The organism is Candidatus Symbiopectobacterium sp. NZEC127 (assembly GCF_025962675.1).
GTDB lineage: Bacteria > Pseudomonadota > Gammaproteobacteria > Enterobacterales > Enterobacteriaceae > Symbiopectobacterium.
Window position 1 is genome coordinate 630262 of record NZ_JAGFPG010000001.1, and the last position, 922746, is coordinate 1553007.

816 protein-coding genes, 5 tRNA genes, 1 other RNA gene, 15 pseudogenes, 1 riboswitch and 2 other annotated features (2 of these 840 cut by a window edge) are annotated in these 922746 nt (G+C 52.6%); of the genes and pseudogenes, 385 read left to right on the top strand and 452 right to left on the bottom strand.

What is annotated here, in order from left to right:
• Positions 1-682 carry the 3' portion of a hypothetical protein gene (locus J5069_RS02975; RefSeq protein WP_264642452.1) on the top strand. 611 nt of this gene lie to the left of the window's left edge, so the window shows 682 of its 1293 coding nt (coding positions 612-1293); its start codon lies off the left edge, out of view; its stop codon occupies positions 680-682.
• Between the two features lie 86 nt (positions 683-768).
• Here the strand turns inward: J5069_RS02975 and J5069_RS02980 are convergent, their stop codons facing one another.
• The gene (locus tag J5069_RS02980) at positions 769-1827 is read right to left on the bottom strand and encodes a hypothetical protein (protein ID WP_264642453.1); all 1059 of its coding nucleotides are present in this window, start codon (positions 1825-1827) and stop codon (positions 769-771) included.
• Positions 1828-2305: 478 nt separating this feature from the next.
• Between J5069_RS02980 and J5069_RS02985 the strand changes: the two genes are divergently transcribed.
• The 3 genes from J5069_RS02985 to J5069_RS02995 all read left to right on the top strand — a co-directional run bounded on the left by J5069_RS02985 (position 2306) and on the right by J5069_RS02995 (position 3639).
• On the top strand, positions 2306-2620 hold the full coding sequence (locus J5069_RS02985; protein WP_264642454.1) for a hypothetical protein: 315 nt from the start codon (positions 2306-2308) through the stop codon (positions 2618-2620).
• A gap of 73 nt (positions 2621-2693) precedes the next feature.
• Positions 2694-3155 (top strand): hypothetical protein, encoded by a 462-nt coding sequence (locus J5069_RS02990; protein WP_264642455.1) that lies wholly within the window; start codon positions 2694-2696, stop codon positions 3153-3155.
• 256 nt (positions 3156-3411) lie between these two features.
• A complete protein-coding gene (locus tag J5069_RS02995) occupies positions 3412-3639 on the top strand; it encodes a hypothetical protein (RefSeq protein WP_264642457.1) in 228 nt (75 codons plus the stop codon).
• A 209-nt stretch (positions 3640-3848) separates the two neighbouring features.
• On the opposite strand, the gene J5069_RS03000 is transcribed toward J5069_RS02995, so the two are convergent.
• From J5069_RS03000 to J5069_RS03010, 3 genes are all read right to left on the bottom strand, one after another.
• Positions 3849-5084, bottom strand: a complete 1236-nt coding sequence (locus J5069_RS03000) for a hypothetical protein (protein WP_264642458.1) — start codon at positions 5082-5084, stop codon at positions 3849-3851.
• Positions 5085-5619: 535 nt separating this feature from the next.
• Positions 5620-6030, bottom strand: coding sequence for a hypothetical protein (locus tag J5069_RS03005; RefSeq protein ID WP_264642459.1), 411 nt, complete (start codon positions 6028-6030; stop codon positions 5620-5622).
• A 176-nt stretch (positions 6031-6206) separates the two neighbouring features.
• The gene (locus J5069_RS03010; protein ID WP_264642461.1) at positions 6207-6530 is read right to left on the bottom strand and encodes an Arc family DNA-binding protein; all 324 of its coding nucleotides are present in this window, start codon (positions 6528-6530) and stop codon (positions 6207-6209) included.
• Between the two features lie 112 nt (positions 6531-6642).
• Here J5069_RS03010 and J5069_RS03015 point away from each other — a divergent pair, with 112 nt between their 5' ends.
• The 9 genes and pseudogenes from J5069_RS03015 to J5069_RS03055 form a co-directional block, all read left to right on the top strand.
• Complete coding sequence (locus J5069_RS03015; protein WP_264642462.1) at positions 6643-6816, top strand: Arc family DNA-binding protein; 174 nt, start codon at positions 6643-6645, stop codon at positions 6814-6816.
• A 71-nt stretch (positions 6817-6887) separates the two neighbouring features.
• Entirely contained in the window at positions 6888-7667 is a 780-nt protein-coding gene (locus tag J5069_RS03020; RefSeq protein ID WP_264642463.1) for a phage antirepressor KilAC domain-containing protein, read from the top strand.
• Entirely contained in the window at positions 7660-7857 is a 198-nt protein-coding gene (locus J5069_RS03025; RefSeq protein WP_264642464.1) for a hypothetical protein, read from the top strand. The genes J5069_RS03020 and J5069_RS03025 overlap by 8 nt, the downstream gene beginning before the upstream one ends.
• Before the next feature lies 1 nt (position 7858).
• A complete protein-coding gene (locus tag J5069_RS03030; protein WP_264642465.1) occupies positions 7859-8038 on the top strand; it encodes a hypothetical protein in 180 nt (59 codons plus the stop codon).
• 190 nt (positions 8039-8228) lie between these two features.
• A complete protein-coding gene (locus tag J5069_RS03035) occupies positions 8229-8759 on the top strand; it encodes a Rha family transcriptional regulator (protein WP_264642466.1) in 531 nt (176 codons plus the stop codon).
• Between the two features lie 65 nt (positions 8760-8824).
• On the top strand, positions 8825-16825 hold the full coding sequence (locus tag J5069_RS03040; protein ID WP_264642467.1) for an LPD38 domain-containing protein: 8001 nt from the start codon (positions 8825-8827) through the stop codon (positions 16823-16825).
• Positions 16826-17248: 423 nt separating this feature from the next.
• Positions 17249-18955 carry a colicin-like bacteriocin tRNase domain-containing protein gene (locus tag J5069_RS03045; RefSeq protein WP_264642468.1) on the top strand — a complete coding sequence of 569 codons (1707 nt, stop codon included), beginning with the start codon at positions 17249-17251 and terminating at the stop codon, positions 18953-18955.
• Complete coding sequence (locus tag J5069_RS03050) at positions 18955-19218, top strand: bacteriocin immunity protein (RefSeq protein WP_264642469.1); 264 nt, start codon at positions 18955-18957, stop codon at positions 19216-19218. Before J5069_RS03045 ends, J5069_RS03050 begins: the two co-directional genes overlap by 1 nt.
• 384 nt (positions 19219-19602) lie before the next feature.
• A pseudogene (locus tag J5069_RS03055) lies at positions 19603-19770 on the top strand (NADP-dependent isocitrate dehydrogenase); the annotation flags it as partial.
• Positions 19771-19947: 177 nt separating this feature from the next.
• Here J5069_RS03055 and J5069_RS03060 read toward each other — a convergent pair.
• The 6 genes and pseudogenes from J5069_RS03060 to J5069_RS03085 form a co-directional block, all read right to left on the bottom strand.
• Positions 19948-20274, bottom strand: a complete 327-nt coding sequence (locus J5069_RS03060) for a hypothetical protein (RefSeq protein ID WP_264642470.1) — start codon at positions 20272-20274, stop codon at positions 19948-19950.
• 22 nt (positions 20275-20296) lie between these two features.
• Positions 20297-20529, bottom strand: a pseudogene (locus J5069_RS03065) (hypothetical protein).
• A gap of 43 nt (positions 20530-20572) precedes the next feature.
• Positions 20573-21532 (bottom strand): hypothetical protein, encoded by a 960-nt coding sequence (locus J5069_RS03070; RefSeq protein WP_264642471.1) that lies wholly within the window; start codon positions 21530-21532, stop codon positions 20573-20575.
• A gap of 77 nt (positions 21533-21609) precedes the next feature.
• Positions 21610-21840 (bottom strand): annotated as a pseudogene (locus J5069_RS24250) (recombinase family protein); the annotation flags it as partial.
• Positions 21841-21991: 151 nt separating this feature from the next.
• Positions 21992-22603, bottom strand: a complete 612-nt coding sequence (locus tag J5069_RS03080; RefSeq protein WP_264642472.1) for a hypothetical protein — start codon at positions 22601-22603, stop codon at positions 21992-21994.
• An 18-nt stretch (positions 22604-22621) separates the two neighbouring features.
• On the bottom strand, positions 22622-23647 hold the full coding sequence (locus J5069_RS03085) for a DUF3472 domain-containing protein (RefSeq protein WP_264642473.1): 1026 nt from the start codon (positions 23645-23647) through the stop codon (positions 22622-22624).
• Between the two features lie 452 nt (positions 23648-24099).
• Between J5069_RS03085 and J5069_RS03090 the strand changes: the two genes are divergently transcribed.
• Both J5069_RS03090 and J5069_RS03095 read left to right on the top strand, forming a co-directional pair.
• Positions 24100-24291 (top strand): hypothetical protein, encoded by a 192-nt coding sequence (locus J5069_RS03090; protein WP_264642474.1) that lies wholly within the window; start codon positions 24100-24102, stop codon positions 24289-24291.
• A gap of 380 nt (positions 24292-24671) precedes the next feature.
• Entirely contained in the window at positions 24672-25781 is a 1110-nt protein-coding gene (locus tag J5069_RS03095) for an SDR family oxidoreductase (RefSeq protein ID WP_264643710.1), read from the top strand.
• Between the two features lie 315 nt (positions 25782-26096).
• On the opposite strand, the gene lpxP is transcribed toward J5069_RS03095, so the two are convergent.
• Positions 26097-27020 (bottom strand): kdo(2)-lipid IV(A) palmitoleoyltransferase, encoded by a 924-nt coding sequence (gene lpxP / locus J5069_RS03100; protein WP_264642475.1) that lies wholly within the window; start codon positions 27018-27020, stop codon positions 26097-26099.
• Positions 27021-27630: 610 nt separating this feature from the next.
• Between lpxP and J5069_RS03105 the strand changes: the two genes are divergently transcribed.
• Entirely contained in the window at positions 27631-28434 is an 804-nt protein-coding gene (locus J5069_RS03105; protein WP_264642476.1) for a gluconate 5-dehydrogenase, read from the top strand.
• A gap of 120 nt (positions 28435-28554) precedes the next feature.
• On the opposite strand, the gene J5069_RS03110 is transcribed toward J5069_RS03105, so the two are convergent.
• Positions 28555-28773, bottom strand: coding sequence for a KTSC domain-containing protein (locus J5069_RS03110; RefSeq protein WP_264642477.1), 219 nt, complete (start codon positions 28771-28773; stop codon positions 28555-28557).
• A gap of 215 nt (positions 28774-28988) precedes the next feature.
• On the opposite strand from J5069_RS03110, the gene J5069_RS03115 reads away from it, so the two are divergent.
• The 13 genes from J5069_RS03115 (at position 28989) to J5069_RS03175 (ending at position 44841) form a co-directional block, all read left to right on the top strand.
• The gene (locus J5069_RS03115) at positions 28989-29195 is read left to right on the top strand and encodes a DNA polymerase III subunit theta (RefSeq protein WP_264642478.1); all 207 of its coding nucleotides are present in this window, start codon (positions 28989-28991) and stop codon (positions 29193-29195) included.
• A gap of 239 nt (positions 29196-29434) precedes the next feature.
• The gene (locus J5069_RS03120) at positions 29435-31207 is read left to right on the top strand and encodes an inositol phosphate phosphatase SopB (protein ID WP_264642479.1); all 1773 of its coding nucleotides are present in this window, start codon (positions 29435-29437) and stop codon (positions 31205-31207) included.
• Positions 31208-31462: 255 nt separating this feature from the next.
• Positions 31463-31720, top strand: a complete 258-nt coding sequence (locus J5069_RS03125) for a hypothetical protein (RefSeq protein WP_264642480.1) — start codon at positions 31463-31465, stop codon at positions 31718-31720.
• A gap of 539 nt (positions 31721-32259) precedes the next feature.
• Entirely contained in the window at positions 32260-34431 is a 2172-nt protein-coding gene (locus J5069_RS03130) for a putative bifunctional diguanylate cyclase/phosphodiesterase (protein ID WP_264642481.1), read from the top strand.
• A gap of 108 nt (positions 34432-34539) precedes the next feature.
• Positions 34540-36267: a sensor histidine kinase gene (locus J5069_RS03135; protein ID WP_264642482.1), complete on the top strand. Its 1728-nt coding sequence runs from the start codon at positions 34540-34542 to the stop codon at positions 36265-36267.
• Positions 36264-37013: a LytR/AlgR family response regulator transcription factor gene (locus J5069_RS03140; RefSeq protein WP_264642484.1), complete on the top strand. Its 750-nt coding sequence runs from the start codon at positions 36264-36266 to the stop codon at positions 37011-37013. The genes J5069_RS03135 and J5069_RS03140 overlap by 4 nt, the downstream gene beginning before the upstream one ends.
• Before the next feature lie 176 nt (positions 37014-37189).
• Positions 37190-38416, top strand: coding sequence for an OFA family MFS transporter (locus J5069_RS03145; RefSeq protein ID WP_264642485.1), 1227 nt, complete (start codon positions 37190-37192; stop codon positions 38414-38416).
• A 271-nt stretch (positions 38417-38687) separates the two neighbouring features.
• Positions 38688-39569 (top strand): protease HtpX, encoded by an 882-nt coding sequence (gene htpX / locus J5069_RS03150; protein WP_264642486.1) that lies wholly within the window; start codon positions 38688-38690, stop codon positions 39567-39569.
• A gap of 301 nt (positions 39570-39870) precedes the next feature.
• Positions 39871-41037 carry an oligogalacturonate lyase gene (gene ogl, locus J5069_RS03155; protein ID WP_264642487.1) on the top strand — a complete coding sequence of 389 codons (1167 nt, stop codon included), beginning with the start codon at positions 39871-39873 and terminating at the stop codon, positions 41035-41037.
• A 336-nt stretch (positions 41038-41373) separates the two neighbouring features.
• Positions 41374-42165, top strand: a complete 792-nt coding sequence (kdgR, locus tag J5069_RS03160) for a DNA-binding transcriptional regulator KdgR (protein WP_264642488.1) — start codon at positions 41374-41376, stop codon at positions 42163-42165.
• Between the two features lie 81 nt (positions 42166-42246).
• On the top strand, positions 42247-42975 hold the full coding sequence (locus J5069_RS03165) for a GNAT family N-acetyltransferase (protein ID WP_264642489.1): 729 nt from the start codon (positions 42247-42249) through the stop codon (positions 42973-42975).
• A gap of 110 nt (positions 42976-43085) precedes the next feature.
• Positions 43086-43328 carry a YebO family protein gene (locus J5069_RS03170; protein ID WP_264643711.1) on the top strand — a complete coding sequence of 81 codons (243 nt, stop codon included), beginning with the start codon at positions 43086-43088 and terminating at the stop codon, positions 43326-43328.
• 130 nt (positions 43329-43458) lie between these two features.
• Positions 43459-44841, top strand: a complete 1383-nt coding sequence (locus tag J5069_RS03175) for an amino acid permease (protein WP_264643712.1) — start codon at positions 43459-43461, stop codon at positions 44839-44841.
• 72 nt (positions 44842-44913) lie between these two features.
• Here J5069_RS03175 and J5069_RS03180 read toward each other — a convergent pair whose 3' ends face one another.
• Positions 44914-45348 carry an FMN-binding protein gene (locus J5069_RS03180; RefSeq protein ID WP_264642491.1) on the bottom strand — a complete coding sequence of 145 codons (435 nt, stop codon included), beginning with the start codon at positions 45346-45348 and terminating at the stop codon, positions 44914-44916.
• A gap of 448 nt (positions 45349-45796) precedes the next feature.
• On the opposite strand from J5069_RS03180, the gene thrS reads away from it, so the two are divergent.
• The 8 genes from thrS to ihfA all read left to right on the top strand — a co-directional run bounded on the left by thrS (position 45797) and on the right by ihfA (position 53070).
• A complete protein-coding gene (thrS, locus tag J5069_RS03185; RefSeq protein ID WP_264642492.1) occupies positions 45797-47725 on the top strand; it encodes a threonine--tRNA ligase in 1929 nt (642 codons plus the stop codon).
• 3 nt (positions 47726-47728) lie between these two features.
• Positions 47729-48271, top strand: a complete 543-nt coding sequence (gene infC, locus J5069_RS03190; protein ID WP_222161056.1) for a translation initiation factor IF-3 — start codon at positions 47729-47731, stop codon at positions 48269-48271.
• Positions 48272-48368: 97 nt separating this feature from the next.
• Positions 48369-48566, top strand: coding sequence for a 50S ribosomal protein L35 (gene rpmI / locus J5069_RS03195; protein ID WP_222160781.1), 198 nt, complete (start codon positions 48369-48371; stop codon positions 48564-48566).
• A 42-nt stretch (positions 48567-48608) separates the two neighbouring features.
• Positions 48609-48965 (top strand): 50S ribosomal protein L20, encoded by a 357-nt coding sequence (rplT, locus tag J5069_RS03200; RefSeq protein ID WP_009112987.1) that lies wholly within the window; start codon positions 48609-48611, stop codon positions 48963-48965.
• A gap of 237 nt (positions 48966-49202) precedes the next feature.
• Positions 49203-49327, top strand: a sequence feature (Phe leader region).
• Positions 49208-49252 (top strand): pheST operon leader peptide PheM, encoded by a 45-nt coding sequence (gene pheM / locus J5069_RS03205; RefSeq protein ID WP_195313495.1) that lies wholly within the window; start codon positions 49208-49210, stop codon positions 49250-49252. Its footprint overlaps the feature before it by 45 nt.
• Positions 49328-49382: 55 nt before the next feature.
• Positions 49383-50366 carry a phenylalanine--tRNA ligase subunit alpha gene (pheS, locus tag J5069_RS03210; RefSeq protein WP_264642493.1) on the top strand — a complete coding sequence of 328 codons (984 nt, stop codon included), beginning with the start codon at positions 49383-49385 and terminating at the stop codon, positions 50364-50366.
• Positions 50367-50381: 15 nt separating this feature from the next.
• A complete protein-coding gene (pheT, locus tag J5069_RS03215) occupies positions 50382-52769 on the top strand; it encodes a phenylalanine--tRNA ligase subunit beta (protein ID WP_264642494.1) in 2388 nt (795 codons plus the stop codon).
• 4 nt (positions 52770-52773) lie between these two features.
• Positions 52774-53070, top strand: a complete 297-nt coding sequence (gene ihfA, locus J5069_RS03220; protein WP_009112984.1) for an integration host factor subunit alpha — start codon at positions 52774-52776, stop codon at positions 53068-53070.
• A 30-nt stretch (positions 53071-53100) separates the two neighbouring features.
• Here the strand turns inward: ihfA and J5069_RS03225 are convergent, their stop codons facing one another.
• From J5069_RS03225 to nadE, 4 genes are all read right to left on the bottom strand, one after another.
• Positions 53101-53511, bottom strand: a complete 411-nt coding sequence (locus J5069_RS03225; RefSeq protein WP_264642495.1) for a nitrous oxide-stimulated promoter family protein — start codon at positions 53509-53511, stop codon at positions 53101-53103.
• Between the two features lie 160 nt (positions 53512-53671).
• Positions 53672-55390, bottom strand: a complete 1719-nt coding sequence (locus J5069_RS03230; protein WP_264642496.1) for an ABC transporter ATP-binding protein — start codon at positions 55388-55390, stop codon at positions 53672-53674.
• 79 nt (positions 55391-55469) lie between these two features.
• Positions 55470-56360 carry an aromatic amino acid DMT transporter YddG gene (gene yddG, locus J5069_RS03235; protein WP_264643713.1) on the bottom strand — a complete coding sequence of 297 codons (891 nt, stop codon included), beginning with the start codon at positions 56358-56360 and terminating at the stop codon, positions 55470-55472.
• Positions 56361-56437: 77 nt separating this feature from the next.
• Positions 56438-57262, bottom strand: a complete 825-nt coding sequence (nadE, locus tag J5069_RS03240) for an ammonia-dependent NAD(+) synthetase (RefSeq protein ID WP_264642497.1) — start codon at positions 57260-57262, stop codon at positions 56438-56440.
• A gap of 226 nt (positions 57263-57488) precedes the next feature.
• Between nadE and osmE the strand changes: the two genes are divergently transcribed.
• Positions 57489-57821 (top strand): osmotically-inducible lipoprotein OsmE, encoded by a 333-nt coding sequence (gene osmE / locus J5069_RS03245; protein ID WP_264642498.1) that lies wholly within the window; start codon positions 57489-57491, stop codon positions 57819-57821.
• A gap of 92 nt (positions 57822-57913) precedes the next feature.
• Here osmE and J5069_RS03250 read toward each other — a convergent pair whose 3' ends face one another.
• The 9 genes from J5069_RS03250 to pelW all read right to left on the bottom strand — a co-directional run bounded on the left by J5069_RS03250 (position 57914) and on the right by pelW (position 68260).
• A complete protein-coding gene (locus J5069_RS03250; RefSeq protein ID WP_264642499.1) occupies positions 57914-59314 on the bottom strand; it encodes an L-cystine transporter in 1401 nt (466 codons plus the stop codon).
• A 122-nt stretch (positions 59315-59436) separates the two neighbouring features.
• Entirely contained in the window at positions 59437-60012 is a 576-nt protein-coding gene (locus tag J5069_RS03255) for a metal-dependent hydrolase (RefSeq protein WP_264642500.1), read from the bottom strand.
• Between the two features lie 91 nt (positions 60013-60103).
• Positions 60104-61060: a pectin acetylesterase PaeX gene (paeX, locus tag J5069_RS03260; protein WP_264642501.1), complete on the bottom strand. Its 957-nt coding sequence runs from the start codon at positions 61058-61060 to the stop codon at positions 60104-60106.
• A gap of 326 nt (positions 61061-61386) precedes the next feature.
• The gene (locus J5069_RS03265; protein ID WP_264642502.1) at positions 61387-62103 is read right to left on the bottom strand and encodes an oligogalacturonate-specific porin KdgM family protein; all 717 of its coding nucleotides are present in this window, start codon (positions 62101-62103) and stop codon (positions 61387-61389) included.
• A gap of 248 nt (positions 62104-62351) precedes the next feature.
• Positions 62352-63641 carry an ABC transporter substrate-binding protein gene (locus tag J5069_RS03270; RefSeq protein ID WP_264642503.1) on the bottom strand — a complete coding sequence of 430 codons (1290 nt, stop codon included), beginning with the start codon at positions 63639-63641 and terminating at the stop codon, positions 62352-62354.
• A gap of 15 nt (positions 63642-63656) precedes the next feature.
• Positions 63657-64784, bottom strand: coding sequence for an ABC transporter ATP-binding protein (locus J5069_RS03275; RefSeq protein ID WP_264642504.1), 1128 nt, complete (start codon positions 64782-64784; stop codon positions 63657-63659).
• Positions 64785-64797: 13 nt separating this feature from the next.
• Entirely contained in the window at positions 64798-65703 is a 906-nt protein-coding gene (locus J5069_RS03280) for a carbohydrate ABC transporter permease (protein ID WP_264625477.1), read from the bottom strand.
• Positions 65696-66586 carry a carbohydrate ABC transporter permease gene (locus J5069_RS03285; protein WP_195313325.1) on the bottom strand — a complete coding sequence of 297 codons (891 nt, stop codon included), beginning with the start codon at positions 66584-66586 and terminating at the stop codon, positions 65696-65698. The genes J5069_RS03280 and J5069_RS03285 overlap by 8 nt, the downstream gene beginning before the upstream one ends.
• A 42-nt stretch (positions 66587-66628) precedes the next feature.
• Positions 66629-68260 (bottom strand): pectate disaccharide-lyase PelW, encoded by a 1632-nt coding sequence (pelW, locus tag J5069_RS03290; RefSeq protein WP_264642505.1) that lies wholly within the window; start codon positions 68258-68260, stop codon positions 66629-66631.
• A gap of 697 nt (positions 68261-68957) precedes the next feature.
• Here pelW and J5069_RS03295 point away from each other — a divergent pair.
• On the top strand, positions 68958-69290 hold the full coding sequence (locus J5069_RS03295; protein WP_264642506.1) for a cupin domain-containing protein: 333 nt from the start codon (positions 68958-68960) through the stop codon (positions 69288-69290).
• A gap of 68 nt (positions 69291-69358) precedes the next feature.
• Here J5069_RS03295 and hxpB read toward each other — a convergent pair whose 3' ends face one another.
• Positions 69359-70030: a hexitol phosphatase HxpB gene (gene hxpB / locus J5069_RS03300; protein WP_264642507.1), complete on the bottom strand. Its 672-nt coding sequence runs from the start codon at positions 70028-70030 to the stop codon at positions 69359-69361.
• Positions 70031-70299: 269 nt separating this feature from the next.
• Between hxpB and J5069_RS03305 the strand changes: the two genes are divergently transcribed.
• The gene (locus J5069_RS03305) at positions 70300-70848 is read left to right on the top strand and encodes a YniB family protein (RefSeq protein WP_264642508.1); all 549 of its coding nucleotides are present in this window, start codon (positions 70300-70302) and stop codon (positions 70846-70848) included.
• Between the two features lie 54 nt (positions 70849-70902).
• Here the strand turns inward: J5069_RS03305 and J5069_RS03310 are convergent, their stop codons facing one another.
• The 5 genes from J5069_RS03310 to J5069_RS03330 all read right to left on the bottom strand — a co-directional run bounded on the left by J5069_RS03310 (position 70903) and on the right by J5069_RS03330 (position 75443).
• A complete protein-coding gene (locus tag J5069_RS03310) occupies positions 70903-71763 on the bottom strand; it encodes a fructosamine kinase family protein (RefSeq protein ID WP_264642509.1) in 861 nt (286 codons plus the stop codon).
• 155 nt (positions 71764-71918) lie between these two features.
• Positions 71919-72773 carry a metal ABC transporter permease gene (locus tag J5069_RS03315; RefSeq protein ID WP_264642510.1) on the bottom strand — a complete coding sequence of 285 codons (855 nt, stop codon included), beginning with the start codon at positions 72771-72773 and terminating at the stop codon, positions 71919-71921.
• The gene (locus tag J5069_RS03320) at positions 72770-73633 is read right to left on the bottom strand and encodes a metal ABC transporter permease (RefSeq protein ID WP_264642511.1); all 864 of its coding nucleotides are present in this window, start codon (positions 73631-73633) and stop codon (positions 72770-72772) included. The genes J5069_RS03315 and J5069_RS03320 overlap by 4 nt, the downstream gene beginning before the upstream one ends.
• A gap of 5 nt (positions 73634-73638) precedes the next feature.
• Positions 73639-74520: a manganese/iron ABC transporter ATP-binding protein gene (locus tag J5069_RS03325; protein ID WP_264642512.1), complete on the bottom strand. Its 882-nt coding sequence runs from the start codon at positions 74518-74520 to the stop codon at positions 73639-73641.
• Positions 74517-75443: a metal ABC transporter substrate-binding protein gene (locus J5069_RS03330; protein ID WP_413542196.1), complete on the bottom strand. Its 927-nt coding sequence runs from the start codon at positions 75441-75443 to the stop codon at positions 74517-74519. Before J5069_RS03330 ends, J5069_RS03325 begins: the two co-directional genes overlap by 4 nt.
• An 822-nt stretch (positions 75444-76265) precedes the next feature.
• Here J5069_RS03330 and J5069_RS03335 point away from each other — a divergent pair.
• The 3 genes from J5069_RS03335 to rlmA all read left to right on the top strand — a co-directional run bounded on the left by J5069_RS03335 (position 76266) and on the right by rlmA (position 77548).
• On the top strand, positions 76266-76361 hold the full coding sequence (locus J5069_RS03335) for a DUF2627 domain-containing protein (protein ID WP_413542197.1): 96 nt from the start codon (positions 76266-76268) through the stop codon (positions 76359-76361).
• 62 nt (positions 76362-76423) lie between these two features.
• Positions 76424-76633, top strand: coding sequence for a transcription antiterminator/RNA stability regulator CspE (cspE, locus tag J5069_RS03340; RefSeq protein ID WP_196907015.1), 210 nt, complete (start codon positions 76424-76426; stop codon positions 76631-76633).
• 108 nt (positions 76634-76741) lie between these two features.
• Positions 76742-77548, top strand: a complete 807-nt coding sequence (gene rlmA, locus J5069_RS03345; protein ID WP_264642514.1) for a 23S rRNA (guanine(745)-N(1))-methyltransferase — start codon at positions 76742-76744, stop codon at positions 77546-77548.
• 73 nt (positions 77549-77621) lie between these two features.
• Here the strand turns inward: rlmA and mntP are convergent, their stop codons facing one another.
• The 5 genes from mntP to manX form a co-directional block, all read right to left on the bottom strand.
• Positions 77622-78191 (bottom strand): manganese efflux pump MntP, encoded by a 570-nt coding sequence (gene mntP, locus J5069_RS03350; protein ID WP_264642515.1) that lies wholly within the window; start codon positions 78189-78191, stop codon positions 77622-77624.
• Between the two features lie 458 nt (positions 78192-78649).
• Positions 78650-79108, bottom strand: a complete 459-nt coding sequence (locus tag J5069_RS03355; RefSeq protein ID WP_264642516.1) for a DUF986 family protein — start codon at positions 79106-79108, stop codon at positions 78650-78652.
• A gap of 155 nt (positions 79109-79263) precedes the next feature.
• Positions 79264-80106, bottom strand: a complete 843-nt coding sequence (locus J5069_RS03360; protein WP_264642517.1) for a PTS mannose transporter subunit IID — start codon at positions 80104-80106, stop codon at positions 79264-79266.
• 14 nt (positions 80107-80120) lie between these two features.
• The gene (locus J5069_RS03365) at positions 80121-80921 is read right to left on the bottom strand and encodes a PTS mannose/fructose/sorbose transporter subunit IIC (RefSeq protein ID WP_264642518.1); all 801 of its coding nucleotides are present in this window, start codon (positions 80919-80921) and stop codon (positions 80121-80123) included.
• A 100-nt stretch (positions 80922-81021) separates the two neighbouring features.
• Positions 81022-81975, bottom strand: a complete 954-nt coding sequence (gene manX / locus J5069_RS03370) for a PTS mannose transporter subunit IIAB (RefSeq protein WP_264642519.1) — start codon at positions 81973-81975, stop codon at positions 81022-81024.
• Positions 81976-82453: 478 nt separating this feature from the next.
• Here manX and J5069_RS03375 point away from each other — a divergent pair, with 478 nt between their 5' ends.
• Both J5069_RS03375 and J5069_RS03380 read left to right on the top strand, forming a co-directional pair.
• The gene (locus J5069_RS03375; protein ID WP_264642520.1) at positions 82454-82576 is read left to right on the top strand and encodes a hypothetical protein; all 123 of its coding nucleotides are present in this window, start codon (positions 82454-82456) and stop codon (positions 82574-82576) included.
• Position 82577: 1 nt separating this feature from the next.
• Positions 82578-84128: a TerC family protein gene (locus tag J5069_RS03380; RefSeq protein WP_264642521.1), complete on the top strand. Its 1551-nt coding sequence runs from the start codon at positions 82578-82580 to the stop codon at positions 84126-84128.
• Positions 84129-84319: 191 nt separating this feature from the next.
• Here the strand turns inward: J5069_RS03380 and J5069_RS03385 are convergent, their stop codons facing one another.
• The 3 genes from J5069_RS03385 to pabB form a co-directional block, all read right to left on the bottom strand.
• On the bottom strand, positions 84320-85684 hold the full coding sequence (locus J5069_RS03385; RefSeq protein WP_264642522.1) for an L-serine ammonia-lyase: 1365 nt from the start codon (positions 85682-85684) through the stop codon (positions 84320-84322).
• Positions 85685-85925: 241 nt separating this feature from the next.
• On the bottom strand, positions 85926-86543 hold the full coding sequence (locus J5069_RS03390; protein WP_264642523.1) for a CoA pyrophosphatase: 618 nt from the start codon (positions 86541-86543) through the stop codon (positions 85926-85928).
• Positions 86540-87931: an aminodeoxychorismate synthase component 1 gene (pabB, locus tag J5069_RS03395; protein ID WP_264642524.1), complete on the bottom strand. Its 1392-nt coding sequence runs from the start codon at positions 87929-87931 to the stop codon at positions 86540-86542. The genes J5069_RS03390 and pabB overlap by 4 nt, the downstream gene beginning before the upstream one ends.
• Before the next feature lie 110 nt (positions 87932-88041).
• Here pabB and J5069_RS03400 point away from each other — a divergent pair, with 110 nt between their 5' ends.
• The gene (locus J5069_RS03400; protein WP_264642525.1) at positions 88042-88221 is read left to right on the top strand and encodes a YoaH family protein; all 180 of its coding nucleotides are present in this window, start codon (positions 88042-88044) and stop codon (positions 88219-88221) included.
• Between the two features lie 56 nt (positions 88222-88277).
• On the opposite strand, the gene J5069_RS03405 is transcribed toward J5069_RS03400, so the two are convergent.
• A complete protein-coding gene (locus tag J5069_RS03405; RefSeq protein ID WP_264642526.1) occupies positions 88278-88625 on the bottom strand; it encodes a RidA family protein in 348 nt (115 codons plus the stop codon).
• Between the two features lie 193 nt (positions 88626-88818).
• Between J5069_RS03405 and J5069_RS03410 the strand changes: the two genes are divergently transcribed.
• From J5069_RS03410 to rnd, 5 genes are all read left to right on the top strand, one after another.
• On the top strand, positions 88819-90744 hold the full coding sequence (locus J5069_RS03410; RefSeq protein WP_264642527.1) for an ATP-dependent DNA helicase: 1926 nt from the start codon (positions 88819-88821) through the stop codon (positions 90742-90744).
• 72 nt (positions 90745-90816) lie between these two features.
• Complete coding sequence (tsaB, locus tag J5069_RS03415; protein WP_264642528.1) at positions 90817-91518, top strand: tRNA (adenosine(37)-N6)-threonylcarbamoyltransferase complex dimerization subunit type 1 TsaB; 702 nt, start codon at positions 90817-90819, stop codon at positions 91516-91518.
• A gap of 66 nt (positions 91519-91584) precedes the next feature.
• Positions 91585-92154, top strand: a complete 570-nt coding sequence (locus J5069_RS03420) for a Slp family lipoprotein (RefSeq protein ID WP_264642529.1) — start codon at positions 91585-91587, stop codon at positions 92152-92154.
• Positions 92155-92368: 214 nt separating this feature from the next.
• Positions 92369-94072 carry a long-chain-fatty-acid--CoA ligase FadD gene (gene fadD / locus J5069_RS03425; RefSeq protein WP_264643714.1) on the top strand — a complete coding sequence of 568 codons (1704 nt, stop codon included), beginning with the start codon at positions 92369-92371 and terminating at the stop codon, positions 94070-94072.
• 123 nt (positions 94073-94195) lie between these two features.
• Complete coding sequence (gene rnd / locus J5069_RS03430; protein ID WP_264642530.1) at positions 94196-95323, top strand: ribonuclease D; 1128 nt, start codon at positions 94196-94198, stop codon at positions 95321-95323.
• Between the two features lie 47 nt (positions 95324-95370).
• Here the strand turns inward: rnd and minE are convergent, their stop codons facing one another.
• The 3 genes from minE to minC are packed head-to-tail and all read right to left on the bottom strand — an operon-like array spanning position 95371 to position 97165.
• Complete coding sequence (gene minE, locus J5069_RS03435) at positions 95371-95640, bottom strand: cell division topological specificity factor MinE (RefSeq protein WP_264642531.1); 270 nt, start codon at positions 95638-95640, stop codon at positions 95371-95373.
• A gap of 3 nt (positions 95641-95643) precedes the next feature.
• Positions 95644-96456, bottom strand: a complete 813-nt coding sequence (gene minD / locus J5069_RS03440) for a septum site-determining protein MinD (protein ID WP_195313355.1) — start codon at positions 96454-96456, stop codon at positions 95644-95646.
• A gap of 22 nt (positions 96457-96478) precedes the next feature.
• Positions 96479-97165 carry a septum site-determining protein MinC gene (gene minC / locus J5069_RS03445; RefSeq protein ID WP_264642532.1) on the bottom strand — a complete coding sequence of 229 codons (687 nt, stop codon included), beginning with the start codon at positions 97163-97165 and terminating at the stop codon, positions 96479-96481.
• Positions 97166-97298: 133 nt separating this feature from the next.
• Between minC and J5069_RS03450 the strand changes: the two genes are divergently transcribed.
• The 3 genes from J5069_RS03450 (at position 97299) to J5069_RS03460 (ending at position 99101) form a co-directional block, all read left to right on the top strand.
• Positions 97299-97568, top strand: a complete 270-nt coding sequence (locus J5069_RS03450; RefSeq protein WP_264642533.1) for a YcgL domain-containing protein — start codon at positions 97299-97301, stop codon at positions 97566-97568.
• Between the two features lie 277 nt (positions 97569-97845).
• Positions 97846-98502, top strand: coding sequence for a fumarylacetoacetate hydrolase family protein (locus J5069_RS03455; RefSeq protein WP_264642534.1), 657 nt, complete (start codon positions 97846-97848; stop codon positions 98500-98502).
• A gap of 152 nt (positions 98503-98654) precedes the next feature.
• Positions 98655-99101, top strand: coding sequence for a YcgN family cysteine cluster protein (locus tag J5069_RS03460; RefSeq protein ID WP_264642535.1), 447 nt, complete (start codon positions 98655-98657; stop codon positions 99099-99101).
• 24 nt (positions 99102-99125) lie between these two features.
• On the opposite strand, the gene J5069_RS03465 is transcribed toward J5069_RS03460, so the two are convergent.
• The 6 genes and pseudogenes from J5069_RS03465 to J5069_RS03485 form a co-directional block, all read right to left on the bottom strand.
• Complete coding sequence (locus J5069_RS03465) at positions 99126-100409, bottom strand: tyrosine-type recombinase/integrase (protein ID WP_264642536.1); 1284 nt, start codon at positions 100407-100409, stop codon at positions 99126-99128.
• A gap of 34 nt (positions 100410-100443) precedes the next feature.
• On the bottom strand, positions 100444-100692 hold the full coding sequence (gene xisR / locus J5069_RS03470) for an excisionase family protein (protein WP_264642537.1): 249 nt from the start codon (positions 100690-100692) through the stop codon (positions 100444-100446).
• 127 nt (positions 100693-100819) lie between these two features.
• A pseudogene (locus tag J5069_RS24255) lies at positions 100820-100906 on the bottom strand (DNA breaking-rejoining protein); the annotation flags it as partial.
• 59 nt (positions 100907-100965) lie between these two features.
• A pseudogene (locus J5069_RS03475) lies at positions 100966-101259 on the bottom strand (RecE family exodeoxyribonuclease); the annotation flags it as partial.
• A 141-nt stretch (positions 101260-101400) separates the two neighbouring features.
• Entirely contained in the window at positions 101401-101697 is a 297-nt protein-coding gene (locus J5069_RS03480) for a DNA breaking-rejoining protein (protein ID WP_264642539.1), read from the bottom strand.
• A gap of 167 nt (positions 101698-101864) precedes the next feature.
• Positions 101865-102044 (bottom strand): YebW family protein, encoded by a 180-nt coding sequence (locus J5069_RS03485; RefSeq protein ID WP_264642540.1) that lies wholly within the window; start codon positions 102042-102044, stop codon positions 101865-101867.
• A gap of 143 nt (positions 102045-102187) precedes the next feature.
• Here J5069_RS03485 and J5069_RS03490 point away from each other — a divergent pair, with 143 nt between their 5' ends.
• Entirely contained in the window at positions 102188-102406 is a 219-nt protein-coding gene (locus J5069_RS03490; RefSeq protein WP_264642541.1) for a hypothetical protein, read from the top strand.
• Positions 102407-102929: 523 nt separating this feature from the next.
• On the opposite strand, the gene J5069_RS03495 is transcribed toward J5069_RS03490, so the two are convergent.
• Positions 102930-103499 carry a hypothetical protein gene (locus J5069_RS03495; RefSeq protein ID WP_264642542.1) on the bottom strand — a complete coding sequence of 190 codons (570 nt, stop codon included), beginning with the start codon at positions 103497-103499 and terminating at the stop codon, positions 102930-102932.
• Positions 103500-103780: 281 nt separating this feature from the next.
• Complete coding sequence (locus tag J5069_RS03500; protein WP_264642543.1) at positions 103781-104161, bottom strand: helix-turn-helix domain-containing protein; 381 nt, start codon at positions 104159-104161, stop codon at positions 103781-103783.
• Between the two features lie 104 nt (positions 104162-104265).
• On the opposite strand from J5069_RS03500, the gene J5069_RS03505 reads away from it, so the two are divergent.
• The 6 genes from J5069_RS03505 to J5069_RS03530 all read left to right on the top strand — a co-directional run bounded on the left by J5069_RS03505 (position 104266) and on the right by J5069_RS03530 (position 109752).
• Positions 104266-104484, top strand: a complete 219-nt coding sequence (locus J5069_RS03505) for a transcriptional regulator (protein WP_264642544.1) — start codon at positions 104266-104268, stop codon at positions 104482-104484.
• A gap of 2 nt (positions 104485-104486) precedes the next feature.
• On the top strand, positions 104487-105053 hold the full coding sequence (locus J5069_RS03510; protein WP_264642545.1) for a toxin YdaT domain-containing protein: 567 nt from the start codon (positions 104487-104489) through the stop codon (positions 105051-105053).
• A gap of 33 nt (positions 105054-105086) precedes the next feature.
• Positions 105087-105914 carry a YdaU family protein gene (locus J5069_RS03515; RefSeq protein ID WP_264642546.1) on the top strand — a complete coding sequence of 276 codons (828 nt, stop codon included), beginning with the start codon at positions 105087-105089 and terminating at the stop codon, positions 105912-105914.
• Positions 105802-106449: a replication protein P gene (locus J5069_RS03520; protein ID WP_413542198.1), complete on the top strand. Its 648-nt coding sequence runs from the start codon at positions 105802-105804 to the stop codon at positions 106447-106449. Before J5069_RS03515 ends, J5069_RS03520 begins: the two co-directional genes overlap by 113 nt.
• Positions 106450-107026: 577 nt before the next feature.
• On the top strand, positions 107027-108379 hold the full coding sequence (locus tag J5069_RS03525) for an FRG domain-containing protein (RefSeq protein WP_264642548.1): 1353 nt from the start codon (positions 107027-107029) through the stop codon (positions 108377-108379).
• 416 nt (positions 108380-108795) lie between these two features.
• Positions 108796-109752, top strand: coding sequence for a PIN domain-containing protein (locus J5069_RS03530; RefSeq protein WP_264642549.1), 957 nt, complete (start codon positions 108796-108798; stop codon positions 109750-109752).
• A 309-nt stretch (positions 109753-110061) separates the two neighbouring features.
• On the opposite strand, the gene J5069_RS03535 is transcribed toward J5069_RS03530, so the two are convergent.
• Both J5069_RS03535 and J5069_RS03540 read right to left on the bottom strand, forming a co-directional pair.
• Positions 110062-110949: a hypothetical protein gene (locus J5069_RS03535; protein ID WP_264642550.1), complete on the bottom strand. Its 888-nt coding sequence runs from the start codon at positions 110947-110949 to the stop codon at positions 110062-110064.
• A gap of 276 nt (positions 110950-111225) precedes the next feature.
• Positions 111226-111828 (bottom strand): annotated as a pseudogene (locus J5069_RS03540) (tyrosine-type recombinase/integrase).
• Between the two features lie 139 nt (positions 111829-111967).
• Here J5069_RS03540 and J5069_RS03545 point away from each other — a divergent pair.
• On the top strand, positions 111968-112267 hold the full coding sequence (locus J5069_RS03545) for a hypothetical protein (protein ID WP_264642551.1): 300 nt from the start codon (positions 111968-111970) through the stop codon (positions 112265-112267).
• Between the two features lie 87 nt (positions 112268-112354).
• A pseudogene (locus tag J5069_RS03550) lies at positions 112355-112733 on the top strand (replication protein P).
• Here J5069_RS03550 and J5069_RS03555 read toward each other — a convergent pair.
• The gene (locus J5069_RS03555; protein WP_264642552.1) at positions 112728-113807 is read right to left on the bottom strand and encodes an MrcB family domain-containing protein; all 1080 of its coding nucleotides are present in this window, start codon (positions 113805-113807) and stop codon (positions 112728-112730) included. The pseudogene J5069_RS03550 and the gene J5069_RS03555 sit on opposite strands and share 6 nt — an antisense overlap.
• A gap of 309 nt (positions 113808-114116) precedes the next feature.
• On the opposite strand from J5069_RS03555, the gene J5069_RS03560 reads away from it, so the two are divergent.
• The 4 genes from J5069_RS03560 (at position 114117) to J5069_RS03575 (ending at position 116485) form a co-directional block, all read left to right on the top strand.
• Positions 114117-114503: a hypothetical protein gene (locus J5069_RS03560; RefSeq protein ID WP_264642553.1), complete on the top strand. Its 387-nt coding sequence runs from the start codon at positions 114117-114119 to the stop codon at positions 114501-114503.
• A gap of 133 nt (positions 114504-114636) precedes the next feature.
• On the top strand, positions 114637-114861 hold the full coding sequence (locus J5069_RS03565; protein ID WP_264642554.1) for a hypothetical protein: 225 nt from the start codon (positions 114637-114639) through the stop codon (positions 114859-114861).
• A 231-nt stretch (positions 114862-115092) separates the two neighbouring features.
• Positions 115093-116118, top strand: a complete 1026-nt coding sequence (locus J5069_RS03570) for a DUF968 domain-containing protein (RefSeq protein ID WP_264642555.1) — start codon at positions 115093-115095, stop codon at positions 116116-116118.
• Positions 116111-116485, top strand: coding sequence for an antiterminator Q family protein (locus J5069_RS03575; RefSeq protein ID WP_264642556.1), 375 nt, complete (start codon positions 116111-116113; stop codon positions 116483-116485). The genes J5069_RS03570 and J5069_RS03575 overlap by 8 nt, the downstream gene beginning before the upstream one ends.
• A 130-nt stretch (positions 116486-116615) precedes the next feature.
• Here J5069_RS03575 and J5069_RS03580 read toward each other — a convergent pair whose 3' ends face one another.
• Together J5069_RS03580 and J5069_RS03585 are read right to left on the bottom strand one after the other, a co-directional pair.
• Positions 116616-116969 carry a hypothetical protein gene (locus J5069_RS03580; protein WP_264642557.1) on the bottom strand — a complete coding sequence of 118 codons (354 nt, stop codon included), beginning with the start codon at positions 116967-116969 and terminating at the stop codon, positions 116616-116618.
• Positions 116966-117412, bottom strand: a complete 447-nt coding sequence (locus J5069_RS03585) for a hypothetical protein (RefSeq protein ID WP_264642558.1) — start codon at positions 117410-117412, stop codon at positions 116966-116968. Before J5069_RS03585 ends, J5069_RS03580 begins: the two co-directional genes overlap by 4 nt.
• Before the next feature lie 436 nt (positions 117413-117848).
• Between J5069_RS03585 and J5069_RS03590 the strand changes: the two genes are divergently transcribed.
• The 25 genes from J5069_RS03590 to J5069_RS03710 all read left to right on the top strand — a co-directional run bounded on the left by J5069_RS03590 (position 117849) and on the right by J5069_RS03710 (position 139031).
• Positions 117849-118904, top strand: a complete 1056-nt coding sequence (locus J5069_RS03590; RefSeq protein ID WP_264642559.1) for a DNA-methyltransferase — start codon at positions 117849-117851, stop codon at positions 118902-118904.
• A 58-nt stretch (positions 118905-118962) separates the two neighbouring features.
• Positions 118963-119217, top strand: coding sequence for a phage holin family protein (locus tag J5069_RS03595; RefSeq protein WP_264642560.1), 255 nt, complete (start codon positions 118963-118965; stop codon positions 119215-119217).
• Complete coding sequence (locus tag J5069_RS03600; RefSeq protein ID WP_413542215.1) at positions 119217-119738, top strand: lysozyme; 522 nt, start codon at positions 119217-119219, stop codon at positions 119736-119738. Before J5069_RS03595 ends, J5069_RS03600 begins: the two co-directional genes overlap by 1 nt.
• A complete protein-coding gene (locus J5069_RS03605; protein WP_264642562.1) occupies positions 119711-120229 on the top strand; it encodes a hypothetical protein in 519 nt (172 codons plus the stop codon). The genes J5069_RS03600 and J5069_RS03605 overlap by 28 nt, the downstream gene beginning before the upstream one ends.
• Before the next feature lie 373 nt (positions 120230-120602).
• Positions 120603-121379 (top strand): DUF4393 domain-containing protein, encoded by a 777-nt coding sequence (locus tag J5069_RS03610; protein WP_264642563.1) that lies wholly within the window; start codon positions 120603-120605, stop codon positions 121377-121379.
• A gap of 354 nt (positions 121380-121733) precedes the next feature.
• On the top strand, positions 121734-122288 hold the full coding sequence (locus J5069_RS03615; RefSeq protein WP_264642564.1) for a hypothetical protein: 555 nt from the start codon (positions 121734-121736) through the stop codon (positions 122286-122288).
• Between the two features lie 537 nt (positions 122289-122825).
• Positions 122826-123293, top strand: coding sequence for a hypothetical protein (locus tag J5069_RS03620; protein WP_264642565.1), 468 nt, complete (start codon positions 122826-122828; stop codon positions 123291-123293).
• Between the two features lie 671 nt (positions 123294-123964).
• A complete protein-coding gene (locus tag J5069_RS03625; protein ID WP_264642566.1) occupies positions 123965-124477 on the top strand; it encodes a DUF1441 family protein in 513 nt (170 codons plus the stop codon).
• Positions 124477-126561: a phage terminase large subunit family protein gene (locus tag J5069_RS03630; protein WP_264642567.1), complete on the top strand. Its 2085-nt coding sequence runs from the start codon at positions 124477-124479 to the stop codon at positions 126559-126561. The genes J5069_RS03625 and J5069_RS03630 overlap by 1 nt, the downstream gene beginning before the upstream one ends.
• Positions 126558-126773: a hypothetical protein gene (locus J5069_RS03635; RefSeq protein ID WP_264642568.1), complete on the top strand. Its 216-nt coding sequence runs from the start codon at positions 126558-126560 to the stop codon at positions 126771-126773. The genes J5069_RS03630 and J5069_RS03635 overlap by 4 nt, the downstream gene beginning before the upstream one ends.
• Complete coding sequence (locus J5069_RS03640) at positions 126770-128284, top strand: phage portal protein (RefSeq protein WP_264642569.1); 1515 nt, start codon at positions 126770-126772, stop codon at positions 128282-128284. The genes J5069_RS03635 and J5069_RS03640 overlap by 4 nt, the downstream gene beginning before the upstream one ends.
• The gene (locus tag J5069_RS03645) at positions 128226-130265 is read left to right on the top strand and encodes a ClpP-like prohead protease/major capsid protein fusion protein (protein WP_264642570.1); all 2040 of its coding nucleotides are present in this window, start codon (positions 128226-128228) and stop codon (positions 130263-130265) included. The genes J5069_RS03640 and J5069_RS03645 overlap by 59 nt, the downstream gene beginning before the upstream one ends.
• 81 nt (positions 130266-130346) lie before the next feature.
• On the top strand, positions 130347-130673 hold the full coding sequence (locus J5069_RS03650; RefSeq protein ID WP_264642571.1) for a DUF2190 family protein: 327 nt from the start codon (positions 130347-130349) through the stop codon (positions 130671-130673).
• Positions 130666-130938 carry a DNA breaking-rejoining protein gene (locus tag J5069_RS03655; RefSeq protein WP_264642572.1) on the top strand — a complete coding sequence of 91 codons (273 nt, stop codon included), beginning with the start codon at positions 130666-130668 and terminating at the stop codon, positions 130936-130938. Before J5069_RS03650 ends, J5069_RS03655 begins: the two co-directional genes overlap by 8 nt.
• A gap of 8 nt (positions 130939-130946) precedes the next feature.
• Entirely contained in the window at positions 130947-131501 is a 555-nt protein-coding gene (locus tag J5069_RS03660) for a phage tail protein (RefSeq protein ID WP_264642573.1), read from the top strand.
• The gene (gene gpU, locus J5069_RS03665; protein WP_264642574.1) at positions 131498-131902 is read left to right on the top strand and encodes a phage minor tail U family protein; all 405 of its coding nucleotides are present in this window, start codon (positions 131498-131500) and stop codon (positions 131900-131902) included. The genes J5069_RS03660 and gpU overlap by 4 nt, the downstream gene beginning before the upstream one ends.
• A 7-nt stretch (positions 131903-131909) precedes the next feature.
• Positions 131910-132641: a phage tail protein gene (locus J5069_RS03670; RefSeq protein ID WP_264642575.1), complete on the top strand. Its 732-nt coding sequence runs from the start codon at positions 131910-131912 to the stop codon at positions 132639-132641.
• Between the two features lie 41 nt (positions 132642-132682).
• Positions 132683-133066: a phage tail assembly chaperone G gene (gene gpG, locus J5069_RS03675; RefSeq protein ID WP_264642576.1), complete on the top strand. Its 384-nt coding sequence runs from the start codon at positions 132683-132685 to the stop codon at positions 133064-133066.
• 20 nt (positions 133067-133086) lie between these two features.
• The gene (locus J5069_RS03680; protein ID WP_264643715.1) at positions 133087-133392 is read left to right on the top strand and encodes a phage tail assembly protein T; all 306 of its coding nucleotides are present in this window, start codon (positions 133087-133089) and stop codon (positions 133390-133392) included.
• Entirely contained in the window at positions 133373-135883 is a 2511-nt protein-coding gene (locus J5069_RS03685) for a phage tail tape measure protein (protein WP_264642577.1), read from the top strand. Before J5069_RS03680 ends, J5069_RS03685 begins: the two co-directional genes overlap by 20 nt.
• Positions 135880-136227, top strand: a complete 348-nt coding sequence (locus J5069_RS03690; protein WP_264642578.1) for a phage tail protein — start codon at positions 135880-135882, stop codon at positions 136225-136227. Before J5069_RS03685 ends, J5069_RS03690 begins: the two co-directional genes overlap by 4 nt.
• 96 nt (positions 136228-136323) lie before the next feature.
• The gene (locus J5069_RS03695; protein ID WP_264642579.1) at positions 136324-136893 is read left to right on the top strand and encodes a hypothetical protein; all 570 of its coding nucleotides are present in this window, start codon (positions 136324-136326) and stop codon (positions 136891-136893) included.
• Positions 136894-136960: 67 nt separating this feature from the next.
• The gene (locus J5069_RS03700; protein ID WP_264642580.1) at positions 136961-137713 is read left to right on the top strand and encodes a phage minor tail protein L; all 753 of its coding nucleotides are present in this window, start codon (positions 136961-136963) and stop codon (positions 137711-137713) included.
• Between the two features lie 3 nt (positions 137714-137716).
• Positions 137717-138439, top strand: coding sequence for a C40 family peptidase (locus J5069_RS03705; protein WP_264642581.1), 723 nt, complete (start codon positions 137717-137719; stop codon positions 138437-138439).
• Entirely contained in the window at positions 138429-139031 is a 603-nt protein-coding gene (locus tag J5069_RS03710; RefSeq protein WP_264642582.1) for a tail assembly protein, read from the top strand. The genes J5069_RS03705 and J5069_RS03710 overlap by 11 nt, the downstream gene beginning before the upstream one ends.
• Before the next feature lie 306 nt (positions 139032-139337).
• Here the strand turns inward: J5069_RS03710 and J5069_RS03715 are convergent, their stop codons facing one another.
• Entirely contained in the window at positions 139338-139559 is a 222-nt protein-coding gene (locus J5069_RS03715; protein WP_264642583.1) for a hypothetical protein, read from the bottom strand.
• A 203-nt stretch (positions 139560-139762) separates the two neighbouring features.
• On the opposite strand from J5069_RS03715, the gene J5069_RS03720 reads away from it, so the two are divergent.
• On the top strand, positions 139763-142714 hold the full coding sequence (locus J5069_RS03720) for a phage tail protein (protein ID WP_264642584.1): 2952 nt from the start codon (positions 139763-139765) through the stop codon (positions 142712-142714).
• 21 nt (positions 142715-142735) lie between these two features.
• The gene (locus tag J5069_RS03725) at positions 142736-143815 is read left to right on the top strand and encodes a DUF6453 family protein (RefSeq protein WP_264642585.1); all 1080 of its coding nucleotides are present in this window, start codon (positions 142736-142738) and stop codon (positions 143813-143815) included.
• 98 nt (positions 143816-143913) lie between these two features.
• Here the strand turns inward: J5069_RS03725 and J5069_RS03730 are convergent, their stop codons facing one another.
• Together J5069_RS03730 and J5069_RS03735 are read right to left on the bottom strand one after the other, a co-directional pair.
• Positions 143914-144135, bottom strand: coding sequence for a hypothetical protein (locus tag J5069_RS03730; protein WP_264642586.1), 222 nt, complete (start codon positions 144133-144135; stop codon positions 143914-143916).
• Between the two features lie 555 nt (positions 144136-144690).
• Positions 144691-145023, bottom strand: a complete 333-nt coding sequence (locus J5069_RS03735; protein WP_264642587.1) for a hypothetical protein — start codon at positions 145021-145023, stop codon at positions 144691-144693.
• A gap of 1030 nt (positions 145024-146053) precedes the next feature.
• Here J5069_RS03735 and J5069_RS03740 point away from each other — a divergent pair.
• Positions 146054-146551 carry an RICIN domain-containing protein gene (locus tag J5069_RS03740; protein ID WP_264642588.1) on the top strand — a complete coding sequence of 166 codons (498 nt, stop codon included), beginning with the start codon at positions 146054-146056 and terminating at the stop codon, positions 146549-146551.
• Between the two features lie 119 nt (positions 146552-146670).
• Here J5069_RS03740 and J5069_RS03745 read toward each other — a convergent pair whose 3' ends face one another.
• Positions 146671-147516: a leucine-rich repeat domain-containing protein gene (locus J5069_RS03745; protein WP_264642589.1), complete on the bottom strand. Its 846-nt coding sequence runs from the start codon at positions 147514-147516 to the stop codon at positions 146671-146673.
• 235 nt (positions 147517-147751) lie between these two features.
• Here J5069_RS03745 and J5069_RS03750 point away from each other — a divergent pair, with 235 nt between their 5' ends.
• Positions 147752-148021 carry a hypothetical protein gene (locus J5069_RS03750; protein WP_264642590.1) on the top strand — a complete coding sequence of 90 codons (270 nt, stop codon included), beginning with the start codon at positions 147752-147754 and terminating at the stop codon, positions 148019-148021.
• A 72-nt stretch (positions 148022-148093) separates the two neighbouring features.
• Here J5069_RS03750 and dsbB read toward each other — a convergent pair whose 3' ends face one another.
• A complete protein-coding gene (gene dsbB / locus J5069_RS03755) occupies positions 148094-148624 on the bottom strand; it encodes a disulfide bond formation protein DsbB (RefSeq protein ID WP_264642591.1) in 531 nt (176 codons plus the stop codon).
• A gap of 218 nt (positions 148625-148842) precedes the next feature.
• Positions 148843-150384: a sodium/proton antiporter NhaB gene (gene nhaB / locus J5069_RS03760; protein WP_264642592.1), complete on the bottom strand. Its 1542-nt coding sequence runs from the start codon at positions 150382-150384 to the stop codon at positions 148843-148845.
• A 231-nt stretch (positions 150385-150615) separates the two neighbouring features.
• Between nhaB and fadR the strand changes: the two genes are divergently transcribed.
• Positions 150616-151335 carry a fatty acid metabolism transcriptional regulator FadR gene (gene fadR / locus J5069_RS03765; RefSeq protein WP_264642593.1) on the top strand — a complete coding sequence of 240 codons (720 nt, stop codon included), beginning with the start codon at positions 150616-150618 and terminating at the stop codon, positions 151333-151335.
• A gap of 52 nt (positions 151336-151387) precedes the next feature.
• Here the strand turns inward: fadR and J5069_RS03770 are convergent, their stop codons facing one another.
• Complete coding sequence (locus J5069_RS03770) at positions 151388-152929, bottom strand: SpoVR family protein (protein ID WP_264642594.1); 1542 nt, start codon at positions 152927-152929, stop codon at positions 151388-151390.
• Between the two features lie 282 nt (positions 152930-153211).
• Here J5069_RS03770 and J5069_RS03775 point away from each other — a divergent pair, with 282 nt between their 5' ends.
• Entirely contained in the window at positions 153212-154468 is a 1257-nt protein-coding gene (locus J5069_RS03775) for a D-amino acid dehydrogenase (protein ID WP_264642596.1), read from the top strand.
• A 41-nt stretch (positions 154469-154509) separates the two neighbouring features.
• Here J5069_RS03775 and J5069_RS03780 read toward each other — a convergent pair whose 3' ends face one another.
• The 6 genes from J5069_RS03780 to J5069_RS03805 form a co-directional block, all read right to left on the bottom strand.
• Positions 154510-155703, bottom strand: a complete 1194-nt coding sequence (locus J5069_RS03780) for a multidrug effflux MFS transporter (protein WP_264643716.1) — start codon at positions 155701-155703, stop codon at positions 154510-154512.
• A 206-nt stretch (positions 155704-155909) separates the two neighbouring features.
• A complete protein-coding gene (locus J5069_RS03785) occupies positions 155910-157652 on the bottom strand; it encodes an ABC transporter permease subunit (protein WP_264642597.1) in 1743 nt (580 codons plus the stop codon).
• Positions 157649-159163 (bottom strand): ABC transporter substrate-binding protein, encoded by a 1515-nt coding sequence (locus J5069_RS03790; protein ID WP_264642598.1) that lies wholly within the window; start codon positions 159161-159163, stop codon positions 157649-157651. Before J5069_RS03790 ends, J5069_RS03785 begins: the two co-directional genes overlap by 4 nt.
• A gap of 24 nt (positions 159164-159187) precedes the next feature.
• Positions 159188-160012, bottom strand: a complete 825-nt coding sequence (locus J5069_RS03795) for an ABC transporter ATP-binding protein (RefSeq protein WP_264642599.1) — start codon at positions 160010-160012, stop codon at positions 159188-159190.
• A 6-nt stretch (positions 160013-160018) separates the two neighbouring features.
• Entirely contained in the window at positions 160019-160822 is an 804-nt protein-coding gene (locus tag J5069_RS03800) for an ABC transporter ATP-binding protein (RefSeq protein WP_264642600.1), read from the bottom strand.
• Positions 160823-160911: 89 nt separating this feature from the next.
• The gene (locus tag J5069_RS03805; RefSeq protein ID WP_264642601.1) at positions 160912-161817 is read right to left on the bottom strand and encodes a LysR family transcriptional regulator; all 906 of its coding nucleotides are present in this window, start codon (positions 161815-161817) and stop codon (positions 160912-160914) included.
• Between the two features lie 95 nt (positions 161818-161912).
• Here J5069_RS03805 and J5069_RS03810 point away from each other — a divergent pair, with 95 nt between their 5' ends.
• Positions 161913-162455 carry a GNAT family N-acetyltransferase gene (locus tag J5069_RS03810; RefSeq protein ID WP_264642602.1) on the top strand — a complete coding sequence of 181 codons (543 nt, stop codon included), beginning with the start codon at positions 161913-161915 and terminating at the stop codon, positions 162453-162455.
• Positions 162456-162503: 48 nt separating this feature from the next.
• Here the strand turns inward: J5069_RS03810 and J5069_RS03815 are convergent, their stop codons facing one another.
• Both J5069_RS03815 and J5069_RS03820 read right to left on the bottom strand, forming a co-directional pair.
• Complete coding sequence (locus J5069_RS03815) at positions 162504-163778, bottom strand: YeaH/YhbH family protein (RefSeq protein ID WP_264642603.1); 1275 nt, start codon at positions 163776-163778, stop codon at positions 162504-162506.
• 36 nt (positions 163779-163814) lie between these two features.
• On the bottom strand, positions 163815-165749 hold the full coding sequence (locus J5069_RS03820; protein ID WP_264642604.1) for a PrkA family serine protein kinase: 1935 nt from the start codon (positions 165747-165749) through the stop codon (positions 163815-163817).
• A 517-nt stretch (positions 165750-166266) separates the two neighbouring features.
• On the opposite strand from J5069_RS03820, the gene J5069_RS03825 reads away from it, so the two are divergent.
• Both J5069_RS03825 and J5069_RS03830 read left to right on the top strand, forming a co-directional pair.
• On the top strand, positions 166267-167016 hold the full coding sequence (locus tag J5069_RS03825; RefSeq protein ID WP_264642605.1) for a MipA/OmpV family protein: 750 nt from the start codon (positions 166267-166269) through the stop codon (positions 167014-167016).
• A gap of 121 nt (positions 167017-167137) precedes the next feature.
• Positions 167138-167992, top strand: a complete 855-nt coding sequence (locus J5069_RS03830) for an aldo/keto reductase (protein WP_264642606.1) — start codon at positions 167138-167140, stop codon at positions 167990-167992.
• 107 nt (positions 167993-168099) lie between these two features.
• Here the strand turns inward: J5069_RS03830 and J5069_RS03835 are convergent, their stop codons facing one another.
• Both J5069_RS03835 and gapA read right to left on the bottom strand, forming a co-directional pair.
• Positions 168100-168969, bottom strand: a complete 870-nt coding sequence (locus J5069_RS03835; RefSeq protein WP_264642607.1) for a D-hexose-6-phosphate mutarotase — start codon at positions 168967-168969, stop codon at positions 168100-168102.
• Between the two features lie 106 nt (positions 168970-169075).
• The gene (gene gapA / locus J5069_RS03840; RefSeq protein WP_264642608.1) at positions 169076-170071 is read right to left on the bottom strand and encodes a glyceraldehyde-3-phosphate dehydrogenase; all 996 of its coding nucleotides are present in this window, start codon (positions 170069-170071) and stop codon (positions 169076-169078) included.
• 349 nt (positions 170072-170420) lie between these two features.
• Here gapA and msrB point away from each other — a divergent pair, with 349 nt between their 5' ends.
• Both msrB and J5069_RS03850 read left to right on the top strand, forming a co-directional pair.
• Complete coding sequence (msrB, locus tag J5069_RS03845; RefSeq protein ID WP_264642609.1) at positions 170421-170840, top strand: peptide-methionine (R)-S-oxide reductase MsrB; 420 nt, start codon at positions 170421-170423, stop codon at positions 170838-170840.
• 71 nt (positions 170841-170911) lie between these two features.
• Positions 170912-171205, top strand: a complete 294-nt coding sequence (locus J5069_RS03850) for a YeaC family protein (protein WP_264642610.1) — start codon at positions 170912-170914, stop codon at positions 171203-171205.
• A 30-nt stretch (positions 171206-171235) separates the two neighbouring features.
• Here the strand turns inward: J5069_RS03850 and pncA are convergent, their stop codons facing one another.
• The 3 genes from pncA to sppA form a co-directional block, all read right to left on the bottom strand.
• Entirely contained in the window at positions 171236-171889 is a 654-nt protein-coding gene (gene pncA / locus J5069_RS03855; RefSeq protein WP_264643717.1) for a bifunctional nicotinamidase/pyrazinamidase, read from the bottom strand.
• 49 nt (positions 171890-171938) lie between these two features.
• Positions 171939-172958: an asparaginase gene (gene ansA / locus J5069_RS03860; RefSeq protein ID WP_264642611.1), complete on the bottom strand. Its 1020-nt coding sequence runs from the start codon at positions 172956-172958 to the stop codon at positions 171939-171941.
• A gap of 90 nt (positions 172959-173048) precedes the next feature.
• Complete coding sequence (gene sppA / locus J5069_RS03865) at positions 173049-174899, bottom strand: signal peptide peptidase SppA (protein WP_264642612.1); 1851 nt, start codon at positions 174897-174899, stop codon at positions 173049-173051.
• A gap of 612 nt (positions 174900-175511) precedes the next feature.
• On the opposite strand from sppA, the gene J5069_RS03870 reads away from it, so the two are divergent.
• The 3 genes from J5069_RS03870 to J5069_RS03880 are packed head-to-tail and all read left to right on the top strand — an operon-like array spanning position 175512 to position 178314.
• A complete protein-coding gene (locus tag J5069_RS03870; RefSeq protein ID WP_264643718.1) occupies positions 175512-176063 on the top strand; it encodes an NAD(P)H nitroreductase in 552 nt (183 codons plus the stop codon).
• A gap of 2 nt (positions 176064-176065) precedes the next feature.
• Entirely contained in the window at positions 176066-177994 is a 1929-nt protein-coding gene (locus tag J5069_RS03875) for a DNA topoisomerase III (RefSeq protein ID WP_264642613.1), read from the top strand.
• Positions 177991-178314 carry a DUF1496 domain-containing protein gene (locus J5069_RS03880; RefSeq protein ID WP_413542199.1) on the top strand — a complete coding sequence of 108 codons (324 nt, stop codon included), beginning with the start codon at positions 177991-177993 and terminating at the stop codon, positions 178312-178314. The genes J5069_RS03875 and J5069_RS03880 overlap by 4 nt, the downstream gene beginning before the upstream one ends.
• 46 nt (positions 178315-178360) lie before the next feature.
• Here the strand turns inward: J5069_RS03880 and xthA are convergent, their stop codons facing one another.
• On the bottom strand, positions 178361-179170 hold the full coding sequence (gene xthA / locus J5069_RS03885; protein ID WP_264642614.1) for an exodeoxyribonuclease III: 810 nt from the start codon (positions 179168-179170) through the stop codon (positions 178361-178363).
• A 142-nt stretch (positions 179171-179312) separates the two neighbouring features.
• Positions 179313-179405, top strand: a riboswitch (glycine riboswitch).
• A 133-nt stretch (positions 179406-179538) separates the two neighbouring features.
• Between xthA and J5069_RS03890 the strand changes: the two genes are divergently transcribed.
• Both J5069_RS03890 and J5069_RS03895 read left to right on the top strand, forming a co-directional pair.
• Positions 179539-180165 carry a trimeric intracellular cation channel family protein gene (locus J5069_RS03890; RefSeq protein ID WP_264642615.1) on the top strand — a complete coding sequence of 209 codons (627 nt, stop codon included), beginning with the start codon at positions 179539-179541 and terminating at the stop codon, positions 180163-180165.
• Between the two features lie 104 nt (positions 180166-180269).
• Positions 180270-181475 (top strand): MFS transporter, encoded by a 1206-nt coding sequence (locus tag J5069_RS03895; RefSeq protein WP_264642616.1) that lies wholly within the window; start codon positions 180270-180272, stop codon positions 181473-181475.
• A 74-nt stretch (positions 181476-181549) separates the two neighbouring features.
• Here J5069_RS03895 and J5069_RS03900 read toward each other — a convergent pair.
• The 3 genes from J5069_RS03900 to J5069_RS03910 all read right to left on the bottom strand — a co-directional run bounded on the left by J5069_RS03900 (position 181550) and on the right by J5069_RS03910 (position 183250).
• Positions 181550-181634, bottom strand: a tRNA-Tyr gene (locus tag J5069_RS03900).
• A 156-nt stretch (positions 181635-181790) separates the two neighbouring features.
• Positions 181791-182639, bottom strand: a complete 849-nt coding sequence (purU, locus tag J5069_RS03905; RefSeq protein WP_264643720.1) for a formyltetrahydrofolate deformylase — start codon at positions 182637-182639, stop codon at positions 181791-181793.
• Between the two features lie 140 nt (positions 182640-182779).
• Positions 182780-183250, bottom strand: a complete 471-nt coding sequence (locus J5069_RS03910) for a YchJ family protein (RefSeq protein ID WP_264642617.1) — start codon at positions 183248-183250, stop codon at positions 182780-182782.
• A 151-nt stretch (positions 183251-183401) separates the two neighbouring features.
• Here J5069_RS03910 and rssA point away from each other — a divergent pair, with 151 nt between their 5' ends.
• The 3 genes from rssA to galU all read left to right on the top strand — a co-directional run bounded on the left by rssA (position 183402) and on the right by galU (position 186596).
• Positions 183402-184316 (top strand): patatin-like phospholipase RssA, encoded by a 915-nt coding sequence (gene rssA / locus J5069_RS03915; protein ID WP_264642618.1) that lies wholly within the window; start codon positions 183402-183404, stop codon positions 184314-184316.
• Positions 184317-184428: 112 nt separating this feature from the next.
• Positions 184429-185445 (top strand): two-component system response regulator RssB, encoded by a 1017-nt coding sequence (gene rssB, locus J5069_RS03920; protein WP_264643721.1) that lies wholly within the window; start codon positions 184429-184431, stop codon positions 185443-185445.
• Positions 185446-185681: 236 nt separating this feature from the next.
• Positions 185682-186596, top strand: a complete 915-nt coding sequence (galU, locus tag J5069_RS03925) for a UTP--glucose-1-phosphate uridylyltransferase GalU (protein ID WP_264642619.1) — start codon at positions 185682-185684, stop codon at positions 186594-186596.
• Between the two features lie 113 nt (positions 186597-186709).
• On the opposite strand, the gene hns is transcribed toward galU, so the two are convergent.
• Positions 186710-187117, bottom strand: a complete 408-nt coding sequence (hns, locus tag J5069_RS03930; protein ID WP_222160708.1) for a histone-like nucleoid-structuring protein H-NS — start codon at positions 187115-187117, stop codon at positions 186710-186712.
• Positions 187118-187737: 620 nt separating this feature from the next.
• Between hns and J5069_RS03935 the strand changes: the two genes are divergently transcribed.
• Positions 187738-188325 (top strand): thymidine kinase, encoded by a 588-nt coding sequence (locus J5069_RS03935; RefSeq protein ID WP_264642620.1) that lies wholly within the window; start codon positions 187738-187740, stop codon positions 188323-188325.
• A 104-nt stretch (positions 188326-188429) separates the two neighbouring features.
• Here the strand turns inward: J5069_RS03935 and adhE are convergent, their stop codons facing one another.
• The gene (gene adhE, locus J5069_RS03940) at positions 188430-191096 is read right to left on the bottom strand and encodes a bifunctional acetaldehyde-CoA/alcohol dehydrogenase (RefSeq protein ID WP_264642621.1); all 2667 of its coding nucleotides are present in this window, start codon (positions 191094-191096) and stop codon (positions 188430-188432) included.
• Positions 191097-191703: 607 nt separating this feature from the next.
• Here adhE and oppA point away from each other — a divergent pair.
• From oppA to oppF, 5 genes are all read left to right on the top strand, one after another.
• A complete protein-coding gene (oppA, locus tag J5069_RS03945; RefSeq protein ID WP_413542200.1) occupies positions 191704-193404 on the top strand; it encodes an oligopeptide ABC transporter substrate-binding protein OppA in 1701 nt (566 codons plus the stop codon).
• A gap of 100 nt (positions 193405-193504) precedes the next feature.
• The gene (gene oppB, locus J5069_RS03950) at positions 193505-194425 is read left to right on the top strand and encodes an oligopeptide ABC transporter permease OppB (RefSeq protein WP_264642622.1); all 921 of its coding nucleotides are present in this window, start codon (positions 193505-193507) and stop codon (positions 194423-194425) included.
• Between the two features lie 11 nt (positions 194426-194436).
• Complete coding sequence (gene oppC, locus J5069_RS03955) at positions 194437-195342, top strand: oligopeptide ABC transporter permease OppC (protein WP_264642623.1); 906 nt, start codon at positions 194437-194439, stop codon at positions 195340-195342.
• Positions 195343-195351: 9 nt separating this feature from the next.
• Positions 195352-196365, top strand: coding sequence for an oligopeptide ABC transporter ATP-binding protein OppD (gene oppD, locus J5069_RS03960; protein ID WP_264642624.1), 1014 nt, complete (start codon positions 195352-195354; stop codon positions 196363-196365).
• The gene (gene oppF / locus J5069_RS03965) at positions 196362-197369 is read left to right on the top strand and encodes a murein tripeptide/oligopeptide ABC transporter ATP binding protein OppF (protein ID WP_264642625.1); all 1008 of its coding nucleotides are present in this window, start codon (positions 196362-196364) and stop codon (positions 197367-197369) included. Before oppD ends, oppF begins: the two co-directional genes overlap by 4 nt.
• Positions 197370-197413: 44 nt before the next feature.
• Here the strand turns inward: oppF and J5069_RS03970 are convergent, their stop codons facing one another.
• Together J5069_RS03970 and cls are read right to left on the bottom strand one after the other, a co-directional pair.
• Complete coding sequence (locus tag J5069_RS03970; protein WP_264642626.1) at positions 197414-197737, bottom strand: HI1450 family dsDNA-mimic protein; 324 nt, start codon at positions 197735-197737, stop codon at positions 197414-197416.
• Positions 197738-197831: 94 nt separating this feature from the next.
• On the bottom strand, positions 197832-199292 hold the full coding sequence (gene cls, locus J5069_RS03975) for a cardiolipin synthase (protein WP_264642627.1): 1461 nt from the start codon (positions 199290-199292) through the stop codon (positions 197832-197834).
• 203 nt (positions 199293-199495) lie between these two features.
• Here cls and J5069_RS03980 point away from each other — a divergent pair, with 203 nt between their 5' ends.
• Positions 199496-199672: a YciY family protein gene (locus J5069_RS03980; protein WP_196907077.1), complete on the top strand. Its 177-nt coding sequence runs from the start codon at positions 199496-199498 to the stop codon at positions 199670-199672.
• Between the two features lie 78 nt (positions 199673-199750).
• Here the strand turns inward: J5069_RS03980 and J5069_RS03985 are convergent, their stop codons facing one another.
• A complete protein-coding gene (locus tag J5069_RS03985; RefSeq protein ID WP_264642628.1) occupies positions 199751-201406 on the bottom strand; it encodes a methyl-accepting chemotaxis protein in 1656 nt (551 codons plus the stop codon).
• A gap of 217 nt (positions 201407-201623) precedes the next feature.
• Positions 201624-201920 carry a YciI family protein gene (locus J5069_RS03990; RefSeq protein WP_264642629.1) on the bottom strand — a complete coding sequence of 99 codons (297 nt, stop codon included), beginning with the start codon at positions 201918-201920 and terminating at the stop codon, positions 201624-201626.
• A gap of 138 nt (positions 201921-202058) precedes the next feature.
• Here J5069_RS03990 and tonB point away from each other — a divergent pair, with 138 nt between their 5' ends.
• The gene (tonB, locus tag J5069_RS03995) at positions 202059-202823 is read left to right on the top strand and encodes a TonB system transport protein TonB (protein ID WP_264642630.1); all 765 of its coding nucleotides are present in this window, start codon (positions 202059-202061) and stop codon (positions 202821-202823) included.
• 68 nt (positions 202824-202891) lie between these two features.
• Here the strand turns inward: tonB and yciA are convergent, their stop codons facing one another.
• The 4 genes from yciA to J5069_RS04015 all read right to left on the bottom strand — a co-directional run bounded on the left by yciA (position 202892) and on the right by J5069_RS04015 (position 205339).
• Positions 202892-203323, bottom strand: coding sequence for an acyl-CoA thioester hydrolase YciA (yciA, locus tag J5069_RS04000; RefSeq protein ID WP_264642631.1), 432 nt, complete (start codon positions 203321-203323; stop codon positions 202892-202894).
• 27 nt (positions 203324-203350) lie between these two features.
• Positions 203351-203905, bottom strand: a complete 555-nt coding sequence (locus tag J5069_RS04005) for a septation protein A (RefSeq protein WP_222160695.1) — start codon at positions 203903-203905, stop codon at positions 203351-203353.
• 182 nt (positions 203906-204087) lie between these two features.
• Positions 204088-204840: a YciC family protein gene (locus tag J5069_RS04010; protein ID WP_264642632.1), complete on the bottom strand. Its 753-nt coding sequence runs from the start codon at positions 204838-204840 to the stop codon at positions 204088-204090.
• Between the two features lie 124 nt (positions 204841-204964).
• Positions 204965-205339: a YkgJ family cysteine cluster protein gene (locus tag J5069_RS04015; RefSeq protein WP_264642633.1), complete on the bottom strand. Its 375-nt coding sequence runs from the start codon at positions 205337-205339 to the stop codon at positions 204965-204967.
• A 283-nt stretch (positions 205340-205622) separates the two neighbouring features.
• Between J5069_RS04015 and ompW the strand changes: the two genes are divergently transcribed.
• Complete coding sequence (gene ompW, locus J5069_RS04020; protein WP_264642634.1) at positions 205623-206255, top strand: outer membrane protein OmpW; 633 nt, start codon at positions 205623-205625, stop codon at positions 206253-206255.
• A 187-nt stretch (positions 206256-206442) separates the two neighbouring features.
• Here ompW and J5069_RS04025 read toward each other — a convergent pair whose 3' ends face one another.
• From J5069_RS04025 to J5069_RS04050, 6 genes and pseudogenes are all read right to left on the bottom strand, one after another.
• Positions 206443-207165 carry an oligogalacturonate-specific porin KdgM family protein gene (locus tag J5069_RS04025; RefSeq protein ID WP_264642635.1) on the bottom strand — a complete coding sequence of 241 codons (723 nt, stop codon included), beginning with the start codon at positions 207163-207165 and terminating at the stop codon, positions 206443-206445.
• A gap of 497 nt (positions 207166-207662) precedes the next feature.
• Positions 207663-208469, bottom strand: coding sequence for a tryptophan synthase subunit alpha (gene trpA / locus J5069_RS04030; protein WP_264642636.1), 807 nt, complete (start codon positions 208467-208469; stop codon positions 207663-207665).
• Positions 208469-209662: a tryptophan synthase subunit beta gene (gene trpB / locus J5069_RS04035; RefSeq protein WP_264643722.1), complete on the bottom strand. Its 1194-nt coding sequence runs from the start codon at positions 209660-209662 to the stop codon at positions 208469-208471. Before trpB ends, trpA begins: the two co-directional genes overlap by 1 nt.
• A gap of 65 nt (positions 209663-209727) precedes the next feature.
• Positions 209728-211104 carry a bifunctional indole-3-glycerol-phosphate synthase TrpC/phosphoribosylanthranilate isomerase TrpF gene (gene trpCF, locus J5069_RS04040; RefSeq protein ID WP_264642638.1) on the bottom strand — a complete coding sequence of 459 codons (1377 nt, stop codon included), beginning with the start codon at positions 211102-211104 and terminating at the stop codon, positions 209728-209730.
• A 7-nt stretch (positions 211105-211111) separates the two neighbouring features.
• A pseudogene (gene trpD / locus J5069_RS04045) lies at positions 211112-212793 on the bottom strand (anthranilate phosphoribosyltransferase).
• Positions 212793-214379: an anthranilate synthase component 1 gene (locus J5069_RS04050; protein ID WP_264642639.1), complete on the bottom strand. Its 1587-nt coding sequence runs from the start codon at positions 214377-214379 to the stop codon at positions 212793-212795. The pseudogene trpD and the gene J5069_RS04050 overlap by 1 nt, the downstream one beginning before the upstream one ends.
• Before the next feature lie 65 nt (positions 214380-214444).
• Positions 214445-214548 (bottom strand) — a sequence feature (Trp leader region).
• A gap of 249 nt (positions 214549-214797) precedes the next feature.
• Here J5069_RS04050 and rnm point away from each other — a divergent pair.
• Together rnm and J5069_RS04060 are read left to right on the top strand one after the other, a co-directional pair.
• On the top strand, positions 214798-215721 hold the full coding sequence (gene rnm / locus J5069_RS04055; protein ID WP_264642640.1) for an RNase RNM: 924 nt from the start codon (positions 214798-214800) through the stop codon (positions 215719-215721).
• A gap of 22 nt (positions 215722-215743) precedes the next feature.
• Entirely contained in the window at positions 215744-216364 is a 621-nt protein-coding gene (locus J5069_RS04060) for an L-threonylcarbamoyladenylate synthase (protein ID WP_264642641.1), read from the top strand.
• A 34-nt stretch (positions 216365-216398) separates the two neighbouring features.
• On the opposite strand, the gene J5069_RS04065 is transcribed toward J5069_RS04060, so the two are convergent.
• A complete protein-coding gene (locus J5069_RS04065) occupies positions 216399-217244 on the bottom strand; it encodes a GNAT family N-acetyltransferase (RefSeq protein ID WP_264642642.1) in 846 nt (281 codons plus the stop codon).
• 283 nt (positions 217245-217527) lie between these two features.
• Between J5069_RS04065 and rluB the strand changes: the two genes are divergently transcribed.
• Positions 217528-218400 (top strand): 23S rRNA pseudouridine(2605) synthase RluB, encoded by an 873-nt coding sequence (gene rluB / locus J5069_RS04070; RefSeq protein WP_264642643.1) that lies wholly within the window; start codon positions 217528-217530, stop codon positions 218398-218400.
• 72 nt (positions 218401-218472) lie between these two features.
• Here rluB and cobO read toward each other — a convergent pair whose 3' ends face one another.
• Positions 218473-219063, bottom strand: a complete 591-nt coding sequence (gene cobO, locus J5069_RS04075; RefSeq protein ID WP_264642644.1) for a cob(I)yrinic acid a,c-diamide adenosyltransferase — start codon at positions 219061-219063, stop codon at positions 218473-218475.
• Between the two features lie 13 nt (positions 219064-219076).
• Positions 219077-219838 (bottom strand): YciK family oxidoreductase, encoded by a 762-nt coding sequence (locus J5069_RS04080; RefSeq protein ID WP_264642645.1) that lies wholly within the window; start codon positions 219836-219838, stop codon positions 219077-219079.
• 315 nt (positions 219839-220153) lie between these two features.
• Here J5069_RS04080 and sohB point away from each other — a divergent pair, with 315 nt between their 5' ends.
• Positions 220154-221200: a protease SohB gene (sohB, locus tag J5069_RS04085; RefSeq protein WP_264642646.1), complete on the top strand. Its 1047-nt coding sequence runs from the start codon at positions 220154-220156 to the stop codon at positions 221198-221200.
• A 51-nt stretch (positions 221201-221251) separates the two neighbouring features.
• Here sohB and J5069_RS04090 read toward each other — a convergent pair whose 3' ends face one another.
• The gene (locus J5069_RS04090) at positions 221252-221536 is read right to left on the bottom strand and encodes a YciN family protein (protein WP_264642647.1); all 285 of its coding nucleotides are present in this window, start codon (positions 221534-221536) and stop codon (positions 221252-221254) included.
• A gap of 514 nt (positions 221537-222050) precedes the next feature.
• Between J5069_RS04090 and topA the strand changes: the two genes are divergently transcribed.
• The 3 genes from topA (at position 222051) to J5069_RS04105 (ending at position 227104) form a co-directional block, all read left to right on the top strand.
• Entirely contained in the window at positions 222051-224642 is a 2592-nt protein-coding gene (gene topA, locus J5069_RS04095) for a type I DNA topoisomerase (RefSeq protein ID WP_264642648.1), read from the top strand.
• Between the two features lie 447 nt (positions 224643-225089).
• The gene (gene cysB / locus J5069_RS04100) at positions 225090-226064 is read left to right on the top strand and encodes an HTH-type transcriptional regulator CysB (RefSeq protein ID WP_264642649.1); all 975 of its coding nucleotides are present in this window, start codon (positions 225090-225092) and stop codon (positions 226062-226064) included.
• A 32-nt stretch (positions 226065-226096) separates the two neighbouring features.
• Positions 226097-227104 carry an alpha/beta hydrolase family protein gene (locus J5069_RS04105; protein WP_264642650.1) on the top strand — a complete coding sequence of 336 codons (1008 nt, stop codon included), beginning with the start codon at positions 226097-226099 and terminating at the stop codon, positions 227102-227104.
• 15 nt (positions 227105-227119) lie between these two features.
• Here the strand turns inward: J5069_RS04105 and nth are convergent, their stop codons facing one another.
• From nth to J5069_RS04155, 10 genes are all read right to left on the bottom strand, one after another.
• On the bottom strand, positions 227120-227755 hold the full coding sequence (gene nth / locus J5069_RS04110) for an endonuclease III (protein ID WP_264642651.1): 636 nt from the start codon (positions 227753-227755) through the stop codon (positions 227120-227122).
• Positions 227756-227771: 16 nt separating this feature from the next.
• Positions 227772-228476: an electron transport complex subunit E gene (locus J5069_RS04115; RefSeq protein ID WP_264642652.1), complete on the bottom strand. Its 705-nt coding sequence runs from the start codon at positions 228474-228476 to the stop codon at positions 227772-227774.
• A gap of 1 nt (position 228477) precedes the next feature.
• A complete protein-coding gene (gene rsxG / locus J5069_RS04120) occupies positions 228478-229104 on the bottom strand; it encodes an electron transport complex subunit RsxG (RefSeq protein ID WP_264642653.1) in 627 nt (208 codons plus the stop codon).
• Positions 229105-229113: 9 nt separating this feature from the next.
• A complete protein-coding gene (gene rsxD / locus J5069_RS04125) occupies positions 229114-230169 on the bottom strand; it encodes an electron transport complex subunit RsxD (protein ID WP_264642654.1) in 1056 nt (351 codons plus the stop codon).
• The gene (gene rsxC / locus J5069_RS04130; RefSeq protein ID WP_264642655.1) at positions 230170-232212 is read right to left on the bottom strand and encodes an electron transport complex subunit RsxC; all 2043 of its coding nucleotides are present in this window, start codon (positions 232210-232212) and stop codon (positions 230170-230172) included. It abuts the gene before it with no gap.
• Positions 232205-232783, bottom strand: coding sequence for an electron transport complex subunit RsxB (gene rsxB, locus J5069_RS04135; RefSeq protein ID WP_264642656.1), 579 nt, complete (start codon positions 232781-232783; stop codon positions 232205-232207). The genes rsxC and rsxB overlap by 8 nt, the downstream gene beginning before the upstream one ends.
• Complete coding sequence (gene rsxA, locus J5069_RS04140; RefSeq protein ID WP_264642657.1) at positions 232783-233364, bottom strand: electron transport complex subunit RsxA; 582 nt, start codon at positions 233362-233364, stop codon at positions 232783-232785. The genes rsxB and rsxA overlap by 1 nt, the downstream gene beginning before the upstream one ends.
• Before the next feature lie 199 nt (positions 233365-233563).
• Positions 233564-233779 (bottom strand): transcription modulator YdgT, encoded by a 216-nt coding sequence (ydgT, locus tag J5069_RS04145; protein WP_264642658.1) that lies wholly within the window; start codon positions 233777-233779, stop codon positions 233564-233566.
• Positions 233780-233910: 131 nt separating this feature from the next.
• Positions 233911-235416 carry an L-arabinose isomerase gene (araA, locus tag J5069_RS04150; RefSeq protein WP_264642659.1) on the bottom strand — a complete coding sequence of 502 codons (1506 nt, stop codon included), beginning with the start codon at positions 235414-235416 and terminating at the stop codon, positions 233911-233913.
• Positions 235417-235464: 48 nt separating this feature from the next.
• Positions 235465-237150, bottom strand: coding sequence for a ribulokinase (locus J5069_RS04155; RefSeq protein ID WP_264642660.1), 1686 nt, complete (start codon positions 237148-237150; stop codon positions 235465-235467).
• A 441-nt stretch (positions 237151-237591) separates the two neighbouring features.
• On the opposite strand from J5069_RS04155, the gene J5069_RS04160 reads away from it, so the two are divergent.
• The 4 genes from J5069_RS04160 to araC all read left to right on the top strand — a co-directional run bounded on the left by J5069_RS04160 (position 237592) and on the right by araC (position 242284).
• Positions 237592-238575 carry an arabinose ABC transporter substrate-binding protein gene (locus J5069_RS04160; protein WP_264642661.1) on the top strand — a complete coding sequence of 328 codons (984 nt, stop codon included), beginning with the start codon at positions 237592-237594 and terminating at the stop codon, positions 238573-238575.
• 121 nt (positions 238576-238696) lie between these two features.
• The gene (gene araG, locus J5069_RS04165; protein WP_264642662.1) at positions 238697-240220 is read left to right on the top strand and encodes an L-arabinose ABC transporter ATP-binding protein AraG; all 1524 of its coding nucleotides are present in this window, start codon (positions 238697-238699) and stop codon (positions 240218-240220) included.
• Positions 240221-240240: 20 nt separating this feature from the next.
• The gene (araH, locus tag J5069_RS04170) at positions 240241-241227 is read left to right on the top strand and encodes an L-arabinose ABC transporter permease AraH (RefSeq protein ID WP_264642663.1); all 987 of its coding nucleotides are present in this window, start codon (positions 240241-240243) and stop codon (positions 241225-241227) included.
• 121 nt (positions 241228-241348) lie between these two features.
• Positions 241349-242284 carry an arabinose operon transcriptional regulator AraC gene (gene araC / locus J5069_RS04175; protein WP_264642664.1) on the top strand — a complete coding sequence of 312 codons (936 nt, stop codon included), beginning with the start codon at positions 241349-241351 and terminating at the stop codon, positions 242282-242284.
• Between the two features lie 71 nt (positions 242285-242355).
• Here araC and J5069_RS04180 read toward each other — a convergent pair whose 3' ends face one another.
• Positions 242356-243255 carry a YopJ family acetyltransferase gene (locus J5069_RS04180; protein ID WP_264642665.1) on the bottom strand — a complete coding sequence of 300 codons (900 nt, stop codon included), beginning with the start codon at positions 243253-243255 and terminating at the stop codon, positions 242356-242358.
• Between the two features lie 211 nt (positions 243256-243466).
• Between J5069_RS04180 and J5069_RS04185 the strand changes: the two genes are divergently transcribed.
• The 4 genes from J5069_RS04185 to J5069_RS04200 all read left to right on the top strand — a co-directional run bounded on the left by J5069_RS04185 (position 243467) and on the right by J5069_RS04200 (position 247854).
• Entirely contained in the window at positions 243467-244513 is a 1047-nt protein-coding gene (locus J5069_RS04185; protein ID WP_264642666.1) for an oxidoreductase, read from the top strand.
• Positions 244514-244651: 138 nt separating this feature from the next.
• Positions 244652-245662: a bile acid:sodium symporter family protein gene (locus tag J5069_RS04190; RefSeq protein WP_264642667.1), complete on the top strand. Its 1011-nt coding sequence runs from the start codon at positions 244652-244654 to the stop codon at positions 245660-245662.
• 160 nt (positions 245663-245822) lie between these two features.
• Positions 245823-246869, top strand: coding sequence for an acyltransferase (locus J5069_RS04195; RefSeq protein WP_264642668.1), 1047 nt, complete (start codon positions 245823-245825; stop codon positions 246867-246869).
• A gap of 277 nt (positions 246870-247146) precedes the next feature.
• Complete coding sequence (locus tag J5069_RS04200; RefSeq protein WP_264642669.1) at positions 247147-247854, top strand: LuxR C-terminal-related transcriptional regulator; 708 nt, start codon at positions 247147-247149, stop codon at positions 247852-247854.
• Between the two features lie 214 nt (positions 247855-248068).
• Here J5069_RS04200 and add read toward each other — a convergent pair whose 3' ends face one another.
• From add to manA, 4 genes are all read right to left on the bottom strand, one after another.
• The gene (add, locus tag J5069_RS04205; protein WP_264642670.1) at positions 248069-249082 is read right to left on the bottom strand and encodes an adenosine deaminase; all 1014 of its coding nucleotides are present in this window, start codon (positions 249080-249082) and stop codon (positions 248069-248071) included.
• Positions 249083-249180: 98 nt separating this feature from the next.
• Complete coding sequence (locus tag J5069_RS04210) at positions 249181-250167, bottom strand: arsenic resistance protein (RefSeq protein ID WP_264642671.1); 987 nt, start codon at positions 250165-250167, stop codon at positions 249181-249183.
• A 56-nt stretch (positions 250168-250223) separates the two neighbouring features.
• Entirely contained in the window at positions 250224-251786 is a 1563-nt protein-coding gene (locus J5069_RS04215) for a YdgA family protein (RefSeq protein WP_264642672.1), read from the bottom strand.
• 48 nt (positions 251787-251834) lie between these two features.
• Positions 251835-253007 carry a mannose-6-phosphate isomerase gene (gene manA / locus J5069_RS04220; RefSeq protein ID WP_264642673.1) on the bottom strand — a complete coding sequence of 391 codons (1173 nt, stop codon included), beginning with the start codon at positions 253005-253007 and terminating at the stop codon, positions 251835-251837.
• A gap of 190 nt (positions 253008-253197) precedes the next feature.
• Between manA and fumC the strand changes: the two genes are divergently transcribed.
• Positions 253198-254595 (top strand): class II fumarate hydratase, encoded by a 1398-nt coding sequence (fumC, locus tag J5069_RS04225; RefSeq protein ID WP_264642674.1) that lies wholly within the window; start codon positions 253198-253200, stop codon positions 254593-254595.
• A 5-nt stretch (positions 254596-254600) separates the two neighbouring features.
• Here the strand turns inward: fumC and tus are convergent, their stop codons facing one another.
• Positions 254601-255530 carry a DNA replication terminus site-binding protein gene (gene tus / locus J5069_RS04230; RefSeq protein ID WP_264642675.1) on the bottom strand — a complete coding sequence of 310 codons (930 nt, stop codon included), beginning with the start codon at positions 255528-255530 and terminating at the stop codon, positions 254601-254603.
• 223 nt (positions 255531-255753) lie between these two features.
• On the opposite strand from tus, the gene J5069_RS04235 reads away from it, so the two are divergent.
• Positions 255754-256230 (top strand): OsmC family protein, encoded by a 477-nt coding sequence (locus J5069_RS04235; protein WP_264642676.1) that lies wholly within the window; start codon positions 255754-255756, stop codon positions 256228-256230.
• A gap of 61 nt (positions 256231-256291) precedes the next feature.
• On the opposite strand, the gene J5069_RS04240 is transcribed toward J5069_RS04235, so the two are convergent.
• The gene (locus J5069_RS04240) at positions 256292-257500 is read right to left on the bottom strand and encodes an MFS transporter (protein ID WP_264643723.1); all 1209 of its coding nucleotides are present in this window, start codon (positions 257498-257500) and stop codon (positions 256292-256294) included.
• Positions 257501-257752: 252 nt separating this feature from the next.
• Here J5069_RS04240 and J5069_RS04245 point away from each other — a divergent pair, with 252 nt between their 5' ends.
• The 4 genes from J5069_RS04245 (at position 257753) to J5069_RS04260 (ending at position 262497) form a co-directional block, all read left to right on the top strand.
• Positions 257753-258673 (top strand): LysR family transcriptional regulator, encoded by a 921-nt coding sequence (locus tag J5069_RS04245; protein ID WP_264643724.1) that lies wholly within the window; start codon positions 257753-257755, stop codon positions 258671-258673.
• 176 nt (positions 258674-258849) lie between these two features.
• Positions 258850-260067, top strand: coding sequence for an ROK family transcriptional regulator (locus J5069_RS04250; RefSeq protein WP_264642677.1), 1218 nt, complete (start codon positions 258850-258852; stop codon positions 260065-260067).
• 150 nt (positions 260068-260217) lie between these two features.
• A complete protein-coding gene (bioD, locus tag J5069_RS04255; RefSeq protein WP_264642678.1) occupies positions 260218-260883 on the top strand; it encodes a dethiobiotin synthase in 666 nt (221 codons plus the stop codon).
• 318 nt (positions 260884-261201) lie between these two features.
• Positions 261202-262497 carry a hypothetical protein gene (locus tag J5069_RS04260; RefSeq protein WP_264642679.1) on the top strand — a complete coding sequence of 432 codons (1296 nt, stop codon included), beginning with the start codon at positions 261202-261204 and terminating at the stop codon, positions 262495-262497.
• A gap of 57 nt (positions 262498-262554) precedes the next feature.
• Here J5069_RS04260 and J5069_RS04265 read toward each other — a convergent pair whose 3' ends face one another.
• From J5069_RS04265 to J5069_RS04280, 4 genes are all read right to left on the bottom strand, one after another.
• Positions 262555-262905, bottom strand: coding sequence for a DUF1283 family protein (locus tag J5069_RS04265; protein ID WP_264642680.1), 351 nt, complete (start codon positions 262903-262905; stop codon positions 262555-262557).
• Positions 262906-263065: 160 nt separating this feature from the next.
• The gene (ydfG, locus tag J5069_RS04270) at positions 263066-263815 is read right to left on the bottom strand and encodes a bifunctional NADP-dependent 3-hydroxy acid dehydrogenase/3-hydroxypropionate dehydrogenase YdfG (protein ID WP_264642681.1); all 750 of its coding nucleotides are present in this window, start codon (positions 263813-263815) and stop codon (positions 263066-263068) included.
• 114 nt (positions 263816-263929) lie between these two features.
• A complete protein-coding gene (locus tag J5069_RS04275; protein WP_264642682.1) occupies positions 263930-265147 on the bottom strand; it encodes a glycosyl transferase in 1218 nt (405 codons plus the stop codon).
• Positions 265140-265979: a mannosyl-3-phosphoglycerate phosphatase-related protein gene (locus J5069_RS04280; protein ID WP_264642683.1), complete on the bottom strand. Its 840-nt coding sequence runs from the start codon at positions 265977-265979 to the stop codon at positions 265140-265142. Before J5069_RS04280 ends, J5069_RS04275 begins: the two co-directional genes overlap by 8 nt.
• 329 nt (positions 265980-266308) lie before the next feature.
• Here J5069_RS04280 and J5069_RS04285 point away from each other — a divergent pair, with 329 nt between their 5' ends.
• Positions 266309-268282, top strand: coding sequence for a methyl-accepting chemotaxis protein (locus J5069_RS04285; RefSeq protein ID WP_264642684.1), 1974 nt, complete (start codon positions 266309-266311; stop codon positions 268280-268282).
• A 79-nt stretch (positions 268283-268361) separates the two neighbouring features.
• On the opposite strand, the gene J5069_RS04290 is transcribed toward J5069_RS04285, so the two are convergent.
• Positions 268362-268628, bottom strand: a complete 267-nt coding sequence (locus J5069_RS04290) for a DUF3811 domain-containing protein (protein WP_264642685.1) — start codon at positions 268626-268628, stop codon at positions 268362-268364.
• A gap of 172 nt (positions 268629-268800) precedes the next feature.
• On the opposite strand from J5069_RS04290, the gene J5069_RS04295 reads away from it, so the two are divergent.
• Positions 268801-269724, top strand: coding sequence for a hypothetical protein (locus J5069_RS04295; protein WP_264642686.1), 924 nt, complete (start codon positions 268801-268803; stop codon positions 269722-269724).
• Between the two features lie 552 nt (positions 269725-270276).
• Here the strand turns inward: J5069_RS04295 and ampC are convergent.
• Complete coding sequence (gene ampC / locus J5069_RS04300) at positions 270277-271419, bottom strand: class C beta-lactamase (protein WP_264643725.1); 1143 nt, start codon at positions 271417-271419, stop codon at positions 270277-270279.
• Positions 271420-271973: 554 nt separating this feature from the next.
• Here ampC and J5069_RS04305 point away from each other — a divergent pair.
• Positions 271974-272687: an oligogalacturonate-specific porin KdgM family protein gene (locus tag J5069_RS04305; protein ID WP_264642687.1), complete on the top strand. Its 714-nt coding sequence runs from the start codon at positions 271974-271976 to the stop codon at positions 272685-272687.
• A gap of 59 nt (positions 272688-272746) precedes the next feature.
• Here J5069_RS04305 and J5069_RS04310 read toward each other — a convergent pair whose 3' ends face one another.
• Positions 272747-274210: a pyridoxal phosphate-dependent decarboxylase family protein gene (locus J5069_RS04310; protein WP_264642688.1), complete on the bottom strand. Its 1464-nt coding sequence runs from the start codon at positions 274208-274210 to the stop codon at positions 272747-272749.
• A gap of 17 nt (positions 274211-274227) precedes the next feature.
• Positions 274228-275610 carry a diaminobutyrate--2-oxoglutarate transaminase gene (locus tag J5069_RS04315; RefSeq protein WP_264643726.1) on the bottom strand — a complete coding sequence of 461 codons (1383 nt, stop codon included), beginning with the start codon at positions 275608-275610 and terminating at the stop codon, positions 274228-274230.
• 290 nt (positions 275611-275900) lie between these two features.
• On the opposite strand from J5069_RS04315, the gene J5069_RS04320 reads away from it, so the two are divergent.
• On the top strand, positions 275901-276182 hold the full coding sequence (locus tag J5069_RS04320; RefSeq protein WP_264628876.1) for a VF530 family protein: 282 nt from the start codon (positions 275901-275903) through the stop codon (positions 276180-276182).
• Between the two features lie 68 nt (positions 276183-276250).
• Here J5069_RS04320 and J5069_RS04325 read toward each other — a convergent pair whose 3' ends face one another.
• Positions 276251-278956 carry a cation-transporting P-type ATPase gene (locus J5069_RS04325; RefSeq protein WP_264642689.1) on the bottom strand — a complete coding sequence of 902 codons (2706 nt, stop codon included), beginning with the start codon at positions 278954-278956 and terminating at the stop codon, positions 276251-276253.
• Between the two features lie 338 nt (positions 278957-279294).
• Here J5069_RS04325 and J5069_RS04330 point away from each other — a divergent pair, with 338 nt between their 5' ends.
• A complete protein-coding gene (locus tag J5069_RS04330) occupies positions 279295-280104 on the top strand; it encodes a hypothetical protein (RefSeq protein WP_264642690.1) in 810 nt (269 codons plus the stop codon).
• An 81-nt stretch (positions 280105-280185) separates the two neighbouring features.
• Here J5069_RS04330 and pemB read toward each other — a convergent pair whose 3' ends face one another.
• Together pemB and pdxK are read right to left on the bottom strand one after the other, a co-directional pair.
• On the bottom strand, positions 280186-281490 hold the full coding sequence (pemB, locus tag J5069_RS04335) for a pectinesterase PemB (protein WP_264642691.1): 1305 nt from the start codon (positions 281488-281490) through the stop codon (positions 280186-280188).
• 238 nt (positions 281491-281728) lie between these two features.
• Positions 281729-282592 carry a pyridoxine/pyridoxal/pyridoxamine kinase gene (gene pdxK / locus J5069_RS04340; protein ID WP_264642692.1) on the bottom strand — a complete coding sequence of 288 codons (864 nt, stop codon included), beginning with the start codon at positions 282590-282592 and terminating at the stop codon, positions 281729-281731.
• A 169-nt stretch (positions 282593-282761) separates the two neighbouring features.
• Here pdxK and hisN point away from each other — a divergent pair, with 169 nt between their 5' ends.
• Positions 282762-283553, top strand: coding sequence for a histidinol-phosphatase (gene hisN, locus J5069_RS04345; protein WP_264643727.1), 792 nt, complete (start codon positions 282762-282764; stop codon positions 283551-283553).
• Positions 283554-283559: 6 nt separating this feature from the next.
• Here the strand turns inward: hisN and J5069_RS04350 are convergent, their stop codons facing one another.
• From J5069_RS04350 to J5069_RS04365, 4 genes are all read right to left on the bottom strand, one after another.
• A complete protein-coding gene (locus J5069_RS04350) occupies positions 283560-284597 on the bottom strand; it encodes an AI-2E family transporter (RefSeq protein WP_264642693.1) in 1038 nt (345 codons plus the stop codon).
• Between the two features lie 135 nt (positions 284598-284732).
• Positions 284733-286019, bottom strand: coding sequence for a glycoside hydrolase family 10 protein (locus tag J5069_RS04355; protein ID WP_264642694.1), 1287 nt, complete (start codon positions 286017-286019; stop codon positions 284733-284735).
• A gap of 41 nt (positions 286020-286060) precedes the next feature.
• On the bottom strand, positions 286061-286897 hold the full coding sequence (locus tag J5069_RS04360; RefSeq protein WP_264643728.1) for an N-acetylmuramoyl-L-alanine amidase: 837 nt from the start codon (positions 286895-286897) through the stop codon (positions 286061-286063).
• 322 nt (positions 286898-287219) lie between these two features.
• Positions 287220-288443 (bottom strand): MFS transporter, encoded by a 1224-nt coding sequence (locus tag J5069_RS04365; RefSeq protein ID WP_264642695.1) that lies wholly within the window; start codon positions 288441-288443, stop codon positions 287220-287222.
• 115 nt (positions 288444-288558) lie between these two features.
• On the opposite strand from J5069_RS04365, the gene J5069_RS04370 reads away from it, so the two are divergent.
• From J5069_RS04370 to J5069_RS04385, 4 genes are all read left to right on the top strand, one after another.
• The gene (locus J5069_RS04370; RefSeq protein WP_264642696.1) at positions 288559-289647 is read left to right on the top strand and encodes an MBL fold metallo-hydrolase; all 1089 of its coding nucleotides are present in this window, start codon (positions 288559-288561) and stop codon (positions 289645-289647) included.
• A gap of 175 nt (positions 289648-289822) precedes the next feature.
• Positions 289823-291229 carry an SrfA family protein gene (locus J5069_RS04375; RefSeq protein WP_264642697.1) on the top strand — a complete coding sequence of 469 codons (1407 nt, stop codon included), beginning with the start codon at positions 289823-289825 and terminating at the stop codon, positions 291227-291229.
• Between the two features lie 4 nt (positions 291230-291233).
• On the top strand, positions 291234-294221 hold the full coding sequence (locus tag J5069_RS04380; RefSeq protein WP_264642698.1) for a virulence factor SrfB: 2988 nt from the start codon (positions 291234-291236) through the stop codon (positions 294219-294221).
• Positions 294218-296707, top strand: a complete 2490-nt coding sequence (locus tag J5069_RS04385; RefSeq protein WP_264642699.1) for a putative virulence factor — start codon at positions 294218-294220, stop codon at positions 296705-296707. The genes J5069_RS04380 and J5069_RS04385 overlap by 4 nt, the downstream gene beginning before the upstream one ends.
• Before the next feature lie 49 nt (positions 296708-296756).
• Here the strand turns inward: J5069_RS04385 and J5069_RS04390 are convergent, their stop codons facing one another.
• From J5069_RS04390 to J5069_RS04405, 4 genes are all read right to left on the bottom strand, one after another.
• Positions 296757-297848 (bottom strand): hypothetical protein, encoded by a 1092-nt coding sequence (locus J5069_RS04390; protein WP_264642700.1) that lies wholly within the window; start codon positions 297846-297848, stop codon positions 296757-296759.
• A gap of 136 nt (positions 297849-297984) precedes the next feature.
• Positions 297985-298578 (bottom strand): HupE/UreJ family protein, encoded by a 594-nt coding sequence (locus J5069_RS04395; protein WP_264642701.1) that lies wholly within the window; start codon positions 298576-298578, stop codon positions 297985-297987.
• A 290-nt stretch (positions 298579-298868) separates the two neighbouring features.
• Positions 298869-300188, bottom strand: coding sequence for an ABC transporter substrate-binding protein (locus J5069_RS04400; RefSeq protein ID WP_264642702.1), 1320 nt, complete (start codon positions 300186-300188; stop codon positions 298869-298871).
• A gap of 238 nt (positions 300189-300426) precedes the next feature.
• Entirely contained in the window at positions 300427-301716 is a 1290-nt protein-coding gene (locus J5069_RS04405; RefSeq protein ID WP_264642703.1) for a Gfo/Idh/MocA family oxidoreductase, read from the bottom strand.
• Between the two features lie 149 nt (positions 301717-301865).
• Between J5069_RS04405 and J5069_RS04410 the strand changes: the two genes are divergently transcribed.
• From J5069_RS04410 to J5069_RS04430, 5 genes are all read left to right on the top strand, one after another.
• Positions 301866-303482, top strand: a complete 1617-nt coding sequence (locus J5069_RS04410) for a hypothetical protein (RefSeq protein ID WP_264642704.1) — start codon at positions 301866-301868, stop codon at positions 303480-303482.
• Between the two features lie 290 nt (positions 303483-303772).
• Entirely contained in the window at positions 303773-304315 is a 543-nt protein-coding gene (ogt, locus tag J5069_RS04415) for a methylated-DNA--[protein]-cysteine S-methyltransferase (RefSeq protein WP_264642705.1), read from the top strand.
• A 175-nt stretch (positions 304316-304490) separates the two neighbouring features.
• Complete coding sequence (fnr, locus tag J5069_RS04420) at positions 304491-305243, top strand: fumarate/nitrate reduction transcriptional regulator Fnr (protein WP_264642706.1); 753 nt, start codon at positions 304491-304493, stop codon at positions 305241-305243.
• Between the two features lie 120 nt (positions 305244-305363).
• The gene (uspE, locus tag J5069_RS04425; RefSeq protein WP_264642707.1) at positions 305364-306323 is read left to right on the top strand and encodes a universal stress protein UspE; all 960 of its coding nucleotides are present in this window, start codon (positions 305364-305366) and stop codon (positions 306321-306323) included.
• 196 nt (positions 306324-306519) lie between these two features.
• Complete coding sequence (locus J5069_RS04430; RefSeq protein WP_264642708.1) at positions 306520-308292, top strand: glycoside hydrolase family 3 protein; 1773 nt, start codon at positions 306520-306522, stop codon at positions 308290-308292.
• A gap of 69 nt (positions 308293-308361) precedes the next feature.
• On the opposite strand, the gene pntB is transcribed toward J5069_RS04430, so the two are convergent.
• Positions 308362-309750: a Re/Si-specific NAD(P)(+) transhydrogenase subunit beta gene (gene pntB / locus J5069_RS04435; protein WP_264642709.1), complete on the bottom strand. Its 1389-nt coding sequence runs from the start codon at positions 309748-309750 to the stop codon at positions 308362-308364.
• 10 nt (positions 309751-309760) lie between these two features.
• Complete coding sequence (pntA, locus tag J5069_RS04440) at positions 309761-311290, bottom strand: Re/Si-specific NAD(P)(+) transhydrogenase subunit alpha (RefSeq protein WP_264642710.1); 1530 nt, start codon at positions 311288-311290, stop codon at positions 309761-309763.
• A 525-nt stretch (positions 311291-311815) separates the two neighbouring features.
• Between pntA and ydgH the strand changes: the two genes are divergently transcribed.
• Positions 311816-312766, top strand: coding sequence for a DUF1471 family protein YdgH (ydgH, locus tag J5069_RS04445; protein WP_264642711.1), 951 nt, complete (start codon positions 311816-311818; stop codon positions 312764-312766).
• Positions 312767-312940: 174 nt separating this feature from the next.
• On the opposite strand, the gene kdsA is transcribed toward ydgH, so the two are convergent.
• Genes kdsA through hemA form a run of 6 tightly spaced genes read right to left on the bottom strand, consistent with a single transcriptional unit; the run spans position 312941 to position 318270 of the window.
• The gene (gene kdsA / locus J5069_RS04450; protein WP_264642712.1) at positions 312941-313795 is read right to left on the bottom strand and encodes a 3-deoxy-8-phosphooctulonate synthase; all 855 of its coding nucleotides are present in this window, start codon (positions 313793-313795) and stop codon (positions 312941-312943) included.
• A gap of 41 nt (positions 313796-313836) precedes the next feature.
• A complete protein-coding gene (gene sirB1, locus J5069_RS04455; RefSeq protein WP_264642713.1) occupies positions 313837-314646 on the bottom strand; it encodes an invasion regulator SirB1 in 810 nt (269 codons plus the stop codon).
• Between the two features lie 2 nt (positions 314647-314648).
• Entirely contained in the window at positions 314649-315041 is a 393-nt protein-coding gene (locus tag J5069_RS04460; RefSeq protein WP_264642714.1) for a SirB2 family protein, read from the bottom strand.
• A complete protein-coding gene (gene prmC, locus J5069_RS04465; RefSeq protein ID WP_264642715.1) occupies positions 315041-315892 on the bottom strand; it encodes a peptide chain release factor N(5)-glutamine methyltransferase in 852 nt (283 codons plus the stop codon). The genes J5069_RS04460 and prmC overlap by 1 nt, the downstream gene beginning before the upstream one ends.
• Complete coding sequence (gene prfA / locus J5069_RS04470) at positions 315892-316974, bottom strand: peptide chain release factor 1 (RefSeq protein ID WP_264642716.1); 1083 nt, start codon at positions 316972-316974, stop codon at positions 315892-315894. Before prfA ends, prmC begins: the two co-directional genes overlap by 1 nt.
• Positions 316975-317013: 39 nt before the next feature.
• Complete coding sequence (gene hemA / locus J5069_RS04475; RefSeq protein ID WP_264642717.1) at positions 317014-318270, bottom strand: glutamyl-tRNA reductase; 1257 nt, start codon at positions 318268-318270, stop codon at positions 317014-317016.
• A 258-nt stretch (positions 318271-318528) separates the two neighbouring features.
• On the opposite strand from hemA, the gene lolB reads away from it, so the two are divergent.
• From lolB to J5069_RS04495, 4 genes are all read left to right on the top strand, one after another.
• Positions 318529-319152: a lipoprotein insertase outer membrane protein LolB gene (lolB, locus tag J5069_RS04480; RefSeq protein WP_264642718.1), complete on the top strand. Its 624-nt coding sequence runs from the start codon at positions 318529-318531 to the stop codon at positions 319150-319152.
• 2 nt (positions 319153-319154) lie between these two features.
• The gene (ispE, locus tag J5069_RS04485) at positions 319155-320030 is read left to right on the top strand and encodes a 4-(cytidine 5'-diphospho)-2-C-methyl-D-erythritol kinase (protein WP_264642719.1); all 876 of its coding nucleotides are present in this window, start codon (positions 319155-319157) and stop codon (positions 320028-320030) included.
• 152 nt (positions 320031-320182) lie between these two features.
• A complete protein-coding gene (gene prs, locus J5069_RS04490) occupies positions 320183-321130 on the top strand; it encodes a ribose-phosphate diphosphokinase (protein ID WP_195313487.1) in 948 nt (315 codons plus the stop codon).
• Positions 321131-321261: 131 nt separating this feature from the next.
• Entirely contained in the window at positions 321262-321390 is a 129-nt protein-coding gene (locus J5069_RS04495) for a hypothetical protein (RefSeq protein WP_264642720.1), read from the top strand.
• Between the two features lie 5 nt (positions 321391-321395).
• On the opposite strand, the gene ychH is transcribed toward J5069_RS04495, so the two are convergent.
• Positions 321396-321668 (bottom strand): stress-induced protein YchH, encoded by a 273-nt coding sequence (ychH, locus tag J5069_RS04500; RefSeq protein ID WP_222160621.1) that lies wholly within the window; start codon positions 321666-321668, stop codon positions 321396-321398.
• A 363-nt stretch (positions 321669-322031) separates the two neighbouring features.
• Between ychH and pth the strand changes: the two genes are divergently transcribed.
• The 3 genes and pseudogenes from pth to J5069_RS04515 form a co-directional block, all read left to right on the top strand.
• A complete protein-coding gene (gene pth / locus J5069_RS04505) occupies positions 322032-322619 on the top strand; it encodes an aminoacyl-tRNA hydrolase (protein WP_264642721.1) in 588 nt (195 codons plus the stop codon).
• Between the two features lie 128 nt (positions 322620-322747).
• Entirely contained in the window at positions 322748-323842 is a 1095-nt protein-coding gene (ychF, locus tag J5069_RS04510) for a redox-regulated ATPase YchF (protein WP_264642722.1), read from the top strand.
• Between the two features lie 87 nt (positions 323843-323929).
• Positions 323930-324082, top strand: a pseudogene (locus J5069_RS04515) (IS3 family transposase); the annotation flags it as partial.
• A gap of 104 nt (positions 324083-324186) precedes the next feature.
• On the opposite strand, the gene J5069_RS04520 reads toward J5069_RS04515, so the two are convergent.
• Positions 324187-326022 (bottom strand): DNA/RNA non-specific endonuclease, encoded by a 1836-nt coding sequence (locus tag J5069_RS04520; protein WP_264642723.1) that lies wholly within the window; start codon positions 326020-326022, stop codon positions 324187-324189.
• Positions 326023-326483: 461 nt separating this feature from the next.
• Between J5069_RS04520 and J5069_RS04525 the strand changes: the two genes are divergently transcribed.
• The 14 genes from J5069_RS04525 to J5069_RS04590 all read left to right on the top strand — a co-directional run bounded on the left by J5069_RS04525 (position 326484) and on the right by J5069_RS04590 (position 348458).
• Entirely contained in the window at positions 326484-327068 is a 585-nt protein-coding gene (locus J5069_RS04525; protein ID WP_264642724.1) for a DUF4255 domain-containing protein, read from the top strand.
• On the top strand, positions 327069-327851 hold the full coding sequence (locus tag J5069_RS04530; protein ID WP_264642725.1) for a hypothetical protein: 783 nt from the start codon (positions 327069-327071) through the stop codon (positions 327849-327851).
• A 591-nt stretch (positions 327852-328442) separates the two neighbouring features.
• Entirely contained in the window at positions 328443-330002 is a 1560-nt protein-coding gene (locus J5069_RS04535; protein ID WP_264642726.1) for a phage tail sheath family protein, read from the top strand.
• 78 nt (positions 330003-330080) lie between these two features.
• The gene (locus J5069_RS04540) at positions 330081-330551 is read left to right on the top strand and encodes a phage tail protein (protein ID WP_264642727.1); all 471 of its coding nucleotides are present in this window, start codon (positions 330081-330083) and stop codon (positions 330549-330551) included.
• 49 nt (positions 330552-330600) lie between these two features.
• Positions 330601-331077, top strand: coding sequence for a phage tail protein (locus J5069_RS04545; RefSeq protein WP_264642728.1), 477 nt, complete (start codon positions 330601-330603; stop codon positions 331075-331077).
• 198 nt (positions 331078-331275) lie between these two features.
• A complete protein-coding gene (locus J5069_RS04550; protein ID WP_264642729.1) occupies positions 331276-331929 on the top strand; it encodes a CIS tube protein in 654 nt (217 codons plus the stop codon).
• Between the two features lie 14 nt (positions 331930-331943).
• Entirely contained in the window at positions 331944-333737 is a 1794-nt protein-coding gene (gene vgrG / locus J5069_RS04555) for a type VI secretion system tip protein VgrG (protein ID WP_264642730.1), read from the top strand.
• 19 nt (positions 333738-333756) lie between these two features.
• Positions 333757-334056: a PAAR domain-containing protein gene (locus J5069_RS04560; protein WP_264642731.1), complete on the top strand. Its 300-nt coding sequence runs from the start codon at positions 333757-333759 to the stop codon at positions 334054-334056.
• A 29-nt stretch (positions 334057-334085) separates the two neighbouring features.
• Positions 334086-334535: a GPW/gp25 family protein gene (locus J5069_RS04565; RefSeq protein WP_264628031.1), complete on the top strand. Its 450-nt coding sequence runs from the start codon at positions 334086-334088 to the stop codon at positions 334533-334535.
• The gene (locus J5069_RS04570) at positions 334535-338506 is read left to right on the top strand and encodes a hypothetical protein (RefSeq protein ID WP_264642732.1); all 3972 of its coding nucleotides are present in this window, start codon (positions 334535-334537) and stop codon (positions 338504-338506) included. Before J5069_RS04565 ends, J5069_RS04570 begins: the two co-directional genes overlap by 1 nt.
• Positions 338499-339329, top strand: coding sequence for a hypothetical protein (locus J5069_RS04575; RefSeq protein ID WP_264627592.1), 831 nt, complete (start codon positions 338499-338501; stop codon positions 339327-339329). Before J5069_RS04570 ends, J5069_RS04575 begins: the two co-directional genes overlap by 8 nt.
• A complete protein-coding gene (locus J5069_RS04580) occupies positions 339302-341704 on the top strand; it encodes a hypothetical protein (protein ID WP_264642733.1) in 2403 nt (800 codons plus the stop codon). The genes J5069_RS04575 and J5069_RS04580 overlap by 28 nt, the downstream gene beginning before the upstream one ends.
• The gene (locus tag J5069_RS04585) at positions 341701-345816 is read left to right on the top strand and encodes a contractile injection system tape measure protein (protein WP_264642734.1); all 4116 of its coding nucleotides are present in this window, start codon (positions 341701-341703) and stop codon (positions 345814-345816) included. The genes J5069_RS04580 and J5069_RS04585 overlap by 4 nt, the downstream gene beginning before the upstream one ends.
• Positions 345817-345827: 11 nt before the next feature.
• A complete protein-coding gene (locus tag J5069_RS04590; protein ID WP_264642735.1) occupies positions 345828-348458 on the top strand; it encodes a hypothetical protein in 2631 nt (876 codons plus the stop codon).
• A 153-nt stretch (positions 348459-348611) separates the two neighbouring features.
• On the opposite strand, the gene J5069_RS04595 is transcribed toward J5069_RS04590, so the two are convergent.
• From J5069_RS04595 to J5069_RS04620, 6 genes are all read right to left on the bottom strand, one after another.
• Positions 348612-349805: a hypothetical protein gene (locus tag J5069_RS04595; protein ID WP_264642736.1), complete on the bottom strand. Its 1194-nt coding sequence runs from the start codon at positions 349803-349805 to the stop codon at positions 348612-348614.
• 159 nt (positions 349806-349964) lie between these two features.
• The gene (locus J5069_RS04600) at positions 349965-351398 is read right to left on the bottom strand and encodes a hypothetical protein (protein ID WP_264642737.1); all 1434 of its coding nucleotides are present in this window, start codon (positions 351396-351398) and stop codon (positions 349965-349967) included.
• 114 nt (positions 351399-351512) lie between these two features.
• Positions 351513-351947, bottom strand: coding sequence for a DUF4157 domain-containing protein (locus J5069_RS04605; protein ID WP_264642738.1), 435 nt, complete (start codon positions 351945-351947; stop codon positions 351513-351515).
• A 75-nt stretch (positions 351948-352022) separates the two neighbouring features.
• Complete coding sequence (locus J5069_RS04610) at positions 352023-353396, bottom strand: ATP-binding protein (RefSeq protein WP_264642739.1); 1374 nt, start codon at positions 353394-353396, stop codon at positions 352023-352025.
• 260 nt (positions 353397-353656) lie between these two features.
• On the bottom strand, positions 353657-354091 hold the full coding sequence (locus J5069_RS04615; RefSeq protein ID WP_264642740.1) for a carboxymuconolactone decarboxylase family protein: 435 nt from the start codon (positions 354089-354091) through the stop codon (positions 353657-353659).
• Between the two features lie 27 nt (positions 354092-354118).
• Positions 354119-354553, bottom strand: coding sequence for a GNAT family N-acetyltransferase (locus J5069_RS04620; RefSeq protein ID WP_264642741.1), 435 nt, complete (start codon positions 354551-354553; stop codon positions 354119-354121).
• Between the two features lie 101 nt (positions 354554-354654).
• On the opposite strand from J5069_RS04620, the gene J5069_RS04625 reads away from it, so the two are divergent.
• Positions 354655-356064 (top strand): PLP-dependent aminotransferase family protein, encoded by a 1410-nt coding sequence (locus J5069_RS04625; RefSeq protein ID WP_264643729.1) that lies wholly within the window; start codon positions 354655-354657, stop codon positions 356062-356064.
• Here the strand turns inward: J5069_RS04625 and J5069_RS04630 are convergent.
• Complete coding sequence (locus tag J5069_RS04630; RefSeq protein WP_264642742.1) at positions 356053-356589, bottom strand: DMT family transporter; 537 nt, start codon at positions 356587-356589, stop codon at positions 356053-356055. The genes J5069_RS04625 and J5069_RS04630 overlap by 12 nt on opposite strands.
• 96 nt (positions 356590-356685) lie before the next feature.
• Between J5069_RS04630 and J5069_RS04635 the strand changes: the two genes are divergently transcribed.
• On the top strand, positions 356686-357609 hold the full coding sequence (locus J5069_RS04635; RefSeq protein WP_264642743.1) for a LysR family transcriptional regulator: 924 nt from the start codon (positions 356686-356688) through the stop codon (positions 357607-357609).
• A gap of 5 nt (positions 357610-357614) precedes the next feature.
• On the opposite strand, the gene J5069_RS04640 is transcribed toward J5069_RS04635, so the two are convergent.
• A complete protein-coding gene (locus J5069_RS04640; protein WP_264642744.1) occupies positions 357615-358148 on the bottom strand; it encodes a GNAT family N-acetyltransferase in 534 nt (177 codons plus the stop codon).
• Positions 358149-358506: 358 nt separating this feature from the next.
• Here J5069_RS04640 and J5069_RS04645 point away from each other — a divergent pair, with 358 nt between their 5' ends.
• Positions 358507-359619: an anion transporter gene (locus J5069_RS04645; protein WP_264642745.1), complete on the top strand. Its 1113-nt coding sequence runs from the start codon at positions 358507-358509 to the stop codon at positions 359617-359619.
• Positions 359620-359754: 135 nt separating this feature from the next.
• On the opposite strand, the gene J5069_RS04650 is transcribed toward J5069_RS04645, so the two are convergent.
• A complete protein-coding gene (locus J5069_RS04650) occupies positions 359755-360828 on the bottom strand; it encodes an alpha/beta hydrolase (RefSeq protein ID WP_264642746.1) in 1074 nt (357 codons plus the stop codon).
• 370 nt (positions 360829-361198) lie between these two features.
• On the opposite strand from J5069_RS04650, the gene J5069_RS04655 reads away from it, so the two are divergent.
• Positions 361199-362179 (top strand): GlxA family transcriptional regulator, encoded by a 981-nt coding sequence (locus tag J5069_RS04655; RefSeq protein ID WP_264642747.1) that lies wholly within the window; start codon positions 361199-361201, stop codon positions 362177-362179.
• A 78-nt stretch (positions 362180-362257) separates the two neighbouring features.
• Positions 362258-363271: a type I glyceraldehyde-3-phosphate dehydrogenase gene (gene gap / locus J5069_RS04660; RefSeq protein ID WP_264642748.1), complete on the top strand. Its 1014-nt coding sequence runs from the start codon at positions 362258-362260 to the stop codon at positions 363269-363271.
• A 119-nt stretch (positions 363272-363390) separates the two neighbouring features.
• Here the strand turns inward: gap and fucA are convergent, their stop codons facing one another.
• Positions 363391-364038 carry an L-fuculose-phosphate aldolase gene (gene fucA, locus J5069_RS04665; RefSeq protein WP_264642749.1) on the bottom strand — a complete coding sequence of 216 codons (648 nt, stop codon included), beginning with the start codon at positions 364036-364038 and terminating at the stop codon, positions 363391-363393.
• A 565-nt stretch (positions 364039-364603) separates the two neighbouring features.
• Between fucA and fucP the strand changes: the two genes are divergently transcribed.
• From fucP to fucR, 5 genes are read left to right on the top strand one after another with little or no spacing between them, the layout of a single operon-like run.
• Positions 364604-365914, top strand: a complete 1311-nt coding sequence (fucP, locus tag J5069_RS04670) for an L-fucose:H+ symporter permease (protein ID WP_264642750.1) — start codon at positions 364604-364606, stop codon at positions 365912-365914.
• Between the two features lie 30 nt (positions 365915-365944).
• Positions 365945-367720 (top strand): L-fucose isomerase, encoded by a 1776-nt coding sequence (gene fucI, locus J5069_RS04675; protein WP_264642751.1) that lies wholly within the window; start codon positions 365945-365947, stop codon positions 367718-367720.
• Positions 367721-367774: 54 nt separating this feature from the next.
• A complete protein-coding gene (fucK, locus tag J5069_RS04680; RefSeq protein WP_264642752.1) occupies positions 367775-369193 on the top strand; it encodes an L-fuculokinase in 1419 nt (472 codons plus the stop codon).
• Position 369194: 1 nt separating this feature from the next.
• Positions 369195-369617 (top strand): L-fucose mutarotase, encoded by a 423-nt coding sequence (fucU, locus tag J5069_RS04685; RefSeq protein ID WP_264642753.1) that lies wholly within the window; start codon positions 369195-369197, stop codon positions 369615-369617.
• A gap of 59 nt (positions 369618-369676) precedes the next feature.
• Entirely contained in the window at positions 369677-370411 is a 735-nt protein-coding gene (gene fucR, locus J5069_RS04690) for an L-fucose operon activator (protein ID WP_264642754.1), read from the top strand.
• A gap of 50 nt (positions 370412-370461) precedes the next feature.
• On the opposite strand, the gene J5069_RS04695 is transcribed toward fucR, so the two are convergent.
• The gene (locus J5069_RS04695; protein WP_264642755.1) at positions 370462-372126 is read right to left on the bottom strand and encodes a phosphoethanolamine transferase; all 1665 of its coding nucleotides are present in this window, start codon (positions 372124-372126) and stop codon (positions 370462-370464) included.
• Positions 372127-372224: 98 nt separating this feature from the next.
• Here J5069_RS04695 and J5069_RS04700 point away from each other — a divergent pair, with 98 nt between their 5' ends.
• Positions 372225-372935 (top strand): response regulator transcription factor, encoded by a 711-nt coding sequence (locus tag J5069_RS04700; protein WP_264642756.1) that lies wholly within the window; start codon positions 372225-372227, stop codon positions 372933-372935.
• A 10-nt stretch (positions 372936-372945) separates the two neighbouring features.
• Positions 372946-374178, top strand: a complete 1233-nt coding sequence (locus J5069_RS04705) for a sensor histidine kinase (protein WP_264642757.1) — start codon at positions 372946-372948, stop codon at positions 374176-374178.
• A 24-nt stretch (positions 374179-374202) separates the two neighbouring features.
• On the opposite strand, the gene J5069_RS04710 is transcribed toward J5069_RS04705, so the two are convergent.
• Positions 374203-375159, bottom strand: coding sequence for a DKNYY domain-containing protein (locus tag J5069_RS04710; protein WP_264642758.1), 957 nt, complete (start codon positions 375157-375159; stop codon positions 374203-374205).
• Between the two features lie 317 nt (positions 375160-375476).
• On the opposite strand from J5069_RS04710, the gene blc reads away from it, so the two are divergent.
• Positions 375477-376010 carry an outer membrane lipoprotein Blc gene (gene blc / locus J5069_RS04715; RefSeq protein ID WP_264642759.1) on the top strand — a complete coding sequence of 178 codons (534 nt, stop codon included), beginning with the start codon at positions 375477-375479 and terminating at the stop codon, positions 376008-376010.
• Between the two features lie 66 nt (positions 376011-376076).
• On the opposite strand, the gene hypB is transcribed toward blc, so the two are convergent.
• Genes hypB through J5069_RS04755 form a run of 8 tightly spaced genes read right to left on the bottom strand, consistent with a single transcriptional unit; the run spans position 376077 to position 381255 of the window.
• Entirely contained in the window at positions 376077-376835 is a 759-nt protein-coding gene (gene hypB, locus J5069_RS04720; RefSeq protein WP_264642760.1) for a hydrogenase nickel incorporation protein HypB, read from the bottom strand.
• A gap of 18 nt (positions 376836-376853) precedes the next feature.
• Positions 376854-377081 carry a hypothetical protein gene (locus tag J5069_RS04725; protein ID WP_264642761.1) on the bottom strand — a complete coding sequence of 76 codons (228 nt, stop codon included), beginning with the start codon at positions 377079-377081 and terminating at the stop codon, positions 376854-376856.
• Positions 377078-377299, bottom strand: coding sequence for a CooT family nickel-binding protein (locus J5069_RS04730; RefSeq protein ID WP_264642762.1), 222 nt, complete (start codon positions 377297-377299; stop codon positions 377078-377080). The genes J5069_RS04725 and J5069_RS04730 overlap by 4 nt, the downstream gene beginning before the upstream one ends.
• Positions 377300-377302: 3 nt before the next feature.
• Positions 377303-378082 carry a carbon monoxide dehydrogenase accessory protein CooC gene (locus J5069_RS04735; RefSeq protein WP_264642763.1) on the bottom strand — a complete coding sequence of 260 codons (780 nt, stop codon included), beginning with the start codon at positions 378080-378082 and terminating at the stop codon, positions 377303-377305.
• Positions 378083-378142: 60 nt separating this feature from the next.
• A complete protein-coding gene (cooS, locus tag J5069_RS04740) occupies positions 378143-380053 on the bottom strand; it encodes an anaerobic carbon-monoxide dehydrogenase catalytic subunit (protein WP_264642764.1) in 1911 nt (636 codons plus the stop codon).
• Positions 380053-380631, bottom strand: a complete 579-nt coding sequence (locus J5069_RS04745; RefSeq protein ID WP_264642765.1) for a 4Fe-4S dicluster domain-containing protein — start codon at positions 380629-380631, stop codon at positions 380053-380055. The genes cooS and J5069_RS04745 overlap by 1 nt, the downstream gene beginning before the upstream one ends.
• 16 nt (positions 380632-380647) lie before the next feature.
• Positions 380648-380986, bottom strand: coding sequence for a hydrogenase maturation nickel metallochaperone HypA (gene hypA, locus J5069_RS04750; RefSeq protein WP_264642766.1), 339 nt, complete (start codon positions 380984-380986; stop codon positions 380648-380650).
• 23 nt (positions 380987-381009) lie between these two features.
• Positions 381010-381255 carry a HypC/HybG/HupF family hydrogenase formation chaperone gene (locus J5069_RS04755; protein WP_264642767.1) on the bottom strand — a complete coding sequence of 82 codons (246 nt, stop codon included), beginning with the start codon at positions 381253-381255 and terminating at the stop codon, positions 381010-381012.
• Positions 381256-381578: 323 nt separating this feature from the next.
• Between J5069_RS04755 and J5069_RS04760 the strand changes: the two genes are divergently transcribed.
• From J5069_RS04760 to J5069_RS04785, 6 genes are read left to right on the top strand one after another with little or no spacing between them, the layout of a single operon-like run.
• Positions 381579-385370, top strand: a complete 3792-nt coding sequence (locus J5069_RS04760; protein WP_264642768.1) for a proton-conducting transporter membrane subunit — start codon at positions 381579-381581, stop codon at positions 385368-385370.
• 4 nt (positions 385371-385374) lie between these two features.
• Positions 385375-386328, top strand: coding sequence for a respiratory chain complex I subunit 1 family protein (locus J5069_RS04765; protein ID WP_264642769.1), 954 nt, complete (start codon positions 385375-385377; stop codon positions 386326-386328).
• Between the two features lie 7 nt (positions 386329-386335).
• Positions 386336-386767 carry an NADH-quinone oxidoreductase subunit B family protein gene (locus J5069_RS04770; protein WP_264642770.1) on the top strand — a complete coding sequence of 144 codons (432 nt, stop codon included), beginning with the start codon at positions 386336-386338 and terminating at the stop codon, positions 386765-386767.
• Positions 386768-386776: 9 nt separating this feature from the next.
• On the top strand, positions 386777-387355 hold the full coding sequence (locus J5069_RS04775) for a 4Fe-4S ferredoxin (RefSeq protein ID WP_264642771.1): 579 nt from the start codon (positions 386777-386779) through the stop codon (positions 387353-387355).
• Positions 387348-387878 (top strand): NADH-quinone oxidoreductase subunit C, encoded by a 531-nt coding sequence (locus J5069_RS04780; RefSeq protein ID WP_264642772.1) that lies wholly within the window; start codon positions 387348-387350, stop codon positions 387876-387878. Before J5069_RS04775 ends, J5069_RS04780 begins: the two co-directional genes overlap by 8 nt.
• Positions 387875-388957 (top strand): nickel-dependent hydrogenase large subunit, encoded by a 1083-nt coding sequence (locus J5069_RS04785; RefSeq protein WP_264642773.1) that lies wholly within the window; start codon positions 387875-387877, stop codon positions 388955-388957. The genes J5069_RS04780 and J5069_RS04785 overlap by 4 nt, the downstream gene beginning before the upstream one ends.
• Positions 388958-388999: 42 nt before the next feature.
• On the opposite strand, the gene J5069_RS04790 is transcribed toward J5069_RS04785, so the two are convergent.
• From J5069_RS04790 to J5069_RS04805, 4 genes are all read right to left on the bottom strand, one after another.
• Complete coding sequence (locus J5069_RS04790) at positions 389000-389671, bottom strand: Crp/Fnr family transcriptional regulator (RefSeq protein ID WP_264642774.1); 672 nt, start codon at positions 389669-389671, stop codon at positions 389000-389002.
• A gap of 169 nt (positions 389672-389840) precedes the next feature.
• Positions 389841-391751 (bottom strand): methyl-accepting chemotaxis protein, encoded by a 1911-nt coding sequence (locus J5069_RS04795; protein ID WP_264642775.1) that lies wholly within the window; start codon positions 391749-391751, stop codon positions 389841-389843.
• A gap of 217 nt (positions 391752-391968) precedes the next feature.
• A complete protein-coding gene (locus J5069_RS04800; protein ID WP_264642776.1) occupies positions 391969-392412 on the bottom strand; it encodes an acetyltransferase in 444 nt (147 codons plus the stop codon).
• 95 nt (positions 392413-392507) lie between these two features.
• On the bottom strand, positions 392508-393299 hold the full coding sequence (locus J5069_RS04805) for a MipA/OmpV family protein (RefSeq protein WP_264642777.1): 792 nt from the start codon (positions 393297-393299) through the stop codon (positions 392508-392510).
• 125 nt (positions 393300-393424) lie between these two features.
• Here J5069_RS04805 and J5069_RS04810 point away from each other — a divergent pair, with 125 nt between their 5' ends.
• The 6 genes from J5069_RS04810 (at position 393425) to J5069_RS04835 (ending at position 401369) form a co-directional block, all read left to right on the top strand.
• The gene (locus J5069_RS04810; RefSeq protein ID WP_264628630.1) at positions 393425-394120 is read left to right on the top strand and encodes a response regulator; all 696 of its coding nucleotides are present in this window, start codon (positions 393425-393427) and stop codon (positions 394118-394120) included.
• A 12-nt stretch (positions 394121-394132) separates the two neighbouring features.
• Positions 394133-395311 carry a sensor histidine kinase gene (locus tag J5069_RS04815; RefSeq protein WP_264642778.1) on the top strand — a complete coding sequence of 393 codons (1179 nt, stop codon included), beginning with the start codon at positions 394133-394135 and terminating at the stop codon, positions 395309-395311.
• A gap of 99 nt (positions 395312-395410) precedes the next feature.
• Positions 395411-396547, top strand: coding sequence for an efflux RND transporter periplasmic adaptor subunit (locus J5069_RS04820; protein WP_264642779.1), 1137 nt, complete (start codon positions 395411-395413; stop codon positions 396545-396547).
• A complete protein-coding gene (locus J5069_RS04825; protein ID WP_264642780.1) occupies positions 396544-399630 on the top strand; it encodes an efflux RND transporter permease subunit in 3087 nt (1028 codons plus the stop codon). The genes J5069_RS04820 and J5069_RS04825 overlap by 4 nt, the downstream gene beginning before the upstream one ends.
• 222 nt (positions 399631-399852) lie before the next feature.
• Positions 399853-400932, top strand: coding sequence for a histidinol-phosphate transaminase (gene hisC, locus J5069_RS04830; RefSeq protein WP_264642781.1), 1080 nt, complete (start codon positions 399853-399855; stop codon positions 400930-400932).
• 11 nt (positions 400933-400943) lie between these two features.
• Positions 400944-401369, top strand: a complete 426-nt coding sequence (locus tag J5069_RS04835) for a GNAT family N-acetyltransferase (RefSeq protein WP_264642782.1) — start codon at positions 400944-400946, stop codon at positions 401367-401369.
• A 54-nt stretch (positions 401370-401423) separates the two neighbouring features.
• Here J5069_RS04835 and J5069_RS04840 read toward each other — a convergent pair whose 3' ends face one another.
• Complete coding sequence (locus tag J5069_RS04840; protein WP_264642783.1) at positions 401424-402719, bottom strand: MFS transporter; 1296 nt, start codon at positions 402717-402719, stop codon at positions 401424-401426.
• 429 nt (positions 402720-403148) lie between these two features.
• Here J5069_RS04840 and J5069_RS04845 point away from each other — a divergent pair, with 429 nt between their 5' ends.
• The 3 genes from J5069_RS04845 (at position 403149) to J5069_RS04855 (ending at position 405942) form a co-directional block, all read left to right on the top strand.
• Positions 403149-404009 carry a helix-turn-helix transcriptional regulator gene (locus J5069_RS04845; RefSeq protein WP_264642784.1) on the top strand — a complete coding sequence of 287 codons (861 nt, stop codon included), beginning with the start codon at positions 403149-403151 and terminating at the stop codon, positions 404007-404009.
• A 28-nt stretch (positions 404010-404037) separates the two neighbouring features.
• Positions 404038-405102: a glutathione S-transferase gene (locus tag J5069_RS04850; protein ID WP_264642785.1), complete on the top strand. Its 1065-nt coding sequence runs from the start codon at positions 404038-404040 to the stop codon at positions 405100-405102.
• Between the two features lie 75 nt (positions 405103-405177).
• Positions 405178-405942 carry an HNH endonuclease gene (locus tag J5069_RS04855; protein WP_264642786.1) on the top strand — a complete coding sequence of 255 codons (765 nt, stop codon included), beginning with the start codon at positions 405178-405180 and terminating at the stop codon, positions 405940-405942.
• A 44-nt stretch (positions 405943-405986) separates the two neighbouring features.
• Here J5069_RS04855 and J5069_RS04860 read toward each other — a convergent pair whose 3' ends face one another.
• The 6 genes from J5069_RS04860 to J5069_RS04885 form a co-directional block, all read right to left on the bottom strand.
• Positions 405987-406745, bottom strand: coding sequence for an amino acid ABC transporter ATP-binding protein (locus tag J5069_RS04860; RefSeq protein WP_264642787.1), 759 nt, complete (start codon positions 406743-406745; stop codon positions 405987-405989).
• On the bottom strand, positions 406732-407475 hold the full coding sequence (locus J5069_RS04865) for an amino acid ABC transporter permease (protein ID WP_264642788.1): 744 nt from the start codon (positions 407473-407475) through the stop codon (positions 406732-406734). The genes J5069_RS04860 and J5069_RS04865 overlap by 14 nt, the downstream gene beginning before the upstream one ends.
• 17 nt (positions 407476-407492) lie before the next feature.
• A complete protein-coding gene (locus J5069_RS04870) occupies positions 407493-408335 on the bottom strand; it encodes a transporter substrate-binding domain-containing protein (RefSeq protein WP_264642789.1) in 843 nt (280 codons plus the stop codon).
• Positions 408336-408401: 66 nt separating this feature from the next.
• Positions 408402-409367 carry a glutathione S-transferase family protein gene (locus J5069_RS04875; protein ID WP_264642790.1) on the bottom strand — a complete coding sequence of 322 codons (966 nt, stop codon included), beginning with the start codon at positions 409365-409367 and terminating at the stop codon, positions 408402-408404.
• 189 nt (positions 409368-409556) lie between these two features.
• The gene (locus J5069_RS04880) at positions 409557-411512 is read right to left on the bottom strand and encodes an autotransporter domain-containing protein (RefSeq protein WP_264642791.1); all 1956 of its coding nucleotides are present in this window, start codon (positions 411510-411512) and stop codon (positions 409557-409559) included.
• Positions 411513-411632: 120 nt separating this feature from the next.
• Positions 411633-414254, bottom strand: a complete 2622-nt coding sequence (locus J5069_RS04885; protein WP_264642792.1) for an EAL domain-containing protein — start codon at positions 414252-414254, stop codon at positions 411633-411635.
• 636 nt (positions 414255-414890) lie between these two features.
• On the opposite strand from J5069_RS04885, the gene J5069_RS04890 reads away from it, so the two are divergent.
• Positions 414891-416468, top strand: coding sequence for a methyl-accepting chemotaxis protein (locus J5069_RS04890; RefSeq protein WP_264642793.1), 1578 nt, complete (start codon positions 414891-414893; stop codon positions 416466-416468).
• Positions 416469-416531: 63 nt separating this feature from the next.
• Here the strand turns inward: J5069_RS04890 and J5069_RS04895 are convergent, their stop codons facing one another.
• The 5 genes from J5069_RS04895 to J5069_RS04915 all read right to left on the bottom strand — a co-directional run bounded on the left by J5069_RS04895 (position 416532) and on the right by J5069_RS04915 (position 421882).
• On the bottom strand, positions 416532-418811 hold the full coding sequence (locus J5069_RS04895) for an excinuclease ABC subunit UvrA (RefSeq protein WP_264642794.1): 2280 nt from the start codon (positions 418809-418811) through the stop codon (positions 416532-416534).
• Entirely contained in the window at positions 418808-419290 is a 483-nt protein-coding gene (locus J5069_RS04900; protein WP_264642795.1) for a MarR family winged helix-turn-helix transcriptional regulator, read from the bottom strand. The genes J5069_RS04895 and J5069_RS04900 overlap by 4 nt, the downstream gene beginning before the upstream one ends.
• A 104-nt stretch (positions 419291-419394) precedes the next feature.
• A complete protein-coding gene (locus J5069_RS04905) occupies positions 419395-419904 on the bottom strand; it encodes a ClbS/DfsB family four-helix bundle protein (protein WP_264642796.1) in 510 nt (169 codons plus the stop codon).
• An 84-nt stretch (positions 419905-419988) separates the two neighbouring features.
• Positions 419989-420651: an HAD hydrolase-like protein gene (locus J5069_RS04910; RefSeq protein ID WP_264642797.1), complete on the bottom strand. Its 663-nt coding sequence runs from the start codon at positions 420649-420651 to the stop codon at positions 419989-419991.
• Between the two features lie 10 nt (positions 420652-420661).
• A complete protein-coding gene (locus tag J5069_RS04915; RefSeq protein WP_264642798.1) occupies positions 420662-421882 on the bottom strand; it encodes a multidrug effflux MFS transporter in 1221 nt (406 codons plus the stop codon).
• 303 nt (positions 421883-422185) lie between these two features.
• Here J5069_RS04915 and J5069_RS04920 point away from each other — a divergent pair, with 303 nt between their 5' ends.
• Entirely contained in the window at positions 422186-430774 is an 8589-nt protein-coding gene (locus tag J5069_RS04920) for a glycoside hydrolase family 94 protein (protein ID WP_264642799.1), read from the top strand.
• 53 nt (positions 430775-430827) lie between these two features.
• Here the strand turns inward: J5069_RS04920 and J5069_RS04925 are convergent, their stop codons facing one another.
• The 22 genes from J5069_RS04925 to J5069_RS05030 all read right to left on the bottom strand — a co-directional run bounded on the left by J5069_RS04925 (position 430828) and on the right by J5069_RS05030 (position 471493).
• Positions 430828-431781: an ABC transporter permease gene (locus J5069_RS04925; protein ID WP_264642800.1), complete on the bottom strand. Its 954-nt coding sequence runs from the start codon at positions 431779-431781 to the stop codon at positions 430828-430830.
• On the bottom strand, positions 431778-432752 hold the full coding sequence (locus J5069_RS04930; RefSeq protein WP_264642801.1) for an ABC transporter permease: 975 nt from the start codon (positions 432750-432752) through the stop codon (positions 431778-431780). Before J5069_RS04930 ends, J5069_RS04925 begins: the two co-directional genes overlap by 4 nt.
• Entirely contained in the window at positions 432745-434229 is a 1485-nt protein-coding gene (locus J5069_RS04935; RefSeq protein ID WP_264642802.1) for a sugar ABC transporter ATP-binding protein, read from the bottom strand. The genes J5069_RS04930 and J5069_RS04935 overlap by 8 nt, the downstream gene beginning before the upstream one ends.
• Positions 434230-434283: 54 nt before the next feature.
• Entirely contained in the window at positions 434284-435267 is a 984-nt protein-coding gene (locus J5069_RS04940) for an autoinducer 2 ABC transporter substrate-binding protein (protein ID WP_264625190.1), read from the bottom strand.
• A 345-nt stretch (positions 435268-435612) separates the two neighbouring features.
• Positions 435613-436473, bottom strand: a complete 861-nt coding sequence (locus J5069_RS04945) for a hypothetical protein (RefSeq protein ID WP_264642803.1) — start codon at positions 436471-436473, stop codon at positions 435613-435615.
• A gap of 384 nt (positions 436474-436857) precedes the next feature.
• Positions 436858-438138: a cytochrome P450 gene (locus J5069_RS04950; RefSeq protein WP_264642804.1), complete on the bottom strand. Its 1281-nt coding sequence runs from the start codon at positions 438136-438138 to the stop codon at positions 436858-436860.
• Complete coding sequence (locus tag J5069_RS04955) at positions 438128-439897, bottom strand: ABC transporter ATP-binding protein (RefSeq protein WP_264642805.1); 1770 nt, start codon at positions 439895-439897, stop codon at positions 438128-438130. Before J5069_RS04955 ends, J5069_RS04950 begins: the two co-directional genes overlap by 11 nt.
• The gene (locus tag J5069_RS04960) at positions 439888-441675 is read right to left on the bottom strand and encodes an ABC transporter ATP-binding protein (RefSeq protein ID WP_264642806.1); all 1788 of its coding nucleotides are present in this window, start codon (positions 441673-441675) and stop codon (positions 439888-439890) included. Before J5069_RS04960 ends, J5069_RS04955 begins: the two co-directional genes overlap by 10 nt.
• A complete protein-coding gene (locus tag J5069_RS04965) occupies positions 441638-443158 on the bottom strand; it encodes an ABC transporter ATP-binding protein (RefSeq protein WP_264642807.1) in 1521 nt (506 codons plus the stop codon). The genes J5069_RS04960 and J5069_RS04965 overlap by 38 nt, the downstream gene beginning before the upstream one ends.
• On the bottom strand, positions 443155-443907 hold the full coding sequence (locus J5069_RS04970) for an ABC transporter permease (RefSeq protein ID WP_264642808.1): 753 nt from the start codon (positions 443905-443907) through the stop codon (positions 443155-443157). Before J5069_RS04970 ends, J5069_RS04965 begins: the two co-directional genes overlap by 4 nt.
• Complete coding sequence (locus J5069_RS04975; protein ID WP_264642809.1) at positions 443904-444857, bottom strand: ABC transporter permease; 954 nt, start codon at positions 444855-444857, stop codon at positions 443904-443906. Before J5069_RS04975 ends, J5069_RS04970 begins: the two co-directional genes overlap by 4 nt.
• Positions 444847-446382, bottom strand: a complete 1536-nt coding sequence (locus J5069_RS04980) for an ABC transporter substrate-binding protein (protein WP_264642810.1) — start codon at positions 446380-446382, stop codon at positions 444847-444849. Before J5069_RS04980 ends, J5069_RS04975 begins: the two co-directional genes overlap by 11 nt.
• Before the next feature lie 54 nt (positions 446383-446436).
• Positions 446437-448653 carry a TonB-dependent receptor gene (locus tag J5069_RS04985; protein WP_264642811.1) on the bottom strand — a complete coding sequence of 739 codons (2217 nt, stop codon included), beginning with the start codon at positions 448651-448653 and terminating at the stop codon, positions 446437-446439.
• Between the two features lie 132 nt (positions 448654-448785).
• Complete coding sequence (locus J5069_RS04990; protein ID WP_264642812.1) at positions 448786-449739, bottom strand: helix-turn-helix domain-containing protein; 954 nt, start codon at positions 449737-449739, stop codon at positions 448786-448788.
• 34 nt (positions 449740-449773) lie between these two features.
• Entirely contained in the window at positions 449774-451117 is a 1344-nt protein-coding gene (locus J5069_RS04995) for a salicylate synthase (protein WP_264643730.1), read from the bottom strand.
• Positions 451117-452781, bottom strand: coding sequence for a (2,3-dihydroxybenzoyl)adenylate synthase (locus J5069_RS05000; protein ID WP_264642813.1), 1665 nt, complete (start codon positions 452779-452781; stop codon positions 451117-451119). The genes J5069_RS04995 and J5069_RS05000 overlap by 1 nt, the downstream gene beginning before the upstream one ends.
• Positions 452774-453478: a class I SAM-dependent methyltransferase gene (locus J5069_RS05005; RefSeq protein WP_264642814.1), complete on the bottom strand. Its 705-nt coding sequence runs from the start codon at positions 453476-453478 to the stop codon at positions 452774-452776. The genes J5069_RS05000 and J5069_RS05005 overlap by 8 nt, the downstream gene beginning before the upstream one ends.
• A gap of 4 nt (positions 453479-453482) precedes the next feature.
• A complete protein-coding gene (locus J5069_RS05010) occupies positions 453483-454244 on the bottom strand; it encodes a thioesterase II family protein (RefSeq protein ID WP_264642815.1) in 762 nt (253 codons plus the stop codon).
• Entirely contained in the window at positions 454241-455320 is a 1080-nt protein-coding gene (locus J5069_RS05015) for a Gfo/Idh/MocA family oxidoreductase (RefSeq protein WP_264642816.1), read from the bottom strand. The genes J5069_RS05010 and J5069_RS05015 overlap by 4 nt, the downstream gene beginning before the upstream one ends.
• Complete coding sequence (locus J5069_RS05020) at positions 455317-456441, bottom strand: saccharopine dehydrogenase NADP-binding domain-containing protein (protein WP_264642817.1); 1125 nt, start codon at positions 456439-456441, stop codon at positions 455317-455319. Before J5069_RS05020 ends, J5069_RS05015 begins: the two co-directional genes overlap by 4 nt.
• Positions 456438-461852 (bottom strand): non-ribosomal peptide synthetase, encoded by a 5415-nt coding sequence (locus tag J5069_RS05025; protein WP_264642818.1) that lies wholly within the window; start codon positions 461850-461852, stop codon positions 456438-456440. The genes J5069_RS05020 and J5069_RS05025 overlap by 4 nt, the downstream gene beginning before the upstream one ends.
• Complete coding sequence (locus J5069_RS05030; protein ID WP_264642819.1) at positions 461849-471493, bottom strand: non-ribosomal peptide synthetase; 9645 nt, start codon at positions 471491-471493, stop codon at positions 461849-461851. Before J5069_RS05030 ends, J5069_RS05025 begins: the two co-directional genes overlap by 4 nt.
• A gap of 456 nt (positions 471494-471949) precedes the next feature.
• On the opposite strand from J5069_RS05030, the gene J5069_RS05035 reads away from it, so the two are divergent.
• Entirely contained in the window at positions 471950-473191 is a 1242-nt protein-coding gene (locus tag J5069_RS05035; RefSeq protein ID WP_264642820.1) for an amidohydrolase, read from the top strand.
• 14 nt (positions 473192-473205) lie between these two features.
• Here J5069_RS05035 and J5069_RS05040 read toward each other — a convergent pair whose 3' ends face one another.
• A complete protein-coding gene (locus tag J5069_RS05040) occupies positions 473206-474234 on the bottom strand; it encodes a Gfo/Idh/MocA family protein (RefSeq protein ID WP_264642821.1) in 1029 nt (342 codons plus the stop codon).
• A 175-nt stretch (positions 474235-474409) separates the two neighbouring features.
• Between J5069_RS05040 and J5069_RS05045 the strand changes: the two genes are divergently transcribed.
• Positions 474410-474571, top strand: a complete 162-nt coding sequence (locus J5069_RS05045) for a hypothetical protein (RefSeq protein ID WP_264642822.1) — start codon at positions 474410-474412, stop codon at positions 474569-474571.
• Between the two features lie 54 nt (positions 474572-474625).
• On the opposite strand, the gene J5069_RS05050 is transcribed toward J5069_RS05045, so the two are convergent.
• A complete protein-coding gene (locus J5069_RS05050; protein WP_264642823.1) occupies positions 474626-474760 on the bottom strand; it encodes a hypothetical protein in 135 nt (44 codons plus the stop codon).
• 255 nt (positions 474761-475015) lie between these two features.
• Here J5069_RS05050 and J5069_RS05055 point away from each other — a divergent pair, with 255 nt between their 5' ends.
• Positions 475016-475240 carry a type I toxin-antitoxin system SymE family toxin gene (locus tag J5069_RS05055; protein ID WP_264642824.1) on the top strand — a complete coding sequence of 75 codons (225 nt, stop codon included), beginning with the start codon at positions 475016-475018 and terminating at the stop codon, positions 475238-475240.
• A 49-nt stretch (positions 475241-475289) separates the two neighbouring features.
• Here J5069_RS05055 and J5069_RS05060 read toward each other — a convergent pair whose 3' ends face one another.
• The 8 genes from J5069_RS05060 to J5069_RS05090 form a co-directional block, all read right to left on the bottom strand.
• Entirely contained in the window at positions 475290-475580 is a 291-nt protein-coding gene (locus J5069_RS05060) for a hypothetical protein (RefSeq protein ID WP_264642826.1), read from the bottom strand.
• A complete protein-coding gene (locus J5069_RS24200; protein WP_319801656.1) occupies positions 475577-477298 on the bottom strand; it encodes a VENN motif pre-toxin domain-containing protein in 1722 nt (573 codons plus the stop codon). Before J5069_RS24200 ends, J5069_RS05060 begins: the two co-directional genes overlap by 4 nt.
• A 716-nt stretch (positions 477299-478014) precedes the next feature.
• Positions 478015-478140, bottom strand: a complete 126-nt coding sequence (locus J5069_RS24260) for a polymorphic toxin type 25 domain-containing protein (RefSeq protein ID WP_413542216.1) — start codon at positions 478138-478140, stop codon at positions 478015-478017.
• A gap of 160 nt (positions 478141-478300) precedes the next feature.
• Positions 478301-478843 (bottom strand): DUF3916 domain-containing protein, encoded by a 543-nt coding sequence (locus tag J5069_RS05070; RefSeq protein ID WP_264642827.1) that lies wholly within the window; start codon positions 478841-478843, stop codon positions 478301-478303.
• Positions 478843-494055, bottom strand: a complete 15213-nt coding sequence (locus J5069_RS05075; protein WP_264642828.1) for a hemagglutinin repeat-containing protein — start codon at positions 494053-494055, stop codon at positions 478843-478845. Before J5069_RS05075 ends, J5069_RS05070 begins: the two co-directional genes overlap by 1 nt.
• 49 nt (positions 494056-494104) lie before the next feature.
• Positions 494105-495769, bottom strand: a complete 1665-nt coding sequence (locus J5069_RS05080; protein ID WP_264642829.1) for a ShlB/FhaC/HecB family hemolysin secretion/activation protein — start codon at positions 495767-495769, stop codon at positions 494105-494107.
• Between the two features lie 306 nt (positions 495770-496075).
• Positions 496076-496279, bottom strand: a complete 204-nt coding sequence (locus tag J5069_RS05085) for an HrpE/YscL family type III secretion apparatus protein (RefSeq protein ID WP_264642830.1) — start codon at positions 496277-496279, stop codon at positions 496076-496078.
• 294 nt (positions 496280-496573) lie between these two features.
• Positions 496574-497512 carry a LysR family transcriptional regulator gene (locus J5069_RS05090; RefSeq protein WP_264642831.1) on the bottom strand — a complete coding sequence of 313 codons (939 nt, stop codon included), beginning with the start codon at positions 497510-497512 and terminating at the stop codon, positions 496574-496576.
• 135 nt (positions 497513-497647) lie between these two features.
• Here J5069_RS05090 and J5069_RS05095 point away from each other — a divergent pair, with 135 nt between their 5' ends.
• Positions 497648-499063, top strand: a complete 1416-nt coding sequence (locus J5069_RS05095) for a M20 family metallopeptidase (RefSeq protein ID WP_264642832.1) — start codon at positions 497648-497650, stop codon at positions 499061-499063.
• A gap of 196 nt (positions 499064-499259) precedes the next feature.
• Here the strand turns inward: J5069_RS05095 and J5069_RS05100 are convergent, their stop codons facing one another.
• From J5069_RS05100 to J5069_RS05115, 4 genes are all read right to left on the bottom strand, one after another.
• Positions 499260-500087: a MetQ/NlpA family ABC transporter substrate-binding protein gene (locus J5069_RS05100; protein ID WP_264642833.1), complete on the bottom strand. Its 828-nt coding sequence runs from the start codon at positions 500085-500087 to the stop codon at positions 499260-499262.
• Between the two features lie 68 nt (positions 500088-500155).
• Positions 500156-501268 (bottom strand): o-succinylbenzoate synthase, encoded by a 1113-nt coding sequence (menC, locus tag J5069_RS05105; RefSeq protein WP_264642834.1) that lies wholly within the window; start codon positions 501266-501268, stop codon positions 500156-500158.
• A gap of 33 nt (positions 501269-501301) precedes the next feature.
• Positions 501302-501961 (bottom strand): methionine ABC transporter permease, encoded by a 660-nt coding sequence (locus J5069_RS05110; protein ID WP_264642835.1) that lies wholly within the window; start codon positions 501959-501961, stop codon positions 501302-501304.
• Positions 501954-502976 (bottom strand): methionine ABC transporter ATP-binding protein, encoded by a 1023-nt coding sequence (locus J5069_RS05115; RefSeq protein WP_264642836.1) that lies wholly within the window; start codon positions 502974-502976, stop codon positions 501954-501956. Before J5069_RS05115 ends, J5069_RS05110 begins: the two co-directional genes overlap by 8 nt.
• Before the next feature lie 267 nt (positions 502977-503243).
• On the opposite strand from J5069_RS05115, the gene J5069_RS05120 reads away from it, so the two are divergent.
• Entirely contained in the window at positions 503244-504029 is a 786-nt protein-coding gene (locus tag J5069_RS05120; RefSeq protein WP_264642837.1) for an alpha/beta hydrolase, read from the top strand.
• 43 nt (positions 504030-504072) lie between these two features.
• Here the strand turns inward: J5069_RS05120 and J5069_RS05125 are convergent, their stop codons facing one another.
• The 3 genes from J5069_RS05125 to J5069_RS05135 form a co-directional block, all read right to left on the bottom strand.
• Entirely contained in the window at positions 504073-504381 is a 309-nt protein-coding gene (locus J5069_RS05125) for an AzlD domain-containing protein (RefSeq protein WP_264642838.1), read from the bottom strand.
• Positions 504378-505028, bottom strand: coding sequence for an AzlC family ABC transporter permease (locus J5069_RS05130; RefSeq protein ID WP_413542217.1), 651 nt, complete (start codon positions 505026-505028; stop codon positions 504378-504380). Before J5069_RS05130 ends, J5069_RS05125 begins: the two co-directional genes overlap by 4 nt.
• A 202-nt stretch (positions 505029-505230) precedes the next feature.
• A complete protein-coding gene (locus J5069_RS05135) occupies positions 505231-506097 on the bottom strand; it encodes an AraC family transcriptional regulator (RefSeq protein ID WP_264642840.1) in 867 nt (288 codons plus the stop codon).
• Positions 506098-506328: 231 nt separating this feature from the next.
• Between J5069_RS05135 and J5069_RS05140 the strand changes: the two genes are divergently transcribed.
• The 7 genes from J5069_RS05140 to J5069_RS05170 all read left to right on the top strand — a co-directional run bounded on the left by J5069_RS05140 (position 506329) and on the right by J5069_RS05170 (position 513529).
• The gene (locus tag J5069_RS05140) at positions 506329-507012 is read left to right on the top strand and encodes a GntR family transcriptional regulator (RefSeq protein WP_264642841.1); all 684 of its coding nucleotides are present in this window, start codon (positions 506329-506331) and stop codon (positions 507010-507012) included.
• A gap of 135 nt (positions 507013-507147) precedes the next feature.
• The gene (locus J5069_RS05145) at positions 507148-508599 is read left to right on the top strand and encodes an NAD(P)-binding domain-containing protein (protein ID WP_264642842.1); all 1452 of its coding nucleotides are present in this window, start codon (positions 507148-507150) and stop codon (positions 508597-508599) included.
• Positions 508600-508616: 17 nt separating this feature from the next.
• Positions 508617-509651 (top strand): dipeptidase, encoded by a 1035-nt coding sequence (locus J5069_RS05150; RefSeq protein ID WP_264642843.1) that lies wholly within the window; start codon positions 508617-508619, stop codon positions 509649-509651.
• A 41-nt stretch (positions 509652-509692) separates the two neighbouring features.
• Entirely contained in the window at positions 509693-510736 is a 1044-nt protein-coding gene (locus J5069_RS05155; RefSeq protein ID WP_264642844.1) for an ABC transporter substrate-binding protein, read from the top strand.
• 51 nt (positions 510737-510787) lie between these two features.
• A complete protein-coding gene (locus tag J5069_RS05160) occupies positions 510788-511861 on the top strand; it encodes an ABC transporter ATP-binding protein (protein WP_264642845.1) in 1074 nt (357 codons plus the stop codon).
• On the top strand, positions 511858-512724 hold the full coding sequence (locus tag J5069_RS05165) for an ABC transporter permease (protein WP_264642846.1): 867 nt from the start codon (positions 511858-511860) through the stop codon (positions 512722-512724). The genes J5069_RS05160 and J5069_RS05165 overlap by 4 nt, the downstream gene beginning before the upstream one ends.
• Positions 512725-512731: 7 nt before the next feature.
• Positions 512732-513529, top strand: coding sequence for an ABC transporter permease (locus tag J5069_RS05170; RefSeq protein ID WP_264642847.1), 798 nt, complete (start codon positions 512732-512734; stop codon positions 513527-513529).
• Positions 513530-513561: 32 nt separating this feature from the next.
• On the opposite strand, the gene J5069_RS05175 is transcribed toward J5069_RS05170, so the two are convergent.
• Genes J5069_RS05175 through J5069_RS05185 form a run of 3 tightly spaced genes read right to left on the bottom strand, consistent with a single transcriptional unit; the run spans position 513562 to position 516099 of the window.
• On the bottom strand, positions 513562-514152 hold the full coding sequence (locus J5069_RS05175; protein WP_264642848.1) for a peroxidase-related enzyme: 591 nt from the start codon (positions 514150-514152) through the stop codon (positions 513562-513564).
• A complete protein-coding gene (locus tag J5069_RS05180; RefSeq protein WP_264642849.1) occupies positions 514149-514670 on the bottom strand; it encodes a CMD domain-containing protein in 522 nt (173 codons plus the stop codon). Before J5069_RS05180 ends, J5069_RS05175 begins: the two co-directional genes overlap by 4 nt.
• Positions 514654-516099 carry an NAD(P)-binding domain-containing protein gene (locus tag J5069_RS05185; RefSeq protein WP_264642850.1) on the bottom strand — a complete coding sequence of 482 codons (1446 nt, stop codon included), beginning with the start codon at positions 516097-516099 and terminating at the stop codon, positions 514654-514656. The genes J5069_RS05180 and J5069_RS05185 overlap by 17 nt, the downstream gene beginning before the upstream one ends.
• Positions 516100-516359: 260 nt before the next feature.
• Between J5069_RS05185 and J5069_RS05190 the strand changes: the two genes are divergently transcribed.
• The 5 genes from J5069_RS05190 to J5069_RS05210 all read left to right on the top strand — a co-directional run bounded on the left by J5069_RS05190 (position 516360) and on the right by J5069_RS05210 (position 521852).
• Positions 516360-517325: a LysR family transcriptional regulator gene (locus tag J5069_RS05190; RefSeq protein WP_264642851.1), complete on the top strand. Its 966-nt coding sequence runs from the start codon at positions 516360-516362 to the stop codon at positions 517323-517325.
• 402 nt (positions 517326-517727) lie between these two features.
• Positions 517728-518705 (top strand): tripartite tricarboxylate transporter substrate binding protein, encoded by a 978-nt coding sequence (locus tag J5069_RS05195; protein ID WP_264642852.1) that lies wholly within the window; start codon positions 517728-517730, stop codon positions 518703-518705.
• Positions 518696-519166 carry a tripartite tricarboxylate transporter TctB family protein gene (locus J5069_RS05200; RefSeq protein ID WP_264642853.1) on the top strand — a complete coding sequence of 157 codons (471 nt, stop codon included), beginning with the start codon at positions 518696-518698 and terminating at the stop codon, positions 519164-519166. The genes J5069_RS05195 and J5069_RS05200 overlap by 10 nt, the downstream gene beginning before the upstream one ends.
• Positions 519163-520653 carry a tripartite tricarboxylate transporter permease gene (locus tag J5069_RS05205; protein ID WP_264642854.1) on the top strand — a complete coding sequence of 497 codons (1491 nt, stop codon included), beginning with the start codon at positions 519163-519165 and terminating at the stop codon, positions 520651-520653. The genes J5069_RS05200 and J5069_RS05205 overlap by 4 nt, the downstream gene beginning before the upstream one ends.
• A 101-nt stretch (positions 520654-520754) precedes the next feature.
• On the top strand, positions 520755-521852 hold the full coding sequence (locus J5069_RS05210; RefSeq protein WP_264642855.1) for an NAD/NADP-dependent octopine/nopaline dehydrogenase family protein: 1098 nt from the start codon (positions 520755-520757) through the stop codon (positions 521850-521852).
• A 30-nt stretch (positions 521853-521882) separates the two neighbouring features.
• Here J5069_RS05210 and J5069_RS05215 read toward each other — a convergent pair whose 3' ends face one another.
• From J5069_RS05215 to J5069_RS05250, 8 genes are all read right to left on the bottom strand, one after another.
• Positions 521883-523172 (bottom strand): aspartate aminotransferase family protein, encoded by a 1290-nt coding sequence (locus tag J5069_RS05215; RefSeq protein ID WP_264642856.1) that lies wholly within the window; start codon positions 523170-523172, stop codon positions 521883-521885.
• Positions 523165-524223 carry a phosphotransferase gene (locus J5069_RS05220; RefSeq protein WP_264642857.1) on the bottom strand — a complete coding sequence of 353 codons (1059 nt, stop codon included), beginning with the start codon at positions 524221-524223 and terminating at the stop codon, positions 523165-523167. The genes J5069_RS05215 and J5069_RS05220 overlap by 8 nt, the downstream gene beginning before the upstream one ends.
• Entirely contained in the window at positions 524216-524950 is a 735-nt protein-coding gene (locus J5069_RS05225; RefSeq protein ID WP_264642858.1) for an SDR family NAD(P)-dependent oxidoreductase, read from the bottom strand. The genes J5069_RS05220 and J5069_RS05225 overlap by 8 nt, the downstream gene beginning before the upstream one ends.
• A gap of 170 nt (positions 524951-525120) precedes the next feature.
• Positions 525121-525945, bottom strand: coding sequence for an ABC transporter permease (locus J5069_RS05230; protein ID WP_264642859.1), 825 nt, complete (start codon positions 525943-525945; stop codon positions 525121-525123).
• 18 nt (positions 525946-525963) lie between these two features.
• On the bottom strand, positions 525964-527235 hold the full coding sequence (locus tag J5069_RS05235; RefSeq protein WP_264642860.1) for an ABC transporter permease: 1272 nt from the start codon (positions 527233-527235) through the stop codon (positions 525964-525966).
• Positions 527236-527271: 36 nt separating this feature from the next.
• Positions 527272-528333 carry an ABC transporter substrate-binding protein gene (locus J5069_RS05240; RefSeq protein WP_264642861.1) on the bottom strand — a complete coding sequence of 354 codons (1062 nt, stop codon included), beginning with the start codon at positions 528331-528333 and terminating at the stop codon, positions 527272-527274.
• 328 nt (positions 528334-528661) lie between these two features.
• A complete protein-coding gene (locus tag J5069_RS05245; protein WP_264642862.1) occupies positions 528662-530113 on the bottom strand; it encodes an NAD-dependent succinate-semialdehyde dehydrogenase in 1452 nt (483 codons plus the stop codon).
• Between the two features lie 13 nt (positions 530114-530126).
• On the bottom strand, positions 530127-531392 hold the full coding sequence (locus tag J5069_RS05250) for a 4-aminobutyrate--2-oxoglutarate transaminase (RefSeq protein ID WP_264642863.1): 1266 nt from the start codon (positions 531390-531392) through the stop codon (positions 530127-530129).
• Positions 531393-531548: 156 nt separating this feature from the next.
• Between J5069_RS05250 and J5069_RS05255 the strand changes: the two genes are divergently transcribed.
• From J5069_RS05255 to J5069_RS05265, 3 genes are all read left to right on the top strand, one after another.
• Positions 531549-533036, top strand: coding sequence for a PLP-dependent aminotransferase family protein (locus J5069_RS05255; protein ID WP_264642864.1), 1488 nt, complete (start codon positions 531549-531551; stop codon positions 533034-533036).
• Positions 533037-533240: 204 nt separating this feature from the next.
• A complete protein-coding gene (locus tag J5069_RS05260) occupies positions 533241-534335 on the top strand; it encodes an ABC transporter ATP-binding protein (protein WP_264643731.1) in 1095 nt (364 codons plus the stop codon).
• A gap of 268 nt (positions 534336-534603) precedes the next feature.
• Positions 534604-535221: a LysE family translocator gene (locus tag J5069_RS05265; RefSeq protein ID WP_264642865.1), complete on the top strand. Its 618-nt coding sequence runs from the start codon at positions 534604-534606 to the stop codon at positions 535219-535221.
• 29 nt (positions 535222-535250) lie between these two features.
• On the opposite strand, the gene J5069_RS05270 is transcribed toward J5069_RS05265, so the two are convergent.
• The gene (locus tag J5069_RS05270) at positions 535251-535499 is read right to left on the bottom strand and encodes a GlsB/YeaQ/YmgE family stress response membrane protein (RefSeq protein ID WP_264628123.1); all 249 of its coding nucleotides are present in this window, start codon (positions 535497-535499) and stop codon (positions 535251-535253) included.
• Positions 535500-536220: 721 nt separating this feature from the next.
• On the opposite strand from J5069_RS05270, the gene J5069_RS05275 reads away from it, so the two are divergent.
• Positions 536221-537498 carry a PTS ascorbate transporter subunit IIC gene (locus tag J5069_RS05275; protein WP_264642866.1) on the top strand — a complete coding sequence of 426 codons (1278 nt, stop codon included), beginning with the start codon at positions 536221-536223 and terminating at the stop codon, positions 537496-537498.
• A gap of 71 nt (positions 537499-537569) precedes the next feature.
• Here J5069_RS05275 and narI read toward each other — a convergent pair whose 3' ends face one another.
• The 5 genes from narI to J5069_RS05300 form a co-directional block, all read right to left on the bottom strand.
• Positions 537570-538247, bottom strand: coding sequence for a respiratory nitrate reductase subunit gamma (narI, locus tag J5069_RS05280; protein WP_264642867.1), 678 nt, complete (start codon positions 538245-538247; stop codon positions 537570-537572).
• Positions 538234-538965 carry a nitrate reductase molybdenum cofactor assembly chaperone gene (narJ, locus tag J5069_RS05285; protein WP_264643732.1) on the bottom strand — a complete coding sequence of 244 codons (732 nt, stop codon included), beginning with the start codon at positions 538963-538965 and terminating at the stop codon, positions 538234-538236. The genes narI and narJ overlap by 14 nt, the downstream gene beginning before the upstream one ends.
• 2 nt (positions 538966-538967) lie before the next feature.
• Positions 538968-540524 (bottom strand): nitrate reductase subunit beta, encoded by a 1557-nt coding sequence (gene narH, locus J5069_RS05290; protein WP_264642868.1) that lies wholly within the window; start codon positions 540522-540524, stop codon positions 538968-538970.
• Entirely contained in the window at positions 540524-544297 is a 3774-nt protein-coding gene (locus J5069_RS05295) for a nitrate reductase subunit alpha (protein ID WP_264642869.1), read from the bottom strand. Before J5069_RS05295 ends, narH begins: the two co-directional genes overlap by 1 nt.
• 515 nt (positions 544298-544812) lie before the next feature.
• Positions 544813-546213 (bottom strand): NarK family nitrate/nitrite MFS transporter, encoded by a 1401-nt coding sequence (locus J5069_RS05300; protein WP_264642870.1) that lies wholly within the window; start codon positions 546211-546213, stop codon positions 544813-544815.
• 416 nt (positions 546214-546629) lie between these two features.
• Here J5069_RS05300 and narX point away from each other — a divergent pair, with 416 nt between their 5' ends.
• Together narX and narL are read left to right on the top strand one after the other, a co-directional pair.
• Positions 546630-548441, top strand: coding sequence for a nitrate/nitrite two-component system sensor histidine kinase NarX (gene narX, locus J5069_RS05305; protein WP_264642871.1), 1812 nt, complete (start codon positions 546630-546632; stop codon positions 548439-548441).
• A complete protein-coding gene (gene narL, locus J5069_RS05310) occupies positions 548431-549093 on the top strand; it encodes a two-component system response regulator NarL (RefSeq protein WP_413542201.1) in 663 nt (220 codons plus the stop codon). The genes narX and narL overlap by 11 nt, the downstream gene beginning before the upstream one ends.
• Positions 549094-549141: 48 nt before the next feature.
• Here narL and J5069_RS05315 read toward each other — a convergent pair whose 3' ends face one another.
• Positions 549142-549930, bottom strand: coding sequence for a PhzF family phenazine biosynthesis protein (locus tag J5069_RS05315; protein ID WP_264642872.1), 789 nt, complete (start codon positions 549928-549930; stop codon positions 549142-549144).
• 359 nt (positions 549931-550289) lie between these two features.
• On the opposite strand from J5069_RS05315, the gene J5069_RS05320 reads away from it, so the two are divergent.
• The gene (locus J5069_RS05320; RefSeq protein ID WP_264642873.1) at positions 550290-551582 is read left to right on the top strand and encodes an acyltransferase family protein; all 1293 of its coding nucleotides are present in this window, start codon (positions 550290-550292) and stop codon (positions 551580-551582) included.
• 263 nt (positions 551583-551845) lie between these two features.
• Positions 551846-552892, top strand: coding sequence for a DUF481 domain-containing protein (locus J5069_RS05325; protein ID WP_264642874.1), 1047 nt, complete (start codon positions 551846-551848; stop codon positions 552890-552892).
• A gap of 123 nt (positions 552893-553015) precedes the next feature.
• On the opposite strand, the gene J5069_RS05330 is transcribed toward J5069_RS05325, so the two are convergent.
• Positions 553016-553714, bottom strand: a complete 699-nt coding sequence (locus tag J5069_RS05330; protein ID WP_264642875.1) for a gamma-glutamylcyclotransferase — start codon at positions 553712-553714, stop codon at positions 553016-553018.
• Between the two features lie 307 nt (positions 553715-554021).
• Here J5069_RS05330 and J5069_RS05335 point away from each other — a divergent pair, with 307 nt between their 5' ends.
• The 3 genes from J5069_RS05335 to dauA all read left to right on the top strand — a co-directional run bounded on the left by J5069_RS05335 (position 554022) and on the right by dauA (position 558105).
• Positions 554022-554852, top strand: coding sequence for a siderophore-interacting protein (locus J5069_RS05335; RefSeq protein ID WP_264642876.1), 831 nt, complete (start codon positions 554022-554024; stop codon positions 554850-554852).
• Positions 554853-555151: 299 nt separating this feature from the next.
• Positions 555152-556252: a sodium-potassium/proton antiporter ChaA gene (gene chaA, locus J5069_RS05340; RefSeq protein ID WP_264642877.1), complete on the top strand. Its 1101-nt coding sequence runs from the start codon at positions 555152-555154 to the stop codon at positions 556250-556252.
• A gap of 152 nt (positions 556253-556404) precedes the next feature.
• Positions 556405-558105 carry a C4-dicarboxylic acid transporter DauA gene (gene dauA, locus J5069_RS05345; RefSeq protein ID WP_264642878.1) on the top strand — a complete coding sequence of 567 codons (1701 nt, stop codon included), beginning with the start codon at positions 556405-556407 and terminating at the stop codon, positions 558103-558105.
• Positions 558106-558135: 30 nt separating this feature from the next.
• Here dauA and J5069_RS05350 read toward each other — a convergent pair whose 3' ends face one another.
• Positions 558136-558540, bottom strand: coding sequence for a hypothetical protein (locus tag J5069_RS05350; protein ID WP_264642879.1), 405 nt, complete (start codon positions 558538-558540; stop codon positions 558136-558138).
• A gap of 318 nt (positions 558541-558858) precedes the next feature.
• Between J5069_RS05350 and rstA the strand changes: the two genes are divergently transcribed.
• The 5 genes from rstA to J5069_RS05375 all read left to right on the top strand — a co-directional run bounded on the left by rstA (position 558859) and on the right by J5069_RS05375 (position 564800).
• Entirely contained in the window at positions 558859-559605 is a 747-nt protein-coding gene (rstA, locus tag J5069_RS05355; RefSeq protein WP_264643734.1) for a two-component system response regulator RstA, read from the top strand.
• A complete protein-coding gene (gene rstB, locus J5069_RS05360; protein WP_264642880.1) occupies positions 559602-560909 on the top strand; it encodes a two-component system sensor histidine kinase RstB in 1308 nt (435 codons plus the stop codon). The genes rstA and rstB overlap by 4 nt, the downstream gene beginning before the upstream one ends.
• A gap of 123 nt (positions 560910-561032) precedes the next feature.
• Positions 561033-561527, top strand: a complete 495-nt coding sequence (gene asr / locus J5069_RS05365) for an acid resistance repetitive basic protein Asr (protein ID WP_264643735.1) — start codon at positions 561033-561035, stop codon at positions 561525-561527.
• A 415-nt stretch (positions 561528-561942) separates the two neighbouring features.
• The gene (locus J5069_RS05370; RefSeq protein ID WP_264642881.1) at positions 561943-562779 is read left to right on the top strand and encodes a trypsin-like serine peptidase; all 837 of its coding nucleotides are present in this window, start codon (positions 561943-561945) and stop codon (positions 562777-562779) included.
• 239 nt (positions 562780-563018) lie between these two features.
• Complete coding sequence (locus J5069_RS05375; protein ID WP_264642882.1) at positions 563019-564800, top strand: sensor domain-containing phosphodiesterase; 1782 nt, start codon at positions 563019-563021, stop codon at positions 564798-564800.
• Positions 564801-564980: 180 nt separating this feature from the next.
• On the opposite strand, the gene hrpA is transcribed toward J5069_RS05375, so the two are convergent.
• Positions 564981-568868: an ATP-dependent RNA helicase HrpA gene (gene hrpA, locus J5069_RS05380; protein WP_264642883.1), complete on the bottom strand. Its 3888-nt coding sequence runs from the start codon at positions 568866-568868 to the stop codon at positions 564981-564983.
• Positions 568869-569136: 268 nt separating this feature from the next.
• Between hrpA and J5069_RS05385 the strand changes: the two genes are divergently transcribed.
• Complete coding sequence (locus J5069_RS05385) at positions 569137-569742, top strand: FMN-dependent NADH-azoreductase (protein WP_264642884.1); 606 nt, start codon at positions 569137-569139, stop codon at positions 569740-569742.
• Positions 569743-569868: 126 nt separating this feature from the next.
• Here J5069_RS05385 and J5069_RS05390 read toward each other — a convergent pair whose 3' ends face one another.
• Positions 569869-570177 carry a YnbE family lipoprotein gene (locus J5069_RS05390; RefSeq protein ID WP_264642885.1) on the bottom strand — a complete coding sequence of 103 codons (309 nt, stop codon included), beginning with the start codon at positions 570175-570177 and terminating at the stop codon, positions 569869-569871.
• A gap of 25 nt (positions 570178-570202) precedes the next feature.
• Positions 570203-572788: a YdbH family protein gene (locus J5069_RS05395; protein ID WP_264642886.1), complete on the bottom strand. Its 2586-nt coding sequence runs from the start codon at positions 572786-572788 to the stop codon at positions 570203-570205.
• A gap of 432 nt (positions 572789-573220) precedes the next feature.
• Here J5069_RS05395 and J5069_RS05400 point away from each other — a divergent pair, with 432 nt between their 5' ends.
• The 3 genes from J5069_RS05400 to J5069_RS05410 all read left to right on the top strand — a co-directional run bounded on the left by J5069_RS05400 (position 573221) and on the right by J5069_RS05410 (position 577716).
• Positions 573221-574774, top strand: a complete 1554-nt coding sequence (locus J5069_RS05400; protein WP_264642887.1) for a methyl-accepting chemotaxis protein — start codon at positions 573221-573223, stop codon at positions 574772-574774.
• A gap of 273 nt (positions 574775-575047) precedes the next feature.
• Positions 575048-576604: a methyl-accepting chemotaxis protein gene (locus J5069_RS05405; RefSeq protein ID WP_264642888.1), complete on the top strand. Its 1557-nt coding sequence runs from the start codon at positions 575048-575050 to the stop codon at positions 576602-576604.
• Between the two features lie 119 nt (positions 576605-576723).
• Positions 576724-577716: a 2-hydroxyacid dehydrogenase gene (locus tag J5069_RS05410; protein WP_264642889.1), complete on the top strand. Its 993-nt coding sequence runs from the start codon at positions 576724-576726 to the stop codon at positions 577714-577716.
• 24 nt (positions 577717-577740) lie between these two features.
• On the opposite strand, the gene J5069_RS05415 is transcribed toward J5069_RS05410, so the two are convergent.
• On the bottom strand, positions 577741-578028 hold the full coding sequence (locus J5069_RS05415) for a DUF333 domain-containing protein (RefSeq protein ID WP_264629310.1): 288 nt from the start codon (positions 578026-578028) through the stop codon (positions 577741-577743).
• Between the two features lie 377 nt (positions 578029-578405).
• Positions 578406-578528: a hypothetical protein gene (locus J5069_RS05420; RefSeq protein ID WP_264642890.1), complete on the bottom strand. Its 123-nt coding sequence runs from the start codon at positions 578526-578528 to the stop codon at positions 578406-578408.
• 639 nt (positions 578529-579167) lie between these two features.
• Here J5069_RS05420 and J5069_RS05425 point away from each other — a divergent pair.
• From J5069_RS05425 to ttcA, 3 genes and pseudogenes are all read left to right on the top strand, one after another.
• Positions 579168-580178 carry a hypothetical protein gene (locus tag J5069_RS05425; RefSeq protein ID WP_264642891.1) on the top strand — a complete coding sequence of 337 codons (1011 nt, stop codon included), beginning with the start codon at positions 579168-579170 and terminating at the stop codon, positions 580176-580178.
• Between the two features lie 63 nt (positions 580179-580241).
• Positions 580242-580454: pseudogene (locus tag J5069_RS05430) on the top strand (site-specific integrase); the annotation flags it as partial.
• Positions 580455-580508: 54 nt separating this feature from the next.
• A complete protein-coding gene (gene ttcA / locus J5069_RS05435; RefSeq protein WP_264643736.1) occupies positions 580509-581441 on the top strand; it encodes a tRNA 2-thiocytidine(32) synthetase TtcA in 933 nt (310 codons plus the stop codon).
• A 273-nt stretch (positions 581442-581714) separates the two neighbouring features.
• On the opposite strand, the gene zntB is transcribed toward ttcA, so the two are convergent.
• Positions 581715-582698 carry a zinc transporter ZntB gene (gene zntB / locus J5069_RS05440; RefSeq protein ID WP_264642892.1) on the bottom strand — a complete coding sequence of 328 codons (984 nt, stop codon included), beginning with the start codon at positions 582696-582698 and terminating at the stop codon, positions 581715-581717.
• Positions 582699-582952: 254 nt separating this feature from the next.
• On the opposite strand from zntB, the gene uspF reads away from it, so the two are divergent.
• Complete coding sequence (gene uspF / locus J5069_RS05445; protein WP_264642893.1) at positions 582953-583387, top strand: universal stress protein UspF; 435 nt, start codon at positions 582953-582955, stop codon at positions 583385-583387.
• Positions 583388-583430: 43 nt separating this feature from the next.
• Here uspF and J5069_RS05450 read toward each other — a convergent pair whose 3' ends face one another.
• The gene (locus tag J5069_RS05450) at positions 583431-585080 is read right to left on the bottom strand and encodes a peptide ABC transporter substrate-binding protein (RefSeq protein WP_319801657.1); all 1650 of its coding nucleotides are present in this window, start codon (positions 585078-585080) and stop codon (positions 583431-583433) included.
• 204 nt (positions 585081-585284) lie between these two features.
• Here J5069_RS05450 and mpaA point away from each other — a divergent pair, with 204 nt between their 5' ends.
• Together mpaA and tpx are read left to right on the top strand one after the other, a co-directional pair.
• Positions 585285-586016, top strand: a complete 732-nt coding sequence (gene mpaA, locus J5069_RS05455) for a murein tripeptide amidase MpaA (protein ID WP_264642894.1) — start codon at positions 585285-585287, stop codon at positions 586014-586016.
• A 53-nt stretch (positions 586017-586069) separates the two neighbouring features.
• The gene (tpx, locus tag J5069_RS05460; protein WP_264642895.1) at positions 586070-586573 is read left to right on the top strand and encodes a thiol peroxidase; all 504 of its coding nucleotides are present in this window, start codon (positions 586070-586072) and stop codon (positions 586571-586573) included.
• A 49-nt stretch (positions 586574-586622) separates the two neighbouring features.
• Here the strand turns inward: tpx and tyrR are convergent, their stop codons facing one another.
• The 6 genes from tyrR to pspA form a co-directional block, all read right to left on the bottom strand.
• Positions 586623-588194, bottom strand: coding sequence for a transcriptional regulator TyrR (tyrR, locus tag J5069_RS05465; protein WP_264642896.1), 1572 nt, complete (start codon positions 588192-588194; stop codon positions 586623-586625).
• A gap of 142 nt (positions 588195-588336) precedes the next feature.
• Positions 588337-589395: a YcjF family protein gene (locus J5069_RS05470; protein ID WP_264642897.1), complete on the bottom strand. Its 1059-nt coding sequence runs from the start codon at positions 589393-589395 to the stop codon at positions 588337-588339.
• Positions 589392-590789: a YcjX family protein gene (locus tag J5069_RS05475; RefSeq protein ID WP_264643738.1), complete on the bottom strand. Its 1398-nt coding sequence runs from the start codon at positions 590787-590789 to the stop codon at positions 589392-589394. The genes J5069_RS05470 and J5069_RS05475 overlap by 4 nt, the downstream gene beginning before the upstream one ends.
• Positions 590790-590857: 68 nt before the next feature.
• Positions 590858-591217 (bottom strand): envelope stress response membrane protein PspC, encoded by a 360-nt coding sequence (gene pspC, locus J5069_RS05480; protein WP_264643739.1) that lies wholly within the window; start codon positions 591215-591217, stop codon positions 590858-590860.
• Between the two features lie 20 nt (positions 591218-591237).
• Positions 591238-591480 (bottom strand): envelope stress response membrane protein PspB, encoded by a 243-nt coding sequence (gene pspB / locus J5069_RS05485; protein ID WP_264642898.1) that lies wholly within the window; start codon positions 591478-591480, stop codon positions 591238-591240.
• A 58-nt stretch (positions 591481-591538) separates the two neighbouring features.
• Entirely contained in the window at positions 591539-592204 is a 666-nt protein-coding gene (pspA, locus tag J5069_RS05490; RefSeq protein ID WP_264624540.1) for a phage shock protein PspA, read from the bottom strand.
• Between the two features lie 243 nt (positions 592205-592447).
• Between pspA and pspF the strand changes: the two genes are divergently transcribed.
• From pspF to J5069_RS05510, 4 genes are all read left to right on the top strand, one after another.
• Positions 592448-593440 (top strand): phage shock protein operon transcriptional activator, encoded by a 993-nt coding sequence (gene pspF / locus J5069_RS05495; protein WP_264642899.1) that lies wholly within the window; start codon positions 592448-592450, stop codon positions 593438-593440.
• Between the two features lie 381 nt (positions 593441-593821).
• Positions 593822-595516 carry an ABC transporter substrate-binding protein SapA gene (gene sapA / locus J5069_RS05500; protein ID WP_319801658.1) on the top strand — a complete coding sequence of 565 codons (1695 nt, stop codon included), beginning with the start codon at positions 593822-593824 and terminating at the stop codon, positions 595514-595516.
• Positions 595513-596478, top strand: coding sequence for a putrescine export ABC transporter permease SapB (sapB, locus tag J5069_RS05505; protein ID WP_264642900.1), 966 nt, complete (start codon positions 595513-595515; stop codon positions 596476-596478). The genes sapA and sapB overlap by 4 nt, the downstream gene beginning before the upstream one ends.
• Before the next feature lie 742 nt (positions 596479-597220).
• A complete protein-coding gene (locus J5069_RS05510) occupies positions 597221-598303 on the top strand; it encodes a linear amide C-N hydrolase (RefSeq protein ID WP_264642901.1) in 1083 nt (360 codons plus the stop codon).
• A 39-nt stretch (positions 598304-598342) separates the two neighbouring features.
• Here the strand turns inward: J5069_RS05510 and J5069_RS05515 are convergent.
• Positions 598343-598681: pseudogene (locus J5069_RS05515) on the bottom strand (Arm DNA-binding domain-containing protein); the annotation flags it as partial.
• Here J5069_RS05515 and sapC point away from each other — a divergent pair.
• From sapC to fabI, 4 genes are all read left to right on the top strand, one after another.
• Positions 598610-599500 (top strand): putrescine export ABC transporter permease SapC, encoded by an 891-nt coding sequence (gene sapC, locus J5069_RS05520; protein WP_264642902.1) that lies wholly within the window; start codon positions 598610-598612, stop codon positions 599498-599500. The pseudogene J5069_RS05515 and the gene sapC sit on opposite strands and share 72 nt — an antisense overlap.
• 15 nt (positions 599501-599515) lie before the next feature.
• On the top strand, positions 599516-600508 hold the full coding sequence (gene sapD / locus J5069_RS05525; protein WP_264642903.1) for a putrescine export ABC transporter ATP-binding protein SapD: 993 nt from the start codon (positions 599516-599518) through the stop codon (positions 600506-600508).
• On the top strand, positions 600508-601323 hold the full coding sequence (gene sapF, locus J5069_RS05530) for a putrescine export ABC transporter ATP-binding protein SapF (RefSeq protein WP_264643740.1): 816 nt from the start codon (positions 600508-600510) through the stop codon (positions 601321-601323). Before sapD ends, sapF begins: the two co-directional genes overlap by 1 nt.
• A 166-nt stretch (positions 601324-601489) precedes the next feature.
• Positions 601490-602278, top strand: coding sequence for an enoyl-ACP reductase FabI (gene fabI, locus J5069_RS05535; RefSeq protein WP_264642904.1), 789 nt, complete (start codon positions 601490-601492; stop codon positions 602276-602278).
• 57 nt (positions 602279-602335) lie between these two features.
• On the opposite strand, the gene J5069_RS05540 is transcribed toward fabI, so the two are convergent.
• Entirely contained in the window at positions 602336-603241 is a 906-nt protein-coding gene (locus J5069_RS05540) for a LysR family transcriptional regulator (protein ID WP_264643741.1), read from the bottom strand.
• Between the two features lie 273 nt (positions 603242-603514).
• On the opposite strand from J5069_RS05540, the gene J5069_RS05545 reads away from it, so the two are divergent.
• The 3 genes from J5069_RS05545 (at position 603515) to J5069_RS05555 (ending at position 610290) form a co-directional block, all read left to right on the top strand.
• A complete protein-coding gene (locus tag J5069_RS05545) occupies positions 603515-605830 on the top strand; it encodes an FdhF/YdeP family oxidoreductase (protein ID WP_264642905.1) in 2316 nt (771 codons plus the stop codon).
• Positions 605831-606027: 197 nt separating this feature from the next.
• The gene (locus J5069_RS05550; RefSeq protein WP_264642906.1) at positions 606028-607965 is read left to right on the top strand and encodes an exoribonuclease II; all 1938 of its coding nucleotides are present in this window, start codon (positions 606028-606030) and stop codon (positions 607963-607965) included.
• A 258-nt stretch (positions 607966-608223) separates the two neighbouring features.
• A complete protein-coding gene (locus tag J5069_RS05555) occupies positions 608224-610290 on the top strand; it encodes a carbon starvation CstA family protein (RefSeq protein WP_264642907.1) in 2067 nt (688 codons plus the stop codon).
• Between the two features lie 68 nt (positions 610291-610358).
• Here the strand turns inward: J5069_RS05555 and J5069_RS05560 are convergent, their stop codons facing one another.
• Positions 610359-610967, bottom strand: a complete 609-nt coding sequence (locus tag J5069_RS05560; RefSeq protein WP_264642908.1) for a YczE/YyaS/YitT family protein — start codon at positions 610965-610967, stop codon at positions 610359-610361.
• A 140-nt stretch (positions 610968-611107) separates the two neighbouring features.
• Here J5069_RS05560 and J5069_RS05565 point away from each other — a divergent pair, with 140 nt between their 5' ends.
• Positions 611108-612535, top strand: a complete 1428-nt coding sequence (locus J5069_RS05565) for a PLP-dependent aminotransferase family protein (protein WP_264642909.1) — start codon at positions 611108-611110, stop codon at positions 612533-612535.
• A gap of 2 nt (positions 612536-612537) precedes the next feature.
• On the opposite strand, the gene araD is transcribed toward J5069_RS05565, so the two are convergent.
• Positions 612538-613233, bottom strand: a complete 696-nt coding sequence (araD, locus tag J5069_RS05570; RefSeq protein WP_264643742.1) for an L-ribulose-5-phosphate 4-epimerase — start codon at positions 613231-613233, stop codon at positions 612538-612540.
• Positions 613234-613563: 330 nt separating this feature from the next.
• Between araD and osmB the strand changes: the two genes are divergently transcribed.
• Entirely contained in the window at positions 613564-613776 is a 213-nt protein-coding gene (gene osmB, locus J5069_RS05575; protein ID WP_264642910.1) for an osmotically-inducible lipoprotein OsmB, read from the top strand.
• Between the two features lie 42 nt (positions 613777-613818).
• Here the strand turns inward: osmB and yciH are convergent, their stop codons facing one another.
• The 6 genes from yciH to pgpB form a co-directional block, all read right to left on the bottom strand.
• A complete protein-coding gene (gene yciH, locus J5069_RS05580) occupies positions 613819-614145 on the bottom strand; it encodes a stress response translation initiation inhibitor YciH (protein WP_264642911.1) in 327 nt (108 codons plus the stop codon).
• Positions 614142-614879: an orotidine-5'-phosphate decarboxylase gene (gene pyrF, locus J5069_RS05585; protein WP_264642912.1), complete on the bottom strand. Its 738-nt coding sequence runs from the start codon at positions 614877-614879 to the stop codon at positions 614142-614144. Before pyrF ends, yciH begins: the two co-directional genes overlap by 4 nt.
• A gap of 233 nt (positions 614880-615112) precedes the next feature.
• Positions 615113-616282 carry a lipopolysaccharide assembly protein LapB gene (gene lapB / locus J5069_RS05590; protein ID WP_264642913.1) on the bottom strand — a complete coding sequence of 390 codons (1170 nt, stop codon included), beginning with the start codon at positions 616280-616282 and terminating at the stop codon, positions 615113-615115.
• 12 nt (positions 616283-616294) lie between these two features.
• Positions 616295-616600: a LapA family protein gene (locus J5069_RS05595; RefSeq protein WP_264642914.1), complete on the bottom strand. Its 306-nt coding sequence runs from the start codon at positions 616598-616600 to the stop codon at positions 616295-616297.
• A gap of 113 nt (positions 616601-616713) precedes the next feature.
• On the bottom strand, positions 616714-617253 hold the full coding sequence (locus J5069_RS05600; RefSeq protein WP_264642915.1) for a hypothetical protein: 540 nt from the start codon (positions 617251-617253) through the stop codon (positions 616714-616716).
• A 274-nt stretch (positions 617254-617527) separates the two neighbouring features.
• A complete protein-coding gene (gene pgpB, locus J5069_RS05605; protein ID WP_264642916.1) occupies positions 617528-618307 on the bottom strand; it encodes a phosphatidylglycerophosphatase B in 780 nt (259 codons plus the stop codon).
• 294 nt (positions 618308-618601) lie between these two features.
• Between pgpB and ribA the strand changes: the two genes are divergently transcribed.
• A complete protein-coding gene (gene ribA / locus J5069_RS05610; protein WP_264642917.1) occupies positions 618602-619201 on the top strand; it encodes a GTP cyclohydrolase II in 600 nt (199 codons plus the stop codon).
• Between the two features lie 87 nt (positions 619202-619288).
• Here ribA and acnA read toward each other — a convergent pair whose 3' ends face one another.
• Positions 619289-621961: an aconitate hydratase AcnA gene (gene acnA / locus J5069_RS05615; RefSeq protein WP_264642918.1), complete on the bottom strand. Its 2673-nt coding sequence runs from the start codon at positions 621959-621961 to the stop codon at positions 619289-619291.
• Between the two features lie 417 nt (positions 621962-622378).
• On the opposite strand from acnA, the gene gstA reads away from it, so the two are divergent.
• The gene (gene gstA / locus J5069_RS05620) at positions 622379-622987 is read left to right on the top strand and encodes a glutathione transferase GstA (RefSeq protein ID WP_264642919.1); all 609 of its coding nucleotides are present in this window, start codon (positions 622379-622381) and stop codon (positions 622985-622987) included.
• A gap of 39 nt (positions 622988-623026) precedes the next feature.
• Here gstA and pdxY read toward each other — a convergent pair whose 3' ends face one another.
• The 5 genes from pdxY to anmK all read right to left on the bottom strand — a co-directional run bounded on the left by pdxY (position 623027) and on the right by anmK (position 627725).
• Positions 623027-623887, bottom strand: a complete 861-nt coding sequence (pdxY, locus tag J5069_RS05625) for a pyridoxal kinase PdxY (protein WP_264642920.1) — start codon at positions 623885-623887, stop codon at positions 623027-623029.
• Positions 623888-623975: 88 nt separating this feature from the next.
• Positions 623976-625253 (bottom strand): tyrosine--tRNA ligase, encoded by a 1278-nt coding sequence (gene tyrS / locus J5069_RS05630; RefSeq protein WP_264642921.1) that lies wholly within the window; start codon positions 625251-625253, stop codon positions 623976-623978.
• Positions 625254-625389: 136 nt separating this feature from the next.
• Complete coding sequence (gene pdxH, locus J5069_RS05635) at positions 625390-626073, bottom strand: pyridoxamine 5'-phosphate oxidase (RefSeq protein WP_264642922.1); 684 nt, start codon at positions 626071-626073, stop codon at positions 625390-625392.
• A gap of 84 nt (positions 626074-626157) precedes the next feature.
• The gene (locus tag J5069_RS05640) at positions 626158-626490 is read right to left on the bottom strand and encodes an MliC family protein (protein ID WP_264642923.1); all 333 of its coding nucleotides are present in this window, start codon (positions 626488-626490) and stop codon (positions 626158-626160) included.
• A 122-nt stretch (positions 626491-626612) separates the two neighbouring features.
• Positions 626613-627725: an anhydro-N-acetylmuramic acid kinase gene (anmK, locus tag J5069_RS05645; RefSeq protein ID WP_264642924.1), complete on the bottom strand. Its 1113-nt coding sequence runs from the start codon at positions 627723-627725 to the stop codon at positions 626613-626615.
• A gap of 380 nt (positions 627726-628105) precedes the next feature.
• Between anmK and J5069_RS05650 the strand changes: the two genes are divergently transcribed.
• Positions 628106-628573, top strand: coding sequence for a glycine zipper 2TM domain-containing protein (locus J5069_RS05650; protein WP_264642925.1), 468 nt, complete (start codon positions 628106-628108; stop codon positions 628571-628573).
• Positions 628574-628984: 411 nt separating this feature from the next.
• Here J5069_RS05650 and slyA read toward each other — a convergent pair whose 3' ends face one another.
• A complete protein-coding gene (gene slyA, locus J5069_RS05655; RefSeq protein ID WP_264642926.1) occupies positions 628985-629431 on the bottom strand; it encodes a transcriptional regulator SlyA in 447 nt (148 codons plus the stop codon).
• A gap of 231 nt (positions 629432-629662) precedes the next feature.
• The gene (locus J5069_RS05660; RefSeq protein WP_264629429.1) at positions 629663-629911 is read right to left on the bottom strand and encodes a DUF1289 domain-containing protein; all 249 of its coding nucleotides are present in this window, start codon (positions 629909-629911) and stop codon (positions 629663-629665) included.
• A gap of 329 nt (positions 629912-630240) precedes the next feature.
• Between J5069_RS05660 and gloA the strand changes: the two genes are divergently transcribed.
• Both gloA and rnt read left to right on the top strand, forming a co-directional pair.
• Positions 630241-630648, top strand: coding sequence for a lactoylglutathione lyase (gene gloA, locus J5069_RS05665; RefSeq protein ID WP_195312293.1), 408 nt, complete (start codon positions 630241-630243; stop codon positions 630646-630648).
• Positions 630649-630841: 193 nt separating this feature from the next.
• Positions 630842-631492: a ribonuclease T gene (gene rnt / locus J5069_RS05670; protein ID WP_264642928.1), complete on the top strand. Its 651-nt coding sequence runs from the start codon at positions 630842-630844 to the stop codon at positions 631490-631492.
• Positions 631493-631601: 109 nt separating this feature from the next.
• Here rnt and J5069_RS05675 read toward each other — a convergent pair whose 3' ends face one another.
• Entirely contained in the window at positions 631602-631958 is a 357-nt protein-coding gene (locus J5069_RS05675; protein ID WP_264642929.1) for a Grx4 family monothiol glutaredoxin, read from the bottom strand.
• 408 nt (positions 631959-632366) lie between these two features.
• Here J5069_RS05675 and J5069_RS05680 point away from each other — a divergent pair, with 408 nt between their 5' ends.
• On the top strand, positions 632367-633284 hold the full coding sequence (locus J5069_RS05680; protein WP_264642930.1) for a C40 family peptidase: 918 nt from the start codon (positions 632367-632369) through the stop codon (positions 633282-633284).
• 79 nt (positions 633285-633363) lie between these two features.
• On the opposite strand, the gene J5069_RS05685 is transcribed toward J5069_RS05680, so the two are convergent.
• Positions 633364-633453 (bottom strand): YnhF family membrane protein, encoded by a 90-nt coding sequence (locus J5069_RS05685; RefSeq protein ID WP_196907316.1) that lies wholly within the window; start codon positions 633451-633453, stop codon positions 633364-633366.
• A gap of 394 nt (positions 633454-633847) precedes the next feature.
• Between J5069_RS05685 and purR the strand changes: the two genes are divergently transcribed.
• Both purR and cfa read left to right on the top strand, forming a co-directional pair.
• Positions 633848-634873 (top strand): HTH-type transcriptional repressor PurR, encoded by a 1026-nt coding sequence (gene purR / locus J5069_RS05690; RefSeq protein WP_264628173.1) that lies wholly within the window; start codon positions 633848-633850, stop codon positions 634871-634873.
• 431 nt (positions 634874-635304) lie between these two features.
• Positions 635305-636456 (top strand): cyclopropane fatty acyl phospholipid synthase, encoded by a 1152-nt coding sequence (cfa, locus tag J5069_RS05695; protein ID WP_264642931.1) that lies wholly within the window; start codon positions 635305-635307, stop codon positions 636454-636456.
• A 66-nt stretch (positions 636457-636522) separates the two neighbouring features.
• Here cfa and J5069_RS05700 read toward each other — a convergent pair whose 3' ends face one another.
• The gene (locus J5069_RS05700) at positions 636523-637173 is read right to left on the bottom strand and encodes a riboflavin synthase subunit alpha (protein ID WP_264642932.1); all 651 of its coding nucleotides are present in this window, start codon (positions 637171-637173) and stop codon (positions 636523-636525) included.
• Positions 637174-637636: 463 nt separating this feature from the next.
• On the opposite strand from J5069_RS05700, the gene J5069_RS05705 reads away from it, so the two are divergent.
• The 5 genes from J5069_RS05705 (at position 637637) to J5069_RS05725 (ending at position 640994) form a co-directional block, all read left to right on the top strand.
• On the top strand, positions 637637-639004 hold the full coding sequence (locus J5069_RS05705; protein WP_264642933.1) for an MATE family efflux transporter: 1368 nt from the start codon (positions 637637-637639) through the stop codon (positions 639002-639004).
• Positions 639005-639210: 206 nt separating this feature from the next.
• Positions 639211-639287 (top strand) — tRNA-Val (locus tag J5069_RS05710).
• A gap of 193 nt (positions 639288-639480) precedes the next feature.
• Positions 639481-639963, top strand: coding sequence for a cold shock domain-containing protein (locus tag J5069_RS05715; protein ID WP_264642934.1), 483 nt, complete (start codon positions 639481-639483; stop codon positions 639961-639963).
• A gap of 162 nt (positions 639964-640125) precedes the next feature.
• Positions 640126-640665: a DUF2058 domain-containing protein gene (locus J5069_RS05720; protein ID WP_264642935.1), complete on the top strand. Its 540-nt coding sequence runs from the start codon at positions 640126-640128 to the stop codon at positions 640663-640665.
• Positions 640666-640748: 83 nt separating this feature from the next.
• Positions 640749-640994: a YmjA family protein gene (locus tag J5069_RS05725; protein ID WP_264628391.1), complete on the top strand. Its 246-nt coding sequence runs from the start codon at positions 640749-640751 to the stop codon at positions 640992-640994.
• A 95-nt stretch (positions 640995-641089) separates the two neighbouring features.
• Here J5069_RS05725 and J5069_RS05730 read toward each other — a convergent pair whose 3' ends face one another.
• Positions 641090-641980 carry a LysR family transcriptional regulator gene (locus J5069_RS05730; protein WP_264642936.1) on the bottom strand — a complete coding sequence of 297 codons (891 nt, stop codon included), beginning with the start codon at positions 641978-641980 and terminating at the stop codon, positions 641090-641092.
• A 46-nt stretch (positions 641981-642026) separates the two neighbouring features.
• Here J5069_RS05730 and J5069_RS05735 point away from each other — a divergent pair, with 46 nt between their 5' ends.
• The 4 genes from J5069_RS05735 (at position 642027) to nhaC (ending at position 646932) form a co-directional block, all read left to right on the top strand.
• Positions 642027-643517, top strand: coding sequence for a coniferyl aldehyde dehydrogenase (locus tag J5069_RS05735; RefSeq protein WP_264643743.1), 1491 nt, complete (start codon positions 642027-642029; stop codon positions 643515-643517).
• Positions 643518-643548: 31 nt separating this feature from the next.
• Positions 643549-644247, top strand: a complete 699-nt coding sequence (locus J5069_RS05740; protein WP_264628401.1) for a type 1 glutamine amidotransferase domain-containing protein — start codon at positions 643549-643551, stop codon at positions 644245-644247.
• Positions 644248-644327: 80 nt separating this feature from the next.
• Positions 644328-645326, top strand: a complete 999-nt coding sequence (locus tag J5069_RS05745; RefSeq protein WP_264642938.1) for a LacI family DNA-binding transcriptional regulator — start codon at positions 644328-644330, stop codon at positions 645324-645326.
• Positions 645327-645483: 157 nt separating this feature from the next.
• On the top strand, positions 645484-646932 hold the full coding sequence (nhaC, locus tag J5069_RS05750; protein WP_264642939.1) for a Na+/H+ antiporter NhaC: 1449 nt from the start codon (positions 645484-645486) through the stop codon (positions 646930-646932).
• A 97-nt stretch (positions 646933-647029) separates the two neighbouring features.
• Here nhaC and J5069_RS05755 read toward each other — a convergent pair whose 3' ends face one another.
• Both J5069_RS05755 and J5069_RS05760 read right to left on the bottom strand, forming a co-directional pair.
• Entirely contained in the window at positions 647030-649231 is a 2202-nt protein-coding gene (locus tag J5069_RS05755; RefSeq protein WP_264642940.1) for a putative bifunctional diguanylate cyclase/phosphodiesterase, read from the bottom strand.
• Between the two features lie 105 nt (positions 649232-649336).
• Complete coding sequence (locus J5069_RS05760; RefSeq protein ID WP_264642941.1) at positions 649337-649489, bottom strand: hypothetical protein; 153 nt, start codon at positions 649487-649489, stop codon at positions 649337-649339.
• Between J5069_RS05760 and J5069_RS05765 the strand changes: the two genes are divergently transcribed.
• The 11 genes from J5069_RS05765 to J5069_RS05815 all read left to right on the top strand — a co-directional run bounded on the left by J5069_RS05765 (position 649488) and on the right by J5069_RS05815 (position 661472).
• On the top strand, positions 649488-650636 hold the full coding sequence (locus J5069_RS05765; RefSeq protein ID WP_264642942.1) for an iron-containing alcohol dehydrogenase: 1149 nt from the start codon (positions 649488-649490) through the stop codon (positions 650634-650636). The two genes, J5069_RS05760 and J5069_RS05765, sit on opposite strands and share 2 nt — an antisense overlap.
• 893 nt (positions 650637-651529) lie before the next feature.
• On the top strand, positions 651530-652084 hold the full coding sequence (locus tag J5069_RS05770; protein WP_264642943.1) for a fimbrial protein: 555 nt from the start codon (positions 651530-651532) through the stop codon (positions 652082-652084).
• Between the two features lie 50 nt (positions 652085-652134).
• A complete protein-coding gene (locus J5069_RS05775; RefSeq protein WP_264642944.1) occupies positions 652135-652851 on the top strand; it encodes a molecular chaperone in 717 nt (238 codons plus the stop codon).
• A complete protein-coding gene (locus tag J5069_RS05780; RefSeq protein WP_264642945.1) occupies positions 652826-653386 on the top strand; it encodes a fimbrial protein in 561 nt (186 codons plus the stop codon). Before J5069_RS05775 ends, J5069_RS05780 begins: the two co-directional genes overlap by 26 nt.
• Positions 653387-653393: 7 nt before the next feature.
• Positions 653394-654131, top strand: coding sequence for a molecular chaperone (locus J5069_RS05785; protein WP_264642946.1), 738 nt, complete (start codon positions 653394-653396; stop codon positions 654129-654131).
• Positions 654128-654901 (top strand): molecular chaperone, encoded by a 774-nt coding sequence (locus J5069_RS05790; protein ID WP_264642947.1) that lies wholly within the window; start codon positions 654128-654130, stop codon positions 654899-654901. The genes J5069_RS05785 and J5069_RS05790 overlap by 4 nt, the downstream gene beginning before the upstream one ends.
• A 60-nt stretch (positions 654902-654961) precedes the next feature.
• The gene (locus J5069_RS05795; RefSeq protein ID WP_264642948.1) at positions 654962-657547 is read left to right on the top strand and encodes a fimbria/pilus outer membrane usher protein; all 2586 of its coding nucleotides are present in this window, start codon (positions 654962-654964) and stop codon (positions 657545-657547) included.
• Between the two features lie 8 nt (positions 657548-657555).
• Positions 657556-658650, top strand: a complete 1095-nt coding sequence (locus J5069_RS05800; protein WP_264642949.1) for a fimbrial protein — start codon at positions 657556-657558, stop codon at positions 658648-658650.
• Between the two features lie 45 nt (positions 658651-658695).
• Positions 658696-658929 carry a FimD/PapC C-terminal domain-containing protein gene (locus tag J5069_RS05805; protein ID WP_264642950.1) on the top strand — a complete coding sequence of 78 codons (234 nt, stop codon included), beginning with the start codon at positions 658696-658698 and terminating at the stop codon, positions 658927-658929.
• An 8-nt stretch (positions 658930-658937) separates the two neighbouring features.
• A complete protein-coding gene (locus J5069_RS05810; RefSeq protein WP_264642951.1) occupies positions 658938-660050 on the top strand; it encodes an adhesin in 1113 nt (370 codons plus the stop codon).
• Positions 660051-660278: 228 nt separating this feature from the next.
• Positions 660279-661472, top strand: a complete 1194-nt coding sequence (locus J5069_RS05815) for an MFS transporter (RefSeq protein WP_264642952.1) — start codon at positions 660279-660281, stop codon at positions 661470-661472.
• A gap of 61 nt (positions 661473-661533) precedes the next feature.
• Here J5069_RS05815 and J5069_RS05820 read toward each other — a convergent pair whose 3' ends face one another.
• A complete protein-coding gene (locus tag J5069_RS05820; RefSeq protein ID WP_264643744.1) occupies positions 661534-662460 on the bottom strand; it encodes a DMT family transporter in 927 nt (308 codons plus the stop codon).
• Positions 662461-662875: 415 nt separating this feature from the next.
• Here J5069_RS05820 and J5069_RS05825 point away from each other — a divergent pair, with 415 nt between their 5' ends.
• Complete coding sequence (locus J5069_RS05825; RefSeq protein WP_264642953.1) at positions 662876-663430, top strand: TetR/AcrR family transcriptional regulator; 555 nt, start codon at positions 662876-662878, stop codon at positions 663428-663430.
• A 14-nt stretch (positions 663431-663444) separates the two neighbouring features.
• Here the strand turns inward: J5069_RS05825 and J5069_RS05830 are convergent, their stop codons facing one another.
• Positions 663445-664338: an ABC transporter six-transmembrane domain-containing protein gene (locus J5069_RS05830; protein ID WP_264642954.1), complete on the bottom strand. Its 894-nt coding sequence runs from the start codon at positions 664336-664338 to the stop codon at positions 663445-663447.
• A 93-nt stretch (positions 664339-664431) separates the two neighbouring features.
• Here J5069_RS05830 and J5069_RS05835 point away from each other — a divergent pair, with 93 nt between their 5' ends.
• On the top strand, positions 664432-664992 hold the full coding sequence (locus J5069_RS05835) for a TetR/AcrR family transcriptional regulator (protein WP_264629186.1): 561 nt from the start codon (positions 664432-664434) through the stop codon (positions 664990-664992).
• A gap of 121 nt (positions 664993-665113) precedes the next feature.
• On the opposite strand, the gene J5069_RS05840 is transcribed toward J5069_RS05835, so the two are convergent.
• The gene (locus J5069_RS05840; protein ID WP_264642955.1) at positions 665114-666328 is read right to left on the bottom strand and encodes a diguanylate phosphodiesterase; all 1215 of its coding nucleotides are present in this window, start codon (positions 666326-666328) and stop codon (positions 665114-665116) included.
• A gap of 481 nt (positions 666329-666809) precedes the next feature.
• Between J5069_RS05840 and umuD the strand changes: the two genes are divergently transcribed.
• Complete coding sequence (gene umuD / locus J5069_RS05845) at positions 666810-667241, top strand: translesion error-prone DNA polymerase V autoproteolytic subunit (RefSeq protein WP_264642956.1); 432 nt, start codon at positions 666810-666812, stop codon at positions 667239-667241.
• Positions 667242-667289: 48 nt separating this feature from the next.
• On the opposite strand, the gene J5069_RS05850 is transcribed toward umuD, so the two are convergent.
• Complete coding sequence (locus J5069_RS05850; protein ID WP_264642957.1) at positions 667290-667787, bottom strand: YgjP-like metallopeptidase domain-containing protein; 498 nt, start codon at positions 667785-667787, stop codon at positions 667290-667292.
• 237 nt (positions 667788-668024) lie between these two features.
• On the opposite strand from J5069_RS05850, the gene umuC reads away from it, so the two are divergent.
• Positions 668025-669287, top strand: a complete 1263-nt coding sequence (umuC, locus tag J5069_RS05855; RefSeq protein WP_264642958.1) for a translesion error-prone DNA polymerase V subunit UmuC — start codon at positions 668025-668027, stop codon at positions 669285-669287.
• Between the two features lie 57 nt (positions 669288-669344).
• On the opposite strand, the gene J5069_RS05860 is transcribed toward umuC, so the two are convergent.
• Positions 669345-670229 (bottom strand): LysR family transcriptional regulator, encoded by an 885-nt coding sequence (locus tag J5069_RS05860; protein ID WP_264628359.1) that lies wholly within the window; start codon positions 670227-670229, stop codon positions 669345-669347.
• A 142-nt stretch (positions 670230-670371) separates the two neighbouring features.
• Here J5069_RS05860 and J5069_RS05865 point away from each other — a divergent pair, with 142 nt between their 5' ends.
• The 5 genes from J5069_RS05865 to J5069_RS05885 all read left to right on the top strand — a co-directional run bounded on the left by J5069_RS05865 (position 670372) and on the right by J5069_RS05885 (position 675421).
• Positions 670372-671625: an FAD-dependent oxidoreductase gene (locus J5069_RS05865; RefSeq protein WP_264642959.1), complete on the top strand. Its 1254-nt coding sequence runs from the start codon at positions 670372-670374 to the stop codon at positions 671623-671625.
• A gap of 14 nt (positions 671626-671639) precedes the next feature.
• Positions 671640-672869 carry an MFS transporter gene (locus J5069_RS05870; RefSeq protein ID WP_264642960.1) on the top strand — a complete coding sequence of 410 codons (1230 nt, stop codon included), beginning with the start codon at positions 671640-671642 and terminating at the stop codon, positions 672867-672869.
• Positions 672870-673173: 304 nt separating this feature from the next.
• Entirely contained in the window at positions 673174-674232 is a 1059-nt protein-coding gene (locus J5069_RS05875) for an NAD(P)-dependent alcohol dehydrogenase (protein ID WP_264642961.1), read from the top strand.
• 54 nt (positions 674233-674286) lie between these two features.
• Positions 674287-675183 carry a LysR family transcriptional regulator gene (locus J5069_RS05880; RefSeq protein WP_264642962.1) on the top strand — a complete coding sequence of 299 codons (897 nt, stop codon included), beginning with the start codon at positions 674287-674289 and terminating at the stop codon, positions 675181-675183.
• Positions 675184-675344: 161 nt separating this feature from the next.
• Positions 675345-675421 (top strand) — tRNA-Val (locus J5069_RS05885).
• Between the two features lie 447 nt (positions 675422-675868).
• Here J5069_RS05885 and J5069_RS05890 read toward each other — a convergent pair.
• From J5069_RS05890 to J5069_RS05910, 5 genes and pseudogenes are all read right to left on the bottom strand, one after another.
• Positions 675869-677371 (bottom strand): tripartite tricarboxylate transporter permease, encoded by a 1503-nt coding sequence (locus tag J5069_RS05890; protein WP_264642963.1) that lies wholly within the window; start codon positions 677369-677371, stop codon positions 675869-675871.
• The gene (locus J5069_RS05895) at positions 677368-677838 is read right to left on the bottom strand and encodes a tripartite tricarboxylate transporter TctB family protein (RefSeq protein WP_264642964.1); all 471 of its coding nucleotides are present in this window, start codon (positions 677836-677838) and stop codon (positions 677368-677370) included. The genes J5069_RS05890 and J5069_RS05895 overlap by 4 nt, the downstream gene beginning before the upstream one ends.
• Before the next feature lie 70 nt (positions 677839-677908).
• A complete protein-coding gene (locus J5069_RS05900) occupies positions 677909-678877 on the bottom strand; it encodes a Bug family tripartite tricarboxylate transporter substrate binding protein (RefSeq protein ID WP_264642965.1) in 969 nt (322 codons plus the stop codon).
• A gap of 651 nt (positions 678878-679528) precedes the next feature.
• Positions 679529-680173, bottom strand: a pseudogene (locus J5069_RS05905) (aminotransferase class I/II-fold pyridoxal phosphate-dependent enzyme); the annotation flags it as partial.
• A gap of 229 nt (positions 680174-680402) precedes the next feature.
• Positions 680403-681347, bottom strand: coding sequence for a LysR family transcriptional regulator (locus J5069_RS05910; RefSeq protein WP_264642966.1), 945 nt, complete (start codon positions 681345-681347; stop codon positions 680403-680405).
• Between the two features lie 301 nt (positions 681348-681648).
• Between J5069_RS05910 and J5069_RS05915 the strand changes: the two genes are divergently transcribed.
• On the top strand, positions 681649-682695 hold the full coding sequence (locus tag J5069_RS05915; RefSeq protein WP_264642967.1) for an MBL fold metallo-hydrolase: 1047 nt from the start codon (positions 681649-681651) through the stop codon (positions 682693-682695).
• A 143-nt stretch (positions 682696-682838) separates the two neighbouring features.
• On the opposite strand, the gene J5069_RS05920 is transcribed toward J5069_RS05915, so the two are convergent.
• Positions 682839-683768, bottom strand: a complete 930-nt coding sequence (locus J5069_RS05920; protein ID WP_413542218.1) for an aromatic alcohol reductase — start codon at positions 683766-683768, stop codon at positions 682839-682841.
• Between the two features lie 266 nt (positions 683769-684034).
• On the opposite strand from J5069_RS05920, the gene J5069_RS05925 reads away from it, so the two are divergent.
• Positions 684035-684940, top strand: coding sequence for a LysR substrate-binding domain-containing protein (locus J5069_RS05925; RefSeq protein WP_264642969.1), 906 nt, complete (start codon positions 684035-684037; stop codon positions 684938-684940).
• Between the two features lie 674 nt (positions 684941-685614).
• Here J5069_RS05925 and J5069_RS05930 read toward each other — a convergent pair.
• Positions 685615-685871 (bottom strand): annotated as a pseudogene (locus J5069_RS05930) (DDE-type integrase/transposase/recombinase); the annotation flags it as partial.
• Here J5069_RS05930 and J5069_RS05935 point away from each other — a divergent pair.
• Positions 685866-686127: pseudogene (locus J5069_RS05935) on the top strand (hypothetical protein); the annotation flags it as partial. The pseudogenes J5069_RS05930 and J5069_RS05935 overlap by 6 nt on opposite strands.
• Before the next feature lie 42 nt (positions 686128-686169).
• Here the strand turns inward: J5069_RS05935 and ggt are convergent.
• The 9 genes from ggt to J5069_RS05980 are packed head-to-tail and all read right to left on the bottom strand — an operon-like array spanning position 686170 to position 694770.
• A complete protein-coding gene (gene ggt, locus J5069_RS05940; RefSeq protein ID WP_264642970.1) occupies positions 686170-687792 on the bottom strand; it encodes a gamma-glutamyltransferase in 1623 nt (540 codons plus the stop codon).
• A complete protein-coding gene (locus J5069_RS05945; RefSeq protein WP_264642971.1) occupies positions 687782-689311 on the bottom strand; it encodes a class I adenylate-forming enzyme family protein in 1530 nt (509 codons plus the stop codon). The genes ggt and J5069_RS05945 overlap by 11 nt, the downstream gene beginning before the upstream one ends.
• On the bottom strand, positions 689304-690074 hold the full coding sequence (locus J5069_RS05950; RefSeq protein WP_264642972.1) for a VOC family protein: 771 nt from the start codon (positions 690072-690074) through the stop codon (positions 689304-689306). Before J5069_RS05950 ends, J5069_RS05945 begins: the two co-directional genes overlap by 8 nt.
• Positions 690071-690481, bottom strand: coding sequence for a PaaI family thioesterase (locus tag J5069_RS05955; protein ID WP_264642973.1), 411 nt, complete (start codon positions 690479-690481; stop codon positions 690071-690073). Before J5069_RS05955 ends, J5069_RS05950 begins: the two co-directional genes overlap by 4 nt.
• 14 nt (positions 690482-690495) lie before the next feature.
• A complete protein-coding gene (locus J5069_RS05960; RefSeq protein ID WP_264642974.1) occupies positions 690496-691530 on the bottom strand; it encodes a zinc-binding dehydrogenase in 1035 nt (344 codons plus the stop codon).
• 13 nt (positions 691531-691543) lie between these two features.
• Entirely contained in the window at positions 691544-692521 is a 978-nt protein-coding gene (locus J5069_RS05965) for an ABC transporter substrate-binding protein (protein WP_264642975.1), read from the bottom strand.
• 26 nt (positions 692522-692547) lie between these two features.
• The gene (locus tag J5069_RS05970; protein WP_264642976.1) at positions 692548-693315 is read right to left on the bottom strand and encodes an ABC transporter permease; all 768 of its coding nucleotides are present in this window, start codon (positions 693313-693315) and stop codon (positions 692548-692550) included.
• Position 693316: 1 nt separating this feature from the next.
• Positions 693317-694075, bottom strand: a complete 759-nt coding sequence (locus tag J5069_RS05975) for an ABC transporter ATP-binding protein (RefSeq protein ID WP_264627740.1) — start codon at positions 694073-694075, stop codon at positions 693317-693319.
• Positions 694072-694770 (bottom strand): GntR family transcriptional regulator, encoded by a 699-nt coding sequence (locus tag J5069_RS05980; RefSeq protein WP_264642977.1) that lies wholly within the window; start codon positions 694768-694770, stop codon positions 694072-694074. Before J5069_RS05980 ends, J5069_RS05975 begins: the two co-directional genes overlap by 4 nt.
• 303 nt (positions 694771-695073) lie before the next feature.
• On the opposite strand from J5069_RS05980, the gene J5069_RS05985 reads away from it, so the two are divergent.
• Genes J5069_RS05985 through J5069_RS06005 form a run of 5 tightly spaced genes read left to right on the top strand, consistent with a single transcriptional unit; the run spans position 695074 to position 699315 of the window.
• The gene (locus tag J5069_RS05985; protein ID WP_264642978.1) at positions 695074-696138 is read left to right on the top strand and encodes an ABC transporter substrate-binding protein; all 1065 of its coding nucleotides are present in this window, start codon (positions 695074-695076) and stop codon (positions 696136-696138) included.
• Positions 696135-697442, top strand: a complete 1308-nt coding sequence (locus J5069_RS05990) for an acyl-CoA thioester hydrolase/BAAT C-terminal domain-containing protein (protein WP_264642979.1) — start codon at positions 696135-696137, stop codon at positions 697440-697442. Before J5069_RS05985 ends, J5069_RS05990 begins: the two co-directional genes overlap by 4 nt.
• Complete coding sequence (locus J5069_RS05995; RefSeq protein ID WP_264642980.1) at positions 697439-698197, top strand: ABC transporter ATP-binding protein; 759 nt, start codon at positions 697439-697441, stop codon at positions 698195-698197. Before J5069_RS05990 ends, J5069_RS05995 begins: the two co-directional genes overlap by 4 nt.
• Complete coding sequence (locus tag J5069_RS06000) at positions 698190-698948, top strand: ABC transporter permease (protein WP_264642981.1); 759 nt, start codon at positions 698190-698192, stop codon at positions 698946-698948. The genes J5069_RS05995 and J5069_RS06000 overlap by 8 nt, the downstream gene beginning before the upstream one ends.
• Before the next feature lie 46 nt (positions 698949-698994).
• On the top strand, positions 698995-699315 hold the full coding sequence (locus tag J5069_RS06005; protein WP_264627687.1) for a hypothetical protein: 321 nt from the start codon (positions 698995-698997) through the stop codon (positions 699313-699315).
• A gap of 229 nt (positions 699316-699544) precedes the next feature.
• Here the strand turns inward: J5069_RS06005 and J5069_RS06010 are convergent, their stop codons facing one another.
• Positions 699545-700963, bottom strand: coding sequence for a PLP-dependent aminotransferase family protein (locus J5069_RS06010; RefSeq protein ID WP_264642982.1), 1419 nt, complete (start codon positions 700961-700963; stop codon positions 699545-699547).
• Between the two features lie 96 nt (positions 700964-701059).
• On the opposite strand from J5069_RS06010, the gene J5069_RS06015 reads away from it, so the two are divergent.
• The gene (locus J5069_RS06015) at positions 701060-701830 is read left to right on the top strand and encodes an arylamine N-acetyltransferase family protein (protein ID WP_264643745.1); all 771 of its coding nucleotides are present in this window, start codon (positions 701060-701062) and stop codon (positions 701828-701830) included.
• Positions 701831-702008: 178 nt separating this feature from the next.
• Here the strand turns inward: J5069_RS06015 and J5069_RS06020 are convergent, their stop codons facing one another.
• Positions 702009-702902 carry an AbiJ-NTD4 domain-containing protein gene (locus tag J5069_RS06020; RefSeq protein ID WP_264642983.1) on the bottom strand — a complete coding sequence of 298 codons (894 nt, stop codon included), beginning with the start codon at positions 702900-702902 and terminating at the stop codon, positions 702009-702011.
• 280 nt (positions 702903-703182) lie between these two features.
• Positions 703183-704385: an MFS transporter gene (locus tag J5069_RS06025; protein WP_264642984.1), complete on the bottom strand. Its 1203-nt coding sequence runs from the start codon at positions 704383-704385 to the stop codon at positions 703183-703185.
• A 62-nt stretch (positions 704386-704447) separates the two neighbouring features.
• Here J5069_RS06025 and J5069_RS06030 point away from each other — a divergent pair, with 62 nt between their 5' ends.
• Both J5069_RS06030 and J5069_RS06035 read left to right on the top strand, forming a co-directional pair.
• Positions 704448-705470 carry an AraC family transcriptional regulator gene (locus J5069_RS06030; protein ID WP_264642985.1) on the top strand — a complete coding sequence of 341 codons (1023 nt, stop codon included), beginning with the start codon at positions 704448-704450 and terminating at the stop codon, positions 705468-705470.
• Positions 705471-705743: 273 nt separating this feature from the next.
• On the top strand, positions 705744-706559 hold the full coding sequence (locus J5069_RS06035) for a hypothetical protein (protein ID WP_264642986.1): 816 nt from the start codon (positions 705744-705746) through the stop codon (positions 706557-706559).
• A 180-nt stretch (positions 706560-706739) separates the two neighbouring features.
• Here the strand turns inward: J5069_RS06035 and J5069_RS06040 are convergent, their stop codons facing one another.
• Positions 706740-707648, bottom strand: a complete 909-nt coding sequence (locus tag J5069_RS06040; protein WP_264642987.1) for a LysR substrate-binding domain-containing protein — start codon at positions 707646-707648, stop codon at positions 706740-706742.
• 165 nt (positions 707649-707813) lie between these two features.
• Between J5069_RS06040 and J5069_RS06045 the strand changes: the two genes are divergently transcribed.
• The 5 genes from J5069_RS06045 (at position 707814) to J5069_RS06065 (ending at position 711339) form a co-directional block, all read left to right on the top strand.
• Positions 707814-708347: a sugar ABC transporter gene (locus J5069_RS06045; protein ID WP_264642988.1), complete on the top strand. Its 534-nt coding sequence runs from the start codon at positions 707814-707816 to the stop codon at positions 708345-708347.
• A gap of 4 nt (positions 708348-708351) precedes the next feature.
• Complete coding sequence (locus tag J5069_RS06050) at positions 708352-708678, top strand: hypothetical protein (protein WP_264628497.1); 327 nt, start codon at positions 708352-708354, stop codon at positions 708676-708678.
• A gap of 13 nt (positions 708679-708691) precedes the next feature.
• A complete protein-coding gene (locus tag J5069_RS06055; RefSeq protein WP_264642989.1) occupies positions 708692-709531 on the top strand; it encodes an MBL fold metallo-hydrolase in 840 nt (279 codons plus the stop codon).
• A 606-nt stretch (positions 709532-710137) separates the two neighbouring features.
• A complete protein-coding gene (locus J5069_RS06060; RefSeq protein WP_413542219.1) occupies positions 710138-710602 on the top strand; it encodes a GNAT family N-acetyltransferase in 465 nt (154 codons plus the stop codon).
• A gap of 146 nt (positions 710603-710748) precedes the next feature.
• A complete protein-coding gene (locus J5069_RS06065; protein WP_264627909.1) occupies positions 710749-711339 on the top strand; it encodes a GNAT family N-acetyltransferase in 591 nt (196 codons plus the stop codon).
• 461 nt (positions 711340-711800) lie between these two features.
• Here J5069_RS06065 and J5069_RS06070 read toward each other — a convergent pair whose 3' ends face one another.
• The 31 genes and pseudogenes from J5069_RS06070 to J5069_RS06220 all read right to left on the bottom strand — a co-directional run bounded on the left by J5069_RS06070 (position 711801) and on the right by J5069_RS06220 (position 736214).
• On the bottom strand, positions 711801-712436 hold the full coding sequence (locus J5069_RS06070) for a CatA-like O-acetyltransferase, family 1 (protein ID WP_264642991.1): 636 nt from the start codon (positions 712434-712436) through the stop codon (positions 711801-711803).
• Positions 712437-712721: 285 nt separating this feature from the next.
• Entirely contained in the window at positions 712722-712940 is a 219-nt protein-coding gene (locus J5069_RS06075) for a hypothetical protein (RefSeq protein WP_264642992.1), read from the bottom strand.
• 299 nt (positions 712941-713239) lie between these two features.
• Positions 713240-713500 carry a PAAR domain-containing protein gene (locus J5069_RS06080; protein WP_264642993.1) on the bottom strand — a complete coding sequence of 87 codons (261 nt, stop codon included), beginning with the start codon at positions 713498-713500 and terminating at the stop codon, positions 713240-713242.
• A 10-nt stretch (positions 713501-713510) separates the two neighbouring features.
• Complete coding sequence (locus J5069_RS06085; RefSeq protein ID WP_264642994.1) at positions 713511-714257, bottom strand: immunity 52 family protein; 747 nt, start codon at positions 714255-714257, stop codon at positions 713511-713513.
• A 9-nt stretch (positions 714258-714266) separates the two neighbouring features.
• Entirely contained in the window at positions 714267-714641 is a 375-nt protein-coding gene (locus tag J5069_RS06090; protein WP_264642995.1) for a restriction endonuclease fold toxin 5 domain-containing protein, read from the bottom strand.
• A gap of 109 nt (positions 714642-714750) precedes the next feature.
• Positions 714751-715011, bottom strand: coding sequence for a PAAR domain-containing protein (locus J5069_RS06095; protein ID WP_264642996.1), 261 nt, complete (start codon positions 715009-715011; stop codon positions 714751-714753).
• Between the two features lie 10 nt (positions 715012-715021).
• Entirely contained in the window at positions 715022-715567 is a 546-nt protein-coding gene (locus tag J5069_RS06100; protein WP_264642997.1) for an immunity 52 family protein, read from the bottom strand.
• The gene (locus J5069_RS06105) at positions 715534-715716 is read right to left on the bottom strand and encodes a hypothetical protein (RefSeq protein WP_264642998.1); all 183 of its coding nucleotides are present in this window, start codon (positions 715714-715716) and stop codon (positions 715534-715536) included. The genes J5069_RS06100 and J5069_RS06105 overlap by 34 nt, the downstream gene beginning before the upstream one ends.
• Before the next feature lie 401 nt (positions 715717-716117).
• Entirely contained in the window at positions 716118-716387 is a 270-nt protein-coding gene (locus tag J5069_RS06110) for a PAAR domain-containing protein (RefSeq protein WP_264643000.1), read from the bottom strand.
• A gap of 34 nt (positions 716388-716421) precedes the next feature.
• On the bottom strand, positions 716422-717183 hold the full coding sequence (locus tag J5069_RS06115) for a hypothetical protein (protein WP_264643001.1): 762 nt from the start codon (positions 717181-717183) through the stop codon (positions 716422-716424).
• A 17-nt stretch (positions 717184-717200) separates the two neighbouring features.
• Entirely contained in the window at positions 717201-718106 is a 906-nt protein-coding gene (locus J5069_RS06120) for a hypothetical protein (protein ID WP_264643002.1), read from the bottom strand.
• Positions 718107-718114: 8 nt separating this feature from the next.
• Positions 718115-718585 (bottom strand): hypothetical protein, encoded by a 471-nt coding sequence (locus J5069_RS06125; RefSeq protein ID WP_264643003.1) that lies wholly within the window; start codon positions 718583-718585, stop codon positions 718115-718117.
• Positions 718586-718590: 5 nt separating this feature from the next.
• Positions 718591-718881 (bottom strand): PAAR domain-containing protein, encoded by a 291-nt coding sequence (locus J5069_RS06130; protein WP_264643004.1) that lies wholly within the window; start codon positions 718879-718881, stop codon positions 718591-718593.
• Positions 718882-718893: 12 nt separating this feature from the next.
• Positions 718894-719643, bottom strand: a complete 750-nt coding sequence (locus J5069_RS06135; protein ID WP_264643005.1) for an Imm52 family immunity protein — start codon at positions 719641-719643, stop codon at positions 718894-718896.
• Between the two features lie 10 nt (positions 719644-719653).
• A complete protein-coding gene (locus J5069_RS06140) occupies positions 719654-720271 on the bottom strand; it encodes a restriction endonuclease fold toxin 5 domain-containing protein (RefSeq protein ID WP_264643006.1) in 618 nt (205 codons plus the stop codon).
• Positions 720272-720273: 2 nt separating this feature from the next.
• Positions 720274-720606: a hypothetical protein gene (locus tag J5069_RS06145; RefSeq protein WP_264643007.1), complete on the bottom strand. Its 333-nt coding sequence runs from the start codon at positions 720604-720606 to the stop codon at positions 720274-720276.
• Positions 720603-721085 (bottom strand): DUF4123 domain-containing protein, encoded by a 483-nt coding sequence (locus J5069_RS06150; protein ID WP_264643008.1) that lies wholly within the window; start codon positions 721083-721085, stop codon positions 720603-720605. Before J5069_RS06150 ends, J5069_RS06145 begins: the two co-directional genes overlap by 4 nt.
• Positions 721082-723091, bottom strand: a complete 2010-nt coding sequence (gene tssI / locus J5069_RS06155) for a type VI secretion system tip protein TssI/VgrG (protein ID WP_264643009.1) — start codon at positions 723089-723091, stop codon at positions 721082-721084. The genes J5069_RS06150 and tssI (J5069_RS06155) overlap by 4 nt, the downstream gene beginning before the upstream one ends.
• Before the next feature lie 93 nt (positions 723092-723184).
• The gene (locus J5069_RS06160) at positions 723185-723703 is read right to left on the bottom strand and encodes an Hcp family type VI secretion system effector (RefSeq protein WP_264643010.1); all 519 of its coding nucleotides are present in this window, start codon (positions 723701-723703) and stop codon (positions 723185-723187) included.
• A gap of 352 nt (positions 723704-724055) precedes the next feature.
• Positions 724056-724415 carry a hypothetical protein gene (locus J5069_RS06165; RefSeq protein WP_264643011.1) on the bottom strand — a complete coding sequence of 120 codons (360 nt, stop codon included), beginning with the start codon at positions 724413-724415 and terminating at the stop codon, positions 724056-724058.
• A gap of 147 nt (positions 724416-724562) precedes the next feature.
• A complete protein-coding gene (locus J5069_RS06170) occupies positions 724563-725663 on the bottom strand; it encodes a hypothetical protein (protein ID WP_264643012.1) in 1101 nt (366 codons plus the stop codon).
• 105 nt (positions 725664-725768) lie between these two features.
• Positions 725769-726030: pseudogene (locus J5069_RS06175) on the bottom strand (PAAR domain-containing protein).
• A gap of 26 nt (positions 726031-726056) precedes the next feature.
• Positions 726057-727019 carry a hypothetical protein gene (locus J5069_RS06180; RefSeq protein ID WP_264643013.1) on the bottom strand — a complete coding sequence of 321 codons (963 nt, stop codon included), beginning with the start codon at positions 727017-727019 and terminating at the stop codon, positions 726057-726059.
• A gap of 197 nt (positions 727020-727216) precedes the next feature.
• On the bottom strand, positions 727217-727483 hold the full coding sequence (locus tag J5069_RS06185) for a PAAR domain-containing protein (RefSeq protein WP_264643014.1): 267 nt from the start codon (positions 727481-727483) through the stop codon (positions 727217-727219).
• Between the two features lie 26 nt (positions 727484-727509).
• Positions 727510-728526 carry a hypothetical protein gene (locus tag J5069_RS06190; protein ID WP_264643015.1) on the bottom strand — a complete coding sequence of 339 codons (1017 nt, stop codon included), beginning with the start codon at positions 728524-728526 and terminating at the stop codon, positions 727510-727512.
• 285 nt (positions 728527-728811) lie between these two features.
• On the bottom strand, positions 728812-729780 hold the full coding sequence (locus tag J5069_RS06195; RefSeq protein WP_264627949.1) for a hypothetical protein: 969 nt from the start codon (positions 729778-729780) through the stop codon (positions 728812-728814).
• A gap of 65 nt (positions 729781-729845) precedes the next feature.
• Positions 729846-731456 carry a hypothetical protein gene (locus J5069_RS06200; protein ID WP_264643016.1) on the bottom strand — a complete coding sequence of 537 codons (1611 nt, stop codon included), beginning with the start codon at positions 731454-731456 and terminating at the stop codon, positions 729846-729848.
• 11 nt (positions 731457-731467) lie between these two features.
• Entirely contained in the window at positions 731468-732364 is an 897-nt protein-coding gene (locus J5069_RS06205; protein ID WP_264643017.1) for a DUF4123 domain-containing protein, read from the bottom strand.
• Positions 732357-734327, bottom strand: coding sequence for a type VI secretion system tip protein VgrG (gene tssI / locus J5069_RS06210; protein WP_264643018.1), 1971 nt, complete (start codon positions 734325-734327; stop codon positions 732357-732359). Before tssI (J5069_RS06210) ends, J5069_RS06205 begins: the two co-directional genes overlap by 8 nt.
• A 119-nt stretch (positions 734328-734446) precedes the next feature.
• Positions 734447-734965, bottom strand: coding sequence for an Hcp family type VI secretion system effector (locus J5069_RS06215; RefSeq protein WP_264643019.1), 519 nt, complete (start codon positions 734963-734965; stop codon positions 734447-734449).
• Between the two features lie 325 nt (positions 734966-735290).
• Positions 735291-736214 (bottom strand): AraC family transcriptional regulator, encoded by a 924-nt coding sequence (locus J5069_RS06220; protein ID WP_264643020.1) that lies wholly within the window; start codon positions 736212-736214, stop codon positions 735291-735293.
• A gap of 250 nt (positions 736215-736464) precedes the next feature.
• Between J5069_RS06220 and yqhD the strand changes: the two genes are divergently transcribed.
• Entirely contained in the window at positions 736465-737628 is a 1164-nt protein-coding gene (gene yqhD, locus J5069_RS06225; protein ID WP_264643021.1) for an alcohol dehydrogenase, read from the top strand.
• A gap of 63 nt (positions 737629-737691) precedes the next feature.
• Here the strand turns inward: yqhD and J5069_RS06230 are convergent, their stop codons facing one another.
• Positions 737692-738798, bottom strand: coding sequence for an NADH:flavin oxidoreductase (locus J5069_RS06230; RefSeq protein ID WP_264643022.1), 1107 nt, complete (start codon positions 738796-738798; stop codon positions 737692-737694).
• A 71-nt stretch (positions 738799-738869) separates the two neighbouring features.
• Positions 738870-739340 (bottom strand): MarR family winged helix-turn-helix transcriptional regulator, encoded by a 471-nt coding sequence (locus tag J5069_RS06235; protein ID WP_264643023.1) that lies wholly within the window; start codon positions 739338-739340, stop codon positions 738870-738872.
• Positions 739341-739509: 169 nt separating this feature from the next.
• Here J5069_RS06235 and J5069_RS06240 point away from each other — a divergent pair, with 169 nt between their 5' ends.
• The 3 genes from J5069_RS06240 (at position 739510) to J5069_RS06250 (ending at position 742708) form a co-directional block, all read left to right on the top strand.
• Positions 739510-740043, top strand: a complete 534-nt coding sequence (locus tag J5069_RS06240) for a hypothetical protein (protein WP_264643024.1) — start codon at positions 739510-739512, stop codon at positions 740041-740043.
• A 649-nt stretch (positions 740044-740692) separates the two neighbouring features.
• Positions 740693-742105, top strand: a complete 1413-nt coding sequence (pykF, locus tag J5069_RS06245) for a pyruvate kinase PykF (RefSeq protein ID WP_264643025.1) — start codon at positions 740693-740695, stop codon at positions 742103-742105.
• A gap of 366 nt (positions 742106-742471) precedes the next feature.
• A complete protein-coding gene (locus J5069_RS06250) occupies positions 742472-742708 on the top strand; it encodes a major outer membrane lipoprotein (protein WP_195312335.1) in 237 nt (78 codons plus the stop codon).
• A gap of 217 nt (positions 742709-742925) precedes the next feature.
• Here the strand turns inward: J5069_RS06250 and J5069_RS06255 are convergent, their stop codons facing one another.
• The 7 genes from J5069_RS06255 to sufA form a co-directional block, all read right to left on the bottom strand.
• Positions 742926-743939, bottom strand: coding sequence for a L,D-transpeptidase family protein (locus tag J5069_RS06255; protein ID WP_319801659.1), 1014 nt, complete (start codon positions 743937-743939; stop codon positions 742926-742928).
• A gap of 284 nt (positions 743940-744223) precedes the next feature.
• Entirely contained in the window at positions 744224-744640 is a 417-nt protein-coding gene (gene sufE / locus J5069_RS06260; RefSeq protein ID WP_264643026.1) for a cysteine desulfuration protein SufE, read from the bottom strand.
• A gap of 100 nt (positions 744641-744740) precedes the next feature.
• The gene (gene sufS / locus J5069_RS06265) at positions 744741-745964 is read right to left on the bottom strand and encodes a cysteine desulfurase SufS (RefSeq protein ID WP_264643027.1); all 1224 of its coding nucleotides are present in this window, start codon (positions 745962-745964) and stop codon (positions 744741-744743) included.
• Positions 745964-747268 (bottom strand): Fe-S cluster assembly protein SufD, encoded by a 1305-nt coding sequence (gene sufD, locus J5069_RS06270; protein WP_264643028.1) that lies wholly within the window; start codon positions 747266-747268, stop codon positions 745964-745966. Before sufD ends, sufS begins: the two co-directional genes overlap by 1 nt.
• Complete coding sequence (gene sufC, locus J5069_RS06275) at positions 747243-747989, bottom strand: Fe-S cluster assembly ATPase SufC (RefSeq protein ID WP_264643029.1); 747 nt, start codon at positions 747987-747989, stop codon at positions 747243-747245. Before sufC ends, sufD begins: the two co-directional genes overlap by 26 nt.
• A 108-nt stretch (positions 747990-748097) precedes the next feature.
• Complete coding sequence (gene sufB / locus J5069_RS06280; protein ID WP_264643030.1) at positions 748098-749594, bottom strand: Fe-S cluster assembly protein SufB; 1497 nt, start codon at positions 749592-749594, stop codon at positions 748098-748100.
• Positions 749595-749602: 8 nt separating this feature from the next.
• Positions 749603-749977, bottom strand: a complete 375-nt coding sequence (gene sufA, locus J5069_RS06285) for a Fe-S cluster assembly scaffold SufA (protein WP_264643031.1) — start codon at positions 749975-749977, stop codon at positions 749603-749605.
• A 444-nt stretch (positions 749978-750421) separates the two neighbouring features.
• Here sufA and J5069_RS06290 point away from each other — a divergent pair, with 444 nt between their 5' ends.
• The gene (locus J5069_RS06290; protein ID WP_264643032.1) at positions 750422-750823 is read left to right on the top strand and encodes a hypothetical protein; all 402 of its coding nucleotides are present in this window, start codon (positions 750422-750424) and stop codon (positions 750821-750823) included.
• Positions 750824-750880: 57 nt separating this feature from the next.
• Here the strand turns inward: J5069_RS06290 and J5069_RS06295 are convergent, their stop codons facing one another.
• Positions 750881-751297 carry a hotdog fold thioesterase gene (locus J5069_RS06295; RefSeq protein ID WP_264629308.1) on the bottom strand — a complete coding sequence of 139 codons (417 nt, stop codon included), beginning with the start codon at positions 751295-751297 and terminating at the stop codon, positions 750881-750883.
• 12 nt (positions 751298-751309) lie between these two features.
• On the bottom strand, positions 751310-754366 hold the full coding sequence (locus J5069_RS06300; protein ID WP_264643034.1) for an FAD-binding and (Fe-S)-binding domain-containing protein: 3057 nt from the start codon (positions 754364-754366) through the stop codon (positions 751310-751312).
• A gap of 371 nt (positions 754367-754737) precedes the next feature.
• Between J5069_RS06300 and ydiK the strand changes: the two genes are divergently transcribed.
• The 3 genes from ydiK to apbE all read left to right on the top strand — a co-directional run bounded on the left by ydiK (position 754738) and on the right by apbE (position 757428).
• On the top strand, positions 754738-755856 hold the full coding sequence (gene ydiK, locus J5069_RS06305; RefSeq protein ID WP_264643747.1) for an AI-2E family transporter YdiK: 1119 nt from the start codon (positions 754738-754740) through the stop codon (positions 755854-755856).
• 280 nt (positions 755857-756136) lie between these two features.
• An RNA gene (rprA, locus tag J5069_RS06310) (antisense sRNA RprA) lies at positions 756137-756250 on the top strand.
• A 131-nt stretch (positions 756251-756381) separates the two neighbouring features.
• Entirely contained in the window at positions 756382-757428 is a 1047-nt protein-coding gene (gene apbE, locus J5069_RS06315; RefSeq protein ID WP_264643035.1) for an FAD:protein FMN transferase ApbE, read from the top strand.
• A gap of 51 nt (positions 757429-757479) precedes the next feature.
• Here apbE and ppsA read toward each other — a convergent pair whose 3' ends face one another.
• Positions 757480-759855: a phosphoenolpyruvate synthase gene (ppsA, locus tag J5069_RS06320; RefSeq protein WP_264643036.1), complete on the bottom strand. Its 2376-nt coding sequence runs from the start codon at positions 759853-759855 to the stop codon at positions 757480-757482.
• A 334-nt stretch (positions 759856-760189) separates the two neighbouring features.
• Here ppsA and J5069_RS06325 point away from each other — a divergent pair, with 334 nt between their 5' ends.
• From J5069_RS06325 to J5069_RS06350, 6 genes are all read left to right on the top strand, one after another.
• Positions 760190-761011 (top strand): pyruvate, water dikinase regulatory protein, encoded by an 822-nt coding sequence (locus J5069_RS06325; RefSeq protein ID WP_264643037.1) that lies wholly within the window; start codon positions 760190-760192, stop codon positions 761009-761011.
• Between the two features lie 333 nt (positions 761012-761344).
• On the top strand, positions 761345-762391 hold the full coding sequence (locus tag J5069_RS06330; protein WP_264643038.1) for a 3-deoxy-7-phosphoheptulonate synthase: 1047 nt from the start codon (positions 761345-761347) through the stop codon (positions 762389-762391).
• Positions 762392-762594: 203 nt separating this feature from the next.
• A complete protein-coding gene (locus tag J5069_RS06335) occupies positions 762595-763644 on the top strand; it encodes a hemin-degrading factor (RefSeq protein WP_264643039.1) in 1050 nt (349 codons plus the stop codon).
• Positions 763641-764459, top strand: coding sequence for a heme/hemin ABC transporter substrate-binding protein (locus J5069_RS06340; protein WP_264643040.1), 819 nt, complete (start codon positions 763641-763643; stop codon positions 764457-764459). The genes J5069_RS06335 and J5069_RS06340 overlap by 4 nt, the downstream gene beginning before the upstream one ends.
• Positions 764456-765460 carry a FecCD family ABC transporter permease gene (locus J5069_RS06345; protein ID WP_264643041.1) on the top strand — a complete coding sequence of 335 codons (1005 nt, stop codon included), beginning with the start codon at positions 764456-764458 and terminating at the stop codon, positions 765458-765460. Before J5069_RS06340 ends, J5069_RS06345 begins: the two co-directional genes overlap by 4 nt.
• A complete protein-coding gene (locus tag J5069_RS06350) occupies positions 765453-766235 on the top strand; it encodes a heme ABC transporter ATP-binding protein (RefSeq protein WP_264643042.1) in 783 nt (260 codons plus the stop codon). The genes J5069_RS06345 and J5069_RS06350 overlap by 8 nt, the downstream gene beginning before the upstream one ends.
• 1 nt (position 766236) lies before the next feature.
• Here the strand turns inward: J5069_RS06350 and J5069_RS06355 are convergent, their stop codons facing one another.
• The 12 genes from J5069_RS06355 to lolC form a co-directional block, all read right to left on the bottom strand.
• On the bottom strand, positions 766237-767688 hold the full coding sequence (locus tag J5069_RS06355; protein WP_264643043.1) for a protein adenylyltransferase SelO: 1452 nt from the start codon (positions 767686-767688) through the stop codon (positions 766237-766239).
• 89 nt (positions 767689-767777) lie between these two features.
• Positions 767778-768503: an EAL domain-containing protein gene (locus tag J5069_RS06360; protein ID WP_264643044.1), complete on the bottom strand. Its 726-nt coding sequence runs from the start codon at positions 768501-768503 to the stop codon at positions 767778-767780.
• A 127-nt stretch (positions 768504-768630) separates the two neighbouring features.
• Complete coding sequence (locus J5069_RS06365; RefSeq protein ID WP_264643045.1) at positions 768631-769647, bottom strand: lipoate--protein ligase A; 1017 nt, start codon at positions 769645-769647, stop codon at positions 768631-768633.
• A gap of 57 nt (positions 769648-769704) precedes the next feature.
• Positions 769705-770172, bottom strand: a complete 468-nt coding sequence (locus tag J5069_RS06370; protein WP_264643046.1) for an NlpC/P60 family protein — start codon at positions 770170-770172, stop codon at positions 769705-769707.
• A gap of 132 nt (positions 770173-770304) precedes the next feature.
• The gene (btuD, locus tag J5069_RS06375) at positions 770305-771096 is read right to left on the bottom strand and encodes a vitamin B12 ABC transporter ATP-binding protein BtuD (RefSeq protein WP_413542202.1); all 792 of its coding nucleotides are present in this window, start codon (positions 771094-771096) and stop codon (positions 770305-770307) included.
• Entirely contained in the window at positions 771097-771648 is a 552-nt protein-coding gene (locus J5069_RS06380; RefSeq protein WP_264643047.1) for a glutathione peroxidase, read from the bottom strand.
• Positions 771649-771671: 23 nt separating this feature from the next.
• Complete coding sequence (btuC, locus tag J5069_RS06385) at positions 771672-772688, bottom strand: vitamin B12 ABC transporter permease BtuC (protein WP_264643749.1); 1017 nt, start codon at positions 772686-772688, stop codon at positions 771672-771674.
• A gap of 124 nt (positions 772689-772812) precedes the next feature.
• A complete protein-coding gene (cobB, locus tag J5069_RS06390; protein ID WP_264643048.1) occupies positions 772813-773643 on the bottom strand; it encodes a Sir2 family NAD+-dependent deacetylase in 831 nt (276 codons plus the stop codon).
• Between the two features lie 206 nt (positions 773644-773849).
• On the bottom strand, positions 773850-774764 hold the full coding sequence (gene nagK, locus J5069_RS06395) for an N-acetylglucosamine kinase (RefSeq protein ID WP_264643049.1): 915 nt from the start codon (positions 774762-774764) through the stop codon (positions 773850-773852).
• Between the two features lie 34 nt (positions 774765-774798).
• Positions 774799-776046, bottom strand: a complete 1248-nt coding sequence (gene lolE / locus J5069_RS06400; RefSeq protein WP_264643050.1) for a lipoprotein-releasing ABC transporter permease subunit LolE — start codon at positions 776044-776046, stop codon at positions 774799-774801.
• Positions 776043-776750 (bottom strand): lipoprotein-releasing ABC transporter ATP-binding protein LolD, encoded by a 708-nt coding sequence (gene lolD, locus J5069_RS06405; RefSeq protein ID WP_264643051.1) that lies wholly within the window; start codon positions 776748-776750, stop codon positions 776043-776045. Before lolD ends, lolE begins: the two co-directional genes overlap by 4 nt.
• Positions 776743-777945 carry a lipoprotein-releasing ABC transporter permease subunit LolC gene (gene lolC, locus J5069_RS06410; protein ID WP_264643052.1) on the bottom strand — a complete coding sequence of 401 codons (1203 nt, stop codon included), beginning with the start codon at positions 777943-777945 and terminating at the stop codon, positions 776743-776745. Before lolC ends, lolD begins: the two co-directional genes overlap by 8 nt.
• 136 nt (positions 777946-778081) lie before the next feature.
• Here lolC and mfd point away from each other — a divergent pair, with 136 nt between their 5' ends.
• Positions 778082-781531 carry a transcription-repair coupling factor gene (mfd, locus tag J5069_RS06415; protein ID WP_264643053.1) on the top strand — a complete coding sequence of 1150 codons (3450 nt, stop codon included), beginning with the start codon at positions 778082-778084 and terminating at the stop codon, positions 781529-781531.
• Positions 781532-781760: 229 nt separating this feature from the next.
• Here the strand turns inward: mfd and J5069_RS06420 are convergent, their stop codons facing one another.
• Together J5069_RS06420 and J5069_RS06425 are read right to left on the bottom strand one after the other, a co-directional pair.
• A complete protein-coding gene (locus J5069_RS06420; protein WP_264643054.1) occupies positions 781761-782174 on the bottom strand; it encodes a GNAT family N-acetyltransferase in 414 nt (137 codons plus the stop codon).
• 134 nt (positions 782175-782308) lie between these two features.
• Complete coding sequence (locus J5069_RS06425) at positions 782309-783751, bottom strand: MFS transporter (RefSeq protein WP_264643055.1); 1443 nt, start codon at positions 783749-783751, stop codon at positions 782309-782311.
• A 98-nt stretch (positions 783752-783849) separates the two neighbouring features.
• Between J5069_RS06425 and J5069_RS06430 the strand changes: the two genes are divergently transcribed.
• Together J5069_RS06430 and yegD are read left to right on the top strand one after the other, a co-directional pair.
• Entirely contained in the window at positions 783850-784641 is a 792-nt protein-coding gene (locus J5069_RS06430; RefSeq protein WP_264643750.1) for a helix-turn-helix transcriptional regulator, read from the top strand.
• A gap of 118 nt (positions 784642-784759) precedes the next feature.
• Positions 784760-786112 carry a molecular chaperone gene (gene yegD / locus J5069_RS06435; RefSeq protein WP_264643056.1) on the top strand — a complete coding sequence of 451 codons (1353 nt, stop codon included), beginning with the start codon at positions 784760-784762 and terminating at the stop codon, positions 786110-786112.
• Between the two features lie 41 nt (positions 786113-786153).
• Here yegD and J5069_RS06440 read toward each other — a convergent pair whose 3' ends face one another.
• The 21 genes from J5069_RS06440 to yceD all read right to left on the bottom strand — a co-directional run bounded on the left by J5069_RS06440 (position 786154) and on the right by yceD (position 804120).
• The gene (locus tag J5069_RS06440; RefSeq protein ID WP_264643057.1) at positions 786154-786693 is read right to left on the bottom strand and encodes a glycine zipper 2TM domain-containing protein; all 540 of its coding nucleotides are present in this window, start codon (positions 786691-786693) and stop codon (positions 786154-786156) included.
• 329 nt (positions 786694-787022) lie between these two features.
• Positions 787023-788330 carry an NAD(P)/FAD-dependent oxidoreductase gene (locus J5069_RS06445; RefSeq protein WP_264643058.1) on the bottom strand — a complete coding sequence of 436 codons (1308 nt, stop codon included), beginning with the start codon at positions 788328-788330 and terminating at the stop codon, positions 787023-787025.
• A 299-nt stretch (positions 788331-788629) separates the two neighbouring features.
• Positions 788630-789172, bottom strand: a complete 543-nt coding sequence (gene ycfP, locus J5069_RS06450; RefSeq protein ID WP_264643059.1) for an alpha/beta hydrolase YcfP — start codon at positions 789170-789172, stop codon at positions 788630-788632.
• Between the two features lie 149 nt (positions 789173-789321).
• Positions 789322-790209 (bottom strand): phosphotransferase, encoded by an 888-nt coding sequence (locus J5069_RS06455; protein WP_264643060.1) that lies wholly within the window; start codon positions 790207-790209, stop codon positions 789322-789324.
• Positions 790169-790747 carry a penicillin-binding protein activator LpoB gene (lpoB, locus tag J5069_RS06460; protein WP_264643061.1) on the bottom strand — a complete coding sequence of 193 codons (579 nt, stop codon included), beginning with the start codon at positions 790745-790747 and terminating at the stop codon, positions 790169-790171. The genes J5069_RS06455 and lpoB overlap by 41 nt, the downstream gene beginning before the upstream one ends.
• A 20-nt stretch (positions 790748-790767) precedes the next feature.
• Positions 790768-791154 (bottom strand): YcfL family protein, encoded by a 387-nt coding sequence (locus tag J5069_RS06465; protein WP_264643062.1) that lies wholly within the window; start codon positions 791152-791154, stop codon positions 790768-790770.
• Positions 791155-791158: 4 nt separating this feature from the next.
• Positions 791159-791509: a purine nucleoside phosphoramidase gene (hinT, locus tag J5069_RS06470; RefSeq protein WP_264643063.1), complete on the bottom strand. Its 351-nt coding sequence runs from the start codon at positions 791507-791509 to the stop codon at positions 791159-791161.
• Positions 791510-791694: 185 nt separating this feature from the next.
• Entirely contained in the window at positions 791695-793128 is a 1434-nt protein-coding gene (ptsG, locus tag J5069_RS06475) for a PTS glucose transporter subunit IIBC (RefSeq protein WP_264643064.1), read from the bottom strand.
• 307 nt (positions 793129-793435) lie between these two features.
• Positions 793436-794233: a metal-dependent hydrolase gene (locus J5069_RS06480; RefSeq protein WP_264643065.1), complete on the bottom strand. Its 798-nt coding sequence runs from the start codon at positions 794231-794233 to the stop codon at positions 793436-793438.
• Between the two features lie 19 nt (positions 794234-794252).
• Complete coding sequence (gene holB, locus J5069_RS06485) at positions 794253-795266, bottom strand: DNA polymerase III subunit delta' (protein ID WP_264643066.1); 1014 nt, start codon at positions 795264-795266, stop codon at positions 794253-794255.
• Between the two features lie 2 nt (positions 795267-795268).
• Entirely contained in the window at positions 795269-795937 is a 669-nt protein-coding gene (gene tmk / locus J5069_RS06490) for a dTMP kinase (RefSeq protein ID WP_264643067.1), read from the bottom strand.
• Entirely contained in the window at positions 795927-796952 is a 1026-nt protein-coding gene (gene mltG, locus J5069_RS06495; RefSeq protein ID WP_264643751.1) for an endolytic transglycosylase MltG, read from the bottom strand. Before mltG ends, tmk begins: the two co-directional genes overlap by 11 nt.
• A 14-nt stretch (positions 796953-796966) precedes the next feature.
• Complete coding sequence (gene pabC, locus J5069_RS06500; RefSeq protein WP_264643068.1) at positions 796967-797767, bottom strand: aminodeoxychorismate lyase; 801 nt, start codon at positions 797765-797767, stop codon at positions 796967-796969.
• Positions 797768-797963: 196 nt separating this feature from the next.
• Positions 797964-799205, bottom strand: coding sequence for a beta-ketoacyl-ACP synthase II (gene fabF / locus J5069_RS06505; protein ID WP_264643069.1), 1242 nt, complete (start codon positions 799203-799205; stop codon positions 797964-797966).
• An 82-nt stretch (positions 799206-799287) separates the two neighbouring features.
• Positions 799288-799524 carry an acyl carrier protein gene (acpP, locus tag J5069_RS06510; RefSeq protein ID WP_012765204.1) on the bottom strand — a complete coding sequence of 79 codons (237 nt, stop codon included), beginning with the start codon at positions 799522-799524 and terminating at the stop codon, positions 799288-799290.
• Between the two features lie 154 nt (positions 799525-799678).
• A complete protein-coding gene (fabG, locus tag J5069_RS06515) occupies positions 799679-800413 on the bottom strand; it encodes a 3-oxoacyl-ACP reductase FabG (RefSeq protein WP_264643070.1) in 735 nt (244 codons plus the stop codon).
• 14 nt (positions 800414-800427) lie between these two features.
• Entirely contained in the window at positions 800428-801357 is a 930-nt protein-coding gene (fabD, locus tag J5069_RS06520; protein WP_264643071.1) for an ACP S-malonyltransferase, read from the bottom strand.
• Between the two features lie 18 nt (positions 801358-801375).
• Positions 801376-802329, bottom strand: coding sequence for a beta-ketoacyl-ACP synthase III (locus J5069_RS06525; RefSeq protein ID WP_264643072.1), 954 nt, complete (start codon positions 802327-802329; stop codon positions 801376-801378).
• Positions 802330-802335: 6 nt separating this feature from the next.
• Positions 802336-803382, bottom strand: a complete 1047-nt coding sequence (gene plsX / locus J5069_RS06530) for a phosphate acyltransferase PlsX (protein ID WP_264643073.1) — start codon at positions 803380-803382, stop codon at positions 802336-802338.
• Between the two features lie 29 nt (positions 803383-803411).
• Complete coding sequence (rpmF, locus tag J5069_RS06535; protein ID WP_009112338.1) at positions 803412-803582, bottom strand: 50S ribosomal protein L32; 171 nt, start codon at positions 803580-803582, stop codon at positions 803412-803414.
• A gap of 16 nt (positions 803583-803598) precedes the next feature.
• Positions 803599-804120 (bottom strand): 23S rRNA accumulation protein YceD, encoded by a 522-nt coding sequence (yceD, locus tag J5069_RS06540; RefSeq protein ID WP_264643074.1) that lies wholly within the window; start codon positions 804118-804120, stop codon positions 803599-803601.
• Positions 804121-804278: 158 nt separating this feature from the next.
• Between yceD and J5069_RS06545 the strand changes: the two genes are divergently transcribed.
• Complete coding sequence (locus J5069_RS06545) at positions 804279-804875, top strand: Maf family protein (protein ID WP_264643075.1); 597 nt, start codon at positions 804279-804281, stop codon at positions 804873-804875.
• A 192-nt stretch (positions 804876-805067) separates the two neighbouring features.
• Here J5069_RS06545 and rluC read toward each other — a convergent pair whose 3' ends face one another.
• Positions 805068-806021, bottom strand: coding sequence for a 23S rRNA pseudouridine(955/2504/2580) synthase RluC (gene rluC / locus J5069_RS06550; RefSeq protein WP_264643076.1), 954 nt, complete (start codon positions 806019-806021; stop codon positions 805068-805070).
• A 597-nt stretch (positions 806022-806618) separates the two neighbouring features.
• Between rluC and rne the strand changes: the two genes are divergently transcribed.
• Complete coding sequence (rne, locus tag J5069_RS06555) at positions 806619-809954, top strand: ribonuclease E (RefSeq protein ID WP_264643077.1); 3336 nt, start codon at positions 806619-806621, stop codon at positions 809952-809954.
• A gap of 72 nt (positions 809955-810026) precedes the next feature.
• Here rne and J5069_RS06560 read toward each other — a convergent pair whose 3' ends face one another.
• Positions 810027-810314 carry a putative quinol monooxygenase gene (locus J5069_RS06560; RefSeq protein WP_264643078.1) on the bottom strand — a complete coding sequence of 96 codons (288 nt, stop codon included), beginning with the start codon at positions 810312-810314 and terminating at the stop codon, positions 810027-810029.
• A 249-nt stretch (positions 810315-810563) separates the two neighbouring features.
• On the opposite strand from J5069_RS06560, the gene pyrC reads away from it, so the two are divergent.
• The 4 genes from pyrC to bssS all read left to right on the top strand — a co-directional run bounded on the left by pyrC (position 810564) and on the right by bssS (position 812787).
• Positions 810564-811607 (top strand): dihydroorotase, encoded by a 1044-nt coding sequence (gene pyrC / locus J5069_RS06565; RefSeq protein WP_264643079.1) that lies wholly within the window; start codon positions 810564-810566, stop codon positions 811605-811607.
• A 142-nt stretch (positions 811608-811749) separates the two neighbouring features.
• Positions 811750-811989, top strand: coding sequence for a DNA damage-inducible protein I (gene dinI / locus J5069_RS06570; RefSeq protein WP_264624041.1), 240 nt, complete (start codon positions 811750-811752; stop codon positions 811987-811989).
• An 88-nt stretch (positions 811990-812077) separates the two neighbouring features.
• Positions 812078-812335, top strand: a complete 258-nt coding sequence (locus J5069_RS06575; protein WP_264643752.1) for a hypothetical protein — start codon at positions 812078-812080, stop codon at positions 812333-812335.
• Positions 812336-812532: 197 nt separating this feature from the next.
• On the top strand, positions 812533-812787 hold the full coding sequence (gene bssS, locus J5069_RS06580; protein WP_264624042.1) for a biofilm formation regulator BssS: 255 nt from the start codon (positions 812533-812535) through the stop codon (positions 812785-812787).
• Positions 812788-812898: 111 nt separating this feature from the next.
• Here bssS and J5069_RS06585 read toward each other — a convergent pair whose 3' ends face one another.
• Complete coding sequence (locus tag J5069_RS06585) at positions 812899-813969, bottom strand: rhodanese-related sulfurtransferase (protein ID WP_264643080.1); 1071 nt, start codon at positions 813967-813969, stop codon at positions 812899-812901.
• 198 nt (positions 813970-814167) lie between these two features.
• Between J5069_RS06585 and J5069_RS06590 the strand changes: the two genes are divergently transcribed.
• On the top strand, positions 814168-815262 hold the full coding sequence (locus J5069_RS06590) for an NADH:flavin oxidoreductase/NADH oxidase (RefSeq protein WP_264643081.1): 1095 nt from the start codon (positions 814168-814170) through the stop codon (positions 815260-815262).
• Between the two features lie 288 nt (positions 815263-815550).
• Positions 815551-816471, top strand: a complete 921-nt coding sequence (locus J5069_RS06595) for a Kdo(2)-lipid IV(A) acyltransferase (RefSeq protein ID WP_264643082.1) — start codon at positions 815551-815553, stop codon at positions 816469-816471.
• A gap of 88 nt (positions 816472-816559) precedes the next feature.
• On the opposite strand, the gene mdoH is transcribed toward J5069_RS06595, so the two are convergent.
• Both mdoH and J5069_RS06605 read right to left on the bottom strand, forming a co-directional pair.
• Complete coding sequence (gene mdoH / locus J5069_RS06600) at positions 816560-819100, bottom strand: glucans biosynthesis glucosyltransferase MdoH (protein WP_264643083.1); 2541 nt, start codon at positions 819098-819100, stop codon at positions 816560-816562.
• Complete coding sequence (locus J5069_RS06605) at positions 819093-820628, bottom strand: glucan biosynthesis protein G (protein ID WP_264643753.1); 1536 nt, start codon at positions 820626-820628, stop codon at positions 819093-819095. The genes mdoH and J5069_RS06605 overlap by 8 nt, the downstream gene beginning before the upstream one ends.
• A gap of 536 nt (positions 820629-821164) precedes the next feature.
• Between J5069_RS06605 and J5069_RS06610 the strand changes: the two genes are divergently transcribed.
• Together J5069_RS06610 and J5069_RS06615 are read left to right on the top strand one after the other, a co-directional pair.
• On the top strand, positions 821165-821539 hold the full coding sequence (locus J5069_RS06610; RefSeq protein ID WP_264643084.1) for a DUF2946 domain-containing protein: 375 nt from the start codon (positions 821165-821167) through the stop codon (positions 821537-821539).
• Between the two features lie 106 nt (positions 821540-821645).
• Entirely contained in the window at positions 821646-823067 is a 1422-nt protein-coding gene (locus tag J5069_RS06615) for a PepSY-associated TM helix domain-containing protein (protein ID WP_264643085.1), read from the top strand.
• A 54-nt stretch (positions 823068-823121) separates the two neighbouring features.
• Here J5069_RS06615 and J5069_RS06620 read toward each other — a convergent pair whose 3' ends face one another.
• The 3 genes from J5069_RS06620 to J5069_RS06630 all read right to left on the bottom strand — a co-directional run bounded on the left by J5069_RS06620 (position 823122) and on the right by J5069_RS06630 (position 826123).
• Positions 823122-824723 (bottom strand): methyl-accepting chemotaxis protein, encoded by a 1602-nt coding sequence (locus J5069_RS06620; RefSeq protein WP_264643086.1) that lies wholly within the window; start codon positions 824721-824723, stop codon positions 823122-823124.
• Positions 824724-825419: 696 nt separating this feature from the next.
• Entirely contained in the window at positions 825420-825761 is a 342-nt protein-coding gene (locus J5069_RS06625) for a hypothetical protein (protein WP_264643087.1), read from the bottom strand.
• Positions 825762-825841: 80 nt separating this feature from the next.
• The gene (locus tag J5069_RS06630; RefSeq protein ID WP_264643088.1) at positions 825842-826123 is read right to left on the bottom strand and encodes an Arc family DNA-binding protein; all 282 of its coding nucleotides are present in this window, start codon (positions 826121-826123) and stop codon (positions 825842-825844) included.
• A gap of 370 nt (positions 826124-826493) precedes the next feature.
• Between J5069_RS06630 and J5069_RS06635 the strand changes: the two genes are divergently transcribed.
• Entirely contained in the window at positions 826494-826679 is a 186-nt protein-coding gene (locus tag J5069_RS06635; protein WP_264643089.1) for a GhoT/OrtT family toxin, read from the top strand.
• Between the two features lie 40 nt (positions 826680-826719).
• Here the strand turns inward: J5069_RS06635 and J5069_RS06640 are convergent, their stop codons facing one another.
• Positions 826720-827148, bottom strand: a complete 429-nt coding sequence (locus J5069_RS06640) for a universal stress protein (RefSeq protein ID WP_264643090.1) — start codon at positions 827146-827148, stop codon at positions 826720-826722.
• 96 nt (positions 827149-827244) lie between these two features.
• On the opposite strand from J5069_RS06640, the gene J5069_RS06645 reads away from it, so the two are divergent.
• Positions 827245-827613, top strand: coding sequence for a DUF4186 domain-containing protein (locus J5069_RS06645; protein ID WP_264643091.1), 369 nt, complete (start codon positions 827245-827247; stop codon positions 827611-827613).
• Positions 827614-827683: 70 nt separating this feature from the next.
• Here the strand turns inward: J5069_RS06645 and J5069_RS06650 are convergent, their stop codons facing one another.
• On the bottom strand, positions 827684-828106 hold the full coding sequence (locus J5069_RS06650; protein ID WP_264643092.1) for an NUDIX hydrolase: 423 nt from the start codon (positions 828104-828106) through the stop codon (positions 827684-827686).
• 246 nt (positions 828107-828352) lie between these two features.
• Between J5069_RS06650 and mgtS the strand changes: the two genes are divergently transcribed.
• Both mgtS and J5069_RS06660 read left to right on the top strand, forming a co-directional pair.
• Positions 828353-828448: a protein MgtS gene (gene mgtS / locus J5069_RS06655; protein ID WP_195312406.1), complete on the top strand. Its 96-nt coding sequence runs from the start codon at positions 828353-828355 to the stop codon at positions 828446-828448.
• Positions 828449-828696: 248 nt separating this feature from the next.
• A complete protein-coding gene (locus tag J5069_RS06660; protein WP_264643093.1) occupies positions 828697-829071 on the top strand; it encodes a hypothetical protein in 375 nt (124 codons plus the stop codon).
• A 115-nt stretch (positions 829072-829186) separates the two neighbouring features.
• Here the strand turns inward: J5069_RS06660 and J5069_RS06665 are convergent, their stop codons facing one another.
• Together J5069_RS06665 and J5069_RS06670 are read right to left on the bottom strand one after the other, a co-directional pair.
• Positions 829187-829585, bottom strand: a complete 399-nt coding sequence (locus tag J5069_RS06665; RefSeq protein ID WP_264643094.1) for a hypothetical protein — start codon at positions 829583-829585, stop codon at positions 829187-829189.
• 313 nt (positions 829586-829898) lie between these two features.
• Positions 829899-829986 (bottom strand) — tRNA-Ser (locus J5069_RS06670).
• A 228-nt stretch (positions 829987-830214) separates the two neighbouring features.
• Here J5069_RS06670 and yccA point away from each other — a divergent pair.
• Positions 830215-830874, top strand: a complete 660-nt coding sequence (gene yccA, locus J5069_RS06675) for an FtsH protease modulator YccA (protein WP_264643095.1) — start codon at positions 830215-830217, stop codon at positions 830872-830874.
• A 154-nt stretch (positions 830875-831028) separates the two neighbouring features.
• The gene (gene tusE, locus J5069_RS06680) at positions 831029-831358 is read left to right on the top strand and encodes a sulfurtransferase TusE (RefSeq protein ID WP_264643096.1); all 330 of its coding nucleotides are present in this window, start codon (positions 831029-831031) and stop codon (positions 831356-831358) included.
• A gap of 7 nt (positions 831359-831365) precedes the next feature.
• On the opposite strand, the gene yccX is transcribed toward tusE, so the two are convergent.
• The gene (gene yccX / locus J5069_RS06685) at positions 831366-831644 is read right to left on the bottom strand and encodes an acylphosphatase (protein ID WP_264643097.1); all 279 of its coding nucleotides are present in this window, start codon (positions 831642-831644) and stop codon (positions 831366-831368) included.
• 201 nt (positions 831645-831845) lie between these two features.
• Here yccX and hspQ point away from each other — a divergent pair, with 201 nt between their 5' ends.
• Entirely contained in the window at positions 831846-832154 is a 309-nt protein-coding gene (gene hspQ, locus J5069_RS06690) for a heat shock protein HspQ (RefSeq protein ID WP_264643098.1), read from the top strand.
• A gap of 36 nt (positions 832155-832190) precedes the next feature.
• On the opposite strand, the gene J5069_RS06695 is transcribed toward hspQ, so the two are convergent.
• Positions 832191-832604: a CoA-binding protein gene (locus J5069_RS06695; RefSeq protein WP_264643099.1), complete on the bottom strand. Its 414-nt coding sequence runs from the start codon at positions 832602-832604 to the stop codon at positions 832191-832193.
• 207 nt (positions 832605-832811) lie between these two features.
• On the opposite strand from J5069_RS06695, the gene J5069_RS06700 reads away from it, so the two are divergent.
• On the top strand, positions 832812-833462 hold the full coding sequence (locus J5069_RS06700; protein WP_264643100.1) for a DUF2057 family protein: 651 nt from the start codon (positions 832812-832814) through the stop codon (positions 833460-833462).
• Between the two features lie 142 nt (positions 833463-833604).
• Positions 833605-834063: a methylglyoxal synthase gene (locus J5069_RS06705; RefSeq protein WP_264627459.1), complete on the top strand. Its 459-nt coding sequence runs from the start codon at positions 833605-833607 to the stop codon at positions 834061-834063.
• A 42-nt stretch (positions 834064-834105) separates the two neighbouring features.
• On the opposite strand, the gene helD is transcribed toward J5069_RS06705, so the two are convergent.
• Complete coding sequence (helD, locus tag J5069_RS06710; RefSeq protein ID WP_264643101.1) at positions 834106-836160, bottom strand: DNA helicase IV; 2055 nt, start codon at positions 836158-836160, stop codon at positions 834106-834108.
• 225 nt (positions 836161-836385) lie between these two features.
• Here helD and J5069_RS06715 point away from each other — a divergent pair, with 225 nt between their 5' ends.
• Both J5069_RS06715 and yccS read left to right on the top strand, forming a co-directional pair.
• Positions 836386-836832: a YccF domain-containing protein gene (locus J5069_RS06715; RefSeq protein WP_264643102.1), complete on the top strand. Its 447-nt coding sequence runs from the start codon at positions 836386-836388 to the stop codon at positions 836830-836832.
• A gap of 20 nt (positions 836833-836852) precedes the next feature.
• Positions 836853-838982, top strand: coding sequence for a YccS family putative transporter (gene yccS, locus J5069_RS06720; protein ID WP_264643103.1), 2130 nt, complete (start codon positions 836853-836855; stop codon positions 838980-838982).
• A gap of 98 nt (positions 838983-839080) precedes the next feature.
• Here the strand turns inward: yccS and J5069_RS06725 are convergent, their stop codons facing one another.
• Complete coding sequence (locus tag J5069_RS06725) at positions 839081-839698, bottom strand: TfoX/Sxy family DNA transformation protein (protein WP_264643104.1); 618 nt, start codon at positions 839696-839698, stop codon at positions 839081-839083.
• 221 nt (positions 839699-839919) lie between these two features.
• On the opposite strand from J5069_RS06725, the gene sulA reads away from it, so the two are divergent.
• Complete coding sequence (sulA, locus tag J5069_RS06730; RefSeq protein WP_264643105.1) at positions 839920-840429, top strand: SOS-induced cell division inhibitor SulA; 510 nt, start codon at positions 839920-839922, stop codon at positions 840427-840429.
• A 359-nt stretch (positions 840430-840788) separates the two neighbouring features.
• Positions 840789-841877, top strand: coding sequence for a porin OmpA (ompA, locus tag J5069_RS06735; RefSeq protein ID WP_264643106.1), 1089 nt, complete (start codon positions 840789-840791; stop codon positions 841875-841877).
• A gap of 106 nt (positions 841878-841983) precedes the next feature.
• On the opposite strand, the gene matP is transcribed toward ompA, so the two are convergent.
• On the bottom strand, positions 841984-842457 hold the full coding sequence (gene matP / locus J5069_RS06740) for a macrodomain Ter protein MatP (protein WP_264643107.1): 474 nt from the start codon (positions 842455-842457) through the stop codon (positions 841984-841986).
• Between the two features lie 213 nt (positions 842458-842670).
• Between matP and J5069_RS06745 the strand changes: the two genes are divergently transcribed.
• Both J5069_RS06745 and fabA read left to right on the top strand, forming a co-directional pair.
• Positions 842671-844398: a Lon protease family protein gene (locus tag J5069_RS06745; protein ID WP_319801660.1), complete on the top strand. Its 1728-nt coding sequence runs from the start codon at positions 842671-842673 to the stop codon at positions 844396-844398.
• Positions 844399-844488: 90 nt separating this feature from the next.
• Positions 844489-845007 (top strand): bifunctional 3-hydroxydecanoyl-ACP dehydratase/trans-2-decenoyl-ACP isomerase, encoded by a 519-nt coding sequence (fabA, locus tag J5069_RS06750; RefSeq protein ID WP_264643108.1) that lies wholly within the window; start codon positions 844489-844491, stop codon positions 845005-845007.
• Positions 845008-845055: 48 nt separating this feature from the next.
• On the opposite strand, the gene J5069_RS06755 is transcribed toward fabA, so the two are convergent.
• Entirely contained in the window at positions 845056-845721 is a 666-nt protein-coding gene (locus J5069_RS06755; protein ID WP_264643109.1) for a tellurite resistance TerB family protein, read from the bottom strand.
• Between the two features lie 266 nt (positions 845722-845987).
• Between J5069_RS06755 and J5069_RS06760 the strand changes: the two genes are divergently transcribed.
• Together J5069_RS06760 and J5069_RS06765 are read left to right on the top strand one after the other, a co-directional pair.
• A complete protein-coding gene (locus J5069_RS06760; RefSeq protein ID WP_264643110.1) occupies positions 845988-846626 on the top strand; it encodes an RpiB/LacA/LacB family sugar-phosphate isomerase in 639 nt (212 codons plus the stop codon).
• Between the two features lie 242 nt (positions 846627-846868).
• Positions 846869-846958, top strand: a tRNA-Ser gene (locus J5069_RS06765).
• A 60-nt stretch (positions 846959-847018) separates the two neighbouring features.
• Here J5069_RS06765 and J5069_RS06770 read toward each other — a convergent pair.
• The 20 genes from J5069_RS06770 to J5069_RS06865 form a co-directional block, all read right to left on the bottom strand.
• Positions 847019-848680, bottom strand: a complete 1662-nt coding sequence (locus tag J5069_RS06770; protein WP_264643111.1) for an ABC transporter permease — start codon at positions 848678-848680, stop codon at positions 847019-847021.
• A 41-nt stretch (positions 848681-848721) separates the two neighbouring features.
• Complete coding sequence (locus J5069_RS06775) at positions 848722-849720, bottom strand: ABC transporter substrate-binding protein (RefSeq protein ID WP_413542220.1); 999 nt, start codon at positions 849718-849720, stop codon at positions 848722-848724.
• A gap of 18 nt (positions 849721-849738) precedes the next feature.
• Positions 849739-850425, bottom strand: coding sequence for an ABC transporter ATP-binding protein (locus J5069_RS06780; protein WP_264643113.1), 687 nt, complete (start codon positions 850423-850425; stop codon positions 849739-849741).
• A gap of 316 nt (positions 850426-850741) precedes the next feature.
• Positions 850742-851530 (bottom strand): phosphate starvation-inducible protein PhoH, encoded by a 789-nt coding sequence (phoH, locus tag J5069_RS06785; RefSeq protein WP_264643114.1) that lies wholly within the window; start codon positions 851528-851530, stop codon positions 850742-850744.
• A gap of 675 nt (positions 851531-852205) precedes the next feature.
• Positions 852206-852715 carry a flagella biosynthesis regulatory protein FliZ gene (gene fliZ, locus J5069_RS06790; RefSeq protein WP_264643115.1) on the bottom strand — a complete coding sequence of 170 codons (510 nt, stop codon included), beginning with the start codon at positions 852713-852715 and terminating at the stop codon, positions 852206-852208.
• A gap of 138 nt (positions 852716-852853) precedes the next feature.
• Positions 852854-853576 (bottom strand): RNA polymerase sigma factor FliA, encoded by a 723-nt coding sequence (locus J5069_RS06795; protein WP_264643116.1) that lies wholly within the window; start codon positions 853574-853576, stop codon positions 852854-852856.
• Between the two features lie 255 nt (positions 853577-853831).
• Positions 853832-854566, bottom strand: coding sequence for a hypothetical protein (locus J5069_RS06800; protein ID WP_264643117.1), 735 nt, complete (start codon positions 854564-854566; stop codon positions 853832-853834).
• A gap of 28 nt (positions 854567-854594) precedes the next feature.
• On the bottom strand, positions 854595-855800 hold the full coding sequence (locus J5069_RS06805) for an acyl-CoA reductase (protein ID WP_264643118.1): 1206 nt from the start codon (positions 855798-855800) through the stop codon (positions 854595-854597).
• Positions 855784-856866, bottom strand: coding sequence for an acyl-protein synthetase (locus tag J5069_RS06810; RefSeq protein WP_264643119.1), 1083 nt, complete (start codon positions 856864-856866; stop codon positions 855784-855786). Before J5069_RS06810 ends, J5069_RS06805 begins: the two co-directional genes overlap by 17 nt.
• Entirely contained in the window at positions 856853-858277 is a 1425-nt protein-coding gene (locus J5069_RS06815; RefSeq protein ID WP_264643120.1) for an AMP-binding protein, read from the bottom strand. Before J5069_RS06815 ends, J5069_RS06810 begins: the two co-directional genes overlap by 14 nt.
• Positions 858274-859239, bottom strand: a complete 966-nt coding sequence (locus tag J5069_RS06820; protein WP_264643121.1) for a transketolase family protein — start codon at positions 859237-859239, stop codon at positions 858274-858276. The genes J5069_RS06815 and J5069_RS06820 overlap by 4 nt, the downstream gene beginning before the upstream one ends.
• Positions 859233-860048 carry a transketolase gene (locus J5069_RS06825; RefSeq protein ID WP_319801661.1) on the bottom strand — a complete coding sequence of 272 codons (816 nt, stop codon included), beginning with the start codon at positions 860046-860048 and terminating at the stop codon, positions 859233-859235. Before J5069_RS06825 ends, J5069_RS06820 begins: the two co-directional genes overlap by 7 nt.
• Positions 860049-860056: 8 nt before the next feature.
• Complete coding sequence (locus J5069_RS06830) at positions 860057-860800, bottom strand: SDR family NAD(P)-dependent oxidoreductase (protein ID WP_264628061.1); 744 nt, start codon at positions 860798-860800, stop codon at positions 860057-860059.
• 15 nt (positions 860801-860815) lie between these two features.
• On the bottom strand, positions 860816-861559 hold the full coding sequence (locus J5069_RS06835) for an SDR family NAD(P)-dependent oxidoreductase (RefSeq protein ID WP_264643123.1): 744 nt from the start codon (positions 861557-861559) through the stop codon (positions 860816-860818).
• Positions 861560-861569: 10 nt separating this feature from the next.
• On the bottom strand, positions 861570-861806 hold the full coding sequence (locus J5069_RS06840; RefSeq protein ID WP_264643124.1) for an acyl carrier protein: 237 nt from the start codon (positions 861804-861806) through the stop codon (positions 861570-861572).
• 30 nt (positions 861807-861836) lie between these two features.
• Positions 861837-862928 carry an FkbM family methyltransferase gene (locus J5069_RS06845; RefSeq protein ID WP_264643754.1) on the bottom strand — a complete coding sequence of 364 codons (1092 nt, stop codon included), beginning with the start codon at positions 862926-862928 and terminating at the stop codon, positions 861837-861839.
• Between the two features lie 47 nt (positions 862929-862975).
• Complete coding sequence (locus J5069_RS06850; RefSeq protein ID WP_264643125.1) at positions 862976-863623, bottom strand: acetyltransferase; 648 nt, start codon at positions 863621-863623, stop codon at positions 862976-862978.
• 25 nt (positions 863624-863648) lie between these two features.
• On the bottom strand, positions 863649-864776 hold the full coding sequence (locus J5069_RS06855) for a DegT/DnrJ/EryC1/StrS family aminotransferase (protein ID WP_264643126.1): 1128 nt from the start codon (positions 864774-864776) through the stop codon (positions 863649-863651).
• A 196-nt stretch (positions 864777-864972) separates the two neighbouring features.
• Entirely contained in the window at positions 864973-868464 is a 3492-nt protein-coding gene (locus J5069_RS06860) for a methyltransferase regulatory domain-containing protein (protein WP_264643127.1), read from the bottom strand.
• Between the two features lie 248 nt (positions 868465-868712).
• Positions 868713-869588, bottom strand: a complete 876-nt coding sequence (locus J5069_RS06865) for a flagellin (protein ID WP_319801662.1) — start codon at positions 869586-869588, stop codon at positions 868713-868715.
• A 501-nt stretch (positions 869589-870089) separates the two neighbouring features.
• On the opposite strand from J5069_RS06865, the gene fliD reads away from it, so the two are divergent.
• Genes fliD through fliT form a run of 3 tightly spaced genes read left to right on the top strand, consistent with a single transcriptional unit; the run spans position 870090 to position 872309 of the window.
• Positions 870090-871496 (top strand): flagellar filament capping protein FliD, encoded by a 1407-nt coding sequence (gene fliD, locus J5069_RS06870; RefSeq protein ID WP_264643128.1) that lies wholly within the window; start codon positions 870090-870092, stop codon positions 871494-871496.
• Positions 871497-871521: 25 nt separating this feature from the next.
• The gene (gene fliS, locus J5069_RS06875; protein ID WP_264628968.1) at positions 871522-871935 is read left to right on the top strand and encodes a flagellar export chaperone FliS; all 414 of its coding nucleotides are present in this window, start codon (positions 871522-871524) and stop codon (positions 871933-871935) included.
• Positions 871935-872309, top strand: a complete 375-nt coding sequence (gene fliT / locus J5069_RS06880; RefSeq protein WP_264643756.1) for a flagella biosynthesis regulatory protein FliT — start codon at positions 871935-871937, stop codon at positions 872307-872309. Before fliS ends, fliT begins: the two co-directional genes overlap by 1 nt.
• 118 nt (positions 872310-872427) lie before the next feature.
• Here the strand turns inward: fliT and fliE are convergent, their stop codons facing one another.
• The gene (fliE, locus tag J5069_RS06885; protein ID WP_264643129.1) at positions 872428-872742 is read right to left on the bottom strand and encodes a flagellar hook-basal body complex protein FliE; all 315 of its coding nucleotides are present in this window, start codon (positions 872740-872742) and stop codon (positions 872428-872430) included.
• A gap of 336 nt (positions 872743-873078) precedes the next feature.
• Between fliE and fliF the strand changes: the two genes are divergently transcribed.
• The 13 genes from fliF to fliR all read left to right on the top strand — a co-directional run bounded on the left by fliF (position 873079) and on the right by fliR (position 884004).
• Entirely contained in the window at positions 873079-874806 is a 1728-nt protein-coding gene (gene fliF / locus J5069_RS06890) for a flagellar basal-body MS-ring/collar protein FliF (protein ID WP_264643130.1), read from the top strand.
• Positions 874803-875795, top strand: a complete 993-nt coding sequence (gene fliG / locus J5069_RS06895; protein WP_264643131.1) for a flagellar motor switch protein FliG — start codon at positions 874803-874805, stop codon at positions 875793-875795. Before fliF ends, fliG begins: the two co-directional genes overlap by 4 nt.
• The gene (gene fliH / locus J5069_RS06900; protein ID WP_264643132.1) at positions 875788-876501 is read left to right on the top strand and encodes a flagellar assembly protein FliH; all 714 of its coding nucleotides are present in this window, start codon (positions 875788-875790) and stop codon (positions 876499-876501) included. Before fliG ends, fliH begins: the two co-directional genes overlap by 8 nt.
• Positions 876501-877871 carry a flagellar protein export ATPase FliI gene (gene fliI / locus J5069_RS06905; RefSeq protein WP_264643757.1) on the top strand — a complete coding sequence of 457 codons (1371 nt, stop codon included), beginning with the start codon at positions 876501-876503 and terminating at the stop codon, positions 877869-877871. The genes fliH and fliI overlap by 1 nt, the downstream gene beginning before the upstream one ends.
• 8 nt (positions 877872-877879) lie before the next feature.
• Positions 877880-878326, top strand: a complete 447-nt coding sequence (fliJ, locus tag J5069_RS06910) for a flagellar export protein FliJ (RefSeq protein WP_222157430.1) — start codon at positions 877880-877882, stop codon at positions 878324-878326.
• Positions 878323-879666, top strand: coding sequence for a flagellar hook-length control protein FliK (locus J5069_RS06915; RefSeq protein ID WP_264643133.1), 1344 nt, complete (start codon positions 878323-878325; stop codon positions 879664-879666). Before fliJ ends, J5069_RS06915 begins: the two co-directional genes overlap by 4 nt.
• Before the next feature lie 155 nt (positions 879667-879821).
• Positions 879822-880301, top strand: a complete 480-nt coding sequence (gene fliL / locus J5069_RS06920; RefSeq protein ID WP_264643134.1) for a flagellar basal body-associated protein FliL — start codon at positions 879822-879824, stop codon at positions 880299-880301.
• A gap of 5 nt (positions 880302-880306) precedes the next feature.
• Positions 880307-881320, top strand: a complete 1014-nt coding sequence (fliM, locus tag J5069_RS06925) for a flagellar motor switch protein FliM (RefSeq protein WP_264643135.1) — start codon at positions 880307-880309, stop codon at positions 881318-881320.
• On the top strand, positions 881313-881723 hold the full coding sequence (gene fliN / locus J5069_RS06930) for a flagellar motor switch protein FliN (protein WP_264643136.1): 411 nt from the start codon (positions 881313-881315) through the stop codon (positions 881721-881723). Before fliM ends, fliN begins: the two co-directional genes overlap by 8 nt.
• Complete coding sequence (gene fliO, locus J5069_RS06935; RefSeq protein ID WP_264643137.1) at positions 881723-882151, top strand: flagellar biosynthetic protein FliO; 429 nt, start codon at positions 881723-881725, stop codon at positions 882149-882151. Before fliN ends, fliO begins: the two co-directional genes overlap by 1 nt.
• 29 nt (positions 882152-882180) lie before the next feature.
• Complete coding sequence (gene fliP, locus J5069_RS06940; protein WP_264643758.1) at positions 882181-882921, top strand: flagellar type III secretion system pore protein FliP; 741 nt, start codon at positions 882181-882183, stop codon at positions 882919-882921.
• A gap of 19 nt (positions 882922-882940) precedes the next feature.
• Entirely contained in the window at positions 882941-883210 is a 270-nt protein-coding gene (fliQ, locus tag J5069_RS06945; protein ID WP_195312453.1) for a flagellar biosynthesis protein FliQ, read from the top strand.
• Between the two features lie 2 nt (positions 883211-883212).
• Entirely contained in the window at positions 883213-884004 is a 792-nt protein-coding gene (fliR, locus tag J5069_RS06950; RefSeq protein ID WP_264643138.1) for a flagellar biosynthetic protein FliR, read from the top strand.
• Between the two features lie 173 nt (positions 884005-884177).
• Here fliR and flgL read toward each other — a convergent pair whose 3' ends face one another.
• The 11 genes from flgL to flgB all read right to left on the bottom strand — a co-directional run bounded on the left by flgL (position 884178) and on the right by flgB (position 894389).
• Entirely contained in the window at positions 884178-885140 is a 963-nt protein-coding gene (flgL, locus tag J5069_RS06955; protein ID WP_264643139.1) for a flagellar hook-associated protein FlgL, read from the bottom strand.
• A 30-nt stretch (positions 885141-885170) separates the two neighbouring features.
• Positions 885171-886862 (bottom strand): flagellar hook-associated protein FlgK, encoded by a 1692-nt coding sequence (flgK, locus tag J5069_RS06960; protein WP_264643140.1) that lies wholly within the window; start codon positions 886860-886862, stop codon positions 885171-885173.
• A gap of 120 nt (positions 886863-886982) precedes the next feature.
• Complete coding sequence (flgJ, locus tag J5069_RS06965; protein WP_264643141.1) at positions 886983-887954, bottom strand: flagellar assembly peptidoglycan hydrolase FlgJ; 972 nt, start codon at positions 887952-887954, stop codon at positions 886983-886985.
• 1 nt (position 887955) lies between these two features.
• Positions 887956-889065 carry a flagellar basal body P-ring protein FlgI gene (locus J5069_RS06970; protein ID WP_264643142.1) on the bottom strand — a complete coding sequence of 370 codons (1110 nt, stop codon included), beginning with the start codon at positions 889063-889065 and terminating at the stop codon, positions 887956-887958.
• A 20-nt stretch (positions 889066-889085) separates the two neighbouring features.
• A complete protein-coding gene (gene flgH, locus J5069_RS06975) occupies positions 889086-889799 on the bottom strand; it encodes a flagellar basal body L-ring protein FlgH (RefSeq protein WP_264643759.1) in 714 nt (237 codons plus the stop codon).
• Between the two features lie 128 nt (positions 889800-889927).
• On the bottom strand, positions 889928-890710 hold the full coding sequence (gene flgG, locus J5069_RS06980; RefSeq protein WP_264643143.1) for a flagellar basal-body rod protein FlgG: 783 nt from the start codon (positions 890708-890710) through the stop codon (positions 889928-889930).
• Between the two features lie 28 nt (positions 890711-890738).
• Positions 890739-891491: a flagellar basal body rod protein FlgF gene (locus tag J5069_RS06985; protein WP_264643144.1), complete on the bottom strand. Its 753-nt coding sequence runs from the start codon at positions 891489-891491 to the stop codon at positions 890739-890741.
• A gap of 20 nt (positions 891492-891511) precedes the next feature.
• A complete protein-coding gene (flgE, locus tag J5069_RS06990) occupies positions 891512-892753 on the bottom strand; it encodes a flagellar hook protein FlgE (RefSeq protein ID WP_264643145.1) in 1242 nt (413 codons plus the stop codon).
• Between the two features lie 85 nt (positions 892754-892838).
• Positions 892839-893519 carry a flagellar hook assembly protein FlgD gene (gene flgD / locus J5069_RS06995; protein WP_264643146.1) on the bottom strand — a complete coding sequence of 227 codons (681 nt, stop codon included), beginning with the start codon at positions 893517-893519 and terminating at the stop codon, positions 892839-892841.
• 17 nt (positions 893520-893536) lie between these two features.
• Positions 893537-893941 (bottom strand): flagellar basal body rod protein FlgC, encoded by a 405-nt coding sequence (flgC, locus tag J5069_RS07000; protein ID WP_264626961.1) that lies wholly within the window; start codon positions 893939-893941, stop codon positions 893537-893539.
• A gap of 31 nt (positions 893942-893972) precedes the next feature.
• The gene (flgB, locus tag J5069_RS07005) at positions 893973-894389 is read right to left on the bottom strand and encodes a flagellar basal body rod protein FlgB (protein ID WP_264643147.1); all 417 of its coding nucleotides are present in this window, start codon (positions 894387-894389) and stop codon (positions 893973-893975) included.
• Between the two features lie 158 nt (positions 894390-894547).
• On the opposite strand from flgB, the gene flgA reads away from it, so the two are divergent.
• The 3 genes from flgA to J5069_RS07020 all read left to right on the top strand — a co-directional run bounded on the left by flgA (position 894548) and on the right by J5069_RS07020 (position 896105).
• On the top strand, positions 894548-895219 hold the full coding sequence (gene flgA / locus J5069_RS07010; RefSeq protein WP_413542203.1) for a flagellar basal body P-ring formation chaperone FlgA: 672 nt from the start codon (positions 894548-894550) through the stop codon (positions 895217-895219).
• Between the two features lie 146 nt (positions 895220-895365).
• Positions 895366-895662 (top strand): flagellar biosynthesis anti-sigma factor FlgM, encoded by a 297-nt coding sequence (flgM, locus tag J5069_RS07015; RefSeq protein WP_264643148.1) that lies wholly within the window; start codon positions 895366-895368, stop codon positions 895660-895662.
• A 5-nt stretch (positions 895663-895667) separates the two neighbouring features.
• Entirely contained in the window at positions 895668-896105 is a 438-nt protein-coding gene (locus J5069_RS07020) for a flagella synthesis protein FlgN (RefSeq protein ID WP_264643149.1), read from the top strand.
• Between the two features lie 23 nt (positions 896106-896128).
• On the opposite strand, the gene J5069_RS07025 is transcribed toward J5069_RS07020, so the two are convergent.
• The 15 genes from J5069_RS07025 to flhD form a co-directional block, all read right to left on the bottom strand.
• Positions 896129-896539: a flagellar protein FlhE gene (locus tag J5069_RS07025; RefSeq protein WP_264643150.1), complete on the bottom strand. Its 411-nt coding sequence runs from the start codon at positions 896537-896539 to the stop codon at positions 896129-896131.
• The gene (flhA, locus tag J5069_RS07030; RefSeq protein WP_264643151.1) at positions 896536-898617 is read right to left on the bottom strand and encodes a flagellar biosynthesis protein FlhA; all 2082 of its coding nucleotides are present in this window, start codon (positions 898615-898617) and stop codon (positions 896536-896538) included. Before flhA ends, J5069_RS07025 begins: the two co-directional genes overlap by 4 nt.
• Complete coding sequence (gene flhB, locus J5069_RS07035; RefSeq protein WP_264643152.1) at positions 898610-899767, bottom strand: flagellar biosynthesis protein FlhB; 1158 nt, start codon at positions 899765-899767, stop codon at positions 898610-898612. The genes flhA and flhB overlap by 8 nt, the downstream gene beginning before the upstream one ends.
• A gap of 218 nt (positions 899768-899985) precedes the next feature.
• Positions 899986-900633, bottom strand: coding sequence for a protein phosphatase CheZ (gene cheZ, locus J5069_RS07040; RefSeq protein WP_264643153.1), 648 nt, complete (start codon positions 900631-900633; stop codon positions 899986-899988).
• Between the two features lie 9 nt (positions 900634-900642).
• The gene (gene cheY / locus J5069_RS07045) at positions 900643-901032 is read right to left on the bottom strand and encodes a chemotaxis response regulator CheY (protein WP_195312472.1); all 390 of its coding nucleotides are present in this window, start codon (positions 901030-901032) and stop codon (positions 900643-900645) included.
• A 41-nt stretch (positions 901033-901073) separates the two neighbouring features.
• Positions 901074-902126, bottom strand: a complete 1053-nt coding sequence (locus J5069_RS07050) for a protein-glutamate methylesterase/protein-glutamine glutaminase (RefSeq protein ID WP_264643154.1) — start codon at positions 902124-902126, stop codon at positions 901074-901076.
• The gene (cheR, locus tag J5069_RS07055) at positions 902126-902998 is read right to left on the bottom strand and encodes a protein-glutamate O-methyltransferase CheR (protein WP_264626970.1); all 873 of its coding nucleotides are present in this window, start codon (positions 902996-902998) and stop codon (positions 902126-902128) included. Before cheR ends, J5069_RS07050 begins: the two co-directional genes overlap by 1 nt.
• 39 nt (positions 902999-903037) lie before the next feature.
• A complete protein-coding gene (locus J5069_RS07060) occupies positions 903038-904654 on the bottom strand; it encodes a methyl-accepting chemotaxis protein (protein WP_264643155.1) in 1617 nt (538 codons plus the stop codon).
• Between the two features lie 112 nt (positions 904655-904766).
• On the bottom strand, positions 904767-906464 hold the full coding sequence (locus tag J5069_RS07065; protein WP_264643156.1) for a methyl-accepting chemotaxis protein: 1698 nt from the start codon (positions 906462-906464) through the stop codon (positions 904767-904769).
• A gap of 126 nt (positions 906465-906590) precedes the next feature.
• On the bottom strand, positions 906591-907088 hold the full coding sequence (cheW, locus tag J5069_RS07070) for a chemotaxis protein CheW (protein ID WP_195312477.1): 498 nt from the start codon (positions 907086-907088) through the stop codon (positions 906591-906593).
• A gap of 35 nt (positions 907089-907123) precedes the next feature.
• Positions 907124-909151, bottom strand: a complete 2028-nt coding sequence (gene cheA / locus J5069_RS07075) for a chemotaxis protein CheA (protein ID WP_264643157.1) — start codon at positions 909149-909151, stop codon at positions 907124-907126.
• A 16-nt stretch (positions 909152-909167) separates the two neighbouring features.
• Positions 909168-910409: a flagellar motor protein MotB gene (gene motB, locus J5069_RS07080; RefSeq protein WP_264643158.1), complete on the bottom strand. Its 1242-nt coding sequence runs from the start codon at positions 910407-910409 to the stop codon at positions 909168-909170.
• Positions 910409-911293 (bottom strand): flagellar motor stator protein MotA, encoded by an 885-nt coding sequence (gene motA / locus J5069_RS07085; protein WP_264643159.1) that lies wholly within the window; start codon positions 911291-911293, stop codon positions 910409-910411. Before motA ends, motB begins: the two co-directional genes overlap by 1 nt.
• A 129-nt stretch (positions 911294-911422) precedes the next feature.
• The gene (flhC, locus tag J5069_RS07090) at positions 911423-912001 is read right to left on the bottom strand and encodes a flagellar transcriptional regulator FlhC (RefSeq protein WP_264643160.1); all 579 of its coding nucleotides are present in this window, start codon (positions 911999-912001) and stop codon (positions 911423-911425) included.
• A 2-nt stretch (positions 912002-912003) separates the two neighbouring features.
• Complete coding sequence (flhD, locus tag J5069_RS07095) at positions 912004-912354, bottom strand: flagellar transcriptional regulator FlhD (protein ID WP_264643161.1); 351 nt, start codon at positions 912352-912354, stop codon at positions 912004-912006.
• A gap of 648 nt (positions 912355-913002) precedes the next feature.
• Here flhD and J5069_RS07100 point away from each other — a divergent pair.
• A complete protein-coding gene (locus tag J5069_RS07100) occupies positions 913003-914154 on the top strand; it encodes an iron-containing alcohol dehydrogenase (RefSeq protein WP_264643162.1) in 1152 nt (383 codons plus the stop codon).
• A 39-nt stretch (positions 914155-914193) separates the two neighbouring features.
• Here J5069_RS07100 and J5069_RS07105 read toward each other — a convergent pair whose 3' ends face one another.
• A complete protein-coding gene (locus J5069_RS07105) occupies positions 914194-915120 on the bottom strand; it encodes a DMT family transporter (RefSeq protein WP_264643163.1) in 927 nt (308 codons plus the stop codon).
• Between the two features lie 331 nt (positions 915121-915451).
• Between J5069_RS07105 and J5069_RS07110 the strand changes: the two genes are divergently transcribed.
• On the top strand, positions 915452-917173 hold the full coding sequence (locus J5069_RS07110) for a methyl-accepting chemotaxis protein (protein ID WP_264643164.1): 1722 nt from the start codon (positions 915452-915454) through the stop codon (positions 917171-917173).
• A gap of 38 nt (positions 917174-917211) precedes the next feature.
• On the opposite strand, the gene dsrB is transcribed toward J5069_RS07110, so the two are convergent.
• Positions 917212-917418 carry a protein DsrB gene (gene dsrB / locus J5069_RS07115; protein WP_264643165.1) on the bottom strand — a complete coding sequence of 69 codons (207 nt, stop codon included), beginning with the start codon at positions 917416-917418 and terminating at the stop codon, positions 917212-917214.
• A gap of 23 nt (positions 917419-917441) precedes the next feature.
• Positions 917442-917846 carry a winged helix-turn-helix transcriptional regulator gene (locus J5069_RS07120; RefSeq protein ID WP_264643166.1) on the bottom strand — a complete coding sequence of 135 codons (405 nt, stop codon included), beginning with the start codon at positions 917844-917846 and terminating at the stop codon, positions 917442-917444.
• Positions 917847-918001: 155 nt separating this feature from the next.
• Here J5069_RS07120 and J5069_RS07125 point away from each other — a divergent pair, with 155 nt between their 5' ends.
• From J5069_RS07125 to J5069_RS07135, 3 genes are all read left to right on the top strand, one after another.
• The gene (locus J5069_RS07125; RefSeq protein WP_264643167.1) at positions 918002-918556 is read left to right on the top strand and encodes a flavodoxin family protein; all 555 of its coding nucleotides are present in this window, start codon (positions 918002-918004) and stop codon (positions 918554-918556) included.
• A gap of 138 nt (positions 918557-918694) precedes the next feature.
• On the top strand, positions 918695-918904 hold the full coding sequence (locus tag J5069_RS07130) for a hypothetical protein (RefSeq protein ID WP_264643168.1): 210 nt from the start codon (positions 918695-918697) through the stop codon (positions 918902-918904).
• A gap of 247 nt (positions 918905-919151) precedes the next feature.
• On the top strand, positions 919152-919997 hold the full coding sequence (locus J5069_RS07135; protein ID WP_264643169.1) for a DNA/RNA non-specific endonuclease: 846 nt from the start codon (positions 919152-919154) through the stop codon (positions 919995-919997).
• A gap of 63 nt (positions 919998-920060) precedes the next feature.
• Here the strand turns inward: J5069_RS07135 and J5069_RS07140 are convergent, their stop codons facing one another.
• Both J5069_RS07140 and J5069_RS07145 read right to left on the bottom strand, forming a co-directional pair.
• A complete protein-coding gene (locus tag J5069_RS07140; RefSeq protein WP_264643170.1) occupies positions 920061-921227 on the bottom strand; it encodes a fimbrial protein in 1167 nt (388 codons plus the stop codon).
• 104 nt (positions 921228-921331) lie between these two features.
• On the bottom strand, positions 921332-922746 hold the 3' portion of the coding sequence (locus tag J5069_RS07145) for a fimbria/pilus outer membrane usher protein (protein WP_264643171.1). 1186 nt of this gene lie beyond the right edge of the window; 1415 of the gene's 2601 nt are visible here — the last part of the coding sequence; the start codon falls outside the window, past its right edge — the gene reads right to left on this strand; the stop codon is at positions 921332-921334.

Sequence of the window (922746 nt, forward strand, 5' to 3'; positions counted from 1 at the left end):
AACTATTCAGGCGAAAGAGCTGGCCCATATTGGATTAACGGAAGATGGTCAAGGGGTTATTCCATCGCTGAAAGTAACCTATAGTGATGGTTCAACAGCCTTTAAACCCATGACGCGCTTTGGTTCAACAGATCCAAATGACACCATAACGCCAATTGCGCTACCCCGTCTTATGGAAGAGTTCCGAGGCTACAGCCAAGTGGTCGGGCAGTTAAATTATGGGGACCGAGCTAAATTTCTCAACGATATGGTTAATCCGACCTCGAAGCAGGAAAGCGCCGAGGCCAAGGAGCACCGAACTCAGAAAATTTCATCCAAAAAAGCGCGGGCGAATGCGATTGCCAAAGATCCGAACAACGCCGCAGCGATTAATGCACAGTTTGACCTACTGGATGAGCAAATTGATGGTGCATATGGGAAGGCGCACAAACCCAATAATGACGGTGTTAGCGCGCAACTGGATCAATGGGCGGAGGGCGATCCGGGTAAAGTGGCATTTGTGAAACAGGTGGCGGCGACTTATGCGCCGGGGAATAATGTGTCGAAAGAGCATCTGGATGCTAAATATGCCGAAGCGGCTCGTGGGCAAGCTAACGAGCAGAATAGCCAGGTTGCGCACCTACTGAGGGAGCGAGGCAAGATAGCACCTACGCATCCTCCGTATTACACTGGAAATAGATAGCATGGTAATTAATTGACATACTCCCCCGCCCTGAAGGGCGGTGTTTTACGGCGCTCCTGATAAAAACATTATTAGAATAAGCTGTATTATTCTTTTCTCTCGAAAGATATGTCATTATTTTCGAAAGATGCAAATAATGTTTCATTATTACAATTGGTAAAATAATTGTGTAAGTTTAATTTACTTGTGTCATAGTCAGAAACAAAAAATCTGATGCCAGTCATCCCTGCAATATTTATTATTTCGATGAATTTATCGAAAGCTTCGGCAACATCACTTAACTCAATTTTCCTCTGTGCCAGATCAGGGTTTTCGTAGTGAAGATCCAGTAAACGTTTAACGCCATTATATATATATTTGCCTTTTTCAGATTGGCTATAGCTAAATTCAGGCTTTCCATGTTTGTTTATTGAGCATTTTAGCGCACAGTCAAGACCAACTAATTTATCCCCTTTGGATAATTCTTGTGGTACTTGACAGAACATTTCTTTATGAACAATTGGCGCAAAAATAAAATAGATCGCATTTGCTTTTTTAACGTCTTCAACAGGCCTTCCTTTGAGAATCATACAATCAGAGTCATAGCTTTTTTTTTCTAAATCTGTAGGAGGATCAATAGATAAGATAACAACGCCCCCGCGGTTTTTATCATTTTCAGCCAACATGCCATGATTGTGGGATTTATTTAAATATGCTTGTTCCGTCGTAAATGCTCTGACATTGGCATTTACATGTTCTCTAAATTCTTTACGACACTGTTCATAACCATTGCTTTGATAGTCTACTTCTATAATTCTCCAGCTTATATCTTTATAACCTGCGTTTTTAAGTTGTTCATTTATGAACGATTCTGTTAGCAGGCCAGCTGAACCTAATGATATAAATGTTATTGGTTTATCGCGCAATGGCATTGATTCTATAATACGAGATGTAACTTTATTTATAAAATTAACCCTACCATTAAGTGATGCAACATTTTCATTTTCAAACCAAGAACGGCGCCCTTTGTAACGAAAGCTGCATAGTCCATCATGTTTTATTTGAGATTCTTGTATCACACGATCGGCTGTTAATAGACTTACCTGATAATCATCATGGGAAACATGCACTGAGGTATCTGGTTTTATGGATACCGATGGGATCATAGCTAATCACCTTCATGTTATTAGTAAATTTTATTAAATGTTTGATTCATTTACCTTATAACAATCTGTCAGCTCAGTTCAATAATAATTTACCCTTATTAACATTCGAGGTTGTAAAAAATCATTTTCTTAAAATTAAACATCTATTAATAATTGAATATATGTTTAGAGTATATGTTTCTATATAGTAACATTATCATCATATTCCTTTCATTAAATGATATCGATTAGGCCGTGACACAGATTTAGAACCTATCCCAAAATATATTTTTGTATAATGCGTTACGATCAAAGCAGCTTGAAGTCGTTTCTTGACTGCTCTTCATCGTTTACGGCGGGGAGCGGTCAACATCTCTATTCGATGTTATTTTGAAGATGGCAACTGAGAAGAAAACCTCGCGGCAGCTATCAGCGCTGATCGGTATTGTAAGTGATTCGTTTGGAGAAATCCGCCTTGCACTGGATGCGGAGGTGTCTGATGAACTTAGGGGCTGAGATGGCACTGAGTAGCCTGCATGGGCTACTCGATCTACTAACAAACGTCGACAATGACGTAAATCCAGAAACAATACGCCGTACTGCGTTGCTGGGGTTGATGCTGGTTTCTGAACTCGAAGACGGGTTTCAAAATAACCAAAGCGGTAATGTACTTCCCCTAACTATGCTGAAGCGACTCGTGGGCAAGCCAAGCAGCGAAGCAGTCAGGTTGCGCAGCAACTGCGGGAACGTGTTAAGGCCGCACCTACGCATCCGCCGTATTACACTGGAGATAGATAGCGTGGTAACTAAATAAGAATCATTATCAAATACTATTGCCAATGATATGATGTGAACTCTTAAAATAAAGCAAAGGATGCTTTGGCAAAATGTCTATTAAACCGCTTCTTTTCATGTCCTTTTTTGCGTTAACCGCCTGTAGTACAACCAAAGTTGTAGATACGTTCACCGGCACTCCTGGTACAGCTGGGATGGCATATTGCGTACGCGACCAGTGGGTAAGTGATTCTCTTGTAAATCACTATCCCAGCGGTGCCATCCGTATAATGGAGGATCGCAGTGGCGTGGGAAGTTACTATGTTTATGACGATAAAGGGGAAGAGATGGTACGAGCCAAGGGTACCATTGGCTACTGGCCGGGGCAGAAACCATCAGATATTGAGGTTAACTTCTATATGCCCCAAGATAAATCTATGACAGCTCGGGCAACACGGCGGTTAGCACTCAGCAAACAATGTGCTGCTATCCCAACAAAAGAGCGGGAAGATAAATACTTACCATCGGTTATTTGCACAGATAAGACTGCATGTAGCTTCAGGCGTGGTATTTGAGAGAACATGAGATTTGTGACCTGCATTGAGTCAATACTATCGCTATAGCGTACAAATTTCTTTGTCTTAGGGAAGACTGTTGCGTTGAAGCGAGGTATCTAACTACGCAACAGTTACGGGAGCGGATGCTGGTTGCGCAACAGGGGATTTCAAGGTCGGATTAAGTGTTATTTTTCTAGTGATTTTTCTTGTTAGACACGATTGAATCTGACAGTCTATTCAGGTGAAAAATAAAAATTAGACTCGAGGTGTTAGTATGAATGTTTCGGTTGGAGAGATGAAGCGCCGTATATACAAACTGACAGTGAAGGACAGTAACGGAAACGTTGAATACTACTCAAGTACTTATGAATATGCCATGAAAACGGGGGTTGATATTCGTAACCTGAGAACAGCGAATGTGAAAGAAGCTATGGAGATTGGTGATAGTACCCAACCATTTCCTCACAAAGAATTTGTTTACGTTTTTACACGAACGAAATAAGACTTAAATCATTTTATTATTTCTGTATTCACTTCTTTTAAGTATAACTCTTAATTTATATGTTTCGTTTTTTGTATTTTAACTGTTACTTTTCACCACTATACTTAGTCGTGAAGTGAACACATGGCAGTTAGCTGTTTTGATACAATATTATCCCAACTCACTGAGGGATAACACTATGTAACGGGTGGGTAAAATTGTAACGTAAACTATTTAATCTGAGTTCTTAACAAGATCTCGATTTCTCTTAATGAATCACATGATTCTTGTAGAAGAAATTCAGCACCTCGAAATTGTAATTTTTGAATATTAATAAAGCAAAAAACGCCTCTTCCTGAAAAAGCGTAGATGTTTTTTTTATGAATTTCAAAATATTTGTCATCATCGTAACTATGAATTTTACTTATCTCATCTTTATCCCAGGTGCACTTCTCTTGTCCATTATCTTTGATGATCATCCCTTCATAGCAGTCTATTTTTTCATTTGTTCTTATTAATGAAGTGCTTTTTGTATTAGAAAAATCATGATACTTATCAGTGTATATAACAAACAAAGGTGACATTGTAAGGTCTGTTGACGGAGTAAATATTAACAATTCTCTTATTTTTAAATGATATTCTGAGTTATTATCTAAAGCAAATATTTTCATCTCTCTGCTGTCAGATAAGTGAAAATTGCCAACAGAGCCTGAATTAAATCCGTTATAAATATCCATCCCAAATGAAAAATTGGAATTGTTAAGTTTAGAAAATATTGCTTTTAATAATGTTATATCCTTTATTGTTTTGAAGCCGTTAGGTGATAAAGTGATACTTATCTTTTCAAGTTCTTCAATCAAGTATAGTGTCGATTTTTTTTTGAAACTTATGATGCTGCTATCATCCTTAGAAGCAAGACACGTTTTTTTGAACTCATCATGTCTGCCCAAGGATATATACGAGTTACCTAATGCTTTCAAAAAAAACACATCCAAATGATCTGCAAGGTGCTCAAAGGTAGAAAGTACATCGTTTTCATCACTAATGATGCTTGCGTGTGTTATTTGATTTCTATAACTTTCTAACTTTATAAGTTTAGATTCAAGGCTATTTTGTATGGAAAAACCACATAAGGATTTTACCCTATCAATAGCTTCTCTAAATGTTACTGTATGTGGCATGCATGATGCTTCAAAGATGGACTTTAAATTTTTTTCTCTTTTTTCTTTAATTGCGAATTTAAGATCTTTGTCTATGTTTGAAAATGCAAATAGTTCATTTTCATTAATCAATATTTGCTTTAGTAATATTTCAACTCCATGATGGGTATTCATTATGGCATCTTTTAAAAGGAAAAATTTTTCTTTCCCATTGTTGTTTCTAAAGTGTAGATTTTCAAAGTTTTCTAAATGCATAAAGCCTTTTTTTAAAGAATCCATTCCATTATCAAATATGCTGATTTTCATAGGCTACACTCTGTCTTTCAAAGGTTATATGGACAATTTTATTACCACAATAATATTATTTTTTGAAGTTGTCTAGTGATTTGACGTTATTAACTACAATGATAAAATTGATGTTAGATTAATAATATAGCTAGATGTGGTTGTTAATGTTAAAAATCTGATATGGGCGTAGACTTGCGATTATTTCAATCACGGATTATGTTTGTAGTCATCCTTGTTATTCGTTGGTGAATCTGGCAGGTTTTCTCGTTTTTTATTCTTGTTTAGAGCGCAATAAAAAACGAATGCCACGAGAAATGTAAATGTGAAGTTTGGCTTAGTATGCACAATCAATACAGGTTGCCATTCAATAAAAAAATAAGTAAAAAGCAAATTAGGAATTGCAACAATGCTGGAAAGAAAGATGGATAAAAAAATCCAGCACCATCATTATTATTGAAAAAAGCTTTCTTTATCAACGTGGCGAGAATTGAATAAAGAAATAATATTATAAGGTAATTTATAAAAATTAGCATGTTAGCCTCTGGTGCTAAAATTAATCACAAATCTCTTTGCTAAAAAATAGAGAGTGAACTCCCCCATTTTTATCAATTGCTACAATGTTAATCATCCCCTTATGTTCGTATAAGACAGCTTTATTTTCTGCATTACAGTAGTCAGGTATAAGGCTATTTTTCAATATATCCTTCATGTCAAGAGTTGAATTGAATATCTCAGGAAATGAAGAGCGGAACATATAAAACTTAGATATTACTCTATGTTTGGGATCAACGGATGATTTTAGCGAGATGAACGCACCATAATCTTTTGGTAGGGTTTTTCTATTCATTTCAGCCATTATCTTTAATTGGTAAGATTCCCAAAAAGAATCTATCGATAGTTGGTTAGATGCTGAGGCTGAAAAAGACATTATTAACACTATAACTAAGTATTTTATTATTTTCACACAAACTCCTTTTTCTGATGTATGTGGAAAGTGAATTTTTTAATACTTGAAATTTAGTGTAATATTGAAAATAAAAATTTCTACAAAAATACGCACCTTGATGTGGGATTAAACGCTAAGTAAAGAAACTGACTCATTAATAGTTCAGCAAAGAAAGTAATTTAAAATATGCCAAGTCAATTATCATCTTCATGACTGACCTTTTTGTCTATTTTTTTTTCAATGTTGGTAAGCTTGTCTAGCATCATTTTCAAAAAATCTTCTGAGGCATTTGCAGGGGCTGGTTGTCCTGTTACGCGTGGATCTGTGATTATCACTTCACCTGTATACTCGGTATAAGTGTTCGTGTTGTCGGACCTCAGAGCTTCTTCCAATATCATGATGATCTCGGTATTCATAGAACGGCGGTTTCGTTTAGCGCGTTCAGCGATCGCTTTACGCATACCGTCGGGGAAACGCAAGTTGAATTTATCCTGTAACTGGCTTGGATATTTGGGCATTTATAAAATCCTATGATACCTATTGGTATCATAATAGTGGGGACTTGACACTATTATCAATGGTGTTAATCTGGCCCCATGGTGGCAACTGCGCATCATGAATGAGGGCAATATGGATAAAAATGAGAGCAAGGTTTCAAAGATGGCAGCAATCACGTTACGCATGCCAGGGAATATTAAGGCGGAGGTTAAAAAAAGAGCAGAAGCTGACGGGTTATCTCTCAATTCTGCGATCGTGCAGCGATTAGCTCGTAGTCTGAGAGAGGAAGAAGTAAATGATCGCTAACAATAGCGAAGCCCTAGCTACTTGCGATAGCCAGGGCTTCTGATTTGTCCAATCCCGAGAAGGAAATAGACATGAGCAGTTTAACAGTAAATGTCCCAACAAGCACAGTCCCCATGATCGCCGGAGTCGAGATTACAACCGATGCAGAAGGGCGGTTTAACCTGAACTCGCTTCATCGGGCGAGTGGGACAGGTGAAAGCAAGGAGCCTAACAAATGGATGCGCAACAAACAGGCTCAGGAACTGATTGATGAGCTAAGTGCAAATCTGTCGGTAGGTCAAGAAGTGGTCAAGTCCGTGAAAGGTGGAACTGCTCCCGGCACTTTCGCCCACGAACTTCTTGCCATCGAATATGCCGGTTGGATTTCCCCTGCGTTCCGGTTGCAGGTAAACCAAACGTTCATCGACTACCGCACTGGTAAACTGACACCGACCATAGACCCTATGCAAGTACTTAGCGATCCGGCCGCAATGCGCGGTTTATTGCTGACCTATACCGAAAAGGTTATCGCTCTTGAGGGGACAGTCGAAACACTCACTCCAAAGGCCGAGGCCCTTGATCGCATCGCAACCAAATCTGAAGGCAGCATGTGCATCACCGATGCCGCCAAACACTTGCAGTTGCAGCCCAAAAAAGCCTTTCAGGTTTTGTCCCAGAATCATTGGATTTATAAACGTGCTGGCGGGAAATCATGGCTTGGTTATCAGGAAAAAATTCAGCGTGGATTGCTGGAGCATAAAGTCACAACTGTTTCACGCAGCGATGGCAGCGAGAAAATGGTGGAGCAGGTTCTGATCACTGCCAAGGGTTTGACGCAGCTTTCCGAGATACTCGGAGGTGCGCATGCATAGCACGTTGCCGTTGGATCTGGCTGCTCATAAAGCCGGGCAATTATCATCTCTGTTCGATGTTATTTTGAAAATAGCTACTGAGGAGAAAGCATCACAGCAATTATCAGCGCTGATCGGTATTGCAAGTGATTCGTTTGGTGAAATCCGTCTTGCGCTGGATGCGGAGGTGGCCGATGAACTTAGGGGCTGAGATGACATTGAGCAGTTTGCATGGGCTGCTTGATCTACTAACGAATATCGATAATGACGTGAACCCAGAAACAATACGCCGTACTGCGTTGCTGGGATTGATGCTGGTTTCTGAACTCGAAGACGGGTTTCAAAGCAACCAACGCGTCAATGTGCTTCCCCTAAGCGCCAATACGCGCTAAATTCCGGAAAGATACCGAGTTACGCCCTAAAAAGCTGACTCGGTTTTTTTATGCGCACCGCTCGCGCATTCTCCCACGTCGAACCCACCCTTTGGAATGAGCCTTTGAGGAAGTCAGTTAGTGCTGGCGAGCCTCGACGGGCTGATTTCCTGTGCGGCAAAGGTTCATTTCCAAAGAGAAGGTAAACGTTATGAGTAATCATGCAGTAATCCCCGCATATGACTTCCGAGAAATGGTTATGTCTGCCAGTGGGAAAGTGCTGACAAACAGTATTAAAGTGGCGCGTTTTTTCGGCAAAGATCATAAAAACGTACTGCGAAAAATCCGGAAAACTATCAGTGAGTGCCCCGATAATTTCGCCCAGCTCAATTTTGAGCCTACTGATTTCATTGATAAAAATGGTGATGTTCAGCCGATGTTCAACATGACGAAAGACGGTTACATGTTAGTGGTCATGGGGTTCACTGGCAGGGCAGCTATGCAAATCAAGATCACCTATATTCAGGCTTTCAACTGGATGACTGATCAGCTTCAGCACCGCCAACTGGTAGGCGAAAAAGCTATGCATCGGCTGGTGAGTAAAGAGACTCGCTCTAAGTTGAAAGGGACGATCGGCAGTCGCCTTATGAACGAGCGCAGAAAAGAAATCTCAGTTTTGCGTGAAGAGGAAAAACAGGTCATGGCACTGAATTGCCAGCCACTATTTCCCTCATTGTCATAATCAAGAGCATCTCATAATCCTACCGCTTCGGCGGTTTTTTTATGCCCAAAATTCTGGAGCCCGTAATGGCCTACGATCCGCAACAACAACGCCCCGAGCAGCAAATCACTAACGATAATCGGCAGGGGCTGAACATCCAGCAGCCCGGCGAAGTACCCGATTTCGATCGCCAATTCTTTGCGCCGGAAAACTGGAACAAAGCGCCGGTAGAGGCGAAAGCAACTTGGGGTGACAGAGGAAAAGCCCTGATTGCCGCGCCCTTTGAATTTGTGCGGGGGTTAGCTCAATTGCCGGTCGGTTTAGCGCATGGCGCAGAGAATTACGCCAATGAAAATGTAGACACACCGGAAACGCAGCAACGTCTTGGGCTCTCTGATGAAACGATGGCAAACATGCGCAAGATTCGTGGTTCTATCACTGGTGGTGCCGATCTTACGTTTGGGTCCGTAGAAAAAATAACGGGTAGTGCAGTAGACACTATCAAAGATTCAATGACGGAAGGTGGGAAAAAGGCAGCATCACAAAAGTTTCTTGAGACGGAATACGATAAAGACGGCGACTTTGCCGGGTTTCGTGCTGGGAATGGGCTGTTTAATGTTGATACCTGGGTAATGAATGCCGCGCCATCTCTTGCGCAAATGTTTACCGCCGCTGGAGTCGCAAAGATAGGGGCTAAGGGTGTTCAGTCAATGATTGAACAGGGGACGTTTAATCGACTGCGTAAAACAATGTCTGAGGATGCGGCTCGTGTCGCAGCGAAACGTACCGGGGAAGCCGCAAGAGAACGGGCACAGAAATACGGATTTATCGCGGGAATGTCAGGATCGGCGCAAGGCCAAGGCGGTATCGATATGCGCGAAGAGATCAACGCGCTGTCGTTTAACGAGCTGATGAATAGCACCTCGTTCCAGAAAGCCTTTGCCGACATTGATACCGATCCAAACAATGCCAATCTGAACGATACGCAGAAACTAACCATGGCCCGCAGCCAGGTAGCCGAGCTGGCTGCCGCATCGGTGACGTCCGATCCGCGTCTGCTGGCGATCAACATTGCTGCATCCTTGCTGGGCGACCACACGCTGTTAACGCTGCTGGTGAAAAAAAGCGCCGCACGCGGCATTACCTCCGGTATTTTCACGGGTGCTACGGCGGAAGGGGCGACCGAGTTTGCTCAAGGCGCAGGGCAACGTTATGCCCAGAATGAACAACTGATCGACACCGCTGGGCAGAAAATTGATCCGATGAAAGATGTGCTTGAGGTTGGCGCCAATAATGCCGTCGCCGGTGCTGGCATGGGAGGAGCCTTCGGTGTCGTCGGTGGTATGCGCGGGCGAAACAGTGATAACACCCCCACAGAACCGAATCAAAAGGTTGAGACTACCGAAGGACAGTTCTCTCCTGATCAGCAGCAAGCCACGCAAGTCGATGTGCCGGAATGGCAGACCACGGGGCAACCGTCTACAGAGGGTAATGGTCCTTCAATTCCCATCGTGAAATTGGGTGATGATTCCCCACCGACCGGTTATACCGGCGAGTGGCGTGATGGTGGCCCCGTGATTTCGGTTACTCAGGGGGCCGATGATTCACCTCTTAACCCGGAAAACGCAGCCGGTATCCCTGCCAGCCAACTCGACGATTTCCGCGATACACCCGCCTATCTGCGACAGGATCCGCGCATTCAGGGTTTTGCCGACGATAGCGAGGTGCAACAAGCGTTAGCCGATTCGCAACCTGCACCCACCGCCGATGAACTGATTCGTCAGCAGATCGACAATGGAGAGCAAGGCTATTCACCGCAAGAGTTGGAGACGCTGGCACAGGCTGAACAAATTATTGCTGCACGTCGGCCACGGCTGCCAGCACCTGGGCAAACTTCTGTGATTGCCATGCCGGGTGATCTGCATGCGCCACTGAGCGACGAAACACAAGCAGGGGTTGGGCCACAGTTTGATGCCGGGCAGCAGGTGCGCGGGCAGCAATTCATTCCCGCCGAAGGGTCGCAGCAGTCTATGAATGAAGTGGGTCGTGCGAGCCAGACCTATGATGGTGAAGCGGTGCCAACCCATGCAATTGAAGATAAGAACATTATTTTCGCGGGCGCTCCGACAATTGATGAAGGGCAGACTGTGCAACCTCCTCAGTTCTCCGGCGGTGAGATGCGCACACAGCAGCAATCGAGAGAGAGCCATAACACGGTTGCTGAGAATCAAGATCTTGCCGGACTGACCGATCAGCGCCATCGCGTGGCTGGCGTGCCGGTTGATGCGACCACAGAAGCCTATGCGCGCGGTGAGCCTGTTGGGGCGTTGAAGTTTTATCAACGCGATCGCCCATTCAGCAATGAGCGTGTCTCTAAGCATTCCAAATGGGGCAAGATGCCAGGGGCCAAAGTCGAAAAAGTTGAAGGTGGCTATGGGGTACGTCTGCCAGCATCTGAAACGCCACAAAGCAAAATCACGGATTTCGGTGAAGAGTTGCATGGTGCCGCTAAACACCGTTGGGGGCAATTCTCTCAGGCCATGGATACGGCTTTTAACCGTGATGAAGTAAGTGCGCAACCACTATCCAAGGTATTCCCTCACCCTGAATACAGCAAAATGGCTGAAGCTGGGATCGGCAAAGATGTGCTGGCATCGCTGGCGGTATTACGGGCTCACATTCCCAATAAGCCAACTAACGCCCACCGCGCTGCGAACTGGGCCGATAACGTGCTGAACATGAAATCGCTGGCGAATAGCATTATCAATGGCGATATGAAAATGGATGATTTCAAAAACCACATGCGTGCCAGAGCGCATTTGTCGCGTGTGGCCGACACCATCGATTTGGTATCGCAGTTCGCGCCGGATCAAATGAAAGAGGCGGCTAAATATCGGATCGGCTCCGGGCATTACACGGTCTATAACGGGAAGCCGTATCCAAACGGTAAAACAGTCTATGAGTTGAGAACGATAGGCAACAAGCCTATTCGTGATATGTACGCTGAGAGCGTGGAAGCACTGCTGCCCAAGGCAAAAGTCTACATTGAACAGCAGATCGGTGCTGCTCAGGAGAATGGTAGCGGTAAGCAGTCGAAGATTGAGGTTTTCCGCCGCCGGACCGATGGGCAGGTTTTTCTGGGTTATAAGGGCAGTACGCAGGTATTACCGCTTAAGGCTGGCTTTAAAGACAGCGCTGAAGCACGCGACTACCTGAAAAATAACCGTGCGGAACTGGAAGCGAAGCTGGAGAAGCTGCGCAAAATTTCCCGAGAAGAACAGCGCGGCACAGAAAACCAAAAACGTAGCGGGCCAGCGCGCCGGCAGACTGATGTAACTCCCGATCAGTTTGATGACACCTTCGGGTTTCGGGGTGTTCAATTTGGCAATTATGTCGAAGATGCACGCCGCCAGGCAGATTTGAATGATGCCTTCGATGCGTTAACCGATATGGCTGAAGTGCTGGGTGTACCAGAAAAAGCCTTGTCACTAAATGGTGAACTTGGGCTTGCGTTCGGTGCGCGTGGGCGTGGTGGTGCCAGAAGTTTCAGCGCGCATTATGAACCGGGGCAAGTGGTGATCAACCTGACCAAAGGCAGTGGGGCTGGCTCACTGGCGCATGAGTGGTTCCATGCCCTGGATAACTATTTTGGTCAGGCCGATCAGCATGGTTACGACAACAAGGGAACCGGTGACAACTTCATAACCCGCTCTCAGCGGCGTGATCGGGTATTTCAGAATGGGAAAATGGTGCCCGCTACCCACCCAGTTCGCCAGGAGGTCTACCGTGCATTTAAGGATACCCTGCAAGCCATCAACAACAGCGGCATGGTTGAACGTGCTCAAACACTGGATAGCACCCGCAGTAAGCCTTATTGGTCTACGGTAGTAGAACTTTCTGCGCGTGCGTTTGAGCGCTATGTGCAGGATAAAACGCAATCGAAGGGCATCAGCAATGATTATCTGGTTAACGTTCGTAAATCGAATGAGCATGCCGATCCGCAAACCTATGCTTACCCTACGGAAGCAGAGCTGTCCGGTGGTATTCGAGCCGCATTTGATAATCTGTTCCGAACGCTTAAGACGAAACCGACAGAGAAGGGCATCGCCTTTTACTCCCGCGCCAGCGCCCCCAAAAATGGGGGCGTTGTTGTTTCTGGGGCTGATATCGGTGATGGCAATATTATTCACGATGGCAGTTTCAGCAAAGATGGCAGTAAACCGGCCACGGGCATGTTACGTGACCGCGTACAGTTGGCGGCTGATGGTTTTGTCTCAAACTTGAACGGCGCTGCAAAAATCAAAGTGAAAGCGGTGCAAACGCAAGCTGAAGCGGCGGCGATGATGCCCAACGGCATTCCGGCGGAGTTTGGCATTGTGCATGCTATCTATCAGCCCGAACTGAGTCGGGTGATTGTCATTGCTGACAATATTGCTAACCCACGCGAACTGCGCGCTAAATTACGACATGAAGTCATCGCGCATCATGGCCTGGCATCGGTGATCGGCGATGTGGAATATGACCGCATCATGCGCGTTCTCCATCAGACACGTAACAGCCAGAATAAAACCATTCAGGAGGTGTGGCGGCAGGTCGAGCGTTCCTATGGCAATGAATCGCTGGAGGAACAAGCCAATGAGTTTCTTGCCCATATGGCAGAACGCGCGGAGCCTGGCGGACTGGGTGTAGCTTGGGATCGGTTCATCTCCATGCTGACCGCTGCGCTGCGTCGTGTGGGTATCATCAGCCCACACACTGATGTTACGCCTGCTGAGATACGCAGCATTTTGCACACTATCACTGGCCGCTTCAAAAAGACGGCGATGTACGCCAACGAACAGCCGGGTACTCGAGAGTTTGAGGATACTTTCTCACGCACCGATGCGTTGTATTCAGCTAAAGCTCTCTCTGATCCGTTTAAGCCGGATAGCTACGACGCAAAGCAATTCGCGCAAGAAGTTGAACAGATCGCCAGAATGGACAAAGCTCCCCGCCACCAGATTAGGCTTGGCGACACACCAGTTGTGTATCGAGCTCTGAGGGCAAGAAATCTTGAGTTGATTATGCCTGCTTCTGTTGTTCACAAGGCTATCGACCCCCGAGTGCGTAACCATCTCGTCAAATTAGAAGATGTGAAACGATTACCAGAATTGATTGCAGATCCCATCGCGGTGATGAAATCGGCAACGGAAAAGGATGCCTTGGTGTCTTTGGTCGCTGCTCATGATGCAAATGGCAGCCCGGTGATTGTTGCTATTCACTTAAACGGTAAAGGAGCGGGATTTGCAGAGATCAATAAGATAGCGAGTGTATATGGAAAAGACAGTCAATCGGCACTACAACGCCAGTTAAACAGTGATTTACTATATTTGAATAAAGAAAAAGCCACTCAATGGCTTCATGCTGCCGGGCTCCAATTGCCCGGGGCGAACACCTTGAATGGCTCAGGTCAAAATATACTCTCATCCGCTGATATCCGCAAGAATAAGGCCCTCTACTCACGCGCCGGCAACCCGGCAATGGATGCCGAAACCAGCCGCAAAATGGGCTTTAACGTCGAAAAAGGTTGGTTCGATAAGCCGCGTGATTTCTGGCAAATGGCGACCGACAAGGACAAGACGGCGCTTAAACAGTGGTGGCATGACACCTCGCGCAAACTCAATACACGCACCTTTGATGGCCTGGCACCGCTGAAGTATGCCGAAGACACGGCAGGGGGTTTTGATGCTACGGCGTCGGGCTATACCGCCGCGCGTATGGCGGCCGGTGCTGGGGCGGTTTCCGGCGTGGTATGGGAACATGGTCTGGTGCGTTATAACAAAAAAGAGGGTGTCACCGAGCGTATTTCAGGCACCGGCAAGGCCGATTCACTGATGGGCATTTTCGATGCGTTGGGCAGCCAGCGCGAAAACTTCCTCAAGTGGATCGCTGGCCATCGCTCTGAACGACTGATGGCAGAAGGGCGCGAAAACAACTTCACGGCAGACGAAATTGCCTACATTAAGATGCTGAATCGGGGCAACGAAACGCTGTTCACCGATCAGAAACGCAAGTATGACGCCTTCATCAAGTCGATTTTGGATCTACAGCAGGACATGGGCCTGATTGATCCTGAAAGTCGGGCTACGTGGGAAGATGCCTGGTATTTGCCTTATTTCCGTGAAGCTGAGAACGGTGAAACGCATGGCCCATGGACGACACGCGGCGTCGCCAACCAGAGCAGTACGGTGCGTAAGCTGAAAGGCAGCGAACTGACCATCAAAGACCCGATCGAAAACCTGTTCAACTATGTGGCGAAATCCGTTGATGCTTCAATGAAAAACGAGGCGATGCGCCGCTCCGTGGTGAATCTGGCGGATACCGGCGCGTTGGAGGTTATCGAGAACCCGAACAAGATGGATTACGGGCGTATCGGTAAGAATGTAGTGAAAGTCTACATCGACGGTCAGGAACAACTGGTGCAGGTCAATGACCCCGATCTGTTCCGCGCCTTCACCATGATCGACATGGAGCGTAGCAACTCGCTGTTTATGCGGGCGGCGCGCCAGGCAAAACGCGTGCTGACCATCGGCACCACGGCGATGCCTGATTTTATCCTGCGTAACTTTATGCGCGATTCCCTCCACTCCTGGGCTATCAACAAAGACGGTTTCCGCGCTGGGATCTCGTCATGGCAAGGCTTGAAAAAGGCGCTGGTCGTGGATGATACGCTGGTGGACATGATGGCGGCCGGTGCCACGTTCGGTGGTGGTTACCTCAACGTTTACGATCCGGCGGGGTCAGCAGCCAACATCCGCAAGGTGCTGCGCCGCAAAGGGTACAGCGATAGCCAGATGCGCGAATTTGAGTCGACGCTGGTACGTAGCAGCAAGGATGTGTTGGAGAAATTGGAAACTGGCTGGGAGAAATACCGGCAGGTCAGTGAAGGGGCTGAGAATGCCAACCGCGTGGCAACTTATGATGCGGCGCTGAAATCCGGCAAGAGCAAGGCTCAGGCCGCGTTTGAAGCGCGCGACCTGATGGATTTCAGCATGATGGGCTCGAGCAAATTGATTATCGGCCTTACCGATGTGGTGCCGTTCCTCAATGCGCGGTTGCAGGGTATGAATAAGCTGGGCAGGGCGATAAAAGAGGATCCGCGTGAGGTGCTGAAGCGCGGCGGTTATATCGCTGGGGTGTCATTAGCACTACTGGCGCTCAATTGGGATGATGAACGCTATGAAGAGCTGCCAGACTGGGACAAAGATGCTTACTGGCATTTCTGGGCCGGTGACCAGCATATCCGTTTCCCGAAACCGTTCGAGATTGGCCTGATGTTTGGCACGATGCCGGAGCGTTTCGTGCGTATGCTTGGCGGCGAAGATACGCCGGGTAAATTTGGCAAGATGGTGGCACGTAATTTCTTTGAAACCATGGCGTTCAACCCCATCCCACAGGTAGTGAAGCCGATTGCCGAAGCCTATGTGAATTATGACTTCTTCCGTGGTGGCCCGATCGAAAACATGGCGGACAGCAACCTGATTGCTGAAGCGCGCTACAACGATCAGACCAGTTTGTTAATGCGCGGAATTGGGCAAGCAACCGGGCTGTCGCCGAAGATGCTCGATCATATCGTTCAGGGTTACACCGGTACGTTGGGCGCTTACGTGCTGGGTGCCGGTAACATTGTGGCGCGACAATTCACCGATGCAGGGGAAACGCCCGCGTTACGACTGGATGAACTGCCGGTGATTAAATCCTTTCTGCGCGGTGCCGATCCGGCCAAGTCCACCCAGTTCGCGGACGATTTCTATCGCATGATGAGCCAGGCCAACCAGATTAACCGCACGATTAATGCTTACCGCGAGCAAGGGCGTAGCGATGATGCACACTCGCTGCAAGAAGACCATCGCGGGTTACTGTCCAAACGCCAGGCGCTGACACGAACCCAGAAGGCGATCCGCCAGTTAAATGACCGCATCGAGATGGTGCGTATTGACCGCACACTGAATGCGCAGGAGAAACGCGAACGTATCGATCGCATGATGGGGCAGCGCAATAAGCTGTATCAGCAGGCAGTGGAGCGCGTGCATTCGTACTTTGATTAATCTCTAACTTAAAAAGCGAAAGCCCCGGCGTGCTGAGAACACCCGGGGCTTTCTACTTTCTACACCTTGAATGAAGCAAGGGAGAACCTGATTGAATTATAAACGACTATTGCTGAGGTTGACCATGAAATACGGTCTGGAAATCGACGGACCCTGGAAAACGTCCTGAAATGAGGCTTACGTCACCATGCTGGCTCGATATTGCCTATCAGTAATTTTGGTGCATAACAATTGGTAAAATTATCCCCTTATTAGAACTCTTTTTTGTAACAAAAACATCCCCTCGTTTATTGACAAGAGAAAGGCTACAATTTATTTTTACTGTATATAAATACAGTATATTTGTGTGCGATGTGCTTATATACAGTGTTTATGTGTGTGATATGTCTAATCATTGTTTTTAAATAAAAAAAGGATGTTTTTATGAGTGGTGGAGAAGGAAAAGACCACAGCACTGGAGGTCCCTCTACTGGAGGTGTGAATGGTACATCTGACCGTGGAGATCGTTCTTCTGGTGGTGTAGATGCATCAGATCATTCAGGGTGGAGTTCAGAGAATAATCCGTGGGGCGGTGGAAACTCCAGTGGTGGCATGGACTGGGGCGATGATTCAAAAAAGGGGGGTAGCGGTGGTGGTAATCGTTCGAAAAATAAACCAGATAGGGTGAACCTCTCTCTGTTCCCTGAAGCGCAGGCCAACGTGGCATTCGGTGCCCCGATTAATATATCTCTGATTGATGGTTTATGGGGATTCTCAGTCTTCAATTCCCAGACGGTACAGGGAGCAGTAGCCGCAGCTCTGAACAAAATGGAGCAGATGGTGGTGTCTGCGCTACCTTATGCGGGACGGTTGGCTGGTCTGTCATTTGGCCTTTTGATGCCGTCTTCGATTGCGCCAGATGATAAAAGAATGATGGCGCGAATAGTGACCACGTTGCCTGCTGAAAAGATCACAACAACTCCTGTAACCTCTCTTCCTACGCAATCAGCGACCGTTCAGGTCAGGGCGCGTGTTATTGATGTGGTCGAGGATGAAAAACAGCACCTTGCTGTTGTCGGTGGCGCACCTATGAGCGTTCCAGTTGTGGATGCAAAACCGACGACGCGTCCTGGTGTATTTACCGCATCGGTTGTACCCGGAATGCCTGAACTGACTGTTAGGGTGAATTCTGGCACTCCTGCTGCGCTGAGCCAGCCACAAGGGATTACACCTGAAGACGCTGATACCCGCCCGGCTGGATGGACTGCTGGCGGTAATTCTAATGATGCCATTATCCGTTTTCCTGAAGGGACAGGGCATGATCCTGTGTATGTATCAGTGACGGATGTGCTCACGGCTGAGCAGGCGAAGCAGCGTCAGGAAGAGGAAAACCGTCGTCAGCAGGAGTGGGATGCTGTTCATCCGGTGGAGGTCGCAGAGCGTGAGTATCTGCGGGCAAAAGCTGAGTTTGATAAAGCTGATGCGGATGTAAAGGAGAAAACGAATATTCTCGCCGGAACCGATTTGGAGAAGGCTGAAGCAGATATTGTGCGGTGGCAGGAAGAAATAAAGAAAATTTCAAAGTGGAGTAAAGGGTTTAAGAGGGATTTATATACAATAAGACTGAGGGAAGCGGAGAGTGACAAAAATAAGGCGCTTGCCGCTCAGGAGGCTCTGAATGTAGCCGTTGAGAGCCTGAAAGAGAAAGAGAAAGCATCTACAGATGCCAAGGATAAGTTTGACAAGGAAAATAAACGTAATAAACCGGGCACAGCGACGGGCAGGGGTAAGCCGGTTAGCGATAATTGGCTTGAGGATGCCGATAAGGGAGGTGGAACACCCGTTCCTGAGCGAATTGCGGATAAGTTACGTGGAAAAGAGTTCAAGAATTTTGCTGATTTTCGGAAGCAGTTTTGGGAAGAGGTGTCTAAAGATCCTGAATTGAGTAAAAATTTCATTAAGGGTAACAGGGATCGAATGCAAGTAGGGAAAGCTCCCAAGTCGAGAAAAAGAGATGCTGTAGGCCAGAGGACTTCATTTGAGATTCACCATGATAAGCCTATTAGTCAGGATGGTGGTGTATATGATATGGATAATCTACGGATTACAACACCTAAGCATCATATTGATATTCATAGAGGTAAATGGTAATGGAACTGAAAAATAAAATTAGTGATTATACAGAGGCGGAGTTTATTGGTTTTCTTGAGGAAATTAATGAGGAAAATATAGCTGAAGCAGATGATAGATTAGATTTGTTACTCAGTCATTTTGAAAAAATAACCGAGCATCCAGATGGTACCGATCTGATTTATTATGCTCTATCGGATGCGGATGGTACTCCTGAAGCTATTACAAAAAAAATTAAGGAATGGCGAGCAGCTAATGGTAAACCTGGATTTAAACAGAGCTGACGTACTTAGCTAACGGATTAGCTAAAAACCTGAATGCCAGCCGTTTAAGGATGAATGGCTGGCATTTACTATTCAAATCCATTCGACATTTTCCGCAGATCACCAACGCAGCGATGCCAAGAGGCACCGCAAGGACAGGATGCTCGGTCATCATAACCGCAGCGAGCATCAGGCAAATAATGAAAGCAGTGGATGACATGTTATAGACTCGTGAGAAATGTTAAAGAGTGAAAAGTAATCAATTTGAAGGAAAAAACGTTCAGTAAAATACAAAATAAAGCACTGTTTTGTAAGGATAATTTTTTTTGGAAAATTGGCCTTAAATAATGCGCTATTTTGTATTTTTCATTATATAAATCATGTGGTTATTAAGTTATTTTCCGGCTATTGCTGCGCCACATGCACTGGTTCGAAGCGGCCGACCTGATTGTTAAGGGAATGGAAGGCGCGATCAAGAACAAGACCGTGACCTACGATTTCGAACGTCAGCTCGAAGGCGCTAAGCTGCGGAAATGTAGCGAGTTTGCGCAAGACATCATCGATAACATGTAATCCGCTGTTAAGCGTGGATTAACAATAGGGGCCAATTTCGGCCCCTTATTTTTACCTGAAAACTTCTCCCCAAGGCTGTACAAAAAAATAGGCTGTTGGCAGCATGGCTATCGGTGCGCGTGCAGATGCCGGAACGTGAGGAGCCCAAACCAAAGTGATGCGCAGTAATATTTCAAACTAAACGAAAAGCCCACGTCGCTCGGCTATGAGATCGAGCGCATCCTCAAGTGTGGGGAGCAGGTCCGGGTGAATGGTCCATGCCTCGCTGCCTATAACGAGCAGCGACACATAGAAACCTGAATCTTCAATCACTGCGTAAGAGCCTTCTGGGCACTGTGTCAGCTTGTCATTGTCGGCGAGCACGCAGATTCTTGTTCCATTAAATTCTGTAATTTTCATAGGAAGCGTCATATCCATTATGATCGTCTGTCCGCAGATTTTATCTGATAAAATAAAGAGAATCCCGTTAGGTTTTTCCCCCTCGAGGGGCTTGGGAAGTCGCATGCCTAATCAGTGTTTTATTGTTCTACGATAACGTCCCGATAGGCAACCAGATACAAACCGGCCCATCCTCAGTATTGTGGATAGAACAAATCAACCAACTTTCACCCTCTGGCGGCGTTGGGTTCCAGCCTGGTACATCAAGGTCGCTAGTTTCAAAATAACTGTAGGAATAGATTCACGCCCGGCGCAAAACTCTTCATATTTTGGATGTGTCCAGTAGCCCCATTCATCCCGTTCAACGGGTAGTGCTGTGATTTTATCTTCAAAAGACCCTACAGGATAAACTCGCGACGGTTACCTATTTCTTAGCTAACCAGGGAGAGGTCGTGCTCCAAAAAATGATATCTGCACCGAGATAATCTTTTGCGAATTGTACAAACTCATCCTTGCTAAATGGCTCACCCGTATTTGGATTCCTGTAGGTCAAGGTCGGCTCCTGTACTGCCATGGCAATGAGTGCCAGTTTAGCTTTGTATTTATTGAAGAAGGGATATGAGTTCTTCATTTGCGCCTTGCGGTTGGGAACAATATCCGGGCCACCAAGCCCAATATTATTGGTACTGGCAAACTCAAACAGCCTGCCCATGTAGTTGTGGTCGTTGTTCCATTCGCACGGCCAGAAATTGACATATTGTACTACGTGTGATTTGGCGAACACTTTTCGCGCAAAGGTAAGATTTTCCATTTCTCCTGCGAAATAGTTCTCGCAGGAGAATCCCTTGGGTAGTTTTTTCTTGTCGAGATCAATGGCTGTTTCGGGTAAGTTCACTCCATAGACTTGGCCATCGAAACGTTCTGCAATCGCTGCCAACAAAGCCTGATAACGTTGACGTACAGCAGGTTCCCATTGCCGTGCTACCCAACCCGACCCAATTGGTTTCCCTTCGCCAGGATTATCAAATTGTGGCGATATTCCACCACCATACCTGGCATCATTCATCAGATAATCAGGAACGTAACGGGCATCTTGTTCGAAAAACCGGTCCTGAATTTGGATGAAGAGTTTTTTATTGGCTACCTTAAGGCGAGTCAGATCCTTCTCTATCTGCGAGAAGTCGTATTTGTTCTTCTCAGGTTCAAGTGAACGCCAATTGTAAACGATCTGCGCACCGCCAATGTCATTACTCCCCATAATGGCAGAGGCTGCTTCGAGGTCACCAGAGCTGGTATAGATAAAGTTTTCTGGCGTTTTAGCTAATACTGGCAGCGTCACAGCAAGTAAGGTTACTGCAACAGTAAGCCGAATGCTTATGGTCATGAGATTGTTCCTTTTTGAAGATTCAGTGAGTTCAGTTGCCAGCACTGGTGAGTTGTCAAGGTGATAGAAATCCATAATCAGACCCGACCTGGCAGTTTTTTTCCATCTGGACGCAACTCACCATTTGGAGAAACATGCCTGTACAGAGTCTGCCGTGTGGTATTTAGTTCCTGGCACAGAGTACTGATTTTGGTTTCTGACTTTCTCATTGAGGCTAGCGCTAGGTGCAATTTAGCGGGTGTCATCTTATAGGGGCGCTCGCCTTTCCGGTCACGAGCTCTGGCAGAGGTAAGCCCACCCAGTTCGCGGACGATTTCTATCGCATGATGGGCAGCGCAATAATCGGTATCAATAGGCAGTGCAGAGAGTGCATTAGTACTTCGATTGCATCCCTAACTAAAGCGTTGCATAAGCAACGCTTATTATGAAGCCTCTATTTATATTTAACGTTGGGTGGGTTTATACGTTTTGTATAGGCGTGTTGTCGAAACGTTTGATTAACTCGATAATGACGCGGCTATCGCATTTTGGGGCATGCTTCTTTATTACATGAAAATTTGCGTCAGCAAAATGACCACATTCTAGACGAATATTCTTACAGTCATTGAAAAACTTTGCTTCAACAATCTTTTTGGTTAGATTCCATGCTGTCTCGTAGGTCGGTGAGTTGATAGCGGGGCGTTCGCCGAAAACGATTTCTGTACAATGTAAAGCAAATTCAACGGCTATACCCTCTTCAAACCAGTTTGAACCTTTGGCAAAAGGCGGAGCAGGGCGCGGATCTAAGAGATGAATAGTTTCATGAGCTAATTCATATACCGTTGCATACCAAGAAGTCGATGCAACGGTACTTAAGCTAGCATACCCACCATCCAAATCAATCGTATTAGAAACATGTGGGCCTTCTGCTGCATCAGCGTTAAATTCTGGTGCCAATAGTTTTTTCTTTGAATTTCTAGGGCCAAAAATACTCTGAGCATACTTGTCAAGCTGACGCTGAAGGTTCCAAAGTTCTTGTGGTGAATCTTTTGGTAAGGATTCTGGTATTTTAAAATTTTTCAATGTGTTCATATATGATTCTTTTGCCTTTTATTTAGGATTGATAATATTCCAACGGCTACCATCTGACATATACATATTAAGTCTTCCTTTGTCTGTTTTTGCAGTGGTACCATTTATTTGAAAATATGAACTATTAGTGGCGTTATGAATCACAAATATTGATTTCCATTTGAAAGCGCTAGGGGACGGAAAATAAATGTTAGGTGCCCAGGCGCCATCCATAGAGTGAATAACAACCAGATTGGCCTTGTTTAATTCGTTAGCGATAGACTTAGCCGTTAAATCGTTGTTATTAACTATTGTTACTGTTGGTGCAGAAGGAGAAGCAATAGCACCAAGATCGCTTACGTTATTAATGCAAGCTTGGTCATTACATGCAGCTTGAACAACATAAGGATCATTACAGTTTCCATAGGTATTAGTACTCTGTCGTGCTGTCGTTGTATCATCTCCAATTGGATTTAAAAAAGTTGAGCTTTGGGCTCCCATCACATAGCAGGAAGAAAGTTGATCATCCCCTTGCGAATACTCTTCAACAAAACCTGAAGATGAGTATAGCTTGCCAAATGTTTCTGGGACTTCGATAACACCAATAGTTATCGCTGTACCATCCATCATATCTGTGATAACCCCTGTAACTAGACTCCCTTTTTTTGAAACATCTAATTTGTATTGATGCCCAGTTTTCCATGGCACGATTAACTGACATTGTACTCCTGAACCTTCATGGTCAAAGTAACCACAATGACCATTTTTCCACCCTTTTGCATTCCAAATGGAGTAATTGAAAGCATGAACTCCTTTTCCTCTATTTTGTAAACCAATATAACCTGAATCTCCTTGCTTAAAGTAAAACTGATTTGCCCAGTAGTAATTGGAATCTCTTCCTCCATCGGTGCTTATCTTTTGGAAGAAAGATAATTTATTAAATTCTGCATTTGTGGGCCAGGTATGTTCTACTGCAATAATCCCACCGGCTAAAACAGCATAACTTGACTGACTTATCAAAAACAGGATGGGAGCTAATGATAAATTTTTTATGTTATACTTCATGTGTATTACTCCTTCGTTAATGTTGGTTTGTTGCGGGTTGAATTTATAAAAGCAATGATCCTAATACTTTCATTTTTCGGCTTTGTTAATTAAATCATTTTATTGTGAATTATGATTAAGGGAGTGTTCATTCATATATAGCTGCAAGGGTTGCTGTATGGTTGTATATAATAACATTATCATCAACGCATGAACGATTTCCTGATAAATAAGAATTATCAATCTTGTGTTTTAATGATTAATTTTTGCAATTATTTTCCGTCAAAAAGGGCATTATTGCATTCTCCGGTTTTTGTTGGGTCAGTCCTTAAATCCGATGGTTCGCCTACGGCCTTTTCTATTTCTCGTCAATCTCACATAGCGCCACGGTAGTGCCAGAGCGTATGTCAAATATTACAATGGATAACGCTGAGACGGGGATCACGGCGCAGTAATGGTGTGAAGAGCATGGATTGAACGACCAATCTGCCCGTCGTTACATCAAACCTGGCGCTGTGCAAAAATCAGGCTGTTTTGTTGCTGGTAATCGCCTTCACGATGAGATTGAAAATGGCATTGGTCGTGCATCCGGCGTGGATGCCAGTATAAGAGTCATCGAATTGATAACACAGTCAGCCCATTTTGGGGATACCCACAAAGATTAAACAAAGATGCATTTATTGAAACTTCGTTTAATAACGTCTGTGTAATATCCCCATCCATCATCAGTTACGGTGAGAAAAGAGATAGGGGGAACATTGTTGTGCCTGATAATTCTTAGGTCCGGTATGGGCTGATTAATATGTTAGAGAACACGATTAAATAGACTCTTTGTATGCAGGATACGCTGATTTAGGTGTGGTCCTTAGCAATGCATGGGGTTTATATACATTGCTTGGTATCCACAGAAACGTAAAGAAGTCTGAGATGGCCAGAGTCATATAATGATATTGCTACTTTGTAAGCGGATAGTGTTGCCCTTTTAAATTAACGTGGTGGATGTGCACTATTCGTGTTTTTAGAAAAAGTGAATTTGCGAGAGAAAATGAATAAGATATTAATTACTGGGGTTACAGGGTTTATTGGTGGGGCTACACTGGAAAATATCATTAATAATGATCTTGGCTGTGATTTACTCCTTTTGGTCCGCGCTGATTCTCATGGTGACGCGGTGAAACGCGTTCATGAAAATATGAGAAAGTTCAATGTTAGTGAGGATAAGCTAACAAAAATAACTGAAGATAATATATTATTGGGGGATCTTGGTAAACCCGAATTATATTTAGCGGATCCTCGGTTAGATAGCATTACGCATGTGATTAACTGTGCTGCCATCGCGTCATTTGGTAAGAATCCAATGATTTGGAAAGTTAACGTTGATGGTACTCTCGCGTTAGCCCGAAGAATGGCCACTGTTAAGGGGTTGCAGCGGTTTTTGCATGTCGGTACGGCGATGTCTTGTACGCCAGAGCCCAATACACTCGTTTCTGAAGATACTCATTTTATTGAAAAAAACAGCCATTTTGTCGAATACACACACTCGAAACTGATTGTTGAAAAACTCATGCGTCAGCATTGTCCACAGATGCCACTTTTATTTGCTCGTCCCTCTATCGTTGTTGGCCACACCAAACATGGTTGTAAACCGTCTAGTAGCATCTTCTGGGTTTTCAATATGGGACTGATGTTACAGAAATTCATGTGCTCAATGAAAGATCGCATCGATGTTATTCCGGTAGATTATTGTGCTGAAGCCCTAGTCATGCTTCTTAACCGCGATCTGCCCAATGGAGAGGTGGTTCATATATCGGCAGGGGACGAGCATTGCGTACAGTTTATGGAAATTGATAACGCAATAGCGGATGCTATGCAGCGACAGCCGGTTGGCGATAACTATGCCAAGGTCACGTATGATGTTTTATTAACGATGCGCCGGGATTTGAAAAAAATCTTTGGTCCTTGTAATGAACGGATTATGCTCAAAGCGATGTATTTATATGGTCAATTTGCAGAATTGAATGTGCGGTTTGATAACCATAAGTTATTAAGTTTGGGCATGCCAAAACCGCCTAGGTTTACTGATTATATTGGCTTGTGTGTGAGTAGTACTCGTCATTTATCTATACCGCAACAGATGATGGTAGATTTTAAATAAAAGAGAATAACGATAGAGGAAGGGTGCATGACGCCCATGCCGGACAGGTGCGCAACCAGGATATAAAAAACAGCATTGATCAATGCTTCGAACGTCCATGCTACCCAAATCAGCCCAGCGGTAACCGCTAGGCTGATTTGGGTTTAAAGACAAGGAATTATGTAGTGGGCAGAGAAAACTGCTCGCCTTTTCCCTCTGTGGATTCTGCTACCACCATCCAAGATAGCTGCCAGCGCCCACAACGATAGCCACACCAATCATTATCATTGTGATTTTACTCATTGGTCTTTCTCCTTATTTCCTTGGCAGTATCATTTATATATACAGTGATTTTTCGCCTTGCGGTCGCGTTTTGAAGCGCCGATGAACCCAGAGATACTGCTCAGGGGCACGCAATATTTCCCGCTCAATGACCTTGTTGATGTAGGTTGCTGCCGCAAATTCATCGTCTTTCGGGTAATCCAGCAATTCGGGCTCGATGATTAACGTATAGCCAGTAAGGTCAGGCTTTCTGATAAGCGTGATGGTCAGCATCGCTGCACCGGACAAACGAGAAAGCACGTATGTTCCGTTGGTGGTTGCCACATCGCTGACGGCAAAGAAGGGCGCAAAGGTGCTGCCTTTCGGGCCGTAATCCTGATCGGGAGCAAACCAGACGGCTTCCCCTTGACGCAGGGCGGCAACCATGGCTTTCAGGTTTCGGCGATCGATCATCGCTTTGTTGGAACGCATTCTGCCTTTGGTCTGCACCCATTCCAACAGGCGATTATTGTGCGGGCGATACATCGCCATCATCGGTTGGCACTGGCCCATAGCACGGCCACCCAGCTCCAACGACATAAAATGTACGCCAACCGCCATTACGCCGCGTTTGTTCTCTTGAGCGCGCTGGAGGTTGTGTAATCCTTGCACGTCAACCAGTTTACGAATGCGCTCGTTGGGCCAAAACCAGGCAATCCCGGTTTCCACCAGCGCCATCCCCAACGACGAAAAGTTACCGGCAATCAGTCTTTCTTGCTCTTCATCATTTAGCGTTGGGAAGCAAAGTTTAAGGTTCCTGCGCGCGATGGTTTCTCTTCGTTTAAGAAATGGCCGTGACAATCTGCCACAGAGGGCACCCAGGCGAATAAGCACGGGGTAGGGCAGTTGGACCAGAAGGAAAAGCACCGTAACGCCAAACCAGGTTAACCAGTAGCGAGGATGAAAAAAGGCAGGACAAAAACGAACGCTTGAACTCATGATGTTCCTATACGCACTATACAAAAAAAAGGGATGTATCGCATAAAGAAACAGACTTTCTGTAAGCGGCACACTGGGACGAAAACCCTGATACCTGGGGGATGTCCTCACTCCAGCAAGCTGCCTGACCTGAAGGTTTCAGGAAACGGCGCACTCCTCATTCACACTGGCTATATGATAGAGGTAAGGTCTTCCGCTTATCCAGCGATTTCATTCATCAATTTGCCAATTTGCATTTTCTTTACGAATCTCTTCGATGGCGCGCTGGTTTTATTGATGTTGCAGCCTGCAACGTCAGGTAGCGTAAACGGGTGACAGGGCACGGTCATGCGGAACAACGCGCTATAAAATTTGATCTCCATAGCTTTTTCACAAAATATCGTTGCTTCTAAAATGAAACAATGTTTCGTTTTTGTGGGGCGTGTGGTATTTTATGACCCTAGGACTGGATATGATTACGTTGTTCTAACGCAGTAGCCTCACAGTAAGCGCCGCGCTTCTGGTTGATCGGTATCAGATGACGGAAGTATGAAGGGGCGATTACAGAGATGCGATGATGTGAATCATATCGCTCTTAATCTCTTCGCTAAATCGATATGGGAATGGTTAAATGAGTAATTATCAGCAGCAGTTTTCTCTTGAAGGTAAAGTGGCTCTGGTCACAGGGGCCTCTTACGGTATTGGTTTTGCCATTGCCAGCGCATTGGGCGAAGCTGGGGCGACAATCGTTTTTAACGATATCAAACAAGACTCGATCGAAAAAGGCCTGGCCGCTTATAAAGACGCTGGTCTGAAAGCGCACGGTTATGTCTTTGACGTAACTGATGAAGCTGCGGTAAACGCAACCGTCAAGAAAATCGAAGAAGAAGTGGGTGTGATTGATATTCTGGTCAACAATGCCGGTATCATTCAACGCACGCCGATGCTTGAAATGGAAGTGTCTGATTTCCGTAAAGTGATCGATGTTGACTTGAACGCGCCTTTCATCGTTTCCAAGGCTGTTTTGCCGTCAATGATCAAAAAAGGCCACGGCAAAATCATTAACATCTGCTCTATGATGAGCGAACTGGGTCGTGAAACTGTCGCTGGCTATGCTGCGGCAAAAGGCGGCCTGAAAATGCTGACCAAAAATATCTGTTCTGAATTTGGTGAAGCCAACATTCAATGTAACGGTATTGGCCCTGGCTACATCGCTACGCCGCAAACTGCCCCGTTGCGTGAAATTCAGGCTGATGGCTCTCGTCATCCGTTTGACCAATTCATCATCGCAAAAACGCCCGCTGCACGCTGGGGCACGACTGACGATCTGAAAGGGCCTGCTGTATTCCTGGCATCTAATGCGTCTGATTTCGTGAATGGTCACATTCTGTACGTTGACGGCGGCATCCTGGCTTACATCGGTAAGCAGCCGTAATTGTCATGCGCCAGGCCTTTGCCTGGTGAGTAACAGCGTTAACCAACAAACGGGAGCGTAGCTCCCGTTTGCATTTTTGTTACCCCGAATCACTGTCACTGAAAAACGCCCACGGTCAGATTAGGCCAATCGGCGGCATAAAAATTTCCCTTTTATCACCCCATCGAAAAACCGGCCTTTTGAAACCACTGCATCGGAAATGTATTTTTTATAAATGCGTTCCGGAACATCTAGGTATTGATAAATCTCACCGTTATGAAAGGCGATTTCCAATAAGCGCTTATCGGAGTCGTAACCGAGCGCACGAATTCTGGAGGATGTGACTGAATGCCGCAACACCACGTATGTCCTCTATACTTGTCAGCAAAGACAAACTATACGGCATTTCGGAGCGTGCCATCCAGCGTTACCTGCATATCCCGTGATAGGAAAATTGACTGCTCGCTTTGTGATCCAGTGCAATGTTTTTCTGTGTCGCTTACAGCGTGTTTTGCACAGGGTGTTGTATATTTTTAATACAGCATGGTGCTGACCACAAGGGAGGATCTGTTGGTATGATTAATTTTGAAAAGATGATTCTCGAATACAGTGACAAGTATGCAGATTTTGCTGCATCGACAGTCGCCTTTATGGAAAGCCAGAAGCGCGAAATATGCGCAGATACAATCGCCTTGAAAATCCCACCGGAAAAAAGAGCCTATTTTGAAGCTCGGTTAGAGCATTACCGGAGCATCTATAAATCTCAAACGCTGGTCGAGTGATGTGAAGATTGCAGCGGCACTCTGCTTTCCTTCATGCCTGGCATCGCGCTATTTGCTAAGGGAATTACCTTCAGGGATGAAGCAGTTATCGATTTATCAGTAGGCTACCCTCCAGCAACCCAGAAATGATCATCCTCATCAGCGTGTAATCGCTATCGCCGTTGAATTGGGCGTTTAGTAGTAGTTAATCTCATCAGGGGCCAGTAACGTTATCGCTCAATGAGCGGAGGCGTTATTCTATGGGCGTTAATGGTTTTTTCGGTGGCATCAGGCAACAGAAGTATCATGTTAATCATTATCAGAACGTTAGTACTAAAACAGAGGGGCCGGTAACCTCTGACAATAGAACGTTGTGGGCGAATCATCTTAAGTCTGCGGTGCAGATTAATGAGAAACCGACATTGCACGCCGCGGCTGACAAAAAGAAAACCTTTACAGGCACTGTGGCGCGGCGCGTTAAACATTATCAGGCAGCAGGGCGCTCGAATGTTGAACGTCAACATGAAGCCGTTAATACTTCCCGTACAACAGAAACGCTGAGCGTCTTAGAAGGGCATTTTCTCAGCGCAGCCACTAGCGCAATGTTGGCATTGGGGCGCGATCCCTCGGCACTGCTGGATCAGACTCGTCAGAAACTGCATGCGGAAAACAGAGCGCTCACCAAACAGGATTTGCAGGAAGCGAAAACCCTAAAACCCCTATTGATAGACGGGTTGACAAGAGAGTTTATCAAGCAAGGCTTTCCCGAAAAAGATGCAAGAACACACGCTAAACAAGCCTTTGCAACGGGTTTGCGCGAGGTGCTAAACACCCGGAAATGGGAAACGGTTGATACCCGCTTTCAACACAACAATGTGGACTATCGCTGCACGCTTACGCCCGCCGGACAGATGAAGCAGGGAGGAAATGACGTTTTTCATACCCCTTACAATGACAAGGGGGTCGCTTCCTCTTCCTCGCAGGAAACCGCGCATGCCACGAATTTATGGCTATCCGAATTCAGTGTCCTCGGTGAAAAGGGATCAACACAACGGCTATTTAGCGGAATACGTCACGGCACTTTGTCTCCTTACGGCTTGGCGAAAAATTCAGATGCGCGCTATTTCGGTGCGCAAACCCGCGCCATGGAAGTAGTGACCGCTGCGCTTTTCGCTCGCCCTGAGCTGCTGCGCGACGCTGAACAAGGAAAAACGGTGGGGCTGAATCTGGCATCAACATCATTGGTTACCGGCGGTATCGGGGCGGAGAAAGAGATGATGGATGACCAGATGCAGGCGTGGGCGATGTTGAGTCAACAGCAACCGCTACAGGTTCCGTTAAGGGATGCGCAGGGTAATCGTTATCACGCTTCGGTAAATCTCAACGTTGCGGCATTCAACTTTGGTGTCAACGAGTTTGCGCTTATCGGCAATATGGGGTGGAAACAGGCAGATGGTTATAACGAAGCGGCGCTGAAAACGCTGCTCGGCAATGATTTAAGCGTGACCGCACCGCCAAAAGGATGGGTGGGGGACTATTTAGCTCAACATCCGACGGCAGAAAACGCACAAAAAGTCAGAACGCTAAGCCAGCAGTTAAAAGCGATTTGGGCCAATAAAACGCATCATCGTGATGGTGGCGAACCCTATAAAGCGGCTTTGCGTGTTGCTCTACTCGCCAATGAAATTGGCGCTATGCCCTGCTGGAACTGTAAGAGTGGAAAAGACAGAACCGGTATGCTGGATGCAGAAATCAAACGTGAAGCAGTGAAAATGCATCAACATGACACCGGCGTGATGCCACAAGCGTCAAGTGTCAGTGTACCGGGACGTTCGCTGGACAGTGCGGAACAACAACTGTTACGGACCATTTTGCTGCACGGTGGCAATAGCGAAGTGCAACAGTATAACACTGGCGTTCCCGGGAATAAGGTGGCAAAACCATTGCCCGGATTTCTGACGTTGTCCACGCGTCAACGAATCGGGGATGCGTTTGCTTTCAAAAATACACAAGGTTTATCTGAATTGGTGTAACCACAGCGCAAAGTGTTGCGCTGATGTAATTAAAATGCGTCCATGGAATGGCAATAATATTGCCATTTATAAGATGTTTTATGTGCGATTCTAATCGGTATGACCGACAGTAAAAACGTGAGCAAACCTTGATCTAAATCACAATCGACGGACCCGCTTTTTGGTGTTATGAAAATCCCGTCGTAGGGAAAATGGTCCCATTAATATAAACTGATTTGAGCAAGGTATAACGTTGCGTTATGCTGCGGAGGAAATATGTCGGTTATTCGCACATGCCTTAACCTGTTTGGTGGTGATACGGTAATTGTACGGTGTTCTAATACGTTTGATATTCATATGAGCGATTCTACACCGGAATTGCCTACCACACCGGAGGTGGTGCAAAACAACAGTATTAGCATTAGTGCTGAAGATGAGGTCTATTTCACCGTACCTTATACGGGTGAGTGGAACTTAACCATTAATGCCAAGAATGATACGCCAGAGCACTCTATTAGTTATTTCCCCGCATAATAACGACATTGCTCAGGGATGAGATAAATAAAATAGCGAATATTTTCTATCTATGGCGCAATATATCGGCTAATGCTGATAGTGACGTAGCGCCTAAGAAATAGGTTACGTACTATTATTATTAAGCGTTCTCCTCTGTACCGACAATCGCTGCGCCCCTCATCAAAGGTAAGACCAATACCTTGAGTCACACCCCGTGGTGTGATGCTAATCACGCCTCACGGATGCCAACGTTGCCAAGGGCATGCGATGTTTCTTAATTTTGTTGGTTTCTGCAACGGAGCAAACAAAACGCAGCCATACTATTAATACGTGAACAGATTTTTAGGCATTTCTGCTACGCTTGAAAACAAGGTTTTGCTAACCAACGTTTAGCAACGGGGTAGGCAATCAGCAAGCAGAGTGTGGCTTGAATGCTGGATGGCTCACGATTTCCCGTATCCTTGTGAATTGAAAACACCTGTTTTATCTGCACCTGTTAGCCAGGCACTGCATCATTATCTCAAAGTTATGAACATCGGTAGCGTAGAGGGCACTGTATGAGCCAGGCACCAAGACTAAAAGATGAGGCAAAACGCTTGGCTGCTCTGAGCGAATATGGCATCGATCATGGTCTTAGCGATCCCGGTTTGAATAATTTGCTCAATTTGGCAGCAAATGTATTTAACGTCCCCATCGTGCTGGTATCCCTGATTGAAGAACAGCGTCAGTTACTGGCTGCTGGCTTGGGGATATCGGTTTGTGAAACGTCGCGTGAAGCCTCTTTTTGCGCACATGCCATTTTGCGGCGCAAGATCATGGTCATTCCCGATGCCCGACTCGATGCGCGCTTTAAAGATAATCCCATGGTGACCGGAACGCCCCATATCCGTTTCTATGCGGGGATACCGTTACGCACGCTATCAGGTTATGCTATTGGGACATTGTGCATCATTGACCTTAAACCCCGGCGTACGCTGAGCGCCCGAGACGAACATAACATGCAGGATTTAGCCGCACTGGTAATGGACAGACTGGAAATGCGGCGACTTGAATTGGCGCGAAACGCCAGTCAGGTTCGCTTTGAGAATATTGCCAACACCTCACCAGACTCAATTATCTGTGTGAATGATAAGGGAATTATCACATTTTGGAATGCGTCAGCGGAGAAAATGCTCGAATATTCTCGTGCGCAAATTACTGGCAATAACATCGATACGATTGTTCCCAAGGCTTTTATCGAAAAATTCAACGCCGTGGTGAGTGACAAGGAAGCGCTCATCAAAGGTGTCACCGTTGAGCTGAACGTTCAAAGTCGCAGTGGTGCCCTGATTCCGGTAGAACTTTCTGTCTCCATGTGGGCAGATGACTTTACGGTAAGCTACGGGGCTATTCTGCGCGATATCACTGAGCGGCGACGCAATGAAGAGCGCTTGTTTTTGTTGGCGCACATGGACCCGCTGACAGGGTTGGCAAACCGAACGCTATTGACCTCCAGTCTGGAGCAGGCGTTGAAAGATGAACCGGCCATCTGTGTCATGATGGTCGATCTGGACGGCTTCAAAGATGTGAACGACAGCCTTGGGCACGCTCGGGGTGATGAAATCCTGGTCAGCGTCGCGAAGAAGATACAGTCCAGCGTGCGCGCAGGGGATCTCGTGGCGAGGATGGGCGGCGACGAATTTGCCGTGTTGCTGCCCGGCGTCAGTGATTTCAAACTCGCGGCCGAGACAGCGGAGCGCATTATCCAGGAAATTTCGCAGGCGATGATCGTGGAGGAACACCAGATCAACATCAGCGCCAGCGTTGGTATGGTGCTTTACCCGATGCATGGCATCACTGCACAGGATTTGCTGACCAGCGCCGATTTGGCGCTCTATCAGGCGAAAGCGGAAGGGCGCAACTGCCACCGTTTCTTTACGCGCGAAATGCGCGAAATCTTTCAAGCCAAGCACGCATTTCAACTCGAGTTCATCCGCGCCTACGAGCAGAGTGAATTTGAAGTTTTTTATCAACCTCAAGTCAATTTGATCACCAATGAAATTATCGGCGCCGAGGCATTATTACGCTGGCGGCATCCGCAAAAAGGGTTACTGGGGCCCGGCGCGTTTTTAGCGGCGCTGGAACGCGGCCCTTGGGCTGAACGTATCGGCGACTGGGTGGTTGAAACCGCGTGTCGTCAAGCGGCGGAGTGGTGTGAAGCCGGGGCCAAAAATTTCCGTATCAGTATTAATTTGTTCAGCGCCCAGTTCCGTTCTGGCACCCTGGCGCAAAAGATCGAGCAGGTGCTGACGCGCACAGGGCTTGATGCGGGTTCGCTGGAGTTGGAAATTACGGAAAACATCATCTTGCGCTATGACGAAAACATGTTGCAGCCGTTGAAAGTGCTGCGGGATGCGGGGATTGGTATTGCTTTTGATGATTATGGCACCGGCTATGCCTCGTTGAGCATGTTGAAGAATTATCCGGTAACCCGGCTCAAAATCGATCAGACCTTTGTGCGCGCCATGTGCGATTCTCCGCCGGATGCGGCGATCGTGCGTGCCATTCTTTATTTAGGCAAAAGCTTTGGCCTTAACGTCATTGCCGAAGGCGTAGAGACCATGGAGCAATGCGAGCGCCTGCGCAATAAAGGCTGTGAAGAGGCGCAGGGATACCTGTTTGGTCACCCGATGATGGCAGAGGATTTTACTCAGCAGTTACGCGCCCAGATGGCCTCGGAATCCCGCTAACACCCTATATCTCCGTTATTCAGCCCGCCACCCTAAACAAAAAATGGAATATAGATCACATTTTTTTTATAGTGGTGGGCTTGTGCTGCGTGAGATGTGGGATGGGTTGTGCACGAAATCTTCGAAATGTTACTGGCAGTGTTTGAACGCGCCGCGTTAATGTTGATTTGCCTGTTTTTTTTAACGCGAACGCGGCAATTCCGTCAATTACTGCAAAAAGAAGATCACTCCCTACGCGAGCGCGCAGCGGTCACCGCTATCTTCTCCTTGTTTGCGCTGTTTGGCACCTATTCGGGTATCAACGTCGAAGGCTCCCTGGTGAACGTCAGGGTGATTGCGGTGATGTCGGGCGGGATTCTGTTTGGCCCGTGGGTGGGTATCGCTACCGGTACCGTTGCCGGTGTGCACCGCTATCTGATTGATATCAATGGAATCACTTCTGTCCCGTGTCTGATAACCAGCATTATTGCGGGCATTACCGCAGGCTACATCAATCGCAAGGTGAAGAAAGAGAAACAGTGGAGCATCGGTATTTTTGGCGGCATGATGTGCGAGTCGCTGACGATGCTGCTGGTAGTGCTGTGGGCCACGCCGACGGCGCTGGGATTGGATATCGTCTCCAAGATTGCGGTGCCGATGATTACCGGTTCTGTCTGCATTGGGCTGATTGTGTTGCTGGTGCAGAGTGTGGCGAATGAAAAAGAGGTGATCGCCGCACGACAAGCGAAACTGGCATTGGATATTGCCCATAAAACGCTGCCTTATTTTCGCAATATCAACAGCCATTCACTGGCAGCGATCTGTCGTATTATTCGCACCGAGATCAATGCCGATGCGGTGGCAATGACCAATACGCAGCATATTCTGGCCTATGTCGGCGTCGGGGAAGAAAAATACAATATTGGTCATGACATTATTAGTCCGATGACCCAGCAGGTGATTCACGACGGCAAAATCATCATTAAAAATAATGATGAACAACATCTGACGCCGGAAATCCATTCGATGATTGTTATTCCGTTGCTTGAGCATGGGCAGGTGACGGGTACGCTAAAAATTTATTATCGCCATGCGCACAGAATCACTTATTCCTTGCAGGTGATGGCCGTTGGTTTGTCACAGCTGATGTCAACCCAGATCGAGGTTTCGCGCACCGAGCAACTGCGCGATATGGCCAATAAGGCGGAACTGAGAGCCTTACAGAGTAAAATTAACCCTCACTTTCTCTTTAATGCGTTAAATGCCATTTCATCGTCGATCCGTATTAATCCCGATACCGCACGTCAGTTGGTGATCAATTTGTCACGCTATCTGCGTTACAACCTTGAGTTGAACGACGACGCGTTGATTGATGTGAAAAAAGAGCTTTACCAGATTCGTGATTATATTGCCATTGAGCAGGCGCGCTTTGGTGCCAAGCTCACGGTGATCTATGACATTGACGACGATCTGGCGTATCAAATTCCCAGTCTGTTGATTCAGCCGCTGGTGGAAAATGCCATTGTGCACGGCATTCAGCCCTGCCGCGGCAAGGGCACGGTGGTGATAGCGGTAAAGGATCAGGGGGAACGGTTGCGCGTGGCCGTCACCGATACCGGGCACGGTATCGATCAGCAAACGATTGAGCGTGTGGCGCGCAATGAGGTACCCGGTAATAAAATCGGCCTGCTTAACGTGCATCACCGTGTGCGCTTGCTTTACGGCGATGGTCTGCACATTCGCAGATTGGAGCCGGGCACGGAAATTGTCTTTTATATCCCTCGCGTGGCCGACTCTGCGCGTATGGTGCCAGAAAATAATGTGATGGCCGCGCTGGTCACAGGAGATAAGCGGTGAAAGCCATTATTGTTGAAGACGAATTCCTGGCGCAGGAAGAACTCAATTATCTGATTCGCCAGCACAGTGACATCGAGATCGTAGCGACGTTTGACGATGGTATGGATGTGCTGAAATACCTGCAACAGAACGATGTCGATGCCATTTTTCTTGATATCAATATTCCATCGCTCAACGGCGTGTTTCTCGCGCAAAACATCAGCAAGTTTGCGCAAAAGCCGTACATCATATTTATCACCGCATATAAAGAACACGCGGTTGAAGCCTTTGAAGTGGATGCCTTTGACTATATTCTCAAGCCCTATCATGAGGCGCGCATCGTCACCATGCTGCAAAAGCTGGAAAATGCCTGGCAGCAACGGCAATCTGCGCCGGCGCTGGAAAATACCAGTGCCACTACTGCGCCGCGCAATGGGCAACACACCATCAACCTGATGAAAGATGAGCGCATTATTGTTACCGACATCAATCAAATCTATTACGCCGCTGCGCAGGAAAAAGTGACGTTGGTCTATACCCGGCGTGAAACGTTTGTCATGCCGATGAACATTACAGAATTTTGTAGCCGGTTACCGGAAGAGGTGTTCTTTCGCTGCCATCGTTCTTACTGCGTCAACCTGACGAAAATCCGCGAAATCGTTCCCTGGTTCAATAACACCTACATCCTGCGGTTGCACGAGTTGGAATTTGAAGTGCCCGTGAGTCGCAGTAAGGTAAAAACCTTCCGTGCATTGATGCGTCTGTAACGGCATTTCATTCCGTTCTGACGGCATCTCATTCCCGATTCGATCTTTTCACCTCATGCCGCTTGTAGACTGGCCCCAACACGTAAGCGGGTGGTCCAGGGTGCAGGCACCATTGCCCATTTTGCTTACCTTCTTTGATGTTCCTTCAGGGAACCGTTTTACTAAGAGGTCGGCCTATGAATGCCAAACCAACACGTCGCGGCCAGATCGTACTGGGTACGATCATCGCGCAAATGGGGCTGGGAACTATTTACACCTGGAGTCTGTTTAACCAACCGCTGGTCGACATTTTTGGCTGGTCACTCAGCGCCGTGGCAACGACGTTTTCCATCACCAGTTTCAGTCTGGCGTTTGCGACGCTGTTTGCCGGTAAATTGCAGGAGCGTGTTGGCATCCGGCGCTTAACGTTATGCGCCGGTATCGTGCTGGGCCTGGGGTTAATGGCAAGTTCAGGCGTGACCTCCTTGCTGGGGATGTACTTGCTGATGGGCGTGGTGGTTGGCTTTGCCGATGGCACCGCGTATATCACCACGCTGTCTAACCTGATCAAATGGTTCCCTGAACGTAAAGGGTTGATTGCCGGTATTTCTGTGGGAGCATTTGGTACCGGGAGCCTGATATTCAAATACATCAACAGCTTTCTGATCGCAGAAGTGGGTGCATCGCATGCCTTTTTCTATTGGGGACTGATGGCGATGATCATGATCGGACTGGGTAGCACGTTGCTGAAAGAGCCGCCAACGCATGCTGCCAATGGAAAAACGGCAATCACCTACGGTACGCGTGATTTTACTCTGAGCGAAATGCTGGGCACCAAAGAAGCTTATCTGCTGTTTGTGATCTTCTTCACGGCGTGCATGAGCGGCTTGTATCTGATTGGCGTGGTAAAAGATATCGGAGTGGAAATGGCCGGTATGGATAGACAAATGGCGGCTAACGCCGTGTCAGCCATCGCTATTTTCAACACGGTAGGGCGCATCGTACTGGGAGCCATGTCAGATAAGGTCGGTCGCCTGCGTGTCGTCAGCGGGACGCTGCTGGTTACCGCACTGGCGGTAACGGTTATGGCCTTCCTGCCGCTGTCACCGGTGCTGTTTTTCATCTGTGTCAGTGCCATTGCCTTCTGTTTTGGCGGCAATATCACCGTGTTCCCGGCGATTGTCGGCGACTTCTTCGGTCTGCAACATCACAGTAAAAACTATGGCGTCATCTATCAGGGATTTGGTATCGGTGCACTGTCTGGCTCTTTCATCGCGGCACGCCTGGGTGGTTTTCACGCCACATTTATTGCGATTGCGGTGCTGTCGGTGCTATCGCTGCTGATTGCGCTGTGGATCAAACCGCCCAAGTACACCCGCACACAGCCCGATATGCCAGCAACAGTGGCGCATGCTCGCGGATAATACGCTGTACTAACGACACAAATGCCTTATTATGCAGAGCCCCTGGGTTGTACCCGGGGGCTTTTTTATGGCGCGCGTTCACGGGTATGCGACGGGCGTTGTCAGCGGCTGAACGCTTGCATAGCGCGTTGATGCGAGCAAGGTTGTTGCAAAATGTAAAGTTATGTCGTTTTAGCGATAGGAAGATTAAGAATGCTTGAAAACGGCGTGATAACCCATACCATCGTGTTGTGAATGACGTTAATCCCTTTAGAGAGGAAATCAGACTGTTATGATGCGTATTGCGCTTTTCCTGATCACCAACCTGGCGGTGATGTTGGTTTTCGGGCTGGTTCTCAGCCTGACGGGAATTCGGTCCAGCAGTGTCCAGGGGCTTATGATCATGGCTGGCCTGTTTGGCTTTGGTGGTGCGTTCGTTTCACTGCTGATGTCCAAATGGATGGCTCTGCGCTCGGTGGGCGGTGAAGTGATCGAGCAGCCGCGTAATGAAACGGAGCGTTGGTTGCTTGAAACCGTGCGGGCGCAATCGCAGCAGGCGGGCATTGCGATGCCGCAGGTTGCTATTTATCACGCGCCTGATATCAACGCCTTCGCGACCGGTGCACGGCGTGATGCGTCGCTGGTGGCGGTCAGTACCGGTTTGCTGCAAAACATGAGCCGTGATGAAGCCGAAGCGGTCATTGCCCACGAAATCAGCCACGTGGCGAACGGTGATATGGTCACCATGACGCTGATTCAAGGCATTGTGAACACCTTTGTTATCTTCATCTCGCGCCTGATCGCTCAGGTGGCATCCGGTTTCCTCTCTGGCAACCGCGATGAAGGTGAAAGCAGCAACGGTAACCCGCTGGTCTATTTTGCCGTGGCGACGGTGCTGGAACTGGTGTTTGGTATTCTGGCCAGCATTATCACCATGTGGTTCTCCCGCTACCGCGAATTCCATGCGGATGCCGGATCGGCGAAACTGGTGGGCCGTGAGAAGATGATTGCCGCGTTGCAGCGTTTGAAAACCAGCTACGAACCCCAGGAACAAGGCAACATGATGGCGTTTTGCATCAACGGCAAATCAAAATCTTTCAGTGAGTTATTTATGTCGCACCCGCCGTTGGATAAACGCATCGAAGCGCTGCGCAGCGGTGCTTATCTGAAATAAAACTTCCGCAAAAACAAACCATTCCACAACAGGGAGTCCATTACGGGCTCCCTGTCTGCAATAACGTGTTATCCTCTATACCTCTGTCTTGATAGCATAAATTCCTTTTTTACTGGGAAAACAGGGGATGAAAATCAGGAGAATGTTTCATAAAATAAAACCGTGATCACGGAAAAATGAAACATTGTTTCTATAATGCTGGTATTACAGATCTATCGCATCAGGGTGGCTGTAAGTCGCAAGACTTGTGTCATCTGCTGGTGCTAGCCGTATTCTTTTCGATATGTTCTAAGGATTTACGATGGCCAAAGGCAAAAAGATTCCCCTCTCGTTTCATACCTATCAAGACGCAGCAACCGGCACCGAAGTGGTGCGTTTAACGCCTCCCGATGTTATTTGCCATCGCAACTATTTCTACCAGAAGTGCTTCTCCAATGATGGAAGCAAACTGTTGTTTGGCGGCGCGTTTGATGGTCCCTGGAACTACTACCTGCTGGATCTGAACACGCAGGAAGCCACACAGCTGACGGAAGGCCAGGGCGACAACACCTTCGGTGGTTTCATGTCTCCTGAAGATGACGCGTTGTATTATGTGAAGAACACCCGCAACCTGATGCGTGTCGATCTGAACACCCTGGAAGAAACCACGATTTATCAAGTACCGGATGAGTGGGTAGGTTACGGTACCTGGGTTGCCAACTCCGATTGCACCAAGATGGTGGGGATCGAGATCAAGAAAGAAGACTGGCAGCCGCTGACTGACTGGAAAAAATTCCAGGAGTTCTATTTCACCAACCCGTGCTGCCGCCTGATCCGTATCGATCTGAAAACCGGCGAAGCGCAAACTATTCTGCAAGAAAAACGCTGGCTGGGTCACCCGATTTATCGTCCGGGCGACGACAACACCGTCGCGTTCTGTCATGAAGGTCCGCACGACCTGGTTGATGCCCGTATGTGGTTCATCAATGAAGACGGCAGCAACATGCGTAAAGTCAAAGAGCATGCGGAAGGTGAAAGCTGCACGCACGAATTCTGGGTGCCGGATGGCTCTGCCATGATCTATGTGTCCTACCTGAAAGATGACACCAACCGTTATATCCGCAGCATCAACCCGGTTACGCTGGAAGATACGCAACTGCGCGTGATGCCGCCATGTTCTCACCTGATGAGTAACTATGATGGCACACTGTTGGTTGGTGACGGTTCCGATGCACCGGTTGATGTACAAGATGACGGCGGTTACAAAATCGAAAACGATCCGTTCCTGTATGTGTTCAACCTGCAAACCGGTAAAGAACACCGCGTTGCGCAGCACAACACATCGTGGAAAGTGTTGGAAGGCGACCGTCAGGTAACGCACCCGCACCCGTCCTTCACGCCGGATAATAAACGCATCCTGTTTACCTCGGATGTGGATGGCAAACCAGCCCTTTATCTTGCCGCCGTACCTGATTCAGTTTGGAAGTAAGCCCAGAACCCCATCCCGGCAACGGAATGGGGTTTCTTCTATTCGTCACCGAGCTATCGGTGATGAATAGAATAATCCCTGACTATTTCGCGTTACAGTAAAGTCGCCAGCGTGCGAACGAGGTCCGATTAGCTTGCAGAGATAAGTGATCCGGGCAAGCGAGCGTCGCTAACGCGACTGTAGTGTGAAGTATGACGGGTATAATAACTTTAATAATAAGCAAGTCCCTTGATTATCGTTATTGTTCCATTGCCATAATCAGCGTGTTCCCTTTATACTAAAACCATCGTTCTATTTTTTTTAAAACAAAAAAAACTGAGTAGGGTACCCAAAAAAATGGCTATTGCAGATTTAGATAAACAGCCCGATTCCGTGTCGTCCGTTTTGAAAGTTTTTGGTATTTTGCAGGCATTAGGTGAGGAAAGAGAGATCGGTATTACAGAACTCTCTCAGCGCGTCATGATGTCTAAAAGTACAGTGTACCGTTTTTTGCAAACGATGAAGTCCTTGGGATATGTCGCGCAGGAAGGCGAATCCGAGAAATATTCATTAACGCTCAAGTTGTTCGAACTGGGCGCCAAGGCGTTGCAAAACGTAGATTTGATCCGTAGTGCTGATATTCAGATGCGCGAATTGTCCACGCTGACGAAAGAAACTATCCACCTCGGTGCGTTGGATGAAGATGGTATCGTTTATATTCACAAGATCGATTCCATGTACAACCTGCGTATGTATTCTCGCATTGGTCGTCGCAACCCACTGCACAGTACCGCCATTGGTAAAGTGCTGCTGGCATGGCGCGATCGTGACGAAGTGGTTGAAATTCTGAGCAAAGTGGAATTCACCCGCAGCACGCCGCATACGGTGGGTAGCGCTGAGGAGTTGTTGCCTCTGCTTGATACCGTGCGCCTGCAAGGGTATGGGGAAGACAAGGAAGAACAGGAAGAAGGCTTGCGCTGTATTGCTGTGCCCGTCTTTGACCGTTTCGGCGTGGTGATTGCCGGATTGAGTATTTCATTCCCTACCATTCGCTTCGCTGAAGAGAGCATGCACGAATATGTTGCCATGTTGCATCACGCAGCAAAAAACATCTCTGAGCAGATGGGTTATCACGACTATCCGTTCTGAACCGTCTTGTGCTGAACAAACGGTTTCTTTTCAAAAAGCCTGCCTGACGGTGGGTTTTTTAACATCTGGAGGACGAGAATAATGGCTGAGCACCTGAACCGCTATGGGCAGCCTGTCGGCGCAGCGCTTCCTTTATGGTCAGCACGGGCATTCCCAGGGGGTATCACGCTCACCGGGCGTTTTTGTCGGATTGAGCCATTGAACGTGGCACAGCACCTCGATGCGCTTTATGCGGCACACGCCGCTGCGCCAGATGGCCGTGATTGGACCTATATGTTTGTTGGCCCGTTTGGTGACAAGGATGCGTTCCGTGCTTATCTGACCACAGCAGAGCAGCAACAGGATAGCCAATGCTATGTGGTTATCGACACACTCACCGATAACGCGGTGGGGACGTTCTCGTTAATGCGCGTTGATGTAAACCACGGCGTTATCGAAGTTGGCTCTGTCGCTTTTTCTTCGGCGTTAAAACGTACGCCACTTGCGACAGAAGCGCATTTTTTGCTGATGGGCTATGTCTTCGAACAGCTCAACTATCGTCGCTATGAGTGGAAATGCGATAGCCTGAATGCGCCGTCGCGCCGCGCTGCTTTGCGTTTGGGGTTTACCTTTGAGGGCATTTTCCGTCAGGCTATTGTTTATAAAGGGCGTACGCGTGATACCGCCTGGTTCTCCCTGCTGGATAATGAGTGGCCACAGCGCAAGTTGGATTTTATCGATTGGCTGGCACCGGGTAACTTCGATACTGAAGGAAAACAGATCCAATCGCTGGCCGATATCAGGCAGTCTCGGTTGAAAGGCGGTTCATGAGCAGGATGTAATAGGCGTGGGCGGCTACGAAGTGATAGTATGACCCGGATATGCTTGGGTTGAGAGGATGAGCTGGGGTTGTTGTGAATATTTTACAGATTGTTTTTATCATGTTGATGGTACTGTTTGCCGCGCTGGTTTGGTTTTTTGTCAATCGCGCCAGTGTCCGTGCCAATGAAAAGATCCGCCTGCTGCAAGAAATTTTGGAACAGCAGCGTCTTCAAACCGCGCTGCTCCAATCGCTAGCACCTGCCACTGCGGTTATCACACCGCCTGAGCCTGAAACCCTGTTGCACCCGGCGGCTGCACCCGCGCCAGAATTTGATGCGTTCAACGTTATTCCCGAACGCTAAGGCGGATTGCAACGGTTCGGCGCTCGTTTGCATTGCTTCTACATAGCGCACGCAACAATATAGCGCACGTGGCAAACGTGATGGCGTGCGTACAATAATCAAAAACAGCAAATGGAAAAGTGAACACAACATGGCGGTAGAGAGTGAGCTGGTGTTAAAACGGGGATTGAAGAATCGCCATATTCAATTAATCGCCCTCGGCGGTGCGATAGGGACGGGGCTGTTTTTAGGGATATCGCAGACCATTCAGATGGCGGGGCCATCCGTCCTGTTGGGATACGGTGTCGCGGGCATTATTGCCTTCCTGATCATGCGCCAGTTGGGCGAAATGGTGGTTGAAGAGCCGGTTGCTGGGTCGTTCAGCCATTTTGCCTATAAATATTGGGGCAGCTTTGCCGGTTTCCTTGCAGGCTGGAACTACTGGGCAATGTTTATCCTGGTGGGCATGGCTGAACTGACTGCCGTCGGGATCTACATTCAATATTGGTGGCCTGATGTGCCCACTTGGGTATCGGCAGCGGTATTTTTTATACTGATCAATGCGCTCAACCTGGTGAATGTGAAGGTGTATGGTGAAACTGAATTCTGGTTCGCCATCATCAAAGTCCTGGCAATCCTTGGCATGATTGGCTTTGGTGCCTGGTTACTGCTCAGCGGGCAGGGCGGAGAGCAGGCGACAGTACGCAATCTGTGGCAGCATGGCGGCTTTTTCCCCCACGGCGTCAATAGCCTGGTGATGGCGATGGCGGTGATCATGTTCTCATTCGGCGGGCTGGAGTTGGTCGGGATCACTGCCGCTGAAGCCGCCGATCCCAAGCGTTCCATTCCGCAAGCGACCAATCAGGTGGTCTACCGCATTCTGATCTTTTATATTGGCTCGCTTGGTATCCTGCTGTCACTCTATCCGTGGCAGAACGTGGTCAGCGGCGGCAGCCCGTTTGTGATGATTTTCCATGCGCTAGACAGTAACGCCATAGCCAATGTGTTGAATCTGGTGGTGTTGACTGCGGCATTGTCGGTATACAACAGTGGGGTGTACTGCAACAGTCGCATGCTGTTTGGCCTGGCGACTCAGGGAAATGCGCCGCGTTGGTTGTCACGCGTCAACGGCCGTGGTGTCCCGGTCCGTTCTATTGCGCTTTCCGCGCTGGCGACCTCCTTGGGTGTGCTGATTAACTATGTGATGCCGGGCAAGGCCTTTGAGCTTCTGATGGCGCTGGTGGTATCAACGCTGGTGATTAACTGGATCATGATTTGTGTGGCGCATCTGCGTTTCCGTCACGCGATGGATCAGCGCGGCGTGGTGACCCATTTCAAGGCGATTTTCTATCCTTATGGTAACTACCTGTGCTTGCTTTTCCTGGCAGCCATTCTGGTCATCATGCTGATGACGCCGGGTATTCGTATTTCTGTGCTGTTAATCCCGGTGTGGGTCGGCGTTATCTGGTTGGGTTTTTACCTGTCACTACGTCGTAAAGCGGCAGAAATGCTGGCGCATGGCGTGAAAGAATAGCAGGATTAAGCGGGTTCTCGCTTCATCGCCGGTGGCATAAGGTCGATACCGGCGATGAGGCGTTGTGAGGGGTTACTCGACTTTTGCTACGTCGGTTTTACCTGCTTTTGCATTGGCAATTGCCGCATTCGCGAGTACGACAAAATCTTCGCTGGAGTGGGTAGCACCGGTTACACCATCTACGTTTTCCGGATTCTGTTTTTCAACCAATCCCTGAGCGAGTTTGACCGTATACTCTTCTGGGTTCGCGCCCGTTGCCGCCTTCATCTTCTTGTTGTATTCCGCATCGGTGGTTTTCAGATGACCATCTTTCTGGCTGTTGTAGTCAAATTTTACGGCGGCAATCTTCCCGTCTTTGTAGGTCACTTCTACAAACGGTTTCCACCCTTTATCGTCGAAATTGACGGTTTCAGCGCGGTATGTCCCGTCTTTGATGGCGCCATCGGCAGCGTGGACACCCACAGCGAAAAGGCTCGCCACAACAATGGGTATGAACTTCATTTTCATGGTTTCATCCTCGATATTCTTATCAGTGTATGTGTGCGTAAATGTGTAAAGGAATCTGTCTGTTGGGGCCAATTTCAGGCACCAATAGTGGAGGAAGGTTACCGCTGACTTTAGTTAAATAAAGTGTTCTGCTTAACAAAACGACGTCATGACCATGATAATTGTAGGGCAATTTGTGATCGGTAAGACAAACGGGTATTGGTGGGCGGGAAAAATGCGGTTATTCCACACGCTAACGGACGCGGTAAGTGACTGGTTCATGCCCGCTAATGGTGGTAGCATAAAGTTTGTCACTCATCCCACGCCTCGTGGGATTTTGATTTTTGTGCCAGGTGTACCAATTTAACGACGGTTGGTTAGATGGTTACACAATGTTTTGAAAACTAAATGAATTCATTTTCGTATGTGATCTTTCGTGTGGGTCACCACTGCGAATAAGGGAACTAGAATGCCTGTTATTACGCTTCCTGATGGAAGTCAGCGTCAATACGATCGTGCCGTTTCTCCTCTTGATGTGGCACTGGATATTGGTCCGGGTCTGGCGAAAGCCTGTATCGCGGGCCGCGTCAACGGTGAACTGGTCGATGCCAGCGATCTGATCGACTCTGATGCGCAATTGGCGATTATTACCGCCAAGGATCAAGAGGGGCTGGAGATCCTGCGCCACTCTTGTGCGCATCTGTTGGGACACGCCATCAAGCAACTGTGGCCGGATACCAAAATGGCGATCGGCCCGGTCATCGATAATGGTTTTTACTATGACGTTGATTTGGATCGCACGCTGACGCAGGAAGATATCGATCTGCTTGAAAAGCGCATGCATGAACTGGCCGACAAAGATTACGACGTCATCAAGAAAAAGGTCAGTTGGCAGGAAGCGCGTGATGCCTTCGCCGCGCGCGGCGAGACCTATAAGGTCGCCATTCTGGATGAGAACATCAGCCACGACGATCGTCCCGGCCTGTATCACCATGAAGAATATGTCGACATGTGCCGTGGTCCGCATGTGCCCAATATGCGTTTCTGCCACCATTTCAAATTGCAGAAAACCTCGGGTGCCTACTGGCGCGGCGACAGCAAAAACAAAATGTTGCAGCGTATCTACGGTACCGCCTGGGCAGATAAAAAGCAGTTGGGTGCCTATTTGCAGCGTCTGGAAGAAGCCTCCAAGCGCGATCACCGCAAAATTGGCAAACAGCTCGACCTGTACCATATGCAGGAAGAAGCGCCGGGCATGGTGTTCTGGCACAACGACGGCTGGACGGTATTCCGCGAACTGGAAGCCTTTGTGCGCATGAAGCTCAAAGAGTACCAGTATCAGGAAGTGAAAGGGCCCTTTATGATGGACCGCGTGCTGTGGGAAAAAACCGGGCACTGGGAAAACTACAAAGAAGCCATGTTCACCACCTCGTCAGAGAACCGGGAATATTGCATCAAGCCGATGAACTGCCCGGGGCATGTGCAGATCTTTAATCAGGGTTTGAAATCATACCGTGATTTGCCGCTGCGCATGGCCGAATTCGGCAGCTGCCACCGTAACGAACCGTCGGGCTCCCTGCACGGGTTGATGCGTGTGCGCGGGTTTACGCAGGATGACGCCCATATCTTCTGTACCGAAGAACAGGTGCGTGCCGAAGTGAATAGCTGCATCAAGATGGTGTATGACATGTACAGCACCTTCGGCTTTGAAAAAATTGTGGTTAAACTTTCCACTCGCCCTGAAAAGCGCATCGGCAGCGATGAGATGTGGGATCGCGCTGAGCACGATTTGGCGGCGGCGCTGACCGAGAACGACATTCCGTTTGATTATCAGCCGGGTGAAGGGGCGTTCTATGGTCCGAAAATTGAATTTACTTTGCACGATTGTTTGGATCGCGCCTGGCAATGTGGTACGGTGCAGCTCGACTTTTCACTGCCGGGCCGTTTAAACGCCTCTTATGTGGGCGAAAGCAACGAGCGTCAGGTGCCGGTGATGATTCACCGCGCCATCTTGGGGTCCATGGAGCGCTTCATCGGTATTCTTACCGAGGAGTTCGCCGGATTCTTCCCAACCTGGTTGGCACCGGTGCAAGCTGTGGTGATGAATATCACCGACGGACAGTCCGAATATGTCAGTGAATTGACACGAAAACTGCAAGATGCAGGCATTCGTGTAAAAGCGGACTTGAGAAATGAGAAAATAGGCTTTAAAATCCGCGAGCACACTTTACGACGTGTTCCCTATATGCTTGTTTGCGGTGATAAAGAGGTGGAAGCGGGCAAAGTGGCCGTTCGCACCCGTCGCGGCAAAGATTTGGGAAGCATCGACGTTAACGAAGTGATCAAGCAGCTGCAACAAGAAATTCGCAGCCGTAGTCTTCATCAGTTGGAGGAATAAGGTATAAAAGGCGGAAAACGAGTTCAACCGGCGCGTCCTAATCGCATCAATAGAGAAATTCGCGCGCAAGAGGTACGTCTAACAGGCGTCGATGGCGAGCAGATTGGCATTGTCAGTCTGAATGAAGCGTTAGAGAAAGCCGAGGAAGCAGGTGTTGATTTAGTTGAAATCAGTCCTAACGCCGAGCCGCCGGTTTGCCGAATCATGGATTACGGCAAGTTCCTCTACGAGAAGAGTAAGGCCACCAAGGAACAGAAGAAGAAACAGAAAGTTATCCAGGTTAAGGAAATCAAATTCCGTCCTGGTACCGATGATGGCGACTATCAGGTCAAACTACGCAACCTGATTCGCTTTCTGGAAGACGGTGACAAGGCCAAAATCACTCTGCGTTTTCGTGGACGTGAAATGGCGCACCAACAGATTGGTATCGAAGTGCTTAACCGCGTTCGTGACGATCTGAGTGAACTGGCAGTGGTCGAATCCTTCCCTACGAAGATCGAAGGCCGCCAGATGATCATGGTGCTCGCACCGAAGAAGAAACAGTAAGGCATTCAAGTAATAGAACCCGTGCGGTGTCCGCATCGCGCGGGTTTTGTTCGCCTTAGCTGATTCGTTATATCAACAATGCGAAGTGGAAATTAACATGCCAAAAATCAAAACAGTACGTGGCGCCGCTAAACGCTTTAAAAAGACCGCCAAAGGTGGTTTTAAGCGTAAGCATGCTAACCTGCGTCATATTCTGACCAAAAAAGCGACTAAACGTAAACGTCATCTGCGTCCGAAGGGTATGGTCTCCAAAGGAGATCTGGGCCTCGTTATCGCATGTCTGCCGTACGCATAAGTAACCTTTTTGAATCAAGAATAAGACTTTAGGAGAGAGCATATGGCTCGCGTAAAACGTGGTGTGGTTGCTCGTGCACGTCACAAGAAAATTCTGAAACAAGCGAAAGGTTACTACGGTGCCCGTTCGCGCGTTTATCGTGTTGCCTTCCAGGCAGTAATCAAAGCTGGTCAGTACGCTTACCGCGACCGTCGTCAACGTAAACGTCAATTCCGCCAGCTGTGGATTGCACGTATCAATGCAGCAGCTCGCCAAAATGGCTTGTCTTACAGCAAATTCATCAATGGCCTGAAAAAAGCCTCTGTTGAAATCGACCGTAAGATCCTGGCTGATATCGCCGTATTCGACAAAGTGGCATTCTCTGCACTGGTTGAAAAAGCGAAAGCAGCCCTGGCGTAAGCCAGTGGAAAGAGGGAGCGCTGCTCCCTCTTTTCGTTTAGGGAGACGGCAGTGTGTCCTGACTGTCACAGTGAGCGATATCCATAACGGTTGTGATTGACTTTTTATTCGCGTCGATTTCCAATAAGACAGTGCCGTTGGTAGTAACATTTTTACCGTAAACGTGTCCGCCAGTAATGCTATTGGCGATAAACATCGACACTGGTGACGCGCAAGCGTATTGACATTAAGGTAACGCAAGTATGACTACTGCTATTTTCCGTTTCTTTTTTTACTTTAGCACCTGATCTCAGGAGGCTTTGCGCGTAAGAAAAGAAACGAAAAATAGCGCTTGAAGCCTCCCGCCGGGAGGCTTTTTTGTTTGCGTTTGGTTCTAATCATGATAACTGGCCATACAGGCAGAAGAAGAGGAATGCAATGCCACATCTCGCAGAGCTGGTAGCGAATGCCAGAACAGCCATAGACGCGGCTCAGGATATTGCGACGCTGGACAATGTGCGTGTCGAATACCTGGGCAAAAAGGGGCATTTGACCCTGCAAATGACATCGCTACGCGATTTGCCCGCAGATGAACGCCCTGCGGCGGGTGCGGTCATCAACCAGGCGAAGCAGGATGTGCAAGAAGCGCTGAACGTCCGCAAACAAACGTTGGAGTCGGCGGTGCTGAACGCCCGTCTGGCCGAAGAAACCATCGATGTTTCCCTGCCGGGACGCACCATGGAAAACGGCGGTTTGCATCCGGTCACGCGCACCATCGATCGTATCGAAACTTTCTTCGGTGAATTGGGTTTCTCGGTTGCCACCGGGCCGGAAATCGAAGATGCCTATTACAACTTCGATGCCTTGAATATTCCGGGGCACCACCCGGCGCGCGCTGACCATGATACCTTCTGGTTTGATGCCACGCGTTTGCTGCGTACCCAAACGTCCGGGGTGCAAATTCGCACCATGGAAAAACAGCAGCCGCCGATCCGCATTATCGCGCCAGGCCGCGTCTATCGTAACGACTACGACCAAACCCACACGCCAATGTTCCATCAAATGGAAGGGCTGATCGTGGATAAAAACATCAGCTTTACCAACCTGAAAGGCACGCTGCACGATTTCCTGCGTAACTTCTTCGAAGAAGATTTGCAGGTACGTTTCCGCCCGTCCTATTTCCCGTTTACTGAACCGTCCGCAGAAGTGGATGTGATGGGTAAAAATGGCAAATGGCTGGAAGTGTTAGGCTGCGGCATGGTGCACCCTAACGTATTGCGTAACGTGGGCATCGATCCGGAAGTGTACTCCGGTTTCGCGTTTGGCATGGGGATGGAGCGTTTGACCATGTTGCGCTATGGCGTAACCGATTTGCGCGCATTCTTCGAAAACGATCTTCGCTTCCTCAAACAGTTTAAGTAAGGCGGGTACAGTATTATGAAATTCAGTGAACATTGGCTGCGCGAGTGGGTTAACCCGGCGATCAGCAGTGACGAACTGTCAGAACAGATTACCATGGCCGGCCTGGAAGTGGATGGCGTTGAGGCAGTTGCCGGGGCGTTTCATGGTGTAGTGGTCGGTGAAGTGGTCGAATGCGGACAGCATCCCAATGCCGATAAGCTGCGCGTCACCAAAGTCAACGTGGGCGGTGAGCGTCTGCTGGACATCGTGTGTGGCGCACCCAACTGTCGTCAGGGGCTGCGCGTGGCTGTTGCCACCATTGGTGCCGTACTGCCGGGCGATTTCAAAATCAAGGCGGCCAAGCTGCGCGGTGAACCCTCTGAAGGGATGTTGTGCTCGTTCTCCGAGCTGGGCATTTCTGAAGACCACAGCGGAATTATTGAACTGCCGCACGATGCGCCGATCGGTACCGATATTCGCGCCTATCTGGGGCTGGATGATAACGCCATCGAAATCAGCGTAACGCCCAACCGTGCCGACTGCCTGAGCATTATTGGCGTGGCCCGCGATGTTGCGGTGCTGAACCAACTGCCGTTGACGGCACCGGACATTACGCCAGTTGCGGCAACGATTTCTGACACCTTTCCGATTCGGGTCGACGCGTCTGACGCCTGTCCGCGCTATCTGGGTCGGGTGGTGAAGGGTATCGATGTGAAGGCGGCAACGCCGCTGTGGATGCGCGAAAAGTTGCGTCGTTGCGGTATCCGCTCGATTGATGCGGTGGTGGATGTGACCAACTACGTACTGCTGGAGTTAGGGCAGCCGATGCATGCTTTCGATCTGGACCGTCTGGACGGCGGTATTGTGGTGCGTCTGGCGCAGGAAGGCGAAACCCTGACGCTGCTGGATGGTAATCAAGCCACGCTGAATGCAGACACTCTGGTGATTGCCGATAACAGCAAAGCGCTGGCAATGGGCGGTATTTTCGGCGGTGAACACTCTGGCGTTAACGGTGAAACCTGCAACGTACTGTTTGAGTGCGCCTATTTCAATCCTTTGGCAATTACTGGGCGTGCCCGTCGTCACGGCTTGCATACCGATGCGTCGCACCGTTACGAGCGCGGTGTCGATCCGGCGTTGCAGCACAAAGCGATGGAACGTGCCACCCAACTGCTGCTGAGCATTTGCGGTGGTCAGGCCGGGCCAGTGATCGATGTGACCAATGAGGCACACTTGCCGGCACGCGCTACGATTACGCTGCGCAGAGAAAAACTGGACCGTTTGATTGGGCATGTGGTTTCAGACGAACAGGTGAGCGATATCCTGACTCGCCTCGGTTGCAGCGTGGCTCGTACCGATGCAGGCTGGACCGCAGTAGCACCGAGCTGGCGTTTTGACATGGAGATCGAAGAGGATTTGGTGGAAGAGGTTGCCCGTGTTTACGGCTACAACAATATTCCCAATATCCCGACCCACGCGCCGCTCACCATGACATCGCACCGTGAAGCGGCACTTTCGCTCAAGCGCGTGAAAACCTTGCTGGTTGACCGCGGCTATCAGGAAGCGATCACCTACAGCTTTGTCGATCCTAAAATACAATCGCTGATCCATCCTGGTGAAGAAGCATTGATTCTGCCAAGCCCGATCTCCACGGAAATGTCAGTAATGCGTCTGTCGCTGTGGAGCGGTTTGCTCGGCGCGGTGGTTTATAACCAAAACCGCCAGCAGAGCCGCCTGCGTCTCTTTGAAAGCGGTTTAAGATTCGTTCCTGATAGTCAGGATAAACTCGGTATTCGTCAGGATGTTATGTTAGCTGGCGTGATTACCGGGAATCGCTATGATGAACATTGGGATCTGGCGCGTCAGACGGTTGACTTCTATGATCTTAAAGGTGATTTGGAAGCGTTGTTGTCACTGACGGGTAAACTTTCGGAAATTGAGTTCAAAGCCGAATCGCATCCGGCGTTGCACCCGGGCCAGAGCGCAGCGATTTATCTGGCAGGGGAAGCGGTTGGTTTCATTGGTGTAATCCATCCGGAGCTGGAACGCAAACTGGATCTTAATGGCCGTACTGTGGTGTTCGAATTGAGCTGGAACAAGGTCGCAGACCGCGTGGTTCCTGATGCGAGCGAGATTTCTCGCTACCCGTCAAACCGTCGCGACATCGCGGTTGTGGTAGCAGAAAACGTTTCGGCAGGCGAAGTTTTGTCAGAATGTAAGAAAGTTGGCGCAAATCAGTTAGTTGGCGTAAACTTGTTTGACGTGTACCGAGGCAAGGGCGTGGAAGAAGGGTATAAGAGCCTGGCGATCAGTCTGGTATTGCAAGATACCTCTCGTACACTGGCAGAAGAGGATATTGCCGCTACCGTATCACAATGCGTAGAGGCACTAAAACAGCGATTCCAAGCATCCTTGAGGGATTGAACCTATGGCGCTTACTAAAGCTGAAATGTCAGAATACCTGTTTGAAAAGCTCGGGCTGAGTAAACGGGATGCCAAAGAACTCGTCGAACTTTTTTTTGAAGAAGTTCGCCGCGCTCTGGAAAATGGTGAGCAGGTAAAGTTATCGGGGTTTGGTAATTTCGACCTGCGCGATAAGAACCAACGGCCGGGACGTAACCCTAAAACGGGTGAAGATATTCCGATTACGGCGCGCCGGGTGGTCACCTTCCGTCCAGGGCAAAAGCTCAAAAGCAGAGTCGAGAACGCCTCTCCCAAAGAGTAGTTCTTACATGCGATTCACAAAAAGGCCGCGTCAGCGGCCTTTTTTTACGCCGCGATCCGGGCTGGCAGTCTGCGGTTGGCGCACCCGCGTCGTGGGTTCCTGACGCGGCGTATGCGCCGGTACCGGGCGATGGTCATCAATTAAATGGCGTATCGCCAGAATAGGGTGGTGCAACAACATTCTTGGCCCCGACCAGCGCATAATGGCGCGAATCTGTTCGCGTTTGGCGGGTTGATAGCAGTGGATCGGGCAATGCTTGCAGGCTGGTTTCTCTTCGCCAAACTGACAGCGCTCAAGGCGATTGGTGGCATAGGCAGAAAGGTGCTGATAGCGATCGCCATCCTCCGCGTCTGTGGGATGGTGCTTTTCATACAGGTCTATCATCAGCAGAACGGTGCGCAGTTCTCGCAGACGATATTTTCCCATTGGTTTTCGTGCCACGGTTCGTCTCTCATCCCGTTACCTTTATTGGTGTATTTTAAATGCATTTTATTGGGTAAGAAACCATGAATGTCAAAAATGCGGGGAAAAAAGGGAGTAGACAGAAAAAAGGCGAGAGACAACGCTCTCGCCTGAGTATCACGGCCTATCGATCAAGCGGTTACGCTTGACCAAACTGGGCCTGATGCAGATGGGCATAGCTGCCGCTGTTATTGAGCAGAGCCTGATGGCTGCCTTGCTCAATAATTCGGCCCTCATCCACCACCACGATACGATCGGCGTTCTGAATGGTCGCCAGACGGTGTGCGATCACCAGCGTAGTGCGTCCGCTTGATAACTCGCTCAGCGATTGCTGAATCGCCTGTTCGGTTGCCGTGTCCAACGCGGAGGTGGCCTCGTCCAAAATCAGAATCGGTGGGTTTTTCAGGAAAATCCGCGCAATCGATAAACGTTGTTTCTGCCCACCGGAGAGTTTCACCCCACGTTCCCCCACCACGGTATTCAATCCGTCTGGCAGGGTGGCAATCAGTTCATCGAGCTTGGCGCGCTGAGCGGCGTGCATCACTTCTTCATCGCTTGCGCCCAGTTTACCGTAAGCGATGTTTTCCCGAATAGTGCCACCAAATAAGAAGACATCCTGCTGCACGATACCGATCTGGTGGCGCAGTGACGCTTGCGTCATGTTGCGGATATCGATCCCGTCGATGGTGATAGCACCCGTGTTTAAATCGTAGAAACGGGGTAACAGAGAACACAACGTGGTTTTCCCCGCTCCTGATGGGCCAACGAATGCCACGGTTTCTCCTGCATGGATAGCGAGGGTGATATCATGCAGCGTCGGCCTTTCCGGCGTGTAGCCAAAGCTAACGCGATCGAAGCGGATATCGCCCTTGAGGTGCGTAACGGCACGCGCATCGGGGGCATCTTTGATGTCAGGCACCGTATCGATCAATTGGGTGAAGCGCTTGAACCCGGCAATCCCTTTCGGATAGCTCTCCAATACCGACGTTATCTTGGCAACCGGACGGAAGAACACTTCAATCAGCAACAGGAAACCAATAAAGCCACCGTAAGACAGTTCACCTTGAATCACATACCAAATGCCCGCCAGCATGATGATCAGTTGAATCAGGCGCGTGCTGAGATAGCTCAGCGTCAGGCTCGCGGTCATGATGCGGTAAGCTTGCAGTTTGATGGTGCGATAGTTCTCATTGTCCTGCGCGAACAGCGCTTTTTCATGAGACTCATTGGCAAACGCCTTCACCACGCGGATCCCGCCGATGCTCTCTTCAATGCGCGCATTAAAGTTGCCGACCTGGCCAAACAGACGGCGCCAGGTGTCGGTCATCTGCGCACCGTAGCGACTGACCAGATAAGTCATGAACGGCACAATGACCACGGTAATCATCGCCAGAGGCAGGTGTACGGTAGCCATCAGGATAAAGGCACCAATAAAGGTCATGATGGCAAGGAACAGATCTTCCGGACCGTGGTGGGCTACTTCGCCAACCTCTTCAAGATCTTTGGTCACATGGGCGATGATATGTCCGGTTTTCATATTATCGAAATAGCGGAATGGCAGGTTTTGCAGATGGTCAAAAGCCTGACGACGCATATCGGTCTCGATCCCGACGCCCAGCGCATGTCCCCAGTAGTTGACGATGGCCATCAGCGCAGTATTGAGCAGGTAGACCAGCAGCAAGGCAACCGAGGCGAGTAAAATGAGCGACCAATCCTGAGCCGGTAACAGCTTGTCGATGAAGGCCTTGATAGCCATCGGGAAACCAAGCTCAAGTAAACCGGCGATGATGGCACAGCCAAAATCAAGAACGAACAGCCCCTTGTAGGGGGCATAGTAAGCAAAAAAACGCTTTAACATACAATACGATGAAATGAGTTAAATAAATGTGAAACGCACTATAACAGGTATTGCCCGCTGAAGGGAGCGCGATAAAACCCTACTGTTTTTGTGTCTCTCGCGTTGCCCACCAACAGACCAATGAGCCCAACGTAATCATGGCGACACCCTGCCAAAAGGCCACATCGGGCACCGTATGCAACCACAGGGCGGCCAGCAGCGTTGAGAACACCGGCGTGAAATATGACGCGGTGGCGAGCAGTGTCATGTTGCCGCGCTGAATACCGGTATTCCAGGCAGAATAGGCGACGGCTGTCGATGCTCCCATAAACAGCAGTTCCAGCCCGGTGGTAACGGAAAATGCCATCGGCGGCCTAGTGGAGGCCGCGTATTGAATCCACAGCACAATGCTGACCGCGAGGAAGAACAGGGTATTGCCACTTTTGCCCCGCGCGAGCCGCTTGGTGATATTGCAATACAGCGCCCAGGAAATGGCCGCGGCGAAGGCCAGGCCGTAGGCCAGCGGGTTGGTCAGAATGTTTTGCCACATCACTAATGGCGACCAGTGACTTTCGCCTTTCATCATCCAGACGATGCCGACCAGCGCGAGCGCGACCCCAATCCATAGCCCAAGGCTGCTTTTTTGTTGATTGATAAAAACCGCAAACAAGAGCGTGAGGCTGGGCCAAAGGTAATTGATCATGCCCATTTCCATTGCCTGAACGCGATTCGCGGCAAAGCCGATGGAGAGTGACAGGAAGATTTCGTAACAGACGAAAAGCAATCCGCCGCCAAACAAATAGCCTTTGGAAAAACCGCGCAGAGACGGGAATCCGGAGAACATCACCAGACAGAGCGTACAGGTGCTGTATACCATCGCCGCCCCCCCGACAGGGCCGAGGGCTTCGGTTAAACTGCGTAACAGGCCGACAGAAGTACTCCAGAGCAGAATCGCTAACAGGCCTGCCAGCGTGGCGCGTTGTGGGGTCATATCCATGTTGATTATCATTGTTCCAAAAGAAAACGGATGCCGTTTGTGGCATCCGTGCAGCCTTTACTGCCTGCCTATCAGTGCCAGAAATCGTCAAATACAGTAACCGGAGGACGGCGCTTGTGTTCGGTCTTTTTATACCAGTTTTCGATAATGGCAGCGCGATCGGCGTCGATCGTTTTTCCTTCCAGATAGTCATCAATCTCGTTATAGGTGACGCCAAGGGCGGTTTCATCAGGCAAAGAAGGGCGATTCTCTTCCAAATCGGCGGTAGGGGCTTTGGTATACAGGTGCTGCGGACAGCCGAGTACCTTCAGCAACGCCTTTCCTTGCCGTTTATTTAAACGAAAAATAGGGTTGATATCCGTGCCGCCGTCGCCGTATTTGGTAAAGAACCCCGTGACGGCTTCTGCCGCATGGTCGGTGCCGACCACCAGACCCGCGTTCATGCCCGCAATGCTGTATTGCGCCTTCATGCGCTCGCGCGCCTTTTCGTTGCCTTTGACAAAATCAGACAGCGTCACGCCGATGGCCGCCAGGGTGGCTTCACTCGCTTCGACGGCGGGCTTGATATTAACCGTTAACACGCTGTCCGGTTGAATGAAAGCGATGGCATCCTGGCAATCGGCTTCATCCGCCTGAATGCCATAAGGCAAGCGTACCGCGATAAACTGATAACGCGTATCGCCGGTTTCGCTGCGTAACTCATTGACGGCGGTCTGGCACAGTTTGCCGGTCAGCGTGGAGTCCTGCCCTCCGCTGATCCCCAGCACTAACGAACGAATGAAGGGATTGGCCTTAAGATAATTCTTTAAAAAATCAATGCTGATGCGAATCTCAGCATTGGGATCGACAGTAGGCTTAACACCCAGTGCCTGGATGATCTCTTGCTGCAATGACATGATGGCCCCCTTCCTGAACCTGTTGATACTGCAAAATAATTATCTTGATGGGTAGAGTGTAAAGCTAATCGCCGTGAAGAAAAAGGACAAGCCGTGCGCGCGTATTTTTACTTTTTTTGGTGCAAAAAAGGTCATCGGGACCAAAAACGTAGTCGACTGATGATTTGAAAAATTGCAGCGGGCGATCTAGCCTTGTCAGTGACCCATTAATGAATGAGGTAATAACATGAAAAATAATCAACTACTGATATGTCTTGGTGCTGCGGGGGCTATCCTTCTCTCTGGGTGTTCAGCCTATAATCGTGCAGAAAGCAGTTTTACTGAGCCGGTGGTTAAAGAGGTGAAGGCCGGACAGACCAAACAGCAAGTGCGGCAAGTTGCTGGCGCGCCTGCGTCAGAAGTGCGGTTGAAAAATGCCAGAGGCACCTGCTTTAACTACCTGTTGAAAAACCGTGATGGCACGGCGCAGAACTATTTTGTAAGTTTCAACGACCGTGGACAAGTGTTGAACAAAGGCTTCCAAAGCTGCGAAGCCTATGACACCAATCCCCAGCGGTAATCGCGTTTTGCGCGTGTAGCCGTTTGCATAAACAAAAAACCGGCAGGGTAGACCTGCCGGTTTTTTTATGCCTGAACCAACTCGCCTTTGTGTCAGGCGTGAGAGGTGTTCAGCGATGACTCATCATCGGCCGCAAAACGCGCCTTGTCCGTTTGTTTCAGTAACTGACTGGTCACCGTACCTGCGGTCATTGAACCGCTCACATTGAGCGCGGTACGCCCCATATCAATCAACGGCTCGATAGAGATCAGCAGCGCGACTAGCGTTACCGGCAATCCCATGGCGGGCAGAACGATCAGTGCAGCGAAGGTTGCACCGCCGCCCACGCCGGCGACGCCCGCAGAACTGATGGTGACGATACCCACCAGCGTGGCAATCCATACCGGATCCAGCGGGTTAATGCCGACCGTCGGAGCAACCATCACGGCAAGCATGGCAGGATAGAGCCCGGCACAGCCGTTTTGCCCAATGGTGGTGCCAAAGGAGGCAGCAAAGCTGGCGATGGATTCCGGCACGCCGATGCGGCGCGTTTGCGCTTCAATGCTGAGCGGAATGGTGGCTGCGCTCGAACGGCTGGTAAACGCAAAGCTCAGCACCGGAGCAATTTTGCGAAAGAAGCGCAGTGGGTTGATGCCCGTTGTCGCCAACAGTACGCCATGTACCACAAACATGATGCCAAGGCCGAGGTAGGAGGCGATGACAAAGCTGCCCAGCTTGATGATATCCTGCAAGTTCGACGTCGCGACCATTTTGGTCATCAGCGCCAACACACCGTAGGGTGTCAGCTTCATCACCAGGCGAACCAACTTCATCACCCAGGATTGCAGCGTATCGATCGCCGCCAAGACGCGTTCACCCTTGGCTGCATCATCGCGATGCAGTTGCAGCGCTGCAATACCGAGCAAGGCGGCAAAAATCACCGTACTGATAATTGAGGTGGGGTTAGCGCCAGTCAGCTCAGCAAACGGGTTTTTCGGGATAAACGACAATATCAACTGCGGCACATTGAGATCGGACACTTTGCCCGCATAGTTACTCTCAATGGCGCTGAGACGCGCGGTTTCCTGCGCACCTTGCACCAGCCCTGAGGCACTAAGGCCAAACAGCAGGGTAACCAACACGCCGATCAGCGCTGCGATCAGGGTGGTTAACAGCAGGGTGCCCAGCGTCAATACGCTGATTTTACCCAACGCCGACGCATTGTGAAGCTTGGCAACCGAGTTGAGGATTGAAACGAAAACCAGCGGCATAACAATCATTTGCAACAGTTGAACGTAACCGTTCCCCACGATGTTAAACCAGGCAACGGAAGCCTTGATGACCGGGTTGTTGCCGCCATACACCAGATGTAGCGCGAAGCCGAACAGCACGCCGATCGCCAGACCGAGCAGAACCTTTTTCGCCAGACTCCACGTCGGGTTACGGCTGGCATAAGCAAGCAGGACGATCAACGCCAAAAAAACGATAATATTAGCCAACAGCGCAACGGACATACCGTCTCCTCCCTAAAAATGAAAACGGGCGCTAGGATAACAGCTCCTTATGGCTTTCGTTATACCAATCCGACGTATCTTTTGCCTAAAACGTATAGCGTTTACGGTTTTAATGAGGAGCACTAGCGGAGCAGTTGGCTGAATTGACTGCGGGCGGAATCATACCAGCGGCAGGCCTGCTCGTAGCCGTAACAGGCGCCCGCGCGCGGCGAGTGGTACAGCGAAAAGCCAATCAACGCCAGACAAAGCACCCGCTCAAGCTGGTTGCCTTTCTGGCTGTTGATCAGCGGCAAGCGAAAGCGCCAGCGGCAGGGCCACAACAAGGGCACACCGGCTGAGGTCAACATATCGGCCATGATGTGGCTGAGATAGCCAATCAGCATGGCGTGGTAGGCATCGGTGGGGATGGGCCAATCGGCAGGCAATTGCAGACGGATAAAACAGATGACTGCCACAATGGCCAGCAAACTGTGGGTGAAACCACGGTGCCCAAAGGCGCGGGCGACCGGTGCGGAAATCCAGCGTAAACGTTGACCCAACACGGATTTGGGGTGATCGATATCTGGCAGCAACGCGGTCAGCAGCGCGCCCGGAATGATATGCCACCAATCTCCGCTCGCCAGCGCTGGCGTGAGCTCTGCGTTTTTGGCAAAAATAGCGCAGGCGACGGAGAATAGTAGATGTCCTTCCGCAGTCATGGGGTTTCTCAGTGAACTGTTATTTTATCCAGTATAGAGAAATATTCCCCGCTGCGGAAGTTGTGACGGCGTAACTATTTATGTCTTGTGATTATTTCTTGCTGCTGGTGCTGTCAACGGGCAATGCACTGATCCAGGCATGAACCAGTTGCGGCCAGACAGCGACGGGCAACCCCGTGGTGCCGCGAATACCAAAACCGTGTTTGCCCTTTTCAAACAGGTGCATTTCCACCGGAATATCTTTCGCCTTCAGCGCAGAAAACATCACCATGCTGTTCTCAACCGAAACTGACGGATCGTCCACGGCATGCACCAAAAACGTTGGCGGGGTTTGCGCATTGACATGCTGATCCGGTGAATAACGCACGATACCCGCGTCGTCAGGATGCTGCCCCAGCAGCTGTTTGCGCGAGCCGGTGTGACCGATATCATCGCGCATGGAAATCACCGGATACATCAGTACCATAAAGTCAGGGCGTGCGCTCAGGCGGTCGATATCATCCTGCGCTGGCGTTACTGCACGGTCAAATTGGGTGCCCAGGCTGGCTGCCACGTGCCCGCCGGCGGAGAATCCCATAACACCGATGCGCTGCGGATTGAGCTTCCAGTTGGCGGCCTGTGCCCGCAACGTGCGTAACGCGCGCTGCGCATCCGCCAGAGGCGCATCTGCTCCCTCTTTGTGGCCTTCTCCCGGCATGCGGTAGGTCATGACGAACAAGGTATAACCTTGTGCGTTGAAGTAGGGGGCCAGATCGCTGCCTTCTTTATCCAATACCACACGTTGATAAGATCCGCCCGGGGTAACCAGAATGCCTACGCCATTGGGTTTTTCTGGCGCATAGACGGTGATTTCCGGGGCTCTTATTCCGGTGGCTGCGCGATCGCGCAGTGTTGGGTCCTTACTGCGTTCAACCACCTCGGGTTTGGCCGATGAGGTTGCTGCTCCCGGTGCTTCACCCTGTGGCCAGACAGGAAACGTGGTGTTGGCAAAACTGATTCCAGACATTGACACTAATAAAGCTCCGGCAATAAGAGAACGCGAAATCATAGTCTATTACTCGCAACAAAGTCATTAGGGAAGGAGTGAGCTAGCATGGAGAATTGGAGAGGAAAAAAAAAGGGTATTCATCACATCGGAGAGAAAACGAACACCCTAAAAACCACAAAAATATATATCAAGAAATAACGTTCATACACGAAGAGGGTAATTCAGACACAGAATACATAAACTAAAGCTAACTATCGCAATGCTAAAACTACTGCTGTACAGCTAAGGCAAACACATAAAAAAGGGATATTCCGGAACGCTATCACACTTTGTTAACCTGAATATCCCTGAACGGCTTTTGCCTGACTTTTAATCGTTAATCACGATTAGAAGCTATATTGAACACCTACGCGGAAACGGGTCTGGCGGTGATCAGATTTACCATCCTGTGCCACGTTACCGATAGCGGTATACGGCTTCCAGTTTTTATCCCATTTGTAGGACAGTTTTACATCGTGTTCCAGTTTCCATGTTTCTTTGTCAAACTGGAAGTTTTGATACTGGTTGGATTTTTTATAATCCATTTCGTAATCAACCTGCCAATCTTTCAGGAATTTATAAGAAAGCACGCCGGTGATGTTGTAGCCGGTTTCATCGGTTTGCTTACCTTTTAGCCCGATATTGTTGCTGTTACGTTTGTAGTAAGGACGATAGCGCAGTGAATAAGACAAGTCGTTGGTAATATTCACTTTACCGCGCAGGTAAGGGCGGTAGTTGTTGGAGTCAGAACTTGAATCTAAAGAGAAACCAGGTTCGATAGACCAGGTTTTATCAAAGTTGTAGACATAGCTGGCAACGACTTCAGTACCGTTACTGACAGTTTCGCTGAACGGACGGTTCGGCGTAGTATCATTCTTATGCTGTCTCCATTTGGCTTCAACAGAGAGACCAAAACCATTGGCAAAACGGTTAGAAATTGACAAGCGGTCTTTATGATCGGCGCTTGGGGTATCTTGCATTTCATGACGATAATCAATTGTGACTGCCATTGCGTTGACGCTAACGAGCGAAGCCACGGCCAGAGCTAATAATTTTAATTTCATTTTATTATTTCCCATCGAGTAATAACATTTATGCTAAAAGACGCATTTGTGCTTATTGGAACAAGTTCTATTTTATTTATTCTCAAATTCTATTTTGTGATCCGGATCGGCTTGAGTAACAAAAAGTAAAATAGGGTTTCAAAATGTGAACTTGATCGGCGGGGAAATAAAGTGTGTTTCAATTAAAATGAAAAAATCCCTGCCATGCAGGATGACAGGGATTTAAAGTGTATATTACATAAACACTATTACTTCATTGCACGTTTCAAAATACGCTCAGATTGACGCTGGAAGTATTTAGCCGCTTCATCAACCGTTTTCTGGCCGTAGTCGATAGACTGAATGGTATCACCAAACAGCGCTACGATTTGCGGGTCATCAAAGTACGGAGATACACCGATTTCGTGCGGTAATGTCAATGCCTGATTCAAGCCCGCGACCGCGTTGGAATCATCTTTGATGACGCCATCGCTACGCAGTTGTGCTACAGCTGCCTTGCTCAACGGTACGCCACGTTCCAGACCCAGCGCTTGAACACCTTCTTTGCTGTTCAGCAGGAAGTTGATCAGCATTGCAGCTTCTTTCGGGTGTTTAGACGATTTACCGATAGAGAGCATCTGGGCCGGTTTGAAGAACAGGCCTGCGTCTTTCGCACCTGGCAGCATCGGGTAGTTACCCAACGTCAGCTTGGCCGGCGGTTGCAGGTTATCAGAGTACTTGGTAATGGTGGAGTTCCACATGTAAGTACCCGCCCATTCGCCGGTAATCCACGGCTTCATTTCATACATGTTGCTCTTGCCGAAAGACGCGTAGTACTTCAGGTCCGGCATTACGTGGCCATCAACCAGTTTTTTGTACATGCCGAAGAAGTCAGCCCACTGCGCATCGTTGTAGGCAAATTTCTGGGTTTTCACGTCGATAGCAGGAATGCCGTACTTCTGTACCATGTAAGAGTTCAGCAGCGCCAGCGTATCCTGGTGCTCCATGATGACAGGGTAGTACTGGCTGCCCAGTTTTTCTTTGAACACTTTACCGGCGTTCAGCAATTCATCCCAAGTTTTCGGGTATTCCAGACCTGCTTTTGCCCAGGTATCGGTGTTGTAGTAGAACACACGTGCAGTCACGGAGATCGGAATACCGTTCAGTTTGCCGTCAACCGTGGTGTTGTTCAGTTCTTTTTGTTCGAACTGAGCCAGATCGATAACCCCTTTCTGCTTGTTCAGATCGTAGAAACCGTCACCGCTTTTAGAGAAAATCGGCAGCCAGTTCCAGTTGGTCTGCATCACGTCAGGCTCGGTGTTACCGGCGATCTGTGTGGTCAAACGTGCCAGGTGGCCGTCCCAACCGGTGTATTCCGCTTTAACGGTGATGTTCGGATTTGCCTTCTGGAAATCTTCAATCGCTTTCAGCGTCTGTTGGTGACGACCGTTGCCGCCCCACCAGGACATACGCAGTTCAACGTTATCCGCTGCGAAAGATTGATGCGCCAGCAATGCCAGAGATGAGGCTATCAACGTGTGTAGGATCGCTTTTTTCATCGGTAACTACTCCTGTTAAAGAGAGATATTTTGTTCTGTTTTTGCATCAAAGATATGGCACTTATCCATATCAAACTTAAAGAACACCTGACGGTTCAGGCCATTCTTAATAATCAATCGAGCATCCTCGGAAGGAATACGACTGGTTATCTCAAAGCCATCAACCTTTATGTACATAAAGAATTCATGACCCATGTTCTCTACGCGCACCAGTTCGCCGACAGAGTGGTTGTCTTCAAACGGTGCATCAGAGACTGACACATATTCAGGGCGCACGCCGAAGAAGATGTCCTGTGTCAGGTGAGAGCGGACTTTATCCTGCTGTGCCGTATTCAGGGGCAGGGTATAACCCCCTACGTGCAGAGCAATCTGACCGTTAGTTTCAACCAGTTTGCCCGGTTTAATGTTCATTTCCGGCGCGCCGATAAAGCCTGCCACGAACATGTTTTTCGGATAGTGATACAGGTTATCCGGCGTATCCACCTGCATGATGTGACCCAGTTTCATCACGCAGATACGGTCGCCCATGGTCATGGCTTCGGTCTGGTCGTGGGTAACGTAGACGCTGGTTGCTGGCTTGCCGCTTTTCTTCAACTGCTTGTGCAGGTCAGAAATACGGATACGCATCGAGGCACGCAGTTTGGCATCCAGGTTAGACAACGGTTCGTCGAACAGGAACACGTCTGGTTTTTTCACAATCGCACGGCCTACGGCCACACGCTGTGCCTGACCACCGGACAGCTGACGCGGCAGACGGTCCATCAGGTCTTCCAGTTCCAGGATTTTGGCGGCTTCGTTAACCTGTTCTTCAATCTTCTCTTTCGGCAATTTCGCCAGTTTCAGACCGAATGCCAGGTTCTCACGCACTGTCATGTGCGGGTAGAGGGCATAGTTCTGGAACACCATCGCGATACCGCGATCTTTGGGTACCAGGTTGTTTACGATGCGTTCACCGATACGAACTTCACCGCCACTGATGGTTTCCAGACCTGCCAGCATACGCAGGGTAGTGGACTTGGCACAGCCGGACGGTCCAACGATAACCATGAACTCACCGTCTTTGATGGTCAGATCGATACCGTGAACTGCTTTGAAACCGTTGGAGTAAACTTTTTCCAGTTTGTTGAAAACTACTTCAGCCATGATAAATCCTCTATTAACCTTTAATTCCGCTGCTGGTCACGCCCTGAACAAAGTAGCGCTGTGCCAAGAAGAAAATGATGATGGATGGCAGGATCGAAATGCTTGCCATTGCTAAGATTTCGTTCCAGGGTGCGCCTTCTGTTACGTCGATGGACATTTTCAGAGCCAACGCAATCGGGTATTTATCCACGCTGTAGACATAGATCAGCGGGCCGATAAAGTCGTTCATGGACCACATGAACTGGAACAATGCGACAGAGATGATGGCCGGTTTCAGAATCGGCGTAACCACATACCACAACACCTGCCAGGAGTTACAGCCGTCAATCTGTGCTGCTTCTTCCATATCACGCGGTACACCGCGCAGGAACTGAATCAACATGAAGACGAAGAACCCTTGGGTTGCAAATGCACAAGGCAAATACAACGGCATGTAGCTGTTCAGCATGCCCATTTCACGGAACATGATGTACTGAGGAATCAACAGTACGGTGCTGGGCAGCAACATGGTAGCGATCAAGGTCCCAAACCAGAAGTTTTTCCAAGGAATCTCGAAGCGGGCAAAGCCGTAAGCCACGATAACCGAGGAGATAATGGTCAGGATCACTTTCGGGATTACAAACTTGAACGTGTTCAGCATGTAATGACCGAAGTTGTACTCTGTACCGGTTTTCCAGCCGTTGACGAAGCCGTCACTGGTCGGGTTGTCCGGGAACAGTCCCAGCGTAGTAAAGATTTCATGGTTCGGTTTGAACGATGCAGAGAACATCCACGCCAGTGGATAGAGCATCAACAGACCGACGAATAACAACACAACATAGCGTACAGCTGCATTCATTTTTTCTTTACGCAACGTACGACGAACTTCTGCTTCTGCGAGGGCTTGCGCCGATGACAGATTGGAATGGATATCAGCCATTTTTTCCTCCTTTATCGGCGGAGTAGAACACCCAGTATTTAGACGATTTAAACGATATTGATGCGAACACAGCGACAACCAGGAACAGTACCCATGCTAACGCTGCCCCGTAGCCCATATCGAAATACTTGAACGCCGTATCGTAGATGTAGAGCGAGAACAGATAGGTGTAGTGCGTCGGGCCACCACCGGTAATAACGTACGGCGCGGTAAACTCCTGGAACGCCTGCGTGGTCTGCATGATGAAGTTGAAGAAAATAACCGGTGTAATCAACGGTACGGTCACTTTCAGGAACATCTGCCATTTAGACGCACCATCGATCATTGCGGCTTCGTACTGCGATTGCGGTACGTTCTGCAATGCGGCCAGGAAGATAACCATCGCGGAACCGAACTGCCATACGCGCAGCAGTGTTACCGACATCAGCGCCAGTGAAGGTTCGCCCAGCCAGTTGATAGCGTCGAAACCGAATACGGCCAGGAAGCTGTTCAACAGACCGTCGATGGCGAACAGGGCACGCCACAGTACGGCAATGGCTACGCTACTACCGAGAATAGACGGTACATAGTAAGCAGTACGGAAGAACCCGATACCACGCAATTTGAAATTGAGCACAAATGCAATCAGCAGTGCGAAAATCAATTTCAACGGAATGGTCAGGAATACATAGGCAAAGGTAACCCACAGAGATTTCCAGAAGAGGTCATCTTCCAGGAACATCCGGTGATAGTTTTCCAAACCCGTAAACTCAGGTGGATTCATCAGATCATATTCAGTAAAACTGAGCACAAACGATGAAATAAAGGGGAAAGCGGTAAAAACTATCAACCCTATTATATAAGGGGAGATATAGGCTAGCCCCAGCCTTTTGTTTTCATTCATAATGCTTACCTACTTAGTAATTGAGAACCATTAAAATAAAAATCAATGTGTTAATAACTCTGGATAAATTAATTCCACGTCATAAACAATTCTGTTTTCCCCATTAAAGCGAAAATCACCGTGGACGTATCCACCCTGCGTTAAAAGTGCCGGTACCGCGTCACGTTTACCGTGACAAGCGGCAACAAACGTCAGTAATGCCAGAGGAAGAGGATCATCCAGGCGTAAATAACGATGTTGTACCGAACGAACAAACAAACCATGATGAAAGTGCTGTTTGAATAAGGTTTCCGCTACGCGCCAGGCGCGTTCTGCCCAAAGTGGGGACTGCGTTTTTTCCGCCAGTTCCGTCAAGGCAACCAACAGGAAAGGCGTTGCGCTGTTTTCCAGGCCATCTTGCTCGCCGCGCGTTGCCATTGTCTCAATCAGGGCATACAGCTCATCGTCATCGCTCAAGCTATAAGCACGTACCAACGGCAGCAAATAATCACCTTCGAGTGCGAAGGGGGCTAATGTGGTGCCTTTTTTGCCATAATAGCCATCACGCGGGAACACAAAGCCGGTCATATCCTGGCCGTTGTTCCACATCGGTCGCAGCGTGTTGCTGACCACGTCATAAGCGTACTGGTAGTAATTCTTTAAGCCGGAAATTACCCAGGTCATGATGTCGCTATCGGGCTGCTGGCGCAGAATATCCAACATTGCCAGCGGGTTATCAATCAATAACGGGCGCATGTCGCGGAACAGCACATTGGCCTCTTTGGCGATAATGCCAAATTCCGGACCAAACTGACGTTGTGCACGGTCGCCGAACCAGGATTGCGTCTGGTTGTCATCTTCCGGTACCGGCTGGCGTTGCAACGGCGAACTGAACTGATACACCGGCATCCCGGTTTCAGGATTACGCGCCAACACATACTGGCGATATAAATGCTTACCCCATGCCGCCGCTGACACATCGCCGGTAAAGCGCGCATACGCAAAGGCGGCGTAAATCAGGTCGGTACCCGCGTTGACGAAGGTCAACCCTTTGGTCAGCGGCAGTTCAGGCCAGATCGCCGGGTCAACCACATCACGGCGTGCGTGTTCAAACACCTGCGGGTCACGCGTTTTGGCGTAATCACCGTGGCGGCCAAGATCCAGTTGCTGCCAGTCTTCAACATGGGCATTCCAGAAACCCTGCAAATAGTGCAGCGTTTTTTCTGCGTCGACGCGGTGCAACAGCGCGTAATAGGGCAGATGGTGTTTTAATTCATGCACCATGGCTTTGGATTCCGGCCCTTCGCTGCCCAACGTATCCAGATTGATAAAACGGTGCCCGCCCCAATAGAACAGGCCGCTGTTATCATCAACATAATGTTGGAAGAAGTAGTCGGTATAAGCGGTTGCCTGCTGTTCGTAACTGGAATCGCCAGTAATGACGCTCATGGCGCTTAAGGTTCTTAACCAGTTTTGCTGGCTGGCGAAATTCGCGATGGGCGCATCATGGCCATCCGGGAATTTCCACACTACGGGTTGTTGCGTGGTGACATCAAAGCCGTCTGCCCGCAGCGGTGAAGGATTTTTACGGCTTTGAGCGGCCTGCGATACGCGAGCGATATGGCTATCCAGGGCGGCTAACCATTCGTTGAGTGTCGTTTCTGAGCTGGTGCGTAAAGTCGTAAAAATACTCATCGAGAACCTTCTTATCGAACTGCGTTGCAGTTCCTTATAAATAGAAACACTGTTTCGATTGATTATATTGCGCTATTTGCCCGCTCGTCATGCACGCAATCTCGAAAGTGTGATCAAAGTCGGAACGTTGTTTTGATTTTTTTTAAGGAGGCGGTTTTGGCAAGGGCTGTGCCGCCTCATTTTAACTAACTAATTGAAATATATATCAAAGAAAACGCATTGTTGGAACGTGTCGCGTTATCTGTTAAAAAAATGTGTGAGCTTGTCAGCGTGCTATCGGTCAGAATTGCTACCGCATTGCTTTCATTGGTGAAACCAGAGAAGTGTAGTAAAGAACCGGGATGCTGCTAGCCAAGTCTGCTTGCTGCTACTGGTTCTTGGTACGCTACATTTACGCTTGCTCGCCACTGAGAGAACGAAAGCGCCGGGCAAAACAGCTCAAGTTGCGTGGCAGTGACAACCTGACCTGTTCCGGTGCGCGCCCGGCGCTTTCATGTTTGGAGAAGCGTGAAGCTGATGGTATAGTAATTCAATAAAAGTGAAATATTGTTTTATTTATTTCTTGAAGGCCGTCATGCTTTTACACCTTTTCAGTTTCGTTCGTAACGAATGTTACTAGAATGGCGCAATCCGTATGCAGTGCCTACCCGCATCCCGTTGGGAATTAGGCGATAACAATGAATAGGAAGGAGTGACCATGAAACGCTACTTTATTGATGATGAAACCCCGTGGGAAGAACTGGGCGGCGGTATTAAACGCAAAATCATGACCTGGACTGACAACCTGATGATGGTGTTGGTGCATTTTGATAAAGGGGCTATCGGTACGCCGCACACCCACGATATCCACGATCAGATTGCCTACGTTGCTGCGGGCAGCTTTGAAGTGGTGATTGAAGGGGAAAAACACATTCTGAAAGCGGGCGATGCCTATCTGGCCGTTAAGAATGAGATGCACGGCGTGGTGTCATTGGAAGATGGCAGCATCCTGATTGATACCTTCAATCCGAAACGCGCTGATTTCCTCTAAGCGCCGCTGATTCTAGCGTTACAAACCGGCCAGGCGATTGGCCGGTTTATCCTCCCCGTCAGTCCCGATCACTTTCCCGTCAAATCTTCCAGCGTTAACGCTGCCAGTGAATTCAACGTTTTGTCAGCCAATACCCAACGCGGATCCTGGGCATGCGCAGTGCTTGGCACCACGATGGAGCGCATACGCGCGGCTTTGGTGGCAATCATGCCGTTGACTGAGTCTTCCAGTGTGACACAGCGCAGCGGTGAAATATCTAACGCCTGCGCCGCGTTTAAATAGACCTGCGGGTGCGGTTTACTGAAAGGCAGTGATTCCGCAGAGGCCAGCGTAGCGAAATAGTGCGTCAAACCAAAGGTGTGCAACACGTGTTGCAGCATAAACAGCGGGGATGCGGAAGCCAGTCCGATGCGAAAGCCCTGTTCCTGACACAGTTGCAAAGCGTGCTCAACGCCGGGCAGCAGTGGGCGGCGTTCATCCACCAGTTCAAGGGTGCGGGCGATAATACGCTTGACCACCTCACTGCGGCTGGGGGTTTTCCAAGGGGAGTACTGATACCACAGGTCAACCACCAGATCGATACGCAAGCCTAACAAATCGGGCAGGGTATCGCGCACCGAGGTATCCACCCCTAATGCTGCAATCACTTCTACCTCAGCCTGTTCCCACAAGGGTTCAGAATCGATCAGCAAGCCGTCCATATCAAACAAGGCGGCGCGAGGCGCGTTAGCTACAGACATCTACGTCTCCTGTCAGGTAAAAAGAGGTCATTGGGCTGAGTTGGCCGCTTCCAGCCCGCGTATGTCAGCCCTGCAACGGGCAGGCTACCACAGTTTTCACCGTCATGGGGCGTTGTGTATGGGTGTCTACACTGCCTATCGACAGTTATTATGGTTATAATGCAACGGGATATGCCAGCGGCTTCTGTTTCGGCGTTGCCTGCCCGTTACCCCGGAGCCGCTCGTGCTGGGTGAGGGCTATTTTATCGCGTCATTTATAAGGGGAACTCATGACGTATCAACAGGCGGGTCTTATTGCGATTATAAAACGCATTGCAGGATGGATCCTTTTTATCCCGGCTCTGCTCTCAACCTGCATATCGCTGGCGAACTATGTCTATCAATACACGCAAAAAAAGCAGGGCATTGATGCCGTACTTCTGGATTTTCTGCACCTTATGATTGATATGACGCGCTTTAACACGCCGTTTCTTAACCTTTTTTGGTACAACTCGCCGATGCCGGATTTCTCCCGGCCCTTCGCTGTCGCCAGTATCATGTTCTGGATTATCTATTTATTGATTTTTGTTGGGCTGGCACTGCAAGTGAGCGGTGCGCGCATGTCGCGCCAGGCGCGGGCGGTGCGTGAGGGCATTGAGGATCAGGTGATTCTTGAGAAAATGAAAGGGAGTGAGGGACGCACCCGTGAAGAGCTGGCATCACGTGCAGAAGTGCCGCATCACACCATCTTTCTGCAATATTTCCCGCTGTATATCATGCCGATTATTACCGCCGTTGCCGGTTACCTGGTGTTGCGCCTGCTGAGCGTACCCGTGTGATAGCTACCGCAGCCCTTGCGACATGATGCTGCAAGGGCTGTGCCACCGTCTGATTCACGTGGTCAACTGCTGCTCAATGGCCTGTTGCGCCGCAGTAACATGTTGCCCGCCAAACAAATTTGCCCGGTTAAGCAGATAATAGATCTGGTATAACGGCTGGCGTTCAATAAAGCCCTTATCCAGCGGCCAGACGTTTTGATAACCGTCATAGATTTGCGGTGGCAGCGAAGGCGTGAGGGGTAACATCGCCAAATCACACTCTCTGTCGCCCCAATAGCTGGCCGGATCGAACAGGAAACTGCCATCATGATAGCTGGCGCAGTTGTCGGGCCAAAGATCGCCGTGCAGCAGTGAGGGTTGCGGTTGATGTCCAGCCAGGCGCGACTCCACCTGCATAATCAACGAATCGATATCACCGAAGTACATCCCTTTTTCGGCAGCCAACTGCAACTGCCAGCCAATGCGCTGTTCGGCAAAGAACGTGGCCCAACGCCGCTGCCAGCTATTTGGTTGTGGCGTGGTTGAGAGGTCATTATCAAAATCCAAACCAAATTGTGGCTGGTCGCTCCATTGATGCAGATGTGCCAACTGCTCTCCGAGGCACCAGGCACTGTGCGCATCCAGCGGCTTTGGAGCAAGGTATTCCATCAGCAGAAAGCTGTGATCCCGTGAACTCCCTACGCCATACACGGCAGGCACTCGTACCGTACGACTGCGTGCCAGCAGCGCCAGTTGATCGGCCTCAGCGGTAAATTTGGGCAACATCTCGCGGATATCGCTCTTGACGAAAACATCATACTCACCGTATTTCACCTGCCAGACGGTGTGCATCTCTCCGGCTTCACACGCCTGGTACTCGAAGATATCAGCGGTTCCAAGATGTTCATCCAATAGCTTGCCGATTGCTTGCCACATAGCGCCACCCCCGTTGATGATGTCACGAAGAGATTGTTACCTTAGCGTATTCCTTATCAGTAAACCTGAAGCTGTCGCACAGCATGGGCAATCGCCCACACCGAGAGCAGTATAACCCGAATCGTCAGCCGCTGGCTGAAAAACGCGCTATCGTGTTAAGACAACGCCGCTTGCGCGATGCGCTGACGTCGGGTGCGAACCTGATGCACGGTCAAGGCTAGCGCGAAGAACAGCGCCTGAACCAATACGATACAAGGCCCCGTTGCGCCATCCAGATAAAAACTGATCAGCGTGCCCGCAACGCAGGAGAACACCGATACGCAGGTGGCGACAATCAGCATACCATCAAAGGTTTTACACACCATAAACGCGACGATACCGGGGGCGATAAGCATGGCAATGACCAAAATAACCCCAACGGCTTGCAGCGACGCAACGATAGTCATCGCCAGCAGGCAAAGCAGACCGTAGTGGAGCCATTTGACCGGCAGGCCAATCACACGGGCATGGTGCGGATCGAAGCAATACAGCATCAGGTCACGGCGCTTAAGCATGACAATGACCAGCGTGACACCGGCAATCAGCAGGATTTGCGTCAACTCTTGTGCGGTGATCCCCAAGACGTTGCCAAACAGAATATGCGACAGATGTTGGTCGGTATCTATCCGGGCAAACATCACCAGCCCGAGGGCGAACATGCCAGAGAAAACGATACCCATCACGGTATCTTCTTTGACGCGGCTATGCTCTTTCAGATAACCGGTGGCGAGCGCGCACAGCACGCCGGAGGCAAATGCGCCTACCGCAAAGGGAATACCGAGCAAGAACGCCACAACGATGCCGGGCAGTACGGCGTGGGAGATGGCATCCCCCATTAACGACCACCCTTTGAGCACCAGATAGCAGGAGAGTACCGCACACACCACGCCGGTGACGACGGCAGCCAGCAGTGCGCGTTGCATGAACGGATAGGCCAGCGGTTCAATGATCCAATCAAACAACATTGTCATTGCACCTCTCCCTCTGCCGCACGGTGGCGCGCACGCCGTGTCGCCAGTAAGCCATGTTTCGGGGCAAACAAAAACGCGAGCAGAAAGATCAGCGTCTGCAAGGTGACAATCACCCCGCCCGTTGCACCATCAAGATAAAAACTGAGATAGGCACCCAACGCGCTGCTGATGGCACCGAGCACAATGGCAATCACAATCAGTCTGCCAAAACGATCGGTTAACAGGTAAGCGGTAGCACCCGGTGTGATCACCATGGCAATCACCAAAATGGCACCTACGGTTTGCAGCGCGGCTACGGTGCAGGCGCTGAGCAGGGTAAAAAACAGGATTTTGAGCTTCAGCGGCGATAAACCAATGGAACGGGCGTGGTTCTCATCAAAAAACACCGCCAGCAGATCTTTCCACAGCACACACATGATGATGAAGGTAATGCCGATAATAATCTCGACCTGAAGCACGTCCTCATCGGCGATGCCGAGAATATTGCCGAAAATAATCGACTGTACGTTAACCGAGGTGGGGTTAAGGGAGATGATCAGCAATCCGGCGGCAAAGAAGGTGGAAAAGATAAAGCCGATAATGGCATCTTCACGCAAACGTGTGATGTGACGGATAAGCGTCATTGCCAAGGCGGCCAGCATGCCGGTAAAAAAAGCGCCCGCCGCGTAGGGCAAGCCCAGTGCGTAGGCACCCGCAACGCCCGGCACCACAGAGTGGGAGAGGGCATCGCCCATCAGCGACCAGCCCTTGAGCATCAGGTAGGCGGAAAGAAAGGCACAGACGCCGCCTACGATGGCACTCACCCAAATTGCCTTCACCATGTAGTTGTAGTGGAACGGCTGCAACAAAAGTTCAAACATCTACGTTAGTTATCCTCTGGCCGGGAGCGGAATGCCGGTGTATCGCTGGGGGTTGCGCCATAAAAGACGGCAGGGCGTTCGTCATCGGTTAATACGGTGACAGTTCGGGCGTCGTCATCGTCGTGCAGATGCTCGCCACCGAGATTGATGTGGCGCAGCACGCCGCCAAAGGTTTTCTCCAGATTACTCTGGGTGAAGGTGGTTGCGGTGGGACCGGCTGCCAGTACGGTGCGGTTGACCAGAATCACGTTGTCGCAAAATTCAGGCACGCTGCCGAGGTTGTGGGTCGCCACCAAAATCAGATGTCCTTCATCACGCAGAGTGCGCAGCAGATCGATAATGGCATTTTCGGTTTTCACATCCACGCCGGTAAAGGGTTCATCCAACAGCAGCACACACCCTTGCTGCGCCAGCGCACGCGCCAGAAAAACGCGCTTTTTTTGCCCGCCGGAGAGTTCACCAATTTGCCGTTGGCTCAGCGCGCTCATGCCGACGCGAGCCATGGCATCGTTTATCACGTCACGATCTTGCTGGCGCGGGATGCGCAAAAAATTCATTTTGCCGTAGCGCCCCATCATCACCACGTCGGAGACCAGCACGGGAAAATTCCAGTCAACCTCTTCGGTTTGCGGCACATAGGCGATGAGATTTTTTTTCAACGCGTCACTGATGGCTTCGCCGTTGAGACGAACCTGGCCCGAAGAGGGCTTCACCAGCCCCATGATGCTTTTGAATAAGGTCGATTTACCGCTGCCGTTGACCCCAACCAGCGCGCAGATGGTGCCGCCGCCCAGTGAAAAGGACGCGTTACGAATCGCCTGATGGCCGTTGCTGTAAGTCACGGAGACATCGTCAACGGTAAGTGCTAATGCAGGTGTACGACTCATTGATTAAATCCTTCGGCGATGGTGTTCACCGTGGTTTGCAGCAGATCCAGATAGGTGGGAACCGGACCCTTTTCATTGGACAATGAGTCAACATACAACACGCCGCCATATTTCGCGCCGGTTTCTTTACTGACCTGTTTGGCCGGTTTATCGGAAATGGTGCTTTCACTGAACACCACCGGGATGTGTTTTTCACGCACGGTATCGATCACGCGGCGCACTTGCTGAGGGGAACCCTGCTCATCAGCATTGATCGGCCACAGGTAGACTTCGTTGAACTGATAATCGGTGGTGAGGTAGCTAAAAGCGCCTTCGCTGGTGACGAGCCAGCGCTGTGCCTCAGGAATGCGCGACAAACGCTCACGCAGTGGGGCATCCAGTGCGGTGATTTTTTCCGCATAAGCCTTTGCGTTACGGTTATAGATCTCCGCGTTATCCGGATCGTATTGCACCAGTCCCTTACGGATGTTCTCGACATAAATCAAGGCGTTGCTGGGAGACATCCAGGCATGTGGGTTCGGGTTGCCATTATAGGCCCCTTCACGGATAGGCAGTGGTGTTATCCCATCGGTTACCGTAACGGCCGGGACATCTTTGATATTTTCAAAGAAGCGGCTGAACCAGCGCTCCAGATTCAAACCGTTCCACAAGATAAGGTCCGCAGACTGCGCCTTGACGATATCCCGCGGTGTGGGCTGATAGTCATGGATCTCTGCGCCCGGCTTGGTGATCGATTCTACGGTAGCTGCGTCTCCCGCGATGTTCTGCGCGATATCCTGAATAATGGTAAAGGTGGTTACCACCTTGAGTTTGTCTTTGGCATACGCGGGTGAGGCGAGAGTAGACGCGGCGAGGAGTGCCAGAGGCAGAGTGAGACGCACAATTCGAGAAGGGGTGAAGGCCTGGAAGAAACGCATAGACATATCCTTACAAGTCGCGATGGTTAATTATTAGATGAAAATAATTCTCAATCGCATTTAAGTCAAGCGTCTCTTACGATTACTGCGACGCTGATACCCTGTGTTTACCCACTGCCGTGTGCTTTTGCGCGATCCTTGCATATCTTGAGCGTTGCCCTGTTGTAAAATCGTGATTCTGGTTAACAAATCTTACTTAACGTAACGAATGAAGTCTAACTGTTGCTGCGGTGTTTAAGGTGTTTTTTCGTTGGCCGCTAAAATGATGTACCGCGGCACAACATGCATAAAAAAAAATGTTGATCGGCCGATATACCAAATAGGTGCAATGGAAGTATGCGATGTTGAGAGGGTATTCGCAATGGGAGCAAAATCAGAAAGGCGCTGGAAGTTGGCCAGTATCATTCTCCTGGTAGTACTGGCGTTATTAGTTGGCGTAATGGTTCAAGGGTATTAATGGATCGTAGCGGGAGGAACCTGTGTCATGCGATGCATTTTCCTCCCGGTAGCATAATAATAAGAAACCACTCCTTTTATTTTCTTATCGTAAATAAGTTCTAAATTTATAACATTTTGCTATGGCAAATGCGCCTTAACAGTAGCAAGGATTGCCAGGGAGTTACATTTTACGGATTAATAAATAAAACCACGAATATTCAGTGGGTTATCCATGACCTGTTTGTGATGCCAACGGCGGGTTTCATGCGACTGTTACAGGGGTTGAAGCCTTATTTTGTGCGGCACCTCTGTGACTGAAGAAAAATGGCTTGCCATCGTTTTCAGAGTGTGTAATAACGCATCTGGGTGAAACGAGGTGCGGTTCTGTATATGAGTGGCATTTTCAGTAAAGAAGTTAATGATACAACCGTTAGCGTTGCGTACTACTTCTCTGCCGATCTTTATCTTGGTGCCTCAAAGCAGTAACGACTTTGGTTTGTCTGTATAACGCCTTTGGGCGGTTTAAACAATTAAAGGAAATGTGTAAAATGGCAAAGATTAAAGGTCAGGTTAAGTGGTTCAATGAGTCCAAAGGTTTTGGTTTCATTACGCCTGCTGACGGCAGCAAAGACGTGTTTGTTCACTTCTCTGCAATCCAAGGTACCGGTTTTAAAACGCTGGCTGAAGGCCAGAGCGTAGAGTTCGAAATTCAAGACGGCCAGAAAGGTCCTTCTGCTGTTAACGTAACCGCGCTGTAATTACCGTTTCCGGTGCAAAACCCGCCATGGTGCGGGTTTTTTGTTGTCTGCCTTTTCCCTTGCCGCCTATCCGCTCGTGTTTTTATCGCTCTGTAGGAAAATATGTTCATGTTCTATCAATGCCCGCTCTGCCATCAGCCGTTACTGGCTAACGATCGCCAATGGTCATGCGGTACGCATCATTTCGATCGCGCCAGAGAAGGATACGTCAATCTGTTACCGGTGCAGTTTAAACGATCCAAAATGCCCGGTGACAACGCAGAGATGATGCGCGCCCGTCGCCTTTTCCTCGATGCAGGCCATTATCAGCCGCTACAGGCCGCGTTACTGCAACATCTCCATCGCGTGCTCGCATCCCAGGCGCAGGCCTTGCTGGATATTGGCTGTGGAGAAGGGTATTACACCGGGGCATTGGCGGACGCGTTACCGGCAGTGCAGATTTTCGGGCTGGATATCTCTAAGGCCGCTGTTCAGCGGGCCGCGAAACGCTATACGGCGGTTGAATTTTGCGTTGCCTCAAGCCGACGTTTGCCGTTCGGAGATGCGACGTTGGATGGCATACTGAAAATTTATGCGCCCTGCGACGGGGAAGAGTTGGCGAGAACCGTCAAAGCGCAAGGGTGGGTGATCACCGTTTCTCCCGGTCCGCGTCATTTGTACCAGCTTAAGGCACAGGTCTATGATGCTGTCATGCTGCATCCGGTAAAAGCGGAAGTGCTGCCGGGCTTTACGCTGCAAGAAGAGCACTCGCTGGCATACTGGATGTCATTAGCCGGTGATGAGGCCGCGGCATTGTTGCAAATGACGCCCTTTGCCTGGCGCGCGTCGCAAGCGGTTAAACAGCAACTGTTGGATAGCGAGCGCTTTGAGTGTGAAACGGATTTCATTATTCGTTTTCATCAGCGAGATGCCTGAGCCGCAGCGTTAAAAAAAGGGAGCACAGGCTCCCTTTTTTTTAAAACGTGGAAAACTGCTAACGCATCTCCAATCAGGCAACGCGAAACAGGTGTTCGTAGAGAATATTGCTGCCAATACCAACCAATACCACGCCGCCAAAGATTTCAGCCTTTTTCCCCATCAGCGGACCGATGTAGCGGCCGATCATCATACCCAATGTCACCATGATCATGGTGGCACAGCCGATAACCATCGCGGTGTGGAAAATATTGACCTGCAAGAAGGCGAGACCCACACCGATGGCCATGGCATCGAGGCTGGTAGCGATGGCGGTACAAACCAGAGCAAACAGCGTGTGACGGCGTACGGGTTCATCATCCTCGTTGGCGCTGCTCATGCCTTGCATAATCATGCGGCCACCCAGGATGACCAGCAGGGTGAAAGCCACCCAATGATCCCATTCAATAATATATTGGCTGGCAAAGAAACCCAGTGCCCAGCCGATAAGGGGGGTAATGGCTTCAATCAGCCCAAAGATTAATCCGGTGCGAATCGCATCACGAAAGCGAGGTTTGTGTAAGACGGCACCTTTACCAATGGAAGCAGCAAACGCATCCATCGACATGCCAAAAGCAAGAATAAGCGTAGCAGAAAGATTCATAGCAATAGCCTCGGCTGGGCGGTTCTCCATATCCACATGTCGCCTTCCCAACCTAAATAGGGGACATGTGTCTATGGTCTCGCCTGCATCACTGCCGCCCGCACCACGTTTTTACTATACCTGTTGCCGTATATCCGCTTCTGCATGACGGAGGTACTGACAATCTTTCGGTATAAAACGAGTATGTTGATACGGGCATTCCTGAATCTTATATTCAGAAATTGGCTACTCCCCAAATGACGGCGCAACCTTACCATAATATTTACGCGTGAAACAACCGATAAAAAGCAGGGATTTCTCTACTGTGGTTTTAAATGTAATTGATAATTGTTTTCATTATCACATGCGATGTTAAATTCACAAAATAATAACAGCGTTAACAGGGTTAAATATAACCAGTTATCGTGTGGGAACTCACCGGAGGAAACTCGGTATATCAAAAAATCAATCTATTTATATTATTGATTTTCAACCATAAATTTATATATCTTTTCGAGATCGTCTAATTGTCGCACGTTGATCAGTAAGCGACGTTTTTCCAGTTCGACCACCAGTATGCCGTCTTCGGATAAATTCATGTTACGAATGCGGGTATAAGGAATAAAAATGTTGGCATAGATAAAACCGGTTGCCTTGAATAATAATTTTGGTCGGCGAATATAAGAGAGATATAGCGATATTGCCACCAGGGATATTAATAACGTGGTGGTTAATACCGTACCGTTATGAATGATATTCTGGTAGATAAGAATGCCAACAAGACCGACGAAAATCAGCGTGTCCAGCCGATTGGTGCGACGCAACTGCACCAGCAAACGGGTGCCTCCCTGACGCAGGGGTTGGATAAATTCATCAAAAATGGCATACGCCAACATAAGCGCAATAACGACAATCAGCACAATATCCGTTGTTGACATAGCATTCTCCTACGTTGTTGCGTTGAGCTAACCGCGATGTGGGGCGAAAAATAAAGGACGCGGCGTGAGGCACGGCGCGTCCGGTAGTTTATCACAGGCTCACAGATGATGGCGGCACCCACTCCGCCCATCGTCGTTGCCGCGTGCTGGCGCGATTAAACGCCCAGCAGGCCAATCCAGTAGCCGAAGATACCAATGGCAAAGAAGCCGATAATCAGCCACAGCGCGTTAACTTTGCGCCGTAACAACCACATACAGCCGAACGTCAGCAGCAGCGGCACTAACCCTGGCATCAACTGATCGAGGATCGATTGCACCGTGGTGACCGTGGTCTCGCCGTTCTGATTGGTGACGCGGGAAACCACCATCGGGATGTTCACATGGGTCCATTTGTTAACCAACGCCCCCATGACAAACAGGCCGAGGATAGATGCCCCCTCGGTCATCTTTTGCAGGAAGCCGCCGCCCATATCACTGACGATATCGATGCCTTTACGGTAACCGTAAGCCACGCCGTAGTAGCGCACTAACAGACGTACCATGTTAAACAGCACGAAGAACAAAATCGGGCCGAGCAGGCTGCCACTCATGGCGATACCCGCACCCAGCGCGGCAAACACCGGACGGGCCGTTCCCCAGAAAATCGGGTCGCCGACACCGGCTAACGGTCCCATCAGACCCACTTTCAGGCCGTTGATCGCACCGTCATCAATCGGAGCACCGTTAGCACGCTGTTCTTCCATCGCCATGGTAACGCCCAGTACCGGCGCGGCCACGAAAGGTTGCGTGTTAAAGAACTCCAGATGGCGTTTGATCGCCTGTTTGCGCTCTTCCGAGTTTTCCGGATACAGGCGACGAATGACTGGCACCATGGAGAAACAGAATCCCAGGGCCTGCATACGTTCAAAGTTCCACGATCCCTGAAACAGGTTGGAGCGAATAAACACCGCACGGATATCGCTGGGCGTCAGTTTTTTCTCTTGCGTTGAATCAACCATTTCTTTCACCCCTGTTAGTCCAGTTCGTTATCAAGATCGTTGTTGCCCGATGCGCTGGCGGGTTGCCCCTGCGCCTTGTTGTACTTCGGACTTAACTGGATATACATGATCGCCATGACGATACCGATAACGCCCAGCGCAACCAGGTTGAACTGGGTGAAGGCAGCAGTTACGAAGCCAAGATAGAAGAACGGCATCAGATAGCCAGCACGCATCATGTTGATAACCATCGCATAACCAACCACAACGATCATGCCGCCTGCGATATTCAACCCGTTGGTCACTACCTCAGGGATGGAGTTCAGCAGTGTGTGGACGGCTTCAGTACCGACGGACACGGCCACAATCAGCGCAGGAATAGCGATACGCATTGCCTGCAACAGCAGGGCGGAGATGTGAATCCAACTGATGGCGTTTAAATTACCGCGTTCCGCTGCGCTGTCAGCCGCATGCTGAAAGGCCACAGTGATGGTACGAACGATAATGGTCAATACCTGGCCTGCGGCGGCAAGCGGGATAGCCAGTGCAATACCGGCCCCCACGCCCTGACCACCGGCGATAACCAGAATGGTAGAGATGATGGACGCGAGTGCAGCATCAGGTGCTACAGCAGCACCGATATTCATCCATCCCAGCGCAATCATTTCCAGGGTCCCACCGATGATGATCCCGGTTTGCAAATCACCGAGCACGGCGCCAATCAACGTACAGGCGACCAGAGGACGGTGAAACTGGAATTCATCAAGAATAGACCCCATCCCCGAGACGCATGAGACGAGAAATATCAGCACAAGTTGAAGTGTTGTTATCTCCATTGTACTTCTCCTATGAGAAAACTGTCTGAGTAAATATGATCAAAATAAACATAGTCGAGACACAGCATTCCGGTGCCAGGGTGCGGCAATGCTATTGTCGTTAGCTATTCACCTTGGCAATCAGATCCATCATTTTAAGTTTAGAATCGGTGGATACCTTTCTGACTTCCAGCTCAATGCCGCGTGCATCCAACGCCTTGAAGGCTTCGATGTCTTTGGCATCAATGGAGACGGCGTTATTCACCTGGGTTTTACCTTGACGGAATGCCATACCGCCGATGTTCACCGACGTGATTTCAACGCCGTTCTCAACCAGACGCTGCACGTCGGTGGGATTGGTGAACAACAACATCACGCGGTCGTTGGCGTATTTCGGGTTTTCATACACCCGGATCGCTTTGGCAACGTCCACCACGTGGGCGGTTACGCCGGGAGGGGCCACCTGTGTCAGCAGCGTTTTGCGTACGTTATCGGCGGCAACTTCATCGCTGATGACGATAATACGGCTGACATTGGTCTCCTTGGTCCAGCGGGTCGCTACCTGACCGTGAATCAAGCGGTCATCGATACGTGCGAGGCCAATTTTCATATGTCCACCGGGGCCAACCTGTGCGGGCGCGACGGCTTTGGCTACCGGCTTGGCGGCGGGTGCGGGTTCAGCGGCTTTCAGCGCTTTCACGCCGGTGCGGCCCGCTTCAAGCGCGATGGCGATCAACTCCTCGAAGGAAGGGTTATCATCGCGCGCCATAAACGTTTCTGCCAGCATCGGGATATTCACCCCGGCAATCACATCATGGTTGGCTTTGTCCGTGACCAGACGGCTGGCGGCATTAAACGGGCTGCCGCCCCAGGTATCAACAAGAAACAGCACGCCAAGCGACGTATCCAACGTTTCGAGCTTAGCCTGATATTTCTCAATTAACGTTTCCGCATTTTCACCGGGAACGAAATCAATCCAGGCGACGTTACTTTGTTCACCCAGAATCATTTCCGCTGTTTTCAGCAGCGGCCCGGCGGTGGATCCGTGAGTGCACAACATAATTGCAATACTCACTTGCTACCTCCTCATTCTATTTAAGGTACTCAATGCATCCGGTTAAGGGGTAAGGCGGTTAACCGAAGTGATATCAGTATGAACGCAAGTTTTTACTCAAGAATCATAAAAGAATAAAAAGGATGCGCTGTAGCGTTATATGCTATGAAACGATTCAGGCTCCCCATCATGGGTGTAAAGTCCGATTTATTTTACCCACTGAAAAAATAAATAGTGTGATGCTGCTTACGTATTTGCTGGTTAAAACGGCGTTTGTTATGTGATTGAGAACAATATCACGGGTATGTTAAGGAACAGTGGATATCGGCGTTTCTTGGTAGCAAAGAAATCTTTGTAAAAATTCGAAACAACCTGCTAGAGTAATCTCCTGTTTAATTGCTTAGGAGCACAGGGTCTCGACCCACTCTATATGGACCGTCACCGACAATCCTTTCTTACCCAGCCGGCCTGCGCCGGTGCTGTTTCTGGGGCTGACCTGATGGGTCACCCACGTATCGATAGCCGCCAGGGCGGTATTTATTCTCTTGCTGTTTCCCCTATGCTGCGCCACATCACACCGACGGTGTTGATGCTGTCTGCTTGCGCCATTTCTGGAGTCTGACATGGAATTTTTGCTGGATCCCTCAATCTGGGCGGGCCTGTTGACGCTGGTGGTACTGGAAATCGTCCTGGGTATCGATAACCTGGTGTTTATCGCCATTCTGGCGGATAAATTGCCGCCGAAGCAGCGCGACAAGGCCCGTGTCATTGGCCTCTCGCTGGCGCTCTTGATGCGCCTGGGGCTGCTGTCCCTGATTTCATGGATGGTGAAACTGACCAACCCACTGATCACTATCGCCGGTTACGGTTTCTCCGCACGCGATATGATCTTGCTGGCGGGGGGGCTATTTTTGCTATTCAAAGCCACCACAGAGCTGCATGAACGGCTGGAAAACCGGCCGCATGAACATAATGGGCCCAGGGTCCATGCCAGTTTCTGGGCGGTTGTCGCACAGATTGTGGTACTGGATGCCGTCTTCTCACTGGATGCGGTGATCACGGCTGTCGGTATGGTTAACCATATCGGTGTGATGATGACAGCAGTAGTGATTGCGATGGTGGTGATGCTGCTGGCCTCCAAGCCGCTGATGAACTTCGTCAATGCCCATCCGACGGTGGTGGTACTCTGCCTTAGCTTCTTGCTGATGATTGGTTTGAGCTTGATGGCGGAAGGTTTCGGCTTCCATATCCCGAAAGGTTACCTGTACGCCGCGATCGGTTTCTCGATTCTGATTGAGCTGTTTAACCAGATTGCGCGCCGCAATTTCATCAAGCACCAATCGCGCCGCCCGATGCGCGAGCGGACTGCCGAAGCGATCCTGCGTTTGATGGGGGCGCGTAAAGCCACGGATGATGAAGAAGCAAAACCGGCATCGCCTGCCATGGAAACCTTCGCAGCAGAAGAACGCTATATGATCAGCGGTGTATTGACGCTGGCATCGCGCTCGCTGCGCAGCGTGATGACGCCACGTACCGAGATCTCCTGGGTCGACAGCGAACGCTCGATTGACGATATTCGCGTGCAACTGCTGGATACGCCGCACAGCCTGTTCCCGGTGTGCCGGGGTTCGCTAGACGAATTGGTCGGTGTGGTGCGCGCCAAAGAATTGCTGGTGGCGCTGGATAGCGGGGTAGATGTGGAAAGCTTTGCCGCTGCCACACCGCCGCTGGTGGTGCCGGATACGCTGGATGCCATCAATCTGCTACCGGTATTGCGCCGTGCCAAGGGCAGTCTGGTTGTCGTTACCAACGAATTTGGTGTGGTACAGGGACTGGTGACGCCGTTGGACATTCTGGAAGCGATTGCCGGTGAATTCCCGGATGAAGATGAAACGCCGGATATTGTGGTCGAAGAGGGCGGCTGGTTGGTGAAAGGCGGCACCGATTTGCACACGCTGCAACAGGTGTTGGACAGCCATGAACTGGTCGATCCGAAAGAAGAATATGCGTCGTTGGCGGGATTGTTGCTGGCACACAGCAATGAAATTCCCAAGGTGGGCGAGGTGATTGAACTGCATCACTTCCGCTTTGAGATCAAGGCTGTATCGGAATACCGTATCGAACTGGTACAGGTTACGCGCTTGGCCGATCCTTATGCGGATGAAGAAGAGTAATTCCCGTTACTGACACCGTCACTTTTCCCACATCATCCTCGGCTTCCCCCACATCATCCTCGGCTTCCCCCACGGTCATCCTCGGCGAAAGCCGGGGATCTCTGTGAGAAAAAACGCGTTTCATCTGCAAGAGATTCCCGCTTTCGCGGGAATGACGGTAGTGGGCGGGAATGACGTTGGCGTATGCGCCGTTAATCACATTGCACTTTCACGGCTAAACCGCCGCGCGACGTTTCGCGGTACTTTGCGTTCATGTCTTTGCCGGTTTCGTACATGGTTTCAATCACTTTATCGAGCGATACACGCGGTTCGCTGGTGCGACGCATGGCCATGCGTGTTGCATTGATGGCTTTCACCGAGGCAATGGCATTGCGCTCAATGCACGGCACCTGAACCTGACCGGCGACAGGATCGCAAGTGAGACCGAGGTTGTGCTCCATACCAATTTCAGCAGCCACGCACACTTGCTCTGGGCTGGCACCGAGTAATTCCGCCAGGCCCGCTGCCGCCATGGAACAGGCTACGCCGACTTCACCCTGACAGCCGACTTCCGCACCGGAGATCGACGCATTCATTTTGTACAGTATGCCAATCGCCCCGGAAGCGAGGAAGTAACGCAGGGCAATATCGGTGGTAATCGGCTCAATAAAGTGGTCGTAATAGGCCAACACCGCCGGAACGATCCCGCACGCCCCGTTGGTCGGTGCGGTCACAACGCGGCCGCCAGCGGCGTTTTCTTCATTCACGGCTAACGCGAACATGTTGACCCAATCGACCACATCCATCGGGTCGTTGGAGTGTTTGCCTGCGGCACCCAGAATGCGACGCAGCGCCGAGGCGCGACGCGGTACGCGCAGCGGGCCGGGCAACACCCCTTCGGTATTCATACCGCGATCGATGCAGGCACGCATGGTTTGCCAGACATCGGCAAAGTAGTGCTCAATCTCATCGCGACTGTGCAACGCCAGCTCATTGCGCATCACCAACCCGGAAAGGGACAAACCGTGCTGTTTACAATGCATCAGCATCTCTTTTGCCGAGTGGAAGGGAAACGGAACCTGAACGTCACCCGCGCTGCTTTGACCAAAGTGGGCTTCATCAACGATAAATCCACCGCCGATGGAGTAATAGGTGTTGCGATACAGAGGGAGGTCGCCGCCAAAGGCGGTAATTGTCATGCCGTTCTCGTGCAGGGAGAGATTCTCACTGCGAAAATTCATGCCGCCGTGCAGCGGAAAATCCACTTCATGCTGACCGTTTGCCAGCAACAGGCGTTCGCGCTGTTCCACGTCGCGGATAAATCCCGGAATGGCATCGATGGCGATGGTATCGGGCATGTTGCCCGCCAGCCCCATAATAATGGCGATGTCAGTATGGTGTCCTTTCCCGGTCAGGGAGAGCGAGCCGTAGACGTCAACGGCGATGCGGGTAACCTCGTCGAGCTTGCCCAGCTTAATCAAATCATCGACAAATTGCTTACCGGCTTTCATCGGTCCAACCGTATGAGAGCTTGAAGGGCCAATACCGATCTTGAACATGTCGAAAACGCTTATCACGCGAAAACTCCTCAAAAGCGCAGGTTTAGAATAATACTCCTTAGATCGCGCTATTGTAGTGGGGTTTATATGGCAGGAGTGGGCTTTTCACATGAAAAAATCTTATGCGCCAGGTGAAGATAACTTATAGCAGATCCCCGTCACACTTGCGCTAGCGAAGGATAAACAGGGGAATAGAAATACCCCTGTTTATCTGTGGTTAATGCTGGCGTCGGGGGCCGTCAGAATAAAATGCTAGATTTCAGACGGTTGAGGCAGAGACTTGCAGGGCAAGCTGGCGAATGATGGCGGCGGTCAGCCCCCAGACAAACTGTTGTTGATACCAGGAGAGGTAAACGCGGTGCGTTTGGCGCTGCCGCTCAATATCCAGCGGATAGTAGCGTGTCAGCGAAAATGCATCAGTCAACGGCATCTCAAACAGTTCCGCCACCTCATCCGCATTGGGCCTAACGCGGATATTGGCCGGCAACAGCCCAACCACCGGTGTGACCTGAAAGCCGCTGACGCTGTCCAGCGGCTGCAGCGTGCCTAACACCGTCACGACCTCAGGGGCAATAGCCACTTCCTCTTGGGCTTCGCGCAATGCCGTGGCGATCAGGCTGGCATCGCTGCTGTCCGCAGCACCTCCGGGGAAGGCCACTTGACCGGCATGCTTGCGCAGCGTGCTGGCACGACGGGTTAGCAACAGCGTCGGGGCATCGGCGTGGCACACAATCGGCACCAGCACCGCCGCTTTACGCACTTGACGCACCGGTTTGGCCTGCGGCGCGCGCTGTAGCTGAAAGCGGGTGACGAAGTTCGCCAAATCGTCAGTCAGCGTGGGGAATGGCAAAGTAACGGGCTGAATAACCGTGCTCATAACGTGTGCGCCGCACTGAGTTGAGGAAGAATACGGCCCAGTTTATCCAAAGTTTCCTGATATTCTGCCTGTTCCTGACTGTCTGCCACGATACCGCCGCCCGCCCAACAGTGAAGTTGGCCTTGCTCTGCGATCAGCGTGCGAATGGTAATGCTGGTATCCATGGTGCCACAGACGCTGATATAGCCAATACTGCCGCAATAGGCGTTGCGGCGATGCGGCTCCAGCTCTTCAATAATCTCCATGGCGCGAATCTTGGGAGCACCGGTGATGGAGCCGCCGGGGAAACAGGCGCGTAGCAAATCCGTGGCATGGCTGCTTTCCGGCAGCCTTGCTTCAATGGTGCTGACCAGATGGTGCACCGCCGGAAACGCCTCAACGTGAAACAGTTCAGGCACCCGCACGCTGCCGGGGACGGCGACGCGCCCAATATCGTTACGCAGCAAGTCGACAATCATTAAATTCTCCGCCCGATCTTTCTGCGAAGCGGCGAGTGCCGTGGCGCGGCGCGCATCTTCCTGCGGATCGGCGGCGCGCGGCAGCGTGCCCTTGATCGGGCGCGTTTCGATGCGCTGGTTGTGTAACTGCAAGAAACGCTCGGGTGATACGCTGATCACGCAGTGCTCCGGCAAGCGGATAAACGCAGAAAACGGGGCCCGATTGGCGCCCGAGAGCGAGAGAAATGCCTGCCATTCGTCACCGCGATAACCTGCGCTGAAACGCTGCGCCAGGTTGACCTGATAGCAATCCCCCGCACGCAGATAGGCCTGAATGCGTTGAAAGCGGGTGCCGTACGCTTCCCGCGTCATATTGGACTGCCACGGCGTGGTCAGTTGGAAATCGTCATGGGTTGCCGTATCCGGCGGCGCAAAGAGCCAGGCAAGGCGGGCAGCATGATTTTCATAGGTCAGCAGCGTCAGCGTCTGCCGCTGGTGATCGGCGATTAGCGCCCAGTCGTAGATGCCCACCGCCATGTCCGCCAGGTGGATATCTTGCTGTGCCCGCGACGGCAGCGTTTCGACGCGCCGCCCGAGATCGTAACCAAACAGGCCGAGTGCACCGCCCTGAAAAGGCATATCGGGGTGCGCGTGTGCGGAGATCCCGGCCCGCGCCATCTCCTGGCGCACCAACAAGAAAGGATCTTGCGTGGAGCACTGCGTGCCGTCCGCGCGCGTGATGAGCGTCTCATCGCCACGCGTGGTTAATGTGGTCACCGGATCGGCCACCATGATATCGAAGCGGTTATGTTGGTGATCGGCAAAACCGGAGTGCAACAGCATGGCCCACGGCTGATCGGCGAAGGGCGCAAACAGGCGCAGCAGGGCATCCGGCTGATAGGGCAGCGAGTGGTAATCGGGTAAACGAGAATCCATCGGTTGTAATGTCATCGTGCAGGTGCTGATTAATTTAGGATATAGCGTTATGATGCGCGCTTATAGGCCACGCGAGTGCGTCAGCCTAGCACACTTCGCCTACGGCGTATAAGGAAGCTGACTGAATGTTTAATGATATGCCCCCCTTGACCCACTCGCAGCAGCAAGATGCGGTTGAACGTATCCAATCGCTGATGGCGGACGGCATGAGCAGCGGAGAGGCCATCGCACTGGTTGCCGCTGACTTGCGGCGGCAACATAGAAGTGACGCTGTCACTTATGATGAAAGCGACGAGGATGAATAATCCTTAACGCTGTCGCTTAGTGGCAAACGCTGCCAGCGATGAGCGATAGCCATGCACTACAGCGCGGCGATGGCCTTAATTTCCACTTTGTATTTCGGGTTCATCAGACGCGCCTCTACGGTACAGCGTACCGGCGCGTGGCCTGCCACCACCCAGGCATCCCAGGCGGCATTCATGGCGTTAAAATCTGCCGCGTTGGCAAGAAAAATCGTCACATCCAACAGACGCGTTTTGTCTGAACCATTCTGACTCAGGATGGCATCAAGCTGCGCCAGGGCGCTTTCGGTTTGTGCCTCGGCATCGGCATCCAGATTCTCCGGTACGCTGGTGTAGTAAAGGGTGCCGTTATGGATCACGGCATCGGACCAGCGGGCTTCTGGTTGAATTCTGATAATGTCTGTCATGGGTTGTCTCCCTGAATCAATCCTGTGAGGTAAAAATCGTTTTGCAGCCTACCATGATTCTGCGACGTGAGGCGACGCGATCGCGATGCAGGGTGGCTGCCGGGGCAGACAAAGGGCATAATTGGGCAATAGCTTCACGGCATCCCCTGCGGTTGTGGTTGTGACAATGGGCAGTGACAAATAGAGAGCGTGTGTGACAAAACATTCCGTACAGGACGATTTTTCTCCCGAAGGCACCCTGGCGCGAGCCATTGACGGTTTTAAACCGCGCGAGCCCCAGCGTGATATGGCCGCTGCGGTTGAACGTGCCATTTGCGAACAACACGCGCTGGTGGTGGAAGCGGGCACCGGGACCGGTAAAACCTATGCCTATCTGGTACCAGCGCTGCGTTCCGAACGCAAAGTGATTGTCTCCACCGGGTCAAAAGCCCTTCAGGATCAGCTTTTCGCCCGCGATTTGCCGCGCATCGCCAGTGCATTAGGCTACACCGGACAGGTAGCGTTACTCAAAGGGCGCTCTAACTATCTGTGTATCGAGCGGCTGGAGCAGCAATCACTGGCCGGGGGCGATCTGAGCGGTGAGGCGTTGAGTGAGCTGGTGCGTTTGCGCGGCTGGTCATCGGCCACGGTGGACGGAGATGTCAGCACCTGCACCGACGTAGCGGAAGATAGCGCGGTATGGCCGTTAGTCACCAGTACCAACGATAACTGCTTGGGGAGCGATTGCCCGCATTATAAAGAATGCTTCGTGGTCAAGGCGCGCCGTAAGGCGATGGAATCCGATGTGGTGGTGGTTAACCATCACCTCTATCTGGCGGATATGGTGGTCAAAGAGAGCGGATTTGCTGAGTTGATCCCCGACAGCGATGTGGTGATTTTTGATGAAGCGCATCAGATCCCCGATATCGCCAGCCACTACTTTGGTCAGCAACTCACCAGCCGCCAACTGCTCGATCTGGCGAAAGATATCATTATTGCCTACCGCACTGAAGTGCGCGATGCGGCGCAGTTGCAAAAATCCGCCGATCGCTTATCGCAAAGCACGCAGGATTTCAGGCTGGCACTGGGTGAACCCGGCTTTCGCGGCAACCTGCGCGATGTGCTGGCACAGCCGTCGCTGCAACGCGCGCTGCTGTTGCTCGATGATGCGCTTGAACTCTGCTATGACGTCGCCAAACTCTCGCTTGGGCGCTCGGCGCTGCTGGATGCCGCCTTTGAACGCGCTACCCTGTATCGCGCTCGTCTCAAGCGGCTACAGGATGTGCAACAGGCCGGTTACAGCTACTGGTATGAATGCAATGCGCGGCACTTCGTGTTGGCGCTGACCCCGCTGTCCGTGGCAGACCGTTTTCGTGAGCTAATGAAAGAGAAGAAGGCCGCATGGATATTTACCTCGGCGACACTGTCAGTCAACGACCGGGTTGAACACTTTACCGAGCGTCTGGGATTGGACCATGCGCACTCCATGCTGCTGCCGAGCCCGTTTGATTATGCGCAACAGACGTTGCTCTGCGTGCCGCGTTTTCTGCCGGAGATGCAGCAACGCGGTGCCGCACAGCGGCTGGCGACGCAGTTGCGCCCGCTCATCGAGGCGAATCGCGGACGCTGCTTTATGTTGTGCACCTCGCACCAAATGATGCGCGATTTGGCCGCCGAGTTCCGCGCCTCACTGACATTACCGGTATTGCTCCAGGGCGAAACCAGCAAGGCGCAACTGTTAGCGCAGTTTGTCTCTGCGGGGAATGCGTTGCTGGTGGCAACCAGTAGCTTCTGGGAAGGGGTAGATGTGCGCGGTGATGCGCTCTCTTGCGTGATTATCGATAAACTGCCGTTTACCTCACCCGACGACCCGCTGCTGAAAGCGCGTATTGAAGATTGTCGTCTGCGCGGCGGCGATCCGTTTGATGAGGTACAACTGCCCGATGCGGTCATCACGTTGAAACAAGGGGTGGGGCGTTTGATTCGGGATGTGGACGATCGCGGCGTTATCGTTATCTGCGATAACCGCCTGGTGATGCGTCCTTACGGCAAAACCTTTCTGCAAAGCCTGCCGCCCGCTGCCCGCACGCGCGATCTGGCGCAAGCGATACGTTTTCTGTCCCGCACCGAGGCGGTGTGATGCCTCTGAGTAATTCCCTGCGCGGTGTGCTATGCTACGCCGCGTTATTTTGTTTCCCTGCCTGAGGTCGGCATGTCTACGCGAATTTTAGCGCTCGATACTGCGACGGAAGCCTGTTCCGTTGCGCTCTGGAATGATGGTCAAATTTTCTCCCTGTATGAAGTGTGTCCCCGTGAACATACCCAACGCGTGTTGCCGATGGTGCAACAGGTGCTGGCTGAAAACGGTGTATCGTTGAACAGTCTGGATGCACTGGCGTTTGGTCAAGGCCCCGGTAGCTTTACCGGCGTGCGCATCGGTATTGGTATTGCGCAAGGACTGGCGTTAGGCGCGGATTTGCCGATGCTGGGTATCTCCACGCTCGCCACGATGGCGCAGGGGGCCTGGCGTCGTACCGGGGCCACGCGTGTGCTGGCGGCGATTGACGCCCGCATGGGAGAAGTCTATTGGGCTGAGTATCAGCGTGACGTTGACGGCAACTGGCAGGGCGACGAGCATGAAGCGGTGTTGACGCCACAGCAGGTGCTGGAGCGCACTCTATTACTGCGCGGTGAATGGGCGACCGTTGGAACCGGATGGGAAGCCTATCCGACACTGGCTGCCCACGCGGAGATCGCTCTGTCGCCGGGCGACATGCTGCTGCCGCAGGCGCAGGATATGCTGCCGCTGGCCTGCCATCAATGGCAGTCGGGCAAGGCGGTTGCCGTCGCCGATGCGTTGCCGCGCTATTTGCGCAACAACGTCACCTGGAAAAAATTACCCGGTCGCGCCTGATAACAGCGCAACTTATTGCATTACGGCCTACTCTAATGAGTAGGTAATGGCAAAGGGATCAGTATCATGGCGATGTCTTATTGGTCAAAGCGGGTGACGTTCGCAGCGCTGGCACTGTTGTTGGCAGGCTGTTCCTCGATTCCTGAATCAATCCAGAGTAGCTCGGAAAGACCGTACGACCGGTTGTCGCAAATCACGTTGATGCCGCAGGTGGCCTTGGGCCAGGAGGCGCGTCTCGGCGGCCGCGTTGTTGCCGTGCATAACGACAATGACAAAACCCGTCTGGTGATTGTCAGCCTGCCGTTGGATCGCTGGGCGCGACCTCAGTTGGACAGCGTTTCGGAAGGGCGATTCATTGCCAACGTCAAAGGCTTCCTTGAACCCCTCGATTTTCAGGGGCGGTTGGTGACGGTGGTGGGTTCGGTGGCAGAAATGGAGCAAGGGCAGATAGGCAGCAGACCTTATCGTTTCGTGGTAATCAATGTGACGGGTTATCAGCGCTGGAACGAAACGCAGCAGGTCATCTTGCCGCCCGGCGCGGCCGATCCCTGGGGATGGGATTGGCGTTACCGGCGGGGTTGGGGCTTTGGCAATGACTGGGGCCCGGCGCGCATCGAGACCATCGTGACGCAATAAATGACGGTTTTTCTCTTTTAGATAAATCCGGAACAACGAGGCGACGCAGGTCGCCTCATTTTTTTGATACATATAGTTAACAATAAGGCGTGATCGAACTCTCAACCTCGATATTGTCTCAGCAGCAACTGGTAAGCTGAGTTAAAATAATGTTAATTGAACGAGCGGTGGGAGAATCATCATGCCACTAAAAAAATACCTTGGGAGTGATGCCTTGGAGAAAATCTGGTTAACGCGTTATCCGGCGAACGTGCCCGCCGACATTAATCCGGATAACTATACGTCGTTGGTCGATCTTTTTGAAAATGCGGTTGCCCGATATGCTGACCTGCCCGCGTTTATTAACATGGGTGAAGTGATGACCTTCCGCAAGCTGGAAGAGCGTAGCCGCGCGTTTGCCGCCTATTTGCAGAATCAACTGCACCTGCAAAAGGGCGATCGCGTGGCACTGATGATGCCAAACCTGTTGCAATATCCGGTCGCGCTGTTTGGCATTTTGCGCGCCGGATTGGTGGTGGTTAACGTCAATCCGCTCTACACGCCGCGTGAGCTGGAACACCAGTTGAAAGACAGCGGTGCCATCGCGATTGTGATTGTGTCCAACTTTGCACATACGCTGGAAAAAGTGGTGTATAACACCAGCGTTAAGCACGTGATCCTGACGCGCATGGGCGATCAGCTCTCCACTGCGAAAGGGACGCTGGTCAACTTTGTGGTCAAATATATCAAACGTCTGGTGCCGAAATACCATCTGCCGGATGCCATTTCGTTTCGCAGCGCGCTGCAACAAGGACGCCGTCTGCAATACATCAAACCGCAGATCGTGAATGCCGACTTGGCGTTTTTGCAATACACCGGCGGCACCACCGGGTTGTCGAAAGGCGCGATGCTGACGCACCGCAATATGCAGGCGAATCTGGCACAGGCGAAAGGCGCTTACGGCCCGGTGCTGCAAGAGCGCCATGAGTTGGTGGTCACCATGCTGCCGCTCTATCACATCTTTGCGCTGACGGTAAACTGCCTGCTGTTTGTTGAGTTGGGTGGGCAAAATCTGCTGATCACCAATCCGCGCGATATTCCGGCGGTGGTGAAGGAACTGGGCAAATACCCGTTCACCGCGGTCACGGGCGTTAACACCTTGTTTAACGCGCTGCTGAATAACAAGGCCTTCCACGAGCTGGATTTTTCTACGCTGCGTTTGTCGGTGGGCGGCGGCGCATCGGTGCAGCAATCGGTGGCGGAGCGCTGGGAAAAATTGACGGGTAAACACCTGCTGGAAGGCTATGGCCTGACGGAAAGCGCACCGCTGGTGGCGGGCAATCCCTATGATTTAAAACACTACAGCGGCAGCATTGGTTTGCCGGTACCTTCCACCGATGTGCGCATTGTGGACGATGAGGGGCACGATGTTGCGCCGGGAGAATCGGGCGAGCTGTGGGTAAAAGGGCCACAGGTGATGCTGGGCTACTGGCAGCAACCGGCCGCGACGCAAGAGGTGCTGAAAGAGGGCTGGCTGGCAACCGGCGATATTGTCACGGCAGACGAAGAGGGATTTCTGCGCGTGATCGATCGCAAAAAAGACATGATTCTGGTGTCCGGGTTTAACGTATATCCGACAGAAATCGAAGAGGTGATCGCGCGCCATCCAAAAGTGTCTGAAGCAGCGGTAATCGGTGTGGAAAGCGAACTGAGTGGTGAAGCGGTAAAAGCCTATGTGGTGGCCCGTGATAGCAGCCTGAGCAAAGATGAACTGATCACCCATTGCCGCCGTAATCTGACCGCTTATAAAGTGCCAAAACTGGTCGAGTTTGTGGAAGAATTGCCGAAATCAAACGTGGGAAAAATTCTGCGCCGCGAGCTACGTGCCGACAATGGCAAGAAAAAGTCCTCCGATGAAGGTGCCGCAAAGGTTTCCTGATTTATCAATAAAACGTCTGCCAGATCGCAGCAGGACAGGCTATCATAGCAAAAGGTTAACAACGCCGGTTTTACCGGCGTTGTTTTTGCAGTAGCCGACAGTTAAAAAACAAGAGAACACGTTTTGAATTATCAGTTAATCAGCGACAACAATGGCCTGGAACAGGTTTGTCAGCAGGCGCGTCAGCACACGCAGGTCGCGCTGGATACCGAATTTGTTCGCACTCGCACCTATTATCCGCAGTTGGGTCTTATCCAGCTGTTTGACGGTGAAACCCTCTCCCTGATTGATCCCCTCACTATCAGCGCCTGGCAGCCGTTTGTGGCGCTGTTGCAGGATGCGCAGGTGACCAAGTTCCTGCACGCCAGCAGTGAAGATCTTGAGGTGTTTCTTAACGCGTTTGGCGTGTTGCCGCATCCGTTTATCGATACTCAGATTTTTGCCGCCTTTCTCGGTAAGCCCTTGTCGTATGGATTTGCTGCCTTGGTGGCCGATTATCAAGGCGTGACGCTGGACAAGACCGAATCGCGCACCGACTGGCTGGCTCGCCCATTGACTGAGAAACAGTGTGACTATGCCGCCGCAGACGTCTTCTATTTATTGCCGATGGCGGAGAAGATTGTGGCCGAAACCCGTGAGGCTGGATGGCTAAACGCGGCGTTGGATGAGTGCCGGTTACTGTGTCAGCGTAAGCAGGATATTCTCACACCAGAACTGGCCTATCGCGAATTTGGCAACGCCTGGCAACTGCGCGGTAAGCAGTTGGCTTGCCTGCAACTGCTTGCTCAGTGGCGTTTGAACCTGGCGCGCCAGCGCGACAGCTCAGTCAACTTTGTGGTGCGGGAAGAAAATTTGCTTCTGGTGGCGCGCTGCATGCCGTCCTCGCTGGGCGAGTTGAGCGCACTGGGGCTGAGCGGCCCGGAAATCCGTTACCACGGTAAAACACTGCTCGATCTTGTGGCCCAGGCCAATGCACTGGCGGAATCCCAGTATCCCGCGCCTATCGTCAATCTCATCGACTATCCGGGCTATAAGCGCGTGTTCAAGGACATCAAAAATCTGGTGACACAGGTGAGTGAACGTAGCGGACTTTCTGCCGAGTTACTGGCATCACGGCGTCAGATCAACCGCTTGTTAAATTGGCATTGGAAGCTGTTTGCTCAGGAAGGCACTGCGCCTGAAATGTTGAACGGCTGGCGAGCCGAGCTGTTCGATGCGCCATTGCGCGATTTATTGACGCGCGAAGGGTAACGTCAGAATAACCCCCACAGGATGTGGGGGTTATTAATTCCCAAGACTCATTTAGCGGGTTCTTCCGGTTCTGGCAGGGTGACGTTAAGCTCGAGCACGGAGATATCATCTCCTTTTTGCTCCAACTGTACCGTCACCATTTCCGGGTCGATCTGTACGTATTTACAGATCACCGCCAAAATATCCCGCTTTAACTGTGGCAAATAATGTGGCTCATTGTCGCCACGGCGGCGTTCCGCAACGATAATTTGCAGCCGCTCCTTGGCAATATTCGCGGTGTTTTTTTTGCGGGACAGAAAGAAGTCGAGTAAGGCCATAATTTATCCCCCAAAAAGGCGTTTAAGAAAACTCTTTTTCTCTTCCTCAATGAAACGGTAGGGACGATCTTCACCCAGCAAGCGATCGACGGTATCAGCGTATGCCTTACCTGCGTCGGAAGCGATATCAAGGATCACCGGTTCCCCCTGGTTTGATGCACGCAGTACGGACTGATCTTCGGGAATAACGCCAACCAGCGAAATACGAAGAATCTCCAGTACATCTTCCATACTTAACATATCACCGCGGCTAACGCGGCCTGGATTGTAACGGGTGAGCAGCAGATGCTCTTTAATCGCATCCTGACCCCGTTCGGCCCGGCGTGATTTGGAGGCAAGGATACCAAGAATGCGGTCAGAGTCGCGCACTGACGACACTTCCGGGTTGGTGGTAATGATGGCTTCGTCGGCAAAATAGAGCGCCATCAACGCACCGGTTTCAATCCCGGCCGGAGAATCACAAATGATAAAATCAAACTCCATTTCTGCCAGCGTATCCAACACTTTTTCCACGCCTTCGCGCGTCAGCGCATCTTTGTCACGGGTTTGTGACGCGGGCAGGATATAGAGGTTTTCCGTGCGTTTATCTTTGATCAATGCCTGATTCAGCGTGGCATCGCCTTGAATCACATTGACGAAGTCGTAGACTACGCGGCGCTCGCATCCCATGATGAGATCGAGGTTACGCAGCCCAATATCGAAGTCGATAACAACCGTCTTTTTACCTTTCTGGGCTAAACCGGTAGCAATGGCCGCGCTTGAAGTAGTCTTGCCAACGCCCCCTTTACCCGATGTAACAACAATAATGCGTGCCATAAATAGTTCCTTGTTAAAGGGCTTAGTCTAGAGGTTGTATGGTTAAATCGTTTGCGAGCAGATCGAGTTTCAGGCGCGCAGCCTGCCCGACGTGGGCCGCTGGGATCTTGTCGCTGAGCCAGTAGCGCCCGGCGATGGATACCAGTTCGGCGGCAAGATGCGTACAGAAGATTTGGCTCTGCACATCGCCCGAGACGCCCGCTAGCGCGCGGCCCCGCATCATGCCGTAAATATGGATATTGCCATCGGCGATCACTTCTGCACCGGCGCTGACGCTGCTCAGTACAATTAAATCGCCTTCTCTGGCGTAAATCTGCTGGCCGGAACGAACCGGCGCGGTAATCACTTTGGTTTTGGCTATTGCAGGTGACACGGGAATAGGTTCAGGTGCCCGACGCGACGACTTGCCTTCATTTAACAGCGGCAATCCCGCCTTGATAATGGCTTTTTTCAGTGTCTCGTCCTTACAACCGCTCACACCCACCACGTGTAACCCCGTAGAAATAATAGCGTGCTGGATAGATAACCAGTCTATTTCATCCGTCAGGGCGGCAACATTAATAACCACAGGCGCATTTTTTAAAAATGCGGGAGCCTGCTCGATCTTTTCCTGTAATGCTTTAATAATTACCTCGGGTTGCGACTCATACAAATGAACAACCGATAAGGTAAAATTGCTGCCTTTTAACTCAATTGGCGTTTGTGACATCTATCCTGACTCAGTTTCAGCCTGTTAAATCCCTGGATTGGCATGGCAACATGATATTCCAGAGTGCTGTAAGCATGTTATAGTCACAATTATATACAGGCAAGGTGACATTCCCATCTAATCGAGTAAAAAAATGTTTTGTGTGATCTATCGAAGCGCCAAACGCGATCAAACCTATCTCTATGTTGATAAAAAAGACGATTTTTCCCGCGTGCCGGAAGCGCTGATGAAAAGCTTTGGCACGCCGCAGTTGGTGATGCTATTACCGCTTGATGGCAGTAAAAAATTAGCGTCAGCCGACATTGAAAAAGTAAAGCAGGCGCTAAAAGAAGAAGGTTTTTATCTGCAAATGCCGCCGCCTCCGGAGAATTTGTTATCCGTTCATCACAACGTCAGCAAATAACGTGGTACCGTGTTTGGGATGAAAATTCGGTTTTTTCTTAACCGTTTTCCACCCCAAATTGCCTAGCTTAGGCGTCGTGCTGATGCGTAACGGCGCTTAAAAAGTATGATCTGGCGTTGAGTTCTTTACTTATATTTTTCCGCATTACCGTCTACAGGCTTGTTTTATCGGCGCAGAGACGTATAAATAAACCCCTGACGTAAAGGGATACCCACCGGTTTGCCTGATGCACTGGGTATCTGAGCGTGATTTTCAACTGACAGGGCAGGAGACATCCATGTACCAACACAGAGACTGGCAGGGCGCATTGCTCGATTTCCCGGTAAATAAAGTGGTTTGCGTTGGCAGTAATTACGCAGACCACATCAAAGAAATGGGAAACTCGGTCGCCCCTGAACCCGTGCTATTTATCAAACCTGAGACCGCACTGTGCGATCTGCGCCAACCAGTGGCTATTCCGAAAAACCTGGGCTCGGTGCATCACGAAGTTGAACTGGCGGTGCTGATTGGCACGCCGCTTAAGCAGGCAAACGAAGAGCGCGTGGCGCGCGCGATTGCCGGTTACGGTGTTGCGTTGGATTTGACGCTGCGTGACATTCAGTCCGAATGCAAAAAGGCCGGTCGCCCCTGGGAGAAAGCCAAAGGGTTTGATGGTGCTTGCCCGATTTCCGGTTTTATCCCCGTCGCCGAGTTTGGCGATCCGCAGCAGACGGATTTAGGCGTGAAGGTGAATGATGAAATCCGCCAGCAGGGCAATACGCGCGATATGATCACGCCGATTCTGCCATTGATTGCTTACATGAGCCGCTTTTTCACGCTGCGCGCAGGGGATGTGATCCTGACCGGCACCCCTGCGGGCGTTGGCCCGATTGTGTCCGGCGATATGCTGACTATCACCATCAACGATCGCAGCCTGTCCACGCGGATTATCTGATCTTTCTCTGACCCGTTCCCGTTGGGGACGGGTAAAGCACTTGCTTCACCTCGCCAAATCCGTTATATACCCGTCATAATTCACATTGCAGATGTGGTTGGCGGGGCGTTTGTGCGTTGCCAGATAACATAAAGATTGATGAGATACTGTGCATGAGCGAACGCGATTTTTGGCAGCAAAAAACCTTGTCTGAAATGTCCGACCACGAGTGGGAGTCCTTGTGCGACGGCTGCGGTCAGTGCTGCTTGCATAAACTCATTGATGAAGACACTGAAGAACTCTACTTCACCAATGTCGCCTGTAATCAGTTAAACATCAAAACCTGCCAATGCCGTAATTATGAACGGCGATTCGAGTATGAGCCGGATTGCATCAAGTTGACGCGAGAAAACCTGCTCTCTTTCGACTGGTTGCCCGCTACCTGCGCTTATCGATTGATCCACGAAGGGAGAGATCTGCCCGGCTGGCATCCGCTGCGCGCGGGCAACAAAGCGCTGATGCACAGTGAACGCATCTCCGTGCGCCACATTGCGGTGCGTGAAACCGAGGTTGTCGATTGGCAGGACCATATCCTGAATAAACCAGAGTGGGCGCGGTAATAGTTGAATTAAGTTATAATTTTATTATTGACTGTTTGATTGGGGCATCGGTGGGGCGTTTCCCCCAAAATTCGCATTGAGTATGTCCATTTGATTGGTGTTGTTATCTGCCATCCATTTCCCGTAGACGCTGTATACCATCTGCGCCGAGGTGTGGCCCATCTGTGACGAGATGAAGTTGGGATTTGCGCCGGCGCTTAATGCCCAGCAAGCAAAAGTGTGCCTCGATTCATAGGCGCGGCGGTGACGGATACCAGCACGTTTCAAAATCTCGTTCCACGTCGCGCCGAAAGAACCTGGTGCATACCAATTTCCCCCTTTACCATTTCTGGCCGTCAGTCGCGGCACAAAAACAAAGGTGCATTCATCGGTGCGAGTTCTGCCAAACTCTCGCAGATGGACATCGATCTGATGCTGTTTACCCATCCGCGTATAAGCCATCTGGCTTTTCAATGCCTGAATGGCTGCTTGTGTGAGCGTAATGGTTCTGTTCCCGCACTCTGTTTTCGGCGGCGTGAAGTGCCCCTTGATGGCAATGTTTCTGCTGACCGTGATCGTCCAGTTTTTTAGGTCGATATCCTCCCATGCCAGTGCGCATATTTCGCCGTGACGCATACCCGTGTTCACTGCGAGGATCCATAAATTACGGATCTGCTCTGATGGGCAGGTGTTCAGCAGACGGAGATATTCCTCTTTTGTCAGCGGGTCTGGTTCTGCACGGCTTTTTCTGAGGGGATCAACGCCATCCAAAGGAGATTTCTCAATATAGCCATTCGTCGCGGCGAATCGCAGCATGCTGCCAAGGCAATTCATATAAACATTGACGGTGCGAACAGTTCTTCCTTTTTTAGCCGAGCGATTAAGTTGATTTACACCACACAACTGATAACCAGTCAGCAATTCTTTTCTCACCAGCAGGATGTCTTCATTGCTTATGCTATCGACAGGCTTGTCCCTTCCAATAATATCCATGCTGATTTTTAAATAAGAAATATATCGACTGAGCGCGTTCTTTGTTATCTCCATCTTCTTTAGTTCCAGCCACCGATCCGCTATTTCGTCCAGAGTCACATCCGGTTTCACGAAACCGAAGCGTTTTAAATTGGGTGACTGAGGAAACTGGGCAGCATAGTTAAATGTCCCTATTTTTATCGCATAACTGATAGATGCCCGTAACTCACCGGCTACTTTTCTGTTTTTTGGCGTATCAGGAGCGCCAAGGCTTTCTCTAACCCTGACGCCTCGATAGATGAACCATAGGCGTAGTTTGCCACCATGGCATTCAACGCCCGTTGGGTATGTAGGCATGTAATCATCCTATCGTGATTAAGTGGGCTGACATTTAAACAGATCTTTTGCGTGGGATCGCTGGGCGCTGACGTTCAATCCATGCGTCAATTTCCATGCGGTTATACATGATGGGGCTGTTGTCCTTGGGCTGACAGTCCCCTGAGTAATGCCGGTACTCTTTTCCTTCCAACCACGATCTCTCTCTTGCCGATTTAATGGCGTTTTTGGTCAACCCAGTAATTACCATCAATATTTCTTCAGACACCCACTTATTGGGGATGAGTTGGATTATTTGGCCCATTAGCTACTCCATTGGCCCCGGCAGGGGCCGTTATTGGTGTTCTGAGGCGCTGCTCTACAAGGTCATTTGCCTGATCGATAATTTCAGCCATAAGTATTCCCGGTAGGGTTTACTCCTCCCGACTCCATTAGCTCACAATGTATTCCGGTCGCATGTCTGCCAGCGTGATGGCGAACTGCCCGTGCAGCTCGTCGCCAAGGTGGCGTTTTTGATTGTAACTTCTGAGTTGGATTGCTCAGTGGTTGCCGCGTGGTCTTCCTGAATGTTGACTGACGCCGCCCCGGCCTTAGGGATATGGCGCCATGATTTGCCATCATCGTTCAGTTCGTAACGATCGCACCAGGTGTCATCCAGCTTGCCTTCTTCCGGCAGGTCGTCAACGACAAACCAATCCGTGCGGATCGGAAGGTTATAATCAGCGCCACGCCCGATTTCGATTTCGGCATCTTCAATGATGTTGGCGATATCACGCTCTGCACGTAAGTAGGATTTTGCAGAGAGCCAGCAGAACAGACTTTTTTTGTCTGATTTAGCTCTGGCTTTGATGAGAAACGCATAGGTGTTCATTGCAGGGTAGCTCCCTTGGATAGTAGACTACCCGGGACTTTGATAGCTCCCTTTGGGTAGTGGTCATTGGTCAAAACTCGATTCTGGAAAGCTTTGGTCGGCTGACCAGGTACTCAACCCGCCTTGCGCGGGTTTTGTGCTTTAATGGATGGTCGAATACAGACCGGCTGAGATGGATTGCTTATATTGCTGATAATTCATGCCGAAATTATCTTCAGCACTTTTAATGGCGAGACTGAGGGAAAAGATGTCGCTGAGCGCGCAATGAGAGCATTCGAATGTGCCAAGGACATAATTGCCACCGACGATCACGGTTGTGCCCTCATTAGCTACTGTGTGAATGACGCCAGTAACCGCGGAACCGCATTCGAATAAAGCGACGGACTTATTGATGGGCTCTAACTTCATTTCAACAGAACGGATATGAATGGATTTCATCACTGGTACCCTTATTTTCTGGTCAAAACTCGGTGTGCTGATGTAAAAAGCAGCGGATTGGCAAGGTAAGTAGAACCGCACCGCTGAAAGCTACACAGCGTTATTCCCCCGTAACGTGGGGGAGGGTGTTTCCCGGTGTTGGCACCGCGTTTGTAAAATGGCAATTGTTATTGTTTTGTCGGCTGTTGGTCGCCGTCAGGCTCAACAGCCGAGCATTCTCCGTAAATCCTTTTCTCGTACATGGCCTGCTGGCATTCCTTTTCAGACTCATAAACTTCAACAACAGCTTCCTGGTATTCGCCTGTGGTCATACAGATACTGATGAACAAAGCGAAAAGCTGTCCCATCACTTTCTCCCTACTGCTCTTGCCATAATGCGGTTTGCCGCATCCCACTTTTCCTGGTTGCTTTGCTTCACCGCTTTCTTCGCCAACCTCCGCGCCAACCGGAATCTACGAGTGCCCATAGCCGCTCCAGATGCTCACAAATTATGTCGATAGCCAGAACGATGATTAACAGCGCCACCACAATCAGAAGTGCCAGTACTATCCCCATCTTCCCCTGTGCCGTTATCGCCCGGCTGGCGGAACGTTTAAACCTGCTGCGTATTTGCTACTTGCCCAACAACTGCCGTCATGTTCATGCGCCTCGGGCTGGCTACTTGACCACTTCGCATGGCCGGGTAACTCGGGGTATTGCCTGGCGGTGATTGCTTTGTGGTGTTGCTGTGTCAGGTTAAGTAAACAATATCTTTACCATTTAGTCAAGTGTGTATGGACTTTTTGGTAAGGTAAAAATTGACCTCATTGTGAAGCTACAGCACATATAAGAGATTTGTTTGCAAAAAAAAACCGACAGAGCGGGGCGTAGATAGATGGGAAAGAAATTCATATTTATGGAGAGAAGCGTTTTTCTTCAAGAACAAAGATGGATGTTAAGATTTTGTTGAATTCTGTTCGTATGCTTAAAGATCTAAATTTAGATATTGATGATACGAAATTAAGCGGGGTAACGATTAATAAAATAATAGTGGTAACAAGTAATACAATAAAAGTTGAGACAAATGACATTACATGTATTGGTTAAGACTTGAGTTTACTGTTTTCACTGACTGCACACAATTAAATCTAACAGGCTGCTTTGAGCGAACAGCAGACGTTGGCTATCATTCATTTTCACAGACACAAAAAAGTGGCGACCTTAGCGATTGTAATATATTCAGATTATTTCATTTACATATAAATAAATTCGTATTTCACGATGTAGGTTCCAATTTTATTAACACGAGCTGATACCCATACTCCCGTCATTCCTTGCTTACGGTGGCTGCGTAGAAATTCTTTATTTGTACAAAGCTGTATCCATCTGGTCGTGTTCTGATCTTTTAACCAGATACCTGCTTCACAATGCCCATGCTTACCCCTCGATGGCCCTGGGAAGACAACCTCATATTCAGATTCATAGCCAATTATTTTGTCTGGAAAGACATAAACATAGACATCGTAACAGTTTAAGCTCAATACAAATCCCAGGCAAAAACCGCCAAAGAATGCATTACAAAGATACTTCACTGTTTTGTTAAAAGTGCGAAGATAAAAAGCGTGAATAAAAGAGAAGCTTCCAATCAACACACCAAAAGAAATATACGTTGTCCATTCAGGCACCGAATTTTTTAAAATGGTATTTTGGGAGATATTTGATGCCCACAACATATACCAGAACCATCCGCCCATAATGATGCATGCCACGGCTGTAATGGACCATTTTTTATATTTACTTTCAAAATAATAACTTTTATTCATGATTATATTTTTGTGTCTATCAAAAAATGATAACAGTCTTACCGTGCACGGCTATTTTAACTTATAAATCTGAGCATGCTAACTGTGTCTACATAATTTTTTAACGTCTGCTCCTGGCACAAAGCTGCCTGTCAGATTAGGTTTGGCTCTGTGCCATCGCTGTGTCAGATCAAGTCGCGACTAATACAATTAATTGCCTCGGGAAGCCAAGACAATTTTTCCATAGTGATAATGTCATAGTTAGCGCATCATTTTCTGATGGGCTGTGTTTGTGAAAAGGGTTAGCTTTCAGGCTTATATCTGCCCCTGAGATACTTCTCCACGTATTCGTCGATTTCTTTCAGACGTGTTTGAAACAATGAAACCATCTTGTCTTGTTCTGGCTCTGGAAGCTGACGGAAAAGCTCGAGCATCTGCCGTTCACGTTCCTTTAGACCAGAGATTTCGTCAACATCTTCACCCAGTAGCCAAGCAATGGATACGCCACCAGCCTCTGCCACTGCGATTGCGGATGCTTTGCTGATCGTCCCAGTCCTGAACCAACCTGTTACAGCTTGTTTGCTTACATTAGCTACGCGAGCCATATCAGACTTTGAAAGCCCTTTATTGTTCAGTTCTGTAAGCCTTGCGATAAGGCCATTGTCCGGAGTCTTTTTTGTCATAGAGAACATTGTAAACCTTTGCTTTACGCTGGCATAGAAAGGTGTTTGTTGACTGATTGGTAAATAATTGCTTTACTTTGTTTGTCTTTGAATGGAGGAAACACATGACAGGCCTTGATAATGCAATTCAATCTGCTGGTTCTGCGAGCAAACTCAGTGCTGCTCTTGGTATCAGCAAGATGTCTGTTAGCTTGTGGAAAAGAAATGGTGTTCCAGCGGATCGCGTTTTAGCCATTTATAACGCCACTGGCGTCACCCCTCACGAACTACGCCCTGATCTCTATCCCAACCCTGCAGATGGGTTACCTAAACAGGAACTGTGATTATGCAGACTCAAACCTATCTGGATGATAACGGCGACAAACCTGGATTGGTGATATCGAAAAATCATTTTCAGCGCCGCTCAACACCTCAACACGTTGCCGTTCGTGAAGCGGTGGAGGCCTGGCAAAAAACGTTGCCTGGGAAAGCCCAGGAAACGATCGCCATGCTGGTGGTTGAAGAATGGCGCCGGCGAAGTGGGAGAGGGCTGCAGCTCGGCGATTCAGTCCGTAACAACAAACAAAACTTATTCCGTTGGTTGGACAACCCATTTAACTCAATGCGCTATGCCGGATATATCGAGCAACTGGCACCAGTGATTTGCGATGTGATGCCGATCGAGATAGCGCGCCAACACGGGCTCAAGAAGGGCAAAACGGACGCTGAACTGGTAGCCGCGTCGATCAAGGAGTGCGCTGACGTTCACCAGGCAAAGTTACTTGGCGCTACGCATCCTGTTCTTGAAAAAGAGGTGAAGGAGGGCATTGCAGCGCTTTTGCGCTTGATACCTCCTGACAGTTGGGGGCCGGTTCTCAACGGTGTTACTAGTGTGCTGGATAAGTTTTTTTAATAGAGTTTTGACCAGTTTCGCTGAGGAGACAAGATGGCTGCTCTGCCATATATGCAACTCTACATAGCCGATTACCTTGCTGACACCATGCATCTGTCCACCGAAGAGCATGGGGCCTATCTGCTGTTGATGTTCAACTACTGGCAGACTGGGAAGCCGATCCCGAAGAGTCGATTGGCAAGGATCGCCAGGTTGAGTAACGACCGTTGGATTTCCGTTGAAAGTTCGTTGGCTGAATTTTTCACAGACGCGGATACTGAATGGGTACATGAGCGTATTGAACGTGACTTGAAAGCTGTCCGTGCGTCATTGGAGCAAAAAACCGCTGCAGGGAAAGCGTCGGCAGCAGCAAGAAAAGCCAAAAATTCAGCGGAAATGCAACGGAAAGGGAACGAGCGTTCAACACCCGCTGCTTCTCCGTTGCAACGGAAGTCCAACGGCAAACCAACGAATAAAGATCCAGATCCAGATATAAAAGATCCCCCCCTAAGCCCCCCCAAACAGCGACGAGTCCAGAAATTCGATCCGCTCGTAATCGAATTACCCGAATGGCTATCGCCAGACCTGTGGCGAGAGTGGGTTGAGTTTTGTCAGCAGCTCAAGAAACCCCTGGCAACCTCGAAGGAGGTTTCCGTAACGCTTAAAAACCTCGATGACCTGCGGCTGTCTGGCTACACGCCAGCCCAGGTGATCCGCGAAAGCATCGCCAACGAAGGGCAGGGACTGTTTGAACCAACCGGAGGTCACTATGCAGAGCAAAAACACGCAACCCAATCGCACGCCGTTAGAAAAATCCGCGCAGCACGTGAAGCCTGGGAAAGAGAGCGACAGGGTGTGGAATCTGTGGGAGACCATGGGTGAGATATACTCGAACCGATGGACGGCTAAGAACGGCCTTACGCCGACGAATCTCTGGATAGCACAGGTTGGGGCGCTGAGTGACCAGGACCTGGCTAGAATTTGCAGTCTGTGTGCGGAACGCTGTTCCCAGGGAAAAATTTGGCCACCGGACCTTGGTGAGTTTATGGCTCTGACCGTGGAGAGTGGGGCAAATCCGTTTGGTGTGAACGTTGCTGACGTACTTGCGGAATACAAGCGCTGGCGCAACGAGTCTTATCGCTACTCGAGCAGCACAGAATTCCCGTGGCGTCAGCCAGTGCTGTACCACATCTGCATTGAAATGCGTCGTGCCAGCGTTGAAAAGCGCATGACGGCCAGAGAACTTGAACGCCTAGCAGAACGACTGCTGACGAAATGGATTAAGCATGCCGGAAACGGGTTGAGTGTTCCGCCGGTCCGCCGCCAGCTTACCGTATCGAAACACTCAAGTGGACCAACACCCGCGCAGCAGATGTATCAGGAATATCTTCGTAAAAAGGCGTCTGGACTTATTTGAAATGAGATCTACAAAAAAATGGCTAGAGTAAGTTACTGGCATGCGCTTAGATAACTTAAATCTAGAGCCTTCCACAATGAGCAGTATAGGGATCACCACAATCGCCTTGTAGCAACAACAACGGACATTATCGCAGATGCAAGAAAGTTATTTAACAGCGAAATCTGGCCCGACCAAATACGTGAACATATTGATGAGTGGAGCCGAGCTAGTGTGTTCTAAAGGAAGCTTCTGCTTGTACATTACGGCTAATAATCATCGAGAAATCATGTTAATGTGCCGTGTTTAAGACCTGAAATGACAGTGTTTCAGTGTTTAAACACGGTAAAATATGACAATCTGCAACGAGCGATTAACAGACAGTCAAATCGCTCTTTTCATCCACTGACGCCTGATTTAATCGGAAATTTACTTTAACCCTCACATATGAATATGTGCAGAAAGTAACCAGATTGTGATGTTGGTTGCTTCCTGCAAAAATTAACTACCATTTTTAGTGATGACATTTAAATCAGTTATTGTAAAATACTTAATCACAGAATATATCATACGTACAAAAAATTAAAAGCGAGCGCATATGTTTAATTTAATTGTCGGCGGAGAACCTCAGATTTATGACAGATGGCCTGTCTTTGAAAATGAAAATGGGTATGATTCATTTCCTTTGTCAAGGATGCTGGAATCTACTCCCGAGGATATCAGACTAAAGCTAACGCCTTTTTCTTTTACATCTCTTAGTTTTTTAGAATCACTTCCTACAATATTTATGACAGAAAAGTATAACTATGATGGAAACAATTGCGTATCACTTCGAATTGGCGAAATAAGTAATTTAAAATTAGATGGAAAGGATAAGTCAGTAAATTTTTCCTTTAACATCACTCACTCCTTTATACATATAAAAATAGATAAATTACCCAACTTAGAAAAAAACAACATCATAGGCCCTTACGCATTCACTCGTACCCATTGGGCTGTAAAAAACATTCAACCACGTACTTTCTTATCTTATTTTGATATCAACTTCCGCGTAAGAAATAAATCCAAAAATACAATCAGTGCTGAATTAAGTGCTGATAGCACACCTGAAGTGGTAATTTCAAATATCCATGATTTTTTGAGTGTAGTGCTTAGTTCAGAACATGACAGCAGTAGAGATGTCTTCTATAGAGGGCATTCGGATATTGCATACAAACTAACACCCTCACTGTTCAGAGAAACAGAAAAAGGAAAACCAAAGTATTTAAAAGATGAGGATTCAATGGTCAGGGAGATCCTGACAGCAAGGCCTGCCGAATTTATAAACGATACAAGAATGCTTGATAAATTAGTGCGCATGCAACATTTTGGACTTCCTACGAGATTGCTAGATATTACATCAAACCCTTTGATAGCACTTTTTTTTGCCTGTAGTGGAGTTAAGTATAATAAACAAGGGGATGAAATAGATGGCCATGTGATTTCTTTTTCCACACCCAAGAAAAATATTAAATTCTTCGATTCAGATACGGTTAGTTGCATCGCTAATCTTGCATTAATTTCATCAGACATGAAGTATAGATTAGAAAAATCATTATTGGTGGAGGGCGAAGAATCAGATGCAATTGATAAACTATTACATCTTATTAAGGAAGAGAAAGCATATTTTGAAAATAAAATAGATGTACGTGATCTTGCGAAGATAGTATTTGTAAAAGGCCGCGTCAGCAATGAGCGAATATCGTCACAATCGGGAGCATTTCTTTTATTTGGGAATAACGCCACATTACCAGAACTAGACCCTGATTTTGGATTAAAACGTTATGTAATCAGAAATAAAAAGGTCATTCTGGAACAGTTGTCTAAGTTAAACATCACTGAAGGCACTATTTACCCTGGAATGGAGAATGCTTGTACGGAGATTGCACGCAAGTACGAAGCACATGACTAAGGCATTCCAGTTGCTGAAAATGAAGTTGTGGTGGGAAGAAGCCAACCTTCTCGATGCTATGGCAGCAGCAAAGGATGCTGTTGTGGGTGGCTGACGCTCAGTGTTCACGCTCATGGGGGGCAATCCGGTTTATTGATGAAGGGAGCAGCACCTACGGTGAAATGAGGCCGGTGGTTGTCACCATTTTTTCGGCTGTAGCACGTGTAAGTACCCCTGCAAAACGAATCATCAATTTTTAGAGCGTCTCTGGCACGCCCAACTTCTGCTCTTGGCACATTCGCGCCGTTGATAGGCCGTCTCCACTACACTGTACTCTGAAATCCTGCGCTACTGAAAATAAGGGAATGGCGGACGAACTTGATCGTGATATCCTATTTTAGGAAGAGCAATCATATAGTCAGAAGAGAGGAATTAAAGTGACAAAGCTTTTTGTAGACACGAATATCTATCTTGATTTTTATCGAGCAGCAAGTGATAGATTATCACTGTTTGATGAACTAAAAAAACTTGGAGATACCCTTATTATTTCAGAACAAGGATATAAAGAGTTTCAAAGAAATCGAACTGTAGAATTAGCTAGACTGAGTGCTGAGATCAAGAAAACCACATCCATCTCCATATATACCACAGCAGTGTTACAAGATATGGTTGAACATAAGCAAGCAAGTAGTCTTCAATCACAGGTTCACAAGATTGGACTACAATTGATGAATAAAATTGGGGTAATGCTTGAACCTAATCCGGGGGATGATCCTGTGCTCGATGCATACAAAGAGCTAATTAAAATTAGCACTTATATAACAACAAAAAATGAGTTGATTGCCAAAGCGAAAATTCGGAAAATTTTAGGTAATCCGCCAACTTCACCTGATAGACATTCAGTCTGTGACGAGCTCTTGTGGGAGGAATTGATTGATTCCTGTGATGAGGATTTAATAATTGTATCGAACGATAAGACATTCTCTGGAAATAAAAAAATTCTTATGGATGAATTCTCTAATACCCATCCTGGAAAAAAACTGAAAATCATCAAAAACGTGAGCGATGCCTTAAAGATTTTAGGCGACGGTTCAGAACGTTTAGAAGCGACAGAGGCTGAAATGGTTTCCAACATAAAACAACTCCCATCGGGAATGGCTGACTCCATAATGGAGATTGCAATTAGAAAGTCATCCTCAATAATTTTAGAGAAAGATCAAGAAAGAGTAACTTTGATAATTGGAAACATCATTCTTTCCCGAGGAAACGATGATAAATATATTCTTCTTGATGCAATGGCTGAACTCATTAAAATGAAACTAATCGAAGAAGCTGGCAGTGATATTTATCAACTAACCGAGAATGGTCGCGCCTATGAACCGTTCGATAAATGAAGTTGCTTTATCGAAAAAATACTATTCATCCTAAATTAGCCAGTCTTTTCTAGAACGTTGCGACCCTCACGAAATGGAGTCTTTGTCATCCAGGATATGTTAGCTAAGGGTATAGAACGGGCTTACAAGGAAGAGTCAGTGACTGCTTTGGGCCGCAGCAGTCATCGACTTAGTTAAATTCAATTCCAGGAGCCAGCCAGAAGCCTCCGCAGGCAGCAACGACCTCAAGGTCTGATTCTGGCACTAATCGGCCCGAAGCGCTAGCGGCCGAGCGTAGCGAGGTCCAGCGCGCGATATAACTTGGCTTTGTTATGCATTTTTTCGTCCGTCAAATGGTATCAACCATTGGCAGCCGGTAACTTCTCTGAATACTGCCATAGTAAGGATTGAGTAGAACAGCTCGAACCGTTGAAGCTCGTAATATCTAAAATCATTCATTCGATTCTCAAATGCGGTTTTCAGATAACCAATCCCTTCGACATCCTTCATGGCTGAATTAATCTGCCTTGAAAAGTTAATGATTAGATTAACATTATCTTCCGACTGGTGCGGTTTCATTGCTTCAAGCATTTCAATTAGATTAAAATTTTCAATCATTTCTGGTTCACTACACGCCTGCGAGTATATGCCTGCCTTTATGTAGGTGTTTCTGTGGTGCCCATCTAATTCTCTGGCGCGTCTGAAGTTAGTGTGATCAATGATTGAGCCAGCCCTTTTTAGGTTGACCAACTCGCCAACATCTACGACAGAAGGGGCAGCATAAAGGACTACGACATCGTTACCAAATTTAGTTTCTATGTGGGAGAGTAAGGCATGTTGCTGAGCGTACAGTTCATAGCGGAAATACTTCTGTTTCCATAAGTGCCACTCAGAGCCAGTTGACATCGTTATATACTGCGGACGCTTATACTGGAATAGCAAGTTAACTTTCATGGTCGGTATGTTCTTAACCTCTCGGCCAAGATAGTGCTCCATTTCATGAGCGATTTTCGTTAGGTCAACACCTGAAAATTGAGGAGAGAGCCAGAATGGATATCCCAGCTTTCGCCACAGAAGCCATCTTCTAGAATGAGCAACGGAGTCCAAGCCTAAAACGCCTTCTTGCACTTGGCCAAGGGGGAAATAGATAGATGTTTTTCTATCAAGCTCATTGTTGAAGTAACTTTCGAAAGTCTTTTCTTCGTATCTCGCATCCATTCACACGTTCTCTATTATCATTTTGAATAGGCATAACGCTTATTCGGCGGAAAGATCCGTATCTAAACACAGACTTTTTCGCCTTTGTAAATTTAATGTGTAGAACACTACATCGATTTTTTATAACTGACAATAGGTTATAGGTACAGCTGGTATTTGCATTTGCTACAGATAAGGATTAATCCGTCTAATAAGCGTTGTCGATGCAAAAATACAGGCAGGATATTTAAACGTCTGCTATTGGCACAGGGGTTGCTGTTGTAGCCCCTGATAACCTCAAACCACGATCGATTCAGATATCTCCAGTGTATCATCGACTTCAATGCCCAGATACCGAACTGTACTTTCCAGTTTCTTGTGGCCTAGAAGGTGTTGGATCACTCTGAGATTCTTGGTTTTCTTGTAGATCAGATATGGTTTTGTTCTTCTCATGGAATGCGTGCTGTAAAGCGAATCTTCGAGATCAAGCTTTGCTATCCACCCACGAAAAATTCAGTTGTATTGCTGGGTTGATATGTGTTGGCAAATACCGACCCTAGACCGGAACAGGAAGTCTTTACTGCGCAAATTGCCAAGCTTTATCAAATTAGTAACAGCTTCTCTTGTCCCTTTGGTTATCTCAAATTGGACAGGGCTACCGGTTTTCTGTTGCAATACCGTTGCTCTGCTTGAAACAGAACCGCCATATGCAACATCTGATACTTTGAGTTTGACCAGATCACAGCCCCGTAGCTTACTGTCCAAAGCCATGTTGAACAGAGCTAGATCGCGTGTTTTGCCTTCCAGCTCAAGTCTAATCCGGATCCCCCAGATATGAGATATCTGAAGTGGCCTTTTTTGACCGATGATACGGTCTTTGTTCCACGATGACGTTTTCATACTTAAATCTCCTGCGATGTGGGAAATTTGAGTATGGTCGTCCCTCAAGAGCGAGGAGCGGACGTTCTTTTACAAAGCATGGTCTCAGATTACAGTGAAATCATTGATTGATAAGTGAGTCGAATCAGAAAAGTCGCCAATGAAACAAAAACTTTGCAAACGTAACCAAGCCTGGATATCAAGGCAATTGCAACGTGCACAAAAAGAGGGAATGCCGTTAAGTTTCTTTATTAACTTTCCCTCAATACGCGCAGCTGCGTGTAATGGTGAGCGTCTTAAGCGGCGTGGTCGTCTCAAGCCGGACTGGAATCGCGCATTGTTTCATCAGGGTTGGGGAGAAGTGCCGATTGTTGGGCCAAGAGGCTTAGTTTATTGGTTTGAAGGGTTTGATAAGGAACAATTACCTAGAGAATTTATGCCGCTGTGGGAAGATGCCTGACTGTATTGACTTTGATTTAATCGCTTGTAGTGTAACGCTTAATCCACGCTATAGACGGCGAGAAGCAAAAGTGTAGTTGTTTATTAAATTTGGCCACCGGACCTTGGTGAGTTTATGGCGCTGACCGTGAAGAGTGGGGCAAACCCGTTTGGCGTGAACGTTGCTGACGTGCTTGCGGAATACAAGCGCTGGCGCAATGAGTCTTATCGCTACTCGAGCAGCACGGAATTCCCGTGGCGTCAGCCAGTGTTGTACCACATCTGCATCGAAATGCGCCGTGCCGGCGTTGAGGAGCGCATGATGGCGGGAGAATTTGAACGCCTGGCAGAGCACCTACTGACGAAATGGATTAAGCATGCCGGAAACGGGATGAGCGTTCCGACGGCAGCTTGCCGCACCGAAACATCTTGGTGGACCAACACCCGCACAGCAGATGCATCAGGAGTATTTACCCCGTAATTTATGAGTAAAATTTCATGAGCTCAGCAAGCGTTATTTCTAATCCTCTATTTTTTAATAAGCTGACTCTTTCGTTAAAAACCTTCTTTATGATAGGTCTTTTATCATCAATTATTCCGTGATGTAATATTTTGTGGCAGATCGGACATAAAGACACTACATTTTCGACAATGTCCAATGAGCATTTGAATTTATTTTGTAGAGATAATGGAATAAAATGATGTGCTTCAACATAGTTGTCATTACTGATTTTTGATTTAAAATGTCTGTGATTATAGTTATATTCACATAAAAATTTTGCTTTTCTAATGGCTGATGATGCCACTTTGATATCTCTAGGGTAAAGATTAAAACTTCCAGTTATTTTATCTTTTGCCTTTTTATTTTCACTGTTCTCCTCATCAGTGGAGTCTTCACCTAAGGAAGCCAAACCTAAGGCATACAGGTCAAAGAGTTCTTCCGACGACGTATATAACGATTTAGAAAATAACCGAATCAAATTGTCATAACTTGATAGCAAAACATCCAGATTAGCTCTGAACTCTTGTACGGATGGTAACTCCCCTTTTTTGTAGCGAAAGCTTTGAATAGCGGCTTTCTCATATCCAGTACCTGGAAAACTACGAGCTTTGAGCTTAATTTCACCACAAATTGCATTTTTATCATATGTAAGATGAGAAGAAACACTTGCTGATATCATGCTAAGAAACTGAAGCGATTTTTTTTCTCCGTGGCATATCTTCGCCGCCTCTGTGGCTCCTTGATTTAGTGATAGATAACATTCCTGCATATCGTAGGAAAATAGCAATGCTATATAATATCCGGACTGTGGCGTGCTAGTTACCGCTTTATTCAGAATACATACCCATGGGATATCTGTGACATTCCCTTGTCCTATAGATGGCCTAATTATAAACTCATCTAATCGAGCGGTAAGACTTTCTTTAAACTCATCGGGAATCAGTTGAAATATTGCTTTGTGGCTTGTGTATTTTTTTTCAAACTGCTCTTTATTTATTTTTTTATTATCGAATTTTGATAGTTCATGGTAGTCTTCAAAAACATCACTTAAAAATTTCATAACATTCCTCTTTCACATCAATGACATATTTCAAAATTTATTTGAAATCTGCTCATGTAAACAAGTGCTTATGCAACGATAAATCTGCCATCAATAGCCATAAAAATCAATAAAATAACAGGATGTAAGCACTTCATTTATCTGATTAGCGAGTTGTTTAAATAAATAGCAGATTGATTGTGCGAAAAATAACCGACGTTGCGCTTTGATAGTGTTGTTTACCCGGTAGAAAAGATGCTGTATTTATGTGAGTTATATGCATACGGTAACAAGTCGCTTGGTATACTTTCCTTCATCATGGAGGGGCATATGAAGGCTAAGATCGGATTTTTTGGGGGTTTTGCGCTGTTGTACTCGAGTTTATCCAATGCCGCTGGTGGTGATTTTATTTTCAGAGTGAACAATGAAGAGCACCGTTTTCCAGCACGTTGTGTTGATTCCTTGAAGTACCAAGACAAAGATGAGATGTATCCCGAACGAGTTAGCATGAGATTAACTACTGAGTGCGGGAAAACGTATAGTGAACTAACCACTAAGAATGTGGGTAAGCAGCTTGCAGCTTGCTATGAATCCAACTTGCTAATGAGCGCTCTTATCATATCCAGGATGGGGCCAAACATCATGCTGACAACGGATAAAACACCAAGAGTGGTATTGATGCAGTTGTTGACCGATTATGGGGTAAAGCCTAACTGACACCTGTTTGTGATACTGATGAGAAGAGTAGGACATAGGGCTTCAGTAACAGGAGCCTTTTTTGTTGTATTGCATGAGGTCAAATGCAATAGCATAACTGTTTTTATATACAGTTATGCGGAGGGGAGGCATTATGGGGGAACCACAAGCGGAATTACCCGCTACGGGATACGCTGTTGTTCGGTGTTGTGACCAATGTGTCATCGCTAGGTTTGCCGAGTTTCCCCATTGTGAGCGTGCCTTGATGTATCGATATGGTGACCGGATTTCATTCATGCCACTGCAAGCTGATGAAATTGTTGGAACGCTGTCACTCTTCACACAGATGCTTGAAAAAGCTGGCTATCGCCTTTCATGACCTGCTAAGCTTTTATAGCTGGCCTGAACAACCGGCACCTGCTGCGCCACTGGAGAACATGATGGCGCAACCACACATCGCTGAACACTCAAATAGAACACTGATCGTGGAGCAATCCGCGAGCAGGGGTTATCTGCTAACTCAAACTATCACTCATTTTGCCGCATGGTTACCCACGGGGATTTCGACGCACTTCGGTCTTTCCGTATCCTGCGTTCGTAGTGTAACGATATGAGAGCATTGCTGAGACCTGTCGTTGTGCCTGAACTGGGGCAGGTGATACTGCGACCAGGCAAAAAGTTACTGCAACTTTTTCATCGACGGGTGCTGGTGGTCAGTGAGCCGGAGGAACTGAAAGAACTTCCATCTGGGCTCTTACCGACTCAGGAGCAGCAGCTTGCTAACGATCTGCGCTGGCGCCCATTCCTGAATCACGAACGCGTGATTAATGCTGCTGGTGGCACGGATGGGCTGATTTACTGGCTGAACCAATCAACGGTGTGCCAACGCGAAAGCGACTACCACACCAGCAACTTCACCACAATGAAATACGGTCATAGCGCCATTCGGCTGTGTTGGCACTGTGACAACCAGGTACACGGGCATAACTCACCAGCACTTGATGAACTGGCTGATCAGAATGCTGCCGAGTGGGTAATTAACCAGGCTCGTATCTGGTTAGCCTTGCCGGAAGGTCATCAGGTAACAACGCATGAACTTAGCTGGTGGGCTGTAGTGAGACAGGTCTTTGACCTATTGCCAGAGCACGCTATACGAATCAGCCTGCGTATGCCAGCTCGTGAAGAAAAACCAGGACCTCAGCGAGAGTACGATATTGAATGGAGTAGGCCCGTCCAGGACATGATTGGCGAACGCGTCGAGCAGATTAAACCCATTATCGCGCTAGCAGCGGATGGCGAGCCACCAGCCAGCTTTATGCTGCGTCCAAAACTAAAGCGGTTGGAGTGTGAGAAGTACACCCGCTGGGTGAAGTCACAGCCATGTGCTTGCTGTGGCGCTCCCGCTGACGATCCGCACCACGTAATAGGGTACGGGCTGGGCGGGATGGGTACAAAAACGCATGACTTGTTTGTTATTCCCTTGTGCCGTAGTCACCACGACGAGTTGCATAGGGATGTAACTACATGGGAAGCGCAATACGGTAGTCAAATGCTGCTGGTGGTTCAGACGCTCAACCGCGCATTGGGGATCGGGGCTATTATAATCGGGAAACTAAATGGTGTAGAGAATGCGTGATATTTCGATGGTGTTGGAGCGCTGGGCGGGGTGGGCGGCGAGTGATGGCAGCGGTGTTGACTATTCACACATAGCGGCTGGCTTTAAAGGATTGTTGCCGCAAAAGGGTGATATGCGACTGTCATGTACTGACGACGATGGTTTGATTATTGAAAAATGCTTGACGAGACTGAAAGAAAAGCGTCCCTACGAGTATCAGTTACTGGTGGCACATTACCTTTATCAGATATCAAAACGCAAGCTAGCCCGCTGGCGCAAACGCGATGAAAAAGTGATTCGAGTTGAAATGCAGCTGGCAGAGGGTTTCATAGATGGATGCCTTGCAATAATCGATGCCCGTTTAGATATGGATTGTGAAGTGCGATGAATGTATTAACTCAGGCTTGGTCTAGCTGTGTTTTGTGTTAGAACATTATTGACTTGGGCAGTTGGCTATGGCTGAGGAGATAAAAGGGCAAGCTTTGGCATGCCCTCCTTAAATGGCCTACTATTTAAAGTTATGTACTTTGAAAGCTTTCCCATTCGGGGGCATACATCAGCACTGCACTACGCGCCTCTTGGTTCCAAATAGGCTCTGAGTTCCCCATATAGAAGAAATGAGATGTTGATTCATTAAATGGCTTCTCACTACTTGTTCCGCGTTTTGTGTATACGACAACATAATCTCCGGCGCGTACACGTTTATCAGGAAACCAAAATGTCTCATAAACTCGGGTGTTAACTGTTCCTTCCTTAAATCCAGTCTGTAAGAGTATGAATTCGCCAATATCGCAGGTACTTTCAACCCGTATAACCACCCTTTCTTTTTGTAGATTCCCAGGCTCACGAATTGCGGTGATCTTGGTTTTCATGGTTTTACCACCTTTGCAACTACACCAGCGAGCGCGAGAACACCTCCGAAAATAAACGCGAGTAGTGAAACCGTTGGTTGCGTTCCCCAGTTAGACGTTGCATATCCAAGCGAAGATCCAGAAATCAAAAAACATGTTACATGCATTATTTCTAATGATACTTTCGCCTTAAATCTCTCCTCCAACACTCCAACTCGTTTGTCGCATGTATGGAATTTATCTCGAACTAGGCGCAGATCATCACATTCACGATCTAATCTATCTAGCTCATCAAGCAGCATCCTTTGTACCGCAGCAGAAGAGAGTTCATCGTCGGTGAGTTCTCTGCGAAGGTTAGATAATGATCTGCGCCCAGAGTTACTTTTAGGAGCGATAGCAGTCGCTGATGTCGCCGAGAGATCACTTGGCTCAATGTCGGGCTGCTGCCCATTTCCCTCTACCACGTTGATTTCTCCGTAACCAATTATAAGTATTAGTATAATGTTAATCGAAAAGTTTTAACTGGTCATACACCCATTCTACGTCTGCAGACAAAGCGTTAGATGCAAACGCTGTGGTTTCTTGATAGTTACTATACGAAACAAAAATAAAGCAAACACGATGAAAAATCACTAACGCGGTCCGCATTTTCAAGCGTAATGTGATAAGAAATAGCACGTTGCATTCTTGTTTATCATCAATCGCAATGAGGTCTACCCCATAAATGCGAAAGCCCACCGTCGAGTGGGCTTTTTTGTAGCTGTGAGAAATGGGCGACCGGGTAAGTGTTGGCTGCACAAACCCGGTCATTCGCTCATGAGGAGAGGTCACAAGCGAACCAAGGCCCACGCTTTAGTGCACAAAGCACAGTGAGCCTATCAAAAGGACGCTGACTTATCTATGCAAAGCACTGTGAATTTAAACAGTATTAATATTTTTCATGCAGACTCACTGCAATTCATGAAAACCCTGCCGGATAACTGCATTGACCTGATAGCCACTGACCCACCGTATTACCGGGTTAAACCTAACGCCTGGGATAATCAGTGGAAATCAGCACAAGAGTATCTTGCTTGGCTTGGCGTAATATTTGCGGAGTTCTGGCGGGTACTGAAGCCCGCTGGGAGCCTGTATGTCTTCTGTGGCTGGCATCTTGCAGCAAACATTGAGCTACTTATGCGAGAGCGGTTTGATGTTTTGAATCACATCATATGGGCCAAACCCTCCGGACGTTGGAACGGTTGCAGGAAAGAAGGTTTACGATCTTACTTTCCGGCAACTGAACGAATCCTGTTTGCTCAGCACTACGCTGGGCCATACAAGCCGAAAGGGGATGGCTACGCCGCAAAATGCAGTGAGTTGAAGCGAGATGTGTTCCGGCCACTGATTGATTATTTTCGTAATGCCCGCGCAGCGCTGAAAGTGTCATCAAAGGATATCAATGTGGCAACAGGTAAGCAAATGGCACCGCACTGGTTTAGTGATAGCCAATGGCAACTACCCAGCGAAGCGGATTATCAAAAATTACAGGCTCTATTTCATCGCATTGCTGCCGAACGCACGAAATCAAACCGTCTTGATAAACAGCATCACGCGCTGGTGGATGATTGCACTATGCTATCGCGCCGATACTCAGAGCTGGTGGCCGAATATGAAGATCTGCGCCGTCCTTTCACGGTATCCGCACTGGTGCCATACACCGATGTGTGGACGTATCCGCCGGTGCAGTTCTACCCAGGCAAGCATCCATGTGAAAAACCGGCTGAAATGATGCGTGACATTATCGCAGCAAGCAGTCGCCCCGGTGATGTGGTGGCTGATTTCTTCATGGGCTCAGGGGCAACGATCAAAGCCGCGATTAAGCTAGGACGCCATGCACTTGGCGTTGAGTTTGAAGAAGAACGATACCGACAAACGAAAAATGAAGTTGAATTGTTAAAAACAGACCCTGGCTAACGCCGGGGTTTTTATTTCCCTAAAATCACACACAGCGCCCACTTAGCGGGGTGAGGCTATGACACGAATGAGCGCTATTTACAGTAGGCTTTCATACGGAACCGGGACAGGTTTAATTGGCCTTGGAGCATCTGCCAGAGCCTACGCCGCATCAACTAAAGAGAGCGTCTTAATGCTTGCGGATAAGGTTGCAGGGTTGAGCCTTGGTGACTGGGCAATTATTGTCGGCATGGTCTGCACTATCGGCACTTTTGCTATCAACTGGTATTACCGCAGAAAGGAATATCTGTTGAGAGAACGAGGCGGTGCATGATGAGCAAAAGAAAAATTGTAGCCGGTGTGGTGTGCTCCGTCAGCGTAATCATTGGCATTGTGATGAACAACAGCCATGTACGAACCAATCAGGCTGGATTAGAGCTTATCGGTAATGCCGAATCATGTCGCCGTGACCCCTATGTATGTCCGGCAGGCATCTTGACTGATGGCATTGGCAATACGCACGGTGTGGTTGATGCCACCCGCAAGACGGACGAGCAGATTGCGGCGGATTGGCAGAAAAATATTCTGGAGGCTGAAAATTGCGTTGATAAATACGCCGGTGGCAAAAAGTTGCCGAGTAACCCGTTCAGCGCAGCAGTCAGTATCGCTTTTAATGCCGGCTGCCCAAAGGTGCAAACCTCAACCATGTTTCAATTATTCCGCGCTGGAAACATTCAGGCTGCGTGTGAGCAGTTCCAGCGCTGGGTATACGGCGGCGGTAAGGTGCTGCCGGGGCTGGTTGAACGCCGAGATAAGGAGCGGGCGTTATGTCTATCCTCTCAGGCTGGAAAATAACTGTTATTGCGCTTCTGGCCGGAATAGCGCTCGGTTGGTACGTGCAGGGGTTACGATGGGATGCTGATGTAGCAGAACGCGGCAAGAAAGCATCTGACGATATCAGCGTTGGTCAACAGGCTGTAATCGCTGGGCAGGCTTTCCAGTTTCAACGCTTCAATGAAATAGCACGCCAGACTAATCAGTACGGCACCAACATTAAGGCTCAATCCGATGAAAAGCAGATTGTTTACCACACCATCATCAAGAGTGATCCGACTGGCCGCCAGTGTGTTCCTGATGATGTCGCTAACCGGTTGCTCGACTACACGTACCGTTTACGTGCCAGCGCAATGCATGCCGATTCCGGCAAGTCTGACGCAGCCAGTGTTAGCGCCATTGCCACCGCCTGCCGACTGACATACGCACAGGCCGTATACTGGATTGACCCGCTGCTAACGGCAATTGACCAGGCTAACAGCCAACTATCAGGGATTAGAGAAACCGAATAATCGTGTAAACACTGACCAGAGCACAGTAATACATCCGTGAGCAATTCTTGAAATAACCGAGGAAAGAAACTATGAGTGAGGCAAAGCCATAACTCGGTGGTTAAGTGCAGAGTATCACCTCAGACTGACAAGGATATCGCCAATCCGGACCATCTGAAGGGAAATCAGGTGCCAGTTGACCGTACAGTTTTATTTTCTGAACGGTGGAAATGCTGATCCATGCATGATCCCCATGGCTATAACCGAAATGCAGAATGCATGTTTGTCTACGGTACTGTTGCTGAACAAGTTACTAATGATGGTAAGAAAATTTTTCTTCACTTGTGCCTCCTCTAATTATAACGTGTATGGGTAAACTCATGATGGAGGTGGTATGGACAAAGCGGCAGGAGAAATCATCAAATCAATTCCAAAAGAATTAATTCTGGATGCATATAATGATGGTGCCAAGGGGCCATTAACTCAGTTTGGAAAGTTTGGAGAGCAACTGCTTAAGACTGTGAGGCTAGTCACTTATCCTATTCAGTTGGCTGCCCATAGACAAGATATGATTGACGCTAGGTTTGCAAGGGCCTTGGAAACTGTTCCAGATGATAGAAGAATTGCCCCACCAACAAGTTTAGTATTAGAGATAGCTGATAAGTTAAAATATCACACTGAAGATAGTGTTATTACAGAATTATATGTTGACCTTTTATCCTGTTCAATGGACTCGGATAGAGTAAAAACAGCTCATCCTGCATTTATCCACCTGATAGGGCAATTATCTTCAGATGAAGCTCTTTTTTTATTACTAATTTCTGAAAATGAAACATCTACTTACATCAGAAGAATGGACGATTGGTTAGTGGTTGAAAAGAGAGAGAGAGAGAGATTTTTCAATAAATCAGCATTAATAATTAACGAAAAGGAAATTTTTCTTAAAGATATAGCTATGAAGCCTGAAAGTTTTTTCTATCCGGAAAATTTCTACACATACATTGAACACTTGCGAGATTTAGGGCTAATAGCATACTCAAACACCCCTAAAAGAAAAATTAAGGAAGAGTTTGGTTGTCATGGCTATGATTATTGGTTTATTGAAACAAGTAAATTTGGCAGGTTGTTTTTTGAATGCTGTAGCAGGGGATTAAGTTTATCAACAATCTAATACAAGTTCATGGGGATAATGCTTACGGAAACGTAGTTGTTGGATATTCACGGATGTGTCCACCTGCAAAAATAAATAGATACCTAAATTACAGAACCTGATAAAGTAAACCAAACGGTGTTGGACGCTTACACTGAAAGGCAATGCAGTAATTATGATGTACCCCATAGTCTCATTAAGAGGCAGGATGCACACTCGTTGGTTATGGACGTAGGTAAAGGTTATGCCGGCGCAAGCCAAACGCATACCAGTTATTCGCGTTGATTAAGTAGCAGAGGTTACTGCGGGCATTATCTGAGTGCCAGTGATAGTGCTTTCAAATATACTCATCCAAAAAGCAGTGGTGAGGTGTGTATGAATGAAAAAGAAATGGCTTTAGCGGCACTTCAAGCTGCAAAAGATGCTGCGGATTGGGCGTTTTGGTCAATGATAGGAACGTGGTTATCCGGTCTGGCTACCTTTTTGGCAGTTTGCGTTTCTTTACACTTAGGGTTAAAAAAACCTAAAGCCCAGATCAGTTGCAGAATCGGAGAATCGGTTTTTTTTAATGGACCCTATAAAAAGAATGGGGTTTCAATCGTTGTTACAAACCTTTCTCTATACACGGTAAAAGTTACATCGATCATTTGGGAGTTCAAGAAGAGCGTCAGCTTCTATCAACCCTTTGATTCGCAGTATTCGGTGAAATTACCGCAAAAGCTTGATTATGGAGAACAGGCGAATTTCTGGATTGATTTAGATGGTGATGCTGAATGGATACAAAAAATTGCTGAAGGGCTAAAAGAACAAGGGGCTGAACCAAAAGATTTCAGGTGTGTAATTAGTGTAACCACTGGCGAAAGCTTCACTTTTGAAGTTAATAAATCTCTAATGGAAAAGATTAATAATTGCTACCAAAAAATCACTTAATGTAACTACTCATCGAATTCAAGAAGCCACAGGCGTTTGCTGGTGGTTTTTTTATTTCCATAATCAATACAACAAGGCACAAACAATGAGCTATCAACGCTGCACCTATTGTGGCTCACGGTTTCACACTGTAGCCAACTGTCCTAACACTTGGGGAGGTTCATCACGTCGCGCTAACCTGCGCTGCGACTACTGTGGTGGACAGGGCCACACATGAAGCGCGTGCCTGCACAATAGGGGCAGAGCACGAGACGCAGAACGTTGAGCGATGACTTCTATTTGGATTGACCTATATCAGCCTTAACCCCAAGAGCTTGCCATAAATGTGACTGCGCCGACACAGACCGCTTTAATTAGTGTGTAACACAAACACAAAAGGCAACAATGACACCAATACAGACTATGTAATCGTTGCTCAAAACTACCTCAACAAATACTGTAATATTACATAATGTGAATAATGTCACAGAAATCGTATGGTGATATTCTCCTCCAACTGATATAACACATAAGTGTTGTATGGTTTTGGAGTAAATAATGGAGCAACATAGCTTTGAGAGATTAACAAATTCCATACTCGAACTTTCTGAATCAAATGATTTTGATATGGCAAGAAAAGAGTGGAGCCTATATCATATCGAGATATCAGAGGAGTTTTCAGAGTGTCTGTGTGGCCAGCCGATCAAAGAACACTGTTATATTAGAAATAATCTTAATGGCAATGAAACCTATGTTGGAAATGTTTGCATTAATAGGTTTATAAAAATTGACACGGGAAATTTATTTGAAGGTCTGCGGCGTATCATAAATGATGAAAAAGCAAACCCCAATAAAGACCTTATTGAGCATGCTTATCGGATGGGTTACTTATATGATGAAAAAGAGTATAGATTTCTTCTTGATACAATGAAAAAGAGAAAGCTCACAGAAGCTCAGTTATCTTGGAAGAAAAAAATAAACAGAAGAATAGTTAGTAAAACTGTGGTTAGAAAAAGAACATCTTGATTCATCATCTTTATTACAAAACCTCGCTTTTTAAATTCCAGTACTCAGTTGTTTATTTGAAATGTCCACTTGACCAGCATTGGTAATAATACGGTTTGAGGTTTGAAATGTTTACTAGAGGATAATCACTATTTTATATATTGCAATATCAGAAGGCAGGAATTCAGTGGCTGATGTTATGAATACCGCTAAAAAAACATATATAATGAGTAAGTAATATAATGAAATAACCTTATATTGCTATTCATCATTAATTTTCATGACGGTTTTTACGGATGCTATGAGCTTAACTTTTCGCACAATCTATGGCTACCATGCTATAGGTGTTGCATGCAAAGCATCTGTCTATAAGTCGCAACTAGCGCATGCCACCAAATACTGCGAGACAGCCTCTGCATTGAGTGTTAGGAGCAATACCTCTCAATTAAATGATAATCATTATCATTTTGGGTCCTCCCGGAGGGGGCCTCACCACGGGGCGGGGGACTCGCGGAAAAAGGCTAGTTTTTGAGTTTTCATGCTGACAGCAGCAGGTGTCGCAACTCTTTGATATTAAGAATAAAACTTCAATTTCAGGTGACAAAATTATTTTTATAGTGTCATCTGACCAGTCATTAACTCAATGATTCAAATGAATAATATCCTATTTCACCTGACAGTGTGAGGTGTCAATGTCCAATATCAGCAATCTGGGGGACGCCTACAACTGGAGCGTAGCGAAGATTGCTGAAGCTTTTGGGTTAAATCGCGGAACGGTGAGAAAGCGGCTACTTGATGCTAATACACCCATCGCTGACTCAGTGAGGGGTAACCCTGTCTATGCCCTTAGAGATGTTGGGCCGGTTCTTTTCGGTATTAATGAGAATACCGATCTCGATGAACTACAGAACCCCTCAAAAATGGGGCCAAAGGACCGTAAAGACTGGTTCCAGTCCGAAAATGAACGCATAAAACTTGAAACATCGCTAAAGCAGCTAATGCCTGCCCCCGATGCTCACCGGGAAATGTCCCTGATTGTTAAAGCAGTCTGCCAGGTACTGGATACCTGGCCGGACAAACTTGAGCGTGATCGAGGCTGGCGGCCAGATCAAATCAATGAGGCACAAGCCGTAATCGATGAAGTGCGGGGAATGCTGGCTGATGCTGTTGCTGGCGTCAGCGAGTCTTTAGGGGAGGAAGAATAATGTATGCATCAGCCAGTGAAATGCGCCGTGATGTAGCTGCATTACTCAGACCGCCACGCCGAATGCCTGTTGCCGAGGCGGTTAGACAATACATGCGCGTTCCAATTGGTGCAGGTAGCTCATTGCCATGGGAAGCCGATCTCACTCCTTACATGCTTGAACCGATGAATTGCCTTACCCGACGTGAATTTGACGCGGTGGTTTTTGTTGGGCCTGCACGAACGGGGAAAACGCTGGGGTTGATAGATGGTTGGATCGTGTATGGCATCGTTTGCGATCCGGGTGACATGCTTTTAGTGCAGATGACAGAAACCAAAGCGCGCGAGCATTCAAAAACCCGGCTTTCCCGAACATTCAAACATAGCCCTGAGGTGGCAAAGCGACTGAGCCTGCTACGTAACGATAATAACGTTCATGACCGCATTTTCCGTGATGGCTCATTTTTAAAAATAGGCTGGCCTGCAATCTCTATTTTTTCTTCATCCGACTATAAGCGGGTGGCGCTGACAGATTATGACCGATTTCCAGAGGATATTGATGGTGAGGGGGATGGTTTCTCTCTGGCATCGAAACGTACAACGACATTTATGTCAGCAGGTATGACGTTGGTTGAGAGCTCTCCTGGACGCGAGATCACAGACGCAAAGTGGCGCCGCACATCCCCTCATGAAGCCCCTCCGACGACCGGTATTTTGTCCTTGTATAACCGCGGCGATCGGCGCCGATGGTATTGGCCGTGTCCGCACTGTGGTGAGTATTTCCAACCGGCGAAGGACAATATGACCGGGTATCAGAATATTGCTGAACCGGTGGAGGCCAGCGAGGCCGCTAGACTTCAGTGCCCGCACTGTATTGGCTTGATTGAGCCGGAACAAAAGCGGGCGCTGAATAACCTCGGAGTATGGTTGATTGAAGGTCAACACATTGACTGTGATGGCAACGTTTCAGGTGAACCCCGTCGTTCACGTATTGCTTCTTTCTGGATGGAAGGGCCCGCTGCCGCGTACCAGACCTGGTCGCAACTGGTCTACAAGCTGTTGACGGCAGAGCAGGAATTTGAACGTAACAGCAGCGAAGAATCATTGAAGGCAGTGATCAATACCGACTGGGGATTACCTTATCTCCCTTATTCTGGTGGTGAGCAGCGCAAGGCTGAAACGCTAATGGCCCGCTCGGAGCCAGTCTCAAAACGTGCTGTTCCTAACGGTGTTCGTTGTCTGGTTGCCACAGTGGATGTGCAGGGCGGGAAAAAGCGCCGTTTCGTGGTACAGGTCATAGGCTATGGCGCGCATGGCGAACGCTGGGTTGTCGATCGCTACAACATTCGCCAATCGCTTCGCTCTGGTAATGACGGCGAGAGTTTACCTATCGATCCGGCTGGCTATCTCGAAGACTGGGATTTGTTGCGCACTGATGTTCTGGATAAAGCCTATCCCCTGGCGGATAACCCGGACATCAGTATGCCGATACTGGCAATGGCGGTGGACTCAGGCGGGGAAGACGGCGTAACCGGCAATGCTTATGAATTCTGGCGTCAGTGTCGCCGAGATGGCCTGCATAAACGCGTCTACCTGTTCAAAGGTGACAGCACCAAACGCAGCAAACTCATCAGCAAAACATTCCCGAACAACATTGACCGACAAGACCGGCGCGCGGAAGCGCGCGGGGATGTGCCGTTGTACCTGCTCCAGACTGATCTGCTGAAAGACCGGATCGACAACGCACTACAGCGTGAGACGCCCGGGGCCAATTACATTCATTTTCCTGACTGGCTCGGTGAGTGGTTCTACGACGAGTTGGCCTATGAAGAGCGTGGGACGGATGGAAAATGGCGTAAGCCGGGGCGCGGAGCAAACGAGGCATTTGACCTGATGGTGTATGCCCATGCGCTGGTTATCCTGCGCGGGTACGACAAAATCAACTGGGATAATCCGCCGCAATGGGTAACGCCTACAGATGATGACTCTCCGCCACCGCACAGACCCGCACCACATCCCGTACCGTCAGACACAACAACATCATCAGCCCGTGAAATAGTGGCCTCGGCCTGGGCTCCCATCAATTCATCAGGAGGCTGGGTGTGAACCAGACAGAAATCCAAGACATGATCCAGCGCTACATGGATGCTGAAAAAGCGGTGCTGGAAGGGAAAAGCATCACGTTTAACGGTCAGCAGATGACTATGGAAAACCTGAATCTGATCATGGCCGGCAGGGAGAAATGGGAGCGCCGGTTAGCGGCGTTTCAACGGGCTCAGACGGGTAGCTCGATGTATAAAGTGGCGAGGTTTCAATGAAACTGCTGGATAACCTTATTGGGGCTATCTCTCCGGCGTGGAAAGCCTCTCGTCTGCGTAGTCGCTACATGATCAGCGCCTATGAGGCGACGATGCCAACACGCACGCACAAGGGAAAGCGTGAGAATCGCAATGCCAATCAACTGACGCAATTCGGCGGACGCTCCTTGCGTGAGCAGGCGCGCTGGCTGGATAACAATCATGACATCGTGATCGGTATTCTCGACAAGCTGGAGGAGAGGATTGTCGGGGCAAAGGGATTTATCGTTGAGCCTCAGCCCATGCTGAGGGATGGGACGATTGCCGAGGAACTGGCCTCACAGATCCGTGCACTGTGGGGGGAGTGGTCAATTTCCCCGGATGTGACAGGGCAGTACACGCGCCCGGTGTTGGAACGGTTGATGGTGCGCACCTGGTTGCGCGACGGTGAAGTGTTTGCACAACTGGTGCAAGGAGCGGCAACCGGATTGCAGCCTGTAGCGGGCGTACCGCTCTGGCTTGAGGCGTTAGAGCCGGACTTTGTTCCGCTGGATCGTACCGACCCGTCTCAAAGGTTGTTGCAAGGGGTATATCTCAATGACTGGGGCAGGCCGACGAAATACATGGTGTACAAGCAACTGCCAACCATTGGGATGCTACAGGGCGATAGTAAAGACGTTTCCGCCGATTTCATGCTGCACCTGAAGTTCACCCGCCGCTTGCACCAGGTACGGGGCAATTCGTTATTTTCAGGCATTCTGATTCGATTAAGTGGCCTCAAGGATTATGAAGACGCGGAGCTGACTGCCGCCCGCATTGCTGCATCGCTAGGCATGTACATCAAAAAGGGGGATGGGATTTCATACACTGATGCTGACAGCAAAACGCGCGGTCCCGAGGAGCTGAATATCGTTCCTGGCATGCTGTTTGATGGGTTGCAACCCGGTGAAGAGGTCGGGATGATCAAGTCAGACCGCCCCAATGCTAACCTGGAATCCTTCCGAAATGGTCAGTTACGCGCAGTGGCGGCGGGTTCTCGTGGCAGTTTCTCCAGCATCGCCCGTAACTATAACGGCACCTACAGTTCCCAGCGCCAGGAATTGGTTGAGTCTACCGAGGGATATCAGATTTTACAGGACACGGTGATCGCAGCCTTCACCCGGCCAATGTATCGCGCCTTCCTGAAAATGGCGATTGCGGCCGGCCGATTAAAAGCTCCCCCCAATATAAACGCTGAAACTCTGTTTAACGCGGTCTATTCCGGACCGGTGATGCCATGGATTGATCCGCTGAAGGAGGCTGCATCCTGGAAAATACTTATCCGCGGCGGTGCCGCGACGGAAAGTGACTGGGTGCGGGCGCGTGGCTCTAACCCTGATGATGTCAAACGCCGCCGCAAGGCGGAAGTTGATGAAAACAGTAAGCAAGGTCTGGTGTTTGATACTGACCCGGCAAATGACAAAGGAGGCAGAAATGCCACGGCCAAAAACACGGCAAAAGGTACGCAACAGCGCACAACGAACGCCGATTAATCAGGGTAATTCCTGGTTTCGTATGCAGGCGCAGAGTGACGGAGCGGCTGATATCTACATCTACGATGAAATCGGCTACTGGGGGGTAACGGCGAAGCAGTTCATTGCTGAACTGGAAGCCCTGGGTGAACTGTCTCTTATCAACCTGCACATCAACTCACCGGGCGGTGATGTTTTTGATGGTATCGCCATTTTCAACGCGCTCAAACATTGTGGTGCATCCATTACGGTGCATGTCGATGGCATTGCCGCCTCGATGGCGTCTTACATTGCGATGGTAGGCAATCCGGTCATCATGCCTGAAAACACCATGATGATGATCCACAAACCGTGGGGCGTCGCCGGGGGCAACGCCGATGAGATGCGCGATTATGCCGACCTGCTGGATAAGGTGGAAAACAACCTCATTCCGGCCTATGCGGCAAAAACAGGAAAAACGCCGGGAGACATTGCGGCGCTGCTGGCGGATGAAACCTGGTTGTCCGGTAGCGAATGTGTCGAACTCGGCTTTGCCGATCAGGTAGTCGCGCCCTTACAAGCTATGGCCTGTATCAATTCAAAATGCATTGAGGACTTCGAAAAAATGCCACAGAACATCGGTAACATGATTAAACCGCCTCGAGCGACGGCGACCCCGCAGCCGAAGACAACGACGCCGCCGACGGCAACCGACGAGCCGGATCAGGCTACCATTCGTGCACAGGTGATGGCGGAGCAAAAAGCTCGCGTGAATGATATCCGCAATTTGTTCACCATGTTTGGCGGCAAGCATGCCGATCTGGAATCAGAATGTATCGCAGATATGGAATGCTCTGTGGATGCAGCCAAAGATAAACTGCTAGCGAAACTGGGAGCGAACGCGACACCCAGCAACGCAGCAAACGCGCCGCATATCTACGCCGGCAACGGTAATATTGTCGGTGATGGTATTCGTCAGGCGCTGATGTCGCGTGCCGGGTATGACCAGCGCGATAACAGTAACGTCTACAACGGGATGACGCTGCGTGAATATGCCCGCATGTCGCTGACTGAACGTGGTATCGGTGTGGCCTCCTATAACCCGATGCAGATGGTCGGTCTGGCATTCACGCATACCAGCTCTGATTTTGGCAATATCCTGCTGGATGTATCGGCCAAGGCCTTGTTGCAGGGCTGGGAAGAAGCCGAGGAAACGTTTACCCAGTGGACCAAACGCGGCCAACTGGCCGACTTTAAAACGGCACATCGGGTCGGCCTAGGCGGCTTCCCCTCCTTACGTCAGGTGCGTGAAGGGGCTGAGTACAAGTATGTGACAACCAGCGATCGCGGTGAGCCCATTGCGCTGGCCACCTACGGTGAAATCTTCTCCATCAGCCGTCAGGCCATCATCAATGATGACCTGAACCAACTGACGGATGTCCCGATGAAACTGGGGCGTGCTGCTAAGGCGACGGTTGGCGATCTGGTGTACGCCATTCTGACCAGCAATCCCAAGTTGTCTGATGGCAAGGCACTGTTCCATGGTGATCACAATAACCTGTCTTCGGGTGGCATCAGCGTGGCCAACCTGGATGCTGCACGCCAGTTGATGCGCAAGCAAAAGGGACCAGAAACGAAAAAAGGGGCTGATGATGGCCGCGCTCTCAATATTCGCTCAGCCTTTATGTTGGTGCCGGTGGCTCAGGAAACGCTGGCAAGCCAGACCATCAAGTCTGCCAGCGTCAAAGGGGCTGACGTCAACAGCGGCATCATCAACCCAATCCAGAACTTCGCAGAAATTATCGCCGAAGCGCGCCTGGATGATGCCAGTGCCAATGATTGGTATCTGACTTCGGCGCAGGGTACGGACACCATCGAAGTGGCTTATCTGGATGGCGTTGATACCCCTTACATCGAGCAGCAGGAAGGGTTTACGGTGGACGGTGTAGCCACCAAGGTACGCATCGATGCCGGTGTATCTCCGCTGGATTATCGCGGCCTGGTCAAATCCTCCGGCGAATAATCCGAACTGCAAAACAGTCTGCCCGAAAGGGCTTTTTTTATACCTGAAATCCGCCCTTGTTAGGCCGGAATGGAGATAAACATGGCTACAAACTATGTGCAGGATGGGAAAACCATTCCCATCACGGCGGGCGCGTCTGTTATTGCCAGCGGGGAACTGGTTGCTGTCGGCGATATCGTTGCCGTTGCGCTGGTCGATATTGCTGCGGGCGCGACGGGTGATGGTTTTGCGGAAGGGGTGTTTTCCTGCCCGAAGCTCGCCGCTGATGTTATTGCCCGTGGCAAGAAGGTTTACCTGAATGCTGATGGGGTATTGCAGTTAGCTTCGGAAAAGGCCACCTATGCGGGGATCGCCTGGGCAGGTGCGGCGGCGGGGGACACCGTTGTTGATGTGAAGATCAATGGCTAACCCCTTTGAACGTCTGGCAGTACGTATGGATGCGGCCACTGTGCGCAAGATGGGTAAGACGGTGGTGATCAACGGCACCGATCATGTTGCCGTTGAAAGTCATTTTCTGCCTGAGATGGGGCCGGTAGTCGGGGACGGTATCTCGCTGGTGGTTTTCACCAACTACCAACCGAACCGAAATGATGCTGTGGTCTTTGAGGGTAAAGACTACATGGTGACCCGCTGGCAACGGTTTAACGGCAAGGCGCAGATATTTATTGAGTAGGAGGGAATATGTCTCTGTCCGGGCTTGAACAGGCGATCAGCAACCTTAACAGCATCAGTAAAACCGCTGTGCCAAAAGCGACCGCGCAGGCGGTAAATCGTGTGGCAGGGCGGGCCATCAGTCGCAGTTCGCGCAAGGTTGCACAACAAACCAGGGTCCCCACCAAACTGGTGAGAGGGCGTTCACGGTTGAAAAAAGCAACCAGCAATCGCCCGATTGCCACCATCAAGGTCAATCGGGGGAACCTGCCGGCCATCAAGTTAGGTGCAGCCCGTGTTCAGTTACGGCGAAAGAAAGGGGCGTTGCTGGCGGCGGGGAGCGTGCTGCGCGTGGGCAAGCTCTCGTTTCCGGGGGCGTTCATTCAGCAACTGAAAAACGGGCGCTGGCACGTTCTGCGGCGTACGTCGAAATTACGTTATCCGGTCGAGGTGGTGAAAATCCCACTGGAAAAGCCGTTAACGGCGGCATTCCGCGAAGAGACGACTTTATTGGTGAAAACGGACATACCGAAAGAACTCCGCGCGGCATTGAACAACCAATTAAGGCTAATGCTTAAGCGATGAACCAACATACTGCAATACGAACGGCGGTCCTTGATGCTCTGAAAGCTTCAGTGACAGGAAATGCCGTTGCTTTTTTCGATGGTCGGCCTGGCTTTCTGGACGTTCAGGATTTACCCGCCATTGCTGTCTATCTCAGTGACGCAGAACCCTCGGGTGATTATCTCGATGGAGATCTCTGGCGTGCGACCCTGCATGTTGAAGTGTTTCTGAAAGCGGCCAGTCCGGATTCAGAACTCGACAAGTGGATTGAGCAAGAGATTTACCCGGTGATGCAAAACGTTCCAGCACTGAACAACGTTGCTGAAGCCGTTTCACCGCAGGGGTACGACTATCAGCGGGATGATGAGGCTGTCACGTGGGGTTCGGCAGATTTGAAATATTCACTGACTTATTACCTGTGAGGAAACTATGTCTACAACACAACCGATAAAAGGGGCTGGTACAACCCTTTGGATTTACACCGGCAGCGGCGATCCGTATGCCAATCCACTGTCTGATGTGGACTGGACCCGCCTCGCTAAAATTAAAACCCTGGAGCCTGGCGAAATGACGGCGGACTCCTATGATGACACCTACCTTGATGATGAGGATGCGGACTGGAGTAACACCGCTCAGGGGGTTAAGTCTGCCGGTAATACCAGCTTTACGCTGGCCTGGAAGCCGGGAGAAGCTGGGCAGAAGGATTTAGTGGAATGGTATACGTCGGGGGATGTTCGCGGCTATAAAATCCGCTATCCGAACGGCGTGGTGGATGTGTTCAAAGGTTGGATTAGCTCGCTTGGCAAAGCTATTCCTGCGGGGGAGGTTATCACGCGCACAGCCCAGGTCACCAACACTGGAAAACCTGCACTGGCGGAAGAATCCACAAACGTTATTCCGGTGGTTGGCATTACGGCAGTTCCATCCGCGGTAGAGATCGAGGTTGGCAAGCCTGTAAACATTACGTTCCCTGTCATGCCGCTTGATGCTTCCTACAAAACCTTCCGTGTTGCCTCTTCAGACCAGAGCAAAGCGACCGTTACCCTTGCCGGGAACGTGGCAACGGTACAGGGGCTGAGTGTTGGAACGGTACAAATCATTGCCATGACCAGCGACGGCCAGCATGTTGCGATCGCCACTGTCACTATCACCGCTCCGTAATATTCACGGGTAGATATTCCCCGCTATTTCAAGGTGATCCCATGTTTCTCAAAAAAGACTCTCTCTCCATCAATGGGGAGTGCGTAGTGCTGCATGAGCTTTCTGCCTTGCAGCGCATCGAACTTCTTGAATACCTGGCTTCGGAAGAGCAATTCCTTCCCCTTTCTGAGTTAGAAGACAGTACGCCGCCTGTAGCGGTACTGGCCTACAGCATTCGGACAAGTGCTCGGGTGGTAGCCATGTCATTGGCCCATAGTGAGCCGGAGGTTGATATTGAAGACCTGCACAAACAGGTTTTGAATACCTGGCCGCTGCCCGCTATTGGTGAAGCCGATCGATTGGTCAAAAAAATGTCTGGAATGCTGGTGGATGTGCCAGAAGATCCCGGCGAGAACAAGGAGTCCGTCAGTCTGGAAAAGCCGTAACCCGCTGGAAGGCATTCGTGATGCGCCTGGCCAGGGAATTTAACCGCCCTGACTGGCGCCGTATGTTATCCGGCATGTCATCCACTGAGCTGTATGAGTGGTCCGATTATTACCAGCTCAATTATTTTTACGATGGTTTACTGGATGCGCATTTTGCTCGACTGGGTTTCCTGATGGTGTCCGTTAACTGCAAACACGATCTGAGCCTCGGTGATTTTAGCCTGTTGAATACAAATGCATCAGATGAAGATACCGATGACGAAACCTTGATGGGCATTGCTGAAAGTATTGCAGGAGGAGTTCGCTATGGCCCAGACAGTGGGTGATTTAACCGTTGAGTTGGATGTTAATGCCGCAAAATTCAATGAGCAGGTTACACGCGTCCGGCAGCAATTGACGGGGCTGGGTACGGCTGCGAATGATGCGTCCCTTCAAACGCAGAAAGCGTTTTCAACACAAGAAATCGCTGCCCGCAGGGCGGGGATATCTGTTGGTCAGTATCGCATGGCGATGCAGATGTTACCGGCGCAGATGACTGACGTGGCTGTCCAATTGGCTGGTGGTCAAAATCCGTGGCTGATCTTGTTGCAGCAAGGTGGCCAGGTCAAAGACTCTTTCGGCGGGCTGCGAGGGACTTTTTTTGCATTAGCCAGCACTATATCTCCGGTAAAACTTGGCCTTGTTGGGTTAGGGGCAGCAATTGGAACGATCGCATATGCCTTTTATCAGGGCTCGTCAGTATTATCTGACTTCAACAAAACGCTGGTGCTGTCAGGGAACAGTGCCGGACTTACTGCCAGTAAAATGTTCAACATAGCGACGGCGGCAGAACTGTCTGGTGTGACCTTTGGGCAAGCCAGTGCAGCACTCACCGCGCTGGTAAATGCCGGTGTTTCGGCAGGAGCCCGTTTTGAACAGATGACCATTGCCGTTTCCCGCTTTACGACAGTCTCAGGCGTTCCGCTGGAAAAGGTGGCGGAGGCTTTTGCAAAGCTCAGCGATGATCCTTCCTCCGGACTTATTGCTATGGCTAAGCAGTTTCATAATGTGACGGCGGAGCAGATAGCCTATGTGGCTGCATTGCAACGCTCCGGGGATGAGACGGCAGCATTGCAGGCCGCCAATGAGTTGGCGACCAGCGGGTTTGAAACGCAAACGTCTCGTATTGAACAGAATATGGGCACGATTGAACGGGCGGCAAATTCGCTTTCCCGCACATTCAAATCCATGTGGGATGCTGCGCTGGATATTGGACGGCCTGATACCAGTGCCGGAATGCTGAAAAAGGCACAGGAAGCGTTTGATCGCGCAGACAAGATTTGGAGTCTGCGTAAAGGCGATCCCTTTGTGAATGATACGGCGCGAGCCCGGTACTGGAATAACCGGGAAACTTCCCGCCTTGCCCTGGACATGGCGCAACAGCAGGCACTGGTATCAAAAGCGACGGAGGATAATGCCAGACGTGAAGCGGAGGCCGAATCAGCTCGCCAGAAATATGCCGCCCAGGCGCAGACAAATTATACGAAAACACAAACTGCACTTGAAAAATATACTGCTCGCCAGAAAGAACTGAATGATGCGTTAAAAACCGGAAACATTATTCAGGCCGATTACGACATCAACATGAAGGCGGCGAAGAAAGCGTATGAGGATTCGCTTAAAAAGCCTGGTGCGGTAAGGACATCTGCGGGTGATCGCTCTTTTGATAACAGCAGCGCACAAACGCTGGCCCTTGAAGCGCAATTGAGGGTGCTTCAGCAACACACCGGTGTGAATGATACCATTAGTCGTCAGCGCCAAGCACTATGGGAAATGCAGGCGAAGTTTTCCGTATTGGAGGATGCCGCCCGCAACAGGGCGCTGAGTAAAGAAGATCAATCGCTACTGGCTAGCAAGAGTCGCGTGCTGGCTCAGGCAGAAATTAATGCGAAACTGGGTGACCAGATAGTTGTTCAGGAGCGCCTGAATAAACTACAGGATACTTCTCAGAAATACGTTACCCAGATGGCTGAGAAGACAGCAGCGCTAAGGGATAGTACAGGATCAAGTAACCGCCAAACTCAGCGGAATCTGGAGGAGGCGCAGTTACGGCAAGGATGGGTGAATCAAGGTGGTCGCCTTAATGACTCAGGCTATCAGGCAGAACTTGATGCCTTGCATAAATATCATGCAGAGCAGGATGTTTTACGCAGTAGCTGGCAGGCCGGCGCTAAATCTGCATGGTCTGAATATGCTGATGCCGCTACCAACGCCTACAGCCAGGTTCAGCAGGTGGGACTGGCGACGCTTAACGGGTTGAGCGGTCAATTAACCCAATTCCTGACCACCGGGAAGTCAAATTTTAAAGACTTCACCCGATCTATTCTGACCATGCTGACTGACATCATGGTGAAAGCTTCGTTGGTTAAGGGGCTCAGCGCATTAGGATTCGGTAGCCTTGTCCCTAATGCCAAAGGTGGTGTGTATTCATCCGCAAGTTTGTCATCATTTTCCGGGCAGATCGTCGATAACCCTACGTTGTTTGCCTTTGCAAGAGGGGCTGGCTTAATGGGGGAGGCAGGGCCGGAGGCCATTATGCCATTAACCCGAAACGCCAATGGGGTTCTGGGGGTTCGTGCGCTCGGGGCCGTTGCTGGTGGTGCGCCGCAGGTGAGCATCAGTATTACCAATGAAGGTGTATCGACCCAAAGCTCAGCAGGATATGAGCAGCTTGGGAAAGATATTGGGCAATTTGTTGATCACCGTTTCAAGGTGCTCCTTGCCAAAGAAACAGGCCAGGGAGGCGGATTGACACGGGCCAGAGCGGGGCGCAGATGACGATAGAAACATTTTCCTGGCCGACGCAAATAGGCAATCGACCTGAAATCGAGTATGCCGAAACTGTACGAAAAGTGCAGTTTGGTGATGGTTATACCCAGGTGTCAGGAGAAGGGCTCAACAGTGAGAAAATCCGTTTTCCCTATTCGTTTCGTGGAAAGGTTGAAGTGGTGATAGCGATCCGTGATTTTCTCCGACGCCACCGGAAAAAGGCGTTCATCTGGACGCCTCCGCACGGTGATATGGGGCTGTATTTAGCTGTAGCAGACTCGATAAGGTTTGTGTCAATTGGCAAAACCCAGGGGATTGTATTAGCAACTTTTGAACAGGCATTTTTATCTTAAACGGATCTATTCGCTCCCCTCATGAAAGTGGAACTACTGGGCAAATAGTGGTAATTTATTTTTGGATGTGACTACAACTACACATGGATACGTTTTATGAAAAAAATAATCATTACTCTGATTGGAGTAACCTTTTTGTCGGGTTGTACTGTTAATCTTCCTTTTAATAATCGACTTGGTTTCGATTCTGTAAAGGAAGCACAATCGATGGTTAAACAAGAAAACAAACCAAATATAAATATTAAGTGGGACCCAAATACATTCCCAAAAAGAATTGATATTCAAGGGGCGGATGGCTTCGTCGGCGGTGGTACTCGTACCAGAGTACCAACAGGCGTTGCATTGTCAGCCAGGATCGAAGAAGCAATATCTACCTTTGCAGTTATTTCAAATAATGGAAAGCCATTGACAATCACTGTTGTAGAAGCAAAAAGCGGATTTGAATATTCTGCGGGAATGTTTAATATTACTCCCGCCATTGACGTTGGTACGGTTTATTTAAAGGCCCAGTTTGAATTTAATGGGGTACAATGGTCTGGTGAATTCCGTTCGCAAAAGAAAGATCCGACCATCGGCGGGACAAGTCAGACTGGGATTCTTGAGTCTGCTTGGGATGATGTAGCTGTTCAGGTTGCCAAAAATGTGGCAAATAAAATTCTACACTGATTCCAAATAATCTACATTTAGCGAACCCAGCCATAGAGCTGGGTTTTTTGTTTCAGAGATAAACAATATGCCCTTGAACACCGACTCCCAAAAACTGGAGCCTGGCGATCGCGTGCGCCTGTTCGAAGTGGATTGCACTGCATTTGATGGCCCGGAACTGTATTTCCACAATTATCCTATTCCTCATTCAGCGGAAGAAATCGCGGCAGTCGGGGATGACGAAACAAAGCTTCTCGCCAAATCGATTTGGTGGCAGGGCAAAGAATACAAAGCGTGGCCAACGCAGGTTGAGGGGCTGGAAATGACCAGCAATGGCAGTGCCCCGACGCCCACACTGGCGGTGGGTAATATCGATGGCACCATAACCGCGCTTTGTCTGGCCTATCAGAACCTGGCGCAAGCGACGGTGCGGATTCACACCACGTTTGCGCACTATCTTGATGCGCGAAATTTTCCTGAAGGTAACGCCGACGCCGATCCAACGCAGGAGCGGTTAGAGGTCTGGTATATCGACAGTAAAACCGCAGAAGATGATGAATCAATCAGCTTCAAGTTGTCATCCCCAGCAGACTTGCAAGGCATCATGATCCCCACTCGACAAATACACAGCCTGTGCACCTGGTGCATGCGCGGCCAGTATCGGGGGGCATCCTGTGGTTATACGGGAACAAAATATTTTAATGCAGATGGCAATCCTGTTGACGATCCTGCGCTGGATGAATGTTCGGGGTTGCTGTCAACCGGCTGCAAACTGCGTTTTGGTGAAGATGCTGAATTACCGTTCGGCGGTTTCCCTGGCTCCGCGCTGATTAAGAGGTAAATAGTGAAACTCAGCAAATTAATCATTACAGAAATACTGTCCCACGCCGAGCAGGTTTATCCGTATGAGGCATGCGGACTGATTGTGCAGAGCGGCCGGAAACAGCGCTACGTGCGCTGTCGCAATCAGGCGTTGGAGCCGGAAGAGCATTTCACCATGAACCCGGAGGATTACGCAGAGGCGGAGGATAGCGGGACCATCATTGCCATTGTCCACAGTCATCCTGATGCCACCACACAGCCGAGTCATGTTGATCTGGCCGAATGTGATGTGTCGCAACTGCCGTGGGTTATAGCCAGTTGGCCGGAGGGAGATATTCGCACCATTCTGCCAACGGAGGGTATCAAGCCGTTGCTGGGGCGTCCTTTTGTGCATGGCATCTGGGATTGCTACGCCATTGTGCGTGACTGGTATCAGTTGGAACGCGGCATAACGCTGCCCAATTTTGAACGTTCAGATGGATGGTGGGAGCGGGGAGAGAACCTTTATCTTAAAAATTATGCTGATGCAGGAGGTGTTGCAGTCAATGACGCGTTGCAGGTCGGTGACGTAATCATTATGCAAGTGCGCGCCAGTGAGCCGAATCATGCTGCCGTCTACGTTGGTAACGGTGAAATGATCCATCACATGTACAACCAGTTGAGCCAGAAAGTCCCTTATGACGGTTATTGGCTGGACAGAACCATAATCCGCCTGCGTTATACAGGAGGCGCTAATGTCAGTTGAGATCGAGTATCAAACCCTGAAAACTATCCGCTTGTATGGGGTGCTGGGAGTAACCTTTGGGCGGGTGCACCGTCTGGCGGTTGAAAGCCGCCAGGAAGCTATCAAGGCGCTCAGTGTGGTTATCCCCGGCTTTGAAAAGTTCCTGCTGACAAGCAAGGCGCGAGGGTTAACTTACGCCGTATTTGACGGTAAACGAAACCTCGCGAGGGATGAACTGGATTTTAATGTCAGCAGCGAAATCAGAATTGCGCCCGTAATCATCGGGAGCAAAAAAGCAGGGATGTTTCAAACGATCCTCGGCGTCGCGTTGTTAGCCATCGGAACCTTTGCCCCCTGGGGGGCGGCATTATGGGCGAGTGATTTGGTTGGTGCGATAGGAATATCGATGGCGATCGGCGGGATAGTTCAAATGCTCACCCCGATGCAAGGGGGGCTTTCAGTGCGCGAATCTCCTGACAACAAGCCCTCCTACGCATTTGGCGGACCGGTCAACTCCATGGCTCAGGGTAATCCGGTACCTATCTTGTATGGCCGCCGTCGAATTGGTGGCGCAATTATCTCAGCGGGTATTTATGCAGAAGATCGACAATAAGGTTTTTTATGCAAGATAAACTTGATATTAAAAATTCAACTGAATTGTATATCGGCAATTGATTGATTAGCGGTAATATGATGTTCGGTAATAAGATAACTATCTCGAAACCGCGTGCCAATGATTTATTTGATAATAAATTTGTTGAGCATAAATGTCTGGTTGATGCTGAAGTTAGAAGGTCTACATAACATAATGATTGGAACAGTGTCATGTGGAAAATACTGAAACCATTATCATAGATGATTCAGAGTGCATCAGAGTCAGAGCGGCCATAAGTAAGGCCGCTAAAGATGGAGTAAAAACTTACTTTCCCAAAAGCCGTAGACTTTCATTCAAAACGTCGGTGCTAACGCTATCGGAGCCATAGATTTCAATATTATCATTGATGATTTTTTCTATGGCAGTAATTTCTTCGGATGGAAGTTTCTGAATTAGAATTTTTATCAGGTATTCTGCGCCACCCAAACGATGCTGCAAAAATTCAATTTCATTTTTAATTATTTCTAACTCTTGAGATGTGGACATATTGTTTCCTTAATCCAGAGGTAATCAGCCATCTCCTCTGGGAGAGGCGCTTGTGCACATGCTCAGGCGGGCTGATGGGTTCCCGATGGTGTAGAGCGTAATGTTTTTTGATTTTCAAGTTAACCCTATAATCGCAGGCCGTATAGCCTGATATTTGAACAGTTATGCCCACTTCGCGTGGGTTTTTCGTTTCTGGAGTATCCATGCAGACAATTAGTGGCCGAAAAGGTGGCAGCGGCAATGCCCGGACGCCAGTTGAGTCACCGGATTCTATTCAGTCGACATCTTACGCAAAAATCCTGTTGGCGCTGGGTGAGGGAGAGTTTAGCGGCGGACTTGATGGCTCGCGTATTTTTCTGGACGGTACGCCGATCACTGATGCCAACGGTAACACTAATTTTTCCGGGGTTAAGTGGGAGTTTCGTTCCGGTACGCCGGATCAATCCTATATCCCTGGTTTCCCTGGCGTAGAGAATGAAATTACCGTCAATACAGAATTAACGAGCCAGGCTGCTTGGGGACGTTCGCTCACCAATACTCAGCTTTCGGCAGTACGATTGCGCTTTTCGTGGTCTGCACTCCAGCAGCAACGGGATAACGGCGATGTCGTGGGCTACCGCATTGAGTATGCCATTGATGTGGCCACAGATGGTGGTAGCTATAAGGAACTGCTGAAAACGGCGATAGATGGGAAGGCCACAACGAAATATGAGCGTAGCCACCGTATCGACCTGCCCAACGCATCTACTGGTTGGCAAATTCGTGTTCGTCGTATTACGCCCAACACAACCAGTAACCGCATCGCCGATAAAATGGCGATTGATGCCATCACAGAAATTATTGATGCGAAACTACGTTACCCGGAAACCGCGCTGTTGTTTGTTCAGTTTGATGCGAAGCAGTTCCAGAAAATTCCGGTGATTTCCTGTGAGCCCGATGGGCGCATTATCCGCGTTCCCTCAAATTATGATCCGGTAGCCCGCGTCTACAGCGGGGCATGGAGCGGCACCTTTAAATGGGCGTTCACCAATAACCCGGCCTGGGTGTATTACGATATTCAGATAAGCGAGCGCTTTGGCCTTGGCAACCGCATCAAGGCTGAAAATCTCTCCATTTCAAAGTGGACGCTGTACCAGATTGCGCAGTATTGCGATCAGTTGGTTCCTGATGGCCGTGGTGGTAAGGGTACCGAGCCACGGTTTTTATGCGACGTATATATTCAATCGCAGGAAGATGCCTGGACTGTACTTAACGATCTGGCCGCCATTTTTCGCGGTGCCACGTTCTGGGGCAACAACCAGATGAATGTGATCGCCGATATGCCGCGTGACATTGATTACATCGTCACGCGTGCCAACGTGAAAGACGGGAGGTTTACATACAGCAACGCCAGCGAAAAAACACATTACAGCCAGGCTATGGTGGCCTGGTCCGATCCGGCTAATAGCTATCAGGATGCTGTTGAGGCCGTTAATGATAACAAGCTGGTTAAGCGATACGGAATCAAACAGGCTGAAGTGACGGCGATTGGTTGTATTCGCCAGACGGAGGCGATCCGCCGTGGTAAATGGGTTTTGCACACCAATGATGCGGACCGGGCCATTGCGTATATGATGGGGCTGGATGGCGATATTCCGGTGCCTGGTTCTATTGTAGGGGTGGCTGATTCGTTACTGGCAGGACGTCCTTTGGGGGGCCGCATCAGCGTGGTTGACGGTCGAAACATCACGCTCGATCGCATCTCTTCTGCCGCAGTTGGTGAGCGTCTGATTGTTAACCTGCCGAGTGGGAAAGCAGAAGGGCGCACCATTGAGGCGGTAAACGGTAAAATCATTACGGTCACAACAGACTACAGCGAAACGCCGATCGCTGAATCTGTATGGGCGATAGATGCCACTGATTTGGCTTTGCAACTGTACCGTATTGTTGGTGTGGCCGAGGCTGATGGCGGCCTGTCATTTGATATAACCGGCGTCGAGTATGACCCGGACAAATGGGACAAGATTGATAACGGCGCGCGTATTGAGTCGCGGCCTATCAGTGTTGTTCCTCCGTCTGCGCAACCCGCGCCAGCGAATGTTGAGATTGGCAGTTACAACACCGTTGATCAGGGCATAAACATGACGACATTGCGTGTGACGTGGGATCGGGCTGAAAGCGCAATCGCTTATGAATCTCAATGGCGGCGTGATAACGGTAACTGGATAAATGCTCCGCGCACTTCTGCGCTGGGCTTTGAAGTACCTGGTATTTACGCCGGGCAATATCAGGCAAGAGTCCGTGCCATTAACGCGGCAGAAATATCCAGCCTGTGGGCCAACGCACAGGAAACCCGGCTTCACGGCAAAGAGGGCAGCCCGCCGGCGCTGGCGAGCTTCACCACGACGGCACTCGTTTTTGGCATTCAACTTAACTGGTATTTCCCTGCCGGCAGTGATGACACACTGAAAACGGAAATTCAGTATTCCCCGACAAATGATGGCCAGAATGTGTTATTGCTGGCCGATGTCACATATCCCATGCGCACGTATCAGCAAATGGGGCTCAGTATTGGTCAGGAGTTCTTTTATCGAGCCCGTATCGTTGACAGGTCTGGGAATCAGGGACCATGGACGAACTGGATATTCGGAGAGTCCAGTACAGACGTCAGAGATATTACGGATGTGTTCGTAGAGGGAATTGCTGAGACGCCCACTTGGAAAATGCTAGCCAGCGGTATCGAGAGCAGCGTTGTCGGCGAAATCAACAGCCAGTTGGAGGCGTGCAGAACGTTAAAAGTAGGCGTTGATATCAATGGCAGACAATACCTGGCGGGCATCGGATTGGGTGTTTCAAATACGATGAAAGGGATGCAATCGGACATCATTCTGTTAGCCGACAGAACGTCGATTATGACGCGCTCAGGCGATAAACCGATACCCATATTTACCACTCAAGGTGCGCAGGCCGTGCTGAATAGTGTGGTGATAGGGGATGCAACGATTAGCTTTGCAAAAATCAGGGACGATATACAGTCGACTGCGAGAGGAGCGGGTGGTCAACCGCTGTGGAAATTGAACAAAGGGGGCGAACTGGTGATGGTGGGGCCTCATTCGGGGGACGGATATTTGAAGGTGAGCGGCAATAAAATTGAGTTTTCGACAGGAATAATGTGAGACGAATTTTGCTTGGGACAGATGATGTTAAAATTCGAAGTGTTTTCAAAAACTATAAATAAAAATATCAGCTTCCTGGAGAATAACCGAACCCTCAATTATATTGGCGAGCTGGAAAATACCCAGGAATGGAATCCCTTGCCTAAGTCGTTGTCAGTTGATTCCCGAGTGATGTTTATCCCCTTCAAGCCCTATGTTTTGGGCCGAACGTGGAGTGATTTTTATGGGTTGCATCATGTTGAACTTTCACCCGACAGGACGAGTGTCCGTTTTCATACCACGGACATAAGCGCATCACTCCCCATCTATGGAGGAGTAGACTGGAAGCGGTTTTATGGACCGTGTCCTTGCCCGAATGCAAAGCAGGCAAAGATACATGTGTATGAGCACGATAACAGTCACAGCACCTCTGATTACGGGCTGTATCTGAGCAACTCAACCGACTACTTCTCGCTAATCGATTCTGATAAAAATGGCTGTGTGGTTTGGGCGTATTCCGGAGCGATCGAGTCCGGTTACTCACTGCCTGACACCCTCCCGAATCGCGAGGGATGCCTGGTGTTTGCGCACTGGGATGACCTAAATTATGCAATTCGATTGGATGAGGATAGGAGAATAAGGATCTACAACCGAACCTGGTCAATGACGACGGTGGCACAGGAAAATAGGGATGTTTCTCTTCCCATAAAACTGCTGGCGGTGACAAGTAGCGCCAATCTTCCTGTGTCAGATCCCGGGCTTACGCTGTGGAATGCGAAGGGGAACGTTATGCTCTCGTCAGACTATCCGCCAGTGAAAGTGGTTGAGTTTTTCACGCTGGATTTCGACCGGCAAGGCTCGGATACGATAAAACTGGGGTCGGGTGATGCAGCGTATTTGATACCAGTCTGTTCGTCTATCGGTACGATGTTAATGCCGTTGAACGTGTACAGGGCCAGTAATCAAGGCATCAGTTTCTCGATGGGGAATAACTGTGTACGGGTATCGCAATCAGCCTATTTTGGGGACAGTGGGCCTGGTGGAAACTACCAATACACCAGGGCGCTTTGGCAGATCCCAGAATGGCAACTGCCGTTACTTTTAGTAGATGATTATTTTTGACCTGGATTTGTATCCATAGAGAAATGCCTTGGATGGGTTGATGTTAAATTAGCATGGAAGGTGATACACAGTAATGTTCACTGCAACACCGTTGCAAGCTAAACGAAAAGCCCACGCCGCTCGGCTATAAGATCGAGTGCATCTTCAAGCGTGGAGAGCAGGTCGCGATGAATAGTCCAAGCCTCGCCCCCTATAACGAACAGCGACACATAGAAGCCTGAATCCTCAATCACTGCGTAGGAGCATTCTGGGCACTGTGTCAGTTTGTCATTGTCGGCGAGAACGCAGATTCTTGTTCCGTTGAATTCTGTTATTTTCATGGCTATCCGTTGCTTTTATGGCGTCGCGTTATGATATCAAAGTTACTCGTTGAGTGGTTTTAGCGGGAGCGAAAATTTACACCGGATATGGATTTTCGCATAAATTTCGGGCACTTTATAATTAATCGATTAAAATCAATTTGTTAAAAATACCGAATACGATTCCCATATGCACCGTATCAATGGGGCATATAGGGGGCAAAAGGATAGTGCAAAACAACGAAAAACCAATGAAGCGGTTTGCATGCATCGCACTATCAACGCGCTTTACGCTTACACTATTATACCGTTACCACTTATTGCCGCCTGTCCTGAATAAACCAGAGTGGGCGCGGTAAGCATTGTGGTGCAGCGTGTTGACTGCTGTTGTTAACAGTCATCCCATTCCCGTAAACGCTGTATATCATCTGCGCTGCGATGGCTGATCTCAGCGCGTTTCAAACGAACGCAGTAGAGTCTCAAACCGTCAGAGACATGGGAACGGCACGGCTACAATAATATTTGGAAGAAGTATATGTCATTACGCTTTAGGTTAGAGCATAAGTACTACTGTGCTTAATGTTGACTTTCTAAATATCGCTGTATATCTCTCGATATACGTGATTGCCGTTCCAATTCTTGATTCTCAAAGAAAAGATTATCACGTTTAAGCGTATTACCACCGCGCCTCATCTCTATTCGTGAAAGAGCGTAACACCGCTCTTGATTGATGTCCGCCCCCCGTTTGTTTATCTCTTCGGTTATGCGAAGTACTGTGTGCCCATGACTGTTGTATGTGCCTAATGCTTTACACAGATCGTCATTGTTGTACGCAGATATCTGCTGGCTGGATAGGCTTGTGGCAGCGCACCCGGATAAAACCAGTGCCATTGGTAAAGTTAATTTCATGAGCACTCCTGGCGATAAGAGCCTTGGGCAAATGCAACAAATGGGATTGATGTGACTAATAGGGTCATGGCGAGTCCTTCTACCGTTGTCTTGTTTATGGCCCAAAATGGTATCTGGACGTCAGTTTTAACAACAGAAACAAAGGGTAAACCAACTGTGTTTAGTTAAAAACGCGTCACTGGTTATGACATTAATGACTTTATCTTAGCAACTTTGAACGAAGTTATCCGCAAACGGGGTCAGTTAAATATACCTGGCAAATAAATCTTGATAAATATCGTTATCTTGGGAAGGGGCATCATATTGCAGAACCACAATGGGTTCAGGGGCAATGATTAAGGCTGCGATTAAGTTGGGGCGCAATGCATTTGCGTCGAGTTTGAAGAGGAACGATATAGGCAGACGTTGAGAGAATTGATAGGTGGGGTCGCCTAATATACCACCTTGTATAATTACCCGACTACTGTTGGGAATCATAAGGATTTTTTCATGAGGAATGTGATTACTTCCCTGATAATAACAATCATGGTATCTGGATGCGCTGTCGAGAACTTCGACCCGAATAAAATTCACATCAGTCAGCCTAAGAGCACCATGCCTAATCAGTACGACAGACCAACCCCATCACAGAGAGCGGCTATCATGTCCGGAGAACGGCCTGATTGGGATAAGAAAGACGGGAGTTCGGTGGGTTATGGTGTTGCTCGGTGAACCTCATTTCTGATTCTTGTGGTCCGAAACCTGTGAGCCCGATGGGCGCATTGTCCGCGTTCCCTCCCATTATGATCCGGTAGCCCGCGTCTACAACGGGGCATAGAACGGCACCTTTAAAGGGGCATTCACCAATAACCTGGCCTGTGGGTGTATTACGACATGTAGATCAGCGATCGCTTTACTGGCAGTAATACAGGGTTCAGTGACTTGTCGTTGTGGAGAATGAAGTATCTTTCTCAGTTAAGACCTGGCGAGCTAGGCCAGCGTCAGGACGGCACTGTGGTACCAAGACTACTGAATCGACACGAGGAATAGTATGAAAAACGCAAAGGTTTGCAGCCGGTTAGCCGTTGTTCTGGCTTTAATGGTCAGCTCAGCATCATTGATGGCAGCGGAAAAGAGCACAATCAGGGAACAAGATCTTGCTCAGGCGTTTGTCATTACACTGAACGCCACAACGGTTAACGGCTTTGTGAGTATTGCCCGAGGCCGTAATTGTGTGGTTCAGGGAGCAAATGGCATTCCCACCCTGCTAACGTGCCCCGAGGCATCAAAAACTGCACCGGTTACTACGGCTTTCAAGATCATTGAACTCAGTCATGATGAGTGCCTGGCTGATGATGGCATGGGGCCTGTAGTTAAGAGATGCGATATCAAGGATCCCGCTCAGCATTGGGATGCGCTAACCGCGGGACCCACCCACGTTAAAAACTTCGAGACAAAAAGATGCCTGACGTCAGTGGGACTTGATAAACCACTCAAGTTGCAAAGCTGCACGGGTTCTTTTGCACAGACCTGGGTTCTGCCGCAGTAAGAAACTGCGGTCGTGTTTAACTATAGGTCTACTTCGGTGGGCCTTTTCTTTTCCGCTATCTATGGTAGTTGACGGTGTTAGTTGAGGAAAGTGAAAAACTGCTAATGTTTTGTCTGTTTTTAATAAAAAAAACTGGGGCCGATATTGTGGGCGTTATTGATGATTTTATTCAGTTTTAGTATGGTTTTTACTGATAAAGGATTGTGGTTGAGATGAATCTCTGTCTCTTTTGTCATGCCAAAAATGTTTTTTGGCAGTGACTCTAACCAATTGTTTTTTAGATTCAGATACAGAATGGACATTGGCAGGGTTTTAGGTAATTTGGTTATTTTATTATCATTTAATGAGATGTATTTTATTGAGTGGGGTAAGGCTGCGGATAAACCCTTTAAAACATTCCCACTTAAATCCAGATACACAAGAGAAGAGGGCGTATCGCTAACAAAACCTTCCATCCCGTTATCACTGATATCCAGTTTGGCTATACCGGATGGTAGGTTTCGTGGAAATTCTCTTATGGCATTATTGGATAAGAAAAGTTCGGAGAGTGTCTCTGGAAGGCTGGTGGGCAGTGTGGTTAATCGATTGTCATGTGCGTACAGTTTATGAAGGTTTTTGGGTAAGTTTTCAGGCAACCAACGAATTTTGTTCCTGTCTAAATGTAATTCCTTAACGTGCTCAGGAATAAAATCTGGTAACGAAGTGATATTGAGTTTACTTAAGTTAAGGGAGTCAGCGTTTCTTTTTAAACAATCTTGCATTTTCGTCACTGCAATATCCCTTTCTTCCCCCTCTCCTTGCCGGGCGTCTTTCTCCCATGCTGACCAACCAGCATGATATTCTTCAGCATTCTGTGGTGATGTCATAGCTTGAGACGAGATGTTTGAATTCGACGTAGAGATCGCTGACGCGGCGTTTATCAAAGATGCTGAATAGGAGTGGTCGTTATTTTTAATAGTGATCATGTTAATTATCTCTTTGAATTCAATTCTTTTTACTATGTTCCCCCACAAAGGGGATGAATGATATCAAATAACAGGAATGATGGTGGCATGGGTCTATACTGCCACTTAACCTGAATAAACCAGACTGGTGCGCTAATACCGTCGGTGTAGCGTTAATTTATCCTGGTAAACTTGCCGTTATGCATAGGTGTTTACTACATTTGCAGTTTATGTGATTAACGGTGAGTGAGGCGTGATGCTTTGGTTAGAACAAGGGTTATATCTACGCATTGAGGAGTTGGACAACGGCCCCCGACCGCTACCGTTGCAAAGCGGATTTTCGGTGGGGACGGCGTACCGCGTGTTGGGGTGTTTTAATCCTTCAGAAACCTCAGATGCCTATTACATATTGGCAAACGATCGCGATGAGATATGGTTTATTTGCAATCGGCATGTACGCGTTGTGGTGTTGGACGCATTGCGTAACGATTTCAGGTATCCGTTAGACCTCTCGCTTCACCACTGACGTCGCGCATGGCCGACAGGGCCTTACGCTAATGTGGGGCCAGATGGCACAGGCCATCTGGCAACAACAGGATTAGCGGCTAAACAGGTCGCGACGTTTAGGCTTGAACGGCTGGGCAATCAGCACCAGTACGCCCATCACCAGAAACGCACCGAAAATCACCAGCATCCACTGCGGCATCACCAGTGACAGGAACTGCCATTGACGCTCGGCACAGTCACCGGAAGCGACGAACACGGAGGGCAGCCACTTATCCAGCGGCAGCCATGACGGGAAGCTGACAAAGAAGTCGCAGACGGCAAACGGTGAAGGATGCAGCATGACATTGGTGTGTTCCCAGGCGAGCTTTAACCCTTCGACCGCGCTGTAGATCCACAGAAAAATCGCCGGATACCGCAGCAGCGTCGCGGGAGCGATAGCACCCAGCAACCCGGCTCCCATCACGCCGAACAGTGCGCTGCGCTGGTAAATACAGAGCACACAAGGTTTGAGCAACATAACATGCTGAAAATAAAGCGCGACCAACTCAAAGGCAAACGCCGTCAAAGCCATTAACAGCCAGGCACCGCGCCCACGTGAGCAGCGGTTAAGAAATCGCAACATAACGAATATTCCATGCTAAAAAAAATGATCGATTTGGCGGCAAAGACGGTACAGGCAATGCCGCCATCATTTCACTGAGCAAAACGTAACAATCTATTTATTTGATACTCTTTATCTATCATTTTTACGATTGCCATTTTTGACAAATCGCACGCAACGTTTAAGCGTTGTAACCCGTTCACTATACACGATAGTTGTGCTAAGCGATGCGTCTGTGTTTACAGTTTTGGTAGCGTTATCCATTGCCATTCAGTAAGCAGCTCTGTTGCAGGCACTAACGCGAAGGCAACGCACAGCCAGCCTACCAGCGTCATCACGATCGTATAGGGCAGCGCCATGATGACCATTCTGCCATAAGAAAGTCGAATGAGCGGTGCCAGGGCCGAGGTCAGCAAAAAGAGGAAGGCGGCCTGCCCATTAGGCGTCGCAACCGATGGCAGGTTAGTGCCGGTATTGATCGCGACGGCTAACAGCTCAAACTGCTCCAGTGAGATGCGCCCTTGTTCAAAGGCCTGATGCGCTTCGTTGATATAAATCGAGCCGACGAACACATTATCGGAAATAGAAGAGAGCAGGCCGTTAAACAGATAAAACAGCGTAAGTTGTTGTTGTGCCGAACCCTGAAGCACAAACTGAATCAGCGGTGTGAACAGTTGCTGGTCAATAATGACCGCGACGATGGCGAAGAACACGGTAAGCAGCGCGGTAAAGGGCATTGCATCCTGAAAGGCTTTGCCGATGGCGTGCTCCTCGGTGATGCCGCAAAACGAGGTAACCAGAATAATCACGCTCAGTCCGATTAAACCGACTTCCGCCAGGTGAAACGCCAGCGCGGCAATCAGCCAGATGCCAATAATGCCCTGAATCCACAGCATAGTGCGCTCTTGCGGTGCCCGCTCGGCGCTGGTCTTACGCTCGTAATCCTCCAGCACCTGACGCACGGTGTCGGGCAGCGTGACGCCGTAGCCGCATATTTTTACGCGTTCTACCAGAATGCAGGTGGCGATTCCGCACAGGAATACCGGGATGGTCACCGCAGCCATCCGCAAGAAAAAGCTGGCAAAATCCCAGCCGGCGGTTTTGGCAATGATCAGGTTTTGTGGCTCACCGACCATGGTCATCACACCGCCGAGGGCCGTGCCTACCCCAGCATGCATCAGTAAACTGCGTAGAAATGCGCGAAATTGTTCTAACGTTTGCGCATGCTCAGCGTTGATGTTGGACTCGGCCTGTTGATCCAGCCCGGTGATGTAGCGGTGATAAATATCGTAAAATCCGGTGGCGACGCCAATCACCACGGCGATGACCGTCAAGGCATCAAGAAAGGCCGAGAGAAACGCGGCCGCCAGGCAGAAGGCGAGCGAAAGCACTACCTTGGAACGGATGCGCAATAACAGCCGCGTGAACACAAACAGCAGCAGCGGCTTCATAAAGTAGATGCCCGCAACCATAAACATCAGCAACGTGATGACAGGAATATTGCGAGAAACCTCATGCCAGATCTGATCCGGACTCGTCATGCCGATAAACACCGCTTGCAGAGCTAATAGCCCGCCGGGCTGAAGCGGGTAGCATTTCAAGGCCATCCCCAGGGTAAAAATAAACTCCGCGACCAGCAACCAGCCCGCTAAAAACGGACTGACCCAGAAAAACACCAGAGGATTGAGGATAAGAAAACCCAGCAGGGTTAATTTATACCAGCCGGGGCATGGTCCCAGAAAATTATTGCGCAGTGCGCGCCCTAAAGACATGTCCGTCATTTTTTTCGCTGTTCCCTTATTGTCTAACGGTGTGAAACCCGATTTGCCGTTCACCGACGGTAAACGACCGGGTAAATACTAAGCCCAATGCGGTGACTTTTAAATAAATCAGCGGGTGAAGTGTCACAGTTTCTGTCGGAATTGTGTTTTTGTCTCCCCGCCACGCTATGTGATAGCGGGCTGCTCTGGTATGATGAGTCCGCTTTTATATCGCAACGGAACATCACACACATGGTTATCAAGGCGCAAAGTCCTGCCGGATTCGCGGAAGAATATATTATCGAAAGCATTTGGAATAATCGTTTTCCTCCCGGTTCTATCTTACCTGCGGAACGTGAATTATCGGAACTGATCGGGGTAACCCGTACCACGTTACGCGAGGTGTTACAGCGCCTGGCACGTGATGGCTGGCTGACGATTCAGCACGGTAAACCCACGAAAATCAATAATTTTTGGGAAACTTCCGGGCTGAATATCCTGGAAACGCTGGCGCGGCTCGATCACGACAGCGTGCCGCAACTGATTGATAATCTGCTGGCCGTGCGCACCAACATTGCCGCGATCTTTATTCGTACTGCCCTGCGTCAACATCCTGATAAGAGTCAGGAAGTATTAATACAGCGGGGAAGTGTCGAAGACAACGCCGATGCATTTGCACAACTGGATTATGCAATTTTCCGTGGATTGGCGTTTGTTTCAGGTAATCCGATTTATGGGTTGATTCTCAACGGGCTGAAAGGGCTCTATATGCGGGTTGGGCGTTACTACTTCTCTAACCCGGATGCGCGCAAGCTGGCTATTGATTTTTATGCTCGTCTGGAAACCATCGCGAAAGAAGGGTTACACGAGCGTGTAATGGATGCCGTTCGCACCTACGGGAAAGAGAGCGGCGCTATCTGGCTCAGTATGCAAAACCAGATCCCGCGCGATATTGCTGAGGTTCGTCGTTAATTAATGCCGTCGCGTGTTGCGCCCGGTGTGAGCGCAACACGCGAGGTTAGCTTCAGTTGACCCCAGGATTGCGTGGTGGACAGCGTTCAACCAGCTCTACACTGCCATCCGCATTCTGTTGCTCCAGATAGACATCAAATCCCCACAGGCGGTGTACGTGTTTCATCACGTCGTGGCTGCTTTTGTCCAGCGGTGCACGATGGTGAGGGACATAGCGCAGCGTCAGCGAGCGATTACCGCGCAGATCCACATTCCAGACCTGAATATTCGGCTCCTGATTGCTGAGGTTGTACTGCGCAGACAGCTCCTGACGGATCATCCGGTAGCCTTCCTCATCGTGGATAGCGGCAATTTCCAGATAATTGTTGTGGTCGTCATCCAGCACGGTAAAAAGCCGGAAATCGCGCATCACCTTGGGTGACAAAAACTGGCTGATAAAGCTTTCATCCTTGAAGTTCTGCATGGCGAAATGCAGGGTTTCCAGCCAGTCCTTGCCAGCAATATCAGGGAACCAGTGGTGGTCCTCTTCCGTCGGCGTTTGGCAAATACGCTTGATATCCTGGAACATGGCGAACCCGAGTGCGTAGGGGTTAATGCCATTGTAGTAAGGGCTGTTGTACGGCGGCTGATAGACCACATTGGTGTGGCTGTGCAGGAACTCCATCATAAACCGCTCGGTCACTTTCCCTTCATCGTAGAGATGATTGAGAATGGTGTAGTGCCAAAATGTTGCCCAGCCCTCATTCATGACCTGAGTCTGTTTTTGTGGGTAAAAATATTGGCTGACCTTGCGCACAATGCGTAGCACTTCGCGCTGCCAGGGTTCCAGTAACGGCGCGTTCTTCTCCATAAAATAGAGAATATTTTCCTGCGGCTCGCGCGGGAAACGCCGCGTTGCTTCGAACGACACCTCGGGATCGCGGCGTGGCAGGGTGCGCCACAGCTCATTGACCTGACTTTGCAGATACGCCTCACGGCTTTTCTGACGCAGTTTTTCCTCTTCCAGCGAAATTTTTTGCGGGCGCTTGTAGCGATCGACACCGTAATTCATCAGCGCATGGCAGGAATCGAGCAGTTGTTCAACCTCTTCCACACCGTAACGCTCTTCGCATTGGGCAATGTATTGGCGGGCAAAAATCAGGTAGTCAACGATCGAGCTGGCATCGGTCCAACTGCGAAACAAATAGTTACCTTTAAAAAAGGAGTTGTGGCCATAACAGGCGTGCGCAATGACCAACGCTTGCATGGTGATGGTGTTTTCTTCCATCAGATAAGCGATGCAGGGATCGGAGTTGATAACGATCTCATAGGCCAGTCCTTGCTGGCCGTGCTTGTAGCGCTGCTCGGTTTCGATAAACCGCTTACCGAAAGACCAATGGGAATAATTGATGGGCATGCCGATACTCGAATAGGCATCCATCATTTGCTCTGAGGTGATCACCTCGATTTGATGTGGGTAGGTCTCGAGGCGATAGTGCTTCGCCACCCGATCGATTTCCTCAAGGTAAGTTTGTAGCAAATCGAACGTCCAGTCTGGTCCGTCATTCAAACGTGTCTCAGCTTGCGGTACTCGAGTCTTTGTTTTTGTCACCATCAGCGCGCCCCCTACAGTGCCATCCACACGCTTTCGTGCAGACTCTATTAATCGTAGCTCACTCTGATAAAAGTGCCGTGAAAACCGGTGTTTGGCAGATAATATTGCGGCGAAAACAGCAGCATAAAACGGCACTGCACCCGCGTAATAATAGATAAATAGTATGTTAGCCAAGCGTGACAACGGTAAATCCCATGTTACATTAGCTTTTTATTTTGGCTAGTGGCGATTCAGGCAGCATATTGCGCCGCAAACGGCGAGTTATCACGGAGATAAGTCAACATGCGGGTTGTGATTATAGGCAGTGGCGTTATTGGCGTCAGCACGGCGTGGTATCTGTGTCAGGCAGGGCATGATGTCACGGTCATTGACCGACAGCCTGCCGCGGCGCTGGAAACCAGCGCAGGCAACGCCGGACAAATTTCCCCCGGTTATTCAGCGCCTTGGGCCGCACCCGGCATCCCCCTGAAAGCCATCAAATGGTTGTTTCAACGCCATGCACCGTTAGCTATCCGGCCCGATTGTTCCAGCGATCAGTTACGTTGGATGTGGCAGATGCTGATGAACTGCGATTCGGCACACTATCAGGTCAATAAGGCGCGTATGGTGCGGTTGGCAGAATACAGCCGCGACTGTTTGCAGGCACTGCGCGCACGCACGTCGATTCAGTACGAAGGACGCCAGGGCGGGACGCTGCAACTGTTTCGCAGCGAGCAGCAGTATGACAATGCCAGCCGGGACATTGCAGTACTGCGCGAGGCTGGCGTGCCGTACCAGTTGCTGACGTCGCAGGAACTGGCGACGGTAGAGCCTGCGCTCGCTGCGGTGGCGCATAAGCTGAGCGGCGGGCTGCGCTTGCCCCATGATGAGACCGGCGACTGCCAACTGTTTACTCAGCGTCTGGCTGAAATGGCGCAGGCGGCAGGTGTGACTTTTCGTTTTGGCGAATCCGTAGAGCAGTTGCAGGTGGCTGGCGATCGCGTCACTGAGGTGCGTTGCCATGGGCAAACCGTAACCGCAGATGCTTATGTGGTGGCCTGTGGTTCTTACTCGACGGCGCTGGTTCGTCAGTGGATGCACCTGCCAGTCTATCCCCTGAAGGGCTACTCGTTAACGCTGCCGCTTGCCAACGAAGCCGCTGCACCGGTTTCAACGGTGCTCGATGAGACGTACAAGGTGGCCGTGACGCGCTTTGATCGCCGTATTCGCGTCGGGGGCATGGCGGAAATCGTTGGCTTTGACACGACGCTGAACCTTAAACGCCGTGAAACGTTGGAAATGGTGGTTCGCGATCTTTATCCTGACGCCGGACCGGTAGAGCAGGCGACGTTCTGGACCGGGCTGCGCCCGATGACGCCGGACGGCACGCCGCTGGTAGGGCGCTCACCGCTCGCCAATCTTTATCTCAATACCGGACACGGAACCTTAGGCTGGACGATGGCGTGCGGTTCAGGACAGCTGTTGGCGGATATCATTTCTGGCAACACGCCCGACATAGCCCATGACGATTTGTCGATCTTTCGTTACGCCAGCGCGTAAATCCATCGGTTTATCGAGCACGATCGCAGCGCGCGCTGCGATCAACTGAGCGCTGTAATCGTGCCGCGCGTCTTTGCGCTTAAACGCTGGGCGCGCAGCGCCAACAGCGTGGCGCACAGCATGGAAAGTGCCAGTGTGCTCTGCGGCGTAAGGGGCAGCGCCATTACCCCCAGTCCGACGCACGCGCCACCGGCCATTTGCACGAATCCCACCAGCGCCGATGCCGTGCCCGCTTCATTCGCATAAGGTTCCAACGCATAGCTGGTGGCGGGGCCAATGGCAAACGCCAGGCCAGCAAACGCTACCACGACCGGTGCCATAAAGATCCACCAACGCGCCTGTAGCGCCTCGGGCAACCACAGAATAATGGCGCACAGTAACAAAAAGCCGCTGCCAATCAATATCACGCTGAGCCTCAGGCAAGCGGGTCGGCCAATTTTCACGATCGCGCGCGTTGCCAGCAGGCTCATCGCCATCACCCAAAAGCCGTTTGCGCCGAACACCAGCGAAAATTGTAACGGTGACAACCCGCCGTGTACCATCAATACCACGGATGCCATCGACAGATAGGTCAGGGCCATCCCCATGATGCCAGCATTACAGCCAGCAAAGCCGATAAAGCGCGGTGTGAAAAGGATTCTGGCATATTGCTTTATGGGCAAACCCGGTAGGCGCAGGGTGTCTGCCGGGCGGGTTTCTGGCAGATAGCGCAGGGTCAGCAATAGGACTACGCTGGCATACAGCGTCAAAAACCAGAAGCAGGCGCGCCAACCGAATGCGGCGGATAGCAAGCCGCCAAAAAACGGGGCCAGCGCGGGCACGATATTCAGCGTACCGTTAAGAAAGCCGAAAGTGCGTGCGGCATCATCACCGTTCAACCTGTCACGCACGCCGCTAAACACCACCACGGCGGTGCAACACACGGCAACGCTTTGCAGTACGCGGGAGGCGATAAACACCGAGCCATTGGTCGCCAGCGCCGCCGTGATGGCACCCACGATGTAAATCACGATCCCGATCAGTGCCATCGGGCGGCGTCCTACGCGGTCAACCAGCGGGCCAGCCACCAGTTGTCCCCATCCCATTATCATGATAAACAATGAAATGGTTGATTGAATGGTCGCGTTATCGCTGCCTAGACCCTGCGAAATAGCCGGGATCACTGGAAGGTAAAGATCGATGGCTAATGGGCCGAGCAGCACCAGCATAAATAACAACAGCACAAATTTTTGTATGGTCATGGCAAGGTGAATTCCGTTCCCTGGCAAGTGAATGAATAACGTGGTGCTTGCCTTTGGTCATCGTCAGGAAAGGCGGGTTGCATAACCACACTGTAGCGAATGGTACGACACAAAGGGCGTGCTTTACCACGCCAGAAGCGTTTTTTGCTGTTTTGCTGCACGCCACTGACGGGCGCTTCGATATGATATAAGTGACATTGTCACTTCATGCTTTTCACTCCATTAGCCATTTGTCCCAACGAGACCGCCAACATTGCCAGCAGCATCAGCGTGGCAACAGGGGCCAGCACCGCCCACGGCGCGCGCTCAATATAAGGCATGCCTTCAGCAACAATCCGGCCCCATTCAGGGTACGGCGGCTGTTGTCCCAACCCGAGAAAACCTAATGCGGTCAATGCCAGTGTGATACCGGGAAAACGCACTAAGGCGTGTCGGGTCACGGGGCCAATCAGTGCTGGCAGCACATAGCCCGTAAAGCGATGCCAACGCCCGATCCCCAGCAGTGGGGTGATGCGCACATAAGGGCGCGCCAGGATCTCTTCAACCAGCGCGGCAGTATGCGCCGCCAGCGGTGCCCAACTGACCAGCATCACCGCCAGTGCTGCGCCATAGGTAGACGGCCCGGTCAGCGTGACGACGATAAGGCCCGCCATCATCGGCGGCAGCGCATTGGCTATCTCCATCGGACCAATAAACAGCCGTGGGAATAGTCCAAACACAATACCGAGAAGCAAACAGGCAGCGCTGACGCCGGTAGCGGTGATCAGCGTGGCAAACGCGCCATGCGCCACGCGTGCCAGCAGATCGCGTCCGGTGGCATCTGCGCCTAACGGTAGCGCGAGGCTGGGGGGTTGCAAGCGAAGAAAATCGGATGCCAGCGGATCGCGAGTTAGTCCGACGGCGATCAGCAGTGCCAATATCAGCGCAATCGCTATCGGGAAGGCATAATGCGGTCGCCTCATTGGACTGATGGTGGGGGCGGGCAACGATCCGCTGCGCAGCGCACGTCCCAGTATCAGTTGGCGTAGCAGGTTGCCAAGGGTACCGCTTACCGTGGCAATCAACAGCAACAGCAGGACACCGCATTGCAGGGCGGGCAGATCCTGTGCGGCTGAGGCCCCGAGCGTGGCGCGGCCCAAGCCGGGAATGGCAAAAATCTTTTCTACGGCCACTGCGCCACCCGTCAGCCCTACGGTGATAAAGCCAATCTGTGGCAGTAGCGCAGGCAGCGCGCGCCGCAGAACCGCGATGGCGCAATCAAACTGGCTGATGCCCGCCACGCGCCAGGTGATAAGCCACGGTTCGGCAAAGGTGCTGCGCAGCGCATCCGCCAGCAAGCGCGCCAGTAATCCTCCGGCGGGCAGCCCTAACGACAGCGCAGGCAGCACCAAATGCTGTACACCGTGCCAGCCATAAGGCGGAAACAGCGGTAGCCAGACCGCCCCCACCATCAGCAACAGCGATGCCAGCAAATATTCTGGCAGGGTGGTGAACGCCATCGCCCATGCCCCGTGGCTGCTATCCGCCTTGCCGCGCAGTCCGTTACGCAGCGTGGAAACACACAGCAGCGTGGCAACCAGTATTGCCAAGGTTAACGCTGCGCCCATCAGCGTCAGCGATACGCCTGCTGCGTCTACCATGGCGGGCAATACCGGCTTGCCCGAGATCCAGGAGTGCCCGGCATCGCCCTGCAATATACCGCGCCACCACTGCCACAGCAGCGCTAGCGGGCCTTGATCGAGGCCCAGTTGACTGCGAATGGCCTGCAATGCTTCTGGCGTTGCTTCTTGTTCGGCGGATTTGGCGCGCAGCACGCTGAGTGCCGGGTCGCTGCCGGAAAGCCATGGCAATAGGCCAATGAGCGCGATGACCGCAAAGGCGCTCAGGGCACGGGATACCAGCGGGGCGATAACCGCCCCGATGCGCAAGGGAGAAACCATCATGGTTGATGCATCTGTCCGTTGATGTGCGTTTGTGGCGTAACCAGTATCCGTTCACGCGGATCGCGTGCTGCCTGACGTACACCGGTTGCCTCGCCCTGAATAACCCGTTCGTGCAGCAAGGGGATCGCTGCATCCGTGGCGAGAATACGCTGTTCCGCTACCATGATGGCTTTACGCCGCGCGTCTCCGGCGGGAATAGAGGCAGCGGCGAGCAGCGCTTCATCAACAGCGGGATCGCACAGCTGTGACAGGTTAAACGACCCTTTGCAACTGAAATCGCTGTACAGGTAAGCCACCGGATCGCCGGAATCCAGCACCGTGGCGCGCGACAGGATAAAGGCATCGAACTTTCCGGCTAAGGCATCGGCTTCGATCTGGGCATATTCACGCACTTCCTGCTGAACGGTAAAACCGGCCGCGGTTAACTGTTGTGCCAGATAAACGGCGACTTCTGGCAGCTCTGCGCGATCGCTGAAGGTGGCCAGTTTGATAACCTCTCCCTGCGGGTGGCGAGCCGGTGTCGGGTGGTCTACTGCGTGGCGCAACGGTCCAGCCCAACGCAGCGCCGGGCCGAGCAAGCCGCTGGCGATATCCGCACGATTCTCATACACGTTCTTGACCAGCACCTCGCGCTGAACGGCGTCGCGCACGGCGGCGCGCAGTCCGGCATCACGCAGCGGGCCGACGCGGGTGTTGAGATAAAGGGTATTGGTGCGCGGCATCGGCACCTCATGGATCAGCGCCGGATCGATCAAGGGAGCCTGCGCAACCGGCACGGCTTCCACAATATCCGCGCTGCCGCTACGCAGTGCGGCGGCACGGGCAGTGCCGTCTGGAACGAAATCAACGTCAATCCCTGCCGCCTGCGCAGGTGTGCCCCAGTAGCCATCAAAGCGCTCAAGGGTGGCGTGGCTGGTGCCCTGAACAGCGGTTAACACAAAGGGGCCACTGCCGTGGCGAATCGGATCAACGCGGCCTTGCTGATAGGCATTGGGTGAAAGGATCGCCAGTTGTGGGCTGGAGAGCCGTTGCGGCAGCAGGGGATCGGGGGTTGCGGTCGTTACGCGCACCGCGTTGTCGCCGTCAGCGCGAATGTGTAGCGTAACGCCATCCAGAATACGCGGCTTGGGTGCGGCCTGCGTTGCCGCCGTCAGCGCATTGACCACGGCGGCGGGCGTCAAGGGTTCACCGTCGTGGAAGCGCACATCGGGACGCAGCGTGAAACGCCAACTGGTGTCATCCACTGGCTGCCAGGCCATTGCCAGCGCCGGTTGTGCGTCACCATTCTCATCCAGCACGATCAGCGTTTCGCTGGTGCTCCAGCGCGAAAGTTTGAAGGCATCGTCGCTGAGCGGGGTCAGGCCCGCACGAGGCGGTTGCAGCATCGCGATGCGAATACGATCGCTGGCGGCTTGCGGCGCGGTTTTCTCTTCGCTGCCAAAGCAGCCAGTCAGCCCGGCACTGCCAACGGCCAGCAGTAACGGAAAAATTCGGCGATAGACTAACGACATAACAGCGTCCTTTCAGGGAAAAAATTAGCAATAACAATCAGGGAGTGTCGGGATGGCGGCCAGCAGCGCCCGCGTATGCGGATGGGCTGGCGTGGAGAGCAGTGCGCTACGCGGCCTGTCCTCAACAATCTGGCCCTCATGCATAACCAATACGCGTTGGCACAGCGCCGCCACGGCGGAGATATCATGGGAGACCAACAGCATTCCCATGTCATACTGCTGGGCGAGTTGAGTAAATAACGCCGTTATCTGCTCGCGTAACGGCAAATCCAAACCGCTCACCGGTTCATCGGCAATCAGGAAGGCCGGGCGCAAGGCCAGAGCGCGAGCAATGGCGACCCGCTGCGCTTGCCCACCGGAGAGTGTTGCCACCCGCCGATGCAACAGTGATGCTGGCAACGCGACATCGTCGAGGGCGCGTTGCAATACCGACATCGACGCTGCGCCGTGGCCTAAAAAATGCAGTGGCTCGGCAATCGACTGCGCCACGGTTTTATTGGGCGCCAGCGTGGAAGCCGGATCTTGGGGAACATACTGTACCAACTGGCGATACCAGCGCAGTGCTGCGGTGGAAGCCGGAACAACGGCACGGCCCTGACAGCTCACGCTTCCTGAATCCGGCGTTTCTAACCCCAGCAGAATCTTCAGCAGCGTTGATTTTCCAGCACCCGAAGCCCCCACTAATCCGACATGCTCACCCTTGTTAAGTGACAATGTCACATTATTGACAACGTACTGATAGCGCGTGGCGTGCCAGAAGCGCATGCCCGGCAGCGGATATTGCTGGGTTACCTGACGCAATGCCAGGAAAGGCGGCGTCGTGGCCGCGTGCAAGGTAGAAGCGCACATCTTATTTCACCCCGCCAACGCCAGCGCGTGCTGAGGTAGACGATGACGTTGCTGACGTGCAGCAGTCACCAGCGCCGCGGTGTAAGGATGTTGCGGGTGACGCACTATCTCATCGATAGTGCCTTGCTCAACGATCTTGCCATCGGACAAAATCAATGCCCGCTGGCAGAGCGATGCGGCCACGGCGATATCATGGGTGATAAACAGCAAGGCGTGTCCCGGCGCACGGTTGGTATAGGTTTCCAGCGCCTGTAGTACCTGCGCCTGGGTGATGACGTCCAGTGCGGTGGTGGGTTCATCCGCAATCAACAATGCGCTCTGACTGGCGAGCGCCAGAGCGATACAGACGCGCTGACGTTGTCCGCCAGAAAGTTCACCGGGATAGCGATGGGCGATGTGCTCCGGCTGAGAAAATCCGGTGGTTGCCAGTAACGCGATCGCCGCTTCCCACGCGGCGCGTGCGGATAGGGCGCGGTTAGCGCGTAGCGCCAGTACCAGCTGTTTACCGACGCCAATCAGCGGATGTAACGCCGCCGAGCTATCTTGGAAAATGGCGGCGGTGCGCGATCGCCGTGCTTGATCCGCAGAAGAGAGCGGCAGCCCGTCGTGTCGGTAAAAACGGATGGCACCGCTTACCCGTTCTCCCGCTTGCGATAAACCTAACAGGGCGCGCGCCGTAAGCGATTTTCCTGAACCCGAAGCGCCAAGCAGTGCAACACGCTCGCCGGGATGCAGCGAAAAGCTGAGGTTGTCGAGTTTGGTGATGCCATCAAGGGTGAGAGTGAGGTTGTCAACGGTCAGCAACGCCATGCAGGAGGATCCCTGTGGTACAGTAAAGTTACGTTATAATGTATCATATGATATAATATAACGTAACATTTAGTGTGAGAGAATACAGCTTAAAAAGGCGTAACCTCGCTGTCGGCCAGGGTATGGATGTGCTCCAGCACTTTTGCCATGCTGCGATTAATCACTTTATCCTGCCGCATCACGATGCCCAGCGTGCGATGTAATCTCGGTTCCAGCGGATATACACTCAGGCCCGCCTTATCGGCAGGCGTCATGACCGACATGCTGGGCACAATGCTGTAACCTAACCCCGCGCTGACCATCCTTTTAATGGCTTCAATGCTCCCCAGCGCCATGATCGGATTTGTTGTCTTACCCTCTGCGTGAAGCCAGTCATCAATCAGTTGACGGGTATGGCTCCCGGTTTCGAAGGCAATCAGGGGCTGCTCTGCAAACACTTTCGGCGTGAGTGTCCGGATGTCACCCGTGCTGTCTGCCTGAACGATCGCAACAAATTCATCTTTGATGACCGGCGTAACACTCAGGCTTCGGCCACTCACGGGCAGCGTGACCAACCCCAGATCGATACTGTTTTCTTCCACGGCTCTGACAATGTGTTGCGTATTGCCGGTCCTGACGCCGATAGACAAACGCGGATACGCTTTTTGGAGCTGACATAGCAGCGTCGGGAGTAAATGAATGCAGGCTGTCGCGCCGGTACCCAACATTACGGTTCCGCTGATGTCCTGTTGGTGTTGTGCCACTGCATGCAGGGCGGCGTTAACGGCATTTTCAATGTGGTCACAGTGATCGAGCAGCGCCAGCCCTGCGGCCGTCGGGCGAACACCCCGTCCGGTGCGCTCAATCAAACGCACGTGCAGCGCCTGTTCTAATTGCCGGATTTGCAGGCTGACCGCGGGCTGTGAAATACCCAATGCTGTTGCTGCTGAGGTAAAACTTCCTCGTTGTATCACGAGTTTATAGGTGACCAGTTGGTCGAGGTTAAACTGCGCCATCCTTCATTTCCCTTATGCAGGTTATAAGCGTAGGTGGGTATCAGCCTTGGCTGATTTCACGTAGCCTGTGATCGGTTTTTTTTGGGAGTAAAACCGTGGACATTATTGCAGCAGAAGAACAATACATTAGCGCTATCCAGAAAATTTATGCCTATCACGTCATCCATGGCACCGCATCGTTTGAAACAGAGCCTCCGGATATAAACGAGATGCACGCCAGATTGAAGAAAAACCACGACGCCGGCCTGCCCTGGTTTGTCGCCATCAAAAACGGTAGCGTGACAGGGTATTGCTATCTGTCACGCTACCGTGAGCGTCTGGCCTACCAGTATACGCTTGAAGATTCGATCTATGTTGATCCGCAATGCCAACAACAGGGCGTGGGAAAAGCACTGCTCGCCCATGCCATTGAGTGGGCGGAGCAACACGGCTTTCGTCAACTGATTGCGGTAGTGGGCAACAGTGAAAACGAGGGATCGCTGCATTTACACCGTCAGGCCGGTTTCTCGCTGGTAGGAACGCTGGCAAGCGTAGGGTTAAAACACGGGCGCTGGCTGGACACGGTGATGCTGCAACGGGCTCTGGGCGCAGGGGATTCAACCTTGCCTGAAACCACGCAGCGGTTTGACGCGAATTGACACGGGTTTAGTGTCCGCCAGCGCGAAGGCTGGCGGAAGGTGAGACGATTAACCGTGAACGGTTTGTTTGCGGAACAATTCGCGAAATACCGGATAAATATCATCCTGATCGCGAATATGCTGCATGGCAAAATTGGGGTAGGTATCACGCAGCGCTTCATACTCGCGCCACAAGGTTTGGTGTGAGCGACGCGTAATTTCGATGTAGCTGTAGTAACGCACAAAAGGCAACAGTTGGTTAGCCAGAATATCGTGACACAGCGGTGAGTCATCGGCCCAGTTATCGCCATCGGAGGCTTGTGCCGCATAAATGTTCCACTGTGACGGGTTATAGCGCGCTTTAACCACTTCCTCCATCAACTTCAATGCGCTGGACACAATGGTGCCGCCGGTCTCCTGAGAGTAGAAAAACTCCTGTTCATCCACTTCTTTGGCTTGGGTATGATGGCGAATATAAACCACATCCACGTTCTTATAATTCCGACTCAAAAACAGATAGAGCAGAATATAAAAGCGTTTCGCCATGTCCTTGGTGGACTGATCCATCGAGCCGGAAACGTCCATCAGGCAAAACATCACGGCCTGACTGGATGGTTCGGGCCGGCGTTCATAGTTCTTGAAACGCAGGTCGAAGGTATCGATAAAGGGCACGCGCGCAATCTTCTCGCGCAGCGTCGCAATCTCATGGCGCAACCGATCCTCTTCGAGCAATTGTGCAGGCTCGGTGTGTCCAAGCTCTGTCAGATCTTCCTCAAGTTGGTGCAGTTCACGCCGTTTACCTGCCGTCATTGCCATACGTCGCGCCAGTGAATTTTGCAGCGAACGCACCACGCTGATGTTAGCGGGCACACCGTTGGCGGTATAACCCGCACGGTGCGTTTTGTACTCGTTCATCTGATGCTGCTGGGTCTTTTTCAGATTAGGCAGAGCCAGATCTTCGAACAGCAGATCGAGGTATTCATCTTTGGAGATTTGAAACACGAACTCGTCCTGGCCATCGCCATCTTTACTGGCGTTGCCCTGACCGCCACCGCTGCCGCCACCTCCTTGTGGCCGCTCGATGCGATCGTTGGTAACAAAGTGGTCGTTGCCAGGGTGGACGCGATGCCGCTTCCCGCCGCGTCCTTGGTGGAACATCGGTTCGCTGATGTCGCCCTGAGGGATCGATACAGACTCCCCGCTGTCTATGTCGGTTACCGAACGCTTGTTGATGGCCTCGGAAATCGACTGTTTTATTTGCGACTTGTAGCGGCGTAAAAAGCGCTGGCGGTTCACCAGGCTTTTGTTTTTGCCGTTCAGCCGTCGATCAATGAAATAGGCCATGATTCCCCCGCATGACGTCGTCAAGCTACCAGTACGTTATGATGATTTCCTGACACGCAGATACCATTCGCACAGCAAGCGCACCTGCTTGCGGGTGTAGCCTTTCTCCATCATGCGATCGACAAAGTCGTCATGTTTTTTCTGCTCATCGGTCGAGGTTTTGGTGTTGAACGAAATCACCGGCAACAGCTCTTCCGTGTTGGAGAACATTTTCTTCTCAATGACGGTGCGCAGTTTCTCATAACTGGTCCAGTTCGGGTTGTGACCACTGTGGCTGGCACGGGCACGCAGCACAAAATTGACGATTTCGTTACGGAAATCTTTGGGATTGCTGATGCCCGCCGGTTTCTCGATTTTCTCCAGTTCGGCATTCAGCGATTCCCTGTCGAACAGTTGCCCGGTGTCCGGATCGCGGTACTCCTGATCCTGAATCCAGAAATCCGCATAGGTGACATAGCGATCGAAAATGTTCTGCCCGTACTCGGAGTAAGACTCCAGGTAGGCGGTCTGAATCTCTTTGCCGATAAATTCGGCGTATTTGGGGATCAGATAGCCTTTCAGGTGCTCGACGTATTTTTCCGCCAGTTCTTGCGGGAACTGCTCACGTTCGACCTGCTGCTCCAGCACGTAGAACAGGTGCACCGGGTTAGCCGCGACTTCGCTGTGATCGAAGTTGAACACGCGCGAGAGGATCTTGAAGGCGAAACGAGTGGACAAACCGCTCATGCCTTCATCGATGCCCGCGTAATCACGGTACTCCTGATAGGATTTGGCCTTGGGATCGGTATCCTTCAGGCTTTCCCCATCGTAGACGCGCATTTTGGAGTGGATGCTGGAGTTTTCTGGCTCCTTAAGGCGCGACAGGATAGAGAAGCGTGCCAATGTTTCCAGCGTGCCGGGCGCGCAAGGGGCGTGCGACAGTTCGCTGTGATCGAGCAGTTTTTCGTAGATCTTCACCTCTTCGGAGACGCGCAGGCAGTAGGGCACCTTGACGATGTAAACGCGGTCCAAAAAGGCTTCGTTGTTTTTGTTATTACGGAATTGCACCCATTCCGATTCGTTGGAGTGGGCCAGAATGATGCCGTTAAACGGCAGGGCGGCAATGCCCTCGGTGCCGTTATAGTTGCCTTCCTGTGTGGCGGTCAGCAGAGGATGAAGCACCTTGATAGGCGCTTTGAACATCTCGACAAACTCCATGATGCCCTGGTTGGCACGGCACAGCGCACCGGAATAGCCATAGGCATCAGGATCGTTTTGGGCAAAATGCTCCAGCTTACGGATGTCCACTTTCCCGACCAGTGCAGAGATATCCTGATTGTTTTCGTCACCCGGTTCGGTTTTGGCGATCGCGACCTGTGCCAGAATGGAAGGCCACACCTTAATCACTTTGAACTTGGTGATGTCACCGCCGAAATCGCGCAGGCGTTTGGCCGCCCAGGGGGACATGATGGTGCCGAGATAACGGCGTGGCACCGCATACTCTTTTTCGAGAATATCGGCATCTTCCTGCGGGTTGAACAGGCACAGCGGATGGTCGTTGACCGGACTACGCTCGCCGTTGGCACTCAGCACATAAATCGGCACGCGTTGCATCAAGGCTTTCAGGCGCTCAGCCAGCGACGATTTCCCGCCGCCCACCGGACCGAGCAGATACAGGATCTGTTTCTTCTCTTCCAGCCCTTGCGCGGCGTGTTTCAGGTAAGCGACGATCTGCTCTATGGCATCTTCCATGCCGTAGAACTCTTCAAAGGCCGGATAGCGCGCAATCACCCGATTAGAGAATAAACGGGAAAGGCGAGATTCATGGGCAGTGTCCACCATCACGGGTTCGCCGATCGCCATTAACAATCGTTCGGCGGCACTCGCATAGGCACTGCGATCCTGCTGACAGATGTTAAGAAATTCCTGCAACGTGAATTCTTCGTCCTTGGCAGCGTCATAACGCTGACGGTAATGATCAAATATGTTCATAGCGATGCCCGTCCTTCGTCGATTAGCACAGATTTAGAGAGCCTGTTAAATAATGTGCGGCGTTATTTATGCGGCCATAGATGTGTAGCCCTCTGGCAGATGATTTCTCTGAATACAGCAACCCTTATGCCATATTCGCAGCAGTGCGGATGTTATTACACTGACAAGGCGCGTTTTCCTTAACCCACACCCGGCGAGGTGGAAAGGCAGGGGCAACGCGCTTATGCTGACCTGCGAACTCAGGAACATTCATCTCCCTGTCATTAAGCGTAGTTGGCATCTGCAAAATTTCCTCATTGGTAAAAACATCTTTTTAAGATATTTCAATAACTCACTCAGCGAAGTATGCCGCTACAATGGCGGTAGCCACTGGGCATTCGTGCCTCTGGCTCATTTGGAGCGACGATAGGTGCGGCATGTGGTTTAATGCCATGCGATTTGCACATTTAACGATTATGATTGATATGAGCGAAATACGATTTTGATAATTCATATCAGTAATGGGAATAATAACGTTATGAAAAAATCATCTGTGATTTATACCTCTTTGCTGTTGGCAGGGTCGCTGGCGGCAACAACGGCGGTTGCGGCGGACTTCTCACTGGGGGCCGGGGTATTAGGTTCCATCAGCCCTTATCGCGGGGGCGATAACGCGCTGTATCCGGTGCCAATGGTGACCTATGAAAGTGACAACTTTTATTTTCGCGGGCTGGGCGGGGGTTATTACCTGTGGAACGATGGTCAAAACCGCCTGTCGGTGACGGCACTCTATTCTCCGTTAGGTTTTAAACCGAGTGATAACGACGACGCGCAAATGAAGCAGCTGGATAAGCGCCGTGGCACGCTGATGGCAGGTCTGGCCTATTCTCACTCCGCGTCCTGGGGGATCCTGCGCACCTCTCTCGTGGCGGATACCTTGGGCTATAGCGACGGTTATCTGTGGGACAACACCTACCTGTATCGCTTCGAACTGGGTGACTGGTCATTGACGCCGGGCGTCGGTGTCACCTGGAGCAGCGAAAGACTCAACCGCTATTACTTTGGTGTCAGCGGCAAAGAGGCATCGCGCTCAGGGTTAGGGGCTTACAGCCCGGACGGTGACTGGTCGCCGTACGCCGAGTTGAGCACCAACTACCGTATTAACGATAGCTGGAGCGCATGGGCCACCGGACGCTATGTGCGTCTGGCGGACGAAGTGAAAGAGAGCCCGATGGTCGATCGCAGCTATACCATGGTGTTTGGCGCGGGTGTGAGCTATCGCTTCTAACGCCTGATGCGCTAAGACAGGGCGGGTGCCGCACAATAATGGGGTGATTTCACCCCATTTGCACGTTTTGGGGGCGCTGCGGCTCAGCGATGATGTTCAACGGGATGCAAGGAGGATAGCGATGACAACCCGACAGATTCGATTTCCTGACGGTTCAAGTCTGCCCGCTATCGGGCAGGGCACGTGGTTTATGGGAGAAGCGGCCAGTGAGAAAGCGCGTGAAATAAAGGCCTTGCAGGCCGGGCTCGATCTCGGGCTCCGGCTTATCGATACCGCAGAAATGTACGCCGATGGGAGAGCAGAGAGCGTGGTGGGTGCCGCACTGCGCGGACGGCGCGACGAGGCGTTTCTGGTCTCCAAAGTCTATCCCCACAATGCGGGTGGCACGCGCGCGATTGAAGCCTGTGAGCGCAGCTTGAAACGCCTGCAAACCGATGTGCTGGATTTATACCTGCTGCACTGGCGCGGCGGTATCCCATTGGAAGAGACCATCAACGCGATGGAAGCGCTGCAACAGGCGGGCAAGATTCGTCAGTGGGGCGTATCCAACCTGGATGTGGAGGATATGAACGAACTCTGGTCCTTGTCGGGCGGTGAGCACTGCATGACCAATCAGGTGCTTTATCACGTTGCCTCGCGCGGCATTGAGTTTGATCTGCTGCCCTGGTGTCAGGCGCGTGCGATGCCAGTGATGGCCTACTGTCCGTTAGCGCAAGCGGGTACGCTGCGCCGCAATCTGTTTTCTCACCCGGTGGTTACGCGCATGGCAGACAAATACCAGATAACGCCCGCACAAATCATGCTGGCATGGGTATTGCGACAACCCGGCGTGGTGGCCATTCCGAAAGCGAGTTCGGTGGCCCACGTTGAAGAAAACGCGCGCGCGCTCACGCTGGTATTGGATAGTGGTGATATCGCTGCGCTGGATGCCGCTTTTCCCGCACCGACAAGTAAACAACCGTTGGATGTTGTGTAGCGGGATAGGGCGATGAGAGATGACTGGGCTCACACTACGCGGTTAGCGCCGCCCGCAGGCCTGCGAGCGGCGGTTTTGGGTTTATCGCTATAAACCCGTGCCGTTGATCAACGTTTTACGCTAATCACCGTGGTCAAACGCGCAGGTGCGGCTGGCGTGGCAACAAACGGCTGGGTCACGCGTGCGGTTTCCACGCAGACAAAGGTCTTGTAACCGTCATCCGGCATGTCGGCGATGGTTTTAGACAGTTCCGCCGCCGGGTTCCAGGCAACCGCATCGCTGTGGTGCGTGTGGTGCACGTCGATAGTGCGTTTCAGCGTCGGGTCCACGATGCTGCTCACTGCTTGCGGATGGGTATAGATGCGATCGGTGCGCTCAGTGAACGTCAGATCGCCACCTTGCGTCGTCAACTTGCCTTGATTGACCTTATCGATAAAGGTATCGCCCAAACCGCTGACGCGGATATGGTCGATGTCACCAATCTGGAAGTAGGTGTGCAGGGCGCTGGTGATGCTGTAATCGCCTTGCGCTTCTAACTCGATAGTGCAGGTTTTGCCGAGCTTGTAGCGCGCGGTCAGCGTGAAAGCGTGCGGCCAGCTTGCCAACGTCTCTGGCGTATCGCGCAGGGTGAAGGTCAACTCAACGCCGTCAGCATCTTCACGGTGCGCGGTGAATTCCCATGGCAGCAGACGGGCAAAACCGTGGTTAGGTTCTGCAAACGGACCAAACCACGGGAAGCAGATCGGCACACCGCCACGAATGGCGACACCTTCAGCGAACGGCGAGTTGTCACTCAACCACAGGACTGGCGTTTCACCTTGCGGCTGCCAGTGCAGCAGATGCGCACCTTGCAGCGTGACGGCAGCGCGTACCTGCGGATGGTCAACGACAATAACCGGCAGTTGGTCGATCTGGCGTTGACTGAGCGTGGACGAAATTTCAGATTTGATGGGAAGTGAAAAAATTTTATCGTTCATGATGTTACCTTGTTTTATTTGTATTTCGTGTTGCATCATGGCGGAACGCAGCTAATAAAAAGGGCGACATTACGTCGCCCCTTGCATCGCTTATCGCACCGTCGCCTTATTTGGAGATGTGGGCGATCAGGTCCAGTACTTTGTTGGAGTAGCCGGTTTCGTTGTCATACCAGGAAACCAGTTTCACAAAGTTGTCGTTCAGCGCGATACCGGCTTTGGCATCGAACACAGACGTCAGAATTTCGCCGTTGAAATCGGTGGAAACCACGTCATCTTCAACATAACCCAGAACGCCTTTCAGCTCGCCTTCAGCAGCGGCTTTGATGGCTTTCTTGATTTCTTCGTAACTGGCTGCTTTTTCCAGACGAACAGTCAGGTCAACCACAGAAACGTTCGGGGTCGGAACGCGGAACGCCATACCGGTCAGTTTGCCGTTCAGTTCTGGCAGAACTTTACCTACAGCCTTGGCTGCGCCCGTAGAGGACGGGATGATGTTCTGGGATGCGCCGCGGCCGCCGCGCCAGTCTTTGTGAGACGGGCCATCAACGGTTTTCTGAGTAGCGGTGGTGGCGTGAACAGTGGTCATCAGACCTTCGATGATGCCGAAGTTGTCGTTGATCACTTTTGCCAGCGGTGCCAGGCAGTTAGTGGTGCAAGATGCGTTGGAAACGATATCTTGTCCGGCATATTTGTCAAAGTTGGCACCACGAACGAACATCGGGGTGTTGTCTTTGGACGGGCCAGTCAGAACCACTTTTTTCGCGCCAGCGGTGATGTGCTTACGTGCAGTTTCGTCAGTCAGGAAGATACCGGTCGCTTCTGCAACCACTTCAACGCCAACTTCGTCCCACTTCAGGTTAGCCGGATCTCTTTCTGCGGTAACGCGGATTTTTTTGCCGTTAACAATCAGCTGACCGTCTTTCACTTCAACGGTGCCGTCAAAACGGCCGTGAGTTGAGTCGTATTTCAGCATGTAAGCCATGTAGTCAGCGTCCAACAGGTCGTTGATTGCAACGATCTCGATGTCAGAACGATTCTGAGCAGCACGGAAAACAATACGGCCGATGCGGCCAAAACCGTTGATACCTACTTTGATAGTCATATATTCCACCAGCTATGGTTTGTGAATAATGGTTAGTGAATAAAGGTTGGTTGTAAAATTACAAAAACCTTGCTGAGCGTCAAGCGGAATCGTGTCAATAGTTGCGGCAAGTCAAATCTGATGCGCAACGGTTGCACGAAAAAGCGCCGTAATGAAACTTAGGAACATCTTTCCCTTAAATGGGAGCGTTTGCACCAATATAAAGCCCGCAGGCCCGATAAATGTGATGAGTATCACAATTGCTGGGGCGTTGCGTGGTTACTCCCCATTTTAGTCGGAAAAAACGTTATGAGGATGTTAATTCTTGTTAAACTTAGCCATGCCAAACAGAAATGATGACGAGACAATCATGGATAAGCCAGCTTCAACGTCTGCACCAGCAGACAAGGGAACCTTGACGGAGATGCAACAGTACGTGACACAGCAACGTGGCACGGAACCCGCCTATTCAGGCAAACTGTTGCATAATAAACGCACCGGGGTGTATCACTGCCTGTGTTGCCAAAGCGCGCTGTTTTATTCCGACAACAAATATGACTCTGGATGCGGTTGGCCCAGCTTTGACCGGCCTGTGGCGAAGGGGGCAATTCGCTATCTGGAAGATTTTTCTCATAACATGCAGCGTATTGAAATTCGCTGCGGTAAATGCGATGCGCACTTGGGGCACGTGTTCCCCGACGGCCCGCAAACTACCGGTGAGCGTTACTGCGTCAACTCGGCCTCGTTAAGTTTTATCGATGGCACCGACGGTGGGAAAGTGGATGGCTGACGTTTCACGGTGATACTTGTAGCTAAAACGTTTCAGCTTGCTGGGTTTTGTTCAAAAATAGCAATGACAGGATGGCAATCACGATGCTCGACAAACAGCTTGATGAGGTTGTGACGGCGCTGACGCCGGATATCTACCAACGCCTGGCAACCGCCGTGGAACTGGGCAAATGGCCTGATGGCGTGCCGCTGACAGCGGAGCAAAAAGAAAATTGCCTGCAAATGGTGATGCTGTGGCAGTCGCGCCATAATGTTGATGCGGAGCACATGACCATCAATACCGACGGTGAGTTGGTGATGAAAAGCAAGCAAGAGCTGAAGCAGGCGTTTGCGTTCGACAACTTGATTCAGCGAGAACGGCAGTAGCCGAGCCCCTGAATGCACAGGGGCGCAGTATTATGCGGAGTCATTTGCTGATGTTGCGATAAAGTCGGCCAGGCAAATGCGGCGCGCTCCGCGAGCCACCATGTCTACCAGGGCAGCCTCGCTGTCGTCCGGTTGGAGATTCACACCGCGGCAGCCCTCTTCAACGATCTGCACCTCATACCCGAGTGCCAGCGCATCGAGCACGGTAAATTTTACGCAGTAATCCGTTGCCAGCCCCATGATGGTCAACCGTGTGATGCCGCGTTGGCGCAACAGGTTATCCAGTGCGGTGGTGGCGCGTTTGCCGTTGTCGAAAAAAGCGCTGTAGCTGTCAATGTCAGGCTGAGTGCCTTTTTGTATCACCGCATCAAACGCCTGATGATGAAGGCGCGGGTGGAACTCCGCACCTCGCGTACCCTGTACGCAGTGCACTGGCCACCAGATCTGCGCTAATCCTGCCAGTTCACCACACTCACCCACGACAGCGTCCGGATGATTGCTGGCGAAGCTCAGATGATGGGCCGGGTGCCAATCCTGGCTGGCAATGATGGGCATCCCGGCCTTCTGTGCCGCCGCTATCGCCACGTTGGCAACCTCAATGGTGACATCACCCTGTGCGACAGGCAGTGCGCCGTTCGGGCAAAAATCATTCTGCAAATCGACCAACAGCAGGGCATGATTGATGACTGCATGGTGTAGGACGGTAGGGTTCATGGCAGCTCCAGCATCCGGGTTAGGCGTCCTGAGTCAGTTCGCCGCGCAGGTCTTGCTGCATTAACTGGCGAATGGTATCCGGGGTTAAATCAGGCTGGCTCAGCAGATAATGCAGTTTAGTCAGCGCGGCTTCCACCGTCATATCAAAACCGCTGATCACACCGGCCTGCGCCAGCGCGTTGCCGGTGGCGTAGCCTTCCATGTTCACCCGTCCGGAAATGCACTGGGTGAGGTTAACCACCACGATACCGCGCGCCGATGCCTGACGCAGTTCGTCCAACAGCGCCGGGCTTTGCGGTGCATTCCCCACACCGTAAGAGCGCAATATCAGCGCTTTGACCGGCTGACGCAGGAAGTTACGCACCACATCCGCTGAAATTCCCGGATAAACGGTAATCACACCGATCGGTTGCGGGGTAATAGGATGCACGATCAGCGGCCCACTGGGGGTTTCCGATTGAGGCGGCACCAGGCGGCGTATATGAATACCGGCCTCTAGCAGCGTCGGGAAGTTGGGGGAGGCGAACGCATCAAAGCCATCCGCATGCGCTTTCGTGGTGCGGTTACCGCGCAGCAGCTTGTTATTGAAAAACAGGCTGACTTCATTCACCGGGTGATTAGCCGCGACATACAGGGCGTTCAGCAGGTTGGTTTGTCCATCAGAACGCAACTCCGCTAACGGAATTTGTGACCCTGTCACAATGAGCGGCTTGGCCAGATTCTCCATAATGAAGGAGAGGGCTGACGCCGTGAAGGCCATGGTATCGGTGCCGTGCAGAATAACGAAGCCATCGTACTCATCGTAGTGCTGTTGAATATCCTCAGCAATGGCCTGCCAATCGGCAGGGGTCATGTCGGAGGAGTCAATCAGCGGATCATATTCATGGATGGTAAAATCAGGCATCTCCGGGCGATGAAACTCCGGCATGTTAGCCAGTTGCTGTTGCAGGTGACCAGATACCGGAATGTAACCATTGGCGGAGCGTTGCATACCAATAGTACCGCCGGTATACGCGACATAGATGGATTTCTTTTGCATGCTGTTCTTATGAAAAAAGGGTGTGCTGATGAAAAAATGAAAAACAGCCCGACATACGCCGGGCTGAGGGAAAATCCTGTGTTACCAGGTTTATTTCACTTCACCGCAGGCCATGCAAAGCGCATAGCGATGCTGAGGATCGTTGAAGGTATTGAGCAACGCCGGTTGCGCTTGCACCACTTCAGCCAACTGCGCTACCGGAGCAGGCAACATCGCCTGAAGTCGGGCCGGTAACCAGGCGTGAGCGGCGGCGTTGACGCGGTTGAGCATCATATCCAGCAGGCTTGGCTGTTCCTCGAACCAGTTGAGCTGGTATTGGCCCAGCTTGGCCAGTTCGGCCGCTTTTTTGACCGCATCGTCAAAGTCACCCAACTGATCGACCAAACCGTTGGTCTTGGCGTCGTCACCGGTCCAAACGTGCCCTTGGGCGATTTTATCAATCTCTTCCGGGCTTTTCTTGCGTGACTGCGCCACCAGATCGACGAAGTTTTTATAACCGCGCTCGATGCTGATTTGCATCATTTGCGAAAACTCGGGCGGCAGCGTTTTGGTGATGCTGAGATCCGCTAACGGCGAGGTGGCCACGCCATCGGTATGCACGCCGATAGCACCAAGGGTATTTTCAAACGTGGTGATCACGCCAAATATCCCAATCGACCCGGTCAAGGTGCTCGAACTGGCGATAATGGCGTTGGCTGGCGTGGAGATCCAGTAGCCGCCGGACGCGGCCATACCGCCCATCGATACCACGATCGGTTTGCCAGCCAGACGTACTGCCATCAGCTCCGCGCGAATCTTCTCCGAGGCGGTTACGCTGCCACCGGGGCTATTGACGCGCAGCACGATCGCCTTGATTTTAGGATCCAGTCTGGCCTGCCGAATTTGGGCCGCCGTGGTATCACCACCGACCACCCCCGGGGTTTCCGGACCGTCAACGATAGCGCCGCTGGCAAAGATCACCGCGATTTCCGCGCCGCTTTGGTTGGTCGGTTTTTCGCTGTAATCATAAATGCTGGTGTAGTTGAAGCTCTGATTCTTGTTGTCCCAGCCGAAGGTTTTTACCAGCTTCTGTTCGATGACCGAACGGGATGCCACTTCGTCCACCAGTTTGTTATCCAGCGCATAGCGTGCCGGATCGCCTTGTACAGCCTGAAGGCCGGCGATAATCGCACTGGCTCCGGGGAACAGCTGTTGCGGTGTGATTTGGCGGTTTGCCGCAACCGTATTCAGGTAATTTTGCCACAATCCACCCACCCAGCGCATATCGGCTTCGCGCGCTTCGGGGGACATATCGTCACGCAGGAAGGGTTCTACCGCCGACTTGTAAGTACCGACGCGAAATACGTGGCTGGTCACATCCAGCTTTTCCAACAGCGATTTGTAATAGAGGCCATTGGTGGCGAAACCGCGCAGATCGACGTTACCCTGCGGGGTCAGCGAAATGGTGGTCGCGAAGCTGGCCAGATAGTATTGCGTTTGGCTGTAACTGTCACCGATGGCGAAAATGGGTTTGCCGCTGTCGCGGAATTCACGCAACGCCTTGCCAATATATTGCAGCGAGGGCTGGTCGGCGCCGACGAAATCACTCAGATCGAGCACCATACCGGTAATATTGCTGTCGGTTTTGGCCTGACGAATAGTGTTAACAATATCAAACAGCGAATTTTCCTGACGGCGATTGCTGGAAGCGCCAAAAAATTCCCTGCCTAACTGGCGCAGTTTATTATTCACCGTCGGTTTATCGACGATAACGCCGGTTATATCAACGAGCAGCGCGCCCTGCGGTGTTTGGGCCGGTGCATTTTTAAACTGCACATAAATGCCGACACCCACCAGAATCAACACAATCAGAAACAGATTAAGAATAAACTCGCGGGTGAAATTGAGCAGACGCCAAGTCCACTTGAAAAGTCCGCTAAAGATTCGCCACAGTGTGCGCATGTTATCTCCAAAAACGCCAAACATAATGCCTGCTCGCTGTTCCTTTTGAGGGCAATGCAAGCAGTAAAGGGTTGCCCCGCGACATTCACGCTAATATGGGCGAACTTACTCTCTATCCTAATGAGCGTATAGGAAAATGCCAACTTCATTAGTAGCTTCCGTTGATAAAAATGTGTCTATTTTGTAATGAAAAGCGATTGCCTGCACAGAAGAAAAAGGCATTATCCGTATCGGTCACAATAAAGGCGGTGCCTTCGCCTTTCGTCGTGCAGGAGACGACAAGCTGATTGGCCTCGATTTTTGGAATCAGCTAAAGGTGTACCATCTGCGTCACGACGCGAAGTGATCGCGGCGCAGCATTGAGCGCGTTGCAGCTCACTGCGTTGGATGCGCAGGCAGGCGTTTGCTGCTTGCGCATCATTACCTGCCAACCGCCAGAACAGCGCCAGTAACAATCAGAATCTCCCCGCATTATTACCGGTATCCGCTATGATAGGATTGCCATAAAACCGTTACTGACGCACCGCGAGTTGTGATACCGTGGCGCGCAATGACAGGTAATGGCAACGCGTGGCGCTGTTTTTCACGCAGGCCGTTCACAGGAGAAAAATGATGGATGCACTGGACTTGTTACTCAATCGCCGTTCGGCCTCGCGTTTGGCCGCTCCGGCACCGCAAGGCGACGCGTTAGCCAACATTATTCACGCCGGTATGCGCGCGCCAGACCACGGCACACTGCAACCGTGGCGTTTTGTGATTGCACAGGATGAAGGTCTGGCCCGCCTGAGTGAGGTATTGCACACCGCAGCCCAACAGGAAGGACTGGACGCCGCCGCACAGGATAAAGCCCGTCAGGCACCGTTTCGTGCCCCAATGGTCATCACCGTGATTGCACACTGCGAAGATCATCCCAAAGTGCCCAAATGGGAGCAGGTGATTTCTGCGGGCTGCGCGGTACAGGCGATGCAAATGGCTGCACTGGCGCAAGGGTTCAACGGTATCTGGCGCAGCGGTCTTTGGACTGAACACGAACAGGTGCGTGAAGCCTTCGGTTGCCGCGAACAAGATGAAATTGTTGGGTTCCTCTATTTGGGAACACCGCAACTGAAAGCGTCCACCACGGTTGTGCCGTTGGACACGGAAAAATTTGTCCGTTATTTCTGATAATGCGCCTGTTTATTGCTGAAAAACCCAGCCTCGCCCGAGCGATAGCCGATGTTTTGCCCAAACCGCATCGGCGAGGCGACGGCTATATTGCCTGCGGTTCACAGGATGTGGTTACCTGGTGCGTCGGGCATTTGCTCGAGCAGGCCCAGCCCGATGCCTATGATGCCCGCTATGCGCGTTGGTCATTAGCCGATCTGCCGATTATCCCCGAAAAATGGCTGTTGATGCCGCGCCCGTCGGTGAGCAAGCAACTGAATGCCATCAAGAAGTTGCTGGGTGAGGCGACCGAGGTAATTCATGCCGGTGACCCGGATCGCGAAGGGCAACTGCTGGTGGATGAAGTGCTGGAGTATTTGGCGTTGGCTCCGGAAAAACGCCAGCAGGTGCGGCGCTGCCTGATCAACGATCTCAATCCGCAAGCGGTGACGCGTGCGGTGGAACGCCTGCGCGATAACCGCGACTTTGTGCCGCTGTGCGTATCGGCACTGGCGCGTTCGCGCGCTGACTGGCTCTACGGCATCAACATGACCCGCGCCTATACCCTGTTGGGGCGCAATGCCGGCTATGACGGCGTGCTTTCCGTAGGACGGGTGCAAACGCCGGTGCTGGGGCTGGTGGTACGCCGTGATGAAGAGATCGAAAATTTCGTCGCCAAAGATTACTTTGAGGTCAAGGCGCACATTGTCACGCCCGCCGATGAACGCTTTGTGGCGCTGTGGCAACCGAGCGAATCCTGTGAACCGTATCAGGATGAAGAAGGGCGCCTGCTGCACCGTTCTTTGGCTGAACATGTGGTCAAACGCATTGCCGGACAGCCTGCCACCGTCACGGATTACACCGATAAGCGCGAGTCGGAAACGGCACCGCTGCCATATTCTCTCTCTGCATTGCAGATCGAAGCCGCGAAACGCTTTGGCCTGAGTGCACAGCAGGTGTTAGACACCTGCCAGCGGTTGTATGAAACCCATAAGCTGATTACCTATCCGCGTTCGGACTGCCGTTACCTGCCTGAAGAACATTTTGCCGGGCGTCACGCGGTTATTAACGCGATTACGGTGCACGCCTCCGGGCTATTGCCGCAACCGGTGGTCAGTCTTGAGCGCCGTAACCGCTGTTGGGATGACAGCAAAGTCGATGCGCACCATGCGATTATTCCCACTGCACGCAGCGCCAACGTCTCGCTGAGCGACAACGAGCGTCAGGTGTATGGGCTGATTGCCCGACAGTATCTGATGCAGTTTTGCCCTGATGCGGTGTTTCGTAAATGCGTTATTACCCTCGATATCGTCGGGGGGAAATTTATTGCCAAAGCGCGTTTTCTGGCCGATGCGGGCTGGCGTGCGCTGCTGGGTGCCAAGGAGCGCGACGACGAAAACGACGGCCTGCCGCTGCCAGTGGTGGCTAAAGGAGATGTGCTGCTGTGTGAGAAAGGTGAAGTGGTGGAGCGGCAAACCCAGCCTCCACGTCCGTTTACCGATGCCACGTTGCTCTCCGCCATGACCGGTATTGCCCGTTTCGTGCAAGACAAAACGCTGAAGAAAATATTGCGTGAAACCGATGGCCTCGGCACCGAAGCCACGCGTGCAGGCATTATTGAGCTACTCTTTAAACGAAGCTTTCTGTTTAAAAAAGGGCGTTACATTCACGCCAGCGAAGCGGGGCGGGCGCTGATTCATGCATTACCGCCTAGCGCCGCGTTGCCGGATATGACCGCCAACTGGGAAGCCACCTTAACGCTTATCAGTGAAAAAAAACATCGTTATCAAGATTTTATGCAACCGCTCACCGAAACCCTGAGCGGATTGATAGCGCAAGCGCGGCAAAACCGGTCCGCATCGGCGTTTCGCGGGCTGCAAGCACCACAAAAAACACAGAAGAAAACACGTAAACCCACGGCGAAAAAGGCCGCGAAGGAGCAGAACGGATGAAATCATCACAGGTGATGTTGTTTGTCGGCGCACTGGCCTCTCTGCCCGCGTGGGCGCAATCTGCCGCGACGACCATGCCCGTGCCCTCTCGGGGCAACACGGATATCGTGGTTGGCGTACCGCCCAGTGTGATTTGGGGCGATAACAATGGTTCGACGCGGCGAGAGCCACAAAACCACTGTATGCGTTGCTGCGTGTTTGAGAACCGTAATTATACCGAAGGTGCCGTGGTGCGAACGGAAGGCGTGTTGTTGCAGTGCACGCGTGACAGGCAAACGTTGGGCACCAATAATCTGATTTGGCAGGTGCTGAAACAGTAATGGTTTTAGAGACAGGGCAGCCGCGAGCGGCTGCCGGTGCGGGGTGTTACAGCCCAGAGAACGTGGCCCAAATCGGCGCGTGGTCGGACGGCTTTTCCATGCCGCGAATCTCATAATCAATATCGCTGGCGGTGCAGTGCGATGCCAATCCCTGACTGGCGAGGATTACATCGATACGCAGGCCGCGGTTGTCATCAAAACCGGCAGAGCGGTAGTCAAACCAGGAATAGCGATCGGTACTGTCTGGCGCCAGCGCGCGGAAGGTATCGACCAATCCCCATCCCAGCAGGCGCGCCATCCATTCACGCTCTTCGGGTAAAAACGAACACTTACCGGTGCGCAGCCAGCGCTTACGGTTTTCTTCGCCAATGCCAATGTCCAGATCCGTCGGGCTGATATTGATATCCCCCATAACGATCAGCGGCTGTTCCGGGGTGTGATGCTGTGTCAGATAGCTCTGCAAGTCGGCATAGAAGCGCGTTTTGGCCGGGAATTTCACCGGATGGTCGCGACTCTCGCCCTGCGGGAAATAACCATTGATCACGGTCAGCGTGCCAGCGGGTGTGGCAAAATCCGCCATGATGATGCGCCGCTGAGCATCGGGTTCGTCGGTCGGAAAGCCGTAGCGCACGGCAATCGGTGTCTCTTTACACAACAATGCGACGCCATAGTGGCCTTTTTGCCCGTAGTAGTAGACCTGATAGCCGAGCTTGCGTATCTCTTCGAAGGGAAACATATCATCGTGCACTTTGGTTTCCTGCAAGCCAATGATATCCGGCTGATGCTGGGCGATGATGGCGGCCAGTTGGTGCGGGCGAGCACGCAGCCCATTGATATTAAAAGAAATAACTTTCATCTTCACTGCCATGTCAGGAAATTGTGACGCTGATGGTATCAGAAAAAACAGGCAAAGGTCACGCCAGAGGCGCACGGCGGATGCTATCTCAGGTCTGCCGAACGAACGGAAGGTTGAAGTAGCGATAGTAAGCCCTTATACTTCGCAGCTCGCAGGAGAGAGGACCGCGCAACGCGCGACCCGCCGAAGGCGCAAACTCCCATAATCGCTCAGGCCACCTTACTGCACTTTGTTGATACGCCGACTGGAGAGCGGTGTGCACGCTGCTTAGCGGCGTAGCCACCCACCGAAGGGGCAAGCGGCGTAAGCTGCATAAACTCTCAGGTAAAACGGACAGGGGGAGAGGCACATTTCACAGGAAAATTTGTGTGCTTACTTACATCTATCTGATCGCTATTACCGCAGAAGGCATGTCCGGCGCATTGGCCGCCGGGCGCAGGAACATGGATATTTTTGGTGTGGCGATGATCGCCTTTATCACCGCACTGGGCGGTGGCACCGTTCGTGATATTCTGCTCGGCAACTATCCCATTGGCTGGACGCAACACCCCGGCTATATCTATCTGACGATTGGTGCTGGCCTGTTCACTATCGTCATTGCCCGTATCATGCACCACCTGCATCGACTGTTCCTGATCCTGGACGCCATGGGGCTGATTGCCTTTACCATTATCGGCTGCAACGTAGCACAGAAGCTGAACTACTCCTTTACCGTGGTGATTATGGCCGGGATTGTTACCGGGATCTTCGGCGGTATTCTGCGCGACATCTTCTGCAACCGCACGCCGATGGTACTCAGAAAGGAGCTCTATGCCAGCGTATCACTGCTGGTAGCGCTGCTTTATCTCGGACTGAAAGCGTTACAGGTAGACCACGATATTAATCTGCTGGTGTCGTTTACGCTGGGGCTGTCGCTGCGTCTGGCGGCGATCCGCTGGTCATGGCAGTTGCCAGTATTTTCATACTCGCCGGGCAGTTGGAAAGGCAAAGCGTAAGAGATGTGGGGAACCGCACCGTAATCGGTAACAAAACAGCGTAATGTTGCTTCTTCATGACAATGTAGCAGACGGATCTGATCGTCTTCAGCTATCAGGATAATATGAAGAACAACTTCAACGTTTTTGTCGCGAGTTCTGCGTTTTCACTACTGGGAATAGAAATTTACCACATTACGCTGCCTTTGTTGGCGTTGAGTCTCAGCCTTGACCCTGTTCAGATTAGCTGGTGTGTGTTTGCCTTTTATTGTCCGGTGATTTTTATCAAAATAATATCCTCACCGCGCATAGAAAAATCAAATAAAATCAATGTACTAAAATTTAGCGAGTGTGGGCGCATCCTCTGTCTGGCGCTATTCCTGCTATTTCTCACCTTGTTCCGCGATGCCAGTTTCCTGTGGATTCTGGCGGTTTCACTCGCTTATGGCGTATTTACCGTGTTTACCGAAGTGGCTGAGCCTGTTCTTATCAAAGGGTTGCTTCAGGGCCATGCGTCTACTTCAGCCTTGTCAACCTACGAGATACGAACCCGCGCTGTTCAACTGGTGGCGCCCGCGCTGTGTGGATACCTGATATCCGTGAATGTTTTCTTTCCCTATTCCGTCAACCTGATATTTTCGCTGTTAGCCGTGTGCTTGCTGTTCATGATGCGTATCGATGTTCCGCAGACAGTAAGTCCTGCTCATTCCACGATGGGTGCGGATATTCAACAGGCATTTCGCTGGTTGCGAGACAATAAATTGTTTACCGTCATCGTTGCGCTGACGGCGGTTAACAATTTTCTGCATCCGATTCTCTATCTGACCGTGATATGGAGCCTGAAAGCGCAAAATACCGCCTTTGAAATAACCGGCCTGGTGCTTTCTGGGCTGGGAGCAGGCGGTCTTATCGGCAGCTTTATTTCACGCAAAGTGATTAGAGTATTGTCGCTCAGGCAGTTGGTTCTCAGCGTAAACCTGGCCCGCGTGCTGATTTTTTTCGGATTTGTTGTTTTCACCGATCCCGTATCGATCTTTGTGCTGTTTGTCCTCAAAGCCATTATGGGGGGGATCTGGAACGTCAGCTATAACGTGTACACCCTTCAGCAGATGCCGCTCAAACTGGCGGCAAGGATTTCCGCGGTGAGTGGCACGATGGTTAAAATCAGCGCCGGTATTGGTAGCCTGGTGGCCGGTTATTCTTTAGGTTTTATCGGGGCAGACCTGACGCTGATTACCCTGGCTTCGTTGACCTTGTTCATGCTCTCCGGCTCTTTTGTCTGCAAGAAAGAGTATGGTAAATACCACGAGCAAAAAGCGTTAGAAGGATAGTGAGTAAAATTAAGATGCTAACAGGGAAGTGGAGTAAACAGTGAAGGTAAACCGGTGCAACGGACGCTGCGAGATGGTGGTGGGGGAAGGATTCGAACCTTCGAAGTCTGTGACGGCAGATTTACAGTCTGCTCCCTTTGGCCGCTCGGGAACCCCACCATGGCCTAACTGATTGTGCGCTTTCTTGGTAAGCGGGGCGCATCATACCAAATGCGCCGCCCCTGTAAAGCCCGAACGCAAAAAAACGCGTTTGTTTGCCGTTTTTTCACACGTGTTGCGGATTTTCCACTCAGCGTTGAGTGGAAAAACAGCGGCTTAAAGAATAATGGTGCGATTGCCGTAAACGAAAACCCGTTGTGCCAGCACGCGGTAAAGGGCACGACTCAGGACGTTTTTCTCGACGTCGCGTCCGGCACGCATCATGTCATCGGCGGTATAAGTGTGATCAACGTTAATCACATCCTGCATGATGATCGGACCTTCATCCAGACTGTCGTTGACGTAGTGCGCGGTAGCACCGATGATCTTCACGCCGCGCTCATAGGCCTGGTGGTATGGGCGCGCACCGATGAACGCAGGCAGGAACGAGTGGTGAATATTGATCACCCGATTCGGATAGTGCTGCACAAAAGCAGGCGTCAATACGCGCATGTATTTGGCCAACACCACGTAATCCGGCTTGTAGGCATCAATCTGCTCAATCATCACCTGGTCGTGCGCTTCGCGGGAAAGCCCTTCATGGCTCACCAGATGGAACGGGATATCAAAACGCTCAACCAGCGTCTGCAACGTATCGTGGTTGCCAATCACCGCGGCGATTTCAACATCCAGACCACCGTAGGCGCTCTTCATCAGCAAATCGCCCAGACAGTGCGCTTCTTTGGTGACCAGAACCACGATGCGACGACGGCCCGCATCGCTCAGTTCACGCACGGAACCTTCCGGCAACGCACCGTCCAAATCGGCCAACAGCGTGGTGTCATTGAAGATCCCTTCTAATTCGGTACGCATGAAAAAGCGCCCGGTGCGGTGATCGACAAATTCATTGTTCTGCACAATGTTTAATTCGTGCTTGTAGCAGATGTTGGTAATTTTCGCGATAAGCCCCTTTGCATCGGGGCAAATGGTACGCAACACTTTTCGTTGTATTGCCTGAGATTGCATCGTTTGGGATTGCATGGAAATAAGAACCCTGTCCAAAATCGTCTGTCATCATGCCCGAAAGCTGCTACGTGCGTGCGATTTATCGCCGCGATAAGGGGAAGCATGCCACCGGGTTACATTTTTTGCCGTACACTACGCGCCTATCCGCGCCCGCAGCACTGTTTGTATTTTTTGTCCGAACCGCACGGACAGCGATCATTTCTGCCTGTTTGCAGATGCACGCCATCTACATAGTACCAGCGATCGAGGCGACGAAGGAAGCGCGAGCGCTCGCGCATCAACGAGGTTCGCGCTGGCTGGGCGGTATCGGTATAGCGCGCGGCGAATTCGACATAGCCTTCCTCCGCATCGCGGCCCGGGCTGGTAGCCAGCACGTTCAACTTTTGCCACTGCGTATCCTGAGCGCTTTCGGTGATTGAGGCACGCCATTTTTCAGGCTGAAGCGCCGGGTCCCAGGTAGCGATAAGATAATCAACGTCATGGGCCACGTAAGCACAATAGCGTGAACGCATTAATGCTTCTGGCGTGGGTGCGATGTCGGTGCGTTGCAGATAGGGAAGGCAGCATGCGGTATACTGCTTGCCACTACCGCAGGGACAGCTTTGCGGCACGGTGACTCCTGAATGTATTACTAACAGTAAAAAAAATTAAAAAATATCGATATTTGCGTGAAAATAACTCAACGGCGTGGCGATATGTTACCTAACAATCTCGGTGAGTGGCAATGTGCGCTAAAATGAATAGCGAGATGAGAAGGATATCATGAAGCAAAGAAAGATTGGTTTGGCGCTGGGATCGGGTGCGGCAAAAGGATGGGCCCATATTGGTGTCATTCAAGCACTGACCGAAATGGGTATCGTGGTCGATGTAGTCGCGGGCTGCTCTGTCGGGGCCTTGGTGGGGGCGGCTTATGCCACCAATCGCTTGAATGCCATGGCGCGCTGGGTGAGCGGGTTTCATCATTGGGATGTGATTCGCCTGATGGATCTCTCCTGGCAGCGCGGCGGATTATTACGAGGCGATCGGGTATTTAACCAGGTGCGACACATCTTGCGTACCCAGCAGATAGAGGAGTGTGCTATCAAGTTCGGGGCGGTGGCGACCAACCTGACAACGGCACGCGAGCTGTGGCTGACCGAGGGCGATCTGCACCATGCAATCCGCGCCTCGTGCAGCATGCCGGGGCTGTTTGCGCCCGTGCGACACAATGCCTATTGGCTGGTTGATGGTGCCGTGGTGAACCCGGTGCCGGTTTCTTTGGCTCGCGCGCTGGGCGCTGACGTGGTGATTGCGGTGGATTTGCAGCATAACGCAACGCTGGGACATGACGACATGCTGTCAGTGGCCGCGATGGCTGAGGAGAACCCTGCGGATTCGACGTCGCTCAACTGGCAGCACAAGCTCCGGCGGCGCTTGTCGATGGGATTGCAGCGTCAGCGTGCCAACCGCGCACCTTCAGCAATGGATATCATGACGGCCTCCATTCAGGTGTTGGAAAACCGTTTAAAAATGCATCGTATGGCTGGCGACCCGCCTGATGTGGTGGTGCAGCCCTATTGCCCGCAAATTGCCACGCTGGATTTTCACCGTGCGCAAGAGGCGATTGCCGCAGGACGCCTGGCGGTGGAGAAAAAGCAGGATGAATTGCAACTGTTGGTAAACCGAGAGGCAGTCTAGTGCGAGTCGCTGCGCCCTGATGGGTAGTGAAGCGGTTAAAAGTGTAGAGTGGCAGGGGTTAAGGCCGAACAACGCGAGGGAATTTGCATGAAGTTGACGTATGAGGTCATCGATGGGTCAGCCATTAACAGATAAGCACATTTTGATTGTTGAAGATGAGGCGGTGTTTCGTTCAGTGATCGCTGGCTATCTGACATCGCTCGGTGCGTCTGTGCGTGAAGCTGTCAACGGGGTTGATGCATTAGCCGTGATGCAAGACTATCACCCTGATTTGATCGTGTGCGATTTGGAAATGCCGCTGATGGGCGGCATTGAGTTCGTTGAAACGCTCAGATTGCACGATAATCGCACGCCGATTCTGGTGGTGTCTGCCACCAGTCAGATGGGAGATGTCGCCAAAGTACTGCGCCTGGGCGTACAGGACGTGATGCTCAAACCTATCCGCGATTATGCGCGCTTGCGCGAAGCCGTGATGACCTGCATGTATCCCGACATGTTTACTTCTCAACTCAACGAAGTTGAGCAGTTGATGGAGGACATGGATTCACTCAATCAATCGCCAGACGCGGTCAATCAACTGCTGGCGCAGCTACAGCCGCCGGTGCAACAAAAAATGGCAGGTTGCAGCGTGCGTTATCGCCAACTGACCTCATTGGAGCAACCGGGTCTGGTGCTGGATATTGCCGCGTTGTCTGATGATGATTTGGCGTTCTATTGCCTTGATGTGACGCAAGCTGTGAACAATAACGGCACGCTGGCCGCCCTGTTGCTGCGCACGCTGTTTAACGGGTTGTTGCAAGAGCACCTGGCTAATCAGCAACACCGTCTGCCCGAATTGCCCGTCTTGCTGCGACAGGTCAACCAATTGCTGCGCCAGGCCAATCTTAATGGGCGTTTTCCGCTGTTGGTGGGCTACTATCACCGGGGATTGAAACGACTCATCCTCATTTCAGCCGGTTTGCATGCCATGCTGAACGCGGGAGAGGAGCAGTTGGTGCTAAACAATGGCATTCCGCTCGGCACCCTGGATGGGGCATATCTTAACCAATTAAACTATGAGTGCGCCGCTTTTGAATGTCAGGTGTGGGGACGCGGTGGACGCTTACGACTGATGTTATCAACAGATTGAACGCCCGCGCCGTGTGATGAAGCCTACGGAATAGTCTGATAGGCGTTCATCATGCAATTTGTTGCATACTCTTCTCTTTCGTAATTAATTTTTATTTCCTACTATATAAAGCGTTGTTTTATTTTTATCATAGCCATCGCGTTTACCGGGTGTCGTCTCTGGCCGAACAGGCTGGTGTATCCCGAATTAAACCCGGCAATAAAGTTCATTATTTGAACGGTATATCAGAGGTTGTTATGTCAACGGTGAATAAAAAAGTTAGAAAAGCGGTCATCCCCGTCGCAGGGCTAGGGACTCGGATGCTGCCGGCAACAAAAGCGATTCCAAAAGAAATGTTGCCGCTGGTGGATAAGCCGCTCATTCAATACGTCGTCAATGAGTGTATCGCCGCAGGCTTGAACGAAATTATTTTAGTAACACATTCATCCAAAAACTCCATTGAAAACCACTTCGATACCAGTTTTGAGCTGGAAGCGATGCTGGAAAAGCGTGTTAAACGTCAATTGCTGGAAGAAGTTCAGTCTATTTGCCCGAAACATGTCACCATCATGCAAGTACGTCAGGGACTGGCAAAAGGATTGGGGCACGCCGTTATGTGCGCACATCCTTTGGTAGGGGATGAGCCCGTCGCCGTTATTTTGCCCGACGTTATCATTGATGAATTTGAATCCAATCTGAAGAAAGACAACCTGAGTGAAATGCTGGCGCGTTTCTCCGAAACGGGTCACAGCCAAATTATGGTTGAACCGGTTGAAGAAGTGAGCAGCTATGGCGTTGTTGATTGCAAAGGGCAGACATTACAGCCTGGCGACAGTGCACCGATGGTGGGCGTAGTAGAAAAACCCAAGGCCTCAGAGGCGCCTTCAAATTTGGCGATTGTCGGTCGCTATGTGCTTTCGGCTGATATTTGGTCTCTGCTGGAAAAAACACCGCCGGGCGCAGGTAATGAAATCCAGTTAACGGATGCCATTGCCATGTTGATGGAAAAAGAAACCGTGGAAGCTTACCACCTTAAAGGTGTAAGTCACGACTGCGGAAACAAATTGGGTTACATGCGTGCATTTGTAGAATACGGCCTGCGTCACAATACGCTGGGTAATGATTTTGCCGCATGGCTTAATGAAACCGTTAATGAAAATGATGTGAAATAACCGGGTTCGATGGCGCTTTGCCTGTGGTTCGCGGGGCGTCACGAAAAACGGATATAAAAAAACCCCGGTTACCGGGGTTTTTGCTAAATAAGCACATCGATTCCGATGGGGAATTACAGCAGGAAATCGTCCAGCGATTTACCTTGCTCTTCAATAGCTTTTTTGATCACGGCAGGGGTGCGGCCTTGGCCAGTCCAGGTTCTTGCTTCGCCGTTTTCATCGGTATATTGATATTTTGCCGGGCGCGCGGCGCGTTTGCTTTTGCCCGGCGTTTTGGCTGCGCCCAAAGATTGCAACAGTTCATTCGGGTCGATGCCGTCAGCAATCAACATATCGCGATATTGCTGTAATTTACGGGTACGCTCTTCGATTTCAGCTTGCGCCTGATTATCTTCGTCACGACGCTCATTGACAACGACTTCCAGTTTTTCCAGCATTTCTTCCAAAGTATCCAGGCTGCATTCTCTTGCCTGGGCGCGCAGAGTACGGATGTTGTTTAGAACCTTTAGTGCTTCGCTCATTGTGATAATCTCAAATAATATTATTGGTGGCGTATGTAGGGTGATAATAGATGGCTATTTTATTTTCTGCAATAGTCAAATTTGTAAGATTGTTAAAAAATGGCGTTTTTAAAACCGATATCACGTTGCTGCTCAGTGAAATAAAACCACGTTGTTAACGAATGAAATACCGGTTACTTGAGTATTACTCCGCACGCTGCGTTAAAGCGGTCAACGGCGCTGCTGACCGGGCGCGATATAAGCATTTTTTATACCCGGCAACGTTTACCTGTCGTCAGGTTGTCGCGTCGATAAACACAAATCAAGTTACTCGTTCCCTTACTCACAAGAGGGCGATTCCGCGTTGTTCTTGCCAATATCATACAATGCTAATTATTTACGCTAAATATCGCTCATGCTGTTAATGTTTTCCCCTCTATAGGAATTTTCACAATTGTCTATCGCCTTATATACGCCGATTACCTACGCCATTGTGGCGGTGATGGCGGCGTGAGCCCGACGTTTTGCCTCTCACGGCCCTTGGGGCAGCAAAGGCAAGCGGGCACCCCGGTTATTTCAAAATATGATACAATGCGGCGCCGCGCGTTGCGCGGGTGAAGCGCTCTTTTGGGGTTATAAACATGGCACAACTTTATTTTTATTACTCGGCAATGAACGCGGGAAAGTCTACCGCATTATTACAGTCCTCTTATAACTACCAGGAACGGGGGATGAGGACGCTGATTTTAACCGCTGAAATAGACCACCGTGATGGTATCGGGCGGGTCAGCTCGCGTATTGGACTTTCCGCCCCGGCCCTGGTGTTTAATTTACAAACTGATTTGTATACCGTATTGGTTAATGCGCAACGTGAGCAGCCGGTGCACTGTATATTAATCGATGAGTGTCAGTTTTTAACCCGTGAGCAGGTGAACCAGCTGTCGGACATTGTCGATGAACTGGATATTCCGGTGCTGTGCTACGGCCTACGTACTGATTTTCAGGGCGAATTATTCTCCGGCAGCCAGTATTTGCTCGCCTGGGCGGATAAGCTTATCGAGTTGAAAACGGTGTGCCATTGCGGGCGCAAAGCCAATCGGGTGCTGCGGCTTGATGCGCAGGGCAACCCGCTGCGTGAAGGTGAACAGGTGGTGATCGGCGGCAATGAGCGCTATGTGTCGGTCTGTCGCAAACACTACAAAAGCGCATTGGGATTAACCCGCGCGTGAACACAGGCAGATAAAAGATAGGCAGATAAAAAACCCCAGCGAGGCGGTGCATCGCTGGGGTAAAGGAGGCCCCCACCTTAACGGCAAGGGCGTGTTAGCACTTCTCAGCTAGCCTTTTTGCCTTTTTTCTCGGTTTTGGCCGGGGCTTTCTCTTCTTCAACACTCTCCGTATACGGACGGCCGTAGTAGGTGTCCAGCATGATCTGTTTCAGCTCAGCGATCAGCGGATAGCGCGGGTTGGCACCGGTACACTGATCGTCAAAGGCATCTTCAGACAGCTTGTCCACTTTCGCCAGGAAATCAGCTTCCTGCACGCCAGCCTCGCGAATCGAGGTGGGGATGCCCAGTTCAGTTTTGATTTCATCTAACCAGGTCAACAGCTTCTCAATCTTCGCGGCAGTGCGATCGCCGGGTGCGCTCAGCCCCAGGTGATCGGCCACTTCGGCATAACGACGACGCGCCTGCGGACGGTCGTATTGACTGAATGCGGTCTGCTTGGTCGGGTTGTCGTTGGCGTTATAACGAATGACGTTAGCGATCAGCAGGGCATTAGCCAAACCGTGCGGAATATGGAACTCGGAACCCAGCTTGTGCGCCATGGAGTGGCAGACCCCAAGGAAGGCGTTGGCAAAGGCGATACCGGCGATGGTGGCGGCGTTGTGAACGCGTTCACGCGCAACCGGGTTTTTTGCGCCGTCACGGTAGCTGGCTGGCAAGTTCTCTTTGAGCAGCTTCAATGCCTGCAACGCTTGTCCATCAGAATATTCGTTGGCAAGCACCGAGACGTAGGCTTCCAGTGAGTGGGTAACCGCATCCAGGCCGCCAAAGGCGCACAAGGATTTCGGCATGTTCATCACCAGATTCGCATCAACGATAGCCATATCCGGGGTTAGCGCATAGTCAGCCAGTGGGTATTTTTGCCCTGTGGCGTCGTCCGTTACTACGGCGAACGGCGTCACTTCTGAGCCGGTGCCGGAGGTGGTGGTAACGGCAATCATCTTCGCCTTCACGCCCATTTTCGGGAATTTGTAGATACGCTTACGGATATCCATAAAGCGCAGGGCCAACTCTTCGAAATGGGTATCCGGGTGTTCGTACATGACCCACATGATTTTGGCCGCGTCCATCGGCGAACCGCCACCGAGTGCGATGATCACGTCAGGTTTGAACGCTTGCATTTGTTCAGCGCCTTTGCGCACGATGCTCAGCGTCGGATCGGCTTCCACCTCAAAGAACACGTCGGTTTCCAAGCCGTGCTGTTTCAGCACCGAGGAGATTTGATCCACATAGCCGTTGTTAAACAAGAAACGGTCAGTGACGATAAAGGCGCGTTTGTGGCCATCCTGGGCCACTTCTTCCAGTGCGATGGGCAAGGAGCCACGACGGAAATAGATGGATTTCGGAAGTTTATGCCACAACATATTTTCAGCTCGCTTGGCTACCGTTTTCTTGTTAATCAAGTGTTTGGGTCCGACGTTTTCTGAAATGGAGTTACCGCCCCAGGAGCCGCAGCCCAGGGTCAGCGACGGCGCCAGCTTAAAGTTGTACAGATCGCCGATACCGCCCTGAGAGGCTGGCGTATTGATTAAAATACGCGCGGTTTTCATCATCGCCCCGAAGTGGTTGACGCGTGCCAACTGGTTATCCTGATCGGTATACAGACAGGAGGTGTGACCGATACCGCCCATGGCGACCAGTTTCTCGGCTTTGGCGACGGCGTCGTCAAAATCTTTGGCGCGATACATGGCAAGCGTTGGCGACAGTTTCTCGTGGGCAAAGGGTTCTGACTCATCCACGTTGACCACTTCGCCAATCAGCACTTTAGTGCCAGCGGGGGCGGTAAAGCCGGCCATCTCAGCAATTTTTGGCGCTGCCTGACCTACAATCGCCGCGTTGAGCGAGCCATTTTTCAAAATGATCGATTGGATGGCTTCGAGCTCTTTACCTTGCAGCAGATAGCCACCGTGGGTTGAAAAACGTTCCCGCACCGCGTCATAAACGCTGTCTACCACAATCACCGACTGTTCAGACGCACAGATCACACCGTTATCGAAGGTTTTCGACATCAGAATCGAGGCAACGGCGCGTTTGATATCTGCCGTTTCATCGATCACCACCGGTGTATTGCCTGCGCCCACCCCGATGGCCGGTTTGCCGGAACTGTAGGCGGCTTTTACCATACCGGGACCGCCGGTGGCGAGGATCATATTGATGTCCGGGTGGTGCATTAACTGGTTGGACAATTCAACGGAAGGCTCATCAATCCAGCCAATAATGTCTTTCGGCGCGCCGGCTGCGATGGCGGCCTGGAGTACGATGTCTGCGGCTTTGTTGGTGGCATTCTTGGCGCGCGGGTGCGGCGAGAAGATGATGCCATTACGGGTTTTTAAACTGATGAGCGCTTTGAAAATGGCGGTGGAGGTCGGGTTGGTCGTCGGGACAATCCCGCACAGCAACCCGATAGGCTCGGCGATGGTAATGGTGCCGAAGGTGTCATCCTGGGACAAAATGCCGCAGGTTTTATCATCCTTATAAGCATTGTAGATATATTCAGAGGCAAAGTGGTTTTTAATCACTTTATCTTCCACGATACCCATACCCGATTCCGCTACCGCCATTTTAGCCAGCGGAATGCGGGCGTCGGCGGCGGCGAGGGCGGCGGCACGAAAGATTTGATCGACTTGCTCTTGAGAAAAATTGGCGAAGACCTGCTGTGCCTTCTTTACGCGTTCAACCAATGCGTTCAGTTCAGCAACGTTTGTTACGGCCATAATGCTCTCCTGATAATGTTAAACTCTTTCAGGCAATGATCTGCCAAACCCTGTGCTGCCAAATCATTATTACAAAACGCTAAGTATAGATAACGACATCGCATTCGTGGCTGAATGCAGGGTTTACCTACTCATTGCCTGAAAGGGCTGTGGGTCAGCGGTGGCGTAATCTCCTCTCTTCCCGGTGGGTGATAGTGGTTCATTCCGCATCTTCTGTTTAACACTGTGAAAGCAGCATACCTATTAGTGGGTGCCTTTTGTGTGATCTTCATCCCGATTCAAAAATGCTGACTCCTTTCAGCAAGCATATTTGTTAACTGTTGTAGTTATTTGTAGCGTTATTGTTGCCTTTGTTGGTATTTATAACCTGCCATAGGCGGGAAAATATTTGGATTATTCTCTGAATATTTCGATTACCATAAAATTATTCACCTGTTACTTGCGTGAGAATAGCCCGTCGTTTATTGCGTCATTTCAGAATGGGCAGCGGTTGACCAGAATAACGTTTGAAACACTTTCCAGGAAACGTCTTGCATTTCCGTCAGAGCGGTTAGTCTTGACGGAATCCATGTGATATCAATGTGATAACATAGAGAGGACAGGAGATATGGACAACGGGTTATCGGGTTACGCTGTTTCACAAAAAGGAGATGCGACGCAAAAACGGCGTCAATGGCTGACGGGGACGACACGACTGGCCGCAACCGTGGCATTGCTGTTCGGCACGTGGGGAGGCGGTGTGCTTGTCGCGGAGGCGGCACCGCCGCCCGGCGCTCTGTTAGCCAAGGATCAAGTGCTGGTGCGCAACAACGGTGCGGAAGTGGCCTCCCTCGATCCGCATAAGATAGAAGGCGTGCCAGAGTCCAACGTCTCGCGCGATCTGTTGGAAGGGCTGGTGATTACCGATCCGAATGGAAAAATGGTGCCCGGTGTGGCCGAGCGTTGGGAAAATAAAGATTTCCGCGTTTGGACTTTCCATTTACGCAAAGGCGCGCGCTGGTCAAACGGCGATCCCGTCACCGCGCAGGATTTTGTCTACAGTTGGCAACGATTAGCCGATCCGGCAACCGCTTCGCCTTATGCCAGCTACTTGCAGTACGGACATATCGTCAACATTGACGACATTATAGCTGGAAAGAAAACGCCGGACACGTTGGGCGTCAAAGCCGTGGATGACCATACGCTGGAGGTGACGCTGAGCGAAGCGGTGCCTTATTTTGATAAACTTCCGGTTTATCCTGCCATGTCGCCCGTCAATCGTTCCGCGGTTGAAAAATTCGGTGAGAAGTGGACCCAGCCAGAACATTGGGTGGGGAACGGTGCCTATACCTTGAAAAATTGGGTTGTCAATGAACGCTTGGTTTTAGCGCGCAACCCTCACTACTGGGATAATGCCCATACCACTATTGAGCAGGTGACGTATTTACCCATCTCCTCAGAAGTGACGGACGTAAATCGCTATCGCAGCGGTGAAATTGATATCACCTACACCAATTTACCGATTGAACTGTTTCAAAAAATGAAGCAGGAAATACCTGATGAAGTGAAGGTGACACCTTATTTGTGCTCTTATTATTACGAAATTAATAACCAACGTGCGCCTTTTACTGATGTGCGGGTGCGTCAGGCGCTGCGGTTAGGGCTCGATCAGGCGATTTTGACCAACAAGGTCAAAAACCAAGGTGATATGCCTGCTTATGGATTCGTACCACCGTATATTGATGGTTTAAAAGCCAGCGTGCCTGAGTGGTTTACCTGGCCGCAGGAGAAACGTAATGCCGAGGCCAAGCGACTATTGCGTGAAGCAGGGTATTCGCCCGAAAAACCGTTGACGCTGACGCTGCTTTATAATACGTCCGATCTGCACAGGAAAATGGCGATTGCCGCCGCGTCGCTCTGGAAGCAAAATATCGGCGTGAATGTGAAATTGGAAAATCAGGAATGGAAAACGTTTCTCAGCACGCGCCATCAGGGGAATTATGATCTGGCGCGCGCCGGGTGGTGTGCGGATTATAATGAGCCGTCGTCATTTTTGAACAGCATGTTATCGGACAGCAGCTCAAATACCTCACATTACAAAAGCGCGGCGTTTGATGCGTTTATGGTGAAATCACTGCAAGTGACCAATGACCAAGCGCGCACGGCCGTGTATCAACAGGCCGAAACGCAATTGGATCGCGATGCGGTGACGATACCGATATTTTATTACGCCAATACCCGGTTGGTGAAACCGTATGTCGGCGGCCTGACCGGAAACGATCCGCTCGACAATATTCATGTGAAAGATCTTTATATTTTGCAACATTAACGCCGTTCCTGAATGTGCTTCGCTGCTCTCTTGCCGAAAAAATCCTCGGTGAAGAGGGGGCGAGCACAGCAACAGGTGCCATGCCTTTATAGGTAGAACCATGCTGAAATTTATACTGCGTCGTTGTCTGGAAGCGATACCGACGCTGTTTGTATTGATTACGATCTCGTTCTTTATGATGCGGCTAGCGCCGGGAAGTCCTTTTACTGGCGAACGCAATTTGCCCCCGGAAGTGATGGCAAATATTGAGGCCAAATACCATCTCAACGATCCGGTATTGAAGCAATATGGTAATTACCTGCTGCAATTGGTACAGGGGGATTTTGGCCCGTCATTTAAATATAAGGACTACTCGGTTAATGATCTGGTGGCGAGTGCATTTCCCGTTTCCGCGAAACTGGGTGCGGCCGCCTTCGTGTTTGCCGTGTTATTGGGCGTGACGGCAGGTACCGTAGCGGCGCTGTATCAAAATAGCCGTTGGGACTACACCATTATGGGATTTGCCATGACCGGCGTGGTGATCCCCAGTTTTGTGGTTGCGCCCCTCTTGGTGCTGGTGTTCTCGATTACCTTGCGCTGGCTGCCCGCCGGGGGATGGAACGGTGGGGCGGGAAAATATGTATTACTGCCGATGGTGGCGCTGTCGCTCTCCTACATCGCCAGTATCGCGCGCATCACGCGCGGCGCGATGATCGAAGTGCTGCACGCCAATTTTATCCGCACCGCGCGCGCCAAAGGGTTGCCGATGCGCCACATCATTCTGCGCCATGCGCTAAAGCCGGCCTTGTTGCCGGTGCTCTCCTACATGGGCCCGGCGTTTGTCGGCATTATTACCGGTTCAATGGTGATCGAGACCATTTTTGGTCTGCCGGGCATTGGGCAACTGTTTGTTAACGGTGCATTAAACCGGGACTATTCTCTGGTGCTCAGCCTGACCATACTGGTGGGCGGTTTGACGATCCTGTTTAACGCCATCATCGATGTGTTGTATGCCGTCATCGATCCCAAAATTCGTTATTGAGTGAGGTGAGGATGTTTAGAAAGCAGAATCATCACGCGCTGATGCAGATGGGGCAATCATTGGACATCAAAGGACGCAGCCTCTGGCAGGATGCCGGGCGGCGGTTTATGCATCACCGGGCCGCCGTGGCGAGCCTGATGATGCTGGGGAGCATTGCGCTGTTTGTTACGCTGGCTCCGCTGTTGTCCCCTTTCAATTTTGCCGATACGGATTTTGCCATGATGTCGCAGGGACCGGATTTGGCCTCAAAGCACTATTTTGGTACCGATTCTAACGGCCGAGACCTGCTGGTGCGCGTTGCCATCGGCGGGAGAATTTCGTTGATGGTGGGCATTGCCGCCGCGCTGATTGCCGTGCTGGTGGGGACGCTGTACGGGGCCATTTCGGGTTACGCGGGCGGCAAGGTCGATTCCATCATGATGCGCTGGCTGGAGATCCTGAACTCCTTCCCGTTTATGTTTTTCGTCATTCTGCTGGTGACCTTTTTTGGGCAGCAGCTACTGTTGATCTTTATTGCGATTGGCATGGTGTCGTGGCTCGATATGGCGAGAATTGTGCGCGGGCAGACGCTCAGCCTCAAACGTAAAGAGTTTATTGAAGCGGCAGTGGTGTGCGGCGTTTCTACCACGGGCATTGTGTTACGCCATATCGTGCCAAATGTGCTGGGCGTCGTGGTGGTTTACGCGTCATTGCTGGTTCCCAGCATGATCCTGTTCGAATCGTTTTTAAGTTTTCTTGGGCTGGGCGTGCAAGAGCCGCTCAGCAGCAGGGGCTCGCTGCTCAATGACGGTGCGAACTCAATGGAAGTGTCGCCTTGGCTGCTGCTGTTTCCGGCCGCGTTTTTGGTTGTCACCCTGTTTTGTTTTAATTTTATCGGCGATGGCTTACGGGATGCCCTGGACCCGAAGGATCGTTAAGGAGCCGCTATGATTGCAAAAGACGCAGAACAGAGAGGGGATAACCTGCGCGCGCTGCACCCGTTACTGAGCGTGACGGATCTCAGCGTGCGATTTGCCACCGAGGAAGGTGATGTCACGGCGGTGAACGCGCTGAGTTTTACCATTGATCAGGGCGAAACGCTGGGCATTGTCGGAGAATCAGGCTCGGGAAAATCACAGACCGCGTTCGCGCTGATGGGGTTGCTGGCGGCAAATGGCCAAGCCAGCGGCTCGGCCCGCTTTATCGGGCATGAGATTCTTAATCTGCCTGAAAAATCGCTCAATAAGCTGCGGGCGAAAGAGATCGCCATGATTTTTCAGGATCCGATGACCTCGCTCAATCCTTATATGCGCGTCGGTGAACAACTGATGGAAGTGCTGATGTTTCATCAGGGGTGCAGTCGCAGCGAAGCGTTCGACGGTGCGGTTAACATGCTGGATGCGGTGCGCATGCCAGAGGCGCGACAGCGGATGAAGATGTACCCCCATGAGTTTTCCGGCGGCATGCGCCAACGGGTGATGATTGCCATGGCGCTGCTGTGTCAGCCAAAGCTGCTGATCGCCGATGAACCGACCACGGCGCTGGATGTGACGGTTCAGGCGCAAATGATGATGTTGCTTGCGGATTTAAAACGGGAATTCAACACCGCCATCATCATGATTACCCATGATTTAGGCGTGGTGGCAGGCATTTGTGACAAGGTGTTGGTGATGTATGCGGGTCGCACTATGGAGTATGGCAGCGCGCGCGATGTATTTTATCGTCCCTCGCACCCTTATTCGGTAGGATTGTTGAACGCAGTGCCCCGTCTGGACGTCAGTGACGAAACGCTGGCCACGATACCCGGTAATCCGCCCAATTTGTTGCATTTACCGCCGGGGTGTCCCTTCCTTCCCCGCTGTCCTTATGCCATGGAGCGTTGCCAGGAGGTGCCCGCGTTAACCACGTTTGATGCGGGTCGGATGCGTGCCTGTTTTCGCGCGGTAGAGGAGGTGCTATGACAACCCAACAGGAAAAACGCGTCATCCTCGACGTACGTGACCTCTGTGTACATTTCGCTGTCAATGCGCGCAAAAAATGGTTCTGGCAACCCGCACAGTCGCTCAGAGCGGTCGATGGCGTCACGTTTCGCCTCTATGAAGGTGAAACGCTGGGTATCGTCGGTGAATCGGGTTGCGGTAAATCGACCCTGGCGCGTGCCATCATCGGGCTGGTGAAAGCCACCAGCGGACAGATTTGCTGGTTGGGTCAGGATTTGTGCCACATCCATCAGGACGGGTGGCGTCACGTTCGCAACGATATTCAAATGATTTTTCAAGACCCGCTGGCGTCTCTTAACCCGCGTATGACGGTGGGTGAGATCATTGCCGAGCCGCTGCGCACTTATCGTAACGATCTGTCCCGGCAAGTGATCAACGAGCGCGTCAAAAATATGATGCAGAAGGTGGGGTTACTGCCTAACCAGATTAACCGCTATCCCCACGAGTTTTCCGGAGGCCAGTGCCAGCGTATCGGTATTGCCCGGGCGTTGATTTTACGCCCCAAGTTGATTATTTGTGATGAGCCGGTATCGGCGCTCGATGTGTCGATTCAGGCGCAGGTGGTGAATCTGCTGCGTCAATTGCAGAAGGAAATGCAACTGTCGCTGATTTTTATCGCGCACGATCTCTCGGTGGTGAAACACATTTCCGATCGCGTACTGGTGATGTATCTCGGGCACGCCGTGGAGTTGGCAACCGATGACGCCTTGTTTGGCAACCCGTTGCACCCTTACACCCAGGCGCTGATGTCGGCAGTGCCGATCCCCGATCCCGACAAAGAGCGCAGCAAGCGGATACAGCTGTTGGAGGGGGAGTTGCCTTCACCGATTAACCCGCCCACCGGCTGCGTATTTTGCACCCGCTGTCCGATAGCCAGCGAAACCTGTGTCAAGACGCGCCCGTTGCTGGAAGGCAATTTTACCCATGCGGTCTCGTGTCTGAAAGTCGATCCGCTACAAGGCTGAGCATAAAAAAGGCCTGCGCATGTGCAGGCCTTCAGCGCGGCGAGTTACTCACGCCACAAGATATGGCACATCTTGTTGTCTTTTTCCCGGCAAATCAAAATACGCGCAAACACGTCGTCGATCGGGTCGCCATCTTTTGCTGCCAAACCAATCACCACTTCAGCAAAAAAGTCCGGATTCAAATCGACATCGACATGTTCTTGCCAGTCCTCGGCAGGATCGAATAATTCCGCACCGCCGCGCTCTTCAAATTGAAGATTGAACAGGATGATATCCGCCGGGTCGAGGTTGTCTGACGCCAGTTCAAGAAAGATATCGTAGGCTTGCTCAAGCGTTTCATCTTCCGTAAGACGGTTATTCAGGTCCATAAGACATTTCCATAGATTCAGTAATGGCACTATTAGAACATGACGGCTCGGCTATTGACAGCGCAACGCACGGCGATTATCAGGAGCTCGGGCATCACAAAAACGGGCTGAAAAAGTAAAACAGCCGCTCGACAATACGCTGCCAGTAGGGACGCTGTTGCCATTTACTTTCATCCATCAGGCGTGAACGTGCGATGTAGTCTTCCTGCACGCAGGCCAGATCGCTGCCAAAGCCGTCATCGTCGATCACCAGCGTGATTTCGAAGTTAAGCCACAGGCTGCGCATGTCGAGATTAACGGTGCCTACCAGACTGAGTTGTCCATCGACCAACACGCTTTTGGTGTGCAGTAATCCATCTTGAAACTGATAGATTTTTACTCCTGCGGCAAACAGCTCATTGAAAAAAGCGCGGCTGGCCCAGCCGACTAACACCGAGTCGTTTTTGTGCGGCAAGATAATGCTGACATCGACGCCGCGCTGTGCCGCGGTACAGATGGCGTGCAGCAGATCGTCACTGGGCACGAAGTAGGGCGTGGTCATGATCAACTGGTGTCGCGCGGAGTAGACGGCCGTCAGCAGCGCTTGGTGGATCATGTCTTCGGGGTAGCCCGGACCGGATGCAATCACTTGCACGGTATGTCCGCGTTCCTGTTCGAACGGCATTAGCCCGACGTCCGGCGGTGGAGGCAACAGGCGTTGACCCGTTTCCATTTCCCAGTCGCAGCAATAGATGATGCCCATGGTGGTAGTGATCGGACCTTCAATACGCGCCATCAAATCGACCCACTGGCCGACGCCCGCATCCTGTTTGAAAAAGCGCGGATCGACCATGTTCATGCTGCCAGTATAGGCAATCCGGTTATCAATCAGGATCACTTTGCGGTGCTGGCGTAAATCCATGCGACGCAGAAAAGCACGAAACAGGTTGACCTTAAGAGCTTCCACCACCTCAATACCTGCATCGCGCATCTGTGACGGGGCTGTGCTGTGGAAGAAATCGACGCTGCCCGCAGAATCCAGCAAAATTCGACAGGTTACGCCGCGTTGCGCCGCTTTTTTCAAGGCCGCAGTGACCTGTTCTACTAACCCGCCGGGTTGCCAGATGTAAAACACCATCTCGATGTCGCTGCGTGCCAGGTCGATATCCCGCACCAGGCCTTTGATGGTGTCTTCAAAGGTGGTCAACAGTTGCAACTGGTTTCCCTTGATGCCGCCAATCCCCTGGCGGCGCTCGCACAGTTGGAACAGCGAGCGAGCCACTTCACTGTTCTCCGTGGCGAAGATCTGCCGATACTCGGCCAGTTCCCGCAGCCATTTTGCCGTTGAAGGCCACATGCGGCTGGCGCGTTCGGCGCGCCGCTTACCCAGATGCAACTCACCAAACGAGAGGTAGGCGATAATACCGACCAGCGGCAGAATATAGATGACCAGCAACCAGGCCATTGCAGAAGGAACCGCACGGCGCTTCATCAAGACGCGAAGTGTGACGCCAGCGATCAGCAGCCAGTAACCCAGAACCAGTAGCCAACTTAACAGCGTGTAAAAAGTGGTCATAGCAGCGTACAGATCCCTTCAGCACACGATTGACATAAAGTGTACGCATAGTTTGTCAAAAGAGGAAATTCCTTTCGTCTGAATAGAATAGGGCGAAATTGCCGGTACCGACACAGCAAAAAGGCCAGGGTGCTTGGAATGACCTGAGAACGCGCTATACTACCACGCCGCACCCCCTCCCGTTTTCGATAAAGAGTGTTGTCATGAGACGCAGCAGAAATGAAGTGATCCGGTGGCGCATGTTACGCCAGGTTCAACGACGCAGAGGTCGTTGGTTGGAAGCCCAGTCACGCACCTATCGGCATATTCACTATGCCCGTTATCTGCAACAGAAACATCAGCGTCGTGCTCTGCTGTATGCGGTGGCCTACGAGTGGTAGTGGTCCAAACGGACATGTTAGCTGTCTGAACGGCCACACGTTGTGGCCGTTGTTTGTTAGTGCGTCGTCCGTGCGCGGCTAGCGCGCCATTCCTAATAGCGCGGATGAGGCAGGTTGCCCCGTTTCCAGCGCGTTTGCGGTGGGCAGGGTGAAGAGGGTGACGGATGAGCGCAATTGCTCGGTCTGGTCCAGTAACGAATTGAAGGTATCGGCGCTGGCTTCGACCTGACTGACATTCTGTTTGACCGTATCGTTCAGGGTTTGAATGCGGTCAGTTACCGCCTGAATGTGCTGGGTTTGCTGCGAGGAAATGTCGGCGATTTCATTAAGAAAAGCACCGGTGCCCTGCGCGGAGCTGATGATATTTTGCAGACTGTCGCTCAATTTCTTGACCAATTTGGCACCGGTCGCGACGCTGCTGTCTGAGTCGCGAATCAGTACATTAATGTGCTGTGCCGACTGGCTACTCTGCGCTGCCAGAGTACCAACCTCACGGGCAACCACCGCGAAACCGCGTCCCAGTTCACCCGCTCGCGCGGCCTCAATGGCGGCATTCAATGAAAGAATGTGCGTTTGAAACGCCACGTTTTCAATCATCCCGATAGCATCCGTCATCTCTTTGGTGCGTCCGGTGATATCGGACATCGCAGCATGCACGTCATTCATCATCAATTCACCGTGAGCCGCCATGGAGCTGGTATTCAAGGCATGCTGGCTGGCCTGCTCGGTATGCTGGGTGTGCTGCGCCAGTTGTGCATTCAACTGAAGAATGTTGTCCGTGGTCGCTTTAAGCTCATTGGCTTGCAGGCGCGCCTGTGAAAACAGCGCCTGATTATCCACCGCGACGCGGTCAACGTGCTGCGTCATGCCGTCAATGCCGTGGCGCACTTGGCTAACAAGATTGGTTAACCCGGATTGCATTTGCGCCATGCTGCGATTTAACACAGCGATTTCGCGGGTGCAGCCGCTGTTCTCATCAAGTTGCTGGGAGAGATCGCCCGACGCAATGCGTCCAAGGTGATGAATAATGCGGTTGAGGGGGCGAATGATGATCCGGTTTACGGTGGCCCACACGCACAGCGAGACGGCCAGCAGCAGCCCGAGAACCACCATGAAGATGGTGTGAGTGCGGTCGAGGGAAATCAGAAATTGTTCCCCGTGCTGCTTTTGGTGTGAGGCATTATTCGCCAGATAGTGGCCGTATTTCTGCGTAAAATCATTTTGGTAAGCCTGAATCGGCACCATAAAAAAGATATCGATCTGATTGCTCTGTTTGATCCCGTCAGCCAGTTCGACCAACCCTTGATACAATTGTTGGTAGCTACGCAGTAACGCCTGACTGTCACTGTCATTGTCGTCAGGTTTTTCGATCTGTTGATAATAGTCCTGAGCCTGTTTGAGTGAGACTTGCGCCTCTTCCATCAGGCTATTCCAACTGCCGACGGAACCGGTTTCTTTATCAACCATCAGGTAGATGCCAGCCCGGTTTAGCTTATCGCTGGCGGTCATCGCCGCCATACGCGCCTGATCCAACAGCGCCTGTTGTTCACGTAAACGATCGTTGGCAGCGGTATCACGCTGTACCTGGGTCATGGTGTTGGAAATAATCGCGATCGACATCAGTTGCAGCAGTGAAAACAAACCGATAATCAGCAATAACCCCAAAAAAATGCTGGGTCGGAATCTGCGGAACAATGTCCCTTTTCCCTTCAGAAACGCGAATTGTGCTAGCATAAGTCCTGGCTCTCAATCAACAAGAGTCAGTACCCTAACATTGTTAAATGACTATATTATTTCAGCTTTTTCCTTCAGTAGCTGATGTTGTTCAAATTCACTGAAATAGATATGGCGTTGAATTGCTGCCGGTAATACAGCAAAAACGCGCCAAACCGGGCGCTTTTGCTGCGTCATAAATGCTGTCTTAAACAAAATAACCGTTGAAATTGCAGGGTTAAAATACCTTTTTATAGGGTTTTACGGTTACGCTCTGGTACACGCCTGCGGCCACGTAGGGATCGGCATCGGCCCAGCGCTGCGCATCGCTCAGAGAGGGAAATTCTGCGATAACCGCGGAACCGGTAAATCCTGCATCACCGGGCGTTTCACTATCAACGGCGGGTAACGGACCTGCCGTCAGCAAGCGACCTTCATCGCGCAAGGTTTGCAGTCGTGCCAAATGGGCAGGGCGTGCAGCCAGACGATTAGACAATGAACCGGAAACGTCCTGAGCAAAAATGATGTACAACATCTTGATAATCCTCAAGGGAATAGCGTGAAAATACCATCATACTCCGCCAGTGGTTTTTTTAACAAACTATCGGGTTCTTATTGAATATGATTGCTATTTGCATTTAAACTTGGGCGGCTAAGAGGACAACGAAAAATTATGCCGCAAACAACTTTATTAGGTATCCGCCGCCAATCCTGGTCTTTTTTACTTTCTGTTGGCGTTCATGGTGGATTAATCGCCGTATTGTTATACGCATCGTTTAATGACGCACTTGAACTTCCGCAAGCGACGAAGCCGATCAGCGTCGTGATGGTTGCGCCTGCGGCGACGGAAGCGGCCCCTGCACCGCAGGCCGCACAGCCCGAGCCGGAGCCAGAACCGCAGGTCGAGGCAGTGAAACAACCGGAGCCTGAGCCGGAACCCTTACCGCAGCCTGTCGCGATCCCGTTACCAGAGCCCAAGCCAGAACCGAAGCCCAAGCCGAAACCGAAAACGGAGCCGGTAAAGAAAAAGGTTGAGCCACCGAAGAAGACGCAAGAGAAGGCAGATGAGAAACAGCCTCCTTCGCCGTTTACCTCGGAGGATGCCAGCAAAACCCGTGACAATGCGCCTGTGCGCCAAGCCCCGGCACCGTCTGCCTCAGCGCAGTCATCAGGACCGCGGCCGTTGAGTCGTGCGCAACCGCAGTATCCGGCACGCGCTTTTGCGCTGCGCGTAGAAGGCCGGGCAACGCTTCAGTTTGATGTGGATAGCGAAGGGCGAGTAGACAATATTCGCGTGCTGAACGCTCAGCCGCGCAACATGTTTGAACGCGATATTCGTCAGGCAATGCGTAAATGGCGTTACGAAGCGGGAAAACCGGGCAAGGATTTGCAGGTAACCATCATCTTTAAAATTGATGGCGGTGCCGTGGTTGAATAAACTAGCCCATGCAAACCAAAAAAAAGAACCGCAAATGCGGTTCTTTTTTTTGCCCAAGCCCGATGACGTTAAGGGGCCGGGTCGGGTGCGGTAAAGTGGCTTTTCCCGGCCGGTAGTTCGCAGGGATGGCCCGCTTCATCCACCGCAACGTAGGTGAAAAGCGCCTGGGTTGCACGGTAACGTTGCCCGATGGGGGCGGTGGAGACCTTCTTCACCCACACTTCAACGTTGATATCCAACGAACTGCGCCCGGTACGCAGACAGCGGGCATAGCAGCAAACCACGTCACCGACGGCGACAGGCTTGAGGAAGCTCATGCCGTCAACGCGTACTGTGACAACGCGCCCTTCGGCAATCTCTTTCGCCATGATGGCACCGCCAATGTCCATTTGCGACATCAGCCAGCCACCAAAGATATCGCCATTGGCATTGGTATCTGCGGGCATGGCCAGCGTGCGCAGAACCAGCTCACCGTGAGGTGCAGTTTGAGTAGTGCTCATCGTCGTCTCAGGTTAACGGTTAAAGGATTACTGTTTGCTTTCGTTATTGTTCTGCTCAGGCGGCAGATGGCGATAGATATACACGCCACAGGCAAGTGTAAACAACAAGGTGAGCCCTGTCAGCCCAAACACTTTGAAGTTCATCCACAGCCCTTCTGACAACCAGAACGCGACATAGATATTGAGCAGTCCACAGGCAATGAAAAACAGCGCCCAGGCCGTATTCAGCTTGCGCCACACCGGCTGCGGCAGCGTAATCTCTTTGCCCAGCATGCTCTGAATCAGCGACTTGTTGAAAAACCACTGGCCAATCAGTAACGCACCGGCGAACAGCGCATAGATGATCGTCACTTTCCATTTGATGAATTCGGGGTTATGGAAATAGATAGTCAGCCCGCCGAACACCGCCACCAACACCACGGTGACCAGCATGGTTTTTTCCACTTTGCGAAATTTGTACCAGCTGTAGAGAAAAGCAGCGAGTGTGGCAGCGATCAGCGCGCCAGTTGCCCAAAAGATATCGTGCAGTTTATATACGACGAAAAAAATAACTAAAGGTAAAAAATCAAGAAGTTGCTTCATTATATCGACCCATTACAACGCGAGGTGCCAAAGATTAACCACATTCACCCGTAGGCGATCGTCTGCTGCTGGTTGTCATTATCCTTGATTGCGCCATTCGCATCCTGTTTTATCGTAAGAATTTGCAGAACATTACTTTTCTGTTAATCAAACATGCCGCCCGCAGACGGCATGCTCGCTCATTATTGACGCAGCAACATATACAGACGGAAAAGGTAAATCAAAAAGAGCGCAGAGATCAGGTTACTCACCCCATTCATCAGGATTGCCATGGTGGTAGGCGATGCCAGCGGCAGACGCGCTACCAGCATCAGCAGGGCAACCTTTGCCAACAACCAAAAGAGCACAGCAGGAGCAATCAGCTTCAGATTGGCATAGGCGAGCTTTGCGCTGAGGCGGATGGAGGCGAAAACGCCTTTATTCTCAACCGCGGCGATCACGGGAGATAAACTGACTGCGATGGCCAGCAACACCCCCGGCACGATCAACAGCAGCATACCCAGTTGCACTAAAATGGTACCCACCAGGATCAAAAAGAACAGTCGCGGCAGCAGCGGTGCGGAGGCACCAATCGCGCGCAGCGCGCTGGTGGCTTGTCCGGCCGAAACCTGTCTCACCAGCGTCAACACACCGCCGGTCAGCAACGCATTTCCGACCAGTGCGGCAAAGGTGCTGGCTGCGGAAACTTTAAGCAGCACCATCTGTTGCTCGGGCGTCATTTGTTGAATCAGATCGTGCAGCCCCAACTGGCCGGTGCTGGAGAGATCGCCACTGACATTACTCAATAGCTGTAACTGTTCCGGTGCCGGTATTAATGCCTGATTTAACATGACAGTAATGACCGCCGTGAGTAATGACAGCAACAACAGGCCGATAAGTTGGTTACGCGTAAAATTCATAGTGTCACGGTAGAGGGTACCGGCCGTGATAGACATGAAGGCTCCTTGGCTATTCAACAGTGAAAACGACGCGTCTCCGCGCCCAATGATCCACATTGTAACCTGTTACCTCAAAAGGTTGCACCTTGCTGCACGTCTGAAAAGGGTATTCGCTGCAAATTTATTCGGCAGGGTAAAGCGGGGGCAAGCCATAGCGGGCTCTGGCGCGATTGCAGGCGTCATTTTCCTCACCGTTCTCACCAGACCGTAAAAACTCACGGCACGGTGAGGGGCGCTGTGCATAGATGTTGCAACTGACAGCCTGACCGATCTCGCCTTCAAGCGCAACACAGCGGCAGTGCGCTGTGCTGTTGGTGCCCTGCATACAGCGGATAAACGGGGTAATGGGTTCTGTCAGGCTTGCTGGCGTCAGTCCGCCGCCGTCATCAGCCTCTGCCCAGTAAAATGAGACGCGAAAAAAACCGCAGCAGGCACCGCATCGCAGGCAGCTGTTGAGGTTATCTCCGATATTCGATTTCCGGTTCGACGTATCCATGGTTGACCTCTTCCACAACGCCATCACAGGGGGCCGGGCAGTCATTCACTATAGCGCTACGGCCTCAGCGCCGTGAAGGCTCAGTATTACCCTGCGCACTAAATGCGCTTTAAACTAAAAATTGATGTGAATCAATTTTAGGATTTTTAAGCATTTAGCTCATCTTGATGTGTTTTGGATTTCGCTTTTTTAGCGTGAAAGTTGTGATCTGGCTTAAAACAAGAATACCTACTTAGAGGTATTCTGCGCTCGACTTTAAACCATATAAAGGGAGTGGGTAATAATGAAAAAAACGTCTTTGGCTCTACTCGTCGCAACGTTGCTGCCTGTTTTCGCTCAGGCGCATCAGGCAGGTGATTTTATTGTGCGTGCAGGAACGGCTACCGTGCGCCCAAATGCGGGTGGGGACACGGTGCTGGGTGTCAGCTCTTTTAAGGTCGATAACGATACGCAGTTGGGGCTGACGTTCAGCTACATGGTCACGGATAACATCGGTGTTGAATTGCTGGCTGCAACCCCGTTTACGCACAATGTTGGGTTGCAAACGGTCGGTAATGTGGCACAGGTGAGCCATTTGCCCCCGTCTTTAATGGCGCAGTATTATTTTCGTGATGCGAAAGATAAGCTGCGTCCGTATCTGGGGGTGGGGATCAACTACACCCTATTTTTCGATGAGAAATTCAACGATCATGGTAAGAGTATGGGCTTAAGCGATCTCAGTGCGAAAAACTCGTGGGGGGTGGCCGCACAGGCCGGGTTGGATTATAACCTGGATAAAAACTGGCTGATTAATGCCTCGATTTGGTGGATGGATATTGATACCGACGTCCGTTTTAATTCGCCTGCTGGCCCACAATCGATCAGCACTCGGCTCGATCCATTCACCTTTATGTTTGGGGTTGGCTATCGCTTTTAATAGAATCACAACCTGATATTAACAATTATACTTGCGGCGCTTTCGAGCGCCGTATTTATTTCCAGATAAACTATCACGCACTAAACTATATATTCTACTGGTACAAAAAAACGGCGGGTATTAATCCGCCGTTTTTCAACACAGGGTAAAACTAACCAATAAGGCTAACGTAATAAACGTTTAGCGATTAGAAGTTGTACTGCACACCAACACGGTAACGAGTTTGACGCTCGTCAGTGACAGTGCTGCCTTCGATGTTGCCCACTTCAACGTACGGGGTCCAGTTTTTGTCATACTTGTACGCCAGCTTGACGTTGTGAGTCATGTTGTCGTTGTCTTTGTCGGCGATGTAACCAACAGAACCCGCTTTGGTGTTTTTGTTGTATTCAAATTCGTATTCAATGTTGAAGTTTGCAGGCAATTTATAGCCCAAGGTGCTGGTAATGGTGTAACCGCTCATGTCGGTGTTTTTGCCAGCTTGACCGATGTTGTTGCTGTTACGTTGGTAGAACGGACGATAGCGCAGGCCATAGTACAGAGAATCAGTAATGTTTGCTGTACCCTTGATATATGGACGGTATTTTGAACTGTTGCTGTCTGATACAAAGTTCAGGCCAGCTTCAAGACCAAATGTTTTATCAAACTTGTACAGGTAACTTGCAGTTACTTCCGTGCCGTTGCTAACAGGTTCGTTGTACGGTTTGTTCGGCGTAGTATCGTTGCCGTGCTGTTTCCATTTGGCTTCCATGGACAGGCCAAAACCGTTATCAAAACGGTTGGAGATCAGCAGACGATCTTGATGGTTTGCGCTGGTGGTATCTCTCATTTCATGACGGTAATCAAAGGTCACAGCCATGCTGCTCATGCTGACTAACGAGGTTACCAACACCGCGAGTAATTTAGCTTTCATTATATTATCCCATGTCAAGAGAATTATTATTAAAGAGAAGACGCTACTTTTTTATAGCAAGTCCATTGTATGTATTCTTTCTTACAGTAATGTGAACAAGATCTTCAAAATCAGATATTAGTTCAGCTATTTCATTTTTGTGATTTCGTTCAATTAATCAAGCGAAATTTTATGTATTTAAAATTGAAATATCGTTTTGAATTTTATATATTTCTGTTTTGAAGTTTATCTTTCAATTAGAAATTATTTTTTACAAATTAACGCAAATTGAAATATATTTATTGTTGATTATTTGATTGTGTTAAAAATCGATTTCCCCAGCAATGAATTTCTCCGTAAAATAATCATAAATAGGGTCTTGTCAGGGTAAAAAAATATTTTTCCCACTGCCATGTCCGGTGTCAGGTCTGATAAACGGCGGGATTTTCGCGATAACGCAGTGAAAAATGCTATCCCCGCCAGAGGAATAGCTGGCGGGGAGGGGAGAAAAGTCAGGATCAGACGCGCGTAGCGGCTTTCATACGACTGACGAAATCATGCAGTTTTGCCAACATTACGTCTGGCTGGTGGCGATGTTGTTCAATGATTCGCACAATGGCAGAGCCAGAAATCGCGCCAGCGGCACCGGAAGCGATAGCCTCTTTTACCTGTGACGGTTCTGAAATACCAAAGCCTTGCAAAGAAGGCGCAGCGTGATACTCCGTCAGCGTGGCTATCAGGTGGTGCAACGGCAGCTCAGCGCGCTTCTCCGCGCCCGTCACGCCCGCACGCGACAACAGGTAAGTATAGCCGCGGCCATGAGAGGCAATCTCTCTGAGCAAGGCGTCACTCGCGTTAGGCGGGCAGATAAAAATCGGTGCAACATTGTGTCGCAACGCAGCGGCGCGGAAGGGTGCAGATTCTTCAATCGGCACGTCGGCGATCAGCACGGAATCAACGCCCGCGTCGGCACAGCGCTGATAAAAAGCATCGATACCGTTGCTGAATACCAGATTGGCGTACATCAACAGGCCAATAGGCATGGTGGGGTGCTTCTGACGGATGGCCGCCAGCATCTCAAAACAGTGCCCGGGGGTGACCCCCGCTTCAAACGCGCGCAAGGTTGCGGCCTGAATCGTGGGGCCGTCCGCCAACGGATCGGAAAAGGGAATGCCTAATTCTAACGCATCGGCACCGGCATCGATTAAGGTATCAATAATCTGCAATGAGAGTGCCGGGGTTGGATCGCCTAAGGTAACAAAGGGAACAAAGGCACCTTCTTTCTTTTCAGCCAACTGTGCAAACCGTTGTTGATAACGCTCCATCAGATCTCCCCCCGACCTTTCAAAATATCGTGCACTGTAAATATGTCTTTATCGCCGCGGCCAGAGAGGTTAACCACCAGCAGTTGCTCTTTTTCAGGCTCCTGACGAATCATCTTCAAGGCATGTGCCAGCGCGTGAGACGATTCCAGTGCCGGAATGATGCCTTCATGGCGGGACAGCTCCTGAAACGCGTCAAGCGCTTCATCATCGGTAATAGAGACGTAGTCGGCGCGCCCAATACTGTTCAGGTGGGCGTGCTGCGGACCGACTGACGGGAAATCCAGCCCGGCAGAAAGGGAGTAGGACTCCTCGATTTGGCCGTCGGAGGTCTGCATCATGGGCGATTTCATGCCAAAATAGATTCCCACGCGGCCGTGTTTCAGCGGTGCGCCGTGTTGCCCGCTCTCAATACCCAGTCCCGCAGGTTCAACGCCAATCAAACGCACCGGGGTTTCTTCGATGAAATCGGCAAACATGCCGATGGCGTTGGAGCCGCCGCCGACGCAGGCGATAACGGCGTCAGGTAAACGCCCTTCGTGCTCCAGAATCTGCGCTTTGGTCTCTTCACCAATCATGCGCTGGAATTCACGCACAATGGTCGGGAACGGGTGTGGCCCGGCGGCGGTGCCCAATAAATAGTGTGCCTTGTCATAGCTGCCAGACCAGTCGCGCAGCGCCTCGTTACAGGCATCTTTCAGGGTAGAAGAGCCGCTGTGCACCGGGATCACTTCGGCACCCATCAGTCGCATACGGAACACGTTGGGTGACTGACGCTCGACGTCTTTGGCCCCCATATAGATACGGCATTTCAGACCGAGCAGGGCACAGGCCAGTGCGGTTGCTACACCGTGCTGCCCTGCGCCGGTTTCAGCGATGATCTCGGTTTTCCCCATGCGCTGGGCCAGCAGCGCCTGGCCCAACACCTGGTTGGTTTTATGTGCGCCACCGTGCAGCAGATCTTCACGCTTGAGATACAGCGTGGCGCGTGTGCCCTGGGTCAGATTGCGGCAGCGGGTGAGCGCCGTGGGACGACCCGCATAGTTTTTCAGCAAATCGGTAAAGGCGGCCTGAAATTCAGGATCTTTCTGTGCGTCAACAAAGGCCTGTTCCAATTGCTGTAACGCGGGGATCAGTATCTGCGGCACATACTGCCCGCCGAATTCACCAAAGTAAGGATTAAGTAACGTCATAATGTTCCTGTCTTTCCTGTCAGTGCTAATCGAAAAATTGAAGCGTGTCGCGCCGTACTGTCCGGCGATTATTGCGGGTAGAGCGGGGCAAAGGCGGCATGTATTTTCACCGCGTCTTTGATCCCGGGTTCGCTTTCGACACCTGAGTTAACATCCAGTCCGGCACAGCCGAGCTGTGCGGCTTTAGCGCTATTAAACACATTCACGCCACCGGCCAACAGCACGTTACTCAGATCGGCCTCATGCAATAAATTCCAGTCAAAACGCTCGCCGCTGCCGCCTTGTCCGTTATCGAACAGGTAGCGATTCACACCGGCAAAATCGCGTTTGGGCAGTCTTTTTTCAACGCTGAGCGCTTTCCAGATCTGGCAGGTGGTGGGCAGCAGCGCGCGCAGGTCATCAATGGCGGTCTGATTTTCATTGCCGTGCAGTTGCACGGCGAACAACCCCAGTTGTCGGGCCGTCTGTGCAATCTCAGCGGCAGGCGCGTTACGAAATACGCCAACGTAGCGCAACGGTGCACCGGACATCACCGTCGGTGCGAACGCCGGTGTAACATAGCGTGGAGAGGAGGGCACAAAGATCAACCCGCCATACACCGCACCGGCGTTGTACGCCGCCGCGGCGTCCATGGCACGTGTGAGCCCACACACCTTATTCTCACCTAGGATCAGGCGGCGCACCGCTAACGACAGATTAGGCTCTGACATCAGCGAACTGCCAACCAGAAAACCGTTGGCATAGGCGCTGAGCTCGCGGATTTGTGCGGCGTTATGAATGCCGGATTCACTGATTACCGTAACATTTTTGGGCAAGCGCGGTGCCAGCGTGCGCGTGCGGTCGAGGTCGATAGACAGATCGCGCAAATCGCGATTGTTGATACCGACCACGCGAGCCTTGAGCGCGATAGCCCGTTCCAGCTCGGCCTCGTTACTCACTTCTGTCAATACGCCCATTTTCAGGCTGTGCGCCACCTGAGCCAGTTCGCGGTACTCATGATCGTCCAGCACCGACAGCATCAGCAGAATGGCATCGGCCTGATAATGGCGCGCCAGATAAATCTGGTATTCCGAGATGATGAAATCCTTGCACAGCACCGGCTGCCTGACGACAGCGCTGATGCGCGGTAGAAAATCAAAACTGCCCTGAAAATATTTCTCATCGGTCAGTACCGAGATGGCGGAGGCGTAATCGCTGTAGACGCGGGCAATGGCCACCGGATCAAAATCTTCGCGAATCAGCCCCTTGGAAGGCGATGCCTTTTTGCATTCCAGAATAAACGCGGGCTTTTTATGTTTGAGCGCCGCATAAAAATCGCGCTGGCTGGGAACAAGATCCGCTTGAAAGCTGGATAACGGCTGTGCTTGCTGGCGCGCAACAATCCAACTCACTTTATCTTTAACGATGTTACCCAATACGGTCTTGTTCAGTTCTGACTCTTGCATAGCACCTTTACCCTCTGGCGGCGAGCGCTGTCACGCGCTGATAGGCCTGCCCGCTGTGAATAACATCCAATGCCTGCTGCGCGTTCTGGCGCAAATCTTCTTGCCCGAACAGACGCAGCAATAATGCGACGTTGGCGGCCACGGCATTACCGTGCGCGCGTTCGCCTTTGCCTTGTAACAGACGCGCCAGAATATCACGGTTTTCTTCGGGCAGCCCGCCCTGGAGTGCAGAAAGCGGGGCGCTTTCCAGACCAAAATCGCGGTGGGTCAATTCATAGGTTTCCACCTTGCCATCACGTAATTCCGCCACTTGCGTAGGGGCGTGCAGCGCGACTTCATCCATACCGCCGCCGTGCACCACGGCGGCGCGTTGATAGCCGAGCACGCGCAGCGTTTCGGCGATGGGCGTCACCAGATGCGGGCTGTAAACCCCAATCAGCGCCAGCGGCGGGCGTGCCGGGTTAATCAGCGGGCCCAGCACGTTAAACAGCGTGCGCGTTTTCAACAACTGGCGTACCGGCATCGCATGGCGGAATCCGGTGTGGTACTGCGGTGCAAACAAAAAGCAGACGCCGAGATCGTCCAGCGCCTGACGCGATTGTTCGGGTGCCATATCCAGTTTAATGCCGAACGCGGACAGCAGATCGGATGAGCCGGAACGGCTGGAGACGCTGCGATTACCGTGCTTGGCAACCTTCACGCCACAGCCAGCGGCCACGAACGCGCTGGCCGTAGAGATATTGATACTGTTGGTGCCATCGCCGCCCGTGCCGACGATATCGGCAAACAGATAGTCGGGACGCGGAAAAGGTTGCGCATCCGCCAGTAAGGCCGCAGCCGCACCGGCGATCTCTTCCGGGTGTTCACCGCGAACCTTCATGCTGATCAGTGCGGCTGCCAACTGCGCGGGCTCCAACTCACCGTGCACAATCGCGCTGAACAGCGCCTGACTCTCCGCGCGCGAGATGGCCTGAGCGCCAAACAGTTTCTCGAGAATGGCTTGTTTTTCCAGTGTGGCGTCGATAGGTGCGGCGGCCAGCGTATTCACAGATGCGTGCATAACATATCCTTAAATTCGGTAATGATTTTTGTTGTGGGTCGCGATAAGGCTTATGCCAGCGCCCACGCCAGCGTCTGCTCCAGCAGACGGGCACCGTGAGTGGTCAGGATAGATTCGGGGTGAAACTGGAAGCCGCAGACGCGATCGGCGTCGTGACGCACTGCCATCACCATGCCGTTAAAATGGGCATTGACCGTGAGTTCATCAGGCACCTGACTGCCTACCAGCGAGTGGTAACGCGCGACCGGCAGTGGGTTAGGTAATCCCTGAAACATCGCCTGGCCGTCGTGCTCAATGGACGAGGCTTTACCGTGCAGGATTTCACCGGCTTGACCCACGTGACCGCCATAGGCTTCAACAATCGCCTGATGCCCGAGACAGACGCCAATAATCGGCAAACGACCGCGCAGTTGGGTTAACAGCGCAGGCATGCAGCCTGCCTGTGCCGGGGTGCCGGGGCCGGGCGAGAGCATCAGCACCGGATTTTCCAGTGTTTTCAAGCGGGCAATGAGGGTGTCCACCGGTACCTGATTACGGTAAATCACCACGTTGTGGCCGCTGGCGCGCAGCTGATCCACCAGGTTGTAGGTGAAAGAATCAATATTATCGAGCAACAGGATATCGGCCATCAGAAGATCTCCTTGGCATGGTGAGCCGTGGCAATGGCGCGAAGCACCGCGCGCGCTTTATTACGAGTTTCGTCGGCTTCCGCCTGCGGTTGTGAATCGAGCACCACGCCCGCACCGGCCTGCACGGTAGCGATACCGTCTTCAACATAGGCAGAGCGGATGACGATGCAGGTGTCCAAATCGCCGTGAGCGGTGAAATAGCCCACGGCGCCGCCGTAGCTGCCGCGCCGTGTTTTTTCACTGTCGGCAATCAGTTGCATGGCGCGCACTTTCGGCGCACCGCTCAGCGTGCCCATGTTCATGCAGGCGCGGTAGGCGTGCAGCACGTCCAAATCCTTACGCAGCGTACCGACAACGCGGGAAACCAGATGCATCACGAATGAATAACGATCGACCTTGGTGAGATCGGCCACGTAGCGGCTGCCTGCTTCACAGATACGTGCCAGATCGTTACGCGCCAGATCGACCAGCATCAGGTGCTCAGCCAGCTCTTTATGGTCAGTACGCATTTCCAGCTCGATGCGGCTGTCGAGATCGCGATCCAGTGAACCATCCGCGCGACGGCCGCGCGGGCGCGTACCGGCAATCGGGTAGATTTCAATCTGGCGAGAATCCGCGTCGTATTTCAGCGAGCTTTCAGGCGACGCGCCAAACAAGGTGAAGTCTTGATCCTGCATAAAGAACATATAGGGGCTGGGATTGTTCTCTTTCAGCGTCTGGTACGCGGCCAGCGGCGATGGGCACGGCAGTGAGAAACGGCGTGACGGCACCACCTGGAAGATTTCACCGATGCGAATCGCTTCCTGCATTTGACGTACCACATCACCGTATTCTTCATCGCTCTGGTTACAACTGAGCGTCATATCGGTCAGCGTCTGGCGCGGCAGCGCGGGTGCTGGCTGCTGCAACTGGTGCCCTAACTGTGCCAGACGGTGTTGCAGACGCTGACGTTCGGCGGCATCGGGCGTGAACAGGCTGGCCTGTAAATGCGTGACGCGCTGTTGGTGATCGAGGATCAACAAGGTTTCTGCCAGATAAAAGCAGTAATCCGGGCAGCGTTGCTGTTGGCTGAGCGGCGGTAATGCTTCAAACCCGGCAACCAAATCGTAAGCGAACAGGCCACCGAAGAACATCGCTTCCCGCTCATCGGCGGGGCTGGTGACCAGCGTTTGCAGCAGACGCAACGCATCAAAAACTGACAACGAACGCAGACGTGCATCTTCGTCTTGCAGGGTATCAACGGCGGGGAAGGTTAACTCACGACCGTTGGGGCGCACGGCGACATCGATATCTGCCGGTAATAGTTGGTCGAGCAATGGCAGCAGCGTCGCGCCGTTAGCGGTCAATGCCTGAATGGAGACCTGCTGCCCCAGTGCGGTGATCCGCAGTGCGCTATCAATGATCAACAGGCTTTTCAGATCCTGTTTACTGTCAATTTCCGCGGATTCCAGCAGCAGCGTCGCCGGTCGGGCACCGCACAGCTGATGGAAAACCGCGCTCGGATTATCGCGATAAGCGGCTTCGCTGCGCAGCAGTTCAAGCTGCGGCTTATCGGTGGATGAAGATATCGTTGCTGATGTTTGCATCGTCGCTACTCTGGTTGTCTGCTGCCCGTTTATGTCGGTTTCACGTCATCGCACAGCAGTAAGTCATAAAAAAACCCGCCAATTAAGCGGGTTTAGAGATTTTGCATGTTGTGATAACAGCTATGCGTTAATACTCCACCCGCCACAGGGAAGAGCGCCACCAACCAGCGGTTTTGAAGCTGCCGCGCGGGCTGCTGTTTACCATTGCGAGAGAGTGCGTTGCCATTATCACATTTCCATTTATTCGCTGAACTTGCGTACTAGTTAACTAGTTCATGAGCGCATTGTCAACGGGTTAACGTATTTTATTTTATCGATACCGCACCGCCGTCGTGTGGTTCCCCTGCGGCGGTGTTTAATGGCATGATGTCCCGCGCCTCAGATTCCCTGAGCCGCATTAACAACCATAGGTGCCTGTGTGTCCGAACTTTCCGTTGCTCTGTCTCCCAGTCCGCTGTTTGATTTGCACAGCCACACTACCGCTTCGGATGGAGAACTGTCGCCCGGCGAACTGGTGCAACGTGCCGTCGAGATGCGCGTTGGCGTGCTGGCGATTACCGATCACGACACCGTGGGCGGGCTGGCCGCTGCGCAGCAGGCGATAGCCGCATTGAATCTGCCGTTGCGGCTGGTGCCTGGGGTTGAGATCTCCACGCTGTGGGAAAACCATGAGATTCATATCGTCGGTCTCGGCATCGACCCTGAACACGCCGCGCTGACAGACTTGCTTGAACAGCAAAAGCGCCGCCGCTGGCAGCGCGCGCAGGCGATCAGTGAGCGTTTGGAAAAGGCGCGTATTCCGGGCGCACTGGAAGGGGCGCAGCGCCTAGCCGGAGAGGGCGAAATCACCCGGGGTCATTTTGCTCGTTTTCTGGTGGAACAGGGCAAAGCCAGCAATGTGGGGCAGGTGTTCAAATCCTATCTGGCAAAAGGGAAAACCGGATATGTCCCGCCGCAGTGGTGTACAATAGCAGAAGCCGTTGATGTTATTCATCATGCGGGCGGTGTAGCGGTATTGGCGCATCCTGGGCGCTATGATTTGTCGCCCAAATGGCTAAAGCGGGTGCTGGCCAGTTTTGTGGCAGCAAGCGGGGATGCGATGGAAGTGGCCCAATGCCAACAAGCGCCGGACGAACGTACTCAACTGGCGCGCTATGCGCAGGATTTTCAGCTCTATGCCTCGCAGGGCTCTGATTTTCACCGGCCCTGCGCCTGGATCGAGTTGGGTCGCAAGCTCTGGTTGCCCGGCGGCGTGACGCCGGTGTGGCAACATCCCTCGCTGGCAGTACTGCCTGTGAGCGCAGAAGCGCTGCACCGCGACGGATGCGACGCGTCGCGCTAAATTCGATGTTTAAGGACGTATCATGAGTCAGTTTTTTTATATTCATCCACAAAACCCGCAGACCCGGTTGATCAATCAATCCGTCGATGTGCTGCGTAAAGGTGGTGTGCTGGTCTATCCCACCGATTCCGGTTACGCACTGGGATGCATGTTGGGCGAGAAGAATGCCATGGAGCGCATTTGCCAAATTCGCCATCTGGACAGCAACCACAACTTCACCATCGTGTGTCGCGATCTTTCTGAAATATCGACCTATGCCTATGTGGATAATGCGGCGTTTCGCCTGATTAAAAACAATACGCCCGGTAATTACACCTTTATTTTAAAAGCCACTAAAGAGGTGCCGCGTCGGTTGATGAGTGAAAAACGTAAAACCATCGGTCTGCGTGTGCCTTCTAACGAGATAGCGCTGGCGTTGCTGGAAGCGCTGAATGAGCCGCTGATGTCGACCACATTGATGTTGCCGGGCAATGATTTTGCGGAGTCCGATCCGGAAGAGATTCAGGATCACCTGGGCAAACGGGTGGATTTAATTATCCACGGTGGATTTCTCGGACAAAAACCCACAACGGTGATTGATTTGACCGACTCCGCACCGGTGGTGGTGCGTGAAGGCACCGGTGATATCTCACCGTTTCAGTGAGAAACTCGGGTAAGATTGCACCGCTGCCATGCGCTTAGTTTTCCGTTTCTGACAGTGTGTGGCACAGGGTTAATTGGGTTATCGGGTGCTGTTCCCAGCCAGCCTGCAAAAATAACGGGGTCAACGCCTGCGGCACCGCGACAGGGGTAGAAATGCCCTGATGCAGTACAGCCAGCGCTTGTAGCAACTGTCGTGCATGACCTTGTCGCCGGGCGGCGGGCGTGACATAGAGCGCCCGCAACTGGGGTTTGGTAAACGCGGTGGCAACAATGGCATAGGCGTCATTGCCCGAGCGATATGCCTGTGCCGGCAGTGCGACCGTCCCCAACGGATCGAGCATCCAGGGTAACGCGTTATCAGGCGCGGCGATCATGCTGCCGATAACGCTGACGGGATCGCAACGTGTTAATGGTGCGGCTGTGTTTGTTGTTTCATCCGGTAGAGGGGCAATAAAGCCGCACAGGGTGTCCTGGCGCGTAAATCCCATCCTGTCATACAAGGCAATGCCAGCCACATTGTTGCTAATCACTTCGAGCCACAGGGCGCTGTCGCCCCGTTGACGCGCTTCATCCAGCAATCGCCCTAACATCGCTGTTCCCAACCCGCCACGACGCCAGCGCGGATGAATGGCAAAGGCAGCCAAACGGCAACGCGAGCCGCGACGCACCATGATTGCCAGCGCCACCGGGTTATTGTTGGCGCTCCAGATACGGCTCTCGGTCAATGACAGACCCTCTGCGTTAAAGCGCGTGGCAAACGTTGGGCCATCGAGGGTAAAAGGGATCACATAATCCGTGAAGCACTCGGTCAATATGGCGGCGAGCTGATGGCTGTCGTAGTGCGTGGCATCCCGGCAGACCAGCGGTGAAATTGATGTCATGGGCGTTTAACCTGTTGTGTCGGCGATAGCGTATACGGTTCCCTGGAAACAGGATTATCGGCCGATATAGCGTTGTACTCAAACAAGATGCGCTTTTTGACCTAAAATTCATGTAGAATGATCGGCCACTCGTGCTACGGGTACGGCGATGTGGCGATAAACAGAGGAAGGCATTGCCCGAATTCCTCTGCTAAACAGATACTCATCAGTGAGTTAGACGGAAAGTGACGTTAACTCATTGTTTTATCCGACGCCTGTGAAGGCGACACTCTGAGGCTGCTCAATGAGCGAAAAGTTACAAAAAGTGCTGGCGCGCGCTGGCCACGGCTCACGCCGCGAGATTGAAGGTATTATCCAGGCAGGCCGTGTGAGCGTGGACGGCAAAATTGCGACGCTGGGTGACCGCGTCGAAGTGACCAAGGCAACCCGCATTCGTATCGATGGTCATGTGGTTTCCGTTAAAGAAACCGAAGAAGCGGTCTGTCGCGTACTGATCTATTACAAACCGGAAGGTGAGCTTTGCACCCGGAGCGATCCCGATGGCCGCCCGACGGTGTTCGATCGCTTGCCGAAAATGCGCGGTTCGCGCTGGGTGGCGGTAGGGCGTCTGGATGTGAATACCTCCGGCCTGTTGCTGTTCACTACCGACGGCGAATTGGCAAACCGCTTGATGCACCCCAGCCATGAAGTAGAACGTGAATATGCGGTGCGGGTGTTTGGTGAAGTGGATGAGGATAAACTCAAGCTGCTGACCAAAGGCGTACAGCTTGATGATGGTCCTGCATCGTTCTGCACCCTGAAGTACAGCGGCGGTGAAGGATTAAACCAGTGGTATAACGTCACGCTGACCGAAGGGCGTAACCGTGAAGTGCGTCGTCTGTGGGAAGCGGTTGGCGTGCAGGTAAGCCGCCTGATTCGTGTGCGCTATGGCGATATTCCCTTACCAAAAGGGTTGCCGCGCGGTGGCTGGACAGAAATGCCGCTCGAGCAACTTAACTACCTGCGCGAACTGGTGCAATTACCGGCTGAAACCACCAGCAAGCTGCCGGTTGAGCGCGAGCGTCGTCGGGTGAAAGCGAATCAAATTCGTCGTGCGGTAAAACGCCACGGCCAGGCCGGTCCAGCGCGGCGCAGTGCGCCAAAGCGTAACGGCTAAGCGCGATGTTAAGGTAGTCGGTTTTACGCGGGGTGTGTCGTCGCCACACCCCGTGATATCAGTCCAATCTGCTTACCAATCAATCCCTTGCTGGGCCTTTATGCCCGCATCAAATGCATGCTTTGTCGGTCGCATTTCCGTTACCGTATCCGCCAATTCCAGCAACTCGCGGTGGCAGCCGCGCCCGGTAATAATGACGCTCTGATGGGCCGGTCGCTGTTGCAGTGCGGTCACCACGTCTTCCAGCGCCAGATAGTCGTAGCTCACCATGTAGGTCAGTTCGTCGAGGATCACCACATCGAGCGAAGCATCGGCCAACATACGTTTGCCGTGCTGCCAGACGGCTTGTGCTGCCAGCGTATCACCGGTGCGATCCTGTGTGTCCCAGGTAAATCCGGTTGCCATCACCTGAAACTCAACGCCGTGCTGGGCGAGCAGGTTGCGCTCGCCGTTGGGCCATTCACCTTTGATAAATTGAATCACGCCGACGCGCAGGCCGTGGCCTACCGCGCGTGTCGCGGTGCCAAACGCCGCCGTAGTTTTTCCTTTGCCGTTACCGGTAAACACCATCAGGATGCCGCGCACGTCGTTGGCCGCCGCGATGCGTTCGTCGACCCGTTGTTTCAGTTTTTGCTGGCGCTGCTTGTGGCGATCGTTATCCATGGTCAGGGCTCCCTTATACGGCTGGGCCGGGCTTTCTGCCCGGCTGTGCGTCGAAACTCATGCCGGTTTTGCGTTTGCTGTCATCACCCATTAAATAAAGGTAGAGCGGCATAATCTCGGCCGGGGTTTTGAGGCGTTGGGGATCTTCATCCGGGAACGCGCTGGCGCGCATTGCGGTGCGCGTGCCACCCGGATTGATACAGTTAACGCGCAAATGCTGGTTGCGGTACTCATCGGCCAATACCTGCATAAGCCCTTCGGTGGCGAATTTGGAAACCGCATAGGCTCCCCATTCAGCGCGACCGACGCGACCCACGCTGGAACTGGTGAACACCAGAGAGGGGCTGGCGGCTTTTAGCAACAGGGGTAACAGCGCCTGCGTCAGCATAAACGTCGCATTCACGTTAACGTGCATCACCTGATGCCAGGTCGTCGGATCCTGTCCGGCGATCGGTGCGATATCCCCGAGCAACCCCGCGTTATGCAGTACGCCGTCAAGGTGCGGTATCTGTTTTTCCAGGTCAGCCGCCAGCGCAGCGCACGTCTCGGCGGTGACTGTCAATAAATCGCAGGGCACAATCAGCGATGGTGTTCCGGTTTCACGCAGGATTTCCGCTTGTACATCCTGTAATTTATGTTCGGTACGACCCAGCAGGATCGGCCGGGCTCCGTGGCGCGCGTAAGTGAGCGCGGCTTCGCGGCCGATGCCATCGCCCGCGCCGGTGACCAGAATAAGGCGGTGTTTGAGAAGATCATTCATGGGTTGATAATGCACGGTGCTTTCCTCTATACGCCGCAAACCATAGGACGTAACGGCAGTTATGCCTCAATGCGACGGTGAATTCAATGCGCGTCGGGCGCATTCTTGGGCCGCTGCGGTAAAAAACAGCAACAGGTGTAAAAAACCCATGAATAACATCGCCATATTTCACGCCATACGTTAGGCTGTCTTTTTGCTCTCGCGCTGGTTTGATGAAAACCGTGGAGTGGCGTAAGACGAGCGGTATGATGGTGTGGTGTGTCGCAGGCGACTGCGCAGGTTAACATCGGCGGCGTCATGATATGACTCAGTAAACGAGGGACGGTATTTGTGGAATTGCTTTCTCAGTACGGCTTATTTCTGGCAAAAGTAGTCACGATAGTGCTGGCCATTGGCGCACTGGTGGTGTTGACCTTTGGTGTCACGCAGCGAAAACGCCCGCGCAAAGGGGAGTTGCAGGTGATGAACCTGGGCGAACAGTATCGCGAAATGCAAAATGAAATGCGCGACACCTGCATGAGTGATGCGGAACGCAAACTGGTCGCCAAGCGTAAGAAAAAAGAAGACAAGGCTGCCGCGAAAGAAGAGAAACTGCGCGCCAAACGCGGCGATGAGAAAGTGCTGAAACCACGTCTTTACGTATTGGATTTTAACGGCAGCATGGATGCCGGTGAAGTCTCGGCGCTGCGTGAAGAAGTCTCGGCGGTGCTGGCGGTGGCGACGCCGCAGGATGAAGTGCTGTTGCGTCTGGAAAGCCCCGGCGGCGTGGTGCACGGCTACGGGTTGGCCGCTTCTCAGTTACAGCGTCTGCGTGACGGCGGCATTCGGTTGACCGTTGCGGTGGACAAGGTGGCTGCCAGCGGCGGATACATGATGGCGTGCGTGGCCGACCGCATTGTAGCGGCGCCGTTTGCCATCATCGGTTCTATTGGCGTGGTCGCTCAGATCCCCAACTTCAATCGGTTGCTGAAAAACAATGATATTGATGTCGAATTGCACACTGCCGGTGAATATAAGCGCACGTTAACGCTGTTTGGTGAGAATACGGAGCAGGGGCGTGAAAAATTCCGTGAAGAGCTGAACGTCACTCACGGCCTGTTCAAGCAGTTTGTCAAAGAGATGCGGCCCTCGCTGGACATCGATAAAACCGCCACGGGCGAACATTGGTTTGGCACGCAGGCACAAACGTTGGGACTGGTCGATGAGATTGGCACCAGCGACGATTTGCTGGTCCAGGAAATAACCACGCATGAAGTGTTGAGCGTGCGTTATACGCGGCGCAAGCGCCTGTTGGACAAAATCATGGGAAACGCGGGTGAATCCGCCGAACGTCTGCTGCTGCGTTGGTGGCAGCGGGGCAGCCATCCGTTTGTTTGAGGCGTTTAACCCTGTGCGCGGCAAAATACACCGCGTACAGGGATATCCCGCTTAGTCGATCAGTTGGTACTTCTCTGACAATTCATGCGCCAAATGCTTGAACATGTTAAACACCGCCGTAGTTTTTAATGTCGGCAGGCCGTTGTCATCCAGGAAATAATCCCCTTTAAAGACCAGCACGCCGCTCTTCTGATTGACGTCGGTGGCAATCATGCCGTGCAGATAGTCATCATGGTTCTGAATCAAACGGTTAGCTTCTTCCAACAGCGTCTGGCGATCGATGTTAACCTTCTCTGTGGCGCTGTGCTCTGCGGCAATAGTCTCATTGTCTGACATGGTGTTACTCCTACTGAAACTCATGACGCTATTCTAACGCTACCCCGGCGGCATTCGCTTGTGCTTTTTTGCGCTTTTTTCGCAGAACCTGTGAAAACAGATTGATATGACGACGTAATTTTTCTGAAGACAACGCCGTTTTCAGCCGATAACGATGAGCAGCAGAGGTTGGCGAAAACCGCGTTTCCATGCTAATTAGGTTGCGTGGCGGCATTTATCAGGTAGAGTGTGGGATTTTGTATCGTTAAGCGGAAAAAATTCTTTACGGTGTCGCAGCAGCGTTAGGCGGCACCGCGGGCAGTTAACCGTCATTACAGCAAAAAAACGTGGATGGTCATGTGGTTATGGAATGGTTTATTGACCGTTACGTACTCTTGAATCTCCACCCAGTGAAGCTGGAAGTACGCCAACAGGCGTAGCGGTAGAGAATAAATGACGTATATGCCCCTTGAAAAAGGGAGCAGACGCCCTCAACAACACGTTAATATGAAGCATTCGGTAGGTAACAATACATATGGGTAAAGCTCTCGTCATAGTTGAGTCCCCGGCCAAAGCCAAAACAATCAACAAATATCTGGGCAATGACTACGTGGTGAAATCGAGCGTCGGTCATGTGCGTGATTTGCCGACCAGCGGTTCTGCGGCGGCGAAGAAGAGCGCTGAGCCTGGCAAAGCGAAAAAAGCCGGCAAAAAAGATGAGCGCACTGCGCTGGTCAATCGTATGGGGGTCGATCCGTACCACGGATGGCAGGCTGATTACGAAATATTGCCCGGCAAAGAGAAAGTCGTCTCTGAACTGAAAACGCTGGCGGCCAATGCCGACCACGTCTATCTCGCAACCGACCTTGACCGCGAAGGGGAAGCCATTGCCTGGCACCTGCGGGAAATCATTGGGGGCGATGAAGGCCGTTTCAGCCGCGTGGTGTTTAACGAAATTACCAAGAACGCGATCAAGCAGGCGTTTGAAAAACCAGATAAATTAAATATCGACAGGGTCAATGCGCAGCAAGCGCGGCGTTTTATGGACCGTGTCGTGGGCTATATGGTTTCTCCGCTGTTGTGGAAGAAAATCGCCCGTGGGCTTTCTGCCGGTCGCGTGCAGTCCGTTGCGGTACGCTTGGTCGTGGATCGCGAGCGCGAAATCAAGGCCTTTATCCCGGAAGAGTACTGGGAACTGCATGCTGATTTGCTGTCATCGAGTGCCGCATTGCAAATGCAGGTGACGCATTTTGATGGCAAGCCGTTCAAGCCAGTCAATAAAGCGCAAACGGCGGCTGCGGTCAGCGTGCTGGAGACCGCGCGCTATGTGGTTGCGGAGCGGGAAGACAAGCCGACCAGCAGCAAACCGGGGGCACCGTTTATCACCTCCACGCTGCAACAGGCGGCAAGTACTCGCTTGGGGTTTGGCGTTAAAAAAACCATGATGATGGCGCAGCGTCTGTATGAAGCGGGCTACATCACCTACATGCGTACCGACTCTACCAACCTGAGTCAGGATGCGCTGACCATGGCGCGCGATTATATTGCGTCCAGCTTTGGTAACGCTTACCTGCCGGAGAGCGCGAACCTCTACAGCAGTAAAGAAAACTCTCAGGAAGCGCATGAAGCGATCCGCCCCTCGGACGTCGCCGTTCTGGCGGATGCACTGAAGGATATGGAAGCCGATGCGCAGAAACTTTACCAGTTGATCTGGCGCCAATTCGTTGCCTGCCAAATGACACCGGCCAAGTATGACTCCACAACGCTGTCGGTGAACGCGGAAGGCTATCAACTGCGCGCCAAAGGGCGCACCCTGCGTTTTGATGGCTGGACCAAAGTGATGCCAGCGCTGCGTAAAGGTGACGAAGATCGCACGCTGCCGACCGTTGACGTCGGCGAAGTGATGACCCTGGATAAACTGCTGCCGAGCCAGCACTTTACCAAACCGCCTGCGCGCTACAGCGATGCCTCGCTGGTAAAAGAGTTGGAAAAACGCGGTATCGGTCGTCCGTCTACCTACGCTTCTATCATTTCAACCATTCAGGATCGTGGCTATGTGCGGGTGGAAAACCGCCGTTTCTACGCGGAAAAAATGGGTGAAATTGTCACCGACCGTCTGGAAGAAAATTTCCGCGAGTTGATGAATTACGATTTTACTGCGCGTATGGAAAGCAGCCTCGATCAGGTCGCCAACAATCAGGCGGAGTGGAAAGGGGTGCTGGATGAGTTTTTTGCCGAATTCAGCCAGCAGCTAGAAAAAGCGGAAATGGATCCGGAAGTGGGGGGAATGCGACCCAATGCCATGGTGCTGACCACCATCGATTGCCCGACCTGTGGGCGCAAGATGGGGATTCGTACCGCCAGCACCGGGGTGTTCCTCGGCTGTTCCGGCTATGCTTTGACGCCAAAAGAGCGCTGCAAAACCACCATCAATCTGATTCCTGAAGCCGAAGTGTTGAACGTGCTGGAAGGGGATGAGGCGGAAACCAATGCGCTGCGCGCACGCCGTCGTTGCGGCAAGTGCGGCACCGCGATGGACAGCTACCTGATCGATAACCAGCGTAAACTGCACGTGTGCGGCAATAACCCGGCATGTGATGGTTATGAGATCGAAAACGGTGAGTTTCGCATCAAGGGTTACGACGGTCCGGTGGTGGAGTGCGACAAGTGTGGTTCCGATATGCACCTGAAAATGGGGCGTTTTGGCAAATACATGGCCTGCACCAATGAAACCTGCACCAATACCCGCAAGATTTTGCGCAACGGTGAAGTCGCTCCGCCGAAGGAAGATCCGGTTCCCTTACCCGAACTGCCGTGCGAAAAATCCGATGCCTATTTTGTGCTGCGTGACGGTGCCGCAGGAGTATTCCTGGCCGCCAACACCTTCCCGAAATCGCGTGAAACCCGCGCGCCGTTAGTGGAAGAACTGGTGCGATTCCGCGATCGCCTGCCGGAGAAACTGCGCTATCTGGCCGATGCGCCGGTGGAAGATGCCGAAGGCAACAAGGCGGTGGTGCGCTTTAGTCGTAAAACCAAGCAACAATACGTTGCTTCGGAGAAAAACGGCAAGGCGACCGGGTGGTCTGCATTCTATGTCGATGGCAAATGGACCTCTGAGAAAAAATAATTCTCTGCCATGTGAATAAAAGCCAATTTCCCCCCGTCATTCCCGCGAAAGCGGGAATCCCTTGCAGAAGAAACGCGTTTATTCTCAGAGAGATCCCCGGCTTTCGCCGAGGATGACGCAGTGTAAGTGATGTTGTAAGCCATCTGAGCCAGCCTTTTGGGCTGGCTTTTTTGATCTGGGTAGGAAGATAGCGATCTAGCTGAGAGGATAATGCCGCCGTGCGCTAGAATGAGCGCCCCCACTCAGCTCACGTTGAGGGATCTATTTCTATCGATGAAAAGATAATAGTTATATAAAAATATTTTTTATGATTAAATGACCTTAATATGATGAAATAACCGTCTGCTTTTCATCGCATTGCAAACGTTGCGGCGTCATGAAAAAGTAAAGCAACGGTAGATAATTTATTCGTGCCTGATGCACATGCTCAATAACATGGGATGACATATGAAATTGCAACAGCTTCGTTATATCGTTGAAGTTGTTAATCATAACCTGAACGTTTCCTCAACGGCTGAAGGCTTGTACACCTCGCAGCCGGGGATCAGTAAACAGGTGAGAATGCTGGAAGATGAGCTGGGAATTCAAATTTTTGCGCGCAGCGGTAAACACCTGACTCAGGTCACGCCCGCCGGTCAGGAAGTGGTGCGTATTGCCCGGGAAGTGCTCTCCAAGGTGGATGCCATCAAGGCAGTAGCCGGAGAACACACCTATCCCGACAAAGGTTCGCTCTATGTGGCGACCACGCATACGCAGGCTCGCTATGCACTGCCGGATGTCATCAAAGGCTTTATCGATCGTTATCCTCGCGTTTCACTGCATATGCATCAGGGATCGCCAACGCAGATAGCCGAAGCGGTTGCGAAAGGGACGGCAGATTTTGCCATCGCCACCGAGGCGTTGCACCTGTATGACGATTTGATCATGCTGCCGTGCTATCACTGGAATCGCGCGGTGGTGGTGAAACCCGATCATCCGCTGGCAACCAAAAAAGATATCACCATTGAAGAGCTGGCGGCGTATCCGATCGTTACCTACACCTTCGGTTTTACCGGCCGTTCGGAGCTGGATACCGCATTCAACCGTGCAGGGCTGACGCCGCGCATCGTATTCACCGCAACGGATGCCGACGTAATCAAAACATACGTGCGTCTGGGGTTGGGCGTTGGTGTCATTGCCAATATGGCCGTCGATCCGCGCACCGAGACAGATCTGGTGACCATCAACGCTAACAGCATTTTTAGCTACAGCACCACCAAGATCGGGTTCCGGCGCAGCACCTTCCTGCGCAGTTATATGTATGATTTTATTCAACGCTTTGCGCCGCACCTCACGCGCGATGTGGTGGATTCTGCCATTGCCTTGCGTTCCAATGAAGAAATTGAAGCCATGTTCAAGGACATCACGCTGCCAGTGAAATAGCGTCGGCTATTGGTTTGCAAGGAGGGCATAGCATGATCAAGCTGGTACTATCGGTAACGGCCTGTGCGCTACTTGTGATATCAGGCATTGTGCTGCATGGCCTCTCCGCTTTTGAACTCCCTGAACGCGCCCAGCAGACGTTATCGTTTTCGCTGGGCGATGCCCATCTTGAAGGCACACTGTTATTGCCTGATAACCAACACAACCCGCCCGTGGTGCTGCTGGTGCACGGCGACGGTGCCCAGGATCGCTGGTCTGACGGTGGCTACCTTCCGCTGGTCAATGCGCTTGTTGCACAGGGGATTGGCGTCTTTTCCTGGGATAAGCCCGGCGTAGCGGCCAGCAGCGGTGATTGGCTGGCGCAAACGCTACGCGATCGTGCCGAGGAAGCGGTTGCCGCAGTACAGGCGTTGCGTGCGCGGCCGGAATTGAAAGAGAGTCGTCTCGGGTTTCTCGGTTTTTCTCAGGCCGGATGGGTGGTGCCCTATGCCAGTCAGCATTCAACGGCAGATTTTATCGTGTTGATTGGCCCCGCAATAAACTGGCGCGAACAAGGCTTCTACTATATGCAGCAGCGCTTAGCGGCAGAAGGCGCAGAGCCTCCAGTGATTGCCGCTGCCATCGCAACAGAACGTGCGGCCTATGCACAACGCTTTTCCCCCCAAACCGTGATGCAACCTTGCGCGTCACGTTGCACGCGCGACGATTTTGAGCGACGTAATGCGTTGTCGGACGCCCGTCAGGACATTGCCGCGCAGCGGGTGCCGGTGATGGTGCTGATGGGGGCTCAGGATCTCAATGTTTCCTCGAAGGAAACGTTAACCGTATGGAGCCGGTTGTTGCCGGTGGCAACCTCCCGCTGCTTGCGCGAGGTCAAGGATGCCACCCACGGTTTGCTGCGCGCCAAATGGTTTAATTACCAGCTAAGTGAACAATGGCCGCGTTGGACGCAGTGGGGATTTTTAGCCGCAGGGCAGTCTGCCTACGCGCCCGGTGCCCTGAACGCGATATCAGAATGGGTTTTGGAGAGACGTTGCTGAGCTTGTTGAGTGACGTCAGGGGTAAACTTTGTCACCGAACTCGCACAAATCTTCAATCAGGCAGGAACCGCAGCGCGGTTTACGGGCGATACAGGTGTAACGTCCGTGCAGAATCAGCCAGTGGTGACAGTCGATTTTGAATTCCGCTGGCACCACCTTCAACAGCTTTTCTTCTACCGTGTCCACGTTTTTTCCCGGCGCGAAACCGGTGCGGTTACACACGCGGAAAATATGGGTGTCAACGGCAATGGTAGGCCAGCCAAAGGCGGTGTTTAACACCACGTTGGCGGTTTTACGGCCGACACCGGGCAGGGCTTCTAACGCTTCGCGATTTTCCGGCACCTGACCCTGATGCTTGTCTAACAGAATACGGCAGGTCTTGATGATGTTTTCAGCCTTGCTGTTAAACAGGCCAATGGTGCGGATATAGGCTTTTACACCGTCAACCCCAAGCGCTAACAAAGCTTCTGGTGTGTTGGCGACCGGATAGAGTTTTGCCGTGGCTTTATTAACGCTGACGTCCGTGGCCTGCGCTGACAGCAGCACGGCAATCAACAGCTCGAACGGCGACTCAAAGTGTAGCTCGGTGGTGGGATGTGGATTCGCATCGCGCAGACGACGCAAGATTTCGCCGCGTTTTTCCTTGTTCATCGTCTTATCCTTGTGCTTATTGCGCCGTTCCGGTCAGCGTCGCGACGGGCGCAGCGTGCTGTTTTGCTTCGCTAACGGCGCGGCGGCGTTTCATTTTTTCGTCAATCAGATACTTGGCGGCAAGCAACAGCGCCAAACCGATAAACGCGCCGGGAGGAAGCATCGCCAGCAAGAACGGGGTATCAACGTGGATCACTTCAATGCGCAGCACTTTAGCCCAATTGCCCAGCAGTAAGTCTGCACCGTCAAACAGTGTGCCGTTACCCAGCAGTTCACGCAGCGAACCCAATACAAACATGGTACAGGTCGCCCCCATGCCCATGGCGAAACCATCCAGCGCCGAGAGGGCGACGGGGTTTTGTGCGGCGTAGGCTTCCGCGCGGCCGATGACCAGACAGTTGGTCACGATCAGCGGAATAAAAATGCCCAGCGACTGGTACAAGCCATAGGCGTAAGCATTAATCAGCATCTCTACCGAGCTGACCACAGCCGCGATAATCATGACATAAATAGGAATGCGGATTTCTGACGGCACCCAGCGGCGCATGGCGGAAATCGCTGCATTGGTACAGGTCAGTACCAGCGTGGTGGCTAATCCCAAACCCAGGGCGTTGGTGGCGGTGGAGGTGACGGCCAGCAGCGGGCACATGCCCAACAGTTGCACCAGTGCCGAGTTGTTTTTCCAAAGCCCCTGGACCAGCAGGCGTTTCGCTTCACTCATGTTACTCTGCTCCACAATTCGGCAATGTCGCCAGGCGCGCCGGGATGCTCTGCATAAAAAGTGCAGTGCGTTTGCTTGCGTTTACCACCGCGCGGGGCGTAATGGTTGCGCCGGTAAACTGATCGTATTCTCCGCCATCCTTTTTGACGGCCCACTGGCGATCGTCAGCGCCTTGCACGGTGCGCCCGGTAAAGCGGGTTATCCAGTCTGACACCCGCAGATCAATTTTATCGCCCAAACCGGGCGTTTCATGGTGCTCAGTTACCCGAACCCCGAGTACCTTACCATGGAAATCTGCCCCTATCAGCAGATGAATCGCGCCGGAATAACCGTCCGGTGCGCTGGATTCAACGGCTGCCGCCACCGGGGTATCACCTTTACGCGCAATGTAGAGATGGCGTGGGGATGCCGTGCCCAACGCCTCATCGGTGACAAGGTAACATTCTTGCAGAATGTTGTTGTCGTAACTATCCGGCGGAATCACCTGATCCAACAGCGCTTTTTGTTGCAACTGTGTTTGATGAGCAATGGTGGGTTTGGTCAGGCTATTGACCAGCGCCGTCAAGCCGGTGGTCAAGGCGGCAAACAGCGCCAGCGTGGTCGCGTGACGTCGCATCGTACTGATCATGCTATTTCCTTATCGACGATGGCCATAGGCGCGTGGCTGGGTAAAGTAATCGATGAGCGGCACGGTAATATTCGCCAGCAATACCGCAAATGCGATGCCATCCGGGTATCCACCGTAGGTGCGGATCAGCCACACCAGCAGTCCAATCAGCGCGCCAAACAATAAACGCCCTTTGTTGGTGGTGGAGGCGGTCACGGGATCGGTGGCGATAAAAAAAGCACCGAGCATGGTGGCACCAGAGAACAGGTGCAACAGCGGGGGTGCGGCTTTTTCCGGCATCAGTAACCAACCGAGCGCGGCGCACAGCAGCAAAGAGAGCAGCATGCTGACGGGAATATGCCAACGAATGGCGCGGGTCAGCAATAACAGGATGCCACCGGCAAGGTACGCCACATTGACCCATTGCCAGCCCACGCCTGCCAGACTCTCCGCAAAGATCGGGTGTTGCAACACCTGGGCAGGGGTTTCCCCGGCCCGCAGGCCAGTTTTGAAGCCATCTAACGGTGTGGCCTGAGTAATGCCATCAATGTTCTGCATTAACCCCTGAATGTGCAAGCCAGCATCGGTCTGTCCGGTGAAAATCACATGCAGCGCATCAATAACGTTGACCGGCGCTACCTGCAATGCGGTGGGCGGCAGCCAACTGGTCATTTGGACCGGGAACGAGATCAACAGAACCACGTAACCGACCATGGCCGGATTAAACGGGTTGTTTCCCAATCCCCCATAAAGCTGTTTGGCGATCACGATGGCGAAAAAGGTGGCCAGCACCACCATCCACCAGGGCGCTAACGGGGGAAGGCTAACGCCGAGCAAAATGGCGGTTAGCAGTGCAGATTGATCCGCTAGCGTGGTGCGTACTGCAAATTTCCTCAGTGACAACGTCACCGCTTCCGCTGTTAGCGCGGTGACCGAGGCGAGGGCGATTTGTATCAAGGTGCCGACGCCAAAAAACAGGGTCTGGGCAACGATACCGGGCACACAGGCGAGTATTACCCACAGCATGATGCGTTGGGTGCGCTGATGGTTATGGGTAAAAGGCGAACTTGCGATCTTGAAGGCCATCTATTCCTCGTGAGTGTGGATTAACGCCTGTTCGGCTTTACGTGCTTTTACGCGGGCAATGGCAGCGGCTACGGCGGCCTTGCGAGGGTCGCTGAGATCGGGCTCGGACACCGCTTCGGGCTCAGGCGCAGCGACAACCGCTGCTGTGGTAGCGTCTGGTGCCTGCTGGGCTGCTTTTTTAGCTTTAACGCGGGCAATGGCGGCGGCTACGGCGGCCTTGCGTGGGTCGCTGAGATCGGACTCGGGCACCGCTTCGGGTTCAGGCGTGGCGACAACCGCTGCTGAGATAGCGTCTGGTGCCTGCTGGGCCGCTTTTTTAGCTTTAACCCGAGCGATAGCCGCAGCCACCGCAGCCTGTCGCGGATCCTCTGGCGCGGTTGCAACCGGTTGGGTTTGTTCAGCCTCGGCCTGTATCCGTTGCATTTCTCGCGCCTGGGCTTTTCGTGCTTCGCGCGCCGCGATGACCGCGCTGTTATCCGGCGTGTGATCGGGGTGTATCGCAATCGGGGCAAGCGCTTCAGTTAGCGTATTTTTGCTGCGCACGCGCTCCAGCGCAGCCTGCACGGCCTGTTTATCGGTGGTGGAAACCGTAGCAGCGGCTTGCTGATGGCGCCGTTCGCGTGCCGCTTTTTCTCGCTCCAGACGCAGCTGTTTCGCATCAAAACGCGCTTTTGCCTGATGTGCGCGCGATGCCTCAAGATCGATGGCGCGGATTTCGGCCTTTTCCTGACGATAGTATTGCACCAACGGAATATTGCTCGGGCAGACATAGGCACAGGCACCGCATTCAATGCAGTCAAACAAATGGTGCGCGCGCGCCTTTTCATGCTCCTGCCCACGGCTGAACCAGTAAAGCTGCTGTGGCAACAGGCCTGCCGGACAGGCGTCAGCGCATTTACTGCACCGAATGCAGGATTGCTCTTGATCGGGCACCTGCATTTCGCTCACTGACGGCGCCAGAATACAGTTGCTGATTTTGACAATCGGAACGTCGAGCGCGGGCAGGGTGAAGCCCATCAGCGGCCCACCCATGACAACCATCGGGGTTTTGTTTTCGGCATGAAACCCGGCCTGCTTCAGCAAGTGGCGCACTGGCGTACCGAGGCGCGCCCACACATTGCCCGGTTGACGCAGGGCTTCCCCGGTCAGGGTAACCACCCGCTCCGTCAAGGCTTCGCCGTCGATCACCGCACGTTTGATGGCATAAGCGGTACCAACGTTTTGCATCAATACGCCGATGGAGGCAGAGTGTTTACCAAACGGCACTTCCTTACCGGTCAAAATCTTGGTGAGCTGCTTGGCACCGCCGGAAGGGTATTTGGTGGGAATCACACGCAACCGGATGTCCGCGCGATCGGCCAGTGCATGACGCAGTGCCTGAATCGCCTCCGGCTTATTGTCTTCAATGCCGATCAAGGTCCGTTCAGGAGAAAGCAAATGCATCAGGATCTCAATCCCTTGCACAATCTGGTCGGCATACTCTTGCATCAACCGGTCGTCGGCGGTGATATAAGGCTCACATTCAGCGGCGTTGATGATCAGCGTCGCGATACCGCGCAGCCCGCCTTTGAGTTTGGCCGAGGTCGGGAAGCCTGCGCCACCCAGACCGGCGATGCCTGCCTGATGTAAATGCGCGAGCAGAGTATCGATCGAATGCTGCTGATAATCAGGAAAACACGGCCTATCGCACCAGCGATCTTCCCCGTCAGGAATAATAATGATGCTTAACTCCGGCAAGGCCGAAGGGTGTGCCGTCATGTGTGGACGGATGGCATGTACGGTGCCGGAGGTGGGGGCGTGTACCGGCAGCATACGTCCCGTGCCGCGCGTCAGGGGTTGACCGCGCAGTACGCGATCGCCGACGTTCACGCAAAGTTCGCCTTCCGGCCCGAGGTGCTGTTTTAGTGGAATGATAAACTGTTCCGGCAGCGGAATGTGACGCATCGGCACGCGGCTGGATTGGGTTTTCATCTCCGGCGGATGAATGCCACCGTCGAAATCCCAAATTCTCTCTTTACGAAACAGGTTTAACAGCTTAAGCATGATGTTCTACTTGGATAAGGCGAACCGGAATGGTCTCGAGATCCCATTTCCAGTTGGACGTCGTGGTGGCTACCGGGCGCAGTTCGATGCAGTCTGTCGGGCAAGGGGCGACACAGAGATCGCAGCCGGTACAGAGATCGCTCACCACGGTGTGCACGGCGCGGGTGGTGCCAATAATGGCGTCAACCGGGCAGGCTTGAATACATTTGGTGCAGCCGATGCAGTTGCTTTCATCGATCCAGGCCACTTTGAGTGCCGGTTGCAGCTCCGGCGCGTCACCATCGAGCGGCTGCGGGTCAATATTGAGTTTCTCGGCCAGCTTCAACATCATGGCCTCACCGCCGGGGACGCATTTGTTGATCTGCTCACCGTTCAAGGCTACGGCTTCGGCATAAGGACGGCAACCCGGATAGCCGCATTGACCACATTGGCTTTGCGGCAGCATGGCTTCGACCTGTTCGACGATAGGGTCGGCGTCAACGTGAAAACGGCGTGAGGCAAAACCAAGAATCAAGCCGGAAACCAGCGCCAGCACACTCAACGCGGCAATCGCAATCCAAATGGCATTCATTAGAATTTCACCAACCCGGTAAAGCCCATAAACGCGAGCGACATCAACCCAGCGGTGACCAATGCAATCGATGATCCGCGAAACGGCGCAGGCACATCCGACACGGCAATGCGTTCACGAATGGCGGCGAACAACACCATCACCAGAGAGAAGCCAGCGGCGGCGCTGAAGCCATAGACCGTTGATTGCAAGAAATTATGTGACAGGTTGACGCTGATCAGCGCAACGCCCAGCACGGCGCAGTTGGTGGTGATCAATGGCAGGAAAATCCCCAGCAGGCGATAGAGTTCCGGGCTGGTTTTGCGCACGGCCAGTTCGGTGAACTGCACCACGACCGCCAGGATCAGAATAAAGGCCATGGTACGCAGGTAGACAATCCCGAGCGGCAGCAGCACGTACTCGTTCACCAGCCAGGAGAACATCGAGCCGAGCGTCATGACGAAGGTTGTTGCCAACCCCATGCCAATGGCGGTTTCCAGTTTCTTGGACACGCCCATAAAGGGGCAGAGCCCGAGAAATTTCACCAGAACAAAATTGTTCACCAGCAGCGTGCTGACGAAAAGAAGTAGATAGTCGGTCATTACAATGCCTAAAAAATAAAACCGGACCATTATCCGGCATTGCAAGGCTTTCGACAACACACCCAGAATAGGGATATTCACCAAAAGCGGATATTTACCCCGCAGTTGGCAGGGTAAACCGGCATAGTGAAAGCCTTTTAGGCAAGTAACGCAAGGTGTGAGTAAACAGGCCGTACAGGAAACGACCGGTTGCCGGGCATTAAAGCACGAAACGCCAGACGGATTTGGGAATACAACCGAGGTCGTACAGTCTTCCCCCCGAAGAGAGTTCTGCGCGACGGTGATCGGCAGCGCGTGACATACTGATAATCTCCTTATTATCCGTCAGCGAATAATTCAAATGGTCGTAGAGTTTTTCAAGGCTGTCCAGAGTGTTCACTTTGCGAAACTTGAGTAAGTATTCAGCAGTGGTCATGATTTTTTTAATTTAATAATTATGTGGGTAGGGGATTTCAGTATATGCCAGAGAAAACAGGTGTCTAGCGCAATAGGAATTATGAATGAGAGGTGGAACCCGATCTTGATAATCGGGTTCTGTGCTACCGCTTAGCGTGTGGTGAGTTTGTAGTACATGTCATTCCAACGCAGTGCGTCTTTGAATGCCGGAATGCGGGTTTCGTTATCAATCACCAGCAGTTCGATGTGATTTATCTCTGCATAGAGCCGCAGGTAATCCAGATCTAACGCCTGACTGAATACCGTATGGTGCGCGCCGCCCGCCAGAATCCAGGCTTCGGCAGCCTCTTCCAGCGACGGTTGCGCCTGCCAGATAGCCCGGGCAACCGGCAGTTTGGGCAAGGGGTGCGGCTGCTCGATGGTATCCACCACGTTGACCAACATACGGAAACGATCGCCCATGTCGATGACGCTGGCATTGAGCGCCGGGCCCGCCGGGGTGGAGAAGATCAGCCGTGCTGGATCGGCTTTGCCACCGATGCCCAGATGTTGCGCATCCAGTATCGGTTTCGCCTCTTTCGCGATGCTTGGGCACACTTCCAGCATATGGGAACCTACCACCAAATTGTTACCGGGGACAAAATGGTAGGTATAATCCTCCATAAATGAGGTGCCGCCCGGCAAGCCTTCTGCCATCACTTTCATGATGCGCAGCAGTGCCGCCGTTTTCCAATCGCCTTCGCCGCCAAAGCCATAGCCTTTTTGCATCAGGCGCTGTACCGACAGACCGGGCAACTGCTTAAGCCCATAAAGGTTTTCAAAATCGGTGGTGAAGGCGCGATAACCGCCTTGCTCCAGAAAACGGGTGAGCCCCAGTTCAATTTGCGCGGCATCCAGCAGATTCTGGCGGTTAGGGCCGCTGAGTTTGACAGCGTCGGTTAACTGGTAGCTGGCCTCATACTCGTCGATCAGCGCGTCGATATCCCCTTTGCTGACCGCATCCACTTCACCGGTAAGATCGCCCAATCCCCAGGCGCTGACGGAATAACCGAATTGGATTTGTGCCCCCACCTTATCCCCTTCGGTTACTGCCACTTCCCGCATGTTATCGCCAAAGCGTGCCACCTTAAGCTGTTTGCTTTCCGCAATGGCGGCGGCAACGCGCATCCATTTGGCAATACGTTGATGGGCGTTTTTGTCCTTCCAGTGGCCGACCGCAACCTGATGCGATTGGCGCATACGCGCGCCGATAAACCCGAACTCACGCCCGCCGTGTGCGGTCTGGTTCAGGTTCATGAAATCCATGTCCATGGTGTCCCAGGGGATTTCCGCATTGAACTGGGTGTGGAACTGCATCAGCGGTTTGGTGAGTACGCTCAGTCCGGCAATCCACATTTTGGCGGGAGAGAAGGTGTGTAACCACACCAGCAAACCGATACAGCTATCCTGATAGTTGGCGTCGCGACACAGCGCCAGAATTTCGTCGGGTGATTTGGCGACCGGCTTGAGCACCAGTTTTACCGGCAGCCCGGCATCCTGATTCAGCCCTTGCACCACTTTTTCAGCATTCTCTTTTACCTGACGTAAGGTTTCCGGGCCATAGAGATGTTGACTGCCAATGACAAACCAGACTTCACGCTGTTGTAAATTCCCCATGATAACTCCTGCTTGCACGTAGCTTCGAAAACGGAAAATAACCGGTGATCAGTTTGTCGCTTTACGCTGCGCGGCATACGCAGGCTCGGCGAGACGACACCACTGTTGATAACGTTCATACAGCGCCTGATAGCGGGCCACGCGTGTGGCATCGGGCGTCAAGGTGCGCTCGATGCGGCTGGCCATGTGGCGCTGCGCGGTCGGAATATCGGGATGTACCCCAGCGGCCACGGCACCGAAGATAGCGGCGCCCAGGGCGCAGCACTGATCGGAGGCCACTACCTGCAACGGACGATTCATTACATCGGTGCACACTTGCATGATAATTGGGGATTTGCGGGCGATGCCGCCCAGCGCCAGCAGGTTTTCCACCGGCACCCCTTGAGATTCGAAACACTCCATAATGGCGCGGGCACCAAAGGCGGTGGCGGCGATAAATCCGCCGAACAACACCGGGGCATCCGTCCCCAGGTTGAGATCGGTGATCACGCCTTTCAGTCGCTGATTGGCGAACGGGGTGCGTCGGCCGTTAAACCAGTCCAACACTACCGGCAGATGATCGAGTGAGGGATTGTCCGCCCAGCGTTGGGTCAAAACTTCCAACAGGTGGGCTTGCGTTTGTGCCAACTGCGGCTGAAGTTCGGGATGTTGTTGGGCTGCGAGCTGCAATGGCCAGCCTAACAACCGGCCAAACCAGGCATACATATCACCAAACGCCGACTGTCCCGCTTCCAGTCCGACAAATCCGGGCACGACGCTGCCGTCGACCTGACCGCAGATCCCGGCAACCGGCGTGGTGCCCACGCGATCCTCATCGGCGATCAGAATATCGCAGGTGGAGGTACCGATAACCTTGACCAAGGTATAGGGCTGTGCGCCCGCGCCAACGGCACCCATGTGGCAGTCAAACGCACCGCCCGCCAGTACGGTGTCGGCGGGAACCCCCAATCGGGTGGCCCATTCGGCAGTGATGGTGCCTACCGGCAAATCGGCGGTCCAGGTGTCGGTGAACAGCGGATACTGTAAATGGTCAGTCAGCAGCGGATCGAGCGCGTGGAGAAAATCTTTCGGCGGCACGCCGCCCCATTCAGGATGCCACAGCGATTTATGTCCGGCGCTGCAACGTCCGCGTTTGATGTTATGGGGCGCTTGAGTCCCCGAGAGCAGGGCCGGAACCCAGTCACACAGCTCAATCCAGGATACGGCGGCCTGATGCACGGCGCTGTCGGCGCGCGAGACGTGTAAAATCTTGGCCCAGAACCATTCAGAGGAGTACACACCACCAATGTATTTGGTGTAGTCGGGGAACTGACCGCTTCGACACAGCGTATTGATAGCTTCCGCTTCTTCAATCGCGGTGTGATCTTTCCACAGCACAAACATGGCGTTGGGATTGTCGGCAAATTCCGGACGCAGTGCCAACACCTGGCCTTGCTCGTCAATCGGAGCCGGTGTCGAGCCGGTGGTATCAACGCCAATGGCGCGGATCTGCGCGCGCTGCTCGGGAGTCAACCGCTGCACCACCACCTGCACCGCCTGTTCCAGTGCTTCTATATAGTCGAGTGGATGATGGCGAAATTGATTCTCCGCAGGCAGACAATAGCGTCCTTCCCGCCACCGAGGATAGTAGACCACCTCGGTTTCTAACTCCTGTCCAGATTGACAGTCAACGGCCAGTGCGCGCACTGAATCGCTGCCAAAATCCAGGCCGATTACTATTGCACCCGCGTTCATCGTTCAGCTCCTGTTGTTGCGTCACTGTGGGGGTGTGGATCGCGCTTAAAAGTGCGTGTTGTCATGGGACGGGATAAGCGGGAACGCACATTCCGGATGCACATACGATAATCAGCAGAAAAGCGCGCAGTGAGGAGGGGTTAGCTGGAAGTATGCATTTTTCTGCCACCTGTCATGATTTTGTGACATCAATCAAAGGTTAATGGCTGGTTAAATTCGCTAAATCTATGCACAAACCTGTCATTGTTTCGGGATGTGATAACGCTCTAGATTCTCGCGCAAAATACCCGCTACAAATACAGCGTCTGAATGTTGCACTGTGGAGGATAAATACTAAGTCCGTGTTTTTTCTCTAACCAGATTGAATGTGTCTTACCGAGAGTGATAACGCAGGCTGTGCCGAGCAACCTGCAAAAAAGAGAACCCCTACCGGAGAACATCATGCATAAATTCACTAAGGTGCTGGCTGCCATCGGACTGGCGACAGTTATGTCACAATCAGCTATGGCTGAAAATCTTAAGCTGGGGTTTCTGGTGAAACAACCGGAAGAACCCTGGTTCCAAACTGAATGGAAATTTGCCGATCAGGCCGGGAAAGATCTTGGCTTTGACGTGATTAAAATTGCAGTGCCCGATGGCGAGAAAACGCTGAACGCGATTGATAGCCTGGCGGCCAGCGGCGCGAAGGGGTTTGTTATCTGTACGCCAGACCCTAAATTGGGACCAGCCATTATCGCCAAGGCACGCAGCTATGACTTGAAAGTCATCGCGGTGGACGATCAGTTCGTTAACGCCAAAGGTGAGCCGATGGATACGGTGCCATTAGTGATGATGGCAGCGACCAAAATCGGTGAGCGTCAGGGTGAAGAACTCTGGAAAGAGATGAACAAACGCGGCTGGAAAGTCGATGAAACCGGGGTGATGGCGATCACCGCCAACGAACTGGATACCGCACGCCGTCGTACCTCCGGCTCAATGGAAGCGCTGAAAGTCGCGGGCTTCCCGGAAAAACAGATCTATCAGATTCCGACCAAATCCAACGATATCCCCGGTGCCTTTGACGCCGCCAACTCGCTGCTGGTGCAGCATCCGAAAGTGAAAAACTGGCTGATTATCGGCATGAACGATAACACCGTACTGGGTGGCGTGCGTGCGACAGAAGGTCAGGGCTTTAAGGCGCCTAACGTGATTGGTATTGGTATCAACGGTGTGGATGCGGTGAATGAATTGTCCAAAGGGCAAGCCACCGGATTCTTCGGTTCGCTGCTGCCAAGCCCGGACGTTCACGGCTACAAGAGTATCCAGATGCTGAATGAGTGGGTGACCAAAGGGGTCGAACCGCAGAAATTCACGGAAGTGACCGATGTGGTGCTGATTACGCGCGAAAACTTCAAAGAAGAGTTGAAGAAAAAAGGCTTGATGTAACCACGGTGATACCGCCTCGAAGTGAGGCGGTATCGTTAATCGTGTCACCCAATCTTGACTGTGACGACCCCTTGCTGGCAAGGGTGTCCTCGTGTGGAGCACTACGATGGAGCACAACGACATGGCAACATCGTCGCCTTATTTGTCGTTTCACGGCATAGGGAAGATTTTTCCCGGTGTGAAAGCACTCGATGATATTACTTTTTCATGCCACGCCGGGCAAATACACGCCTTGATGGGAGAAAATGGGGCCGGTAAATCGACGCTGCTGAAAATCCTCAGCGGTAACTATCTGCCTTCCTCCGGGGAAGTGCATATTAAAGGCCAGCCAGTCCATTTCGCCAATACCATGGACGCGCTCAACGCCGGAGTGGCGATCATTTATCAGGAATTGCATCTGGTGCCAGAAATGACGGTGGCAGAGAATATTTACCTGGGGCAGTTGCCGCACAAGAAGGGCATCGTCAACAAAACCCTGTTACGTTACGAATCCAAGCTGCAACTGGAACATCTCGGGCTGGATATCGATCCGGATACGCCGCTGAAATACCTCTCTATCGGGCAATGGCAGATGGTGGAAATCGCCAAAGCGCTGGCCCGTAATGCCAAGATAATCGCCTTTGATGAACCGACCAGTTCGCTGTCCGCGCGTGAAATCGAGCAGTTGTTTCGCGTGATTCGTGAGCTGCGCAGTGAAGGTCGGGTGATCCTCTACGTGTCACACCGTATGGAAGAAATTTTTGCGCTGAGCGATGCCATCACCGTGTTTAAGGATGGCAAATATGTGCGCACCTTTGACGATACGGCGGCGGTGAATCACGAAATGCTGGTCCAGGCGATGGTCGGACGCGATTTAGGCGATATCTACGGTTATGCACCGCGCGAATTAGGGCCGGAGCGTTTTACGCTGCGTGAGGTGAAAGCGCCGGGGGTGAAAAGCCCGATCTCGCTGAGCGTCAAGCAGGGCGAAATTGTTGGTCTGTTTGGGCTGGTGGGTGCCGGACGCAGCGAATTGATGAAAGCGCTGTTCGGCGGTACCCGTATCACCGGCGGTGATGTGCTGCTGGACGGTGAACGCCAAACGATTAAAACCCCGATGGATGCGATTCGTCAGGGCATCATGCTGTGCCCAGAGGATCGTAAAGCGGACGGCATTATTCCGGTGCATTCGGTGCGCGATAACATCAACATCAGCGCGCGTCGCAAGAGTCTCAAAGCCGGGTTTGTCATTAATAACCAGTGGGAAGAAGAGAATGCGGAGCGCAGAATTCAGGCGTTAAACATCAAAACCCCTTCCGCTGAACAGTTGATCATGAACCTTTCCGGTGGCAATCAGCAAAAAGCAATATTAGGCCGTTGGCTCTCCGAAGAGATGAAAGTGATCCTGCTGGATGAACCGACGCGTGGCATTGATGTAGGGGCTAAGCATGAAATTTATAACGTGATTTATGCGCTAGCCAAGCAGGGGATCGCGGTGCTGTTTGCCTCCAGCGATTTGCCCGAAGTGCTGGGACTGGCTGACCGTATCATCGTGATGCGTGAGGGTGCCATTTCAGGCGAACTTTCACACCAAGAGGCCAGCGAGCAGAAAGCGCTGAGCCTGGCGATGTTACGAACTCCCGAAATCAACGCTGTGGTCGCGTAAACGCGAAGGAGCACACAATTATGTCAACGGTTACCTCTGCTTCACCTGAAAAAAACAAGCGCGCCGGAGGAATGTCGCGCATCTGGGATAACTACGGCATGCTGGTGGTGTTTGCCGTACTGTTTCTCGCCTGCGCGCTGTTTGTGCCCAATTTTGCCTCCTTTATCAATATGAAAGGGCTGGGGCTGGCTATCTCCATGTCCGGCATGGTGGCCTGCGGGATGTTGTTCTGTCTGGCGTCGGGCGACTTTGACCTGTCCGTGGCCTCGGTCATTGCCTGCGCCGGGGTGGCAACGGCGGTAGTGATTAATCTCACCGAAAGCCTGTGGATCGGCGTCGGTGCTGGCCTGCTGCTGGGCGTCGCCTTCGGATTACTTAACGGTTTTGTTATCGCACAGCTTAAAATTAACGCCTTGATCACCACGCTTGCCACCATGCAGATTGCGCGCGGTTTGGCATATATCATTTCGGACGGTAAAGCGGTAGGGATTGTCGATGAACGTTTCTTTACGCTGGGTTACGCCAACTGGTTGGGGTTGCCTGCGCCGATTTGGATAACCGTGGTGTGCATGATTTTGTTTGGCCTGCTGTTGAATAAAACCACCTTCGGTCGCAATACCCTAGCAATTGGCGGCAATGAGGAAGCGGCGCGTCTGGCCGGTGTACCGGTGGTGCGCACCAAAATCATTATTTTTGCCTTATCTGGGCTGGTGTCGGCCGCAGCCGGGATCATTCTGGCATCGCGCATGACCAGCGGGCAGCCAATGACCTCTATCGGCTATGAGCTGATCGTGATCTCTGCCTGTGTGCTGGGCGGCGTCTCCCTGAAAGGGGGGATTGGCAAGATTTCTTACGTGGTGGCCGGGGTCCTGATCCTCGGTACGGTAGAAAATGCGATGAACCTGCTCAACATCTCGCCGTTTGCTCAGTATGTGGTGCGTGGTCTGATTCTGCTCGCTGCGGTGATTTTCGACCGCTACAAACAAATGGCGAAGAAAACCGTATAGTCGTATCAGCAATTAGGTGTTTATGGGCTAGCCGCCTGAGAGGATGTCGGGTAGCAGTGACAATGTCACTTATTGCACTGCTACCTGGTTCTGTTTGCACCCGATGATTCCCGGAGGGCCGATGTACCAGCGCATGACGCATGAGTCGCAATCAAACCCATTGTTGCCAGGCTATTCATTTAACGCTTATCTGGTGGCGGGTTTAACGCCCATTCTGGCTGACGGGCCGCTTGATTTTTTTATCGACCGGCCGGATGGCATGAAAGGCTACATTATTAACCTGACTATCAAAGGCCAAGGCAGGGTATCTGACGGGGAAACCGATTTTTTCTGTAATCCGGGGGATCTGCTGCTTTTCCCGCCGAAATCCAAACATTTCTACGGTCGCTCGCCGCACAGTGATTGCTGGTATCACCGCTGGGTCTATTTTCGTCCACGCGCTTACTGGGCTGATTGGCTGGAGTGGCACAGTAAACAGTGTGATATTGGCCGCCTGACGTTACCCAACAATCACCTGTTGCTGGAGTTCGATCGCCTGTTTGCCAACATAGAACAGACCCATCGCTCGGGACGGCGCTTTTCCGAAGAGTTGGGCATGAATCTGCTGGAGCGGCTGCTGATCCGGGCCATGGAAGAGGATCCGCAAAGCCCGCAGCGTATTATGGATCCGCGCGTGATTGAGGCATGTCAGTTCATCACCAGCAATCTCTCCGGTGAGTTGCGTATTGATGAAGTGGCGCGTCACGTCTGCTTATCGCCTTCACGTCTGGCTCATTTGTTCCGCGAACAGGTGGGGGTCAATATTTTGCGCTGGCGTGAAGATCAACGGGTGATTCGGGCCAAGTTGTTACTGCAAACCACGCAGGAATCGATTGCCAATATCGGGCGGGTGGTGGGCTATGACGACCAGCTCTATTTTTCTCGCGTGTTTCGCAAGCGTGTTGGCGTCAGCCCGAGTGATTTCCGGCGTCGCAGCAGTGAAATCAATTATCCCACGGCGGCAAAAGCGGAATCGGCGAATTGGCATGGTCAGAGTACGCAAGCGATCGGCGTGTAAATCATTGCTGTCAGAGGTTAAGCGAGAGGCAAGGCAGTTAGCCTTGCCGCTATCACGAGGATGATAATGTTTTATTTGATAAGGTCATAGCGATTGTTAAGCAGATCATCTCTTAGTGCTTTATATTCAGTAAGTCGCTTTATGTGGATCGACTTTGAGATTAATTTTCCATTAATCTCGGTATAACTGGCTTTAATATGATCCATGATTTTTTTATGTTTGCCATTGATTGGCTGATGTATGCTTTCTGGTTTTGTTTCTAAGTATTCACTCATGCGTTTTAATCCCTGAGTATGTTTATAGAAAAGAACAGAAAGAAATTTATCTGCAATGCCTTTGCTTTCCGCTAACGTGGACGTTTCAATTTTTCTCGCTGCGACTTCGTGATGTAACTTGAGAACACATTCGTCATTTTTAAAAGCTTTTTTGGCTAAAGCCAGGCTGAAAATCCCACATTCATAGTCACTTCTTTGTATATCCATCTGTAACACAAGTGGTTTTTTTGCCGTTGGCAATTCTCGCCCAAGGGCCGAGTTAATCCTCACTGCTAACAAGGCCGGCGCTGTACAATTTAATGATGTCGGTTCAAATAAAATCATTGATAGCTGATTATCAATAAATCTTGCATCCAGCATACCCATATGCACTTTATCATCACCAGTACAGATAATATATTTATGAGAGTGATAGTCATTAGGTGAGAGTGACATCAGTTGCTCAGGCAAGTCATAAGGGGAGTCAACATATGTCAAGTTCAACCCTGGTTTTCTTCTGTTAGCCAGTGCCACTAGATGTGGCATCACAACTTGATCTGTTAGGGAAAGCTTCAGATCCATCCATGTGTTATTCTCAAGGCTTGCTTCTATTTTTTCGATGTATTGTTCAAGTATATTCATCGGCACATCTCCCGCATCGCTATATGCAGGAAATGAATGTGAGGAATTGATATTACAGCCACTGGCACTAAACATGAATCATCCTTAATATATAATGATAACCGAGATGGAGCCCCTGAGATAACGCAATAAGCGTAACCTAAAATTTCACACAGAGCGTTGGCAGTATTCTTTTCTTATATTTTCGAAAGCGCCAGCCATTAAAGCGCATACAGCGCTACCATCGTTGATGCTATACTCATGCTAATGCCTTGATGACAAGGACAATACTACCGAGGGGACATTCATGAGTGATACCATTCGCGTCGGGCTGGTAGGGTATGGCTATGCCAGCAAGACGTTCCATGCGCCGTTGATTACCGCCGTGCCGGGGATGGAGCTGGTCGCCGTATCAAGCAGTGATGCGCAAAAAGTGCATGCGGATTGGGCCGACGTCAGCGTGGTTGACGATCCGCAGGCGCTGTTCAGCCGTTCCGATATTGACCTTGTTGTCATTCCCACGCCTAACGAAACCCATTTCCCTTTGGCCAAACAGGCGCTGTTAGCGGGCAAACACGTGGTGGTTGATAAGCCCTTCACCGTGATGTTGTCACAAGCGAAAGAGCTGGCGCAGGTGGCGGCTCACAGCGGCAAGCTGTTGTCCGTGTTCCACAACCGTCGCTGGGACAGCGATTTTCTTACGCTAAAACAGTTAATTGATACTGGTGTGTTGGGCGAAGTGGTTTATCTTGAGTCCCATTTTGACCGTTTCCGCCCGGAAGTGCGCCAGCGCTGGCGTGAGGATGGCCGCGTGGGCAGCGGAATCTGGTATGACTTGGGGCCGCATCTGTTGGATCAGGCATTGCAACTGTTTGGTCTACCAGTGGCTATCAATGTGGATTTGGCGCAACTGCGCCCTGGCGGTAAAGCGACGGATTATTTCCATGCCACCTTGATTTATCCACAGCGTCGTGTGGTGCTGCATGCCAGTATGCTGGTGGCCGCCGAGTCTGCTCGTTTTACGCTGCACGGCACCAAAGGCAGCTTCATCAAATATGGCCTTGATCCGCAAGAAGATCGTTTGAAAACCGGTGTACGTCTGCCGCAAACGGATTGGGGGCAGGATTCGCGCCATGGCGTGCTCACTCTACATCAGGACGGGGTAATGGCCGAGCAGGCGGTAACCACGTTGCCCGGTAACTATCCCGCCTATTACGCCGCGGTGCGCGATGCGCTGCAAGGCAACGGCGAAAACCCGGTGCCGGCCGAGCAGGCGATACAGGTGATGGAATTGATTGAGCTTGGCCTGCTCTCGCATCAGGAGCGACGTGCGGTGATGGTCAAAAACCAGTGATATCGCAATCGGACAGCATAATGCCTTATCATTTCATCTCCTTATGATGCAAGGTTAGTGTTGATCTTGTTGGCGTTTCGTTGATAAAGGCGATCGTAAGATTGCCTGTATTTTTTTAAAAAACAGCAGGTTCCTGTAATGGCTTCATTCTCTCCATCGTCATGGTTACAACGCCTTCGTATTGATAAATTTTTACTGGTATTGATTGTGGTGGTGCTGACAGCATCGATTTTCCCGTGCGAAGGTAACGCGAAAACGTTCTTCGAATATCTGACCACGGCAGCTATCGCACTGCTGTTTTTTATGCACGGCGCAAAGCTCTCGCGTGAAGCCATTACGGCAGGCATGGGGCATTGGCGCTTGCATCTGGTGGTGTTCGCCAGTACTTTTTTGCTCTTCCCGCTACTGGGTATGGGGATGAATGCACTGGTGCCCACGGTGTTGACGCCAACGCTCTATCTCGGGTTTCTCTACCTGTGTGCGCTGCCTGCCACGGTACAATCGGCGATTGCCTACACCTCCATGGCGGGCGGCAACGTAGCGGCTGCCATTTGCAGCGCGTCTGCGTCCAGCATTCTCGGTGTGTTCCTATCCCCGATTCTGGTCGGCCTGTTGATGCACACCCAGGGTGGGGAGACGGACACCCTGCACGCGATTGGCTCGATTATCCTGCAACTGATGGTGCCGTTTGTGTTAGGGCATCTTTCTCGTCCGCTGATTGCGGGCTGGGTCGAACGTCACCGCAAATTGATTAATATCACTGACCGGTCATCAATTCTTTTGGTGGTGTACGTGGCCTTCAGCGAAGCGGTGGTGCAGGGGATTTGGACGCAAATTAACGGCTGGTCACTGCTTGCCGTGGTGGTTTGTTCCATGGTACTACTGGCGATTGTGCTGGTGGTCAATACCCTGGCGGCGCGTAAATTGGGCTTTAATACCGCCGATGAAATCACCATTGTATTCTGTGGTTCCAAGAAGAGTCTGGCGAACGGAATTCCTATGGCTAACGTGCTGTTTCCAGCCGCTGCCGTTGGTGCCATGGTATTGCCGTTGATGATTTTTCATCAGATTCAATTGATGGTGTGCGCCGCGTTGGCACAGCGCTATGCCAATAAAAAGGTCAATGCGCAACCGGTGAAATCGGCGTAATGGTTCAGGCTGTTTAGTGATATTTTCAGGCCGGATAACCGTCCGGCCTTAACGATCTTCCTCAGCAACAATCGTTTTCTGTATTATACCCTCGTAAAAATCACCAATACTTCTCCAACGTGAGTTATCTCGGACAATCTCTTGGTGATAAGGGCGAGGTATGCGAATTTATAGTCTCGATTTGATGAAGATTGTTGCGATTTTTCTGGTTATTCTTTCACATGTTTCTCTCTATTTTATGAATCGCGATCCTCAGGACTTCGGCGTATTGTTTATTCGTCAGACCGGACAGTTTGGTGTGGCGATGTTTTATATGGCGAGTGGTTATTTTTTACTGAATAATCGCCACGAGGATCAATTTCGCTATGCCATGACTAAATCAAAAGCCATCGCCATCGCACTGGTTTTCTGGCTCTGTTTTTATTACCTGTATGACAATGTTGTGCTGACGCGCGTGCTGCGTGCACCGCATTACGATTTCTGGGCGTACCTTAATACCGATCGTACCGCAAGTGAGGCCAGCCACCTGTGGTTTTTATTCTCGATTATTGGTCTCTATTTTATCGTGCCGCTGCTGCGTCCTGTGTTTGTTGATGCCAACCGCCAGATGCTGATTTATGTTATTGCCGCGCTATTTCTATTAGCCAACGTGACGCTGGTTGAGAAAATAATGAATAGCCTGTTCGCTATTCCCTCGTTTATTCATCCGGCATTGTTGATGTCCAGCCAGGTATTTGGTCTGGTCAGTTTTCTTATTGGTGGCTATTTTGGATTGGTGTACCAGCATACTTCATTATCGGCACGTCACTATTTACCGGGGATCGCGCTGGCATTACTCAGTTTCTGTGCGTTGACTCTGCTCACGCAGCACTGGGGCATCGTATTTTTCTACGGGAAGTTTTATAACCTGCCACTGCAAATCTCAGCCGTTTGCCTGTTTTATTTGATGCTACATACCCGTTTTACCCGGCTTGAAGGGATGATCAGTCAGGTTGGCAGTAAGACGTTGGGGATTTATCTGGTGCACAATATTTTCGTGATAGAGATTAACAACACCGCGCTTTATGACTGGCTGTATCCGGCGTTCAGTTTCTTGACCGTCTATGGCTTTATTGTGCTCTATGGCGTGCTGACCTTCGTGCTGTCATACCTGATTTGCTGTCTGTTAAGCCGGTTGCGCTGGATAAACCGTGTGATTAGCCTGTAGGGGCGAGGTGTCGCCCCTGGTGTCTTGAATCACAGTTATAAAAAAAATTCAACAGAGTAAACTACTCTATTATTATCGGTGTTTTATCTCTACACACAGAAGAACAAAAAAAATATACTCACTAAACCAACACTAGGGAGATGGTTTATTTTATATAACTCATAATACTAGCTTACGTTTATTAGCATGCTGAATTACATTTACTTCTTGTATATGAAACTAATGGTAGAATACATAAGGACACTCATCTCATTAAATATCAGAGGATTAGAATATTATGAATATAAAACTCCCAGGAATACTAACAAATTCAATGAATATCTACCCTGAGCCTTTTGTTATCAGAGATCTTGAGAATAATTATATTTACACCAATCACGCAGCGGTTCGAATGTTTCGAGTGAAATCAGAAAATGATCTTTTAGGAAAAAACGATCGTGATATAAGCTCGAAACTTACAGAAAAAGAAGATGTTATCAATGACTGGGCTAATCTTTGCTATAATGTTAGCAGTGGTAAAAAGAAAGTGAGTTCATTAGAATTACACCCAGATGCTGTAAACCTACCTTATATTGCAACAACGATTCCTATGCTTGATGATGCCGGAGATTGCATAGGCGTAATGGTTTACATGAAAAGCCTGGACGTCTACACGCTTAGCGATTTTATTAAAGGAAAAGCACCTGGTTCAATGATGCTCAGAAAACCAGGTGATTTCTTTACAGAAAAAGAATGTGAAGTTATTTTCCTAAAAGGACAAGGATTATCAAACAAAGAGGTTGCTAATTTGTTGTTCTTATCCCCTCGCACGGTAGAAAATAGACTGCACATGTTATACGAAAAGACAGGGGTGAATCACATTGATGATTTCGTTTGTTTTTGTAAGAAAGAAAAATATGACCGTTATATTCCAAAGCGTTTTATAACACAAAAAACAATGACAAATAGTGGTTTTATTCATGACGATAATGATTGGGAGTGGTAAAGAAAAACTTGTAACTACTCTCTATGGATTTGAAGGCCGCAATCCAAGAAAATCGTTCTGTAGTGATGTGATGTTACTCCCGGATTAGTGCAGTCAGCAAAAGTATGGCACTGGCTACATTAGGAAGAGGCGTCCATCACATCACTATACATTCACGCTGTCATAACAGGTAACAAAAGGACCGCTGTTTTCGTACGGTTGGGCTTCTGACCCCTTAAGCGCGAGCGCGCTTACGTTGTACCTTTTCCCGAATACGCTGTTTGTCCCAATCGGAAAGAAACGCGACGGCCAATCCGTTGCTCTGAGCCTGACGCACTTCATCGGCAGTCAACCCGGCCTGCGGAGCGGCTGTGAGATATTCGTGCGCTATCTCGATCCCTTGTACTGCCGGATCGTCAGTATTAATGGTTGCGAGGATACCGTGGCGCAGAAAGTGGGGCAGCGGATGTTCGGCTAACGACATGACGGTACTGGTTTGAATGTTTGACGTCAGGCAGGACTCAATGGCGATCTGCTGCTGCGCCATGTGCGTCATCAGCGATTTATCCACAATGGCGGCCACGCCGTGACCAATACGTTCTGCCCCCAATTGACGAATCGCCTGCCAGATACTCTCGGCATCGGCCGCTTCACCGGCATGAACCGTAATATGCCAACCATTATCGCGCGCTTGACGGAAGTGCGAGGAAAACAGACCACCCGGGAAGCCCAGTTCATCCCCAGCCAAATCGAGAGCCACGATATTGTCGCGGCAGGCTTGCAGCGCGTTTAACTCTTGCTGGCACGCCTCAGATCCAAAGGTGCGGCTCATGATACCAATCAGTTGGATATCGGTGTCGTAATCACGGCAGCCAGCCTGTATACCATCGATAACCGCTTCGACCACACCTTGCAACGGAAGCCCATGACGCTGCGCCATGTAATAGGGGGAGAATCGCAGTTCGGTGTAATCAAGACCGGCGCGCACTGCATCTTCCACGTTTTCATAAGCAACGCGGCGACAGGCATCGAGAGAACCGAGCACGGCAACCCCCCAATCCAGTTTTTGCAGAAAGCCCAGCAAGTTAGCGGCTTTGTCGATGACCTGTACGTGCGGGATCAGCGTTTCAAGCGTTTGCGCGGGGAGGGTGACGTTAAACTCGCGTGCTAAATCGAGGATCGTTTGCGCGCGAATGTTGCCATCAAGGTGGCGGTGGATGTCTGTCAACGGGATTGAAGGATCGATCATAATGGCTTCTTTCGCTGCGCGCACCAAGGTGCAGTGAGCATATAAATTATTAAGGTACTGTTTAGTATAAACAATAAGTCATGGAATACCATTGCGGATTACACCGAGGGGCGATTTCTGCGCGTGTTACGCACCAGGCGAGGGATCACGTGCACATAGCAGGATTCCGCGATCAATTCGATCATGGTTTGCGCGACCAGGATCGCAGGCAGTATTGGCATGGCGCCTGGGATCGATAACGCCAGTGGCAGGATCACTAATGAATTGCGCGTGGCGCAGCTAAATGCCACGGCACGCCGGCTGGCGGTGTTTAAGCCAAACAGGCGTGCCGTCAACGCGCCAATACAAGGCGCAGCAACGGCAAACAGCAGGTAAAACGGCAACGCCTGACGCACCGGGTCGATCGCCAGTTCCAGTTGCGGCACGATAGATGCAACCACTAAAAAAATCACGATGGCCGTCGCTGGCACCGGTAACCAACCGACAGCGTTGGCGATCCGTTGTGCGATCATAAAACGTGATTGAGCTTGTTGTAATACACCCGCGCCGATAAGCGGCATCAGGATCAACCAGATAAAGGCTTCAGCAAACGGGGCTGGCGAGATTAACGCCGCGGCCGCGTCATCCAGGAACAGCGTCAGATAAAGGGGTAACAACAGCAGTTGCATCGCCAGCAGCAGCGGGGTACAGGCAAGCAAACGCGCGGCATCTCCGCGCCCGAGGTGGCAGAAGGTCACGACATAATCGATACAGGGCGCTAACAGCACCAGCAGAATGCCGAATTGCACCAGAGGGATATCCGGTAACAATGGGCGGATCAGCAGCAGTAATAGCGGAACGCCGATAAAATTGGCGGCCAGTAGCGCGCCAATAAAGCGCAGATTGCGCAACCCGTCGAGCAACGTTACCAGCGGCACCTGCATAAAGGTCACGAACAGCATAATGGCTAACGCCGGGTTGATGAACCTTACCCAACTGTCCGTTTCAGAAAAAATGTGGGCTGCCAGCCAGGCCAATGCCATTGCGGCAAAATAAAGTAGGCTTTGGCGCGACTCGAGGGTGTGTTTGTCCAACGGTATGACCATTCACTCTGTGGATTCTGGGGGTTACCGCCTGCCAGAGTGCGCAGGCGGTAGATGCATTACTGCGCTTGCGGGGGAACGACTGCCGGTGCGTCTTGTGTTTCCGGCTCGGCATCATCGCCTTCGTCACCTTCATCGGTAGAGATATCGATAAAAGGGGCAATGAACTCCGCCAGTGATATTTTGCGGCCGTTGAACTCAACCTGATTGTCAGCATAGTGCAGCGAACTGGTGATTGCGTCATCTTTGGTGACGGTGATCTGGTTCATTTCGCCTACGCTTGCCAGCATTTTCACTTGCTCCTGTGCACTGGCAATCAGTTGCTGATGTTCTTGATCCGATTGTGCCTGTCCGCCGGCCTGAACAACGCCTTCAGCCAGCATCGCCATCGGTGCGTTTAACGTCACATCCAGTTGTTTTACCGCACGGCGGATCACGCCTTCTTCATCGCTTTGTGCTGGCGGTGTTAACGCCGTGGTCTGCGCCGGATTACTCAAATTGAGTGAGGCGTTGAGCGTGCTTTCACCTTTGGCATTTTTCCAGCTCAAAGGCGCGATGGTAAAGTTCGGATTGCCTTTCAGCAGGCTGGGCAGGGCGTTGCGTACCGATTGTCCAAGTTCATACTGAAAACGCAGTGGGTCCATGACGGACTGCGACTCCAGGAATGACGCACTCAGGGTCTTGTAGGTTTTGGCGAACTGCTGTGTCGCTTCGCCATCCAGTTGGTTAAAACTGAAATTGAACTTCATGCTACCCAGATCGCGATCTTTGAGCAGCAACGCGTCTAATGACAAGGTTATCGCGCCAGCGATGTTTTTGTCGTCTTCGCTCATGGTGCTTGTGAGCACGAAGTTATTCAACGTGACAGGGTCACTTGTTGGCGGCGTGACCTTCATCGATTTCAGGGTAACGCTGCCGTCGCCGAGGTCCAGATTAAACTTGCCGCGGTGGTTTTTCGCTTCAAGCCCAACGCCTTCAAGAACGATAGTCTCTTTGCCGCCCTCATAGTTGGTGGTCTCAGATAAGAAATGAGAAACCGTGCCTGAGATGCGGCTGCTACGCAGATCGTGGGCAAGGTCTAGCGCAATGTCACTGCCGCTGAAGGTAAATTTAGTCCCTTCACTGTCAACATCGAGCGGGCGCAGAGAGATAACCGAAGCGGTATCCCCGTTGAATGCCACGCGCGTTTCTGCGCTGACGAACGGCTGGTTTTGAAGTACCACAAACAGGTCTTTGGTCGCTTCGGTGTTAGCCAGTTCGCTGTGAATGTGCGCCATGCTGGGACGGAAATTCATTTTTTTCAGCAGCGCAAGCGGCAGTGGGCCGTGTGAAACGGTTTCGTTGAGCACCACTTCATGTTTAGGCGCTAACGGACGCGTTTCTGACGCAGAACCGTCAGGCTGCAACACCAGCGAAAACGTACTGCTAAACACGCCCCCTTGATAATCACGATACACCAGCTTGAAACCTGAATTTGGGTAGGTTTCCTGCAACTGCTTGTTAAATTCAGCAGTTACCGTATCGATGTTTTGTGCCAATTGCTTGCCCGTATACCATGACGCACCGGTCCACACGGCACCCAGCGCGACGATAATTCCGACGGCAACCAGAGACTTCTTCATAGTGTGATTCCTTTTCTAAGTAAGCATCCCTTTGAGGGAAGAATGTTTCTAACCATTATACACGCGCGCCAGTCGTCCACTTCCCTCTACGCTGACGGGAGACTCGGACGCACGCAAAAAGCAGGATTCGCCGGGGCGAAGCGTAAGTTGCTGGCCATTTTTCGTCAGCGTGGCTTTTCCGTCGATACAAAAGACAACGGCAGCGCTCTGTTGGTTCAGCGTTTGTGGCTGCGCCTTCAGGTGATGCAGAGAAAAGGCAAAATCAGCGACAGGTACCGGAAAATAGCAGGTTTCGCCGTCTTCAATCGGCTGAGTTAACAACTGGTTCGCCGGTTTGGCGGTAAATTTCACGTTCGCCAGCAGTTCGGGAATATCGATGTATTTCGGGGTCAGTCCAGCCCGCAGTACGTTATCCGAGTTTGCCATCACCTCCAGCGCCACGCCGTGCAGGTAAGCATGCGGGGTTTCGGCATAAAGAAACATCGCTTGTCCCGGTTGCAGCGTGATGACATTGAGCAACAGCGGGGAAAACAGTCCGCTGTCATTCGGGTACTCCTGAATGATGTTGCGCAGCGTCGCCCAAGGCTCACCCTGCTGTGAGGTAAGCGCGGCTTTTAACACCGCCAGGGCGCGATCCTTGCTCTCTGCGCGCATACTCAATAAGTTGGCAAACAGCATCGACAGATTTTTGTCATCGGGCTGCTGCAAATAGGCGGTGATGGACGGATGTGCGCTGGCAACGGGCTGCAATAGCGCCACGATATCGTCGTGCTCGCGAAAACCGTTCATCGCCTGAAAGGGCGTTAAGGCAAACACCAGTTCTGGCTTGTGGTTGGCATCTTTGTAGTTGCGATGGGGCGCATCGAGTGGGATCGCCTGTGCGTTTTCCCTGGCAAATCCTTGCTCTGCGGCGGGTTTGCTGGGGTGAACCTGAATGGAGAGCGGCTGTGCTGCGCACAGGACTTTAAACAGAAAGGGCAATTCACCAAACTGTGCAGCGATAGCGGCACCCAAGATCTCCGCGGGCGCATCGTTGATGACGTCACGTAAACGCTGCTCCTGACCCTGTTCATTCACCACCCACGAACTGCTTTTGGGATGTGCGCCCATCCAAAGCTCTGCCATCGGTAGATTGTCTTTATTCTCAATACCGTAGAGTTCGGTTAATGCTGTTTTGCTTCCCCAGGCGTAGTGCTGGATGCTATTGCGCATTTTTTGCATGTTCACACTCGATTGTTATGTAATTTGTTAAACTATGTGACTATAGAGGTTAATAAATGCATTAAATATGAATACACTGCCTCTGCTTGCAGACGATGGCGCTTGATGTGCATGTTAATGTTTTCTCAATCGCGATGCCAGACAAGGCCATGATCCCCGTCCTTTTTAGGAATGTTAGGAGAAAAAACCAATGACCACACGTATCGAAAAAGACTCCATGGGCCCGATTGAGGTTCCCGCCAATAAGCTGTGGGGGGCTCAAACGCAGCGCTCTTTGGAGCATTTTCGTATCTCTGAGGAGAAAATGCCGCAAGCGCTGATTTTCGCCCTGGCGTTGACCAAACGTGCAGCAGCACAGGTCAATAACACGCTCGGCCTGCTGCCGAATGACAAAAGTGCGGCGATCGTTGAGGCCGCCGATGAGGTGCTGGCCGAAAAACACCCAGGCGAATTTCCGTTGGCGATCTGGCAGACCGGCTCCGGCACGCAAAGCAACATGAACATGAACGAAGTGCTGGCCAACCGCGCCAGCGAAATATTGGGGGGAGAACGCGGTAACGCGCGCTTGGTGCATCCCAATGATGATGTTAACAAAAGTCAGAGTTCGAACGATGTGTTCCCCACGGCGATGCACGTGGCCGCCGTCATTGCCCTCAACACCCATCTGTTACCCGAGCTTGATGCACTGTTGGCAACGTTACAGGCCAAAGCCGAGGCGTTCAGCGACATCGTTAAAATCGGGCGCACCCATTTGCAGGATGCAACGCCGCTGACCCTGGGGCAGGAGATTTCCGGTTGGGTTGCCATGTTGCAACATAACCGCAAGCACATTGAGAACAGCATTCCCCATTTGAGTGAACTGGCGCTCGGTGGTACCGCGGTGGGAACGGGTCTCAATACCCATCCTGAATATGCGGTTCGCGTTGCCAGTGCGCTGGCCGAATTGACCGGACAACCGTTCATTACCGCACCCAATAAATTTGAAGCCTTGGCAACCTGTGATGCACTGGTGCACGGCCACGGCGCATTGAAAGGGCTGGCGGCATCGCTGATGAAAATTGCCAACGATGTACGTTGGCTGGCATCCGGTCCGCGCTGTGGTATCGGCGAGTTGAGCATCCCAGAAAACGAGCCGGGCAGCTCCATCATGCCGGGGAAAGTGAATCCTACCCAGTGTGAAGCGCTGACCATGCTGTGTTGCCAGGTGATGGGCAACGACGTGGCGGTAAATATCGGGGGCGCGTCGGGAAATTTTGAGTTGAATGTCTATCGCCCCATGGTGATCCATAATTTCCTGCAATCGGTGCGTTTGCTGGCGGATGGCATGAAGAGCTTTGATGAGCATTGTGCCATCGGCATTGAGCCTAACCGCGATCGTATTGAACAACTGCTTAATGACTCACTGATGCTAGTGACCGCATTAAACACCCATATTGGTTACGATAAAGCGGCGGAGATTGCCAAGAAGGCGCACAAAGAGGGATTAACGCTTAAAGCGTCCGCGCTGAAACTCGGTTATTTAACCGAGTCGCAGTTTGATGAGTGGGTGCGCCCGCAGGATATGGTGGGTAGCCTACATATTGGATAACCGTGTTACGCGCTTTCATCCAGATAAAGGTGAAGGCGCGGAATCAACAGCCGCAGCGCTTTAGCCTTTGGCCTGAATTTAGGTTGCGCGCTGTCGGCCAGGTAGTTTCCCAGTTCACCAATCACCGGGACACGTGACGGATCGCGGCACAGCACCAATAACGGCGACGGGCAGGGGTGCTGAACCTGTTTCTGTGCGTCCTGATACCATACGCGGGCAATCGGCTGCACTTTTACCGGCCGTTTAATCTTCAACACGGCGTCTTGCGGCAATTTTTTGATATCAATAAGTTCCTGAGTTACTCGAGCGTGCCATGTGACTTTGTCTGTCGGTGAAATTCCCCGCGTTGCCTGAAGGCTCTTCTCCAGTTTTTCTACTACCGCCTCTCGCGTCAGTGTATTGACTACATGCTTATTGGCCCAGCCAAACCGCACCGTGTCGGGTTCTGTTAACAGCGTGAGCGAACGATAGGCGCTCAGTGTGATCAATCCGGGCAGGTGAGCGTGCACGAATTCAAACCGTTGCTCGGCAGCCAAACCGGATTCGCGCGTAATCAACTGCTCCAGCGTCGCTTTCAAGGTGTTAATCGTCTCGGCGGATTGTCGGATATGTTGGTATTCAGTCTCCGTCACCTGAAAACACAGCGCACCGGGTAAGCGAATCGCGGCTTTGCTGCTCACCGTCTCGGCGTAATGATGAATAAATAAACGCTGAAAATGTGCCAGACCCGCCTCACAGGCCGCTTCGCCTTGCAACGCCGTAACGGGGATCTGGGTGATGGGATCGTGTTCTTTCCCTTTTTCCACCGTGGGGAGGGTGAATACGCGTGCATTGAGCAACGTAACCGAAGCCAAACGCTGCCGAAACGTCATAAGCTGCTGTTCCAGCGTGGAAAAAGTGTCGTGAAGGGCAGCAATCAGTTGATAGTGATCCATAGCATCTCATGGCTAATACGGCGATTTAGTTACAACATACTTATAGTGTAACAACAATATTCTGGGTCAGCAACGGTGCTTCGAACCGGTCTGGCAGCGAGAAAGGGGGGTAAGGGAGAGTCTGTTACTACCATCGTGCGGTAAATGAGTGGACGGTGCCTATTTTAAGAATATATTGTTGTCTTACAACGTATTTTTCTAGAAACCACCAGGAGTAACCGCTATGTCGCAGCGCGAACACCATTATCAGGTCAATATTGAATGGACCGGCAACAAGGGATGTGGAACCGAATCCTACCAAGCCTACAGCCGTGATTATGAAATATCCTCGGGAAATAAACAGATTATTGCTGGCTCATCTGACCCCGCCTTTTTAGGCGATGCGGCACGCTGGAACCCTGAAGACCTGCTTGTCGCTTCCGCGTCAGCATGCCATAAACTCTGGTACCTGCATTTGTGTGCCGAGGCTGGCATAGTGGTTTACGCGTATCGGGATCACGCTGAGGGCACGATGGTGGAAGGTAAAAAGGGGGCGTTTACGAAGATTGTGCTTAAACCTGAAATTACGCTGCGTCCCGGCGATGATCTTGACCGTGCTTATGCGTTGCATCATCAGGCACATGAACGCTGTTTCATCGCCAATTCGCTTAATTTCCCGGTGACCTGCGAACCTGTTATCGAGCACCACTCTGCTTTGTGATTCGGGACGGTACATCCAGACAAGATGGATATACCGTCTGAAGTCTATTGCTGCGATTACTCTACAGATTACGCCGCAAATACAGGCTGACATAGAGTGCAATCAGCAGCAGCAGTCCAATAAACAGCGCCACGCCGTTCCAGCCGTAATGTGACCAGAACACGCCGCCGAGCGTACCCGCCAGGCTGGAGCCAAGATAGTAGCAAAACAGATACATTGAAGAGGCCTGACCGCGCGCACGGCGTGCTCGCACGCCAATCCAACCGCTGGCAACGGCGTGTGCCGCAAAGAAACCGGCGGTAAACAGCATCATGCCGATAAAAATCAGCCACAACGCGCCAAAGGCTGTCAGGCATAACCCCGCAAGCATCAGCCCGACGGAGCCGGCCATCACCGCGCCGCGCCCGTAACGTGCCGTCATCGCGCCAGCACGCGGTGAGCTGATGCTGCCGGTGAGATACACCACCGACAGCAAGCCAACAATGGCCTGATTCAGGGTGAAGGGCGGTGCCAGCAGCCGGTAGCCAATGTAGTTGAACAGGGTGACAAAGGCCCCCATCAATAAAAATCCCTGAAGGAACAGCCAGGGCAACCCGGCGTCATGCCAGTGGATCTTGGTGTTAATCAACAATGATTTGGGCCGCAGCGAACCGGGCCGAAAATGACGGGAGTCAGGCAAGATACGCCAAAACATCAACGCCGCAAACAACGCGAGAACGCCCATAACCCCAATAGCCACGCGCCAGGGGAAATAATCAGTCAGCACCCCGGTAACCAAACGACCACTCATGCCACCGATAGAGTTCCCGCTAATGTATAACCCCATGGAGAAGGCCAGGAAGCTGGGGTGAATCTCTTCGCTCAGGTAGCTCATAGCCACCGCGGCTACGCCGCTTAGCGATAACCCAATCAGTGCGCGCATTAATAGCACGCCGTGCCAACTGGTCATAAAGGCGCAAATCAGCGTGCAGAACGCGGCCAGCAGTAGCGAAATCACCATCACATTCTTGCGGCCCAGCGTGTCGGAGAGCGGGCCGGTAAACAATAACCCCACCGCAAGCATCACCGTAGCAATCGATAATGACAGGCTACTGGCTGCTGGAGAAATGCCAAAATCCTGCGACAACACGGGTAAAATCGGTTGTACGCAATACAGCAAGGCAAAGGTCGCGAGCCCGGCGGAAAACAGCGCCAGCGTCACGCGGATAAACGCGGGCGTACCACGGGTGATATACGGTGATTTGGGCGCGACGGGGGTTTTGCGATTCAGCGGCTCTTCGCGGCGATCGTCATCGGGTAGGGTGACCGAATCGGATACTGAAGAAAGTGACGTACTCAAAACTATTCCTTGGCAACAGGGAGAAAGTGGCAAATTTATGCGGCATTCTGCGTGCGATGCAGTGCAGGACGCGTAATGGATCATAGAAGGGTAAAAATGTTTTGTATAATATATTAATAATACCAATTGATATGTTTAAAATATTATTAGTGAATCCCATCCATTTGTTTGAGGGTGCTTGCCATCAACATCGAATTGCGTCACCTCCGCTATTTTCTTGCGGTTGCAGAAGAGCTACATTTTGGCCGGGCAGCTGAGAAGCTCAACATTTCACAGCCGCCACTGAGCCAGCAGATACAGGCATTAGAGGCGCAGATCGGCGCGACGCTGTTTGAACGCAACAACCGCAATGTCAGGCTGACGCCGGCAGGCGAAGCGTTTCGCAAAGCAAGTTGGGGAATATTGCACCAGGTGGAACAGGCATCTGCACACGCCGCCCGGCTCCAACGTGGTGAAATCGGCGAACTGCGGATTGGTTTTACCTCCTCAGCGCCTTTTATTCGTGCGGTTTCACGCAGTTTGCTACATTTTCGGCAACGTTACCCGGATGTTCATCTGCAAATGTTGGAGTTGAACACCAAACAGCAGATAGACCCGTTGCTGAGCGGAAAGCTGGATATTGGGGTGATGCGCAATAATCCGTTACCGGCGGATTTACAGCACCAGTTACTGCTACATGAAGCGTTGGTTGCGGTGGTGCATGAAACCCACCCGTTGGCAGACCAGCCGCAAATCAGCGTGCGCCAATTGGCTAACGAGCCTTTTGTCTTTTTTTCCCGGGAAGTAGGAACGGCGCTCTACGACGAAATCCTTCGTTTATTGAAAAATTATGCCATTGATCCCTACATTACTCAGGAAGTCGGGGAAGCGATGACCATTGTGGGCTTAGTCTCTGCGGGGCTGGGCGTTTCGATTCTTCCCGCATCCTTTTTACGTATCTCCGTGGATGGCGTTAAATATGTGCCACTCAGCGAACCGGATGCCACCACGGAAGTGTGGCTGGTCACCTCGCGTCGCGCGGCACTTAATCCTGCGGCAAACACGTTGATTTCATTTATGTTGGAACAGGATGCGGGTAAATATGTGCACCAAATCACAAAATGAATCAAAGAGTTGACGCAATTCACTAAAAGCCCCACCATACCCGCAGTTTTTTTATTTTGCAGCGTGAAAAATACGCATTGATGCTAAGAACCTTCGCTGCACAATGTATGTATCAAATCACCTTATGCATCAGCGAACGCTCAGCGTGGCAATTCGTAGACAGTAGGAGCCGTTTTGTGATTGCGGATGGTCAACCCGGACATATCGATCAAATTAAACAAATGAACGCCGGTGCGGTATACCGGCTCATTGACCTGCACGGCCCCGTATCCCGCATTGCGTTATCAAAACTGGCCCAATTGGCCCCTGCCAGTATCACCAAAATCGTGCGCGAATTGATGGAAGCGCATCTGGTGAAAGAGACCGAGTACCAGGATGTCGGCAGCCGTGGCCGCCCTGCGATTGGATTATTACTGGATACCGATGCCTGGCATTATCTTTCAGTAAGAATCGGCCGTGAAGAAATCACGCTGTCGCTGCGCGATCTCAGTAACTCGTTGGTTGTTGAGGATTGTGTAAACCTGCCGGGCGACCATCCGCAGCCGCTGCTGGAACGTATCCTGCATGAAGTCGACCAGTTTTTTATTCGTCACCAGCGCAAATTGGAGCGGTTAACGGCAATCGCCATTACGTCACCGGGCATGGTCGATGCCGTCGCCGGGGTGATTCACCGCATGCCATTTTATGCGGTTGAGGAGATGGCGTTAGGCCCTGCGTTAGAAAGCCGCACCGGGCTGCCGGTCTTCCTTCAGCACGACATTTATGCCTGGACCATGGCCGAAGCGATGTACGGCGCCGCGCGGGGATCACAAAACGTTATTCAGATTGTTATCGATCACAATGTCGGCGCGGGGGTCATCACCGGCGGCCACTTACTCCATGCGGGCAGCCGTAACCTGGTTGAAATCGGTCATACGCAGGTTGATCCCTACGGCAAGCGCTGCTACTGCGGTAATAATGGCTGTCTGGAAACCGTTGCCAGTATCGAAAGCATGCTTGAGCTGGCGCAACAGCGCCTGAACGGTTCGATGAGCTCCTTGCTGAACGGTTCACCGCTTAGCGTAGAGAACCTCTGCGATGCCGCGATGAAAGGGGATCAGTTAGCCAAAGACATTATCAACGGCGTTGGCAGCAATGTGGGCCGTATCGCGGCTATCATGGTTAACCTGTTCAATCCCGATAAAATTCTGGTTGGCTCTCCGTTAAACAAGGCCGCGAGCATTCTGCATCCTGCGATCCTGGATTGTGTTCGACAGCAGTCTTTGCCTGCCTACAGCCACAATATACAGGTGGAATCTACAGCGTTTTATAATCAGGGCACCATGCCGGGCGCGGCGTTGGTCAAAGAGGCGTTGTACAACGGTTCTCTGCTGGTGAAACTGTTGCAAGGCTGATGTGGTACAAAAATTTATAAAACGTTTCATGAATTACAAAACATTGCGCTAACGCAAGCCCTGCCTGATGTACATCACCTAGACTTTCACTATTGGAAGCCTTTTTGCTGTGTTTTTTATTTTCAGGTGGGACCTCCGGAGCTTATATCCATGTTAACGCGTCTTTTTGTTACAGGTACCGATACCGCCGTGGGAAAAACGGTGGTGTCACGCGCATTGTTGCAGTCGCTTGCTCAAAGCGGAAAGTCAGTTGTCGGTTACAAGCCGATTGCCAAAGGGTGCGTGGAGACCGAAGAGGGACTACGCAATAAAGATGCGCTGCTGTTGCAAGAGGCGTCAACGGTGGCGTTGCCTTATGACCACATCAATCCCATCGCGCTGCGTGAGGATGAAATCAGCGCGAGCCAGCACGCGATTGACTATTGCGCCATGACGCAAGGTTTACAGCACCTGTGCGGTATGGCCGATATGGTTGTTGTCGAAGGCAGCGGCGGATGGCGCACGTTAATGAATGATTTGCGCCCCTATTCGGAATGGGTGGTGCAAGAGCAGTTGCCGGTCGTCCTGGTGGTAGGGATCAAGCTGGGCTGTATTAGCCATGCATTGTTGAGCGCACAGGCAATAATCAATGATGGCTTGCCTTTATTAGGGTGGGTTGCGAACCGAATAAACCCTGGGTTGGCGAATTATGCGGATATCATTACGGCACTGCGCAAGAAAATTCCCGCACCACAGTTAGGGGAACTGCCGTATTTACCGCGTGCAGAGCAACGCGATCTCTCCGGTTATATTGATCTTTCTTCTATTCGTTATTAATTTATCCTTCATTCCCCATTCGTCCCCTACGACAGGGGATGATATCTATTTATTCCTCACCTTCTCATAAGATAATCGTATAATCTGTTTTTGGAAGTATTTCAACAAATAGGCTGTAAATTAACTGCTAGAGTTTAATTGATAGGGGAATGATATTAATATCATGGCAACACCACTCGATTTAAATACGCAGGCTGCATTATTTCACGAGTGATGATGTATTGTTAGATAATCTATAAATTCAGCACACTAAAACATAACTTATCCACTTGCAATGCTATTCCATTAGCCTTATATATCACTAGGGGAGTTATCTCTGTGCAGGTAAATATTGAAAGAGCACATTCGTTACCCTTTGAATCTTTCCTCATGCCGAATCATTTCACTACGCCACCACGGCCAGTTTCTCTGGATATTGCACACATTGAAAATACCGTAGATGAACGCTCCTCGGAAACCAGTAGCAACTATTCGCTCTCGCAATTAAGTACCCTTAGCCAATTAAGTATGGTCTACTCTTCAAGTGATAGCCTCAGCGGAGCGTCAACGCCAGCATCGCCGTCTCCCATTCCTTTAATATCCTCACCCGCCGCTTTTGGTATTGAAGCCACACGAGATAGCCCGGCGAGCAGAGAGGTTTCTAATGCCGAATCATTGAAACAGCGGGGAGAACGCTATGCCAGTAATATGGGAGCTGTTTTGCTGCGAAACAGCTTGTCGGTTGCGGTTGGAACGGGAATACGGGAATATGTCAGACGCGGTGCGCTGTCTGAAACATTTGCCAACCTACCTCGAAGTTCACTGGCGCTTATTTCTTCCATTATTATTGCCACGCCGCTGGTTTTACACCTTTCTGGACTTGCTCGTGATTATTTCAGTGGTGGATTAAACGGGTCAGTGTTTATGGGGCGGCTCAGCAGTCTGTTATTTGTTGCCGTTACCGGCATGTGCTTGTGGTACAGCAATAATTTTGAGCATGCGGCACTGTTACTTGTTGCCGGACTGGCTTATGTCCTATTGCGCGATATCGCACAATTTATCTTCCCGCTACGGGACAATAACAGTGACCAACTGTCACTGGCTGCGGTGACAGCTTCAGGCATTCTTTATTCCGGCAATCAAACCATGGTAGACATTGGTATGGATATCGCGACAAATGCGCTATCAGGATCAATGAGCGGTTTAATGGCGAATATAGTAGGCAGGTCGGCTGTCAATCTCATTGGCGAATTTGGCGATGAATTTTGCTATCGTGGCATTAATGCATTTCGCAAGAAAAACCCTGCGCTGAACGTCACATTGGCGATGCGTAATAAAGAGGATTTTACACGTAAAGCCATCATGGATTGTACGTTAAATACTATTGCGAGTCGGGCATCTATTATTGTCTCCGCCTACGCGGCGGCAAGTGCATTGCCCTTTGGCGGATATGCCGCCAGTGCGATAGTGGGAAGCACCATGGGTACTGCTTATGCCGGATTTGCCTATGCCCACAACCAGAATAGAAAAAATCCCTTACCGGAAACGGTGGAAATGGAAGACATTAAGACAGAGGAAAAGCAGGATGTTGAACAACAAGATGTCGTGAAGAGGAACGCGATGTTATATCTGTGATTCAGTCAGGACAAGATGCCTGGCGTTGAAGCCAGGCATAAGACGCAATAGAAAAAATCAAGGTGCTATCGCACGACCGGTGCGGCGATCCAGACAACGGTCGCTATTGGCTTCCCAATAGGCATTGACGTTGCTGCTGGTATTACATTTCTCTTGCAAATCAATGGATTTGTCGAACTTATCGAATTCTTTCTCTCTGCGGTTATTCACTTTATTACGCAGTGAACGGGTGCTATCCCATTGCTCTTTGCTTTGACGCGCCGCTTCTTTAGAGAGCGCGCTATCGCCTGATTCCACAATGATGTGGCGGGTATCTGCGAGAGCATTAGCCTGCCATGCACCGGCCAAAACGACCAGCGACAGGGGGAACAGTGCACGTCGCAGTAATTTGAGGGTTTGATGGTTCATGTTTCATCCTGACGAACTAAAGGGTGATGACCCGCGGTGTTTCCACAAACGCGCCGATTGCGCGGGTGTCAGCATCGCAACAGAAGCACTATAGCATTCTTGTCTGCAATAACTCTATAACACCACGCGCATCCTATGACACCGGCAGGGCTGATAAGTTTTATGCGTCGCGATGTACGCTCAAGCCCGCATAGGATTGACTCACCGGCATCATCTCCAGGGTATTGATATTGACGTGTGCAGGCAGCGTTGCCACCCAGAATACGGCTTCAGCAACGTCCTCTGCGCTTAACGGCTGGGTGTTGTCGTAGGTTTTGGAAACCTTGTCCTCATTGCCTTTGAATCTGACCGATGAGAATTCGGTGCCGCCAACCAGTCCCGGCTCGATATTGGTGACGCGCACTTGTGTGCCGAACAGGTCAGCACGCAGGCCCAGACTGAACTGACGTACAAACGCTTTGGTGGCACCATAAACGTTGCCGCCAGCATAAGGCCAGTTGCCTGCGGTAGAGCCGATATTGATCACGTGGCCCTGATTGCGCTTCACCATTTCAGGCAACACGGCACGGGTCATGTAGACCAGTCCTTTGTTATTGGTATCGATCATCGTTTCCCAGTCATCCAACTGGGTGTTATAAGCGGGCTCCAACCCAAGCGCTAACCCCGCGTTGTTGACCAGCACATCAACATTGCGCCAGTCGGCGGGCAGGGCGGCAATCGCGCTTTCGACCGATTGACGATCGCGCACGTCAAACGTCACGGTATACACCGAGTCACCCAGTTCCGCTTTCAGTGCGTCCAGACGATCCTGACGTCGACCGCTGGCAATAACGCGGTGACCAGCCTGAATGAATTTACGCGTAATCGCCGTACCGAAACCCGCTGTTGCGCCAGTAACAAAAATAATCATGGTAGTCCTCACGTCTGATTCCATTAGTGCACGCTCGTCACGATCCCTCAGGGATCGTGGCAGAATGTCAGATATGCTAGCAGCTTACCGGAAAAAGGCATGCGGTTACTACTGTTACGCGGCGTCGTTATCCGCTTCAACGGCTTGATAAAGACGTTCCAGTATGTCAGGAAAGGCCGACTGCACCCGGTTCCAACTTGGCACGAAGGGCTTATCACCGGGGCTTTCACTGTATGCCTGGCCGGACGCGGTAATCACATCCGAGAACAACTCAACCGCCAACTCTTCACCGTGGCGATCGAAAGCCAGGCCATTCATTTTGGCATCATGCTCGAAAGCATCGATCATATCCAATGCGGTACGGTAATAGGTGGCACGCAGCACGCGGAACGCGTCAGTGGTAATGGCGACGCCCTGTATTGCCAGCTTGCGGTACAGGGCTTTGGTAATGTCCATGGCCATGCGCTGCAATCCCGAGTCGGGATTGTCTTCAGACATGGGCTGATGTTTGTGATCGTAATTATCGGCGATATCCACCTGGCAAATGCGGCTGGTCGCCGTGCCGCGATGTATTTCTGACAACACACCAATTTCTAATCCCCAGTCACTCGGAATACGCAGGTTATTCAGCACGTGGGTGCGCATCGCAAACTCCCCGGACAAGGGATAACGGAAGCTGCGCATGTAATCGAGATAGTCCGAATTGCCATAAACCTTTTGCAGCGATTTCAGCAGCGGAAAAACCAGAAGTCGGCCAACACGCCCATTGAGTTTCCGGTTAGCAACGCGAGCATAGTAACCTTTGCAAAAATCATAGTGAAAGTGAGGATTGGCAACCGGATAGAGCAGGCGAGCCAACATCTCACGGCTATAAGTGACAATGTCACAATCATGCAGTGCAATGCAGGTGCTACGGCGTGACGCAAGCGCATAGCCAATGCAGAACCAGACATTTCTCCCTTTGCCTGGCTCTTCGGGAGCCAACGATTTTGCTGCCAATTCCTCACTCAATGCGGTAAGCCGCGGGCCATCATTCCAAAGAATCCGATGCCGCTGTGGTAAACGAGAGAAAAAGGAGCGAGCGTATTCAAATTGCTCGCGGTCGGCGCGATCCAGCCCGATAACGATTTCTGTCAGGTAGTTAACCTGCGACAGTTCATCAATGATATGCGTGAGTGCAGGGCCTTCCAGTTCAGAAAAGAGCGACGGCAGTATCAGACCCATACTGTTTTGACCAGAAAAAACCTGCAACTCATACTCCAGTTCTTCGGGATTTCTTCTGGTAAGATTATGAAAATTGGTAATTATCCCATCCTGATAAAATTCACTCATCGCATACCTCGCGTTTCTTGTTGTCGGAAATGAAATGGCATAGACCTTCACTCCATCCCGTTGGCCCAGTGTCGTGCGTGAAATAGGCCTTGCCCGTGTAAGCCTCTCCCAGTGTGATGTGCTGCTGGCTTTGGCTCTTGATCACCACGGCATAATCGGTGCTTTGCAACAAAGCAATGTCGTTGGGACCATCCCCCAGACTCAAGGTAATGGGTGTCGTTCCGGTAACTTGCTGATATTGCAGACGTAGCCAACTGGCCGCACGCCCTTTATTAATGCCTTTACCCATCACATGATAGAAGCGTCCACCCTGCGTCAACGCTAACCCGTGGCGATCCAACAGATGGATAAAACGTTGCAGTGCAGCGCCATCGTCGTGCCACAGCAACGGCTCAGACGCTTGACGCTGGCGCGCGCGTTTGGCGTCGGCTAACGGCAAGCCGGTAAGTGTTGCAACATCAGAATCGGTCAAGGTTGAAAAGCCGCTGAAGTTAAATGGCTGTTCCAATCGAAGACGTTCAAGCACAGCGCAAATATCAACATAGCCCGCCGAAAATAGCTTACAAGGGTAATCAGCATGGGTGTGCCAGTGTTCAGGTAATGCGACGCTGGCCCCGTTTTCCGCGATAAAGGGACAGTGTTCCAGCCCCAACTCACGGCGAATCAGTATGGTTTCGCAGGCGGTTTTACTGGTGGTAATGATGACGGGAATATGGTGTTGTCGCAGGCGCCGCAGCCAGTGCGCGGCGGGTTGCCAGTCGTAGGTATCGTGATCCAGCAGTGAACCATCCAGATCGCTAAAAATGAGCATATCATCACTAAGCTCAGGCATATCGCGTCTCCTGTCATCAATACCGGCGTCGACCACGCCGGCAATGTGTTGGAGCAGGACCAACCGTGTAAGCTGAGCCTACCGTGCCTCACAACGTGATGCAAATCACACAACAAACTGTATGTACAAATACGGGATAATGCAAAGCACCCCGGTTCAAAGCCCTTTCTTTTCGGAATAACCCCTGTTCTGTTGTGCGGCGATCGCTATTGATTTGCATCATTATCGTTAAATTAAAGTTAAATAATGAGTTGCCGATAGACTATTCACAGGGAGCTCGTCGCAATGGAATGTTGATTATAGGTAGGATCAACACCAGGAGAGCCATAATGGCCATACCCGCTATAAATAAAAAAACAATGAGTACTCGCGCACAAATGTTACTGACCGGTGCGCTGACCATCGCTCTCGGTTTTACTGTGACGATTGGCGTTCTGAGCTGGCAATCGAGCCGCGAACAAAAATTTCTGGCAGAAAGCTATTTGCAGCAAATCGCGCAGAGTGAGGCGCTGAAAATTCAGCAAGAGCTCAATTATGCACGTGATGTGGCCCACAACCTTGGACACAGCCTGATAGCGCTTCCCGCCGCTGGCGTGCGGGATCGTGCGGTTGTCGACAAGCTGATGGAGCAGGCGCTGCGTGATAATCCTGACTACCTTTCTATTTCTGTGATTTTCGAACAAGACGCGTTCGACGGGCGGGATGCGGAGTTTGCCGCGCAACCCGGTCAGGCCCCCAACGGCCGCTATGCCTGGTTTGTCGATCGCGATCAGGCAGGAAAATTCAACATGCATCCGCTGTTATCTTATGCGACGCCGGGACAGGGGGATTACTACCTGCTGCCGCAAAAGAGCCAAAAGGATACGCTGATCGAACCCTATTCCTACGCCTACAACGGTGTACCAACGCTGTTGACGTCCGTGGCGGCCCCCATCGTGTCACAGGGCAAACTGTGGGGCGTAGTGACCTCGGATATTTCTCTCGCATCATTACAACAGCGGGTTAACCAGATAAAACCCTGGGAAGGCGGCGGCTATGCGATGCTGCTTTCCAGCGCGGGTAAAGTGATCTCTTATCCGGATAAAACGCAAACCAGCAAGGCCTGGCAGGGTGAAACCGATAATTACACGTCTTCGGTACTACAACATCATGATACCATTTTAGGTGAAGAGGCCTTGGTTACCTGGCAGCCGGTTACCATTGGTAACAGCGCTGACAAATGGTATCTGGGCGTGGTTGCACCGGTTAACGCAGTCATGGAAGCCTCTGAGCGTCAGTTACGCAATGCATTGATTTTAATGGTGCTCAGTATTCTTTTTGTCAGTGCGCTGCTGGGCATGGTGTTCAACCGTAAAGTGCTAAAACCGCTGGGCGGCGAGCCGCTCGAGGCTGCAACCATCGCATTAGCCGTCGCGGAAGGGCAACTGAGCAATACGATTGTGGTACAGCCCAACGATCGCAAGAGTCTGTTTTATGCGCTGAATACCATGCAAACACAGTTACGGCAGGTTGTGGGGCAAATCAAAGATGCCAGCGGTGCGGTGCGACAAGGCGCGGCAGAGATAGCCAGCGGCAATATCGATCTGGCCTCACGCACCGAGCAACAAGCCGCCGCGCTGGAACAGACGGCTGCCAGCATGGAGCAGATTACCGCCACGGTAAAACACAATGCCAACAATGCGTATCAGGCAACAGTGTTGACCGAAAATGCCACTAAAATTGCCCTCAAAGGGGAAGGGTTGGTGAGTCAGGTGGTGAAAACCATGGCGGAAATCGATGAAAGTGCAAGAAAGATCGGTGACATCACCACCATGATCAACAGCATCGCATTCCAAACCAATATCCTGGCATTGAACGCCGCAGTCGAAGCGGCACGGGCAGGGGAACAGGGAAGGGGATTTGCCGTAGTGGCTTCAGAAGTGCGCAACCTGGCACAACGCAGCGCCAGCGCGGTCAAGGATATCGCCACCTTGATCGAAGAATCCAGCCAGCGCGTTGGAAGTGGTGTTCAACTGGTGAACGATGCGGGTAAAACCATGCAGGAAATGACGCAGGCAGTCAGTTCTGTACAAAGTATCATTGGTGAAATTGCCACTGCATCAGATGAGCAGGCGAAAGGTATTAGTCAGGTCAGCATTGCCGTCAATGAAATGGATGGCGTCACCCAGCAAAACTCTGCCTTGGTTCAGGAGATGTCCGCTGCGGCCAGTTCGCTTGAGGAGCAATCCCTGTTGCTGGCACAAACCATTGAACATTTCCGTCTGAATGCAGAACCAACGCTGGCACTGCCCGGCGCACGCTAAACGGCCGTACAACGCGTCACCCAAGGACGGTATCATTGGTTTATTTTTCTGATGATACCGTTCACCACACCACGCGCGCCTAACGACGTCCCCGCACATGGGTATTGGCAGACCATTCATAGGTGGTATTAGTATCAGGTTTAAATTTATTTTTCTTCTGCTCTGCGCGAGCCTGCTTAGCTGCCGACTCGCGTTCTTTCATCAACTTATCGATGTAATCGTCTTTAATACGGTTATTTTCAGCGTTGGTTAACGTTCGACCTCGTTTCTTCCTTTCCTGATCCAGCAGCGTTTTGAGCTGTCGCTGTTCACTTTCAGTCATGTCTTTCTGTGTCAGTCTGGGCATAGGAGGGTATCTCGTCGTGGGTTAGAAAATCCATTGTAGAGTAAATTAGCCAATTTTACATTGGTTTCAATGCCATTGAACGTCAGATGCTTATATATAGGGCCTGGTGGTTATTTTGCTTCAGATTATAACCAGTGGATTTTTCACCAGGAAAAAAGATGAAAGGAATCTTATGAAGAAATTTGGGGTATTAATTTTCACCTTGACGTTGAATATTTGTGTACCCACCTCCGCTCAGGGAACCCTGTCAACAACGCCGCCACGGATGGATAATATTGAAAACGTTTTAGCGTTAAGCGGCCGAGCGGGGGTTATTCCTGCAAACAGGTTGGTTGTCTATTATGGGAATTTTAACTCTCGTAGAATGGGAATACTGGGTGAATATCCTGCACCTGAGCTGTGGAAAAGATTGACCGCTGAAGCTCAGGAATGGGAAAAAGCAGATCCCTCAAAGCCTGTTATTCCTGGATTGGAATACATCGCTACCGTAGCAAGCAACCAGCCTGGACGAGATGGCCTCTATCGTAACCGGATGAGTGATAAACAAATTGATATCGCGCTGTCAGTGGTAAGGATGACGCCGGGTGCTGTACTTATTCTGGACGTTCAGCCCGGCCGGAGCGATTTGCACCGTGAGATATCTCGCCTTGAACTTTTTCTTATTCAACCGGATGTTCATTTAGGCATAGACCCTGAATTTATCATGATGGGGAAATCCATTCCGGGTGCGAGAATCGGAACAATTAACGACAAGGATATCAACAGGGTCGTTGATTATCTTTCGGCATTGGTTGTAAAAAATAATCTGCCACCCAAAGTATTAGTGGTTCACCGTTTTACTAAAAAGATGGTGACAGGATTTGATAAAATAAAATCAGACCCAAACGTGCAGGTAATATTGAGCATGGATGGGTGGGGTGCTCCTGAAACAAAGGTTTCAACGTACGAAAAAGTGGTATCGGCTGAAAAAGGGGTATTGTATCCGGGTATCAAAATTTTCTATAAAAATGATATCAGAAAACCGCCACACAGACTGTTATCTAAAGCTGAAGTACTCGGTTTGCAACCTCAGCCGGTTTATATTCAATATCAGTAGTTGGGCTGTGAATCGTCACGTAGAACATTCCAGTCCTGCAAAATAAGCGTTGCTTTATAATTATCTGTGAGCTTTTAAAAGACTATGTCTGCTTAAAACCTCGTCTATGTGATAAGTAATGCAGAAAGAAACGCTTTCATGGTCTGTCTATAATAGACATGCCCAAGTCTGGCTGGTGTTGCTTTGTGACGAGGAGTGCTTGATGGCGGTGTACGAGCAGTGTATGTCGCATGTTCGTGATATGGTTGTTCTAGGTCTGAACTCGCCAGCCAGTAAAATGACGATGAGATTGAAAAGTAGCACTTGATTAACGAGGAACAGTCGCTGGATTTACCAAAGTCATCATGACCGCAAAACGCCAGATTCCGCCTCCTTATCCATTGGTTCGCATAATGTATATTATGTTAAATGACATGTATGCAACCGAGAATACCTGTGCTACCTATCCCACCTCACCTCTTTTACTTGGTTGATCTTATCCAGATGCGATAAAGCCGCTTAATGGTTTATCGCACCCGGTCCTGTTTGAACGGTTGAACTGGGGTTATGCTGTTATTGCAATGCAGTGAGAATTTGCATCGCCGCTTTGACGCGCATCGGGTTAGGATAATTTTTATTAGCCAACATCACTATCCCAACCTGCTTTTCGGGAATGAAGGCAACATAGGCACCGAAACCGCCAGTTGCACCGGTTTTATGTACCCATGAGGCAGCCACAGGTGGTTGAGGCTGATTATCGATGACCTTTTGCGGACTCAACGCCACGGTGTTATCGCTGCCGGAGATTATCTTATCCGCCTGCCCAGGCCAATCGAGCATTTCCCAGCCCAGCCCTTGATAAAGTGCATCAGTGCGGTAGTAACGCGTCTGTGCGATATGAATGCCTTTTTGCAGCACACGATCGGTGACATGGTCGGGATTCATATTGGCTTGCATCCACGCTAACATATCTTTCGATGTCGTTTTTACACCATAAGCCTCTGCATCTAAGGCACCAGGAGAAACTCGTACCGGCTCACCATTTCGGTATCCCCACGCATAATCTTTCATGGCAGAGTCAGGTACTGTTATAAAAGTATGCGTGAGTTTTAACGGGCTAAATACGCGTTGTTGCATTGCTTGCTCATACGTCATCCCTGTGTTTTTTGCCGCTAATGCGCCAAACAGCCCAATGCTGGGATTCGCATATTGCCGCATTTCACCCGGAGCCCACTGCGGTTGCCAGTGCAGATAGAACTCTAGCAATGCAGAAGGCGTTGTCACCTCGTCTGGAACTTGTAATGGCAAACCGCCTGCGGTGTAAGTAGCCAGTTGCAACAGCGTAATGTGTTGCCACTGAACGGTATTTAACGCCGGCCAGTACTTCTTGGCGGGATCGTTGAGCGCAATTTCCCCCTTCTCGACCGCCACACCGCCCAGCACGCCATTAAAGGTTTTACTGACCGAACCCAGCTCAAAGAGCGTATTTTCTGTCACCGGGCGAGCAGGTTTTACCTCCGCCAGACCATAATTAAAGAAGTAAGGCTTGCCGTGAATCAGCACTGCTACGGCCATACCAGGAATGTTTTGTGATTTGAGTAAAGGTTCAATGGCTTCATTTACCGTTTTTTTTACATCCAGTGTGGCCGATGCAATACTGGAAAAGGAAACGCACAGAGAGGCCGAAATCAGAATAGACGGAAACACATTTTTCATAATAAATCTCATGATAATAGTGAGCGCATTAGCACTTCTCATGGCCAGCATCATCACTGGCTATGTTGATTATAGCGCTTATTTTTTTAACAAAATCGAAACAGTGTTAATCCTGAGCGTGTTTCGCACGCTGTTTATGCCCACCTTATCCTCCAGTCTACCGCCCCGCTTCCCTGCACTGCCCCCGCTAATCCCTATCGAACGACGTTTCTACTGAAAGAAATGTTCGGTTTTTTTAGTTTTTGCATAATCAACCAAATAAATGAGGTTTTATCGAAAACACGTCTCATTATTTTTTCATTAAGTTGATGGTAAATAAGCCTTCATTTTGGTGCAAGTAACAATGACCATTACCCTGCATTCTCATTGCTCAGCGGTTTATTTTATCGACACCGCTTATATTATATTCTTGGCAAGGTAATAAAGATGGTTTTTTTCTAAAAAGGCTAAGGTTTTTTAGTTTATCTCATTAATACGCCGTTATTTATGACGGCAGGGATCGCTTTTGTCTGCGGAGTTGTTGACGTTAATGTTATTTTTCTCGGAGAGATATAATGAAATTAAAGTTAGTTACGTTGGCAATGGCTTCATTGATCACACTCAACGCCCATGCTACCGCCATTGATTATCAGCATGAATTTAAAGATTCATCAAACGGGGAGCACAATGATAGCTTTAAGTTTTCCACGCTTTTTGAGCAAGGTTTTGGGTTGTCAGCAGAAGCGCGCTGGGCTCAGCATGCTAATGATAAATCAGAAAAAAGTCCGTTCAGCGAACGGGTCAGTAGCGGTACGGAAGTCGTTGCCAGTTACTCTTATGATGTAAACAAAGACTTTTCTTTGGAACCTGGGTTTTCGTTGGAATCCACTGCTGATTACAACAGCTATCGCCCTTATCTGCGTGGCAAGGCGAATATTACCAACGATCTTTCCGTCTCATTGACCTATCGCCCTTATTATAAACGAAACAGTAAAAATATCGGAACACCGAAACAAACTACGGAAAAGGGGTATAATCTAACGTCAGCTATAGCGTATAAATTTCTTAATGACTATACGTTTGAATATGAACTGGATTATCAAAACTCCAATGAGGAAAAGGACAACCCGTCAGAAAACAAGAAATATGCATTTAGTCATGATTTTAAATTGAGCTATCAATGGGATAAAAATTGGCGCCCTTACCTTGCTGTCGGTAATGTTCCCGCGATAGACAAAGGGAATGATCGACAAACGCGCTACCGTATCGGGGTTCAGTATAGTTTCTGATATATCGGGGCGTAAAAAAGCCGACACCAGAGATGCTGTCGGCTTTTATTTTCAGATTGCTACGCTTTTAGTAACTGCAACGCGCACGCTTTCACACTTTCCAGCAGGAGTTTAACGTCTGCCAGGCAAACGGTAGGATTCAGCAAGGTAAGTTTCAGGCAAGTCACCCCGTCGGATTCGGTAACGCCCACATTGGCGCTGCCAGAAGCGAGCAGTGCGTCACCAATGCGTTGGTTCAGCAAGGCGACTGCCGCTGCGTCGCCAGACTCAGGGCGGAAACGGAACAGCACGCTGGCCAGTTGCGGTTGCATCACCAACTCCAACTGCGGCTGCTCGGTCACAAACTGTGCAACCTGTTGTGCCAGCGTTACGCCATTATCAATGATTTCGGCGTACTGCTTCTTACCCAATGCTTCAAGGCCCATCCACAATTTCAGAGCATCGAAACGGCGTGTCGTTTGCAGCGACTTCGATACCAGATTCGGCACGCCCTGCTCTTCATCAAAGCCTGAATTCAGGTAAGCCGCCTGATAGCGCATCAGTTCATAGTGGCGGGCATCTTTCAGCAAAAAGGCACCACAGCTGATGGTCTGGAAGAATTGCTTGTGGAAATCCAGCGTGACGGAATCCGCCAATTCAAGGCCATCCAGGTAGTGGCGATATTGCTCAGAAAGCAACAGCGCGCCGCCCCAGGCTGCGTCAACGTGCAGCCAGATGTGCCGTTCGGCCGCCATAGCCGCAATTTCTGCCAAGGGGTCGATGGCGCCGGCATCGGTGGTTCCAGCCGTTGCAACGATGGCCAGCACCTGCTCACCATTGGCGTCGGCCTGTGCCAATTTCGTGGACAAATCACTGAGATCCATGCGCGAGAACGCATCCGTTTTTACCAGCGTAACGGATTGATATCCCAGTCCCATCAGCGCCATGTTTTTTTGCACGGAGAAGTGTGCATTTTCAGAACACAGCACTTTGATTTTGCTCAGATCGCCGGTTAAACCGTGCTGCTGAACGGAATGCCCCTGACGTGCAAAAAAGGCATCCCGCGCCAGCATCAATCCCATCAGGTTGCTTTGGGTGCCGCCGCTGGTGAAGACGCCAGCGTCACCCGCCGTGTAACCTACTTGCTGGCGTAACCATTCGATCAGCTTCATCTCAATGATGGTGGCTGAAGGGCTCTGATCCCAGGAATCCATGCTTTGGTTGGTGGCGTTAATCAGCACTTCTGCCGCCTGGCTGATCACCAGACTCGGGCAGTGCAGATGGGCAACACATTGCGCGTGATGCACGGACAAACTGTCTTTAAGAAAATATTCAACAGCGCGCTCAATGGCGACCTGGTTGCCTAGCCCCTGAGACGTAAAGGATAACTGGATACGCTCACGCAGCTGCTCAACGGTCTTGCCTTGATACATTTCGGGCTGCTGTAACCACGCCACGACAGCCTGGGTACTTTGCTCGATAGCGTCCTGATAGGCGGCAATGCTCTGCGCCGAACCTGACAGAATAGGGTTTATATCAGACATTAGATGGCTCACTCCGGTTAAACAGGCTTGACGCCAGCATTCAGCAATGCACTTTCGAATTTATCGAAGAAAATGTCCAACTCGGCATTGGTGATAAGCAATGACGGCAACAGACGCAATACGCAACCGTTGCGGCCACCCCGTTCAAGGATCAGGCCAGCTTCAAAGCATTTTTTCTGCAACAGCGCTGAGAGTTCGCCGTCCGCCGGGTAGCATCCCATCTGATCCTGCGCTTCATGGGGTTTCACGATTTCAATGCCGATCATTAAACCAAGACCGCGCACATGACCGATCACCGGGTAGCGTTTTTGCAGTTCGGCCAGCTTGGCTTTCAGCCATTCGCCCTGTGCAGCAACCTTATCTGCAATCCGATCGTCTTTAAGGATTTTGAGCGTAGTCAGGCCGGTGGCCATCGCCAACTGGTTGCCACGGAAAGTGCCGGTGTGGTGACCGGGTGCCCAGGCATCGAACTGCTTTTTGATGCCAAGCACGGCCAGCGGCAAACCGCCACCGACTGCTTTGGACATGACGATGATATCGGGTTCGATGCCCGCGTGTTCGAACGCGAACAGTTTACCGGTACGGGCAAAGCCAGCCTGTACTTCATCGATAATCAGCACAATGCCATGCTCTTGAGTCACTTTGCGAATGCGTTGTAACCACTCTGCCGGCGCCGGGTTGACGCCCCCTTCACCTTGTACGGCTTCAAGGATCACTGCGGCAGGTTTACGCACTCCGCTTTCGACATCGTTGATCAGATTATCAAAATAGTAGGTCAGCGCTTTAACGCCCGCCTCACCGCCGATGCCCAGCGGGCAACGGTATTGGTTCGGATACGGCATAAACTGAACTTCAGGCATCATGCCATCGACAGCTTCTTTGGGTGACAGGTTACCCGTGACAGCGAGCGCACCGTGGGTCATTCCGTGATAGCCCCCGGAGAAGCTGATGACACCAGAACGACCGGTCACTTTTTTAGCCAGTTTTAACGCGGCCTCGACGGCATCGGCACCGGAAGGACCGGTAAACTGCAAGCAATATTCTTTGCCCTGACCCGGCAGCAATGACAGCAGATAAGAGGAAAACTCGTCTTTTAACGGCGTGGTCAGATCAAGGGTATGTAACGGTAAGCCACTGGTAATGACACTTTGAATGCTTTGAAGCACATCAGGATGATTATGACCAAGTGCCAGGGTTCCGGCACCGGCAAGGCAGTCAAGATATTGATTATTCTCAACATCAGTAATCCAAACGCCCTGCGCTTTGGCAATCGCCAAGGGCAATTTGCGCGGATAGCTCCTGACATTAGATTCAAATTCAGCTTGTCTTGCTAAAAAGGTTTCATTGCGTTGCGGTAATGAATTAGCACTCAAAGTATCAATACGGACTTTATCCGTCATCATATCACTCCTACAACCGCGGGTATGGTTAACGCCGGGTTGAATAATGGTTTAAGGGGTAAAAAACGCGGCTAATATATGTTGTTTAAGCAATGGACTCAATATTTTATTTTGTAGGGATATTGGCGGGATTTCACACAGTTATAAATAACAAAAAAAGCGCCAGACAGACTTAATTTAGTTAAATTGTAACTAATTATACCATTGCTGGTTGTGGGCTTTTCTTGTAACCTGCCGGGATTCCAGACGCATTTTGTTAATCACCAAAATATCACCTTACCGGACGTTACATGACCGCTCACATTTCAAAAGATCCTCTGCATGGCGTAACCCTTGAAATGCAAGTCAATGCGTTGGTTGAACGTTTTGGCTGGGTAAAACTGGGTCAACGGGTTAATATCAATTGTTTTAAAAGCGATCCCAGCGTCAAATCCAGTTTAAAGTTTCTGCGTCGCACCCCGTGGGCACGCGCTGAAGTCGAAGCGCTGTATCTTGATTCGTTGAAAGAGGCGCCTGCCGCAAAAGCCGATGATGCCGATCCCTGGGCAAATAGCCGTGGTAACAAACGTTAACCTTTTCTCCCGCCAACGTTGACGCAATGAGTGTGCCGCTCAGCAAAAGCGGCACACAGTAGCCTGCGTTACGATGAGCGCCAGCGTCGCGTCAGCGGTTTCTCCGCTTCCACAATCAAGAACATGACAAAACCAATGGCAAAGGTGATGAGCCAGTAACGGAATGGCAACGCCTCGGTGCCAAACAGCATTTGCATAAAGGGAAGGTAGATAATCGCCAGTTGCAGCACGAGCAATACGGCGCTGACAATCCAAATCCCCCGGTTGGCTAATAACCCCTTGGTCAGCGAAAAGCCGTTGGATACTCGGCAGTTAAGCATATAGAACCACTGTGCGGTGACCAGCGTTTGCAGCAGGACGGTACGAATCAGCTCGGCAGAGTGGCCTTGCGGTTGGAGCCAGGCTTCCAGTGCGAAGGCGCTGAGTGCAATCATGGTGCCGACAAACGCCACGCGCCAGATAGCAAAACCGTCCATCACATGCAGGCTTGGGTCGCGCGGCGGACGCTTCATGATGGTTTTCTCACCGGATTCAAACGCCAGACCAAAGGATAACGTGGCGGAGGTCGCCATGTTCATCCACAGGATCAGCACGGGGGTTAGCGGAATCAGATTACCGGCTAACAACGCGATAATGATCAGCAAGCCTTGCGCCAGGTTGGTTGGCATAATAAACAGGATGGTTTTTTTCAGATTGTCATAAACGCGACGCCCTTCTTTCACGGCGCTGGCGATGGTGGCAAAATTATCATCGGTCAATACCATGTCTGCGGCTTCTTTGGTCACCTCCGTGCCTTTTATCCCCATGGCGATCCCGACATCCGCTTGCTTCAGCGCAGGCGCGTCGTTCACGCCATCGCCGGTCATGCCGACAATCTCTTTTCTGGTTTGCAGCGCCTGCACCAGCCGGAACTTATCCTCGGGACTGGTTCGGGCAAAAATATCATAATTCTGCGCCGCGGCACTGAGCGTTTCCGCATCCATTTTTTCCAGCTCGCGGCCGGTAATCGCCTTATCCGCATTGCCGATACCGAGCATTTTCCCGATGCTCATTGCCGTTTCTGGATGGTCGCCGGTAATCATCTTGACGCGAATGCCCGCCTGCAAACAGTCGCTGATCGCGGTAATCGCTTCCGGACGTGGCGGGTCCATCATGCCTGCAATACCAAGAAATACCGCGCCCTGTTCCAGATCCTTATGCGTCAGCGCCTGTTGCCCTTCAGCGGCGGGCTTCCAGGCGGCAGCTACCATACGCAGCCCTTCCCGCGCGTACTCTGCCATTTTGCTTTCCCAATAGCCCAAATCAAACGGTTGAACGCCGCCATCCGTGAGCTGCTGCTGACACAATCGGAACAGCACATCGGGGGCTCCGGTGATCAATATCTGCTCTTCGGTGCCAACCCGATAATGGGTCGCCATATATTTGTATTGGGAATCAAACGGGATTTTACTGCGCAGTGCCGTTTCCACGGCGGGCAACGTCGCCTTGGCGGCGAGCACTTTGAGTGCCCCTTCTGTTGGGCCACCGGTGATTTTCCAAAAACCGCTATCGTCTTTGATCAGTTGGCTGTCATTGCATAAATCGATGGTGCGCAGATAGCGCGCAAGCAATGAATCTGCCGCGATGGATACCGGGTGAGAATCCTCCAGTGAGTGAATCGCGCCTACCGGTTCGTAACTGTCGCCGTCGACGCGATAGACCGCATCCGCAGTGATAATGGCTTTGACCGTCATTTCGTTCATGGTCAAGGTGCCGGTTTTATCAGAGCAGATAACCGTCATCGCGCCTAAGGTTTCTACCGTGGGCAGTTTGCGGATAATCGCGCGTTGACGCGCCATGGCTTGCACGCCCAGCGACAGAATGATGGAAATAATGGCTGGCAGCCCTTCCGGTACAGAGGCAACCGCCAGGCTTATCAATGAGAGCGTTAGTTCAGAAACCGGCATATCACGGAACAGGATGCTGAAAACAAACAGCGCTGCCATCATCACCAAAATGAGGATAAAAATCGCCTTGCCCAGTTTGTCCATTTGCACCAACAGCGGCGTGCGATGTTTCTCAATATCGGCCATCATCTGGTTAATGTGGCCCAGCTCCGTATCGCCGCCGGTGGCGATAACCACCCCCTGCCCGCCGCCAGAACTGACCGTTGTGCCCGAGAACAGTAAATTGAGGCGATCGCCGAGCGGCAGATCGCCGCTTAACGCCCCGGTTTGTTTCTGCACGACCGTCGATTCACCCGTCAGGATAGCCTCTTCAACGCACAGATTGTGCGCTTCGATAACCCGTAAATCGGCAGGGATTCGGTCTCCGGCGCGAATGACGACGATATCGCCAGGGACCAATGCCGTCGTCGGCACCGTTTCATGCTTTCCCTGACGTATTACTAATGCCTCACTGGAAAGCATGTTACGGATGCTTTTCAGCGATTTTTCTGCGTTGCTTTCCTGAATATGGCCAATCAGCGCATTGATAACGGCCACGCCAAGAATCACTGACATATCAACCCAGTGCCCCATGACGGCCTTTAATAGCGCCGCAGCAAGTAAAACGTAGATCAAGACATCGTTGAAATGGGCTAAAAAACGCAACCAGGCCGGCTTACCCTGCTTTTGCGGCAAGGTATTTTCACCGTAGGTTTGGAGGCGTTTCACGGCATCCTGGCTATCCAGTCCCGTCACGCTGGTATCCAGCCGGGCCAAGACCTGTTCTACATCGCGCTGGTAATCGTTATTCTCAGCGGGTTTGTCATTTGAAAGCATATCGTTGTGCATAAGCGCTGACCCTTTTCGTATTCATTTACCTGATACCCAAGCGGACAGAAACGCATTAACCTGGTGACAAACCAAGCTGAATTAAACGTAGCACAAGGTTATGGATTTTATAGGGTTAGGTGCGAATACACCTAAAAATATCACATAAGCATTTTTTCATGGTGATTTAATCTGAGCCGCATTCACCTGGCTTTTATCAAACAAGCTACAAGTATCAATATAACCGTAATGCCAAAAAATGACTCTACGTAGACGTGCCACTTCTGACTTTTATTGTTTTCAGGTTAAGCTGGATTTTCTATTTTCATTTTTACAACAAGTCATAATGGAGTGGGCTGATGAGAATATATTCGTCAATTATTAATCAAAATACTGACTCGTTAGATGTGGCCTTGGCAAAAAAAACAAAAAACTCTGACATTTCCAGAAAAACCCTTAACAAGCTGGTAAAAATCGCTACCAAATCCATTGGCTTATCCAAAAGTGATGCGAAAAGTATATTTCATAACACAGGAAAAACAATAAAAACGCCAGAATCAAAACAGCTGAGCAATGAAATATGCAAAGTCCTACGCCATGTATCCCATCAGCACGTAAAGCAGATATATACTACCTGGATGAAGAACTGCGGTGTCACCCTAACGCCTAAAACACCCGATGGGTGTTGTTACTCGGATTTTATGCATGACCACAGCAATATTATCGGCAGCGTGATTGCAGAAAGCAAAGAAGCCGTTGTGGTCGTTGATAAATTGCAAGCTAATCGTTTGATAAAAATCTTTTTCGACGGTGAATCACCGGGCATGATCAAAGATCAAACAGAGGCATTTAATCGTTATTACGGCGATGGTACCGCCAGTACGTTATCCGGTCGAGCGATTGTGTTAAACAATATCAGCGGTTATCCGCTGTCACAGGTACACCGGTTTCACGAAAATGCCGATGTCGATTTTGTGAAAACGGTGGCAAGAATGATTGATAAAGATGTGCATTCAATGGGATTGTCCAAGGATGATTTCTTATACAACGCGCAACATGAAAGGTTCCTCCCCATCGAGATGGAAACGCTCAAGGTCAACGCCATTAACCATGAGGCTTTGCAGTCAGCGCTGATCTATATCAGAGAACGGGATAGCGCTGGCAATTAGACGGTGCGCTACCTTGCGGTAAAGTATAATAAGAATGCCGGGTGTGAATCACCACCACCCGGCGCAGCAAGTAATACAATATTATTGGTTTAGCAATACGGTGGTTTTATATTCCCATAGCCGATTGTAATTAATGTCATCCAGATCGCGCTGTAGGTTTGCGTTACCTTTGAACGGTCTACGTGTGGTGGCGGCTGCACTCCACGGATTGAGCAAGTCATAGCCGCTATCAACGCTGCTGTCTCGAATCACCAGTTGACCATTTGCTGTTTTACCCGGCAAATAACCAGTTTGGCGCGCGCCCTGATCCCAGGCCCGGCCCATGTTGGCCTTTTGCTTGCCAGTCTTATAGCCACTGTCGGACGTCAGCGCGCTGTTGATCACCAGGAAACCGTGTTTTACCCACGGCATGGTGTCGGGAGCGAATACATAGGCTTCTTTTGATTTGCGCGTCGATACGGTATGGAAACGGACGTTATCAAACACGGCGGTGGCACGGCCAAAAACGTAGTCGACATCCCCTTCGATATAACTGTCTTTGATATAGGCGCGGCTGTAGTGATCGGTGACGTAATTATTCATTTTATCACTGGTGTTGACGAAGAACGTATCTTGCCGCCCAATCAAACGCACCTGCTCTAACTGAACCTTATCGCCATCCGTTCGCAACGCGACGCCCTGATGTGTGCCACTGTCTACCGTATCCAGCAGCGAGTTCACCACCGTCAGATTTTTTAACTGAAATTCATCGCTCTGTGACCATAAGACCGCGGCGCAGATGGTATCAATCGTTTTATTCTGCTTCGATGCGCAAACGTCATACATATACCAGGCAGGGTCGCCAGGCTGATATTGTTGATTGGCATTAACCATCGTGCGGTAGGTTTCCGGTGAAATCATCGAGTCCAATCCCAGCGATATCACGGTTTTTTCCGGCGTATCGCCAGCGCCAAACAGCGTGATCGGTGGCGCTTCAGCGGGTACGTAAACTGTGCCGATGTAGGTTCCTGGCTGCAATTTGATGTAAATACGCTGATTACCTTTCTGCTGTTTCAATGCCTCATTCACCGCGTCTTGTATCTGCGTATAACTGGCACCGTCAACCCCTTTTGTTGGCCCCACCACATAGGGCGTTTTTACTGAAGCGATGTTGATAGGCTGAGGTGTCCAGGCGTCGGCAATGGGGGAAGCATAGAGGCCGCGATAGGCAAAATAGTGCTGTTGTGTAAAACGCGCAGCCTCATCGCTGGACAGCACGGGCCGTTGTGCTGTTCCTGGGAACGAAGGCTGATACTGTGCCTGCGGCGATGTTGCCGTTTGACACGCCGCTAATAATAAGGAAACGGATACCGCAGCAGCAATACCGGAGAATGGCTGATATTTCACTTCTCACCCCATGCAGATTAGTAAAATGAAATCGAGTTTCAATTCTATTTGCAAGAAAAAGAAAAAAAGTGAAGCGCGATCATGATTTTAGTATTGTCTGCCCCACCAGGTACTGTTGACGGGGTTTTATCAACGAGAGGCGTTATGTCAGGAGAGTGGTTGTTGATATAATGGGATGTATGTTGTAACTAAATTAAGGTTGTGCTGATATGATTCGAGCGTCATTGTCGTTATCCCCTTACACCAGCGGAGCCAGACACAGCTCTTCGCTTTCAGCCAACTGGGTTTTCAACACTGAGCGTTCCACCTGATGGCAGGCATGTTGTGCGGCCTGTGCCGGAGATTGTCCTGCGAGTAAAGCCGCTGTCAGTTCTGCACAGAACAGATCGCCAGTGCCTTTCGGCGCAATGGGTAAACGGTTATGCTGGATCGGTACCACCGCATCGCGTGTGACGCACAGCGCCTGAATCCGTTGCTTATCGAGGTTGCCCGGTGCACTGGTGACAACCACCCACTCCAGCGTTCCCTTTAGCAACGAACGTGCAGCGGCAATAGCCGATTCGGCACTGTCCAGCGTCATCGCCGATAAACAGCTCAGCTCAAACGCATTTGGCGTCAGACCGGTAGCCAACGGTAATACCTCATCGCGATAGCAGGCATTTATCTCGGCATTGACGTAGTAACCGCAGTCAGTATCCCCCATCACTGGATCGAGAATGATGTGAATATCCGGCCAAGAGGTGCGCACCTGTTTAAGCCAGGCAACCAACGGCGGCACCAGCGTGGTCGTGCCGATATAGCCAATAACGATAGCACGCGCATGTGTCAATGCACCCCGCTCCAGCAGACCTTGCAGAAAACCTTCAAACCATTCGACCGGAATTTTCCCACCATAGCAGCTAGGATAATGAGGCGTATTGCTGAGGATGACCGTAGGCACCAATGCAACACGCAACCCATGTTGCGCCAGCGCCGGTACCGCGATACTGTTCCCTACGCAACCATAAACCACCTGCGACTGAATGGAGATCACATCATAGTGTGCAGGCCCGGAATGAAAATGGGCGCTTTCCGCGTCCGGCGTAATGGGTACGTACTGCATGTTATTCCTTTATCTGAATGATAACGTTATCGTTAACATCCGTAGCGAAGACCATCGTGTTCATGATGTCAGGATAGCGCAAACGTGCAATCCTGAATACCGACAGAAGCGCGCATTACCGAATAAACGGCACCCGCGCCGATATTAGAACTGCATTAGAAGGGAGATCATCGTGCATAACTTACCTGATATTGCTTTTTTTCACACGCTGGCCGATGCCGCCGCTGAGCAAACCCTGCCGCGCTATCGTTCAGCGCAAAATCTTCATATTGGCAACAAACCCAAGGAAGGTTTTCGCTTCGACCCGGTGACCGATGCCGATCGCGAAGCGGAACGCGCCATCCGTGCCCTGATTAGCGCGCACTACCCTCAACATGCGATTTTGGGCGAGGAGTTTGGCGCTGTTGGCAGCGGTGAAATCCAATGGATATTGGATCCGGTTGACGGTACCCGGCCTTTTCTGTGCGGCATTCCGGTGTGGGGAACGCTGATGGGCTTGCTGTATCACGGGCGCGCCGTCATGGGAATGATGAGCCAGCCTTTCACGCAAGAACGCTTCTGGGCCGATGGGATTCAGTCGTGGTATCGGGGCCCCTACGGTGAGCATGCGTTGCAAACGCGTAAAAATCTACCGCTCGCGCACGCTATCCTACACACCACGTCACCCGAACCGGTGCTGAGCCACCCTACTGTCCATTTTCAGGATTTGACGCAACACACCTTGATGACCCGTTATGGCGGAGAGTGCTATGCCATGGCGATGCTGGCCGCTGGCCACATCGATATCTGCGTCGAGTATGGCCTGCAACCTTACGATATTGCCGCGCTGATCCCGATTATTGAGCAGGCAGGCGGCACCGTGACCACGCTCGATGGCGGGCGTCCCGAAGGCGGCGGGAATATCGTTGCTTCTGGCGATCCGCAACTTCATCAACAGGCGTTAGCCATACTCAATGGCTGACAGGTGCTAGTGCTCCTTCCCCCCTTCCAGCAGGCGCGCCCAGCGCGCGCCGCCATCGACCTGTTCGACAATCAGTTTCAGGGTCATGGTCAGCGGCACCGCCAACAAAATGCCGATCAGCCCCAATAATCCCTGCCACACCAACAGTGAAATCAGGACCACGCTGGTGGCGATATTCAGCTTCCGGCCGCACAGATAAGGGTCAACGATCCAGCCCAATATCAGGTTGATGACCAGGAACGCGGCCAGTGCCGCCATGCCGGTGCTCATGCCGTTAAAGGCAAATGCCTGAATGATAGGCGGCACTGCCGCCAGAATCGATCCCAGAACGGGAATAAAATTCAGCAGAAAGGCCAGCACCGCCCAAATAAAGGCGAATTTAACCTGCAAAATGGTTAACAGCACCCAGATCGCCACACCGTTCAATACGCTCATCAGCGTTTTAAGCATCAGATACTGCGTCACGCTGTCAATACCGCGGCGCACGGCTTTCATGCCAGCGGATTCCGTGCGAAATAGCCGTTGGATTTTCTCCACTAATACCGGCACCTCGATCAGCATAAAAATCACGGTGAGAAACACCACCAATGCCGACGAAAAAAAACTGGATACGTGACTGAGCACGCGGGTAATCAGCCCAAGAAATTGCCCTGGGTCAATCAGCGACATCGCGGCTTCTGGCGATAGCGTTAGCCCCAACTCCTGTAATGGTGCCATGCCGACGGCAAGCTGACGCGTCAGCAAGCTGCGCATTTGCAGGCTCATTTGATTTAACTCGGGCAAAGCCGCCACCATCCGGAGCAGGACGTAGACCAGCAGCATCAGCAATACGCCGCCCAGCAACACCACAATCAGAGAGCGCGGTAAGCGTGTGCGACACAACAGCGCCACCACAGGCTCTAGCACGATAGCCAAAAACAGGGAAAGCAGGATAATGGAAAGAATGGAGGCTGCCAGATGGATCCCCATCATGACGATAGCCAATGCGGCTAATAGCAGCATGCGATGCAGCAACGTATCATCGGAGCACACAGGTGTTTTCATGGTGGCCTGCTTAGGGTTAACACGACGTTTAAATCCTGCCGCGCGCGGTAAAATCCATTTTTGAAAATGCGCGTCGGAAAGTCTGTTCTTCAACAGAAAATATAGCGGCTTTTCGCCGCAACGTCGTTGTAACCGCTATTTACCCCAGTGCGTTCTGAGGTATTCCACCGCCGGTGCGGTTTGAGGTTGATGCAGAAATCCTTCGCGAAAGAGCACGCTGCCTTTCACTTCCGGCAGCGCTTCATTGAGCGCCAACTGCCGCCGCAGTTCAGGCACGCCGCCGTCCCGCGCCCAATCAGGCTCCTTTTGCGCAGGCACGCCGACTTTATACAAGGCGACACCAATGTAGAGACGGGTTTTTGTTGGCCTTACCACATCCGCCCACCATTTTACCAGTGTGTCATAACGGACGATTTCTCGTGAAAAAGGCCAGTAGATTTGCGGGATGATATAGTCAATCAAGCCGCGTTCCACCCACAACCGGGTATCCGCATAAGCGATATCGTAGGTTGCACCGCCACGCGTATCCGAGCCGCGTGCGTCATTCTCCGCGTTGCGCCACACGCCCGCCGGACTGATGCCAAACTCAACCTGCGGCTTGACCGCTTTGATCGCCATCGATATTTGCTCAATCAATAGCAAGGTGTTATTGCGCCGCCAGTCCCCTTTGGTGGCAAACCCCTGTCCATATTGCCGATAGGTGGCATCGTCTTGCAAACGAGAAGCAGGCGTTTCGTAGTAGAAATAATCATCAAAATGGATGCCATCCACGGCGTAGTTGTTGATCAGTTCCACCACCACATTGGTGATCCACTGACGCACCTCTGGGATACCGGGATCCAACACGAACCGATCGCTCGCCGTGCGTATCCACTCAGGGTGTAGCGCATACACGCTGGAGGGTGAAGCGCTAAGGGTATGCCGCAGCGCGGCCACCGTTTTTGGCTGAGTATTGCTGGTCACACGGTAGGGATTGAGCCAGGCGTGAATACGCAATCCACGCTTATGCCCTTCAGCCAACATAAAAGCCAAGGGATCGAAACCGGGATCTTTGCCCACCACACCGGTTAATACATCAGACCACGGCAGTAACGCCGAGCGGTATAGCGCCGTGCCATCCGGTTTTACCTGAAAAAAGACCGTGTTAACGCCCAGACTCACCAGATTGTCCAGTTTGTCAATCAGCGCCTGTTTTTGTAACGCAATACGGCGCGCATCAGACGGTTCATCACTTGACGCTGGCGTCGGCCAGTCAAGGCCAGAAAGCGTGGTCAGCCAAACGCCCTTGACGTTCTCCGGCACAGCCGGAGAAACGCGGACGGGAGCCTCAACCACGGAGGGAGGAGTGACTTTGCTGTTACTGCACCCAAGTAACCCACACACCAAACACAGCAAAAAACAGCGACGTCGATAACTCAGCATGTTTGGGCAATTCCTTGGCAGTAAAAAAGTCAATCACGGGTTCAGGTACGGTATTTTTCCACCAGCGCTTTGGCAATCGCCTCCGTTTGCGCATCGGCATTGCCTTCAATGTCCGCCGGGCGGAAATGCATCTGGAACGCGCTGATGGTCAAACGCGTATCTTTATCCAGCTCACCGTTTTGTGGAATTTTATCATAACCATACTTATGCAATGCTTTCTGAAGCGTCAGCACATCCGTCGGCGCAGTGGGCTGCCGTCCGGCCAGATACTTGTTCACCGTTGCGTCATCAGGCCAGGCACCAACGCCCATCTCCGCAAACCGTTTCCAGGGAAACAGCTTACCGGGGTCCTGTTTGCGCAGCGGTGCAATATCGCTGTGCGCCAGGACATTATCCGGCGTGATGTTGTTACGCTTGATGATGTCTTTGGTCAGCGCGGCAAGCGCGGTAATCTGCATTTCATTGTAAGGATACCAGGTGCGAACGCCAAGCATGTTATCAGTAAACCCGAGATTCACAATCTCAATGCCCACTGAAGAATCATTGACATTTACCCGGCCATTCCAATTACTGACCCCCGCATGCCAGGCTCTCATATCCTCTGGCACCAGTTGCATTACCACGGGCTTGTTATTACGCAGCGGTGGATATTTCGCGACCAGATAATGCGCGCTGACCTGCCCCTGGGTTAATACCTCTAACGAGCGCGCATCATTCAGCGCGGTGTAATGCAAAATCAGAAATCGGACACGCTCATTCTGGCCTTTAGCCGGATGAGTGGTATCCACGATGTAATCACCGCGATCGATTAACGTTGAGCGCGGCGTAGAACATCCGGCCACCACCAACGCGAGCCCCCCTACCGCGAGCCATTTCAGCCCGTGTGGGCGCATGGTTGATAAAAAAGAATTGAATATCATAGAAAAATTCACCTCCTTGGCGATTATTAACAGCAATAAACATCACAATAAGCAAGTAAACAGGTGCTTTGTTCTAATAATATTTACGCGGTTGCTATTAAATCATCGCTAAACCATTGCAATAATTAATCGTTTTATAGCATTTACCCATATTAATTACCCTTTTTAACAACAAAAAAGTGACGTCGTCACTCATTGCGTTAACCTTACTGCGGTAATCGTTTCTGTAAAACAGACAAAAAAAAGGGAGCCGCCCGGCCCCCGTTTATTTCATTCGACGCTACAGTGCACGCTGTCGCGTTTCCTGCCCCAGCAGCACGATAGCAAAGACAGCAAGCAGTATTGCCAGGCTAAACAAGGCAAAAATACCGCCGATGGGCACGCCGCTTGCGACCAACGTGCCGACCAATAACGGGCCAAAGATCCCACCGATACGCCCCACTGCCGCCGCCATTCCAGCACCGGTAGCGCGAATGGATGTCGCGTATTGTTCTGGCGTATAGGCATACAGCGCGCCCCAGGCCCCGAGGTTGAAAAATGACAGCAGCGAACCGGAGAGCAGCAGTTGCGGTGCACTGGTAGCAACGCCGAAAAAATAGGCGCTGATCAGCGTTCCCAGCAAATAGACCACCAGCACAACCTTTCTCCCTGCGCGTTCAATCAGCCAGGCAACGGTAAAATAGCCGGGTAACTGTGCCAGCGTCATCACCAGCACGTAACCGAAACTTTTCACCATATCAAACCCTTTGAGCATCATCACGCTCGGCAACCACAGGAACATGCCGTAATAGGAGAACACCACGCAAAACCAGACAATCCACAACATCACGCTGGCACGCCGCTGCTCCGGTACCCAGAGTGCGGCAATCTTATGGCGAAAAGCACTTTTTTTCTCTTTCTGGCTCAGTTGCAGATAGTGCGGCGAATCCGGCAAACGAAAACGCAGGTATAACGCGTAGAAGGCGGGCAACGCGCACAGGATCATGGCACCGCGCCAGCCGACGCTCGGCAGCGGAATCAGAAAATAGGCGATTAACGCCGCCAGCAGCCAGCCAACGGCCCAAAAGCTTTCGAGCAGTACCACCACGCGGCCGCGTACTTCCGGGGGCACACTTTCGCTGACCAGCGTCGATGCCACCGGCAGTTCGCCGCCTAATCCCATGCCGATAAAGAAGCGCAATACCAGCAGGCTGCCGAATCCCCAGGCAAAAGCGCTTAATCCGCTGGCGATGCTGAACATTAACAGCGTGATCATAAAGGCGGATTTACGCCCTTTACGATCGGCATAGAGTCCGAAAACAAATGCGCCAACCGCCATGCCGATGGAGTTGACGCTGCCGATCAGCCCTAACTGCGCGGCGGACAGCCCCCACTCCAGTTTTAGCGCTGCCAGAACAAAAGACAACAGCCCGATATCCATGGCATCAAACAGCCAGCCGGTGCCACAAATGAGCAATAACTTATTACTGGATAACGCACCCTGTCTAACCTGAGATAAAATCATGATATTGTTATGTCATCGTCAATCACGGTTTGTTTAGCATACTAAACACGCGTGACGCTGTCATGCAGCTTTTTTACCCAGACAGCACAATTTCACCTTAAGGCGGAGTGATACCATGACCGAAAAGGCGATATCAAACGCCACACCACCCCACTATTCTGCGGCTGAACGGCGTTTTCACAACGTGCGCCCCAGCGTATACCTGCACATGGGCTGGCGCGAACGCCTTTCGGTACTCAGACGCCTGTTGTTTACTGCACGATCCCGTATGCCGGAACAGCGTTTGCCCGAAGTCCCGCCGAATTGGCGGGAGTTTCTCAAACCGGACAGTAAAACCCGCGTCATCTGGTTTGGTCACTCCAGCCTGTTGCTCAACATGGATGGCGTCACCGTGCTGATCGATCCGGTGTTTTCCGCATCCGCAGCCCCCTTTCCTTTTCGCATCAAGCGTTTTCAACCGCCGGTGGTCCCGATGGAAGCGTTGCCGTCCATCGATGTGATTGTGTTGTCGCATAATCATTACGATCATCTGGACCGCGTAACCGTTGAGTTTTTCCGCGATAAGAAAACCCATTTCGTTACCCCGCTCGGTATGGGAAAAACGCTGCAACAATGGGGCATCGCAGCAGAACGCATTACCGAACGGGATTGGTATCAGGCATACACGTGGAAGACGCTGAGATTAACCGCAACGCCAGCGCGTCATGCCTCCGGGCGCACCCCCTTCGATCATAACCGCACGCTCTGGTGTTCCTGGGTGCTACAAAGCCCGCATGAAACCCTGTATTACAGCGGAGATTCGGCCTACGATGACCACTTTACGGCCATCAGAGAACGGTTTGGTCCTATCGATCTCGCGTTTGTCGAGAATGGTCAATACAACCGGCGCTGGCCGGATTCCCACATGACACCGGAACAAACCCTTCAAGCGGTACTCGATTTGGCACCGCGCACCTTTGTTCCTATTCACTGGGGCATGTTTACCCTGTCGCTACATCATTGGACAGAGCCGGTACAACGCAGCTACACGCTGGCCGCGCAGAAAGGTATTCAGATGCTTTGTCCGCGTCTGGGTGAAGTGGTGGACAGTCACTCATCATCGCCCCCACCGTTATGGTGGATGCCCTTTGTGCCCGAGAAAGCGTCGGTCCCCCTCCCAGCCGCATCACGATGCACGGCATACTCGGAAAACGACAGCCCATAGAAAAAAACCGCCGATACGCAACGCTAAACCCAAGAAACAGCGTTGATAGGTCAAATATTTGGTGGTTTTGTCGTTTCTTTATCCGTTTGACATTGCCATTTCCGGTTTAAAGTACATTTTATAGTAAACTGATTTGATTTCAGCTTTTAACCTTCCATTTAATAAGGTCTTTTTCTTGGCAAAATCATTACTACGCAGCGGAAGTTTGGCCGATTTTTTTGCGCTGGGCGAAAATGGGCAACCGGTGTATGCATCGGCTCTTCAGTTGCGGGAAACTCTACGTTTACGGCGACAACAAGCAATCGCTGACTGCCTGGCCATTCCGCAGCCTAATGAAACGGGCGATCGTCTTGATTGGTATGCTCCCGGCGAAGGAAAAGTCACCTCATGGATGGCCGCTAGCGAGGAGGAACGGGAGGCAGCACTGGAGCAGTTGCAAACCTTCCTGACCACCGTTGCGGCGCTGAGTGAACGCGCGTTGGCGTCAGACAGTGCGGCGCAGCAACGATTTGGTGCCCTGCTCGCCAAAGCGTTCCAATTTCCCGCGGCAAATTACGTTTATCTGGTTGATGGCCGCCCCGTCATCACCTTTTGGGGTTTTATTAATCTCGACCAAAAACCTCGAACCGACGCCTTAGCGTGCCTGCGCGAAGCCTTACCGGTCATCACGGCACAACCGCTGGTCGATCCGATTGCACCGCCCATTGCGCAGCCCAACGCTGCCGCCGTCTATGCAGAAACGGCGTCACTACCGGTTGAGCCAGAAAACGAACCCGACGACGCGCCCAAGGTGGCGATCCCTGCAGTGCCAGCGACGGCACCAGGGAAATCGGCATTGCGTCGCTGGTGGTGGGTTGCACCGGGCGTGGCACTCGCCGGTGCATTAGTGTGGCAGTTCCGCGCTGGCGTACCGAGTAAACCGATAACCACAGAACCCGTGGTGGCACATACGCCAGAAAAACGCGTTCTGCCTGCCACGGAAAAAGTCAAAGAAGCTGAGACCGTCGCACAAAACGCCACACCGATAGCGCCACCGCCCGTTGCTGCTGAAACGCCGCCAGAAGCCGAAAAGGCGCCCGCCGTTGCGCATCCAGAAACAGCGCCGGTAGTAGCACAGAAACCGGCCCCGGTGCCCAGCGCACCACCGGTTGAAACCGTGGTAGCAGAAGCAAAACCGGAAGAAGCCAAGCCGGTAGACAAAAACGCGCTGGTAATGCCGTCGTTGGCGGTCAAGCTGGGAAAAACCGATTTCCTCAACGGCACCTGGCGCGTAACCGCCGATACCAAAACCCCCACGATTGGCAAACCGGCCAGCCTGCGTTATCAACTGAAGGATGGTCAGGGTACGGTGCGCCTCACGCACGGTGAAGGGGTCAGCTGTCGCGCCAACGTTACTGCCGGATTAATGCAATCGGGCAATCTGATTATCAACAGCCGGGTAAAAGCGCGCTGTAGTGATGGGTCACGCTATCAAATGCCAGAAATTGTTTGTTCTCAGGGGGCCAGCGGCCCGGCTGAGTGCTCAGGCCGTTATGACGACGACAACCTGATCCCTTTGACTTTCAAGCGTGAGAGCGAATAACCCTATGCTGGCCACGATTACGGACTATAAACAAAAGATCACCCTCATCCAGGACAGCGGTCTGCAATTTTTGGATTTTGCACTAAAACCGGCTATTGATGCGCAAGGCCCGGGCAAGTTCGTCCGCAAAACGGCAAACGGTCCGCTGTTGCGTCTGATCCTCAATGATGAGAACGGCAAATATCTCCTGCCTGCGCCGCTGGGGTCTGTACCAGAAGTGGTACGCCCTGAATCCAGCTTTTCGCTGGGCCAATCGCTGCTGCTACTGAGTAATGTCTGGCTGCCGCTGCCTTTTATGCGCTTCAACCCGCCGCGTACCTTTATCGGTGGCCCGGATAACTGGGCGCGCATGAAAGTCGTTACCCTGCCAAGGCCGGATCAGGATGGCAACACCCACCGTATTTGCATCGTTTTCGACACCAAAGTCTATCCTGACGGTGAGGATAACGAACTGCTGGCACCGACCGAAAGCGACATTACCGCCGGATTGAAGTTTACGCTGGCGTACCACAGTGAAGAGTTGGGTGAATTCCTCGATTTAACCTGGGTCGATGGCTGGCTGCGCGAAGTCTTTACCCAACATGCCACCGCACGTGAACAGCGCAGTGAGGCCGATCAGCGCACCGCGCTGCGTGGTTTTGAGTATCAGGCGCACTACCTGAACCTGCTTGATATGCTGGGCAAGCAGCTGCGGATCCCGGAAATCACTCTGGTTGCCGGCACACGGCAAGAGCCGGACATTTCCGTTGACCTGATTCTCGATGTGGGCAACTCGCACACCTGCGGCATTCTGGTCGAAGATCATCCCGAAGCGCACAACGGGCTGAGCCAGAGCTACGAGCTGCAATTGCGCGACATGGAACAGCCTCATCAGATCTACAACGAGATGTTTGAAAGCCGCATTGAATTTGCGCACGCGCAGTTTGGCAAGCCCAATTTCTCGCTGGAAAGTGGCCGCGAAGACGCCTTCCTGTGGCCGTCCATCGTGCGCGTTGGCCGCGAAGCCAGCCGCATGGCGCTGGCGCGTCTTGGCACCGACGGAGCCAGTGGTCTCTCCAGCCCGCGCCGCTATCTGTGGGATGAAGAGAGCTACGCCCCCGGGTGGCGCTTCAGCAAAACCGTTGGCAATGCCGCGCTGGAGCCGCACGCCATCGCCGCACCGTTCACGCAGTTGATCAATGATGACGGTCAACCGCTGTTTACCGTGCCGTTCGACGATCGTCTTCCGGTGTTTTCTGCACAATACAGCCGCAGCTCGCTGATGTCGTTGATGCTGTGCGAACTGCTGGCGCAAGCGTTGAGCCAGATGAACAGCGCGGCGCAGCGCGCGAAAATGATGAATGACAGCGCACCGCGCCGCCTGCGTAACATCATTCTGACGCTGCCCTCCGCCATGCCAAAACCTGAGCGCGAAATTTTCCGCCGTCGCATGCAGGAAGCGATTGGTCTGGTCTGGAAAGCGATGGGTTGGCACCCGGCGGATGATGGCTTCAGCACCGAACAAGAGAAAGCGGCCAGCCGCTTCCCCGTGCCTGAGGTGCAAATGGAGTGGGATGAGGCCACCTGCGGCCAGATGGTCTATCTCTACAACGAAAGTCAGGTCAATTTTGGTGGCAATACCAAAGCCTTTTTCGCCAGTCAGGCGCGACCAGACCGGGTACGCGATGCCGATGAGCAGCCGGGACAAACCCTGCGCGTCGCATCGATTGATATCGGCGGTGGCACCACCGATCTCGCCGTAACCCAGTACACGCTGGATGACAGCATCGGCAGTAACGTCAAAATCAGTCCGTTGTTGATGTTCCGCGAAGGTTTCAAAGTGGCGGGCGACGATATCTTGCTGGACATGATCCAGCTCTACGTGCTGCCCGCACTGCATGCGTCACTGAAAAAAGCCGGGATCGCCACGCCGGACAGCCTGATGGATAAGCTGTTTGGCAACGCAGGCCGAATGGATGGTCAATCTACCCTGCGCCAGCAGTCCACCCTGCAAATACTGATGCCGATTGGACGTGCGATCCTGGAATCCTATGAAGGGTTCGATCCGCTCGACATGAGCGCCGAACTGGAAGCCACCTTTGGTGAACTGCTGCCACAGCGACCGACCGGCAAGGTACTGGACTATCTGAACGGCGAAATTCAGCGGGAACAACCGGCGGAGGCTGCCGCGTTTGATATCCTGCACACGCCGCTTATCGTTCGGCTAAGCAAGTTGCACGGCGAGTTCTTGTCCAACCGCATCAGCATCACGCAAAATTTGCGTTCACTGTGCGAGGTTGTCGCGCTGTATGATTGCGATGTGTTGCTGCTTACCGGCCGCCCGTCGCGTTTCCCCGGCATACAGGCACTGTTCCGTTATCTTCAGCCGTTGCCCATCAGTCGTATCGTTTCACTGGATGGCTACCACACCAGCGATTGGTATCCGTTCAATAAATTCGGCCGAATTGAAAACCCGAAATCCACCGCGGCTGTCGGTGCCATGCTGTGCCTGTTGGCACTGGACCTGCGCCTGCCGGGCTTTTATTTCAAAGCGGGTGATTTTGAACCCTACTCCACCATCCGCTATTTCGGCATGATCGATGCCAACCAGCAGTTAACGCAGGATAACCTCTATTACAGCGACATCGATCTGGACGCCGCCGATTTTGAATTGGACAAACGCGGTTACTTCTCGGTGCGCGGCGGTATTGGGCTCGGTTTCCGTCAGTTGGATAACGAACGCTGGCCCGCCACGCCGCTTTACACCCTGACCATTATCGATCAGCCGCTGGCCCGCAAACTTGCGGGTGACAGCGTGTTACATCTGCGTTTGACGGTGGCGCGCGAGGCGGGGCAATCCACGCCGGAACGTTTCGAAATCGCGGATGCCACGCTGCAAGATGGCAGCCAGGTTCCTCTTCACTATCTGCGGCTGCGGCTTAATACGCTGGCTGACAGCGCTTCCGGCGCAACACACTACTGGATCGACAGCGGGAGCGTATTTAGCAAATGAGAGCACTGACGCCAAAACAACTTTCGACCCGGTTAACCACGCAGTTGACTGCCGTATCAGAAGGCATTGAGCAGGCCATCGAGTGGGTAGAGACAACCCGCTCCCGCTCGCCGCGTTTGGAGATGGAAGCCGATACGCTGACGATAAAACTGCGTCGTCATCGCAACAAGGCACAACGACTGGCAGACAGCGCAGGAAAAGAGATGGCCATTGGGCTGTTCGGTCAGGCACAGGAAGGCAAAACCTACCTGATTTCCGCGTTGGCCGCGGGCGAAAATGGCCGATTGGAGAGCGATCTCGGCGGCCATACCCTCGACTATCAGGCGCATATCAATCCGGAGAGCCAACTCGCCGGACTGGTGACCCGCTTTACCCGTCAGCCAGGCGTGAAAAACGCCACTTATCCGGTTCAATTGCTGCTGTTAAGCGAAGCGGATATCGTCAACATTCTGGCACAGGCGTATTTAACCACGGCCGTTGCTCCACCGTCGCCACGCAGTTTGGCCGAAGATGAGCAGCAACTGGTCGAGCAGATGGCGCTGCTGGCGATGCATCGTCAGCCCGAAACCATCCCGGGATTCAGCAGTGATGAAGTCATTGCCCTGTGGGACAGTCTGGCGCGTCACGATGGCAAACGGCAGAAGTGGCTGGAGACTCATTTTTGGCCCGCTGCCATCACCCTTACGCCGGCGTTGACCATTGACGATCGAGCGCGGTTGTTCTCGGTGCTGTGGCAAGGCAAAGAGGAGTATACGGCGACCTATCGCCAGTTTGCGCATACGCTACAGCGCCTGAATTACAGCCATAAAGTGCTGGCACCGTTAAGCGTACTGGTCGATGACGTCTTGCTGCCCACCGATGGCATCATGAACCTGTCAACCGTCGCCTATCTCAATACCTCTTCCGATCCCAGCGTACATGTGCGTCCGGTCATCAATAACCGGGCCAGCAAACCGGTTGAACTGTCACTGGCGGAGCTGGCCTTTCTCGCCGTTGAACTGGTGGTGACCTTGCAGTCACCGACGCGCGAACCGCTGTTTGAGCAAGTTGATCTGCTTGATATTCCAGGCTTCAATCCCCTCAGCAACGTACACGCCGCTTCCAGTGGCGATCGCGAGCACGGCGCGGTGCAACGTTATCCAGTGCTGATAAAAAATCTGCTGCACGCCAAGGCAAGCTATTTGCTGGAACGGTACACCGAGCAGCATGCCATTAATCTGTTGATGGTCTGCACGGCGGTAGACCGGCGCGCCGATGTCAAAGCGGTCGGCAAAGCGCTCGACTACTGGGTGAAACAGACGCAAGGGGAAACGGCGCAACAGCGCAGTCAGCATAAACCTGGCCTGATCTGGGCGGTCACCAAATTCGATCAGCGCGTGTTACACAACACGCACTACGATGAAGGCGTTCAACGCTACGTGGGTAACCCGGGAGAATCCTGGGGAACCATGCTGGCGACGGATGAACGCGGTGTAAAACGCATGGCTAACTGGCTGAATACCGAAGTCAAACGGGAAAACAAGCTGGCGCGGCTGTCAGAACAGTTACTCGAGATGCAAAATGAACTGTTTGAGCACATTCTCGGCGGCTGGTATCAGTCGGACAGTGAAATCTCGGCGATGAGAAAGCAGAAAGTGGCCGAATCCGTGTTGAAATCACTCCAGACGCGGCCAGGCGTACACGGCGAGTTGCTGGAGCGCATGTTGCCGACGCGGGATGAGTTGCGCCGCCTTTACCAACAGCAGCGTCAATCCGGCGTTAGCCATGTCATCCATCCGGCCCTGGATAACACCAGTGCCATGACCAATGCCGATCCGTTTGGCATCGCCATGGACATCGATTTATTCAGCGACGCCCCGCTGGATGTGACACAGACGGATGAGTCCCACGCGCAGAGCGATGTGGATACCAATGCGGTCTTTGCCCGTCAGGTGTTGCGCTTTTGGATAAACCATATGCGCAATCTGCCGGACAACGCCCCGCTGGTCGAGCTGCTCGGGTTGGGCAAACCGACGCTGGAAATGCTGATGGAAGAGGTCATTACCGCTGGTCTGCGTCAAGGCATCAATCAGGCACTGCACGCGGCACTGAACCAGGACGATCACCCCAGCGCCTACACGGACAATGAGATCGACAGTCAGGTTTCTCGCGCCCTGACGGTGCTCGGCGATTATATTGCCTGGCTGGGCTTCCAGAAAATGCCCGAGGAGCAGCGGCCGGAAAGCCGCATCAATCGTGGTCGTAAAATTTTTGCCAAGCCGGAAAAACAGGCCGTCAGTTGGGGCACTGCCAAACGGTTGACCAAGTTGTCGCTCACCCCTACCAATAACACGGCGTTTTATGTGTACGATTGGCTGATTGGGCTCAATACCTTGATACTGCAAAACGCCGGGCACTCTGCCGGTGGAGAACTGGATACCGAACAACGCAAACAGTTAGGTGCCATTCTGCAAATTTTCAAACCCACCCCCTCTGGCGCAAAATAACTGCCCCGCCCCTGCTCGAGGCAGGGGCAAAACCTTCACATCGGGCCATTCACGGGTGGTTTTCGATACGGGTTGCGTTCATCTCAAGTGTGGCGAGTAATGATGAATGCGGGTTATCAACGATGTAATCGCGCAGTCGCGTCAGACTGACGTCGTAATCGGACACGCAGCACACGGCGAAGTAAAGACCGTTTTCATCTGCCATTGCGGCAACATAGCGCTCAACGGCGCGCCTGATATCCGATAACGTCATTTCGAGGGTCGACGTCGATGCCTGCGTGGTTTTTTCCTGTGCCAAAAGCGGTACGCACGCTTCTTTCATCATCAGACTGCTTGGCGATTGCGTCGACAACACCTCACAGCCGCCAAATTTGTTGACGTAACATTTTAAGATACTGCCCAGGGTCATCATGTGATCGCCGCGCGCCAGCGCCGCCATCGCGTGGTGTACCTGCGTTTTATATTCAGGCTCGCTGGCGATCAAATAGAGGCAATTGGCGTCGGCGATATCCTCAACGGGACGGCCCTTGACCGACATGCTGTTCGGATCGAGGCTTGCAATACCTAATACCTGTGACGATGAGGTAGGCGGATCAATCGCCAGCAGCACGGTAGCACCGCGACTTCTGTCACTCGTTGCACCATTCCCCCCCCAAAAGGTATTGAAATAGTGTTGATCCGAACCGTACACGGCCAGTTTGCCTGATGTTATCGCAGCAAAGGCATCAAGGCTGTCGCGGTGTGAAAGACACTGCTGAGTGCCATCTGGCCCGTATTCGATGTCGATTACCCGCCAGTGTATGTCCTGATATCCATTGCATTGTAACTGCGCATGAATAAAGGACTCCATCAGCAACCCACCGGCCCCCAGTGAAAGCAACGTCAGCGGTTGATCCCGGTTAGGCATCGTCTGTCTGATATGGTTAACCACCTTGTTGAGGTAATTTACCCGACTGTGCAGCGAGGAGACATCCTCATGTTCACACCAGAAAAGCGCGTCCTGATAGCGATAGATCAATTGTCCATGCTGCCGGAGGTGGGTTTGACTCATCACCGCAGCAGGCGTCAAGGCAACGTGCTGCCGGGCACGGGAAGAAAGGGGTAACAGGGCGATGGATTCGGAAGTCACTGCTGGCAACATGGCGATATTCCGTGCAATTTTGTGGATTACACGATAACAGTTGCCAGTCCAGCCTGCGTTGTAAAATCCGATGTTGTAAAATCTGATATCCCACCGCCTCAGACGGTGGGAACCGGTCTCACATCGAGAAAAACACTCAGGCGAACAAACCACTCAACAGCCCTACGCCAAGCAGCGCAGAGCCCGCACCGATAACGCGCGGCCACCACACACTGCGTTTTGCCGCCAGCATGGCATAGCCCAACGCCAGCCCGCCGATGTGCAGCAGCACAGTAGCCACCACCATCCCTGACAAGGCAGCAAAGGAGTGAGACAACTCTGCACCGTGCGCCAGCCCATGAAACAGGGCAAAAGCACCCACCAGCACCGCGCCGGTGGCGGCTGACAGCTTCAGTTGCATCGCCACCATCAGTCCCAGGACCAGCAGAGAGGCCGCCACAATATGCTCAGTCGCAGGCACAACCAACCCCGCCATCCCAATCAGTGCCCCCACCAGCAACAGGCTGGCGAACGAGACCGGTGCCAGCCACCATTTTTGGCTATTCATGGCGCTCCACACGCCGACCAGCGTCATGGCAAACAGATGATCAAGGCCGGTAAGCGGATGGATAAATCCCTGCATAAAGCCGGTCACGTGGTGGGCGCCATCATCGGCCCCGATATGGGCAAAGGCGGCAACGGGCACGGCAAAAAGCGCAGCAGTGAAAAGGACCTTCATTGGGTTATTCATTTTCAATTCCATTAACAGGTTGGGAAGAGAGATAGCAACGCAACCGTTTTACCCAATACCAAGGCACCAAATTATGATTTAAATTAATTTTGTATGAACTATGGTTTTTAATACCGCTATAAAAACAAATACAAAGATAAAAGCAGAACAAAAATAAATAAGCAGCGTTAAATATCGAGTAAATGATAATACGTCACTTTATCGATACCGGTGATGCGAGATAAAAAAGGCGTCATAGCATTGTGCTGATATAACGCCTTTACGGGTTTGTTGCTTGAGGGCTATTACGCTTAGCGGATAGCGCGTTTCAAAATGCGATTGGCGTTGTTGTAGAAGTCATCCGCGACCTCATTGAGCGATCCTTTGCCGTAATCGAGGCGCTGAACGCTGGTGGTCCACAGTTGTACCAGTTCCTGATTCTCCATGTAGGGCGATACCGGAACCTGAGTGGCAGGCTGTTCAGCCGCCGCCTTGTAGGCATTTGCCAACAGATTGGTCGGTGTGATCACCCCGCTCTGCTCCAACAAGGTTACCGCTTTCGGGTTTGCCGGCATGCCGTTTTGTAACGCCAGCGCCTTGATGCCTTCCGGATTACTCAGCAAGAAGCCGATCAGCATCGCGGATTCTTTGGGATACTTGGTGTTTTTACCCACCGCAAACAGTGAAGACGGCTTGGTATTGATCGCTGAATCTTTGGCATTACTCAGCATAGGATACGGACCCGGTTCCAGTACCGTCTCTTTTGGCATGTTGCTGGCGTAGGTGTAGATGGCGGAATCCCATAAATACATGCCGCCCATTTCACCGTTGATCCACGGGCGAATTTCATACACGTTGGTGCGGCCAAACGACGAGAAATAACGCTGATCGGGTATCACATGGTTATCCACCAGCTTTTTATAAAAGCCAAACAGTTCGCGCACCTGCTCACGATTATAAGCCAGGCTCTGTTTGCTCTCGGCAATCATGTCAATGCCATATTTCTGCGCCATGTAGGCGCGCCCCAGCGTCAGAATATCGAGAACGTCAGAGGAGCCCTGCGCCACGCCGAGGGGGTAGAAATTGTCTCCCAACGCTTTTTTAAAGGCGGGTCCAGAGGCAAACAATTCATCCCAGGTCTTCGGGTAGGCAACGCCCGCTTTATCCCAGGTACCTTTGTTATAGATAAACCCGCGCGACGTCATGGAAATCGGCACCCCTTGCAGCTTGCCTTTCACCTCACCGGTTCTCAGGTACTGGGGCGGGAAATCCGTTAACGCCAGCGCGTCGCGCTGTTTATACAGATCGTAAAAACCGTCACCGTTGCGCGAAAACTGGGGCAGCCAGTTCCAGTCAATGCGGATCACATCCGGCTCTTGTCCGCCCGCCATCTGGGTTGACAGACGCGACAGGTAGCCATCCCAACCCGCGTATTCGGCTTTCACTTTGATCTCCGGGTGCGCCTTTTGGAACGCATTGATGGCGGCCAGGGTGGCTTCATGACGCTGATTGCCGCCCCACCAGGAGATACGGACTTCAACAGGATCGGCAGCATGAACGGCAACGCTGCTGATTGGTAATGCGGCACATAACAGTAGGATACGAGGAATACGATGCAAGACTTTCGTCATAATAGAACCCTTAATTATAGTCATTGTGCTGGTATCACCCACACAGCAAAATATCGTGGGTACTCTATTCCATCGAAAAATGGTGATTTCATCGAAAAACGTGGGTCGCGCTGGGCCGTGTGTCCACCTCGCAAGCGACAGCTGGGTACTCGCAGTTTGTGTTCGGTGGCCTCCCATGGCTATTTGCAGGTTTATTGTGGGCGACGCGTGAGAATTGCGCCCCGCCCTTGTGTATCCGTCAGTCAGGCAGCTTGACGGCCAGATCGGCGATCTTCACCGGCTGTTCCAGTCGTAACGATCGGTTGGCGGCAATCCCGGTCAGGATGGAGCGCGCACCGTCGCGATAGTCGGCCGCGCGTTGCAGCGGATCGGGATCCGGCGTACCAAACAGATCGTTCAACATCACCAGATCGCCGCCGCCGTGCCCACCAGCCTGGTACACCACCGGCACCTTGTAGGGGGCATCAAACATCGGATAAACCGTGATTTCACACTGATCAAGCGCGCCTTCGTCCTCTTTCTGCCCGCCGCCGTTGACATAGGATTTCTCAACCAGCTTCATCTCCAACCGCCCTTTACTGCCGTTGAACACCACGTTCAACCCTTCCCAGGGCAGATAGGCATTGAGGGAGTAAGTCATGATCGCTTTGTTTTTGTAGCGCACCATAACGCCCATCACGTCTTCAATGTTGATGCCGTCGTCAAACACGCTCTTATCACGGTAGTAGCCATCCTCATGTTCGGCATCCAGATACAACGCCGTGAGTTGGGCGCTTTCACTCATATTCAAAGCAAACGGATCGTCCTTGGCCGCCGCGCTGTTGTGCGAACGCGCATAGAACTCGGTTACGCCGCGCGCTTCAGCGTTGGCCTTGCCGTAAAAGCGCAAATCGCCCTGGGCGTACACCGTTTCCGGTTCAGAGTGCAGCCAGAAATTCACCAAATCGAAATGGTGGGTGGATTTGTGCACCAACAGTCCGCCGCTGTTGCGTTTGTCACGGTGCCAGCGACGGAAATAGTCGGCACCGTGTTGGGTGTTCAACAGCCACTCAAAGTGCACCGAGAACACATCGCCTATCACACCGGAGGCAATCAGCTCACGAATCTTGCTGTGGTGCGGTGCGTAGCGATAGTTGAAGGTGACGCGCAGCTTGCGTCCGGTGCGGGCGATAGCGTTGATGATGGCCTGACATTTCTCTTCGTCGATGGTCATCGGTTTTTCACTGATCACATCGCAGCCCAGTTCCATCGCCCGAATAATATAGTGGTGATGGGTGCGATCGATGGAGGTCACGATCACAATGTCCGGTTTGCACTCGGCGATCATGGTCTCGAACTGGTCAGCGCTGAAACACGGCACCGGCGCATGTCCGCACTCGCCAATCATTTTATTGGCATATTGCATGCGCGTCTGGTTGGTGTCGCAAAAGGCAACAAAGGTGCTGGTTTGGTGATAATCCCTGGCGATTGAGGTTAAATAGAGGCCAGCACGCCCTCCGGTGCCGACAACGGCATATTTTTTCTTCATTACTATCATTCCTTCTTTTCTGACGTTAACGCAATGTATCGTCGCCATTTTTCGAGCGCGTTAACCAATATCGCGTGCACTCATTGACAACGCTTGATGACTCTTTGCTATGCTGGCGCGATGCATGACAACCACAGCGCTGTAACCTGATGAATGTGCTCCCCCCTTTACGCTTGCTGGAGGTCAATACGCCATTGATTTGGCACTGGCCGCATTTTCTCGAAGTGATTGACCTCATGGCGCGTTATCGCTTCAACGGGCTGATCGTGCATCAACAAAATATCCTGGCGTTACTGGCGCGCCCGCCGGCGCATAACAAAAACCCCGGCATTGAAAATCTGCATCACGAACGCGAAAGCACCTTGAGCTACCTGCAACGGGTGTCACACCACTGCCAGTCGCGCCATATTCAACTGTGGATCCAGGGTGAAGCCTTTCCCGGTGACGCCAAGATCAAACAAAAATTCCCGGAATTTTTTCTCGACGATGACTCCGTCGCCACTAACGCCTCGTTTCTGACGCGTTTTTACAGTGAAACCGTCGACGAGATGCTGGCGGCCTTGCCGGACATCAGCGGGCTGATCCTGAGCTTGCAAACCCCGACGTTTCATCCCGAGCAGTGGAAACAGAGCATGAAAGTGCTGCACCGCATTTTGCGCCTGCACGGCAAAAAACTGGTGTTGCGTGATTACCTTGATGACAGTTGGCCGCGTCGCCAGTTGCACAACACCCTGAGCAGCCTGCCGGACGATGTGCGTGTCTCGATGAAGGCCACGGCGATGGATTACCGTCCCGGCTTTGCCAATAATCCTGAACTGACCTCTTTTCCCGGCAATAAAAAATGGATCGAATTCGATTTGTGGGGCATCGACTACGGCTGGACGCTGCTGCCCTGCATGCTGGTGGACGAAATTCAGGGGCGCCTGAGCTGGGCGCATGCCGTGGCGGGCGATGAACTGGAAGCAATAAGCGCTCGCATTAGCTGGGAGTGGATCAGCAACAGTTCGCTGCTGGAATCGATCAATGAAATCAATCTGTACGGATTGGCACAGCTGATCAACCACTCCGAGGGCGGTGAGCTGCATGCCGCCGCGCTGTTTCAACGTTGGTTGCAGGACAACCATGCCGTTAACGCCACTGCCGTTACCAGCAATGCCGCAGGCAAACGGCTTGATAGCGTGCAATCGCTGTTTTTCAACAGCTATGACTGGATGTGTAAGACACCGTATTTCCTTGGACGCTTGTTGCACCGCCATAGTCAATTACCCCACACCCTGGAACAGGCCATTCCGTTATTGCATGCAGAAACCCGAAGCGCCAACTGGACTCACGCTTTTCAGCCGCTATTCCCGACGGACGATCGCGCGTTGGGCAGCCATCAATATGAGTTGGTAACGCTTGAACGCCAGCAATCTCATTTCTTTGCCCACCACCTGCGTCAATCCGCACGTGAAATTCACCATGCCCGACTGTTGCCTGAGCCGCTCTCGGCGCGGCTGGCCGCCAGTTGGGATTGCGCCTGGTGGTATACCGAACTGTGCGACCACGCGAAACAACTGGTTGCCGATTCACTCTTTACCCTGAGCTACGGTGCAGCCGTTGCCGCTCGGGAACAACACTGCAATGACGCTCAGGCGTTTGCTGAAAAATTGCATCACTGGCTGACACAGCATCAGTACGATTATCCGCACTTTCTGCCCATGTTGATGGCACCCGAGCGCTTGCACCAACTTGCAGAATCTTGCCGTCAACCCGCGTCCGATTGAATGACAGTGTCGATGAATGGATGTCAGCATAAGCGTTGCACCAATCAGGTGAAACGCTGTTTTGAAAGGGAAATTAGGCGAAACGGGAATATGTCACCAAGTTGTGAGAGTTATCGCAAATACCACGGTTCATTAGTGACTCGCATCACATTTTTATGGCATTAAAACGTGACGTCATTCACTCTTTTCGCTGCTTTGCGTGATGACGATCTCAATTTATTTTAATTCGTCCAGGGTGTCGGCAATAATGGCGGTGATAACTGGACAAGCCGCATTGAGGGACCTGAATCATGCCACAACGCTTTTTACTGGATACCTTATCCACGCCGCTCGGGGATTTATTGATTATCGCCGATGAACAACAGCGATTACGCGCCGTGGAGTGGAAAGAATATGAAGAGGGATTATATCGCTTGCTGGCGCGGCGTTATAAAAATGATCCCTTCGAGTTAACAGAATCGGTCGATCCGGGGGGGTTAACTCAGGCTTTAGCGCGCTATTTTGCCGGGGATTTGCAGGTTATCGATACGCTTGCGGTCGCCAGCCTCGGTACACCGTTTCAACAGCGAGTATGGCAGGAACTGCGGAAAATTCCCTGCGGCACCACCATTACCTACGGCGAACTGGCTACCCGTCTCGGCTCGCCGACCGCGTCACGCGCGGTCGGCATGGCAAACGGCAGCAACCCTGTCAGCATTGTCGTCCCTTGCCACCGCGTTATTGGTGCCAATGGCGCATTGACCGGCTACGCTGGCGGTGTGCAACGTAAAGCGTGGTTGCTGGCACATGAAGGGGCGATGGCGCGTCAGGGTGCACTATCGTTATATAATTGATGATATATCGAGCATTCATGGAATAACGGGTAAAATGGTGTGACGGCTACTGTTTTTCTTTTAATGGCACGCTATGCCCCCTATTTATTCGTTTGATATACGAATGACGACACTTACCATCACCGATAAAAGCTGTTAAAATTGACCGATATCAATTATCGACTGAGCAAAGTCTATGATCCCGGAAAAGCGAATTATTCGGCGCATTCAGTCTGGTGGCTGTGCAATCCATTGTCAGGATTGCAGCATCAGCCAGCTGTGCATTCCTTTTACATTAAATGAGCACGAGCTCGATCAGCTCGATAATATCATTGAAAGGAAGAAGCCGATCCAAAAGGGACAAGCGCTGTTCAAAGCCGGTGATGAACTGAAATCACTCTACGCGATCCGTTCCGGGACCATTAAAAGTTACACCATCACCGAACAGGGTGACGAGCAGATTACCGGTTTCCATTTGGCGGGCGATCTGGTCGGTTTCGATGCTATTGGCAATGCCCAGCATCCCAGCTTTGCGCAGGCGCTGGAAACCTCTATGGTGTGTGAAATCCCCTTCGAGACGCTGGATGACCTTTCTGGCAAAATGCCGAACCTGCGCCAGCAGATGATGCGGCTGATGAGCGGCGAAATTCGTAGCGATCAAGACATGATACTGCTGCTGTCGAAAAAGAACGCCGAAGAGCGTCTGGCCGCGTTTATCTACAACCTGTCGCGCCGTTTTGCCCAGCGTGGTTTCTCTCCGCGCGAGTTCCGTTTGACCATGACGCGCGGTGATATCGGTAACTATTTGGGACTTACCGTGGAAACCATCAGCCGTTTACTCGGTCGCTTCCAGAAAGGCGGCATTCTGGCCGTGAAAGGGAAATATATCACCATAGAGAACATCGATGCCCTGTCAGAACTGGCCGGAACGACACGCGCTAAAGCCTAACCTATTGCCGGGTCATTGTTTTTATTTTATTGATCCGGCTCTCATCACCAGTTGTTAAAAGCAATTCTCATGAGGTACTCTTAATTACCGGCTGTAAGGTGACAGCTGTTAGGAGGACCTATGGCAACATATCAGCACTTACTGGTAGCTATTGACCCGAATCAGGATGACCAACCCGCGCTGCGACGCGCAGTCTATCTGGTTCAGCGGTTAGGTGGTCGTATCAAGGCATTCCTGCCGATTTATGATTTCTCTTACGAAATGACCACCTTGCTCTCGCCAGACGAACGCACGGAAATGCGCCAGGGTGTCATTGAGCAGCGTAAAGAATGGATTGCAGAACAGTGCGCCTACTACATTGAAGCCGGTATCCCTATCGATATCAAAGTGGTATGGCACAATAAACCCTATGTCGCCATTATCCAGGAAGTGATCGCCCATCAGCACGATTTGGTGTTAAAAATGGCCCACCAGCACGACCGGCTGGAAGCGGTGATTTTTACCCCACTGGATTGGCAACTGCTGCGTAAATGCCCCTGCCCGATGTGGATGGTGAAAGACCAACCCTGGCCGGATAATGGCCGTGCGCTGGTCGCCGTTAACCTTGCCAGTGAAGATCCTTATCACGATCCGCTCAACATCAAGCTGGTGTCAGAAACGATTGCGCTCGCCAAGCAGGTCGATAAAACCGAAGTGCATCTGGTGGGTGCCTATCCGGTTACCCCCATCAATATTGCCATTGAACTGCCGGATTTCGATCCCGGTGTCTATAACGACGCTATTCGTGGTCAGCACTTGATTGCCATGAAATCTTTACGCCAGAAATTTTCGCTGGATGAACGCCTGACGCATGTCGAAAAAGGGTTACCGGAAGAAGTTATCCCCGACCTGGCGGAACACTTGCAGGCGGGTGTGGTGGTGCTGGGCTCCCTGGGACGCACCGGGCTATCAGCGGCTTTTATCGGCAACACCGTTGAACACGTTATCGATCACCTTAAATGTGACCTGTTAGCCATCAAACCCAATGATTTTGTCTCCCCTGTCACCCTCGATGGCGAAGGTGAGGATACCAAAGCCTAGCGCTTCAAGGTTATAATCCGCTGCTATGGACGAAATCGACCTGATGGCCGATTTCGTTTTTTTATGTGCCCACAACCGTCACCTAACACGTTGTGCCGTAATCTCGTTTATGTTGCCAAACGGTTTAACGCGTTTTCTCGTTTATGCTTGTCTTAGATAGGATGAGTTAACACGTAATTAATACAGGAGACCGACCATGGACGTTCAGCAAATCCTACATGCCATGACGCTGGAAGAAAAAATAGGGCAAAAAATCATGTTGGATTTTCGCCTCTGGCAGCAGCAGGATATGATCGAACCTAACGGTGTCATCGCAAACCTGCTACGCGTCAACCACATCGGTGGCGTGATTCTTTTTGCCAACAACCTGAAAAACAAAGCGCAAATTAAAACGCTGACCACGTGGTATGCCTCACTGGAAACCTTTTCTGGCGTTCGGATGTTTATCGGCACGGACAATGAAGGCGGGAACGTATTTCGCTTGCCGCGCGATCAGTATGCCCCGTTCTCAGGCAATATGGCGCTGGCAGCAGCCGTTACTGGTGGCGGAGACACCCAACTGGCCTACGCGCAGGGCGTGCACATGGGGCACGATCTGCGGACGTTGAACATCAATACCAACTTTGCCCCGGTGGTCGACGTTAACAGCAACCCGCTCAATCCGGTGATTAATGTGCGCAGTTTTAGCGATGACGTCGCGACAGTCACGACACTGGCCGAAAAAGTCGCTGCGGGCATGCAGCAACAAGGGGTGATGACGGCCTATAAACACTTTCCAGGCCACGGTGATACCTCAACCGATTCCCATACGTCTCTGCCGCGGGTTGATCGCTCACGCCATGACGCCTTCGCCATCGATATCGCCCCCTTTGCGCAAGCTATCGAACACGGGTCAGCACCCGATATGATCATGACAGCACACATTCAGTACCCCGCGCTGGATGACAGTCGCATCAAGACCTGCAACGGCGAAAGTATCCTGGTACCAGCCACCATGTCGCGAGAAATCCAGAGCAACCTGCTGCGCCAACAGTTGCATTATCAGGGTGTCACCATCACCGATGCGTTGGACATGGGCGCGATTGCCGACCACTTCACACAACAAGACGCGCTGGATGCCGTGTTTAAGGCTGGCGTAGACATCGCGCTAATGCCTGTCAGCATTGCAACGCCGGAACAGGGCGCAGCGCTGTCAGCGTTGATTGCCCGCATTGTTGAGAACGTGAAACAGGGTCACTACAGCGAGGCGGAAATCAACGAATCCGTAGCACGTATCCTCACGCTGAAACAGCGCTACCAACTGCTGGGCAACGCCAGTGCGCCCCCGCTAACCCCGCCCAATGATGATACCGAAGCCCTGATTGCCGATCGTTCGATCACCGCCGTGGTTAATCAACACGCCACGCTACCGCTGCTCGAAAAAAACTTACGCTACTTTATCCTGACCCCCTGGATGGAGCAGGCTGACGGCATCAAAATGACGATGGCACAATACGGCTACGCTCACGTTGATGCAGCCAAGGAGTCACAATTAACCGACAGAGAGATTCGCCAGCGGATAGCGCAGTGTGACGTGTTTCTGCTTGGGACCCTCTCTACCCGTTTTACCCCGGTAGAAAAAGACGGTATTGCAACAGCGGCAGACACGCCGCAAAACGATACTGCGCGCTACCTTGACTGGTTGCGCTATGCGGGCACGCTCGACAAAACACGGGTACATTTGTCACTGCGTGCCCCCTATGACATTGCCCTCTATGCCAATGACGTTGAGGCCGCCGTCGCCAGCTATGCCTATTTTGGCTGTGACAACGGTGTGTGGCGTGGAAAATCGATGATCTCACTGGCAAAAGTCCTGACAGGAAACGCCTCGCCGCAGGGCAAGTTGCCGGTGGTGGTGTGGGAAGACTACGATGCGAAAACCAACACGGGTACGGTCGCCTTTCCGCGCGGTTTTGGTTTGAGCTGGTAAACGGACAATCAATAAAAAAGGGCAGGATTTCCCCAGCCCTTATCAACACACATTTAGGTGATAAACCGGTTACAACGCTTTCAGGATCGCTTCCACGCTTTCTTTGGCATCGCCAAACAGCATTTGGGTGTTTTCCTTGAAGAACAGCGGGTTTTGCACCCCGGCATAGCCGGTGTTCATGGAGCGTTTAAACACGATAACGTTCTGCGCTTTCCACACCTCCAGTACTGGCATTCCCGCAATCGGACTGCCCGGATCTTCCTGCGCTGCCGGGTTCACCGTATCGTTAGCACCAATGACCAGCACGGTATCGGTATCGGTGAAATCGTCATTGATCTCGTCCATTTCCAGTACCACGTCGTAAGGCACTTTGGCTTCCGCCAGCAGCACGTTCATATGGCCCGGCAAACGCCCGGCGACCGGGTGGATACCGAAACGCACCTTGATACCCCGTGCGCGCAGTTTGGCCGTGATGTCATGCACTGGATATTGCGCTTGTGCTACCGCCATGCCATATCCCGGCGTAATGATCACCGTGCTGGAGTTTTTCAGCAGTTCAGCCACGTCTTCCGCCGAGGCTTCACGGTATTCGCCTACTTCTTCGCTGGCACCGGTAGAAGAACCATCAGTACCGAACCCGCCGGCAATTACGCTAAAGAACGAACGGTTCATCGCCTTACACATGATGTACGAGAGGATTGCCCCCGAAGAACCGACCAGCGCACCGGTAACGATCAGCAGGTCGTTGCTGAGCATAAAGCCCGCCGCTGCTGCTGCCCAACCGGAATAGGAGTTCAGCATCGACACCACTACAGGCATGTCAGCCCCACCGATGGATGCCACCAGATGCCAACCGAACACCAGAGCAATGGCGGTCATGAACAGCAGCGCAATGCTCTGTCCGGCCACGCTGCCGGTATTCACAAACCACAACAGCAGCAGGAACGACACCACCAGCGCAGCCAGGTTCATCTTATGCCGATGCGGCAGCATCAGCGGCTTGGATGAAATAATGCCGCGCAGTTTGCCGAAGGCTACCACGGAACCGGTAAAGGTGACCGCACCGATAAAGATGCCGAGGAACACTTCCGTCAGATGGATATTCACCATCACCGGATCGGTGATTTCACCGTGATCCAGGAAGCTGTTAAACCCGACCAATACCGCAGCCAGACCGACGAAGCTGTGCAGAATCGCCACCAATTCCGGCATTTCAGTCATTTCGACTTTACGCGCCAGATAGATACCTACCGCACCGCCGATCGCCATCGCGGCAATAATCCAGCCAACGTTTCCGGCATTCGGCCCGAGAATGGTGGCAATCAGCGCAATCGCCATCCCGGTAACGCCAAAGATATTCCCCTGACGTGATGTTTCATGTTTCGACAGCCCTGCCAGACTGAAAATAAACAAAATAGCGGCAACAATGTATGCAGCTGTAACTAATCCTCCAGACATGTGTTACCCCTTAGTTTTTACGGAACATTTTCAGCATGCGCTGGGTGACGGTGAAACCACCGAAGATATTGATGCTGGCGATCAGTACGGCAATGAAGGAGAAGAACGACACCCATCCGCCATGACCGATCTGCAACAGCGCCCCCACCACAATAATGCCCGAAATCGCGTTGGTTACGGACATCAGCGGCGTGTGCAGCGCATGACTGACGTTCCACACCACGTAATAGCCGACCACGCACGACAACGCGAACACGGTGAAATGCGATAAAAACTCTTTCGGTGCCACATTGGCCAGCCAGCCGAACAGCAAAATAGCCAGTGCCATAAAAGCGTATTTCTTCCACGGTGAAGCCGGTGCCGCGTCCACTTTCGGCGCAGCAGCTGCCGGTTTAGCCGGTTGCGGCTGGGCAGACACCTGAATCGGCGGAGCCGGCCAGGTGACATCCCCTTCTTTCACCACGGTAACACCGCGGATCACCACGTCATCGAAATCAACGGTGATGGTGCCGTCTTTCTCTTTGCACAGCAATTTCAGCAAGTTAACCAGGTTAGTGGCATACAGCTGTGAGGATTGGGTCGGTAAACGGCTCGGCAAGTCGGTGTAACCGATAATTTTTACGCCGTTTTCAGTGACGGTGACCCGATCGGCTACGGTGAGTTCACAGTTGCCACCGGTTTGCGCCGCCAGATCGACAATCACGCTGCCCGACTTCATGCTCAGCACCATCTCTTTGGTGATAAGACGCGGTGCCGGTTTGCCAGGGATCAATGCGGTGGTCACGATAATGTCGACGTCTTTCGCCTGTGCGGCGAACAGTTCCATTTCCGCTTTGATAAAGGCTTCGGACATCACTTTGGCATAGCCGTCGCCACTGCCCGCTTCTTCTTCAAAATCAAGCTCAAGGAATTCGGCGCCCATGCTCTGCACCTGCTCCTTGACCTCGGGGCGGGTGTCGAACGCGCGCACAATCGCGCCCAGGCTGCCTGCCGCACCGACAGCGGCCAGTCCGGCAACGCCCGCACCGATCACCATCACTTTGGCCGGTGGTACTTTACCCGCAGCGGTAATCTGACCGGTGAAGAAGCGGCCAAACTCGTGAGCGGCTTCCACAATCGCGCGGTAACCGGCGATATTGGCCATCGAGCTCAGGGCATCCAAGGATTGCGCGCGAGAAATACGCGGCACGGAATCCATTGCCATCACGGTAATCTGACGTTCTGCCAGTTTCTCCAGCAACGCCGGGTTCTGGGCGGGCCAAATAAAGCTCACCAGCGTGCTGCCTGCACGCAACAGCGCCGTTTCATCTTCCAACGGCGCGTTAACTTTGAAAATGATATCGGACTGCCAGACATCCGCCGATTCCGCAATCGCTGCGCCCGCAGCGGTATAAGCGGCATCGTCGAAACTGGCCAACTTGCCCGCGTCACGTTCTACTGAGACCTCGAAGCCGAGTTTCAGCAACTGTTCCACCGTTTTCGGCGTTGCTGCGACACGCGCTTCATTGGCCAACCGTTCTTTTGGTATACCAATACGCATACTGATTCCCTATCGCTTATTTATACGAAGTTTTTATTGTCACCCCACCTGATAACTCGATTGCCCGGCAATGCTTGCGCAACGTTCTGTTATCAACAATCACAAGGCAATGACATATAACCTACTGAAAATGTGATCGATGATCCATATATAAAATCACTTTCCTGCAAATGCTTAGCAAACTTCGGCGAATGGCTCGAATTCAGGAGAAAAGCCGCCGCTATCTACCTTATTTTTATCATTATCTTCCAAAACGTATTTAGCGGTAATTCACAAAACTCGCTTGTTACAAGGTTGTTATTACTGACAACCCTTATAAATCTCACTTATCGCACGCAAATTATCATTAATGGGTATTATTCCCTTTTTTGTGCCGCGAATGCTTTACCCCCTGACGATACGCCGTTGCCAGACAAAATGCTGAGGCGAACGCGCTGATTACGTGCCATAATCGGCACCACGTTGTGTCATCAGGTGATGACGTTTTATGTCGCAACTTCCCTGCGTCAGGCGAAAGGATTTTTTATGAAGCTGAAGACCCGCGTTATCGCGTCTACCCTCCTCTCTCTCGCGGCTTTTTCTGCCCACGCGGCACAGGAATTGACACCAGAGCAGGCTGCTGCGGTAAAACCGTTCGATCGAATTTCTTTTAGTGGCCGTTTTGACGCCATTTTTGACGCGGTGGCTGAAGCGTCCAAACGTGCCGACAAAGCTGGCGCTGATGCGTTTTACATCCAGGCGATCAACGAGCAAAACCGTGGCAACAGTCAGACGGTCTATGTCGACCTGTACCATAAAGAAGCACCGAAAGCGGATGCCACCCCGGCACAGCGCACCTTTGATGGCATTCGCGAACTGCCACAATATGATGCTTACCATCTGGAACCGTTTGATACCGTCAGCGTCAGCGGGTATTTCTCTACCCAGCCCGACATTAATGCCGCCATCGCTAAAGCCGCTAAAGAGAAGAATGCAGCATCGTTCTTTATCGTGCGCCAGGTCGATATCAACAGCACCGGTACTAATCAGAAAATTACCGCTTACGTCTATAAAGCCGATGCGCCGAAACGTGTGGTGCAGAGCACTGACGTGATCCCCGCCGATTCTGAGGCAGGTCGCGCTGCCCTCGCGGCAGGCGGTGAAGCGGCGGCGAAAGTGGAAATCCCCGGCGTTGCCATGTCTGGCAGCCCGAGCCGTAACGTGGGTAATTTCTACGAAACGCAGGCATCTAAAGGCGGTCGCTATACGGTGAATTTGTCTGACGGCAAAAGTATTCAGGAATTGAATAAAGCCACCGCTGCGCAGATGACCCCCTTCGACTCCATCACCTTCCGTGGCAACTTCAACGGAACGACGGATGTGTCAGAAGCCGTGGCGAAACGTGCCGCCGACAAAGGTGCCAAGTACTACCACATCACCAAGCAGTGGTTTAATAAAGGCAGCAATATGACCATCAGTGCGGATCTTTATAAATAACCGCGGTCACTTTACCCCCGTTATCCCCGGCTTCTTTCTTCTCGTCATCCTCGGCGAAAGCCGGGGATCTCTGTAAGAATAAACGCGTTTTTTCTGCATGAGATTCCCGCCTGCGCGGGAATGACCGTGGTGGGCGGGAATCTGCTTTTAGAAGGGACTAAGAAAAGCGAGTACTCAGTTATTGGTATCCAGTTCAGGGAAATGTTTTACCAGATCATCAATCGCTTTAATTTGTTGCAAGAAGGGTTCCAGCTTATTCAGCGGCAACGCTGACGGGCCGTCGCATTTTGCATTGGCCGGATCCGGATGCGCTTCAATAAACAACCCCGCCAACCCGACCGCCATGCCCGCACGCGCCAACTCGGTGACCTGACCACGACGACCACCGGAAGCGGCACCGAAAGGATCGCGGCACTGCAACGCGTGAGTCACGTCAAAAATCACCGGGCAGCCGCCAGACACCTGCTTCATGACGTTAAAACCCAACATATCCACAACCAGGTTGTCATAACCAAAGTTACTGCCGCGATCGCACAGAATGACCTGCTCGTTGCCACCTTCCTTGAACTTGTCAACGATATTGCCGATTTGTCCCGGGCTGATAAACTGCGGTTTTTTCACGTTGATCACCGCGCCGGTTTTAGCCATTGCCTCTACCAAATCGGTTTGGCGTGCCAGGAAAGCGGGGAGCTGGATCACATCCACCACGTCGGCAACGGCCTGTGCCTGCTGCCCTTCGTGCACATCCGTTATCACCTTCACACCGAAGGTCTGTTTCAGTTCCTGGAAGATTTTCATGCCCTCTTCCAGACCCGGTCCACGATAAGAGTGAATGGAGGAGCGGTTAGCCTTGTCGAACGAGGCCTTGAACACGTAGGGAATGCCCAGTTTTTGCGTTACCGTGACGTAATGTTCGCAAATACGCATGGCGAGATCGCGCGATTCAAGCACATTCATACCGCCAAACAGGACAAAAGGCGCATCGTTGGCAACAGGAATATCACCGACCTTGACCACTTTGTTCTTCATGCTGTTACCTTATCGGAGTGATTAACATTAAAAAAAACGCGTTAGTGCAACACAATATGTTTTTGCTCTATCGAGTGAATTTGCACTTTGATCATTTCACTGACCGGATCTTCAGGGCACTGTTCCACAAAGTAGCTTAAATCAGACACGGCGATATGGTCGCAGTCCAATTGCGCGTAAATCAAACCGCGATCGCGAATTTCATAAGGGTCTTCCGGATCGAATTGCAGCACGGCTTCGCTGGCCCGCAGCGCAAGCTCCATTTGCTTCTCTTCCATCAGCGCCACTTTTAACGTATCGAGCAATTTACGCACAATCAGCACATTTTCCGCTTCGTCCAGATCTTCATCCATCAGTTGCGTAGACGGGCCGATGTTACCTTTAAGCCACACATCCAGTACGTGCTCGCTCAGGGTATCGCCGTTGAGCGGGTTGATAAGCCACATCTCGTTATCCATCCAGTCAGCGCGCAGGATCAACTGTGTCGGAAAAATCACCGGCATCATAGGTAAATCCAAGGCGTGAGCGATATGCAGGAACACAATCCCCAGCGATACCGGCATGCCTTGGCGAGACTCCAGCACATTATCTAACCACAGCGCATCGGATAAACGGTAAACGCCACTGGCACCGCCAAATCCCCAGGTGCGGTAAAAAAGTGTCAACAACATATCCAGTTGTTGATCCTGGTCCAAATCGCGGGGAATGGCTTTACGCGCTTCATCGACCAACTGTTGCAGTTTCTTGCGTACATTCAGGGCGGAGAAGTCACTTCGCACTCTCTGTGAAACTAAAATAACCCCTTCACTTAACGGCGACTGATTGAATTCAAAATCCGCAATAGAACTCATAGTTATTCCATCAGAAATGCGAGTTTAGTGATTGCTGCCTGTGCAATCAGAAAGAAACACACCAATGCCAGGATAAACGCCACCCAGCGCAGGCTCAGGCTGCGTTGGCGTCGACCCAGCGCGATGTGTCCCAGTAAAATGTAAATGATAACGCCAAACAGCTTCGCCGTCAGCCAGCTTTCTTGAGCAGAGAAAGGATAAAAGCGATTGATTACGATCAGTGCAATACCGCTCGCTAACAGTAGCGTATCGTTAATGTGTGGCAGCACCTTGACCCAGCGCTGTTGCAGCGCGGGAGAGTGACGGCACAGCCAGTAAAAGCGCGTCACAAACAGCCCAAGCGCGACGGCAACGGCCAGCACGTGCACCGTAACAACGACGGAATGGTACGACATTATGCCTCTCCCCCAGCCGTCGGCCACTGCCCCAGCGTCACGCGCTCGTTACCGCCATAGTCGCGACAGGTGGCAACCTGATGAAAACCGCGCTGTAGCAGCAACTGCCGCACCGGTTCACCTTGCTGCCAACCGTGCTCTAACAGCAACCAGCCATTATTTTTCAAATATTGCGGAGCCTGTTGAATAATCCAGCGCAAATCAGCCAGTCCGCCTTCGGCAGCCACCAGTGCGCTGAGCGGTTCAAAGCGCACATCCCCTTCACGCAGGTGGATGTCTTCGGCATCGATATAAGGCGGGTTGCTGACAATCAAGGAAAAGCGCGTGGTCGCTACGGGTTCAAACCAACTGCCATGCAGAAATTGGACATTAGAAAGATGCAATGCAGCACTATTACGTTGTGCCAGTGCTACCGCGTCCGGCTGAACGTCAACCCCGGTCACCTGGCAGTCCGGGCGTTCACTCGCCAACGCCAGCGCAATCGCCCCTGTGCCGGTGCCCAAATCCAGCACCGTCGGTGCACTGAGCGGCGCCATGCACTGCAACGCCTGTTCCACCAGACACTCAGTGTCAGGGCGCGGAATTAAGGTAGCCGGTGAGACCGCCAAGGGCAGAGACCAAAACTCACGCTCCCCCGTCAAGTAAGCCACTGGCTCACCGTTGATACGCCGAGCCAACAGCGCCGACAGGCGCTCAAGCTGGGCCTCATCAAGCAATGTTTCACCAAACGCCAGCAAAAACGTGCGCCCTTTGCCCGTGACGTGTTCAAGCAGAATTTCCGCATCACGTTTCGGGCTTTCACTGTGGGTCAGACGTTGTGCCGCCGTTGCCACCCAGGTGCGGTAATCCATTATTCCTGCTCGGACAGCGCGGCCAACTGATCGGCCTGATACTCTTGCACCACGGGTTGGATCAGCATATCCATCTTGCCTTCCATCGCTTCATCCAGTCGGTAAAGCGTCAGGTTAATGCGATGGTCGGTCACGCGCCCCTGCGGGAAGTTATAGGTGCGAATGCGATCGGAACGGTCGCCGCTGCCCAACAGGTTACGGCGCGTCGACGCTTCTTCCTGCTGGCGTTTTTGCATTTCTGCTGCGCGGATTCGCGCAACCAGCACCGACATGGCTTTCGCCTTGTTTTTGTGTTGGGAGCGCTCATCCTGACACTCGACCACAATCCCGGTTGGTAAGTGGGTGATACGAATGGCCGAGTCGGTGGTGTTAACGTGCTGACCACCGGCACCGGACGAGCGGAAGGTATCAATACGCAAATCCGCCGGGTTGATATCGGGGGTTTCCGCTTCGGGCACCTCGGGCATTACCGCGACGGTACAAGCGGAGGTGTGAATACGCCCCTGCGATTCGGTGGCCGGCACGCGCTGCACGCGATGGCCGCCCGACTCAAATTTCAGTTGACCATAAACGCCATCGCCACTCACTTTGGCGATCACCTCTTTATAGCCGCCGTGCTCACCGTCGCTGGCGCTCATGATTTCCACCCGCCAACGGCGCGATTCGGCATAACGGCTGTACATGCGAAACAGATCGCCGGCAAACAGCGCGGCCTCATCACCGCCGGTGCCTGCACGCACTTCAAGGAAGCACCCGCGTTCATCGTCCGGATCTTTCGGCAATAACAGCACCTGAAGCTGCTGTTCCAGCACTTCAGTGTCAATTTTCAACTGTTTTAATTCTTCCTGCGCCATATCGCGCATTTCCGCATCGTCCAGCATCAACTCTGCGGTTTCACTGTCTTCTTGCACCTGCTGCCAGCGTTGGAAACAGCGCGTAATGTCCGCCAACTGTGCATATTCGCGAGATAATGCCCGAAAGCGCTCCATATCGGAGATAACGCTCGGCTCACCCAGCAGGGCTTGTACTTCCTCGTGACGTTCTTGTAACGCTTCCAGTTTGGCAACAATAGAAGGCTTCATGCGTGCGGTTAATTCCTGTCAACTAAGAATGGAGGGGTGCTAGTCCAGCCCAAGGCTGTCGCGTAAAATGTGTAATCGGTTCAGATCGCCGTCGCGGGCAGCCTGCTGCAACGCGGCGGTAGGCGCATGAATGAGGCGGTTAGTGAGACGCGAGGTTAACGCGTCCAGCACCGCTTCCACGTCATTGCCTTGCTGAATGGCCGTAAGCGCTTTCGCCGTCATCTCCGCGCGAATCGCCTCTGCCTGTGAACGGTATTCTCGAATGGTCTCTACCGCAGATTGCGCACGCAGCCAGGCCATAAAATCGGCAGACTCTTGCTGCACGATGGATTCAGCCTGCACCGCCGCCGCCTGACGCTGCGCCATGTTGTGCTGAATGATGGCATGCAAATCATCCACGCTATAAAGGTAGACGTTGGGTAATTTGCCCACTTCCGGCTCGATATCGCGCGGCACGGCGATGTCCACCATCAGCATTGGCTGGTTGCGTCGGGCCTTCAGCGTCCGTTCCATCATGCCTTTTCCGATAATTGGCAGCGTGCTCGCGGTGGAACTGATCACGATATCGGCCTGTGCCAGATAGTCATCCAGTTCGCCCAGCGTGATCGCTTCAGCACCGACTTCTGTGGCAAGGACTTGCGCGCGTTCGCGGGTGCGATTGGCAATCACCATGCGCTTTACCTGATGTTCGCGTAAATGGCGCGCCACCAGTTCGATGGTTTCTCCCGCCCCGACCAGCAGCACGGTAACACCCACCAGTGATTCAAAAATCTGCCGCGCCAACGCACAGGCCGCAAACGCCACCGACACCGCACTGGCGCCGATATCCGTTTCCGTACGCACCCGTTTTGCCACCGAAAACGAGCGCTGGAACAAGCGTTCCAGCTCGCTGGAGAGTGAGTGACCGCGTTGAGATTCGGCAAAGGCTTTTTTGACCTGCCCAAGAATTTGCGGCTCGCCCAGCACCAGCGAATCCAATCCGCTGGCAACACGCATCAGGTGGTTAACCGCCGCATTATCCTGATGCCAGTAGAGGCTACTTTTCAGTTCGTCAGGGTGCAGATGGTGAAACTGGCACAGCCAGTCGACCACCTGTTCGCGCTGATTCTCCCGCTCATCGACACTGAGATACAGCTCAGTACGATTACAGGTAGACAGCACAACCCCCCCCTGCACCAGCGGCTGCGCAAGCAGGCTGTGCAGAGCATCGCCCAGCGCATCAGGGGAAAACGCGATACGTTCCCTGAGTGATACTGGAGCAGTTTTGTGGTTGATGCCAAGCGCAAGCAGGGTCATTGGGTCATTCTTGAATAAACGCCGTCAAGAGTAATGCCGACGTTAGTATGGTCTTCGAGTAGGGGCATTCTACTTGATGCGGCGCAGCATGAAAAGCGACGCGGCGCGAAGTACCTCTATAGACGTAGGTGATATTGCGTGGCGCGTTCCTTTTTCTCTGTCATACATTGCCGCTGGGCATCGCTTGCAACGCATGGCACACTGTATCCATTCGACATGATGACGGGGTTTTTCTACCCTTAATAGGATATATGCAACATGTTACGTCACACCGCCCGCGCCTTACGGTTTCTGCCTTTAGCCAGCTTGCTGCTGACTGCCTGTACACTGACCAAACCCTCTGGTCCCAGCGCAACGTCGGATTCTCCAGCCTGGTTACAACATAAGCAGCAGGTACAGCAATTAAGCCAGTATCAGACCCGTGGCGCATTTGCCTATCTCTCCGATAGCAAAAAACTGTCGGCCAACTTTTTCTGGCAAGAGTCCTCTGCGCAGCGCTACCGTCTGCTGCTGACCAATCCGTTCGGCGGCACGGAACTGGAACTGCGCGCGCAACCCGATGGCATTCAAATCACCGACGGGCAAGGTAAACGTTATATCGGCAAAGATGCCGAGTACATGCTGTCTCAGTTGACCGGAATGCGTATCCCGTTGACCAATCTGCGCCAATGGATGATTGGCCTGCCGGGAGAGGCGCAGCAATTTACGTTGGATGAGCACGCACGGCTCAGCACGGCAACGCTGGTGCAAAACGGCCTGACGTGGGAAGTGAAATACCTCGGCTACGATGAAAGCGTCATGCCCACCCTGCCCAACGCGCTGGAACTGACGCAGGGCGAGCAACGCATCAAGCTGAAAATGAATAACTGGACGGTGCAATAAGCATGAGCGATGCGGCACAACTGACGCAGTGGCCCTCCCCGGCCAAACTCAACTTGTTTCTCTATATCACCGGCCAGCGCGCCGACGGGTATCACCTGTTGCAAACGCTGTTTCAGTTTCTGGATTATGGCGACACCGTCGACATCAGGTTACGTAACGACGGTGTTATCCAGCTACTCACCCCTTTGCCCGGTGTGCCTGACGACACCAACCTGGCGGTGCGCGCGGCAAGGCTGTTACAGACCTATTGCCATGAGCAGGGGCGCCAACTGACACATAACGGTGCCGATATCGCCATCGATAAACGTCTGCCAATGGGCGGCGGTCTGGGAGGCGGTTCCTCGAACGCCGCCACGGTGCTGGTTGCGCTCAATCACCTGTGGCAGTGCGGCCTGGATGAGGACACGCTGGCACAACTGGGATTACAACTCGGCGCGGATGTGCCGGTGTTTGTTCGCGGGCACGCCGCCTTCGCCGAGGGCGTCGGTGAGATACTGACACCCGCCTCTCCGCCGGAAAAATGGTATCTGGTAGTGCATCCCGGCGTCACCATTCCGACCCCGCTGGTATTTGGCGATCCGGACTTACCGCGCAACACACCGGTACGCTCATTGGATGAGCTACAAAAACAGACCTTCGTCAATGATTGTGAATCTACCGTAAGAAAACGTTTTCGCGAGGTTGAACAGCGACTTTCTTGGCTGCTAGAATACGCACCGGCGCGCCTGACAGGAACGGGAGCTTGTGTGTTTGCCGAATTCGACACAGAATCCGCCGCCCGTCAGGTGCTTGACCAGGCCCCGGAAACGCTGAACGGTTTTGTTGCGCGTGGCGTGAACACCTCGCCGCTGCACCGTGTGCTTTCCGGGCAACGTTAAGCGTTGAAAAATTTTTACCCCGTATGGCGGGTTTATGCATTAAGTTCAACGCTTAACTCATACACCCGTATGCATATTTTACCTGCTGCCTCGCATCGCCCTCGAGACACCGGGTACAATATTTCTCTGGACGCAAGCCTGAGGTTCTTCTCGTGCCTGATATGAAGCTTTTTGCTGGTAACGCTATCCCCGAACTAGCGCAACGTATTGCCAACCGTTTATACACCAGCCTGGGAGACGCCGCTGTAGGTCGCTTTAGCGACGGTGAAGTCAGCGTGCAAGTCAATGAAAATGTTCGTGGTGGCGACATTTTCATCATCCAGTCCACCTGTGCACCAACCAATGACAACCTGATGGAGCTGGTTGTGATGGTCGATGCTCTACGCCGCGCGTCAGCGGGACGTATTACCGCCGTTATCCCCTATTTCGGCTATGCTCGCCAAGACCGCCGTGTGCGTTCTGCGCGTGTGCCGATCACCGCCAAAGTGGTCGCTGACTTTCTGTCAAGCGTTGGGGTTGACCGTGTCCTGACCGTGGACCTGCACGCAGAACAGATTCAAGGCTTCTTTGACGTTCCGGTCGATAACGTTTTCGGCAGCCCGATTCTGCTGGAAGACATGTTGCAGCAGAACCTGGAAAACCCCATCGTGGTTTCCCCGGATATCGGCGGCGTTGTGCGTGCACGTGCCATTGCCAAACTGCTGAACGACACTGACATGGCGATCATCGACAAACGTCGTCCGCGCGCCAACGTCTCTCAAGTGATGCACATCATCGGTGATGTCGCAGGGCGCGACTGTATTCTGGTCGACGACATGATCGATACCGGTGGCACACTGTGCAAAGCGGCAGAAGCATTAAAAGAACGCGGTGCCAAACGCGTCTTTGCTTATGCCACTCACCCGATTTTCTCCGGCAATGCGTATGACAACATCAAGAATTCGGTGATTGATGAAGTGATCGTCTGCGATACCATTCCGCTGTCGGAAAATATCAAAGCACTGCCTAACGTGCGCACATTGACACTGTCGGGCATGCTGGCGGAGGCTATTCGCCGCATCAGCAACGAAGAGTCTATTTCTGCCATGTTTGAACATTAATCAACTGCGTCCATTTCTGTTGTCGAATTGTTGTTATAACAAAACGTCACCCTCGGGTGGCGTTTTTTATTTTCTCGTGGGTAGCGCTAGGTGCAAGAAAAATACCGTTCAGCGTGACAATAATATCGCCGATGAACAATGGCGATAATTATTACCGGGTTCAGCTAAAACACATGAAGAAAATGCTCTGCGCGCAAAGCGGGTATTTTCTGCCAGAAGAAAAAAACATCCCGACGCCTGCCGAAACAGCAGGCGTCTGATATTATCAGGAATGGGGTTGCTGACGGCGGCAGCGTTTGTCGAAATGCTTCACCCACCAGTAGCGATCGGCGACGGCTTCACGCCCGCCAATACGCGCCCCGACCAGCCAGGTCATGGCACCGGCGAAAATGGCCATCAGGTCGAAATAGGTAAAGTAGGCGGGCAAGTTCAGCTCCGGTAATTGGCTGATGATGGTGAAGGCGATCCCCCCGACCATTAACACCATACCGATGCCCATAAATACGTTGCCCAGCATGACAGCATTTTTGCGTTTCATCTGTCACCTCCTGTAATGGTCAGGTAAAATACGTGACCGATCGGAAAAATGAAAATGCTACGTAACCGTCCTTGTTCTGATCTAATTATAGACGCTGTAGGCAATAAGGTATTGCGTAGGCGATCACAGATAAGCAAGTGTAGAAACGTTTTTTTACATTTAGTGCTTACCGCGGGTGAATATAATTAATCACAAATTTGAATTATTACCAAAGTAAATTATTTTCAGCCATTTTCTGCTGCACGCTCATCCAACGCGCGACAAACAACCTGCTGAAGGCTTTTTCACTGCCCTACTCCTGTGTAAACTACGCGTTTGACTTTCTCTTATCGGCGTCATGAGACGCAAAATCTGGGACTTAACGTGAGCAGTATCAAATTAATCGTCGGATTGGCGAATCCGGGAGCCGAATACGCCGCCACGCGCCACAATGCCGGTGCCTGGTACGTTGACCAGTTGGCCGAGGCTTATCGGCAATCGCTTAAAGAAGAGGCCAAATTCTTCGGCTATACCGCGCGCCTCAACCTGGCCGGTCAGGATGTTCGCCTGCTGGTGCCCACCACCTTTATGAATCTCAGCGGTAAAGCGGTGGCGGCAATGGCAACCTTTTACCGCATCCAACCGGATGAAATTCTGGTGGCACACGATGAACTGGATCTTTTACCGGGGGTTGCCAAACTGAAACTGGGTGGCGGGCACGGCGGGCACAACGGCTTGAAAGACATCATGAGCAAATTAGGCAACAACCCTAACTTTCACCGTTTGCGCATTGGCATCGGCCATCCCGGCGACAAAAGCAAGGTAACCGGCTTTGTTCTGGGCAAACCGCCCGCCAGTGAACAAACGCTGATCGACGGTGCGATCGACGAAGCCATTCGCTGCACCGAGATTCTGCTGAAAGACGATATGGTTAAAGCAATGAATCGGCTGCACGCCTATAAACCTGCGTGAAGTGAGATTCCTGCGCAGGCGGTTCGAGTTAATGCGCCATTCCGTGTATAATTGGCGCCAACGTATTTATTTGTTCAGATGTAAAAGCATAACCATCTGATTAATAAGCTATTTAAGGTGATGAAAGTATGGGATTCAAATGCGGTATCGTTGGGCTGCCTAACGTGGGTAAATCTACGCTGTTCAATGCACTGACCAAAGCCGGTATCGAAGCGGCCAACTTTCCGTTTTGCACCATTGAGCCCAACACTGGCGTGGTGCCGATGCCCGATCCGCGTTTGGACAAGCTGGCCGAGATTGTTAAACCGCAGCGTATTCTCCCCACCACGATGGAGTTTGTCGATATCGCGGGTCTGGTAAAAGGCGCATCGAAAGGTGAAGGCCTGGGCAACCAATTCCTGACCAACATCCGTGAAACGGAAGCGATCGGCCACGTGGTGCGCTGTTTCGAAAACGACAACATCATTCACGTAAACAATCGGGTCGATCCTGCTGATGACATCGAGGTCATCAATACTGAATTGGCACTCTCCGACCTGGATACCTGTGAACGCGCACTGCACCGGGTGCAAAAGAAAGCCAAAGGTGGCGATAAAGAGGCGAAAGCGGAACAAGCTGCACTGGAAAAATGCCTGCCACAACTGGAAAACGCGGGCATGCTGCGGGCGCTGAAAACCTTGACTGATGAAGACAAGGCTGCCATCAAATACCTCAGTTTCCTGACGCTAAAACCGACCATGTATATCGCGAATGTCAACGAGGACGGTTTCGAGAATAATCCTTATCTGGATAAAGTGCGTGAAATCGCCGATGCAGAAGGTTCCGTGGTGGTGGCGGTCTGTGCCGCAGTGGAATCGGATATTGCTGAACTGGATGACGCTGACCGCGATGAATTTATGGCAGAACTGGGCATCGAAGAGCCGGGCCTGAACCGCGTCATTCGCGCCGGTTATGAGCTGCTTAGTCTGCAAACCTACTTCACCGCAGGCGTAAAAGAAGTGCGCGCCTGGACCATCCCTGTCGGCGCGACGGCACCACAGGCCGCCGGTAAAATCCACACCGACTTTGAAAAAGGCTTTATCCGCGCGCAAACCATCGCTTATGAAGACTTTATCACCTACAAAGGTGAGCAAGGCGCGAAAGAAGCAGGAAAAATGCGTTCTGAAGGGAAAGAGTACATCGTTAAAGATGGCGATGTGATGAATTTCTTGTTTAACGTCTAATTTGATTTTGTTGTCTCATGGGATCTCATCGCATCTCATGAAGACTAATGAAACCTCTAAAATCCACGCCGTTGCGTGGATTTTTTCTTTTCGCAATACGGTTTTAAGAAGCGTTTTCAGGTCATTCACAGACAGGGTAACGTATGAAATTATAAGCGAGTTCGTGGTATTTATTGTCTGTTAAAACTGAATTTTCGTCGAAAAGGAAAACAACGTTTGCCAGTACGTAACCCGGCGCCATGAGTTCCACCGGAGGCGCTTAATCAGAGCTGGTGGATTGATTTTATGCACGATGTATTCCTATCCCTCTATAAACAATAGTGTTACGAAGAATGCATGCGCATCTAATGGTGGTGCACATTACAAAGAAAAGACTTGTCCATCCTCCCTTCTGTACAAATTGAATTTTTGCAGCGAGGGCCTTGTCCACCTTTCGTTTTAGCCACGCACCTATTCGGCAAAGTACCACCATACTTATTTGCGATATTACTGATGATATTTGGGTTTGTGTGAAAGACATCCAATGCTCCAACAGCAATCCCTTTCAATATTTGAACCTCTGGTAAACGTGCAGAGAGATATCTAAAACCTGGTATCGCCAACACGTTCTGTTGTAGAAATTCTATAACTGCCGACAGGTCGTACTCGTTATCGGAAAGAAATTGAGCCTGAGCGGTTTGGTTGCCAATTATTAAAGATAGTAATGGATCTAGAAGTGTTACTTGTGGCAAGCCGAATGTCGAAGCCGCAACGGTCAAAAGACCAATTTCTGCACGATTTGCAGCAATACGCGTGCCTCCTTCTTCAGTTAGTAGAAAGTCTCCACCTCGCCCAAGTAAATCAACTATTGCCTCGGCTGCAAGTCCGCGAAGGAGATGTGGCGAAAGAGCGAAAGCAGGAAGAAGGGGAAATGCGCTCCACAAAGCGGCACCAATTGCCAATTTTGCAGGAATTTGTAACACATCCCAAACCTCCAACGTGTTTCCATAATTCACAAGACTGTTATTTTTTGTTTGAATAACATAGGATTCGCCATTTGTGTAACGCCATTGGCGGATGTGTCTTGAGTAGGGAATCCAACTACCTTTACCACCTTGCACCCACCAAGTGCAATTCAAGGCTGTAGGAATATGATCCTCTGTTGCCATTACTTCATTCAACTCAGGAGTCCAACCATAGCGTATGATATTGGCAAAATACCGAGGCCATTCCCAAGGCCATCGGCCATAAACAGGCTGTACTCGATAAGTAATTGTTTTTCCTGCCTTAACAAAGTTTAGAACACTGTCTTCAACTTGATTCAGGTGACTGGCGGCTGATGGGTTGTTGGTTGATTGAGTGAGAGGAGTAAGGTTTTTCCATTCATCTCCAGGCCCACCCAATTTTCCTCGAAGTAAGTGACCGGCAACATAGTAAGATTGACCGCCTAGGTTTCGACGCATCATCAATGATTTGTATGAAGCGTTACTCGCCTTCAAGGTATCGGAATCAGTTCCGCTTCCATCAGGTTGGTTACCTGAATTCAAACCATTTACCTGCATAAATGATCCAAATCCCCGCCCAGTGAGCGGCCCCCACAAAGGTAAAGCTTTATTATTGTTGTCTTCAACGTTTCCACGAATCATTCCTGCAATGCGGTAACCTAACCCGATACCTATGTCGCTTAAATTGTTACCGATAAGCTTACGCCCTGCTAATTTGAACCAGTCTCCTGGCGAGGCGAAATAGCCGATTTGCAAATTCCCAGGATCGTCTCCCTGTACTCTAATTGCACTCAGTTTAAAATCTGATTCCGCTACTTCCAATATCTGTTTCAGTTGCTCAGGATCAGGATCGCTTTCAGATATTTGTTGAGTAACCCATTTGTGCGCGGCTAGCTTTCTATCTGTAGTTGAAACATTTTCATCTTTGCTTGCATACGTATCATCCGCAGAGTCAGAAAAATAACCATTACTTTCTTCTTTCTGAATAGCACGCTGCTGTTGATTTGAAATGTTGTCCTGGAATTGATCTATCTGCTGAATGTGTGGACTATTGTTCATCACGTTCTCTTGCAGTTTTCGTTGAGCAACAGCTTCTGGTCTATTATCCACAAACCCAACGCCTTGCTTTACATTATTTTCCTTCTGAGCAACCCTTTTACTTATATTCTTCTTCGGTTTCTCTACTTGTGCATACATATCTCAACCCATTTATTTTTCAGTGATTGTTATAGGCAATGAATAAAGCCTATAACATCCAGATCGCCGACAAGTGACCTTTAATTGGACTATCTTTATATCAAAAGAGGGCTCTTTAACTCCCATAAATACTCTGCAACGCTTGAGCCCCTAAACCATCCGCTTCATGCTCTAACGCCGGGTTATCATTCACCGACAATTCCAACTCAATTATAGTCAGTTTCTTATAGTCGTCACACTTGCAATGTCTTTAAACAATCCTTCCAGTAACTGATCTTCAGAGAGAAGAGACATTGCGCAAATCGCAATGATACAGGGACAACAACGTCATCAGATCAAACATCCTCCTGTTAAAAAAACCACAGAGCGTCATTCAAGGTTGTAAAACCCTCGACAAATGCGCTATAGCTATAAAATCCCAATTGGGAACGCCATTTCCTATTCTTAATCAGGAATATCCCATGCTAGACCTCTGCTTAGATTACTTAAAAGAAAGGATGAACCAATCCGTTAAGAACGTTTTTGATTTAGCCGATGATCTGGTGATTGTCTCGCCACCAACAGATCTCGATGGCTCAAAGTCGCCTAAAATACAAAACAAGATCCTCGTTTTCGTTAGCAACATTGAGAAAGACGCATTTTCAAAAAGTTATCGACAAGATTTCAACGCGATGAGCAATAGAACGGCGGTATCATCACAACCACTTTTTATCACCATGACGGTGACAGTCGCGGCTAACTTTAGTACCAACCATTACTCAGACGGGTTAAAGGTACTTTCCCATTTCCTGGCATTCTTCAACCGCCTTAGCAGTTTCAATCGACAGAACTCTCCCGATCTCCCGAAAAACATCGAACAAATCAACATGGAACTGGAGTCCATACCGGGTGATCAGCTTAATCACATGTGGGGAATATTCGGCTCACACTACCTGCCCTCATGTAATTATCGAGTGAGAGTACTCATACCGGATAGTGAGTCTATTCTGTCTCAGGTGGGTAACATCCATTTGTCAGCTACCACGATGGCAAAAAGAGAGAATTAAATGGCAGACTATCAATCGTTCTTAGCAGTTAGCGTTTTGCATGATTATTACAATGCAAACAGCAACGGATTAGCCCCTGTTGATCTTATACCCGACCGGGACACCGCATGGTTACTCAGGCAATACAGCATTCTGCTGAAATCCGCGCGAGGGTTTACACAACTGGTTGTCGATACTGAACAGTTTGCTGATTTAGCCGATTTGACCGATGAATTGGCCTTAAGGTTCTATCTCGTGAGCACAGACCCCGTCACCAGAAGCATCACACAAATGCCCAATATGTTCGATATTTCAACTATAAAGGCAGCATTTATAGATAGCGCAACGCTTGATATCAGCGCAGAACAGTGGGTTGATATAGATCAGTTAAATGCAACTACTGCCTACGAAGGGGTTGCCACTTATAACAAAAATTTAATCAGCATACTCACCGTCAGTCTTCCAAAGCACCACTTAACCTTAGAAAAAAAGTCTATCACGGTTCGGTTCAACGCCATCTCGACCTGTTGGAAATATTATATATTTTCGTTAAGTGGCACAAAAAAACTCACCATTTCCGACGCATTCACAGAGCAAGAGCATGAACAGATCGCCAATAAAACGGCAAGGGTTTTTCTATCTAACGATCAAATCCCCTTGAGGCAGGTTTATACAGAACCCTTTTCACTGTCAGATGATAAGAACGTTATTATTAAATCCCTTCCACTTCCTACACCAGATAATATTTCAATATTTATTGCCAAAGAGATAAAAAAATCTATCACTCACATCTATGTCAACTGAAAACGCTATGATGTGTAACCCTCTCATGGCAATCATACGCAAGCACCGCAAAGTGACAATCGCTGAATAAAGCAGGAATACGTATCGGTGGGCATAAATCATGAAATTTTATGCGATTAAAACCATAAAAAATTTAATCATTATCTCTTTAAACATGGTTTAATCAGGATTTTATAGGGTAATTTCAGACCAGCAGAAACGCAGTGATACCGGGGTATTGGTTTCAGGAAAAACCAGTTGCATCATTTCTAAGTTGCGTCACGTGCTCTGGCCGTTTTTATCGCATGATAAAATTTACCCTGCCACAACAGGAAAAAATTTTTCATTATTTTCAATACATTAAAACACACCCTTCACCTTTCGTTGGCGCTAGAAACCAACCCGTGCCGCGAAAAGTCTATATTGGTAAAGATGAATAATGTCGCTTGAATTTCTCAACATCAACAGTTGACAGAAAACACAGCAAACGCTATACCAAACATATCACTTGTTAATCAGATAGTTCTTATTGAATGCCTTTCTTAACAGCGTTTTTTCCTGTGTGTTAACCGTTGGGCATGGTTGCCAATCAATTACATGAAGGTCCAAACTATGGGCGTAATGAAAACACCTGGCGTATATATTGTTGAGCAGAACGCATTCCCAAACTCTGTTGTTGAAGTTTCCACTGCGGTTCCCGCGTTTATTGGATATACAGAGAAAGCGGATAACGGTGGTAAATCGCTAAGTAATCAAGGATGGCGTATTACTTCCATGTCGGAATATCGGCAATATTTCGGTGGAGAACCACAACACTTATTTGAAATATCCGAAATTGGTGCCGCGCCTGATGCTAATACCAAAGAGGCATTTAAGCAGGCAGGGAAAACTTACCAAATAACTCAATCAAACACCCGCCATCATCTTTACTACAGCATGCTCTTTTTCTTTCAAAATGGTGGCGGCCCTTGCTATATCGTGTCTGTGGGTAATTATTCCGATGATATCGATGCAGGCGCATTAAAAAGCGGTATTACGCCTCTGATTAAAGAAGCGGAACCCACCATGCTGATTATCCCTGAAGCAATACAATTGGCAGAAGACGACTGTATTAACGTCGAGCAGGCCATGCTCGGCCATTGCGGCGGCAAGATGAAAAACCGAGTGGCTATCTTAGATATCTGGAACGGTTACAAAGACCGTCAGCATCCTGATGGCGACTGTGTTGAAAACTTCCGTTCTAAACTGGGTACCAATTATCTCGATTACTCTTCCGCTTATTACCCCTGGCTCAACACCTCTATCGTGCAGGACAGCGATGTCAGTTTCCTCAACATCAGCAATGTAGATAAGCTGGCAGAGCTACTGAATGGCGAAGTTGCTGCGATGTTCAGTGACTTAGAAGGCCTTTCGGAAGAAGAACTCAGTACGGGCGGTAACAAGCTGAGAGCGACGCGAAAACAAGCGATGCTCAATGAAATTGCTAAGTTAAGCAGCGAAATATCGAGACCTGATGCGGTGCTGCTGCATAAGATTCTGTCGAATATGAGTCCGTTATACCAAACTATTATGGCGGACATTAAATTTCAGCAAAATATCCTGCCCCCCTCCGCGGCGATGGCCGGTATTTATACCATGGTCGATAACTCTCGCGGCGTATGGAAAGCGCCAGCCAACGTCAGTGTCAATGCGGTGGTCTCTCCAACTGTTAATATCAGCGATGATGAACAAGAAGATCTGAACGTTACGACACAGGGTAAATCGATCAACGCTATTCGGCCGTTTATCGGTGAAGGCACATTAGTCTGGGGAGCCAGAACGCTTGATGGCAATAGCTTAGACTGGCGTTATATCAACGTCAGGCGCACGATGATTATGTTAGAAGAGTCCATTAAGCTTGCTTCAAAAGCGTATGTCTTCGAACCCAACGTCGCCAATACCTGGGTCTCAATGGAAAGCATGCTGGGTAACTTCCTGTACGGTATCTGGAAACGAGGCGGGTTAGCAGGTTCCACACCAGGTGAAGCTTACAATGTGAGCGTTGGTCTGGGTAAAACGATGACCGGAAACGATATTCTGGAAGGTATTCTGCGTATTACCGTGTTGGTCGCGATGGTTCGCCCGGCTGAATTTATCGAAATCACTTTCCAGCAAAAGATGCAGGAATCCTAGATTCTGACCTCTGCATTACTGTGTGGTTAGCATTCAATATCGTCGAATATTACGTGGACAGCTTTTCAGGAGACTCCCATGGCAGATGATGGCTCAGCTCAATCCGAAACCGTATGGCCAATGCCGAAATTTCATTTCGAAGTGAAATGGGATGGCGGTGCTGGCGCTGGAATGGTTTCAGCATTTCAGGAAGTATCAGGGCTTGATTTAGAAGCACAGCCCATTGAATATCGTGCGGGTAATAGCCCGGTATTTTCGACCATAAAAATGCCCGGATTGATAAAAAGCGGTAACGTCACGCTTAAGAAAGGTATTTTTAAAAGTGATAATAAGTTCTACACCTGGTATTCGAAGATCAAAATGAACACGATCGCCCGCACCGCCGTCACTATAAACCTGTTAGATGAAAGTGGCGCGCCAGTGATGAGCTGGAAATTAAAAAATGCCTGGCCCACCAAAGTTACCGGCACCGATTTAAAGTCGGACAGTAATGAAGTGGCAGTTGAAACCATTGAACTGGCCCATGAAGGATTAGAAATCTCCGTTTGATTTCTTTCATTGAGCAAAGCCTTACTTCCGGGATAGAGAAAGTATCATCATGGGGACCTCAAAAGGCACTGGTGCAGTTCAGGGTGATGGTGACTGGCCTCTTACGGCTTTCTACTTCAGCGTTTCTATCAGTGGCTGTGCCGATGACACAGCCTTTCAGGAAGTCTCCGGACTAGAGTTCCAGATAGAAACTGAAGAGTATCGCGAGGGAGGAAATAACCTGGTTTACCATCTGCCCAAGGCCATAAAAAGTAGCAATTTAACGCTAAAAAGAGCGGTGACGGATAAAACATCTAAGTTACTTGCCTGGTGTCTTGGCATTTTGAATGATGAGCTATCAAAACCGATTCTGACGAAAAGTGTGTCGATCAATTTGCTAAATGAGAAAGGAACCACCTGCAAAAGCTGGACTGCCTCAAATGCATATCCAGTAAAACTGAAGATGGCACCTTTCAACGCAACGCAAAATGACATAGCCATTGAAGAGATTGAAATTTGTTTTCATCATTTGAAAAGGAACTTATAACTGTGCCATTAGAAATAAAACAGCTTGTGATTAAATCAAAAACGATAAATGACGATAATAAAAACCCGTCATTCGGCACGGATAGGTCAAGCGTTGATTCTGAAGAAAATCAGCCTGAGACAGCGCTCTCTTACCAATTGATAACGTCGCCTGATGAAGTAAGAGAAAGATAAGTGATTTAAACAAAGGGAATTCAGAATGGAAAAAATAACAATTAAATCAGTGACGTCTAAAGGAACTGTTGCCCAAACATTTTCGGCAACGTTAAATCCTAATAGCATTAAGCATAATTTTGGTATTTCTTACACGGATAAAGGCCCTCAGCAACAAGGTGATGTCTCACCAACAACGGTGTTTAAAGGCTATGAAAGCGAGAAATTGGACTTCGAACTGCTGCTCGACGGTACAGGAGTCACCGGCAATACGAGTACAAACACCGTGCAGAAGCAACTTGCCACGCTTAAAAAAGTGACCTACGCCTACAATGGTGAACAGCATGAACCTAATCCAGTAGTGATTGCATGGGGTTCATCTGTAAACTTCCAGGGTCGCTTAACCGCTATCAGTATTCATTACTCTCTCTTTGATTCTTCTGGTAACCCACTGCGGGCAACGGTATCACTTAGCTTTGCAAAGTATTTAACTCAACAAGAAAAAAGTGCCTTAAAAAAACAATCCTCCCCTGACTTAACACATATCATTGAATTCAAAGCGGGAGACACGCTTCCCATGCTATGCCATAAGATCTATAACAACAGCAGTTATTATATTGAGGTTGCTCGGGCTAATAATTTGATCAGTGCCAGACAGATCAAACCCGGCACAAAACTTTACTTCCCACCTTTAATTTAGACATTGGATTAATTATGGCCATCTCTCCATTAAAGAATAGTAGTACTGGCGTAACCACCTACACCATTAAAGTCGGTGGCAAAGCGATTGACAGCGCCATCGGCATTATCGCCATCCATGTTCGTTATCAAATAAATCATATTGCTACAGCGGAGATAACCGTTAGCGACGGTGATATGCCCTCTCAACGCTTTGATGTTAGCGATGCCGATACGTTTAAACCAGGATCAATCATTTCTATTTCTGCTGGCTATGCGAGTGATGAAAAGACTATTTTCGAAGGCATTATTATTAGTCATGGTATAGAAATCACCGCGGATAACAGCTCATTCCTCAATATTGTTTGTAAAGATCAGGCGATTGCGATGACGATTGCCAAGCATAGCCAATGTTTTCTCGCTAAGTCTGACAGTAAAATCATTAGCAGCCTGCTCGCAAAATACCCCAATATCACAGGCTCCGTCGGCAGCATTACCGACCCCTACCCTGAACTCGTCCAGTTCAACAGCACTGACTGGGATTTTATCCTCACGCGAGCTGAGGCCAATGGCTTTGTAGTCACGAACCAGTCCAATAAAGTTACCGTTGATAAACCGGCAATAAGCGGTACGGCGGCCCTCGTTGTGACCTATGGAACGGATTTAATGTCGTTCTCTGCAAAAGTGGATGCGCGAAACCAGCTAAGTTCTGTCACCGCTACCTCTTGGGATTCTACTAAGCAAAACATGGTGACAGGTACCGGTTCATCTCAGTCTATCTCTGGGCAAGGTAATTTCGCGAGCGCCGATTTAGCGAAGGTATTAGGCATCAGCGATTACACCCTACAAACTGCCTCAACCATAACTGCAGATTCACTAACCCGCTGGGCTAGTGGTCAGCAGGTTAAAGCCATGCTGAGTAAAGTTCGAGGCCGGGTTACTTTTCAGGGAAACGCTAGCGCGACGATTAACAGTTTACTTGAACTGGCTGGCGTTGGTGAACGTTACAACGGCCCACATTATGTTGGTGGCATTCACCACAGTATTGAGAAAGGTCAGTGGATTACCACGGCCGAGTTGGGAATGTCTGCGATGTGGTCGGCAGATCACCGCGATATTGGTGCCCCACCCGCTTCAGGATATTTACCGCCCGTAGATGGGCTACAAATCGGCGTAGTGACAAAATTGGATGGCGATCCAGATTCAAATTATCGCATCCAGATAAAGATCCCAACGTTGAATAGCGAAGCTAATTTAATCTGGGTACGATTAGCCACGTACTATGCTTCATCAGGGTGCGGGAACTTTTTCATTCCCGAAGTGGGCGATGAAGTGATTATTGGCTGTATCAATCAGGATCCCAGTAATCCCATTATTCTTGGCTCACTGTATAGCAGTAAAAATAAAATGCCTGAAGAGATTACGTCAGACAACCATATCAAGACCATCGTCACAAAAAGTAAAATGAAAATTATTTTTGACGACGAAAATAGCGTAATGACGTTAAAAACACCGAACGGCAATTCCATCGTGATTAGTGATAAAGATAAATCCATTACCCTGACTGATCAGAATAGTAATGTGATAAGCCTGGATAAAGATGGCATTGCTATCACCAGCAGTAAAGATATAACTCTCTCAGCCAAAGGGTCGGTAAAAATTGATTCCAGTCGCGATACCACTATTAAGGCCACTGGCGACGCTAAAATTTCAGCGTTAAATGTTTCAGCGCAGGCCAATACGGGATTAACACTGAAAGGAAATGCCACCGCAGAACTCTCATGCTCAGGAATGACGACCATCAAGGGTGCCCTGGTCAAAATTAATTAGCGATTAACGGAGTTGATATATGCCCTTTGCAGCAAGAATTACGGACTTACAGGTGTGTCCGATGGTAACCCCGGGGTTTCCTCCAATTCCTCACGTTGGAGGCCCCATTATAGGACCGAGCGTACCAACGGTCTTAATTGGATCTTTGCCCGCAGCAGTCGTTGGGGATAGTTGCGTCTGCGTTGGGCCGCCATCGACCATTGTTAAAGGATCTGCCACGGTGATGATTGGTGGGAAACCTGCGGCAAGAATGGGTGACACCACCAGCCACGGAGGAACGATCACGCTAGGATGCCCTACGGTCATTATTGGCGGTTAACCACAGCCGACGAGGATTGCGTGAAATTTATGGCAAACGACAATGCATTTTTAGGAACCGGCTGGGCATTTCCGCCCTGCTTTACTGGACCCAATCATCAGATTGTCATGAGCTCTGATATACAGGATATCGAACAGAGCTTAACGATTCTACTCTCCACCACGCCTGGGGAGCGGCTTATGACGCCCGATTTCGGCTGCCGAATTAATCAGTTTGTATTTGAAGAACTCACGCAGACGGTATTAACCCAGCTAGCCTCTGAAATTCGCCATGCCATTTTATTTTTCGAATCGCGCATCAATGTCGAGGATGTCCATTTTTTACCCGAACCCTTTTCTGGGAAATTGCTTATTCAAATTGACTACAGCGTTATCACCACCAACACGCGTAGCAATATGGTTTATCCCTTCTATTTAAGCGAAGGCACGTTGATAGCGCCTCAGTTACTACCGTTATCAAACGAGTGGGATATCGCATAATGACCTCGCGGCAACAGCGGCAGGATGAGGCGATAAATTCATCCCTATTTAACCCACACGAGCTTAGCTTTGAGCAGTTAGTGGTTTGGGCACACCAGTTTGCCCAACAATTGCCCTTCAAAAACCTGCAGGATCAGGCCGATGGTCACTGGGGAAATTTATTTCAAAAAAGTGAAATCGTGGTTTGTGCCGCGATATCAACCTGTAATACAAAACAGATTCAAGAACAATTCCAGCAAGCCCAGGCACACGGTGGAAACGTGGCCGTCGAGTTTTTACTCATCCTGTTAAAACGGTTGCAGGAGTGGTATCAACACCTCCCGGGCACCCCGGAGACCGCTTACCAGTTTAAATACTACCTGCTGCATGAATATCAGTATCACCTCTCGTTGCCGCTAAGCCTTATGATCACCCGCTTACCGGAGCAATTCCACCATCACGTACAAGCGCTTGATCCGTTGTGGAATCTTGATCAACAAACGCTAGACACCGCATCGTCAGTATTACAGCACAGTAGCTTTAGTGAACAAACGCGCCACTGCTTCGCGAAAATAGTCTATGTCATTGAACAGATAAAACAGCAAAGCCAGCAGGTATTGCAGGCCGCTTTAGTGCATCAGGAAAATAACCCGCAGCAGGCACTTTATTTTGCCTTCCTGCAATTGTTTGAACGCGCTCAACAAAGCCTTAATCAATTCACGGAAAAACATCTGCAATTTTATTACCAGCAGGTTCTACAGCAAAGTAAGAAAGCTACGCCAGATAATTCGGTGTACCTGAAACTCTCATTAAACAATCAAACCAACAATTCGATTCAATTTGAGCAAGGTGCCGAATTTAGCCCTGGCGATGATCCTGATTTTAACCCGATCATTTATCGTAGCGGTTATCCAATTGAAGTCACGGATGCCGAGGTCTCTCACCTCTTCAACCTCACTCTACAGCGCGACCCGCTAGTTTCACCCGAAAAGGAATCTGGCTTAGTATGCGGAGTCAGCGGACAGCGCCTGCTGATAACGGCTGGCGCGACCGGGGACGATTTCCCGAAAGAACAGCACTTTAATATATTCAACAACAAGTATAAAACCGAAGACAGCACGCAACCGATGGGGCTGATTATCACGGATCCCCTATTTTCGATGCAGCAAGGCAATCGCAGTATCGAAATCGTGATTCATCTCAAAGAGGTGCGCTCGGGCATCGTTGCTCAGGAATTGCTGGCGGTGGATGATGATGATAAAGCCAGCGCAGCGTTAACGCGAATATTTACACAATTACTCACCCTGCATGCCTATCTGTTGGAGGATTGGGCTGCCCAGATAACCGCCAGCAAACTGGTAAAAGAGGTAACACCGGATCAACTCAACCAGTTTCGGCATCTCAGACCGTCACAGCGTGTTTGGGTAGCCTATAAGTTGTTTTATCTGCAAATGCTACAGGTTATCTGCTCAACCCCGGATAAAGGGGTGTTATATGGCCTCTCAAAGACGGACCTTCTCTTTCGTGTCATCGGTCAGATAGTAAGCCGACGCTGTCTTTACACGGTGTCATGGTTAGCCGAATCAGATATTGCGGAGATCCTCACTCGTTTGAAACCCATTCTTGCGGAAGAAGCAACTGCTTATACGACGATCAAAGAGTTACTCAGCCATTCCCTCACGGCTGCTTTTTATCAACTCTTTCAGGACGTTTTTCACCTTGAAGCCTCAACCGAAAATGGTTGGGAGGTGCTTGATAACGTGGAGATTTACCCCTGCTCCGCCCATGAGTGTCAAATTGGATTTAGGGTGAAATGTCATGTTGATACCGGTTTTGCGTCCATCATCCCTCGCCATGCGCATCTCCCGCAGAGTGCATCGCTAAAAATAACGCTGAAGCGGAAAAGTAACTGCTTCCCGTATGCGATTTTCCGCGATTTTGAATTATCAAAACTGGCGATGTCATCGCATGTAAGCGGCGTAACCCAAATGCAATTATTTACCCCCGAGGGACAAGTTGATTCCTCACAGCCCTTCTTCCTATTTGGCTCTCAGCCTTATCTTGATGCCTATGTGGTTATTGCTAACGAAGAGATTGCCCGAAAATCCCTTAGCCAATTGTCGTTGCACCTCGATTGGGGGAACCTGCCGCGGGGCTCAGAGGGCTTCAGGCAGTACTATGCTCAATATCCTTACCAATACACCAACGCCAGTTTTCAAATGCGCGCAGCAGTGCTCGATAATGGGCAGTGGGTTGAATTCGGCCCGACTTTCTTACCGTTATTCACGCCGGCCAGCGGCGTCCTTCACCATGACAGACATCTTCATTTTCCGAAAATGAGAAACAGCTACACGCCAGTGGCTCGCCCGTGGCCAAAGACGCCATACAGTAACCAATCTGGCTTACGTAACGGTCTCTTTAAGCTAATGCTTACAGGCCCGGAACCGGCATTCGGCCACAAAGATTATGCGCCCTTACTGAGTGACACACTGACTTACAATGTCAGCAAAAAGCATAAAAGAACGTTGCCTAATCAACCCTATGCGCCGTTAGTCACCCGCATTGCCATCGACTATTCAGCGGAATCAACCATTGATTTATTAAGCATCGACAATCACAGCCAGAGTGAAATCGTTCACTTGCACCCTTTTGGCGAAAACGCCATTTATCCGCCGCAGCAAATTCTCCAGCTCCACAGACCGAGATTCTTCCCGAATTACCAAGAGGATAGCCATTGCTTTATCGGTATCACTGCGACTGAATTATCGGGGTATTTAAATATTTTCTTTGTGTTTGACGGTAACGCCCGACTGCTAATGCCCTATCCATCTACCGCATATCGCTGGTATTACCTGGTGGAAAATGAATGGCAGGCACTCAACCCGCACCAGATTATCCATGACACTACCCTCAACTTTCTCACCACCGGTATTGTCACCTTAGATCTACCGGATGACATCAATACGGACCACACCGTGATGCCGTCGGGTCTGTTTTGGCTACGTGTGAGTACCAATAAGGGGATTGACCGCTATCCTGACTGTTTGCATGTGGCAACACACGTCGTAAAAGTATCAGGTAAAGGCGCGCCTCTTGCCGATGATGGTGTCACCCCGCTCTCATTTTCTGCATGGCGAAGCACACCGCGAAAGGCGAATCTTGCCGCCATAGCGCAACTTAATGCGATGATAAAAATCCCCGAAACTGAAAGCGATAAACACTTCCAGATGCGGATCAGTGAAAGCTTGCGTCACAAAGGCAAAGCGTTAACGCCGTGGGATTACGAGCACCTTATTCTGGAAAACTTCCCGGAGGTGGGTTCCGTACACTGTTTCCCTACCCGCAGCTATCATTCTCATGCCCAGGAACCCGGCCGCGTATTGGTCATCGTGACCCCAGTCAATACCCATTGCGATCACTCGCTCTGTTCGCCAAAGCAGTTAGATTCTTCATACCTTCTCGCTATTCGCCGTTTCCTGTTGGCCGTGTCTCGCCCGCACGTACAAATAGAAGTCCGTCATCCTGGCTACGAAAAAATCCAGATCAGGTGCAAAGTCACGTTAAAAGAGGGAGTCAGTCATGGCCCCGCATTACGAAGACTCGAATATGCTATCAAATCGCAATTATGCCCTTGGGAGTCAGGCAGTCTTAACTCGGGGCTGGGATTCTGCTTATCACTTGAGAAGCTCAGCGCCTTTATTCTCAGACAAAAAAACGTCGTTAAGGTCAGTGCACTCTCCGCGCTGAAAATCAGCATTGATGAAGATACGGAGTACACGCTCCAGGACAGCGCGACAACCAATCAACCCATTCGTGCAGCCTATCCATGGTATTTGTTGATTCCAGAAGTGCATCAGTACATTCAAATTTCACCCGATAACCTTACCCACAGGCCCGTTACCGTTGGTATTGGCGAACTGGTTATCGGGGAACAATTTATTGTCAGCACATCAACAACGTCTAACCCTAAAGGCGCAAAAAATAATGGCTAAACGTAACCGAAGCACGCTTAAGAATTATTTTCGTCATGGGACCATGCCGTCAGCCGAACACTTTTCAGACTTGATTGACTCATGCGTTAATCAGAGTGATGAAGGGTTTATCAAGCCACCGGAAACGGGACTTCAGCTAAGAGCATTAGATCAGGAACATTTGCTGAGCTTTTACCAGCAAAATAGCCCCGACACCCCGCTGTGGCACGTTGGATTTGCTCCTCAGAGTATTAATCTACACATTTTCGCAAACCCAATTGCAGATATCACAGGAGAAAGCCCGGAGGATACCGGAGCAGTACCGTCCACCAATCTCTCAATGACGCCCAATGGACATGTAGGGATTAATACCGCAACGCCTCAGCAGACCCTCGACGTCAATGGCACCATCGCATCTCAAGGCAGAATGGGCGGCGTGTTGATTGATACGCCCATCCCCGCTGATGGCGAATGGCACGATATTACTCCCGATCTCGAAGGGTGCCATATGTTCGAAGTGGTCGCGGGGATCGGCATCCGATACAGCGGGCGCTATGCTCTTGTGCACGCCATCGCCACTAATACCTGCGCACCCAACAAACGGTGGTGGCACTGGGCAGATAAAAACCCTATTCATATGACTCAGGCATTTTTTCATTCTTCAGCAGACAAAATACAACTGCGCTGGCGGCAACACAATCACAGAGGCACCGTGCGCCCTTACGCATTGCAAATTCGCACCAATACGCCATTTGGAAAAGACCAAACCATCCAATACCATATTACACAATTATGGCATGACCCCTTTATGCAGCAATGCCAGCACAAAGTAATGGGGGAGTAAATTCAATAATGTCTAAGACTATTTCGAAAAAACGCCATAATGATAATCCGAATAGTTTTGAACATCTTTATCAGCTTGGCCTGACGTACATCCAGCAGCTAAGTGGTCATCTCTGGACTGATTACAATACGCACGATCCGGGCATGACTATCCTGGAGCAGGTGTGCTACGCCCTGACCGACCTGATCTACCGCTGTGAGTTTGAGGTAACCGACTATCTCAGCGAGCCCTCTGGGAACATTGATTACCGGGCTCATGGATTAGCGTTAGCGCAAGACATCATCCCGGCATACCCGCAGCAGCCTGAAGAATATGAGACGTGGTTATTAGCCCGGCTTCCTGAGCTCGAGAAAGTCTGGTTACGCTGGAGTGAAGATGCCCCGCAGTTGGGTATTTACACCCTTAATGTACAGCTCAACCATTTTTACGCGTTAAGCCAGCAGGGTCCGGTAGCTAGCCAACGTTCGGTCTATACGCAGCAACATGCCGCCATTCAGCGCATTCGCCATGAGTTTTATCAGGTTCGGGCGATTGGGGAAGATTTATCCGCCATTGAATTGACCGGACAACACCCGCTGACGCTCACCGCCGTCATTCATATCAGTGACGATATCGCGGATGTCACCTGGCTAGCTGCCAAGATCTACCACCGGATTGGCCTTTGGCTTGAAGCAAATACGCAAAACATGCCTGCGACTGTGATTAAAGAATCACTGCTCGCTGAAGACGGAATCCTACAAATTGATCGGCTAGAATTTAGCCAGCACAGTAGCAACATGGGTGACGAAGAGCCAACCCCGATTGATAATATCGCCCCTTTTTCTTATTTGACGCTTCCGCGACCCTCCGCGCATTCAGACATCGAGATAATCCAGTTTCAGCACCCGGTTAACCTCGACTACGCCAATCTCGCCATTCAAATAGAGCAGATCCAATACCAGCAACGTTTTGCCCAGCTCAAAACGGTCACGCCCCCCGCGCTGCCCGTTGGCCGATATTTTGAGTTCAGCCGCTATGAATCCATTCAAACGCTGTTTCCCAGGAACTATCATTTAGCGCCTGGGATGCCGAATCAATACCATGCGCAGCAGCAGGCTCAACGACATCAGCTTCGCAGCTACTTACTGCTGTTCGACCAACTAATGGCTAATTTTTGTGACGACGTTGCCGGGTTGAACTCGCTGTTCTCGCTCTCATTAACTACTGAGGCCACCTACCATGCGCATCGGTTACACGATGATGAGTTTTATAATATCGGCAAACATTACCCGCATGATGCGAGCACGCGTCTGGACCAGTTGCGAGCTCAGCTTGATGATTATCCTGAGCGGAAAAATCGCATCTTTAACTATTTGCTAGCCCTTTATAGCGAACGGTTCCCGGAGTGGTTACATCGCCAGTTCAATCCGTATTTTTCTGCCCAAACATTAGAAAAACAGCTTCTGAAATACAAACAAGTTTTTATCCTGAATATCGTTACGATGACCAATGGCCGGGGTATTGGTGATAATTTGCTTCAGCCTGAACATCAGGGTGGATACCGCCAGCGTCTTTCGCTGCTTCTAGGGCTATTCCCACTGGCCTCTTCCCAGGGGAGTTATACGCAGGCTATTGCCCGGTACTCACTGAACCTGGTGCCAGACTCATTCTACTTCCCCAGCGATACGGGCAAAACTGTGTTGTGGTCACTCAGCCCCGAAGCGAAGGCGAGCCTGCTGCCTTTAGCCGATAACCGCTTAGTCGAATACCCGAATGAAGATGATATTGAGCACACCCTATTAGCCACCTCCCTCTTCCACGGGCGAACGCTGCCTGATGTGCTGTTGCAGTTTGGTATTGATAACCGCAGATACCGCCTGCTGCCCCGCGCAGAGCATGATGATTATCTGCTGTTTTTTAATACTGGGATCGAAGGCACCCAAGAGGGGCTTTATATTGCCAGCCATTCTGACAAACAGGCACTCACCCAACTCTGCCATCAGTTGCAACGCTGGCTAATTGAGCTGAATCAAAGCAGTGAAGGGCTTTATGTCGTCGAACCCATTTTACTGCGTACTGGAGACGCTAGCGACTATGCCAACCGGGTCACTCTGGTGTTGCCGGGCTACACCGCTCGCTTTAGTAACCCCAGGTTTCGGGAGCATGCAGAACAACTCATCATTGAAAACAGTCCGGCTCACCTGCTGACGCAGTGCCTATGGTTGGATTTCGCTGCTTTTGGCCAATTCGAAACGTTGTATAGCCAATGGCGGCACGCAAAATCCAACGCGCTACAGCGCAAAGAAGATCAGCCTGAGTGCGATGCCATCGCTCAACAGCTTTACCAGTTTATTCAGCGGTCGCGCAATGAGACAGATGAGGCGTTGAGCCTATGAGCCAATTCCACAAAATTAATCACATTAGTCTCGAATTTGATTTCACCGGGTTTGCTGATGCAGAGACCTTTGAATCGCGCGCCGCGCAGTGGGTTGTTCAGCACTTTATCCCCGTGATGGAAACGGTATTTGATGAGGTCTGTCCTGAGCATCAAACCCTGGTTATCGATACGCTGACGCTCGATCTCGGTGAGATCAATGCAAGGATGTTTTACCAACAAGCACCAGAAAAACTCAAACACGTGCTCCAGACAACGCTGCGTTCACAGTTGCACCTAGCCGGACAGGCACGGCCATCCACGCATTCGGCTAACCCCAATAGCATGCAGGTGCGAAGCCAGCAACAACAGCGCTGGAACATACTCTGGCAATTTCTCAGCACCGGTGCGCTCCCGTGGTCGGTGCCCGGCGAACAGCCGCTGGAATCACTGGGTCTGTCTGACATGCTGACCGAACATTCCACCCAGTTGGTTGAGGCACTCAATAATATCCACCAGCCTGAGCACCTATTACGACGGATCGTTGAGCAATTTCCCGTCAGCCACATTGCAGCATTGTTTCCGTCGTTAGCGCCTTCGCAGCAATGGGAAATGATGTCACTTTTATTAACGCATCCTAAAGGCCGCCAGGGAGAAATCGCTGACCGACTGGCACTGGCGTGGTTTGCCCGCTTCGCGCAGCTATTAGCGCAACACAACCTGGCTCCGCTCCGTCCCGATTGGGAAAAGCTGATTTACCAGTTTGCGCCACAGCTGATAAAAGCCCTCTATCAGCGGCACACCGATAGCCAGCTCCCCTGGGCTTTGGTGCGTGATTTAACGGAAGCTGAGCGCCTGCTGCTGCTTAGCGTATTAACACCGCAGGAATATCCATTTTTGACCGCTATTCTGCGCGTACCAGACTGGTGGCAGGTAAAAAACCGCGCCGATTTAACCTCGCGCGACGTTCACGCTACACAGGCATCAAGCCCTGAAAAATCCGCCGCGATATTGCCCCCATCGCAAATCCACCAGCATTTGTGGCTTTTTACGCTCCAATACCTGCTAATCGATCGTGGCAGTGCGTTCAACCGCCAAAGCTATATGTCTGGCCTGGTGGTCCAGATGGCAAATTCGCAAAACCAAAAGGCAGATACGCTGCTGGCGTCGTTAATTGCGACGCTTGACAGCACCACCATCGACAGCGTGCTACAAGGGCAATTATTGGATTTACTCCACACCATCGAGCCCATTATTGTTCCGCCTGCGCTTTTAAGCGCACCTGATAAACCGGAGATCGCTGAAACACACTTACCCGCTACCACGGCTCCCCAGACAGACCCTGATGAGGCAAACCGGCTAATCAGCGCAGCCCCATTACGCCATATTAACGAACTGGTTATGGCGCTCTGTTCAGGCCAGGAACATCAGCTCAGGCTGTATTGGCCACCACTTTCGCAGCCGTTTGCCGCCTTATTGCGCTGGTGCGGCCAACTGGAGTATGTGCGCCGCCATTGGTCCGAAACGTATTCTGATACAACCTTATTAGCGCTGGCCGACGTGCTGGAACCGCTTGCATCCCCTTTATTACGACTCCTGATGGTGAAACATCCTCTGTTTGCCACCCAGCGTGCCGGGGCCACCGAGCGCGCAACAGTGACGAGTTTATGGAAATTCACTTTTGCGTTTCTCATTGTGGAAAGCGGCGGCGCGTTTAACCCAAAAAGCTACCTCTGTTATTTAATCCAGCAGATGGCAGCCTGGCGCAATATCTCTTATACCGACCAATTGGAAGCACTGAGAAATAGCGTTATCAATACCGGTGACTTTTCCCTGTCTGGCATCCCGATGAGCAGCCTTCTGAAAGAACTCGATCCGTCCAGGCTCCCGGGAAATGCCGTTCAAGGTGATGAACCATCGCCTTCTCACTTCCAGTCGCCACTCTCACCGTCGTTGATAAATGGCCTCTCTTTGACGCAGTTGGCTGACATCGAAGACATCATCACAACGCTGCAAAGTGCCAATCAAACTCAATGGAACAGCCACATTCATCAATGGCAGCGCGACCATGGGAAACGGCTGCCACTGCTCATTTTCAGTGCGGGGCGCTCACTTTCCGTAGTAAAGCGCTGGGTGGCCAATTTTGATGATTCCGCATTATTCACATTAACCACTATCATCAATTCGCCTGCCACAGAGACCGTACAGGCTATTATTCGCGAGAGTCAAACCATCGGAATAGCCATAAGCCACGCGTTAAATCCGCTTAATATGAGTAATACCAGAAATGCCTTATGGGAACTGACGCTACACTACCTAATGAGCCGCCGAGGGAGTGAATTTAATCAATATCAATATTTACTGAATGTCACTGAACAACTTTCTGCCCGCTACCAGATTAACGTTGAAGTATTAATTCACGAATGGTTAAACCTGAGCGATAGCGGCTTTTTATGGCGCCAGCAGTTGGTTGACCTTGTCGAACATCAGAAACGGCCCCTCATCAAGGCGCCTCAGTTGCTCGCAAATATTCAGTCCGATGTCCACGTATTGGTCATAAGTCAGCAGCAACGTACGATTTTACAGCACTATGCCGCAATCAATGCCAGTGCAATAGCAACACAGCTACAAACATGGAATATCCCACAGCTAACGCGCCTGATACGTATCATGCAGCCGCAACTCAGTGAGCGTACACTCGCGATGCTCCCTTTGCTGCTGGCGATCGTCCAGCAATTTACATTAGCCTTTCACTGGTTTTACCCACTGCTCCTCAGCCATGAATGCCCCGCCACGCCAGAGCAATGGCTTCAACGGCTGTTACGTCAGATGAACAAGTACCATGCGTCGTCTGAAAGTACGCACTACCACCAGTTGCAGCAATTCATCCTCAGCAGTAACGATACTCATGAGCCTCTGGCGGAACGCAGACGGTGGTTTGCTAGTCTTCTGCCCGAGGAAGTGCTACTTGAAGGATTACAGCTGTGGTTGGAAGGTAAAAGTCCCGCACCGGAGCAGGGCTTGTTGACAGGGTTATCGCAACGCTCACCGCCGCATTCACTACGGCAATGGCTACAGCGTAGTCTGGCAAATCCGCGCCATATGCAGCGTTGGCTAGTGGAGATATCGCCTGAAACACATCAAGCGATTTTGCTCCCAACGCTCACCAGCGCCACCCTCGCATTGCTGGCATTACGCCAGGCATTTTGCCAACTCTTTGAATCGCCGAAACAGGGCGAATTCCTGTTTTGGCAAACGCTTTATCGCCAGCATTGGCTTAAAGGGATCGCCATGACCAGCGACCAGTTCATGCATGCTGTTCTCATCGAGTTAAATCAATTATGGCGTGCTCACGCGCATCAGGACAAAGCATCTGACGATACGTCGGTTGCCGCGCTGATTGGGCGGTTACTGCCGCTCATATCCTCTACGTCACAGCAAAAAACGTTAGTACAGATCGCAAGCCAGTGCGAACAAAGTCCATCGGGAAAAACACCGTGGGCGGCACACCTGAATCTCCAGCAACCGGAAATTAAACAACTTATTGAGGCCATTGATATGACAGATAAGGACGTGAAGAAAAACGCGGAGATCTCATGGGAAAAACCGCAGAATAACGCAGAAGCAGTGGCTGAACCCGTCATCATTCACAATGCGGGATTAGTTATCGCCTCAGCCTATATCCCAATGTTATTTCAGCGGCTCGCGCTGACCGACGGGCGCAACTTTGTTGATACCCAGGCACAACTGCAAGCGCTGTTCTGCCTGCAATGGATGACGAATAGCACCAACAGCGCGCCAGAATATCAACTGTTGCTGAACAAAGTGCTCTGCGGTATTGCGCCCTCTACGGCCATTCCTCAGCAGGTTGCATTACCGGCAGGGGCCGAAACACTCATCGAAGGTTTGCTTACGGCCATTATTGCCCACTGGCGAATTCTGGGAAAAACCTCCATCAGCGGGCTGCAATCCACTTTCATTCAACGTGAAGGCGTGCTCACCTTCACCCCCCAACATTGGCAGCTAAATATCATCCCTGGCACCTTTGACATGCTACTCGACCAATTGCCGTGGAGCTTTCAGACCATTAAATACCCATGGATGGATATTCCCCTCTTTGTTTCATGGCGCTGAGGATAAAAACAATGATAAACCCTGGTTTCAGTCTGTTATCACATATTCTTAAGCTGGCACCGCGCTTTGCCAAACATGTAGCCTGCTGGTTATTGTGCGGCGGCGCACTTTGCGCTATTCCTGCATTTGGTTACGCGGCACAAAACAGCCCGGCCGATAGCGCCCAGCCGTTTAAAACATGCAGTCAACAGCTAACAGCGAGTGATAAACGCAATTTCGGGAGAGAGATACAAACTCAGCTTGCTGTTTTGTACCAGAATGACAACAATTTCCAGGCCCAGTTGAAAAGAGGCCAGCTGCTGAACGATGGTATTGTTGGCCCTGCAACTCGCTACTGGCTGGATTACTTCTGTGGTGAATTTGCGTTCACCGCCCCTATCTCATCCAACGACCAACACCCGATTTTTGTTGAATCTTTAATGATTGCGTTAAATCGCGCTGCTGAGCGTAATACACTTTTCCCGACGTGGCGCCCGACGATACCCCCCCCGGAGTTGCTTCATTTAACCTCAGCAGAGATTGAAATAAAACTCGGGCTTAGCGCATCAAAACCCGGTAAAGGTTCTGATACACCGAAACCCACAGAGCCTACGGCGCCTGAAAAAACCGCTAGTGATAGATCTCCCTACTATTACCAATTGACAGAAAAAGACTTCACCACCCTGACGCAGCTACAGACCGTAGTGGCAACCTTTAAGAAGTTAGAAAAGCAGCAATTCGACCAACGCAGCCAACTTTATAACCAGCTCAGCGATTTATTTACCCAACTGATTGATTCACTCACCCAACTTGATATTCCGATTGCACAGCCCATTAATATCGACAACTTAATTGACTCTTACACGATAGAGCCCCCTCAACCTAGTACAAGTGCTACCACAAGCACGAGCACGAGCACGAGCACGAGCACGAGCCAAATCATGGATGGCGAAGCGAATAGTGTCGATGCAGAGAAACTAAATACCGCTGATAACCCTACCGACAATAACCATGCCTCTAGTACATCAAAGCAGGTGATTGAAACCAGCACACAAAGTGACACTCAAACGACAGCACCACAGTTAGTGTGGCAACTGAACCCTAATGCACTGAAGCAAACCATTGGGCAACTGCATATTACCTCGCTATCTAAAGATCAATTGAAAACACTTACGCCACTACAGGATGAAGTTTTTCCAAGTCTCTATCTATTACAAATGGCGATGAACGCGTTGGGAATTTCGCCAGCCAGTACGCAGGGCAAAAGCATTGTTGAATTAGCATACAAAAAAGGTCAAAGCCCTATCCGCGCCGTCCCTGTAAACTGGGAAGCCCCGCCGGACTGCGGGTGCCAGGACAGTACCAAGTCTATTTTTACGATAGGCACTTTTTATGGTTTCTATCCTTACTGGCAACATCTCGAAAAAGGGCAAACCATTGATTTTAGTCGCTTGGACCGCATTGGCTATGTTGGCGCAGTGATGAAACCTGGCGAGAATGGCAATACATTAGCACTGCCACAAAACTGGTCAGCCGACCCTACGTACAGCAAGTTTATTCAGACCACCCACCGCTATCGCACCAAGCTCGATCTGGTGGTGACGACGCCACGAGATCTCACCCAAGACCAACTGATCGCGCTGTTTACTGACGACATGGCACAGCGCCTTGTTGCATCCGTGACGATCCCCATGGACAAGTATTTCATTAATAATGTGCAGCAGTGGATCAGTCTTGGATTTGCAACCGTACTGCCCATTGCAGACGGCATTACCTTTGATATAGACCTTTCGGTCTTAGACACTCAACAAAGTCAGCAGGCCTTTTTATCATTCCTACAGAAGGTTAAAGCTGCCTTGCGTCAAAGCTATCAACATCAGTCTGGTATCAACGCACTCAACGCCTCTGAGGCAGACGATGATCGGTATTATGTGAATGTGATTGTTCCGGTAAAAGGCATCATAAAGCGTGAAGATGATTTTTATAGTTTCAGGAGTATCAATGAATTATCCAAAAATATCGATCTACTGCTCGTCCGACCTGGCTCACCGGAAAATAGCGATGGGGCGAAAGATGAACTGACTCAATTAAAGCAATTACAGAAATGGCTCAGCGAACAGCCGGATCAGGCCGACGTGCAACGGGTGTACAAGCAACTGGTTCCCGTACTGATAACCGAAGACAATCGCAATCAAAAGTCGGTGCTGAATCAACTGGTTAACTTTTCGAGCTGGAGCTTTTTGGGCGCAGCCTATTGGCCGCTGCCACTAAGCGCAGAAAATGAGACGCTGATTGATGATACATTCTTCCAGCAGGCCCCGCAGTACCCTAAACCGATTAATCAGATGATAAACAACATCAATAACCTGCTAAATTGGATCTGTGTTTATCGCTGGGAACTAAGAGCGGGTTTATTTGTATCGTTCGTGCTCATTCTCGTCTTTTTGGCTGCTTGTATCTGGTGTTTCCCACTAAGAAAGCATTTGAGCGGCATCCCCTTTGTGGCACTGACGTCGCTATCTATCAGCGGGTTAATGCTGGTGTTTGTGGCCGATCCCTTGTTTGATAGTTATAAAGTGCCTATTTTGTTCATTTTTATCGTAGTGATGGGATGGATATTATTTGCGGTACGAATGGTGAGGAAAGAGGGGGATAAGCCTTAAGTGCTACATTTTGGCTGTAAGATAATCATGGATTACAGTTTGGTATTATTCCGTACCAATGGCATTGAATAATACCAAACCATACATTGAGTCGGACTGTGGCGCTTGCCCAGACCAATCATCTAGAATGGATTACTCCCTATGTATCAAAATTTATGTCCCCTCGCCCGTCATTTTGAGTGATGTTTCTGAGCCTGTGAATGGATTAGCCGTTTTGTACGAACGACTATTTATAAACTCCTTGTACTCTGTATCTGGTAAGTTTTTAATTAAAGTGTCCCCTGGAATGTTTTTCATAACAGTGATCCAGTTTTTTATACCTTGTTTATTATCAGCGATCATAGCGCCTGCAGCTTCAAGCTGTATTTGAGTTGCTTGAGTCGTAACGTCATTATTTATTATATTGATTATATCCTGGATGGTTGTGGTGCTATCGATAAGTTTTATGATATCAGCCCAAGACCCAATTTGACCATCTCGTCTATAGGCGTCTTCGGCTGGCCTGAGTGGGTTTGCTACGTAGTCATATCGATATTCAAAAAGAGTGTGGATATCTCCTTGTTGGACACTAAAGGGGATAGGATCAATTTTTTCCTTAGCGTATTGTTGGTAGCGAATAGCACTGCCTGCTTTGGCGAAGCTGTCCAGAACAGGAATGGTTTGGTCTCTGCCTTGTTGATCCTGTAAGGTTATTGTTGGCGCTTTCTCGAAGAGCTGAAAAAAACTAAGCGATGCTTCTTCCTGGGTCATACTGTTATGACTGGGAGAGTCTGGGTAACCAAGATATTTAGACGTAGCTTGGATTTCGCGAGCAGGGAGGATAGGAACGATGCGAAGATCGATAGGGTACACATTGTTATGATTATTGTATCGTCCTAGAAGTTTTATCAGATCGTTGTAGACTGCTCTTTGTATATTTATGTCATGGGTATTGACGGTCTCAATAATATTTCCAACAACAGTTTTGAGAGCCATAGTGACCCCACCGCCATCTACGGCATTCTGTAGCTGGGAGTACCAGTCTTTCAGGGAGGGATATTTGTTATTTTTGATGTCATCAGAAACGTTCAGAGCAGTTTTTTGGATGGTATTAATATTGGCGAAGGGGACCTGTACTTTTTTGCTTGGCTGCTCAGCCAGGTTTTTATGAAATATTAATCTATCCAATAATAAATCTCGATCCTGAAGGTTAGAACTATTATGCTCTTGGATTTTTCTTTGCTCAATAACTTCAGATCGATTATCCACAAAACCAACACCCTGATTTTTATTACTCTTCTTCTGTGTTACTGAAGAATAAACTGCTCTACTTTTATTCTCTTTTGATTTCACTGTCTCTAAATACATATCTGGACCCTTATTGATTTTTTATTATATAAGACCTCTTTTTATGCAAGCTCGTTTATTTTACTCGCTCACATTTAACACCTTAGTTAATGTGTGCAAAAACTAATTTCTTCTTTTTTTATATAACCCACGGGCGATTGTTTCGGAAATAGTAGGCCATTACCAAATGAATTGGTCGTCTTCTCGTTTTCCGGGGGATTTTATATTTGTAACATCAGGAATAACGGGTTTTACAGCAGAACGCGCCTCTTGAAAACTAGTTGGTTTCGATCCAGCTTTAGCCATATCCCTGACAATCCCCATATACGAAAGATAATCTTGAGGATTGGTCGGATAAAACTGTTGATATTGGGATACAATTTCCTTAGCTTTTTTGGCCACTTTTTCACTTCCCACGCTTGGCCTGACGATAGGATCAAACTGACTTTCTTCATGAATTCTAAACCTTACGCCAGCGCGTTCGCCTCCTTCTAAATTGGTTTCAATAAAGCGTGTTCGCTCAACGCTCCAAACACCTACTATTTGATCGGGGGTCACTTCGGACACAGCATGCTCTTGAAATTGCCAACGACAATCTGCATTTTCACCTTCTTCAATTTCATACCCAGGATCATACGTCAAGCGGTCATAATCGGATACAGTACCTTCTTCTTGTGTTCTTTCGAACTCCTCCAGACTACTTTGAGCACCATAGGTATTAACTACCTGAGCTCCCGCCTTAACACGAATCGCATAGAGATAAATCGGCTTGTGATCATCCAGTCGTCGTTGTTCATCTGTCACCTCACCCGTCAACGGGAAAAATGCACTTCCTCTCACATCCTTTGCCAGACATACCGCTGATTTTAAGTTAATGTCATCAAAGGTTGTCCGCCATTTCACCGGTGGGACAGTCAGGCTTTTCTTAGCACGTTCATCTCGTAAATCTTCAGCGACAAAACCGGTTCCCAGAGTTCCCTCATCTAAGGATCCCAGTGTCTCTTTTGGGGTACGTCTGGTCCCATGAAAGAAAAGTTCGTCCTCAACCAACGTCCTGCTCCACTTTGAATTAGAGATGTCGAAATCTTTCTCTGTGATTATGCCTTCTACATCAAACCCTAAATATTTTGCCGTTTGATACCAGTGCTGCTCTTGTGCTTCGACGTATCTGGTTTCACACTCTTTTTGGATTTCGTCAACCAAGGCGCCGCCCAAATTATGTTTATAATTTGCTATCAATTCCTTATATTCTTCCACCGTATCGAAGTTTTCAGTAAAAATATGGGTATCAGGAAAAAAATTGTCATCACTCACTTTTTTCCACGTTTTTTTTTCAATGCATATAAGCTGCTTTACAACTTCACCCCCTTTATTGATAGAGCTTGGCATCGTCCCTTGAGTGATAACAAAGGGCGAAGGTCTATTCACGGAGGAGCCTTGCTGTAAAACTTGAGGGCTCTCATTCATCGCCCCCAGTTTATTTTTTTCGGTAATAATCTCTGGCCGATTATCTATAAACCCAAGACTTTTCCTCCCATTACCTTTCTTCTGAGAAACAGAATTCGCAAAGGATTTATTTTTATTCCTATCCGATTTTCCTACTTGTTTATACATATCTCAACCTTTTTTTATCGGATTTTACAGGCTATATTTATTTGGACGTAATTCTTTAATACCCAACCCATTATTATTTCATCACTTATATAAATAGCTATCTCACTCAGCAGCCTAAACGCCCCGCAACGCTTTAGCGCCCAACACATCAGCCTCAAGCTCTAACGCCGGATGATCATTGACTGCCATTCCGGCAACCGAGGTGGTTGGGGCAACGCGCCCCTGCGCCTGTTGCACTACGTGCCCCAGCTCATGAGGCAAATGCTTTTCCTGCCCGGCACCAAGGTGTATATCGCTGCCCTGTGCGTAGGCATGCGCCTGAACGGCAGCGGGTTTTGAAGAGTTATAATGCACCCGGACATGATCCAGACTCATGCCACTGATATTTTCCATACCACTTTTCAGGTTATCGGGCAGGCCGGTTTTATTGGGCTGTCTTTGCACGGGCTCATTGCGATTGTCCTCCAGTGCCGTCGTAGCAAGGCTGGCTTTACGCTGCGAAACCGCCTGTCGGGTAGATGGATGTCGTGCCGTTTGTTTTGAAAACATCACAAGCTGTCCTCTTTCTCAATCGTGCTATATCAAATCGGGATCACCCTTTCCGCTTATGTCACGCCGCTACATTCACTCAAAAAACATTTTGTTATCTTTTCTAAATTCCTGACGAATACTGGCAATAATGTCGTCCTGATTAACTACGCGTTCATCCCGTTGAATAGCCGTTAATGCACATTGGCGCAGCACGTTAATGATTTGCCCACCGGCCACTTCATAGCGATCGGCAATAGCGGATAAATTGACATCTTCAGCGAGTTCACACACGCCATGAAAGGCGTTTTGCCATAACTGTAAGCGCTCTTTCGGCCCAGGGATGGTAAATTGCACCATACTCTGAAAACGTCGGGTAAACGCTTCATCCATATTGGTTTTTAAGTTGGTAGCAATGATCACCGTGCCGGGAAAATCCTCTATCTTTTGCAATAAATAGCCCGTCAGTTGGTTGGCATGCCGGTCATTGGATGAGCTGACTTCAGAGCGTTTGCCAAACAAAGCATCCCCTTCATCAAAAAACAGTATCCACTCTTTATAACTGGCGGCTTCAAACACACGAGATAGGTTTTTTTCCGTTTCACCAATGTATTTTGACACCACCATGGAAAGATCGACGCGATAAACATCTCGCCCGGTTGTTTTGCCCAGTAGCGCCGCCGTCAGGGTTTTGCCCGTACCCGGTGGGCCAAAGAACACGGCCCGATAACCCGGCTTCACCTTTTTCACCAATTGCCACTCATCCATAAGCGTGTGGCCATAGTTGAGCCAGGCATGCAGCTCTTCAATTTGCGCCATTACGTTGGCATCCAGTACCAGATCTTTCCATTCCAGTGGGGATTCCAGTAAATGGGCCGGGAAGCTGGCACTTAGCTCAGGGCGCAACCGCTCACCGGTCATAAAATAGTGTAGCCACTCTTCGTTTAATCGATAAATGCCCGCCCATTTGGGCACGCCTTCATCGACAGATAAAAGTTGAGTGACCTGCTCTGCCATCAAACGATGTTTGTTTGAAAAAATGGCGTGGACGTAGACGCGCCAGTCGGGGTTATTGGCACTGATAAGAAAGTTGAGTGTTTGCCCCGTCGGAATAAAACCGCTAAAAGCTTTGTCACTGACACCACCAAATTCAGTAAAAGGGCGATCAATAATGCGGTTAAGGCCAAAGAAAATATCAAGGGTATCGGGTTTCACGCTGGACGCCATGGCAAGCGCCAGGGCCAGACGGTCATAAATAGAGAGTTGCCAGTCAATAATCAGATTGGCATAAGGCGTGCCTTTTGCCAGTTCCGGTGGCGGAATATCCAGCCAGTGACGTTCATGCCCCTCTTGTTTAAGATAGCTGCAAATGACCTGATTGATCACCAGCGACAGCCATGCCATCTCGCGATAGAGCACAATGACATTGTTCGCTTGTTGATTATTCTCGATATCTGCTTGTTGAAGCATGCCAAATCCTTAAGAAGAGGTGCATCAAGCTTAGATCAGCTTTTGAGCAGAGGCGTATGCAACAAAATCATTATAGCATGTCATTCAACCCGGTTATTTTATCAACAACGCCAGTCGATGAATTTATCAAACAGCGAGGCGTACATCGTGTACCGGCAGTTAAAAGCGATCAGGAGCGCTGGCGTAGACTGCAATCGATATGCAGAACACTCATATATTCTTTTTCCCATTCCGGCGTTTCCCTGAACCAGACGTAAGGATTACTGACGCATGCCGATCGCCAGACGGTTGAATGCACTCATCAGCGCAATGGCAAAGGTCAGATCGGAAATTTCAGCTTCGCTGAAATAGGCCTCCAGAGGAGCATAATCCTCGTCAGGTGCATGTGTTTTATCTACGTGCGTCAGAGACTCCGTCCACGCGAGGGCGGAGCGTTCACGTTTGCTAAATAATTCGCTGACGCGCCATCCTGCCAGGCTATCCAGTCGCGCGGCGCTTTCACCGTCAGCGCGCAAGGCTTTGGCGTGCATCTCCAGGCAAAATGCGCAGCCGTTAATCTGGGAGGTCCGCAGCCAGACTAACTCAATCAGCGCTTTCCCAAGACTGCTCTTACTCAGTGCCTTTTTGGTCTCAGCAAACCCGTTATAGGCTTCCGGGGAAAGGGTGTAATACGGTAAACGTTGTGGGGTGTTCATCAGGTTATCTCCGGTTATAAAAAAACGTCATGCTAAGGACTGGCGAAAGTGCATGCCTGCCGCCAGCAAGCCTTGTCGATAGTAGAAACGTTGGCCCAGCGCATTACCTAAAGCGGTATCAAGCACCAGGTGAGTACAATTCTGACAGCGCGCCTCTTCGCGCAGAGCATCGATTAATTTCGCGCCCAGACCGTGGCTGCGGGCGCGAGGTGCCGTCACAAGATCATCAACATACAGAAAACGCCCGTACAGTAGATTTTCCGAGAGCCGGTAGCCGGTCAGAGCCAGTAGCGCTTGATCCTGCCAGATGCCCAGCAAGCAATAACCCTGTTCAGCCTGACGGTAAACACGGGCTATAAAATTCTCTGCATCGGTCAGGTGTGGTCGCAACTCCCGCATTAATAGGTACGCGGCATGAAGCGCCAGTTCGCCTTCAACCTTGTGTACTTCAAATGTCGCCATTCGTTCCTCCTGTCTACTGGCGGCAATATATCGCCGCAATGACCTATGCTACAGTGACAAGAATTACCTAAACTACCAGGACATATAACGTGGAAGCACTGATGCCAACGTCCAGTTGGCAGCCGGACACGCCGCTCTATTTGCAGCTTTATCAGCGATATCGCGATGCCATCACTGCCGGTCGGTTGCGCCCGGGGGAACGCGTCCCCTCAATACGCAATCTCGCCAGTGAGCTTCATGTAGCACGGGGAACGGTGGAAATGGCTTATCAGATGCTGGTCAGCGAAGGCTATATTGTGACGAAGGGAGCGGCAGGTACCCGGGTCTCGCCTCAACTGGCGACACTGCCGAACGCCGGAAATCCGTTACAACAACGCCGAACCTCAGCAGCGCAGCCTTATCAGACGCGCCTGGTGAGGAATATTTTACCGTTTCAGCCAGGTGTACCGGCACTGGACGCGTTCCCACGGAAAATATGGTCTCGTCTGTCGGGACAAACACTGCGCATGATTGAGTCATCGATGATGAATCAGCCCGATCCGGCCGGATATGCGCCGCTTCGGGAAGCTATCGCCACCTATCTGGGTATTTCTCGTGGTATCGCCTGCACGCAGGAGCAGGTGTTTATTACCATCGGCTATCAGGGAGCGCTTGAGCTGCTGTGTCGCACCGTTTTACGGACAGGCGACCGTGGTTGGTATGAAAATCCCGGCTATTTTCCCGGCAGAGACTTTCTGCAGCAAATGGGGATGGAGTTAACACCCGTTCCGGTGGATAAAGAGGGGCTACAGGTTGCCACCGGAGAGCAGTTGGCACCGAATGCACGTTTTGCCGTCGTTACACCTTCACACCAAAGCCCCACAGGCGTCGCGCTGTCCTTACCCCGACGACTGGCGTTGCTGGCATGGGCGAACCAAAAAGATGCCTGGATCATCGAGGATGACTACGACAGTGAATTCCGTTACCACGGCCACCCACTACCGGCCCTCAAAAGCCTCGATCATGAGCAACGCGTGCTTTATACCGGCACTTTCAGTAAAGTCCTTTTTCCCGGCTTACGTCTGGCCTATCTGGTGGTGCCCCCCTCTCTGCAACTGACCTTTCACGAGGCAGTTAACCACTGGCCCGGTCCGGGTTCGATTCTGCCACAAGCGATGGTGGCTGCATTCATGCAACAGGGGCATTTTGCCCGCCATTTGCGCAAAATGCGTCAGTTGTACGCCGTCAGGCGTGGTTATCTTGTAGAGGCACTTGAAAGCATTTTCGGCCCTTCTTTGCACATCCAGCCTCAGGCAGGGGGGATACAGGTTATGGCCTACCTGAACGAACAACAATCCGATAAGGCACTGGTGATGGCAGCCCAAGCACAAGGGCTTGGTGTTAAGGCGCTCAGCGAATGGGATGCAGGGATCCCGCAGCAGAACGGGCTACTCATGGGATTTACTAATTTTACCTGCGCGGAAGAAGCACAAGCGGCGGTGAAACGTTTAGCAGCACTGCTAGCGACATGAGACTCTTGGCAACGTGGTAGAAGCAGAAGCAGGCGTCTGTTCTGCCCCTCCTCCTCCCTTTCCCGTATGCTGCATGAGAACGGCTCCGGCAATAATGAGTATCACACCGGCTACTCGGGCTAGCGTGACGGGGCGTGGTGCGAGCCCCATCAAACCAAACTGATCGACAAGTATCGCCGCGATCGTCTGACCCGCCACCACCAGAACAAGGAAACTGGCAGCGCCGAGTTTTGGTGTTAAGGCTGTTGAACTGACGACATAAAGTGCACCAAATACACCGCCAATCCAAAGCCACCAGGGCCCCTCCAGGGCACTGCTCAGACGAGGGCCCGGTGCTTTGAAAAACCACAGCAGCGGTAATAGCACAAGCATACTGACTGTGAGCGAGACCAGTGCCCCCCACAGCGGGTGTCCCAGTGCCTTACCTACCGCAGCATTACTCGCTACCTGAAACGGCAACAACGCGCCGGCTAAAAGCGCAGTTCCTGTCGGGATAAGCGATAAGGCGATAACTTTAATCAACATGTAATACCTCCAGAAAAAGAATAATGCGATAGAGGCATCTTTCACTATTAGCTATATTTATTGAAATTAGTAATTTATATACAGGACATGCATGAAATGGATGCTTTGCGGAAAATTGATCTTAACCTGCTCCTGACGTTACACGCCCTGCTCGCTGAGAAACACGTTACGCGCGCGGCGCTCAGGCTCCATCGCAGCCAGCCGGCGGTGAGTCACTCGCTGGCACAACTGAGAGTTCACTTCAAGGATCCCTTGCTGGTTCGTAAGAACGGAAAAATGACGCTTTCGGCCAAGGCTCACGCCCTGCTTCCTCCGCTTGAAACTTTGCTTCAGGGGTTGAGTAGCCTGTTAGCGCCTTCCGTATTTGACCCCTATACGGCAAAACGACGCTTCAGGATAGCGATGTCCGATTACGCCGCAAGGATAGTATTGCCCTCTTTGGTGATTCATCTGCGACAACATGCACCGGGAATGGATCTGGCTATTATTCAAGCCAGTAGAGAAATGATGCTGGCACAACTTGAAGATGGTGAAGTGGATCTTGCGCTGGGCGTTTTCCCAAATTTTGTCGAAGGTATTCAGAAGGAGACGCTTTTCACTGAAGCGTTTATTTGTCTTGCCGACAGGCGCTTTCTGCCTGTGCGTAGTGATCTGACCCTGGAAGAGTGGCTGGCGAAGCCACACGTACAACTGGCAACGCTGCCGGATACGGTTGATGAAATTGAAAAAGCATTGATTGCCAAGGGGCTAAAACGACACGTCTGTGTGGCACTTCCTCATTGGAGTGCCGCAGTAAACCTGCTTGCCGGAACCGACCTGGTATTAACCATCGCCAGCCGTACCGTGGCACCTGAAGATTGTCATGATGCTCTTTGTCGCTTTAACCCCCCTCTTGAACTTCCCGATTTCGCGTTTGAACAAGCCTGGCATTTCAGGAAGAATGCCGATCCGGCTCATCATTGGCTACGTTGCGCGATCGTGGCGAGTTGTGAACGATTCAGAGAGGTTGCTTCTGCCTAACTTATTTATGCCCATTCCTTCTTAAGTAGCGCATAGATGTAGGTGTCATCGTATTTTGCCTCATCATTCTGCCCTGCAAACGAAACGAACTCCTTGAAACACCCTTCGCGACGCATATGAAGACGTTCGCAAAGCCGCTGAGAGGCGAGATTGTAGTCTTCAACGTAGGCGTACAGGCGCCGAGCTTCTTTTTCAGTAAACAAGTACTGAAACAGCGCGGAGACAGATCCCGTCGCAAAGCCCTGTCCCTCATAATGGTGGTTAAAATGCCAGCCAACCGACCAGGTATTGCTGTCCGGCTCTTCTCTGTTATCGGCAAACAGATGCCCGATCAATGTGTCATTCTCTTTGAGGCACACGGCAAACTGGCTGGGATCAGCGGCTCTTCTGGTAACCTCTTCCTGTGCTTCTGCGAGTGAGCTCAGCTTTTCATCCTGAAAACAGGGAGTGCGCGGCGAAGACAGGTAGTCTAGCAGTGACAGGGCATCTTTTTCCCTGAAAGAACGAATGACAAGTCTTGGCGTGGTGACTACGATCATGACGTGGTGGGCCAATAAAATGAATGTGTACTTAGTCTACCATTCGTCAACGTTATGCGCGCAAAATTTTCTACAGGAATACAGCTAAGCCATTGATAAAAAATGAATAGTGTCGATTGACTATGCGGACATTGCGGGTAATGCCCATCCGCCTTGCTAGCTTGGCAACGGGCACTGTGGGCACAGTGCGGTAATGGGCCCAGCATTGACAGAGAGGGTCGCCAGTCATTACTCTTTTGCCGCAGCTTCATGGTGTAAACCTGGAAGTCATCCGATACGGAAGGGATGAAACACCCCGTCAGCGCAGAAATACTTGAGTGTTTTCTTTTTACACCTTGCAACAAGGGTTGCCGTCTGAATGAGTATGCCTTTTTTCCGCGCCTTACTGCGCGACCGTTTTTTACATCTGTTATTGATTATTGGCGTCGGTCTTTGTTTCGCCGTGCCTTTCGCTCCTGCTACCTGGCCTGGGGCAATTGACTGGCATACCATCATCACCCTGAGCGGATTGATGTTATTGACGAAAGGCGTGGAACTCAGCGGCTATTTTGATGTACTGGGGCGTCGTATGGTGAGGCGTTTTCACAGTCAACGGCGACTGGCGATATTTATGATGCTGGCCGCCGCGACACTGTCTACCTTTCTGACTAACGATGTGGCGCTGTTTATTGTGGTGCCGCTGACGATCACCTTAAAGAAGTTGTGCAGAATACCGATCAATCGTCTGATCATTTTTGAAGCGCTGGCAGTTAACGCCGGTTCCCTGCTCACCCCGATTGGCAACCCGCAGAATATTTTGCTGTGGGGACGTTCAGATCTATCATTTCTGGCCTTCATCTGGCAGATGACGCCGCTGGCGCTGGCAATGATGGCGACATTACTGGTGTTGTGCTGGTTCTGCTTCCCCGATAAAACGCTTAATTATCTTAGCGGTGAGAAAAGTGTGGACTGGCAACCTCGACTCGTCTGGTGCTGTCTGGTTTTTTATCTGATCTTTATCGCCGCACTGGAATTAAAACAGGAGCTGTGGGGGCTGGCACTGGTGGCAGCGGGATTTTTAGTGCTCGAGCGCCGGGTCATCCTGACGGTTGACTGGACTCTGCTGCTGGTTTTTATGGCGATGTTTATCGACGTTCACTTGCTAATACAGCTACCTGCGCTTCACGATGTTCTCAGTAGTACCCGGTATCTGTCACCGGCTGAATTGTGGCTGACAGCCATTGGTTTGTCGCAGTTTATCAGTAACGTGCCTGCCACCATTTTGCTACTGAATTACGTTCCGCCAGACACCCTACTCGCCTGGGCGGTAAACGTGGGGGGATTCGGTCTGTTGCCAGGTTCGCTGGCAAATTTGATCGCTCTACGTATGGCCAACGATCGCCGTATCTGGTGGCGCTTTCATTTCTACTCTTTGCCGTTGCTACTCTGGGCCGCCGTGGTGGGCTACGGTCTGTACTATTTCGGATCCTAGACTGCCCCTACTGATTGGCTGATTTGTAATAAGCACGCCCGAACACTCCGGCAGTGTCAGCAGGCTTAGAGATTTATAGCATAAGAAAACACCCGGCCAAGCCGGGTGTTGATACACACTGATGTTCACGCTGTTTTACTTGAGGCGATAGCAGTTTATCCCGGCGTTGAATGACAGTTCGTCATAAACGCTTTCACCGTTAAAAACGCGATCGAAAAAACGAAATGCTGAGCTGTTTGAGTTTGAGACCGCATCACCTTCAAAATACGCATGACTGCTGCCAACAACCTCTGTGAAGTCTACATAAATGGCCTGTTTTGCATCAAGGTTATGCAAATGATGACCCAATCGTGGCAATTGTTGCTCACCTAATTTTGCTCTTGATAATTTCAGCGCACTATCATCTTCATTAATCGTGATGTAGACAGACTTACGACAGGGTATTTTATCCACCCATTGTTTATGATCTTTATTATTGGCATCAGCAGCCGCCAATATGACATTATCGAACAGCAGTTCATGTGCGTTTGAACTCTCAGGGTACAAGGTATATTGATACAAATAGTTGCCCATACTGTGTGTCATCATATTGATGGATATTGGGCATTTATCTTCCTGTAGCCGCATGATCAATGCATTACGCTTTTCCGTTGAAGCATTGCTCCCAAGTTGTTTATCGACTTTTTTTACAATCTCAATTTTTACCTTTTCCACCTGTTCCCTGAACAGTGCTGCCATGCGGCCCAGGCAGCGTTCGAGGGCTCCCGTTGAGGCCCGCGCATCTCTTTTATCGCTAAGGTATGAGGCCGTACCCCATACGCCGCCCCCATTGGCTGGCCAAGAGAAAACCAACACTTCAACATTATAAAGTGCTTCCAGCCGTGCTGCACGTTCCAGCACATCCTCTATGTTATTATTATAACCATGGACAAAAAACAGCAAATTTCTTTTCTCTGCCTGTAATTTTTTAAACAAAACGGCAGCAACATAATCACTGGCATAATAAGTCACACCGGCGTCAGTCAGATTAACTTCCGTTTTCATTTTCTCAGTTATCTTATCGGGAAGAATATTAACCGTCCACTTACCCTCTTTTTTCTCTGCCGCTACCAATCGTAATTCATTAGGACCATTTTCATTAGCCGTATCACCAAACAGTTTCAAGTCCTTGCCATTTTTATTCACATTCCTATTCGTCACAATAAACATAGAAATCACCTTTAATAAAGATATATTTATTACGGAATGGTTTCACCGAAATGCATTTTTATTCATGGTGCTTTGGCCGCAGCTATCGGCAAAACACCGCGTGCAGGCACGCAGAGATGCATTAAGATGTGTTATGTAAAAATTTGAATTGAAACATTTGCGCGCGGTAACTATCACCGCTGACACAAGCGTAGACAGCGGAGCGCAACTTATCCACTGGCGTAGGATAAAACGCTGCGCGCTTTTAACGGTTTTTTGCTATTCCCAAGGTAGCCGCTGTGGTGAAGGTCTAGGCATCTCAGTAAAAGACCTCAATACGCACACACCGCCCCTGTCTTGACTTATTTTGCAAAAAGTATATTTTTCGGACATGAAGAAAATCCTGATAATCGTTCCCGATGGCGGCATGCTGTTTGAGTCGGCCGGTATTGCCGACATCCTGATGCAAGCGAACCAACTGCATACTGACGGGTTGGCGCGTCCTCGCTATCACATCAATATTGCCACCACACAGCCGCATCAGGTAATCCACGGTCAATCTGGGCTGAATCTGCTTGCGGATCACCGCCTGCATGAGCTGGATCCCCGAGAGCCGCTCGACACCATACTGATTACCGGCCGTGGGCAAAATGAGCAGGAAGGCATTGCCGTCGTAGATTGGCTACGCCTTGCCGCGCCGCATGCTAGGCGCATTGCATCGATTTGCGGCGGTGCGATGCTGCTTGCTCAGAGTGGGTTATTGAACGGCAGGCGAGCGACCACGCATTGGAAACTGCTGGAAACCATGCAGTCGGCCTTCCCTGAGGTAAAGGTCGAAGCGGGTCCACTGTATATACAGGATGGCCCTATCTGGACTTCCGGCGGCGTCAGTTCTGGTTTTGATCTTACGCTGGCGCTGGTTGAGGAGGATTACGGCTTTAGCCTTGCCCGCGATGTCGCACAAGATCTGGTGATGTATCTGCGTCGCCCAGGTGGTCAATTGCAGTTTAGCCGTTACAATCTGCGCCAAACCGGCAATTCAGGTCCGATAAGCGATTTGCAGGCGTGGATACTCGACAACATTACCGCCGATCTCGGCGTGGAAGCGCTGGCAGAAAAAGTCGCCATGAGCCCGCGTAATTTTACCCGGGTATTTACCCGTGAAACCGGCGTTTCTCCGGCGCGCTATGTGTCAGAAGCGCGCCTTGCCGCCGCACGACAACATCTTGAACAAACTACCGACACGCTGGAGCGGATCGCCACCAATACGGGGTTTGGCAGCAGCATTAATCTGCGTCGTATTTTTGAAAAACAGCTGCAATTAACCCCCGGCGAATATCGCCAACGCTTCCATTGTCGCAAAATGGCGTAATGTGATCCTTTTTTGTCATTTACGCCAATAGCGCCATGGCCTACAGTCACTCCAGAGACAACCTATAAGGAGTGCATCATGGTCAACGTCGGTATCAATGGTTTCGGCAGAATCGGGCGCAACGTGCTGCGTGCCGCATTGGGCAACCCAGACATCCACATTGTGGCAATTAACGATTTGACGGACAGCAAAACGCTGGCCCACCTGCTGAAATATGACTCTCTGCTGGGCACACTCTCAGCCACCGTTGAAGCCACCAACGGGCAGTTGCGCGTTAATGGAAACCCCATCACCGTGTTCAGCGAACGCGACCCAGCACGCATTCCCTGGCGTGAGGCTGAGGTGGATATCGTTATCGAAGCGACGGGCCTTTTTACCGAACGCGAAAAGGCGGCGGTGCATATTGATAGCGGCGGTGCCAAGCGCGTCATCATCTCTGCGCCGGGCAAGAATGACGACTTAACGGTGGTGATGGGCGTAAACCATGGATTATACGATCCGCAAAAGCACTACGTTATCAGCAACGGAAGCTGCACCACCAACGGTTTGGCACCGGCGGCACAGGTTCTGCACCAGCACTTTGGTATCAAACATGGCCTGATGAATACCACACACGCCTACACCAACAGCCAGGCATTACACGATCAGCCGGAGAAGGATCTGCGTGGCGCGCGCGCCGCCGCATTATCGATTGTGCCCTACTCCAGTGGCGCGGCCAAAGCGCTGGGGAAAGTGATCCCGGAACTGGATGGGCGGCTGACCGGCTATTCCCTGCGCGTGCCGGTGCCTGTGGTATCAATCGTCGATCTCACGGTGACCCTTGAGCGCGAGGTGACGGTAGAAGAGGTCAACGACGCATTCCGTCAGGCGGCTGCCTCCGGCCCGTTACAGGGCATTCTCGGCTATAGCGACGAGCCGTTGGTCTCGAGCGATTATCAGGGCGATCCGCGTTCATCCATCATTGATGGGCTATCGACGCTGGTTATCGGTGGCAATATGGTCAAAATCCTCGCCTGGTACGACAACGAATGGGGATTTTCAAACCGCCTTGTCGATTTAGCGCTGATGATAAGCCAACGTGAACCGGCATAAATACCGTGACCGAACACCCGGTTAACCCGGGTGTTCATCGCCTGATAAAAGCCGCCGCGTGACCACGCCCTGTGGTTACCGTTAAGTGCAAACACCGCAGCAACCTGCCTGATGCCACCTTATTCTTCAATGCGCAAGCCATAGGTTTTGAATTTTTCCAGCACAATGGCAATCTCTTCCTCGCTTAATACCGGTACCGGATCGACAATGGCTAGCGTACTGAGATAGAGATGAGCCAGCACTTCCACTTCGTGCGCGAGCCACAAGGCTTTCTCCAGATTTTCTTCGCAGGCAATCAGACCGTGGTGCTGCAACAACGTGGCCTTACGGTGTTTGAGCGCAATGGCAACCTGTTCAGAAAGCGCACGCGTGCCAAATGTGGCGTAGGGTGCGCACGGAATCGAATTCCCACCTGCCGCGGCAATAATGTAGTGAATGGCCGGAATCGGACGATTAAGAATTGAAACCGCCGTGCAGTTAACCGCGTGGTTATGCACCACCGCGTTAGCATCCGGCCGGGTTTGGTACGTAACCCAGTGAAAACGCCATTCGCTGGAGGGCAATTTACCCTGTTCGTGTTGCCCGTTGGCATCGATATAAACAATGTGCGATTCGGTGAGTTTTTCATAAGGAATACCCGTTGGCGTAATCAACATACCCTCCTGATAACGCACGCTCACATTCCCTGCGGTGCCTTGGTTAAGCCCCAGGCGAGTCATTTCCAGACAGGTGTCAATAATTTGCCTGGCCAATTTGCTGCGTTCCATTTATTACCTCTCTCAGTGATTCACAATAAAGTGGCTGAATCCCGGTGCAGTATCGCACCCGGTTCCATTAAATTAATCAGATTCGTAGTCACCATCATCACGCGTAATAGCAAGAAGGATATTTACATCGCCGTTTTTTGTGACGGGACTCAATTAATTAGACGTAAAAAAAGATGAATCCATCAACAGCGCATTTTGAAAACGCCCGTTATTAACAAGATTATTAAAAACGGTCATTTTAAACACCCGTAAAAAATGCCCGTTTTGTATCTATTTTATTAAATCGGTCATTGCCAATGTGGTTTTACGCAATAATTTTCTCAAACGGTCATGCCATTACGCTAATTAAGGTGATGGCAATCACATAAAAACACCAAGCATTGTCAAATGTGACAAGCATCATATTAAACGACGTGGTTTATTTGAAAATCAATTCATGCGTTCACCCGGCGTATTGATTTATTTATCCGGTGCATCCCCGAACTCGCATAAATTTGCGGTTCGAACAGAATGCGAACTGCACGCCAATGGCTGTTGAACACCCTTCTGAACTGATGAGGTTGCTATGGGAAACACAACGATACAAACGCAGAGCTTCCGGGCTGTGGATACAGGACAAACAAAGCGTTACATCATTCCATTCGCGCTGCTCTGCTCTTTGTTTTTTCTTTGGGCGGTCGCCAATAATTTGAATGACATTCTATTACCGCAATTTCAGCAGGCCTTTACCCTGACAAATTTTCAGGCTGGGTTGATCCAATCCGCTTTCTATTTTGGTTATTTTATCATTCCCATTCCCGCAGGGATTCTGATGAAAAAGCTCAGTTATAAAGCAGGGATTATTACCGGGCTATTTTTGTACGCGGTTGGCGCCGCCTTATTCTGGCCTGCCGCCGAGATGATGAATTACGCGTTATTCCTGATTGGGCTGTTTATTATTGCTGCCGGACTCGGTTGTCTTGAAACCGCAGCCAATCCTTTTGTAACGGTATTAGGACCAGAAAGCGGTGGGCATTTTCGTCTCAATTTAGCGCAAACCTTCAACTCCTTCGGCGCTATTATTGCGGTGGTCTTTGGGCAAAGTCTTATTTTATCCAATGTGCCACACCAACCGCAGGAGGTGCTTGATAATATGGCACCAGAACAACTCAGTGCCTATAAACACAGTCTGGTGTTATCGGTGCAAACCCCTTATCTGATTATTGTTGCGGTGGTACTCATCGTTGCACTGCTGATCGTGTTTGCCAAATTCCCTACGCTGCAAAGTGAGGAGCACCCTGATAGCGCGCAAGGATCGTTCAGTGCATCGTTTACTCGTCTGGTTCGCATTCGTCACTGGCGCTGGGCCGTGCTAGCGCAGTTTTGCTACGTCGGCGCACAAACCGCCTGCTGGAGCTATCTGATTCGCTACGCCATCGAAGAGATCCCCGGCATGACGCCCGGTTTCGCCGCCAACTATCTAACGGGCACCATGGTGTGTTTCTTTATCGGCCGCTTCACCGGCACCTGGCTCATCAGCCGTTTTGCACCACATAAAGTACTGGCGGCCTATGCCCTGCTCGCCATGATGCTGTGCCTCCTCTCGGCAGTCAGCGGTGGGCATCTCGGGCTGTTGGCCCTGACCCTGTGCAGTGCGTTTATGTCGATTCAATATCCAACCATTTTTTCATTAGGTATCAAAAAGCTGGGACAGGATACCAAATACGGTTCGTCCTTTATCGTCATGACCATCATTGGTGGCGGCATCGTTACGCCGGTGATGGGGTTTGTCAGCGATGCCGCTGGCAATATCCCAACCGCCGAACTGGTGCCAGCGGCCTGCTTCGCCATCATCTTTATTTTTGCCCGTTTCCGTTCACAAACGGCAACCCACTAACGCTTTATCCGTATAACGTGAGGAATTGTGATGAAAAAAAGTAATTTACCCAAAATTGGCATTCGTCCGGTGATCGATGGGCGTCGTATGGGGGTGCGAGAATCGCTCGACGTGCAAACCATGAATATGGCAAAAGCCACCGCCGCGTTGATTACCGAAAAACTCCGTCATGCCAACGGTGCGAATATTGAGTGTGTGATTGCGGATACCTGCATTGCTGGCATGGCGGAATCCGCCGCCTGCGAAGAAAAATTCAGCAGCCAGAACGTTGGCGTCACCATTACCGTAACGCCGTGCTGGTGTTACGGCAGTGAAACCATCGATATGGATCCCCTGCGCCCGAAAGCCATCTGGGGCTTCAACGGCACTGAACGTCCGGGGGCGGTTTATCTGGCTGCGGCGCTGGCCGCACACAGCCAGAAAGGCCTTCCCGCATTCTCCATTTATGGTCATGACGTTCAGGATGCCAACGACACCTCGATTCCTGCCGACGTTGAAGAAAAACTGCTGCGCTTCACGCGTGCCGGTTTGGCCGTTGCCAGCATGAAAGGCAAAAGCTATCTCTCGGTCGGCGGTGTCTCGATGGGCATTGCCGGTTCCATCGTCGATCATAATTTCTTCGAATCCTGGCTCGGCATGAAAGTCCAGTCCGTCGATATGACAGAACTGCGCCGCCGTATCGATCACAAGATCTATGATGAGGCCGAACTGGAAATGGCCTTAGCCTGGGCGGATAAACACTTCCGCTATGGCGAAGACAAGAATGCGCAGCAGTATAAACGTAACGCCGAGCAGAGCCACGCCGTGCTGAAAGAGGGCCTGCTGATGGCAATCTGTATCCGCGACATGATGCAAGGCAATAAGACGCTGGCGGAAAAAGGTCTGGTGGAAGAATCGCTCGGCTATAACGCCATCGCGGCGGGTTTCCAGGGACAACGCCACTGGACCGATCAATACCCCAATGGTGACACCGCTGAGGCGTTGCTGAACAGCTCGTTTGACTGGAATGGCGTGCGTGAACCTTTTGTCGTGGCCACTGAAAACGACAGCCTTAACGGTGTTGCGATGTTGCTGGGCCATCAGCTAACCGGAACTGCCCAGGTGTTTGCCGATGTGCGCACCTACTGGTCACCGGAGGCGGTTAAACGAGTGACGGGTCAGTCACTGAGCGGTTTGGCCGAGCATGGCATCATCCACCTGATCAACTCCGGCTCTGCCGCACTGGATGGTTCCTGCGCGCAGCGCGACAGCGAAGGCAAACCGACCATGAAGCCACACTGGGAAATCACCCAGCAAGAGGCCGACGCCTGCCTGGCCGCCACAGAGTGGTGCCCGGCGATCCATGAATACTTCCGTGGTGGCGGCTACTCTTCTCGCTTCCTGACCGAAGGCGGTGTGCCGTTTACCATGACACGAGTCAACATCATCAAGGGGCTCGGGCCGGTATTGCAGATTGCTGAAGGCTGGAGCGTCGAATTGCCCAAAACCGTGCACGACCAGCTTGATGCACGCACCGACTCCACATGGCCCACAACCTGGTTTGCCCCACGCCTCACCGGCAAGGGCCCCTTCACCGATGTCTATTCGGTGATGGCGAATTGGGGCGCGAACCACGGCGTGTTGACCATCGGTCACGTGGGTGCCGATTTCATCACCCTCGCCGCGATGTTGCGGATCCCGGTGTGCATGCACAACGTGGATGAAGCCAACATCTATCGACCTTCGGCGTGGGCGGCGCACGGCATGGATAGCGAGGGTCAGGACTATCGCGCCTGCCAGAATTACGGCCCGATCTACAAACGTTAATCCGTCACGCCCTCCGGCCGTAGGGAGGGCGTCTTTTTTGTTTCAGGAGCGGTTATGAAACAAGACGTTATGCTGGTGCTCGACTGTGGTGCCACCAATGTGCGAGCCATCGCCGTCAATCGCCAGGGAAAAATCATCACGCGCGCCTCGGTTGCCAATGCCAGCGAACGCGCCGCAGAAAATGGCAACTGGCATCAATGGTCGCTGGAGGCAATTTTGCAACGCTTTGCCGACTGTTGCAGAAAAATCAGCGCAGAGCTGGCAGCGTGCCGTATTCGCGGCATCACGGTAACCACCTTCGGTGTGGACGGTGCACTCGTTGATAAACAGGGTGAATTGCTCTATCCGGTCATCAGTTGGAAATGCCCGCGCACGGCGGCCATCATGGAAGATATCCGCCGCGTTATGCCACCGCAGCAGCTTCAGGAGATTTCCGGCGTCGGGGCTTTCAGTTTCAATACCTTGTACAAGCTGGTGTGGCTTAAACAACATCACCCGCAGTTGCTGGCGCAGGCACACGCCTGGCTGTTTATTTCCTCGCTGATCAACCAGCGTTTAACCGGCGAATTCACCACCGATATCACCATGGCCGGCACCAGCCAGATGTTGGACATTCAGCAACGTGACTTCAGCCCGAAAATTTTGCAGGCAACCGGCCTCCCTCGCCGCCTGTTTCCACGCCTGGTGGCGGCCGGCGACGTGATTGGCACACTGCGGCCAGCGGCGGCAAACACACTGGGGTTGCCGGCGGGAATCCCGGTTATCGCTACCGGGCACGATACCCAGTTCGCGCTGTTTGGTGCTGGCGCAGACCAAGATGAACCGGTGCTCTCTTCAGGTACATGGGAAATTCTGATGGTGCGCAGCGCAGCGGTAGACACACGGCTGCTTAGTCAACATCCTGGTTCGACCTGCGAATTGGATAGCCAGACTGGCCGTTTTAACCCCGGCATGCAATGGCTGGCGTCCGGGGTGTTGGAGTGGGTGCGTAAGCTGTTGTGGACACCAGAAACCCCGTGGCAGACGTTAATTGACGAGGCGGGCCTGATTCTGGCCGGCGCCGAAGGCGTCAAAATGCACTGCAACCTGCTCAACGGTCAGAATGCGGGCTGGCAAGGCGTGACGCTCAATACCACGCGCGGGCATTTCTATCGCGCCGCGTTGGAAGGGTTGACCGAACAGCTACAGAGAAATCTGCATACGCTGGAAAACATTGGTCACTTTAGCGCAAAAGAGTTATTGCTGGTCGGCGGAGGCAGCCGCAACACGCTGTGGAATCAGATCAAAGCCAACCTGCTCAACATCCCGATCAAAGTGCTGGATGAGGCTGAAACCACGGTCATCGGTGCCGCCCTGTTCGGCTGGTACGGCGTGGGTGAATTTGCCAGCCCGGAGCTGGCGCGAGCGCAGATACACTATCAATACCGCTATTTCTATCCGCAAACCGAACCCGAATTTACCGAGGAAGCGTGAGATGCTTAAAACAATTTCGCCATTAATTTCTCCCGATTTACTGAAAGTGCTTGCCGAAATGGGGCACGGAGATGAAATCATTTTTTCCGATGCCCATTTCCCGGCTCACAGTCTGGGTCCGCAGGTGATTCGCGCCGACGGTCTACGGGTCAGCGATTTGCTGCACGCCATCATTCCGCTGTTTGAGTTGGACAGCTATGCGCCACCGTTGGTGATGATGGCGGCGGTGACCGGCGATAGTCTCGATCCTGAGGTTGAAGCACGCTATCGCAACGCGCTGTCGCGGCAAAGCCCCTGCCCTGATATCACACGCATCGACCGATTTGCTTTTTATCAGCGGGCGCAAAAAGCCTTTGCGATCGTTATCACAGGCGAACGCGCCAAGTACGGAAATATTCTTTTAAAAAAAGGAGTAACGCCGTAATCTCATGCCAGAACGCCCGCCTGATGTGGGCGTTCTGCGAAATGATGGGGTGAGAGAGAATGAAAGCGGCACGCCAGCACGCAATCGTCGAACTGCTGATGAATCAAAACAGCCTGACCACCGAAGCCTTGTCGCTACAGTTGAATGTCAGTAAGGAAACCGTTCGTCGCGATCTCAGCGAACTGCAATCGCAAGGGAAAGTGTTACGTAAACACGGTCGCGCCAAGGTCATTCATCGCGAAAGCCACGACAGCGGCGATCCCTTTCATATCCGACTCAAAAGCCACTATGCTCACAAGGCGGATATCACCCGTGAGGCGCTCGCCTGGATCGAGCCGGGAATGGTGATTGCACTGGATGCCAGCTCCACCTGCTGGTATCTGGCTCGCCAGTTGCCCGATGTTGAGATTCACGTATTTACCAATAGCCAGCCGGTATGCCAGGAGTTGAGTAAGCGCGAGCACATTCAGCTCACCTGCTCAGGCGGCACCTTGCAGAGAAAGTATGGCTGCTACGTCAATACGTCACTGATCTCACAGCTTAAATCGCTCGACATCGATCTGTTTATTTTCTCCTGCGAGGGCATCGACAGCAATGGGGTACTGTGGGACTCCAATGCCATCAACGCCGACTTTAAATCAGTATTGCTCAAGCGCGCCTCGCAGTCGTTATTGCTGCTCGACAAGAGTAAGTTTGATCGCTCCGGCGAAGCACAGATTGGGCATCTTGATGATGTGACACACATTATTTCTGATGCCAATGCCGGGGCTAGCGCAGTGGCAAAAGCACTCTGAGTGTGGTGCCCTTGCCTCCTTAACGCTGCGCTGACAAGCATTATTGTGGGTCAAGCAACGGGTATCGGCTCTCGACAGGGCGCAAACACATCCAGTTCGGGTTGGTACACGGTGCTATGAACATCAAACAAGCCCAACAGGGAATGATACAAATTGTCGTGACTGTAGTCCTTGCTGTCGGCGTTTTTCCGCAGACAAGCGAGGTTAAGGTGGGCTTGTTGGGCAAATGTCGGTGAGAACCACATCACCATCGGCACCTGCGTTTGCTCCTTAGGCGCAATGATATAAGGCGTCCCGTGCAAATACATCCCTCGCTCTCCCAGTGACTCGCCGTGATCGGAAACGTAAATCATGGCTACATCACGCTGCTCGGAATAGTGTTGCAACACGTCAATGGTTTTGCCCAGCATCCGGTCGGTGTAGACCAGCGTGTTGTCGTAAGTGTTGGTGAGCGCTTCATTGGTGCACTTCTGGATCTGATTGCTGTCACAGGTGGGGCTGAAGGTTTTGTCTTGTGCCGGGTAGCGTTCGAAGTACGTTGGACCATGGCTGCCCAGTTGGTGCAACACGATCAGCATATCACCCTGCCTGGCATCAATGCGGGCGCTGAGTTGGTGCAGCAGCACATCGTCATAACAGGTTCCATCCTTGTTGACACATTGCTCGACAATGTTCAGCGTCGGCATATCCTCGGAAGGCACGCGCGCGCAGACCCCTTTACACCCCCCGTTGTTATTGTTGCGCCACAAGAGGTGTATGCCGGTGCGTTGCAGGATGTCGAGCAGATTCTCTTCGGTGGCTGCACGCACTTCATCGTATTGCGAACGGGTCATACGCGAGAACATACAGGGCAGAGAAATGGCAGTGGCCGTACCGCAGGATGAGACATGTTTAAAACTGATGATGTCTTCGCGCTGCGACAAGGATGGATTGGTCGCACGCGGATAACCATTAAGCTCAACGTTCTGCGCTCGCGCCGTTTCGCCCACCACGACAATCACCAGCTTGGGGCGCTGACCAGCCGCCGCCGCAGGACGTGTGGCATCTGCGGCCACAATCCGCAACAACTGTGATTTCGTACGTTTCAGGTAACGTTTCAGGTAACCGTTGGTGTTGCGCACCACGTTAAAGGGCAGCGCTTGATCCTTGATTTGCAGATTGTTGCGCAGCAGCGAGGCGTAGTCTTTGTAGAACGCCATGGTCACCACGGCCAGCACCGCGACTGTCACCAGTACATTGCCAAGCCACCACAGCACGGCTTGCGACAGCCGCCCGGTCTTTTGGGTCGGCAAGCACACCATCGCTACCGCAGGCAACACGCCAAGCGCAATAATGGTGAGCAGCAGGGGGATGGAAAAGTACGAGGTGAGTTCTGCCTGATTGGTCTCGAACACGTTCTGTATCATGCTGCGATCGATTAACACGTTGTAATAGAGCATGAAGTAGCTGCAACTGGCACTGATGACAACCAGCAACGCCAGCAGCGGTTTGCGCACATACGGCAAGACCAAAACCGGCGTGAGCAATAGATTGAAAAGGCAAAAAAAGAACACCGGTAGGCTAATAAAGAACAGTAAACTGTGGAGACTGTTGACTTCCACGTTGGACCATAGCGTTTGCCATAGCGCCACGTTACCCACGGTGGTGAAGAACAATGCGGCTACCCAGGTCAGTTGTACCGAGTTGAACCGCAGGGATATCAGATATTTATACACGCGCAATTCCCAACGAATAAAGAGTCTGCGCAGTATCAAAAAGTGGATGTCAGGAAGTTGTTAAGATGCCGTTTATCTTTTTAGGATGCCGATGACCCATGACACGCCTGCTTATCATTGAAGACAACCCAGAGCTGGTGGCAAATCTGTACGATTTTTTTGAGCCGCTGGGCTATGTGCTGGACGATGCGCGTGACGGAGCCACAGGTCTGCACATGGCTACGCAGAATGATTATGACGCCATTTTGTTGGATCTGATGCTGCCGCGGCTGGACGGTATGACGCTATGCAGCAAACTCCGGGTGGAATTTCAGAATCCCGTGCCGGTACTGATGCTGACCGCACGCGATCCCGTAGAAGACCGCGTACAGGGCTTGGCGCTGGGTGCCGACGATTATCTGGTCAAGCCCTTTTCACTCAAGGAACTTGACGCCCGCATCAAGGCACTGGTGCGACGTGCCCAAGGCCGACAGGTAGAAGGCACACTGGTCTGGGAAGACTTGCTGGTGGACACTCGCGCACCGCAGGCATGGCGCCAGGGCCAGACCATCAACCTGACCCCTACCACGCATAAATTGCTGCTGTGTCTGGTACGCGCCGCACCTGCCGTGGTTAAAAAACAGCAGATGGAATACCTGCTGTGGGGCGACGAACCACCTGAAAGTGGTGCGTTGCGCACGCACATTCATGACCTGCGCCTGCGAATTGACAAAAACTTCACATCTGCTCTGATAGAAACGGTGCATGGCGTCGGTTTACGTCTCCATGCGCCCGGGGAGGTTACGCCGGAATTATCACACAGCGAGTAGAACCACCATCATGAAATCCCTTTACCAGCAGATGACGCTCAAGACACGCATTACGATTTCGTTTGTACTGCTGATGGTGGCCGTCATGGGGTTTGTGGTTATCGCGGAGCAACTTGATTACGATGAGTTGCGATCGTATGTGATCGAGAAGAGCCTGCGCGAAGAGATGCCTCGGCTGGAAACGGCTATTACCAACGGTACGCCTCCCCCCCTGCCTGAAGGCAGCCAGTTTTATGATACGCAAACTGTACCCGATGCCCTGCGCCACTACGCTCCGGGCTATCACCGCCTGGAAAAACCCGACCATTGGTATCTGCTGGTGTTTGAACTCGATGTTCAACGTTACTACCTGTTACAGGATGGCAAATACTACTGGTTTTTAGAGTACATGATTGACGGCTTCGCGCCGCTGGTGATCCTGCTGTGTATTCTGTGCGCGTTCTGGATTGGCCGATTGACCTCGGCGCGCGTTACCGCCCCGATTACGCGTCTGGCCGACGTGGTACAGCGCAAGCAGAAGCCCTTACCGTTTCAGGATGCCAGCGACGAAATCGGCGTGCTGGCGCGCGCATTTGCGCAACACAGCGATGAACTGGAGCAGTTTCTGCACCGTGAGCGATGCTTTGTGAGCGATACCAGCCATGAATTGCGCACTCCTCTGGCTATCATTGGCGGCGCGGCGGAAACCATCGTGCACCAATTGCCTGCTGACAGTCACTTGATACCCAGCGCGGAACGCATCGTGCGTACCACGCAGGAAATGCAGCGCCAACTGACCTGTCTGTTGCTGCTGTCACGCGATCCGCAAACCCTGGCTCGAACCGACGTGCCACTGCGTCCGTTGATCGAGGAATGTATTACACGCTGCCAACCCTGGCTGGCAAAAAAACCCGTGGCACTGATTCTGGATGCAGCGCAAACGCCCCATCTGCACACCAATGCTGAACTGGCGCGCAGTGTTATCTGGAACCTGCTGCGCAATGCCTGCCAGTACACGGCGCAAGGTGAAGTGCGCATTGCCCTTAATGACAGTACGCTTGTCATTTCTGACACCGGTCCTGGCCTACCGCCCAGCATCGATCCGCAGCAGTTTCAGCGCTTTCTGCCCAGTGCGCATCAACGTGGCGAAGGACTGGGCTTGTCCATTGTGCAACGCATCGTGGAGCATCTGGGTTGGCGCATGCAGGTCGATAGCTCGGAAACAGGCTGTCGCTTTACGCTGGAAATGCGCCGTAGCGATTGACGCATTTCCCCCACAGCTAAAAAATTACTGTTTGGTGCACATCGCTTCTCCCGGTGACTTAAAGTCTCCGCACTGCCATTCATTCACCCCATCAGAAATAACGTTCTCATCGACGGTCACCTTGCTCGCATCCAGTCCGGCTAACCGTTCTGGCTCAATTTTCACGAACCAGACTGATTTACCGTCGGTGACAACATAATCGGATAATGCTTTAAGGTTTTTCACATCGGTATCCGCTGTAAAAATCGGGAACGGTTTACCGTAAATATAAAAACCTTTTTTATCCGCCGTCACACTGAATGAAAGACAGGTAAAGGTGCTTGCATCCAACTCGCTGTTTTTTTCACCACGAAAATAAAGTGCATCATCAATAGTGGCCCAGCCAAAACATTGCTCAAAAATGTTAACGCTTTTTTTATAGGGTACGATGGCTGAATTACTTTCTCTGAAATAATAGTGTTTTTTATCGAAGGCCTGATTCGTTCCTTTTGTCTGGAACGTCGCAACGTCAGCGCCTTTTAACACCGAACCGTCACGCATAAAGATGTGTTTGCCATCGCTGAAGAAGGGAAAATCCAGGGCTTCAAATTTCTTCCAGTCGATGTTAACGGTCATTTTATTGCAATAGGCGTAGGTTCCGACTTCACTAACCAGATAGGAATCAATTGCTTTGGCGTTCTCCGGGTTAAATGCCTTGGGCAAGGCAGTCGCATTGCAGTAATAGGTGTCGTTCGCTTTTCCTACCCCAAACGCCGTATCGGAATAGATCACCGAGAAACTCTCCGGCTTGACATTTTTCATCGGCACAGCGGGAAGATTCGCGGCACTTTGATAGTGCAATACACCGTCAATCACTTTATACGGGTATTTCACATTGCTATAGGTGACCGCAGTTTTTTCTGCGGCAATAGCGGATAAGTGAACGATGCCAAACACCCCACCAATGAGTGCCATACATAAATTAAGAGTTCCTTTTCTCACGATCTTTATCTCCTTTTAAAGGTTCACACCAGAAAATAATATCCCTACCAGAGGAGAAATGTTTTTCCTGGGTATAATTTGCCGCGATAAAATATCAATTTCCGCACATAGCGTAAATTATAAAAGGCACATTAAGCATATCTAAAGCAAATCCACACAAACGCTAATGCCTAATGTTTTACAAACACAAAAATACAGAATAAAACACCAGTGGCAGTGATTTTAATGAGGTAATATAGTTAACACCACGTATACGGTAAAAACAGCATTTCCTCGCTATACTTCCTCACTCCCTCAAAAACACACAAGGAGTACGCATGAAAATTTGGCCAATCCTTACCGGTGTCGCGCTATCACTGGCGCTGGTTGCTTGCAAGTCGCCCTCGCCCCCCAAAGGCGTAACGCCTGTTGCCAATTTTGATGCCGAGCGTTATCTGGGGAAATGGTATGAAATAGCGCGTTTGGAAAACCGTTTTGAGCGAGGTTTGCAACAGGTTACGGCAACCTATGGAAAACGCAGTGACGAGGGGCTAAGCGTGCTGAATCAAGGCTACGATCCGCTTAAGAAACAGTGGAAATCGAGCGAAGGCAAAGCCTATTTCACCGGTAAAGCCACAACGGCGGCGCTCAAGGTTTCCTTTTTTGGTCCCTTTTATGGGGGATATAACGTCATCGCGCTGGATGACGATTACCAATACGCGCTGGTCAGTGGGCCAAACCGCGATTACTTATGGATCCTGTCGCGCACGCCTGAACTCCCGGCTGAGGTAAAACAAAATTATTTGTCTATTGCGAGAACCCTCGGTTTCGCGGTGGATAATCTGGTTTGGGTTAATCAGCAGCCGCACTGATATCACTGGCAGTGATCCATCAGCGAAGATCGCGCAAGCCGGTTCTTCGCTGATACACGGCGTCTTTCACGCTGGGCTCACGCACCGCTCGCCGAGCCATGCCAACCATGGCGCCCAATGGTGCGTGGTTTTGGTTGAAAGCTGCAATACCTCACTCCCCGGAGCCAACAGCGCCACTTCCTCGCGCACGCGCTCAGGACTGAAATCGTCAAAATAGGGCAATAGATCCACCTTGGTCACCAGCACCGCTTCCGCCTGGCGGAACATCACCGGGTATTTTTCCGGTTTGTCATCCCCTTCCGGCACGGACAGTAGCACCACGTTGTGGTGTTGACCGAGATCGAAGCTGGCCGGGCACACCAGATTGCCCACGTTTTCGATAAACAATATGTCCACCGGCTCACAACAGAGCGTTTGCCAGGCGGTATTGACCATTTGCGCATCAAGATGGCAGGCCATCCCCGTCGTGATTTGCACTACCGGGATACCTTTGCGGCGCAGGCGTAAAGCATCGTTTTCGGTTTCCAAATCTCCTTCTATCACCGCCACTTTTACACCGCGCGCCGTAAGCTGTTCGATGGTGACCTCCAGCAGCGACGTCTTACCGCTGCCCGGCGATGACATCAGGTTGAACACCCGCGTGCCGTGCGCGTCAAATTGCCGACGGTTCTGCGCCGCCCGGTCGTTATTCTCCTGCAACAGGTTCTGCATCACCGCCAGCGTGCGCGGTTCAACGGCTTTGAATGGCCTTATCGCCCGGATGGTGCCGTTGGCTAAGCGCAGTTGGCTGGCAAGCGGGATATTGCAGCCACAGTTATCACACATGGTGTCACCCTCGCCCCGTTAGCCGCGCAGTGAGACAGGCTTGAGTTGCTGCGCCATCACGTTAAGTTTTTCACTCACCGCGGTCATCTGCGCAATAACCTCGCGGCACTGTTGTGCCAGTTCGCTTTGCCCTTCCGTTTCCAGCGCGCGCAGGTATTTTTCCATCTCTGCGATATGTTCGTCGTTGTGTTCAATCCAGTGCGGCACCAGCACATTGAGTTTTTTCATCAAGGGAATAGCAATCATCGGTGTTCTCCGTTTTGTGTTTCGGCGCTACGCTGAACCAACAGCACTTCGTTGCGCAGGCTATCAATGTATTGAATATCAAAACCGCGCAGCTCGCGCGGCGGCTCAAATAAGGCAGAAAGCGTAATGTTGTGCGGCGTAACCTGAATTGCTGCGATATCGTTCAACGCCTCTTCGCGCCGATCGGCATACCGCAGGCGGACACGCAGTTGGCACATGGGTTAAGCTCCCTGATTCAGGGCGGCGAGACGCTGTTCTATCACGGCAAGTTCCGCCATAAACGCGCCACCAAGATCGTAAGGCGCGCTGCCGCTGAGGTCTGCGTCACGAATGGTGTCATTCAGCGACAGGTAACCCAGCAATTGCGCGGTATTCAGCGCCGAGGCCAAAAAAGCCTTGTCGAAGGGTTTGGCGATTTTACTGCCGACATAGACTACGTTATCAATGCCGATATCGGCGGCCAAGGCACCAATTTGGCGTGCGGTTTGAATGCTGCGTTGGCCCGGCTCCACCACCACAATCAACACATCCACCGCTTCCGCCGTGGAACGGCCCAGATGCTCGATACCGGCTTCCATATCCATGATCACCACATCTTCCCGTTCGAGCAGCAGGTGGCTCATCAAACGGCGCAGCAAGGTATGTTCAGGGCAGACGCAGCCCGTGCCGCCGTGTTCGACGGTTCCCATCAGCAGCAAACGTACTCCGGCGTGCTGCACGCAGTAGGCATCCGGCAGATCGTCTACCTTTGGATTGAGGATAAACAGGCTGCCATACCCGGCACCGGCCCCCGTGCGCTCCGTTGCCAGTGCTTTCATACGGGAAAAAGGTTGCAACAATGCATAGCGTTCGGCCGGAATGCCTATTGCAGAAGCCAGATTGGCATCCGGATCGGCATCAATCGCCAGTACCGGTTTTCCCTGTGCCGCATAGGATCGCGCCAGCAATCCCGCCAGCGTGGTTTTTCCCACGCCGCCTTTACCCGCGATAGCTATTTTCATATCACCCTCGTCAACCGATGTTGCCAGCCAGCCGCCTGATGGCGCTGGCTGGGCAATGCGTTAGATCCCCAGCGCGCGACGCTTCTCTTTCATTACCGCCACCAGTTTCTCGGCGGCCAGTGCGGGATCGGTTTCCACCAGGAAATAGCCACCAAACAGATCTTTAGCCTGCGTGGTGATTAAATCGGTCACTTGCTGCGAACCCGTCACGTGCGGCACCACGCCGAGGTGAGTCGGCAGGCCTAACGCCACGCTCCAACTGGCGATAGCGATGGCTTTTTCCGACATTGCCTCCGGCGCAGAGGCCACCAGCGGCAGATCGCTCAGATCGACATTCAGTTTTTCCGCCAGCGCTGTCGCTAACATCACCGCACGGCTGTTGTCCACGCAGGAGCCCATGTGCAGCACCAACGGCAGCGGCCCTTCTAACCCAGCCGCTACACCCACAGCAGTCAGTACCGCTTTTAAACTGTCACCCGCCCAGCTTTCTGTTGCTTGCGCGTTCATCAACCCGTTCTTGGCGAACGCCCCGGCACCGCAGCCCGTCGCCAGCATCAGTACGTTGTTACGCGCCAGAATTTTGGCAATGGTTTGAAAACTGTCATCCTGTTTGACGCGAGTGGTGTTGCAGCCCGCAAACAGCGCCACGCCGAGAATATTGCCGTTGGCGATATTCTCTACCAGCGGGGCCAGAGGATCGTCCGGATTGAGCGCCGCCAGCGCTTCCATCACCGCTTCGGTGCTGAATCCGACTACCGCCGTCTGCTTGATATCGGGGATTTTGATACGCGTTGCATCGCGGCGACCGTAGGCATCGATGGCATACTGCACAATCTTGCGCGCGGTTTCTCGGGCGTGCTCTTCGTGGAAGCTTACGTGACGTGCACCCGGAATTTTGTTCTCATCCGCGGTGGTGATGAATTCCGTGTGGTAGCACTCGCTGATCGGCGACAAGGACGGCATGATGCACTGCACATCCACCACCATGGCATCCAGCGCGCCGGTGAAAATCGCCATTTCCTGTGACAGATAGTTGGTTGCCAGCGGAATACCGTGACGCATCATCACTTCATTGCCGGTACAACAAATACCCACGATGTTGATGCCTTCGCTGGCTCCGGCATCGCGTGCGATGCTCTGCATTTCGCCAGCCACATCGCAAATCACTTCGCTGAGCAGCGGATTATGGCCGTTCACCGCGATGTTGACCGCCTGCTTTTTGATAACACCGATATTGGCCTGCGTCACCACCGGCGTTGGCGTACCAAACATCGCATCGGACAACTCCGTCGCCAGCACCATGCCATCAAAATCAGACAGCGCGCCGCGAATACCGCCCAGCACCAGATTGGTCGGGTCAGCGTCGCAGCCAATATGGGTGCGCGACATGATTTGCGCCACGGTGGCATCAATGTTGTGCGGCAGCACGCCCAGTTTACCGAGCAGTGACAGGCGTTTAGCCGGCAGAGAGGCATTGAGCCAGTGGCACGGTTTTTTGCTGTCTTGATTCTGGTAATCTTCCAACGTTTTGGTCGCCACATCGTAGGCGATATCGCGCGTGGTGCGTCCCTCTACCTCAATAGCCAGACGTTTAGCGACCGCAATCAACTTTTTCGGATCGCGAATCTGATAATCCGGCAGTTCACCCTTGCCTACGCGCTGCATCGCCAGCGCAATGTGCCGACCGTGCTCCGAGTGACCGGCCGCCCCAGCGGCCATCATGCGAATCAGATTGCGCGCGACGATAGTGTCTTTGGTCGCACCGCAAATACCGTACTGTGGCCCATCGCCAAAGGGATCAACCCGGCAAGGCCCTTTCCAGCAGATACGGCAGCACAGCCCGAGACTGCCGAAACCACATTGTGGTTGTTGCATCTGATGACGATCGAACACCGTGGCAATACCTTCGTGTTCCGCCACCGGACACAAGGCAATGGTGGCGGGATCGCTCGTTCTGGTTTTGATATCCATTACCTTCCCCTTAATGCCAAATCGATATTTTTCTGAGAGTGCGCCAGCTCTTTTGCTCTGGCCTGAATCAATGCCTGACGATAGGTTTGCATATCCACCAGACTGATGGCTTTGGTGGGGCAAGCTTCAATGCAGGCGGTTTGGGTTTTGCCCTGCGCTTCTCGCCAGGTGACGCACAGATCGCATTTTTGTGCCACACCCTGATTAGTGACGCTGTAACCTTTTTGCTGTTCGCTGCGCCGCACGGTGATGGAACCAAACGGGCACACCATCACGCACAGTTTGCACCCCACGCAGTTGGCTTCGTTGATCTGCACTTGCCCATTACTTTGGCGACAAGCGCCGGTGGGACACACCAGTGCGCACGGCGCGTTGTCACACTGACGGCACTGCATCGGCAGGTTGACATCGCCCGCCACCACCACCTTCATCCGGGGATGCAGCGGCAGCTGTTGTTTCACCGCATCAAACAATCCGCTATCGCCACCGTGGCTGACCGCACAGGCCATCTCACAGCTATGGCAGCCAAGGCATCGCTGCGCATTGGCGTAAATCATGACATTTTCCTGTCTTTTCATTTCGTTACCCTCTACCTCAGGCATCAAAACTTTCAATGTAAAGCTCATCGCCCTGAATCAGTCGCACCCTGCGGCTGTGACAACCTGAACATTGAAAATGGAATTTGATCACTTCAAAATCCTCACCGCACGCATCGCAGTGCGCGATGGCTGGCAATGCCTCAATAATCAATTCAGCATGCTCAGCCAGCGTCCCGGCACTGAACGCGTTAAAGCAAAACGCCATCGACTGAGGCTCAACCGCACGCATCTTTCCAATCCTGAGCCGCACGCGGGTTATACGTGTCACCTGATGGCGCTGTGCCTCAGCAAGCAGAATGTTCACCAGTCCCTGCGTTAACGCCGCTTCATGCATGGTGACTTCCTCCCCCGTTGCGCTCAGTCAAGTTCGTCTAACTCACTCAAGGCGATCAGCATTTCGGCCGCTTGTTGTTCATCAAGCCGCGCCATGGCAAACCCCACGTGCACCAAAACCCAGTCACCGATACAGTCCTGAGCGGCATACTGCGGGCCAACCAGACACGCGATGCTGACTTCCCGCTTCACGCCCGCGACCGCCACCACGGCAATCAGATTGGCGGCATCTTTAATTGCCAGAATTTGACCTGGAATACCCAGACACATCGATAACGCCTCCTTTGATTGCCTGAAACACGTATTTTTATTGACTGAGATCATCTTTATTGAGATAAAACCAAACGCAACCATAAAAAATAGTATTTCTGCGCTCACCCCAATACGTCGTATTAATATTCATTCTCAGTTATAAAGTGATGGCGATCATATTTTATTTCTGCGGATGTTAACTTCTTATTAATAACCTTCCGTCTGGGCATCATATTCCCAGTTTTACCCACGAATATCTGTCAGCCAGCCGACAGACAGTGTGGGTAGCATTGATTACATTCACTCCCGCCTATCCGCTCTCTACGTATCGCGAGGAATAAATGGGAGTATCACTGTTCGGCATTCCATTATTAGCCTGGTCTGGAACCTTATTATTATTGGTCGGCGAAATAGTGGCGTTATTGCATTTACGCAATCTCTCCAGACTGCTGTTGTTTTCCACGCTGGCAGAATTGGGATATGTACTGCTGGGATTGGGTTTGAACAATGCGTCAGGCGAAACCGGGGCGTTGTTGCATTTAGGCTTGCAAGCGATTATGCGCCTGTTAACCCTTACCAGCGCCGCCTACCTGATAAAGCGCAACGGCTCCAGCGAACTATCCGTGCTGGCTGGCAGTGGTTCGCGTATGCCTTTGGCATCGTTGCTGTTTGGTTTTGGCTTATTTTCCGTGATGGGACTCTCACCGTTTAAAGGCTCATTCAGCAAATTTCTGATTTTATACGGCGCGATGGAGCAAGGTGAATGGGCCATCGCCGCGGTGGCGACAGTCGCGACTATTTTGGCCTCGGTGTATTATATTATTGTCATTCAGCGCGTCTGTCTGGAGAGGGATGAGAATGTCATTTCAGCGCCCTTTCATTTCGCCACATTACTTTCTCCGCGCTGGCTGATAATGCTGCTACTGACCGCAATCACCATTGCGGTCAGTATTGCGCCAGAACCGTTATTGCATCTTGCCGAGCATTATGCGACACCCTCGATAACCGCAGCGGTGCCCAATTTCGAGACCCCCTGGCATTACTGGATAATAGTGCCCTATGTCGGCGGATTTTTACTCTATGGCTTGGGAGTGATTAATTCCCGATTACGCGATCGGGCTGCCGTCGTTATTGCGCTGGCGACACTGTACGGCGTGTGGCAAATGGATGCCAGCGACAGCCTGTCGCATTTATTCAGCGTCCTGTTCACTGGCCTGATAGCCGTAGTGGTGATCTATTCCCAGGGCTACATGCGCAATGATAAACACGCCAATCGCTATTATTTCTTTCTGTTTTTGATGGCAGGGTCGCTTATCGGCGTCACCACGGCAGGAGATTTCGGTAATTTCTATCTGTTCTGGGAATTGATGACCTGGAGCTCCTATTTTCTGGTGGTGCATGAACGCACGCCACAGGCGCTCAAGGCCGGGCGTAAATATTTCCTGATGTGCTGTACCGGTGCCTATATCATGCATTTCGGCATTCTGGTGTGCCATACCCAGTTTGGCAGCTTTGATATGGCGCTGATCGCCTCACAGGCCGCTCAGCTTACACCGGGATTCGCCACGGTCATTGGCCTCTGTTTTCTCATCGGGCTTGGGGTGAAAGCCGGTTTGTATCCGCTGCACGGCTGGCTGCCTGATGCCCACCCGGTAGCCCCTTCCTCCATTTCCGCACTGATGTCCGGTGTTTTAACCAAGGCTGGCGTCTACGGACTGGCAAAAATCATGCTGGTGGTGCTGGGAACCAGCCTGACCGGGCAGTGGCTCACCGCCGGTGCGCTCCCTGCCTTTGGATTGGCCCTTAGCCTGTTGGGTTGCCTGACGGTGATTTATGGCGAAGTGAAGGCGCTGCGTGAGCAAAACCTGAAACGCATTCTGGCGTTCTCGACGCTGGCACAGGTGGGAGAAATTCTCGCTATGCTCGGGCTGTTGACCAGCCTGAGCGTTGCCGGTGCTTTGTTCCACGTAATAAACCATGCCATTTTCAAAAATCTGTTGTTCCTGGCGGCAGGCGGATTGATCGCGCGCGCCGCCGGTAAACACCTGTCAGACCTGGCCGGACTCGGCAGGGTCATGCCCTTTACCGCGCTGTGCTTTGCCATCGGCGCGTTGGCCGTGATGGGGTTGCCCCCGTTCAGCGGTTTTTACAGCAAATTTTTGATGATCTACGCCGCGGTACACGCCAATGCCGTCACCGTGGCGCTGCTGTTTTTGACAGGCAGCGTGTTGGGGGCAATATATTACCTGCGCATCGTACGCGTGCTGTTCTTCGCCCGTTATCAGGGCACGGGCGTTGTAGAGGAAGCGCCGCTGGCGATGCGTGTGGCTACCGGCCTGTTGGCGGCGCTGGTCGTCCTGGGCGGCGTGTTCCCCGATTACGGGTTACAACACTGGATACAGCCGGCCATTGCGCAGATTGCCTATCATCAAGGTTGGCCCGTCACGCCGCTGCCGACGCTTAATCTGGCGTGGTCGCCCGCCACGACAATCGCGATTATCGGCGCACTGTTGACGTTTTTACTCGGGAAGCGCGCACCGCGTCGTGCGGGAATGCTGGCGGTCGGCGTCATGGCATTGACGCTGGGAGCGGTGCTGTTAGATGCGGGTCGCTACGATCTACTGTCTTACTGGTTTGCCATCTTGATAGCCGGCGTTGGCCTGCTTAACCTGTGCTATGCCATCGGCTATATGGCACACGGCCATAGCCAACACCGCTTTTTCTTCTTCTTCGTATTTATGATCGGTGGCCTGTTAGGGATCACCGCCAGCAAGGATCTGTTCAACTTCTTCGCGTTCTGGGAAATCATGAGCAGTTGGACGCTCTACTTCGTGATTATTCACGATGAGACCGAAGAGGCGTTGCAGGAAGGCTTCAAATACTTCATTTTCAATTTTGTCGGCGCCACCTGCATGTTCCTCGGTGTCGCCATCTTGTGCGCCCACAGCGATGCCTTTAGCTTCGATGCTATTCTCGCTGCCGCTCAACATATGCCGCTTCCCTGGCTCGGTGCCGGATTGTTCCTTTTGCTGTCTGGGTTGCTGATGAAATCAGCGCAACTGCCCTGGCGCATCGACTACCAGATGCACCCCCCGACAGCCCCCACGCCGGTCAGCGGCTACATCTCCGCCGTGCTGCTAAAAAGTGGGATCTATGGCGTGCTCAAGCTGTACGCACTGGGCGGTGCCGGGATGCTGTTTGTTCGGTTCGGCTCACTGGGCGATACCTCTGGCGTGATGTACGGCATCGCGCTGATCGCCACGGTTACCCTGCTTTATGCCGGTGCCATGGCGCTGATCCAGAACGGCATCAAACGACTGTTGATCTACAGCACGGTGAGCCAGTTGGGCTATATCCTGCTCGGGCTGGCGTTAGCCACCCCGGAGGGGATTGCCGGAGGGCTGATGCATCTGGTTAACCATCTGCTGCTCAAAGACATTCTGTTTCTGGCGGCGGGTTGCATCCTGGCGCAGGTGCACGTGGTGAGTCTCGATCAACTTGGCGGGCTGGGGCGTAAAATGCCGATCACTTTTGCACTCTTCCTGTTCGCCGGGCTGTCGCTATCCGGCATTCCACCGCTCAACGGCTTCGCCTCCAAATGGCTCATTTATCAGGCAGCCTTCCAGAGCGGGCACTATCTGCTGGCACTCAGCGCCATGATGTCCAGTCTGTTTACCCTGGCCGCCGTGCTGAAATTCGCCCATGCCGCGTTTATGGGACAGCCAGCCGCACATCTGGAAAACGTCACTGAAGCCCCGCGCTCGATGCTGTTGCCAATGGCCGTGTTGAGCGTGGCGGCGCTGGTCATCAGCCTGCTGCCAGGGGTGTTGTTGGTGCCCATCAGTCATCTGATGGCGCAGGCCGGTCTCGGCCAGATAACGGCCAGTTGGGGCGGTGCATTACCCGGACTTCACGGCTGGCACCCTCTGACTTTGTGGGTGTTGGTGGCGATGGTGGCAGGCTGTGGTGGCGTGTTCTACCGCCTGAGCAACCGCCAGTCGCAGCACATTCATTTACATCAGGGCGGCGTCACCGATATCACTCCCGCGCAAGCGCATGTTCCCGCCTCCGCGCTGTATCAGGCACCGGAACGTTTTATTCGCCTGGCGCTGCACGCCCAGAACAAGGACTAAGGTCATGATGACGTCGATTTTTGCACCGCTGATGATTTTTCCGCTCGGAGCCGCCGCGCTGATTTTCGGCCTGTGGCTCAAAGGGGTCGATCGCATCCTGATTGCGCGTTTACAACGGCGTATCGGCCCCCCGCTGCTGCAACCCTTTTTCGATATTATCAAGCTGATGCGCAAGCAGACGCTGGTGCCGCACGGTGCACCGCGCGCCTTGTTTCTGGCGTTGCCCGCCGTCGGCGTCGGCAGCATGCTGATCGCCATTGCACTCATCCCCATCGCGCAGATCTATCAGCCCGCCACCGCGTTGGGAGACCTGCTGGTACTGCTGTATTTGCTCACCGTGCCTGCCGTGGTGTTGATGCTAGCCGGTTCCTGCTCAGGTTCGGTGTACGGTGCCATCGGTTTTTCCCGCGAAATGGCGCTGGTTTTGGCCTACGAAGGACCGTTGCTGCTGGCACTGGCAAGCGTGGCGCTAAAAACCGGGCTGGCGCAAGGCGGTTGGGTAACCTTTTCATTGTCCGAGATCGTTGCCTATCAGCAGCAGCACGGCGCGTTTGTGTTCGATCCCTGGATGTGGCCTGCGCTGGCGGCCTACGTGCTGTTTATGCCCGCCAACCTCGGCATTGCCCCGTTTGATATCCCGGAAGCGGAGTCCGAAGTGCTGGAAGGGCCCATTCTGGAATACACCGGCCCCGCGCTGGCACTGTTCCATCTGATGTCTGCCTTGAAAACACTGGTGGTCGTGGCGCTGGGCATCACGCTGTTTTTCCCCAACGGCCCGGAAGGGATCGCCGGTGTGGCGGTGTTTCTGGTGAAGTGTCTGATTGTCTCCTGCCTGTGCAAGACGCTATTGCGCGCCATGGTGGGGAGAATACGCATCGATCAGGCGTTTGTGTTTTATCTGAAGTGGCCTGAGTTACTGGGTGTAATCGGCCTTATCAGCGTAATCGCTCAGGCATAGGAAAAAGATGATGACGTTATTAACGGCTATCGCCACCCGCTCACCCTGGCTGTACCGCATCAACGCCGGTTCCTGCAACGGCTGCGATGTCGAGCTGGCAACCACCGCCTGCATTCCGCGCTACGACGTGGAACGACTGGGCTGCCAGTACTGCGGCAGCCCAAAGCACGCGGATATCGTGCTGATCACCGGGCCATTGACGATAAGAGTCAAAGAGAAAGTGCTGCGCGTGTATCAGGAGATCCCAGAACCCAAGGTCACTGTGGCGATTGGCATTTGCCCGATTTCCGGCGGCGTGTTCCGTGACAGCTATGCCATTGCCGGGCCCGCTGACAGCTACCTTCCCGTGGATGTCAACGTGCCAGGCTGCCCGCCGCGTCCGCAGGCCATTATTGAAGGGATCGCCATGGCTGTCGACATGTGGCGTCAACGCATTTAGGAACCCAGCATGAATTTTTTGAAAATCCTGATCCGTAATCTGCGCCAGGGGCCTTCCACCGACCCCTTCCCGTTTGGTGAGACCTTTACCCCCGACGCGCTGCGCGGCCGCATTGCTTTTGACGCCGCCCGTTGCTCGGTGTGTCGGATGTGCGAGCACGTATGCGCAGGCGGGGCGATCCGTTTTGAGGAAACGCCGCAAGGCGTCGAGTTTATTCTGTGGCACAACACCTGCACCTTTTGTGGATTGTGTGAACATTACTGCGTGCCCAAGGCTATCCACCTCACCAATGACTGGCATCTGGCGCATCGGCAGGAGGACAAATACCGCATGACGGAGGAAGGTGCAATGCCCTACCACACCTGCATCGGTTGCGGTGCCGCGTTTCTCGCTCCAAGTGCAGCGCTGCTGGATAACGTCTACCAGACGCCGGGTGGCGTCGACCCGGCGCTGAGTCTGCGCTGCCCCGACTGTCGCCGCACGCACACCGCCGCTCAGCAAAACACGCCGGGCATCAACCCGATTAACCATCCTGGCATTACCAACCGGACGTTGCCCCCTCATCTCTGCGAGAAGCACCATGATTGACGACATCACACAGGTTGAAAGCCTGTTTAATCAACAACTCACCGCCGGTTTCTCCTTCGAAACGCGCATTAACAAATGGGGCGTCGTCAGCGCCTGGAGCCGTCTGGCTGACACGGAACAACTGTTACCCGCCGCGCTTGCCATCAAGCAGTTGGGCGGAAGGCTGCATACCATCAGTGCTTATCAGCGCCTGGGCGACGAACCGACCGACATCCACGAGATTGCCTACCATTTTGACCTTGATGGCTCAACGCTGACCCTGACGGTGTTTCTTGCCGCAGGCCAGCGCGATGTGCCGTCACTGACGCCGGTGTTCTGCAACGCCGACTGGAATGAGCGAGAATTTATGGAACTGTACGATCTGAATGCGGTGGGCCATCCCAATCCCACCCGACTGTTTATCGATGAAAACATCGATGCCGCGGTGCTGCAAAAATTCATTCCGTTCTCAGACATGGTCAACGCCGCCAGCACCAAGGCGCTGTGGGAAAAAATCATGCAGCAACGCGGGGAGAAGTCATGACACGTTATCAGATGCCGGTCGGTCCGCTGCATGTGGCGTTGGAAGAACCGATGTACTTCAAACTCGATCTGGAAGGGGAAACCATCAAAGGGTTGCATATTTCCGCCGGACACGTGCACCGGGGAATGGAGTATCTGGTGATGAAACGTAACTTTTACCAGAATATCACCCTGACAGAACGCATCTGTTCGCTGTGCTCCAACAGCCATCCCACCACCTTTTGCATGGCGCTGGAAGAGATCGCCGGTATTGAGGTGCCGCCGCGCGGTCACTATTTGCGCGTGATTGCCGATGAAATCAAACGCGTGGCATCAAACCTGTTTAATGTCGGCATCATGGCACACATCATCGGCTTTACGTCGCTGTTTATGCATGTGCTGGAAACGCGTGAAATTGTGCAAGATATCAAGGAGACGCTGTACGGTAACCGCATGGATCTCGGCGCCAACTGCATTGGCGGCGTGAAATATAACCTGGATGCCGAGCGCATCGCCTACCTGATCACGCGGCTGAATGAAATCGAACCGGCGGTAGCGGAAATTCACCAAATCTACAGCACCCATCGCAGCATACTGACTCGCACCCGCGGCGTCGGCGTACTGCCTCTGACCATCGCCCGCGAGTACGGGCTGATCGGCCCGGTGGCGCGCGCTTCTGGCGTGGAATACGACGTGCGGGCCAAGACCCCTTACGCCATTTATCCCGAACTGGATTTCACCACCATGACCCGTCCCGATGGCGATGTGTGGTCGCGGGCGATGGTGCGGTTGGATGAAGTACAAATGGCGATTAAGCTTATCCGCCAGTGCCTGACGCAACTCCCTGATGGGCCCGTAGCGATAGTGGGCATGCCGACGATCCCCGCCGGCGAAGCAGTTGCCAAAACCGAAGCACCGCGCGGTGAGCTGATTTACTATCTGCGCACCAACGGAACCGATATGCCGGAACGCATGAAATGGCGCGTACCGAGTTACCCGAACTGGGATGCCTTGCACGTGATGATGCGCGACAACACCGTGGCCGACGTGGCGCTGATTGTTAACAGCATCGATCCCTGTATTTCCTGCACCGAACGTTAATACAACCGGCCTGAAGTTCAGGCCGGTAAACGGGCACCCGGCTTACTTTTTAAACTCAGCCAGCCGGGTAGACAATTGCTGCATATTGACAATGGCATAGCGGTTTTTGGCGATACGCATAATATCGCCGTCTTTCATCAACACATTAAACAACGATGACGTGGTTTGCCGCGTGGCGCCAATAATCAGTGAAATGTTTTCCATGGTTAAATCACAATCGAACTCGATGCCGTTTTCAGTCATGTTACCGTTGGCGCGTCCCAGTGATAAAATAAACGCGATCAGGCGGGTTTTGGCATCATGAAAAATAATGCCTTCAATCACATCCCAGGAACTTCCCAGCATGTCACCTAATATTCCCGTCATCAGCAACGCAATTTCCGGGTGATCCACGACTTGTTGGCGAAACGCTTTGATAGGCGTCAATAAAATAACAGAATCCTTCACCGCTTCAATAAACGCGCGGGTGTGGGTACTAAAGATATCGCCCTGTTCCAGATAATAGAGCGTAAATTCGCGCCCTTCGTAAGAAAGAAAAACCCGCAGCCGTCCGGCAGAGACAATCAGTACGTCATCACTGGCCTTATCGGGGCCGCTGACTCGGTTTCCTTTTGGGCAGCGTTTGCTGCGAAATTGCTGCAAAATATGATTGTGCTGTTGCTGATTCAGTAACTCAATCAAATTTATCGCCGACACTCTCATTTTTGATCGCATCAAAAATGTCCTCATGACATCAGCCTGGGAAATATATCCCGTATTGTTTACCGCCTATTTTCATGCCAATGAGAGACAAATGCCATTAAGCAGATCGAAAAAATACTTCATGGTGTCAAAATAATGGAAACGAGAAAGGCGATTTCCCGCCTTTCTCGTTGTGAGCCGGTTATAAGGTAAAGCGCGACACCACCTGTTCCAATTGATCGGATTGATCTTCCATGGACTGCGCCGCTGCCGCGACCTGCTCGACCAACGCCGCATTTTGCTGGGTGGTGTTGTCCAACTGGTTAATGGCAACGTTGATCTGATCGATACCTTTGCTCTGCTCTTCGTTGGCAGAGCTGATTTCAGCGATAACACCAGTGACGCTGTTTACGCCGCTCATCAACTCTTCCATGGTTGAACCAGCCTGCCGCACCAGATTACTGCCCTGCTCAATGTTGGTGACCGATTCTTCGATCAGCGCTTTAATTTCCTGCGCAGAGGTGGCACTCCGTTGCGCCAGTGAACGCACTTCTCCTGCGACCACGGCAAAACCACGCCCGTGCTCACCAGCCCGCGCCGCTTCAACCGCGGCATTCAACGCCAGAATATTGGTCTGGAAAGCGATGCCATCAATCACACTAATGATCTCGACAATCTTGTTGGATGACGCGTTTATCCTGGTCATGGTGGAGACCACTTCATTCACCACCGATGCGCCTTTGTGGGCAATACCTGACGCATCCTCCGCGAGTTTGCTGGCGTGGCGCGCGTTGTCGGCGGTCTGGCGTACCGTTCCCGCCAGTTCTTCCACGGACGCTGCGGTTTCGACAATCGATGAAGACTGTTCCTCGGTACGTGACGAGAGATCGGCGTTACCGCTGGCAATCTGGCGCGACGCCGAGGACATGGCTAGCGCGCTCTGACCCACCTGCTGCATCAGCTCTTGCAGGTAGGCGATGAAATCATTAAAGCTCTGCACCACCGCATTAAATTCAGGATTTTTACTGGCGGGCAGCCGTTGGGTCAAATCAGCACCACCGCTGGAGAGCGCCTGAATATTATGCTGCAACAGTTTTAAGTTTTTCATGAAAATACGGAAGAAACTGACCAGAACAATCAGCAACAGAAAGCACAGCGCTCCCTGCACCACGGTGAGTTTTGTCAGTATGCTGCTGGTGTGGCGTGACAAATGGCTGGAGGGGATATCCGCCACCAGATACCACGGGCTGCCGGCAATCGGTTGAACTAACAGCGTATGTTCTCCGTCAGTCCCGTCGTAGGTTCCATCGGTGGCGGCGTTACCGGCACGCGACAGCAATGCCTGCAACGGTAACGCCGCTGGGGTCTTCAGATCCTTAAGATTGAGCAGCGCCGCGCTGCCTTGCTCCGGTTGACCGTTGCCAACCACTTTCCCATCGGCTTCGACAATCAGTACCTTACCTTCAACGGCGGCACTCATCTCCTTGGCGAGCTTGTTGAAGAAGCCTAAGGTGACATCGATGGTGGCAACGCCCCAGGGTTTACCGTCGCGGCTTATTGCCATGGCACAGTTGGTACGCGGTTGCGGGCTGGCGGCATCCTGATAGGCTTTGGCCCATGCGCACTGGCCTTGCGCCGCATTCATCCCCTCTTTATACCAGGGTTGCTCCCAATATTTTTCTGACTGCGGCTGGTTCCACACCGTATTGACGTGCAGTTGGCCTGCCGCATCGCGGGCAAAAAAGGTGCTGAAGCGATCGCGCGCCGCATCACGCACGCCCGGTAATGGCCAAATCCCCCCGCCAAACACGTTCAGATCGTTGTACTGATTAACCAGATTGGGGAGCAGCGTATCAATCTGCTCGCTGCTTAATACGCTGACCAGTTCGGTGATGGTTTTCTGTTGCGCCTGCACCCGGTTCATTTGTTCGGTGATCGCTCGTGCCTGACGGTCAACGGTGAGGCGGATCAGATTGCTTTCATTTTCAATCAACTGGGGAGAAACAAATTGGCGGATAACCACAAACGTGAGAATGAGTAATAGTCCGAAAAAGCCGATAAGAAATAGGCTAAAGCGCGCTTGCGTGGTTTTTAAAATGCCATTTTTGCACATGCTACACGTCCATATTTTATAGGGGATACGTTATTTTTAACGACGTTAGCAGGGATTTCTTTAGCGGGACAGCGGTGATTTTCAACCCCTATCACAGAACAAAACAGTCAATGCAAAATGCTGATATTGTTAATTATTGCGTTCACAGGCAATGACTGAGCCGTCATCAATGTCGACAACCCTCAGCTCTCTCGTGGTAGCAAAGCGAGAGACAACATCATAACGGCGACAGATATTGCAAATGCAGCAACGGATAGGCCCGCCCTTGCCCGTCGAGCGCAGAGCGCCCGGTGCGCACAAAACCCAATCGTTGATAGAAAGCCAGCGCTTGGACATTTTGTTCATTCACATCGGTGGTCAGTTGCGGATAGCGCGCCAACGCAGCCCCGATCAGCGCACGGCCAATGCCTTTGCCATGAGAATCGGCATCGACAAAAAGCGCTTCCAGATGCCCCTGATGTAAATACATAAAACCGACGATGTTACCGTTGGACTCCAGCGCCAGCGTGAGCGTAATCTGAGGGAAAAAGGCGTAAAGTTCTGCATCAATCGCCGCGCGATCGCGTGGTGTCAGAAAATGATGCGTTGCATCAACGGCGTTACGCCAAATAGCCATAATACGCGGAATATCGTCTGCGGTTGACGGGCGGAACTGAAGCATAACTAACCTCATACTGGCTGGCAGAAAACCCTATATTACAACAAGATTATCCTCGCCGGGTGTGAGCGCTGCCAACCACAAATGGATGAGTACCCTCAAAAGGTATAATTCACCGCCATGATGCCACTGGTCTGATTACGGCGGTACACAATCGGACTCTCTGCCGCCCGGTCGCCGAGCCAGGTGTAACCCACGCTCAGTGACGTTCCCCAGTGCGGCGTAAACTGATGTCCCCAGGTCAGACTGCTCTCCACCGCGTAAAATCCGCCCTGCGCATCGAAGCGGGAATAGCCAGCGCGTGCGCTTTGCTCACGGTTAACCCCGTAAAAACGGTTCATATAACGTGCATCACCAAACAGTGCAGCACTTTGTAATGCAAGCGTATCACTGCTGCTTTGAAAAGGGATCACGGTCAGCGCGGTGCGGTATTGTCCGCCCTGTGAATCGCTGAGTGGCAACGTGGCGGCACCTTCCAGCTGCAACCACGGCGTTAGTGCCCATCCAACCGTCAACGTGGTGTTAACGCTGGGATCGATTTTCCCCATGCCTTTCAGTTTATCTGAACCCGCACGCCAATTGCTGTTTCGATCGCTACGGCCGGGATTGATACCCAGACTGTGTTCAAAATAAAGCCCGGTATCGTTTTGTACGTGATAGCCAATCCCTCTCAATGCGTCAAAGAACCACGCGCCATACTGCGCCTGAATCACCGGTATTATTTGCAGGCTTCCCTGGTCAGCTCCGCTGTAGCGCGGCGAGTATAGCCCACCGACGCCAAGCGTGAGGCTTTTGGCACTCGCGTTCTCGCCTTCATCAGCCCTGGTGCCCTGCGCTATGCCACCTATCAGGAGGCAAAGCGTAGGTAGTATTATTTTTCTGGTTTTCATCTTGTCACCTCACGAGTAAATTGTTTTTGCGCTACCGCGCTCAAGGTTCTGGTCGGTGACTGGATTATGAATGGGCAATATCAACAAACCGTCAGGGATTTATGAAGAAATGGTCAAGATGACACATGCAGACTAAACGTATTCTGATCATCGAGGATGACGCAGATGCAGCCAACGTGCTGGAAGCCTATCTGCGGCGGGAAAACTACGAGGTCACGCTGGCCAGCGATGGTCTGTCCGGGCTGGAACTTGCGCTGCGCCTAAAGCCCGATTTGATCTTGCTTGATGTGATGCTTCCGGGCATGACGGGCACGGAGATCCTCGCGGCGGTGCGTCGCAAGAACGATACCCCCATCATCATGGTTACAGCCATGGGCGATATGCCCGACAAAATTGGCGCGCTGCGTTACGGAGCCGATGATTACGTGGTCAAACCCTACATTCCAGGGGAAGTTGTCGCCCGCGTGCAGGCCGTGCTGCGCCGCAGTCAGGGCCAGAATGTGCCCAATGAATTACTGCGTTGGGAAAAACTCGAAGTCGATACGCTCGCACGCACGGCCAGCGTGATTCGGGTTGACGATCCCCCTTATTACCTTGAATTGACCCCAACCGAATTTTCACTGCTGGCGACGGTGATGCGCGCCCCCACCAGACCGTTTTCCAGACACTATTTGCTCGAACAGTGCCTGCCGGAAAGTGACGCCTTAGAACGGGTGGTAGACACGCATATGTATAACCTGCGCAAGAAGTTGGAAAATGCCGGCATCAGCGAGGTGTTAATCAATGTCCGCGGCGTCGGTTACCGGTTTCGTCAACCATGAATGATGTCACCTATGAATAACACAAATCGCTACTCCTTCTGGCGTTGGATTTGCCTGCACATCCTCACCCTGGCTATCGGCACCGTGGTGATTATCGCGCTCTGTATGTGGTTGCGTTTCGAGATTTATAATTACTGGGTGATGCACGATATGCCGACGGCGCTGCGTGAAGAGTTCGAAGCGCTACGCCAGCACCCGCAAACCAACCCCGCACGTTTTCATGAGATCTTTGATGCCTGGTGGGGCATTGAATATACCGATCCCTCGATAGCCTCCTCCGACTGGATTATGGTCGGCGTGTTGGTGGCCGTGATGATCCCGTTCATCGTACTGATGGGCCTGCGCAGCGCTCGCCCGCTTTCCCTGCAGTTCGATCATCTGCGGGCCTCAGCACAGGCCGTCACTCAGGGCACATTCACTACCCAGGCGACGCTTGTCAGCCAGGCACCGGAGGAAATGCTGCGCTTTGCGCAGGATTTCAATAGCATGACGCAGCAGTTGGCCCGCTATGAGCGTGAACTGCACACGTCCCACGTTGCCATGGCCCATGAATTACGTTCGCCACTCACCGCCGCCATTGGTCGGCTTCAGGGCATGCTTGATGGCGTATTCGCACCCGAACCACAACAGCTAGCAATGGTGATGAAACAGTTGCAACATCTCAACCGCCTGATTGACGATCTGCACCTGATTTCTCTTGCCGACGCCGACAGGCTGATACTGGATCGCCGTGAGCACAATCTGGCAGACTTGATGCGCGAACGCGCGGCCTGGCTCAAGCCGCAGTCAGAAGCCGCAGGCATGCTGATTACCGTGCAGGCCGATACACCTTGTCCTTATGTGGGTGATGCCTTTCGGCTTGGGCAGACCTTCACCGTGCTGATGGAGAATGCGCTGCGCTATGCCAGCGAAGGTCAACGCTTGGATATCACACTGACCGCGACAGAAAGCGGATATCAGATAGCATTTCGTGACTTTGGACCGGGTGTAACTCCCGATTTTATTACTGACATGTTCGAGCGTTTTACCCGCGCTGACTCGTCACGCGCCCGCCATTCTGGCGGAAGCGGCCTGGGTCTTTCCATTGCGCGCGCTATCTGCAAAGCCCACGGTGGCACCATCACCGCCGAACTGCCAACGGGAAAAGGGTTACTGTTTCGGATTCAGTTGCCCGTTTCCCCGCATAAATAGCAAAAAAACGGCGACCCTTGATAAATCCTTGACAGAACATTCAAGAAATCTCGACAGGCACGGGGTGTAATGGCCTTCTCTTGAACAGGGAATGACGCCATGTGTGACACCTTTTCAACCTGTGCCCGTCACGGGTTACATCATCTTTTATCCCATTTGCCCGATATCAAGGGTGTGCTGATCCTGGCAGTATGGCTGCCCGCGCTGCTTGCCGGGTGTGATGGCAATAACGTGGCAAAAGACAGCGTGCCGCGCGCGGTGCGCTATACCACCGTTCCCTCACCCTCAGCGACCGCTGCTGGCGTATGGATTGGTGAGATACGCGCTCACGATGAAACCACGCTCGGGTTCCAACTGGAAGGACGGATCCTCAGCCGACAGGCTGAAATAGGTGACAACGTCACTAAAGGCCAGCTTCTGGCGACCCTGGACAACGACATCAACCGCAATCAACTCAACAGCGCCCAAGCCGAGGTCGAGAGCGCCCGCGCCGCCGAACGGGTCGCGGCCGCTAATCTGCGCCGTATGCAGGCATTAATGCCCTCCGGCGCCATTGCCAGGGTTGAATTGGACAATGCCACGGCAAACTGGCAGGCGGCACAATCGCGCAGGAAAAGCGCGCAAGCTACGCTTAAAAATGCGCAAGAAAATCTGTCATGGACCCAACTCACCGCACCGCGCGCCGGTGTTATCACCGCCGTCAACGCGTCCGCCGGGCAGGTCGTGAGCGCAGGGCAAGCGGTATTCACCCTCGCGGCGGGCCAGGAACGCGATGCGGTATTCGATGTCACCGATCCTCAGGCAATGGCCGGACAGGGTGAATCTCGACTCAACGTCTCCCTGCTGAGCACGCCGGCGCTCACCACGCCGGGGATACTGCGCGATATCAGCCCGCAGGCCGATCCGCAAACGCGCACCTGGCGCGTGCGCGTGCGGCTGGAAACCCCCCCGGTCGCCATGACGCTGGGGGCGACGGTACGGGCGGAAATGCCTCGGGCGGCACCGGCAATGATGACCCTTCCCGCTTCCGCATTGACTCGCGCCGATGAACAGGCTGCCGTTTTTATTGTTACCCCGCAGAACCAACTGCAACTGCGCCCCATTACCCTGGGCGGTTACTCCATCGCGTCGATTTTTGTCACAGCGGGCATTGAACCGGGTGAAAACGTGGTGACGGCGGGTGTGAGTAAATTGCGGGCTGGAGAAACCGTGGTCCTTGGGGAGAAGCAGCAATGAATTCGGTACGAAAAAAAGCGTGGTTTAATCTCTCTGATTGGGCACTCAAGCATCAGCAACCGGTGACATTTTTTATGCTGATGATTATTGCCGCCGGTATCTTCAGCTATGAAAAACTGCCGCGCAATGAAGATCCCGCTTTCACCATCAAAACCACCGTTATTGCAGCACAGTGGCCCGGTGCAACACTGACGGATACCGTCAATCTGGTTACCGATACCCTAGAGAAAAAGCTGCAAGAAATTCCCGGTCTGGATTATATCGAGAGTGAAACGCGCGCCGGACAGTCATTTATTTACGTCAACCTGCGCGATGATACTCCGCCAGCAGCAGTGCCTGATATCTGGTATCAGGTGCGCAAAAAAATGCAGGATATCGCCCCCTCACTGCCGCAAGGCGTTACGGGACCCAGCGTTAATGATGAATTTGATAACACCTTTGGCACAATCTATGGCTTTACCGCAGAAGGTTTTACTCCCCATGAGTTGCGCGATCGGGTTGAGGACGTGCGACGTTCACTGATGAATCTGCCGGATATCGGCAAAATCACCCTGATAGGCGAACAGGAAGAACAGATCGTTATTGCTTTTTCACCGCAAAAACTGGCCGGTATGGGGCTGGATGTGCAACAGGTGATGGCGGCCTTGAGTGCGCAGAACACCGTTTCCCCCGCAGGAACGCTGCGCACGGACCGGGATAATATTGCGTTGCGCGTCAGTGGTGCATTTCGCTCAGAAGAGAGCCTGCGTGATGTCACGCTCAATATCGGCGGACGTTACCTTCCCCTTACGGATATCGCCACCCTCAGCCGCCAACCCGTTGAACCGCCGGCACTGGCATTTCGGGTGAATGGACAACCCGCGATCGGTCTGGCGATTGCGATGGCTCCCACGGGCAACATGCTGCGTTTTGGTCAGGCGATTACGCAACGGATGACGGCCATTCAGGCACAGTTGCCCTATGGCATCGAATTAACCCAGGTTGCCAATCAATCCGCCGTGGTCGAACAGGCGGTTCACGGCTTCGTCAAGGTGCTGATCGAGGCGATAACCATTGTGCTGGCCGTTTCGTTTGTTTCGCTGGGATTACGCGCGGGTCTGGTGGTGGCGGCAGCCATTCCGCTGGTGCTGGCGATGACGTTTAGCGGGATGATGTTGGCAGATATTGGCCTGCAACGCATCTCGCTGGGCGCACTGATCATTGCACTGGGGCTACTGGTCGATGATGCCATGATCACCGTGGAAGCGATGGTATCGCGTCTGGAAGCCGGTGACACCCTGCGACGTGCGGCCACCTATGCCTTTGAGACAACCGCGTTTCCAATGCTGACCGGCACGCTGGTGATGATCGCGGGTTTTATTCCGGTCGGTTTTGCCGCATCGAGTGCCGGAGAGTACTGTTTTTCCCTGTTTGCGGTCGTGCTGATGGCATTACTCAGCTCATGGGTCGTCGCCATTCTGTTCTCGCCGTTAACAGGCACCTGGCTGTTACCGCGCCGTCTGCCAGCCCATTCCCACACTCAGGGCAAATTTATGCGCGGTTATCACCGCTTGCTGCGGCACGTGTTACGCCATCGTTGGATAACCGTGGCTTTAGCAATCGCGCTATTGGCGCTCTCCATGCTGGGTGCCACCTTTCTGCAAGGCGAGTTTTTCCCAACCTCCGATCGTCCCGAATTGCTCGTAAGCCTGACGCTGCCTGCTAATGCCTCGCAAACCGAGACTGCACGCCAAACCCAGCGGCTTGAACAGGCACTGCTCAGGAACCCCGATGTCGTGCGTCTGTCGAGTTACGTGGGCGGCGGTGCCATGCGTTTCTATTTACCGATGGACGTCTTGCAGGATAACGAAAATACCGCCCAGTTGGTGGTGGTGGCGACAGATTTGGCCGCCCGCGATCGGCTGAAGCAACAGTTAAACGAGATACTGACGCAGCAATTCAGTGACATTGTCACGCGCGTTTCTCCACTGGAATTAGGCCCGCCCGTGGGCTGGCCGGTAAAATACCGTGTCACCGGGCCAGACTATGCCCAGGTACGTCGTATCGCACAGCAGGTGGCGGCCATCGTTGGACAACAACCTGCGGCGCGCGAAGTGAACCTGACCGCCGGGGAACCCCAGCGCGTCATGACCTTCCAGATCAATCAGACTGAAGCTCGCGCACTGGGTTTATCGTCCAACAGCGTGGCACAGATGCTCAACACGCTGTGGTCTGGCAGCGTGGTGACCCAGGTGCGCGATGGGAATCATTTGATTGATGTGGTGCTGCGCGGCAGCGATACGGAACGACAGAATAGGGATACCCTTCAGGCGCTAATGTTAACCACGCCTTCAGGCAAAAAGGTGCCGCTAGGCCGGATTGCATCACCGCTATGGGGCGTGGAAGATCCGGTGATATGGCGTCGTCAACGCTTGCCGTTTATCAGTGTACAAACCGATGTGGCACCGGGTATACACGCTCAGGCACTGTCTCAAGCATTACGCCCTCGCGTTGATGCGCTACGCGCCACGCTGCCTGCGGGTTACCGTATCGAAGAAGGCGGTGCCAGCGCCGAATCGGACAAAGGCAATCGCTCGGTATACGCCGTATTGCCGATCACACTGCTGACCATGCTTTTTTTGCTGATGGTTCAGTTGCAACGGTTTTCGCGGATGCTACTCGCCTTGATGATGGCGCCGTTTGGCTTACCAGGCATTGTGGCAGCCATGCTGCCTACCGGCACGCCAATGGGGTTTGTGGCGCTGCTCGGGGTGATTGCCTTAGCCGGAATGATTATCCGCAACGCGGTTATCCTGATCAGTGAAGTCGACAATCATTCTCGTCAAGGGTTGGCGCACGATGATGCCATTGTCGCCGCCGCGTTGCATCGCGCTCGGCCTATCCTGCTTACGGCCTGTGCCGCTATTCTCGGCATGATCCCGATTGCGCATCAGGTATTTTGGGGGCCAATGGCTTATGCGATTATCGGCGGGTTGATCTTCGCCACGCTGGTGACATTGACGCTGCTGCCCGCCGCGCTCAGCCTGATGATGCAGCGGGAGAAAAACACACCGCGGACCATGCTCACCGCACCGACAGCCTAGCGCCTTCTTTCTGTATGCCATCCTCCGCCTGGGCGGAGGATGACGTGTTGGTGGAGTGATAGTGTCCATTGCCTGTCACGTCTCATACCCGATACGGCTTTGCTTATGTTTTTTTTGTTTATGGCCTGACACCAAATGTCCTGTTTATTGCCCCGCCTCCTCTGCCAACATGGCATAACACCCTCTATTGTCATTGCAAACATCTGGCAGGAATCCCTCACTATGCACTATCGTCCGGTTTTAGACGCGCTTCGCCGCTTTGATCCGCCGCACGCGTTGCAAGACGCCAAAGGCCCATTGATCAATCTGGCGCTCAATGAAAACAGCCTTGGCTATTCCCCGCTGGTCGCGCAGGCACTCGGCGCGGCGCTGGCCTCCGCCTCGCGCTATCCCTCCACCTTCTGCGACGAACTGCGAGAAAAGCTGGCTCGCCATCACGATATTGACCCGCAGCGTCTGGTATTTGGCAGCGGCATTTTTGAGATACTGTCGCTGATCAGCGCCGTATTCGTCAGCGACGGGGATGAGGTGGTGATCCCCACGCCCTCTTTCGGCTGGTATAACCTGACCACGCGGTTGAACGGCGGCACCGTGGTTGCCGTGCCTTTATCCGAACACGCCATTGACCTTGATGCCGTGCAGGCGGCTATCACGCCGCAAACGCGGTTGATCTGGCTGTGCAACCCGCACAACCCGATGGGAACGATGGTTGCCTCGGGGGCGTTACAGGCGTTTCTCGCCAAGGTCCCTGCCGATATTCCCGTGGTGCTCGACGAAGCGTACCGTGAATATGCCGTGGCACCGGATGTGCCAGATGGCATTGCGTTGGCCCGCCAATACGCCAATCTGATTGTGTTGCGTACCTTTTCCAAAGCCTATGGCTTGGCGGGGTTGCGTATTGGTTATGCGGTCGCCAGCGTCGAAACGGCCAGTCTGTTGCATAAAGTCAAAGTGCCCCCCAATGTGAATCATCTGGCCCAAATCGCTGCCAGCGCCGCGCTGGACGATAGCGATTTTCTGGCACGCTCTGTCACACTGGTGCGCGAGGGATTGGCCGATTACTATGCCTGCTGTGAGGCGCTGGGATTCGACTATATTCCGAGTTTCGCCAACTTCCTGATGATCAACCTTGAACGTGATGGCGACGAGGCCGCAAACGTGTTTCTCGACGCGGGCATCGTGCTGCGCTCAGGCCGGGAAGTGGGCCTTCCCTCGTGGATTCGCGTGACGATCGGCAATGCCGATGAGAACCAGCGGGTATTCGCAGTACTGCATCAACTGGCCGCGCAACGTCCGGCATGACAGGAAATAACATGGAAATAATCAGAGTGGCAGAACCCTGGCAGCTCGCTGCCGTGCACTACCTCCGGATTCAAGTGGCGTTGAGTCTGGATATTGCTATTTCCGGTGAGATCGACGAAAAACCGGGCGATAACTGCGACTACCTGCTGATCATGGACGGTGAAACGCCCGTGGCTACCGGGCGCCTGCGTCATTATCACGGACAGGCAAAATTCGAGCGGATCAGCGTTGCGGTTGGCTATCAGGGCAAAGGCATCGGCAGCCTGCTGATCCGTGAGATGGAAGTCTGGGCGGCAGAACTGGGGTTTACCCAGGTACTGATCACCAGCAAGTGGGACGTGCGCCAGTTTTATCTGCAACTGGGCTATCAGACCGAAGGCGACATCATTGAGGGCGGCCTGTTCGCCTTGATTCGCGTGACCAAAAACTTGAATTGATTGTACCGTTATAAGAAAGGGCACTTACCGTGCCCTTTCTTTTTTATACCCTTATTATTCCGCTGTCGCTTTTGTCTGCGATCGCGCCTGCCACAGGGCAAGCACCAGCCACACCGCACCCGCACTGGCGTAAGCCACTGGCGCGACATACATTGCCCCCCCCAGGGTATAGCGATCGGACAACTGACCAACCAGCTCCGGACCAATCACACCGGCCAGGCCGGACGTCAATACGATGGAATAAGCCATGGCGCTGTTACGCAAATGCGGCGGCACCGTTTCAACAATCAGCGTGGTCAAGGTTCCGGCGCTAAAGCCAAAGGCGGCAATCCCGGCAGCAATCCCCACCTGCGCGTGTGACAGCGTCGGGCTGCTATAGGCCAACGAAAATGCCAACGCCGCCAGCAGTGAAGTGCTGGCTAAAAACAGCGGGAATCCCCAGCGATACTGACGCAATAACAGGCTGGAAAAATACCCGCCAATCAGCCCCATTGGCAGCGTGTACAGCAACACCTGCGCCAAAAAACCTGATGCCTGCGGATTGGTGAGCGCAAAAACGCGATGCAAATAAGCCGGTATCCAGATTTGTACCGACATAGCGATAAAAAACAGCAACAAGGCAACCGTGTGCAACACGTAGGCCGGAAAACGGAACACCGCCAGACTGTCCCGTATCCCGGTTTTTTCGCTTATCGTGTTTCCCGGCTGCGCGCCATCCATTGCGCCAATGGTCGGCTCTTTCACGCGCAGCAACAGCAGTACCAGCACAATACCCGGCAACCCCGCGACAAAGAACGCCGTGCGCCAGCCATACTCGCTGGCCAGCAGGCTACCGAGCGCAAGCGCGGCGGCGGTACCGATTTTATTTCTCAACATGTATAGCGAAAACACCACGTTGCGCCAACGCGGACGGTAAAGATCCGCCAACCAGCCCGGTGCGACGGTGTTATAGGCCGCCTCACTGAAACCGGTGAGCACGCGCCAAAACAGCAAACCGATAAAACCGGCAGCCAGCCCCGTCGACAATGACGCCACGCTCCACACCGTCGCGCCAATCAATAACACCGTTTTACGACTAAACCGGTTCGCCAGCGTGCCCATAATCGGCGCACCAAGGATACCAGCCAGGGTGAACATGGAAGAGAAGCGCCCCATTTGCTCATCGCTGAAACCAAACTCCGCTTTGATGGGCGTCAGCAGGGAGGAGATAATGGCTGAATCCAGCACGCACACCACGCCCAACATCCAGATAAACGCCAAAGACAGGTGGCTACTTTGCTGCCACCCGGACGCCGCAGGCAAGGCCTGATAATACGAGTCACTCAATAATTCTTTTTGCGATACCGCCATGGCAATGCCCTCACCAATACTATTTTCAGTAATCCATCGGTCGTGATCGCTATTGTTTAATAACAGACGCTGACGGCAAAAGGACAATCCGTGCCACGGATAGATGAAAACAGACTTTCGTTAGCTGTTTTATTGCATTGCTATTGAGGGGATATCCTGATTACATTTTTAGTCATGATGACATCACCACAAAGCACCAGGTGAAAAATGGAATCGCAACGCGCGGGTATGCTGTCCCCGAACAGCAGAGGCCCTGTCCCGGCACATCAACCGCTCGGGACCAATGACCGATTTTTTACATTATTTCAAATATCAGGTTTATTACTCTCTTCAGCCAATAAATCTATTTTAACTGAGACATTGCAACAGCAATTTGCTATTTATCCTACACAGCGAGATTGGTCATCCACCACCATTTCCTATCAGGAAATGCGTTATATTTTTGAGCATCTGTGGTTGGGGGAAAATAAAGACCGGAGCGCATGTTTATTCAGCCATGCGGCGCGAATTAATTACACCAGTTTTGGTGCCATCAGTCTGGCAGCAATGGCATTAAACAACGGTGAGGAAAGTATTCGTTTTTGTGCCAAACATTTCCAAACGCCGTGGAGTGCGGTGCCAGAAGCCAATCGCAATGGAGGCCTCAGCCTGCTGCACATTCCCAGATTTTACGATCCGGAACTGCGCGCGACGCTTGAACACTTTCACTTTGTGAACTGCTTTGCGGTTTCCCGTTCCCACACGCCGGGCATCCCTATTGCAGACAGCGTGCGCTTTACGCGCTCCTGCGGCATTGCTAAATCCACGCTTGAGCACTATTTCGGCTGTCCGGTTTTCTTTGATGAGGGGATCGCGCAAATCGATTTCTCACGCCAGTGGCTTAACCGCCCCACACCGGCGCTAAACAGTGCACTGCGTACGCAGGCCGAGCGGCTGGTGGCCACAGTGGCGGGCCGCATCAGGGATAAACACAGCCTGCTTCAGTTTTTGCAGGCACATCTGGACACCATTCATTCTGCCGACGACATGGCGCGGCTGCTCAGCATCAGCCGACGCACGCTGGCCCGCGTCCTCGATCAGCAAGGCGCCAGCTACTCCATTTTGTCGCGTGAAGTGCGTCTCACCGAAGCCCGGCGCCTGCTGCGCAGCGGTGTTACCACAGAGCATATCGCCGAGCGCTTAGGGTTCTCTGACGAACGCAGCTTCCGGCGCGCCTTTAAATCCTGGTGCGGGAGTAGCCCATCCGACTACCGCAGTGGTCAGGAGCAGTTTTTACATTCGTTGAAATGATCGCCAGTTACCCTGATGAGGAGTGGTTATGTCTACCGTGCTATACCCAGAAAAAACCGTTGAGCAAACCGATGATGGCGGGTTTCGCCGCCAAAGTAACGCTTTCACCAGCCGTTTCGGCACAGGCAGCCATCAACTGCCGGTCGAAGCAGGTCGCTACCGCCTGATCGTCAGCGCTGGCTGCGGCTGGTCACGGCGCGTTCTTATTTTACGTCGCCTGTTGGGGTTAGAAACGGCAATCTCCGTGGGATACGTATCGCATCGCGACAGCGACGGTTGGCTGTTTGCCGGTCAACCTGACGGCGTTGATGCGGTGCTTGGCGTTAAACGACTCAACGATCTCTATCGCCGCACCATCCCTGACTACACCGGGCGCGGCACCGTACCGACGCTGGTCGATTTGAAAACCGGTAAGGTGGTTAACAACGACTACCACACCCTGCCCTACGATCTCGAAACGGCGTGGGCTCCGTTGCACAGTGCAACGGCACCGGATCTTTATCCCAGCGCGTTACGTCCCGCCATCGACCTACTTAACCAGCAGATTTTTGACGATGTCAACAATGGCCCGTACAAGATCCTGTTTGCCAACTCCCTGCTGGCCGCGCGGGTAGCCAAAAATATCTTTGAAGCGCGACTGGCCGATTACGACCACCGCCTGACGACCCGGCGCTATCTGTTCGGGGCCCAGATTACCGATTCTGACGTGCGCTTATTCCAAACATTGCTGTCGTATGACCGGGGATACCGCCCCAGCCTGCCTCCCGAACTGGGCACCGCGTTCGCCATCAGCGATTTTCCGCACCTGTGGGCCTATGCCCGCGATTTGTTTGCCACGCCGGGCTTTGCCGATGATGCCGATAAGGTTGCCACCGGCTTGTTGCCTCAGGCCGATGGCACCTATCGCTATGGGTTTGGCACCGAACGCATCGCCAGCGTTACCGACGATGCGGCGCTGACGCGCTGGCAAGCCCCTCACCAGCGCGATGTATTGACTGGCTCACCGTTGGCCTCCGGCCCCGGCGGCGCTGGCACGGAGCGCTATTGGTCCTGGCTTGAGAGAACAGCCGCGGTGAATTCAACGAACGTATAGGTATGCAATGGCCGCCCAGCCTGGCATAGTAAAGGTTACAGATAACGCGTTGAATTACTTGCCGGGAAATCGCTTATGGCGGCCATAAATCGCTGGACGCGGGAACAGTTACTGGTGGCTTTTACGCTCTACAGTCAGATCCCTTTTGGAAAATTGCATGCGCTCAATCCTGATATTATCCATTATGCAGGGTTGATTGGCCGCACACCGTCGGCACTGGCGATGAAGCTGGTGAACATAGCCAGTCTGGACCCTTTTATTATCGAATCAGGACGTCGCGGTCTGACGGGCGCATCGAAAGCGGATCGCGAATTGTGGCAGGAGATGGATCGGGATAGCGATGCCTTTGAGCAGCAATGCCAATCCGCGATGACCACGCTGGAAAAACCGCTGACGGCGTTGCAAGAGACTCCCGCAGCAGATTTCAGTGGCAGAGAAAAAACCACCATCATCAAAGCGCGTGTCGGGCAGCAACTGTTTCGCAAACGGGTGTTGGACGCCTACGAAAACCGGTGTTGTCTAACCGGTCTGGAAGAGCCGATGCTTCTGGTTGCCAGTCACATCCGTCCCTGGAATAACGCGGTTGAACATCGCCTTGATCCGAGTAACGGCCTGTGCCTTTCCAGCTTGCATGATAAAGCCTTCGATCGCGGATTGATCACCTTTAACGATCACCTCGAACTGGTGCTTTCCCCCCGCATCAAGCAGCTAAAAAGCGCGGCGAGTGAACAAAGTTTCGCAAAATATGAAGGGCATGCGCTCAGGCTGCCCATCGCCTTTCCGCCCGATGTCAGTCAACTCGCGTACCACCGCCAGCATATCTTTATCGCTACGCACTAAATCGCGTGAAACACGCTCCCCACAGGGAGCGCGATGCGTGTTGTTTAAATCTGGTATTCGGGCTCTAACCGTCGGTAGTAGCGGGCCAGAAACGCTTTGGTGCGCTCATGTTTCGGGTTATCAAACACCTGCTGTGCGCTGCCATCCTCAATGATTTTTCCCTTTTCCAAAAAAAGCACCCGGTTGGCAACCTGACGCACAAAATCCATCTCATGGGAAACAATGATCATGGTATTGCCCTCCAGCGCCGCCTGTTTAATCACATCCAGCACCTCCGTCACCAATTCGGGATCCAGTGCCGATGTCGGTTCATCCAGCAGCAAAATTTGCGGCTCCATCGCCAATGCGCGCGCTATCCCTACCCGCTGCTGCTGCCCACCGGAGAGGTGGCGTGGGTAATAATCAGCACGCTCAGCCAGCCCAACCTTTTTTAATTGGGCCATCGCCACCTTTTTTGCTTTTTCTTTCGGGTATTTTTTGACGATGGTTAAGCCTTCCATTACATTCTCCAGCGCCGTTTTTTGCTGAAACAGGCTGAATTGCTGGAACACCATGGCCGTGCTCTGTCGCAGACGAACCAAGTCACGACGCGGTAATGTCGCAAGATTGAACACCTCGCCAGCGATGGTCACTTCGCCGTGTTCGGGCTGTTCAAGGCGATTGATGCAGCGCAGCAGCGTTGATTTCCCCGCGCCCGAAGAGCCAATAATCGCCATCACGTCCCCTTTCGCGAGGTGGAACGAGATATCATTCAGGATGGTGTCGTTCTGAAAGGTTTTCGATAAATGTTTAATGTCGATCACTGGCTATCGCTCCCTTATTGACCAGCGGACGCTCAGGTATCCGAATTCGGGCTTCTATTACTTTGATCAGCGCCTCAATAATAATGGTGAGCCCCCAATAAATCAGCGCCAGCGAGACATACACTTCGAAATAGCGATAGTTGCTGCTCGCCAGGATCTTGCCGCGCGCAGTTAATTCAATCACCGAACAGACAAATGCCAATGAGGTGCCCTTCAATAAACCGATCAAGGCGTTGCCTAAGGTGGGCAGTGCCACCACAAAGGCTTCTGGGATCGTCACGCGTCTCAACACCTGAAGGGGCGTCATGCCCAGCGATTGGGCGGCTTCGATCTGTTTTTTATCCACCGACAATAGCGCGGCCCGAATACTTTCTGAATTATATGCCGCTTCATTGAGCGAAAAAGCCAATAACACAAACAGTAGCGTGGGAATATCATTGACGCTGTAATCGGTCTGGTTGTAATAATTGTAATATTTTAGCAGGATAGGAATGCCGTAATAGGTCAGGTAGAGCTGGACAATCAACGGCGTCCCACGAATAAAAGAGACAAACACGCCCGCGCCTGAATTAAGCAACCAGATGCGTTTAATTCTGATTAACGCAATAGCAAACCCCAGAATAACACCGGCGATCATTGAAAACGCAGTGATCAACAGCGTTACCGGTAAATACTCCAGTAACGCCGGGATCTGCGTAAAAACCAATTTTATGTCAAAAATAGTAGGCATTCAGCGCAGACCTTCTTTTATTTGGGTGCGTAGTCGCCGTGGAAATATTTCTGACTGATCGCCGTTACCGTGCCATCCGCGATCAATTTCTGTAACTGCGCATTGATGTCGTTCGCCAGGATCTCTCCCTTCGCGCCTTTGGCAACCAGGAAGTAGCTGTAAGGCGCAGCGATAAGCCCGCTTTCTTCTTTGCTAAGCGGTATCACCTTCAGTTTCAGCTGGTACTCTGCGATGTACTGTTCCAGCATCGATTTATCAATCAACTGGAAGTCTGCTCTGCCACTCTCTACGTTCTGCAATACGGGTAACAGCTCCGCTTCGGTGTACTTCAGATTGACCGGATTCTCTTTATGTTGCTGGTTATACTTTTCCAACGCGGTGGTGAAGTTGATACCCGGATTGACTTCCGTGGATTTCCCCAGCAGATCTTTCAAAGAATGAATACTGTCATTTTTTTCACTGATGGCAATCACAAACTGGTTTTCAAATATCGGCTGCGTAAAAATGTATTTTTCTTTGCGCTGTTTGTTTTCAGCAAAGTTATTTGCACCGACCTGAAAACGGTCGGAATCAAGTCCGGCCAATATTGAGGGGAATTCGGTGGTAGTAAAAGAGACTTTATATTGCGGCAGATGGCTGAACACCGCTCTGGCGAGATCAATATCATAGCCTACCAGCTGATTATCCTTATCAAAATAGGTAAAAGGTCGCGGGCCGGCCGAAGTGGCGACCACGATATTAACCGGTTTATCCGTCGTGGCTGCGTTGACAGGGTCAATGCCATAAAAACCGCCGATAGCCACACCGGCACCCACTAAAAAGAACGACGCAACCGCGTGCCTGGTCATCTGTAAATTCATGGTTGTTATCCTGATCGTAAGAAATAGGTTGTTATCTCGCATCCACTATCATGCGCAATTGTCGTATTACAGCGCGGCGCGCTGGTGGGAGAAATGCCAGAGCGATACATCAGGCCCTTTTGCCAGAATTTGATACGGGTTGGCGTTGAAATCGCCTAACTGGTAACCCTGTTTGATGGCATGAAAATCGGTGGTGTCGCCAAAACCCGGCGTCTGGTAGAGATCGCGCGCATAGCCCCATAAATGCGGAAAATCGATCACGCGATTGCGGTTGGTGCGAAAAACGCTGTAGTACGCCACATCAAAGCGCGCCAGCGTGACGTATAACCTGACGTCCGAATCCGTAATGCGGTCACCAAACAAATAGCGTTGGCTGGCAAGGCGCTGCTCTAAAATATCCAAGCGATTAAATAAAGTGTCCCATGCGGATTCATAAGCAGATTGCGTCTGCGCAAATCCGGCTTTATACACGCCATTGTTGACGTCATGGAAAATAACCGCATTCAGTGCATCAATCTCCGTGCGTAACGCTTCAGGATAGAGATCGGGGGCATCCGGCTTATGAAATTTTTTAAATGCCACTTCGAAATAATTCGTCAACTTAAAATAGTCGTTATTTACCACAATCCCCTTTTTCACATCGACCACGGCGGGCACCGTGGCACGCCCGGTATAATTGGCATCGCTTTTGGCATAAATTTCGGGCAAATAATGAATGCCCAATACCGGGTCAACGCCACCTTCATCCAATGAAAAGGCCCATCCACGCGTGGTTCTCACCGGGTGTGCCGTTCCCAGACTGATAACATCCTCTAATCCCAACAGTTTTCTCACAATCACCGCACGGTGCGCCCAGGGGCAAATAGGCGTCCACAGCAGACGATAACGATCCTTTTCTACTGGAAGTTCACCCGGCTTATCACCGAAAGGGGTGGTAAAACGATTCTGTTGTCTGATAAATGCGCCATCTTGCGCAATTTCATGAGTAATTTCTGATGTGGCAATATTACTCACGGTGTTAGTTGTCATCATCCTGTCCTTTAGCCAATAGGGTGCCGATGCTTATTCTTAAAAGAGAATAAAAGCTTAATTGAAATATTTTTTTGAATTATGCGCGCTACGATAAGCAAAGTTAAATGCGGAAAACGGATATGTTTAGCAAAAAAAAACCTGCGACAACCTTTGTTATCGCAGGTGAAGGTAAAGGTTAATGCGCGGTTATCAAAACATCCACTGAAGGCCCAAGGTATATTGCGTTTGATCGCCGTCATCATGGGAAAAACGGCTGCCCACTTCGGTGTAGACATTCAGGTGTTTTTCCGTCACCCACTGTAAGCCCAGCGCGGCACGACCAAAATGTTTATCCGGTGATGCCACTTGCACGCTACGCGCCCCGCCGCCATCGCGCGCATGAACGGTAAAACGGTCATTTAATCCATCGGCCAACTCATTGACCCAACTCACTGACGCATAAGGGTGCAGTGAGAAGGTGGAATTGAGATCGATATTACCGCGCACGCGCCAGCCAAGACGCGCTTCCAGCGAGTTCAGGTTCTGTTTTTCATAGCGAACCGCAGTGCGTAAAGATTCCCGGTCATCAAAGCCGTTGATGCGATAATGGCTATAATCCATCTCGACCAAAGGGCCGGTGCGCCACGCGCCCAGTGAGAAATCATAACCGCTCATCAAACGCGTGCTGATAAACTGGGCTTGCGTTTCACCGCTCAGCGTATTATCCAACAGCACCGGCCCCCCCGCAGATTGAATATGCACATCACGACGGGTATCGATTGAGGCGCGCCCGCCTGAAATATCCCCAGCGGCCCACAGCGGACCGCCGTCATGCCACAGGGAATAGAGCCCGGCCTGCCAGGTATCACTTTTCAGGTGCCCATTACGTTCCAGTTCATCGGTATTGCGCATGACGCTCAGGCTGCCACCAACGGTGACGCTGTCACTTAGTGTATAATCCAGCAGTGCGTAGGCCATTACCGCACGCGCATTTTTTTGTGGAGCCAGATCGAACCCGGAAGATGGCAGTTGCTGCCCTTCAATCCCGACGGCACCGTCCAGCGATCCTGTACGTCGTGGCAAATCCTGGAGCATCGACCAACGCTGACTGTGAAGATCGGCCAACGATTGATGCTGGCGTTTCACACTGTCTTCCATGGCGCGCTGCATATTTGCCGCCGACATTGCAGAATGAAGTCGATCGGTATCGGAGATTTCCAGCAGCAAACGCGAGATCAGGCGAGAAACGTCGCTCAGGCGCTGCGCCACGCGATCGGGACCCAACGCGTCTGTCAGCACCGTTTCGTTGTCAAGGGCGGGGTTATGCCAGGTTGCGCCACCGGGAATGGCCGGATTCGTGGTCTGTTCATAACCGTCTAAATCGCCGATGTTCCAGTTGGTCGCCTCCATATACAGCACCGGGATGTTAAAGGCATTGTTAAAACTGTCACCGTCGCTACAACAGCCGGTACCGGCGGGATAATCAGGATTAAGGCCCGGGTTGGTAAACAGCGCTATTCCCAACTCTTTGGCGATACGCAACGTCTGTTCGCGCAGACTGGTCAGCGCGGGATTTGCCACGCTGTTGCTGCCCGCATGGGCATACAGCATGTCACCGGTGATCATGCTGTCCATGTTGATCATCGCCTTGAGATTGCCGTCATAACCTTCTGCCTGCAAGGCATTGACCAACGCCTGCGAGCCTCGCAGCCCCTCTTCTTCCGCACCGAATGCGGCAAATACCAGGGATTTTTCTGTTTGAACGCCGCTGAAATTACGCGCGATTTCGGTCAGGATAGCCGCGCCAGACGCGTTATCGTCGAGCCCTTGTAACGTCGGGCGATTGAAGTACGTGTCAAAATGCGCGCCGGTGATGATGTAATCGTTGCTTAACCCTTGATTATAAACCAGCACGTTTTGTGAGGCGCGCGAACTGCCCCCTGCCGTCCAGGTAAAATCCTGTCTGACTGCGGTATACCCGGATGACAGCATGCGCTGCTCCATCCAGTCCGCTGCGCCGGCAAAATTATCCGTACCGCGATAGCGTCCGGGATAATCATGGATCAGACGATCCACGGTCACCTGTGCGTAATCGCCATAGTCCACTGCCCATGCGGAAGAAGAAAGACACGCCAATCCCACAGCCACTGCTATTTTTTTTATCATTTACTGCATCCCTTATGATTTTTGCTGGTGTAACTGTTTCCAGCGTAAGGGTTTATGCAGTTTTTCGTTAATATGTTAATAATATGAAACATTGGGAAACAATCCGGCCCACGCGCGAATTTAGTGACTCTGCGTATCCTCAATAGAGACAGAGCCATCTGCATCGCACTGTTTGCGCGCCGCTAACCAGCAGCCCATCTGGTCAGGTGCCATCGGCTTGGCAAACAGGTAGCCTTGCGCCACCGGATAGCCCTGTTCGCGCAGAAACCGATTTTGCGCTGGCGTTTCAATACCTTCGGCAACCACGGTGAGAGACAGGCTATTGCCAATCCCTAAAATGGCGCTGCTCAACGCCCGCGCCGCTTCATCTGCCTCCAAATCGGCGACAAAACTGCGATCCAGTTTTAGCTCGGTAACCGGCAAGCGGCGCAGATAGCTGAGACTGGAATAGCCGGTGCCGAAATCATCCATCGACAGGCGCACCCCTTGCTCACGCACTTCAGCAATGGTTTTCATGGTATTGGGGTTGGTATCGAGCAGCACGCTCTCGGTGAGTTCGAGGGTTAAATGCTCCGGCGACAACGCATGACTGGCGAGGGTAGAAGCAATCATGCGCGGCAGATCGAGGTTGTGGAAACTGGTGGGCGACAGGTTGACAGAAACCGAGGGCACCGGCAGTCCTGCATCCCGCCAGGCGGCCAGTTGGCAGCAGGCTTCGCGCAGCGCCCAGCGGCCCAAATCGGCGATCAATCCGCAATCTTCTGCCAGCGGAATAAAACGCGTTGGCGGAATACTGCCAAGCTGCGGGTGCGTCCAGCGCGCCAGCGCTTCCACACCGTACAGTTTCCCGGTCGCCAGCTCAATTTGCGGCTGATAGTGCAAGGAGAGTTGATTGAGCTTCAATGCCTGGCGCAGTGCGGTTTCCAACGCAAGACGTTCTTGCGCCAGTTGATTCATTTCATTGCTGTAGAAACGGGATTGCCCACGTCCGCCACTTTTGGCCTGATACATCGCCATATCGGCGCGATGCAGCAGCGTATCCAAATCTCGGCCGTCGGTCGGAAACATGGCAATCCCGACGCTGGCGGATATCGACACGCTGGTGCCCAGCAGCAGCATGGGTTCAGCCAGTACCGATTGAAGCTGCTCAACCCTATCGCCCACCTGGCCCATGCCGCATCCCGGCAAAATCACCACAAATTCGTCACCGGAAAGTCGCCCGGCAATGTCCACCGCCCGCAACTCATGACGCAAGCGGGCGGCCACCTGTCGCAACAGTTCATCCCCCGCCGGATGTCCCAGCGAATCGTTGATTTGTTTGAAGCGATCGAGATCGATAAACAAAAACGCCATCTCGTCGTCGTCGCGGGTGGCGGCGGCAATGGCCTGATCGGTAGTGGCTTCGAGCAGGCTGCGGTTCGGCATTCCCGTCAAACTGTCATAGAACGCCAGTTGGCGCATGCGCTGGCGTTCATGCTCACGCACCAGCGCCAGCGCACATAAATGGGTACAGGCATCGATCAATCCTTGATGAAACGCTCTCGCCATGGTGTTGCGCGGCGTGCGGAAGTAGAGCGCGAAGGTGGCGATAACCTGCCCATGGTTGTTGCGAACCGGCGTAGACCAACAGCCAATGTAACCGAGCGGCAGGATCAACTGGCGATAACCTTCCCAAAGTGGATCGGTCGCAATGTCATCGACAATCACCACCTCGTTGCGAAACGCCGCGGTGCCGCATGCCCCGGCTTTTGGTCCTATCGAGCTGCCGTCCAGCGCCTGAGAATACTCATCGGGCATGCTGGGTCCGGCCAGCGGATGCAGTTTGCCGTAATTATCGACCTCCAAAATGGTGGCCGCGATATCGGGCGCAATGCGCTCCACTTCGCGACACATCAGATTAAGCACCTCTGCCAGCGGGCGCTCTGCCACCAACGCTTCAAGCGCCTGATGCTGTAATACCTCATGCATCTTTGCGCTGGTAATATCGGTCAGCGTCGATACGGTATACAACAGGCTGCCTTCTGCGTTCATGACCGGGTTCGATATCACTTTTGCCCAATAACGCTGTCCGTGTTTTCCGACCAGAACCTCTTCCCGCTCGAACGGTTTGCCAGAACGCAAAATGGTGCGTAGCCCCTCCACCATCACGCTATCTTGTTGGGGCGAAATCAGGGCTATCGGCCTTTGCCCTATCGCTTCGTCTGCCGTCCAGCCAAACATATGCACGAAACCAACGTTGACATAGATAATCTGCCACTGCGCATCGCTGATCAGCACCGCGGTATCCGTCGCATCGGCCACCAGTGATAAACGCCGCAGGCGCTCATTCTGGTCATGTTCGTGCTGGACTCTGACGCTGACATCCATGGCGATTTTCAGAATATGCTGCACCTCGCCGCCGTCGTCACGCACCGGAATGTAAGTGGCTTCAAGCCAGAGTTGCGCCCCATCGCGGCGCTGACGCTCAACCAGATCGGAATGGGGCGCGCCTTGACGCAGACTGTCCCAAAATGCGGAATACGCCGGGCTGTCGGCAAACGCAGGAAAGCAAAATTGACGGTGATCCCAGCCACAAATCTCATCGGCACGGTAGCCAAACAGCGAAAGATAGTTTTGATTCGCTCGGCGCAACCCGCCATCGAGATCAAATTCCGCAATCGCCATGCCCTGATCCAACGCGTTAAATTGCTGTGCTATAGCCTCGGCAGAGAGCGATTCGGCTCGGTTAAGTGCTCCAAACATTGTTTTAGCTCCTCATTATATGAACCGCGATCGTCCCTTATCCGAGGCTCTACGCCAAAAAAGTTAATTACGGAGGCAATCCACATAACGCGCAAATATAAATATCATTGACACGCAAATATTCAGCATAAAGCGCACGCTGTGTATTTTTTATCATGTGGAAAAATAGCGTATTCACAGCAAATAGCGGTTATAACCACCTTTAACCTGGCCATGAAATAAATAAAATTTTTGTCACACCCGTTAATTAGCACGCTAAATATTCAATGATTTCATAATGATAATAACGAGACATGCAGCAGCAACGGCATCCATAGACAGTATAAGTATGGTACTAAATCGGCATAAGGCCATTTTTCTATAAAGAAGCAGGTTACCGTGCCGATAGAGGTATTAATAAGGAAAACCAATAAATAATATGGACTTATCTGCCTAATAAAACGACAGGTGGTGTAAGAGTACCACGTTGTAAATGTTATCTGCGGCTGCCAAGGATGGGCGGTTGGTGAGCCAGCCCTCCCTCCTTGCATCTTCAGACTGCACGTTTTCACAACGCCGTCATTTCCTTATTGAAACACTACGCCAGCGCCTAGTGTGACGTTTGATCTGCTTGAAAACGAGAGAAGAGACTACACCATGAAACTACGCACTCGGATTATGCTGCTTTGCGGCGCAACACTATTGGGTCTATTGATTTTATCTGCTGTAGCGTTGAATACACTCTATTCTTCGCTGATGAAAGAGCGCACCAGCCACCTGACAACGTTGGTTGAGTTAGCGCAAGCCTCCGCACAAAAAGCGTATGACCGGGAAAAGGCAGGTCAGATCAGTCATGACGAAGCCATGGCCGAAGCCAAACGTGCCATTGGCAGCTTTCATAAAGATACACGCTATTTCTTCGTACTCGGCTACAGCGATGACGTGAACTATGTTCACCCTGACGCCAAACGCGTCGGTATTGTGGATGCCAACGGCGGCCGAGAATCCGGCGTGCGTAACCGTGATGCGCTTAAGCAGGCCGCGCAGCAAGGCCAGCCCCTAGCCTTCACCTCGGGTAAGGGCATGCGCCCCGGTACGGATGGCCTGGTTGATAAACTCTACGCCATCACGCACTTCGAACCCTTCGACTGGATCATTGGCACCGGCGACTATATCGATGATATTCAGCAGACGTTCTGGCGCAATGCGCTGATGCTGCTGGCGCTCGTTACCGTGTTAATACTCGCCACCACGCTGTTGGCCTGGAACATGCTGCGCACGTTACTGCGTCAATTGGGCGGTGAGCCGCAATACGCGGTAGAAGTGGTACGTGAAATCGCTGACGGTAACCTGACCGTTGACGTGCAAACGCGTCCAGGCGACAACAGCAGTATTTTGTTTGCCATCAGTGCCATGCGCGACAAACTGGCTGATTTGGTGAGCCAGGTACGCAGCAGCACCCACTCCATCACTACCGCATCGATGCAAATTGCATCCGGTAACGAAGACCTGTCATCACGCACCGAATCGCAAGCCAGCGCGTTGCAGGAAACCGCCGCCGCGATGGAACAACTCACCTCGACGGTACATAACAACGCAGAGAATGCCCGCAACGCCAATGCGTTGGCGCAGTCTGCCTCCGACGTCGCTGTTCGCGGTGGTGCTGTGGTTAAACAAGTGGTGAATACCATGGATTCCATCAACGGCTCGTCGCGTAAAGTGGTGGACATCATCGGGGTGATTGACAGCATCGCCTTCCAGACCAATATCCTGGCGTTAAATGCCGCCGTCGAAGCGGCGCGCGCCGGTGAACAAGGTCGCGGTTTTGCCGTGGTCGCCACCGAAGTGCGCACGCTGGCACAGCGCTCCGCGTCTGCCGCCAAGGAGATCAAGGGCCTGATCGATGACTCAGTATCTAAAGTGGATGAAGGCACCACGCTGGTGAAACGTGCCGGTGTTACCATGAGTGAAGTGGTTGAAAGCGTGCAACGCGTGACAGCCACCGTTGCTGAAATCAGCGCCGCCAGCGCAGAACAAAGCTCAGGTATTGAGCAGGTCAACCTGGCCGTTGCGCAGATGGATCAAAGCACCGAGCAAAATGCCGCACTGGTGCAAGAAGCGCTGGCCGCCGCCAAATCGCTCAGCGATCAGGCTCAGGGATTGTCTCGCACCGTGGCTCAGTTCCGCGTTGACGATGGTAGTGACATCCTGCCCGCGTTGGCACGGTTAAACTAAGCCGAAAACCGCCTGGTGCGAGAGCGCTTATCTCGCCCAGGCGTTCGGTTGCTGGCGAACCGATCATGCATTCATCGCGGCCTTGAGAAACGGGCCGGTAATCGAATCCGGTGCATCCATCATCGCTGAGGCCGTTCCCGCAAACACCACCTGTCCACCACGGTGCCCGGCACCCGGCCCCATTTCAATCAGCCAGTCAGCATGTGCAATCACATCCAGATTGTGCTCAACCACAATCACGGTATGACCGCGCTCGACCAGCCCATCAAACAGTGCCAGCAATCGGTCTACATCCGCACGGTGTAAACCTGTGGTAGGTTCATCAAACAGATACAGCGAACCGCCCTCTTCCAGTTGGGATGCCAGTTTCAACCGTTGTCGTTCACCGCCGGAAAGTGTACTCAGGCATTGGCCCAACGGCGCATAGTCTAAACCGACGCGCTGCAAACGCTGCAATAACCGCACAATGGGCGCATGACCGGAAAAATGCACCATGGCTTGCGCCACAGAGAGCGCCAGTGTCTGCACCATGTTTTTCCCTAAATAGTCCACCGCACGCGCAGCATGATTAAATCCGCTGCCTGCACAGGCTTCGCAGGGCGTTTCAACGCTGTCCATAAACGCCAGATCGGTGTGTATCATTCCCAGTCCTTTGCATTCCGGGCAAGCCCCTTGTCCGTTGCTGCTAAACAGGCTGGCGGGATGCCCACTGACACGCGCAAACAACGCGCGGATAGGCTCCACTATCCCCATATAGCTGGCAATCGTTGACCGACGCGTTCCGCCAAGCGCGCGTTGGTCAATCAGCACGGCATGCGGATAGTGGCGTGGCAACAGTCGGTTCACTAACGTGCTTTTCCCCGACCCCGCTACGCCGGTGACAACGGTGAGTGCTCCCATAGGGAATGTCACATCGATATGATGCAGGTTATGCAACGAAACATCATGCAACGACAATTGCCCGGTCGTCACGCGCGGTTGGGTATTAAGACGTAAGGGACGGGAAAGCGCACGGGCGGTTGGCGTATCCGCGAGTCGTAATCCGGCATAATCCCCCTGATAGACCACGCGCCCGCCGTCAATACCGGCGGCCGGCCCCATATCAACAATGTTATCGGCGATGGCGATAACCGCCGGATCGTGCTCCACCACCAGCACCGTATTGCCTTTGTCACGCAAACCGCGCAACAAGGTATTGAGTTGATGCACATCGCGTGGATGCAAGCCTGCACTGGGCTCATCAAAGATATAGGCGATATCGGCAAGGTTGCTATTCAGATACCGCACCATTTTGACTCGTTGCGCTTCTCCGCCGGACAAACTTGCTGTCGCGCGCGCCAGACTCAGATAATCCAATCCCAACGTCGCCATTTGCTCCAGTCGCTCGATCATTGCCGCTACCACCGAGACAACCGGAGCAATCGCCAACCCGCGCAAAAAAATCAGCAACTGCCCGACCTCCATTGCCGCACAATCCGCAATCGACTTGCCCGCAATGTTGCACGACAGCACGGTGGGGTTAAGCCGCGCGCCCACACAATCAGGACAGGTCTGGCGCGCGATCACCGCGGCCAACCCTTCACGCTCCGCCTGTGTCAAACGGCTGGGTTCATGATCGAGATAAGCGCGTCGAAAGCGCGGGATCACCCCCTGATAGCGCGCGGTTGCTGGCCATCCAGGTAAAGGCTGCGTCACCGCGCGATCGTCGTCATACAGTAAGGTCTGCCACTCGGCGGACGAATAGTCTGACAGCGGTTTGTCATTATCAAACAGCCCAGAGCAGACGTAGCGTTTCCAGCGGTAGCTACCGGGCGCAAACGTGGGAAAGCGAATCGCGCCCTGATTGAGCGATCGGCGGCGATCGAACAGCCGTTCAATATCAAGCTGATCTACCACGCCGAGCCCCTGACACTGGGGGCACATACCCTGAGGATGATTAAAAGAAAACACGTTTGCATAGCCAATAAAGGGCTGACCAGCACGAGAAAACAACAGGCGTAGCAAAGGCTGAATATCGGTCGCGGTGCCGACCGTGGAACGCGCATTACCGCGCAGCGGTTGTTGATCGACAATAATGGATGCGGGCAGATAACGTAAGGCATCAGCCTGCGGCTGACCGTAATGCGTGAGTCGATGGCGGATAAACGCGCTGTGGCTTTCGTTGAACTGACGCTGTGATTCTGCGGCTAGCGTGTCAAACACCAGTGAGGATTTGCCAGAGCCGGATACGCCGGTAAACACGGTGATACACCCTTTGTGAATACGCAAGCTGACATTACGCAGGTTATTTTCACGCGCGCCGATAATCTCCATATCACGATAACCTCGGATCGCGTTGCTCATGGTTGATCCGCCCCGGCCCGCGCCTCCTGCATGGCTAATGCCGCACTGACCTTCTCGCACAGCTCAGTGAAAATGGCTTGCTCACCCGCAGACAGGGCTTCCATTGCGCGCTGTGCCGCATCGCGGCGGCCGTCTGCCGCCCGCGCCAGAAAATCGCGCCCGAGTTCGGTTAATACGGTAACTTGCGCACGCCGATCGTCATCGTCCTGCACCTGTGCGATCAGCCCCAAATCTTTCAAAACGCGTAGGGATTTGGATACGCCGGTGCGAGCAATACCCAGTCGCTCGCCCAATGCAGAAGGCGTCATTCCGCCTTGCAGTCGCAGCAGTTCCAAAATGTCATACTGCCCCCAGCTTACGGCTTCTGGCGTATAACGCGCTCGCCGAGCCACCAGCACACACTGCAAACCGGACAACGCGTTTTCCAACGCGCTGGGTTCCGGCAGCTTGCCGTGTTCAGACATCGATAACCTTGTCACTTGCATTCCTTACAGAAACCAATTTGGCTATAAATCGTGATTTATATAGTAAATTGGTTTCTATTTGGAAATCAAATGATCATTGCACACCTGCATTGAGTGCACTAATCACCTTTCCCCTTACGCCATTTACGCAAACGCCCATGCGCGTTGTTATAAGGGGAAGAGGTATTGAATTGAATCATGCGGCCTTGCGTCCATTTTCCGTACCACGGCTGGCCGTAAAGTTGCTCATCGCTGCTGGCGTTGATGTGAGCAACAATGTGCGCCTGAGCGGCGATCAGACGTTCAATCACCTGCGTAAAAGGGAGTGCCTCATAATCGTGATAGAATTTTTGTGCCAACCGACCCAGCTCATTCCATTTGAACCCTGTTTCAGGAAAATCAATGGGCTCACCAGCGGCATCCCGCGCCAGCCATTTCAGCACCAGTTCATTCCATCCCAACAGATAGGCGGCGAGGTTGTTCACGCTCATCATCGTGTCTTTAGCGTGTCCCGGCAGGCTTGGTTCATCCACAACTGCGGCAGGCACCTGCGCAAACTCCTTGCACAGCTTACTGAATTCGCCGTCGATTGCCGCCAACAACGCGGCTTTGTCTTGTGGAACCGCCATCCTCTTTCCCCGTCTTAACGCGAATACTGCTGAGCGATAAGACTACCGCACGTTGATATCCCAGACAGTGATCCTGCTCCGATACTAACGCGCGGACGTCGTGGCTAGCGCATGGATAGCCGGAAGCAAATCCGCTGGCGATTGGCACAACCGGTCTGCGCCGCTGCTGACCAACTCTTGTAACGAGCCATATCCCCAGCGTGCGCCAATCGATAACAGGTGGTTATGCTGCGCGCTAACAATATCTTCTTTACGGTCGCCGACCATGACCGATATGGAGGGCGGCAAACCCTGCTTGCCCACCAGATGCGCCACCAGCAGCCGTTTATCGTCCATGCTGCCATCCAGCGGTGTGCCGAGAATGTCGTCAAACAGCGCGCTGATGCCGATACGCGCCACTATCCGTTCCGCAAAAGGTTGTCGTTTTGAGGTGGCGATAAACAGCCGATGTCCCTCGGCGTGCAGCGTTTGAAGCACCGGCTCAATGCCCGGATACATCAATCCCTGAAGTAACCCGACGCGACCATAATGTTCACGATAGAGCGCCACCGTCTGCGCTACGCGATCGTCACCAAACGGTGCCAGCAGCGTCGCGACAATCTGATCCATCGGTGGCCCAATCAAGGCGGTGATGTCCGTCTCTTCGGCCAAACGGTGCCCTTGCTGTTCCAGCGCGTAGGCCAGACTGGCGCGAATCCCCGGCACAGAATCCACCAGCGTACCGTCCATATCGAAAATAACATTCATCCCTTGTTCCTTAATCGGGTTCACCTGCCGCGTTTTTGGTGCCGACACCGGTCACCATTGCCGCACTGGCGACGGTAAACAACGCCATAATCCATGCCATGGTCCACGGCGTGCCATCACTTAACCACGCCAGCAACAGCGAGGAGATGATGCCGCTACCGTATTGCAATGCGCCGATCAACGCCGAGGCCGATCCGGTCATGGTCGGCACGGCGTCCAGCGCGGCGGCGGTGGAGGTTGCCGCCACGATGCCGTTCATCGAGAAGAAAACAAACACCAGCACCACGATAGCCAAACTGCCGCCCCACTGCATCTTGACGGCCACCGCCATAACCAGCATGGCCAACGCTGCGATCCGCGTGGCGTATTTTACTAATATTTCCAGCGTAAAGCGCTGCACTACTGTGCGATTGACCAGACTCAGGGCCATCACCCCGAGAATATTGACGGCAAAAAGCCAGCCATAGTGCTGCGGATCAATGCCGTAATAACGGATGTAGACCAACGGCGATCCGGCAATAAACGCATAGGCCGAGACATAATAAAAGGTCACACACAGGGTAAACCGGCGATAGCTCGGGTTTTTCAGCAGCGAATAATAGTTGCGAAACGCATCGGTGAATGAGGCATTGACGCGCTTTTCCACCGGCAGCGTTTCCGGCAGCCACAGCAACGAAACAAACATGGCGATGCCTATCACCGCCAGCAGCCAGAAAATCATCGGCCAGGTACTGACACGAATAATCTGCCCGCCCAGTAGCGGGCCGACAATCGGCGCAATCGCCATCACCACCACTAACGTGGAGAGCATCTGGGCGGCGCGCGTGCGGGCAAACAGATCGCGGATCATCGCGCGCGCCAACATCGGCCCGGTGCAGGCCCCCAACGCCTGGAAAATGCGCCAGAACACAATCTGCTCAATAGAGGTCGAACGGGCGCAGCCGATGGAGCCAATCACAAACAGCACCATACCGATAAACAGCGGCCGACGTCGCCCAATGCGATCGCTGATCGGGCCCCAAATAAGCTGCGCGATGGCAAACCCAACCAAAAATCCGGTAATGGTTAATTCGGCATTGCCGTGCAGATCGCTACCCATCACCGGCATCGCAGGCAGATAGATATCGGTAGACAGTGAAGTGAAGGCCATCAAGGCGCTGAGGATGACAATAAATCCCCATCCGCCCTGTTGTAATCGTTTGCGGGTAGCGGGTTGTTGCGATTGATTCATGTTTATTCACTAAGCAGTTAGCATCAAGGCCGACAGCAGAGCGGGTCCCCTGCATTCGGCGTACCCTCGCATCCTATCTGACGGACAGCGCCGCATTAATCCCTCAAAAGCACAATAGCGTTATGAATTGAATTCATGACCCCTTTCGCCATTACTTTGCCTTGAATTAATAATCAGTCAATAAAGTCAATTGAAGTGACAGTAACAGTGTTTAATATCGCAAAAAGGCCAATTACTCGATATTTCATCTATACTCAAACCAATTTGGCCGCAGTGTAGACCTAAACGGTGATGAGCTATCTGATGAAAATACGTTTAACGCAATGGTTTTCCTCCCTAAAAAAACAACGGCAACAGTCCCCTGCCTGGTCTGCAACGCCGGACGCCGATGATGACACCCTGAAGGCGGCACTCTTCTCCAGCGCACAAATGGCACAGTACGGAAAAACGCTGGCGCAATCCCATAAACTTTCTGCCACATCAATGCCTTACCATTTAACCCGGCGTCTGGCGGAGAACGAAGCGGTCATCACGCGACATTGCTCGATGCTCAGTGCCGCCGATAAAGCCAGCATTACGCCCGCCGGGGAATGGTTACTGGATAATTACTATCTGATTGAAGAGCAGATTCGTCTGGTGAGGCACCATCTGCCCAAGGATTTTGGCAAAGGGCTGCCTGTTCTACTCCCTCCCCGCCATCGTCCGCGTATTTATGATATCGCTACTGAAATTATCGCCCACGGCGATGGGCGTTGGGACAAAGAGAACCTCAGCCATTTTATCGTTGCCTATCAAGAGGTGACGCCGCTCACGCTGGGAGAGCTCTGGGCATTGCCCGGTATGCTGCGCCTGGCGTTGATCGAAAATTTGCGGCGCGTCAGTATTGAAGTGGCGAACACCCAGCAAGCGCGTCAGTTAGCTGAGCGCTGGGTGACTAAACTTGTCGCCTGCGCCGAACAACGCCCGTCAGAACTGGTGATGATGATTGCCGATTTGGCCCGTTCCAGACCGCCATTAACCAGCGCTTTCGTGGCCGAGTTGGTGCGCCGCTTGCAGGGGCGAGGCAATCTGCTGATGCTGCCGCTGACCTGGTTAGAACAGCAACTGGCGGATAACGGCACTTCCGCTGATGCACTGACCCAGCGCTTTAGTCAGCAACTCGCCGCCCAGCAGCTTTCCGTCAGTAACAGCATTAACGGGTTGCGGTTGCTGAGTGAAACCCACTGGGCCGATTTTACCGAAGCAATGAGTCTGGTTGACCGGACGCTGCAACAGGACCCTGCGGGCGTCTACCCCGAGATGCATTTTGATACCCGGGATCACTATCGCCATGTGATTGAGATGCTGGCCCGCCACAGCCGCTACAGCGAAGGGGAGATAGCACAGCAGGTGCTTGCCTTGGCGCGCGCGGCGGATGCCAGCACCACCGCCCACCATGTGGGCTACTATTTGATTGGCGATGGAAGAGCGCGGCTGGAACAACAGTTGGCAACCGACATTTCATGGATGGCGCGATTACGGGACGGTTTTAATCAGATTCCGCTGCTTTCCTGGCTGGGCAGCCTTAGCCTGCTCACCACGGCGTTCACCGCCCATTTACTGCTCAAAACCCACGAACAGGGCATGGGCTGGACGCTGTGGTTGCTGGCCGTGCCGCTGATGCTGGTCGCCAGTCAGTTAGCCACGTTCCTGCTGAGTGAAGCCACAACGCGCTGTCGCACGCCTACGCCGCTGCCACGCATGGATTTTTCCCGCGAGATACCCGCCGCTTTCAGTAGCATGGTGGTGATCCCCTGCCTGCTGACCAGCCGCGAGAGTATCAGTAAACTGCTCAAGCGGCTCGAGGTATGCTATCTGGCAAACACCAGCGCGCACCTCTATTTTGCGCTACTCACCGATTTTGTCGACAGTACCACCCCTGATGCTCAGGAGCACAACGATCTCCTGGCATGGGCGGATGCACAAACCCGCGAACTCAACCACCGCTATGCCCGCGACGGCGATCCGGTGTTCTATCTGCTGCACCGCGCCCCCGCGTGGAACCCGAAACAAGGGGTGTGGATGGGCTATGAGCGCAAACGCGGTAAACTGGCGCTGTTAAACCGCTGGCTGCGCCATCCCGAAGGGCAATTTGCCCACATTGTCGGTAACGTGACGGGCCCGGTAAACCGGATCAAGTATGTCATCACGCTGGATTGCGATACCGTGCTGCCGCGCGATACCGCGCACAAACTGGTTGCCACGCTGGCACATCCGCTCAACCAGCCTAAGTACGATCCCGCCAGTCAGCGCGTGATTGAAGGCTATGGCATTTTGCAGCCGGGCATGGCAGAGGAGATCCCCCGTTACGGGCAAGGCCGCTATGCCACGCTGTTCAGCGGTGCGGCAGGCAACGATCCCTACACCATGATGTCATCCGACATTTATCAGGATCTGTTTGGCGAAGGCTCTTTTGTCGGCAAAGGCATCTACGATGTGGATACTTTCGTTACCGCAACGCAGCAGGTGTGCCCGGAAGATTTGGTGCTGAGCCACGATCTGCTCGAAGGCTGTTATGCCCGTTCGGGGCTGGTCAGCGACGTGCTGTTGTATGAACAGTATCCGAACCATTATCTGGCCGATGTAGCGCGCCGCACTCGTTGGATTCGGGGCGACTGGCAACTGCTTAACTGGCTGAAACCTCAGGTGATGCGTGCGGATGGATCGCACAGCAAAAACCCATTGAGCCTGCTGTCGCGTTGGAAACTGTTCGATAATTTGCGCCGCAGTCTGGTGCCGCCCGCCTTTTTGACACTGCTGTTCTGCGCCCTGTTGGCCGTGCCCAATCACGCCTATTGGCTGTCGGCATTAACGCTGACAGTGCTGCTGCCCACGCTGCTGTCCACGTTTCAGGACATCATCAGCAAGCCTCGGCGCCGTCCGTTCGAGCAGCATGTGCGGTTGGTGATTGTCGGTGCGCGCCAACGTTTGCTGCGTATGGGCGTCGAGATCCTCACCTTGCCGCACCGTGCGGGGTATTCGCTTCACGCCATTGCCATCACCCTGTGGCGACTGGGTGTCAGCCGACGTAATCTTAATCAATGGACCACTTTTGCGCAGTGCAGCGCACAGCGCGACGCCGCACCGGGGCGCTTTTACCGCGCCATGTGGCTCAACGTAGCGATGGGGGTGGCTCTCCCGTTGCTGAGCGCACAGCTTGCGCCCATGCTGCTGGTGGTGGCACTGCCTCTGGGGGCACTCTGGTGTCTGACGCCGTTATTGCTAAGCTGGATGAGCCGCGAACCTCAACGTCAGCGAACGGCGCTGAATGCCAAGCAACAGCGACGGCTGCGACAAAACAGCCGGGAAATCTGGGCATTCTTCGAGACCTTTGTCACCGCAGACGACAACTGGCTGCCGCCGGACAATTATCAGCAAGCGCCGCACGCGGTCATCGCTCACCGCACGTCGCCTACCAACATCGGCCTGTCATTGATGGCAACGCTGACCGCCTGGGATTTCGGCTACCTGCCGCTGGAACAGGCTCTGACGCGCATCGCGGACACCCTGGATACGCTGGACAAACTGGAGCATTATCGCGGCCATTTGTACAACTGGTACGACACGCGCACGTTGGCCCCGCTGGCCCCGCGCTATATCTCCAGCGTGGACAGCGGCAATATGGCAGGTCACCTGCTCACGCTGCACGCGGCCATGCGTGCACTGCGCCATCAGCCGGTTTTTGATGCCGCACAGGTTGTGGCCGGTCTTGATGATACGCTGCGCATTCTGGTCAGGCACTGGGGCCGTAATGCGCCAACCACACTGCGCCAAATGCAGCGCCACTGTACGCGCGCTGCCGCCCTCGCGCCCGCGGCCTTGTTGGGCGAGTTGCTGCACATGCGCGACCTCGCCTGCCGGTTACTCAACCTGTGTCCTGCGGATGAAGAGCCGGTTCGCCGCTGGGTTGAACGTCTTCATCATCAGCTCAGCGCACTGTGCGATGCCTGGTCGGCACTGCTTGGTTGGCTGCCAGAGGACTGGGGCGACGCCCCGTTACCGTCACTCTCCTGGCTGGCTCAGGCCAGCCCTGCCGGGTCGGGAACGCCCAGTGAGACCACGGTTGGCGCTGCGCAGGCGCAGCTTAGCCTGATGGCAGACATCGAACAGCGTCTGCACCAACATGCTCAGATGGATTTTGCGTTTCTCTACAATGTCACTACCAACCGGCTCAGCGTGGGATTCAGCGTCGAAAACAACATGCTGGACAGCAGCCATTACGATCTGCTGCCCTCAGAGATCCGTCTGACCAGTTTTGTGGCTATCGCCAGCAACCAGTTGCCGGTGAAAAGCTGGGCGGCGCTCGGTCGGTTATTCACCAAAATCGACAATGAAACGGCGCTGATGTCCTGGAGCGGTTCGATGTTCGAATACCTGATGCCCAATCTGGTGATGCCGACCTATCCCGGCAGTCTGCTGGAGAAAATGAGCCAGTCGGCGGTCGAGCGCCAGATACGCTGGGGACGAGAGCGCGGCGTGCCGTGGGGCATTTCCGAATCGGGTTATTACGCTTTCGATGCCTCACAAAATTACCAGTATCATGCGTTCGGTGTACCGGGTCTGGGCCTGCGTCGCGGGTTGGCCGATGATACGGTGATCGCCCCTTATGCCACGCTGATGGCGCTGATGAACGCCCCGGACAAGGCCTGCGATAACCTCGCACGGTTGAAAAAGCTCGGCGCGCACGGTGAGTATGGCTTCTATGAAGCGCTGGATTACACCCCGTCGCGTTTAGCCAACGGACAGAGCCATGCCATCGTGCGTTCGTGGATGGCACACCATCAGGGTATGGCCTTTCAGGCGCTCTCTTATGTGCTATTGGGTGCGCCGATGGTTGAACGTTTTATGTCCAGCGCCGCGTTTCAATCTGCGCGCCTGTTGCTGCAAGAACGCGTTCCTGAGGCCATTGAGCTTTACAGCCCCCGTCGGCACTTCGATGCCTATGATGGTCGCCTCAAACCTGCGCAATACCAACCGCGCCGCTTTCATGACGCCGACACGCTGCTCCCTGAGGTGCAGTTGCTTGCCAACCATGACTATCACCTGATGGTCACGCAGTCGGGCGGTGGCTACAGTCGCTGGCGAGACATCGCACTGACCCGCTGGCGCAGCGACACCACCTGCGATAACTGGGGAAGTTACTGCTATCTCAGCGATCCGCAAAGCGGTGAGGTGTGGAATACCACCTGGCAAGCCGACGGCGATGTAGCCAGCCACTACGATGTGATTTTCACCGATGCCGGGGCGGAGTTCACCCGCAAAGCGGATAGCCTGCGCGTGAAAACCCACATTGTCGTGTCACCGGAAGATGATATCGAACTGCGCCGGATAACCCTGCTGCATCGCGGCCGTCACCCGCGCACCATTGCACTGACCACCTATGCCGAGGTGGTGCTGGCCCCGATGGCAAGCGATCTGGCCCATCCGGCCTTCAGCAACCTGTTTGTACAAACCGAACTGGTCCCTGACAAGGATGCCATTTTATGTCACCGCCGCCCACGCGCTCCGGAAGAGCGCGGGCCCTGGCTGTTCCACATGGCGGTGGTGCGCGGGCAGGTGGAAAGTACCGTGTCGTTTGACACTGACCGAGCCGCCTTCCTGGGTCGCGGACATATTCCCGCCACGGCCACCGCGCTGCACCAACCCGGCCCACTGAGCAACAGTGCCGGTGCCGTACTCGATCCTATTCTGGCGATACGCCAGTGCGTGGTATTGCAACCCGGCGTGCCGGTAACGATAGACGTGTTCTATGGCGTGACGGAAAGCCGCACCCACAGTCAGGCGCTGATGGAGAAATACCGCGATCGCCCCATTGCCAACCGGATCTTTGAATTGGCGAGTTCCCACAGTCATATTTTGCTGCGTCAAATCAATGCCAATGAAGATGACGCCGCCCTGTTTAACCGCCTTGCCAGCGCCGTGCTGTTCCCGGTGGCTGAATTGCGCGCCGAAGGGCACGTCATCACGCGCAACCGCCGCGGGCAATCGGGTCTGTGGGGATGGGGCATTTCTGGCGACTTACCGATTGTGCTGTTGACCGTCACCAGCGATGAAAGCATGGCGCTGATTACCACATTGATTCAGGCGCACCACTACTGGCGGCTAAAAGGCCTGAAGGTGGATATGGTTATCCTCAACACCCGTCAGGGTGGCTACCAGCAGGAGCTGCATCACCGCATTATCAACCTGATCACCGCTTGCGCAGAAGGCAATCAAATCGACAAGCCGGGCGGCATCTTCGTGCGCAACGCTGAACAGCTCTCCGCCGAGGATCGCCTGCTGTTGATGAGCGTGGCGCATATTTTGCTCGACGATCGTGCCGGTGACGTAGCGACACAGTTGAGCCAAAAACTGTCCGGCGCGCTGCCCCCGCAAACCACGCGGGCTGCGCGAGTTACATTGGACAGCGCGCACTATCAGCCCTGGTATCCCGATACGCATAACCTGCAATTTTTCAATGGTCTCGGGGGATTCTCTGCGGATGGCCGGGAATATCACGTTGTGTTGAACCAGGGTGACACAACACCCGCCCCCTGGTCGAATGTGCTGGCTAACGCCCAGTTCGGCAGCGTCATTTCAGAAGCGGGTCAAGCCTACACCTGGTATGAAAATGCCCATGAATACCGATTAACGCCGTGGGAAAACGATCCGATCAGCGACCGCTCCGGGGAGTCCTTTTACTTGCGTGATGAAGAGAGCGGCGCCGTCTGGTCGCCCACCACGCTCCCCGTACGCGGTCAGGGCGCTTACCTGTCGCGTCACGGTTTCGGCTATAGCGTGTTTGCCCACCGCGAAACCGGCATTGACAGCGAATTAACCGTGCTGGTCGCGCTGGAGGCCCCGGTGAAACTTGCCATGCTCACCCTTCACAACCGTTCCGGCCGCACGCGCAAGCTTTCGGCAACCGGCTACGTTGAATGGGTGCTCGGGGTTTCTCGCCTTTCCAGCGCGCTGCACGTCGTGACGCGTCCGGCCAGCGTGCACCAAGGCTGCGGAATTCTTGCCACAAACCATTACGGCAGCAACGGTTCTGAGCAGACGGCGTTTTTCGCCGTCAGCGGCGCGCAGTGTACTTTTACTGCCGATCGGCGTGAGTTTCTCGGACGCAACGGGTCGCGCTATCGTCCGGCGGCCATGGCGCAGGGCGCGCTGTCGGAGAAAACCGGCGCGGGGTTCGATCCCTGTGCCGCCGTGCAGTCGGTTGTCACCTTGATCGACGGCGATCGACAGACGTTGGTGTTCGCACTCGGCATCGGCAACAACCCGCAGGAGGCCGAAGCGCTGATCGCGAGCTACCTGAACGAAACGGCCGCCCAGAGCGAGTTGGCCGACGTACACCGTTACTGGCACCAGATGCTTGATACGGTCATCGTCAACACGCCAGACGCCGCGGTCAATCTGTTAGCCAACGGCTGGCTGCTGTATCAGACGCTGGCATGTCGCATCATGGCGCGCAGCGGTTATTACCAATCCGGCGGCGCATTTGGCTTTCGCGATCAGCTTCAGGATACGCTGGCACTCAGCCACGCCGCCCCGGAGCGACTGCGCGATCAACTGTTGCTCTGCGCCTCACGCCAATTTATTGAAGGGGATGTGCAACACTGGTGGCACCCACCTTTGGGCAATGGGGTGCGCACCCGCTGCTCTGATGATTATCTCTGGCTGCCGCTGGCGCTGTGCCACTACGTGGAAACCACCGGCGATCTCTCTTTGTTGGAACAGGCGGTGCCCTATCTTGAAGGTCGGCAACTGCTTCCCGGAGAAGAATCGGCCTACGAGCAGCCGGTGGTCAGCGCGCAGTCTGAAACGCTGTGGCAACACTGCGTGCGCGCTATCGAGCACGGGCTTGCCACGGGTCGCCACGGTTTGCCGCTGATGGGGGCCGGGGACTGGAACGATGGCATGAACCTGGTGGGGCTGGAGGGCAAAGGCGAAAGCGTCTGGCTGGCCTTCTTCCTGTACGATATTTTGCAACGCTTTTCCGCCCTGGCCGAGCGGCGACAGGAACACCAGCTTGCCACCCGCTGCCGCGAGCATGCAGCGGAGTTACAGCAAAATATTGAAATCCACGCCTGGGACGGTGCCTGGTATCGCCGTGGCTATTTTGATAACGGAGAGCCGCTGGGATCGCACCTGTCGACGGAGTGCCAGATTGATGCCATTGCCCAGAGCTGGTCGGTACTGTCGGGCGCGGGCAACCCGCAACGCTGTGCACAGGCGATCAAGGCGCTGGATACCCACCTGGTCAATCAGGACGCCGGATTTATTCAACTGCTGACGCCGCCGTTTAATGGCAACGGGCCAAACCCGGGATATATTCAAGGCTACGTGCCCGGCGTGCGGGAAAACGGCGGACAATACACCCACGGGGCGATTTGGGCGATCATGGCGTTTGCGCAGAGCGGGAACCCGGCGCGCGCCTGGGAGCTTTGGTCGCTGATCAATCCGATCAATCACAGCCTGACGCCGCAAGCAACGGCACGCTACAAAGTGGAGCCCTATGTAATGACGGCGGATATCTACAGCGTCGAACCCCACACCGGACGCGGCGGCTGGAGCTGGTATACCGGTTCGGCGGGCTGGGCCTATCGCCTGATAGTCGAAACGCTGCTGGGCGTGACGCGCCACGGTGATGCACTCACCATTGCCACCTCGTTGCCACACGACTGGCCGTCGGCCAGCCTCAGCTATCAGTTCGGCAGCAGCCGTTATGACATCACCCTGCGCAACAGCAGCGGTGAATATCGCCTGACGCTGGACGGCACCGCGCTGCCGCCAGGCAAGATCCCGCTCATCGACGACGGGCAACCCCATCAGGTGGATATTGCGTTGGGTGATAACGTGGCAGGATAAATGCCGTTGATGCCCCGGTAGCGGACTTATCGTTGTCCGCTGCCGGGCCATGACTACGCTTTGTTGAGCCCCAATTGCCCTTTCGCACCGATGAAACACAGCAGCAGAGCGCCCCACAGTGCCAGAGTAAGATACGGGCTGACGCCCATAATATTGAAGCCGCTTTCAATGGTTTGCAGCAGGATCAGCGCCAGCACCATGCCGATAATCTTTCCGCTGCCGCCATCGGGATTCACACCGCCCAGCACCACCGCCAGAATGGCGGTCAACAGGTAAGATTCCCCGTAAGAGGCTTTGGCGGAGTTGAGTTTCGACATCATTAAAAACGCCGCCACGGCGCACAACAGCGCTGAAATCACATACACCCACAGCAGCACCCGACGCGTATTGATGCCAGAATAGGCGGTGGCGCGCTCATTAGAGCCGATAAGATAAATCGCTCTGCCAAGTGTGCTGCGCTCCAGCACCAGCCACAGTCCGATGGCAACCACCACAAACAGCCACATCGGCAGCGGTACCCCAAACCACTGTGCGCGATTTAACCACAGCACCCATTCGGGATAATTGGCAATGGCACTGCCGCCGGTAATCAAAATATTGATCCCCTTGAGCAGCGTCATCATGCCGAGCGTCGCCAGGATTGGAGACACCCGCAAACCCGCAATCAACACGCCGTTGCACAGCCCAATCAGCGCCGCCGCCCCCACGCCCGCCACCAGCGTGGCGACGATGGATAACAGCGATGGCGGGTAGCTGACCGCCACCCAGGCCATCACCAGCGAGCAGGCATTTGCCGTCGAAATGATCGACAGGTTGATGCCACCGCACAGCATGGTGACCGCCATGCCCAACGTTAATATGCCAAGCACCGGCATCTGCGAGGCGATGGACTGAAAGTTATTCGCCGACCAAAACACCTCCGGCATGGTGATGCTAAAACCAACCACCGTCAGCACCAACAAGCCCATCAGGTAGGTTTCTACGTTCTCGCGCAGTGATATCTTCATAGCAGACTCCGGTTTTGGTGCTGGCTCCACGCCGTGGCGCTGATGCTGACCACAATAATGATACCGGTGATCAAGGTCTGCCAATAGGAAGAGACCCCCAGCAAATTCAGCCCATTCTGCAACACCGCCAGCAGGATCACCCCGAGCACGGTGCCAATCAGCGTGCCGCGCCCGCCCACCAGGCTAGTACCGCCCAGCACCACCGCAGCCAGCACCGTCAGTTCGTAGCCCAGCAGCGAGTCCGGTGCCACGGTGCGCACCGTCCAGGATTGCACCACGCCCGCCACGCCGGACATCAGTCCCATATAGCCATAAACGAAGCATTGCAGCAGCAATACGCTAAAGCCAAGGCGACTGGCCGATTCACGGTTTCCACCCAAGGCGTAAATCTTGCGCCCAACGGTGGTGAAATTCATGATAAACGCAGTCAACGCCAGCACCGCGAACATGGTGAGCATGGGCAAGCCCAGCCCGTAGTCGTAGCCGTCAGCGTCGGTGTACTTGAACAGCATAAAGCCTGATTCAAACCACGCGGGAAAGTCGTACAACCACACCCCTTTGCTAAACCACAGCAGCAGACCGTAAAAGATGTTCAGCGTGGAGATGGTGATGATGATGGAAGGCACACGCAGCCGATTCACCAGAATGGCATTCACGCTGCCCAACAGAATGCCCACACCGCCAGCAATCAGATAAGCCACCACGAAGTTGCCGCCAATATCGCGCAACACCAGCACCATCACGTACTGTGCGATGATCGCCATGGCCGGAAAAGAGATATCGATTCCGCCGGAAATCAGCACCATAAACAGCCCGCAGGCCAGAATGGTCAACATGGCGTAGTTGTTGACCAAATCGTACAAATTCCCCAGTGTCAGAAACTCGTCGCTACGCCAGGCCAGCACGATAAACAGCACCAGAATCAGCAACGCCAGCCAGATTTCATGCCGGTAATTTTTAACATCAGCCATTGACGACTCCGGCAATCTCGGTGGGGTTACTGGTGCCCGGCGTGAACGTATGATGGATTTCCCCCTGTTTCATCACCAGGATACGGTGACTTTGATACCAGGCTTCATCCAGTTCGTCACAGATCATCAGAATGGCGATCCCTTGCGCCGCCAGTTCGCTGATAATGTGATAAATACCGGCTTTATTCGCGATATCGACGCCGACCGTGGGGCTGTCCAGAATCAGTACCCGGGGTTCGATTGCCAGCCATTTGGCAATCGAAATGCGCTGCGCGTTGCCTCCCGACAGCGTACTCACCGGCAAGCGCGGATCGGGCGCTTTGATACTGAGCGCGGCGATCAGCCGGTTCACTATCGCCTGCACCTGTTTTTTGCGGATCAGCCCGCAGGCATTGCGCACTTTGTCGAAAATAGTGCTGATAATATTGTCCTCAATGGACTGCGCCATCACCAATCCGCGCGACATACGGTCTTCCGACACATAGCCAATACCGTAGCGCAGTGCGTCACGGTTACTGCGCAACTGCACCGTTTGACCGTCGATGAGTATCTCTCCGCTGTCAGGCCGCGTCATGCCAAACAGGCTCAGGCAGAGTTCGGTGCGCCCCGCCCCCAGCAGCCCGATGATGGAAACTATTTCTCCGGCACCGATTGCAAACGAGATATCGCGGTATTCCCCCGCGCGGCTGAGTTGCCGCACCTCGAGCACGTTGCGCGATGCATCACCCTGCCAGGGTTCGCGGATGTGGTAGTCAAAAGCTTGCCCGGTCATCAGCATGCCGAGCTGGCGTGTGCTCATGTCGTTGGCCGGATAGGTTCCCACCAGATTGCCGTCTTTCAGCACGGTGATGCGATCGGATACCGCCATGACCTCTTCCAACCGGTGGCTAACGAACACCACGCAGATACCGCGCTCACGCAGTTGGCGTACCACGTGCAGCAACCCGTCTACTTCCTGATGCGTCAAGGAGGCGGTGGGCTCATCCATAATGATCAGCCTGGCATCCTGCGCCAGCGCCCGACAGATAGCCACCAGTTGGCAGCGCGCAATCGAGAGCGACTCCACCTGCGCATCGAGCGGTACGTTGACGTTGATGCTGGCCAACGCGCGCTCGGCAATCTGGCGCAGCGCCGTGCGTTTAACCAGCAGGCCGTGATGATAGTGGTTGATAACGATGTTTTCCCAGACGCTGAGATTGGGAAACAGCGATAAATCCTGATAGATAACCTGGATACCCTGCGCTACCGACGCACCTGGCGTCAATTTAGGCCAGATTTTACCGCCCAGCGCGATGCGCGCCTTGGCATCCGGCTGGTAGACCCCGGAAATAATCTTGATGAGCGTGGACTTGCCGCAGCCGTTTTGTCCGGCAAGGCAGTGCACTTCGCCCGGCATAAAAGTGAGCGAAATATCATTGAGCGCACGCGTGCCATGAAACGTTTTACTGACATGGCTCAGGGACAGGAATGGTTCCATAACACCCCCTGGCAAACGGGAAAGCGGGGCGCAATGCGCCCCGAATAAGCAGAATCAATAGAGCGTATCGATGTTTTCTTTGGTCACCAGCAGGACTTTGTGGAAACGAATGATCCGTTTTTCGTTATCCACATCCGCTTTGCCAAGATTTTTAACCGAGAAACCCTCGGCGATCGCTTCACCGTTGAGCAAGGTGCTGGCCACCGCCGCTAACGCATAGCCTGCGCTGGCAGGATCGTAAGTGATGCCCGCGGTGATATCGCCACTTTTGATCAGCGACGCCGCTTGCGACGGGATCATCATGCCGTACACCGCCACTTTATTCTTCGCGCGTTTCTCCTGCACCGCCCGCCCGGCGCCGATGGGGCCGTTCGAACCGAAGGACACCACCGCTTTCATATCCGGATACGCGCGCATCAAATCCAGCGTGGTGCGACGCGAATCATCCACGCTTTCCGCCACCGGCATACGCTTGGTGACTTCAAACATGTCGGGATAATGTTCTTTCTGGTATTTCACCAGCAAATCTGCCCACAGGTTGTGCTGCGGCACCGTCAGGCTACCCACATAGATGACGTAACCCCCTTTCCCCCCCATACGTTTTGCCATCTGCTCCACGTATTCGGCGGCGAATTTTTGGTTATCAATGATTTCGACATCCCAGTTGGCACTGGGTTGTCCCGGTGATTCGTTGGTCAGCACCACGATGCCGCCATCACGCGCTTTCTTGAACACCGGCTCTAGAACGTTGGCGTCATTTGGCACGATGGTAATGGCATTGACTTTGCGGGCAATCAGATCCTCGATGATCTTGACCTGTTGGGGCGCATCGGTACTGGCGGGCCCCACCTGCGTCGCATTGACGTTAAAATCCTTACCGGCCTGAACGACACCTTCGCCCATACGGTTGAACCAGGGCATACCATCCACTTTGGCGATATTGACGACCGTTTTTTGTTCTGCATAGACTGGTGTTGCGATAAGCGACATGCCCAACAGCAGGGAGGACACTACGCCACAGAGAAGACGTTTTTTCATCATTTTCAGCCTCGTTATTCACCATTTGCCAGGACACTGCGCCACGGTGACCTACCCGTGTTGCGGTGTTCCACATAACGCCGCCGCGTCATCTGCCGATGGAGGTTATTTTTTCAGCTTACGTTTGTTGTCTTAGTAGGGTGATTTTTCAGTAAAAATCCAAGAAAGGGTAATCTTGGGGCGGGCGACGAGAAATGCAGTTTCCTGCTATTTATATGGATAAACACCCCATCTCGTCAGAATGTGATGCAACTCGCATTGTTAGCATCAATATAATAAGCGACGGAATGATTTGAATGCATCATTCATAAAAAATCGCTGCTTACCTTCATAGCATAGTTGAAATTAAAAGCGGGGAAAGCGGTCATCTGTGGCAACGATCACACTGTAATGCGCCTGTTCGACATTGCACTCAGCATAGGGTAATTGGCTGTCATGCACGTTGATGCCCAATTGATAAATCAGATTTTCAGAAATGAGGTGGGTAAAGTTTTCCCACTGTTCAACAGACATATCAGATAAATAGTCATTGCCATTTTTCTGGTATTTTATTTTCCTTAATGCTTCTGGCAATGCTTCCCTTACCGCCTGTGGTGAATACAGGGTAAACTCACCGTTAGCAATGGTATTGTTGTAAATCAGCGCATCAACACATTCACCATCAGACATCGATAAATAACCATAAATTTCGCCCATATTCTCGATAGCGTTGTTTATCGCCGCGTGTATTTTAGGTTCCCAGCCGTTATTTTCTATTTCCCGTAAAATAACGGATTTATCAACATCCAACCAACTTTCATCCCTATCATGCAGCATCAAGGCTGCCCGAAACTGGCAGGCACCGTCTTCACTCAACGCATAGCGCAGTTGACCGTTGTTGTGGTTAAAGGTTGCGTAATCGACCGCATCAAACGTCCCTTGTTGCGGTGTATACCATTTCGGTTTAATGGGTAAACCGTCGAGCTGCATAATTTTTTCTTTCACCAAGGCCGGAATATTATCCACGCAGGGTCCCTCGTCCTTGAGGTGCGTACCGGCGATAAACAGCAGCGTAAATCGGTCCTGTAGAAAGGTATTGTTGATCCACTGGGGGAAATCGGTGATTAACGACTGACACTGGGCGCGCGCCTGTTGGGCGACGTCGGCAGTTCCGCCCTCATCCTGGCACACGATACGGCAGAGATGATCCTGGGCGAGCGTTGCCACCTCGCCTTTTCCCAGAGCGATATTTTGTAATAACTCAAGACTCTCACCACAGTTGTTTTTTGCTTGATGATATACGCTATCAAGATGTTGTTTTACGCTGAGACCATCACCGCCGTCACGATGCAGAGATGTCCCTTCGATAGCCGCGGAAATAAGCACATCAAGCCGATGGCTATGCAGTTTCGAATCATAAAAGGGTGATGATGGAATTAGCGATGAGCACGATCGGTGCGGGACCAAGATAGACATAACGATGACTTTCCGTGTAAAAGATAGCGTGGTTTTACACCGTTAACCCGAGATATTCATTCAAAAAATAAGCCGTTATTTTTTAACGGCTACTGTCTCTCCTTTATGACAAGAGAGGATTGACACCACCAGCCGTTATAACCCTTTGTAGCGCAGTGGCATACGCCGAATACCGGTGTGCTTATTGCTGCGCACCCACTCCACCGGGCCATTTAATGCGAAAGTATCAATGTGGTTTAGCAATTCCCGAAAGACAATCCGCATCTCCAGGGTCGCCAACTGCGCCCCCAGGCAGCCGTGCCCGCCACTGCCGAACGCCAGATGGGCATTTTTTTCCCGACTGATATCGAAGGTAAAGGGGTTTTCAAACTGCTGTTCATCGCGATTGGCCGAGGCCCACCACAGTGTCACTTTCTCGCCAGCTCTGATGCGTTTACCCGCGATATCAACATCGCGCGTCGCGGTGCGGCGGTTGTACGGCGTCGGTGAGGTCCAGCGCAAAATTTCCTCCAGCGCCCGGTTCATGCGTGCAGGTTCACGTTGCAGCAACTGCCACTGTTCCGGGTGCTGAATAAACGCCAGTATTCCGCCCGCAATGGCATTGCGCGTGGTTTCCAAACCGGCCACCATCACCACGCTAAACACCATGACCTGCTCCATAGGGGTCAAACTGCCCAGTTCCGCAGAAAGTTCTCCCGCAATCGCCAGCGAAACAATGTCATCACCGGGGGCTTGGCGACGCTGTTCCACAAAGCGCTGCGCGTAAGCCATAAACTGCTGCATGCCTTGCTGGCTGCTGACACTGCTCTGCCCCAATTGGCGATCGGCATAATCAAGCACCGCATTGATCCAACCTGAGATCGGGTGCCGGTCTTCGGGGGGGATCCCGACCAAATGGGCAATGGCAAACAGAGGAAGTTCGGCGGCGATATCAGAGACAAAATCCCCTTCGCCTTTGGCTAACGCGCTCACCACCGCCTGACGCGCCGCCACAGTAAGAATCGGCTCCAATGCAGCGATGCGCCCACGGGTGATCCCCGGCGCCATCAGACGCCGTAAGGCTTTGTGGCGCGGATCGTCCATCATATTGATGACAGTCCCCGGCCCTGCGGCGCTGGGGAGATCCTCTATCATGGTTCCGCCCCCGGCACGATCTCCGCCTCGGTGCGAGGAGAAGGTATCGATGTCTCTGGCGAGCGGCACAATATCCTGATAGCGAGTAAACACCCAAAAACCTTCGTTATCAGGCGTCAACGGCGTGGCCGGATGATACAGCGCGCCGCTATTTTGTCGCAATTGCGTGAACACAGAATGGGGGAAACCTTGCGAGAACAGCGTCAAATCGGTTAAATCAACGTCAGGCAGCGGCCAACGCGTGGCGCAATGCTGACTATCACACAGCGGCTCAGACATCATCTTCTCCTGGTTCTTCGCGGGGATGTACAATGCGCCATCCTTCGGCGCGCACTTTTGCCTGCCAAAAGGCCGCATAGCGTCCGTTCATGGCCAACAACTGTTGATGGTTGCCCTGCTCCACGATTTGCCCGTGATCGAGGACCAAGATGCGATCTGCATTGCGGATGGTGTGCAGTTGATGCGCAATGACCAGCATCGTGCAGCGACCGCGCAACGCGCTAAGCCCCTGTGCGATCGCTTCCTGATTTTCCGGATCCAATGCGCCAGTCGCTTCATCCAACAGCAGGATTGGCGCATTTTTCAGCAATGCGCGCGCCAGTGCAGCACGCTGACGTTCACCGCCCGACAACAATCCGCCCCCTTCCCCAACTCGGTTATCCAGCCCCAGCGGTAAACGCTGCACCACCTCGTCCAAACGCGTCAGTTTCAGGACGTTTTGCAAGGTGTCATCATCAGCGGCAGGGTTGCCCATCAGCAGGTTTTCCCGCAGGGTGCCACTGAACAGATAATTGTCCTGAAACACCTGAGAAATCATGTTCATGTGTTGCATGACCGGAAAGTTTTTTACATTGATGCCGCCAATCTCAATCACCCCGCTATCCGGATCGAAAAAACGGGCAATCAATTTGGTCAAGGTGGTTTTCCCCGAACCGGATGCCCCTACCACGGCGGTCATGCTATTGGCTGGCAGCATCGCTGAAACATGTTGCAGCACCCGAACGCCAGGTTGGTAACTGAAGTCCACGTCCCGCAATTCGATGGCGTAGTGTTGCGGTGAAGGCACGGACTCGGTCGGTGCCGGTAACGACAGTTGTGACAGCACGTTTTCTGCCGCCTCCATCTGGGTTGACGCCATACGGATGCCGGAGCCATAAGAAGCCACTTCACTCAGGGGGTCGATAACCCGGCTCACCAGCACCAGTAAGGCAAACAGCGTGGTTTGCTGCGCGGCATCGCCCTCCATCACCACCAGCCAGGTAATTCCCGCCATCAACGTCATCAAGGCTAATTGCCCCAACCAGGTGTTCAGCAGCAGCGGCGGCAACACCAGCCACAGTTGACGCCGTGCGGCCCGGCTCTGCGCCACCAACGCCTGATCAAATTGCCGATACCCCTGCGCAGCCTTGCCATAGGTGCGTAACACCGGCTGGCTTTGTGCGAACTCCACCATGCGATCGCACGCCTGTGCATTGGCGGTCTGAACGGCCCGATCGGCGGTGCGCCCCAGTCGTCCGGCCCACCAATACACCAATCCCAGCATGGGAAACAGGCAGGCGGCGCACAGCGCTACGCGCCAGTCGAAAAAACTGGTTGCCACCACCACCACCGCGGGCGTGATCACCGCCCGCAACAGGGGGGTTAACTGGTGGGCGGGTAAGCCCAGGATCTCCATCACCCCCTGACTGAGCAACAGCCCCAACCGGCTGGTATTGGCGCGCACAAACCAGCCAAGCGGAAGTGTGACCACATGGTCGCCGATGCGACGGCGCAGTTGGTTCATCAAGGTTGCCGCCACCTGAAACCCACTGTGCGCCGCGCGATAATGCAGATATCCTGTCAGCACCACGCCCACGCCTAGCGGCAGCAACCACAACGATGCATCATCCACGCGGTGATCCAGCAGGGCGCGGATGATGGGCACCACCAGCACAAAGGTCAGCCCTTGCATCAGGCAATATCCGCACACCCACAGCAAATAATGACGCAGCAACAGCGCGTGAGATTTCCCCATCAGTCTGGTCAATCGCATCAACAGCATATCGCCTCCTGCTGCCCTTGTTGTGCCGCCCACAGCCGCGCATATTCACCGCCGCTGGCCAGCAAATCGGCATGGCACCCTTGTGCCTCAATGCGGCCGTGCGACAGCACGACAATGTTATCGGCGTGTGTGATGGTCTCCAGCCGGTGGGCGATCACCAGCACCACCTGACGACGCTGGTGGGCGATCAACGCATTGAACGCTGCCTGTATCGCCGCTTCTGATTCGGCATCCGCCTGTGCGGTAGGCTCATCCAGCACCAGCACGGCGGGTTGCAGCAACAGCGCGCGGGCAATGCTGACCCGCTGAGCTTCACCGCCAGACAGTGTGGCATCATCGCCGTATACCGATTGATAACCGCGCGGCAAACGCAGGATGCGTTCATGAATATACGCGGCCTTGGCAGCAGCAATGACCTGTTCTTCACTGGCCTGCGGATCGCCCAACGCGATGTTGTCATACAGGCTCATGCGCAACAGTTGCGTGTCCTGAAACACCGTACCGATCTGGCGATATAAATGTCGGCTGTCAATCTGGCTCAACGCAACGCCCCCCAACGTGATTTGGCCGCGATCGGGGACATCGAAGCGCAACAATAAGCGAGCCAGGGTTGATTTCCCCGCGCCAGAGGCACCGACCAACGCGGTTACCGTGCCAGGAGAGAGCGTCAGCGAGAGGTTGTGTAACAGGGGGGCACAGGGCTGATAGCCAAAATCAATCTGGTCAAACACTACCTCGTTATTCTGAGGAAAACGGCTGGGTGTCGGCTCCGGTTGCAGCGGTATCGCCAGCAGCGTGGCGAGCCGCTCTAACGCGGCTTTCGCCATGCGCAGCGATTGCGCACTGTGGCTTAGCGTGGTCACGGGCACAGAGATCCCGAGCGCAATCACCAAAAACGGCAACAGTTCTGTCACCCCGAGCATACCTTGGCGCATAAACCCGATACCGCCGACCAGCATCAACATCAGCAAGGTAATGGGCGCAATGATCACCGCAGACAAACACTCGGGTTTGATCAACGGCAGCGCCCAATCCAGGAAAAAACGCTGGAAATCCGTTGTTGCCCGACAATACGCCTCATGGGCTTTACCGCTCAGACCAAAGGTCTTAACCACGGTGATGCCCTGCACGTACTCCACCACTGATTGGTTCACCTGTGCCAGCGCCGTGCCGTATTCAGACATTTTGCGTTGACACCCTTGCTGTACCTGCCGATAGAACACCATAAACAGCAGCAGCGGTACCAGGGCAACCAACGTCATGCGCCAGTCAACCCACAGTAGGTAGCCATAGACAAACAACAGCGTGGCGCATGCATTGGTGATATTGAGCCAGGCGTGCGCCACCAGATGATGAATCGCCGTGACATCGTCCTGAAGCCCCTGTTTGATCCGTCCGCTGCTCTGGGCGGTAAACCAGCCAAGCGGAGCCTGAGACAAACGTTGTGCTAATTGGCGACGTAGCGACAACGCCAAATGATTATCAGCCAGATGGGTGATCAGTTCCGCCAGACCGCGCAAGGCCAAACCGGAAGCCAGACAGGCGCAGGCCAGCATAATGACGTGCCAGGCCTCCTGATGTCGCGTCGGCGATACACTCATCAGCACCTGAATCAATTCACACAATTCAACCAGCGGAACCAATACCAACCCTGCCGAAAATATTTGCAGCAGCGCGGCGAGCGCAATCCAGCCGCGAATAGGCGCTAACAGTGACGCCGGTTTGATACTCTCAAGCGAATCAGTAGGTGACGATAGAGGGATTATCGGCTCCGGCATTAACGGGCTCTCCTTGTTGCTGGGGTAATGAAGGGGTGATGCCCGACGAGGGGCTAAGCAGTAACACCCGATGGCACAGCGCACGCACGCTTTCCACCTGATGCGTGATCAGCAACAGCGCCATGTGATGCTCATGGCAAAGTCGTTGTAACAGCATAAGAATCTCTCTGGCGGTGAGCGCATCCAGCGCTGAAGTGACTTCGTCACAAATCAACACGGCGGGTTTACCTGCCAGCGCGCGCGCCAGGGCAACCCGCTGCAACTCCCCGCCGGAGAGCTGTGCCGGAAAGCGACGTGCATAAGCAGCGGGCAAGGCAACCGTTGCCAGCAAGCGTTCAACGCTGTGCTCCTGATAAATGCCGTAACGCCGCAATGCCTGTTGTAACTGTGCGCCAATGCGCCGAAAGGGATTGAGGGTTCGAGCCGGATCCTGCGGCACCAGCGCCACCGCCTGCTGTTGATAACGTTGACGCTGTTTCACCGCAGCCGCCAACGGCTCCCCCGCTAAGCGCAGCGTTCCTTGCCGAGGTGCCAGAAGCCCGATCACGGTTTTAGCCAGCGTACTTTTCCCCACGCCGGACACCCCGTGTAACGCCACCATCTCTCCGGCAAAAAGCAGCAAAGACAACGGCGGTAACGGCGGGCTGGAACACGGCAGCGCCAGCAGCAGGCGATCGAGTTCGAGTACCGGGGCCGTGCGGGTAGTGACTGGAATCGGAGTCGATGAAATGTCCGGTACCTGCCACTGTTTCAGCAAGGGAATAGCGGTCTGGGCCAGCAGGCTAGACACTGGGCCATACGCCTGCTGTTGTCCTTGCTGTAATACCAGTAGATGGGTTGCCACGTCGCGGACACTGACCGCATCATGGCTGATAAGCAACAGCGCACAGCGATGCTGCCGCCGCCAGCGATTCAGCAGCGCAATCATGTTACGCCGCTGGGCTTCATCAAGGCCGGCAAAGGGTTCATCCAACAGGAGCAATTGAGGCCGCTTGAGCAACACGCGAATTAACGCCACGCGTCGCCGCTGACCGCCGGACAGTTGATGTGGATAGCGTTGCAGGAAGGCCCTATCCGCCGGTAAACCCAATGCGCGCAGAAACGTGACGGCGTCACTTATCGTTGCGGGCGTTTTTGCAATAAACCCCAGCAACAGTTGCTCAATGCGCTGCGTCGGCACCAACTCCTGCGCCGGATCCTGCCCCAGCCAGGCACACTGCTGCGCGCGCAGCGTTCGTAAACGCGCAGCATCAGCATCATGCACCGCACAACCGCAACAGACGATCTCCCCCGTCACCCTGCGCATGCCCGGTGCCAGTTCCCCGAGTAACGCACGCAGCAGCGTACTCTTTCCCGCCCCGCTACGCCCGACAACCGCCAAGGCGTCATCAGCAGCAAGCTGGAAGGAGACCCCTGCCAGCACCGGGTTGCCTGCGGCGTCTTCAACGCCTAATTCCGCGACTTGCAACACCGGCGATATCATCCGTGCCCCCGGCGGTCAACCGCCCGATTGATCAACATCATCACGCTGGCGATGCTGACGGCGGGCAATAACAAGGCACAGGGATTGAGTACCATCCCTTCAAGGCTTTCACGGACCATGCTGGCCCAGTCATTCCCCTGTCCGACCGCATTGATCCCAAGAAAGCTGGCAGCGGAAAACAGATAAAAAGCGCCCGCCAGACGCGTTGCCCCATCGCCCAACAGCGCCGGATACACCCCCGGCAGGATTTCGCGCCGGAGCAACAGCCCGGTAGAATCGCCCGCGGCGCGGGCAACCATGGCGTAATCGCTGTCCAGCATCGGCTCGGCCAGCGCGCGGATAAAACGTGCGGTAAAGGGCGCGCTCAGCAGCATGATGGCAAACAGCAGCGTTAAGGGTGAGGGACCGAGCGCGTAATAGGTCATCATCACGATCAGCAACGGCGGCAACATCAGGATACTGTCTAACAACGCGGTCAGTTGATACCCGCGATCGGGCAACACCAGCAGCACCAGGCCCGTAACGAGCCCGGCAAAGGACGCTGCCACCGTTGCCATCAGCGAAAACAGCAGCATGGCAACGCCACCGTGCAAGGTACGGCTCAGCACATCGCGCCCCAGCGCGTCAGTTCCACACCAAAACAGCGCATCCGGCGCTTGCCACGGCAATCCAACGCTACGCGCCGGATCATAAGGTGCCAAACCCGGTGCGACCAGAACGCACAGCACCACCAACAGCACCGTTTTCATGCGGTTGTGCGCCGCGTTATCAGGCTGGAAAGGATATCCGCCACCAGCCAGCACACCGCAGTATTCAGCGCCAGCAGCATGACAATCCCCTGAAGCAAGGCACCGTCTCGGGCGTTAAACGCGTCAACCCACAGGCTGCCCAGGCCGGGGTAACCAAACAAGCGCTCGACCACAATGGCTCCCCCCAGCAGGTAAGGAAGGGTGGCTGCAACAATCGGAATCAGCGGGGCCGCCGCGTTCGGCAATAAATAGTCGCGCAGCAATACTCCCGTCGCCACACCGTTTAATCGGGCGCTGATAAACCACGGTGCCTGAACCTGCTGCAACAGCGTGATCCGCACCATCCGCAGCAGGTAACACCCAGCAACCAGTCCTAAGGTCAATGCGGGCAGCACCAGATTACGCGCCTGCTCGGCAACGCTGGCGGTGTCGGCCAGCAGGGATACCGCAGGCAATCCCCCCAACCACACGGAAAACAGCAGAATGAGCAGCGTGGCAATCACAAATTCAGGGATACTCAGTCCTGCCAGGGCCAGCGCGGATAACCATCGATCGGGCCCGGCCTTGTGACAGAGCGCGGCGACAACGCCCCCCGTGAAGCCCAGCAGCAGCATGACAACGGCCGCACAGGCCGCCAGCGTCGCACTGCGCTTCATCGCGGGCAGAATCACGTCTGTCACGGGCCGTTGGCTCGTCAGTGAGCGTCCCCACTCACCGCTTAACGTGCCCTTGAACCAGTTCAGATAGCGCTCCATGACCGGTTTATCCAGACCGTATTGATGACGCCAGTAGGCCAGGGCCGACGGCGTTGCCCGCTCGCCCAGCGCCCGGTCCACCGCGTCACCCGGTGCTGTTGCCACTGCATAAAACGTCAGCACGCTCACCAGCCACAGGGAAAGCAGCGTGGTCAACACCCGCAGCAGGCAAAATCGTTTGAGATTAACGACCATTTGCCAGCGCGCCTTTTATCCAGTCAGCATCGGCAAACAGCGGTACGCCTTGACTTAACTCCACGCCCTGCAAGTCAGCCGCCGCCGCTGACAACTGATCCCGGTAGCCCCACACCAGATAGGGTCCGTCATGCATCACTTGCATTTGCAACTGTTGCAGCAGCGGTTGCTGCAACGACGGTTCGGGCGTGGCGCGCAGGCGTGTCACCCGCTCTGCCATACTGGCGGGATACCACCCTCCGTAGTTATAGGGATTGTTGTCGCCGAACAACACGGGCAGCGCGGCCACAAAGGGACGGTTGAGCGCAAACATCGCCATTAACGGCGTTTGATGGAGCCGCCCAATATCACTGAGGTAGTCTGCCGGGTTAAGCCGCACCAGCGTCAGGGTGACGCCAATCTCCGCCAGTTGCTGGCGCAGCAGTTCGGCGGCGTTGTTTAGCCCTGGGGTCAAATCGGCCGTCAGCAGGGTTAACGTGGTAATGCCTTTTTGCGCAAACACCTGACGCGCCGCCTCGACATCGTGTTTTATCGGCCAGGCCAGCGTATTCCCGCCGGGTAAACCTTGACCAAACAAATCGTTCCCCGGATAACCATAGCCTTCCAACACCACATCCACTAAACGTTGGCGATTCACCAGCGCCTTCAACGCCTGACGCACTTCAACATCGTTAAACGGCGGAATACGCGTGTTCATGGAAAAATAGAAGGCGTTGGCTCCGGCAATACCGCTGCGCAGCACGCGGAATTTAGGTTGGTCTTTCAACATACGCGCGCTGCTGACGGGGATATCGAATGCATAATCGGCGGCACCGCTCAGCAACGCATTGACACGCGCAGCCGCATCGGCCAAGGGACGAATAACGATGCGCTGAAAGTAAACGGCGGGCTGCCAGGCATAGGGATTACGCGTGAGCTCGGCACCGTTGATACCGTCAAACAGACTCACCTGCCAGGGGCCGCTGCATACGGGGAAATCGCCCGCCCGCGCACCGGCTTTCCACACCATGCTGGCTGCCGCCAGCACCGCAGGCACCAGATCGGCGCGCGGATGTCGCAGTTGCAACTTCAGCGTCAGGGCATCCGGTATGGCACTCTGTGCGAAATCAACATCCTGAAAAAAACTGCCAAAACCGATGGACTGCGACAACTGCTGTAGGCTGGTCAACACGTTGGTGGCCGATAAGCGGCTACCGTCAGAGAAATAGACATCGGGGCGCAGACGTATTGTCCAACGCGTTGCATCCTCATTCGGTTCAATGGCCGTAGCCAGCTGATACTCCAGCCGCCCATTGCGCCACCTGACCAGCACATCACACACGTTTCCCATCACCGCCCAGGGAAAGTAGGTTTGTGCCTGACCATACTCCAGCGTCTCATTTTGACTGCCGAGCATCACCACCCGCAGTGTTTTGTCATCGCGCGTGGTATGAGATATGTCGCTATGTCCCCAGAAGAACCCAACGGCAGCAACCAGCAAAGCAAGAAGTACAACAACCCGCAGTGTTATTCTCTGTTTTCTCATCCGAATCCTGAATCCTGATAATGCCAGCGTGCGCCGCCCAGCGCGGCGCAGCGGTTACATGTGTACCTTCATCCCGGCACCTAGCACGCGCCCGTGTCCCACGGTGACCACGTTCACACCGGGCATGTAGCTTATGCCGGTGTACTGCGGCCGCTCATTGGTCAGATTCTGTGCAAACAAGTACACATCCAATGACGGAAACTCTAACCCGGCCCTGAGATTGAGCTGGCGATAAGCAGGCAGCGTAAAATTGTTATCCACATTCGCCTCACGCTGAGCGATAAATTGGTGCTGTGCCAGCGCAAACAGATTGGCGTCCGGGATCCCCAACGCGGCAGCCGAGTCGTAATAGGCCAGGGTCAGCGAAGTGGTAAAACGGGGAACGGCAGGAACACGATAACCATCGCGCGCGCCGGTTTTATCCGCCACACTGGTGGATACGTTGCGCAACGCTGCATGAGTGAACCCGACACCGCCACCAAGCCGCCAGTGCTCCGCCACTTGCCATCCGCCTTCCAACTCCGCGCCATAGCTTGCTGTATCGATGGACTGTGGTGTGAAGACCATCGAATTCTTCTCTTTGGCAAACAAGTGCTCGTTGCGCACCTGGTTGTAAAACAGCGCCAGGTTCCATTCGCCACGCCCACCATCGACGCGATTCTTGCTGCCAACTTCATAACTCCACGACGAGGACGCCTGATAGGGGTCGTCACGCATACCGCTGGGCGCATTATTGGTGAAGTTGGGGAAGCCCCCGCTTTTGGCACCGCGCGCCACGCTGGTATACAGCATGGCATCACGAGTCAGTTGATAGTGTAGCGCGGCGCGTCCGGTCACCATGTCATATTGCAATCTTCCTTGCTGATCGAAGGCGGCAACGTTACCGAGGTGACCATTGTTTTGAAACTGAGCGTGATAGCCCTTGCTGTCGTGGGTGTAACGTAACCCCAGCGTGCCCTTCAATTTTTCGCTCTGCGTCAGCGCAGAGGTCAGTTCGCCAAACAGCGCGTAGCTGTCCGTTTGATAATCGTTATGGCGCACCCCGTTAATCATTGAACTGTCGCCGCTCGGTGCCAACATCGAGGTCGTGGTGTAATCGCTCATCAGACGGTAGTCGTCGTGCAGGTAGTTAATGCCACCGACCCACCCCACCCGCGCCTTATCCAGGCTGCTCAGCCGCAGTTCCTGATAGAAGCTACGCTGTTTTTCGTCGTAGGTACTCCAGTCAAGTGCAGGTAGAAATGCTGCGCTGGGCTGGTTAAACCAGGTTCCGTAGGTGAGTGCTTCGGAATTGTTGGTCAGGTTGTCAAAATCATAGCGATTCAGTGCGGTAATCGAAGTCACTTGCAGAGCGCTCAACGCGCGAGTGGCGGTCAGCGACAGCGCACCGGTGTCCCGATGTGCCCAGCCTTTGGGATCCAGCGCCACTGCGGGAAAGTTCGGCGTACCTTGCAGCACAAAATTGGAGGGGGTCAGACGATCGCGCCCATAGCTGAATGCCAGCACCAGTTGGGTGATGTCATCGGGCGTTGCCAGCAGCGTGGTGCGCATTGCACCGTTCTGCTCTCGCCCCATCCATCCTCCGACCTGATTACGCACGTCACCGCCCTGATCGGCGTAGGCGGCAGAAAAACTGCCTTTCAGCGTGTCGTCACGCAGCGGGCCGGAAAACGTCAACTGCCCGAGATTCTGGGAACGTCGATCCAGCGCGCCTTCCGCACGCAGCGTGTGCTGTGCGTCATCGCCTGGTTGACGCGTAATGATATTGATGGCTCCGGCCTGGGCATTACGCCCAAACACGGTGCCCTGCGGTCCGCGCAGCACTTCAATGCGCTCAACGTCGAGAAAACGCAAGTCAGAGCCAAACAGTGGCTGCGGTACGCCATCAATATAGGTCACTACCGAGGTATCATCGTGCCCGAGCGGCTGCGCCAACGTACCGACGCCCCGCATGGAGAGGTGCGTGGAACGCCCATCGCCCAGTGCGCTCATGCCCGTGTTCGGCACATCGCGTATCAGCCGGGCAATATCATCGATACGGCGGTCTTCGAGCATTTGTTTGTCGAACACGCGCAAACTGAGCGGTACGCGCTGGGGATCTTCTTTGATCTTGCGCGCAGTAACCCAAACGACGCTGTCATCTTCCGACGCCGTAGGGGTTTGCTCGGCATCGATCGGCATCGCGGCCACTGCCCCACACATCAGGGAGCCAACGCTTGCGCACAGCGCAAATTTTACCCGCTTGTGACAAAGGTACGTATTGTTCAGCATGTCTATCCTCAGCGCAGCAAAAAAAACGAAATGATAATTATTTTCGGTGCGAAGAGTGTATGAGGAGGTCCGATGCCGCCACAGCGAACTTAACTATGAGAAAAGCCAAAACAGCTGTGACTGGAGCCAGCATCAGGCATTTAACGCATCACGAGGGCAACGACCAAACTTGCGACGGTAGGCGGTAGAGAAATTGCTGGGATGCTGATAACCGACATAATAGGCGGCCTGCTTCACCGTCCATCCTTCCGATTCCAGCCCTTTTCGGGCACGCATCAGCCGCTGCTCACGCAAGAAAGAAAACACCGATTGCCCCATCACCGCATTGAATTTACTTTTAAGCGCACTGATGCTGATCCCGGCTTCACGCGCTAAATCGCACAGGCAGTGATTGTTATCCAACTGCGCGAGCAGCTTGTCGCGGACTTTGAGAATGCGCACCGTATCCCGACAGGGTGCGGCATAGGGCATCAAGGACGGTGTCTGTTCTGCGGCGTGCAACCCCTGCGCCAACAGATCCAACACGCAGCTATGAATATGTAAACGTCCAGGCACACAGCTGTCGCACAGGGTAAACAGGCTTTCGGCCAGCGTCAGGGTGTGATGCGGGACCATAAAACTGTAAATACCTTCATGCTGTAGCAAGCGTTCAATCTGCTGAGCCAATTCGCTATCGACAATACGCCGTGGTGCCGCCTGAATAACCAGACTCCGGCTATGATGACCACGCGGATTGCGGCACCAGAGGCGGAGCGGGCTGCGCGCGGCAATCACTTTGGCCACGCCAAGCTCCATCACCAGCATGCTGCCGTCATCCAGATAATAATTTGGCGTATCCCCGTCCAGGGTTAACAGAATGGTCAGACACTGTTTGAGCGTGGCGCTGCGATAATCTTCCTCACGGGTAGTGATGTCGTTAAGACAAAGATCGATCCCATACGGCAACGTCACGGCCCGAAGCGTGCCCTCAAACGTTACCTCATGGGCCGGGCTTTTTTCTGCCACGACCATTTCACATTCGTAGTCCCAATGGCGTGCCAAATCGCTTAATTGTTTTAGCGATGAGAGATTCTGTACTGATGACATGTAACCCTTCCTCCAGTCCCTCGACGTTGCATCCTTACCGCGTTTTTTGCTGGAAGACCAGATAAGGCGCAATACTGTCCAACTTTTCCTGCGTTTCAGTGAGTTCACGTATGGGTGATGACTGTGCAATCACCCCGGCACCGGCCTGTAGCCAGCGCTGATGGCTATCCTGAAACGCTGAGCGCAGCACCAGCGCCGCTTCAAAATGCGTTTTACCGTCTAACCAGAGTATGGCTCCGGAGTAAAGTTCACGCGGGGATGATTCCAGTCGCGCAATCGCCGACAGCGCGGCACGCTTTGGCACGCCCGTGGCGGTTATTGCGGGGAACAGAGCATCAAAGGCATCCCATGCGTCCTTTCCGTAGCCCAATTCACCGCTGACGCGCGATCCGAGGTGCTGCACGTTGCCGCGCTGGCGTACCGACATTAAATCATTGATAACCACGCTCTCCGGCTGACACAGTCCTTTCATCTCTTCTACTGCCGCTCTGACCGACATCACGTGCTCAACAATCTCTTTGTCGTCGCTTAAGGAATGGCTCAGCAATGCGTTTGATGTGGCAGCGTCTTGATGCTGGACGCAAGTGCCCGCCAGCGTATCGGTGCTCACCCTGTCCTGCTCGACGGACATCACCAGCTCAGGACAAAAACCGACGGCTTCACGGTCCCCCTGCTTCAATAAAAACGTGCGTACCGGCGTATTGGCCTGACGTCCGCGCAGCAGCGTTGCTGCCATATCCACGGGTTGCTTGAGCGGCATGACCCGCGCCAGGATCACCTTGCTGTAATGGGCATCGTGAATTTCTTCAATCGCCTGGCACACGCGCTGGCAGTAGTCGCCCTGATCGCAGGCGAGTTCGGCAATGTGCGCCAGTCTGGCATCCCCCCCTCGACGTTTCGCCACGGTAGCCGCGCTCAGCACCCAGTCAGACAATTGCCGGCAACGCTGTGCATCCTCCGCCAACACCGTGACGCCGTTGTCGCAAAAGATCAGCTCCTCACGCGGCACAATCAGATTCAACACCGGCCAGCGACCCGGTTTGTAACCTTGTTCCTGAACACAAAGCGCGTAGTGAAACCCCGCCTCGCCGTAGATACGCAGATTTTCACCACCGTGTTCGGCTTGAAAGCGACGGGCGTATTCCGCCGGCGATCCCTTGACGCGTGTGGTATTAATGCCGTTATCGGTAATGGTGGTCGCCTGCTCGCCGGCAGCGTCGACGGTCAGCGATGCCCGCTGCCCTAACGCAAGATACCAGCAGGATTGACGCTCGTAGACATAATGGTCTTCCCCTTTCAATTGGTTGAGCATCTCTGCAATGATTGGCAGCGTTTGAGCCTCAGGCAAAATCAGATGCCGTCTGCTGTGATATCCCATCATGATTGCTCCTTTACCTGTTCCCTTACGCGACCGATAATGCGCGCCGTTAGCGCCTGTTTATTGATTTTTCCCATTGGGGTAAGCGGCAATGCTTTCACCACGCTCAGCGCGTCGGGCCATCGGGATACGGGTACGCCCTGCTGTTCCAAAAACGCACACAAATCTGCCAGCAACAGCGAGCGTTTGGCGACCACCACCGCATGCACCGTTTCATCCAGACCGGCCACCACGGCCACGTCACGCACATCAGGATGCAAGCGCAGCGCATCCTCGATGTCGCCAGCACCCACGGACTCACCGTGGCGATTAATGGTTTCCTTGATGCGCCCTTCGACGCACAGATTGCCATCCGGTAAACGTCGAACCCGATCGCCACTACGGTAAAAACTCTCAGACGTGAACGACTGCGCGTCTCCAGCGCGGGCACGGAAATACCCTCGAATCGTATAGGGTCCGCGAACCCATAGCTCTCCGGTGTGACCGGGGGAAACGGCACTCCCGGCGGGGTCCACAATGCGAATATCATCATCCTCACACAGCGGCCTCCCCTGTGTGGTGAGGATGGTGTGTGGCGTGTCGTCCAGCCGCGTCAGGGTGATTAACCCTTCCGCCATGCCAAACACCTGTTGCAATTGGCATCCGAAACGATTCAGCATTGCACCAGCACGAACGGCATCAAGTTTGGCACCGCCCACCTGAATCAGGCGCAGTGAACGCAAATCAGGGAGTTCACTGTCAAGCGCCTCCAGCCAGCATTGACTTAACGAAGGCACCAGCGCGGTGAGCGTGACACGAAAACGGGCAATCGCGGCGAAAGCATCTTCCGGTGCAGGCGTGGCAGGAACCACCACGCAGCCACCGCGCGACCACACCCCTAACGCGCCGGGACACGCCAGCGAAAAATTGTGCGCCATCGGCAAAACGGCCAAATAGCGATCCCGTTCGCTCAGCGCACACAGTTCAGCACAGCGCTGAAAGTTATAGCCATAATCTGCATGGGTGCGCGGAATCAGTTTCGGTATGCCGGTGGTTCCGCCTGACAGCAACAGCAGCGCAATATTGCCCGCGTCATCCCCAGACGGCGGTGAAGCGATCATCGCCTCCTGGCAAAAACAAAAGCGATCCGTTTTGCCACTGAAGAGTGTACGGCAGCCGTGCTCAGCCAGTTGCGTTGTTAACGCATGGTTCTCGCTCTGGCACAGGCTTGCGCTGCCCAGGTAGCGCCGGGCTCGCGCCTGCGCCGCCACCTGAACGACCGTTTGGGTGCACAGTGTCGGCACCACCAATACCGGTACGGCCCCCATCAGCAACAACGCAAACAGGGCGACGGCGAAATCAGCACCGTTTGGCAACTGCACCAACACCGTGTCGCCAGGAGACACCCCCTGTTGCCTGAGCATGGTGGCAAAACGCCTGCCTTGACCCATCAGTTTCCAATAAGGCCACGCGTGCCCTTCGGCAATCAAGGCGGTGTGTTCGCTGTAGGTCTGTTGCCAGCGGATGATGTGGGTTGATAACGTATCCGCTTGCCAGTAACCCGCATCCTGGTAGCGCTGGGCGATTTCCGGCGGCCAGGCAAGCGGCGGCGGCAATCGCCGGGCATCAGTATCGTGTAAACGGGTATCGGTCTGATAAGCATCCTGCGCATCGTTGTTATGCATAAAGCACCCCGGCCTGAGCGGTGAGACGTTCTGCGCGCAACCCCGCTTCCTGCGCAAGTTCCGCCAGACTAAATGTGTGCCAGACGCTCTGATTACGGATCACCTGCGCCGGACAGGGTCCGCCGCGCACCGTCCAACAGGACGTCAGCAGCATAGTATCGTCTGGCCCCGGTTCCCCTTGCAATGATGCGGTGTAATGCCGTTTACCCACCGTTTCACAAGCGAGCGGAAAGGCCGGCAACACGATCGGTTTTTCCAGCGGCAGCAGTTCTACAAAAATCGGGGCCCCCGCCGACAGGCGCGGTAACAGTAGCTGCCAGAGCTGCTGACGTTTTTCCCGGCACATATGCCCCAATACGCCATAGGCCACCACGGCGCCCAGTTTTTCCGGCAGGTGCAGTTGATCCACGGGCTCAGCGACCACGGTCACTCGCTGACGCAGATGCGGATCGTTGATAACGCGGTGCATCAACACGGCGCGCATGGCCGGAGCCGGTTCCACCGCCAAAATGTCGCACTGCGGCACGCTGTCGGCAATGGCCGCGACCGTACGCCCGGTTCCCGCCCCGAGATCCAGGATCGGTTCGCCGTTTAAGGTAGTGGCCGCCAGGCGTTCTCGCAGCACGGTATCGCCTTCTGAATGCGCTCTGGCCACCAGGTCATAATATTCCGCTACGGGTGAGTAGAAATCGTCCATCGTTTTATCCTTTTGTGCACGGGGTGAGCGAGGACAGAAACGCCTGTTGCACGGCGTTAACCACCGCGTCGCGTTGCTGATTGATAAAGAAATGGTCGCCGGGGAAAATATGCACCTGACACGATGCTGAGGTGTAATCGGCCCAGGCACAGGCTTGCTCGGCGGGAAGATCGGGATCGTCCCGTCCGGCGAGCACATCGATCGGACAACCAATCACCGGCGTGTCATGAGGTCGATAATTTTCGATCAAGCGATAGTCGCTGCGAATAATCGGCACCAGCAGCGCAGCCAATTCCGGCGATTCCACCAGCGCATTATTGCGCGGATTCAAACGACGCAGTTCGGCCAGAATATCGCTGTCGCTACTGCGATGAACGGCGCTGTCGCGCGGGTGATAACGGGGTGGTTGCCGACCTGAGACAAACAGATGTCGCGGCGGCATGCCCTGCGCTTCCAATCGCACCGCCAGCTCATGCGCAATCGCGCCGCCCATACTGTGCCCCAGCAGCGCGTAGGGCCGGGCCGCGATGTCGCGTTGCAACTCGGTCATCAGCGTGTCCAGCAGGCGTGACATATCATCGATGGTCGCTTCGTTAAAACGATCTTCTCGCCCTGGATATTGCACGGCGGCAACGGCGATCTGCGCATCAAACAGCGTTGACCAGGCACGAAACGCGCTGGCTCCGCCCCCGGCATAGGGCAGACAAACCAGCAGCGGTTGCAACGCCGTGGGCGGAGAAAAGAAACGTAAGAAGTGACGGGTCATTCGGCCTCCTGTCGGCACAGTTGCTGACACAGCGCCACCACCGGCGGCGCATCGGGTTCAATCAGCGCGGGGGGACCGAGCAGGGTTGAAATCTGGTGCCAACTGCGCGTGACGCTCAATGCCCAGGCGGATTGGCTCTGCGCCAGCGCCGGGTTTCCGATGCTGGCAATAAACGCATCCAACGCCCGGTTGATCGCCTGCGGCCATTGGGTATCGAACACGGCGCGAAAGGTGTCAGGCTCACTGCCCGGCAGGGTGCTGCTGCTCAGCGCCGCCAGACGTTCTGTGCCCGGCCCGTCCAACACCAGACGATGCGTGGCATCACGGTGCGTGTGCAAGCGCGGCTGCCACAGGGCGGGACCGTGCGTATCCGCCAACGTCAGAACACCGCCTTCCGTCGCCAGCGACATGCGATGCAGCAGCAACGCGTGGTTATCGGCATCCCCCGGATGAATTTGGTTTTGCACGCGCAGGGTTACCGGTACACCGCCGATATCCCCCTGAAGCGTGGTGTAGGGGCCGGTCTGTGCAGGCTGTGACAACGTCAATCGACAAGGTTGCAAACGCCCCAGCGCCCGCGCCGCCATATCCAGCCAGGGATACAGCACTTGTGCGCCGCATACTCCCTCCAAATAAGCGATCGGCTGCTGCTGGCGCAGCAACGTCGCGGCCTGCAAGAAACGCATCACCGCGCGCACGTGGGGATAAAACGCATTGACGTCATAGCGCACGCGATGCTGATGCGCGGTACGAAAACAGTGCGCCAGCTCATCCGGGTGCAGTGGATGCTCCTGCAAAACATGGATCCCCCGGCGCAACAGCGCACACGCTACCTCCGCGCCGCTACCGCCGGACACCCCTGCGCGTACCACCACGCAGGCCAGGGTTACCGTCTCCGGCAGCGCCTCTACCGCGTGATAATGCGCGATACCCATCTCACGTGCGCAGCGTGCGGAAGCGTCAGAACCGCGCGACAGGATCCCCACCAGTTCAATGTCCGGGTGCAGCGCCAACGCGCGCAGATAAAATCGACCAAACGCGGTGCCGCACACCACGGCCTTCATTTTGGTGGTCATAATCTTCCCTCTTCGAGACGTTCATCGGGCAGGTATTGGCGAATCTGCGTGCCCGGATGCAGACGGACAACGTCGTTAAAGGTTTGTGTCGCCATCAGGACGTCATCCGCAAAATGCACGCCGGGGGAAATGTCACCGCGTAATAACGCATTCACCGTGCTCACCGTGACGGCGGCGGTCAACGCCGCGCTGCTGTCGGTAGAGATCACCGCTCGGCGGCGCGGTTTGTTATGGGGGAGAAGATCGAACACCAGTCGGTAATAGGGCGAGTGCCCCAGCAGATCGAGCTCACTGGCCTGCTCAACCTGCGCCACCGCCTGCGTCAGGCGTTCAGCATTGTTCACCCAACCGCGCAGACCGGTCAGCGTCTCACGCAAGAAGCTTCCGCTAAACACGTTATACCAGCGCAACTCGCGCAACTGATGGCGTGTTGCCAGACGCTCTGCATCGCTGCTGAGAAACGGCAGCAGCGTCACTTCGCCGGGGAAATGTGCCAAATCATTGCGCAATTCTGTCGGTAACCGGCGCAAATGCGGCTCCCCCTTAACCCAGAAGGCGCTCGATTCGCCATACCAGTAACTAGCGGCCGCTACCGTGCCGTACTGATCGTTAACCGATAGCACCAGATCGCCCGCTGCGGCACCGCGCACACTTTCACGCCCTCCGCTGTAAACGGTAATGGCATCATCAGGCAGCACGCCCAGCCAGTCAGGAATCAAATTGGCTAACCCCGGCAACATGCCTGCCGAGAGTACTGCGGTCCAGTCCCGTGCGCTGGTCGGTGTTTGTTGCAGCAAATGCCATACCGGGGCATCGCCGGACACATCAATATAATGAGCACCGGCCCGAGCGGCACTGCGCGCAACCCGATCCAGCACCAGATAAGATGGCCCCGCACAGTTCACCACCAGCGCGCATCCCTGACTGAACGCATCCAGCGCCTCTTGCTGATAGAGATCGACCACCTGAGCGTGCGCGTTGACCTGCTGCGCCAGCGCGTGCAAGGCCTCAGGCTGTCTGGCACCGAGGCGCAATGTGTATCCCGCCGCGCCCAGCCAACAGGTAACTTCTCGTCCGATACTGCCCGTCGCCCCCAGAATCGCGATGCAATACCGCTTCACAGCGCCTCCTCCGGGCGAGTGTGCCGTGCGATACAGTTCGCCAGTGACGCCGCATGTGGCTGCGCCATACAACTAAAATGGTCGCCCGGCGTGTCCACCACGGTCAGATCGCCAAGGCTCAGACGCTGCCAATAGTCAGTGACATCCTGCGGCGTACCGGGCAACAACGGATCGCTTGCGCTGTTGCGTATTAACAGGGTTTTTCCGGTCCAGGGCGCAGGCTGGTGTTCACCCACGGCGGCCATGCAATGGTGGAACAGCGCGTGGCGCTCGGCAAAGGCTTGCACTTCACCTTCGGGAGCAAAGTAGGCCCCCTGCTCAGCACCGTCGGTCTGCAAGGCGCGCAGTCGCTCATTCAGCGGTTTCATCGCCCATTGACTCAGCGCGTCACCAACGGGCTGATAGGCGTCGGGTAAACGGTCAAATGCACCGGCGGGAATGTGGGAAGGCGTTTCGCACAGCACGTGATGAACCGCCTCAGCCAGCGCCGATTCCGACGGCAAACGCAACGCTTCCAGGCAGGCTCCGTGTGAACGGGCAAACACGTACTCGACCAGACGCACATCCTCCACGCGCGGAGGCTGCCAGGCACTGATCACCACCAATTGTTGCACACAGACGCCGCGCTCGCTGAGCTGGCGAGCCATTTCTGCTGCCAGTAACCCCCCCAGACAGTAGCCGATGAGCGTGAAGCGCTCGCCACGCTCGCACAACGCATCGGCATACTGTCCCGCCAGCCTCACCAACGCTTGCGGCGGCGGTAGCGCCATAAACGCCGCCGGTGAAGGGAGTTCAATTCCGATGCCGCAGGAATAGGCGGATTTATCCAATTCCGGCAGCACGTGACGGTAGGGCTGCATATCGCCACTTCCCGCATGCAACAGCACACAGGGGTGTGATGACACGCCCGCCGTTTCCCATAAGGTCACCAGCGGAACCGGCGTGGATGACGCCGCCGTTTGTTTTTTTTCCACCTGACGCAGTCGCGCAGACAGGGCTTTTAACGTCGGATCTTGCAGTAAATGACGTAGTAAACTGCCCCAGGTCAGGGCGTTGGCTGCGGCGACACGCTCACGCAGTCGGCCAATCATGCGCGACAGCAACAGAGAATCGCCGCCACAGGCATAAAAATCCGCGTCCCGCGTAACAATCTCGGTATCCAGCACCTCGCTCCAGATAGCGGCAATGTCGTGTTCCAGCGCGTCACACAGCGCATCGCCTTGCACCTGCGACGCTGCGGTTGACGCGTGGTTCAACAGCGTTTGCGCCAACGCTGGCCTATCGATTTTGCCACTCGCATTGCGCGGCAAGGCATCCCAAACATGCAGTTGGGTCGGGATCATGTGCGCCGGTAAACGCGTTTGCAGGTACGCCCGCAGGCGCGCATCGCACACACTGGCGCGATCGGTTTTGAACTGAGCAATAAAAACGCCCTGTCCCGACGTTGCCAATGCGCTGTGCGCGGCAGGTGCGCAGTCAAGCAGCGTCGCGCCCGCCTGCTGCAATAAATCGAGCCACTGTTCACGGGTAAAGAAGGTCTGGTCGGTCTCGGCGCGCAGGTCGGTGAACCCGGTCAGCTCGGGGAAAAACTCCATCGACACCAACAGCGGGTAGTTATGACGCCGCACCGGCTCAATGAACACCAGAATGCCGCCCGGTGTCAGCAGTTGCGCCAAACCGGACAGCACCTCGCCCGCGTGCCGCGCATTGTGCAGCACGTTGGCGCACAGGATGACATCCATGCTATTGGCCTGCATCCCCTGCGACGCGGCGGGCAGGTTCATATCGAACAGGCCGTAGTGCATACCGTGGTAGTCAGCAAAGCGTTTACGCGCCTCTGTCAGGAAGAACGTCGACAAATCGGTAAACCAGTATTCGGTACCATAGGCCGCCAGTGCAGGCACCAACTCGCTGGCGGTGCCCGCCACCCCCGCCCCCACTTCCAGTAGGCGCAATGGGCGATCGCACTGCTTGGCAAATTCGGTAATGGCCGCAATGGCGATGGCATTCATACTGCGGCTTGCCACGTTATCACGGTAAGCGGCCTGCGCCGTCGACAGTTCGCCTTGTGGAAACAGCAGCCCGCGTACATCGCGCTCACCGCGCAACAGCCCAGCGAGATCCTCACTGCACGCCCGGATGTAATCCAACGTCAGACTGCCATAGCGGGTACGCTGTTCAAGGCGATCAACCTGTTGCCAGGCATCGTCAAGCGCAGCGTTATCGCTCGGCATCAGGTCACGGTAATGGCCTTGCGCATCGCGCATTAACGCCCGCCCCCCCACCAAGGCATCCAGCCAACGACGCAGCAAGCGTCGATGCGTCTGCGCCACGTGCGTTGCCTGATAGATCTCATCCAGCGAATGGTGAACCTGCTCCGTGCCGAATAACCCATCGGCACGCAATCGGGCTGCCATCGCGAGCATCGCCACCCGGTCCGCCGCCGCCATCAGCGCGGTGAACGCCGGGGCATCCATACCCCGTTCGAGCTGTTGCGCACAGTCGCGGGCGGCGTCTGTCACCGAAATGGCGGCGGACTGCTGTCCGGCAGCGGTTTCGACCACGCCGTGCAGGGTGCCGTCCGTTGTCAACAGCGCGACGCCATCCGCAACCGCCGGATGTTGGCGCAGCGTCGCGGTGATCTCACCCAGTTCCACCCGGTGACCGTGGATTTTCACCTGCTGGTCATAACGGCCCAGAAATTCGATGCGACCATCGGGCCAATAACGTCCTCGATCGCCGGTAAGGTAGCGGCGTTCACCATTGCGAGCGGTAACAAAACGCTGCGCAGTTTTTTCGGCATCCTGCCAGTAGCCGTCAGCCAGACTGGCTCCGGCGATGGCAATCTCTCCCGCCACCCAATCGGGGCGGTCATTCATGGCATCGTCCACAACGTACAGGCGCTGATTGGCGAGCGGCGCACCATAAGGGGCATGAGCCCAGTGCGCCTCCAGCCCATTGACCGGGCAGCACACGGACCAAATGCCCGCTTCTGTGGCCCCACCCAGCGCGAACAGCTCGGCAGATGCCTGCAATGCCGATAGCGATTCATGCAGGCCACGCGGTACCCAATCCCCGGAGACCAGCGCCACGCGCAGCGGTGCCAACGGTTGCTGGACATCGCACAGCATCTGCAACTGCGACGGCACGCTGTTCCACAAGGTGATGTCATGACGCTGGATCTGCGCCGCCCAGTGGGCCGGATCGCCCTGCTGCGCGGCGTGGGGATAGACCAGACGCCCTCCGGCGGCCAGCACCCCGAACAGGTCGTAAACGGCGAGATCGAAGGAGAGATTAGCCAGCGCCAGCATCGCGTCCTGCGCGCCCACGGCAAAGCGGTGGTTGATGTCGGCCAGCGTATTCCAGGCAGCCCGATGAGACATCACCACCCCTTTCGGCGTGCCGGTAGAACCCGAGGTATAAATCAGGTACGCGGGCTGCTCCGGTGCCACCGCCACCGGCGTGAAGGGGTGCGCAGGTTGTTCACCCCGCCAGTCAAGCGCGTTAATCCCTGCGGGAAGCGAGGTGAGATCGTCAGCAATGGCCCACGAAATATCAGCATCCTGCAACATCAGGTCACGGCGTGCTGTCGGTTGCTTCAAGTAAAACGGCACATAGCATCCCCCGCACAGCAGCGTCGCCAACGCGGCCAACGCCTGTCCCCGCCCCTTGTCACAGAAAATGGCAACCCGTTGCGCAGGCTGATGCCCCGCCTGCTGCAACCGTGCGGCCAGTCCGGTGGCCTGCGTCAGCAGTTGCTGGTAGCTCAGTGTGCCATGCTCATCAATCAGTGCGGTTGCCTCGGGACGCCGTTCAGCCTGATCCACCATCCCCTGATGCAGCAACTGGGCCGGATAGGCCCGACAAGACGCATTGGCACGCTGGCGCGCGTGACAAAACGCGGCGGGCAATGACACCGGGCGAACCTGTTGCATACAGCCTTCACCCTCTTCAATCAATCGATTGATCACGCTGCAATACAGATCGAACGCCTGTTCAATCAGGGCGGGAGGAAACAGCGCTTCACGCGAATCCCATGCCAGCAGGATCCCTTCGGGTTGCTCCACCACCTGGCAATCGATGAGCACCTGCGGTGTCTGCGTCATGCCTTGCACAATGTGATAGTGGGCCTTGTTCCCATCGTTTTTTGCGCGTTGCCCCAACGTGCTGGTAAACACCACGGGCATTAACTGGGCCTCCCCGCGGCGGCGAGAACGTTCTCTGAGCAGTTCCAACCCGGAGTAGCTGGCGTGATCCATCGCGTCACACAGGCGCTGGCTGAGCGCACGTAGCTGCTCGCCAAACGGGGCCGTACCTTGTAAATCAACCTCGAGCAGCACGGTGTCGGTAAAATCGCCCAGCACGCGCTGGATATCGGGATGCCGTTGATCGCGACGAAACACGGGCAAATTCAGCGTGAAATGACGCTGTTGACTGTACAGCGCCAGCACTTGCGCAAACGCCCCAAGCAACAGCACGCTCAACGTCACCTGGTGTTCGCCAGCCAGTGAGCCGAGTTGCCTGACCTGGCTCGCCGACAGCAGCCGCTGACGGCGCAGAAACGGCGCATCGGCCGTAGCTTCTGCCAGCGGCAGTTGCGGTGCATCCGGCAGCGCATCAAGGCGCGCCAGCCAATAGCGACGATCGTCTCGATAGCGCTTGCCTTCACGTGCGGCACGCCGCGCAATCACGCAGTCACGAAAGGTAATGTCAGGTACGGGAGGAAGCTGTTCAGGGTTGAACAACAGCAGCGCAAGTTCATCGACCAACAGATAGAGGCTGGCCGCATCCAACGCGATCAGTTCAACGGCCAGCAGCAACTGTGTCTCACGGGCCAACCGGACCGCATGCGCCGCGAACAGCGGCCAGGTGGCGTAGTCGGACGGGGCCGATAACAGGGTATCGCGTAGCCTGTCCACGGCGCGCTGCGCCGGTTCAGCGCCAAGCTGGCGCAGATCGCTGGTGGGCAGCGCAAAATCAGGCACCGTCGACAAGACACGCTGAAAGCCTTCCTCTTTCACCACCACCCGTAGCATGTCATGGCGCACAATCAGTTGCTGCAATGCCTGCTCCAGCCGCGCCGGCTCCAGCGCCGCCGGGAAACTCACCGCGAGAAAACCGCGACACGACAGACCGCCGTAAGCAAAAGCGCTGTGACGCCCCATCAGCCACGCCTGCTGGGTTTCCGTCAGCGGGAATGGCGTAAAGCGACCTTGACGATCGCAGAGCATCGCCTCGCTCTCATTCCGGCTTGCCAGGTAGGCCAACAGCGCAGGCTTGTGTTCGCGCAGCGCCCCTTTCACCGTTTCACTCAAGGTTCCGGCAGGCGCACGAAAGTGCAGATTATTCTCTTCACACCACAGCTCAATGCCCTGTAGCTCCAGCGTGGCAACAAAATCGGCGATATTCATAGCGATCCCTCCTCCATTCGAGCGCGGTCGGCTAAATGCCTTTCAATGCAGGCACACAGACCAGATAAAGTTGCGTCAGAGAAAAACTCCTTTATGGTCAAGTTGATAGAAAATCTTTCACACACCTGAGCCACCAGTTTTGTTCCCAGCAGCGAGTTACCGCCCGCGCGGAAGAAGGAATCAGTGCCCGATGGCGGTGGCCCTTCCACCAGTTGTTGCCACAACGCAGCGACCACATGCTGCAACTCACTGATTTTTTCAGGAAGAGGAGACGTTGAGTGCGGCGGGGACAGCGCTAACTGACGCCTGTCGATTTTTCCGCTGGGGGTCAGCGGCCAGGTGGTCAACGGGGATATTGCCCCCGGAATCGCATAGCCCGGCAAAGTGATACGCAGTTCGTGATGCAGTGCGCTCAAGAGCGCGTTGATCTCTTCTTCAGCGGCATCCATCTGGACAAAAGCGTGCAACCCTGCCGTAGCGCCATCGCCTTGCACCACCGCAACGGCGTGACGTACCTGTGGATGACGCAGCAAAGTGGCTTCTATTTCACCCAATTCAATTCTGTGACCCTGTAACTTAACCTGACTGTCGATACGCCCCAAAAATTCCAGCACCCCGTCTGGTCGATAGCGTCCGCGATCGCCAGTACGATACCAGCGCCACGGGTAATCGCCGTTGAAGTGCAGCGCCGTCAAGCGCGCATCAGCACAATAGCCGCGCGCCACCCCCAACCCGCCAATCCACAGCTCACCGGGCACCCAGTCGGGCGTGTCATTGCCCAAGGCATCCACCACGCGGAAACGTTGATTCCTCAATGGGAAACCGTAGGGAACCGTGTGACACCCTTCCGGTATCGGTGACGACATTGGCCATATCGTGGACCAGATAGCGGCTTCTGTGGCCCCACCCAACGCAAATGCCTGTGCCGACGGCGCGAGCGTGCGCAGCCGTTCACCGCTGTCAGGCTCCACCCAATCCCCCGACAGCAACGCAATACGCAGATTGGGCAGCGTCACCTGTCGCGCACAGGCCAAGGAGTGCAGCATATCGAACAGAGCAGGTACGCTGTTCCATACGCTGACACCGTGGGTAGACATCAGTGTTAACCATCGGTCCGCATCATGATGGGGCGAGTCCTCCACCAACACCAATAATCCCCCCACGCTCAACGCGGCGAAGATATCAAACACCGACAGGTCGAAATCCAGCGCGGAAACCGCCAGAAAGACATCCTGCGCCGAGATATCAAGTTGCTGACACACCGCTTCCAACGTATTGAGCACGTTACGGTGTTCAATCATCACGCCTTTGGGTTCCCCGGTGGAACCGGAGGTAAAGAGCACATAGGCGAGCGCATCGTCCGGCGGAATGATCGGTGCGGTTAACGGCGCGTTGTCGCGCAATGAGGCCAGCGAAAAGGTTGGTAAGGCGAACGAGAGATCGCTGTCGCAGATAACGGCTTTTGCGCGCCCCTTACGACACAGCAGTGCGTGACGCGCGGCGGGATGCGCCTGATTGAGGGGCAGATAGGCCGCCCCGGCCGCAAGGATGCCGAGCAGCGCCACCATGCGATCGCCACCTGACGGCAGGCACAAAGCGACACAATCACCCGCATGAATGCCGCGGTGCAGCAGCCCGGCCGCTACCGTCAGCGCCTGTTCACGCAGCGCGCCGTAGCTCAGGTAGCCATTCACACTATCCCACAGCGCTGGGCGCTCAGGCCACTGCTGCGCCTGACTAAAAAAGGCGTCATGCAGTGCCCGGTGACTTGGCATCGGGCCACCGGTGGTGTTGGCCTGGAGTCGCATCTGACGCTGGGCAACGGGCAAATCCCGAATCGGCGGCGCAAGCCAGTCGCTGCCTGCCAACGCGCGCAGCGTGTGGCAGTACCTGGTAAACATCTGCTCAACCATGTCGGGCAAAAACAGTTCTTCCAGGTAATCCCAACTAAGCAACACCCCATCGGCTAAATCAATCGCCTGATGATCAAGCCACACCTGCGGCGTTTGCGAGCTGGTGTAGCTCGGCCAGGGCACCGCCTTAGCCAATGCATCCGCCACCCCCAGCATACTGGTGAACACCACGGGTGCGGCCTGCATCTCATTGCCTGCCCGCTGCGCCAGCGCACGCTGTACCGAAATGGCGGACACTGAGGCGTGGCCGAGGTCGCGCCACACTTGCTCCTGCAAGCGCTGGGCGTGCCTTAGCCAGCTATCTGCGTTATCGGCGTGATACTCCGCCAGCGTCAGCGAGGTAAAATCCCCCACCACGCGGTTGATGTCGGGATGAAGCGGCTGGCGATCGAACTGCGTCAAGGTGATCACCAACGCTTTTTGCCCACTCCACCGACTCAGCGTTTCCGCAAAGCAGGTCAGGAGCAGCACCGAAGGAGTAATTTGCGCCTGACGCGCGCGATCGCTGAGCTGTCGCCACAGAGCAGGTTCGAGCCGCGCTTCCAACCGACGAAATCGCGGTGTGATGATGGAGGAAGGCACCATGCGTGTCGGCAATGCGGGCGCAGGCGGCAGCGCATCAAACCGCTGTTGCCAGTAGACGATATCCTCTTGCGCCTGCCCCTGCTGCGCACGCCAGCACTGATAATCACGGAATTGTATCGTCAGCGCAGGGAGTTCGGTCTCCGGATTTTGGTAGCATTCAAACCATTCACTAAATAGCGTCAACATGCTTAAACCATCGACAATCAAATTGTCGAACAGCACGGCAAGTCGCGATTTCCCTGCACCATAGTCAATCAGCGTGATGTCATAGAGCCTGCCACTACCGGCAGCCAGAATCTGATGTGCCATTCGGTTTCTCAGCAGCGCCAACTGTGCTGACGCATCCGTCAAATGGCGTAAGTCGTGGTAACGGAAGTAAAAATAGGGAACCTCTTCCATGATGTGCTGTTGACCATCCTCTCCGATGACGCAGCGCAGCATATCGTGCCGAATGACCAACTGGTTCCAGGCGTGCTCAAGGCGCATCAGATCGGCGTGTTGCAGTTCGTATTCGTGGTAGCTTTGGGCGGCGATACCGCCCAGTACGAACCCATCGCGTCGCCCGAGCCAATAGGCCTCCTGCACGTCATTCAGCGGGAACGGGCGATAGCGCTGCGTGGCATCATGGTGCAAACGGATCTGCTGTTCGGGCATCACCTCCCGCAGCGTTGCCGCAAACGCGTGCAGCACCGGCTGACGAAACAGTGACGCCAGCGTACCGTGAAGCCCTTCCTGCGGCAGACGGCTGATTAACCGGGTAGCAATCAGACTGTCGCCGCCCAGCGCAAAAAAGTTCGCCTCACGCGTAACCGAGTCCAGATCAAGCAATGCACCCCACAGCGTTGCCAGCACCTGCTCTGCGCGGCCGACGGGCAGTGCCCCGGCCCGTTCATCACGCAGGCCGCTCAGATAGGACTGCACCTCGTCACCAATTGCCGCTCGGTCAATTTTGCCATTGGCCGTCAAGGGCACACGGGAGATGCGTATCAGATGTTCAGGCACTTCATACGCGGGTAACCACGCCTGTAGCGCCTTTTTGATAGCCGCCATCTCGGTCGTCTCAGTGCACACCAGCGCGGCGGCTACCTGCTGCGAAGGGGCATCGAGTACCACGGCGACCGCTTCATCAACCTCAGGCAGACGCGTTAACGCGCCTTCAATTTCCGCCAGTTCGATGCGATATCCTCGCACTTTGACTTGCCCATCGGTGCGCCCGCAGAAAACCAGCACGCCGTCGTCGCGGTAGTAGGCCCGGTCACCGGTGCGATACCAGGTCGCCCCCTGCCGCACAACAAACTTCTCCGCGCTGCGTTGCGCATCCCCGATGTAACCGTCCGCCAGCCCTGCGCCACTGACCCACAGTTCGCCTTTCACCCCATTCGGGCAATCGCGTTCCTGATCATCCACCACCCGACAGCGCATATTTGCCAACGGCTCGCCATACGGGGCCGCAGGCCACCAGGGTTCATCCGGTGTGACGATGTAGCAGGTGGCATGAATTGCCGCCTCTGTCATACCGCCCAGGGCCGCAAAGCGCGCTTGAGGTGCCAGCGCCCAGACCTGATGCGGCAAGGGGTACAAGATGCGGTCACCGCCCACCATCACCAGCCGCAGTGACTGCGGCAACCCACGGTCATGGGCCGCAATGGTCAACATCTCCACTTGCGCAGGCACAGCGCTGACCACGCTAACCTGCCAGCGCGCCATCAACGCTGCCCAGGCCGCGGCATCACGCCACTGAGGCTCTTCCACCACGGCCAGCGAAGCACCGATGCCAAGGAAGGTGAAAATATCAAAGGCTGACAGATCAAAATCCAGTGCAGAAAGCGTAATGGATCGATCGCTGACGCTGAGATCAAAACGGCGGGCCACGGCATCAATGGTATTGGCAACCGCACCATGGCTCACCACCACCCCTTTTGGTGCGCCAGTGCTACCGGAGGTAAAAATAACGTAGAGCGGCGCATAGCTGGGTTGCATCACGGGCTCTGGCAACGGCGCACAGGCCAGCGCGGTGCTCAGCGCCACCACGGGAAATGCGGCAGGCCAATCGAGGTGCGTCAGGCTCTCATCGTCAGTCAGAATCCAGCGGACCTGGGCTGCCTGGTAAATCTGCACGCGCCGCGCCAAGGGTAACGCGATATTGCAGGGTACATAGCAGCCTCCCGCCGCCAGCACCCCCAACACGCCGACAATCTGCGCGGCCCCCTTGCGGTGGGTGATCGCCACCTTGTCGCCGGGCTGTATACCCTGTTGCACCAGATACGCCGCCACGCTCAGCGCCTGGCGCGTCATCTCACCGTAATGCATCACGCCATGATCGCCCCATACCAGCGCCGTTGCTTGTGGCGCACGTTGCGCCTGAGCAAATACGCGCAGGTAGGGTGCGGTGTGGTTGCCGAAATCCATTGCCGTTTGGTTGATCTGCGCGCGCAGGCGCTGCTGTTCAACGGGCAGCGACAGCGTGATCGGCTGGCACCAGTCAGCCTGTACCAGACTTTCAACCAGATGGCAGTAAGCCGCAAACAGACTGTCGATAACGCCGGGCGGAAACAGGGCTTCCACCACGTCCCACTCCAGCAGCAGGCACCCGTGCGATTCGCTGACTTTGGCATCGAGCCACACCTGTGGCGTTTGTGTCAGCGTATAGTGCACGCGGGGAAACGCATCCGACAGCGCCATCGATGCATCTTTTTCCAACCCCAGTACGCTGGTGAACACCACGGGCATCGTGGCCATGCTTTGGCCGTGATAGCGGGCCAGTTCGCGCAGCACCCGCACCCCCGAGAACTGCCGATGGCTTAGCCCTTCCCCCACCTGCTGTTGCAACTGCATGGCCGCCTGACAAAAATCGCTACCCTGCGCGGTGTCATAACCGAGCAACAGGATGGAGGCGAAATCCCCCACTACACGGTTAATATCGGGATGCAGCGGCTGTCGATCGAACAGCGTAAAGTTCAGCGCCAGCGCAGACTGATTGCTCCAGAACGCCAGCACTTCGCCATAGGCCGCCGCCAGCGCCACGCTGACGGTGATGCCATGCCGCTGTGCCTGTGACATAAAACGCTGCCATGACTCCGCGGGCAACACATAGCGTCTGCGCTGGAAGCGGGGCTTAGCGATGGTCTCGGGCCTCACCGCCAGCGGCAAGGCGGGTGCAGCGGGCAACGTTGCCAGTCGCTCCAGCCAGTAGGACTTAGCCTGCGGCATCAGCGCCGCGCTACACTCCGCCTGCCCACATTGATAATCCCGATAGTGGATGCGCAACGCGGGCAGTGCCGCCGTAGGATTGCAGTACAATGCATCCCATTCGGTGAACAGGATCATGATGCTACGCCCATCGAACATCATACTGTCGAGACTGACCATCAGCCGCTGGCGCGCATCGCCCCCTTGCTGATAATCCACCACATGAATGGAAAACAGCGGCCATTCACGCACATCGTAAACCCGGTGCGACAGCGTATCGCGCCAGGTTTGCAACGCCCCTTCGACATCGTCGCAGGCGCTATGACGTTCAATGCGATAGGGCCGCGTATCGGGCAGCACCTGCTGCTCTCCGGCTTCTGTCACCACCGCACGCAGCATGGCGTGGCGCGCGATCAACTGTTGCCAGGCAGCTTCAAGCCGTGCGACATCCAGCCCTTCGCCATCAAACTCGATATAAAAATGCGAGCCGACGCCGCCCAGCGTCATCTGTTCGCTGCGGCCAATCCAGAAGGCGCGCTGAATGTCACTGAGCGGGAAGGATTTATAGCGTCCGGCCTCGTCGGCAACCAGCGTCGGCAGTGAAACGGCGCTTTCCGCTTGCACGTAATGGCAAAAATCACGCAGTTCAGGGGAAGTGAATAAGGCATGCAACGGCGCGCTCAACTGACGTTCGCGTAGCGCTGCAATCAGCCGCGTGGCAATAAGACTGTCGCCGCCCAGCACGAAAAAATTATCCTCACGGCTGACGTTGTCGATGTTTAGCAGCGTGGCCCACAGCGCGGCAACCTGCCGTTCGATATCGTTTTCAGGGGCGCTGCGCGCGGTGCGTGCCAGAGCTACCTGCGACGCGGCGAGGCGTTCTACACTCGCTCGGTCCGTCTTGCCGTTTTCCGTTACCGGCATCTCGGGCACAACCACGTAGTGTTCGGGAATGGCATAGCGTGGCAGCAGCGGCTGCAACCAGCTTTGCCAGACGCTGGCGCTGTTATTTTCACCGGTAACCAGCGTGGCGCAGAGTTGACGAGCCGCAGGCTCTACCACCGTCACACAGGCGCTGTGAATGGCGGGATGGCGCATCAGCGCGGTTTCCACTTCACCCGGTTCGATGCGGTGCCCGCGTATCTTTATCTGCTGGTCACTACGCCCCAGATAGTCAATGGTGCCATCAGGCCAATAGCGTGCACGGTCGCCGCTGCGATACCAACGCCGCCCTGCACGTTCAACAAACTTTTCTGCTGTGCGCTCCGCATCGTTGCGATACCCCAGCGCCAATCCCGGACCGCTGACCCACAGTTCACCGGCCACCCACGGCGGGCAATCCCGTCCCAAGGCATCAACAATACGGCAATACATGTTAGGCAAGGGCGTACCGAAAGGCACCGTAGTCCAGCGCGGATCGTCGGCATGCAGCACGAAGAGTGTGGAGTGGATTGCCGCTTCCGTCATGCCCCCCAACCCGACAAAGGGCGCGCCCGCCGTGCGCCGCCACCAGCGCTCCGCCAGTGCCACGGGAATACGATCGCCCCCCAGCATAACCAGCCGGGCAGAAGATAATGGCGAGTCTCCGGCTGCTGTGAGAATCATCTCCAACAGCGCGGGTACACAGCTGATGATGCTGACATCATAGCGCTGTATCAGCGCCAGCCATTCATCGGCATCCCGGCGTTGATGTTCGTCAACCACCCCCAGCCGAGCGCCACGGCTCAGGCAGGAGAAGATATCGTAAGCGGAAAGATCGAAATCGAGCGCCGACAGCGTGATGGTGCAATCCCTGGGCGTGACAGTGAAATGCGTATCGACCCCGTCCACGGTATTCGCCACCGCACGGTGCGAAACCGCGACGCCTTTCGGCTCGCCGGTGGTACCGGAAGTGAAGATGACATACATCGCCTGCTGCTCATCCACCTCGACCGATACCGCAAGCGGCAACGCCTGCAACCCTTGCACCAGCGGGAACACCGGGATACCCCGCGGCCACTCAGGCTGATAGGCGCTGCGCGAGTCACAAAGCACCAGCGCAACATTCGCCAGGCGGTATACGGCTTCACGCCGCGCCAGCGGAATATCGATACCGCAGGGAACGTAAGTTGCGCCCGCGGCCAGGGTGCCTAACACCGCCATCACCTGCTCCGGCCCTTTCCCCATGCTGATGGCGACGCTATCACCCGTTTTGATGCCCTGCTCCTGAAGAAAACGGGCGATGCACAACGCGTTTTGTGCCAATTCGCCATAGTGCAGCACGCCGTGCTCACCCCACTGTAAGGCGATGGCATCGGGTTCTCGCTCGGCCTGCATAAAAAATCGGTGCAGCAGCGTCGGCGCACCGGCGGGTTCGGCAGCCTCCGGCGGCCAGGGCGCTACCGGTTGCGGCACCGGCAGCGGGCGCTGCCAGCACGTTATATCGTCAAGTAGCGCGAGCACCTGTTGCTGAAACGCATCGAACATGGCATCAATCACGCCGGGTGCAAACCTATCAGTGCGCACATCCCAATTGAGCATGATGCCGTTCAGGTATTCCGTAGCCTGTGCGTCAATCAACACCTGCGGCCCCTGAGAAACCGACCACACGGGTTCCCCTAACACTGCGCGCACCTGGGGTTCGAAGAGATCGCCCAGTGCCAATGCGCTGGTAAACACCACCGGCGCCAGGCTGGCATTGCTCTGTTGCTGCCGCGACAGATCGCGTAACACGTCAACGCCACTCCACGCCGTATGCGCCAGCGCCCGGTGAAGCTGAGTTTGCAGTTGACGCGCCTGCTCGACAACGTTCACGGCGCTGCCCGGCTCAACGCTAATCAGCACCGAGCTGGAAAAATCCCCCACCAGCCGATCGGCATCGTCTATCTCTTCATCGCGGGAAAATACCGGCAAATTCAGCAGAAAGGGAGTACCGCCGCTCCATAGACCAATACACTCGCTAAAGATCGTCGCCAGCACTACCGGGACAGTCAGACCGGATTGGTGACTCATTGTCGTCAATTGCTGCTGCTGCGTATTGTTCAGCCACAGGTGACGTCTTTCTGTCACCGGTGCCGTTTTCTCTGAGGGCTGAAGGGGCAAGGCGGGGGATGCCGCCAATCGGGATAACTGGGTTTGCCACCATGCTTTGTCCTGCTCACGGCGGCATTGATGCTTTTCTTGCCAGCGTTGCTGGTAAGCGCGATAGCTTGACGTCAACCGGGGTAATGCATAATCCGGTTGGCGATAACCTTGTGCCAACTCGCGCAGCAGGATACGCAGGCTGGCGGCATCGCCGGCTATCATATCCAAATCGATATGCAGCCGACTGTCGCCCGTTGGCAGCAGCGATAGCGCCAACATCAGCGTTTCGCCATTGGCGATATCCAACTGCTGATGGGTATAGCGCTGACGCAACGCGGCCAGACGCGCCTGACATTGCTCCGCAGACAGCTCACGCAAATCATTGATCTGTAGCTTGCAAGGGCTATCCGGCGCAATGTGCAGACGCGAGTCCTCGTCAATACGCAACCGCAGCATGTCATGCCGTTGAATCAGGCGGCTCAGCGCGCTCGCCAACGGTTGCGGATCGAGCGCTTTGCCGTCCAGCTCGGCATAAAAATGGGCGCTTACGCCCCCAAGTTGCTGCCGCTCATTACGCCCAATCCAAAAGGCGTGCTGCATGGTGGCAAGTTCGAACCCCGGCGTATCGCACGGCTGAGTATTCGCACCGGCCACCGCGCAAAACTCGCCAGCAGCAGATACCACCTCGCGCCACTCTTTTACGGTCCGTTTATCAATAAAATCCGAGAACGTCACGGCGATCCCCTCGCGCCGTAACCAGGTCGCGGCACGCATGGTGCGCATCGAGTCCATTCCATGGTGCATCAGATTCCTGTCGTCGTGTAATGCTGCTTCGGGAACGTCGAGTATCCTGCTCAATAAAGGGATCAACAGCGCATCCTTTTTGGCCATCTGGTTCACTCTCCTTTTGCTTGCCGAAGTCCAACTCCGGCTTGACTCACTGACAGAGACCTATGATGTTTATTTATTGCGGCCAAGATCATGTTTTATAAGCTATGCCAAAAGACATTCATCTATGCGTTGAGCCAAAATAACGGCAACGTTGAGATTTCTGCATTCAGAAAACAGGAATACATTGTTCAAATCTGCCACTTTCTGCCTGTGTGATATGCTATTCCTCACTTTTTGTTGGCTTTTTTCTGTCACGAAATAAATATTGATACGCGTCTTATAGACACGCAGGGAAATATAAGCCGGTACAGTATTCTTCCTTTATTCACGGCGCTGAGAAGCGTGCGTGGCGGCGGTCGTTCTGCTTTACAGTCATAAAATATAACCAGACGATATTTATTTCGCGTCGAGGGATCCGCTACGGTTGATAGCAGGCAATCCATGGGGAGAAGTGAGATGACAACCCGTACACCTGCGCCAGAAGCGCCCTGTAGTACCGATAGTAACGATACGCACAGTACCGATGCGTTGGCACGTCGCGTTATTGAATGGCGGCGTGAGCTTCATCAATTTCCTGAACTGTCTGAGCAGGAGCATCAGACCACCCAGCGCATTACCCGCTGGCTGGATCAACTGTCGATCTCCCCCTTACCCCTATCGTTGAAAACCGGCGTTGTCGCCGATATTGGCGCGTCCTCGGGGCCCGTGGTTGCGTTACGCGCAGATATCGATGCGTTACCGATCGTCGAAGACACCGATGTCCCTTTCCGCTCACAACATCCTGGCGTGATGCATGCGTGCGGACACGATTTTCATACTGCGGTGATGCTGGGCGCAGCGGGGCTGCTGAAAGCCCGCGAAGCGCAGTTGCCTGGCCGTGTGCGCCTGCTGTTTCAACCCGCGGAAGAGGTTTCCGTCGGTGCGCGACAACTGATTCACGCCGGCGCGCTACAGCCGGTCTCCGCCGTGTTTGGCTTACACAACGCGCCGGAGTTGCCAAGCGGCACATTCGCCACGCGCTCGGGGGCTTTTTACGCCAACGTCGACCGATTTTCCATTCGCATCACCGGTAAAGGGGCACATGCCGCCAAGCCGGAAGAAGGGATCGACAGCATCATTGCCGCCAGCCATATTGTCATCGCCCTGCAAACCCTTCCCAGCCGCCGGGTGAGTTCACTGGAATCGTTGGTGGTCAGCGTGACCCGTATCGAAGGCGGCAATACCTGGAACGTATTACCGCAAACGGTCGAACTGGAAGGAACGGTACGTACTTACAGCACGCAGGTGCGGGAGCAGGTGCCAGATATGATGCGTCAGGTTATCCACGGCACGGCTGCTGCACTGGGCGCACAGGCCGAACTGGTGTGGCACCCCGGCCCACCCTCTGTGGTCAATACGCCGTTTTGGGCCGATTTTAGCCGCCAGGTGGCTACGGAACACGGCTATCAGGTTGAAACCGCAGAACGGCAGATGGGGGGGGAAGATTTTGCGCTTTATTTGCAGGGCTGCCCCGGTACGTTTGTCAGTATCGGTTCTGGCAGCCCGTTTGGCCTGCATCATCCTGGCTTCAACCCTGATGAGTCGGCTATCTACCCTGCATCGCGCTATTTTGCCGCACTGGCAGAAGCCGCATTGCATCAGCTAGCACAAGAGCAACACGCGTCACCGACCAGCAAGGCAACCGCGTCAACCCAGTGATGGGATTTAGCAGATTATTCGCGCTCGGCTGGAGTAATCTGCTGCGCCAGGCGTTGAGCGCATAGCGCCAATTCCGTCACGGTGAACACCCATTGCTGCGTCATGGCGTTTTCAGTACGGTTAAGGCAGTCCTGCACAAACTCGCGGAAAAAACGCCGCTCGACGTTGCCCGCCGTCGCGATACGCTGCTCGCCCTCCTTATTCACCAGATAGAGAATGTTGCTTTCGCCGCGCGTGATATCGACATATTTACGCAGTTCAATATACCCTTCTGTGCCCAAAATGGTGAGACGCCCATCGCCCCAGGCGCTGAGCCCGTCCGGCGTAAACCAGTCACAGCGAAAATAGCCTGTGGCACCGTTTTCACCGCGCAGCATGGCATCGCCAAAATCCTCGAACTCAGGCGTGTGCGGATGATGATAATTGGCCACCTGACTGGCAACCACGCTCGCCGCCGTATTGCCGGTAAAATAGAGGAACTGCTCGATTTGATGGATACCGATGTCGCATAAAATGCCGCCGTAGCGCTGGCGCTGGTAAAACCAGTCAGAACGCGTACCGCGTTCGCGATGCGGCCCAACGCCGATGGTCTGGAGAACCCGCCCGATCGCGCCCTGACGCACCAATTCGCCCGCGTACAACACACTGTCCACCACCACATGCTCATTAAAATAAACGGCATATTTGCGCCCGGTTTGTGCCACAGCGGTTTTTACTGCTTCCAACTGTGCCAGCGTGGTCAACGGCGGTTTGTCGGTAAAATAGTCTTTACCTGCCGCCATGACGCGTAGACCGAGATCGGCGCGTTCATCAGGCACTGCCGCGCTAGCGACCAGGTGGATCGCCGGGTTTGTCAAAATCGCATCAACGCTGCTCGCCAGCGCCACATCAGGAAAACGCGCGGCAAAGCGTTCACGCTTAATCGGATCAGGATCGTACACCGCAACCAGCTCCGCGCCTGCGCCAATCAGATGGCTGCACATGTCATAGATATGGGAGTGCTCTAACTGCACTGCGGCAAAACGCAGTTTCTCGACGCTCATATTACCTCCGGTATGCTGTGCGGCGACTTCGGGAAGACAGCGTGAGCAAAAGCCTTTACACTGTGCGTTCCTCATCGGCTGTGATCTGAATCGCGTTTTAGTCAGACGCAGTGTAACCCATGCCCGTTCTGTGCACGGTAATACGTGCTGCATTATTCAATGAAATAGCCTGCTTATGACCAAAAAATGCCTGCTGATCGCCATCGTGTTATTGCTGCTTTATCTCAACCGTGATGCCCTGAACCCGTTTAAACCCGATTGCACGGCGATACCCGCTGGCACGCCGAAGCCCGACGCCTGCCAGGTGAAAGAAGTTGCGCCGGGATTTGAGATTTGACGCGTGTTACACCGGGATTCCCCACGGGTAAATACTGGTCGTTGGCTGGCTTATTCAGTTGGTTAGCACACTGCGGATCACAGCTGCGGCTTGTTGTGGCGGCAGTGCAAGAATGTGGCGATACAGCTGTAATGTAATGTCACAGGCCTTTTTGCGATCGACCTGTTTTGCCGCAGGATCGACAATCATCTGCAAATCATTGTTTTTTCCTCATCCACGTGAGAATGCTTGCCACGACCAGCGCAACCGCAGCCTAGAAGAACACATGCTGCCAATTCATTGAAACTCCTTGTAAGTTTTTTACGCTTTGGATAAGCTCAAAAGCAACTGTAAGTATCCCTGCAAAACTCGTCCATTCACTTTTATAGATACTGATTATGTCCTGTTGACGTGCTCGAACACTCTAGCTCGCTCACCATAACCAACTAAGTGAGGTAGGTAATTATGGTTGAACGCGACGCTAAGTCAGAACCATGCGCAACTGAAGCAAAAGAGCTACAACGGCATTATACCGTCGATTACGCCCCCAATGGCGGTAAAAAACCGCCCAGCCCGCAGGTTAAGCTCAGCAGCAAGTGGCTCGAAGATCTCGGTTTTAATACTGGACAGCCGGTTATTGTCACCGTTGAGCGCGGTAAACTGGTGATCGAGACTGAACTGCGGTTTTGACCGATAAGGGTAAAAATCCCGGCCTGTTTTAGGGGCCGGGATTTTTCATTTAAGGCTGATAAATAATTTCGTACTCATTTCCAAGTTCTTCACGAAGACGTCGAGCTAACTTATAGCCATCATCAATAAATAAATTTTCTTCGTTTTCACTTTTAAAGCCAGATGATGCTGGATCATCCATATTTAGAATGGCATCGTATCGCTTAGCCCATTTTTCAAGGCTATTTTTTAATTCTGAAGATATTAGCAATTCTTCAGGTGATATATCTCCATAATTTTCTGGGGATATATCCCATAATGGATGGCACTGATAATCAGCCATTAGTTTTATTTTCTTCATTTTACTGAGCCTCGTAAGTTAGCTCCCACTATATATCCATTATTTCCTACGGTAACAGCAATATTATATTTTTTACCGTTTATCATGGTTTCATAGATTGGCCGACCGGTTCCAGATCCTTGATAACCAACTATTTTACCACCAGCAGCAGCTTTCAATACTACATCAGGGATACGAGATTCTGGCACGCCTATTTGTGCAAACTGGCTACCATGTTCTTCCACAATATGCTGCAATCCTGATTTAGAATTACCTTTCTCAAGGAAGATGATTTTACCGCTACTATCCTTTGCAACGCCAACAACATTTTCATGTGTAAATTTAATGCCTTGGGCTGTCATTTCTTTAAGTAAAGATTTTGTCGTAAAGGTATTTTTTGCTACCAGAATAAGATCTTTACCCAGCATTCCCAAAGAAGCTACTACTGCCTGATTTTCAGGGGCCGAGATAAATATCACAAATTCCGTCCAGCCAGAGCTATTTACATCAATATTAGCCAGATCCTGACCGTTCCACTGCTGAACGTAAGCTTTAGCTTCCTCGTTGGTCATTACATCAGCACCGATGCGACTCAACCAGCTAGGACGCTCTGTCATATCATAGCCGCCCTGAGCAACTTCCTTATCCCATCCAACCGCCGTTAAAGGATCATTCTCCAGCCTTTCGTCAACAGTGGCGCTTTGACCATCGTTGATTTTCTTCCATTTATCAATTACTGCCTGACAGTCACCACCAGCTTTACGGCAATCTGATAGTTCTTTATCGAACATCAGTGCCTGTGTGGAATTAAGATAATTATTCTCAACCGCATTCCGGCCGGCCTGAGCACCGCTCGCGCCATCCGCCGTATTACCCGATGCCAATCCTGATGCCAACCCTGCCGCCAGCGTCGACAACGCGCTAAGAGATTGCTTTTCGCTTTCGGACAGATCCTTTACGTCTCTGCCATCGAACATCTTCTGACGAATAACCTCGGCGGCCAGTTCACCGCTCGCTGCACCTAGTGCACCGGCCCCCGCATCCTTGCCGGAAAGCTGTGCCACCACCGCACCGACTATCGCGTGGCCCATCAGGTTGGCGGCTCTTTGCTCAGTGGTGGGTTCGCCTTTGGCTGGCAGCGTGGCTTCTTTTACTAACTGCGCCAGATACGGCGCGGCACCACCGGCTATCGCCTGCTTGATATCGCCGCCCGCCAGCGCCTGTATCGCCGCCGTCGCGGCCTGCGCCGCCTGCTGATAGCTGCTGCCAACGCCGTATTGCTTCATCTCGTCTTTGTAGCTTTGCGTTTGCGTTAAAGCAGCCTTGTACGCAGCCCATTTCTTATCTATATCCTGATCGTTGGCATCATCTGCCGGGCGTGGGTACCCTACCTCACCGGACTCTTCTGCTTTTTTCAGCGCACGTTGCTCGCCTTCCGTGCGCACAATATCCATCACCTGACCGCCAATCTCCCCAATTAGCTGGGCCTGGCGCAAGCGTTGTTGCTCTTTCTCTTTGTTAAAGATCGGACTCAGGGCATTGTTGGCATGCTCCACGTCATGGCTCAGCGTGGTCACATCCTGCTGCTGATTCGCCGTATCACGGATCAGCAGGCTGCCCTCGCTGACAGCGGCGTAGGTGGTGCTTGATGCACTGCCGTTGCTGCCGAGCGACATCAGCGCCGAAGGCATTGTCATCGCCAGCGAAGAGAGCATATTGCCCTGCATCGACGGGCTCATACTGATACCCGCTCCCGAATGTTCTACCTTGAAGTCCGCCTTGTTGTCCAGCCCGCTCCAGCCCAGCGTGCCGGTTTCCAGTCCGCACTGGTGCGTGGTACTAAAAACCGGAGGGACTACAGTTACAGCGAGAAGGCCTTAACTTCAACACCGGGCAGCCCGTTATCGTTACCGCTGAGCGCAGCAAGCTGGTGATTGAGACTTAGCTGCGCTTCTGACGGTAAAAACAACGATCCCGGCCTTTTAGGGACCGGGATTTTCTAAGTCACGAAGTTCAATTACTAATGAATACAATCAACCATGTTATATACGCGAACCTTGATAGCCAAAGAAAAATCGCCCCAAAGGATAGATCTAATTTTGTTAAAAAAATCCTAATAAAAAAAACGTTTTTTCATCATTAATTAATCCTTGGTAAAAACACTTCCCATATAGTGCAAAGAAAAAGAATGACACCCCTCCAGCCAAGTTAGACATTAACAGAAAACTATTAAATTCTCTTCGACATTCAGCTATTGCTGCTGTTATATAACCAAGGACAAGAAAAATTAATGCACAGTTTGATAAAATGTTATGTTTGAAACACATAACATTAAAAAAAGTAAAGAATCCTTACCTACCTTAGACCCACCAAGGTTTTTATACACAAAAATAAAGAAACACACCCCCCATAATGATAAAAAAACATGATAAACGATGACAAATTAAGAATAATATCATTTGAAATCATAGCGGTATATTTCCTTAGTAGAATCACCGTTCAGATCTATTTTTTCAATATGAGAAACAGTTGAAGATCCTGTAAAACCAATACTTGGCCCAACAGAGAAAGAAAAACCAATACCATCTTTCCCAGCAGATTGAGATCGGCTTCGGTTTTAAGGCCTTTGGCCAGTTCAGCCGCAAGGGCTTTAAGTTTCTTTTAGTCCATAATTTGCCTGTCTCCGTTGTTGGAGTGAACATACCAAAAACAGACAATTACATAATTTTAATTACAGTCTCTTACTTTTTACTGACTTCACCAATGTACCAGTGCTCTGAATGATAAAGTTCACCCTCATCATTTTCACATACTCTTACTATTCCTAACTCAGAGAACCCTTTCGGTAATTCTAAACCCCACTCTCTGATTAAACTTCGATCATGCAATAAACTTAGCTGACCAAAAACATTAACCCCCGGCGATGTATGCATATCGAAATACTCTTCAGAAGTAAATAAACATAATTCACTTGAAAACATATCAGGTAAAACAATACTGCACGTAACTCTTATATCATTTTTGTTAACAGGCTTAGCTTGATGAATTTCATATGCTGCATTTATCAATTTTTGTGCACAATATGACTGAATGTCACGACTAGTCTGCTTCCCTTGAACCAGTGAAAAATGTACGGGGATTTTGACATTCCAGTAGCCATAAGAGTAGTCTTCAGAACTAATCTCCGGAAATTTAGATGCATACGACTCCGACCATCTCTTTAATGATCTTAATCTACGTGGAATTCCTCGCAATTTTTTATTACTTATTGCCAGCTGCCGCATTATATTTTCCTTCCCTTAGCTGCCTCAGTCTTAACATTATTAATAGTTCCATCAAGATTTAATACTGCCTTGAATTTACCTTTACTATCGAATACTTCAAGATGATTTTTATGTTGCCCATCCAGATAGAATTGATCACCCTTTTTGATCACATCTCCAATGTCACTATTTGCTTTATAAATGCTCTGACCTTGATATATTTGACTACTTTTTTGAGCACTATTTTTTATCTGAGAACCAAGCCCCGGTTGGGTAAGAAATTCTTTCATATTTCCCACAGCTCCTGCATTTGGAACATATGGCACTTTCTTACCCGGCAATATAATCCCGGCCAGCATCCCACCGGTAGCTTCCAGCGCAACCTGATTGCCTTCAGACGCCTTTTTAACCGTATCGGCAACTGCTGACCAGGTTTCACTCTGCATCAATGCGGTGATAGTGTCTGCTGCTGCCTGATTCTTCCCGGACAGATCGCTCAATGCCTGACTGCAGTAGCTGTCTCCGGCGGCACAGGATGCCAGCACCATTGCCGCATCTGCTACGTAATCCGCTCCGCCTAATGCAGCATCGCCAGTATCAGCAACTGCATTGATAATGCTGTTCGCGATAGCTGAGGTTGTGCCGTCGCCCAGCTTATCCCTGACTTGTTCTTTCCAGTACTCAGCACTTTGTTTAACGGATTCACGCGCTTTGTCACCACTGAGCGAGTTATTCTCAACCGCATTACGCCCGGCCTGCGCACCACTCGCGCCATCCGCCGTATTACCCGATGCCAATCCTGATGCCAACCCTGCCGCCAGCGTCGACAACGCGCTAAGAGATTGCTTTTCGCTTTCGGACAGATCCTTTACGTCTCTGCCATCGAACATCTTCTGACGAATAACCTCGGCGGCCAGTTCACCGCTCGCCGCTCCCAGTGCACCTGCCCCCGCATCCTTGCCGGAAAGCTGTGCCACCACCGCACCGACTATCGCGTGGCCCATCAGGTTGGCGGCTCTTTGCTCAGTGGTGGGTTCGCCTTTGGCCGGCAGCGTGGCTTCTTTCACCAACTGCGCCAGATACGGCGCGGCACCTCCGGCTATCGCCTGCTTGATATCGCCGCCCGCCAGCGCCTGTATCGCCGCCGTCGCGGCCTGCGCCGCCTGCTGATAGCTGCTGCCAACGCCGTATTGCTTCATCTCGTCTTTGTAGCTTTGCGTTTGCGTTAAAGCAGCCTTGTACGCAGCCCATTTCTTATCTATATCCTGATCGTTGGCATCATCTGCCGGGCGTGGGTACCCTACCTCACCGGACTCTTCTGCTTTTTTCAGCGCACGTTGCTCGCCTTCCGTGCGCACAATATCCATCACCTGACCGCCAATCTCCCCAATTAGCTGGGCCTGGCGCAGGCGTTGTTGCTCTTTCTCTTTGTTAAAGATCGGACTCAGGGCATTGTTGGCATGCTCCACGTCATGGCTCAGCGTGGTCACATCCTGCTGCTGATTCGCCGTATCACGGATCAGCAGGCTGCCCTCGCTGACAGCGGCGTAGGTGGTGCTTGATGCACTGCCGTTGCTGCCGAGCGACATCAGCGCCGAAGGCATTGTCATCGCCAGCGAAGAGAGCATATTGCCCTGCATCGACGGGCTCATACTGATACCCGCTCCCGAATGTTCTACCTTGAAGTCTGCCTTGTTGTCCAGCCCGCTCCAGCCCAGCGTGCCGGTTTCCAGTGCGTTTTTATCCGCACTGGCGGTGGAGCCAATCACCGCGGCATCCAGTTGGGTATGTGCACCCGTCTTGACGCTGTACCCCTCGCTGCCCGCAAACAGCCCGGTCTGCTGCTGCACGCTGTCAAAGTTGCTATGAATTTTGTCTTTGCTGAAACTCAGGTAGCCGCTGCCGGTCATGGAGCCGATGGAGAAACTGCCGCCTGCGGAAGCGCTGGTTTGCTTCGAGTCATAGCGCTCGCTGTCCTGCTGGCTTTGCAGCAGCAGATCGCGCTCGGTCACCAGTTCGATTCGTTCGCCACTCACCTGAGCACCGATGAGTTGTGTGTCGCGTCCGGCGTTCACTGTGGCTTTGTTGCCTGCATCCAGCGTGGTTTCAGACCAGGTATTGCCTTTGCCGGTTTCCCGCCCTTTCGAGACGTTGGCATTGGCGAAAATACTGATACCGAAACCGCTGTTGCCGACACCAATGCTGGCCCCGATGGCTCCACCGCTGCTCTTGTTGCTGCCTTCCATCGATTCCGTGTTGCGCGCGGAGAGCAGTTTGACGTCTTGCGCCGCGTTAAGGGCAATATCGCCCCCGGCTTTGACCTGACTGCCCGCGACCGTCACATCGCCGCTGCGCGCGGTGATCGCCACATCCTGTCCGGCATTGAGCGTGGTGCCAAAGCTTTGCTGCTGTTCACTGCTTTGGCTGGATTTCGAGGTTTGTGCGCCAAGGGAAATGCTGACGCCAACAAACGCGTTTTCCCCTTTGTTGTTAAGATCCGACTGGCTGCCCTGATAGGCCTGATAGCCCGATAATCCGGCCTTCATGCTTTGCAGCAACGCCAAACGGCTATCACTTTCCTGCGTAGCGGCCTGAATACTTTGCACTGCGCTGTTGAGCGCTGAGCCGACCACACCAGAAAGTGCGATGGTGATGCCACTGCTCTTCTGCACCGTCTCCTGCTGCTGTTTGCGCAGGTCATAGCCCGGTTGCAGGTTGACGTCGCTCCCTTCCAGTCGGATATCTTTTTTCGCCACAATATCCGTGCCTTCAATACGCACTTGCTGCCCGGCTTTGATATCGACCGATTCGGTGGTACTGCCGATAGTGCTGACGCTTTGACTTTGCGTCGCCGCCTGATCGCGCATTTTTTGGCTCATCGAGGTGGAGCCAATGGTGAATCCAATGCCGCCGCTGCCGATCAAGCCACTCTTTTTCTTCTGATATTCTTGATAATTGAGGTAGTTTTCCACGCTGGCAGCGGTGTTGACATCCTTCCCAGCCACAATCGCGACGTTTTTGTCCCCAGCGATGGCCGAGCCTTGCAGATTGACATCCTGACCGGCGGCAAGGGTTACGCTATCCCCGGACAGTAAGCTGGCTTTCTCGTTGGTTTGCTCGGTTTCTCGCAACGTGCGGGTGACCGTTTTCGAAAACGCTTTCTTTTTAACCTTGGTTTCTTCAAAGAAGGTGTGTTCGGTTTCCGTTGCTGAGACCAGATTGAGGTTTTTGCCTGCCTGCGCGGTCAATGCACCGCTGGCTGTGCCTTGTGCGGCTTGCAGATTGATATCATTACCGGCGCTGAGCGCCAGATTACCCGCCGCCGTGACCGTGGTGCTCTCTTGTTTTTCGGAACGCTGCCAGTCGGCATGGCGTTTCCAATTATTGGCGCTGTAGGTTTCCGTTTCCTCAGAAAGCAGGTTCAGATCCCGCCCGGCTGCCAGCGCTGCATTGCCTTTTGCGTTCAGGCTGGCAGCTTGTGCGGTGATGTCTTGCCCCGCTTTCAGGGAAAGCTCACCACCACTCAGTAACTGCGCGGCACTGATGCCCTGATTGGTGCGCTGCATCGCATTAACACCGCTGCGGCTGGCCGTTTCCGCCAGCGTCTGCTGCGCGCTGAGCAGGATATCCTGCCCGGCCGTCAAGGACAGGCCGCTGCCCGCCGTTACCCGGCTGGCATCAATCGTCAGGTCTTTGCCCGCCGTGGCGCTAAAGGCGTTGCCCGCCAGAATCTCGCTGCCCTGCACGGTAGTGCTGCGCGTTGACGCGGTGCTGCCACCGTATTGATCCAAGCGGTTGTTGGTGAGCGTCAGGGATTCCAATGCCAGGTTGTTGCCTGCGGCCAGCGTCATGTCTTGCGCCGCACTGAGCGTCGCCGCCGTGTTGCGGATGTCGTTGCCCGCGGACAAGTTCAGGCTGCCCGCCGCGCTGATGGTCGCTGTGTTTCCCAATCCGGTGTAGATCAAGGCACCGCTTCCGGCGGCGGTTTGCCACTGGCGCGTCACCGTGTCGTTGACGATGTCGCCATTTACGCTCACCAATTGCACCTGGTTGCCTTTGATTTGGCTGCTGGTGTTGGTGATATTGTTGAGAGCCACCAGATTCAGACCGCCATCGGAAGCGATGATGCCGCCCTGCTGGTTATCGATTTTATCGCCACTGGCGATGGCCAATAACTCCACCGCTTTCAGGGTGCCGCTGTTGGTCACGCTGCCGCCCACTTTGAGATCGAGAGTGTTGGCGACGATGGCGCTGCCCTGCACATTGGTTTTATCCGCCTGCGCCAGATACAGCTTGGGGGCCAGCACCGTTTGACCATTAACCTCGACGTTTTCCCACCACACGATACTGTGCGTCAGTTGCGCTACCTGCGCGTCGCTCAGGCTGACGCCCAGCGTCAGGTTCAGCGCCTGTTGGGCGCTGGCGGCATTATCCAGCAGATATTGCATCTGTTGCAGATCGGTGCCCATGCCGTTGAGATAGCGCGTGCCGCTCTGGCTCAGCACCGCATTGCTGATATAGCGGGTATCGAAGGCGGCATCGCCCAAAAAGCGGTAATCCCGTTCAGCATCCAGGTTCAGTTTGCCAAGCAGATATTCGGAGCCCAGCACCTTGTCGGCTTGTGTCCATTGGCTGGAGGTTTCAATCTGCGGTGCCGTCGTGGGTTTCTGTCCCAGCAGCGCATTGAGATCGTTAAACAGTTGGTTATCGACCTGCCCCAGTTGGTCCAGTTTGGGGTTGGTGTGGATCAGGTAGCGGCTGTCGCTGGCCGGATCGAGCACCATCAGGCCGTTGCCGCCGGTCGGCAGCGGATAGTCGACCGGCGCGTTGTTATTCAGGTTTTGCAGCCCGTTCTGAATTTCGGCCAGCAGTGCGTTAGGCGACAACGGTGCAGTGCCTGACACATTTTCCACCTGCGGCTTGAGCGGATCGAGGGTGACGCTGCCCGGCTGCGCTACCGCAATGGGCGTCTGCGTCGCGCTGGTTTGCGATGACACTGGCACGATATTCGGTTGGGCAAGGTTAATATCGGTGTGGGTCGCCACCGGTGCAGAACCCAGTGTCTCGGTAGCGCTAAGTGCGCCACCCGTCATCGGCTGAATCGCACCGCCGGTTTGCGCCGTTTGTGCCTGTTCCGGCCCTTGCAGCGTCAGGGTTTGCGAGGTGATACCCTGCTGCGGGGCATTGAGCTGGCTATTGCCGGTGGTCAGCGTGTCGGTATTCAGCGTGGTTTGGCTGACCGGTGTCAGTGACAACGTTTTTCCGGCTGCCGTCACCGTGGCATTCGAATCCGACAGTGTGGCAGAACTGCCGGGCGCGCTGCGCAGATCGATCAGCGTAGTGGTGGTTGAGGTGATTTTTCCTGACAGCGCTTTGGCGTTCTGTTGCTGCACGCCGGAAAGCGCCTGCGTGGAGGACAGCGTCGGCGCTATCAGCGTAGGGGTATAATTGCCGTTGCCCGCTTGCACCGTGGTATTGCTGATATCGTGCGTTACATTGGCGGAAATGGTGCCGCCTGCCTGGATTAGGGCGTTGTAGGATTGGCCGTTGGTGACTTCAAGGGTTGGGGTGCCTTGTAAGGTGAAGACAATGACATCTTCTTCTCTTCTAGGAAAATGATAAATATCATCATAGTAAGAATTATCAAATATATCTCGTTTCCACTGATTATAAGCCATGTCGGGTTCAGGGCCAGTGTATTTATAAACGGCAGACTCTTTTGACATGCCAGATTGATAAGAATGAGTATTTAATTCAGCAGCATCTATAAGTATATTTTCTTTAGCAAATACAACCGCTGCTAAATTATTAACCCCCCTAGAGGTAATCGATATATTTGACCCCGAGTTTATTTTTCCAACGCCGTGCGGAGATTCAACAGTAATTGATTTTTCAGAAATCAAGTATTCTTTTCTTGAGTAAGCATTATAAACCCCAGGCAACCACACTCTGTAATAGTAAGATTCAGGATCATCCTTATACATAACCGGGTCGATATCTATAACAGCCTGATAATAGCCTACCCCTCCCTCATTTATAAGTTGTTCAGGCGTATAAACCAACGTTGTCCCCGTCGGTTTAATCTCCTGAGACGACACATCCACTTCGGTCTCAGTGACCACAAACCCTTCCCGCTGATTGGTCAGGTCGCCGGTGACAATGGTGATATCGCCGTTTTGCGTTTCGATGGTGCCGGAGCTGTTGAGGACTGAGGTATTGGCGTTGCCCTGCGCGTCACGCTGAATCCACAGGTCTTTGCCTGCCAGGATGGTGCCGAGGCGGTTGGTGAGGCTATCCGTCAGCAACCGCATCGTGCCGCCAGCATACAGCAGGCTGGTGTTTTCCAGTGCGCCCCCGGCTTTTACCAGCAGATCGCCAGCGGTGCCGATAAAACCGTGATTAGTGGCGCTGGTATCACTTTCCAGTGTCAGGTTGCCACCGGTTTGAATGCTGCCCGCCTCTGCCTGTTGGAAAGTGTGCGCCGTAATGCGTGACTCTCCGGCACCGGACACAATCGAACCCTGATTGCTGAAATTACCGCTGCTGGTGAGCAGCACGGCGTCGCCTTGCAGCGTGCCGCGCTGATCGAAATCACCGTTAACCGTGACCGACAGGCGTTTGCCCGCTGCCATTTGCTGAGTAAACAACAAAGGTGCGGTAAAGGTGGCATCGAGATTGCCCAGCGCCAGCAGTTGACCCTGCTGGTTCAACTCAGCGGTGTCGAGCAGCAGATCCTGTGCGCTGAAGATTTTGCCGCCTTGCAGGTTGGTCAAACGCTGTGTATGCAGCGCCAGTTGGGTTAAACCGAGCAGCGTGCCCTGATTTTCCAATTGATCGGCAACGATCTCCAACTGCTGCGCCTGTAGCGTGCCCTGATTACGCCACTGAGGGATATGCAGGCTGAGTTTTCCTTGCGCCACCATCTGGCCCTGCTGCGTCAACTGCTGGCTCTGCACCACCAATTCTCGCCCTTGCAGATACCCCAGGTTGTTGAGCAGATTCGCGCTTAACGTGGCATTACCGCCGGACAGCACTTGGCCCGGAGTCTGGTTGGTGAGCGTAGTACGCCCGGCCAGCGTCACGTCATTGCTGCCCTGAATCAGCCCGGCGTTGCTGAGCGTTTCCCCGTGCAGATCGACAGTGGCCGCGTTGATCGTGCCCCGGTTGTCGATTGCCGCTGCGTCAGCGCGCAGCGTACCGTCACTGCTGATGACTGCGCCGGAGGCATTGCTCAGCGTGCCACCCAGTGTGAACTGGGCCGTCTGTTGCCCGCGCAGCTTGCCCTGATTGGTGACCGCTTGTGCAGTGAGCAGCAGTTGCTGCCCCTGAACCGTGCCCGCATTGTCTACCGCGTTGGCCGCTAACGTCAGCACACCGCCGCTCGCCACTTCACCGGTACCGTTGTTAACAAAATCCCCACTCAGGGAGATATCGGCCTGATTAACCCCGAGCAGTTGCGCCCGGTTTTCCGCCTGTTGTGCGGTTAAATGCAGTACGTCCGACTGCCACAGCCCCAGATTGCTAAAGCGTCCGGTGCTCAGCACACCGTCGCCACCGCTCAATAAACGGGCATTGCTCAGGTTATTGATTTGATCGCTGTAGCTGAGTTCGAAACCGCTCAGCCCGGTCAACAGCCCCGCGTTATCAAAGCGCGTGCCGGTGCCGTTGATGCTGCCTTGCGAGAACAGCTCTCCCTGATTGCGCAACAGCTCAACCTTCAGCGTCATGCCATTGAGCCCGGCCAGCAGCCCGCTGTTTTCCAGAGCGTCACCATCGATCTGTAGCGTGCCCGCTTGCCACAAGCCCGCATTATCAATCCGCTGTGCGGATACCGTGGCGCTGCCCTGACTCAGCAGTTGCCCGTTCTGTAACCCGCGATAGTGGCTCAACCCGCTCAACGAGAGGGATTGCGTTCCCTGAATGCGCGCGGCGTTATCCAACGTCGCAGCCTGTAATTGCAGCGTATTGCCCTGCATCAGCCCCAGGTTATTGATGCTGCCACTGCGCACGACCTCATCGCCGTGGCTGAGCAGTTCACCGCCTGCGCGGTTGGTCAGCGTGCCCGTATTGGTCACGTCTACCCGTTCCACGCCTAACAGGCGCCCACCGTTATCCAGCGTGTCGCTGGTGACCGTCAGGCGCTGTGCCGCAATCTCGCCATCCAGTGTGAGTTGTTTGGCATTGATAGCGCCTTGCCCATCGCTCAGCAGTGCCGAGAGCGCACTGGCCCAGTAGCCGGTGGCCGCATCAAGCTGAAACTGCTGTTTACCCAACAGCGTTCCCTGATTGCGCACCTCATCCGCGGTGAGCAGTAATGTATTGCCCTGCAAGAAACCCTGGTTATCGATGCGCTGTGCGTTTGCATTCAGCGTCGTGCCAGCGAGCATCTGGCCGTTAGTACCCATGGTGAGCGTATCGGTCAGCGTCAGGGTGATACCCTGTGCGCCCACCAATGCACCTTGCTGATCGAAGGTGCTACCTGTGAGCGTGATATCTTGTCCCTGCCAATGGCCCTGATTGCTCAGATGTTCACCGGACAACGCCAGCGTTCCACCGGTGACAAGCCGTCCCGCGCCCTGATAATTACCGCTCAGGGTTAATGCGCCGTCAGCGATAATATCGCGGGCATTGATTAGGGTATCGCCCGTCAGCGTCGCCTTGCCGAGCGTGGAGAGTGTGCCGCTGTTTTCAATGGCGCTAGCGCTTATCCGGCTGTCGCCGCCGCTCACCAACGTGCCCTGATTCAACAATTTACTGGGAGACGTCGTCGCATTGAGCACCACTGAAATACCGTGGTCGCCTTGAATGCGCCCGGTATTGATCAACTGGTTGCCTTGCAGCACAAGCGCGTTTGCTTGCCATTCGCCCTGATTCACTGCTCGTGCAGCGTTGAACGTCGCCAGCCCGGCAGAAAGCAGTTTGCCGTTCTGCCGGTTGGTCAAACTGTCGCCGATACTGAGCGTCAGCGCATCCAGCCCTAGCACCTTACCCTTATTATCAAAGACCTCGGCATTAACACCTACCTGACGCCCTTCCAGTGATCCCGCCTGTTGCACGTTATTGGCGGTCACCTGTACTGTGCCGCTGCCGCCAATCTGGCTGCGGTTATCCAACTGATCAATCAGCGTCAGTTGCAGGTCGTCAACGCCGAGCAGTTGGCCCTGATTGAGGGCAGAAAGTGCGGCGATCGCCAAGCGCTGGCCGCTGATGTTACCGCTGTTTTCCAGCGTCTGGTTCAGGCGCAGTGAAGCGGTGTCATACCCGGTCAGTTGCCCAAGGTTAGTCAGCGTATCGGCAATCAGCGTCAGGGCCTTGCTTTGCAGCGCGCCCGCGTTGGTTAAGGCATTATTCAGCGTGACAGTCAGCACCTTAACGCCGGTTATCGTGCCACGGTTTTCCGCCTGCTGTGCGGTGGCGGTCAGGTGGTTGCTGTTCAGCGTGCCGCGGTTGTCAAGACGCTGCGCAAGCGTGAGATCCAGACTGTCGACACCAGTGATGTCGCCCTGATTATCGAGCGAGCCCGCTCCGAGCGTTAATGCTGAGCCATATAGCATACCGTTGCCGGTGTTATGCAGCGCACCGCTAGCGAGCAGAGTAAATGCATCAATGCCGTTGATTTGGCCGTCGTTTTCGATGTTTTCGGCATTCAGCGTCAGCAGATAGCTGTTGATGGTTCCTGCGTTGTTAAGCCCGGCATCGAGCAGCAGGTGCATCGCTTTCACGCCAGTGAGTGCCCCCTGATTGGTGACATGATCTGCATAAAGGGTCACGTCATCGCCCAGCAGACTGCCGCTGTTGGTGAGAGTCAGGCCGCGCACATCGAGGTTTTTTCCCTGCCAGACACCGGCGTTTTCCAGTGAGTCGCCGCGAAAAGTCAGTTGACCATCGGTGGTCAGATTGCCCGTGCCACGGTAGTTGCCTTGCAGCGTTACGCCTTCGCTGGCAACGATGTTACCGCTGTTGAGCAGGCTATTGGCCGTCAACCCACTCTGACCTTGGCTGGAGATCACGCCGCTGTTGTCGATCAGCGCGGCGGCCAGTTGGCTGGAGCCACCAGAAATCAGGCGGCCTTGATTATGCAATGTGCTGTGCGGATCGGCACCGAGATCCATCGTTAGCGCGCTGTTACCCTGAATGCGTCCGCTATTGGTGACGCGCGCGGCGCTGAGCAGCAGGTGATCGGCTTGCCATTCCCCCAGATTGGTGACGTCAGCGGCATGCAGCGTCGCCACGCCCTGCGACAGCAGTTTGCCGGTTTGATGATTGTTCAGCCCACCTTGCACATCCAGCGTTAACGCAGAGAGTCCGAGGATCTGCCCCGCGTTATCCATCTGCTGCGCATCCATGTGCAAGCGCTCTGCCTGCACCGTGCCCTGGTTATCCAAACGCGCGGCCTGAATGACGCTATCGCCCTGCGACAGCCATTTACCGCTGTTTTTCGCCTCAGCCACAATCGCCAGCGTCAGTGCATCAACGCCGAGCAGCGTACCGCTATTATCCAGCGTATCCGCCTGGAGGGTCAGCGTTTGTGCTTCCAGCGTGGCAGCTTGCTGCACCTGCCCAGCATCGACGCGCAGCGCGCCCTGTCCGCTGATCAAACCGCGATTATTCAGCTGCGATTGCAGGTGCAGATAACCGTTTTGGGTGGCAACAATATTGCCGTCGTTAGCCAATGCGCTTGCATCAAGCGTCAGCTGACGGCCAGCCAGCGTACCGCTATTGTAAACATCCCCGAGCACGTGCAATTCCAGCGCGGTTGCGCCGGTAACCTTGCCGTCGTTGAGCAGATTGAGCGCATCAACACCGAGCCGTTGACTGTAAAGCGTGCCGCTATTTTCAAGATCCTGCGCGACGGCCAGCGCCAACTGCGCCTTACCCGATACATCACCGCTATTGGCAATGCGTTCAGCGACAATAGCAACATTTTCACCGCTGATGGCACCGTCATTATCCAGTACGGAGCTCAGTTCAGCGTTCAGGGTGGTCAATGCCGTAATATCACCGTGGTTTCGCAGCGAATGCGCGCCAATGTGCATTGCGTCACTGAGCAGCGTACCGCTGTTTTCTATCTGTTGTCCGTTCAGGTGCAGTTCCCCGCCGGATAGCAACGTGCCCTGATTGGTTAAGGCTGGCTGCGCGGTTTGCGCGCCAAGCGCGGCGATACGCCCGGTGAGCGGTGCCGGTGTTACAACCGTTTCAATGCTTAACAGCGCATCGCCCTGCATGCGCCCCTGATTATCAAACCGGTTGGCCTGCACCATCAACTGCGACGCCTGCCATTCACCGAGGTTGACCACATTTGCTGCATTGATGCTGGCAATGCCCTGGCTAAACAGTTTGCCGGAGGCGCTGTTATCAAGGCGCTCCGCTAAGGTCAGCGTCAACGCATCACCCCCCAGCATGCTGCCACTGTTGGTCAAGCGCGCCGCATTGACATCAATACGTTTTGCCTGCCACTGCCCGGTATTCTCCAGTGCCGTGGTTTGAATGCTGGCATCACCCTGACTGAGCAAATAGCCACTGTTGAAGATAGCGTCGGCGACATGCAGGGTTAACGCCTCTACACCCAGCAATTTGCCGCGGTTGTCCAGCGAGGCGGCATTCAGCGTCAAACGCTGCCCTTCCAGCGTACCCCACTGCTGGAGGCGCTCCGCTGTTACCTCCACCGCTCCCTGCGCCGTGATAACGCCGCTGTTGTCGAGGCTGTCGACCAGATGCAGTTCCATTGCGTGCTGGCTGGCAAGTGAACCGCTGTTGGTGAGCGTGGTTGCACGCAGCGTCATATCGCCCGCATTGACGTTGCCACGGTTATCCATGTTGCCCAACGTCAGCGCGAGCGTTTGGTCTGCGTCAATCTGACCGTTATTGAACAGTTCGGTCAGCGACAGCGCTACCACGTGGGCGCGTAACGTGCCGTTGTGGGTAAATCGGGTGGCGTTCACCGTCAGGTTATCCGCCTGCCACTCACCGTTTTGGCTTAACCGCTCGCCCTGAAGCGCCAACTGCGCCGCCGTGCTGAGCGAGCCGTTGCCTTGGTAGTTACCGTGCAGCGTCAGATTGTCACTGGAGGTAATACTGCCGTCATTTTGCAGCGACAAGGCGTCAAACAGCGCCGCACCACGGCTGGAGATGGCCCCCTGATTGTCCACACTGGCCGCGCGCAAAGTGCTGTTGCCACCGGCGCTGAACGTTCCGGCATTGCCCATTGCACCGTCCAGCGTGAGCGTCAACGCATCCGCGCTCTGAATGGCTCCGGCGTTGGTCAGCGAATGTGCTGTCAGCGTGATGTTTTCTGCCTGCCACTCACCCAGATTAGTTATCTGCTCGGCATGCAGCAGCGCGCTGCCGCGCGATTGCAATTTCCCGGTCGCGAGGTTATCCAGCGCCGCAGTGGCGCTCAGCGTGAGCGCATTGGTGCCCAGCAGTGTGCCCGCGTTGCGCAGCGTTTGCGCCGTTAGCGCCAACGCATTGCCCTGCCATTGTCCGTCATTGCTGAGCTGCCGCGCACTGGCGGTGATCGTCCCTTGGCTGAGCACCTCGCCGCCGTTGCTTAATCGCTCATCGACGGCGAGAGTGAGTGCCTCGGTGCCCATCAGCACGCCCTGATTATCCAGGTTGCCGCTCAGTGTAATCGACAGACGGTTTGCCCCCGCCATCTGCCCACGGTTGGTCAAGGCGGTTCCCGCCGCGCTTAACGTTAACCCTTGCAGGTCGCCGTCATTGATCAGCGTAGGTGCGAACAGATCGAGGGCGTTGGCCGCGAGAATCGAACCGCTGTTGCTTATGCGTTCACTGGCCGAGATACCCAGCGAGCCCAACGATTGGAGCCGCCCCTGATTGATAAGGGTGTCACCTTGCCACTCGAGCGCAGCGGATTGCCAACTGCCGCTGTTGACCAGCGAAGCGCCCGACAGCACACCGTTGCCGCCCAGCACCATTTGTCCTTGGTTGCGCCAATCCGTCACCTGAATATCGCCGTCGCCACGAATACCGACGCTGCCTTGTTGCAGCCAGCGCTGCGCTTTCATCGCAAACTGTTGTGCCTGAATGTCGCCCTGCGTGTCCGCCGTCGCGGCATCAAGCACCAGTTGCCCGCCCGCCAACAGCGTGCCCGCGTCGGTTTGCGTTAATGCTTCCGCCACCGCGATGTCAGCATCCCGGGTCGCTTGCACGTTGCCCTGATTGCGCAGGCTGTCCGCCTTCAGGTGGAGATCCGCCGCGCTCAGCGTGCCCTGATTATCGAGGTGTCCGGCCTGTACCCGTAAGTCGTGCCCGGACTGCACCATCCCGCGATTGGTCAGCGTGCTCCCCAGCGCCAACGTCATTTTCTCGCCCGCGCTCAGCGTACCGCTGTTATTCAGCGTGCCGCCCTGTAAGGCAATCAGCCGTTGGGCATTGAGAACCCCCGCGTTATCAAGCGTCTCGGCCTGCACCTCAAGCTGCTGTTCGGCAATCACATCGCCCTGATTTTGCAGCGACTGGACGTCAAGCGTGATGTTTTCCGCCTGCACCTTACCCTGATTGAGCATGCTGAGTGACGTCAGCGAGAGCGCATCACCGGCCAGCAGGTGGCCCTGATTATCCAATACGTCCTGAAGCTCCAACGCCAGCGCCCGGCTGGCGCTGAGCGTGCCCGCATTGTTCAACGCGTTGCCCTGAAGCTGAAACGTCTGGCCTGCGGCCAGCGAGCCGCGGTTATTCAGGGTTGCACCCTGCCAGGTAAGGTCGCCACGCGCGGCGATATCCCCGAGGTTGGTCAAGGCATCCAGTTGTAGCGTGATAGTGTCGGCAGCGAGCGTACCGCGCTGGGTCAGCGCACCGCCTTCCACCCGCAGCGCATTGCCCGCCGTCATCGCGCCGGACCATTGACCTTGCTGTGACAGACCGAAGTTTGCCCCGTTTTTCGCCTGCCACTTGGCACTGGATTCCCCCTTCAGCGTGTGCGCCTCCAGGTGAATATCCTGCGCGTCCGCCTCCCCGGCCAACGTTAGCGCGCGGCCTTGTAATGTCAGTTGTCGACCGGCCTTGATGCCGCTTTTCGCATCCTGCGTGAGCGCATTTGTTGCCTGCGCCACTACATTGCCAGCGGCGAGTTGGGTTGATAAAAGGGTGACATTGTCACCTTTTAATCTGAGATTCTGCTCATCGCCGACCGTGCCCTGAGCGTTCACACCGGCACTGAGCGTGCTGTTGCTGGCCTGCAACCTACCGCCAGCCTGCGCGTCAATCTGCTTTCCGGCACGCAGCGTGGCATCCTTTATGTTGATATTCTGTTGCGCACTCAGGGTGAGCGCACCGCCAGCCTGCTGCTTGCCTTGCAGTGCCAACGTATCACCCGTCGCGCTCAGGTTGCCCTGCGCTACCGCATCGCCGACGCGCAACGTTCCGTTCGCCGAGAGCGTAATATCACCGCTGCGCGCACTGATATTGCCCAGATTGACGCCTACGCCCTTATCATTGGAAATCAGTACGATACGGTTGCTGTACATGCCGCCCAGCGCGCCACTGTCCAGCGCCACTTTTACGCCATCCTGCGGAGCCGTTTGTGCCGTTATCGAACCGTCCGCGTTGACCTGATTCGCGCCTAACACCAGACGTACATCGTTGCCGTTCAGTCCGGCATCAATTTGCGCGGTACGGGCAATCAGGCCCAGGTAATCGCTCTTGCTGGCGTCCAGCCCTTGCCCGCTTAGCGTGATATCGCCGCGCTGCACGTTGATGCTGTGTAAGTTCCCCTGAGCATCCAACTGCGGCGTGCCCGTGGTTAAGGTGACGTTAGGCGTGTTAATAAACCCGCAGCCATCGCAGGTGATGCCGTTAGGGTTGGCAACAATCACGCTGGCCTGTTTGCCACCCACCTCCAGGTATCCCGCCAATTGACTGCGCTGCGTTGATACCACTTCGTTAATGATGGCGTCGGCGGCTTTGCCTTTAAGGTTGGGGTTATTCTGAATCAGGCCGCCGAGTTGGGTTGCAGTAAGCTGATCGGTGCCGTTGTTGAGGATCAGCCCTTTTTTATCCACGTTGAAGTCGTGGTATTGATTATGAGAAACACCTGCCGCATTGGGTGTGGCGATATTGATGATCGGCACACCGTTACCCGCTTTATCAACCGCGGTGTTACCGGTCGCTACATTGACGCCCGCCGCGAAAGTCGGTAACAACGGTTGCCAGGCAATCAACCCCATAAGGAGATAAGCCATGTAGCGCTGCGCAGTGTTAATCGTTCTCATCCCTGACCTCTTGTAGGCACCTGGTACATTGATAAAAAAATACTGACGATTAAAAAGCTATGCCGATGCGGTAATAGGCAACCACCGCGTCAGGTTTCATCCAATCCGGATGGCTGAGCGGCCACCCCACCGTGATTTGCTGTGAAAGATGGGTGTTGGCAAGCCCCATGCCGAGTGCCGCGCCCCACAGGTTTCCTGCGGAGTCACTGTCGGCACGGGTGGCGACCAGATGACCGCCATCCAGCGCGGCGGTCAGGGTTAGTTGCCCCAAATAGGGGATCTGCCGCGCACGCCAGTTGATCTCGTTACGCCAGTAGCCGCCGCGATCGCCCAACAGGTAGTGTTCTTTGAAACCACGCACCGAACTTTCCCCACCCAGCGTCACTTGCTCACTGCCGTAGAGCGGATGGGGTGAGTATTGGCCGTAGAAACTGGTGAGGTAGTTGACACTGTCGCTTAAGGGGAGGTAGTAGCTGGTCGCCAGCGTCACTTTATTGAACTGCGCGCGGGGAGAATCGGCCGTGACACCCTCATCGCTCTGTGCGCCAAACCAGCGCACGCCGCGGCTAAACGCCGGATTGAAGGTAGCCAGCCCGCCCCACAGCGACTGACTGTGATTGACGCCAAACACCAGACTGCTCAACCGACGACTGCTGGATTGCAGCAGCACATCCTGCATGTAGTTGTGCGCGATGCGGTGCGTCATTCCCGCCGACAGGCTGGTTTTTGCGTCTGCGTTACGAAAAACCACGCGTGAAAGCGCAACACGGTGGGTTTGCGTATCGCCGGTAGAACGCCAAAGATAATCGCGATTCAAAAAATCATTGCGATAGCGTGTTTTGGCAAAGTCATAATTGATGTTCCAGTAGCCATACGGCAATGACACGCCGGTTTGCAGACTGCGGGCATGGTGCGCGTCGATAAAATCGCTGCTCTGCCCACCGCTGATAAACCATTGATCCGCCAAACCCAATACATTATCTGCCCATAAACCGCCGTTAAGCTGATGCTCCCCCGTCGATTCTTGTCCGCTGTTATCAAAGGCGATATTGCCAGAGAGCGGTACGCGCGACTGGCGCGTCAGTTTTACCTGAGAGAAGCCGGGCTGTTCGCCGGGTAAAATATCGATCTTGACCTGCTGCGTGGCAAGGCGATTGAGTTGCTCCATCCCTTGCTCAAGATCGCGCAGGTTGAGAATATCCCCTTTCCTGGCCGGTATTGCCATTTTCAGTGCGCGTGCTTCACGATCGTTGATCGTGATGGTTTCAATACGCCCTTCCAGCACCATCAAGGTCAATATGCCGGTAGACAGATCCTGTTCACGCAGAAAAGCGCGGCTGGTGACATAGCCTTGGGTAATATACCAATTGCTGACGTCATGGATCAGTTGATTAATGTCATTAACATTCAGGCAACGATTAATATACGATTCGGTCAGGCGCTGTTTATCACGTACCGATAATAAGGTGCTATTAACAAATTCGACCTGCCGAATGGTAAAGCAGGTGCTATTCACTATCAGCGTTGGCTGCGCCGCGATAGGTTCAACGCGATTAGCGCGGGTTATTTCCTCACGCTGGCGCTGCGCTTGCTCAATCACGTCAGATTGTCGTTGCGAAATCTCCCCCCGCTCCGCCGGTGTTAAGGGTACAGAGTTGGCGGAAAAGGAGAACAGAAAAAGTAACAAAGACCATCGCTGCAAAGGGTATTGCATACGCCATCCATGATAAATTTATTTAATATCAGACAAATAAAAAAATTTAAAAAATTACGATGCGCGCTGTAAACAACGCACATTGTGAATAATGTTTTTGGGGATGATAGAAGGAAGGAATGGCAAACTCAATATAGCGTCAAAGATTTGCGTCTGGAGATTTTTATTTGCATTAGCGCGTTATTTTATTTCACCCTAACAAAAATAAGGAATTTTATTAGGTTGTAAAGCAGAACAATGCGGCCTGCGACACTTTATTTTTTACTATCGTTACCAGCCTAATAATATAATAAGCGATGGATGGCGTTACCACTTCAGCATAAATGAGCCACCTTCGGTCATTAACCGCATTTCACCCGGCATTAAAGTCGTATCAGCTTCAAGATGCCAGCCCAAATGCGCGTGCTGGCTGAGCCACGACGCCACGTCGGTCTGTTGCATCGGATGGCAATAGAGTACGCCCCGTCCCCCACCGCCCTGACGGCGTAACGACCGTCGCAGCAGAGCCATTGAAAACGTGTGTTTTGGCAAAATCGCTTTTGCGCGATAAGCAGTGTGTAATCGGTGGGTAACCGGGCCATTAAAACAAACAGATCCCTTTCTGTTGGCATAGAATGCCATCGGCCGCTTGCGTAACATAACGTATCTCCATGTGTTTCCTCAGCAAAATACCGTCGTCCCAACAAGGCGGGTCGAACAACGCGAGTGACTCTGCTGATACATCGACCATGCTACACCAATGTTATCGAGAGTGTTCTGAACACAAAATCCGATTTTTACCTGAAGTTAGCGCAAGGGCCCTGCTTATGTCAGCGACTTATCGGTCTCAAACAGCGTATTGCAGTAACGCTCGGCGTCGTAAAACGCGTCTTGCATCATAGCGATAAATGCCTGTTGCACACCGGTGAGTGTATGTCCGGACTGGATTTGTACCTGCAAGGCGCGCTGCTCCAGTTGGCGCATCGCCAAGGTTGCCAGCCGGAGCGGCGCTTGTCGGCACTTGTACATCACCGAGTAAAAGCTGCATGCCGTTACCGCCTGCGGCGTGGAGAGTACATAGTGATAGAGCGTGGTGAAATTGCTGCAACAGAGCGTGGGCTCCAGGTAGGCCCCCTGCATGCGGCAGGAGAGATCGAACAGTTGACGCAGCGTGGTGGTCGGCTCCGGCAACGCCAACGGGTAAGCGGCCAGATCGGCTAACATGATGGTATTGCCCGCCAGCGGGTGATCCTCCGCCATCAACAACAGTAACGGCGCGGGTAGCGAAAGCAGCACCTCAACACCGTGCTCTGGCGCAAACGCGAATTGCAACGCCACATCCACTTCACCGTGACGCACCATCTGCGAGACCTGCTGCGCCGATCCCACCTTCAGATAAAACGCGGTTTCCGGGTGTGATTGTTGAAACTGGGCAAATAAGTTGGGCAACGCATCGAAGGCCATCCCCTCGGTACACCCGACGCTGATCAGCGTTTTACGCTGCGCACTCAGCCCCTGAATTTCAGCCACCGCCGCGTCTAAATCCATCATGCTTTTACGCACATGATTTTCCAGAATACGGCCTGCGTCAGTCAAAATCATGCCGCGCGCGTGGCGCTCAAACAGCAAGACCCCCATGCGCTCTTCCAAACGCTGAACCTGTCGACTGATGGCGGACACCGCCACGAAGAGCTGCTGGCTGGCGGCACTCAGTGAGCCCGTCGTAGCCACAGCCAGAAAATAGCGGAGTTCACTGCTCAACATGATGTGAGAAATTCCTAATAAGCCGTTTGAGGTTTATATGAAAAGCAAAGCTTGATTGCAAATTTTATTATGGTGGCAAAGCCCATTTTTCCCTTAAATAGCCTTTGCTTTTCCAAATTAATCATAAAGGACTCTATGACACGTTCCGATGTCATTCACCGCGCCACCCGCTGTGTGACGCGTGGCGATTTTGCTCATACTCTGGCACGTCGCCTGGCGCTGGCCACCGAAAGCCAAAAACCCAATAATCATGCCGCCCTGCGCGCTTACCTGAGCGATGAGCTGCGTCCGGTATTGGAAACCATGGGCTTTGTCTGCCATTTTCTCACCACCGAGGCGGCACCGGAGATGCCTTTTATGCTGGCGGAACGCATTGAAGATCCTGCGCTTCCCACGCTCCTTTCCTATGGGCATGGAGATGTGGTGTTCGGCGATGCGGCCAACTGGCGCGCGGGGTTAGATCCGTGGCAACTGATCGAAGAGCAGGATCGCTGGTACGGGCGCGGCAGCGCGGATAATAAAGGCCAGCACACCATCAATTTACTGGCGCTGGAACAGGTCTACCTGGCGCGCGGTGCCCGGCTGGGATTTAACTGCAAGCTGCTGTTTGAAATGGGCGAAGAGATTGGCTCTCCGGGGCTGGCCGAGGTGTGCCGCCAACATGCGGCGCTGCTGGCAGCGGATATTTTTATTGCCTCCGATGGCCCGCGCCTGCATGCCGATAGCCCAACGCTGTTTTTAGGCTCGCGCGGCTGCATCAATTTCAAACTGCATGTGCAGGAACGCGACCGCGCTTATCACTCGGGCAACTGGGGAGGGCTGCTCAGCAACCCCGGCACACAGCTTGCCAACGCTATCGCCACGCTGGTTGACGGCAGCGGCAAGATACTGATCGATGATTTGCTGCCACCACCGCTGACACCCGCGCTGCGCACCATATTGCAAGATGTGGTGCCAGCGGGCAATCCGGGCGACCCGGATATCGACCCACACTGGGGTGAGCCGGGTCTGAGCGCCGCCGAGAAATTGCTGGGATGGAACGCGCTCGAGGTGCTTTCGTTTGTTACCGGCAATCCGGCACGCCCGGTCAACGCCATTCCGGCGTCGGCGACAGCGGTATGCCAACTGCGCTTTGTGGTCGGTACTGACAGCGATCGGCTGATTGATCATGTGCGCCGCCATTTGGCTCAGTACGGCTACGGGCATATTACGGTGGAACTGCTTAACAGCTCCCCTGCCACCCGTTTTGATCCACAAAACCCGCTGGTGGATTGGGTACTGGATCTGATGCGCGAGATCAGCGGTAAAAACCCAACGCTGCTGCCCAATCTGGGTGGCTCGCTGCCCAATGACGTGTTTGCGGATATTCTGGGATTGCCGACGCTCTGGATCCCACATTCTTATCCCACCTGCGGCCAGCATGCGGTCAATGAGCACCTGCTGCGCCCGGTGGTGGAGGAAGGATTGGCGATCATGACAGGGCTGTTCTGGGAACTGGGTGAACAAGGTAGCGCCCTACTGGCGAAACATCGCGAGTACAGCCTGGAGTAGTCAGACAAAGCCACTTTCCCTCTCGTCATCCTCGGCGAAAGCCGGGGATCTCTGTAAGAAGAAACGCGTTTCACCTGCAAGAGATTCCCGCCTGCGCGGGAATGACGGTGGTAGGTGGGAATGACGGTGGTAGGAAAACTAGTCAGCAGTAAAAAGCCGCTAACGCGGCCTTTACAGTGTCGTAGCAACGACGCGCTTACGGCTTGTGACGCGCCGTCATCCATTCCGGTTTCTGGAACGCCGAGAACATGGTGTCTTTGCGATCGAAAAAGGCTTCGAACTCCGGCGATTTCACTGCGGCTTTCAAATCCTGCGCAAACGGTTTATCGGCATCTTCAGTGCGCACCACAATCATGTTTTTCAGGTCTTCCGGCAGAATATCCAATTGAATGGCATCAGCCAGTTTCAGCCCGGCGGAGATGGCGAAATTGGCGTTGATCAATGACCCGGTTACGCCCCCCAGCGCGCGTGGCAGCTGTGCGGCTTCCAACGGTTTAAACACCAATCCCTTCGGGTTTTCGGTGATATCGCGCAACGATGCCTTGGTGGGAGTGATATCCGGATTGATCTTGATCAGCCCGTATTTTTGCAGGAAATCCAGCGAACGCGCCAGATTGGACGGATCGTTCGGTAGCGTCACCACATCACCGGCTTTCAGTTCATCAAGGTGTTTAACCTTGTTGGAATAGAAGCCCATGCTCGCCGTTGGTACAGTGATAACTTCAGACAGTTTCAGGCCTTTATCGGCGCTAAACCGGTCCAGATAGCGGCGGTTTTGGAACAAGTTGGCATCAATGCTGCTGTTGGACAGTGCCAGATTGGGCTGAATATAGTCGCTGAATTCGCGTACCGTAACGGTATAGCCTTTCTTTGCCAGCTCCGGTTTGATGGCCTGTTTTACCATATCGCCATACGGACCGGGAGAAACGCCGATCGTGATCTCTTTCGCCGCATCAGCGGCATAGGCTTGCCCAAACCCCAGCAAGGGAACGAGTAACAGCGGTAACCATTTCTTCAATGTCATGTTGCGATTCCTGTGTTAGTAGAGTGGGCGCTTCCCTGGTGGTCACGCCCCAATGCTGAACCTCAGCATTAAAAGTGGAACGTTTCCTCGCCGTAGCAATAGCGCTGATACAGCGTGGGATTGATATCAAAACCGATGCCGGGCGCGTTTGGCACCGCAACGCAGCTATCCGCATCCATTTCCACCAGCGGCAGCATGAAATCTTCATGCCAGTAGCGGTTGGAAGGCGGAATATCGTGGGCATAAACGAAATTGGGCAAGGTGGCGACCGCAATGTTGTGCGCTTTGCCCACCGCCGTGTCCAGCATGCCGCCGCACCACACCGGGATCTGGTGCGACTGACAGTAGTCATGGATCAGTTTGGTTTCGGTGATACCGCCAACCCGCGCCACCTTGATATTGATGATGCGGGCGCTACCCAACTCGATGGCTTTGCGTGCATCTTCCACGGACGCGATGCTTTCATCCAGACAGATAGGCGTGGCAATCGCCGCCTGAAGTTTGCGGTGGTCGACAATGTCATCGTGCGCCAGTGGCTGTTCAATCATCAGCAGATTGAAATGGTCGAGACGCTTGAAGAAATCGATATCGTCCAACGAATAGGCAGAGTTGGCATCGGCCATCAGCGTAATGTCGCCAAAGGTGCTGCGCAGCGCCTCGATGTAATCGATATCCTTGCCCGGTTTGATTTTGATTTTGATGCGGCGATAACCTTCATCCAGGTAGCCAGCGACCACCTCGACCAACTTTTGCGGAGAAGACTGAATGCCGATGCTGACACCCGCTTCCACACGATCGCGGGTGCCACCAATCGCCTGATGCAGTGGAATGCCCTGCTGTTTGGCAAAGGCATCCCAGATACCGCCTTCAATCGCCGCTTTGGCGCAGTTATTGCGTTTCACCGGCATAAAAATTTCACGCACTTCAGAGGGATGGGTAATCGTGCCAGCCTGCTTCATCATCGGGATCAGAAAATCCCGCATGATGTGCCAGGCCGTGACGTTAGTCTCTTCGTTGTAAAACGGCAACGAAATCGCGGAGCAGTCACCATAGCCGATAACGCCCCCGGCATGGACTTCCGCAATGGTGAAGTGCTTTTCCGTTTGGGTGGCAAAACTGGTGGTAAACGGCGTCTTCAGCGCCATCTTCATTTTGCGCAGTACAATCTTGTCAATTTTCATGCGTCTTTAACCCTGTATTCTCAGTGTCTGGCCTCAGCGTTTCTCACGCTTGTTGGCCCGGCGTGATACCCAATCCCCGGCGGTTTGTACCAGTTGCACCAGTACCACCAGCGCAATCACGGTGATCACCATCACTTCTGTTTCATAACGGTAATAGCCAAAACGGATCGCCAGATCCCCGACGCCACCGCCGCCGACAATACCGGCCATCGCCGAATAGCCAATCAGGCTGACCAGCGTGATGGTCAACCCGCGCAGCAGCCCCGCCAACGCTTCCGGCAACAACACGGTCGCGATGATCCGCATTGGGCTGGCACCAAACGCTTCTGCCGCTTCCACAATGCCAGGGTCGACCTCACGCAGCGCGGAGTCTACCAGTCGGGCATAAAACGCGATGGCCGCCACCGACATCGGCACTGCCGCCGCCACCGGGCCGATGGTGCTGCCCAGCAACCACTGTGTGAGCGGCAACAGCAACACCAGCAGAATCACAAACGGCACCGAGCGAATAATATTGACCAGCACGGTGGAGAGCAGGTAAACCACGCGGTTCTGCCAAAAAAGATGACGATCGGTCACATAGATGGCAATACCAAGTGGCAGCCCAAGTAACACGGCCCCCAGAGTAGAAATCGACACCATGGTAAAGGTTTCGCCAAACGCCAGGCTCAATTCACCCATTAATTCATTCATGGACAACCTCCACGCCAAAGGTGTGTTGACCAATATAGGCCAATGCGGCACCGACGTTATCTGCCTGCGCGCCATCCTGATGCGAAATCTGGGCAATGATATGCCCGAGTGCGCGCTCATTGATGTATTCAATATTGCCGTGCAGGATATTGATTGAAACCTGAAAACGCTGAGCCACCTCGGATAGCACCGGTTGCTCCACAGAGTCATCGGCAAACAGGATTTTCAGCAACGGGCCTTTGTCAGAACGATAAAACCGCTCGGGTAAGTCTATCTTGTTGGCGTGCTGTACCAACTGCCGGGTAAACGGGTGCTTTGGCGCGCAGAACACATCAAACACGTCGCCCTCCTCCACGATATTGCCGCCCGTCATCACCGCCATACGGTGGCAGATGCTTTTGATGACATTCATTTCGTGTGAGATAAGCACCATGGTAATGCCTAACTGGCGATTAATATTTTTCAACAGCGCCAGAATCGAGGCCGAGGTTTCCAGATCGAGCGCTGAGGTCGGTTCATCGCACAACAACACATCAGGATGGTTGGCAATGGCGCGAGCAATACCCACCCGTTGTTTCTGGCCGCCGCTCAGCTGCGCCGGATAAGCGTTACCGCGTTCGGACAGCCCCACCAGCGTGAGAATTTCCGGCACCCGTTGTGCGATCTCCGCACGGGATTTACCGGCGGCGCGTAGACTAAACGCCACATTTTCAAACACAGTGCGCGTATGCATCAGGTTAAAGTGCTGGAAGATCATACCAATACGCTGACGATGCTGACGCAGTTCGCGTCCCGCTGCCTGACTGATAACCGTCTCACCGATACTGATACGGCCCTGCGTAGGACGTTGTAGCATATTGATGGTGCGTAACAGCGTGCTTTTCCCTGCACCGCTGGTGCCGACAATGCCGAATACTTCGCCGGAGCGAATGGTTAAATTAACATCGTTGACGGCCCTGACCTGACCGGTTTTACCACCGGGAAAGTCTACGCACACGCCTTCTAACCGAATCATGACCGGGTTAACTCCTCTCGTGAATGCGGATAATGGATACGTTGCAGGAACATCGCTACTGGCGGAATCCGGCTGTGCGCTGCCTGTCTGTTTGGCTACTTATTTATGTCACGAGGGGAACATCAAGATAAATAACACATATAAAACAACAACATAAACATTATTATATCGTTATGTTAAAGTAGTGAGAAATGAGCGTTGCGTCAATGAATAAAAAAGCAAACCAGCTTTCTCATTTTTAGAAGAGAGAGGCAAGGAAACAGGGTGATGCACAACAATCTGCAATATCAGGTTTTTACCGAACAATATGGCACCGACCCGCACCAGACCGGGGATTTATACATCCCCACCCAGAAAAGCAAGGGGACCGTCTGCCTGTTTCACGGCGGTTTCTGGAAAATGCCCTACGATAAAAGCCAACTTGATGCCGTGGCAGTAAAACTGGTTGAAAATAACTTTTCTGTCTGGAATATCGAATACCGGCGAGTGGGCTATCTCCAGCAAGGGTACCCAGAGACGTTTATTGATGCGATCGAGGCCATCAATGTATTAGCCCCGTTGAGCGAAAAATATCCCCAGATCGATCTAAGTCCAGTATATATTGCCGGTCATTCTGCGGGAGGGCATTTGAGCCTGTGGCTCGGCAATCATAAAGCCCGCTTGAGTGAGCATGCATTGAACATTATTCCCGACGCTTTCATCGGTCTGGCCCCGGTGGTGGATTTAGTAGCAAGCTACGGCGATATGCAGCGGCGGGAATTTATCACGGCATTCCTTGGCTGCACGCCCGATGAAAACAGGGATATTTACCAGCATACCTCTCCTATTGCCCTGCTACCCGCCCAGGGTAAACAGGTTATTTTTCACGGCGAGCATGATGAAGTGCTCCCGATTGGCGAAATAGACGACTATGCACGGCACGCTCAGCAAAAAGGCACGCACGTCGAATGCATAACTATCGCGCAGGGAACTCACATGGATTTTTGCGATCCGGATAGCCAATCGATCTCTCGTTTTATCGATTGGCTCAATGCGCAATCCGAGTCGCGATAGGATGTTCTGAGCCCGGTATAAAAACGGCCTTTGCCGTCGCCCGTTAGAGCGAAAGCAAAAGCGCAAAAAAGATCAAACTCAGCAGCACCGCCAGCAGCATATTGCGGATAAAGAAAGCGATAATCACGCTGAACAGTGCGCCCCACAAATAGGGGTTATCGCCGAGCGGTCGTACAATACCGTGATCCATTAGGATGATCGGGCCGCAAATCGCCGTCAGCAGGCAGGGGGCGGAATATTTCAGCGCTTGCTGTACCAATCCGGGCAGGCGAATCGGCAAACGCGGTTCGAGAAAAAGATAACGGTTGAGAAACACAATGCCCGCCAGGGCAAATAACAACGCGCCACTCATAGCACCTCCTCTCCGCGTCGTGACAGCAGTGCTGAAAAGAACATACCGCTCAGCCCGGCGATCACCACCGCGCCTTCCACCTGGAAATAGGCCAGCACCATCGAGAGCGACAGCGACAGCACCACGCCCAGCAACGTACTGATGCTGCGCACCATCGGTACCACGATGGTAATAAAGGTGGCAATAATCGAGAAGTCCAGATGATAGCGGGCCAAATCCGGTATCCGTGTCGCCATGGCGATGCCGGCAAGGCTGAAGATCACCCAGCAAACATAAAAAAATCCGCCAGCGGCAATCAAATAGCTGACGGAACGCGGCTGCTGTGCCGACTTGCCACCGCTCAACGCAAACAGTTCATCGGTCAGCAAAAAGCCTATCGGCAGACGATAGCGCAGCGCCAGACGGGACACGTAGTCGCGTAAGGTCAGCGCGTAGATAATGTGTTGAGTGGTGATGAAGAAAACGGTGATCAAAATCGTGACGACGTTGGCACCGCTCATCACCAACCCCAGCGTAACCAACTGCGCCGCACCGGCAAACACCAACGCCGACAGCCCAATGGATTGCCAGAGCGGCAACCCCGCCTGCACCGCCATCGAACCGGCCAGAATGCCCCAGGGCAGCACCGCCAGACAAAACGGGAACATATCCAGAATACCGGCGCGGATATCGCGCCACCGCGCGTCGGGTAGGCTGGCGTTGGGCGCAGCGCCCGGTTGTGATAAAGCATGCTTTTCCATAGCGTCCTGAGACCTTTGTAATAGAGTGCGGTCATTCAGGCTAGCCAAACGTCAGGGACAGCGTATTGAACAAGATTGCTGTCAAACCCAGCCGTTTTAACGCGGTTGATTAACCTAACAGCGGTTCTCGCGCCGTCTGATCCCAGACAATGCTTTGAATAAAACTGCCGGGCGTGGCGCCAAAGGCATTTTTAAAATGACGGGTGAAGTGGCTCTGGTCGGAGAAACCGCACTGCGACGATACCGCTGCAAGCGTATGCCCATGCAGCATCAGCGTCTTCGCCTTACGCAACCGCGCCTGCACCTGGTAGGCATGCGGAGGAATGCCCACCAGCGCCTTAAATTGACGTAAATAGTGCCACGGACTCAGCTCCGCCATCGCTGCCAACGTGGTCAGCGACCACTCTTGCTCGGGCGTATCATCCAGCAGCATTTTGGTCTGTAGCACGCGCTGCTCGGAAAAAGGCAGCGGGCGCGGCGGGCGGCGGGTTTTGCTGTAACGCAGCATCAACCAACTCAGCGATGAGAACAGCAGCGTCTCTTTTAACAGCGTGTTACCCGGTTGCGCCAACAGGCGAAACGCCATCTGTAACTGCTGCGCCAGACCCGGATCGTGCAGCACTGCGTCAGGAAACCACGGCACCGTCCCGTCGGACTGATGGAGATCGTGGGAGATAGCGCGAAACAGATCCGGATGTGGGTAGATGGCGCGATAGGCCCAGCCATTTTCACGGGCCGAGCATCCGGTATGAACATCATCCGCATTGACCAAAATGATGTCGCCCTGCGGCGCAACGTGCTCACCGCCGGTGCGATAAAAACGCTGAGCGCCTTCTTCAATCACACCGACACAAAAGGTGTCATGCACATGGCGGGAAAAGCGTTGGCGATAATAGCGTGCCTGCAACATTTCCAAGCCGCCAAAGGCTTCCAATCGATGGTACTGCGCCTGTTCACGTGGCGTTGCTTTGCTCATAGAGTGCCCCCTGCTGTTACCGCTTCTGTTAGCAGTATCCGGATATTCACACCATTGTCACTCCGCATTCTCTACGGGTTTAGAACAAAATTGCGCTGCCACGCATTTTTCTCTTCACGATCGCTGCGGATAACCGGTTTCTTTTTCCGGTGGCCGATGCGCGATGATGCATCATATTGTATAATACACCGATTGAAGCGACAGGAATGCGCTGTTTCTTGGGGTGAATGCGTGAATTATCCAATAGGGCAAATCAACCACTGTTATCTGGGTTCCAGTGTGTACACCATGCTGCGCGAAGCGCTGATTATGGGGCGGCTAAAACCGGACGATCGGCTGCGAATTCGCGAACTGGCCGCGCAAGTTGGCACCAGCGTCACTCCGGTGCGCGATGCCATCCTGCAACTCGCCAAAGAGCAGGCGCTGATCCTGAAAACGCCGCGCGATATCCGCGTACCGCAGCTCACCAGCGCGCAGTTTATTGAGATTCGTACCTTGCGCGTATCGCTGGAAGGCAGCGGCGCGCTGCACGCCGCCGCGCTGATGACGCCGGGTAAGCTTGCCGAATTGGATGCCAATATCACGCAAAACCTTCAGGCCATAGACGATAACGATTTGAGCGCGGCGCTGCGTCTCAACAGTGAGTTTCACCTGATGTTGGCGCAGATGGCTGACATGCCGCTGCTCAGCCAGTTTATCGGCAGCCTGTGGATGCGCACTGGCCCGCTGATTGCCCAGGCCTATGCCCATTTTTCCCATCAGATGGCGATTGAGCACCATCAAGAGGTGGTGGCAGCCCTGCGCAAACAGGACGGAACCGCCGCACAGCAGGCCATTCAGCAGGATATTCTCGATGGCAGCGATACCATGCTGGCGTTCATTGAGCACGCGGAAGAGAATCTGTCGCAAGCGTAGTTCCCCTCATAAGCAAATGCGATTAAAGCATTTAAATATCACATGATCAGCCTGCAATAATGCGAATTAATAATTATTCGCCACGTACCGCCCTGCTGCACGGCGGTACGAATTTACACCAGGTATCGCACGATCATGACATTCCCAAAACTTCCGCTTTCTCACCTGGCACAACGCCTGAGTGCCGATCTGGCACTGTTGGAATTACCCGCACGCCCCTGGTTGAAAGAGAGCGCTCCCGATTACGATGTGATTATCGTCGGTGCCGGGCTGTGCGGTTTGACCGCCGCCGCCGCGCTAACCCTGGCGGGCGTAACCCGCATTCTGTGCCTGGATAAAGCCCCCGCCGGACAGGAAGGCCCATGGATCACCTCCGCGCGCATGAACGATCTGCGCACGCGTAAAGAAGCGGCGGGACCGGCGCTCGGCATTCCCTCCCTCACCTTCCGCGCCTGGTATGAAGCGCAATATGGCGCGTCGGCCTATCAGGCCATGTCGCGCATCCCGCGCGCACTGTGGATGGCCTACCTGACGTGGTATCGCGCGGTGCTGAATCTGCCGGTGCGTAACCAGGCGCAAGTGACACGGGTCGAGCCGGGCCAACGGGGCTGGGTTGAAGTGGATATCGCGACGGCGCAAGGAAAGCAGCAACTGCGTGCCCGGCGCGTCGTGTTGGCGACCGGCATTGATGGGCTTGGCGGGCCAGCATTGCCCGCGGTGGCCCGGCAGATACCGGCGCATTACATCGCCCACAGCGCAGACATCATCCATCCCGACCAGGTTGCTGGAAAGCGCGTGGCAGTAGTCGGTTCCGGTGCGTCGGCAATGGACAATGCCTCCTTTGCCCTGGAAAACGGGGCCGAACGGGTCGACATCTTCTATCGTCGTCCCACGCTGCCGCGCATTGATAAATTTACCGGTATCGGCCATCAGGGACTGACGCTAGGGTATGTCCATCTGCCCGATGAAACCAAATGGCAGTTGATGCTGGCAGGAGAACAAGCCCAAATCCCGCCGCCGCGTCACAGCGTGCAGCGCGTAACAAAGCATGCCAACGTGGCCTTCCACCGTGCCAGCCCGCTGATCTCACTGTGGGAGCAGGATAAGGCAGTGACGCTGCAAACGCCGCACGGCCATTTCCACGCTGACTTTATTATTTTTGCCACCGGCTTTCAGGTGGATTTTCAGGCTCGCCCTGAATTTGCCTCATTCGCCCACGCGGTGTGCCAGTGGCGCGATCGTTATCATCCGGCCGCTGACCAGCAACATGACGGATTAGCCTCTGCGCCTTATCTGGGTGAACACTTTGAATTATTGCCCAAACCGGGCGCAGACGCCGAACAGGCAGCGATATCGACCCTCTACTGTTTCGCGTTCCCGGCGGTGCTGAGTCACGGCAAATTAACCAGTGGTATTCCCTCGATCGCCGAAGGTGCCCAACGCTTAACCCGCGGCATTGTCAGTTCACTGTTACACGAAGACCGCGCCGAACTGCTTGCCCGTTTTCAGGCTTACGACACGCCGGAACTGCTCGGCGATGAGTGGCAAGAAGCCGACAATTTCAGCGCACTGCCGCTCACACCATAGCCAACCAGGGAGTCACTATGTCCAGCGAAAAAGAGACGTTGCACCAACAATCCATCGTGATTGATGGCCTGCAAACCTGCGACTGGAGTCGCGCCATATTTGAAGAAATGCGCGATGGCGGCATTACTGCCGTTAACTGCGCCTCCCTGCTGTGGGAAAACTTCCGGGAAGGCATCGATTATGCCTCGCAATGGCGACGGTTTTGGCGCGAAAACGAGGACCTGATTCGACCGGTGCGCACGCTGGCTGATATCCATGCCGCCAAAGCGGAGCAGCGGACCGGGATTATCCTCGGTTGGCAAAACACCTCCCCGCTGGAAGACAAACTGGAATACGTCGAGATATTCAAAGACCTCGGCGTCGGGGTGATGCAGTTAACCTATAACACCCAAAACTACTCGGGTGCCGGCTATCTGGAAACCCGTGACAGCGGGTTAACCGGGTTTGGGTACGAAGTGCTGGCGGAGATGAACCGCGTCGGCGTGCTGTGTGACCTCAGCCACGTGGGCGATCGCACCAGTGCCGATGTTATTGCGGCATCCCGCGCGCCGGTATGTATCTCTCATGTGTTACCCCGCGCGCTCAAAGACGTAAAACGCAATAAACCCGACGAGCTGCTGGTTGGCTGCGCACAGGGGGGCGGCATTATTGGTATCAGCCTGTTCTCCCCCGGTCTGGCGGCAGGCAATGATGCCACGGTCGAAGACTATCTGGATGCCATGAGCTATGTCATCGATCTGGTCGGGGAAGACCACGTCGGTATCGGCACTGACTTTTCTCAGGATCGTCCGCGTCCGGGGCCCTGGTTACTGTGGGCCAATCGCGACAAGGGAACGGCACGCACATTAGCGCCCTTCGGGTCAGCAAAAATCAATAAGCCGCAGGGCATTGCACGCATTCGGGAGTTCCCCAACCTCACTAACCGGATGCTGGCGCGCGGATGGAGTGAAACGCGCGTGCGCAAACTGCTGGGAGAAAACTGGCTGCGGGTTTTGGGCGCCGCCTGGCAGCCCGCTGCGCGCGGGACACCCTCATTACCATTACCACAATAATAACCACCACAATAACAACCATAATCACCAGGAGATTCACCATGTCTGCTACTACAGGTTTGCATCGCAGCATCCTCGCACTCACGCTGTTGCCGCTGTTTGCACAGGCGGCCCCCACTACCGTTAACGTGGTGGGGTTTTCCGGCGTGTTTGCGGACAATTACCAGAAACTGGTTATCGCCCCCTTCGAGGCACAGCACCCGGATATCAAGATCAACTACCAGCAAAGCAAGAACTCCGCTGAATCACTGGCGTTATTGACCTTGCAGCGTAACGATCCCCATGTGGACGTGGCGCTGCTGGATATTTCCGTTGCCATCCGTGCCAATACCCAGGATTTGTTTGCGCCACTGGATAACGACGCGGTCAAAAACCTGAGTGCCCAGCCCGATTGGGCGGTTATCAGCGGCCAACGCTCCGTCGCCTTTTCACAGGATAATCTCGCCATTCTTTATAACACCGATCGGGTCAAGCAACCGCCTACCAGTTGGAACGATCTGACCGATACCCAATACAAAGGGCGCATTGCGGCACCGTTAGCGGACACCCGTGGCGTCACGTTATTGCCGATTCTGACCCGATTAAAAGGCGGTGACTACAAGCAGGATATCGAACCGGGCTTTACCGTGCTGAAGGCCATCGCCCCGAACGTCGCCACCTGGGATCCCGCACCGGACTGCTACGCGGTGGTACAAAGTGGTGAAGTGGATCTGGCTATCTGCTGGAACGGGCGTGCGCAGTATCTGCATGATAAGCAAGGGGGAAAAATCGGTATTGCGCTACCGCGAGAAGGGAGCATCGGCCAGATCAACACCATCAGTCTGGTAAAAGGCTCCAAACAGGCCAGCGCAGCGCAGCAATTTATTGACTACGCGCTCAGCGCCGAGGCGCAGCGCACCTTCGCCGAGCAAAGCTTTTATGGGCCCGTCAACACCCAAGTGACGTTGAGCGCACCGGCGGCGGCGCGTATTTATGGCAGTAAAGAGGCACAGCAGGCGCAATGGGCGCTCGACTGGCCTTGGGTTGCAGAACGCTACGCGCCGTGGATCCAGAAGATTCGTCGCGATGTGATCGCGCTGCATTGATGGCGGGCACGCCACGATTACCCCTGTTATCGCTGAAGAGATAGACGCCGTATGTCCGATGTTCACCTTTCCGTCAACCAATTGGCGAAATCCTATCCGGGGGCTCCGGCCCCCGCCGTTGATGACGTCAGCCTGCACGTGCCGCGCGGCGAAATGCTGGCGCTGCTCGGCCCGTCGGGCTGTGGCAAAACCACCCTGCTGCGGATGATCGCGGGTTTGATCGCCCCCACAGCGGGCAGTATTCAGCTTAATGGCCGGGACATTTCGGCCATTCCCGTGCATCAGCGCAACATGGGCATGGTGTTTCAAGCCTATGCGTTATTTCCCCACCTGAGCGTGGCGCAAAACATCGCCTTCGGGCTCGAGATGCGGGGCATCAAACGTGCCGAGCGCGCCAAACGGGTACAGCAGGCACTGGCCTTGGTTAAACTTGGCGGATTAGGCGATCGCCGCGTCAGCCAGCTCTCTGGCGGGCAGCAGCAACGCGCTGCCATCGCCCGTTCGTTGGTGATTGAGCCAGAGCTCCTGCTGTTTGATGAGCCGCTGTCTAATCTGGATGCCAAACTGCGTGATGAAATGCGTGATGAAATCCGCGATCTGCAACGCCGAACCGGAATCACCGCGCTGTTCGTCACGCACGATCAAGATGAAGCGCTGTCGATGGCCGATCGTATTGCCGTGATGTCGCACGGAAAACTTGAGCAGATCGGCACCCCGGATGCCATTTTTGATCAACCGGAAACCGAGTTCGTGGCGCGTTTTATCGGCAACGGTAATTTCTTTGACGCCACGGTACTCCAGCCCCACCGGGTCCACATCGAAGGCCTGGGGGAACTGCACCTCGCCGATGCGTTGACGCCCGGCAGCCGGGTGCGCCTGTTGATTCGCCCGCACCGCCTGCGCTGCGTATCTCCCGGCGCACCGTCACCGATCAACACGTTTTCTGGCCGTGTCACGCAGCGTGTTTATCGTGGACAGCACCACACCCTCAGCGTGCAGGTCGGCCCGCACCACTTACTCGCCGATCTGCCTACCCAGACGGGTATCACTTCAGCACTCGGCGACAGCCTGATGCTGACGGTAGCGCCCGCTGATATCACCTGGGTCGGGAGGCACACGCCATGACCGTAACGCGCCCAACCACACGACGCTCACGATTGCTACTGCTGGCGTTGCTGCTGCCAGGTTTGCTGACACTGGGGGTGACCTTTGCCGCCCCGTTAGCGTGGTTGATCCGTGCCTCCTTCAGCCCCATAGGCAGCCTGATCGCCCCCTCTGCGCCCTGGAGCACCAGCGCCTATGCCGCCGTGCTGTTCGATCCCTTTTACTGGCGCGTGGCTGGCAATACCTTATGGCTGGGGCTGATGGTCAGTCTGCCCGCCGTCGTACTCGCCTACCCGATCGCCCTGTTCCTGCACCGCAGCACCAGCCGCTGGAAAGGCGTACTGACCGCATTAGCCATCGCCCCGCTGCTGACCTCCTCCGTGGTGCGCACCTACGGCTGGATGGTGCTGTTAGGCGACCGCGGGGTAATCAATGCAACGCTACAGGCGTTATCACTGACAGCAACGCCCTGGCGTCTGAGTAACAATACGCTCGGCGCGACCCTTGCGTTGATTGAAATCCTGATGCCTTACGCCATTCTCGCCATGCTGAGCGGTTTCGGACGGCTTAATCAGCAACTGGAAGAAGCCGCACAGATGCTGGGTGCCGCACGCTGGCGCGTGTTTTTACGCATCACGCTGCCGCTCAGTTTGCCGGGGGTATTAACCGCCGCACTGCTGGTTTTCGTGTTGGCCATCTCGGCGTTTGTCACCCCGCGCCTGATGGGCGGTGGACGGGTGTTTGTACTGGGTACCGAAATTTTCAGCGAAGCGACCGTGACCCTCAACTGGCCGCTGGCAGCGGCACTTTCCGTACTGTTGCTGGTGTTGTTCAGCAGCATTATTGTGCTTTATCAACGTGCCTTACGGGCACTGGAACAGTGAGACCACCATGATATCTCGCGCTTGGCAGCCAGGCACTCTCGCCTGGCACAGCTTTATCTTTCTGCTTTATCTTTTTCTGCTGGCACCGATTATCATCGTGTTTATTATTTCATTCGACACGCGTCAGTATCTTGCCTTCCCACCCGCTGAGCTGTCACTGGGCTCGTATATCAAGGTGCTGCATAATCCGGTATTTATTGCCGCGTTTGGGCGCAGCCTGACGCTGGGGATTTCCGTGGGTGTTGGGGCCATTGTGGTGGGTGTGCTGCTGGCTTTCGCCCTGACGCGCTTTCAGTTTCGCGGCCGATCTGTTATCGCCTTTCTGGCTGTGGCACCGTTTTTGGTACCGCATATCGTATTGGCCGTCGGGCTGATGTTGGTATTGGCACCGCTTGGTCTGCTTGATACTTATACCGGTATTGCTGTGGCACACCTGGGCATTACGCTGCCCTATACGGTCAGAACCGTGACCATGAGCCTGCTCGCCGTCGATCCGCGCATTGAAGAGGCGGCGCGTATCCACGGCGCATCGCCCTGGCAGGTGTTTCATCGCATCACGCTGCCGCTGATTCGTCCGGGTGTTCTGGCGGGTGGCGCAATCGCCTTTTTGATCTCCTTCGATGAAGCCACCCTGTCGCTGTTTCTGGTCTCCACCCGCGCCTCCACCTTGCCGACCGAGATTTACCGTTATCTTGAATACGCCACTGACCCACAGATAGCCGCGCTGTCGGTTATTTTGATCCTGACATCCCTTGCGGTGGTGGTGGTGTTGGAGCGGCTGATCGGGCTACGCAAGGCGTTGTAAGGTGCCGGGAATGTCCCGGCATAGTGGCAGGGTTAGCGGCGCTGGGGATGACCGAGGGTGTGCATCAGGCGGTTGGCCCAGCCAAAGATCGCGGCGGAATGCATCAGATCGATAATGTCACCGTCGTTAAATCCCTGCTGGCGCAAGGCGGTGACATGATGAGGTTCAACCGCCACAGGGGTCTGTGACAGGGCACGGCAAAAATCGACCAGCGCCTGGGTTTTTTCATCGAAAGGCGCATCCAACCCGCGCGTGTATATCGCACTGACCACATCGTTACGCCCCGACAGCGCTTCATAACGCCGCGCGTGAACCGAAGCACAATAGGCGCAGCCGTTAACCGCAGAAGCCACCAGCGCACCCAACTCTCGTTCGGCACGCCCCAATCCGCCCTCGCTGTACATAATGGCGTTAAACAGCGTGGTGCGTGCCACATAAGAGTCAGGATCGTGTGCCAGGGTTCGCACATAGGGAGAAACCTGAGTGCTTGACGGCGTCACCTGCATTGCGGCCCGTTGTGCGGGCGTGGCGTTATTCAGATCCACTGGGGTCAGATAGGGCTGCCAGGTCAGGGGCAGCACGCGGACCTTTACCGCAGGTATCGTGGTTTTCCCAGGCTTCATTGTCCCTCACCCAGCGCTGACAACCCAGCCACAATGCGCGATTCAAAATTGATAAAGGCGATCAGTTCGGATAGCGCAATGATTTGCGGCGTTGTCCACCCCACCTGTTGTAAACGCCCAAGATCTTGCTGCGTGCTCATTGCGGGACTATTCGTGACGTTGTCACAATGATAAACCAACGCCTGAAAGGCTGCATCGTCGCCCTTGCCGTCTGCGCCCAGCCCCTGATGCGATTGCGAAGGCGGCAAATCATCCGCAAGCCGTTGGTAAAAGGCCACCTGCGCTGGCACACCCAATGCGCGCGCCATACGCAAAGCGAGCACCACACGCAGCGCGGCCGATAACCCCTGATCGTCTTGCGGCGTCAACACGCTGTAACGACAGGCCTCCACGCCAGAAACATATTCCGGGCGTAGCCGACGTAGCTTATCGCGCGGTGAGCCGGCATCAATACCCGCCATCTGATTGATCAGGTCGTTTCCCGCTTCCCGCAAGGTGATATTACTGTGCATCAGCATCGTACCACTCATCTCCCAGCAACTCGGGCGTATCAAACACGGTTAACGCGTCGTAGTGTTGCGCGCAATCCTCGACAAACAGGTGGCGCGCGATCCCCTGAGCCAATCGTTTTGCGCCTTCGCTCACCGCGGGAATATCCCCCGATAGCTTGCCGTGTGTCAGCGTCGAGGGGTAATTGAAGCAATGCAGACGCGAAATCAACGGGCTGTTCTCCGGCGTTTTCGCCTGAAACTCAAAGGCCGGTCCCAGGTAAGGCGATGACGCCAGTTCGCGGTTCTCCTGCCCCTCGGGCGGCGTATACACATCCGACCAAAACAGCATATCATCAGCGAAATGGCGCAATTCGCCGCGCTTGGAGACATCAACGTCAAAACCCGTGGCAAAGATTGCGAAATCTACCTCGTAGCGCCCTTTGGGCGTGGTCAGCACCAGGTGCTGCTGCGCCTCCTCCAGGGTGACGATCGGGCTTGCCAGATGAAAATAGGCGTTGGCATGGCGTGACACCCTGCGGGTAGAGTCGCGCGGAGGCGGCGTTTGTGCCGAGAGTGTCGTGGCAAGAAACTGCCACTTCCAGGCATCGCTAAGTCCGACGAATCCCTGCACCACCCCCTGACTGGAAATACCGGTGAATTTATTAATACGTGGAATATCGTCGCGTCGAATGAAGAGATCGACACGCTGCGCGCCAGCTTCCAGCGCCGTCGCCGCGTTATCCATGGCTGAGGCACCGGCCCCCACTACCGCCACCCGTTTGCCTTGTAGCGCGGAGAAATCGATCGGTTGCGCCGAGTGCGCCCAATAGCGTCTATCCACCCGGTGTGCGATATCCGGCACGGCGGGCCCGCCCAAACCGTCGCGGCCATTCGCCAGCACCACACGGCGCGCGTAGTAGCGCTGCGTTGCACCGGTGAGTCGATTACGGGTATCCACCGCAATCAGCTTGTGCTGATAGGGCGTCAGCGCCACGATTTCCGTGTTATTGATTACTGGCAACGCCAGCACGCGGCGGTACCAGGTAAGATACTCCATCCACTGGGTTCGGGAGATTTTATCCAGTGCTTCCCACGCCGCAGCGCCGAATTGCGCCCGATACCAGGCGCGAAACGTCAACGCGGGCAACCCCAAGGCCGGACCGGTAAGCTGCTTTGGCGAACGCAGGGTTTCCATGCGCGCGTAGGTTACCCACGGGCCTTCCTGACCTGCGGGCGCACGATCGAAACAGAGTATATTATCCACCCCCACCATGCGCAGCGCTGCCGCTGCCGTCAGGCCACACATTCCCGCGCCGAGGATAGCCACATCCAGCACCGGATGTTCCTCGACATAGTGTAAAGGCACCCAGGGTTTGGCTGGCAGTTCCAGCAGGCTCAAATCGTCATATAACCGGGCTTCCAGCGCAGAGAGTCCAGCCCCCTCACTCGTGTTCATTTCGCTCCGTTCCTTTGATGATGTTGCTTATTCGTCACAACTTTAATTATGTGTTATTTGAATTATTATCCATTGTTAATGCTTATTCTTAATAATTATTCCGCATGAGGATATGCAAAAAAGGAAATATACAGCGCGCGCATTTTCACGCATGCTTGGCACCATGCATTACCATCACGCCAACGCGCCACGTGGCGGGTACACCGGGGGGTTAGGGTGTATAGTGGCAGGCTGGCTTCCCGGTTGGAAAATAACGCACTATGTTGAAAACGCCCTTAATCGAAGATTTGGATCTGCGCCAGTTGGAAGCTTTTTCTGCGGTGATCTCAGCGGGAAGCATTACGGCCGCCGCCAAGCTGTTACATCGCTCGCAACCCGCCGTAACGCGATTGATTCAGGAATTTGAAAGCAAGATTGGTTACCCGCTGTTTGTGCGCAACGGGCCACGCATTCACCCCACCGAGCAGGCACTACAGCTGCATGAATCGGTGGAACATGCCTTGATTTCGCTGCATCAGGTGCAGGTGCGCGCTCAGGAGATCAGTGCTGCGGAAGAGAAACCGCTGGTGATTGCCGCCACGCCAGCCATGGCTGCGGGGTTATTGCCTGACGCACTGGCAAAACTGGCGCTGACCATGCCGCTGCAAATCCTCAGTTATACGGCGGAACAAGCGGTGCACAGCGTGATCGAGGGACGTGCCGATATGGCTATCAGCAGTTTGCCGCTGGAGCACAAGAACGTTGAACGGCACTGGATCGGGCAAACGCGCTGCGTGGTGGTGTTACACGAGGACGATCCGCTGGCACAGCAGGAGCGCATCGCGCTGGACGCCTTGGCGGCGCGGAAAATCATCACGCTGTACAATCCGTACCGCCAGCGTCACCGTTTTGAGCTGGCGATGAAAAAGGCCAAGATTACACCGCAGTATGTGATTGAAACCAACGCCTCAGCCAACCTGTTGGCGTGCGTGCGCAGCGGATTGGGCGTTGCCATTACGGAACCGGTGACAGCCTATGGCTTCCCGTTAAGCGGGGTGGCGGTAAGAGAACTGGACGTGGATATTCCCTATTACTTTGGCGTTATTACGCCTCAGGCAAAAACAGTGCGCCCTATCGTTGTGCAATTAATTGATGCACTGGAGCAAAGCGCACGGGAATTACTCCCTGCATTTACGCTATTTCATTCTGATGAGCACCATAAAATCATGGTGTCGCTTAATAGTTAATGTTGGGAACAGCATATACCCTAAATAATTCGAGTTGCAGGACAAAACGTTTACGTTTTGAACAGCGCTTGCGCTGGCCCTTCAGGGCGAGACTCATTTATGAGTCTCGTAACGCGGCAAGCGAATGAATCCCGGTGAGCTTACTCAAGTAAGTGATTCGGGTGAATAAGCGTAGCCAACGCACATGCAGCTTGAAGTATGACGGGTATAAACGTCATTTTAATTTTCGCCACGTAAGTGGCGCATAAATATATCTCTATTATTTTTGTCATACCTGACAAGAACGCATAGTCATACCTTAAATACGATTAATCACTAAAACAGCACCAGGTATTATTTTTCTCTGAACATTATTTTTAATTTCAACGTTAATTTCGCCACATTATTGCGATAAGGAAATGTATGTCATCAACACTATCTCGTGGAAATCATTATCGTGCAGCGTTTATTATGCTTGCCGCCGCATTACCGGTTAGCAGTTACGCCGCCTACCCGGATAAACCGATAGAAATGCTGGTCGCTTTTGCACCCGGTGGCGGCACGGATATTGCGGCACGCTCTATTGCACATTATCTGGAAAAACATTTGGGTAATAATGCGCGCATTGCCGTGATCAATAAACCGGGCGCTGGCGGAGAAATTGGCTGGACCGCGCTGGCACGCGCCAAGCCCGACGGTTACACCATCGGCATGATCAATCCCCCGGCGATTAATGGGCTCGTGGTAGAAGGCAAAGCCAAGTTCACCATGAGTGACTATCAGCCCATCGCCAATATTGTGTACGACCCGGCGATCCTGGTGGTGAACAAAGACAGCCCCTACCAAACGTTGAGCCAGCTTATCAGCGCGGCACAACACGCGCCGGAAAAACTGGTGATAGGCACGTCCGGCGCATCAGGCTCTTCGGAGCACATTGCGATCCTTAACCTCAATCGCCTGACCGGAGTCACGTTTACCCCCGCATTTTTCGGCAGCACGGCGCCGGTGCGTCAGGCGATTCTGGGTGGACACGTTCCCGCCGCAACCATGAACCTGAGCGAAGCTTTGCAACTGGCCCGCGACGGTCAAATCCGCGTGCTGGGTCTGATGGCAGATAAACGTGCTGATTATCTGCCTAACGCTCCCACCTTTCGTGAGCAAAATATCGATCTGATTGCCGGTGCTTCGCGCGGTATTGCCGCGCCGAAAGGCACGCCGCCAGAGGTTGTCAAAGCGCTGGAGAAAGCGCTGGCGGGCGTGATCGCCGATCCCGACTATCTCGCGGCAGCGCAAAAAGCAGAGATCCCGCTTAACTATCTGAATGCGGCGGAATATCGCACGCTTATCGACCGTATCAGTGCCGATCTCTCCGACACCTGGAAGGTGACACCATGGCGTTAAGTGCTTCACTAACCCATCGGCGGGCGGATGTGGTGTTTGCGACCGTATTGATTCTGGCCGCAGGCACGCTTTATCGGGAAGCGGGCCATTTCAGTGGCACCGGCGCTGCATTTCCACGCGTGTTAACCGTACTGCTGGCGCTGTGTGCGCTGGCCGTCATCGTGCGTGAAATCAAGTTTCCGGCAGGCGATGAACGCCCTCTGTTCGCGCAACCAGTCCGCGTGGTGATGGGCTTTTTGCTGATGTTTGCTTATATCACGGCGATGGATGCGATCGGTTATGTTCCCGCCAGCGTGATTTTTGGCCTCGGAATACCGTGGCTGTTCGGTTACCACCACTGGCGTCTGTCGCTGCCGGTGGTGTTGGGTACGCTCTGTTTTATTCTGGTGGTGTTTCGCCTGCTGCTTGAGCGCCCACTGCCCTCAGGCGCGCTAACCGCATTACTGGAGCCCCTGCTATGATTGACGCTCTGCTCAGTGCATTACCGCACGTGTTTGCACCGGCCAATTTATTTGCCGTGGTGCTGGGCACCGTAGCGGGATTGGTTGTGGGTGCGTTGCCCGGCCTGACGGTCACCACCGGTATCGCCATCCTGATCCCCTTGACGTTCGGCGTCGATCCGCTGTTTGCACTCGGCATGATGGCCGGGATGTATAACGGCGGCAGCTATGGCGGTGCCATTCCTGCCATTCTGCTACGCATTCCCGGCACACCCGCCTCGGTCGCTACCGTACTGGATGGCTACGCCCTGACCCGGCAAGGAAAGGCAGCCTATGCGTTACAGGTGGCGGTCACATCAGGGGTGATCGGCAGTGCACTTTCTGCCCTGGCCCTGATTCTGTTCGCGCCGGGCCTGGCCTCCATGAGCCTGCTGTTTGGTCCGGCGGAGTATTTCTGGATGGCGCTGCTGGGGCTGGCTACCGTGACCTCGTTACTCGGTGATGATTTTATCAAGGGTGTCATTGCCGCCATCATCGGCCTGCTGATCGGCACCGTCGGGCTGGATATTTCCACCGGCGATGAGCGCTACACCTTTGGTATTCTTGAATTGACCGAAGGGCTGGACCTGGTGGTGTTGTTGACCGCGCTGTTCGCGTTCCCGCCTCTGATTCATATGCTGGAACAGGCCATTACCGCGGGCATGCCCGGTCACTTGCTGAAACTCAAACGACAGGGATCGGTACTCGCGCAATGGCGCAGCTTCTTGCCCGTTTGGCTGAGAAGTTCGGTGATTGGCATTATCGTCGGCGTACTGCCGGGTGCCGGCGGCAGCATGTCTTGCTATCTGGCCTATAACGACGCAAAGCGGCGCGACAGCGATCCGGACAGCTACGGTAAGGGCAACCCCAAAGGCGTCGCCGCCTCAGAAGCGGGCAACGGTGCCGATAATGCCGCCTCGTTGATTCCGGCCTTAACGCTGGGTATTCCCGGTTCGGGGATTGCGGCGGTGATCCTTGGTGGCCTGCTGGTTCAAGGGTTACGCCCCGGCCCGCAGCTGTTTCAGGATTATCCCGATATCGTGTACGGATTTATGCTGCAAATGCTGTTGTCAGCGTTATTACTGGCCGTGGTCGGAGGATTAACCGCAACGCGATTATTTGGTCAGGTATTAAGACTCCCCAATATATTGCTGGTGCCAGTAATCATGTTGTTTATTACCGTCGGGGTCTATGCGGTCAATAATACCCTCTTCGATCTGTATCTTTTCTTTAGTATTGGTGTGGTTGCCTATTTCCTGGAAAAACTGGACTACCCTAGCGCACCGATTATTTTGGGTGTAATCCTGGGCCCTATCGCAGAAACACAATTACATCTCGCGTTGACTATTTCCGGCGGTAACACCCTCGCGTTAGTCAGTTCGCCGCTGTCAATCATTCTGGTGCTGCTCACATTATTTATTTTTGTTACCCCTTATTGGCGTTTTCGCCGCAAGCTACGTGCAGCCTGAAATAACCCAGATTTGGACACACAGCGACCTAGGGTATTACGCAAGGTGAGGCATTCACCTTGCCTGATGCGTCATTCGCGTGATTGAAAGGATAATCACAGATGAAAATAGCACTGTTAGGTGCAGGGAACATTGGATTTGCCAGCGCAGCCTGGCTCTGCCATCACGGCCACCAGACGGTGCTCTGGGCCAGGGATGCGCACACGCTAGCAGGCATTTCTCACGCCCATTCAGGGCTTCACTATACCGGCGTTATCGAAGGAGAATGTCGCCCGGCCGTTACTACTGACATCGCCGCTGCGGTACGCGGCGCGGATGCCGTGCTGCTGTGCGTTCCGGGTTATGGCCATCGTGCAGTGATGGAAGCACTGGCACCCCATCTGACAACCGGACAGCCGGTTATCATTAATTCCGCGTGCTCATTGAGCGCCTTGTTTTTGTCGCAACTGCTGGCACAGCGCGCCATCCGCGCACCGATTATTACCTGGGGAACCACCGCATTCACCGCCCGACGCAAAGCGGAAAACGGCGTCACCCTGATGACCGCACGCCGCTGTGTGCATGTCGCCACGCTCCCCGCCGCACACAATGCCGAGGCAATCGCCCTGTGCGAGCAGCTGTTTGGCAAACGGTTCCAGCCGCAATCCAATATCCTGGCGACGTCATTAATCAATATCAATCCGATTGCGCATCTGGGGTTGGCGCTGTGCAATGTCACACGCATCGAGCATCAGGAGCGCTGGCCGCAATATCACTATATGACGGATGGAGTGGCGAACCTGATTCTGGCACTGGAGCAGGAACGGCAAGCCTTGGCACAGGCATTTGGCCTGAGGCTGCACAGCATTGAAGCGCATTTTCAGCAATCGTTCGATGTATCCTGCCGTACGCTGAGCGAGATCGCCGCCGAGTTGCACCGTCGGCGCGGTGGACCACCCGGCCCGACCGACATGAATACCCGTTTTATTCTGGAAGATACGCCCTACGGGTTGGTGTTCGCCGAAGCGATTGCACGCAAAGCAGGGATCGCGCTGCCGCTACACAGTGCATCAATTACCCTCGCCAGCGCCGTGTGGCAGTGCGATCTTCGGGCCCAAAATGATGTATTGCCTTCCCTGGAACTGGATGCCCTCTCGCTCGCTGATTTTACCCGGTCGTTGCAAGAAGGCATTAGCGCATCACAGGCCCGCGTGTGGTAATCGCTAACGCCCACCCGACAGGCGCAGCCGTTAGCGCTGCGCCACTTCTGTCAGCACCGCATCCAGCGTATCGAGAAACAGCGCGGCATGCTGTTCCCTGAACACCAGCGGTGGCCGAATCTTCAGAATATTGCCCGCAGGCCCGGTGGCGCTGATCAATACGCCGCGCTGGCGCAGGGTGTTTACCACCGCTACCGCCTCAGCGCTGGCTAGCGTTTTGTTTTCACGGTCGCTCACCAATTCCGCGCCGACAAACAGCCCGCTGCCGCGCACGTCGCCCAGCAGTTCATGACGCTGCGCCAACGCGTGCAACCCTTCGCGCAGGCAATGCCCGACCCGCAATGCATTTTGTTGCAGTTGCTCTTCGCGGATCACCCTAAGCACCGCGTGTGCCGCCTGACACGACACCGGGTTACCGCCAAAGGTATTAAAATAGCGAACGTCGCGGCCAAACGCGGCAAACAGCGCCGATTTTCCCACCAGTCCGGCGATCGGATGCCCGTTACCCATCGGCTTGCCCAGGCTGACCAGATCCGGCACCACCTGATGACGGGCGAATCCCCACATGGCTTCACCGGTGCGGCCAAAACCCGGCTGCACTTCATCGGCAATAAACAGCCCGCCTGCATCGCGCACCCATTGTACCGCTTGCGCCACTTCACCCTTCGGGGGGGAGAAGACGCCGTCGCTGGAAAAAATGGTATCGAACAGCAGTGCCGCAGGACGAATGCCTTCTGCACGCATCTCCGCCAGTGCCGCCTGCACCGACGCCAAAAACGCGCCGGGTTGGCGATAGCTGTCTGGTGCATCAATCAGTTTCACATAGTTGCCGCGCGCCACGCCGTCGCCAAGGGACGGGGAGAGTTCCGCCAGCGCGCTGGTAACACCGTGATAGGCCCAGCGAGTCACGATAACCCCGGTGCCGCCCGTCACATGCCGCGCAATGCGCAGCGCCAAATCATTGGCTTCACTGCCGGTGCAGGTCAGCATCAGGTTATCCAGCTCCGCCGGAAATTCACGCAGCAGGTCTTCGGCAAAATCAACGATGGCATGATGTAGATAACGGGTATGGGTATTAAGCTGTGAGCTCTGCCGGGCAATCGCTTCCACCACCGCCGGATGGCAATGCCCGACCGATGCCACGTTGTTGTATACGTCCAGATAGCGTTTGCCCTGCGCATCGAACAACCACACGCCCTCTCCGCGCACCGGATGCAACGGCTCCTGATAGAAGAGTCGATAACCCTGACCCAATACGCGCTGGCGACGCGCCAGTAGATCAGCGCCGTCATTCACGGGTGACATTGTCACTTCAGTCATTATTCATCTCCTTTATCCCCTGCCATATCCGCTGGCAGAACCGATCGTGTGAATAGCGGGATATCTGTTGCAGGCTGCGCCAACTGCGCGGCAAATTGCGCAATAAATAGTCACGATTATCCGGATAGCGTGCAGCACGCCACTGCGCGATAGTCATGATCAGCGCCAGACGCGTCATGATGAGATCGGGCAATAGCGCAATCTCCTGCTCGGTCAATGGCAAATGTGCATGATAAGACGCGGTAAACGGCACGATAAAAGCGAAGGGATCGTCCCCGTCATGGACCTGATAGGCCAATGCCGTCGCCAGGTCATTGATCAGCGGTGCATACAGGGCATCCCCAAAATCGATAATGCCGCTTACGCGCGTAGCATCACCGGCATCTGCCAGCACGTTATGCGGATTCATGTCGTTATGGATGGTCTGCTGACGCAGTGTTTTTAACTGCGGCGCGACGTGGCTATCGTAGCGTTGCAGGATCTGCGTGATAGCCTGTTGCTGCTCAGGGTCGTGCACAAACGCAAGATAAGGCCGAATTTGCTCGGCGCGACTGATGTCCCACAACAGTTGCCTTTTTTCTGCCGGGTGTGAAAAACGGCTCAATGCCACATCCAGCTGTGCCAGCGTGCTGCCTAAACTTTCCATCAGCGCGATAGAGGGCCTAACCGCGTGCAGCGGTGTGCCTTCAAGAAAACTCACCAGACGAATGCGCAACGCGCTGCCGTCAATGTCCACCACCGGTTCCGCCTGCTGATAGCGCGTCAGTATCACGCGCGGCACCGGCAGCGCCGCCGCCTGCTGGGCAACATGCAGTAACAGCGCGGTCTGGTAGTGGCTCTCGGCCACCGATTCAGCGGCATTGATCACCTTTAGCATATAGCGCCGCCCGGAGGGCACGGTCAGGCAGAAATTTTTATCCCGTTCGCCGGTGAGCAAGGTGACATCCCCTTGCAGGCCGTAGTATTGCCACACCAGCGCCTGCGCCTGCTGGCAAGAAACCTCCGGTACCGCTTGTGTCATCAGCGTGCCCGAGTCCTGCGCGTCACACATGCTGGCCTCCGTTAACCTGAATTTCCGCGCCATTAACATAGGAAGCGCCGCTGTTGCACAGGAAATAAATCAGGCTCGCCACCTCTTCGGGTTTGCCCAGGCGCTGCATCGGAACCTGACGCGCCACGATCTCATCGGTACCCGGTGACAGGATGCTGGTTTCAATTTCACCCGGCGCAATCGCATTGACGCGAATGCCGTAGCGTCCAAATTCGTTTGCCATTTCCCGCGTCAGCGCAGAGAGTGCCGCTTTAGAGCTGGCATAGGCGCTGCCAGCAAACGGATGCACGCGCGACCCGGCAATCGAGGTGATATTGATGATGCTGCCCTGACTGGCACGCAGTTCATCAAACAGTCCGTTAGCCAGCAGTGCGCAGGAGAACAGGTTGACGTTAAACACCCTGAGCCAGGTGGCGTAGTCGGTCTGGCGCACGCCCAGGCGGCTGCCATCCACGCCTTTTGGCGAAATACCGGCGTTATCGACCAACGCGTCCAGCCTGCCGCCAAGTTTTTCTTTGATCAGCGGCAGCGTCTCCTGCACGCTATCGATATCCTCCAGATCGAGGTGGATATGGTTCAGCACCCCTTCCACCCACGGGCAATCCTCCACCCAGTTCTGCCGTGAGGCGGTGAAAATACGCCACCCGGCGGCATGGAAATGCTTCACCGTGGCGTGACCGATCCCCCGACTTGCGCCGGTCAACAGCAAGGTCTTTTGCTCGGACATAGGCACCTCATTAGATATTTGATGCATCATAAAATCAGCGTTAAAAAAAACTGAAACAGCGCGCTGTTCAGTAGAATTCTGTCTGTAAGCCCGACAACGCTTTGTTGCACGGGCTTCAGGATATAATTAGCAGCACTATTCCTTCACAAGAATGCGCTAAACCGACACCATCACCCAGGGCGACCGCCTCTGAGCTTCTCCGCGCGTCTGCGCAGCACTTCCATCACAATCAGCAGCACCAGCGCTGCACCCACCATCATAGAGGCGGCCGCCGCAATGGTGGGATCGAGGTTTTCCCTGATACCGGCAAACATTTGCAGCGGCAGCGTGCGCTGACGCGGGCTGGCGAGAAACAGCGTGACGATCACTTCATCGAACGAAGTGGCGAAGGCAAACAGCGCGCCGGAGAACACGCCCGGTGCGATAAGCGGCAGCGTCACTTTGCGAAACGCATACAGCGGCGGCGCGCCCAGACTGGCGGCTGCGCGGGTCAGGTTATGATCGTAATTTTTCAGCACCGCCGTTACGGTGATCACCACAAAGGGGACGCCGAGCATGGCATGGGCCAACACCAAACCAAGATAGCTATTGAGCAGCGAAAGTTTGGCGAAGAAGAAGAACATCCCGACCGCCACAATCACCACCGGCGCAATCATCGGGGAGATCAGCACCGCCATCACCAACGCCTTGCCGCGAAACTCACCGCGTACCAGACCGATGGAGGCCAGCACGCCAAGCACCGTGGCTAACAGCGTTGAGAGCGGCGCAATCATCAGGCTGTTGCCGAGCGCGCCTAACCAGGCGCTGGAGCTGAAAAACTCCTGATACCAGCGCAGCGAAAATCCGGTCAGCGGATAGCTGAGAAAAGAACCGGCGTTAAACGACAGCGGCACGATCACCAGCACTGGCACCACCAGGAACAGCAGCATCGCCGCGCCGTAAAAATTAAAGAAGCCTTTCCATAAACGCAGGACCACGGCACCTTGTTGTCTCATCAGGGTTCTCCTTGCGTCTTAACGCGCCGCCGCTTCGGCGTCGGTGCGGGTCACGCGAATATAAACAATATAGAGCAGCGTCACGATGATCAGCAGCTGTGTACCCAACGCTGCCGCCATGCCCCAGTTCATGGTGGTGTTGGTGAAGAACGCCACGAAGTAGCTCAGCATCTGGTCGCTCGGCCCCCCCAGCAACGCCGGTGTGATGTAGTAACCGATCGCCATCATGAACACCAGCAACGCCCCGGCGGTAATCCCGGCGTAGGTTTGCGGCACATAGACGCGCCAGAACGCCTCAAACGGGTGCGCACCCAGCGAAATGGCCGCGCGCATGTAGCTGGGGGAAATGCCCTTCATCACCGCATACAGCGGCAGGATCAAAAACGGCAACAGAATGTGCGTCATTGAGATATACACACCGACACGGTTAAACACCATCACCAGCGGCTCATTGATAATGCCGATACTCAGCAAGGCGCGGTTGATCAACCCGCCCGATTGCAACAGCACAATCCAGCTGGCGGTGCGCACAATCAGCGAGGTCCAGAACGGCAGCAGTACCAGAATCATCAGCAAGTTGGCGCGATTGGTCGGCTGTTTTGCCAGCCAGTAGGCCAGTGGATAGCCCAATCCAACGCACAGCAGTGTCACCACACCGGCCATTAGCAGCGTGCGCAGCAGCACATCAACATACAATGATTGTTCCGGCGGTTGGGCAACAATGTTTCCTGATGCCGGATCGACACGATAGTCAAACACCGCCAGCAGGTAATAACTGGTGAAAGGACGCGAAGCGCGATCCAGCGTGCGCCAGGTGGAGAGTTCTCCCCACAGCGGTTGCGTTTGAATCAGTTGTTCACGCACGTTGCCGCTGTCGGGCGCGGGCAACTGGCGCAAGGTGCGGTTAATCAGGGTGCGATAATCAGACCCTTCATAGCCGAGACGTTTGGTTATCATGGCAATTTGCCCGGCGCTGCGCGCCTGACGCAAATCAGCGGCCACGGCAGTAAACGCCGCGTCATTGGGTAATTCGTTGCCAGACCATTGCCGCAAGGCGGCAATGGTCATCGGCATGGCTTCCCGCAGTTCTGGATTCGAGATACTTTTTCCCAGAATCGAAAAAATCGGAAAGAGAAAGCTAACAACCAAAAAAAGGAACAGCGGCGCAATCAACAGCAATGAACGTTTTTTATACAGCGCCTCAGCCGTTTTGAGCTGCTGTTTCAGCAGCGGGCTCCCTTCTCTTTCGTTGGCGGGCGGCAACGCCGCGGCCAGGTTATTCTGGGACATACACTTACCTCCAATCACAGATACGGCAAAACCAACTTACTGCGCAGCCCAGGCGTTAAAGCGCTGTTCCAGTTCTTCACCGTGGTCAATCCAGAACTCAGTGTCTACTTGCAAGGCCTGTGCCAGGTTATCCGGCGCGGTCGGCAGGTTTTTCACGACGTCAGGGGAAATCAGGCTGGTGGTTTTAACGTGCGTTGGGCCATAGGGGATGGTTTCAGCAAACACTTTCTGGTTTTCCGGCTGGTTGGCAAAGGCGATAAACTGTTCTGCCAGCGCTTTGTGCTTGGTGCCTTTGACGATGGCCCAGCTGTCCAGATCGTAAATACTGTCATTCCACACGATGCGGAAATCATGCCCTTCTTTCTGCGCCGCAGTAACGCGACCGTTGTAGGCGGAGGTCATCACCACATCGCCAGACACCAGCCATTGCAGCGGCTGTGCGCCGGATTCCCACCATTGGATATTTGATTTGATTTGGTCCAGCTTCTTGAACGCGCGATCGACACCGGCAGGGGTTGCCAGCACTTTGTAGAGATCTTCGCGTTTTACGCCATCCGCCAGCAATGCAAATTCCAGCGTAAACTTGGCGCTTTTACGCAGCGCACGTTTACCGGGGAAGGTTTTCACATCCCAGAAATCAGCCCAGCTTTTCGGTGCCTGCGGCAGTTTGGCCGCGTTATAAGTTAGTACGGTAGACCAGAGGAAAATCCCTGCGCCGCACTCAGAAACCGCACCCTGCACAAAGTCAGAGGGGTTGCCCAGTTTTTTCCAATCCAGCGGCTCAAACATCCCTTCGTTACAGCCGCGTACCAGCTCCGGCCCTTCCACTTCAACCACATCCCAGCCAACCTGACCGGTTTCCACCATCGCGCGAATACGGGCCATCTCCCCGTTGTATTCACCCGCTTCTACCGTTCCTTTACCCGCCGCAGCGAAAGGTTTGTAGAACGCTTTATCCTGAGCATCCTTGTTCAAGCCGCCAAACGAGACGACGGTTACGGTTTCAGCATAGGCCTGTGAAGCCATGGCAGTAACCAGGGCGCAGAGCGCCATTTTTTTCACTGCGGACAGCTTGGTCGGTAACTTTTGGGTCAACATAAGTGCGGCTCCTGGAGAGTTCGTCAACGTTAAATGCGGGCTGTACCCATCACAATTTTTTTTGATGCATCATGCATCAAATAAAAAGCATAATCTGTGCCATGAATTCGGATTACCCCTGGCTGATTAGCTGAATTACCGCGATTGGAGCCTGAAAAAGGCATAGGGAATTTTTATGGCTGGCCGCACTATCCTATAACGGCGTTTTTTGCTTTGTTGTGGTGCATCCGCTGACGCGCTGCACCAGCACAAGGCGGAGGCTGCCAGCAACCTCGCGCCAGAATGCGGCACGGTCAGAAATGGGTTTCTGAACCGTGCCACCTTGGCATTACGACAAATCTACGCAGAGATATTTCATCTCCAGATAATCTTCAATACCGAAACGCGAGCCTTCACGGCCTAAACCGGACTGTTTCACCCCACCGAACGGGGCCACTTCGTTAGAGATAAGACCGGTATTGATGCCCACCATGCCGTAATCCAACGCTTCCGGCACCTTCCACTGGCGCACCGCATCACGGGTATAGACATAGGCGGCCAGACCGAACTCGGTGTCGTTCGCCATGGCGATAACCTCGGCGTCATCCTTAAACGGAAACAGCGGCGCCACCGGGCCAAAGGTCTCTTCACGGGCAAAGCGCATTTGCGGTGTGACATCGGCAATCACGGTCGGGGTAAAGAAGGTGCCGCCAAGCGCATGCAGCTTGCCGCCGGTCAGTAACGTCGCGCCTTTGCCCAACGCATCGGCAATGTGTTGCTCAACTTTAGCGACCGCATCGGCATCGATCAGCGGCCCTTGCGTGACGCCCGGCTGCGTGCCTTCGCCCACGTTCAGCTTCTCAACCTCTTCGACCAGACGCTGTTTCAGTGCCGGGTAGATGCCCTGTTGCACGTAGATGCGGTTAGCGCAGACGCAGGTTTGCCCGCTGTTACGAAACTTCGAGGCCAGAATGCCTTTGATGGCGGATTCCAAATCAGCATCATCAAACACGATAAACGGGGCATTGCCGCCAAGTTCCAGCGACAGTTTTTTCACCGTGGGCGCGCTCTGCGCCATCAGGATACGGCCTACTTCGGTCGACCCGGTGAAACTCAGCTTGCGAATCACCGGACTGTCGCACAGCACTTTACCGACATCCGCCGCTTCACCGGTGATCACCTGCAACACACCGCGCGGAATGCCCGCCTGGTTAGCCAGCTCTGCCAACGCTAACGCGGTAAAAGGCGTTTGTTCGGCCGGTTTGACGATCATGGTGCAGCCTGCCGCCAGTGCCGGACCTACTTTGCGCGTGATCATCGCCGCAGGGAAATTCCACGGCGTGATAGCGGCACACACGCCAATCGGCTGTTTGATCACCAACAGGCGCTGATGCCCTTGCGGTGTCTGCAACACGCTGCCTTCGATGCGTTTTGCCTCTTCGGCAAACCACTCGATAAACGAGGCGGCATAGGTGATTTCACCTTTGGCTTCCGCCAGCGGTTTGCCCTGCTCAGCCGTCAGGATCGCTGCCAGCGCATCCTGATGTTCTACTATCAGACGTGCCCAGGTTTGCAGCAGGCTGGCACGGGCTTTCCCCGTCAACGCCCGCCAGCTCACCAGCGCCTTTTCCGCGGCCGCAATGGCCGTCGATGTTTGTGACGCTGTCACTAATGGTACAGAACCGAGCACGGCCCCAGTCGCCGGGTTGGTCACCTCAAGGGTGTCGCCGCGTTCGCTGTTCTGCCATTCACCGTCGATCAAACATTGCTGACGGAAAAGCACGTTGTTTTTCAATTGCATAATATTCCTCTGGTTACTTCGCCAACACGCTGGTCAAAATCTTCAGCGCCTGACTGAACTGCGCATCAGGGATGGTCAGCGGATACAGGAAACGAATCACGTTGCCGTGTACCCCACAGGTTAACAGTAGCAGACCTTGCTCCAACGCCGCCTGTTGGTAACGGCGCGTCAGTTCTGCGCAAGGTTTGCCGGTCGCCGGATCGTTGAACTCGACGGCCACCATTGACCCTTGGGCGCGAATCGCCACAATCCCCGGACACGATGCCTTGGCACCTTGCAACGTTTCCACCAATTGCGCCCCGAGGCGTTGCGCTCGTTGGCACAGCTGTTCTTCATCGATGATATCGAGCACGGTCAGCGCAGAAGCCACGGCCAGCGGGTTGCCCGCATAGGTGCCGCCCAATCCGCCAGGGCCAGGTGCATCCATCACATCGGCACGGCCTACCACGCCAGAAATCGGGAAACCACCGCCTAAGCTTTTCGCCACGGTGATCAGATCCGCTTTCTCCGCATAGTATTCCATAGCAAACAGTTTGCCGGTGCGCGCGAAGCCGGTTTGTACTTCGTCGGCAATCAGCAGGATGCCGTGCTGGTCGCACAGCTTACGAATGGCGGTGATGAATTCCGGCGGTGCCGGGACAAAACCCCCTTCCCCTTGGACCGGTTCAAGAATAATGGCAGCCACTTGATCGGCACCGATATCGGTATGCAGCAGAATATCCAGGCTCTCCAGCGCGCGTTCCACCGAGATGCCGCGCGCTTCATTCGGGTACAGCGCATGGAAGATAGAACCGGGGAACGGGCCGACGCCGGTAGAATACGGTGCCACTTTGCCGGTTAACGTCAACGTCAGCAGGGTGCGGCCATGAAATGCGGCGTTAAAGGCGATGATGCCCGGACGTTTGGTGTAGGCACGGGCAATCTTCACCGCATTTTCTACTGCTTCGGCACCGGTGGTGAAGAAAGCGGTTTTTGCGGTTCCTTCAATCGGGGCACGTTGATTGATACGCTCAGCCAGTTCCACATAGCTGCCGTAGGGAACCACCTGATAGGCAGTGTGCGTGAAGCAATCCAGCTGCTTGCGCACCGCGTCGACAATTTTCGGGTGACGGTGGCCGGTGTTCAGCACGGCGATACCGGCAGCGAAATCGATGTACTCGTTGCCTTCCACATCCCACAGCGTGGCGTTCTCGGCACGCGCCGCATAGAAATCACACATGACAGCCACACCGCGCGGTGTAGCGGCTAAACGGCGTTGATTCAATTCGCTATTACTCATTTTTCAGCTCCCGATTACGTTCGCACCCAAAGCACAAGGTCGTGTTGACGGGCCGGTGAATGCCATGGCGACCAACCCGTTATCAAATTTGATTCTATTTATGCGCGCTCTGGTCCTATAATCCAGAGCCAGTTTATACAATTTGAGGGATCCACTTTGCGCTCGCTGCTTACCGACTTACTGATGCAACGGTTAGCCAAACAGACGTCAGGCACGCTGAACAAGCGGCTATACGATACGCTGCGTCAGGCGATACTGGCGCGCGCTATCACGCCGGGCAGTCGTCTACCCTCATCTCGCGATCTGGCGCAGCAGCTCAATCTGTCACGTAATACCGTGCTGGCGACTTATGAACAGTTGCTGGCAGAGGGATACATCGAAACCCGGCCCGGCAGTGGCACTTTTGTCACGGAACAACTGCCCGATGGCAATATGGAGCGCGTACCCGATGCGCAGGAGGGTGCTTCGCACTCCGCCGCGCCGGCGCTGTCGCGGCGTGGTATGAACCTGCTGGGTTACGCCGGTGCTTCAGCGCGCCAATGGGGCGCGTTTATGCCGGGCATTCCCGATATTGCCAGCTTTCCACACGACCTGTGGCGGCGCACGCAAACGCGATTGATGCGACGCATGAAACCGGAACAGCTCTCCTACTCCCCCATGGGTGGCAGCCCGGAGTTGCAGTTGGCGCTGACGGAATATCTGCGCGTGGCCCGCTCGGTGGAATGCACGCCGGAACAAGTGCTGATCACCGAAGGCACCCATCAGGGCATGGATCTGCTGGCCAAAATGCTGTGCAACCCCGGTGATACCGCATGGATTGAAGACCCCTGCTACTGGGGAATGCGCAACGTACTCACCATTAATGGATTACGCGTAACGCCCATTTCCGTGGACGATCAGGGGATGGCCCCGCCGGAAACGCCGCCCCCTGGGCGCGCACCGCGGCTGATTTGCGTAACCCCGTCACACCAGTATCCGCTGGGTGCGGTGATGAGTCTGGCGCGCCGCCAACGGCTGCTGGCACTGGCGCAGGAGCACAACAGCTGGATCGTGGAAGATGATTACGACAGCGAATTCCGCTTCTCCGGCAACCCGGTACCGGCGTTGCAAGGGTTGAACAGAAATGCGCCGGTGATCTACATCGGTACCTTCAGCAAGACGCTCTATCCCGGTTTGCGCGTGAGCTACATGGTGCTGCCGCCGCCGTTGGCACAGGAGCTCAAAGTCGCCCACGCCGAGTTGTACCGTGGCGGGCACTGGCTAACGCAGTCCACGCTGAGTGAGTTTATTCGCGAAGGACACTATGCGGCGCACATTCGCCGTATGCGATTGCTTTACGCCCGGCGACGCGCGCTGTTGACCCAACTGATTGAAACCCACCTTGGCAGCGAGTACGTCGGCGACCGCAGCAATGCCGGGCTGCATATGCTGTTAAAGCTGCCTGCGCAGGTGGACGATGTGTTGCTCAGCACCCAGATTTTGCGCCACGGCGTTATGGTAAAACCGCTCTCCAGCTACTACCTGCGCCCCACCGCCGAACGCGGCCTGCTGCTGGGCTATGCCAGCGTTGAAGAGGGTGAAATTGTGCGCGCTTTCGACGTGGTGGTTGCCTGCCTGCGCACCCTGCCCGGCCATACTGACTAGCGCCCTGTTATCGTGCGCCGCCCGCGCGGCGCACTGCACCACACGCAGGCAAACCCCGTCGGCAACGCCCCACCATGGCGCATACCAATAACCGCTCACACCCGGTTTTGACTTTTAACCACTTAGTTACACAACGGTTTCATTGAATGGGCATGCTTTATGCATAACGGTTGTGATGATACCGTTACGCGAGAGATTGGACGCATGAGAACCTACGTCAGCTTCAAGAATATTCAGAAAACCTACGACGGCGATCGTCTGGTGGTCAAGAACCTGAATCTGGACATTCAGGAAGGGGAATTTTTAACGCTGTTGGGCCCTTCCGGCTCCGGTAAAACCACCAGCTTGATGATGCTGGCCGGGTTTGAAACCCCCACTCAAGGCGAAATTCTGCTAAAAGACGCCCCGCTACACAGCCTGCCGCCACATCAGCGCGGCATTGGCATGGTGTTCCAGAACTATGCGCTGTTTCCGCACATGACCGTTGCCGAGAATCTGGCGTTTCCCCTCTCGATTCGTCGTATGAACAAGAGTGATATCAAGGAAAAGGTAGATCGCGTGCTGGATCGCGTAAAACTGACAGAGCTGGCGGATCGCTACCCGGCGCAGATGTCCGGTGGGCAGCAGCAACGCGTGGCATTGGCGCGCGCCTTGGTGTTTGAACCGAAACTGGTGCTGATGGATGAGCCGCTGGGCGCATTGGATAAACAGCTGCGCGAGCACATGCAGTTGGAGATTAAAGCCCTGCATGAATCTTTGGATCTGACCGTGGTGTATGTGACGCACGATCAAAGCGAAGCCATGACCATGTCGAACCGCGTCGCCGTATTCAACGATGGCATCATCCAGCAAATGGACAGCCCGAGCGATATTTATGAACGCCCACAGAACACCTTTGTCGCACAGTTCATCGGCGAAAATAATACGCTGGTTGCCACGCAAAGCGGCACTGACGGCGATTACTATCTGGCAACGTTGGACGATGGCACCGTGTTACGCGCCCTCAAGGTTCGCCCTAGTTCACCCGGTAAAAAAATCAGCCTGTGTATCCGTCCGGAACGTATTCGCGTCAACGCCAACCCGCTGACCGCCGGTGCAGAACAGGTTCGCGCGCGTATTCAGCAATTTATCTATCTGGGCGATCATGTGCGCATGATGACCGAAGTGGCAGGCCAATCGCCTTTTATGGTGAAACTGCCTGCCAGCGAAATCCAGCCACACTGGAAGCCCGGCACGGAATTGATGCTCTCCTGGCAGCCGGAACACCTGCGTGCGCTGGATGTGATTGTTAGCCATTAACCGCCTCGCTAGGGCGAGGTTGTTGACAAACCGGTCTAATACGGTCATTCCCGCGCAGGCGGGAATCTCTTACAGACTAAAGGCGTTCATTCTGTCAGAGATCCCCGGCTTTCGCCGAGGATGACGTGACGGTAAAGTGACGTTGTAATCAGTCTGACTTGAGCTCAGCCCGGGTTTGGTCGTCAACGCCAAATCCCCTCGCCCTGTCACAGCCTTTCAGGTCGCGATCCGCTACAATCAGCTGACAGACACATTTTCGGCTAACCGCATGGATGTTATCGGATTTATCGCTACCATGATGCCCATCGCCCTGTCGCCCGGCGCCAGCTTTACGCTGGCGCTGAATAACGCGGTGACACAGGGCGCGCGTGGCGTACTGCGTATTATTGTTGGCACCGCATTGGGTATTTATACCCATGCGATACTGGCAAGCATAGGGATCTCTGCGCTGTTGATGCGCTATCCAGCGCTGATGCGCGCCCTCACGCTACTCGGCACCGGCTATTTGGTTTATCTGGCGTTACGCCTGATACAGCGCGGCTGGCAAGGTGCCGCGCGAGCCCCTGCATCCGGCCGTTTATTGGGGATTCGTGCCGCCTACGTTGCCAATGTGCTCAATATCAAAGCCATTTTACTGTATGTGACGGTAGTGCCTCTGTTTGCAGGCGCTACGCGTGACAGTCAACCACTGGAACAGAGCGTGATGAGCTTTATGGCGTTGGCGACGGTGCACGTCGCCATCATGAGCGGATGGTTGCTGCTGACAACACAGGTGCTGCTGCGCTCGGCGCGCGCCGTCAATATGCAGACCATGGAAACCACCATCAACCTCGGTGGCGGGCTGATGCTGCTAGGGCTGACGCTGTGGCCTTATCTACAAGGGTAAAGGCGGGACAGTGATCCCGCCTTGTGCGATTACGCGCGAATTTTACGGTACACCAGCAGCACCACCAGAGCGCCAACCACCGCAACGCAGAAACTGCCAAGATTGAAACCGTCCACGCGGCCAAAGCCAAAGAAAGTGCTGATATAACCGCCCACCACCGCGCCAACGATGCCGAGCAAAACCGTAATAATAAATCCGCCACCGTCTTTTCCCGGCATGATCCATTTTGCCAAAACACCCGCAACCAACCCAAAGATAATCCAGGACAAGATTCCCATAACCACCTCATGTTTTACAGATGAAAACGCGCATCCAGGACACACGCGAACGACCAGTACTTCATCAAGTATAGGCACAAATGGCAGCAAGCGAGTTGTGCTGCGTTGAAGATTTTTATGGACAATTCAATTGGAGATTAATGAGTTAACGTTAAACGGGTAAAACAGATATTAAAAAATGCATCACCTTCTCTCTACTGGCGTTTTATTCTTAGAACCAAGAATAAAGGGTATTCTACAGATGAAACTCCCGTCGGGTTATATTGCATAAAAAAGTGATAACAAACAATTAACCAACGACAATAACAAAGCGTTAAAATAATAATAGCGCTTTCGATAAAATAGTAAAAATCCCATATACAAACACAAAGAAACATTGTTTTACAATTTTGGAACGATGTTTTATTTTTCTGATTAAGATCTCATATTAAAAAAATCGCACTGAGAAAAATTGGTTATTCGTGCTGTAGTAGCGTGGCAAGGATTATTGTAAAGATAAATTATCAAGACGTAGAGCCTATCCCAGTGGGCATCATTAGCGTAGCCAGTTTGTTTACGGGCAGCGCGCAGAAACCAGGGACAGGCTCTTAATAACACCAACGAATGTAGCATAACGCCAATGAGAACAGGTTCGCCCTGCCTCTGTGCACGCTCACGCCTGGCGTGCACACAACGGCTGTTCTGCAAACACGTTTGCTATCACTATACCTACAGGGTCAACATGGACATATTGTTAAGTCTGGTTAAAACGCCGTCTGTCATCATTGCCATTGTCGCTTTTTTAGGATTATTATTCCAAAAGGCCACGATTTCACGATTAATAACAGGGACGTTTCTCTCCTTTATTGGCTTTACCATGATAAAAGTAGGCGGGAGCATTTTAATGAAAGTGCTTACCGCTTTTAGCAGCTTATTTTCACACGCCTTTAATATTGTTGGCGTGGTGCCCAGTAACGAAGCCATCATGGCGGCAACTATTGATAAGATAGGTGCCACGGCGGCGTTGATATTGCTGTTCTCGATGATCATCAATATCCTGCTCGCCCGTTTTACTCGTATGAAAAATATCTATTTATCGCTACATCTGGTGCTGTTCATGGCATTCGCTCTGACCGCCGTATTAGCACAATTAGGCTACAGCGTGTTGTTTATCGTGATCATCGCGTCGGCTTTCATTGGGTTCTACATGGCATTTGCCCCTTACGTATTGGGGCGATTCAGCCGCAAAATCATCGGCTCTGATGAATACTCCATCTCTCATGCGGCAATTTCTTCCTATATTCTCGGCTCTTACATGGGAAAATGGTTTGGTAACACCCAGCATGACACCGAGCATTTGGAAATCAGCAACCGTTTCGACTTCTTGCGCGAGCCCAATGTGGCCACGTTGTTGACCATGCTGATTTTGTTGGTCATTTCCTGCATTTTTGCCACTCAACCGCAAATCAAAGACGCCATGGTGATGGTGTATGGCAGCGGCGCGGCGGATAAAAACGTATTGATTTTCATTTTGGAACAATCCGCGACCTTCGCCTGCGGCCTCTATTTGGCAAAAGCAGGCGTAGGGCTGTTCACGGCTGAAATCGTTCCGGCATTTAAAGGATTTGCCAAAGTCTTCGCGCCCGGCGCGGTGCCGGCAGTTGACGTTATGGTGCTGTTTGACAAAGCGCCGAACGCGACGCTGATCGGCTTTTTGGTGAGTTTCCTGGTTGAGCTGATTTGTATTCTGATTTTCCCGTTTATTGGTCTGCCTATCATTGTGCCCGGCATTATGGCGAGCTTTATCACCGGCGGCGCAGCAGCCATTTTCGGCAACGCAACCGGCGGCTTCAGAGGTGCCATCATCGCCAGCTTTATCAATGGGTTGTTGCTGTGCGTATTGCCAGCCCTTACGCTGCCGTTGTTTGCCGATCTGGGTGCCAAAGGTGTGACCTTTGCTGACCCGGATTTCACGATTCCCTCTCTGATCCTGAATTTTGTGCTGGGGCTGTTTAAATAAGCACAAAAAAATCCCGCCAACCTTTATGGGTTACTTCAAAAGAATGGCGGGATTTTCTGTATCGCTATCGCTTAGCGGCGGTTACGCACCAACTGATAACGACGCGTGAGATATTCCACCGGCGCGCTCCAGATGTGCACCAGGCGGCAGAACGGGAACAGCACAAACAGCGTCAACCCCAGCACGATATGCAGTTTGAACACCCAGGCGACCCCTTCCAGATGCGCTGACGCCCCACCGTGGAAGGTCACAATCGACTGCGCCCAGCCGACCAGCTTCATCATTTCGCTGCCGTCCATGTGCTGCGCAGAAAACGGGATGGTCAACAGGCCCAACCCGGCCTGAATCACCAACAGCGACAGGATAAGAATATCGCCAACGCTCGATGTGGCGCGAATACGCGGATTCGTCAGTCGGCGCTTGAGCAGCAAAATACCGCCCACAAACGTCAGGACACCGGCCGACCCGCCACCAATCATCGCCATTTTTTGCTTCACTTCAATCGGCAAAAAGGCTTCGTACATCCAGTGCGGTGTCAGCATCCCCAAAAAGTGACCGGCAAAAATCCCCAGGATACCCAGGTGAAACAGGTTCGAGGCCAAGCGCATACCTTTTTTGTCCAGCATCTGGCTGGAACCGGCACGCCACGAGTATTGCCCATAGTCATAGCGCAGCCAGCTTCCTACCAGGAACACCGTGCCTGCCAGATAAGGGTAGATATCAAACAACAGCATATTAACGTAGTGCATGGTTTTTTCCTCCGGCAGGTTGTGCGTCAAGATCCAGATACTGGGGTACTACCGCGCCTGCAAAGCGACGCTGGTGCGCGGTCTGCTGCGCGTTTTCGCATCCCTGATCCGCAAAGAACTTCACCTGCTCTTCTTCCCACACCGCATCTAACGCCTGTGGCGTGTCGTCACGGGCTTCATCTGCCACTTTATGCGTGACATCATCACTTTTTAACGCACTGCCTGAGAGCGCCAGTAGTACATCAAACAGCAGGGCATAATCGCTGTCACGCTGCTGTAAACGCGCACCGAGCAACGCCAGAATAGGTGCGACATCCAGTAGCCCTGCACGACTTTCTGCTGGCTCCAACCGCGAGAGATATTCCAGATAGAGCGGCAAGAAATCCGGCAGTTCACGGCAGTCAAGCTCAAGGCCCGCCGCATGGTAATGCTGCATCAAGTCGACCATGGCCTGACCGCGATCGCGCGATTCACCGTGCACATGTTCGAACAGCAACAGCGACGTCGCCCGGCCCCGATCGAACAGCGCGCTGTATTCGGCCTGTTTATCCAACAGATCCTGCGCACACTGTTGTCGGATAAACTGCGTCAGTCGATCGCGCAGTGGCGGTGACAGCGTGCTGTCTTGCGCCAACGCCTCGATAAGCTCCTGGTGATGTGCCCACAGCTCCCCATCGGGATAATCGAGCAGGCGGGCAATAATGCGTAACGTCATCATCATCAATCCTCCTGCATCACTTTGCTGTTCATGTCACGCGTTTTGCTGGTGACATCAATGGCATCAATGCGTTTGCTGTTAAACAGGTTGAACTTGCTGTCGCTGCCGTGACACCCGTCGCCGAAGCTGAAACCGCACCCTTTGCTTTCCGGGAAGGCTTCACGCGCCAGCTCACGGTGGCTGGACGGCACCACAAAACGATCTTCATAGTTGGCAATCGCCAGATAGCGGTACATTTCCTGCGCCTGAGCTTCGGTCAAGCCTACCTGCTCCAGCGCGCGGGTATCGATCACCCCTTCTACGGTCTCTGCGCGCTTAAAGTGACGCATCGCCAGCATACGTTTCAGCGCCAGCAGTACCGGTGCGGTGTCGCCCGCTGTCAGCAGGTTCGCCAGGTACTGCACCGGAATACGCAGACTTTCCACGTCCGGCAGCACACCGCTGTGTGCCAGCGCGCCCGCATCGGCGGCAGACTGGATCGGTGACAACGGCGGCACGTACCACACCATGGGCAGCGTGCGATATTCCGGGTGCAGCGGCAGCGCCAGTTTCCACTCCATCGCCATTTTGTAGACCGGCGATTGCTGAGCGGCTTCAATCACCCCGCGCGGCACGCCATCTTTCAGCGCCTGGGCAATCACGGCCGGATCGTTCGGGTCGAGGAATACCTCAAGCTGACGTTGGTAGAGATCCTGCTCATTTTCCGTGGCCGCTGCTTCAGCAATACGGTCGGCGTCATACAACAGCACGCCGAGATAACGAATGCGCCCTACGCAGGTTTCAGAGCAAAGGGTCGGCTGTCCACTTTCGATACGCGGGTAGCAGAAAATGCATTTTTCTGATTTGCCACTCTTCCAGTTGAAGTAGATTTTTTTGTACGGGCAGCCGGTCAGGCACATGCGCCAGCCGCGACATTTATCCTGATCGATCAGCACAATGCCGTCTTCACCCCGTTTGTAAATCGCGCCGCTCGGACAGGTCGCGACACAGGCCGGATTCAGGCAGTGTTCACACAGGCGCGGCAAATACATCATGAAGGTGTTTTCGAACTGGCCGTACATCTCCTTTTGCATATGCTCAAAGTTTTTATCTTTGGCACGCACGCTGAACTCACCGCCCAGGTCATCTTCCCAGTTCGGCCCCATTTCGATTTTCTTCATGCGCTGACCGGTAATCAGCGAGCGCGGACGCGCTATCGGCTGATGTTTCCCTTCCGGCGCTTTACGCAGGTTTTCATAGTCGTAATCAAACGGCTCATAGTAGTCATCAATTTGCGGGACATCCGGGTTGGCGAAAATCTTGGACAGCACGCTGACGCGGTTGCCCATGCGCGGCTCCAGCTTGCCGCTGATTTTACGGATCCAACCGCCTTTCCATTTTTCCTGATCTTCCCAGGCGTGGGGATAGCCCACACCCGGTTTGGTTTCGACGTTGTTGAACCAGGCGTATTCCATCCCTTCACGGCTGGTCCAGACGTTTTTACAGGTGACGGAGCAGGTATGGCAGCCGATGCATTTGTCCAGATTCAGCACCATGCCCACTTGGGAACGAATTTTCATCAGGCTTTCTCCTGCGCGGTCAGTGAACGGGCTGCGGGCTGTTCGTAATCCTGGCCTTCATCATCCAGCCAATCGATACGTTTCATTTTGCGTACCACAACGAATTCGTCGCGGTTGCACCCGACCGTGCCGTAGTAGTTAAAGCCGTAGGCTAACTGCGCATAACCGCCGATCATGTGCGTCGGTTTCGGCGTAATACGCGTCACCGAGTTGTGAATGCCGCCGCGCTGCGCCGTGATCTCTGACCCCGGCAGGTTTACGATACGCTCCTGCGCGTGGTACATCATGGTCATGCCTGCCGGTACACGCTGGCTCACCACCGCACGCGCCGTCAGCGCGCCGTTGGTGTTGAACGCTTCCACCCAGTCGTTGTCTACGATGCCCAGATCCCGTGCATCATCCTCACTCAGCCAGATAACCGGCCCGCCGCGCCCCAACGTCAGCATCAACAGGTTGTCGCTGTAGGTGGAGTGAATGCCCCACTTCTGGTGTGGCGTCAGGAAGTTGAGCGGCTTCTCAGGGTTGCCGTTCGGTTTCTGATTAATCACCGGTGCCACCGCACGGGTATCCACGGGCGGGCGGTACACCAACAGACTTTCGCCAAAGGCGCGCATCCATTCGTGATCCTGATACAGTTGCTGACGGCCCGACAGCGTGCGCCAGGGAATCAGCTCATGCACGTTGGTGTAGCAGGCGTTGTAGGAGACATGTTCATCTTCCAACCCTGACCAGGTCGGGCTGGAGATAATTTTACGCGGCTGAGCCTGAATATCGCGGAAGCGAATTTTTTCGTCTTCTTTATTCAGCGCCAGATGCCTGTGGTCACGACCGGTAAACTTGCTCAACGCCTCCCAGGCTTTTACTGCCACCTGGCCGTTGGTTTCCGGTGCCAGCGTCAGTATCATTTCCGCCGCATCGATGGCGGTGTCAATTTTCGGACGACCGGCCGCTGCGCCATCAGCCTTGGTGTAGTTGAGTTTTTTCAGGAAATCGACTTCGGTTTGCGTGTTCCAGCCAATGCCTTTACCGCCGTTACCCAGTTTGTCCAGCAACGGTCCTACGGAGGTGAAGCGTTCGTAGAGGTTCGGGTAATCGCGTTCTACCACCATCAGGTGCGGTGCAGTTTTGCCGGGGATCAGATCGCACTCGCCTTTTTTCCAGTCATCCACGCCGAACGGTTGTGCCATTTCGGCGGCGGAATCGTGTTGGATCGGCAGCGTCACCAGATCGGTTTCCACACCGAGGTGCCCCTGACAAAGGCTGGAGAAGGTTTTGGCGATGCCTTTGTAGATTTCCCAATCACTCTTGGCATCCCAGGCTGGATCGACGGCGGCAGAGAGCGGGTGAATAAACGGATGCATATCCGAGGTATTCATGTCGTCTTTTTCGTACCAGGTGGCCGTCGGCAATACGATATCGGAATAGAGACAGGTGCTGGACATGCGGAAATCCAGCGTCACCACCAGATCCAGCTTGCCTTCACCGCCCTGCGCCTGCCACTCCACCTCTTCTGGCATAACGCCGCCCTGCTTACCGAGATCCTGACCTTGCAGGCCGTGTTCGGTGCCGAGCAGGTATTTGAGCATGTATTCGTGCCCTTTACCGGACGAGCCCAGCAGGTTGGAGCGCCAGATAAACAGGTTGCGCGGGAAGTTTTGCGGATTGTCCGGCTGTTCAGCGGCAAACGCGATATCGCCGGTTTTTAGCGCCTGTACGGCATACTCTTGCGGCGTCATCCCCGCTTGCTGCGCGTTGGCGGCAATACGGAGCGGGTTGACGTTCAACTGCGGCGCAGAGGGCAGCCACCCCATGCGTTCGGCACGCACGTTAAAATCGATCATGCTGCCGGTAAAACGGGATTTATCCGCCAGCGGCGACAGGAATTCCTGCGGTGCTACCGTTTCGTAACGCCATTGGCTGGAGTGGTTATAGAAAAAGGAGGTACTGTTCATGTGGCGCGGCGGACGCTGCCAGTCAAGACCGAACGCCAGCGGCGTCCAACCGGTCTGCGGACGCAGTTTTTCCTGGCCGACATAGTGCGCCCAACCGCCACCGCTTTGGCCGACGCAGCCGCAGAACACCAGCATGTTGATCAAGCCACGGTAGTTCATGTCCATGTGATACCAGTGGTTGATACCGGCACCCACGATAATCATTGAACGGCCGTGCGTTTTGTCGGCGTTATCCGCGAATTCGCGCGCGATACGCACGATGTTATGGCGAGAAACACCGGTGATCTGCTCGGCCCACGCCGGGCTGTAGGCTTTCACCTCATCGTAGTCACGGGCGCAGTTATCATCGTTCAGTCCACGATCCAGCCCGTAATTCGCCAGCGTCAGGTCGTAAACGCTGGCAACCAGCGCGTCGCTGCCATCGGCCAGCGTCAGGCGTTTTACCGGCAGTTTATGGCGCAACACCTCGTCGAGCGCGACGCTGCTGAAGTGCTCGCTTGGCAATCCACCAAAGTACGGGAAGCCAACCTCCGCCACCTCATCGTGCGCACCCAGCAGGCTTAAACGCAGTTGAACTTCTTCACCACTGACGCCGTCGCGCTGCTCCAGATTCCATTTACCCTGATCGCCCCAACGGTAGCCAATTGAGCCTTGCGGCGCGGTCAGATTGCCACTCTGCTCATCAATCGCCACCGTTTTCCACTGCGGGTGATTCTCCTGACCGAGGTTGTCCACCAGATCGGACGCACGCAGCATACGGCCCGCCGCGTAGTAACCCTCTTCACGCGGTTCCAACAGCACCAGCATCGGCATGTCGGTATAGCGGCGCACGTAGTCGGTGAAATAGCGGCTTGGGTTGTCCAGATGAAACTCTTTGAGGATCACATGGCCCATCGCCAGCGCCATGGCGCTGTCAGTGCCCTGTTTCGGATTCAACCACTGGTCACACAGCTTGGCGATTTCCGCATAATCCGGCGTGACGGCCACGGTTTTGGCGCCTTTGTAACGCACTTCGGCAAAGAAGTGTGCATCCGGGGTACGCGTTTGCGGCACGTTGGAACCCCAGGCGATGATGTACGACGAGTTATACCAGTCGGCTGATTCCGGCACGTCGGTCTGCTCGCCCCAGGTTTGCGGCGACGCCGGCGGTAAATCGCAATACCAATCGTAGAAGCTCAGGCAGACACCGCCGAGCAACGAGAGATAGCGAGCACCCGCCGCATAAGACACCATCGACATCGCCGGGATTGGCGAGAAGCCGATAATGCGGTCGGGTCCAAAGGTTTTGGCGGTGTACACGTTGGAGGCCGCGATCAGTTCGTTGACTTCGTTCCAATCAGAGCGGACAAAGCCGCCGCGACCGCGGATTTTCTTGTAGTAGGCGGTTTTTTCCGGGTCCGTCACGATGGAAGCCCAGGCATCGACCGGATCGGGATGCGCCAGTTTGGCTTCGCGCCACAGCTTGAGCAGCCGCTTGCGCATCATCGGGTACTTCAAGCGGTTTGCGCTGTAGAGATACCAGGAATAGCTGGCACCGCGTGGGCAGCCGCGCGGTTCATGGTTTGGCAGGTCCGGACGGGTTCGAGGATAGTCGGTCTGCTGCGTTTCCCAGGTAACCAGACCATTTTTCACATAGATTTTCCAACTGCACGATCCGGTGCAGTTGACGCCGTGCGTTGAGCGTACCACTTTATCGTGCTGCCAACGGCTGCGGTAACCATCTTCCCAATCCCGGTTGGTATTGAGCGTTTGACCGTGCCCATCTGCAAAGGGTTCGGCCAATTGTTTAAAGTAACGTAACCGGTCAAGAAATTTGCTCATCCGGACTCTCCTGCTGCGAAGCCTGTTGGCTTCTGTCGTTATGAATGCGCGTAGCCGATACGGTGTGTTGCCTACGGCACATTGCTCCAATTGGCGCTAGGGTAACGACCTGAGGCGGGTTCGAAATTGATACCGATCAAGCTCCTCCGGGGTACCAAACGGCAACGCTGAGTGAAATACCACCAAGGGATTACGAAAATAAAAACCGATATCCATATGAAAAATATAGATATTAATGACCTTTATACCCAAAGGGATAACAATGATTTCCACTGGTGACTATTTGGAGGTAGGTAGAGTGGTGAGAGGCGGATAGAACGCAAAACGCGGCGCAAATGTGCGCCGCGCGAGGTTGCTGAAAATTCACTTTACGCTTCATCATCCCCGGCTCTATTCCTCGTCATCCTCGGCGAAAGCCGGGGATCTCTGTCAGAATGAACGCGTTTCTTCTGTGCGAGATTCCCGCTTTCGCGGGAATGACGGACGCGGCGGGTAGCCCACCATCAGGTTAACGGCTATCGCTGTGTTTTACGCCCATAAAACAGCCAGGTGACCAACACGCACACCACATAACACAGGATAAACACTTTTATCGCCCCCGCCGGTGAACCGGTCAGTTCGAGCGACGTCCCGAACGCTTTGGGGATAAAGAATCCGCCGATAGCGCCAATGGCAGAGATAAAGCCAAGCGCGGCAGCGGAGTCGGTCGCCGCTTCACGCAGCGCATCGTCATCGCTGCCACCGCGCGCTTTAACGCGCTCTGCGGTCAAACGTCGGAAAATCACAGCAATCATCTGGAAGGTCGATCCGCTGCCCAACCCGGCGGTGAGGAACAGCAGCATAAACAGCCCAAAGAACACGGCGAAGCTGCCCGCATGACCATCAGCAGCCAGCGACAGATAGAGCAATATCGAGAATATCGTCATCAGGATAAAATTGATCAGCGTGACGCGCACGCCGCCGAAACGGTCGGACAGCATTCCCCCTACCGGTCGCGCCAATGCCCCGAGTAACGGGCCAAAGAACGCGTAGTGCAGAATCACGATATCGGGAAATTGCGTTTTGGCGAGCATGGCAAACCCTGCGGAGAACCCGATAAACGAGCCAAACGTGGAGAGATAAAGAAAGCTGAGTACCCACAAGTGCAAGCGCTTGAGCACCGGCAACTGCTGGCTGATTGAGGCTTTGGTGGTGCTCAGATCGTTCATGCCAAACCAGGCCGCCAGCGATGCCACCAGCAGGAAGGGCACCCAAATCCAGGCGGCACGGTACAACCACACGGTACTGCCATCAGCCTGCGCTACGCCACCGGCGGAGCCGAGTAAGGGCAAGAAGATAACCAACGGCACCAGAATTTGCATCACGCTGACGCCGAGATTGCCCAACCCGCCATTTAGCCCCAGCGCACCGCCCTGTCTGGCTTTGGGGAAAAAGAAACTGATATTTGCCATGCTGGAAGCAAAATTGGCCCCGGCAAAACCGCACAGCAACGAGATGATGACAAAGGTGTGATACGGCGTTTGCGTATCCTGCACCACAAACCCCAGCCACAGACACGGGATCACCAGAATCGAGGTACTCAACGTGGTCCAACGCCGCCCACCAAAAAGGGGGATGACAAAGGAGTACGGTACGCGCAGCAGCGCACCGGACACCGAGGGCAACGCGGTTAATAAAAACAGTTGGTCTGTCGAGAAGTGAAAACCCACTTTATTCAGGTTAACGGCCACGGTGCTAAACAGCATCCAGACACAGAAAGAGAGCAATAAGCACGGGATGGAAATCCACAGGTTACGGGTGGCGATGCGCTGACCGTGCCGTTGCCAGAAATCGGGATCTTCCGGATACCACTCCCCAATGGTCGCGTTAAGCGGCTTTCTCGTAGGATCATTTTTTGTTGTTGTAGGCTGCGTCATAAAAACCTCAGTGAGTAAAAACTCGGTATATAACCCTGAGGAAATAACAGGGTATTCAGGGCGCAACATGAGGGATGCCAGTGTAAATAAAATTGATATGAATCAACGCGCTGTCAGGTAAAAAACGCCCTACCAACGCCACCCACCCCCTTGTGAGTAACCCTGAGTTAAAAAATAAAAACCGCGAATTCAGCCCGTTAACGCGGCATTAACCTCAACTACTCCCAGTCATGATCCGCGATGGATATTTGTGGGTACTTATTAAGGGGTATAGGGTTATATCAAAGGATGGTGAAGAATGCAGACCTATCAGATACCGTTAGCGTTGCCGCGCTATTCAGCCACAACGCACACGCGCAGAAACAGGACATTCGTTGAACAACAATGTGAGCGAAGGATGGCGACGTGGAGTTCTCATGGTTAAACGCCTTTTGCTGCCGCTGTCACTGACACATCAGGTAGCGATGCTGATGCTGTTACTCGGACTACTCGGCATTGCGGGCATGGCCATATCCAGTTGGATGTCACAGAACATTCAAGGGAATGCGCACGCCATCAATAAAGCGGGCTCCTTGCGCATGCAGAGCTATCGCCTGCTCTCCATGGTGCCGTTATCCAACAGCAACCACATTTATCTGGACGATCTCGAACGCGATGAGGCCAACAGCGATTTGCAACAGGCGGTGCGTCGCGAAGGGTTAAGCGAACCGTTTTCTGAACTGCGCGCGTTCTGGCAAACCCAACTTCGTCCCCAGTTACAGCAGGCATCTCGACCCAACGAAGCCGCCAGCGATGTCGCCGCCTTTGTTGCGCAGTTGGACGCCCTGGTGTCCGCCATCGATCACAGCACCGAAGAGCGCATCGCGCTGGTCACCAAAATCCAACGCCTGTTTATCGCGCTAATGGGCATGGTGCTGCTGGCAACCATTCTCTATTTGCGCCACCGTTTGCTGACGCCGCTGCGTAAGCTGGTTGCCATGGCACAAGCCATCGGCCACGGTGATTTCAGCGAACGTGTCAGCCTCTCCGGCAAAGATGAAATGAGCACGCTGGCGCAAGCGTTGAACAGCATGTCGGACGAACTTTCTGCCATCTACCACCAATTGGAACAACGCGTCGCGGAACAGACCACCCGTCTGCGTCAGAAAAACGATACCCTTTCCTTCCTGTACCGCGCCAGCCGTCGGTTGCATACCAATGCGCCGCTGTGCAGTCGGGTGATGCCTATTCTCAACGAGCTGCCCGCCTTAACCCCGCTGAAAAATATCCAACTGCGGCTCTATGAGAGTAATAATCAGGAGCAGTTTCACCAGTTTAGTCACCAAACGCCTTACGATGCGGCAAGCTGTCCTGACACCAACTGCCAAAGCTGTGGTTTATACAGCAGCGCGAATACCGCCAGCGGCGAGCCGGTATTTTGGACGTTACACGATCAACACCATCAATACGGCATGGTGCTGGCCACGCGTGCCAGTGAGTGCGAACTGAGCCCCGATCAACAGCAGTTGCTGAATACCCTGTTGGGCCAACTCACCAGCACATTGGCGCTCGAACGCCAATCTGAGCACCAGCAGCAGCTGATACTGATGGAAGAGCGTGCGGCAATCGCGCGTGAATTGCATGATTCACTGGCCCAATCGCTCTCCTGCCTGAAAATTCACGTCAGTTGCATTCAGATGCAAGGCGGAAATCTGTCGGATGAGGTACGCAGTCAGTTGACCGAGATGCGCGAAGAGCTGAACACCGCCTACCGTCAACTGCGCGAGCTGTTGACCACCTTTCGACTTCAGCTCAACGAATCCGGCCTGTTGGCCGCGCTGCGCGCCACCGTTGAAGAATATGAAAAACGGTTGGGATTCCCCCTGCGTTTGCATTATCAATTGCCACCGCAAGCGGTATCGGCCCACCAGGGGATTCATGTCCTGCAAATTGTGCGTGAAGCGCTCAGCAATATCTACAAACACGCGCAGGCCAGCGAGGTGGACATTACGCTGGTGCGGCGCGAAAAACGTATCGAATTGACCGTGCGGGATAACGGCATCGGCATCGTTCAGGATAGCCAGCGCGCCAATCATTACGGTTTGATTATCATGCGCGACCGCGCGCACAGCCTGCACGGAGAGTGCGTCATTGCGCGCCATCAGGATGGCGGAACACAGGTGAAGGTCACGTTTGACGCAGAAAACCGCTACCGCCCAGAATTAACAGGAGAACACCATGACGAATGAAGTGACAAATGACGATAGCGCGACCCTTTTATTGATTGACGATCACCCGATGTTGCGCAATGGCGTAAAACAGCTGCTCAGCATGGTGCCCGGTTTGCGCGTGGTGGGTGAAGCCAGCGACGGGGAACAAGGGGTGATATTGGCAGCAGAGTTGGACCCGGATCTGATTTTGCTGGATCTGAACATGCCCGGCATGAATGGATTGGAAACGCTGGTGCGTTTGCGAGAAAAGGCGCTCTCTGGCCGCGTGGTGGTGTTTAGCGTTTCCGACCATGAAGATGACGTGGTGAGCGCGTTGAAAAACGGCGCGGACGGCTACCTGCTCAAAGACATGGAACCGGAAGATCTGTTGGCGTCGTTGCATCAGGCCGCCTCGGGAAAGATGGTGCTTAGCGAAACCCTGATGCCGATCCTCGCCGCCAGCCTGCGTGAAAATCGTCAGGGTAGCGATCGCAGCATTCAGCAGTTGACGCCCCGTGAGCGCGATATTCTGAAACTGCTGGCACAAGGGCTTGCCAATAAGGTGATTGCACGCAAACTCTCCATCACGGAAAGTACCGTGAAGGTGCACGTTAAGCATCTGCTGAAAAAAATGAAGCTGAAATCGCGTGTGGAAGCGGCAGTATGGGTGCTGCAAGAGAAAATATTTTAATCGCCGGGAGCCGTCGTAAGCGACATCCCGGCGGCGCCGCGTTGGCGGTTATCGCAAGAAGATTTTGCCTTCCGAATAGGTGACAGCCTGGCCGCTAATCAGCACCCGATCGCCTTGCCATTGGCAATGCAAATCGCCGCCACGTGCGGAAACCTGACGTGCACGCATCGTGGTTTTTCCCAAACGATCGTGCCAGTAGGGGATCAGCATGCTGTGCGCCGAGCCCGTGACCGGATCTTCGGCAACGGCTTCTCCCGGGCAGAAAAAGCGACTGACAAAATCATAGTCGTCTCCAGGCGCTGTCACGCACACCATTTTGCCCAGGGGCTTCATGGCGTGAATATCTGGCGTTAACGCCTCTACCTGCTGCTGGTTTTCCAACACCACCAGATAATCGCGCGCCGCGCGCACCTCTACGGCTTTTTCGATCCCCAAACAGTGCAACAGCAGCGATGGCGGCGTGACCGGCTCAGCCCGCCAGGCGGGGAAATCCAGCGTCAAGCCCGCGTCACTGCGCGTGACCGTCAGTTCCCCGACGAACCGGGTCGAGAAACGGATGGTGTCTCCCGCATGCCCAATGGCGGTGAAAATCACATGCGCTGCTGCCAGGGTGGCATGTCCACACAGGTTGATTTCGCCCTGCGTAGTGAACCACCGTAACGCATAGCCCTGCTCGCTCGGCACAAAAAAGGCCGTTTCCGATTGGTTGTGCTGGCGCGCCATCTGCAACAGGCGTTCATCCGGCAACCAGGCTGCCAATGGGCATACCGCTGCCGCATTGCCACCAAACGTGTGCTGCGTGAACGCATCGACCAAGTAAAAATCCACGGTTAACATTGTTACTCCTTGATTGCCAGGCGGCTTAGCGCTGTCCTGTGAGATGTCAGGACCCCATAAACATTACTATCATTGATGTGTTAGAGCGAATTTCCTTCACTGAAAAACCAGAATGCCGATAACATATGAAAGCCCATCACCCTTAAGAAACTTTACGTTTCTTTTCAGTTGGTTAAATAACATCATGAATATTAAACCATTCCTAAACAATGTCGGGGATTATCGTCATAATCCTACTTATTCCCGGCAGTTACTTCGCTAAACTCACATTAAGAGTCATTTTTTGCTATTTGCCACAGCCATGATGTGCGACGCCTTCTGGCACAACGCGCATCGCTGCTCGGCCCAGAGGGATAATCATGGTTAAACCGCGTACAGAACGCTTTATCGGACTGGAATGGCTGCGTTTTCTGCTCGGCTGCTATGTGATGATCTATCACACTGCACATATGTATCCCCAGATAAAACGTGTGCCTTTTTTAAGTGAACTGACCAGCATGGGTTTTTTCGCCACCAGCACCTTTTTTGTGCTTTCCGGTTTTCTGCTGGCCCACGTTTATATTCGCGGTGGGCAACTGCGCGAACCCGCCCGCCATTTTTGGGCCAAACGGCTGTTCACGCTCTATCCCATCCATATCATGGCGCTGCTGGCATCTATCGCCGTGGTCACCCTGATGCAATGGCTGGCGGTGCCGCCGGAAGGTCAGGTCGCGAGCGCACGCTTTGTCATTTATGACACCAACGAGCCGAATGTCGATCCGGAAAGCCTGCGCCATTACATGACCAACGCGCAATTGCTGTTCAATAGCCTGCTGCAAGTGTTTATGCTGCAAGCATGGAACCCCTATTTTCTGACGTTCAATGCCCCGCTGTGGTCGCTCTCAACGCTGTTTTTCTTCTATTTGCTGTTTCCTGCGTTGGGCCCACGCTTACTCAACAGCCGCCACCCCTGGATTTGGCTTGGCATTATTTGTCTGCTTTATTTGATACCACCGGCCTGGATTATTTGGAAGCAACAGTTTGGTATGCCCTACACCGGTTTGCTGCAACGCGGACCTATTTTCCGTTTGCCGGAATTTTTAGCAGGGATTTTGGGCTATGCGCTGTTCCGCCATTACCGCGATCGCGCCAGAATGCCACTCACCAGCGGCCAACGCACCGGGGTTGTCGCGTTCATTGTGCTGAACTTCATCGCGGGTGCCTGGCTGTTCACTAACGGCGAAGCCTACTGGTATTTCTTGTTGCACAACGGTCTGCTGCTGCCCGCTCAGGTGGGATTGGTGTGTCTGAGCGCGCTGGCACGCGATCCGGACAGCCACTGGCTGCGCCATTGGTCACCGCGATTGGGTGCGGCATCACTCTCTATTTTTGCGTTACATGTTCCGCTGTTCAACCTGTTCCGAACGCTGGAGCAGCTAGTACGCGGCGATCCCATGACCTGCTTTAGCGATTGGGAGCAGTGCGCCGTGGCCGCCGGGAACGTACAGCTTTCACTGCCCGGCTACGGCATCTTCCTGCTGGCAACCGTGGTGATCTGCTTACTGTTCCAGGAGCAAATCGTGACGCGGGTACGCCAATTTCTCACAACACGTTTCCTGCCGCGCAAAGCGCGTCCTGAGAGAAACCTGCGCAAGCCGCAACAAACAGCGTGATGTCTCCCCCCTCTGCGCACCACCGGACGGCGCAGAGGGGATAGCACGCCGATTAAAATGTGATTTTGTTCTCGTTATAGCGCTTAATCATCATTGATATGTTTTATAACAATTTAGATTCTAACGAATTGATGATTTATTGTAGAGCCAGATCACATTTCCTGTTACTGTTTGCAGTGCCGAAATTAACGGCCCAACTGCTTTAGCCAGCGCCATTGGCAGCATTATTCATCAACAACTTCCACTGTATTATCTCCCAAAAAATGACACATACTAAACGCGCATTATCTTCCCTGGGGTTGGCCTTTGCTTTGGCAACGGCTGGCACATCTGCAAGCCACGCCGATACGGTCTGGCTCAACAACGGGGACAAAATTACCGGGAAAATTACGCTGCTTGACGGCGGCAAACTGTTTGTCACCACGGATTATGCAGGCTCCGTTTCTGTCGCCTGGGATCAGGTCAAAACCTTTCAATCCGACCACGGGTTGGTTATTCAGGGCGAGCGCTATGAAAATGGCGTGCTGTATCCGAGCCTGAAAGCGGGTGAAACCCGTTCCGTCGTCGGCGCGCCTGCCGGTGCAGGTCAAGGTGAACAAACGCTGGCGCTGACCAACATCAAATCCATCGTTACCGCTAAACCGCTGGTCACTGACTTCTCCTGGAAAGGCAACATCGACGCCGGGATGTCGCACAAGAAGAGCTCTACCGAGACAGAAAACTACGATGTCACCCTCGATACCCGGATGCGTCACGGCACCTGGCGTCACAACGTGGATGGCACCTACCACGAAGCCACCGAGAATGATGTGCGCAGCACCAAGAATGCCTCCGGTGAATACGCACTGGATAAATTCCTGGATGAGCAATGGTTCGTCCAGTCTCGTTACTATTACAAACGCGACTGGATCGAAAACATCAAGGTTAACCGCTCGTTCGGTCTTGGTCCCGGTTACCAGTTCTGGGACAATGATTTAGGCGCGTTCTCACTGACGTCACTGATCAACAGCCAAACCTTTACCTACCAAAACGAAGCGGAAGGCAAAGAAGATAACTTCTACTCTGCCGGTCTGAAATGGGCCTACAACCGTTATTTGTATAGCAAAACCATTGAAGCCTTCACCAACGGTGAAGTTGGGCGTTCATTGGATGGTACTGCACCCATCTATTTGAAAGCGGAAGGCGGCTTGCGCTTCAAGTTGACCGACTGGTCCTCATTGAGTATGCGCGTGGTGCGTACCCGCATCGAAAGCAATCAAGGGAATGTGGACGATACCATGTATACGCTGGGTCTTGGCGTAGGCTGGTAATCCGTTTGGTCGCCATTGGCTGGTTTTTTGCGGTCAATGGCGACGTAATGAGAAGTTGTTCGCTGATGGGGTGTTGATGCGTTGTGCTAGACGTGTCGATTGACGCTATGTTGATTGACGATGCTAAACACCCCACCAGTCACCCTGCTGGGGATGTGCCTGCTTCGCCTGTTCCTGAAGCTCTCGCACCCGCTGCGCCAGCGCCGTTAAACAGTCATCGGCCATGCCGTGTTTTTTGAGCGCGTCTTCCAGTGCAAACAGATACTGTGCGTTGGTGCCCAGCGGACCGCTGGCTTTGGCAATCAGAGGCGCGACGCGGTGTATGCAGGTATCCGCTTCAATCAGCGGATGCTGCTCTTGCGAAACAAACACCAACGCCGTGAGTATCTCGCCGTTTTGACAGTGCAGATCGCACCATTCCGGACGGTAGCAACCGGTTATCATCTCGCGTTTCCAGAGCAGTTCCAGATCTTCACGCAAGGAAACTTCCGGTAAGCGAAATGCCATTCCCGTCGTTTTCCCACCGGGCGTTAATGCCAGCATACGCCCAGGTTGCGTTGCTGTGCCGCGTCCTGCTGTAAGGCGCAGGCAAAACGCACGCTGCCAGCCGGGAAGTGTGGCTAAACGGGCTTCCTCCGGCGTAAACACCGGATTCCACATCAGTGAGCCGTAACCAAAGACCCACACTGGGCTATCAGGACGACGCGATAGCGTCTGGTTCAGGGAGTCCGCTCGCTGCGAAGGCGTGAGCAGCAAGTTTTCTTCGATACAACCAAAAGACGTACCACAATCAGCCTTTTGTAAAAAATCGCGTGTTAACAATACCTTAAAACCCCCAACAGCCAAAAACTTAACAATAAGCGGTACTTTCTTTCCGACAAAAACAGCGTAACTGCTTAAAATTTCTGCAACTCATTCCAGAATATGCATTCTTTGTGTGGCAATCAAGCTTGATCTTAATCACAAAGGGTTAATGTAACGCTGAAACCGTAAGAAAAAATGTTGAACAGTGCGTTTTTAGCCACGCGTGCTTTTTGCCTGTCACTAAAATGATAATCACTATCATCAACATGCTATGATGTTGTCCATCAAATCAATAATGATATCGGCTGAATGATGGAGAAATTTAATGGCTCATCCGACAGGTATTCGCCCAGCCCAACCCCGATTAATTCAGGTCAAACGCATTAGCGATCTCTCACCGCATTTACGCTGCATCACCTTTCACAGCGACACCCTGCGCGACTACCCGGCAGTCGAACGACATGCCGCGCATATCAAACTGTTTTTGGCTCGTCCCGGCCAGAGTGCGCCGACGTTGCCGACATTGGGAGAACGCGGTCCGCAGTGGCCGGAAGGTGAGGCGCGCCCCATCGTGCGCACCTACACGGTTTATGCATTCCGGCCCGAGTTGGGTGAAGTGGATGTTGCCTTTGCCCTGCACGACCACGGCGGCCCCGCCGTGACCTTTGCCCGCAACGCACAGCCCGGTGACAGCGTAGGCATTAGCCAACCGGGTGGTCCGCACCCGATGCTGCCTGCGTCCAGCGCCTACTATCTGGCAGGCGACCCCTCTTCGTTGCCCGCCATTGCGGCGCTGCTCGGCGCGCTGCCCCCCGATGCCACCGGCCATGCGGTTATTCGCATCGACAGCGAGGCCGATCGTTTGACACTGGCCGCCCCCAGCGGTCTCAGCGTGCATTGGGTGGTCGGCTCGACCGCCAGCACCGAGACGTTGCTGCAACAGTTCCATGCCGTGACGCGTGACGTTGACGCCAGCACCGCCTTTTTCTGGCTGGCGGGCGAAGACCGCATCGTGGTGCAACTGCGCCGTTACGTACGCAGAGAACTCAAGGTTGAGAGAAATCAGCTCTACGCCGTGCCATACTGGCGTGAAGGGTTAAACGAAGAGGATTACCACCAGAAACGCCACGATGTTATGGATAACCCAGATGACTGAGTGGACTAAAATTCACTAGCTACATCAATACAGTGGGGAGAAAACTGCCAGATTCTCCCCGCTTGCCTTTTTTTCATCACCAAGAATGTAAAATTACTTAAAATCTCCCGCCTGCTGCGCGCATTCTGCTAATCTGCTTTTGTTTTTTAGGCTATAACTATCTCTAAGCCACTTTTTCCGCAACGTCACACCCTTGCACATGGATTGCCGTCGCTACCCGCCTGGCATGAGTGAAGAGAACAATAAGGCGTGCGGCACTGCCAGTGAGATTCAATACTTTTGATAAGGAACCGCCTGCCATGAAGTCGCACACTGAGGTGATCAAAACGCGTCACCACGAATATTCCCTGATCTTCCCCATTATCGCGCTGTTTATCTTGTTGCAATGGAGCGATGCGCAACATCTGATTGCGGTCCTTGGTATCAACTTTATTGCGCTGGTGGGCATCCTCGCCAGCGCCTTTAGCGTAGTGCGCCATGCTGACGTGTTGGCCCACCGACTGGGCGAACCCTACGGGTCGCTGATCCTCAGTCTCTCCGTCGTTATCCTTGAAGTGAGCCTGATCTCTGCGCTGATGGCTACAGGCGATGCCGGTCCTGACCTGATGCGTGATACGCTGTACTCCATCATCATGATCGTCAGCGGCGGCCTGGTCGGGTTTGCCTTACTGCTGGGCGGTCGGAAATTTGCCACGCAGCACGTCAATTTGATCGGTATCAAACAGTACCTGATGGCCATTTTCCCGCTGGCGATTATCGTACTGGTGTTCCCCACCTCACTGCCGGGCGGTAACTTCACCACCGGGCAAGCGCTGATTGTCGCCCTTATTTCCGCCGCAATGTATGGCGTATTTCTCCTGATCCAAACGCGCACGCACCAGAGCCTGTTTATCTACGAACATGAAGATGAAAGTGATGACGGCGACCCGCACCATGGTAAACCCTCTGCGCACAGTTCGCTGTGGCACACGGCCTGGTTGCTGGTTCATCTGGTGGCGGTGATCAGCATCACCAAAATGGACTCCGCGCCGCTCAACGCGCTGCTGACGCGCATGAATGCTCCAGAGCAATTCACCGGCTTCCTGGTGGCTCTGCTTATTCTCTCGCCCGAGGGACTGGGCGCTATCAAAGCGGTGCTGCGTAATCAGGTGCAGCGTGCGATGAACCTGTTCTTCGGATCGGTGCTCGCCACCATTTCACTGACCGTGCCAGCAGTCACCGTGATTGCCAGCTTAACGGGCAATACGCTGAATTTTGGTCTGGAAATGCCAAGCATCGTCGTCATGGTCTCGGTGTTGATGCTGTGTCATATTTCGTTCTCAACGGGCAGGACCAATGTGTTGAACGGCAGCGCACACTTAGCCCTGTTTGCCGCCTATTTGATGACAATCATGCTGTAATCCTACAGGAAAGCCCTGATTTTGCGTCAGGGCACCCTGCATTTTGATGTAAGTCGTAACACTCCCCGCTCAACAGGCGTATCCTACACTTCACTTATCGACGACGGGCCAACTGCCCGCCATTTTTTTGTCCTTTTTTGGTCTGACATAAGATGAAAACGCATGGAGTAAGCGGGGTTACACCCTTTAGTGCGCTGATCGCCGCCTGTTGGCGCGAAAAATATACCGCACAACGTTTGGTTCACGACATTATCGCGGGCGTTACCGTAGGGATTATCGCCATTCCACTGGCAATGGCGCTGGCGATTGCCAGCGGTGTTCCACCGCAGTACGGACTTTACACCTCGGCGATTGCCGGGATTGTTATCGCGGTAACCGGAGGGTCACGCTACAGCGTTTCCGGCCCAACGGCGGCCTTCGTGGTGATCCTTTACCCGGTTTCGCAGCAGTTTGGCCTGTCTGGGCTGTTGGTAGCTACGCTGCTTTCCGGGGTGTTTCTGGTGTTGATGGGCGTCTGCCGCTTTGGGCGACTGATTGAATATATTCCGCTGTCAGTCACCTTGGGGTTTACCTCCGGTATCGGTATCACCATTGCCACCATGCAGATTAAAGACCTGTTTGGTCTGCACCTGACCATCGTGCCAGAGCACTATATCGAAAAAGTGATAGCGCTGGCACAGGCGTTCCCCACCCTGACGCTGGCTGACACGCTGATTGGCCTGACAACGCTGGCGGTGCTTGTTTTTTGGCCGAAACTGGGCATCCGCTTGCCGGGCCATTTGCCTGCGCTGCTGGCGGGCGTTGCTGTCATGGGTATCATGTCGCTGATGGGCCACGATGTCGCCACCATCGGTTCACGCTTTAGCTATATGCTGGCTGATGGCTCGCAGGGTCAGGGTATTCCGCCCATTCTGCCGCAGTGGGTGCTGCCGTGGAACGTTTCCGCCGCCGGTGAACCGGCCATGACGCTCAATTGGCAGAGCATTTCCGCCCTGCTGCCTGCGGCATTTTCGATGGCGATGCTCGGCGCTATCGAATCCCTGCTGTGCGCGGTGGTGCTGGACGGTATGACCGGTAAAAAACACAACTCCAACGCCGAATTGATGGGGCAAGGCTTCGGTAACCTGGTAGCACCGTTCTTTGGCGGTATTACCGCCACCGCGGCTATCGCGCGCTCCGCCGCCAACGTGCGCGCCGGGGCAACCTCCCCCGTCTCGGCGGTGGTGCACGCGCTGTTAGTGCTGCTGGCGCTGTTGGTGCTGGCCCCCTGGCTCTCTTATCTGCCGCTGGCCGCCATGGCCGCGCTGCTGCTGATCGTCGCCTGGAACATGAGCGAAGCCCATAAAGTGGTGGATTTGCTGCGTCACGGCCCCAAAGATGACATCATTGTCATGCTGCTTTGCATGTCACTGACCGTGCTGTTTGATATGGTGATTGCGATTACGGTGGGGATTGTGCTGGCATCGCTGCTGTTTATGCGCCGCATTGCCCAGATGACCCGGCTCAGCGAACGGCCTGAAACCTCGTCGCCGACGCGACTGGTGCTGCGGGTTAACGGTCCGCTGTTTTTCGCCGCCGCAGAGCGCATTTTCAACGATATCCTGCAACGCAGCGAGAATTATCAGACCATCATTCTGCAATGGGACGCGGTGCCGATTCTGGATGCGGGAGGACTGAATGCGTTCTTGCGTTTCAGCGATGCCTTGCCCGCTGACAAGCAGCTATTGATAACCGATATTCCGTTCCAACCGCTGAAAACCTTGGCGCGCGCCAATGTGCATCCCATCGCGGGACGCCGCACGTTTTACCCCACGCTGGCGCAAGCGTTGGAAGCAACGGAGTCTATCGATTAATCGGACTGACAATGGGGCCGCGCAAGCGGCCTAGACCGGTGTAATCTGGACGTTCAGGCATTCATTGCGCTGCGACACCGTTGTCGACGCCGCGCAGGCTTCGCGGATCGTCACCAACTGTTGTGACGTCAGCGGATACGGCAGCACAATATTCAGTGCGGTCAGTTTCTGTTGCTGTGCCAGCGCGATCAGTCGCGTCAGGTTGGTTTCATCGTTGACCTGGGTGGAAAGCACCTGCATTGCCAGCATTTTCATTTGCTCTTGCGGGGCAACCTGACGGGTCGACGCAGATTTCGTCACCATGCCGATAATCGGCAACACGCCATACATGGCATCAATAAAACGCCAGCGTTTATTACACAGCGCTGCCAAATACTCAGCGTAATCAATACTTAACGCCTCATTGGAACACACAGACTCTGGGTTATCTCCCATGTCCTTCTCTCCTGTTCGCCAGTGGGTTCATCGCGTCACTTGTACGTCAATCACCTTTCATCAAGCGTCGATAATACATCTGCCCTGTTTTACCAGGCTCACGGGTTACCCCCCTATATTGTCACGAGCGTGAGTGATTTGACAGCGCGAGCACGTTATCAAGTTCACGATATTGCAATGAAATCCGGTATCTGCGCGTTATACCCTTTTACGCTTCACTGCTGGCGCCGCCAATGTGTGGGCGCTATGCTAACGCAAGACGAAAAACGGTTTGCCACACGGCAGGCTGACGATAGAGCAACAATAGCTACGGTGACTATGCATAAGATTGCCTTTGTGGAAGATGACCCTGAAGTGGGCAAACTGATTGCGGCTTATCTGGGAAAACATGACATAGATGTTCATCTGGAGCCGCGCGGCGATAAAGCGCTCGACTTCATCGCGCAGCAAAATCCCGATCTGGTGCTGTTAGATGTGATGCTGCCGGGCAAAGACGGTATGACCATCTGCCGCGAATTGCGCCCCTTGTACAGCGGCCCGATCGTGCTGTTGACCTCCCTTGACAGCGACATGAACCACATTTTGGCGCTGGAAATGGGCGCAGATGATTATATTTTGAAAACCACGCCGCCCGCCGTGTTGCTGGCCCGCCTGCGACTCCATCTGCGCCAGTATTCAACGCAGCCAGCCACGCAGGCCGCGCCCGAAGCGCCCTCGGTGCAGGCGCAGGTTCAGGTGCACAAAACGCTGCACTTTGGGTTGCTGTGTATCGATCCGGTGAACCGCGAAGTGACGCTGGCGGAAGAGAATATTGTGCTCTCCACCGCCGATTTCGATTTGCTGTGGCAGTTGGCGACCCATGCCGGGCACACCATGGACCGGGATCTGTTGCTTAAAAATCTGCGCGGTGTCAGTTATGACGGCATGGATCGCAGTATTGACGTAGCCATTTCCCGTCTGCGCAAAAAGCTGCACGACAATGCGCTGGAGCCGTTCCGCATCAAGACCGTGCGCAACAAAGGTTACCTTTTTGCGCCGAACGCCTGGGAGAGCGCCACACCATGAGAAAACTGTTTGTGCAGTTTTTTCTGTTACTGTTTGCCAGCTTCGTGGTGATGACGCTGCTGGTGGGCCTGGTCTACAAAATGACCGCAGAGCGAGCAGGCCGTCAGTCAATGGACGATCTGATGAAAAGCTCGCTCTATCTGATCCGCAATGAGCTGCGCACCATCCCACCGCGCGAATGGCATAAAACCATCAACGAGATGGATTTGAACCTGTCGTTCACGCTGAACATTGAGCCGCTGAGTAAATACCGCTTGTCGCCGAAAGCGCAGCAGCGGTTGAATCAGGGTGAAATTATCGCGATTGAAGACCAATACACCTTTATCCAGCGTATCCCGCGCTCTCACTACGTGCTGTCGGTCGGTCCAATCCCTTATCTGTTTTTCCTGCATGAGATGCGGCTGTGGGATTTGTTGTTTGTAATGCTGATAGGCCTTTCTCTGGCACTGCCGGTGTTCTTGTGGATGCGGCCGCATTGGCAGGCCATGTTGAAGCTGGAAAATGCCGCGCAGCGATTGGGGGAAGGCCATCTTGAAGAACGGCTGCACTATGACAACACCTCAAGCATGGTGCGACTGGGTATCGCGTTCAACCAAATGGCCGATAACCTGAATCAACTGATCGTCAGTAAAAAACGGCTGATTGACAACATTGCCCATGAATTACGCACCCCGCTAGTACGCCTGCGTTATCGCCTCGCCATGAGCGACAATCTGAGTGAGGAGGAACAAACGGCGCTCAACCGCGACATTGGGCAATTGGAAGCCCTGATCGACGAGTTGCTGACCTATGCTCGCCTCGATCGTCCGCAGGTCTCGCTCCACCTGACGCAGATTGATGTTGCTGCTTGGCTGCAAAACAAAATCGATGAGTGGCGCATGCTGCACGCGGATAAAACATTTGAGCTATCGATGCCGCCCGATACCGATATTGGCTATCTCGATATGCGCCTGATGGAGCGGGTGCTGGATAATCTGGTCAATAACGCACTGCGCTTCTGCCACTCGCGCATTACCGTCAGCGTATCGCGCGCTGGGCCAATGGCCTGTCTTCAGGTGGATGACGATGGCCCCGGCATTGCTCAGGAAGATCGGGAAAATGTGTTTGAGCCGTTTATCCGTTTGGAGGCAGGGTTGGAAAACAGCAGCGGAGGCTGTGGACTTGGCCTCGCGATTGTTTATGCCATCGTGCAGGCGTATGACGGCACCATCGTGGTAGAGAGTAATGAATGGGGCGGCGCGCGTTTCCGTTTCTGCTGGCCGATTAAAACCGATATCCCCGTTCGCCCTGCACTCCCGTCCTGAGGGTGTACATTGCGTTACACACCGATACCAATGACTCACAGACCCCCAACGGGCTTTTTCTTATGCTTCTTTCACCGGGCCGCTTCAGGGCCCACATGTGAACGGAATAATGAGGAATTGATGATGAATAAAGTATTAGTGTTGATCGCAGGTGCAGCTCTGGGTCTCTCCTCTGTCGCGTTTGCAGCGAACACCACGGCAGCGCCAACATCCACACCTGCTGCACATGCTCAGGAACATGCGAAGAAGACGGTGAAAAAAGCCGCTAAACCGGCTGAACAACAGGCTCAAGCGGCTAAAAAGCACGTGAAAAAAGCCAAACCGGCTGCTGCACAGAAAGCGCAAGCCGCTAAGAAACACGTGAAGAAAGCCGCTAAACCTGCTGCACAAAAAGCGCAGGCTGCTAAAAAACACGTGAAGAAAGCCACTAAACCTGCTGCACAAAAAGCGCAGGCTGCTAAAAAACACGTGAAGAAAGCCACTAAACCTGCTGCACAGAAAGCGCAGGCTGCCAAAAAACACGTGAAGAAAGCCGCTAAACCTGCTGCACAGAAAGCGCAGGCTGCCAAAAAACACGTGAAGAAAGCCGCTAAAAAACCGGCTCCGACCGCAGCGTAATCGCATCACCGCTTCTTGTCTCAAGATCCCTGCTCCGGCAGGGACGAGTTAGCCACAAAACGTGAACCGTTCCGCTTCCAACACCGAACGGTTTCACGCAGTGATAATGAGTCTGACACCCGGTGAATCGGGTGTTTTTTTATGACAGGCATTCCAGCCGTTGCCTCCCGGTAGCCGCCGTATGCCCATACGCACACGGTATGTTTAATGGGGTGCTTGATGATGTTCCATCGCTACTCATTTGAAATCGCGTTTTCGTTGGTGCTGGTGTGCGGATTTATCACGCTGCTGTTCTTTTTATGACGAGCACTCACGCACTCAGGGTCGCGCCCGCCCCCGCAACGCTGGCAAACCCGGCTATAGTTAGTGGGTGACGTAAAAAAGATATCGCTTTTTCCGCAAGGTAATCCTATTGATGCGTAAACTGGCTTGGTTGTTCTGTTTGATAGCGTTACCCGCAGCCCCTGGCTGGGCTGAACAATCCCCCTCTGAAGCGGAACGTCAGCAAATCCTGTTCTTCAATCATGACGATCGCGATCCGGTGCCGACACCCAACGCCTGGCCCTGGCAGGCCATTGGCCAACTGGAGACCGCCAGCGGCAATCTGTGCACCGCCACGCTGATTGCTCCGCATCTGGCATTAACCGCAGGCCACTGCGTCTTAGTCCCGCCATCAGGAAAACCCGATAAACCGGTTGCGCTGCGCTTTATTGCGGTCAATGGCGAATGGCAGTATGAAACGCACGCCATCGAAGCGGTGACCAATAGCGCGCTGCGCAAAAAATTGCAGCCCGACGGCGAAGGGTGGATCGTTTCTCCCGCCGCGGCACCGCTGGACTATGCCCTGATTTGGCTACGCGATACGCCTGCGGGTATCACGCCGTTAACCACCTGGAATGGCACGCAGTCAGAACTGAATGTCGCGCTGGCGCAACAGCAAGCAAAAGTCACCCAGGCCGGTTATCCCGAAGACCATCAGGAAGCGCTCTATCGTCATCAGGATTGTGTGATTACCGGTTGGGCCGCGTCCGCGATTTTATCGCACCAGTGCGACACCTTACCCGGCGATAGCGGTTCACCGTTGATGCTGAAAACGCTGCAAGGCTGGAAGTTGATTGGCATTCAAAGCTCTGCACCCGATGCCAGCGAACGCGATCGCGCTGACAATCATGCCGTTGCCCTCTCCGCCATTCAGCGTCAATTGAAGGCGCTGGCGCGCCATGCGATGAAAAACGCTGCTGATTCAGAATAATTTATCGCCAAACGCGGCGTAAAGCTAAACGCCGCGCATACAAGCGCTAGCCAGGCGATCGGTTTCATGTAAAATCGCCTTACTACGCCCTTCTCGTTTTCATCAGATAATGCAAACGCGGTACTTCTCCGGTTTTTTATCCTGTGAAATATCATGAATAGCGGTGCCTAATGACAGGTTTGTCCCCTATTGAATAGGCTAAGATGAGGTGTTCTTATAGCGCAAAAATGGAGTCATCAATGCTAAGACAGTTGAATCATGATGAGGAGCAGCGGATGCATGCGCTCGATAGGTTATTGTTTCACCTGGATACCTCTCAAGATAATGTGCTTAGCCAAATCACAACGTTGTCCAGCAAGATATTGAATATGCCCAGCGCGCTGATCACCGTCAGTGATACCCATTCATTGCATATCAAAGCCAAACATAATTTCGTTCTCAACGAGATGCGTAAAGTCGGCGCGCTCGATCAGTACACCATGCAAACCAACGAACTGCTGGTCTGCAACGATGCTTCGCAGGATGACCGCTTTAAGAACAGCCCGTATGTCAGCGGTGAGCCCCATATCCGGTTTTATGCCGGTATCCCGCTGATTACCAAAGCCGGTTATGCCATCGGCACCCTGAGCGTGGTCGACTATGTTGCGCGTTCGTTTTCGAAAATGCAGCGCCGTGATTTAAAAACGCTGGCGTCGATTACCATGGCGCTGATCGAATACCGCAACGCCATTGGCCTGATCGATGCCGTGACCTTGTTGCCTAATCGTCAGCGACTTATCGAAGACATCAGCCAGTCCACGGATATTTTTGAAGATTTCGTGCTCATCCTGCTCGACAGTATCGATCTCACCTATATCTATGAAATGGCGCGCTCACTCGGGATGCCAACCGTGGAAAGCGTACTCAAGGATATCGGCCTGTTCCTGCGGCTGAATATCAGCCGACAAGCCAGCATCTACAGCATTTCTGCGGGTCGTTTTGCACTGCTGGTCAAAAAAGAGCAACAAGAGCAGGTACTGGGTACGCTGATGTCGTGTGCCGACCGCATTCAACAGAGCATCACCAGCCATATCCCATTGAAACTGGAAATTTTTATCGGCTACACCGAATTTCAGATTCCGATTGACGATCCGCAACGCATTCTGCGTGAGGCGTTGAGCGCACTTCACGATGCACTCAAGAAAAACACCCGGCTGATGGCGTATCATAAAGAGAGTGATGAGTACCAGAAGCGCGCCTTCACGCTGCTTAACGATTTATCGGATACCTTGCAGCACGGCCATCCGGGGCTGTATCTGGTGTATCAACCCAAATTGCACATCAAAACCCGGCGCGTTATTGGTGCTGAAGCGTTGATCCGCTGGCGACACCCTGAATTCGGTGAAATCTATCCGGACCAATTTATTCCACTGGCCGAAGATACCACCCTGATGCGCCCGTTAACGGAGTGGGTGATTCAGCAGGCGGCGCGGCAAGTGAGAAAATGGCGGCAATCTGGCATTAATATCGCCGTCTCAGTCAACGTCACCGTCACCAACTTCGCCGAAGAAGATTTGATTGAACGTTTACAACGCATCCTACGAACCAATGAACTCAGTATCCATGATATTGAATTTGAATGCCTTGAAACACAAAAAATTGTCGAAAACTCCGCCGCACTCTCCACCATTAAAAAACTGAAAGACCAGGGCTTCATGATCTCCCTGGATGACTTTGGAACCGGTTACAGCAATCTTAACTACCTGAAAAATACCCCTGCCCACGTGATCAAGCTCGATAAATCCCTGATCAAGGATATGAAGACCGATAAGAGCAGCCGCATTATCGTGCAACACACCATCGAGATGCTGCATAAATTGAATTATCTGGTGTTGGCGGAAGGCATTGAAGATGAGGAAACACTCCACTATTTAGGGCAGTACAATTGCGATCAAGGCCAGGGCTATTATTTCTCACGCCCGCTGGTGGCCGACAATTTTGCACAGTGGTTAGAGCTACATGATGCCAGCATAAAGTCGTAACCCCCGTCGTTTTGTCACCTGCAACCGCTTTCATCTTGCACCCCAGCGTGCTCGCCAGCGCGTATCGTTTACATCACTCCCCCTAACCGCCCTTTTCCTGAGACAGCGTGCGCAAAAAAAGCGGGCGTACCGTTTTCCGTTACGCCCGCATGCCGGTGTACCGTAATGCTTCACTGACGCTTACAACACAATCTGCTCCATGGCTTGCAGCACCCGTTTATCCGAAATCGGATAAGGGGTACCCAGCTGCTGGGCAAAATAGCTGACACGTAGTTCTTCAATCATCCAGCGGATGTTTTTCACGTTGTCATCATCGCGCTGCGCTTCAGGCACCTTGTGCCACCACTGCTGCCAGGCTTGCTGCACCTGTTCCACCTTCAGCATTTGTGCTCTATCACGGTGAACATCCTGCGCCAATTTTTCCAGCCGACGCTCAATCGCCTGCAAATAGCGCAACACATCGGGCAGTCGCTGCCAGCCGACATCGGTGACAAACCCGCGGTATACCAAGCCACTCAGTTGCGCTTTGATATCGCTTAACGCCAACGCCAGCGCCATATCGACCCGGCCTTTAAGCCGTTTATTGATAGCGAAAACGGTAGTCAGGATCTGCTCAACCTGCCTGGCGATATCGACAACGGTGTCGTTAAGCTCCGCGCGCACCTTTTCATGTAACTGCTGGAACGCGGCTTCTTCCCATACCACGCCCCCCGCCTGTGCCACCAGTTTATCAACGCCGCAGGCGATGCAATCATCAATCAGATCCAGCACTTTGCCGTAGGGATTGAAATAGAGCCCGAGCTTGGCTTTGTTCGGCAGCTTTTCATGCAGGTATTTGATCGGGGACGGGATATTGAGCAGCAGCAGGCGGCGCAGACCGTGGCGCATCGCGTGCTGCTGCTGTTCCGGCGTATCAAATACCCGGATGGCGACGCTCTCTTTTTCGTCCACCAATGCCGGATAAGCCTTCACCGAGTAACCGCCACGTTTCTGCTCATAGCGTTCCGGCAGGGTGCCAAAGCTCCAAATATGCAGCCCCTGCTGCTCCAGCCCATCGTCGGCGACGGCGGACAAGGTCTGCTGTACTTTCTCTTTGAGCTGTGTTTTCAACGCCGCCAGATCTTTGCCTTCGCGTAACGTATGATTTTTTTCATCGATCACGCGAAACGTCATTTTCAGATGATCGGGCACCTGTTCCCATTGCCACTCTTCACGCGGCACGGTCACGCCGGTCATAAAGCGCAGTTCACGCTCCAGCGATTCCAGCAGACCCCGCTCCAGCGGCGTGGCGCGCCCGAGAAACGCTTGTGCATAGTTCGGCGCCGGCACAAAATTGCGTCGCAACGGTTTGGGCAGCGATTTGATCAGGGCGATAATCAAATCTTCACGCAGGCCGGGAATTTGCCATTCAAACCCGTCTTCACGCACCTGATTGAGGATGGGCAGCGGAATATGCACCGTGACACCATCTGCATCGGCACCGGGCTCGAACTGGTAGGATAAACGCAGTTTAATCGCCCCCTGATGCCAGAAATTGGGGTAATCCAGTGCACTAACCTTCTCCGCGCCCTCTTTGATCAACATGCTCTTTTCAAAGTTGAGCAGATCAGCATCTTCGCGGCTGGCGGCTTTCCACCAGTTATCAAAGTGACGGGCAGAGATAATCTCGTGCGGGATGCGCTGATCGTAAAAGGCAAACAGCGTGTCGTCATCGACCAGAATGTCGCGACGCCGCGATTTGTGCTCGAGATCCTCCACTTCTGCCAGCAGTTTTAGGTTGGCGCGAAAGAAAGCGTGCCGCGTTTGCCAATCCCCTTCCACCAGCGCATGGCGGATAAACAGTTCACGCGCCAGCACCGGATCAATCTGGCTGTAGTTAACCTTGCGCGCCGCCACAATCGGCAAGCCGAACAGCGTGACTTTCTCCTGCGCCATCACCACGCCCTGTGCTTTTTCCCAGTGCGGCTCGCTGTAGCTGCGCTTAATCAGGTGCTGCGCAACCGGTTCAATCCATTCCGGTTCAAGGCGGGCTGCCATGCGCCCCCACAAGCGACTGGTTTCCACCAGTTCCGCCACCATCACCCATTTCGGCGGCTTTTTAAACAGCGCTGAACCGGGGAACAGTGCGAAGCGTGCATTGCGCGCGCCGGTAAACTCCTGCTTTTCGACGTCTTTCTGACCGATATGGGACAGCATGCCGGTCAACAACGCGCTGTGTACACTGAGATAGTCTGCCGGTTCGCTGTTGACCGGAATGCCCAACGTTTTCACCACCTGACGCAGTTGGGTGTAAATATCCTGCCATTCACGCACCCGCAGGTAGCTTAAATAGTCACTGCGGCACTGTTTACGGAACTGGCTGGAGGAGAGTGCCTGCTGCTGTTCACGCAGGTAGTTCCACAGGTTGACCAGCGTGAGGAAATCGGAGGATGTATCGACAAAGCGCCGGTGTTTTTCATCGGACGCCTGCTTTTTGTCCAGCGGACGTTCACGCGGATCCTGAATCGACAGCGCCGCAGTAATTACCATTACTTCACGCACGCAGCGGGTTTTGCTGGCTTCCAGCACCATGCGTGCCAGACGCGGGTCGATGGGCAACTGCGCCAACTGCCGCCCTGAAGGTGTCAACCGGTAGTGACCGTTGTCGGCCGTAGCGATCGCCCCCAACTCTTCCAGCAGGCGCACACCGTCCTGAATGTTGCGGTTGTCTGGCGCTTCGACAAACGGGAAAGCGGCAATATCGCCCAGCCCGAGTGATGTCATCTGCAAAATGACCGAGGCCAGATTGGTGCGCAAGATTTCCGGGTCGGTAAATTCAGGACGCGACAAAAAATCGGGTTCCGAATAGAGCCGAATACAAACCCCGGCGGCCACGCGGCCACAGCGGCCTTTACGCTGATTGGCCGACGCCTGCGAAATGGCTTCGATCGGCAAGCGCTGAACCTTGGTGCGATAGCTGTAGCGGCTGATGCGCGCCGTGCCGGGGTCAATCACATAACGGATACCCGGCACCGTGAGTGAGGTTTCCGCCACGTTGGTGGCCAGCACAATGCGCCGCCCGGCGTGGGATTGAAAAACACGGTTCTGTTCCTGATTGGATAAGCGCGCATAGAGCGGCACCACTTCAGTGTGCAGCAAGTCCAGCTTATTGAGCGCATCGGCAGTGTCACGGATCTCCCGCTCGCCGCTCATAAACACCAGAATATCCCCCGGCCCTTCGCGACTCAGCTCATCGACGGCGTCGAAAATCGCCTGTAGCTGATCGCGGTCGCTGTCATCCGCCTCTTCGACCACCGGACGGTAGCGCACTTCCACCGGATAGGTACGCCCTGACACTTCCACGATCGGCGCATTGCCGAAATGGCGTGAAAAGCGCTCGGGATCAATGGTGGCCGAGGTGATAATCACCTTGAGATCGGGGCGTTTAGGCAACAGCTGGCGCAGATAGCCCAGTATGAAATCGATGTTCAGGCTGCGTTCATGCGCCTCATCGATGATGATGGTGTCATACTGCATCAATAACCGATCTTGCTGAATCTCTGCCAGCAAGATACCGTCGGTCATCAGCTTCACCAGTGAGGTTTCCCCCACCTGATCGTTAAAGCGCACTTTATAACCGACACAGCCGCCCAGCGGCGTGTCCAATTCGGCGGCAATGCGATCGGCCACGGCACGCGCGGCCAGACGGCGCGGCTGGGTATGACCGATCATGCCTCTGACACCGCGTCCCAGTTCCAGGCAGATTTTCGGTAACTGGGTGGTTTTACCCGAGCCGGTTTCACCGGCAACGATCACCACCTGGTGATCGCGCACCGCGCGCAAAATCTCGTCACGCTTCTGGCTTACCGGCAGTTCGGGCGGATAGCTGATGGTGGGACAACTGGCCTTACGCAGCGCAACGCGGGTTTGCGCCGCCGCGATGTCTACACCGAGTTCTTGCGCAATAGCGGCTTGCGCCTGTGGGTTACGCACTTTCGCCGCCCCCTGTAAACGGCGTTGCAGGCGCAACCTATCGCGCAACATGAGCTCATCCAACTGAGATGACAATGCTGAAAGGGGTGATGTCACAATCCTGTTCCTCAAACGTATATCGCGCCAACGCGGTAGCGCAAGCGCCACGCAGGCTGCCTCTGCGCCTGCGTTTTATCATTTGGCGGGCATGTTATCACATGCCAGCGCGGCTGTTATCACCGCGCCCTTTTTCTCTTGTTCAATAAAATCGAACAATGCCCTCGAAATATTGCACTTTCAACCTGTTGGTACACTGCATAAGATGCTAGTCATCCGGGGGCAATGACAAGACGTACCCCATCCAAACGAGAAAAGGAATGACACAATGAGCAAAGTACTAGTTCTTAAATCCAGCATTCTGGCAGGGTATTCCCAGTCAAGCCAACTGGCGGATCACTTCGTCGCCGAATGGCAAGCCGCGCACCCTAACGATACCCTGACCGTGCGTGACCTGGCAGCCAACCCGGTTCCAGTGCTGGATGGTGAACTGGTGGGTGCACTGCGTCCTTCCGATGCGCCGCTGACCCCGCGTCAACAAGAAGCGCTGGCACTGTCTGATACCCTGATTGCCGAATTGCAGGCGCATGACGTGGTGGTACTGGCCGCGCCGATGTACAACTTCAATATCCCGACCCAGTTGAAGAACTACTTTGACCTGGTTGCCCGTGCCGGTGTGACGTTCCGCTACACCGAACAGGGTCCGGAAGGTCTGGTGAAAGGCAAGCGCGCTATCGTGCTGAGCAGCCGTGGCGGCATTCATAAAGGCACCCCGTCTGACCTGCTGGAACCGTACCTGCGTCTGTTCCTCGGTTTTATCGGTATTACCAACGTGGAATTTGTATTCGCAGAAGGCTACGGCTACGGCCCGGATGTTGCTCAGAAAGCGACCGAAACGGCAAAAGCGCAGCTCTCTTCACTGGCAGCAGCCTAACCCCTGCTTGCCGTTGTCTGATGGCGCCAGCGCCATCAGATCCCAGATTCATCATTACTACCCTGTCTCAATATTGTGTGTTTTGGTTAGCCACTGCGCGTCTTTCGACGCGCTTTTTTTTTGCTTTCAGCGCCCCTGTGCCGCCGCCGCGGCGGGACTGACCACCGTTTCTGCCCGCGCCTGCTCGCGGGTTGTGGTTTCAACCCGGCTTTCGCTTTCATTCACCGCATCCACCGCCGCGTTATTACCGGATTCCAGCAATCGCGTGGCGTCCTTATCGGCACGAATGGTGATGTCGTGCTCCACCCTGACGTTCATGTTGATGGTGATCGGAGTGGTAGGTGCAGCCACCTCAATGCGCGGCACACAGCCTGCCAGCAACAGGGTTAGCAGGCTTATAGCCGCGTGATGCACGCAGACAGAACCACGCCGCATGCGCGCCCTGCCGCTCTTCCTGGATTTATTCTCGTTCATTGGCTCGTTGCTCTAGTGTGTCCTGCACGGTGCCGCCAAAGCGCAGGCTTTGCCAAAGCTGGCTCAGATCCTGCCAGTGGCGGTAATTAAGTATGACCGGTTTTTGCCTGCTACGCGTGGAGTTCTTGCCTTCGATATGCGCCAGCAGCGCCATTTCACCTTGCGGCGTCATGTCCACGGAGGCATAGGCACGGCTGATTTCCAGATAACGCAGCCAGTTCACCACGGCACCTTGCGCCATATTACGTTGCGCCAGCTCATCGGCCAACTGTTGGTCAAGACGCAGCGTGAGTGACTTGTCGTTACGCAGTTGCCCGCGCGTAATCATCTTGTTCGGGTCGGTGAAATCCAGCGGCAGAACGCCGCTCATTTTTCCCGAAAGGGCAAACTGCTTTATCTTCAGCGCGGTCACCAGTTCACTGAGATCGACACCCTCGACGGTAAACAATACCGGATCGCGCAGCGGCCAACGCAGCGCGGAGAGGCTGACCCGCCCCCCGAGTACGCCCATCTCCGCCTGCGACAAAATCAGAGGATGATCCTCACCGAAAGGATAAGCGCCCTGCAATGCCAGATGGATATCCTGCATGGTGAAGACGCTGACCAGTTTGTCGATATGTAGCGTGACGGGATGCCTGACACCGAATTCCCACCGATGCTGCGCAAAGCGATACGGTAAAACAAAATTGACGCCGCGCACTTCCCCATCCGGCAGCCAGGCGCTGCCATTTTTCACCACCCAGTGTCCGCCTGCACTGAAGCCCTGCTGGCGGGCAGCCGAAAAAGCCACCTGCGCATAAAATTCACCCGAACGCACGTTGATGTTGAGTTTTGGCGATAGCAGTGGCTGAAACACGGTTAACGGCTGTGCCGCCCACCACCCCATACCGCGCAGACGCTCTCCATCCCAGCGGCCACGCAGCGCTACCGGACCAATCGCTTGGGCATTGAGATCGCCCTGCCATTGAAAATTTGATGGGCTACGTCCGTCGACGCTGAACAGCAACTGTGAGGGAGGAAGGTATCCGCCTTCCCCCAGGTCAACCCGCTGTGATGTCAAGCGCAATGCACCAGCGAAATGTTCTTCCCCTGCTTTACGCTGCCACTGCAAGGGGGCCGTCAGGGTTAAACGCGGTTGGTGCGCCAGTACGTGGCCATAGCGCAACTGATCCAACCCGCTGGAGAGTTGCTCAACCGTGATAAGCGAATCTTCCCAGCGTCCATGTCCGGCGACATCCCACTGGCTCCCGAGCGGCGGCAAGCGCCCTTCCCCCCAATAGCGCCACTGCCAGCGGCCGCTGTCCGGCCAGAAATCATGTGCCTGTCCATCCAGATGCAGCGCGATACGGCCCCAATAGCGATCTTGCGCGCGGACGATCGCCTGTAACCGACCATTCACCCCGTTGGCATTCAGCCGCAGGCCGGCCAGCGGCCAGCGCGCCTCCTCCAGCACCGTCTGCGCCGAGGGGCGTCCCCAGGCACGCAGTAGCGATCCCGGCAACAGCGCCAGGGTGGGGTTGATAACAGAACCACGGATCTCGCCGGGAATGGTGGCACTCAACGAGATATCGGCTAGATTGGCCTGCCCGGTAAGCTGGAAGCGTAAGGCGCTGTCAAGCAGCCCCAACCGCCCAGGCCCCAGCACCAGCACCGCGTTTGCCCTGCCGTTATGCCCTTGCGTCAGCATATTCAGACGCGCATCAATGCGCGTTTGCTGCCAACCGTCGCGCCAGTCGTGCAGCGTCATCGAGACATTGCCTGACAAGGGTTGCGCGGCGTAAGGCCAACGCCAGACGCCGTTTTCGATATCGATACGATCGGGACTCATTTTCCACGGCAGCGATACCAGCGGCGTGCTGTCATGTTGCGCCTCCAAACGCAGAACCCCTTGCGTTCCCTGCCAGTTCAGCGCCAACGTGAGCGGATCGGGGATGCTGCCGCTTTCCATGCGCCCTTGCAAAGCACCGCGCAGCGGCGGATGCGACACGCTCTCCGCCAGATCGGCCTCACCGCGCAGCACCAGACGAGAAGCGACATCAGGTGCAGAGAACTCTGCGCTCTCCAAGGTGAAATGCGCGTCTTCCACTTTTGCCGTCAGCGATAACAGCTCACTTTGGTAACGCAGGGATTGCTGCTGGCGGTCAAGCACCAGATGCAGTTGCCCGGCATAGCTGTCCCACGGCAACACGGCCAGACGACCGATATTGATTTCAGCAGCGAACAGCCGCGCCTGCCACTGCGCGAGTAACGCCGGTTCGGCGTCTGCACCATCGGTGGAAGACGCAGGCAGACAGGCGGTATCGAGCGTCAAGCGGTCAATGTCCACGCGCCAACGGTGTGGTGCGCGCGTGAACTGGATGTTATCGACATCCAGTAGCACACAGTCGCCCAGCGCAATGCGCACGCCCGCCGTGTTCACGCCTTGGATCCAGACAGGACGTGATTTCAAGGTGAAGGATGCGCCTTCAGGCAATACACTTCTCGCCGCAGCGGCCAGCCACTGGGGTGAGGTATACCAGACAACCAGCGCAAGCAGCATCGCGCTTCCTGCGGCAAACAGACACTTTCTCATTGCTCATCCGATCGGCAGCAGTTTTTTTCACCTGTGCAGAAGTGTGTATACTTCTTTATTATTAACATTCATTAACCTATTCAGTCACGCCTTACACCATTCAGCGCACATATTACTTACAGATTAGTGATAAAATGTTTACTTACGCGTAAAAGCTGCAATGCTTTAGCACCAAAATCATCGCAGGCTTAAGGCACAGTGATAAGCATAGAAGTGCCACGGCCACGGGTTACAGCATGCAGGTTAGGTAATTCATTTTTTGTTTTATACCCTAAATAATTCGCGTTGTAGGAAGGCGGCAAGTGAGCGAATCCCGATGAGCTTACTCAGGTAAGTGATTCGGGTGAGTGAACGCAGCCAACGCACCTGCAACGTGAAGTATGACGGGTATAGCAACGCTGTACCCGGAATTTGTATCTAAAGGACTACGTCATGCGCAAAAATCTCCCCATCCTCTCGCAGCGCTATCCATTGGACGCTGAGACACGGCTTATGTCTGTGACCACGCCCGGTAGCTTTATTACCTACGCCAACAAAGACTTTATCCAGGTCAGCGGCTACCACGCCGAGGAGCTAATGGGGGAGCCTCATAATATTATCCGACACCCGGATATGCCGCCATCCGCGTTCGCGGATATGTGGAACACTCTCAAAAAGGGCAACATCTGGACGGGTATCGTCAAAAACCGTCGTAAAAACGGCGAGTTTTACTGGGTTAAGTCGAGCACCACGCCGTTAAAAACGGGCGATCGACTTACCGGGTATATGTCGGTGCGGATTGCCGCTACCCAAGAGGAAATCGCCCAGGCGGAAGCCCTGTATGACCGGGTTAACCGCGGCAAACTGACACGCCAAACCTTTTTTCAAGGCCTGTTAGTCTATCGCGGCCTGTGGGGGTGGTTGAACCTGACAAAAACCTTACCCTTGCGCTGGCGTATTCGTATCTGCTTTCTGCTGTGCAGCCTGTTGCCCCTGTCACTGGCTGGCGCAGCCCTGCATACCACCCCCTCTGCGTCCTTATGGCTGGGGCTGCTTGCCGCCTGCTCCCTCGCAGGCTGCGAATTACTGGTTCGCCAGGTAGCAGCTCCGCTGGCGCATATTTTGCAGCAGGCGATGCGCGCCGCCGCCGGTCAGGCAGACTCCATGGAGCAACTGGATCGCGTCGATGAAATAGGCATGCTGATGCGTGCAGTAAACCAATCCGGCCTGAACTTTCGCACCTTCGTTGACGACGTCAACAGCAACCTGCAAGCGCTGAATGCCGCCTGCCGTGATATTGCAGAGGGTAATCATACGCTGTCGCAATGCTGTGAAGATACCGAGGACAATTTGCAACAGACAGCGGCGTCGGTAGAACAACTCACCGCTACCATTAAAAGCAATGCGGACGCCACATTGCAAGCGTCTCATTTCACACAGGACGTCAATCGGGCGGTCAACAGCGGCGAGGAGGCGGTAGTTCAGGTCTCTGCGACCATGGCGGCGATCACCCAGTCCAGCGCGCGCATTACCGATATTATCCGCGTGCTCGATGACCTTGCCTTTCAGACCAATATTCTGGCACTCAACGCGGCGGTTGAGGCCGCACATGCCGGAGAACAGGGGCGAAGTTTTGCCGTGGTGGCCGGTGAAGTGCGCTCGTTGGCGCAAAAGAGCGCCGCATCGGCGCGCGACATCGCCGCCATCATTGATGAGACGCTTAACACCATCCGCGCCGGTGAACATCAGGTTTCTCATACCCATTCGTCCATGAGCAACATTCTACAGCAGGTGCAGCGTGTCACCAATTTGATGCAAGAGATCAGCCTTGCCACGCAGGAGCAATCACACGGGCTGAATCAGATCAACAGCGCGGTCACCAAGATTGATGAACTGACCCATCAAAATACGGTATTAGCGGGACAGTCGCACAGCGCGACCGATCAGTTGGAGCGACAAATTGCCGATATGGCCCGCGCCATTTCCGTTTTCAACGCCCCGCGTTAATCCCTCCGTTCTGGGCCGGATAGGGACACTGTCCGGTCTTTTTTTCTCACACGAAAAACATTGCTGCACCCTTCAAAATTCTGGACGTCACCTATAATGAATAGGGTCGTTTTTTGTTATTTATCACGCTTCGCCATTATCACAAAAAAGTCATTAGCCTCCTCACGGTTTCCGGTATTTGCGGGTAATCAGCCTGAGCGGGGTTATGTGTATTGTCATTATCATTCGAACCTTTATCGCTGTCGTATTGGCATTAACGAAAAGGACTGGCAAATGCGAAAGAACTTTCCTGTAAGCGACATTCAGTATCCATTAGATGAAAAAGCTAAATTAATGTCGGTCACAACACCGACCGGACATATTACCTATGCCAATGCCGACTTTATTACCGCCAGCGGTTACAGCTCCGACGAAATTCTTCAACAGCCGCACAATATTGTGCGACATCCCGATATGCCGCCTCTGGCATTTGCAGATATGTGGCGTACCCTGAAAGCAGGAAAGCTCTGGACGGCGGTGGTAAAAAATCGGCGAAAAAACGGGGATTATTATTGGGTTAAAGCCAGCTCTACGCCGCTGATGAAAGACGGCGAACTGGCGGGATTCATGTCCGTGCGCACGCCCGTCGGGCAAGAAGACATTCAACAGGCCAGCGCGCTGTATCAGGAAATGAATGATGGCAAGCTCACCTATCGAACCCTTTACCAGGGCGTGTTGATATTTACCGGGCCGCTAAAACTTCTCAGTATCGGCAAAGTCATCCCGTTGCGCTGGCGTATTCGCAGCTATCTCTTGATGTTGTTTGTTTTTACCTTGATGGCCTTATATGTCACCATTCCCATTACGCCGCCGCTCGCCCTCTTTTTGCTGTCATTCTTTTTCGCCACCTTGCTTGCCAGTGAGTTTCTGGTGCGACATATTGCCGCCCCATTAGAAAAAATTCTGTCTCAGGCTATTAACTCTGCATCGGGTCAGGCAGACAACCACTTCCAATTAAATCGTGTCGATGAGGTTGGCATGTTGCTGCGTGCCGTTAATCAATCAGGCATGAATTTTCGCACCTTTGTCGATGACGTGAACGGACAACTGCGAGAAGTGCGCAGCGCCTGTGTGTCCATCGCCCATGACAACCTGACGCTAAGCCAGCGCTGTGAGGATACGGCGCAAAGCCTGCAAAATACCGCAGCGTCAATGGAACAGTTGACCGCTACCGTCAAAAATAACGCGACCGCTTCCCACATGGCTTCGCAGTGTGCCATGGATGCCAACAGCGCCGTTGACGTGGGCGGAAAAGCAGTTCAGCAAGTCGCCAGTACCATGGATACCATGACGCAATCCAGCCAGGCGATTAACGAGATCATTAGCGTGCTGGACAATCTGGCCTTTCAAACCAATATCCTGGCGCTCAACGCCGCCGTGGAAGCCGCGCACGCCGGCGATCAGGGCAGAAGTTTCGCCGTGGTAGCGGGTGAAGTGCGCACATTGGCGCAGCGCAGTGCTATCGCCGCCAAGGACATCGCGAGCATCATTGATACCACCATCGATAACATCAGCCGAAGCGATAAGCTGGTGCACCATACCAGTGATTCGATGGAAAATATTCTCACTCAGGTGCAGCAAGTCACCCAGTTGGTGGGTCAGATCAGTCTGGCAACCCAGGAACAGTCCATCGGACTCAATCAGATTACTGATGCGGTTAATAACATTGACGAGCTAACGCGCCAAAACACGCTGCTGGCGACCCACTCCAGTTCCGCGATTGACTGTCTGGAAAAACAGATCTCCACCATGGCAGATGCCGTTTCTGTGTTCAGCACCGTGCGCAGATAATAACCTGATTTTTCTGTGCTTTCTTTTTCAGCAAACCACCGCGATACCGCAGTCGGTGGTTTGTCTCGCCCTGATTTTCTTGCTAACGTAGCGGAAGTATTCTTGCGGAGAGACGCGTGATGAAAATCGCTATTTACAGCACCAAGCAGTACGACCGTAAATTTTTGGAAAAAGCCAACCAGCAGTTTGGTTACAAGCTTGAATTTTTTGATTTTATGCTGAGTGCGCAAACGGCCAAAACGGCGGTGGGCAGTCAGGCGGTGTGTATTTTTGTCAACGATGACGGCGGCCGCGAGGTGCTAACCGAACTGGCACAACTGGGCGTAAAAACGCTGGCCCTGCGCTGCGCCGGGTTTAATAACGTGGATCTCGAGGCGGCAAAAGAATTGGGCATCGACGTGGTGCGCGTGCCCGCCTATTCACCTGAAGCCGTTGCCGAGCACGCCGTCGGGCTGATGCTGTGCCTCAACCGCCGCATTCATCGTGCCTACCAACGTACCCGCGATGCCAACTTCTCTCTGGAGGGGCTGATTGGATTCAATATGCACCAGCGCACCGCCGGGATCATCGGTACCGGGAAAATAGGCATTGCGGCGATGCGTATCCTGAAAGGATTCGGCATGAAACTGCTGGCTTTCGATCCCTACCCCAATCCTCAGGCGTTGGAACTGGGCGCACAGTACGTGGATTTGCACACGCTGTATGCGCAATCTGATGTCATTTCTCTGCACTGCCCGCTCACCCCGGAGAACCACCATCTGTTGAATGCCGATGCCTTTTCGCAGATGAAAGATGGTGTGATGATCGTTAATACCAGCCGCGGTGGTTTGATTGATTCGCAGGCCGCGATTGACGCTCTGAAACAGCAGAAGATTGGCGCGCTCGGGATGGATGTGTACGAAAACGAACGCGACCTGTTCTTTGTGGATAAATCCAACGATGTGATTTTGGATGACGTGTTCCGTCGTTTATCTTCCTGTCACAACGTGCTGTTTACCGGCCATCAGGCTTTTTTGACCGAAGAGGCTTTGCTCAGCATTTCTCAAACCACCCTGAGCAACATCAAGCAACTTGCCCAAGGTGAATCCTGCCCTAACCAGCTGGACGCATAACCCTGACCGGCGGGCAATAGCAACTCAGCCCGCCGGACACATCCCGTTCAGTAACGATGATTCATCGCAACGCTTACCGTTGGCTAACTGGCAGGTGCCGATATTGCTGCCATTCAATTGCCGAGATTGCGCCATGGTGCCGCCCGCCAACGTACAATTGACCTCTGCCGGCGAGTTGCTTTTCAGCAATAATGCGGTCTCATTCCGGCTTATCGTATTGGCCTCGCTCTGCGCAACCGAATGATTGTCACTGCTGCATGCGGTTACCAGCACAGCGCTGATACCGACCAATAGCCATTGATACCCTTTCATTCATTGGCTCCATTACTTGTTTTATTCTCATTACGTGAGGGTCTTCGCGTCGCTACCGTCGGCATTGCGCGGCAGGTCACGCCACCCGCACTATTATTTTTCTGCTCCACGGGCGGAATGACGACGTGATAATTTTGCGACACACATCACAAAAAACTTGCATTGTGTGACGAAAGTCATATTATAGACAGCAACAAGGCAATAACAGATATCGCCAACTTATTAACGCTATACGGAGTCAACAATGAAAATTCGCGCTTTCTTCAAAGACATCATCGATTCCTATATCAAATTATTCGAAAATGCCCCGAAAGGCGGCTTTTTCTAAGCACCCGTGTTATACGAAAAAAAGCTGCTTCGGCAGCTTTTTTTGTGCCTTACAGCCTCCTTCCGGTCAACAACGCCTTCGCATTAATAGTGGAGGTTGCCCACTCACTGCTTCCCCCATCACCAATCGCCCAATCGGCCTTATCCATACCAGAGAGAGTCGATGACGCCATCACCATCATTGTTCTTTAATCAATGGAAAATATTGCCATGAATATTTTTTCCGTCATGAAACTTATCCAACCAAGAATTTAAAAAACTAAAAATATTATTTATTAATTGGCTCTTCATCTCATAGCCTGTAGAAACCGAGCAATTACTGAAATAAGAGTTCCGGGCGATTAATCATAACGAGTAAAAATCAACTGCATGATTGAAAACATTTCCAAGCGAAGATGCATTCACATAATCAGCATTGATATAATATTTTGAAAATAAAACACCGGATAAATTATAATTCTCCATACTTACCATTTAAACTCAAATAGTTAACTATAGAAACCGTTGGTCACTGTCTTTGATAATGTTAATATTTACATTTCCTTTGAATGATAAAACATAATGATTATCATATCATGCGCGTAAATCTCAGTAGCAAATAACAATCAATGCAAAATATCATAAATCCTTCAAATTAAATACGGTATCGTTATTTGTAACAAAATCAGTGTTATTTAAACTAAGTTAACAATTGAACCAATTCGGTTTTATTTACAATTGTAGTCTTATCAGCTTAAAACTATAGTCTTTACCGACAACGATATAAACCATAGTGTTAAAACTTAGAAATTGATATTTAAAATGGAGTTTCAATGCAGACGAATGCTATCACAAGCACCCATCATGAAAATACCGCCATACAACATTACCATCGTGAAACCCAATCAAATGAGACGCTAAATCAGATATCCACTGTCTCTAACTCTCAAGAAGATCATACGCTACACAAGCCTTGTTCAAGCTCATCCGATACGCAACGATCGTTACTTTGTTCTGTACGTGAATTTTTTTCTCCGTCATCATCAGCATCGACACAGAAAGCAACACCTGAAGAACTGAGGTTCATAGAGGAAGGGAGGTCATTGGTACTAAAAAGTGATAAGTTAATTCAACAAAATCAGCAATACAATAATTTTTCATTTTCCACTGCGCCCTCATGCGGATGGAAAACGATATTTGGATTGGGCTTACTTGCAGGTGCCAGTGTAAGTTGCGGCGCTTTTTTGTGGGCGCGACAACAAAACAATATAGTACCTGGTAATAGTTGCCCACCAAATGACCACTCACCGTTAAGTCCATTTTCAATGCCCCTATCGTCGGCGACACAGTCAACAACCGAAGCTATGCAATTCAGACCCGACACGGATCAATCCGCACAAAAAGCAGAAGCGTTAACCTCAAGCGCGAGTACGATAAAATCAATACAATCAATGAGAAAAAACCCAAGGGGAGATTTTTTTAAACAAACAAAAGTGTGTGATAATTCAACAACTCATTATAAAGATTGCCATGTCAGGCATATTAATACTGATAACTACCAGAGATATTGCTTCCTTTACTCAAAAGAAAAGCCCTGTGAAAATCCAGAGGATGTCAATAAACCAGTGGTGAGAGTGGTCGAACCCCAAAGAAATATAGACACAAAAAAACTTAACATTAAACAAAGGATAAAAAGTACTCAACTCGATAGCTGCACACAAAAGAATAGTTTATGTATACCCTATCCCTTAGAGGAGAACCCTGACATTTACATTCAGAAATGTTATGACTATGAAACCAAGTCCAGTTGTTTGATAAAATTAAAAGACTACCAAACAGAGTAATATTTTAACCAATGCCCGACAAGTCCTCGCCCAATGTGGGTGGGGATGGTGGCACAATTATCGAACTCAGCAGTAAAACGATCTGGCATTCGTCGCCGTAATCCGTACCATACGCGCCATACTTATGCATGCAGGTTGCTTTCTGCAAGAACCAACCCCTGGTTGATCACTACACAAAGGGAGCATGAAAATGCACAATAGGTATATGAAATCTACGGCAAATGGATAGAAGACCTGAATGCAGATCGGGTCGGAATGCTGAATAAACGGCTTTCCCTGTGCATCGATTTGCCCCTGTGGTGCCCCCCAAGCGTTTGGAAAAGAAATAAAATGCAAGAAAATCAACAAATTAATCAAAAACAGCAATACAACCTCAACAAACTGCAAAAGCGTTTACGCCGCAACGTGGGTGAAGCGATCGCTGACTTCAATATGATTGAAGAGGGTGACCGCATTATGGTGTGTCTCTCCGGCGGTAAAGACAGTTACACGCTGCTGGAAATACTGCGTAATCTGCAACAGAGCGCCCCGGTGAATTTTTCACTGGTGGCCGTCAATCTCGATCAGAAACAGCCGGGTTTCCCTGAGCATATTTTGCCGCAGTATCTCGACAGCCTGGGCGTTGAATACAAGATTGTCGAAGAGAACACCTACGGCATCGTGAAGGATAAGATCCCTGAAGGGAAGACCACCTGCTCGCTCTGCTCACGGCTGCGTCGCGGTATTCTCTACCGCACGGCGACCGAGTTGGGAGCCACCAAAATTGCGCTGGGTCACCACCGCGACGATATCCTGCAAACGCTGTTTCTCAATATGTTCTACGGTGGCAAGCTAAAAGGGATGCCGCCCAAGCTGATGAGCGACGACGGTAAACACGTGGTGATTCGCCCATTGGCCTACTGTCGCGAAAAAGATATCGAACGTTTTGCCGAAGCGCGTGCGTTCCCGATCATCCCCTGCAATCTGTGCGGATCGCAGCCTAATCTGCAACGTCAGGTGATCAAGGATATGCTGCGCGATTGGGATAAACGTCATCCCGGTCGCATTGAGACCATGTTCACTGCCATGCAAAACGTGGTGCCTTCCCATTTGGCCGATCATCAGCTTTTCGATTTCAAGGGAATTCAGCACGGCAGCGAAGTGATTGACGGTGGCGATTTGGCGTTCGATCGTGAAACGCTTCCGCTCCAGCCGGTCGGTTGGCACCCCGAGGACGATGCCGTTGCCGAACCAGAGCGCCTTAACGTTATCGAAATCAAATAATGCCAGGGCACTGCGGTGCCCGCCTGACCTTCAGGCAAAAAAATGCCGACATTAACGTCGGCATGGTGTGAATCAATTGTGCTATGCAGTAATTCAAAAAAGGAAGTAAGACAATATGGAGCGCAACGCCCATCGCTTGACGTTGCATTCACCTGCGAGAGTGATAGTGCCGTACCTGAGTGCATGAAATGTTGATATTTCTCAATATATTCAATTTTTTTTGAAGACACTCAACATAATGTGATAGCAAACGCAGTAACTCGTTGGAAAATTTCATAGCCATTTACTGCGCTTTAACCACAGGGCAACGCCCCCCACCAAGGCGAGCAACATCAGGCAGAAGGTGATAAACCCCATGGATGAGCCGCCGCCTGGGATCCCGCCCAGATTGACGCCAAACAGCCCGGTTAAGAAGGTGGTTGGCAAAAATATCATCGCCAACACCGACATACTGTAGGTGCGTCGATTCAGCGCCTCTGTCATCTGTGAGGTAATTTCATCGGCCAGCACGGTGGTACGGGCAACGCTGGCGTCCAGATCGTCCAATCCGCGCCCAAGGCGTTCGGCAATTTCCTGCATCCTGCGGCGATCGTCATCACCCATCCAGGCCAGGCGTTCGCCAGAAAGGCGGGAAAAGACATCGCGCTGCGGTGTCATGTAGCGCCGTAGCACAATCAGTTGCTTGCGAATCAATGCCAGCGTGCCGCGCGCCGGAATTTTCTGCTCCAACAGGTCGTCTTCCAAATCGATGATTTTTTCGTGCAGGTCGTCGATAAATTCACTGGTTTGGTCTGTCAGCGCTTCCGCCACCGACACCAGCCAGCTGCCGCTGTCGGTGGGCCCGTTGCCCTCCTGCAAATCGGTCAGCACATCATTGATAGCGGCAATTTTACGACGGCGCGTTGAGATAATCAGCGTATCCGTGATAAAGACCCGCACGGCCACCAGTTGGTCTGGGCGCGAATCGGCATTGAGGTTGATGCTGCGCAGGGTGATAAGTGTCCCCTCCCCCAGGCGCGTAACCCGAGGGCGTGCACTCTCTCCGGCCAGTAAATTACGAATGCCGTCAGGCAGCAGCGGCGTTTCATTCAACCAGCGCGCACTGCCGGGCAGGCTGTAATCCAGGTGCAGCCAGCAAGGATGCGTGCTATCGACCTGCCCCTCCGCCGAAATCGGTTTGATTCCGCCCTGCCCATCCAACTGGCAGGCATGAACCGCCTCTGAATCCTGCAATATTTTTCCTTCAAACGGCTTCATGTTTTTCTCTCCTACAGCCCTTACGCTACAACATCACAATGACGGTGATACCGTAACGGTTTTACAACAGCTAAAGCCTAGCGATAATTAGATTTTTCGCAAATTCAATCAGTAACAAAATCGCTCCCGGTCGTTACGCGTGTGCTTTATCGTCGAATAGCACATTTTTGACACATATCACTGCCCGTTTGTGAAAACCGGCTACAGTGTAGATGAGCTCTTGTTTCCGCATCAGATGATAAACAGGAGGTGATATGTATAAGACCGTGCTCGTTCCCATCGACATATCTGAAAATGAGTTAACGCAACGCGTTGTTGCGCACGTAGAGGCGTTGGCGAAGCTCCATGACACCTACGTGCACTTTGTTACCGTGCTCCCTTCATACCCCTACTACACCACCCTTGGTGTTACCTATCCTGCCGGGCTGCCCGATATTGAGGAGATGAAACGCAACACCAGCGCGGCATTTACCGAGGTTATCAAGCGTTTTAACCTGCCGGAAGACAGGGTTATGCCTCACATCATGACCGGCACGCCCAAGGAGCAGATCCTGAAGCTTGCTGATTCGCTTGATGCTGACCTCATCATCATAGGCTCCCACCGCCCCAGCGCCACAACCTTTTTACTGGGATCCAACGCGGCCGCCGTGGTGCGACACGCCACCTGTTCGGTGCTTGTCGTTCGCTAGCCGTAGGCAGCCCGCGCAAAACGGGCTGCCTAATCGCTGACAGTTACGACCCGTGTTTCAGGATATAGAGGGTATGGCTGTAAGCCACGTCTTCGGGATTGGTGATCGGGTAGCCTTTTACCCAGGGTTTGATCAAACGGCCGTTAGTGTATTGATAGATAGGGGCGATAGGCGCGGCGTCCAGCAGCAGATTCTCGGCCTGGTTATACAGCGTGTTGCGCGCTGCCGCATCGGTTTTCATGCTGGCATCGTTGACCACGCGATCGTAATCCGCACTGCGAAAACGCGCAATATTTCCACTGTGCGTCGAGGTCAGCAATGACAGAAACGTCGAGGCCTCATTGTAGTCGCCCACCCAGGACGCACGGATCACGTCGAAATCACCGCTGTTGCGGCTATTGATATAGGTTTGCCACTCCTGATTGGTCAACTTGACGTTGACGCCCAGCTTTTGCTTCCACATCGAGGCGATGGCGATAGCGATTTTCTGATGGTTTTCCGCCGTGTTGTACAACAGTGACAGCGTTAGCGGGCGATCGGGCCCGTAGCCTGCCGCGGCCATCAGCGCTTTGGCCTGCATATCCAACTCTTCCTGCGAGTAGTGCTGCAACAGGTTAGCTTCAGGTGTAAAGCCTGCCGTCACATCAGGCGTAAAGCGGTAGGCCGGTTTCTCTCCGGTGCCGAGCACTTTTTCGGCAATGATCTTGCGATCGATCGCATAGGAGAGCGCCCGGCGCACGCGCGCATCATTGGTTGGCGCACGCTGGGTATTAAAGGCGTAGTAGTAGGTTCCCAACTGCTCCGGCGTGTACACCTGCCCCGGCACATCCTTAAGCAGCTTCTGGTACATCTGTTTGGGGAAGGATTCGGTGATATCGATATCGCCCGCCAGATAGCGCTTGGTAGCGTTGGATTCCTGATTGATCGGCACAAAAGTCACCTTGGTCAACCGGGTGTTGGCACGATCCCAGTAGTAAGGGTTAGGCGCCAGCACCAGCTTCTCGTTAACCACACGCTCTTTTAACGCAAAAGCGCCGTTACCCACCAGATTTCCCGGTTTAGTCCAGTCGTTACCAAATTGTTCAACGGTTTTCTGGTGCACCGGAAACAGGCTGAAATGGGCAACGAGGTTAACAAAGTAAGGCACCGGCTTATTCAACTGCACACGTAGCGTATGGGCATCCACCGCCGTCACGCCTAACTGGTCGGGAGCCTGAGTCCCGGCAATGATCTGCTCGGCATTGACGATTCCCGCCAGACGGGCAAACCAGGCGAACGGCGAGGTGTTAGCGGGATCAACCAAACGCCGCCAACTGTAGACAAAATCCTGTGCGGTCACCGCATCGCCATTCGACCAGCGTGCATCATCACGCAGCGTAAACAGAAAGGTGCGGTTGTCATTGGTTTGCCAGCGCAGCGCAACGCCGGGGATCGCCCGTCCTTGTGCGTCCTGATTCAGCAGCCCTTCAAACAGATCGCGCGACACCTGCGCCTCGGGCAAGCCGACCGCTTTAATCGGATCCAGAGAGGCGGGTTCATCTTTGATATGGCGGACAATTTCCTGCTTATCCGCCAATACCGCATCGGCGGGCACGCTGGCCGCCACCGCACTGCCCGTTATCGAGCCCAAAATGACCGCCAGCAGGCTGCGTGATACGCCCCGTTTCAGCCCGGTATTATTAGGGTATTGCATAGCCATTCACCTCATCCATCATCAGGTTACGGTATCAGTCACAGTGTATTGCAACCATGATAGCGGGAAATGGGCTATGCCGCCTTATTGGGTTGGCGCTCTGTGTGTATCAATGCGAAACGGGGCACGAATAAGACTTTTTTCATCACACCGTTTATGATGAAGTAGTCAAATAAATGACCACAATAAGGCTTGGGCATCATCATGACGGGCACGAGTTTACTGACACCGCGCCACCAGCGTGGACCCCTAAAGGTATCCGGTGAACGCTATGGTTCATCCGCGCTGGGCGCGCCGTTACTCTATTTCCCTGCCGAGCACGCCAGCAGCGATACCGGACTGATTCTCGCGGGCACCCACGGCGATGAAGCCGCATCGATCGCCGTCCTCTCCTGCGCCTTGCGTAGCCTGCTCCCCGGACAGCGCCACCAGCATCTGGTGCTGTGCGTTAATCCGGATGGTTGCCAGCTTGGTCTGCGCGCCAACGCCAATGGCGTTGATCTGAACCGGAATTTCCCCACCGGTAACTGGCAGGAGGCCAATACGGTCTACCGCTGGAACAGCGCCACGCCTGAACGCGACGTGCAGCTTTCCACCGGCGCCTATCCCGGCTCCGAGCCTGAAACCCAGGCACTGTGCTTGCTGATTGAACGTCTCGATCCGGCCTGGATTGTCACCTTCCACGAACCGCTTGCCTGCGTTGACGACCCGGACCGTTCTTCGCTGGCAGGATGGCTGTCACAGGCCTTCTCGTTGCCACAGGTCGAGCATATTGGTTATCCCACGCCAGGCTCTTTTGGCAGTTGGTGCGCAGAGCGCCAGTTGCCCTGCATTACCTTAGAGCTGCCCGCCGTTTCCGCCGATGATGCCAGCGAACGCTATCTGTCCCCGTGTGTCACCTTGTTGCAACAAAAGTTTTTATATCAATGTTGCTAATGTTGCCCTACACTGATGACCGTGTTAACCACCTGTAATTGAAGGACAAAGAAATGTCAAAAAATGTGCATTTTCAAGGCAATCCTGTCACTGTAGCCGGAAGCTTTCCTGAAAAAGGCGGTAAGGCTCCTGCCTTCACACTGGTTGCCAAGGACCTTTCCGATGTCGCGCTCACCCAGTTCGCCGGTAAGCGTAAAATCCTGAATATCTTCCCAAGTATCGATACGGGTGTCTGCGCCGCTTCCGTGCGCAAATTTAACCAATTGGCTTCTGAGCTGGATAACACTGTAGTGCTGTGTATCTCCGCCGATCTGCCGTTTGCACAATCGCGGTTCTGCGGTGCAGAAGGTCTGAACAACGTGGTCGTGCTCTCTTTGCTGCGCGGTGCGGAATTCAAGGACAACTACGGCGTCGCTATCGCCGCTGGCCCGCTGCACGGGCTGACCGCGCGCGCTGTGGTGGTGTTGGATGAGCAAGATAACGTGCTGCACAGCGAGTTGGTGAACGAGATCACCACCGAACCTGATTATGATGCCGCGCTGGCCGCACTGAAATAAGCCTCAGCGGATAAAAAGAAACGGCTGCCAAGGCAGCCGTTTTTGTTGGTTACTCATCCGCCTCATCGGTGGATTTTCGCTGGCTCAAGCCGTATTCACGCAATTTGTTGGCAATGGCGGTATGGGAAACACCCAGACGTTTTGCCAGTTTACGCGTGCTGGGATAAGCCTGATAAAGGCGGGTCAGCACCGAGCGTTCAAAGCGCTTGCTGATATCATCCAGTGAACCTTCAAGCAAATCATCGCTCTGTACGGTATCGAGAGTGAACGAAGGAAGATCGATATCCTGCACGCGCAGTTCACGCCCTTCCAACTGAGTCAATGCACGATACACCGTGTTCTTCAACTGGCGCACATTACCCGGCCACCCGTACTGCGGAAGCAGATGATACAGTTCCGGCGCAATGCGTGGTCGGGCAATGCCCTGTTCATCGGCAAAACGCGCCACAAACAGTTCGGTGAGCGCCATGATATCTGCCGGACGGTCGCGCAGTGGCGGCAAGGTGAGCATCAGTACGTTAAGCCGGTAATAGAGATCTTCACGAAACTCACCGCGCTGCACCAGCTCCAGCAGGTTTTTCTGCGTGGCGCAAATCACCCGGACATTAACGTGCACCTCGTGCTCTTCCCCTACCCGACGGAAGGTGCCGTCATTGAGAAAACGCAGCAGCTTGGTTTGCATCTGCGGCGACATTTCACCCACCTGATCCAGCAGCACCGAACCGCCATTGGCCTGCTCAAAGAAGCCTTTTTTGCCTTCCAGCGCATTGGGATAAGCGCCCGGTGCGTGGCCGTACAGTTCACTTTCCATCACATCGTCAGGCAGTGAAGCACAATTGAGCGCCAGGAAAGGCTTTTTGCCGCGAGAACTGCGCAGATGACACGCACGGGCCAGCATATCTTTACCGGTTCCGGTATCACCCACGATCAGCAGCGGCGCATCGAGCATCGCCAACTTTTTGCCTTGCTCAACCACCTGCCGCATTTTCGGGCTGACGGCGACGATATGATTAAATTCATTCTCATCGTTAACCGCCAGATCTTGTAACTGACGGCCCATGCGCACCGCCGATTTCAGCATGACCAGCGCACCAGCAATCACGCTTTCGCCCGCTTCATTATCCAAGTGCACCGGCGTGATTTCCAACAGGAAATCCTGCCCGCGAATCACCACACGCTCCGCTTCCAGCCTGCGCTCATCGTGCTCCAGCCAGCGTGTGAAGTTGTAATTGGGGATCAACTGGCTAATGGTGACCGCACTGATGCTGTCAGCCGATTGCTCAAACAGCGCCAACATCGCTGGATTGAACAATTCAATGTTGCCTTTCAGATCGAGAGAGAAAACCGGCTCAGGCATCGATTCCAACACGGCACTCATCGCCCGTTGCTCTCGCTCGGAAGGCATGAACGCCACGGTGCGCACATCGCGCACGCTTTCGATCCGTCGAATTTCCGCCATCAGTACGCGAAAATCATCAAATCCGAGCGTGGCAAAATTCAGGTAAATCCGTCCGGCGGGGTCAATTTCAATGCCCCGCAAATCAATAGCGCGCGAGGCCAGTAAATCTAACAACTCGCGCGTCAGGCCAATTCGATCTTCACAAAAGACTTCCAGACGCATTAACAGCTACCTTCTTCCAGGGGAATGGATATCACAGGCATCATACCGCGTCCCCTTCCACGGATGAAGCCACCTGTCAGCAAAAGTTGACAGGTGGCAACATCTTTTTTTCCGTTGACGGTGTTTCGAGCGTTCGTGGGCGTTACGGCGGCGTTGGTGTGGATTTTTTTTGCACCACGGCCTTGATCTGCCCGACCAATTCACGCCGGAAATCCCCAAGCTGCGGCTTATCGTCAAGCCAGGGCAATGGCCGACAGAGCTCCATGGCCTTGATGCCCAGTCGCGCGGTCAGCAAACCGGCGCCAATGCCCTGTGCGGCGCGGGCCGAAAGGCGCGCAGCCAGATCCTGCGACATCCAGTCCATACCGATTTCACGCACCATTTCTGACGCGCCAGCGAAAGCGATATTCAACAACACCAATTTAAACAGGCGAATGCGGCTAAAGTAGCCCAGCTCAATACCGTAGAGCGCGGCAATGCGATTGATCAGGCGCAGGTTACGCCAGGCAATAAAGGCCATGTCCACCAGTGCCAGCGGGCTGACCGCAATCATCAGCGTCGATTCGGCGGCCGAACGGCTGATCTCGCGACGTGCGCGGTTATCCAACACCGGTTGCACCAGATTGGCGTAAAGCACCAGTACTTCTTTGTCGTTATGCGTTTCATGCAGCGACGCACGCCAACGCTGGAGTGCGGGATGCCCGCTATCCAACCCGGCCTGCTGCGCCAGTCTTTCACAAAAATCTCGCCCCTGCCCGACACCGTGACTGCCGAGCAGCTCACGGGCTTTATCGCGCGCTTCGGCGCGGGCCCGCAACCGGTACAAGCGCCGCCACTCCGCCATCAGGGAGCCCGCACCGGCGACCACGATCATCCCGCCCGCTGCCAAGCCGCCCAGCGTGATCCACTGCTGTTCCAGCCAAGCGGTATGTACCGATTGAATGCCCTGCGCAACCGCGCTGGCACCGAATAAGGTGACGCCCGCCAGCACCAGTTTGCGCCACAGACTGCGACGGGGTCGCAATGCGGCTTCAACGGCGGCTTCCGCCTCGCCCTCACTGTTCAACGCCACTTCCGGCAGCGTCGGGGCAAAGTGACGCGACGCATCATCATCAAAGGCGACGGTACTGCGCAAGCGGGGTGCGGTTGCCGAAGGTGCCTCATCATCAAAGGTGATGCGCGGCTTTAGCGGTTCACTCATCGCAATTTATCCCCCAATAAAAATTCCATGACGCTGTCCAGCCGAATGTGCGGCAGCGGCGTATCAATGTTCATCGCTTGAGGTCGAAAATCTTCAAAATGGAAACCCTGTTGCTGCCAAAAGGCGGCACCGGGCAAACGCGCGGGCACTTCACCGGGATAGATCGTCAACGGTTCGCCGTCGCCAAGACGATGTCCGCGCAGCGCGGGCAGGTTCTGCCCGTGATACTCCACGATACCGCTTTGGGTTGACTGCACGGATGCAATGCCCGCGCAATCCATGGTGATGCCTTCAAACGCCGCGTTCTGCCAGGCTTCCTGTACCAGTTGCTGCAAGAGCGACACCAGATTGGCATGCTGATCCGCCGTGATATGGTCCGCTTTGCTGGCCGCAAACATCAGTTTATCGATGCACGGCGAAAATAGACGGCGCAGCAAGGTGCGTTTGCCGTAATGGAAACTTTGCATCAGTTGCGTCAGCGCCAGACGCATATCGGTAAAAGCGTGCAGTCCGCGGTTGAGCGGTTGCAGGCAATCCACCAACACAATCTGGCGGTCAAAACGTGAAAAGTAGTGTTTGTAAAACCCTTTCACCACCGACTGGCAGTAATAGTCATAACGACGGCGCAGCATGCCGAGCGTGCTTTTTTCATCCGCCTGCGCCAGCGCGACGTCACCGAGCTGCTGTGCCTGTGGCCACGGGAAAAATTGCAGAACCGGCGCACCGGCCAATTCCCCCGGCAGCACAAAGCGCCCCGGCTGAATAAAATGCAGCCCCTCTTGCTTGCAGCGCAGCAGGTAATCGGTGTAGCGCTGCGCAATCTCGGCCAGCAGATTTTCATCCGCAGGCGCCAGCGGATCGAGTTTGTTGCACAGATCTAACCACGGCTTGGCCCACAGGGCGCGCTCACCTTGCAACAACCCGAGCATTTGCCGCGACCAGGCAAGATAATTTTGCTCCAACAGCGGCAAATCCAGCAACCACTCACCGGGATAATCGACAATTTCCAGATAGAGCGTGGAGGTATCCTTAAAGTGGCGCAGCAGCGAATCGTTGGAGCGGTAGCGCAGCGCCAGGCAGATTTCGCTGACGCCGCGCGTCGGCGTCGGCCACTGCGGCGGATCGCCAAACAGCGACATCATGCCTTCGTCATAGGCAAAGCGCGGCACCGCCAGATTTCGCTGAGGAACCCGCTTTGCGCCAAGCAATCGCCCTTCCCGCACCGCGGAAAAAAGCGGCAACTGCGCGCCGTTGTGTACGTTGAGCAGTTGGTTGACAAATCCGGTAATGAAGGCGGTTTTACCGCTGCGGCTCAGTCCGGTGACAGCCAACCGCAGTTGGCGATCCACGCTGCGGTTAACCAGGGCTTCAAATTCATGCTGTAAATGATGCAAAGGTTGCTGTAAGGGCAATCCGTCACTCCTTGTTCTATACCTCATGATTCATGCGCCAGTAGGTGACATCACAGTTGACGAAAACGGCTTTGTACCGCAAAGGTATCCGAGGTGACATAACGCTCCATGTCACGCAGGCGCGCTTCACTGTCACGCAGTACCGCATCGGCCTCGTTCAGCGTTTGACTGGGTCGCACGGCGTCATCGTCGTGGTCATAAGCGCCCGCTGGTGCCGGGTCGAGAACAAAGGTCAGCACGATATACGCCACCAGCGTAAAGAAAAACAGGCCAAAGAACAGCGACAGCACCACAATAACGCGCAGCAGTTTCACCGGCACATCCAGATAGCGCGCCAGTCCGGCGCACACGCCTTTGATCATGCCCTCTTGCGGTAACCGGTACAGCTTGCGCCCGTGCGAATTCATCATCGCGTTCAATTTTCCTTTTATCATGATTGCCTCCAGTGGGGATGTTCTGCATCCAGAATCTCTTCCAGTGCCTGGATCCGCTCGCGCATCTGCTTTGCCTCTTGAGACAGCGCGGTCAAACGCTGGAGATCGCCTTGCCCCCAGGATGCCGCCCCTTGCGCCGCGTCACGTTGCTTGCGCTGACTGTAGTGCAGCCAAAGCCATACCGGGGCCACGAACAACATGAAAATGGTCAGTGGGATGGCAAGAAACAAAGCGCTCATTATATCTCCTTGATAGGCGTGTTAGTGTAGTGCGAGCGGCCCAACAGACTGGCCGCCATCAGGCTTCCGGTTTGATTTTTGCTTTTAACGCAGCCAACTGGGCGCTGATTTCATCATCAGCCTGCAATTCGGCAAATTGCTGATCCAGCGATTTCTGCTTACCGAAACCGACGCTCTCTGCTTCTGCTTCCATTGAATCAATGCGGCGTTCAAACTGTTCAAAACGGGCCATCGCTTCATCCAGTTTACCGCTATCGAGTTGACGGCGCACATCGCGAGAGGAAGAGGCCGCCTGATGACGCAGCGACAGCGCCTGCTGGCGGGCACGGGTTTCCGTGAGTTTGTTTTCCAGCTCGCCAATTTCACGTTTCATGCGGGTCAGCGTTTCGTCTACATTTTCCGCTTCACGGGTTAGCACCGCAATCACGTCGGCCAGTTTCTGCTTTTCAAGCAGCGCCGCACGCGCCAAATCGTCTTTGTCTTTGCGCAACGCCAGTTCAGCTTTTTCCTGCCATTGCCCCTGCTGGGATTCAGCCTGCTCGACACGGCGCGCGATCTGTTTTTTCTCCGCCAGCGCCCGCGCTGACGTGGAGCGTACTTCTACCAGTGTGTCTTCCATTTCCTGGATCATCAAGCGCACCAGCTTTTGCGGATCTTCCGCTTTGTCCAGTAACGAATTGATGTTCGCGTTTACGATATCGGCAAAACGAGAAAAAATACCCATTACAGTGTCCTCTTGGTCATGTCACAGTGCGCATGCACTGGGTGGTGATGTTGATTCGTCATGCTTGATGTCGACCAACCTTAGCGTTCCCTCTTGCTATTACAAGATGCATGCCAACATTGCGATAAACCTATCTAATTGTAATTATTGATTATTATTTTTTTGACAAATCAGCCTCATCGGATAGATTAGTAAAATACACCAACAATTAGCAAAATTAACCGCAACAAAAGGTGACATCTGATGGATAAAGGCCAGGAAAATCTGCTGGGTGAAGCCAACAGCTTTGTTGAGATGCTGGAGCAGGTTTCACAATTGGCGCAGCTCACCAAGCCTGTGCTGGTATTAGGTGAACGCGGCACCGGCAAGGAGTTGATTGCCAGCCGCCTGCACTATCTGTCGCCACGGTGGCAAGGCCCGTTTATCTCCCTGAACTGCGCGGCGCTCAATGAGAATCTGCTTGATTCAGAGCTGTTTGGCCATGAAGCCGGGGCGTTTACCGGGGCGCAACGCCGTCATCTGGGCCGTTTTGAGCGCGCCGACGGCGGCACGCTGTTCCTCGATGAGCTGGCAACCGCGCCGATGCTGGTGCAAGAGAAATTGCTGCGCGTCATCGAATATGGCGTTTTGGAGCGCGTGGGAGGCAGCCAGCCGCTTCAGGTTGATGTGCGTCTGGTGTGTGCCACCAATGAAGATCTGCCCGCACTCGCTGCTGCTGGCAAGTTTCGCGCCGATCTGCTCGACAGGCTTGCCTTTGATGTGGTGCAACTGCCCCCGCTGCGCGAACGTCAGCAGGATATCATGTTACTGGCAGAACACTTCGCTATCCAAATGTGCCGGGAATTGCATCTGCCGTTGTTTACCGGGTTCTCTGCACGCGCTCGTCATGCCCTATTACAATACGCCTGGCCCGGCAACGTGCGTGAATTGAAAAACGTGGTAGAGCGTTCGGTCTATCGGCACGGGGCGACCGCCGAACCACTGGATGCCATTATCATTAACCCGTTTCAACGCACCGTTGAACCGCCCATCGCCGACACCGCCGAGGACACCACACTGCCGCGTCTGCCGTTGGCGTTACGCGAATGGCAACAGACGCAAGAAAAAGCGCTGATCGAGCAGGCGTTGTCTCAAGCGCGTTTTAACCAGCGCAAAGCGGCTACGCTACTCGGGTTAACCTACCATCAGTTGCGTGGACTGCTGAAAAAACATGATATCGCCAGCGCAGAGGCGTAAACCGCAGGCAAAAAAAAGCCAGCAAACGCTGGCTAAAATAATACTGGAAGCAATGTGAGCAATGTCGTGCTCCCCTTGCGCGCTTACTTGAAGCCGTTTGGAGTGCGAGATGAATGATAATAGTTATCAGTATCAGTTGTAAAGCACTTTGTTGAGAATTTTTCTCATTTCCGTAGTAACGGTAGGGTTCTTCTCTGTTTACCCTGGCGACCCGATACGCTCTTCGGGCTGTCGATCAGCCCCGTGAGGTGTCCTGTTCGTATTTCCTCAAATTTGGTGGAAAATACAGCAGGTGAGCATCTACGGAGTGGGGCACTTTAGCAGAGTGCGGTACACTCTTATCATGACAACTCTGATTTTCAGCCAACTTAAGCGCATCGTATGTCTGGATACACCTCCTGCCTGATAAAAATAGGCGCGCTGTTCTCCGCCTTCCTGATAGGGTCTGCGTTCGCCGCAGCCCCCGCACAGGCGCAGCGGGAAGATATACGCCGCAGCGGTTTCGTATACTGCGTCAACGGCGTGGTCAATACTTTTAACCCACAGATGGCGCGCAGCGGCGTGATCATCGATACGCTGGCGGCACAGCTTTACGATCGGCTGCTGGATGTCGACCCTTACACCTACCGTTTGATGCCCGAACTGGCGCAGCGCTGGGAGGTGTTGGATAACGGCGCAACCTACCGATTTTACCTGCGCCACGATGTGCCGTTTCAAACCACCGACTGGTTTACGCCCACGCGCCCGTTAAACGCCGATGACGTAATTTTCAGCCTGCAACGGATGCTGGATAAAAACCATCCGTATCATGACGTGAACGGCGGTGAGTACCCCTATTTCACCAGTTTGCAGTTTTCCGATGTGGTGCAAAGCATCCGCAAGCTGGGTGACTATGCGCTGGAAATCCGCCTTAACAGCCCTGATGCCTCTTTTTTGTGGCACCTGGCGACCCACTACGCCCCAGTACTTTCCGCCGAGTATGGTCAGCAGTTGATCAAACAGGATAGAAAGGAGCAGTTAGACCGTGAGCCGGTCGGTACCGGGCCTTATCGTCTCGAAGCCTATCGCAGCGGTCAATATCTGCGCTTGATGCGCAACGATCGCTACTGGCGCGGCAAACCGCGGATGCAGCAGGTGGTCGTTGATTTGGGCGTCGGTGGCACCGGGCGTCTGTCGAAATTGCTGACTGGCGAATGCGACGTGCTGGCTTATCCCGCCGCCAACCAGTTGCCTATTTTGCGCAACGATCCGCGCTTGCGGCTCTCGCTGCGTCCTGGGATGAACATCGCGTATCTCGCCTTTAACGTGCGTAAACCACCGTTGGACGACATGCGCATTCGCCGCGCCATTGCGCTGGCGATCAACAATGACCGCTTGATGCAGTCTATTTATTACGGCACGGCAGAAACCGCGGCGTCGCTGTTGCCCCGCGCCTCCTGGGCCTATGACAGCGAATCGCGCATTACCGAATACAATCCGGAAGAAGCGCGCCGCTTGCTGACGACCCTGGGGGCAACCGACCTTAACCTCAAGCTGTGGGTGCCCGTCGCCTCGCAATCCTATAATCCGAGTCCGTTAAAGACCGCTGAGCTGATTCAGGCGGATTTGGCGCAGGTGGGGGTGAAAGTGACCATTGTCCCGGTTGAAGGCCGTTTTCAGGAAGCGCGACTGATGGAAATGAGCCATGACCTGACGCTCTCAGGCTGGACCACCGACAGTAACGATCCTGATAGCTTTTTCCGTCCGCTGCTCAGTTGCGCTGCGATTCACTCGCAAACCAATTACACGCATTGGTGCGACCCTACGTTCGACAGCGTGCTGCAAAGCGCCCTCACCTCGCAGCAGTTGTCCAAACGCATTGAGTACTACCAGCAGGCCCAGCAGATACTGGCACAGCAGTTACCGGTGCTGCCGTTAGCCTCTTCGCTGCGTATGCTGGCTTACCGCTATGACATGAAAGGGCTGATATTAAGCCCGTTCGGCAATGCCTCTTTTGCCGGGGTGTATCGCGAGTTTGGCGAGACGCCGACGCCAGAAGGGCCACCGTTGGTGGGTAACGAGGGAGAGCAGCCATGATCATTTTTACCCTGCGTCGCCTGTTGCTGTTGCTGATAACCCTGCTGCTGCTAACGCTGGTCGGCTTTAGCCTCTGTTATTACACGCCCAACGCCCCGCTGGGCGGTGCGACGCTGTTTGACGCCTATGGTTTCTTTATGCGCAGCCTGATGCGCGGCGATCTCGGCATTTCGTCGATTAACGGCGAATCGATCAGTGTGCAGTTAAAAGAAGTGCTTCCCGCCACCATCGAGCTGTGCGTGCTGGCCTTCTCACTCTCGTTGTTGGTGGGTATTCCGCTCGGCGTCACCGCAGGCGTGATGCGCAATAAAACCCCCGACATCATCATCAGCGCCATCGCCTTGGTGGGCTTTTCTATTCCGGTATTCTGGCTGGCGCTGTTGCTGACGCTGCTGTTCTCGCTGCAACTCGGCTGGTTGCCGGTTTCAGGCCGTTTCGATCTGCTCTATCAGGTTGAACCGGTGACCGGGTTTGCGCTGATTGACGCCTGGTTATCCGATTCCCCTTATCGCGATGAAATGCTGATCAGCGCCGTGCGCCATCTGATTTTGCCGATTATTGTACTGGCCGTTGGCCCCACGATGGAGGTCATTCGCCTGATGCGCATCAGCACCACGGATGTGTTCAGCAAGAATTATGTCAAAGCCGCGGCTACCCGCGGTCTGTCGCGCCTGACCATTATTCGCCGCCACGTGCTGCGTAATGCGCTGCCCCCAATCGCTCCGCAACTGGGACTTCAGTTTTCCACCATGTTGACGCTGGCGATCATCACCGAGGTGGTGTTCAGTTGGCCCGGTATAGGGCGCTGGCTGGTGGATGCTATTCGCCAGCAGGATTATTCCGCTATCTCCGCCGGGGTTATGGTGGTCGGGGCGATGGTGATTACGGTCAATGTGCTGTCCGATATTTGGGGCGCAATGGCGAATTCACTGAAACACAAGGAATGGTATGCCCTTCGATAGGCTACCCAGAAAGCAAAAATACACATCAATCGATTAAGCAATGCCCCCTATGATAGGGGCATTATCCTTGCTGCTCGTTCCTTACGCTCTGGCCTCTGCATCCGCGCCACGATAATGTCTTTTATATTACCTATCCCTTTTTTCAGTGGTTATATTCGGGAATACTGCCATCACCGGGAGCCATACGTTATGAAACTCGTCAACCGTTAAGGATGAATCTATAAACAGAATCGGTTCCGAACCTTTTGAATATCCAATAAGACGTGCATTACGTGATAGATGTAACAATCACCCCAAGAGTAGCAACGCTACAATAAAGGAATCATTAATTCTTACGTTACTGAATTAAACGCTCTCCATAAGCCAGATCCCGTGGATAGCCAAAGAAAATATATTCCTTAAGAGCAGTGCCGATGACCCTGTCGCTGCTGCTTATCGTCCCTGATTTTTGCAAACCCAAGCGTCGCATCCCCTATCACCTTCGGTTCAGTATGGTCTCTGCCCCGGCGTGGCAACGCTTTCTGTTAGCTTCCTGCCGTGCGCACCAAATAAACAACGATCGATTATTCGAAATATTCACGCATCCGGATAGCATTACACTCATCAAATCTTTTGCTATGTTGCTGTAACCTGTGCTGATTTAGCGCTATGATAGAGGGTGATTATAATAGAATTTCAGCTATGGGCGGCAGAGATACTTAATTGATATCATTATTGTTTTTAATCATAAGGAGTATCTTGAATGAAAAAAAAACACCTTCTTTATTTTATGTTCCCGCTGTTTTTTTCTGTGCAATTTAGTGCAGAATCCTGTACCAGCCTGGCCATTTTGGATACCAACAATAATTTATACCATGGCCGTACGCTTGAGCTAACGACAGACCTCCCTTCCTGGATAACCTATTATCCTGAAAACACGGTTTTTCAGAAGAAGACACCCGATGGAGAAAATGGGGTACGCTATCAGTCTCATTTCAAAATACTTGCGATTAGTACCAAGGTATATGACGATGGTGATATATATAACATTTTCCAAGGTATGAATAGCGGAGGGCTTTCATTCAGTGCCAACATGATAAATAGCGCTGAGCTTGATGATTTGAAGCCCAATGAATATAAAGATGCCATCCCCGTCACTGCGATAGGCGAATGGGCCTTATCTCAATTTTCTAGCGTCAGTGAAGTCAAAGCGTCGGTAGAAAAGACTAAATTTCGCTCGCCTGTGATTAAAGGATTTGGCAACATTAAAGCGCCATTTCATTATGCGTTTTATGATAAAAACGGCGGCAGTATCGTTATTGAAGCTGTTGATGGTAAATTAAAGGTCTATGAAAATCCAACTCGCGTAATGACCAATGGACCTGGTTTCCCTTGGCACTTGCAGAATCTGAATAACTATACGCAACTGACCAATGTTGATCGCTCTCACTCAACCCTTGGGAACATCCCCGTCAGTCAACCCGACAGCGGTATTGCCGTTTCGGCGCTGCCATCGTCAGACACCTCTGTAGGCCGATTCATTCGTGGTGTATTTTATACGACCTATGCGCAAAAGCCGGCAAATTCACAACTCGCGATGAATACGCTAGCGCACATTATGAACCGCTTTGACCGCATCAAAGATAGTAGTGTGGATGAGAAAAATGGGCAGGGAGACGCTAAGCCATCACAGACGGAGTATACCGTATGGACAAGCCTGTCTGACCTTACGCAAGGGAAAATGTTGGTGAAAGGATATACCGATATTAACTACACAGAATTCTCTTTTGATAAAATCAAAGACAAGAAAGCGCCCTTTTTTGAGAGAATAAATGTGGAACAGTAAACGGCATCCAGGCAGTCCGCAGCGCAGGTGGTGACCTTCGGTGATCCAGGTACCAAATTGCTGCCCGCGCTCTCTTGCCTGCGACGGGGATATCGAAGGATAATCACCTATGCTTAATGCTGCGGGTTTCTTTTCCCTGCGGCATCGGTAAGTAGTGCTACCGGAAATCGAGTGCCTGACATTCAGTCTATGTGAATCATAGATTACCTCTACTTTGTTTCGGTGCTTTCCTGATCCAAGGTAATGATATGATTGATATAAGTAGAGTAACACCACATGCATCAAAAGCAGTTCAAGTGACATCATATGCCCTTCGATAACGTTTACAGTGAAAAGCGCCTGCCCAGCCGGGTGCGTGATATCTGGCAATTTTTCCATCGCGATACGCTGGCGATGATTGGGCTGTACGGCTTTTTGGCGCTGCTGTTTCTGTGTCTGTTTGGCTCAGCCATCGCTCCTTATGCCGTCGATCAGCAATTTTTGGGCTATCAGCTGTTACCGCCCTCCTGGTCACATTACGGTGAAGTCTCCTTCTTTCTCGGCACAGACGATCTCGGGCGCGATCTGTTAAGCCGGTTACTAACCGGTACGGCCGCGACGGTCGGCTCGGCGCTGATTGTCACCTACGCGGCGGCTTTCTGCGGCATTATGATCGGCACCTTAGCCGGCGTAACCCACGGCCTGCGCTCCGCATTATTGAACCATATTCTCGATACGCTGCTGTCAATACCGTCATTGCTGCTGGCCATCGTAGTGATCGCCTTTATCGGCCCGGATTTGGTCCATGCCATGCTGGCCGTGTGGCTGGCGCTGCTGCCGCGCATGGTGAGAACGCTCTACACCGCCGTGCACGATGAGATGGATAAGGAATATGTGATCGCCGCCCGGTTAGACGGCGCATCAACCCGCTATATCATTTGGTACGTGGTGTTGCCCAATATCGGGCCGGTGCTGGTGTCCGAGTTTACCCGTGCGCTCTCTATCGCCATTCTGGACATTTCCGCGCTGGGCTTTCTCGATTTGGGGGCCCAGATGCCGACGCCGGAATGGGGTGCCATGTTGGGCAATTCGTTGGAACTGGTGTATGCCGCGCCCTGGACGGTGATGTTGCCGGGTGTGGCCATTACCCTCAGCGTGCTGATTGTCAATCTGCTGGGTGATGGCATCCGCCGTTCCCTGCTGTCGCAAATGGATTAATGGCGGAGACGAACCATGGCACTACTTGATATTCGTAATCTGACCATTGAATTCCTTACGCCTGACGGCCCGGTCAAGGCGGTCGATCGCGTCAGCATTACCCTGACCGAAGGGGAGATTCGCGGTCTGGTGGGCGAATCGGGATCGGGCAAGAGCCTTATCGCCAAAGCCATCTGCGGCGTGACCAAAGATAACTGGCGGGTGACCGCTGACCGCTTCCGCTTTGATGATATCGACTTGCTGCAACTGTCGCCCCGCGCCCGGCGTAAGCTGGTCGGCCATAACGTGTCGATGATTTTTCAGGAGCCGCAATCCTGTCTCGATCCTTCCGAGCACATTGGCAAACAGCTGATGCTTGCCATCCCCGGTTGGACCTATAAGGGCCGGTGGTGGCAACGCTTTCAGTGGCGCAAACGCCGCGCTATCGAGCTGTTGCACCGGGTTGGCATCAAAGATCACAAAGATATCATGCGCAGCTACCCCTACGAATTGACGGACGGCGAGTGCCAGAAGGTGATGATTGCCATCGCGTTGGCGAACCAGCCGCGTCTGCTGATCGCCGATGAACCGACCAATGCGATGGAATCTACCACCCAGGCGCAGATTTTCCGGCTACTGTCGCGGCTGAACCAGAACAATAACACCACCATTCTATTGATCAGCCATGACCTGCAAACCATGAGCAAGTGGGCCGATCGCATCAACGTGCTGTACTGCGGACAAACGGTGGAAAGCGCGCCGAGCGAAGAGTTGATTACCGCACCGCACCACCCTTACACCCAGGCGTTGATCCGCGCCATGCCCGATTTCGGGCGCTCGCTGCCGCACAAGAGCAGACTCAACACGCTGCCGGGAGCCATTCCGTCCCTTGAATATCTACCGGTAGGCTGCCGTTTGGGCCCGCGCTGCCCCTATTCGCAGAAAAAATGCATGCAGACGCCGCTGTTGGTATCGACCAAAAATCACTGGTTTGCCTGCCATTTCCCGCTTAATACGGAGGAGCAATGATGGATGACATTCTGCTCGAAGCGCGCAACCTGACCAAAACCTTCCGCTACCGTACCGGGTTGTTTCACCGCCAACACGTTGAAGCCGTGAAATCGGTGAGTTTTACGCTGCGCGCGCGGCAGACGCTGGCAATCATCGGCGAGAACGGCTCGGGAAAATCGACCCTGGCGAAAATGCTGGCGGGCGTCATTCCACCGACCTCCGGTGAACTGCTGATTAACGATCATCCGTTATGCTACGGCGATTATCGCTACCGCTGCCAGCAGGTACGCATGATTTTTCAGGACGCGGGCAACGCGCTCAACCCGCGCCAGCGTATCGGCCAACTGCTCGATATGCCGCTGCGCTTGAATACCACGTTGAACGGCCACGAGCGGGAAAAAATGATCAACCAGACGCTGCAACAGGTAGGCTTGCGCCCTGACCACGCCTATTACTACCCACAGGCGCTGGCCCCCGGTCAAAAACAGCGCGTGGGGCTGGCGCGCGCGTTGATCTTGCAGCCCAAGGTGATCGTGGCGGATGAGGCACTGGCTTCGTTGGATATGTCGATGCGCTCGCAAATCATCAATTTGATGCTGGAACTCCAGGAGGAACAAGGGATCTCCTATATTTATGTCACTCAGCATCTGGGCATGATGAAGCATATCAGCGATCAGATCGTGGTGATGCACGCCGGTGAAGTGGTAGAGCGAGGCAGCACGGCAGACGTGCTGGCAGCGCCGCTGCACGATTTGACCAAACGCCTGATTGCCAGCCACTTTGGCGAGGCGCTCAGCGCCGATGCCTGGCGCCGCGACGGTGCACAGTTTTAGCCGGATTCGCCAGCGCGACATCGCGGCAAACGCGCGGGTGATACTGCTCGGAGTACCCCACGGGGGGCAACCATGCTAGAATCGCCCGGTTTACTCACTTCGAACGCCCCGATTAACGCATTCTGTGCAGGCGTTCGCAGCAACTATAATCACAAGGATTACTGCTATGGGTTTTCTAACCGGTAAGCGCATTTTGGTAACGGGTGTTGCCAGTAACCGCTCAATTGCATTCGGTATCGCACAGGCGATGCAACGCGAAGGCGCTGAACTGGCGTTTACGTACCAGAACGACAAGCTGAAATCGCGTGTTGAAGGCTTCGCACAAGAACTGGGTTCCAGCATCGTACTGCCGTGCGACGTTGCGGAAGATGCCAGCATCGAAGCCCTGTTTGCAGAACTGGCTAACGTATGGCCGACCTTTGACGGTTTTGTTCACTCCATCGCGTTCGCCCCGGGCGATCAACTGGATGGTGATTACGTCAACGCCGTGACCCGTGACGGGTTCCGCGTGGCGCACGATATCAGTTCCTACAGCTTCGTGGCGATGGCTAAAGCCTGCCGCGCCATGCTGAACCCGAACTCTGCGTTGGTCACCCTCTCCTATCTGGGTGCCGAGCGCGCTATCCCGAACTACAATGTGATGGGTCTGGCAAAAGCCTCTCTGGAAGCCAACGTTCGCTACATGGCAAACGCCATGGGCGCGCAGGGTGTGCGTGTTAACGCCATTTCCGCCGGCCCGATCCGCACGCTGGCCGCGTCTGGCATCAAGAACTTCAAGAAAATGCTCTCCCACTGCGAGGCCGTGACGCCTATTCGCCGTGTGGTCACAATTGAAGACGTGGGCAATACCGCCGCCTTCCTGTGCTCGAATCTGTCCGCCGGTATCTCCGGTGAAGTTCTGCACGTAGATGGCGGCTTCAACATTGCTGCGATGAATGAGCTGGAACTGGATTAATTTCCAACCGCTATCGATGAAAACCACCGGTATCCGGTGGTTTTTTTTCGTCCCAACTTAAGGCGCGTTTTCTGCCAACCACGCCTGAGCGAAAACAAAGAAGTTTTGCGCCAGTGCCGTCACCTTACCGACCGGCGCCACAACCAGTGCCGCCTGACGCTGCATCGGTGGCAGCGTAAGTGGGCGAAAACGCAGTGCGGGTATCATGTCCGGCAGCAGGCTTCCCTGTGGCACGACGGCGCAGCCCAATCCTAAAAAGACACTCTGCATCAGTTGCATCACCGAGGCACTTTCCACTTTAACCCGCGGCGTCACACCCGACTCGCGAAAGTGTCCATCGAGATAGCGCCGAAAATAGCGGCTGGGCTCTGCCAGACACAGCGACACATCGGCCAAATCCGCTAATGCCAGCGGCGTCTCTCCGATCATCTGCGGGAATGCCTGCGGATGATACACCAGCGCAATGTCGCTGCGGTGCAAGGGTGCCGCCTGGAAAGCCAGCTCTTTGAGCGTGGCAAGTTCGAAAAAACCCAGACCAATATCCACCGTATGGGCATTGAGCGCTTCCAGAAGCTGATCGGCACTGAATAACGAGACCTGATAGTCGAGCTGCGGGTAGCGTTCATGGGCAGCAGCCAGCAGTTGCGGCAGCACCATTCCCGATTGCGGCACGGCACCGATACGCAATACGCCGCTCACGCCGCGCTTGAGCGACGCCACTTCCAGCTTCAATCCCTGATAAATCGAGACGATTTCTCGCGCCCAGGCCAAAACGCGCTCACCCTCTGCCGTGAACCCTTCAAAATTGTTCCCGCGATTGATCAGCGCCAAATCGAGCTCGCGCTCCAGGTTTTTCAGCCGCATTGAGAGCGTGGGTTGGCTGACGAAGCTGGCCTCCGCCGCGCGCCCAAAATGACGCTCTTTCTCAAGATTGCACAGGTAAATAAGCTGTTTGATGTCGATAATATCGTTTCCTGTCGCACACTCGCATTAAGGGAGAGGTCCCCGCGGAAATGACAGTGAAACCAATTTTTCCGTGCACCGCAAGTCATTCGCGTCGGAGGGTTTATAAAATGTGAAATATACCAAGCACATAAATTCAATAGCCCTGGCTAATCGCGCCATAGCCACAGTCGATTAGACGACTGTCGTCCTCACTCTTAGACTGATCACACATCGCAAATATTTAATATAAAATTTACATAACATAAACATTCAACACCTGCGGACACCACCATGAAATTCAAACCCGCCATCAAGCCCTATCAGAGCGCAGCAGGTGGTTGGGGCTCTTTAGAAGCCACAACCCGCTTTGTGCTCGACAGCAAGCAAGCGCTGAAAAATATCCGAAACTTGCTGCGTGTCAATAAATCGAAAGGATTTGACTGCCCCGGCTGTGCCTGGGGCGACGATAACAGCAGCACCTTCAGTTTTTGCGAAAACGGGGCCAAGGCGGTGAGTTGGGAAGCCACGCGCAAAGCCATCGATCCGGCGTTCTTTGCCGCCCACAGCGTGAGCCGTCTGCGTCAGCAAAGTGACTATTTTCTCGAGTATCAGGGGCGGTTGACCCATCCGATGCGCTACGACCGCGCCAGCGATCGCTATGTCCCGATAGAGTGGCAGGAGGCTTTTGCGCTGATCGCCCGGCACCTTCAGGCACTGGAGCACCCCAATCAGTTGGAACTGTACACCTCGGGACGCGCCAGCAACGAAGCCTCTTACCTGTATCAGCTGTTTGGTCGCCTGTTTGGCACCAATAATTTTCCCGACTGCTCCAATATGTGCCACGAAGCCAGCGGTACCGGTTTGAAACAGAGTATCGGTGTTGGTAAAGGCACCATTCGCCTTGAAGATTTTGAACACGCTGATGCCATTTTCGTCTTCGGACAAAATCCCGGCACCAACCATCCGCGTATGCTTCACAGCCTGCGTCATGCCGCCGATCGCGGCGCGCACATCGTGTCATTCAATACACTGCGCGAACGCGGTCTGGAGCGCTTTGCCAACCCGCAAAACCCGCTGGAGCTGCTGACACCGCTGTCCGGCACCATCAGCGAAACCTACCTGCAACCTCATCTCGGCGGCGATATGGCCGCCGTGCGCGGAATGGTCAAGGCCCTGTTGGAGACACATCGTCAGCGTCTGGCGCAGCAGCAGCCGGGTCTGTTCGACAGTGCGTTTATCGCCAGCCACACCGCCGATGTTGAAGCGTACCTGGCGGTGGTGGATGCCACGACATGGGACGAGATTGAACAGCAATCCGGTTTAGGCGAAGCGCAATTACGCGCCGTGGCCGATATCTATCAACGCTCGCCGCGCGTCATTTGCACCTGGGCCATGGGTGTCACTCAGCATAAACACTCCGTGGCTACGGTGCGCGAGATCGCCAATCTGCAACTGCTGTTCGGTCAGTTAGGCAAGCCGGGCGCAGGGTTGTGCCCGGTGCGTGGACACAGCAACGTGCAGGGAAACCGCACCATGGGCATTGATGAGAAACCGAGTCAGGCGTTTCTCGACCGCCTCGGTGCGCACTTTGGTTTCACACCACCGCGCGAATCCGGCCATAATACCGTGGAAGCGCTGGAAGCCATGCTGCGCGATGAGGTTCGCGTGTTGATCGCGTTGGGCGGCAACCTTGCCGCCGCAGCGCCAGACTCGCCGCGCACCGAAGCCGCCCTGCGCCGCTGTCAGCTCACGGTACACATCAGCACCAAACTCAACCGCAGCCACCTGATCACCGGTGAGCAAGACGCGCTGATCCTGCCGACGCTGGGACGCACCGAGCGCGATATCCAAGCCAGCGGTCCGCAGTTTGTTACCGTGGAAGATTCGTTTAGCATGGTGCACGCCTCAGAGGGCGTGGGCTATCCGCTTTCAGAACAGCAGCGTTCTGAGACCGCTATCGTCGCGGGCATTGCCGATGCAACGTTGGGCAGCCAACCGGTGGATTGGCTGGCACTCGCGGGGGATTATTCACTGATCCGCGATCACATCGCCGCCACCCTGCCCGGTTTTAACGATTTCAACCTCCGTTGTGAACAGCCGGGCGGATTCTATCTGGGCAATGCGGCGGCTGAGCTTTGCTTTAACACCCCGAATCGCAAAGCCAATTTCTGCGCCGCTCCGCTGCCGAAAACCCTGTTCCCACAGCTCGGCGCGCAGCAGGCCCCCTTTACCCTGCAAACCCTGCGTTCGCACGATCAGTACAACACCACCATTTATGGCCTGGATGACCGCTATCGCGGCGTTTACGGGCAACGCGAAGTGCTGTTTATCAATCCGCAGGACATCGCGGCGCTGGGGTTGGCTGACGGCGACAACGTAGACATCGAGACACTGTGGCACGATGGTGTCACGCGCAAGGTGAGCGGGTTTCGCCTGGTCAGCTACAACATTCCTCGCGGCAATTTGGCCGCCTATTACCCGGAAACCAATCCGTTGGTGCCGCTCTCCAGCGTAGGTGATGAAACCTCTACGCCGACCTCAAAATCGGTGCCCGTAGCCATAACCCGCAGCCAACGCGATACACAACCTGAGCGACGCATCGCCTGACGTTCAGGCGTCCCGGCAGCAACCGGGACGCCTGCGTTGCAATCGCGTTACGTGATGCATTAGCGGTTATTCTCAAAACGCGAAGATTGCCCTGATTGATATACATCACGCTTGCCGCCAGCACAGGTTTCGCGTAAAACTGTTTGCCATTCATTAGTGTCGTTAATAACCGCATCTGGACATCTCTTTTACTTATTATGTTTCAAGATAATCCGCTGCTTGCCCAGCTAAAACAGCAACTTCACTCCCAAACTCCGCGTGCTGAAGGCGTGGTAAAAGGCACTGATAAAGGGTTTGGTTTTTTGGAAGTCGACGCACAAAAAAGCTATTTTATTCCGCCACCGCAGATGAAGAAAGTGATGCATGGCGATCGCATCGTTGCGACGCTGCACACCGATAAAGATCGTGAAATCGCCGAGCCGGAATCCCTGATTGAACCCTTTTTGACGCGCTTTGTTGGCCGCGTGCAGAAAAAGGATGACCGCTTTGCCATCCTGCCCGATCATCCGCTGTTAAAAGAGGCGATTCCCTGCCGTACCGGGCACGATGCGAATCACACCTTTCAGGACGGCGATTGGGCCGTGGCGGAAATGCGCCGCCATCCGCTTAAAGGCGATCGCAGCTTTCATGCTGAATTAACGCAATACATCACCACCGGTGACGATCCGCTGGCACCGTGGTGGGTGACGTTGTCACGTCATAACCTTGAGCGTACTGCGCCAGAGATGGACAGCGAATTGACGCTCAATGACGGCAACCTGACGCGCGAAGATTTGACCGACCTGACCTTTGTTACCATCGACAGCGCCAGCACCGAAGACATGGACGATGCGCTGTACGCCAAAGACAACGGCGACGGCACGCTGGAACTCACTATCGCCATTGCCGATCCTACCGCCTACGTGGAAGCGGGCACTACGCTGGATACGCTGGCGCGTCAACGCGCGTTCACCAACTATCTGCCGGGATTCAATATTCCGATGCTGCCGCGCGTGCTTTCCGATGACCTCTGCTCCCTGCGCGCCCAAGAGCGCCGTCCGGCGGTAGTATGCCGCGTCACGATCGCGGAAGACGGTACGCTGGGCGACGATGTGCAGTTCTTTGCCGCCTGGGTAGAATCCAAGGCCAAGCTGGTTTACGACAACGTTTCAGACTGGCTGGAGCAACAGGGTGAATGGCAGCCAGAGAACAATGCCGTTGCCGAGCAGATTCGTTTGCTGCACCGCATCGGTATGGCCCGCAGCGCCTGGCGAGCCACCCATGCGCTGGTGTTTAAAGATCGTCCCGATTACCGTTTCCTGCTCGGCGAGCAGGGCGATGTGCTGGATATCGTGGTTGAGCAGCGCCGTATCGCCAATCGCATCGTCGAAGAAACCATGATCACCGCCAATATCTGCGCCGCGCGCATGCTTAAAGAGAAGCTGGGCTTCGGCATTTACAACGTGCATAACGGCTTCGAACCGACGCAGGTCGATCAGGCCGTGACGGTATTGAGCAACAACGGCATTGAAGCGGATGCTGCCGCGTTGTTGACGCTGGACGGTTTTTGCAAACTGCGCCGCGAGTTGGATGCGCTTCCAACGTCATTCTTAGACAGCCGCATTCGTCGGTTCCAAACCTTCGCCGAAGTCTCCACCACGCCGGGGCCGCATTTCGGTTTGGGGCTGGACGCATATGCCACCTGGACCTCGCCTATCCGTAAATTCGGTGACATGATCAACCATCGCCTGCTGAAAGCGATTATTTGCCAACAGCCTGCCGAGAAACCGCAAGATGACATCACGCAACAAATGGCGGAGCGCCGCCGTTTAAACCGGATGGCAGAGCGTGACGTCGGTGACTGGCTCTATGCGCGTTTCCTGAAACCGAAAGCCGGGAGCGATACTCGCTTCAACGCCGAGATCATCGATGTGACGCGCGGTGGTCTGCGGGTGCGTTTGCTGGATAACGGTGCCGTTGCCTTTATCCCGGCCTCGTTTATTCACGCGGTGCGCGATGAGTTAGTCAGCAGTCAGGAAACCGGCACGGTCTCCGTCAAAGGTGAAGTGGTCTACCGTCAAAGCGATACGCTGGACGTGGTATTGACCGATGTTCGCATGGAAACACGCAGTATCATTGCCAAGCCCGCAGCATAACGTTTTGGTGTCGCCAGCCTGCCGGTTGGCGACACTGTTTTCCCCACATCAGGTTCTCCCCGCACCCATCATCGTTAGCCAAAACTGCATTTAATTTACAAAAATTCACTCTTGCTCACATTTTCTCATCTGCACCTGCCGCGCATCACGCTGAAATACACTATGTTTTTAATGGTCACGCCGTTTGCTATGGCGTCACTCCCTATAAAGCCAGCAAAACTCTCGCCCCATTAGTTGGGTAACGAAGGAGCCGTTGTCATGAATAATGTCAAGAGCATAGTGATCTGGCTGTTGGTCGCATTAGCGGGGGCTATCGCCTTCGCTATGCTGGCCTTAAGCCGCGGAGAACACGTTAATGCCGTGTGGTTGGTCATTGCTGCCGTATCCTGCTACAGCATTGCCTACCGCTTTTACAGTCTGTTTATTGCTAAAAAAGTGTTTGAACTGGACGACCGCCGCGTCACGCCGGCTGAGCGCCACAATGACGGGTTGGATTATGTTCCCACCAACAAGTGGGTGCTGTTTGGTCACCACTTCGCCGCTATCGCCGGGGCAGGCCCGTTGGTTGGCCCAATTCTCGCCGCGCAGATGGGCTTTTTGCCGGGCACCATCTGGATCTTGGTCGGGGTGATGTTCGCCGGTGCGGTACAGGATTTTCTGGTGCTGTTTATCTCAACGCGCCGCGATGGTCGTTCACTCGGGGAAATGGCAAAGCAAGAGTTAGGCACCTTTGCGGGTGTGGTCACCATGCTGGGTGCACTGGGGGTGATGATAATCATCCTTTCCGCACTGGCTCTGGTGGTAGTCAAAGCGCTGGCACACAGCCCCTGGGGGGTGTTTACCATTGCAGCGACCATTCCGATTGCGCTGTTTATGGGCGTCTACATGCGCTTTCTGCGCCCCGGGAAAATTGCTGAAGTCTCACTGATCGGTTTTGTGTTGATGATGATGGCCATCGTGTACGGCGGCGACATCTCTGTCCACCCTTACTGGGGCCCCTTCTTTACCTTGCAAGGTACTACACTGACCTGGGCGCTGGTGATCTACGGCTTTATCGCTTCGGTGCTGCCGGTGTGGCTGCTGCTGGCCCCACGCGATTATCTTTCCACCTTCCTGAAAATTGGTGTGATTGCCGGTTTGGCCGTGGGCATTGTGTTCGCCACGCCGGAACTGAAAATGCCGTCAGTGACACGCTTTATTGACGGTAGCGGCCCGGTATTCTCCGGTAGCCTGTTCCCCTTCCTGTTTATCACCATCGCCTGCGGTGCCATCTCTGGGTTCCACGCGTTGGTCTCCAGCGGTACCACGCCGAAGCTGATTGAACGCGAAAGTCACATTCGCATGATTGGCTATGGCGCGATGCTGATGGAATCGTTTGTGGCGATCATGGCACTGATTTGCGCTTCGGTGATCGATCCGGGCGTCTATTTTGCCATGAACTCTCCGTCTGCGCTGATCGGTACCACCGTGGAGCAAGCCTCTCAGGTGATCAACGGCTGGGGCTTTATGATCACACCGGAAGCCCTGAGTGAGATTGCCAAAGACGTGGGCGAAGCCTCTATTCTGTCACGTGCCGGGGGGGCGCCGACCTTCGCCGTCGGTATGGCGCATATCATCACCGAAATTTTTAACAGTCGGGCCATGATGGCATTCTGGTACCACTTCGCCATCCTGTTTGAAGCGCTGTTCATCTTGACCGCCGTCGATGCCGGTACCCGTGCCTGCCGTTTCATGGTGCAAGATCTGGTTGGCCTCGCCGTTCCCGGCATGGGCAAGAGCCACTCCTGGCTCGGTAACATGGCGGGCACCACGGTGGCGGTCGCTGGTTGGGGCTTCTTTGTCTATCAGGGCGTTATCGATCCCCTCGGCGGGATCAACACCTTGTGGCCGCTGTTTGGTATCGGGAACCAGATGCTGGCGTCCATGGCGCTGATTCTTGGCACCGTGGTGCTGTTCAAAATGAAGAAACAGCGCTACGCCTGGGTGACCATACTGCCAACCATCTGGTTGTTTATCACCTCGATGACCGCCGGCTGGCAGAAAATTTTCCATGAAAAAGCCAGCATTGGTTTTCTGGCTCAGGCTAAACGCTTCTCGCAGGGCATTGAGCAAGGCACGCTAATCGCGCCGGCCAAGACCCTCAAAGATATGGAAACCATTGTGTTCAGCAACCAGATCAACGCCGCACTGTGCGGGTTCTTTATGCTGGTAGCGGTTACCATGCTGGTTTCTGCCTTTTTCGTGATTCGCCGTGCTCTGGCAAGCGAGACGCCGACGGCAAAAGAAGTGGCTGTTATCTTGCGTGAAGAGACGCCGCACCGCTAACCGCCTCATTAACGGTGCTGTTTGCCCATGCCCGTCAGCAATGACGGGCATTTTTTACGCCTTCGGCACTAGGATGAGGCCTTCGGTTGCAGCGCGCGTTCGCGTGACTGCCCGACAAAATAGGGCAAAAACAGTTGGATCAGCGGGCCAATCGCAAAGGCATACACCACTGTACCTACGCCCACCGTGCCGCCGAGAATCCATCCCACCACCAGCACCGTCAGCTCGATTCCGGTACGCACATAACGAATTTGCCATCCGGTGCGCGCCACAATCCCGGTCATCAAGCCATCGCGGGGGCCGGGGCCAAAACCGGCACCGATATACATGCCCGTGGCGAGCCCGTTGGTAATGACACCCCCCACCAACAGCGCTGTGCGCGCCCCGAGGTGCTCGAACTCAGGCAGTAAATCCAGCCCCACGTTGGTTGCCAGTCCAATCACGACAACGTTACTGATGGTCCCCAACCCCGGTCGCTGGCGCAGCGGGATCCACAGCAGCAGCACCAACGCGCCGATCAGGATAATGATGGTGCCCACACTCAGGGGCAGATGCTGCGCTAACCCGAGGTGAAACACATCCCACGGGTCCACCCCTAAATTTCCCCGGATCATCATGGCGATTGCCATGCCGTACAGCGCCAATCCCACATACAGTAACCCAAGCCGATACGCCATAGTACTCCACCCCACCATAAGCCCTTCGTCACCAACAGGGTGACGTCATCAAGGAAGTTATGCTACCTTGACGCAAAATGGACTTTATTTTAAGGTCCAGTTTATCGAAAGTGGCTTTTTAATCCGTCTGGGAGTTTACCATGGCTGCACGGCGAATCGGCTCGGCCTCATTACAGCGTCTGCTCGGTAACTGGCAGCAACCCGCATCGCGCATTCCGGCCTATCGCCAGTTGGCAGATAGCCTGCGGCTGCTGATCCTGGATGGCCGTTTGCCGCTGGATACCCGCCTTCCGGGCGAGCGCGATGTGGCGGAAATATTGCACATCAGCCGCACCACGGTGACCGGCGCGTTGGCCGAGCTGCGCAGCGAAGGCTATCTTGCCAGCCGACAGGGCTCCGGCTCCCTCACGACGCTACCCATCGCGCGCACGGAGCCAAATTCGGCCCGGCTGCCGTTGCCTGCGGTCGATCTCTCCTGCGCCGCCTTACCCGCGGGCCCGGAGATCTATCAGGCTTATACGCGCGCGCTGTCTCAGTTGCCGGAGTATCTCGAACTGAGCGGCTATGACGCTGCCGGACTGCCGCGGCTGCGCACCGCGATTGCACAGCGTTACAACGCGCGCGGCCTGCCCACCACGGCGGATCAAATCATGGTGGTGAACGGGGCGGTCAGCGGTTTTACCTTGCTGCTGCGGCTACTGACCGGTCCCGGCGATCGGGTGATTATTGAACACCCGACCTATCCTCATGCAATTGGTGCGATAAAAGGCGCGGCCTGTCGCCCGATTCCCGTGGCACTGCCCGATCAGGGATGGGATACCGATGGCCTTGCCATCACCATCGCTCAGGCAGCGCCGCGCCTCGCTTACCTGATCGCCGATTATCACAACCCCACCGGTCGTTGTATGGACAGTGCCACACGCCGCACCGTGGCGGAGATCGCCGCACGCACGCGCACACCAATGGTGGTGGATGAAACCATGTCGGAACTCTGGTACGACGTGCCGCCGCCGCCGCCGCTGGCCGCCTTTGATGACAGCGGACACGTCATCATGCTGGGTTCGGCGGGCAAAAGCTTTTGGGGCGGGCTGCGGCTCGGCTGGATTCGTGCCAGTGCACGCACCATCGCCGCGCTGATCCAGATGCGCGATACCGTGGATTTGGGCTCACCATTATTGGAACAGCTCGCCTGTGCGGAACTGTTGCAGGATGCAGAACAGATTTTGCCTGCGCGCCGCGCCGGGTTGCGTCAACAGCGGGACGAGACCGGTGCCGCCATCGCGTGCCAGTTTCCTGAGTGGCAGTTGAATACACCCAGTGGCGGTCTCTGCTGGTGGGCAGAGCTGCCACAACCCGTTGCCACCATGCTGGCAGCCAATGCGGAAACTTTGGGGATTCGAATTGGCGCAGGGCCACGTTTTGGGATTGAAGGGGCTTTCGAACGCTTTTTACGCGTCCCGTTTACGCTGCCTGTCAATGAAATTGAAGATGCGTTAATACGCATCAGACCGGTGTGGGATCGCATAGCAGCCCACCGCGTCAGCTATCCACGCGGTGGGTTGATTTAAGTTTATTGCCCGTAATAGGCGTTTTTGCCGTGCTTGCGCAGGTAGTGTTTATCCAGCAGTTCCTGCTGCATCGGGCCAACATCCGGTGTCAACTGGCGGGTAAAGATGCCCATGTAGGCGATCTCTTCCAGTACCACCGCGTTGTGCACGGCGGTATCGGCGTCCTTTCCCCAGGCGAAAGGCCCGTGCGCATTGACCAACACGGCGGGGATATCCAAGGGGGAAAGCTGGCGTTGGTGAAAGGTTTCTACAATCACATTCCCCGTTTCCCACTCATAGCGGCCGTCAATCTCCGCGTCTGTCATCAGGCGGGTGCAAGGGATGGCGCCATAAAAGTAGTCGGCATGGGTGGTGCCAAAGGCCGGTAAATCTTTACCCGCCTGCGCCCAAATCGTCGCATGGCGCGAGTGCGTATGCACGATGCCACCAACCTGATCAAACGCCAGATAGAGTACGCGATGTGTGTCTGAATCCGATGATGGCTTCTTGTTACCTTCAACCACGCGCCCGGTCGCCAATTCAACCACCACCATATCTTCGGCGGTCATCACGGGATAAGCCACGCCCGACGGTTTAATCACCATCAGGCCCTGTTGACGATCGACTGCACTGACATTTCCCCAGGTAAAGGTCACCAGGTGATGCGCTGGCAGCGCCAGATTCGCCTCCAGCACCTGCTGTTTGAGTTCTTCCAACATCATTCGCCCCCCTTTCATCCGATAGGATATTGTCGGGGAGTCGGAGGGCGGCACCCATGGGCTAACTGGCTATAAACCCTGCTAGGTTCTGCTGCGCATCAGCCTTTATGACCGGGAAGTCATTTATCACCGCGCTGCCTTAATGACGTCAATAGCATTTACGGCAAACCCTGCGTGAAGCAATTAGGATTTTTCCACCTGCCCAGAGCACTTCCGACGATTATACTAAGTGAAAGAGTGAGATGGCCGACAAGGTCAGATTAAATAGTGCAAATATCGTGTAATGCGATATTTTTCCGCCGTCGCGGGCGAAAACATCAGGAGATCACCATGATTGTGAAAAAAGGTTTCGTCGTTACTGCCCTCGCCGTTGCGTTAGTCATGACGCTTAGCGGCTGTTCCAACATGTCCAAACGCGATCGTAATACCGCCATTGGCGCTGGGGCTGGCGCAGTCGGTGGGGCCATCCTGACCGGTGGCGGCACGCTGGGCACGCTGGGCGGCGCTGCTATCGGTGGCGTTATTGGGCATCAGGTCGATTAATCGCCGGTGACAGCAGGGGCCTCCCTGCTGTCACGTTTCTTATCAGCCGCCCGCCAGCTTAACCTTCAATCCCTTCGCTTCCAGCAGCTGTTTTAACAGATCGCGCTTATCGCCCTGAATCTCAATGGCGCCCTCTTTCACGGCACCGCCACAGCCACATTTCTTTTTCAACTCTGCGGCCAACGCGGTCAGTGCGGCATCATCCAGATCGAGGCCGGTGATAATGCACACGCCCTTTCCTTTGCGCCCGCTGGTTTGCCGTTGAATACGCACCACGCCGTCGCCTTTCTCACGCGTTACCGGAGTCGGTTCTTCCTTGATGCGTCCGGCGTCGGTGGAATAGACCAACCGACTGTTGCTGTCACTCATGCCTGTCCTCCCGCCAACAACGAATGCCGAATCTGCGCCAGCGTTTGCGCCGGATCGGCAGATTGGGTGATCGGACGCCCAATCACCATGTAATCAACCCCTGCCGCCTGCGCCTGTTCCGGCGTCATAATGCGGCGCTGATCGCCACTGGCGCTGCCCGCCGGACGGATCCCCGGCGTGACCAACGTAAACGCGTTACCGCATACCTGTTTCAGGCGTTGTGCTTCCTGCGCCGAACACACCACACCATCCAATCCACAATCACGCGTCAGCACCGCAAGACGCTCGGCCTGCTGCGCCGGTGTAGCGGTGATGCCTAACGCCAGCAGATCGTCGGCTTCCATGCTGGTCAATACGGTCACGGCAATCAGCAACGGCGCATCGGCACCAAAGGGCTGCAATGCCGCTTTCGCCGCTTCCATCATACGCCGACCGCCACTGGCATGGACGTTGACCATCCACACCCCTAACTCTGCCGCTGCTGCCACTGCATGCGCAGCCGTGTTAGGAATGTCGTGAAATTTGAGGTCCAAAAAAACGTCAAAACCGCGCTGCTGTAACGCTTTAACAAATTGCGGACCGAATAGGGTAAACATCTCTTTGCCCACTTTCAGCCGACAATCCTGCGGATTGATGCGATCGACGAACGCCAACGCGAGATTCTGGTCAGCATAGTCCAACGCGACAACGATCGGCGACGTAACGGCATGCGGTGGGGTGATGTGTTCGCTCATGTGGCCCTCAGTTTTGCTTGGCGATTAAATCCGTGGAGTGAGATTGGTCCGCGTATGAAAATTTTTCGCCGCATTCTACCCTTCTCGCCCTCGAAAGCCCAGCGGCCCTGCTGGACTGCGCTGCATTTCGCGCGGTGTTCACCGCGGATTTGCTGTCAAATACAAGTATGTTGTAACTAAAATGGCGTTTTTATAAACCAGACAACGGCATAAGACGTACCTTACGCCTCAGACTATTGTCCATCCAGACCACGGATTGGTTTGATGCTGGCCCAGGCGCGGCATGACGGACAGTGCCAGTAGAGAGATTGCGAGGTGAAGCCACACTTCTGGCAGCTGTAGCGCGGTTTGGTGCGTATCTGTTCTCCCACCATATCGCGCAGCACCAGCAGGCTCTCTTTGGCCCGACCATCTTCCGCTTCACTTAAGTGGAAATCCATCAGACGATGGAAAACCCGCATTGTCGGGTGGCGCTGTAACTGGCGGTTGATGTAAACCTGCGCCACTTCAGCCCCTTCTTTGCGCTCAAGGATATCCGCCAGCATCAGATCGGCGCTGGCGCCGGTGCTCTCTTCAACACAGCGTTTGAGAAAATCTTCCCATGCCTCCGACGCAGGCAAGTGCTGGTAACAGGTCTCCAGCATCGGCAAGGTTTCGCTGACAAAGGCTTTATCTTGTTCCAGCACCTGCTGGAGCACTTCTACCGCAGGCGCATAACGCTCCTGAGCGATATGGATGCGCCCCATCATGATCGACGCACGCGCGCACGCTTTATCGGTTGCTGCGCCCTTTTTCAGTAGCGTCAGGGCTTTATCCAGATCGTCACTGCTCATCGCTTGCAGCGCCAGTTCACAGTAGAAATGGGCGATTTCCGTATTCAACTGCGGCTGACCAAGCTTGACCAGTTTTTCCGCAATATCGATAGCCTTCTGCCAGTCACTGGTGGCCTGATAGATCTGCAACAGTTGTTGAAGCGCGCTGCGACGAAAATCCTCTTCATCCACCAGTTGGGCGAAGATCTCTTCAGCGCGGTCATACAGCCCGGCCGCCATATAATCACGCCCCAGTTGCTGCACCGCCAACAGGCGCTGTTCGAACGACAGCGATGCGCTTTCCGTTAATGCCTGATGAATACGAATCGCGCGATCGACCTCGCCGCGAGAGCGGAACAGGTTACCGAGCGTCAGGTGTGCCTCGAAGGTGTTACTCTCGTCCTTGAGCATGTCAAGGAACAGCTCAACTGCTTTATCCTGCTGATTGGAAAGCAAAAAGTTTACGCCCGTCACATACTCTCGCGACAAGCGGTTGGCTTCCTGATCCTTGTCTTGCTGCGCGCTTCTGCGGCCCATGTACCACCCGTATGCGGCGGCCACCGGCAATAACAGAAACAGCAGTTCTAACATAGAGGAGGATCCTTAGTGGGAAGCAGAGGGCGCAGAGGGCGGCGTTTCGCTCTCTGTCACAGACTGTTGCTGTTCCAGACGTTTGATTTTACGCTGCGCACGGCCCAGCGTGATGCGCAAACGCAGGTAGAATAAACCGCAGATTACCCACCCCAGCACAAACCCTACCGCGAACAGCGTCGCAAGTAGCGTGGAAACGCGATATTCGCCCTGCGCCAGCAGATAGTTGAAGGTGACAACCTGCTCGTTATGCGCCCCCAACGTAATGGAAATGATGAATATCGCCAGTACCAATAAGAAGATCAGCAAGTATTTCACGTTCTTGTTCCTGTGATATCGCCTTAACCTGATGATTATGCCAAATGTTGGCGCTAAACCCCATAGAATTATCCATTATAGCCCGATAAAGGGCACGGCTAACTGAGGTAGCATCAGGCAACAGCGGCAGCGCCGCCTGTTTTTGCGCAACCTGATAACAAAAAGCGATGATCGACAAAACGCGATTCAGGCAAAAGCAATTTTATATAGGGCAAGAGCGCATAGCGGGCTTCAGCCGGAGGCATGAAATGGCCGCTGGCATTACTCCAAAAAGCCAGCCGCTGTTGAACGAATTTTAGCACCCCGGCGAAGTGCACCTTGGTGACATTCACAAACGAAGAGTGCCCCTTGAGGGGGATCCTGCTTATCGGTTCTTCCGGGCAGGCCAGCGCGGCACACTGGATCTTATACGGCGCGTCGACAGGGATAATGAAAACATAATAACCTTCAGTGTGTGAGGCTACGCCTTCGATCGCATTGACCATTCGGTACTCCGCGCCCCACTTTTCCAAGGTAAAAATTTCGCTCGGGCCGTAAGGCAATTGCACCGTTTTGCCTTTGACGATGGGGTGTTGCGACGCCAGTGTGACTTTCAGCCTCAGATGTAAACTCTCTAGCGCGTCTTGTAATGTGGTTCCATCATTGGCCATCACTTGATTTAACCTTGCCCGCACCCCCGCGTTCACGCACCTTGTAGGGACCAGCACCACAGGGACCCGTTTGCGTTTGCGCTGGTGTGTATTGGTCACGCAGAGGACGTTACGTATCAAGCGGTTCAACGGCATCCGCCACGATGTGTGATCGTGACCGATTGTCCATCTGCATGGCACCCCGGGGAGGTTCACAGCCGGACCAACAATGCCAGAGATCATACCGACGTGACCCTGACGTCGGCGTTGCTCGCACTGCAATACAGTGAAAAACGCATTATGGGATAGGTCCCTTGTTCCCCTTTTGGGGGTCATTTTCACTTTGCGTTTCCTGAGGTGAGCGCGTTAATGGACCGCACCAGCGCTGCGCCAGCGTACAAGCCAGCACCACCAATACCCAGCTCATCAGAGTCGCCGCGATCAAATCCTGCGGCCAGTGCATGCCCAAGACCAAACGACTGCCCATCACTCCCGACGCCCACACCATCAACACCACCACGGTTTTATAGTGCCGCCGCGCCCACAGCAACCCGACCGCCAGCAACGCCCAGGTTGCCGCAAACAGGGTATGCCCTGACGGGAAGGCAAAGCCCGTTTCAAATTGCCAATGGGCGCGCAGCCATTCAGGTATCTGCGTCTGTGCGCTCAGCTGTTCAGCCACCAGACGCGCGCGTTCAGGACGGGGCAACGAATAGAAATAGCGTTCGTCGACCTGATAGGCCTTTTCCAACCAGACCACAAAGGGGCGCGGCTCCTGAAGCCGCTCTTTAATCAACGATTTCATGCCCTGGCCGACCAGCACCGTCAACGCCATGATCGCCAGCACGCCCAAGGCCGGTTTGAAACGAAAGCGTAAGCACCACAGAAACCAGAGCGCCAACAGCGCGCTGGTCACTATCCCCCAAGGACGTGTCACCGTTTCCGTAACCCAGAACAGTCCGTGTAGCCACACCCCCTGTGTTTCGGGCTGCCATTGCCAGCCGCTCAGCCCTACGGCAATCGGCAATAACAACAGAATACCCGCACCGAGGGCGGTGCGTTTGGCGATGTCGTACATAGCTTCCCCTGTATCTCCCCATCATCAGTAACCGCAGAAACACATGACTGAAGACGGGGGGCAATTCACAAATTTTTCATAAATTTATCATGAAATCTCAGCCCCTTCGTCAATGGAACGTAAACTACTCCATCGTTATGTCAGTATCTGTGCTGCTGTACAGGCATGGTGCGGAGGCAATCGGATAAGCCTGCGCAGTTTGCCTTTGGTTTTGTTTAACAACGGCGTTTTTACTGGTTAATTGCGTTATCCGGCAGTAGGATATGCCCAATCTTTTTGTGTTGGAGATGTAAAATGCAGCTTAAACGGGTGGCCGAAGCAAAATTACCCACCCCCTGGGGCGATTTCCTCATGGTAGGATTCGAAGAGTTAGCCACAGGACACGATCACCTCGCGCTGATTTTCGGTGATATCTCCGGTCCAGCGCCTGTTTTGGCACGTGTCCATTCCGAATGTTTAACCGGTGATGCATTGTTCAGCTTGCGCTGCGATTGCGGTTTCCAACTGGAAGCGGCTCTGGGCCATATTGCTGAAGAGGGGCGTGGTGTGCTGCTCTATCACCGACAAGAAGGGCGTAATATCGGCTTGTTAAACAAGATTCGCGCCTATGCGTTACAGGACTTGGGGGCCGATACCGTCGAAGCGAATCATCAACTCGGCTTTGCGGCTGATGAGCGCGATTTCACGCTGTGTGCGGATATGTTCAAGCTGTTGGGCGTAAATGAAGTGCGTTTGCTGACCAACAACCCGCAAAAAGTAAAAATCCTCAATGATGCAGGTATCAACATTGTTGAACGTGTGCCGTTGGTGGTGGGACGCAACCCCAAAAATGAGCGCTATCTGGCAACCAAAGCCGCCAAAATGGGCCATATGCTGGATCTTCCGCCGCGTTAATGCTGGTGTATAGCGACGTACCGCTATCAACCACACACTGACGCTGCTATCGGGGCCTTCCGGCCCCGATATTTTTACCTCTGACCATCACAACATCTTGCGAATGACGTAATGCAAAATGCCGCCGTGCTGATAGTAGGTCAGCTCATTACGGGTATCGATACGGCATCGAGTAGCAATCACCTGCGCGTGTCCCTGGCTGTCCGTGAGGGTGACGTCTACCGTCGCACCCGTTGTCAACCCTTGCAGATCGGTAATCGAAATACGTTCTTCCCCCGTTAGCCCTAAGGTTTTACGCGTCACCCCAGGGGCAAACTCCAGCGGCAAAATTCCCATGCCGATCAGGTTGGAGCGGTGAATACGCTCAAACGACTCCGCAATCACCACTCTGACCCCCAGCAAGCGCGGCCCCTTTGCCGCCCAGTCGCGGCTGGAGCCCGAACCGTACTCTTTTCCGGCAATCAACGCCAACGGCACCTGTTCATCCTGATAGCGCATTGCCGCATCGTAAATAGCCATCACGTTTTGTGACGGAATATGGCGCGTAAAGCCCCCTTCGGTTCCCGGGGCCATCTCATTGCGGATGCGCACATTGGCGAACGTGCCGCGCATCATCACCTCATGGTTGCCTCGTCGGGAGCCGTAGGAGTTAAAATCGTCTACAGTCACGCCGCGATCGAGCAGGTAACGGCCCGCCGGGCTCTCTTTTTTGATGCTGCCCGCAGGAGAGATATGGTCGGTAGTCACTGAATCCCCCAACAGAGCAAGGATTCGCGCCCCGTGAATATCCTGTATCGGATCGGGCGCTTTGCCCATAGTAGTGAAAAATGGGGTCTCGCGGATATAGGTGGAGTCCTGCGGCCATTCGTAGGTAGGGTTATCCCCCACGGCTATCGCCTGCCACTCGGGGGTGCCTTCAAATACAGCGGCGTACTCTTTATGAAACAGGTCAACGCTGACATGCTGCACCGCGTCGGCCACTTCCTTCGCGGAAGGCCAGATATCTTTCAAAAACACCGGTTCACCATTGTGTCCGACGCCCAGCGGATCGCGGGTCAAATCCAGCGTCATGTTGCCCGCCAATGCATAGGCCACCACCAGCGGCGGCGATGCCAGCCAGTTGGTTTTCACCAGCGGATGGATGCGCCCTTCAAAGTTGCGGTTGCCCGAGAGCACGGCACCCACCGTCAAATCGGCGGCTTTAATCGCCTGTTCTATCGGCTCCGGCAAAGGCCCTGAGTTACCGATACAGGTAGTACATCCATATCCCACCAGTTGAAAACCCAGCGCATCAAGATAAGGGGTTAATCCCGCTTTAGCGAAGTAATCCGGTACCACTTTGGAGCCGGGCGCCAGCGAGGTCTTCACCCACGGTTTACGCCGCAGACCGCGCTCTACCGCGTGTTTTGCCAACAGGCCCGCCGCCATCAACACGCTGGGGTTGGAGGTATTGGTGCACGAGGTGATCGCCGCAATCACCACCGCCCCCTGACGTAACGAGAAAGTTTCATCCGCCAATGTCACGTCAATCGCTTCAGCATGGGCATTGCCGCTGCTGAGCTCCAGTTCACGGCTGGCGGTAAACGCATCGGGTACCTGTGCCAACGCGACGCGATCCTGCGGGCGTTTTGGCCCCGCCAGGCTGGTTTCCACCGTCCCCATATCCAACGCCAGTTGGCTGGTAAAACGGGGTTCATCCCCAGGATGCCGCCACAGCCCCTGCGCTTTACTGTAAGCTTCTACCAGCGCTATCTGCTCGTCGCTACGGTTGGTTAAGCGCAAGTACGCCAGCGTGACATCGTCGATAGGAAAAAAGCCGCAGGTGGCACCGTATTCGGGGGCCATATTGGCAATGGTTGCCCGGTCAGCCAGCGCCAGGTTGTCTAGTCCATCGCCGTAGAATTCAACAAATTTCCCGACGACGCCGTGCTTACGCAGCATTTGCGTAACGGTAAGCACCAGATCGGTTGCCGTGATCCCCTCGCCCAGTTTCCCGCTGAGTTTGAACCCCACCACATCCGGCAACAGCATCGACACCGGCTGTCCCAACATGGCAGCCTCGGCTTCGATACCGCCAACGCCCCACCCTAACACGCCCAGACCATTAATCATGGTGGTGTGTGAATCGGTGCCGACCAGCGTGTCGGGATAAGCAATGGTTTTGCCCGCCTCGGTTTCACTCCACACCACGTTAGCCAGATACTCCAGATTGACCTGATGGCAAATGCCGGTGCCGGGCGGCACAACGCGGAAATGGCGAAACGCTTTTTGCCCCCAGCGTAAAAACTGGTAACGCTCATGGTTACGCGTCATCTCCAGCCGCGTGTTTTCTACCAGCGCCTGCTGACTGCCAAAGTGATCGACCGTCACCGAGTGGTCTATCACCAGATCGACCGGTGACAGTGGATTCACCCTGTTGACCTCGCCCCCCAAACGGTGCACCGCATTGCGCATCGCCGCCAAATCCACCACGGCCGGTACGCCGGTAAAATCCTGCATCAACACGCGTGCAGGGCGGTAAGCAATTTCACGATCGGAATGGCCGTGTTCTAACCAGGCGGATACCGCTTCGAGGTCCGCCTGTTGCACTGTCTCACCATCAAGATGGCGCAACAGGTTTTCCAGCAGTACGGCCAGAGACTTCGGTAATTTTTTTAATGAACCTAACGATTTTTCTGCCTGAGACAGGCTGTAGTAGTGATAAGTCTGTTGCCGAACAGTGAGCCTATCCAGATATGCATGGTGTAGCGCCTGTGACATGCTGCCTCCCAATGGCTTGACAGGTTATCGATATTATCGCGCCGCCATGTCACAGGGAGAGAAATATCCCGCTGCTTCATGCGGTCTTATTTAAAGATAACACAAACAAAAAATAACGTTTTAATAACAAGGTCGTCATTCGGCTATTAATGCCGTTACCGTTACAAATCGGGCATTTCTGAAATATCTGGCCGAAAACCGGTACAAACGTGTAAAAACATCGTTTAGTTATTGTCAGGAATATGAATTTTATATATCACAATCTAATTGCGAGTGATCGCACACCTTGTTGAATGGATTTAGGGCACGATAGAGAGTGGTTGGGGCGTTTGAAACACACCACGGTCTGGCGCATTATTTTGTGGAAAGGGTCTTCCGCTCTCCATGTCCTAATCTAATGATAAGAAGGAGCTGTTCATGAAGTTGTATTATACAGCAGGAAGTTGTTCGCTTTTCCCCCACATTGTTTTACGCGAGGCCGGTCAAGATTTCACGTTAGAAAGTGTCGATATCAAAAAGAAAAAAACGGCCGGCGGTAAGGATTTTATGGCCATCAACCCGAAAGGGATGGTGCCAGTGCTTCAACTGGATGACGGTACGGTGCTCACGGAAGGCGTCGCCATCGCACAGTATATTGCTGATAAAGTGCCCGAATCCAACCTGATTGCGCCGATAGGCACCATGGCGCGTTATCACTGCGTAGAGTGGCTCAACTATATTTCCGCCGAACTGCACAAAACGTTTACGCCCATTTTTCGCCCTGGCACACCGGAAACCTATAAGGAACTACTACAGGAATACCTTCAGGTTCGCTTCCGTTATATCAACATCGTGCTCAGTGAACAAAACTATCTGGTGGGAAACCGTTTTTCCGTCGCGGATGCCTATCTGTTTACCGTGATGCGCTGGGCACAGTCGTTAAAGCTCGATATGTTCCGCTACCCGGCGCTGGCCGCTTATCTCGACCATATTGCAGAACGCCCGGCGGTATTGACGGCATTGAAAGTTGAACGATTGAAAGGGTAAGAGAGAGTGCGGCACCCAAGGGTGCCGCCTAACGCGCCATTAACCGAGGCGTTCCGCCTGAAAATGATGACGTGGGTTGGCAATGCCATCCTGTGCCGCCACCAATTGCAGTTCGTACTCATCCATCTCTTTGGTCACCAGCATCACTTCATACACCGCCGCCGTGGTGTGCTCGAGCGCCTTATCTAACGCGACGCCTTTGAGCAGGTTCACCAGTAACAGGCCGCTGGTTAAATCCCCCACGCCAACAGGCTGACGTTCGAACTCCACCAGCGGACGGCTGATATGCCAGGCGTCAGTAGGCGTGACCAGCAACATTTCAAAACTGTCGGCGCGGCGTGCTGCGCGGCTGAGGTGTTTGACCAACACAATCTTCGGCCCACGTTCACAGAGCTGACGCGCTGCGGTAACGGCTTCATCCACAGTGTGCACCGTCACGCCAGCCAACAATTCCAGCTCTGGCAGGTTCGGCGCAATCACATCGGCAGCCAGCAGTGACTGGTTGCAGTGGAAACCCGAAACACCGGGTGCCACAAAACAGCCTTTTTCGGGCGTGCCCATCACCGGATCGCAAAAATAGATCGCCTGCGGATTTGCCGCTTTAACCTGACGGACGATATCCAGAATACTCGCACCCTGCTCGGGGGAGCCGATATAGCCACTCAGCACCGCATCACAGCGTGCCAGTTTGTCGATATTGGCGATCCCCTGCGCAATGTCGGTCAAATGGCTGGCGTCCATCACACTGCCGGTCCACTGACCATACTGCGTGTGATTAGAAAATTGCACCGTATTGAGCGGCCAAACGTTTGCGCCCATACGCCGCATCGGAAACTCTGCGGCGCTGTTCCCTGCATGTCCAAAAACCACATGGGACTGAATAGAAAGAATGTTTTTCATTTACCGACAACCTGACCTTGCGTATCACTGACTTGAGAGTATTACCAAGAATAAAGGGAGCCTTCGCTCCCTTGTACATGCTGTTTTCTTATGCTGCCCAGCAGATCAGGCAGTAGTGTTTTTTACCGCGGCGTAGCAGCGTGTAACGGTCAAACAGACGATCGCTATCCGCGAAAACATATTCAGGGTTAGCCTGTTTTTCGCCGTTGATGGTCACCGCATTTGAGGCAATCATGGTACGCGCCTGACCACGGGAAGGGACCAGTTCAGCCGACACCAAGGCCTGCTGCAAGTCAGCGTCTCGGCCCAGTTCGATAACCGGCATGCCATCCTGCGCCAACTGGGCAAAGTCATTTTCGGTCAGATCATTCAGGGCGCCAGAGAACAGACTCTGAGTGATGCGCTGCGCCGCTTGCAGGCCTTCTTCACCGTGAACCATACGCGTGACGTCTTCTGCCAGCACATACTGGGCGCGCGGTGCCTTGCCGCTGTTTTTGTCCTCTTCTTCCAGCGCAGTAATCTCTTCGATGCTGAGGAAGGTAAAGAACTTCAGGAAGCGATACACATCCGCATCAGCGGTATTGATCCAGAACTGGTAAAATTTGTACGGACTGGTTTTCTTGGCATCCAACCAGACTGCGCCGCCTTCGGTTTTACCAAATTTGGTACCGTCTGATTTGGTGATCAGCGGAACGGTCAGGCCAAACACCGTCTTCTGGTGCAAACGACGGGTCAGATCGATCCCGGAGGTAATATTGCCCCATTGGTCGGAGCCGCCGATCTGTAACGCAACGCCATGTTTTTCATTCAACGCTGCGAAATCATAGCCTTGCAACAGGTTGTAGGAGAACTCGGTAAAAGAGATGCCCACATCATCACGGTTCAAACGCTGTTTGACCGCTTCACGGTTAATCATCTGGTTAACGGAGAAGTGCTTACCGATATCGCGCAGGAAGGTCAGCACGTTCATGCCGCCGAACCAGTCATAGTTGTTCGCCATGACAGCGCTGTTGTTCCCGCAGTTGAAATCCAGGAACGGCGACACCTGATTGCGGATCTTTTCAACCCACTCGCCCACGGTTTCGCCGGTATTGAGTTTACGCTCTGTGGCTTTAAAGCTCGGGTCACCGATAAGGCCGGTAGCACCACCGACTAACGCGACGGGTTTGTGCCCCGCAAGCTGGAAGCGACGCAGGCATAGCAGCGGCACCAGATGCCCCAAGTGCAAGCTGTCAGCGGTCGGATCGAAACCGCAATACAGTGCAATTGGCCCTTGCGCCAGCTGCTCTGCTAACGCGTTTTCGTCCGTTACCTGGGCAACCAGGCCCCGCTCTTGCAATTGTTGAATCAGGTTACCACTCGCCATCAATAGCTCCATTTTCGTAAAATAAACAATGTTTGAAAAACAGTATTCCAAGGGAAATTGAGAAACGTCTTAGAATAAAGCGCTCCCGATGGGAGCGCCAGCATTTAAAGGGGATATTTGCTGCAATTCACCGCACTTAAGGTGCCAAACGATCGATTTGCCAGTTATCGCCATCGCGCTGATAGATAAAGCGGTCATGCAGGCGATGTGCCCCGCCCTGCCAAAATTCGACAGTGTCGATGACCACGCGGTATCCGCCCCAAAAACTCGGTAACGGCACTTCGCCCTTCATGAATTTTTGCTTTAATTCTAAAAATTTACTTTCCAGCACGCCACGGGCTGAAATTCGGCTCGATTGTTGTGAAACCCAGGCACCAATCTGGCTCTCTTTCGGCCGACTGTGGAAATATTTCAGCACCTCGATAGTGGATAATCGCTCGGCATGCCCCGTTACAATCACCTGGCGATCCAGGCTGTGCCAGGGAAACAGTAAGCTGATACGCGCATTCAGTGCCAGATGCTGTGCCTTGCGACTGCCCAGATTGGTGTAAAACACCATACCTTGCTCATCGACGTGTTTAAGCAACACGATGCGCTGGTAGGGCTGCCCCTGCTCATCGACGGTGGCAACGCACATCGCAGTCGGATCGGACAGGCGCGCATCGCACGCCTGTTTGAGCCACTTGTCGAACAGATCGAGAGGGTTGGCGGTCAATTCATTGCGGCGCAAACCGCCGCGGGTATATTCGCGTCTGACGTCCGCAATTTCATCTTCGGTGGGAAATGCGGCGGAGGGAGGTGAAGTGTTGTCCTGTGTCATAACATCCTGCTGTGGTGTATCGGGACGAAAATCATCATTCCATTCTGCGCCCACAGCGGGAAAATCTCAATGTAACGCGTCGCGTTAAGGCTCATTCTGTAGCAGGCAGTCGTCCGCAATGATGTGCCCATTGCGCTCGATAAAGGCGCGATCCCCCTTGCTCCAGAAGGTATAGCGGTTATTGCTGTATTTGGTGCCTGAAGCAGCAATCACCTGCGGAAGTTGCAGGCGCTCGCCATCCAGCAGGAAATGCACTTCCGCTGGCTGGACATCCTGTTTCAGCGTCACGGTGAGTGGCAGGGTGCCACACTGATAATGCAGCGTTTTTACCGGTGCCGGCCGGTTAAAACCGCTACAGCCGGACAGAATCATAAGCCCTAACAGCACAGCTGCGCGGCCCGATAGCATGATTTTCATTGTTATTTTCCCGTTGTTACCTGTCTAAAGGTTATCGCCACATGACCACGAAACAGCCTGTCGAGTCACAGATAACAACAGTGTAACAACGGGTTTTACAACAACCTCTCAGCAAAATCTGATTAGTCGTTCAGAACGGGAAAAATGGCCCCCAATACGCTCGCTTTGCTGGCACCGGTCACTGACGGCAGGTTACCGGGCAAACCAGACAGCGTGCGCGCCGCAAGCCAGGCAAAAGCCAGCGCTTCCATATCATCGCCGTTTACGCCGAACTCATCGGTGGTGTTGACCTCAATGCCGGGCAACAGCGCAGACAGACGCGCCATCAGCAGGGGATTGCGCGCCCCGCCGCCGCACACCAGCACACGCTCACAGCCGCCTGTTAACAGCACCTGATCGGCAATGCTGACCGCAGTCAGCTCCGCCAGCGTGGCCTGGACATCCTGAGGAGCAAGCGTGCCACATCCGACAAGCTGTTTTTCCAACCAGCCCAGATTGAAGTATTCGCGCCCGGTACTTTTCGGCGCGGGTAACGCGAAATAGGGATCGGCCAGCATACGGCGCAATAAGGAGACATTCACGTGCCCGGTCGCCGCCCACTGCGCGTCTTTATCATAGGGTTGCCCCTGGCGACGCCAGATCCAGGCATCGAGCAACATGTTCCCTGGCCCGGTATCATAGCCACGTACTGGGCAGTCAGGTGCCAGCAGGGAGATGTTGGCAATCCCCCCGATATTGAGCACTACGCGGCGTTCATCAGGGTGCATCAGCAACGCATAGTGAAACCCTGGCACCAGCGGCGCACCTTGCCCACCGAGCGCGATGTCACGTCGGCGAAAATCGCCCACCGTAGTGATACCGGTCAATGCTGCAATCTGGTTGTTATCGCCGATTTGCAACGTACAGGGTGCGTCACCGACCGGCTCATGCCACACCGTTTGTCCATGACAGCCAATCGCCATGATATCGCTGGCATTAAGTTCAGTCTGTTTCAACAGCATCAGCACCGCCTCGGCAAACAGTTTGCCGAGACGCGTATCCAGTTGACCGAGCGTAGACAGCGTTACCGCCTGCCCCTGGCAGACGTCCAGAATCGCTTGCTTCAATGCCAACGGCATTGGATGACAATAGCTTGCCTGCTGCGCGACCGTGTGGTCATCAATCGCCGCGAGAACCACATCGACACCGTCCAGACTGGTGCCCGACATCACTCCGATGTATCTGCCTGATTTCATACCGGTGTATTTCCCATCCCGCACTGTACACGCACACAAAATCCCCATAAACCACGCTGCACTTGTTTACAAAATAACATGGCGAGCAGGCAAACGGCTCAGCTATTCTTCATTGTAGGGTGGATTCGACGTCCCATTCTTTGAATGCGCGTTTATTTTGAGGAAAAAAAGGCCATTTTTTGCTATAAAATGAACATATGCGCCAATAGGATGAGAGAGAATAGTGGCAGCAAGGAACTTTAGCCATTTTTCATTATCAATATAATCCTATTATATCAGGGTGAGTTGTGTGGCGTTTCGCTACGACCGTTTGATAAGCATTACCACGTTGGCCTTCAGTAACGGAAAGCTGACACACTGCGATTACAGGAGTCTTATATATGATGAAGCGTTTACTTGTGATTACTTTAGCCGGTATGACACTGGCGGGCTGTGCCAACACCAGTTCGCTTTCCGGTGACGTTTATCGCGCCTCTGAAGCCAAACAGGTTCGTACGGTAACTTATGGCACCATCGTTTCATTACGACCTGTTCAGATTCAGGCTGGCGATGAGAATGGCACCATGGGCGCTATTGGTGGCGCAGTATTGGGTGGGTTCTTGGGTAATACCATCGGTGGTGGCACGGGTCGTTCACTGGCAACCGCAGCAGGCGCGGTAGCGGGTGGCGTAGCGGGTCAAAGTGCACAAGGTGCGATGAACCGCGTTCAGGGCGTTGAGTTGGAAGTTCGTCGTGATGATGGTACCACCATCATGGTTGTGCAGCGCCAGGGTGATACCCGTTTCAGCGTGGGCCAACGTGTTGCCATGTCCAGCAATGGCCAAAGCGTGACAGTAGCACCACGATAAACATCCCCCATTTTCTGTTATCACCACCGACTCGGTGGTGATAACCTACATTATTACTTTGGTCAATAATGTTACTTCGCACGAAAAGTTCATTCGATCGTAATGCAGCATCAATCGCACAGACATGCTGAAAAAATAATTGCATTGGCAAAAAACACGTCGGGTACAACACATTTTTGACGAAAAATAGCACATCGTCTAAAAAACATGTCAAAAGGTATATCACCCGCTTAGGTTGAAACCTCATCAGCTTTTTTCAGAAAAAAAACATTCACACAACATCAATAATTCACCAGAAATATCGCGCAGGTAAAGGATCGCAGCATGATGCCATGTTTGAATGCAGAGCATTATTCAATTCAGCTTGATGGACATTTATTCTACCCAAGCATTATTCTGTCTGATGACGCATCAATGATGGCTTTCATGGCTCTCATGTAAGGCGAGTATATTTTTTTCCAGGCGGGCAATAAGCCCTGTCAGTGCACTGACTTCCTGTACCGAAATACCCAGCAATATCTCACCACGCGTTTGGCTTATCACATCATCCACCGCCTGGATGATCGGCTCTGCCGCATCGGTCAACGCGATGCGTTTTGCACGCCGATCGTGTGCACAAATACTTCGTGTAATCAAGCCCTTTTCTTCTAACTGATCCAAGGTTCTTACCAGCGATGGCTGCTCGATACCAATGGCTTTTGCCAATTGAATCTGCGACTGCCCCGGAGGCAGTTGGTATATATTATGCAGCGTGACCCAATGAGTTTGGGTTAATTCCAGCGGTTTCAGGCGAAAATCAATTAATGATCGCCACACGCGAACCAATCTGGCCAAATCAGAACCTAACGGCAATTCCATAACATCTCCTTATTATTAGCGTACTAAGTTATATCCCTGGATTGCAATCAAATCTGATTTTAAAAAAAATGAAAAAGGCATCTTGCTTAATAATTTATCCATAAATGGCCGTAGCCACATTGCTGTTATACCAAATATATTCACCTTGAGGAAATTCTCTCACCGCGTGAAACTGCAAAAGAGTTGTTCTCTCTGCATTATGTAACATATGTTATTAGGGCCAGAGGCGCACTAATCATCGTTGAATAACGAAGGCTGCTGCCACTCGCTATTCAGTGTAGCCTTTTCCGAACGTAACAGCCGTTTCTCGCGTTGTCGGCAAAGTCTTAACACGTCCTGTTTTTGCGTATCGCTCATCTGCCCCCAGGAGAAACGCTCGCTGCGACTGCGGAAGCACCCCAGACAATAACCGCGCGCATCCGATTGACACACGCCACGACAAGGGTTTGGAACAGCAAAAAGCTCAAGTTGCTCAGGCACTGCACCTCCGCAACCCATCACGTTCATTGAAGCGTTACAGGGCGACAATGGCAAGCTTTAGGTGTAGAGCGGCGCTGGTTGTAAACGATACTCAGTATTATATATTGTAGCGCCGAAGATTTCTCTAGCGACACTATTTATTTAGTCTGTCATTAATATACCGCAAGGTTATGTCATAAATGTGATTTCCATCCGCTGCGGCACTCAGGGTGTACCTTCTACATCAAGGATTTGGACTCAATCCCGTGACAACTGGTATACTTTGTAACGAGCCTTTGCGCTGTCGCCTTTGTGATGGCGGTCAACCACAGTAGTCAATCGAGGATATTATGCGCTTACTTCATACCATGTTGCGTGTTGGGGATTTACAACGCTCAATCGATTTTTACACCAAGGTACTGGGGATGCGTTTGCTGCGAACCAGTGAAAACACCGAATACAAATACACGCTCGCTTTCGTGGGTTATACCGAAGAGAGCGAAGGGGCCGTCATTGAACTGACGTACAACTGGGGCGTTGATAAATACGATTTGGGTAATGCCTACGGGCACATCGCGCTGGCCGTTGAAGACGTTGCCGCAACCTGCGAACGTATTCGTCAGGCAGGCGAGAAAGTGACGCGCGAGGCCGGTCCGGTCAAGGGTGGAACCACGATTATTGCCTTTATCGAAGATCCCGATGGTTACAAGATTGAGCTGATTGAAAAAGCACAATCCGGAAACGGACTCGGCAACTGATTGTTTCTCGATGCTGTGCGGCGGCCTCTGCCCGCCGCTTTTTCGCTTCATCTCTCCCCTTCTCCGTTACGCGTCGCTGATTCGATTGCCCGCCGCTTCCCCCCGTCAGGGTGCTGAAGGCATCAGGCTTACTGCATTGGCGCCAGGAATTTGCCATAATGCGCGCTGCATTTAGTAAATGACTAAAGAGAACATGGCTGATAAAAATAACCTGAACGCGCTGAGTGGCCGTTTCCGTGGGTTTTACCCGGTTGTTATTGATGTTGAAACCGCGGGGTTCAACGCGAAAACTGACGCACTGCTGGAAATTGCCGCCATCACAATGAAAATGGATGAGGACGGTTGGTTACAGCCCGATGAAACCTTGCATTTTCACGTTGCGCCATTCGAAGGTGCGCTGCTTGATCCCGCCGCGCTGGCGTTTACCGGCATCGATCCTCATAATCCGCTGCGCGGTGCCGTCTCTGAATACGACGCCTTGCATGAGATATTCAAAATGGTGCGTAAAGGTATTAAAGACAGAGGCTGCAATCGCGGGATTATCGTCGCTCACAACGCCAATTTTGATCACAGCTTTTTGATGGCAGCAGCGGAACGTTGCGGGCTCAAACGCAACCCGTTCCACCCGTTTGCCACGTTTGACACCGCCGCGCTGAGCGGATTGGTACTGGGACAAACCGTATTGGCAAAGGCCTGCATGACTGCTGGCATCGCCTTCGACTCCGCGCAGGCTCACTCAGCGCTTTATGACACGCAGCAAACCACGGCGCTATTTTGCGAACTGGTTAATCGTTGGAAGCGGCTGGGCGGTTGGCCATTGCCCGTGGAAGACCAAACGGTCTGAGTTCCCCCATCGGGGTCATACACCGGTTTCATACCAACAGTAAAGGGACCCTTATGCGGGTCCCCTCTTCTACATCAGATAGCGGCAGTATACCGCCAACAGGCACGATTTACTGCGCGCTGTCGCCGTCCTGCGGCTCACGGTATTTGTCTGCGGTTTCTTTGATCAACGGCTGCAATTCACCACGTTGATACATTTCAATGATGATATCGCATCCGCCAATCAGTTCGCCGTCAATCCACAGTTGGGGAAAGGTCGGCCAGTTGGCATATTTTGGCAGCTCAGCACGAATATCCGGGTTTTGCAAAATGTCTACATAGGCGAAGCGTTCACCGCAGGCTGACAGCGCTTGCACGGCCTGCGCGGAGAAACCGCAGCTCGGCAACTTCGGGGAACCCTTCATGTACAGCAGAATCGGGTTTTCTGTAATCTGGCGCTGAATTTTTTCAATCGTTGTCGTCGTCATGCTTTTGCTTCCTCAAACGGTGTTTCTGCGAGCCATTACGCTGCCCTCTTCATGGCGGAGGGATCGCACGGCATCATTATGTAACGGGGTATTATCGCACCATTGTCGCGTATGCGCTTTGTGATCCACGCGATCCCAAAGCACATTTACCGTTGCGTCATTGTAGCGAGAGCGGTCATGACAAAAAAACGCCATTTTTTGTAGGGTCTTTTCCTGTCACCGTTCTCCCCAGGTCCCTCGGTGAAATATGCCGCAATAAATGATGATATTTACAGCGGGAAAACAATTATTAACGTTTTCTCATGATTCTGTTAAGCGAAAAGGTGATTTCCTGCTTTTTTCTCATGGCGTTTTCGTCAATACTGTTCGAATTGAGCGAGTTAAGGATTGTATTCGGTCTCTTTTATCATGCGCGTATTTATTACTCTGATCTTTGTTTTCTTCAGCCATCTGTTTATTAATGTTGCCCAGGCAGCTCCGCACACCAATGCGGAGAAGAAAGCCAGCGCCAGCACCGATGACAAGCACCTGAAAAAAAACCAGACCACCAAAACCACTAAAAAGCCACAAACTCCGCCGGAACCACCGAAGAAAAAGGCAACACCGGAAAAAGCGAAAGCCAAAGCGCAGCCTGAAAAAAAGATCGCTGAGAAAAAGGTAGTTGAGAAAAAAGCCAAAATAGCCCCAAGTACGAAACCGACCAAAACCACGGCCACTAAAAAGATCTCTGGCGACGTTGAAGCCAAGACCGCAGCATCAAAAACCACGTCATCGCGCTACCACAGCGCAACGCCGGCAAAGCTGGTAAAAGGGCTCAAAAAAGGGGCGGAAACGACTACGCAAAAAACGGCGGCGATAAAGCCAGGCGCAAAAAAAGCGGGCAAAGAGCCAGTGCTGAGCGAAGCGCATAAGCGCCGCTACCAGCATGCAAAAATGACGGCAATGAACAAGCTGATGAGCCAGATCGGTAAGCCTTATCAATGGGGCGGTAACTCGCCTTACACCGGTTTCGACTGTAGCGGTCTGGTCTATTATGCCTATAAGGATGTGGTGAAAATTCCTATCCCACGCACCGCCAATGAGATGTATCACCTGCGCGATGCTGCTCCCATCAATAAGGGTGAACTGGAGATTGGCGATCTGGTGTTCTTCCGCATCAACGGCCGTGGCACCGCCGATCATGTCGGGGTTTATCTTGGCAATGGCAAGTTTATTCAGTCACCGCGTACCGGTGCCGATATCAAGATCAGTAAGTTGAGTGAGGACTACTGGCAGGAACACTACATTGGCGCACGTCGCGTGGTGACACCACAAACGATTCGCTAATCGCCCAATCGACGCGTTACGGATAAAATAATAAAGACCAGGTGATGCCTACGCAGCCTAGTCTTTATTTTAATCGCTGTCAGTTCAATACGGCAACAAAGCTAAATACCATGATCATGACTAACGCCCCAACCGTGGTCAGTAATGACATTTTCAAATCAGTATTCATTCTATCTCCTTGAAACACAGAAATGCGTGGAAATTGCCGCCGCATTGGATGCCACATTGCTTTTTGCACGCCAATCGCCGCAGCACAATGACGCCAAGAAGGTATTGTTACACAATTTATAGGGAAAATCTCCGATCCCGGCTGCACTAATTATATCAATTATCCCTTTCACTTTCGCGGCAAATCAGCCAGAATTCGCAGTTTACCGTGCGCTGCGTCGGTGTCCGAACACGTCATCTTCAATGGGATCAATGCATCCCCTTTAGGTACAAAGTACGTCGGCAGTCTCCTTCTGATATCCTGTTTATTCCATCAGAAAGAGAACATTACGCAAAAGCAAACGATTAACAAACTATATACTGCCGTAACAAGTAGGTTCAGGAGTCATTTTTAGATGGCAACGATCAAAGATGTGGCAAAGCGTGCTGGCGTTTCAACTACAACCGTCTCTCACGTCATCAACAAAACACGTTTCGTCGCCGAAGAGACCAAAACGGCCGTGCGGGAAGCCATCAAGGAATTACACTACTCCCCGAGCGCAGTAGCGCGGAGCTTAAAGGTCAACCACACCAAATCCATCGGACTGCTCGCCACCTCAAGCGAAGCACCCTACTTCGCAGAAATCATCGAAGCGGTTGAAAACAGTTGTTATGCCAAAGGCTACACCCTGATTCTGTGCAACTCGCACAATAACCTGGAAAAACAGCGAGCCTATCTTTCCATGCTGGCGCAAAAACGGGTCGATGGCCTGTTGGTGATGTGTGCGGAATATCCGCCCGAACTGTTGGGCATGTTGGCGGATTATCGCAGCATTCCCATGGTGGTGATGGATTGGGGTCAGGCACACAGCGATTTCACCGACACCATTATTGACAACGCTTTTGAAGGCGGATATCTGGCTGGCCGATACCTGATTGAGCGCGGCCACCGCGACATCGGTGCCATTCCCGGTATTCAGGAACGCAACACCGGCAGTGGGCGTTATCTGGGTTTTCTCAAAGCCTTGCACGAAGCGGATATCACGGTACGCGATGAGTGGGTTGTTCAGGGCGATTTTGAACCGGAATCCGGCTATAAAGCCATGCACCAGATTTTGGCGCAGAAACAGCGCCCGACCGCCATTTTCTGCGGCGGCGATATCATGGCGATGGGCGCTATCTGCGCGGCAGATGAGCTAGGGCTACGTGTACCGCAAGATATTTCCGTGATTGGCTACGATAATGTTCGCCATGCGCGTTATTTCACGCCGGCCTTGACCACCATCCACCAGCCCAAAGAGCGTTTGGGTCAATCTGCCTTTACCATGCTGCTCGATCGCATCACCAGCAAGCGCGAAGATGCACAGGTGATTGAGGTTCATCCGACCCTTATTGAGCGGCGTTCCGTGGGTGATGGTCCGTTCCGCGACTATCGCCGTTAATGTTTAAGACGATTTTCTTATAATATATTGATTTTTATATTCTTCATGGCTGCATCAATCAATTTCGACTTGTCCTCTGATTGAAGCAGTCATACACTGTTTTTCATTCGGACAATATCCCTACACTTATCCTTATTACAAAAAGCGCAGAATTGCGTATCAGGATACGTGCCCCTACGTGCTACCACGTACCGGCTTTGACTCTTCATTCCCTCTGGGTATCCAGAGAGTAGACGATGGATGTTATGCCTGCTGCCACTGTGCAACGGGCAAGCATAAACGGCTGCGCACGAATGCAACCGCTTACTCTTTGAACAACGGGTAACTTGCCCGTGATTCGAACACGCTGTGCGCAAACCGCAGCGTTAGGGTTGATGAAAGACTGTCTATGCTGTTCCTTGCGGCGCTGCCTGGCAAGGTTGGGAGAAGTTATGAGTTCATCATATGTAGAGGAACTGGCAGAAAATAACACGTCCTGGTTCCGGATCGTTCAAGCGTTATTGGCTATCGCTGATATCAAAATCAATGGTTCTCGACCGTTTGATATCAGGGTACGCAACCCCGATTTCTACAAGCGCGTTCTGCGTGAAGGCTCACTGGGACTCGGGGAAAGCTATATGGACGGTTGGTGGGAGTGCGATCGTTTAGACTGCTTTTTTCGGCGTCTCTTACGCGCGGGGCTTGAGAAAAAAGCCCCCCATCATCTCAAAGACATTTTGCATATTGTCGCCACGCGTTTGATTAACCTGCAATCGCGCAAGCGTGCCTGGATTGTCGGCGAGGAGCATTACGATCTGGGCAACGATCTGTTTAGCCTGATGCTTGATACGCATATGCAATATTCCTGCGGCTACTGGAAAGAGGCCACGACCCTTGAGCAGGCGCAACAGGCCAAACTGCGCATGATTTGCGAAAAGCTTCAGCTTCAGCCGGGCATGACCCTGTTGGATATTGGCTGCGGTTGGGGCGGACTGGCCGCCTATGCGGCACGCCATTATGGCGTATCGGTTTACGGCGTGACCATTTCGCGTGAGCAGCAAAAACTGGCTCAGGCGCGCTGTCACGATCTTAACGTTACCATTGAATTGCAGGATTATCGTGACCTTAACCGACATTTCGATCGCATCGTGTCTGTCGGCATGTTTGAGCACGTTGGACCGAAAAATTACGATACCTACTTTCGCGTCGTCAGCAAGAACCTCAAACCCGAAGGGCTATTTCTGCTGCATACCATTGGGGCGAATAAAACCGATTCGCAGGTTGATCCCTGGATTAACAAATATATCTTCCCCAACGGTTGTCTGCCCTCCGTACGCCATATTGCCGCGCGCAGTGAACCTTATCTGGTGATGGAAGATTGGCACAACTTTGGGGCCGATTACGACAAGACCCTGATGGCCTGGCACGATCGCTTTGTTGCCGGTTGGCCACAGTTAGCGAACCGTTACTCACTGCGTTTTAATCGTATGTTTCGTTACTACCTGAATGCCTGCGCCGGGGCGTTTCGCGCACGCAATATTCAACTGTGGCAGGTATTGTTTAGCCCTCAGGGGATTGAAGGCGGCGTGCGTGTAGCGCGCTGATAGCGGTCTGCTAACGCCGTACAGATAAGGGTACGGCGTTATGTTATTGCCTGTTCAGGTCAGACTTCAGGCGCTCTGCGCGGCATTCGCCGTTGCGGCCTCTTGTGCCTGACGCTGCGCCAGCACACGTTCAACCGTGTCGATCACGGCCTGCGTTTGCGGATCGATTTCGATATTGATCCGGTTCCCTAACCGTTTCTGCCCGAGGGTGGTGCGTTGCAGCGTTTCGGGGATCAAATGCACGCAGAAACGACTGCGTGTCACCTCACCCACCGTAAGGCTGATGCCATCAATACCGATAAACCCTTTGTGCAGCACATATTTCATCTGCGATTCATCGGCCAATCGGAACCAGATTTGGTGATTGTTTTCTGAGGTCAGAATTTTAACCACTTCGGCCGTGCACATAATGTGCCCGGACATCACATGCCCGCCAATCTCATCGCCATATTTGGCGGCGCGTTCAATATTCACCAGATCCCCCGGCGTGATATCGCCCAGGTTGGTCAGGCGTAGCGTCTCTTTCATTAAATCAAAACTGACCCGATCGCCATCAATTGCCGTCACCGTCAGGCAGCAGCCGTTATTGGCGATCGAGGCACCCGTCACCAGACCGGTCAGTAATTCGGGAGGAAGTTTTACCACATGCGTGCGGAAGTTCGTTTTTTCATCGATGGACACCACCGGCGCGGTGCCTTGAACAATACCGGTAAACATACGCTTGCCTCTTAATAAATCAGTGAAATAACTGAATGCTACTGTGCCAGTCGCCCCTCCCTTCGTTACCGTGGCAAGCCGCGAGGGAAGAAAGACTGACAAATCATCTTGCAGTTTGCCTCATAACGACTGGAAAACCAAACGTATTCCCCCCTTTGTCCCCCGACAAATCCGATAAGACAACAGACCCTCTCTATAGACACAATATCTTACGAAGAAGTTGGTTTACTTATGCCAAGCCGCTACACTAGAACAACGTTCTGTCATCGATCGATTTTCCATCTCAGATGGATGGCTGTGAAAGCCATTTATGCTCATTATCTCGCTTGCGGTTGTTTACTTTCTTTCACCCCAACCCCCTGCTGGAAAAGCAACGCGCCACCTCGCGGTGAGGCCGTATGACAGAGCGCGAGGTGGTATCGACGTCAGTGTCTCGTTTTAACAATTCAAGGAAGGTGTTTGCGTGCAGAAATATTTGTCAGAGGCGCGGAGCCTGTTAACGCTCGCGGTTCCTGTCATTATTGCGCAGGTTTCCCAAACGTCCATGGGTGTCGTGGATACCATTATTGCGGGTGCCTATAGCGCCACCGATATGGCGGCCGTGGCGGTCGGTACCTCCGTGTGGTTGCCGGTCATCCTGTTTGGACATGGTCTATTGATGGCGCTCACGCCGGTGGTGGCCCAGCTCAACGGCTCCGGTCGACGTCCGCGCATCGCCCATCAGGTTCAGCAGGCGTTTATTTTGGCAGCGATCGTTGCGGTTATCACCATGGTGGTGCTGTACAACGGCAAACATGTTATTGCCATGATGCACACCGACTCACCGGAGTTGGCGAATGTTGCCATCGGCTATCTGCACGTGATGCTGCTGGGGGTGCCGGGCTATCTGTTCTATCAGGTGCTGCGCTGCCAATGTGAAGGGCTATCCAAAACCAAGCCGGGCATGGTGATTGGCTTTATTGGCGTGCTGATCAATATTCCGCTGAACTATATCTTTATCTACGGCAAATTTGGCATGCCCGAACTGGGCGGGGTGGGTTGCGGCGTCGCAACAGCATCCACCTACTGGATCATGATGCTGATGATGGCGTTTTACAGTATGCGCGCACATTGGTTGCGTGACATCAAGTGGCAGCGCTGGCAGATTGATTTCTCCGCCATGCGGCGTCTGTTTTCGCTCGGTTTGCCGATTGCGCTGGCCCTGCTGTTTGAAGTATCGCTGTTCGCCATCGTCGCCCTGCTGATCCTGCCGCTCGGCGTGATTGACGTTGCCGGACACCAGATAGCACTGAATTTCAGTTCACTGATGTTCGTGCTGCCATTGTCGATCGGCATCGCCTCGACCATCCGCGTTGGCCATCGACTGGGGGAAGGTTCCGTGGAAGATGCGCGTATTGCGGCCTATACCGGCATTGCGACCGGCGTGATGCTGGCCTGTTGTACCGCCATTTTCACGGCACTGCTGCGTGAACAGATCGCCTTGTTGTATAACAAAAGCCCCGAAGTGGTCGCCATGGCGGCACAGTTGATGCTGTTTGCCGCGATTTATCAGATCTCAGATGCAGTGCAGGCTATCGGCAACGGTGTATTGCGTGGCTATAAAGATACGCGATCCATTTTCTACATCACCTTCGTCTCCTACTGGATACTCGGTTTACCCAGCGGTTATTTGCTGGCAATGACCGATTATTGGGTGCCACGCATGGGGCCCGCCGGTTTCTGGTGCGGTTTTATCATCGGACTCACTGCGGCCGCGATCATGATGGTGCTGCGTATCCGTTATCTGCAACGTCAACCGCCCGGCGATATTCTGGCTCGCGCGGCGCGCTAACTCTGATGTCACCCAGCGCCAAGGGGCAATACGCCATCGGCGCTGGGTGAAAAAAACACAAAGTGAATACAAGCGCAGCAGTCGTGCAGTTCAACCGCATAAATTTTGCATTTGCGTCTTGCCAGCACCCTATTCACTCGCTACTATGCGCCCCGCACGGCAGCACAGAGTATCGTCCGCTGCTTTAGCAACAAGCCTCACAGAATGCGTTCTTAGCTCAGTTGGTTAGAGCACCACCTTGACATGGTGGGGGTCGATGGTTCGAGTCCATTAGAACGCACCATTTCTGGTTTCTCAGCGTTCCATTTCCTACTCTATTTTCACTCTCCTGATAGCCCGATTCTTGCAGAAATGCACGCCATGTTCTTACCGGACATTTATCACCAACAGGTAAAGTAAAGAGGTGGTCTGCGCAGGGATTGTGCTTTACACTGCGCGCTGCAAAAATAGGGCAATAAACGATTACGTAGGCGGTAATGGCGATGAACGGAACGATCACAACCTGGTTTAAAGATAAAGGGTTTGGATTTATCAAAGATGAAAACGGTGATAACCGTTATTTTCATGTGATTAAGGTTGCCAACCCGGATCTGCTTAAAAAAGGCGCGAGCGTCACTTTCGAACCCACCACCAATAATCAGGGTCTATCGGCATATGCCGTGAAAGTTGAACCGGAAAGCAAATACATTTATATCGCAGGCGAACGCATCAAGCTTACCGCCATTAAATCCTTTCTGGTGTTCAGCGAAGAAGTGCCGGCCGATACCCGCATTGATAAAGAGAATACGGTGCTTTCTGTGGGCGCGCTGATGGGAAACATCAGGCCGAAATCAGCCGCTAAATCCAGCGAAGTTCGCTCGATGAAAAAGCTGGCGATTACCACCTTTCAGGGTTCAACGTTAATCTTCACCGAAGATGAGATAGACATAGACGCCACAGTGAAACTGCTCAAGGTGTGAAACCTTTTCGCTGGCCCCGTGTCAGCAGCGAACCGTATTCACTGCGCCCCTGATGGCGTCCTCCAGACCAAACGCCATCGCGATCGGGCTCTGCGCCCGGTTACAGCCTTGACGATTACAGGTATAATCCCACCCATTATTCTTACGGGTTTCGAAACGACGATGACAAAACTCACCTTACAAGAGCAACTGCTGAAAGCGGGATTAGTGTCCAGCAAAAAAGTGGCCAAAGTGCAAAGAACGGCCAAAAAATCACGCGTTCAGGCGCGTGAGGCCCGAGCCGCTGTAGAGGAAAATAAAAAAACACAGCTCGAGCGCGATAAACAGCTAAGCGAGCAACAAAAACAGGCTGTGTTATCTAAAGAGTATAAAGCGCAGGTGAAGCAACTCATTGAAATGAACAAAATCGACATTTCAAAAGGTGATATTAGCTTTAACTTCACGGATAACAATTTAATTAAAAAAGTGGTTGTGGATAAGCTTACCCAAGCCCAGTTGATTAATGGTCGTCTCGCCATCGCTCGCCTGGTTGTTGATAGCAAGGGTGAGAGCCAATACGCGATCATCCCCGCGAGCGTAGCTGAGAAAATTGCGCAGCGGGATGCAAGCAGTATCGTTTTACACAGTGCGCTGAGTCAGGAAGAGCAAGATGAAGAAGATCCCTATGCCGACTTTAAAGTGCCTGATGATTTAATGTGGTAATTGACGCTGCATGTTGCAACGGTTTAATGCAGCATTTAACCACCAGAACAGACGACAGAAACCTTACCCCGTGGGGACGACGCATGAACAATGAAATACCCCTTAAATATTATGACATTGTGGATGAGTATTCGACGGAAGCTGCCACATTGGTGAGCGAGTCAGAACGTGACGCTCTGGCGCACTATTTCCAATTACTGCTCACCCGCTTAATGAATAATGAAGAAATCAGCGAGCAGGCTCAGCAAGAGATGGCCCGTGAAGCCCATATCGACGAACAACGCATTGATGAGATAGCGACGTTTTTGAATCAATGGGGCAATGAGTAGCGTTGCACCGCACATCACTCAAGGGCGGTGCTGAATTTTTCCCGCACATCGCCCGTCAATGACCCGTGCCACGCCCTGCCCCGTCCGTTCCTCGTTTAATCCGGGTTACCAAGCCTGTTCAGCAGGATCTGTCGGGTGTGTGCCAGACGCGGCTGACGTAATGCACTCGGCAGCCACACCAGATTGTAACGAATTTCGGTGTCTCCCACCGGGGCTTTAATACGGGCCAGCTTACCTTCAGCAAGATGCGCACGGCACAAAAATTCCGGCATCACCGTCCAGCCAAATCCTTTACACAGCAGGCTTCTCTGACCGCGTAAATCCTGACCGACCATCGCAGGAAGCAACGAACCGAATTTTATCCGATTCTTACCCAGCCAGTGTTCGATCAGTGAAAGCTCAAGGTTGTAAGCCAGCAGCGGCTCATTCAGTAAATCCCGGCCAAAATGCTCACTGCTGTTCAGGCGTTCGGCAAGGGCGGGCGCTGCAATAGCGATCACGCGGTCGGTAAAAATGACATCCCCTTTTAATCGCGTATCGGTGACAGGGTGCGCGGTGATACCCAGATCGCAATGTCCTTCTATCACCATCTGGGAAACCATCGGGCCATCTCCCGCATGCAAATGCACGCGAATACCGCTTTCCAACAATGGCAGCAGTTCACCCGCCAATTTTTCTGCCATAAAGTCAGAATGACCAATGATTTGCAGGGTTCCCGCGACATCCATGGACCTTGCCCTTGCTGAGGCGAGCGCGGATTCAGCGTCATCCAGTTTATTACCGATATCCGCCGCGAGATCGTCAGCGACCACCGTCGGTTTCACCCCCTGCGGTTGGCGCTCAAACAGGGGCCTTCCAATGGCCATTTCAAGGCCGCTGATGTGCTGGGAGACCGCAGGCTGCGTCAGGTTTAACACGCGTGCCGCACCCGAAATCGAGCGTTGGCGGTACACCTCCATAAAGGTGCGTAGACGCAACAGTGACATAGTTTACCCATAAATTAATTTATACCCCTGACAAAATAGCGTTGTTATCTGCAAACATCCAGACCCGTTATGCTGTTCCCAACGCAGGAAACCTCAGCACCAACAGGAAAGTGAAATGAGCGAACAACAGCATTCTCAGACGTTATCAACCATCCTTGACGCCATGAAAAAGCATCATCGACAGAATGAACCTGCCACGGCGGCCTTACGCCGCGATCGCCTTATGCGCAGCGCCGCCTTGATCCGTGACCACCATGCGGCCCTGACCGAGGCGATCGGCCGCGATTTTGGTCACCGTAGCGGTTATCAGACGCAGGCCGCCGATCTGATTACCACCATCAACATGCTGATGCATTCCGCTGAAAAGCTGGAGCAATGGATGCAACCGGAGGCGGCGGAGGTGCCGGTTCCGGGGATGCAGGCCTGGATCGAACCACAACCGCTGGGCGTTGTGGGCATTATCAGCCCGTGGAATTTCCCGATAAACCTCGCCTTCGGTCCGCTGGCGGGTGTCTTTGCGGCGGGCAACACCGCGATGCTGAAACCCTCGGAGCTGACGCCGTTCACCTCTGAATTGCTCGCGGAGCTTGTCCCCCATTACTTTGATTCGAATGAACTTGTCGTGGTGTTGGGCGATGCGGCCGTGGGCCAGGCGTTTAGCCAATTACCGTTCGATCATCTGGTCTTTACCGGCAGCACGGCGGTTGGTCGTCACGTCATGCGGGCGGCGGCTGAAAATCTGGTGCCCGTCACGCTGGAACTGGGTGGAAAATCCCCGGTGGTGCTGGATACTGACGCAGAAATCAGCATCGCGGCCGAACGGATACTGACGATAAAGACGTTCAATGCCGGACAAATCTGCATCTCCCCGGATTATGTCCTGTTGCCTGAATCGTCCGAAGCGGGCTTTGTCGACGCGGCAAAACGTTTTATGCGTGCGAGCTATCCAACGCTTCAGCACAATGTGGATTACACCGCTATCATTAACGACAGACACTATCAACGATTGATCATGCTGCTGGACGATGCCGCCCGCAAAGGGGCTGACATCATCAGTCTCGCTCCCGACAACGAACCTGATGTCGATCCGCACAGCAGAAAGATCGCGCCACACCTCATTCTTGGCGTCACGCAGGACATGTTGGTGATGCAGGAAGAGATCTTCGGACCGCTGCTGCCGCTAAAAACCTACGCTGCCGGGATCGGTGACGCGATTCGTTACATCAACGCGGGCCCGCGCCCGCTTGCTGCCTACTACTTTGGTCATGACGCGGAGCGCCAGCGCCAGATAGCCACAAGGACAACGTCAGGTGCCTTGGTGATCAACGACGTCATGACCCATGCCGCGATCGACAGCCTGCCCTTTGGCGGCATCGGGGCTTCAGGTACCGGTGCGTATCACGGTATCCATGGTTTCAGACGTTTCAGTCATGCAAAACCGGTTGTTGTTCAGGACAGCGCCGCCATAACCAATCTTCGTCTTCGCGCGCCTTATCAGGATAAAGCGGCTGTTGCCGAAGCGTTCCTCAACAATTAATTCACCTGCACCCGCACTATCGAGGTTAACAATGAAAATTTTAATGGTTCTGACATCACATGCCGAACTGGGCAACACGGGCAAGAAAACAGGCTTTTGGCTGGAGGAGTTTGCCGCACCCTACTATGTCTTTAAAGATGCGGGTGCTGAGGTGGTTCTCGCTTCCCCGGCGGGCGGCCAACCGCCACTAGATCCGAAAAGCGATCTGCCTGAATTCCAGACGGCACTGACGGCACGTTTCAAAGCCGACAAAGATGCGCAGGACGCGCTTTCTCAAACGATAAAACTGGACACCGTGTCTCAGAACGATTTTGACACCGTGTTTTATCCTGGCGGCCACGGCCCGCTTTGGGATCTCGCGGAGTCCGCCACCTCGATTGCACTGATTGAGTCTTTCGATCGCGCCGGAAAACCGGTGGCCTTTGTCTGTCATGCGCCAGGCGTGCTACGCCATGTTACCGCCGCAACGGGCGATCTGCTGATCAAAGGCCGTCACGTCACCGGCTTCACCAACAGTGAAGAAGAGGCCGTCGAACTCACCCATATCGTCCCGTTTTTGATCGAAGATACGTTTATTGCCGCTGGCGCACATTATCAAAAAGGTGCCGATTGGATGCCGTTCGTCGTGGAAGATGGCAATCTGGTAACAGGGCAGAATCCGGCCAGTTCAGAAGCCGTCGCGGTCGCCTTGCTGAAAAAATTGAATAACGAAAGCTCAATGAGCCATTAAAAATTACAGGGTGCGATATTGGGTTAGCATAATTAACTGTGATAACACAGTAGCTCTCAATGCAATGACAGGGAGTCATCATGGCTACAATGAAGGATGTAGCCCGCCATGCGGGTGTTTCTGCGGCAACGGTATGCCGAGTGATCAACAATACCGTTTACGTTAAGCCGGTTACGCGGGAACGGGTTGAGACAGCGATGCGTGAGTTCAACTACCAGCGTAATGCAGCCGCACTCGCCATGGCAAAAAGAAGTGGTAAGACACTCGGGCTGCTGACCGGCAACCTGGACGACCCCTTCTTCTCGCGCATGGCGCGGGGCATTGAAGATACTACGCGTAAAGCCCGAGTACAGTTGGTGGTTTGCAGCGGCGGGCACCGTTCCGAGTTGGAAAAAGCAGGTCTGGATTTCCTGATCAATCAGGGGTGTGAAGCCATTGTCGCCCACCTGCCCCGCATGGATGAGGAGGATATCTTACGCTATGCGGCCCATACTCCGGCATTGGTGGTGATAAATCGCTATTTGCCGGTCATCGCCAATCGCTGCGTGTGGCTGGATAATGTGGGTGCCGCTCAGGCCGCGACCAACCAGCTTATTCAACACGGTCATCGCAAAATAGCCTGTATCGCGGCAGATATTCCCATTGATGACAGAACACACCGTGTCGAAGGCTACCGCAAAGCCATGGAAATTGCCGGTATCCCGGTAGCCGATGACTGGATCATCAGCGTTCCCTTCAATGAACAAGGGGGCGAGCAAGCCGCAGAAAAACTGCTACACGCCGGGCTCGCCTTCACGGCGTTGGTCACCTTCAATGATGTCATGGCCGCTGGCATCATGCGCACCTTTCACCACCATCAGGTACGCGTACCCGACGACATCTCCATGGTCGGCTTTGATGATATTGCCTGGGCCAAATATCTGCACCCCACCTTGACCACCATGCACAATCCGATTGAGAAAATGGCGCGCCGTGCCGCGACGCTGGCGTTACAACTCAACGCCGGTATCGTCGGGCCGCCACAAAATAATTGCTATTGCGCTGAGCTTATCCCGCGAGCATCGGTCAGGCATCTTTAATTCCGCCTTGTCAGCCCGGCGCAAGCCAGAAAAATGCGAATGGCGTCGCAGTGATTCAGCCAATGAAACCCGTTACACCCACGGCAGTCCGGGATCACATTTATATCGCCTCACTCTGAATACGCTGGGCCCCTTCAACGCTTAACAGGAGTGATAAATGAAAGCCAAAAAGGAGCTTAATCTGGGATTGGCGCTGCTGCCCATCGTTGCCATGCTTACGTTGTTGGTTATTGGTTATGGTCAGTATAAATTGCCCATCGAGGCGCTATTGCTGGTTTCGGCTGCCGTTGCGACAGCAGTAGCCTATTGGCAAGGCTACCGCTGGGTGGAGGTCATGGACGCTATTGTCACTAAGCTGGCCAAAGCGATGCCGGTGATACTGATATTGATTTGCGTCGGTGGCATGATCGGTGCCTGGATGCTGAGCGGCACGATCCCTTATATGGTGTATTGGGGCCTGAAACTGATCAGTCCTCAATATATCGTTATCACGGCCTTTCTTATCACCAGTGCAACGTCGGTCTGCACCGGTACTTCGTGGGGCACCGCAGGCACCGTGGGTGTGGCGTTAATGGGCGTCGCCGCAGGCCTCGATGTCTCTTTAGCCGCCACAGCGGGCGCGGTGGTGTCAGGGGCCTATTTTGGCGACAAACTGTCACCGCTGTCTGATTCCACCAATTTTGCGGCCATCGTCGCTGAGACCGACCTTTACAGCCATATCCGCCATCTTATGTATACCACCCTGCCGAGCTTTGCTTTAGCCGCGGGAGTCTATCTGTTTTTCGGATACACCCACCTCCCCAGCCACGCGGCAAATCTGGACAAGGTGAATGAAATCGTAACGTCGATAGCGCATCTGTATCACTTTAACGTGCTCCTGCTCTTCCCCCCCATCTTGGTACTGTGGGGGGCCATCACCAAACGCCCGGTGATACCCGTGATGTTGGCAGCGTCAGTCATGGCGATAGGTATCGGCGTCGGCCTCCAGGGATTCACCCTGCAACAAGGGTGTATTTCATTGATTCACGGTTTCACCACGTCCATGTTTGCCGCACAGGGTACTGATGTCACCGGCCTGCTCAGCGACATTCCCCGCCTGCTCGATCGCGGTGGGATGTTCTCCATCATGGGCACCATCCTCTTGGTACTCTGCGCCTTTTCCTTTGCCGGGGCCTTAACCTTGACGGGTGCCCTGACCGTTATCATTAACCGGTTGCTAAAGGCGATCCGCGGTGTGGGTCAGCTGATTGCGGCCACCGTGGCAACCACCCTGTTGGTCACTGGAGCCACCAGTGATGGGAAATTGGCACTGCTTATTCCCGCTGAATTGTTTAGAGAATCTTACCTGCGTATGGGATTGGACACTAAAAACCTGTCGCGAACGGTGGAAGACGCGGGCACAGTGACAGAGCCGTTACTGCCCTGGACCTCGGCCGGGGTGTATATGGCCAGCACCCTGGGGGTTAGCACACTGGATTTTGTCCCTTGGGCAATCCAATGCTATGCGGCAATTTTCTTCGCGCTGATATACGGCTTTACCGGATTTGGTATCGCTAGATTACCCACCGGCGCCAGCACGGCACCACAAGGCCTAAACCCGGTGTAATGCAGGCGGCTCCAAAATAATCACGCCCAGCCATCGCGTCACGTTGGCTGGGCGCAAAACGCTAATATTCACACCGCGTTACCCATAAAAAGCCTGATTACGGATTAACCCTCTTTCTGAATGACTGCTGTACAAGCCCGAATTGTGTGGCAAAGGCTTGCGCCTCCAGCGGCTTGCCAAACCAATAGCCTTGTCCTTCCTGACAGCCGTGCTGGCGTAAGTCATGCCATTGTTCTGCGGTTTCAATGCCCTCCGCAATCGCTTCAATCTCGAAATTGCGGGCGATATCAAGAATGGCGTAGGCGACAGACGCATCACGTCGTGATGTGAGCAAATTTTGAATAAATGAACGGTCGATCTTTATGCGTGTTACAGGATACTGATTGAGCATACTCAACGAGGCATAGCCCGTACCGAAATCATCGAAGGCAATAGAGACCCCCATATCACGAATTTTTTGCAGTGTGTCCGACATGATTGAATCATTGTTATTATTAAGGGCGATGTTTTCCGTTAGTTCAATTTCCAGTGCTTCTGCGGGAAGACCGTGGCGTTTTAGCACGTCCGCAATCTCTGCGGCCAGATCCCCGGTGGTCAGTTGCACATCGAACAAGTTCACGCCAATGCGAAAATCAGGCGCACCACAACGACGCCAATAGGCCGCCTGTGAGCAGGCTTCATCGAGGATCCAGGAGCCCACGCTGACCGCCATTGGCCCGCGCGCTAATGTGGTTAAAAACTCCGAAGGAGGTAATAGCCCACGCGTGGGGTGTACCCAGCGAATTAACGCCTCTGCGCCGGACAATGAGCCGTCGCTCAGTTTTATCTGCGGCTGATAAAACAGCACAAACTCGCTGTTGTCCGTTGCACGTAACAGCTCCATGGCATGGTGACGGCGCGCCGTCGCCTCCTGACGCAGCTCCGGCGTAAAAATATACAGCTGATTTCGTCCCGTGCGTTTCGCCCTTGATAGGGCCAGATCGGCATTGGCAATCAGTTCCAGCGCTTCATAGCCGTGTTTTGGTGCCAGTGAAATGCCCCCGCTGACCGTTACACTTATCGGGCTGCCCTGCACCAGAATCGGCTGAGCAATATGCGCCATGATCTGCTGGGCATAAAAACCGGCCTCGGCCTGATCGTAAATATCCGGCAGCAGCACAGCAAACTCATCGCCGCCAATGCGGGCAACAATCTGCGTTTCCTTGGTTGATGTCAGCAGGCGATGGGTGATTTCACATAAAATTTCGTCACCGGCAGCATGCCCAAAAGCGGCGTTGACATCCGAGAAACCATCAATATCAATCATCATGATGGCTGCATTGGGGTCTCGCAATACAGCGTCTTCGACGCAACGATAAAAGCGGCGTCGATTTCTCAGCCCGGTTAGCGGATCGCAATCGGCACTGATGGCAACGGCCTTTTTATCCTGCCGGTAACGCGTCATGTCGCGTAACGCGGCGGTAAACTGTAAATTACCGCCACAACATTCACAAAACAGCGATAACACAAAGAACAGCTTGCTGCCGTTTTTATGACGGCCACCAACCTCAAAAGGCGGTGTTTCACTGCATGTGCCGTCCGCAATAACACGGCGGATGGCGCTCCAGAATTCGGTATTTTCATCAATGCCAAACAGATCGCTGACCACTAATTCGGCGCTTTCATCCTCAGCGTAACCACATAACTGCGACGCCGCCGCGTTCCAACCGGTAATGCGCAAGGCCCGATCAAAGTGGATAACCGGCGCTTCCCCCGTCAATACCGCAGTGTCCCTATCGGCGTGGTGTTCGCTGGCTACTTCAATGCGTCGCAGTTCAAGACGATCGGACGCCATTCTGGCCAACTCGGTCAGACGGGCGTGATCCTCAGCGGTAAAATTTTGATGGGGGGTGTTATCCAGAATACACAAAGCACCCAGTGCATACCCTTCGGGAGAGCGTAACGGCACCCCCGCATAAAAACGGATATGGCTCGGCCCGGTCACCAAGGGATTATCATGAAAACGCTCATCCCGTTCGGCGTCACGCACAATCATACCGTTTTCGGTCAGAATGGCATGGGCACAGAAAGAGGCATCTCGAGTCATGTCAACGGAGCCATCACCCAATCCATGGCTTGCGGCAAAGAAGACGCGATCGCTGCCGATCATATTGACCGCGGCAATGGGCATATCGAACATACGGGACGCGATGCGCACGACCGGCGACAAACTGGACAAGGTAGCTCCAGGATCAAGCGCATACTCGCAGAGCGCTTTCAGTCTTTGTGAATCATCATCAGGAATGCTCGGACACTTCATGGAGTCTCCTTAATACCAAACCATACAGAAAATCTTACAAAAAACCTCACAGACTTAAGCGTAGGCCAAAGTTACATAATTCCGCCACTCCTACGCTTTTTCATCTCACGCCAGCAACCAAAAAGGCTGTGAAATTTTTCCGCCATGTTGATGGCAATCATGCGTTTCAGTTTGTGAACCGCCTGAAAATAGATACATTACTTGTTTTAATGAGCCGCACAGGTTTGTGCAGGTTGATGCGATAAAGGAGTTTTCCATGCCCCTGTCATTTTCTGTAGTAAGCCCCGGTGAAATTCGTTTTGGACGCGGTGAAGCCGCGGGCGCCGCCACCTGGCTGGCCGCCCGCGCCCGGCACGTTCTGCTGGTTCAGGGTGCCAACCCGCAACGTGCCGCTTTTCTCGTCGAGCGGCTCCATGCGGCACAGGTGCGCGTCAGCACGTTCACGGTCGCTCACGAGCCCACGCTTGCCGACATAGAGCAAGGGGTCGAACTCGCCCGACTGCGTGGCATTGAGGCCGTTGTCAGCCTGGGCGGAGGAGCGGTTATCGATGCCGGTAAAGCGATCGCTGCACTGGTGAAGGCACACGGGCCGCTGATTGACTATCTGGAGGTGGTCGGAAATGGCCGCATTCTGGAGTCAGCCCCGTTAACCTTCGTTGCGCTGCCCACCACCGCCGGGACGGGTGCCGAGGTAACCAAAAATGCCGTCATCAACGTTCCGGCACACCGTCGCAAAGTCAGCCTGCGTGATAACCGCATGCTGCCAGACCTCGCTATCATCGACCCGGCCCTGACAGACCATACGCCGCGCAGCGTGACGCTCGCCTCGGGACTGGACGCGCTGACGCAGGTGATTGAACCTTATATATGCAATCGCGCTACGCCTTACACGGATGCGCTGTGCCGTGCCGCGATCCCACAGGGCATCAACGCACTAATGCAATTGATGAAACAAGAGTGTCCACAGAGTCGGGATACTCTGGCGTGGGTAAGCCTGTGTGGCGGTCTGGCACTGGCAAATGCCGGGCTTGGCGTGATTCATGGCTTGGCAGGCCCGTTGGGGGGGTTATGCGATGCCCCACACGGTGCGCTATGTGGTAGCCTGCTCCCCTTCGGCTTGATGCTGAATAATGCCCATGTCACCGATCCAGCTTTACTGGTGCGCTTTGATGAAATACGCCGTTGGTTTGCCAATGCGCTCGGGGTTGCTCCAATGCAGGCCTTTGAGGCACTGCGTGATTGGCGTTGCCAGGTTGGGTTAGGCTCACTCAGCACGCTTGGTGTACCTCATGATGCACTGGAATCTGCGGCCTTGGCGGCCAGCAGTGCATCATCCATGAAGGCCAATCCGGTGCCGTTAACCTACGATCAATTACTCGGGATGTTACACCTGGCGTGGGAATAACACGAACAGCACCGCAGTACAAACGCGATAGCGACATTTATACCGAGGCAGGTGCTACCAGGCTTGCCTTAGGTCTCAACGCGGGGTAATGGTACGTTATAAATAAGCATGCATTTATTGTGGAATAATGTACTGGGTACCTTGCGATAACATATTCTTGGCAATAGATAAAATCACAAACAATGCTTTTAAATTATAGAACTCTCTTATCCTTTCTGCCATGTAATGATGTGTATATTATGCGGTGAATTTATTTTAGGATTATAATTACAAGCAGTGTTTTTTACTTTAAATACATAATCCTGCCAATAACCTCTGCTCACTAGCCATTTTCAATCCGCCACGCAAAAAGCAGTGAAAAACACCAACCATAAATGAAAAGCAAAGAATTAAAAACCATAGAAATAAAAAATAACAGCATATAAATAATTCACTGACATTAAAAAAGGATAGATTACGTAAATAAAAACAATATCAGCACCAAAAAAAACATTTCTGGCAATGCCATAATTATATAAAATCGCTGCAACTGATGCTTCTACTACATTCGCTGTGTTTATACCGAGACTGAATGGTGCACCAGTCAGATGATAACCTCTCATCCGAAACCGATGAGAGAAAATGAATCGAATAAGCGGTCAACGCTGTTTATAGGAAGCGACATTTTATAGAAAGCAACATCCTTAATCGATGATGCAACGTTAGCGTCATAGTGTAAAACCTGGAAACACTGTCGTTATATGTATAAGCATACTTTTTTTTGTAAATACCACAAGTGCTAATCATTATAACGATATAAAAATCAGCACTGTTGTATTTTTCCCCTTTTCACCAGGTATTAGGGAAAGACAAACAAATTTCAAATCTATTTTACTAAATGTCAGGAGTTTACAATGAAAAAATCATTATTCGCATTAGCCCCGCTGGGTCTGTTGCTGCTGGTTGCCAATAACGCGTTGGCGGCTAATAACGCACAAATCACCATCACGGGCAGCGTGGTAGCCACCTCTTGTGATATTAACTTGAGCACCACGTCATTGGATCTCGGCAACGTCGCACAATTAGCATTCGCCGCAGCGCTTACCCCCGTGGCTTCCAGCCAGCGTGATTTCTCACTGACGCTGAGCAACTGTGGTACACCAGATGCCAGCCAGGTTGCGCAGGTGCAAGTTACGGGTCCGGTATTACCGGGGCAGACCAACATCTTTAATAGCGATACCACACGCAATACTGGCGTGATGATCAGCAACGCCAGCACGCCATCGGTTTACATCGAGAACAATGAGGTTTTAGATATTGCCACCGCTGATGGTACCGACCCAGATGCCAGCGACTTTGATGGCCAACGCCTGAACTTGCGAGCCGGACTGGCATCAACCACAACTACTGCTAATGTTGATCTTGGAGGAGTAGCCGCACCGATCCTTTTCAACTTTATCACCAATTAATTCCGGCTGGGCGGCATAGCCGCCCCGCTTTTTCAGACAAGGACTGGCACATGCAACGCATATCGTTGGTTATGGCTCTGCTGCTCTCTTTGTTTACAGTGCCCACCACTTCGCAGGCTGACGGGTTTGGCATTAATGCCTCTCGCCTTATTTACCCGCAAGGTGCTGACAGTATCAGCGTTTCCGTCCGCAATACGACGGCATCGCAACCTTATCTGGTTCAAGCCCGCGTCAGTCGCGCTCAGGCCAACTACCAGCCCGCGCCGTTCCTTGTCAGACCGCCGCTATTTCGTCTTGAACCCGGAGCCGTTAATCAATTACGCATCTCAGCCCAAAATATTAATGCGCCGACCGATCGCGAATCTCTGTTTTATTTTCACGCCAGTGCCGTACCAGCGTCCACTCCCCCCGCAGATCAAAATAGCGCAAGCAAAGTGCATGGCGCGACCCAATTTGGCGTGGGGTCCATTATTAAGCTGTTTTATCGTCCGAACGCATTGCCCTCGACATCCCGAGAGGCACAGCAAAATCTTAAATTTTCTCGTGTGGATGGCGGCATAAAAGCGGAAAACGCCTCAGCGTATTTTATCAGCTTTGCCAGCCTTCAGGTTGGTGGACAACATATCCGCCTGGACACCCCAGAAAAACTCACGATGGCACCGTTCTCGAATCAGATATTTAAAACCGGTGCCACCAGAGGTGATGTCCGTTGGCAAACCATCAATGACGAGGGGGCCGTCAATGCATTTACCCAAACGTTGCCTTAATGCATTTATCATTGGCGGCGTGATCAGCACGCTAAGTATTTTCTCTGCGTCGGTACAGGCTATTACGATCAACTTCTCGGCCACGCTGATTGAAAGCACCTGCGCATTCAGTCTGGATAAATCCACGCTGGATCTCGGGACACTGCAACAAGCGCAATTAGTCCCCTCCTCACTGCTGGCCGCACAGCCTTTCGTTCTGAGCGTACGAGATTGTAATGCCGTGGGTAACAGTCAGCTTCCCGTGGTAAATGTTACCGGACCAGGAGTCCTTCAGGACACTAAATGGCTGTTCCGCGCCGCGTCATCCACGGCCACCAATGTGGGGGTGATGCTGGTCCATACCAACGCACCGCCCTCCTTCTCGGATATCGAGGTCAAAAACAACGATGATATTCCATTGGCCGATCGTGGAGATGCGCCCGTCGACCAAGACCTCACCTTTTATGCCGGGTTAACCTGTGGCATTGCAAGTTGTGCCAGCGTAACCCCTGGCACATTAACGGCGCCAATTTTATTCCAACTCGCTTATCGATGAGGGAAACATGGCACAACCTGCATGGAGAGGGCTACTGTTCTGGAGCACCGGCACATTGCTGTCGGGCATATTCCCTGCGTACGCCCTGTTGCCAACAGAAGGCGGTATTCGTCTGAATCAGACGCGGATCGTTTTTCCTGCCAGCGAAAAAGCACAAACGGTGACCATCACCAACAGCGACACGCGAACCTATCTGGTGCAGAGCCGCGTGCAGCTCGAGGCAAATAACACCGCGCCAGCGCCGTTCTTTGCCACGCCCCCGGTGTTTTTACTCAAGCCTGATAGCCGCCAACTGTTACGCATCGTACCGCAGGGAGGCACACTGCCCAGCGATCGTGAATCCGTCTTTTACCTTTCGGTAGTGGCGATCCCCTCTCGACCGACCAAAGATGATGCTCCGGTGCAAATTTCGGCGGGGTTACAGTTTTTGATTAAACTGTTTTATCGCCCGCCAGCGCTGCCTCCTGTCTCGGAGACAACCGCCTGCCCACTGCATTTCAGTCGCCAGGGACAGGCTATTCGTGTGCAAAACCCGACGCCCTATCATCAAACGCTGGGACGACTGGTGTTTGATCAGACAGGGGTAAATTTACACACGCAGCCCGCCATGCTGGCACCGATGAGCACGCTGACCTTTACGGTCTCCGCATCGCCTTTACAGGCTGAATGGCAAACCATCAACGATTACGGTGGGTTATCCGCACCTTGCAAACAACAGATTGCAACCACGCAGGAGGTGCCATGATACCCCTGTTCTTTTTACAGCGCCGATGGTTAGCGGTATTGAGTCTGCTGGCAGGCGGCTTTATGGCGATGAGCGCACACGCCGAAGAGCGAGAGCCGCAGGGCATTACCTTTTATGTGTTGCGCGTTATCTATATGGCCAGTGATAGGCAAGGCGTCGCGCTTACGGCGTATAACAAAACGCCACGTCCTTATCTGATGCAATCCCGCATGCGCCCTCAGGATACGGCTACTGGTGATGTTGATAACACCGCAACAGGCAGCACGGTGGTTCCGTTTATCGTCACGCCGCCGTTATCCCGCTTAGAGCCAAATGACAACCTGACACTGCGTATCCGGCGTAACGGTCAACCCTTGCCGGACGATCGTGAGTCGGTGTTTTTTATTTCAATGAAGGCTATCCCGGCTCAGCCTGCCGCCGCGCCGCAGGACAACACGGCAAAGGTGATCCTGACCATCACCAATAACTTAAAGGTGTTCTATCGCCCGGAAGGATTAAAAAAACAAGCTGTCGCCGAGATGGCACCCAAACTGCGTTTTAAGCGCGAGGGAAACCAACTGGTTGCTGATAATCCCACGCCCTACTGGCTAACTTTTTCTCGATTGAAAGTCGGCACGCACGCGCTGAGCAAGCCCCAACTGAGGCTGATGGTGCCACCGTTTGGCAAACAATTTTATGCTTTGCCGCCTGGCGCTACGGGAAAAAACGTCGTCTGGCAGTTGATTGACGAAGACGGGTGGAATACAGAGGTCGAGCAACGCGCCTTGTAGTGCATTCCCCTTACGCTGCTGAACAGTAGCTAACCCTTTGAGACTTAAGAGTCGTCAACAATGCGAAAACAAAAACAATATTTTGACGCATTTCCTCTCTCGCCTCTGGTTGGCGTGTGCATGTTGGCGGCGGGTAACGTCTGGGCACAGGACTATTTCGATCCGGGCCTGCTTTCACTGGGCGGCGCGCAGTTAACAACTACCGATCTTAGCGTGTTCGACAAGCCCGGCAATATTCCTCCCGGCACCTATATGGTTAACGTCTTCGTCAACCAGTTGGATCAGGGGCAACACACGCTGGTCTTCAACGCGAATGCGCAGGGAAAAGTAGAACCAGAACTCACGCCCGCGATGCTGCATGAGCTCGGCATTAACACGCAAGCCTTGCCCGCCTTTGCGCGTTTGCCTGCGGAAAAGCCGGTGGAGAACCTGGCAACCCTGATTCCCGAATCCTCTGTCCGCTTTAATTTTAACCAGCTACGGTTGGATCTCAGCATCCCACAGGTTGCACTGCGCCCCAACATCCGCGGTGCCGTCGATCCTGCACTGTGGGACCACGGCATTCCGGCTTTTTTACTGAATTACACGGTTAACGGCGGACGCAACTGGCAAGATGCGCAGTACGGCATGGAAAAACAGTCGCAGACCAACCTGTTCGCCAACCTGCGTGCCGGGATCAATCTCGACGCCTGGCGGTTACGCAGCACCATGACGTATACCCGCAACAGCGCCAGTCGCAACGGCGAAGAAAACCAAAGCAATCAAAATACGCAGTTCACTAACACTTACCTGCAACGGGACATTACGCCCTGGCGTTCTGAAATATTGTTGGGTGAAAGCACCACCAGCAATGACGTGCTCAACAGCGTCCCCTTCCGCGGTGTCAAACTTAACTCCAACGATGACATGTTGCCGATCAGCCAGCGTGGTTTTGCGCCGGTGATCAGCGGTATTGCGCAAACCAACGCCCGCGTCACCGTGAGCCAGAACGGTAACGTGGTCTATCAGACCTTCGTGCCACCGGGGCCGTTTCGCATCAGCGATCTGTTCCAGACCGGCCAGTCGGGCGATCTCACCGTTACCATTGCAGAAGCGGATGGCACGGTGCGTACCCAAACGGTGACGGCAACGTCCCTTCCGGTGATGCGTCGTCCGGGCAGCCTTAAATATGAAGTAACCGCAGGGCGCTACAACGGCGGCATCACCGTCAATTCTCAGGAGGCGACGTTTGTTTCCGGCACCGCAATTTACGGTCTGCCGCAGGATATCACGCTGTACGGCGGCGGCCTGTTTGCTAATGACTACCTGTCGCTGGTGGCTGGTTCGGGCATTTCATTAGGCGCATGGGGAGCGCTTTCGGCGGATGTCACCACTTCAAGCACCACACTGCCACAGCAGAATGACCGCAAGCACGGCGCTTCATACCGGATTCGTTATGCGAAAAGCGTACAGGAGACCGGCACCACGCTCGATCTGGCGGCTTACCGTTATTCCACCGAGCACTACTACAACTTTACCGATTTCAACAGTCTGGGGCACCGGCTCAGCTATGGTCAGGTGCCCTGGGCGTTAACGCGCCAACGCTCCAGTTTTGAGATGCGAATCAGCCAGCAGGTGGGAAGCAATGGCTCATTTTACCTTTCCGGCGTACGCAGCGACTACTGGGGCAATGAAAATGTCATGAACACGCTCTCTGCCGGTTACAACGGCAACTATCGCGGTGTCAGCTATGGTTTGGCCTACAGTATCGACAGGATTAAAAGCAACAATAGCTGGCCGGAAAACCGGCAGTTCTCCGTAAACGTGCAAGTACCGATGAGCCTGTTCAGTTCATCCGCCTCATTGAATCGTCTCTATGCCAGCTACCAAATGACGCACGACAATCACGGTCGCGTACAGCAGCAGGCCGGTCTTAGCGGCAGCACATTGGACGATCGTCTGAGTTACAGCGTCATGCAGGGGTGGTCAAACGATCAAAACAACAGCACCAGCACGTTAAACACCAGTTATCAGGGCAGCAGAGGCAACGCCACCCTGGGTTACAGCTACAGCCGTAACAACCGCTCCCTCAATCTGGGCGGCAGTGGTTCCGTGGTGGCTCATCCCCAAGGGGTGACGCTGGGTCAGATGATAGGCAGCTCTGCGGCGCTGGTCAGTGCGCCCGGCGCAGGCGGCGTCAGTATTATGCAGGGCAACGTACAAACCGACAGCCGCGGCTATGCGCTGGTGCCCTATATGTCGAACTACCAGCGCAACAGTATCGATCTTAACCCGGCGACATTGCCGGACGATGTGGATATCACCCAATCCAGCCTGAACCTTTACCCCACCAAAGGGGCGGTGGTGTTAGCCAACTTCGCCACTCGCATCGGTTATCAGGCGTTGATCACGTTGCAGTTACCCACCGGCAGCGTGCCCTTTGGTGCACTCGCTGCGGTCGATGGCGCGCAGCAAGATGACATCAATACCGGCATTGTCGGCGACGATGGGCAGGTGTATATGAGCGGTTTGCCGGAACGCGGCACGCTGAACGTCAACTGGGGACGGGAACAACAGCAACAGTGTCGGGCACGTTTTGATCTCAGCAAACTGCCCAAACCCACGGCGAGCAACCCGATACGGTCATTGGCCGTACGCTGCGAATGAGGTAATGCATGAGCTACTTTATCACTATCAAGCAAACAGCCAGCATAGCAGCGTGGTTGATGTTGTTTAGCGCTCAGGCCTCGCAGGCCAATACGCTGACGATTGGCAAGGGTTCGGGTGAGGTTTGGCGAGGGGCCCCCTTTACACTAGGCCTGCAAACACAGAATCAAAATAGCGCAACGACGGCGACGCGAGGCGCGGCCTCGATAACAAATTCAATGACGGAATGCCTTACAAGCTCCAGTCTTGTCAATATTGCTAGTATTGACGCCTTTCCCATTGCACCAGGCATCGGGTTAGTACCAACAGCGAGTTTTAACGTAAATACCTTCACAAATCTGTCACTCTACCCCGTAAACATGGCTGGAACGCTTGGGATGAATGGCACTGCCGGGACGTTGTCTGGCAGTGACTTTCCCCAAGGGGGTGATGGTGTTGTCCCGCCAAATCGCGCGTGGTGTATCAATTTTTTCAATACCAACACATCAATTCTATTGAATCTCTCGCAAACCATGAGTGGTTCGGGTGAATGGGTAATAGTGACTGATGGAACACAACAATCAGGTACTTATCCCATGCCAACGATGTACGGAGCGACTTTCTCTGATAGAGATCAAAGTACAAAAAACATCCTTCCCTACACTTTTTTACGTGTAAATCTGGTCTCCTGCTCCATTACTACCCCCACCAGTGTCGATTTTGGTACCGTGGCGCGAAATACCTTACATGCCGCTGAACTGGCAAATATGCCTCAACCATTCACTGTTTCATGTGGACAAGATAATCCCAATACTATCGACACCAATATCAACGTCCAATTCAGCGGCAATGTGTTTGAAGGTAACACTGCGCGGTTAGCATTAAACGAAGGGGGTGGCTATATCACAGGAGAGATCAGTAACGGCGTCACTGGCAGCGGCACCTGCGATGCCTCTACTGGAGTCAATTTTAATAGTACCGATATCAATGTCGGCGTGCTCACTGCCAGTACGCTAAGCCAAACTTTCACCAACCAAATAATCTGGCGGCTGTGCTCAGGTGGAAGTGCTTTGCCTATCGGCCCGGTAAACGCCTCCGCCAATGTGGCGGTAACCTATAACTGATAACCAGATGCAGAGGGTTAATCTTACGGCGATGCCACCGGCAGCGTGCCGTTTGGCGTACTCGCCGCAGTTGATAGCACGCCGAACGATGACATCAATACCGGCATTGTCGGCGATGACGGACAGGTCTATAGGAGCGATTTGCCGGAACGCGGCACGCTGAACGTCAACTGGGGACGGGAACAACAGCCACAGTGCCAGGCACGTTTTGATCTCTGCAAACTTTCCAAGCCCATGGACAATAACCCGATACGGTCACTGACCGTACGCTGCGAATGAGGTGATACATGAGCCACTTTATGACTGTCAAGCAAACCGCCAGCATAGCAGCGTGGTTGATGTTGTTTAGCGCACAGGCCTTGCAGGCCAATACGTTGACGATTGGTAAAGGTTCGGGGGTGGTATGGCAGGGGTCACCGTTTAGTGTAAACAATCTTTCCATCACTTATCAAAACGATTCAACCATACTCACCAGCGGCGGTATAGCCGCTATCAGTGATTTAACGACAGACTGTATTTCAACCACCAAACTCAGCACCATCAATAGTACTCAAGCGTATACCATTAGCCAAGGTGTCGGTATCGTACCTATTGCCACAGCGCTCACCACACTTACTGTTGGTGCTACCATGCCTGTAGAAATAGCCGCTTTAACGGGAACCATTGGTTTAAATGGTACCCAAGGGACTTATACATCAAACTCTACTTCTGGCAATGCCATCGTACCTACTAATAGGGGCTGGTGCTTATCATTTGCAGACCACGGTTCTCCTTTTCCCTTCACTATATTCGGTAACGAGCGACAAACAGCGAACATTTCTGGTTTATGGGCAATTGTTACCGACGGTACACAGCGTACCGGCACGTACGTTATACCACCGATGTATGCTATCACCTCAACCCCCAGCAACAGCCAATCTCAAATAATCCAACCCTATACTCTTCTGCGTGTGACCGCCATTGCCTGCTTAATTGCCACCACCACCAGTGTCAACTTCGGTACCGCAGCGCGCAATACGACACAATTCGCCGAGTTGGCTAACGTCACCGCTCCGCTCACCGTTACTTGCGATCAGGATGCGCCGGACACCATCGATACCAATATCAACGTGCAATTCAGTGGCAATTTATATAACGGTAACGTAGCGAGGTTGGCATTAAACCTAGGAGGGGGCTATATCACCGGTGAGATCAATAATGGCGTCACCGGTAGCGGCGCCTGTGATGCCACTACCGGGGTCACTTTTAATTACGCCGACATCAATGTCGGCGTGCTTGGTGCCAACGAGTTAAACCACACTTACACCAACCAAATCACCTGGCGATTGTGCTCGGGTGGAAACGCTTTACCTACCGGCCTGGTAACAGCATCCGTCAATGTGGCGGTAACCTACAACTGATAACCAGGTGCAGAGGGTTAATCTTACGGCTACACCCGCGCACTCCTGACTATGCGAGAAATAAAATACGCGATAGCTGACAACCTTAGCAGGATATGCAACACTCTCTCGTACAAATGTACGACGCAAAAAAACGATTATTGATGGTGAATATTCATAACCGGTCAATAATCACACTCACTGCTATGCGTGCTGTGCAACCCGATAATGCGAGTAAGGTTGGTTGTTATGTCTTCATCCGTTTTGCGTCAAAAAGTGGCGCTATTCGCCCTGATGTTTTTGCCCGGCTTCGCCTGGAGTTCCTGGATCACCCGAACGCCGTTGATTCGGGACACGCTGCATGCCTCTACTGAGGTTTTCGGGTTAATTCTGTTTGGTTTTTCCTGCGGTTCCATGGTGGGAATACTCTGGTCAGGAAAACTGATCAACAAGTACGGCATTCGCCGCGTTGCGCTGGCGGGTTTTATGTTGCTGGCCGTCGGTTTCCTGCTGCTGGCCGTAGCGCTGCTACTGGCAAATCAACAGATGGCTTTCTGTGCGCTGGCGCTGTTTGGTATGGGACTGGGCATGATTGATATTGTCTTGAATATCGAAGGTGCCGCGTTTGAACAGCATATCAATCAAGTCATCATGACCACGCTGCACGGCTTTTTCAGCCTGGGCACGCTGGTTGGCGCGCTGATCGGCATGGGGATGACCGCACTGGACATCAGCATCAACCTGCATTTTGGCATAATTATCAGCCTGACTGCACTGACGCTTGCATTACAATTTACCCATATGCCTTGGGCCAGTGCTCTGGTGGCAGAACAGCACAGTGACAACCGCAGCTATAAAGCGCAGGTGATTCATGAACTGAAAGACACACGCCTGGCGCTTCTGGGCGTAGTGATTTTAGCGATGGCGCTGGCGGAAGGCTCTGCCAATGACTGGCTGCCGTTGTTGATGATCGATGCGCATGGTTTCAGCCATACCTCCGGCTCGCTGTTCTTTGTCGGGTTCGCCGCCGGCATGACCGTCGGGCGCTTTGCGGGCGGTTACATCGTCAACCACTTTGGCCGCACGGCCATTCTCAAATTCAGCGCGGTTTCAGCCGCCGTCGGGCTGGGGCTGATTATTTTAACCCATACACAGTGGCTCGCCGCCCTGGCGGTAGTCCTGTGGGGGATTGGCGCATCGTTGGGCTTTCCGCTCACTATCTCCGCCGCTGGCGCTACCGGGGAAAATCGCGCGGTGCGCGTCACCCTTGCTGCCATCCTCGGCTACATCGCTTTTCTCGTCGGGCCGCCAGCGCTGGGTTTTATCGGCGAACATGCCGGGCTGCGCATCGCCATGCTGCCGGTATTGTGCATGGTAATCCTGGCGTTTTTCTGCACATCAGCCGCCAGTGAGAAAAAAGCGCCGTTAAAGCATCCCGCGTGATGCGTTTTGACCTCGCCGTTGGTGCCTGTTGTCTGGCACCAACGGAAAAGCGAGACAGTCATTATCTTGAGGATGGCCGCCACGCCTGACGATTGACCATTCCGATGCCGGCACACACCAGCACCAACGCGATGGCATAGCGCCATTCCAGCATTTTCTCGCCCAAAAACAGCGCAGAGAGCAGCACACCGGCAACCGGGATCAGGAAGTTAAACGGCGCAAGCACACCCACTTTGTTGTATTTCAGCAGTTGGCTCCACAAGGCAAAACTGACCGACGAAATCAGCACCAGATATAACAGCACCATGCAGGCCGTACTGCTTTCGACGCGAATACTGCCCCCCAAAAGGTAGCCCACCACAAGCATCACCACGCCGCCAATCGTCAGTTGATAGCCCGTCATCATTGTCGCATCCATGGCAGCAGAGATACGTTTACCGTAAATACTCGCCGCAGAGATTAAAAACGCCGACATCACGATGAAGCCGTCGCCCATCAGCGTAAACGTGAAATCGCCCAGCCCGTTGATATTCACGATGGCAACACCCATAAAGCCCACCAGACAGCCGATACTTTTGTTGATGCTCAACTTGTCATTGTGGTACAAATAATGCGCCAACAGTACGCTGAAAAACGTCTGGGTGGCATTCATGATCGACCCGTTAACCCCGGTAGTGTGCGCCAGACCAATATAAAATAGCGTGTACTGCACAGCGGTTTGGCTTAACCCGAGGATCACCAACTGTTTCGGTTGACCCGGCATTAACTGCGTCAGTGAGCACCCTCGTATTTTTGCCAGCAGCAGCAACAAGATGCCTGCAATCGCAAAGCGATAACCGGCAAATAACAGTTTCCCTGGAATATCGCCGTCAGCGATATGAAAGAGCGCATAGCCATTTTTTATCGCTGGATAAGAACTTCCCCACAGCAGGCAACAGAGTGTCGCCAGCAAAAATACCACTTTCCTATTGGTATAAAATGCAACCATGTTATTCAAAACAATCTCCTTCCCCGACTCTGAACGTCAGTACTCTCACGACCAACGCATTTTCAGGCCTTGGTTTTCGAGATAGTTTGGATTATGGGTTCAGAATAAAGACTCACCCAGCGGTGCAACAGCCAAATATTTGAATAAAATCCCATGCCGTTCCACTTTTAAAAATAAAAATCACAGTAATATATTGATTATTAATAATTTTGCTTAAATGAAAATATTTTCGTTTATAAATTTGAAGAATATAACAGACTGAGATAACGGATGAAATAGCTGTATATCGCCTATCTTTTAGAATGAAACACCAACGACATCGATTATCGCCTCATGGTGCCGGATAGCGTAGAATGCAGCAGTGGTAACTTTCACTAGCCCAGCGCATCAGTAATGGGGAAATAAGGAGCAGGATATGGCCGTTTCGTGCGATCGGGAAGACAATGGCACAGATACACGGACCAGAATCGCTCAGGCAACGTTAACCGTGATCCTTGAGCACGGCGTGCGTGGGGCAACCTATCGCCGGGTGGCGGCGCAAGCGCAACTGTCGCCGGGAACGTTGACGTACCGTTATAAAAGTATTGATGCCCTGCTGATCGACGCGTTCATCGTTATGATTGACGAAATCTCTCACGCCTTTCATCAGCGCCTGGCACAGGCAGAAGACATTGACGATGCCTGTGAGGCCGTCGCCGATCTGATTTGCGGAAATATCTGGGCAACGCCGAACCACCTGACGTTAAGCTTTGAACTCTATGCGCTGGCTTCGCGCCAGGAAGCCTATCGTGCGCTGTTGCAGGAGTGGATGTCGCGCAGCAGAGCCGCCCTGCACCGCCATTTTAGCGAGGAGACATCATGGACGCTGGATGTGTTGATTGAGGGGTATACCATTCATAACTTTTTTAATCGTCATCCCATGAGCCGGGAAAAAATTTTACAGGCGATCGCCCGACTGGTGCGGGAATAAACCGGTAACCCGCGTCAACCGAGACCCGTATTCACGCGTTTACCAATCTCTTTCAACTGCGCGTACTTTTCCAGCAACGCCGGGCTGTCATCCAGACTCATCACAAACATCCATAAGTAGGTCATCACCGAATAGACGTGTCCGGCATCAATGCCTTTTTTCCCTGCCATCAGCATGATGGCACCGCCAAACAGCAGTGCCGATGCGGCACCAATCGCCAGATAACCCCATGCTTCACGATCGGAAAGGCGAATTCGTAACCGGGCCATCACATCATAATGACGGTGCAGTTTTCCTTCTCCGGCGTTACTGACGATCGTAATATCCTTTTCCAGCCGATTATTAAGCCGTTGGTACAACGCCTCATTGCGACGCGTGTACTCCGCCAGGAAAAAAGCGAAAAAAATCAGTATCCCCAGGCAGAGAAACCCAGCCGTCCGCTCAATCGCCAGCAGCATGACAACGGCACCGCACATCGATGCCAATGACGTAATGAACAGGGGTAAATGCGTTTCAAAAAAGCTGACAAATTCCCGAGACAGCGCCACACGGGCGGCAATGGTAGAGTTATTCTGCGCGTCCTCGCGCTGCGTCAAAATCACCGGGACAGCAAGCGCGGCATAAATACGCGCAAAGGTACGCGTATCGATACTGCGCCGCGCGGCGCCGATCACCCACATAAATAGCACCAGCACGGCATAAAAAATCCCCTGCGCCGCCTGACCGCTCATAATCGCATTGATGGCAAACCCCGCCAGTAAGGGATAGAGCAAATAGACCACGTTCTCCGCCACAACCAGCAAGAGCGTTAAAAACAGCTTTTTCTTATGCCTGACGGCCAGTTTTTTCAGTGTGCCCATCGCGCTATGAGAGCGCGCAGTGCTGACATGGTAAGATGTGTTTTGCATGGTCATTCATTCGTGAGTGATAATTTTGAGCACCTGCTCAAAACCGAACAAAGTGTATTTGAGCGATTGCTCAAAGTCAATGCGGACAAAAGTATGAAAGAAGATCGCACCACACTGCGGGAAAAAATTCTGGATACCGCTATTGCCCTTTTTATCGAAAAGGGCAGTGAAAATGTCACTACGCGCGAGTTAACAGAAGCATTGAATCTCTCACGCAGCCATATTTACCACTATTTTTCGGACTGGCAGACACTGTGTCTCGACGCTTATTCGCGTTTTATGCTGACCGATTTAGATAATTTCACCCAAACCGTGCAGGCAGCGCCGCCCGAGCAACAGCTGCGCGCGTTTATTACCGGATATTTACCCGAAACTACCGATGCTATCTGGCAGCTTTATAGCGCATTGTGGCGCAAAGCTATTCGTGAAGCGCGTTATGCCGAATTGGCGTTAGCAATGACCCATGCCTGGGATCGGTTATTGAGCGACATTATTGCAGCGAATGTCACGAAGGATATCGATGTGATGCAGGTCACCCGCCAACTCAGTGCATTACTCAACGGCTATGCCGACCATCTGATGATTAATCCAACACCAGAGGCTCGCCGTCAGGCAATGAATGATATTGACGCTTTTCTCCAGCGTAGCTTATAGCGACAAACATCAATGCCTTGGGAATACAGGCTGCGGGCATAAGTGCCCCAGTACATATTTTGGGAAAACGCGGTTGATAAACGCGGGTCGGTTGGTTGCCCTGTAACGTTTTGCTCGGCAATCAGCCCCGCCGATGTGGCCAGCAAATCGCGGGCGCGCCATTAAGTTTGGGTTTGGCAAAGAGGAATCCCTGAAAACGCCGAATGCCCGCGGCTTCTAACCAGCACCACTCTTCCACCGTTTCCACCCCTTCCGCAACGACACTGATCTCCAACTCCGCGCAACATTTAACTATCGCCTGGACGATAGCCTGCTTGGGCCCATGAGCCTGGATATCCGTTACGATACTGCGATCAATCTTGACCTTTCCGGGCTGAAACTTCGCGAGCAGCGATAGTCCGGCAAACCCGGCACCAAAGTCATCGATAGCCAGACCGATCCCCGCCGAACGTAATTGCCGAATAGCGGAGGAGAACGCGTCAAAACTGGAAATGACTTCATCCTCCGTCACTTCAACGATGACCTGTTCAGGCACCAAGCCATTGCGGGCAATCTGCTCCAGTAAAATATCAACGGCATTCGGCACCTTGACCAGCGACATTGGCAGCAGGTTAATAGAAATTTTATGGCTACCAATATTGATATTTTTCGCCAACGCCAGCGCCCACGCTTTGGACGAAAGATCGGTTTCATGCAGTTTGTCAGGCGGGATCGACGCAAAAAAAGCCTGTGGCGACTCACCGTTCGGACCACGAATCAGCGCTTCAAACGAGCTGATTTGTCCGCGCAGCGGCTCAACGATCGGTTGCAACGCGAACTGGCAAGGTTGCCCCAAAAACGACGATTCTGGTGGTGAAGCAAAGGGCGGCGCTTCTGATAAGAAGCCCCACGACTCAGGCTCGCTGCTGTAGGCCAGCTGTTTCTTCCAGCGCCCTTCCACAAAGGTACGAATAAATTTATAAATCCGGTCATCACTCGCCAGGTTATAGCGCAGCGCGCCGGTTTTTATCACCGCACGCAGCACGGCACCGGGTTTATCATGGCGTAAATCAAACAGTGCCATGCCCATATTGATAAAACGGCGCTTCGCCGCATAATCACGCATCAACTCAACCACGCTGTCATGGCGAGGATCGTCGCAGATAGCGTCATATAGCTGATTCACGATGTCGGGTTCACCTTCCAAAACCTGAAGAAAATGGCTGCCATCAAAGATCAGAATACCGGTCAGTTGCAGCGTCACATTACGCGCCTGAGACTGCGCCACTAGCTTATCGAGCAGCGATAGATCAAAGATTCGGCTTGCACGGCTTCGGTAAATCAATGTAGACAGCATAAGACTCAGACTCTTAGAAGAAAAATAGGTGTTTCAATATACCCACCATCAGGGAAAGGCATTGTGGTAGATAAGATACCAGACAAGACGCGTCACGCGTATCACCGTTTTTCCTAAACGTACTACGCCGACAATCCATGTTCAGCGGACGATTACGGCTGGTAAGGTGTCCACTAAAAGACACGTTCATGGACAAAGATTAGCAGCAACAAAATTCATCCTCCAGTTTTCAATGCCCTGCATTGCACCAATAACCCGTTGACATCAATCACTATGCCTACAAACCGTCATCGATAACTACGGTAGAAAAGCGTTTCTTGCTAATGTTGTGAGTGCATCCGACGGAGAACGCGTCACCATACTAATCTCGCCTTTAAATCATTCAGCATATCAGGCTATTACTGGAAACTATCAGAAAACCGCTTGATCGATGAGCATCGCACATATACTGTATTTATATACATATATAGAGAAAATCATCATGCCGTTATCCACTCCCGCACTGCTCCCACGCCTCAGCGTCAATACCGCTTCGTTGCCCTTTTTTATCGAACACGTCCCCTGTGGTTTCCCCAGCCCAGCGCAGGACTACGTGGAGGATCGGCTCGATATCAATCAACTGGTGATCAAGCACCCCAATGCCACTTACTTTATCCGTGTCAGCGGTGATTCGATGATTGATGCCGGCATTGGCAACGGCGACTTACTGGTGGTTGATCGGGCATTGACGGCACAGCACGGTGATATCGTGGTGGCCGCCGTGGACGGCGAATTTACCGTTAAGGAGTTGCGCACCCGCCCTTTTCTGCAATTGGTGCCGCATAACACGCGCTATTCACCGATACACTTTCAGCATGAGGAAGCGCTTGAGATCTTCGGCGTGGTTACTTTTACGGTAAAAGCCATGCGCTAGCGGGAGAAAACATCAAAATGCGTCTAGCGCTCGACGCATCACATTCGGTTAAATCAGCCCTTCTTCTTTACAGATCAACCATAAACGCATGTCAAACTCGTACTGATGGTAGTCCGGCTCCATGTGACAACAGAGCTGATAAAAGGCTTTGTTGTGGTCTTTCTCACGCAGGTGCGCCAGTTCATGCACCACGATCATGCGTAAAAAGGCTTCCGGCGCGTTCCTGAACAGGGTTGCTATCTTGATCTCATTCTTGGCTTTTAACTTCCCGCCATGATTTTTGGAGATAAACGTATTGGTGCCGAGCGTGCCTTTAACCGGATTTAACGCGCCGTCATACATAATTTTGGCAAGCGCGCTTTCCTTTTTCAGATAGCGGTTTTTAATGCCATTGACATACTCGTAGAGCTGCTTGTCATTTGTCACCGTATGCGTCGCTGGGTACTTTTGTTTAATCACCGCAGCCAGCTTGCCAGATTGCAGCAAGCTATCGACACTCGCGATCAGTTCTGATGGGTAATGCTTTATGTAATCCAGTTTGCTCATCGTGGCCGTAAACGCGTCAGTATCCGTGAATGCACAGGGCGAAAATTTACCGACATGCTAATCGATTTTGCTCACCGAGGCTATCATGGAGCATGTGTGTCATTTGCCTGCACGTGCGGCGAATAAAAATAGTTATCCCGCCCTATCAATGCATTGCTGGCAGCACATGCAATACCGCTTGATCGTCCCACCCTCACAAATGTACTGTATATAAATACAGATACAGAGATTTACACCATGTTTGCCCTTATCGACGTCAATAACTTCTATACCTCCTGTGAAACCCTGTTTCGCCCGGACCTGCGCGGAAAACCGGTGGTGGTGGTGTCCAACAATGACGGTTGCGTGATATCTCGCTCACGAGAAGCCAAAGCGCTGGGGATAAAAATGGCAGCGCCCTATTTCATGATGAAAAAAGCGTTTCCCGATGCGCAAATAGCCGTGTTCAGCTCGAACTACACCCTCTATGCCGACATGAGCAACCGCGTCATGGCCACGTTGTTTGAGCTAGCGCCAACGCTGGAAATCTATTCGATCGATGAAGCCTTTATGGATTTGTCCGGCGTCAGCAACGCCACGCCTCTTGCTCTGTTAGGCCAGCAGATCCAGCAAAAAGTGCTTAAAGAGATCGGGCTGCCGGTCGGCGTCGGTATCGCACAAACCAAAACGCTGGCCAAGCTGGCAAATCATGCCGCCAAGATGTGGCAAAAAACAGGCGGCGTGGTGGATTTGTCGAATACCGATCGACAGCGCAAGCTGCTGTCACTGGTGCCGGTCAGCGAGGTGTGGGGCGTGGGTCGGCGTATCAGCAAAAAACTCAATCTGATGGGCATAGAAACCGCGCTAAACCTGGCGGAAAGCCCAACCTGGCTGATTCGCAAACACTTTAACGTGGTGCTGGAACGCACCGTGCGTGAATTGCGCGGCGAACCCTGCCTCGGACTGGATGAGTTTGCACCAACAAAACAGCAGATCGTCTGTAGCCGTTCATTCGGTTATCGCATCACTGATTATGTCGATATGCATGAGGCTATCTGCGCCTACGCCGAGCGCGCCGCCGAAAAGCTACGGCAGGAGCAGCAATATTGCTGTCAGGTGAGCGTGTTTTTGCGCACCAGCCCACATGCCGATGGTGAAGTCTTCTATGGTAATCAGGCCTCCGGCAGAGTGAGTATTCCCACCAGCGACACGCGCGACATTATCCGTGTGGCTACTCAGGCGCTCGATCGCATCTGGACCAACGGACACCGTTACATGAAAGCCGGTGTCATGCTGAGCGATTTTTACAGCCAGGGCACGGCCCAGCTTAATTTGTTCGACACCAACCAACCGCAAGCCAATAGCGCGACGCTTATGCAGGTTATTGATCAGGTAAATACCTCAGGAAAAGGGGCGATATGGTTCGCCGGACAAGGCATTCAGCAGCCCTGGGCGATGAAGCGCAACATGTTGTCACCTGCGTATACCACCCGGTTTGCCGACTTGCCGATTGCAAAGTAGACGACAGCACTCACCAGCATGGCACGCACAACCCACTGCGGTAGAAACACGGCGCGATTATTGCGTCACCATATCCATGACCGGCGTCAGTAATTTATTTTTTCGGTTACGACGTAAAAAACTCAGGTATATCGATTTATTGATTTTCTGCTTTAGCGGAATAGTCACTACATGCTCACGTTTATATAAATCAACAATTGAGCTGGAAAATAGCGCAATGCCCGCATTGCTCTCAACCATATCCATCACAATATCGATCTGGCTACACTCTTTATACTGTCTGGGCTTAATACCCGCCAGAGAAAATGCCGTTGAAATAATAGAATATGCCCCCGTATCCTTTTGCGGCAAAATAACGTTTTCATGCGCCAAGTCTGACAAACCTATCTCCGATTTCGACGCCAGCGCGTGCTGTGGCGGCAACACCGCGACAACGTGATCTTCCAGCACGAGATGATGATCCAGCAGACCATCGTCAAGCTCCTCTTGTGACGGGGTACCGAACGCCGCCAGCAACGTTGTATTTTTCACTTTTTCAATCAGGGCATGGCTGGAGCCGTCGACAAAGGAGTAATTAATATTTTTGGCGGTCTGATTTAATGCCAGGAAGTTTTTAAAAAAATCCATACGCCCGACAGGCGGAATAACGCCGATAAAAGCATGATCTAATGTCCCCTGCTCCTGATGAGCATCGACGATCGCCATTAACTGATCGAATTCATCGACAATGCGCTCACAGCGCTGCGCAAAAATAGCACCAAATTCCGTCAGTGAAAAAGTGCGTGTCGTGCGGTTGATTAATTTGATGTTGATCTCTTGTTCTAATTTTGTAATTGAGTGTGTTAAGTTCGATTGTGAAATATTTAACATAATCGCGCTCTTGGTAAAACTGCCAACTTTACTAAGAACCTGAAAATGAATGATATTTTTAATATTCAACATGAAATGAAAAACCTTTTTTATCGAAATTATTAATAAATGATATCCATTATTTCAAAAAAAATAATGTGAGGCTAATCCCACTATCCTGATCGCTGTTCCGCAACTATAGCCGCCATCAATTTATCGGCGAACAGGAGTAACAATGCTTCAAAATAATTATGACGTTGTGGTGATCGGCGGCGGTGCCGGCGGTGTTGCAGCAGCCATTGGCGCAGCACAGGCAGGGAAAAAAGCGTTATTGGTGGAAAGAAACTCCTATTTGGGAGGGCAAGCCACGCATTGTTCAATTCCGACTTATGACGGCTTTTTTACGCGTCATGAAAATAGCGAACAAATAGCGGGCGGCGTCGCCAGCATGGTAATGGAGAAACTCAAACAATACCACGGCTGCGGCGAACCGCTGAGATCGCCATGGGGCAACGTTATGTTCCCGGTGAACAACGAAATGACCAAGATTGTATTGGAAGAGCTGGTCATGCAATCCGGTGCCCACCTGTTGCTAAACAGCCAGCTGTGCGACGTGGTGCGCAGCGGAAATACCATCAAAAGCATTACCTTACTGACCGATGGCGGCAAGATAAACATCACGGCACAGGCCTTTGTCGATGCCAGCGGCGATGGCAACCTGGTTTACCTGTCCGGTGCGGAACACACGTCACCCGACGTAGAAAACCTGCAATTCGGTTCGCTGCTGACACGCTTTGGCGGCGTGGCAAGCGATGCGGATGTCAGCCCGACAGCGCTGCGTGCCGCCATCGCCCAAGGCAAGGCGGCGGGCATTACACCGCTCAGCAAAGACAGCGGTTTTGCCATGCGTATCGTCGGTACCGAGGATGTCATCGCCATTCTGTGCAATGAGAAGGTGAACCCGCTCGACGCCGACAGCCTGACACAAGGACAAATTCGCGCACGCAAGCAGGCGATGGCCTATCTGGACACCTTCAAACGCTACTTGCCGGGTTTTGAACAGGCCTACGTCATCAACACCGGACCGCATATCGGTATTCGCGAATCGCGCCATGCGGTGGGTGAATATGCGCTGACCGGTGACGATGTGGTCAATGCCGCCACCTTTGACGATGCCATCGCACGCGGATGCTGGCCGATTGAACGCCATACCTCTGCCAACAAGATGCAGGTATATACCTGGATCAAAGATGACGGCTATTACGAAATTCCACTGCGCAGTCTGAAAAGTATCAATATCGATAATCTGTGGTTGGCGGGAAGAATTATTTCCTGCGACAACGAAGCCTTTGCTTCGGTACGCGTTATGGGTACGGCATTTTTAACCGGTCACGCCGCAGGTATTGCCGCCAGCATGAAAAACACGCCAACAGAAAACGATATAACCGCGATCCAAAGCGAATTAAAACGACAAGGCGCGCTCATTTAAATCAGGGAAACACAATGAAAACAGAAACGATGGTTCAACCTACCTCGCATATTACCCGAAAGCACATTACGATATTTGTGCTGGTGTATGCCTGCTATTTACTTTCCTTTTTTTCACGGTTATTGATTAACCCAATAATCCCCACCATTTCCGTCGACCTGGGGTTAACCAAGGCGCAAATGGGCGGATTTATGTCTGCCTTTTATCTCGGCTACGTGTTGACCAATCTGCCGGGAGGCCTGTTAACCGACAAACTCGGCTACCGTAAAGTGATTCTCGGTACCCTGTTGGCATTAGGTATCAGTACCCTGCTGTTTGGCACCGTGACCAGCTATAACACCGGCTTTATGATCCGCGTGCTGGCCGGTATCGGCTCCGGGGCCACGTTCTCCGCTTGCCTGCGTGCCATCTTTGAATGGTTCCCGAAAAACAAAGGGATGGCGACCGGCATTCTGCAAACCGGCACCACCGGCGGATTACTGCTGGTGAATCTGGCAGCACCGCCGTTTACCGAGCAGCACGGCTGGCAATACACCTTTTTTATTATGGGATTGATACCGCTGGTGTTCTTTGCGCTGTCCTTCTTCTACCTGCCTAACCCGGTGCAGACCGATAAGCCCAAAGCCAGTAGCGCCCCCTCGACGTTCTGGCGTGACGTGCTGTCGATGTTCAAGAACCGCAATCTGGTGTTACTGGGCCTCTCTGGCTTCTTTGCCATGGCTGCCACCTGGGGCACAGCATCATGGGCAAACACCTACCTGAACGGTCAACTGAACTTGTCACTGGTGACTGCCGGTTCCTGGATGTCGCTGTATGCCATTGCTTCCGTGATCGCCAAGCCGCTGACCGGCTCCCTGATGGATAAATTCCAACGCAAAAACAAGAAATATTATCTGTCAACATTGCTGCTGGTGCTGGTGCCTGCGCTGATGTGGTTTAGTCGCAATAACAGCGTCAGTGCGCTTTATGTGCTGATTCCGCTGTTAGGGATCACCGCCTTCGCTTACAGCCCGGTAATGAATACGTTTATCGGTGAGCTGGTTCCGGTAGAAAAAACCGGTGCGGCAGTGGGATTCCTTAATACCATTTGGCAATTGGGATCGTTATCCGCACCGATCGCTATGGGGATGATTCTGGACACCTTTGGTAACAGCTATTATTACGCCTTCTCTGCGCTGGCTGTCTGTGCGTTTATTTCTGGGATTATCGTATTGTTTATTTCCTTGCCCCAGAGTGAGAAATAAAAAAAGATGCCCGAATATAACGTTCGGGCATCGCGTTATTAGCCACACAGCGCGCTGTTCACTCTGCACGCCCACGTCGATAATCACGATAGCAATGGCAAACAGCATGCCTCACGTCGAGATTCATGAATTATACTCATTGGTGCATGCACATTTTGCTATCTGGTATCGGATTACGCGATGCGCTACGCTCGACGTAATACCGTGTCGCGCCGCCATAACACGACGATGCGCGCTAATCGCCAGCCGCATCATCCTTTTATTTCGACGCAGACCGTCAATCACGCCAAACAGAGAGCCTACCATGAAAACTATCGGTTACGCCGCATTGAGCCCCAGCACGCCGCTCACCCCGTTCACCTTTGAACGCCGCGCCCTGCGCGCCAATGATGTGGCTATGGAAATTTTATACTGCGGCGTGTGTCACTCGGATTTGCATACGGCACGCAACGACTGGGGTTGGACGCTCTACCCCGCCGTGCCCGGCCACGAAATTGTTGGACGCGTCACCCAGGTCGGGGCCGACGTTACCCGTTTTCGCGTGGGCGATGCGGTTGCAGTGGGTTGTCTGGTCGACAGTTGCCAAGAGTGCGACCATTGCCACCAGGGCGAGGAGCAGTTTTGCACCAATGGCAGAACCGATACCTATAACGCACCCGATCGCATTACCGGAGAAAACACCTACGGCGGCTACGCCAAGCATGTGGTGGTGCGTGAAGAGTTTGTGCTGCGCGTGCCGGATACCCTGACGCTGGCGCATGTCGCGCCGCTGCTGTGCGCGGGCATTACCACCTATTCTCCGCTGCGCACCTGGAATGTCGGCCCCGGCAGCCGGGTTGGCGTCATTGGGTTGGGCGGTTTAGGCCATATGGCCGTCAAACTGGCGGCGGGTCTCGGCGCTGATGTCACGGTAATGAGCCGCACCAACAGCAAAGAAGCCGATGCGTTATCACTCGGGGCTGACCGCCTTCTGGTCTCCAGCGACAGCGCTGCCATGGCGGCCGCACAATCCCATTTCGATCTGATTATTGATACCGTTCCGGTCAAGCACGACGTGAACCCCTACATGCCGCTGTTGAAAGTCGACGGCACGCTGGTGTTGGTGGGGCAAGTTGGCCCGCTGGCAGAACCGACCACGGTGCCGTTGATCCTCGGACGTCGACGTATCGCAGGGTCGTTGATTGGCGGCATCCGCGAAACGCAGGAGATGCTTGATTTCTGTGCGAAAAAACAGATCCTGCCCGATTGCGAAATGATTCGTATGGACCAGATCAACGAGGCTTTCGATCGTATGGAACGCGCCGATGTGCGTTACCGTTTTGTCATCGATATGGCCTCACTGCCTGCGCCCAGCGCACAGTAATAATCTGAACAACGCGCCGCCGCACAACGCCGGTGGCGCAAACCGGAAGGTTGCATGCTGAAAGAAAACTTCAACGATCTGATGTCATTTTTGGCGGTTGCCAGAGAGCGGAGCTTTACCAAAGCCGCCGCTCACCTTGGCGTATCGCAATCCGCGCTGAGCCATTCGGTACGCAGTCTGGAAGAGCGTCTGGAACTGCGATTACTCACCCGCACCACGCGCAGCGTCGCGCCGACGGAGGTCGGCGAACAACTCGCAAGCCGTCTTGAACCACATCTGGCCGATATTGAAAACGAACTCATCGCGCTGCGCGACATGCGTGCGCGTCCGGCGGGCAATATCCGCATCACGGCCGGTGAACACGCCACCGATTATGTGCTGTGGCCCATACTGAAATCATTCCTCGCGACCTATCCGGATATCAACATTGAAATCACGGTTGATAATGCACTCACCGATATCGTCAGCGAGCGCTTCGATGCCGGCATTCGTTTAGGCGAACAGGTGGCAAAAGATATGGTGGCGGTGCGTATCAGCCCGGAGATGCGCATGGCCGTTGTTGGCTCGCCCGCCTATCTTGAGCGCAACGGCGTGCCCTCATCCCCTCAGGCGTTGCAGCAACACCGTTGCATTAATATGCGTTTGCCTACGCTGGGCGGATTGTATGCCTGGGAGTTTGCCCATGCCGGTCGCGAAATGCGAGTACGCGTGGATGGACAGTTAACCTTCAACAGTTTGCGCCAGCGCATTGATGCCGCATGCCACGGTTTCGGCCTGGCTTACGTACCGGAAGATGCGGTTTCCAGGGAACTTGAAGCAGGCACACTGACGCGGGTGCTGGAAGAATGGTGCGCGCCGTTTCCCGGCTACTACCTTTATTATCCGACACGCAAGCAGCACCCCACGGCATTCGCCCTGTTTATCGATGCGATACGCTATCAGGATAAATGACCTACGGAAAACCGTGCAGCACAAACATTCAGCACTCAGTAAAAAAGCGGTAACAAAGCACTTGCCATCATGTGAGGACAACGCCATAATAGCGCCCACTCCTCCAGCGGGAGTGTCAAAAAATGTATCTAATCAACTAATTGATTGATACTACATACAGTACGACCATAGCTCAGTTGGTTAGAGCACCACCTTGACATGGTGGGGGTCGGTGGTTCGAGTCCACTTGGTCGTACCAATTCATGTTCTATAGATGTCTACCGATGTCTATAACACTCTGAAAAGAAGAAAAATTCTATCTTCTTTTATTCCAGTATAATCTATCGACGTCCACTCAAATCCGATGACATTGAGTACACATTTAAGTCCATTTGAATGCGGGTGATTTCGGTTCCAGATTGTTACTGTTAGGCAGCACCATCGTGAACAAAATCCAGCTCGGGTCCTTGTCAGGAGCGATGCTCATGGTACTTTCTGCTATAACTGTTCGCCAAGCCGTGCTGACGTGCGCGATGCGTGAGTTTCCCGCATCAAGATGAGGCGAGTGACCGCAAGCGTCCGACATAGAGAATAAGCGAATCGGCATGAGGTATAGCAATCACTGACTCATCCAACGTTAGCCGTTATCCAGATACTGGCTGATACCACGTATTGCGCATGCATAAGCGATACGCCACAGGTGTCATTATTCAGTGAAAATATGCTCGCGCTTTGTTTTGATCGAAGGGAGTACAGTGATTGCTAGCAGCACCAATGCCATTAACAGCAAACACAGACTGATGGGTTCTTCGATGAAGACGGCATAACGTCCTCGCGACATCATCATGGCCCGACGCAGGTTTTCCTCCATCAACGGCCCGAGAATAAAACCCATCAGTAAAGGAGCTGGCTCGTAGTCATAAGCCACCAGCGCAAATCCAATCAGCCCAAATAGCGCCGCCGTAAAAATATCAAATGAACTGCTCGCCACACTGTATATACCAATGCAACAGAACATGATGATAACCGGATACAGTAACCGATAGGGAATTCGCAACAGTTGTACCCATACCCCAACCAGTGGAAGATTGAGCGCCAGCAGCATAATATTGCCAATCCACATACTCGCAATCACACTCCAGAACAGAGTGGGTTGGTCCGTGATAAATTGTGGGCCCGGTGTAATACCGTGGATCATCATCGCACCCGCCATCAAGGCCATGGTGCCATTAGAGGGGAGACCCAGCGTTAATAAGGGAATAAACGACGTTTGAGCCGCTGCATTATTAGCAGACTCGGGCCCCGCGACACCGGCAATCGCGCCGTGACCAAATTGCTCAGGATTTGCCGACACCTTTTTTTCTACCGTATACGAACAGAACGTTGCCAGCGCCCCACCGCCACCGGGCAGCAGTCCAAACAGCGACCCAATCAGCGTACCGCGTAACACAGGAACCGCCGATTGACGGAGATCGTCACGGCTTAGCAAAACACGCCCGTGGGGAATAACGTTGCCCGTAGATTGTTCCCGAAGGGAAACCACACGGATGATTTCGCTGATACCAAACAGCCCCATCGCCAGCGCGACAAAACTGATACCATCCGTGAGTTGGATAATGCCAAAGGTATAACGCTCTATCCCTGAATTGACATCAACCCCCATCAATCCGAGCAGCATCCCTAGCACCATTACGGCAAACGCCTTAAGCAGCGATCCCTGTGCCAGAACAATCGCACCGACAAGGCCAAGCAGCATTAACGAGAAATAATCAGCAGGCCCAAAAAGCAACGCCAGAGAGGAAAGCAGCGGCGCACAGAGTGCGATAATGATCGTCGCTACACTGCCTGCGAAAAATGAGCCAATCGCAGAGATAGCCAGTGCTGGCCCTGCCCTGCCTTGCCGCGCCATCGCATGGCCATCGAGGCAGGTGATTACCGATGAGGTTTCACCTGGAATATTGAGCAAAATTGACGTGGTAGAGCCGCCATAGGCTGAACCGTAATAAATCCCCGCTAACATAATCAGCGCAGCGCTGGGATCGAGTAAAAAAGTGAACGGCAGCAACAGTGCAATCGTCACCAAAGGCCCTACGCCGGGCAAGACACCGACAAATGTCCCTAGCAGGGCACCGAGAAAGCAATAGAAGAGATTATTCAGGGTGAATACGGCATCCAGACCGCTGGCAAAACCGTTAAACAATTCGCTCATTGCAGGGGCCACTCGTTAAACGGAATAGCGAGTACTTTTACAAAGAAAAGATCCGATAGTCCGGCCATAATAATCGCCAGGATAATAATCTCTTTGGTTCGCGTTTCTCGCGTACCCAGTGCAGCACCGGCAATAGCCAACGCACTGGATACAATCACTCCCGCTACGCTGATGATGTATCCAAACAGAATAATCACACCGAGAATAAAAAACAGCGGACGCACGGCTGAATGAAATTTATCGGTTTTCCAAACCTGGCTTAACGTTCCTCGCAATGCAATGATAAAACCCAACAGAGCAAGCAATCCGCCAAGAAGCGCGGGAACATAGCCCGGCCCCATTTGCGATGCGTTTCCTACAGGGTATTTGACGATCGCTATCGTCATTGCAGCACTACCGATGAGCAGTAGAAACCCACCCGACACGGTATCGTCACGCGTATACAATAATGACTTATCAGACATCATGGATCGCTTCCGAAAAAGACCAACGAGAGCGTGATATCAGCAGGATAAATCCGTTATCCCGCTATCACGATTATTTTGCTTCAATGCCAGCCAGTTTCGATAAGCGTGCCCATTCAGCAATTTCGCTCTTCACAAAATCACGCAATGCCGGTGGCGCAATATTTCCATAGGGTTGATAGCCAAGCTCGGTCAATTTAGCGCGGATAGCCGGGTCGTTAATCGCCTGATTAAAGGCTAGGTTGAGCTTTTCCACCACGGGCTGGGGCGTCCCCGCAGGCGCAAAGACGGCTGCCCAGGCATTGGCATTGATCCCTTTAATACCGAGTTCATCCAGTGTCGGTATAGTGGGATACTCCGGGAGACGTTCGGGAGAGGAAATAGCCAATATCTTCAATTTATTCGCTTTCACCAAGGGAGCCGTTGCCGCCATTCCATCAAACATTAACGCAACGCGACCAGCCACAAGGTCCACCAACGCAGGAGCGGAGCCACTGTAAGGGATTTCGACGGTATTAACACCTGCGATTTGATTAAACAAAATGGCTTTGAATCGTGTTGGTGAACCTTGCCCGGCAGACGCGTAATTATATTTACCCGGATTTGCTTTCAGCAGTTGGATCAACTCATCAACTGAATTAACCGGCAAACTTGCAGTGACCACCAGCGGCGAAATAAATTCGGCCAACAGAGCAACGGGTTCAAAATCCGTGACCGGGTTATAGGAGAGCCCCGCTATCTGTGACACGTTCGCTGCATGGGTCGATGAACTCCCCAACCCGATGGTATAACCATCCGGTTTAGCATTAGCAACAGCCAACGCCCCTAATGTGCCAGCCGCCCCGGGTCGGTTTTCTACCACAAGCTGCTGCCCGAGGATATCACTGACTTTAGGCGTAATATGCCGAATAAGGATGTCTTGGCCACCACCGGGATTGAATGGCACGATGAAGCGAATTGGTCGTTCGGGATAAGCCTGCGCGGTGAAAACAGCAGAAAACATTAGAAATAAAAAGAGGATAACACGACTAACAGTGTTCATTATTATTGCCCCTGTGCAATAAAAACCCATCGTTTAAAATGATATAAAACAGTTATCGATATAGGCTAATGCTTTTATTATCACTGAATCTGAATAAATTAAATTTCTAACCCCATTAAAATAAACCTCTCATGCAGTTTATTTTTTGTCAAAGCAAATTTTCTGCTTTGCTTTCTCAAAACCACACAGACAGACTGCAATCTGTTGCTCTTTGATAATAGCTAAAGGGCCGATAATAAAATGCGTTTTATAGACTCATGTGAAATATTTTCTTTGCCAATTCCATTATTGTATTAATATTCCCCGTTCATTAGAAAGCCGTTGCCAACAAGAAGGCCCGCGCAATCGCGCAGGCCTTCTTGTTTCATTTCCGTCGCGCCAATGGAAGGCCGCGCAAAGCGTGGATTACTGCACCCGCACATCAAAACCAGGGAAGTATTTTTTCGCCAGTTTCTCGACCGTGCCGTCATCCTGCACCTGCTTGATGGCTTTATCCAACGCCACTTTTAGCGCCGTGTCGCTTTTACGCAGGCCGAAACCGATGCCGCTACCGAGAATAGTCGCGTCGTCCACCGCCTTGCCAATAAAACCAAAACCTTTACCTTCCGGTTTATCCAGGAAACCGGATTGTCCTGCTGCGGCCATCACCAGCGTGCCGTCCAGGCGGCCTGCCGCCAGATCTTCATAGGCCAGATTCTGGTCTTTAATCAGTCGTTTTACCATGTCGCTGTCACTTTCATCGCTGAAGTTGGCAAAGCTCGCCAACATGAAGAACGAACCGGCGGCGGGCAATAATTCAAATAGGCCGTTCTGTAAGGCACTCACCAGTAGATCGCGTTTGTGTTGATAGAACGTTCCGAGTGACAGGTAGGTTGCCGGGTCCGCCATATACTCCGCAAAGGCGTACTGCATCGGCGTGTCGGCGGAAAACATCATAAATTGGTGGATTTTCAGGATCTCGTCCATCAACGCGGCGGGGGCTAAGCAGTAACCGACGCGCCAGCCAGTGACATGAAACGTTTTACCGAACGACGAGACGATCACGCTACGTGAAGCCAGTTCATTGTGAGTCGCCATGCTGTGATGACGCTGGCCGTCAAACACCACGTGTTCGTAGACTTCGTCAGAGAGGATCACAATATCGGTATTGTATGTCAGTCGTGCCAATTGCGTCAGATCGTCAGCACCTAGCACCTGGCCGCTCGGATTATGCGGCGAGTTGAGGATGATCATGCGGGTACGCGCAGTGATGGCAGCCTGTACTTAATCCCAATTGATGGTGAAAACCGGTGCGGCTTATTATCTGGTGCATCGACCAGGGCTGGGGGGACGCGTGCAGGCGGAATGGTTAACGGATTTTCTTGCCACTTTTACTGATTGCCTGATGGCTGATGGCTGATGGCTGAAATGACCTTGTCCCTGAAAAAAGTATTACGTCTCTAGCCACCCGTTTGCCCCCAATGCCAACCCCAAATTGGGCAAACACGAGTCTCAGGCATGATGGGTATTTCTATTCAGTGTGGCGTTAACCCCTAAATTTATTGATGCGATTTTGTTCCGCTTCATATAGCATCTGAGTAAAAATAGAGACCTTTGAAGGTCTGAATTTTGCTGAAGGATAAACGGTATAAATGCCACCAGATGGCAGTTGCCAGTCAGGTATTACCTGAACAAGCTTTCCTGATTTGATGTCATCATTGACCATAAAATCTGGCAGAACTGATAGCCCCGCCCCCTCACGAACAGCAGATAACACCATTGATGTCGAGTCGATGAACATGACAGCATTCATCTCCAATGAGGCTAATTCACCGCTCTTACCGGAAAAGTGCCAGTATAATGGATCATTCAATATCAAATTTGCGATGAATGGAAAATCGACTATTTCATCAGGATTGCAAGCCGTGCGAATACGTTCACCTAATTTTGGAGAACCGACGATCAACTGTCGAAATGTGCCAATTTTCCTTGCCTGTGACGTGGAATCAGCCAACCAACCTAAGCGTATATCAATATCGAGTTTTTCATTATAAATATCCAGCTTTTGATCACTCACTTTTAATTCTATTTTGCAATTGGGGTAGCGATTACAAAAGTCTGTCGCAACTTTCATTACCATTGCCGAAGCATAATCATAAGTGGCTGATAACCTTAATAAACCCGTTGGTTCCTCAACAGCCTGGGCAAGCTCATCGAATGCATTTTCAGTCTCCCCTAAAATCGTCATGCATCTGGCATGCAGATGTTTACCCGCCTCGGTGGGATGAACATAGCGGGTAGTACGAATCAGAAGTGTGACTCCGGTGTCTTCTTCCAAACGAGCTACCTGTTGGCTGACAACCGCTTTAGTAACCCCGAGATTTTCGGCAGCACGCGTAAACGAACCGGTATTTACCACCGCTGCAAAATAAACCAGTCGGTTAAGATTGAATTTAGCGTTAATTGTCGCTTTACGTTTAATTTTTATCATCCTTAGCCGTATAGTAAAAGCATACAAACTGTCAATTTTGTTTATCTTCTATAATAACATTTTTAGTGGCATTATCTTTGCGTTGACTATGAAAATAGATATTTTGATCCTGGTTAACCGTTCTTTTCTGTTAACCAATGTGTTCATTGCATTTTATCATTTATGCTATGGAATACGCATTGGCTGGCTCATAATACTTTATAAGCTAACCTGGTGCTGAAAACAACAGTCTCCCAGATCGGGATAAAATAACGACTCGTGTTAATGCACCAGTGGCGCTATATGCAGTGGAATAATTAACATGACGAAATTGCGTTTAACATCTCTCACACTATTGATGTCTCTGTCAGCATTTGCCAACACCGTATACGCTGAGGTCACAGAAGCACCGTCTACGGTATCAGCCCATTATCGGGTACCATCCAGTACAACCGTCTTGCAACCGGGAGAGAAAGTAGCCAACCTGTTTAATCTGAACATGCAGGGAGGGTATGTACTGCAAAGACTGACGCAACAAACGTATTGGTTCCAGTCCGGCTTTTACGCGACCATTTTCTATGTAGGCGATAACGGCGTGCTGCTGTTCGATCCACTAGAAGGCCATGCAAAACAACTGTTAACTGCCATACAGTCTGTAACGAAAAAACCAATAACGGCTATCGTATATTCGCATGACCATGCGGATCACATCGCGGATACGCCAGTGTTGCTTGCTGAGCTCAAAGGACAACCTCACCCGCCACGGCTGATTGCCTCAAGTGCAACTGCCGAGAAAATGATCCGGCTTAACAGTTCATTACCGCGTCCGACAGAGGTCGTAAGCTGGCCGAATGGCAGTTTCACCTTCGAAAAGCTTACTGTTCAACTTTACGGCTTTGAGCACGCCGCGCACACAGAGGACCATGCAGCCTGGTTGCTGAAAAATGAACGCATACTCCATGCGCCGGATCTGCTCAATCCCGATCAACCGCCATTTTGGAATTTCGCTGGCTCAGAACGTTTTACATACCTTGAGCAGAATATTAAGCAAGCCGACAGTCTGCCTTGGGACTACTTCAGCGGCGGACATGGTAATATCGGTTCACATGATGATTTCTTTTTTCATCTGAAATTTATTGGCGATCTCAAAACCGCAGTGTCGAAAGCGATGAAGGCAGTCCCGTTTGGTGCGGGCGTAGATACAAAAGCGATCAATGCTCATACGGTAATGCTTCCCTCCTGGTATGGCGAAATAGCACGACGCGCAACGGAAGAATTGCGTCCCGTTTATGGAAAATATTATGGTTTTGAAACAGCTACGCCAGCCAATGCACAGATGGTTGCCGAATATTTCCTGAGCTATCGCTAAATTAACGCGTTGACCCGTATGGTGATCGGTAAGTTAGCCACTTCACGATTAACAGAACGGGTCATTGCTCCTGCTTTATACATCTTTTTGTCCAGACGCCGCGAACTATAAGAACCGGCTTTGCCGCAGGCAAAATAAGCGAATCAAGCCTCCAGCAAACGTGTCAGATAGTGCGCCACGTCGACCGTTTCAATATTGTGACGCACATTAAAGGTGTTCGCCTTGTCCCACCACATGCCGTCGCCCAATGCGAAGGCGGCACGGTAGCGCACCATGACGTTATCGGGTGCAAGAGTGAGATCGGTATGCAATTTGTCCAGCGTCCACAGCGTCTTCTCGAACGTCTGTCCGGTGATGCGCTCAATGACATCGGCCAACTCGCCGTATGAGATCGTGTCCCCGGCAACGAATACCACCTGATCGACGATGCGCGGTTCAGCCAGCAGGATTTCCGTGGTGAGCCTGCCGATGTCTTCCGGCGTGGTGACCGTGACCTTGGTGTCCCACGAGCCCAGACCGTGGATGGTCCTCGCCGTCAGATTCACCACGTCGAACTCTGGCTCGAACAGGAAACTGGTGAACATGCCCGTGGAGACGATCACCCACTCGGACTGCCGCTGGGCGCGCAGCAGTTGCCGCACGTCGTATTGCTCGTCGAACACCGGCTGGCCACTGCCCTGCCCCACCACGTCGTAATCCACGCCGAACTGCCAGGGAAAGTAACGCTCAACGCCTGCGCCCAATGCGGCGCGAGTGATCTTGAGCTGGGTACCGGGACCGGCCACGAAGCCAGTGCAATTGATCACCGTACGATAGCGCTCGAACAACACCTGGAGGGCTGCGACATCGCTGGTCAGGTCAAAGCCGATGACCTCCACCCCAAGCGCTCGCAGGGCATCAAGGCTCTCCATGTTGCCGGGAGTGGAACTGGAGAGGGTATGCGGCGAGACGATAACCGTGACCGACTGACGTAGTGCGGCCGCACGTGGAGCGAGTGCGCGCAGTACCGCCATCCCCAGTTGGCCGGCCCCAAGGACCAGCAGGTCGCGGCGATCGGGTTCGTTGTTTAACATTGCCATAATTTTCTCATTCCGAATAAATGAAGGATTTCGCATTCGACCTTACCAGCGGGCCATAAAGCGGTCTATTGACAGTCATTGCCTGAATATCATTGTGATATGCGTCAACACCCCGGTATCTTAGAATCACCTAAGCAGATGAAAAAGCGGACAGGGTAACTTTCATAATTCGAATAAATGCAATAATAAAACACGTCTATCCCCTGCGGGGGATGGAATAAACGCTTCACTCCCGTGTATCGGCTCCCAGGAGATATTCTATGGACAGGCTGCAAGCCATGGAGACCTTCGTACGTGTGATCGAGGCCGGCAGTTTCCGTCAGGCCGCCGACACGCTGAACGTACTCCCCTCTACTGTTACTCGCAACATCAAGGAATTGGAGTCGCATCTGGGCGCACGGCTGCTCAATCGCACCACACGCGCCCTCAGCGCCACCGACGCCGGCCTGCGCTTCTACGACAGTTGCAAGGCTATCCTGCGTGAGCTGGAGGAGGCCGAGGCACTGGCATCCCAGCGGGCCGAAGCGCTGCGCGGCACCATCAAGATTGGTACCACCTCATCGCTAGCCAGACATTGCCTCATTCCTGCGTTGCCAGCGTTCACACGCCGCTATCCGCAGATCGAACTGGATCTGCGCCTGTCTGACACCACCGTTGACGTCGTACAACAGGGCCTGGACTGCGTCATTCGCACCGGTGCCCTGCGCAGCTCACAGTTGGTGGCCCGACGCATCGGCAACTTTCACTGGATCGTCTGCGCAGCCCCGGACTACCTCGAACAGAATGGCATACCCGGCAATCTTCAGGCATTGAAACAGCACGTCGCCGTAGGCTATCTCGGCGGCCACGCAGGGCGCTTTGCCCATTGGCAATTTCAGGACGGCGCACAGGCGACCGCGATAGGCATGAAGGAGAGTATTCGCGTCAATGATACCGACGCCTACGTTGATGCCGGCATCGCCGGCTTGGGTTTGATACGCGTGGCCAGCTACATGGTGCGCGAACACCTGACCTCAGGGCGGTTGATCCGCGTACTCGAAGGTTTGCATGCCGAACCGGAGCCGATTTCCGTACTGTATTCATACAGTCGGCACCTCTCCCCGGCCGTGCGCGCCTTCGTAGACTGGAGTGCCGAGGTGGTGGCCCAGGCTTCAAAACAATGGTAATCACGCGTTATCAGGACAACAACAAGCAAAGCACCAGATGATGAACATATTGCCCGAGTGTCACCACCGATATTCGGGCGTATCGATATGCAGGGGCATAATACATTCTACTGCTGCAATATTCTTAAGGCGTGCTGAAACTATTAAGTTTTAATGCTAACAATGAATTACTTTCTTAACGTATGTTGTCACTTTATGCCTGTCGACCCCTCCCTTGTCCTTATAGAGAACTTTTTGCGCCTGTATTGCCATAAAATAGCCATGACAATTCTGCAATACGGCGATGTCATTTTCGTTCAGCACCTCAGCATCACCTGGCTCTATCACCTCAAATGCAGAGAAATTCGCCTCCTGAAGATCATCATAGAGATGAATACACCCGGCATTTTCCGTTGACTATTTGGTCTCAAAGGCCCTGTCGTCCTTCCCTAACCAAAAATAGCCGTTATTATCCCGAGAGCAAAATGTCACAGTTCCTCGGAATGCAGGCGAATGGTTTGGTTTTCCCAGGTTCACCACCAGGTGAACCGGTTCATCTGATTCACATACAAAAGGGTTCGGCCCCAGCGCAGGTCTAGGCTTCACTGACGTTGAATCAGGGCTGAATAGCTCTACCATCAGACGGGAAAAGAGTCAGTACGTGACGAAACTCCTTGCCCCTGTTTTTGCGTATCACGCTTCCACAGCGCCATTAGCAGTGCGTTCAGCACGATATCCTTCGTCATTCTGGCCTGCATCGACCAGCCAACGATTTTACGGGAAAACAGGTCGACCACCACCGCACGATAAAACCAGCCTTCATGCGTTCTGATGTACGTAATATCTGTCACCGAGCCATCGGGTTAAATTGCCGCTGGAGCTTGTTGGGTGTCACAATGTTTGCTTCACCTTTGTACGATCTTGGACTGCGATAACCGACTTGAGCCTTTATAACGCCTGGCTTGCGACGGGGACCACTCTGCTGTTCGTGACCCATGATGTGGAGGAGGCATTGTTTCTTGTCGATCGCATTCTGATCATGTCGGCAAAAACCCAGTAAAATCGTTGAGGAGATAACACTCGCTTTTACCCGAGAACGAAATATTGAAACCTTAGCCGAACATCCCCCCCTACTACGCCAAGATCAATGTCTGGTGCACTTTATCGTTGGCGTTCTCGCCGAACTGAATGCCCTTATAAAAATATAAGGGCATGACATGCGTGAAATATTCCCTGGGTGGCGATTAATATCAGAAACCGAGTGCCTGACCGTCCCGTCGGCTATCGCTGGCAGCAACATAGCCGTGATTTGGGTCATTTGATAGACGCCAGATAAACTGTCCAGCGCCGAAATCCATATAGGGATCGTCAACAGCCTTTAACGTGTGGCCTCGTGACTTTAATTGCTGTGCTACGGCTGGATCAAAACGGGTTTCCAGATCGAGGGTAAAATCCCGGTTAACCTTCCAGCGCGGGGCATCGCAGGCGGCCTGAGGTTGCTGATGGAAATCCAGCATTCTGACCACCGTCTGCACATGACCTTGAGGCTGCATATCCCCCCCCATCACGCCGAAACTCATTTGTGGCTGACCATCCTTGGTGAGAAACGCGGGGATAATGGTGTGGAAAGGTCGTTTACCGGGCGTCACCACATTGGCGGATTTTGGGTCACTGGAAAATCCTGCACCTCGGTTTTGCAAGCTGATGCCATATCCCGGTACCACCACACCAGAACCAAACCCCATATAGTTGGATTGAATAAATGACACCATCATGCCGCTTTCATCAGCGGTCGTCAGGTATACCGTGCCGCCGCTGCGTGGTATTCCTGCAACGGGCAGCGCAGCGCGGGTCAGATCAATTTGCGCTGCACGTTGTTTTAGATACTGGCTATCCAGCATCTGTTGTGGCGTGACCTCCATTGAAGCCGGGTCGGCAACGTAGCGGTACACATCGGCAAACGCCAGCTTCATTGCTTCTATTTGCAGATGTTGAACATCTACGCCATCCAACGTCAGGCTTTGCAGATCAAATTGTTCCAGAATACCCAATGCGATCAATGCAGCAATACCTTGGCCATTAGGGGGGATTTCATGCACTTCATGGCCTCGATATTGCTGGCTTATTGGTGTCACCCATTCTGGCTGATAGGCCCGTAAATCCTGCAATGTCAAACTACCGCCTGTTTGCTGTGACCAACCGACGATGGCCTCAGCAATTTCCCCTTCATAGAATGCCCTTGCCCCCTGATCCGCCAGCGTGCGTAGCGTTTTGGCGGCAGAGGGGAATCGAAATATTTCGCCTGTTTGAGGCGCATGTCCGTTTGGCATAAAAGCGTCGGCAAACCCCGGCTGCTGTGCAAGGATGGGTACCGCCGCTTGCCATTTACGGGCTACCATGGGCGCCAGAGTGACACCACGTTCAGCAATCTCAATGGCACTGTTCAGCAACTGGGAGAAAGGCAGTTTGCCAAAGCGGCGGTGCAATGCCTCCCAGCCTGCAACTGCGCCCGGCACAGTAACGGAATCCCAACCGCGTTCAGGGCGCTGTGCCAGACCCTGCGCATTGTTACCATAACGGCGGCGAAAGTAATTCACATCCCAGGCCGCTGGTGCCGGGCCAGATGCGTTCAGTCCGTGCAATTTCCCGTCCGCCCATACCAGTGCGAAAGCGTCACTGCCCAATCCGTTTGATACCGGTTCTACCACCGTTAACGTGGCTGCTGCTGCGATCGCCGCATCCACTGCATTCCCCCCTTCCATTAAAATACGGTTTCCCGCCTGTGCAGCGAGGGGATGCGACGTTGAGACGACATTACGTGCAAATACCGGGGTACGGGGGGTGAGATAGGGGTTATGCCAGTTAAAGGTCATGCGCGTTCCCTCTGTTTACGCGTTGCTCCGCTGCCGTCTGTAATGCTCGACGGTCGATCTTGTTGGTTCCCGCCAAGGGAAAGTGGTCAGTGAGCCAAATATGACGTGGATGCAGATACGCCGGACCGTGTTGCAGCACCCAGTTTTTCAATTCCGATGGGTCGACTGACTCTCCGGCTCTGAGGATCACCCATGCAGCCGGTTTCTGTCCTTTGATATCATCCGTCACTGGCACAACACAGGCTTGTTGTACTTGAGGGTGGCTTTCCAATAGCTTTTCAACTTCACCCGGCCAGATGTTCTCTCCCCCACAAACGAACATATCGTCATGGCGGCCAACGAACCAAAAAAAGCCATTTTCATCACGACGGAATACGTCTCCGGTAATGTAATAGCCATCCGCGCTGAACGGCTCGGGCACATCGGGTCTTCGATGATAACCTTGCATGAGCGCCGGGCTTTTCATTTCCAATACGCCTTCATCTGCCAGCACCCCGATATCATTACGCAACCGCACACTGACTGCGGGATGCGGATACCCGGGTGAACCCGCTGGCGTTGTCAGGCCCTGCGGGTGTTGAGCAAATACCACAGGCCCGGCTTCCGTTGTGCCATAAGCGTTAATGATGCGTGCTTGTGGTAGCCAGTGGCGCAATGATCGATACAAGCTATTGCTAACGGGGGCGGAGCCCATACGGATCACCCGTATGCAGGAGAGGTCATAGGCTTCCAGCAAATCTTTCTCCTGTAACATCATGGCAAGCATGGGGGGAACGGCTGTCAGCCAGGTACAACGGTAGTGGTTCATTGCCTCAAGATAACGACGTGCTTCAAATTGCGGCAGCAGCACGGTGGTTACCTGGCTTGCCAGTGTAAGCAGAGCCAGTGCCAGCGCGTTCATATGGTAGAAAGGTGCGGCAATCAATACTCGTTCACCCGTTAATTCCTGTGCTGCCAGTCGGGTCTCAACCACCCAGCGGTGGCTGGCGTGTGTCAGCCGCACGCCTTTGGGCATCCCGGTCGAACCGGAGGTGTACAGCATCAATGCCAGATCGTCGTGGGCAGGTGTAAAGCATTCCAACTGACCTACGCGTTGCAGCGCGGTCAGCTCAGCGCCAAAGGGCACTCGGGCGATATCGCTGACAACGCGTTTGAGCTGATCTTCATCACCCAACAGCAGGCGACTCTCACTGTCGGTGAGGATGCGTTCGATGGTATCGACTGGGAAACGAAAGTTGATCGGTACCGCGACCAGTCCGGCACGCATAATGCCGAGCAGGCTGGCAATATAGTCAATCGAATTACGGGCGAGAACCGCGACGCGAGATCCCTGTGGCCAGTCAAAACGTTGTAATCCAAGACCGATGGCGTTAGCCCTATTATCCAACTGCTGGAAAGTGATTTCGCGCGGCTGACCATCGGTAAATGGCATAATAAATGCGGGTTGATTACTGTGACGTAATGCGTCACTGAACGCCCCGAGATTGTCCGAACGCGTAAATGACGGAGAATCAGGCATGGTCAAACTCCAGTACCAGCGTTAAGGCAGGAATTGCCACTTGCAGGCGTCCACTCCGTTGCTCCAGCGGTAAATTAAGCTGTTGGGCTTTTTGTCGGATGGTGCGGGTATCTCTGCCAGAAATCCGGATACTTGCAAATCGGCTTTCGCGATCATCAATCAGAGGGAGTAAAGTGCCATACTCTGCCTGCCATTCCTCGTGGCTGATCACCTTAAGCAGTTCGGTGTCGCCTAACTGTGCGTACTGTGCTCGGGTTGCCGCAGCATCATGCGCCACCACGGTTAATGTCTGAATCTTGCCCGGCTGTAACCAGGCATCACGCCACACCCATTCCGGGGTGTGATGCTGGCAGAAGTACACCCGGCCGGCACTGAAAGTCCCCGATGCCAGACGTACGGTGCTGAACCGGGCCTCGCCTCTTTCTGTGCCACAGACGACTTCACGAGAAAAGTGTTGCACCGGTTGTACAATAAAACCGGCAGATTGCAGGGTTGCTTTGGTTTGTTCGGCGCTGTCGCTGGCAAACACCAACCCGTCAGGACCGGGAGGATTGTCGAGCAGTTCTCGACGCAGCGGTTCGTCTTCGCAGGGTAGTCCAATCAACTCCAGATAGTGGTCGGAAAACATGATCAGATGGTTGATCGATCCCAGGCTGTGATACCCCTTAGGTGTTAAGGTGAATCCCAGTGCCCGGAACAGTTCCGCGCTGTTATCCAGCGCGAAGTGGCTGTTTATCACCAGATGATCCAGTTTCAGGATCATACTGCCCCCTGTTCCGTTGGCATGGCATACAGACCCCGACCGCTGGCAACCAAACGACCTTCTGCGTCATACACCCAGGCCTCTGCGCAGGATGCCTGTTTGCCGAGTTTGAGCACTTTCGCTTTTACCGTCAGGTCACCCCGGGCAGGTCGGTGATAATCCACATGCAGGTTGAAGGTGGGTACGCCTTTGCCTGTCCAGGAGAACAGCGCCCAGTCTGCAGCAAGGTCAACCAATGTGGCGAGAATGCCACCGTGAATATATTTCCCGTCAGGATTGACGATAAATTCATCGCGAAAAGGTACCTGTAGGGTTATTTCACCCTCGCCAGCGTGTTGTACTCTTAAGCCCAGCCATTGGTGATAAGGGCCTTTCAGTAATTTTTGTTCGATATCCTGTGCGTTCATGCTTTGTTTCCGAATCAGGGGGTAACAACCACTTTGCCTAATACTTCGCGGTCACGAATCAGTCGTAACCCTTCCACCGCTTGTTCCAGCGGTAGCACACGGTCAATCAATGGGGTAATGCTTCCTTCAGCGACCAGCGCCAGTAGCGCAGTCAGATTTTCTTCATAGAAGCTGTTGGAACCTTTGATGTTGAGCTCGAAACTCCAGACGTAGCGCAGATCCTCCTGAGGGTCATAGCCTGCGGTGGCGCCACATACCAGCAGAGTGCCGCCACGTTTCAGACATTTCAGCGACGGGCGCCAGGTGTCTCCGCCGGTGAAGTTGATCACCACATCGACGCCACCTTCGTGGGTGCGCCGCTGTGGTTTGCCATATTTTTCAATGGCCCAGCGCGAGAAATCCTGTTCGCGGTAATTCACGACATGGTCAGCGCCAAGCGCCTGCAGAGCTATCGCTTTTTCATCACTCCCCGCGCACGCGATCACTTCTGCGCCGAGGTATTTCGCCAGCACAATACAGGCGGTGCCGACACCACCACTGGCCCCGAGGATCAATACTCGGTCTCCGGCCTTGATGGTGTTGTGGGTGATTAACATGCGATGTGCAGTGCCATAGGCCACAGGAAGTGCGGCAGCCTGCTCGAAGGTAACGCCATCCGGCAAGGCGATAAGCTGACGCGCATCGACCAGCGCATACTCCGCCATGCCACCATCGGCCATTTCTCCCAGTAGACCAATACCCGGTTTTAGTGGGTTCACCAGCACCCGATCGCCAATGCGCCAGCCCGTCACGTCTTCACCGATGCTGTCGATGGTGCCGGCTAAATCGAGTCCTGGCACTACCGGCAGTGGGATTTTGATACCCGGCATCCCCTGTACAGTGAATACATCGTGGTAATTGAACGAGGATGCTCCTACACGTACCACCACATGTCCGGCCTGGGCTTGCGGTCGAGCTTTCTGGCTATCAATCTGTAATTGCTCGAGCCCACCATGTTGCTGTAATACCAATGCTTTCATCGTATTACTCGAAAAAAGTGTGTTACTCACGTACATCTCTCCGTTATTTCAGTTTTTTCGAAGCGAGATAAGGACGCTGATCAAACAAGTCGTTATTCAGCTCGCCTTTAATAGAACCGCTGCCTAACAGCACCGCGTGTTCACGTTTCAGGGTATCGATGTCAGCCGTTTCAAAGGACATCTGATTCATGCGGTCCCATAGGCTAACGTAGGCACGCGCCTGGTCTTCCGGCAGACTGGCTTTCACTTTAAGGATATTTACAACGTCATCAGGGTGAGCACGTCCCCAGTCCAGCGTGTCGCGCAGTGCCGCGATCACTTTTGCGACGGTTTCTGGCTGCTGGGTAAGCAATTCATTGCGCACGGTACCTACGCCGATATAGGGCTGAGCATCGCTGTGGGTCAGTTTTTTCCACTCATCCGCATAGGTACTGATAACCCGCAATTTCAGATCCGGTAATTGCTTTACCGTTAAGGTCCGTAAGGCTGCTGCATCCACCTGCTTTTGCGCCAGGAACTGTGCCAAACGTGATTCATTTCCTCCGACCAGTGAAAATGCATTTGCCGCAATACCCGCGTTTTCCTGCAACAACGTAGTACCAATCACGGCGACGGAAGAACCGGCGGGTGACATGCCCACTTTTTTACCTTTTAGCTGGGAAAGCGATGTGATCGGTGAGTCGGCTGGCACCACGAATGCCACATCCGCAGGTTGCGTGGCCGCGATGATTTTCACCGGCACGCCCTCACTGGCAACGCTGAATACACCGGCAACCGGTGCACCAAATGCCAGATCGATAGAACCAGAAGCCAGAGCCTTCAAGGGGGCGTTAACATCAGGAAAGTGAACGAACTCAGCATCGACGCCACGTTTCTTCAGGAAATCCTGACTTTCGAGCACCGCGCCGTAGCCAAGGCTGACGCCGGATGTCCAGTAACCAATACGCACTTTGCCGTTAGCAAAGCTCAGTTGCGGCAGAAGTCCTGCCAGCAGGGCAAAAACAACGAGCAGTCTTTTCATGTTATTACCTCAGATTCAATGAAATGCTATGAACGTTTTTTCCAGCGAAACAGATGCCGCTCCAAGGGTTTCAGCAACCCCCCTTCCAGCAGCAACATCAGTGAGACGAGTAACAATGTCCAGGCGAATACCTGGCTGGTTTGCACCAGATCGCCGGCCTGACGCAGGCGGTACCCAATGCCATCCGATGACCCCAGCGTTTCTGCCACCAGCGATACGCGCCAGCCGAAACCAAATGCCAGCCGGGCCCCCGAAAAGAAGTAGGGCATAATGGTGGGGAGATAGATTTTGTGCAGCGTCTGCCAGCGGTTCATTCGGAAGCTATGCGCCAATTCGACATACTGCGCTTCGACGTTTTGCGCGCCTTGCCAGACATTGGTGAGGATCAGCGGCATCGCCGTCATAAACACCACAAAAATGGTGGTGGCATCAGAAATGCCGAACCAGATGATGGCGAAAATGGCCCAGATAGCAGACGATACCGTGTTAAATACCGCTAACAGCGGCTCACAAAAGCGAGCCACACGCTGGCTGGCACCCAGTACCAGGCCGAAGACGGTGCCTACCAGTGCAGCCAGTACAAAACCAGAGACAACGCGGCCGAATGTCACTTTGATGTCGTGCAGGAGCGTTTCTCCCTGCCACAGAGAGAGCAATGCCTGCAAGGTGCTGCTGGGACTGGGTAATACAAACGTCGGAAGATGCAGTGACCCTTGCCACCATGCGAAAAGGAATATCGCCAGTAATACCAGTCGTTGCAGGAGCAGGCTGAAGGTGCGCGAAAATAGTTTCATCTCATACCTCAAGACGCAGTAGTCGAATCTGTTCGTTCACGTCAGGGTGGGTGGCAACACGCGGGCGCGGAAGATGCAGCGTGGCTTCAAGATGGATGCGCCCTGGTTGTGGTTTCAGAATGACTACGCGATCTGCCAGTACCACCGCCTCTTCCACATCATGGGTTACCAGCACAACGGTCATACCGGTCAGTGCCTGGATACGCAGTAATTCCTCATGCATAGAGCCGCGGGTTTGGGGATCGAGGCGTGAAAAAGGTTCGTCCATCAGCAGAATTTGCGGCTGAACCACCAGGCTGCGTGCCAGCGCTACGCGGCTGCGCATGCCCCCGGATAATTGATGTGGCCAATGGTGAACAAAAGCGGAAAGGCCAACCAGCGTCAGCGCGTCAGCCACGCGTCGACGGCGCTCCTGTTTGCTGAGTGCACTGTTTTCCAAGCCAAAATGCACGTTCTGTTCAACGGTTCGCCACGGCAGTAAGCGATCTTCCTGAAACAGATAGGCAATGCGTTGCCAGTGCTGAAACTGCCTGGCAGGGACACCCTGAATGACGATATCGCCACTGTCGGCAGGTAATAGACCCGACATGAGGTTTAATAGCGTACTTTTACCGCCACCCGATGCGCCTAATAGCGCAACAATTTCACCTTCTTTAATCGTCAGCGATATTCTTTCCAGTACCTTCTGGCTGGCAAAAGATTTACTGACGCCGCGTAATTCAATGCTGTCTTTTGTGGCGGAAAGTAAGGAAGTATTCATTCAAATATCTCCCGTGGCAATACGGGTAATAGCGTGCCTTCTTTACTTAACGTGGCGTAGATTTTTTCCAATGTCATGGCTTGGAATGTTTCAATATGACGGCGAGCGATAAATTCGACCCGTTTAACATCACCGGCAATAAACGCATCAATCATGGCATTATGATCGTGTTTTATTTCTGGCTTAACGCGTTGCACATTAAAACCCAAGGCCACCAGTCGCGCCATTTCATCCATTAACCCTGAAAGGGTGCGGATTAAATGGCTGTTACCCGTGGCTTCGACAATGGTTAAATGAAATCGCTTATTGGCGTTCATAAACACATCAATTCGCGTCGATAGCGGTGCAGCAACTTCAACTCGGCACTGTGCTTCAAGTGTTTTGAGTAAATCAATATCGACTTTGCCGACAGCCAGACGCGCGGCAAGTGGTTCCAGCGCGGCGCGGACGGTGAAGATTTCTTCCACATCTTGCAGTGTCACTGGGGCAATACGGTAACCCTTGCGCGGGCGTGAAATCACCAGTTTTTCCTGGCTCAGGCGAGCCAGTGCCAACCTGATGGTGCTTTTCCCTGACGGGTAGCGCTCCATCATTTCGGACTCTGTTACCAGCGATCCTGGTAACAGACGACACGTTAGAATATCGCGACGAATCGTGTGATAAACATGGTCGCTTAAAGATAGGGAATGGGTCACTCCGGTCCTCTCAATTCACCTCTGTGAGCATCTCACAGCGTCACGTTGAATACCTTAATGGACGCATTCTGTCGCAGTAGCGAGGACTAAACTAATAATTAAATCAGCAATGGAATGTTATTATTTGCATTAACTGAGGTGCTCAGTAGATATATAAAAGATATTCAGCGTTTTTTTTGCAGCCCACTGTGGGCATCTCACTTCATCCAAGATATGCACATTATTAGATAAAGTTATTCGTTCTGATTTGCCAGCCACCGTTTTACCTTTCCCCACAGGAAACCTATTGAGCAAGGGGCGTATATGCGTTTGAAGTGGCCGTTATTATCTCTCATATTTATGGGTGTTTCCCAGGCGCAAGCTCTGGATGAAGTGACTATCGCATTAGCGATCCCGCCAGCGGTCCATGACGGAGCGCCTTATGCTGCAGCCCAGGAACTGGGGTTGTTTAAAGAACAGAATCTGTCTGTCAAACTGATTGTATTTCAAGGTGCAGGTGCATTGCTGCCGCAGGTGGCAAGCAAACGGGTTACTTTTGGTTATCCTGTATCGGAACCCGTAATTTCAAGTTATTTCAACGGGAAAGATCCGTTACCACTGCGTTATTTTTATAACGGCACTCCCGCCCAGACGATGGAATATACCGTGCTGGCGGATTCTCCCATTAAAACGTTATCTGATTTGAAGGATAAAAAAATCGGTGTTGGCGCACTGACGTGGGGCACGATACCAAACAGCCGTGCTGCTTTACGGGTAGCCGGTCTTGAGCCGGGTAAAAACGTTGAGTTTGTTGCTGTTGGTGTGCTGGGTTCCGGCTTTCAGGCACTGCGCAGCAAGCAGGTGGATGCGCTGAACTATAACAGCAGTTGGGGCGATATTTTTGAGTTTACCGGAACAAAAATCCGCCGTATTGCCTACCCCGATGTCTTTCAGGAAAACCCTGGCAACGGTTTTATCGCGCATGAGGATACCTTTAAAGAACATCCCGATCTGATTCGGCGCTTCGGTCTTGCCTATACCGAAGCACAATACGTCTGTGATGTGAACCCTGAGTTCTGCGTGCGGGCTTTTTGGCGTCAATATCCCGAAAGCAAACCTGCTGATGCGGAAGGCAAAGGGCTAGAGGAGGCAAAGACGCTACTCTCCCGTCGTTTGCAACGCACGTTGTATCGGGAAGATGGCTCACGCCGTACGCCAGGGGAGTACGATCTGCCGGTGATCCGAGCGGCAATCAACGCTATGGCAAAAAATGGGGAGTTTCCAAAAGCAGATGTGCCAGTAGAACGTATTTTTTCTAACGCATTCATTGCGGCATTTGATGACTTCGATAAGGAGGCCTTGAAAATCCGGGCGGAGGAAGCCAAATGAGCGCGACGCTAAGAATAGATACGCCGGATGGCCTGATTGATGTGTCGCGTAAGATTCGTGCTGACGGACTTGCCCCTGGCCGGGTGCGATTTATGGCCGATTTTACCCATACGGATGGCAGTATCTGGCACAGTGATGCGGTGTTTGACGTTGGAGATGACGGCGTGCTGGATCTGGAAACTGCCCTCCCCTTGTCTGGTGACTGGCTCGAGGCTGAACCGATGGCGCCTGTCTGGTCACTGCGTCTGGTGTCTGAACCGGTTAATCCTACCTTAAGCGATAGCCTTGACGCCCGCCATGTCACATTACGTGTGAAAGATACAACTGGCGCCGTGGCTGAAACGACATTGATCCAACGTTTGCTGGCACCGGGCGTGGCGCGCCAGGAAATTCGTGCCAATGGCCTTTCTGCAACCCTGTTTACGCCAGAAGGCGCTGGCCCTCATCCATTGGTCATTGTTCTTAATGGTTCTGGCGGAGGAACGCCAGAGCAACGTGCTGCACTATTCGCCGCTCACGGGTATAGCGGGCTGGCGTTGGCGTATTTTAACGCGCCAGGAAGGCCTGATTCTATTTCTGCTACACCATTGGAGTATTTTCAGCAGGCGCTTGATTGGGCGGTGGATACGTTGCAGCCGAAAAAGGGGTTTATAGCCGTGGCTGGGCATTCTCGCGGTGGTGAACTGGCACTGCTGCTAGGCGCGACATTTCCCGAGCGCGTCTCTGCAGTGATTGGCTATGTTCCCAGTGCCGTGGTGCATGGCACCCTGCGAGCAGGCCGCCCTGATGAACCTCGGGATGCCACTGCCTGGACCTGGCATGGGCAACCTCTCCGTAATGTTTGGCAGGGTAACCCGGAGGCAGACTGGCACGCCTTCGATCATCCACCACAACCCGGTGCACCTATTCGTCAAGCTCCGGCGTTTGTCGCGGTTCTGCGTGATACAGAGAGTCTGGCTGCTGCACGTATTCCGGTAGAACGTATTACCGGTCCTGTGCTGTTGATTTCAGGTACTGATGACGGATTCTGGCCATCATCGGATTATTGTGAGCACATTGTCACTACTCTGGCGGATAAACAGCACCCTTGGCCCGTCGAGCATCTGCGCAACGAGCATGCCGGACATGCCATCGGATTTCCGTTCCTCCCGACAACGGAGATTGCCAAAGTGCATCCAGTCGCAGGAGTAGTGATTGATGGCGGCGGGACACCGCTTGCCAATGCCCGGGCAAACCGACAGAGCTGGCAGCGCGTACTGGCATTTTTGTCTGCGGCAACGGCGACATCTGAGGCGAAAGCATGACTGCTGCGCTGGAACTGCGGGATGTCAGCCTGACCTATGCAACGCGCAGAGGAGAGATTAACGCGCTGGCTGAGGTCGATTTACGGGTAGGCACAGGGGAGTTTGTCGCGTTACTGGGCCCCTCTGGATGCGGCAAGTCTACTATCCTGAAGCTTGCTGCAGGACTGATGTCCGCCACCTCAGGACAAGTGCAGGTGGCCTCTCGAACTGTCGTTGGCCCAAGCCGACACACAGGGGTGGTATTTCAGAAACCCAATTTGCTGCCCTGGAAAACGGTATTGGATAACGTGCTGCTTCCTGCTCGCACGCTGGGGTTGTCAGATGCAACTGCCCGAGTGCGGGCACGACAATTACTTGATCTGGTCGGCCTGGTCGACTTTGCGAGCGATTATCCCTTCGAGCTTTCCGGGGGGATGCAACAACGAGTAGGCATCGCACGGATGTTGCTACACGATCCTGATTTATTGTTGATGGATGAACCCTTTGCCGCTCTGGATGCCCTGTCACGCGAATTCTTGATGTTGGAACTCCAACGCATTTGGGAGCAACAGCGCAAATCTGTGTTGTTCATTACTCACAGTATTCAGGAAGCGGTATTTCTTGCCGATCGGGTGTTGGTGATGTCGCCTCGCCCCGGGCGCATTATTGAGAGTGTGACAATTCCACTACCCCGATCGCGCACGTTGGATACGCTGGCTAATGATGAGTTTATGGCACTGTGTCAGCATTTACGGAGATATTTCACCCATGCATAGATTTTTCTCCCTGTTATTCCCCTTGGTGAGTCTTGCCGTGTTGGTTCTTATTTGGGATGTGTCTGTACGTGTATTTTCTGTTCCTGATTATCTTCTGCCTCCGCCTGCAGCCGTGTTCCGCGCATTACGCGATGGATTCAGCGATCAGAGCCTGTGGCCGCATATTGCGATGACTGTGGGTGAGACGTTGGCTGGATATATCATCGGCAGTTTGCTGGCGGTTCTGCTTGGCATCGTGCTGGCAGAGTCGCAGATGTTTGAACGCTTTGTCTATCCATTGCTGATTGCGTTACAAGCCACACCCAAAGTGGCATTGGGGCCGATTATCCTCGTCTGGTTCGGTTTTGGCGTGGCATCTAAAATTGTGCTGGTGACGTTGGTTTGTTTTTTTCCTCTATTTGTCAACACCGTTAATGGTATTCGCCGCACCGATGTTGAATTACTGGATACCTGTCGTGCATTTTCGGCATCCCGTTATTATTTATTGTTTCATGTAAAGTTGCCTTCAGCGGCAGGCGATATTTTTGCCGGATTGCAGATTGGTGTGGCGTTGGCATTAATTGGTGCGGTTGTGGCTGAATTTTTATCTGCACAACGTGGTTTGGGGTATTTGATAGCATCCAGTTCTGTGAATATGAGTCTGTCCACTATGTTTGCGGGCGTGTTTTTACTGGCATTGATCGGGGTGTGTGGCGCACAAATTGTACGCTGGTTACAACGTAAGGTTGTTTTCTGGCAATCGGGAGGATGATAGCGACCGAATATCATGTTACATCTGTATAGCAGGTAATCAAATTGTGCAGTTTACGCTCCAGAAATCATCGCTGATCACGCTCAACACCCTGGCTAATTTGAAAAATCTTGCCGCAATTCTACCTAAAAGGCTGATCGACGAGGCGAACACCAGCACACTGTGCTTTATCTCCATCATCCCCTCCGGAGGCGTGGAGACAGAATTTGCGTTACACCGCTTCTTTCACCAATACAGGGTGGATAAGAAGGGACTTGGTAGAGAATGGTTTTCTTATACGGATGAATTGCGTGAGTTTATCGTTACCCTAAACACCTATATTGCCAGTAACATTACTGGCAATATAGATTATCTCGTACACCTGTAAAGATACACATTCCTAGCCACAGAGTACGGCCGCGGATTAATGGTGACTCATGAAGAGGTCATGCTACGCTATAAACAGGGTATAGAAGCCATCAATAGTGAAATCGCGCATCTACAATGCAGTTAGCATCACGGTCTGTCCGCTCCTGGCACAAAACCGCCCTGGCATTGATGCGCTGGCGGCATATATCGAGCTGAAGGCATTCGCGACATGAGCGCAAATAAAACTATTACTCACTTCTCGCCAGTTGGTGACAAAGTGCGCCGAGCTGTTCCACAGCATTTAGCAGGTGGAGTGTGGGTTCGTTCGCACAATTTAAGCGCAGGAAGTTTTGTAATTCCGCCCTGGGGGAAAACAAGGGGCCAGGGCTGACACCAATGCCCAGCGCTAGCGCGCAACGATGTACCTCCAGCGCATTTATCTGCTGCGGGAGTTCTACCCACAACAAGAAACCTGCTGCTGGCACGGTGACGCGCGTACCCGGTGGGAAGCTAGCTTCGACCCGTGCTATAACGACTTGTACCCCCTGCGTAACCCTGGATTTCAGGCGCCGCAGGTGACGCTCATAGTCGCCACTTGCCAGTACCTCGCTCGCTGCGGCTTCAAGCAACGGCGCACCGGCCCAGTCCCCGGCCATGCGAGCCTGCAATACCTGTGTATGATAGCGTCCGGCCACAATCCAACCGATTCGCCAGCCCGGAGCAAGGGTTTTGGATAACGAACTGCAGTAAATCACACTCCCACTCTGGTCGAACGCTTTGCAGGCCGGTGGACGCTGACCTTCGCCGGCCAAATCACCATACACATCGTCTTCTATTAAAGGGATGCCTGCACTTTCAATCAGGGCAACCAGTTCCTTCTTGCGCGCGACGGGCATACTGGCACCGAGCGGGTTCTGCACCGTGGGCGAGGCCAGAACGGCGGCCGGGCGGTGACGCTCAATGGCGTCAGCCAGCGGTGCCAGCAACAAACCTTCGGCAGGATCCGTGGGGATTTGCAATGCTTTCAGACCTAAATCCTCCAGCAGCAGGAGCGTGCCAAAGTAGGCGGGCTGCTCGATCGCCACAACATCACCTGGCTGACACACTGCCCGCAGAGCAAGACGCAGCGCCTGCGTCGCGCCTGTGGTGATGACGATGTCATCCGCGCCAAAATGGGCCCCCCACTGCGCTGCGTGAGCGGCAATCTTATTGCGCAGGTCAGCCCTCCCCGGTGGCAGGCTGTAGCTTTGCCCGTGGGCGGCCAGGCGACGGCTTGCTGCATGCAGTGCCCGCTGCAGGATATCGCCAGGTAGCCAGGTGGGATCGGGTAGCGCGGCCCCAAGTGGCACCAGACGCGCTTCTGCACTACTGAATAGTGACCGGGCTACGGCTGACATTGTCACAGGGACGGGACCAGGCAAAGGATGGGAGGACGTATTGACCTGACTGACGAAGTAGCCCGAGCGCGGACGCGCAACAATCAGACCTTCTGCCTCAAGACAGCGGAGCGCTTCCAGTGCCGTTGGCAGGCTAACGTGCTCGCGTTCGGCCAGCTTACGCGCGGAGATCATCCGGTCACCGGCTCGCAGCGCACCTGAGTCGAGGGTGAGGCGCAGCATTGCAGCAATTCGGCGGTAATGTGGAGACGATTGGGACGGGACGGACATTGCGATCTGTACAGTCTGATTTTCGATAAATCTGACTATACAGCTAATGATGTACACCATCTATAGTGGCGAACACTACTCAGTCACGGAGGCATGATGCATAGCGACAACTTTGATCTTTCTACTTATTTACGCCGTATAAACTATACCGCTCAGGTATCTGCCAACAGCGCCACACTCTATGCGCTGATGCGCCATCAACTCTTTTCGGTGCCTTTTGAGAATCTGGATGTGCAGGCAGGCAAGGTTGTCTCGCTGGTGCCAGAAGAGATTGTCGACAAACTGCTACAACGGGGTCGGGGCGGCTACTGCTATGAGGTCAACGGGTTATTTGCCATGGCGCTGGAAGCGTTAGGAATCCCCTACTGTTTCGTGGCGGCACGTCCGATGTTCTATCCGGCGCGTCGGCCGAAAACCCATATGGCGTTAATTGCAGAAGTCGATGGCCGTCAGTGGCTATGCGATCTGGGTTTCGGTAGCTACGGTATCCGCGCGCCGCTGGCCTTAGACATGCTCGACACTGACATTAATCAGGATTTCGATATCTTCCGACTTACCCGTGACGCCAAGGGTGAGTACCTGTTGCAGGCGAAGGTTGAGGGTGAATGGGCTAATCAATACGGCTTTGATTTGATCCCTCAGGAATGGATTGATTTCGTCCCGGCAAACTACCTCAACTCCACCCATCCTGATGCCATTTTTGTGCAGAAGCTGCTGATCGTGCAACATCTCGCCGAGGGGCGCCTGATTTTGCTGGGTGATACACTCACAACAGTGACCGCGCAGGGGGTAGAAAAGCAGCAAGTGGCGGAAAAAGACCTTCCCCATATACTGAAATACCACTTTGCTCTGTCTGTGCCGCAGTAAATTGGAGTGACGATGTGCTCCAGCCCTCTCTATACCTGATGCGGCGTACAGAGGGCTGACTTATCAGGACGCGTATTCAGCGCGTCAAACTCACTGTCTTTCCGTTTTGAGCGAGGAGCGGACCTAACATTATTATGTTTTGAATAATAAGAGACGGTCAGTTGGCTGTAAGTCTGGCTTAGTTATCCAAAACAGCTTTTCTTTGTATTATTGTTCTAATAAATGCTGCTGATATATGCAACACGAATTCAGCATCGTACTCTAAGACAGAAGAAACCTTGTTACTACCATGTCTTACTGCTGGCTCTGCATTTGTATATGCGTAAAATTTTTCTATTACAGTTAATAGCATAGGTGAGATAGTGTTTTCTTTTCTCATCAGTTTTAATACCTCGCCTAGGGTTGAGGCTGACGGATAATAAGTCCGACACATGCTTTCTATTGCACTTATCGATTCTTTTATGGAATTTTCTGGATCCTTATGCGCACCTAATGCAAAAGCCCGAGCTTTCACATAGTGCCTCCTTGCAGGTTCAAACTGGTCTTGCAATAAGTTATTAGTTTCATCGATTTTTTGTTCTAGTTCATTTGGTAATGGTGTTTCTAACCTACCAGCAGAATTCATTTTCCAGTCAATATTTCGAGATGCGAATAACTCGTTCAATTTTTGACGATATGATGTAAAAGTAATGTCTTCTAATACCTTCTTACCCCAAGTATGACCTCTCTCTACATCTCTTTTTCTTAATAGATCTCCAATGATCTCAACAACATCGTAAAATTGAAACCAATGCATATGTTGCAAACGTGCTTTCAAAGCATCATGGCAGTACCATGAATCGAAATCCTCTTGATCTGTTTCTTGACCATTCTCTGCACAAAGTCGCTCGATCAAAGCCTTAATACCCAGAGGCTTGTTCTCATCATTCGCAATGCGGCTATCACCATCAATGTACAAAAAATTATCGAGGACAGTTACAAAAAATAAAGAGCGAAGCCACTCTGGAGCATCTTCCCGTATCGGCTTTTTACTATACTCAGGATCAAAACCATGTCTGTGCGAGAACTTCATCCCACATATCCCATTCAACTGTATGAATATTGGTAATTATACAACCAACACAAATCCCTTTGCGAATACAAAAAATTACAACGAATTTAAGAACTGATTGCTTATTTCTCCTATAGATGTCCGCTCCTGGCACGAAGGAGACGCGCGAGGAAGGTCAGCTAAGAGCTGACTAGCGAACAACACATTGAGCAGAAAGGCGTAGGAAATCTCGCTACTTTCTTTCAGGCCAACCACCTGGTTCAGTTGGCCTTCATTTGAAACCTTGTTATATGGGAATCGGTCAGGTCAGCGCAACCCTCACCTTTAGTCCAATAATGAGCGTGGCAAAAAACATTATGCAACCAGCGGTGATGAAAACACCTGTTACGCCGCTGATACCAAACAGTAATCCCCCCAACGCAGCACCCGCAGCAATTGAGGACTGAACTGCTGCGACTACCATGCCGCCAGCGGTTTCAGCCTGATCGGGAACGGAACGCGCTACCCAGTTTGACCACGCAACGGGTACGCCACCAAATGCCATCCCCCATAACGCGACGAACAACATCAATCCTTTTTCCTCTAGTGGCAGCAAAATCATGCTCAATGCCGCTAAACCGACAAGCGCTGGCATTAGTATCAGGGTAAGACGCAGGCTTCTCTCCATCAGCCACCCAGCCAGCAGCGTACCGATAAAATTAGCGATGCCAAATCCAAGTAGTATCAAAGACAAACGATCCACATCAAGTTGGGCAATATTTTCAAGAGCCGGACGAATATAGGTAAACAGCGCATACTGACCAGTATGGGCAATCACACACCCCGTCATTCCCATCGCAATACCTGGGCGGCGGAGTAAATCCATGACAGATGCCGTTATCATCATTCTACGCGGAGCCATTCCAGGAAGGGTAAACAATTGAAACAGTAGAGTCAGCACGCCTACTGCGGTTGCAGCGATAAAAGCACTACGCCAGCCATAAAGCCCACCTAAATAGCTCCCCAGCGGGATCGAAACTACGGTACCAACAGCAATACCGCTAAAAATAATGGAGAGAGCACGCGGGACACTTTTAGCAGGGACCAGCCGCATAGCTACGGCAGCAGCCATACTCCAGAAGCCTCCCAGCGCGATGCCCAGCAAAATACGCATGACTAACAGAACAGCCAGACTGGATGAAAGTGCCACAAGCAGGTTGGAGGCAATCATCAGCACGGTAAAACCAAGCAAAACATTTCGGCGATCATAATTACACGTCAGGCGGGGAACCATCAGACCAGCAAACAAAGCCACCACAGCCGTTACCGTCACAGCCTGACCAGCAAGAGCTTCGGTCACACCGAGATCGGCGGCCATGGGTGTCAACAGGCTGGCAGGAAGATATTCCGCAGTCAGCAAACCAAACACGCCCATAGTCAGTGAAATAACGGCCATCCATGCGGATTCTTTGGGTTCAGAACTATTCAAACTAGCGGATACAGCTTCAGTTGCTTCATTTCTCATAACACACTCTTCTTGGAGAAAAATTACAACGCCAAGTCTAGAGTCGAGCAGTTGGACGATCTATGATGCCATATCCTGATTTTTTACCCGAAACTCCGAATATGCATGTGAACAAACATTTTGCCCTGTCATCCGAGCTCATCAGTGAATTGCTGCTGGAAATGCGCCTGCGTGGCGTGCAGTATCGCCGTTTACAGACTGGCTCTGAGTTTGGCGTCGGTTTTAGCAACAGGCCGGGACATGCCTATTTTCATTACATCGCTGTGGGCACTGCTCTGCTTCGCACACACGACGGTACGTTGTACGAACTGAAAGCCGGAAGCATGGTATTCATGCCGCAGGGTGAAGATCATCAGCTTGTATCGGATGTCAGCTGTTCATTTCAACATATCGACACGTTAGGCTCTGCTCCTTTAGGCGAGGCCGTCAGCGGAATCAATACTTGCCCGAGTTCGCATCCGACACCCAGCACGGTTCTGTTTTATGGCTGTATGGAGTTCGATCTCGGTGGAATGCAAGGTCTTGGTAAACTGATGCCGCAAGCCATAGTGGTTGAGGCAAATGAACAGATTTATCCGGGGCTGGTTCCCATTCTGAGCGCGATGAAATTTGAAATCTGTTCAGGACGAGCTGGCTTTGCGGGCATTCTGGCACGCCTCGCAGAAGTGGCGGCTGCCATGATTGTGCGTGGATGGATCGAAAACGGCAGCGAGAACGCCGCAGGTCTGATCGCTGCGTTACGTGATCCGCGACTTGCCCGTGCTATTCTGGCCATTCATCGCGATACGAGTCGGGAGTGGTCTGTTGCTGAGCTTGCTGCCCAGTCGCATGTGTCACGTTCTGTTTTTGCTGAACGCTTCAAATCAATCATCGGCATACCTCCCCTGCGCTATGCAAGGGAGGTGCGAATGCGCATCGCAGGTCACTGGATTATTCACGATAAAATCTCAATTGACACCGTTGCTCTACGCCTCGGCTATGCCTCACAGGCAGCGTTTAGCAGAGCCTTTAAGCGCATCAATGGATATCCGCCGGGCGCTATGCGTCAGCGACCAATGAGAGGCGTTAATACAGTAAATGAGTGAATGCTATCTTTACCATTTGCTGGATTTACTGTAGGAGGCCGCTCTCAACATTAAAAACTGAGCTAAAAGCAGACATCAGTAATGATCATGCAGCCAGTCACCTAGCGTACATGGCATAGGCTTAAGGGTGGATGAAAAACGATATGAAAATCATAATAAATTTCGAGCCAGACTACCGTCAGCATGGCTAAAGAAAACGTTGTTATATTTGTTATCTCTTTCCCCAGACTGGTTTATATTGACCTTTTTCGCTGTCCCCTTACAGGATGTAACATGTTCAAACACGTGATTGTTGTATTGCTTGTGACCCTACTCAGTGGCTGTGTCCGTCCAACTGCCCAGCCTGCCTCGCCTTCTGCTGTTGATAAAAAGGCGCTTATCGGAATCTGGGCGATGCTACCATTAAAAAATGGTATCGCTAATGTTGTGGAGTTCCGCGCCGATGACCAGGTGCTACTGCATTCATTTAACTGTGAAAACCCACAGGTAAAAATGGGTGTTGAGCAATATCACTATGCGGTTGACAAAAGCAGCCAGACTATTCGTCTGACATCGCCCGACCATGCCACCCAACTGAAGATCCTTGGTATCGTTGGGCGGGCGATGAAGCTGAAACAGCCTATTGGTTTTGAGAATGAAAGCCTGACCTTTTCCTATCTGAAAGTGGCGCAAGTCGTGCCCTTCTGTGAAATGTATAAACCAGAGGACAAAAGTCCAAAAACGGCCTTTAAGCCCGGCGATTTTATTGCAGCGCCGGCGATCCCTGAGCATAAAGATCTCGATAAATTCGTTGGCAAATGGCGGTCGGAAAAGGCTACTCAGTTAGAGATCGTTAAGGACAAACAGGGTCGATTCACACTGTTCCAAGCGGCAGATGATAATTGGCGTTACCTGTTTAATAATGTGCATTGGGTCGGCGACGAGTTGAATTTCAACAGCTATGCCTATTCCGAGAAGCCTAAGCTGTTTGATCACCCGTTCCACAAATCACAAATCCCGACTCAAATCCGTCTGTTGCCTAATGATAAAATGCGTATGACTATCGACATTGACGGTGATAAGAGCGCTTTTGAATTGACGCGAGAATAAGCTCATCCTGGCAAAGAAACCGACCATATTGATGCCGTCGGTTTTTTTGTGAAAAACACGCCCATGTTGCAGCGTCTGACAATTAATCGTTTCAGCGCTGCTGACCCGTTGAACTCACGGCACGCAGCGGACAGGCTGAGTGGTCATCAGGCCTGCTATGAGCGAGGGGCGGACGTAACGTCACCGTTCTGCATTAAGGCTGGTGAGCGTATTCATTTCAGTAAGCAACCAGCGTTCAAAACTTTCCAGTGCAGCCTCATTGATTCCCGTTTCCGTCGGCTTTACTAAACAGAATTTTTTGCTCAGGCAGTCTGAGGCTGGCCAGGGCGAAACAAGCATGCCGCAACTCAATTCATTCTCGACATAGATACGCGGAACCAATGCTACGCCTTGTCTCGCGATGACGGCAGCGATGGCCATTTCATGGAGATCGTACCGCACACCCTGATCCAGATTATCGAGGCGTATTCCACTTTCCCGGGCATAGTGATGCCATGCGTCAGGATTCTGTCGACGGTGAATGCGCGGAAGTTCGTTTAACTGTCGATTGACGTCGCTATCTGTTAACAGTGAGGGATGGCAAACAGGAAGCAAATTTTCCTGAAACAGAAATTGCATACGCATGCCTGCCCATGCGGAATGTTTAAAATGAATGACCGCGTCAAAGCCACTTCCAGGCAAAATGAACGGATCCGTTCTCGCCGCAATATTTAACGTTATGTCTGGGAATAAAGCGTTAAAGCCGCTCAGGCGGGGAATAAGCCAACGGCTGGAAAAGGTCGGCAGGACGGCGATATCCAGACTCTTACTGCCCTCAGGCATTCCCATGATGTACTGCGTATCTCTTTCGAGCCGATCGAGCGTTTCACGCACGTGATGTGCATAGCGCACGCCAACAGGGTTAAGCTTTACCCTGCTTCCCATACGGTCAAACAGTTTACAGTTCAGCAATGCTTCAAGACGCGCAATCTGACGGCTAATCGCCCCTTCGGTTAACGATAACTCCTCTGCGGCCCGGGCAAAATTACCGTGCCTTGCGGCGGCATCAAAAGCCTGCAGGGACGCACTACTTGGTATTTTTCTGCGCATAAAATCTGTTCCTTGCTCAGTGCCTGCAACGTGCTTTCATTGACTTAATATCACTAACCCGTGACATATTATCGTTATTAAACCTCATAACCAGCCTGTAGCATGATGAAAAATCATTGAGCAAATGTATTTGCTCGCGTTTATAACTCATGTGGAGATCGGCTGATGCTCTATACCGTGGAATGCTCGTATAACGATCCTGAAAGCGAGAAAGAATGGAATGCCTTTTACAGCCAGCAAAAACTACCCGCATTGATATCTGTTGCTGGCTTCACGACCTCTCAACGCTTTCGCGCCGTCAAATCCGGCTGCCCTGTTTACCTTGCCATTCATACGATTAATGATGCGGACATTCTCAGCAGTGAGGATTACCGTTTAAAAGGAGGCGGTAATTTCTCTCATTGGCAGGACTGCATTACTGACTGGTATCGTAACCTCTATGAAGGTGAAGGCCTTGTTCCAGCCATCTCTTCCGATGAAATTCTGCTATTGAGCGTAAAGCCAATAGACTTTTTAGAGACAGAACTGGGATATCGGGGTCTGGAAATGCATGCGGTGGGGCTGGATAAATCCCCGGACTATCGCGTTGCCTATGTCTTGCCTGTTGAGATGGCCTCGCTGTTTACAGATATGTCTGGTGTGTCTCTCTACGAGCCTCTGACACCGCAGTTGCAGAGTGCTGAAAAAGGGAAGCCATAACATCATGCCTAATCTGACTTTTTATATTTCTGAAAATCACTCTGACAAGTTTAAAAACCTTGGTGATTTTACCCATAAATGCAGCGCCCTCTGCTGTGACATCCTGGGTGCAGACCCCAAAAACGTTCATATCATTTTTGTCGATGTAAAGCCGGGATGCGGGCAACCGGTTTATGCCGAGCTCTTTTATCGTCTGACCACATTGCGAACCCATGAAGTGATGGAGAACTTTATGCGTGAACTGGATTTTGCCACTCAACAGGCCTCTGGTCTGATGACCCGTATTCGCTGTTTTGGCTCCCTAGCAGAACACCTGTTCGCCCGCAACTGATCCCGAGGTAGTGATGAGCCATCCCCTTTCGTTCCGTCAGATTGGCGATTTTCAGATAACTGCGCTGAGTGACGGTAATATGTCAGCGAGTCTGGATTTGCTGTCAGGCATTGAAAAAGCTGATGCGGACGTTATTCAATGCCGTGCCGGAATCAGTGAGCCCGGTGATATCCATATAAATTGTTACCTTATCCGCGGTCTGGGTCGGATCATTTTGGTTGACGCTGGCACAGGCCCGCTGAACAACATGGCGGGACAACTCAACGCAAACCTTGCCGCAGCGGGTGTCAGCCCTGACGACGTCGATACCGTTTTATTGACACACTGCCATCCGGATCATATTGGAGGCCTACTGGATTCTGAGAAACAGCCGGTTTTTAACCACGCTGAAATTATTCTTCATCCTCTCGAAGCGCAACACTGGCTGGATGATGAAAAACTCAACATAGCAAATGAGCGCGGACAACGTAATTTTTGGCTGGTCCGCCAAACCTTAGACGCTTATGCCCGGAAGGTGCGTTTTTTTAACGGCGACAAAATAGCAGAAGGCATTCTGCCGGTATGGCTACCGGGCCATACGCCGGGACACACAGGGTTTCGCATCGATTCGGATGATGAGTGCTTATTAATATGGGGAGACATTGTCCACTATCCTCATATTCAGTCAGCGCAACCAGCTGTTTCTATTTTATTCGACACCGATCCCGCGCAGGCCGAGGAAACAAGGAAGAATATTATGGAACAAGCTGTCAGCGAAAAACTGATCATTGCTGGCATGCACTTAAGTCAGGCAGGGTTTGCCCGCATTCTCAGGGAGGGTAGTGGATACCGCATTTCCTACGCTGAAAAATGAATGGATATGCCTGACAGGGTTGTTATTGATTAGCACCGTTCAAGGTCATCAGTGTTCACTTCTGGCACGAAGCAGTCCGCAGAAGTCAGTAGCTTTGAAAATAATAGGATCACTGTTTCTCAACGACAATATTAGCTATGTTTCTACGTCAACAAATGTTGTTTTTCAATCGTTCGTGTAGAAGATATGAGGATTGATGGCGTTGGCATGTATGTCTTCTCGAAGACTTTGCCGTAAGTCTTCAAGCTATCGACAATCAGCCTTCTTTGGGAGGCATTATCGCATAGGTGTGAAGCCGCCTATTCATTGATGCTGTCCGATTAACTAATGCAACAAACACAATAGTCTCCCTGAATACTGCGGCGCTGCCACACCGGTACGGTGCCCGCAGACATCCCCCCTGAATTGGTCTGCTCATAAATGGGAAATTGGCTGGGCTAATCATGCCATTTTAGCGGTAAAACTAATCATCCGTAATATGACAATTTACCGACAGACCATTTGGTAACTACGCGCCCTTGTGAACTGGGCAGGTACTGATGACCACATGTTCTGAAACACTGACGCAGCATGACGCAAATCAGCAAAGAACCTCAGAGGAAAAAGATGAGCACTCTCAGCGCTAAAAAAATAACCATTGAAACCGCCACCGCAGACGACTTTGTACAGTGGTTGCCGTTATGGAAAGATTATCAGCTATTTTATGGCGTCGATATTTCCGAAAAGGTAACCAAGCTGGTATGGCAACGTTTTCACAGCCCGATTGAACCCGTTTTCTGCGCCGTTGCAAAAGAAAACGGACACATAGTCGGGCTGGTTCATTATCTGTTCCATCGTTCCACCTGGTCTGAAAATAACTATTGCTACCTCGAGGACCTGTATGTCAGTGAGGACATGCGTGGCAGACTGATTGGCAAAAAACTCATCGAGTTCGTTCAGAAGCAGGCCCGCAAGCATCGCTCTAGCCATGTTTACTGGCATACGCACGAAACCAATTTCCGTGGACAGCGGCTGTATGACTGGGTTGCCAGTAAAAGCGGAATGATCGAATACCGGATGCAGGTTCGATAAATTATGCTCGGATACAGTGCCGAAGAGTTACGAAGCCCTATTCATGCTAATCGGCGTTCCCGGCTTCTTCTCAGACCAGAATGAGATCGGGGAGAACCATTAATGTGTAATCCCCATCTACATAAAATAACCTCGAGGTCACAAATATGACTCCTGTTCTACAAGGATCTCTTGTAACACTACGCCCGCTACTTCACGCTGATGCACAGTCACTTGTTAATGCGGCGGCGGCCGGAGAGCTTTGGTCACTGCCGTTCACCGTCGTGCCTTCTGCAGACACCGTTGATGCGTACATCCAAAAGGCCCTTAAGGGGCAAGCCGAAGGCACCGTCATGCCGTTTGCTATTACGCTTTCAGCCGATCAAAGCATTATCGGGTCAACGCGTTTCTGGAAGATCGACCGCGAAAATCGCAAACTCGAAATTGGCCACACCTGGTATTCACAGCGCTGGCAAAGAACAGCTGCCAATACGGAGAGTAAACTGCTACTGCTGCGATACGCCTTTGAGCAGCTTCAATGCGTTCGTGTTCAGTTTACTACCGATGTGTTGAACGAGCGTTCTCAGGCAGCAATTCTTCGCATTGGCGCAGCCAGGGAAGGCATTATCAGAAATGAACGGATCATGCCCGATGGCCGAAAACGCACTTCTATACGCTACAGCATTATTGATGATGAGTGGCCGCAGGTGCAGGAACGCCTTGAGCGCAGCCTCTCCAGTTACGGACAAGAGAAATAATTGCTGTCATTTTGGCGGCTTCGCCAGCAGAAGATAAATCAGGTAGCTGTTTGAAACGGCCTGACTTCACTTAACTCCAAACTGAGAAAAAAAGTGATGGTTTTATTTCTACCGAATGATTTGAAAGTCTGACAATAAGAAGGGAATGTCTGTTGCCCTCTTTCTGACGAGAAGATAATTCATGTTAGTGCGTGATGATATTAGTGGTAATAAATCAGCACCATATTTCGATATGTGCTGGTCAGCTTTGTCAGAGCAACATCCGGTTACGCCTGCTCAGAAACTTGCCGGTTAATGAACTTTCGAAAAACTGCACCTCACCAGACCTGCTATTCAGCTTTCGGGTGCAGTTCTTTACAGGGTATTTTTTCGCCTACAGAGCAACAGGTTACGATGCCCATCTAAGAATCTCAGTAACGCTCTGGCGTAATTTGCTTTTTACCTACTAAAACACGTCAGGATCAGGGCCTGTAAAGCGCATCTGGACGGTCAAAATAGTCTTCAACCAAAGCAAAGAAACGGCCTGCATGAAGACCATCAACAAACGCATGGTTAAATTTGCACGCCACCGGAATTATTCCATTTTGTAACTTTCCCCAGGTCAGCGTAGGAACGGCCCCGCTAAAATGAAATTCAGCGTGAGTGATTGAGCTGAAATGAACCCATGGAAGGCAACTTGCGCATAAAAACCCCTCATCTTTAACAATCATTGGCCCTGGGTCAGAGGTTTTTACAGCATCAATTTTTGCAGTCACTTGTTGCGTGAAGTTCGGATAGTCAGGCGTATTTTCACACAGAATCTGACGAAATCCTTCACTCTCAGTCATGATTGGAGTCATGACGTTAATGCTCGAATATTCAATAACATCCTTGTTTAACAACCGTTGCTTCAGTTGGGGAACTGAGTTTGCTGCACGAAGGACGGCATACAGCGCCAGTTGAAAAAACGATTCATTTTTATCTCTGGCAAAATCATATAGTTTTTGAGCTGGAACCGGAACGCATAGATTGAAACAAGGGTTATCAAACTTACTATAAAAATTGAAATGCGCTTTCCTGTGCCATTTGTCTTTATCAATTACACTATAATTATTCATAATTCGCTCATCTCGACAATTTTTCTTATTATAAGATCTAGCCAGACGATAAAAATAGCAAAAAATAGGTTTAACAGGCAACAATAGATAAAATCAGCCTGATATTAAAAGGGCTTTTATAAAGTTATTCCCGTTACATCAAGACAGATGTCACTTCACTTCCTGATGCAGCAGAAGATGGGGAGCTTTGTTGGCTGCTGTTCACCGTCAGTCACTTGTTCGACGGCAATACCTTTTTCCTTGAAATCGCTTATTTTCCAGAATGGGGGTATTACCGAATATAAATTATTTATTCTGGAAGAGCAGTGCCCGCAGCCGGGTTTCCAGAACTGACAGCGTCGTTTCAAAATCTGATTTATCGATATCAACAATCAGCGAGCTGAAAGAGCGCTGCCCTTCCCCCTCGGCAATCATAACCTGAATACGCTGATGCTCGGCAGCGCTGAATTCTCTGTGCTGATCCCCGGCAACCACAGAGGAGTGAGAATGGTCATATGTTCCCATTGGAACAGCCTCAGGAGTTGGCAAGAAAGATCGCTGCATGGCTACCGAGCTCGTAAGTTTACTGCATGTTCATCTGGCAAAAATGTTCCTGAATTGCGTGGTAAAGCTTTACCGCACGATAAGGTCTGCTCTTGGCACGCAGCGGACAGACTGGGTGGTCATCAGGTCTGCTATGAGCGAGGAGCCGACGTTTTATGTCCTTTTTGCCAGATTAAGCGCTGAAGAGATAATATACGGGTAACGCTATTCAGAATTTAAGTTACATCTTCTGGTCTGGGCCGCTTCGTTGCAGGCAGCTTTCATTTAATTTTTGCCGAACCTTGGCTTGCGATTAGTACTGCGCCACAGGAGCTCAGCATCCCAGCAACGGCCAGCTTTTTGCCTTTATATTTTACCAAATGTGGAGCTTCTGATATTGGATAAACCTCTTTGCAAAGGGGGCATCCGACTAGATCTCCTACGCAGGCCACCGCAATACCCTGAGCAGTAAGCCCTGACTGTGTAGATATTACTTTTCCGCCATGTGAGGTGGCGTCATTAACGAGAATTATTCTTGCCATTTATTTCTCCTCAGAAGATATCTTTATACGTTGGCAATATATTGTGCGATACCAGTAAAACCTCCAAATCATTTGCCTGTTTTATATCATTCTCATTGTTACCATCAAAAAATCCTCTTTTACTTAAAAATAAAGTTCCAATAGACTTACCCTCTTTGGTTATGTTATGCATTTCCCCATTAAGACCAGCTAATTCCCCATTAATCACTTTATCTATATAAAACATCCATCCAACAGGCAGTCTGTCTGGAAAAACTTTTTTTTCATTAATGCTGTAATTATTCGTTTCTACCGATATGATTCTTGGTGATAATTCTGAGATTAAACCACTCAGACATTTTGATACGAAATCTATTGCAAGATCTTTGTTATCTATCTTGCAGACTATCCCATAAGAAAAATAATTTACGTTACTTTGCATATAATTTCTACAAAGGATTGAATCTCCAGGTTCGTTCCATATTTTCTCCACAACTAGTGGATAGTCATTCATAAATTTATTAGACATTAATGAATTTGCTTCGTCAGTAATGTGAGCGTTACTGATCACTTTCTTTTGCATCGCATCTTTTTTTGATGATCCTGGTAGAAACCAGTTGCACCCGCTTCTGAGTTCAGTCAAAGCATTTGCGATGCTGAGAAAACGCTTAAGCACAGTTGTCACACCATTGGCAACAGCGGAAGCTCTATCTATCTCATTTTCAACTTTTTTGAAGCCTATTTCTCTTAGATAAATCTCGATTTCTACTTTCAGCATGTAACGTTCCTAGGGCGTATGGAAAATTTTCATATTTGAATACCATGAGATGGGCTCTCCATCTTGGTCGAAAAATTGGTCATAGCGTCCCTTTGCTTCAAGAAACAGGCAGCGCTCAGGTTTCCAACCATCAAATTTAACTTTCTTTTTAGAAAAAAGCAGTCTGGGATCGCGAAAAGCAAATTCCTGAATGTAGTTCTTACTGTTGGTATCTTCGCGAACGGCTGTTGAGCAAATTCTCGCCTGATACATCAGGTTGATTTTTGCCCCGTCAAACAACTCTTCTTCAGGGGTCACTTTGGGTATAGCCGGGCACTCTTCACAGGATTTAGAGGAGTCGGCAACCATAGCCGGTACCGCTAATGCCGCTAAGGGTAATGGCATAGTTATGTCCTTTTAGCCAGATTGAGCGCTGAAGGGATAATATACGGGTAACGCTGCTCAGAATTTAAGTTAAATATTCTGGTCCGGGCCGCTTCGTTGCAGGCAGCTTTCATTTAATTTTTGCCGAACCTTGGCTTGCGATTAATACTGCGCCACAAGTACTCTGCATCCCTGCAACGGCCAGCTTTTTGCCTTTATATTTTACCAAATGAGGGGCTTCTGATATTGGGTAACCCCCTTTGCAAAGGGGGCATTCGACCAGGTCGCCCACACAAGCAACCGCAATACCCTGTGCAGTAAGCCCTGACTGCGCAGATATGACTTTTCCGCCGTGTGAGGTGGAGTCATTAAGGCGAATGATCTTGTCCATTTATTTCTTCTCAGAAGATTTCATCATATGTAGGAAGAACATTGTGTGCAGCTAATAAAGTTTCCAAATCATTTGCAGATTTAATATCCTGCTCATCCTCACCATTGAACAATCCTTCTTTGCTCAAAAACAGGGTTCCAATTGATTCTCCTGATTTATTTACATCTATTGCTCTATCGCCTAGGTCAAAAGCGCCTTCCCCGTACGCATGACCAATATACATAAGCCAGCCAATAGGGAGCCTGTCAGGGAAGACGTATCTCTTTTTGAGTGCATAATCCTCTGTTTCAAGGGTGATGATTTTAGGTTCAAAACGGCTTATCATTTCGGTCAGCAGATTCATCACCTTTCTTACATCAATGTCATCTTCTTTTGCCAATACTAAGCTGAAACAGAAATTATCGATACTGCTACCTAAATAATCTTGCACAATCAATTGTGTGCCATTTTCAGACCACATGGTTTTTGAAACCAGGGGATGACTGGTTAAATCTTTCTTTAGAAAGTATACAGCTTTATCAGTTAGTTTTTCATCTCTGATGATAAGCTTCTCCATGACTTTTTTTTGCTTTTAGCTGTCAAAAACCAATCAACACGTTGCCCTCGGTAAATATTATCCAAGCTTGAAATTTGTTGAAAAATACCCAGTATGGCCCCAATCTCGGCACCAATAACCTTCATATAGATATTAAATTCAATTCGCATTATTTAACGCCTTAAGGTGTATGGCATGTTTTAATACTTTCAAAGTTGATTAATCGGTTTGAAAAATACTCAAAACTCATCGGTTGCATAAAATGCCAATGGCACTGAGGCATTTTACCACAAAGGTCGATTGCGTTTTGCTGCCTATTTGCCTGAGAAAGTATAGCGTCAGCTAGCGTCCGAGTAGTGCATAAGCACCACAAACCATCAGCCAATAGTCACACGTCCACCACCGATCATGACACTATCATGGCGGATATTGGCGAGTGACTTACGCCTGGTATCAAAAGATATTCGTCAATTATCGTGCGCAGTGTTTGTTCACAGAGGCCATTCCTTGCTTTGATAAATGATGGAGTATCACTTGTCCTGTTTCATGTGAAATTATTACCCTGTAATCACTACTTACGGCTGTAATTCCCCGAACATGATGAGGACACGCTACAGCCACAGGCCAGTTTCCCTGGCTCAAATATCATGGGGCGTCCATTCTGAACCGCTGCACCATCACCGCCTGAAACCAGCGGAAACGTTCCTTTGTGGGTAGGACATACTGCGTTATCGCCAAGCAGACACTGCGGAACGCCATTAACAGGAAAGCCACTGGCTTCAATCATTTTTCCTCCACCTGAATGGGCATCCCCCAGGCGAATGGCACCACGTCCTGACATAGACTTTCTCCTTCGTTACACCGCACCGTCAATTTTATCTACCATCGCAACCGAGTTTCTTGCGCATCTGGTATCTCATGATAGCGGCTACCTGTTCTGACTGATCGTTATAAGCCCTGTCCACATTCTCACACCCTTTCGGCTGTGGTGGTGGCGTATCGCTTTTGAGCGTTCCCCACGCCACGTAGAGAGAGAAAACGACTATCACGGGTAGCACCAACCACAAAAATATTCTGGTCTTACAGCGGTAAAGTTCGTCCCATATACTCTCTTTATTGACACAGCGCCTGAAATAGGCTGACACCTGCGCCTGCCCATAGCGCTGTGCCGCCCGTTGCCAATGCTTTGTGGGCACCAGCAGCAACTCTACAGTGTCATTGACACCACCTTCTCCTGGACGTCGGTAGAGGAAGAGGTATCGACCTTTCATCAGTTGTTCGAGCTTCGCCAAATCCTGCGCGAACCCATCCATTCCCATCGAATGATGAGATAGCACAATCACCCTGTCGCCAAAGTGCACTTTCACCGTATCGTCGTCGTAATCAAATTCGGCGGTGAAGGTATCTCCCAGTTTGTCTTCCAGCCACTCGACAATACTGAACGTGCCTTCTTTATAATCCAGAAAGTAACCATAGATTGTGATCAAGGCATCCACGTAGTTGTCTACGGATGATGTCGCCGGATAGTCATCGAATTCGCTGTATTGCTGGAGCAACGCCTCTCGCACAGCCTGTGCCTGCTCGTCACCGGAAGCAGCGAACACAGCAGAAAGTTGTTCCCACGTTGGAATTTGCATGGTAGCGGCTCGCTCTCTCATAGGCCTGAAGGCAGCACCTGCGGATCACGCTGACGTACCACTTCAAGAAAGCGGTCAAGCAGCTCATCGCGCTCTGTCACTTCTCCTGGCAGACAGGTAATCGCGGCATAGGGTGTTTGCATCAGTGGATGGTCGATGTGAGCTGGGTTCGTCAACCCCACGATTTCACGCAGACGCAATATAGCCAAGATCTCTGTGGGGTGGACTGCGAGGAAAACAGAGTTGAACTCAAATTGTTTAGCTTGCTGGTTGGCTTCTCTCTCGGTCACGGCGATGCGCTCGACATGCGTATTACAGGCACCGAGCAGCACAGGTAAGAACTTTTCAGGATCGGGTTCGCGCCAGTGAGCGACCAACTGGCCCCAGGCGGGGTCGCGTGGTAAGGCGTGTTTGTCCAGATCCAGCGGTTTGCCTAACCAGTCGCCGATAATAGTCAGGCCGAAGGCAGCATAGCGCAGCGTGGAACTGATCGGAGGCTTGCGCCCATCATGAACACCATAACCGCCGTTGAGACTATCGAAAATTGCTTCGTGGAATGGTTCAAGGAGCTTATGGTTGCCTGTAGCTATAGCTCCAAACATGAAGTGAGTAAGAGTGTCGAGGCTATAAATGAATAAGCGATCATTTGTCCTCATGTCGTTAAGGTCTATCAATTGAGAGTATATAAACCTTCTGAACGCATGTGCCATATGAACATTGGCTTTGCTTATATTGTCATCAGTTAATAGTAGGCTTTGCTTAACTTTCACCATACTATGCTTGAATAAGTCAACAGTAGCGAGAGCAAGGTGCCCTTGTCCACTCACATAAACTTCAACCCGATCACGAGGCAGAAAACCATCAGAAGCCCACTTTCTAACTTGTGGCAAAATACTACCGAGTCTACTTTTATCCTTTTTCATCTCGTCCTCTACCATGTGTTAATCTGAATTCCAGAGCCATTTCCGACAGTTTTGCTTAGTGCTCCTTGCGAATCAAAAAATACTTGGGCATGCAGAAACTTGATTTTTCCTAATGCAACAGCGTCCTCAATAGCATTAAGTTTATCTTGGACGTTGGGATCAACCTCCAACATTTTTGCTTTACTCCATCCTCCAGAATCTAAGCCAATCTTAGCTTGGAGGTCTGAGAGTTTGCCTGCCCCTGTTCCCTGTGTCTTATTAAATCCCGGTGTCTTAGTCAAACCCAATGTCGTTTTGGTTTCAATCACCAGCAACGTATCTTCCTTGAAGGTTAGCGTCTGGGTTGGGGCGGGAGTACCGTTTGCCCCATCCATGCTGTGGCGCATGGTGTTGGTTGTTGGTGTCCGCACGGTCAGAGACGGCGGCGGCGGCACCCAGACCAGCATATCCAGGCCGTGGCCGCTCTTATTCGTCCACACACAGGCTATGCCTTTACCATAAACTGGCTGGCAATTAATTCAGCTCCACAGGCTGTTTTCATTCCTGCCACTGCAATTTTTTTTCCTTTAAAGTTAACCAAATGGGGCGCATCAAGAATTGGATAAACCCCTTTGCACAGGGGACACATAACCATATCGCTTGCGCAAGCAACCTCTGCGCCATATATTTTTAATCCAGATTGGGCAGAAATAACTTTACCACCATGTGACGTTGGGTCATTTAGTCTGATTACAGCATTCATTTCTACCTCTATTTTCTTATTAATTATAAACATCCGATTATATGATTAAAATATAGTGGAGAAAGTAGGTAAAACACCATGACCCGCCAAGGTTATCTCAAGATCATTAGCCAAGGCTATATCATTTTCATTTGAACCGTCAAAAAAATCGAGTTTAGATAAAAACAATGTCCCGACAGCCTGCCCGTTTTTTGTCATAGTGTGCATCTGGTTACCTAGGCCTAATTTTTTTTCATCATAAATACTATCAGTGTAGAACATCCAACCTACTGAAAGCCTATCAGGAAACACTTGATGCTCTTCTAATGTATAATCATTAGTTTCAACTTTTATAATCCTGGGTGACAACTCGGAAATTAAATATTTAATAATCTCAGCAACATATTCTTTTGCCTGTTCTTGATGTTCAACGCTAAAACAAACCCCATAAGAAAATAAATTTATATTACTTTGCATATAATTTCTACAAAGAATGTAATCTTTATCATCGTTCCATATTTTGCTAACTATAATCGGGTAGTCATTGATTAATTTATTTGCCATCAAAGAATTAGCATTTTTAGTTATTACTCCTTCACTGATTACTTTTTTCTTCATGGCATCTTTTTGGGATTTCCCTGTTAAAAACCAGTCGGAACTTCCTTTTTTAGCATTATCCATAATGTTGGCAATGCTAATGAATCGCTTAAGTAATATATCCGCACCATCAATCACGTTAGTATTGCGCCCATGTTCATCATCAATTTCCTTGATGTCATCCTCTCTTAAATAAATACCAAAATTAATTTTTATCATATGACCACCATTAAGTGTTAAATACAGTTATATTAGAAAATTCAGCCAGCATCATTTTATAATACCTGTAACTTTTAGGCTCCATAAAATGCCAGTGACACTGCGGTATATTATCGCATAAATCTATAGCATTCTGTTGCCTACCGGCCTGCAATATCGGGTCTTCAGCTTTCGAATACCATGGCTCCCCATTTTTATCAAAAAATTGATCATATTCACCTTTTGCTTCCAGAAAAAGACATCTCTCTGGCTTCCACCCATCAAATGAAACCTTTTTCGCGGAGTTTCTTAGGCGAAAATCATGAAAGAAAAATGTCTGAATCATATATTTCCCTTTCTCATTGATTACACTGTATGTTCCGCATATATTCATCTGGTAATCACGATTTATCTTCCTACCATTAAATTGTTCCATACCCGGAGTAACTTTAGGTATAGCCGGGCACTCTTCACAGGATTTAGAGGAGTCGGCAACCGTGGCTTCCTTTTCAGCCTCCTCTTCTTTATCTGATTCTTTTATGGCGTCATGTACCGCAGCAACACCGATAGTTGTGGCAATAACACCGGCTGTAAACTGTGCCGCTTCGACCAGGGCTGGCACTGCTAATGCCGCTAAGGGTAATGGCATATTTATGTCCTTTTTGCCAGATTGAGCGCTGAGTGGATAATATCCCGGTAACGTTGTTCAGGATTATTCGATTCTTCCAGCGCGGTCCTGATGGGCGTGCTCTTCGCATAGCCGGGCTCACAGGCTTCCAGGTAGAGAAAGGTACGTAATAGCCCGGTGTCATGAATGCCCAGCGATTCAGCATAATCCAGCGCCTCAGTCAGGCGCATTTCACACTCAATATCATCCTGTATTGCCTGGGGATATTTTGACTTGATTTCGCCAATGATATCTTTAATAAATGACTGTTTTTCCTCGTTTGTTATGGCTTCTAACTGTTCAGTGCTAAACTTCATGATGCCAATCCTTTTGCATTCACATGTATCGCATAATCGTTGCCTGCAAGGGTATATCGCCATTCTGCTATCCCTTGCAGCATCTCTTCCCTCTGTGGCGGCGCTAGGATATCTTTGACCCGGTGTAGAACCCTGGGGTCATAAAATCGAAAAAGCGCGATCCGTCCATCTTCCAGTCTGACGTTCAACTGTTGTGCAAGATGGGCTGCCAGCAGGTCGATATCATTTTCACTTTTTATCCATGTGACGGATGGGCACTTCTGAGCGAGTTCGAGCAATTGATCTCGATACCCTGGTGCAGCATCCAGTTGGATAATCCAGGGGCCGCTCCAGGCTATCTCGGCGTCAGGATATGTTCGAAACAACGGTAAAACCGCTGCTTTTTCGTAAACCAGTTCCTTTCGAAAGTAGCGTTCATATTGCAGGCCGCATACCACACCATAGGCATTCAGGTGAGTGTTGAGTTCATCAGCCATCATTTTTCCCCTCTGACAACCAATGTTTGCCCACTGACCGCGGCCTTCATCAAACAGGTCAGGCACAGGGGTTTTGTCTCTGCCAGAGAAATCGCTGGTGTTATCGCGGCAAGCAATGAGGGGGATTTTTGGTTAACGATTTCAGGCAGTTTACCCTTCCAGCCGCTGCCCTCTCCGGGAGCACCACTTCCCATATTGACGATGCTGCTGGTGCTGATACCTGACGAGTCAATTTTTATGAAATGTCCAGCCGCCTGTAACGTTATTTCACTTCCTGCATCGATCACTATTTTTTGACCGGAAGACAGATGAATTTCCTTCGCGCCATTCACCAACAAGCCATCATCCGCTTTTACATGAAGTGACGTATTGGTTGTAAGGGATGCCTCTTTTTTCACCAGCATGCGATATTCGTTATCGATGGTGTGATGCATGTTATTTTTGATGTGTGAAAACTGATCGTTTGTCACCAGGGTAGACTGATTATTCAGCACCACGGTGTTCATGTCCTTCTGGGCATGAATAAACACTTCTTCCTGTCCGGCCAGGTCTTCAAAACGCAGTTCGTTGAAACCATCACCCTGGTGTGTTGCGGTGCGCAATACGGTGCGCGTTTTGTTGGCGGGCAGCGGATACGGTGACGGGTTAGTGGCATGAAAGGTTCTGCCAGTAACAATCGGCTGGTCCGGGTCACCCTCCAGGAAACTGACAATCACCTCATGACCAATGCGCGGAATGGCGATCAGGCCGTACTGGCCGCCTGCCCAGCCCTGACTGACGCGCACCCAGCACGAGCTCTGATCGTCACTGGCGCCGTAGCGGTCCCACGGGAATTGCAGCTTCACCCGGCCATGTTCATCGCAGTAGATTTCTTCCCCCGCCGGACCCACCACGGTGGCTATCTGCGGGCCATCCACCATCGGTTTGTACGGCAGGTCAGCGCGCCAGGTAGTACTGGCTTTGACGACCTCAAAGCAGTTGCTGTAGGTGGTCGGTTCGCCGCCGCCTTCCTCTTCCAGCGCCTGTGGCTGTTGGCCGCTGTGGGTAATCGCCACCAGTTGCCAGGGGATGTTCAGTGCCGTATTGGGATGCTCGGTTAAGGTAAAGCTGCTGCCCGGCATCAGCATCGCGGCGTTGGATTCGCCGGAGCCGGTCATCGCACCCGCTCTTAGCGCATCCAGCCGGTAACCGGTAAACGCCTTGCCGCTCGGGTCTTGCTTGAAGCGCCCCGGGTAGTCAAAGTGCTGGTAGCTTTCACGCTGGTGCGCCAGCTCAGCGCTCAGCTTGCTGTGCAGCAGGCCATAGGCTGGCGTTTTGAAACTGTAATCTTTAAGAGCGACTTCGGCGGTGCTGACCGCCTCGGCATAGCGGAAACGACGCACATAGTCGCCTTCACTCAGCCCCTGCGCAGCAAGGTTGAAGAACAGCCCGGGGCCCTGGCCGAGCGCCCCGGCATCATCAGCAAACACCACGCGGTGCCTACCCACGTCAAACTCGTGGAAAAAGTACAGGCCCTCTTCAGCAGCCAATCGGGTGACAAAGGCCAAATCGCTTTCCCGGTACTGCACGCAGTATTCACGCACCGCATGGTCGTTACGCAGCGCAAAGGCATAATCGGTAATGCCGGACTCTTCCAGCAAGGTACCGATAATCGCCTCTGGTTTTTGCGCCTGAAAAATACGGGCGTTGGTACGCAGACCCAGCCGCCACAGTGCCGGACGCACTTCCGCCTGATAGCGGGTACGGCGAAAGCCGGTGTCACCCTGGGCAAAGGCGCTGACCATCCCGCTCACCCGGCGTTTCAGTTCACCGTCGTACCACACCAGCAGCTCACACGGTTGGTCCAGCACCGCGCCAAAGTCGATACCCGGCTGAGCGCTGGCCAGATTCAGCGACAGGGCGAACGGCTGATTCAGCGCCTCGTTCAACTGAAAATCCACCACGGCAAAGGTGCTTTCCGGCAATGCGCCGACCTTTACCGTGAACTGTAATCCTGTACTGTTTGCCACACGCCCTCCTGATACCGTTATCCACACTCAGGCATGGCGCAGGCCATGACTCAGGGTAGAAAACCCGGACGTAACGCCCGGGTTTGAGGGATATCAGGCTTCGACCGGTGCGCGCCAGTCGTCAGAGCCGGAGGTTCCAGCCACTGTGTGTTCCCAGTCGATTTTGCGGTAGGCCAGCGACACTTCAATAAGCTGGGTGTAGTCCAGTTTTGCCGGGTCCTGGCAGTGTGGCATCTGGCAGTTGATGTCCACGATGGTGGCGTCGGTCAGCACGGTGGAGAAGAAGTGCTCCTGCTTGCCTTCCACCGAGGTGCGATACCATTTCAGGGTCACGGTTGGCAGCATTTCACCCGAGGCCAGCGAGTTGTACATCAGCGGTACGGCTTTGTTCAGCGCGACGGTGAATTTGAACGGCTTGTGGACGCGTTGACCAGAAGGCTGGCCTGATTGCGGGTCAGTCGGTACGGTGACAACGTGTTTGAATTCCTGTACCAGCATTTCATCTTCGTGGCCCTGCACGTAGATGTTGCCGACGGAGTCCGAGGTGAAAGCCCCTGCGGTGATATTGCCCTGAGTTTTACCTTCGATGCTGATATAGCATGGAGTTGGCATTGTGTTGCTCCTTGTTGTTGAACGGGTTGAGTCATTGCACCGTTTGCACAGCAATTCGCATGCCAGATTTTATCTTGTTGTTTTTAATCGGTAATTAATTTATCACTCTCTTCCTTACGTCGAGCCTGAGCAAAAAGTTGCGTCAACCTCGTGAAAAAACGGCATCCATTGCGTGAAAAGTGATTTGCACCATAAAGTAAGCAAAAAGTTGCGCAGAATGCGCAGTTGTTCTGGGAATTTGGCTTAGCCATATGCGCCAACCCTCTCTTTGAGAGAAGTAATCGAGTAATATCCGTCTATTGGATTTACCAGTACAATTTATGTGGCCTACGTGAACGGCGTAATGCTGTGGTTAACGTTTTTTCTCTACCACGCCTTTGGTGACCTTGCGGTTATACTCACCAACCACCACACTGAGCTGGCGGTGATTAAGCAGCACAAAACTCAGAACCCCTACAAGTAGCGCCAGCCAGCAGAACAGAATTTTTACCCCGCCGACACCGCTGAACAACAGAATAAAGGACAGCGCGAATCCTGGAAAAAACACGATGGCGGCAGTTCCTGCCAATACCCCACTCAGCCACTTAACCGTCGGCGAGTAGAAGAAAGGCGCAAGGATAAGAATTGTCGCCAGCGGACTTAAAATAGTGATCAACAGCGCGTAGCCCGGTTCTTGCATCAGAAACCTAAAATCAAAAGGTAAAGCCAACATAACTCATCTCTTCAGAAGTAATTGTAAAAGCAGACGGAAATGATCACACATCAGCTTCGCCCGAATCAGTCTGGGAAATGCATTGATGCCAATGTGATACAAGGAGACACTTTTATTAAAAAATGGAACGATAAACAATGCGATGATTCAATTCATGATCTCAGAAATTGGCAGTAAGGAAGAGAAGAACGAAAACAACTGCTCAAAGTGGATAACGACCTGGTGCTGTTGTACTTCAATGGGAACCGCGAGTATCAGCGCTATCGCCAGAGCAGTGCCAACCAAAAAGTAGCGAGCTCGGCTAAACACAACATTTAACTTTTTGCGGCGCTGGATATGGGCGATGGAGGCAATGCCAAATACTCGATGCAGTTTATCGCGCGTGATCACCCACTCATCACCACGGCGCACGGCACGTCCAATCAGCAGACAATGGGAGCCTTGTCTAAGAATATATTCACGCTCAATCTCACGTCCGCTGCGCCGCTCTGCATTAACCGATAACAGATGGAAATCCAGGTCGATGGCATCGACCAGCACGCTACCCGTGCTGTCACGCAGCAGAAAGGGATGGCAGCACTGCTCTTCGTGAATTGTCCGGTAATGCGTTCTTCCCTCAAGGTCGCGATCTTCTTCACTGATACAGTGGTAATAACCAATACAGCTCTCTTCGCTCAGCGGTGCCAAGATCCGCTGTTGCGCCACCAGTTTGCCTTCCAGTTGAACCATGCCGGTCGCCATTGAACGCACGTTGCTGCCAGGCAACATTTCCTGAAAACGCATAAAACGGCTCTGCGCGGATGGCTGCATAAAGCGGAAAATCACGATACCTATAAACGCGACAATGCCCAATATGCCGAAAAAAGGAATCAGTATCAGCGCGATAAGCGTCATAGCATTCAGCACAATTCGCCACAACGATACGCGTTTTGTCGTAGTGGTTGTGATGTTTGCTTTTAGTCTACTGGTAGCAGACTTGCAGGATGCAGCCTTTTTCTGTGGCGGTTCAGAAGTACCCGGGTCATCATCCTTAGCGACGCGCAGTAGTGTCGAAATGCCATAAAATAGCAGAGCAGGCACAACAATCAGCGCAATAATCCCAACCGGCGTCAAGAGCTTATCGGAAAAAGCATCGCCAAAGATCAGATGAAAAATTTTGCCTGCTGCAACAAGCAGAACAGAGAGTATGACCGGTAACAGCAGAAAACCGACGCCATTAAAAAAACGAGACAGATTTTTAAGCCACATACTGATACACCAACGCCCCTGGTGGTTGTACGCTCGTCCTGAGCGGAAAGAAATTCCGGCAAATATGCTCCCAGCGTCCGAGTAGTGCATAAGTACCACAAACAATCAGCCAATCGTCACACGTCCACCGCCGATTATGATACCGCCACAGCTAACGGCTGTCCCCCGTATGTGTAGCGGATTTGCCGTCAATAAAGACACTGGATGAACCGCCGCTGATGATTCGACGATATCCGTGCAGAACCAGAGGATGGCTTTGGCGTGCCAGTGGCAGACCATCAATCTTAAAGGTTAAGGAACCCGCCACGACTGATGTTGGTGGATAACTTACGTGCCCGGTATCGCCTAATTTAACGGCGTTGCCCATGCGCCAATCCTCATTGTAAATAGTGGTCAAATAACAGGAATGAATTTTCCATCGACAAAAGAGAATATGGGGGAAAAATATTTCATTTTCTTCTTTCCGTCTTGATTTTCAGTAAAGTAAGAAATAGGGGAAACGAGAGGGCTTGATTTATTAACAAGACGAACCATTCTTTTGTTATTCATCACTTCTATTTCATAATCATTCCAATTGATAGATACCATTTTGAATGAAGGATCTTTAAATGATTCGGAAAAATTTGTGCTGTTATATATCTCAGCAACGCTATCGCCTGTGCTTACCGACCATGCGTGTAGTGATTCACTGAGAGATGATTTGATTGCTTCTTGATTTCTTTCAGCAAAAAGATGCCAGAGATCGAGATAGGCAACTTTTAACGCCTGAATTTGCTCGGTTTTTCCAGTAAAAGGAGTGGCTTTTGTCCATTTCCACTCCGGGATATTTTTAAGATGGACTTTTTTTGTAAATTGATAGAGATCCATCTCTGCTGGGAAATAGTTATCGATCAGATAATTGGAAGGAAAATGTCCCATCTCAACCTGCTGTGCCGGAATTTTCCTTACTAACACTTCTTCAGCTTCGTTCGTTTTTTCGCTTGGGTGCGTATAGGGAACCCCGTCTTGACCGATAGCGATAGCAAGCTGACTCAATACCTTCGACTGCTCTCCCTTAAACGCGGTTAAAGCGACTTTACAACCCGCATCAGGCTTAAACGACTTGCGCGCATCATCACCGATAGTTTCTTTTGAGAACCAGCCCAGCGCCCCGATTTCAGCAGTAATCTCATTCTCTCCATTTACCAAAAATAACAACGCGTTAGTGCTGGAGGAGCCGAACCCTCTCCCGGCCACCGCCGAATGACGGTTATCCATACCAAGCACACCGTTGGTCTTGATGGCACAAAACGCCGAGTTAATATCGAATACGCTGCGGATCCTTAACAACTCATTAGCGGCATTCGCGGTAGACATCGCCATTACTCCTGACAGTATTAGGCATTTCCATTGAAAAAACGTCCTTATCATGCGCTTTCCTTGTATTCCTAATGTTTTGGATTGGATTCCATCGCCCAAGGCATCTGATTCGTTTTTTTCACTTCATTATATTTGGGATTCGATCCCACTGCCCACGGCTGGGCGGGTATCGCTACAATAAGCATCACAGCCAGTCAGCCAATCGTCACACGTCCACCGCCAATTATGATACCGCCGCAGCTGATGGCGTCCCCCGTACGTGCAGCGGATTTGCCGTCAATAAAGACACTGAATGAACCACCACTGATGATTCGACGATGTCCGTGCGTTGCCAGAGGATCGCCTTGACGGGCTAGTGGCAGACCATCAATCTTAACGGTTGAGGAATCCGCCACGACGGAGGTTGGTGGATAACTTACGTGCCCGGTATCAATATTGCCTAATTTGACTGCATTGCCCATGCGGCAATCCTCATTGTAAACAGTCATCAAATAACAGGAATAAATTTTCCATCAATGAAGGAAAAAATTGGTGAGTATCCTCTAAGCCGCTTCTTGCCATTTTCATTTACTATTAAATAAATTAGAGGAGAAAAGCTTGGATCTGATTTGTTTATAAATCGGACCATTCTATGGTTATTCATCACCTCAACATCATAATCATTCCAGTTGATATTAATAATTTTAAATTCATGGTGCTTTAAATCATCTACAAACGTATTGCTTTTATAAATATCATCAATACTATCTCCAGTAGTCATTGCCCATGCTTTCAAAGATTCATTAAGATATCTCTTTATTTCTATATCATTCTTTTCCGCCAAGAGGTGCCAGAGTTCGAGATAGGCGATTTTGAGCGCCTGAATCTGTTCTGGCTTACCTGTGAACGGGGTTGCTTTTGTCCATTTCCACTCGGGAAGGCCTTTAAGATAAACCTTCTGTGTAAACTGATAAAGCTCCATACCATCAGGAAAATAATTATCAATCAGATAATCCGAGGAAAGGTGTCCCTCTTCAACCTGCTGTGCAGTGATTTTCTTTACTACAATTTTTTCAGTTTTAACGGTGTCCATGCTTGGGTCTACATAAGGAACACCGTCTTTACCAATAGCAACAGTGAGTTGACTCAGCACTTTCGACTGGCCGCCTTTAAATGCGGTTAAAGCCACTTTACAGCCCGCATCCGGCTTAAACATCTTGCGTGCTTCATCACTGATATTCTCTTTTGAGAACCAGCCCAGCGCCCCGATTTCGGCAGTAATCTCATTTTCTCCATTTTCCAACGTAAGCAATGCGTTAGTGCTGGATGTACCAAACCCTCTCCCGACAACCGCTGAATCCCGGTTATCCATCCCAAGAACGCCGTTGGTCTTGATAGCACAAAACGCCGAGTTAATATCGAATACGCTGCGGACCCTTAACGGCTCATTAGCGGCATTCGCGGTAGACATCATCATCACACCTAGCAGTATTAGGCATTTCCATTGAAACAACGTCCTCATCATGCGCTTTCCTTGTTTATCTAACGTCAGATTGGGTCCCATCACCCAGGGCTGGGCGGGTATCACTACAATAAGCACCATAGCCAGTCAGCCAATCGTCACACTTCCACCTCCGATCATGACTCCGCCACAGCTAACGGCATCTCCCGATCGCCTTGGCGTGCCAGCCAACCTTAACGGTAGAAGAACCTGCTACGACAGAGGTTGGCGAATGACTTTCGTGCCCGGTATCGATATCGCCTAATTTAGCGGCGTTGCACGTGCGACAATCCTCAGTGTAAATAGTGGTCAAATAACAGGAATAAATTTTCCATCGATGAAGGAGAATATAGGAGAAAAATACCCTACACTATTATCTCCATCGTCATCTTTGAATGTATAAGAAAGAGGAGATATAGTAGGGTCTGATTTATTAACAAACCGCACCATTCTGCCTTTATTCATCACTTCAATTTTATAATCATTCCAATTAATAGAGCGAATTTCAAATGAAGTGTTTTTTAAATCCTTTTTAAAACCACGATCGTTATATATTTCATCGATAGAATTTCCGGTTGTGAGCGCCCATGCTTGTAAAGATTCATTAAGGTATTGTTTTATTTTTACATCATTTTTTTCAGCAAAAAGATGCCAAAGGTCGAGATAGGCAATTTTTAACGCCTGAATTTGCTCGGTTTTTCCAGTAAAAGGAGTGGCTTTTGTCCACTTCCACTCCGGGATATTTTTAAGATGGACTTTTTTTGTAAATTGATAGAGATTCATCTCAGTTGGGAAATAGTTATCAATCAGATAATTGGAAGGAAAATGTCCCATTTCAATCTGCTGTGCAGGAATTTTCATTACTGACACCTCTTCAGCTTCGTCCGTTTTTTCACTTGGTTGCGCATAGGGAATCCCGTCTTGACCGATCGCGATAGCAAGCTGGCTCAATACCTTCGACTGTTCACCTTTAAATGCGGTTAAAGCGACTTTACAACTCGCATCCGGTTTAAACACACTGCGAGATTCATCACCGTTATTCCCTTTTGAGAACCAGCCCAACGCCCCGATTTCGGCAGTAATCTCATTTTCTCCATTTTCCAAAAATAACAATGCGTTAGTGCTGGAAGAGCCAAATCCTCTCCCGGCAACTGCTGAATCCCGGTTATCCATCCCAAGCACGCCGTTGGTCTTGATGGCGCAAAAGGCCGAGTTAATATCAAATACGCTGCGGACCCTTAACGGTTCATTAGCGGCATTCGCGGTAGACATCATCATCACTCCTGACAGTATTAAGCATTGCCATTGAAAAAACATCCTGATCATGCGTTTTCCTCATCATTCTAACGTTTCGGGTTGGATCCCATCGCCCAGGGCTCCTGACTCGGTTTTTCCACAGCATTATATTTGGGATTCGATCCCATTGCCCACGGCTCGGCGGGTATCACTTTTGGTTTTTCGATAACTCGCTCTTTGCCAAACAGATTCACTCTCATCGCCGATTTACCCGCGTCTAATGGGCCAGCCAGTTCCGTTGTTGATTTGTATGAGGAACTTCTATTTGAGCTATTTTTATCTTTACGAGAACCTTCTTCTTTAACATCCGCCAGTAATGCCACTTCAGCGTTAATCCCATTATGATACCCGACCAAATCAATACCCTCAGCATGTGGATCCAGCTTCATTCCCGCTTCTGTTTTAATACTACCTTTAGCCTTCAAGGCAACTTCAACAAACAACACTTTGGTTTCAAATGCCGTACTGACCACCCCTTCCAGCAAAAAGGCCAGCTTGTTATTGTCATCCTCAGGTGTGAAAGTCCATTGAGCCTGTTTATAGGCAGCACCGAGAGAAAAGTGCAGCTCTGCCGTCAATTTTATATAGCACTCAAGGCTATTACCGTGTTTATCGATATATTCCTGGCACTTCGCAACAATACTCTGTACTTTACAATAAGTAGCCAGAAGCTGTATCAGATCTATTTTCATACTCATGCTAAGGAAGGGTGCAGCATAAAGCCCCATAAAATGCGTGGCCTCATCAACACTGCCCTTGCATTGATACGCGTAGGACACCCCCAGATTAATCGGCTCAACAGAGAAATCAAAGAGGCGATATTCGCGTGTTCCCTTTTTCTTGGGATCGGGGTCAGGCAGGAGATATTGGTTGATATTCGATAAAAATCGCTCCACTTTGCCAATCTGTTCGAGCGTCTTGACCGTTTTGACTTTATTACGGGTCAATTCGGCAAACGTGGCCGAATATTCCGTACCACCGATTTTCAACCCGTACTCAACATTCAGCTTCTGCTCCTGCGTGATTTGGAACTGATCGGTATGCAACGTCCAGCCGCTCCGCAGCTTATTGCCGTTTTTAGGCTGGGTATTCTCCATCTTTTTTCTGGCAGCTATCTGTTCATCCCGCCGCTCTTTCCACGTGCGCTCTCTCCCAGTCAGCTCGTAGCTGAAACCAATGACAGCCCGTAGCTCCACTTCTGGATAAACCTCTATTTGTGCATAACTCGCTTTACCCGTGCAGCCCTGCGTAATCAGTTGATAACGATGGGGAGCGGCAATGGCATCAGAGGGTAAGTGAATACGATTGAAATAGGACCATATCGGATCGACGGGCAGATCGGCCTGCTCGCTATCGGCGGGTTTCTTGTAATAGAGCGTGATAGGGTTTGGTACCCCTTTCTTTAACGCAATTTTCTCATTTCCACTTTCCAGCGTGGCCTGCGGACAGGTGGGTTTTTCACACTTTCCTTCGATTTTTATCGTTCCCTGGCTGCCAGTGCCACCATCCAGAACTTTCAGGCGAATATTTTTCTCCACAGGCCAGACATGGGTTTTCTCATCAAATGCATCAAGCGTTATCTCATAAGTACAGGGATCGGGATTATTGCAGTTTGCGCAGGCACTGCCCGCTGCGAGTGAGATTTTTCCTTCAGACATGCGTTTTTCCTTTAACGGGGAATATATCCTAGTGCATCTTTAAGCAAACGTTCAACCCGGTAGTGACCGGGAAAGCTTTCATTACTTAATAGGTCCTGCCATAGCGCAGGAAGTTTTTTTATTGAATATATATTTTTTTCTATCAACAAATGCAGTAATCCACGAATAGCGCGATCGTCCTCAATGCCTTTTGCCTTACAAAAATGATAACACTCTCTCACAGATTCTTTGACCGTAAGGCGCTCGGGTTCATCTTGTGGACCATGATAAATATCATCCCCCTGACTGTTTTTCCATTCGGGAGTATTTGGTACAATATGTTGTATGCTTTCTGCGTACAGGGTTATCATTTTAGCCGTTAACCCCTCAATGTATTTCACTTCCGCATAGTGATTCAGTAAGTCAAGCTGTGGCTGACTAATTTTTAACAACTTTATTCGACTCTTAGCCGTCGGTGGAAACTGGTCACGAATGGGCTGAAAATGCTCCTCCCGAATTGTTCCATTATGGACCGTCATCATTTTTTCAATCGGGCCCAGAAAACAGTGCAATTCCCATTCACTCAGAACATGGCATAAATTCCAGATATTCCTGGGGTCATAAAAGCGAAAAAACACAGGCTTCTCTTCAGAGGGAAGAAGAACCTGTAAATATTTACGCAGATGGTGGCGTAAATCCTTCATGCTGGCCCGTGTATATAAGTAGATCCCCCATGGCGCGGTTTTATTCACCAGCCAGGAGGAAACCTCGTGCGTGACTTCAACTAAATAGGGAGCCAGCGGGACTAATTCCTGCTGCAATGGCTCCGCATATAAGCAACAATGCGGCGGATCGTGTTCAGCCAAAAAATCCAGTAGTTCTTCTTCAATTGAGCCATCGATAACGGCATATTGCACAGTCTCACTCACGGTTTTCTTTCTCCTTGGCCGGACAGTGCGCAACAAACAGCGTCCCTGCGGCCGCGGCCGCTTTCAATATCGCAGGATCGGCTGGAAGTGCCACATCCCCCGGGCTACCGCCTGAGTTCAGGTTGATAGCCGGACCTTTGATGTCCACCCCTCCGGCATGGATAACCACAAAGCTGCCTCCGACCCTGAGCGTTAATTTGCTGCCGCTTTGCAGCGTCAGATCGCCGTTGCTGTCTACGCTGAATACACCGCTGATTTTCTGCGCTAAGTCGCCCTTAACCTGTATGCCCCGATCGCCTTCCGTCAGCGATAAATGGTTGCCCGTGGTTTTGTAATCCTGATTGCCTTCCACCGTAACCTTGCGATTATTGGCAACCACCAGTTCTTCATCATGTCCGATGCTCGTTGTGCGGTTATAGTCCACACGCTCATCTTTGGAATTGAGCACCCGCACTGCCATATTTTTCTGGGCGTGAAGGAAGATCTCTTCGTTATCTGTGGCATCTTCGAAACTCAGCTCGTTAAACCCCTGACCTTTGTGGGTCTGGGAGCGCAAAATGGTGCGGGTTTTATTGACGGGCAGCGGATACGGTGACGGATTGGTGGCGTGAAAGGTTCTGCCCGTCACGACAGGCTGGTCCGGATCGCCTTCGAGGAAACTGACAATCACCTCATGCCCGATGCGCGGAATGGCTATCAGCCCGTACTGACCGCCTGCCCAGCCCTGACTAACCCGCACCCAGCAGGAACTTTGGTCATCGCTGGCGCCGTAGCGGTCCCACGGGAATTGCAGCTTCACCCGGCCATGTTCATCGCAGTAGATTTCTTCCCCCGCCGGACCCACCACGGTGGCTATCTGCGGGCCATCCACCATCGGTTTGTACGGCAGGTCGGCACGCCAGGTGCTTTTGGCACTGATAACCTCGAAGCTGTTGCTGTAAGTGGTGGGTTCACCGCCGCTTTCTTCTTCCAGAGCTTGTGGTTGCTGCCCGCTGTGGGTTATCGCGACCAGTTGCCAGTCGCTATTCAGCATCGAATTGGGGTGTTCGGTCAGGGTAAAGCTGCTGCCCGGCATCAGCATCGCGGCATTGGATTCGCCGGAGCCGGTCATGGCATTGGCGCGTAATGCATCCAACCGGTAGCCGGTAAAGGCCTTGCCGCTCGGGTCTTGTTTAAAACGTCCGGGATAGTCGAAGTGTTGGTAGCTTTCGCGCTGGTGCGCCAGTTCAGCGCTCAGCTTGCTGTGCAGCAGACCGTAGGCTGGCGTTTTGAAGCTGTAGTCCTTGAGGGCGACTTCTGCGGTGCTGACCGCCTCGGCATAGCGGAAACGGCGCACATAGTCGCCTTCGCTCAGACCCTGAGCGGCTAGATTAAAGAACAGCTCGGGGCCTTTGCTGAGAGCCCCGGCATCATCCGCAAACACGACACGGTGTTTACCCGCTTCAAACTCGTGGAAGAAGTACAGACCTTCCTCAGCCGCCAACCGGGTGATAAACGCCAAATCGCTTTCCCGGTACTGCACACAGTATTCACGCACCGCATGGTCGTTACGCAGCGCAAAGGCGTAATCGGTAATGCCGGACTCTTCCAGCAAGGTACCGATAATGACCTCCGGCTTTTGCGCCTGAAAGATGCGGGCATTGGTACGCAGCCCCAACCGCCACAGTGCAGGACGCACCTCTATCTGATAGCGAGTACGGCGAAAACCGGTGTCCCCTTGGGCAAAGGCGCTGACAATCCCGTTCACTCTGCGCTTCAACTCGCCGTCGTACCACACCAGCAGCTCACAGGGCTGGTCCAGAACTGTACCAAAATCGACATCCGGCAAGGCACTCGCCAGATTCAGCGACAGGGAGAATGGCTGGTTAAGTGCTTCGCTGAGTTGAAAATCCACCACGGCAAAGGTCGAGGCGGGCAATGCACCGACCTTTACCGTGAACTGCAATCCTGTACTGTTTGCCACGTCTATTCCCTCGCTTCCCGTGATGAAAACCGCGCTTTCTGCACTCAGGTCTGGGAGAATCAGACCTCAGGGCAGTACACGCAGAAAACCCGGGCAAGCCCGGGTCAGTGACAGAAGGATTACGCTTCAACCGGCGCACGCCAGTCATCAGAACCGGAGGTTCCAGCCACTGTGTGTTCCCAGTCGATTTTACGGTAGGCCAGAGAGACTTCGATCAACTGGGTGTAGTCCAGTTTTGCCGGGTCCTGGCAGTGTGGCATGTTGCAGTCGATGTCCACGATGGTGGCATCGGTCAGGATGGTAGAGAAGAAGTGCTCCTGCTTGCCTTCCACCGAGGTGCGATACCACTTCAGGGTCACGGTCGGCAGCATTTCACCGGAGGCCAGTGAGTTGTACATCAACGGTACGGCTTTGTTCAGCGCGACGGTGAATTTGAACGGCTTGTGGACGCGTTGGCCGGAAGGTTGGCCTGATTGCGGGTCGGTCGGTACGGTGACAACGTGTTTGAATTCCTGCACCAGCATTTCGTCTTCGTGGCCCTGCACATAGATGTTGCCGACAGAATCAGAGGTGAAGGCACCGGCGGTAATGTTGCCCTGGGTTTTACCTTCGATGCTGATGTAGCATGGAGTTGGCATTGTGTTGCTCCTTGTTGTTGAACGTGATGAGTAACTTCACGCTGCGTATAGCAATCCATATGCCAATTTTTATCTTATTGTTTTTCTGCTATTAATTACCTTAACTCAAATTCTGTTGAGCCAACTTGCGCAAAAAATTGCGCAAGCCTCGCGAAAAAACGGCATTCATTGCGTAAATAGTGATTTACACCAGAAAGTGAGCAAGAAGTTGCGCAGAATGCGCGGTTATGCTGATAAAGTAGTCTGACACAACGCCCTGCGCGGCATAATGCACGTTGTTCCTGCCTCTTTTCCGTTTGCCTGCCAATTTAGCGGTCTGGTTATTTCAGCTCTCTTCAACCGCCATATTGGTGACTTTCAGCCGTGCTACTTCATCGCCTGGCGTCGCGCCAAAGTAGCGTTTAAATTCCCGACTGAATTGCGACACGCTCTCATACCCGACGCGCACCGCCGCTGCCCCGGCCCGCACGCCGTCGTTGAGCATCATCAGGCGCGCTTTGTGCAGCCGGTAAGACTTCAGGTATTGCAGCGGTGAGGTATTGGTCACTGCTTTAAAATTATGATGAAACGCGGACACGCTCATATTCACTTCCGCCGCCAGTTGCTCCACATTCAGGTTATCCGCATAGTGATTTTCAATACGGCGCAGCGCTTTGGCAATCTGGCTGAAATGGGTATGGCGGTTGACCAGCGCCTGCAACGCCGCCCCGCCCTCCCCGCACAGAATATGATAGGTAATCTCTTTAACGATCATCGGCCCCAGCACGCGAGCGTCACGGGGGGTTTGCATCGCATCAAACAATCGTTCAACCGCACACAGCATCTCTTCGGTAAACGGCACACTGTTCACACCGCAAGAGCCTGAGCACGGGCGAATCACGCTATCATCATCGCCAATATCCAGCAGCAATGCCTGCAGCACCAGCGGATCGATGCGGATAGAGATGCCCACCAAAGGCTGTTCAGCGCTGGCAACCGTCTCACATTCAAACGGCAACGGCACCGTCATCAACAAATAGTTTTCTGCGTCATACTGAAAAACGGTATCGCCCACATAGCCAATCTTCCGGCCCTGAAACAGGATGACTATCGTCGGGTCATACATCACCGGCACGCGCGGATGGGGTTGGTCCGCGTAAAGGATTTTCACTTGCGCTATCGGCGAGGGCGTGACCCAGTGTTGGGTGGTGTAACTGAGCGCCTGCTTGATTATCTTGGCAAACACCGGATTTGTTTGGGCACGCGTCATCAGTCAGGCCTTATTTGGGGTGGGGACAGTCTCTTCAATAGGAAAACAACATGACACAAACGTCATTATTTATCACCCAATTCTCCGAGTAATTGTAGGAATAGGCAATAACCCAACAGAAATGTGCATTGAATGCCTGCGGTCAGGTGCTGATAATAGCCCACATCATTCATACTGAACGATCGGTATCCACCTCCCGTATGCGTTACTCGGGATTCCTTATCAAGGCGTTGAACTGGATAATTACCCTATGCAAAATTTCACACTTCATACCCCGACCAAAATTCTGTTTGGCGAAGGCAAAATTGCCGAAATAGGCAAAGAAATTCCTGCTGATGCGCGCATCCTTATCACTTACGGTGGCGGCAGCATCAAGCGTAACGGCGTGTTGGATCAGGTTTATCAGGCATTGGAAGGCCGCAATGTGCGTGAGTTCGGCGGTATCGAACCGAACCCCTCTTATGAAACGCTGATGAAAGCCGTTGAACTGGTGCGTGCCGAAAACATTGATTTTCTGCTCGCAGTGGGCGGAGGGTCCGTCGCCGATGGCACAAAATTTATCGCTGCCGCTGCGCACTATGAAGCCGCACAAGATCCCTGGCATATTCTGGAAACCAGCGGAGCACAGGTGACGAATGCCGTGAAAATGGCCTGCGTGCTGACTCTGCCAGCGACCGGTTCCGAGTCTAACAATGGTGCCGTTATCAGTCGTAAAACCACGGGTGACAAACTGCCCTTCTTCTCCCCCTACACCTTCCCCCTGTTTGCCGTGCTCGATCCGGTGGTCACCTTCAGTTTGCCGCCGCGTCAGGTTGCCAACGGCGTTGTCGATGCGTTTGTGCATACCGTTGAGCAGTATCTGACCTATCCGGTGGATGCCAAGGTGCAGGATCGTTTTTCTGAAGGCTTGTTGTTAACGCTGATTGAAGAAGGTCCGCGCGCGCTGGCTGAACCGGAAAACTACAAAGTTCGTGCCAACGTGATGTGGAGTGCCACCATGGCACTGAACGGGTTAATTGGTGCTGGCGTGCCGCAGGATTGGGCTACCCATATGATGGGCCATGAATTGACAGCATTGCACGGCCTTGACCATGCGCAAACGCTGGCGATCGTGCTGCCTTCTCTGCTGCAAGCGAAAAAAGCGCAAAAGCGCGCCAAACTGCTGCAATATGCAGAACGCGTGTGGGATTTGCGTGAAGGTAGCGAAGAGCAGCGGATCGATGGCGCTATCGCGGCCACGCGTGCGTTCTTCGAGAAAATGGGCGTACCCACCCACATGGCGGATTACCAATTGGATGGCAGCACCATCCCGACGCTGGTGTCCAAACTGAAAGAACACGGTATGACGGCGCTCGGGGAACACGCCGATATTACGCCGGAAGTGAGCCAGAAGATCTACGAAGCGGCACGTTAAGCGCCGCCCCTCATTGCTGTGTCTGCGAAGGGAGCCAATGGCTCCCTTTGTCATGGCGGTATATCAGGCGAGTACGGCCAAATCTGCCGCATTAAATCCACGCAAGGACGCCGTCTGACCCGACTGGACTTTTTCTGCCCAGTGCGCATCAGAAAGCAGAACACGCCCTACGGCGATCAGGTCAAACTCGTCCCGTTCCATACGCGTGTAAAGGTTATCCAGCGCCGCAGTACCAGAGCCTTCACCGCCGAAGGCGGCAAAGAAGTCAGAGGTTAACCCCACCGACCCGACGCTGATGGTGGCTGCACCGGTTAATTTCTTCGCCCAACCGGCAAAATTCAACCCTTGCTCGCCGTCAATCTCCGGGAACTCCGGCTCCCAGAAGCGACGTTGAGAGCAGTGCAGAATATCAACGCCCGCGTCAACCAACGGTGCCAGCCACTCCGTCATTTCTTGCGGTGAGGTTGCCAGACGCGCTTTATAATCCTGCTGCTTCCACTGACTGACGCGCAGGATCAGCGGGAAATCAGGGCCAACGGCAGCGCGAACCGCACGCACAATGTCTGCCGCAAAGCGAGAACGCTCGCGGATGGTTGCTCCGCCGAAAGCATCGGTGCGCTTATTGGTTCCCGGCCAGAAGAACTGGTCAATCAGGTAACCATGCGCGCCATGCAACTCCAGCGTGTCAAACCCTAAACGTTTAGCATCCGCCGCCGCCTGAGCAAAGGCGGCTACCGTGTCAGCGATATCCTCTTCGGTCATCACCACACCGCGCGGAGCATCCGGTCCAAGCAGCCCTGAAGGGCTTTCCACCGGCGCATCCGGCTCCCACTCTCCCGTGCGCGTCGACCCGGTATGCCAAATCTGTGGGCCAATCTTACCGCCCGCCGCATGGACGGCATCAGCCACGCCCTGCCACCCGGCCAGCGCCGCGTCACCGTGGAAAAAGGGGATGCCCGCCATATTGCGCGAAGCAGGACGGTTCACCACCGTGCCTTCCGTCAGGATCAGCCCCACGTTGCCTTGCGCGCGACGACGATAATATTCGGCATTTTCCGGGCCAGGAATGCCCTCTTTCGCCATACCGCGCGTCATCGGTGCCATTACGATTCGGTTAGGCAGTTGCAACCCTTTCAACGCGAAGGGAGTGAACAAAATATTGTCGGACATGGACCTTTCCTTTTTAGCAAGTAACGTTCACGAAGTGAGGTAAACACAGTCAGCGTTCAAGACAGGATGCATCACAGGCATCGGTGAGGCGGCTCGGTAGCACCATCGCCGCTGTCATCAAGGCAATCGATGCACGCTTCAAGCAGTTGATGCAACGCAGCCACCCGTTCAGCACCCAGTTGTGCCACGATCGCTACCTGCGCCTCTCGCCACACCCGCTGCGCTTGTGCCTGTTTCTCCCGCCCTGCCGCAGTCACTTCAATACGGCGACTGCGCGCGTCACTCCCGGCACAAATTTTTAGCCATCCTTGCGCAACCAGAGGCTGCATATTGCGTGTTAAGGTAGAAGCATCCATTTGCATGTGTCGGGCCAGATCGACCGGGCGAACAGGCTCCAGGCTCACGGCATACGACAACAGCGCATATTGAGTATTCTTCAACCCACATGTCGCAACGTAGTGATCGTAATGTCGCGTCACCATCCGCGTAAGCTGGCGCAGCTTGAGGTTGGTACAGCCCTGAGACGTGTCTGTGTTTTTCATGTCGTTAATTGTATATGCAACCATTGTATATGCAACATTTTTACATCAGGAAGATCGCGGTATTGGTCCACTATCCGGCTAATAACGCGCGCATTATGTGAGTGTTCACGGTTTCACTCAAACCAGATTAGCGATAAGCTCATGTTTTTTCTATCTCTTTGGAGTTAGTGTGAAACGCCTGTTATCGACCTTGCTTCTGGCAACGCTCACCGCTTATCTACCCGCAGCGCCCGCTGCCACAGATATCACCATGACAACGCAATCCCAGCAAGATACGGATGCCGGGTTGGCAAAAAAACATCCCAGCGAACTCTATCTGCACGCCAAGCAGTTGTTTGAAACCGGCCATAAAGATGACGCTGTGGCTTGGTTTTATATCGGCCAATTGCGCTGGCGCTACCATTTACTGGTGCACCCCGAACTGCCGCCCGATGGTGAACCGGCGGCCATGGATGCCCTTAATGCCACGTTGGGGCAAGCGATCAACGAATGGGCGGGCGGTTCTCCCAAGGCCTGGCGCGCAGCGATTGGCAAAGCGCTGGCATGGGATGCATCACACCCTAACCCTACCACACCCAAAGAGCAGTATGGCGCGCAATGGCAACAGGTGCGTGCCGGGCTGATGCAGCTCGACGGTTATATCCGTGATAACGAAAGCCAGATTCGCGCTGAACGTCAGGCACGCGGTTTAGAAAACCGCTAAACAGATCTCTTCTGGCACGACGCACAGAAAACCGCATTAAACGCACTCAGGCTGCCCTTTTCAAACAGAAAGGCGGCCTTTTTCTCCTGCGACATCTCGGTATTGTTCACTATGACATCAATCGCTTACCAACGCCGTGATGGTTGCTCAGCCAGCGCTACCACAGGGCACAGCGCTAAATCACTACTGTGCAGTTGCGCAATAAAAAGAAAGAAAATGAGGGAAAATGACAAAATCGTTGGTTTTTTTGCGCAAACACAAGAAAACAGGGTATCTTAGCAGCGTAATTATCTTGTTTCCCCACGCGTTATAACTATAATACGAAACGTTGTTTCATTGAATGGTTTCAGCAAATCGACGTGCCGAAAATACTACGATTAGACACTGTTACTGCAAACATAACTGCCCGAGACGCGCTCAGGGTTAAAAGACGCGTTTTACCGGTGGCAAGCAACACGGTTGCAGCGCATTTCCGCTCTCGGCTTACCGCCGGTGGTAACAGGCCACGTCCATCATCTTTCATTCATCGTTACCCGCTACAATTACTATTCGCTCTGGACTCGCAAACACATTCGCTTCGTCGGCCCGGTATCCGGTGCCCGCGAACTCATGATTTTTTTATCCATCACAACTTGTAGAAAACACTCGTATGAAAAAGACTAAAATCGTTTGTACTATCGGTCCGAAAACCGAATCAGAGGAAATGCTGACCAACATGCTGAATGCAGGCATGAATGTGATGCGTCTTAACTTCTCACACGGGGATTATGCTGAGCACGGGCAGCGCATCAAAAACATGCGCGCGGTTATCGAGAAGACCGGTAAACAAGCCGCCATCCTGCTGGATACCAAAGGGCCAGAAATCCGTACCATGAAACTGGAAAACGGCGCGGACGTTAGCCTGGTTGCAGGTCAGACTTTTACCTTTACCACTGACCAAACGGTTATCGGTAACCAAGATCGCGTTGCGGTCACCTACGAAGGTTTCGCCACTGACCTGACCGTCGGCAACACCGTACTGGTGGATGATGGTCTGATTGGTATGGAAGTCACCGCCATCAACAACGGTGAAGTGGTTTGTAAAGTGCTGAACAACGGCGACCTGGGCGAGAAAAAAGGCGTTAACCTGCCGGGCGTGTCCATTCAGTTGCCAGCACTGGCTGAAAAAGACAAGAGCGATCTGGTTTTCGGCTGTGAACAAGGCGTTGACTTCGTGGCGGCCTCTTTCATTCGTAAGCGTTCTGACGTTGAAGAGATCCGCGCGCATCTGAAAGCGCACGGTGGCGAAAATATCCAGATCATCTCCAAAATCGAAAACCAGGAAGGTCTGAACAACTTTGACGACATCCTGGAAGCGTCTGACGGCATCATGGTTGCCCGTGGCGACCTCGGCGTAGAAATTCCGGTTGAAGAGGTTATCTTCGCGCAGAAGATGATGATCGAGAAATGCAATAAAGCACGTAAAGTGGTTATCACTGCCACCCAAATGCTGGATTCCATGATCAAAAACCCGCGCCCAACCCGCGCAGAAGCTGGCGACGTCGCTAACGCCATCATTGATGGTACCGATGCCGTGATGCTGTCTGGCGAAAGTGCCAAAGGGAAATACCCGTTGGAAGCGGTCACCATCATGGCGACTATCTGCCAGCGCACTGACGTGGTAATGAAAGCCCGTCTGGACGCACAGCAAGACTCTGCCAAAATGCGTATCACCGAAGCGGTATGCCGCGGTGCAGTAGAAACCGCAGAAAAACTGGATGCGCCGTTAATCGTGGTAGCCACCAGTGGCGGCAAGTCAGCGAAATCCATTCGCAAATACTTCCCGCACGCGCGCATTCTGGCACTGACCACCAATGCCATCACTGCACGTCAATTGCTGCTGAGCAAAGGCGTTGACACGCTGCTGGTAAGCGAAATCGCCTCTACCGACGACTTCTACCGCATTGGTAAAGAAGCGGCGCTGAAAAGCGGTTTGGCACAGCCGGGCGACATCGTTGTCATGGTATCGGGCGCGCTGGTTTCCAGTGGCACCACCAACACGGCATCCGTTCACCGTCTCTGATCGTTGCCACGGGCTGTCGCCGTTAAAAACACGACAGCCCGTCAATTTGCGATCGTGAGTGAATGACCGATAGTAAAAAAGCGCCGCAAAGGGCGCTTTTTTATATTTTTATGTTATCAATCGACTACACTCAAGAAATAAGACCTATTCCGCTCCACCTATTTCCGCAGAATATATCTCCAATTCGCATCATAAAATACCGCTGTTTTGACTCCTTTTTTAACTACTCTGTAAAACTCGCTGCTTCTTTGAGCGAACGATCAAAATTAAGCATGTTCTCATCAAAAATTTATTCTCATTAGAAAAAGCTTTGTGTAATACTTGTAACGCTACATGGAGATTAACTCAATCTAGAGGGTATTAAGAATGAATCGTACTAAACTGGTACTGGGCGCGGTAATCCTGGGTTCTACTCTGCTGGCAGGCTGCTCCAGCAATGCTAAAATTGACCAACTGTCTTCTGACGTTCAGACTCTGAACGCTAAAGTTGATCAACTGAGCAACGACGTGAACGCAATCCGCGCTGATGTACAGGCTGCTAAAGATGACGCAGCTCGTGCTAACCAGCGTCTGGACAACCAAGTTCGTACTTACAAAAAGTAAGAATTGGTTAAGTAGTGAAAATGGCGCACAGTGTGCGCCATTTTTTTTTGCCCGCCATTTCGCTTATTCAGCCTCTGTCATTACCCTCTGCCGCAACCCGCTGATGCACACCACAAGATTCAGATAATCTGTCATTTAAGAGGATAGGTTCCCGGCTTGAAACGGGGAATGGCATTAATTCGCGCCCAACGGCCGCTGAGCGCGTTTTATCTATGAACTACTGCGAGGCACTCACTGAAGAAATAGGCGCAGCCTGGTGCGTCTCAGGCGCTGTTAGCGCAGGTTCCTGAAAATGTTCGACGCTTTGCCCGGCGCTGACCAGAATCGGCATCCCGGAACGGCGCACAATGGCATCACCAACCATTTGGCTATCGGTTTCCGACGCATGGATAAAGCTCTGAATCTGTTTATTCAGCGGGATTGCCATGGTTTGCGGATCGTCCTTGGACGATTTAGACAGCGGCTGATGCACTTCGATGTAGCGTTTGCCGTCTGGCTCCACCGAGGTTTTCACCGCATCGTTAATGATCTGCACCCGGGTGCCTACCGGTACGTTATTGAACAACCATTCGATGTCATCGGCACGCAGGCGGATACAGCCGGAACTGACACGCATGCCAATACCGAAGTTAGCGTTAGTACCGTGCAGCAAATACACGCCGCCATGGGCCGCCAGACGCAGCGCATACAGCCCCATCGGATTATCCGGTCCCGCCGGGACAACCGCCGGAAGTTTGATGCCCTCTTCTTCCAGATAACGCTTACGGATGTTGGCCGTCGGCGTCCAGGTCGGGTTCGCGCGTTTTTCACTGACCGACGTCACCATCAACGGGGTGTTACGCCCCTGCTGACCGATGCCGATCGGGAAAACCAGGACAGTGCCCTTCCCTTTTGGATAATAGTAAAGGCGCAGTTCAGCCAGATTGACGACAATGCCCTCGCGCGGCGTATCCGGTAGCAGCATCTGCGTCGGGATGGTCAAGGTGGATCCCGGCGTCGGCAAATAAGGATCGGTGCCGGGATTGGCTTCCAGCATATTCAGCAGGCCGATTTTGAAATCGGACGCGATAGCTTCCAGCGGCCGACCATCATGCGGCACCGGATAGGCAATGTTCTCACCGATCAGTCGGCTACCCACAGGGGGCAATGGGTATTCGGTGGCGCTCGCCGCCGAGCTTCCTACCAGGTAGGTCGCCAGTACCATACCCAAAAATGTAAACATACGCTTCATACGAAAATCTCTACAGGTTGACGTTATTATTCGTTTGCCATTGATACCAGCCGGGGCCTGAATGCGACCACTTCCGTCGGATTCTGCAAGTGTAGCATGCCAAAAATATCCACAGGTTTTATTTGCTAATCAATGCGTTAATATGCAGTTCTTGACAAAGCACAACGCCAGAATAAAAGGAGTTGGTGGTAATAACCAGTGGGGTAATCTGAAAAACCGGCGGTTGGCGTACAAACGCCATCGTGGAGTGATCCAGCCCGTAGTATACGGGCTGGCAGGTAATGTCAGGCCAGGGTAGACGCTTTGGCGCGAATGGCACGCAGCATCGCTTCCAGCCCCTGTGAGCGTGATGGCGTCAAATGCTGACTCAGCGCCAGTTCCGCAAAGAAAGGCCGCACATCCAGCGCCAGTGCTTGCTGCGCCGTCAACGCGTGATACAGGCTAAAGACCACGGCAACCAGTCCCTTGACGATAGCGGCATCGCTGTCACCGCTGAAAATCAGGCGGCCCTGCTCATCACGCGTCATCACAATCCACACCTGACTCTGGCACCCGGCAATCAGGTTCTCGGGTTGACGCCATTGGTCAGGCAACGGGTCTAAACGACTGCCCAGCTCAATGATATACAGATACTTCTCTTCCCAATTGTTGCAACGAGAAAAGTTTCGCAACAATTTTTCTGGCTCTGGCAAGCTTGCCATGAATTCCTCCCAACAGGCTGAGCACGCCCACCCCATAGCCACCTGGCGACAGCACCAAAACAAAAACACAAGGGAAAACGCAGGCGCGCATCGAGGCTTATCAGCCTCCCAGCAAACGATGAATACGCTGTAGTCCGGCAACCAGCCGATCTATTTCTTCGCGGGTAGTATAAACCGCTATCGAGGCGCGGCACATACTGGGTACGCCATAATGTGCCATCAATGGCATCGCACAGTGATGGCCGGTACGAATGGCAATCCCGTACTGGTCAAGGAAACTGCCGACGTCATAGGCGTGATGCTTGCCGAGGTTAAAGGCAATCACCCCTTTTCGCTCGGCCGGACCGTAGAGGATGATATCCGGAACCGAACTCAGCGCATCCAGCGCGTAGTGCATCAGCGCCGTTTCGTGATCGTGAATAGCGTCCAGCCCGATTGCAGAGACATAATCCAGCGCCGCGCCCAGCCCCATGATCCCGCCGGTATTGGGCGATCCTGCTTCAAAGCGCCACGGCGCATCGGCATAGCGGGTACCTTGTGTCAGGCTAACGTCACGGATCATCGCCCCGCCCCCTTCCCACGGTGGCATGGCATTGAGCAGCGCATGCTTGGCGTACAGCACGCCAATACCGGAGGGGCCGTAAATTTTATGCCCGGAAAAGGCGTAAAAGTCGCAGTCTAACGCCCGTACGTCCACACGCTGATGCATCACCGCCTGCGCACCGTCCACCAGCACCGCGCTACCGACCGCCCGCGCCCGCGCAATCAAGGTGTCCAGCGGGTTTTCTGTGCCCAGCACGTTAGAGACCTGAGTCACTGCCAGCAAGCGGGTACGCTTATCCAGCAGTGCATCCAGTTGGCTTAAATCCAGCGTACCTTGCGCCGTCAATGGCAGCACGCGCAGCTCAACGCCTTGGCGTTCAGCCAGCATTTGCCACGGCACGATATTGGCATGGTGCTCCATTTCGGTGATCAGAATATTGTCACCGGCTTCAATAAAAGCGCTGCCATAGCTGTTGGCGACCAGATTGATCGCTTCCGTGGTGCCACGCACAAAGACGATCTCTTCCGCCGAGGCCGCGTTGATATAGCGCGCAACCTGCTCACGCACCGCTTCCATCGCGCTGGTGGCCTTGGCGCTTAGCGTATGAATGCCACGGTGCACCGCAGCATATTCATTACTGTAAAACGCCACTTCCCGGTCAATCACCGCCTGCGGTTTCTGCGCGCTGGCCGCGCTGTCCAGGTAGGCCAGAGGCTGCCCGTTGACCTGCTGCGCCAGCACCGGGAAATCGCGGCGAATCCGCTCAATCGGATAATTCATCAGACTACTCCTGCCGCGTTCGGCAGGCGCAACGCAATACGCTGCAACACCGCCTCTTGCAGCGTGTCGTTATCCAACGCTTCCGTCAATTCGGCGGCAAACGCGTAAATGATCATCTGCTGTGCATCCTGCTGTGAAATACCGCGCGAACGCAGGTAGAACAGTTGCTCTTCATCAATGCGCCCCACCGTGGCACCGTGGCTGCACTTCACATCATCGGCATAAATCTCGAGCTGCGGCTTGGTATCCACTTCCGCCAGACGCCCCAGCAGCAGGTTGTTGTTGGTCATCTGTCCGTCGGTCTTCAATGCGCCCGGCGCAACCTTGATCATACCGTTGAACACCGCCCGGGCTTTGTCACTGACAATCGCCTTGTGCAGTTGGCGGCTTTCGCCGTGGCCCTGATTATGTTCAAGGTAGGTGCGGGTATCGCACACTTCGCTGCCAATCGGCAAAATCAGGCTATTGATAGAGAGGTTGACGCCTTCACCGTTGATTTGCGCGCTGGTGTGATGCCGGGTTAATCCGGCACCCAGCAAGAAACTGTGGCTGCGCACGCGCGCATCCCGTTCCAACACCAAATCGTTGTGTGCAAAGTGATAACTGGCGGCAGCCTCAAAGGCCAGCTTGAGGTGTTTTACCTGGCTGTTGGCAGCGGCGTGCACCGTCAGGCGCGTACCGGTGAAGTGCGCCTTGTCATCCAGGCTGACGTAGTGCTCGATAATCGCTGCGCTGGCCCCCGCCCCGACATACAGATGGTGGCGTTGGTGTGCCATATTCAGGCTGGCAGACTGCCCGCTGCTGATATGCAGAATATACAGCGGTTTCTCCGCCTGGCATCCCGTCGGTAAACGGATGGCGGTGTGCTGCGCCGCCAGACTTTCCGTCAGGTGCAAAAACAGTTCCGGCTGAACGGCCGCCAGATCGGTGGGTGCCGCATGGGGCGCATTCACCGCAATCTGGTAGGGGCCCCACTGCGCATCGCTCAACGCCGCGTTGAATACGCCATCGACAAACACCAGACGCCAACTCTCCAGCGCCAGTGCGTGTGCGGCCAACGTCTCTTCATCAACGGACACGGCATCCGGCGCGCTGAACGTCTGCGCCAGCAACCCATCCAACAGCGTATATTTCCAATGTTCGTGCTTGCGCCCCGGCAAGCCGAGCCGCATCACTTCCTGCCAGTGATGCTGAGCACTGGGTGCATCCGCCGCGCGTGACGCGTTAAACAACGCCTGCCACTGCTGGAGCGTTTTGGCCTGTTTTTCAGCCAGCGTGTTACTGTTGGTCGGTAAGCCAGCCATAGCCTTGCTCCTCCAACTGTTTCACCAGCGAAAAATCACCGGATTTAACGATACGACCTTGATAAAGCACGTGCACATAATCGGGTTGGATATAATCCAGAATACGCTGGTAGTGGGTCACGATAATAAACGCACGTTGCTGGTTACGCAGCGCGTTAACGCCGTTGGCAACAATCTTCAGCGCATCGATATCCAGTCCGGAGTCCGTCTCATCCAGAATACACAGCTCCGGCTCCAGCGCCGCCATTTGCAGAATGTCATTACGTTTTTTCTCGCCGCCGGAAAAACCCACGTTAACCGAACGGGTCAACAAATCTGCCGGCATTTTTAGCAGTTTGATTTTATCTTCAATAAAATCGGCGAAATCGAAGCGGTCCAGCGGCTCTTGCTCGCGGTATTTGCGCACGGCGTTTACGGCGGTTTGCAAAAAGAACTGGTTACTGACGCCGGGGATCTCAACCGGGTATTGGAAGGCCATAAAGATGCCCTCACCGGCGCGATCTTCCGGATCTAACTCCAGCAAGTCTTTGCCTTTGAACGCCACCGTGCCGTCGTTCACTTCATAATCTTCACGGCCCGCAAGCGTGGCGGAAAGCGTACTTTTACCAGAACCGTTGGGTCCCATGATGGCGTGAACTTCACCGGGTTTTACCTCGAGGTTCAGTCCGTTCAGGATCGCCTTACCTTCAACGCTTACGTGTAAATTCTTAATGCTTAACATAGTTTATCCTTGCGGCGTCGTGCCGAGCACGCCTGATAACATCAATTCGCGTGGGGTGCTGTCAGATTGACATTCGGCACCCCGCTGCATTTTTAGTCTGCGACGCACTTAGCCGACGCTGTGTTCCAGACTGATCGCCAGAAGCTTCTGCGCTTCGACGGCAAATTCCAGCGGCAGCTCCGAGAACACATCCTTACAGAATCCGTTCACGATCATCGAAATAGCATCGTCTTCACTAATGCCGCGTTGCAGGCAATAGAACAGTTGGTCTTCGCCAATGCGTGAGGTTGTCGCCTCGTGCTCCAGCTGCGCGCTGTTGTTACGCACTTCCACATAAGGGAAAGTGTGCGCGCCGCAGTCGCTGCCAATCAGCATCGAGTCGCACTGGGTGAAGTTGCGCGCATTGGTGGCGCTCGGCATGATTTTCACCAGACCGCGGTAGGTGTTCTCACTGTGTCCGGCAGAGATCCCTTTGGAGATAATCGTGGAACGGGTGTTCTTGCCGATGTGGATCATCTTGGTCCCGGTATCCGCCTGCTGATGCCCGCTGGTCAGCGCAACAGAGAAGAATTCACCCACCGAGTTATCTCCGCGCAAAATCACACTCGGGTATTTCCAGGTGATGGCGGAGCCCGTTTCAGACTGGGTCCAGGACATCTTGGCATACTCGCCGGCACAGAGCGCGCGCTTGGTAACAAAGTTAAGGATACCGCCCTTGGCATCCTGACCGGAGAACCAGTTCTGCACCGTGGAGTATTTGACCTCAGCGTTTTTGTTGACGATCACTTCCACCACGGCGGCATGCAGTTGGTAGCTGTCGCGCACTGGCGCTGAGCATCCTTCGATATAGCTGACATAGCTGTCGTCATCGGCAATCAGGATGGTGCGTTCAAACTGCCCGGTTTTCGCCGCATTGATGCGGAAATAGGTGGAGAGCTCCATCGGACAACGCACGCCTTTGGGTATATAGACAAAGGTGCCGTCAGAGGCTACCGCGGCATTGAGCGCGGCAAAAAAGTTATCGTTGGCAGGCACTACCGTGCCGAGGTATTGGCGCACCAGATCGGGATGTTCCTGAATCGCCTCGCTGAACGAGCAGAAAATAATCCCCTGCTGCGCCAGCTCTTCACGGTAGGTGGTCGCCACCGATACCGAGTCAAAAATCGCATCCACCGCCACGGCTTGCCCTTCGCGCACTGGCACGCCGAGCTGATTGAAGGCATTTTCAACTTCAGCAGTCAGGTAGCTGTTCACCTCGGCAATGCTGGACTGCTGCTTGGCGCCGGGTTCAGAGCCGCAGGTGTCATCACAGTGGCCGCAAGAGGGTGCTGAATAATAGCTGTATTCCTGATAGTCCAGCTTGTCATAGTGCGCTTTTAGCCAGTGCGGCTCCTCCATCTCCAGCCAGGCGCGATAGGCATTGAGACGGAACTCCAGCATCCACTCAGGTTCGTTGCGTTTGGCGGAGATCGCTCGCACCACCTCTTCATTGACGCCACGCCCCAGTTGGTCTGTGGCCAGTTCGGTGAAAAAGCCCTCTTTGTAGCGGCCATCCCCCATCCAGATTTGCACATCGTCGGGTACATCTACATTGCTACGCGCCATATCAGTCATCACTCAACGCCAAAGCTTTCGCCACACCCGCAGGCATGCTGCGCTTTGGGATTATTAAATTTGAAAATCTGGTTCAAGCCTTCACGCACATAATCCAGTTCGGTACCATCGATAAAGGGCATCGCCTTTAGGGGTACGTACAAATGTGCGCCCTCGCGCTCGAACACCAGGTCGCCGGCATCCGGTGCGTTGACCAGATCCAGCACATAACCAAACCCTGCACATCCTGATTGCTTGACGCTCAAACGTAACCCTTTCACCGTGTCATCAGACTGGACCAGGCGCAGGATCTGTTGAGCGGCGCTGGCCGTCAGCGTCAGCCCTTTCCAGGTGTTTTCATCCAGTGAAAATGTTTCTACGTTTCCCGTTTGCATCCGCCATACCTCGTTTCAGAAAAGCTCTGTCTGAGCCTAATGTTAGTGATAATGATTATTGCTTCAACCTCTTGTTTCGAAGGGGTATTTGTAACATTTCACCGCAACCTGAAAAAAAACGATTTTTTTTTGCCTGTCAGCACGTTCATAAGCTGACAATAAAAAAATAACCTGTTGATATAAAATAACTAATTTACCACCACGTGACAGACAGATGAATTAGTATAAACATATTGTTATCATAATTATAACATTCATAGACGATACCTATTTTTAAAACAGGAAAAATCGTGACCGTTTTTATCGTTTGATTGCGCATTTATTGACCATAAAAAGACTTATCGGGCCGTACACTTTTTTTTTCGCAGGCACCGGGTGATAGGTTGATCCCGATGAACATTAGAAATATGATAATGATTATCATTAATATCCATGGTAATCCCTATGCAATCCGTGAACGCCTGGCTACAGCATCAGATTGACGAGTACAAGTTCTTGATCCGGGATGTCACCGTGGATTTCTATATGGCCGAAGCGCGGTTGAATCGGCACGAAAGCCATATCGACCACTTGCGCCGCTACCACAATGCCTGCATGGAGATGATCGATCTGTGCCGGAAGAACGGCGACGATGAGAGCTATTTGCACGCCCTGGTCAAATTGCATAACCGCTTGATTAAAGAAATCAACAATGAAGGGCGTTGCCACCTTTTTCGCGTGCAGAGTTACTACTTTGCACGCAACACGCTAAAGCTGATTTGCCACCAGCTCAGCCTTGAAGGCTGTTGGGATAAGGCCACCGCGTTTCAGACCGATTTTGTGCGGCGCGTCCCCTTTTTGCCTTGACGAGCGCAAGAATGAAAATGCGCGCCGATTGGCGCGCATTTTACCGTTACGGCGAGATCAAGGCGTCACCACTGCCGTGGTGAGACGAGAAGTGCAACACAGACGGTTACTCTCGTCGTAGATGTCAATTTGCCACACCTGATTGCGACGCCCCACGTGCAGTGCGCGACACACGCCACGCACGTGTCCTGAAGTCACTGCGCGCAGATGGTTGGCATTAATCTCCATCCCCACCACGCGCTGTTCTCCTTCGGTACACAGGTAGCCTGCAACCGAGCCGAGCGACTCCGCCAGCACCACCGATGCTCCGCCGTGCAGCAGGCCGAAGGATTGGCGCGTGCGCGCATCCACCGGCATTGTGCCTTCCAGGGTATCTTCTGCAATATGGGTAAAACGGATCCCCAGATGCTCCATCATACAGCCCAGGCTGTGCTGGTTAATCAGCTCCAGCGTAGCCGCTCTTTTCCACAACATAACGCTCTCCTGTCAGACGAGATCCAGTAATGCCTGCAACGGATGACGCAATCCTTGGCCTTCCATACGCTTCACCTGACTGCGGCATGAATAGCCGGTTGTCAGACAACGCGTGGAGGGTAATTTTTGCAACGCCTGCTGCCAGGACAAGGCATAGATCCCCTTGGAGTCAGCCAGGTTCTTGCTTTCATGACCATAGGTGCCAGCCATACCACAGCAACCGACGTTGACGTTTTCCAGTCGGACACCGAAACGGGCAAAGATATCGGCCCACTGTTTGCTGCTGGTCGGCAGCGAAGTTGATTCGGTACAGTGACCAAACAGATACCAGGCATCATCGCGCGGTGCGGCCGTCGGTGTTCTCGCCGACAGCAGCGGCAGCAGCCACTCATGCACCAGTTGCACCTGAAAATCGCCGCGTTTGTCACCCAGAATTTCGCGGTATTCATCGCGATAACAGAGCACCAGCGCCGGATCGACGCCAATCATCGGCATACCCAGCCTGGCGACCCGGTTCAGGAAATCCGAGGTTTTCGCCGCCGTTTTAGCAAAACGCGTTAAAAAGCCTTTGATATGCTGCGGCTTACCGTTGGGTGAAAAGGGCAGCAGTACCGGCTTGAGATCCAGTTTTTCCACCAGATGCACCAAATCGGCTACCACTTGCGCGTCGTAATAGCTGGTAAACGGGTCCTGCACGATCAGCACGTAGCGATCGCGTGACGCTGCGGCGACGCTTTCCAACTGCTCAAGCGTAGTCGTCATTGCCGGGTGTCCGGCAAATTGCTGACGTAGCGAAGGAGAAGAGAGTAACGGCAGATCGGTCATACCGATCGTCCGGCGGCTCAAGGCGTCAACCAGTGGCATTTTCAGGAAGAAGTTGAAGGTCTTGGGACTCAGCGCCATCAACGGCGCGTAACTTTCCACACTGGCCACCAGATAATCACGCGCGGGACGTAAATAACGCGTGTGATAAAGCTGGAGAAAACGCGCGCGGAATCCCGGCACATCTATCTTGATCGGGCATTGGGTTGAACAGGCTTTACAGGCCAGACACCCGGACATGGACGCTTTCACTTCGTGAGAGAAGTCATACTCGCCCTGGTGCGCGCGCCAGCTGTTACGCGTCTTTTCAATCAAGCCACGCAGGCTTGGTCCCCGCTCGGCCAACGACTGCTCCAGCGTCACCGGATCGACGCCCTGTTCGGCAAGCAAGCGCAGCCATTCGCGCACCAGCGTCGCTCGCCCTTTCGGCGAATGAATACGGTTGCCGGTGATCTTCATGGAAGGACACATCGGGCTGTTCACGTCAAAGTTGAAGCACAGACCGTTGCCGTTGCACTCCATCGCACCACGGAACGACGTACGTACCGCCAGCGGAATGCGGCGATCGAAGGTGCCACGCTTCTCGGCATCAATACGCATCATCGGCGCATCGACGGCCAACGGCGCGCAAATCTTGCCGGGATTGAGGCGGTTATGCGGATCGAAGGCGGCTTTGATGCGCCGCAGTTCGTTATACAGTGCTTCGCCAAAAAATGCCGGGCTGTATTCGGCGCGGAACCCCTTACCGTGTTCCCCCCATAGCAGGCCGCCATATTTGGCCGTCAGCGCAACAATCTGATCGGAAAGGTGTTTCATCAACACTTCCTGTTGCGGATCGCACATATCGAGCGCCGGGCGCACGTGCAGCACGCCCGCATCCACGTGACCAAACATGCCGTAGGTCAGGTTGTGGCTATCGAGCAGCGCACGGAACTCAACGATGTAATCCGCCAGATGCTGCGGCGGCACACAGGTATCTTCCGCAAACGGGATCGGCTTGGCCTGCCCTTTACTGTTACCCAGCAGCCCCACCGCTTTTTTACGCATGGCGTAAATGCGCTCAATGCCAGCGAGGTCATGGCAAATCTGATAGCCGATCACCCCGGCCTCACGGGCCGAGAGCAGGCCCTCAATGCGCTCGCATAGCGCGCTGACTTGCCCATCGATCAGCGCTTCATCATCCCCGGCAAATTCAACGATGTTCAGGCCCAGCATCTCTTGACCAGGCACATCCTGGATCAGTTCGCTGACCGAGTGCCAAACGATATCCTCTCGCGCCAGATTCAACACGCGGGAATCAACGGTTTCGACTGAAAGCGCCTTGGCTTCCACCATAAAAGGCGCGCTGCGCAGCGCTGAATCGAAGGAGTCAAACTTGACGTTGACCAGACGTCTGACCTTTGGCAAGCGCGTAATATCCAGCTTGGCTTCTGTGATAAAGGCCAGCGTACCCTCTGCGCCCGTCAGGATGCGCGTCAGGTCAAACGTTTGCATATCATCGCTGAACACGTGACGCAGATCGTATCCGGTCAGGAATCGGTTCAGTTTGGGGAATTTATCGAGGATCAGCGCTCGCTGGTCGCGGCAACGTTCAAAAACGGTGCGATATACGCGCCCTATCGGTGAAGATTCTTGCGCCAACTGCTGCGCCAGCGCCACGGGCATTGCCTGCGTATCCAGCATGTCACCGCCCAACAGCACGGCGCGAACCCCCAGGACATGATCCGAGGTTTTGCCGTACACCAGAGAGCCTTGCCCTGACGCATCGGTGTTAATCATGCCGCCCAGGGTGGCGCGGTTGCTGGTGGAGAGTTCCGGCGCAAAGAAATAGCCGTAAGGCTTGAGGTACTGATTGAGCTGATCCTTGATAACCCCAGCTTCAACGCGAACCCAGCCCTCTTCGGGATTGATTTCCAAAATCCGGTTCATGTAGCGGGACATATCCACCACAATGCCCTGGTTTAGCGCCTGCCCATTGGTGCCGGTACCGCCGCCGCGCGGGGTAAACGTCAGCTCACGGTAAGGCTCTTGTACTGACAACTGGGCCAGCAGTGCCACATCTGCCGTCGAGCGGGGAAACACTACCGCATCGGGTAACAGCTGATAAATGCTGTTGTCGGTCGACATGGTTAAACGATCGGCATAACTGGTGGCGGTATCGCCGGTAAAACCACGTTGCTTCAAAGCATCCAAAAAATTTAGCACCGGCTGAGCCAGCCCAGGTGCATGAGAGATCTGTGGGATCATTATGTGTTGACCCTGTCTGTCGACTAAAAAATTATTAGCGTGTTGTGAGTGTGTTTGTTGTAAAAATCATTGTGCGAAATCGCGGTTTTACGTTTTATCACATTTCCGCGCTATGCGCCGCCATCCCAGGAAAAACTTTTTGTCTGGCGGCACAGCATGATTTTTGGAGCCCTGTCCGTGAATGCGTTAACAAAATAACTCACTCGCTGTCAAAAACGCGAGAAATACCCCATGATAAGTTATCCCCGCCGGATGACCCGAGCGATCGCAGGGAACTTGTTCAACGTTGGGTCTCTCTACAGAGGTATTGTCCATTGACGAAGTCATCATCGCCAAAACCGCTGGCCGCGCACTCTCCACTGTCGGCAACGATGCCGCAAAACACGCGCCAGCAGCGTTTTGATTTGCCACGAATCCTGTTTAGTCTGCTGTTTATCACTATCATGATCATCGCCTGTTTCTGGGTGGTGCAACCCTTTATTCTGGGCTTTGCCTGGGCCAGCATGGTGGTGATTGCCACCTGGCCGCTGATGCTGAAAATGCAAAATCTACTGTGGGGCAAGCGCGCGTTGGCGGTAACCGGCATGACGCTGTTACTTTGCCTGCTGTTTGTGATGCCGATTTCCATCCTGGTCAGCACGGTGATGGACAATACCTCCGCCATCGTCAGTTGGGCCTCCGGGCAAGAAAAACTGACGCCTCCCCGCATGGAGTGGCTGACGTCCCTGCCTTTCGTCGGCGACAGACTGTTTTACAGTTGGCACAGTTTGCTGCAAAGTGGCGGCAGCGGCGTGTTTGCCAAAGTGCAGCCCTATATCGGCCAAACCGCCACCTGGCTGTTATCGCAAGCGGCACACATCGGGCGTTTCCTGATGCACTGTGGCCTGATGCTGATTTTCAGCGCCCTGCTCTACTATAAAGGTGAAGCGGTCGCCCAGGGCGTGCGCCATTTTGCGCTTCGTCTGGGACGCGAGCGCGGTGATGCGGCGGTGATCCTGGCAGCACAATCGATTCGTGCCGTCGCGCTCGGCGTGGTGGTGACTGCTATCGTGCAATCGGTGCTGGGCGGCATTGGCCTCGCTATCTCCGGCATCCCCTATTCAACCTTGCTCACCGTCGTGATGTTCCTGTTCTGTCTGGCGCAGTTGGGGCCGCTTCTGGTGCTGATCCCCGCGATAATCTGGCTCTATTGGAGCGGTGATACCACCTGGGGCACCATTCTGCTGGTGTGGAGTTGTGTGGTGGGGACGCTGGATAACGTCATCCGCCCGATGTTGATACGCATGGGCGCCGATCTGCCCATGCTGCTGATTCTGTCCGGTGTGATTGGCGGCCTGTTGGCCTTTGGCATGATTGGCCTGTTTATCGGCCCGGTGGTGCTTGCCGTTTCATACCGTTTGCTCTCCGCCTGGATGAAGGAAACACCGTTGCCCGAAATCATTACCGGCGCATCGTCACCGCCGAACGATCGGCCGACACACTCGCAATAAGATCGCTGCCGCAGCGTGGACACACAGCGCTGCGGCCAATCCATTAACAAAACCATCAATAGATAAATAATCTTAATGATTTATGCGCAACACCCACGGATTATTCTGATAATCTCGTGATTACCCCTTAAATTACATCAAATAGTTTGACAGGCTGTATCTCTGCGTGACAAATCCATTAAAAAAACGTTAACCATTAGGATGATTCTTAATGACTTAATGCCCCACAGCTTCTAGCATTATTCATGAAACGATTGTCAACCGTTGTCTTGCTGAACAAACGCTTTTTGTAATGACAACGCGAGTTTGCCAATGAGGTTTCCTCCTCGTCAGAGCTAGTAACGAATTGCTGTGTGTAGTCTTTGCCCATCCCCTAAGATGGGCATTTTTTTTGTGGTTTATTCTGTACTTTCCCGCTGCGGTTACTGAGAAATTGCGCCTCATCCTGTTTTTATCAATCTCCGCTTTGCAAGCGTGCATTAATGGATTATTTCTAACGTCTCTTTTTATCAGGAGTCATTTTCTATGTCACATTCCCCACTGGCACGCAGGGTGTGCCTGATTCTGGTCAGTCTGGCGGTCTATAACACCGCGATGGCCGACAGCCGGCCATTGACCAGCCTGGAAGGTAAAACCATGGGGACCTTTTACAGCGTAAAGATCAGCGGCGACCTGCTTGAAAATAAGGCGCATCTGCAACAGGAGATCGATGCCCTGCTTGAACAGGCCAACAACGATATTTCCACGTACCGCGAAGACTCCATCCTGTCGCGCTTTAACCGTTATCAAGGCAGCGATCCGCAGCCCATTCCCGGTGGCATGGCGGACATTATTCTGGCGGCCCAACGGATTGGCCGGGCAACAGACAATGCCATGGATATCACCGTGGGGCCGTTGGTGAATCTGTGGGGATTTGGACCGCAAAAACAGCCGGTGACCATTCCCACCCAAGCACAAATCGATGACGCCCGTCAGCGCGTGGGCTTGCAGCACCTGACGCTTACCAGCAACAGCAAGGGAGAGTGGTTGCAAAAAGATCTGCCCTCGCTGTATGTGGATCTCTCGACGTTAGGTGAAGGTTACGGTGCCGATCTGTTGGCACAGTTGATGACGCGCAAGGGCATTACCAATTATCTGGTCTCCGTCGGCGGCGCCATTTCAAGTCGCGGGGTCAATGGACAAGGGATGCCATGGCGGGTAGCGATTCAGAAACCCACCGATGGGGAAAACGCCGTGCAAGCGGCCGTCGATCTGCAAGGGTATTCCATCAGTACCTCGGGCAGTTATCGCAACTACTTCGAGCAGGACGGCAAACGCTACTCCCACGTGATCGACCCCAGCACCGGTCACCCCATCAACCATACGCTGGTGTCTGCCACGGTGATTGCCAAAACTGCGCTTGAAGCGGACGGTTGGGACACGGGATTAATGGTATTGGGAACGGAAAAAGCGCTGAAAGTGGCCGAGCAGCATGGGTTGGCCGTTTACCTGATCACCAAAACCGACAACGGATTCGAAACGGTAATGACCCCTCAGTTCAAGGCATTCTTGCAGCAAGAAGCCAAACCGTAACGCCGGATGAAACAGGCCCCGACATCGCCGGGGCCTGTTGTTATTGCACGATTACTTTTCTGCCAGCGTTAGCCAGGTCTGCACCACGGTATCCGGATTGAGCGACAGGCTGTCGATGCCTTGCTCCATCAGCCAGATGGCAAAGTCTTCGTGATCGGAAGGGCCTTGTCCGCAAATTCCCACGTATTTTCCCTGCGCCTTGGCCGCTTTGATCGCCATCGAAAGCAGCGCTTTCACCGCCTCGTTGCGTTCATCAAACAGTTCAGACACTACGCCAGAATCGCGATCCAGACCCAACGCCAACTGCGTCATGTCGTTAGAGCCGATGGAGAAACCATCGAAATGCGCCAGGAACTGATCCGCCAGCAGCGCGTTCGACGGGATCTCACACATCATGATCACCTTAAGGTCGTTCTCGCCACGCTTGAGCCCTTGCTGCGCCAGCTCAGCGACCACGGCTTCCGCCTGCGCCACGGTGCGCACAAACGGGATCATCACTTCTACGTTGGTCAGCCCCATGTCATTACGCACGCGTTTCACCGCCGCGCATTCCAAGGCAAAGCACGCTTTGAAATCCGGTGACACATAGCGTCCGGCCCCACGGAAGCCCAGCATCGGGTTTTCCTCATGCGGCTCATAGCGCTCACCGCCCACCAGGTTGGCGTATTCGTTGGATTTAAAGTCGGACAGGCGCACAATCACGCGCTTCGGCCAGAACGCCGCCGCTAGGGTGGCAATCCCTTCCGTCAGGCGCGCAACGTAAAACTCAACCGGATCGTCATAGCCCTGCATCAACCCTTTGATCTCTTTTTGCAGCTCTGGCGTTTGACTGTCGAACTCCAGCAACGCACGCGGGTGCACGCCGATCATTCGGTTAATGATAAACTCCAGCCGCGCCAGGCCGACGCCATCGTTGGGCAGGCAGGCGAAATCAAATGCCCGATCGGGATTCCCCACGTTCATCATGATTTTCAACGGCACAGGCGGCATTTCGTTGACTTGTGAACTCTTGACCTGAAACTCCAGCAGATCGGCATAGACGTATCCGGTGTCCCCTTCCGCACAGGATACCGTCGCTTTTTCGCCATCATGGAGACGTTCGGTGGCATCGCCACAGCCCACTACCGCAGGAATGCCCAGCTCACGCGCAATAATGGCTGCGTGACAGGTGCGTCCACCGCGATTGGTCACAATAGCTGCGGCTTTCTTCATGATCGGCTCCCAATCCGGGTCGGTCATGTCGGTCACCAGCACATCACCCGCCTGCACCAGATGCATTTCGCTGATATCCTGAATCACTTTTACCGGACCGGCACCGATGCGGTGACCGATGGCACGACCTTCCGCCAGCACCTTGCCACGTTTGATCAGTTGGTAGCGCTCCATCACCTGACCGTTGGAGCGTACCGTCTCCGGTCGCGCCTGTACGATGTAGAGCTTGCCGGTGTGCCCGTCTTTCGCCCATTCGATATCCATCGGACGACCGTAGTGTTTTTCAATCAGCAATGCCTGATGCGATAACGCTTCCACTTCGGTATCCGTGAGGCTGAAACGCACGCTCAGTTCTGTGGGCACATCCTCAATACGCACCTGTTTGCCGTGAGCCTGACTGTCGGCATACACCATGCGGATTTTTTTCGAGCCCATGGTACGGCGCACAATGGCCGGTTTGCCGTTAAGCAGCGTCGGTTTGTGCACGTAGAACTCATCCGGGTTCACCGCCCCTTGCACCACCATTTCCCCAAGGCCATAGGCGGACGTGATAAACACCACCTGATCGAAACCGGATTCGGTATCCAGCGTAAACATCACCCCCGATGCCGCCAGATCCGAACGCACCATACGCTGCACCCCGGCGGAGAGCGCGACGCCACGATGATCGTAGCCCTGATGCACACGGTACGAGATGGCGCGATCGTTAAACAGCGAGGCAAACACATGCTTCACCGCCACCATCACCGCATCGATACCCTGCACATTGAGGAACGTCTCCTGCTGCCCGGCAAAGGAGGCATCCGGCATGTCTTCTGCCGTCGCGGAAGAGCGCACCGCAAAAGAGGCCTCTTTCTCCCCTTCGGCCAGTTGATCGTAAGCCGCAGCGATCGCCTGCTCCAACTCAGGCTGGAACGGCGTGTCGATAATCCACTGGCGGATTTGCGCACCCGCTTTGGCGAGCTGGTTGACATCATCAATATCGGTACGATCCAGCAGCTCATAGATTCGCTGGTTGATACCGCTCTGCGTAAGGAAATCGTTAAACGCCTGCGCCGTTGTCGCAAAACCATTGGGAACCGATACGCCAAGTTCTGACAAATGGGTGATCATCTCACCCAGAGAGGCATTCTTGCCGCCCACCCGCTCAACGTCATGCATGCCAAGCTGGTTATACCAAAGGACATTACGCAAATCAGGGCCGTTATTGGACATCGAAAATAATCCTTTCTGCATACGATTTCGGTCTGCATACCACAGGGTATGGAGACCATTGGGGATAGGTAAAATGTTGGTTGGGCAATTGCCTCAACGCCATGAATGTAGCATAGCGTTTAACAAACCTGGGAAAGGTGAATCGTTCAACCTATGAAATAAAAACGATTTCACTGCTGAATCTTGCTTAACGGGGTAAAAATACAATACTGTAAAAGTTTAACTGGTTTATCATGAAGATAATGAAATGCCGTTTCATTAAAAATATCGTTCAACGCCAATTTTTGAACGAGTTTAGTCATTATTTTTCGCAGACATGAAAGCAGGGGTTGATGTGGAAAGAAGCGTCTTTTATATCTCCGATGGTACCGCCATCACCGCCGAAGTGTTAGGTCATGCGGTACTTTCTCAGTTTCCTGTCAACACGGTTAGCTACACGCTGCCGTTTGTGGAAAGTGAAGCGCGCGCCAACGCGGTACGTGAACGCATCAATACGCTTTATCAGCAAACGGGTGTGCGCCCGCTGGTGTTTTATTCCATCATTAACCAGACCGTGCGGGATATTATCAACAGCAGCGACGGTTTTTGTCAGGATATCGTGCAGGCACTGGTTGCGCCATTGCAGCAAGAACTCAACATCCCTCCCGCGCCGGAGGCCAACCGCACCCACGGCCTGACGGCTAAAAACCTCGGCAAATACGATGCGCGCATCGCTGCCATTGACTACACGCTCGCCCACGACGATGGCATTTCATTGCGCAATCTCGATCAGGCGCAGGTGATATTACTCGGCGTGTCCCGTTGCGGCAAAACGCCCACCAGCCTGTATCTCGCCATGCAGTTTGGCATTCGCGCCGCCAACTATCCTTTCATCGCCGATGACATGGACAACCTGCGCCTGCCTGAAGCGCTAAAATCGTTTCAACACAAGCTGTTCGGCCTGACCATCGATGCCGAACGCTTGGCGGCGATCCGTGAAGAGCGGCGCGGCAACAGTCGCTATGCGTCATTGCGCCAGTGCCGGATGGAACTGAGCGAAGTGGAAGCACTGTTTCGTCGTCATCAGATCCCTTACCTCAACACGACAAACTACTCCGTGGAGGAGATTTCAGCCAAGATCATCGACATATTAGGCATGAGTCGTCGCATGTACTAGTACATTATCATTTTTTAACAAAAGCGGGTTGAATTGCCCCCTGATTGAGTTATCGTGGATGCCATGACTTCCCGACATGTCGTCGTAGCGAAGCAACCCATTTGGTAGGAGAAGGGGAAAATCTGACACTCGCTTAGCGCCCAAGCGCCCCGCCGCCGTCTGACACGATGCGCGAACCATTCACTCACACTGGCCTTATCTTCAAGAAGATAAATGCAGTGTGGGCGATGACTTATTTCTATGCGCGTCACCCCTTGGTTCAGCGGCGTTTCTTTGCGAGACGAACCGCCATGCGACACGGTCCCCTGATCGACCCGTAAGTAGAGATATTGCATGTTAAAAACTGATGAGTTACGCAGCCAGCGGCTGGATCGTCTGATCGCGCCGCAGGCGCTGCTGGCGCAGCTGCCAGTTTCGTCCGCCGTTGCTGAAAACGTGACAACGTCACGAAACAGGATAGAAAATATTCTCACCGGAAAAGACCCCCGTTTGCTGGTGATCGTTGGCCCTTGTTCCATTCACGATGTTGATGCTGCGCTGGATTATGCACGGCTGCTATCTGCACTGCGTAATCGCTATCTGGATCGCCTGGAAATCGTGATGCGTACCTATTTTGAGAAACCGCGCACCGTTGTCGGCTGGAAAGGATTGATTTCCGATCCGGCCCTTGATGGCAGCTATCAGGTCAATCACGGTCTGACACTGGCACGCCGTCTGTTACTGGATATCAACGCGCTCGGTCTGCCCACAGCAACAGAATTTCTGGATATGGTTACCGGTCAATATATTGCCGATGTCATCAGTTGGGGAGCCATTGGCGCGCGAACCACGGAAAGTCAGATCCACCGCGAAATGGCCTCCGCCCTCTCCTGCCCGGTGGGTTTCAAAAACGGAACCGACGGCAATCTGCGTATCGCCATCGATGCCATCCGAGCCGCGCGCGCGTCGCACCTGTTTCTGTCGCCGGATAAACAAGGGCAGATGACCATCTACCAGACGCACGGCAACCCCTATGGTCACATCATTCTGCGCGGCGGAAAAAATCCCAATTATCAGGCCGCCGATATTCAGGCCGCCTGCGAGCTGCTGCGCGAATTCGCCTTGCCGTCACAGCTGGTGGTGGATTTTAGCCACGGCAACAGCTACAAACAGTACCAGCGACAAATGGATGTGTGCGCCGATGTGTGCCAACAGATACGTTCGGGTTCGCGCGCCATTGCAGGTGTTATGGTGGAAAGCTTTCTGGTTGAAGGTCAGCAACCGTTGGCTGCGCCGCAAACGCTGGTTTACGGCAAATCGATTACCGATGGTTGCCTGGGCTGGCAGGAGACTGAAACCCTGCTTGCACAGTTAGCCGATGCGGTAGACAGCCGCTTCTAACGCCCTACTGCCTTTCAACCGTGCACGGTCATTTCTGGCCGTGCGCTGCCGCTCTGTCATCCCCGCTGGCTCGTCTGTTTCCCACGTATTAAGAAATCTTCACTTGATGTCACCTTTTGGCAACATGAAAATGATTCTCATTTATTAAGTAAATTATTTCTAATACGATAACACCCATCGCAGAACGACCACAGGAACAGACAATGCCGAACGCGATTTATGCTCAATACCTGCAAGCCAAAAACAACAATCCCCGCCAGTACGCCCGTGATATCGCCACGACGCTCGGCATCAGTGAAGCAGTATTGACGCACGCCCGCGTCGGTCATGATGCGCAACGCTTGCAAGGCGATGCCAAGCGCTGGCTGCTGGCGTTGGAGAAGGTCGGCCAGACCAAATCCATTACGCGCAACACCTATGCGGTACATGAACAGGTCGGCGTTTACCAAAATCAGCACTTGGACGGCCATGCGGGACTGATCCTTAACCCTTACGCGCTGGATCTTCGCCTGTTTTTGCACCAGTGGAATGTGGCCTTCAGCCTGCGGGAAGAGACCGCGCGCGGCGAACGTCAGAGCATTCAATTTTTTGACCATCAGGGTGATGCCATCCTGAAGGTGTATGCCACCGAACAGACCGATATGACGGCATGGGCCGCGTATCTGGCCGAATTTGTGACGGAGGTTAACCCTGAGGTGCAGTTACGTCCGGAAACCCCGGCGGCCACTCAGGCTCCCAGCATCGACCAGGCAGCATTTGAAGCCGAATGGCGTGCCATGACGGACGTACATCAATTTTTCATTCTGCTCAAACGTTATAACCTTACGCGTCAACAGGCGTTCCGCGCCGTGAAAGACGATCTGGCCTGCCAGGTCGATAACAGCGCCCTGTCGCAGATTCTGACTGCCGCTCAGCAGGATCAAAACGACATCATGGTGTTCGTTGGCAGCCGTGGCTGCGTACAGATCTTCACCGGCCCCATCGCACGGGTGGAGAAAATGGCGCAGCACGCCGAGTGGATCAACATTTTCAACCCGGATTTCACCCTGCACTTGATTGAAGATGCCATTGCCGAAAGCTGGATCACCCGTAAACCGACCACAGACGGCGTCGTCACCAGTCTGGAACTCTATGCGGCTGACGGCACGCAAATCGCACAGCTGTTTGGCCAGCGCACCGAAGGCACGCCGGAACAGGCTCAATGGCGCAAACAAATCGAGGCGCTCACCGTAAATAAGGAACTGGTCGCATGAAAAACTGGCTTTACGCACTGCTCCTGACGCTGCCACTGGGTGCCAGCGCCAATGAGCGCATCGTCTCGATTGGCGGTGATGTCACCGAAATTATTTACGCGCTCGGCGCTGAGCAGCAGCTTATCGCCCGCGACAGTACCAGTACGCACCCGGCCGCAACGCAAGCACTGCCGGATGTCGGCTATATGCGCCAGTTGAATGCAGAAGGCATTCTGTCGTTAAAACCGACGTTGGTGATTGCCAGTGAGTTGTCGCAACCCTCTCTGGTGCTCAAGCAAGTGGCAGACAGCGGCGTCAAGGTGATCATGGTGCCTGCGCAACCGACGCTGGAAAGCATTCCGCAGAAAATCAGCACCATCGCACAGGCGCTGCACAAAGAGAGCGAAGGCAAGGTGCTGACCGACCGTTATCAGCAACAGGTATCCGCCGTGGCACAGCAACCGCTGCCCGTCAAAGCGCTGTTCGTTCTCAGTCACGGCGGTATGACGGCCATGGCGGCGGGGAAAAACACCCCTGCCGATACGGTGATTCGCGCAGCCGGGTTACAAAATGCCATGCCTGACGTGGTGCGCTACCAGCCGTTGTCGCAAGAAGGCGTTATCGCCAGCGCGCCCGATCTGCTGTTGATCTCGGCACAGGGTTTGCAGAGTTTGGGTGGCGAAGAGAAAATCTGGCAGTTGCCCGGTGTGGCATTGACCCCGGCAGGCAAACACCGCCGCGTGGTGGTGGTCGATGATATGGCGATGCTCGGCTTTACGCTGGAAACTCCGGCGCTGTTAACCACACTGCGTCACGCCGCCGAGCAGGTGAAATGAGGCTACGAGAACGTCCCCGCCTGATGTTGGCGGGGCTGATGTGTTTCACTCTGCTGTTAATGCTGGGTGCCGCCAATATGGGGGCACTTACGCTTTCGTTGCGCCAGCTGTGGCATGCTCCGCTCAGCGATCCGCTGTGGCATATCTGGCTCAACATTCGCCTGCCGCGCGTACTGCTGGCACTGCTGGTGGGCAGCGCGCTCGCCGCCGCCGGGGCAGTGATGCAGGGGCTGTTTCGCAATCCGCTGGCCGACCCCGGTTTGCTGGGCATTAGCAGCGGCGCAGCCTTGTTTGTCGCGTTTGCGCTGTTGATGCCTTTGGGCCTGCCTCCGTTATTAGCACTCTACAGCCCGATGTTGGCCGCCTTCGCGGGCAGTCTGGCGGTGACCGCCATTCTGTTTATGCTGGGACGCGATGAGCGCGGCGGCGTTACCCGCCTGCTGTTAACCGGCATTGCTCTGAATGCGCTGTGCGGCGCTGCCGTCGGCGTACTGACCTACATCAGTAACGATCAGCAACTGCGCCAGTTTTCACTCTGGGGTATGGGCAGTCTGGGGCAAGCGCAGTGGCCGGTGCTGCTGGTGGCCGCTTCGCTGATCGTTCCCGCCATGGTGGGCGTACAGTGCTATGCCCGCAAACTCAATCTGCTCCAGTTGGGTGACGAAGACGCACACTATCTGGGCGTGAAGGTCAAACAGACCAAGCTGATTTTGCTGCTGCTCAGCGCGCTGCTGGTTGGCACGGCGGTGGCGGTCAGCGGCGTGATTGCGTTTATCGGGCTGGTTATCCCGCATCTGGTGCGCATGAACCTGAGCGCCGATCACCGCTGGTTGCTGCCCGGTTCAGCGCTGGCAGGCGCGGGATTGCTTATCGCCGCCGATACGCTGGCACGAACCCTGCTGGCCCCGGCGGAAATGCCCGTGGGTTTGCTCACCAGTCTGATTGGCGGCCCCTACTTCCTCTGGCTGATTGTCACGCATAAGGGACGAACTCATGACTAACCGTCTGACAGCTCAGCATCTGCACTATCAGGTTGCCGGACGCACCTTGATTGATGACGTTTCGTTGGACATCAACGGCTGTGAGATCGTTGCGATTATTGGTCCGAACGGGGCGGGAAAATCCACGCTGCTGCGCTTGCTCACCGGCTATTTGGCCCCGGACAGCGGTGAATGCCAGTTGGCCGGAAAAGCGCTCGCTGACTGGCAGCCTGATGCCTTGGCTAAAACCCGCGCCGTAATGCGCCAACACGGGGCACTGAATTTTCCGTTTAGCGTGCGCGACGTGGTTGCCATGGGACGTGCGCCCTATCGCCATGACCGCGCGGGTGACAGCGTGGTCGACCATGTTATGGCGTTAACCGAATGCACCGCGTTGGCCCGGCAGGATTACCGCCACCTTTCCGGCGGGGAACAGCAGCGAGTGCAGTTGGCGCGCGTGCTGGCGCAGTTATGGCACCCGACACCAACGCCCTGCTGGCTGTTTCTGGATGAGCCGACCTCGGCACTCGATCTCTATCATCAGCAACACCTGCTGCGTCTGCTCAAGCAGCTCACGCAACAGCAACCTCTTGCGGTGTGCTGCATCCTGCACGATCTGAATCTGGCTGCACTGTATGCCGATCGCATTGCTCTGCTGCATCAGGGAAAACTGGTGGCACAAGGCACGCCGCAGGCGGTATTGCAAAGCGAAACGCTCACACAGTGGTATCAGGCCGACGTGCTGGTACACCCACACCCCGATGACGCGACGCCGCAGGTTTTTCTGCGCCGTTAACCTAGCTGGAACAAGACACTTCCAACGCTTTCCCCCACGCTGGCGGCGCTGCCGCCAGCGATTGGTATTCAGGCTGTTCGTCATACGGGCGCGAAAGGGCCTGATGCAACTGCGACAGCGGGCCTATATCATCCTGCTCTGCCGCTTCAATCGCCTGCTGCGCCAGATAGTTACGCAGGATATATTTCGGGTTGGCTGCTTTCATGCTGCGCTGACGTTGGGCATCGCTCTGCGTCTCCAGCGCCAGCCGTGCACGATAGTCGTGAAACCAGGCGTCAAACGTCACCCGGTCGATAAACAGGTCGCGCAGTGGCGAATCGGCGCTCTGCACTTCGGTGTCACTCAGCAGGCGGAAGGTGCGGGTATAGTCGCTGCGCTCACGCGCCATCAAATTCAGCAACCCCACCAGCAGATCGTTATCGCTGGCATCGGTATCGAAAAAACCCAGCTTGGCGCGCATCAGTTGGCCAAAATGCGCCATCAAGGCCGGTTCATAGCAACCCAGTGCGGTTTCCAGTGATTCCACCGACAACAACCCCGAGAGTGCCTGCGCTAAGCGATGCAAATTCCACAGCGCCACCGCAGGCTGGTTATCAAACGCATAACGACCGTTGTAATCGGAGTGATTGCAGACAAAGTCAGGTTGATAGTCATCCATAAAACCGTAGGGACCATAATCAAACGTCAGGCCCAGGATCGACATATTGTCGGTGTTCATCACGCCGTGGGCGAACCCCACAGCCTGCCAATGGGCGACCATGCGCGCCGTGCGTTCGACAACATCGGTAAACCACAGCGAGTAGCGCTGTTCGTCGTGCTGCCACTGCGGCCAGTGGTGTGTGATGGCGAAATCAGCCAGTTTTTTCACCTGCTCCGGCTGACGCGCATAATAAAAATGCTCAAAATGGCCGAAACGCAGATGGCTTTCGGCAACGCGCATCAGCATCGCGCCCCGCTCCTGCCGTTCGCGCTGAACGGGTTCATCGCTGGTAACGATCGCCAAGGCGCGCGTAGTAGGAATGCCCAGATGATGCAGTGCTTCTGACGCGAGAAATTCGCGAATCACCGATCGCAGCACCGCGCGACCGTCGCCCATGCGCGAATAGGGTGTCAACCCCGCTCCTTTCAGGTGCCACTCCATGCCAGTGCCGTTTGCCAGCCGTTGCTCACCCAGCAAAATGCCCCGCCCATCGCCCAGTTGTCCGGCCCATGTGCCAAACTGATGGCCGCTATAAACCTGCGCCAGCGGCAGCATACCGGGCAGCAGCGTCTTACCTTGCCAGATATCAATGTGTTCAGGCTGAAACCAACTGGCAGGCACCGCCAACTGCTCCGCCAGTTGCGCGCTGTGATACAGCAGGCGAGCACCCTGTAACGGTGTGGGTGAAAGCGCCGTGTAGCATCCGGGCAAGGCGTCATGGTAGTGGTGGGTAAATCGTAGTCCCTGTGTCATCGTCGTTCTATCACTCTACTGCGTCTGTCAACCTTGAGTGTAGAACGTCAACGGGGAAATAAACACGGAGTAAATGCAGGGGTACAGGTTTAGGCGGCCGGAGTCAGCTCCCGTTCCAACGCATGCAGCGGGATGGCGGGCCACAGCTTGCCTTGTATCGCATCCACGTTGAGGTGATGCACTTTTTTCAGATGATCGAGCGTATCAATCCCTTTAGCAATCACCCCTAGGCCCCGCTGGTGGCTTTTCATCACGTTAAGCAACGGGTCCATGATCAGGTCGGGGGCCGGACGCGAAAGAATGTCCCACACCAGTTTAGGATCGATTTTCACATAGCTCAGCAAGCCATCATGGAACGCTTTGAGATTTACCTTGCCAGAGCCGAAGTTATCCAGCCACAAGGGAAACATATTACTGAGTTCGGTGATCCCCCGGTTTCCTTTACCTTCGCCGAGGTGAGGAAACGCCTCGTTAATTTCCAGATGGACAAAGGGTAACGCACGGATCGCGTTGCGGCGTGGAATCGATGCCATCAGCAGTTCGGCGCAATGTTTCTCAATGCGCCACACCAGCAAAAACCGGTGCAGTTTGAGCCACTCCGCTTTGCGTTGAATGATATCGATTTGTTCATCCAGCAACGTCAGTTTTTGCGCCGTGGTCAACATACTCATCAGGATATCGCCCGGCACGGTGAGTTTGCCATCCGCACTATTGAAACAACCTGTCATTTCCAAGGCCAATAGCCGTTCATCCCGACTATAAATAGGCCAGAACAGGTATTCACTTTCGTAGTCAATGTCTAACGTGATTTTCATGATCGAGATCTGCGGCGATAAGCGTGCAATATCACTCTAGCGCCAACGATGAGCGCTCAACAATCCCTTTTTCGTTATCCTGATGCTCCCCTTACAGTGATGTCACGCTGTTAACGATTATCCTGCTTTAGCGGATATTCTCCGCCAGCCATTGGTGCACCTGTTGCAGTTCGGGCTGCTGTTCAGGAAATTGTTCAAACAGCGCTTCACCCGCCGCGATGATATCGGGCACACGGTATGGGCGACCCTGCAAGGCCTGCGCCAGCGCCTCTAACGGCGCGGGATTAAGACTGTCCGTAAACAGCTGGCTGCGCGTAATGACACCGCGATCGACATCCATATGCAGTTCAATGCCACCCCAGGGAAAGCGCGTATCCAGCATATGGGTAAAATCCGGTGCCTGACCAAAATTCCATTCCCAACTGCTTTGCTTGGCAAATTGTTCGCGAAAGCCGGGGAGATCGGGCATTTGCTCGGGTGAAATGTGCTCCGCGGTGCAACTGTCCGCGTAATAGGCAAAAAATGCGTCACGCACCGCCTCACACACTTGCGCGTGATCGACCGTCGGCAACAGTTCCACCAGGTTGGCAACGCGGGAGCGTACTGAGGTGATGCCTTTGGCCTGCAATTTCTTCACATCCGGGTTGAGGTAATTTGCCAAACGCGAAAGATCGGCATTGAGCAACAGCGTACCGTGATGAAAGCCGCGATCCTTGGTTTCGCGGTAGGCAGACCCCGAAACCTTACGTTCGCCCTCTGCGGTCGCCACCACCAGATCGTTCCGCCCTGAAGCCGAAGCCGTAACGCCCAGCGCGGCCAGCGCATCGAGAATGATGGCGGTAGAAACGCTTTTATCGTAGCCCGGCTTTCCGGCCATAAAGGTAAAGCAGGTGTTGCCCAAATCGTGAAAAACGGCACCACCACCGCTGCTGCGGCGTGCAAGTTTGATGCCGTCTGCCTCCATCTTGCGGGTATTGCACTCTTTCCACGGGTTTTGCGCCCGACCAATCACCACGGTTTCCGCATTGCGCCAGAGGAACAGCACGTGCTGCGTGGGTGACATTTGGCGAAAGATGCACTCTTCGACGGCCAGATTAAACCAGGGATCGTAAGAGTCAGACAGCAATAAACGGAGTGATGACATTGAGGCTCCATGCGCAAACGGCCTGCCGGCAGCGGCAGCCGCTATTTCAGAGTGGAATCAGATTCGGCGCGCCTGCCAGTAGGCCCGCTTCCAGTAGACGTTATCCAATGACGATCGCATTACACCCTGGCTGGTCGAGGCGTGAATAAACTGATCGTCTTTATCATAAATACCCACATGCAATCCGCTGCTGCCGCTGCCGGTTTTGAAAAACACCAAATCGCCCGGCAACAGATCGTCCCGGTCAATGCGGGAGCCCAATTCCGTTTGCGCTTCGGTGGTGCGCGGCAGTTGCATACCGAAACGATCGCGAAAGGTTAAATAGACAAAGCCAGAGCAATCGATGCCGCGCTGATCCAGCCCGCCATAGCGATACGGCGTGCCACGCCACTGCGTGAGCTGTTCATTAAGTTGGCTTATTACCATGATGGAGTCGCCCAGACGCGGATTGGGCGGCGGCGCGCGATGGCTGCTGCACCCAACCAAAAACAAACTTGCGATCAGCAACCCCTGAATCAAGCGCATCTGCGGTATCCTGCGAGTATCGGTTCGTGTTCACCGCGTCCTGCGGGGAATGTCACGCTATCAGAATGATATTGCTGCCTAATTTAGCGTTGATTTCACTGTCTTGGCAAGTCTGATGCGGTAAATGACCGGTTACTCGGACACCGGCACCAGCCAGTCGCTCTCGCCCACGCGATGACGTTGGAAATCAATGCCAAAAACCGGTGCCAGTCGTTCAGGCTGCATGACCTCTGCCGCATCGCCAGCATCAATCAGCTTACCTTTTGAAATCAACCAGATATCATCAGCCTGCTGTAGGCTGTGATTCAAGTCGTGGGCGCTGGCCAGCACAATCAACCCAGCCTGACACAACACTTTCAGCATGGCATCAAGCGCGACACGTTGCGCCACGTCCAAACCGGTGGCGGGCTCATCCAGCACCAACAGGCGGGCATGCGGATTAAGCGAAGGCCACACCTGCAAGAATACGGCGGCAAGGCGTACACGCTGCCACTCGCCGCCGGAGAGTTCCGTCAACGGCCGCGTCAATTTATCCGTTAACATCAGGCGCGTGGCGATCTGGGCGACCACTTCATCGACCGCCATCACGCTGACCTGCCTCGGCTGGTGTAACGCCAGATATTGGAACACGGGCATCAGCGCCCCCGGGCTTTGCTGCTGAGACAGATAAGCGCGACGCAGCGCCAGGTCTCGCGCAGACAAATCGGCAATCGGCATGCCGTCCAGTTCTACGCGCCCTTCACCTTCCAGCAGCCCGGAAACCCGTGCCAGCAAGGTGCTTTTTCCAGAACCATTGGGCCCAACCACGTGAATCAAGCGACCGGCATAGGCGCTGACGCTGACGGGCTGTAAACGCCGCCCGCAGGCAACGTGGGTCAGACGCAGCGCGCAGGGAACGTGATGCTTCAACTCTTGCGTCAACAATTACTCGGCCACCGCAGCATCAATGGCGTTAACAATCATTTTGTCATCCGGGGCGATATCGGGAGAGAAACGCTGGATCACCTGACCATTGCGCCCGATCAGGAATTTTTCAAAATTCCACAGAATATCTTCAGGATGCTTGGGCGCACGGCCTTTATTGAGTAACCGTTCGTAGAAACCGCTGAGCAGATTTCCCTTGGCTTTAGGCTGTGCGGCAATCAGGTGACGGTACAGAGGATGGCGTTGTTCGCCATTCACCTCAATCTTGCTGAACATCGGGAACTGTACGCCAAAGGTGGCACGGCAAAATTCCTGGATCTCGTCGTCGCTGCCGGGTTCTTGTCCGGCGAACTCATTGGAAGGAAAACCCAGTACCACAAAGCCGCGCTCGCGATAGCTTTCATACAGTTTTTCCAACGCATCGTACTGTTTGGTTAAACCGCACTTGGAAGCCACATTAACAATCAGTGCGACCTGTCCCTGATAAGCGCCAAAGGTGGTCGCTTCGCCGTTGATGGTGGTCAGCGGGATTGCATAGATGTCGTTACTCATAGTCACCTTCCTGTTGTACGTCATTAGGTTACATTTACCGGATTACGCTGGCGCAGCAGCAGCCAGATAAATAACGGTGCGCCGAGCGTCGCGGTGATCACACCGATGGGCAACTCGGCCGAGGGGATCACCACGCGCGCCATGGTGTCAGAGAGTGACAGCGTCATGGCACCCGCCAGCCCGCAGCCCGTCAGTAAGTAACGTTGATCGGTCAACCCGATCAGGCGCAGCGCATGGGGTACAATCAGCCCGACAAACCCGATAACACCGGCCAGCGCAACGCTAATCCCCACCAGTATGCCCACGACCAGCACCAAAAGGTTACGCCAGCGGTAAACGGAGATCCCCAACTGCCGCGCCTGAATCTCACCCAGCGAAAGACGGTTGAGCGTCTGTCCCTGGCGGCTTAACCACGCCAGACAAGGCAGCAACGCCACCATCAACCACCCGTAGCGCCAGTCAACGCCGCTGAATCCGCCCAGCATCCAATACATCAGTTGGCGTAGATCCAGACTGGTGCTGAAATAGACCGCCCAGGTCATCACCGCGCTGCATACAATCCCCAGCGCCACGCCAATCAGCAGCAAACGCGCGTTGGAGATATGACGTCGGGCAAAGTGTAATAGCAAGAATGTGGTGGCGAGCGCACCCACGATAGCGCCGACGCTCAGTACCCAAACGGGCTGCAACCCCTGCCCCAGCAGTACGCCAAGCACCAGCGCCACGCCCGCGCCATTAGCAACGCCCAGCAAGCCCGGTTCTGCCAGCGGATTATCGAAAATGGCCTGCATCACGGCCCCTGACATCGCCAGGCTCGCCCCTACCAGCATAACAGCCAGCATTCTCGGTAAGCGCAACTGCCAGATGAAAACGCGCTCGGCGTCATCCCACCACGCCCAGGGCATTACCCAACGATCGCCAGCACATAACCCGATGATCACGGTCACCGCCGCCAGTAGCGCCAACACCACGATGCGTTGACGGTCGTGATAGCGCTGGCGCAAACGCAACAGCGAGTATCCCTTGTTCAATGACTGCATAACGCTATCCTGTACCCTGCGGTCACACCCCGCAAACTCAACTCTGCTTAACTCGACCGCCATGTCGTGTAGCGTCACTGCACGCCGTTCATCTCGTTCAGGCATTCAGGATGCCTGGTAGCGATTAAAACGCCACTTTACGCCGCCCCGTCAGCCAGGCACCGACAAACTCAGGCACCACCGCCGTCGCCGCGCCGTAGATTTTTTCATCAAACTGGCTCTCTACCTGACTCGGCTCGAGATTCAGTTCGATGGTGTAAGCGCCATGGGTGTGCGCTTCATGAACGAACCCTGCGGCCGGATAGACATGGCCGGAAGTCCCGATGGCGATGAAATAATCGGCTTGCGCCAGCGCCTGATAGATGCGCTCCATGCCAAGGGGCATTTCCCCGAACCACACCACGTGCGGACGCAGCGGCGCGGGAAACTGGCAACAGTGGCAGCGTTCATCGGCAGCAATATCACCGGTCCACTCGATAACCTGCCCGCTCTGGCAACAGCGCACTTTGAGCAATTCGCCGTGCATATGGACAACCCGCTGGCTGCCCGCACGCTCATGCAAATTATCAATATTTTGCGTCACCAACAGGAAGTTATCCCCGAGCGCCGCCTCAAGATTGGCTAACGCCAGGTGCGCCGCATTGGGTACCACCTCTGGCTGCTGCAACTGCTTACGGCGCGCGTTGTAAAACGCTTGCACCAATTGCGGATCGCGTTGAAACCCTTCCGGCGTGGCGACATCCTCCACCCGGTGCTCTTCCCACAGACCATCCGCCGCACGAAAGGTGCGAATGCCGGATTCCGCTGAAATCCCGGCGCCGGTCAGAACCACCACGCGCGGGCTTTTTGATTCATTCACCGCCAGATAATCCTTATGGAAAATACGTGAACGCAGACGCTGCTGACGCAGTCGCTTTCCTTGATGAAACCGGATCATCCGTTGACGCGTATGCATGTCTGCTCCTGTGCTAGCTGGGTAGAAAGTGTCTATACCCGTCATACTTCAAGCTGCAGGTGCGTTGGCTGCATTCGCTCACCCGAATCACTTACCTGAGTAAGCTCATCGGGACTCACTCACTTGCCGCCTTCCTGCAACTCGAATTATTTAGGGTATATAATGCTGCTTACTGGATTGCCAAGAAACGTTTACTGCTAAAAAAGTTACTGCGAAGAAAAGTGCAGCAGGGCCGCGCCCCGAACGCCGCCGGCATCGCCGTAGCGCGCCTTCTCAATGCGCGGTAAGCGCGCCACCGGCAGCAAATACTCAGGCAACCGCGCCGGGAGAAACTGATAGATCTCGTCAAAATTAGACAAACCGCCGCCCAATACCAGCAGGTGTGGGTCAAACATCGTCAACAGATTCCCCACGCAGGCCGCCAGCACGCTCATATAGCGATCGACGTGCGCCAACGCGTTTGTCTCACCCGCCCGATAATGGCGAATAATGGTGACCGCATTGAGACTCTCGCCGTAGGTGTGCGCATAAAGCCACTCAAAACCCCGGCCAGAAATATAGTTTTCAATACAGCCCGACTGACCACAGCCGCATTTGACCCGGGGAATATCCTCACCCATGATATCCAGCGCGTCCACCGGTAACCGGAAATGGCCGAACTCGCCGGTAATGCCGTTGCGCCCATCAATCACTTCGCCGTTAATCACCAGACCGCCACCGACGCCAGTGCCAAGGATCAGCCCCAACACCACAGGGTACTGACGAAATTCCCCCTCCCAGGCTTCCGAAAGCGCAAAACAGTTGGCATCGTTGGTCATGCGCACGTCGCGCTGTAACAAGCGTTGTAAATCGGCCTGTAGCGGTTTTCCCATGGTTGCAGGCAGGTTAGCGGTAAACAGCGCGCCATCATCCCCGTCGCGCATACCGGGAATACCGACGCCGACCGTCCCGGTTTTTCCGCTCAGCGCATCGGCTTCCTGCGTGAGCGCAACAAAGGCCGCCAGCAACGCATCGTAGTCATTACGCGGCGTAGGCACGCGTTTTTGCCACACGGACTTCATGTCCGCATCAAAGACGCCGACTTCAATCTTACTGCCGCCCAGGTCAAAACCATAATACATGGCTCACTCCTCTGTGGCTGAATAGGTTGCGCGATTACTGCCCGCTTAACACGCGAGCGGGCTCAATACGGCTGGCACGCCGCGCCGGATACCAACTGGCGAGCAAGCTCAACGCCACGGCAGTGAGCAGCACCAGCACCACATCCGTCATGTGCAATTCTGACGGCAGGAAATCGATGAAATAGATATCGCCCGACAGAAAATGGTGTCCGGTCAGCGATTCGATCCCGCGAATAATCGCACTCAGTTGCAGCGTTGCCACCACGCCAATCACTGCACCGATCACGCAGCCGAGCAGGCCAGCCAGCAAACCGTACCAGATAAAAATGGCGCGGATCAGTCTGTCGCTCGCCCCCAGGGTGCGCAATACGGCGATATCACTGCTTTTGTCTTTCACCGCCATCACCAGCGTGGAAACAATGTTAAAACAGGCCACGCCAATCACCAGTACCATCGCTAAATACATGATAGTCCGAATCATCTGGATGTCGCGGTACATGTAGCCGTAGGTGCCAATCCAGTCATGGATAAAGATATAGGTGTCAGTCACTTTCCCGGCATCGCGCACCAGTTTGCTGGCGGCAAATACGTCATCGACCTTGATGGCAATGCCGCTGACATCATCACCCATGTCCAGATACTGCTGGGCGTCAGCCAGCGGGATCAACGCCAGACTGTGATCAAGTTGCCCGCTGAGTTGCAGAATACCGCTCACGTGCAGGCGAATGCGTTTTGGCTGCAACAGTTTCATTTGCGGATCGCTGTTGGGGATCATCACTGTCACCCAATCCCCGGTTTTTACCTCAAGCGCCTGCGCGACGCCCTTCCCGAGAATAACCTGCTGCTCGCCGGCCTTAAAATTGGCCCACGCGTTTCCTGCCACAAACGTTGGCAAGGTGCTGAGGCGTTGTTCCTGTTGTGGATCGACGCCTTTCATCTGTATCGCGCGCAGTCTGGCACCGCTTTCCAGCAGCCCGGTGAAATGCACATAAGGCGCAGCGGCAACGATACCAGGCACCTGCTCAATGTTGGGCAACATCCCCTGCCAACCGGTGAACGGCGGATTGACCGGTTCCATTTCACCATGGGGCACCACCGCCAGAATACGATTTTTCAATTCACGTTCGAAACCGTTCATGGCGCTGAGGCCAACGATCAGCACCGCCACCCCGAGCGCAATACCGATGGTAGAAATCACCGAGATCAGGGAAACCATGCCACCGCGCCGACGGCCCCGGCTAAAACGCAGCCCAATCAGCAGGGAAAGCGGGGGAAAACTCATTGCGCGGCTCCCATCAGGGTTAACTCTTGCTGAAGTTGCCCGTCACGCATTTCCAATTGGCGACGCAAACGCGCTGCCAGCGACAAATCGTGAGTCACCACCAGAAACGCCGTGCCCTGACGCACGTTTAATTCACCCAGCAGTTCAAAAATGGTATCCGCCGTGCGCTGATCGAGGTTACCCGTAGGCTCGTCCGCCAACACCAGCGATGGGCTATTCACCAGCGCGCGGGCGATGGCCACGCGCTGACGCTCCCCGCCGGACAATTCGCTGGAGCGGTGCTCGCGCCGTGCATCCAGTCCCACGGCGGCCAGCATGGCGCGCGCCTGATCCTGCGCCTGCGCGGGCGGCGTGTTGCCAATCAGCAGTGGCATTGCCACGTTTTCCAACGCGGTGAAATCCGGCAGTAAATGGTGAAACTGGTAGATAAAGCCCAGTTCGCGGTTGCGCAGCGCCGATTTGGCGGCGGCAGAGAGCCCGCTGAGCGCCTCTCCTTTGAAGATAACATCGCCCGTGGTGGGCGCATCCAGCCCGCCCAGCAGGTGCAACAGGGTACTTTTCCCCGACCCGGAGCTGCCGACAATCGCCATCATTTCACCGGCTTGCATGCTGAATGTCACATGACGCAGCACCTCGGTGGACAGTTTTCCTTCCTGATAGGTTTTGCACAGGTCATTACATTGCAGCAACAGGGAATCATTCATAGCGTAAAGCCTCGGCGGGATGAACGGCGGCGGCGCGCCAGGAAGGATAAAGGGTAGAGAGCAGTGCGACGATCATCGCCACCAACGCGATGGTCACCACCTGCACAGCATCAATATGAACCGGCAGCGCGGCACCATCCAACAACAATCCCAATGCCGGGATCAGGGTATTGAGCTGGCTGGCCAGTAGCGTACCGAGCACTGCACCCAACAAGGCACCCACCACCCCGGCGCTTCCGCCCTGCACCATAAACACCGCCATGATCTGGCGTTGAGTCAGCCCCTGCGTTTGCAAAATGGCGACCTCACCCTGCTTTTCCATCACCAACAACCCCAACGACGTAATGATATTGAACGCCGCGACGGCGACGATCAGGCTTAACAACAGCCCCATCATGTTTTTTTCCATGCGAACGGCCTGAAACAGCTCGCCCTTACGCTCGCGCCAATCCTTCATCACCAGCCCTTGTGGCACCGACTGCGCACTGAACGCCACAATATCCAACGGGTTTTCCAGCCACAAACGCCAGCCGGTAATGTGCCCGGTCGGGTAACGCATCAGACGCGACGCATCCTGCTGATTGACCAGCATCTGGTAACCATCCACTTCGCTGCCCGCAGCAAAGGTGCCCGCCACGGTAAACAAGCGCTGGCTGGGAATGCGACCCATCGGCGTGAGCTGGCTGGCACCAGTAACCATAATACGCAGTTGTTCACCGCGTTTAACCCCAAGCTGCGAGGCCAACTGCTCGCCAAGGATCACCTGATATTCACCCGGCTGGAGTTGGGTGAGCGCGGTATTTTTCAAATAACGTGACAAGGGCTCAGGCTCGTCGGGATTAATGCCGAGCATCACGCCCACCGCCACGCTGCGCGCGCTCTGCAACACCACTTCGCCCGTGGTGATAGGGGCAATGCGCGTCACGCCCTGTAAGCTACTCAGCGACGATGCGGGCAACGCCTGCGGATCGAGTGAACCATTTGCCGTGGTCACCACTGCTTGCGGCATCAGCCCCAGGATGCTTTCCTCAAGCTCCCGTTCAAATCCGTTCATCACCGACAATACGGTCACCAGTGCCATTACGCCTAACGTGATGCCAATGGCCGATAACCAGGAGACAAATCGCCCGAAGCGATCCGATGCTCGCCCACGCATATAACGCAGGCCAATAAATAAAGCGACAGGTTGATACATGAAATCCGTCTGGATAAGGTTGCTAAAGCAAAGTGATCAAGGATAATAAAGGGTCATATCACTTTATGGAACCCTACCCCGCTTTCTACACTGCTTTTTCTTATGCTGGAACGGGGCAACACCAGATATTCGGAATATGCCTGAAAAAAATCGCTATGCTCTGCCCGTTAAATCGGGTGAACAACGTCTGTTGGGTCAGCTAACCGGCGCAGCCTGCGCCGTCGAGTGTGCCGACATCATTGAACGCCACGCCGGACCGGTGGTGCTTATCGCACCCGATATGCAAAACGCGCTGCGGCTACGCGATGAACTTCAGCAGTTTACAGCGCATCCGGTCACCACGCTGTCTGACTGGGAGACGCTGCCTTACGACAGCTTCTCGCCGCATCAGGAGATCATCTCGGCGCGCCTCTCCACGCTGTATCACCTCCCGGAGATGACGCGCGGCGTGCTGGTGTTACCGGTCAATACGCTGATGCAGTTGGTTTGCCCGCACACCTTCCTGCACGGTCATGCATTGATGGTAAAAAAAGGGCAACGCCTGTCGCGCGATAAACTGCGCGCGCAGTTGGAGCAAGCGGGCTATCGCAGTGTCGATCAGGTGATGGAGCACGGGGAGTTCGCCACGCGCGGTGCGCTGCTGGATCTGTTTCCCATGGGCAGTGAGGAGCCCTACCGCATCGATTTTTTTGACGATGACGTAGACAGCCTGCGCGTATTTGATGTCGATAGCCAGCGCACGCTGCACGAAGTGGCACAGATTAGCCTGCTGCCTGCGCACGAATTTCCTACCGATAAAAATGCCATCGAACGCTTTCGCAGCCAGTGGCGCGAAACCTTTGAAGTGCGTCGCGATGCCGAGCATATTTATCAGCAGGTCAGCAAAGGCACCTGGCCCGCCGGTATCGAATATTGGCAGCCGCTGTTTTTTGAACAACCGCTCAGCACGCTGTTTAGCTATCTCCCCAGCAATACGCTGCTGGTCAACACCGGCGATCTTGAAGCGAGCGCCACCCGTTTTTGGGCCGACATTCAACAGCGCTTTGAAAGCCGTCGTGTAGACCCAATGCGCCCGCTGTTAGCGCCGGAATCCTTGTGGCTGCGTGTCGATGCATTGTTCAGCGAACTGAAAGCCTGGCCGCGCGTACAGCTCAGCAAAGAGACGCTGACGGAAAAAGCGGCGCACCGCAACCTGGGTTACCAAACGCTGCCAGACATTGCCATCCAGCACCAGCACAAAGCACCGCTGGATGCGCTACGGCGTTTTTTGGAAGGCTTTTCCGGACAGGTTATCTTTTCCGTTGAAAGCGAAGGGCGCCGCGAAACCCTTCAGGAATTACTGGCACGCATCAAACTGGCACCAACGCCGATTACCCGGTTGGATCAGGCGGACAAGCCCGGCGCTTACCTGATTATCGGTGCCAGCGAGCACGGTTTTATCGACACAATGCGCCAGCGCGCGTTGATTTGTGAAAGCGATCTGCTCGGCGAACGCGTTGCACGTCGACGCCAGGACAGCCGACGCACCATTAATACCGATACGCTGATCCGCAATCTGGCCGAACTGCATCCGGGCCAACCGGTGGTGCATCTGGAGCACGGCGTCGGGCGTTATGTCGGCCTCACGACGCTGGAAGCGGGCGGCATCATGGCCGAGTACATGATCCTGACCTACGCCGGGGAAGATAAACTCTACGTCCCGGTTTCGTCACTGCACCTCATCAGCCGTTATTCCGGTGGCGCGGATGACAACGCGCCGTTGCACAAACTGGGCGGCGATGCCTGGTCACGCGCGCGACAGAAAGCGGCGGAGAAAGTGCGTGATGTGGCAGCCGAACTGCTGGATATCTACGCGCAGCGCGCAGCGAAAAGCGGCTTTGCCTTTAAGCACGATCGTGAGCAATACCAACTCTTCTGCGAAGGCTTCCCGTTCGAAACCACGCCGGATCAGGCGCAAGCCATCAATGCCGTGCTGAGCGACATGTGCCAACCGCTGGCAATGGACCGCCTGGTGTGCGGTGATGTCGGCTTCGGCAAAACTGAAGTCGCGATGCGCGCCGCGTTTCTCGCCGTGGAAAACCACAAACAGGTGGCGGTGCTGGTGCCGACCACCCTGCTGGCACAACAGCATTACGACAATTTCCGCGATCGCTTTGCCAACTGGCCTATCCGTATCGAAATGCTCTCCCGCTTCCGTAGCGCCAAAGAACAGACGCAGGTGCTGGAACAAACGCAGGAAGGCAAGGTGGATATTCTGATCGGCACCCACAAACTGCTGCAAAGTGACGTGCACTGGCGCGACCTTGGGCTGCTGATTGTGGATGAAGAGCACCGCTTTGGCGTGCGCCACAAAGAGCGTATCAAAGCGATGCGTGCCGACGTGGATATCCTGACGCTGACCGCCACGCCGATCCCGCGCACCCTGAATATGGCGATGAGCGGAATGCGCGATCTTTCGATTATCGCCACACCGCCCGCGCGCCGCCTGGCAGTAAAAACCTTTGTACGCGAGTATGATAGTTTGTTGGTGCGCGAAGCGATGCTGCGTGAAATTCTGCGCGGTGGACAGGTGTATTACCTCTACAACGACGTCGAAAATATCGAGAAAGCCGCTCAGCGCCTGACGGAGTTGGTGCCTGAAGCGCGCATCGCGATTGGTCACGGCCAAATGCGCGAACGGGATCTGGAGCGCGTGATGAGCGATTTCCACCATCAACGCTTTAACGTGCTGGTGTGCACCACCATTATTGAGACCGGCATCGATATTCCCAGCGCCAATACCATCATCATTGAGCGCGCCGACCATTTCGGTCTGGCTCAGTTGCACCAACTGCGCGGCCGCGTCGGCCGCTCACACCATCAGGCCTATGCCTATCTGCTGACGCCGAACCCGAAGGCGATGAGCACCGATGCACATAAACGGCTGGAAGCCATCGCGTCATTGGAAGATCTGGGCGCAGGCTTTGCGCTGGCAACCCATGATTTGGAGATTCGCGGTGCGGGTGAACTGCTTGGCGAAGATCAAAGTGGGCAAATGACCACCGTCGGTTTTTCGCTCTATATGGAGCTGTTGGAAAGCGCGGTCGATGCGCTCAAAGCCGGGCGCGAGCCCTCTTTGGAAGATCTGATCAGCAGCCAGACCGAGGTGGAATTACGCCTGCCGTCCCTGCTGCCGGAGGCCTTTATCCCTGACGTCAATACCCGTTTGTCGTTCTACAAGCGCATTGCCAGCGCCAAGGATGATAACGCGCTGGAAGAACTGAAAGTGGAGCTTATCGATCGCTTTGGCACCCTGCCGGATGCCACGCGCCATCTGTTGCAGATTGCCGCGCTGCGCCAGCGCGCACAATCGCTGGGTATCAAACGTATCGAGGGTAACGAAAAAGGCGGATTTATCGAGTTCGGCGCCCATAATCGGGTCGATCCTGCGCATCTGATTGGCCTGTTACAGCGCGATCCTCGCGTCTATCGTTTGGATGGCCCTACCCGTTTGAAATTCATTAAAGACCTCAGCGAAAGACCGCAGCGTGTCGATTTCATCACTGGACTTCTGAGTGACATGGCCCAGCATACCTTGGCGGCATAAGCTCACACAGTGGTGGCTAGTATCTCTTAGCCACCACTGTGTACGGGGTTGAATAGGGTGTAACCAAACGGTAACCCCCAGGAATAAGCGCCAAGGCTAAAACTCGCCCTGGATCAACATAGATTGCATGTTATTGAGCTCTATTATAGATATCAAATTTATTAAAAAGTGAGTGTGCTCTGTAATATACCGTGCGTGAAGATATATTGAGAAGGCGTGATATTTTCTATTAGCGAAGTGGCTTCATAAGATAATGCCTTGAAAATTTCAGATAAAAACCATCCAGACTGCCATATTCTGAATAACCCAGTTTTATATAAAACCCGCGGGCCTGAAAACTGAAGGTGTCAACATAAGAAAAATGGCAGTCTCTCTTTATCGCTTCCCCCTCCGCCATTAGCATCAACTCTCGCCCGACGCCGTTTTTTTGATACTCAGCCGCAACCCACAGATATTGAATGTCTAATCCGCCCCACCATGTTCTGGCTATTATCCCACCCTTTATATTGCCTGATACATCATTAACCGTGACTCTTAATGGTTGAATATTGACAGGTGCAAAATGGTCATTATATTTCCATAAGCCATCAAGTATCTGTTTCTCTTCATTTTCATCAGGTGTGCAGTGTAATAGGTAATTCATCGGTCCCCCTTGTGGTTGAAAATAGCTCACGTAACTCACTGCATTAATCTTATCGACATAAAACTATCCAATACTGAAATAAATATAAAATACCAAGTACTCTCTGAATTTTTAATAGGATTCAATACACAGCACTACCGTGCTCTAGCCAGCAGCAGCAATAACACATAGACCAGCATGGCCGCACCCAGGTTATAGAACATCCCCGCCACAAAGGCATCGGCGTACTGGCCTGCCTGCACTATCACGCCATCATCGGTGGTCAGCGCCTTAGCAAACAGGAGGCCGACCACCGCCACGCCCAGCGCCGCGCCCACTTGTTGCACCGTTGAGACTACCCCTGACGCCATACCAGCCTGCGTTTCAGCGACAAAGCCCAGCACCACATTCAGCAATGGCGTCATGATGAAACCCTGACCGGCACCGACCACCACCAGCACGGGAATCAACCGCACAGCGACCAACTCCGCCCCGCCCATCCTCACCTGCACGATCAGCCCGCCGATGGAGAGCGCATAGACCAACGCCCCCACCACGATCGCTCGCATGCCAACGCGTGCCACCAGCCTCGGGGCTGCCAGCGACGCCAAGATAAAACCCAGGCTACAGGGTGCAAAGATGCTGCCCGCCACCAAGGGATCGAGACCCAGGCCGGTTTGCATCAGCAACGCGAAGCACAAAAAGAAGGAGCTCGACGTCGAGTAGACCAGCAACACCAGCGCAGCCCCCAACGCAAAACGGCGTTGCGATAGCAACTGCATGTCGACCAGAGGGATTCCGCCGCGCATCCGCCGCCACTCTTGCTGCCGATAAAACAGTGCAAACAGCACCATTGCCGCACTCATCGACCAGAAACTCCACCCCGGCCAGCCTTGTGCGGGCCCCTCGATCAGCGCCACCAGCAACAGTGTCAACCCCGCACTGCTCAACACCATCCCCGTCCCGTCCAAGTCTGAGCGCTGTGGCGCGCGAGTTTCTGGAATACAGCGCGCAGCGGCGAGGGCAAACAGACCCATGGGCACATTGATAAGAAAGATGCTGCGCCAGCCCAGCCCGAGCAGATCGGCATATACCATCCAGCCACCCAGCACCTGGCCCGCAATCGCGGACAGACCGAGCGTCATCCCCAGCAGGCCGAAGGCACGGCGGCTGTCATCTCCGCCGAAGTTGACGCGAATGGACGCATAGACCTGGGGGAACAGCAAGGCGGCGGCCAAACCTTGTAACACCCGTGCGCCGATCAAAAAGTTGGCGCTGGGTGCCAGTCCGCACAGCACCGATGTCAGGGTGAAACTCGCCATGCCGACGATGAACAGTCGGCGGCGACCAAATAGGTCCCCCAGCCGCCCACCGGTGATGAGCAAGACACCGAAGGCCAACTCGTATCCAGCCACGATAAAACCGACCTGCGCAAAGCTCGCACCCAGCCCGGTTTGCATGCTGGGAATCGCCACGTTGACCACGAACAGATCGAAGATGGTCATGAAACCGGCGAGCAGCAGCACGGATAACCCTAGCCACGGTGGAGCACTGACGGCGCGCTCGGACGACAGCGTACAGCAAGAATTTGAGTTCATATTGCGTTTCCAGAGTAAAGAAGCGAACATTCTCAAATTCTTTTTAAACGATTACAATTTAACACATTATGCTATTACTAAAAGCAACGAGGTAAATGATGCGAACTCTGGAACGAACCCGCCCCGATCTGGCGGCTTTCCTGCGCACGCTCCGTGAGCGTCTTACGCCAGCCGAGGTAGGGCTGCCCAGTGGCAACCGACGTCGCACGCCGGGACTGCGGCGCGAAGAGGTCGCCGCACTCGCTGGCGTTGGCCTGACCTGGTACACCTGGTTGGAACAAGGGCGCGACATCGGGGTGTCGGCCAGCTTTCTCGATAATCTGGCGCGGGTGCTTAAACTGGACGCGGCCCAGCGCAGGCACCTGTATCTGTTGGCCCACCAACGCCCGCCCGCAGAACCGGGAAAAACCTGGTGCGTGCTGCCTCCATTGGTGCGACGCCTGATGCACGACCTGCCGCATCCAGCCTTCGTGCTCAACCTGCGTTGGGACGTACTGGGCTTTAATGCCGAAGCCGATAGGCTTTTCGGCTTTGGCAAGCACGCGCCCGAACGGCGCAACTTACTGTGGTTGCTGTTCACCGATCCGTTGCTGCATCAACGCATAGACGATTGGGAACAACAAGCGCCCCTGATGCTATCGAGCTTTCGCCGCGACTTCACTCGCGGTACGCAGGAAGCCGATATTCACCAACTGGTGGATGAACTGGAGCGGGTGTCGCCGGAGTTCAGGGCGTGGTGGCGGCAGCACGACGTTCATGCCTCCTGTAGCGGCGTGCGCAAGCTGGTGATCGACGGCCAGCCCTCCCCCTTCGAGCACACCTCGTTGACGGTGGATGAGGACCGGCACCTGCGGTTGGTGGTTTATGCACGCGCTGCCAGCGCGTCTTAGGCGATCGCACACAGACAGATTTATCCTCGCCAGGGACTCTGAAAAAGGTATCCCTCTATACAAGCCGCTTCGCACGCAGTAAAATCCCCGCCTTTTTCTTATTACCGGGGGAGATAACATGTTTATCGGCTTTGACTACGGCACGGCGAACTGTTCCGTTGCACTAATGCAAAATGGCACGCCACGCCTGTTGCCACTGGAAAACAACTCTCCCTATCTCTCGTCTATGCTGTGCGCGCCCACGCGTGAAGCCGTCAGCGAGTGGTTGTGGCGTCATCATCAGGTAGACGCTCAAGGCGAAAATGCGCAGCTGCTGCGGCGCGCCATCAGCTATAACCGCGATGAAGATATTGCCGTTGAATCTCACAGCGTACACTTTGGACAAGCGGCGCTGGCGCGTTATATGGACGATCCGCAAGAAGTGTGGTTCGTGAAATCCCCGAAGTCGTTTTTAGGTGCGGTAGGGCTAAAAGCGCAGCAGATCGCCTTTTTTGAAGATCTGGTGTGCGCCATGATGCTGCATATTCGCCAGCAGGCGGAGCGGCACGCGGGAGATGCCATCACCCAGGCGGTGATTGGTCGGCCTATCCATTTCCAAAGTATCGGTGGCGACGCTGCGGATAAGCAAGCGCAGGACATTCTTGAACGTGCCGCAACGCGCGCCGGGTTCCGTGATATCGCGTTTCAGTTTGAGCCGGTTGCCGCCGGGCTGGATTTCGAAGCAACGCTACAGCAGGAAACCCGGGTACTGGTGGTCGACATCGGCGGCGGTACCACCGACTGCTCGATGCTGCTGATGGGGCCTGCGTGGCACCGCAAGCAAGAGCGCCACGACAGTCTGCTGGGACACAGCGGGTGCCGCACCGGCGGCAACGACCTCGATATCCAACTGGCCTTCAAACAGTTTATGCCGCTGCTCGGTATGAATGGCATGACGGAAAAAGGCATTGCCCTGCCGACTCTGCCCTGGTGGAACGCGGTCGCGATTAACGATGTGCCGGCGCAGAGTGCGTTTTACCACAATGCGACCCGCACGCTGATTAACGAGATGATCCGCGATGCGCGTGAACCCGCGCAGATCAAACGCCTGTTGAACGTCTGGCAGCAGCGTTTGAGCTATCGGTTGGTGCAGCAAGCGGAAGCCTGCAAAATTGCCTTATCCGATGCGCCCATCACCGACGCTGCGCTGGCGTTTATCGAAACCGCGCTGGCAACACGCGTCTCTGCCGAAGAGATGGTGCAGGCTATCGCTCAGCCCGTATCGCAGATTCAAACCCAGATTCGCCAGGCGCTGGAGGACAGCGGAACACGCCCCGACGTGGTTTATCTGACCGGCGGCAGTGCGCGCTCGCCGCAGTTGCGTCTGGCGGTACAACAGACATTGCCTGATGTGGCAATCGCCAGCGGCGATGATTTTGGTTCCGTCACCGCCGGATTGGCGCGCTGGGCAGAATTGCTGTTTCAGCGTTAAGCGGTGACTGACACGCCCTGACGGGCGTGTCAGATTGCCACTTATGCCTTTTGATTCAGCACCAGTTGCCCATTTCTGTCCAACGGGATTTGGGTGCCGGGATCGCGATCCATACGGATCTTGCCTTGCTGCGCGCCAATTTTGTAGGTGACGTCATAGCCCAGCACTTTCTGCGATTTGTCATATACCGTCTGACAACGCTGTTGCGTCGTGCTGTAGGTATCATTGTTCTGCATATGGCCCTGAACCTGATTACCTGCATACCCGCCCGCCAACGCGCCCGCAACCGTGGCAATATCCTTTCCTCGGCCCCCGCCGACCTGATGGCCCAATACGCCACCGGCCACTGCGCCGAGCACCGACCCCGCCAGACGATTCTCATCTTGCACCGGACGACGGTGGGTCACGCTGACATCACGGCACTCCTGACGCGGCGTTTTCACCGTTTCTTTAATCGGTGTTGCCGAGATAACCTGGGCAAACTGCGGCTCGGTTGAAAAAACCTCCATGCTGGCTACCGCCGCTACGCCTAAAGCAGCAGCCACACCAATACCCACCCCCGCTAACATGGATTTATTCACAGAAACCTCCTGAATGACTACCCGCACCTGCTTTATCCGCTGTATCCCTGAGCGCCAGGGGACAATGCCCTTAACGTCGGTGTCAGCCATTGCAGCGTGCGTTGTTTCGTTGATCACTGGCGAAAGTGTGCATTCGAAGAGAAAAGCTGACAATCGGATTAGTTAACCAAAAGCGTAGATATGTTAATAAAATGCGGTTATTTGGGATTTTTCTTAGGGGGAATTGGCGTTAAGGCGAGATGTTGTTCTGAGAGTAAAAAGACTGCGATGCAAGGCCCGTCAGCACAACGTGCCGCCCTGACAGGCAGCACGTCGTAGCACCCGGTCTGTTAATGCAGTTTCAGACGCGGACGAATCACACGGTTAATGCCACCCACCAGCATCATCAACCCGGTCTTGGTGTAGCCGTGCAAGGCAATCTGGTGCATACGGTACAGTGAAATATACACCACGCGCGCAATGCGCCCTTCCACCATCACCGACCCGCGCATCAGGTTACCCATCAGGCTGCCGACGGTGCTGAATTTGGACAGCGACACCAGCGATCCGTGATCCTTATAGACATAAGGCTTCAACGCCTGACCGTTAAGCTGGGCGAGGATATTGTGATAGCAGCGCGTCGCCATCTGGTGCGCCGCCTGGGCGCGCGGCGGCACAACGCTGCCGCTCGGTTGCAGGCACGAGGCACAGTCACCGATGGCATAGATGTTTGCATCGCGCGTAGTTTGCAGCGTCGGTTCCACCACCAGTTGGTTGATGCGGTTGGTTTCCAGACCGGCAATCTCTTTCATGGCATCCGGAGCTTTGATCCCTGCGGCCCACACCATCAAATCGGCTTCGATAAACTCACCCTCTTTGGTGTGTAAACCGCCGGGCTTCGCTTCCGTGACCAGCGTTTTGGTCAGAACGCGCACACCGATATTGGTCAACTCCTGATGTGCAGCGGCAGAAATGCGCGGCGGCAACGCAGGCAAAATGCGCTCACCGGCTTCCACCAGCGTCACGTTCAACGCCTGATTGTCCAGCCCGTCAAAGCCGTAGCTGTGCAGTTGCTTCACCGCATTATGCAGTTCTGCGGAAAGTTCTACCCCGGTCGCGCCGCCGCCAACGATGGCAATGTTGACCTTTTCCTTGTCGTCGTTAGCGTTTGAGGTGAATTTCAGGAACAGGTTGAGCATTTCATTGTGGAAACGGCGCGCCTGTTTGGGGCTGTCGAGAAAAATGCAGTTGTCCTTGACGCCTGCGGTACCGAAATCGTTGGAGATACTGCCCAGCGCGATCACCAAAATGTCGTAAGGCAGCGAACGTTCAGCCACCAGCATTTCACCCTGCTCATTATCGATTTCGGCCAGTCGAATGCACTGGCTTTCACGATCGATATTCATCAGCGTGCCTAACTGAAAATGGAAGCCATGGTTGCGTGCATGCGCCAGGTAGCTCAGCGCGTCAATGTCATCATCCATCGATCCGGTGGCCACTTCGTGCAGCAACGGTTTCCATAAATGACTTTGATTACGATCGACCAAGGTGATCTCAGCTTTGCTTTTGCGCCCCAGCTTATGACCCAGGCTGGTGGCTAATTCCAAACCGCCGGCTCCACCGCCGACAATAACAATTTTTTTGAGTGCTGATGTCAAAACGACCCCCTGATTGTGAACCAATAGTTAATAAGGCGTAAAAAATAATATCCTTATATTACATAGGGTTCTCATAAGTTAAATGCTAAATCTGTGGGAAGAATAGCACGCCAGGTCATTTGGTCATACCAAAATTGATATATATCAATTTATTTTTTATCCACTTGATTCGCAGCTAAAATTTTCCTTTTGAATTCATCAAATTATTTTGCAACGGGTGATAGAAGTATAGGACACACGGCGTTGGACGAGGAACGTCAAACGCCGTGACAGGGAAAAATGGAGAGGATTGTTGTCGATTAACCGAGCGTTTTGAACGCCTTAATGCGTTGAAGGTGCGGCGAGATACTCTTGAATTTATGCGTCTGGATATCGTCCCAAATCACTTCGTAGAACGATCCCAGCAGCGCGGCGCTGCGCTGGCTATCCAGCATTTCATCGTTGCGCGACAGCACGGTCAGACAGCGATCGCGATTCTTCTCACGGAAATTGGCGACACACTTGGTGGCAATATCTGCATACTCTTCGGGTCTGTCGATTTTTCCCGCCATATTCTCTTGCGGGAACAGGTTTGGATTAAAAATGACCTGGCGAATATCACACAAAAAGCCGATACGTTCGGCCCAAAAGCCGCCCAGCCCTACACCGCAAATCAGCGGGCGCTCATCCTGTGCACGCTGAATCAGCTTGTCGACTTGTTTGAGCAAATGTTGCATATCATGCCGGGGATGAAGCGTACTGTAGCTCAGCAGCTCAACGTCCTGGTCAATAAACTGCAACTGCAACACTTTTTCATGGTTGCCGGGGCTAGTGGAATCAAAGCCATGCAAGTAGATAATCATTTGAACTTCATCCTCCGGTTACAGCCAACGCGAAACGTCGCCGCCATCACGGCAAGCAAATGCTCTTTGATAATACACCTGATGTATTGTGCCTGCATTGACCGGTGACAGGTTATCTACCACACGGGCGTGTGGATTATCCGTTCGGATTACGCGTTTACCCCCAGAGCACGACGCGATGCCGAACCTGCCGCTAAAAACGCCGTTTGCCCCGTTTGATGCCAGCACACCTCGCACCACATCAGAATAAGAAAATCGGCCCAGGGCAACCACTGTTGAACCGATGCGTTCAGCGCCTGCGCGCTAAAGCCGGGGCGTTGCTGCTGGTAGCTCCGCAGCAAGCGTCGTTGTGATGCACCGTCAAGCCCGTTGCCACGCACCAGCAGCGCCAGTTCCAGGCCAATATCACCATCGGCGGCGTATTCCCAATCGATAAGCAGCAGCGAACCCTGCGGCGTGATCAAGACATTCTCGCTATGCACGTCAAGATGCAGAGGAGCCCACGCGAGCAAGTCAGGCTGCGCACTGCGCTGAAAATGCTGGTGCCAGCGCAGCAGCGCTGGCGAGCGGCGACGCGGATCCATGTTTTGCCAATGGTGGGTGAACTGCACCGGCAAATTCAAGCGATAACCACAGCACGGCTGGCGGTGAAGTTGGCTGAGCAGCTGTGCCAGCGCACCGTTTTCCAATATGCAGGAAAAATCCTGCGCGCACGCCGTCGTCCCTGCGGCCCATTCCACGATGAGCCACCCGTCGCGGTAGATGACAGGCTTGGGTGCCAACTGCCGTGCCGAGAGTTGACGTAACACCCGATATTCACGCTGCCTGAATACCCCCAACTGCGCCGCCTCGGCGGTTTGTGGCCGCGCCAGCAGCTCACGATGGCCCACGCGAACGCGCCAGCAGCCGCTGCCCGAACCGTTGACGGCATCGAAATGAAAACCGGCGGTATCGACCGCCGGAAAGTGTTGCGCAAGCAGACGTTCAAGCGCCGATTTACTGTTGGACGGCACCATTTCCCGACCACACGATTTCACCGGTTTGCACCAGCATCAGTTGCATGTCCAACTGCGGCGTCTTCACATCACCGCTCACGTCGCTGTAGAGCACATACTGTGCGCTCACGTAGCGCGCCAGGCCAATGGCTTTAGTGCGCGAGCCCAGACTGTCCTCTGCCGATAACCCCAGCGTCTGTTTCGCCACGGCGACCTGCTCACGCGGCACCAGCGTGAACGCGTTACCACTCGCCAGTGCCTCGTAAATCGCCGTTGTCGCCTTCGCGACCGGCAGCGATCCGTTAGTGTTGTTCTTCACGCTGTCAACCAGCAGGATGCTGCCGGGTGCTACGCCGCTGGCCTGTCGCAGTTGTGCTACTAACGGCCCGACGCTGCCATCCCAGTTCAGGGTTTGAATTTTCGGAGGCGTGGGCACCGACTGTCCCGGCGGTGGCGTAACCACTTCCGGCTGTGACGGTTTTACCGGCTCGATCTGCGCCGGTGGCTGTTGCTCTGGCGGACGCGTCATACAGCCGGTCAACACCATTGCAGCGAACAGCAGCACAAGATACTTTTTCATGCTTTCCTCTCTAAACGCTTTTACAGAAACAGATGCAGGCGTACTTGCTGAACATTCTGACCTTCATGCGCGCCGGAGATACGCGCTTCGCTCTGCGCTGGCACCAGCACGCTGCGCACCTCGTCATAAGGCAGCACATCTAACCCCTTTGCGTCATACCAGTAGAAACGGTACTGCACCATCACTGACTGTGATGCGGTATTACGCAGCACTGCCGACGCCCTGCCGCCTTCACTGCGCGTGGTCAGATCGGGTTTCGATGCCGTAATCCCGGCGGAAAGCAGCGAGGCATCAAGCACTAATGTTTGCCGTTCGTTGATGGTCAGCACGGGCGGCTTACTGGAGCACGCGACGGCCCCCAATACCAATAAGGCTGATAACAGGCCGCGCACAATCTGGAAGTTCATGACGTTAGTCCGACAGCAACGGTCCCAGAGGACGACCACCCAGCAGGTGCATATGAATATGATAGACCTCCTGGCCGCCATGACGATTGCAGTTGACGATCAGGCGATAGCCGTCTTCGTCAATGCCCGCGTCGCGCGCAATCTTGCTGGCGACGGTGAACAATCTTCCCAGCGCCTGCTCGTGCTCAGGCAAAACATCGTTTACGGTCGGAATCAATACGTTAGGCACGATCAAAACGTGTGTTGGCGTACGGGGAGCGATATCACGAAAAGCGGTCACCAGCTCATCCTGATAGACGATGTCGGACGAAATTTCCCGGCGGATAATTTTACTGAAAATGGTTTCTTCAGCCATGTTTGAGTTCCTTGTAAACGTGTAACGCCGAATGGTTACGGCAGTATGAGTGACTCTTTCGGTTGCTTTCAACCTTCTTTCTGTTTTTTCTTGTTCAGACATTTGAATTTCAGCGTGTTCACCGCAGGTCAGCGCCCAATAAAAAAGGGAGCTTACGCTCCCTTTATCACTCCCCGGACCACGAATCAGTGATTACGGATGTAATCATCCATATCCGTTTTCAGGTTGTCCGATTTAGTACCAAAAATTGCCTGTACACCGGAACCTGCGACAACAACACCGGCTGCACCCAGTTTTTTCAGGCCTGCCTGATCCACTTTGGCAACATCACCGACGCTGACGCGCAGACGCGTAATACACGCATCCAGATTGGTGATGTTCGCTGTGCCACCGAATGCGCTCACCAGCGCCGCTGCCATTTCACTGTTGTTATGCGCAGACTGTTCAGAGGTGCTCTCTTCACGGCCCGGCGTTTTCAGATTCAGTTTGGCAATCAATACGCGGAAGATGGTGTAGTAAGCCAGCGCGTAGCACAGGCCAACAATCGGGAACAGCCACAGATTGCTACCGTTACCGCTCAGCACCACGAAGTCGATCAAACCGTGGGAGAAGCTGGTGCCATCGCGCATGCCCAGCAGGATACAGATAGGGAACGCCAGACCTGCCAGAATGGCATGAATCACGTACAGGATCGGTGCCACGAACAGGAAGGAGAACTCGATCGGTTCAGTGATCCCGGTCAGGAACGAGGTCAGCGCCGCAGAGAGCATAATGCCGCCCACTTTAGCGCGATTCTCCGGCTTGGCGGAGTGCCAGATGGCAATCGCCGCCGCAGGCAGACCGTACATTTTGAACAGGAAGCCACCCGCCAGTTTACCCGCGGTCGGGTCACCGGCCATGTAACGCGGGATGTCACCGTGGAACACCTGACCCGCTGCGTTGGTGAATTCACCGATCTGCATCTGGAACGGCACATTCCAGATATGGTGCAAGCCAAACGGCACCAGTGAACGTTCAACAATACCGTATAGCCCGAATGCCAGCACCGGGTTCTGATAGGCAGCCCAATGCGAGAACGTCTGGATTGCGGTCCCTACCGGTGGCCAGATAAAGGAGAGCACCACGCCGGTGATGATCGCCGTCAGGCCGGAGATAATCGGCACAAAGCGCTTACCGGCGAAGAAGCCCAGGTATTCCGGCAACTGGATGCGGTAAAAGCGGTTGAACATGTAGGCCGCAATCGAACCTGCGATGATCCCGCCGAGCACCCCGGTATCCGCCAGATGTTGTTTGATGATCACTTCGGGCGGCAGTTGCAGCACCAGTGGAGCCACCGCAGCCATCGTCTTCACCATGATGCCGTAGGCAACAACGGCCGCCAGCGCGGAAACCCCATCGTTATTGGTAAAACCGAGGGCAACGCCGATGGCAAAAATCAGTGGCATATTGGCGAATACGGAGTCACCCGCTTGCGCCATCACGCTTGAGACGATGGCCGGTAGCCAGCTAAAGTTGGCCGATCCGACGCCCAGCAGGATACCTGCAATGGGCAGTACGGAAACAGGCAGCATTAGCGACTTACCTACTTTTTGCAGGTTGGCAAATGCATTCTTGAACATAATTGAGTGTGCTCCTGAGTAATAGTGCTTTACGGCGTTATAGCAACAAAAGGCGGGGAGGATACCCTTTGTTATTTGAGGGATTTATCCCTCTTTTAATTTTTACGCAGAGTAAAATAAATGAATCATTCAATGTTTGACTGCTATCACGTTTCATTGCGCCAGCAGGTCGAGTAGCGCACAAAATCACTATTTCTGTCCCTAACAGGCAGGCAGAATTTCTGTCGCTGGTGGCGAAATCACCAACCAGCGCACAGGTGAGCGTCAATTAATTACGCGGCACAAAAAAACTCGGCCATTTTAATCACTAGACGGCGGCGGTCAACCGCTGCGAATCGATGTGGAACAGGCGGGAGAAATTGTCTGTGGTAGCCGTCGCTAATTGTGCAAGATCAACACCTTTTAGCACGGACAGGTACTCGGCGACATCGCGCACATAGGCAGGCTGGTTCTCTTTGCCACGAAACGGCACCGGCGCCAGCCAGGGCGAATCGGTTTCAACCAGCAGGCGATCCAGCGGAACAAACCGGGCAACGTCGCGAAGTTCGTCTGCATTGCGAAACGTCACAATGCCTGAAAACGAGATGTAGAACCCCATATCCAGCAGCGTGCGCGCGGTCGCGATATCTTCCGTGAAGCAGTGCAACACGCCACCACAGCGCTCTACCCCCTCTTCTTTCAGGATATCAAGGGTATCCTGACGTGCCGAACGGGTGTGCACGATAACCGGTTTGTTTAACTCACAGCCGACACGAATGTGTTCGCGAAAGGAATCACGCTGTTGCGCCTGCGTTTCCGGCTGATAATGGTAATCCAGGCCGGTTTCCCCCATCGCCACCACGTGCGGATCGGCGGCCAGTTGGCGTAGCTCGGCATAATCATACGGCGCGTCCTGATTAAGAGGATGCACGCCGCACGAATAAGCCACCCCCGGCCGATCGCCGATCAGTTCGCGCATGGTGCGAAAACCGGGCAGTGTGGTTGCCACCGCCAGCACAAAGCCGACGTCACGCGCCCGCGCTTTGGTCAACACATCAGACACATCTTTATGCAGAGATTGATAATCCAGACCATCAAGGTGGCAGTGCGAATCCACTAATAACATGCTATTTACTCAACGCTTATCAAACAGAGAAAGGAGGGAGGGAATTCAGGCTTGCCGTTTGGAACCGTTGTTCCCATTCCAGCAGCACATCGGCCAGCAGGAGTTCACGGTTCACGCCTGTCACCGTCAGCAGTTGATGGCGGCAGCGCAGCCAACGCGCCAGCACCGCATCGATTTCCGCAGCGGGTAATTGGTTGGCTAACAGCGCTATCAGCGCATCCTGATCGAGGTTGACGCGCGCGCTCGCGGCTCCACGCTGTATTTTTAACGCATCCAGCAGCAGCGAGGAGAGCCAGTGAAGACGCTCCGGTGCGTCCTCGTGGTTCAGTTGCGGCAACAACGAATAAAACGCACGCGTTGGCACCGCGTTTGCCAGCGCCTGACATAAGGCAGTGCGCTGACGCGCGGTGTCGTCTTGCAGCAGGTGCTCAGCCGCCAGCGGCGCACCGGCCTGCAACCGCAGCGCGGTTTGCAGCGCCTGCGCAGGCGCAGGGTGTCGTTTATTCAGCCAGACAACGCTCTGCGCTTCGTCGGGTGTTGGCAGATACAGGTGCAGGCAGCGGCTGCGCAGCGTCGCCAACAAACGCGCTGGCTCATGGCAACCCAGCAGAAAATAGGTCGATTCTGGCGGCTCTTCCAGGGTTTTTAACAGCGCGTTGGCCGCCGCTTCCGTCAACTGTTCGCTGTTTTCAATCCATACCAGCTTGGCACCGCCCTGCCGTGAACGCTGATAGAGGTTTTCCAATACGCTGCGTATCGCATCAACCCCTAACGTCTGCTTGCCCTTTTCCGGGCTGAGGGCATACCAGTCAGGGTGCGTGCCCGCCATCATCAATTTACAGGAATGGCACTCGCCGCAGCTTTTCATGCCCTCGGGCTTCTGGCACAGCACGCGTCTGGATAACGCATACACCAGCGATTCGCGGCCCATACCGGGCAGCGCGTGCAACAATACCGCATGGTGCGCCCGCCCCTCCTGATATCCCTCAATCAGTTGCCGATAGGGCCCATTCAACCAGGGATACCATTCCATGCTTAGCGCTCCTGTACCGACAGCGGCGCAGCTTCTGGTGCCGGCTGCTGACCAAGCCACTGCACCAGCGCAGCTTCAATATCAGCACTCACCTTGTCCAACGACTGCGAGGCATCAACGGTAACGATGGTGGCATCGGCGGCGGCCAGCGCCTGATAGCGTGCGCGGGTGCGGGCAAAGAAATCCAGCGATTCCTGCTCAATGCGGTCGAGCGCACCGCGCTGACGCGCGCGCGCCAATCCCTGCTCCGGCGGAATATCCAAATACAAGGTCAGATCGGGGCGAAAGGTGCCCAGCACGGTATCGCGCAGTGACTGCATCAATTGTTGATCCATACCGCGCCCGCCGCCCTGATAAGCCTGCGAGGAGAGATCGTGGCGATCGCCAATCACCCAACTGCCACGCGCCAAGGCGGGTTTGATGACATTTTCCACCAGTTGCACGCGCGCGGCATAAAGCATCAATAATTCCGCTTTATCCGTGATTATTTCGTCGTCAGCGCCCTGTTTTATCAGGTCACGCAGCCGCTCGGCCAGCGGCGTACCGCCCGGTTCGCGGGTAAAAACCACATCCTGAACCCCGTGCGCCCGTAAAGTGGTTAATACGGTGTTCTGCGCACTGGTTTTGCCTGCGCCTTCCAATCCTTCAATCACGATAAATTTACTGTTCATCCCGGTCCTTCAGCGTTGAGCGGTAAGCGCGCACTGCACGGTTATGATCGGCAAGGTTGGTGGTGAAACGGTGCCCACCCTTACCGTCCGCCACAAAATAAAGATAATCTGTTTTTGCCGGATGCGCGGCGGCTTCAAGTGCAGCTCGACTCGGCATGGCGATCGGCGTCGGCGGCAACCCGGCAATCACATAGGTATTATACGGCGTCGCGGTGTCCAGCGCGCTACGCGTTATCACGCCACGATAATCCTCACCCATGCCATAAATCACGGTAGGATCGGTTTGCAGACGCATGCCGGCACGTAGACGATTCACAAACACCGACGCGACCTGAGGGCGCTCCTCTTTGACTGCCGTCTCTTTTTCCACGATGGAGGCCATGGTCAGCAGCTCTTCCGGCGATGCATAAGGCAAGCCCGCTTCGCGGTTTTTCCACACGCCATCCACCACACTACGCATACGATGATGTGCACGCAGCAGCAGATCGCTGTCGCGCGTCCCAGCGGTGTAAAGATAGGTATCGGGATAGAGCCAGCCTTCCGGGTTCTCTGCCTCTTTAATGTCCAACAGCGTGGCGATCGCTTGCGGCGTTTGATCCTGCACGCTGTGCGTCAGGTAAGGTGCGGTTTTCAACGTTTCCAGCCAGTCGCGCAGTCGCGATCCTTCGACAAAACGAATAGAGAACTGCGCCTCTTTGCCGCTCGCCAGCAGCGCCAGCATCTCCCGTACCGTCATGCCCGGCATAAAGCGGTAGGTCCCGGCTTTGAACTTGGCTAATTCGGGCTCTGCGCGCAGCAACCACTGAAACAGCACGGTTGAAGGGATCACCTGCTGTTCTGTCAGCGTCGTTTCCAGCCCCTCTCTACCGGTTCCGGCCGGAAGGGTGAAAATGGTCTCATGTTCAAGCAGCAGCGATGAGCGGGCAAACTGTTGCAGGTTATGCCAAGCAGCGCCGAGTGCCGAGGCGAGTACTATCACCAACAGCAGGAAAAATAGCGTTTTCTTTCTTTTCATCATTCAACCATCGACTAACCGTTAGGGCTCAGTAGTTGGTACAACGCTCTGGAGCGATAACACCAGGTATCAATTTGATTGACCGGAAGCACCGGCATCAATGCATTACACACCAACACTTCATCGGCATCGGCGAGCGTCGTCACGGGTTCACGCACCACCTGTAGCTGATAATCGGGACAGTGGGCCAAGCGGGTCATCACCTGCTGGCGCGCTACGCCACTCACGCCCGCCGCTGACAGATCCGGTGTAAACACCTGACAGCCCTTGCGCCAAAACAAATTAGCCGCACAGCATTCCACCAGGTAGCCCTCAGTGTCAAGCACCACCACGTCATCGACAGCTTGTGCGTCCATCTCCTGACGTATCAGGATCTGCTCCAGCCGGTTCAAGTGTTTAATGCCCGCCAATCGTGGGTTGCGCCCTAATGTGACCGGACTGATGCCAAGGGTGATGCCCTGCTTGCGCCATTCGATGTAATGCGCTGGATAACCCGTCTGCATCACAATGCGTGTCGGTTCGCCACAAGACAGTGTGCTGTAACCTCGACCGCCACTGCCGCGCGTTACGATGGCTTTTACTACGCCTTGCTCAACCCCCTGCGCCGCCCGCTCCATTTCGGCTTGCAGTGTATCCCATGCCGCAAACGGAATAAGCAAACGCTCAGCGTCCTGACGTAACCGCGCCATATGCAATGCTAACCACACGACCTTGCCTTCCAGCACGCGCGCGGTGGTGAAGCATCCGTCACCGTACTGGAGGCCACGATCGGCAACGGCTATCTGCTCTTGCACCTGACCATTTATCCAAAACATACGCAGTCCTCACCCAACACGTTCATTTACGCTGACGCCAACAACACCAATAGTCGTGGCAGTAGCGTGACGTTCAGAGTGCCAGTAACCCAGGGCGGCAACAAGTGGCGTGTTCTGAATTCTGCCCTACCACAACGGTGGGTGACAGGCAAAAAAAAACCCGGTTGCCCGGGCTTTTAGCGGTATCGCAACGCTGTTACACGCGGCGGAATACCAGTGAACCGTTGGTGCCGCCAAAACCGAAGGAGTTACACAGTGTGTATTCCATATCGGAAACCTGACGTGCTTCATGTGGTACAAAATCCAGGTCGCAACCTTCGTCCGGATTATCCAGATTGATGGTCGGCGGAACAACCTGATCGCGCAGCGCCAGCGCCGTGAAGATAGATTCCACAGCGCCCGCAGCCCCTAACAGGTGGCCGGTCATGGATTTGGTTGAGCTCACCATTACGCGGCTCGCTTGTTCACCAAACACGGATTTCACCGCGTGCGTTTCCGCCAGGTCACCCGCAGGCGTTGATGTGCCGTGCGCGTTGATGTACCCAATCTGAGCCGGGGTGATGCCCGCATCGCGCAGAGCGTTTTGCATCGCCAGCGCCGCGCCCGCACCGTTTTCCGGCGGTGACGTCATGTGATAGGCATCGCTGCTCATGCCGAAGCCAACGATTTCGGCGTAAATTTTCGCGCCGCGTTTCTTCGCATGTTCATACTCTTCCAGCACCATGATCCCGGCACCGTCACCCAGCACGAAACCATCGCGATCTTTATCCCACGGACGGCTTGCCGCCTGAGGATTGTCGTTACGCGTGGAAAGTGCACGGGCTGCGCCAAATCCACCAACGCCCAGAGGCGTACTGGCTTTTTCCGCGCCGCCAGCCAGCATGATATCTGCATCGTTGTAAGCAATGATGCGCGCCGCATGGCCGATATTATGCACGCCAGAAGTACAGGCAGTGGCAATGGAAATACTCGGACCACGCAGTCCGAACATGATGCTCAGATGCCCAGCCACCATGTTAACAATGGTGGAAGGGACAAAGAACGGGCTGATTTTACGCGGACCGCCGTTCACCAGTGAACTGTGGTTCTCTTCAATGAGTCCCAGGCCACCAATGCCGGAACCGATCGCCGCACCGAAGCGCGTCGCGTTTTCTTCCGTCACTTCAATACCGGAATCGCGCATGGCGTTAATGCCCGCGGCGACACCGTATTGGATAAAGGCATCCATCTTGCGCGCTTCTTTGCGCGAGATGAAATCCTCGCTATTGAAATCCTTTACTAAGCCAGCAAAACGAGTTGCATAGGCAGTAGTATCGAAATGGTCGATCGGGCTGATGCCACTCTGACCGGCAAGAAGAGCAGTCCAGGTGGACTCAACTGTATTGCCGACAGGAGTTAACATGCCCAGTCCGGTCACAACTACACGACGCTTAGACACGCTTGTCCTCCAGGGAGGGAAAATATGACACTGCGGGACAAAGAAAACTTAGGCGGTCGAATGACCGCCTAGATATGTTCGCTTACTGCTGGTTAGCCTGAATAAAATCAATGGCTGCCTGAACAGTTGTGATTTTTTCTGCTTCTTCGTCTGGAATTTCAGTATCAAATTCTTCTTCCAGCGCCATTACCAGTTCAACGGTGTCAAGAGAATCAGCGCCGAGGTCATCAACGAAGGAAGCGTTGTTAACCACTTCTTCCGGTTTAACACCAAGCTGTTCAACGATGATTTTCTTAACGCGTTCTTCGATAGTGCTCATACTCTTAAATTTCCTATCAAAACTCGCTTTCGCGATGGTTTTCGTAGTGTATAAAATGTTGAAAAAGATGCAACAAAATCCCGGCTGGTCTAACCACGATTTTGTGCTATTTTGCGGTTTTCACCGCAAATAACGCAAATAAATTCCGAGCTATTTAGATCATATACATGCCGCCGTTGACATGCAATGTCTCACCCGTAATATAACCAGCCTCATCGGAGGCCAAAAAAGCAACAGCACTGGCGATTTCTTTAGCGTCCCCAAGACGGTTCGCAGGAACCTGGCTCAAAATGCCTGCACGTTGTTCTTCTGTCAATGCCTGCGTCATATCGGTTTCGATAAAACCTGGCGCAACCACATTGACAGTAATGCCGCGTGAGGCCACTTCGCGCGCCAGCGACTTGCTAAAACCAATCAGGCCCGCTTTCGCTGCCGCATAGTTCGCCTGTCCGCCGTTCCCCATGGTCCCGACTACGGAACCGATGGTGACGATACGGCCAAAGCGCTTTTTCATCATGGCACGCAACACCGCTTTTGACAGACGGAATACCGATGTCAGATTGGTGTCGATAATATCTTGCCACTCATCGTCTTTCATTCGCATCAACAGGTTATCACGCGTAATACCCGCGTTGTTGACCAAAATGTCGATTTCACCGAAATCCGCACGAATGGCTGTCAGTACCGCTTCAACGGACGCCTGATCGGCGACGTTGAGCATATAACCTTTGCCATTGGCACCCAACCACTCGCTGATGGCTTGCGCGCCATTTTCGCTGGTGGCGGTTCCCACCACGGTGGCACCGCGAGCAACCAGCGTTTCTGCGATCGCACGGCCAATACCGCGGCTGGCACCCGTTACCAGGGCGATTTTTCCTTCAAAGCTCATGGTACTCTCCGTTCTTATTGTTCCAGGGCCGCAGACAGTGAAGCCGGATCGTTAATCGCCGCCGCACTCAGGGTATCAACGATACGCTTTGTCAGCCCGGTCAATACTTTGCCCGGTCCCGCTTCCAGCAAGGTGTCAACACCTTGGGCTGCAACGTAGGAGACACACTCGGTCCAGCGCACCGGGCTGTACAGCTGTTTTACCAGCGCTGCACGGATGGCATCGGGATCGGTTTCGCTACGCGCATCAACGTTGTTTACCACTGGAATGGCTGGCGTAGTAACTGTAATCGTTTTTAACGCCTCTGCCAGTTTTTCTGCCGCAGGTTTCATCAACGCGCAGTGAGAAGGCACACTCACCGGCAGCGGCAACGCACGTTTGGCCCCGGCGGCTTTACAAGCAGCACCGGCACGCTCAACGGCTTCTTTGTTACCCGCGATAACCACCTGCCCCGGCGAGTTGAAATTCACCGGAGAAACCACTTGCCCCTCGGCAGATGCTTCACAGGCCGCCGCAATGGCATCGTTATCCAGACCGATGATGGCGTACATGGCGCCCGTCCCTTCCGGCACGGCTTCCTGCATCAGTTTGCCGCGCAGTTCAACCAGACGCACCGCTTCCTGAAAATCCAGCGCACCGGCACACACCAGCGCCGAATATTCGCCCAGACTGTGACCTGCCATCAGCGCGGGCTGTTTGCCGCCCTGCTGCTGCCACACCCGCCAAATCGCCACCGACGCCGTCAGCAGCGCTGGTTGAGTTTGCCAGGTTTTATTCAGTTCTTCCGCCGGGCCTTGTGCAGTGAGCTGCCACAAGTCATAACCCAATACCTCAGAAGCCTGGGCAAAGGTTTCCTGTACTACCGAGTACTGTGCCGCCAGTTCAGCCAGCATGCCGACTGTCTGGGAACCTTGCCCCGGAAATACCATTGCAAATTGCGTCATTTTAAACGTCCCGTTTGATCAAAAACGAACCAGCGCAGAACCCCAGGTGAACCCGCCGCCAAAGGCTTCCAGCAGGATCAACTGACCGGGTTTTATCCGCCCATCGCGCACCGCTTCATCCAGCGCGCAGGGTACGGAAGCGGCCGACGTATTGCCGTGGCGATCGAGAGTCACCACAACCTTGTCCATGCCCATGCCCAATTTCTTCGCCGTGGCACTGATGATACGCAGGTTAGCCTGATGCGGCACCAACCAGTCCAGTTCGCTCTTGTCGAGCTGTGCGGCATGCAGCGTTTCTTCAACGATGTGCGCCAGTTCCGTCACGGCCACTTTGAACACTTCGTTACCGGCCATGGTCAGGTAGGCAGGTTGATCCTGATGCGCACGATCCTGATGAGGCAGCGTCAACAGATGGCCGTAGCGACCATCCGCGTGCAGGTGGGTTGACAGGATGCCGGGCTGTTCCGATTGCCCTAACACCACCGCGCCCGCACCGTCACCAAACAGAATGATGGTACCGCGATCGGCAGGATCCAGGGTGCGCGCCAGTGTGTCTGAGCCAACCACCAGCGCGTAATCTACCGCACCGTTTTTAATATATTGATCGGCAATGCTGAGCGCATAGGTAAACCCTGCGCAAGCCGCAGCGACGTCAAAGGCGATGGTGTCGCGGATCTCCAGCATCTGTTGAACCTGACACGCGGCGCTCGGGAACGCGTGCGTAGAGGACGTGGTTGCGACAATCAGCAAGCCAATCTTGTCCTTGTCAACGCCCGCCATCTCCAGCGCGTTCAGCGCGGCCTGATGTCCCATGGTCGCCACGTTTTCATCCGGCCCGGCAATGCGGCGCTCACGGATACCGGTGCGCGTCACAATCCACTCATCGGAAGTGTCGACCAATTGTTCTAAATCAGCGTTCGTCCTGATTTGTTCAGGCAAAAAACTGCCCGTTCCGATTATTTTAGTATACATGTACGCTCAGTCACTCTTGGGTAATACAGTTTTCAGGCGCGCCGCAATTCGGTCAGGAAGTTGCCGCTGCACCGCCTGCATTGCCTGTTCGATAGCGACGGCAAACGCCCGTTGGTTTGCCGCGCCATGGCTTTTTATCACGGTGCCCCGCAGCCCTAACAGACATGCGCCATTATATTGATCAGGATTGAGATGTCCGAACCGTTTCGCCAAACGTTTTTGGATAAAACGGCCGATCAACGTGAGCCACCACGCTTGCTTTGCTTTATGCCCGACATCGGTCGACGACGATTTAAGCAGTGACAGGAACATCCTTACCACGCCTTCCATCGTTTTCAATGTGACATTACCCACAAAGCCGTCACAGACCATCACGTCGGTTTTGCCCGTCAACAACTCATTGCCTTCAAGATAACCAATATAGTTAATCGAGGGCGTATTCTTTAGCTGCGCAGCCGCATCGCGGATCGCGGCCAAGCCTTTGGTCTCTTCTTCGCCGATGTTCAGCAGGGCGACGCGCGGATTGTTCAGCGCTAACACTTCTTCGGCCATCACTGAACCCATCACGGCAAACTGCACCAATTGCGCGCTGTTACACTCGACATTGGCACCCAAATCCAGCACCACCGTTTTGCCCTGCTGCTGATGCGGCAGCACCGTCACCAAGGCTGGACGATCGATACCTTCCAACGGTTTGAGCAGCAGTTTCGCCAGTCCCATCAAAGCACCGGTATTTCCTGCACTCACGCACGCCTGTGCCCTACCCGTTTTAATCAGTTCCAGCGCAATGCGCATCGACGTGCCACGACTGGCACGGATCGCCTGCGACGGGCGCGCATCACTCGCAATAACCGATTCAGCCGGCACAATTTCCAACCGGGAGAGTAAAGCAGAATCGACTTTGGCGAGTAATGGATAAAGCGCGGCGGGATCGCCGACCAATAACAAGTGAAGACCCGGATTAGAAGCCAGTGCCTGCAATGCCGCAGGCACTGTAACGCAGGGACCGACGTCCCCGCCCATTGCATCTAACGCCAGTGTGAGGCGTGTCAAGGTATTGCCTTGCTAATAATTCGTGAGAATTATTTGGCAATAACCTTGCGACCGCGGTAGTAACCATCCGCAGTGATGTGATGACGCAGATGAGTTTCGCCAGAAACTTTGTCTACGGAAACAGAAGAGGTGGTCAGCGCATCGTGAGCACGACGCATACCACGTTTGGAACGGCTAGGTTTGTTCTGTTGTACGGCCATGGACCTTACTCCTTAATTACTTACGCTTTAAACTGGCTAATACGGCAAACGGGTTCGGTTTCTCCGCCTCTTCAGGCAGTTTACCAAACACCATGTCCGCTTCGGACACTTCACAGTGTTCAGAATCGTGTACCGGAGCGATGGGCAATACGAGAATAATCTCATCTTCAACCATCGCCAGCAAATCGACCTCGCCAAACTCATCGACATCGATCAGCTCATACGCTTCCGGCAGAGCCTCTGCCTGCTCGTCATTGACGACAGGACTGAAACAAAATGTGGTGTGAATCTGATGTTCGAACGGCTTTTGGCAGCGCTGGCACATCAGCGTAACGTCCACTTGTGCACTGCCGTTAATCACCGCCAGGCGCTGATTATCGATATTAAACGATAAAGAGACCTGAACATCACTATCCACACTGGCCACAGACTCGGCAACGCGTGCAACTTGTTCAACCGTGTAGACACCAACATAGTCTAACCGTTTTTGAGCCGTGCGAACCGCATCCAGGGTCAGGGGTAATTTTACCTTTTGCATAGGGCGCGCATATTAACGTCGTAACGACATAGAGTCAAAGAAAAAGGCTGCGTTGTCTCACTATTTTATCAAGATTCGCATTCGCCCAGATTCGCTTTCTCAGCGGCGCACAGTGTAAAATGCCTTTTTTGATTACGCTACGGTTTATCGTAAAAATTATGTCTCAGATAGTGCTCGCCTCTACCTCTCCTTACCGTAAAAGCCTGCTCGCCAAGCTGGGACTGCCGTTTCAGTGTGCCAATCCCGATATTGATGAAACCCCACGTGCACAAGAAAGCGCCGTCGCGCTGGTTGAGCGATTAGCACGGGAAAAAGCGCAGGCACTGGCGAGCCGCTACCCCGCACACCTGATTATCGGCGGCGATCAAGTCTGCGTGCTTAACGGTGTCATTACAGGAAAGCCGCTGATAGCGGAGAAAGCGGCGCAGCAGTTGCGTCAGGCCAGCGGCAACCGCGTCACCTTTTATACCGGTTTGGCGCTGCTCAACAGCGCCAGTGGCGTGCTGCAATCGCAGGTCGAGCCCTTTGACGTGCATTTTCGTGCGCTGAGTGAAGAAGACATTGCTGCCTATCTGGCGCGGGAGCAGCCCTGGCATTGCGCAGGCAGTTTCAAAAGTGAAGGATTGGGCATCGCCCTGTTTGATAAACTTTCCGGACGCGACCCGAATACGCTGGTTGGCCTGCCGTTAATTGCGCTGTGCGAGATGCTGCGCCACGAAGGCGTCAACCCGCTAACGCTGACCGGGTTAGGGTAACCAACAGGTACCGCCTCACAGTCCCTCTCGTTATCCTCGCCATCCCCGGCCCTCTCTTCGTCATCCTCGGCGAAAGCCGGGGATCTCTGCGAGGATAAACGCGTTTCTTCAGCAAGAGATTCCCGCTTTCGCGGGAATGACGGTTGGTGGTAGGAGTTACTGTTTTGGTCAGGTTACCCAACATCAGTGATGCTATTTCTGCTGCCGCAACACCTGCAAGCAGTGGCGTAACGCCGCATCGAGCGGTGCTTCGATACGCATCGTCTCGCCGGTACCGGGATGTTCAAAAGTCAACGACTGTGCGTGCAAGAACAAACGCGACAGCCCGGTGGCAGCCAGTTGCCGGTCAAATTCTCTGTCGCCATAGCGATCGTCGAACGCAATGGGATGGCCTGCGTGCAGCGTATGCACACGGATCTGATGGGTACGTCCCGTCACCGGGCTGGCGCGCACCAGCGTCGCCTGCTCAAAGCGTTCTTCCACCTTGAAACGAGTTTCCGAAGGTTTGCCTTCACTACTGACGCGCACCACGCGCTCGCCGCTTTGCAAAATATTCTTCAATAGCGGTGCCTGCACCGCTTTGCAGTGGGATTGCCACTGACCGCGTACCAGCGCCAGATAATTTTTCTGCATTCCCTTAAGCCGCAGTTGCTCGTGCAGCGCACGCAGCGCCGAGCGTTTTTTCGCGATGAGCAATACGCCGGACGTATCGCGATCGAGCCGGTGTACCAATTCCAGAAAGCGCGCTTCAGGCCGCAGTGCACGCAGCCCTTCAATGACGCCAAAGCTTAGCCCGCTGCCGCCGTGTACCGCCGTGCCGGAAGGCTTATTGAGCACGATCAGGCTGTCATCTTCATACAGAATGCAATTGGCCAACGCGGCAACCTTACCGAGGCTGGCAGACACCGCTGGCTCGTCGCGCTCCGCTACGCGCACGGGAGGAACGCGCACCACATCGCCATCCTGTAGCTTATATTCCGGCTTGACACGTTTTTTGTTCACACGCACTTCGCCTTTACGCAAGATGCGGTAAATCATGCTTTTCGGCACGCCTTTGAGCCGCGCGAGCAAAAAGTTGTCGATACGCTGCCCTGCTTCATCGGCAGAAACTGCGATAAATTGTACTGATGGATTCTCTGTTTTCATGATGCGCGATTCTAAATAGCCCGTGCAGATAGCGCCACTTCTTTTTATGTGCTTAACTGTCTGTCAGGCACTTAATGGGCTGTTGCACAGAGATTGGGCCAACTGATTGCCATCGAGCTTGCGGACTTCAGACATAGTGTTCGTGCGTTTGATTAAAATCAGGACAACAATCTTGTTGCACATCCGTAAAGTCACCTTGCTATAACAGTACCAGCAATGGAATAATGCAGTGGTTTTACCCGCCTATCTTCCTGAAACAGTGGAAAGGGCAAAATAGGTAAATTTGCCTGATAACGTATAAACGCGGCAATGGCGTAAGACGTAATGCGGAATCAAGCAGTTAGCGGGCTGCGGATGGCAGCTTGGCCGGTAAATGGAATCAGATCTGGTGACCCTTCTTCAGAAGCTGTTCCCTCAATAAATGTGCTGTTTTCCACCAGGAAATACAGGCTACCGAAATATGCGCCTCTATGCAGGCGACAACCGGGAGGTTGACGTCCCTGCGATAAGCCACGAGGCCATCGGTGAACCCGGTCATTCAGCATCTTTGTCCGTAGCTCTATCAATGATGCAAGTAAAAATAACGAGTAAGTTAAGATGAAAAGAATGTTAATTAACGCAACTCAGCAAGAAGAGTTGCGTGTTGCTTTGGTTGATGGTCAACGGCTCTACGATCTGGATATTGAAAGCCCAGGCCATGAGCAGAAAAAGGCCAATATCTATAAAGGAAAAATCACCCGCATCGAACCCAGTCTTGAAGCTGCTTTTGTCGATTACGGCGCTGAAAGACACGGTTTCCTTCCCTTAAAAGAGATCGCTCGCGAATACTTCCCCAGTAACTACTCCTCACATGGTCGTCCCAACATCAAAGATGTGTTGCGCGAAGGTCAGGAAGTGATTGTTCAGGTGGACAAAGAAGAGCGTGGCAACAAGGGTGCAGCGCTGACCACCTTTATCAGTCTGGCGGGCAGCTATCTGGTGTTGATGCCGAACAACCCGCGCGCGGGTGGCATTTCTCGTCGCATCGAAGGCGACGATCGCACCGAACTGAAAGAAGCACTGAGCTCGCTCGAACTGCCTGATGGCATGGGGCTCATCGTGCGTACCGCGGGTGTCGGCAAATCCGCCGATGCGCTTCAGTGGGATCTGGCGTTTCGTCTGAAACACTGGGATGCCATCCAAAAAGCGGCGGAAGGTCGCCCTGCTCCTTTCCTGATTCATCAGGAAAGCAATGTTATCGTGCGTGCATTCCGCGACTACCTGCGCCCGGATATCGGTGAAATTCTTATCGATAACCCCAAAATCCTCGACCTTGCCAAAGAGCATATCTCTGCCCTGGGCCGTCCGGATTTCAGCAGCAAAATCAAATTGTACAGCGGTGAAATTCCGTTGTTCAGCCACTATCAGATCGAATCGCAAATTGAATCCGCCTTCCAGCGCGAAGTGCGTTTGCCTTCTGGCGGCTCCATTGTCATCGATACCACCGAAGCGTTGACGGCGATCGATATCAACTCGGCCCGCGCAACGCGCGGCGGCGATATCGAAGAAACCGCCTTCAACACCAACCTCGAAGCGGCTGATGAAATCGCCCGCCAGTTGCGTCTGCGCGACCTCGGTGGCTTGATTGTCATCGACTTTATCGATATGACCCCGGTTCGTCACCAGCGTGAAGTGGAAAACCGACTGCGCGATGCCGTTCGTCAGGATCGTGCCCGTATTCAGATTGGTCGCATCTCCCGCTTCGGCCTGCTGGAAATGTCCCGTCAGCGGTTGAGCCCGTCGCTGGGTGAATCCAGTCATCACGTCTGCCCTCGCTGTAGCGGGACGGGTACTATCCGTGATAACGAATCCCTGTCGCTCTCTATCCTGCGTCTGATTGAAGAAGAAGCGCTGAAAGAGAACACCCGGGAAGTTCACGCTATCGTGCCGGTGCCTATCGCGTCTTATCTGCTGAATGAAAAACGCGAAGCCGTGAATGCGATTGAAAAACGTCAGGGTGGCGTGCGCGCTGTTATCGTGCCGCACGATGGCATGCAAACGCCGCACTACCATGTTATGCGCGTGCGTAAAGGCGAAGAAAAAACCACGCTCAGCTATCTGCTGCCACAGCGCCTTGATGCCGAGGCACAACAGGTTCAGGAAGAGCAATCCCTGGAGCGCAAGGTTCCTGAGCAACCGGCCCTGGCCACGTTCACCATGTCTGACCTGCCTGAATCGCCGGTAATCACACCGAAGCCGACAGTTCAAACCGCACCAGAGCAAGCCGCTGCGCCTGCAACGCCTGGGCTGTTTGGTCGTCTGTTCGGCGCGTTGAAAAACGTGTTTGCCAGCGCTGAAAGCCAACCGGAAAGCACCGACACGCAAGAGCCTGCCTCAACGGAGCAGCGTCAGGAGCGCCGTTCCGGTCGTCGTCAAGGTTCAAACAACCGTCGCGATCGTAATCAACGTGATGGTGCCCGTGACAGCCGTGATGGTCGTGATGGTCGTGATGGCAACAAGGAAAACCGTGACGGTAACCGCGAATCACGGGATGAGAACCGTCGCAACAAACGTCAGAATGCCCCAGCAGCGGTGGCGGAAACTGTCGCCCCCGTTGAAGAAGCAGTTGAAAAAGCGCCGCGTGACGATCAGCAGCGCCGTGAACAGCGCGCTGAGCGTCAACGTCGTCGTCAGGATGAAAAACGTCAAGCCCAGCAAGATGTTAAAGTCCTGAACCGTGATGAAGAAAACACGCAGGAAGAGGGTGAACAGGAGAAACCGACGCCGGTCATGCCGCGCCGTCAGCGCCGCCAGTTAACTCAGAAAGTGCGTATCATTGACGGTGACGCAGCACACGCTGATAGCCAGGTTGAAGCATCAACATTGCCTGCGCCAGTGGCAGAACACGCCCTGCCGCTGTTGACGGACGCCACGGCAAACGCTCCGGCGGAGACCGAAACCAACGCTGAGCAGGCAGATGCGGGCCGTAATGATGCCAATATGCCACGTCGCTCGCGCCGTTCACCGCGTCATCTGCGCGTGAGTGGTCAACGTCGTCGTCGCTATCGTGATGAGCGTTATCCGACACAATCACCGATGCCGTTGGCGCAGGCTTCTGCTTCGCCGGAAATGGCGTCCGGTAAAGTGTGGATCCGCTATCCGGTGGCTGCGCTGGCGCAAAACGACGAACTGTCAACCGAGCTGGCACCGGCCGTAGAAGCACCGATTGCCGCACTGCCGGTCCTCGCAGCACTTGAGGCGGAAGCACAACCTGTCGCGACACCAGTGACGGACGACGTCAGCGCACCGCCTGTAGCCGACACCTTCAGCACCGCGCCTGTCGCACCTGAACATGTCGCACAAGACACCGTCGAAGCACCGGCTACCGTTGAACCGGCCGGAGTCCCAGACGCGGTCGAGACAACAGAATCTGTTGATGTCGCTGTCACGGAAACCACCTCAGTGCCGAGCCCTGTTGTTGCAGAACAACCGGTGGTGGCACCAACGGTAAGCGCAGCAAGCGCTGAGCAGGAAGCTGTCGAAGCTGTCGAAGCTGTCGAGCAACATACCGCAGCAGCGGAGGTTTCTCTGGCAACGGAAGAAACCGCACCAGCGGTTGCTGAGGTTGAAACGGTTGAAGCGCCTGTCACCACAGCCGACGCGATTGAGACCGTTGCACCCGTTGCCGCTGTCGAGACCGCACCGCAGGTGGCAGAACCCGCTGTTCCGACCACGGTTCGTGCGGTACAGCCGTTACGCGGCGCGGCTAAACAGCAGCACGCTGCCTCCGCGCCGATGACCAAAGCGCCTGCGCCAGCCTATGAGGTGGAAGCACCGCGCCACAGCGACTGGGTACGCCCGACCACCGAGTTCGCCGGTAAAGGCAGCGCGGGGGGTCACTCTGCCGTTAATCATGCAACAGCAGCAGCGGCAAAACCCGCCTCGTTTGAGTAAATACGCCGTTCAGGCACAAAAAACCCCTCTTCGGAGGGGTTTTTTTTATATCCACATTGAAAGCACCGCCGCTTACACCAGCGCGCGCAGCGGGGTAATCACCATACCCAGCGTTTTGCCTTCCAACTCGGCCACCAGTTGCTGAAAGTGTGGGGTTGCTTCGTGCTCCGTCAACACGTCACGACTTGCCCAGCGTTCAAAAAAGACGAAGGTACCCGGCGCTTCCAATGATTCATGCAGATCGTATTGCAGGTTTCCCGCTTCGGCACGGCTGGGTGCCACTACCTTTTTCACCGCTTGTGCGACGGCATCGACGTGCTCTGGTTTGGCCTGAATAGTGGCGACAATGCGCAATTCCATATGTTGCTCCTGTTAGTTATCCCAACGGGCCTTGAATGGCCTGGCTGAGAAATTAGCGATGGGACTTACCATACGCTACTCTTTCCCTCACGTGTACCTTGCAGCGCCATGGTTAGCACAGAACGCCACTCACCTCGAATAAGGGTTCGCCAGCAACAAACGGGTGCATTCCCCGCACTTTGCGCTTATGCTTGTGTCCCGCCGTATCTGCTCGTGACATTTAGCATTTAGCCCGCTGGAGCATTTTCCATGACAACACTGTCTACCGTTTTAAAAATTCGCCGTCCTGATGACTGGCATCTTCACCTGCGCGACGATGACGTACTCGCCACCGTGTTGCCGTTTACCAGTCGTCATTTTGGTCGCGCGATTGTGATGCCCAACCTGACACCGCCAGTGACCAGCATTGCCAGTGCGCTGGCCTATCGCGAACGAATTCTTGCCGCGATCCCGGCGGGTGACAATTTTCAACCGTTGATGACCTGCTATCTGACAGACTCGTTGGACGCGAAAGAAGTCGTTTCCGGCTTCCAACAAGGGGTATTTACCGCCGCCAAGCTCTATCCGGCGAATGCGACGACTAACTCCAGTTTTGGCGTTACTGATGTCGCCAATCTCTACCCGATCCTCGAACAGATGGCAGATATCGGCATGCCGCTGCTGATTCACGGCGAAGTGACCGATCCGGCGATCGATATTTTCGACCGTGAGGCCCGTTTTATCGAATCGGTGATGGAGCCGCTGCGCAAACGCTTCCCTACGCTGAAAATCGTGTTTGAACACATCACGACCCGTGAAGCCGCGCAGTACGTGCTGGACGGCGATCGCTATCTTGGCGCTACCGTGACGCCACAACACCTGATGTTTAACCGCAACCACATGCTGGTAGGCGGGGTACGGCCTCACTTGTATTGCCTGCCGATTCTGAAACGCAATATTCATCAACAGGCACTGCGCGATGCAGTCGCCAGCGGTTCTGACCGTTTCTTCCTCGGTACGGATTCTGCCCCCCATGCACGCCACAAGAAAGAAGCAAGTTGCGGCTGTGCCGGGGTATTTAACGCGCAGGCCGCGCTCTGTGCTTATGCAACCGTATTTGAAGAGATTGGCGCACTGGATAAGTTAGAAGCGTTCTGCTCGCTTAATGGGCCCGCCTTTTATGGTTTGCCAATCAATGAGGACTGGATTGAACTGCATAAGGCTGCCACGACCTTCCCGGAAAGCATCGCGTTGGGTGATGATGCGCTGGTGCCCTTCCTTGCAGGCCAAACCCTGAACTGGCAAGTACGTTAATCTCTCCGCCAGCGCGCTGCACACTCGCGGCGCACTGGCTGTTACCGACCGTTGCATTTCACCGCCCAAATATTTATTTCAACCGTATTGCCCTCCCTCACCTTTAACTGTATAAATAACCAGTCAATTAAAGGAGAGTATCATGCGCGTAGAACTCACATTAGCCAAATCAGCCCCCTTACCCGCTGGCGCCATTGAAGCCTTGACGCACGAATTGACCCAGCGCGTACACCGCCATTATCCCGATAGTGCCATTCAGGTGCGTTACGCTGCGGCCAACAATCTGAGCGTGTTGGGCGGCAACAAGGATGATAAAGCGTTAATTTCCGAAATCCTCCAGGAAACCTGGGAGAGTGCCGACGATTGGTTTAGTGCGGAATAATCACTGGCATTAATAATCGAGACCTTCTATTTTATCCTTGTAGTCTTCACACTAGCCGGTAAATGGTCGATGACGGAGGGACATGACAATGACGGTAGAGAAACCAGAACAAGCCATGACGTTCGGCGAATTATTAGCGCTGATTGGTGACCAGCAGCATAAGATTGATGCGTTGGAACTGGCGTTTTCCTCCCTGGCATTTGCATTGGATGAAAGAACGGCACAGCTGTTGCTGCATAATTTGAAATTGGAATCACACAACGAACATCGCTCAGAACAGACCAAAAAACATCTGGCGTTGCTTATTGCCGTGTTTGAAAAACATGCTGGTATCAGCGCCGAATAGCCCGTTTTGCCCCCGCTTAACTGATATCCCCCTGAATATAGGGGATATCATATCCAGAAATTTTTCTTTGCAAAAAGAGTCAAAATAACTCACCTGTTGTACAAAAGTCACAGTATACTTAAGTTGCTCTTGTCAATAAGGAGCCGCCCAAGCCTCGTTAGTCACTCATGTTAGTAACTAGTCAATAAGGGGTATGTATGGACAGAAAAAATGAAGTTATTCAGACACATCCTCTTGTAGGATGGGATATCAGCACCGTTGACAGTTATGACGCCATGATGATCCGTTTGCATTATTTAACCACCCCAGACCAGGCACCTGCAGACGCAAACGTAGGCCGAACCTTGTGGCTTACTACCGATGTAGCACGGCAACTTATTTATATTCTTGAAGCGGGTATCGCTAAGATTGAGTCGACAGATTTTCAGCCACAAGATTTACTTAAGCACTAGTCTACCGATTTCACAGTAACCGATTATCTCTTAACGACACCGCCTGATGGCGGTGTCGTCATATTCAGCGCGCTTAAGTTTCCCGATTAGCCGCGCCCCTTAAATATCCTGTCACTGTTCACTGCTGCCGCTTTCGTCAGGCGCGGGGATACGCAACGACCCTCTAAGCCGATCGCGTGATTTATTAAAAATCTTCATGCTGGTTTCCCGTCCACGACGTCGCTCACGCTGCTGTTCCAACGGCAACGCCAACTCACTCTGGCAGGCATCGCTACAACAGCCCAGATAGGCCGCCTGACAGCGCGGACACTGAATAAACAACAAGTGACACCCTGCATTGCGGCAGTTGGTGTGGGTATCGCACGGTTCGCCACATTGATGGCAGTGGGCGATAACATCGTCGGTGATACGTTCCCCCATGCGTTCATCGAAAACAAAGTTTTTACCCCTGAATTTCACCGGTAAGCCCTGAGCCTTGGCCTGACGGGTGTATTCAATGATGCCACCTTCCACATGGTAAACATTCTTGAAGCCCTGATGGCGCATATAGGCGCTGGCCTTTTCACAGCGAATGCCGCCGGTGCAATACATCACGATATTTTTGTCCCGCGCATCAGCCAGCATTTCTGCTGCCATCGGCAATTGCTCACGGAAGGTATCGGAAGGCACTTCAAGCGCATTTTCAAAATGCCCCACTTCATATTCGTAATGATTACGCATATCGACAAACAGCGTGTCCGGATCGTCCGCCATGGCGTTAACCGCCTCGGCTTTCAGGTAGGAGCCAACATCGCTGGGATTGAAGGTCGGATCGTCGATGCCATCCGCGACAATGCGATCGCGCACTTTCATGCGCAGCACCCAAAAGGATTTTCCGTCATCATCCAGTGCCACATTCAGCCGGATGCTGTCCAATGCCGGATGCGCGCCGTACAGCGCCGCTTTAAAGTCGTCGAAGCGACTGGCGGGCACGCTTACCTGCGCATTGATACCTTCAGCCGCCACATAGACACGGCCAAATACCTCACATTGCAGAAATTGCAGGTAAAGGTTATCGCGAAACGCTTGTGCATCATCAAGCGCGAAATATTTGTAAAAGGAAACTGTGGTGCGCGGCTCGGTTTCCGCGAGCATACGCGCTTTCAGTTCCTCATTGGAAACACGGTTGTGTAACACTGGCATGGTGTACGTTCCTGTCTTCAGCGAGGGTTAACCAGATTATAACGTTACGGCGACATGTGCGTAACGCGCGGGATTATAGCCGATTGCGGCGATTACGCCAGAGGAGGTATTTGTGCGGCATGGAGAAAATCGTCGACACGGCAAAAATATCTCGGCGTATGATGGTTTATTCGCTTTTTCTCGGATAAGGAAACCACCATGAGTCGGCTATTTACCCCACTCGCGCTAGGCCCCGTCACATTGCCCAACCGCATTATCATTGCTCCCATGTGTCAGTATGCGGCCCAGAACGGTCTGGCAACCCCTTGGCATACCATGCATTTAGGTAATCTGTCCCATTCAGGCGCCGGGTTGCTGATCATTGAAGCGACAGCGGTTGTACCTGAAGGCCGTATATCTCCTCAGGATTTAGGGCTGTGGAATGATGAAACCGAGCAGGCACTCGCCACCGCAATCAACGCCGTTAAAGCCTACTCCACCATGCCACTCGGCATTCAATTGGGCCACGCCGGGCGCAAAGCCTCCACCGCAGTACCGTGGCAAGGGCGGGCTCGCGTGAGTGAACAGCAAGGAGGCTGGCAGCCTGTGGCCCCTTCGGCCCTGCCTTATGACGATAATGAAACGGCACCAACGGCGATGTCGGCCCAGCAGATCGCAGATGTCATCGCAGCCTTTGCCAATGCCGCTCAGCGCGCCGATCGCATCGGATTTGATGTGTTTGAAATCCATGCCGCACACGGCTATTTGCTGCATCAATTTCTGTCACCGTTGTCGAATGCGCGTGACGATCGCTACGGCGGGGATTTGAATAACCGTATGCGTCTGGTACTTGAGGTTTTCCGCGCGGTACGTGAGGTTATTCCCGCGCACAAAGCCGTTGGCGTGCGCATTTCCGCCACCGATGGCGTGGAAGGCGGATGGGATCTCGAGCAGTCTGTTGCGCTCAGCCACGCGCTGCACGCTGCTGGCTGCGATTTTATGCATGTCTCAAGCGGCGGGCTCTCTCCGGCACAGCGTATTCAGCCAGGACCCAACTATCAGGTCAGCTATGCTGAGCGCATCAAGCGTGAGGTGGGGATCACCACCATCGCAGTTGGTCTCATCACAGAGGCCGAGCAGGCTGAAGCGATTGTGGCGACAGGTCAGGCGGATGCTATCGGCATCGCGCGCGCTGTGCTCTATAACCCGCGCTGGCCATGGCATGCGGCCGCACGCCTAGGCGCACAAGTATCAACGCCGCCGCAATTCTGGCGTAGTGAACCGCATCACATTAAAAATCTGTTCCAACATTGAGTATTCCCCCTCCCAGCCTCAAACGGGAGGGGTCTCTTCAGCACAGACATCCCACCAAAGGTTAAACATCATTATTCTTCGATGCTAAGATAAAAGATGGATATTGATCATTGGGGTATTCCACATAGCCTTATGCAGGGTTAGCCTTCCAGTGCCGGAATGCTTTCCCGCATCATTATTACGATTGATGATGCACCGCACCACATTAGACACTATCACCTGGTGTGACTGACTTCTTTTAACAGCAAGCGCGTATAACTGCGCCTGCATTTTTTGATACTGGAACTCATGACACAACTCCCATCATTCACGCGTTCATTATTACACCCTCGTTACTGGCTGACCTGGCTGGGGATCGCCACCCTCTATCTTGCCGTCTTACTGCCTTACCCGGTTATCTATCGTCTCGGCACCGCGCTAGGCCGTATCGCCATGCGCGTGATGAAGCACCGCGTGCACATTGCCGATCGCAATCTGGCACTCTGTTTTCCTGAGATGACCGAGCACGCGCGCGCCGCGTTGTTGCGTAAAAACTTTGAATCCGTGGGCATGGGGCTTTTAGAAACCGGCATGGCCTGGTTTTGGCCAGACTGGCGCATCGCACGCTGGTTCACCGTCACTGGCCTTGAGCATCTGCGACCGCTGCGCGCAGAAAAGCGTGGCGTACTGTTAATTGGCTTGCACTTTCTTACGCTGGAACTGGGGGCACGTATTTTCGGCATGCATAACCCAGGGATCGGCGTTTACCGACCCAATGACAATAAACTGATTGACTGGTTGCAAACCTGGGGCCGCATGCGCTCAAACAAGACCATGTTGGATCGCAAAGATCTCAAGGGCATGATCCGCGCCCTCAAGCAGGGGGAGATTATTTGGTATGCCCCCGACCATGACTATGGTCCGCGCAGCAGCGTGTTTGTTCCCTTTTTTGCCATGGAGAACGCAGCCACCACCAGCGGGAGTTATTTGTTGGCAAAAGTGGCCAAACCCGCCATTGTGCCGTTTGTCCCTCGGCGGAGAGAGGGTGGAAAAGGCTATGAATTGATCATCCAGCCCGCCGAATTTAGCGTACCGTTAGAGGATGAAACCACAACAGCCGCCTGGATGAACACGCTGGTAGAACAGAATGTGCTGCTGGCCCCCGATCAATATATGTGGCTACATCGCCGCTTTAAGACGCGTCCAGAAGGCGAACCTGCGCTGTATTAAATCGCCAGACATTACCGGCAGTGCAATAAAAAAACAGCGGCATAGCCGCTGTTTTTTATGGGTAAAACACGCCGTTACGGTAAAACCGTCAGGACTCCAACGCGCGGTAGCGCTGATGCCAGGCGGCAAACTGCTGCGGGTTGTGCCACACCGCATAGTGCAACCGGGAGATCGTTACGGGATCGCTCAGCAGCACCAGACGTTGATTGTCGCTCAGCGCATCCAGATCCTGTTTCAACGCATCCGCCACGCGCTGGGCTCGGCCCTGCTCAACCGCACGGCTAAAGCCATGACGCGCCGTTGCCATTGCACTCGCCAACGCATTGAGCGAAGGATCGAAGACAGCCTGCACGAAACCATTTTCCAATTTACGCGCACGGTTGGCACGGAAATAGGTGTCCGTCGCCACCAGCTCGCGCGGCGGCTCGTACTCTTCCGGAATCAATAGCAGATTAGCACGCTTGCACGCCAACCCAATCGAGGCACGGCTTGACATCACCGACACGAATGGCGACAGGATAAGCGAGAAAACGATCGGCGACAGCCACCACAGGAAGCGCAAATCCAGCCAGGCCATGCCAATGGCCCAGACCAGACCCAACACCAGTTGCGAGCCGTGACGCGCAAAGGCTTCGCTCCACGGCGTGGCATCATCATCACGCTGCGGTGATTTCCACTGCACAGACCATCCCAGGAAGGCACTGACCACGAAAACGGTGTGGAACAACATACGCACCGGGGCCAGCAATACCGAAAACAGCATCTCCAGCAGCAGCGACAGGAAAACGCGCACGGCACCACCGTAAGGCTTCGCCCCCTTGGCCCATACCAGAATCACGCTCAGTAATTTTGGCAGGAACAGCAGCACCAACGTGGTCGAGAACAAGGCAATCGCCAATTCAGGACGCCATTGAGGCCATACAGGGAACAGCTGACGCGGTTGAAGGAAGTATTGCGGCTCCATCAGCGTATGCACCACTTGCAGTGCCGTTGACAGTACCAGGAACATGAACCACAGCGGCGCGGAAAGGTAAGACATTACCCCGGTCAGGAACACGGCACGGTGTACCGGGTGCATCCCTTTCACCAGGAACAACCGGAAGTTCATCAGGTTACCGTGACACCAGCGGCGATCGCGCTTAAGTTCATCGAGCAGGTTGGGCGGCAGTTCCTCATAGGAGCCGGGCAGATCGTAGGCAATCCATACTCCCCAGCCCGCACGGCGCATCAGTGCTGCTTCAACAAAGTCATGGGATAAAATCGCGCCCGCAAACGAGCCTTCACCGGGCAGCGGTGCCAGCGCACAGTGCTCGATAAACGGTTTCACGCGGATGATGGCGTTATGGCCCCAGTAGTGCGACTCGCCCAGTTGCCAGAAATGCAGGCCGGCGGTAAACAACGGCCCGTACACGCGTGTCGCAAACTGCTGGCAGCGTGCATACAGGGTATCCATCCCGGAGGCTTTGGGAGACGACTGGATAATCCCGGCATTGGGGTTGGCTTCCATCAGACGCACCAATTGCGTCAGACATTCACCGCTCATCACGCTGTCGGCATCCAATATCACCATGTAGCTGTATTGGCTGCCCCAACGGCGGCAGAAATCATCGATGTTACCGCTCTTACGTTTCACGCGACGGCGACGTCGGCGATAGAAGATACGGCCAAACCCATCCACTTCACGGCACAGGTCCATCCAGGCTTTCTGCTCTGCAACGCATTTGTCCGGGTCGTTACTGTCACTCAAGACATACAGATCGAAGTGATCGAGCTGTCCAGTGGCCGCTACCGATTCGTAGGTTGCCCGTAATCCGGCGAACACGCGTTCAACGTCTTCGTTACAGATGGGCATGATCAACGCCGTTCTGTGCTCGGGGTTGAGTGGCTCATCCCCTACCGTCGTCGACGAAATACTGTATTTGTCCTTGCCGATCAGCAGTTGTAAAAAGCCCATCAGCGCAGTCCAAAAACCGGCCGAGACCCAACAGAACAACACGGCAAACAGCACCAAAATACCGCTTTGCAGGATATAAGGCAGAACCTGCATAAAGGAGCGCAGGAAAGGCTGATTCACCATCGCGAACGGATCGATCAGCGCCCATCCCTGATAAGGCAAAATGGTTTTCATGTACCAGGTGGCGATTGCCGTTTGGAACAATGTCAGGATAAGCAGGGTGTAACGGCGCAGCGTACCCACCATTCTCCAGCGATTCTCGGCAATCTTCTCTTCCGGGCTGGCATGAGGACGGCTCGGTGCCGGGGAGCGCCCCAGCATACTTTCCCACCAGCGCACCAGTGGGTTGGTGCGCCACATATCAGGAAACATCGACGCACGTTTGATCGTGGGCATCGCCTGTAAGGCGGCGCGCCCTTCTTTGTCAGCAGCCACCGGTTTAACCGCCGTCGCCGTATCGGGCCAGGCGGCATCCAGACGCGCCTTAACGGATTGCAGCGGCGAATCATCTTCCGTCAGCAGCGTCGCAGGGGATTCCCCCTGCGCCAGAGCCCGATGTATGGCAGAGGGATTTTCACGCTCAGCCTGAGGCAACGCATGCTGCAACGCCTCCGCCGCTTGCGCGGACAGAGGCAATTTCCCGATATAATCAGGGCTCGAGATTAACTTATTCATTGGCAGGTAGCTGATAGCTCCAGGTTTCCGATAACAGCGTTTCGCCGTTCACCAACGCAGCGCGCAGCTCGGTTGGCTGTTTAGGATCTTTCACACGCAGACGCAGTGTCAAACGCCAGCCGCGCGTTACCGGATTATAGCGAACATTGTTCTCAACGATTTCACCGTTGTCGCCAATGCTGACTTGAGAGGTCACAGGCGTCGCCTCTTCCATCTCTTTCATCATCGGACCGGCAAAATCGACCAGGAACGCAACGGTGCCATCCGGTTGGCGAATCAGGTTAGACTGTTTCACATCCCCGGTGGAACGCATGGTGCGCTGAACGTAGGCCAATTCAGGTGAATGCAATTGCTCTTCGTCACGCGTGAAATGCAGGCGATAGCCCACTTCCAGCGGCTTGCCGATTTCAGGCAGCACTTCCGGCGTCCAGAACGCAACGATGTTATCGTTGGTTTCATCGGCTGTCGGAATTTCCACCAGTTCGACTTTCCCTTTACCCCACTCGCCCTTGGTTTCAACCCAGCCGCTGGGGCGCAGATCGTAACGGTCATCCAGATCTTCATAGCTGGAGAAGTCACGCCCACGTTGCAGCAGACCGAAGCCTTTCGGGTTTTCAATCGAATAGGTGCTGACCGACAGGTGTTTCGGGTTATTCAGCGGACGCCAAATCCACTCACCGTTGCCCGCGTGAATAGATAAGCCGTTGGAGTCGTGCAGCGCTCCACGGTAGTTCAGCGTCGGTGAAGGCTGGTTCGGCCCAAACAGGAACATACTGGTCAACGGTGCCAGCCCCAGTTTGCCTACGCGAGCGCGCAGGAACACTTTGGCCTGAACGTCAACCACGCTGTCGCGTCCTGGGTAAATGACAAAACGGTATGCGCCCGTGGCACGCGGTGAATCGAGCAGCGCGTAGACCAGCAGGTGCTTGTCATTGGGTTTTGGACGTTCGATCCAAAACTCGCGGAAGCGCGGGAACTCTTCCCCGGAGGGTAATGCCGTGTCAATCGCCAGACCGCGAGCAGAAAGGCCGTAAGTCTGCCCCTTGCCAATCACACGGAAATAGCTGGCACCCAGCATGCTGACAATCTCGTCATCCTTGCCAAGCTTATTGATGGGATACAGGATTTTGAAGCCTGCAAAACCGAGATTCTTCACGACCTCTGCATCGTGATTCACCGTACCGAAATCGAAATATTCCGGTGAATAGGCGATCTCGTTAACCTCAGTGGCCGTCACTTCGTTGATTCTCACCGGCGTGTCAAAATACATGCCCTGATGATAGAACTGAATGCGAAACGGCGTTTGCAGGTTATTCCAGTATGACTTCTCCTGGTTAAAACGAATCTGCTGATAATCAGCAAATTTCATATCGCGGAACTGGGCGGGAAGATTGCTCTTCTGCGCTTCATAGCCTTTAGCTGCCAGTTTTTCAGCTTGCGCCGCCACATCATCCAGCGAGAATGCCCAGGCAGGCAACGCAGTGAAAGACAACACAATCGCTGCGGACAGCCAGCGCAGATTCGCCACTCGACGTTCAACCCCAAAATTATTAACCAGCACAGCTCCCCCTGTTCGTGTGCTTAAATCAACTAAAATCCATATTAATGGATAAGTTAACCTTCCGACAACTTGATAAAAGCCCGGTTCATCATGATAGGTCAGCGTTTAAACAACGCAAACTGCAACCCCGATAAATTTCTGTAAAAAATCGAAAATTAGAGTGGATACTCCGTCACCGGTCAGCCGTTGGCAACCCCTTGGGGTTATTTATGCCATCGACGTGATGCTTACCTACAATTCTACCTGTTGCACTGTTAGCAAAACACCCTATTTATGCTGTGGTTGCAGAGAAAACATGCTTCTTTTGTTAACACGGTTACCATGAAGTTTCCTCATGCGCGTTTTTTCAAGAATAATCCGAACATTTACGCGCTAGCGCATTAAAAAACTCGGTTGCAACACGGATTGCACCCGTTGGTAACAAAATCGCGTTAAATCAGGTACAGTAGGATGACATATTCAAGCCTGTCCACCTACTTGCATCGACGCTGACTGATTCTCACATGAACACATTGCGCCACAATAAAATCGCCACCACGCTAAGCCTCTTCGCGTTGCTGCTGATTTTTATCGCGCCAATCGTTTCACAGGCGTTAATGCGGCATGATTATACTCCGCCCGCTCATACTCAGCACCATCATTCTCATAGCAAACCGGCAACACCGTCACCGATGTCATCCGGCGTAACCATGGAGCACGACGCTTGTGGTTACTGCGGGCTGTTATCTCATCACCCGGCGCTGTTTCCTGAAAACTCACCGCCGGTTGCTCCACGGTTCGTCCCTCAGTTACCCGCAAATGAACAACGTCCACGGCACAAGATTGCCACCGCGTTTTATCGCGCCCATTCGCCTCGCGCACCGCCGACAGTCATATAACACAACCCTAAGCACAAAAATTTGATATTGGATAACGTCCTGTCACAAGACGACGTCTCCTTTTCCTTTATTTTCTTCTTGTTACGACGACAAGGGCTCCCATGCTATGGATACCGTAAACGCTGAAAAAAAGCCCCTCTCTGCGGCGGTAATGGCGCTTTTCTTACGCTTGCATTTCTATATCGGTCTGTTCGTTGGGCCATTTATCTTTGTTGCTGCTCTGACCGGCACGCTGTATGTGCTGACACCACAGATTGAAGAACGTCTGTATACCCAGCAACTGCATGTTGATGTGTCCGGCGCGGCGCAACCGCTCGCCGCACAGATAGCCGCCGCGCAGGCTGCACTGGCTGAGCTGCCCGCAGCCCAATGGCTGGCGATACGCCCTGCGCCCACGCCGCGCGACACCAGCCGTGTGCTGTTTCGCCTCCCTGATTTCGCTCCTTCTGAATACCTCGCCGTGTTTGTTAATCCGAGCACGCTGGCGATACAGGGTCAGCTCAAGGTGTATGGCACATCAGGAATATTGCCGTTGCGAACCTGGCTCGATCGTTTGCATCAGGGGTTGTTTCTCGGTTCCGTTGGCCGCCTTTATAGCGAACTGGCCGCCTCATGGCTGTGGATCGCCGCACTCGGCGGCGTCTATCTGTGGTGGAGAACGCGTATGCCTTCGCGAGTCGCGCCTCGCCGTAAATTGCCGCTCGCAGCCCGCTTGCGCTCTGTGCACAGCACGCTGGGGCTTACGTTACTCGTCGGGATGCTGTTTTTCTCCGCCACCGGGCTGACCTGGTCACAATGGGCGGGCAATAATATCGGCGTATGGCGCAACGCATTGGGTTGGCAAACCCCAGCACTGAATACCGCGCTTATCCACCATCCCGCCACAGCCGCACCGGACGCCCATGCCGAACACCGCGGCGAGGCCATGGTTCATCACTCCGCACCGCCATTGGTATTAGATAACGCCGATAGTGTATTGGCGATAGCACGGCAAGCGGGGATCAGCGCAAATAAACTGGAGATCCGCCCGGCAAAAACTGCACATAACGCCTGGACCGTGACTGAAATTGAGCGGAGGTGGCCGACGCAGGCCGATATGGTTGCCATTAATCCCGACAGCGGTGCTGTCGTCGATTACGTCAGATTCGCCGATTACCCTTTTGCAGCCAAACTGACGCGCTGGGGGATCGATGCCCATATGGGCGTATTGTTCGGATTGCCGAATCAATTGATTCTGGCGGCGTTCGGCCTGGGGCTGTGCGCCCTGATTGCGTGGGGATACCGCCTGTGGTGGCTGCGTCGGCAGCGCCCTGGCGGCCAACCACACCCGGCTAACACCCTTTTCGCCGCGTTCACCGCATTGCCGCTCGCGGTACGCGTACTGGCAGGCAGCATCGCGCTGCTACTGGGCGGGTGTTTACCGGTCATGGGCGGCAGCCTGTTGATATTCTTGTTGATAGACATCGTGCGGTGGCGACGTTATCAAGCAATACAAAACGCGGATGCGCTGCCGCACACAACGCAGTGATTGCTCACGAAGGGAATAACCCGGCTCTGCCGAGGGTGCAGAGCCGGGAGAACCTTATGCGCCGGATATCAAGCGAAGGGTGCCTTGATGCGCTACCGGGTCCTCGTGGTAGCTGCCCAGTTTGAAAATGCTGACCGTGCTGGTCAGCGCCTGAGCTTGCTCTTGCAAAGACAATGCCGCAGCAGCAGATTCTTCAACCAGCGCCGCATTTTGCTGGGTGGTGGTGTCTATCTGCCCCACGGCCAGGTTGATCTGATTAACGCCATCGCTCTGTTCACGGCTTGCCTGAGCAATTTCGGTGACGATGCCGTTAACCCCTTCAACGTTAGTGACCAGTGTTTGCATGGAAACGGCGGTTTTCTCCACCAGAACCATCCCCTGGCGCACCTTTTCTACGGAGCCATCAATCAGCTCTTTAATTTCTTTCGCTGCTGTCGCGCTGCGCTGTGCCAGCGCGCGAACCTCGCTCGCCACCACGGCAAAACCACGTCCCTGCTCGCCAGCACGCGCCGCTTCAACGGCCGCGTTCAGCGCCAGGATATTGGTTTGAAAAGCAATGCTGTCAATCACGCCAATGATTTCCGCCATCCGCTGTGAGGATTCACGAATGCCACGCATTTCGTTGGTGACATCATTCATCAACTCACCGCTCTCGCGCACCGTTTCCGAGCCTTGGGCAGCAAGCTGTGTCGCTTCCGTGGTGTTATCTGCGGTGTTTTTAATGGTTGCCGTCAATTGCTCCATTGAGGAGGCCGTTTGCTCCAGCGAACTGGCCTGCTCTTCCGTACGCGCTGACAGGTCCTGATTGCCTGCAGCGATCTGGCCTGCGGCACTGGATATACTTTCCGCCCCATCCCGCACCTGGCTGACAATATGGCGCAGGCTGTCATTCATATTCCTCAGCGCCTGTAGCAATAAACCGGTTTCATCCTGGCGCGTGACAAGAATATCCGAAGAGAGATCCCCAGTCGACACGCGCTCAGCAATGGACAGGGCCTCGTTAATCGGATGAGTGACACTGCGTGTGATAGCGGCAGCCACAATCACGCTCAGCAAAATGGCGGCGAGGATCATGCCCACCAGTAACAAGCGAGTGTTAGTATAGCTTTGCGCCACCTGTTGCTGTGAGACAGACATCTGATCATCACGGTGGTCAATAAATGCGCTAATGGCAGCTTTGTAGGCCTGAATGCTTTTCTCTGTTGCCGTTATAAACTCGTTGCGTGCAGCAGAGGTATCACCGGCGTTGATAAACCCAGAGAATTTGGTGCTGGAGGTATGAAAATCCCCACGGGCCCGATTAATATCCTGTAATATCTCCTGTGAGCGCGTGTCATTGGCGGATTTACGTAGCTCTTCCATCAGGGCTGAAACAGTAACCGTTCGCTGCTTCATCGACTCCATCTCTTTTTTGATATCCTGCTCTGATGTCGTCAACAATACGCGTTGTTGGCTAAGTGCATAACCATTAAGTTCACCAATCAGTTGGTTCCCCTTTACCGTAAGCGGATAGTCACTCGCCACAATTTTATCTATCTGAGTGTTAAAATCGGCCAGTCGTCCCAATGACACCACGCCAACGACCAACAGCATTAATACCAGGAGTGCAAACCCTATTCCTAGACGATATCCAATACGCCAATTTGACAGATTCATATAAATTCCTTTATTCATCTTTACTATAAACGTTGCGGCATGATTGCTGGCCGTTTCGTTCAACAGAAGTCTATTCACTGAATAGCGGCATGCGCTATTTATCCCTGTAGATTTGACATCAACACATTGCATCAACCAAAGGATGGCGACACACATGCGAGATAATCGAATATGTTAGCTGCGCGAGTGCGGCATTAAATCTTGCATGAAACCCGTTCATTGGAACAATCCTTGTCATTGTTTAATACGCCGCACCATCAATAAAAAACCAATAAAATTCATTAAGATAAACACAAATCAACTTTCTGATAATTACGAAAAAAACCATACTCTCATCCCGGGTATGGCTGTATTCACGCAAATCCAGAGACTTATGTTCAACGGCATATTATACGATTTCTTTACTGATTGAATGAAATTTATATGTCTATTTTTATTTACAAAAGCCACATACCACCATAATCGATCATTATGCACATATTTATCTGTATTCAAGGTAAATTATAGTCGCTGGCCGTGCAGATTTAGCCTTAACAAATTTAAAACATTTTTGAGTAAATAACCGGGGAGGCTTCCCCATAGCAAACAGGATAATCAGAAAACCGATAGACGCTAATGCGCACATTGCTCCCTTGCCTTTAAGCAGGGGAGCAATATTATTGATATGTTAATCACAACCATCTTAAAATATCGACGTCATTGCAGAACAGCAGTTTTGTGCATTTCATTGAAATGTAATTCGCACTCTACTCGGGCATTAGGGAGATAATTTGATTTTAATAATTTAAAAGGAACGGTTATTTCCCAACCTGGTATTTTTTCACCCAGTTCAACACGGATATCCGATAAATAAATAACAGCGAAATAGCCACCGCGGCGTTCATTTTTGAAAATCTCGTAACGATAAAACAGATTGTCATCCTGATGCTGAAAAATGAGTGTTTCTTTTAATATACCCAGTAACATCTTCTCCCCTCCCAGTGCCTGAACTTTTTTCATTTCATCGGCAAGGACAGGAAAAACCTTAAAACAAGGCATCAAAAATACGACACCGATCGCTATAGAAAAAAGAAAACCTCACCGTCATCAGCAATACGGTGAGGTTTCATTTGGCAACATCACTTTTTCTTGGAGGCGCCTTTGCTTTTATCTTTGATCAACTGTCTGATTTTTTTCAATTCTTTTTGGCTTAATGGTTGCTCAACAACCTCTTCGGTATGCTGGTTATCCACATCCGCCTGTTCAGCGTCGACACTATCCTTAGCGACGATATCAAAACTTTTCGCCAATCGCGCTGCCACTTCTGCGCTAATCGAAACCTCATTTTCCAAGGCAGCCGCTTTGATTTGCTCTTTCAACTCTTGGGGGATCTTTAAGGATAAACTGGATATCTCACTCATTTTCTTACCTTTCTTTAAGAGATAAAAGGACACGTTATGTTAGTCGTATGATAAAGTCTAGCATGACACAAAAATTTAATATTTCTGTCATGGAAAATACACCACGTTATGCAGTCTCAGTCACTTATCTATTTTGACACCGCAGCACGACTTTCATGATACACCGAGCAATCATGGCAGCATCGCAGGTCTGCGAGCTGAATTATGGCGAAAATAGATGACAATAATAATTATTGGTGAGTCAATTATTTTACTTACAATGGAGAGAAGGTAAATGACTTGCGATCGGTGCCACAACATCAGGCTTAACGCGTTGATCATAATATATTAACACATTAGAATAGCGCGCCGCCACGAAAAGGAACCTGCTGTGTCACACCACGCCGTCTGGGAATTTATCAAGCATGCCTACTTGTTGGGAGCCATCATTGCGATGGTGATAACCTTTTTGCTAAGCCGAGATAAATCCCTGTTGATGCGTTTTCTGGCCTCGCTACTGATCGGGCTGACCTGGCCACTCAGCTTTCCCCTGGTATTACTGTTTTCACTGATGTAGCGGCGCGTCCTGACTGACAACGCCGCACAACAGCAATACACTATCTCACGACCAGTACCGTCGTCGTTGCATGACGAACGATGGCCGCTGCGTTAGAGCCGAGCAGATAGGTTTTCACATTGGGTCTGCGTGAGCCGACCACGATCAAATCCGCACCAATCTCCTGCGCTAGTTGCAAGGTCTCGTCACGTGGGGAACCGAAGCTTACGCTATAGTGCAAACGCTCAGCCGGAAGGCCGGTCGTTGCCACCAGCGCTTTAAGCACCTCGTTTGCTTTGACTACGGCTTGATTCTCAAACTCTTTGATACCAAATGAGTAGGCAGACATGAAGGCCGAGGCATCGGGCAAGGCATGAAACAGGTGAAGTGTCGCACCCGACGCCTTTGCCAACTGCACCGCATGTTGCAAGGCATTTTGCGTTAATGCCTCTTCTTCCAGATCGATGGGGACCAGTATCGTCGTATACATAGCAGCTCCTTATTGCAGATTTCCGCTTAAGAAAAGCATATCCCACCCCCGTATGATGTAAAATAACGCTTTATAAATCTGTGAGGTAGGTATTCTATGGACGATCTTTTCTTGCGATTGTCTCGCTCTGCATTTCGACAACGTTTTACTCTCGGGCCGAAAGAGTGTAGCTATCTGAATCAAAAGGGCGTCGATGTCATCAAGCAACATGCTGCTGATTTCATTGCCCAACGTTTAGCGCCCACCGAACCGCGCAACGATGGCAAACAAACCCCAATGCGTGGCCATCCGGTATTTATTGCACAGCATGCCACGGCAACCTGCTGCCGGGGATGTTTAGCAAAATGGCATGGCATTGCCGCCCACCGCGCACTTAGCCAACATGAACAAGACTATATCGTAGCCGTCGTGATGACATGGCTAAAACGGGAAATCGCCCAGCGAGGGCCGACGGCACAGGGATAACAGAGGTGTACCGCCAAATGGCACAACGCGTGGCAACGATTTACCCCGTAGCAAGTCCCAGCAACGCGAGCTATAACATGGCCTTGATACCATCAGGAAACACGGTCAGCGCATCACTCAGTACGGCCGTCTGATCAATCCAACGCAGCACGAGCGGCATGCCATTAGACTCCATCCCGTGCACCACATCCTGCTGATAAAAGGCCTTATCGGCAAACTGGCCTTCAAAAACAAAGACTATTTCGTGCCCCGGTTTTCCGTTGTATTCGAAAATATTCTCGGATACGCCCAACAATGTCAAACCGATGGCATCAGCGCCAATCTCTTCTTTGACTTCACGTATGGCCGCCGCCACCGACGTCTCACCAAAATCAACGCCGCCACCGATGGGTAACAAATAATGTGAGTCCTTGACCGGATCGTGCCCTTCCGCTAACAGCACTCGCCCTTGGTGGCGAAAAAGGCAGACCGCTTTCGCTCTTATCTTACTCATAATTAATGCTTCCTTAAGAAAAAGGGCCGAGAAGATTACCTGAGGGAGTGAAAGCAAATTGAGATCGCGGTCAAAGAATGAGCCCACTATTTTTAATTTCGTGCATTCTCCTGTAACGCGGCAAAAAGTGGCGATTATTTAAAGCCCGTTTAGGGTCTATATCTTAGAATTGTCGTTGACATTTAGTCAGGCTGTATTTACCGCAGAGGATTGTCTATCGAATTACTTAACTCAAGGAGTTTTACTATGTTGGCAAACGAAAATGTATTTATCAGCGTACTCGCTGTTATCGTGGCGGTAGGCTTTATTATCGCTTTCTTTAGCCCTAAATGGGATGACTGATGAACACTGATCCCCCCAATCGATGACTCCTCTCGTGCCATAATGGCGGAGAGGAGGCATGCTTTAATTAGCCACCTAACGATACCGATTGCTCGTCCCCTTACTTAAACACCTCAACGTTTATCTCAATCCACCAAAACTGTGCGGCTATCCGGCAATTTAGCCACAATTATCGCCTCTACCCTCTGAATGGAATCCCTGAAAAAGTAGCATTATCGTATTCCTTCACTTTGTTCAGGAAAATACGAATGTCCATCATTGAAACATTGGCTACACGCACCTCTTTGACATCATCCGCATCACGCCTGGTTGCATCGCAAGGAAGTGCTTTCGATGTTGAGTTAAAAAAAGCGGTAGCTAAAGAACACCCCGCTCAACAAGAAAATGCTGTCAGTGCTCTACCAAAACAAGCCTCTCAACAGTCTGCTGCTGCACAGGAATTGCAAGAATGGCTTGAGATGTCTCCCGAGGAGCGACTCTTTTTCACGGTTCTTGCCTCAATGGGGATCTCCAAAGAAGAGTTTGAGGCCATGTCGCCCGAAGACCAGAGCCGAATCACTCACAAGGTACAAGAAAGCATTAAAGAGAAGGTAAAGGAAGGTCTGCAAACGCAGATCGCCTGAATACGCTGGCGGCGTAAATATGGCCACCTGACAACAATACAGGTGGCATAATATCAACCGCTTTAAGCATGATATTCAGTCATCGTGCCCACCGGGTTCCATCGTCCAAATGATGCTAGCGGCAAAGTTCCTTGGAAAAATCAGCACTCCCTCTCCCACTGACACACCGCTGGCTGATATCTTTACTGTCTATTTTCCAGGTATCATCCACCTTTGATAACTGATAGATATAACGCATTGCCGCCACTGAATCATCAGTGGGAATATCTTCCTCGATGGTCACTGTTACACGCTCGGGAGACTCAACGGAGTCACCGGATACCGTCTGCTTGATCAGTAACATAGAGGGAATTTCCTGAAACCCCTCCCCTCTGTCTTGCAAAGCGATAATTAGCGGCACTGATCGATCAGCCTGCACACTATTGTTGCTCTTGTCGCCGTGTTCCGCCTGTTGCGCATCGCACCCTGATAATAGCCCCATCGTTAATACCGCTATCGTTTTAAATAATTGCATGACACCACCTGAATTTTTATGTGTATAACCGTTAATTCAAAATAAGCAGCGATCATGTCACAGGCAATATTTCGTTCTTTAGGAATATGATGAGTTTCTGTCAAAAAACGGAAGCTGTTTTGTTGTCATTTAGGTTTTGATAGCGGCTTGGCAATCTCCGCCGTCTGCATCAGGAGAGGGGAGAATCAGAGCGAGTAATGATAAAGCAGATAAAGTACCAACAAAAAAGTCCCTGTTAGGGGACTTTGATGCTGCATCTTATGCAGGATAAAACCGAAGACATGTTGATAACGCATCGATTCTATTGAATGAGTGGCGGAGGAGGTGAGATTCGAACTCACGGAGCTGTTACACTCGGCGGTTTTCAAGACCGCTGCCTTAAACCACTCGGCCACCCCTCCACAACGAAGCGAACTATAAACACAGCCCGACAAGTTGTAAAGCCTGATAATGTTCAACTGCGCTAAAAATAACCTATTTAGCGTCAACTGAACGTAATATCATCATAATGCTTATAAAATTAGCATCTCACAGCGTAAAGAAGGGTAAAACGTCTTTAATAACCCTGTGCAACTATCTATGCTGATATCCTGAGTCATAATAATCATTTAACAGAGAGAGTCGCTGCCATGGATCGTATTGTTGTCTCTTCCAGACAGGAAAGCTCACTGCTCAGCACGCACAAGGTGCTGCGTAACACGTATTTCCTTTTATCGCTTACGCTGGGTTTTTCCGCACTTACCGCAACCGTTAGCACCGCGCTAAACCTCCCTGCGCCTGGCTTGTTACTGATGCTGGTAGGGTTTTACGGACTGATGTTTTTGACCCACAAACTCGCTAACAGTCCCGCAGGCATTCTGGCGGCGTTTGCGCTCACCGGATTTATGGGGTACACGCTGGGCCCGATTCTAAGCTCACTGATTGCTGCGGGTGCTTCTGACATTATCATGCTCGCCTTGGGTGGCACGGCCTTGGTCTTTTTCTGCTGTTCTGCCTATGTGCTGACAACGCGCAAAGACATGTCATTCCTGTCCGGAATGATGATGGCAGGATTCGTTGTTCTGATCGTCGGTGTGATTGCCAATCTGTTCCTGCAACTCCCTGCGTTGCATCTTGCGCTGAGCGGCTTGTTCATTCTGTTCTCTGCCGGTGCCATCCTCTGGGAAACCAGCAACATCATTCACGGTGGTGAAACGAATTATATTCGCGCCACGGTTAGTCTGTACGTTTCCATTTATAACCTGTTCGTGAGCTTGTTGAGCATTTTAGGCATCATGCGCAACAACTAACCGGATTGAGGCTTATGCCGTTGTCATTCCACTGATGGAACAGGCCTGAGTTTGGCATCTTTGCCGCTCGGGCCTTTTTATTACCCCGACTACCCCATTCTTCCGACCAAATTTCTTTGCTACACTTCGCTTAAAACCGGGGTCACGAGGCACTATGTTGGAGTTTGAAGGGCGTTTTATAGAAACGGATGCACAAGGATACTTGCTTAACAGCGCTGATTGGCGTGAATCTCTCGCACCGCTGCTGGCAGAGCAGGAAGATATCGCGTTAACCGATGCGCATTGGGAAGTGGTGCGCTTTGTTCGCCACTTCTATCTGGAGTTCAATACCTCCCCGGCGATTCGTATGCTGGTAAAAGCGATGGCACAAAAGTACGGTGAAGAAAAAGGCAATAGCCGCTATCTGTATCGACTCTTTCCCAAAGGCCCAGCCAAGCAGGCAACCAAAATTGCAGGGTTACCCAAGCCGGTAAAATGTATCTGATGCTCGGCTAATAGCGGATTGAAAAACCAGTGTAATCCATCATCGCGCGGGGTTCGACAAGAACGCGCTCAACACGAGCACTGCTCGGCCCACCCGCTTTTAGCCAAGAGATAAGTTGTTCAACCTGATGCGGTTCACCACAGGCGACCACTTCCACACTGCCATCCTCACAATTTCTGGCATAACCTGTCAGACCCAGCTGTCGGGCCTGATGTTGTGTGTGATAACGAAAACCAACGCCTTGCACCACGCCATATACATAGGCTGTCACACCATGTTCAGTCATCTAAACGCCTCCTCAATCATCAATCGGCAGGCACCTTTATTTCCTGCACAGTGATGCAATATGCATCATACTATTAACAGTAAAATAACCTCGTTCCAGTAGCAAATACGCTACGTCGACTTTCAACAGGCGACTTGAAATCTGGGCGTTCACTCCCATATAGCAGTAAGGTTACAGAGTCAGATCATCTCAGGAGGCATTATGATTATCTGTAAATTTGGTATTGGAGAACAGATTCGTCATAAAATGCTGGGATACCCTGGTGTCGTGATTGATATCGATCCCGAATATTCGCTGGTAAGCCCGGCGTGGGAGGAACTGGATGCCCACGATACGCTTCGTTCTGCACCTTGGTATCATGTCGTGATGGAAGATGAACAAGGGGAAGCCATTCATACTTATCTGGCAGAAGCCCAGTTAGTGCAAGAAGCGCCAGATGACGACAGGCATTCTTCTCTGGATGAGCTTGCCAAAGAGATTAAGCAGCGAGCGCCTCGCTTACATCATTAATACCGGCCATGACGGCCGGCATTAGGTGCAGGCCTCTTACCTGGCAAGGCCCAAGCGCGGAATCTCAATTTTGGGGCAACGATCCATCACAACGTCAAGTCCAGCATCTTTTGCTAACACCGCTGCCTGCTCGTTAATGACACCAATCTGTAGCCACAGCACTTTTGCGCCAATGGCGATGGCTTCTTTAGCCACCTCGTAAGCCGCCTCCGGCTGGCGAAATACATCTACCATATCCACCTTGCCGGGAATATCTGCAAGTGACGCATACACCCGTTGACCATGGAGTTCCTGCCCTGCCAATTTAGGGCTGACGGGGATCACGGTATATCCTTGCTCCAATAAATAAGCCATCACACCATAGCTGGGACGAGAGACTTTTTCACTGGCACCGACCAACGCAATCGTTTTTACCTTCTCCAACACCGATTTAATCTCTGCATCCTTCATTGTTATTACCTCGTATCGCATGGGCTCTTTTACAGTGTACACCACCGCGCCGACTTATTTTTGTCTTACATTGACGACAGATCGGGCATTCAATCTGGCATGCCTAAAAGGAGAACACCCGATAAAAAACTGTTAAAAAATGAAAACTTTGACACATTTAGCCAAATACTCAACAATGGCGCGATAAATGATGCCGGAGGAAAGCTGATGAAATTGTACCGTGTTTTAATGCTGCTTTTCTTCGTTACAAGCAGTATGGTCAGCGCGGCCACCACCCTAAAATTACATCAGGATATTGAACTGCTCGCCGTCGATGGGCAAAAAGTGTCCAGCTCGCTGTTGAAAGGTGCTGATAGCCTGGAACTGGACAACGGTCAGCACCAATTGCTGTTTCGGGTGGTGAAAATTATTTCCGTCTCAGGCAGCGAAAAACGCACCTATTCATCGCCGCTGTTGTTGGCCGCGTTCAATATGCGCAATCAGGACGTCATTACCATCCTGCTGCCTGCACTCGACACGCCCAAGGCGCGCGAGCGTTTCGACCTCGACACCCACTATCAACTCGTGGATAACCACAATAACCCTATCAGCGCGCGAGTGGATAGGCTGGAACTGAGCAATGATGAGCTTGCTCACCAATTGGAGCCCATTCTGGCACAGTACAATGCCGCCAATAAAACTGCATCCGTAACCGCATTTACCTCGCCCAAACAGAACGCTAAAACCTGGCCCGACAATAATGCCGCCAATGCCCAGGACAGCATTGACCCCTTTCTTATTCTCAAATACTGGTTTCGGCAGGCAGATAAAGACACTCAGGATCGCTTTCTGAAATGGGCGAAGGAAAAAGACAAGTAATACAAACGCAGCGCTTTTTGATTATTTTAACCGCAGTTGCGCCAATGCGTTGGTGGTTAGTCGCATTTTTTTCATCTATATCTTTTCAGCGAAATAGCGTTCTCGTAATCTGTGTTTATTATTCTGCTGAAAGGACGTAAACATGGAACTCACCACCCGTACTATCCCTGAACATAAGCACATTGCTTTAGTGGCACACGACCACTGTAAGCAGGCTCTGCTGGATTGGGTGAGTACACACAAAAACACGCTGTCCGAACACCACCTTTACGCGACAGGCACTACGGGAAATCTGATCCAACGCACCACCGCGCTCCCGGTCAAGAGCATGCTAAGCGGCCCGATGGGGGGAGACCAGCAGGTCGGTGCCTTGATTTCGGAAGGAAAAATCGATCTGATGATCTTCTTTTGGGACCCACTGAATGCGGTTCCACACGATCCTGACGTCAAGGCCCTGCTGCGCTTGGCAACCGTTTGGAATATTCCGGTCGCAACCAACCGTTCCACCGCCGACTTTTTGGTTAACTCCGCCCTTTTTAAACAGCCGGTTGAGATCGCCATTCCAGATTACCAACGCTATCTGAATGAGCGTCTGAAGTAACGCGGCGCGTTCAGCGCTACCCGGTTGTTGGTAGCGCTGTTGTTAAGGTTTTCTCTGTAGCGGCACACCGACACGCTGTAATTGCTCAACAAAGACTGACGGTGCTTCTCGATCGTAGAGTAACCAGACCCGGTGTTTCGCTCGGGTTAGCGCTACATACAGCAAACGACGTTCTTCCGCATCAGCAAAAGGTTCCGGCTGGGGCAGCAAGACCTGCTCCAGCAAACTTTCGCGAGACAAGGCTGGGAAACCCTCTTTGCCATCATTCAATCCCACAATCACCACATAGTCAGCCTGTTGCCCCTTGCTGGCATGGATAGTCATAAAATCAATAGCCAGGTTTGGCCACCTCACACTCGCTTTATCCAGCATCGCAGGCCGCAAATGGTGATAGCGCGCCAGCACCAGAATATGCTCATCAGGCGTGACGTAACTGCTGAGCTTATCAAACAGCGCTTCCAACTGTGTTTCAGGCAGCAACATGACCGCTTTTTTGTCGCCAGCGCGCAGGCTGTTGAGCGGTTTCTTTAATTGATGCGGATTTTGCTGCACAAAGGTATTAGCAATCTCGCCAATGCGGTCGTTAAAGCGATAGGTGGTATCCAGCGCACAGCGTTCACCACGCCCAAAGTGATGCTCAAACGCGGTGGTCAGCGTCAGTTCCGCGCCACTGAAACGGTAAATCGCCTGCCAGTCATCGCCGACAGCAAAAAGGCAGGTACGCAGATTTTGCCTGCGCAGCGCGGCCAACAGTTGAGCACGCTGGGGCGAGATATCCTGAAACTCATCGACCAGAATATGCTTCCAGGGGCTGATAAAGCGCCCTTTATCCAGCAGATTTACCGCCTGGTGGATCAGGCCGGAGAAGTCCACTGCACCTTCTTCTTTCAATGCCGCTTTCCATGCTTTAAGCAAAGGCGCCATCAAGCGTAAACCACGCTGCAATCGCGGGCGTTGCTCATCATCGGCCAGCGCCAGCATGTCACTTTGACTACCGCCCTGCATGCGCATAAGTCCGAGCCAGCGATCCAGACGACCACTGAGGCGCGCAGCCAGACGCGTATCCAGCCAGAACTCGCCGTCAGGCACGTTCCACGCCATCTCTTCGCTCAGCCACTCCCGCCATCCTTTGGCCTGCGCTTTCTTCTCCGCGCACTGCTGTTGCCAGGTTTTAATCAGCAGCTCATGTCGCTGCGCGCCATCGCTTTCCAAACGGCTGATAACCGGCGCTTTACGCGTAGCATGTTGAATAATATGCAGAGCCAGTGCATGGAAGGTTTTGGCCTGCACCGCATCCGTGTGCAAGCGCTCTTGAATCCGTTGGTTCATCTCCTGCGCGGCTTTACGGCCAAAAGCAAGTAACAGAATTTGTTCCGGCATCGCTTCGTTTCGGTGCAACAACCAGGCGGCGCGAGCCACCAGCACGGATGTTTTTCCACTGCCCGCGCCAGCCAGCACCAATACGGAATCTTCACCATTGATTACGGCGCGACACTGCGAAACATTCAGCGGGGTGGTTTCAACGCCGTCAAAAAATGCCTGCTCTGAGGAGAGCGTTTTTTCCATCCAGGCCTGGTTACAGGCTGTTCGGCACGATTCACCCTCAGCGAGCCACTGCTGACAAAGGGTGTAGCTGTCACAGCAGTTGACAAACTCCGTCAGTCTCGCGGCAGGCAGCGGCAAGGATGCCAGCGTTGCGCGAATAGCCGTCTGCAATTCAGCCAACGCCTGGCGTGAAACCCACCCATGGTGGTTCGTCATTTGCTCGATGTCGGTGACCTGACGCTGCAACGCGTCGGCACACACCGCGCTCATGTCGTCACTCCACTGACGCCACATTTTCATCAGGTAGCGGTAGAACTGCTGGGTTTCCTGCCATTCGGTGCCATGCAGCCGCACAACCTGGTTGTCCGGCAGCACGAATTCCAACTCCCCCCATACCAGGCCACGCTTGCATTGAATATCAAGCAGTTGGTTAAAGGGAATGACATACTCGTGTTTCTCACCGCTCACCTGAACGCCCGCATTGAGCAGCTTCACCCGATTGTAGGGGTGTTGCGCCAGATGTTTGCCTAAAGAGGTTGCTTTCAGTTCCATTTTCGTTACGCCATGAAAAAAACGGCTTTTCGGTAGTTTACCTGCGACACAGACCCCTTCTCCAGTGTTAAAACACGTTAAGATATCCCTGCGCTTGATGTACTATTCGTTCTGATGACATCATACGCGATGTGTGCTGAAGCAACGCCATGAGATATCTGTATTTTGTAATGTTAGATACCCTATTTGCGATACCTTCGCTACGCCTGACATCATGGAGCAACAATGCGAGCCGTGTTGAACATTCTTAATTTTGTGCTGGGCGGATTTTTCACTACGCTGGCATGGTTTATTGCAACGCTAATCAGCATCGTTCTGATTTTCACATTGCCACTGACCCGATCATGCTGGGAAATCACCAAGCTATCGCTGTTCCCTTACGGTAATGAGGCCGTTCACATCGATGAGGTAGAACCTGAGCGTAAAAATGCTGTATTGAGCGCGGGCGGGACAGTTCTCAACGTCTTCTGGTTTATTCTTTTCGGATGGTGGCTGTGTATATCGCACATTGTCAGCGGTATTGCGCAATGCCTCACGATTATCGGTATTCCTGTCGGGATCGCCAACTTCAAACTGGCGGTCATCGCGCTGTGGCCTGTAGGCCGTCGCGTGGTTTCTATTGAAGAAGCACAGGCGATACGCGAAAGAAACGCACGCCGTCGCTATCGCTAACCGTCGGTAAGGAACAGGCGTTGTTGACTTTCATCTCAGGATTTCGGCGTTACCTATACAACAGCGGTTGGTTATACAACGCGCGTATCTTTATTGCCTTAGCTGGCGCTGCGTTGCTGCCCTGGTGGATGGACCAACCCACCACCACCATTCCGTTAACGCTTGGGGTGGTTGCCGCTGCGCTGACCGACCTCGACGATCGGCTAACCGGCAGATTGCGCAATCTGTTTATTACGCTGCTCTGTTTCTTTATCGCGTCGGTATCGATAGAACTGCTTTTTCCTTACCCGTGGTTATTTGGCGTCGGACTGGCCTTTTCTACTGTAGGTTTTATTCTGCTTGGTGCATTGGGCCAACGCTACGCCACTATTGCTTTCGGCGCTCTGCTGATTGCCATTTACACCATGCTTGGCGTGTCCCTGTATGACAATTGGTATCAACAGCCGCTTTTACTGCTCGCAGGTGCCTTGTGGTACAACCTGCTGACGTTGATGGGGCATGTTATCTTCCCCATTCGTCCCTTGCAGGACAGTCTGGCGAGGTGCTTTGAGCAACTTTCCCACTATCTGGATGCCAAAGCGGCACTGTTTGATCCCGATATTGATGATTCGACAGATAACCCCTTGATCGATGTGGCGCTGGTCAACAGCGATGTGGTGGCAACCCTCAATCAGGCCAAAGCCTCTTTGTTAACCCGGTTGCGCGGGGATCGCGGCCAGCGCGGAACCCGCCGAACGCTGCACTATTATTTTGCTGCACAAGATATTCACGAACGCGCCAGTTCCTCGCACGTGCAGTACGCACAGTTACGTGAAACCTTTCGCCACAGCGATATTCTATTTCGGTTTCAACGGTTACTAACGATGCAGGCACGCGCCTGTCGCCAATTGGCGCAATCCATTCTGTTGCAGCAAAAATATCAGCACGATGGCCGTATCGAGCGGGCGTTTGTTTATCTGGATGCCGCACTTCATGCTTTTTTTACGCAAGATGGCGCAAATACAGCCCAAGGAAAAGCATTACGTCATCTGCTGAATAACCTGCGCGCCATTGATGCTCAGTTAATGAATATCGAATCAGAGCAATGGCTGGAATCGCAGCAACAGATGGAAGAAAGTCTGGCGGATGATGGGCTGACCGGCTGGAGCGATATTCGACTGCGCATCGGTCGCCATCTTACCCCGCGCTCAGCACTGTTTCGCCACGCGATCCGTATGTCTGCCCTGCTGTGCGGGGGGTATGCGCTGATTCAATTGACACACATGCAGCACGGCTACTGGATTCTGCTCACCAGCCTGTTTGTGTGTCAGCCAAACTACAATGCAACGCGGCGACGTTTGGCACTGCGTATCATCGGGACGCTGGCGGGCATTCTGATTGGGATACCGGTACTCTATTTTGTCCCCTCTCTTGAAGGACAACTCACGTTGATTGTTATCAGCGGCGTGCTGTTCTTTGCCTTTCGCAACGTACAATATGCTCATGCCACCCTGTTTATTACCCTATTGGTGCTGCTCTGCTTTAACTTGCTGGGTGAGGGTTTCGAAGTGGCAGGGCCGCGCATTCTGGATACGCTGATTGGATGTGCCATTGCCTGGGCGGCTGTCAGTTTTATCTGGCCGGACTGGCGTTTTCGCGGTTTACCTGCGGTAATAGATAAAACCATCAACGCCAACTGCCGTTATCTGGATGCCATTCTTGAACAGTATCATCAAGGGAAAAGCAACAGCTTGCGTTATCGTATCGCGCGCCGCGATGCGCACAACGGCGACGCAGAGCTGGCCTCTGTCGTCGCTAATATGTCTTCTGAACCCCATGCCATCAGAAATACGCTCGATGATGCGTTTCGCTTTATGTGCCTCAACCATACGCTGTTAAGCTATATTTCAACGCTCGGTGCCCACCGAGAAAAGATGGTGATGCCGCAGACGCTGCAACTGTTGGATGATGCCATCTGCTACATTGATGCAGCCCTGCATCATCCTGACATTGACGTACAAGCGCAGCGAGAAGGATTATTGACGCGTCAGCAACAGGTACAACAGTTGGCACCCGATCCAGACAGCAAGGAACAACTGGTGTTGCAGCAAATCGGTCTGATCATCGATGTCTTGCCGGAACTGACCCAGTTGAAAGGGGCTATTCGGTAAAGTACGCACCGTCAAAATCGGTGCAGAGAAGACTCAAAAGCGTAAAAGCCATGTAGCGCGGCATCATTGCCTCTAAAGATACCGCGCGAGATGACGTTTCAGGTTTTAGGCAACGGCGCAGAATGGTGTTTATACCATTCAATCAGCTCGTTTCTTACCCCTTTAGGCAACGCGGCTTGGTGCGTTCTGCAAATCGCGCCCGCCAACGCCAGTAAAATATTCACACTGGCATGTTTACTGACAGCTTTTAACTTCAAGTAGCTCTCCTTTGCACCGTGTTGTTGCAGCTCGTCAGCATTTCTGATTCCCGCCTTCCATAGCATCCGCTCGAGATCGTGATTCAGATTGGGCAAATCTTTTAACCGTGTGCAATGCTCACGTTCCGATTTATCCTGCTCTGCGCCCTCAAGCGACATCTTGGCCAGTTGCAGCAGTTGAGTCGGATCCTCCCATAAGACCTCCCCCACCAAATAGTAACTCAACGGCACGGGCATGCCGCGTTTGGTATAAACCAGATGCGGCATATTCAGTGCAAGGAAATGTGGCTCACAACGCTTGCTCGCGCGTAAATAAAGCTCTCCGTTGGAGATAAGGCCAAAGATCGTTTTATTTGCTGCGATGCTATAACCGCCGAATTGAGAACGGGTGGTAATTTCTCCCAACGAGGAGAAAGAAACTTTTGATTGCAAAATCCTTTTTTTGCATAACTGATTCATACAACACCCTTTAGTATTGAAAATCAATCCTCTGTCTGTATATGTGTTCTTAACGTGTTAAAGTAATTAATCACAAGGTTGGTAAGGCTTCAAACACAAAATGTGATCTCCCCCCACCGCCATGCCAATTATGCGAAGCGCTTCCAAAAAAAGCGGGTTGATTTTCATCCACAGCCGATATACTGTATAGACATACAGTAACACTAAGGATGAAACCCATCATGCGTGCGCACTCTATTCGTTCAGAACGTCATCAGCCGGCCTCACTGCACAGCGCCCCGTTGCCACAGCACGCTGTTACAGGATACGGCAGCGGTATCATCAGCGAAATCGACTACAGCGTTGAGCACCCGATGACAACGCTCCTGCTACTTCCACTTTTGCAACAATTAGCGGCGCAATCGCGCTGGCTGTTATGGCTGGCCCCACAACAAAAAATCAGCCGCCACTGGTTACAGCAATCGGGTTTGCCCCTTGATAAAGTGATCCAACCTTATCACCTCAACCCCAATGAAACCGTGGATGCAATGGAAAAAGCACTGCTAACGGGAAATTACAGCGTTGTTTTATGCTGGCTTGAGCATAATTTGACGGAAGAAGAGCGTATGCGTTTAAGGCAAGCGGCCCAAAAAGGAAACGCCTACGGATTTATCATGAGACCACAGTGCATAAGTGGAGAAGAGGATGGACTATTTTCTCGCCTAAAAATTCATTCGACGCTGTACCATTAAGTAAATTAAGAGTTTTCTCATCTGCGTATCGTCATCCTGGTTTGTTTGACGTAAAAATCACGGATATGCAGGTGTGATGCGTGTCAACCATTACGGATAAACGTTGCGATTCGCCAAAATAAACTATTATTTGTTAGGAAGTATGTATGAAACGCTGTTTTTTCTACAAGGCAGATCATATCGTACTTGTAACTTTCGTATCACGTTGTAGACTTTAACCCGCTGGAGTTGCTCTTTGCATAATGTCAGTTGTCTGGCAGCAAGCTATAAATAAAGAGCAGTGGCTTCAGTCAAGGATTTAACCAAAGGCCTATTGGCATTAATGCTGATTGCCGGTTTGGATGATAATGAGGCGTAAAATGAAAAAAACAGCTATCGCAATTGCAGTGGCACTGGCTGGCTTTGCTACAGTAGCACAAGCAGCCCCCAAAGAAGAAACCTGGTACGTTGGCGGCAAACTGGGTGTTTCCCAGTTCCACGACACCGGCTTCTACGGTAATGGTTTCGACGGTATCAACAACAACCCGATCAAAAGTAAACTGGGCGCAGGCGCATTCGTCGGCTATCAGGCAAACCAATATCTGGGCTTTGAATTAGGTTATGACTGGCTGGGCCGTTTGAAATATTCAGGCTCCCAGAACAATGCAACTGACAGTGCCGCTTTCAAAGCTCAGGGCGTTCAGTTGGCCGCGAAATTAAGCTACCCGGTAATGCAAGATCTGGACGTCTATACTCGTCTGGGCGGCATGGTATGGCGTGTTGACGCAAACGGCAAAAATGGTGCTAATCAGTTGAGCGACAGCGACACTGGCGTATCCCCACTGGCTGCTGTTGGTATCGAATATGCTTTCGATCGTGACTGGGCTGCGCGCGTTGACTACCAGTGGACCAACAACATTGGCGATGCTGGCACCGTTGGTGCACGTCCTGATAACCTGCTGATGAGCGTTGGCGTTTCTTACCGTTTCGGTCAGGGTGATGCTCCGGCACCGGTTGTTGCTGCTCCGGCACCTGTTGCTGCGCCAGCTCCGGTTGTTGAAACCAAGCGTTTCACACTGCGTTCTGACGTTCTGTTCAACTTTGGTAAAGACACGCTGAAACCAGAAGGTCGCCAGTCTCTGGACCAACTGTACAGCCAACTGAGCAACCTGGATCCTAAAGACGGTTCTGTTGTTGTTCTGGGCTTCACTGACCGCATCGGTTCTGTAGAAGCTAACCAGGCGCTGTCAGAGCGTCGTGCTCAGAACGTCGTGTCTTACTTGGTATCCAAGGGTATCCCGGCTAACAAGATCTCTGCTCGCGGTATGGGTAAATCCAACCCGGTTACCGGCTCTACCTGCGATAACACGAAACCGCGTGCAGCGCTGATTGACTGCCTGGCACCGGATCGTCGCGTTGAGATCGAAGTGAAAGGCATCAAAGACGTTGTTGCTCAGCCTCAGGCTTAAGTTATTCGTTTCTGAATAACCTGGTACTGATAAAAAACCTCGCGATTGCGAGGTTTTTTTTTACTTCCTTTTTAAACGGTTCCTTTTTGAACAGTTCTTTTTTTGATCAGCGCTTTTTGGTATCGCTGTCGTCTTGAGAAAGAATCGCTTTCAGATCCTGCTTTAGCAGTGACATTTGATTGGCATAACGCTCTTTGGACTCAGCATCTTCTATCAGTTGCACTACGGTTTCTGACAGTGTCACATTGCGACGGGTTGCCAATGCCGCCAGCCGTTGCCAAACCAGATATTCAAGATCGATAGATTTTTTGCGCGTGAGTTGGCTTTCGGCATTGAAATGGCGCTTGCGGCGTGCACGTATCGTTTGCTTAAGACGAGTTTCCAATCCAGGGTTCATGCACTGTTTAATCCAGGCAAGCACCAGCACCGGTTGGTTCGCCATTTTCAGCAACGCGTCTACCGCATCATCAGCTGCACTCTGCTCAATAAAACGCGTGATGGCTTCACCTTCCCGGTGTTTTTTCACCAGATATTTCCATTTCCAACCGCACTCAAGATTCTCTAACTGTTGATATTTCATGATAAATTCTTCAGTGACCGTGTAACGCTTACCTTAGCATAACAGTTTTTAGTCAACTTTCCTCTCAGGGCTCACGTTTTTGCCAACAACGTCAAGAGGTGGCGTCATCACACATCAATTATCTATTTCCTTAACGTTCCAACACTTCGTCTGTGCAGCAGGTATTATTCTTGTATAATCACGCTCTTCATTCAGACAACTACCTTTGATACTTTGACCAATAACCAACTTGCATGGCAGCATCTGCTGCCCGACCATACGCCTTACCAGTCTCTGTTCGATCGGGCAGACACGCTTGAATCGCTGGATTTTGCTGCGCTTCAGCCCCGGCTGGCAGATAGCCTGAAGGTATTTTGCCATCCTCACTCACCGTCGCCCTATATGTTGGTGAAGGCAGAAGAGACCCATGATTACCTCGCGCTCATTACCGGAGCGGTAAGGCATCTATGCCCACCGATCGCGGCCCCGCGCGGCAGCCGTTATCGTATTGAGCACGATCGGATTGATATTCAACCGGCGCAGCAACTTGACGATAATTTCGCGGCCCAGCAGGCATGCGAGTTCAAGGCATGGATCGAAGCAGAACAGTTATTCGGCTGTGTCCGTTATTTTCAGGAACGCATTAGCCTGCAACCCGGATTATTACACCGTATCAATGGCGGGACGTTGATCCTGACTGCGCGAACCTTGTTAGCACAACCGCTACTGTGGTTACGCTTAAAGCAAATTATCGCAGAAGGCCAATACCATTGGCTTTCACCGGATGAAAGGCGTCCTTTGCCTCTCGCGATTCCGTCAATGCCGATGAATATTCGGCTGATGGTGGTCGGCGACCGCGAAAGCCTTGGCGATCTGCACGATATTGAACCCGACCTGCGTGACTTGGCCGTGTACGGTGAATTTGAATCCGAATTGCCGCTGATTGACGAAGAGGATATGTCACGCTGGTGTGCATACATTAATGCGTTATGCACCGCCAATCATCTCCCCTTGCTCGCAGCGGATGCCTGGCCTTCACTGCTGCAATTAGCCGTGCGCTACAGCGGCGATCAGGGCAGCCTGCCGCTTTGTCCGCAGTGGCTTACGCATCAGCTCAAGCACATTGCCATTTACGCTCAGGAAGCGCATATCACTGCGCAAACCATCACGGATGCGATCGCAGCCCAACGCTGGCGAGAAGGCTATCTGGCCGAGCGTATGCGTGACGAAATAGAGCTGGGACAGATAGTGATCGAAACCGAGGGCGAAGTCGTTGGCCAAATCAACGGGCTTTCGGTGCTTGAATACCCCGGCCATCCGGTGGCATTTGGTGAACCCACACGCATTAGCTGTGTTGTTCATCCTGGCGATGGCGAATTTACCGATGTCGATCGCAAAGCTGAACTGGCGGGTAATTTGCACGCCAAGGGCATGATGATCATGCAGGCATTTCTGATTTCCGAACTGGAGCTTGAGCAACAACTGCCCTTCTCCGCATCGCTGGTGTTTGAGCAGTCCTACAGTGAAGTCGATGGTGACAGTGCATCGCTGGCCGAGCTGTGCGCATTAATTAGCGCCTTGTCGCTGCAACCGATCAATCAGCAACTCGCCATTACCGGTTCGGTCGATCAGTTTGGTCGCGTGCAGCCCATTGGCGGCGTCAATGAGAAGATCGAAGGCTTCTTTGATATTTGTCAGCGGCGAGAACTCACCGGCAATCAGGGTGTCATTATTCCAGCGGCCAATCTTCGCCACTTGAGTCTGAATGCCGATGTGGTTGAGGCCGTTCGTGCCGGGCAATTCCATATCATTCCGGTGGAAACGGTGCCGGAAGCCGTCACGTTACTGACCAACATGCTCTATGACGATGAACAACAGCCAAATCTGTTGGGCTTGATTAAAGAGCGTATTGCGCAATTCTCACCGCCAGAGCGACGCCGCTTCCCGTGGTTTTTTCGGTGAGAAACTGGTTTAACCAGATGTTTCTGGGTTGCTCAGCTTACAGGTGTAAGCTAACCTGCGTGCTTCACTAGAATAAGGCTTACTGAGAATATGGTAGATAAACGCGAATCTTATACGAAAGAAGACCTTCTTGCCTCTAGCCGCGGTGAACTGTTCGGCCCTCAAGGCCCCCAGTTGCCTGCCCCGAACATGTTGATGATGGACCGTGTCGTCAAAATGACGGAAGACGGCGGTAATCATGGCAAAGGCTACGTTGAAGCCGAGTTGGATATTACGCCTGACCTGTGGTTCTTTGGTTGCCACTTTATCGGCGATCCGGTAATGCCTGGATGCCTGGGATTAGATGCCATGTGGCAGTTGGTCGGGTTCTATCTCGGCTGGCTGGGCGGTGAAGGTAAAGGCCGTGCGCTGGGCGTAGGTGAAGTGAAATTCACCGGTCAGGTATTGCCAACGGCTAAAAAAGTCACCTACCGTATTCACTTCAAGCGCGTTATCAATCGCCGTTTGGTGATGGGCATTGCCGATGGTGAAGTGTTGGTTGATGGAAAGCAGATCTACACGGCTGACGAATTAAAAGTGGGCCTGTTCAAAGATACCACCGCGTTCTAAGCGCAACATGTGGACGGTTTCCCGACCGTCCACGCTTTCCCCGCGCCGTTACAATACGGCTCGCTTGGTCTGCACTTCATTACCGATCGATTCACAGACGTCTGCCGGAATTTTCAGCTCCTGTGCGAGCGTACCAAGGTAGCTTTTTTCCATAAAGTGGTCGACATCAATCACCGCACAGCTTAAAAAGTAGACCTCCAACGCTTCATCCTCATTCTTGACGCCACGCGCTAACAATGCGGGATCCAGCGGCTGGTCAATAGCCTCTTGTATCCAGGTTTCGGCTTCAGCTCCCAGTTGCAGCTCCTGAACGTTCTCTTTTATCCGTTGCTGCTCTGCCGAATCAATATGCCCATCGCTCTTGGCCGCAAAGACCAATGCCATGATCAAACGACGGGCACGCACGTTATCGCTGGATGATTGAGCGCCGAAATCGGCATCCTCAACGTGGGTATCGCGTACACGCTTTTTGTATTGATTCCACAGCATGACGCCCGCAGCAGCGCTCCCGCCGATGATCAAGGCATTTTTACCCAGAGACCCCAGCATCTTTCTTGTGGATTTGTTCGCCAGCAACACCCCGGCCAACCCGCCAAACGCCGCAGGTTTCAGCATATCGCCCAGGTTGCCGTTTTTAGTGCTGCTCGTTGCCGAACCCGCTTTTGCTCCCGCAGCTCCCAGGAGCGTTTGTATCTGCTGCATCCATTGGCTCATGGCCGTTTCCCCGTTGTTGGTATCATTATCATCTGTGCTCGCCAGGCGAACATTACCTGTATCTATGCATAGTAGAGCCTGTTATGCCCGTTGTTTGTCAGGTAATGTATAACAATGAAAATGTGGCACAGGCCCGGTTTTGCCACAGCAAAGGCAATTCTACGTTGGGATGATTTGCGCTTTATTTTTGACAAGGTATACTGCACCCATCGAAATGAAATAGTGTTTTAGTATTTGTAGTTGTCCGTCACAATAAAGGAACGAACATGAAAATTGCATTGATTAACGAGAACAGCCAGGCTGCCAAGAACGCTATCATTGCCGAAGCGCTGACTAAAGCCGTTGCACCGCAAGGTCACACCGTATACAACTACGGTCAGTACGCCGTTGATGACGCAGCACAACTGACCTACATCCAGAACGGTATTCTGGCAGCTATCCTGCTGAACTCCGGTGCTGCTGATTTCGTGGTAACCGGTTGCGGTACTGGCCAGGGTGCGATGCTGGCCTGTAACTCTTTCCCGGGCGTGCTTTGTGGTCTGGTTGTTGACCCGTCCGATGCGTACCTGTTCTCCCAGATCAACAACGGTAACGCGGTTTCTCTGCCGTATGCCAAAGGCTTCGGCTGGGGCGCAGAGCTGAACCTGGAAAACCTGTTCACTCAGCTGTTCAAAGAAGAAGGTGGCCGTGGCTACCCGAGCGACCGTGTTGTTCCGCAACAGCGCAACAAGAAGATCCTGGACGCGGTAAAAGAAGTTACCTATAACGATCTGATCTCCATCCTGAAAAATCTGGATCAGGATCTGGTTAAAGGTGCTATTTCTGGTGCTAAATTCCAGGAATACTTCTTTGCTAACAGCAAAGATGCAGAACTGACCAGCTTTATCAAATCGCTGCTGGCATAATTCCCCTATAGGGAAAGTTGCCGTATCGATTAATCAGCCGCGGGTGGAAACACCTGCGGTTTTTTTATGCGCCAATGCGCGCTTGTTCGCGTGTCGATCGTCGTGTTATCGCATTCAATTCCCTCCGTTTCACGTCAGGCGTTCACTGTGTAATCAGATGCGTGAAATCCATAAAATTCTGCTTGACCGAAGGCGGCCGACTCCCTATAGTAGCGCCCCGTTGCCCTTGAACGGCAACCCCCGGTGAGGTGTCTGAGTGGCTGAAGGAGCACGCCTGGAAAGTGTGTATACGCGAAAGCGTATCGAGGGTTCGAACCCCTCTCTCACCGCCATATAAAAGGACGCCCCTGAGTAATCAGGGGCGTTTTTGCTTTTAGGGTGTAGCCAGGTTCTCATTCCCCCTGCTGAAAACGCTGATACAAATGAATCCCCAGCAGCATGGTTACCAGACTTACCGTCATTGCCACCGTTGCCATCGCCATTCCCTGCCCTACTGATCCCTGCTCAAACTGTCGCCAGATAAAGATCGCCGTGGTTTGCACACCCGCCGGTGCCAGGAGCAATGAGGTCACCAGTTCACGAACGGCTACGGCAAACACCAGCAACATCGCCGCCAGCAAGCTGGGGAAAATGAGCGGTGCCACCACGTAGCGCAATGCCTTCAACGTCGAGGCGCCATGAACGCGTGCGGCAGCTTCCAGGTTAGGGCCAAGTTGACGCAATGCCGCACTCACATAGCGGATGGGATAAGGCAACAACAAGCAACTGTAGGCCAATAGAAGAATCGCCCAGGTGTTGTAGGGCGTAATCGGCCAGAAGCTTCGGTTCCAGGCCAATATCAGCCCTACGCCAACCACAATGCCGGGCAGCGCCACGGGCAACAGAGAAAGACCATCCAATAGCGCTGCGCCGCGCACACGTCTTACCGTCACCAGCCAGGCAACCAGCGTGCCGACAACCCCTGTCAGTAGCGCAGTGCCACTGGCCAATCCCATGCTGCTTGAGAGCGCACTTAGCGCCTGATTCTTACCGCTTAGTACGGCACTGAAATGCCTTAGCGTTACATTGTCTGCGGATAACCCGCCGGATAGGGTGCCGGAAAAGGCGGTTGCCAACATGGCGCTCACCGGAATGCCTACCGCAATCACCGCGACGCACGAGAACAACCCGATGATGGGCAAGGTCCAGCGCCCCGGATCGCGAATGACAATAGCCGCTGGCTTCCCGGTAATGGTGCCAACGTCTTTTCCCGCAGTGAGCGCGCGCTGAACCGTATAGGCCGTCAATGCCAATGCAACCAGCAACAACGACAGCACGGCTGCACCGGAAAGATCGATGGGCCAATCGGCAAGACGTTGCTCAATCCCAGTGGTAAGTGCCTGGATCCCTGCATGCGGTCCAATCGCGGCGGGCACACCGTACTCCTCTATTGCCAGCGCGAACGCCAGCAGGGTACTGGCCGCAATCGCAGGCAATGCCAGCGGTAATGTGATACGGAAAAATGCCGCCCACGGACCCGCGCCATGTACCCGGGCAACATCCGCAAGACGCCCGCCGTGACTCGCCATACTGCGCGAGACGGCAAAATAGACCACAGGAAAAATATTTAACGCCATCACTATCGCCATGCCGGGCAATGAGAACAGCAGCGCATTGAACTTGAACGAGAAAAGCTGTTCCAGATAGCCACGCGTTTGCAATGCAAGCATCCACGACAGGGCCGAGATATACGGAGGGATCAAAAAGGGGATTAGAAATAACAAATCCCACACGCGGGCATAGGGAATATGGAACAACCCGCGCAAGGTGCCCAGCGTTACCCCTAACAAGCCGCTCAATAATGCAACACCGATACCAATGCCGAAGGTATTAGAGAGCAATGGACCAAGTCGGGGATCCTGTGCCACGGCAATAAATGCACTCAATGGCTCACGCATCGAGCCTTCTTCAAGCCCCGGGAAAACGGCTTGCAGCACGACAAAGATAACGGGAATACCCACCAGCACGAAAAGTATTGCCACCGTCACCAGTGGCAATAATGCAAAACCTCTCATGTTTAACTCCTGCGCCAGCAGTGGGCTGGCGCTGCTGATCCTTAACGTTGCCCGAACTGGCTCGCAAAACGCGCCAGAATAGCGTTACGTGAGGTGCTGGCGGCATCACCTTCCGGGAGTAGCGTCAGAGATTTAAACAACGGGCGTTTGGCATCAATATCCTGACGTGCAGGCATCAACCAGGCCTCAGCAACGGCCTCTTGCCCAGCGGGAGAGAGCACATAATCGACGAACGCTTTTGCCTGTTCCTGATGCTGACTGCTTTTCAGAATCATCATCGGACGCGGCGCAATCGCGGTGCCGCTGGTGGGGAAAATCACCTTGATCGACTCACCTTGTTCAACGCTGTTATAGGCCACGTAATCCACCGCACCAAATACGGCAGCCTTGGCGCCTTGCAGCACTGGCGTCAACGCTTGCGCGTTAGGGCCAGACACGATCATCCCGTTGTTTTTCAAGGTATCAAATAGTTTCCAGGCGTTCTCACCTTGCGCATTTTGTAACCCGATAATCAGGTCTAACGAAGCACCTGAAAGCGCCGGATCGGGCGTGGTCACCTTATCTTTGAATGCAGGCTGGGCCAAATCTTGCCAATCTTTCGGCTCTGGTGTCCCACTCTTGCTGTTCCACACAATGCCCAGCGCAGAAATGCCCTGTGCAACGTAATAAGGTGTTTTAAACGGTGCAGGCACCTGGGCTGCGTTTTTACTTTCATAGGCCAGCAGCCAGCCACGCTGCTGCAAATCCGTAGCGGTGTCCCACGAGGCGGAGATCAACACATCCGCGCGCGGATTCGCTTGCTCGGCATCGAGCCTGGCCATCACTTTGCCGGTGGTGGCTTGAAAGATATCGACTTTAACGCCGGTTTCCTTTTCAAACCCGGCTGCCAGCTTGCTGCTTAACGATCCTGGACCGGCGGTATACACCGTCAATGCCAGCGCACTGCTGCTTGCCATGACCAAAGAAAGCGCCATACCTGTTAATACTCCTGAGGTTAACTTTTTGCTGAGGGAAACTGTGCTGAGGTTTACTGTGTTCATGTTCATCGTATAACGCCCCTACTCTGTCTTTAAGGTGGAAACGGAGACCAGTTGGCCCGCGGATAAAGTGGCAATCGCATCGACCATGGTGTTCGCCTCTTCGCGATCGTGCGTGACATACACCGCTGTCGTGCCTAACTGACGCAGTAATGCCGACATCTCTTTACTGAGTGACTCGCGGAGATCGCGATCAAGATTGGAAAGCGGTTCATCGAACAGCAGGATCCGAGGCTCGGCCACCACGGCGCGCGCCAACGCGACACGCTGTTGTTGCCCTCCCGACAACGCGGAGGGATGGCGCTCGGCCAACGTTTGCAGCCCGACACGTTCCAGAGCGGCATCCGTTTTCTCTTTACGGCGCGCCGCATTAAGGCCGCGCATTTTCAACGGAAAAGCCACGTTCTCACGCACCGTCATGTGCGGCCACAGCGCATAGTCCTGAAACACCATGCCTAAATCACGTTGCTCCGGCGGTGCGCTAAAACGCGCCTCCGCGACCCGAACGCCACCGAAGTCAATGCTGCCATCCGTCGGTTGCAGTAGCCCCGCCAGCAGTTTGAGCAGCGTGCTTTTGCCGCAGCCGGAAGGACCTAACAACGCAAGGACCGTGCCGGCAGGCACGTGCAGATCGATGTCACGCAGAATCGGTTGCTGCGCAATGTGAAAGCAGAGGCCGCTCACCGTGATATCCACCGAGCGGTTCATCGCTCCGCTCCACGTAGTGAACGATAGAGGTTTTGTGCAACCCGGCATTGCCATAGCAGCAACGCGAGATAACGCAGTGGGGAGGACAGGCGTGTAAAAACCGCCTGACAGTAAAGCAGGAAAAACATAAACATACGGGCATCCTCTTTGGGACTTTATATCGGAATTGGTAGGGTAAAAAAGCAATGCGACGGCGTGATGACAGAAAAAAGACGTTGGCGTTTCAGGGGGGGATCTCAGTGGCAAGCATAGGGCCGAACAGCGAGGGTCGAAAAGCTGCCGTCAGTGTAAGTCACTACGCTGACGGCAGAATGTATCAGTTATAAGCGAAGAGCGTGCGCTGGCACAATTGCGAGCGGACACAATCCGATGCGCGGAAAGAAACAATGCCGATCATGTCATCATCCTGAAAACGATCCAGTGCATCCTGCAAACCGGATTTCACCCCGATAGGCAAATCGCATTGCGTAATATCACCGTTGACAATCACCGTGACATTTTCACCCAGACGGGTCAGGAACATCTTCATCTGATTCACCGTGACATTCTGTGCTTCATCAAGGATCACCACGGCATTTTCGAATGTACGCCCGCGCATATAAGCAAACGGTGCGATTTCCACTTTCCCAATCTCCGGGCGCAAGCAGTATTGCAAGAACGATGCGCCAAGACGCCGCTGCAATACGTCATACACCGGGCGGAAATAGGGTGCGAACTTCTCAGTAATGTCGCCAGGTAAAAAGCCAAGGTCCTCATCGGCCTGTAGCACCGGCCGGGTAACAATTATCCTTTCAACCTCTTTATGAATCAGCGCTTCAGCCGCTTTGGCCGCACTGAGAAACGTTTTGCCACACCCCGCCTCACCGGTGGCAAAGATTAACTGTTTATTTTCTATTGCAGACAAGTAATGCTCCTGGGCGATGGTACGCGCAGCAATCGGTGACGTATCGCGATTTTCTCGCGCCATACCGATGGCCTCAATTCCCCCCATCTGGACCAGAGAAGTGACCGATTCTTCTTCACGCTGGCGATGACTGCGTGAATCACGACGAATAACGCGTTTAGCTTCACGACGCGCTTTGATCACTGCTTTTTGTCTTCCCATAGTGGCACCTTACAGTTTGTTTCACTTACCGCACATAACCACTGTGCGTGACGTTTCACTCACAAACGAGGTTGGCTTCCTTATTAAGCCGATACTGGAGACAAGCGTAGCGCACCGCCAATGACGGCGGCGGACGATAATATCGTCCCGCAAGGTGGGCGCGAGGGCTAAAAAATGATGAAGCAGTAGAGAAGAATAATGACAAGATGTGCTGCGGGAGAAATTCACACGGGCAGTGAGCCCCTCACCTCCCTTTATCGACCATCGCGTTTGATGACGGCGACAACAGAGGTGATATTGAAAACGACATGTCAGAAGTTGCTGATTGGGTCCCCAAAAGGACATTACCATGTGCGTTCCTCACTGTAGCAACAACTATTCCACAGAATAATGATTGACCGTATTAGAACTCCCGATCATCACCCGGAAAAAATAACGCGGGTTGATGTCAGTAAGATGACATTGCAATAAAATGCCCTGCGTTGGCAAGCGTTTTTTACAGTTCCATAACATTTATCTATGGCAAAAAATATAACCCTTTGCCGTTACAGACTTTTACCGCTTCATTTTTTTCTGACAGACCGGACAGGGCCGCAGGCAGGGACACCGCCCTGCCCGCCTGACACACAGCGAGATGCCGAACACGACGACTACCGGTTCGGTATCGTTAAAAGATCAATAGAGGCGTTGCCAGGAGAGATATTGGTCATATTTACGCAACGCACTGCGATACAGCATGTGCTCTTTCTCGGGTAAATATTCACCAAGTCGTTGTTGCACACCGGCGGGTGAAAACGTCTCTGCCGGATGATTCTTCGCCAGCAGGATGTCATCCAACCGCCGCAGCCGGATAACATATTCGCGCATGGTGCTATGGCGGACATCCGTTTGGTCGATCAGATATTGGGTAAAATCTTTGATCTTGAAATAACTGGTGTGTGTGTTACAAAAAACTTCGCTGCAAAAACGACACACCGGAATAAGTTCATCTTGTAGCGACAGCCATACATCCTCTTCAATCAAGCGATCGAAATCACCCAAACTTTTTTTATTAATAAGCTGGTTGCGAAACACCAGCGATACGCGATCGAGGGGTTTTCTGCAATTTGAGCAATGGGTTTGCTTGTGTTTGAAGTCTTTCAGATAGCGGCTAAGAAGCTGCTTTTTTCGCGGTGAAGATAACATGAATCCATTCCATGAGAGTGGATATCACGGTTACACAGCCGAACACGCCGCAGCGACATGATGTGCCCATGACGCGGTGAGACATGCTCGAGCGTAAAGCCTGATATCCTTTGATAACACTATTCCTGCACGCAGTGGTTACTGTTCCTGCATAAGCTTCGCGCGCAGTCGCTTTATCGCCTGGCTATGCAACTGGCTGACACGAGATTCACCGACATCAAGAACCGCCCCAATTTCTTTCAGGTTGAGTTCTTCCTGGTAATAGAGCGTCAAAACCAATTTCTCACGCTCGGGTAAATTCTCGATAGCGTCCATCACGCGATGGCGTAAACTGCCTTCCATCAGCTGATGTAGCGGATTCGCTTCTTCGTTGCCTTCCAGAAGCGCTTCAGCGCTGTCGCCGTGTTCTTCACGCCACTCATCGTAAGAAAACAGCTGGCTATTATTGGTATCCAGCAATATCTGACGATAATCTTCCAGCGTGATGCTCAACGACTGCGCCACTTCTTGCTCCGTGGGCGCACGGCCAAGTTGTTGTTCCGCCTGTTGCATCGCCTGTGCCACTTCCCGCGCATTACGCCGCACACTGCGCGGCACCCAATCCCGGCTGCGCAACTCATCCAACATCGCGCCTCGGATGCGCTGCACGGCATAGGTGGTAAAGGCGGTTCCCTGCAAAGAGTCGAAGCGTTCAACGGCACTCAGCAGGCCAATGCCTCCTGCTTGCAGCAGATCGTCCAGCTCGACGCTCGCGGGAAGGCGAACCTGTAAACGCAAGGCTTCATGGCGCACTAAAGGAACATAGCGCTGCCAGAGGGAATTTTTATCCATTGTGCCTTCGGCGGTATACAGATCGCTCACAGTGACAAATACCTACGATGATAATGTTATCGACACTATTATGCGTTTGCGTAGAGTGTCCAATGCTGCGAATAGGGGTGTAAAAGGGGGGCTATTTGGGGTATGTGATGGCGATAGATTTATCTACCCACCATCACACGCCATCATTTTCATGCATGATTGTCGTAGCAACCGCGTTATAACAATGCTCAATGACGCTTGATGGCTTCGAAGACCATATACATGAAAAAGGCTATTCGCGTAGCAGAAGCGCGATTACGCTGATTTTTTCTCTCTGTCACGGATCCATCTATTTCGCTTTTCTTTTAATTTGGCGAGCATAGCCAAACTTTTTCCTTCATCAGCAGTGAGATCGGCAAGATAAAAATCTTTTGTTTCCTGTAACCAGGCAAACAGATCCGGGGTGTCCCACCAGGCCAAATCAATCAATGCTTCACGAATTTTTTCAGAAAACCGAAAACGGATCAGTTTGGCCGGGCTACCCGCATAAATGCCATAGGGCTCTGATCTGAAATTAGGGGGCAGTAGCGCTCTTGCACCAATCACACAGCCATTTTCAATGATTCCGCCGCCCAACATCATGACTTCGTCACCGATCCAAACGTCATTTTTTATGATGGAGTCTGAATACTGTGGCGGAGATGTATTGGTCAAACCACCGCCAAACACGGAAAACATTGACGTAGATATAGTGGTCATATCATGTTGACCGTTCAGTAAAAATTTAAGCCGCAGCCCGCCAGCGACAAAACGTCCAACGCGCAAGCTTTGAATACCTGCGTCATATTTTACGATCGACCCAACCCCGAAACCCGACGCTTTACTGATATAGAATGTTCCAGTATCCGACTCTTCCCCTAACCAGTCCTGGAAGAAGCCATGTGGTATAGAACTATGAAAACCATCTTGGTAGCAAATGATTTTAAACTGTTTTGCCCAAGGGTGGGTTTCATCGAACCCCGTACAATCGTCATCCGTTGTAATTTGCATAGAAATCTCAAAACATAAAATCAGTTATTCAAAGTGACACAGATACTGTGCGCGAAAGGGTGTAAATCAGGTCATAACCATCCCAATGCAGATTGAAGTCCATGGTTTTACCCACAGCGACCACTCTATCAATGCCAGCAGGACGATAATCGCGTAAAAACGCGTCGATATTTTCTTTCTCCACGCCGAGAACGGAGAGTGTTTGGCAGCGCTCATCACATACCGGGAGAATTTCAGCAATATCCTGAGCCAGATACTCAAGGAAGTATCCGCCGACCTCGGTAAACCCCATGGTGGAGTCATCAAGAGCAGCAATTTGTACCCGGTAGACCAGATTATTACTGTCAGAAGCCTTCTTTACCCCTGCTTTGGTGGCACTCAGTACACAGAACTGCCCCAGCTTTTTGATGGCAACCGCTTCCTGCAACTGATACTTCTCCTGCGATAATTGCTCAAATTCGCTCCAGAATGCAGCGCGCGCGCGCGTTGTCACCGAATCCTCACCGAGCCACACCACCAGCCGGGGTGAGGTACACGCGTTCTGATCGGTCAGGAAGGTATCATTATAAAAACGATCGGCTATCGCACGTTTATCCGACATTGTCAGGTAATTTGCCGCATCAATCAGGGCAAACGAATATCGATTGGCAAACGCGATATCTATCCCCCGCGCGCCAAGGGGGGACTGCCGCAGTGCGCCGATGGTGTCATCGCCGCCCCAAATGAGTCGGCTCTGGCAGTAGGCTGACAGGGTGTCATTGATCGATTTGTTGCGATCGTAACGAATCAGACACAGGAATGGCGCCATAGCCGGCCATTCACGCAATGTATCGCTGAGCGCCTCGCATATTATGGAGACCTGCATGAAATCGCGCGAAGGCACCCTGACGATATTGGCATTGCCGCTCAGAAGCCCCACGACCAGTGAATAGGCAAAGTTAACGGCAACGTTAGACGGTGCGATATGGAATGCAATGCCGCGTCCTCGGCGTGATGACAGGTCCGGATAAGTCTGGCGCATCTGCAATACAGAACTTTTTCGACACCAAAATGCAAAACTGATCACATCAGGAAAAGGTTTCGCTGATGGTTGACGCATCAGGCGCTTCGACAGCGCATCAAGAAAATCGATGACCAGAGCATCAAACGGAGGCAATGCACGCTGCTCGACCATTTGTTCAAGCACACTGCGGTCGCCAACCAGGAAGGATATATTGTCAAAATTGTGCGGCATAGGTATCACTGCATCCTCGCAATTCGGCATTTTTTACGCGTCCAAGGATCTTGAAGTATTTTCCTTTCCTGCCACAAACGCAGTCATCCTCACCTAAAATCACCCCTTGATCTTCCGTCAAGAGTGAATGGCCCGGATAGGATTCAGGAAGGAGGGACAACACCTGGATGATGCCGGGTTGCCCGTGCTGGCATACAGAAAAATCATGATGATCGCGGATGATAATATCGGAGAAGATACTGGCATGCAGATGCCCTGCTTCACACTGCATATAGATACACCCCGTTTGTTCCACCATTCCGTAGTAATCGTGAACGCGTGGAATACCGCATACACCATGCAGCGCAGCAGAAAAATCCGCAGGCGACACGGCTTCAGATTGCAGTTTTTTCCAGCCGCCGCCATGAATCAATATGCCCGCAGACAGATCCAGTTTCTCGTCCAAGGCCAAAAGCGATTTGTAGAAATGCTGCCAGACCATAAACGTGAAACCAAACAGCAACACGGAACGCCCTTGGTGTTTCGCCAAAAACGCGCGCACCGCATCCAGATTGAGCGTCATATCATCATTCAAGGCGTAGGTTTTGTCTGCACCGAAGATGGAGAACCCCAAGATGCCGGCACCGCGCGCAGAAAACAGACGGCGATCTTTCATGACTGAGGGCGAATCGATAATCAGTAAAGGCATACGCGAAGTGCCAAGGAAATCATTAACGATTTTTACCAAGGTCTTTTGCTGGCCGGTCGCCGTTGCTTTGTCTAAGTAAATTTTTGATACGGCCTGCCCGGTGGTCCCCGAAGATGTCATGGTTTTCACCACCTGCTCCGGTTCAACGCTCAGTAAATCGATATTTTTAAACAATGAAACGGGCAACAACGGAATATCTTCAATCGCATTCAAGGAATCAATATCGGTGCCCTGCGCGTCGAGGATGCGGCGATAGGCGGCACAGTGCTCATAATGGTGTAACGTCAGCCCGCGTAAGCGCTCCATCATCAGCGCCCGTTTTTCATCGCGCGCCAATGAATAAGGCAGGTGCGTTAGGATCTCATCAAATGGCGTCATAATGTGCATCCAATTGGCTATAGAGGATCTTTCCGGCATTGTTTTTTGGCAAGACCGTCAGCACTTTCACGCGTATCGCGACATGATTTAACTGCGTCTTTTGCACAACCAGCTGTTTAACTGCCTCACTCGATTTATCATCTGTGATAAACAGATACAGCCGATCATCCGTTCCCCCGCACGCACACTCAAGTTCAGGGAAGGCCCCTCGGATTATGCCTTCCACTTCATCGAGCCCAATACGGTTACCAAACATTTTCAAAAAGCGTTTTTTACGGCCGACAACATAGTAATAACCGTCATCATCGCGGCGGACCATATCGCCAGTGACCAAACGGCCGTTTCTTTCATCGCCTTTTTGCAAATCGTCACCGCATTGCGCATAGCCTAGCGTTACATTGTCGCCAAAGTAGACCAATTCGCCTACACGATCGCTGCCCTCGATCGTATTGCCTTCTTCATCAATGATACTAAAGCGCCCGCCCGGAATCGGTTTGCCCATACTGCCGCACTTTTCCAGCGCCTTATCGGCGGGTAAATAGCCCATGCGCGACGTTGCCTCTGCCGCCCCGTACATCACAATAAACGCTCTGCCGCTCTCCTGCGCATAGCGGGCAAATTCGAGATGTAAATCGGGGTGAAGCTTACCTCCCGCCTGAGTCAAGGTTTTGAGTGACGGAAGTTTCATCGTCATGAAGCGCAATTTTTTCAGCATTTCATAGGTGTAAGGCACTCCGGCGATCGAACTGGCTTCATAGTCCTTGATAAAAGCCCAAAACTCTCTTTGCATGATGCCACGGGTTGTCAGCAATATCGTAGCGCCGCGCAGTAAATGGCTGTTGATGATCGACAGCCCGTATACGTAGTTCATGGGCAAATTCAACACCGGACGTTCACCGCTGTCGATCGCCAGATAGTCTGCAATACTGGTCGCATTACTCAGCAAATTAAGGCGGCTTTGCCGCACCAGACGCGGACTCCCCGTTGAGCCCGACGTAGACATCAGCAGCGCCAGGCTCTCATGCATCGGGTAACCATCGAGCCCCGTGGACACCAGTTCATAGTTTGCCACGGTAAAAAGCGCATCATGACAGGGTCCACTCTCGCCGAATGGCCGCCACAGATAACCCGGGCGATAGGTCGCGATAAGTTGATCACACAGTGCAGGATCGAGATCTTTATCCAGCATCAAGGGGACAATGTCATGCGTCAAAAAACTCACATAGCCAATCAGCGACCCCAAGGTATTTTCGCAAAAAGAAAACACCAACGACCTCGCAGGAAGACAGTTGGCCAACAGGGTTCCTTGAGAACATAACTCTCCGTAACTCAGTTGGCATCCTTGTTCATCGATTGCAGCTATCGCAGCCGGATTGCACTTACACAGGTCAAGAAACACAGCGATACTCATCCATTATATTTTTGAATAGACTCAGCGATACCCTCTGCGGTCAATCCACATTGGGCCAGCAGATAAGCGTAATCACCCGCGTCTGGATACCCTTGAGGTATTCCCAATATCATCTGCGGCGGTCGTTGTCGCTTCGCGGCTAAATGTTCAGCAACCGCACTGCCCAATCCGCCGATAACACTATGTTCTTCCACTGTCACAATCAGCTTCTTGCCCATTTGGCGATCGAGCATCTCTGTGTCCAATGGCTTAATGGTGTGCATATCGATAACCGTGGCGTCAATCCCGCGAGCGGCCAACAGTTCCGCCGCTTTCAACGCGAAGTGCACCATGGTACCCGTGGCCACAATACTGATATCTGCCCCTTCGCGTAGGCTGATAGCCTGCCCAATCGTCAATTCATAATCATCTTTATAAACGGTGGGGGCGCGCATATTACCGGTAAGACGCAAATAAACCGGGCCATTATGATTGAGTGCGGCTTCGGTCATTTTAACGGTTTCGGTACAATCAGCAGGGGAAAGAATAGTAATATTCGAAATGGAGCGAATAGCGGCAATATCTTCAATGCCATGGTGCGTTGCGCCGAACATGCCGGTCGCCAGGCCGCAGGCTAGACCAACCAACTTCACATTCTCATTCATATATCCCAGATTATGACGCACCTGCTCCCCAGCGCGCATAGTCAGGAAGTTGGCAAACGACGTAACAAAAGGAACATATCCCCCCGCGGCCAATCCCGCAGCCATACCCACCATGTTTTGTTCCGCGATGCCAGCGTTAAAAAAACGCTCTGGGTATGTTGTATTAAAACGATCCAAGCCGGAAGACTTGCCCAAGTCAGCGGACAGAGCAACGAGGTTGTCATGTTGCTGTGCCAATTCAAGCAAGGTTACGCCAAAAGTACCCCGAGAACCGAGCATGGACCATGAGCGAATAGAGGTAGGTTTAATGACTAACACGATATTTCTCCCTCCAACTCTGCCATCGCAGCAAGGTACTGCTGCTCTGAAAGTCTATTCCGGTGATATTCTTTATTGTTTTCCATAAAGGAAACGCCTTTTCCTTTAACTGTGTGTGCCACAATCGCTTTCGGTTTTCCATTATGGGGGGCATCTAAAGCACCGAGCAGTGCATTCAGGTCGTTGCCATCACATTCAACCACTTCCCAGCCGCACGCCGCCCACAGAGCGGGAAGATTCAGATTTATAATGTCCTGAGTAAAACCATCCGATTGCAGCCCATTGCAGTCGACAATCACGGTCAAAGAATCCAGTCGCTGATGGGCTGCGAAGAAAGCACCTTCCCAAATAGCACCTTCGTTACATTCACCATCACCAACCAGAATATAAGTCTGCCAGGGCTGTTTTTTCAAACGACGACTGAGCGTGAGGCCGATACCAAAAGATAATCCCTGGGCCAGGCTGCCACTGGAAAAATCAATACCTAATTCCGGATATCGTGTCGGATGAACTTGCAGAGGAGAGCCGTTGATCTCGAAAGAGTCGAGAGTTTCACGACTGATAATACCAAACTCACACAGTGCCGCGTACAGCCCTAATGCACCATGCCCTTTGCTTAAGATAAACGTATCTCGATTAGCATTGGTAATATCATGCGGCTCATAGCGTAACTTAGCGCCATACAGTGCCGTCAAAATATCAACAAGTGACAATGCCGGTGAAATGTGTACACCATCACTCGGTGCGTGAAATGCCACCCGTAATATATTTTTACGAATATCACGTGCAGCCACGAGCAGTGATTGCATGTTTCTGCTCATTTTAATCCTCCATCAACACGGATAACTTGGCCGGTAATATAACTTGATAACTCTGACGCCAGGAAAACGGCTGTATCAGCAATTTCTGACGGTAATCCTGCGCGGCGTAAATCCACCGTATTCTTAGTTTCCTCCAGAATATGGGCCGGCAAGGTATCCAGCATATCAGTATCAGTAATCCCCGGTGCGATACAGTTAGCTCTGATGCCGATTTCACCCAATTCAGCCGCAATGGATTTCGTCATTGCAATTACTGCGGCCTTGGAAGCGCCATAAGCTGATTTGCCCGGATTGCCATCTTCTCCAGCAGTGGAGGAAATATTAATGATGCTACCGTGCTTCTGACGTGTCATAAATTTGGCAATATATTGCGTAAACAGGAAAACAGAAAAGAAATTGACCTCAAACTGTTTTCTCAACACCTCGTCGCTCGTCATCTGAAACAGTGCATTCACCGTAATGCCTGCATTATTAACAACGGCATCAATAGGGCGTTTATCCGCCATTATACGCTTAATAGCCAGTTTCATGGCTGCGTAATCCGTCATATCAAAACAAAGCGGCCAGATCTCAACCTGATGTTCTTTTGCAACAGCCTGCAACTCGGCCAGCCACGTGGCGTCTTCTTGCCGCGCATGGGCGTAAATGTTTGCCCCGTTGGCAGCAAAAGCAGCAACCATTGAACGCCCCATCCCGCGCCGAGTTCCAGTAATCAGCACATTCTTTCCTTGCAATAACATAGGAGATCCTTATGTTTAACCGATACCGCCGTCAATACGCACCACCTGCCCTGTAATATAGCTGGATGCGTCAGACGCCAAATAAAGAATCGCATTGGCAACCTCTTCGGGTAAACCAAGACGCTTCAACTCGCAACGTGCCATCTGACGACGTAGCACTTCCTGCGGCAAGTTCGCGGTCATTGCAGTTTGTATCACTCCAGGTGCCACTGCATTAACACGAATGCCCTTGGGGGCCAGCTCAGCAGAAAGTGTTTTAGTTGCTGCAATAAGCGCTGCTTTAGACGCCGCATAAGAAAGCTGTCCAGGGTTGCCATCCAAAGCAGAAATACTGGCAACGTTGATGACACTTCCCTTTTTCTGTCGCAACATCATTTTTGTAATGTATTGGGTAAAAAACATTTGCGAAAAAAAATTAATTGAAAATGTTTTTTTCATTTGTTCCATCGTGACCATATGGAAAAGGGCATCTAGCGTGACACCAGCAACATTGACTAATACATCAATGTTTTTTTTGTCTTTCAGGATAACGCTAACCCCATGTTTTATCGCTGTTTCATCCAGAAAATCAAAATAGACGGGAATAATACTCACGCCATATTTCTCAGACAAATCAATAGTATACTTATCAAAATCAGCATCTTCATTTTGACAGCAGGCGTATACATTTGCCCCTTCACGGGCAAATGCTTCTAACGTGGCACGTCCTATGCCCTGCAAGCATCCGGTGATCACCGCATTCTTTCCAGGCAGCAACATGAATGACTCCTTATAGCTCCACGTCATATTTTGTTAAAATTTCTTTACCCTTGGCATAGGAAGAGAAATCAATAATATCTTCAGTATCCATCATGATATCAAAAGCTTCTTCCAATGACGCGATCATGGTCATATGCCCGACGGAGTCCCAAGAAGGAGTATCCTGATATTTATAATCTGGCAGCATATCCGCTGTAATTTCAAAAACCTCAATAAAAACGTTGTTGTATTTTTCTAAATTACTCATTCCAATCACCTCTATAAGATAACAATAAAATCACACAATAGCATAGAGTACCATATCGACGGAAAAATAACGTTGATGGCATCTTAAATAAAATTTGTAATCTGGATTTAACTCATTTAAATAGCTCGGTATTTCAATAAGATCTTCAGGCTTATGGTATAAACTAATCGCCAATTTAGGTTTGTAATCACGAATTGTTTTCGCTGCGCCTTGTAATGCAGCCAACTCAGCGCCTTCAATATCCATCTTGATAAATGTTGCTTCATCGCCCTTTAGCAGAGAATCAATAGAGACAACATCGATAACGTCGGATTTATTATCCAAATCAACTCTTGATAATTCACCTATACCTTGTCGAAAACTGAGTTTTGTATTTACACTCCACGCGCCAGAATTAACAACTTGACAAAAATCAAACTGACTCACAGTACTGACAAGTTGTTTAAAATTACTACTATCCGGTTCCAGCCCATAGATTTTACGTGGATTGATAAATCCTTTTTCCCGGTAATTAGCTAAAAAGGATAATATCGTATCCCCAGTATAAGCGCCGCAATCCACAAACACTTCATTCTCTGAGAAATTAATTATCGAATCTAAAAAATAAATATTTTCAAAGAAAACCCTATTGAAATACTCTGTTTTGCAACTGATCCGCTGGTTGATAAAAGCAATTAATGCGTCTCTTGAAACATCATCCTCAAGCTTGTCAAAAAACCATTGTAATTTATTTTCATTCTCTTTGATAAAGTCATAAGAAACGTTTTCATGATTTAAATTCAAAATATCATAAAAAAATACCACCGCAGAATTCGATGAAATTAATCTAACGTAATCATCATTGTGAGGTTGGAAACCAACAATATAATTATATAACCCCTCATTGGCAGCAACATCCTCGAGCGGAAGCACTTTTTTCCCAAGAAAAAACACTTCCTTGTCAAGGTATTTTTTGTTCACTGACACGATATCGACTTGCACACCATTATCTTTCAAAAACTTGTGCGCAATGGATGCATATTGAGATGTGCCAATCAAGACGACAGGATATCCATTTTTTTTGATTGTTTCGATATCTTCATACATCTCTATCGGACTTGTCTCTGTTATCTTAGACAGCATATTCAAAATGTCTCCTTGGTAAGGGTAATTCAACATAAAGTCAACTATCAGTGAAACACGCCATTGCCTTCATTTCTTCGCATCACTCGAGCAGGATTTCCCAACGCGATCACATCATTTTCGATGTTTTTCATTACGATAGACCCCATGGAAATAATTGTATTATCACCAATAATTGTACCTTCTTTAACAGAGGCACTCATTCCAATAAAGGTACCACTACCAATTTGGCAATTTCCGCCCAACGTAACAAACGTAGAGATAATACTATTTTCACCCACGACCACATCATGTCCCAGGCTAGATGTTGGTTGGAGAAAAACATTGTCACCTAATATTACATCACAGGAAAGAAATGCATTTTTACATAAAACAACACCGTTCCCGATACTCGTACATGCCGTAAGACGGATATCAGGGTGAATTAATGTTGCCAAGGTTAACTCAGCAGATTTTACTTTTTCAGCCAACAACACTCTAATTCTCGGTTCACCAACTGCAATGACAATTTCGATATTCTCAATTTTTTTTGCAGTATCGAAATCCAACACAGGGACGCCCTTAAGCTCGCGCCCTGGATTCACATCATCGATAAAATAAATATCACTCCAGCGTTTCTGATTCTCCTCGATAATCTGAGCCAGAACCAACACTTCACGCCCCAAACCGCCTGCGCCATAAATACCCAGTTTCATCGTGCTGTCCTCCCTATCTTTTTTCTTAAACTGCACGAGGCGTGCTAGCCTGCTGCAAAATGACTGAAATCACCCGATCTTGCTCTTCAAGCTGTAACTCGGCATGAATCGGCAGACACAGCACAGCATCAGCAACAGAACGAGCGATAGGCAAATTATCATCTTTAGCACTATCAAGCCCACGATACATTGGGAATGAACTGATTAAAGGGTAAAAATAGCGGCGCGCGAAAATCCCCTCCTCTTTCAATAAAGAATAAAGTTCATCGCGGGTGCAAGGGAAGTTTTCATCAATAAAGACAGGGCAGTAAGCCTGGTTCCAATCAATATCCTGAGGAACCTGAGCCAATCTGAGTCCGGGTATATTTTTCAGCGCGTTATGATAACGCTGGTAAATTACCCGCCTGTTTGCCAGTGCCTGATCAATATGAGAGAGTTGCAACACACCAAATGCCGCTTGCACTTCGTTCATCTTGCCGTTGATACCTGGGGCCATCACGGTCACTTCGTCAGCGAAACCAAAATTTTTCAGAGAATCAATGCGCTTTTTAGTTTTCGCGTCAGGGCAAATGATTGCCCCACCCTCAATGGTATTGAATACTTTGGTAGCATGAAAACTCAGGATAGACAGATCACCATGGTTTAAAATACTGGCCCCATTTTGCTTCACACCGAATGCATGCGCAGCATCATAGATCACTTTTAACCCATAGGTATCCGCAATCTGCTGAATACGCTCAACGTTTGCAGGTATTCCATAGCAGTGTACTGGCAGGATAGCCGACGTTTCTGGCGTAATGGCTTGTTCAATCTTTTCCGGATCCAGATTGCATGTGACAGGATCGATATCTACAAATACCGGTTTTAAACCATTCCACAAAAGCGAGTGCGACGTAGCAACAAAGGAATAAGGTGTGGTGATCACCTCACCTGAAATACGCAAAGCCTGCATGGCCGTGAGCAACGCCAGAGTGCCATTGGAGAACAGGCTCAGGTAGTCAACGCCCAAATATTCAGCAAGTTGTTTTTCAAGTTGCTGGTGGAACGGGCCGTTATTAGTCAACCATTTGTTGTCCCATATCTGTTCAAGATAGGGAATGAACTCGGTTAATGGCGGAAGAAGCGGGCTGGTAACGTAAATATCTTTCATCATCGGTTCTCGGTAATATTACGGGTGCAACCACACGCGAGGTATTCATTTTACCTAATCATATAGAACTACCGTTGTACATGCCAAGCCAAAGGCTACCGGTACAACGTGAATACCACGTTCAGGCCCACACAGTTGTGTATCAGCAAGGCAGCACTGTAGGCTGCCTAATGTGCCGACTGAAAATGTTTAGACAACATCAATAACCAAACGTACGGCTTTGAGCTGGCGTATTTTCGCAATAGTCTTGCCACACTGCACGCAACATTTCCTCAAAATGGGTTGCTGGCGTAATGCCGTCAGGCTTGGGTCGTTCAAATTTGGAACGCATTTCTTGTCGGTATTGGTTAAGTTCATCAAGGCGGGTAGACCATGCGACAGCCTTGGTGACATAATCCGCTTTTGAGGTGGCAACAAAACCATTCAACCCCAGCCATTGCAAAGCCGCAACGCCTTGTTGTGTTGGAAGGGTTTCCCCTGAGATCGTCAAGGTCGGTACGCCCATCCACAGCGCATGGTTAGTGGTTGTTCCACCAGTGTAGGGATAGGTATCCAGAAGCAGATCGATTTCATGGTGCGCAGCCAGATATTCGTGCATTCCCATTTTTTCAAGGAAAAGTAACTGTTTGGGTTCCACTCCCAACGCTTCAAGCTTGGCACGGATAATATCAATATTTTTCTGCCCAGCTAACGCACCAATGATAATTCTGCTATTGGGTACCGCTTTCAATACTGCCGCCCAGGCCTCAAATATATAGTCATTCAATTTCTGCATGCGGTTCATACTGCCAAAAGTGAACTGGCCACGTTTAATCGCCGGTAACTCATTCACATCAGGACTATTTTCGGTCGGTTTGAACTGTTGAGTACTGCGCACATAGAGCGTCTTTTCGGTAAACTGTCGATCAAAACTCTCAGGAAGCGGTTGCAAATTCAAGATAAGGAAATAATCCATCGCCCGCATGCCGGTGGTGCCCGGATAACCAATCCAGCTGATCTGAATCGGCGCGGGTTTAAACGCAAACATCGGTAAGCGGTTAAAGCCTGTATGACCTGAGAGGTCGAATAAAATATCGATTTGTTCCTGGTTGATCAACGCAGCCAGTTCCACATCGCTCTTGTCATAAACGGCATGCCACCCTTGCGTCGACTTTTGCAATTTACGGGACATATCGTCGTATTGATGCGACGTTGAAAAAGCATGGATGGAATAAAGATCGGTATTGAGCGATTCCCAAAAAGGACTCAAAAAATTACTGACAGGGTGTCGGCAGAGATCGCCTGAAACAAATCCAATACGCAATTTACGCTCAGGATCACGAAGCCCTGAATACGAAAAGTTACGTTGATACTGTTGCGCTCGCTTCTCAACCATATCACCGAATTCACAGTGTTCGGCGAACAATGCCTCTGGAGAAATTTGCACATCGTGAGACAGACTAAACAAGTAGTTACTATGCAAAATATAATTATCAGGAGCAAGGGTACGCATACGACGAAAGCACTCAACGGCCTCAGCCATGCGCCCTTGATTACTCAGCAGACTGGCTAAGTTACTCAGAATATTGGCATCGTCGTGAGAATACTGTTCCGCTTTACGCAGACAGGCTTCAGCCTGAATTGGGTTATTGCTCTCTTTATATAACGCCCCCAGCAAATTCCAGGTTGCGACATTGCTCGGATCGCAACGTAAAATTTTCCTTGCCAAACGCCCGGCATAGTAGTTTTTATCGGTGTGCCAAAAGACATGCGCTGCATCAAGATACACTGACCAACTGGTCGCATGCAGCGAAAGCGTTTTCATCAAAGCGGCTAATGATTCATCAAAAGCGTTGGTCTTTAGATACGTTTGCGCTAGCAAATGCTGATAATGAAGGTTGTCAGGCATTTTGCCCACCAACGTTTGGGCGGCCTGACGCGCTTCAGAAAAATCATTATTGTCGATAAAATCGATAATACGTTGATAGATCTTTTTGTCTGGCGTCGGTGCTGCCATCACATCCTTGCTACGCTTGCTTTTGCCTTGATGACGCGACGTTTTCTTATATCCACCCACGCTGGTTTCACTGGCATAAATAATCAGTGAACCCAGGTAACGCTCACTGGTAGATGAGAAAACCTGGAGCAATTGCTGAAAATAGTGTTGCCATGCATTTGGATTTCCCCACAGAGCACCTGCCCTACGTAACCGTTCCAGGAACTGATAGCACTCGGCGTGTAGCGGCACGTCTTTCTGCTCTAACAGGAGCTGTAAATACGCTATTTCTGAGGGTTCTACGGCTATTTTTATCTTTTCATGCCAAAAATTAAAACCGGTAATAGCTTGGGCTGCACCGTTCCATTTGTGCCATAAGGTCGCTAACTCCGGTAACAATCTCACTGTCGATGCAGGACAAAGATTATAGCGAGACTCTTGAAGACTATAGTTCAGCTCAGAAATACCCCGGGTATACAGGATTTTCAACGCAGCCAATACATCCTGTCGGTGCTGTTCGTCCTCACCTTGCCGTTCAGGAGCACGCGTATTAAACACCAGTTGTTCGAAGCTGACGCTATGCGGCCAAGCATCACATATCACGTCCATCAGGTGCAAGGTCAGATCGTGGTTTACGCCAATCGTCACCCCTTGTCCTGAAAGGTAAGTGTTAGTCACTGTCCCCGTATCCGTAACCACACGCTCAAAGTTGCCGCCCCAATGAAAATCCTTTAAGCGGCTCAACGCTGGCTCAGGAAGAATCTCATTCGCCCGACTGTCTGGCACTAGCAGGCTGAAACGCTCGCTACGCCCCACGGCAAAATCGAGATATTGTTGTCGCAGTATCTTGTTGTGCCCAGGAGAAACCGTGTCGGTTAATTTTGCTACTTCGCCACCATAATGTTCAGCCAATTCTCTCTGTGGCAGGACATCACCAACAAAAGTTAAACCGTTCTGAGCGGCCATCGCATGAAAGTCAACCAGATAGCAAGGTTCATTGATTCCCTCCAAATAGCGAAGAGAGAGCATCAGGTCAGTCTGTGTTTCCGCCTGCTCGATTAAGGGATGCAGTGCCCCCTTGAGCGGATTCCGATCTGCGCTGCCGAGGGATAAATACGTTAACATCGCTCGGGCGCTCGCCACTTTTTCGTCCTGACTTTGCGCCTGGCTACCATGAAGCTGAAAGGCATCGCGCAGCACTTCCGCCGCTTTCCATCCTGGATAAGCGTTCCATGCCATTGCGATAACGCCACGCTCACTCAAATGACGTTTTGCCCACTCCAACAACGCGCTGCGAATACTCTCATTTACTGCGCTGAAAGGGCCATGAATGATCACATAATCAAACATACCCAATTCACTGCTGAGTAACTCATCAAGGCTGGCGGTAGCGAGCTGCACATTCGTCAGGCCTAATGACTGAACCAACTGATTTCCAGAAGAAACAGCGGCGTCATCAAGATCGACACCAATCGCACTGCCCTGCGGATAAGCCGCAGCAAAAGACAGTAAGTTACCTCCGGTGCCGCATCCCAGCTCTAACACCCGAGCCGTTTCCACTCTTGGACTGAAAATACCATACAGGTGTGAAGCGGCCCGAATATGACTCGCAGACACCTCAGGGTTAATCATCTGAAAAGGATCATCTTCGCTGGGCGTATTTTTCGCGTTAATAGTGTGAGGTGCATCGACAGTGCGGGTATCTAACGTGGCCAAAACAAAAATCCTTTACCAAGAGTAAATAATTTATCCTAGTTTATTCTTCCCATCACGCTTGCAATCTCCTGAACACCGCACAGAAGCGGGCTTAATTCAGGGCTGAGTATTACTCGTGATGGGAAATAGGAGCAGTGCACGGGTAGAGAGCAGGCGGGTTAACGGTACGCAACGCACAAAAAAAAGCCAACCTTACGGTTGGCTTTATATGTCCAATCACCCAAAGGCGATTAGCGATAATTTGACCATTAACGCAGCAGGGACAGAACGGTCTGCGGAACCTGGTTTGCCTGTGCCAATACAGAAGTACCAGCCTGTTGCAGGATTTGGTTCTTGCTCATGTTGGACACTTCGGTCGCCACATCAGCATCCTCAATACGGCTACGTGCAGACGTCAGGTTGGTGATGGTGTTGTTCAGGTTAGCAACGGTAGATTCAAAACGGTTCTGAATCGCACCCAGGGAGCTACGCTGAGTATCAACTGCTTTCAGTGCAGCATCAACGTCAGCCAGCACGGTGCTGGACAGAACGTCAAAGCCATCAACGCTAACTTTACGATCGGTAGTCGCGGTAACCTGACCACCAGTTACACCTTGAGTCAAGGATGCAGTATGTTTGTTCCAGCCTTGGTTGGAAGTCAGAGAGATACCGATGGTTTCGCCATCGTTTGCACCAACCTGGATGCTGATGGTGGTATCAGTGTTGGTGTTAGCCAGGATTTTGATGCCGTTGAATTGGCTCTGGTCAGCAACACGGTTGATTTCAGCAACACGTTCGTTGATTTCAGACTGCATGGAGTCGATATCAGAAGCAGAGTAAGTACCGTTTTTCGCCTGGTTAGCCAGTTCACGAACACGCTGCAAGTTGTTGTTGATTTCGTTCAGAGAGCCTTCAGCAGTCTGAGCCAGAGAGATACCGTCGTTAGCGTTACGTGCAGCCTGAGTCATGCCGCGAATGTTAGCGGTGAAACGGTTAGCAATCGCCTGACCAGCAGCGTCGTCTTTTGCGCTGTTGATACGAGAGCCAGAAGACAGACGTTCGATAGCCGTCCCCAGAGCTGACTGAGATTTGTTCAGATTGTTTTGAGCCAACAGCGACAAGCTGTTAGTATTGATGACTGCCATAATTGTATTCCTTTTCCAATTCAGGTCGGGTTAGGGATTGGGCTATCGCCCACGGCTTTTATCACCGTAACCCTTGTATCGGCCTATGCCAAAGAAGCTTTAATTTTTTTTGAAAAATTCTTCAAGCAAACCGTTTTTATTCTTATCCCATGCATTGAAACAACAACAAACCACTTAATATTCAACGAATTAAATAAAACCCACTAAAAAATCCCACTTCGACGATTACAGAACCACCGTTAAATAGCGGGGTTGTCATGCGTGTGGTTAACGACGTGAGAGCCGTTTTCGGACATAATAATGATAACGGTTCGAAAGCAGCAGTCGTCTATTGGCGTAGGTCTTTACGCGTTACCGCGTCGAACGCACGGTGTAGGTATCATAGAGAAAGGCAAATAGCCAATAAGAAGAACGCGCTTGGGATAGTAACAAACAATGCTAAACTTCTTCTTCAAGCCGCCGATAACCACGAAATACTGGTCACAACATTAAGGATTGATCATGGCAAGCATCAGCTTTACGGGTTCAACAAGTGGACTCAGTAGCATTCTCCAGCAATTGACCGAACTTGAGCAGACCCGGATAAACCCGATCAAGACTCAACAAACCTTATATGACAATCGCAGCAAAGCTTTCGATACGCTGAGTGCGGCAGTTACCAAGTTAGATACCGCTAATGATGCGTTAGCTAAAGCGAAGACCATCAACCAAACTACCGTAACCAGCACCAATACGGCCTTTGCGGCCACCACGGCCAACGGTGCGGTATCGGGTTCTTATCAGGTTGAAGTACAAAACCTTGCCACGGCCCACTCCCTGTTGTCAGGCGAATTTGACAGTAATAAAACACAGTTAGGGGCAACAACAGGCGGCACGCGCACGCTGACTATCAGCCAGCCGGGTCAGGAAAAACCGTTGGAAATCAACCTAACCGACGGTCAAACGACGTTGGAAGGCATCCGTGATGCAATCAATAAAGCCAACGGCAACGTCGGTGCCAGCATTATTAAAGCAGATGATGATTCCTATTATTTGGCTATCACCTCCAAATCGACCGGTACCGATGGAAAGATGACCATCAATGTGACCGGTGATGATACCCTCAAGGGAAAAATCGGTTACACCAGCGGCGTTACTGGCAACATGTCTGAGCAAGTTGCTGCTGAGAACTCGGTGATTAAACTGAATGGTTCCGTAACGGTTACACGCCAGAGCAACACCGTTGCCGATGCCATTGACGGTGTCACACTGACGCTGAAAGCGGAAAACACCGCAGGAAAACCAGAAACGCTGTCGATTGATACCGATACGGCGCCGATGGAAGCGGCAGTGAAGAACTGGGTTGATGCCTACAACTCACTGCAAACCACCATTGGTACGTTGACCAAATATACCGTGGCCGAAGTGGGCGCCTCTGCGCAAAATACCAGCAATGGCGTCTTGCTGGGTAACAGTACGGTGCGTGGGATCCAGACTCAATTGAAAATGCAACTCTCGAGTGCTCAGTCGGGAAGCATCGCCAACATGTCGCAATTGGGTGTAAAACAGAACGCATCAACCGGTATGCTGGAAATTGATTCAACCAAGTTGCAGGCTGCACTCAAAGATAACCCTACAGCCGTAGAGGACTTCTTTGTTGGTGATGGAAAAAATACGGGTTTCGCCACGCAAGTTGGCAGTTATCTTGATGGCGTCCTGAATTCCACCGACGGTACGATCAAAATCGCCAAAGACGGGATTGCCTCAACGATAAAAACGCTTAAACAAACGTATGAGCGTACTCAACAAAGCATCGATGACAACATCACACGGCTTAAAGCACAATTTACCCAGTTGGATAAACTGGTGTCGCAAATGAACAGTACCAGTGATTATTTGACCACCCAATTAGCCCAACTGAGCAGCTAAGACAGGTGACCTGAGAGGCCTATTGATGTACAGCAGAACAGGTAGTCAGGCCTACGCGAATGTAGGCCTCGAAAGTAGTGTAATGAGTGCCAGTCCGCATCAACTCATTACGTTGCTTTTTGATGGGGCGCACAGCGCACTAGCGCGAGCAAAAATCCTCATGAATCAGGGAGACATTGCAGGCAAGGGCAATGCGTTATCTAAAGCCATTGACATTATCAACAACGGTCTCAAAGCGGGACTGGACATGGAAAAGGGAGGCGAGTTAGCGGAAAATCTCTCAGCCTTGTATGATTACATGACGCAGCGGTTGACCATCGCTAATTTGCACAATGACGTCCAGGTTATTGACGAAGTGAATACGCTATTGGCAAATATCGCGGATGCCTGGCGACAAATAAACCCTCAGCAACAGGCTGTTAGCAGTGGAGTTGCATGATGACATCGCTACAGCAATTACTTAGTGAGTATCAGCAATTACAGCAACTTAGCCGGAGCATTCTTGCTTTGGCAACGAATGGCTTATGGGATGAGGTGGTGGAACAAGAAATCATCTACATCCAGACGGTAGAACACCTGAGTAAAACGCCAATTCCAGAAAATCTTGATAGCGTTATTCAGTTGCAGTTCCGCAAAATTTTGCGGGAAATTGTTGAAAGTGAAGCTCAAATAAAGGCGTTGCTGCAAAAGCGGATGGATGAGCTCAGTGCTCTGATGCAAACATCATTAAAGCAGCATAGCGTTAACGCTGCCTACGGTGAATTTTCACCGCAAGGGATTATCCCCGGGCATGTAAACCACAACAACGAATAATGCTGTTTGCCACCCGTTTGCTGTGAATTGTTCTGCCCCTCAATGTTAAAAAGGCCCTCGACGCGAGTCATCGCTTGAGGGCCTTTTGCCAGAATCAAGAATACTATTTCCTGACGGTTTACACCGACATACTCATCATTTCCTGATACGCCGCAACCAGTTTATTGCGCACCTGGATACCCATTTGCATATTGATTGAAGATTTCTGCAAATCCACCATCACATCATTCAACGCGACACCCGGCGTACCCAAAGTGAATTTCTGCGCTTGCTCACGCGCGGCTTGCTGCGTGCCACTGATGTTATCCAATGCAGATTTTAGTTCGCTGGCAAAACCGGGCTCGATAGTCGGTTTCACGACAGGCGAATTTCCCGCCTGTAACGCGGTAGCTTGCAATTGCTGCACGACGCTCTCAATACCTTGAACTGACATTATTGCTCACCTTTTTCCGACGGCATCACTACTACATGCTCAAGACGCTACGCGCACGTAAGACACCGTAAACGATCACGCGAGGGCTCACTTCACCCATCGCACAAAAATCACCCGATTAACACAGTGCACTAAGCTACCATATCAGCCTTATCCTAAAAGGCGTAAAAGACGGGGAAAATGCCACGTTATCGGAGCATCGTTTTTACCGTTACGGAAAATAATACTATGCCGACAAAAGTAGGTGCATGTCTTAACGATTGCGCAATCAGGGAGTGCTGTTTTGTTACGTACCAACGTTAATTTTATCGCTCAACAACCAAGCAGAGAACGAGTATGAACGCCACAACCGGTTTTGCGTCCGGTGGGAAAGGGTTTGGCGAGATACTCAACCGCTTGCGCGCCAATCCTAAAATTCCCCTGCTCATTGCTGCGGCAGCTGCGGTTGCCATCGTCGTTGCTATGGTGTTATGGGCCAAAGGGCCTGATTACCGGGTGCTCTACAATAACGTCACCGATCGTGACGGTGGAGCCATTGTCAGTGAACTGACAAAAATGAACATTCCCTACCGATTTGCCGAAGGCGGCAGTGCGATACTGATCCCCGCGACAAACGTGTATGAAACCCGTTTACGTTTGGCGCAATTAGGCTTGCCCAAAGGTGGCGCGGTGGGTTTCGAATTGCTGGATCAGGAAAAATTTGGTATCAGCCAGTTCAGCGAACAGATCAACTATCAGCGCGCGCTGGAAGGTGAACTGTCACGCACGATAGAAACCCTCGGACCGGTACAAACTGCGCGGGTGCATCTGGCCATTCCCAAACCTTCGTTGTTTGTTCGGGAACAGAAAGCGCCCTCTGCCTCCGTTACCCTGAGTTTGCAACCGGGTCGCGCCCTGGATGAGGGACAAATCAACTCCATCGTCTACATGATCTCCAGCAGCGTATCCGGTTTACCGCCAGATAACGTCACGGTGGTAGACCAGATGGGCCGCCTGCTGACCTCCGCCGGTGCCGCTGGGCGCGATGTCAATGCCACACAGCTGAAATACGTGACTGAAATTGAGTCCATGTACCAGCGGCGCATTGAGGCCATTATCGCCCCGATCGTCGGCGGTGGTAACGTGCATGCGCAAGTCACCGCACAAATCGATTTTTCAGCGCGTGAGCAGACCGACGAGCAGTATCAACCCAACTCCGCGCCAAACCAGGCTGCCGTTCGTTCGCAACAAACCAGTCAGAGCGAGCAACGTGGCGGCCCTAACGTCGGCGGCGTACCGGGAGCCCTCTCTAACCAGCCTGCTCCGGCACCCACGGCACCGATTACCACACCGGCAAACAACGCCGCGAATGCCAATAACGCAAACCAGAATCAGAACGCCAACCAAAACCCTCAGGCCAATCAGCAAAACAATGCGGCTGGCACACAGGGGAATGCGGTAGTGCAAACGTCGAACTCACGTAATGATGCAACCACAAACTACGAGGTTGACAAGACGATCCTGCATACCAAACACAGTACCGGTGGTGTAAAACGCCTCTCCGTTGCCGTGATTGTCAACTATCTGCCGCCTGGCGAAGACGGCAAACCTATTGCGTTATCAGACGATCAGATCAAGCAAATTGACACCGTCGCGCGCGAAGCCATGGGCTTTTCAACCGATCGTGGTGACTCGTTAAACGTGGTCAACACACCGTTCATGTCCACCAACGATACGGCCAGCGAACTGCCCTTCTGGCAGAAGCAAGCCTTCTTTGAGTTGATGATTGAAGTCGGTCGTTGGCTGCTGGTGCTGCTGGTGGCATGGATCCTGTGGCGCAAGCTGGTCAGACCGCAAATCAAGAAACGGGAAGAACAGCAGGCCGCCGCTCAGGTTGCCACGCAAATGCGTAATGCCAACAACGATGTTGTGGTCAAGTTGAGTAAAGACGAAGAAGAACTGCAACGTCGCTCACAACAACGCATCAACACCGAGCTGCAAAGCCAGCGTGTTCGCGATCTGGCAGAAAACGATCCGCGCGTCGTCGCCCTGGTGATTCGCCAATGGATGAGTACTGAACTATGAGTATGACAGGCACAGAAAAGAGCGCCATCTTGTTGATGACCGTGGGCGAAGATCGCGCGGCAGAGGTATTTACCCACCTCTCCACGCGTGAAGTGCAGCATTTAAGTACGGCAATGGCGAATTTGCGCCAAGTCTCACCGCAACAATTGGCGGAAGTACTCAAAGAGTTCGAAATTGAAGCAGATCAATACGCCGCGCTGAGCGTCAATGCCGGTGATTATCTGCGCTCGGTACTGGTGAAAGCACTCGGCGAAGAGCGCGCATCCAGCCTGTTGGAGGATATTCTTGAAAGCCGCGAAACCAGCGGCGGCATCGAAACCCTCAACTTTATGGAGCCGCAAACTGCCGCAGATGTCATCCGCGACGAGCACCCGCAGATCATCGCAACCATCCTGGTGCATTTAAAACGGGCGCAGGCTGCCGATATTCTGGCGCTGTTCGATGAGCGACTGCGTAACGATGTCATGCTGCGTATCGCCACCTTCGGCGGCGTTCAGCCTTCGGCGTTGGCAGAACTGACCGAAGTGTTGAATGGCTTGCTGGATGGTCAGAACGTGAAACGCAGCAAAATGGGCGGTGTTCGTACTGCGGCCGAGATTATCAACCTGATGAAGAGTCAGCAGGAAGAGGCGGTTATCGATGCGGTGCGCGAGTTCGATGGCGAACTGGCACAAAAAATTATCGACGAAATGTTCCTGTTCGAAAACCTTATCGATGTCGACGATCGCAGCATCCAGCGTCTGTTGCAGGAAGTGGAGTCGGAATCGCTGCTGTTGGCACTGAAAGGCTCCGACGAGCCATTGCGCGAGAAGTTCCTGCGCAATATGTCGCAGCGTGCGGCAGAAATTCTGCGCGACGACCTTTCGACGCGCGGCCCGGTTCGCATGTCTCAAGTGGAAAACGAACAGAAAGCCATCCTGCTTATTGTGCGTCGTCTGGCCGACAGCGGCGAGATGATCATCGGTGGCGGCGAGGATGCTTATGTCTAATGCCGCTGACAACATGGCCTGGAAGCCCTGGAAGCTAAAAGACCTGGCCTCCCCCTTTGATGTTGAGCCCGAACCGGAAATCAACGCCGTTGAACCGGAAGAGGTGGCATCAGAGTCGGTAGACCAATTCCGCTCGTTTGAGGCGGAACTGGAAAGCATGCGTGAACAGACCATGCGACAGGCACGTGAAGCGGGTTTTGCCGAAGGACGCCAACAAGGCTATGACGCAGGGTATCAGGAAGGGTTAACCGCCGGTACGCAGCAAGGTACCCAAGATGCCTTGCAGCAACAGCAACCGATGATTGAGCGCATGCAGCAGATGGTGAGTGGGTTCCAGCAGACATTGGATGCCATGGACACGGCTATTCCAGCGCGTTTGACGCAATTAGCCCTGACCGTCGCGAAACAGGTTATTGGTCAGGCACCGCTGTGCGATGCCACAGCACTGCAACATCAGATTCAACAGTTGATCCAGCAAGAGCCGCTGTTTAGTGGCAAAGCGCAATTACGAGTCAACCCCGGCGATCTCGAGCGTATCGAGGCGGCGCTGGGCCCGACGCTGGAGCAGCACGGCTGGCGGTTGTTGGCCGACGGTCAACTGCATCCTGGCGGATGCAAGGTGAGCGCAGAGGAAGGCGACCTTGATGCCAGCCTCGCCACGCGCTGGCATGAGCTATGCCGTTTGGCTGCGCCGGGAGAGTTATGATGACCCATCACCTCGCACGTTGGTTTGCCGAATTGGACGCTTTCGAAAAGCGCATCAAAGAGACACCGTCCGTGCGTCGTTACGGGCGGTTAAAGCGTGCGACCGGGCTGGTACTGGAAGCCACCGGGCTGCAAATGCCCTTGGGTGCCACCTGCCTGATTGAACGCCATATGGGCGCCAAGACGGATGAAGTTGAGTGCGAGGTGGTTGGCTTTAATGGTCAAAGCCTGTTCCTGATGCCACTGGAAGAGATGGAAGGCATCACACCGGGTGCGCGTGTCTATGCCCGTGCAGCTACTCAGGGCGTGGTACAAGGGAAACAATTGCCTTTAGGGCCAGAACTGCTTGGCCGCGTGCTGGATGGCAGCGCTAAGCCGCTTGATGGCTTACCGCCTCCGGATACCGGCTATCGCGCGCCGCTGATGACTGCGCCTTTTAACCCGCTACAGCGTACACCGATTGAAGATGTGCTGGATGTGGGGGTGCGCGCTATCAACGCGTTGTTGACCGTTGGCCGCGGCCAACGTATGGGCTTGTTTGCCGGCTCCGGTGTGGGTAAAAGTGTGCTGCTGGGTATGATGGCGCGCTATACCAAAGCAGATGTGATCGTCGTCGGGTTAATCGGCGAACGCGGTCGTGAAGTGAAAGATTTTATTGAAAACATTTTGGGTGACGAAGGCCGCGCCCGTTCAGTGGTGATCGCCGCACCTGCTGACGTTTCGCCCCTGCTGCGTATGCAGGGTGCCGCTTATGCGACACGCATTGCTGAAGATTTTCGCGACCGCGGTCTGCACGTGTTGCTGATCATGGATTCGCTGACGCGTTATGCCATGGCGCAGCGTGAAATTGCATTGGCCATCGGTGAGCCACCGGCTACCAAAGGCTATCCGCCTTCGGTGTTCGCCAAACTCCCTGCACTGGTCGAACGCGCAGGCAATGGCATTCACGGTGGCGGCTCGATCACCGCGTTCTATACGGTGCTGACTGAGGGTGACGACCAGCAGGACCCGATTGCCGACTCGGCGCGTGCTATTCTGGATGGACATATTGTCCTGTCGCGGCAGTTGGCCGAATCCGGTCACTACCCTGCGATTGATATCGAAGCCTCAATCAGTCGCGCCATGACCGCGCTTATTGATGATAAGCACTACGCCACGGTCAGGTTGTTTAAGCAGTTACTCTCCAGTTACCAACGTAACCGGGACTTGATCAATGTGGGGGCTTACGCGCCGGGCAGCGATCCGACGCTTGACCAGGCCATTCGCCTCTACCCACAGCTTCAGGATTTTTTGCAGCAGGGCATGTTTGAACGCAGTGGTTATGAAGCCTCTTGTCAGGCTTTACACGTCATTTTTCCCCGTAACGAGTAGGAGGACAGATGAAAACGCAGTCACCGCTGGTTACATTACGTGAACTGGCCCAAAAAGAGGTCGAAAAAGCAGCGACCCAGTTGGGGCAAGTGCGTAAAGCCTATCAACAAGCTGAACAACAACTGAATATGCTGTTAAACTATCAGGAAGATTATCGCGGCAGGTTACAAGTGACGATGTCAGAGGGCATGGCCAACACCAGTTGGCAGAATTTCCAGCAATTTATTCAAACGCTGGACGTCGCTATTGATCAGCATCAGAAACAATTGCAACACTGGAATTCACGCCTGGATCTGGCGATGAAAACCTGGCAAGAAAAACAAAAGCGCCTCAATGCGTTTGAGACGCTACAAGAAAGAGAAGATATCAGGCAGCTCGCGCACGAGAACCGCCTCGATCAAAAACGGATGGATGAATTTGCCCAACGGGCCTCTCTGAGGAAAACAGATTTATGATGCTGCCAATCGTTACCACAACAGCAAGCACCGGCGTTAGTGACACCGCAGGATCGGCTTCGGGGTTGCTTACTACGGATGAACTGCCTCAGGATTTCGTTCAACTGTTGTCTTTGCACCTGCCGAAAAAAGCTGCCGTCACTGCCGTACCGACTGACAATACGTCGGCGCTGAGCGGGAAAGACAGTAAGCAAAAGCTGTTGGATGCGTTGTCAGCACAAGATATTGATTTAAGCCAGCAGGATCTGAATACGCTGCTCAAAGCCGTCAATGGGCAAGATAATCTGGATGACAAAACGCTGTCAGAGCTGGTGACGTCATTACGTAAGTCTTTTGCTCAAGGCAAAGAGGCGACCCTTGAGAAGAGTAGCGATGAACTACCATCAACCGATACGCAAGCGGTACAAGCGTTAATGGCGATGTTAGCGCCGGTGGTAACCCCCGCTACGCCACAAAGCAGCGACATGTCATCGTTGCTTCAGGCTGCACAGTCACTATCGATACCTGGCCTGAATAATACGGCTCAGCAGAACACCCAAGACAGCGCAACAGCGTCAGCATCCGCATCATTGTTCAGTTCGCTCGCCCCGCGCGACGCGGTCACCAGCGCAAGTGATACGCTGGCAACAGCGATATCCAACGCCAAGAACAGTCGATCGACAGCGAACGATCCGTCTCGTGCCCAAGCGCAGGTTGATGACAGCACCGCCGTGCAGGATAAATCGGCAGTCGTTGCACACACCATCGCCGATGTGACCAAACAAGATATCAGCGGCAACCAACTGCCGCTGACCGCGCACACGGCTTCGGTGAGTCTGGCCCCCAATGCGCAGACGTCAATAACCAACAACATTGCACAACCGGGTGCCAGCGCCCAGTTAAATGCCCAACTGGGCACCACGCAGTGGCAGGATTCTCTCGGTCAGCAAATCATCATGCTGAGCCGTAACGGACAGCAAAGTGTACAATTGCGACTGCACCCTGAAGAACTGGGCACGTTGCATATCTCGTTGCGTCTGGATGATAATCAAGCACAAATTCACTTAGCATCGGCAAACAGTCAGGTGCGTAGCGCCCTTGAGGCCGCGTTGCCTCATCTGCGTGCAGCGATGGCAGAAAGCGGTATTAACCTGGGCCAAAGCAACGTAGCGAGTGATAATAGCGGTTGGCAACAAGCCCAGCAGCAAATGGCGGGCAATAACAACGATACCGGTGATAACAGTGCCTCTTATCGGCAGCAATTTGCGTCCTCTGTGCCCTATGGCGATGATGTGAGCGAGATTGAAATGTCAAGCACAGTCCGCGCGAGACCAGTGAGCGGTGTCGATATTTTTGCATAAACATCAGGTAAACGAACAAGTTAGCGCGATTTTTCTGGTTTATTCCTTGTATTGAATGGACGAATAGACAGGATAATCATTAACATCATATATTCATTTAGTGCTGCAAAGTAATAGCATTAGATATTGATTAATAACAGGAATTCTCTTTGGCTATGTCTGACATGCAAGCTGGTTCACGGCGTAAGCGATCTATCTGGGTGATACTGCTTATTATCATTGCGCTGGCGGCAACAGGAGCTGCGGGCGTAGCATGGTGGATCTTGTACCACAAGTCCCCCTCCTCTGAGCAGCAGGTGGCACCGCCGCCCCCAGCGCCAGTGTTTATGCCGTTGGACACGTTCACTGTCAATCTAGTCAATGCAGACAATAACCCCGATCGCGTACTTTACGTCGGTTTCACGTTGCGTCTGTCAGACGAAGAAACCAGAACACGCTTGACGAATTACCTCCCTGAAGTGCGTAGCCGCTTGTTATTGCTGTTGTCGCGTCAGGATGCCATCTCCTTGGCAAATGAGCAGGGTAAGCAGAAGCTGATTGAACAAATCAAGCAGGTGCTAAGCCCCCCACTTGTCCCCGGACAGCCGAATCAGGTCGTTACTGACGTGTTATTCACTGCCTTTATTTTGCGGTAATCCTTATGGGCGATAGCATTCTCTCTCAAGCAGAAATTGACGCATTGCTCAACGGCGGCAGTAGTGATGACGCCAGCAGTGCCAACGCCGCCGCGAAATCGGACGGCGATGTCAAACCTTATGATCCCAATACGCAGCGACGTGTCGTTCGTGAACGTATGCAAGCGTTGGAGATCATCAATGAACGCTTTGCACGTCAATTCCGTATGGGGTTATTCAACCTGTTACGGCGTAGCCCGGACATCACCGTTGGCGCCATTAAAATACAGCCTTACCATGAGTTCGCGCGCAACTTGCCTGTACCGTCGAACCTGAACCTGATCCACCTGAAACCGTTGCGTGGTACGGCGCTGTTCGTGTTTTCACCCAGCCTGGTATTCATTGCGGTAGACAACCTGTTCGGCGGTGATGGCCGCTTTCCCACCAAAGTGGAAGGACGCGAGTTCACCAACACCGAGCAGCGTATCGTAAAGCGCATGCTGCGTTTGGCGCTTGATGCCTATGGCGAAGCCTGGAATGCCATCTACAAACTCGACATCGAGTATGTACGTTCAGAGATGCAGGTAAAATTCACCAACATCACCACATCACCGAACGATATTGTGATAACAACGCCTTTTCATGTTGAAATCGGTACGTTGTTGGGTGAGTTCAGCATCTGTATCCCCTTCTCGATGATTGAACCGTTGCGCGAAGTGCTGACCAATCCGCCATTGGAAAACTCACGCCAGGAAGATAAGAATTGGCGCGAAACGTTAGCCAAGCAAGTACAACATTCTGAATTGGAGTTGGTGGCCAATTTTGTGGATATACCGCTGCGGCTTTCCAAAGTATTGAAACTTCAGCCGGGTGATGTACTGCCTATTGATAAACCCGATCGCATCATTGCACACGTCGATGGCGTTCCGGTACTGACCAGCCAATACGGCACGCTGAATGGGCAATATGCTTTGCGCGTCGAACATTTGATTAACCCTATTTTGAATTCTCTAAATAATGAGGAACAGCCCAATGAGTGACACCAAGCAACCGTCCGACGACAAGGAATCCGTGGACGATCTGTGGGCTGATGCGTTTAACGAGCAACAAGCCGCAGAAAAACCAAGCGCAACGGACAATATCTTCAAAAGCCTGGATCCTAGCGATGCACTCGGCAGCTTGCAGGATATTGACCTGATCCTTGATATTCCGGTGAAGCTGACGGTTGAGCTCGGTCGGACCAAGATGACCATTAAAGAGCTGCTGCGTTTAACGCAGGGCTCCGTAGTGGCGTTAGACGGGTTGGCCGGTGAGCCCTTGGATATTCTGATCAACGGCTATCTGATTGCTCAGGGTGAAGTGGTGGTGGTATCGGATAAATACGGGGTTCGTATTACGGATATTATTACGCCTTCTGAGCGGATGCGTCGTTTGAGTCGCTAATGGCCGATACCCAACCTCTTGCCCCTGCGCCGTCGGCACCGACCTCTCATGCCACGACGCAGGTTGCCACAGCTCCCTTCCCCGCCAGTTCGTTGCTTACCCAGGTAGGCACCGTGCTGGTGGGCGTTTTGATACTCATCCTGGCGATTGCCTGGGTGGTGCGTAAGCTCGGCTTAACCCCGCCCGTCAGACAAAATAAGCTGGTCAAGGTAGTTTCAAGCTGCCAGGTTGGGCAACGCGAACGCGTTGTGGTGGTCGAAATTGAGGATACCTGGCTGGTACTGGGTGTAACGGCACAACAGATTACGCCCTTGCACACCCTGCCCGCTCAAGAAATGGACGACGCGCCTGCTGGCGAGATGGCCCTACCGGCCAATTTCCGGCAATTATTAAATAAAGTCATCAAACGTCCGGAAAAATCGGAATGAAAGTGCGTGTTCATGTTCCATTGTTATCCATGCTAAAGCGTGGACTGCCGGCACTTGCCGCGGTTATGGTGCTGTTTACCCCCGCTGTCTGGGCACAGTTACCGGGCATCATCAGCCAACCTCTTGCCAACGGCGGTCAGAGTTGGACATTACCGGTTCAAACGCTGGTTTTCCTGACGTCATTGACGTTTATTCCGGCGACCATGCTGATGATGACCTGCTTTACGCGCATCATCATCGTGCTGGGCTTGTTGCGTAACGCATTAGGCACTCCTACCGCTCCCCCCAACCAGGTGCTGCTGGGGTTGACGCTATTTCTGACTTTTTTCATCATGTCACCGGTTCTGAACCGTGTTTATGATGAGGCCTACGTGCCGTTCAGCCAGGATCAGATCAGCATGCAAACGGCTATTGAGCGTGGCGCTCAGCCTTTACGCGAATTTATGCTGCGCCAGACCCGGCAATCCGATCTGGCATTGTTTACCCGTCTGGCTCAGATGGGCGAGATCCAGGGACCAGAAGCGGTTCCGATGCGCGTATTGGTTCCTGCGTTTGTCACCAGTGAATTGAAAACCGCCTTCCAGATTGGCTTTACCATTTTTATCCCTTTTTTGATTATCGACCTGGTGGTTGCCAGTGTGCTGATGGCGCTCGGTATGATGATGGTGCCGCCGGCCACCATTTCGTTGCCGTTCAAGCTTATGCTGTTCGTGCTGGTTGACGGGTGGCAATTGTTGCTTGGTTCACTCGCGCAAAGTTTTTACAGTTAATTCCTACTAAGGTCGCCCGATGACGCCAGAATCCGTAATGGCTTTAGGCTATGAAGCAATGAAGGTCGCACTGGCACTCGCAGCCCCACCGCTGCTGTCAGCGCTGTTTAGCGGCCTGATTATCAGTCTGTTACAGGCGGCAACCCAGATCAACGAAATGACGCTGTCCTTTATCCCTAAAATTCTGACGGTGTTTTTCACACTGGTGATTGCGGGACCCTGGATGCTTAGCTTGATGCTGGATTACATGCGCACGCTGTTCGGCCAACTGCCAACGATCATCGGCTAGCCATGCTAACGCTTGATAGCACACAGTGGGAGATCTGGGTCAATCAGTTCCTGTTGCCCCTGATACGCATTCTGGCGTTAATCACCACCTGCCCGGTGTTCAATGAGCGTGCAGTTCCGGCTCGCGTGAAGATCTGCCTCGCCGTTGTGATTACCCTGCTGGTCGCCCCCTACTTGCCCGTCAATACCACACCGATATTTTCTGTTGGCGGTATCTGGATCATTATTCAACAGTTACTTATAGGCGCTGCGCTCGGATTCACCATGCAATTGGCCTTCGCCGCGGTCAGGTTATCGGGAGAGCTTATCGGTATGCAAATGGGGCTGGCCTTTGCCACCTTTTTTGACCCCACCGGTGGGCCGAACATGCAGGTACTGGCACGCTTTCTCAATATCCTGGCGATGTTGCTGTTTATGGCATTCAACGGCCATTTATGGATGATCTCACTGATTGCCGACAGCTTTTATACCTTGCCAATCAGTACTGCACCGCTCAGTGGTGATGGTTTTCTGGGACTGGCCCGGGCAGGAAGCATGATATTTATTAACGGCATGATGCTCGCCCTGCCGCTGATTACACTGCTGCTGGCACTCAATATCTCGCTCGGTTTGTTAAACCGCGTTGCCCCTCAGCTCACCGTGTTTGTGATTGGTTTTCCACTGACATTAAGCGTGGGAATCATGACGCTCGGTATGCTGCTTTTCCTGTTAGCCCCTTTCACCGAACACCTGTTCAGTGAAATCTTCAACGTTCTCGCTGACGTGCTGACCAAACTGGGACGAACCCCCGGATAGACCCGCCGACAATGATTTAGGGCATTGCCAGCGCAGTGACTCGGTTTTAAGGGGATCGGGAATGCAGGCAGATAAGGGAACAAAAACAAAAAATGGCACGCCATTTAAAAAATGACATGCCCAAAGAACACGCCCGGTTTAAGCGTATTCAAATCTGTGCTGCATCACTGCTTTTACCTGTTAATTTGGAACAGTGACATTCCCTGCATATTTTGGTAGGTGGTGTAAGCCGCCTGTAAAGAGGCCTGCTGCATGATATAGGAGGAAATAGCCGGAACCCAGTCGGTATCCACTAACGCGCTCTTTGCCTGCGAGTTAGCCATTTTGCGATCGGCGCCAATGGCATCAAGCTGATCGAGCTCTTGCGACTGGATACCAATGCTTGACTCAACGGAGGAGACGTTATTCAGTGAGTTGCGTAGCCCACGGTTTGCCGTATCCAATGCAGCCTGAAGTGCCTCTTGTGCAGCAGTATCACCGTCCGCGATAGGGGTTCTCAAGGCATTGATGGCGATATCCAGGGTGGCAAACAGATCTTTCTGCACTGAACCATCGGGTTCTTTTGCTGCATCCCCTGTCGCGCTGTTGAATACATCCGGCCCGACATTACTCACCGTCATGGTACGATTTGAATCAACCTGCTGTGAAATCGGCGTGAAGCCACCGACATAACTCACGACTTTGGTGGTAGGATCCTGCACGTAGGGCGCGGTCGTGGTCTGATAACCAGCAAAAATGTAATTGCCATTGCCATCTGTGGTATTGGCGATGTTCAACAGCTGCGCTTTGAGACCTTCGAGTGCTTGAGCCTGAGTAGTACGGTCATCATTACTTTTTATGCCACCCGAACTGATAACTTCGGAGGACGCCGTCGTTACTGCGTCAACGATACTTCCCAACACCGACAACTCCAGTGACATGTTCTGACGAGAGAACGTTCTGGCGAGCGTGAACTGATCCGTTTCCGCCTGCGCCTGACCGATCATGATAGCCTGAGAAGCAGCGATAGGATCGTCTGAAGGTGTAGTTACCTTGGTGCCCGTGGCCAACTGCTCACCGGCCTTTTGCCAAATGGACTGACCATTCAGAATACCGTTCATATTCTGCTGATATATCATGCTGGTGCTTAAACGCATGGTATAAATTCCTCTTTATTCGATCGCCAATTAGCTGCGCATGGTGAGCAGCGCGTCAAAAAGTGCCTGTGCGGTTTTAATCACTTGCGCGTTTGCCATGTAATACTGCTGGTAACGCATCAAATCGCCATATTCTTCGTCCAGGTTTACCCCAGACACCGATTGCTGCTCGGCCGTTAACTGTTTCACCACATTTTGCTGTGAAGTGTTATTGATTTTCAGCGCGCTGGTCTGGTTGCCAATATCCCCCACGATGCCCGCATAGGCTCCCGAGAAGGTGGCATTACCGCCAACAATCTTCTGATTCTGCAAGGCCAGCAGCGCCTTGGCATTGGTATTGTCACTCGCGCCGCCAGATTCGCCGGGCACTGGATTACCATTTTCGTCAAGCTTGGTCGATGCTGCCGCCACCGCCTTCGGATCGGTGATGGCAACGCTCATATCGATAATCACGTCGCTGACCGGCTTAAGCAGATAGGTATCGCCAGCCGCCAACGGGGTGCTTCCTGCCGTGACGGTGACTTCAAGGCCGTCAAAGGTCAGCTTGCCGGTAACAGGATCCGGTGTCAGACCTGACACTGTGGTATTGGTTGCAGTGCGCGTAACATCCCATGATGTGCCGTTGAAACGCATCGAGTAATCCGTAGCCTGCACGGCGGAAGTGTCTTTATAAGACGCACTCAGCACCGCATTGCCAGTATTTCTACTGTTCTCGTAAGCGACAGGGCCACCAAAATTAAAGAAATTCTCGCCAGGGTTACCCTCATAGTCATACCCGGCTTTATGTTGGGTATTGAACGCATCCGAGAATGCCAGCGCCAATTGGTTGACCTGGTTACGTGTGGTATCAAGGGTATCGGTTCTGAAAGAGATTAACCCGCCAAGTTTACCGCCGGAGATGGAGGTGTCACGAAGCTCGCTGACGCCAACGGTAGGATCGTCATACCCAATGGAAACACGCTGCGGGTCACTGCTGGAGGCAACCGGAACCAAATCAAAGCTGCGCGTGCCCTGAACCAGGTTCATGCCATTTTTAAGCGACACATGGTAAATAGAGCCATCTTGAACCGTAACATCCACGCCCACCAGTTTATTGAGGTCATTCACCAACTGATCGCGCTGATCCAGCAGATCGTTGGGTTGAGCTCCCTGATTAGCACCCTGCAAGCGGGTAATCTCTTTGTTGAGATTGGCAATCTGGCTGGAGTAGGTATTTACCTGGCCGAGCACACTTTTAATTTCGCTGTTAATGCTGGAATCCATGTCGCGCAGGTATTTGTCGGTGACCTTAAACTGGTTCACCAGCCCTTGCGCTTTACCAATCATGGTTTGACGCGCAGAAGAGTCGCCTGCGTTATTGGCCACGTTTTGCAGGTTGGTAAAAAACTCCTGCAAGGAGGACGAGAGATTGGTGGTACTGCTTGCCAGCAAGTTATCAATTTTTGAGATTTGTTCGTAGCTGGTGGTCACCGAACTGCTGGTGCTTTGCGCTGCACGCAGTTGGTTGGCAATAAAATCGTTGTAATCACGATTGATTGAAACCAAATTCACACCGTTACCAACATAGGCATTACCGTTCTTCGTGCCCGATGCTTGCTCAAGCAGCACGGTCTGGCGGCTATATCCAGTTACCGCTTGGTTACTGATATTGTTACTGACCGCGCTTAATGCTGCTTGCGCTGCCTTCAGCCCACTCATCGCAGTATTTACTAAATTGGCCATGTAAACGTCCTTTCCACGGGCATGAATCCCATACAAATAAAACTTATACAGAAAGTGATTTGCTCACTTTCATCGCTAATACCAGTTATCGGCAAGACAGGGAAAACCTTCAGAGAAAAATCAAAACAGTTGGCTTAAATCATGGGTATAAGCTTTGACCGCTTTTTCACTGGTATTCTTCATCTGCTGAATCATGTTGATCAGTTTTTGCGCATACTGCGGATCGGTCGCATAGCCCGCACGCTGCAAGGCATGAGCGGCTTGCTCAGCGGTTCCCGCCGCCGCCACGTTGCTATAGCGCGGGTTATTGGTCAGCAATTTGACGTAATCACCCAGCGCATCCCGATAGGAGTCATACACGCGGAAGCTGGCCTTGACCTTCTTGGCCACGCCATCTTCATATTCGGTTGTGGTGATCTCGGTGACAGGCCCGTCCCAGTTGCTGCCCGCTTTAATACCAAACAGGTTATGGCTGGGGCGACCATCCGCCGTCGGGATTTCGCGCTGTCCCCAACCGGACTCCAGCGCCGCCTGGGCCATAATCAGGTGATGGGGAATACCGCTTTGCTGGCTGGCCATCTGCGCCGGTCCGGCAAGTTGCGAAATGAAATTGCTGCTCGACAGCGGCAACGCTGACCCCATGGAGGGCAATTTTGGCACCGCTTTGCGTACCATCTGCTCCACTTCGGCTGTCGGCATGGTTCTGAGCAAGGCACCGTCAAAACGCAACGGCACGGCAGGGGCATTTTCCTCTGCGGCCGCCGCAGAAGGCACGCCCGCATTTTGCGTAGACGTCAGTTGCTTGACCATCACATCCGCCAGCCCCAGTCCTTTGCCGGAGGCAATCTGCTGCCCGACCTGTTGATCGTACATCGAGGTATAAAGCCGCGTTTGATCGTTATTCAGCAACCCATCTTCCAGTGAAGCCGAGCGCATGCTTTTCATCATCAGTTGGACAAAAATGCCTTCCATCTGGCGCGCAACCGCTCGAATCCCCTCTTTACTCTGCGGATCGCTAGAGACTTCACGCTTGAGCGAATTTAATGACTGCGCGTCATACGCAGCATTATTGAGCGACTGAATATCGGCCATATTAGATGATTTCCAGTTTAGCGCGCAGACAACCTGCACTCTGCATCGCTTGTAAAATTGACATCAGCTCCATCGGCGTTGCGCCCAGAGAGTTTAATGCGCGAACCACATTGTTCAGGTTGGCGCTGGCGTTAACCCGTTGCAATGCGCCGCCGCCCTGCTGAAGCGAAATCTCGGTTTGCGGCGTCACCACCGTTTGACCACCGGCCAGCGGGGTATCCGGCTGACTAACCACATTTTGCTGGTTGATAGTGACAGAGAGATTACCCTGCGCAATGGCACAGCTTTGCAGGGTCACTTCGCGGTTCATCACCACCGATCCGGTGCGAGAGTTAACGATAACCTTGGCATCCTGAACGCCGATATTGACATCGATATTCTGGACATCAGCCAGAAAACGCACTTGCGAACTGTTTCCGCGCGGCGCAATCACCTGAATGGTGCGCGAATCAACCGGTGCCGCACTGCCGCCCAACCCGGAGCGGTTAATGGCATCACTGACGCGCTGCGCCATGGAGAAGTCATCCTGCTTCAGTTGCAGCATGATCAAATTAGAGGCACCAAAGGTGGAAGGCAGTTCGCGTTCGATCACCGCACCGTTGGTGATACGCCCGCCCGCCAATTGGTTAACCTGCACACTGCTGCCGCCTGCGGCAGCACCGGCACCGCCGACCAGCACGTTACCCTGCGCCAAAGCGTAAACCTGATTGTCTACCCCTTTGAGTGGGGTCATCAATAACGTACCGCCGCGTAGACTTTTGGCATTACCCATCGAGGAGACAACCACGTCAATCGCTTGCCCGGTACGCCCAAACGCCGGCAGTTTCGCCGTGACCATCACCGCTGCCACGTTTTTCAACTGCATGTTGGTACCCGCCGGTACGGTGATACCCAACTGTGACAGCATGTTGGTCAGGGTTTGGGTGGTAAAGGGGGTTTGCATGGTCTGGTCACCCGACCCATCGAGCCCGACCACCAAACCATAACCAATCAAAGAGTTTTCCCGCACGCCTTGTATATCAACAAGGTCACGGATCCTGTCGGCCTGCGATGACGCAGGCATGAAAGCCACCAAGGCTAACATCAGGCTAAAAAACGACGCGATCCGCATTCTGTACCTCTTTACTTAGCTTAGAACGGAGAAACGTTGAGGAAGAAACGCTGCAACCAACCCATATTTTGCGCTTCATTAATGTAACCGTTGCCCACATATTCGATACGCGCATCCGCCACCTGCGTGGAAGGAACGGAGTTAGCACCGCTGATGGTTCTTGGGTTCACGATACCGGAAAAACGGATAAATTCAGTACCCTGATTGATGGCAATCTGCTTTTCACCGACCACCTGCAAGTTACCGTTAGCCAACACCTGCCCCACCGTCACCGTGATCGTACCACTGAAGGTGTTATTGGCATTGGCGCCGCCTTTACCGGCAAAGTCATTTTTACCCTCGGCGGCCACATCGGCGCGATTATTGCCCAGCGGCCCTTCAAGGTAGCGTGGCACCGTGGTCATACCAAACGAGGTGGAACCGTCGCGGCTGGCAGAAGCAGAAGAACTTTTGCTGGCGCTGACATTTTCCTGCAAAACAATGGTCAGAATATCACCGACATTGCGCGGTCGACGGTCTTCAAACATCGGCTGATAGCCATAATTCATCGGCTGAACCGCCTGGAAGATGGAGCCATTGGGCGCGGCTGCCGTTGGCGGCGCGGGCTGGGCCGAGGTGGGACCGGTAACCACTTTATCATGAGGAATATAGGCGCAACCGCTTAGCGTCAACATCACGACCAACGCCAGCGAACGCGGCTGGCACAACGGTTTGATAACCGGCTTTTGCATCATCATCACTACGGATATCGCCTTAAAAGGTTGCCCATTTATTCATGCTCAACGGGGCAATGACAGAGGTAAAGCGGGTAACCGAAGCATCACCGTTTTATCCTTGTCACCGCCCCGTTAATCGCCCGGTTTTACAACTGGGTCAGTTTCTGCAACATCTGATCGGAAGAAGAGATCGCCTTACTGTTGATCTCATACGCACGCTGCGTCTGGATCATCGAGACCAATTCTTCTGCCACGTTGACGTTAGACGTTTCGACAAATTTTTGGTACAGCAACCCGGCACCGTTCAAACCCGGGTTGGTTTCATTTGGCGCACCGGAACTGGTGGTTTCCAGATAGAGGTTTTCACCAATACTTTCCAAACCGCTGTCATTGATGAACGTTGCCAAGGTCAACTGCCCGATCTGGTTCATCGCTGTTTGGCCTTGCAGCTTCACGCTGACGATGCCATCACGCCCAATGGAGAGCTCGGTGGCATTGGCCGGGATAGTAATGGCTGGCTGTACCAGATAGCCGCCAGAAGTTACCAACTGGCCGTTTCCGTCCAGTTGAAACGCACCATCGCGCGTGTAGGACGTCGTCCCATCAGGCATTTGCACCTGGAAGAAACCTTGCCCACGAATCGCAACGTCTTTGGAATTACCGGTTTCCGTCATGCCACCTTGGGTATGAATACGTTCGGTTGATACCGGACGAACCCCTGTCCCTAATTGCAGCCCGGAAGGCAACGTCGTTTGCTCAGAAGACTGGGCACCCGGCTGGCGAATGGTTTGATACAACAGATCTTCAAACACGGCACGTTGGCGTTTAAAACCATTGGTGCTGACGTTCGCCAGGTTGTTGGAGATAACGTCCATATTGGTTTGCTGTGCGTTCAAACCGGTTTTTGCAATCCATAACGAACGGATCATAAAGCAACTCCTTCACGCAATGAGCGCGTTAGCTTATAGCCAATAACTGATTGGCACTCTGAGCATTAGTGTCGGCACTGCTAATCACTTTCATCTGCATATCAAAGCGACGTGAGTTAGCAATCATATCCACCAGGGTACCAACCGAATCGACATTGCTGCCTTCGAGTACGCCGGGCATGATACGCACGGTGGGATCGTTCTGTAATACATTGCCACGCTGCTGCTGAGCCGCTGGGGTCAAGCGGAACAAACCATCATCAGAACGCGTCACTTCTTGTCCCGTTGCTTTCACCAGCTTCAAGCGGCCCAACTGCGCAATGGTATTCGGTGCATCACCCGCGTTCAACGAGGAGATGGTACCATCGGCAGAGATGCTGATTTGCGCATTGGGCGGAATCTCGATCGGACCACCGTCCCCCATCACAATGCGTCCCTGGATGGTCAACTGCCCATCGGCATTGAGTTCCATATTACCATTGCGGGTATAGGCTTCACCGTTAGCGGTTTGCACTGCCAGCCAACTCTCTTTCGGCAGTGCAACATCCATGGAACGACCGGTGTAATCCATCACACCTGCCGACATATCCGCGCCCGGCGTAGAAGCGACAACCAGCGTCCGGGTGTGATTCGTCGGTCCATTGATGGGCACGGCACGCAACGCCGCCAATTGCGACTTGAAACCGGGCGTTGAAGCATTGGCCAGGTTGTTGGCGGTAATCGCCTGCTTTTCAAGTGACTGGCTGGCACCGCCCATCGCTGTATAAATTACGTGATCCATGGAGTCTCTCCGCTAAACGATTAACGCATGCTGACCAGCGTTTGCAGGATGGAGTCCTGCGTTTTAATGGTTTGCGCATTAGACTGGTAGAAACGTTGGGCAACAATCATATCCACCAACTCTTTACTCATGTCCACGTTTGAGCTTTCTGTCATATTGCCCAGCAACGTCCCCACGCTCCCCACACCCGCCTGACCGATGACCGGCTGACCGGATTTATCCGTGCTGGACCAGGTGTTATCGCCCTCAATGGACAGGCCTTCCGGGTTGGAGAAACTGGCCAAGGCAATCTGGCCCAGGGGCTGCGTTTTATCGTTGGAATATTTACCGGTAATCACGCCGCCATCGCTGACGCTATAGCCAATCAGGCTGCCCGGGCCATAACCGTTCTGGACCGGCGCTTTGTTGCTGTTGCCACCAAAGTTCTGCTGCACGCTGCCCGCGAAATCGAGGGTAAACGAGGAAGCCAGCGATCCATCCAACGATGGCAGAGGAATGGTGCTCTCCCCGGTAACGACTGTCGCAACGGGCGGGGTACCGAGCATTTGCGTCTGCGTCTGCGCTTTCAGCGCGCCGCTTTCGGTAAATTCCAGTTCAAGTTTAGTGAATGCCGATCCGGTAACAGAACCATCCTGCACGTTTACGTTCCACTTGTTCGGGCCGGTTTTTTCGAAATACAGCCCGATGTTATGCGGGTTACCCAGGGTATCGTAAACGGTAATGGAGCCCTTGTAGTTAGCCGTTTCCCGGTTGTCCGGATCGAATGCTTTAACCGCGTCAGACGAGTTCAGGTTGGCAACAATGGAGGCGACGGTGGTCTGCTGAGCCGCCATTGGCGTTTCAGGAATGGTCAACGGCACCGGATCCGCCCCTTGCTGAACGACCGGTGGCGTACCAACAACCGGATAGCCCGTCAGCAACATGCCTTGCATATTGACGATATTGCGGGTCGCACCATCGAGGGTGAACTGACCATTACGGCTGAAAAGGACTGTGCCGGCAGCGTCCTGTAGGCGGAAGAATCCATTGCCGCTGATCGCAACATCCAGCGCACGTGAACTCGAGTTTAACGGACCGTCACCAAAATCCTGCAATGTGGAAGAGACCTTGGTCCCCAAGCCGGTACCGCCAGCAAACAAATCTGCAAAGGCAATGGTGCCGCTTTTAAAACCGACGGTTGACGAGTTGGCGATGTTGTTGCCAATAACGTCCAGTTGCTTCGATGCGGCATTCAAGCCGCTGACCGCTTGATAAAAACTCATGGTGCTCTCCGGAGAAATCGGTTAAATCATGCTTCAGAAACGGTTTCAAGGTAAGCCGGGTTCTGTGCGTAACACTTTCATTTAGTTACAAAATCTGCCGCACGTCATCCAACGTCGCTTTGCCTTGCAGCCCCAGATCCAACTGGGCACCAGAGTCATTGCGAACCACCCCATTAACCAGGGCATAACGTAATGGCTGTACAGTTTGTTGCGCGCCGCTGGTGCTGGCGGCAACGGTAAAGGTATAGGAACCGTCAGGTGCCGCTGTACCATCGGTCAGCTTGCCATCCCATCCCCAGGAGTGCACGCCCGCGGTCTGTGCACCCAGTTCTTGAGTGCTCACCACCTTACCGGTGCTGTCACTGATGGTGATCGTCACGTTTTCTGCCGCACTTTGCAGCTCAATGCCAAACGGTGTGCTGGTCTCTTTGCCCACCAGAATCTCGTTACCCGGCACCATCACGCCATGGCCAATCAAGGTCGTTGCCTGAATGGACTGGTTATTGTTGATCTGCCCGGAAATAGACCCCAGCGTGGTATTCAGCTTCTCAATGCCACTGACCGTGTTCAACTGCGCCAACTGACTGACCAGTTGGTTGTTATCCATCGGGTTGGTGGGATCCTGATTTTTTAACTGGGCGACCAGCAGCGTCAAGAATTGATTCTGTAGATCGGCACTGGTGTTTGCCGTTACTGACGTTGACGAGCTGCTGCTGGTGCTGCTCGTTTTGCTGGCGGAAGTAGTATCATTAACCGTGACCGACATTTGTACGTATCTCCCGATTATTGCCCAAGAGTTAATGTTTTCAGCATCATCGTTTTGGTGGTGTTAAGCACCTCAACGTTGGCCTGATAACTGCGCGATGCAGAAATGGTGTTGACCATCTCCGCCACCGGATCCACGTTTGGCATACGCACATAACCTTGCCCATCGGCCAACGGATTACCGGGTTCATAAACCAGACGCGCAGGTGAGGTGTCTTCGATAACATTCGCCACCCTAACGCCCCCCGTCGCCTGTCCTGCGGGTGCAGCCACCTCGAATACCACCTGCTTGGCGCGATAGGGCTGCCCATCAGGACCGGTCACGCTGTCTGCGTTCGCCAGATTACTGGCACTGACGTTCAAACGCTGAGATTGCGCGGAGAGCGCGGAACCGGAAATATCAAATATGCTTAGCAGTGACATAACGCCTTAGCCTCCTCTTCCATCGCTCTCATTACGAGCCTGATTGCAGTACTGACATCATGCCTTTAATCTGACCGCCTAAAACGGTAAGACTGGTTTGATATTTCAGGCTGTTGTCGGCAAAATTGGTACGTTCACGATCCATATCCACCGTGTTGCCATCCAACGCCGGTTGATCGGGAACGCGATACAGCATATCCAGCTCTGGCGGCTGGAAATTCTGTGCCGGAATATGGCGAGTGGAGGTGGTTTTCAACGCAACGCCAGTGCCGCTCACTCTGCCTTGATCCATCACTTTATTAAGTTGGCTGGCAAAATCGATATCTCGCGCCTGATAACCCGGCGTGTCAGCATTGGCAATATTCGCCGCCAGGATTTCCTGTCGTTGGGCACGCAGATTCAACGCTTCTTGTTGAAACCGTAATGAGGCGTCAAGTTTGTCAAGCATGCTCCCTCCGCAAATGAGAATTTGGAGCTGGTAGGATAATTCCGATGCTGATAACACCATCGCGAGAATAAGCGCAAAATGCGACGCTATTTGTTGCCTTAACGCACCCCCAAGACCTTTACACTAGGCATGGCCGTGATTATCAAGAGGTGAAGTCAGTGAAAACCAAGTTTTACTCTATTTTTTTTGCACTACTGACCAGCCTGATGGGGGAGATAAACGTCGCTGCGGCTGCCGATTTGCAGGCGCAGCTTGAGCAGTTTTTTCACGCCCGCTTCCCTGACAAGCAGACCAGCCTTGCCGTGGTGATCAAAACGCCGCAGGAACAATGGCCGCAGTGTCAAGCGCCGCTGCTGGCGTTATCAAGCAATACACGCGTATGGGGCAACGTCAGCGTCTCCGTGCGCTGCGGCGAGCTGCGACGCTTCATTCAGGCAGAAGTGCAGGTCACAGGGAATTATCTGGTCAGCGCCCGCCCGTTGCGGCGCGGCGTTACGCTGGCGGCGGCAGACCTGCGCCAAACCACGGGGCGGCTGGATCTGCTGCCACCGCGCGCATTGTTGCTCCCCAAAGATGCCATGGGTGCGGTATTATTACGCGACCTCCCTCCTGGTCAACCGCTCACCAGTGCGATGCTACGGCGCGCCTGGGTGGTCAAGTCCGGCCAAACGGTGCAGGTGCTGGCGCAAGGCGTGGGTTTTAGCATCAACAGCGAAGGTAAAGCGATGGGTAACGCCGCTGCCGGACAGTCGGTGCGCGTGCGCGTGGCGTCAGGGCAAATCGTCAGTGGTGTTGCAGGTGAAGACGGTGTTATCTATATTGCGCAATAATAAATTAAAGTATTTGCCGTTGTTGCCGATGATACTAGCAGAGTAAATTTTGCGTCGCCCCTTCCTTTCGTGTGGCGTTTATGTAAACCTGAGTGGAATCAGGTTATTATTTAACCTTTTGACACCTCATTTTAGAGGGTAACCTTATGAGCATTGAACGCACCCAGCCGCTGAAGCCCGTTAGCCAAGTACAGTCTCGCGATGCCAGTGAAGCGACGAAGCAAAAACGTGTACAGACCCCCGCGCAGAGCGAAGTGGCCGGAACCCAGGTTAAGCTGAGTGACGCACAAGCGCGTTTGATGCAGCCTGGCACGCAGGATATCGATATGAACCGTGTGGAAACGCTGAAGCAAGCTATCCGTGATGGTTCTTTGCAGATCGATGCGGGTAAAATCGCGGATGCGCTGATCAAAGATACTCAAGACTTCTTAGCGAATAATTGATACTTATGGAAAAATTGCAAGCAACCCTCGATGCGGTACTGGAAAACCTGAACCAATTGAGCGGTATTTTATCTGAAGAGCAAACGTTGCTCTGCGCTGGTCATATCAATAGTGTTGCGCTACAAAAAGTCACTGATATCAAAAGTGCTACGTTAGCGACGGTGCAATACCTTGATAAGAATCGGCAAGAAATTGAAGTGCGCTTGCAGCTTCAGGCTCCCTATGAGGCCGATACCGAACTGTTCGAACGTTGGCAAGCAATTCAAACATTAACGGCCAGCTTGCATGATATGAACAAACACAACGGTATGTTGTTAAATCAGCACATCAATTATACCAATGAAGCCATTGCCATATTGAAACCGCGCCACGGTCAGAGCCTGTATGGCCCTGATGGACAGTCGGCGGGATTGGTGGTAGGCGGCAGGAAAATCAATCTTTAGCGCACTGTCTCGCGCACAATCCATTATTGGTAATTAACGGCGATCTCGACTTGCCGTATGTCTATTGGGCGATAAACGCGCCCCTTCCCTTCCAGGAAATAGGTGAAGCGGAATTCGCTGGTTGCAGGTAATCCCCGAAAGGCTTGAGTTTCCCCACTGCCGCCTTCAATGTCAGCGCAGCGCTGTACCGTACACAGTTTCACGCGCAAGCCAGGATCGTATATCCCATCGACGGCATAACGCCAATAGACCACGGTGATCGAATTCTGTGGATTGACGCCCTGAGCGGGGGTGGGTGCCAAGGGAGCCGAGTTAAACAGTTGACCTCGATAGGTCAATGTCACTCCGGATTTACTGGCATTCCACCCGCCTTGCCCCGCCGATACCGTCAAGGGCACAAGCAGTGCTGCCAGCACGGAAAATCGCTTGATCACTGCGCCTCCCCAATCATCGCTGTCATTCTTATCTGACGGCTGTCGCTGATTTCAAGATTGGACAGCACCGCCATCTGCGGCAAACTGCGGTGCAGAAAGCGCGCTAGCAGACCGCGCAACGCATGGTTTACCAGCAGCACCGGAGGAGCCCCCAGCATTTCCTGACGGCTTAGTGCCTGCTTGGCCTGCACCAGAAGTCGATCGGCCAGTCCCGGTTCCAGCCCGCCGCCACCTTGCAGCGCTTGCAGTAAGATACGCTCCAGCGAACTATCCAAACCAATCACTTGCAACTCGCCTTCGCCCGGGAACCACTGTTGGGTGATGGCACGGCCCAAGGCGACGCGTACCACGGTGGTGAGTTCATAAGGGTCCGGTTGCACCGGCGCATGTTCGGCCAGCGTTTCAATGATGGTGCGCATATCGCGAATAGACACTTTCTCTTTGAGCAGGTTTTGCAATACCTTGTGCAAGGTGGTCAGTGTAACAACGCCAGGGATCAAATCTTCGGTCAGCTTAGGCATTTCCTGCGTGACGCGATCCATCAGTTGCTGCGCTTCCTGACGGCCAAACAGCTCACTCGCATAGAGGCTAATCAGGTGGTTAAGGTGTGTGACCACCACGGTGCTCGCTTCCACCACCGTATAACCTTGCGTTTGCGCCTGCTCCTTCAATACACCTTCGATCCACACGGCTGGCAGGCCAAAGGCCGGATCTTGCGTCTTGTCACCCGGTAACTCGCCAAACGCATTTCCCGGGTTAATCGCCATCCAGCGACCAGGATAGGCTTCACCGTGCCCTACTTCCACGCCTTTCATCAGGATGCGGTAGCTTGCCGGTGGCAATTCCATGTTGTCGCGAATGTGCACCACGGGCGGCAGGAACCCCATCTCTTGCGCAAATTTTTTGCGAATACTGCGAATGCGCCCCAGCAACTCGCCATCCTGCTGGTGATCGACCATCGGGATCAGCCGATAGCCCACTTCCATGCCCAGCGGGTCTTCTAATTGCACATCAGACCAGGTGGCTTCAATAGCCTTCGGTTTCTCATGCTGTTGTGGCTCAGTGCCCACGGCAGGCGCCGCGCTTTCGCGTTGCTTCATCCACCAGGCCAATCCCAGCAACGCGGCGGTGAACAGCAGGAATACAAAGTTGGGCATCCCAGGCACCATGCCGATGAGCCCCAGCACTCCCGCACTCAACATCATTACCCGTGGGTTATTGAATAACTGGGTAACCATCTGCTGACCAACATCCTGGTCAGTGCTGACGCGCGTCACGATCACACCCGCCGCCGTGGAGATAACCAATGCCGGTATCTGGGCAACCAGGCCATCACCGATGGTCAGCAGCGTATAGCTTTCTGCTGCTTGTCCCATCGGCATATTGTGTTGTACCACCCCAACCAACAACCCGCCGACAATGTTAATCACCATGATGATCAAACCGGCGATGGCATCCCCGCGCACAAACTTACTGGCACCGTCCATTGAGCCGTAGAAGTCAGCTTCCTGAGTCACTTCCGTACGACGTTTTTTTGCTTCATCTTCGCCGATCAAGCCGGCGTTCAAGTCCGCATCGATCGCCATCTGTTTGCCGGGCATCCCGTCCAGCACGAAACGGGCACCCACTTCAGCAATACGCCCGGCACCCTTGGTGATAACCATAAAGTTGATCAGCACCAGGATGATGAACACCACAATACCGATGGCAAAGTTGCCGCCTACCAGGAAGTGACCGAAGGCTTCTACCACGCGACCTGCCGCCGCGGTACCGGTGTGCCCTTCAAGCAAAATGATACGGGTCGAGGCGACGTTCAACGACAGGCGTAACAGGGTGGAGAACAGCAAAATGGTCGGGAAGGCAGCAAAATCCAGCGTGCGCTGGGTGAACATCGCCACCAATAACACCATGATGGACAGGGCGATATTGAAGGTAAACAGCAAATCCAGAATGAAGGGCGGCAGCGGCAACACCATCATGGAAAGGATCAGCAGGATGAGAACCGGGCCAGCCAAAATTTGCCACTGGGTATTTTTAAATGCGGTCGGTAGACGCAGTAAAGAGGCCAAATCAGGCATCGGTATTCATCTCTTCATGGGGTACAAAATCGAGCGCTGTCGGGACTGGAAGATTCTTAGGTTTACGCGGGATGAGTCCCCCCTCACGCCGCCAGCGTCTTAGCTGGTAAACCCATGCCAATACTTCCGCCACGGCAGCATACAGTGTTGCCGGAATATGTTCGCCTATTTCTGCATGGCGAAACAGTGCACGCGCCAACGGCGGTGCCTCCAAAACGGGAATACGGTGCTCAGCGCCAAGCTCGCGGATGCGCAAGGCAATTTCGCCAGCACCTTTCGCCAACACCTTGGGTGCATTCATCTTTTTATCATCATATTGCAGAGCAACCGAATAGTGTGTCGGGTTGGTGACGATCACATCCGCTTTTGGCACATCGGCCATCATACGCCGCTGAGCCAGCGCGCGCTGCTGTTGCCGTATCCGCCCTTTCACATGCGGATCGCCTTCACTCTGCTTATGCTCATCGCGGATATCCTGTTTACTCATCCGCAATTTTTTAAAATGGCTCCAAAGCTGCCAGAATACGTCAAATGCCACCATGGGAATCAATCCCAGGATGACAAAGAAAGCGCATATTGCGACCAGTTCCAGCGCATCACCCAGTGCTGCAATTGGGGCTTCAGAGACTAAACGCAGCATCGCCGCCCAATTGTGCATCAAGAACCAACCGGCAATGGTTCCCACCAGCACGGACTTGAGGATGGCTTTGAACAGTTCGGCCAATACCTGTGAGGAAAATATGCGCTTCAGACCGCTGATCAGGCTCAGCTTTGTCAGGTCGAATTTGATAGAGCTGGGGCTGAACAGCACGCCCCCCAGTAACATCGGAGCAGCAATCGCCACCAGTACCGCGCCAACCATCAGAGGAGTCAACGCTGAAACGCCCTGCATCAGCAGCGATCCCAAATGGTTTAACAGCAGCTTGTCGTCTCGGATCAAGCCAGGATCGAAATGGAGTCCCTGCGCCACCATGGCGGAAAGCTTTTGCGCCATCGCACTGCCGCCCAGCCACAACAGCGCCAACCCTGAGATCAGCATTAACATCGAGGTCAGTTCGCGCGAACGCGGAATCTGCCCCTCCTCTCTTGCCTTCTCTTGTCGGTGGGGTGTGGGGGCCTCTGTTTTTTCAAGGTCGCTATCTTCAGCCACAGCCGTGTTCCGATCGCATACTGTCAGGTTGAGGGGTAACGCTTAGCATGACAAATGTCCGCAATCCTTATGGCTTGAACAACGAAACAAACCTATAGCTTATTCAGGGATAGGGTAAAACAAACAGAAACACCGTGACTGATCCACAGATCACTCACGGTGCCAATGAAGCGATCGTCAGTGGGAGGCTCTGCATTGCCGCACTCCCTCTGACTGCGTTAGAAGCCCAGGCTGTCGAGCAAGTCATCAACCTGATCCTGACTGGATACCACGCCAGCGGCGCTTTTATCCATCTGAGGACCATTGAGCAAGCTGTCATTTGGCCGTTTCTTCTCAGCCGATTGCTCAGGCATGTTTTCCAACAATACCATCAGCAATTGTTTTTCGATTTCCTGAATCACCGTCATCATGCGTTTGATAACCTGACCGGTAAGATCCTGGAAGTCTTGCGCCATCATGATTTCCATCAGCTGCGCATTGGTGAAAGAGGTGTGCTGCGGTACGTCATTCAAATAATTACGCGTATCCGTGACCAGTTCTTTTGCTTGCGCCAGTTCAATCGGATTTTCGAACCACTGATCCCAACGCGCTTTCAGCGCCTTGGCTTCAGACTCCAGTTGGTTTTGAACGGGTTGCGCGGCCTCAACGCTGCTTAATGCGCGTTCCGCCGCCTGCGCCGTCATTTGTACCACATAGTCGAGGCGATCGCGCGCATCGGGAATCGCTTCTGCGGCTTCCGCGATGGCCTGATCCAACCCCAGTTCACGCAAGCTGTCACGCAGCATGCGCGTCAATTGGCCAATACGGGAAATGATCTCCGTTGCAGAGGCGGTATCATTCACCGGTGGCATAGGATGTGACGTCATACGATCCCCTTACATGCCTAATTTTTCGAAAATCTTATTCAGTTTTTCTTCCAGGGTCGCAGCGGTAAACGGCTTAACCACATAGCCGCTAGCGCCCGCCTGAGCGGCAGCGATGATGTTCTCTTTTTTCGCTTCCGCCGTGACCATCAGGACAGGCAGACTCGAAAGAGAACCATCAGCACGGATCGTTTGCAGCAGCTCCAGACCATCCATATTGGGCATATTCCAGTCGGAAATCACAAAGTCAAAACCGCCTGCGCGCAATTTATTCAACGCGTCAGCACCATCCTCTGCTTCTTCCACATTATTAAAGCCCAGTTCCTTCAGTAGGTTACGAACAATGCGGCGCATCGTCGAAAAGTCGTCCACTACCAAAAATCTGAGTTCTTTATCGGCCATACCTACTCCTAATTTTTATTGCTCCCTGGGAGCTGCTGTTGCTATATACGTAATGCCTGTCCGGCAGAAATTTGTGCCAACATACGCTGGCTCACCTGGCTTAAATCTACCACTTCATCGACGCCCCCCGTCGCAATGGCTTCGCGTGGCATACCAAACACCACACAGCTTGCCTCATTTTGCGCCAGAGTGTAAGCGCCAGCCTGATGCATTGCCAGCATCCCGGCTGCGCCGTCGTTTCCCATCCCCGTGAGGATAACCCCCACAGCATTTCGCCCGGCATACTGCGCGACCGAACGAAATAATACGTCAACCGACGGACGATGCCGGTTTACCGGCGGCCCGTCATTCAACCTGACCTGATAGTTGGCACCACTTTTCACCAACTCCAGATGGCGCGCACCGGGTGCGATATACGCGTGTCCGGGTAAAACACGCTCACCATCTTCTGCTTCTTTTACCGTAATCTGACACAGTTTATTCAAGCGCTCAGCAAAAGACTTGGTGAAACCCGGCGGCATATGCTGGGTTATCAGCAATGCCGGGCTGGTCGCCGGCAACGGTTGCAGCACCTGGCGAATCGCTTCGGTACCGCCCGTCGATGCGCCGATGGCGATCAACTTTTCACTGCTCAGTATCGGCATGTGCTGCATGATTTTGGTCGGTTCGCTGGACGCGCTGCGCTGCGGCAAGCGTGCCTTGGCCGCCATGCGAATTTTCTCAGCGATCATCTCGCTGTAGGCTAGCATGCCTTCGCGAATGCCCAACTGCGGCTTGGTGACAAAATCCAGCGCGCCCAGTTCCAACGCACGTAACGTCACCTCGGACCCTTTGCCCGTCAGCGATGAGACCATCACCACCGGCATCGGCCGCAAGCGCATCAGTTTTTCCAGAAAATCCAATCCGTCCATGCGCGGCATTTCCACATCCAGCGTCAATACCTGCGGATTAAACTTTTTGATCAGATCGCGGGCAACCAGCGGATCGGGTGCGGTGGCAACCACTTCCATATCTGGATGGCTATTAATGATTTCCGTCATGATCTGACGCATAAGCGCTGAGTCATCTACACAAAGTACTGTAATCTTGCTCATTATCTTTCCTTAGCCAGCCCATAGACCGTCTGCCCGCGCAAGTAGAACTCCCGACTGATCTGGCTGAAGTTTTCTGAATGGCCGGCAAATAATAACCCACCCGGCTTAAGCATAGGAACAAAGCGACGCAAAATACGCTCCTGCGTCTCTTTATCAAAGTAAATCATTATATTACGGCAGAAGATAGCATCAAAGGGCGCCGGAACATCCCAGGTCGGTGCCAACAGGTTCAACTGTTGAAAATGCACCATCGCGGCGAGTTCCGGCCTTACGCGTACCAAACCGCTGTGTGGCCCGGTTCCGCGTAAAAAAAACTTTTGTAACTGTTGGGGAGAAAGCGTGCGCAGCTCCTCCTGGCGATAAATACCCGCCGTGGCTTTTTCCAGCACCTGGGTATCGATATCACTGGCCCAGACCTGACACCCACTGACGCGGTTACCCAGCACCTCTGCCAGCGTGATAGCCAATGAATAAGGCTCTTCACCGGTGGATGCCGCCGTGCTCCATACGGTGTAGCCATTCGGCCTTGACCGTGCATGCTCGGCAAGGATCGGAAAGTGGTGCGCCTCACGAAAAAACGCCGTCAGGTTAGTCGTCAGGGCGTTAACAAACGCCTGCCATTCCGGGCTGTTGACGTCCGCTTCCAGCAGCGCCAAATATTGCCCAAAATCATTGAGCCCCAGAGTGCGCAGCCGCCTCACCAGGCGGTTGTAGACCATTTCCCGTTTATGATCGGCCAGCACAATGCCAGCACGTTGGTAAATCAACTGACTGATACGCCGAAAATGGGTATCCGACAAGGGCAATCTATCGACCATCTGCGTCAGGATAGACGCAGATTCAAGGCGATTTGGCGATGGGTTATTTTTCATATCAAACCGCTCAAACATCAATTAAGGTTATAGAGAGAGTCAATCCAGCCTTTCCTTCAACGCGAGTGCAGGTGTTACTTTGTAAGTATTAGTCGATATTTCATCGTCGGTCACGTCAAGACGGAAAACTGAAACTGCATCCGTCAACATCATCGCCTGAGCTTCCAATGCCTGAACGGCGGATGAGGCTTCCTCCACCAACGCCGCATTCTGCTGCGTTGCACTATCCATTTCGGTTACCGCCTGAGCTACCTGCTCAATACCCCTGCTCTGCTCATCGGACGCAGACGCAATTTCGCCCATGATATCGGTCACACGCTTCACGGAGGTGACGATATCATCCATGGTGTTACCCGCGTCCTTCACCAGCACAGAGCCTTGCTCAACGCGCCCAACCGATTCCTCTATCAGCGCTTTGATCTCTTTAGCTGCCTGCGCACTGCGCTGTGCCAGACTGCGCACTTCGCCGGCTACCACGGCAAATCCACGCCCCTGTTCGCCCGCGCGTGCCGCTTCAACGGCAGCATTCAGCGCCAGAATGTTGGTCTGGAACGCAATGCCATCGATCACCCCGGTAATATCACTGATTTTACGTGAACTGACCGCAATATCCTGCATGGTTTTCACTACGCCGGCGGTAATTTCGCCCCCTTTATGGGCGGTGTGGGTAGTCTCCTGCGCTAATTTGGACGCTTGGTGCGCATTGTCCGCATTTTGCTTCACGATAGCGGTCAGTTGTTCCATGCTGGCGGCCGTTTGTTCTAACGCAGACGCCTGTGATTCGGTACGTGATGACAGATCCACGTTGCCGGAGGAAATCTCCCGCACGCCAAGCAGCATCCCCGTGGCACCTTGCCGCACGGTATGTACCGTCGAGGCCAGCGAGGTCTGCATATGTTGCAGCGCCGTGAACATCACCCCGATCTCATTCTGACCGTAGTCGGCAATTTTTACCGTCAGGTGCCCGCGCGCGATATGCTCAAAATGCTCACGCATGGTGGTCAACGGCGTCAGAATGATTTTCCGCAGCCACACCACGGCTACAGCAACCAGGGCCAGGGAAAGCACCACGACAATGCCAAATGACCAGGTTGAGTGGTTATAGGAATCACGGCTTGCCTGACCGGCCTGCTGCAAATGTGTCTGGACGTAGCTCAGATAGGCAGAAAAGCTCTTCTCAAAATTATCCTGAAATGACTGGGTAGGTTGGTCAAGGAAAGGTTGCAACTGGCCTTTATCCAGGAAACCAATCAGCTCTGCCAACGCACCGTTGAGCTTGTCGTAGCTCACTTTGGTGCTCTCTGCCAGACGCTGCCCTTCCTCCGTCAACTGCGTGGTAGCAACGAACTGTTTGAAATAGACATCCGCCTGCGCCAGCGAGGCGCGCGCACTGTTCATCAACACCGAGACTTGCTCTTGCGGCACGTTACGCGCCGCGCGCGTTGCCGCTCGGTTCAGGGTATTGCGGGTTTGCAGTAGCGCTACCCAACTCTGGCTCAAACTGTCGCGCTGCTGGCTGACCGTCTCCACGCGCGTAAAATTCTGATAGTCCGTTTTGAACGCCGTAAAGGATAAGCTACTGGATAGCAACTGCACGGCACAAAACACAAACAACAACACAAACAAACCGGTAGAAACACGAATTCGCGTCAACATACTGCCTCCAACCTGGGTGATCGGTCGGCGCTATGCCGACACGATCGATACGTTCTTGTTTTAAACTGCTTCTGTATGAATCACTGTGCCAGAAATACGCGTGGTCGTTCGGTTAGAACGTTTCCCAGTTGTCTGAGGTCACTGCCTCTGCCTTTTTCTTACTGCCCGCCGAGGCGCTCGGCAGCAATACCGGGCGCGCGGTATTATCAACCGGGGCCGTTGCTGGCGATGCAATCCGCGAACGCCCACCCGTTGCAGGCAACTGGAAGACCGCAACGGCCTGATTCAGCCCAATAACTTGTTGTTCAAGTGCGGCGGCGGCGGCGGCGGATTCCTCTACCAATGCAGAGTTTTGCTGCGTCACGCGGTCCATTTCGGTAACGGCCAGCCCAACCTGCCCAATGCCTTTGCTCTGTTCGTCAGAGGCAGAAGCAATTTCGCCCATGATGTCGGTCACGCGTGTCACCGAGCTAAGAATCTCGCCCATGGTTTCGCCCGCACTTTCTACTAATACAGATCCTTCATCGACACGATTTACAGAATCTTCAATCAAACTTTTAATTTCTTTCGCTGCCTGGGCACTACGCTGTGCCAAATTGCGCACCTCTCCCGCTACCACGGCGAAACCACGGCCCTGCTCTCCCGCACGCGCCGCTTCAACCGCGGCGTTCAACGCCAGAATATTGGTCTGGAACGCGATGCCATCGATAACGCTGGTAATATCAGCAATTTTCTGTGAGCTGCCGGCAATGTTGTGCATGGTTTTCACGACATTATCGACCACCTTGCCACCGCGTTGTGCGGTTTCTGACGCACTTAACGCCAGTTGGCTCGCCTGACGCGCATTTTCCGCATTCTGTCGTACCGTTGCGGTCAGTTGTTCCATGCTGGCCGCCGTTTGCTCCAGCGACGACGCCTGCTCTTCGGTACGCGATGAGAGGTCGTTATTCCCTGCGCTGATTTCTGATGCCCCAGTGTAGATGGCATCGGCACCCTGGCGCACCGCGCTCACCGTGCCAATCAATTCAGACTGCATGTGGCGCATGCTGTCTGCCAGTGTCCCCATTTCATTGCGGCTATGATAATTCATCTTCTGTGTCAGATCGCCACGTGCAATGTGTTGCGTGTGCTCCACAATATTATGCAGTGGATGAATTAATATACGTTGAATAGCAAACCAGGCAGACAAGATTAACGCGACAACAACAAAAATCACCGCAGCCAAAATCCAGAGAGCCGATTGATAAGCGCTTTCGTTGCGTGAAATTTCTGTGTTATATAATTTTTCACTTTCAACTTTATAAGCATTGTACGCTTTTTCAAATCCATCCTGATAGCTTTGCGTTGGCTGATCGATAAACTTTTTTATATCCCCAGAGGAAAGCAATTGAATTAACTCTGCCAGTGCCACATTTAGCGTCGTGTAATTCTGCTTGACATCTTGCGCGATGGCATTGCTCTGCTGTGCCGAGCGCGCTACACCTTCATAGTCTGCGAAGTATTTGTTTGCGCTGACTAATTGCCGCTGTGCATCCTCCAGCAACGCGTTTACCGATGACCCAGTGCCGGCTCCCGTCGCATCGAGCGCAAATCGACTTCCTGCCCGATTAAGGGTATTTCGCGTTTGTAATAAATAGGACCAACTCGCATCAAGCGCTGATTTTTGATTATTAATGATTAGCGTATTACCAAATACCTCTTTATCATTTTTTAGCGCATTGAAAAATAGCCCACCGGAAACAAGTTGTAGCACACCAAATAGCAGCAATACACAAAGTAGCGCTGTGACAATTTTGATACGATTTAGCATATGACGCCTTTTAAGTAAACGAATAGCCGGAAGACCGGCATCAAAGTGGGGTGAGTTCCAGATAACCTAAATAGAGAAAAGAGCAAGAAAGGTCAGAGCCATCCAGCGATGGCCCTGAAAAAAAGATTATGCTTTTGCAACGATATCGACTAATGCCATTTCTTCACTGCTGAGCAATTTCTCAATATCGACCAGGATGAGCATTCTCTCACCCAGTGAGCCGAGACCTGTCAAATATTCTGTGGACAGGGTTACTGCAAATTCCGGCGCAGGGCGAATCTGATCCGCCGTCAGCGACAGTACGTCAGACACGCCGTCAACCACGATCCCAACCACGCGCTGCCCCAGATTGAGGACAATGACCACGGTGTTGTCATCGTAATCCACTTCCTGCTGGGCAAACTTAATGCGCAGATCGACGATAGGCACGATAACGCCACGCAGGTTAGTCACCCCTTTGATGAAGGAGGGCGTATTGGCAATGCGTGTAACCTGATCGTAACCCCGGATCTCTTGCACCTTAAGAATATCGACGCCGTACTCCTCGTCGCCCAGTGTGAAAATCAGGAACTCCTGTCCCACAGTTTCACCGGCTATTTTTGTGACGTTGGCAAGTCCAGTCATGTTTTTCACCTTAATTATTCACGTTCTATGTGTTATTACGCCGCGGTCTCAACAACGCGCTTTTCACGGTTCAATGCCTGCAACGCCGAAACGTCGACAATCAATGCCACGCTGCCGTCACCTAAAATGGTCGCAGCGGAAACACCTGGCACTTTGCGATAGTTGCTTTCCAGGTTTTTCACCACAACCTGGTGTTGACCAATCAGTTGATCAACCAGCAGGGCATAGCGGCGACCTGCGCTCTGTAAAATCACGACGATACCCTGAGTTGCGTCGGTCTTCGCGCCTTCAACATCAAAAATGTGGAACAGCTCAACCAGAGGCAGATATTCACCGCGCACTTGCAGCACACGCTCACCGCCTGCCAGCGGATAAATATCCTCGGCGCGCGGTTGTAACGATTCCATTACCGCACCCAGCGGCAGAATGAACACTTCTTTGCTGACCTTGACGGACATGCCATCCAGTATCGCCAGTGTGAGCGGCAGCAGGATACGAATAGTGGTGCCCTTGCCTGCCTGGAAGTGAATTTCAACGTGCCCACCCATCTCCTGGATGTTACGTTTTACCACGTCCATACCGACGCCGCGTCCGGAGACGTCTGTCACTTTTTCTGCCGTTGAGAAACCTGGCGCAAAAATCAGCATTCCGACGTCTTCGTCGGACATGTTTTCATTCACCGCCAAGCCTTGCGACAGCGCTTTCGCTAAAATACGCTCACGGTTCAAACCCGCACCATCGTCGATAACTTCGATGCAGATATTCCCGCCCTGATGTTCGGCTAACAGCGTCAAATTACCCACCGGCGATTTCCCGGCAGCAATACGTTTCTCTGGCGATTCAATACCGTGATCGAGGCTGTTGCGCACCAAGTGGGTAAGAGGGTCAATAATGCGCTCAATCAGGCTCTTATCCAACTCGGTGGAGCTGCCGATCTGTGTCAATTCCACCTGTTTGTCCAGTTTGGCGGCCAAGTCGCGCACCAAGCGTGGGAAGCGGCTGAATACGTATTCCATCGGCATCATACGAATGGACATCACCGATTCTTGCAAATCGCGCGCGTTTCGCTCTAGCTGCCCCATGCTGTTCAGCAGGTCGGCATGCACCACCGGATCGAGCGCCGTAGAGCGCTGTGCCAGCATGGACTGCGTTATCACCAGTTCGCCGACCAGGTTGATTAACTGGTCAACTTTTTCTACCGCTACACGAATACTGGTATCACCGGTTTTTTGGCGGTTTTTATTGGCATCGTGTGCGGGCTGTTGAGCCTTCGCCGCAGCAACAGGTGCGGTAGGCGCTGCGACCTTCGCTTCAACCACAGGCTCTGGCGCGCTGGGCACGACGGTCAGTTCCGGCGCTGGCTCGGCGGCGGGAGCAGCACTTGGCGTGGGAGCTGAAGGCGCACCAAAATGAATCTGTTCAGGTTCGAGCACAAAGCAGAGCACTGCGCTGATATCGTCTTCACTTTCAGAGGTAACCAGCGTGATATCCAGGCTGCTGTCCGTCTGCTTAGGATCTTTCACCGTTCCCAGGTTGCCCAGTTCTTCGAGCATTTGCGGAATTTCTTGCGTTTTGAGCCCGGTGAGCGTGATATGCAATTCACCGTTTCCCGCTTGCGCGAGCGTGGGTGCGGCCGCAGCCGATGCGCTTACAGCAGTGGCAGCCGGCGCGCTACCTTCCCCTTTGGCATCGAGCGCCAGTTGGCGCAGTGCCTGACAGATATACTCAAAGCTCTCGGCATTGGGTTCCTGTGCGGTTTTATAAGCGTCCAACTGATCCTGCATAATATCTTTTGTTTCCAAAAACAGGTTGATGATATCGGTACTCAAACGCATCTCTCCGCGTCGCGCACCATCAAGCAGGTTTTCCATCAAGTGGGTAGTTTCCTGCAATACGGTAAAACCGAACGTTCCCGCGCCGCCTTTAATGGAATGGGCAGCACGGAAAATGGCATTCATTTGCTCAGTATCAGGGGCTTGTGGATCTAATAACAACAAATGTTGTTCCATATCCGCCAGTAGTTCATCTGCTTCATCAAAGAAAGTTTGATAAAAAGCACTCATGTCCATGCTCACGTGATCACCTCTGCTGCGAATCGTGGCTTATTGATGAAGGTGTTGCCTGGCTGTCCGGAGCGGCTGGCAACGCGGTGGTCGGTTGCTGGCGCCCTGAAGCAGGTACTCCATTCCCTGTCTGCGGCGATGCTGCACCGCCGCTATTACTTGTATTGGTATTACTGCTACTGCTTACATTGCTGGTACTGGTGGCGCTGTTGTTATTGGTTGTGGTACTGCTCGAACTGGTGTTGTTGCTACTGGGAGGCGCACTGTTCGTTGGCCCCACGCCCGTGGCTCCCCCCGGGACCGGTGCATTGCTTGCACCGCTATTGCTATTGTCGGCAGCAGGCTCGTCGGGTTTAGTGTTCTCCGCGGGCAAATTTTGCAAAGTTTCCGCTTTATCGATATCAATCGCACGGCTTTCGCTATTTTCTTGCTCAATGGCGCGTTGCGCATCACGGTTTAGCACCATTAAGCTGATGCGGCGGTTGATGGCGTCATTTTTATTGGTGGCCTGTTTCAAACTCATGGTATCCGCCATGCCCACCACCCGCAGCACCTTGCCGTCAGAAAGGCCGCCGGCAATCAGCTCGCGCCGGGATGAGTTCGCGCGATCGGCGGACAGCTCCCAGTTACTGTAGCCACGTTGCCCCTGCGCGTATTGCACGTCATCGGTATGACCTGACAGGCTGATTTTATTGGGGATATCATTAAGAATGGGGGCTATGGCACGCAGGATATGACTCATATAGGATTCAACCTGCGCACTGCCGGTTTTGAACATGGGGCGATTTTGGCTATCAATAATCTGGATGCGTAACCCTTCATCGACCATTTCAATCAGCAGGTGCGGGCGCAGTGCTCTGAGGCGCGGGTCAGATTCGATCAACTGTTCCAGCTGCTCACGCAATTTATTCAAACGAATATCGTCGAGCCTGTCGCGCTGATTGGCTTCGGGAGGCATCTCAGGTTCACGTTTGACGACGCCTTCCTGCTGGGTGTAATCATTCCCCCCACCAGGGATCGGGCTGCTGTCTTCACTGACGCGAGAGCCTGAGGTTAACGCGACTTTGAGTGGCGTTCGAAAATACTCGGCGATCTGCGTCAATTGTGATGGGCTGGCAATGGCGATAAGCCACATCACCAAAAACAGCGCCATCATGGCAGTCATAAAGTCAGCATAAGCTATCTTCCACGAGCCGCCATGGTGCGCCGCGTGGCTAGACTTCCTTTTCTTGCGTATTATCGGATGCTGATGTTTCATTAGTCACTTTCCGCAGCCTGCTGAGCCGGTGCTTTCACACGACGAATATGCTCTTCCATCTCAGCGAAGGTCGGACGGACTGTGGAGTACAGCGTTTTGCGCCCAAACTCAACGGCAATCTGCGGCGCATAACCGTTCAGGCTGGAGAGCAGCGTCACCTTGATGCATTGCAGGACTTTTACCTTTTCCGAATTCTTTTGGCGCAGCAGTGAAGCCAGTGGCGAAACAAAGCCGTAAGCCAGCAGGATCCCCAGGAACGTCCCCACCATGGCATGCGCGATCATCATACCCAGTTCAGCAGCAGGGCGATCGACATAGGCCAGGGAGTGCACCACCCCCATGACCGCCGCAACGATACCAAACGCAGGAAGGCCATCCCCCATCAGGTTCAGACTCATCGCCGGCACTTCAAGCTCGTGCTCAAGGGTTTCGATTTCTTCGTCCATCAGCGTTTCGATTTCGAACGCATTCATGTTGCCGCTGATCATCAGCCGCATATAGTCAGTGATGAATTCAATAATGTGGCTGTCTGCAACCACACGAGGATAGCTGGAGAAAATCTCGCTTTCACGCGGGCTATCGATATCGCCTTCCAAAGAGAGCATCCCCTGCTGACGCGATTTCGCCATCAGACGAAACAACAGCGCCATCAGGTCCATGTAGAGGTCCCGGCTATACTTGGACCCCTTGAACAGTTGTGGGAAGGCGCGAATCGTACCTTTAATGGCTTTGGCATTGTTACCGACGATAAATGCGCCGACGGCCGAACCACCGATAATCAACAGTTCCGAGGGCTGATACAACGCACCCAGCGCCCCGCCAACCATCAGGTAACCACCCAGTATCGAACCTATTATTACGAGATAACCCAATATAACAAGCACAAGAATTCCTTATAACAAATCGCGGGTGGAAGCTGAGGTAAAACATCCGTCGAGCAGGAATTTCTTAAGGAGGGATGTACTCAGCCCGCAACAACACGGGCTGAGACAGACTCACAACCGCCACCAGGCTCAGACAGCATGCTTTACCGGTTCATCCAGTAGTTGCGGTAGTATATCGGCAAGATTCGGTGAAAGTTTACGTCTTTTTACCGCTCTGGAGGGTGGCTGACACAAGCTGCAAACAAAACTGTTTTTCGGCAGATGAGCATGCGTAATAAACATCCCGTTGCAACAATTGCACGACGATAGCTGTAGCATACCGCTATCCACGAAACGCACCAATGTCCAGGCGCGGGTCAAGGCGAGTAACGGCGTATCATTGTTGGGCGAGCACTGTTCAAGATAAAGACGGTAGGCTGTGATAACGGCTTCAACGCCATTACAATGACTGGTCTTTAGCAAAAAAGCGTACGCATTATAGAACATCGAAGAATGAATATTTTGTTCCCAGGTCATGAACCAGTCCGTGGAAAATGGCAACATTCCTTTTGGAGGTGGGCTCCCCCTCAGCTCTTTATAAAGTTTAATTAAACGCCCACGACTTAATTGTGTTTCACTTTCCAGCATCTGCAATCGAGCACCCAGAGAGATCAATTCCATCGCTAACTGGATGTCTTTTGCTTCCTGAACAATACTCTTTTCCGTCATTATTATGCCCTTTTCTTAGGCAAGTTATCGTCTTTCGAAGATAACTGGTTTAATAAGTGACTCGACAGCAAAATTCCAGTATGGATTTGTTGTAAATCATCCACGCGGGATTCTTGTGTTAATAACTTGATCGTGTTGTGATCGTCAAAACGAAAATGACAAATCAGTTGATTGGTTTCCGCCAGTTTAACCATCTGAGGCAGTGTGAGCTGCATCAAGGTATCCGCCATGGTTTCATTAATACCTAAACGGAACATCGCAGAAGCTTTTTCGTCATTGATTAAACGTTGTGCCAGTAACAGATAAGACAGATTTATGTCATAAATGTGCTTGAGTAATTCAGAGGTACCCATATTTCCCATCTCGACAGGCTATGTACAAAGCATAAGTTGGGGGATAGAGGCTATCGCCCGGTTAAAAATCACTCTCCATTGATGGCATGAAAGCATTCGGTGCCAGAGACTATCTTTTGTTACTTTACTTTCTTATTATGACAATCACATGCTACTGCCAACTTCTTTTGCTGCCCAACTCGCTTATCCATTTACCCCGTATGACAACCCAAATCACTGCTTCAGGAAGCATAGGATTATTCCTAAATCCTCGCAACTGTACCGCCTAATCCCTCAAACACACAACGCGACCAGAGAATCATTTTGGTAATTATGTGACCAACATCACATAATTGAAAGGTATTATCCCGAAAAGCCATCTGGTAAGAACTCCTACCAGAACGTTTGTTACCCATCTTTTTGACAAGAAACATTTCACTTCACTGAAGCAGATACAGTTATACATTTTTCAAATGGTTTTATCTTAATGATAGATATATAAAAAATGTAACAAGATTACGCGCGTATCAGCGATACCAAAAGTGAGCGCCCAACGGCAATAAGTGTAGGAGAGGATAACCATTATGTCTCAACCAAATGTCACTCGCCCTGACTTTGCAGTAGTATCAAAGTCGTTTTTTGTTACTTTGGATCTGGGGCGATTATAAAATGTACAACTTTAGTTATTATAACCCAACGCGTATCGTGTTTGGTCAGGGAAGAATTGCAGAGATTAGCCAACACATCCCCGCCAATGCGCGCGTGTTGATTACCTACGGCGGGCAAAGTGCGGAAAAGTACGGCACGCTTGCGGAAGTCAGGCAAGCACTGGGTCAACGCTTCTCCGTGGAGTTTGGCGGCATTGAAGCCAATCCCCACTATGAAACCTTGATGAAGGCCACGCAGTTGGCAAAAGAGCAGAATGTCGATTACCTACTGGCCGTGGGTGGCGGTTCGGTGGTTGATGGCACCAAGTTCATCGCCGCAGCCTATTACCATGAAAACGTATGGGATCATTGGGTTAATAAAATACCGCTCACTCAGGCACTGCCCATGGGCTGTGTCATGACGCTGCCCGCCACCGGTTCGGAGATGAATGCCACTTCAGTGGTCTCCCACATTGCGTCGGGGGCCAAAGTCGGTTTTAACCATCCGTTGCTTTTCCCCCAGTTTGCGGTTCTCGATCCTGAGAAATCCTATACCCTGCCCGCTCGGCAAGTCGCCAACGGCGTGGTAGATGCCTTTGTTCACGTTATCGAGCAATATCTCACCTTCCCTGTCTATGGCAAAGTGCAAGACCGCTTTGCCGAAGGGTTACTGCTCACCCTGTTGGAAGAAGGTCCCAAGGCGCTTACGCAGCCTGAAAATTACGATGTGCGCGCCACCCTTACCTGGAGCGCCACGCTGGCGTTGAACGGGCTTATCGGCGCAGGTGTGCCACAAGACTGGGCTACGCACCGTATCGGCCATCAGCTCACCTCGCTTTACGGTTTGGACCATGCGCAAACGCTCGCCGTATTACTTCCTTCTTTATTATATGTCCAACGCAATAATAAGCATGAAAAGCTTTTACAATATGCCACGCGCATCTGGCAAATAACCGAGGGTGATGACGAGACCCGCATTTCCCAGGCGATTGCAAAAACGCGCGATTTCTTTGAGCAGATGGGGATAAAAACCCGCATGCGCGATTATGGATTACCACCGGATGCGGTGGAGGCGATAATCCACAATCTGAAAGCCTTTACTCTTTTACCGCAGGGTGAAAGGCAGGATATTGACGAAGCAATGGCAAGAGAAATTCTGACACTCAGCTATTAAAATCGCTCCCCTTCGCCGCTACACGAAGGGGATATCGGCTTATTTTGTCTGGGGAACCCGGTTAACCAACCCAATCCCCAGACACACCAGCACCAAAGCAGCAGCATAGCGCCATTCAAGAATGCTCTCATCAAGGAACAGCGCCGAGAGCACGGCACCGGCAATCGGGATCAAGAAATTAAAAGGTGCGACAGTGCCGACCTTGTTATATTTCAGCAATTGGCTCCATAGCGCAAAGGTGATCGATGAAAGCAATACCAGATAGAAAAGAATCAATACAGAATCCCAACCCTGAACGCTCAGCGATCCACCGCTAAAATACCCAATCAACGTAAGGATTATACCGCCAATCGCCAGTTGGTACCCTGTCATGACAATCGGATCCATGGTTTGAGAAATACGTTTCCCGTAAATTGTTGCCGCTGACAAAATTAATGCTGCAATAACAACAAAACCATCCCCCATTACTGTAAAACTGAAATCATCCAGGCCATTTATATTAACGATAGTGACACCTAAAAATCCCAGCAGGCAACCGAATGCTTTATTCGGCGTTATTTTATCATTGGCATAAAGACAATGCGCAATCAGTACGCTAAAAAACGTACTGGTGGCATTCATAATAGACCCTTTAACCCCTGTGGTATAAGCGAGCCCGATATAAAAAAAGATATACTGTAACGTTGTTTGTGTGATCCCGAGTACCGCTAACTGCCTAAGTTGCCCCGGTTTAAACCGCGCAATCGCCTTACCACTCGCCAGCGCCAACAGCAGCAACAACCCGCCCGCCAGCACGAAGCGGTAACCGGCAAACACCAGCTTTGACGCGATGTCCCCCTCTGCTATCAGGAACAAGGCATAGCCATTTTTGATGGCCGGATAGGCGCTTCCCCACAACAGGCAGCAAAGGGTTGCCAGCGCAAAGACTATTTTTTCATTGGTAAAAAATGCGGTTGTATTCTTCAAAAAAGACTCCAATAGAAACAGCCCACTGATGCAATAAAAGTAGGCGAATCGGTATTTATTTTTTCACGACAAATTTTTTTACAGCGGCGTTACGAAATTTCACAAGCTACTTTATCAGCAACTAAAATGAAAATACGTTTTAAAAAGCAAAAATTGTGATCGAGATCCCGACGACTACAATTAAGATTTTTCACTATAGGCCGATTATCTTTTATATTAGTTACGACTAAAAGGAACACTCGTTGTTACTGTAAGGGTGCTGAATACCAAAGATGCGTGATGTGTCTTGTTGTTTGGTAAATTGTAATCACTTTTCCTGAAAAATGAGCGAATGGACATGAAAATAACTTCACAATCTGAGCAGCAGGGGAAAACAGGTGTGTTGAATAATTTACGCTTAGTGCCTTTATTCGTTATCATTCTCGGCGGCATCATGTTGATGTTCGCCTTGTCGATAGGGACTTCCAGCTATTTTCTGGCACGCAGCAATCAGTACCTTGCCGACGTCACGCAAGAAATCGACGTTCGCATGGGGCTTTCCAACAGTTCCAATCACCTACGCACCGCGCGCTTACTCCTGATTCAGGCGTCTTCCGCTGCACGTATCGGTGATTCAGCGGTCTACAATGAAAACCTGAAGCAAGCAGCGCAACGCGTCGAACAATCGCAAAAAGCCTTTCAGCTGTATGAAAATCGCCCGATAAAAACCGAGTATGATATTTCGCTTGATGCCGGATTAACCAAAGCGTATGAAGACTATATCAAACAAGGCATAACGCCCATGATGGCGTCGGCAAAGGACGGTCTGTTCGAAGAAGTCCTGAGTCATGAGGCCGAAGAAGTTCGCGTGCTTGATGCTAACTATAACAAACCGCTGCTGGATGCGGTCGCTTACCGTACCGAGCGTGCACAGCAACTCAACAAGATAGCTACAGAGAACGCCACCTTAGGGTATGCCTTGATGGGTGCCAGTTTCGGTATCGCCCTGTTGCTCTCCTTGCTGACCTTTACGTTCCTGCGCGGTGCCTTGATCAGGCCGATGAACGCACTGGTGATGCGTATTCAACGCATTGCCCAAGGCGATCTCACGCAGCGCTCGATGAATTACGGCTCGAATGAAATTGGCACGTTAGGCAATAATGTGCAACACATGCAGGCCTCACTGGTTAACACCGTTGCCACGGTGCGTGAAAGCGCTGATTCCATTTATCAGGGTTCAACCGAAATCTCTTCCGGCAACACGGACCTGTCATCTCGCACTGAACAGCAGGCTGCCGCGTTAGAACAAACGGCCGCCAGTATGGAACAGTTGACGGCAACCGTTAAGCAGAACTCCGAAAACGCACACCACGCCAGTCAGTTGGCTGCCAACGCCTCCAATAAAGCGAAACAAGGGGGCAATATCGTTTCTAATGTTATCGAAACGATGGATAGCATCTCCGGCAGTTCGCGCAAGATTTCTGAAATCACTAACGTGATTAACAGTATCGCTTTCCAGACCAACATTCTGGCGTTGAACGCCGCCGTTGAAGCGGCGCGTGCCGGTGAACAAGGTCGTGGTTTTGCTGTGGTCGCCAGCGAGGTTCGTAGCCTGGCGCAGCGCAGTGCGCAGGCGGCAAAAGAGATTGAAACATTAATCTCTGAATCGGTATCGCTGGTGAGCAGTGGTTCGACACTCGTCGATCAAGCCGGGCAAACCATGAAAGAGATTGTTGATGCCGTTACCAATGTGACCGACATTATGGGTGAGATCGCGTCCGCGTCAGATGAACAAAGCCGTGGTATTGGTCAGGTGGGGCAAGCCATTGCCGAGATGGACAGTGTCACGCAGCAAAACGCCGCGTTGGTGCAGGAAGCAACGGCAGCGGCGTCTTCGCTCGAAGAACAAGCTGCACTGCTGACTCGTGCCGTGGCGGTGTTCAAGTTGCAAGAACAGCGTGCAACGCCGACACCGGCGTCATACACGCTGGCATCAAGCAAAAGTGCGCCAGCAGCACTGCCGCCAGGTAATAAGAAAGCCACCAACAGTAGCGAGCATTGGGAAACATTCTAACCGCTGACTGACCGAGCAGGTCTGCTTGCAGACCTGCTTCACTTCCGATGCGCGTCTTGCGGTTTCAGCTCCACAAAAAGACCTTCCGGGTTTTCTTCTTCATTAAAAAACCAAATTCCCGCCGGATAATCCGCTAGGGCGACAAGGTACATCGTCCCTTCCAGAAACGGTTCCACCGCTAACACCACGCCTTCCCTTCGCTCTGCGCCGTCGGTTTTTACTGTAACAATATCATTTACTTTCACGGCGTATGCCCTCAACGTCGTCTTTAGCTGCTGGTTGCTGCGTGTAAACGGTCATACTGTTCCTGTGCCAAACGCACTGATTCAATATTGGATTCTGCCCAATGCGCCAGGCTTTCGAACGTTTCCACCAACGTCAACCCCACGGGCGTCAGTGAATACTCTACGGTAACGGGAACCGTGGCAAATACACGACGGGCAACCAGACCATCCCGCTCCAGCTTTTTCAGCGTTTGCGACAAGACTTTCTGGGTGATGCCTTCGATATCCCGTCGCAATTGATTAAAACGCGTCTCACCTGATTTCAAACGACCAATAATCAGTATGGTCCATTTGTCGGCCAGTCGCTCCAAAAACTGGCGCGCCGGGCAGTGCGATGAATACACGCTGTAGCCGGCTGCGGTATCGCCCTCAATGGGGTATCTCTGCATGGTATCCTCCAGGAAACCTGGTATCGTTCAGGTGCCTTCTTGTCAACGCAGTATACCATATATACTATCTTTCCATTGAAAACTGATGCTACCTTCAATCGCTTACCAAACTATTGCATCCGTCCCTGTTATTACTGACGAAAGGAAAAGTGAACATGAGTAACACTGTTGTTGTTTATTTCTCAGGATATGGCCACACCCAACGCGTTGCAGAGTATGTTGCACAAGGTGCTGATGCAACGCGTATCGCCGTGGATGAAAACGGTGATATTACCGCTGAGGAGTGGGAGACGCTGAACGCCGCGGATGCCATCATTTTTGGTGCTCCCACCTACATGGGTTCAGTGCCTTGGCAGTTTAAAAAATTCGCGGATGCTTCTTCTAAAGCCTGGTTTACTCGTGCCTGGCAGGATAAGGTTTTTGGCGGCTTTACCAACAGCGCCAGCCTGAACGGTGACAAGCAGGTTAGCCTGATTTGGATGCAAACCCTGGCTTCCCAACACGGTGGTCTGTGGGTGAGTCTGGGCTTACTGCCCGCTAACACCAAAACGGCTACACGCGAAGATGTTAACAACCTGGGTGGCTCTGTGGGTCTTCTGGTGCAATCGCCTTCCGATGGCCCGGCAGATGATATCCCTTCCGGTGATTTGGAAACCGCGAAGCAGTATGGTGCACGCGTTGCCGCCGTTGCATCACGCCTGCGCGGATAATCTATCCTTCGTTACGCTTCGGTTATCAAGCCAGCGACGCGCTGGCTTTTTTATTTAACACACATTCTCCCTTTCGCCGTCATCATAGTGTCATCATTTATACACATAATGGTGGCACGGCCCTCTGGAGATGAAAAAATGATAACCCTTCATGCCAAAAGTACCAGCGAAGCTGAACAGTTGCTCTCTTCCGGTACCGCCAGCAAAGTCCTTCTTGATTATTCCGTGACTACCGACGATTTTTTCAGAATCGCTGATGCATGGTGTGCACAAGGTGCAAAGATCAGCAAGAAAGCCGGGATGTTTGTTATTTCGTTAAAGGGGTTCCGCATCCCCCCCAACGATTAATCCACCTGCCGAGATAAAATAGTACCTCGATGTCGTCGTTCCCTCTTCGGTGATGCCACGTGAGAGCGTCGCCGCAAAAACTATTTCCGTTAGGAATAGCGCTCTCAATATCATCATTTACTTTTATTGCACTGATTGATATTAAACCGCCGTTTAATCACCTCATGTCACGTTATTGTTGCACGACGCTTTTTGTTGGGTTGTCGTTATCCCTCTATCCCGATGTTGTCAGCAATAGGACGAAGCCATGAAATATACTTTTTTTCGACTGCTCCCAGTCATTTTTCTTGCTGCCTGTACCACAACAAAACAGCCCGAGACGGTAGCAACACACACATTTTCACCGATGAGCGTCTCGGTAGATGAGCCAGAGATTGATAACTGTGCGGTGGGGTGTCCTACAGGGGGAAGTCAGCAAACGCTGATACGTGAAGCCTACACATTAAACAATAATCGTGACACCCGATTTGCCAATTGGGTAGCTTATAAAGTCACACATTCCAGTATTGCCAGCGGCGGAACCAGAAACTGGCGACGCGATCCCGTGCTACCAGAATCGGATACTCTCGCTCCAGCGGCTTACACCGGCGCGAATGCCGCCCTGTCCATCGATCGCGGACATCAGGCACCGCTGGCCGGACTGGCGGGCTCATCCGATTGGCAATCGCTAAATTATCTGTCGAATATTACGCCACAGATGTCAGCCTTAAACCAAGGCCCGTGGGCCCGTTTAGAATTGCAAGAGCGCTTGCTGGCCAATCGCCCAGACTCGCCCCCCGTTTACGTGGTGACCGGTCCCTTATTTACGCGCAAGATAGCAACGCTGCCAGCCGCCCCTGACGTCGAGATACCGAGCGGTTATTGGAAGGTTATCTTCACCGGCAACAGCCCTGAAACTGGCGAGTTTGCTGCGTTTATCATGGATCAGAACACGCCACGAGCCGCCAATATCTGCCACTTTCAGGTCACCATTAAAGAGATAGAGGCGAAAACCACACCGAATTTGAATATCTGGCCCTATTTGCCTGAGGACGTAGCGGCCAAGCTCAAATCACGCAAAGGAACGCTAGCGAAAGCCATGGGGTGTTTATAAGCACGGCAACGTTTACGCCATGGCTACGGCAGGTAGCCATTAAAAATAACGCAGCACGGCGTGCTAGTAATAGTTAATCGTAAACACCACTTTGCCATCCGCTCTTCCCGCAGTCGCAACGGCATCCGTTTGGATATAGCGCGCGGATAACGGAACCCGGATCGTCGGGCTGCCCTCTTTCGGTAAGGTCATAGCGTGCTCTGAGGAGAAATTAAACGGTGTTGGCGTTTGGCTATTCAAGCCCCACCCAATCTGGATCCCGACGCCTGACGCCGCGCCGGGCACCGACGCGTCAATGGCCATGATGCCGTTGGCGGCATCTTTCACTGCCGTGGTGGGTGTCAATCGCACACCAATGCTGTTATTGATCGATGGCGTCGCCGCCGCACTCCCGGTATTGAAATCCATCAGTGTCGTGGTGTTCGTTTGATTATAAAATCCATGAAACATCGGGCAATTTTGCAGCGAAATAGACGCATCAATCCACGGCGTAGTGGAATGGGGTCCCCTGAAATGTTCCCGTATATCATAAGTACCCATCGCCACATTGACGTCCGGCGTGGTGCAGGTTTGCGCTGTTACCGTCAGATTTCCGGTAAAGGTGACGCGATTTAATTGGAGCGGCAAGCCTTGGATTTGCTCGCCAGAACGCGAATTCACCATATTATCGCTTGCCGTAGGGAAACTGGATGCCGAGATAGCATAGCTCCCAGGCGTCAGCGGACCGATTTTAATCAGCGAGATATAACGTGTCGCGGCGCCCAGCGTCACTCCACCATAGGGTTCGTTACCGAAAATAACGTCTTCGTTACGATAGCCAAATACGCCGAGCGTTGCGGCAGCACTTTCGTTATGACGTGATATCGCGACCCCAATCCCTGGGATATTGGTTTGATAGACGGCGCCGGCAAACGGGCCGGTATTCAACCCGCTCAGCGGCAGTGGCGCTTGCTCAATGCCGACCGCCCAGTTGAAGGGAAACCCGCCGCCAGGCGATCGGCACTCAATATCCACCGTGGGTGCATTCATCCAACGCCCCTGATAAATAATGGTGCCTATCGGTATATCCGCACCGGCCGATATGATCGGCGGGCTTAACGGCACGCTGAGCGAGGACGCGCTGAAGCCCGCCTGATAGCCACAGGATATTGCGGCCCAACTGTGGCTACTTAACATGGCTAGCAGCAACGTGCCGAGCAGCGTTAAAAGAGGAATGTTCAAATACTTCATACTGTTTCTCCAGCGTCCGGCATCGGCCGCAAAGGGCAGGCAGTGAATAACTGCCATCACTTGTTGTGGGCACGCGAGTTTTTTTTAGGCAATGTCGCTTCTGTCTATGCAGAAGCCACCCCAGAGGTGCACACGGAATTGAATTGCTGAATCTGGCGTTGTTCTTTCCCTTTCGCCATTGGCATCAGCAAGTAGCCGACCGTACACGACATATCCGGGTCCTCTCCCCATTGCACCCGCAGTTGTCCCTTATCTTGTGACACACGTGCATACAGTTGTCCGCCCTGCCCGACGGCACCCACGCTGTTGCCTTGGCTGTCAAAGATATCGGCACCGAAAGGCACGGGTTCTCCCTGGTAGGTGGCATTCACCAGAATCGGTGTACCGCTCTTGGCGTTGTATTTCACCTTCACCACCGCACCGGAATGCGGAGCCACTTTCATGCTGGTATTATCCAGCTCCAGATTCGCTGACGCGCCTTTGGGATCGAGGTTGATCTCGTTCATCTGGTACGGGCTTAAATACGGCACCACGGCATAACCGCGAGAGTCAATACTCACCCCCGGATACGATGACACGCTGGCGCCTTGTGCGCCTTTGGCCTCTACCAACGCAAAGGTCTCCGACGAGTACGGCGTGAAGCTCACGCCACCCGCATGGCCGATAACCGTACCGTTCATCCCGGCAGACGCACTGTGATAGCCCTTACCGGTGCTGTAGGCTCCACTCAACGCTGTCGCCGCGTTACGGTAGCTGCCACTCACCGAACCACTGGATCCCATATTCTGGTTGGCATGCATCGCCGTTACCGCATAGCTGAGCGGGTTATCTGCCCCCACAGCGCCAGACACACTGGCCTGCTGACCATAGCGACCGCTGCTGTCGTGAGACAGATCCATACGCAAATAGGGCGTATGGGAAGCATCGTTGCGGCCCAGTGGCATGCTGAAGCTCAACAGATAGTTCGTCTGTGCCGTACCCAGACTGGAGAAGCTGCGATTGACGCTAAAGCCGTAAGAAAGATTCTTATAACGGTTGTTATAGCCCATCTGGTACTGCTTTTCGCTGCCCGCCTTATTCCAGTAGTTCTGCAACGATCCGCTGAAATACAGTTGTCCGCCATTCTCTGGCAGCCCCTGTCCGGCAGTGACCGTGACGCGGTTTTTCGCTCTGGAAATCGCCTCCGGTGAATATCCCTCAGCCAGCGCGTTGCGTGTACGCATCGCGGTCATAAAATCCATGTAACCCGCCGTCGAAAACCGGTAAGCGGCCAACGACAGGTTGCTGTTAGTTTCACTAATCAGTTTACTGTAGCTTACGCGATAGCTTTGCCCAGTAGAGCGGCTCCCCGCCGGGTGTCGACTTTCCTCGTTAGCCGGATTATCCAACTGTGTACGCGCCTGGGTCGCATCAAACGCCAGCGCACCGATCGACGTGCCTAGTGCCGCTCCCAACTGCAAGGCGGCGTAATTTTCACTGGCCTGAACACCGCCATACCCGGTAATCGCGTTGGTCAAAC

Excerpts from the sequence above, each read along its gene's own strand:
- J5069_RS02980 (WP_264642453.1), bottom strand. The coding sequence starts at position 1,827 with ATGATCCCATCGGTATCCATAAAACCAGATACCTCAGTGCATGTTTCC.
- J5069_RS02985 (WP_264642454.1), top strand. The coding sequence starts at position 2,306 with ATGAACTTAGGGGCTGAGATGGCACTGAGTAGCCTGCATGGGCTACTC.
- J5069_RS02990 (WP_264642455.1), top strand. The coding sequence starts at position 2,694 with ATGTCTATTAAACCGCTTCTTTTCATGTCCTTTTTTGCGTTAACCGCC.
- J5069_RS02995 (WP_264642457.1), top strand. The coding sequence starts at position 3,412 with ATGAATGTTTCGGTTGGAGAGATGAAGCGCCGTATATACAAACTGACA.
- J5069_RS03000 (WP_264642458.1), bottom strand. The coding sequence starts at position 5,084 with ATGAAAATCAGCATATTTGATAATGGAATGGATTCTTTAAAAAAAGGC.
- J5069_RS03010 (WP_264642461.1), bottom strand. The coding sequence starts at position 6,530 with ATGCCCAAATATCCAAGCCAGTTACAGGATAAATTCAACTTGCGTTTC.
- J5069_RS03015 (WP_264642462.1), top strand. The coding sequence starts at position 6,643 with ATGGATAAAAATGAGAGCAAGGTTTCAAAGATGGCAGCAATCACGTTA.
- J5069_RS03020 (WP_264642463.1), top strand. The coding sequence starts at position 6,888 with ATGAGCAGTTTAACAGTAAATGTCCCAACAAGCACAGTCCCCATGATC.
- J5069_RS03025 (WP_264642464.1), top strand. The coding sequence starts at position 7,660 with ATGCATAGCACGTTGCCGTTGGATCTGGCTGCTCATAAAGCCGGGCAA.
- J5069_RS03030 (WP_264642465.1), top strand. The coding sequence starts at position 7,859 with ATGACATTGAGCAGTTTGCATGGGCTGCTTGATCTACTAACGAATATC.
- J5069_RS03035 (WP_264642466.1), top strand. The coding sequence starts at position 8,229 with ATGAGTAATCATGCAGTAATCCCCGCATATGACTTCCGAGAAATGGTT.
- J5069_RS03040 (WP_264642467.1), top strand. The coding sequence starts at position 8,825 with ATGGCCTACGATCCGCAACAACAACGCCCCGAGCAGCAAATCACTAAC.
- J5069_RS03045 (WP_264642468.1), top strand. The coding sequence starts at position 17,249 with ATGAGTGGTGGAGAAGGAAAAGACCACAGCACTGGAGGTCCCTCTACT.
- J5069_RS03050 (WP_264642469.1), top strand. The coding sequence starts at position 18,955 with ATGGAACTGAAAAATAAAATTAGTGATTATACAGAGGCGGAGTTTATT.
- J5069_RS03060 (WP_264642470.1), bottom strand. The coding sequence starts at position 20,274 with ATGCGACTTCCCAAGCCCCTCGAGGGGGAAAAACCTAACGGGATTCTC.
- J5069_RS03070 (WP_264642471.1), bottom strand. The coding sequence starts at position 21,532 with ATGACCATAAGCATTCGGCTTACTGTTGCAGTAACCTTACTTGCTGTG.
- J5069_RS03080 (WP_264642472.1), bottom strand. The coding sequence starts at position 22,603 with ATGAACACATTGAAAAATTTTAAAATACCAGAATCCTTACCAAAAGAT.
- J5069_RS03085 (WP_264642473.1), bottom strand. The coding sequence starts at position 23,647 with ATGAAGTATAACATAAAAAATTTATCATTAGCTCCCATCCTGTTTTTG.
- J5069_RS03095 (WP_264643710.1), top strand. The coding sequence starts at position 24,672 with ATGAATAAGATATTAATTACTGGGGTTACAGGGTTTATTGGTGGGGCT.
- lpxP (WP_264642475.1), bottom strand. The coding sequence starts at position 27,020 with ATGAGTTCAAGCGTTCGTTTTTGTCCTGCCTTTTTTCATCCTCGCTAC.
- J5069_RS03105 (WP_264642476.1), top strand. The coding sequence starts at position 27,631 with ATGAGTAATTATCAGCAGCAGTTTTCTCTTGAAGGTAAAGTGGCTCTG.
- J5069_RS03115 (WP_264642478.1), top strand. The coding sequence starts at position 28,989 with ATGATTAATTTTGAAAAGATGATTCTCGAATACAGTGACAAGTATGCA.
- J5069_RS03120 (WP_264642479.1), top strand. The coding sequence starts at position 29,435 with ATGGGCGTTAATGGTTTTTTCGGTGGCATCAGGCAACAGAAGTATCAT.
- J5069_RS03125 (WP_264642480.1), top strand. The coding sequence starts at position 31,463 with ATGTCGGTTATTCGCACATGCCTTAACCTGTTTGGTGGTGATACGGTA.
- J5069_RS03130 (WP_264642481.1), top strand. The coding sequence starts at position 32,260 with ATGAGCCAGGCACCAAGACTAAAAGATGAGGCAAAACGCTTGGCTGCT.
- J5069_RS03145 (WP_264642485.1), top strand. The coding sequence starts at position 37,190 with ATGAATGCCAAACCAACACGTCGCGGCCAGATCGTACTGGGTACGATC.
- htpX (WP_264642486.1), top strand. The coding sequence starts at position 38,688 with ATGATGCGTATTGCGCTTTTCCTGATCACCAACCTGGCGGTGATGTTG.
- ogl (WP_264642487.1), top strand. The coding sequence starts at position 39,871 with ATGGCCAAAGGCAAAAAGATTCCCCTCTCGTTTCATACCTATCAAGAC.
- kdgR (WP_264642488.1), top strand. The coding sequence starts at position 41,374 with ATGGCTATTGCAGATTTAGATAAACAGCCCGATTCCGTGTCGTCCGTT.
- J5069_RS03165 (WP_264642489.1), top strand. The coding sequence starts at position 42,247 with ATGGCTGAGCACCTGAACCGCTATGGGCAGCCTGTCGGCGCAGCGCTT.
- J5069_RS03170 (WP_264643711.1), top strand. The coding sequence starts at position 43,086 with ATGTTGATGGTACTGTTTGCCGCGCTGGTTTGGTTTTTTGTCAATCGC.
- J5069_RS03175 (WP_264643712.1), top strand. The coding sequence starts at position 43,459 with ATGGCGGTAGAGAGTGAGCTGGTGTTAAAACGGGGATTGAAGAATCGC.
- J5069_RS03180 (WP_264642491.1), bottom strand. The coding sequence starts at position 45,348 with ATGAAAATGAAGTTCATACCCATTGTTGTGGCGAGCCTTTTCGCTGTG.
- thrS (WP_264642492.1), top strand. The coding sequence starts at position 45,797 with ATGCCTGTTATTACGCTTCCTGATGGAAGTCAGCGTCAATACGATCGT.
- rpmI (WP_222160781.1), top strand. The coding sequence starts at position 48,369 with ATGCCAAAAATCAAAACAGTACGTGGCGCCGCTAAACGCTTTAAAAAG.
- rplT (WP_009112987.1), top strand. The coding sequence starts at position 48,609 with ATGGCTCGCGTAAAACGTGGTGTGGTTGCTCGTGCACGTCACAAGAAA.
- pheS (WP_264642493.1), top strand. The coding sequence starts at position 49,383 with ATGCCACATCTCGCAGAGCTGGTAGCGAATGCCAGAACAGCCATAGAC.
- pheT (WP_264642494.1), top strand. The coding sequence starts at position 50,382 with ATGAAATTCAGTGAACATTGGCTGCGCGAGTGGGTTAACCCGGCGATC.
- ihfA (WP_009112984.1), top strand. The coding sequence starts at position 52,774 with ATGGCGCTTACTAAAGCTGAAATGTCAGAATACCTGTTTGAAAAGCTC.
- J5069_RS03230 (WP_264642496.1), bottom strand. The coding sequence starts at position 55,390 with ATGTTAAAGCGTTTTTTTGCTTACTATGCCCCCTACAAGGGGCTGTTC.
- yddG (WP_264643713.1), bottom strand. The coding sequence starts at position 56,360 with ATGACCCCACAACGCGCCACGCTGGCAGGCCTGTTAGCGATTCTGCTC.
- nadE (WP_264642497.1), bottom strand. The coding sequence starts at position 57,262 with ATGTCATTGCAGCAAGAGATCATCCAGGCACTGGGTGTTAAGCCTACT.
- osmE (WP_264642498.1), top strand. The coding sequence starts at position 57,489 with ATGAAAAATAATCAACTACTGATATGTCTTGGTGCTGCGGGGGCTATC.
- J5069_RS03250 (WP_264642499.1), bottom strand. The coding sequence starts at position 59,314 with ATGTCCGTTGCGCTGTTGGCTAATATTATCGTTTTTTTGGCGTTGATC.
- J5069_RS03255 (WP_264642500.1), bottom strand. The coding sequence starts at position 60,012 with ATGACTGCGGAAGGACATCTACTATTCTCCGTCGCCTGCGCTATTTTT.
- paeX (WP_264642501.1), bottom strand. The coding sequence starts at position 61,060 with ATGATTTCGCGTTCTCTTATTGCCGGAGCTTTATTAGTGTCAATGTCT.
- J5069_RS03265 (WP_264642502.1), bottom strand. The coding sequence starts at position 62,103 with ATGAAATTAAAATTATTAGCTCTGGCCGTGGCTTCGCTCGTTAGCGTC.
- J5069_RS03270 (WP_264642503.1), bottom strand. The coding sequence starts at position 63,641 with ATGAAAAAAGCGATCCTACACACGTTGATAGCCTCATCTCTGGCATTG.
- J5069_RS03275 (WP_264642504.1), bottom strand. The coding sequence starts at position 64,784 with ATGGCTGAAGTAGTTTTCAACAAACTGGAAAAAGTTTACTCCAACGGT.
- J5069_RS03280 (WP_264625477.1), bottom strand. The coding sequence starts at position 65,703 with ATGGCTGATATCCATTCCAATCTGTCATCGGCGCAAGCCCTCGCAGAA.
- J5069_RS03285 (WP_195313325.1), bottom strand. The coding sequence starts at position 66,586 with ATGAATGAAAACAAAAGGCTGGGGCTAGCCTATATCTCCCCTTATATA.
- pelW (WP_264642505.1), bottom strand. The coding sequence starts at position 68,260 with ATGAGTATTTTTACGACTTTACGCACCAGCTCAGAAACGACACTCAAC.
- J5069_RS03295 (WP_264642506.1), top strand. The coding sequence starts at position 68,958 with ATGAAACGCTACTTTATTGATGATGAAACCCCGTGGGAAGAACTGGGC.
- hxpB (WP_264642507.1), bottom strand. The coding sequence starts at position 70,030 with ATGTCTGTAGCTAACGCGCCTCGCGCCGCCTTGTTTGATATGGACGGC.
- J5069_RS03305 (WP_264642508.1), top strand. The coding sequence starts at position 70,300 with ATGACGTATCAACAGGCGGGTCTTATTGCGATTATAAAACGCATTGCA.
- J5069_RS03310 (WP_264642509.1), bottom strand. The coding sequence starts at position 71,763 with ATGTGGCAAGCAATCGGCAAGCTATTGGATGAACATCTTGGAACCGCT.
- J5069_RS03315 (WP_264642510.1), bottom strand. The coding sequence starts at position 72,773 with ATGACAATGTTGTTTGATTGGATCATTGAACCGCTGGCCTATCCGTTC.
- J5069_RS03320 (WP_264642511.1), bottom strand. The coding sequence starts at position 73,633 with ATGTTTGAACTTTTGTTGCAGCCGTTCCACTACAACTACATGGTGAAG.
- J5069_RS03325 (WP_264642512.1), bottom strand. The coding sequence starts at position 74,520 with ATGAGTCGTACACCTGCATTAGCACTTACCGTTGACGATGTCTCCGTG.
- J5069_RS03330 (WP_413542196.1), bottom strand. The coding sequence starts at position 75,443 with ATGTCTATGCGTTTCTTCCAGGCCTTCACCCCTTCTCGAATTGTGCGT.
- J5069_RS03335 (WP_413542197.1), top strand. The coding sequence starts at position 76,266 with ATGAGTGGCATTTTCAGTAAAGAAGTTAATGATACAACCGTTAGCGTT.
- cspE (WP_196907015.1), top strand. The coding sequence starts at position 76,424 with ATGGCAAAGATTAAAGGTCAGGTTAAGTGGTTCAATGAGTCCAAAGGT.
- rlmA (WP_264642514.1), top strand. The coding sequence starts at position 76,742 with ATGTTCTATCAATGCCCGCTCTGCCATCAGCCGTTACTGGCTAACGAT.
- mntP (WP_264642515.1), bottom strand. The coding sequence starts at position 78,191 with ATGAATCTTTCTGCTACGCTTATTCTTGCTTTTGGCATGTCGATGGAT.
- J5069_RS03355 (WP_264642516.1), bottom strand. The coding sequence starts at position 79,108 with ATGTCAACAACGGATATTGTGCTGATTGTCGTTATTGCGCTTATGTTG.
- J5069_RS03360 (WP_264642517.1), bottom strand. The coding sequence starts at position 80,106 with ATGGTTGATTCAACGCAAGAGAAAAAACTGACGCCCAGCGATATCCGT.
- J5069_RS03365 (WP_264642518.1), bottom strand. The coding sequence starts at position 80,921 with ATGGAGATAACAACACTTCAACTTGTGCTGATATTTCTCGTCTCATGC.
- J5069_RS03375 (WP_264642520.1), top strand. The coding sequence starts at position 82,454 with ATGGGTCACCCACGTATCGATAGCCGCCAGGGCGGTATTTATTCTCTT.
- J5069_RS03380 (WP_264642521.1), top strand. The coding sequence starts at position 82,578 with ATGGAATTTTTGCTGGATCCCTCAATCTGGGCGGGCCTGTTGACGCTG.
- J5069_RS03390 (WP_264642523.1), bottom strand. The coding sequence starts at position 86,543 with ATGAGCACGGTTATTCAGCCCGTTACTTTGCCATTCCCCACGCTGACT.
- pabB (WP_264642524.1), bottom strand. The coding sequence starts at position 87,931 with ATGACATTACAACCGATGGATTCTCGTTTACCCGATTACCACTCGCTG.
- J5069_RS03400 (WP_264642525.1), top strand. The coding sequence starts at position 88,042 with ATGTTTAATGATATGCCCCCCTTGACCCACTCGCAGCAGCAAGATGCG.
- J5069_RS03405 (WP_264642526.1), bottom strand. The coding sequence starts at position 88,625 with ATGACAGACATTATCAGAATTCAACCAGAAGCCCGCTGGTCCGATGCC.
- tsaB (WP_264642528.1), top strand. The coding sequence starts at position 90,817 with ATGTCTACGCGAATTTTAGCGCTCGATACTGCGACGGAAGCCTGTTCC.
- J5069_RS03420 (WP_264642529.1), top strand. The coding sequence starts at position 91,585 with ATGGCGATGTCTTATTGGTCAAAGCGGGTGACGTTCGCAGCGCTGGCA.
- minE (WP_264642531.1), bottom strand. The coding sequence starts at position 95,640 with ATGGCCTTACTCGACTTCTTTCTGTCCCGCAAAAAAAACACCGCGAAT.
- minD (WP_195313355.1), bottom strand. The coding sequence starts at position 96,456 with ATGGCACGCATTATTGTTGTTACATCGGGTAAAGGGGGCGTTGGCAAG.
- minC (WP_264642532.1), bottom strand. The coding sequence starts at position 97,165 with ATGTCACAAACGCCAATTGAGTTAAAAGGCAGCAATTTTACCTTATCG.
- J5069_RS03450 (WP_264642533.1), top strand. The coding sequence starts at position 97,299 with ATGTTTTGTGTGATCTATCGAAGCGCCAAACGCGATCAAACCTATCTC.
- J5069_RS03455 (WP_264642534.1), top strand. The coding sequence starts at position 97,846 with ATGTACCAACACAGAGACTGGCAGGGCGCATTGCTCGATTTCCCGGTA.
- J5069_RS03460 (WP_264642535.1), top strand. The coding sequence starts at position 98,655 with ATGAGCGAACGCGATTTTTGGCAGCAAAAAACCTTGTCTGAAATGTCC.
- J5069_RS03465 (WP_264642536.1), bottom strand. The coding sequence starts at position 100,409 with ATGCCTACATACCCAACGGGCGTTGAATGCCATGGTGGCAAACTACGC.
- xisR (WP_264642537.1), bottom strand. The coding sequence starts at position 100,692 with ATGGGCCAAATAATCCAACTCATCCCCAATAAGTGGGTGTCTGAAGAA.
- J5069_RS03480 (WP_264642539.1), bottom strand. The coding sequence starts at position 101,697 with ATGAAATCCATTCATATCCGTTCTGTTGAAATGAAGTTAGAGCCCATC.
- J5069_RS03485 (WP_264642540.1), bottom strand. The coding sequence starts at position 102,044 with ATGGGACAGCTTTTCGCTTTGTTCATCAGTATCTGTATGACCACAGGC.
- J5069_RS03490 (WP_264642541.1), top strand. The coding sequence starts at position 102,188 with ATGTCGATAGCCAGAACGATGATTAACAGCGCCACCACAATCAGAAGT.
- J5069_RS03495 (WP_264642542.1), bottom strand. The coding sequence starts at position 103,499 with ATGAATAAAAGTTATTATTTTGAAAGTAAATATAAAAAATGGTCCATT.
- J5069_RS03500 (WP_264642543.1), bottom strand. The coding sequence starts at position 104,161 with ATGACAAAAAAGACTCCGGACAATGGCCTTATCGCAAGGCTTACAGAA.
- J5069_RS03505 (WP_264642544.1), top strand. The coding sequence starts at position 104,266 with ATGACAGGCCTTGATAATGCAATTCAATCTGCTGGTTCTGCGAGCAAA.
- J5069_RS03510 (WP_264642545.1), top strand. The coding sequence starts at position 104,487 with ATGCAGACTCAAACCTATCTGGATGATAACGGCGACAAACCTGGATTG.
- J5069_RS03515 (WP_264642546.1), top strand. The coding sequence starts at position 105,087 with ATGGCTGCTCTGCCATATATGCAACTCTACATAGCCGATTACCTTGCT.
- J5069_RS03520 (WP_413542198.1), top strand. The coding sequence starts at position 105,802 with ATGCAGAGCAAAAACACGCAACCCAATCGCACGCCGTTAGAAAAATCC.
- J5069_RS03525 (WP_264642548.1), top strand. The coding sequence starts at position 107,027 with ATGTTTAATTTAATTGTCGGCGGAGAACCTCAGATTTATGACAGATGG.
- J5069_RS03535 (WP_264642550.1), bottom strand. The coding sequence starts at position 110,949 with ATGGATGCGAGATACGAAGAAAAGACTTTCGAAAGTTACTTCAACAAT.
- J5069_RS03545 (WP_264642551.1), top strand. The coding sequence starts at position 111,968 with ATGAAACAAAAACTTTGCAAACGTAACCAAGCCTGGATATCAAGGCAA.
- J5069_RS03555 (WP_264642552.1), bottom strand. The coding sequence starts at position 113,807 with ATGAAATTTTTAAGTGATGTTTTTGAAGACTACCATGAACTATCAAAA.
- J5069_RS03560 (WP_264642553.1), top strand. The coding sequence starts at position 114,117 with ATGAAGGCTAAGATCGGATTTTTTGGGGGTTTTGCGCTGTTGTACTCG.
- J5069_RS03565 (WP_264642554.1), top strand. The coding sequence starts at position 114,637 with ATGGGGGAACCACAAGCGGAATTACCCGCTACGGGATACGCTGTTGTT.
- J5069_RS03570 (WP_264642555.1), top strand. The coding sequence starts at position 115,093 with ATGAGAGCATTGCTGAGACCTGTCGTTGTGCCTGAACTGGGGCAGGTG.
- J5069_RS03575 (WP_264642556.1), top strand. The coding sequence starts at position 116,111 with ATGCGTGATATTTCGATGGTGTTGGAGCGCTGGGCGGGGTGGGCGGCG.
- J5069_RS03580 (WP_264642557.1), bottom strand. The coding sequence starts at position 116,969 with ATGAAAACCAAGATCACCGCAATTCGTGAGCCTGGGAATCTACAAAAA.
- J5069_RS03590 (WP_264642559.1), top strand. The coding sequence starts at position 117,849 with ATGCAAAGCACTGTGAATTTAAACAGTATTAATATTTTTCATGCAGAC.
- J5069_RS03595 (WP_264642560.1), top strand. The coding sequence starts at position 118,963 with ATGACACGAATGAGCGCTATTTACAGTAGGCTTTCATACGGAACCGGG.
- J5069_RS03600 (WP_413542215.1), top strand. The coding sequence starts at position 119,217 with ATGAGCAAAAGAAAAATTGTAGCCGGTGTGGTGTGCTCCGTCAGCGTA.
- J5069_RS03605 (WP_264642562.1), top strand. The coding sequence starts at position 119,711 with ATGTCTATCCTCTCAGGCTGGAAAATAACTGTTATTGCGCTTCTGGCC.
- J5069_RS03610 (WP_264642563.1), top strand. The coding sequence starts at position 120,603 with ATGGACAAAGCGGCAGGAGAAATCATCAAATCAATTCCAAAAGAATTA.
- J5069_RS03615 (WP_264642564.1), top strand. The coding sequence starts at position 121,734 with ATGAATGAAAAAGAAATGGCTTTAGCGGCACTTCAAGCTGCAAAAGAT.
- J5069_RS03620 (WP_264642565.1), top strand. The coding sequence starts at position 122,826 with ATGGAGCAACATAGCTTTGAGAGATTAACAAATTCCATACTCGAACTT.
- J5069_RS03625 (WP_264642566.1), top strand. The coding sequence starts at position 123,965 with ATGTCCAATATCAGCAATCTGGGGGACGCCTACAACTGGAGCGTAGCG.
- J5069_RS03630 (WP_264642567.1), top strand. The coding sequence starts at position 124,477 with ATGTATGCATCAGCCAGTGAAATGCGCCGTGATGTAGCTGCATTACTC.
- J5069_RS03640 (WP_264642569.1), top strand. The coding sequence starts at position 126,770 with ATGAAACTGCTGGATAACCTTATTGGGGCTATCTCTCCGGCGTGGAAA.
- J5069_RS03645 (WP_264642570.1), top strand. The coding sequence starts at position 128,226 with ATGCCACGGCCAAAAACACGGCAAAAGGTACGCAACAGCGCACAACGA.
- J5069_RS03650 (WP_264642571.1), top strand. The coding sequence starts at position 130,347 with ATGGCTACAAACTATGTGCAGGATGGGAAAACCATTCCCATCACGGCG.
- J5069_RS03655 (WP_264642572.1), top strand. The coding sequence starts at position 130,666 with ATGGCTAACCCCTTTGAACGTCTGGCAGTACGTATGGATGCGGCCACT.
- J5069_RS03660 (WP_264642573.1), top strand. The coding sequence starts at position 130,947 with ATGTCTCTGTCCGGGCTTGAACAGGCGATCAGCAACCTTAACAGCATC.
- gpU (WP_264642574.1), top strand. The coding sequence starts at position 131,498 with ATGAACCAACATACTGCAATACGAACGGCGGTCCTTGATGCTCTGAAA.
- J5069_RS03670 (WP_264642575.1), top strand. The coding sequence starts at position 131,910 with ATGTCTACAACACAACCGATAAAAGGGGCTGGTACAACCCTTTGGATT.
- gpG (WP_264642576.1), top strand. The coding sequence starts at position 132,683 with ATGTTTCTCAAAAAAGACTCTCTCTCCATCAATGGGGAGTGCGTAGTG.
- J5069_RS03680 (WP_264643715.1), top strand. The coding sequence starts at position 133,087 with ATGCGCCTGGCCAGGGAATTTAACCGCCCTGACTGGCGCCGTATGTTA.
- J5069_RS03685 (WP_264642577.1), top strand. The coding sequence starts at position 133,373 with ATGGCCCAGACAGTGGGTGATTTAACCGTTGAGTTGGATGTTAATGCC.
- J5069_RS03690 (WP_264642578.1), top strand. The coding sequence starts at position 135,880 with ATGACGATAGAAACATTTTCCTGGCCGACGCAAATAGGCAATCGACCT.
- J5069_RS03695 (WP_264642579.1), top strand. The coding sequence starts at position 136,324 with ATGAAAAAAATAATCATTACTCTGATTGGAGTAACCTTTTTGTCGGGT.
- J5069_RS03700 (WP_264642580.1), top strand. The coding sequence starts at position 136,961 with ATGCCCTTGAACACCGACTCCCAAAAACTGGAGCCTGGCGATCGCGTG.
- J5069_RS03710 (WP_264642582.1), top strand. The coding sequence starts at position 138,429 with ATGTCAGTTGAGATCGAGTATCAAACCCTGAAAACTATCCGCTTGTAT.
- J5069_RS03715 (WP_264642583.1), bottom strand. The coding sequence starts at position 139,559 with ATGTCCACATCTCAAGAGTTAGAAATAATTAAAAATGAAATTGAATTT.
- J5069_RS03720 (WP_264642584.1), top strand. The coding sequence starts at position 139,763 with ATGCAGACAATTAGTGGCCGAAAAGGTGGCAGCGGCAATGCCCGGACG.
- J5069_RS03725 (WP_264642585.1), top strand. The coding sequence starts at position 142,736 with ATGATGTTAAAATTCGAAGTGTTTTCAAAAACTATAAATAAAAATATC.
- J5069_RS03730 (WP_264642586.1), bottom strand. The coding sequence starts at position 144,135 with ATGAAAATAACAGAATTCAACGGAACAAGAATCTGCGTTCTCGCCGAC.
- J5069_RS03735 (WP_264642587.1), bottom strand. The coding sequence starts at position 145,023 with ATGAAATTAACTTTACCAATGGCACTGGTTTTATCCGGGTGCGCTGCC.
- J5069_RS03740 (WP_264642588.1), top strand. The coding sequence starts at position 146,054 with ATGAAAAACGCAAAGGTTTGCAGCCGGTTAGCCGTTGTTCTGGCTTTA.
- J5069_RS03745 (WP_264642589.1), bottom strand. The coding sequence starts at position 147,516 with ATGATCACTATTAAAAATAACGACCACTCCTATTCAGCATCTTTGATA.
- J5069_RS03750 (WP_264642590.1), top strand. The coding sequence starts at position 147,752 with ATGCTTTGGTTAGAACAAGGGTTATATCTACGCATTGAGGAGTTGGAC.
- dsbB (WP_264642591.1), bottom strand. The coding sequence starts at position 148,624 with ATGTTGCGATTTCTTAACCGCTGCTCACGTGGGCGCGGTGCCTGGCTG.
- nhaB (WP_264642592.1), bottom strand. The coding sequence starts at position 150,384 with ATGACGGACATGTCTTTAGGGCGCGCACTGCGCAATAATTTTCTGGGA.
- fadR (WP_264642593.1), top strand. The coding sequence starts at position 150,616 with ATGGTTATCAAGGCGCAAAGTCCTGCCGGATTCGCGGAAGAATATATT.
- J5069_RS03770 (WP_264642594.1), bottom strand. The coding sequence starts at position 152,929 with ATGGTGACAAAAACAAAGACTCGAGTACCGCAAGCTGAGACACGTTTG.
- J5069_RS03775 (WP_264642596.1), top strand. The coding sequence starts at position 153,212 with ATGCGGGTTGTGATTATAGGCAGTGGCGTTATTGGCGTCAGCACGGCG.
- J5069_RS03785 (WP_264642597.1), bottom strand. The coding sequence starts at position 157,652 with ATGATGGTTTCTCCCTTGCGCATCGGGGCGGTTATCGCCCCGCTGGTA.
- J5069_RS03790 (WP_264642598.1), bottom strand. The coding sequence starts at position 159,163 with ATGTCGTTAGTCTATCGCCGAATTTTTCCGTTACTGCTGGCCGTTGGC.
- J5069_RS03795 (WP_264642599.1), bottom strand. The coding sequence starts at position 160,012 with ATGTGCGCTTCTACCTTGCACGCGGCCACGACGCCGCCTTTCCTGGCA.
- J5069_RS03800 (WP_264642600.1), bottom strand. The coding sequence starts at position 160,822 with ATGGCGTTGCTGACCGTTGACAACCTCACTCTCACCCTTGATGGCATC.
- J5069_RS03805 (WP_264642601.1), bottom strand. The coding sequence starts at position 161,817 with ATGGCGCAGTTTAACCTCGACCAACTGGTCACCTATAAACTCGTGATA.
- J5069_RS03815 (WP_264642603.1), bottom strand. The coding sequence starts at position 163,778 with ATGGCCTATTTCATTGATCGACGGCTGAACGGCAAAAACAAAAGCCTG.
- J5069_RS03820 (WP_264642604.1), bottom strand. The coding sequence starts at position 165,749 with ATGAACATATTTGATCATTACCGTCAGCGTTATGACGCTGCCAAGGAC.
- J5069_RS03825 (WP_264642605.1), top strand. The coding sequence starts at position 166,267 with ATGAAAAAATCATCTGTGATTTATACCTCTTTGCTGTTGGCAGGGTCG.
- J5069_RS03830 (WP_264642606.1), top strand. The coding sequence starts at position 167,138 with ATGACAACCCGACAGATTCGATTTCCTGACGGTTCAAGTCTGCCCGCT.
- J5069_RS03835 (WP_264642607.1), bottom strand. The coding sequence starts at position 168,969 with ATGAACGATAAAATTTTTTCACTTCCCATCAAATCTGAAATTTCGTCC.
- gapA (WP_264642608.1), bottom strand. The coding sequence starts at position 170,071 with ATGACTATCAAAGTAGGTATCAACGGTTTTGGCCGCATCGGCCGTATT.
- msrB (WP_264642609.1), top strand. The coding sequence starts at position 170,421 with ATGGATAAGCCAGCTTCAACGTCTGCACCAGCAGACAAGGGAACCTTG.
- J5069_RS03850 (WP_264642610.1), top strand. The coding sequence starts at position 170,912 with ATGGCAATCACGATGCTCGACAAACAGCTTGATGAGGTTGTGACGGCG.
- ansA (WP_264642611.1), bottom strand. The coding sequence starts at position 172,958 with ATGCAAAAGAAATCCATCTATGTCGCGTATACCGGCGGTACTATTGGT.
- sppA (WP_264642612.1), bottom strand. The coding sequence starts at position 174,899 with ATGCGCACACTGTGGCGAATCTTTAGCGGACTTTTCAAGTGGACTTGG.
- J5069_RS03870 (WP_264643718.1), top strand. The coding sequence starts at position 175,512 with ATGGATGCACTGGACTTGTTACTCAATCGCCGTTCGGCCTCGCGTTTG.
- J5069_RS03875 (WP_264642613.1), top strand. The coding sequence starts at position 176,066 with ATGCGCCTGTTTATTGCTGAAAAACCCAGCCTCGCCCGAGCGATAGCC.
- J5069_RS03880 (WP_413542199.1), top strand. The coding sequence starts at position 177,991 with ATGAAATCATCACAGGTGATGTTGTTTGTCGGCGCACTGGCCTCTCTG.
- xthA (WP_264642614.1), bottom strand. The coding sequence starts at position 179,170 with ATGAAAGTTATTTCTTTTAATATCAATGGGCTGCGTGCTCGCCCGCAC.
- J5069_RS03895 (WP_264642616.1), top strand. The coding sequence starts at position 180,270 with ATGAAGAACAACTTCAACGTTTTTGTCGCGAGTTCTGCGTTTTCACTA.
- purU (WP_264643720.1), bottom strand. The coding sequence starts at position 182,639 with ATGCAATCTCAGGCAATACAACGAAAAGTGTTGCGTACCATTTGCCCC.
- rssA (WP_264642618.1), top strand. The coding sequence starts at position 183,402 with ATGAAGCAAAGAAAGATTGGTTTGGCGCTGGGATCGGGTGCGGCAAAA.
- rssB (WP_264643721.1), top strand. The coding sequence starts at position 184,429 with ATGGGTCAGCCATTAACAGATAAGCACATTTTGATTGTTGAAGATGAG.
- galU (WP_264642619.1), top strand. The coding sequence starts at position 185,682 with ATGTCAACGGTGAATAAAAAAGTTAGAAAAGCGGTCATCCCCGTCGCA.
- hns (WP_222160708.1), bottom strand. The coding sequence starts at position 187,117 with ATGAGCGAAGCACTAAAGGTTCTAAACAACATCCGTACTCTGCGCGCC.
- J5069_RS03935 (WP_264642620.1), top strand. The coding sequence starts at position 187,738 with ATGGCACAACTTTATTTTTATTACTCGGCAATGAACGCGGGAAAGTCT.
- adhE (WP_264642621.1), bottom strand. The coding sequence starts at position 191,096 with ATGGCCGTAACAAACGTTGCTGAACTGAACGCATTGGTTGAACGCGTA.
- oppA (WP_413542200.1), top strand. The coding sequence starts at position 191,704 with ATGGACAACGGGTTATCGGGTTACGCTGTTTCACAAAAAGGAGATGCG.
- oppB (WP_264642622.1), top strand. The coding sequence starts at position 193,505 with ATGCTGAAATTTATACTGCGTCGTTGTCTGGAAGCGATACCGACGCTG.
- oppC (WP_264642623.1), top strand. The coding sequence starts at position 194,437 with ATGTTTAGAAAGCAGAATCATCACGCGCTGATGCAGATGGGGCAATCA.
- oppD (WP_264642624.1), top strand. The coding sequence starts at position 195,352 with ATGATTGCAAAAGACGCAGAACAGAGAGGGGATAACCTGCGCGCGCTG.
- oppF (WP_264642625.1), top strand. The coding sequence starts at position 196,362 with ATGACAACCCAACAGGAAAAACGCGTCATCCTCGACGTACGTGACCTC.
- J5069_RS03970 (WP_264642626.1), bottom strand. The coding sequence starts at position 197,737 with ATGGACCTGAATAACCGTCTTACGGAAGATGAAACGCTTGAGCAAGCC.
- cls (WP_264642627.1), bottom strand. The coding sequence starts at position 199,292 with ATGACCACTTTTTACACGCTGTTAAGTTGGCTACTGGTTCTGGGTTAC.
- J5069_RS03980 (WP_196907077.1), top strand. The coding sequence starts at position 199,496 with ATGAGACGCAGCAGAAATGAAGTGATCCGGTGGCGCATGTTACGCCAG.
- J5069_RS03985 (WP_264642628.1), bottom strand. The coding sequence starts at position 201,406 with ATGCTAGCACAATTCGCGTTTCTGAAGGGAAAAGGGACATTGTTCCGC.
- J5069_RS03990 (WP_264642629.1), bottom strand. The coding sequence starts at position 201,920 with ATGTTGTACATCATTTTTGCTCAGGACGTTTCCGGTTCATTGTCTAAT.
- tonB (WP_264642630.1), top strand. The coding sequence starts at position 202,059 with ATGCCGCAAACAACTTTATTAGGTATCCGCCGCCAATCCTGGTCTTTT.
- yciA (WP_264642631.1), bottom strand. The coding sequence starts at position 203,323 with ATGAGCACTACTCAAACTGCACCTCACGGTGAGCTGGTTCTGCGCACG.
- J5069_RS04005 (WP_222160695.1), bottom strand. The coding sequence starts at position 203,905 with ATGAAGCAACTTCTTGATTTTTTACCTTTAGTTATTTTTTTCGTCGTA.
- J5069_RS04010 (WP_264642632.1), bottom strand. The coding sequence starts at position 204,840 with ATGTCTATCACGGCCGGTACCCTCTACCGTGACACTATGAATTTTACG.
- J5069_RS04015 (WP_264642633.1), bottom strand. The coding sequence starts at position 205,339 with ATGGATACGTCGAACCGGAAATCGAATATCGGAGATAACCTCAACAGC.
- ompW (WP_264642634.1), top strand. The coding sequence starts at position 205,623 with ATGAAAAAAACGTCTTTGGCTCTACTCGTCGCAACGTTGCTGCCTGTT.
- J5069_RS04025 (WP_264642635.1), bottom strand. The coding sequence starts at position 207,165 with ATGAAAGCTAAATTACTCGCGGTGTTGGTAACCTCGTTAGTCAGCATG.
- trpA (WP_264642636.1), bottom strand. The coding sequence starts at position 208,469 with ATGGAGCGTTATCAACAACGGTTTGCACAGTTGGCTGAAAAGAAAGAA.
- trpCF (WP_264642638.1), bottom strand. The coding sequence starts at position 211,104 with ATGCAAGAGTCAGAACTGAACAAGACCGTATTGGGTAACATCGTTAAA.
- J5069_RS04050 (WP_264642639.1), bottom strand. The coding sequence starts at position 214,379 with ATGCAAACATCAGCAACGATATCTTCATCCACCGATAAGCCGCAGCTT.
- J5069_RS04060 (WP_264642641.1), top strand. The coding sequence starts at position 215,744 with ATGAGTCAGTTTTTTTATATTCATCCACAAAACCCGCAGACCCGGTTG.
- J5069_RS04065 (WP_264642642.1), bottom strand. The coding sequence starts at position 217,244 with ATGACATCAATTTCACCGCTGGTCTGCCGGGATGCCACGCACTACGAC.
- rluB (WP_264642643.1), top strand. The coding sequence starts at position 217,528 with ATGAGCGAAAAGTTACAAAAAGTGCTGGCGCGCGCTGGCCACGGCTCA.
- cobO (WP_264642644.1), bottom strand. The coding sequence starts at position 219,063 with ATGGATAACGATCGCCACAAGCAGCGCCAGCAAAAACTGAAACAACGG.
- J5069_RS04090 (WP_264642647.1), bottom strand. The coding sequence starts at position 221,536 with ATGTCAGACAATGAGACTATTGCCGCAGAGCACAGCGCCACAGAGAAG.
- topA (WP_264642648.1), top strand. The coding sequence starts at position 222,051 with ATGGGTAAAGCTCTCGTCATAGTTGAGTCCCCGGCCAAAGCCAAAACA.
- cysB (WP_264642649.1), top strand. The coding sequence starts at position 225,090 with ATGAAATTGCAACAGCTTCGTTATATCGTTGAAGTTGTTAATCATAAC.
- J5069_RS04105 (WP_264642650.1), top strand. The coding sequence starts at position 226,097 with ATGATCAAGCTGGTACTATCGGTAACGGCCTGTGCGCTACTTGTGATA.
- nth (WP_264642651.1), bottom strand. The coding sequence starts at position 227,755 with ATGAACAAGGAAAAACGCGGCGAAATCTTGCGTCGTCTGCGCGATGCG.
- J5069_RS04115 (WP_264642652.1), bottom strand. The coding sequence starts at position 228,476 with ATGAGTGAAGCGAAACGCCTGCTGGTCCAGGGGCTTTGGAAAAACAAC.
- rsxG (WP_264642653.1), bottom strand. The coding sequence starts at position 229,104 with ATGATCAGTACGATGCGACGTCACGCGACCACGCTGGCGCTGTTTGCC.
- rsxD (WP_264642654.1), bottom strand. The coding sequence starts at position 230,169 with ATGGCCTTCAAGATCGCAAGTTCGCCTTTTACCCATAACCATCAGCGC.
- rsxC (WP_264642655.1), bottom strand. The coding sequence starts at position 232,212 with ATGCTTAAGCTGTTAAACCTGTTTCGTAAAGAGAGAATTTGGGATTTC.
- rsxB (WP_264642656.1), bottom strand. The coding sequence starts at position 232,783 with ATGAATGCCATTTGGATTGCGATTGCCGCGTTGAGTGTGCTGGCGCTG.
- rsxA (WP_264642657.1), bottom strand. The coding sequence starts at position 233,364 with ATGACCGACTATCTACTTCTTTTCGTCAGCACGCTGCTGGTGAACAAT.
- ydgT (WP_264642658.1), bottom strand. The coding sequence starts at position 233,779 with ATGACCACTGCTGAATACTTACTCAAGTTTCGCAAAGTGAACACTCTG.
- araA (WP_264642659.1), bottom strand. The coding sequence starts at position 235,416 with ATGGGGAATTTACAACAGCGTGAAGTCTGGTTTGTCATTGGCAGTCAA.
- J5069_RS04155 (WP_264642660.1), bottom strand. The coding sequence starts at position 237,150 with ATGAACGCGGGTGCAATAGTAATCGGCCTGGATTTTGGCAGCGATTCA.
- J5069_RS04160 (WP_264642661.1), top strand. The coding sequence starts at position 237,592 with ATGCATAAATTCACTAAGGTGCTGGCTGCCATCGGACTGGCGACAGTT.
- araG (WP_264642662.1), top strand. The coding sequence starts at position 238,697 with ATGGCAACATCGTCGCCTTATTTGTCGTTTCACGGCATAGGGAAGATT.
- araH (WP_264642663.1), top strand. The coding sequence starts at position 240,241 with ATGTCAACGGTTACCTCTGCTTCACCTGAAAAAAACAAGCGCGCCGGA.
- araC (WP_264642664.1), top strand. The coding sequence starts at position 241,349 with ATGTACCAGCGCATGACGCATGAGTCGCAATCAAACCCATTGTTGCCA.
- J5069_RS04180 (WP_264642665.1), bottom strand. The coding sequence starts at position 243,255 with ATGTTTAGTGCCAGTGGCTGTAATATCAATTCCTCACATTCATTTCCT.
- J5069_RS04185 (WP_264642666.1), top strand. The coding sequence starts at position 243,467 with ATGAGTGATACCATTCGCGTCGGGCTGGTAGGGTATGGCTATGCCAGC.
- J5069_RS04190 (WP_264642667.1), top strand. The coding sequence starts at position 244,652 with ATGGCTTCATTCTCTCCATCGTCATGGTTACAACGCCTTCGTATTGAT.
- J5069_RS04195 (WP_264642668.1), top strand. The coding sequence starts at position 245,823 with ATGCGAATTTATAGTCTCGATTTGATGAAGATTGTTGCGATTTTTCTG.
- J5069_RS04200 (WP_264642669.1), top strand. The coding sequence starts at position 247,147 with ATGAATATAAAACTCCCAGGAATACTAACAAATTCAATGAATATCTAC.
- add (WP_264642670.1), bottom strand. The coding sequence starts at position 249,082 with ATGATCGATCCTTCAATCCCGTTGACAGACATCCACCGCCACCTTGAT.
- J5069_RS04210 (WP_264642671.1), bottom strand. The coding sequence starts at position 250,167 with ATGGTCATACCGTTGGACAAACACACCCTCGAGTCGCGCCAAAGCCTA.
- J5069_RS04215 (WP_264642672.1), bottom strand. The coding sequence starts at position 251,786 with ATGAAGAAGTCTCTGGTTGCCGTCGGAATTATCGTCGCGCTGGGTGCC.
- manA (WP_264642673.1), bottom strand. The coding sequence starts at position 253,007 with ATGCAAAAAATGCGCAATAGCATCCAGCACTACGCCTGGGGAAGCAAA.
- fumC (WP_264642674.1), top strand. The coding sequence starts at position 253,198 with ATGACCACACGTATCGAAAAAGACTCCATGGGCCCGATTGAGGTTCCC.
- tus (WP_264642675.1), bottom strand. The coding sequence starts at position 255,530 with ATGGATCACTATCAACTGATTGCTGCCCTTCACGACACTTTTTCCACG.
- J5069_RS04235 (WP_264642676.1), top strand. The coding sequence starts at position 255,754 with ATGTCGCAGCGCGAACACCATTATCAGGTCAATATTGAATGGACCGGC.
- bioD (WP_264642678.1), top strand. The coding sequence starts at position 260,218 with ATGTTAACGCGTCTTTTTGTTACAGGTACCGATACCGCCGTGGGAAAA.
- J5069_RS04265 (WP_264642680.1), bottom strand. The coding sequence starts at position 262,905 with ATGAACCATCAAACCCTCAAATTACTGCGACGTGCACTGTTCCCCCTG.
- ydfG (WP_264642681.1), bottom strand. The coding sequence starts at position 263,815 with ATGATTATTTTTGTTACTGGCGCAACAGCGGGTTTCGGTACGGCGATT.
- J5069_RS04275 (WP_264642682.1), bottom strand. The coding sequence starts at position 265,147 with ATGAGTGAATTTTATCAGGATGGGATAATTACCAATTTTCATAATCTT.
- J5069_RS04280 (WP_264642683.1), bottom strand. The coding sequence starts at position 265,979 with ATGCCTGAGCTTAGTGATGATATGCTCATTTTTAGCGATCTGGATGGT.
- J5069_RS04285 (WP_264642684.1), top strand. The coding sequence starts at position 266,309 with ATGGCCATACCCGCTATAAATAAAAAAACAATGAGTACTCGCGCACAA.
- J5069_RS04290 (WP_264642685.1), bottom strand. The coding sequence starts at position 268,628 with ATGCCCAGACTGACACAGAAAGACATGACTGAAAGTGAACAGCGACAG.
- J5069_RS04295 (WP_264642686.1), top strand. The coding sequence starts at position 268,801 with ATGAAGAAATTTGGGGTATTAATTTTCACCTTGACGTTGAATATTTGT.
- ampC (WP_264643725.1), bottom strand. The coding sequence starts at position 271,419 with ATGAAAAATGTGTTTCCGTCTATTCTGATTTCGGCCTCTCTGTGCGTT.
- J5069_RS04305 (WP_264642687.1), top strand. The coding sequence starts at position 271,974 with ATGAAATTAAAGTTAGTTACGTTGGCAATGGCTTCATTGATCACACTC.
- J5069_RS04310 (WP_264642688.1), bottom strand. The coding sequence starts at position 274,210 with ATGTCTGATATAAACCCTATTCTGTCAGGTTCGGCGCAGAGCATTGCC.
- J5069_RS04315 (WP_264643726.1), bottom strand. The coding sequence starts at position 275,610 with ATGACGGATAAAGTCCGTATTGATACTTTGAGTGCTAATTCATTACCG.
- J5069_RS04320 (WP_264628876.1), top strand. The coding sequence starts at position 275,901 with ATGACCGCTCACATTTCAAAAGATCCTCTGCATGGCGTAACCCTTGAA.
- J5069_RS04325 (WP_264642689.1), bottom strand. The coding sequence starts at position 278,956 with ATGCACAACGATATGCTTTCAAATGACAAACCCGCTGAGAATAACGAT.
- J5069_RS04330 (WP_264642690.1), top strand. The coding sequence starts at position 279,295 with ATGAGAATATATTCGTCAATTATTAATCAAAATACTGACTCGTTAGAT.
- pdxK (WP_264642692.1), bottom strand. The coding sequence starts at position 282,592 with ATGCAGTACGTACCCATTACGCCGGACGCGGAAAGCGCCCATTTTCAT.
- J5069_RS04350 (WP_264642693.1), bottom strand. The coding sequence starts at position 284,597 with ATGAAAACACCTGTGTGCTCCGATGATACGTTGCTGCATCGCATGCTG.
- J5069_RS04355 (WP_264642694.1), bottom strand. The coding sequence starts at position 286,019 with ATGCTGAGTTATCGACGTCGCTGTTTTTTGCTGTGTTTGGTGTGTGGG.
- J5069_RS04365 (WP_264642695.1), bottom strand. The coding sequence starts at position 288,443 with ATGATTTTATCTCAGGTTAGACAGGGTGCGTTATCCAGTAATAAGTTA.
- J5069_RS04370 (WP_264642696.1), top strand. The coding sequence starts at position 288,559 with ATGACCGAAAAGGCGATATCAAACGCCACACCACCCCACTATTCTGCG.
- J5069_RS04380 (WP_264642698.1), top strand. The coding sequence starts at position 291,234 with ATGCTGGCCACGATTACGGACTATAAACAAAAGATCACCCTCATCCAG.
- J5069_RS04385 (WP_264642699.1), top strand. The coding sequence starts at position 294,218 with ATGAGAGCACTGACGCCAAAACAACTTTCGACCCGGTTAACCACGCAG.
- J5069_RS04390 (WP_264642700.1), bottom strand. The coding sequence starts at position 297,848 with ATGTTGCCAGCAGTGACTTCCGAATCCATCGCCCTGTTACCCCTTTCT.
- J5069_RS04395 (WP_264642701.1), bottom strand. The coding sequence starts at position 298,578 with ATGAATAACCCAATGAAGGTCCTTTTCACTGCTGCGCTTTTTGCCGTG.
- J5069_RS04400 (WP_264642702.1), bottom strand. The coding sequence starts at position 300,188 with ATGACGAAAGTCTTGCATCGTATTCCTCGTATCCTACTGTTATGTGCC.
- J5069_RS04405 (WP_264642703.1), bottom strand. The coding sequence starts at position 301,716 with ATGAAGAAAAAATATGCCGTTGTCGGCACCGGAGGGCGTGCTGGCCTC.
- J5069_RS04410 (WP_264642704.1), top strand. The coding sequence starts at position 301,866 with ATGAATGTGCTCCCCCCTTTACGCTTGCTGGAGGTCAATACGCCATTG.
- ogt (WP_264642705.1), top strand. The coding sequence starts at position 303,773 with ATGCCACAACGCTTTTTACTGGATACCTTATCCACGCCGCTCGGGGAT.
- fnr (WP_264642706.1), top strand. The coding sequence starts at position 304,491 with ATGATCCCGGAAAAGCGAATTATTCGGCGCATTCAGTCTGGTGGCTGT.
- uspE (WP_264642707.1), top strand. The coding sequence starts at position 305,364 with ATGGCAACATATCAGCACTTACTGGTAGCTATTGACCCGAATCAGGAT.
- J5069_RS04430 (WP_264642708.1), top strand. The coding sequence starts at position 306,520 with ATGGACGTTCAGCAAATCCTACATGCCATGACGCTGGAAGAAAAAATA.
- pntB (WP_264642709.1), bottom strand. The coding sequence starts at position 309,750 with ATGTCTGGAGGATTAGTTACAGCTGCATACATTGTTGCCGCTATTTTG.
- pntA (WP_264642710.1), bottom strand. The coding sequence starts at position 311,290 with ATGCGTATTGGTATACCAAAAGAACGGTTGGCCAATGAAGCGCGTGTC.
- ydgH (WP_264642711.1), top strand. The coding sequence starts at position 311,816 with ATGAAGCTGAAGACCCGCGTTATCGCGTCTACCCTCCTCTCTCTCGCG.
- kdsA (WP_264642712.1), bottom strand. The coding sequence starts at position 313,795 with ATGAAGAACAAAGTGGTCAAGGTCGGTGATATTCCTGTTGCCAACGAT.
- sirB1 (WP_264642713.1), bottom strand. The coding sequence starts at position 314,646 with ATGAGTTCTATTGCGGATTTTGAATTCAATCAGTCGCCGTTAAGTGAA.
- J5069_RS04460 (WP_264642714.1), bottom strand. The coding sequence starts at position 315,041 with ATGTCGTACCATTCCGTCGTTGTTACGGTGCACGTGCTGGCCGTTGCC.
- prmC (WP_264642715.1), bottom strand. The coding sequence starts at position 315,892 with ATGGATTACCGCACCTGGGTGGCAACGGCGGCACAACGTCTGACCCAC.
- prfA (WP_264642716.1), bottom strand. The coding sequence starts at position 316,974 with ATGAAGCCTTCTATTGTTGCCAAACTGGAAGCGTTACAAGAACGTCAC.
- hemA (WP_264642717.1), bottom strand. The coding sequence starts at position 318,270 with ATGACCCTGCTTGCGCTTGGCATCAACCACAAAACTGCTCCAGTATCA.
- lolB (WP_264642718.1), top strand. The coding sequence starts at position 318,529 with ATGTTACGTCACACCGCCCGCGCCTTACGGTTTCTGCCTTTAGCCAGC.
- ispE (WP_264642719.1), top strand. The coding sequence starts at position 319,155 with ATGAGCGATGCGGCACAACTGACGCAGTGGCCCTCCCCGGCCAAACTC.
- J5069_RS04495 (WP_264642720.1), top strand. The coding sequence starts at position 321,262 with ATGAACAATGGCGATAATTATTACCGGGTTCAGCTAAAACACATGAAG.
- ychH (WP_222160621.1), bottom strand. The coding sequence starts at position 321,668 with ATGAAACGCAAAAATGCTGTCATGCTGGGCAACGTATTTATGGGCATC.
- ychF (WP_264642722.1), top strand. The coding sequence starts at position 322,748 with ATGGGATTCAAATGCGGTATCGTTGGGCTGCCTAACGTGGGTAAATCT.
- J5069_RS04520 (WP_264642723.1), bottom strand. The coding sequence starts at position 326,022 with ATGTATGCACAAGTAGAGAAACCGAAGAAGAATATAAGTAAAAGGGTT.
- J5069_RS04525 (WP_264642724.1), top strand. The coding sequence starts at position 326,484 with ATGCTAGACCTCTGCTTAGATTACTTAAAAGAAAGGATGAACCAATCC.
- J5069_RS04530 (WP_264642725.1), top strand. The coding sequence starts at position 327,069 with ATGGCAGACTATCAATCGTTCTTAGCAGTTAGCGTTTTGCATGATTAT.
- J5069_RS04535 (WP_264642726.1), top strand. The coding sequence starts at position 328,443 with ATGGGCGTAATGAAAACACCTGGCGTATATATTGTTGAGCAGAACGCA.
- J5069_RS04540 (WP_264642727.1), top strand. The coding sequence starts at position 330,081 with ATGGCAGATGATGGCTCAGCTCAATCCGAAACCGTATGGCCAATGCCG.
- J5069_RS04545 (WP_264642728.1), top strand. The coding sequence starts at position 330,601 with ATGGGGACCTCAAAAGGCACTGGTGCAGTTCAGGGTGATGGTGACTGG.
- J5069_RS04550 (WP_264642729.1), top strand. The coding sequence starts at position 331,276 with ATGGAAAAAATAACAATTAAATCAGTGACGTCTAAAGGAACTGTTGCC.
- vgrG (WP_264642730.1), top strand. The coding sequence starts at position 331,944 with ATGGCCATCTCTCCATTAAAGAATAGTAGTACTGGCGTAACCACCTAC.
- J5069_RS04560 (WP_264642731.1), top strand. The coding sequence starts at position 333,757 with ATGCCCTTTGCAGCAAGAATTACGGACTTACAGGTGTGTCCGATGGTA.
- J5069_RS04565 (WP_264628031.1), top strand. The coding sequence starts at position 334,086 with ATGGCAAACGACAATGCATTTTTAGGAACCGGCTGGGCATTTCCGCCC.
- J5069_RS04570 (WP_264642732.1), top strand. The coding sequence starts at position 334,535 with ATGACCTCGCGGCAACAGCGGCAGGATGAGGCGATAAATTCATCCCTA.
- J5069_RS04575 (WP_264627592.1), top strand. The coding sequence starts at position 338,499 with ATGGCTAAACGTAACCGAAGCACGCTTAAGAATTATTTTCGTCATGGG.
- J5069_RS04580 (WP_264642733.1), top strand. The coding sequence starts at position 339,302 with ATGCCAGCACAAAGTAATGGGGGAGTAAATTCAATAATGTCTAAGACT.
- J5069_RS04585 (WP_264642734.1), top strand. The coding sequence starts at position 341,701 with ATGAGCCAATTCCACAAAATTAATCACATTAGTCTCGAATTTGATTTC.
- J5069_RS04590 (WP_264642735.1), top strand. The coding sequence starts at position 345,828 with ATGATAAACCCTGGTTTCAGTCTGTTATCACATATTCTTAAGCTGGCA.
- J5069_RS04595 (WP_264642736.1), bottom strand. The coding sequence starts at position 349,805 with ATGTATTTAGAGACAGTGAAATCAAAAGAGAATAAAAGTAGAGCAGTT.
- J5069_RS04600 (WP_264642737.1), bottom strand. The coding sequence starts at position 351,398 with ATGTATAAACAAGTAGGAAAATCGGATAGGAATAAAAATAAATCCTTT.
- J5069_RS04605 (WP_264642738.1), bottom strand. The coding sequence starts at position 351,947 with ATGTTTTCAAAACAAACGGCACGACATCCATCTACCCGACAGGCGGTT.
- J5069_RS04610 (WP_264642739.1), bottom strand. The coding sequence starts at position 353,396 with ATGCTTCAACAAGCAGATATCGAGAATAATCAACAAGCGAACAATGTC.
- J5069_RS04615 (WP_264642740.1), bottom strand. The coding sequence starts at position 354,091 with ATGAACACCCCACAACGTTTACCGTATTACACCCTTTCCCCGGAAGCC.
- J5069_RS04620 (WP_264642741.1), bottom strand. The coding sequence starts at position 354,553 with ATGGCGACATTTGAAGTACACAAGGTTGAAGGCGAACTGGCGCTTCAT.
- J5069_RS04625 (WP_264643729.1), top strand. The coding sequence starts at position 354,655 with ATGCCAACGTCCAGTTGGCAGCCGGACACGCCGCTCTATTTGCAGCTT.
- J5069_RS04630 (WP_264642742.1), bottom strand. The coding sequence starts at position 356,589 with ATGTTGATTAAAGTTATCGCCTTATCGCTTATCCCGACAGGAACTGCG.
- J5069_RS04635 (WP_264642743.1), top strand. The coding sequence starts at position 356,686 with ATGGATGCTTTGCGGAAAATTGATCTTAACCTGCTCCTGACGTTACAC.
- J5069_RS04640 (WP_264642744.1), bottom strand. The coding sequence starts at position 358,148 with ATGATCGTAGTCACCACGCCAAGACTTGTCATTCGTTCTTTCAGGGAA.
- J5069_RS04645 (WP_264642745.1), top strand. The coding sequence starts at position 358,507 with ATGAGTATGCCTTTTTTCCGCGCCTTACTGCGCGACCGTTTTTTACAT.
- J5069_RS04650 (WP_264642746.1), bottom strand. The coding sequence starts at position 360,828 with ATGTTTATTGTGACGAATAGGAATGTGAATAAAAATGGCAAGGACTTG.
- J5069_RS04655 (WP_264642747.1), top strand. The coding sequence starts at position 361,199 with ATGAAGAAAATCCTGATAATCGTTCCCGATGGCGGCATGCTGTTTGAG.
- gap (WP_264642748.1), top strand. The coding sequence starts at position 362,258 with ATGGTCAACGTCGGTATCAATGGTTTCGGCAGAATCGGGCGCAACGTG.
- fucA (WP_264642749.1), bottom strand. The coding sequence starts at position 364,038 with ATGGAACGCAGCAAATTGGCCAGGCAAATTATTGACACCTGTCTGGAA.
- fucP (WP_264642750.1), top strand. The coding sequence starts at position 364,604 with ATGGGAAACACAACGATACAAACGCAGAGCTTCCGGGCTGTGGATACA.
- fucI (WP_264642751.1), top strand. The coding sequence starts at position 365,945 with ATGAAAAAAAGTAATTTACCCAAAATTGGCATTCGTCCGGTGATCGAT.
- fucK (WP_264642752.1), top strand. The coding sequence starts at position 367,775 with ATGAAACAAGACGTTATGCTGGTGCTCGACTGTGGTGCCACCAATGTG.
- fucU (WP_264642753.1), top strand. The coding sequence starts at position 369,195 with ATGCTTAAAACAATTTCGCCATTAATTTCTCCCGATTTACTGAAAGTG.
- fucR (WP_264642754.1), top strand. The coding sequence starts at position 369,677 with ATGAAAGCGGCACGCCAGCACGCAATCGTCGAACTGCTGATGAATCAA.
- J5069_RS04700 (WP_264642756.1), top strand. The coding sequence starts at position 372,225 with ATGACACGCCTGCTTATCATTGAAGACAACCCAGAGCTGGTGGCAAAT.
- J5069_RS04705 (WP_264642757.1), top strand. The coding sequence starts at position 372,946 with ATGAAATCCCTTTACCAGCAGATGACGCTCAAGACACGCATTACGATT.
- blc (WP_264642759.1), top strand. The coding sequence starts at position 375,477 with ATGAAAATTTGGCCAATCCTTACCGGTGTCGCGCTATCACTGGCGCTG.
- hypB (WP_264642760.1), bottom strand. The coding sequence starts at position 376,835 with ATGTGTGATAACTGTGGCTGCAATATCCCGCTTGCCAGCCAACTGCGC.
- J5069_RS04725 (WP_264642761.1), bottom strand. The coding sequence starts at position 377,081 with ATGATTGCTATTCCCTTGATGAAAAAACTCAATGTGCTGGTGCCGCAC.
- J5069_RS04730 (WP_264642762.1), bottom strand. The coding sequence starts at position 377,299 with ATGTGCCAACTGCGTGTCCGCCTGCGGTATGCCGATCGGCGCGAAGAG.
- J5069_RS04735 (WP_264642763.1), bottom strand. The coding sequence starts at position 378,082 with ATGAAAATAGCTATCGCGGGTAAAGGCGGCGTGGGAAAAACCACGCTG.
- cooS (WP_264642764.1), bottom strand. The coding sequence starts at position 380,053 with ATGGATATCAAAACCAGAACGAGCGATCCCGCCACCATTGCCTTGTGT.
- J5069_RS04745 (WP_264642765.1), bottom strand. The coding sequence starts at position 380,631 with ATGAAAAGACAGGAAAATGTCATGATTTACGCCAATGCGCAGCGATGC.
- hypA (WP_264642766.1), bottom strand. The coding sequence starts at position 380,986 with ATGCATGAAGCGGCGTTAACGCAGGGACTGGTGAACATTCTGCTTGCT.
- J5069_RS04755 (WP_264642767.1), bottom strand. The coding sequence starts at position 381,255 with ATGTGTCTGGGTATTCCAGGTCAAATTCTGGCAATTAAAGATGCCGCC.
- J5069_RS04760 (WP_264642768.1), top strand. The coding sequence starts at position 381,579 with ATGGGAGTATCACTGTTCGGCATTCCATTATTAGCCTGGTCTGGAACC.
- J5069_RS04765 (WP_264642769.1), top strand. The coding sequence starts at position 385,375 with ATGATGACGTCGATTTTTGCACCGCTGATGATTTTTCCGCTCGGAGCC.
- J5069_RS04770 (WP_264642770.1), top strand. The coding sequence starts at position 386,336 with ATGATGACGTTATTAACGGCTATCGCCACCCGCTCACCCTGGCTGTAC.
- J5069_RS04775 (WP_264642771.1), top strand. The coding sequence starts at position 386,777 with ATGAATTTTTTGAAAATCCTGATCCGTAATCTGCGCCAGGGGCCTTCC.
- J5069_RS04780 (WP_264642772.1), top strand. The coding sequence starts at position 387,348 with ATGATTGACGACATCACACAGGTTGAAAGCCTGTTTAATCAACAACTC.
- J5069_RS04785 (WP_264642773.1), top strand. The coding sequence starts at position 387,875 with ATGACACGTTATCAGATGCCGGTCGGTCCGCTGCATGTGGCGTTGGAA.
- J5069_RS04790 (WP_264642774.1), bottom strand. The coding sequence starts at position 389,671 with ATGCGATCAAAAATGAGAGTGTCGGCGATAAATTTGATTGAGTTACTG.
- J5069_RS04795 (WP_264642775.1), bottom strand. The coding sequence starts at position 391,751 with ATGTGCAAAAATGGCATTTTAAAAACCACGCAAGCGCGCTTTAGCCTA.
- J5069_RS04800 (WP_264642776.1), bottom strand. The coding sequence starts at position 392,412 with ATGCTTCAGTTCCGCCCGTCAACCGCAGACGATATTCCGCGTATTATG.
- J5069_RS04805 (WP_264642777.1), bottom strand. The coding sequence starts at position 393,299 with ATGAAAACCAGAAAAATAATACTACCTACGCTTTGCCTCCTGATAGGT.
- J5069_RS04810 (WP_264628630.1), top strand. The coding sequence starts at position 393,425 with ATGCAGACTAAACGTATTCTGATCATCGAGGATGACGCAGATGCAGCC.
- J5069_RS04815 (WP_264642778.1), top strand. The coding sequence starts at position 394,133 with ATGAATAACACAAATCGCTACTCCTTCTGGCGTTGGATTTGCCTGCAC.
- J5069_RS04820 (WP_264642779.1), top strand. The coding sequence starts at position 395,411 with ATGTGTGACACCTTTTCAACCTGTGCCCGTCACGGGTTACATCATCTT.
- J5069_RS04825 (WP_264642780.1), top strand. The coding sequence starts at position 396,544 with ATGAATTCGGTACGAAAAAAAGCGTGGTTTAATCTCTCTGATTGGGCA.
- hisC (WP_264642781.1), top strand. The coding sequence starts at position 399,853 with ATGCACTATCGTCCGGTTTTAGACGCGCTTCGCCGCTTTGATCCGCCG.
- J5069_RS04835 (WP_264642782.1), top strand. The coding sequence starts at position 400,944 with ATGGAAATAATCAGAGTGGCAGAACCCTGGCAGCTCGCTGCCGTGCAC.
- J5069_RS04840 (WP_264642783.1), bottom strand. The coding sequence starts at position 402,719 with ATGGCGGTATCGCAAAAAGAATTATTGAGTGACTCGTATTATCAGGCC.
- J5069_RS04845 (WP_264642784.1), top strand. The coding sequence starts at position 403,149 with ATGCGTTATATTTTTGAGCATCTGTGGTTGGGGGAAAATAAAGACCGG.
- J5069_RS04850 (WP_264642785.1), top strand. The coding sequence starts at position 404,038 with ATGTCTACCGTGCTATACCCAGAAAAAACCGTTGAGCAAACCGATGAT.
- J5069_RS04855 (WP_264642786.1), top strand. The coding sequence starts at position 405,178 with ATGGCGGCCATAAATCGCTGGACGCGGGAACAGTTACTGGTGGCTTTT.
- J5069_RS04865 (WP_264642788.1), bottom strand. The coding sequence starts at position 407,475 with ATGCCTACTATTTTTGACATAAAATTGGTTTTTACGCAGATCCCGGCG.
- J5069_RS04870 (WP_264642789.1), bottom strand. The coding sequence starts at position 408,335 with ATGAATTTACAGATGACCAGGCACGCGGTTGCGTCGTTCTTTTTAGTG.
- J5069_RS04875 (WP_264642790.1), bottom strand. The coding sequence starts at position 409,367 with ATGATGACAACTAACACCGTGAGTAATATTGCCACATCAGAAATTACT.
- J5069_RS04880 (WP_264642791.1), bottom strand. The coding sequence starts at position 411,512 with ATGATAAAAAAAATAGCAGTGGCTGTGGGATTGGCGTGTCTTTCTTCT.
- J5069_RS04885 (WP_264642792.1), bottom strand. The coding sequence starts at position 414,254 with ATGTTTGGAGCACTTAACCGAGCCGAATCGCTCTCTGCCGAGGCTATA.
- J5069_RS04890 (WP_264642793.1), top strand. The coding sequence starts at position 414,891 with ATGAAACTACGCACTCGGATTATGCTGCTTTGCGGCGCAACACTATTG.
- J5069_RS04895 (WP_264642794.1), bottom strand. The coding sequence starts at position 418,811 with ATGAGCAACGCGATCCGAGGTTATCGTGATATGGAGATTATCGGCGCG.
- J5069_RS04905 (WP_264642796.1), bottom strand. The coding sequence starts at position 419,904 with ATGGCGGTTCCACAAGACAAAGCCGCGTTGTTGGCGGCAATCGACGGC.
- J5069_RS04910 (WP_264642797.1), bottom strand. The coding sequence starts at position 420,651 with ATGAATGTTATTTTCGATATGGACGGTACGCTGGTGGATTCTGTGCCG.
- J5069_RS04915 (WP_264642798.1), bottom strand. The coding sequence starts at position 421,882 with ATGAATCAATCGCAACAACCCGCTACCCGCAAACGATTACAACAGGGC.
- J5069_RS04920 (WP_264642799.1), top strand. The coding sequence starts at position 422,186 with ATGAAAATACGTTTAACGCAATGGTTTTCCTCCCTAAAAAAACAACGG.
- J5069_RS04925 (WP_264642800.1), bottom strand. The coding sequence starts at position 431,781 with ATGAAGATATCACTGCGCGAGAACGTAGAAACCTACCTGATGGGCTTG.
- J5069_RS04930 (WP_264642801.1), bottom strand. The coding sequence starts at position 432,752 with ATGGCTGATGTTAAAAATTACCGGCATGAAATCTGGCTGGCGTTGCTG.
- J5069_RS04935 (WP_264642802.1), bottom strand. The coding sequence starts at position 434,229 with ATGGAACCATTCCTGTCCCTGAGCCATGTCAGTAAAACGTTTCATGGC.
- J5069_RS04940 (WP_264625190.1), bottom strand. The coding sequence starts at position 435,267 with ATGAAAAAACGTCTTCTCTGTGGCGTAGTGTCCTCCCTGCTGTTGGGC.
- J5069_RS04950 (WP_264642804.1), bottom strand. The coding sequence starts at position 438,138 with ATGATGTCTGAGCCGCTGTGTGATAGTCAGCATTGCGCCACGCGTTGG.
- J5069_RS04955 (WP_264642805.1), bottom strand. The coding sequence starts at position 439,897 with ATGCTGTTGATGCGATTGACCAGACTGATGGGGAAATCTCACGCGCTG.
- J5069_RS04960 (WP_264642806.1), bottom strand. The coding sequence starts at position 441,675 with ATGCCGGAGCCGATAATCCCTCTATCGTCACCTACTGATTCGCTTGAG.
- J5069_RS04965 (WP_264642807.1), bottom strand. The coding sequence starts at position 443,158 with ATGATATCGCCGGTGTTGCAAGTCGCGGAATTAGGCGTTGAAGACGCC.
- J5069_RS04970 (WP_264642808.1), bottom strand. The coding sequence starts at position 443,907 with ATGAAAACGGTGCTGTTGGTGGTGCTGTGCGTTCTGGTCGCACCGGGT.
- J5069_RS04975 (WP_264642809.1), bottom strand. The coding sequence starts at position 444,857 with ATGGTCGTTAATCTCAAACGATTTTGCCTGCTGCGGGTGTTGACCACG.
- J5069_RS04980 (WP_264642810.1), bottom strand. The coding sequence starts at position 446,382 with ATGAGAAAACAGAGAATAACACTGCGGGTTGTTGTACTTCTTGCTTTG.
- J5069_RS04985 (WP_264642811.1), bottom strand. The coding sequence starts at position 448,653 with ATGCTGAACAATACGTACCTTTGTCACAAGCGGGTAAAATTTGCGCTG.
- J5069_RS04990 (WP_264642812.1), bottom strand. The coding sequence starts at position 449,739 with ATGTCATCAGTACAGAATCTCTCATCGCTAAAACAATTAAGCGATTTG.
- J5069_RS04995 (WP_264643730.1), bottom strand. The coding sequence starts at position 451,117 with ATGGGATATCACAGCAGACGGCATCTGATTTTGCCTGAGGCTCAAACG.
- J5069_RS05000 (WP_264642813.1), bottom strand. The coding sequence starts at position 452,781 with ATGCATAACAACGATGCGCAGGATGCTTATCAGACCGATACCCGTTTA.
- J5069_RS05005 (WP_264642814.1), bottom strand. The coding sequence starts at position 453,478 with ATGGACGATTTCTACTCACCCGTAGCGGAATATTATGACCTGGTGGCC.
- J5069_RS05010 (WP_264642815.1), bottom strand. The coding sequence starts at position 454,244 with ATGACCCGTCACTTCTTACGTTTCTTTTCTCCGCCCACGGCGTTGCAA.
- J5069_RS05015 (WP_264642816.1), bottom strand. The coding sequence starts at position 455,320 with ATGACCACCAAAATGAAGGCCGTGGTGTGCGGCACCGCGTTTGGTCGA.
- J5069_RS05025 (WP_264642818.1), bottom strand. The coding sequence starts at position 461,852 with ATGAATATCGCCGATTTTGTTGCCACGCTGGAGCTACAGGGCATTGAG.
- J5069_RS05030 (WP_264642819.1), bottom strand. The coding sequence starts at position 471,493 with ATGGCCAAAAAGGATGCGCTGTTGATCCCTTTATTGAGCAGGATACTC.
- J5069_RS05035 (WP_264642820.1), top strand. The coding sequence starts at position 471,950 with ATGACAACCCGTACACCTGCGCCAGAAGCGCCCTGTAGTACCGATAGT.
- J5069_RS05040 (WP_264642821.1), bottom strand. The coding sequence starts at position 474,234 with ATGAGCGTCGAGAAACTGCGTTTTGCCGCAGTGCAGTTAGAGCACTCC.
- J5069_RS05045 (WP_264642822.1), top strand. The coding sequence starts at position 474,410 with ATGACCAAAAAATGCCTGCTGATCGCCATCGTGTTATTGCTGCTTTAT.
- J5069_RS05050 (WP_264642823.1), bottom strand. The coding sequence starts at position 474,760 with ATGATTGTCGATCCTGCGGCAAAACAGGTCGATCGCAAAAAGGCCTGT.
- J5069_RS05055 (WP_264642824.1), top strand. The coding sequence starts at position 475,016 with ATGGTTGAACGCGACGCTAAGTCAGAACCATGCGCAACTGAAGCAAAA.
- J5069_RS05060 (WP_264642826.1), bottom strand. The coding sequence starts at position 475,580 with ATGAAGAAAATAAAACTAATGGCTGATTATCAGTGCCATCCATTATGG.
- J5069_RS24200 (WP_319801656.1), bottom strand. The coding sequence starts at position 477,298 with ATGAGCCCGTCGATGCAGGGCAATATGCTCTCTTCGCTGGCGATGACA.
- J5069_RS05070 (WP_264642827.1), bottom strand. The coding sequence starts at position 478,843 with ATGCGGCAGCTGGCAATAAGTAATAAAAAATTGCGAGGAATTCCACGT.
- J5069_RS05075 (WP_264642828.1), bottom strand. The coding sequence starts at position 494,055 with ATGAGAACGATTAACACTGCGCAGCGCTACATGGCTTATCTCCTTATG.
- J5069_RS05080 (WP_264642829.1), bottom strand. The coding sequence starts at position 495,769 with ATGCAATACCCTTTGCAGCGATGGTCTTTGTTACTTTTTCTGTTCTCC.
- J5069_RS05085 (WP_264642830.1), bottom strand. The coding sequence starts at position 496,279 with ATGGCTCTGCTGCGACGGTCGTTACGCCGTCAGGGCGGTGGGGGACGG.
- J5069_RS05090 (WP_264642831.1), bottom strand. The coding sequence starts at position 497,512 with ATGTTGAGCAGTGAACTCCGCTATTTTCTGGCTGTGGCTACGACGGGC.
- J5069_RS05095 (WP_264642832.1), top strand. The coding sequence starts at position 497,648 with ATGACACGTTCCGATGTCATTCACCGCGCCACCCGCTGTGTGACGCGT.
- J5069_RS05100 (WP_264642833.1), bottom strand. The coding sequence starts at position 500,087 with ATGACATTGAAGAAATGGTTACCGCTGTTACTCGTTCCCTTGCTGGGG.
- menC (WP_264642834.1), bottom strand. The coding sequence starts at position 501,268 with ATGAAAATTGACAAGATTGTACTGCGCAAAATGAAGATGGCGCTGAAG.
- J5069_RS05110 (WP_264642835.1), bottom strand. The coding sequence starts at position 501,961 with ATGAATGAATTAATGGGTGAATTGAGCCTGGCGTTTGGCGAAACCTTT.
- J5069_RS05115 (WP_264642836.1), bottom strand. The coding sequence starts at position 502,976 with ATGATTCGGTTAGAAGGCGTGTGCGTAGACTTTCCCGGTGGTAAAACC.
- J5069_RS05120 (WP_264642837.1), top strand. The coding sequence starts at position 503,244 with ATGCACAACAATCTGCAATATCAGGTTTTTACCGAACAATATGGCACC.
- J5069_RS05125 (WP_264642838.1), bottom strand. The coding sequence starts at position 504,381 with ATGAGTGGCGCGTTGTTATTTGCCCTGGCGGGCATTGTGTTTCTCAAC.
- J5069_RS05130 (WP_413542217.1), bottom strand. The coding sequence starts at position 505,028 with ATGTTCCCGTTTTGTCTGGCGGTGCTGCCCTGGGGCATTCTGGCCGGT.
- J5069_RS05135 (WP_264642840.1), bottom strand. The coding sequence starts at position 506,097 with ATGAGCAAAGCAACGCCACGTGAACAGGCGCAGTACCATCGATTGGAA.
- J5069_RS05145 (WP_264642842.1), top strand. The coding sequence starts at position 507,148 with ATGACATTCCCAAAACTTCCGCTTTCTCACCTGGCACAACGCCTGAGT.
- J5069_RS05150 (WP_264642843.1), top strand. The coding sequence starts at position 508,617 with ATGTCCAGCGAAAAAGAGACGTTGCACCAACAATCCATCGTGATTGAT.
- J5069_RS05155 (WP_264642844.1), top strand. The coding sequence starts at position 509,693 with ATGTCTGCTACTACAGGTTTGCATCGCAGCATCCTCGCACTCACGCTG.
- J5069_RS05160 (WP_264642845.1), top strand. The coding sequence starts at position 510,788 with ATGTCCGATGTTCACCTTTCCGTCAACCAATTGGCGAAATCCTATCCG.
- J5069_RS05165 (WP_264642846.1), top strand. The coding sequence starts at position 511,858 with ATGACCGTAACGCGCCCAACCACACGACGCTCACGATTGCTACTGCTG.
- J5069_RS05170 (WP_264642847.1), top strand. The coding sequence starts at position 512,732 with ATGATATCTCGCGCTTGGCAGCCAGGCACTCTCGCCTGGCACAGCTTT.
- J5069_RS05175 (WP_264642848.1), bottom strand. The coding sequence starts at position 514,152 with ATGAAGCCTGGGAAAACCACGATACCTGCGGTAAAGGTCCGCGTGCTG.
- J5069_RS05180 (WP_264642849.1), bottom strand. The coding sequence starts at position 514,670 with ATGCTGATGCACAGTAATATCACCTTGCGGGAAGCGGGAAACGACCTG.
- J5069_RS05185 (WP_264642850.1), bottom strand. The coding sequence starts at position 516,099 with ATGAACACGAGTGAGGGGGCTGGACTCTCTGCGCTGGAAGCCCGGTTA.
- J5069_RS05190 (WP_264642851.1), top strand. The coding sequence starts at position 516,360 with ATGTTGAAAACGCCCTTAATCGAAGATTTGGATCTGCGCCAGTTGGAA.
- J5069_RS05195 (WP_264642852.1), top strand. The coding sequence starts at position 517,728 with ATGTCATCAACACTATCTCGTGGAAATCATTATCGTGCAGCGTTTATT.
- J5069_RS05200 (WP_264642853.1), top strand. The coding sequence starts at position 518,696 with ATGGCGTTAAGTGCTTCACTAACCCATCGGCGGGCGGATGTGGTGTTT.
- J5069_RS05205 (WP_264642854.1), top strand. The coding sequence starts at position 519,163 with ATGATTGACGCTCTGCTCAGTGCATTACCGCACGTGTTTGCACCGGCC.
- J5069_RS05210 (WP_264642855.1), top strand. The coding sequence starts at position 520,755 with ATGAAAATAGCACTGTTAGGTGCAGGGAACATTGGATTTGCCAGCGCA.
- J5069_RS05215 (WP_264642856.1), bottom strand. The coding sequence starts at position 523,172 with ATGACTGAAGTGACAATGTCACCCGTGAATGACGGCGCTGATCTACTG.
- J5069_RS05220 (WP_264642857.1), bottom strand. The coding sequence starts at position 524,223 with ATGTGTGACGCGCAGGACTCGGGCACGCTGATGACACAAGCGGTACCG.
- J5069_RS05225 (WP_264642858.1), bottom strand. The coding sequence starts at position 524,950 with ATGTCCGAGCAAAAGACCTTGCTGTTGACCGGCGCAAGTCGGGGGATC.
- J5069_RS05230 (WP_264642859.1), bottom strand. The coding sequence starts at position 525,945 with ATGAGACAACAAGGTGCCGTGGTCCTGCGTTTATGGAAAGGCTTCTTT.
- J5069_RS05235 (WP_264642860.1), bottom strand. The coding sequence starts at position 527,235 with ATGTCCCAGAATAACCTGGCCGCGGCGTTGCCGCCCGCCAACGAAAGA.
- J5069_RS05240 (WP_264642861.1), bottom strand. The coding sequence starts at position 528,333 with ATGTTGACCCAAAAGTTACCGACCAAGCTGTCCGCAGTGAAAAAAATG.
- J5069_RS05245 (WP_264642862.1), bottom strand. The coding sequence starts at position 530,113 with ATGCAATTGAAAAACAACGTGCTTTTCCGTCAGCAATGTTTGATCGAC.
- J5069_RS05250 (WP_264642863.1), bottom strand. The coding sequence starts at position 531,392 with ATGAGTAATAGCGAATTGAATCAACGCCGTTTAGCCGCTACACCGCGC.
- J5069_RS05260 (WP_264643731.1), top strand. The coding sequence starts at position 533,241 with ATGAGAACCTACGTCAGCTTCAAGAATATTCAGAAAACCTACGACGGC.
- J5069_RS05265 (WP_264642865.1), top strand. The coding sequence starts at position 534,604 with ATGGATGTTATCGGATTTATCGCTACCATGATGCCCATCGCCCTGTCG.
- J5069_RS05270 (WP_264628123.1), bottom strand. The coding sequence starts at position 535,499 with ATGGGAATCTTGTCCTGGATTATCTTTGGGTTGGTTGCGGGTGTTTTG.
- J5069_RS05275 (WP_264642866.1), top strand. The coding sequence starts at position 536,221 with ATGGACATATTGTTAAGTCTGGTTAAAACGCCGTCTGTCATCATTGCC.
- narI (WP_264642867.1), bottom strand. The coding sequence starts at position 538,247 with ATGCACTACGTTAATATGCTGTTGTTTGATATCTACCCTTATCTGGCA.
- narJ (WP_264643732.1), bottom strand. The coding sequence starts at position 538,965 with ATGATGACGTTACGCATTATTGCCCGCCTGCTCGATTATCCCGATGGG.
- narH (WP_264642868.1), bottom strand. The coding sequence starts at position 540,524 with ATGAAAATTCGTTCCCAAGTGGGCATGGTGCTGAATCTGGACAAATGC.
- J5069_RS05295 (WP_264642869.1), bottom strand. The coding sequence starts at position 544,297 with ATGAGCAAATTTCTTGACCGGTTACGTTACTTTAAACAATTGGCCGAA.
- J5069_RS05300 (WP_264642870.1), bottom strand. The coding sequence starts at position 546,213 with ATGACGCAGCCTACAACAACAAAAAATGATCCTACGAGAAAGCCGCTT.
- narX (WP_264642871.1), top strand. The coding sequence starts at position 546,630 with ATGGTTAAACGCCTTTTGCTGCCGCTGTCACTGACACATCAGGTAGCG.
- narL (WP_413542201.1), top strand. The coding sequence starts at position 548,431 with ATGACGAATGAAGTGACAAATGACGATAGCGCGACCCTTTTATTGATT.
- J5069_RS05315 (WP_264642872.1), bottom strand. The coding sequence starts at position 549,930 with ATGTTAACCGTGGATTTTTACTTGGTCGATGCGTTCACGCAGCACACG.
- J5069_RS05320 (WP_264642873.1), top strand. The coding sequence starts at position 550,290 with ATGGTTAAACCGCGTACAGAACGCTTTATCGGACTGGAATGGCTGCGT.
- J5069_RS05325 (WP_264642874.1), top strand. The coding sequence starts at position 551,846 with ATGACACATACTAAACGCGCATTATCTTCCCTGGGGTTGGCCTTTGCT.
- J5069_RS05335 (WP_264642876.1), top strand. The coding sequence starts at position 554,022 with ATGGCTCATCCGACAGGTATTCGCCCAGCCCAACCCCGATTAATTCAG.
- chaA (WP_264642877.1), top strand. The coding sequence starts at position 555,152 with ATGAAGTCGCACACTGAGGTGATCAAAACGCGTCACCACGAATATTCC.
- dauA (WP_264642878.1), top strand. The coding sequence starts at position 556,405 with ATGAAAACGCATGGAGTAAGCGGGGTTACACCCTTTAGTGCGCTGATC.
- J5069_RS05350 (WP_264642879.1), bottom strand. The coding sequence starts at position 558,540 with ATGGGAGATAACCCAGAGTCTGTGTGTTCCAATGAGGCGTTAAGTATT.
- rstA (WP_264643734.1), top strand. The coding sequence starts at position 558,859 with ATGCATAAGATTGCCTTTGTGGAAGATGACCCTGAAGTGGGCAAACTG.
- rstB (WP_264642880.1), top strand. The coding sequence starts at position 559,602 with ATGAGAAAACTGTTTGTGCAGTTTTTTCTGTTACTGTTTGCCAGCTTC.
- asr (WP_264643735.1), top strand. The coding sequence starts at position 561,033 with ATGAATAAAGTATTAGTGTTGATCGCAGGTGCAGCTCTGGGTCTCTCC.
- J5069_RS05370 (WP_264642881.1), top strand. The coding sequence starts at position 561,943 with ATGCGTAAACTGGCTTGGTTGTTCTGTTTGATAGCGTTACCCGCAGCC.
- J5069_RS05375 (WP_264642882.1), top strand. The coding sequence starts at position 563,019 with ATGCTAAGACAGTTGAATCATGATGAGGAGCAGCGGATGCATGCGCTC.
- J5069_RS05385 (WP_264642884.1), top strand. The coding sequence starts at position 569,137 with ATGAGCAAAGTACTAGTTCTTAAATCCAGCATTCTGGCAGGGTATTCC.
- J5069_RS05390 (WP_264642885.1), bottom strand. The coding sequence starts at position 570,177 with ATGCGGCGTGGTTCTGTCTGCGTGCATCACGCGGCTATAAGCCTGCTA.
- J5069_RS05395 (WP_264642886.1), bottom strand. The coding sequence starts at position 572,788 with ATGAGAAAGTGTCTGTTTGCCGCAGGAAGCGCGATGCTGCTTGCGCTG.
- J5069_RS05400 (WP_264642887.1), top strand. The coding sequence starts at position 573,221 with ATGCGCAAAAATCTCCCCATCCTCTCGCAGCGCTATCCATTGGACGCT.
- J5069_RS05405 (WP_264642888.1), top strand. The coding sequence starts at position 575,048 with ATGCGAAAGAACTTTCCTGTAAGCGACATTCAGTATCCATTAGATGAA.
- J5069_RS05410 (WP_264642889.1), top strand. The coding sequence starts at position 576,724 with ATGAAAATCGCTATTTACAGCACCAAGCAGTACGACCGTAAATTTTTG.
- J5069_RS05415 (WP_264629310.1), bottom strand. The coding sequence starts at position 578,028 with ATGAAAGGGTATCAATGGCTATTGGTCGGTATCAGCGCTGTGCTGGTA.
- J5069_RS05420 (WP_264642890.1), bottom strand. The coding sequence starts at position 578,528 with ATGGCGTCATCGACTCTCTCTGGTATGGATAAGGCCGATTGGGCGATT.
- J5069_RS05425 (WP_264642891.1), top strand. The coding sequence starts at position 579,168 with ATGCAGACGAATGCTATCACAAGCACCCATCATGAAAATACCGCCATA.
- ttcA (WP_264643736.1), top strand. The coding sequence starts at position 580,509 with ATGCAAGAAAATCAACAAATTAATCAAAAACAGCAATACAACCTCAAC.
- zntB (WP_264642892.1), bottom strand. The coding sequence starts at position 582,698 with ATGAAGCCGTTTGAAGGAAAAATATTGCAGGATTCAGAGGCGGTTCAT.
- uspF (WP_264642893.1), top strand. The coding sequence starts at position 582,953 with ATGTATAAGACCGTGCTCGTTCCCATCGACATATCTGAAAATGAGTTA.
- J5069_RS05450 (WP_319801657.1), bottom strand. The coding sequence starts at position 585,080 with ATGCAATACCCTAATAATACCGGGCTGAAACGGGGCGTATCACGCAGC.
- mpaA (WP_264642894.1), top strand. The coding sequence starts at position 585,285 with ATGACGGGCACGAGTTTACTGACACCGCGCCACCAGCGTGGACCCCTA.
- tpx (WP_264642895.1), top strand. The coding sequence starts at position 586,070 with ATGTCAAAAAATGTGCATTTTCAAGGCAATCCTGTCACTGTAGCCGGA.
- tyrR (WP_264642896.1), bottom strand. The coding sequence starts at position 588,194 with ATGCGTCTGGAAGTCTTTTGTGAAGATCGAATTGGCCTGACGCGCGAG.
- J5069_RS05470 (WP_264642897.1), bottom strand. The coding sequence starts at position 589,395 with ATGAGTGAACCGCTAAAGCCGCGCATCACCTTTGATGATGAGGCACCT.
- pspC (WP_264643739.1), bottom strand. The coding sequence starts at position 591,217 with ATGATGAATTCGCACGGGCGCAAGCTGTACCGGTTACCGCAAGAGGGC.
- pspB (WP_264642898.1), bottom strand. The coding sequence starts at position 591,480 with ATGAGCGCTTTGTTTCTTGCCATCCCACTGACCATTTTCATGTTGTTC.
- pspA (WP_264624540.1), bottom strand. The coding sequence starts at position 592,204 with ATGGGTATTTTTTCTCGTTTTGCCGATATCGTAAACGCGAACATCAAT.
- pspF (WP_264642899.1), top strand. The coding sequence starts at position 592,448 with ATGGATAAAGGCCAGGAAAATCTGCTGGGTGAAGCCAACAGCTTTGTT.
- sapA (WP_319801658.1), top strand. The coding sequence starts at position 593,822 with ATGTCTGGATACACCTCCTGCCTGATAAAAATAGGCGCGCTGTTCTCC.
- sapB (WP_264642900.1), top strand. The coding sequence starts at position 595,513 with ATGATCATTTTTACCCTGCGTCGCCTGTTGCTGTTGCTGATAACCCTG.
- J5069_RS05510 (WP_264642901.1), top strand. The coding sequence starts at position 597,221 with ATGAAAAAAAAACACCTTCTTTATTTTATGTTCCCGCTGTTTTTTTCT.
- sapC (WP_264642902.1), top strand. The coding sequence starts at position 598,610 with ATGCCCTTCGATAACGTTTACAGTGAAAAGCGCCTGCCCAGCCGGGTG.
- sapD (WP_264642903.1), top strand. The coding sequence starts at position 599,516 with ATGGCACTACTTGATATTCGTAATCTGACCATTGAATTCCTTACGCCT.
- sapF (WP_264643740.1), top strand. The coding sequence starts at position 600,508 with ATGGATGACATTCTGCTCGAAGCGCGCAACCTGACCAAAACCTTCCGC.
- fabI (WP_264642904.1), top strand. The coding sequence starts at position 601,490 with ATGGGTTTTCTAACCGGTAAGCGCATTTTGGTAACGGGTGTTGCCAGT.
- J5069_RS05545 (WP_264642905.1), top strand. The coding sequence starts at position 603,515 with ATGAAATTCAAACCCGCCATCAAGCCCTATCAGAGCGCAGCAGGTGGT.
- J5069_RS05550 (WP_264642906.1), top strand. The coding sequence starts at position 606,028 with ATGTTTCAAGATAATCCGCTGCTTGCCCAGCTAAAACAGCAACTTCAC.
- J5069_RS05555 (WP_264642907.1), top strand. The coding sequence starts at position 608,224 with ATGAATAATGTCAAGAGCATAGTGATCTGGCTGTTGGTCGCATTAGCG.
- J5069_RS05560 (WP_264642908.1), bottom strand. The coding sequence starts at position 610,967 with ATGGCGTATCGGCTTGGGTTACTGTATGTGGGATTGGCGCTGTACGGC.
- J5069_RS05565 (WP_264642909.1), top strand. The coding sequence starts at position 611,108 with ATGGCTGCACGGCGAATCGGCTCGGCCTCATTACAGCGTCTGCTCGGT.
- araD (WP_264643742.1), bottom strand. The coding sequence starts at position 613,233 with ATGTTGGAAGAACTCAAACAGCAGGTGCTGGAGGCGAATCTGGCGCTG.
- osmB (WP_264642910.1), top strand. The coding sequence starts at position 613,564 with ATGATTGTGAAAAAAGGTTTCGTCGTTACTGCCCTCGCCGTTGCGTTA.
- yciH (WP_264642911.1), bottom strand. The coding sequence starts at position 614,145 with ATGAGTGACAGCAACAGTCGGTTGGTCTATTCCACCGACGCCGGACGC.
- pyrF (WP_264642912.1), bottom strand. The coding sequence starts at position 614,879 with ATGAGCGAACACATCACCCCACCGCATGCCGTTACGTCGCCGATCGTT.
- lapB (WP_264642913.1), bottom strand. The coding sequence starts at position 616,282 with ATGTTAGAACTGCTGTTTCTGTTATTGCCGGTGGCCGCCGCATACGGG.
- pgpB (WP_264642916.1), bottom strand. The coding sequence starts at position 618,307 with ATGTACGACATCGCCAAACGCACCGCCCTCGGTGCGGGTATTCTGTTG.
- ribA (WP_264642917.1), top strand. The coding sequence starts at position 618,602 with ATGCAGCTTAAACGGGTGGCCGAAGCAAAATTACCCACCCCCTGGGGC.
- acnA (WP_264642918.1), bottom strand. The coding sequence starts at position 621,961 with ATGTCACAGGCGCTACACCATGCATATCTGGATAGGCTCACTGTTCGG.
- gstA (WP_264642919.1), top strand. The coding sequence starts at position 622,379 with ATGAAGTTGTATTATACAGCAGGAAGTTGTTCGCTTTTCCCCCACATT.
- pdxY (WP_264642920.1), bottom strand. The coding sequence starts at position 623,887 with ATGAAAAACATTCTTTCTATTCAGTCCCATGTGGTTTTTGGACATGCA.
- tyrS (WP_264642921.1), bottom strand. The coding sequence starts at position 625,253 with ATGGCGAGTGGTAACCTGATTCAACAATTGCAAGAGCGGGGCCTGGTT.
- pdxH (WP_264642922.1), bottom strand. The coding sequence starts at position 626,073 with ATGACACAGGACAACACTTCACCTCCCTCCGCCGCATTTCCCACCGAA.
- J5069_RS05640 (WP_264642923.1), bottom strand. The coding sequence starts at position 626,490 with ATGAAAATCATGCTATCGGGCCGCGCAGCTGTGCTGTTAGGGCTTATG.
- anmK (WP_264642924.1), bottom strand. The coding sequence starts at position 627,725 with ATGAAATCAGGCAGATACATCGGAGTGATGTCGGGCACCAGTCTGGAC.
- J5069_RS05650 (WP_264642925.1), top strand. The coding sequence starts at position 628,106 with ATGATGAAGCGTTTACTTGTGATTACTTTAGCCGGTATGACACTGGCG.
- slyA (WP_264642926.1), bottom strand. The coding sequence starts at position 629,431 with ATGGAATTGCCGTTAGGTTCTGATTTGGCCAGATTGGTTCGCGTGTGG.
- gloA (WP_195312293.1), top strand. The coding sequence starts at position 630,241 with ATGCGCTTACTTCATACCATGTTGCGTGTTGGGGATTTACAACGCTCA.
- rnt (WP_264642928.1), top strand. The coding sequence starts at position 630,842 with ATGGCTGATAAAAATAACCTGAACGCGCTGAGTGGCCGTTTCCGTGGG.
- J5069_RS05675 (WP_264642929.1), bottom strand. The coding sequence starts at position 631,958 with ATGACGACGACAACGATTGAAAAAATTCAGCGCCAGATTACAGAAAAC.
- J5069_RS05680 (WP_264642930.1), top strand. The coding sequence starts at position 632,367 with ATGCGCGTATTTATTACTCTGATCTTTGTTTTCTTCAGCCATCTGTTT.
- J5069_RS05685 (WP_196907316.1), bottom strand. The coding sequence starts at position 633,453 with ATGAATACTGATTTGAAAATGTCATTACTGACCACGGTTGGGGCGTTA.
- purR (WP_264628173.1), top strand. The coding sequence starts at position 633,848 with ATGGCAACGATCAAAGATGTGGCAAAGCGTGCTGGCGTTTCAACTACA.
- cfa (WP_264642931.1), top strand. The coding sequence starts at position 635,305 with ATGAGTTCATCATATGTAGAGGAACTGGCAGAAAATAACACGTCCTGG.
- J5069_RS05700 (WP_264642932.1), bottom strand. The coding sequence starts at position 637,173 with ATGTTTACCGGTATTGTTCAAGGCACCGCGCCGGTGGTGTCCATCGAT.
- J5069_RS05715 (WP_264642934.1), top strand. The coding sequence starts at position 639,481 with ATGGCGATGAACGGAACGATCACAACCTGGTTTAAAGATAAAGGGTTT.
- J5069_RS05720 (WP_264642935.1), top strand. The coding sequence starts at position 640,126 with ATGACAAAACTCACCTTACAAGAGCAACTGCTGAAAGCGGGATTAGTG.
- J5069_RS05725 (WP_264628391.1), top strand. The coding sequence starts at position 640,749 with ATGAACAATGAAATACCCCTTAAATATTATGACATTGTGGATGAGTAT.
- J5069_RS05730 (WP_264642936.1), bottom strand. The coding sequence starts at position 641,980 with ATGTCACTGTTGCGTCTACGCACCTTTATGGAGGTGTACCGCCAACGC.
- J5069_RS05740 (WP_264628401.1), top strand. The coding sequence starts at position 643,549 with ATGAAAATTTTAATGGTTCTGACATCACATGCCGAACTGGGCAACACG.
- J5069_RS05745 (WP_264642938.1), top strand. The coding sequence starts at position 644,328 with ATGGCTACAATGAAGGATGTAGCCCGCCATGCGGGTGTTTCTGCGGCA.
- nhaC (WP_264642939.1), top strand. The coding sequence starts at position 645,484 with ATGAAAGCCAAAAAGGAGCTTAATCTGGGATTGGCGCTGCTGCCCATC.
- J5069_RS05755 (WP_264642940.1), bottom strand. The coding sequence starts at position 649,231 with ATGAAGTGTCCGAGCATTCCTGATGATGATTCACAAAGACTGAAAGCG.
- J5069_RS05765 (WP_264642942.1), top strand. The coding sequence starts at position 649,488 with ATGCCCCTGTCATTTTCTGTAGTAAGCCCCGGTGAAATTCGTTTTGGA.
- J5069_RS05760 (WP_264642941.1), bottom strand. The coding sequence starts at position 649,489 with ATGGAAAACTCCTTTATCGCATCAACCTGCACAAACCTGTGCGGCTCA.
- J5069_RS05770 (WP_264642943.1), top strand. The coding sequence starts at position 651,530 with ATGAAAAAATCATTATTCGCATTAGCCCCGCTGGGTCTGTTGCTGCTG.
- J5069_RS05775 (WP_264642944.1), top strand. The coding sequence starts at position 652,135 with ATGCAACGCATATCGTTGGTTATGGCTCTGCTGCTCTCTTTGTTTACA.
- J5069_RS05780 (WP_264642945.1), top strand. The coding sequence starts at position 652,826 with ATGCATTTACCCAAACGTTGCCTTAATGCATTTATCATTGGCGGCGTG.
- J5069_RS05785 (WP_264642946.1), top strand. The coding sequence starts at position 653,394 with ATGGCACAACCTGCATGGAGAGGGCTACTGTTCTGGAGCACCGGCACA.
- J5069_RS05790 (WP_264642947.1), top strand. The coding sequence starts at position 654,128 with ATGATACCCCTGTTCTTTTTACAGCGCCGATGGTTAGCGGTATTGAGT.
- J5069_RS05795 (WP_264642948.1), top strand. The coding sequence starts at position 654,962 with ATGCGAAAACAAAAACAATATTTTGACGCATTTCCTCTCTCGCCTCTG.
- J5069_RS05800 (WP_264642949.1), top strand. The coding sequence starts at position 657,556 with ATGAGCTACTTTATCACTATCAAGCAAACAGCCAGCATAGCAGCGTGG.
- J5069_RS05810 (WP_264642951.1), top strand. The coding sequence starts at position 658,938 with ATGAGCCACTTTATGACTGTCAAGCAAACCGCCAGCATAGCAGCGTGG.
- J5069_RS05815 (WP_264642952.1), top strand. The coding sequence starts at position 660,279 with ATGTCTTCATCCGTTTTGCGTCAAAAAGTGGCGCTATTCGCCCTGATG.
- J5069_RS05820 (WP_264643744.1), bottom strand. The coding sequence starts at position 662,460 with ATGGTTGCATTTTATACCAATAGGAAAGTGGTATTTTTGCTGGCGACA.
- J5069_RS05825 (WP_264642953.1), top strand. The coding sequence starts at position 662,876 with ATGGCCGTTTCGTGCGATCGGGAAGACAATGGCACAGATACACGGACC.
- J5069_RS05830 (WP_264642954.1), bottom strand. The coding sequence starts at position 664,338 with ATGCAAAACACATCTTACCATGTCAGCACTGCGCGCTCTCATAGCGCG.
- J5069_RS05835 (WP_264629186.1), top strand. The coding sequence starts at position 664,432 with ATGAAAGAAGATCGCACCACACTGCGGGAAAAAATTCTGGATACCGCT.
- J5069_RS05840 (WP_264642955.1), bottom strand. The coding sequence starts at position 666,328 with ATGCTGTCTACATTGATTTACCGAAGCCGTGCAAGCCGAATCTTTGAT.
- umuD (WP_264642956.1), top strand. The coding sequence starts at position 666,810 with ATGCCGTTATCCACTCCCGCACTGCTCCCACGCCTCAGCGTCAATACC.
- J5069_RS05850 (WP_264642957.1), bottom strand. The coding sequence starts at position 667,787 with ATGAGCAAACTGGATTACATAAAGCATTACCCATCAGAACTGATCGCG.
- umuC (WP_264642958.1), top strand. The coding sequence starts at position 668,025 with ATGTTTGCCCTTATCGACGTCAATAACTTCTATACCTCCTGTGAAACC.
- J5069_RS05860 (WP_264628359.1), bottom strand. The coding sequence starts at position 670,229 with ATGTTGAATATTAAAAATATCATTCATTTTCAGGTTCTTAGTAAAGTT.
- J5069_RS05865 (WP_264642959.1), top strand. The coding sequence starts at position 670,372 with ATGCTTCAAAATAATTATGACGTTGTGGTGATCGGCGGCGGTGCCGGC.
- J5069_RS05870 (WP_264642960.1), top strand. The coding sequence starts at position 671,640 with ATGAAAACAGAAACGATGGTTCAACCTACCTCGCATATTACCCGAAAG.
- J5069_RS05875 (WP_264642961.1), top strand. The coding sequence starts at position 673,174 with ATGAAAACTATCGGTTACGCCGCATTGAGCCCCAGCACGCCGCTCACC.
- J5069_RS05880 (WP_264642962.1), top strand. The coding sequence starts at position 674,287 with ATGCTGAAAGAAAACTTCAACGATCTGATGTCATTTTTGGCGGTTGCC.
- J5069_RS05890 (WP_264642963.1), bottom strand. The coding sequence starts at position 677,371 with ATGAGCGAATTGTTTAACGGTTTTGCCAGCGGTCTGGATGCCGTATTC.
- J5069_RS05895 (WP_264642964.1), bottom strand. The coding sequence starts at position 677,838 with ATGATGTCTGATAAGTCATTATTGTATACGCGTGACGATACCGTGTCG.
- J5069_RS05900 (WP_264642965.1), bottom strand. The coding sequence starts at position 678,877 with ATGAACACTGTTAGTCGTGTTATCCTCTTTTTATTTCTAATGTTTTCT.
- J5069_RS05910 (WP_264642966.1), bottom strand. The coding sequence starts at position 681,347 with ATGATAAAAATTAAACGTAAAGCGACAATTAACGCTAAATTCAATCTT.
- J5069_RS05915 (WP_264642967.1), top strand. The coding sequence starts at position 681,649 with ATGACGAAATTGCGTTTAACATCTCTCACACTATTGATGTCTCTGTCA.
- J5069_RS05920 (WP_413542218.1), bottom strand. The coding sequence starts at position 683,768 with ATGTTAAACAACGAACCCGATCGCCGCGACCTGCTGGTCCTTGGGGCC.
- J5069_RS05925 (WP_264642969.1), top strand. The coding sequence starts at position 684,035 with ATGGACAGGCTGCAAGCCATGGAGACCTTCGTACGTGTGATCGAGGCC.
- ggt (WP_264642970.1), bottom strand. The coding sequence starts at position 687,792 with ATGACCTTTAACTGGCATAACCCCTATCTCACCCCCCGTACCCCGGTA.
- J5069_RS05945 (WP_264642971.1), bottom strand. The coding sequence starts at position 689,311 with ATGCCTGATTCTCCGTCATTTACGCGTTCGGACAATCTCGGGGCGTTC.
- J5069_RS05950 (WP_264642972.1), bottom strand. The coding sequence starts at position 690,074 with ATGATCCTGAAACTGGATCATCTGGTGATAAACAGCCACTTCGCGCTG.
- J5069_RS05955 (WP_264642973.1), bottom strand. The coding sequence starts at position 690,481 with ATGAACGCACAGGATATCGAACAAAAATTACTGAAAGGCCCTTATCAC.
- J5069_RS05965 (WP_264642975.1), bottom strand. The coding sequence starts at position 692,521 with ATGAAAAGACTGCTCGTTGTTTTTGCCCTGCTGGCAGGACTTCTGCCG.
- J5069_RS05970 (WP_264642976.1), bottom strand. The coding sequence starts at position 693,315 with ATGAAACTATTTTCGCGCACCTTCAGCCTGCTCCTGCAACGACTGGTA.
- J5069_RS05975 (WP_264627740.1), bottom strand. The coding sequence starts at position 694,075 with ATGAATACTTCCTTACTTTCCGCCACAAAAGACAGCATTGAATTACGC.
- J5069_RS05985 (WP_264642978.1), top strand. The coding sequence starts at position 695,074 with ATGCGTTTGAAGTGGCCGTTATTATCTCTCATATTTATGGGTGTTTCC.
- J5069_RS05990 (WP_264642979.1), top strand. The coding sequence starts at position 696,135 with ATGAGCGCGACGCTAAGAATAGATACGCCGGATGGCCTGATTGATGTG.
- J5069_RS05995 (WP_264642980.1), top strand. The coding sequence starts at position 697,439 with ATGACTGCTGCGCTGGAACTGCGGGATGTCAGCCTGACCTATGCAACG.
- J5069_RS06000 (WP_264642981.1), top strand. The coding sequence starts at position 698,190 with ATGCATAGATTTTTCTCCCTGTTATTCCCCTTGGTGAGTCTTGCCGTG.
- J5069_RS06010 (WP_264642982.1), bottom strand. The coding sequence starts at position 700,963 with ATGTCCGTCCCGTCCCAATCGTCTCCACATTACCGCCGAATTGCTGCA.
- J5069_RS06015 (WP_264643745.1), top strand. The coding sequence starts at position 701,060 with ATGCATAGCGACAACTTTGATCTTTCTACTTATTTACGCCGTATAAAC.
- J5069_RS06020 (WP_264642983.1), bottom strand. The coding sequence starts at position 702,902 with ATGAAGTTCTCGCACAGACATGGTTTTGATCCTGAGTATAGTAAAAAG.
- J5069_RS06025 (WP_264642984.1), bottom strand. The coding sequence starts at position 704,385 with ATGAGAAATGAAGCAACTGAAGCTGTATCCGCTAGTTTGAATAGTTCT.
- J5069_RS06030 (WP_264642985.1), top strand. The coding sequence starts at position 704,448 with ATGATGCCATATCCTGATTTTTTACCCGAAACTCCGAATATGCATGTG.
- J5069_RS06035 (WP_264642986.1), top strand. The coding sequence starts at position 705,744 with ATGTTCAAACACGTGATTGTTGTATTGCTTGTGACCCTACTCAGTGGC.
- J5069_RS06040 (WP_264642987.1), bottom strand. The coding sequence starts at position 707,648 with ATGCGCAGAAAAATACCAAGTAGTGCGTCCCTGCAGGCTTTTGATGCC.
- J5069_RS06045 (WP_264642988.1), top strand. The coding sequence starts at position 707,814 with ATGCTCTATACCGTGGAATGCTCGTATAACGATCCTGAAAGCGAGAAA.
- J5069_RS06050 (WP_264628497.1), top strand. The coding sequence starts at position 708,352 with ATGCCTAATCTGACTTTTTATATTTCTGAAAATCACTCTGACAAGTTT.
- J5069_RS06055 (WP_264642989.1), top strand. The coding sequence starts at position 708,692 with ATGAGCCATCCCCTTTCGTTCCGTCAGATTGGCGATTTTCAGATAACT.
- J5069_RS06060 (WP_413542219.1), top strand. The coding sequence starts at position 710,138 with ATGAGCACTCTCAGCGCTAAAAAAATAACCATTGAAACCGCCACCGCA.
- J5069_RS06065 (WP_264627909.1), top strand. The coding sequence starts at position 710,749 with ATGACTCCTGTTCTACAAGGATCTCTTGTAACACTACGCCCGCTACTT.
- J5069_RS06070 (WP_264642991.1), bottom strand. The coding sequence starts at position 712,436 with ATGAATAATTATAGTGTAATTGATAAAGACAAATGGCACAGGAAAGCG.
- J5069_RS06075 (WP_264642992.1), bottom strand. The coding sequence starts at position 712,940 with ATGGGAACATATGACCATTCTCACTCCTCTGTGGTTGCCGGGGATCAG.
- J5069_RS06080 (WP_264642993.1), bottom strand. The coding sequence starts at position 713,500 with ATGGCAAGAATAATTCTCGTTAATGACGCCACCTCACATGGCGGAAAA.
- J5069_RS06085 (WP_264642994.1), bottom strand. The coding sequence starts at position 714,257 with ATGCTGAAAGTAGAAATCGAGATTTATCTAAGAGAAATAGGCTTCAAA.
- J5069_RS06090 (WP_264642995.1), bottom strand. The coding sequence starts at position 714,641 with ATGCCATTACCCTTAGCGGCATTAGCGGTACCGGCTATGGTTGCCGAC.
- J5069_RS06095 (WP_264642996.1), bottom strand. The coding sequence starts at position 715,011 with ATGGACAAGATCATTCGCCTTAATGACTCCACCTCACACGGCGGAAAA.
- J5069_RS06100 (WP_264642997.1), bottom strand. The coding sequence starts at position 715,567 with ATGGAGAAGCTTATCATCAGAGATGAAAAACTAACTGATAAAGCTGTA.
- J5069_RS06105 (WP_264642998.1), bottom strand. The coding sequence starts at position 715,716 with ATGCGAATTGAATTTAATATCTATATGAAGGTTATTGGTGCCGAGATT.
- J5069_RS06110 (WP_264643000.1), bottom strand. The coding sequence starts at position 716,387 with ATGTCAGGACGTGGTGCCATTCGCCTGGGGGATGCCCATTCAGGTGGA.
- J5069_RS06115 (WP_264643001.1), bottom strand. The coding sequence starts at position 717,183 with ATGCAAATTCCAACGTGGGAACAACTTTCTGCTGTGTTCGCTGCTTCC.
- J5069_RS06120 (WP_264643002.1), bottom strand. The coding sequence starts at position 718,106 with ATGAAAAAGGATAAAAGTAGACTCGGTAGTATTTTGCCACAAGTTAGA.
- J5069_RS06130 (WP_264643004.1), bottom strand. The coding sequence starts at position 718,881 with ATGTTTATAATTAATAAGAAAATAGAGGTAGAAATGAATGCTGTAATC.
- J5069_RS06135 (WP_264643005.1), bottom strand. The coding sequence starts at position 719,643 with ATGATAAAAATTAATTTTGGTATTTATTTAAGAGAGGATGACATCAAG.
- J5069_RS06140 (WP_264643006.1), bottom strand. The coding sequence starts at position 720,271 with ATGCCATTACCCTTAGCGGCATTAGCAGTGCCAGCCCTGGTCGAAGCG.
- J5069_RS06145 (WP_264643007.1), bottom strand. The coding sequence starts at position 720,606 with ATGAAGTTTAGCACTGAACAGTTAGAAGCCATAACAAACGAGGAAAAA.
- J5069_RS06150 (WP_264643008.1), bottom strand. The coding sequence starts at position 721,085 with ATGATGGCTGATGAACTCAACACTCACCTGAATGCCTATGGTGTGGTA.
- J5069_RS06160 (WP_264643010.1), bottom strand. The coding sequence starts at position 723,703 with ATGCCAACTCCATGCTATATCAGCATCGAAGGTAAAACTCAGGGCAAT.
- J5069_RS06165 (WP_264643011.1), bottom strand. The coding sequence starts at position 724,415 with ATGTTGGCTTTACCTTTTGATTTTAGGTTTCTGATGCAAGAACCGGGC.
- J5069_RS06170 (WP_264643012.1), bottom strand. The coding sequence starts at position 725,663 with ATGTGGCTTAAAAATCTGTCTCGTTTTTTTAATGGCGTCGGTTTTCTG.
- J5069_RS06180 (WP_264643013.1), bottom strand. The coding sequence starts at position 727,019 with ATGTCTACCGCGAATGCCGCTAATGAGTTGTTAAGGATCCGCAGCGTA.
- J5069_RS06185 (WP_264643014.1), bottom strand. The coding sequence starts at position 727,483 with ATGGGCAATGCAGTCAAATTAGGCAATATTGATACCGGGCACGTAAGT.
- J5069_RS06190 (WP_264643015.1), bottom strand. The coding sequence starts at position 728,526 with ATGATGAGGACGTTGTTTCAATGGAAATGCCTAATACTGCTAGGTGTG.
- J5069_RS06195 (WP_264627949.1), bottom strand. The coding sequence starts at position 729,780 with ATGATGATGTCTACCGCGAATGCCGCTAATGAACCGTTAAGGGTCCGC.
- J5069_RS06200 (WP_264643016.1), bottom strand. The coding sequence starts at position 731,456 with ATGTCTGAAGGAAAAATCTCACTCGCAGCGGGCAGTGCCTGCGCAAAC.
- J5069_RS06215 (WP_264643019.1), bottom strand. The coding sequence starts at position 734,965 with ATGCCAACTCCATGCTACATCAGCATCGAAGGTAAAACCCAGGGCAAC.
- J5069_RS06220 (WP_264643020.1), bottom strand. The coding sequence starts at position 736,214 with ATGACGCGTGCCCAAACAAATCCGGTGTTTGCCAAGATAATCAAGCAG.
- yqhD (WP_264643021.1), top strand. The coding sequence starts at position 736,465 with ATGCAAAATTTCACACTTCATACCCCGACCAAAATTCTGTTTGGCGAA.
- J5069_RS06230 (WP_264643022.1), bottom strand. The coding sequence starts at position 738,798 with ATGTCCGACAATATTTTGTTCACTCCCTTCGCGTTGAAAGGGTTGCAA.
- J5069_RS06235 (WP_264643023.1), bottom strand. The coding sequence starts at position 739,340 with ATGAAAAACACAGACACGTCTCAGGGCTGTACCAACCTCAAGCTGCGC.
- pykF (WP_264643025.1), top strand. The coding sequence starts at position 740,693 with ATGAAAAAGACTAAAATCGTTTGTACTATCGGTCCGAAAACCGAATCA.
- J5069_RS06250 (WP_195312335.1), top strand. The coding sequence starts at position 742,472 with ATGAATCGTACTAAACTGGTACTGGGCGCGGTAATCCTGGGTTCTACT.
- J5069_RS06255 (WP_319801659.1), bottom strand. The coding sequence starts at position 743,939 with ATGAAGCGTATGTTTACATTTTTGGGTATGGTACTGGCGACCTACCTG.
- sufE (WP_264643026.1), bottom strand. The coding sequence starts at position 744,640 with ATGGCAAGCTTGCCAGAGCCAGAAAAATTGTTGCGAAACTTTTCTCGT.
- sufS (WP_264643027.1), bottom strand. The coding sequence starts at position 745,964 with ATGAATTATCCGATTGAGCGGATTCGCCGCGATTTCCCGGTGCTGGCG.
- sufD (WP_264643028.1), bottom strand. The coding sequence starts at position 747,268 with ATGGCTGGCTTACCGACCAACAGTAACACGCTGGCTGAAAAACAGGCC.
- sufC (WP_264643029.1), bottom strand. The coding sequence starts at position 747,989 with ATGTTAAGCATTAAGAATTTACACGTAAGCGTTGAAGGTAAGGCGATC.
- sufB (WP_264643030.1), bottom strand. The coding sequence starts at position 749,594 with ATGGCGCGTAGCAATGTAGATGTACCCGACGATGTGCAAATCTGGATG.
- sufA (WP_264643031.1), bottom strand. The coding sequence starts at position 749,977 with ATGCAAACGGGAAACGTAGAAACATTTTCACTGGATGAAAACACCTGG.
- J5069_RS06290 (WP_264643032.1), top strand. The coding sequence starts at position 750,422 with ATGCAATCCGTGAACGCCTGGCTACAGCATCAGATTGACGAGTACAAG.
- J5069_RS06295 (WP_264629308.1), bottom strand. The coding sequence starts at position 751,297 with ATGTTGTGGAAAAGAGCGGCTACGCTGGAGCTGATTAACCAGCACAGC.
- J5069_RS06300 (WP_264643034.1), bottom strand. The coding sequence starts at position 754,366 with ATGATCCCACAGATCTCTCATGCACCTGGGCTGGCTCAGCCGGTGCTA.
- ydiK (WP_264643747.1), top strand. The coding sequence starts at position 754,738 with ATGCCGCAAAACACGCGCCAGCAGCGTTTTGATTTGCCACGAATCCTG.
- apbE (WP_264643035.1), top strand. The coding sequence starts at position 756,382 with ATGTCACATTCCCCACTGGCACGCAGGGTGTGCCTGATTCTGGTCAGT.
- ppsA (WP_264643036.1), bottom strand. The coding sequence starts at position 759,855 with ATGTCCAATAACGGCCCTGATTTGCGTAATGTCCTTTGGTATAACCAG.
- J5069_RS06330 (WP_264643038.1), top strand. The coding sequence starts at position 761,345 with ATGTTAAAAACTGATGAGTTACGCAGCCAGCGGCTGGATCGTCTGATC.
- J5069_RS06335 (WP_264643039.1), top strand. The coding sequence starts at position 762,595 with ATGCCGAACGCGATTTATGCTCAATACCTGCAAGCCAAAAACAACAAT.
- J5069_RS06340 (WP_264643040.1), top strand. The coding sequence starts at position 763,641 with ATGAAAAACTGGCTTTACGCACTGCTCCTGACGCTGCCACTGGGTGCC.
- J5069_RS06345 (WP_264643041.1), top strand. The coding sequence starts at position 764,456 with ATGAGGCTACGAGAACGTCCCCGCCTGATGTTGGCGGGGCTGATGTGT.
- J5069_RS06350 (WP_264643042.1), top strand. The coding sequence starts at position 765,453 with ATGACTAACCGTCTGACAGCTCAGCATCTGCACTATCAGGTTGCCGGA.
- J5069_RS06355 (WP_264643043.1), bottom strand. The coding sequence starts at position 767,688 with ATGACACAGGGACTACGATTTACCCACCACTACCATGACGCCTTGCCC.
- J5069_RS06360 (WP_264643044.1), bottom strand. The coding sequence starts at position 768,503 with ATGAAAATCACGTTAGACATTGACTACGAAAGTGAATACCTGTTCTGG.
- J5069_RS06365 (WP_264643045.1), bottom strand. The coding sequence starts at position 769,647 with ATGTCATCACTCCGTTTATTGCTGTCTGACTCTTACGATCCCTGGTTT.
- J5069_RS06370 (WP_264643046.1), bottom strand. The coding sequence starts at position 770,172 with ATGCGCTTGATTCAGGGGTTGCTGATCGCAAGTTTGTTTTTGGTTGGG.
- J5069_RS06380 (WP_264643047.1), bottom strand. The coding sequence starts at position 771,648 with ATGAGTAACGACATCTATGCAATCCCGCTGACCACCATCAACGGCGAA.
- btuC (WP_264643749.1), bottom strand. The coding sequence starts at position 772,688 with ATGCAGTCATTGAACAAGGGATACTCGCTGTTGCGTTTGCGCCAGCGC.
- cobB (WP_264643048.1), bottom strand. The coding sequence starts at position 773,643 with ATGCATACGCGTCAACGGATGATCCGGTTTCATCAAGGAAAGCGACTG.
- nagK (WP_264643049.1), bottom strand. The coding sequence starts at position 774,764 with ATGTATTATGGTTTTGACCTGGGCGGCAGTAAGATTGAAGTCGGCGTC.
- lolE (WP_264643050.1), bottom strand. The coding sequence starts at position 776,046 with ATGAGTTTTCCCCCGCTTTCCCTGCTGATTGGGCTGCGTTTTAGCCGG.
- lolD (WP_264643051.1), bottom strand. The coding sequence starts at position 776,750 with ATGAATGATTCCCTGTTGCTGCAATGTAATGACCTGTGCAAAACCTAT.
- lolC (WP_264643052.1), bottom strand. The coding sequence starts at position 777,945 with ATGTATCAACCTGTCGCTTTATTTATTGGCCTGCGTTATATGCGTGGG.
- mfd (WP_264643053.1), top strand. The coding sequence starts at position 778,082 with ATGCCTGAAAAAAATCGCTATGCTCTGCCCGTTAAATCGGGTGAACAA.
- J5069_RS06420 (WP_264643054.1), bottom strand. The coding sequence starts at position 782,174 with ATGAATTACCTATTACACTGCACACCTGATGAAAATGAAGAGAAACAG.
- J5069_RS06425 (WP_264643055.1), bottom strand. The coding sequence starts at position 783,751 with ATGAACTCAAATTCTTGCTGTACGCTGTCGTCCGAGCGCGCCGTCAGT.
- J5069_RS06430 (WP_264643750.1), top strand. The coding sequence starts at position 783,850 with ATGCGAACTCTGGAACGAACCCGCCCCGATCTGGCGGCTTTCCTGCGC.
- yegD (WP_264643056.1), top strand. The coding sequence starts at position 784,760 with ATGTTTATCGGCTTTGACTACGGCACGGCGAACTGTTCCGTTGCACTA.
- ycfP (WP_264643059.1), bottom strand. The coding sequence starts at position 789,172 with ATGATTATCTACTTGCATGGCTTTGATTCCACTAGCCCCGGCAACCAT.
- lpoB (WP_264643061.1), bottom strand. The coding sequence starts at position 790,747 with ATGAAAAAGTATCTTGTGCTGCTGTTCGCTGCAATGGTGTTGACCGGC.
- J5069_RS06465 (WP_264643062.1), bottom strand. The coding sequence starts at position 791,154 with ATGAACTTCCAGATTGTGCGCGGCCTGTTATCAGCCTTATTGGTATTG.
- hinT (WP_264643063.1), bottom strand. The coding sequence starts at position 791,509 with ATGGCTGAAGAAACCATTTTCAGTAAAATTATCCGCCGGGAAATTTCG.
- ptsG (WP_264643064.1), bottom strand. The coding sequence starts at position 793,128 with ATGTTCAAGAATGCATTTGCCAACCTGCAAAAAGTAGGTAAGTCGCTA.
- J5069_RS06480 (WP_264643065.1), bottom strand. The coding sequence starts at position 794,233 with ATGTTATTAGTGGATTCGCACTGCCACCTTGATGGTCTGGATTATCAA.
- holB (WP_264643066.1), bottom strand. The coding sequence starts at position 795,266 with ATGGAATGGTATCCCTGGTTGAATGGGCCCTATCGGCAACTGATTGAG.
- tmk (WP_264643067.1), bottom strand. The coding sequence starts at position 795,937 with ATGAACAGTAAATTTATCGTGATTGAAGGATTGGAAGGCGCAGGCAAA.
- mltG (WP_264643751.1), bottom strand. The coding sequence starts at position 796,952 with ATGAAAAGAAAGAAAACGCTATTTTTCCTGCTGTTGGTGATAGTACTC.
- pabC (WP_264643068.1), bottom strand. The coding sequence starts at position 797,767 with ATGTTTTGGATAAATGGTCAGGTGCAAGAGCAGATAGCCGTTGCCGAT.
- acpP (WP_012765204.1), bottom strand. The coding sequence starts at position 799,524 with ATGAGCACTATCGAAGAACGCGTTAAGAAAATCATCGTTGAACAGCTT.
- fabG (WP_264643070.1), bottom strand. The coding sequence starts at position 800,413 with ATGAGCTTTGAAGGAAAAATCGCCCTGGTAACGGGTGCCAGCCGCGGT.
- fabD (WP_264643071.1), bottom strand. The coding sequence starts at position 801,357 with ATGACGCAATTTGCAATGGTATTTCCGGGGCAAGGTTCCCAGACAGTC.
- J5069_RS06525 (WP_264643072.1), bottom strand. The coding sequence starts at position 802,329 with ATGTATACTAAAATAATCGGAACGGGCAGTTTTTTGCCTGAACAAATC.
- rpmF (WP_009112338.1), bottom strand. The coding sequence starts at position 803,582 with ATGGCCGTACAACAGAACAAACCTAGCCGTTCCAAACGTGGTATGCGT.
- yceD (WP_264643074.1), bottom strand. The coding sequence starts at position 804,120 with ATGCAAAAGGTAAAATTACCCCTGACCCTGGATGCGGTTCGCACGGCT.
- J5069_RS06545 (WP_264643075.1), top strand. The coding sequence starts at position 804,279 with ATGTCTCAGATAGTGCTCGCCTCTACCTCTCCTTACCGTAAAAGCCTG.
- rluC (WP_264643076.1), bottom strand. The coding sequence starts at position 806,021 with ATGAAAACAGAGAATCCATCAGTACAATTTATCGCAGTTTCTGCCGAT.
- rne (WP_264643077.1), top strand. The coding sequence starts at position 806,619 with ATGAAAAGAATGTTAATTAACGCAACTCAGCAAGAAGAGTTGCGTGTT.
- J5069_RS06560 (WP_264643078.1), bottom strand. The coding sequence starts at position 810,314 with ATGGAATTGCGCATTGTCGCCACTATTCAGGCCAAACCAGAGCACGTC.
- pyrC (WP_264643079.1), top strand. The coding sequence starts at position 810,564 with ATGACAACACTGTCTACCGTTTTAAAAATTCGCCGTCCTGATGACTGG.
- dinI (WP_264624041.1), top strand. The coding sequence starts at position 811,750 with ATGCGCGTAGAACTCACATTAGCCAAATCAGCCCCCTTACCCGCTGGC.
- J5069_RS06575 (WP_264643752.1), top strand. The coding sequence starts at position 812,078 with ATGACGGTAGAGAAACCAGAACAAGCCATGACGTTCGGCGAATTATTA.
- bssS (WP_264624042.1), top strand. The coding sequence starts at position 812,533 with ATGGACAGAAAAAATGAAGTTATTCAGACACATCCTCTTGTAGGATGG.
- J5069_RS06585 (WP_264643080.1), bottom strand. The coding sequence starts at position 813,969 with ATGCCAGTGTTACACAACCGTGTTTCCAATGAGGAACTGAAAGCGCGT.
- J5069_RS06590 (WP_264643081.1), top strand. The coding sequence starts at position 814,168 with ATGAGTCGGCTATTTACCCCACTCGCGCTAGGCCCCGTCACATTGCCC.
- J5069_RS06595 (WP_264643082.1), top strand. The coding sequence starts at position 815,551 with ATGACACAACTCCCATCATTCACGCGTTCATTATTACACCCTCGTTAC.
- mdoH (WP_264643083.1), bottom strand. The coding sequence starts at position 819,100 with ATGAATAAGTTAATCTCGAGCCCTGATTATATCGGGAAATTGCCTCTG.
- J5069_RS06610 (WP_264643084.1), top strand. The coding sequence starts at position 821,165 with ATGAACACATTGCGCCACAATAAAATCGCCACCACGCTAAGCCTCTTC.
- J5069_RS06615 (WP_264643085.1), top strand. The coding sequence starts at position 821,646 with ATGGATACCGTAAACGCTGAAAAAAAGCCCCTCTCTGCGGCGGTAATG.
- J5069_RS06620 (WP_264643086.1), bottom strand. The coding sequence starts at position 824,723 with ATGAATCTGTCAAATTGGCGTATTGGATATCGTCTAGGAATAGGGTTT.
- J5069_RS06625 (WP_264643087.1), bottom strand. The coding sequence starts at position 825,761 with ATGCCTTGTTTTAAGGTTTTTCCTGTCCTTGCCGATGAAATGAAAAAA.
- J5069_RS06630 (WP_264643088.1), bottom strand. The coding sequence starts at position 826,123 with ATGAGTGAGATATCCAGTTTATCCTTAAAGATCCCCCAAGAGTTGAAA.
- J5069_RS06640 (WP_264643090.1), bottom strand. The coding sequence starts at position 827,148 with ATGTATACGACGATACTGGTCCCCATCGATCTGGAAGAAGAGGCATTA.
- J5069_RS06645 (WP_264643091.1), top strand. The coding sequence starts at position 827,245 with ATGGACGATCTTTTCTTGCGATTGTCTCGCTCTGCATTTCGACAACGT.
- J5069_RS06650 (WP_264643092.1), bottom strand. The coding sequence starts at position 828,106 with ATGAGTAAGATAAGAGCGAAAGCGGTCTGCCTTTTTCGCCACCAAGGG.
- mgtS (WP_195312406.1), top strand. The coding sequence starts at position 828,353 with ATGTTGGCAAACGAAAATGTATTTATCAGCGTACTCGCTGTTATCGTG.
- J5069_RS06660 (WP_264643093.1), top strand. The coding sequence starts at position 828,697 with ATGTCCATCATTGAAACATTGGCTACACGCACCTCTTTGACATCATCC.
- J5069_RS06665 (WP_264643094.1), bottom strand. The coding sequence starts at position 829,585 with ATGCAATTATTTAAAACGATAGCGGTATTAACGATGGGGCTATTATCA.
- yccA (WP_264643095.1), top strand. The coding sequence starts at position 830,215 with ATGGATCGTATTGTTGTCTCTTCCAGACAGGAAAGCTCACTGCTCAGC.
- tusE (WP_264643096.1), top strand. The coding sequence starts at position 831,029 with ATGTTGGAGTTTGAAGGGCGTTTTATAGAAACGGATGCACAAGGATAC.
- yccX (WP_264643097.1), bottom strand. The coding sequence starts at position 831,644 with ATGACTGAACATGGTGTGACAGCCTATGTATATGGCGTGGTGCAAGGC.
- hspQ (WP_264643098.1), top strand. The coding sequence starts at position 831,846 with ATGATTATCTGTAAATTTGGTATTGGAGAACAGATTCGTCATAAAATG.
- J5069_RS06695 (WP_264643099.1), bottom strand. The coding sequence starts at position 832,604 with ATGAAGGATGCAGAGATTAAATCGGTGTTGGAGAAGGTAAAAACGATT.
- J5069_RS06700 (WP_264643100.1), top strand. The coding sequence starts at position 832,812 with ATGAAATTGTACCGTGTTTTAATGCTGCTTTTCTTCGTTACAAGCAGT.
- J5069_RS06705 (WP_264627459.1), top strand. The coding sequence starts at position 833,605 with ATGGAACTCACCACCCGTACTATCCCTGAACATAAGCACATTGCTTTA.
- helD (WP_264643101.1), bottom strand. The coding sequence starts at position 836,160 with ATGGAACTGAAAGCAACCTCTTTAGGCAAACATCTGGCGCAACACCCC.
- J5069_RS06715 (WP_264643102.1), top strand. The coding sequence starts at position 836,386 with ATGCGAGCCGTGTTGAACATTCTTAATTTTGTGCTGGGCGGATTTTTC.
- J5069_RS06725 (WP_264643104.1), bottom strand. The coding sequence starts at position 839,698 with ATGAATCAGTTATGCAAAAAAAGGATTTTGCAATCAAAAGTTTCTTTC.
- sulA (WP_264643105.1), top strand. The coding sequence starts at position 839,920 with ATGCGTGCGCACTCTATTCGTTCAGAACGTCATCAGCCGGCCTCACTG.
- ompA (WP_264643106.1), top strand. The coding sequence starts at position 840,789 with ATGAAAAAAACAGCTATCGCAATTGCAGTGGCACTGGCTGGCTTTGCT.
- matP (WP_264643107.1), bottom strand. The coding sequence starts at position 842,457 with ATGAAATATCAACAGTTAGAGAATCTTGAGTGCGGTTGGAAATGGAAA.
- fabA (WP_264643108.1), top strand. The coding sequence starts at position 844,489 with ATGGTAGATAAACGCGAATCTTATACGAAAGAAGACCTTCTTGCCTCT.
- J5069_RS06755 (WP_264643109.1), bottom strand. The coding sequence starts at position 845,721 with ATGAGCCAATGGATGCAGCAGATACAAACGCTCCTGGGAGCTGCGGGA.
- J5069_RS06760 (WP_264643110.1), top strand. The coding sequence starts at position 845,988 with ATGAAAATTGCATTGATTAACGAGAACAGCCAGGCTGCCAAGAACGCT.
- J5069_RS06770 (WP_264643111.1), bottom strand. The coding sequence starts at position 848,680 with ATGAGAGGTTTTGCATTATTGCCACTGGTGACGGTGGCAATACTTTTC.
- J5069_RS06775 (WP_413542220.1), bottom strand. The coding sequence starts at position 849,720 with ATGAACACAGTAAACCTCAGCACAGTTTCCCTCAGCAAAAAGTTAACC.
- J5069_RS06780 (WP_264643113.1), bottom strand. The coding sequence starts at position 850,425 with ATGAACCGCTCGGTGGATATCACGGTGAGCGGCCTCTGCTTTCACATT.
- phoH (WP_264643114.1), bottom strand. The coding sequence starts at position 851,530 with ATGGGAAGACAAAAAGCAGTGATCAAAGCGCGTCGTGAAGCTAAACGC.
- fliZ (WP_264643115.1), bottom strand. The coding sequence starts at position 852,715 with ATGTTATCTTCACCGCGAAAAAAGCAGCTTCTTAGCCGCTATCTGAAA.
- J5069_RS06800 (WP_264643117.1), bottom strand. The coding sequence starts at position 854,566 with ATGCAAATTACAACGGATGACGATTGTACGGGGTTCGATGAAACCCAC.
- J5069_RS06805 (WP_264643118.1), bottom strand. The coding sequence starts at position 855,800 with ATGCCGCACAATTTTGACAATATATCCTTCCTGGTTGGCGACCGCAGT.
- J5069_RS06810 (WP_264643119.1), bottom strand. The coding sequence starts at position 856,866 with ATGACGCCATTTGATGAGATCCTAACGCACCTGCCTTATTCATTGGCG.
- J5069_RS06815 (WP_264643120.1), bottom strand. The coding sequence starts at position 858,277 with ATGAGTATCGCTGTGTTTCTTGACCTGTGTAAGTGCAATCCGGCTGCG.
- J5069_RS06825 (WP_319801661.1), bottom strand. The coding sequence starts at position 860,048 with ATGCAATCACTGCTCGTGGCTGCACGTGATATTCGTAAAAATATATTA.
- J5069_RS06830 (WP_264628061.1), bottom strand. The coding sequence starts at position 860,800 with ATGTTATTGCAAGGAAAGAATGTGCTGATTACTGGAACTCGGCGCGGG.
- J5069_RS06835 (WP_264643123.1), bottom strand. The coding sequence starts at position 861,559 with ATGTTGCTGCCTGGAAAGAATGCGGTGATCACCGGATGCTTGCAGGGC.
- J5069_RS06840 (WP_264643124.1), bottom strand. The coding sequence starts at position 861,806 with ATGAGTAATTTAGAAAAATACAACAACGTTTTTATTGAGGTTTTTGAA.
- J5069_RS06845 (WP_264643754.1), bottom strand. The coding sequence starts at position 862,928 with ATGCTGTCTAAGATAACAGAGACAAGTCCGATAGAGATGTATGAAGAT.
- J5069_RS06850 (WP_264643125.1), bottom strand. The coding sequence starts at position 863,623 with ATGAAACTGGGTATTTATGGCGCAGGCGGTTTGGGGCGTGAAGTGTTG.
- J5069_RS06855 (WP_264643126.1), bottom strand. The coding sequence starts at position 864,776 with ATGATGAAAGATATTTACGTTACCAGCCCGCTTCTTCCGCCATTAACC.
- J5069_RS06865 (WP_319801662.1), bottom strand. The coding sequence starts at position 869,588 with ATGGCAGTCATCAATACTAACAGCTTGTCGCTGTTGGCTCAAAACAAT.
- fliD (WP_264643128.1), top strand. The coding sequence starts at position 870,090 with ATGGCAAGCATCAGCTTTACGGGTTCAACAAGTGGACTCAGTAGCATT.
- fliS (WP_264628968.1), top strand. The coding sequence starts at position 871,522 with ATGTACAGCAGAACAGGTAGTCAGGCCTACGCGAATGTAGGCCTCGAA.
- fliT (WP_264643756.1), top strand. The coding sequence starts at position 871,935 with ATGACATCGCTACAGCAATTACTTAGTGAGTATCAGCAATTACAGCAA.
- fliE (WP_264643129.1), bottom strand. The coding sequence starts at position 872,742 with ATGTCAGTTCAAGGTATTGAGAGCGTCGTGCAGCAATTGCAAGCTACC.
- fliF (WP_264643130.1), top strand. The coding sequence starts at position 873,079 with ATGAACGCCACAACCGGTTTTGCGTCCGGTGGGAAAGGGTTTGGCGAG.
- fliG (WP_264643131.1), top strand. The coding sequence starts at position 874,803 with ATGAGTATGACAGGCACAGAAAAGAGCGCCATCTTGTTGATGACCGTG.
- fliH (WP_264643132.1), top strand. The coding sequence starts at position 875,788 with ATGTCTAATGCCGCTGACAACATGGCCTGGAAGCCCTGGAAGCTAAAA.
- fliI (WP_264643757.1), top strand. The coding sequence starts at position 876,501 with ATGACCCATCACCTCGCACGTTGGTTTGCCGAATTGGACGCTTTCGAA.
- fliJ (WP_222157430.1), top strand. The coding sequence starts at position 877,880 with ATGAAAACGCAGTCACCGCTGGTTACATTACGTGAACTGGCCCAAAAA.
- J5069_RS06915 (WP_264643133.1), top strand. The coding sequence starts at position 878,323 with ATGATGCTGCCAATCGTTACCACAACAGCAAGCACCGGCGTTAGTGAC.
- fliL (WP_264643134.1), top strand. The coding sequence starts at position 879,822 with ATGTCTGACATGCAAGCTGGTTCACGGCGTAAGCGATCTATCTGGGTG.
- fliM (WP_264643135.1), top strand. The coding sequence starts at position 880,307 with ATGGGCGATAGCATTCTCTCTCAAGCAGAAATTGACGCATTGCTCAAC.
- fliN (WP_264643136.1), top strand. The coding sequence starts at position 881,313 with ATGAGTGACACCAAGCAACCGTCCGACGACAAGGAATCCGTGGACGAT.
- fliO (WP_264643137.1), top strand. The coding sequence starts at position 881,723 with ATGGCCGATACCCAACCTCTTGCCCCTGCGCCGTCGGCACCGACCTCT.
- fliP (WP_264643758.1), top strand. The coding sequence starts at position 882,181 with ATGCTAAAGCGTGGACTGCCGGCACTTGCCGCGGTTATGGTGCTGTTT.
- fliQ (WP_195312453.1), top strand. The coding sequence starts at position 882,941 with ATGACGCCAGAATCCGTAATGGCTTTAGGCTATGAAGCAATGAAGGTC.
- fliR (WP_264643138.1), top strand. The coding sequence starts at position 883,213 with ATGCTAACGCTTGATAGCACACAGTGGGAGATCTGGGTCAATCAGTTC.
- flgL (WP_264643139.1), bottom strand. The coding sequence starts at position 885,140 with ATGCGTTTAAGCACCAGCATGATATATCAGCAGAATATGAACGGTATT.
- flgK (WP_264643140.1), bottom strand. The coding sequence starts at position 886,862 with ATGGCCAATTTAGTAAATACTGCGATGAGTGGGCTGAAGGCAGCGCAA.
- flgJ (WP_264643141.1), bottom strand. The coding sequence starts at position 887,954 with ATGGCCGATATTCAGTCGCTCAATAATGCTGCGTATGACGCGCAGTCA.
- J5069_RS06970 (WP_264643142.1), bottom strand. The coding sequence starts at position 889,065 with ATGCGGATCGCGTCGTTTTTTAGCCTGATGTTAGCCTTGGTGGCTTTC.
- flgH (WP_264643759.1), bottom strand. The coding sequence starts at position 889,799 with ATGATGCAAAAGCCGGTTATCAAACCGTTGTGCCAGCCGCGTTCGCTG.
- flgG (WP_264643143.1), bottom strand. The coding sequence starts at position 890,710 with ATGATCCGTTCGTTATGGATTGCAAAAACCGGTTTGAACGCACAGCAA.
- J5069_RS06985 (WP_264643144.1), bottom strand. The coding sequence starts at position 891,491 with ATGGATCACGTAATTTATACAGCGATGGGCGGTGCCAGCCAGTCACTT.
- flgE (WP_264643145.1), bottom strand. The coding sequence starts at position 892,753 with ATGAGTTTTTATCAAGCGGTCAGCGGCTTGAATGCCGCATCGAAGCAA.
- flgD (WP_264643146.1), bottom strand. The coding sequence starts at position 893,519 with ATGTCGGTCACGGTTAATGATACTACTTCCGCCAGCAAAACGAGCAGC.
- flgC (WP_264626961.1), bottom strand. The coding sequence starts at position 893,941 with ATGTCACTGCTAAGCATATTTGATATTTCCGGTTCCGCGCTCTCCGCG.
- flgB (WP_264643147.1), bottom strand. The coding sequence starts at position 894,389 with ATGCTTGACAAACTTGACGCCTCATTACGGTTTCAACAAGAAGCGTTG.
- flgM (WP_264643148.1), top strand. The coding sequence starts at position 895,366 with ATGAGCATTGAACGCACCCAGCCGCTGAAGCCCGTTAGCCAAGTACAG.
- J5069_RS07020 (WP_264643149.1), top strand. The coding sequence starts at position 895,668 with ATGGAAAAATTGCAAGCAACCCTCGATGCGGTACTGGAAAACCTGAAC.
- flhA (WP_264643151.1), bottom strand. The coding sequence starts at position 898,617 with ATGCCTGATTTGGCCTCTTTACTGCGTCTACCGACCGCATTTAAAAAT.
- cheZ (WP_264643153.1), bottom strand. The coding sequence starts at position 900,633 with ATGACGTCACATCCTATGCCACCGGTGAATGATACCGCCTCTGCAACG.
- cheY (WP_195312472.1), bottom strand. The coding sequence starts at position 901,032 with ATGGCCGATAAAGAACTCAGATTTTTGGTAGTGGACGACTTTTCGACG.
- J5069_RS07050 (WP_264643154.1), bottom strand. The coding sequence starts at position 902,126 with ATGAGCAAGATTACAGTACTTTGTGTAGATGACTCAGCGCTTATGCGT.
- cheR (WP_264626970.1), bottom strand. The coding sequence starts at position 902,998 with ATGAAAAATAACCCATCGCCAAATCGCCTTGAATCTGCGTCTATCCTG.
- J5069_RS07060 (WP_264643155.1), bottom strand. The coding sequence starts at position 904,654 with ATGTTGACGCGAATTCGTGTTTCTACCGGTTTGTTTGTGTTGTTGTTT.
- J5069_RS07065 (WP_264643156.1), bottom strand. The coding sequence starts at position 906,464 with ATGCTAAATCGTATCAAAATTGTCACAGCGCTACTTTGTGTATTGCTG.
- cheW (WP_195312477.1), bottom strand. The coding sequence starts at position 907,088 with ATGACTGGACTTGCCAACGTCACAAAAATAGCCGGTGAAACTGTGGGA.
- cheA (WP_264643157.1), bottom strand. The coding sequence starts at position 909,151 with ATGAGTGCTTTTTATCAAACTTTCTTTGATGAAGCAGATGAACTACTG.
- motB (WP_264643158.1), bottom strand. The coding sequence starts at position 910,409 with ATGAAACATCAGCATCCGATAATACGCAAGAAAAGGAAGTCTAGCCAC.
- flhC (WP_264643160.1), bottom strand. The coding sequence starts at position 912,001 with ATGACGGAAAAGAGTATTGTTCAGGAAGCAAAAGACATCCAGTTAGCG.
- flhD (WP_264643161.1), bottom strand. The coding sequence starts at position 912,354 with ATGGGTACCTCTGAATTACTCAAGCACATTTATGACATAAATCTGTCT.
- J5069_RS07100 (WP_264643162.1), top strand. The coding sequence starts at position 913,003 with ATGTACAACTTTAGTTATTATAACCCAACGCGTATCGTGTTTGGTCAG.
- J5069_RS07110 (WP_264643164.1), top strand. The coding sequence starts at position 915,452 with ATGGACATGAAAATAACTTCACAATCTGAGCAGCAGGGGAAAACAGGT.
- J5069_RS07120 (WP_264643166.1), bottom strand. The coding sequence starts at position 917,846 with ATGCAGAGATACCCCATTGAGGGCGATACCGCAGCCGGCTACAGCGTG.
- J5069_RS07125 (WP_264643167.1), top strand. The coding sequence starts at position 918,002 with ATGAGTAACACTGTTGTTGTTTATTTCTCAGGATATGGCCACACCCAA.
- J5069_RS07130 (WP_264643168.1), top strand. The coding sequence starts at position 918,695 with ATGATAACCCTTCATGCCAAAAGTACCAGCGAAGCTGAACAGTTGCTC.
- J5069_RS07135 (WP_264643169.1), top strand. The coding sequence starts at position 919,152 with ATGAAATATACTTTTTTTCGACTGCTCCCAGTCATTTTTCTTGCTGCC.
- J5069_RS07140 (WP_264643170.1), bottom strand. The coding sequence starts at position 921,227 with ATGAAGTATTTGAACATTCCTCTTTTAACGCTGCTCGGCACGTTGCTG.